Annotated in this window: 856 protein-coding genes, 5 tRNA genes, 1 other RNA gene, 17 pseudogenes and 2 riboswitches (2 of these 881 cut by a window edge); of the genes and pseudogenes, 468 read left to right on the forward strand and 411 right to left on the reverse strand. The window is 63.5% G+C overall.

Annotated features, from left to right (window positions below):
- The 4 genes in view from AC56QP_RS16885 to AC56QP_RS16900 are tightly spaced (at most 32 nt apart) and all read right to left on the reverse strand, a layout consistent with a single transcriptional unit that may run on beyond the window.
- Positions 1-262: the start of a HupE/UreJ family protein gene (locus AC56QP_RS16885; protein WP_489858896.1), read on the reverse strand. The gene continues 329 nt to the left of window position 1, outside the view; only the first 262 of its 591 coding nucleotides appear in the window; it begins with the start codon at positions 260-262; its stop codon lies off the left edge, out of view.
- Between the two features lie 32 nt (positions 263-294).
- Complete coding sequence (locus AC56QP_RS16890) at positions 295-552, reverse strand: DUF1272 domain-containing protein (RefSeq protein WP_091584042.1); 258 nt, start codon at positions 550-552, stop codon at positions 295-297.
- A gap of 10 nt (positions 553-562) precedes the next feature.
- On the reverse strand, positions 563-865 hold the full coding sequence (locus AC56QP_RS16895; RefSeq protein ID WP_023693076.1) for an urease subunit gamma: 303 nt from the start codon (positions 863-865) through the stop codon (positions 563-565).
- Between the two features lie 28 nt (positions 866-893).
- Positions 894-1736: an urease accessory protein UreD gene (locus AC56QP_RS16900; protein WP_489858895.1), complete on the reverse strand. Its 843-nt coding sequence runs from the start codon at positions 1734-1736 to the stop codon at positions 894-896.
- 205 nt (positions 1737-1941) lie between these two features.
- On the opposite strand from AC56QP_RS16900, the gene AC56QP_RS16905 reads away from it, so the two are divergent.
- From AC56QP_RS16905 to AC56QP_RS16915, 3 genes are all read left to right on the forward strand, one after another.
- The gene (locus AC56QP_RS16905; protein WP_006325998.1) at positions 1942-2196 is read left to right on the forward strand and encodes an acyl carrier protein; all 255 of its coding nucleotides are present in this window, start codon (positions 1942-1944) and stop codon (positions 2194-2196) included.
- A 5-nt stretch (positions 2197-2201) separates the two neighbouring features.
- Positions 2202-3410 (forward strand): beta-ketoacyl-[acyl-carrier-protein] synthase family protein, encoded by a 1209-nt coding sequence (locus AC56QP_RS16910; protein WP_489858894.1) that lies wholly within the window; start codon positions 2202-2204, stop codon positions 3408-3410.
- Positions 3411-3562: 152 nt separating this feature from the next.
- Entirely contained in the window at positions 3563-4267 is a 705-nt protein-coding gene (locus AC56QP_RS16915) for a glutathione S-transferase family protein (protein WP_489858893.1), read from the forward strand.
- Between the two features lie 28 nt (positions 4268-4295).
- Here the strand turns inward: AC56QP_RS16915 and AC56QP_RS16920 are convergent, their stop codons facing one another.
- From AC56QP_RS16920 to AC56QP_RS16935, 4 genes are all read right to left on the reverse strand, one after another.
- The gene (locus tag AC56QP_RS16920; RefSeq protein ID WP_489858892.1) at positions 4296-4646 is read right to left on the reverse strand and encodes a hypothetical protein; all 351 of its coding nucleotides are present in this window, start codon (positions 4644-4646) and stop codon (positions 4296-4298) included.
- 84 nt (positions 4647-4730) lie between these two features.
- A complete protein-coding gene (locus tag AC56QP_RS16925; protein WP_091584058.1) occupies positions 4731-5351 on the reverse strand; it encodes a nucleoside triphosphate hydrolase in 621 nt (206 codons plus the stop codon).
- Positions 5352-5461: 110 nt separating this feature from the next.
- Positions 5462-6556, reverse strand: a complete 1095-nt coding sequence (locus tag AC56QP_RS16930) for a hypothetical protein (protein WP_489858891.1) — start codon at positions 6554-6556, stop codon at positions 5462-5464.
- Positions 6557-6680: 124 nt separating this feature from the next.
- Positions 6681-8495 carry a methyl-accepting chemotaxis protein gene (locus AC56QP_RS16935; protein ID WP_489858890.1) on the reverse strand — a complete coding sequence of 605 codons (1815 nt, stop codon included), beginning with the start codon at positions 8493-8495 and terminating at the stop codon, positions 6681-6683.
- Positions 8496-8891: 396 nt separating this feature from the next.
- Between AC56QP_RS16935 and AC56QP_RS16940 the strand changes: the two genes are divergently transcribed.
- The 5 genes from AC56QP_RS16940 to AC56QP_RS16960 all read left to right on the forward strand — a co-directional run bounded on the left by AC56QP_RS16940 (position 8892) and on the right by AC56QP_RS16960 (position 12961).
- Positions 8892-9782: a D-alanyl-D-alanine carboxypeptidase family protein gene (locus tag AC56QP_RS16940; RefSeq protein ID WP_489858889.1), complete on the forward strand. Its 891-nt coding sequence runs from the start codon at positions 8892-8894 to the stop codon at positions 9780-9782.
- 409 nt (positions 9783-10191) lie between these two features.
- Positions 10192-11118 (forward strand): DUF1003 domain-containing protein, encoded by a 927-nt coding sequence (locus AC56QP_RS16945; RefSeq protein WP_489858888.1) that lies wholly within the window; start codon positions 10192-10194, stop codon positions 11116-11118.
- Between the two features lie 175 nt (positions 11119-11293).
- The gene (locus tag AC56QP_RS16950; RefSeq protein ID WP_489858887.1) at positions 11294-12256 is read left to right on the forward strand and encodes a DUF5655 domain-containing protein; all 963 of its coding nucleotides are present in this window, start codon (positions 11294-11296) and stop codon (positions 12254-12256) included.
- Between the two features lie 142 nt (positions 12257-12398).
- Positions 12399-12475, forward strand: a tRNA-Arg gene (locus AC56QP_RS16955).
- 174 nt (positions 12476-12649) lie between these two features.
- On the forward strand, positions 12650-12961 hold the full coding sequence (locus tag AC56QP_RS16960) for an antibiotic biosynthesis monooxygenase family protein (RefSeq protein ID WP_489858886.1): 312 nt from the start codon (positions 12650-12652) through the stop codon (positions 12959-12961).
- 85 nt (positions 12962-13046) lie between these two features.
- Here AC56QP_RS16960 and AC56QP_RS16965 read toward each other — a convergent pair whose 3' ends face one another.
- The gene (locus AC56QP_RS16965; RefSeq protein WP_489858885.1) at positions 13047-14180 is read right to left on the reverse strand and encodes a LacI family DNA-binding transcriptional regulator; all 1134 of its coding nucleotides are present in this window, start codon (positions 14178-14180) and stop codon (positions 13047-13049) included.
- Between the two features lie 600 nt (positions 14181-14780).
- Between AC56QP_RS16965 and AC56QP_RS16970 the strand changes: the two genes are divergently transcribed.
- The 7 genes from AC56QP_RS16970 to AC56QP_RS17000 all read left to right on the forward strand — a co-directional run bounded on the left by AC56QP_RS16970 (position 14781) and on the right by AC56QP_RS17000 (position 21191).
- Positions 14781-15743 carry a sugar-binding protein gene (locus tag AC56QP_RS16970; RefSeq protein WP_091584278.1) on the forward strand — a complete coding sequence of 321 codons (963 nt, stop codon included), beginning with the start codon at positions 14781-14783 and terminating at the stop codon, positions 15741-15743.
- 115 nt (positions 15744-15858) lie between these two features.
- Positions 15859-17397 carry a sugar ABC transporter ATP-binding protein gene (locus tag AC56QP_RS16975; protein WP_489863575.1) on the forward strand — a complete coding sequence of 513 codons (1539 nt, stop codon included), beginning with the start codon at positions 15859-15861 and terminating at the stop codon, positions 17395-17397.
- Positions 17398-17457: 60 nt separating this feature from the next.
- Positions 17458-18453 (forward strand): ABC transporter permease, encoded by a 996-nt coding sequence (locus tag AC56QP_RS16980; RefSeq protein ID WP_256752499.1) that lies wholly within the window; start codon positions 17458-17460, stop codon positions 18451-18453.
- A gap of 85 nt (positions 18454-18538) precedes the next feature.
- Entirely contained in the window at positions 18539-19318 is a 780-nt protein-coding gene (locus AC56QP_RS16985) for an SDR family NAD(P)-dependent oxidoreductase (RefSeq protein ID WP_489858884.1), read from the forward strand.
- An 8-nt stretch (positions 19319-19326) separates the two neighbouring features.
- Positions 19327-19911 carry an SDR family oxidoreductase gene (locus tag AC56QP_RS16990; protein ID WP_489858883.1) on the forward strand — a complete coding sequence of 195 codons (585 nt, stop codon included), beginning with the start codon at positions 19327-19329 and terminating at the stop codon, positions 19909-19911.
- Positions 19895-20029, forward strand: coding sequence for a hypothetical protein (locus AC56QP_RS16995; protein WP_489858882.1), 135 nt, complete (start codon positions 19895-19897; stop codon positions 20027-20029). Before AC56QP_RS16990 ends, AC56QP_RS16995 begins: the two co-directional genes overlap by 17 nt.
- 127 nt (positions 20030-20156) lie before the next feature.
- Positions 20157-21191: a LacI family DNA-binding transcriptional regulator gene (locus AC56QP_RS17000; RefSeq protein WP_489858881.1), complete on the forward strand. Its 1035-nt coding sequence runs from the start codon at positions 20157-20159 to the stop codon at positions 21189-21191.
- Between the two features lie 56 nt (positions 21192-21247).
- On the opposite strand, the gene AC56QP_RS17005 is transcribed toward AC56QP_RS17000, so the two are convergent.
- The 4 genes from AC56QP_RS17005 to AC56QP_RS17020 form a co-directional block, all read right to left on the reverse strand.
- Positions 21248-22432, reverse strand: a complete 1185-nt coding sequence (locus AC56QP_RS17005) for a mandelate racemase/muconate lactonizing enzyme family protein (protein WP_489858880.1) — start codon at positions 22430-22432, stop codon at positions 21248-21250.
- Between the two features lie 8 nt (positions 22433-22440).
- Positions 22441-23430: a transketolase family protein gene (locus AC56QP_RS17010; protein WP_489858879.1), complete on the reverse strand. Its 990-nt coding sequence runs from the start codon at positions 23428-23430 to the stop codon at positions 22441-22443.
- The gene (locus AC56QP_RS17015) at positions 23427-24200 is read right to left on the reverse strand and encodes a transketolase (RefSeq protein WP_489858878.1); all 774 of its coding nucleotides are present in this window, start codon (positions 24198-24200) and stop codon (positions 23427-23429) included. Before AC56QP_RS17015 ends, AC56QP_RS17010 begins: the two co-directional genes overlap by 4 nt.
- Before the next feature lie 77 nt (positions 24201-24277).
- A complete protein-coding gene (locus AC56QP_RS17020) occupies positions 24278-25072 on the reverse strand; it encodes an SDR family NAD(P)-dependent oxidoreductase (RefSeq protein ID WP_489858877.1) in 795 nt (264 codons plus the stop codon).
- Between the two features lie 117 nt (positions 25073-25189).
- On the opposite strand from AC56QP_RS17020, the gene AC56QP_RS17025 reads away from it, so the two are divergent.
- The 11 genes from AC56QP_RS17025 to AC56QP_RS17075 all read left to right on the forward strand — a co-directional run bounded on the left by AC56QP_RS17025 (position 25190) and on the right by AC56QP_RS17075 (position 38606).
- Positions 25190-26410, forward strand: a complete 1221-nt coding sequence (locus AC56QP_RS17025) for a mandelate racemase/muconate lactonizing enzyme family protein (protein ID WP_489858876.1) — start codon at positions 25190-25192, stop codon at positions 26408-26410.
- Positions 26411-26548: 138 nt separating this feature from the next.
- Complete coding sequence (locus AC56QP_RS17030) at positions 26549-28939, forward strand: thiamine pyrophosphate-dependent enzyme (RefSeq protein WP_489863574.1); 2391 nt, start codon at positions 26549-26551, stop codon at positions 28937-28939.
- A gap of 33 nt (positions 28940-28972) precedes the next feature.
- Positions 28973-29983 (forward strand): C-terminal binding protein, encoded by a 1011-nt coding sequence (locus tag AC56QP_RS17035; RefSeq protein WP_489858875.1) that lies wholly within the window; start codon positions 28973-28975, stop codon positions 29981-29983.
- Positions 29980-30708: an E3 binding domain-containing protein gene (locus AC56QP_RS17040; RefSeq protein ID WP_489858874.1), complete on the forward strand. Its 729-nt coding sequence runs from the start codon at positions 29980-29982 to the stop codon at positions 30706-30708. The genes AC56QP_RS17035 and AC56QP_RS17040 overlap by 4 nt, the downstream gene beginning before the upstream one ends.
- An 82-nt stretch (positions 30709-30790) precedes the next feature.
- Entirely contained in the window at positions 30791-31561 is a 771-nt protein-coding gene (locus tag AC56QP_RS17045; RefSeq protein WP_489858873.1) for a GntR family transcriptional regulator, read from the forward strand.
- A gap of 294 nt (positions 31562-31855) precedes the next feature.
- Entirely contained in the window at positions 31856-32920 is a 1065-nt protein-coding gene (locus tag AC56QP_RS17050; RefSeq protein WP_489858872.1) for a sugar ABC transporter substrate-binding protein, read from the forward strand.
- A gap of 165 nt (positions 32921-33085) precedes the next feature.
- A complete protein-coding gene (locus AC56QP_RS17055; RefSeq protein WP_489858871.1) occupies positions 33086-34153 on the forward strand; it encodes a substrate-binding domain-containing protein in 1068 nt (355 codons plus the stop codon).
- 66 nt (positions 34154-34219) lie between these two features.
- Positions 34220-35722 (forward strand): sugar ABC transporter ATP-binding protein, encoded by a 1503-nt coding sequence (locus AC56QP_RS17060; RefSeq protein WP_489858870.1) that lies wholly within the window; start codon positions 34220-34222, stop codon positions 35720-35722.
- 3 nt (positions 35723-35725) lie between these two features.
- Positions 35726-36757 (forward strand): ABC transporter permease, encoded by a 1032-nt coding sequence (locus AC56QP_RS17065; protein WP_489858869.1) that lies wholly within the window; start codon positions 35726-35728, stop codon positions 36755-36757.
- Positions 36754-37722: an ABC transporter permease gene (locus AC56QP_RS17070; RefSeq protein ID WP_489858868.1), complete on the forward strand. Its 969-nt coding sequence runs from the start codon at positions 36754-36756 to the stop codon at positions 37720-37722. Before AC56QP_RS17065 ends, AC56QP_RS17070 begins: the two co-directional genes overlap by 4 nt.
- A 2-nt stretch (positions 37723-37724) precedes the next feature.
- Positions 37725-38606, forward strand: a complete 882-nt coding sequence (locus tag AC56QP_RS17075) for an SMP-30/gluconolactonase/LRE family protein (RefSeq protein ID WP_489858867.1) — start codon at positions 37725-37727, stop codon at positions 38604-38606.
- A gap of 161 nt (positions 38607-38767) precedes the next feature.
- On the opposite strand, the gene phnN is transcribed toward AC56QP_RS17075, so the two are convergent.
- The 9 genes from phnN to AC56QP_RS17120 all read right to left on the reverse strand — a co-directional run bounded on the left by phnN (position 38768) and on the right by AC56QP_RS17120 (position 48457).
- Positions 38768-39397: a phosphonate metabolism protein/1,5-bisphosphokinase (PRPP-forming) PhnN gene (gene phnN / locus AC56QP_RS17080; RefSeq protein WP_167365252.1), complete on the reverse strand. Its 630-nt coding sequence runs from the start codon at positions 39395-39397 to the stop codon at positions 38768-38770.
- The gene (locus AC56QP_RS17085) at positions 39394-40533 is read right to left on the reverse strand and encodes an alpha-D-ribose 1-methylphosphonate 5-triphosphate diphosphatase (protein ID WP_489858866.1); all 1140 of its coding nucleotides are present in this window, start codon (positions 40531-40533) and stop codon (positions 39394-39396) included. Before AC56QP_RS17085 ends, phnN begins: the two co-directional genes overlap by 4 nt.
- 35 nt (positions 40534-40568) lie before the next feature.
- Positions 40569-41276, reverse strand: a complete 708-nt coding sequence (locus AC56QP_RS17090) for a DUF1045 domain-containing protein (protein ID WP_489858865.1) — start codon at positions 41274-41276, stop codon at positions 40569-40571.
- 153 nt (positions 41277-41429) lie between these two features.
- Positions 41430-42242, reverse strand: coding sequence for a 5-deoxy-glucuronate isomerase (gene iolB, locus AC56QP_RS17095; protein ID WP_489858864.1), 813 nt, complete (start codon positions 42240-42242; stop codon positions 41430-41432).
- Between the two features lie 5 nt (positions 42243-42247).
- Positions 42248-42466, reverse strand: coding sequence for a DUF3329 domain-containing protein (locus tag AC56QP_RS17100; RefSeq protein ID WP_489858863.1), 219 nt, complete (start codon positions 42464-42466; stop codon positions 42248-42250).
- Positions 42467-42508: 42 nt separating this feature from the next.
- Positions 42509-43426, reverse strand: a complete 918-nt coding sequence (gene iolE, locus AC56QP_RS17105; protein WP_256752521.1) for a myo-inosose-2 dehydratase — start codon at positions 43424-43426, stop codon at positions 42509-42511.
- Between the two features lie 168 nt (positions 43427-43594).
- The gene (iolD, locus tag AC56QP_RS17110) at positions 43595-45445 is read right to left on the reverse strand and encodes a 3D-(3,5/4)-trihydroxycyclohexane-1,2-dione acylhydrolase (decyclizing) (RefSeq protein WP_489858862.1); all 1851 of its coding nucleotides are present in this window, start codon (positions 45443-45445) and stop codon (positions 43595-43597) included.
- A gap of 35 nt (positions 45446-45480) precedes the next feature.
- On the reverse strand, positions 45481-47415 hold the full coding sequence (locus AC56QP_RS17115; RefSeq protein ID WP_489858861.1) for a bifunctional 5-dehydro-2-deoxygluconokinase/5-dehydro-2-deoxyphosphogluconate aldolase: 1935 nt from the start codon (positions 47413-47415) through the stop codon (positions 45481-45483).
- Between the two features lie 196 nt (positions 47416-47611).
- A complete protein-coding gene (locus AC56QP_RS17120; RefSeq protein ID WP_167365256.1) occupies positions 47612-48457 on the reverse strand; it encodes a MurR/RpiR family transcriptional regulator in 846 nt (281 codons plus the stop codon).
- A gap of 155 nt (positions 48458-48612) precedes the next feature.
- On the opposite strand from AC56QP_RS17120, the gene AC56QP_RS17125 reads away from it, so the two are divergent.
- Complete coding sequence (locus tag AC56QP_RS17125; protein WP_489858860.1) at positions 48613-49722, forward strand: Gfo/Idh/MocA family protein; 1110 nt, start codon at positions 48613-48615, stop codon at positions 49720-49722.
- Positions 49723-49944: 222 nt separating this feature from the next.
- On the opposite strand, the gene AC56QP_RS17130 is transcribed toward AC56QP_RS17125, so the two are convergent.
- The 7 genes from AC56QP_RS17130 to AC56QP_RS17160 all read right to left on the reverse strand — a co-directional run bounded on the left by AC56QP_RS17130 (position 49945) and on the right by AC56QP_RS17160 (position 57478).
- Positions 49945-51036: a 3-deoxy-7-phosphoheptulonate synthase gene (locus AC56QP_RS17130; RefSeq protein WP_489858859.1), complete on the reverse strand. Its 1092-nt coding sequence runs from the start codon at positions 51034-51036 to the stop codon at positions 49945-49947.
- 197 nt (positions 51037-51233) lie between these two features.
- Entirely contained in the window at positions 51234-52028 is a 795-nt protein-coding gene (locus AC56QP_RS17135) for an SDR family oxidoreductase (RefSeq protein WP_489858858.1), read from the reverse strand.
- A 37-nt stretch (positions 52029-52065) separates the two neighbouring features.
- Positions 52066-53067, reverse strand: coding sequence for an inositol 2-dehydrogenase (gene iolG, locus AC56QP_RS17140; RefSeq protein ID WP_489858857.1), 1002 nt, complete (start codon positions 53065-53067; stop codon positions 52066-52068).
- Positions 53068-53180: 113 nt separating this feature from the next.
- Positions 53181-53948, reverse strand: coding sequence for an ATP-binding cassette domain-containing protein (locus tag AC56QP_RS17145; protein WP_489858856.1), 768 nt, complete (start codon positions 53946-53948; stop codon positions 53181-53183).
- A 2-nt stretch (positions 53949-53950) separates the two neighbouring features.
- On the reverse strand, positions 53951-55027 hold the full coding sequence (locus tag AC56QP_RS17150; protein ID WP_091584142.1) for an ABC transporter permease: 1077 nt from the start codon (positions 55025-55027) through the stop codon (positions 53951-53953).
- Between the two features lie 100 nt (positions 55028-55127).
- Positions 55128-56069 carry a sugar ABC transporter substrate-binding protein gene (locus tag AC56QP_RS17155; RefSeq protein WP_489858855.1) on the reverse strand — a complete coding sequence of 314 codons (942 nt, stop codon included), beginning with the start codon at positions 56067-56069 and terminating at the stop codon, positions 55128-55130.
- 377 nt (positions 56070-56446) lie between these two features.
- Complete coding sequence (locus AC56QP_RS17160; RefSeq protein WP_091584147.1) at positions 56447-57478, reverse strand: LacI family DNA-binding transcriptional regulator; 1032 nt, start codon at positions 57476-57478, stop codon at positions 56447-56449.
- 169 nt (positions 57479-57647) lie between these two features.
- Here AC56QP_RS17160 and AC56QP_RS17165 point away from each other — a divergent pair, with 169 nt between their 5' ends.
- From AC56QP_RS17165 to AC56QP_RS17175, 3 genes are read left to right on the forward strand one after another with little or no spacing between them, the layout of a single operon-like run.
- On the forward strand, positions 57648-58739 hold the full coding sequence (locus tag AC56QP_RS17165; protein WP_489858854.1) for a fatty acid desaturase family protein: 1092 nt from the start codon (positions 57648-57650) through the stop codon (positions 58737-58739).
- A 31-nt stretch (positions 58740-58770) separates the two neighbouring features.
- Positions 58771-59085, forward strand: a complete 315-nt coding sequence (locus tag AC56QP_RS17170) for a MocE family 2Fe-2S type ferredoxin (RefSeq protein ID WP_091584154.1) — start codon at positions 58771-58773, stop codon at positions 59083-59085.
- Entirely contained in the window at positions 59082-60320 is a 1239-nt protein-coding gene (locus AC56QP_RS17175) for an NAD(P)/FAD-dependent oxidoreductase (RefSeq protein WP_489858853.1), read from the forward strand. Before AC56QP_RS17170 ends, AC56QP_RS17175 begins: the two co-directional genes overlap by 4 nt.
- Positions 60321-60335: 15 nt before the next feature.
- Here AC56QP_RS17175 and AC56QP_RS17180 read toward each other — a convergent pair whose 3' ends face one another.
- The 5 genes and pseudogenes from AC56QP_RS17180 to hslV all read right to left on the reverse strand — a co-directional run bounded on the left by AC56QP_RS17180 (position 60336) and on the right by hslV (position 64462).
- A complete protein-coding gene (locus AC56QP_RS17180; RefSeq protein ID WP_489858852.1) occupies positions 60336-61295 on the reverse strand; it encodes a DUF1402 family protein in 960 nt (319 codons plus the stop codon).
- 173 nt (positions 61296-61468) lie between these two features.
- Positions 61469-62780: pseudogene (gene hslU / locus AC56QP_RS17185) on the reverse strand (ATP-dependent protease ATPase subunit HslU).
- Positions 62781-62784: 4 nt separating this feature from the next.
- On the reverse strand, positions 62785-63390 hold the full coding sequence (locus AC56QP_RS17190) for a DUF2585 domain-containing protein (protein WP_489858851.1): 606 nt from the start codon (positions 63388-63390) through the stop codon (positions 62785-62787).
- A gap of 3 nt (positions 63391-63393) precedes the next feature.
- Positions 63394-63921: a GNAT family N-acetyltransferase gene (locus tag AC56QP_RS17195; protein WP_489858850.1), complete on the reverse strand. Its 528-nt coding sequence runs from the start codon at positions 63919-63921 to the stop codon at positions 63394-63396.
- A complete protein-coding gene (gene hslV, locus AC56QP_RS17200; protein WP_489858849.1) occupies positions 63911-64462 on the reverse strand; it encodes an ATP-dependent protease subunit HslV in 552 nt (183 codons plus the stop codon). The genes AC56QP_RS17195 and hslV overlap by 11 nt, the downstream gene beginning before the upstream one ends.
- 258 nt (positions 64463-64720) lie before the next feature.
- Here hslV and hisB point away from each other — a divergent pair, with 258 nt between their 5' ends.
- From hisB to AC56QP_RS17250, 10 genes are all read left to right on the forward strand, one after another.
- Positions 64721-65320: an imidazoleglycerol-phosphate dehydratase HisB gene (gene hisB / locus AC56QP_RS17205; RefSeq protein ID WP_489858848.1), complete on the forward strand. Its 600-nt coding sequence runs from the start codon at positions 64721-64723 to the stop codon at positions 65318-65320.
- A 4-nt stretch (positions 65321-65324) separates the two neighbouring features.
- Positions 65325-65801, forward strand: coding sequence for a DUF2628 domain-containing protein (locus tag AC56QP_RS17210; protein WP_489858847.1), 477 nt, complete (start codon positions 65325-65327; stop codon positions 65799-65801).
- 1 nt (position 65802) lies between these two features.
- Positions 65803-66453, forward strand: a complete 651-nt coding sequence (hisH, locus tag AC56QP_RS17215) for an imidazole glycerol phosphate synthase subunit HisH (RefSeq protein ID WP_489858846.1) — start codon at positions 65803-65805, stop codon at positions 66451-66453.
- A gap of 5 nt (positions 66454-66458) precedes the next feature.
- Complete coding sequence (locus tag AC56QP_RS17220; protein WP_091584180.1) at positions 66459-66749, forward strand: DUF1330 domain-containing protein; 291 nt, start codon at positions 66459-66461, stop codon at positions 66747-66749.
- A 4-nt stretch (positions 66750-66753) separates the two neighbouring features.
- A complete protein-coding gene (gene hisA / locus AC56QP_RS17225; RefSeq protein ID WP_489858845.1) occupies positions 66754-67503 on the forward strand; it encodes a 1-(5-phosphoribosyl)-5-[(5-phosphoribosylamino)methylideneamino]imidazole-4-carboxamide isomerase in 750 nt (249 codons plus the stop codon).
- The gene (locus AC56QP_RS17230) at positions 67500-68336 is read left to right on the forward strand and encodes an arginase family protein (RefSeq protein ID WP_489858844.1); all 837 of its coding nucleotides are present in this window, start codon (positions 67500-67502) and stop codon (positions 68334-68336) included. Before hisA ends, AC56QP_RS17230 begins: the two co-directional genes overlap by 4 nt.
- The gene (gene hisF, locus AC56QP_RS17235) at positions 68333-69127 is read left to right on the forward strand and encodes an imidazole glycerol phosphate synthase subunit HisF (protein WP_489858843.1); all 795 of its coding nucleotides are present in this window, start codon (positions 68333-68335) and stop codon (positions 69125-69127) included. The genes AC56QP_RS17230 and hisF overlap by 4 nt, the downstream gene beginning before the upstream one ends.
- Before the next feature lie 71 nt (positions 69128-69198).
- Positions 69199-69522 carry a phosphoribosyl-ATP diphosphatase gene (locus AC56QP_RS17240; RefSeq protein WP_489858842.1) on the forward strand — a complete coding sequence of 108 codons (324 nt, stop codon included), beginning with the start codon at positions 69199-69201 and terminating at the stop codon, positions 69520-69522.
- 24 nt (positions 69523-69546) lie between these two features.
- A complete protein-coding gene (coaA, locus tag AC56QP_RS17245; RefSeq protein ID WP_489858841.1) occupies positions 69547-70506 on the forward strand; it encodes a type I pantothenate kinase in 960 nt (319 codons plus the stop codon).
- Between the two features lie 133 nt (positions 70507-70639).
- Positions 70640-72187, forward strand: coding sequence for a hypothetical protein (locus AC56QP_RS17250; RefSeq protein ID WP_489858840.1), 1548 nt, complete (start codon positions 70640-70642; stop codon positions 72185-72187).
- Positions 72188-72190: 3 nt separating this feature from the next.
- Here AC56QP_RS17250 and AC56QP_RS17255 read toward each other — a convergent pair whose 3' ends face one another.
- The 3 genes from AC56QP_RS17255 to AC56QP_RS17265 form a co-directional block, all read right to left on the reverse strand.
- A complete protein-coding gene (locus tag AC56QP_RS17255; protein ID WP_489863573.1) occupies positions 72191-72802 on the reverse strand; it encodes an alpha-ketoglutarate-dependent dioxygenase AlkB family protein in 612 nt (203 codons plus the stop codon).
- Positions 72803-72919: 117 nt separating this feature from the next.
- On the reverse strand, positions 72920-73357 hold the full coding sequence (arfB, locus tag AC56QP_RS17260; RefSeq protein WP_489858839.1) for an alternative ribosome rescue aminoacyl-tRNA hydrolase ArfB: 438 nt from the start codon (positions 73355-73357) through the stop codon (positions 72920-72922).
- A gap of 80 nt (positions 73358-73437) precedes the next feature.
- On the reverse strand, positions 73438-75048 hold the full coding sequence (locus AC56QP_RS17265; protein WP_489858838.1) for a phosphoenolpyruvate carboxykinase: 1611 nt from the start codon (positions 75046-75048) through the stop codon (positions 73438-73440).
- A 341-nt stretch (positions 75049-75389) separates the two neighbouring features.
- On the opposite strand from AC56QP_RS17265, the gene AC56QP_RS17270 reads away from it, so the two are divergent.
- The 13 genes from AC56QP_RS17270 (at position 75390) to AC56QP_RS17330 (ending at position 93378) form a co-directional block, all read left to right on the forward strand.
- Entirely contained in the window at positions 75390-76091 is a 702-nt protein-coding gene (locus AC56QP_RS17270) for a response regulator transcription factor (RefSeq protein ID WP_013528337.1), read from the forward strand.
- A gap of 61 nt (positions 76092-76152) precedes the next feature.
- Positions 76153-77937, forward strand: a complete 1785-nt coding sequence (locus AC56QP_RS17275) for a sensor histidine kinase (protein ID WP_497100418.1) — start codon at positions 76153-76155, stop codon at positions 77935-77937.
- A gap of 68 nt (positions 77938-78005) precedes the next feature.
- A complete protein-coding gene (locus AC56QP_RS17280) occupies positions 78006-78467 on the forward strand; it encodes an HPr kinase/phosphorylase (RefSeq protein WP_489858837.1) in 462 nt (153 codons plus the stop codon).
- A 164-nt stretch (positions 78468-78631) separates the two neighbouring features.
- Positions 78632-79033: a PTS sugar transporter subunit IIA gene (locus AC56QP_RS17285; protein ID WP_056589309.1), complete on the forward strand. Its 402-nt coding sequence runs from the start codon at positions 78632-78634 to the stop codon at positions 79031-79033.
- Positions 79030-79341, forward strand: coding sequence for an HPr family phosphocarrier protein (locus AC56QP_RS17290; protein ID WP_489858836.1), 312 nt, complete (start codon positions 79030-79032; stop codon positions 79339-79341). Before AC56QP_RS17285 ends, AC56QP_RS17290 begins: the two co-directional genes overlap by 4 nt.
- A 184-nt stretch (positions 79342-79525) precedes the next feature.
- A complete protein-coding gene (gene ahcY / locus AC56QP_RS17295) occupies positions 79526-80926 on the forward strand; it encodes an adenosylhomocysteinase (protein ID WP_489858835.1) in 1401 nt (466 codons plus the stop codon).
- 199 nt (positions 80927-81125) lie between these two features.
- Positions 81126-83681, forward strand: coding sequence for a sensor histidine kinase (locus tag AC56QP_RS17300; protein ID WP_489858834.1), 2556 nt, complete (start codon positions 81126-81128; stop codon positions 83679-83681).
- Between the two features lie 8 nt (positions 83682-83689).
- Complete coding sequence (tsaE, locus tag AC56QP_RS17305) at positions 83690-85201, forward strand: tRNA (adenosine(37)-N6)-threonylcarbamoyltransferase complex ATPase subunit type 1 TsaE (protein ID WP_489858833.1); 1512 nt, start codon at positions 83690-83692, stop codon at positions 85199-85201.
- The gene (locus tag AC56QP_RS17310; RefSeq protein WP_489858832.1) at positions 85198-85929 is read left to right on the forward strand and encodes a nucleotidyltransferase family protein; all 732 of its coding nucleotides are present in this window, start codon (positions 85198-85200) and stop codon (positions 85927-85929) included. Before tsaE ends, AC56QP_RS17310 begins: the two co-directional genes overlap by 4 nt.
- The gene (addB, locus tag AC56QP_RS17315; RefSeq protein WP_489858831.1) at positions 85926-89060 is read left to right on the forward strand and encodes a double-strand break repair protein AddB; all 3135 of its coding nucleotides are present in this window, start codon (positions 85926-85928) and stop codon (positions 89058-89060) included. The genes AC56QP_RS17310 and addB overlap by 4 nt, the downstream gene beginning before the upstream one ends.
- Positions 89057-92569, forward strand: coding sequence for a double-strand break repair helicase AddA (gene addA, locus AC56QP_RS17320; RefSeq protein ID WP_489858830.1), 3513 nt, complete (start codon positions 89057-89059; stop codon positions 92567-92569). Before addB ends, addA begins: the two co-directional genes overlap by 4 nt.
- Before the next feature lie 74 nt (positions 92570-92643).
- Positions 92644-92967, forward strand: a complete 324-nt coding sequence (gene trxA / locus AC56QP_RS17325) for a thioredoxin (RefSeq protein WP_091584223.1) — start codon at positions 92644-92646, stop codon at positions 92965-92967.
- 129 nt (positions 92968-93096) lie between these two features.
- Complete coding sequence (locus tag AC56QP_RS17330) at positions 93097-93378, forward strand: cupin domain-containing protein (protein ID WP_095083181.1); 282 nt, start codon at positions 93097-93099, stop codon at positions 93376-93378.
- 33 nt (positions 93379-93411) lie between these two features.
- Here AC56QP_RS17330 and AC56QP_RS17335 read toward each other — a convergent pair whose 3' ends face one another.
- The 6 genes from AC56QP_RS17335 to AC56QP_RS17360 form a co-directional block, all read right to left on the reverse strand.
- Positions 93412-93831 (reverse strand): VOC family protein, encoded by a 420-nt coding sequence (locus tag AC56QP_RS17335; RefSeq protein ID WP_489858829.1) that lies wholly within the window; start codon positions 93829-93831, stop codon positions 93412-93414.
- Positions 93828-95153, reverse strand: a complete 1326-nt coding sequence (locus AC56QP_RS17340) for a bifunctional folylpolyglutamate synthase/dihydrofolate synthase (RefSeq protein ID WP_489858828.1) — start codon at positions 95151-95153, stop codon at positions 93828-93830. The genes AC56QP_RS17335 and AC56QP_RS17340 overlap by 4 nt, the downstream gene beginning before the upstream one ends.
- Positions 95154-95276: 123 nt before the next feature.
- Positions 95277-96203: an acetyl-CoA carboxylase, carboxyltransferase subunit beta gene (accD, locus tag AC56QP_RS17345; protein WP_489858827.1), complete on the reverse strand. Its 927-nt coding sequence runs from the start codon at positions 96201-96203 to the stop codon at positions 95277-95279.
- A gap of 92 nt (positions 96204-96295) precedes the next feature.
- On the reverse strand, positions 96296-97135 hold the full coding sequence (gene trpA, locus AC56QP_RS17350) for a tryptophan synthase subunit alpha (protein ID WP_091584234.1): 840 nt from the start codon (positions 97133-97135) through the stop codon (positions 96296-96298).
- A gap of 2 nt (positions 97136-97137) precedes the next feature.
- Positions 97138-98388: a tryptophan synthase subunit beta gene (gene trpB, locus AC56QP_RS17355; protein WP_489858826.1), complete on the reverse strand. Its 1251-nt coding sequence runs from the start codon at positions 98386-98388 to the stop codon at positions 97138-97140.
- An 88-nt stretch (positions 98389-98476) separates the two neighbouring features.
- Positions 98477-99136: a phosphoribosylanthranilate isomerase gene (locus tag AC56QP_RS17360; RefSeq protein ID WP_091584297.1), complete on the reverse strand. Its 660-nt coding sequence runs from the start codon at positions 99134-99136 to the stop codon at positions 98477-98479.
- A gap of 111 nt (positions 99137-99247) precedes the next feature.
- On the opposite strand from AC56QP_RS17360, the gene AC56QP_RS17365 reads away from it, so the two are divergent.
- Positions 99248-99466 carry a hypothetical protein gene (locus tag AC56QP_RS17365; RefSeq protein WP_489858825.1) on the forward strand — a complete coding sequence of 73 codons (219 nt, stop codon included), beginning with the start codon at positions 99248-99250 and terminating at the stop codon, positions 99464-99466.
- Between the two features lie 30 nt (positions 99467-99496).
- On the opposite strand, the gene AC56QP_RS17370 is transcribed toward AC56QP_RS17365, so the two are convergent.
- The 4 genes from AC56QP_RS17370 to AC56QP_RS17385 all read right to left on the reverse strand — a co-directional run bounded on the left by AC56QP_RS17370 (position 99497) and on the right by AC56QP_RS17385 (position 102868).
- Entirely contained in the window at positions 99497-100255 is a 759-nt protein-coding gene (locus AC56QP_RS17370) for a M48 family metallopeptidase (protein WP_091584242.1), read from the reverse strand.
- A 100-nt stretch (positions 100256-100355) separates the two neighbouring features.
- The gene (locus AC56QP_RS17375; protein ID WP_091584243.1) at positions 100356-100838 is read right to left on the reverse strand and encodes a DUF2852 domain-containing protein; all 483 of its coding nucleotides are present in this window, start codon (positions 100836-100838) and stop codon (positions 100356-100358) included.
- Positions 100839-100913: 75 nt separating this feature from the next.
- Complete coding sequence (locus AC56QP_RS17380) at positions 100914-102098, reverse strand: benzoate/H(+) symporter BenE family transporter (RefSeq protein WP_489858824.1); 1185 nt, start codon at positions 102096-102098, stop codon at positions 100914-100916.
- Positions 102098-102868 (reverse strand): alpha/beta hydrolase, encoded by a 771-nt coding sequence (locus AC56QP_RS17385; protein ID WP_489858823.1) that lies wholly within the window; start codon positions 102866-102868, stop codon positions 102098-102100. The genes AC56QP_RS17380 and AC56QP_RS17385 overlap by 1 nt, the downstream gene beginning before the upstream one ends.
- Before the next feature lie 220 nt (positions 102869-103088).
- Here AC56QP_RS17385 and infC point away from each other — a divergent pair, with 220 nt between their 5' ends.
- Complete coding sequence (gene infC, locus AC56QP_RS17390; RefSeq protein ID WP_013528312.1) at positions 103089-103625, forward strand: translation initiation factor IF-3; 537 nt, start codon at positions 103089-103091, stop codon at positions 103623-103625.
- On the opposite strand, the gene AC56QP_RS17395 is transcribed toward infC, so the two are convergent.
- A complete protein-coding gene (locus tag AC56QP_RS17395; RefSeq protein ID WP_489858822.1) occupies positions 103622-103753 on the reverse strand; it encodes a hypothetical protein in 132 nt (43 codons plus the stop codon). The genes infC and AC56QP_RS17395 overlap by 4 nt on opposite strands.
- A gap of 70 nt (positions 103754-103823) precedes the next feature.
- Here AC56QP_RS17395 and AC56QP_RS17400 point away from each other — a divergent pair, with 70 nt between their 5' ends.
- From AC56QP_RS17400 to AC56QP_RS17430, 7 genes are all read left to right on the forward strand, one after another.
- Positions 103824-104450, forward strand: a complete 627-nt coding sequence (locus tag AC56QP_RS17400) for a methyltransferase family protein (RefSeq protein ID WP_489858821.1) — start codon at positions 103824-103826, stop codon at positions 104448-104450.
- A 204-nt stretch (positions 104451-104654) separates the two neighbouring features.
- Positions 104655-104858 carry a 50S ribosomal protein L35 gene (gene rpmI / locus AC56QP_RS17405; RefSeq protein WP_006201248.1) on the forward strand — a complete coding sequence of 68 codons (204 nt, stop codon included), beginning with the start codon at positions 104655-104657 and terminating at the stop codon, positions 104856-104858.
- 93 nt (positions 104859-104951) lie between these two features.
- The gene (rplT, locus tag AC56QP_RS17410; protein WP_006201247.1) at positions 104952-105353 is read left to right on the forward strand and encodes a 50S ribosomal protein L20; all 402 of its coding nucleotides are present in this window, start codon (positions 104952-104954) and stop codon (positions 105351-105353) included.
- Positions 105354-105496: 143 nt separating this feature from the next.
- Positions 105497-106594, forward strand: a complete 1098-nt coding sequence (gene pheS / locus AC56QP_RS17415; protein ID WP_489858820.1) for a phenylalanine--tRNA ligase subunit alpha — start codon at positions 105497-105499, stop codon at positions 106592-106594.
- Complete coding sequence (locus tag AC56QP_RS17420) at positions 106591-107013, forward strand: GFA family protein (RefSeq protein WP_489858819.1); 423 nt, start codon at positions 106591-106593, stop codon at positions 107011-107013. Before pheS ends, AC56QP_RS17420 begins: the two co-directional genes overlap by 4 nt.
- Complete coding sequence (pheT, locus tag AC56QP_RS17425; protein WP_489858818.1) at positions 107010-109418, forward strand: phenylalanine--tRNA ligase subunit beta; 2409 nt, start codon at positions 107010-107012, stop codon at positions 109416-109418. The genes AC56QP_RS17420 and pheT overlap by 4 nt, the downstream gene beginning before the upstream one ends.
- A 38-nt stretch (positions 109419-109456) precedes the next feature.
- Positions 109457-110056 (forward strand): nucleotidyltransferase family protein, encoded by a 600-nt coding sequence (locus AC56QP_RS17430; protein WP_489858817.1) that lies wholly within the window; start codon positions 109457-109459, stop codon positions 110054-110056.
- A gap of 84 nt (positions 110057-110140) precedes the next feature.
- Here AC56QP_RS17430 and AC56QP_RS17435 read toward each other — a convergent pair whose 3' ends face one another.
- The gene (locus AC56QP_RS17435; RefSeq protein ID WP_489858816.1) at positions 110141-111136 is read right to left on the reverse strand and encodes an aldo/keto reductase; all 996 of its coding nucleotides are present in this window, start codon (positions 111134-111136) and stop codon (positions 110141-110143) included.
- Between the two features lie 96 nt (positions 111137-111232).
- Between AC56QP_RS17435 and AC56QP_RS17440 the strand changes: the two genes are divergently transcribed.
- The 8 genes and pseudogenes from AC56QP_RS17440 to dapA all read left to right on the forward strand — a co-directional run bounded on the left by AC56QP_RS17440 (position 111233) and on the right by dapA (position 118451).
- Positions 111233-112123, forward strand: coding sequence for a LysR family transcriptional regulator (locus AC56QP_RS17440; RefSeq protein WP_489858815.1), 891 nt, complete (start codon positions 111233-111235; stop codon positions 112121-112123).
- 73 nt (positions 112124-112196) lie between these two features.
- Positions 112197-112769 (forward strand): cytochrome b, encoded by a 573-nt coding sequence (locus AC56QP_RS17445; protein ID WP_489858814.1) that lies wholly within the window; start codon positions 112197-112199, stop codon positions 112767-112769.
- Between the two features lie 67 nt (positions 112770-112836).
- Positions 112837-113412: a YceI family protein gene (locus tag AC56QP_RS17450; RefSeq protein ID WP_489858813.1), complete on the forward strand. Its 576-nt coding sequence runs from the start codon at positions 112837-112839 to the stop codon at positions 113410-113412.
- Positions 113413-113692: 280 nt separating this feature from the next.
- Complete coding sequence (locus tag AC56QP_RS17455; RefSeq protein ID WP_489858812.1) at positions 113693-114679, forward strand: Gfo/Idh/MocA family protein; 987 nt, start codon at positions 113693-113695, stop codon at positions 114677-114679.
- Between the two features lie 67 nt (positions 114680-114746).
- Positions 114747-116405, forward strand: coding sequence for an FAD-binding dehydrogenase (locus AC56QP_RS17460; protein WP_489858811.1), 1659 nt, complete (start codon positions 114747-114749; stop codon positions 116403-116405).
- Positions 116406-116608: 203 nt separating this feature from the next.
- Positions 116609-116800, forward strand: a complete 192-nt coding sequence (locus AC56QP_RS17465; protein ID WP_489858810.1) for a hypothetical protein — start codon at positions 116609-116611, stop codon at positions 116798-116800.
- Between the two features lie 20 nt (positions 116801-116820).
- The gene (locus AC56QP_RS17470; RefSeq protein ID WP_489858809.1) at positions 116821-117042 is read left to right on the forward strand and encodes a hypothetical protein; all 222 of its coding nucleotides are present in this window, start codon (positions 116821-116823) and stop codon (positions 117040-117042) included.
- Between the two features lie 495 nt (positions 117043-117537).
- Positions 117538-118451 (forward strand): annotated as a pseudogene (gene dapA / locus AC56QP_RS17475) (4-hydroxy-tetrahydrodipicolinate synthase).
- On the opposite strand, the gene AC56QP_RS17480 reads toward dapA, so the two are convergent.
- From AC56QP_RS17480 to bcoG, 9 genes are all read right to left on the reverse strand, one after another.
- Positions 118410-118730 (reverse strand): hypothetical protein, encoded by a 321-nt coding sequence (locus AC56QP_RS17480; RefSeq protein WP_489858808.1) that lies wholly within the window; start codon positions 118728-118730, stop codon positions 118410-118412. The pseudogene dapA and the gene AC56QP_RS17480 sit on opposite strands and share 42 nt — an antisense overlap.
- A 443-nt stretch (positions 118731-119173) precedes the next feature.
- A complete protein-coding gene (locus tag AC56QP_RS17485; RefSeq protein WP_489858807.1) occupies positions 119174-119329 on the reverse strand; it encodes a hypothetical protein in 156 nt (51 codons plus the stop codon).
- Between the two features lie 142 nt (positions 119330-119471).
- Positions 119472-120410, reverse strand: a complete 939-nt coding sequence (locus tag AC56QP_RS17490) for an alpha/beta hydrolase (RefSeq protein WP_489858806.1) — start codon at positions 120408-120410, stop codon at positions 119472-119474.
- 16 nt (positions 120411-120426) lie between these two features.
- The gene (locus AC56QP_RS17495; protein WP_489858805.1) at positions 120427-121209 is read right to left on the reverse strand and encodes a carnitinyl-CoA dehydratase; all 783 of its coding nucleotides are present in this window, start codon (positions 121207-121209) and stop codon (positions 120427-120429) included.
- Entirely contained in the window at positions 121202-123280 is a 2079-nt protein-coding gene (locus tag AC56QP_RS17500) for an acetate--CoA ligase family protein (protein WP_489858804.1), read from the reverse strand. Before AC56QP_RS17500 ends, AC56QP_RS17495 begins: the two co-directional genes overlap by 8 nt.
- Before the next feature lie 2 nt (positions 123281-123282).
- Entirely contained in the window at positions 123283-124446 is a 1164-nt protein-coding gene (locus tag AC56QP_RS17505) for an acyl-CoA dehydrogenase family protein (protein ID WP_256749285.1), read from the reverse strand.
- Between the two features lie 4 nt (positions 124447-124450).
- Entirely contained in the window at positions 124451-125554 is a 1104-nt protein-coding gene (locus AC56QP_RS17510; protein ID WP_489858803.1) for a carnitine 3-dehydrogenase, read from the reverse strand.
- Complete coding sequence (locus AC56QP_RS17515; protein ID WP_489858802.1) at positions 125551-126180, reverse strand: HD domain-containing protein; 630 nt, start codon at positions 126178-126180, stop codon at positions 125551-125553. The genes AC56QP_RS17510 and AC56QP_RS17515 overlap by 4 nt, the downstream gene beginning before the upstream one ends.
- Positions 126181-126204: 24 nt before the next feature.
- Complete coding sequence (gene bcoG, locus AC56QP_RS17520; protein ID WP_489858801.1) at positions 126205-127122, reverse strand: 3-dehydrocarnitine:acetyl-CoA trimethylamine transferase BcoG; 918 nt, start codon at positions 127120-127122, stop codon at positions 126205-126207.
- Between the two features lie 134 nt (positions 127123-127256).
- On the opposite strand from bcoG, the gene AC56QP_RS17525 reads away from it, so the two are divergent.
- On the forward strand, positions 127257-128237 hold the full coding sequence (locus tag AC56QP_RS17525) for a GlxA family transcriptional regulator (RefSeq protein ID WP_489858800.1): 981 nt from the start codon (positions 127257-127259) through the stop codon (positions 128235-128237).
- Positions 128238-128300: 63 nt separating this feature from the next.
- Here the strand turns inward: AC56QP_RS17525 and AC56QP_RS17530 are convergent, their stop codons facing one another.
- The gene (locus AC56QP_RS17530; protein WP_489858799.1) at positions 128301-128510 is read right to left on the reverse strand and encodes a hypothetical protein; all 210 of its coding nucleotides are present in this window, start codon (positions 128508-128510) and stop codon (positions 128301-128303) included.
- 203 nt (positions 128511-128713) lie between these two features.
- Positions 128714-130039, reverse strand: a complete 1326-nt coding sequence (gene xylA / locus AC56QP_RS17535; protein ID WP_489858798.1) for a xylose isomerase — start codon at positions 130037-130039, stop codon at positions 128714-128716.
- 111 nt (positions 130040-130150) lie between these two features.
- Between xylA and AC56QP_RS17540 the strand changes: the two genes are divergently transcribed.
- Positions 130151-130513, forward strand: a complete 363-nt coding sequence (locus AC56QP_RS17540; protein ID WP_489858797.1) for a nuclear transport factor 2 family protein — start codon at positions 130151-130153, stop codon at positions 130511-130513.
- 32 nt (positions 130514-130545) lie between these two features.
- Here the strand turns inward: AC56QP_RS17540 and xylB are convergent, their stop codons facing one another.
- Together xylB and AC56QP_RS17550 are read right to left on the reverse strand one after the other, a co-directional pair.
- Positions 130546-132000: a xylulokinase gene (gene xylB, locus AC56QP_RS17545; RefSeq protein ID WP_489858796.1), complete on the reverse strand. Its 1455-nt coding sequence runs from the start codon at positions 131998-132000 to the stop codon at positions 130546-130548.
- An 82-nt stretch (positions 132001-132082) separates the two neighbouring features.
- Positions 132083-133405: a tetratricopeptide repeat protein gene (locus AC56QP_RS17550; protein WP_489858795.1), complete on the reverse strand. Its 1323-nt coding sequence runs from the start codon at positions 133403-133405 to the stop codon at positions 132083-132085.
- A gap of 229 nt (positions 133406-133634) precedes the next feature.
- Between AC56QP_RS17550 and AC56QP_RS17555 the strand changes: the two genes are divergently transcribed.
- A complete protein-coding gene (locus AC56QP_RS17555; RefSeq protein ID WP_497100417.1) occupies positions 133635-136424 on the forward strand; it encodes an autotransporter family protein in 2790 nt (929 codons plus the stop codon).
- 71 nt (positions 136425-136495) lie between these two features.
- On the opposite strand, the gene AC56QP_RS17560 is transcribed toward AC56QP_RS17555, so the two are convergent.
- The gene (locus AC56QP_RS17560) at positions 136496-137119 is read right to left on the reverse strand and encodes a LysE family translocator (RefSeq protein WP_489858794.1); all 624 of its coding nucleotides are present in this window, start codon (positions 137117-137119) and stop codon (positions 136496-136498) included.
- Between AC56QP_RS17560 and AC56QP_RS17565 the strand changes: the two genes are divergently transcribed.
- The 7 genes from AC56QP_RS17565 (at position 137118) to AC56QP_RS17595 (ending at position 143807) form a co-directional block, all read left to right on the forward strand.
- On the forward strand, positions 137118-137375 hold the full coding sequence (locus tag AC56QP_RS17565) for a hypothetical protein (RefSeq protein WP_489858793.1): 258 nt from the start codon (positions 137118-137120) through the stop codon (positions 137373-137375). The two genes, AC56QP_RS17560 and AC56QP_RS17565, sit on opposite strands and share 2 nt — an antisense overlap.
- Positions 137376-137638: 263 nt before the next feature.
- On the forward strand, positions 137639-138406 hold the full coding sequence (locus AC56QP_RS17570; RefSeq protein ID WP_489858792.1) for a L,D-transpeptidase: 768 nt from the start codon (positions 137639-137641) through the stop codon (positions 138404-138406).
- Positions 138407-138593: 187 nt separating this feature from the next.
- Positions 138594-139760 carry a diphosphate--fructose-6-phosphate 1-phosphotransferase gene (locus tag AC56QP_RS17575; protein ID WP_489858791.1) on the forward strand — a complete coding sequence of 389 codons (1167 nt, stop codon included), beginning with the start codon at positions 138594-138596 and terminating at the stop codon, positions 139758-139760.
- 35 nt (positions 139761-139795) lie between these two features.
- On the forward strand, positions 139796-140515 hold the full coding sequence (locus tag AC56QP_RS17580; RefSeq protein WP_489863572.1) for an MBL fold metallo-hydrolase: 720 nt from the start codon (positions 139796-139798) through the stop codon (positions 140513-140515).
- 263 nt (positions 140516-140778) lie between these two features.
- A complete protein-coding gene (locus AC56QP_RS17585; protein ID WP_489858790.1) occupies positions 140779-142299 on the forward strand; it encodes a DegQ family serine endoprotease in 1521 nt (506 codons plus the stop codon).
- 153 nt (positions 142300-142452) lie between these two features.
- Positions 142453-143064 (forward strand): molybdopterin-dependent oxidoreductase, encoded by a 612-nt coding sequence (locus AC56QP_RS17590; RefSeq protein WP_489858789.1) that lies wholly within the window; start codon positions 142453-142455, stop codon positions 143062-143064.
- The gene (locus AC56QP_RS17595) at positions 143061-143807 is read left to right on the forward strand and encodes an FAD-binding oxidoreductase (RefSeq protein ID WP_489858788.1); all 747 of its coding nucleotides are present in this window, start codon (positions 143061-143063) and stop codon (positions 143805-143807) included. The genes AC56QP_RS17590 and AC56QP_RS17595 overlap by 4 nt, the downstream gene beginning before the upstream one ends.
- Before the next feature lie 63 nt (positions 143808-143870).
- Here the strand turns inward: AC56QP_RS17595 and AC56QP_RS17600 are convergent, their stop codons facing one another.
- From AC56QP_RS17600 to AC56QP_RS17635, 8 genes are all read right to left on the reverse strand, one after another.
- Positions 143871-145346: a nucleotidyltransferase family protein gene (locus tag AC56QP_RS17600; protein ID WP_489858787.1), complete on the reverse strand. Its 1476-nt coding sequence runs from the start codon at positions 145344-145346 to the stop codon at positions 143871-143873.
- A complete protein-coding gene (locus tag AC56QP_RS17605) occupies positions 145343-146020 on the reverse strand; it encodes a glycosyltransferase family 2 protein (RefSeq protein WP_489858786.1) in 678 nt (225 codons plus the stop codon). The genes AC56QP_RS17600 and AC56QP_RS17605 overlap by 4 nt, the downstream gene beginning before the upstream one ends.
- Entirely contained in the window at positions 146020-146772 is a 753-nt protein-coding gene (locus tag AC56QP_RS17610) for a glycosyltransferase family 2 protein (protein WP_497100416.1), read from the reverse strand. The genes AC56QP_RS17605 and AC56QP_RS17610 overlap by 1 nt, the downstream gene beginning before the upstream one ends.
- Before the next feature lie 55 nt (positions 146773-146827).
- Entirely contained in the window at positions 146828-147580 is a 753-nt protein-coding gene (locus AC56QP_RS17615) for a glycosyltransferase family 2 protein (RefSeq protein ID WP_489858785.1), read from the reverse strand.
- Positions 147577-148623, reverse strand: a complete 1047-nt coding sequence (locus AC56QP_RS17620; protein ID WP_489858784.1) for a serine kinase — start codon at positions 148621-148623, stop codon at positions 147577-147579. The genes AC56QP_RS17615 and AC56QP_RS17620 overlap by 4 nt, the downstream gene beginning before the upstream one ends.
- A gap of 41 nt (positions 148624-148664) precedes the next feature.
- Positions 148665-149093, reverse strand: coding sequence for a PqqD family protein (locus AC56QP_RS17625; RefSeq protein ID WP_489858783.1), 429 nt, complete (start codon positions 149091-149093; stop codon positions 148665-148667).
- A gap of 151 nt (positions 149094-149244) precedes the next feature.
- Positions 149245-150345, reverse strand: coding sequence for an FAD-binding oxidoreductase (locus AC56QP_RS17630; protein ID WP_489858782.1), 1101 nt, complete (start codon positions 150343-150345; stop codon positions 149245-149247).
- Positions 150346-150422: 77 nt separating this feature from the next.
- Complete coding sequence (locus tag AC56QP_RS17635; protein WP_489858781.1) at positions 150423-151670, reverse strand: aromatic ring-hydroxylating oxygenase subunit alpha; 1248 nt, start codon at positions 151668-151670, stop codon at positions 150423-150425.
- A 115-nt stretch (positions 151671-151785) separates the two neighbouring features.
- Positions 151786-151988: riboswitch (cobalamin riboswitch) on the reverse strand.
- Between the two features lie 511 nt (positions 151989-152499).
- Between AC56QP_RS17635 and AC56QP_RS17640 the strand changes: the two genes are divergently transcribed.
- The 4 genes from AC56QP_RS17640 (at position 152500) to AC56QP_RS17655 (ending at position 153557) form a co-directional block, all read left to right on the forward strand.
- Positions 152500-152700, forward strand: a complete 201-nt coding sequence (locus AC56QP_RS17640; protein ID WP_091586243.1) for a DUF680 domain-containing protein — start codon at positions 152500-152502, stop codon at positions 152698-152700.
- Between the two features lie 71 nt (positions 152701-152771).
- Positions 152772-152981, forward strand: coding sequence for a DUF680 domain-containing protein (locus AC56QP_RS17645; RefSeq protein ID WP_489858780.1), 210 nt, complete (start codon positions 152772-152774; stop codon positions 152979-152981).
- Between the two features lie 72 nt (positions 152982-153053).
- The gene (locus AC56QP_RS17650; RefSeq protein WP_489858779.1) at positions 153054-153257 is read left to right on the forward strand and encodes a DUF680 domain-containing protein; all 204 of its coding nucleotides are present in this window, start codon (positions 153054-153056) and stop codon (positions 153255-153257) included.
- A 63-nt stretch (positions 153258-153320) separates the two neighbouring features.
- Entirely contained in the window at positions 153321-153557 is a 237-nt protein-coding gene (locus AC56QP_RS17655) for a DUF680 domain-containing protein (protein ID WP_091586240.1), read from the forward strand.
- Between the two features lie 189 nt (positions 153558-153746).
- Here AC56QP_RS17655 and AC56QP_RS17660 read toward each other — a convergent pair whose 3' ends face one another.
- The 5 genes from AC56QP_RS17660 to AC56QP_RS17680 all read right to left on the reverse strand — a co-directional run bounded on the left by AC56QP_RS17660 (position 153747) and on the right by AC56QP_RS17680 (position 160337).
- Positions 153747-154859 (reverse strand): ABC transporter ATP-binding protein, encoded by a 1113-nt coding sequence (locus tag AC56QP_RS17660; protein WP_489858777.1) that lies wholly within the window; start codon positions 154857-154859, stop codon positions 153747-153749.
- Between the two features lie 25 nt (positions 154860-154884).
- On the reverse strand, positions 154885-156549 hold the full coding sequence (gene bglA / locus AC56QP_RS17665; RefSeq protein WP_489858776.1) for a beta-galactosidase BglA: 1665 nt from the start codon (positions 156547-156549) through the stop codon (positions 154885-154887).
- 4 nt (positions 156550-156553) lie between these two features.
- Positions 156554-157708: a carbohydrate ABC transporter permease gene (locus AC56QP_RS17670; protein WP_489858775.1), complete on the reverse strand. Its 1155-nt coding sequence runs from the start codon at positions 157706-157708 to the stop codon at positions 156554-156556.
- A 1-nt stretch (position 157709) separates the two neighbouring features.
- Positions 157710-158723: a carbohydrate ABC transporter permease gene (locus tag AC56QP_RS17675; protein ID WP_489858774.1), complete on the reverse strand. Its 1014-nt coding sequence runs from the start codon at positions 158721-158723 to the stop codon at positions 157710-157712.
- A gap of 258 nt (positions 158724-158981) precedes the next feature.
- On the reverse strand, positions 158982-160337 hold the full coding sequence (locus AC56QP_RS17680) for an ABC transporter substrate-binding protein (protein ID WP_489858773.1): 1356 nt from the start codon (positions 160335-160337) through the stop codon (positions 158982-158984).
- Positions 160338-160701: 364 nt separating this feature from the next.
- Between AC56QP_RS17680 and AC56QP_RS17685 the strand changes: the two genes are divergently transcribed.
- Entirely contained in the window at positions 160702-161724 is a 1023-nt protein-coding gene (locus AC56QP_RS17685; protein WP_091586526.1) for a LacI family DNA-binding transcriptional regulator, read from the forward strand.
- Between the two features lie 180 nt (positions 161725-161904).
- Here AC56QP_RS17685 and AC56QP_RS17690 read toward each other — a convergent pair whose 3' ends face one another.
- On the reverse strand, positions 161905-162813 hold the full coding sequence (locus AC56QP_RS17690; RefSeq protein ID WP_489858772.1) for a LysR substrate-binding domain-containing protein: 909 nt from the start codon (positions 162811-162813) through the stop codon (positions 161905-161907).
- Between the two features lie 101 nt (positions 162814-162914).
- Between AC56QP_RS17690 and AC56QP_RS17695 the strand changes: the two genes are divergently transcribed.
- On the forward strand, positions 162915-163409 hold the full coding sequence (locus AC56QP_RS17695; RefSeq protein WP_489858771.1) for a DUF8737 domain-containing protein: 495 nt from the start codon (positions 162915-162917) through the stop codon (positions 163407-163409).
- An 11-nt stretch (positions 163410-163420) separates the two neighbouring features.
- Here the strand turns inward: AC56QP_RS17695 and AC56QP_RS17700 are convergent, their stop codons facing one another.
- The 10 genes and pseudogenes from AC56QP_RS17700 to AC56QP_RS17745 all read right to left on the reverse strand — a co-directional run bounded on the left by AC56QP_RS17700 (position 163421) and on the right by AC56QP_RS17745 (position 173236).
- Positions 163421-164869, reverse strand: a complete 1449-nt coding sequence (locus tag AC56QP_RS17700; protein ID WP_489858770.1) for a S8 family serine peptidase — start codon at positions 164867-164869, stop codon at positions 163421-163423.
- Positions 164859-165527, reverse strand: a complete 669-nt coding sequence (locus AC56QP_RS17705; protein WP_489858769.1) for an anti-sigma factor — start codon at positions 165525-165527, stop codon at positions 164859-164861. The genes AC56QP_RS17700 and AC56QP_RS17705 overlap by 11 nt, the downstream gene beginning before the upstream one ends.
- Positions 165524-166090 carry a sigma-70 family RNA polymerase sigma factor gene (locus AC56QP_RS17710; RefSeq protein WP_256749249.1) on the reverse strand — a complete coding sequence of 189 codons (567 nt, stop codon included), beginning with the start codon at positions 166088-166090 and terminating at the stop codon, positions 165524-165526. The genes AC56QP_RS17705 and AC56QP_RS17710 overlap by 4 nt, the downstream gene beginning before the upstream one ends.
- Positions 166091-166269: 179 nt before the next feature.
- A pseudogene (locus AC56QP_RS17715) lies at positions 166270-166861 on the reverse strand (integrase core domain-containing protein); the annotation flags it as partial.
- A 46-nt stretch (positions 166862-166907) separates the two neighbouring features.
- Positions 166908-167906 carry an ABC transporter ATP-binding protein gene (locus AC56QP_RS17720; protein ID WP_489858768.1) on the reverse strand — a complete coding sequence of 333 codons (999 nt, stop codon included), beginning with the start codon at positions 167904-167906 and terminating at the stop codon, positions 166908-166910.
- 33 nt (positions 167907-167939) lie between these two features.
- A complete protein-coding gene (locus tag AC56QP_RS17725; protein WP_489858767.1) occupies positions 167940-169001 on the reverse strand; it encodes a Gfo/Idh/MocA family protein in 1062 nt (353 codons plus the stop codon).
- The gene (locus AC56QP_RS17730) at positions 168998-169837 is read right to left on the reverse strand and encodes a carbohydrate ABC transporter permease (protein WP_010912697.1); all 840 of its coding nucleotides are present in this window, start codon (positions 169835-169837) and stop codon (positions 168998-169000) included. Before AC56QP_RS17730 ends, AC56QP_RS17725 begins: the two co-directional genes overlap by 4 nt.
- 12 nt (positions 169838-169849) lie before the next feature.
- The gene (locus tag AC56QP_RS17735; protein WP_489858766.1) at positions 169850-170779 is read right to left on the reverse strand and encodes a carbohydrate ABC transporter permease; all 930 of its coding nucleotides are present in this window, start codon (positions 170777-170779) and stop codon (positions 169850-169852) included.
- A gap of 235 nt (positions 170780-171014) precedes the next feature.
- The gene (locus AC56QP_RS17740) at positions 171015-172274 is read right to left on the reverse strand and encodes an ABC transporter substrate-binding protein (protein ID WP_489858765.1); all 1260 of its coding nucleotides are present in this window, start codon (positions 172272-172274) and stop codon (positions 171015-171017) included.
- A gap of 2 nt (positions 172275-172276) precedes the next feature.
- Complete coding sequence (locus AC56QP_RS17745; protein ID WP_489858764.1) at positions 172277-173236, reverse strand: N-acetylmuramic acid 6-phosphate etherase; 960 nt, start codon at positions 173234-173236, stop codon at positions 172277-172279.
- Between the two features lie 198 nt (positions 173237-173434).
- On the opposite strand from AC56QP_RS17745, the gene AC56QP_RS17750 reads away from it, so the two are divergent.
- The 6 genes from AC56QP_RS17750 to AC56QP_RS17775 all read left to right on the forward strand — a co-directional run bounded on the left by AC56QP_RS17750 (position 173435) and on the right by AC56QP_RS17775 (position 180559).
- Positions 173435-174316, forward strand: coding sequence for a glucosamine kinase nucleotide-binding domain-containing protein (locus AC56QP_RS17750; RefSeq protein ID WP_497100415.1), 882 nt, complete (start codon positions 173435-173437; stop codon positions 174314-174316).
- Positions 174313-175095, forward strand: a complete 783-nt coding sequence (locus AC56QP_RS17755; RefSeq protein WP_096452258.1) for a GntR family transcriptional regulator — start codon at positions 174313-174315, stop codon at positions 175093-175095. Before AC56QP_RS17750 ends, AC56QP_RS17755 begins: the two co-directional genes overlap by 4 nt.
- Entirely contained in the window at positions 175092-176135 is a 1044-nt protein-coding gene (locus AC56QP_RS17760) for an SIS domain-containing protein (protein WP_489858763.1), read from the forward strand. The genes AC56QP_RS17755 and AC56QP_RS17760 overlap by 4 nt, the downstream gene beginning before the upstream one ends.
- A complete protein-coding gene (gene nagA / locus AC56QP_RS17765) occupies positions 176132-177304 on the forward strand; it encodes an N-acetylglucosamine-6-phosphate deacetylase (RefSeq protein ID WP_489858762.1) in 1173 nt (390 codons plus the stop codon). Before AC56QP_RS17760 ends, nagA begins: the two co-directional genes overlap by 4 nt.
- Positions 177305-177314: 10 nt before the next feature.
- On the forward strand, positions 177315-178427 hold the full coding sequence (locus tag AC56QP_RS17770; RefSeq protein WP_489858761.1) for an NAD(P)/FAD-dependent oxidoreductase: 1113 nt from the start codon (positions 177315-177317) through the stop codon (positions 178425-178427).
- Positions 178428-178501: 74 nt separating this feature from the next.
- Complete coding sequence (locus AC56QP_RS17775; protein WP_489858760.1) at positions 178502-180559, forward strand: ABC transporter ATP-binding protein/permease; 2058 nt, start codon at positions 178502-178504, stop codon at positions 180557-180559.
- Between the two features lie 29 nt (positions 180560-180588).
- Here AC56QP_RS17775 and AC56QP_RS17780 read toward each other — a convergent pair whose 3' ends face one another.
- The 6 genes from AC56QP_RS17780 to AC56QP_RS17805 all read right to left on the reverse strand — a co-directional run bounded on the left by AC56QP_RS17780 (position 180589) and on the right by AC56QP_RS17805 (position 191075).
- Positions 180589-182103, reverse strand: coding sequence for a malonate--CoA ligase (locus AC56QP_RS17780; protein ID WP_489858759.1), 1515 nt, complete (start codon positions 182101-182103; stop codon positions 180589-180591).
- Positions 182104-182286: 183 nt separating this feature from the next.
- Entirely contained in the window at positions 182287-183030 is a 744-nt protein-coding gene (locus AC56QP_RS17785) for a GntR family transcriptional regulator (protein WP_489863571.1), read from the reverse strand.
- Between the two features lie 410 nt (positions 183031-183440).
- Positions 183441-184118 carry a ribulose-phosphate 3-epimerase gene (rpe, locus tag AC56QP_RS17790; RefSeq protein WP_489858758.1) on the reverse strand — a complete coding sequence of 226 codons (678 nt, stop codon included), beginning with the start codon at positions 184116-184118 and terminating at the stop codon, positions 183441-183443.
- A 180-nt stretch (positions 184119-184298) separates the two neighbouring features.
- Positions 184299-188156 carry a DUF7929 domain-containing protein gene (locus tag AC56QP_RS17795; RefSeq protein ID WP_489858757.1) on the reverse strand — a complete coding sequence of 1286 codons (3858 nt, stop codon included), beginning with the start codon at positions 188154-188156 and terminating at the stop codon, positions 184299-184301.
- Positions 188157-188166: 10 nt separating this feature from the next.
- Entirely contained in the window at positions 188167-190404 is a 2238-nt protein-coding gene (locus tag AC56QP_RS17800) for a hypothetical protein (protein WP_497100414.1), read from the reverse strand.
- A gap of 149 nt (positions 190405-190553) precedes the next feature.
- Positions 190554-191075, reverse strand: a complete 522-nt coding sequence (locus AC56QP_RS17805; protein WP_489858756.1) for a MarR family winged helix-turn-helix transcriptional regulator — start codon at positions 191073-191075, stop codon at positions 190554-190556.
- Between the two features lie 243 nt (positions 191076-191318).
- Here AC56QP_RS17805 and dnaK point away from each other — a divergent pair, with 243 nt between their 5' ends.
- The 6 genes from dnaK (at position 191319) to AC56QP_RS17835 (ending at position 197288) form a co-directional block, all read left to right on the forward strand.
- Positions 191319-193235, forward strand: coding sequence for a molecular chaperone DnaK (dnaK, locus tag AC56QP_RS17810; RefSeq protein ID WP_489858755.1), 1917 nt, complete (start codon positions 191319-191321; stop codon positions 193233-193235).
- 213 nt (positions 193236-193448) lie between these two features.
- Positions 193449-194579 carry a molecular chaperone DnaJ gene (gene dnaJ, locus AC56QP_RS17815; RefSeq protein ID WP_023765366.1) on the forward strand — a complete coding sequence of 377 codons (1131 nt, stop codon included), beginning with the start codon at positions 193449-193451 and terminating at the stop codon, positions 194577-194579.
- Between the two features lie 162 nt (positions 194580-194741).
- Positions 194742-195347 carry a phospholipid N-methyltransferase PmtA gene (gene pmtA / locus AC56QP_RS17820; RefSeq protein ID WP_256754168.1) on the forward strand — a complete coding sequence of 202 codons (606 nt, stop codon included), beginning with the start codon at positions 194742-194744 and terminating at the stop codon, positions 195345-195347.
- A 317-nt stretch (positions 195348-195664) separates the two neighbouring features.
- Positions 195665-196261, forward strand: coding sequence for an NADPH-dependent FMN reductase (locus AC56QP_RS17825; protein ID WP_489858754.1), 597 nt, complete (start codon positions 195665-195667; stop codon positions 196259-196261).
- An 11-nt stretch (positions 196262-196272) separates the two neighbouring features.
- A complete protein-coding gene (pyrF, locus tag AC56QP_RS17830; protein WP_489863570.1) occupies positions 196273-196971 on the forward strand; it encodes an orotidine-5'-phosphate decarboxylase in 699 nt (232 codons plus the stop codon).
- 29 nt (positions 196972-197000) lie between these two features.
- Complete coding sequence (locus tag AC56QP_RS17835; protein WP_256754171.1) at positions 197001-197288, forward strand: DUF1330 domain-containing protein; 288 nt, start codon at positions 197001-197003, stop codon at positions 197286-197288.
- A gap of 1 nt (position 197289) precedes the next feature.
- Here AC56QP_RS17835 and AC56QP_RS17840 read toward each other — a convergent pair whose 3' ends face one another.
- From AC56QP_RS17840 to AC56QP_RS17870, 7 genes are all read right to left on the reverse strand, one after another.
- The gene (locus AC56QP_RS17840; protein WP_489858753.1) at positions 197290-198348 is read right to left on the reverse strand and encodes a D-alanine--D-alanine ligase family protein; all 1059 of its coding nucleotides are present in this window, start codon (positions 198346-198348) and stop codon (positions 197290-197292) included.
- Between the two features lie 127 nt (positions 198349-198475).
- Positions 198476-199357, reverse strand: coding sequence for an SMP-30/gluconolactonase/LRE family protein (locus AC56QP_RS17845; RefSeq protein WP_489858752.1), 882 nt, complete (start codon positions 199355-199357; stop codon positions 198476-198478).
- Complete coding sequence (locus AC56QP_RS17850) at positions 199357-199995, reverse strand: 2-dehydro-3-deoxy-6-phosphogalactonate aldolase (protein WP_489858751.1); 639 nt, start codon at positions 199993-199995, stop codon at positions 199357-199359. Before AC56QP_RS17850 ends, AC56QP_RS17845 begins: the two co-directional genes overlap by 1 nt.
- Entirely contained in the window at positions 199992-200945 is a 954-nt protein-coding gene (locus AC56QP_RS17855) for a 2-dehydro-3-deoxygalactonokinase (protein WP_489858750.1), read from the reverse strand. The genes AC56QP_RS17850 and AC56QP_RS17855 overlap by 4 nt, the downstream gene beginning before the upstream one ends.
- Positions 200942-201709 (reverse strand): SDR family NAD(P)-dependent oxidoreductase, encoded by a 768-nt coding sequence (locus AC56QP_RS17860; RefSeq protein WP_489858749.1) that lies wholly within the window; start codon positions 201707-201709, stop codon positions 200942-200944. The genes AC56QP_RS17855 and AC56QP_RS17860 overlap by 4 nt, the downstream gene beginning before the upstream one ends.
- 263 nt (positions 201710-201972) lie before the next feature.
- Positions 201973-203322, reverse strand: coding sequence for a putative bifunctional diguanylate cyclase/phosphodiesterase (locus tag AC56QP_RS17865; RefSeq protein WP_489858748.1), 1350 nt, complete (start codon positions 203320-203322; stop codon positions 201973-201975).
- 152 nt (positions 203323-203474) lie between these two features.
- Complete coding sequence (locus AC56QP_RS17870) at positions 203475-205271, reverse strand: GtrA family protein (protein WP_489858747.1); 1797 nt, start codon at positions 205269-205271, stop codon at positions 203475-203477.
- A gap of 194 nt (positions 205272-205465) precedes the next feature.
- Between AC56QP_RS17870 and AC56QP_RS17875 the strand changes: the two genes are divergently transcribed.
- Positions 205466-206083, forward strand: a complete 618-nt coding sequence (locus tag AC56QP_RS17875; RefSeq protein WP_489858746.1) for a class I SAM-dependent methyltransferase — start codon at positions 205466-205468, stop codon at positions 206081-206083.
- A gap of 24 nt (positions 206084-206107) precedes the next feature.
- Here the strand turns inward: AC56QP_RS17875 and AC56QP_RS17880 are convergent, their stop codons facing one another.
- Complete coding sequence (locus AC56QP_RS17880) at positions 206108-206515, reverse strand: GtrA family protein (RefSeq protein WP_489858745.1); 408 nt, start codon at positions 206513-206515, stop codon at positions 206108-206110.
- On the reverse strand, positions 206512-207756 hold the full coding sequence (locus tag AC56QP_RS17885) for a glycosyltransferase family 2 protein (protein ID WP_497100413.1): 1245 nt from the start codon (positions 207754-207756) through the stop codon (positions 206512-206514). The genes AC56QP_RS17880 and AC56QP_RS17885 overlap by 4 nt, the downstream gene beginning before the upstream one ends.
- Before the next feature lie 238 nt (positions 207757-207994).
- Here AC56QP_RS17885 and gshB point away from each other — a divergent pair, with 238 nt between their 5' ends.
- Together gshB and AC56QP_RS17895 are read left to right on the forward strand one after the other, a co-directional pair.
- Positions 207995-208936, forward strand: a complete 942-nt coding sequence (gshB, locus tag AC56QP_RS17890; RefSeq protein WP_489858743.1) for a glutathione synthase — start codon at positions 207995-207997, stop codon at positions 208934-208936.
- A 183-nt stretch (positions 208937-209119) separates the two neighbouring features.
- Positions 209120-209761: pseudogene (locus tag AC56QP_RS17895) on the forward strand (magnesium chelatase domain-containing protein); the annotation flags it as partial.
- A 505-nt stretch (positions 209762-210266) separates the two neighbouring features.
- Here AC56QP_RS17895 and AC56QP_RS17900 read toward each other — a convergent pair.
- Positions 210267-210986 carry a hypothetical protein gene (locus AC56QP_RS17900; protein ID WP_497108991.1) on the reverse strand — a complete coding sequence of 240 codons (720 nt, stop codon included), beginning with the start codon at positions 210984-210986 and terminating at the stop codon, positions 210267-210269.
- A 597-nt stretch (positions 210987-211583) separates the two neighbouring features.
- Here AC56QP_RS17900 and AC56QP_RS17905 point away from each other — a divergent pair.
- Entirely contained in the window at positions 211584-213659 is a 2076-nt protein-coding gene (locus AC56QP_RS17905; protein WP_489858741.1) for a hypothetical protein, read from the forward strand.
- 340 nt (positions 213660-213999) lie between these two features.
- Positions 214000-214227, forward strand: a complete 228-nt coding sequence (locus tag AC56QP_RS17910) for a DUF7661 family protein (RefSeq protein WP_489858740.1) — start codon at positions 214000-214002, stop codon at positions 214225-214227.
- A 465-nt stretch (positions 214228-214692) separates the two neighbouring features.
- Here the strand turns inward: AC56QP_RS17910 and AC56QP_RS17915 are convergent.
- Positions 214693-214929 (reverse strand): annotated as a pseudogene (locus tag AC56QP_RS17915) (IS3 family transposase); the annotation flags it as partial.
- A 138-nt stretch (positions 214930-215067) separates the two neighbouring features.
- Positions 215068-216099 (reverse strand): TauD/TfdA family dioxygenase, encoded by a 1032-nt coding sequence (locus AC56QP_RS17920; protein WP_489858739.1) that lies wholly within the window; start codon positions 216097-216099, stop codon positions 215068-215070.
- A gap of 377 nt (positions 216100-216476) precedes the next feature.
- On the opposite strand from AC56QP_RS17920, the gene AC56QP_RS17925 reads away from it, so the two are divergent.
- From AC56QP_RS17925 to AC56QP_RS17955, 7 genes and pseudogenes are all read left to right on the forward strand, one after another.
- Positions 216477-217724 (forward strand): cytochrome P450, encoded by a 1248-nt coding sequence (locus tag AC56QP_RS17925; RefSeq protein WP_489858738.1) that lies wholly within the window; start codon positions 216477-216479, stop codon positions 217722-217724.
- 29 nt (positions 217725-217753) lie between these two features.
- Positions 217754-218515 (forward strand): class I SAM-dependent methyltransferase, encoded by a 762-nt coding sequence (locus AC56QP_RS17930; protein WP_489858737.1) that lies wholly within the window; start codon positions 217754-217756, stop codon positions 218513-218515.
- 232 nt (positions 218516-218747) lie between these two features.
- The gene (locus tag AC56QP_RS17935; RefSeq protein ID WP_497100412.1) at positions 218748-220478 is read left to right on the forward strand and encodes a carbamoyltransferase family protein; all 1731 of its coding nucleotides are present in this window, start codon (positions 218748-218750) and stop codon (positions 220476-220478) included.
- A gap of 80 nt (positions 220479-220558) precedes the next feature.
- A pseudogene (locus AC56QP_RS17940) lies at positions 220559-221320 on the forward strand (IS5 family transposase).
- A 299-nt stretch (positions 221321-221619) separates the two neighbouring features.
- Positions 221620-222132, forward strand: a complete 513-nt coding sequence (locus AC56QP_RS17945) for a methyltransferase family protein (protein WP_497100411.1) — start codon at positions 221620-221622, stop codon at positions 222130-222132.
- 146 nt (positions 222133-222278) lie between these two features.
- Positions 222279-223202: a phytanoyl-CoA dioxygenase family protein gene (locus AC56QP_RS17950; RefSeq protein WP_489858733.1), complete on the forward strand. Its 924-nt coding sequence runs from the start codon at positions 222279-222281 to the stop codon at positions 223200-223202.
- A 271-nt stretch (positions 223203-223473) separates the two neighbouring features.
- Positions 223474-225150, forward strand: a complete 1677-nt coding sequence (locus AC56QP_RS17955; RefSeq protein ID WP_489858732.1) for a B12-binding domain-containing radical SAM protein — start codon at positions 223474-223476, stop codon at positions 225148-225150.
- A 173-nt stretch (positions 225151-225323) separates the two neighbouring features.
- Here AC56QP_RS17955 and AC56QP_RS17960 read toward each other — a convergent pair whose 3' ends face one another.
- The 10 genes from AC56QP_RS17960 to AC56QP_RS18005 all read right to left on the reverse strand — a co-directional run bounded on the left by AC56QP_RS17960 (position 225324) and on the right by AC56QP_RS18005 (position 235718).
- Positions 225324-226586 (reverse strand): hypothetical protein, encoded by a 1263-nt coding sequence (locus AC56QP_RS17960; RefSeq protein ID WP_497100410.1) that lies wholly within the window; start codon positions 226584-226586, stop codon positions 225324-225326.
- Between the two features lie 163 nt (positions 226587-226749).
- Positions 226750-228003 (reverse strand): pyridoxal phosphate-dependent aminotransferase, encoded by a 1254-nt coding sequence (locus AC56QP_RS17965; RefSeq protein ID WP_489858730.1) that lies wholly within the window; start codon positions 228001-228003, stop codon positions 226750-226752.
- Entirely contained in the window at positions 227984-229417 is a 1434-nt protein-coding gene (locus AC56QP_RS17970) for an aminotransferase class I/II-fold pyridoxal phosphate-dependent enzyme (protein WP_489858729.1), read from the reverse strand. The genes AC56QP_RS17965 and AC56QP_RS17970 overlap by 20 nt, the downstream gene beginning before the upstream one ends.
- Before the next feature lie 246 nt (positions 229418-229663).
- The gene (locus AC56QP_RS17975; RefSeq protein ID WP_489858728.1) at positions 229664-230938 is read right to left on the reverse strand and encodes a radical SAM protein; all 1275 of its coding nucleotides are present in this window, start codon (positions 230936-230938) and stop codon (positions 229664-229666) included.
- Positions 230935-231309, reverse strand: coding sequence for a hypothetical protein (locus AC56QP_RS17980; RefSeq protein WP_489858727.1), 375 nt, complete (start codon positions 231307-231309; stop codon positions 230935-230937). The genes AC56QP_RS17975 and AC56QP_RS17980 overlap by 4 nt, the downstream gene beginning before the upstream one ends.
- Before the next feature lie 22 nt (positions 231310-231331).
- Positions 231332-232717, reverse strand: a complete 1386-nt coding sequence (locus AC56QP_RS17985; RefSeq protein WP_489858726.1) for a hypothetical protein — start codon at positions 232715-232717, stop codon at positions 231332-231334.
- 8 nt (positions 232718-232725) lie between these two features.
- Positions 232726-233259, reverse strand: coding sequence for an HAD domain-containing protein (locus AC56QP_RS17990; protein WP_489858725.1), 534 nt, complete (start codon positions 233257-233259; stop codon positions 232726-232728).
- 28 nt (positions 233260-233287) lie between these two features.
- Entirely contained in the window at positions 233288-233482 is a 195-nt protein-coding gene (locus tag AC56QP_RS17995; RefSeq protein WP_489858724.1) for a hypothetical protein, read from the reverse strand.
- A gap of 152 nt (positions 233483-233634) precedes the next feature.
- Positions 233635-234612, reverse strand: a complete 978-nt coding sequence (locus AC56QP_RS18000; RefSeq protein WP_489858723.1) for an N-acetylmuramoyl-L-alanine amidase-like domain-containing protein — start codon at positions 234610-234612, stop codon at positions 233635-233637.
- A gap of 35 nt (positions 234613-234647) precedes the next feature.
- Positions 234648-235718 (reverse strand): ROK family protein, encoded by a 1071-nt coding sequence (locus AC56QP_RS18005; protein ID WP_489858722.1) that lies wholly within the window; start codon positions 235716-235718, stop codon positions 234648-234650.
- Positions 235719-236862: 1144 nt separating this feature from the next.
- Here AC56QP_RS18005 and AC56QP_RS18010 point away from each other — a divergent pair.
- From AC56QP_RS18010 to AC56QP_RS18030, 5 genes are all read left to right on the forward strand, one after another.
- On the forward strand, positions 236863-239403 hold the full coding sequence (locus tag AC56QP_RS18010) for a pyridoxal-phosphate dependent enzyme (protein WP_489858721.1): 2541 nt from the start codon (positions 236863-236865) through the stop codon (positions 239401-239403).
- 780 nt (positions 239404-240183) lie between these two features.
- Entirely contained in the window at positions 240184-241422 is a 1239-nt protein-coding gene (locus tag AC56QP_RS18015) for a hypothetical protein (RefSeq protein WP_497100409.1), read from the forward strand.
- A gap of 838 nt (positions 241423-242260) precedes the next feature.
- Positions 242261-242656, forward strand: a complete 396-nt coding sequence (locus AC56QP_RS18020) for a hypothetical protein (RefSeq protein ID WP_489858718.1) — start codon at positions 242261-242263, stop codon at positions 242654-242656.
- Positions 242657-243315: 659 nt separating this feature from the next.
- Complete coding sequence (locus AC56QP_RS18025; protein WP_489858717.1) at positions 243316-244290, forward strand: HNH endonuclease; 975 nt, start codon at positions 243316-243318, stop codon at positions 244288-244290.
- A 46-nt stretch (positions 244291-244336) separates the two neighbouring features.
- A complete protein-coding gene (locus AC56QP_RS18030) occupies positions 244337-244993 on the forward strand; it encodes a recombinase family protein (RefSeq protein ID WP_489858716.1) in 657 nt (218 codons plus the stop codon).
- Between the two features lie 130 nt (positions 244994-245123).
- Here AC56QP_RS18030 and AC56QP_RS18035 read toward each other — a convergent pair whose 3' ends face one another.
- The 3 genes from AC56QP_RS18035 to AC56QP_RS18045 form a co-directional block, all read right to left on the reverse strand.
- Positions 245124-245939, reverse strand: a complete 816-nt coding sequence (locus AC56QP_RS18035; protein WP_489858715.1) for a DUF7946 domain-containing protein — start codon at positions 245937-245939, stop codon at positions 245124-245126.
- Between the two features lie 263 nt (positions 245940-246202).
- Positions 246203-247597, reverse strand: a complete 1395-nt coding sequence (locus tag AC56QP_RS18040) for a T6SS phospholipase effector Tle1-like catalytic domain-containing protein (protein WP_489858714.1) — start codon at positions 247595-247597, stop codon at positions 246203-246205.
- 51 nt (positions 247598-247648) lie between these two features.
- Positions 247649-248590 carry a glycoside hydrolase family 25 protein gene (locus AC56QP_RS18045; RefSeq protein WP_489858713.1) on the reverse strand — a complete coding sequence of 314 codons (942 nt, stop codon included), beginning with the start codon at positions 248588-248590 and terminating at the stop codon, positions 247649-247651.
- An 84-nt stretch (positions 248591-248674) separates the two neighbouring features.
- Between AC56QP_RS18045 and AC56QP_RS18050 the strand changes: the two genes are divergently transcribed.
- On the forward strand, positions 248675-250675 hold the full coding sequence (locus tag AC56QP_RS18050) for a caspase family protein (RefSeq protein WP_489858712.1): 2001 nt from the start codon (positions 248675-248677) through the stop codon (positions 250673-250675).
- 179 nt (positions 250676-250854) lie between these two features.
- Here the strand turns inward: AC56QP_RS18050 and AC56QP_RS18055 are convergent, their stop codons facing one another.
- Positions 250855-251310 (reverse strand): Ros/MucR family transcriptional regulator, encoded by a 456-nt coding sequence (locus AC56QP_RS18055; protein WP_489858711.1) that lies wholly within the window; start codon positions 251308-251310, stop codon positions 250855-250857.
- Positions 251311-251690: 380 nt separating this feature from the next.
- On the opposite strand from AC56QP_RS18055, the pseudogene istA reads away from it, so the two are divergent.
- From istA to AC56QP_RS18075, 4 genes and pseudogenes are all read left to right on the forward strand, one after another.
- Positions 251691-253184, forward strand: a pseudogene (gene istA / locus AC56QP_RS18060) (IS21 family transposase); the annotation flags it as partial.
- Positions 253185-253189: 5 nt separating this feature from the next.
- Positions 253190-253918 (forward strand): IS21-like element helper ATPase IstB, encoded by a 729-nt coding sequence (istB, locus tag AC56QP_RS18065; protein WP_489858710.1) that lies wholly within the window; start codon positions 253190-253192, stop codon positions 253916-253918.
- A gap of 180 nt (positions 253919-254098) precedes the next feature.
- The gene (locus AC56QP_RS18070) at positions 254099-254713 is read left to right on the forward strand and encodes an IS110 family RNA-guided transposase (RefSeq protein WP_489858709.1); all 615 of its coding nucleotides are present in this window, start codon (positions 254099-254101) and stop codon (positions 254711-254713) included.
- A gap of 326 nt (positions 254714-255039) precedes the next feature.
- Positions 255040-256134 (forward strand): hypothetical protein, encoded by a 1095-nt coding sequence (locus AC56QP_RS18075; protein ID WP_489858708.1) that lies wholly within the window; start codon positions 255040-255042, stop codon positions 256132-256134.
- Positions 256135-256184: 50 nt separating this feature from the next.
- Here AC56QP_RS18075 and AC56QP_RS18080 read toward each other — a convergent pair whose 3' ends face one another.
- The 4 genes from AC56QP_RS18080 to AC56QP_RS18095 all read right to left on the reverse strand — a co-directional run bounded on the left by AC56QP_RS18080 (position 256185) and on the right by AC56QP_RS18095 (position 261675).
- Positions 256185-256844, reverse strand: a complete 660-nt coding sequence (locus AC56QP_RS18080; RefSeq protein WP_489858707.1) for a hypothetical protein — start codon at positions 256842-256844, stop codon at positions 256185-256187.
- Between the two features lie 355 nt (positions 256845-257199).
- Complete coding sequence (locus AC56QP_RS18085) at positions 257200-258228, reverse strand: hypothetical protein (RefSeq protein ID WP_489858706.1); 1029 nt, start codon at positions 258226-258228, stop codon at positions 257200-257202.
- A 5-nt stretch (positions 258229-258233) separates the two neighbouring features.
- Complete coding sequence (locus AC56QP_RS18090; RefSeq protein WP_489858705.1) at positions 258234-259826, reverse strand: hypothetical protein; 1593 nt, start codon at positions 259824-259826, stop codon at positions 258234-258236.
- Between the two features lie 157 nt (positions 259827-259983).
- Positions 259984-261675, reverse strand: coding sequence for a recombinase family protein (locus tag AC56QP_RS18095; protein ID WP_489858704.1), 1692 nt, complete (start codon positions 261673-261675; stop codon positions 259984-259986).
- A gap of 169 nt (positions 261676-261844) precedes the next feature.
- On the opposite strand from AC56QP_RS18095, the pseudogene AC56QP_RS18100 reads away from it, so the two are divergent.
- Positions 261845-262747 (forward strand): annotated as a pseudogene (locus AC56QP_RS18100) (YifB family Mg chelatase-like AAA ATPase); the annotation flags it as partial.
- A gap of 78 nt (positions 262748-262825) precedes the next feature.
- Here AC56QP_RS18100 and AC56QP_RS18105 read toward each other — a convergent pair.
- The 9 genes from AC56QP_RS18105 to AC56QP_RS18145 all read right to left on the reverse strand — a co-directional run bounded on the left by AC56QP_RS18105 (position 262826) and on the right by AC56QP_RS18145 (position 272935).
- A complete protein-coding gene (locus AC56QP_RS18105) occupies positions 262826-263482 on the reverse strand; it encodes an outer membrane protein (RefSeq protein ID WP_489858703.1) in 657 nt (218 codons plus the stop codon).
- A gap of 150 nt (positions 263483-263632) precedes the next feature.
- The gene (locus AC56QP_RS18110; protein ID WP_489858702.1) at positions 263633-265804 is read right to left on the reverse strand and encodes a malate synthase G; all 2172 of its coding nucleotides are present in this window, start codon (positions 265802-265804) and stop codon (positions 263633-263635) included.
- Between the two features lie 364 nt (positions 265805-266168).
- The gene (locus tag AC56QP_RS18115) at positions 266169-268211 is read right to left on the reverse strand and encodes a hydantoinase/oxoprolinase N-terminal domain-containing protein (RefSeq protein WP_489858701.1); all 2043 of its coding nucleotides are present in this window, start codon (positions 268209-268211) and stop codon (positions 266169-266171) included.
- A gap of 183 nt (positions 268212-268394) precedes the next feature.
- On the reverse strand, positions 268395-268697 hold the full coding sequence (locus tag AC56QP_RS18120; RefSeq protein ID WP_489858700.1) for a cupredoxin domain-containing protein: 303 nt from the start codon (positions 268695-268697) through the stop codon (positions 268395-268397).
- 58 nt (positions 268698-268755) lie between these two features.
- Entirely contained in the window at positions 268756-269382 is a 627-nt protein-coding gene (locus AC56QP_RS18125; protein WP_489858699.1) for a CDGSH iron-sulfur domain-containing protein, read from the reverse strand.
- 69 nt (positions 269383-269451) lie between these two features.
- Positions 269452-269823, reverse strand: coding sequence for a hypothetical protein (locus AC56QP_RS18130; protein ID WP_489858698.1), 372 nt, complete (start codon positions 269821-269823; stop codon positions 269452-269454).
- A 116-nt stretch (positions 269824-269939) separates the two neighbouring features.
- The gene (locus tag AC56QP_RS18135; RefSeq protein ID WP_489858697.1) at positions 269940-270296 is read right to left on the reverse strand and encodes a hypothetical protein; all 357 of its coding nucleotides are present in this window, start codon (positions 270294-270296) and stop codon (positions 269940-269942) included.
- A 48-nt stretch (positions 270297-270344) separates the two neighbouring features.
- Complete coding sequence (locus AC56QP_RS18140) at positions 270345-271832, reverse strand: pyridoxal phosphate-dependent decarboxylase family protein (RefSeq protein ID WP_489858696.1); 1488 nt, start codon at positions 271830-271832, stop codon at positions 270345-270347.
- 14 nt (positions 271833-271846) lie between these two features.
- Positions 271847-272935, reverse strand: a complete 1089-nt coding sequence (locus tag AC56QP_RS18145) for a PLP-dependent cysteine synthase family protein (RefSeq protein WP_489858695.1) — start codon at positions 272933-272935, stop codon at positions 271847-271849.
- A 273-nt stretch (positions 272936-273208) separates the two neighbouring features.
- On the opposite strand from AC56QP_RS18145, the gene AC56QP_RS18150 reads away from it, so the two are divergent.
- Positions 273209-275182 (forward strand): transcriptional regulator, encoded by a 1974-nt coding sequence (locus AC56QP_RS18150; protein WP_489863569.1) that lies wholly within the window; start codon positions 273209-273211, stop codon positions 275180-275182.
- 99 nt (positions 275183-275281) lie between these two features.
- Positions 275282-275461 carry a hypothetical protein gene (locus tag AC56QP_RS18155; RefSeq protein WP_256754189.1) on the forward strand — a complete coding sequence of 60 codons (180 nt, stop codon included), beginning with the start codon at positions 275282-275284 and terminating at the stop codon, positions 275459-275461.
- A 54-nt stretch (positions 275462-275515) separates the two neighbouring features.
- On the opposite strand, the gene AC56QP_RS18160 is transcribed toward AC56QP_RS18155, so the two are convergent.
- Both AC56QP_RS18160 and AC56QP_RS18165 read right to left on the reverse strand, forming a co-directional pair.
- A complete protein-coding gene (locus AC56QP_RS18160) occupies positions 275516-275908 on the reverse strand; it encodes a phosphatase PAP2 family protein (RefSeq protein WP_489858694.1) in 393 nt (130 codons plus the stop codon).
- Positions 275799-276056 (reverse strand): hypothetical protein, encoded by a 258-nt coding sequence (locus AC56QP_RS18165; protein WP_489863706.1) that lies wholly within the window; start codon positions 276054-276056, stop codon positions 275799-275801. Before AC56QP_RS18165 ends, AC56QP_RS18160 begins: the two co-directional genes overlap by 110 nt.
- A gap of 38 nt (positions 276057-276094) precedes the next feature.
- On the opposite strand from AC56QP_RS18165, the gene AC56QP_RS18170 reads away from it, so the two are divergent.
- Positions 276095-276577, forward strand: a complete 483-nt coding sequence (locus tag AC56QP_RS18170; RefSeq protein ID WP_489858693.1) for a DUF2127 domain-containing protein — start codon at positions 276095-276097, stop codon at positions 276575-276577.
- 107 nt (positions 276578-276684) lie between these two features.
- Positions 276685-276858, forward strand: coding sequence for a hypothetical protein (locus tag AC56QP_RS18175; protein WP_489858692.1), 174 nt, complete (start codon positions 276685-276687; stop codon positions 276856-276858).
- A 31-nt stretch (positions 276859-276889) separates the two neighbouring features.
- Here the strand turns inward: AC56QP_RS18175 and AC56QP_RS18180 are convergent, their stop codons facing one another.
- The 14 genes from AC56QP_RS18180 to AC56QP_RS18245 form a co-directional block, all read right to left on the reverse strand.
- Complete coding sequence (locus tag AC56QP_RS18180; RefSeq protein WP_489858691.1) at positions 276890-277480, reverse strand: cytochrome b; 591 nt, start codon at positions 277478-277480, stop codon at positions 276890-276892.
- A gap of 284 nt (positions 277481-277764) precedes the next feature.
- Positions 277765-278073 carry a UBP-type zinc finger domain-containing protein gene (locus tag AC56QP_RS18185; RefSeq protein ID WP_489858690.1) on the reverse strand — a complete coding sequence of 103 codons (309 nt, stop codon included), beginning with the start codon at positions 278071-278073 and terminating at the stop codon, positions 277765-277767.
- An 86-nt stretch (positions 278074-278159) separates the two neighbouring features.
- Positions 278160-279851, reverse strand: coding sequence for an FAD-dependent oxidoreductase (locus AC56QP_RS18190; RefSeq protein WP_489858689.1), 1692 nt, complete (start codon positions 279849-279851; stop codon positions 278160-278162).
- Between the two features lie 184 nt (positions 279852-280035).
- The gene (locus tag AC56QP_RS18195) at positions 280036-281142 is read right to left on the reverse strand and encodes a DUF1501 domain-containing protein (protein WP_489858688.1); all 1107 of its coding nucleotides are present in this window, start codon (positions 281140-281142) and stop codon (positions 280036-280038) included.
- Between the two features lie 92 nt (positions 281143-281234).
- Entirely contained in the window at positions 281235-282596 is a 1362-nt protein-coding gene (locus AC56QP_RS18200) for a DUF1800 domain-containing protein (protein ID WP_489858687.1), read from the reverse strand.
- 510 nt (positions 282597-283106) lie between these two features.
- Positions 283107-283191, reverse strand: a tRNA-Leu gene (locus tag AC56QP_RS18205).
- Between the two features lie 75 nt (positions 283192-283266).
- Complete coding sequence (locus tag AC56QP_RS18210) at positions 283267-283887, reverse strand: 2,3-bisphosphoglycerate-dependent phosphoglycerate mutase (protein ID WP_091575809.1); 621 nt, start codon at positions 283885-283887, stop codon at positions 283267-283269.
- Positions 283888-283928: 41 nt separating this feature from the next.
- Positions 283929-284765 (reverse strand): 4-hydroxy-tetrahydrodipicolinate reductase, encoded by an 837-nt coding sequence (gene dapB, locus AC56QP_RS18215; RefSeq protein WP_489858686.1) that lies wholly within the window; start codon positions 284763-284765, stop codon positions 283929-283931.
- Entirely contained in the window at positions 284762-286633 is a 1872-nt protein-coding gene (locus tag AC56QP_RS18220) for an ABC transporter ATP-binding protein (RefSeq protein WP_091575811.1), read from the reverse strand. The genes dapB and AC56QP_RS18220 overlap by 4 nt, the downstream gene beginning before the upstream one ends.
- Positions 286634-286711: 78 nt before the next feature.
- The gene (locus AC56QP_RS18225; RefSeq protein WP_489858685.1) at positions 286712-287758 is read right to left on the reverse strand and encodes a glucokinase; all 1047 of its coding nucleotides are present in this window, start codon (positions 287756-287758) and stop codon (positions 286712-286714) included.
- 380 nt (positions 287759-288138) lie between these two features.
- Positions 288139-289233: a penicillin-insensitive murein endopeptidase gene (mepA, locus tag AC56QP_RS18230; protein ID WP_489858684.1), complete on the reverse strand. Its 1095-nt coding sequence runs from the start codon at positions 289231-289233 to the stop codon at positions 288139-288141.
- Between the two features lie 71 nt (positions 289234-289304).
- Positions 289305-290204, reverse strand: a complete 900-nt coding sequence (locus tag AC56QP_RS18235) for an NAD(P)-dependent oxidoreductase (protein ID WP_489858683.1) — start codon at positions 290202-290204, stop codon at positions 289305-289307.
- The gene (gene queG / locus AC56QP_RS18240) at positions 290201-291361 is read right to left on the reverse strand and encodes a tRNA epoxyqueuosine(34) reductase QueG (RefSeq protein WP_489858682.1); all 1161 of its coding nucleotides are present in this window, start codon (positions 291359-291361) and stop codon (positions 290201-290203) included. The genes AC56QP_RS18235 and queG overlap by 4 nt, the downstream gene beginning before the upstream one ends.
- On the reverse strand, positions 291342-292034 hold the full coding sequence (locus AC56QP_RS18245) for a glutathione S-transferase family protein (protein WP_256754214.1): 693 nt from the start codon (positions 292032-292034) through the stop codon (positions 291342-291344). Before AC56QP_RS18245 ends, queG begins: the two co-directional genes overlap by 20 nt.
- A gap of 160 nt (positions 292035-292194) precedes the next feature.
- Between AC56QP_RS18245 and AC56QP_RS18250 the strand changes: the two genes are divergently transcribed.
- Complete coding sequence (locus AC56QP_RS18250; protein ID WP_489858681.1) at positions 292195-293001, forward strand: undecaprenyl-diphosphate phosphatase; 807 nt, start codon at positions 292195-292197, stop codon at positions 292999-293001.
- A gap of 88 nt (positions 293002-293089) precedes the next feature.
- Here AC56QP_RS18250 and AC56QP_RS18255 read toward each other — a convergent pair whose 3' ends face one another.
- Positions 293090-293467, reverse strand: coding sequence for a YraN family protein (locus AC56QP_RS18255; RefSeq protein WP_489863568.1), 378 nt, complete (start codon positions 293465-293467; stop codon positions 293090-293092).
- An 87-nt stretch (positions 293468-293554) separates the two neighbouring features.
- On the reverse strand, positions 293555-294451 hold the full coding sequence (rsmI, locus tag AC56QP_RS18260; RefSeq protein ID WP_497100407.1) for a 16S rRNA (cytidine(1402)-2'-O)-methyltransferase: 897 nt from the start codon (positions 294449-294451) through the stop codon (positions 293555-293557).
- A 148-nt stretch (positions 294452-294599) separates the two neighbouring features.
- Here rsmI and AC56QP_RS18265 point away from each other — a divergent pair, with 148 nt between their 5' ends.
- On the forward strand, positions 294600-294788 hold the full coding sequence (locus tag AC56QP_RS18265) for a hypothetical protein (protein ID WP_489858680.1): 189 nt from the start codon (positions 294600-294602) through the stop codon (positions 294786-294788).
- A gap of 79 nt (positions 294789-294867) precedes the next feature.
- On the opposite strand, the pseudogene AC56QP_RS18270 reads toward AC56QP_RS18265, so the two are convergent.
- The 6 genes and pseudogenes from AC56QP_RS18270 to rph form a co-directional block, all read right to left on the reverse strand.
- Positions 294868-294987 (reverse strand): annotated as a pseudogene (locus AC56QP_RS18270) (EamA family transporter); the annotation flags it as partial.
- A 108-nt stretch (positions 294988-295095) separates the two neighbouring features.
- A pseudogene (locus AC56QP_RS18275) lies at positions 295096-295386 on the reverse strand (low molecular weight protein tyrosine phosphatase family protein); the annotation flags it as partial.
- A gap of 6 nt (positions 295387-295392) precedes the next feature.
- Positions 295393-296556 (reverse strand): radical SAM family heme chaperone HemW, encoded by a 1164-nt coding sequence (gene hemW / locus AC56QP_RS18280; protein WP_489858679.1) that lies wholly within the window; start codon positions 296554-296556, stop codon positions 295393-295395.
- A complete protein-coding gene (gene rdgB, locus AC56QP_RS18285) occupies positions 296553-297215 on the reverse strand; it encodes an RdgB/HAM1 family non-canonical purine NTP pyrophosphatase (RefSeq protein ID WP_489858678.1) in 663 nt (220 codons plus the stop codon). The genes hemW and rdgB overlap by 4 nt, the downstream gene beginning before the upstream one ends.
- On the reverse strand, positions 297215-297625 hold the full coding sequence (locus tag AC56QP_RS18290; protein WP_489858677.1) for a VOC family protein: 411 nt from the start codon (positions 297623-297625) through the stop codon (positions 297215-297217). Before AC56QP_RS18290 ends, rdgB begins: the two co-directional genes overlap by 1 nt.
- Positions 297626-297821: 196 nt before the next feature.
- The gene (rph, locus tag AC56QP_RS18295; RefSeq protein ID WP_489858676.1) at positions 297822-298538 is read right to left on the reverse strand and encodes a ribonuclease PH; all 717 of its coding nucleotides are present in this window, start codon (positions 298536-298538) and stop codon (positions 297822-297824) included.
- A gap of 267 nt (positions 298539-298805) precedes the next feature.
- On the opposite strand from rph, the gene hrcA reads away from it, so the two are divergent.
- The 6 genes from hrcA (at position 298806) to AC56QP_RS18325 (ending at position 304313) form a co-directional block, all read left to right on the forward strand.
- Positions 298806-299888 (forward strand): heat-inducible transcriptional repressor HrcA, encoded by a 1083-nt coding sequence (hrcA, locus tag AC56QP_RS18300; protein ID WP_091575825.1) that lies wholly within the window; start codon positions 298806-298808, stop codon positions 299886-299888.
- Between the two features lie 24 nt (positions 299889-299912).
- Entirely contained in the window at positions 299913-300110 is a 198-nt protein-coding gene (locus AC56QP_RS18305; RefSeq protein WP_489858675.1) for a hypothetical protein, read from the forward strand.
- 99 nt (positions 300111-300209) lie between these two features.
- Entirely contained in the window at positions 300210-301559 is a 1350-nt protein-coding gene (locus AC56QP_RS18310; protein WP_489858674.1) for a PQQ-dependent sugar dehydrogenase, read from the forward strand.
- Between the two features lie 148 nt (positions 301560-301707).
- Entirely contained in the window at positions 301708-302325 is a 618-nt protein-coding gene (locus tag AC56QP_RS18315; RefSeq protein ID WP_489858673.1) for a LysE family translocator, read from the forward strand.
- Positions 302326-302523: 198 nt separating this feature from the next.
- A complete protein-coding gene (gene cysK, locus AC56QP_RS18320) occupies positions 302524-303504 on the forward strand; it encodes a cysteine synthase A (protein WP_489858672.1) in 981 nt (326 codons plus the stop codon).
- Positions 303505-303686: 182 nt separating this feature from the next.
- Positions 303687-304313, forward strand: a complete 627-nt coding sequence (locus AC56QP_RS18325) for a glutathione S-transferase family protein (RefSeq protein ID WP_489858671.1) — start codon at positions 303687-303689, stop codon at positions 304311-304313.
- A 14-nt stretch (positions 304314-304327) separates the two neighbouring features.
- Here AC56QP_RS18325 and AC56QP_RS18330 read toward each other — a convergent pair whose 3' ends face one another.
- The 6 genes from AC56QP_RS18330 to AC56QP_RS18355 all read right to left on the reverse strand — a co-directional run bounded on the left by AC56QP_RS18330 (position 304328) and on the right by AC56QP_RS18355 (position 308999).
- A complete protein-coding gene (locus tag AC56QP_RS18330) occupies positions 304328-305575 on the reverse strand; it encodes an RNA polymerase sigma factor (RefSeq protein ID WP_489858670.1) in 1248 nt (415 codons plus the stop codon).
- Positions 305572-305946, reverse strand: a complete 375-nt coding sequence (locus AC56QP_RS18335; RefSeq protein ID WP_489858669.1) for a YciI family protein — start codon at positions 305944-305946, stop codon at positions 305572-305574. The genes AC56QP_RS18330 and AC56QP_RS18335 overlap by 4 nt, the downstream gene beginning before the upstream one ends.
- 137 nt (positions 305947-306083) lie before the next feature.
- Positions 306084-307802, reverse strand: a complete 1719-nt coding sequence (locus AC56QP_RS18340) for a saccharopine dehydrogenase family protein (RefSeq protein WP_489858668.1) — start codon at positions 307800-307802, stop codon at positions 306084-306086.
- Between the two features lie 23 nt (positions 307803-307825).
- Entirely contained in the window at positions 307826-308299 is a 474-nt protein-coding gene (locus tag AC56QP_RS18345; protein WP_489858667.1) for a thiol-disulfide oxidoreductase DCC family protein, read from the reverse strand.
- A 179-nt stretch (positions 308300-308478) separates the two neighbouring features.
- Positions 308479-308619: a hypothetical protein gene (locus tag AC56QP_RS18350; protein ID WP_013528645.1), complete on the reverse strand. Its 141-nt coding sequence runs from the start codon at positions 308617-308619 to the stop codon at positions 308479-308481.
- Positions 308616-308999 (reverse strand): hypothetical protein, encoded by a 384-nt coding sequence (locus tag AC56QP_RS18355; protein WP_489858666.1) that lies wholly within the window; start codon positions 308997-308999, stop codon positions 308616-308618. The genes AC56QP_RS18350 and AC56QP_RS18355 overlap by 4 nt, the downstream gene beginning before the upstream one ends.
- On the opposite strand from AC56QP_RS18355, the gene ku reads away from it, so the two are divergent.
- Both ku and ligD read left to right on the forward strand, forming a co-directional pair.
- The gene (ku, locus tag AC56QP_RS18360) at positions 308998-309867 is read left to right on the forward strand and encodes a non-homologous end joining protein Ku (RefSeq protein ID WP_489858665.1); all 870 of its coding nucleotides are present in this window, start codon (positions 308998-309000) and stop codon (positions 309865-309867) included. The genes AC56QP_RS18355 and ku overlap by 2 nt on opposite strands.
- A 10-nt stretch (positions 309868-309877) precedes the next feature.
- The gene (gene ligD / locus AC56QP_RS18365) at positions 309878-312388 is read left to right on the forward strand and encodes a DNA ligase D (RefSeq protein ID WP_489858664.1); all 2511 of its coding nucleotides are present in this window, start codon (positions 309878-309880) and stop codon (positions 312386-312388) included.
- 68 nt (positions 312389-312456) lie between these two features.
- On the opposite strand, the gene AC56QP_RS18370 is transcribed toward ligD, so the two are convergent.
- Entirely contained in the window at positions 312457-313131 is a 675-nt protein-coding gene (locus tag AC56QP_RS18370; RefSeq protein WP_489858663.1) for an ArsR/SmtB family transcription factor, read from the reverse strand.
- Between the two features lie 68 nt (positions 313132-313199).
- Between AC56QP_RS18370 and AC56QP_RS18375 the strand changes: the two genes are divergently transcribed.
- From AC56QP_RS18375 to AC56QP_RS18385, 3 genes are all read left to right on the forward strand, one after another.
- The gene (locus tag AC56QP_RS18375; protein ID WP_489858662.1) at positions 313200-313409 is read left to right on the forward strand and encodes a DUF1127 domain-containing protein; all 210 of its coding nucleotides are present in this window, start codon (positions 313200-313202) and stop codon (positions 313407-313409) included.
- 95 nt (positions 313410-313504) lie between these two features.
- Positions 313505-313891 (forward strand): NIPSNAP family protein, encoded by a 387-nt coding sequence (locus tag AC56QP_RS18380; protein WP_489858661.1) that lies wholly within the window; start codon positions 313505-313507, stop codon positions 313889-313891.
- Positions 313888-314232, forward strand: coding sequence for an antibiotic biosynthesis monooxygenase family protein (locus AC56QP_RS18385; RefSeq protein ID WP_489858660.1), 345 nt, complete (start codon positions 313888-313890; stop codon positions 314230-314232). The genes AC56QP_RS18380 and AC56QP_RS18385 overlap by 4 nt, the downstream gene beginning before the upstream one ends.
- Positions 314233-314388: 156 nt before the next feature.
- Here AC56QP_RS18385 and mbfA read toward each other — a convergent pair whose 3' ends face one another.
- Positions 314389-315378, reverse strand: a complete 990-nt coding sequence (mbfA, locus tag AC56QP_RS18390) for an iron exporter MbfA (RefSeq protein WP_489858659.1) — start codon at positions 315376-315378, stop codon at positions 314389-314391.
- Positions 315379-315545: 167 nt separating this feature from the next.
- Here mbfA and AC56QP_RS18395 point away from each other — a divergent pair, with 167 nt between their 5' ends.
- From AC56QP_RS18395 to AC56QP_RS18410, 4 genes are all read left to right on the forward strand, one after another.
- Positions 315546-315869, forward strand: a complete 324-nt coding sequence (locus tag AC56QP_RS18395) for a hypothetical protein (protein WP_489858658.1) — start codon at positions 315546-315548, stop codon at positions 315867-315869.
- Positions 315870-316016: 147 nt separating this feature from the next.
- A complete protein-coding gene (locus AC56QP_RS18400; protein WP_489858657.1) occupies positions 316017-317000 on the forward strand; it encodes a threonine/serine dehydratase family protein in 984 nt (327 codons plus the stop codon).
- 85 nt (positions 317001-317085) lie between these two features.
- Entirely contained in the window at positions 317086-317466 is a 381-nt protein-coding gene (locus AC56QP_RS18405; protein WP_489858656.1) for a nuclear transport factor 2 family protein, read from the forward strand.
- Between the two features lie 12 nt (positions 317467-317478).
- Positions 317479-318084: a DNA-3-methyladenine glycosylase gene (locus tag AC56QP_RS18410; RefSeq protein ID WP_489858655.1), complete on the forward strand. Its 606-nt coding sequence runs from the start codon at positions 317479-317481 to the stop codon at positions 318082-318084.
- 127 nt (positions 318085-318211) lie between these two features.
- Here the strand turns inward: AC56QP_RS18410 and AC56QP_RS18415 are convergent, their stop codons facing one another.
- Genes AC56QP_RS18415 through AC56QP_RS18430 form a run of 4 tightly spaced genes read right to left on the reverse strand, consistent with a single transcriptional unit; the run spans position 318212 to position 321898 of the window.
- On the reverse strand, positions 318212-319348 hold the full coding sequence (locus AC56QP_RS18415) for an ABC transporter permease (protein ID WP_489858654.1): 1137 nt from the start codon (positions 319346-319348) through the stop codon (positions 318212-318214).
- Positions 319345-320265, reverse strand: a complete 921-nt coding sequence (locus tag AC56QP_RS18420) for an ABC transporter ATP-binding protein (RefSeq protein ID WP_489858653.1) — start codon at positions 320263-320265, stop codon at positions 319345-319347. Before AC56QP_RS18420 ends, AC56QP_RS18415 begins: the two co-directional genes overlap by 4 nt.
- Positions 320262-321212, reverse strand: a complete 951-nt coding sequence (locus AC56QP_RS18425) for an HlyD family secretion protein (protein WP_489858652.1) — start codon at positions 321210-321212, stop codon at positions 320262-320264. The genes AC56QP_RS18420 and AC56QP_RS18425 overlap by 4 nt, the downstream gene beginning before the upstream one ends.
- Positions 321209-321898: a CerR family C-terminal domain-containing protein gene (locus AC56QP_RS18430; protein WP_489858651.1), complete on the reverse strand. Its 690-nt coding sequence runs from the start codon at positions 321896-321898 to the stop codon at positions 321209-321211. Before AC56QP_RS18430 ends, AC56QP_RS18425 begins: the two co-directional genes overlap by 4 nt.
- A 110-nt stretch (positions 321899-322008) precedes the next feature.
- On the opposite strand from AC56QP_RS18430, the gene AC56QP_RS18435 reads away from it, so the two are divergent.
- The 3 genes from AC56QP_RS18435 to AC56QP_RS18445 are packed head-to-tail and all read left to right on the forward strand — an operon-like array spanning position 322009 to position 324270.
- Positions 322009-322482, forward strand: coding sequence for a CYTH domain-containing protein (locus tag AC56QP_RS18435; RefSeq protein ID WP_489858650.1), 474 nt, complete (start codon positions 322009-322011; stop codon positions 322480-322482).
- The gene (locus AC56QP_RS18440) at positions 322479-323417 is read left to right on the forward strand and encodes a CHAD domain-containing protein (RefSeq protein WP_489858649.1); all 939 of its coding nucleotides are present in this window, start codon (positions 322479-322481) and stop codon (positions 323415-323417) included. The genes AC56QP_RS18435 and AC56QP_RS18440 overlap by 4 nt, the downstream gene beginning before the upstream one ends.
- A gap of 52 nt (positions 323418-323469) precedes the next feature.
- Positions 323470-324270, forward strand: a complete 801-nt coding sequence (locus tag AC56QP_RS18445) for a C40 family peptidase (RefSeq protein WP_489858648.1) — start codon at positions 323470-323472, stop codon at positions 324268-324270.
- Between the two features lie 9 nt (positions 324271-324279).
- Here AC56QP_RS18445 and AC56QP_RS18450 read toward each other — a convergent pair whose 3' ends face one another.
- Positions 324280-325077 (reverse strand): helix-turn-helix domain-containing protein, encoded by a 798-nt coding sequence (locus tag AC56QP_RS18450; RefSeq protein ID WP_489858647.1) that lies wholly within the window; start codon positions 325075-325077, stop codon positions 324280-324282.
- A gap of 113 nt (positions 325078-325190) precedes the next feature.
- Here AC56QP_RS18450 and AC56QP_RS18455 point away from each other — a divergent pair, with 113 nt between their 5' ends.
- The gene (locus tag AC56QP_RS18455; protein WP_489858646.1) at positions 325191-326051 is read left to right on the forward strand and encodes an SMP-30/gluconolactonase/LRE family protein; all 861 of its coding nucleotides are present in this window, start codon (positions 325191-325193) and stop codon (positions 326049-326051) included.
- Between the two features lie 129 nt (positions 326052-326180).
- Positions 326181-327107: a DMT family transporter gene (locus tag AC56QP_RS18460; RefSeq protein ID WP_489858645.1), complete on the forward strand. Its 927-nt coding sequence runs from the start codon at positions 326181-326183 to the stop codon at positions 327105-327107.
- A 372-nt stretch (positions 327108-327479) separates the two neighbouring features.
- Here AC56QP_RS18460 and AC56QP_RS18465 read toward each other — a convergent pair whose 3' ends face one another.
- Positions 327480-328181: a phosphatase PAP2 family protein gene (locus AC56QP_RS18465; RefSeq protein WP_489858644.1), complete on the reverse strand. Its 702-nt coding sequence runs from the start codon at positions 328179-328181 to the stop codon at positions 327480-327482.
- Positions 328182-328194: 13 nt separating this feature from the next.
- Entirely contained in the window at positions 328195-328536 is a 342-nt protein-coding gene (locus AC56QP_RS18470) for a hypothetical protein (protein WP_091576210.1), read from the reverse strand.
- Between the two features lie 217 nt (positions 328537-328753).
- Between AC56QP_RS18470 and AC56QP_RS18475 the strand changes: the two genes are divergently transcribed.
- Complete coding sequence (locus AC56QP_RS18475) at positions 328754-330745, forward strand: PhoX family protein (protein WP_489858643.1); 1992 nt, start codon at positions 328754-328756, stop codon at positions 330743-330745.
- Between the two features lie 142 nt (positions 330746-330887).
- Complete coding sequence (locus tag AC56QP_RS18480) at positions 330888-331112, forward strand: hypothetical protein (RefSeq protein WP_091575851.1); 225 nt, start codon at positions 330888-330890, stop codon at positions 331110-331112.
- Between the two features lie 19 nt (positions 331113-331131).
- Here AC56QP_RS18480 and AC56QP_RS18485 read toward each other — a convergent pair whose 3' ends face one another.
- The 3 genes from AC56QP_RS18485 to AC56QP_RS18495 form a co-directional block, all read right to left on the reverse strand.
- Entirely contained in the window at positions 331132-331812 is a 681-nt protein-coding gene (locus AC56QP_RS18485) for a GNAT family N-acetyltransferase (protein WP_489858642.1), read from the reverse strand.
- Positions 331809-332300, reverse strand: a complete 492-nt coding sequence (locus AC56QP_RS18490; protein ID WP_489858641.1) for a MarR family winged helix-turn-helix transcriptional regulator — start codon at positions 332298-332300, stop codon at positions 331809-331811. Before AC56QP_RS18490 ends, AC56QP_RS18485 begins: the two co-directional genes overlap by 4 nt.
- Positions 332301-332456: 156 nt before the next feature.
- A complete protein-coding gene (locus AC56QP_RS18495) occupies positions 332457-333653 on the reverse strand; it encodes a flavin-containing monooxygenase (protein WP_489858640.1) in 1197 nt (398 codons plus the stop codon).
- A 356-nt stretch (positions 333654-334009) separates the two neighbouring features.
- Here AC56QP_RS18495 and AC56QP_RS18500 point away from each other — a divergent pair, with 356 nt between their 5' ends.
- Positions 334010-335047, forward strand: a complete 1038-nt coding sequence (locus tag AC56QP_RS18500; protein WP_489858639.1) for a phosphatidylglycerol lysyltransferase domain-containing protein — start codon at positions 334010-334012, stop codon at positions 335045-335047.
- A 44-nt stretch (positions 335048-335091) separates the two neighbouring features.
- Here the strand turns inward: AC56QP_RS18500 and AC56QP_RS18505 are convergent, their stop codons facing one another.
- The 3 genes from AC56QP_RS18505 to AC56QP_RS18515 all read right to left on the reverse strand — a co-directional run bounded on the left by AC56QP_RS18505 (position 335092) and on the right by AC56QP_RS18515 (position 337924).
- On the reverse strand, positions 335092-335853 hold the full coding sequence (locus AC56QP_RS18505) for an ABC transporter permease (protein ID WP_269904499.1): 762 nt from the start codon (positions 335851-335853) through the stop codon (positions 335092-335094).
- Positions 335850-336776, reverse strand: a complete 927-nt coding sequence (locus AC56QP_RS18510) for an ABC transporter ATP-binding protein (protein WP_489858638.1) — start codon at positions 336774-336776, stop codon at positions 335850-335852. The genes AC56QP_RS18505 and AC56QP_RS18510 overlap by 4 nt, the downstream gene beginning before the upstream one ends.
- 179 nt (positions 336777-336955) lie before the next feature.
- Positions 336956-337924: a quinone oxidoreductase family protein gene (locus AC56QP_RS18515; protein WP_489858637.1), complete on the reverse strand. Its 969-nt coding sequence runs from the start codon at positions 337922-337924 to the stop codon at positions 336956-336958.
- Between the two features lie 60 nt (positions 337925-337984).
- On the opposite strand from AC56QP_RS18515, the gene AC56QP_RS18520 reads away from it, so the two are divergent.
- From AC56QP_RS18520 to AC56QP_RS18535, 4 genes are all read left to right on the forward strand, one after another.
- Complete coding sequence (locus AC56QP_RS18520) at positions 337985-338473, forward strand: MarR family winged helix-turn-helix transcriptional regulator (RefSeq protein ID WP_489858636.1); 489 nt, start codon at positions 337985-337987, stop codon at positions 338471-338473.
- Between the two features lie 208 nt (positions 338474-338681).
- The gene (locus tag AC56QP_RS18525) at positions 338682-340043 is read left to right on the forward strand and encodes a cytochrome ubiquinol oxidase subunit I (protein ID WP_489858635.1); all 1362 of its coding nucleotides are present in this window, start codon (positions 338682-338684) and stop codon (positions 340041-340043) included.
- 1 nt (position 340044) lies between these two features.
- On the forward strand, positions 340045-341049 hold the full coding sequence (locus AC56QP_RS18530) for a cytochrome d ubiquinol oxidase subunit II (protein ID WP_489858634.1): 1005 nt from the start codon (positions 340045-340047) through the stop codon (positions 341047-341049).
- Positions 341050-341207: 158 nt separating this feature from the next.
- Positions 341208-343781 carry a mechanosensitive ion channel domain-containing protein gene (locus AC56QP_RS18535; protein WP_489858633.1) on the forward strand — a complete coding sequence of 858 codons (2574 nt, stop codon included), beginning with the start codon at positions 341208-341210 and terminating at the stop codon, positions 343779-343781.
- Positions 343782-343802: 21 nt separating this feature from the next.
- Here AC56QP_RS18535 and AC56QP_RS18540 read toward each other — a convergent pair whose 3' ends face one another.
- On the reverse strand, positions 343803-346391 hold the full coding sequence (locus AC56QP_RS18540; RefSeq protein WP_489863567.1) for a helix-turn-helix transcriptional regulator: 2589 nt from the start codon (positions 346389-346391) through the stop codon (positions 343803-343805).
- 220 nt (positions 346392-346611) lie between these two features.
- Here AC56QP_RS18540 and AC56QP_RS18545 point away from each other — a divergent pair, with 220 nt between their 5' ends.
- Positions 346612-346884 carry a DUF4242 domain-containing protein gene (locus tag AC56QP_RS18545; protein ID WP_489858632.1) on the forward strand — a complete coding sequence of 91 codons (273 nt, stop codon included), beginning with the start codon at positions 346612-346614 and terminating at the stop codon, positions 346882-346884.
- Between the two features lie 344 nt (positions 346885-347228).
- Complete coding sequence (locus AC56QP_RS18550; RefSeq protein WP_489858631.1) at positions 347229-347732, forward strand: hypothetical protein; 504 nt, start codon at positions 347229-347231, stop codon at positions 347730-347732.
- A 185-nt stretch (positions 347733-347917) separates the two neighbouring features.
- Here AC56QP_RS18550 and msrA read toward each other — a convergent pair whose 3' ends face one another.
- The 5 genes from msrA to AC56QP_RS18575 all read right to left on the reverse strand — a co-directional run bounded on the left by msrA (position 347918) and on the right by AC56QP_RS18575 (position 351811).
- The gene (gene msrA, locus AC56QP_RS18555; RefSeq protein WP_489858630.1) at positions 347918-348655 is read right to left on the reverse strand and encodes a peptide-methionine (S)-S-oxide reductase MsrA; all 738 of its coding nucleotides are present in this window, start codon (positions 348653-348655) and stop codon (positions 347918-347920) included.
- Between the two features lie 191 nt (positions 348656-348846).
- On the reverse strand, positions 348847-349161 hold the full coding sequence (locus AC56QP_RS18560; protein WP_489858629.1) for a hypothetical protein: 315 nt from the start codon (positions 349159-349161) through the stop codon (positions 348847-348849).
- A gap of 100 nt (positions 349162-349261) precedes the next feature.
- Positions 349262-349966, reverse strand: coding sequence for a DUF1223 domain-containing protein (locus AC56QP_RS18565; RefSeq protein ID WP_489858628.1), 705 nt, complete (start codon positions 349964-349966; stop codon positions 349262-349264).
- A gap of 256 nt (positions 349967-350222) precedes the next feature.
- Complete coding sequence (locus AC56QP_RS18570) at positions 350223-350594, reverse strand: endonuclease domain-containing protein (protein ID WP_269904509.1); 372 nt, start codon at positions 350592-350594, stop codon at positions 350223-350225.
- 140 nt (positions 350595-350734) lie between these two features.
- A complete protein-coding gene (locus AC56QP_RS18575) occupies positions 350735-351811 on the reverse strand; it encodes a TadE/TadG family type IV pilus assembly protein (RefSeq protein WP_489858627.1) in 1077 nt (358 codons plus the stop codon).
- 236 nt (positions 351812-352047) lie between these two features.
- Here AC56QP_RS18575 and lepA point away from each other — a divergent pair, with 236 nt between their 5' ends.
- The 3 genes from lepA (at position 352048) to AC56QP_RS18590 (ending at position 357224) form a co-directional block, all read left to right on the forward strand.
- Positions 352048-353853: a translation elongation factor 4 gene (gene lepA / locus AC56QP_RS18580; protein WP_091575864.1), complete on the forward strand. Its 1806-nt coding sequence runs from the start codon at positions 352048-352050 to the stop codon at positions 353851-353853.
- 386 nt (positions 353854-354239) lie between these two features.
- Positions 354240-356030 carry an RNA-directed DNA polymerase gene (locus AC56QP_RS18585; RefSeq protein WP_489858626.1) on the forward strand — a complete coding sequence of 597 codons (1791 nt, stop codon included), beginning with the start codon at positions 354240-354242 and terminating at the stop codon, positions 356028-356030.
- 678 nt (positions 356031-356708) lie between these two features.
- Entirely contained in the window at positions 356709-357224 is a 516-nt protein-coding gene (locus AC56QP_RS18590) for a hypothetical protein (RefSeq protein WP_489858625.1), read from the forward strand.
- 277 nt (positions 357225-357501) lie between these two features.
- On the opposite strand, the gene AC56QP_RS18595 is transcribed toward AC56QP_RS18590, so the two are convergent.
- The 9 genes from AC56QP_RS18595 to AC56QP_RS18635 form a co-directional block, all read right to left on the reverse strand.
- Positions 357502-359142 carry an ABC transporter substrate-binding protein gene (locus AC56QP_RS18595; RefSeq protein ID WP_489858624.1) on the reverse strand — a complete coding sequence of 547 codons (1641 nt, stop codon included), beginning with the start codon at positions 359140-359142 and terminating at the stop codon, positions 357502-357504.
- A gap of 358 nt (positions 359143-359500) precedes the next feature.
- Entirely contained in the window at positions 359501-360454 is a 954-nt protein-coding gene (locus AC56QP_RS18600; protein ID WP_489858623.1) for an alpha/beta hydrolase, read from the reverse strand.
- Entirely contained in the window at positions 360451-361131 is a 681-nt protein-coding gene (locus AC56QP_RS18605) for an isochorismatase family protein (protein ID WP_489858622.1), read from the reverse strand. The genes AC56QP_RS18600 and AC56QP_RS18605 overlap by 4 nt, the downstream gene beginning before the upstream one ends.
- Before the next feature lie 313 nt (positions 361132-361444).
- On the reverse strand, positions 361445-362749 hold the full coding sequence (locus tag AC56QP_RS18610) for a M24 family metallopeptidase (RefSeq protein WP_489858621.1): 1305 nt from the start codon (positions 362747-362749) through the stop codon (positions 361445-361447).
- Positions 362750-363239: 490 nt separating this feature from the next.
- Positions 363240-364208, reverse strand: coding sequence for a GlxA family transcriptional regulator (locus tag AC56QP_RS18615; protein WP_091575870.1), 969 nt, complete (start codon positions 364206-364208; stop codon positions 363240-363242).
- Positions 364209-364523: 315 nt separating this feature from the next.
- The gene (locus tag AC56QP_RS18620) at positions 364524-365720 is read right to left on the reverse strand and encodes a trans-sulfuration enzyme family protein (RefSeq protein ID WP_489858619.1); all 1197 of its coding nucleotides are present in this window, start codon (positions 365718-365720) and stop codon (positions 364524-364526) included.
- Positions 365717-367141 carry a pyridoxal-phosphate dependent enzyme gene (locus tag AC56QP_RS18625; protein ID WP_489858618.1) on the reverse strand — a complete coding sequence of 475 codons (1425 nt, stop codon included), beginning with the start codon at positions 367139-367141 and terminating at the stop codon, positions 365717-365719. The genes AC56QP_RS18620 and AC56QP_RS18625 overlap by 4 nt, the downstream gene beginning before the upstream one ends.
- A 407-nt stretch (positions 367142-367548) precedes the next feature.
- Positions 367549-368892, reverse strand: coding sequence for an FAD/NAD(P)-binding protein (locus AC56QP_RS18630; RefSeq protein ID WP_489858617.1), 1344 nt, complete (start codon positions 368890-368892; stop codon positions 367549-367551).
- Positions 368893-368923: 31 nt separating this feature from the next.
- Positions 368924-369394 (reverse strand): RrF2 family transcriptional regulator, encoded by a 471-nt coding sequence (locus tag AC56QP_RS18635; RefSeq protein WP_489858616.1) that lies wholly within the window; start codon positions 369392-369394, stop codon positions 368924-368926.
- A 691-nt stretch (positions 369395-370085) separates the two neighbouring features.
- Here AC56QP_RS18635 and tauA point away from each other — a divergent pair.
- The 8 genes from tauA to AC56QP_RS18675 all read left to right on the forward strand — a co-directional run bounded on the left by tauA (position 370086) and on the right by AC56QP_RS18675 (position 377122).
- Entirely contained in the window at positions 370086-371099 is a 1014-nt protein-coding gene (gene tauA / locus AC56QP_RS18640; RefSeq protein WP_489858615.1) for a taurine ABC transporter substrate-binding protein, read from the forward strand.
- A 192-nt stretch (positions 371100-371291) separates the two neighbouring features.
- Positions 371292-372065 (forward strand): taurine ABC transporter ATP-binding protein, encoded by a 774-nt coding sequence (locus tag AC56QP_RS18645; RefSeq protein WP_489858614.1) that lies wholly within the window; start codon positions 371292-371294, stop codon positions 372063-372065.
- A complete protein-coding gene (gene tauC / locus AC56QP_RS18650; protein WP_489858613.1) occupies positions 372062-372922 on the forward strand; it encodes a taurine ABC transporter permease TauC in 861 nt (286 codons plus the stop codon). The genes AC56QP_RS18645 and tauC overlap by 4 nt, the downstream gene beginning before the upstream one ends.
- Before the next feature lie 26 nt (positions 372923-372948).
- A complete protein-coding gene (locus tag AC56QP_RS18655; RefSeq protein WP_489858612.1) occupies positions 372949-373137 on the forward strand; it encodes a hypothetical protein in 189 nt (62 codons plus the stop codon).
- 193 nt (positions 373138-373330) lie between these two features.
- Positions 373331-374284 (forward strand): sulfonate ABC transporter substrate-binding protein, encoded by a 954-nt coding sequence (locus AC56QP_RS18660; protein WP_489858611.1) that lies wholly within the window; start codon positions 373331-373333, stop codon positions 374282-374284.
- Between the two features lie 76 nt (positions 374285-374360).
- The gene (gene ssuD / locus AC56QP_RS18665; RefSeq protein WP_489858610.1) at positions 374361-375524 is read left to right on the forward strand and encodes an FMNH2-dependent alkanesulfonate monooxygenase; all 1164 of its coding nucleotides are present in this window, start codon (positions 374361-374363) and stop codon (positions 375522-375524) included.
- Positions 375521-376297: an ABC transporter permease subunit gene (locus AC56QP_RS18670; RefSeq protein ID WP_489858609.1), complete on the forward strand. Its 777-nt coding sequence runs from the start codon at positions 375521-375523 to the stop codon at positions 376295-376297. The genes ssuD and AC56QP_RS18670 overlap by 4 nt, the downstream gene beginning before the upstream one ends.
- A gap of 9 nt (positions 376298-376306) precedes the next feature.
- Complete coding sequence (locus AC56QP_RS18675) at positions 376307-377122, forward strand: ATP-binding cassette domain-containing protein (protein WP_489858608.1); 816 nt, start codon at positions 376307-376309, stop codon at positions 377120-377122.
- A 216-nt stretch (positions 377123-377338) separates the two neighbouring features.
- On the opposite strand, the gene AC56QP_RS18680 is transcribed toward AC56QP_RS18675, so the two are convergent.
- The 4 genes from AC56QP_RS18680 to AC56QP_RS18695 form a co-directional block, all read right to left on the reverse strand.
- Positions 377339-377674, reverse strand: a complete 336-nt coding sequence (locus tag AC56QP_RS18680; protein WP_489858607.1) for a hypothetical protein — start codon at positions 377672-377674, stop codon at positions 377339-377341.
- Between the two features lie 39 nt (positions 377675-377713).
- The gene (locus AC56QP_RS18685) at positions 377714-378430 is read right to left on the reverse strand and encodes a L,D-transpeptidase (RefSeq protein ID WP_489858606.1); all 717 of its coding nucleotides are present in this window, start codon (positions 378428-378430) and stop codon (positions 377714-377716) included.
- Complete coding sequence (locus AC56QP_RS18690; RefSeq protein WP_489858605.1) at positions 378427-379395, reverse strand: ABC transporter substrate-binding protein; 969 nt, start codon at positions 379393-379395, stop codon at positions 378427-378429. Before AC56QP_RS18690 ends, AC56QP_RS18685 begins: the two co-directional genes overlap by 4 nt.
- A 422-nt stretch (positions 379396-379817) precedes the next feature.
- A complete protein-coding gene (locus tag AC56QP_RS18695) occupies positions 379818-380003 on the reverse strand; it encodes a hypothetical protein (protein WP_489858604.1) in 186 nt (61 codons plus the stop codon).
- Positions 380004-380312: 309 nt separating this feature from the next.
- On the opposite strand from AC56QP_RS18695, the gene AC56QP_RS18700 reads away from it, so the two are divergent.
- The 4 genes from AC56QP_RS18700 (at position 380313) to AC56QP_RS18715 (ending at position 383716) form a co-directional block, all read left to right on the forward strand.
- Entirely contained in the window at positions 380313-380681 is a 369-nt protein-coding gene (locus AC56QP_RS18700; RefSeq protein WP_489858603.1) for a septal ring lytic transglycosylase RlpA family protein, read from the forward strand.
- Positions 380682-380912: 231 nt separating this feature from the next.
- Complete coding sequence (locus AC56QP_RS18705) at positions 380913-382190, forward strand: polyhydroxyalkanoate depolymerase (RefSeq protein ID WP_489858602.1); 1278 nt, start codon at positions 380913-380915, stop codon at positions 382188-382190.
- 288 nt (positions 382191-382478) lie between these two features.
- The gene (locus AC56QP_RS18710; protein WP_489858601.1) at positions 382479-383096 is read left to right on the forward strand and encodes a transglutaminase-like cysteine peptidase; all 618 of its coding nucleotides are present in this window, start codon (positions 382479-382481) and stop codon (positions 383094-383096) included.
- Between the two features lie 365 nt (positions 383097-383461).
- Complete coding sequence (locus tag AC56QP_RS18715; RefSeq protein WP_489858600.1) at positions 383462-383716, forward strand: hypothetical protein; 255 nt, start codon at positions 383462-383464, stop codon at positions 383714-383716.
- A gap of 93 nt (positions 383717-383809) precedes the next feature.
- Here AC56QP_RS18715 and AC56QP_RS18720 read toward each other — a convergent pair whose 3' ends face one another.
- The 4 genes from AC56QP_RS18720 to AC56QP_RS18735 form a co-directional block, all read right to left on the reverse strand.
- Positions 383810-384178 carry a helix-turn-helix domain-containing protein gene (locus tag AC56QP_RS18720; protein WP_489858599.1) on the reverse strand — a complete coding sequence of 123 codons (369 nt, stop codon included), beginning with the start codon at positions 384176-384178 and terminating at the stop codon, positions 383810-383812.
- On the reverse strand, positions 384175-384720 hold the full coding sequence (locus AC56QP_RS18725) for a Smr/MutS family protein (protein WP_489858598.1): 546 nt from the start codon (positions 384718-384720) through the stop codon (positions 384175-384177). Before AC56QP_RS18725 ends, AC56QP_RS18720 begins: the two co-directional genes overlap by 4 nt.
- Positions 384717-385823, reverse strand: a complete 1107-nt coding sequence (mltA, locus tag AC56QP_RS18730) for a murein transglycosylase A (RefSeq protein WP_489858597.1) — start codon at positions 385821-385823, stop codon at positions 384717-384719. Before mltA ends, AC56QP_RS18725 begins: the two co-directional genes overlap by 4 nt.
- A gap of 127 nt (positions 385824-385950) precedes the next feature.
- A complete protein-coding gene (locus AC56QP_RS18735) occupies positions 385951-386658 on the reverse strand; it encodes a Tim44/TimA family putative adaptor protein (protein WP_256753290.1) in 708 nt (235 codons plus the stop codon).
- A gap of 213 nt (positions 386659-386871) precedes the next feature.
- Between AC56QP_RS18735 and AC56QP_RS18740 the strand changes: the two genes are divergently transcribed.
- Together AC56QP_RS18740 and secB are read left to right on the forward strand one after the other, a co-directional pair.
- Positions 386872-387372 (forward strand): FxsA family protein, encoded by a 501-nt coding sequence (locus tag AC56QP_RS18740; protein ID WP_489858596.1) that lies wholly within the window; start codon positions 386872-386874, stop codon positions 387370-387372.
- Between the two features lie 125 nt (positions 387373-387497).
- Complete coding sequence (gene secB / locus AC56QP_RS18745) at positions 387498-387998, forward strand: protein-export chaperone SecB (RefSeq protein WP_109663564.1); 501 nt, start codon at positions 387498-387500, stop codon at positions 387996-387998.
- An 82-nt stretch (positions 387999-388080) separates the two neighbouring features.
- Here secB and dnaQ read toward each other — a convergent pair whose 3' ends face one another.
- From dnaQ to AC56QP_RS18770, 5 genes are all read right to left on the reverse strand, one after another.
- On the reverse strand, positions 388081-388785 hold the full coding sequence (gene dnaQ / locus AC56QP_RS18750; protein WP_489858595.1) for a DNA polymerase III subunit epsilon: 705 nt from the start codon (positions 388783-388785) through the stop codon (positions 388081-388083).
- A 63-nt stretch (positions 388786-388848) separates the two neighbouring features.
- The gene (gene coaE / locus AC56QP_RS18755) at positions 388849-389454 is read right to left on the reverse strand and encodes a dephospho-CoA kinase (RefSeq protein WP_489858594.1); all 606 of its coding nucleotides are present in this window, start codon (positions 389452-389454) and stop codon (positions 388849-388851) included.
- The gene (locus tag AC56QP_RS18760) at positions 389451-390293 is read right to left on the reverse strand and encodes a shikimate dehydrogenase (protein WP_489858593.1); all 843 of its coding nucleotides are present in this window, start codon (positions 390291-390293) and stop codon (positions 389451-389453) included. The genes coaE and AC56QP_RS18760 overlap by 4 nt, the downstream gene beginning before the upstream one ends.
- Positions 390286-390885, reverse strand: coding sequence for a Maf-like protein (locus AC56QP_RS18765; protein ID WP_489858592.1), 600 nt, complete (start codon positions 390883-390885; stop codon positions 390286-390288). The genes AC56QP_RS18760 and AC56QP_RS18765 overlap by 8 nt, the downstream gene beginning before the upstream one ends.
- A 319-nt stretch (positions 390886-391204) precedes the next feature.
- On the reverse strand, positions 391205-392026 hold the full coding sequence (locus AC56QP_RS18770; RefSeq protein WP_256753283.1) for a pyruvate, water dikinase regulatory protein: 822 nt from the start codon (positions 392024-392026) through the stop codon (positions 391205-391207).
- A 404-nt stretch (positions 392027-392430) separates the two neighbouring features.
- On the opposite strand from AC56QP_RS18770, the gene hemE reads away from it, so the two are divergent.
- The 4 genes from hemE (at position 392431) to yddG (ending at position 396525) form a co-directional block, all read left to right on the forward strand.
- The gene (gene hemE / locus AC56QP_RS18775) at positions 392431-393462 is read left to right on the forward strand and encodes a uroporphyrinogen decarboxylase (protein ID WP_489858591.1); all 1032 of its coding nucleotides are present in this window, start codon (positions 392431-392433) and stop codon (positions 393460-393462) included.
- Positions 393462-393998, forward strand: coding sequence for a protoporphyrinogen oxidase HemJ (hemJ, locus tag AC56QP_RS18780; RefSeq protein ID WP_489858590.1), 537 nt, complete (start codon positions 393462-393464; stop codon positions 393996-393998). Before hemE ends, hemJ begins: the two co-directional genes overlap by 1 nt.
- Before the next feature lie 161 nt (positions 393999-394159).
- Positions 394160-395425: a transcription termination factor Rho gene (gene rho / locus AC56QP_RS18785; protein WP_082525387.1), complete on the forward strand. Its 1266-nt coding sequence runs from the start codon at positions 394160-394162 to the stop codon at positions 395423-395425.
- A 173-nt stretch (positions 395426-395598) separates the two neighbouring features.
- Positions 395599-396525 (forward strand): aromatic amino acid exporter YddG, encoded by a 927-nt coding sequence (gene yddG, locus AC56QP_RS18790; protein WP_489858589.1) that lies wholly within the window; start codon positions 395599-395601, stop codon positions 396523-396525.
- 2 nt (positions 396526-396527) lie between these two features.
- On the opposite strand, the pseudogene AC56QP_RS18795 reads toward yddG, so the two are convergent.
- Positions 396528-398547: pseudogene (locus tag AC56QP_RS18795) on the reverse strand (thioredoxin domain-containing protein).
- A 57-nt stretch (positions 398548-398604) separates the two neighbouring features.
- On the opposite strand from AC56QP_RS18795, the gene mnmE reads away from it, so the two are divergent.
- From mnmE to AC56QP_RS18820, 5 genes are all read left to right on the forward strand, one after another.
- Positions 398605-399936, forward strand: a complete 1332-nt coding sequence (gene mnmE / locus AC56QP_RS18800) for a tRNA uridine-5-carboxymethylaminomethyl(34) synthesis GTPase MnmE (RefSeq protein ID WP_489858587.1) — start codon at positions 398605-398607, stop codon at positions 399934-399936.
- A 195-nt stretch (positions 399937-400131) separates the two neighbouring features.
- Complete coding sequence (mnmG, locus tag AC56QP_RS18805; RefSeq protein WP_489858586.1) at positions 400132-402003, forward strand: tRNA uridine-5-carboxymethylaminomethyl(34) synthesis enzyme MnmG; 1872 nt, start codon at positions 400132-400134, stop codon at positions 402001-402003.
- Positions 402000-402632, forward strand: coding sequence for a 16S rRNA (guanine(527)-N(7))-methyltransferase RsmG (rsmG, locus tag AC56QP_RS18810; RefSeq protein ID WP_489858585.1), 633 nt, complete (start codon positions 402000-402002; stop codon positions 402630-402632). Before mnmG ends, rsmG begins: the two co-directional genes overlap by 4 nt.
- Before the next feature lie 42 nt (positions 402633-402674).
- Positions 402675-403475 carry a ParA family protein gene (locus AC56QP_RS18815; protein WP_091575900.1) on the forward strand — a complete coding sequence of 267 codons (801 nt, stop codon included), beginning with the start codon at positions 402675-402677 and terminating at the stop codon, positions 403473-403475.
- Positions 403476-403540: 65 nt separating this feature from the next.
- A complete protein-coding gene (locus AC56QP_RS18820; RefSeq protein ID WP_489858584.1) occupies positions 403541-404428 on the forward strand; it encodes a ParB/RepB/Spo0J family partition protein in 888 nt (295 codons plus the stop codon).
- A 336-nt stretch (positions 404429-404764) separates the two neighbouring features.
- Here AC56QP_RS18820 and holA read toward each other — a convergent pair whose 3' ends face one another.
- Positions 404765-405808, reverse strand: coding sequence for a DNA polymerase III subunit delta (holA, locus tag AC56QP_RS18825; protein ID WP_489858583.1), 1044 nt, complete (start codon positions 405806-405808; stop codon positions 404765-404767).
- A gap of 504 nt (positions 405809-406312) precedes the next feature.
- Here holA and AC56QP_RS18830 point away from each other — a divergent pair.
- From AC56QP_RS18830 to lpdA (AC56QP_RS18845), 4 genes are all read left to right on the forward strand, one after another.
- Entirely contained in the window at positions 406313-407545 is a 1233-nt protein-coding gene (locus tag AC56QP_RS18830) for a 3-methyl-2-oxobutanoate dehydrogenase (2-methylpropanoyl-transferring) subunit alpha (protein ID WP_489858582.1), read from the forward strand.
- Positions 407546-407548: 3 nt separating this feature from the next.
- The gene (locus tag AC56QP_RS18835; RefSeq protein WP_489858581.1) at positions 407549-408562 is read left to right on the forward strand and encodes an alpha-ketoacid dehydrogenase subunit beta; all 1014 of its coding nucleotides are present in this window, start codon (positions 407549-407551) and stop codon (positions 408560-408562) included.
- A gap of 1 nt (position 408563) precedes the next feature.
- Entirely contained in the window at positions 408564-409895 is a 1332-nt protein-coding gene (locus tag AC56QP_RS18840; protein ID WP_489858580.1) for a dihydrolipoamide acetyltransferase family protein, read from the forward strand.
- A 246-nt stretch (positions 409896-410141) separates the two neighbouring features.
- Positions 410142-411539 (forward strand): dihydrolipoyl dehydrogenase, encoded by a 1398-nt coding sequence (gene lpdA / locus AC56QP_RS18845; RefSeq protein ID WP_489858579.1) that lies wholly within the window; start codon positions 410142-410144, stop codon positions 411537-411539.
- A gap of 293 nt (positions 411540-411832) precedes the next feature.
- On the opposite strand, the gene AC56QP_RS18850 is transcribed toward lpdA (AC56QP_RS18845), so the two are convergent.
- A complete protein-coding gene (locus AC56QP_RS18850) occupies positions 411833-412936 on the reverse strand; it encodes a saccharopine dehydrogenase family protein (RefSeq protein WP_489858578.1) in 1104 nt (367 codons plus the stop codon).
- A gap of 123 nt (positions 412937-413059) precedes the next feature.
- Here AC56QP_RS18850 and AC56QP_RS18855 point away from each other — a divergent pair, with 123 nt between their 5' ends.
- Positions 413060-413488, forward strand: coding sequence for an Lrp/AsnC family transcriptional regulator (locus AC56QP_RS18855; RefSeq protein WP_256753267.1), 429 nt, complete (start codon positions 413060-413062; stop codon positions 413486-413488).
- Positions 413489-413697: 209 nt separating this feature from the next.
- Positions 413698-413874 (forward strand): hypothetical protein, encoded by a 177-nt coding sequence (locus AC56QP_RS18860; RefSeq protein ID WP_489858577.1) that lies wholly within the window; start codon positions 413698-413700, stop codon positions 413872-413874.
- Between the two features lie 42 nt (positions 413875-413916).
- Here AC56QP_RS18860 and AC56QP_RS18865 read toward each other — a convergent pair whose 3' ends face one another.
- The 3 genes from AC56QP_RS18865 to AC56QP_RS18875 all read right to left on the reverse strand — a co-directional run bounded on the left by AC56QP_RS18865 (position 413917) and on the right by AC56QP_RS18875 (position 416895).
- The gene (locus tag AC56QP_RS18865; protein WP_489858576.1) at positions 413917-415287 is read right to left on the reverse strand and encodes a HAMP domain-containing sensor histidine kinase; all 1371 of its coding nucleotides are present in this window, start codon (positions 415285-415287) and stop codon (positions 413917-413919) included.
- A complete protein-coding gene (locus AC56QP_RS18870) occupies positions 415284-415967 on the reverse strand; it encodes a winged helix-turn-helix domain-containing protein (protein WP_091575911.1) in 684 nt (227 codons plus the stop codon). The genes AC56QP_RS18865 and AC56QP_RS18870 overlap by 4 nt, the downstream gene beginning before the upstream one ends.
- Before the next feature lie 133 nt (positions 415968-416100).
- A complete protein-coding gene (locus AC56QP_RS18875; RefSeq protein WP_489858575.1) occupies positions 416101-416895 on the reverse strand; it encodes a COG4705 family protein in 795 nt (264 codons plus the stop codon).
- Positions 416896-417190: 295 nt separating this feature from the next.
- Between AC56QP_RS18875 and AC56QP_RS18880 the strand changes: the two genes are divergently transcribed.
- Positions 417191-417826 carry a methyltransferase family protein gene (locus tag AC56QP_RS18880; protein ID WP_489858574.1) on the forward strand — a complete coding sequence of 212 codons (636 nt, stop codon included), beginning with the start codon at positions 417191-417193 and terminating at the stop codon, positions 417824-417826.
- Between the two features lie 11 nt (positions 417827-417837).
- Here the strand turns inward: AC56QP_RS18880 and AC56QP_RS18885 are convergent, their stop codons facing one another.
- From AC56QP_RS18885 to AC56QP_RS18895, 3 genes are all read right to left on the reverse strand, one after another.
- Positions 417838-418050 carry a hypothetical protein gene (locus AC56QP_RS18885; RefSeq protein WP_489858573.1) on the reverse strand — a complete coding sequence of 71 codons (213 nt, stop codon included), beginning with the start codon at positions 418048-418050 and terminating at the stop codon, positions 417838-417840.
- Positions 418047-418802 carry a COG4280 domain-containing protein gene (locus AC56QP_RS18890; protein WP_489858572.1) on the reverse strand — a complete coding sequence of 252 codons (756 nt, stop codon included), beginning with the start codon at positions 418800-418802 and terminating at the stop codon, positions 418047-418049. Before AC56QP_RS18890 ends, AC56QP_RS18885 begins: the two co-directional genes overlap by 4 nt.
- 162 nt (positions 418803-418964) lie before the next feature.
- Positions 418965-419450, reverse strand: a complete 486-nt coding sequence (locus tag AC56QP_RS18895) for a hypothetical protein (RefSeq protein ID WP_489858571.1) — start codon at positions 419448-419450, stop codon at positions 418965-418967.
- A 219-nt stretch (positions 419451-419669) separates the two neighbouring features.
- Here AC56QP_RS18895 and AC56QP_RS18900 point away from each other — a divergent pair, with 219 nt between their 5' ends.
- Together AC56QP_RS18900 and AC56QP_RS18905 are read left to right on the forward strand one after the other, a co-directional pair.
- Positions 419670-420035: a RidA family protein gene (locus AC56QP_RS18900; RefSeq protein ID WP_489858570.1), complete on the forward strand. Its 366-nt coding sequence runs from the start codon at positions 419670-419672 to the stop codon at positions 420033-420035.
- A gap of 28 nt (positions 420036-420063) precedes the next feature.
- A complete protein-coding gene (locus AC56QP_RS18905; RefSeq protein ID WP_489858569.1) occupies positions 420064-421299 on the forward strand; it encodes an amidohydrolase/deacetylase family metallohydrolase in 1236 nt (411 codons plus the stop codon).
- Positions 421300-421334: 35 nt separating this feature from the next.
- On the opposite strand, the gene AC56QP_RS18910 is transcribed toward AC56QP_RS18905, so the two are convergent.
- From AC56QP_RS18910 to AC56QP_RS18920, 3 genes are all read right to left on the reverse strand, one after another.
- Positions 421335-421742: a CatB-related O-acetyltransferase gene (locus AC56QP_RS18910; protein ID WP_489858568.1), complete on the reverse strand. Its 408-nt coding sequence runs from the start codon at positions 421740-421742 to the stop codon at positions 421335-421337.
- 442 nt (positions 421743-422184) lie between these two features.
- Positions 422185-424005 (reverse strand): flavin-containing monooxygenase, encoded by a 1821-nt coding sequence (locus AC56QP_RS18915; RefSeq protein ID WP_489858567.1) that lies wholly within the window; start codon positions 424003-424005, stop codon positions 422185-422187.
- Positions 424006-424203: 198 nt separating this feature from the next.
- A complete protein-coding gene (locus AC56QP_RS18920) occupies positions 424204-425148 on the reverse strand; it encodes a MurR/RpiR family transcriptional regulator (protein ID WP_489858566.1) in 945 nt (314 codons plus the stop codon).
- A gap of 357 nt (positions 425149-425505) precedes the next feature.
- Here AC56QP_RS18920 and AC56QP_RS18925 point away from each other — a divergent pair, with 357 nt between their 5' ends.
- The 6 genes from AC56QP_RS18925 (at position 425506) to AC56QP_RS18950 (ending at position 431481) form a co-directional block, all read left to right on the forward strand.
- Positions 425506-426333 (forward strand): ABC transporter ATP-binding protein, encoded by an 828-nt coding sequence (locus AC56QP_RS18925; protein WP_489858565.1) that lies wholly within the window; start codon positions 425506-425508, stop codon positions 426331-426333.
- A complete protein-coding gene (locus tag AC56QP_RS18930; protein ID WP_489858564.1) occupies positions 426330-427178 on the forward strand; it encodes an ABC transporter permease in 849 nt (282 codons plus the stop codon). The genes AC56QP_RS18925 and AC56QP_RS18930 overlap by 4 nt, the downstream gene beginning before the upstream one ends.
- 109 nt (positions 427179-427287) lie before the next feature.
- Positions 427288-428454 (forward strand): ABC transporter substrate-binding protein, encoded by a 1167-nt coding sequence (locus AC56QP_RS18935; RefSeq protein WP_489858563.1) that lies wholly within the window; start codon positions 427288-427290, stop codon positions 428452-428454.
- A gap of 319 nt (positions 428455-428773) precedes the next feature.
- Positions 428774-429865 (forward strand): Gfo/Idh/MocA family protein, encoded by a 1092-nt coding sequence (locus tag AC56QP_RS18940; RefSeq protein ID WP_489858562.1) that lies wholly within the window; start codon positions 428774-428776, stop codon positions 429863-429865.
- Positions 429866-430039: 174 nt separating this feature from the next.
- Positions 430040-430336: a hypothetical protein gene (locus tag AC56QP_RS18945; protein WP_489858561.1), complete on the forward strand. Its 297-nt coding sequence runs from the start codon at positions 430040-430042 to the stop codon at positions 430334-430336.
- A complete protein-coding gene (locus AC56QP_RS18950; protein ID WP_497104084.1) occupies positions 430333-431481 on the forward strand; it encodes an amidase in 1149 nt (382 codons plus the stop codon). The genes AC56QP_RS18945 and AC56QP_RS18950 overlap by 4 nt, the downstream gene beginning before the upstream one ends.
- A gap of 312 nt (positions 431482-431793) precedes the next feature.
- Here the strand turns inward: AC56QP_RS18950 and AC56QP_RS18955 are convergent, their stop codons facing one another.
- The gene (locus tag AC56QP_RS18955) at positions 431794-433038 is read right to left on the reverse strand and encodes a M24 family metallopeptidase (RefSeq protein ID WP_489858560.1); all 1245 of its coding nucleotides are present in this window, start codon (positions 433036-433038) and stop codon (positions 431794-431796) included.
- 162 nt (positions 433039-433200) lie between these two features.
- On the opposite strand from AC56QP_RS18955, the gene AC56QP_RS18960 reads away from it, so the two are divergent.
- Complete coding sequence (locus AC56QP_RS18960; protein ID WP_489858559.1) at positions 433201-433962, forward strand: class I SAM-dependent methyltransferase; 762 nt, start codon at positions 433201-433203, stop codon at positions 433960-433962.
- Between the two features lie 631 nt (positions 433963-434593).
- On the opposite strand, the pseudogene AC56QP_RS18965 reads toward AC56QP_RS18960, so the two are convergent.
- Together AC56QP_RS18965 and AC56QP_RS18970 are read right to left on the reverse strand one after the other, a co-directional pair.
- A pseudogene (locus AC56QP_RS18965) lies at positions 434594-434686 on the reverse strand (SOS response-associated peptidase); the annotation flags it as partial.
- Between the two features lie 1088 nt (positions 434687-435774).
- Positions 435775-435849 (reverse strand) — tRNA-Gly (locus tag AC56QP_RS18970).
- Positions 435850-436068: 219 nt separating this feature from the next.
- Here AC56QP_RS18970 and AC56QP_RS18975 point away from each other — a divergent pair.
- The 4 genes from AC56QP_RS18975 (at position 436069) to AC56QP_RS18990 (ending at position 438742) form a co-directional block, all read left to right on the forward strand.
- On the forward strand, positions 436069-436566 hold the full coding sequence (locus AC56QP_RS18975; protein WP_489858558.1) for a prolyl-tRNA synthetase associated domain-containing protein: 498 nt from the start codon (positions 436069-436071) through the stop codon (positions 436564-436566).
- Positions 436567-436650: 84 nt separating this feature from the next.
- Complete coding sequence (trxA, locus tag AC56QP_RS18980; protein WP_489858557.1) at positions 436651-437655, forward strand: thioredoxin; 1005 nt, start codon at positions 436651-436653, stop codon at positions 437653-437655.
- A gap of 95 nt (positions 437656-437750) precedes the next feature.
- Positions 437751-438422 carry an LON peptidase substrate-binding domain-containing protein gene (locus AC56QP_RS18985; protein WP_489858556.1) on the forward strand — a complete coding sequence of 224 codons (672 nt, stop codon included), beginning with the start codon at positions 437751-437753 and terminating at the stop codon, positions 438420-438422.
- Between the two features lie 77 nt (positions 438423-438499).
- Positions 438500-438742, forward strand: a complete 243-nt coding sequence (locus AC56QP_RS18990; RefSeq protein WP_489858555.1) for a Trm112 family protein — start codon at positions 438500-438502, stop codon at positions 438740-438742.
- 319 nt (positions 438743-439061) lie between these two features.
- On the opposite strand, the gene AC56QP_RS18995 is transcribed toward AC56QP_RS18990, so the two are convergent.
- The 4 genes from AC56QP_RS18995 to AC56QP_RS19010 all read right to left on the reverse strand — a co-directional run bounded on the left by AC56QP_RS18995 (position 439062) and on the right by AC56QP_RS19010 (position 445631).
- Entirely contained in the window at positions 439062-442412 is a 3351-nt protein-coding gene (locus AC56QP_RS18995; protein WP_489858554.1) for an error-prone DNA polymerase, read from the reverse strand.
- Positions 442409-443884: a DUF6504 family protein gene (locus tag AC56QP_RS19000; RefSeq protein ID WP_489858553.1), complete on the reverse strand. Its 1476-nt coding sequence runs from the start codon at positions 443882-443884 to the stop codon at positions 442409-442411. The genes AC56QP_RS18995 and AC56QP_RS19000 overlap by 4 nt, the downstream gene beginning before the upstream one ends.
- On the reverse strand, positions 443826-444887 hold the full coding sequence (locus AC56QP_RS19005; RefSeq protein ID WP_489858552.1) for an ImuA family protein: 1062 nt from the start codon (positions 444885-444887) through the stop codon (positions 443826-443828). The genes AC56QP_RS19000 and AC56QP_RS19005 overlap by 59 nt, the downstream gene beginning before the upstream one ends.
- A 111-nt stretch (positions 444888-444998) precedes the next feature.
- The gene (locus AC56QP_RS19010) at positions 444999-445631 is read right to left on the reverse strand and encodes a LysE family translocator (RefSeq protein WP_489858551.1); all 633 of its coding nucleotides are present in this window, start codon (positions 445629-445631) and stop codon (positions 444999-445001) included.
- A gap of 136 nt (positions 445632-445767) precedes the next feature.
- Between AC56QP_RS19010 and AC56QP_RS19015 the strand changes: the two genes are divergently transcribed.
- Complete coding sequence (locus tag AC56QP_RS19015; RefSeq protein ID WP_091575942.1) at positions 445768-446190, forward strand: metallopeptidase family protein; 423 nt, start codon at positions 445768-445770, stop codon at positions 446188-446190.
- A 190-nt stretch (positions 446191-446380) separates the two neighbouring features.
- On the opposite strand, the gene AC56QP_RS19020 is transcribed toward AC56QP_RS19015, so the two are convergent.
- A complete protein-coding gene (locus AC56QP_RS19020) occupies positions 446381-446587 on the reverse strand; it encodes a DUF1737 domain-containing protein (protein WP_256753238.1) in 207 nt (68 codons plus the stop codon).
- A gap of 100 nt (positions 446588-446687) precedes the next feature.
- Entirely contained in the window at positions 446688-447578 is an 891-nt protein-coding gene (locus AC56QP_RS19025) for an HpcH/HpaI aldolase/citrate lyase family protein (protein ID WP_489858550.1), read from the reverse strand.
- A gap of 543 nt (positions 447579-448121) precedes the next feature.
- On the opposite strand from AC56QP_RS19025, the gene AC56QP_RS19030 reads away from it, so the two are divergent.
- The 4 genes from AC56QP_RS19030 (at position 448122) to AC56QP_RS19045 (ending at position 453200) form a co-directional block, all read left to right on the forward strand.
- The gene (locus AC56QP_RS19030; protein ID WP_489858549.1) at positions 448122-449663 is read left to right on the forward strand and encodes a DUF4153 domain-containing protein; all 1542 of its coding nucleotides are present in this window, start codon (positions 448122-448124) and stop codon (positions 449661-449663) included.
- Between the two features lie 3 nt (positions 449664-449666).
- A complete protein-coding gene (locus tag AC56QP_RS19035) occupies positions 449667-450359 on the forward strand; it encodes a response regulator (RefSeq protein WP_489858548.1) in 693 nt (230 codons plus the stop codon).
- Positions 450350-451963, forward strand: a complete 1614-nt coding sequence (locus AC56QP_RS19040) for an ATP-binding protein (RefSeq protein WP_489858547.1) — start codon at positions 450350-450352, stop codon at positions 451961-451963. The genes AC56QP_RS19035 and AC56QP_RS19040 overlap by 10 nt, the downstream gene beginning before the upstream one ends.
- Positions 451964-452033: 70 nt before the next feature.
- Entirely contained in the window at positions 452034-453200 is a 1167-nt protein-coding gene (locus AC56QP_RS19045) for an NAD(P)/FAD-dependent oxidoreductase (protein WP_489858546.1), read from the forward strand.
- 48 nt (positions 453201-453248) lie between these two features.
- Here the strand turns inward: AC56QP_RS19045 and AC56QP_RS19050 are convergent, their stop codons facing one another.
- From AC56QP_RS19050 to AC56QP_RS19075, 6 genes are all read right to left on the reverse strand, one after another.
- Positions 453249-453980, reverse strand: a complete 732-nt coding sequence (locus tag AC56QP_RS19050) for a DUF72 domain-containing protein (protein WP_489858545.1) — start codon at positions 453978-453980, stop codon at positions 453249-453251.
- 85 nt (positions 453981-454065) lie between these two features.
- Positions 454066-454497 carry an SRPBCC family protein gene (locus AC56QP_RS19055; protein WP_489858544.1) on the reverse strand — a complete coding sequence of 144 codons (432 nt, stop codon included), beginning with the start codon at positions 454495-454497 and terminating at the stop codon, positions 454066-454068.
- Between the two features lie 31 nt (positions 454498-454528).
- Positions 454529-455020, reverse strand: coding sequence for an SRPBCC family protein (locus AC56QP_RS19060; RefSeq protein ID WP_497100406.1), 492 nt, complete (start codon positions 455018-455020; stop codon positions 454529-454531).
- A gap of 44 nt (positions 455021-455064) precedes the next feature.
- A complete protein-coding gene (locus AC56QP_RS19065; protein ID WP_091575951.1) occupies positions 455065-455511 on the reverse strand; it encodes an SRPBCC family protein in 447 nt (148 codons plus the stop codon).
- Positions 455511-455822, reverse strand: a complete 312-nt coding sequence (locus tag AC56QP_RS19070) for an ArsR/SmtB family transcription factor (protein ID WP_208604591.1) — start codon at positions 455820-455822, stop codon at positions 455511-455513. Before AC56QP_RS19070 ends, AC56QP_RS19065 begins: the two co-directional genes overlap by 1 nt.
- 103 nt (positions 455823-455925) lie before the next feature.
- Positions 455926-456351: a GNAT family N-acetyltransferase gene (locus AC56QP_RS19075; RefSeq protein WP_489858543.1), complete on the reverse strand. Its 426-nt coding sequence runs from the start codon at positions 456349-456351 to the stop codon at positions 455926-455928.
- 179 nt (positions 456352-456530) lie between these two features.
- On the opposite strand from AC56QP_RS19075, the gene leuD reads away from it, so the two are divergent.
- From leuD to AC56QP_RS19105, 6 genes and pseudogenes are all read left to right on the forward strand, one after another.
- Positions 456531-457136 carry a 3-isopropylmalate dehydratase small subunit gene (gene leuD, locus AC56QP_RS19080; protein WP_256753227.1) on the forward strand — a complete coding sequence of 202 codons (606 nt, stop codon included), beginning with the start codon at positions 456531-456533 and terminating at the stop codon, positions 457134-457136.
- Positions 457137-457207: 71 nt separating this feature from the next.
- Complete coding sequence (locus AC56QP_RS19085) at positions 457208-458131, forward strand: Ivy family c-type lysozyme inhibitor (protein ID WP_489858542.1); 924 nt, start codon at positions 457208-457210, stop codon at positions 458129-458131.
- A gap of 339 nt (positions 458132-458470) precedes the next feature.
- The gene (locus AC56QP_RS19090; RefSeq protein ID WP_489858541.1) at positions 458471-458854 is read left to right on the forward strand and encodes a RidA family protein; all 384 of its coding nucleotides are present in this window, start codon (positions 458471-458473) and stop codon (positions 458852-458854) included.
- A 4-nt stretch (positions 458855-458858) separates the two neighbouring features.
- Positions 458859-459208 (forward strand): annotated as a pseudogene (locus AC56QP_RS19095) (VOC family protein).
- A 97-nt stretch (positions 459209-459305) separates the two neighbouring features.
- Positions 459306-460409, forward strand: a complete 1104-nt coding sequence (gene leuB, locus AC56QP_RS19100; protein WP_489858540.1) for a 3-isopropylmalate dehydrogenase — start codon at positions 459306-459308, stop codon at positions 460407-460409.
- Positions 460410-460413: 4 nt separating this feature from the next.
- Positions 460414-460899, forward strand: coding sequence for a GNAT family N-acetyltransferase (locus AC56QP_RS19105; RefSeq protein ID WP_489858539.1), 486 nt, complete (start codon positions 460414-460416; stop codon positions 460897-460899).
- 97 nt (positions 460900-460996) lie between these two features.
- On the opposite strand, the gene AC56QP_RS19110 is transcribed toward AC56QP_RS19105, so the two are convergent.
- Positions 460997-461701, reverse strand: a complete 705-nt coding sequence (locus AC56QP_RS19110) for a DUF805 domain-containing protein (protein WP_489858538.1) — start codon at positions 461699-461701, stop codon at positions 460997-460999.
- A gap of 143 nt (positions 461702-461844) precedes the next feature.
- Between AC56QP_RS19110 and AC56QP_RS19115 the strand changes: the two genes are divergently transcribed.
- Positions 461845-463290 (forward strand): glycosyltransferase, encoded by a 1446-nt coding sequence (locus AC56QP_RS19115; RefSeq protein ID WP_489858537.1) that lies wholly within the window; start codon positions 461845-461847, stop codon positions 463288-463290.
- Here AC56QP_RS19115 and AC56QP_RS19120 read toward each other — a convergent pair.
- Positions 463287-465158: a DEAD/DEAH box helicase gene (locus AC56QP_RS19120; protein ID WP_489858536.1), complete on the reverse strand. Its 1872-nt coding sequence runs from the start codon at positions 465156-465158 to the stop codon at positions 463287-463289. The two genes, AC56QP_RS19115 and AC56QP_RS19120, sit on opposite strands and share 4 nt — an antisense overlap.
- 425 nt (positions 465159-465583) lie before the next feature.
- On the opposite strand from AC56QP_RS19120, the gene AC56QP_RS19125 reads away from it, so the two are divergent.
- A complete protein-coding gene (locus AC56QP_RS19125) occupies positions 465584-466618 on the forward strand; it encodes an aspartate-semialdehyde dehydrogenase (RefSeq protein WP_489858535.1) in 1035 nt (344 codons plus the stop codon).
- 116 nt (positions 466619-466734) lie between these two features.
- Complete coding sequence (locus tag AC56QP_RS19130; protein ID WP_489858534.1) at positions 466735-467187, forward strand: GNAT family N-acetyltransferase; 453 nt, start codon at positions 466735-466737, stop codon at positions 467185-467187.
- Here the strand turns inward: AC56QP_RS19130 and AC56QP_RS19135 are convergent, their stop codons facing one another.
- Entirely contained in the window at positions 467188-467595 is a 408-nt protein-coding gene (locus tag AC56QP_RS19135; protein WP_489858533.1) for an ACT domain-containing protein, read from the reverse strand.
- Between the two features lie 193 nt (positions 467596-467788).
- Here AC56QP_RS19135 and AC56QP_RS19140 point away from each other — a divergent pair, with 193 nt between their 5' ends.
- The 4 genes from AC56QP_RS19140 to AC56QP_RS19155 all read left to right on the forward strand — a co-directional run bounded on the left by AC56QP_RS19140 (position 467789) and on the right by AC56QP_RS19155 (position 470284).
- On the forward strand, positions 467789-468694 hold the full coding sequence (locus tag AC56QP_RS19140) for a bestrophin family protein (RefSeq protein ID WP_489858532.1): 906 nt from the start codon (positions 467789-467791) through the stop codon (positions 468692-468694).
- A 163-nt stretch (positions 468695-468857) separates the two neighbouring features.
- A complete protein-coding gene (locus AC56QP_RS19145) occupies positions 468858-469268 on the forward strand; it encodes a DoxX family protein (protein ID WP_489858531.1) in 411 nt (136 codons plus the stop codon).
- A 98-nt stretch (positions 469269-469366) separates the two neighbouring features.
- Entirely contained in the window at positions 469367-469894 is a 528-nt protein-coding gene (locus AC56QP_RS19150) for an SRPBCC family protein (protein ID WP_489858530.1), read from the forward strand.
- A gap of 126 nt (positions 469895-470020) precedes the next feature.
- Complete coding sequence (locus AC56QP_RS19155) at positions 470021-470284, forward strand: YMGG-like glycine zipper-containing protein (protein WP_489858529.1); 264 nt, start codon at positions 470021-470023, stop codon at positions 470282-470284.
- Positions 470285-470368: 84 nt separating this feature from the next.
- Here the strand turns inward: AC56QP_RS19155 and rpsP are convergent, their stop codons facing one another.
- The 7 genes from rpsP to AC56QP_RS19190 all read right to left on the reverse strand — a co-directional run bounded on the left by rpsP (position 470369) and on the right by AC56QP_RS19190 (position 476416).
- Entirely contained in the window at positions 470369-470770 is a 402-nt protein-coding gene (gene rpsP, locus AC56QP_RS19160; RefSeq protein ID WP_172222069.1) for a 30S ribosomal protein S16, read from the reverse strand.
- A gap of 109 nt (positions 470771-470879) precedes the next feature.
- A complete protein-coding gene (locus AC56QP_RS19165) occupies positions 470880-471206 on the reverse strand; it encodes a chorismate mutase (protein ID WP_269904622.1) in 327 nt (108 codons plus the stop codon).
- Positions 471207-471213: 7 nt separating this feature from the next.
- Positions 471214-472821: a signal recognition particle protein gene (ffh, locus tag AC56QP_RS19170; protein ID WP_091575970.1), complete on the reverse strand. Its 1608-nt coding sequence runs from the start codon at positions 472819-472821 to the stop codon at positions 471214-471216.
- Between the two features lie 390 nt (positions 472822-473211).
- Entirely contained in the window at positions 473212-473406 is a 195-nt protein-coding gene (locus tag AC56QP_RS19175; protein ID WP_489858528.1) for a hypothetical protein, read from the reverse strand.
- Positions 473407-473529: 123 nt separating this feature from the next.
- Positions 473530-474486: a CPBP family intramembrane glutamic endopeptidase gene (locus AC56QP_RS19180; RefSeq protein ID WP_489858527.1), complete on the reverse strand. Its 957-nt coding sequence runs from the start codon at positions 474484-474486 to the stop codon at positions 473530-473532.
- A 163-nt stretch (positions 474487-474649) separates the two neighbouring features.
- Positions 474650-475255, reverse strand: a complete 606-nt coding sequence (locus tag AC56QP_RS19185; protein WP_489858526.1) for a DUF1236 domain-containing protein — start codon at positions 475253-475255, stop codon at positions 474650-474652.
- Between the two features lie 63 nt (positions 475256-475318).
- Positions 475319-476416: a zinc-binding metallopeptidase family protein gene (locus AC56QP_RS19190; protein WP_489858525.1), complete on the reverse strand. Its 1098-nt coding sequence runs from the start codon at positions 476414-476416 to the stop codon at positions 475319-475321.
- 269 nt (positions 476417-476685) lie between these two features.
- Here AC56QP_RS19190 and AC56QP_RS19195 point away from each other — a divergent pair, with 269 nt between their 5' ends.
- Positions 476686-477483: a lytic murein transglycosylase gene (locus tag AC56QP_RS19195; protein WP_497100405.1), complete on the forward strand. Its 798-nt coding sequence runs from the start codon at positions 476686-476688 to the stop codon at positions 477481-477483.
- Positions 477484-477594: 111 nt separating this feature from the next.
- Here the strand turns inward: AC56QP_RS19195 and AC56QP_RS19200 are convergent, their stop codons facing one another.
- Both AC56QP_RS19200 and AC56QP_RS19205 read right to left on the reverse strand, forming a co-directional pair.
- Entirely contained in the window at positions 477595-478029 is a 435-nt protein-coding gene (locus AC56QP_RS19200; protein ID WP_497108992.1) for a hypothetical protein, read from the reverse strand.
- Between the two features lie 198 nt (positions 478030-478227).
- Entirely contained in the window at positions 478228-479451 is a 1224-nt protein-coding gene (locus AC56QP_RS19205; RefSeq protein ID WP_091575976.1) for an argininosuccinate synthase, read from the reverse strand.
- Between the two features lie 297 nt (positions 479452-479748).
- Here AC56QP_RS19205 and AC56QP_RS19210 point away from each other — a divergent pair, with 297 nt between their 5' ends.
- On the forward strand, positions 479749-481803 hold the full coding sequence (locus AC56QP_RS19210) for a putative bifunctional diguanylate cyclase/phosphodiesterase (RefSeq protein ID WP_489858523.1): 2055 nt from the start codon (positions 479749-479751) through the stop codon (positions 481801-481803).
- 81 nt (positions 481804-481884) lie between these two features.
- Entirely contained in the window at positions 481885-482526 is a 642-nt protein-coding gene (locus AC56QP_RS19215; RefSeq protein WP_489858522.1) for a LysE family translocator, read from the forward strand.
- Between the two features lie 3 nt (positions 482527-482529).
- On the opposite strand, the gene AC56QP_RS19220 is transcribed toward AC56QP_RS19215, so the two are convergent.
- The 6 genes from AC56QP_RS19220 to AC56QP_RS19245 all read right to left on the reverse strand — a co-directional run bounded on the left by AC56QP_RS19220 (position 482530) and on the right by AC56QP_RS19245 (position 486486).
- Positions 482530-483042, reverse strand: a complete 513-nt coding sequence (locus tag AC56QP_RS19220) for a hypothetical protein (RefSeq protein ID WP_489858521.1) — start codon at positions 483040-483042, stop codon at positions 482530-482532.
- Positions 483039-483425: a hypothetical protein gene (locus AC56QP_RS19225; protein ID WP_497100404.1), complete on the reverse strand. Its 387-nt coding sequence runs from the start codon at positions 483423-483425 to the stop codon at positions 483039-483041. Before AC56QP_RS19225 ends, AC56QP_RS19220 begins: the two co-directional genes overlap by 4 nt.
- A gap of 59 nt (positions 483426-483484) precedes the next feature.
- A complete protein-coding gene (gene rlmN, locus AC56QP_RS19230; protein ID WP_489858519.1) occupies positions 483485-484720 on the reverse strand; it encodes a dual-specificity RNA methyltransferase RlmN in 1236 nt (411 codons plus the stop codon).
- A 193-nt stretch (positions 484721-484913) separates the two neighbouring features.
- Complete coding sequence (locus tag AC56QP_RS19235) at positions 484914-485417, reverse strand: invasion associated locus B family protein (RefSeq protein WP_091575980.1); 504 nt, start codon at positions 485415-485417, stop codon at positions 484914-484916.
- A 276-nt stretch (positions 485418-485693) separates the two neighbouring features.
- Positions 485694-486056: a YkvA family protein gene (locus AC56QP_RS19240; RefSeq protein ID WP_489858518.1), complete on the reverse strand. Its 363-nt coding sequence runs from the start codon at positions 486054-486056 to the stop codon at positions 485694-485696.
- Between the two features lie 133 nt (positions 486057-486189).
- Positions 486190-486486, reverse strand: coding sequence for a 4a-hydroxytetrahydrobiopterin dehydratase (locus AC56QP_RS19245; protein ID WP_091575981.1), 297 nt, complete (start codon positions 486484-486486; stop codon positions 486190-486192).
- Between the two features lie 109 nt (positions 486487-486595).
- On the opposite strand from AC56QP_RS19245, the gene AC56QP_RS19250 reads away from it, so the two are divergent.
- Positions 486596-487114: a low molecular weight protein-tyrosine-phosphatase gene (locus AC56QP_RS19250; protein ID WP_489863564.1), complete on the forward strand. Its 519-nt coding sequence runs from the start codon at positions 486596-486598 to the stop codon at positions 487112-487114.
- Here the strand turns inward: AC56QP_RS19250 and thpR are convergent.
- Together thpR and AC56QP_RS19260 are read right to left on the reverse strand one after the other, a co-directional pair.
- Entirely contained in the window at positions 487018-487614 is a 597-nt protein-coding gene (gene thpR, locus AC56QP_RS19255) for an RNA 2',3'-cyclic phosphodiesterase (protein ID WP_489858517.1), read from the reverse strand. The two genes, AC56QP_RS19250 and thpR, sit on opposite strands and share 97 nt — an antisense overlap.
- Positions 487615-487742: 128 nt before the next feature.
- Positions 487743-488387: an arylesterase gene (locus AC56QP_RS19260; RefSeq protein ID WP_489858516.1), complete on the reverse strand. Its 645-nt coding sequence runs from the start codon at positions 488385-488387 to the stop codon at positions 487743-487745.
- An 88-nt stretch (positions 488388-488475) separates the two neighbouring features.
- On the opposite strand from AC56QP_RS19260, the gene AC56QP_RS19265 reads away from it, so the two are divergent.
- The 4 genes from AC56QP_RS19265 to AC56QP_RS19280 all read left to right on the forward strand — a co-directional run bounded on the left by AC56QP_RS19265 (position 488476) and on the right by AC56QP_RS19280 (position 493436).
- The gene (locus tag AC56QP_RS19265) at positions 488476-489171 is read left to right on the forward strand and encodes an ABC transporter ATP-binding protein (protein ID WP_256752066.1); all 696 of its coding nucleotides are present in this window, start codon (positions 488476-488478) and stop codon (positions 489169-489171) included.
- Entirely contained in the window at positions 489171-491720 is a 2550-nt protein-coding gene (locus tag AC56QP_RS19270) for an ABC transporter permease (RefSeq protein WP_489858515.1), read from the forward strand. The genes AC56QP_RS19265 and AC56QP_RS19270 overlap by 1 nt, the downstream gene beginning before the upstream one ends.
- Before the next feature lie 238 nt (positions 491721-491958).
- The gene (locus AC56QP_RS19275; protein WP_091575987.1) at positions 491959-492738 is read left to right on the forward strand and encodes a Bax inhibitor-1/YccA family protein; all 780 of its coding nucleotides are present in this window, start codon (positions 491959-491961) and stop codon (positions 492736-492738) included.
- Between the two features lie 119 nt (positions 492739-492857).
- Positions 492858-493436: a GNAT family N-acetyltransferase gene (locus tag AC56QP_RS19280; RefSeq protein WP_489858514.1), complete on the forward strand. Its 579-nt coding sequence runs from the start codon at positions 492858-492860 to the stop codon at positions 493434-493436.
- Between the two features lie 52 nt (positions 493437-493488).
- Here the strand turns inward: AC56QP_RS19280 and AC56QP_RS19285 are convergent, their stop codons facing one another.
- Complete coding sequence (locus AC56QP_RS19285) at positions 493489-493875, reverse strand: DUF2794 domain-containing protein (protein ID WP_091576226.1); 387 nt, start codon at positions 493873-493875, stop codon at positions 493489-493491.
- A 652-nt stretch (positions 493876-494527) separates the two neighbouring features.
- Positions 494528-495313 carry a DUF1223 domain-containing protein gene (locus AC56QP_RS19290; protein ID WP_489858513.1) on the reverse strand — a complete coding sequence of 262 codons (786 nt, stop codon included), beginning with the start codon at positions 495311-495313 and terminating at the stop codon, positions 494528-494530.
- Between the two features lie 175 nt (positions 495314-495488).
- Here AC56QP_RS19290 and AC56QP_RS19295 point away from each other — a divergent pair, with 175 nt between their 5' ends.
- Positions 495489-496166, forward strand: coding sequence for a ceramidase domain-containing protein (locus AC56QP_RS19295; protein ID WP_489858512.1), 678 nt, complete (start codon positions 495489-495491; stop codon positions 496164-496166).
- Between the two features lie 89 nt (positions 496167-496255).
- Here the strand turns inward: AC56QP_RS19295 and acnA are convergent, their stop codons facing one another.
- On the reverse strand, positions 496256-498946 hold the full coding sequence (acnA, locus tag AC56QP_RS19300) for an aconitate hydratase AcnA (protein WP_489858511.1): 2691 nt from the start codon (positions 498944-498946) through the stop codon (positions 496256-496258).
- A gap of 285 nt (positions 498947-499231) precedes the next feature.
- Here acnA and ccmA point away from each other — a divergent pair, with 285 nt between their 5' ends.
- The 4 genes from ccmA to AC56QP_RS19320 all read left to right on the forward strand — a co-directional run bounded on the left by ccmA (position 499232) and on the right by AC56QP_RS19320 (position 501423).
- Complete coding sequence (ccmA, locus tag AC56QP_RS19305; protein ID WP_489858510.1) at positions 499232-499834, forward strand: heme ABC exporter ATP-binding protein CcmA; 603 nt, start codon at positions 499232-499234, stop codon at positions 499832-499834.
- A gap of 1 nt (position 499835) precedes the next feature.
- Positions 499836-500501, forward strand: a complete 666-nt coding sequence (gene ccmB / locus AC56QP_RS19310; RefSeq protein ID WP_489858509.1) for a heme exporter protein CcmB — start codon at positions 499836-499838, stop codon at positions 500499-500501.
- Between the two features lie 179 nt (positions 500502-500680).
- Complete coding sequence (gene ccmD / locus AC56QP_RS19315) at positions 500681-500848, forward strand: heme exporter protein CcmD (RefSeq protein WP_256752055.1); 168 nt, start codon at positions 500681-500683, stop codon at positions 500846-500848.
- Positions 500845-501423 carry a DsbE family thiol:disulfide interchange protein gene (locus AC56QP_RS19320; RefSeq protein WP_489858508.1) on the forward strand — a complete coding sequence of 193 codons (579 nt, stop codon included), beginning with the start codon at positions 500845-500847 and terminating at the stop codon, positions 501421-501423. The genes ccmD and AC56QP_RS19320 overlap by 4 nt, the downstream gene beginning before the upstream one ends.
- 145 nt (positions 501424-501568) lie before the next feature.
- On the opposite strand, the gene AC56QP_RS19325 is transcribed toward AC56QP_RS19320, so the two are convergent.
- The gene (locus tag AC56QP_RS19325; RefSeq protein WP_091575996.1) at positions 501569-501736 is read right to left on the reverse strand and encodes a hypothetical protein; all 168 of its coding nucleotides are present in this window, start codon (positions 501734-501736) and stop codon (positions 501569-501571) included.
- A gap of 303 nt (positions 501737-502039) precedes the next feature.
- Between AC56QP_RS19325 and AC56QP_RS19330 the strand changes: the two genes are divergently transcribed.
- Positions 502040-502957, forward strand: coding sequence for an SMP-30/gluconolactonase/LRE family protein (locus AC56QP_RS19330; RefSeq protein ID WP_489858507.1), 918 nt, complete (start codon positions 502040-502042; stop codon positions 502955-502957).
- 33 nt (positions 502958-502990) lie between these two features.
- A complete protein-coding gene (locus AC56QP_RS19335; protein WP_091575998.1) occupies positions 502991-503200 on the forward strand; it encodes a tautomerase family protein in 210 nt (69 codons plus the stop codon).
- Between the two features lie 28 nt (positions 503201-503228).
- Here AC56QP_RS19335 and AC56QP_RS19340 read toward each other — a convergent pair whose 3' ends face one another.
- From AC56QP_RS19340 to AC56QP_RS19380, 9 genes are all read right to left on the reverse strand, one after another.
- The gene (locus tag AC56QP_RS19340; protein ID WP_489858506.1) at positions 503229-503762 is read right to left on the reverse strand and encodes an NADPH-dependent FMN reductase; all 534 of its coding nucleotides are present in this window, start codon (positions 503760-503762) and stop codon (positions 503229-503231) included.
- 33 nt (positions 503763-503795) lie between these two features.
- Entirely contained in the window at positions 503796-504416 is a 621-nt protein-coding gene (locus tag AC56QP_RS19345; RefSeq protein ID WP_489858505.1) for a pyridoxamine 5'-phosphate oxidase family protein, read from the reverse strand.
- Positions 504417-504426: 10 nt separating this feature from the next.
- Complete coding sequence (locus tag AC56QP_RS19350) at positions 504427-505092, reverse strand: septation protein A (protein WP_489858504.1); 666 nt, start codon at positions 505090-505092, stop codon at positions 504427-504429.
- Between the two features lie 3 nt (positions 505093-505095).
- Positions 505096-506991, reverse strand: coding sequence for a signal recognition particle-docking protein FtsY (gene ftsY, locus AC56QP_RS19355; protein ID WP_497100403.1), 1896 nt, complete (start codon positions 506989-506991; stop codon positions 505096-505098).
- A gap of 12 nt (positions 506992-507003) precedes the next feature.
- Complete coding sequence (mtaB, locus tag AC56QP_RS19360) at positions 507004-508332, reverse strand: tRNA (N(6)-L-threonylcarbamoyladenosine(37)-C(2))-methylthiotransferase MtaB (protein WP_489858502.1); 1329 nt, start codon at positions 508330-508332, stop codon at positions 507004-507006.
- Positions 508332-509216 carry a diaminopimelate epimerase gene (dapF, locus tag AC56QP_RS19365; RefSeq protein WP_489858501.1) on the reverse strand — a complete coding sequence of 295 codons (885 nt, stop codon included), beginning with the start codon at positions 509214-509216 and terminating at the stop codon, positions 508332-508334. The genes mtaB and dapF overlap by 1 nt, the downstream gene beginning before the upstream one ends.
- Positions 509217-509288: 72 nt before the next feature.
- Positions 509289-509450, reverse strand: coding sequence for a DUF1328 family protein (locus AC56QP_RS19370; RefSeq protein WP_091576005.1), 162 nt, complete (start codon positions 509448-509450; stop codon positions 509289-509291).
- A gap of 98 nt (positions 509451-509548) precedes the next feature.
- A complete protein-coding gene (locus AC56QP_RS19375; protein WP_489858500.1) occupies positions 509549-509692 on the reverse strand; it encodes a hypothetical protein in 144 nt (47 codons plus the stop codon).
- 8 nt (positions 509693-509700) lie between these two features.
- Positions 509701-510720, reverse strand: a complete 1020-nt coding sequence (locus AC56QP_RS19380; protein ID WP_489858499.1) for an MBL fold metallo-hydrolase — start codon at positions 510718-510720, stop codon at positions 509701-509703.
- Positions 510721-510860: 140 nt separating this feature from the next.
- Between AC56QP_RS19380 and AC56QP_RS19385 the strand changes: the two genes are divergently transcribed.
- From AC56QP_RS19385 to zapE, 3 genes are all read left to right on the forward strand, one after another.
- Positions 510861-511313: a VOC family protein gene (locus AC56QP_RS19385; RefSeq protein ID WP_489858498.1), complete on the forward strand. Its 453-nt coding sequence runs from the start codon at positions 510861-510863 to the stop codon at positions 511311-511313.
- Positions 511314-511443: 130 nt separating this feature from the next.
- On the forward strand, positions 511444-511983 hold the full coding sequence (locus AC56QP_RS19390) for a protease inhibitor Inh/omp19 family protein (protein ID WP_489858497.1): 540 nt from the start codon (positions 511444-511446) through the stop codon (positions 511981-511983).
- Positions 511984-512071: 88 nt separating this feature from the next.
- The gene (zapE, locus tag AC56QP_RS19395; RefSeq protein WP_489858496.1) at positions 512072-513295 is read left to right on the forward strand and encodes a cell division protein ZapE; all 1224 of its coding nucleotides are present in this window, start codon (positions 512072-512074) and stop codon (positions 513293-513295) included.
- A 5-nt stretch (positions 513296-513300) separates the two neighbouring features.
- Here the strand turns inward: zapE and AC56QP_RS19400 are convergent, their stop codons facing one another.
- Positions 513301-513639 carry a hypothetical protein gene (locus AC56QP_RS19400; RefSeq protein WP_489858495.1) on the reverse strand — a complete coding sequence of 113 codons (339 nt, stop codon included), beginning with the start codon at positions 513637-513639 and terminating at the stop codon, positions 513301-513303.
- Between the two features lie 35 nt (positions 513640-513674).
- On the reverse strand, positions 513675-514094 hold the full coding sequence (locus AC56QP_RS19405) for a GNAT family N-acetyltransferase (RefSeq protein WP_489858494.1): 420 nt from the start codon (positions 514092-514094) through the stop codon (positions 513675-513677).
- A gap of 215 nt (positions 514095-514309) precedes the next feature.
- Here AC56QP_RS19405 and mdh point away from each other — a divergent pair, with 215 nt between their 5' ends.
- The 12 genes from mdh (at position 514310) to AC56QP_RS19465 (ending at position 527533) form a co-directional block, all read left to right on the forward strand.
- Positions 514310-515278 (forward strand): malate dehydrogenase, encoded by a 969-nt coding sequence (gene mdh / locus AC56QP_RS19410; protein WP_256752040.1) that lies wholly within the window; start codon positions 514310-514312, stop codon positions 515276-515278.
- A gap of 31 nt (positions 515279-515309) precedes the next feature.
- A complete protein-coding gene (gene sucC, locus AC56QP_RS19415; RefSeq protein WP_489858493.1) occupies positions 515310-516503 on the forward strand; it encodes an ADP-forming succinate--CoA ligase subunit beta in 1194 nt (397 codons plus the stop codon).
- Positions 516504-516507: 4 nt separating this feature from the next.
- Positions 516508-516879 (forward strand): cupin domain-containing protein, encoded by a 372-nt coding sequence (locus AC56QP_RS19420; protein WP_489858492.1) that lies wholly within the window; start codon positions 516508-516510, stop codon positions 516877-516879.
- A 2-nt stretch (positions 516880-516881) separates the two neighbouring features.
- Positions 516882-517379 carry a DUF1579 family protein gene (locus tag AC56QP_RS19425; RefSeq protein WP_489858491.1) on the forward strand — a complete coding sequence of 166 codons (498 nt, stop codon included), beginning with the start codon at positions 516882-516884 and terminating at the stop codon, positions 517377-517379.
- An 11-nt stretch (positions 517380-517390) separates the two neighbouring features.
- The gene (gene sucD, locus AC56QP_RS19430; protein ID WP_489858490.1) at positions 517391-518293 is read left to right on the forward strand and encodes a succinate--CoA ligase subunit alpha; all 903 of its coding nucleotides are present in this window, start codon (positions 517391-517393) and stop codon (positions 518291-518293) included.
- A 204-nt stretch (positions 518294-518497) separates the two neighbouring features.
- Complete coding sequence (locus AC56QP_RS19435) at positions 518498-521485, forward strand: 2-oxoglutarate dehydrogenase E1 component (RefSeq protein ID WP_489858489.1); 2988 nt, start codon at positions 518498-518500, stop codon at positions 521483-521485.
- A 30-nt stretch (positions 521486-521515) separates the two neighbouring features.
- Positions 521516-522802 (forward strand): 2-oxoglutarate dehydrogenase complex dihydrolipoyllysine-residue succinyltransferase, encoded by a 1287-nt coding sequence (gene odhB / locus AC56QP_RS19440; protein ID WP_489858488.1) that lies wholly within the window; start codon positions 521516-521518, stop codon positions 522800-522802.
- 16 nt (positions 522803-522818) lie between these two features.
- Positions 522819-523526, forward strand: a complete 708-nt coding sequence (locus AC56QP_RS19445; protein WP_489858487.1) for a DUF4241 domain-containing protein — start codon at positions 522819-522821, stop codon at positions 523524-523526.
- Complete coding sequence (locus tag AC56QP_RS19450) at positions 523526-524026, forward strand: hypothetical protein (protein WP_489858486.1); 501 nt, start codon at positions 523526-523528, stop codon at positions 524024-524026. Before AC56QP_RS19445 ends, AC56QP_RS19450 begins: the two co-directional genes overlap by 1 nt.
- Complete coding sequence (locus AC56QP_RS19455; RefSeq protein WP_489858485.1) at positions 524023-524778, forward strand: SDR family oxidoreductase; 756 nt, start codon at positions 524023-524025, stop codon at positions 524776-524778. The genes AC56QP_RS19450 and AC56QP_RS19455 overlap by 4 nt, the downstream gene beginning before the upstream one ends.
- 24 nt (positions 524779-524802) lie before the next feature.
- On the forward strand, positions 524803-526209 hold the full coding sequence (lpdA, locus tag AC56QP_RS19460) for a dihydrolipoyl dehydrogenase (RefSeq protein WP_489858484.1): 1407 nt from the start codon (positions 524803-524805) through the stop codon (positions 526207-526209).
- 841 nt (positions 526210-527050) lie between these two features.
- On the forward strand, positions 527051-527533 hold the full coding sequence (locus AC56QP_RS19465) for a DUF2867 domain-containing protein (protein ID WP_489858483.1): 483 nt from the start codon (positions 527051-527053) through the stop codon (positions 527531-527533).
- Here AC56QP_RS19465 and AC56QP_RS19470 read toward each other — a convergent pair.
- Together AC56QP_RS19470 and AC56QP_RS19475 are read right to left on the reverse strand one after the other, a co-directional pair.
- Positions 527530-528603: a TraB/GumN family protein gene (locus AC56QP_RS19470; RefSeq protein WP_489858482.1), complete on the reverse strand. Its 1074-nt coding sequence runs from the start codon at positions 528601-528603 to the stop codon at positions 527530-527532. The two genes, AC56QP_RS19465 and AC56QP_RS19470, sit on opposite strands and share 4 nt — an antisense overlap.
- 137 nt (positions 528604-528740) lie before the next feature.
- On the reverse strand, positions 528741-529679 hold the full coding sequence (locus tag AC56QP_RS19475; protein ID WP_489858481.1) for a tyrosine recombinase XerC: 939 nt from the start codon (positions 529677-529679) through the stop codon (positions 528741-528743).
- Positions 529680-529853: 174 nt separating this feature from the next.
- On the opposite strand from AC56QP_RS19475, the gene rimM reads away from it, so the two are divergent.
- Positions 529854-530453 carry a ribosome maturation factor RimM gene (gene rimM / locus AC56QP_RS19480; protein WP_489858480.1) on the forward strand — a complete coding sequence of 200 codons (600 nt, stop codon included), beginning with the start codon at positions 529854-529856 and terminating at the stop codon, positions 530451-530453.
- Positions 530450-531148 carry a tRNA (guanosine(37)-N1)-methyltransferase TrmD gene (gene trmD / locus AC56QP_RS19485; RefSeq protein WP_489858479.1) on the forward strand — a complete coding sequence of 233 codons (699 nt, stop codon included), beginning with the start codon at positions 530450-530452 and terminating at the stop codon, positions 531146-531148. Before rimM ends, trmD begins: the two co-directional genes overlap by 4 nt.
- Here trmD and AC56QP_RS19490 read toward each other — a convergent pair.
- Complete coding sequence (locus tag AC56QP_RS19490; protein ID WP_489858478.1) at positions 531130-531882, reverse strand: sulfite exporter TauE/SafE family protein; 753 nt, start codon at positions 531880-531882, stop codon at positions 531130-531132. The genes trmD and AC56QP_RS19490 overlap by 19 nt on opposite strands.
- Positions 531883-532195: 313 nt before the next feature.
- Between AC56QP_RS19490 and rplS the strand changes: the two genes are divergently transcribed.
- The 9 genes from rplS (at position 532196) to AC56QP_RS19535 (ending at position 540947) form a co-directional block, all read left to right on the forward strand.
- Positions 532196-532735 carry a 50S ribosomal protein L19 gene (rplS, locus tag AC56QP_RS19495; RefSeq protein WP_256752025.1) on the forward strand — a complete coding sequence of 180 codons (540 nt, stop codon included), beginning with the start codon at positions 532196-532198 and terminating at the stop codon, positions 532733-532735.
- Positions 532736-532874: 139 nt separating this feature from the next.
- On the forward strand, positions 532875-533309 hold the full coding sequence (locus AC56QP_RS19500) for an organic hydroperoxide resistance protein (RefSeq protein WP_489858477.1): 435 nt from the start codon (positions 532875-532877) through the stop codon (positions 533307-533309).
- On the forward strand, positions 533306-533806 hold the full coding sequence (locus tag AC56QP_RS19505) for a MarR family winged helix-turn-helix transcriptional regulator (protein ID WP_489858476.1): 501 nt from the start codon (positions 533306-533308) through the stop codon (positions 533804-533806). The genes AC56QP_RS19500 and AC56QP_RS19505 overlap by 4 nt, the downstream gene beginning before the upstream one ends.
- A 172-nt stretch (positions 533807-533978) precedes the next feature.
- Positions 533979-534776 (forward strand): transporter substrate-binding domain-containing protein, encoded by a 798-nt coding sequence (locus tag AC56QP_RS19510; RefSeq protein ID WP_091576030.1) that lies wholly within the window; start codon positions 533979-533981, stop codon positions 534774-534776.
- Positions 534777-534859: 83 nt separating this feature from the next.
- A complete protein-coding gene (locus AC56QP_RS19515) occupies positions 534860-535672 on the forward strand; it encodes an amino acid ABC transporter permease (RefSeq protein WP_489858475.1) in 813 nt (270 codons plus the stop codon).
- Between the two features lie 128 nt (positions 535673-535800).
- Entirely contained in the window at positions 535801-536436 is a 636-nt protein-coding gene (locus AC56QP_RS19520; protein WP_489858474.1) for a class I SAM-dependent DNA methyltransferase, read from the forward strand.
- 413 nt (positions 536437-536849) lie between these two features.
- The gene (gene leuC, locus AC56QP_RS19525; protein ID WP_256752019.1) at positions 536850-538259 is read left to right on the forward strand and encodes a 3-isopropylmalate dehydratase large subunit; all 1410 of its coding nucleotides are present in this window, start codon (positions 536850-536852) and stop codon (positions 538257-538259) included.
- A gap of 198 nt (positions 538260-538457) precedes the next feature.
- Positions 538458-539654, forward strand: coding sequence for a GGDEF domain-containing protein (locus tag AC56QP_RS19530; protein ID WP_489858473.1), 1197 nt, complete (start codon positions 538458-538460; stop codon positions 539652-539654).
- 75 nt (positions 539655-539729) lie between these two features.
- Positions 539730-540947 (forward strand): GGDEF domain-containing protein, encoded by a 1218-nt coding sequence (locus AC56QP_RS19535; protein ID WP_489858472.1) that lies wholly within the window; start codon positions 539730-539732, stop codon positions 540945-540947.
- A gap of 113 nt (positions 540948-541060) precedes the next feature.
- Here the strand turns inward: AC56QP_RS19535 and AC56QP_RS19540 are convergent, their stop codons facing one another.
- On the reverse strand, positions 541061-541423 hold the full coding sequence (locus tag AC56QP_RS19540) for a hypothetical protein (protein WP_489858471.1): 363 nt from the start codon (positions 541421-541423) through the stop codon (positions 541061-541063).
- Positions 541424-541759: 336 nt separating this feature from the next.
- On the opposite strand from AC56QP_RS19540, the gene AC56QP_RS19545 reads away from it, so the two are divergent.
- The 7 genes from AC56QP_RS19545 (at position 541760) to AC56QP_RS19575 (ending at position 546921) form a co-directional block, all read left to right on the forward strand.
- Positions 541760-542152 carry a hypothetical protein gene (locus tag AC56QP_RS19545; protein ID WP_489858470.1) on the forward strand — a complete coding sequence of 131 codons (393 nt, stop codon included), beginning with the start codon at positions 541760-541762 and terminating at the stop codon, positions 542150-542152.
- Between the two features lie 246 nt (positions 542153-542398).
- Positions 542399-542818: a succinate dehydrogenase, cytochrome b556 subunit gene (sdhC, locus tag AC56QP_RS19550; RefSeq protein ID WP_489858469.1), complete on the forward strand. Its 420-nt coding sequence runs from the start codon at positions 542399-542401 to the stop codon at positions 542816-542818.
- A gap of 2 nt (positions 542819-542820) precedes the next feature.
- Positions 542821-543216: a succinate dehydrogenase, hydrophobic membrane anchor protein gene (gene sdhD, locus AC56QP_RS19555; protein ID WP_489858468.1), complete on the forward strand. Its 396-nt coding sequence runs from the start codon at positions 542821-542823 to the stop codon at positions 543214-543216.
- 1 nt (position 543217) lies between these two features.
- Positions 543218-545056, forward strand: a complete 1839-nt coding sequence (gene sdhA / locus AC56QP_RS19560) for a succinate dehydrogenase flavoprotein subunit (RefSeq protein ID WP_489858467.1) — start codon at positions 543218-543220, stop codon at positions 545054-545056.
- A gap of 2 nt (positions 545057-545058) precedes the next feature.
- Entirely contained in the window at positions 545059-545496 is a 438-nt protein-coding gene (locus tag AC56QP_RS19565) for a DUF3052 family protein (protein ID WP_489858466.1), read from the forward strand.
- Positions 545496-546275 carry a succinate dehydrogenase iron-sulfur subunit gene (locus AC56QP_RS19570; RefSeq protein ID WP_256752010.1) on the forward strand — a complete coding sequence of 260 codons (780 nt, stop codon included), beginning with the start codon at positions 545496-545498 and terminating at the stop codon, positions 546273-546275. The genes AC56QP_RS19565 and AC56QP_RS19570 overlap by 1 nt, the downstream gene beginning before the upstream one ends.
- Positions 546276-546288: 13 nt before the next feature.
- A complete protein-coding gene (locus tag AC56QP_RS19575; RefSeq protein ID WP_489858465.1) occupies positions 546289-546921 on the forward strand; it encodes a YceH family protein in 633 nt (210 codons plus the stop codon).
- A 166-nt stretch (positions 546922-547087) separates the two neighbouring features.
- Here the strand turns inward: AC56QP_RS19575 and AC56QP_RS19580 are convergent, their stop codons facing one another.
- Positions 547088-547513, reverse strand: a complete 426-nt coding sequence (locus AC56QP_RS19580) for an OsmC family protein (RefSeq protein WP_256752008.1) — start codon at positions 547511-547513, stop codon at positions 547088-547090.
- A 220-nt stretch (positions 547514-547733) separates the two neighbouring features.
- Between AC56QP_RS19580 and AC56QP_RS19585 the strand changes: the two genes are divergently transcribed.
- Positions 547734-547952, forward strand: coding sequence for a hypothetical protein (locus AC56QP_RS19585; RefSeq protein ID WP_489858464.1), 219 nt, complete (start codon positions 547734-547736; stop codon positions 547950-547952).
- Positions 547953-547954: 2 nt separating this feature from the next.
- A complete protein-coding gene (locus AC56QP_RS19590) occupies positions 547955-548311 on the forward strand; it encodes a YciI family protein (protein ID WP_489858463.1) in 357 nt (118 codons plus the stop codon).
- Between the two features lie 9 nt (positions 548312-548320).
- On the opposite strand, the gene AC56QP_RS19595 is transcribed toward AC56QP_RS19590, so the two are convergent.
- Positions 548321-549580 carry a ubiquinone biosynthesis hydroxylase gene (locus AC56QP_RS19595; RefSeq protein WP_489858462.1) on the reverse strand — a complete coding sequence of 420 codons (1260 nt, stop codon included), beginning with the start codon at positions 549578-549580 and terminating at the stop codon, positions 548321-548323.
- A gap of 97 nt (positions 549581-549677) precedes the next feature.
- Here AC56QP_RS19595 and tesB point away from each other — a divergent pair, with 97 nt between their 5' ends.
- From tesB to AC56QP_RS19630, 7 genes are all read left to right on the forward strand, one after another.
- Positions 549678-550538 (forward strand): acyl-CoA thioesterase II, encoded by an 861-nt coding sequence (tesB, locus tag AC56QP_RS19600; RefSeq protein WP_489858461.1) that lies wholly within the window; start codon positions 549678-549680, stop codon positions 550536-550538.
- Between the two features lie 311 nt (positions 550539-550849).
- Entirely contained in the window at positions 550850-551188 is a 339-nt protein-coding gene (locus AC56QP_RS19605; RefSeq protein WP_013892292.1) for a P-II family nitrogen regulator, read from the forward strand.
- Between the two features lie 31 nt (positions 551189-551219).
- Positions 551220-552575, forward strand: a complete 1356-nt coding sequence (locus AC56QP_RS19610; RefSeq protein ID WP_420107498.1) for an ammonium transporter — start codon at positions 551220-551222, stop codon at positions 552573-552575.
- A gap of 331 nt (positions 552576-552906) precedes the next feature.
- Positions 552907-553182: a hypothetical protein gene (locus AC56QP_RS19615; protein ID WP_091576047.1), complete on the forward strand. Its 276-nt coding sequence runs from the start codon at positions 552907-552909 to the stop codon at positions 553180-553182.
- A gap of 211 nt (positions 553183-553393) precedes the next feature.
- On the forward strand, positions 553394-556048 hold the full coding sequence (locus tag AC56QP_RS19620; protein WP_489858460.1) for a DNA translocase FtsK: 2655 nt from the start codon (positions 553394-553396) through the stop codon (positions 556046-556048).
- A 154-nt stretch (positions 556049-556202) separates the two neighbouring features.
- On the forward strand, positions 556203-556889 hold the full coding sequence (locus tag AC56QP_RS19625) for an outer membrane lipoprotein carrier protein LolA (protein ID WP_489863562.1): 687 nt from the start codon (positions 556203-556205) through the stop codon (positions 556887-556889).
- A 275-nt stretch (positions 556890-557164) separates the two neighbouring features.
- Positions 557165-557971, forward strand: a complete 807-nt coding sequence (locus AC56QP_RS19630; protein WP_489858459.1) for an exodeoxyribonuclease III — start codon at positions 557165-557167, stop codon at positions 557969-557971.
- On the opposite strand, the gene AC56QP_RS19635 is transcribed toward AC56QP_RS19630, so the two are convergent.
- The 3 genes from AC56QP_RS19635 to AC56QP_RS19645 form a co-directional block, all read right to left on the reverse strand.
- Positions 557958-558470, reverse strand: a complete 513-nt coding sequence (locus tag AC56QP_RS19635) for a GNAT family N-acetyltransferase (RefSeq protein ID WP_489858458.1) — start codon at positions 558468-558470, stop codon at positions 557958-557960. The genes AC56QP_RS19630 and AC56QP_RS19635 overlap by 14 nt on opposite strands.
- A gap of 6 nt (positions 558471-558476) precedes the next feature.
- Positions 558477-558932: a cyclic nucleotide-binding domain-containing protein gene (locus tag AC56QP_RS19640; protein ID WP_489858457.1), complete on the reverse strand. Its 456-nt coding sequence runs from the start codon at positions 558930-558932 to the stop codon at positions 558477-558479.
- Positions 558933-559052: 120 nt separating this feature from the next.
- Positions 559053-559736: a response regulator transcription factor gene (locus AC56QP_RS19645; RefSeq protein WP_256751998.1), complete on the reverse strand. Its 684-nt coding sequence runs from the start codon at positions 559734-559736 to the stop codon at positions 559053-559055.
- Between the two features lie 147 nt (positions 559737-559883).
- On the opposite strand from AC56QP_RS19645, the gene AC56QP_RS19650 reads away from it, so the two are divergent.
- On the forward strand, positions 559884-560417 hold the full coding sequence (locus AC56QP_RS19650) for a L,D-transpeptidase family protein (protein WP_489863561.1): 534 nt from the start codon (positions 559884-559886) through the stop codon (positions 560415-560417).
- Positions 560418-560477: 60 nt separating this feature from the next.
- Here the strand turns inward: AC56QP_RS19650 and AC56QP_RS19655 are convergent, their stop codons facing one another.
- A complete protein-coding gene (locus AC56QP_RS19655; protein WP_489858456.1) occupies positions 560478-560714 on the reverse strand; it encodes a hypothetical protein in 237 nt (78 codons plus the stop codon).
- A 163-nt stretch (positions 560715-560877) separates the two neighbouring features.
- On the opposite strand from AC56QP_RS19655, the gene gcvA reads away from it, so the two are divergent.
- Positions 560878-561810: a transcriptional regulator GcvA gene (gene gcvA, locus AC56QP_RS19660; RefSeq protein ID WP_497100402.1), complete on the forward strand. Its 933-nt coding sequence runs from the start codon at positions 560878-560880 to the stop codon at positions 561808-561810.
- Positions 561811-561835: 25 nt separating this feature from the next.
- Here the strand turns inward: gcvA and AC56QP_RS19665 are convergent, their stop codons facing one another.
- The 7 genes from AC56QP_RS19665 to tsaD all read right to left on the reverse strand — a co-directional run bounded on the left by AC56QP_RS19665 (position 561836) and on the right by tsaD (position 566694).
- On the reverse strand, positions 561836-562600 hold the full coding sequence (locus tag AC56QP_RS19665) for a glycosyltransferase family 25 protein (protein WP_489858455.1): 765 nt from the start codon (positions 562598-562600) through the stop codon (positions 561836-561838).
- Positions 562601-563017 (reverse strand): DUF1761 domain-containing protein, encoded by a 417-nt coding sequence (locus AC56QP_RS19670; RefSeq protein WP_489858454.1) that lies wholly within the window; start codon positions 563015-563017, stop codon positions 562601-562603.
- A 51-nt stretch (positions 563018-563068) separates the two neighbouring features.
- Positions 563069-563725, reverse strand: coding sequence for a class I SAM-dependent methyltransferase (locus AC56QP_RS19675; protein ID WP_489858453.1), 657 nt, complete (start codon positions 563723-563725; stop codon positions 563069-563071).
- Positions 563722-564147 (reverse strand): EVE domain-containing protein, encoded by a 426-nt coding sequence (locus AC56QP_RS19680; protein ID WP_256751992.1) that lies wholly within the window; start codon positions 564145-564147, stop codon positions 563722-563724. Before AC56QP_RS19680 ends, AC56QP_RS19675 begins: the two co-directional genes overlap by 4 nt.
- Positions 564148-564247: 100 nt before the next feature.
- A complete protein-coding gene (locus AC56QP_RS19685; RefSeq protein ID WP_489858452.1) occupies positions 564248-564544 on the reverse strand; it encodes a YciI-like protein in 297 nt (98 codons plus the stop codon).
- A gap of 36 nt (positions 564545-564580) precedes the next feature.
- A complete protein-coding gene (locus AC56QP_RS19690; RefSeq protein ID WP_489858451.1) occupies positions 564581-565582 on the reverse strand; it encodes an NAD(P)H-dependent glycerol-3-phosphate dehydrogenase in 1002 nt (333 codons plus the stop codon).
- 26 nt (positions 565583-565608) lie between these two features.
- A complete protein-coding gene (tsaD, locus tag AC56QP_RS19695; RefSeq protein ID WP_489863560.1) occupies positions 565609-566694 on the reverse strand; it encodes a tRNA (adenosine(37)-N6)-threonylcarbamoyltransferase complex transferase subunit TsaD in 1086 nt (361 codons plus the stop codon).
- Between the two features lie 219 nt (positions 566695-566913).
- Between tsaD and hemC the strand changes: the two genes are divergently transcribed.
- From hemC to AC56QP_RS19725, 6 genes and pseudogenes are all read left to right on the forward strand, one after another.
- A complete protein-coding gene (hemC, locus tag AC56QP_RS19700) occupies positions 566914-567840 on the forward strand; it encodes a hydroxymethylbilane synthase (protein WP_489858450.1) in 927 nt (308 codons plus the stop codon).
- Positions 567841-567842: 2 nt separating this feature from the next.
- Positions 567843-568559: a uroporphyrinogen-III synthase gene (locus AC56QP_RS19705; protein WP_489858449.1), complete on the forward strand. Its 717-nt coding sequence runs from the start codon at positions 567843-567845 to the stop codon at positions 568557-568559.
- A gap of 110 nt (positions 568560-568669) precedes the next feature.
- Positions 568670-570124, forward strand: a complete 1455-nt coding sequence (locus tag AC56QP_RS19710) for a COG4223 family protein (protein ID WP_489858448.1) — start codon at positions 568670-568672, stop codon at positions 570122-570124.
- 10 nt (positions 570125-570134) lie between these two features.
- On the forward strand, positions 570135-571733 hold the full coding sequence (locus AC56QP_RS19715; protein WP_489858447.1) for a heme biosynthesis protein HemY: 1599 nt from the start codon (positions 570135-570137) through the stop codon (positions 571731-571733).
- A 36-nt stretch (positions 571734-571769) separates the two neighbouring features.
- A complete protein-coding gene (locus tag AC56QP_RS19720) occupies positions 571770-572249 on the forward strand; it encodes a tellurite resistance TerB family protein (RefSeq protein ID WP_489858446.1) in 480 nt (159 codons plus the stop codon).
- A gap of 14 nt (positions 572250-572263) precedes the next feature.
- Positions 572264-572915 (forward strand): annotated as a pseudogene (locus AC56QP_RS19725) (glutamine amidotransferase-related protein).
- Positions 572916-573156: 241 nt separating this feature from the next.
- Here the strand turns inward: AC56QP_RS19725 and AC56QP_RS19730 are convergent.
- The 3 genes from AC56QP_RS19730 to AC56QP_RS19740 all read right to left on the reverse strand — a co-directional run bounded on the left by AC56QP_RS19730 (position 573157) and on the right by AC56QP_RS19740 (position 575501).
- Positions 573157-573651, reverse strand: a complete 495-nt coding sequence (locus tag AC56QP_RS19730; protein ID WP_489858445.1) for a DUF302 domain-containing protein — start codon at positions 573649-573651, stop codon at positions 573157-573159.
- A gap of 69 nt (positions 573652-573720) precedes the next feature.
- Positions 573721-574581 carry an alpha/beta fold hydrolase gene (locus AC56QP_RS19735; protein WP_489858444.1) on the reverse strand — a complete coding sequence of 287 codons (861 nt, stop codon included), beginning with the start codon at positions 574579-574581 and terminating at the stop codon, positions 573721-573723.
- 149 nt (positions 574582-574730) lie between these two features.
- Entirely contained in the window at positions 574731-575501 is a 771-nt protein-coding gene (locus tag AC56QP_RS19740; RefSeq protein WP_489858443.1) for an alpha/beta fold hydrolase, read from the reverse strand.
- Positions 575502-575713: 212 nt separating this feature from the next.
- On the opposite strand from AC56QP_RS19740, the gene AC56QP_RS19745 reads away from it, so the two are divergent.
- Positions 575714-576676 carry a cupin domain-containing protein gene (locus AC56QP_RS19745; RefSeq protein ID WP_489858442.1) on the forward strand — a complete coding sequence of 321 codons (963 nt, stop codon included), beginning with the start codon at positions 575714-575716 and terminating at the stop codon, positions 576674-576676.
- 289 nt (positions 576677-576965) lie between these two features.
- Here the strand turns inward: AC56QP_RS19745 and AC56QP_RS19750 are convergent, their stop codons facing one another.
- The 7 genes from AC56QP_RS19750 to AC56QP_RS19780 all read right to left on the reverse strand — a co-directional run bounded on the left by AC56QP_RS19750 (position 576966) and on the right by AC56QP_RS19780 (position 585958).
- Complete coding sequence (locus tag AC56QP_RS19750) at positions 576966-578204, reverse strand: MFS transporter (protein ID WP_489858441.1); 1239 nt, start codon at positions 578202-578204, stop codon at positions 576966-576968.
- Between the two features lie 161 nt (positions 578205-578365).
- The gene (locus tag AC56QP_RS19755) at positions 578366-579466 is read right to left on the reverse strand and encodes an aminotransferase class I/II-fold pyridoxal phosphate-dependent enzyme (RefSeq protein WP_489858440.1); all 1101 of its coding nucleotides are present in this window, start codon (positions 579464-579466) and stop codon (positions 578366-578368) included.
- A 216-nt stretch (positions 579467-579682) separates the two neighbouring features.
- A complete protein-coding gene (locus tag AC56QP_RS19760) occupies positions 579683-580144 on the reverse strand; it encodes a Ros/MucR family transcriptional regulator (RefSeq protein ID WP_489858439.1) in 462 nt (153 codons plus the stop codon).
- A 214-nt stretch (positions 580145-580358) separates the two neighbouring features.
- Positions 580359-581063, reverse strand: coding sequence for an ROK family protein (locus AC56QP_RS19765; protein WP_489858438.1), 705 nt, complete (start codon positions 581061-581063; stop codon positions 580359-580361).
- Between the two features lie 12 nt (positions 581064-581075).
- The gene (gene zwf, locus AC56QP_RS19770) at positions 581076-582452 is read right to left on the reverse strand and encodes a glucose-6-phosphate dehydrogenase (RefSeq protein WP_489858437.1); all 1377 of its coding nucleotides are present in this window, start codon (positions 582450-582452) and stop codon (positions 581076-581078) included.
- Positions 582453-582474: 22 nt separating this feature from the next.
- Entirely contained in the window at positions 582475-583491 is a 1017-nt protein-coding gene (gene gnd / locus AC56QP_RS19775; RefSeq protein ID WP_489858436.1) for a phosphogluconate dehydrogenase (NAD(+)-dependent, decarboxylating), read from the reverse strand.
- 49 nt (positions 583492-583540) lie between these two features.
- Complete coding sequence (locus AC56QP_RS19780) at positions 583541-585958, reverse strand: glucan 1,4-alpha-glucosidase (protein WP_489858435.1); 2418 nt, start codon at positions 585956-585958, stop codon at positions 583541-583543.
- A gap of 238 nt (positions 585959-586196) precedes the next feature.
- Here AC56QP_RS19780 and AC56QP_RS19785 point away from each other — a divergent pair, with 238 nt between their 5' ends.
- The 7 genes from AC56QP_RS19785 to AC56QP_RS19815 all read left to right on the forward strand — a co-directional run bounded on the left by AC56QP_RS19785 (position 586197) and on the right by AC56QP_RS19815 (position 593834).
- A complete protein-coding gene (locus AC56QP_RS19785) occupies positions 586197-587477 on the forward strand; it encodes a sensor histidine kinase (RefSeq protein WP_489858434.1) in 1281 nt (426 codons plus the stop codon).
- Positions 587477-588211, forward strand: a complete 735-nt coding sequence (locus AC56QP_RS19790; protein ID WP_489858433.1) for a response regulator — start codon at positions 587477-587479, stop codon at positions 588209-588211. Before AC56QP_RS19785 ends, AC56QP_RS19790 begins: the two co-directional genes overlap by 1 nt.
- A 172-nt stretch (positions 588212-588383) precedes the next feature.
- Positions 588384-589274: an SMP-30/gluconolactonase/LRE family protein gene (locus AC56QP_RS19795; protein ID WP_489858432.1), complete on the forward strand. Its 891-nt coding sequence runs from the start codon at positions 588384-588386 to the stop codon at positions 589272-589274.
- Between the two features lie 93 nt (positions 589275-589367).
- A complete protein-coding gene (locus tag AC56QP_RS19800) occupies positions 589368-590381 on the forward strand; it encodes an ABC transporter substrate-binding protein (protein ID WP_091576075.1) in 1014 nt (337 codons plus the stop codon).
- Between the two features lie 49 nt (positions 590382-590430).
- Positions 590431-591900, forward strand: a complete 1470-nt coding sequence (locus AC56QP_RS19805; protein WP_489858431.1) for a sugar ABC transporter ATP-binding protein — start codon at positions 590431-590433, stop codon at positions 591898-591900.
- Position 591901: 1 nt separating this feature from the next.
- A complete protein-coding gene (locus AC56QP_RS19810; protein ID WP_489858430.1) occupies positions 591902-592882 on the forward strand; it encodes an ABC transporter permease in 981 nt (326 codons plus the stop codon).
- 4 nt (positions 592883-592886) lie between these two features.
- Positions 592887-593834, forward strand: a complete 948-nt coding sequence (locus AC56QP_RS19815) for an ABC transporter permease (RefSeq protein ID WP_489858429.1) — start codon at positions 592887-592889, stop codon at positions 593832-593834.
- Positions 593835-593843: 9 nt separating this feature from the next.
- On the opposite strand, the gene AC56QP_RS19820 is transcribed toward AC56QP_RS19815, so the two are convergent.
- Positions 593844-594428: a TetR/AcrR family transcriptional regulator gene (locus AC56QP_RS19820; RefSeq protein ID WP_497108993.1), complete on the reverse strand. Its 585-nt coding sequence runs from the start codon at positions 594426-594428 to the stop codon at positions 593844-593846.
- Between the two features lie 106 nt (positions 594429-594534).
- Here AC56QP_RS19820 and AC56QP_RS19825 point away from each other — a divergent pair, with 106 nt between their 5' ends.
- Positions 594535-596247: an MFS transporter gene (locus tag AC56QP_RS19825; RefSeq protein WP_489858427.1), complete on the forward strand. Its 1713-nt coding sequence runs from the start codon at positions 594535-594537 to the stop codon at positions 596245-596247.
- A 109-nt stretch (positions 596248-596356) separates the two neighbouring features.
- Positions 596357-598426, forward strand: a complete 2070-nt coding sequence (locus AC56QP_RS19830; RefSeq protein ID WP_489858426.1) for a 3-hydroxyacyl-CoA dehydrogenase NAD-binding domain-containing protein — start codon at positions 596357-596359, stop codon at positions 598424-598426.
- A gap of 253 nt (positions 598427-598679) precedes the next feature.
- Here the strand turns inward: AC56QP_RS19830 and AC56QP_RS19835 are convergent, their stop codons facing one another.
- From AC56QP_RS19835 to AC56QP_RS19875, 9 genes are all read right to left on the reverse strand, one after another.
- The gene (locus tag AC56QP_RS19835) at positions 598680-600188 is read right to left on the reverse strand and encodes an aldehyde dehydrogenase family protein (RefSeq protein WP_489858425.1); all 1509 of its coding nucleotides are present in this window, start codon (positions 600186-600188) and stop codon (positions 598680-598682) included.
- A gap of 31 nt (positions 600189-600219) precedes the next feature.
- Positions 600220-600564 (reverse strand): cupin domain-containing protein, encoded by a 345-nt coding sequence (locus tag AC56QP_RS19840; protein ID WP_040582082.1) that lies wholly within the window; start codon positions 600562-600564, stop codon positions 600220-600222.
- Positions 600565-600587: 23 nt separating this feature from the next.
- Complete coding sequence (locus tag AC56QP_RS19845; protein ID WP_489858424.1) at positions 600588-600929, reverse strand: cupin domain-containing protein; 342 nt, start codon at positions 600927-600929, stop codon at positions 600588-600590.
- A gap of 18 nt (positions 600930-600947) precedes the next feature.
- A complete protein-coding gene (locus AC56QP_RS19850; protein ID WP_489858423.1) occupies positions 600948-601298 on the reverse strand; it encodes a cupin domain-containing protein in 351 nt (116 codons plus the stop codon).
- Positions 601295-602569 (reverse strand): glycosyltransferase, encoded by a 1275-nt coding sequence (locus AC56QP_RS19855; protein WP_489858422.1) that lies wholly within the window; start codon positions 602567-602569, stop codon positions 601295-601297. The genes AC56QP_RS19850 and AC56QP_RS19855 overlap by 4 nt, the downstream gene beginning before the upstream one ends.
- A 13-nt stretch (positions 602570-602582) precedes the next feature.
- Entirely contained in the window at positions 602583-603656 is a 1074-nt protein-coding gene (locus AC56QP_RS19860) for an ABC transporter ATP-binding protein (RefSeq protein ID WP_489858421.1), read from the reverse strand.
- A complete protein-coding gene (locus AC56QP_RS19865; protein ID WP_489858420.1) occupies positions 603653-604447 on the reverse strand; it encodes an ABC transporter permease in 795 nt (264 codons plus the stop codon). The genes AC56QP_RS19860 and AC56QP_RS19865 overlap by 4 nt, the downstream gene beginning before the upstream one ends.
- Positions 604440-605282: an ABC transporter permease gene (locus tag AC56QP_RS19870; RefSeq protein ID WP_489863559.1), complete on the reverse strand. Its 843-nt coding sequence runs from the start codon at positions 605280-605282 to the stop codon at positions 604440-604442. Before AC56QP_RS19870 ends, AC56QP_RS19865 begins: the two co-directional genes overlap by 8 nt.
- A gap of 94 nt (positions 605283-605376) precedes the next feature.
- Positions 605377-606441: a polyamine ABC transporter substrate-binding protein gene (locus AC56QP_RS19875; protein WP_489858419.1), complete on the reverse strand. Its 1065-nt coding sequence runs from the start codon at positions 606439-606441 to the stop codon at positions 605377-605379.
- A 239-nt stretch (positions 606442-606680) separates the two neighbouring features.
- Here AC56QP_RS19875 and AC56QP_RS19880 point away from each other — a divergent pair, with 239 nt between their 5' ends.
- From AC56QP_RS19880 to AC56QP_RS19895, 4 genes are read left to right on the forward strand one after another with little or no spacing between them, the layout of a single operon-like run.
- On the forward strand, positions 606681-607619 hold the full coding sequence (locus AC56QP_RS19880) for an FCD domain-containing protein (protein WP_497100400.1): 939 nt from the start codon (positions 606681-606683) through the stop codon (positions 607617-607619).
- Positions 607620-607629: 10 nt separating this feature from the next.
- Entirely contained in the window at positions 607630-608913 is a 1284-nt protein-coding gene (locus tag AC56QP_RS19885) for a glycosyltransferase (protein WP_489858417.1), read from the forward strand.
- Between the two features lie 5 nt (positions 608914-608918).
- The gene (locus AC56QP_RS19890; protein ID WP_489858416.1) at positions 608919-610301 is read left to right on the forward strand and encodes a glutamine synthetase family protein; all 1383 of its coding nucleotides are present in this window, start codon (positions 608919-608921) and stop codon (positions 610299-610301) included.
- A 2-nt stretch (positions 610302-610303) separates the two neighbouring features.
- A complete protein-coding gene (locus AC56QP_RS19895; protein WP_489858415.1) occupies positions 610304-611602 on the forward strand; it encodes an NAD(P)/FAD-dependent oxidoreductase in 1299 nt (432 codons plus the stop codon).
- A 238-nt stretch (positions 611603-611840) separates the two neighbouring features.
- Here AC56QP_RS19895 and AC56QP_RS19900 read toward each other — a convergent pair whose 3' ends face one another.
- Entirely contained in the window at positions 611841-612611 is a 771-nt protein-coding gene (locus AC56QP_RS19900) for an IclR family transcriptional regulator (protein ID WP_489858414.1), read from the reverse strand.
- Positions 612612-612732: 121 nt separating this feature from the next.
- Between AC56QP_RS19900 and AC56QP_RS19905 the strand changes: the two genes are divergently transcribed.
- From AC56QP_RS19905 to AC56QP_RS19935, 7 genes are all read left to right on the forward strand, one after another.
- Complete coding sequence (locus AC56QP_RS19905; protein ID WP_489858413.1) at positions 612733-613590, forward strand: CoA transferase subunit A; 858 nt, start codon at positions 612733-612735, stop codon at positions 613588-613590.
- Positions 613587-614387 (forward strand): CoA-transferase subunit beta, encoded by an 801-nt coding sequence (locus tag AC56QP_RS19910; protein ID WP_489858412.1) that lies wholly within the window; start codon positions 613587-613589, stop codon positions 614385-614387. Before AC56QP_RS19905 ends, AC56QP_RS19910 begins: the two co-directional genes overlap by 4 nt.
- 1 nt (position 614388) lies before the next feature.
- A complete protein-coding gene (gene pcaF / locus AC56QP_RS19915; protein ID WP_489858411.1) occupies positions 614389-615594 on the forward strand; it encodes a 3-oxoadipyl-CoA thiolase in 1206 nt (401 codons plus the stop codon).
- A 412-nt stretch (positions 615595-616006) separates the two neighbouring features.
- Positions 616007-617038: a BMP family protein gene (locus AC56QP_RS19920; protein WP_489858410.1), complete on the forward strand. Its 1032-nt coding sequence runs from the start codon at positions 616007-616009 to the stop codon at positions 617036-617038.
- Between the two features lie 277 nt (positions 617039-617315).
- On the forward strand, positions 617316-618827 hold the full coding sequence (locus AC56QP_RS19925) for an ABC transporter ATP-binding protein (RefSeq protein WP_489858409.1): 1512 nt from the start codon (positions 617316-617318) through the stop codon (positions 618825-618827).
- Positions 618827-619882 carry an ABC transporter permease gene (locus AC56QP_RS19930; RefSeq protein ID WP_489858408.1) on the forward strand — a complete coding sequence of 352 codons (1056 nt, stop codon included), beginning with the start codon at positions 618827-618829 and terminating at the stop codon, positions 619880-619882. The genes AC56QP_RS19925 and AC56QP_RS19930 overlap by 1 nt, the downstream gene beginning before the upstream one ends.
- Complete coding sequence (locus tag AC56QP_RS19935; RefSeq protein WP_489858407.1) at positions 619879-620823, forward strand: ABC transporter permease; 945 nt, start codon at positions 619879-619881, stop codon at positions 620821-620823. Before AC56QP_RS19930 ends, AC56QP_RS19935 begins: the two co-directional genes overlap by 4 nt.
- A gap of 98 nt (positions 620824-620921) precedes the next feature.
- Here the strand turns inward: AC56QP_RS19935 and AC56QP_RS19940 are convergent, their stop codons facing one another.
- Positions 620922-621689 carry an SDR family NAD(P)-dependent oxidoreductase gene (locus tag AC56QP_RS19940; RefSeq protein WP_421915666.1) on the reverse strand — a complete coding sequence of 256 codons (768 nt, stop codon included), beginning with the start codon at positions 621687-621689 and terminating at the stop codon, positions 620922-620924.
- Between the two features lie 144 nt (positions 621690-621833).
- Between AC56QP_RS19940 and AC56QP_RS19945 the strand changes: the two genes are divergently transcribed.
- A complete protein-coding gene (locus AC56QP_RS19945; protein WP_489858406.1) occupies positions 621834-622136 on the forward strand; it encodes a hypothetical protein in 303 nt (100 codons plus the stop codon).
- 109 nt (positions 622137-622245) lie between these two features.
- On the forward strand, positions 622246-623193 hold the full coding sequence (locus tag AC56QP_RS19950; protein ID WP_489858405.1) for an LLM class flavin-dependent oxidoreductase: 948 nt from the start codon (positions 622246-622248) through the stop codon (positions 623191-623193).
- A gap of 23 nt (positions 623194-623216) precedes the next feature.
- On the opposite strand, the gene AC56QP_RS19955 is transcribed toward AC56QP_RS19950, so the two are convergent.
- The gene (locus AC56QP_RS19955) at positions 623217-623891 is read right to left on the reverse strand and encodes a cysteine hydrolase family protein (RefSeq protein ID WP_489858404.1); all 675 of its coding nucleotides are present in this window, start codon (positions 623889-623891) and stop codon (positions 623217-623219) included.
- A 266-nt stretch (positions 623892-624157) separates the two neighbouring features.
- Between AC56QP_RS19955 and exbB the strand changes: the two genes are divergently transcribed.
- The 5 genes from exbB (at position 624158) to AC56QP_RS19980 (ending at position 629103) form a co-directional block, all read left to right on the forward strand.
- Positions 624158-625096 (forward strand): tonB-system energizer ExbB, encoded by a 939-nt coding sequence (exbB, locus tag AC56QP_RS19960; RefSeq protein ID WP_489858403.1) that lies wholly within the window; start codon positions 624158-624160, stop codon positions 625094-625096.
- Between the two features lie 26 nt (positions 625097-625122).
- Complete coding sequence (exbD, locus tag AC56QP_RS19965) at positions 625123-625584, forward strand: TonB system transport protein ExbD (protein ID WP_489858402.1); 462 nt, start codon at positions 625123-625125, stop codon at positions 625582-625584.
- The gene (locus AC56QP_RS19970) at positions 625581-626516 is read left to right on the forward strand and encodes a TonB family protein (RefSeq protein ID WP_489858401.1); all 936 of its coding nucleotides are present in this window, start codon (positions 625581-625583) and stop codon (positions 626514-626516) included. Before exbD ends, AC56QP_RS19970 begins: the two co-directional genes overlap by 4 nt.
- 372 nt (positions 626517-626888) lie before the next feature.
- Positions 626889-627629 (forward strand): metallophosphoesterase family protein, encoded by a 741-nt coding sequence (locus AC56QP_RS19975; protein ID WP_489858400.1) that lies wholly within the window; start codon positions 626889-626891, stop codon positions 627627-627629.
- Positions 627630-627642: 13 nt separating this feature from the next.
- The gene (locus tag AC56QP_RS19980) at positions 627643-629103 is read left to right on the forward strand and encodes a protein kinase domain-containing protein (protein WP_489858399.1); all 1461 of its coding nucleotides are present in this window, start codon (positions 627643-627645) and stop codon (positions 629101-629103) included.
- A 92-nt stretch (positions 629104-629195) separates the two neighbouring features.
- On the opposite strand, the gene AC56QP_RS19985 is transcribed toward AC56QP_RS19980, so the two are convergent.
- Both AC56QP_RS19985 and AC56QP_RS19990 read right to left on the reverse strand, forming a co-directional pair.
- Positions 629196-631415 carry a putative bifunctional diguanylate cyclase/phosphodiesterase gene (locus AC56QP_RS19985; RefSeq protein WP_497100399.1) on the reverse strand — a complete coding sequence of 740 codons (2220 nt, stop codon included), beginning with the start codon at positions 631413-631415 and terminating at the stop codon, positions 629196-629198.
- Positions 631416-631720: 305 nt separating this feature from the next.
- Positions 631721-631796 (reverse strand) — tRNA-Ala (locus tag AC56QP_RS19990).
- 161 nt (positions 631797-631957) lie between these two features.
- Between AC56QP_RS19990 and AC56QP_RS19995 the strand changes: the two genes are divergently transcribed.
- Positions 631958-632248 carry a YggT family protein gene (locus AC56QP_RS19995; RefSeq protein WP_091576245.1) on the forward strand — a complete coding sequence of 97 codons (291 nt, stop codon included), beginning with the start codon at positions 631958-631960 and terminating at the stop codon, positions 632246-632248.
- Positions 632249-632261: 13 nt separating this feature from the next.
- A complete protein-coding gene (locus tag AC56QP_RS20000; RefSeq protein ID WP_489858398.1) occupies positions 632262-632585 on the forward strand; it encodes a DUF167 family protein in 324 nt (107 codons plus the stop codon).
- Positions 632586-632615: 30 nt separating this feature from the next.
- On the opposite strand, the gene AC56QP_RS20005 is transcribed toward AC56QP_RS20000, so the two are convergent.
- The 3 genes from AC56QP_RS20005 to AC56QP_RS20015 are packed head-to-tail and all read right to left on the reverse strand — an operon-like array spanning position 632616 to position 635348.
- Positions 632616-633497 (reverse strand): MurR/RpiR family transcriptional regulator, encoded by an 882-nt coding sequence (locus AC56QP_RS20005; protein WP_489858397.1) that lies wholly within the window; start codon positions 633495-633497, stop codon positions 632616-632618.
- Between the two features lie 10 nt (positions 633498-633507).
- Positions 633508-634575 carry an ABC transporter ATP-binding protein gene (locus tag AC56QP_RS20010; protein WP_489858396.1) on the reverse strand — a complete coding sequence of 356 codons (1068 nt, stop codon included), beginning with the start codon at positions 634573-634575 and terminating at the stop codon, positions 633508-633510.
- A gap of 2 nt (positions 634576-634577) precedes the next feature.
- A complete protein-coding gene (locus AC56QP_RS20015; protein WP_489858395.1) occupies positions 634578-635348 on the reverse strand; it encodes an SDR family NAD(P)-dependent oxidoreductase in 771 nt (256 codons plus the stop codon).
- A 181-nt stretch (positions 635349-635529) separates the two neighbouring features.
- Here AC56QP_RS20015 and AC56QP_RS20020 point away from each other — a divergent pair, with 181 nt between their 5' ends.
- The 4 genes from AC56QP_RS20020 to AC56QP_RS20035 all read left to right on the forward strand — a co-directional run bounded on the left by AC56QP_RS20020 (position 635530) and on the right by AC56QP_RS20035 (position 640174).
- Positions 635530-636762: an ABC transporter substrate-binding protein gene (locus tag AC56QP_RS20020; protein WP_489858394.1), complete on the forward strand. Its 1233-nt coding sequence runs from the start codon at positions 635530-635532 to the stop codon at positions 636760-636762.
- Positions 636763-636854: 92 nt separating this feature from the next.
- On the forward strand, positions 636855-637724 hold the full coding sequence (locus tag AC56QP_RS20025) for a carbohydrate ABC transporter permease (protein WP_489858393.1): 870 nt from the start codon (positions 636855-636857) through the stop codon (positions 637722-637724).
- Positions 637721-638545, forward strand: a complete 825-nt coding sequence (locus AC56QP_RS20030; RefSeq protein ID WP_091576114.1) for a carbohydrate ABC transporter permease — start codon at positions 637721-637723, stop codon at positions 638543-638545. Before AC56QP_RS20025 ends, AC56QP_RS20030 begins: the two co-directional genes overlap by 4 nt.
- Positions 638546-638695: 150 nt before the next feature.
- Positions 638696-640174 (forward strand): M81 family metallopeptidase, encoded by a 1479-nt coding sequence (locus tag AC56QP_RS20035; protein WP_489858392.1) that lies wholly within the window; start codon positions 638696-638698, stop codon positions 640172-640174.
- Positions 640175-640228: 54 nt separating this feature from the next.
- Here the strand turns inward: AC56QP_RS20035 and AC56QP_RS20040 are convergent, their stop codons facing one another.
- The 6 genes from AC56QP_RS20040 to AC56QP_RS20065 all read right to left on the reverse strand — a co-directional run bounded on the left by AC56QP_RS20040 (position 640229) and on the right by AC56QP_RS20065 (position 645511).
- Entirely contained in the window at positions 640229-642283 is a 2055-nt protein-coding gene (locus AC56QP_RS20040; RefSeq protein WP_489858391.1) for a M3 family metallopeptidase, read from the reverse strand.
- A 93-nt stretch (positions 642284-642376) separates the two neighbouring features.
- Complete coding sequence (locus AC56QP_RS20045; RefSeq protein WP_489858390.1) at positions 642377-642796, reverse strand: nuclear transport factor 2 family protein; 420 nt, start codon at positions 642794-642796, stop codon at positions 642377-642379.
- Positions 642797-642801: 5 nt separating this feature from the next.
- Positions 642802-643446: a carbonic anhydrase gene (locus tag AC56QP_RS20050; RefSeq protein ID WP_489858389.1), complete on the reverse strand. Its 645-nt coding sequence runs from the start codon at positions 643444-643446 to the stop codon at positions 642802-642804.
- 146 nt (positions 643447-643592) lie between these two features.
- Positions 643593-644366 (reverse strand): DUF429 domain-containing protein, encoded by a 774-nt coding sequence (locus AC56QP_RS20055; protein ID WP_489858388.1) that lies wholly within the window; start codon positions 644364-644366, stop codon positions 643593-643595.
- The gene (gene pdxY, locus AC56QP_RS20060) at positions 644363-645247 is read right to left on the reverse strand and encodes a pyridoxal kinase PdxY (protein WP_489858387.1); all 885 of its coding nucleotides are present in this window, start codon (positions 645245-645247) and stop codon (positions 644363-644365) included. Before pdxY ends, AC56QP_RS20055 begins: the two co-directional genes overlap by 4 nt.
- Before the next feature lie 12 nt (positions 645248-645259).
- Complete coding sequence (locus tag AC56QP_RS20065; RefSeq protein ID WP_269904783.1) at positions 645260-645511, reverse strand: hypothetical protein; 252 nt, start codon at positions 645509-645511, stop codon at positions 645260-645262.
- A gap of 165 nt (positions 645512-645676) precedes the next feature.
- Here AC56QP_RS20065 and AC56QP_RS20070 point away from each other — a divergent pair, with 165 nt between their 5' ends.
- The 6 genes from AC56QP_RS20070 (at position 645677) to ppa (ending at position 649974) form a co-directional block, all read left to right on the forward strand.
- Entirely contained in the window at positions 645677-646315 is a 639-nt protein-coding gene (locus tag AC56QP_RS20070; RefSeq protein WP_489858386.1) for a LemA family protein, read from the forward strand.
- Between the two features lie 18 nt (positions 646316-646333).
- Entirely contained in the window at positions 646334-647161 is an 828-nt protein-coding gene (locus AC56QP_RS20075) for a TPM domain-containing protein (protein ID WP_489863557.1), read from the forward strand.
- Positions 647162-647165: 4 nt separating this feature from the next.
- Positions 647166-648056, forward strand: a complete 891-nt coding sequence (locus AC56QP_RS20080) for a TPM domain-containing protein (RefSeq protein WP_489858385.1) — start codon at positions 647166-647168, stop codon at positions 648054-648056.
- A 9-nt stretch (positions 648057-648065) separates the two neighbouring features.
- Entirely contained in the window at positions 648066-648704 is a 639-nt protein-coding gene (locus AC56QP_RS20085; RefSeq protein ID WP_489858384.1) for a TPM domain-containing protein, read from the forward strand.
- 118 nt (positions 648705-648822) lie between these two features.
- Complete coding sequence (locus AC56QP_RS20090; RefSeq protein ID WP_489858383.1) at positions 648823-649329, forward strand: GNAT family N-acetyltransferase; 507 nt, start codon at positions 648823-648825, stop codon at positions 649327-649329.
- A gap of 111 nt (positions 649330-649440) precedes the next feature.
- On the forward strand, positions 649441-649974 hold the full coding sequence (ppa, locus tag AC56QP_RS20095) for an inorganic diphosphatase (protein ID WP_195177685.1): 534 nt from the start codon (positions 649441-649443) through the stop codon (positions 649972-649974).
- A 72-nt stretch (positions 649975-650046) separates the two neighbouring features.
- Here ppa and AC56QP_RS20100 read toward each other — a convergent pair whose 3' ends face one another.
- A complete protein-coding gene (locus AC56QP_RS20100) occupies positions 650047-650640 on the reverse strand; it encodes a hypothetical protein (protein ID WP_489858382.1) in 594 nt (197 codons plus the stop codon).
- 44 nt (positions 650641-650684) lie between these two features.
- A complete protein-coding gene (locus AC56QP_RS20105; protein ID WP_489858381.1) occupies positions 650685-651302 on the reverse strand; it encodes a TetR/AcrR family transcriptional regulator in 618 nt (205 codons plus the stop codon).
- Positions 651303-651376: 74 nt separating this feature from the next.
- Here AC56QP_RS20105 and AC56QP_RS20110 point away from each other — a divergent pair, with 74 nt between their 5' ends.
- From AC56QP_RS20110 to AC56QP_RS20120, 3 genes are all read left to right on the forward strand, one after another.
- The gene (locus AC56QP_RS20110; protein WP_489858380.1) at positions 651377-652660 is read left to right on the forward strand and encodes an MFS transporter; all 1284 of its coding nucleotides are present in this window, start codon (positions 651377-651379) and stop codon (positions 652658-652660) included.
- Between the two features lie 130 nt (positions 652661-652790).
- A complete protein-coding gene (locus tag AC56QP_RS20115) occupies positions 652791-654365 on the forward strand; it encodes an alkaline phosphatase D family protein (RefSeq protein ID WP_489858379.1) in 1575 nt (524 codons plus the stop codon).
- 169 nt (positions 654366-654534) lie between these two features.
- A complete protein-coding gene (locus tag AC56QP_RS20120; RefSeq protein ID WP_489858378.1) occupies positions 654535-654885 on the forward strand; it encodes a hypothetical protein in 351 nt (116 codons plus the stop codon).
- 160 nt (positions 654886-655045) lie between these two features.
- On the opposite strand, the gene AC56QP_RS20125 is transcribed toward AC56QP_RS20120, so the two are convergent.
- Positions 655046-655327, reverse strand: a complete 282-nt coding sequence (locus AC56QP_RS20125) for a hypothetical protein (protein ID WP_489858377.1) — start codon at positions 655325-655327, stop codon at positions 655046-655048.
- A 197-nt stretch (positions 655328-655524) separates the two neighbouring features.
- Between AC56QP_RS20125 and typA the strand changes: the two genes are divergently transcribed.
- Complete coding sequence (typA, locus tag AC56QP_RS20130; RefSeq protein WP_091576130.1) at positions 655525-657354, forward strand: translational GTPase TypA; 1830 nt, start codon at positions 655525-655527, stop codon at positions 657352-657354.
- A gap of 58 nt (positions 657355-657412) precedes the next feature.
- On the opposite strand, the gene AC56QP_RS20135 is transcribed toward typA, so the two are convergent.
- Together AC56QP_RS20135 and AC56QP_RS20140 are read right to left on the reverse strand one after the other, a co-directional pair.
- Positions 657413-658039 (reverse strand): DUF1062 domain-containing protein, encoded by a 627-nt coding sequence (locus tag AC56QP_RS20135; RefSeq protein ID WP_489858375.1) that lies wholly within the window; start codon positions 658037-658039, stop codon positions 657413-657415.
- Positions 658040-658380: 341 nt separating this feature from the next.
- Positions 658381-659166: an alkaline phosphatase family protein gene (locus AC56QP_RS20140; protein ID WP_489858374.1), complete on the reverse strand. Its 786-nt coding sequence runs from the start codon at positions 659164-659166 to the stop codon at positions 658381-658383.
- Positions 659167-659378: 212 nt separating this feature from the next.
- Between AC56QP_RS20140 and AC56QP_RS20145 the strand changes: the two genes are divergently transcribed.
- Positions 659379-659993, forward strand: a complete 615-nt coding sequence (locus AC56QP_RS20145; protein ID WP_489858373.1) for a LysE family translocator — start codon at positions 659379-659381, stop codon at positions 659991-659993.
- Between the two features lie 9 nt (positions 659994-660002).
- Here the strand turns inward: AC56QP_RS20145 and AC56QP_RS20150 are convergent, their stop codons facing one another.
- Together AC56QP_RS20150 and AC56QP_RS20155 are read right to left on the reverse strand one after the other, a co-directional pair.
- Positions 660003-660329 carry a YciI family protein gene (locus AC56QP_RS20150; protein ID WP_489858372.1) on the reverse strand — a complete coding sequence of 109 codons (327 nt, stop codon included), beginning with the start codon at positions 660327-660329 and terminating at the stop codon, positions 660003-660005.
- Positions 660330-660464: 135 nt separating this feature from the next.
- The gene (locus tag AC56QP_RS20155; RefSeq protein WP_489858371.1) at positions 660465-661028 is read right to left on the reverse strand and encodes a peroxidase-related enzyme; all 564 of its coding nucleotides are present in this window, start codon (positions 661026-661028) and stop codon (positions 660465-660467) included.
- 137 nt (positions 661029-661165) lie between these two features.
- On the opposite strand from AC56QP_RS20155, the gene AC56QP_RS20160 reads away from it, so the two are divergent.
- Both AC56QP_RS20160 and AC56QP_RS20165 read left to right on the forward strand, forming a co-directional pair.
- Positions 661166-666019, forward strand: a complete 4854-nt coding sequence (locus AC56QP_RS20160) for an NAD-glutamate dehydrogenase (protein WP_489858370.1) — start codon at positions 661166-661168, stop codon at positions 666017-666019.
- Between the two features lie 147 nt (positions 666020-666166).
- Entirely contained in the window at positions 666167-667543 is a 1377-nt protein-coding gene (locus tag AC56QP_RS20165; protein WP_489858369.1) for an MFS transporter, read from the forward strand.
- Between the two features lie 46 nt (positions 667544-667589).
- Here AC56QP_RS20165 and purH read toward each other — a convergent pair whose 3' ends face one another.
- From purH to AC56QP_RS20180, 3 genes are all read right to left on the reverse strand, one after another.
- A complete protein-coding gene (gene purH / locus AC56QP_RS20170) occupies positions 667590-669206 on the reverse strand; it encodes a bifunctional phosphoribosylaminoimidazolecarboxamide formyltransferase/IMP cyclohydrolase (protein ID WP_489858368.1) in 1617 nt (538 codons plus the stop codon).
- 94 nt (positions 669207-669300) lie between these two features.
- Positions 669301-671025 (reverse strand): heparinase II/III family protein, encoded by a 1725-nt coding sequence (locus tag AC56QP_RS20175; protein ID WP_489858367.1) that lies wholly within the window; start codon positions 671023-671025, stop codon positions 669301-669303.
- Between the two features lie 162 nt (positions 671026-671187).
- Positions 671188-672045, reverse strand: coding sequence for a helix-turn-helix transcriptional regulator (locus AC56QP_RS20180; RefSeq protein WP_489858366.1), 858 nt, complete (start codon positions 672043-672045; stop codon positions 671188-671190).
- A gap of 60 nt (positions 672046-672105) precedes the next feature.
- Between AC56QP_RS20180 and AC56QP_RS20185 the strand changes: the two genes are divergently transcribed.
- Positions 672106-673038 carry a phytanoyl-CoA dioxygenase family protein gene (locus AC56QP_RS20185; protein ID WP_489858365.1) on the forward strand — a complete coding sequence of 311 codons (933 nt, stop codon included), beginning with the start codon at positions 672106-672108 and terminating at the stop codon, positions 673036-673038.
- A gap of 159 nt (positions 673039-673197) precedes the next feature.
- Here the strand turns inward: AC56QP_RS20185 and AC56QP_RS20190 are convergent, their stop codons facing one another.
- Together AC56QP_RS20190 and htpX are read right to left on the reverse strand one after the other, a co-directional pair.
- Positions 673198-674586, reverse strand: coding sequence for an RsmB/NOP family class I SAM-dependent RNA methyltransferase (locus tag AC56QP_RS20190; RefSeq protein ID WP_489858364.1), 1389 nt, complete (start codon positions 674584-674586; stop codon positions 673198-673200).
- Positions 674583-675602: a zinc metalloprotease HtpX gene (htpX, locus tag AC56QP_RS20195; protein WP_489858363.1), complete on the reverse strand. Its 1020-nt coding sequence runs from the start codon at positions 675600-675602 to the stop codon at positions 674583-674585. The genes AC56QP_RS20190 and htpX overlap by 4 nt, the downstream gene beginning before the upstream one ends.
- 105 nt (positions 675603-675707) lie before the next feature.
- Here htpX and AC56QP_RS20200 point away from each other — a divergent pair, with 105 nt between their 5' ends.
- Complete coding sequence (locus AC56QP_RS20200; RefSeq protein ID WP_256751897.1) at positions 675708-675929, forward strand: DUF1674 domain-containing protein; 222 nt, start codon at positions 675708-675710, stop codon at positions 675927-675929.
- A gap of 8 nt (positions 675930-675937) precedes the next feature.
- Here AC56QP_RS20200 and AC56QP_RS20205 read toward each other — a convergent pair whose 3' ends face one another.
- The gene (locus AC56QP_RS20205; RefSeq protein ID WP_489858362.1) at positions 675938-676603 is read right to left on the reverse strand and encodes an HAD-IA family hydrolase; all 666 of its coding nucleotides are present in this window, start codon (positions 676601-676603) and stop codon (positions 675938-675940) included.
- A 168-nt stretch (positions 676604-676771) separates the two neighbouring features.
- Between AC56QP_RS20205 and AC56QP_RS20210 the strand changes: the two genes are divergently transcribed.
- The 3 genes from AC56QP_RS20210 to AC56QP_RS20220 all read left to right on the forward strand — a co-directional run bounded on the left by AC56QP_RS20210 (position 676772) and on the right by AC56QP_RS20220 (position 680971).
- The gene (locus AC56QP_RS20210) at positions 676772-677641 is read left to right on the forward strand and encodes a transglutaminase-like domain-containing protein (protein WP_489858361.1); all 870 of its coding nucleotides are present in this window, start codon (positions 676772-676774) and stop codon (positions 677639-677641) included.
- A 343-nt stretch (positions 677642-677984) separates the two neighbouring features.
- Positions 677985-679346 (forward strand): vWA domain-containing protein, encoded by a 1362-nt coding sequence (locus AC56QP_RS20215; RefSeq protein ID WP_497100398.1) that lies wholly within the window; start codon positions 677985-677987, stop codon positions 679344-679346.
- A gap of 356 nt (positions 679347-679702) precedes the next feature.
- Positions 679703-680971 carry a class I SAM-dependent methyltransferase gene (locus AC56QP_RS20220; RefSeq protein ID WP_489858359.1) on the forward strand — a complete coding sequence of 423 codons (1269 nt, stop codon included), beginning with the start codon at positions 679703-679705 and terminating at the stop codon, positions 680969-680971.
- A 1-nt stretch (position 680972) separates the two neighbouring features.
- Here the strand turns inward: AC56QP_RS20220 and AC56QP_RS20225 are convergent, their stop codons facing one another.
- Entirely contained in the window at positions 680973-681722 is a 750-nt protein-coding gene (locus tag AC56QP_RS20225; protein WP_497100397.1) for an MOSC domain-containing protein, read from the reverse strand.
- Complete coding sequence (gene acs / locus AC56QP_RS20230) at positions 681722-683677, reverse strand: acetate--CoA ligase (RefSeq protein WP_489858357.1); 1956 nt, start codon at positions 683675-683677, stop codon at positions 681722-681724. The genes AC56QP_RS20225 and acs overlap by 1 nt, the downstream gene beginning before the upstream one ends.
- Before the next feature lie 304 nt (positions 683678-683981).
- On the opposite strand from acs, the gene AC56QP_RS20235 reads away from it, so the two are divergent.
- Complete coding sequence (locus tag AC56QP_RS20235; RefSeq protein ID WP_091576148.1) at positions 683982-684254, forward strand: usg protein; 273 nt, start codon at positions 683982-683984, stop codon at positions 684252-684254.
- Between the two features lie 307 nt (positions 684255-684561).
- Here the strand turns inward: AC56QP_RS20235 and AC56QP_RS20240 are convergent, their stop codons facing one another.
- Together AC56QP_RS20240 and AC56QP_RS20245 are read right to left on the reverse strand one after the other, a co-directional pair.
- Entirely contained in the window at positions 684562-685596 is a 1035-nt protein-coding gene (locus AC56QP_RS20240) for an aldo/keto reductase (RefSeq protein ID WP_489858356.1), read from the reverse strand.
- A 64-nt stretch (positions 685597-685660) separates the two neighbouring features.
- The gene (locus tag AC56QP_RS20245) at positions 685661-686842 is read right to left on the reverse strand and encodes an MFS transporter (protein ID WP_489858355.1); all 1182 of its coding nucleotides are present in this window, start codon (positions 686840-686842) and stop codon (positions 685661-685663) included.
- Between the two features lie 125 nt (positions 686843-686967).
- Between AC56QP_RS20245 and AC56QP_RS20250 the strand changes: the two genes are divergently transcribed.
- Complete coding sequence (locus tag AC56QP_RS20250) at positions 686968-687876, forward strand: LysR family transcriptional regulator (protein WP_489858354.1); 909 nt, start codon at positions 686968-686970, stop codon at positions 687874-687876.
- 48 nt (positions 687877-687924) lie between these two features.
- Here AC56QP_RS20250 and AC56QP_RS20255 read toward each other — a convergent pair whose 3' ends face one another.
- The 4 genes from AC56QP_RS20255 to AC56QP_RS20270 form a co-directional block, all read right to left on the reverse strand.
- Complete coding sequence (locus AC56QP_RS20255; RefSeq protein ID WP_489858353.1) at positions 687925-688974, reverse strand: aldo/keto reductase; 1050 nt, start codon at positions 688972-688974, stop codon at positions 687925-687927.
- A gap of 138 nt (positions 688975-689112) precedes the next feature.
- A complete protein-coding gene (locus AC56QP_RS20260; RefSeq protein WP_489858352.1) occupies positions 689113-689514 on the reverse strand; it encodes a type II toxin-antitoxin system VapC family toxin in 402 nt (133 codons plus the stop codon).
- Positions 689514-689768: a type II toxin-antitoxin system Phd/YefM family antitoxin gene (locus tag AC56QP_RS20265; protein ID WP_489858351.1), complete on the reverse strand. Its 255-nt coding sequence runs from the start codon at positions 689766-689768 to the stop codon at positions 689514-689516. Before AC56QP_RS20265 ends, AC56QP_RS20260 begins: the two co-directional genes overlap by 1 nt.
- A gap of 99 nt (positions 689769-689867) precedes the next feature.
- Positions 689868-690530 (reverse strand): YggS family pyridoxal phosphate-dependent enzyme, encoded by a 663-nt coding sequence (locus AC56QP_RS20270; RefSeq protein WP_489858350.1) that lies wholly within the window; start codon positions 690528-690530, stop codon positions 689868-689870.
- A gap of 155 nt (positions 690531-690685) precedes the next feature.
- Between AC56QP_RS20270 and leuS the strand changes: the two genes are divergently transcribed.
- The 3 genes from leuS to AC56QP_RS20285 all read left to right on the forward strand — a co-directional run bounded on the left by leuS (position 690686) and on the right by AC56QP_RS20285 (position 696711).
- A complete protein-coding gene (leuS, locus tag AC56QP_RS20275; RefSeq protein ID WP_489858349.1) occupies positions 690686-693310 on the forward strand; it encodes a leucine--tRNA ligase in 2625 nt (874 codons plus the stop codon).
- Positions 693297-693881, forward strand: coding sequence for an LPS assembly lipoprotein LptE (locus AC56QP_RS20280; RefSeq protein ID WP_489858348.1), 585 nt, complete (start codon positions 693297-693299; stop codon positions 693879-693881). The genes leuS and AC56QP_RS20280 overlap by 14 nt, the downstream gene beginning before the upstream one ends.
- A gap of 265 nt (positions 693882-694146) precedes the next feature.
- The gene (locus AC56QP_RS20285; protein WP_497101037.1) at positions 694147-696711 is read left to right on the forward strand and encodes a DNA translocase FtsK; all 2565 of its coding nucleotides are present in this window, start codon (positions 694147-694149) and stop codon (positions 696709-696711) included.
- A gap of 90 nt (positions 696712-696801) precedes the next feature.
- Here AC56QP_RS20285 and fsa read toward each other — a convergent pair whose 3' ends face one another.
- Entirely contained in the window at positions 696802-697458 is a 657-nt protein-coding gene (gene fsa, locus AC56QP_RS20290; RefSeq protein ID WP_091576156.1) for a fructose-6-phosphate aldolase, read from the reverse strand.
- A gap of 90 nt (positions 697459-697548) precedes the next feature.
- Between fsa and AC56QP_RS20295 the strand changes: the two genes are divergently transcribed.
- The 8 genes from AC56QP_RS20295 (at position 697549) to AC56QP_RS20330 (ending at position 706422) form a co-directional block, all read left to right on the forward strand.
- The gene (locus AC56QP_RS20295) at positions 697549-699732 is read left to right on the forward strand and encodes a primosomal protein N' (protein WP_489858347.1); all 2184 of its coding nucleotides are present in this window, start codon (positions 697549-697551) and stop codon (positions 699730-699732) included.
- Positions 699733-699782: 50 nt separating this feature from the next.
- Positions 699783-700478 (forward strand): aspartate/glutamate racemase family protein, encoded by a 696-nt coding sequence (locus tag AC56QP_RS20300; RefSeq protein WP_489858346.1) that lies wholly within the window; start codon positions 699783-699785, stop codon positions 700476-700478.
- A 94-nt stretch (positions 700479-700572) separates the two neighbouring features.
- The gene (locus tag AC56QP_RS20305) at positions 700573-700968 is read left to right on the forward strand and encodes an AGROH133_08824 family phage infection protein (RefSeq protein ID WP_489858345.1); all 396 of its coding nucleotides are present in this window, start codon (positions 700573-700575) and stop codon (positions 700966-700968) included.
- A gap of 246 nt (positions 700969-701214) precedes the next feature.
- Entirely contained in the window at positions 701215-701775 is a 561-nt protein-coding gene (locus tag AC56QP_RS20310) for a F0F1 ATP synthase subunit delta (RefSeq protein WP_489858344.1), read from the forward strand.
- Entirely contained in the window at positions 701775-703304 is a 1530-nt protein-coding gene (gene atpA, locus AC56QP_RS20315) for a F0F1 ATP synthase subunit alpha (protein ID WP_489858343.1), read from the forward strand. Before AC56QP_RS20310 ends, atpA begins: the two co-directional genes overlap by 1 nt.
- 32 nt (positions 703305-703336) lie before the next feature.
- Complete coding sequence (locus tag AC56QP_RS20320) at positions 703337-704221, forward strand: F0F1 ATP synthase subunit gamma (protein ID WP_489858342.1); 885 nt, start codon at positions 703337-703339, stop codon at positions 704219-704221.
- A gap of 70 nt (positions 704222-704291) precedes the next feature.
- On the forward strand, positions 704292-705902 hold the full coding sequence (gene atpD, locus AC56QP_RS20325; RefSeq protein ID WP_489858341.1) for a F0F1 ATP synthase subunit beta: 1611 nt from the start codon (positions 704292-704294) through the stop codon (positions 705900-705902).
- A 112-nt stretch (positions 705903-706014) separates the two neighbouring features.
- Positions 706015-706422, forward strand: a complete 408-nt coding sequence (locus AC56QP_RS20330; RefSeq protein ID WP_489858340.1) for a F0F1 ATP synthase subunit epsilon — start codon at positions 706015-706017, stop codon at positions 706420-706422.
- Positions 706423-706474: 52 nt separating this feature from the next.
- Here AC56QP_RS20330 and AC56QP_RS20335 read toward each other — a convergent pair whose 3' ends face one another.
- Complete coding sequence (locus AC56QP_RS20335) at positions 706475-707962, reverse strand: mannitol dehydrogenase family protein (RefSeq protein ID WP_489858339.1); 1488 nt, start codon at positions 707960-707962, stop codon at positions 706475-706477.
- Positions 707963-708139: 177 nt separating this feature from the next.
- On the opposite strand from AC56QP_RS20335, the gene uxaC reads away from it, so the two are divergent.
- Together uxaC and AC56QP_RS20345 are read left to right on the forward strand one after the other, a co-directional pair.
- On the forward strand, positions 708140-709549 hold the full coding sequence (gene uxaC / locus AC56QP_RS20340) for a glucuronate isomerase (RefSeq protein ID WP_489858338.1): 1410 nt from the start codon (positions 708140-708142) through the stop codon (positions 709547-709549).
- Between the two features lie 47 nt (positions 709550-709596).
- The gene (locus tag AC56QP_RS20345; RefSeq protein WP_489858337.1) at positions 709597-709935 is read left to right on the forward strand and encodes a cupin domain-containing protein; all 339 of its coding nucleotides are present in this window, start codon (positions 709597-709599) and stop codon (positions 709933-709935) included.
- Positions 709936-710150: 215 nt separating this feature from the next.
- On the opposite strand, the gene AC56QP_RS20350 is transcribed toward AC56QP_RS20345, so the two are convergent.
- Together AC56QP_RS20350 and AC56QP_RS20355 are read right to left on the reverse strand one after the other, a co-directional pair.
- Positions 710151-710918: an outer membrane protein gene (locus AC56QP_RS20350; protein ID WP_497100396.1), complete on the reverse strand. Its 768-nt coding sequence runs from the start codon at positions 710916-710918 to the stop codon at positions 710151-710153.
- A gap of 89 nt (positions 710919-711007) precedes the next feature.
- Positions 711008-711460 (reverse strand): cupin domain-containing protein, encoded by a 453-nt coding sequence (locus AC56QP_RS20355; RefSeq protein ID WP_497100395.1) that lies wholly within the window; start codon positions 711458-711460, stop codon positions 711008-711010.
- Between AC56QP_RS20355 and AC56QP_RS20360 the strand changes: the two genes are divergently transcribed.
- Entirely contained in the window at positions 711439-712659 is a 1221-nt protein-coding gene (locus tag AC56QP_RS20360) for an AraC family transcriptional regulator (protein WP_497100394.1), read from the forward strand. The two genes, AC56QP_RS20355 and AC56QP_RS20360, sit on opposite strands and share 22 nt — an antisense overlap.
- A gap of 233 nt (positions 712660-712892) precedes the next feature.
- Here the strand turns inward: AC56QP_RS20360 and AC56QP_RS20365 are convergent, their stop codons facing one another.
- Together AC56QP_RS20365 and AC56QP_RS20370 are read right to left on the reverse strand one after the other, a co-directional pair.
- Positions 712893-713909, reverse strand: a complete 1017-nt coding sequence (locus AC56QP_RS20365) for a glycosyltransferase family 9 protein (RefSeq protein ID WP_489858332.1) — start codon at positions 713907-713909, stop codon at positions 712893-712895.
- 170 nt (positions 713910-714079) lie between these two features.
- A complete protein-coding gene (locus AC56QP_RS20370; RefSeq protein WP_489858331.1) occupies positions 714080-715501 on the reverse strand; it encodes a coniferyl aldehyde dehydrogenase in 1422 nt (473 codons plus the stop codon).
- 267 nt (positions 715502-715768) lie between these two features.
- On the opposite strand from AC56QP_RS20370, the gene recQ reads away from it, so the two are divergent.
- The 5 genes from recQ (at position 715769) to AC56QP_RS20395 (ending at position 720931) form a co-directional block, all read left to right on the forward strand.
- Positions 715769-717613: a DNA helicase RecQ gene (gene recQ, locus AC56QP_RS20375; RefSeq protein WP_489858330.1), complete on the forward strand. Its 1845-nt coding sequence runs from the start codon at positions 715769-715771 to the stop codon at positions 717611-717613.
- 256 nt (positions 717614-717869) lie between these two features.
- Complete coding sequence (locus AC56QP_RS20380; protein WP_489858329.1) at positions 717870-718130, forward strand: hypothetical protein; 261 nt, start codon at positions 717870-717872, stop codon at positions 718128-718130.
- Between the two features lie 7 nt (positions 718131-718137).
- Positions 718138-718611, forward strand: coding sequence for a hypothetical protein (locus tag AC56QP_RS20385; protein ID WP_489858328.1), 474 nt, complete (start codon positions 718138-718140; stop codon positions 718609-718611).
- A gap of 284 nt (positions 718612-718895) precedes the next feature.
- The gene (locus AC56QP_RS20390) at positions 718896-720287 is read left to right on the forward strand and encodes a sensor histidine kinase (RefSeq protein ID WP_489858327.1); all 1392 of its coding nucleotides are present in this window, start codon (positions 718896-718898) and stop codon (positions 720285-720287) included.
- Entirely contained in the window at positions 720284-720931 is a 648-nt protein-coding gene (locus tag AC56QP_RS20395; protein ID WP_489858326.1) for a response regulator, read from the forward strand. The genes AC56QP_RS20390 and AC56QP_RS20395 overlap by 4 nt, the downstream gene beginning before the upstream one ends.
- A 128-nt stretch (positions 720932-721059) precedes the next feature.
- On the opposite strand, the gene AC56QP_RS20400 is transcribed toward AC56QP_RS20395, so the two are convergent.
- From AC56QP_RS20400 to AC56QP_RS20435, 8 genes are all read right to left on the reverse strand, one after another.
- On the reverse strand, positions 721060-721545 hold the full coding sequence (locus tag AC56QP_RS20400; RefSeq protein ID WP_489858325.1) for a hypothetical protein: 486 nt from the start codon (positions 721543-721545) through the stop codon (positions 721060-721062).
- Positions 721546-721563: 18 nt separating this feature from the next.
- Complete coding sequence (locus AC56QP_RS20405) at positions 721564-721896, reverse strand: hypothetical protein (protein WP_489858324.1); 333 nt, start codon at positions 721894-721896, stop codon at positions 721564-721566.
- A 288-nt stretch (positions 721897-722184) separates the two neighbouring features.
- On the reverse strand, positions 722185-722382 hold the full coding sequence (locus AC56QP_RS20410) for a hypothetical protein (RefSeq protein WP_489858323.1): 198 nt from the start codon (positions 722380-722382) through the stop codon (positions 722185-722187).
- A 157-nt stretch (positions 722383-722539) separates the two neighbouring features.
- Positions 722540-723595, reverse strand: a complete 1056-nt coding sequence (locus tag AC56QP_RS20415) for an ABC transporter permease (RefSeq protein WP_497103654.1) — start codon at positions 723593-723595, stop codon at positions 722540-722542.
- Between the two features lie 71 nt (positions 723596-723666).
- Positions 723667-726405 (reverse strand): ribosome-associated ATPase/putative transporter RbbA, encoded by a 2739-nt coding sequence (gene rbbA, locus AC56QP_RS20420; protein WP_489858321.1) that lies wholly within the window; start codon positions 726403-726405, stop codon positions 723667-723669.
- A complete protein-coding gene (locus AC56QP_RS20425) occupies positions 726402-727418 on the reverse strand; it encodes an HlyD family secretion protein (RefSeq protein WP_489858320.1) in 1017 nt (338 codons plus the stop codon). The genes rbbA and AC56QP_RS20425 overlap by 4 nt, the downstream gene beginning before the upstream one ends.
- An 11-nt stretch (positions 727419-727429) precedes the next feature.
- The gene (locus AC56QP_RS20430) at positions 727430-728734 is read right to left on the reverse strand and encodes an ATP-binding protein (RefSeq protein WP_489858319.1); all 1305 of its coding nucleotides are present in this window, start codon (positions 728732-728734) and stop codon (positions 727430-727432) included.
- Complete coding sequence (locus AC56QP_RS20435) at positions 728731-729453, reverse strand: response regulator (RefSeq protein ID WP_489858318.1); 723 nt, start codon at positions 729451-729453, stop codon at positions 728731-728733. Before AC56QP_RS20435 ends, AC56QP_RS20430 begins: the two co-directional genes overlap by 4 nt.
- A gap of 223 nt (positions 729454-729676) precedes the next feature.
- Here AC56QP_RS20435 and AC56QP_RS20440 point away from each other — a divergent pair, with 223 nt between their 5' ends.
- From AC56QP_RS20440 to AC56QP_RS20520, 17 genes are all read left to right on the forward strand, one after another.
- Positions 729677-730186: a hypothetical protein gene (locus AC56QP_RS20440; protein WP_489858317.1), complete on the forward strand. Its 510-nt coding sequence runs from the start codon at positions 729677-729679 to the stop codon at positions 730184-730186.
- Positions 730187-730319: 133 nt separating this feature from the next.
- The gene (locus tag AC56QP_RS20445; RefSeq protein ID WP_489858316.1) at positions 730320-730526 is read left to right on the forward strand and encodes a hypothetical protein; all 207 of its coding nucleotides are present in this window, start codon (positions 730320-730322) and stop codon (positions 730524-730526) included.
- Positions 730507-731655, forward strand: coding sequence for an efflux RND transporter periplasmic adaptor subunit (locus AC56QP_RS20450; protein WP_489858315.1), 1149 nt, complete (start codon positions 730507-730509; stop codon positions 731653-731655). The genes AC56QP_RS20445 and AC56QP_RS20450 overlap by 20 nt, the downstream gene beginning before the upstream one ends.
- Positions 731652-733829, forward strand: coding sequence for an efflux RND transporter permease subunit (locus tag AC56QP_RS20455; RefSeq protein ID WP_489858314.1), 2178 nt, complete (start codon positions 731652-731654; stop codon positions 733827-733829). The genes AC56QP_RS20450 and AC56QP_RS20455 overlap by 4 nt, the downstream gene beginning before the upstream one ends.
- On the forward strand, positions 733826-734800 hold the full coding sequence (locus AC56QP_RS20460; RefSeq protein ID WP_489858313.1) for an efflux RND transporter permease subunit: 975 nt from the start codon (positions 733826-733828) through the stop codon (positions 734798-734800). The genes AC56QP_RS20455 and AC56QP_RS20460 overlap by 4 nt, the downstream gene beginning before the upstream one ends.
- Before the next feature lie 247 nt (positions 734801-735047).
- Positions 735048-736583 carry an efflux transporter outer membrane subunit gene (locus tag AC56QP_RS20465; protein WP_489863556.1) on the forward strand — a complete coding sequence of 512 codons (1536 nt, stop codon included), beginning with the start codon at positions 735048-735050 and terminating at the stop codon, positions 736581-736583.
- Positions 736584-736615: 32 nt separating this feature from the next.
- A complete protein-coding gene (locus AC56QP_RS20470; RefSeq protein ID WP_489858312.1) occupies positions 736616-737089 on the forward strand; it encodes a Ros/MucR family transcriptional regulator in 474 nt (157 codons plus the stop codon).
- A 196-nt stretch (positions 737090-737285) separates the two neighbouring features.
- The gene (locus AC56QP_RS20475) at positions 737286-738500 is read left to right on the forward strand and encodes a patatin-like phospholipase family protein (RefSeq protein ID WP_489858311.1); all 1215 of its coding nucleotides are present in this window, start codon (positions 737286-737288) and stop codon (positions 738498-738500) included.
- A gap of 342 nt (positions 738501-738842) precedes the next feature.
- The gene (locus tag AC56QP_RS20480; protein ID WP_489863555.1) at positions 738843-740363 is read left to right on the forward strand and encodes a type II and III secretion system protein family protein; all 1521 of its coding nucleotides are present in this window, start codon (positions 738843-738845) and stop codon (positions 740361-740363) included.
- Between the two features lie 277 nt (positions 740364-740640).
- Positions 740641-741249 carry an invasion associated locus B family protein gene (locus tag AC56QP_RS20485; RefSeq protein WP_489858310.1) on the forward strand — a complete coding sequence of 203 codons (609 nt, stop codon included), beginning with the start codon at positions 740641-740643 and terminating at the stop codon, positions 741247-741249.
- Between the two features lie 297 nt (positions 741250-741546).
- A complete protein-coding gene (locus tag AC56QP_RS20490) occupies positions 741547-742074 on the forward strand; it encodes a Ros/MucR family transcriptional regulator (RefSeq protein ID WP_489858309.1) in 528 nt (175 codons plus the stop codon).
- Between the two features lie 853 nt (positions 742075-742927).
- Entirely contained in the window at positions 742928-743722 is a 795-nt protein-coding gene (locus tag AC56QP_RS20495; protein ID WP_489858308.1) for an antitoxin Xre/MbcA/ParS-like domain-containing protein, read from the forward strand.
- A gap of 818 nt (positions 743723-744540) precedes the next feature.
- Positions 744541-745641 (forward strand): porin, encoded by a 1101-nt coding sequence (locus AC56QP_RS20500; RefSeq protein WP_489858307.1) that lies wholly within the window; start codon positions 744541-744543, stop codon positions 745639-745641.
- 495 nt (positions 745642-746136) lie between these two features.
- The gene (locus AC56QP_RS20505) at positions 746137-747528 is read left to right on the forward strand and encodes a DUF6538 domain-containing protein (protein ID WP_489858306.1); all 1392 of its coding nucleotides are present in this window, start codon (positions 746137-746139) and stop codon (positions 747526-747528) included.
- A 24-nt stretch (positions 747529-747552) separates the two neighbouring features.
- Positions 747553-748287, forward strand: coding sequence for a TIGR04255 family protein (locus AC56QP_RS20510; protein WP_489858305.1), 735 nt, complete (start codon positions 747553-747555; stop codon positions 748285-748287).
- Positions 748284-748910, forward strand: a complete 627-nt coding sequence (locus tag AC56QP_RS20515) for a hypothetical protein (protein ID WP_489858304.1) — start codon at positions 748284-748286, stop codon at positions 748908-748910. The genes AC56QP_RS20510 and AC56QP_RS20515 overlap by 4 nt, the downstream gene beginning before the upstream one ends.
- Entirely contained in the window at positions 748907-749374 is a 468-nt protein-coding gene (locus AC56QP_RS20520; protein WP_489858303.1) for a hypothetical protein, read from the forward strand. The genes AC56QP_RS20515 and AC56QP_RS20520 overlap by 4 nt, the downstream gene beginning before the upstream one ends.
- A gap of 351 nt (positions 749375-749725) precedes the next feature.
- Here AC56QP_RS20520 and AC56QP_RS20525 read toward each other — a convergent pair.
- Both AC56QP_RS20525 and AC56QP_RS20530 read right to left on the reverse strand, forming a co-directional pair.
- A protein-coding gene (locus tag AC56QP_RS20525; protein WP_157866075.1) for an IS3-like element ISMlo4 family transposase occupies positions 749726-750873 on the reverse strand; the annotation gives its coding sequence in 2 pieces (ribosomal slippage) (positions 749726-750624 and positions 750624-750873; 1149 coding nt in all).
- Positions 750836-751354, reverse strand: coding sequence for a hypothetical protein (locus tag AC56QP_RS20530; protein ID WP_497100389.1), 519 nt, complete (start codon positions 751352-751354; stop codon positions 750836-750838). Before AC56QP_RS20530 ends, AC56QP_RS20525 begins: the two co-directional genes overlap by 38 nt.
- 188 nt (positions 751355-751542) lie before the next feature.
- Here AC56QP_RS20530 and AC56QP_RS20535 point away from each other — a divergent pair, with 188 nt between their 5' ends.
- Positions 751543-752127, forward strand: coding sequence for a recombinase family protein (locus tag AC56QP_RS20535; RefSeq protein WP_497100388.1), 585 nt, complete (start codon positions 751543-751545; stop codon positions 752125-752127).
- 963 nt (positions 752128-753090) lie between these two features.
- A complete protein-coding gene (locus tag AC56QP_RS20540; RefSeq protein WP_497100386.1) occupies positions 753091-754512 on the forward strand; it encodes a recombinase family protein in 1422 nt (473 codons plus the stop codon).
- Between the two features lie 3 nt (positions 754513-754515).
- Here the strand turns inward: AC56QP_RS20540 and AC56QP_RS20545 are convergent, their stop codons facing one another.
- Positions 754516-754803, reverse strand: coding sequence for a helix-turn-helix domain-containing protein (locus AC56QP_RS20545; protein WP_497100385.1), 288 nt, complete (start codon positions 754801-754803; stop codon positions 754516-754518).
- 118 nt (positions 754804-754921) lie between these two features.
- Here AC56QP_RS20545 and AC56QP_RS20550 point away from each other — a divergent pair.
- A pseudogene (locus tag AC56QP_RS20550) lies at positions 754922-755199 on the forward strand (hypothetical protein).
- An 8-nt stretch (positions 755200-755207) separates the two neighbouring features.
- Here AC56QP_RS20550 and AC56QP_RS20555 read toward each other — a convergent pair.
- Positions 755208-755741 (reverse strand): hypothetical protein, encoded by a 534-nt coding sequence (locus AC56QP_RS20555; RefSeq protein WP_497100384.1) that lies wholly within the window; start codon positions 755739-755741, stop codon positions 755208-755210.
- A 688-nt stretch (positions 755742-756429) separates the two neighbouring features.
- On the opposite strand from AC56QP_RS20555, the gene AC56QP_RS20560 reads away from it, so the two are divergent.
- Both AC56QP_RS20560 and AC56QP_RS20565 read left to right on the forward strand, forming a co-directional pair.
- Positions 756430-756939, forward strand: coding sequence for a hypothetical protein (locus AC56QP_RS20560; RefSeq protein WP_497100383.1), 510 nt, complete (start codon positions 756430-756432; stop codon positions 756937-756939).
- Positions 756940-757961: 1022 nt separating this feature from the next.
- Positions 757962-759113 carry a hypothetical protein gene (locus AC56QP_RS20565; protein ID WP_497100382.1) on the forward strand — a complete coding sequence of 384 codons (1152 nt, stop codon included), beginning with the start codon at positions 757962-757964 and terminating at the stop codon, positions 759111-759113.
- A gap of 29 nt (positions 759114-759142) precedes the next feature.
- Here the strand turns inward: AC56QP_RS20565 and AC56QP_RS20570 are convergent, their stop codons facing one another.
- Both AC56QP_RS20570 and AC56QP_RS20575 read right to left on the reverse strand, forming a co-directional pair.
- On the reverse strand, positions 759143-760372 hold the full coding sequence (locus tag AC56QP_RS20570; RefSeq protein ID WP_497100381.1) for a COG3904 family protein: 1230 nt from the start codon (positions 760370-760372) through the stop codon (positions 759143-759145).
- 151 nt (positions 760373-760523) lie between these two features.
- A tRNA-Ser gene (locus AC56QP_RS20575) sits at positions 760524-760613 on the reverse strand.
- A 464-nt stretch (positions 760614-761077) separates the two neighbouring features.
- Here AC56QP_RS20575 and AC56QP_RS20580 point away from each other — a divergent pair.
- The 3 genes from AC56QP_RS20580 to AC56QP_RS20590 all read left to right on the forward strand — a co-directional run bounded on the left by AC56QP_RS20580 (position 761078) and on the right by AC56QP_RS20590 (position 762837).
- A complete protein-coding gene (locus tag AC56QP_RS20580) occupies positions 761078-761761 on the forward strand; it encodes a 50S ribosomal protein L21 (RefSeq protein ID WP_489858301.1) in 684 nt (227 codons plus the stop codon).
- 98 nt (positions 761762-761859) lie between these two features.
- On the forward strand, positions 761860-762129 hold the full coding sequence (gene rpmA / locus AC56QP_RS20585) for a 50S ribosomal protein L27 (RefSeq protein ID WP_091578900.1): 270 nt from the start codon (positions 761860-761862) through the stop codon (positions 762127-762129).
- Between the two features lie 120 nt (positions 762130-762249).
- On the forward strand, positions 762250-762837 hold the full coding sequence (locus AC56QP_RS20590; RefSeq protein WP_489858300.1) for a GNAT family N-acetyltransferase: 588 nt from the start codon (positions 762250-762252) through the stop codon (positions 762835-762837).
- A gap of 190 nt (positions 762838-763027) precedes the next feature.
- On the opposite strand, the gene AC56QP_RS20595 is transcribed toward AC56QP_RS20590, so the two are convergent.
- A complete protein-coding gene (locus AC56QP_RS20595) occupies positions 763028-763897 on the reverse strand; it encodes an endonuclease/exonuclease/phosphatase family protein (protein ID WP_489858299.1) in 870 nt (289 codons plus the stop codon).
- 132 nt (positions 763898-764029) lie between these two features.
- On the opposite strand from AC56QP_RS20595, the gene obgE reads away from it, so the two are divergent.
- The 5 genes from obgE to AC56QP_RS20620 all read left to right on the forward strand — a co-directional run bounded on the left by obgE (position 764030) and on the right by AC56QP_RS20620 (position 769841).
- The gene (gene obgE / locus AC56QP_RS20600) at positions 764030-765061 is read left to right on the forward strand and encodes a GTPase ObgE (protein WP_489858298.1); all 1032 of its coding nucleotides are present in this window, start codon (positions 764030-764032) and stop codon (positions 765059-765061) included.
- 3 nt (positions 765062-765064) lie between these two features.
- Complete coding sequence (gene proB, locus AC56QP_RS20605; protein WP_489858297.1) at positions 765065-766240, forward strand: glutamate 5-kinase; 1176 nt, start codon at positions 765065-765067, stop codon at positions 766238-766240.
- A gap of 3 nt (positions 766241-766243) precedes the next feature.
- Positions 766244-767530 (forward strand): glutamate-5-semialdehyde dehydrogenase, encoded by a 1287-nt coding sequence (locus AC56QP_RS20610; protein WP_489858296.1) that lies wholly within the window; start codon positions 766244-766246, stop codon positions 767528-767530.
- 330 nt (positions 767531-767860) lie between these two features.
- A complete protein-coding gene (locus AC56QP_RS20615) occupies positions 767861-768448 on the forward strand; it encodes a nicotinate-nucleotide adenylyltransferase (RefSeq protein WP_489863554.1) in 588 nt (195 codons plus the stop codon).
- A 103-nt stretch (positions 768449-768551) separates the two neighbouring features.
- Positions 768552-769841: an MFS transporter gene (locus AC56QP_RS20620; protein ID WP_489858295.1), complete on the forward strand. Its 1290-nt coding sequence runs from the start codon at positions 768552-768554 to the stop codon at positions 769839-769841.
- Here the strand turns inward: AC56QP_RS20620 and AC56QP_RS20625 are convergent, their stop codons facing one another.
- The gene (locus AC56QP_RS20625) at positions 769842-770693 is read right to left on the reverse strand and encodes a mechanosensitive ion channel family protein (protein ID WP_489858294.1); all 852 of its coding nucleotides are present in this window, start codon (positions 770691-770693) and stop codon (positions 769842-769844) included.
- 242 nt (positions 770694-770935) lie between these two features.
- Between AC56QP_RS20625 and rsfS the strand changes: the two genes are divergently transcribed.
- From rsfS to AC56QP_RS20675, 10 genes are all read left to right on the forward strand, one after another.
- On the forward strand, positions 770936-771313 hold the full coding sequence (gene rsfS, locus AC56QP_RS20630; RefSeq protein ID WP_091578959.1) for a ribosome silencing factor: 378 nt from the start codon (positions 770936-770938) through the stop codon (positions 771311-771313).
- Between the two features lie 85 nt (positions 771314-771398).
- Positions 771399-771881 carry a 23S rRNA (pseudouridine(1915)-N(3))-methyltransferase RlmH gene (gene rlmH / locus AC56QP_RS20635; RefSeq protein WP_489858293.1) on the forward strand — a complete coding sequence of 161 codons (483 nt, stop codon included), beginning with the start codon at positions 771399-771401 and terminating at the stop codon, positions 771879-771881.
- A gap of 125 nt (positions 771882-772006) precedes the next feature.
- Positions 772007-773344, forward strand: coding sequence for a murein hydrolase activator EnvC family protein (locus tag AC56QP_RS20640; protein WP_489858292.1), 1338 nt, complete (start codon positions 772007-772009; stop codon positions 773342-773344).
- Positions 773345-774676 carry a S41 family peptidase gene (locus AC56QP_RS20645; protein WP_167365099.1) on the forward strand — a complete coding sequence of 444 codons (1332 nt, stop codon included), beginning with the start codon at positions 773345-773347 and terminating at the stop codon, positions 774674-774676. It begins immediately after the preceding gene.
- A gap of 273 nt (positions 774677-774949) precedes the next feature.
- Complete coding sequence (locus tag AC56QP_RS20650) at positions 774950-776131, forward strand: divergent polysaccharide deacetylase family protein (RefSeq protein WP_489858291.1); 1182 nt, start codon at positions 774950-774952, stop codon at positions 776129-776131.
- Between the two features lie 38 nt (positions 776132-776169).
- Entirely contained in the window at positions 776170-776691 is a 522-nt protein-coding gene (locus AC56QP_RS20655; protein WP_489858290.1) for an RNA pyrophosphohydrolase, read from the forward strand.
- A 191-nt stretch (positions 776692-776882) separates the two neighbouring features.
- Complete coding sequence (alr, locus tag AC56QP_RS20660; RefSeq protein ID WP_489858289.1) at positions 776883-778022, forward strand: alanine racemase; 1140 nt, start codon at positions 776883-776885, stop codon at positions 778020-778022.
- A 274-nt stretch (positions 778023-778296) separates the two neighbouring features.
- Positions 778297-778719 (forward strand): nucleoside diphosphate kinase regulator, encoded by a 423-nt coding sequence (rnk, locus tag AC56QP_RS20665; protein ID WP_489858288.1) that lies wholly within the window; start codon positions 778297-778299, stop codon positions 778717-778719.
- 14 nt (positions 778720-778733) lie between these two features.
- A complete protein-coding gene (locus AC56QP_RS20670; RefSeq protein WP_489858287.1) occupies positions 778734-779276 on the forward strand; it encodes a GreA/GreB family elongation factor in 543 nt (180 codons plus the stop codon).
- 120 nt (positions 779277-779396) lie between these two features.
- Complete coding sequence (locus tag AC56QP_RS20675; protein WP_489863553.1) at positions 779397-780653, forward strand: D-amino acid dehydrogenase; 1257 nt, start codon at positions 779397-779399, stop codon at positions 780651-780653.
- 13 nt (positions 780654-780666) lie between these two features.
- Here the strand turns inward: AC56QP_RS20675 and AC56QP_RS20680 are convergent, their stop codons facing one another.
- The 3 genes from AC56QP_RS20680 to AC56QP_RS20690 form a co-directional block, all read right to left on the reverse strand.
- The gene (locus AC56QP_RS20680; RefSeq protein WP_489858286.1) at positions 780667-782829 is read right to left on the reverse strand and encodes a phospholipase D-like domain-containing protein; all 2163 of its coding nucleotides are present in this window, start codon (positions 782827-782829) and stop codon (positions 780667-780669) included.
- On the reverse strand, positions 782826-783269 hold the full coding sequence (locus AC56QP_RS20685; protein WP_489858285.1) for a phospholipase A2 family protein: 444 nt from the start codon (positions 783267-783269) through the stop codon (positions 782826-782828). Before AC56QP_RS20685 ends, AC56QP_RS20680 begins: the two co-directional genes overlap by 4 nt.
- Before the next feature lie 121 nt (positions 783270-783390).
- Positions 783391-784272 (reverse strand): LysR family transcriptional regulator, encoded by an 882-nt coding sequence (locus AC56QP_RS20690; RefSeq protein WP_489858284.1) that lies wholly within the window; start codon positions 784270-784272, stop codon positions 783391-783393.
- Positions 784273-784467: 195 nt separating this feature from the next.
- On the opposite strand from AC56QP_RS20690, the gene AC56QP_RS20695 reads away from it, so the two are divergent.
- Positions 784468-785964, forward strand: a complete 1497-nt coding sequence (locus tag AC56QP_RS20695; RefSeq protein WP_489858283.1) for a CoA-acylating methylmalonate-semialdehyde dehydrogenase — start codon at positions 784468-784470, stop codon at positions 785962-785964.
- A gap of 66 nt (positions 785965-786030) precedes the next feature.
- Here AC56QP_RS20695 and AC56QP_RS20700 read toward each other — a convergent pair whose 3' ends face one another.
- Positions 786031-786831 carry an SDR family oxidoreductase gene (locus AC56QP_RS20700; protein ID WP_489858282.1) on the reverse strand — a complete coding sequence of 267 codons (801 nt, stop codon included), beginning with the start codon at positions 786829-786831 and terminating at the stop codon, positions 786031-786033.
- Positions 786828-787157: a nuclear transport factor 2 family protein gene (locus tag AC56QP_RS20705; RefSeq protein WP_489858281.1), complete on the reverse strand. Its 330-nt coding sequence runs from the start codon at positions 787155-787157 to the stop codon at positions 786828-786830. The genes AC56QP_RS20700 and AC56QP_RS20705 overlap by 4 nt, the downstream gene beginning before the upstream one ends.
- A gap of 138 nt (positions 787158-787295) precedes the next feature.
- Here AC56QP_RS20705 and AC56QP_RS20710 point away from each other — a divergent pair, with 138 nt between their 5' ends.
- Together AC56QP_RS20710 and AC56QP_RS20715 are read left to right on the forward strand one after the other, a co-directional pair.
- Positions 787296-787619: a winged helix-turn-helix transcriptional regulator gene (locus AC56QP_RS20710; RefSeq protein ID WP_489863552.1), complete on the forward strand. Its 324-nt coding sequence runs from the start codon at positions 787296-787298 to the stop codon at positions 787617-787619.
- Positions 787620-787805: 186 nt separating this feature from the next.
- Entirely contained in the window at positions 787806-788159 is a 354-nt protein-coding gene (locus AC56QP_RS20715; protein ID WP_489858280.1) for a hypothetical protein, read from the forward strand.
- Between the two features lie 9 nt (positions 788160-788168).
- On the opposite strand, the gene AC56QP_RS20720 is transcribed toward AC56QP_RS20715, so the two are convergent.
- Complete coding sequence (locus AC56QP_RS20720; protein ID WP_167365090.1) at positions 788169-788819, reverse strand: GntR family transcriptional regulator; 651 nt, start codon at positions 788817-788819, stop codon at positions 788169-788171.
- A 111-nt stretch (positions 788820-788930) separates the two neighbouring features.
- Between AC56QP_RS20720 and AC56QP_RS20725 the strand changes: the two genes are divergently transcribed.
- The 13 genes from AC56QP_RS20725 to AC56QP_RS20785 all read left to right on the forward strand — a co-directional run bounded on the left by AC56QP_RS20725 (position 788931) and on the right by AC56QP_RS20785 (position 803861).
- Positions 788931-789824 carry a dihydrodipicolinate synthase family protein gene (locus AC56QP_RS20725; protein ID WP_489858279.1) on the forward strand — a complete coding sequence of 298 codons (894 nt, stop codon included), beginning with the start codon at positions 788931-788933 and terminating at the stop codon, positions 789822-789824.
- Between the two features lie 63 nt (positions 789825-789887).
- Complete coding sequence (locus AC56QP_RS20730) at positions 789888-791144, forward strand: NAD(P)/FAD-dependent oxidoreductase (RefSeq protein ID WP_489858278.1); 1257 nt, start codon at positions 789888-789890, stop codon at positions 791142-791144.
- 17 nt (positions 791145-791161) lie between these two features.
- Positions 791162-792163 carry a 4-hydroxyproline epimerase gene (locus AC56QP_RS20735; protein ID WP_489858277.1) on the forward strand — a complete coding sequence of 334 codons (1002 nt, stop codon included), beginning with the start codon at positions 791162-791164 and terminating at the stop codon, positions 792161-792163.
- Between the two features lie 335 nt (positions 792164-792498).
- The gene (locus tag AC56QP_RS20740) at positions 792499-793401 is read left to right on the forward strand and encodes a branched-chain amino acid ABC transporter permease (protein ID WP_489858276.1); all 903 of its coding nucleotides are present in this window, start codon (positions 792499-792501) and stop codon (positions 793399-793401) included.
- Between the two features lie 4 nt (positions 793402-793405).
- Positions 793406-794800, forward strand: a complete 1395-nt coding sequence (gene livM, locus AC56QP_RS20745; RefSeq protein WP_489858275.1) for a high-affinity branched-chain amino acid ABC transporter permease LivM — start codon at positions 793406-793408, stop codon at positions 794798-794800.
- Positions 794800-796389 (forward strand): ATP-binding cassette domain-containing protein, encoded by a 1590-nt coding sequence (locus AC56QP_RS20750; RefSeq protein WP_489858274.1) that lies wholly within the window; start codon positions 794800-794802, stop codon positions 796387-796389. The genes livM and AC56QP_RS20750 overlap by 1 nt, the downstream gene beginning before the upstream one ends.
- Positions 796389-797117: an ABC transporter ATP-binding protein gene (locus AC56QP_RS20755; RefSeq protein WP_269907580.1), complete on the forward strand. Its 729-nt coding sequence runs from the start codon at positions 796389-796391 to the stop codon at positions 797115-797117. The genes AC56QP_RS20750 and AC56QP_RS20755 overlap by 1 nt, the downstream gene beginning before the upstream one ends.
- An 18-nt stretch (positions 797118-797135) precedes the next feature.
- A complete protein-coding gene (locus AC56QP_RS20760) occupies positions 797136-797483 on the forward strand; it encodes a DUF6867 family protein (protein ID WP_091578847.1) in 348 nt (115 codons plus the stop codon).
- A gap of 137 nt (positions 797484-797620) precedes the next feature.
- The gene (locus tag AC56QP_RS20765; RefSeq protein ID WP_489858273.1) at positions 797621-798739 is read left to right on the forward strand and encodes a branched-chain amino acid ABC transporter substrate-binding protein; all 1119 of its coding nucleotides are present in this window, start codon (positions 797621-797623) and stop codon (positions 798737-798739) included.
- A 297-nt stretch (positions 798740-799036) separates the two neighbouring features.
- Positions 799037-802495: a pyruvate carboxylase gene (gene pyc / locus AC56QP_RS20770; RefSeq protein WP_489858272.1), complete on the forward strand. Its 3459-nt coding sequence runs from the start codon at positions 799037-799039 to the stop codon at positions 802493-802495.
- A gap of 160 nt (positions 802496-802655) precedes the next feature.
- Positions 802656-802916 (forward strand): DUF2312 domain-containing protein, encoded by a 261-nt coding sequence (locus AC56QP_RS20775; protein ID WP_027027312.1) that lies wholly within the window; start codon positions 802656-802658, stop codon positions 802914-802916.
- Between the two features lie 197 nt (positions 802917-803113).
- The gene (locus tag AC56QP_RS20780; protein ID WP_489858271.1) at positions 803114-803554 is read left to right on the forward strand and encodes a hypothetical protein; all 441 of its coding nucleotides are present in this window, start codon (positions 803114-803116) and stop codon (positions 803552-803554) included.
- Positions 803555-803561: 7 nt separating this feature from the next.
- The gene (locus AC56QP_RS20785) at positions 803562-803861 is read left to right on the forward strand and encodes a hypothetical protein (RefSeq protein WP_489858270.1); all 300 of its coding nucleotides are present in this window, start codon (positions 803562-803564) and stop codon (positions 803859-803861) included.
- 78 nt (positions 803862-803939) lie between these two features.
- On the opposite strand, the gene msrB is transcribed toward AC56QP_RS20785, so the two are convergent.
- The 4 genes from msrB to AC56QP_RS20805 all read right to left on the reverse strand — a co-directional run bounded on the left by msrB (position 803940) and on the right by AC56QP_RS20805 (position 807009).
- Positions 803940-804344 (reverse strand): peptide-methionine (R)-S-oxide reductase MsrB, encoded by a 405-nt coding sequence (msrB, locus tag AC56QP_RS20790; RefSeq protein ID WP_013529102.1) that lies wholly within the window; start codon positions 804342-804344, stop codon positions 803940-803942.
- A 103-nt stretch (positions 804345-804447) separates the two neighbouring features.
- The gene (locus AC56QP_RS20795; protein WP_489858269.1) at positions 804448-805638 is read right to left on the reverse strand and encodes a vWA domain-containing protein; all 1191 of its coding nucleotides are present in this window, start codon (positions 805636-805638) and stop codon (positions 804448-804450) included.
- 7 nt (positions 805639-805645) lie between these two features.
- A complete protein-coding gene (locus tag AC56QP_RS20800) occupies positions 805646-806092 on the reverse strand; it encodes a GNAT family N-acetyltransferase (protein WP_489858268.1) in 447 nt (148 codons plus the stop codon).
- Positions 806093-806169: 77 nt separating this feature from the next.
- A complete protein-coding gene (locus AC56QP_RS20805) occupies positions 806170-807009 on the reverse strand; it encodes an AAA family ATPase (protein ID WP_489858267.1) in 840 nt (279 codons plus the stop codon).
- A gap of 145 nt (positions 807010-807154) precedes the next feature.
- On the opposite strand from AC56QP_RS20805, the gene ssrS reads away from it, so the two are divergent.
- From ssrS to AC56QP_RS20825, 4 genes are all read left to right on the forward strand, one after another.
- Positions 807155-807310, forward strand: a non-coding RNA gene (ssrS, locus tag AC56QP_RS20810) — 6S RNA.
- Positions 807311-807406: 96 nt separating this feature from the next.
- Positions 807407-807994 carry a 5-formyltetrahydrofolate cyclo-ligase gene (locus AC56QP_RS20815; RefSeq protein WP_489858266.1) on the forward strand — a complete coding sequence of 196 codons (588 nt, stop codon included), beginning with the start codon at positions 807407-807409 and terminating at the stop codon, positions 807992-807994.
- A 71-nt stretch (positions 807995-808065) separates the two neighbouring features.
- Positions 808066-808890, forward strand: a complete 825-nt coding sequence (locus AC56QP_RS20820; protein ID WP_489858265.1) for a TIGR00282 family metallophosphoesterase — start codon at positions 808066-808068, stop codon at positions 808888-808890.
- Positions 808891-808967: 77 nt separating this feature from the next.
- Positions 808968-809735 carry a TerC family protein gene (locus AC56QP_RS20825; protein ID WP_489858264.1) on the forward strand — a complete coding sequence of 256 codons (768 nt, stop codon included), beginning with the start codon at positions 808968-808970 and terminating at the stop codon, positions 809733-809735.
- Between the two features lie 21 nt (positions 809736-809756).
- Here AC56QP_RS20825 and AC56QP_RS20830 read toward each other — a convergent pair whose 3' ends face one another.
- The 3 genes from AC56QP_RS20830 to AC56QP_RS20840 form a co-directional block, all read right to left on the reverse strand.
- Positions 809757-810224 (reverse strand): SRPBCC family protein, encoded by a 468-nt coding sequence (locus AC56QP_RS20830; protein WP_489858263.1) that lies wholly within the window; start codon positions 810222-810224, stop codon positions 809757-809759.
- An 81-nt stretch (positions 810225-810305) separates the two neighbouring features.
- On the reverse strand, positions 810306-810698 hold the full coding sequence (locus AC56QP_RS20835; RefSeq protein WP_489858262.1) for a VOC family protein: 393 nt from the start codon (positions 810696-810698) through the stop codon (positions 810306-810308).
- A gap of 17 nt (positions 810699-810715) precedes the next feature.
- Positions 810716-811198, reverse strand: a complete 483-nt coding sequence (locus AC56QP_RS20840; RefSeq protein WP_256752763.1) for an SRPBCC domain-containing protein — start codon at positions 811196-811198, stop codon at positions 810716-810718.
- 51 nt (positions 811199-811249) lie between these two features.
- Between AC56QP_RS20840 and AC56QP_RS20845 the strand changes: the two genes are divergently transcribed.
- From AC56QP_RS20845 to AC56QP_RS20855, 3 genes are all read left to right on the forward strand, one after another.
- On the forward strand, positions 811250-811573 hold the full coding sequence (locus AC56QP_RS20845) for an ArsR/SmtB family transcription factor (protein WP_489858261.1): 324 nt from the start codon (positions 811250-811252) through the stop codon (positions 811571-811573).
- Positions 811574-811785: 212 nt separating this feature from the next.
- Positions 811786-812535, forward strand: a complete 750-nt coding sequence (locus tag AC56QP_RS20850) for a YebC/PmpR family DNA-binding transcriptional regulator (RefSeq protein ID WP_091578823.1) — start codon at positions 811786-811788, stop codon at positions 812533-812535.
- Between the two features lie 17 nt (positions 812536-812552).
- A complete protein-coding gene (locus AC56QP_RS20855; RefSeq protein WP_489863551.1) occupies positions 812553-812885 on the forward strand; it encodes an Rdx family protein in 333 nt (110 codons plus the stop codon).
- 185 nt (positions 812886-813070) lie between these two features.
- Here the strand turns inward: AC56QP_RS20855 and AC56QP_RS20860 are convergent, their stop codons facing one another.
- The gene (locus AC56QP_RS20860) at positions 813071-813550 is read right to left on the reverse strand and encodes an anthrone oxygenase family protein (protein WP_489858260.1); all 480 of its coding nucleotides are present in this window, start codon (positions 813548-813550) and stop codon (positions 813071-813073) included.
- Between the two features lie 131 nt (positions 813551-813681).
- Between AC56QP_RS20860 and AC56QP_RS20865 the strand changes: the two genes are divergently transcribed.
- Positions 813682-814311, forward strand: a complete 630-nt coding sequence (locus AC56QP_RS20865) for a TetR family transcriptional regulator (protein ID WP_489858259.1) — start codon at positions 813682-813684, stop codon at positions 814309-814311.
- A 141-nt stretch (positions 814312-814452) separates the two neighbouring features.
- Here AC56QP_RS20865 and rpmE read toward each other — a convergent pair whose 3' ends face one another.
- A complete protein-coding gene (gene rpmE / locus AC56QP_RS20870; RefSeq protein ID WP_006327661.1) occupies positions 814453-814674 on the reverse strand; it encodes a 50S ribosomal protein L31 in 222 nt (73 codons plus the stop codon).
- A 202-nt stretch (positions 814675-814876) separates the two neighbouring features.
- Here rpmE and AC56QP_RS20875 point away from each other — a divergent pair, with 202 nt between their 5' ends.
- A complete protein-coding gene (locus tag AC56QP_RS20875; protein WP_489858258.1) occupies positions 814877-816679 on the forward strand; it encodes an ABC transporter transmembrane domain-containing protein in 1803 nt (600 codons plus the stop codon).
- Between the two features lie 36 nt (positions 816680-816715).
- On the opposite strand, the gene AC56QP_RS20880 is transcribed toward AC56QP_RS20875, so the two are convergent.
- A complete protein-coding gene (locus AC56QP_RS20880; protein WP_489858257.1) occupies positions 816716-818203 on the reverse strand; it encodes a carboxypeptidase M32 in 1488 nt (495 codons plus the stop codon).
- Positions 818204-818345: 142 nt separating this feature from the next.
- Between AC56QP_RS20880 and AC56QP_RS20885 the strand changes: the two genes are divergently transcribed.
- Positions 818346-818699 (forward strand): DUF1304 domain-containing protein, encoded by a 354-nt coding sequence (locus tag AC56QP_RS20885; RefSeq protein ID WP_269907567.1) that lies wholly within the window; start codon positions 818346-818348, stop codon positions 818697-818699.
- Positions 818700-818839: 140 nt separating this feature from the next.
- Here the strand turns inward: AC56QP_RS20885 and AC56QP_RS20890 are convergent, their stop codons facing one another.
- The 7 genes from AC56QP_RS20890 to AC56QP_RS20920 form a co-directional block, all read right to left on the reverse strand.
- Positions 818840-819274, reverse strand: a complete 435-nt coding sequence (locus AC56QP_RS20890; RefSeq protein ID WP_489858256.1) for a hypothetical protein — start codon at positions 819272-819274, stop codon at positions 818840-818842.
- Positions 819275-819513: 239 nt separating this feature from the next.
- Complete coding sequence (locus AC56QP_RS20895; RefSeq protein ID WP_489858255.1) at positions 819514-820545, reverse strand: peptidoglycan -binding protein; 1032 nt, start codon at positions 820543-820545, stop codon at positions 819514-819516.
- 1 nt (position 820546) lies between these two features.
- Positions 820547-821572, reverse strand: a complete 1026-nt coding sequence (locus AC56QP_RS20900; protein WP_489863550.1) for a MotA/TolQ/ExbB proton channel family protein — start codon at positions 821570-821572, stop codon at positions 820547-820549.
- A 162-nt stretch (positions 821573-821734) separates the two neighbouring features.
- Complete coding sequence (trhA, locus tag AC56QP_RS20905) at positions 821735-822421, reverse strand: PAQR family membrane homeostasis protein TrhA (protein ID WP_489858254.1); 687 nt, start codon at positions 822419-822421, stop codon at positions 821735-821737.
- 102 nt (positions 822422-822523) lie between these two features.
- Positions 822524-823324: an inositol monophosphatase family protein gene (locus tag AC56QP_RS20910; RefSeq protein ID WP_489858253.1), complete on the reverse strand. Its 801-nt coding sequence runs from the start codon at positions 823322-823324 to the stop codon at positions 822524-822526.
- Between the two features lie 86 nt (positions 823325-823410).
- Positions 823411-823977 carry an elongation factor P gene (gene efp, locus AC56QP_RS20915; protein WP_091578946.1) on the reverse strand — a complete coding sequence of 189 codons (567 nt, stop codon included), beginning with the start codon at positions 823975-823977 and terminating at the stop codon, positions 823411-823413.
- Positions 823978-824164: 187 nt separating this feature from the next.
- The gene (locus tag AC56QP_RS20920) at positions 824165-825025 is read right to left on the reverse strand and encodes a LysR family transcriptional regulator (RefSeq protein WP_489858252.1); all 861 of its coding nucleotides are present in this window, start codon (positions 825023-825025) and stop codon (positions 824165-824167) included.
- Between the two features lie 101 nt (positions 825026-825126).
- Here AC56QP_RS20920 and AC56QP_RS20925 point away from each other — a divergent pair, with 101 nt between their 5' ends.
- Positions 825127-826143 carry a zinc-dependent alcohol dehydrogenase family protein gene (locus AC56QP_RS20925; protein ID WP_489858251.1) on the forward strand — a complete coding sequence of 339 codons (1017 nt, stop codon included), beginning with the start codon at positions 825127-825129 and terminating at the stop codon, positions 826141-826143.
- 15 nt (positions 826144-826158) lie between these two features.
- Here the strand turns inward: AC56QP_RS20925 and AC56QP_RS20930 are convergent, their stop codons facing one another.
- The 4 genes from AC56QP_RS20930 to AC56QP_RS20945 form a co-directional block, all read right to left on the reverse strand.
- On the reverse strand, positions 826159-827241 hold the full coding sequence (locus AC56QP_RS20930; RefSeq protein WP_489858250.1) for a tetratricopeptide repeat protein: 1083 nt from the start codon (positions 827239-827241) through the stop codon (positions 826159-826161).
- Positions 827201-827848, reverse strand: coding sequence for a thiamine phosphate synthase (locus tag AC56QP_RS20935; protein WP_091578798.1), 648 nt, complete (start codon positions 827846-827848; stop codon positions 827201-827203). The genes AC56QP_RS20930 and AC56QP_RS20935 overlap by 41 nt, the downstream gene beginning before the upstream one ends.
- 84 nt (positions 827849-827932) lie before the next feature.
- Entirely contained in the window at positions 827933-828541 is a 609-nt protein-coding gene (locus tag AC56QP_RS20940) for a PH domain-containing protein (protein ID WP_489858249.1), read from the reverse strand.
- Between the two features lie 69 nt (positions 828542-828610).
- Positions 828611-829516, reverse strand: a complete 906-nt coding sequence (locus tag AC56QP_RS20945) for a DMT family transporter (RefSeq protein WP_489858248.1) — start codon at positions 829514-829516, stop codon at positions 828611-828613.
- Positions 829517-829648: 132 nt separating this feature from the next.
- Between AC56QP_RS20945 and AC56QP_RS20950 the strand changes: the two genes are divergently transcribed.
- Both AC56QP_RS20950 and AC56QP_RS20955 read left to right on the forward strand, forming a co-directional pair.
- Positions 829649-830128, forward strand: a complete 480-nt coding sequence (locus tag AC56QP_RS20950) for an Lrp/AsnC family transcriptional regulator (RefSeq protein WP_489858247.1) — start codon at positions 829649-829651, stop codon at positions 830126-830128.
- Positions 830129-830270: 142 nt separating this feature from the next.
- Complete coding sequence (locus AC56QP_RS20955; RefSeq protein WP_489858246.1) at positions 830271-831041, forward strand: sulfite exporter TauE/SafE family protein; 771 nt, start codon at positions 830271-830273, stop codon at positions 831039-831041.
- Between the two features lie 54 nt (positions 831042-831095).
- On the opposite strand, the gene AC56QP_RS20960 is transcribed toward AC56QP_RS20955, so the two are convergent.
- Positions 831096-831647 carry a DUF2269 family protein gene (locus AC56QP_RS20960; protein WP_489858245.1) on the reverse strand — a complete coding sequence of 184 codons (552 nt, stop codon included), beginning with the start codon at positions 831645-831647 and terminating at the stop codon, positions 831096-831098.
- A gap of 335 nt (positions 831648-831982) precedes the next feature.
- Between AC56QP_RS20960 and AC56QP_RS20965 the strand changes: the two genes are divergently transcribed.
- The 6 genes from AC56QP_RS20965 to AC56QP_RS20990 all read left to right on the forward strand — a co-directional run bounded on the left by AC56QP_RS20965 (position 831983) and on the right by AC56QP_RS20990 (position 836979).
- Positions 831983-832363: a hypothetical protein gene (locus AC56QP_RS20965; protein ID WP_489858244.1), complete on the forward strand. Its 381-nt coding sequence runs from the start codon at positions 831983-831985 to the stop codon at positions 832361-832363.
- A gap of 524 nt (positions 832364-832887) precedes the next feature.
- Positions 832888-833421: a protease adaptor protein RcdA gene (gene rcdA / locus AC56QP_RS20970; RefSeq protein WP_489858243.1), complete on the forward strand. Its 534-nt coding sequence runs from the start codon at positions 832888-832890 to the stop codon at positions 833419-833421.
- Between the two features lie 220 nt (positions 833422-833641).
- On the forward strand, positions 833642-834151 hold the full coding sequence (gene ruvC / locus AC56QP_RS20975; protein ID WP_256752740.1) for a crossover junction endodeoxyribonuclease RuvC: 510 nt from the start codon (positions 833642-833644) through the stop codon (positions 834149-834151).
- 13 nt (positions 834152-834164) lie between these two features.
- Positions 834165-834785, forward strand: a complete 621-nt coding sequence (gene ruvA / locus AC56QP_RS20980) for a Holliday junction branch migration protein RuvA (RefSeq protein WP_091578785.1) — start codon at positions 834165-834167, stop codon at positions 834783-834785.
- A gap of 43 nt (positions 834786-834828) precedes the next feature.
- Entirely contained in the window at positions 834829-835866 is a 1038-nt protein-coding gene (ruvB, locus tag AC56QP_RS20985) for a Holliday junction branch migration DNA helicase RuvB (RefSeq protein WP_256752738.1), read from the forward strand.
- 210 nt (positions 835867-836076) lie between these two features.
- Positions 836077-836979 carry a metallophosphoesterase gene (locus AC56QP_RS20990; RefSeq protein WP_489858242.1) on the forward strand — a complete coding sequence of 301 codons (903 nt, stop codon included), beginning with the start codon at positions 836077-836079 and terminating at the stop codon, positions 836977-836979.
- Positions 836980-836982: 3 nt separating this feature from the next.
- Here AC56QP_RS20990 and AC56QP_RS20995 read toward each other — a convergent pair whose 3' ends face one another.
- Positions 836983-838233, reverse strand: a complete 1251-nt coding sequence (locus tag AC56QP_RS20995) for a glycoside hydrolase family 5 protein (protein WP_489858241.1) — start codon at positions 838231-838233, stop codon at positions 836983-836985.
- 57 nt (positions 838234-838290) lie between these two features.
- On the opposite strand from AC56QP_RS20995, the gene ybgC reads away from it, so the two are divergent.
- The 9 genes from ybgC (at position 838291) to ftsH (ending at position 848289) form a co-directional block, all read left to right on the forward strand.
- Positions 838291-838761, forward strand: a complete 471-nt coding sequence (ybgC, locus tag AC56QP_RS21000; RefSeq protein WP_489858240.1) for a tol-pal system-associated acyl-CoA thioesterase — start codon at positions 838291-838293, stop codon at positions 838759-838761.
- 317 nt (positions 838762-839078) lie between these two features.
- Positions 839079-839789 (forward strand): protein TolQ, encoded by a 711-nt coding sequence (gene tolQ, locus AC56QP_RS21005; protein WP_091578781.1) that lies wholly within the window; start codon positions 839079-839081, stop codon positions 839787-839789.
- A 12-nt stretch (positions 839790-839801) separates the two neighbouring features.
- Positions 839802-840254 (forward strand): protein TolR, encoded by a 453-nt coding sequence (tolR, locus tag AC56QP_RS21010; RefSeq protein WP_095089517.1) that lies wholly within the window; start codon positions 839802-839804, stop codon positions 840252-840254.
- 7 nt (positions 840255-840261) lie between these two features.
- Complete coding sequence (gene tolA, locus AC56QP_RS21015) at positions 840262-841419, forward strand: cell envelope integrity protein TolA (RefSeq protein ID WP_489858239.1); 1158 nt, start codon at positions 840262-840264, stop codon at positions 841417-841419.
- 40 nt (positions 841420-841459) lie between these two features.
- On the forward strand, positions 841460-842770 hold the full coding sequence (gene tolB, locus AC56QP_RS21020) for a Tol-Pal system beta propeller repeat protein TolB (protein WP_489858238.1): 1311 nt from the start codon (positions 841460-841462) through the stop codon (positions 842768-842770).
- 244 nt (positions 842771-843014) lie between these two features.
- Positions 843015-843521 (forward strand): peptidoglycan-associated lipoprotein Pal, encoded by a 507-nt coding sequence (pal, locus tag AC56QP_RS21025; protein ID WP_256752731.1) that lies wholly within the window; start codon positions 843015-843017, stop codon positions 843519-843521.
- Positions 843522-843746: 225 nt separating this feature from the next.
- Positions 843747-844841 (forward strand): tol-pal system protein YbgF, encoded by a 1095-nt coding sequence (gene ybgF / locus AC56QP_RS21030; RefSeq protein WP_489858237.1) that lies wholly within the window; start codon positions 843747-843749, stop codon positions 844839-844841.
- Positions 844841-846235 carry a tRNA lysidine(34) synthetase TilS gene (gene tilS, locus AC56QP_RS21035; RefSeq protein WP_489858236.1) on the forward strand — a complete coding sequence of 465 codons (1395 nt, stop codon included), beginning with the start codon at positions 844841-844843 and terminating at the stop codon, positions 846233-846235. The genes ybgF and tilS overlap by 1 nt, the downstream gene beginning before the upstream one ends.
- 125 nt (positions 846236-846360) lie before the next feature.
- Positions 846361-848289 (forward strand): ATP-dependent zinc metalloprotease FtsH, encoded by a 1929-nt coding sequence (gene ftsH, locus AC56QP_RS21040; protein ID WP_489858235.1) that lies wholly within the window; start codon positions 846361-846363, stop codon positions 848287-848289.
- Positions 848290-848734: 445 nt separating this feature from the next.
- Here ftsH and AC56QP_RS21045 read toward each other — a convergent pair whose 3' ends face one another.
- Complete coding sequence (locus tag AC56QP_RS21045) at positions 848735-849589, reverse strand: hypothetical protein (protein ID WP_489858234.1); 855 nt, start codon at positions 849587-849589, stop codon at positions 848735-848737.
- Between the two features lie 367 nt (positions 849590-849956).
- Between AC56QP_RS21045 and glmM the strand changes: the two genes are divergently transcribed.
- From glmM to serA, 5 genes are all read left to right on the forward strand, one after another.
- Positions 849957-851309: a phosphoglucosamine mutase gene (gene glmM / locus AC56QP_RS21050; protein WP_489858233.1), complete on the forward strand. Its 1353-nt coding sequence runs from the start codon at positions 849957-849959 to the stop codon at positions 851307-851309.
- A 254-nt stretch (positions 851310-851563) separates the two neighbouring features.
- Positions 851564-852409, forward strand: coding sequence for an outer membrane protein (locus tag AC56QP_RS21055; RefSeq protein ID WP_489858232.1), 846 nt, complete (start codon positions 851564-851566; stop codon positions 852407-852409).
- A gap of 204 nt (positions 852410-852613) precedes the next feature.
- Entirely contained in the window at positions 852614-853390 is a 777-nt protein-coding gene (locus AC56QP_RS21060) for an outer membrane protein (protein ID WP_489858231.1), read from the forward strand.
- Positions 853391-853590: 200 nt separating this feature from the next.
- On the forward strand, positions 853591-854766 hold the full coding sequence (locus AC56QP_RS21065; protein WP_489858230.1) for a phosphoserine transaminase: 1176 nt from the start codon (positions 853591-853593) through the stop codon (positions 854764-854766).
- Between the two features lie 68 nt (positions 854767-854834).
- On the forward strand, positions 854835-856436 hold the full coding sequence (gene serA / locus AC56QP_RS21070) for a phosphoglycerate dehydrogenase (RefSeq protein ID WP_256752721.1): 1602 nt from the start codon (positions 854835-854837) through the stop codon (positions 856434-856436).
- A 55-nt stretch (positions 856437-856491) separates the two neighbouring features.
- Here serA and AC56QP_RS21075 read toward each other — a convergent pair whose 3' ends face one another.
- Positions 856492-857403 (reverse strand): DMT family transporter, encoded by a 912-nt coding sequence (locus tag AC56QP_RS21075; RefSeq protein WP_489858229.1) that lies wholly within the window; start codon positions 857401-857403, stop codon positions 856492-856494.
- 213 nt (positions 857404-857616) lie between these two features.
- Between AC56QP_RS21075 and AC56QP_RS21080 the strand changes: the two genes are divergently transcribed.
- Together AC56QP_RS21080 and AC56QP_RS21085 are read left to right on the forward strand one after the other, a co-directional pair.
- On the forward strand, positions 857617-858915 hold the full coding sequence (locus AC56QP_RS21080; protein ID WP_489858228.1) for an adenylosuccinate synthase: 1299 nt from the start codon (positions 857617-857619) through the stop codon (positions 858913-858915).
- A 75-nt stretch (positions 858916-858990) separates the two neighbouring features.
- Positions 858991-860658 (forward strand): hypothetical protein, encoded by a 1668-nt coding sequence (locus AC56QP_RS21085; RefSeq protein ID WP_489858227.1) that lies wholly within the window; start codon positions 858991-858993, stop codon positions 860656-860658.
- Positions 860659-860733: 75 nt separating this feature from the next.
- On the opposite strand, the gene AC56QP_RS21090 is transcribed toward AC56QP_RS21085, so the two are convergent.
- From AC56QP_RS21090 to AC56QP_RS21100, 3 genes are all read right to left on the reverse strand, one after another.
- Positions 860734-860895: a type II toxin-antitoxin system CcdA family antitoxin gene (locus tag AC56QP_RS21090; RefSeq protein ID WP_489858226.1), complete on the reverse strand. Its 162-nt coding sequence runs from the start codon at positions 860893-860895 to the stop codon at positions 860734-860736.
- Positions 860896-860992: 97 nt separating this feature from the next.
- Positions 860993-862813 carry an ABC-F family ATP-binding cassette domain-containing protein gene (locus AC56QP_RS21095; RefSeq protein WP_489858225.1) on the reverse strand — a complete coding sequence of 607 codons (1821 nt, stop codon included), beginning with the start codon at positions 862811-862813 and terminating at the stop codon, positions 860993-860995.
- Between the two features lies 1 nt (position 862814).
- Positions 862815-863459 carry a thiamine diphosphokinase gene (locus AC56QP_RS21100; RefSeq protein ID WP_489858224.1) on the reverse strand — a complete coding sequence of 215 codons (645 nt, stop codon included), beginning with the start codon at positions 863457-863459 and terminating at the stop codon, positions 862815-862817.
- An 88-nt stretch (positions 863460-863547) separates the two neighbouring features.
- A riboswitch (TPP riboswitch) is annotated at positions 863548-863662 on the forward strand.
- A gap of 43 nt (positions 863663-863705) precedes the next feature.
- Here AC56QP_RS21100 and thiB point away from each other — a divergent pair.
- From thiB to AC56QP_RS21120, 4 genes are all read left to right on the forward strand, one after another.
- Positions 863706-864704, forward strand: coding sequence for a thiamine ABC transporter substrate binding subunit (gene thiB, locus AC56QP_RS21105; protein ID WP_489858223.1), 999 nt, complete (start codon positions 863706-863708; stop codon positions 864702-864704).
- A gap of 257 nt (positions 864705-864961) precedes the next feature.
- Positions 864962-866587 (forward strand): thiamine/thiamine pyrophosphate ABC transporter permease, encoded by a 1626-nt coding sequence (gene thiP, locus AC56QP_RS21110; protein ID WP_489858222.1) that lies wholly within the window; start codon positions 864962-864964, stop codon positions 866585-866587.
- Positions 866580-867362, forward strand: a complete 783-nt coding sequence (gene thiQ / locus AC56QP_RS21115; protein WP_489858221.1) for a thiamine ABC transporter ATP-binding protein — start codon at positions 866580-866582, stop codon at positions 867360-867362. Before thiP ends, thiQ begins: the two co-directional genes overlap by 8 nt.
- 258 nt (positions 867363-867620) lie before the next feature.
- Positions 867621-869090: a M48 family metalloprotease gene (locus AC56QP_RS21120; RefSeq protein WP_489858220.1), complete on the forward strand. Its 1470-nt coding sequence runs from the start codon at positions 867621-867623 to the stop codon at positions 869088-869090.
- A 42-nt stretch (positions 869091-869132) separates the two neighbouring features.
- Here the strand turns inward: AC56QP_RS21120 and AC56QP_RS21125 are convergent, their stop codons facing one another.
- The gene (locus AC56QP_RS21125; RefSeq protein WP_497100377.1) at positions 869133-869996 is read right to left on the reverse strand and encodes an RNA polymerase factor sigma-32; all 864 of its coding nucleotides are present in this window, start codon (positions 869994-869996) and stop codon (positions 869133-869135) included.
- Positions 869997-870323: 327 nt separating this feature from the next.
- On the opposite strand from AC56QP_RS21125, the gene AC56QP_RS21130 reads away from it, so the two are divergent.
- The 3 genes and pseudogenes from AC56QP_RS21130 (at position 870324) to AC56QP_RS21140 (ending at position 872700) form a co-directional block, all read left to right on the forward strand.
- Positions 870324-871097, forward strand: coding sequence for an amino acid ABC transporter substrate-binding protein (locus tag AC56QP_RS21130; protein WP_489858218.1), 774 nt, complete (start codon positions 870324-870326; stop codon positions 871095-871097).
- A 153-nt stretch (positions 871098-871250) separates the two neighbouring features.
- Entirely contained in the window at positions 871251-871931 is a 681-nt protein-coding gene (locus AC56QP_RS21135; protein WP_489858217.1) for an amino acid ABC transporter permease, read from the forward strand.
- Positions 871928-872700, forward strand: a pseudogene (locus AC56QP_RS21140) (amino acid ABC transporter ATP-binding protein). The gene AC56QP_RS21135 and the pseudogene AC56QP_RS21140 overlap by 4 nt, the downstream one beginning before the upstream one ends.
- Positions 872701-872779: 79 nt before the next feature.
- Here AC56QP_RS21140 and AC56QP_RS21145 read toward each other — a convergent pair.
- The 6 genes from AC56QP_RS21145 to AC56QP_RS21170 form a co-directional block, all read right to left on the reverse strand.
- Positions 872780-873361, reverse strand: a complete 582-nt coding sequence (locus tag AC56QP_RS21145; protein WP_006327799.1) for a CarD family transcriptional regulator — start codon at positions 873359-873361, stop codon at positions 872780-872782.
- A gap of 370 nt (positions 873362-873731) precedes the next feature.
- Positions 873732-874070: a ferredoxin FdxA gene (gene fdxA / locus AC56QP_RS21150; protein ID WP_091578737.1), complete on the reverse strand. Its 339-nt coding sequence runs from the start codon at positions 874068-874070 to the stop codon at positions 873732-873734.
- Between the two features lie 236 nt (positions 874071-874306).
- Complete coding sequence (locus AC56QP_RS21155) at positions 874307-874705, reverse strand: RNA-binding S4 domain-containing protein (RefSeq protein ID WP_489858216.1); 399 nt, start codon at positions 874703-874705, stop codon at positions 874307-874309.
- Between the two features lie 15 nt (positions 874706-874720).
- A complete protein-coding gene (locus tag AC56QP_RS21160; RefSeq protein WP_489858215.1) occupies positions 874721-878140 on the reverse strand; it encodes a helicase-related protein in 3420 nt (1139 codons plus the stop codon).
- Between the two features lie 722 nt (positions 878141-878862).
- Complete coding sequence (gene phbB, locus AC56QP_RS21165) at positions 878863-879588, reverse strand: acetoacetyl-CoA reductase (RefSeq protein WP_489858214.1); 726 nt, start codon at positions 879586-879588, stop codon at positions 878863-878865.
- Positions 879589-879780: 192 nt separating this feature from the next.
- Positions 879781-880965 carry an acetyl-CoA C-acetyltransferase gene (locus AC56QP_RS21170; RefSeq protein ID WP_489858213.1) on the reverse strand — a complete coding sequence of 395 codons (1185 nt, stop codon included), beginning with the start codon at positions 880963-880965 and terminating at the stop codon, positions 879781-879783.
- Positions 880966-881270: 305 nt separating this feature from the next.
- Here AC56QP_RS21170 and phaR point away from each other — a divergent pair, with 305 nt between their 5' ends.
- On the forward strand, positions 881271-881882 hold the full coding sequence (phaR, locus tag AC56QP_RS21175) for a polyhydroxyalkanoate synthesis repressor PhaR (RefSeq protein WP_489858212.1): 612 nt from the start codon (positions 881271-881273) through the stop codon (positions 881880-881882).
- A gap of 159 nt (positions 881883-882041) precedes the next feature.
- Here the strand turns inward: phaR and AC56QP_RS21180 are convergent, their stop codons facing one another.
- Entirely contained in the window at positions 882042-883181 is a 1140-nt protein-coding gene (locus AC56QP_RS21180; RefSeq protein ID WP_489863549.1) for a citrate/2-methylcitrate synthase, read from the reverse strand.
- 97 nt (positions 883182-883278) lie between these two features.
- On the opposite strand from AC56QP_RS21180, the gene AC56QP_RS21185 reads away from it, so the two are divergent.
- The 3 genes from AC56QP_RS21185 (at position 883279) to AC56QP_RS21195 (ending at position 886583) form a co-directional block, all read left to right on the forward strand.
- Positions 883279-884367: a citrate synthase/methylcitrate synthase gene (locus AC56QP_RS21185; protein WP_489858211.1), complete on the forward strand. Its 1089-nt coding sequence runs from the start codon at positions 883279-883281 to the stop codon at positions 884365-884367.
- Positions 884368-884579: 212 nt separating this feature from the next.
- Positions 884580-885362 (forward strand): 3-hydroxybutyrate dehydrogenase, encoded by a 783-nt coding sequence (locus tag AC56QP_RS21190; protein WP_489858210.1) that lies wholly within the window; start codon positions 884580-884582, stop codon positions 885360-885362.
- Positions 885363-885452: 90 nt separating this feature from the next.
- The gene (locus AC56QP_RS21195; RefSeq protein WP_497100376.1) at positions 885453-886583 is read left to right on the forward strand and encodes a patatin-like phospholipase family protein; all 1131 of its coding nucleotides are present in this window, start codon (positions 885453-885455) and stop codon (positions 886581-886583) included.
- A 30-nt stretch (positions 886584-886613) separates the two neighbouring features.
- Here AC56QP_RS21195 and AC56QP_RS21200 read toward each other — a convergent pair whose 3' ends face one another.
- Positions 886614-887789 (reverse strand): MFS transporter, encoded by a 1176-nt coding sequence (locus AC56QP_RS21200; protein ID WP_489858208.1) that lies wholly within the window; start codon positions 887787-887789, stop codon positions 886614-886616.
- Positions 887790-887933: 144 nt separating this feature from the next.
- Positions 887934-888599 carry a peroxiredoxin-like family protein gene (locus tag AC56QP_RS21205; protein ID WP_489863548.1) on the reverse strand — a complete coding sequence of 222 codons (666 nt, stop codon included), beginning with the start codon at positions 888597-888599 and terminating at the stop codon, positions 887934-887936.
- 107 nt (positions 888600-888706) lie between these two features.
- Here AC56QP_RS21205 and AC56QP_RS21210 point away from each other — a divergent pair, with 107 nt between their 5' ends.
- The 5 genes and pseudogenes from AC56QP_RS21210 to AC56QP_RS21230 all read left to right on the forward strand — a co-directional run bounded on the left by AC56QP_RS21210 (position 888707) and on the right by AC56QP_RS21230 (position 895457).
- Positions 888707-889594 carry a LysR family transcriptional regulator gene (locus tag AC56QP_RS21210; RefSeq protein ID WP_489858207.1) on the forward strand — a complete coding sequence of 296 codons (888 nt, stop codon included), beginning with the start codon at positions 888707-888709 and terminating at the stop codon, positions 889592-889594.
- Positions 889587-889967: pseudogene (locus AC56QP_RS21215) on the forward strand (patatin-like phospholipase family protein); the annotation flags it as partial. The gene AC56QP_RS21210 and the pseudogene AC56QP_RS21215, both read left to right, overlap by 8 nt.
- 781 nt (positions 889968-890748) lie before the next feature.
- Positions 890749-891924, forward strand: coding sequence for an efflux RND transporter periplasmic adaptor subunit (locus AC56QP_RS21220; RefSeq protein WP_489858206.1), 1176 nt, complete (start codon positions 890749-890751; stop codon positions 891922-891924).
- 79 nt (positions 891925-892003) lie between these two features.
- Positions 892004-895177 carry an efflux RND transporter permease subunit gene (locus tag AC56QP_RS21225; protein ID WP_489858205.1) on the forward strand — a complete coding sequence of 1058 codons (3174 nt, stop codon included), beginning with the start codon at positions 892004-892006 and terminating at the stop codon, positions 895175-895177.
- A gap of 121 nt (positions 895178-895298) precedes the next feature.
- Complete coding sequence (locus AC56QP_RS21230) at positions 895299-895457, forward strand: DUF3309 family protein (protein ID WP_489858204.1); 159 nt, start codon at positions 895299-895301, stop codon at positions 895455-895457.
- Between the two features lie 22 nt (positions 895458-895479).
- Here AC56QP_RS21230 and AC56QP_RS21235 read toward each other — a convergent pair whose 3' ends face one another.
- Positions 895480-896439 (reverse strand): SDR family oxidoreductase, encoded by a 960-nt coding sequence (locus AC56QP_RS21235; protein ID WP_489858203.1) that lies wholly within the window; start codon positions 896437-896439, stop codon positions 895480-895482.
- A 79-nt stretch (positions 896440-896518) separates the two neighbouring features.
- Complete coding sequence (locus AC56QP_RS21240; protein WP_489858202.1) at positions 896519-896722, reverse strand: DUF680 domain-containing protein; 204 nt, start codon at positions 896720-896722, stop codon at positions 896519-896521.
- A gap of 115 nt (positions 896723-896837) precedes the next feature.
- On the opposite strand from AC56QP_RS21240, the gene AC56QP_RS21245 reads away from it, so the two are divergent.
- A complete protein-coding gene (locus AC56QP_RS21245) occupies positions 896838-897746 on the forward strand; it encodes a LysR family transcriptional regulator (RefSeq protein WP_489858201.1) in 909 nt (302 codons plus the stop codon).
- Here the strand turns inward: AC56QP_RS21245 and AC56QP_RS21250 are convergent.
- From AC56QP_RS21250 to AC56QP_RS21260, 3 genes are all read right to left on the reverse strand, one after another.
- Positions 897710-898885: an MFS transporter gene (locus AC56QP_RS21250; protein WP_489858200.1), complete on the reverse strand. Its 1176-nt coding sequence runs from the start codon at positions 898883-898885 to the stop codon at positions 897710-897712. The two genes, AC56QP_RS21245 and AC56QP_RS21250, sit on opposite strands and share 37 nt — an antisense overlap.
- 131 nt (positions 898886-899016) lie before the next feature.
- On the reverse strand, positions 899017-899325 hold the full coding sequence (locus AC56QP_RS21255) for a DUF1244 domain-containing protein (RefSeq protein ID WP_489858199.1): 309 nt from the start codon (positions 899323-899325) through the stop codon (positions 899017-899019).
- An 11-nt stretch (positions 899326-899336) separates the two neighbouring features.
- The gene (locus AC56QP_RS21260; RefSeq protein ID WP_489858198.1) at positions 899337-900134 is read right to left on the reverse strand and encodes an N-formylglutamate amidohydrolase; all 798 of its coding nucleotides are present in this window, start codon (positions 900132-900134) and stop codon (positions 899337-899339) included.
- Positions 900135-900379: 245 nt separating this feature from the next.
- Between AC56QP_RS21260 and AC56QP_RS21265 the strand changes: the two genes are divergently transcribed.
- The gene (locus tag AC56QP_RS21265; RefSeq protein WP_489858197.1) at positions 900380-900868 is read left to right on the forward strand and encodes a DUF1036 domain-containing protein; all 489 of its coding nucleotides are present in this window, start codon (positions 900380-900382) and stop codon (positions 900866-900868) included.
- Positions 900865-902301 (forward strand): pyruvate kinase, encoded by a 1437-nt coding sequence (gene pyk, locus AC56QP_RS21270; RefSeq protein WP_489858196.1) that lies wholly within the window; start codon positions 900865-900867, stop codon positions 902299-902301. The genes AC56QP_RS21265 and pyk overlap by 4 nt, the downstream gene beginning before the upstream one ends.
- Before the next feature lie 30 nt (positions 902302-902331).
- Here pyk and AC56QP_RS21275 read toward each other — a convergent pair whose 3' ends face one another.
- On the reverse strand, positions 902332-902680 hold the 3' end of the coding sequence (locus AC56QP_RS21275; protein ID WP_489858195.1) for an alpha/beta fold hydrolase. The gene runs 719 nt beyond the window's last position; 349 of the gene's 1068 nt are visible here — the last part of the coding sequence; its start codon lies beyond the right edge, outside the window; it ends in the stop codon at positions 902332-902334.

The raw sequence follows: 902680 nt of genomic DNA on the forward strand, positions 1-902680 counted from the left end.
TGTGCAGCATGCCGAGCGCGCCGCCGGCCACCATGACGCCGACAAAGGCCGCCGGCCATGCCCAGATTGCCTTGCCCCCCTTGAGCGCCGCCCACAGACCGACCGCGATCATGACAGTCATATGGTCGAGGCCGGAGAGCGGATGCATGAAGCCGGCCGTGGAGGAGGAGGTCGTGCCGCCGCCGCCGATATGGGCATAGGCCGGCATGGAAGCGGCCAGCAGCAGGATCGCCGAGAGGCACAGGCGTTTGGCTGACATCATCGATTTGCCTTCCGTTTGAAGTGTCGTTGTGCTCACGCGGCCTTGCGGGCCGGGCCGCAGCCCTCGGCCTTGAGAACGCGTTTGGTCGAAGCCGGATACTTTTTCAGCATCGCTGCCGGGCGGATCGGCCGGGCTGAAAAATTGCCGCCGCAATTGGGGCAGACACCGTCCAGCACGTTTTCGGCGCAATCGGCGCAAAAGGTGCATTCGAAGGTGCAGATCACCGCATCCGCCGCCTCCGGCGGCAGGTCCTTGTCGCAGCATTCGCAATTGGGGCGCAGTTCAAGCATTTTTCTCTCCTCACCGGATAGGCTCGTGCACGGTCACCAGCTTGGTGCCGTCGGGGAACGTCGCTTCCACCTGCACGTCATGGATCATCTCGGCGATGCCTTCCATTACTTGCGCGCGGGTGACGACATGGGCGCCGGCCTCCATCAGTTCGGCGACCGGTCGGCCGTCGCGGGCGCCCTCTACGACGAAGTCGGTGATCAGCGCGATCGCTTCCGGATGATTGAGCTTGACGCCGCGTTCGAGCCGTTTGCGCGCCACGATCGCCGCCATGGCGATCAGCAGCTTGTCCTTTTCCCTCGGCGTCAGGTTCATGCGTTTTCCCGGACTGACTTAGACAAGATCACAGTGACCATAATTTGGGCAGGCCCGCCCGACCGTTGAGCAGTTCGACGAGGGGAACCAGCCGCTGGCGGAGCTGGTAGCCGTCGTCGGCGTAGAGCCTCGCAAGAAGCTTGCCAGATTTCCCCACGCTCCAGACACTGGCGCTACCCTGGTCGCCGACGATGTCCAGAACCGGATCGAGCAGGGCATCGGCCCGCGGCGACACCAGCAGCAGCGTCGCCATCGCGATCGCACCACCGGCAATCGCGGGGCGGCCGAGCATGGCAGCGATATCGGGCCCGATGCGAAAATCCTCGGCATGGATGAGGGAGCCATCCTGGCGGACCCGCCAGCGGTCATGGAAATTGCCCTGCGCGGCGCGCTCCCCCATGGCCAGGCGGCCGAACACCGTGGCCTCCAGGACCAGCGCCTCGGCGTTGGCGGCAAGCTCGACATCGAGCGTACGGGCAAACGCAGCCTGGTCGAAGACGATGGTTTCCTGCGGCAGCCAGGCGATGCGGCCGTTTTCGCCGACCGACAATCTGACCCGCACCTCGGCACGGTCGGACGCCGCGCGATAGATCTTTTCGCAGGCCTGGGTCGTTACCGACGCCGAGGCGCCGGGGCCGACATCCACCTGCCAGTCGAGACGGTCGCCGCCGGTCATCCCGCCGGCGGTGTTGATCAGCACCGCTTCGAGCGGATCGGCCGCGACGGTCGGCATCCTTATCTTGGCGGCGCCGTCCTGATAGAGGCGCAGCAAGCGCGTGCGACCGTCGCCAACACCACAGGAAAGCCGCGCCACACCCGCCGCGCGCTGGGCCGGCAGCGTCGAAATCCCGCCATGTTCGATCGTATCCATGCCTGCACGTTAAGCACTACGGCGGCTTTGTCGATATATAGCTTGTTGCTTGACAACGTTTTGGTTTCTATAGAGGGAACCACCTTGGTACGGTCATGCAGCGCTTGGCGGGGGTATAAAGCGACGACGACGGCTTGATACCAAGAGAACAAGGGGCGCTGTTCAATTGGCGTCGGGAAACGCGACAAAGTGGGGAAGAAACCGAATGGCCGACCAGCTGGCAACGGATATCATCGCGAAGATCAAGGCTCATGCCGAGCCGGGCGGCGAGGAAATCACCACCAATACCGAATTGACAGCGCTTGGTATCCATTCGTTGGAGCTGACGGAGATCATCTTTGATCTCGAGGAAGAATATGGCATCGAGATCGAGATGAACACGGTCGATGCCTGGAGCAATCTGAAGAATGTCGGCGACATGGTCGAAGCTGTTCGCGCGCTGATCGCGAAAAAAGCTTGAACTGAATGCACAAGCGCGTCGTCATCACCGGCATGGGCGGCATTTGCGGGCTCGGCACAAACGCACCCGCGATCTGGAACGAAATGCGTGCCGGCCGCTCGGCCATCGGCGCTATCAGCAGTCCGCATCTGCATGATCTCAAGGTCAAGGTCGGCTGCGAAATCAAGACGCTTCCTGATCACGGCATAGATCGCAAGCAATTGGTGTCGATGGACCGCTTCAGCCTGCTGGCGGTGATCGCGGCCAGAGAGGCGTTGCAGCAGTCCGGCCTGGTTGCGGATGAAGCCACCACCTATCGGATGGGCACCGTCGTCGGCGTCGGCGTCTGCGGCTGGGAAGCGATCGAGGAGAGCTATCGCGCCATCCTGATCGAGGGCAAGAATCGCGCCGGCATCTTCACCGTGCCGAAAGTGATGCCGAGTGCGGCCTCCGGCCAGGTCAGCATCAATCTCGGTCTGCGCGGTCCGGTTTTCGGCGTCACCTCGGCTTGCTCGTCGTCCAACCACGCCATCGCCTCGGCGGTCGACCAGATCAGGCTCGGCCGCGCCGATGTGATGGTCGCCGGCGGCACCGATGCACCGCTGGTCTGGGGCATTTTGAAGGGCTGGGAAGCGTTGCGGGTGCTGGCCCCGGATACGTGCCGGCCATTCTCGGCCGACCGCCAGGGCCTGTCGCTTGGCGAAGGCGCCGGCATGGCGGTGCTGGAAAGTTACGAGCATGCCATGGCGCGCGGCGCCACCATTCTTGCTGAAATTGCGGGCGCCGGCCTTTCCGCCGACGCGTCCGACATCGTCGCGCCGACCATCGAAGGACCAACGGCCGCCATGCGCGCCTGCCTGGCCGACGCTGGGCTCAATCCCGAGGATGTCGACTATCTCAATGCCCACGGCACCGGCACCAAGGCCAACGACCAGATCGAGACGGCGGCGATCAAGCGCGTCTTTGGCGACGCCGCCTACAGACTGTCGGTGTCATCGACCAAATCGATGCATGCCCACTGCCTTGGCGCATCGGGGGCGCTGGAGATGATTGCCTGTGTCATGGCGATCCGCGAGGGCATCGTGCCGCCAACGGCCAATTTTCGCGAGGCCGACCCCGATTGCGACCTCGACGTCACGCCGAATGTGGCACGCGAGCGCAAGGTGCGCGCGGCGATCAGCAATGGCTTCGCTTTCGGCGGCACCAATGCGGTGCTGGCGTTCAAGGCGGTCTGATTCCGGACCGTCCCGCGCCGTCCGTTCCGTTGACTGTCCGTGCACGGCGAAACTGTCGCCGCCATATTGATCATGCCGCGTCGCGCGCCTAATCCTTGGCCCGCCCCCGCCAAACCGCGCCTCTCGACGCCCCCCCCATTCAGGAGTTTTCCATGGCTGACCTGTCCGCCTTCCCGATCGCAACGCGCTGGCCGGCCAAGCATCCGGACCAGATCCAGCTCTACTCGGCAACGACGCCGAACGGCGTGAAGATATCGATTGCCCTGGAGGAACTCGGCCTGCCCTATGAGCCGCACCTGATCGCCATCAGCAAGAATGAAAGCTGGACGCCGGAGTTCCTGTCGCTCAATCCCAATGGCAAGATACCGGTGATCATCGATCCGAACGGCCCGGACGGCAAGCCGATCGGCCTGTTCGAATCCGGCGCCATCCTGCTCTACCTCGCCGAAAAGACCGGCCTGCTGATCCCGGCGGACGCGGCGCGGCGCTACGAGGCGATCCAGTGGGTGTTCTTCCAGATGGCCTCGGTCGGCCCGATGTTCGGCCAGCTCGGGTTTTTCCACAAATTTGCCGGTCGCGAGATTGCCGACAAGCGCCCGCTGGAGCGCTATCGCGATGAATCGCGACGGCTGCTCGGCGTGCTTGACGACAGGCTGAAGGGCCGCAAGTGGATCATGGGCAATGACTACACCATCGCCGATATCTCGCTGCTCGGCTGGGTGCGCAACCTGATCGGCTTCTACGAAGCGCGCGAACTCGTCGGCTTCGATGATTTCGCCAATCTGGCGGCGTGGCTGGAGCGTGGTCTGGCGCGACCGGCGGTGCAGAAGGGTCTCACGATTCCGGCGAAGGGCTGAGGTGCAGGTCGCCGGAACGCGATTCCGGCTACTTGGCCTTTGCCTTGGCTTTCGAACCACTCTTGCCCATGACGGAAGCCGCAAGTGATGCGGCGCCTCTGGCGGCTATGACGACGGCGCCAGCCGCTACATTGGCCGTCGCCTTGGCCGTGCGCATGGCGCTTCCCGCCAAGGAGTCGTTGGTGTTTGCCGGCTTCTTCGGCTTTGCGGCTTTCGCGGGAGCCTTCGCTGCGCCCGGCACCACTTTTCTGGGTGCCGCCTTGCCGAAAGCGGGTTTTGCCGCATCCTTGGAACGCTCGGCGATAGCGGGGCCGGCGCCTGTCTTCGATTGGGTTGCCTTGCCCTTGGCGGGCGCGGGCTTTCTTGCCTTTTGTGCCATCGGACGGAATCCTTTTAGGCGGAAGTGCCTCGTCGGCGATAACGGCCTGAAAGTCTTAAGGTTCCCCTTGAAGAATCCGTAGAATCACGCGGAATCGCCGACCACGAGGTCGGCGGCCCGGCGGCGGGCAAGCACCCGGTCGATGTTGGGCATGTCGTTGGACGCGATCCAGGCCCGCGCATCGGCGTCGGATCGGCCATGGCCGTGCCAGCGCTCGAGCAGGCGGCGCTCGAGTTCGGCGCGCGGTACGTCGACGAAGATCGAGAAATCGAACAGCGGCGCCAGCCGCGACCACGGCTCCTCGTCGAGCAGCAGGTAGTTGCCTTCGACCAGGATGAACTTGGTCTCCGCACCGATGATCGCGGCGGCGGCGCGCGACAGTTCCATGCTCCGGTCGAAGACCGGGATGGCGATATCGGGTTCGCCGGCGCGGATGCGCTTCAGCAGCGCCTCGAAGCCGGCGAAATCGAAGGTTTCCGGCGCGCCCTTTCGCGCGCGCAGGCCACGCCGGTCGAGCACGACGTCGTCATAGTGGAAGCCGTCCATGGGCACGACCTCCACGGCACCCTCGGGCAGCAGATCGCGCAGGCTCGCCGACAACGTCGACTTGCCCGCTCCCGGCGGGCCGGCGATCGCGACGATGAAGCGTTGTGCCTTGCCGGCACGCTTGAAGATGGTGGCGGCGAGATGGGCGATTTCGGACATGAGAGCCTCTCTGGCGGAGCTTCAAATCCACCATGTTCCGCATGATGATTTCGGCCACATCTTGGCGGCAGTTGACGAAAATTTCAAATCCTGCGATCGCGCAATCCCGCCTATGAGGCCGCTGGTTGGCCGATGCGCAGGAAATCGCTGTCGAAGGGGACCTCCCAGGTCGAACCGCCGGCTTCGAGACGCATGCGGCCGTTTGCCGTCGTGACCTCCTGCGGCGGCTCGCCGCCGGACAAGGGCATGGCGCCGATAACATGGCGAAAGGAAACGCCGCGGCCCAGCGCAAACGCGGTCGCCACCCCTTCGCGCTTCAGCCAGTTGTCGCCGATCGAGGCGGCATGGCCGACGGCGGCGCGGCCGTCCTCGATGCCGAGCACGCCGCGGTGACGGCCGCTCCAGGGCGCGTAGTCGCGGCCGCCATTGCTGAGCCACAGCATGGTGATCGGCAGTTCTGCCGGGTTCTTCAGCACCAGCACCAGGTCCTCTTCGGCATGGCGCGCCAGTGCGGTCCAGCCCGGCCCGCCATGATCGGCCTCGACCATTGTGACGAAATCCTCGCGCCGATCATCCATGCGGTACTCCGTCAGGTCGAGCGTGCCGCCGCCGGCGGCCGGAAAACGGCTGAGATCGGCGGAGCGCGCCGGATAGGCCAGCATGAAGCGGCCGCGTGCGGGATCCGGCTCCAGCGGGTCGTCCAGCGTGGCGGCAAATCGCTTCGGCGAGAAGGCGAGTTTGCCGCCGTTCGTCATCGCCGTCATCGGATGGTGCGCGACGGAAATGGCGCCATGGCCACCGGAAAACACATGCTCCTGATAGAGAAAGGGATGGTCGTCGCGCAATGTGAGGATCTTGTCGACGCTGGCGCCCATCACCTTGTGGCGCAGCCGGAACACGGCCCGCCAGCCATCTTCCGTCGCGGTGCTGTCGACCACATCCCAGGCGCTGTTGGCCGGCCAGCCATGCAGCGGCGCGTCCTCGACATCGCTGCGCGAAAACGGCGCGCAGAGGAAGTCACCGGACAGCCGCACGGTGCCTAACGGAAGGTCCTTCGGCAATGCCTCGGGCGTGTCGACCCACGGCGCGCGGTGCAGAGGCTTGAGCTGGCGCCCGTCCCTGTCGATGACCATGTCGGCGAGATGGCCGACAGTGAGGTCAACCGAAACCGAAATGCCTTTGGCCTTGATGGTGCTGGTGGTCATTGCGTTCTCACCGATTCCGAAGGCGCAGACAGAACCCTTTCGGCGTGGATTGCGCAAGCATCACAATGGGCATTTTGCATCAGGATCGCATTCACCCTCCCCTTTGTGGGAAGGGTGGCCGCGACTACTGCCGCTTGTATTCCCGCACCGGCGATTTTGTCCCATCGGTGTAGGTGACCTGCACCGACATCGATTTCACGCTGTCGGCGACCTTGAAGTAGGGCTGGTAGTCATAAGGGATGGCGTAGGGGTCCTTCTTGTCGCAAGCCGGCATCCTGATCTCCTTGTCGAGTGCCGCGCCGTTCAGGCTGTAGTGCACCGCCTTGATGGCGCAGCGGTAGGACAGCATCTGGGTGAAATAGACCAGGCCGTGATTGCCGCTGGCATCGAAGGCGATCCACGACGTCCAGAACTGGTCGAGGATCTGCTTGTTGCCTTGCTGAAGGGCGGTCTCCGGGTCGAAGCGGATGTCGAACGGGCCGGTCTCGCGGCCCCTGATGTCGAGATATTTGATGGCGATGGTGCCGGCCTGCGTGCTGTCGGGCAGCTCGAAGGCCGGATTGGGCATCGGTTTGCCGGTCGCCTGGTCGTTCATCGCCAGGAAGCCGGTGTCGGTGAACGGCCCGCTATCGCCCATGCGCCACGAAATGCCGGTCGCCGGCTCCGGCAGAGAAATGGTCATCGACCAGCCTTGGTTCGAGCGCATCGGCGTCAGCGAAGGCACGAAGCGGGCGGGATCAAGCACGTCGCCAAGCGCGGCCAGCCGGCTGCGGCTGCGGTCCAGCCAGTCGGCGAGCTGGGTCTGGTCGACGAAGTATTTGAGCAGCCCGCCGTCCTTTTCATAGGAAACGAACTTGGTCAGCGCCTTGGCCTCGTTGCGCTTGTCGGCCAGCGTCTGTGCGCCGAGGCGATCCTCGGAAAACTCCTGCGCCAGCAGGAAATAGCCAGGCGCGAAATCCGCATTGGCGGCGACGAAGGCGTTGAGCTTGTCGAGGCGCTGGGCATCATCGAACTGCAGGATGTGCACCAGCTTGATCGACAGCGCCTTGCCCTTGTCTGCCAGCGCACCGAACACCTCGCGGGCGCCAGCCTTGCCGTCCTGCACCCGAAGCAGCGTGGCAAAGCGCGTATAGGGGTCGATGGCGTCGACATCGAAGCCGGCAAAGGCGAGATAGGAGCGCCGCGCATTGAGCATGTCGCCCGACAATTCGTAAACGCGGGCATTGTGATAGAACTCGTCCGGCCGCTTCGGCTCGGCGATGGCCCCGCCCTGCGCGGCAAGGGCGGCAAACCCTTTGGCGATGGTGTCGATCGAGGCCGCGATCTGCTCGGTCGTCGCCTGCAGCTTCTCGGTCTGGGCCTGCTGCTGCGCCTGGCCGGCGGCCAGCGTCTGGGTGGTCTGCTTGACCGCCTCGACGGTCTTTTGCGTCACGGCCCCCTGTTGCGTCTGCTGCTGCTGGGTGGAGGCGATCTCTTCCGTCTTCTTCGCCACCGTGTCGGTCGACTGCTTGACCTGTTCGACCGTCTTCTGCGTTTGCGTGACCGTCTGCTCGATCCTGGCCACCTTGGCCGAGACGATGCCCATCGATTGCTGCAGCCCGGCCACCGCTGGCACCAGGCTGGCGATCACCCCGTTCTGCGAACTGGTCTCTTTCTGCACGGCATAGACGCCGCCGGCAACAGCCGCCGCACTGGTGGCGAACACCAGCGCCGGCAGCGCCTTGGCCGCCAGCACCAGCCTGAGCACGATGGCAATGGCGATGATGACCGCCGCCACCGAGGCGACCAGCGCGATATAAGCGGCGAAAGGCGCCAGCGGATTGAGCACGTCGGAAACGGCACCGCTGACGAAAGCGACGCCGCCGGCCCATTTGCCCGTGCGGCTGAGTGATGCCTTGATAAGCGACGGCGCAGCGCCGCCAACCCCGATGTTCGCCATTCCCCAGTCCCCCAAGCCAGCCAATGCCGCGCCCCTTCCCACGGGAAACGCGGCTTTGGCAAGAAGGACACAGAAACAGGCGATTTCGGGGCGGCCCCGCAGGCTTTTCCTCGCCCCCACGAATGTGGGGAGAGGTGGCTCGGCGAAGCCGAGACGGAGAGGGGGAATGGCGCCAGCCGTGCCGGTTAGCGATCCAATTGCGAGGGCCGCGCCCTACGAAATCCCCCTCTCCGGCCGCTTCGCGGCCACCTCCCCCGCTCCGCGGGGGCGAGGAACCCAAGCTTGCGAAGCTTCGACATTCCCGGGTATGACCGACATTAACCAAATGGACGCAGCTGGCGGGTTACGTTAGCTTCGCCTCATCTCAGCAACAGCTTGACCCGAACAGACTTGCCCTTGTCCAACCCGCGTCCCCTTCCGCTCATCCAGAGACTTGTCGCGGCCCTCGGCCTGTTGCTGCTTGCCGCCTGCACCACCACGACGCCGCCGGATGCCGTGCTGGCGGTGCCGGCGCCGCCGCAGAAATACGCCGCGATCGTCGTCGACGCCAAGACCGGCAAGCAGTTGTTCGAGGTCAACTCGACGGCGCAGCGCTATCCGGCGTCGCTGACCAAGATGATGACGCTCTATCTCCTGTTCGAGGCGCTGGAGAGCGGCCGCGTTACCAAGCAGACGCGGATCCCGGTTTCGGACCATGCCGCCTCGCAGCCGCCGACCAAGATGCGCTTCCGGCGCGGCGAGACCATCGATGTCGATTCGGCGATCCGCGCCATCGTCGTCAAATCCGCCAATGACGTGGCGGTGGCGGTCGGCGAATATCTTGGCGGTTCGGAAGATCAGTTCGCCGCCATGATGACCGCCAAGGCGCGCCAGATCGGCATGACCAGCACCACCTTCCGCAATGCGTCGGGCCTGCCCGACGACGGCCAGATGACGACGGCGCGCGACATGGCGGTGCTCGGCATGGCGCTGCATTCCCGATTTCCCCAGCAGTTCCACTATTTCTCCGAAAGCGACTTCATGTTCCGCGGCCGGCTGGTGCGCGGCCACAACGACATGCTCGGCCGCGTGCGCGGCGTCGACGGCATCAAGACCGGCTACATCAGGGCCTCCGGTTTCAACATCGTCACCTCCTACAACGCCGACGGCCACCAGCTGATCGTGGTGGTGATGGGCGCCGACAGCGCGCGCCAGCGCAACGACCATGTCGAGGCGCTGATCCAGCGCAGCCTGTCGCCGACGGTTGCCGACACGAAGACCAGGCTGATGTTCGCCGAGCAGCAATAGGGGGGCGGAGCCTCCCCGGCTTCGTCATCCACGGGCGGAGCAAGGAGCGCAGCGACGCGGCGCGGACCCGAGGATCCATGCCGCGACCTCAAAGCGCCGCAGCGGTGCGAATTCTACTCCGCTGCACTCCACGGCCAACATCCCGGCATGGATCCCAGGGTCTCCGCGACGGAGCTTCGCTCCTGCTTCGCCCAGGGATGACGAAGTTTGAGAAGCTTCGGCCAATCTCGAATGTCTCGGATGATCCACCGCCATGAGCCCGCGAAGGGCCGGCGCCGCAAGCAACATCGAGCCGCTGCTCCTTCGCACCGATCAAAAAGACTTGTAGTGCTGCGAAATCCGTCGCGATGCTGGCGATGTTGCGGCATAGGCGTATCGTCTCACCAGCGCGACAGCAGGAGCCCGCACCATGAGCACCATCCCCAAGGCGCCCGAGCAGCAAGCGGCGGACAGTCAGAACGACAGTGGCGGCGAATATTTCGAGGCGCCGACCATCGGGGAGCACGACGCGGACCAGAATTCGGACGAGCAGCTCGAAACGCCCGACGTGCCGGACTCGGAGCCGGCCAGTCCAGGCGCGCCACGCGGCAAGGCCAAGAAGAAGCCATCGGCGATATCGGGCCGGAAATTCCGCAAGCGCGATCTGGTGCGCATCGACAATCTTCGCCCGAGCCTCGCCGACCGCATCCGCGCCGATCATCCGGACCTGCCGGCCGGCGCCCGCATCAGCCGCGCCGAACTCGGCCGCTACCGCATGCGCTACATGGAGGAACTGCTGCAGCAGGAGCATGGCGAATTCTCCGAACTGGACCGGCAGGTGGTCGAAAGCATCGCCAGGCAAGACACCATTTCCGAAAACTCGGAGGAGGAGTTCGAGGAGCACAGGACGTTCGCCGACCGCGTCTCCGACAACATGGCCGCCTTCGGCGGCAGCTGGTGGTTCCTGATCTCGTTCGGAAGCGTGCTTCTGGTGTGGATCGGCATCAACCTGATCGCCGGCATGCGCGCCGCCTTCGATCCCTATCCCTTCATCCTGCTCAACCTGCTGCTCTCCTGCATTGCCGCCATCCAGGCGCCGATCATCATGATGAGCCAGAAGCGTCAGGAGACCAAGGACCGCCTGCGCTCCTTCAACGACTACCGGGTCAACCTCAAGGCCGAGCTGGAAGTGCGCCACCTGCACGAAAAGCTCGACTACCTGATCTCGCGCCAATGGACGCGGCTGGCGGAAATGCAGCAGATGCAGCTCGACGCCATGCACGAACTGACGGGGGCGAAGAAGCCGAAGCGCGCGCCACGCCGGCGGCGGACGGTGCGGAGCGAGGCGGGGCAGTGAATTCGGGACGTGTGCGGCGGAGCGCGAGCTTGATCAAAAGAAGGAAGGGTGGATTGCCATTGCCGAGGCAGGGCCACGACTACGTCTGATGTTTCGCTAGCCACTGCTCCAACTGGACATTGAGCTAGAAATTCAAGACAGTCTGCATCATGCAATTATTGGGGCGCGTATTTTTTTGAGCGATATTAAACTGTTTCAATTCAATCAAGGGCAGATTCGCGAAATAACCGGCTCTGCCATGCAGGTCGAAAAATCGCTTCAGCATATCTTTGAGGCGAACCTTGAGGCGCTGTTAGGTGTTCGGTTCCTCGCGACCGAACACTCAACCGGGCCAGTCCACGGCGGCCGCATCGACACGTTGGGGCTCGATGAAGACAACTGTCCCGTGATCATTGAGTATAAGCGCGCGGTGAACGAGAACGTCATCAATCAGGGTCTATTTTACCTTGATTGGCTTCTCGACCATCGTAAGGAATTTCAATGGTTGGCCATGGAAAAGCTTGGTTCTGAAGCTGCGAAGAATGTCGATTTCTCGGCTCCAAGGCTGCTCTGTGTCGCTGGCGATTTCACCCGCTATGACCAGCATGCGGTAAAGCAGATCGCCCGAAACATTGAGTTGATAAGATATCGGCAGTTTGGTGAGTCTCTACTCATGTTGGAACTCGTTCACGCACCGAAACTGGCCAAGGTAAACACATTTTCAGCCGCACCCGAAATAAAGAGCACTACTGGCGAGACCGCCGTGGTCGCCTCGAACGAAGATCCGGAAGACCCTTATGCCACATACCGCATGGCGTATCGCCTGTCGCAAGCGAGCACGGCTTTGCGCGATCTCCATGATGCCATCCGCGACTTTCTCATCGGCCTTGGAGACGACGTTCAGGTTAAGGAACTAAAGCTGTACACGGCGTTCAAGCGGATAAAGAACTTCGCCTGCCTTGAGGTCTATCCACAGCCGAAGGTTGCCGTTGTCTACGTCAAGCTAGACCCACGGACAATCGAGCTTGAGGAGGGCTTTACCCGTGATGTGACGAAAATTGGCCACTACGGAACCGGCAATCTGCAAGTTTCAATCAGGTCAATGGCGGACTTCCAGAAGGCACAGCCGTTGTTCCTGAGAGCGTATGAAGGATCGTGATTGGCGCTCTCGCCTTTGATTCGGCGCACCAGCCCTTTTGATTTCGTACAACCCACTTGCCCGTTGAAGCCCGCCCCGGCTTCCGCTAAGAAGCCATGACTTGCCGGTTCACCGGCTGGTTCGTTTTCCGGATCACCGGGAAGCACCCGTAGCTCAGCTGGATAGAGCGCTGCCCTCCGAAGGCAGAGGTCACAGGTTCGAATCCTGTCGGGTGCGCCAACTCCCCAATACCGAGGTGCGAGCTGTAAAATGCGCCTTGTGCAAGTGGTCACGGAAGGCGATCGAAGCTAATCTTCGGGTTTTCCTGTACACTGGGCTGGGTGATAGAGATCCTTGTGCCTTTAGACATCCCGTGTTTGAGGGTCTTCGGTTTCATTCATGGAGGAGCATGCAATGACGGCATTCAATAGCGTCCGCTTCCGAGTCAAGCCGGGCCATGGAGACGAGTTCGTCGAACTGTTCCGCAGCGCCCCGCGCAATTTCGAGGGATTGCGAAAGATGGCTCTCGTCAAATCGGGAGATGGAACCTTCTTCTCAATTGGAGAGTGGGATTCGTTCCAGCATATGACAGATGCCCGACCTAAGATGATCGCCAATCTTGATCGGTTCCGCCACACATTGCAGCAGCAATTGGATGGTGGACCTACGGATGCTGTTTCCGGTGAGGCGGTGTTTGAGACGGGCGTCGGCGACAGGCCGGCGTAGTTATCTGCATCCAAACAGATCCCGCGATCTGCTGTCGCAATTGGCGCCACCCGGTCCTGTCGCAGGCATGCCTGGGTCGTCCTAGCTAAGGTCTATCCCCAACACCCCGCACACTCTCCCGCTCCACAAGCGGGCACTCCAGCTTGATGATCGGATAGCGCCCACGTCCGGGCGGCGACGGGGCCTCGAGTTGCTCGATCGCCCATTGGCCCATCGCCATGTGCGGCAGGATCGAGGTGGTCAGCGGCGGGAACAGGTGGCGGGCGATTTCCTCGTCGTCGTAGCCGACGACGGAAATGTCCTGCGGGATATGCAGGCCAGCCTCCTTCAGCGCCTCGTAGCAGCCGATCGCGGTGCGGTCGTTCTGGCAGAAGATGGCGGTCGGGCGGTCCTTCAGCGCCAAGAGCTTGACGGTCGCGGCATAGCCGGCGCTGGCCGACCAGTCGCCCTCGACCACAAGTTCGGGATCGAACGGGATGTCGGCGGTGGCGAGCGCGCGGCGGTAGCCCTTCAGCCGGTCCTGTGCCGCCTGCATCCAGGACTCGCCGGTGATGGTGGCGATGCGGCGGTGGCCATGGCTGATCAGGTGGCGGGTGGAACTCTGGCCGCCGGCGATCTCGCTCGGCACCACGGCGGGGAAGGCGTAGTCCGATGTGTAGCAGTTGAGCAGGATCACCGGGATGTCGAGGCCGTAGAGATAGTCGGGCGCCGTGATCTCGCGGGTGAAGATGGTCATGTAGATCAGCGCCGAAATGCCCCGCTTGGTCAGCGCCGCGATGGCGCGCGGCTCCATGACGGCGTCGCCCATGGTCTGCGCCACCAAGAGCACGTTGCCGGCATTCCACGAGGCCTGGCGCGCGCCCTCGATGGCGACCACCGCCTCGGGGCTGGTGGCGAGCTGGTCGACGACGAAGCCGATCACCCCGTCAAGTCCTCCGAAGGCGGGCCCCTCGAAGGCGGGGACAGGGCCGCGCAGGGCGGAAAAGGCCGGTGGCGCATAGCCGAGCGCGCGCGCGGCCTCGATCACCCGCTCGCGCGTCTGCTGCGACAGCCTGATGCCGGGCGAATTGTTGAGCACGAAGGAAACGGTCGCCTGCGAGCAGCCGGCGGCCCTGGCGATGTCGGTCATGGTGACGCGACCCCGGGCGCTCTTCGCCGGCGCCTTGCGGCGCTGGGCTGTATCGAGGGCCGGACCGTCCGTATCCCTGGTCTCGCTCATGTCACTCGTGTCCCCAATCCCCAGCCTGTCTAGCGGCAGCCTGCCGGGCCGACAAGATGGTGCGGTGTCGCCGATTTATAGAAAGCAGCCGCCATCATTTATATCTATTAGCAGCCTTAAGGCCCATTTGTCATTCGGTTCCGGATGCCCTGGGAACACAAAGACCGCAAGGCTTGAGCTTCAGGATGGCCAAGGCAGCAGTTCGTCGGCAAATCCGCGACCGCGTCGCAACGATGTGTCTAGATAGTGTCCGGAACTAATACTGTTTACTAATACAAAAATGCGCTGTACCGTCAATCCATTCGCGCCCGGCCCTGTCGGGTCCAGGCGTGATGGAAGTGTGCATGGATAGCCCGATGGCGAGCGGATCATAGCGCCGCGAGCTCTGTCTCGGACATGTGATATGTCAGACAAATCGGACTATTTACGAACGATGGATGAGTCTCTAAAGTCCATGATCGTGGCTGGAACGACGCCATTCTTTCGTTGCCGGGGAACCCCTTGAGGAGGAGGGCGTCCAGGCCGCAGACGGCAAAAATGCAAAATCAGGTCAGTGCAAGATCGGTCAGTCGAACGACTGAACCAAAAGGGAGGTTGAACATGAAATCCTTGATACGAAATGCATCCGTAGCCGCCGCGGCGCTGCTGCTCGGCCTGTCGGCGACGGCAATCGCGCGCGCCGACGACAAGCCGACCCTGGCCTTCGTCGTCAACGGCGCTTCCGATTTCTGGAAGGCCGCCGAAGCCGGCGTCAAGAAGGCGCAAGGCGAACTGCCGGACTACAATCTCGAGCTCAAATATCCCGAGCAGTCCTCGGTCGCCATCCAGCAGCGGCTGATGGACGATCTGGTGACGGCCGGCGTGAAGGGCATCATGGTTTCCGCCGTCGATCCGAAGACCTCCACGGATGGTCTCAACAAGATCGCCTCGGAAACGGCGCTGTTCACCACCGACAGCGACGCCCCGCAGACCAAGCGCGTCGCCTATATCGGCTCGTCCAACGTCGATGCCGGCAAGCAGGCGGCCGAGATCGCCAAGAAGGCGATGCCCAATGGCGGCAAGTGCCTCGGCTTCGTCGGCCTGCTTGGCGCCGACAATGCCAAGGAGCGCATCCAGGGCATGAAGGACGGTCTGGCCGGCACCAAGATCGAGTTGGTCGACGTGCGCGGCGACGACATCGACCAGGCGCGCGCCAAGAAGAACGTCGAGGACGCGCTGGTCGCCAGCCCCGACGTCACCTGCATGGTCGGCTTCTACTCCTACAACACGCCGCGCATCTATGAAGCGCTGCGCGACGCCGGCAAGCTCGGCTCGATCACCGTTGTCGGCTTCGATGACGATCCGATCACGCTGGGCGGCGTCAAGGAAGGCACGGTTGCCGCGACCGTCGTGCAGCAGCCCTTCGAATGGGCCTATCAGGGCATGAAGCTGATGGCCGCCTATCTCAAGGGCGACAAGTCGGGCATCCCGGCCAATGGCCTCATCATCATCCCGACGAAGATCATCGGCAAGGATGACGTCGACGCCTATGCCGCCAATCTGAAGGCGATGTCTGGAAACTGAGACAACAGGCAGTTCAGCCGGCTCAACTTCGCTTGGGCCGGCTGCTCGCATTGACGAACCGGGCGCGGATCGTCAGTCTGCGGGGAGGCCGGCCCGCTAACTGCTGTCAGGCATGATGAACTATTCCGATACATCCATCGCGACGACTACGCCGTTCCTCAGCCTCGAGAACGTGCGCAAGACCTATCCGGGCGTCGTCGCGCTCGACGGCTTCTCCATGGAGGTCAGGCCGGGCGAGGTCATCGGCCTCGTCGGCGAGAACGGCGCCGGCAAGTCGACGTTGATGAAGATCCTCGGTGGTGTCACCACGCCGGACACCGGCACGATCACGGTCGACGGCACCGCCCACAAGGGCCTGACCGTCGAAGGCAGCCTGGGGTCGGGCATTGCCTTCGTCCACCAGGAACTCAACCTGTTCGAAAATCTCGACGTTGCCGCCAACATCTTCTTCGGCCGCGAGCCGTTGCGCGCCGGTCCGCTCAAGCTCGTCGACCGCGCCAGGCTGCGCACCATGGTGGCGCCGCTGTTAAAGCGCGTCGGCGCCAATTTCTCCGCCGACACGCCCGTCTCTGATTTGTCGCTGGCCCAGCAGCAGATGGTCGAGATCGCCAAGGCGCTGTCGATCAAGGCGCGGCTGGTCATCCTCGACGAGCCGACATCGAGCCTGCCGCTCGCCGAAACCGACAAGCTGCTCGACGTCATCAAGGCGCTGAAGGCCGACGGCATCAGCGTCATCTTCATCTCGCACCGCCTGCACGAGGTCGAGCGCGTCGCCGACCGCGTCGTCGTGCTGCGCGACGGCATGCTTGCCGGTACGCTGCAGAAGCGCGACATCAACCACGACCAGATGGTCAAGCTGATGATCGGCCGCATGCTGAAGGAGCGCGAGAAGGCCTCCGAGGCCGCGCGCGCCCCCGGCGCCGTTGCCCTGTCGGCCAAGGCCATCCGCACCCCCGCCTATCCCAGCCGGCCGGTCGACCTCGACGTCAGGCGCGGCGAGATCCTCGGCCTTGCCGGGCTCGTCGGCTCCGGCCGCACCGAGCTGGCGCGGGTGTTCTTCGGCATCGACAGCAGCCTTGGCGGCGCGCTCGAGCGCGATGGCAAGCCGCTTGTCCTCGGCTCCGCGGCGGACGCCGTCGCGCACGGTATTTTTCTCGTGCCCGAGGACCGCAAGCTGACCGGCATCCTGCTCGATCTGTCGATCGCGCAGAACATTTCGCTGCCCAATTTGCCGGCGCATGCGCGCCGCTCCCTGGTTTCGGCAAGCGCGGAGGCCACCACCGCCGAGAAGCAGAAGAGCAATCTCGGCATCAAGGCGCCGTCGGTGCAGACCCGCACCGGCACGCTGTCGGGCGGCAACCAGCAGAAGGTCGTGCTCGGCAAGTGGCTGGCCATGAACCCGAAGGTGATGATCCTCGACGAGCCGACACGCGGCATCGACATCGGCGCCAAGGCGGAAATCTACGGGCTGATGCGCGCGCTCGCCGATGCCGGCGTCGCCGTGCTGATGATCTCCAGCGACATGGAGGAGGTGATCGGCGTGTCCGACCGCATCGCCGTCATGCATGAGGGCCAGATCTCCGGCATTCTCGACAAGGAACAGTTCAGCCAGGAAAACGTGCTGCTGCTGGCGGTGGGCAAGCAGCCGAAATAGTTTTGCCGCGGGTTTCGCAAGACGGCGCAACCCGCTCAGGCAGGCATTGGGGAGAAGACGATGAGCAAGAAAGATCTCGGCCTGCTGATCCTGATCCTGGTGGTCGGGACCGTGGTCGCCATCATCAATCCGCGCTTCTTGTTGCCGATCAACCTCGCCAACACCTCGAACCTGATCGGCCTGTTCGGCATCCTGTCGATCGGCCAGGCCTTCGTCATCATCACCGGCGGCATCGAACTGTCGGTCGGCTCGGTGGTCGCGCTGCTCGGGACACTGTTCATCGACTTCATCGCCGTGCGCGACCTCGATTGGCCGCTGGCCTTCGTGCTGATCATCGCGCTCGGCGCCATCATCGGCCTGGTGCACGGCTGGCTGATCACGCGGCTCAAGCTGCAGCCTTTCGTGGTGACGCTGTGCGGCCTCTTGATCTATCGCGGCGTTGCCCGCTTCTACACCGCCGACGGCACCGCCGGCTTCGCCTTCGGCCAGAATTTTCCCGAGCTCGAGTTCCTCACGGCCGGGCGGTCATATGGCGTGCCCAACAGCTTCATCGCGCTGATCGTCATCGCCATCGTCATGTGGGTGGTGCTTCACCGTTCGGTGTTCGGCCGCTATCTCTACGCCATCGGCAAGAACGAGGAGGCGGCCAAATATTCCGGCATCCGCACCGGCCGCGTCGTCATGGCCGCCTATGTCATCTGCGGCGTGCTGACGGCGCTGTCGGCGATCTATTTCGCCATGTACACGCGCTCGATCTCGCCGGCCAGCCACGGCCAGTTCTACGAGCTCTACGCCATTGCGGCAGCGGTGCTTGGCGGCTTCTCGCTGCGCGGCGGCGAGGGCTCGCTGATTGGCGTCATCCTCGGCACGGTGCTGCTGCAGGAGCTGCAGAACCTCGTCAATCTGCTCGGCATCCCGTCCTCGCTCAACTTCGCGGTGATGGGCGGCGTCATCCTCATTGGCGTGCTGGTCGACCAGCAATGGGGCGTGTTCCGGGCAAGGCGGCTGATGGTCGACGCCGCCCGCAAAAACGTCGCCGGTGCGGCGGCGGAATAACCGCCTTGCAACGACCCGCCTGCTTGTCCGTGCCTTGAGATTATTATAATAGCATAACCCGAGATGGTCGGGGGGCTGACGGGACATGCGCTGCGATTTGCGAGGCAAGGTGGCGCTGGTCACGGGAGCCGCGGGCGCGATCGGCAGTTCCATCGCCAAGCGCCTGTCCGACAATGGCGCCGCGGTCGTCGTCGCCGACATCGACGGTGAAGGCGCGGAGCGGGTCGCGGCGGGCTTGAGCAATGCCATGGCCTGCACCGCCGACATCCGCAGCGTGGCATCGGTCGACAGCGCGGTCGCCGCGATCATGGAGCGCCACGGCCGCCTCGACATCCTCGTCAACAATGCCGGCGTCAACACGCTGGCGCATCGTGTCACCATCGATGAATTTCCGGCCGAGGAATGGGATCGCATCACCGGCATCGATCTCGATGGCCTCTACATCATGAGCCGCGCGGCGCTCGGGCCCATGCTCGCCGCCGGCAAGGGCGGGCGCATCGTCAACATCGCCTCGGTCGTCGGCCTTGCCGCCATGCGCCTGCAAAGCCCGTTCGTCGCCGCCAAGGCCGGCATCATCCATCTGACGCGGTCGATGGCGATCGAACTCGGAGCCAAGGGCATCCTGACCAACGCCATCGCGCCGGGTTCGGTGATGACGGCACTGACCGCCAAGCTGTTCTATGGCGACGACGGCAAATTCGCCGGCCGCACGCAGGAATTCCTTGCCCATGTGCCGCTCGGCCGGCCGGCCCGGCCGGAGGAGATCGCCGAGGCCGTGCTGTTCCTTGCCTCCCCGGCCGCCAGCTATATCAATGGCCAGGTGCTGGCCGTCGATGGCGGCTGGACGGCGGGATACATGATGTGAGTGCCGCCATGGAAATCGATCTCGAGGGCACTGTTTTCGCACTGGATGGCGACACCAACCCGGTTGCCGAGGCAGCGCTTGCCGCGCTGCAGGCCAATGGCGGCCACCTTGTCGAAGGCTCCCATGCGCGCGCCGCCGATATCCTGCTGATCTCCTGCCCGCTGCGGCCGGGAACGGCGACCGGCGATCCGCGATCGCTCTACGCCGACGCGCGCAAGGCTGCCGTGACCATGACCGAGCGTGGGCGTGGGCGCATCGTCTTCCTGCTGTCGGCGATCGCCGGCATGCCGATGCGCCGCCATCCGCGCTTTTCCATGGAGAATGCGTCGATCCTTGCCGGCATGCGCACGCTGGCGATGGAGTTCGGCCCGAAGGTCTTGGTCAATGCCGTCGGCGTCGGTGCGGTCGAGGATGAAACCATGGTGTCGGGCGACAAGGCGATGCTCAGCCACACACCGGTTGGCCGCGCCGGCAGCATCGAGGAAGCGGTTGCAGCCGTGCTGTTCTTCTGCGATCCACTGAACACCTACACATCAGGCCAGATGCTGGGTGTCGATGGTGGGTGGATGGCAGGCTATGGGCGCAATTTCTGACCCACTGACGCTCGACGCTGAAGCGCTTGAGGTCAGGCTGGTGCCTGGGATTGGCGGCAGCATGGTCCCGCTGCGCTGGCGTGGCATCGGTCTCATGCGCCGGCTTTCGGATCGGTGAAATCTTCGACCGCGCGATGGCCGGGTGCATCGCTGGAAAGCGTCCGCCGCAACCGCTATGAATGGCGTTTGTCGCGTGACCCGGAGAACATTACTTTGGCGGATCGCGCTCTCTTGGAGCCCTTGTGATGACCGACAGGCCGGACGGCCCGGGCGAGAAGAAGCCGCGGCGCCTTGGCGTCCGTGAGATCGCCAAGCGCGTCGGCGTCGCGCCGATGACGGTGTCGCGGGTGCTGTCCAACCCCGACATGGTCTCGCCGGAGACGCGCGCCAAGGTGCTACGGGCCATCGAGCAGGCCGGCTTCGTGCCCAACCGGCTGGCGTCCAGCATGCGCGGCAATGGCCGCATGATCGGCACGGTGGTGCCGCCGCTGATCAATTCGGGCATCGCCGAACAGGTGCAGGGCATGTCCGACGAGTGCCACGAGAGCGGCTATTCGATGCTCCTGGTGCAGGGCGAGTTCACGCAGGAGGCAGAGGAGAAATCGATCCGCACCCTGCTCGGCTGGCGCCCGGTCGGCATGATCCTGCAAAGTTTCGTGCAGAGTGAAACGGCGCGCGAACTGCTGAAGAGCAGCGGCGCGCCGGTGGTCGAGATTTCCGAGATCAAGGGCCGCAAGCCGATCGACATGGTGGTCGGCGTGTCCAACTTCGAGACCGCCTACGCCATGACCATGCACCTGGCGGCCAAGGGCTACAAACGTATCGGCTTCGTCTCGACGCCGATCCATGGCAATGACCGCCTGCAGCAGCGCCGCACCGGCTATCACGCCGCGCTCACCGAACTCGGCATCAAGAACCATGCCGACATGGAGGTCGAGGTGCCGATCACTGCGCAAGGCGGCGCCGAGGCGCTGGTGACGTTGACCTCTCGCCACAAGGACATCGATGCCATCTTCTTCTCCAGCGACACGCTGGCCGTCGGCGCCGTGCAGGAATGCCACCGCCGTCGCTGGGCGGTGCCGGGCAGGATCGCCATCGCCGGCTATGGCGACATGGATCTCGCGGCTCAACTCTATCCGCCGCTGACCACTGTGAAGGTCAATCGCTACGAGATGGGCCGGCGCGCCGTGCGGCAATTGCTGGCAAGGCTCGGCGGCGACACCAAGGTGCCGACCATCACCAGCCTCGGCTTCGAGATTGTCGACCGCGAGAGCGCCTGATTATCTTTCTTGGCTGACCATGATCTTGTCCGAAAACCGGTCTCCACTTTTCGGGATCATGGTCTGTTGGGCTTCCCCGTCTCTTCGCGGCGGCCAAGACGCTTTTCCCAGCCCTCCGCATGGACGTTGAGATAGGCGTTGGGATCGTAGGGGTGATGCTTGATCGCATCGATGTTGAGATCGATGCCGAGCCCCGGCGCGTGCGGCAGCGACAGATGGCCAGTGTCCGGGTTGATGTTCGGATGCCAGGTCACGAGGTCGCGCGTCCACGGGTCGTTGAAGGCGTCGAAATGTTCCTGGATGAGGAAGTTCGGCACCGCCGCCGCCAGTTGCAGGCACACTGCCGTCGCCACCGGTCCGCCGCTCTGGTGCGGCGCGATATGACTGCCATGCGCAAGCGCGAGGTTGGCCACCTGCATCGATGGCGCAATGCCGCCCAGCGACATCGGCTCGGGCTGGAAGATGTTGACGCCGCCCCCGGCCGCCAGCGTGTAGAACTGGCCGACCGTGGCGTACATCTCGCCGGTCGCCACCGGGATCGGCGAGCGATGCGCCACTTCGTGCACTGTTTCCTGGCGGTCGCGCGAGGTCGGCTCCTCCCACCAGTAGATATCGAGATCGGCGAATTTCTGGGCCGCCTGCAGGGCGGCGATCTCGGTGAAGCGCGCGTGGACGTCGATCAAAATCAGCGTGTCCCTGGGCAACCCGTCGCGCAAGGTCCGGCAGATCGCGTAGGAGAGCTCCAGCTCCTCGCGCGAAATAAAACCTTGCGCGGTGCCGAACGGGTCTAGCTTGAAGGCCTTGAAGCCCTTGGCCAGCACCGCCTTGGCGGCCTCGAGGAAAGCCTCCGGCGTGCGCTCGGTGCGATACCAGCCATTGGCGTAGCCGAGCACGCTGTCGCGCACCTGTCCACCAAGAAGCTGGTGGATCGGCACGCCGAGGCTCTTGCCCAGTATGTCCCAGCAGGCGACCTCGATCGCGGCGATCACCGTGCGATGGATGTGGCCGCCATCGAGCGAAACACTGTCCAGCAAGCGCTTGGCCAACGCGTTGATGCGGCGCGGATCCTGGCCAATGGCGAGATGCTTGAGTTCATGCACGCCGGCTTCGGTGGTCTTGATGAAGCCGTTCAGCGTGCCTTCCCCGATGCCGTGAATGCCCTTGTCGGTATGCACTTTGACGAACAGCCAATTCTTCCAGCCGGCGCCGACGGCGAAGGTCTCGATCTCGGTGATCTTCATGCAGAACCCTAACTGAGCGCGGCTATCGTCGCGATGACGGCCTCGGTCGTCAGGCCGTATTTCGCTTGCAAGGTCGGCACCGCGCCGCATTCGATGTAGCGGTCGGGCAGGCCGATGCGCGTCACTGTCTTCGCAAGGCCGGCATCGAACAAGGTCTCGACGACCAGGCTCGCCAGACCACCGACGACGACATGATTTTCCGCCGTGACGATATGGCTGACACCGGCCGCGAATTCGGCCACCGCTTCGGCATCGAACGGTTTGATGGTCGGCACATGCAGCACGCCGGCGGAAATGCCCTGTTTGCGCAAGGCGTCCGCCGCGTCCAGTGCCCGCTCGGTCATGAAGCCGGTCGAAATGATGCCGACATCCGAGCCGCCGCGAAGCCGCCTCGCCTTGCCGATCTCGAAGTGGTACCCTGGCTCGAACACGACAGGCACGCTGCCGCGCAGCAGCCGCATGTAGACCGGGCCCTGATGCTCGGCTATCGGTGCCGTCGCGGCCTCGATCTCGGTGGCATCGCAGGGATCGATGATGGTCAGGCCGGGGATCATGCGCATCAGCGCCAGATCCTCGATCGCCTGATGCGTGCCGCCATAGCCGGTGGTGAGGCCGGGCAAGCCGGCGACGATCTTGACGTTGAGGTTGGAGTGGGCAAGCGCGATGGCGACGAAATCATAGGCGCGCCGCGTCGCGAACACGCCATAGGTGGTGGCGAACGGCACCTTGCCGGTGCGCGCCAGTCCGGCGGCGACGGCGACCAGATTCTGCTCGGCCATGCCGACATTGAAGAAGCGGTCCGGGAAGGCATCGCGGAACGGCACTATGTCGGTGTATTTGCCGAGATCGGCGGTCAGCCCGACAATGTCTGGATGGCTCTGGCCAAGCCGGGCCAGAGCGCGGCCGAACGGTGCCTCGACATTCTGCCGGCCGCCGCCAACAGCTTCGTCCTGACCCATGGCCAGCGTGCGGCCAGCCTCCATTGCCGCGCCGCTCACTGGCCCGCTCCCGTGCTTTTCTCGAACTCGGCGATGATGCCGTCCCATTGCGCCACGTCGACACGGAAGAAGTGCGATTTCTCGCTGCTCTCGATGCGCGGCACGCCCTTGCCGGGCAGTGTGCGCAGCACGATCGCCTTCGGCTTGCCGTTGCGCTGACGTGCACCGGCCAGCGCGCCGACTATCGCCGTCATGTCGTTGCCGTCGATCTCCGATGTTTCCCAGCCGAAGGCGCTCCATTTGTCGGCGACCGGCTCCATGTCGAGCACGACAGGCCCGTCGGCCTGGATCCCGTTGCAATCGACAAGCGCCACCAGCCCGTCGAGCTTGAAATGGCTGGCCGACATTGCCGCTTCCCAGGTAGAGCCTTCCTGCATCTCGCCGTCGGACAGCTCGACGAAGACACGCGCGTCGGAGCGGTCGATACGCAGTCCGAGCGCATGGCCGACACCTTGCCCCAACCCGTGCCCGAGCGAGCCGCCGATCATTTCGACGCCGGGCGTGGTGTCGAGCGTCGACATCTCCAGCCGGCTGTTGTCGGCGCCATAGGTGGTGAGTTCCTCGACCGGAATGATGCCGGCCTCGGCCAGCGCCGCCCACAGCGCGATGGAATAGTGACCGGTCGACAACAGGAAGCGGTCGCGGTCGGGCCAGGCCAGATTGTGCGGGTCGTAGCGCAGTTCATGGAAATACAACGCGGCCAGCGCATCGGCGATGCCGAGGCCCTGGCCGATATAGCCCTGGCCCTGGCCGCGCGCCATGGTCAGCATGTGGCGGCGCAGCCGCGTCGCCTTGCGTTCGAGCGCGCCGACATCGGCGGTGCCGGGAGGAGTTGCGCAGCATCCGATCAGTCCTTGTCGAGCCCGCCCGACATGTTGAGCCGCTCGGCGGTCATGTATTTGGGCGAATCGAGGCAGAGCCAGACAACGGCCTCCGCGACTTCCGCGATCTCCGCGCGGCGGCCAAGCGGGATGCGGCGCGTGCGCTCGTCGAGAAAGGCCTGCAGGTCGTTGCGGCCGTTGGCGCGGGCGAGATCGGCCTCGGTCGAGCGCTGCATCTCGGTGTCCATCATGCCCGGCGCCAGGCTGTTGACCAGTACGCCGTAGGGCGCGAGCGCTACCGCCGCGGCGCGGGTGATGGAATCGACGCCGGCCTTGCTCGCCGTGTAGGCGGTGTAGTCGGGCAGCGCCATGCGCGAACCGGGTGAGGTGATGTTGATGATGCGCCCCGAACGCTGCTCGCGCATCACCCGGCCAGCCGCCTTGCAGGCCATGGCAAGCGCGGTGACGTTGAGCGCCAGCGTGCGCGTCCAGGATTTGTAAGTGGCGTCGAGGAACGGTTCGATCACACCATAGCCGGCATTGTTGACAAGGATGTCGATGCCGCCCCAACGCGCGACCACTTTTTCGACCGCTGCCTCCGGCGCGCCTTCCCTGGTGAAGTCGCCGATGATGGTCTCGGCCTCGGCGCCTTTCTCCCGAACCAGGCGAGCGGTCTCGGCCGCGCCTTCGGCGTTGATGTCGGCTATGGCGACTGCGCAGCCTCGGGCCGCCAATTGTATCGCCACCTCGCGGCCGAGGCCGCCGGCGGCGCCGGTGACCAGCGCTCTGCGCGGCGCGGTATCGAGAATTTCGGCAGGCAAGCGAGCACCCTCCCGGTGGCCATCTTGACGGGATTGATACCGGTACCATAAATGGCTGTCAACGGGGATGTGCTATTGTCCGCCGACCGTTCGGCCTGGCGGTACAGGGAGTGAAAAATGAAAGTCGTCGCGCTCGAAACGCTGCAGCTGGCGGAGTTCCCGTTCCTGTTCTGGCTACGCGTCCACACCGATGCCGGCCTGATCGGCACCGGCGAGACATTCTGGGCGCCAGGACCGGTCGCCTCCTACATCCACGACAATGTCGCCACCTACCTTCTGGGCAAGGATCCGCGTGACATCGAGCTGCATGACCGCACACTCGGCAGCGTCTATGTCGGCGCCCGCGATTCCGGCGCCGAGGTGCGCGGCAATTCCGCCGTCAACATCGCGCTCTGGGATATATATGGCCAGGCGCTCGGCGAGCCGGTCTGGCGGCTGCTCGGCGGCCGTACCCACAAGACCGTGCCGATCTACAACACTTGCGCCGGCTACAAGCATGTCCGCGCCACGAAGAAGAACGCCCTGTTCGAGCGCGGCGAGGATTGGTCGCTCAAGGCAGGCGATTCGAACGAGGGCCCGTATGAGGATCTGCTCGCCTGGCGCTACAATGCCGGCGACCTCGCCAAAAGCCTGAAATCCGAAGGTATCAAGGCGATGAAGATATGGCCGTTCGACATTGCCGCCGAGGCGTCGAACGGCACGCGCATTTCGCTTGCCGATCTCGACAAGGCGCTGGAGCCGTTCCAGAGGATCCGCGACGCCGTCGGCCGCGACATGGAGATCATGGTCGAACTGCATGGGCTGTGGACCTTGCCGCCGGTGCTGCGCATCGCCGAGGCGCTGAAGGCGTATGACGTTGCCTGGCTGGAGGAGCCGATCCGCTACAACGAGCTCGACGCGATGGCCGAGCTTGCCCGCCACACCTCCATTCCGGTCGCCGCCAGCGAAAGACTGGCCTCGCGGCAGATGTTCAAGCAGCTGATCGACAAGCGCGCCGCTTCGGTGATCATGATCGACCTCGCCTGGTGCGGCGGCCTCAGCGAGGCGCGCAAGATTGCCAACATGGCCGAAGCCAGCGAACTGCCGGTGACCTTGCACGACTGCACCGGGCCGATCGTCTATGCCGCCAGCTGCGCGCTGTCCGCGACCTTGCCGAACGTCAATTACCAGGAAGCCGTGCGCGCCTATTTTACCGGCTGGTACACCGAGATCGTCATCGACATTCCGCTGGTCAGCGATGGGCAAGTCGCGCCGCTCGAGGGACCGGGCCTTGGTCTCAGCCTGCGGCCGGAGCTGTTCCAGCGGCCCGACGCCACGGTGCGCATCACCAGAATCTAGCGGCAATACAGGCTCTGTTCGGAGCCAGTAGACATTATGCTATTATAATCTATTATCAGCCGAAGCGAGCGACCAACAAGCTCGCCGCCGGCATCATGTCGCCCGGCGCCAGACGGATTCAGGGAGGCTTTGGTGGCAATGTCTGCGGCGCGCACGCGCGAGGATTCCAAGAGTGCGCCAAATCTGCCTGACCGGAAAATCCTGCTCGACCTGTTCGAGCGCATGGTGCTGTTGCGCCGCTTCGAAAGCATCGCCCAGATCGCTTGCCGCAAGGGCGAAACGCCGGGCTTCCTGCATCTTTATATCGGCGAAGAGGCGACGGGCGTCGGCGTCTGTGCGCATCTGCGTCCGACTGACTGGGTCACATCAACCCATCGCGGCCATGGCCACGCGCTGGCCAAGGGCGCCAACCCTGGCCGCGTGATGGCCGAGCTGTTCGGCAAGGTCGGCGGCATCTGCGGCGGCCGCGGCGGCACCATGCATCTCTATGATCGCTCGGTCGGCCTGTTCGGCACCAATGGCATCGTCGCCGCCGGTATCGGCCATGCCGTCGGCATCGGCATGAGCGCCCGCCAGCAGGGCCGCGACGACATCGGCGTCGCCTTTTTCGGCGACGGCGCCGCCAATCATGGCGGCTTCCACGAGGCGCTCAACTTCGCCGCCGTGCAGCGCGCCCCGGCGGTCTTCGTCTGCGAGAACAACCTTTACGCCACCGCGACGCCGCTCAAGTCCGTCACGCTCAATCCCGAAATCGCCACCAAGGCCGCGTCCTACGGCATGCCCGGCATTGCCGTCGACGGCAACGACGTCTTCGCCGTCTGGCTGGCCATGAAGGAAGCCACCGAGCGCGCCCGCGCCGGCAAGGGTCCGACGTTGATCGAGGCCAAGACCTATCGCACCGTCGGCCACCATGAGGGCGATCCGGTCATCGGCACTTACCGCACACAGGAGGAGCTCGATGCCTGGATCAAGCGCGATCCGATCGACATGTTCCGCAAGAAGCTGGTCGAGGAGTACGGGGTCGCCGATGCCGAGGCGCTGGCGGCCATCGAGTCACGAATGGAGAAGGTGGTCGAGGAAGCGTTGACCTTCGCCCGCAACTCGCCCGAGCCTGACCCGGCAACGGTCCGGCTGCACGTCTTTGCCGATCCGATCAATCCGCCCGCCGCCCTGCAGCCGCGCGCCGCCGGCGAGACCCGCACGCAAGGCTGGCTCGAGGCGGTGCGCGACGGCATTGCCGAGGAAATGCGCGCCAATCCGGCGATCCTCTATTTTGGCGAAGGCACCGGCGAACGCGGCGGCAGCTTCGCCCACACCAAGAATCTCTGGCAGGAGTTCGGCGCCGAGCGCATGGTCGACACGCCGATTTCTGAACAGGGTTTCACCGCCGCCGCCGTCGGCGCCTCGGCCACCGGCGCGCGCACCGTCTCGGACCTGATGTTTGCCGACTTCGCTTTCGAGACCGCCGGGCAGATCTTTTTGCAGGCGGCCAAGCTGCGCTACATGACCAGCGGCTTGATGAGCGCGCCGATGGTGGTGCGCGTCGGCGCAGGCGCGCTGCGCAGTTCCGGTCCGCATCACAGCGGCATCTATCATCCGGTCTTCGCCCACATGCCGGGCCTCATCGTCTGCGTGCCCTCGACCCCTGCCGATGCCAAGGGCCTGATGAAGACGGCGCTGCGGGCCGGCGATCCCGTCATCATGCTCGAACCCAAGGCGTTGTTCGCCTCCAAGGGCGAGGTGCCCGTGGGCGAACATTACGAACCGTTCGGCGTCGCGCGCATCGCCCGGTCCGGTGCCGACATCACCATCGTCGCCGCCGGCCAGATGGTGCAGCGGGCGCTGGAGGCCGCCGAGACGCTGGCCGCCGAAGGCATCGAAGCCGAGGTGATCGACCCGCGCACCATCATGCCGCTCGACATCAACACCATCGTCGCCAGCGTCCGCAAGACCCATCGCCTGCTCATCGTCGACGAAGCCTGGGCGATGTGCGGCCTTGGCGGCGAGATCGCGCAAGCCATCAACGAACTCGCCTTCGACGAACTCGACGCACCGCCCGGAAGGCTGCACACGGCGCCGACTTCGCATCCCTTCGCGCCGGTGCTGGAGCGAGCCATGCTGGTGGACACCGCTCGCATCGTCCAGGGCGTGCGCGACGTCATCGCTGGCCAGCCGCCGGTGCCGGATCACTGGTACACGGTTGGCCTGAAAAGCGCTGCGCCGGCTAAGCCTGCGCCTGCTCCGGCCAAGTCGCAGCCCACCCTGCCAGCGATGTCTGCTCCCACTGCCGGCGACGACGAGCCAATAACGATGCCGTTCGGCGATCTCACCGTCAGCGAAGGCACCGTCATAAAATGGCTGAAGGCGGTCGGCGATGCAGTCAAGGAGGGCGAACTGATCGCCGAGATCGAAACCGACAAGGCCGTGGTCGAGATCGAGGCCCCGGTCAGGGGCACGCTTGTCGCAATCGACCAACCGGTTGGCGCCGTGGTGCCAATGGGCGGCCGCATCGGCGGCATCAGGAAATAGACCACCACCAGATATGAAATCCGAAGGGCAAGCATGAAGATCCTGTGCGCCAACTGGCAAGCCGCCGACGAGGCCGAACTCGAACGCGAGCATTATCCCGACATCGAACTCATCCTGGCCCGCTCGACGAATGACAAGGCTGCCAGCCTCGATCCTGCAATCTGTCGGTCGGTCGATGCCGTCATCAACTATTCGCCGACCCACAATGTCGCGGCCGCTCCGACCGCCTTTCCCAAGGCAAGGATCGCGGTGCGCTCGGGCGTCGGCTTCGACAACATCGACACCGCGGGCTGGGGCGCGCGCAATATCCCGGCTTGCAATGTTCCGGACTATGGCACGACCGAAGTCGCCGACCACGCCATCGGGCTGATGCTGGCGCTGACGCGCGGCACCTCCGCCTATGGCGCGGAGCTTTCCGGCAACGGCGCCGAAGGCTGGCATTTCTCCAAGGCGCCGTTGGTGCGCCGGCACAAGGGTGCCATCTTCGGCATTGTCGGGCTCGGCCGCATCGGGCTTGCCACTGCCCGTCGCGCCGCCGCTTTCGACATGAAGGTGGTGTTCCACGACCCGCATCTTCTGTCCGGCGTCGACCTCTCGACCGGCTACGAGCGGGTCCATTCGCTGGCCGAGCTGATGGGGCGGGCGGATGTGGTGAGCGTTCACACGCCGTTGACCGAGGAAACCCGCAAGCTGCTTGGGGCGGCTGCCTTCGCCGCCGCCAAGCCGGGTCTTGTCCTGGTCAACACGGCGCGCGGCCCGATCGTCGATCTCGACGCGCTGGAAGCGGCGATGCGCGACGGCACCGTCGCCGGGGCCGGGCTGGACGTGCTGCCGAACGAACCGGGCGATCTCGACCATCCGCTGCTGGCGGCATGGCGGCGCCGCGAGCCTTGGATCGCCAACCGGCTGATCGCCACCCCGCACGCGGCCTTCTACAGCCCGGCGGCGATGCGCGATCTCAGGCTGAAATCGATCGAAGTGGTGCACGCCTACCTCGCCCAGGGCCGGCTCACCAACTGCGTCAATTCCGAGTATCTGAAATGAACATAGCGGTCGGCCAAACCCGGCGTTTGGCGGCGTCGCCCTATGCGCGCCGCCTGGCGCGCGAGCGTGGCCTTCCCCTCGAGACGCTCCGTGGCAGCGGTCCAGGCGGACGTATTCTGGCCGTCGACGTGCGGGGCTTCGTCCCGGTTCCCACCCCTGTAAATTCGCCTGATATCATCGCCCCTGCTGCCGCGCCATCTGTCGCCGCGCCGCGCGTGGCCGCTTTCGCCGCATCGCTCGCGCTGGACGCGCTGCGCGACCTGCTGGTAGCGCTGGAGAGCACCGGGAAAGTGTTCGACATCGACGACGTGCTGCTGTGCGCGGCGGGTCGTGCATTCGCTGAAACTCCCGAGGCCGCCAAGCTCGCCGGCGCGCCGGTGGCTCTGGAACTCGCCGGACGGCAAGCGGTCTTCGTGGCTGCCCCGCAGGTTACCTTGACGTCACTGCGCTCGACACGGCTTGAGGCTCTGGCCGACACCCATGACGACGCGGAAAAACCGGCCGAGCTGTCCTTGCGGCTCTTGCCGGCGAGCGACATCCGGCCGCTGATGACGCCGCTTCTGCCGGGCCGCGCGATGCGCCTGACCGTCTGCGTCGCCGCGGGAGGTGACCATGCCGAATGCCTGCTCACCACGGATGCGGCAAGCCTTGACGAGGCGGCCGCGGCCGCGTGGCTCGCCGCCCTGAAATCGGCGATCGAACATCCGCTCCGGCTCTTCGTCTGATGGTCCGCATCGTCGGCTGCATCGCCTAGCCTCGGGGCAATGAAGCTATTATAAAAGCTTCGACACAGGCGCGACGAGGCTCATGGATCACTCCGTTCCCACCATCGATAGTCTTCCCCGGCGCACACTCGGCCGCTCGAACGGGCCGCTTTACCGCCAGCTTGCCGACATCCTGCGCGAGCCGATCGGCAACGGCACCTTCCCCGTCGGCGGTGAACTGCCGAAGGAGGCGACCATTGCCGAGCATTTCGGCGTCAGCCTGATCACCGTGCGCCAGGCCTTGCGGGACCTCGAGGCCGACGGGCTGATCAGGAAGCGGTCGGCGAAACCAGCGGTGGTGACGGCGCGCAATCCGTCGGTCAACCTCAGCTGGAAATTCAAGAACTTCGCCGACATGGCGGCCTTCACCAAGGATGCCGAGCTGACGGTGAAATCCTATCGCAAGGAGGTCTCCCCGGTGCTTCAGCGCCATTTCGGCATGGGCAAGGACGAGGCGGGCTACTGCTTGCGCGGCATCCTATCGGTGGGCGACCAGAAGAAGGCCCAGATCACCAGCTATTTCCCGCCTTCTGTCGGTGCGAAGCTGAAGCGGGACGATTTTTCCGACGTGCTGATCTTTCGTTCGGTGCAACGGCATCTCGGCCTGCGGCTGGACGTCGCGCATGTCACGGTCCGCGCCGAGATCGCCGACGAGGCCATCGCGGAAGACCTCGGCATCGCGCTGGGCAGTGCGGTCCTGAGCGTGGAGATGCTCTACCAGTCGGCCGACCAGCAGAGCATCGAGTTCACCATCGCGCGGCATCCTGCCGATCTCTTCAGCATCAGCTACGACGCGCCGAACGACCTCGCCTGACCCCTGACCGGCGCGATTGTCACGCCGATTTCGTCGTCTCGGCCATGGACAGCTTTATAAAATTATAATAGCATCATAGCTAGGATGGAGGCTGCGTCGGGAACCGCGATCGAACGTGGATGCGCAGCCGCATCCGACGTCGAGCATTCGCCTGGTGCGTGTCGCCCAAGTGCGCAGTGGTTCTGGGGCAACGGCATGCACAAACAAAGTCTGTCCATAAGGGGGTGTGCCGCGAAGGCACTTGATAGGCGGCGGCGTTCGCGCGGCTGACACCAAACACGGGAGGAGGAAATCATGAAAGCAGGCGCATTCTTCGCCGGCCTTGCGGTGATCGCGACGACTTTGCTGTCGATCGATGCCGTGCCGGCCAACGCACAGGACAAGAAGCCCTACACCATCTATCTGTCCAACAATTTCGTCGGCAACGACTGGCGCCAGCAGATGTTGCGCAGCGCCGACATCGCGGTCAAGAAGCCGCCGCTTGCCGGTCGCGTCGACCTCAAGGTCGAGGTGGTCGAGACCACGGTCCAGGCGCAGATCAATTCCCTCAACAACATCATTCGCAACAAGCCCGACGCCATCGTGATCGACGCGGGCTCCGGCGAAGCGCTCAACCCAACGATCGAGAAGGCCTGCAAGGCCGGGATCGTGGTCATCGCCTTCGACCAGATCGTCAGCGCGCCCTGCGCCTACACGATGGAGTCCGACTGGGGCCGCGCACCGCGCGTCGAGGCCGAATGGCTGGTCAAGAAACTCGGCGGCAAGGGCAAGATCCTCGTTGACCGTGGGCTTGCCGGTGCTCCGATCTCCGCCCAGCTGCAGGGTGGTTTCGAGGAAGTCATCAAGAAATATCCCGGCATTGAAGTGGTCGGCTATTTCAACGGCGACTATGCACTGGGACCGGAGCAGGCCGGCGTCGCCAGCTTGCTGGCGGCGCACCCGCAAGTCGACGCCATCTTCGTCCAGGGCTACGGCGCCGGAGCGATCAAGGCGCTGCAGGATGCCGGTCGCCCGATCGTTCCCATCACCGGCAGTCCGTTCAACCTGACGACGACGACCTGTGCGCAGACCCAGGGCGCCCAGTGCATTCTTGCACCCAACCCTGCCTATCTGTCGGCCGAGGCCTTGAAGCTCGCGGTGGAGATACTGGATGGCAAGAAGCCAGCCGAGAAAAAGTTCCTGCTGCGCAATGCCTTCCTCACCACCGATCCGGTCCCGTCGGAATTGTATCCCGATGCGACCATGCAGAAGATAGAGGTCGGCAAGAACGCCTTTCCGGACATGGCTCCGGGCCTGTTTCTTCCAGTCAGCCCGGACTGGGTTGAAATCACCCCGGCCGAGGCCGCCGGCTCGAAATGACGATGCCTGCCGATCGGTGACGAAATGGTCGCCTCCAGGCCTCTCCAATGCGCCTTGGCTTAAATTGACAAGGCGCATTGGTACCGGTATCAATTTACACGCAACACCCACCAAGATGGCGAAGTCCGTCACCGGCTGATGCAGGAAACGCAAGGAGGAGAGATCATGAAACTGAAGACAATTTGCGCCGGACTGGCAAGCCTTGCCGTGTCCGCGATCGCCATCGGCACGGTGCCTAGCCACGCCGAGGACAAGAAGCCCTACACCATCTACCTCTCGAACAATTTCGTCGGCAATGACTGGCGCCAGCAGATGGAGCGTGTCGCCACCGTGTCGGTCAACAAGGGACCGCTGAAGGGCCGCGTCGACCTCAAGATCGAGAACGTCGAGAACACGGTCCAGGCGCAGATCAACTCGCTGAACAACATCATTCGCCAGAAGCCGGACGCCATCCTCGTCGATGCCGGTTCGGATTCGGCATTGAACCCGACCATCAAGAAGGCCTGCGACGCCGGCATCGTCGTCATCAGCTTCGACCAGGTGGTGACCGAGCCCTGCGCTTTCGCCGTCGCCTCCGACTGGGACCGCATCCCCTCGGTCATGGCCGAGTGGATGGCCGTGCAGCTTGGCGGCAAGGGCAACATCATCCTCGACCGCGGCCTTGCGGGCGCGCCGATCTCGGCGCAATTGCAGCAGGGCTACGAGAAGGTGCTGGCCAAATATCCCGACATCAAGGTCGTCGGCTACTACAACGGCAATTACGCGCTCGGGCCGGAGCAATCGGGCGTCGCGGCCCTGCTTGCCGCCAATCCGAAGATCGACGGCATCATGACGCAAGGCTATGGCTCCGGCGCCATCCAGGCGCTGAAGGATGCCGGCCGGCCCATCGTCCCGGTCGTCGGCTTCTCCTACAATGTCGCCGCGCTTACCTGTGCGCAGACGCAAGGCGCCAAGTGCATCCTCGGCTCGAACCCGGCCTATCTCTCTTCGGAAGCGATCAAGCTGGCGGTCGACATTCTCGACACCGGCAAGAAGCCGGCCGAGCGCTCCATCTCGGTCAAGGGGGACTTCGTCACCACCGACCCGTTCGAGTCCAAGCTTTACCCCGGCACCAAGATGATCAAGATCGCGGTCGGCGAAAATGCCTTCCCCGACCAGGCGCCCGGCCTGACGCTGCCGATCACGCCCGACTGGGTCGAGATCACCGCCGCGGAAGCCGCCGGCAGCAAGTAACATCTGTCACCGCGACCCTGTCTCCCGGCATCGCAGGATGTCGGGAGAGCTTTTCGAGAGCAGCCCATGGACCTCGTCACCGTCAAAGGCCTGTCCAAACGCTATGGTGGCATCGTCGCGCTGAGCGAGGCGACATTCAGCGCCCGCGCCGGCGAAGTGCACGCGCTGCTCGGCGAGAATGGCGCGGGCAAGAGCACCTTCATCCAGATCCTGTCTGGCGCCGTGCGGCATGATGGCGGCTCGATCCTGGTCGACGGCCAGGACTATCGCCCGGCCAATCCGGATGCTGCCCAGGCGCGCGGCATCGCCGCCGTCTTCCAGGAGCTGTCGCTGATCCCCGATCTCAGCGTCGAGCAGAACATCTGGTTCCGCCACGAACCAAGAACGCTTCTGCGCACCGTCAATCGCGCCGAGATGCGCCGCAAGACGTTGGCTCTGCTCGACAAATACGACTTCCCGGCGCTGCGTCCCGATCAGGAATTGCGGCGGCTGACACTGGCCGAGCGGCAGATCGTCGAGATCGCCAAGGGCCTGGCCAAGGACCCGCGCATCCTGATCCTCGACGAGGCGACCTCGGCGCTGCCCGCGCGGGAGGCTGAGTGGCTGCTCAAGCTCACCAGGCAACTGGCCGCCGAGGGCAGGCTGGTCATCTTCATCTCGCACCGCATGGCCGAGGTGCGCGCCATCGCCGACCGGCTGACCATTTTCCGCAATGGCAGCACCATTGCCGTACACGAAGCCAACGCCGTTTCCGACAACGAGATCGTCACCCAGATGATCGGCCGGCACCTCGACCGGCTCTATCCCGAGCGCGTTGCCACCGCGACCGATCGCATCGCGCTGAGCGTCAAGGGGTTCTCGAGCGGCAGCCGGCTCTCCGGCGTCGACTTTGCGCTGCGCGAGGGCGAGGTGCTCGGCGTCGGCGGTCTGCAGGGCCACGGCCAGCGCGAACTGTTCCAGGCGCTGTTCGGCGCCAGCAAGGCCAGCGGCACCATCGAACTCTGGGGCAAGCCGGTTTCGATCGGCAATCCGCGCCAGGCCCTGACCGGCAAAGACGGTATCGCATTGGTGCCGGAGGATCGGCGCGGGCAGGGTCTGCTTCTGACCAAGAGCGTGCGCGAGAACCTGACACTGTCGGTCATCAAGCGCTTCACGGAAAACGGCTTGCTGAGCCGGCAAAAGGAGGCGGCCCTGGTCAAGGAAATGGTCGACTTCCTGCGCATCAAGGCCGGCACGCCGGAACAGCTTGCCGGCACGTTGTCCGGCGGCAACCAGCAGAAGGTGATCTTCGGCAAGATGCTGCTCACGCAAGCGCGGGTGCTGCTGCTCTACGATCCGACGCGCGGCGTCGATGTCGGCACCAAGGGGGAGATCTTCCAGTTGATGCGCGACCTCGCGGCCAAGGGCTATGCAATCCTGTTCCATTCGAGCGACATGCCGGAGCTCGTCCATGTCGCCGACCGCGTGCTGGTGATGCGCAACGGCCGCGTGGCAGCGACGCTCGAAGGCGATCGCATTTCGGAGGCGGGCATTTTGCGCGCCGCAATGCTTGAAAGCGAGGCGGCCTGAGGCATGGTGATGGCGATCGCGGAGCAACCTGTGGAAATGGCGCAAAGGCCCGCCGAAATGAAATCCGCCAAGCCGGGCGTCGACTGGCGCGGCCGCGTGCTCGACCGCGCGCCGTTCCTCGTCGCGTGCCTGATGCTGGCCTTGATCGTCGCCATCTATGGCAGCCTGCAGTCCGGCGTCTTTTCCCTGGATGAGCTGAACCTCGACACGGCGGCGGCGCTGACGCTGATGCTGGCGGCGACCGGCCAGACCATCGTGCTCGTGCGCGGCGGCATTGATCTGTCGATCGGCGGCATGATCAGCCTCGGCACGGTGATCGCGGCAACGCGCTTCACCGACGACGCCTCGACCACCGCACTTTGGGCGTTGGCCATCCTCGCGCTCGGCTTCCTGATCGGCGCGCTCAATGGTCTGCTGATCTCGCTGCTCAAGCTGCAGCCCTTCCTGGTGACGCTCGCCACATGGTCGATCCTCAACGGCGTCGCCATGATCATCCTGCCGACCGATGGCGGCAGTGTGCCAGGCTGGTGGGTCAGCTTCGGCTACGCGCAACTGTTCGGCCTGACCAGTCCGGTGTGGATGCTGCTGGCACTGCTGCTGTTCTGGTGGTGGTTCCGCGCCACCCGCGTCGGCATCACCATCCAGGCGACCGGCTCCAACGAAAAGTCGGCCTTCCTGTCGGGCGTATCGATCACCCGAGTCAACGTCATCACCTATGGCCTCTCCGGCCTGTTCGCGGCGGGGGCGGCACTGTTTCTGACGACGCAGACCGGCGCCGGCTCGCCAACCATCGGCAAGGACTACATCCTGCCTTCGGTGGCGGCGGCGGTCATCGGCGGCGTCAGCCTGTTCGGCGGCCGTGGCCATCTCGCCGGCACGCTGATCGGCGCCTTCGTGCTCACCCTGATCGGCAATCTGGTCTTCGTCCTGCATGTGTCAAGCTACTGGCAGCCGGTCGCCTCGGGCGTCATCCTGCTACTCTCGGTGCTGGCCAGTTCCGTCGCCGAGAAAGCCGCAAGGGGCCGTGTCCAATGAACGCCTTCCTCGCCCGCAACCGGCTCATCGTGCTTGCCTATACCGGCATGATCGTGTTGCTCCTGGTCACGGCGCTGTTCTCGCCGGGCTTCCTGTCGGTCTCCAACATGCGCTCGACCGTCGTGCTGGCCGCCTTTGTCGGCATCGTCGCGCTCGGCCAGACCTTCGTCATCATCGGCGGCGGCATCGACCTGTCGGTGCCCTGGGTGCTCAATTCGGCGGCGATTGTCATGGCGCTGCTGTGCGGCGGCCAGGACCTGCCGCTGGTCTGGGTCATGCCGTTGCTGCTCGCCGGCGGCGCCTTAGTCGGGCTGATCAACGGCGTCGGCGTCGCCCAGTTCGGCGTGCCGCCAATCATCATGACGCTGGCCACCAACGTCATCCTGCAAGGCCTGATCCTGGTGCTGACCGGCGGTTCGCCGACGCCCTCGGCGCCGGCCTTGATCCAATACCTTTCGGTAGGTCGCATCGGCGCCTTCCCGGTGATCGCACTGATCTGGCTTGCGCTGACGCTGGTGGCGACGCTGCTGCTCTCCAAGGCGGCGTTCGGCCGCCATCTCTATGCGCTCGGTACCAGCGCCACGGTCGCCGAATTCTCCGGCGTGCCGACGGCGCGCACCACCATCCTGACCTATGTGATTTCCGGCCTCACCGCCGCCTTCGCCGGCATGCTGCTCACAGGCTATTCCGGCCAGGCCTATCTCGGCATGGGCGACGCCTATCTGTTCACCTCGATCGCGGCGGTCGCCATCGGCGGGGCCTCGATCCTCGGCGGCAGCGGCCACTATCTCGGCACCGTCGCCGGCGCCATGGTGCTCACCATTCTCACCGGCCTGCTGCCGGCGCTGAACCTGTCGAGCGGAGCGCTGCTCATCGTCTATGGCGCGGTGATCCTGCTCACCGTGTCGATCGGCAGCGAGACCTTTGCCGGGCTTGGCGGCAAGATGCGCAGAAAAGAGGGCTGACCATGGTCGAAATCACCTGTGTCGTCGATGCCAGGGCCGAGCTCGGCGAAGGCACGCTCTGGGACCCGAAGGCCGGCGTGCTGTGGTGGATCGACATCTGGAAGAAGCTGATCCATCGCTACGATCCATCGACCGGCAAGGACGATGTGTTCGAGACGCCGGAATATCTCGGCTGCCTTGGCCTGCGCGAGAAGGGTGGCCTGGTGCTGACCATGACCAACGGCTTCCATTTCTTCGACCCGGCAACCGGCAGGTTCGAGGCGATCGCCGACCCGGAAGCGCATATGCCGAAAACCCGCTTCAACGACGGCAAGCCGGACCGCCAGGGCCGTTTCTGGTCGGGCTCGATGTTCGAGGTGCCGGGCCAGCCGATCGAGTTCATCGGCGCGCTCTACCGGCTCGATCCAGACCTTTCGGTCCACAAGATGATCGACGGCATCGGCTGCTCCAACGGGCTGGCCTGGAGCCCGGATTCAAAGACCATGTATTTCTCCGACAGCCATGCCGGCGCGGTGTGGGCCTATGATTTCGATGCCGCCACCGGCGATATCGAGAACCGACGCACCTTCATCGACATGACGGTGACCGGCGGCGTCGCAGACGGCGCCACCGTCGATGCGGAAGGCTGCTACTGGGTGACCATCCCGGTGACCGGCAAGGTCTGTCGCTACGATCCGGACGGTGAGCTGATGCAGACCGTGCTGCTGCCGACCGACCTGCCGACCTGCTGCGAATTCGGCGGCAAGGACCTCGACATCCTCTATGTCACCTCGGCCGTGCTCCGGCGTCCGGCCAGTCACTTCGTCCGCCAGAAGCATCCAGGCGGGCTGTTCGCGCTCGACGTCGGCGTCAAGGGCCTGACGCTGCCAGCGTTCAAAGGCTAGCGGCCGCTACTCTACGCAGCCGACCAGCGGCGTCTCGACCTTGCGCATCATTCCGGCAGCGAAACGACGGCCGAGATGGCCGGCATTCCGTGGATTCCTTGAAGTCGCGGTGGGCGTCGCGTGGAGCGAAGCCAAGACCCCGCTGCGTGAGCTTGTGCGACCTAGATCAGACCCGACATGTTGGAAAAGGCCATCGCCTTACGCAGCAGCTCGGCGAAGCGCTCGCCAGCCGTTTCGCGCGGACCGCTGTTGTCGATCGAGGTGACGCCTGGCCCGGACAAGGTCACATTGGCGCTGCGCGCCAGCCGCGCCAGCACTTCGCCGCGTGACTCGCGGCCGCGCATCGCCAACCGCTCGGCCAGCACTTCCGGCGAGGCGGTGATCTCGACGATCGCCAGATTGGCATAACGCTCTCGCAACACCGGAATGATCGCGCGCGACACGTTGGCGACGGCAACATGGCCATTGGCGACCGACCAGTCGACGTCGGCCGGGATGCCATAGCGCAAGCCATGCGCTTCCCAGGAGACGGCAAAGGCGCCATCGGCTTCGGCTTCGACGAAGGCGGCCTCGGCCAGCGTGTCGTGATCCTCGCTTGCGGCATCGCTCGGCCTGGTGATGACGCGGCGGACGAACTCCAGCCGGGTCTCCTCGGCGAAGCGGGCACGGGCGTAGCCGATCACCGTGTCCTTGCCGGCGCCGCTCGGGCCCACAACGGCGACGAAGACGCCGTCACGGATCGGAAACGTTTCGGCGGACAGTTCACGCTCGATCAACGCCGACACCATCATGCAACCCGGCGCCCCTGCCGCCAGACCGTGCGCACCACCGGAACATGGTCGTCGACGCGTACGCGCACGAGGTCGGCGCGCCGGCCCTGTTCGATAACGCCGCGGTCGGTCAGGCCAACGGCTTCGGCAGGATTCTTCGACACCATGGCGACCGCCTGCGGCAAGGTAATGCCCTCGACGACATCGCCAAGGAAGAAGGCGGACTGGATCAGGCTGAAGGGAATGTAGTCGGACGACAAGATGTCGAGCAGTCCGTCGCCGGCCAGCCTGCGGGCAGAGACGTTGCCCGAATGCGAGGCGCCGCGCATGACGTTGGGCGCGCCCATCAGCACGCCGAGGCCGGCCTCTTTCGAGGCCCTTGCGGCTTCTTCCGTGGTGGGAAACTCGGCGACGCGCACACCTTGCTCGATCGCTTCGTCGACATGGCCGATGGTGGCGTCGTCATGGCTTGCGAGGACGATGCCGCGCTCACGGCAGGCGGCGGCGATCACCGCCCGGTTCGGCGCCGAATTCCGCGCCGATTCCGCCATCCGCTTTTCGCAGAACATTTTGAAATCGCGGTCGGACAGCTTCAGCTTGCGCTGGTAGTAGTAGGCATAGGTTTCGAGATTGACGAACTGGCGTTGGCCGGGCGCGTGGTCCATCAGCGATGCCAGCTTGACCCGCTCGTCGCCGTCGAAATTGGCGAATGCCTTGAGGCAATCCGGTGCCGAAACCTCGCAGCGCAGATGGATGAAATGGTCGGCGCGCAGCCGATCCTGCTGCACACTGTCCTCGATCGCGTCGGCCAGCTTGCGGATGTCGGCCAACGTCAGGTCGGCGTCTTCGTCCATGCCGACGCGCAAGGCATCGAGCACAGTGGTGATGCCGGCGGTCGCTACCTGTGCGTCATGCGCGAGCACGGCGGCGATCGGGTTCCAGCGCACCTTTGGCCGCGGCGCGTAATGGCCTTCGAGATGGTCGGTGTGAAGTTCGACCAGGCCCGGAATGACGTAGTCGCCGCCCATGTCCTCGCCGGTGCGGCCGGTGCCGGCATCGATGCCGGCGATAAAGCCGTCACGCAGCACGAGAGAACCCTCGACGATCTCGTCGGCAAGCACGATGCGGGCATTGTGGAGAACAGTCTCGGCGGTCATTTCAGGCAGTCCTTGGTTGATCATGCAGGGCTTGTTCAGGCGGTTCTTCTGGCCTGACGGCGCCCGAGCGCGTGATGGGAGAGCACCATGAACGGCGCCCCCGGTTCGGTTTCGACAAACAGCGTCAGCGCATCGACCAGGACCGGCTGTTGCAGAACCTCCGCGAACAGGCTGTCGATGGCTAGGCGAAGACGAGGGCTTTCCTGTGACGCCGCCCGGCCGGACAGCGTCATGTGGAAGCGAAAGGTTTCGAAGACATAGGGATAGCCCCATTGGCAGAGATTGCGGAATTCGCCCGGCTTCAGCGAATCGGGGCTGCGCCGTTCGATCTCGGCTTCGGTCAGCGGCGCGCGAAAACGGTCGAAGTCGCGCACCACGTCGTCGGCGAAGCGGTTGAGCGCCGGCAGCGGCGCTTCCGGCACCAGCGCGAAGAAGCCGTCGATCTGACTGACGACAAGGCGCGGGATTGTCACCACCGGCGTCGCTTCGGCAAAAGCGTCGAGCGCGGCGCGCAGCGAGGCTTCCGTCTCGTTGGCGGCCAGGCGGAAGGGCGCTTTCAGCGTCGCGTGAAAACCGTAGCGGCGCGCCGAAGCGGTATGGAAGGCGACTTCGGCCGCCGACAGGTCAGCCACCGCCTCAACTGGTCTTGTCGCGGCGCCGAACGGGTCGCGGCCCAGCCAGTTGGCGGCAATGCGCGCCAGCTTCTCGTCCTGCCGGGGGGTGAAATAGATCGCGTAGCGCATAGGAAGTCCTCGTCAGCTCCGCTGCCATAGGTGATTTCCATGACGGATTGACGAAGCCTTGCTGGCTTTCAGGTAACAAAACGGTGCGGCCGGGTCATTAGCCGACGATTTTTTCGTGCTGGACCAGTCATCAGGTCCTGAAGCAATGGCCGATCAGGCCTTCATCAACCATTCGTGCTCGGGCGCGTTGTGGAATTTCCAAGTCCGCTTCGGCCCGGCCATGACGTTGAGATAGTAAAGGTCGTACCCATGGCAGGCGGCGCAGGGATGATAACCCTTGGGCACCAGCACCACATCGCCGTCCTCGATCGCCATCGCTTCGTCCAGAGCGCGATGGCCAGCCTTGTCGGCGTCGGTATAGACGCGCTGGAAGGCAAAGCCCTGCGGCGGGTTGAGGCGGTGATAATAGGTTTCCTCGAGATAGGACTCATCCGGCAGATTGTCCTGGTCGTGCTTGTGCGGTGGGTAGCTCGATGTGTGGCCGCCGGGTGTGATGACCTCGACCACCAGCAGCGAGTCGGCCGGCTTGCCCTCCGGCAGGATGTTGGTGACGTAGCGCGTGTTGGTGCCCTTGCCGCGCACCTCCTGGCCGAGATCGTCCGGTGCGATGACGCGAACCGGCAGGCCGCCGCCCAATCCTGGCGCCGAGCACACGGCGAGTTCCAGTTCGGTGTCGGCGGTCACTGACCAGTTGGATCCCTCGGGCACATAGACCGACCAAGGCTTGCCCTCGAAGGGCGACATGCGTTGGCCAAGCGGGCCGAGATCCTTGCCGCCGGCTTTTGCATTGCCCTTGCCGGTGACGAACACCAGGCATACTTCGCGATCATCCGTTGATCCGGAAGCCGTCTCGCCGGGTTTCAGCCGATGCAGGTCGAAACCGACATAGCTCCAACCGGCGCTTTCCGGCGTCACATGGGCGACACGGCCATGGCCCTTGTCGGCCTTCACCAGCAGCTTCGACATCCGGGTTACTCCTTCGGTTCGGGCTCGGCCGTCGTCTTGCTCTCGTCCGCCGGCTTGTACAGATAAAAAAACTGCCAGACGCCGTAGCCGGCGAAGCCGAGCGCAATGACGCCCCAGAACGGCGTGCCGGTGGCGAACTCGATGATTGACCAGATGACGCAGACAGCGACGACGGCCACGCGCCGCCACAGCGGGCGGAAGAATGGGTGTTCGGAATCTTTCATCGGGCCAATCTACAGCAACCTGCTCCGCAGGGAACCATCGCATCAGGCATTGGGGAAACCCTGCGTTTCAACCGTATAGCCGGCAGCCGTCATCACTCGCATCAGCTCCTTGTAGCCGACCTGCGCCATTTTGAGCGGCGGGTTCTTCTTCGGGTCCTGCTCGGCCTCGACCACGAACCAGCCCTCGTAGCCATGGTCGGCGAACCGTTGCACGATGGCGCCGAAATCCAGCGAGCCGTCGCCCGGCACCGTGAAGGCGCCGAGCGCCACGGCATCGAGGAAGGACTGCTTTGTGCGGTCGAGCTTTTCGATCACGCCCATGCGCACGTCCTTCACATGCACATGGTTGATGCGCTTGTGGTGGTTGTCGATGGCACGCAGAACGTCGCCGCCGGCAAAGGCCAGATGTCCCGCATCGAGCAGCAGCGGGATGCCGGCTCCGGAATAGCGCATGAAGGCGTCGAGCTCCGGCTCGGTCTCGACCACTGCCGCCATGTGATGGTGATAGGACAGCGGCATGCCTTGCTCGGCGCACCATTCGCCAAACTCGGTGAGGCGCTTCGCATAGGCCTTCATCTCGTCGTCCGACAGTTTCGGCTTGGTGGCAAGCGGCTTCGAGCGGTCGCCCTGGATCGAGCGGCCGACCTCGCCATAGACGATGCAAGGCGCATTCACCGCCCGGAACAGGTCGATCATTGGCTGGATGCGGTCCTTGTTCCTGGCCATGTCCTCATCGACCAGCGTGCCCGAGAACCAGCCGCCGCACAGCGTCACGTCGGCTGCCTTCAGGATCGGCAGCATGACATCGGGGTCATTGGGGAAACGCCGGCCCATTTCCATGCCGGTGAAACCGGCCGAACGCGACTGGCGCAGGCACTCCTCCAGCGATACGTCATCGCTGAGTTCCGCAAGATCGTCGTTCCACCACGCGATGGGGGACATGCCCAGTCTGGCTTTCAAGTCGTCACTCCATTTTAGAACAGTTCATCTTTTCGTCGGCGCGGCCCCTCATCCGCCTGCCGGCACCTTCTCCCCGTAAGGACGGGGAGAAGGGACAAGCGTCAACGTTCGCGACCCCTCTCCCCGTCCTTCACGGGGAGAGGGTAAGGGTGAGGGGCCGCGCCGAGGTCAATCACCAACGCTCTGCATCTGCCGTTTCTCGTCATACGCCTTGCGCGCCGCGTTCACCTGGCTGCGTGCCGAGACCTCGGGCACCGCCACGTCCCACCAATGGCCACCGGCCTCGGTGGAAACCAGCGGGTCGGTGTCGATGACCAGCACGGTGGTGCGGTCGTTCTTCTTGGCCTTTTGCAGTGCGTTTTCGAGCCCCGCTATCGACGGCACTTTCTCGGCGATCGCCCCCATGCTCGCTGCGTGCGCGGCGAAATCGATGTCGGGCAGAACTTCATGCCGCGTGTCCTTCAAGAGATTGTTGAAGTTGGCGCCGCCGGTCGCCATCTGCAGTCGGTTGATGCAGCCATAACCCCTGTTGTCGAGCAGCACGATGGTCAGCTTCAAACCGAGCATCACCGACGTGGCGATCTCGGAATTCAGCATCAGATAGGAGCCGTCGCCGATCATGACGACGACCTCCTCGTCGGGCTTCGCCATCTTGGTGCCGAGCCCCCCGGCGATTTCGTAGCCCATGGTCGAGAAACCGTATTCGGCATGGTAGGAGCCGGGCGCGCCGGCCTGCCACAATTTGTGCAGTTCGCCCGGCAGGCCGCCCGCGGCATTCAGCAGGATCACGCCGGAGCCCATGGCGCGTTGCACGGCGCCGATCACCTGCGCGTCGGACGGGTAGGCGGCATTGGTCGACGCCGTCACCTTGGCGGCATCGGCCTGCCAGGCCTTCTTGCCGGTGGCCGCATTGTCGGTCCAGGGGGAAGGCGCCTTCCAGCCTTTCAGCGCAGCACCCAGTTCGGCGAGCCCTTCGGCCGCGTCGGCGACCAGCGGTAGCGCCCGGTGCTTGCCGGCGTCGAAGGGCTGCACGTTCAAGCCGATGATGGTCTTGCCGGAATTCTTGAACAGCGCCCACGAACCGGTGGTGAAATCCTGCAGGCGCGTGCCGATTGCCAGCACGACGTCGGCGCCCTCCGCCAGCCGGTTGGCGGCCGAGGTGCCGGTGACGCCGACCGCCGCCATGTTGAGCGGATGATCGTCCGGCAACGAGGATTTGCCGCCTTGCGTCTCGCAGACCGGAATGCCGGCGGTCTCGGCGAACTTCGCCAGTTCGTCCGAGGCCTGCGAATAGAGCACACCGCCGCCGGCGATGATCAGCGGCTTCTTCGCGCCCTTGAGTGCCGCGACAGCGGCGGCGAGTTCGTGGCGGTCCGGCCGCGGCCGGCGTTGGTGCCAGAGCCGCTCGGCAAAGAAGCTCTCGGGATAGTCATAGGCCTCGGCCTGCACGTCCTGGCACAGCGACAGCGTCACCGGGCCGCAATCGGCCGGATCGGTCAGCACAGACAAGGCACGGTTGAGTGCGGGAATGATCTGCTCCGGCCGCGTGATGCGGTCGAAATAGCGCGAAACCGGACGGAAGCAGTCGTTGACCGTCGCCGTGCCGTCGGAGAAATCCTCCGCCTGCTGCAGGACCGGGTCCGGGATGCGGTTGGCGAAGACATCGCCGGGGAGAAACAGCACCGGCAGCCGGTTGACATGGGCGAGTGCCGCCGCGGTCACCATGTTGAGCGCGCCCGGACCGATCGAAGAGGTCGCCGCCATGAAGCGGCGGCGGAAATTGGCCTTGCCGTAAGCAATCGCCGCATGCGCCATCGCCTGTTCGTTGTGGGCGCGGAAGGTCGGCAGTTCGTCTCGCACCTGGTAAAGCGCCTCGCCGATGCCGGCGACATTGCCATGGCCGAAGATCGCCCAGACACCGCCGAAGATCGGCACTTTCCTGCCGTCGATCTCGGTCATCTGCTTGCTGAGAAAGCGGGTCAGCGCCTGCGCCATCGTCAGGCGGATTGTCTTGCTCATGGTGTTCTCCTCCGCAGTCCTTATGCCGCGTCTTCTTATGCTGCCTTGCGGCCGCGCGCGGCAAGCCACGCTTCGGTCAGCTGTTCGAAGCGCGACGCCATGTCGGCCACTGCCTCGTCATCCGACATCTTGCCGGCGAGCCATTGTTCAGCCGCGTGGACGAAGATCGTCCGGCCGACCGCGAACCCCTTGACGATGGGCGCCTTGGCGGTGGCGGCGAAGGCGGCTTCCAGCTCGTCCTGCGGTGCTTCCAGCCCAAGCAGCACGACGCCGCGGCACCAGGGATCGTGTTTCAGGATCACCGCTTCGATCTTAGCCCAGGCGCCTGCCGACGCCTGCGGCTCGAGCTTCCACCAGTCGGGCTTGATGCCGAGCGCATAGAGTTCCTCCAGCGCGCGCGGGATGGTCGTGTCGTCGAGCCTGCCGTGCTTGCCGGCGATGATCTCGATGAGAAGTTCCCTGCCCACTTTCCGCGCCGCCTCGAACAGCGAGCGCAGCTTCTGCTGCTGCTCTTCCTTCAGCGTCGCCGGATCGTCGGGATGATAGAAGCACAGGCACTTGATGCAGTGATCGACAGGCCATTCGACCAACTGCGAGCCGATGTCCTGCGAGAATTCGAAGCGCAACGGCCGCGATCCCGGCAGCTCCACCGGCCGGCCAAGCCAGCTGAAGGGATGATGCGCGAATTCGAACATCGCCTTGCGGCCATGTTTCTCGTCGATCAGCATGCCGTAGCCGTCGCGGCCGGCGGCGACCTTTGCCGCTGCCTTGACGGCCAGCACCTTGAAATCGCGGATTCGCGCCGGATCGGCGCCGGCTTTCGCCGCCACGTCCTCCAACTGCACGCGGTGATCGCAGGCGAGCGCCATCAGCGAGGGAATGTCGCGCCGGCGCGTCGTTGCCCAATGGATGTGGTTGATCGCCTCGTCCTTGCGCAAGGCTAGATGCTTGCTGCCGTTCTTGAGGAAGAACTGCAGTTCCTCGAAGGTCGGATACTCCGGAGCGCAGAGCAGCCGCGACACGGCGAAGGCGCCGCAGGCATTGGCCCAGGTCGCCGCCGTCGCATGGTCTTCGCCACCCAGCCAGCCGCGCAGGAAGCCGGACATGAAGGCGTCGCCGGCGCCAAGCACATTGTAGATCTCGATCGGGAAACCCTTGCCGACGACACCGTCCTCGAGATCGTCGCTGATCGGGCCGTCATAGACGATGCAGCCCATGGCGCCGCGCTTGAGGACGATGGTCGCCGAGGACAGCGAGCGGATCGTCTTCAGCGCGCTCAGGCAGTCGTCGGCGCCCGACGCGATCATGATCTCTTCCTCGGTGCCGACGATGAGGTCGCAATCGGGCAGCACCGTCTTCAGCTGGGCCGAGACGCGGTCCGACTTGACATAGCGCTCGAACCCTTCGGCATGGCCGGCCAGCCCCCACAGATTGGGCCGATAGTCGATGTCGAACACCACCTTGCCGCCCTTGGCCTTGATGATGCGGATCGCCTTGCGCTGGGCGGCGTCGCTGTTGGGGCGGGAGAAATGCGTGCCGGTGACGACGATCGAGCGGGCCGAGGCAATGAAGGCTTCGTCGATATCTTCCGGCGCCAGCGCCATGTCGGCGCAGTCGCTGCGGTAGAAGATCATCGGCGAGACACCTTCATCCTCGACCGACAGCAGCACCAGCGCGGTCAGCCGCTCCTTGTCGGTCTTCAGCCCGTCGACATTGACCCCTTCACGCGTCAGCTGCTCGCGGATGAAGCGACCCATCTGCTCGTCGCCGACGCGGGTGAGCAGTGCCGAGCGCAGGCCGAGCCTGGCCGTGCCGACCGAAATGTTGGCTGGGCAGCCGCCGACAGACTTGGCGAAGGAGGTAATGTCCTCGAGCCGCGAGCCGATCTGCTGGCCGTAGAGGTCGACGGAAGCACGGCCGATGGTGATGACGTCGAGCGGCGTATGTTTCGCTTCCACGGCTTCGCTCATTGGAACCTCCCGTCGGCCTTGTTGTCTTGGGGTACACGCGCGAGCGGCAGCGTGGCGCCGGGAATATGAAATAATAATTCCAATCCATAGTCAATATGGAATGAGCATTCCCCGGCTTAAAATTGCCTGACCATGATCCCGGAAAGTGGCTGCCGGTTTTCGGAAAAGACCATGGTCAAACAAGAAAAGGGCCTGTTCAGGCCTTGCGCTTGCGACCCGAGTCGCGCCGTTTCTCGCCGACGCCAACAGTCAGCGCCATGGCCAGCGCCATCGTCGCCGACAGCGAGCGGAAGCCGGCGAAATCCGCCTCGGCCACCTCGAACCAGACCCTGGCGAACTGGGCGAGTGGCGAAAAAGAGCTGTCGGTGATGGCGACGATCGGCACGCCCCGCTCGGAAATGGCCCGCGCTTCCTCGATGGTCGCGGGCGCATAGGGCGAGAAGGAGATGGCGATGACGGCGTCCGCCGGCGTAGCGAAGGCGATCATCTCGGCATTGAGACCAGCAGCCGATTCGATCAGCTGGTTGCGGATCTTCAACTTGCCCAGCGCATAGGCGATGTAGGTCGCCACCGGATAGGAGCGGCGCTTGGCCAGCACATAGATGGTCTCGGCCTTAGCCAGGAGGGAGATCGCGTCTTCCAGATGCGTCTCGTCCAGCGTGCGCGAAATGTCGTTGAGCGACGTGCTGGCGGCGGCGACGAAGCCGTCGAAGATCGCGCGGTGGCCGGCGCCGCCTTCGGCCTTGGCGCGCAAGGCCAGCAACCGTTCGTCATAGGACGAGTTGCGCTCGCGCAGCCGCTCGCGAAACACCTGCTGCAGGCTGGTAAAGCCGTCGAAGCCAAGCTGCTGGGCAAAGCGGATCAAGGTCGACGGCTGCACGCCGGCCGAGGCGGCAATGCTGGCGGCGGTGCCGAAAGCGATGTCGTCGGGATTGTCGAGCGCATAGGCGGCGATCTGGGCGATGCGTTTCGGCAGGCTTTCACGCCTGTCCAGGATGGTGGCGCGCAGCGTCTCGAAGTCGCGAGGTACCCGTTCGTCCATCGTCGCCCTGTCCAAGCTCATCTGTGGATGCCCTCTCTGCCTCATCATAGCGAGCCTGCGCAAGAACGCCATAAAAAATGAGGCAGACATTCCATTCCTGGGGAAAATGGACTAATTCATCCATCGAACGCTTCAGGCAGTGGAGAAAACGGAAAATGGTCGGCGTGGGTCTCATAGGCACGGGTTTCATGGGCAAGTGCCATGCCATCGCTTGGAGTGCCGTCGGCGCCGTCTTTCCCGACGTGGCCAAGCCACGGCTGGTCCATCTCGGCGAGGTGAATGAGGAACTCGCCAGGCGCAAGGCGGGCGAGTTCGGCTTTGCCAAGGCGTCCGGCGATTGGCGCGCCGTCGTCAACGACCCGGAAGTCGACGTCATTTCCTTGACCACGCCCAACCAGTTCCATCCGGAAATGGCCATCGCCGTCCTCGAAGCCGGCAAGCATCTGTGGTGCGAAAAGCCGATGGCGCCAAGCTTCGCCGAAGCCGAGGCCATGGCGGCGGCGGCGAAAAAATCCGGCAAGGTCGCGGCCCTCGGCTACAACTACATCCAGAGCCCGGCCATCCGTCACATCGGCGCGCTGCTCGACGAGAAGATCATCGGCGAGGTCAACCATCTGCGCATCGAGATGGATGAGGATTTCATGGCCGATCCGGAGGCGCTGTTCTTCTGGAAGCACGAGGCCACCTCCGGCTATGGCGCGCTCGACGATTTCGCCGTGCATCCGCTGTCGCTGGTCTCGGCGCTGTTCGGTCGCGTCGCCAGCGTCATCTGCGACATGGCCAAGCCCTATGCCGACCGCAAGCTCGCCGCCGGCGGGCGCCGCGCGGTCGAGACCTATGATATCGCGAGCGTCTTGATGCATCTGGAAAACGGCATTGCCGGCACGCTGCTGGTCAACCGCTCCGCCTGGGGCCGCAAGGGGCGCATCGCCATCCAGATCTTCGGCTCGAAGGGATCGATCCTGTTCGACCAGGAGCGGATGAACGAGTTCCAGCTCTATCTCACCGCCGATCGCCCGACCGAGCAGGGCTACCGCACCATCCTTGTGGCGCCGCACCACAAGCCGTATGAGGCCTTCCTGCCGGCACCTGGCCATGGCCTCGGCTTCAACGATCTCAAGATCATCGAGTGTCATGAATTGCTGACGCGCCTTGCCGGCAAGCCGGCGCGGCTGATCGAGTTCGCCGAAGGGCTCGAGATCGAGCGTTCGGTGCACGCGATGGCACGCTCCTTCGAGGAAAAGCGCTGGGTGGATGTAAGGTAAGGGCCGCCGTTGGCTTCCCCTTCTCCCCTTGTGGGAGAAGGTGGCCGAGCGAAGCTCGGTCGGATGAGGGGTGCTGGACAGATCGCTACTTGGAAGTCTTAAGCATTTAAAATCATTATATATTTTAACGCAGCGTTTCTTCCAGCACCCCTCATCCGTCTCGGCGCTGCGCGCCGATCCACCTTCTCCCACAAGGGGAGAAGGTGTGGCGATGTGCCTTTCTCAGGCGGCTCCCTGACGGCTGTCCATCATGGCGCGGCGCGCCGAGCGGCGCCACTCGACGGCGCCGGCAAGGCCGTGCAGCACGGTCTCGGTGGTCGCCCAGTCGATGCAGCCGTCGGTGATGCTCTGGCCATAGACGAGCGGCTTGCCGGGCACGACGTCCTGCCGGCCGGCAACGAGATTGCTCTCGATCATGAGGCCGATGATGCGCTCGTCGCCCGCCGCGACCTGGCCCGCGACATCGGCCGCCACCTTCGGCTGGTTCTCGGGCTTCTTGCTTGAGTTGGCATGGCTGACATCGATCATCAGCCTGGGTGCTACGCCGATGCGGCCGAGTTCCACGCTGGCGGCCTCGACGCTCGCCGCATCATAGTTGGGCTGAACGCCGCCGCGCAGGATGACGTGACAGTCCTCATTGCCGGTGGTCGTCGCGATGCCGCTGCGCCCGCCCTTGGTCACCGCCATGAAGTGATGCGGCTGGGCGGCGGATTTCACCGCCTCGGCCGCGATCCGCAGATTGCCGTCGGTGCCGTTCTTGAAGCCGACCGGGCAGGACAGGCCGGATGCGAGTTCGCGGTGGATCTGGCTCTCGGTCGTGCGCGCGCCGATCGCGCCCCAGGCGACGAGGTCGGCAATGTATTGCGGGGTGGTCATGTCGAGGAATTCGGTCGCCGCCGGCAGGCCGAGATTGTTGACGGCGGAGAGCACGTTGCGCGCCATCCTGAGCCCCTTGTCGATGTTGAAGCTGCCGTCCAGATCGGGATCGTTGATCAGGCCTTTCCAGCCGACCGTCGTGCGCGGCTTCTCGAAATAGACGCGCATCACGATCTCCAGCCGATCCGACAGGCTTTCGCGCAGCGCCGCCAGACGGCTGGCATAGTCCACGGCGGCGACCGGATCGTGGATCGAACAAGGCCCGACGACGACGAGCAGCCGATCGTCGGTACCGTTCAAAATAGCGTGGATCGCGTTGCGTGACGCGGTCACGGTGCGCGTCGCCGTCAGCGTGCGCGGGATCTCCCGCATCACCTGGTCCGGCGTACTCAATTCCCTGATTTCCTTGACCCTGAGGTCATCTGTGGTGGTCAACACGGCTTTCTGCTCCTGTTAGGAGACCTGCCGGCTGAAACAAAAAAGCCGCCAGGTCTGGCGGCTTGTCGGATCTTGATGCTGCGATCTTCAGATCGAGCGCAATCCTCCCGCCGCCAGCGAGCTCCTAAAGTACCAATACGTGGCGGTCAGGTTGATCATGCGGCTCATATAGTCGAAGCTGAAGCGTTTGTCACCTGCTACTCGCCGACCACTCCGGCAATGTTCTGGTCGTAGTCGACCAGCGACCCGGTCATGACGCCGGCCTGCGGGCTGATCATGTAAGTGATCAGCCGGGCGAGCTGCGCCGGCTTCACCAACTGGCCCATCGGTTGCGCGGCCTCGGCCTTTTCCAGCCAGTCGTCGGTCGCGCCGTGCCATTTCTTCTGCACGATGTCCTCGCCCTCTGTGTCCATCCAGCCGGGCAGCACGGCGTTGCAGCGGATGCGATTGCGCCGGTAGGCACTGGCGACATTCTTGGTCAGCGTCATCAGCGCACCCTTGCTCGACGAATAGGGTGCGAGGAACGACTGGCCGGCATGCGCCGACATCGACAGCACGTTGACGATCGAACCCGGCGCCTTGCGCTCCAACAGATGCGTTACAAGCCCTTGCATGAGGAAGAAGGGGCCGCGCACATTGGTGTTGAAGATCTGGTCGAAGACGTCCTCGGAGGTTTCGACCAGCGAGCCGCGCGCCGACGTGGCGGCGGCATTGACCAGCGCGTTGACGGTGCCGAAATGCGAGATCGCGGTTGCGACGGCGCGCTTGCAATCGGCCACCTTGGCGACGTCGGCGCTGATGAAGATCGCGTCGACGCCTGACTTCTTGAGGCTTGCGACGGCCTTGTCGCCCTTCTCCTGCGAGCGCCCCACAAGCGCCAGCGCCCGGCAGCCCTCGTCGGCCAGGGCCTCGGCGACGGCGAAGCCGATGCCTTGCGCGCCGCCGGTGACGATGGCGCGCGTCTCTGAATTGCGACCGGCTGAACCGTTCATCGCTCTGCTCCTGTGCCTTGGGTTCGGATACCGGTTCTTACTTTGCCGTGTCGAGGCGGACGGTCTTGCCCGATGTGGCTGATTTCAGCGCCGCGTCAGCCAGTTTCAGCGCCACGAGCCCGTCGGCGCCGCTTGGCGCCGCCTTCTTGCCCGAGGTCGCCGCGGTGATGAAGGCGGCGATCTCATTGGCATAGGCGTCGAGATAGCGGGTCATGAAGAAGTCGTGCAGCGGCGGGCGCGTATAGCCCTTCTCGTTGGCCAGTTCGATCGACACCGGGCGCTGGTTCTCGGCCGCGACCATGCCCTTCGAACCATGCACCTCGATGCGCTGGTCGTAGCCATAGGTGGCGCGGCGCGAGTTGGAGATGATGGCCTGCTTGCCGGAAGCGGTTTCCAGGATGACGCTGACGCTGTCGAAATCCCCGGCCGCGCCAATCTTCTTGTCGACCAGCACCGAGGCATGCGCGCTGACCGCCACCGGCTCCTCGCCGAGCAGGAAGCGCGCCATGTCGAAATCATGGATGGTCATGTCGCGAAAAATGCCGCCCGAGCGCTTGATGTAGTCGATCGGCGGCGCGCCCGGATCGCGCGAGGTGATGGTGACCATCTCGACGGTGCCGATGGCGCCGTCGTCGATCGCCTTGCGCACGGCGGCGAAGTGCGGATCGAAGCGGCGGTTGAAGCCGACCATCAGCGTCGCCTTGGTCTTCTCGACCACGGCCAGGCACTTCTCGACGCGCTTGACGTTGAGGTCGATCGGCTTCTCGCAGAAGATCGCTTTGCCGGCCTTGGCGAAACGCTCGATCAAATCGGCATGGGTGTCGGTCGGCGTGCAGATGACGACGGCGTCGATGTCCTCGGATTTTTCGATGGCGTCGATCGTGCGCACTTCGGCGCCATAGGCCGTTGCCAGTTCCTTTGCCGCCTTCTCGAACGCATCGGCAACGGCAACCAGTTTGGCCTGCGGGTTGGAGCCGACGGCGCGGGCGTGGACCTTGCCGATGCGGCCGGCACCGAGGAGGGCGAAGCGGAGAGTCATGGAATGTCCTTTGAGGATGGTTCGAAACTGTCGGCGCCGGTCATGGGCGCGGGTGATTTTCTGGTCAAGACGACATCGACAGGGAGGCGATGACCACCGCCTCCGCGCCCGGCCTAGGCCGCGAGTTCCGCCTCTCCGGTCTTGGCGCCGGTGATGTAGGAGACGATGTCCTGCCCGTCGGTGTCCTGCTTGCGCAGATTGGCGACGATGCGGCCGCGGCGGAAGACGACGATGCGGTCGCAAAGGTCGAACACCTGGCGCATGTTGTGGCTGATCAGGATCAGCGGTTCGCCATTGTCTTTCAGCGTGCGGATGATGTTTTCGACCTGCGCCGTTTCCTGCACGCCGAGTGCCGCCGTCGGCTCGTCCATGATGATCAGCTTGGAGGCGAAGGTCGCGGTCCTGGCGATCGCCACGCACTGGCGCTGGCCGCCCGACATGTGGCGGATGGTGTTGGACAGATTAGGGATCTTCACCGCCGTGCGGATCAGTGCCGCCTCGGTCGCCTTGCGCATGTACTTGCGGTCGAGGATCGAGAACGGGCCGAGATTGAACAGCACCTTTTCCCGGCCAAGGAACAGGTTTGACGGCACGTCGAGATCGTCGGCCAGCGCCAGGTTCTGGAACACGGTCTCGATGCCCGCCGTGCGCGCCTCGATAGGGCCAGTAAAATTCACTTCCTTGCCGTCGAACCAGATCTGGCCGCTGGTGCGCTGCTCGACCGCGGTGATCTGGCGCACGAAGGTCGACTTGCCGGCGCCATTGTCGCCCATGATGGCGACATGTTCGCCTTTGCGCAGCTCGAAGTTCGCGTCCTCCAGCGCATGCACGCCGCCATAGCGCTTGGTCAGGTTTTCGGTCTTCAGGACGATGTCTGACATGGTCAAGCCCTCAATGCCCGCAGGCGTTGGCGCCACTGGTCGAGGACGACCGCACCGACGATGATCACGCCCTTGACCATCTCCTGGTAGTAGGCGTCGAGGCGCAGGAAGGTGAAGCCGGAGATGATGACGCCGAAGATCAGCGAACCGATCACCGTGCCGATGATCGAGCCGCGGCCGCCCGACAGCGAAACGCCGCCGATCACCGCCATGGCGATGGCGTCGAGTTCGTACATCACGCCCATGCCGGACTGGGCGGTAAGATTCTTGGAGCTCAGCACCACGGCGGCGAGCGCGGCAAGCACGCCGGCGATGACGTAGACGAGGATCTTGTGGTTGGCGATCTTGATGCCGGACATGCGCGCGGCGTCCTCGTTGGAGCCGATCGCATAACAGTGCTTGCCATACCTGGTGTAGGTCATGATCAGCTGGAACAGCACCGCCAGCGACAGGAAGATGATGACGGGCATCAGGCCCTTGCCGATCGCGGCGAAACTGTCGGTGGGAAATGAGATCGGCTGCCCCTTGGACCACCATTTGGCGATGCCGCGCGCGGTGACCATCATGCCGAGCGTGGCGATGAATGGCGGGATGCGCGTGTAGGCGATCAACGAGCCGTTGACCAGGCCGGCGAGCAGCCCGCAACCGATCGCCACCAGCACCGGCACGATGACAGGCAGGTCGGTCCAGCCTTGCGCCAGGAACATCGCCTTGGGGTTGGGGTTGCCGTTTACCGTCGCCACCTGGGCGAAACTCATGGCGATCATCGCGGTCGCGCCGACGATGGAGCCCGAGGACAGGTCGATGCCGCCGCAAATGATCACTTGCGTCACGCCGATGGCAATGATGCCGACGATCGACACTTGCAGGATGATGATCTGCAGGCGCGCTTCGTTGAAGATCCCTGAGACGTCGCTGCGGGTGTTGAACAGGAAGCTGTCACCGAGAAAGATCCGGCCGATCAGTTCGAAGACGACGATGAGGATGACAAGCGCCAGGAAAACGTTGAACTCGGCCGGCCAAGCGCGCTTCTTCGCATCGTAGCTGAGTCCTCCGACGCCGTGAGATGTCTGTGCCAAATCTTCTATCCTCCGTCAGCCGTGGTCGCCCCTCCTTGCCTTGCAGGCGTCGAGGGAAGAAGAGCGGCGCTGTGAGAGCGCCGCTCCGTATGCCCGCTGCTCAGTTCTTCTTCAGGAACTTGTCGATGTTCGCAGGGGTCACCAGCTGGAAGGGGACGTAGACCTTGTGCTCGACCTTCTCGCCCTCGGCCAGCTTGAGCGCTGCATCGAGAGCACCCGCGCCCTGGCCGGCCGCGTCCTGGAACACGGTTGCGTCGAGGTCGCCGGCCTGCATGGCGGCAAGCGCGTCCTGGGTGGCATCGACACCGCCGACGACGACCGACTTCATGTCGACGTTGGCGGCCTTCATCGCCTGGATGGCGCCGATGGCGCTTTCGTCATTGTTGGCGATCACGCCATCGAACGGCTTGCCGGTCGACAGCCAGTTGGTCATCAGGTTCTGGGCTTCGTCGCGGTTCCAGTTCGACGTCTGCTTGTCGATGATCTTGATGAAGCTGCAATCCGGCGTGGCGATCACTTCTTCGATGTCCTTGGTGCGCTGCACGGCGGCCTGGTTCGACAGCTCGCCCATGATCACATAGACGTTGGCTTCCTTCTTGCCGGCTTCCTTGAACAGGCGGCAGACTTCCTTGGTCTCGAGCGTGCCGGAATCGGCCTCGTTCGAGGCAACGAATGCCTGGTTGTCCGGCAGCGTGTCCACGTTGACCGGCTCGCGATTGACGTAGACCAGCGGAATCTTGGCGGCGGCCGCGGCATCGGACATCGCCTGCGTGGCCGAGGTGTCGACCGGATTGACGATGATCGCGTCGACCCCCGAAGCAGCGAAGTTCTTGATCTGGTCAAGCTGCTTGGCAACGTCGTTCTGCGCGTCCTCGACCTGCAGCTCGACGCCGCTCATGCCCTTGGCCTGCGCGATCATCCCATTGCGCAGCACGGTCAGGAAGTTGTCGTCGAACTTGGCCATCGACACGCCGATCTTGGCGGCCATGGCGGATGAACTCATCAGCGCCGCGAAAGCGACGCCCAAAAGCAGTTTCTTCATTGTATCTCTCCTCCACTCTTGGTGTCCGGCTGCACCGATCTATCCGGAATCCCCGATCTCCCGGGGAATCTCTCCCGATTGCCATTTCCGTCCCGGGTGACGCCTTCCAAATTCGCTGGAACGTCGAACCCTCTGTTTGAAACAGATGTTACCGGAACGAAAGAACCAAAATATACTGCTGGTGAAATATTTATTCCATTTTACGCCAAGGCGTCAAGGGCGATTCCAAAACCGGAAGCGCGATTTTCGGATCACGGGCGCTTGCCGCCAAGCCGGACACCGACGATCGGCCGATGTTCCCGCGACGTCGCTTCGCTGCTGCTCCGTTTGAAAGACGAAGCGGCAGGCGTCTCAGCCAATCTCGAAGATCGAGACCCCTAGATATTCTCGGGCAGATAGATGTCGAACGGCAGGAAGGTCTGGCCCGGCGCATTCGCGGCGCCCGTCTCGATGGCATGTGCCATGAGGTCGACCAGTTCCCGGCAAAGCGCTGCAAGTGGCGTGGAGATCACCATGGTCAGGATGTTATCGGCCAGGGCGGAACGCGATACCGCTGTGATCTCGTTGCAGATGACCGCGGGCATCTCGGCCGGCCTTGCCTGCCTGAGCGCCGCGACCGCGCCCTCCATGCCGCCGCCGGCGACATAGAGGCCGGCGAGGTCGGGGTGGCGGCCCAGAAGCTCGATGATGGTGTCATGCGTGATCTGGTTGGCTTCCAGGTTGACCAGCGTTTCAAGCAAGGTGAATTCCGGTGCCTGCTCGCGAAAGAAGGAACGAAAGCCGATCTCGCGCAGTTCATGGCCGTGGAAGCGGTGGCTGCCGACGAACAGGGCGACCTTGCCCGGCCGCCTGGCGGCCTTCGAGATCATCCATGCCGCGGTGCGGCCGACCTTGCGGTTGTCGAGGCCGACATAGCCCTCGCGAATGCCGGCGGCAAAGTCGGACAGCAGGGAAAACACCGGCAGTCCTTTCGCCTTCATCTCCTCGACCGCGACGGTCAAGGTGGGGTGATCCGGTCCGACCAGGGCGACGGCCCTGCATTTGGCCGCCAGCTTGCGCGCGCGCTCGACGATTTCGTCCGGCGCCAGCGAGTCCGCGAAATCGATTGTGGCGACTCCGCGAAAGCGCTGCGATCGCGACACGGCGAGTTCAAGCTCGCGTGCAAACTCGCTGTAGAAGACATAATTGCCCCTGAGCAGCAGGAAGCCGAGCCGATACTCGGGCAACTCATGACGCATGCGCTGCTTGATCAGGCCAGCGGCGTGGTAGCCGATCTCGGTCGCCGCCTCGTAGACGCGCCGCGCCGTTTCCTCGCGCACCGGCAGGCGGCTGTTGAGCACGCGGTCCACCGTGGCGACACTGACGCCGGAGATGCGCGCCAGATCGGTGATGGTCGGCCGTTTCGCCATGCTTGCCTCACGGAATTGTTCGACAGCCTTCCTACATCATTCTGATAGGAAATGATAGAAACTATCTTTGTGATGTTGAGTCTATCATGCGTCGGCGCTATTTTCATGTCTGAAGCTAATGGAGGATAGGCATTCGTCTTGGCGGGTGCCTTTGCCATGGGAGGCAACCATGTCCACGACGCCGTCCCGGCGTGACTACAGCCTGATTGGCCGCGACGCCCAGCTCGCCGTCGAGACAGGCCTGTCGGCGGCCGAATGGTATCACACGGAGATTCCGCGCAAGCAGATGAAGGAGCTGATGCAGCGCTCCGACGGGCCGGCGATCCGCGATACGCTGATCTGGCTCGCCGCGCTGGTCATCAGTGGCGCCGGCGGCGCCTGGTTCTGGGGCACATGGTGGTGCGTGCCGTTCTTCTTCGTCTACGGCGTCCTCTATGGCTCTTCCACCGATTCACGCTGGCACGAATGCGGCCACGGCACGGCGTTCCGGACGCAGTGGATGAATGATGCGGTCTACCAGATCGCCTGCTTCATGATCATGCGCAATCCGGTGACCTGGCGCTGGAGCCACACGCGCCATCACACCGACACCATCATCGTCGGCCGTGACCCGGAAATATCCGTCATGCGGCCGCCGGACCTGGCTCGCGCCGTCCTCGGCTTCGTCGGCGTGCTCGACGCCTGGCATGCGATGAGCGACATGCTGCGCAATGCCGCCGGCAACATCAGTGCGGCGGAAAAGACCTTCATTCCCGAGCAGGAGCAGCCAAAGGCGATCCGCATTGCCCGCATCTGGACGGCGATCTATGCCGCGACGATCGCGCTGGCGCTCTACACCGGCTCGTTCCTGCCCTTGATGCTGGTCGGCCTGCCCAGGCTCTATGGCGCCTGGCACCACGTCATGGTCGGTCTGCTGCAGCACGGCGGGCTGGCCGACAACGTCACCGATCACCGGCTCAACAGCCGCACCGTCTATATGAACCCGATCAGCCGTTTCATCTACTGGAACATGAACTACCATATCGAGCATCACATGTTTCCCATGGTGCCCTATCATGCGCTGCCGAAGCTGCATGAGCTGATCAAGCACGACCTGCCGGCGCCGACACCGTCGATCCTGGCCGGTTATCGCGAGATGATTCCTGCCTTCCTGCGCCAGCTGCGCAACGAGGACTACTTCCTCAAGCGCGAACTGCCGCCTACCGCCACGCCATACCGCGAGGAATTCCACGACGATGCCGTCGCCGCCGCGGCGGAATGATCTGGCTATCCGATTTCCAGGAGGGGACTGAATGAGCGACTGGGTTGCGGCCTGCGCCGCCGGCGATATCGACGAAGAGGATGTGATGCGCTTCGATCATGGTGGCCGCACTTTCGCCATCTATCGCAGCCCGGACGACGAATACTTTGCCACCGACGGCCTTTGCACGCATGAAAAGGTGCATCTCGCCGACGGGCTGGTGATGGACGACATCATCGAATGCCCCAAGCACAATGGCCGCTTCAACTACAAGACGGGTGACGCCCGCGGCGCGCCGGTCTGCGTCAACCTCAGGACCTATCCGGTCAAGGTCGACGCTGGCAAAGTCCTCGTTCAGATCGGATGATGGCGATGGCGCGCGGAATGGTCATCATTGGGGCCGGCGAATGCGGTGGCCGGGCAGCATTGGCGTTGCGCGATCTCGGTTATGAGGGACCGGTGACGCTGGTCGGTGATGAACCGCATCTGCCCTATGAACGCCCGCCACTGTCCAAGGACGCGATGGTCAGCGACGCGCCTGAAATCAGGGCGATCGCCAGCGACGAGGTGCTGGCCGAGAAATCGATCCGGCATATCCATTCCGTCCAGGCCGTGGCGATCGATCGCGAGGCGCATAAAGTGCGCCTGTCGGACGGCTCAGTCCTGCCTTACGACAAGCTCTTGCTGGCCACCGGTTCGACGCCGCGCAAACTGCCGCTGCCGGGCCTTGGCGCGCGCTGCGTCTATCTCCGCACCTTCGCCGATGCACTGGCCATTCGTGCCCATCTCAGCGCTGGCAACCGTATCGCCATCGTCGGCGGCGGCTTCATCGGTCTCGAACTTGCCGCCGCTGCCCGCAAGCTCGGCGCCGCGGTCACCGTCATCGAGGCGCAGCCGCGCATCCTGATGCGCGGCGTGCCAGCCGAGATCGCTGAAATCATCCATGATGCGCATGTCGCCGAGGGTGTTGACATCCTGTGCGACGATGGCATTGCTTCCATCGCCGACGATGGCAACGAGGTGCGCGTGACGCTTGCCGGTGGACGAGAGATCGTCGCCGATCTCGCCATCATCGGCATCGGCGCCGTGCCGGTGACCGGGCTTGCGGCCGAAGCCGGCCTGGCGATCGACAACGGCATCGCTGTCGACGCACAGCTGCGTAGTAGCGATCCCGATATCTTTGCCGCCGGCGATTGCTGCTCGTTCCCGCTCGCCGTCTATGGCGGCCGCCGGGTGCGGCTGGAAGCCTGGCGCAACGCCCAGGAGCAGGGCGCGCTGGCGGCCAGAAACATGCTTGATTCCGGCGAGGCGCATGCGGCGGTGCCGTGGTTCTGGTCGGATCAGTATGGCCTGAGCCTGCAGATATCAGGACTTTCCGACGAAGGGCGTGGCATCGTGCGCCGCGATCTCGGCGACGGGGCCTTCATCCTCTTCCACCTCGCCGAGGACGGCAGGCTGGTGGCCGCCAGCGGCATCGGTCCCGGCAACGCGGTCGCCCGCGACATCAGGCTGGCCGAAATGCTGATCGCCAAGCGGGCGAAGCCGGCGCCGGAAGCGCTCGGTTCGCAGGCCATCAAGCTGAAGTCGTTGCTGGCGGCCTGAGCCCATACGGGAGCCCTAAAACAGCGCCCTCAGCTCCGGCAGCTTGTCGTTGACCAGCCAGCCATAATAGTTCTCTTCCGGCAGCTTTTCGGGCTCACCGGCGGCGCGGCGCTTGTCGTTCTCGGCTTTCAGCGTGTAGGCGCGCTGTTCCGGATTGCCGACATTGTAGAGCGTGGCGGTCAGCCCCGGATTGCCCGAAATGTCGAAGCCGGCAATGCTCTTGTAGGCGTCGATCGATTTCCTGATCGTCGCGGCGACGTAAGGCAGCGTCAGGTCGGGATCCATGATGGTCTTGTAGACGGAATTGGGATCGGCGACATCGAGCTTGGGCAGGCCTGAAACCTTGTGCACGAGATCGCTCATTTGCAGGGCGGTCAGCGGGTTGAGCTGGCCGAGGCCGAAGGTCTGGCCGGCATAGTAAGGCTGGAAGAAGGTGGCGCCGAAACGATCGTCGGGAAAGCTCTCCCCGCCAACGCTCTTGCCGCGGAACGAATGGTTCCACACCTGCTCGCGGCATTCCCACAGATCGTAGCTGTCGGACATCCCGGCGCATTTCTTGAATTCCGGCCGCTGCACGAAATCGGTGATGTCCTCGCCATCATAGGCGAAGGACAGCTTGCTGGAGAGGTAGGAGATCGCCTTGACGTAATAGGTCTGCAGCCGGTCGTAGGCGTCGACATTGTAGGTGTGCTCGCCGACAATGGCGCCGACGATGTGCAGGGGATCGATGCCGTAGGCGGCGGCGGCCTTCTTGATCTTGCCGCGCAGGTCGGCGTCGTTCTGCAGCAGGGCATAGACCTTGCGGTATTTCGCCTGGAAAGTGGTGTTGGTGGCTTGCGTGCGCCGGCTCGAGGCGCCCGGAATGTCGGGCTGCTCGGCATTGCGGTTTCCCGCCGGCACCAGTGTTGCTGCGTCAGCAGCGAACAGCGTCGCCGCCAGCGTCAAGCCGAGAATGACCAGGATCAGTTTTTTCATGCGCCGCCGCCTAAAGAATTGCCGCGCAAACTAGGTAAAGCTCTTGGTCGAGTCGAGAGCGTCCCTGCACACGGCAAGACGAAAGGTGGCCAGATGGTACCATCTGGCCACACATGATTGAGCTGCCGGAACGCGTTGCCTGAACCGGCGCCGGAACAGCCCGGCGCGGGTCTTTAAAGGATGAATCGCGACAAATCTGTGTTTCTGGACAGGTCGCCGACATGCTTTTCGACATAGGCGGCGTCGATTGTCACTGCGGTGCCGTTGCGATCCGGCGCGTCGTAGGAGATTTCGTCCAGCACCCGCTCCATCACCGTCTGCAGTCGCCTTGCGCCGATGTTCTCGACGCTGGCATTGAGGTCGACGGCGATGCCGGCCAGTGAATCGATGGCGTCGTCGGTGAAGGACAGCTGGACACCCTCGGTCTTCATCAGCGCGATATACTGCTTGATCAGGCTCGCCTCGGTCTCGGTCAGGATGCGGACGAAATCGTCCTTCTCCAGCGCGCGCAGCTCGACGCGGATCGGCAGGCGGCCTTGCAACTCCGGCAACAGGTCGGACGGCTTCGAGACATGGAACGCGCCGGAGGCGATGAACAGGATATGGTCGGTCTTCACCGGCCCATACTTGGTCGCCACCGTGGTGCCCTCGACCAGCGGCAGCAGGTCGCGCTGCACGCCTTCGCGTGACGGGCCGCCCGAAATGTCTCGATCTGGCCGCGATCTTGTCGATCTCGTCGAGGAAGACGATGCCGTCATTCTCGGTGGCGTCGAGGGCCAGTCGCACCACTTCGTCCTGGTCGAGGAGCTTGTCGGACTCGTCGCCGACCAGCAGCCCGTAGGACTCCTTGACCGTCGTCTTGCGCGTCTTGGTCTTCTTGCCGCCCATCGCCTTCGACAGCATGTCGTTGATGTTCAGCACGCCGATATTGGCGCCCGGCATGCCGGGAATCTCGAAGCCGGGCATGCCGCCATTGCCGGTGTCGGCAACCTCGATCTCGATTTCCTTGTCGTCGAGCTCACCGTCGCGCAGCTTCTTGCGGAAGCTGTCGCGGGTGGCCGGGCTCGCCGTCTTGCCGACGAGCGCTTCCAGCACGCGTTCCTCGGCGTTGATGTGGGCGCGGGCCTTGACGTCCTCGCGCATCTTCTCGCGCACCAGCCCGATGGCGATCTCGACCAGGTCGCGGATGATCTGCTCGACGTCACGGCCAACATAGCCGACTTCGGTGAACTTGGTCGCCTCGACCTTGACGAACGGCGCACCGGCGAGGCGCGCCAGGCGGCGCGAAATCTCGGTCTTGCCGACGCCCGTCGGCCCGATCATCAGGATGTTCTTCGGCATCACCTCTTCGCGCATCTGGCCTTCCAGCTGCTGGCGGCGCCAGCGGTTGCGCAAGGCGATGGCCACGGCGCGCTTGGCGTCCTTCTGGCCAATGATGAAGCGGTCGAGTTCCGAAACGATTTCGCGGGGAGAGAATGTGCTCATATCACTAAATTCCACTTTGCCACTGCTTGATGGTCTCGAACGGATGCAGCAGCATGATCACGTTGAGTGTCAGATTGTCCCGGATGAGATAGCCGGTACCGAGTTCGAAGAGGATGGCGAGGCTGACGATCACCCATATAGGTAGCCTTCGCGCCATCACAAATCCCAGCACCATGGCCAGTGTGTCGGACACCGAATTGATGATGCTGTCGCCGTAATAATCGAGCGAGATGGTGCCGGCGCGGTAGCGTTCGATGATGAACGGGCTGTTTTCGAGCAGCTCCCAGCCACCCTCGACGAGGACGGCAAATGCCAGCCTCAGCCCGATCGGCGACCCCGGGAACAGATATCGCGCCAGCGCGTAGAACAGGAAGCCGTGGATGATGTGCGAGAACGTGTACCAGTCCGAAATGTGTTGGGAGTTCTCGGAACTGTTCACCACGCCGTGCCACAGCTTGACGTAACCGCAGGTGCAGATCGGCGGGTGGCCCATCAGGTAGAGCGTGACGGCCTGAACAATGACCAGGCCAAGCACGATCAGAAGTCCCATTCGCCAGCTGTTCTCGTAGGCCGAGAGGTCTTTGTCCTCGCTGGATACGGATGCGTTCATGCCCTATTGTCCCTCTTCCGCGTCGCTCTCTTCGGCGTCGATCGCCATCAGCACGACGTCACCATAGACTGATTGCCGCCGATCAATGGCCTGGAAGCCAGCCTTTTCATAGGCACGAATGGCTCGACCGTTGGTGGGATCGGGGTCGATGATGACGCGCGGAACGCCTTCCTCGAACAATTGTTCGACGAACTGGCGCACGATTGCCGAACCATGGCCGATGCCGACCAGCTCGGGCCGGCCGATCGACAGGTCGATGCCGAGCGTGCCGAACGGCTGGTCGGCATAGGGGTGGTCGTCTTCCAGATGCGGATCGTAGCTCTGCAGATAGCCGATCGGCTTGCCGTCGAGCTCCACGATCAGCGGCTCGACGGAAATCGAGTCGATATGTTCGCGAATCTCGGCGATTTCCGACTCGGGATCGTTCCACCACTGCGCGACATGTGGCTCGGCGAGCCAGCCGGCGATCATCGGCAGGTCTTTCTCGGTCACCGGCCGAAAATCGTAGAGCACCACCTTCTCAGGCGGCATTGAGCGTTTCGATGACGAAATTGTTGTTGGTGTAGACGCAGATGTCGGATGCGATCTGCATCGCCTTGCGGGCGATCTCCTCGGCGTCCTTGTCGGTGTCCATCAGCGCGCGTGCCGCGGCCAGCGCGTAATTGCCGCCCGAACCAATGGCCATGACGCCATATTCGGGTTCCAGCACATCACCGGTGCCGGTGAGCGCCAGCGAGATCGACTTGTCGGCAACCAGCATCATCGCTTCCAGCCGACGTAGATAGCGGTCGGTGCGCCAGTCCTTGGCGAGTTCGACGCAGGCGCGCGTCAACTGGTCGGGATATTGTTCGAGCTTGGCTTCGAGCCGTTCCAGAAGCGTGAAGGCGTCAGCGGTGGCGCCGGCGAAACCGGCAATCACATTGCCGTCCTTGCCGATGCGGCGCACCTTGCGTGCATTGCCCTTCATGATGGTCTGGCCAAGGCTGACCTGGCCGTCGCCGGCGATCACCACCTTGTTGCCCTTGCGCACCGTCACGATGGTCGTGGCGTGCATGGTCAGTTCATTCGACATTTCCTGGCTCCGATTCGCGCGATCCCAGAAGGCGATTGGCGCGGTACGAGTAACTTTGATCGGCCATATGTATGCATGGGGCAAACGATTGCAAATCGCCTCTCCGGCAAGGCCGATACCTTTCCGCATGGCAACTGGCAATCGCCGGATCATGCTGATAGAAGGCTTTCGTTTTCAAGCCTGCGAGCGCTTGGACCCCGTGAACCGGTCACGATGTGGACCTCTGGGACTGTGAACCTCTGGGACAAGGATAGAGTGATGGCGCCCCGTTCCGCCGAAGCAAGCCGCAAGACCAGGGAAACCGACATCTCCGTGTCGGTCCATGTCGACGGCTCGGGCAAGTCGGACATCGCCACGGGTGTCGGCTTCTTCGATCATATGCTGGACCAGCTCTCGCGCCATTCGCTGATCGACATGACGGTCAGGGCCAAGGGCGACCTGCATATCGACGACCATCACACCGTCGAGGACACCGGCATCGCGCTCGGCCAGGCGCTGGCCAAGGCGCTCGGCGAGCGGCGCGGCATCATGCGCTACGCCTCGATCGACCTTGCCATGGACGAGACGCTGACGCGCGCCGCGATCGACGTGTCCGGCCGCCCGTTCCTGGTTTGGAACGTTTCGTTCTCGTCGCCGAAGATCGGCACGTTCGACACCGAGCTGGTGCGTGAATTCTTCCAGGCGCTGGCGCAGAATGCCGGCATCACGCTGCATGTCACCAACCACTATGGCGCCAACAACCACCACATCGCCGAGACCTGCTTCAAGGCGGTGGCGCGCGCGCTGCGCGCCGCTCTGGAGCGCGACCCGCGCCAGCCGGACGCGGTTCCCTCCACCAAGGGATCTTTGAAGGGATAGCGTCATGGCCACCTATGTCGTCATGGAACCGCCCGGTCGCAGTGAAAAGGTCGACGTAACGGCCTTTGTCCGCGATGGCTTCACCTGGCTCGGTTTCCTGGTGCCGCCATTGTGGCTTGCCTGGCACCGGCTGTGGATCGAAGCAGCACTCGCCTTCGTCGTCATGGGCCTGCTTTCGATGCTTGGCGAAAGGCTTGGCCTTGGGCTGGCCGGCTCGCTGCTGTCCCTGCTGGTTTCGCTGTATGTCGGGCTGGAGGGACAGGGGCTGCGCATCGCGGCGCTTCGCCGCCGCGGCTGGCACGAATGGGGCGTGGTCGAGGCCGGCTGGCTCAACGATGCCGATATACGCTATGCGCTGGAAGCCGATGCGCTTGCCGGTGAGGTTGCGCCGCCGCCGCGCATGGTCCCGGATGCCGCCCGGGCGCGCCCGGCGCAGCCGGGAATAGCCCTGGGGCTGACCCACATTCCGGGACGAAGCTGACATGCGGGTTGCGATCATCGATTATGGTTCGGGCAATCTGCGCTCGGCCACCAAGGCTTTCGAGCGCGCCGCTCGTGAAGCCGGCATTGCCGCCGACATCGACCTGACCGCCGATGCCGAACGGGTGCGCACCGCCGACCGCATCGTGTTGCCCGGCGTCGGCGCCTATGCCGACTGCGCCGCCGGACTGCGTGCCGTCGCCGGCATGTGGGAAGCGGTCGAGGAAGTCGCTATTCGAAAGGGTCGGCCTTTCCTCGGCATCTGCGTCGGCATGCAGCTGATGTCGCAGCGAGGCCTGGAAAAGACGGTTACGAACGGCTTTGGCTGGATCGCCGGCGACGTCAAGGAGATCACGCCGGCCGATCCGTCCCTGAAAATCCCGCAGATCGGCTGGAACACGATCGATCTCAAGCGCCAGCATCCGCTGTTTTCCGGCATTCCCACCGGGACCAGCGGATTGCACGCCTATTTCGTCCATTCCTATCATCTCGATGCGCGCAAACCCGAGGAGGTCCTGGCGGTTGCCGACTATGGCGGACCGGTGACGGCCACCGTCGCCCGCGACAATCTGGTCGGTACCCAGTTCCATCCGGAAAAAAGCCAGGCGCTGGGCCTGGCACTGATCACCAATTTCCTGCGCTGGAGGCCCTGAAGGATATGAGCAAGAAGGGCTACTGGATGGCGATGATCGATGTCCGCGACCCGGAGGTGTACAAGCAGTACATCGAGGCAAATGCCGTTGCCTTCGCAAAGTACGGCGCGAAATTCCCGGTGCGGGCCGGTCGCTACGAGAATCCGGAAGGACCGACCGGAAACCGCCACGTGCTGGTTGAGTTCGACTCCTACGACAAGGCGGTCGAATGCTATCATTCGCCGGAATATCAGCAGGCCTCGAAGTTCCGGCTTGCCGCCTCGACAGGCCATTTCGTCATCGTTGAAGGCGCCTGAACGGATGATTCTTTTCCCCGCCATCGATCTCAAGGACGGCCAATGCGTGCGCCTGAAGCACGGCGACATGGCGACCGCGACGATCTACAATGACGATCCGGCGGCCCAGGCGCTGGCCTTCGAAAGACAGGGCTTCGAATGGCTGCACGTCGTCGACCTCAACGGCGCGTTCCAGGGCCAGAGCGTCAACAGCGCGGCGGTCGGCGCCATCCTGAAGGCGACGAAGAACCCGGTGCAGCTCGGCGGCGGCATCCGCACGCTGGAGCAGATCGAGGACTGGCTCGATCGCGGGCTCGCCCGTGTCATCCTTGGCACGGTGGCGGTGCGCGATCCCGACCTGGTCAAACAGGCGTGCAAGGCTTTTCCGGGCAAGGTGGCCGTCGGTATCGACGCCAAGGGTGGCAAGGTCGCTGTCGAGGGCTGGGCCGAGGCGTCCAGCCTCGGCGTCATCGAACTGGCGAAGAAATTCGAGGGCGCCGGCGTCGCCGCCATCATCTACACCGACATTGATCGGGACGGCGTGCTGACCGGCATCAACTGGGACGCCACGATCGACCTCGCCGACGCCGTGTCGATCCCGGTCATCGCCTCCGGTGGCCTCGCTTCGATCGCCGACATCGTGCGCATGACCATGCCCGACGCAAAAAAGCTCGAAGGCGCGATCTCGGGTCGTGCGCTCTATGACGGCCGCATCGATCCGGCCGAGGCGCTGGCAATCCTGCAGGGCAGGCCGGCGATGGAGACGCGGCCGTGAAGCTCTCCATCATCCTGGCATCCTATGACAGTGGCCACTATCACGGTGGCATGGGCCAGGGTCCGGACGCGCTGATATCAGGCGGTCTCGTCGACGCCCTGACCATGGCCGGCCACGACGTCGCGGTCGAGGACATCGGCAAGGTCGGCGACAACCAGGAGCGCGAGATCGTCACCGGCTTCGCCGTCTGCAACGCGGTTGCGACCGAGGTTCGCCTTGCCCGTGACATCGGCCGGTTTCCCATCGTTCTCGCCGGAAATTGCCTGACCAGCGCCGGTGCGGTCGCCGGCGAGGGCGCCGATGCGATCATCTGGGCCGACCAGCATGGCGACCTCAACACGCCCGAGACATCCATCCATGGCTTCCTCGACGGTATGGCGCTGGCGACGGTGCTTGGCCTGTGCTGGCGGCCGATGGCAGCCGCCATTCCCGGCTTCAAGCCGGTCGATCCTGCACGCTGCGTGCTCGTCAACGCGCGCGACCTCGATCCGGCGGAAAAGCAGCTTCTCCAGACATTGCCGGTCATTCGGACGGAATGTCCCGGAGTGGCCCAGGCAACCGAAAAGCTGAAGGCCGCCGGCGCCAAACGCGTGCACATGCATCTTGATCTGGACGTGCACGACCCGAAGGAGCTGCAGGCCAACCGCTATGTCAGTCCAGGCGGACCCAGCCCCGAACAGTTGCGCGACGCGGCTTGTGCCATGGCGCTTGCGGTGCCGGTCGTCGGCATCACCATTTCAGCCTACGATCCGGCCTTCGACGCGCGGGCGGATGTTCCGCCGCGGGTCGGTGAGTTGCTCAACGATCTCATCGCCACGATAGAGGGAAGGTGATGCTGAAAGCCCGTGTCATCCCCTGTCTCGACGTCAAGAACGGCCGTGTCGTCAAGGGCGTCAACTTCGTCGATCTCATCGACGCCGGCGATCCGGTCGAGGCGGCCAAGGCCTATGACGCGGCCGGTGCCGACGAGCTCTGCTTCCTCGATATCACCGCTTCATCCGACAATCGCGAGACGATCTTCGACGTCGTCGCCCGCACCGCCGAACAATGCTTCATGCCGCTGACTGTCGGCGGCGGCGTGCGCCAGGTCGCCGATATCAGGAAGCTGCTGCTGGCCGGGGCCGACAAGGTGTCGATCAATACGGCGGCGGTGAAAAACCCGGATTTCGTCGCCGAGGCGGCCGACAAGTTCGGCAACCAGTGCATCGTCGTCGCCATCGACGCCAAGAAAGTGTCAGGCGCCGGCGAAGCCGACCGTTGGGAGATCTTCACCCATGGCGGTCGTGAAAAGACCGGCATCGATGCGGTTGAATTCGCTCGGCTTGTGGTCGATCGCGGCGCCGGCGAGATCCTGTTGACGTCGATGGATCGTGACGGCACCAAGGCCGGCTATGACATCGCGCTTACCCGTGCGGTCGCGGATGCGGTACGTGCGCCGGTCATCGCTTCCGGCGGCGTCGGCACGCTCGATCACATGGTCGAGGGCATTCGCGACGGTCATGCCGGCGCGGTTCTGGCGGCTTCCATCTTCCATTTCGGCACCTACACCATAGCGCAGGCCAAGGCCCATATGGCCGCCGCGGGGCTGCCGATGCGGCTGGACTCACCCGGCAATCGGCCTTAAAGCATGATCCCGGAAAGTGGGAACCGGTTTCGGAAAAAGATCATGCTTAAACAAGCAGATAGATGACGCCCATGACCGAGTTTTCACTGTCCGATCTGGAAAAAACCGTCTGGGAACGCGCCCATTCCGGTGACCCGGACTCGTGGACGGCAAAACTGTTCGCGCGCGGCATCGACAAGGCGGCACAGAAGCTTGGCGAAGAGGCGGTCGAGACGGTGATCGCCGCCGTGAAGGGCGACAAACAGGCCCTCGTTTCGGAAAGCGCCGATCTTATATATCATTGGCTCGTTGTTCTCGGCCTCTCGGGGGTTCCGCTGAGCGACGTGCTCAAAGAGCTCGAAAGCCGCACCGGGCGTTCGGGCATCGCCGAGAAGGCATCACGGCCGAAGGGCTGACCGCGAGGGAGGGCAGGTATCTCGATGGATCAGCTCGCACCAACCGAGAAATATTCTCCCTTCCGTTTTTTCACCGCCGAGCAATGGTCGCAATTCCGCGCCGACACACCATTGACGCTGAGCGCGGATGAATTCCGCCGCCTGCGTTCGCTCAACGACCCAATCGACCTCGAAGAGGTCAAGCGCATCTACCTGTCGCTGTCGCGGCTCTTGTCGGCGCATGTCGAAGCGAGCCAGCTGCTGTTCAGGCAACGCCAAGCTTTCTTCAACGCGGTGGACATCGTCAAGACGCCGTTCATCATCGGCATTGCCGGTTCCGTCGCGGTCGGCAAATCGACCACGGCTCGCGTGCTGAAGGAGCTGTTGGCGCGCTGGCCCTCGAGCCCCAAGGTCGATCTCATCACCACCGACGGTTTCCTGCTGCCCAACGAGATCCTGCGCCGCGAAAACCTGATGGAGCGCAAGGGTTTTCCCGACAGCTACGATGTCGGCGCGCTGCTGCGTTTCCTGTCGGGCATCAAGTCGGCGCTGCCCAATGTCCGCGCGCCGGTCTATTCGCACCTCACCTATGACGTCATTCCGGGCGAGTTCGTCACCATCGATCGGCCGGACATCCTGATCTTCGAAGGCATCAATGTCCTGCAGCCGGGCAAGCTGCCGCAGGACGGCAAGATCGTGCCTTTCCTGTCGGACTTCTTCGACTTCGCCATCTATATCGATGCCGACGAAGAACTGATCCACCAGTGGTACATTGCCCGCTTCATGCGGCTGCGCGAGACCGCCTTCCGCAACCCGGACTCCTTCTTCCACCGCTATTCGCAACTCTCGGAAGATTCGGCCCGTGCCATCGCCGAAGGCCTGTGGACCAACATCAATCTGAAGAACCTGCGCGAGAACATCCTGCCGACACGCGCCCGCGCCGACCTCATCCTGCGCAAGGGCGCCGACCATCTGGTCGAGGAAGTGGCGCTCAGGAAACTCTGAATTTCCGGGACGTTCCTCAATTTCTGAGGCCCTTAAAGTCATCTTAACCCCGCTTTCCTACTGTCGAACCGAGGACACTTCGCGGGCTCCGACAGGCAGTGAACGCGCCATTCATTCACATTGGTTGGCCGCGATGAGCGCGATCGAGGTTCGTCCCGGTCCTGATGCCCCCGCCGCCAGCGGTGGGACCCTGCGGCTTTGGCCGCTTGTTCTCTCGATGGCCGTTCTCGCCATTGCCGTGCCTTGGCAGATGCACTGGGGCGTCAATGGCGATACGAGCTGGAACATCACGATCAGCGAGCGACTGCTGGCCGGTGATCGCCTCTATATTGACGTGATCGAGACCAATCCGCCGTTCACCGCATGGCTATACCTGCCGGCGGTGTATCTCGCGAAACTGCTCGGAATCGCGCCGGAATATCTGGTCTATGCATACAGTTATGCATTGTGCATTTTTGGCCTGTGGTTTGCCAGCTTCGTTGCGCGTCGCGCCCGATTCCCCGAAAATTCCGGGCTCTACACGCTGTTACCAGCGTTTCTGGCTTTGCTCGTGCTGTTTCCCGGCAACAGTTTCAGCGAGCGCGAGAATCTGGGGGTCGCCCTGCTGTTGCCGTTGCTGGTGCTCATGGCTTGGCGCGCGGCGGATGACCCGCCATCGCCGCCGGAATGGTGGGTAGCCGCATTGGCCGGTCTGTCCGGCAGCGCCATGGTGCTGGTGAAGCCCTACTATGCGATCATGATCATAGCGCCGGCATTTTATGTGGCGTGGCGCCAGCGCAGCATCAGGTCGCTGTTTGCAATCGAATACTGGATCGTCGGCTTTGTCTGCCTGAGCTATCTGGCCGCAGTGCTCTGGCTTTATCCCGAGTTCATGCGCGACGTCTACCCGAATCTAGCCGACACCTACTTGCGCTACAAACAGTACGGGCCGGTGCTCACCACCTACGGCGGAACATACCTTGTTTCGATCTGCTTCCTTCTGTTTTTGCGCAACGGCCGGGCGCTGTCGCCCTTGGTCATGGTGCTGGCGATCGGTTCTGTTGCCGGCTTTGTTCCCCTGGTCTACCAGGGCAAGGGTTGGGCCTATCATGCCTATCCGGCGCTGGTGCTGATGCTGGCGGCGATCGCCTGCTGTGCTGTCGAGCGGTCATCGGCACTCGGCGCGGCGCGGTTGGACATTGTCCAGAAGATGCTGCTGGCCGCCATTGTTGCAATCAATTGGCTGCCTTTCAAATATAGCGGGAAGCCCGAGGCAGACTTTGTTGCAAGCCTGCGCGCCGCAGTCGATCATCCCACTATCGGCTTGATCGGTTCGGGTATGGAAAGCGGCCATCCGCTTACGCGGACGATCGGAGGACGATGGATATCCGCCTATTGCAGCGATTGGCTTGGCGGCCTCGCTGTCCTTTCTGCGGGAATTGCACGTACTCAGGGCAATACGGTCGAAGCGGCGCGTCTTGACGCGATCGTGCGCAATTTTCTCGACGCCAAGATACGCGAGCTGAAAGCCGCGAAGCCCGACCTGATGATCGTGCAGAAAACGGATACGTCCTGGATTTCACGCGTCATGCAGCGTGACGATTTTTCGAGCTTCATGAATGACTATCGAGTTCTGAGCGAAGATGAGAACATTCGCGTCTACCTTCGCAAGGGTTCTGGAAAAGTCACCTCGATCAACTGAGAGTCACAGGTTGACCCGCCGCAACGTCAGATTGATCCTGCCGCCATTTTTTAGCAGCGCCGAAGTCGAGGGGTAGATGCGGTCGACGCCGTGAAAGCACAGCCGCCCTTCGCCACCGAGCACCACGACGTCACCGCTTTGCAGCCTGAACGACTTCGTGGCGCCGTCACGCGTCGTCTGACCAATCCGGAACAGGCAATCGTCGCCCAGTGAGACGGAAACCACCGGTGCCGAGAAATCGGTCTCGTCGCGGTCCTGATGAAGGCCCATTTTTGCGTCCTGCGTGTAGAAATTGATCAGGCACGCTTCCGGTGGCTTGGGGTAGCCCGAGACCTGCTGCCAGAACTCGAGCAGCGCCTCCGGGATTGGCGGCCATGGTGAGCCGGTCACCGGGTGCGTCGGCTGGTAGCGGTAGCCGCGTTCCTTGTCGGTGACCCAGCCGAGCGGGCCGCAATTGGTCATGCGCACGCTCATCTCCTTGCCGGTGCGTGGCATGGCCGGCACGAACAGGGGTGCTTGCTGCACGATCCGTCTCACATCCTCGACCAGCGCTTCCTGTACGGCGCGCGACAGGTAACCGGGCATGTGACGGACGCCTTTGGGCAGGACGAGCATGGCTTCGGTCAATCAATCCGTTTGATGTGGCGACAAGCGAGATTGCCACGGGGACCCGCAAAGGACGACCCGAAAGCCGCGCTTGCCGACCTGAAAGGGAATAGAAGCGGGCCGCACTCAGTCGTCGCCGACCCGGCCGCGCAGCTTTTTCACGGTCGAGCGACCGGCCTTGCTCTTCAGCCGCCGCTCGACCGAGCCTTTCGATGGCCGCGTCTTCTTGCGTGGCGGTGGTAGCGGCTCGGCCGCCTTGGCTACAAGCGCGGTCAGCCGCGCCCGCGCGTCCGCGCGGTTCTGCTCCTGCGTGCGGAAGCGTCCGGCCTCGATGACGATGACGCCGTCCTTGGTGGCGCGCTGGCCGGCCATCTTGATCGTGCGCTCGCGCACGCGTTCCGACAGGCCCGGCGCATTTTGCGCGTCGAAGCGCAGTTGCACGGCCGTCGCCACCTTGTTGACGTTCTGGCCGCCCGGCCCGGACGAGCGGATGAAGTCCTCGTGCAGGTCGCCCGGGTGGATCACCGCGTCGTCGGCAATGATGATCTTGTCGTCGGTCGTCATGCCGCAGTCATGGCGCGGCGGATCAAAAAGAAAAGGCCCGATCGAGACCGGGCCTTTAATGGTGCTGAGCGACGTGGCGATTATTCCGCCGCTTCCTGCATGTGGGGCGCTGCACCCAGCACGATGGCATCGACATGGCTTTCGAACTTGCCGAAATTGTCGATGAACATGCCGACCAGCCTTGCCGCCTGCCGGTCATAGCCGGACCTGTCGGCCCAGGTCGACCGCGGATCGAGAATGGCGCTGTCGACGCCAGGCACGGCCACCGGCACTTCGAAACCGAAATGGGCGTCGGTGCGGAATTCGGCCGTCTTCAGCGAGCCGTCGAGTGCTGCCGCAAGCAGCGCCCGCGTTGCCTTGATCGGCATCCGCTTGCCAGTGCCGTAGGCGCCGCCGGTCCAGCCGGTATTGACCAGCCAGCAATCGACTTGGTGCCGGGCGATCAGGTCGCGCAGCAGATTGCCGTATTCCGACGGATGGCGCGGCATGAACGGTGCACCGAAACAGGTCGAAAATGTCGCTTCGGGTTCGGTCACACCCTTTTCGGTTCCGGCCACCTTGGCCGTGTAGCCGGAAAGGAAATGGTACATTGCCTGCGCCGGGGTCAGCCGGGCGATCGGCGGCATCACGCCGAAGGCATCGGCGGTCAGCATGATGATGTTCTTCGGATGATTGGCGCGCCCCGTCTTGCTGGCATTGGGGATGAACTCCAGCGGGTAGGCGCAGCGCGTGTTTTCGGTGAGCCGACCGTCGTCGAAATCCGGCACCCGGTCCGCGCCAAGCACGACATTCTCCAGCACGGTGCCGAAGCGCTGCGTGGTGGCGAAGATTTCCGGCTCGGCCTCCGCTGACAGCTTTATCGTCTTGGCGTAGCAGCCACCTTCGAAATTGAAGATGCCGTGCGGTCCCCAGCCGTGCTCGTCGTCGCCGATAAGCGTGCGCGACGGATCGGCCGACAGCGTCGTCTTGCCGGTGCCGGAAAGCCCGAAGAAGACGGCCGTGTCGCCGGCCGGCCCCTCATTGGCCGAGCAGTGCATCGGCATTACGCCCTTGGCCGGCAACAGGTAGTTGAGCACGGTGAACACCGACTTCTTCACCTCGCCGGCATAGGACGTGCCGCCGATCAGCACGATCTTGCGCGAAAGGTCGACGGCGATCACCGTTTCGGTGCGGGTGCCGTGACGGGCGGGATCGGCGCGGAAAGACGGCAGGTCGATGATCGTCATCTCAGGCGCGAACTGCTCGAGTTCGGCGGCGCCCGGACGGATGAGCAGATTGCGGATGAACAGCGAGTGCCAGGCGAATTCGGTGATCACCCTGGTGGTCAGTTTCAGTTCCAGGTCGGCGCCGCCGACCAGATCCTGCACGTAAAGATCCTTGTCCGCGGCATGCGCCTGGAAATCAGCAAGCAGCGTGTCGAACTGGGCCGGCGAGATCGCCTTGTTGTTGTCCCACCAGACATGCGGCTCGGTGGTGCCGTCGCGAACGACGAACTTATCCTTGGGCGAGCGACCGGTGTGCTGGCCGGTTTCGGCGACCAGCGCGCCATGCGCGGTCAGCCGGGCTTCGCCGCGCCGGATCGATTCTTCGTAAAGGGCAGCCGCGCCGAAATTATAGCGCACCACGCCCGTGGTTTTCAGGCCGATACGATCGATCCCGCAAGCAGGATTGCGTTTGCCGACTTCCGACATGAGGGTCCCTTCTTCATTTGCCGCATCTGCCGGGGGCATTTCCGGCGCGCCCACTACGTGGGCTAAGAAGGTCAGAACCAGAAAAGTCAAATGATATCAAATCATTAATCGATTTAAATATTTTGAAAGTTGTTTAAATCGTTTATATGTGCAAGAAGTTCGGCGGTTGCCCAAAGGATTGGCAGGGTTCGATCGTCTAATCCGTAGTGAGGTGCAATTGTGACCGCCGGCACGCCGCCCGTGACAGCGGACAGGGCCTATGCCACATTTTGTACCTAATTTGTCCTGCAAAAGCCCCTTCTCTACGAAAGAAGGGACAGCTCATGAGGGAGCCGCTTGAAATGGCAACAATCGCGCTTGTCGATGACGACCGCAACATTCTGACGTCGGTGTCGATCGCCCTCGAATCCGAGGGCTATCGCGTCGAGACCTACACGGATGGTGCGTCCGCGCTGGAGGGCCTGGCGGCACGCCCGCCGAATCTTGCCATCCTCGACATCAAGATGCCGCGCATGGACGGCATGGAGCTGCTGCGCCGGATGCGCCAGAAGTCCGACCTGCCGGTGATCTTCCTCACCTCCAAGGATGACGAGATCGATGAATTGTTCGGCCTCAAGATGGGCGCCGACGATTTCATCCGCAAACCGTTCTCGCAGCGTCTGCTGGTCGAGCGGGTGCGCGCCGTGCTGCGTCGCGCCAGTGCTCGTGAAGCCGCGGCCAAGACGCCCAGCCAGCAGGCACGTTCGCTCGAGCGCGGCCAGCTTGTCATGGATCAGGAGCGCCATACCTGCACCTGGAAGGGCGAGCCGGTGACGCTCACCGTCACCGAGTTCCTGATCCTGCATTCGCTGGCGCAGCGTCCCGGTGTCGTAAAAAGCCGTGATGCGCTGATGGATTCGGCCTATGATGAGCAGGTCTATGTCGACGACCGGACCATCGACAGCCACATCAAGCGGCTGCGCAAGAAGTTCAAGGCCGTCGATGATGACTTCGAGATGATCGAAACCCTTTACGGAGTCGGGTACCGCTTCCGCGAGGCTTGAGTTGATGCACGTCGCACGACGTTATGCATCGAAGTAAAGATTAGGCAGGGCCTGCTATTCGATGGCAGTGGAGGCACAGCGAACAAGACCGGCGGGCGCAGCCAGGCGGCCGTCGCGCATCATGCCGTCATTCGTGTCGAAAATCACGGTGCCGATGCGCCGCTTCCTTGGCCATCATATCTTTTCCAGCCTGACGCGGCGCATCCTCTTCCTCAATCTCGCCGGCCTGGCCGTCCTGGTCACCGGCATCCTCTACCTCAACACCTTCCGCGACGGGCTGATCGATGCCCGCGTCGAAAGCCTGATGACCCAGGGCGAGATCATCGCCGGCGCGATCGCCGCTTCGGCGACGGTCGAGACCGACTCGATCAGCATCGATCCGGAAAAGCTGCTTGAGTTGCAGGCCGGCGAAAGTCTCGGCCCGGGCTCGGACCAGCTCGACAACCTGGACTTCCCGATCAACCCGGAGCGGGTTGCGCCGGTGCTGAGACGGCTGATCTCGCCGACCCGGACCCGCGCCCGCATCTATGACCGCGACGCCAATCTGCTGCTCGATTCGCGCCATCTCTATTCGCGCGGCCAGATCCTGCGCTACGACCTGCCGCCGGTCGAAGAGGAAGAGCCTGATCTGCTCGAGCGCATCCAGAAGTTCGTCTTCGACTTCTTCCGCAACACCGAACTGCCGGTCTATCACGAGCAGCCGGGCGGCAACGGCGCCGCCTTCCCGGAAGTGGTCAAGGCGCTCACCGGCAGCCCGTCGACCATCGTGCGTATCTCGGAACAGGGCGAGCAGATCGTTTCGGTGGCGGTGCCGATCCAGCGCTTCCGCGCCGTTCTCGGCGTGTTGATGCTGTCGACCGAAGGCGGCGACATCGACAAGATCGTCGCCGCCGAGCGCAAGGCGATCCTGCGCGTGTTCGGCATCGCGGCCCTCGTCACCGCCATCCTGTCCATGCTTCTCGCTTCCACCATCGCCAACCCGCTGCGCCGGCTGGCGGCGGCGGCGGTGCGCGTGCGGCGCGGCGTCAAGAGCCGCGAGGAAATCCCGGACTTCTCCGACCGGCAGGACGAGATCGGCAACCTGTCGATCGCCATACGCGACATGACCAACGCCCTCTACGCCCGCATCGAGGCGATCGAAAGCTTTGCGGCTGACGTCTCGCACGAGCTGAAAAACCCGCTGACGTCGTTGCGCAGCGCGGTGGAAACCTTGCCGCTGGCCAAGAACGACAATTCGCGCAGCCGGCTGATGGACATCATCCAGCACGACGTCAGGCGTCTGGATCGTCTCATCACCGATATTTCCGACGCCTCCCGTCTTGATGCCGAGTTGGCGCGAGAAGATGCCGGGACGGTCGACCTGAAGAAATTCATCACCGATCTGGTCGCCGTTTCGCGCGAGGCGACGCGCAACAAGAAGGCGGTCGAGATCGAATTCAAGGTCGCCAAGCTGCCGCAGGGCGTCAAAGGCTATTTCGTCGTCGGCCATGATCTGCGCATCGGCCAGGTCGTCACCAACCTGATCGAGAACGCCCGTTCCTTCGTTCCCGAGGACCATGGCCACATCACCCTGTCGCTGGCGCGCGTCGGCAAGTTCAACATCCTCACCATTGACGACAATGGTCCCGGCATCCGGGCCGACAATATCGACCGCATCTTCGAACGCTTCTACACCGACCGCCCGGCGGGCGAGGCGTTCGGCCAGAATTCGGGGCTTGGCCTGTCGATATCCAGGCAGATCGTCGAGGCCCACGGCGGGACGCTGACCGCCGAGAACATCCCCGGCACCAAGCCCGGCGATATCAAGGGCGCGCGCTTCGTCGTGACGCTGCCGGCCGAAGCATGATCCCGAAAAGTGGGAACCGGTTTTCGGACAAGATCATGCTTCATGCAAAAACATGAACGGGCAAGATTGTGCCTGATCCAGTCGCTCAGCCTGAAAACATTCACGGAACCGCGATCCTGATCGGCGAACGCGGCGTCCTCATCACCGGGCCGTCCGGCGCCGGGAAGACGACGCTGGCGCTGACACTCCTGGACCATTGCCGTGCGCGCGGGCTGTTCTCGCGGCTGATCGGCGACGACCGGCTGCTAGCCGCGGCCCGCGCCGGGCGGCTGGTCTGTCGCGTGCCGGCGCCCATCGCCGGCCTCGCCGAAGTGCCTGGGTTCATGCCCCGCCCGCTGCCGTTCGAGCCGGGCGGAGTGATCGACCTGCATGTGAGGCTGGTGCCAAAGGCACAGATGGCCCGTTTCCAGGAGGAAGTCAGCGAGCCGGTCGCAGGCTGCCCAGTGCCGCGTATCGACGTTGCCGAGCGTAACGCCGCCACCGCCCTGCCCGCCGTGATGGCGCGGCTGTCGATCGCGCCTTTTCTATGATCCGCTGCGGATTTTTTGCTGCAATGCGTCAAAATGGCATGGGCCCGCGCAATTTTGGGCTTGTCAACCGGCCGCGCGTCGACAAGATAGCGCTCCCGCCGCCTGGAATGGCTGGCGAGCATAAAATACGCCTGTGAAGCGGCGATGACGGGAGCCACCAAAGAATGATCGGACTCGTGCTTGTAACGCACGGTCAACTGGCCGCCGAGTTCCGACATGCCGTGGAACATGTCGTCGGGCCACAAGACAATTTCGAAACCGTGGCGATCGGGGCCGATGACGATATGGAGCAGCGCCGCCGCGACATCGTCGACGCCGTGGCCCGTGTCGATACCGGGACGGGCGTCATCGTGCTGACCGACATGTTCGGCGGAACGCCCTCCAACCTTGCCATTTCGGTCATGGAATCCGGCCGCACCGAAGTCATCGCCGGCATGAACCTGCCGATGCTGATCAAGCTCTCCTCGATCCGCAAGGGCGACAACATGGCGGCGGCGCTCGACGAGGCGCAGGCGGCCGGCCGCAAGTACATCAACGTCGCCAGCCAGCTCTTGAGCAGCAAATGAACGCGCTGTCCCCGGAAAAAGACCAGATCGCCAAAGATCCGATCATCAGGGAGTTTCCGATCGTCAACCAGCGCGGCCTGCACGCGCGCGCCTCGGCGAAGTTCGTCCAGGTGGCCAGCGGGTTCGACGCCTCGGTGCATGTCGAGAAGGATGGCGTCCAGGTCGGCGGCACCTCCATCATGGGGCTGATGATGCTGGCGGCAAGCCCGGGCTATTCGATCCGCGTCACCGCCAGCGGGCCGGAGGCCTTGCAGGTCATCGACGCGCTGGAGCAACTGGTTGCATCCCGCTTCGGCGAGGAAGCCTGATCCCGCGCTGAGCGAAGAAAGCTCTTCCTCGAGACATGCACGGATAAAGATTTCTTTATATCCCATTGTCGTCTTGAGCCTGATCTGCTAGTCAAGCCGGCAATTCGCGCCCTTCGACGCGCCGACCGGCGCGGGCGCATCCGCAACCAATTCGCAGCACAACAATTCGCATCGGAGCACTGCCATGACGGGTAGCAAGGACTATGTGGTCGCCGACATCTCGCTTGCCGGCTGGGGCCGCAAGGAAATCGAGATCGCCGAAACCGAAATGCCGGGCCTGATCGCCTGCCGTGAGGAATTCGGCGACAAGAAGCCGCTCAAGGGCGCGCGCATCACCGGCTCCCTGCACATGACCATCCAGACGGCGGTGCTGATCGAGACGCTGAAGGCGCTCGGCGCCGATATCCGCTGGGCCTCCTGCAACATCTTCTCGACCCAGGACCATGCGGCCGCGGCCATCGCCGAGGCTGGTATCCCGGTATTCGCCGTCAAGGGCGAGTCGCTCGAGCAATACTGGGACTACACCGACAGGATCTTCCAGTGGACCGACGGCGGCACCTCCAACATGATCCTCGATGACGGTGGCGACGCCACCATGTACATCTTGATCGGCGCCCGCGCCGAGGCCGGCGAGGACGTGCTCTCCAACCCGCAGAGCGAGGAAGAGGAGTACTTCTACGCCCAGGTCAAGAAGCGCCTGAAGGCTTCGCCAGGCTTCTTTACCAAGCAGAAGGCGGCGATCCGCGGCGTTACCGAAGAGACGACGACCGGCGTCAACCGGCTTTACCAGCTGCAGAAGAAGGGCCTGCTGCCTTTCCCCGCCATCAACGTCAACGACTCGGTCACCAAGTCGAAATTCGACAACAAATACGGCTGCAAGGAATCGCTGGTCGACGGTATCCGTCGCGGCACCGACACGATGATGGCCGGCAAGGTCGCGGTCGTCTGCGGCTATGGCGACGTCGGCAAGGGCTCGTCGGCGTCGCTCAAGGGCGCCGGCGCCCGCGTCAAGGTCACCGAGGTCGACCCGATCTGCGCGCTGCAGGCGGCTATGGACGGTTTTGAAGTCGTCACGCTGGAAGACGCCGCACCGACCGCCGACATCGTCATCACCACCACCGGCAACAAGGATGTCGTCACCCTCGACCACATGCGCTCGATGAAGGACATGGTGATTGTCGGCAACATCGGTCACTTCGACAACGAGATCCAGGTGGCTTCGCTGCGCAACCTGAAATGGACCAACGTCAAGCCGCAGGTCGACATGATCACCTTCCCGGACGGCAAGCGGATGATCCTGCTGTCGGAAGGTCGCCTACTCAATCTCGGCAATGCCACCGGCCATCCGAGCTTTGTCATGTCGGCGTCCTTCACCAACCAGGTGCTGGCCCAGATCGAGCTGTTCACCAAGCCCGGCCAGTACGAGAACCAGGTCTACGTGCTGCCCAAGCATCTCGATGAAAAGGTCGCGCGCCTGCATCTCGACAAGCTCGGCGCCCGCCTGACCGAACTGTCCGGCGAGCAAGCCGCCTATATCGGCGTCACGCCCCAGGGTCCGTTCAAGCCGGAACACTACCGCTATTAACCAAAGCTAAATTTCCTACCAGATATTGACGCCGGGCGATTGACTTTTCGCCCGGCTTTATTTTTGCGCGTCATCAGCCTTCACGGCGATTCGGTGAGGGTTTATTGTCGGGTGATTCGCGACGCTTCCGGCCCGAGAGGGGATCAGAGAGGCGCGTATCAGGGCGGTCTTGCATTCAGGCGGCGGAGAGGACCAAGACATGCCGGGGCAACACCCGCACAGAGCGGGACGGGCCGTTTCCGGCGGCCACGACGATTCGGGGATCGCTGGCCCTGCCTCGCAAGGCGGGAGCCTTCCATGGCGCGCTCGCGTCGGAGTTTTCCTTGCCACCTCTGCATTGGCCGGCCCCTTGCTCGGTGCGGTCGCGCATGCCGAAGCCGTGGGCGTCGCCGCCGCCGGCTTGTCGATCAGCACGGTAGAGGTCATGCAGCTTGCCGTGTTTGTCGGCGTGACGGGCGCGGCACTTCTGTCGGCCATCGTTCTCATCCGCGAGCGGGCCCGCACCTCGGCGGAAAATGTCGAACTCAGGAGCCGCATAGCCGACATCAACGCGGCTCTGCGCCGCTCTGAAGCGCTGCTCAATCTGCGCGACCAGCGTGTGGTGGTCTGGGCCTCCGAAAACAAGAAACCCGAACTCATCGGTACATTGCCGGTCGAAAGCGGCGCTCCCGACGAGCGTGCCGCCTTCCTCGCTTTCGGTCGCTGGCTGATGCCGCGCTCGGCTGCGGCGCTCGAGCATGCCGTTGCGGGGTTGCGCGAAAAGGCGAGACCCTTCGACCTCGTCATCGAATCGCAGGCCGGCGCACCGCTTGAGGTGCATGGCCGCAAGAGCGCGGCGCATGTGATCGTGCGTTTCGTTTCGCTTTCGGAAACGCAGCGCAGCCAGGCCAGGTTGAAGATCGAAAACCAGCGCCTCGTCGCTGACCACGAGACGATGATTGGCCTGCTCGACGCGCTGAAGATGCCGGCATGGCTGCGCACCGAGGATGGGCGGTTGAAGTGGGTCAACCGGGCCTATGCCGACGCGGTCGAAGCCGACAATGCGGAGACGGCCGTTCGCGAGGCGAAGGAGTTTCTCGGCGGCCAGGCACGCGACGCGATCGCCGCCCAGCACAAGTCGCATCCGGTCTTCGAGCAGACGCTTTCCACCGTGATCGAAGGCGACCGCCGCGTATTCGCGGTGACCGACTTCGCCGGCCCGGATGGTTCGGCCGGCCTTGCCTGCGACACCAGCGCCATCGAGGCGGTTCGCGGCGAATACGAGCGGACCGTCAGAAGCCACGCCGACACGCTCGACCAGCTCAACACCGCGGTCGCCATTTTCGACACCGACGAGAAGCTGCGGTTCTTCAACCAGGCTTTCCAGAAGCTATGGGGTCTCGACAGCGGCTTCCTGCACAGCGCTCCCGACAATGCGCTGTTGCTCGACCGTTTGCGCAGCGAGGGCAAGATCGCCGAGCAGCCCGAATGGCGCCGCTGGAAGGAAGGCCTGCTTGGCGCCTATCGCGCCGTCGAATCACAGGAACATTGGTGGCACCTGCCGGACGGCAAGACCATCCGCGTCGTTGCCAACCCGCAGCCCAAGGGCGGCGTGACCTGGGTCTTCGAGAATCTGACCGAGAAGATGGACCTCGAAAGCCGCTACCAGACCGCCGTGCGGGTCCAGGGCGAGACGCTCGACAATCTTGCCGAAGGCGTGGCGGTGTTCGGCCCCGATGGCAGGCTTCGACTGTCGAACCCTGCCTTTGCGACACTCTGGGGGCTGAGCGCGGAGGCCGCCAAGCCCAACGTCCACGTATCCGCCATCCGCGACCTTTGCGACCGGCAGGCGGTCGACAGCCCCTGGCCCGGCTTCGTTGCCGCCATCACCGGTTTCGACGACGAGCGCCGCGACCGCCACGGCCAGACCGAACTCAACAATGGCAATGTGCTGAGCTACGCCATGATCCCGTTGCCCAATGGGCAAGTGATGATGACGTTCGTCGACGTTACCGACAGCGTCAACGTCGAACGGGCGCTGAAGGACAAGAACGAGGCGCTGGAGAAGTCCGATCAGCTCAAGAACGAATTCGTCCAGCACGTCTCCTATGAACTGCGCTCGCCGCTGACCAACATCATCGGCTTCACCGAACTGCTTTCGCTGCCGGCGACCGGCCCGCTGACGCAGAAACAGCGCGAATATGTCGGGCATGTCAGCTCGTCCTCCTCGGTCCTGCTCACCATCGTCAACGACATCCTCGACCTGGCGACGGTGGATGCCGGCATCATGGAGCTCGATATTTCCGAGGTGCATGTCGACCAGACCATCGCCGCCGCGGCGGAACTGGTGGCCGACCGGCTGGAAGAGCATTCGATCAGGCTCGAGGTCGATGCCGCCACGGCGCCGAAGACGTTTCACGGCGACGAAATCCGGGTCCGCCAGATCCTCTACAACCTGCTCAGCAACGCCGCCAACTACGCGCCGGAAGCCAGCACCATCAGGCTCGCTTGCCGCCAGCTGGCGGACGGCGTGGAATTCTCGGTTCATGACGACGGACCCGGCATGCCGCCGGACCTGCTCGATTCGGTATTCCGCCGCTTTGAGCCACGCACCAATGGCGGCCGCCGTCGCGGCGCCGGCCTCGGCCTGTCGATCGTCAAGAGCTTTGTCGAACTGCATGGCGGCAACGTTCGCATCGAGACCGGCAGGGACAAGGGCACCACCGTCATCTGCACCTTTCCCGACATGCCCGGCATCCGCGCCGCGGCCGAGTAGCGCACTCGATGACGGGATTGGTGCTGGAGCGTTTACTCGCGGACGAGACACACACAGCGCTGCTGGGCGAGGATCTCGCGCTGGCGCTGCGCGCCGGTGACGTTCTGGCGCTCAAGGGTGATCTCGGCGCCGGCAAGTCGACGCTGGCGCGTGCATTGATCAGGGCATTGGCCGACGATGCCGGCCTCGACGTTCCGAGCCCTACCTTCACGCTGGTGCAGAGCTACGATACCCGCATCCCCGTCCATCACTTCGATCTCTACCGCCTGTCGTCAGCGGCCGAAATCGACGAGTTGGGTTTCGAGGAAGCCTTGGCGCAAGGTGCCGCCCTGATCGAATGGCCGGAACGAGCGGAAGCCTATCTGCCGAAAACCTCGGTGCTGATCGAACTCGTCCAGCACGGCGAGGGCCGGCTGGCGCGACTGTCGGGGCAAGGTGCCGCCTTCGACCGTGTGGCACGATCGCTGGCCATGCGCGACTTTCTTGGGAATGCCGGCTGGGGCGATGCGCGGCGCCGCCATTTCATCGGCGATGCCTCGGCCCGCTCCTATGAGATCGTTTCCCTTGCCGGCCGCAAGCCGCAAGTGCTGATGAACTCGCCGCGACTGGTGCTCGGACCGCCGGTGCGCGACGGCAAGCCCTATGCCGAGATCGCTCACACCGCCCAGTCGGTCTCCGCCTTCGTCGCCATCGACCGGGCATTGAAGGCTGGCGGCGTCAGCGTTCCGGAAATCCATGCCGAGGACCAGGATCAAGGGTTCCTTCTGCTCGAACATCTTGGCTCCGAAGGATTCCTCGGTGAGGACAGCCAACCGGTGGCCGAGCGTTACGCGGCGGCGGCGGAGCTGCTCGCCATGATGCATGGCAGGAACTGGCCCCGGCACATGGAAACGGGGCAGGGCGGCTTCCATGATGTGCCGCCGTTCGACCGCGACGCCATGATGATCGAAGCCGATCTGCTGGTCGACTGGTACGTGCCGGCGATATCGGGCAGCCCGGCAAGCGAGAGCTTGCGCGCCGGCTACGCCAAAGAATGGAATGCCCTTCTCGACCGGCTGGACGGCCGCGAATACACGCTGATGCTGCGCGACTTCCATTCGCCCAATATCATCTGGCGCGGTGACCGTTCCGGCCATGATCGGCTGGGCATAGTCGATTTCCAGGATGCGCTGATCGGTCCTTCAGCCTATGACGTCGCCTCGCTCGCCATGGACGCGCGTGTCACCATATCGCCGGAAATCGAGAGAGGGACGCTTGATGCCTATGTCGCGGCGCGCCACGCCGCCGGCGCTTTCGATGAAGCAAGCTTCCTGGAAGCCTATGCAATCATGGCGGCGCAGCGCAACTCCAAGATACTCGGCATTTTCGTGCGCCTCGAAAAGCGCGACGGCAAACCCTATTATCTGAAGCACTTGCCGCGCATCCGTGATTATCTGCGCAGGGCGCTGTCCCACCCCTCGCTCGCCAGCCTGCGGGATTTCTACAACGCCAATGGTTTGCTCGAGGAGCGAACGCTGTGACAGCAGGACCGGACACCGCAATCGTACTTGCCGCCGGGCTTGGCAAGCGCATGCGGCCGATCACCGACACCATCCCCAAGCCGTTGGTCCGGATCGCCGGCAAGACCTTGCTCGACTGGGGCCTCGACAGCCTGGCCGCCGCCGGTGTCGGCAAGGCCGTGGTCAACGTCCACTATCTTCCCGAGCAGATCGTTGCCCATGTCGCGGCGCGTCGGGCACCGGAGATCATCATTTCCGACGAGAGCGACCGGTTGCTCGATTCCGCCGGTGGCATCGTCAAGGCGCTGCCGGACCTGGGCGAACAGCCCTTCTATATCCTCAACGCCGATACTTTCTGGATCGACGACGGTCCCCTCAATCTCGACCGCCTCGCCCTTGCATGGGACGCGGCGAAAATGGATATTCTGCTGATGCTGGCGGATCTCCATCAGGCGACCGGACATTGCGGCGGCACCGATTTCCTTCTGGTGGCACCGGATGGCGCCTTGCGCCGGTCAAAGGGCGATCCGGCGGGCCTGATCTATGCCGGGGCTGCAATCGTTCATCCGCGCCTGTTCGCGAATGCGCCTGCCGGGCCGCATTCGCTCAACGCCTATTTCGATTCGGCCATTGCCGCCGGCCGGCTGTTCGGCATGCCGATGCACGGCCACTGGATCACCGTCGGCACGCCCGATGCCATTCCGCTCGCGGAAGCGGCAGTCGCCGGCGCGCTAGCCGAGTTGCAATGAGCGGCTCAAGCCGCGTTTTCTCGGTTCCCTCCGGAGCGCCGTTTCTGCCGACGCTTGCCGAGGCGCTGCTTGCCGGTCGCCTGGTTCCGGGGTTTCGATTTGATGGCGACCCGCTCGCTCTTGCCGATGTCACCATCTACGTGCCGACGCGCCGTGCCGCGCGTGCCTTGCGGGGTGTCTTCGTCGACAGCCTGCGGGCACGCGGCGGCGGCGGTTCGGCGATCCTGCCGGTGATCCGTCCGCTCGGCGAGTTCGACGAGGATGAGGCCGCGTTCGAAACAGAGGCATCGGCGGCAATCGATCTCGCGCCGCCGATCGCGGCGACCGAACGCCTGCTGCTGCTGGCGCCGCTGGTGCGCGCCTGGAAACGCCGGCTGCCGGCGCATGTCGCGGCCCTGTTCGCCGAGGAGATCGTCATCCCGGCCTCTACCGCCGACGCGATCTGGCTGGCGCGCGATCTCGCGGGGCTGATGGACGAGATCGAGACGGAAGGCACGGGCTGGGCAAAGCTCACCGATCTGGTCACCGGCAACCTTGCCGGATGGTGGCAGGTGACGCTCGAATTCCTCGGCATCGTCACCGACGCCTGGCCTAAATTCCTCGAGGAACGCGATCGCTCCAATCCGGCCGCGCATCGCAGCGCGCTGATCCGTACCGAGGCCGCGCGGCTGCAGCGCAATCCGCCTGCCGGACCAGTCATTGCCGCCGGATCCACCGGTTCGATTCCCGCCACGGCCGAGCTGCTTGCCGTGATCGCCCGCTTGCCTGGCGGTGCCATCGTGCTGCCCGGTCTCGACCGGACGCTGGACGAAGCGTCCTTCCAGGCGATTGCCGCATCTGGCGCGCGTCCGGCCGTGCTCGGCCACCCGCAATATGGCTTGGCCAGGCTGATCGGCAAGATCGGCGTGCTGCGCGGCGATGTCGAGGAGATTGGCATGGCCGAGCCGTCGCTTGCGCTTCGCGCCGCCCTTGTCGGCGAGGCGTTGCGGCCGGCCGAGACCACCGAACTCTGGGCCGAGACACGCGCTGGTTTCCCAGCCGCCGCCATCGCCGGCGCCTTCGCCGACGTGACGCTGCTCGAGGCGGCCAGCGAACGCGACGAGGCCGTCGCCATCGCCGTCGCGCTCAAGCAGGCCGTCGAGCAAGCCGGCCAGAGGGCTGCGCTCGTCACCGGCGACCGCGCCCTGGCGCGCCGCGTTTCAGTCGAGCTTCTGCGCTTCGGCGTCGTCGCCGACGATTCCGGTGGCACGCCGCTCGCCAACACCCCGGCTGCCAGCCTGCTCAGGCTGGCGCTCGAAGCGGTGTTCCGGCCAGGCGATCCGGTTGGCCTGCTGTCGCTGCTCAAGCACCCGCTGCTTGGCCTCGGCCTGCAACGCGCCGATGTGCGCCACGCAGCCGAACTGGTCGAACTGATGGCGCTGCGCGGCGGCACCGGCCGCCCCGACATCGCTTCCCTGTCCGAACTCTTCGAGGCCCGACTCACCGGCTTGGGCAGCGGCAGCCGGCAACCCTTCTGGTTCTCCCGGCTGACCGTCCGCTCCATCGAAAGCGCGCGCAATGTGCTCGAACGTCTCAAACATGCATTGGCGCCGCTCACGGCCTTTCACGGCCAGGCGGACGCAGACCTTGCCGCGCTGGTCAAGGCCAGCGTCGTGGCACTCGAAAATCTCGGGCGCGCCGAAGATGGCGGCCTGCGAGAACTCTATGCCGGTGACGCCGGCGAAAAGCTTGCCGAATTGCTGCGCGGGCTGGTCGCGGCTTCGGCATCGCTGTCGTTCCCGGCGAGCGAATGGCCTGACGTGATGGACGCGCTGATCGCGCCCGAAACGGTCAAGCCGGCACAGGGCACAGACAGGAACATCGCCATCTGGGGCGCGCTGGAAGCCCGGTTGCAGAATGTCGACACGCTGGTCATAGGCGGGCTCAACGAGGGTGTGTGGCCGCGCAAGCCGGAGAGCGACCGCTTCATGTCGAGGTTGATGAAGACCGGCATCGATCTCGAACCGCCCGAACGGCGTATCGGCCTTGCCGCGCATGATTTCCAGATGGCCATGGGCGCCAGGAAAGTGGTGCTGGCCCGCTCGGCGCGTGCCGGCGACGCACCCGCCGTGCCGTCACGCTGGCTGCAGCGCCTCCTCACCTTCATCGGCAACGAACAGGCGGCGGAGTTGCGCCGGCGCGGCGACGAACTGCTCGCCTGGGCACGCGCGCTCGATACCGGCCCAAGGCAGGACTTCGCGCCACGACCGCAGCCGAAGCCGCCACTGTCAGTGCGCCCAACCCATTTCTCGGTCACCGAGATCGAGACCCTGCGCCGTGATCCCTACGCCGTCTATGCAAGACGGATCCTCGGCCTGATGCCGCTCGATCCGGTCATCCGCGATCCAGGTGCCGCCGAGCGCGGCACGCTGTTTCACGCCATTCTGCATCTCTTCTCGGCGCAAGTGGCCGATCCGCGCGCGCCGGATGCGCTGGCCGGCCTCATATCGGCGGGTCGCGCCTGTTTTGCCGAGGCCGCCCTTCCGGCCGATGTCGAGGCGGTGTGGTGGCCGCGCTTCGAAAAACTCGCCGCCAACATCGTCGAGTGGGAGCGCACGCGCGCCGACGCGGTGATACGGCGGCATGCCGAGGAGCGCGCCGGCAAGACCGTGGTCGGCCAGTCCGGCGTGACGCTGTCCGGCTACGCCGACCGCGTCGACCTGCTGGCTGGCGGCATGGCCGACATACTGGACTACAAGACGGGCTCGTCGCCGTCCAAGGCGCAGGCGCACACGCTGCTTGCGCCGCAACTGGCGCTGGAAGGCGCGCTGCTCAGGCGCGGCGCCTTCAAGGATCTGGGCGCGCGCGAACCGTCGCAACTGGCGTTCGTGCGGTTGAAGCCGAATGGCGAGGTGTTCGAGGAATCGATCCTCGAGCACAACCGCCAGCCCAGGACCGCCACCGATCTCGCCGAAGAGGCATGGGCGCGGCTCGAGAAGCTTCTGATCCACTATGCCGACCCGGCGACCGGATATCTGTCGCGCGCGCTGCCGTTTCGCGAAGGCGAGACCGATGGCGACTACGACCATCTTGCCCGCGTGCTCGAATGGTCGGCGGGCGGCGATGCCGGCGACGAGGGAGGGGAGGCATGAAGAAGGCCTATCCCATTCCAAGCGATACGGCTTCCAGCCAGGCCCGCGCCGCCGATCCCAAGAATTCCGCCTGGGTGTCGGCCAATGCCGGCTCCGGCAAGACCCATGTGCTGGCCCAGCGCGTCATCCGGCTGCTGCTGCGCGGCACCGACCCATCGAAAATTCTGTGCCTGACCTATACGCGCGCCGCCGCCGCCAACATGTCGAACCGGGTGTTCTCGACACTGTCGGAGTGGACGACACTGGGTGACGCCGATCTGGCGGCAAGGGTCGAGGCGTTGGAAGGCCTCCGGCCCGATGTCGAGACCATGCGCCGTGCCCGCCGCCTGTTCGCCGAGGCGCTGGAAACGCCGGGCGGGCTGAAGATCCAGACCATCCACGCCTTCTGCGAATCGGTGCTCCACCAGTTCCCGCTGGAAGCCAACATCCCGGCTCATTTCGAAATGCTCGACAGCCAGATGGAGGCATCGCTGTTTGCCGCAGCGCGCCGCGAGATGATCTCGGCCGCCGGCGATAGGAATCTGGCCGAGGCCTTTGCCACCATTCTCGATCGCGGCGGCGAAGCTGGTCTCGATGCCTTGCTCAGCGAGATCGTGCGCAAGCGTGACGGCTTGCGCAATTTCATCGATGCCGTCGGGCGCGACGACACGCATTTCCAGGCGCTGTTCGATGAGTTCCAGTTCCGCCCCGGCCAGACCGCCGAAGGAATAGCGGCATCAGTCTGGCCGTTGCCGGGCTTTCTGCCGGATTATTTTGCCGGCTTTGCCCATGCGGCGGAAGCGGCTGATGCCAGAACGGTGCTGAACAACATCCTTCCCTATGCGCGCCTGGCTTTCGCCGAAAGTGACCCGGTTCGCCGGCTGCAATTGCTGTCGAGGGCCTTCCTCAAGGCTGATGGCGACACCTACGATCCGGTAAAGGCCTTCAAGAAGGCCCTGGTCGACCGGCTGCCGGATCTGGTGGAACGCTATGTTTCAGCGGCCAATGCCATCGTCGAAACCGTCGACCGGCTGGCCCTGTTCCGGATGCTGGAAGGCACGCGCGCTGCACTGATCATCGCCGACTGGCTGATCGCCCGCTACGAAGTGCTGAAGCGCAGCCGCGGCTTTCTCGACTTCAACGACCTCATCACCCGCACGGTCAACCTGCTGGCGCGGCCCGATGCCGGCCCCTGGGTACAGTACAAGCTCGACCAGGGCATCGACCACATCCTGCTCGACGAGGCGCAGGACACCAGCCCGGATCAATGGGAGGTGGTGAAGCGGCTGGCGGAGGAGTTCTTTGCCGGCCTCGGCGCGCGCGACAGGGTCCATCGCACCGTCTTTGCCGTCGGCGATGAAAAACAGTCGATCTATTCCTTTCAGGGCGCGGCGCCCGACTCCTTCGCCGACAGCCGGCTGTTGTTTGCCGGCAGGGTGCGCGATGCCGAGGCATCCTTCGCCGACCTCAAGCTGACCTGGTCGTTCCGCTCGACCGATGACGTTCTGGCGGCGGTCGACCGCGTCTTCGCCGATCCCCTCGTGCGGCGCGGCATCAGCCACGATCCCGATCCGCTGAGCCACAAGGCGATCCGCACCGACGCGCCGGGCTATGTCGAGGTCTGGCCGTCGCTCGGCGCCGACGTCGTCGACGAACCCGACGACTGGACCCAGGCCATCGACCATGCCCATGCGCCGGCGGTGCGCGTCGCCGAAAATGTCGCCGCCACCATTGCCGGCTGGATCGGCGCCGGCGAGATCATCGAAGGCCGTGGCAAGCGGCTGCGGCCGGGCGACGTGCTGGTGCTGGTGCGCAAGCGCGATCGCTTCGTCCACGCGCTGACCCGGGCCTTGAAACGCCGCGACATTCCGGTCGCCGGCGCCGACCGGCTGAGCCTGCCTGGCCATATCGCGGTCAAGGACCTGATCGCGCTCGGCCATCTCCTCATCCAGCCGCAGGACGATCTGTCGCTTGCCGCCGTCCTGCGCAGCCCGATCTTCGATCTGCCGGAAGAGGCACTTTTCACGCTCGCGGCGGAGCGGCCGCCCGGCCTGTCGCTGATCACGTCGCTGCGCCGCCATGCCGGCGAAAGCGAGCGACTTGCGGCGGCTGTCGCCCAGCTCGACATCTGGACGAACGAAGCGGCCTTCAAGCCTGTGTTCGAGTTCTATGCCGGCCTGCTGGCGCGCGATGGCGTGCGCCGCAAGATGATCGCGCGGCTCGGGCCCGAGGCAGGCGATATCCTCGACGAGTTCCTGAGCTTCTGCCTTGCCGAGGAGCGAACCGGCCTGCCGGGGCTGGAAGCCTTTCTGTCGACGCTGGAGAACGCCGGCCCCGAGATCAAGCGCGAGATGGACCAGACCCGCGACGAGGTTCGCGTCATGACCGTGCATGCCGCCAAGGGCCTGGAGGCACCGGTGGTGTTCCTGGTCGATGGCGGCTCCGCCCCGTTCAGCGACCAGCATCTGCCGCGCCTGATGCCTTTCGATGGTTCGGGCACATATTGGGACGGCAAGGGCTATCTCTGGCGCTCGGCCAGCGATGTCGCCAATGGCTTTTCGAAAGCGGCGGCAGTCCGGGCGCGGGAGCTCGCCGACGACGAATATCGCCGGCTGCTCTATGTCGGCATGACCCGCGCCGAGGACCGGCTGATTGTCTGCGGCTATCATGGCAAGCGGGCGCCGAACACCGGCACCTGGCATTCGATCGTCAGCCGCGCCCTGATCGGCGCGCCGGAAAGCGAACAGCGCGCGCATCCCGCCGGTGGCGAGCCCGTGCATCGTTTCCATGTGACCAAGCTGCCGCCCGTCGCGGCAAGCTCGAGCGAGCAGGCACGGCAAACGCACGTTTTCGGGCCGTTGCCGGCAAGCCTGTTCCGGCCCTTGCCGCCTTTCGAGGACCTGCCGCGTCCGCTGTCGCCATCCGGCGCCTCGGCGCTGATCGACGAAGGCAAGGAAGCCGTGGTCGACAAGGCTTCGCCGGTGCTGGACGCCGATGCCGAGCCGGGCTTTGCCGTGATGCGGGGGCTGGCCCTGCATAAGCTTCTGCAGATGTTGCCCGGCATTGCCGAGGGCGAACGTGGTGGCGCGGCGGAACGTTATCTCGCGCGAACGGGTGCGGACTGGACTCAATCCGAGCGTGGAAAAGCCTTGGCGTCGGTCACCGCCATCCTTGCCGACCCACGCTTCGGCACACTGTTTGCGCCTTCGTCGCGTGCCGAGGTCGCGATCATGGGCAGCCTCGAGGTGAAGGGCAAAAAGCGTTCGATTTCCGGCAAGATCGACCGGCTGGCGGTGACATCGGACACAGTGTCGATCGTCGACTACAAGACCAACCGGCCGGCGCCCGCCTCTTTGGCCGAGGTTCCGCCGGCTTATGTCCTCCAGCTCGCGCTTTATCGCGCCCTGCTGCAGCCGCTCTATCCCGGACGCGTGATCCGGGCGGCCCTGCTGTTCACCGAGGCGCCGCGGCTGATCGAACTGCCGGCCGGCGCCATGGATGACGCCCTTGCTCGACTCACGGGAGCGTGACACAACACCTGCTTGAAGAAGGGCCCGATCACCACCACATTTGGTGCGACAAAAACTCTCGAAAGGATTTCCGTATGGGTGCCACCGTCAAGGTCGACAAGAGCAATTTCCAGACCGCTGTGCTCGACGCCAGCGTACCGGTCGTGGTTGATTTCTGGGCGGAATGGTGCGGCCCCTGCAAGATGATCGCCCCGTCGCTGGAAGACATCGCCACCGAACTTGGTGCCAAGGTGAAGATCGCGAAGCTGAACATCGATGAGAATCCCGAGCTTGCCGCCCAATTCGGCGTGCGCTCGATCCCGACGCTTGTTATATTCAAGGGTGGCGCAGAGGCTGACAGAAAGATCGGTGCCGCGCCCAAGACCTCGCTGTCGCACTGGGTTAATGGCAATCTCTGATCCGTCCGAAATTCCTGATATCGAGCCCGGCCAAAGCGCCGGGCTTTTTGTTGGCGCCATCGCTGCGCCGCTCTGGCCCTCGCGTGCGGGCACTCCATGTCGTCTGCTTGAGGCGGACAGGAGAACCCCATGACCGGATCCGCCAAGGCCACCGTCTTCATCGACAATGAGCGCGTCATCGTCACCGAATACCGCTTCGCGCCGGGCGACAACACCGGCTGGCATCGCCACGGCCACGACTATGTCGTCGTGCCGCTGATGGATGGCAAGGTGAAGCTGTTGACCAAGGACGGCGAATCCTTTGCCGAAATGAAGAAGGGCGCCCCCTATTTCCGCAAGGAAGGCGTCGAACACGACGTCATCAACGCCAATGAAGGCGAATACGCCTTTATCGAGATCGAGCTGAAGTAATCCACCAAGGCCACGTCAGGCCGGCAGGCGCGATTACCAATCGGCGATACGATCGCCGCCGACGAATTGCGAACTTTTTTCGGTATACTCGAACAGCTCTATCTTCACGTCGTTGGGGTCGCGAAGCCAGGCCTGATAGGTATCGTCGCAGGCGAGTTTCCTCGGTGTGACGTCAATTCCCTTCGACCTGATGTGGGCGATTGCCGCGTCGATGTCTTCCACCTCGAGGCAGAGATGGTTGATCTGGTTCAGGTCGCTGTAGCGGGCTCCGTCCTTCTGGAACACCTCGATGTGGCTGCGACCGCCGCAATTGAGGTAGAACCCGAAAATCTTGCCGTCGCGCAGGAAATTGAATTGGGTGTCCATGCCGAGGACGTCGCGATAGAAGCTTCGCGTCACGTCGAGGTCATTCGCGAAGATGCAAACGTGAGCGAGCTGCTTTACCTTGATCATGTCGGCGGCGTGCCGTTTTCAGCCAGCACCGCCCCGGCCAGATAAAGCGACCCGCCGATCAGGATGCGCGGCGGTGGACCGTCCCAGGTATCGCGCAGCAGCATCAATGCGTTGGCGACGGAACTCACCGGTTCGGCCGTCAGCCCGGCTTCCGTGGCGCGGACCGCCAGTTCGTCGTTCGGCACGCCGGCGTCGCTCGCGCTCACCGGCACCGTGTAGACATGCCGGGCCAGACCCTTGAAGGCGCGGAAATAACCGCTCTGGTCCTTGGTGTTGATCATGCCCGAGATCAGGAAAAGCGGACGCGGATTCTTTTCTTCCTGCTCGGCCAGCGCTTCGGCAACGACCACGCCGGCGCCCGGATTGTGGCCGCCGTCGAGCCAGATGTCGGCGCCCTTTGGCGCCAGTTCGGCCAGCCGACCCTGCACCAGCTTCTGCATGCGGCCGGGCCAGGCGACATTGATCATCGCCTTTTCGGCGGCGCGATGGCTGATCTCGAAGCCGGCCGCCTTCACCGCGGCGATCGCCGCGGCGGCATTGGCGAACTGGTGGCGCCCGGGCAGCCTGGGCGGCGGCAGGTCCATCAAGCCGTCCTCGTCCTGGTAGACCATGCGGCCGTTTTCCTCGAAGGCGAGGAAATCCTGGCCGTAGACGAAGGTCGGACACTCAAGCCGCTCGGCGGTTTCGATCAGCACCTGCAGCGCCGTCTCGCTTTCCTGCGCGCCGATGACGACCGGGCAGCCGCGCTTGATGATGCCGGCCTTTTCGGCGGCGATCAGTTCGACACGGTCGCCGAGATAGGCCTCGTGGTCGAGCGACACCGGCATGATCACCGATACGGCTGGTTCCTTGATGACATTGGTGGCGTCGAAGCGGCCGCCCAGCCCCACCTCGATGATGGCCGCATCGGCCTGATGCTCGGAAAACAGCAGGAAGGTGACGGCGGTGAGAATCTCGAAGACGGTGATCGTCTCACCCTCATTGGCCCTGGCGACGCGGGCGATGGCATCGGCGAAAACCTTGTCGTCAACCAGCCTGCCGCCGCCATCGGCGGCCAGCCGGTAGCGCTCGTGCCAGTTCACCAGATGCGGCGAGGTGTGGACATGGACGCGGTAGTCCGCCGCTTCGAGCAGTGCGCGCGAAAACGCCGCGCAGGAGCCCTTGCCGTTGGTGCCGGCGATGTGGATCACCGGCGGCAGCCGGTCCTGAGGGTCGCCGAGCCGTTCCAGCAGCCTGGAAATGCGGTCGAGCGAAAGGTCGAAGCCCTTCGGATGAAGCGCCATCAGGGCTTCGATTTCGCGGTCGGCGGCAAGCGTCGTCATATGGGAATCCTAGCGCATGACCCCGAAAACCGGAATCGTTTCGGAAAGGACCATGGCAATTCGAAAAAGCTACAGCGCACCACGACCCTGGCGCAATCGCGGTTCGCGGCGAACCATGTCGCTTCAGGCCTGCGGGCGGGGTTCCATGGGGACCACTGCCGGCGGCAGGATTTCCGGCTCCAGCGGCTTTTGCTCTTCCGGCAGCTTGAGCAGCATCTTCAGCAAGCGTGCGATCGTTTCGCGCAGCTCCAGTCGCGACACAACCATGTCGACCATGCCGTGCTCCATCAGATATTCGGCGCGCTGGAAGCCGTCCGGCAGCTTTTCCCGGATGGTCTGTTCAATGACCCGCGGTCCGGCAAAACCGATCAGTGCGCCGGGTTCGGCGATGTGCACGTCGCCCAGCATGGCGTAGGAAGCGGTGACGCCACCGGTGGTCGGGTTGGTCAGCACGACGATGTAGGGAAGGCCGGCTTCCTTCAACCGGTCGACGCCGACCGTGGTGCGCGGCAATTGCATCAGCGACAGGATACCTTCCTGCATGCGGGCGCCGCCGGAGGCGGCGAACAGGATCAGCGGCCGCTTGCGCTGCAGGGCGACTTCGAAACCATGAACGATGGCGTCACCGGCAGCCATGCCGAGCGAGCCACCCATGAAGGCGAAGTCCTGCACCGTGACCACAACCGGCAGGCCTTCGACGGTTCCCAGCGCGTTGATGATCGCATCTTCCAGGCCGGTCTTGGCCTTGGCGTCCTTCAGCCGGTCGACATAGCGTTTCTCGTCGCGGAACTTCAGCGGGTCCTGCATGACCTTGGGATTGTCCAGGGTCTCGTACTTGCCGCCGTCGAAGAAGAATTTTAGCCGCTCCTTGGCCGAGATCTTCATGTGATGGCCGGAGGACGGAATGACGAACTGGTTCGACTCCAGATCCTTGTGGAACACCATTTCGCCGGTTTCCGGATCCTTGATCCAGAGATTCTCGGGCATGTCGGTGCGCCGGCCGAGCATCGAATTGATCTTCGGGCGAACGTAATTGGTGATCCAGTTCATCGCTTCGGCTCCTGTCCTGACCAAGAGTTAGTGCATGTCGCCCAAAAGTGGGAACCGGTTTTGGGAAAACGACAAGACCTGAGGTAGGAAAACTATTCGGCGGCAGCAAGGCGGGCCGAGCGCACGCCCTGCGCAAGGCCGCTGACCAGCGTGGCGACGGCTTCGGCGGGGTCGGCGGTCTTCTCGCCCTTCGGCCCCAGCACATTGGCGACCGCATTGACGATCGCGGTGCCGACGACGACGCCATCGGCGTTGGCGCCGATCACGCGCGCCTGCTCGGCGGTCTTGACGCCGAAACCGACGCAGACCGGCAGGTCGGTATGGCCCTTGATGCGCTTCACCGCCGCCGCCACCTTGCCGGTGTCGGCCAGCGCCGAGCCGGTGATGCCGGTCATCGAGACATAATACACGAAGCCGGATGTGTTCTGGAGCACCTTGGGCAGACGCTTGTCGTCGGTGGTCGGCGTCGCCAGCCGGATGAAATTGATGCCGGCCTTCAGTGCCGGAATGCACAATTCCTCGTCCATCTCCGGCGGCAGGTCGACGACGATCAGCCCGTCAATGCCGCTGGCGATCGCGTCCTTGAGGAAACGGTCGACGCCGTAGATATAGATCGGGTTGTAGTAGCCCATCAGCACAATCGGCGTCTCATTGTCGCCGACGCGGAATTCCGACGCCATCTTCAGCGTCTTGACCAGCGTCTGGCCGCCTTTGAGCGCCCTCAAGCCCGCCGCCTGGATCGCCGGGCCGTCGGCCATCGGATCGGAGAACGGCATGCCGAGCTCGATGATGTCGGCACCCGCCGCCGGCAATGCCTTCATGATCGACAGCGAGGTGTCGTAGTCCGGGTCGCCGCCCATGAAATAGGTGACGAGCGCCGGGCGGCCCTCGGTCTTCAGCTTCGCCATGCGGCGGTCGATACGAGTGGCCATGATCAGATCTCCATGCCCAGCATGCTGGCAACCGTATGCACGTCCTTGTCGCCGCGGCCGGACAGGTTGACGATGACGATCTGGTCCTTGTCCATGGCCGGCACGATCTTCACCGCATGCGCGATGGCGTGCGCCGATTCCAGCGCCGGAATGATGCCTTCGACACGCGTCGTCAGCTTGAAGGCTTCCAGCGCCTCGTCGTCGAGGATCGGGACATATTCGACGCGGCCGCTGTCGCGCAGCCAGGAATGCTCCGGGCCGACACCGGGGTAATCCAGGCCGGCCGAGATCGAATGGCCGTCCATGATCTGGCCGTCGGAATTCTGCAGGAGATAGGTGCGGTTGCCGTGCAGCACGCCGGGCTTTCCGGCATTCATCGAGGCGCAGTGCTCGATGCCGTCGAGGCCACGGCCACCGGCTTCGATGCCGATGATGCGAACCTCCTTGTCGTCGAGGAAGGGATGGAACATGCCGATGGCGTTCGAGCCGCCGCCGACACAGGCGATGATGGTGTCCGGCAACCGGCCTTCCTGTTCGAGGATCTGCGCGCGTGCCTCCGAACCGATCACCGACTGGAAGTCGCGCACCAGCTCCGGATAGGGGTGCGGGCCGGCGGCGGTGCCGATCAGATAATAGGTGTCCTCGACATTCGTCACCCAGTCGCGCAGCGCCTCGTTCATGGCGTCCTTCAGCGTGCCGTGGCCGGCGGTCACCGGCCGCACTTCGGCGCCCAGCAGCTTCATGCGGAAGACGTTGGGACTCTGACGGGCGACGTCGGTGGCGCCCATGTAGACGACGCAGGGAAAGCCGAAGCGGGCGGCGACGGTGGCGGACGCCACGCCATGCTGGCCAGCACCCGTCTCGGCGATGATGCGCTTCTTGCCCATGCGCTTGGCCAGCAGGATCTGGCCAAGGCAGTTGTTGATCTTGTGCGAGCCGGTGTGGTTCAGGTCCTCGCGCTTGAAATAGACCTTGGCGCCGCCCCCGAGGCCCTTCGCCGAGGAAACCTCACGAAGATGCCTGGTCAGCCCCTCCGCGAAATAGAGCTTCGACGGCCGTCCGGCGTAGTGGGTCGAAAGATCCGTGAGTTCAGCCCTGAAATCCGGATCGTTCTTGACCTCGTTCCAGTTCCGCTCGAGATCGAGGATCAGCGGCATCAGCGTTTCGGCAACGAAACGACCGCCAAAAATGCCGAACATGCCCTGTTCGTCGGGTCCGGTGCGGAAGGAATTGGGTGTCGCCGGCTTGTCCATTGCCGATCTCCTGCATCTTGACTTGCGAGCCTGTCCTTGTCGGAAAACCGGTTTCCACTTTTCCGGGACATGCTCTGGTTTGAGCCGGTCAGGCGGCGCGGTTGTCGCGTGCTGCCCTGACGGCCCGGAAGAACTGTTCGATCAGCGCCGGATCCTTGACGCCTGGCGCGCTTTCCACGCCTGAAGAAATGTCTATTCCGGGCGGGTTGGCAAGCCGAAGGGCATCGCCGATGTTGGCGGCGTTGAGCCCACCGGAAAGCATGTAATCGACGCCGGCGTCAAGGCCGGCGAGAATGCGCCAGTCGAAGGCGACGCCGTTGCCCCCCGGCAGTTCCGAGCCCTTCGGCGGCTTGGCGTCGAACAGGAACCGGTCGGCAACGCCGATGAACGGCTTTATCCGCTCCAGATCGGCAGCCTCGCTGAGCGGCAGCGCCTTCATCACGGGCAGGCCGTGGCGGGCCTTGACCTCGGCCACGCGCTCGGGCGTTTCCGAACCATGCAGCTGTAGCATGTCGGGTTGCATCTTTTCGACGATCTCATCAAGGAAGGCGTCGCTTGCATCAACGCTGACAGCAACCGCGATTGCCTTGCCGCGCGCCGCCTCGCGCAGACGGCCAGCCTCGGCCGGCTCGACGTAGCGCGGGCTTTTGGCAAAGAAAATGAAGCCGACATGGCTGGCGCCGCCGGCCACTGCCGCGGCCAATGCCTTGTCGGTCTTCAAGCCGCAGATCTTGATGTCAAGCGCCATGGCGCGGGATTCGCACGAAAAGCGATAAGAGTCGAGAAAAAGCATGCTGTTTGCCGGCAAGGCCAAAGGCGCTACCTATTCATGGACAGGACGCAAGGCGGGAGCAGAATCATGGCGGACAGAACGGTTGCCGAACTCAGGCAGAAAATCGCGCAGGCACGCGAGGTTATCGCTCATCTGGTGGACAAGGCCTCCTTCAACGGCACCGAGGCGCATCGGGCGCTCGACTATTTCGGTAGCGATGCCTTCGACAGCAAATTCCTGCCATGGCCGCGTCATGACGACGAGGGCCTGCGGCCCGAGGACCTCAACGCCGCCAACGACGATTGAATCGTCGCCCGTAACCTCGTCGCCCGTCACCTACTCGAACGCGATCGCTTGCAAGGCGCCGCCATTGCGCTTCAGCCAGGCCTTGCAGCGCTCGGTGTCCGGGCAAAGCTGTTCGCACAATTTCCAGAACTTCGGGCCGTGGTTCATCTCCTTGAGATGGGCCACCTCATGCGCGACGAGGTAATTTATGACCGGCGCCGGCGCCATCATGATGCGCCAGGAAAACGACAGATTGCCGTCCGAGGTGCACGAGCCCCAGCGGCTTGATGTGTCCTTGAAGCGGATCGCCTTGGCGCGCTTGCCGAGCGCCTGCGTGTGCTTGACCACCAGCGCCTCGATCTCGCGCTTGGCCTCGCGCTTGAGGAAATCGGCGATGCGGCGCGGCAGGTGCACGCGCTCGCCATGCACGATCAGCAGCGGACCGCGCTCGTCGCGCGAGACGGTGACGGTGCCTCGTTTCGAGGGCTCATGGACGATGCGGTGCGGCACGCCGCGCACAGGGACCTTGATGCCGGGCCGCACCTGCGGCCGGTTGGGCACCTTGGCCAGCCGCTGTTCCAGCCACTCCTGATGGCGGTCGAGGAATTTTTCCACCTCGCCCCGACGCAGGCCCGGCGGCACTGTGATGCGCAGGCCGCGGCCGCCGGAATCGATGCGCAGCGTCAGCCGCCGGGCGCGATCGTTCTCGACGATCTTGAGCGGCAATGACCGCCCGGCAACGACATGCTCGCGCTCTTGGACAGGCGCGGGCTTGGGTTTTGTCAGGTTGCGGAAGAAGCCGAAAGACATGGCCGGACGATACGCGATTCGAGGAAAACGAATAGAACAAAAAAGAAACGGCGCCGCTCGCGCGACGCCGTTTTTTCACGACCTGGCCTGTCGCCTGGCCTTAGTCGTCAAGCAGGTTCGAGCCCTTGCCACGCTTGCTGGCCGTCGTCCCGGTGCTCGGATCCGTCTTCGTCGGCGCCGTCGCCTTGTTGCGGTTCGCCATGAAGCGGTCGAACTCGTCCTGGTCCTTGGCGCGGCGCAGTTCGCGGGCGTACTCGTCGAACTGGGTCAGCATCTCGTCGAGCTTGCGGCGCTCTTCGTTCAGGCGCTCAAGCTCCTTTTCGCGCCAGTCGTCGAAAGCGACGTTGCCGGTGCGGGCGGAGCCGTGACCCCAGCGAGCGGCCTTGTCGGAACCGCGGCGGCAGCCGGCGAAGATGCCGTCGGTCGCCCGGTTGACGTCACGCTTGAAGCCATCGAGACGGTCGCCCCAGATGATGTAGGCGAGCATGGCGAAGCCGAGTGGCCAGAACACCATGAAGCCGATCACCATCAACGCGATGGTTGCCGGCGTCCAGGCCGGACGGATCAATGCGGATGTGTTCATTTTCTCCCATTCCTTCGGTTGGAGACAGCCAAACCCGGCTGCGTGGAATCGAAATGGGAAGAAGAAAACGGCGATTCAAGACAATGTCCGCCAAAACCGGACAAGAGGCTGAAATGATTGTCGCTTTTTGAATGCTTCGAGGAAAAGAACGGCCAGGCCCGCGACCAGCCCCCAGAATGCGGCGCCGACGCCGAACAGCGTCAGTCCCGACGCGGTGACGGCAAAGGTGACGGTGGCGGCCATGCGTTCGCCTTCGTCCTTCAGGGCGATCGACAGGGCGTTGGCAAGCGGCGCCATCAGCGCCAGACCCGCCACCAGCACGATCAGGCTTTGCGGCAGGACGGCGAAGATCGCCACCAATGAAGCACCGAATATGGCAAAGATGATGTAGGCGAGCGCATAGAACGGGCCGGTCTTCCAGCGTTCGGCGGGATCGGGATGGACGTCCGGCCCGGTGCAGATCGCCGCCGAAATCGCGGCCAGGTTGGTGGTCGAGCCGCCAAACGGCGCCGACAGCAGCGAAAACAGGCCGGTGACGCCGATCAGCGGGCCGGGCTCCGGGTGATAGCCGGCGGCGCGCAGCACGGCGAGCCCGGAGAGGTTCTGCGAAGCCATGGTGACGAGGTAGAGCGGCAGCGCCAGGCCGATGATCGCGGCGGCGCTGAACTGCGGTGTGATCAGTGTCAGCGTCGACAATTCCGGTGTCGGCAAGCCACCGACGCGGCCTGTCAGGAAAGCGGCGAGGCCGCCGCCGATCAGCACCACCAGCACCGACACCGCCGGATTGAACAGCCTGATGACGAAGAAGGCCGCGATCAGCGGCAGGATCAGCCAGGGATCGGCGGGGATGGCTTTGACCGCGTTGATGGCGAAACTGACGAGGATGCCGGCCAGCATGCCCGATGCCACCGACGGCGGTATCCTGGCGATCAGCCGTGTCAGCGGTCCGAACAGGCCGGTGGCAATCAGGAGGATGCCGGTGACGATGAAGGCGCCGACGGCCTCGCCCATCGAGAAACCGCTCGACGCGGCGATCAGCGCCAGGCCCGGCGTCGACCAGGCGGTGATGACCGGCATCTTCGTGCGCCAGGATAGCCACAGGCACTCGATCGCCATCGCCAGGCAGATCGCCGTCACCCAACTCGCTGTCTCGATCTGCGTCGCGCCGACCGCCTTGGCGGCGGCAATCACGATGGCCAGCGTGCCGCCAAAGCCGACGATTGCCGCGACAAAGGCGGATACCGGAATGGAAACGCGCATCAGTTCTCCCTCCGCGCCATCGCGTCGACGGTCCGTACAAGCATGTCGAGATCCTGCGGCCGCGACAGCCGATGATCACCGTCGGGGATCAGCGACAATGTCACATCGTCCGCGGGCAACAGACTGACCAGCTTCAGCGCGTGGCTTGCCGGCACGTCCGGATCGGCCAGTCCCTGCAAGATGTGCACCGGGCAATGCGTGTCGATAGGGCCTGCCATGACCCGGTTGTCGCGCCCGTCCTCGATCAGCGCGCGTGTGTAGATGTAAGGCTCGCTGGAATAGTCCGACGGCTCCTCGAAGAAGCCTCTTGCGGCGAGATCGCGCTTCTGCGCCTCGGTCAGCACCGGTTCGACCAGCTCGACGGTAAAATCCGGCGCCGGCGCCAGCAGCACCAGGCCGGCGACGTTGCTGTCGCCTGCCTTGCGCAGTTCCTGCACCATGCGCAGCGCGATCCAGGCCCCCATCGATGAGCCGACCAGGATCTGCTTGCCCCTGGTGAAGTGCCGGAAAACGGCAAGGCTTTGCGAAAGCCATTTTGAAATCGTGCCATCGGCAAAGGCGCCGCCGGATTCGCCATGGCCGGAATAGTCATGTCGCAGGAAGGCGCGGCCTTCTCTTGCCGCCCAGTCCGACAGCGTTTCGGCCTTCGTGCCCAGCATGTCCGATTTGTAGCCGCCGAGCCAGACGATGCCGGGCGTCGTGCCAGCCGTGTGGCGCACCGCGATGCTCGATCCATCGACGTCCAGAAAGACGGGGGGCGTGGCAGTCATGGCTTTTTCCTCACGCCGGTCTTTTGGCACAGGGTCTTGTGGCACAGCCAGTGGCGTGGCGAAAAGTGCTCGCGATCCTTCTTTGTTTGGTGCAGGTCAGCGATCAGGTGATTTCCTGTCAATGCTGTGCTATTGACTCCGCCCGCGCGCTCACCACATTGGCGCGTTCACGCATCAAGACCTGCAAACCCTGAACGAAACGGCCAAGGAGACCACGACCATTCGCAGACCTTTCAAAGCAGCGGCGCCGACCAAGGATGGCCCGCGCTCAAACCGTGATATCCGGGTTCCCCGGGTCCAGCTGATCGACGCCGAAGGCCAGAACCGCGGTGATGTTTCCATCAACGATGCATTGCTGCTCGCCGAAGAGGCCGGGCTCGATCTGGTCGAGATATCGCCCAATGCGGTGCCCCCCGTCGTAAAGATCCTCGATCTCGGCAAGTTGAAATACGCCAACCAGAAGAAGGCGGCCGAGGCGCGCAAGAACCAGAAGGTCATCGAGATCAAGGAGATCAAGATGCGCCCGAACATCGACAGCCATGACTACGAGACCAAGATGAAGGCGGTTCGCCGCTTCTTCGAGGAAGGCGACAAGGTCAAGCTGACGCTGCGTTTCCGTGGCCGCGAGATGGCGCACATGGAACTCGGCATGCAGCTTCTGAACAAGGTGCGCGAGGAAGTTGCGACCATCGCCAAGGTCGAGGCGGAACCGAAGCTTGAAGGCCGCCAGATGATGATGGTGCTGTCGCCTCGCTAGATCACGATGACGTCAGGCTCGTCATCGCGCTCCAAATCCGCCTGAATTGTGCTACAGGGCGTCCCGGCGATCGGCGGGACGCCTGTTTCTTGGCCAAAGCTGCGATCGCCGGTTCTGTTTTCATGCATGTCGTCCTCCCAAAACCGGGGCCACTTTCAGGCGACATGCATCAGGCTCTTCGACGATCGGATTCCTCCCTTGGACAATGAACTCAAGTACGGGCTGGGCAACTACCAGCAGATGCGCAGGCTGGTGCTTGCCGTGCTCGTGGTGGTGCTGTTCTTGGCGCTGCTGTTCGGCCAGTCGACCTTCCCGCCCGATACGCCGGTGCACGAGTCGATCGAGATGTTCGGCGTGCTGCTGATTTTCCTCGGCATTGTCGGGCGCCTTTGGGCGACGCTCTACATAGGCGGACGCAAGTCTTCCGAGGTGGTGACTGGTGGCCCCTACTCGATCACCCGCAACCCGCTCTACGTGTTCTCGACAGTGGCCGCGGCCGGCGTCGGCGCGCAGATCGGCTCGTTCTCCGGCATCATTCTGTTTGCTGTCCTGTGCGCGGGCGCCTTCCATATCGTCATCCTGCGCGAGGAGAAATTCCTCACGGAAGCGCTCGGCGCTCCATACCAGGCCTATCTGGCGAAGGTGCCGCGCTTCTTCCCGAAGCTTTCGCTCTACCAGGAGGGCGATACCGGCAGCTTCAAGCCGCGCCTGCTGTTGACCACGCTGCTCGACGGGTTGGTGTTCCTTGTCGCGCTGCCGGCTTTCGAGCTGATCGACGGCGCCCAGCAGTCGGGCATGCTGCCGGTCTGGTTCACGCTTCCCTGACGAGGGCCTGGGCGTCGCACCCCGACGTTCCGGGAACGCGCGGCGCAGGGGGTGTTGCACAGCCGCCTGCTTTGACGTATAGCACCGCGGTTCTGAAAAACCGCCCGGCAGGGCATGCCGTGGCGGTTTCATTTGCTTTTCGGGCTTTGGTCGGCCTGAAGCGAACAAAAGCGCGATAGTGCGCCCACGATACGGAGTAGCAAAATGCCCAAGATGAAGACCAAGTCCGCCGCCAAAAAGCGGTTCAAGATCACAGGTACGGGTAAAGTCCTGTCGGCTGCGGCCGGCAAGCGTCACGGCATGATCAAGCGTTCCAACAAGTTCATTCGAAATGCCCGCGGCACGATGGTTCTGGCTGAACCGGATGGCAAGAAGGTCATCAAGAATTTTCTGCCGAACGGCCTCTAAGGCATTCGGTCCGGACACGCATTAGTTTTACGCAATTCCGAACGGAAAACCGCTGAGCACTCTTCCTGGAATTGCTTTTAAGGAGATCATGACATGGCACGCGTAAAGAGAGGCGTCACCTCGCACGCCAAGCACAAGAAGGTCCTGAAAGCCGCGAAAGGCTTCTACGGCCGCCGCAAGAACACCATCCGCATCGCCAAGCAGGCGGTGGAAAAGTCGCTGCAGTACGCTTATCGCGACCGCAAGAACCGCAAGCGCTCGTTCCGCGCGCTGTGGATCCAGCGCATCAATGCCGCGACCCATGAGCACGGCCTGACCTACGGTCGCTTCATTGACGGCCTCAACAAGGCTGGCATCGAGATCGATCGCAAGATCCTGTCGGACATGGCCATCCATGAGCCGCAGGCTTTCGCCGCACTCGTGGCCAAGGCCAAGGTGGCGCTCGAATATCTGAAGAACACCACGCCGAACGCTTTTGAAAGCGCTGTCGCTTAAAGACCAGCGCTTCCCAAGCATTCGCAATTCTGATTTGGGGAACCCGCGCTGGCACGGCTGGCGCGGGTTTTTCTTATGCCTGAATTCACCTTAAACGTGACTTTCACCTTTAAGGCTGACTTTCCAACGTAGCGAGTTTGACCGTGAACGACGCAACCACTGGCCTTGATACGCTTGAAAACTCACTTCTGGCCGACATCGCGTCGGCCGCCGACGAGGCCGCAATTGAAGCCGTGCGGGTCTCGGCCCTTGGCAAGAAGGGATCGATTTCCGAAATGCTGAAGACGCTCGGCGCGATGACCGCCGAGGAACGCCAGGTGAAGGGTCCGGCCATCAACGGCCTCAAGAATCGTGTCACCGAGGCACTCACCTCGCGCAGGGCCGAGCTGAAGGATGTGGCGATCACAGCCCGCCTTGCCGCCGAAAAGGTCGACGTGACGCTGCCGGTGCGGCAGTCGCCGGCCGAGCGCGGCCGCATCCATCCGATCAGCCAGGTCATCGACGAGATCGCGGCGATCTTCGGCGACCTTGGCTTCTCGATCGCCGAGGGGCCGGACATCGAGAGCGACCACTACAACTTCACCGCGCTGAATTTCCCCGAAGGCCATCCGGCGCGCGAGATGCACGACACCTTCTTCTTCCAGCCGGACGAGAAGGGCGAGCGCAAGCTGTTGCGCACCCACACTTCACCGGTGCAGATCCGCACCATGGAGACGCAGAAGCCGCCGATCCGCATCGTCATCCCGGGCAAGACCTACCGGCAGGATTCGGACGCCACCCACTCGCCGATGTTCCATCAGGTCGAGGGGCTGGTGATCGACAAGACGGCGAATGTCGCCAACATGAAGTGGGTGCTGGAAGAGTTCTGCAAGGCCTTCTTCGAGGTGCCTCAGGTCAAGATGCGCTTCCGGCCCAGTTTCTTCCCGTTCACCGAGCCCAGCCTGGAGGTCGACATCCAGTGCGACCGCTCGCGGCCGGGCGAGGTGCGTTTCGGCGAAGGCTCCGACTGGATGGAGATCCTCGGCTGCGGCATGGTGCATCCCAATGTGCTACGCCATGGCGGGCTGGACCCGGACCAATATCAGGGCTTTGCCTGGGGCATGGGCATCGACCGCATCGCCATGCTGAAATACGGCATGCCGGACCTGCGTGCCTTCTTCGATGCCGATGTCCGCTGGCTGTCGCATTACGGTTTCAGGCCGCTCGACATGCCGACCTTGTTCGGCGGATTGAGCGCATGACAGCGCCCCACACCGGTGGCTGCCGCTGCGGCGCCGTGCGGTTCGAGGCTTCGGCCGAGCCGCACCACGTCAGCTATTGCCATTGCGGCGATTGCCGGCGGGCCAGCGGCGCGCCGGTATCGGCCTTTGTCGGCTTCCTGGTCGACCAGGTGGCGTTCACCGGCAAGGCGCTGAAGATGTACGAGAACGGGCCGGTGACGCGCTCGTTCTGCGGCGTCTGCGGCTCGCCGATCGCCTATGTCGACGAGCGGCTGGAGGACGACATCTACTTCATGCTCGGCGCCATGGACATGCCGGCCGATTTCAGGCCGACGCTGCATGCCTATGTCAGCGAGCAGCTTCCCTACCTGCATATGTCCGACGACTTGCCGAGACATCTGAAATCAAGCGTCAAAAGACCAGACGGAACAGTCCCATGAAATTCACCCTCTCCTGGCTCAAGGACCATCTCGAGACCGACGCCTCGCTCGACGAGATCGTCGAGCGGCTGACGTCGATCGGCCTCGAAGTCGAGCATGTCGACGACAAGTCGAGCCTGAAACCGTTCGTCATCGCCAAGGTGCTGACGGCGGTGCAGCATCCCGACGCCGACCGCTTGCGCGTGCTCACCGTCGATACAGGCGACGGCAAGCCGCCCGTCCAGGTCGTCTGCGGCGCGCCGAATGCTCGCGCCGGGCTGATCGGCGCCTTTGCCGCGCCCGGCACCTATGTGCCCGGCATCGACGTGACGCTGACGGTCGGCAAGATCAGGGGCGTCGAAAGCCATGGCATGATGTGCTCCGAGCGCGAGCTGGAGCTTTCCGACGAGCATAGCGGCATCATCGACCTGCCGGCCGACGCCCCCGTCGGCACCAGCTTCGCTGCGTACGCGCATCTTGACGATCCCCTGATCGAGATCAACCTGACGCCGAACCGGCCGGATGCCACCAGCGTCTACGGCATCGCCAGGGATCTTGCGGCGAGCGGGCTTGGCCGCCTCGTTGGCGGTGCCATCATGCCCCATGCCGGCAGCGGCATGTGCCCTGTCAAGGTGACGATCGAGGCCCCGGAACTCTGCCCGGGCTTCGCGCTCAGGCTGGTCAAGGGCGTCAAGAACGGCCCGTCGCCGAAATGGCTGCAGCAGCGGCTGATCGCCATTGGACTTCGGCCGATCAGCGCGCTGGTCGACATCACCAACTACGTCACCTTCGATCGCGGCCGCCCGCTGCATGTGTTCGATGCGAAGAAGGTTGCCGGCAATCTCGTCGTGCGCCGGGCGCGCGACGGCGAGAAGGTGCTGGCGCTCGACGGCCGCGAATACACGCTGACGCCGGAGATGTGCGTGATAGCCGATGACGACGGCGTCGAATCGATCGCCGGCATCATGGGCGGCGAGCATTCCGGCTGCGACGAGAACACCACAGACGTGCTGATCGAATCGGCGCTTTGGGACCCGATCGCCACGGCGCGTACCGGCCGCACGCTCGGCATTATCACCGATGCGCGCTACCGCTTCGAGCGCGGCGTCGACCCCGAATTCATGGTCCCCGGCGTGGAGCTGGCGACTAGGCTGGTGCTCGATTTCTGCGGCGGTACGCCGACAGAGATCGAAGTGGCCGGCTATTCCGGTCACAAGCCCATGATCGTTTCCTTCCCGCTGTCGGAAGTGAAGCGGCTGACCGGTATCGAGGTGCCGAAGGCGGAAAGCCTCGACATCCTGTCGCGCCTCGGCTTCAAGCCCAAAGGCTCGGGCGATGTCGTCGATGTGGCGGTGCCGTCCTGGCGCCCCGATATCGATGGCAAGGCCGACCTGGTCGAGGAGGTGATGCGCATCCATGGCGTCGACAACATCGCGCCGCAGCCGCTCGGTTCGCATGACGCGGTCAATGCAAAGATCCTCACAACGCTGCAGGTCCGCACCCGCACGGCCAAGCGGGCGCTCGCCGTGCGCGGCATGATGGAGGCCGTCACCTGGTCGTTCATCCCGGCCAAACACGCCGAACTGTTCGGCGGCGGCCAGACCGCGCTGAAGCTCGCCAACCCGATCGCCGCCGACATGTCCGACATGCGGCCGTCGCTGCTGCCGGGGCTGATCGCCGCCGCACAGCGCAACGCCGACAGGGGCATCGGCGACGTGGCGCTGTTCGAAGTGTCGGGCACCTATGAGGGGGACGGCGCCGACCAGCAGCGGCGCGTGGCCGCCGGTGTTCGGCGCGGCACGGCAAAGCTCGACGGTTCAGGCCGCAACTGGGCCGGCAATTCCGGTCCGGTCGGCGTCTTCGATGCCAAGGCGGATGCGATCGCGGCGCTCGAAGCCTGCGGCGCGCCGGTCGAGCGGCTGCAGATCGAGGCGGGCGGACCGGGCTGGTACCATCCCGGCCGTTCCGGCACGATCAAGCTCGGGCCAAAGACCGTGCTCGGCACCTTCGGCGAGTTCCACCCGAAGACGCTGGAAGGGCTCGATGTCTCCGGGCCGCTCTGCGGTTTCGAAGTGTTCGTCGATGCCGTGCCCGAGCCGAAAGCCAAGCCGACGAAAACCAAGCCGAAGCTGGAGCTGTCCGCCTTCCAGGCGGTGAAGCGCGATTTCGCCTTCGTCGTCGACAAGTCGGTCGAGGCTGGCACGCTGGTGCGCGCCGCATTGGCCGCCGACAAGAAGCTGATAACAGCCGTTTCGGTCTTCGATGTTTTCGAAGGTGCGTCGCTCGGCGAGGGCAAGAAGTCGATCGCCATCGAAGTGTCGATCCAGCCGGTCGAGAGGACGCTGACCGACGAGGATTTCGAGGCGCTGGCCAAACGTATCGTCGAGAATGTCGGCAAGCAGACGGGCGGTGTGCTGAGAGGCTGAGGCTTGCGGGCAGATGGCGAATCGCCCTCCAAAGGGCGATGGACCATCTGCGCTATTCGGGGCTGCCGTTCGCGGCACAACGCGCTGCGTTTCTCGACATCGTGTCGCAGGAGCCGCTGATCCGTGAGGCGCTGGCGCGAGCACGCAGCCTTGCTTTACCCGACTGGCTGATCGTGTCAGGCGCGCTTTACAACAGCATCTGGAACCATCTGACGGGGAAGCCGTCGGGTTACGGCATCAAGGATGTCGATTTATTCTATTTTGACGAGAGCGACCTGTCCTATGAAGCCGAGGACAGTGCGATCGCGCGGGCCGCTTCGGTCTTCACCGGCCCGCCACCAGTCGAGGTGCGCAACCAGGCCCGGGTGCATCTGTGGTATCCTATCAAGTTCGGACGATCCTGCCCACGCTACTCAAGTTCCAGCGAATCCGTCCGCTACTTCGCCTCGAAAACCCATGCGGTGGGCGTTCGATACGACGATGACGGGCAGCTTGAGCTGGTGGCGCCGTTCGGGCTCGACGATATCTTCTCGTTTCGCATCACGCCGAACCGGGTGATGGACAATCAGCAGACGCATGAGGCGAAGGGAGCCCGTGCGCAGGCCAATTGGCCGGAGATCACGGTAGTGCCTTGGTGACATACAGAATATCTCCCCTGCACCGTGCGGCGCATAAAAGGGGCGCCGAAGCGCCCCTGTGTGATCACGCAAATCTGCCAACGCTCAGCCATTCACCAGCGCCAGCAGCTCCTCGGTGTAGCGCTTGCCAACCACCTTGTCGGGCGACAGCGCATCACCGATAGCCGCCACCTCGGCCTGGCTCAGCTCGATCCCCGCCGCCGCCGTGTTCTGCTCGAGATGGCGGATCTTTCGCGCGCCGGGGATCGGCACGATGAAATCGCCCTGATGCAGCACCCAGGCCAGCGCCAGCTGCGCCGAGGTCACGCCCTTCTCGGTCGCCATCTTTTCCAGCGCGGCGATAACCTTGGCATTGGCCGCCATGGCGTCGGCCTGGAAACGCGGCTGACCGCGGCGCCAGTCGTCGTCGCCCAAAGCCTCGGGTTTGGCGATCGTGCCGGTCAACAGGCCACGGCCGAGTGGACTATACGGAACGAAGCCGATGCCGAGTTCGCGGCAGACGGCGAACACTTCGTCTTCGGGGTCGCGGGTCCAAAGCGAGTATTCGCTTTGCACCGCGGATATCGGATGCACGGCATGCGCCCGGCGGATGGTTGCGGCGCTCGCCTCCGACAGGCCGAGTGCGCGCACCTTGCCCTCGCGCACCAACTCGGCCATGGCGCCGACCGTATCCTCGATCGGCACGTTCGGGTCGACGCGGTGCTGGTAGTAGAGGTCGATCACATCGGTGCCGAGCCGCTTCAGCGACGCCTCGGCGACGGCCTTGACGTGCTCGGGACGGCTGTCGACGCCGGCCATACGCTCGGTGCCGGTGCCTTCCTCCAGAATCTTGAAGCCGAACTTGGTGGCGATCGTCACCTTGTCGCGCACCGACTTCAGTGCCTTGCCGAGCAGGATCTCGTTCTCGTAAGGGCCGTAGACTTCCGCCGTGTCGAAGAAGTTGACGCCGATCTCGACGGCGCGGTGCAGTGTGGCGATCGCCTCGGCTTCCGGCTGGCCGCCATAAACGAAGCTCATCCCCATGCAGCCGAGGCCGACAGGATAGACATTCAATTCAGGTCCTAGCTTGCGGGTTTGCATCACGCGTCTCCTTGTTGTGATGCCCAGGAGATAGCGCCTTGCCTTGTGTTCGATAATCGTCTCTCATCTGTACAGGCTGTTCTAGAAAATAGATCAATGAACCGAGCTCATCTGTCCCAGCTTGCGGTACTGGCAACCGTCGCCCAGTGCGGCAGTTTTCGCGGCGCGGCCAGGGAACTGGCCATCGCGCCATCCGCGGTCAGCCATGCGGTGTCCAGCCTGGAGGCGCGGCTTGGCGTCCGTCTTCTGTCGCGCAGCACGCGCAGCGTCGCGCCCACCGAAGAGGGCGCGCAACTGCTGGAGCGCCTGCGGCCGGCCCTGTCGGAGATAGATCTGGCGCTGGAGACAGCGATCGAGGCGCGTGACCGGCCGGCCGGCAATCTCAGGCTGACCGTGCCTCGCACCGCAGCCCACCTGGCGCTGACGCCGCGACTCGGCGCCTTTGCCGCGGCCTATCCTGATATCGTGCTGGAGATCGTCATCGAAGACCGCTTTACGGACGTCGTCGAAGACGGCTTTGACGCCGGCGTGCGGCTCGGCGAGAGCCTGCAGCGCGACATGATCGCGGTGCGCATCGGGCCCAATCTGCGCGGCGCCGTGGTCGGCGCGCCGTCCTACTTCGCGACCATGCCCAAACCATCGCATCCGCACGATCTGGCCAGCCACCGCTGTATCCGCTTCCGTTTTTCCAGCGGCATTCTTTACCGCTGGGAATTCGAGAAGGACGGCGAGGAGATCGAGTTTGCCGCGCAAGGGCCACTGATCCTCGACGAGGATCATTTGATCGCCCAGGCGGCGGTCGATGGCGCCGGGCTTGCCTTCGTTTTCGAGGACTATGTCCGCGCGCCGATCGCCGACGGCCGGCTTATCCGCGTGCTGGAGGACTGGTGCCCGTCCTTCGACGGTTTCTTCGTCTACTATCCAAGCCGCCGCCAGATGCGGCCGGCGCTGCGTGCCTTTGTCGATTTCTTCAAGGTGAGTGGATGAGCGCGCCACCCTCTCCACAAGGGGGAGGGTAAGTGCGCCGGAAGAAAGCCGACCCGGCATTCGTTCACGCCCCATGCCTGCATCGATCACAAACAGCACGACCCGCTACGGCTGGGGCACAATCCTTCTCCACTGGCTGATTGCGCTGATCTTCATCGGCCAGTTCGCGCTCGGCTTCATCATGGTGCGACTCAGCAGCCAGCGCACAGCCTTCGAATTGATCCAGCTGCACAAATCCTTCGGCTTTCTGCTGCTCGGGCTGGTGATCCTGCGCATCGCCTGGCGGTCTGGCAATGCGGCGCCGGCGCTGCCGCGCTCGGTTGGAACCGTGGAGCGCCGGGCCGCGCCGCTCGCCCACCTCGCGCTCTATGCTTTTCAAATCGCTCTGCCCTTGTCCGGCTGGGCTCTGGTCTCCGTGTCGATGCTGGAAATCCCCAGCATGCCGTTCAATCTTTTCGTCATGCCGAACCTGCCATTGACCGAATCGGACGCCGCGGAAAGCTTCTGGGCCGCGGCGCACTGGTATCTCGCCTATGCCGGCATCGCCCTGGTCGTTCTGCATGTCGCGGCCGCGCTGCGTCATCATTTCCGGCTCAGGGATAATGTGCTCACCCGCATGATCACACCTTCGTCAGGTGGGGAATAGAACGGGCGTTTCGTTCGTTCCTGGGGCGAGGACGCGAAAAGCGTTGCCTCCAAAAAGGAATACTCCCATGTTTGCGCGCATCCTTGGATTTGCGGCGGTTGCCGCTTGCATTGCCATGCCTGTCTTCGCGGCCGTCGCGCTCGGCGACGCCGCCGGCAGCTACTCGATCAGTCCGGCCAGCTCCAGCATCCGATTTTCCATCGGCAAGGTCGGTGGCGGCGGCCTCAATGGCGGCTTCGCCCGCTTCAAGGGCTCGATCCGCATCGACGACAGCGATGTCGCTCGCTCGCAGGTCAACTTCACCATCTTTCCCGAAAGCGTCGGCACCGGCCAGGGCCGCATCGACGCCTTCCTGCGCTCCGACGCGGTGTTCGACGCCGCCAACAGCCCGGAAATCCGGTTCCGCTCCACCGGCGTGACCCGCACCAGCGACACCACGGCGCTCGTCACCGGCCGGCTTACGGCACGCGGCAAGACTTTTCCGGAAAAATTCACCGCCGAGCTGGGCGGCCTCAAGGCCGGCACGATCAAATTCCACGTCACCGGTAAGGTGCTCAGGTCGCGCTACGGCATGGACGTCGGCACACCGCTCTATTCGAACATCGTCGACTTCGACATGACGCTGACCGGCAAGCGGGGCTGAACGCGGCCTACTTCCTCTCCGCAAAGCGGGGGAGAGGTGGTTCGGGCGAAGCCCGAGAGGGAGAGCGGGATGCCGCTCGTGACGCAGAGCCCTTCAACAACACACGCGCCTAAGGGCGCTCGAGCCGGCAAGCCCGGGAACTTTACGAAGGCCCCTCTCCGTCCCGGCCTCGCCGGGCCACCTCTCCCCACTTGGTGGGGCGAGGAACCAGCACTGCGCATTGGCTTTTCCATCGATTTCGGGCAAACCTCGTCGCCTGTAATCGACATGGAGAAGCGTGATGTTCCGATGGGGTGTTTTGTCGACGGCCAAGATCGGCCGCGAGCATTTGTTGCCGGCGATGGTCGAGGCCGAGAATGGCGTGCTGGCGGCGATCGCCAGCCGCGACCTGTCGAAGGCCAAGGCGCTGGCCGAGCGCTTCGGTGCGCGCCATGCCTTCGGCTCCTATGAGGACCTGCTCGCCTCAGACGAGGTCGACGGCGTCTATATCCCGCTGCCGACGTCGCAGCATGTCGAATGGACGGCGAAGGCTATTCAAGCCGGCAAGCATGTGCTGGTCGAAAAGCCGCTGGCGCTCGACGCCAAGGACATCGCGCCGCTGATCAAGCTTCGCGACGCCAGCAAAGTGCTGGTCTGCGAAGCCTTCATGGTCATCTACCACCCGCAATGGATCAAGGTGCGCGACCTCATCGCCAGCGGCGCCATAGGTCGGTTGCGGCATGTGCAGGGCGCGTTCTCCTACTACAATGTCGACCCCAACAACATGCGCAACCAGCTCGATCTCGGCGGCGGCGCGCTGCCCGACATCGGCGTGTACCCGACCGTGTCGACGCGCTTTTCCACCGGCAAGGAGCCGCTGCGCGTCCAGGCGACGATCGAGCGCGACAAAAAATTCGGCACCGACATCTACTCCTCGATCCGCGCCGATTTTGGCGACTTCGAACTGTCCTTCTACCTGTCGACGCAGATGGCGGCGCGCCAGGTCATGGTGTTCCATGGCGAGAAGGGTTTCATCGAGGTGTTCTCGCCGTTCAATGCCGGGCTCTACGACCATCACCGGGTCGAGCTGCACAACCAGAACCACACCGAGGCGCAGGTGTTCCGCTTCCCCGGCACGCAGCAGTACCGGCTGGAGGTCGAGACTTTCGCGCGGGCAGCACAGGGCGGCAAGGAGCGCGTCTTCACGCTGGAGGAGTCCGTGCTCAACCAGAAGGTCATCGACGCCATCTTCCGCGCCGGCGGCAAGGATGGCTGGGAGGCCGTCTAACTCTTTGTTCTGACGCAATTCCGGACGCTTTCGCGGAATTGCTTTAGCCGGCTACCTGGGAGGGGAAATGGCGGACGATGCGGATGTGATCATTGTCGGCGGCGGCCTTGCCGGGCTGGTTGCCGCCGCCGAGCTGGCCGAGGCCGGCAGGAAAATCGTCATCGTCGACCAGGAGCCGGAGCAGTCGCTGGGCGGCCAGGCGTTCTGGTCTTTCGGGGGCCTTTTCCTCGTCGATTCGCCCGAGCAGCGGCGCATGCGCATCCGCGATTCGCATGACCTGGCGCTCGAGGACTGGCTGGGCACCGCCGCCTTCGACCGGCCCGAGGATTTCTGGCCGCGCAAATGGGCCGAGGCCTATGTCGGTTTCGCCGCCGGCGAAAAGCGCTCCTGGCTCACGCAGCGCGGCCTGAAGTTTTTCCCGGTGGTCGGCTGGGCCGAGCGCGGTGGCGGCAATGCCATCGGCCACGGCAATTCGGTGCCGCGCTTCCACATCACCTGGGGCACCGGCCCCGGCGTGCTCGAACCTTTTGTGCTGCGCGTGCGCGAGGCGCAGAAGCGTGGATTGATAGACTTCAGGTTCCGTCACCGGGTCAATGAACTGACGCGGACGGGCGCGACGATAACCGGTGTGCGCGGCGACATCCTGCAGCCGAGCACTGTCGAGCGCGGCCACAAGAGTTCGCGCGAGATATCAGGCGATTTCGAGCTGCATGCGCAAGCGGTGATCGTTGCCTCCGGCGGTATTGGCGCCAACCATCAACTTGTCCGGGAAAACTGGCCGCAACGGCTGGGCGCGGCACCGAAGCGCATGATCACCGGCGTGCCCGACCATGTCGACGGCCGCATGCTGGCGATCGCGGAACAGTCAGGCGGCTCGATCATCAACCGCGACCGCATGTGGCACTATGTCGAGGGCATCAAGAACTGGGCGCCGATCTGGACCGACCATGCGATCCGCATCCTGCCGGGCCCGTCATCACTGTGGCTGGATGCGCGCGGCAAGCGCCTGCCGGTGCCGCTCTATCCCGGCTTCGACACGCTGGGCACGCTCAGCCATATCATGGCGACCGGCTTCGACTATTCCTGGTTCATCCTGACCAGGAAGATCATCCAGAAGGAGTTCGCGCTGTCGGGCTCCGAACAGAACCCGGACCTGACCGGCAAGAGCTGGCGCCAGGTGCTCGGCCGCGCCACGTCAGGCATTCCGGGCCCCGTGAAAGCGTTCATGGAGAAGGGCGAGGACTTTATTGTCGAGGCCGAACTGCCAACACTGGTCGCCCGCATGAACGCGCTGGCCGGCGGCGAGCCGCTGCTCGAACTTGCCCAGGTCGAGCGCGAGATTCGCGCCCGCGACCGGCAGCTCGACAATCCGTTCTCCAAGGACATGCAGATCACCGCTCTGCGCGGTGCGCGCGCCTATCTCGGCGACCGGCTGATCCGCACGGCCAAACCGCACAAGATGCTCGATCCGGCAAATGGCCCGCTGATAGCGGTCCGCCTCAACATCCTGACCCGCAAGACGCTGGGTGGCCTGCAGACCGATCTCGACAGCCGCGTGCTGGGTGCCGATGGGCAGCCGGTCGAGGGGCTCTATGCCGTCGGTGAGGCCGCCGGTTTCGGTGGTGGCGGCGTGCATGGCTATGCGGCGCTGGAAGGCACGTTCCTCGGCGGCTGCATCTTTTCCGGCCGCGGCGCCGGCCGGGCAGCGGCCGCCTCGGTGGCGTGAAACGACGCCATCGCGGCCTGATTTTCCGGCTTGGGTTCCACATATGCCCGGGCGATAAACATATGACTTTTTTATATTTTTCAGTTTTGAGCCGCCTCGAATACAAATGCGGATGCTTTTATCTTTCTGAGTGCAGCCGGTCCTGAGCCGCTGCAGGCAGTCGCCACCTAGTGGCGACAGTTTCAGAAAGAAGGAAGTCTCCGATGTTCCTCTCAGACGGGCTCTATCTGCCCACCCATCGTCCGCTGCCGGCGTCGCAGGTCGAACGTATCCGGCTCGCGGCCAACAGCAATCGCCGGCCGGCCAGACTTGTCGCGCCATTCACACCGACATGGTGGCTGCTGGTCGTCGGCGCCTTGCTGGCCGCCGCCGCGATTGCCGCCCAGCTTTCCTGATCGCAAGGCAGGAGGTGATCATGCAAGGCTCCCACATTTCCCCTGACGGAAACGCCCTTCACCGCTTCGTCGTTGGACGCGACGGCGAAGGCCATTGGATCGCGCGCGACGAAGAAGGCCAGACCGGCGGCGTTTTTGCCGACAGGAGCTCCGCCGTGCGTTTCGCCACGATGGAAAGCGGCCATCGCGCCGGGGCGATACGCTTCGCCCCGGCAGGCGTCCGGTTGTCCCTGTTCAACTGATCCGCGCCTGGTTCCGAACCGACCGGACCGATCTGGCCATGGACAATTCCAACAACATTGCAGGGCCCAACAGCGCCAACCTCACCGGATTGCTTGATCGCCTGCCGCATGTCGGCAGGTTGCTCGAACACCAGCTGGGGGAAGCCGCGCGCGGTCTGTCGCTCGACAGATCATCCCGACAAGGCCGCCGGTTCACCCATCTGGTCGAGGCCGGCGCCACGCTCGACGCCGTCCTCCTGCTCGCCGCTTTGTCGAGGCCGGAGCGTGCGGTCTCGTCCATCAGCAGGACCGGAGAGCGTTGGCTCTGCCGCATTCAAGCCACGCCCGCAGGGGCGCCGGCCCAGGCTGGAGAATTCGAAGCGGACCATACGGATATGGCCGCCGCCGTGCTGTCGGCCCTGCTTCTGTCGCACCTCGAACAGGCAGCGCACCCAAGAAATCACCCAGGAGAATCCCATGGTATCAGAACAAGCACGATTACGCCTGACCGGAGCGATGACTGCGCTGGTGACGCCGTTCACCGACGGCGAGGTCGATCTGAAGCAACTGACCACGCTCGTGCGTTGGCAGATCGAACAAGGGATCAACGGGCTGGTCCCGTGCGGCACCACAGGTGAATCCCCGACCTTGTCGTGGGAGGAGCGCCTCGACATCATCGCGCTCTGCGTGAAAATTGCCGGCGGCAGGGTGCCGATCATCGCCGGCACCGGCACGAACAGCACCGAGACCACGATTGCCTTTTCGACAACCGCCGAAGCTTTCGGCGCCGACGCCGCCCTCATCGTGACGCCCTACTACAACAGGCCGAGCCAGGAGGGTATTTTTCGCCACTTCGAAGCTGTCGCCAGCAAGGTCAGGATACCGATCATCGTCTACAATGTGCCGGGGCGAACCGGTGTCGACCTGTCGCTGGAGACGATCGAGCGCCTGGCGCAGATTCCAGCCATCGTCGGCATCAAGGATGCCACCGGTGATGTGAACCGGCTATCCTCGCTTCCTGCTGTGCTGAGGCGCCGCTTTATCTGCCTGTCGGGCCACGACGCGACGTCGTTCGGCTTCAACACGATGGGCGGGCGTGCACCATCTCCGTGGTCTCCAACGTCGCGCCGCGACTGTGTGTCGAGATGCATGATGCCTGCAGGCAAGGCGATCATCACACCGCGCGGGCCATCCATCATCGCTTGCGGCCACTGATCGCCGCACTTGAGCTGGAGAGCAATCCGGTGCCGGTCAAACACGCGTTGAGCCTGGCGCTGGGGCTGAGCCCGGACGTCCGATTGCCATTGACCGCCGTCCGTCCTGAAACCGAAACCGCGATCCGTGAGGCTATGCTGGCCTTGGGGGGAAGCATCTCTGGTGTCGCTCCATCAAGACCGGTGCTGGCCTCGCCCGCGCCGTGGCGGCTTTGACGGAGGCGCTTTGCCATCGACGGCATAGACCAATCCCGGCTGGACGATCCATTCGCCGGTGCGGAGCGCTTCGACATCGAAGCGCCCGCTGCGGTCGCGCGGTGCGACGCCGACAAAACGATAACGCCGTCCACGCGCATCGACGACCGTGTCAGCGATCGGGTGGCCGGCGAGTCGGCCGATGATTGCTCCCTGCTCCCTCAGGTTTGCCAGGATGAAATACTCCGTCGGCACCCTGCGGCTTTCCCTTGAGGTCAGCCAGACTGAATTTAATCTCATGTTCGTTCGAAGCCAGATTGTCGTTCCGGCCGCCGGCCAAGCGGCGGCCGGAATTACATAGTCGCTGGCCGCGTAGGAATTCGAGAGCAGGTTTTGGCCTGAATTATATATGCCGCATATGTCCGGCCGTGTTCTCGAACAGGGATCCAGCCGCGCGGGGGCGTGGCTCGATGCAGTCGGACGAGGGCGTCGTGCCGGTTCGCCGCGACAATCGGGATGTGGGCGCTCCAGCCTGCCTGGTCTATGGTCACCATCCCGCCAATGGTGTTCGAGGCACGGGCGGTCGCGATAGTCATCCGTGTCGACACATGCGCCGAAGAAGCGCCAACGCGCCTCCGAGCCTGGTCATGTCTGCGATTTCCTTGCTGTTGGTCACCGCGGGTTTGTCTGCCCGCTCTGCATCGCGCCTCGCCCTATGCCAGCGCCGCAGGCGGTGCCTCGCGTCACTTCGGTGTCCGTATGCTGGGCGCAGGGCTCTCGCGGCGATCCGGCTTCGGCCCCTCGATGCGTCCTCCCTGTTGATGACGTGGCAGCGGTGAGATGCAGCGGAACAGGTCGAAAGGCTCGATAAAGGCAGCGATCAGCGGCAGGCGTTGCATGAGGGTATCCGGCTCCGTATCTTTAATATGTATGCAGTCTGCATATTACTAATGCAGGTGTCAAGCCGAGCGAAAGCGTTCCGGCAGGTGGGTCCGCATCGGATCACGCCAGTGCCATCGTCTCAGGGGAGAGGAAAATCGCTCACCAGAGCCAGGCGCCCTTGCCAAGGGCGGCTACCGCATCGACGATCCGGGTGAAGCTCGCGCGGGCGCGGCCAACCGTGTGCCGGGCCCTGAGATAGCCATGCACCAGCCCCGGTTCCTCGAACCAGGTGGCGCGCCCGCCTGCCGCGACGATACGGTCGCGGTAGGTCTCACCATCCGAAGACAGCGGATCGCACTCTGCGGTGACAAGCACCGTCGGCGGCAGGTTGGAGAAGTCAGTGTCGGCAAGCGGTGCGAGTGTCGCGTCGCCGCTGCGCTCCTGCCCGCCGGTGCGGATGTGCTTGTAGAATTCGAGATCTCGCATGGTCAGCATCGGCGCTTCGGCATGCCTGAGATAGGATCCCTTTGCTCGGTCCCCGCCGAGGCCGGGATAGATCAGCACCTGGCCGACCGGCTTGCGCGGATGGCCGCGTGTCGCATGGCTTACGGCAGCGGCAAGATTGCCGCCGGCGCTGTCGCCGCAAAGCAGAATGGGGTGATTGCGGGTGGTGGCGGCCCATTCGAAGGCGTTCATCACGTCGTCGAAAGCGGCCGGATGCAGGTGTTCCGGCGCCAGCCGGTAGTCGACCGAGACCACCTCATATCCGGTACGGGCGCAGAGCTCGGCGCAGACATCGTCATGGCTGTCCAGCCCGCCGAGGATGAAGCCGCCGCCATGGAAATAGAGCACCGTCGCTGCCGCTTGCGGGGTGTTTCGGTAGATGCGGATCGGGATGTCGTGCGTCGGCGTTGCAATGGCAGCGGTTTCGACCGAGACGCCTTCGGGATAGCCGGCAAAGAACTCCCGGCACATGTGGTTGTAGATCTCGCGCTGCTGGGTGATCGTGTAGTCGATCGTGTCCGGCGGATAGTATGAATTCGTCCGTTCGATGAAGGCCCAGGTCTCGGCGTCGATCAGTTTCTTGTAGTCGGTCATGGAGCTGGCCTGCCGCTCATTTCCCCTTCCACACCGGATCGCGCTTTTCTGCAAACGCGCGAAAGCCTTCCATATTGTCCTCGGAACCGTAGAGGGCATCGACCGTCGGCAGTTGGCGGCGCGTCACCCGGTTCATCGCATCCTGGAAGCTGAGCACCTCGGCCACCCGCGCCGTTTCCTTGATCGCGGCAAACACTAGGGGCGGGCCGCTGGCGAGCAGCCGGGCGATCTCCCAGACCCGGTCCTCAAGCTTCTCCTTGGGCAGCACTTCGTTGACCAGGCCCCAGCGATGCGCCTCGGCGACATCCATCCAGCGTCCGGTGAGCAAAAGGTCCATGGCGACATGGTAGGGGATGCGTTTCGGCAGTTTGATCGTCGCCGCGTCGGCCAGCGTGCCGGCGCGGATTTCAGGCAGCGCGAAGGATGAGTGATCGGAGGCGTAGATGAGGTCGCAGGACAGCGCCAGTTCGAAGCCGCCGCCGACCGCCATGCCGTTGACGCAAGCGATGACGGGCTTGTTCATGTCGCGCAGTTCCTGCAGGCCGGCAAAGCCGCCCACGCCATAGTCGCCGTCGACCGCATCGCCGCCGGCAGCCGCCTTCAGATCCCAGCCGGCGCAGAAGAACTTGTCGCCGGCGGTCTTGACGATGGCAACGCGCAAGGTGGGGTCGTCGCGAAACGCCTTGAAGGTCTCGCCCATCAGCCGCGACGTCTTCAGGTCGATGGCGTTGGCCTTGGGCCGGTCGAGCGTGACCTCGAGGATCGTGCCCTCGCGGCGAGTGGTGATGACGTCAGCCATTCTTCTTGTCTCCCAGCACCAGCAGCGCGTCGGCGATCCAGGCACCCTTGCCCTCGGCGCAGACGATCAGCGGGTTGATGTCGAGTTCCTCGATCTCGCCGGCATTCTTCTGCACGAAGGCGGCAATGCCCGAGATGGCGTCGATGGCCGCGGCGACATCGGCTTTCGGCCGGCCGCGATAGCCTTCGAGCAGCGGATAGAGTTTAAGGCCGCGCAACGCCGCCTCGATGTCGTCGCGGGTTGCCGGCAGCATCAGCGTGACGCTGTCGCGCAACAGTTCGACCAGCACGCCACCGGTGCCCAGCGTCATCACCGCGCCGAACATCGGATCGCGGGTGAAGCCGACGATCAGTTCGGCGACACCGTCGCGCACCATGCGCTCGACATAAAGCCCGGTGCCGAGCGGCAGCAAGTCATGCGCCGCCGTGCTGACGGATTCGGCGTCCTTGAGATTGAGCCTGACGGCGCCGACCTCGGATTTGTGGGTAACGCCCAGCGCCTTCAGGGCGACGGGAAAGCCGAGCGCCATCGACGAGATCACCGCCTCGACCGCATTGCCGGCGCGTTCACCTTTCGGCACCGGCAGGCCTGCCTTGATCAGCCGTGCCTTCGCCTCGGCCTCGTCGGGGGTGACGTGGTCGCCGCCGGGTGCGCCGGCAGCCGAGGTGTCGATCGGCTGCGCCTGCGGCTCGTGCCACGCCCAGCCGATGAAGGCTGCCGCCTGGGCGGCGTCCATGGCTTCGGAAATACCGAACAATGGCACCATGCCGCGCGCCATCAGCCCGGCCGTGTATTCTTCCGGCAGGTTCTCCGGCAACGAGGAGACGATCGCGCCTTGCGCCTTGTTGGTCTTCAGCGCCGATTCGAAGGCGCGCAGCGTCGCCCACCAGTCGGTGTCCGAGCAGCGGTCGGGGCGGGGGAAGTCGAGCACCAGCATGTTGAGGTCGAAGCCGCCCGACACCATGGCGGTGAAGGTGGCGGTCATCGCCGGCTCATTGTTCCAGATGAAGGTGTGGTAGTCGAGCGGGTTGGCCACCGCGACCAGCGGCCCCAGCGTCGATTTGACATGGGCGCGGTGGGTGTCGGTCAGGACCGGGAAGTTGACCCAGCGCCCTTCGGCGCTGTCGGCCATCACCGATGCCTCGCCGCCCGAGCAGCTCATCGACGACAGTCGATAGCCGGGCAGCGGACCGGTGATGTGCAGAAGCTTCAACGCCTCGATGAAGGCGGGAATCGAATCGACACGCGCGATGCCGAGCCGCTTCAGGAAGGCGCCCGATGCCGCGTCCGAGCCGGCGAGCGAGGCGGTGTGCGAGACGGTCGCCTGCCGCGCCTGTTCGGAGCGGCCGACCTTCATGGCGATGATCGGCTTCTTTAGCTCGCGCGCCCGCGCCGCCAGCTTCTCGAAGCCGGCTACCGAATCGAAGGCCTCGATATGCAGGCCGAGCGACGTGACCCGCTCGTCCTCGATCAGGCCGAGCGCCATTTCGGACAGGCCGGTCTGCGCCTGGTTGCCGGCGGTCATCAAAAAGGCGATCGGCAGGCCACGCTTCTGCATCGTCATGTTGATGGCGATGTTGGACGACTGGGTGATGATGGCGACGCCACGGCCACCCTCGGCCAGCCTGATGCCGCCATGCTGGTCTGGCCACAGAAGCGCGCCGTCGGCGTAGTTGATGAGGCCATAGCAGTTCGGCCCGATGATTGGCATCTGGCCCGCCGCCGCGACCAGTTCGGCCTGCAGCCGCTGGCCGTCTTCGTCGTAAGCCTCGGTCTCGAGGAAGCCGGCGGCAAAGCAGACAGCGCCACCGGCGCCGCGTTCGGCCAGCGCCTTGATCACCTCGATGGTCAGGTGCCGGTTGACGCCGACAAAGGCGGCGTCAGGCGCGCCGGGCAGCTCGGCCACCGAACGATAGGCCTTGCGGCCGGCGACCTCATCCTTGGTTGGATGCACAGGCCAGATCTCGCCGGCAAAGCCCATCTTGATCGATTGCGCAACGACAGCCGCGGCCTGCGCACCGCCGAAGACGGCGATCGACTTCGGCCGCAGGAGACGCTCTAGCTTGTGCATTATCAGGCTCCAAACGGGCGCAGCAGCGCCCGCGAAATGATGTGGCGCTGGATTTCCGACGTGCCTTCCCAGATGCGCTCGACACGCGCGTCGCGCCAGATGCGCTCCAGCGGCAGATCGTCCATCAGCCCCATGCCGCCGTGGATCTGGATCGCCTCGTCGGCGACGAAGGCGAGCATTTCGGTGGCCTTCAGCTTGGCCATGGCCATGTCCTGATCGGTGACGGTGCCCTGATCGTACTTCCAGCCGGCTTCGAACACCATCAGGTCGGCCGCCTTCAGTTCGGTCGCCATGTCGGCCAGCTTGAACGACACGCCCTGGAACTTGCCGATCTGCTGGCCGAACTGCTGGCGCTGCGCGGCATATTCGACGGCATGGCCAAGCGCCCGTTCGGCGCGACCGAGACAGGTGGCGCCGACCTGCAGGCGGGTCGCGCCAAGCCAGGAATTGGCAACGTCAAATCCCTTGTGCACTTCGCCGAGAACCTGGCTTGCAGGCAGCCGGCAATCGTCGAATTCCAGGATGGCGTTGGTGTAGCCGCGATGCGAGACGTTGCGATAGCCGTCGCGGACGGTAAAACCCTTGGTGCCCTTGTCGACGAAGAAGGCAGTGATCTTCTTGCGTTTTCCACGCGCGGATTCTTCCTCGCCTGAGGCCATGAAGACGATGGCGAAATCGGCAAGGTCGGCGTGGCTGATGAAATGCTTGGTGCCGTTCAGCACCCAGTCGTCGCCATCCTGCACGGCGGTCGCCTTCATGCCGCGCAGGTCGGAACCGGCGCCCGGCTCGGTCATCGCCAGGCAGTCCCACTTCTCGCCACGGATGCATGGGAACAGATACTTTTCGCGCTGCTCCGGCGTGCCGGCCAAAAGGATGTTGGAGGGACGCGCCACGCAGGTCCAGTGCAGCGCATAATTGGCGCGGCCAAGTTCCTTTTCGTAAAGCAGCCAGGTCACCGTATCCAGGCCGGCGCCGCCGACATCCGCCGGCATGTTGGCGGCATAAAGTCCGGCCTCGATCGCCTTGGCCTTGAGCTCCTCAATCAGCTCGCGGCGCAGCACGCCGGTGCGCTCGACCTCGCGCTCATGCGGATAAAGCTCATTCTCGACGAAGGCGCGCGTCGTCTCGACAATGAGCCTCTGTTCCTCCGACAGACCGAAATCCATGGTCTCAGCCCTTCTTCTTGTTGGTCTTTTTCTTCGGCTTCTCGGCTTTCTTCACCGGCTTGGAGGCCTTGGCCTTCTCGGCCGCCTTGGAGGCCGTGGGCTTCTTCGCCGCCAGCTTGGCCAACTGCCGGGTATAGTCCTTGTGCAAGGCGCCGGCGCCCCAGCCCTTGCCCTTGTTCTGCTTGGACAGCGCGTCCATGATCGCGACCAGATTGTCGTCGCGGATCTTCTCCAGCTCGCGGATCGACAGGCCGTGTGCCTGGTCGTCAGACTGCGTGGCGATCAGGTCGACCAACTCGTCGTTGAACTCCGGCACGTCCATCAGCTTGGTCCATGGCCATTTCAGGCACGGGCCGAACTGGGCCATGAAGTGGCGCATGCCGGCCTCGCCGCCGGCGACGCGATAGACCTGGAACATGCCCATCTGCGCCCAGCGCAGGCCGAAGCCATAGCGCATGATGTCGTCGAGTTCCTCGACCGTGCAGATGCCGTCCTTGATCAGCCACAGTGCCTCGCGCCATGCCGCCTCCAGCAGGCGGTCGCCGACAAAGGCCTCGATTTCCTTGCGGATGACCACCGGCTTCATGCCGATCGAGGCGTAGATCTCCTTGGCGACCTCGATCGCCTCGGGAAAGGTCTGTTCGCCGCCGACGATCTCGACCAGCGGCAGGAGATAGACCGGGTTGAACGGATGGCCGACGACCAGCCGTTCCGGATGCTTCTTCATCGCCACCTGCATGTCGGTCGGCTTGATGCCCGAGGTCGACGAGCCGACGATGGCGTTGGCCGGCGCATGGGCGTCGATCTCGGCCAGCACGCGGTGCTTGAGGTCGAGCCGCTCCGGCACGCTTTCCTGGATGAAGTCGGCATCGGCGACCGCCTCGGCGATGGTCTTGGCGAAGGTCAGCTTGCCTTCCTTGGGCAGGCCGCCGGGAACCATCTGCTTGTAGGCGCGCCGCGCGCCCTTCATCACTTCCGAGACCTTGCGCGACGCTTCCGGATCGGGATCGAAGATCGACACGTCGATGCCGTTGAGCAAAAGCCGCGCCACCCAGCCGGCGCCGATGACACCGCCGCCGATGGCGGCTGCCTTGTTGATGATGCTCATGCGGAAGCTCCGGTTCTTGTCGTGGCTGTCTGGGGATCAGTGAGAGGCACCCGCTCGCCGGCGCGGATCACGGACGGGTCGTAGGCCTTGCGGGCAAAGATTTCGAGCACGAAGGCCCGGAAGAATTCGACCGGCAGCGTGTCGTAGTCGGGGTCGAAGCTCGACTGGTCCCAGCGTTCGCAGAACTGGTCGCAATCGTCGAAATAGGCATGGCCGGCAAAGCGGTCGCGGGCATGGCGGTTGCCGCCGAGGTGGTGCGCGTAATAGAGGCGCTGGAAGTCGCCGTGCTTTTCCACCACCCAGGTGCATTGTTCGCGCACGAAGGGTTTCAGGATCGAAGCGGCGTACTCATCGTGATTGTAGGGCGCATAGATGTCGCCGATATCGTGCAGCAGCGCGCAGGCGATCCAGTCGCTGTCGGCGCCATCGCGCCAGGCGCGCGTCGCCGCCTGTAGCGAATGGCCGAGCCGGGTGATCTTGTAGCCCGACAGGCCCTCGTCGAGCTGCACCAGCGCATCGAGCAGCCGCTCGCCGGTCCTGGCCGCATAGTCGATTTCGTGGGCGGTCAGGAACTCGTAATCGTCCCTGTCGCCATCCTTCATCGCGGTGAATTTGACGGTTGTCATGCCGACCTCCCAGCCAGGTTCAGCTTATGCCGTGACCGGTGCCCGCTTGGTCAGGTTGAGCTTCTTGCGCACTTCCTCGGGTCCGAGGATCCTGGCGCCCAGATTGGTGACGATGCTGGCGGCACGCTCGACCAACTGCGCGTTGGTCGCCAGCACGCCCTTGTCGAGCCACAGATTGTCTTCGAGGCCGACGCGGACATTGCCGCCGGCCAGCACCGCCGCGGCGGCATAGGCCATCTGGTTGCGGCCGATGGCGAAGGCCGACCAGTTCCAGGTCGACGGCACATTGTTGACCATGGCCATGAAGGTGTTGAGGTCGTCAGGCGCACCCCACGGCACGCCCATGCAGAGCTGCACCAGAGCGTCAGGATTGAGCACCTTTTCCTCGACCAGCTGCTTGGCGAACCATAGATGGCCGGTGTCGAAAGCCTCGATCTCCGGCTTGACGCCAAGCGCCGTCATCATGCCGCCCATGGCGCGCAGCATGCCGGGCGTGTTGGTCATCACATAGTCGGCCTCGGCGAAGTTCATGGTGCCGCAGTCGAGCGTGCAGATTTCCGGCAGGCACTGGCGCACATGTTCCATGCGGTTGGTGGCGCCGCCCATGTCGGTGCCTTTTTCGTTGAGCGGCAGCGGCGCCTCGGGCGAGCCGAACACCATGTCGCCGCCCATGCCGGCGGTCAGGTTCAGGATGACGTCGACGTCTGCCGCGCGGATACGCTCGGTCACCTCACGATAGAGATGCACGTCGCGCCGAGGCTTGCCGGTTTCGGGATCGCGCACATGGCAGTGGACGATCGCCGCACCCGCCTTGGCCGCATCGATGGCCGAATCGGCGATCTGCTTGGGCGAGCGCGGGACATGCGGGCTGCGATCCTGCGAGCCGCCGGACCCGGTCACGGCACAGGTAATGAAAACCTCACGGTTCATCGCGAGCGGCATCGAAATCCTCCCAATCGAGATAGCCATGCATGTCGCTCAAAAGTGGGAAACCGGTTTTGGGATAACGACATGCACCAGAACGAGCCAACAATGACTGACTTGCCGGAAACTGTTTTGCGTTTTACGAAGCTCTCATGATCAAAAGCGAAAAACCGACAATCTTTCGCGCCGAGCGCTTGCCGCTCAAGGTGACGCTACTGGTGTTTTCCGGCTCGTCCATCATGTGCGTCGCGTCGGCTGTCGACCCGCTGCGCGCCGCCAACCGCATTTCCGGCGAGACCTTGTTCGATTTCAAACTGGTCTCGGTGACCGGCGAGGCTCCGGTCACCACTTGCGGCCTGCCAGTGGCGGTCAATGGCCGTTTCGATGCGAGCGAGCCAACCGATGTTCTTGTCGTCGTTGCCGGTTTCGGCACCCAGAATTATGCAACGTCAGCTCTGCTGTCGGGCCTGCGCCGGGCGGCGCGGGCGGCGCGCGCCTGCGGCGGCGTCGAGGCCGGCACCTGGCTGGTGGCGCGCGCCGGCCTGCTGGAAGGGCGCAGCGCCACCACCCACTGGGAAGACATGGAGGATTTTTCGGCGGCCTTTCCCGGCGTCGATGTCCGCCCGGACCGCTATGTCATCGACGGGCCGGTCTTCACCTCGGGTGGTGCCTCGCCGACCTTCGACCTGATGCTGCATCTCATTCGCACGCGGCTCGGCATGGCCGTCGCGCTCGATGTCGCCAGCGTCTTCATCTACGACCAGGCTCGCGCCGCGACCGATGCGCAGCCGCTCGTCTCACTCGGACGGCTCGACGGCTACGATCCGCGGCTGGCGCAAGCCATCCGGCTGATGGAAGCGCATGTCGACCAGCCGCTGACCATAGAAGCGGTGGCCAAGCGCGCCGGTGTGACGGCGCGGACGCTGGAGAGCATTTTCCGCAAGTCGATCGGCGAGACGCCGGGCGCCTATTATCTCAGGCTGCGCCTGGGGGCGGCGCGACGGCTGGTGGTCGACACCAGGGTGGCGATGGCCGATATAGCCGGGCGGACTGGATTTTCGTCCGCCGCGGCATTTTCAAGGGCATTTTCACGGGCTTTCGGCGAAGCGCCGGTCAGGCTGCGCCGAGGCTGATATGCATGTCGCCCAAAAGTGTATTGCGGTTTTGGGGCAACGACATGCACAAAATCGGCAGGATCAGGCAGCGTTCTGGCGGTCTGCGCCAGCGTCGATCTGCGAACGCATCTGTCTGGCAAGATGGGTCTCAAAACGGCTGGCGACGGCGCGGTCCCATTCGTTCGAGCGGTGCGTAGCATCCTTCGGATGCGGCATTGCCATCAGCCGGTCGATGATCGATCCGGCCTCGCCCGGTGAGAGCAGGGCGTCGATTTCACGTTCGTTCTGCATATCGGTTCGCCTCCTTCTTCCTCTCCGCCACGAAGCATCCTTATAGGAGATACGTGACGGCAGTTTGAAGGCAGGAGCGAGGTCATTGAAGGGCGGCAAAGGGCAAAACCTTGTCGTCCGAAACGGCCTCGCGCAAACCCGTTCCAGGGCGGCAGGAGCGTTGTCCTGCCGCCCTTCGAACAGTTCGAAACGGCTTTCCGCTCTCAGACGTAGCGGTTGACGATGTTTTCCAGCAGTTCCTGGCGACCCGACCTCGGCTGCGGCTCGATCTTCTTCTTGACGACGCGCTCGGCGATTTCTTCCAGCGTCCGCTTGCCGGACAGCATCGCCTTGCCCTCTGCGCTGTTCCAGCCGGCGTAGCGCTCTGCCAGCGGAGCCGACAGCGCCTTGTCCTCGACCATGCGGGCCGCGGCCTTGAGGCCACGCGCGCAGCAATCCATGCCGCCGATATGGCCGATCAGCAGATCCTGCGGATCGAGGGACTGGCGGCGCAGTTTTGCGTCGAAATTGGTGCCGCCGGTCTTGAAGCCGCCAGCCTGCAGGACCTGATAGTAGGCCAGCGCCATCTCCGGCACGTTGTTGGGGAACTGGTCGGTATCCCAGCCCGACTGGTAGTCGTTGCGGTTCATGTCGATCGAGCCGAAAATGCCGAGCGCATTGGCCAGCGCCAGTTCGTGCTCGAAGGAGTGACCGGCCAGGATGGCGTGGCCCTGCTCAATGTTGAGCTTGACTTCCTTCTCCAGCCCGAAGCGCTTGAGGAAGCCATAGACCGTGGCGACATCGTAATCGTACTGGTGCTTGGTCGGCTCCTGCGGCTTCGGCTCGATCAGGATCGTGCCCTTGAAGCCGATCTTGTGCTTGTAGTCGACGACGAGGCTGAGGAAGCGGCCGGCCTGCTCCTGCTCGCGGGCCAGGTCGGTGTTGAGCAGCGTCTCATAACCCTCGCGTCCGCCCCACAGCACGTAGTTCTCGCCCTTCAGCCGCTTGGTGACGTCGATGCAGCTCTTCACCGTCGCGGCCGCATAGGCAAAGACGTCCGGATCGGGGTTGGTGGCGGCGCCCGACATGAAGCGGCGATTGGAGAACAGGTTGGCCGTGCCCCAGAGCAGCTTGACGCCGGTCTGCTTCATCTTGCCGGCAAAGTAATCGGCGATCTCATCGAGGCGGGCAGCGCTCTCGGAGAAATCCTTGCCCTCGGGCCGCACGTCGGCGTCGTGGAAGCAGAAATAGGGCGCGCCGAGCAGCGAGAACATCTCGAAGGCGACGTCGGCCTTGAGCTTGGCCAGTTCCATCGTGTCGACGCCTCCGGCCTTGGGAAACCAGGGGCGATCGAAGGTCTGGCCGCCGAACGGATCGCCGCCCGGCCAGGCGAAGGAATGCCAGTAGGCGACGGCAAAGCGCAAATGATCTTCCAGCCGCTTGCCGGCGACAACCTCATCCGGATTGTAGAACCGGTAGGCGAGCGGATTGGTCGAATCCGGACCCTCGTATTTGATCTTCTGGATATCGCCGAAAAATCCGCTGCTCATGGCTCTCTTCCTCTCGAATAGTCCGCCTTGATTACCTCAGGCGTAATTGGTTTCGTTCTTCCGCCGGTCGAAAAGGCTCATGTCAAAGCCAGTCAACAAAGGAGACAGACCATGACCGACCTCAGCAAGATCGCCGAAGGCTACATCACCGCCTGGAACGAGAGCGACGCGAATCTCCGCGCAGCCTTGCTCAAGGCGACCTTCACCGAAGACGTCAGCTATCGCGATCCGCTGATGCAGGGCGATGGCCATGCGGGTATCGCGGCACTCATCGACGGCGTGCAGCAGCGCTTTGCCGGCTTCCGCTTCTCGCTGAAGGGCACGCCCGATGGTTTCGCCGACAAGATCCGCTTCTCGTGGAATCTCGGTCCGGAAGGCACTCCGTCCGTCATCGAAGGCACCGACATCGGCGTCATCGAGAACGGCCGCCTGAAGAGCGTCACCGGTTTTCTCGACAAGGTGCCGGCACAGTGAGCTGCCAAGCCGCGGCGTGGGGGAGAAATCGCTCACGCCGTGACACTCTTGATTGCCGGGTACAGCGCCCGGAAGCGGTGGTAGGCATCCGCATAGGCCCCGCCGAGCGCAGCGTCCGGTTCGATCGTCGCATCGGTCGCGGGCGCCGTGCAGACGCTGAGCGGATCCGCGCCCGTCGCCGCGATCAGGCCGAGCCTGGCCGCGCCAAAGGCGGCGCCGAAATCGCCGTCGGCGGGAATGTCGACCGGCAGGCCAAGCGCGGTGGCGATCGCCTTCAGCCAGTAGCGTGAGCGCGAGCCGCCACCGATCGCTGTCACTCGCGTCAATGTCGTGCCGGCCTTGGCCAGCGCTTCGAGGCTGTCGCGGAAGGCAAAGGCGACGCCTTCCAGCACCGCCTGGGTCAGCACCGCGCGGCTCGATTCATGCGCCAGTCCGCTGAACGCGCCGCGAACGGCGGAATCATTGTAGGGCGTGCGCTCGCCAGACAGATAGGGCAGGAACGACACGCCACTCGGCGCCTTCAGCGTACCGCCGAGCTCGGCGGTCAGTTCGCCGGCGCCCTTGCCGGTGATCTCCGACAGCCAGTTCAGCGAATCCGTCGCCGACAGGATGACGCCCATCTGGTGCCAGGTGTCAGGCAGGGCGTGACAGAAGGTATGCACCGCGCTCGCCGGGTTGGGCAGGTAGGAGGCGTTGGCGGCAAACAAAACACCCGACGTGCCGAGCGAGACGAAGGCCTGGCCGACGCCGACCGTGCCCATGCCGCAGGCCGAGGCGGCATTGTCGCCGGCACCGCCGGCAATCGGAATGCCGGCCTGCAGGCCCCATTTCGAAGCCAGCTCGGCGCGCAAGGCGCCGGCCTTCTGCGTGCCCTCGACCAGCGACGGCATCTGTCTTTCGTCGAGCGATGTCGCCGCGAGCAATTCGGCCGACCAGCGCCGTTCGCCGACATCGAGCCAGGAGGTGCCGGCCGAATCCGACATTTCCGAAATGTGCTCGCCCGAAAGCCAGAGCCGCAGGAAATCCTTGGGCAGCAAGACCTTCGCCACCTTGGCGAAAATGGCGGGCTCGTTGTTCTTCACCCAGGCCAGCTTCGGCGCGGTGAAACCGGGAAAGACGATGTTGCCGGTCAACGCGCGAAAGCGCGGGTTGGCGTCGAGGGCAGCTGCCTCGGCATGGCTGCGCGTATCGTTCCACAGGATGCAAGGGCGAAGCACCTGGTCGGCCGCGTCAAGCAGGGTCGCGCCATGCATGTGACCGGAAAGGCCGATGCCTTTGACGGCGGAGAGTTGTTGCGGGTAGGCGGCCCTCAGCGCGGCGATCGCCTCTTCACAGGCGCGAATCCAATCGGCGGGATCCTGTTCCGACCAGCCGGGATGCGGCCGCGACACATCGAGCGATGCATGGCCGGAGCCGACGACGGTTTGCCCGGCATCGATGAGCATCGCCTTGACGCCCGATGTACCGAGATCGAGCCCGAGATACATGTCTTCCTCCCCATGCCATTAATTTTTTCGGATCTCGAAAAAATCTGGCTTGGCCAGTTTTTAAGACAAGATCCGCTTCCGGTCAATTCTCCGACAAATCGGCCGCACGACGCGAAAGCAGCGCCGACAGCGGGCTGTCGGGTCGAGCCATCGAACGTTCCGCGGCAAGCGCCCTGGCCAGTGCGCCGTCACCGGCCCGCAAGGCCGCCTCGATCAGCGTCAGGTCGATGACGTCGCGTTGCGCGTGGCTGCCGCCGAAACGATGGGCGATCGCCCGGATCGGCCGGATCAGGCGCACAGTCTCAGTGTAGTTGCCGTCGCCGAACGCCTTGATGGCGAGTGTCAGCGGGTGGCCGACATCCCGGGTGAACGTGACGTTGTCATCGCTGCCGCGCATCGCCTCGCGCTGCGCCTCGAGCAAGGTCTGAGCCTGGGCGTCGAGGCCGGCGCCGACAAAGGCCATCATCGCGTGGGCATCGTTGAAGGCATAGTTGCCGGCGCCGGCCTTGCGCCAGTTGGCAGCGATCGCTGCCCAGCGGTCGCCGACATCGATGCCGCCGAGATAGAGCCGCCACAGGATCGCCGAGGCATCGACCATGTTGAGCGCCAGTGTCGATCGGTCGCTGTAGATGGGGCCGTCATAGAGGGCCAGAACTTCGTCGATCTCGCCGAGATCGTAGTGGAACAGCGCCAGATGCCACCAATTGTGCACCTGCAGGAAGCTCTCTCTCGTCCACGCCTCGGGATTGGTGCGCATCCACGCAATGCCATCCCTTTGCCGGCTCTGCATTTCCATGACATGCGCGACGGCATGCTGGGCCCAGCCGTCGCGCGGCTCGATCTCCACCGCGCCGCGGCCAAGCATCTCGGCCCGCGCATAGTCACCCATTTCCTCCAGTCCGAACGCCTGCATGCCGAGGATGGCGTGGTAGCCGGGCATGCCGCTCCGCCAGGACGGCAGGGCGCGGGCGATGCGGTCGCGCAACATGCGGGCATTGCCGGTGAAGAAATCGATCTGGTGACCAACCTGCAGCGCCAGCGCGTCGCGCGGGTTCTCGATGGCGATGTCCTCGAGAATGCTGCCGGCATCATGCCAGCGCCCGTTGACGAGATGGCCAAGGGCCGAGACATGCGCCTGCTCCCGCGTTGTCGCGGCAAGCGGCAGCGCCGCCGCATGGCAAGCCCTAGCCACCGCTGTCGCCTCTCGCTCGGTGGCGAGGCCGAAGAGATAACCCTTGAACACATGCGCCATGACGAAGCCGGGATCCTCGACGATAGCACGATCGACGGAGGCGACCGGATCGCCGATGAAACACTGCAATTCATGGACAGCCTGGCTGTAGGGTGCGAACCCCGCCTCCGTCGCGCCTGAAAATGTCAGGCCGAATGGATCCCTGATTGCCATGCGATGTCCTCTGACCAGCCTGTGATCGACCCTTCGAACCCTTGGGTCCAAAGCGATCTTAAAGCATGGGCCACGGACGCGCCAAGTGTGTGTTGCGCTGGTCTAGTCCAGTAGTTTTCGTAGTTCATCAACCATGGGGTGCAGATTAGGCTTTGTAAAATCGGACAGATTGTGGCTTCATCGCGGCGCGGGTAAGGGGCTTGAAAATCGCGATCTGAGAGGGGACGCGATGTGGCTCTTTGAAATAGAGCTTCCGAGCAGCCGTTCGGAAGAGACGGGTGAAACGATTGCTTCGTTGCGACAAAGGTCGCGTCAAATCCATCCGTGGTTTATTAGTTTTCTTGCAACTGCAGCACTTGCGTTGCTGCCCAATTCCGCGGCCTTGGCAGCATGCGTGCTGGTTCCGTCTCCTGGAAATGACACCTTCACTTGCGATAGTGGCGATTCAGGCGGCAGCCTTACCGATACAGGCGGCGACAACACGCTGAATTTTCCCGCTGGCGGTACCGGGCAGGTAAGCGGCAATGTCACCTTTGGCGTGGGCACGGATCGCATCAACATGCAGTCCGGCACCATCACCGGCACTGTCGATCAGGGCGGCGGCACGGACTTCTTCACCATCGGCGCCGGCACTGTCGCGGGCAATGTCCAGCAGGGCGCCGGCATCGACGACTTCAACATGAGCGGTGGTCAGATCGGTTCGCTCAACCAGGGCGACGGCCTGGATACGCTCACCATGACGGGCGGTCGCATCGTCGATTTCTTCGATGATGGCGATCGCGCCGTGATGACCGGTGGCCGCATCGGCCGCGTCAACATGAAGCTCGACAAGAACTATTTCAACATGTCCGCCGGCACCATCGACCGCAACCTCGTTACCGGCTTCGACGAGGACACGATCATCCTTTCGGGCGGCACGATCGGCGGCAACATCAGCGTCAGCGGCGGCAACGACAGCGTGACGATTACCGGCGGCACGGTCGGCGGCGACGTGCTGATGAGCTTTGGCGCCGACAATTTCGTTTGGAGCGGCGGCGGCATCATATACGGCGCCGTCGGCCTCGGCGGCGACAACGACAGCGCCAAGCTCAGCAACCTCACCACTGCCAATCTCGGCGCCGTCGACGCGCTCAATGGCGGCCTTGGCGCCGACACGCTGACCTTCGACAACGTCAAGCTGGAGGGGATCGCCAGGGTCCAGAATTGGGAGACGATCAACGCCACCAACGACACCCAACTGATGTTGGATGGCAACCTCGTGCTCGGCGACAGCGGCACGGGCTCCGGATCGCTCAGTGTCGATCAGGCGAGCACGCTCTACGGCGGCGGCTTCAATGCCTCGATCCAGGCCTTTACGGCGGGCCAGCTGGCGCAGGTCACCAATGCCGGACGCATCGACCTGACCAATGGCGGCATCGGCGCCAGCGACCGGCTGACGATTTCCGGAAACTATACCGGGCTCGGCGGCCTGCTGCTCATCCAGACCGAACTTGGCGATGATTCGTCCGCTTCCGACAGGCTGGTCCTGTCGGGGGGAACGGCCTCCGGCTCGACCGGCATCGGGGTGGTCAATGTCGGCGGCGCAGGCGCCGAGACCACGGCGGACGGCATCATGGTCATCCAGGCGATCAACGGTGCCACATCCAGCGCCAACGCCTTTGCTCTCGACGCGCCGGTCGCCGCAGGCGCCTTCGAATATTATCTGTTCAAGGGCGGCGTCAGCCCTGGCAGCGGGGAGAACTGGTATCTGCGCTCGACGCTGATAACGCCGACGTCGCCGGCGGCGGCGCCGGCGCCGCTGGAGCCCGCCCCGCAGCCGGAACCGGTGCCGCCCGCGGTCGAGCCGCCGCCCCCGCCGCCATCCGAGCTGCCGCCGACGCCGCCGCCAACCGAGGGCGACATCAACAACCCGCCGGTCGACCCGACACCGCCGGTGCAAGCCAGCGACCCGGAGCCCGAGCCGCCGCCTCCGCCGCCGCCGGCATCGGCCGCGGATCCGCCACCGCCGCCACCGGTGGTGCCGACGGTGGTGCCCGACCTGCCGACACCGGCCGCGGGTGAGGAAATCCTGCTCTATCGTATCGAGGTACCGGTCTACTCGGCCTTGCCGCCAGTGGCCGAACATCTGGTTATGACGACGCTCGGCACCTTCCATGAACGGCGCGGTGAGCAGAGCCTGTTGTCGAACACGGAATTGTCACCGGTCTGGGGCCGCATCTTCGGCCAGGACACCAAGATGGCCTGGTCGGGAACGGTGTCGCCGTCCTTCGACGGCACTCTGTTCGGCTTCCAGGGCGGCTTCGACGTGTTCGGCCGGGAAACCAGCTCCGGTTCGGTCGATCGCGCCGGCCTGTTCATCGCCTATGCCAGCATGAATGGCGACGTGCGCGGCCAGGCGCTGGGGCAGGACAATCTGTCCGTCGGTGGTATCGACTTGAGCGGCACCAGCGTTGGCGGCTACTGGACCCGTATCGGCCAGGGCGGCTGGTACCTGGACGGCGTGGTCATGGCCACCTTCTTCGGCGGCAACGCCACGTCGTCGCGCGACATCGGCATCGACATCGGTGGAACCGGCATCACCGCTTCACTTGAGAGCGGCTATCCCATTAGCCTATCGCAAGCCTGGACACTCGAACCGCAGGCGCAACTGGTCTGGCACCATCTGTCGCTCGACGATACCTCGGACCGCTTCTCGTCGGTTTCCTTCGATTCCCACGACAGTGTCACCGGCCGGCTGGGCGCGCGGCTGCAGGGCGAGACCACGATCAACGGCATGGCGCTGCAGCCTTACCTGAAGGCCAACATCTGGCACGATTTCGGCGGCACCGAGCGTGTCAGCTTCGACACGACGGACATCTCGACCGAAGGCAGGTCGACCTCGTTGGAGTTCGGCGGCGGTGTCGTCGCCAAGGTAACCGACAAGGTCAGCATCTTCGCCACCGGCGACTACACCACCAATCTCGGCGGCGACAAGCGCCGCATTCTCGAGGGCAATCTCGGTTTGAGCGTCAAATGGTGAGGCATGTGAACCCGCAGCACCGCGCGTCCTTCAGGGCTCGCGGTGCTGTAACGTTCTGAATTTGCTCTGCCTCAATTGCCTGAACGCATCGCCACCGTGGCGATGCCGGCGCCGACCAGCAGCGTGCCGCCGGTGCGGTTGAAGATGCGGATCGCCTTGGGGTTGCGCACGACATTGCGCGCCCTCGCCGCGATCAGCGCATAGCCGAAGGCATTGGCGAAGGCGAGCGCCAGGAAGGTTGTCTCGAAGATCAGCATCTGCGTCCAGAAATCGGCGTGCCGGTCGAGGAACTGCGGCAGGAAGGCGACGAAGAAGGTGATGCTTTTCGGGTTGAGCGCCGTGACCAGCCAGGCATGCGCCATCATCCTGGCCGAGGACACAACGTCGGTGCGCGGTTCTGCTTTCAGTGCGCCGCCGGCCCGGAACAGTTTCACGCCGAGATAGATCAGATAGCCGGCGCCGATCAGCTTCAGGATCGTGAAGACGGTCGCCGAGGCCGCCAGCAGCGCGCCGATGCCCAGCATCGACAACGTCATCGCGGTGAAGTCGCCCAGTGCCACGCCGGCCGCCATCGGCAATGCGGTGCGCCAGCCCTGGCCCAGCGCATAGGACACGACCAGCAGGATGGTCGGGCCCGGAATGACAAGGAGGATCGTCGACGCGGCGGCAAAGGCGGCCCAGTTTTCGAAGGACATGCTCGTCTCCCTTGAGCTCAAGGAAGAGGATAAATCCTTGTGTCCGGGAGAATGTAAAGAGGCTGGTTTTTTGTTTTTACGCAATCCCAGACGGAAAACCGCGATGCACTTTTCCTGGAATTGCTACGACATCAATTTTTCGAGCGGCAGATCGGCGTCAGTTCGCGCCGCTCAGCGTGCCCGCAATATCGGCCAGGCTGACATTGGCACCAAGAACCATCGCGGCCGCGGCAATGGCAGCGGCAAAAAAGCTTGATGTCGGTTTTTAAGGTCTTGCACATGGATACCCCTCGCTGATCGCCTGAGGGTGGGAAAGGCGAGCGCCGGGACTATGACCCAGCCGAGGTCTTTTTGTGCGGTAGCCCCCGGATGAACTGCCGGATGAGATGGCCAAAGACTACCAGGCCATGCGCAAACGCAGGCGATGCAAGGTCTTCACGCTTTATCAACCATGAATGACGAAAATGCCTGCTATCCGGCCGGACCGTGCTTCCCGCCGACAGCGTAGGGTTTGGGTATATGCGTGAGTTGCCGCTAGGTCTGACGCCGCCGCGAAACGGCGACGCAATCGAAACCGATCATCACCTTTCCCGCCGTGCTGTTCTGTCTGGGGCAGGGGCGCTGGTTTTGCTCAGCGCTGCCGGCTGCTCGACCTCGGGCGGCGGCCTGCCGATGCTGGAACTGGATGATGTCACCACCGGCTCGGTGCGACCGATCCGGCCAAGCATCAGTGTCGACAAGAATGTCACCAGCCCGGACGTGATGTACGCTTCCATGACGGATGGCGGCTTTAACCTGCCGGAAGTGCCTTATCTCAAGGTCAAGCCGGAATTCCGCCGGCAGATCGTCATCGACACGACGGGCGAAGCGCCCGGCACCATCGTCGTCCATCTGCAGGAGCGCATGCTCTATCTCGTCCAGCCGGGTGGCGACGCCATCCGCTACGGCGTCGGCATCGGCAAGGACGGCTTCCGCTGGTCCGGTCGCGCCAACATCCAGTACGGCAGGGAATGGCCGACCTGGACGCCACCGCCGGAAATGATCGCCCGCAAGCCGGAACTGGTGAAGTGGCAGGCCGGGCAACCCGGTGGCCTCACCAACCCGCTTGGCGCCCGTGCCCTCTACATCTATCAGGACGGCAAGGACACCGGCTACCGCATCCACGGTTCGCCCGAGTGGTGGAGCATCGGCCAGGCCATGTCGTCGGGCTGCGTGCGCCTGATCAACCAGGACATCATCGATCTCTACAGCCGCGTCTCCAAGAAAAACCCGGTCGTTGTCGTCTGATCCTGCCGGCCGCCCACGCGGCCGCTTCGTCTCTCTTTTTGAGCCCGATCTCTCGTGAAAGCCGGCTGCCAGCCTCGGGTCAGGCCCGAGGGCAGGCTTTTCGGGACCATGCTCTGGTTCTCCCGTTGCGCGATGGCGAAAGACAGGCGAATGTGCCTGCGAATTCACCGCTCGGGAGACGTCAGGAATGGCCGGAACTTTTGTTATCGCGCAGGGCGGCGGCCCGACCGCCGTCATCAACCAGACCGTTGTGGGGGCGACGCTGGAGATCCGCAAGCGGCATCCCGGCGCCAAGGTCCTAGGCTCGATCCATGGTGTGCGCGGCATCCGTGACGGCAATTATGTCGACCTCTCCGCCATTCCCGAGGACCGGTTGCGGCTGATTGCCGGCACCCCCAGTGCCGCCCTTGGCTCGACGCGCGACAAGCCGGACGCGGCCTATTGCGACGTCATCCTCAACGGATTGAAGAAGGCCGGTGCGGACGCCTTCATCTATATCGGCGGCAACGACACGTCGGGCACGCAGCAAATCCTGACCGATGCCGCCGGCGGCAAGATCGCCTTTGTCCATGCGCCGAAAACCATCGACAATGATCTCGAGGAGAACGACCACACGCCGGGCTTCATTTCGGCGGCCGAGTTTGTCGCTGGCGCCTTCCTGTCCGTCGATCTCGATTTTCGCGCTCTGCCCGGCATCTATGTCGGCATCGTCATGGGCCGGCATGCCGGCTTCCTCACCGCGGCGGCCGCGGCCTGGCAACTCGACCAGGACAGCGGGCCGCATCTTGTCTATGTGCCCGAGCGTCCGTTCTCGGCTGCCGGCTTCATCGACGACGTGCGCGCCGCGCTCGACCGCCACAAGCGCTGCATCGTCGCCGTGTCGGAAGGTGTCAGCACGGCCGACGGCAAGGCGCTGGTCGAAAGCCTGGTGCCGCCGGACAAGCTGGAACGCGACGCGCATGGCAACGTCAAGCTGTCGGGCAGCGACCTGCCGGCGGCGCTCGAGCGCGCGCTGGCTGAGGGCCTGCCGGGCAAGCGGGCCCGCGTCGACGCGCTCGGCTATATGCCGCGTGGCTATGTCGGCGCCATCAGCGCGGTCGACGCGCAGGAAGCCTTCGACGCCGGCGCTTTCGCCATCACCGTCGCCGAACAGGGCGGCGGCTCGGTGGCGCTGCAATATGACGGCAGCAAAACGGTGCTGAAGAAGGTGCCGTTGAAGAACGTTGCCGGCAAGACCCGCCACATGCCGGACGATTTCATGCAGCCCGATGTCAATCAGCTGTCCGAGGCAGGCATGGCCTACCTCAAGCGGCTGGTGCCGGAAAAATACAAGATCGGGAAGCCGTTCGTCTGATGCCGGGCTCAGACCTGATGCCAGGCTCACGCGTGATGCCCGACTGGTTCAGCAAGAGCATCGTCGACGACAAGACGACGATGCTGACCGAGCCGTTCGTGCACGCCTATGTGCGCGCCAACATCTGGCACCTGCGTGGCCGCGACGCCGACCTTCTGGTCGACACCGGCATGGGCATCTGCCCGCTGGCGCCGGAAATCGAGACGCAGCAGGGCAAGCCGCTTCTGGTCGTCGCCACGCACATTCATCTCGACCATGTCGGCTCGCTGCACGAATTCCCGTTGCGAGCCGGGCCGAGGATGAGTGCGGCGCAGTTCGAGAGCATGGATGAGGCGGCGACCTACGCCTACATGTTCCACGATCTCGAAGGCGCTGTCTCAAAGTTACCCGAGCCGGATTGGAGAGCCGCCGATTACAAGATTCCGTCCGCGCCCTTGACGCGGACCCTGGACGAGGGCGACGTGGTCGACCTCGGCGACCGCCAGTTCCGCGTGCTGCACCTGCCCGGGCATTCGCCGGATTCGATCGCGCTGTACGACGAGGCCGACGGTCTGTTCTTCAGCGGCGACGCCATCTACGACGACAGGCTGATCGACGATCTGCCGGATTCCGACCGCACTGCCTATCGCCACACGATGCAGCGCTTGCTCGACCTGCCGATCCGCATCGGCCACGGCGGTCACGGACCAAGCTTCGATGGCAAGCGCATGCGTGAGATTGCCACGGCCTATCTGCAGCGAACCTGCGGGATCTGATGCCTCGCGGGGCCGAAAAGTCGGGCCTGACCTGTCGCTTGACGACCTTGTGACAGGCCGCTGGCCGGAAATTAAATCTTCGTAAGGTCGCCCGAAAACCCTAAATCGGGCCAATCAGCGTCCTAGATGCAGGGTTGTCGATCCGGTCGGCTGCCATGCTAGGCGAGACGGGCAATGCGACCTTCGACACGCCGGATGACCGGGTTTCCCCGCATGGGGAAGAGGCCACGGCGCTGGATCAACTCTCGCCCGGACAAACGACCATGTCAGATATCCTTCGCAGGCATCGCGTCGCGGCCTTGCTGGGCGCTGCGCTGATCATATCCCCCTTCGTCGTGTCTTTCGCCCAAAGTGCGGGCAACACCGTTCCGACAACCCAGACACCTGTCGCCGGCATTACCGCGCCCAACGGCTCGTTCGCTCCCATCGTGGCAGCCGACAAGCCGGCGGTGGTGACGATTACCACCGTCATGAAAGCATCGCCGGCAAGTGGCGATGACAGCACACCTCTCGGCAACTCGCCGTTCGACGACTATTTCCGCCAGTTCTTCGGTGACCAGGGCATGCCGGCCCCACGCACACCGCCGCAGCAGCAGGAGCAACGCGCGGAGGCGCTCGGCTCCGGCTTCATCGTCGCCGCCGACGGCACCATCGTCACCAACAATCACGTCGTCGATGGCGCCTCTTCGATCAAGGTGACGCTCGACGACGGCACTGAACTTCCCGCCAAGCTCGTCGGCAGCGATGCCAAGAACGATCTCGCCGTGCTCAAGATCAAGGCCGGCAAGCCGTTGCCGACGGTCAAATGGGGTGACTCCGACAAGTTGATGACCGGCGACCAGGTGCTCGCCATCGGCAATCCGTTCGGCATCGGCACAACGGTGACCGCAGGCATCGTTTCGGCACGCGGCCGCGATCTGCACAGCGGACCGTTTGATGATTTCATCCAGATCGACGCTCCGATCAACCATGGCAATTCCGGCGGCCCGCTGGTGGATGTGAACGGCAATGTCGTCGGCATCAACGCGGCGATCTATTCGCCCAATGGCGGCAGCGTCGGCGTCGGCTTCGCCATTCCATCCGACCAGGCCCAGAAGGTGGTTGCCAAGCTGCAGAAGGGCGGCTCGATCCAGTACGGCTATCTCGGTGTCGAAATCCAGCCGGTTACCCCGGATGTGGCGAGCGCCGTCGGCCTCGACCATCCTGGCGGGGCATTGGTTTCGCAGGTCAATGACGGCTCGCCGGCCGCCAGGGCCGGCGTCGAAACCGGCGACGTCATCACTGGCTTTGCCGGGCAAGACGTCAAGGATCCCAAGGACCTGTCGCGGGCCGTCGCCGACGTCGCACCCGGCGCCAGGGAGCCACTCGACGTCTGGCGCAAGGGCAAGGCGGTGCGGATCTCCGTCGATGTCGGCCAAAACAGCGATGATGTGAAGACCGCGTCGGTGACCGACGGCTCCGGTGTACCCGGGCAAGGCAATCGGGCTCCCGCGATCGGCCTCGGCCTGATGGACATCACGCCCGACATTCGCCAGCAGCTGAACCTCTCCGACAACCAGCACGGCGCGGTTGTTGCCAGCGTCAGTCCCGACAAGGCGGCCGCGGCGTCGGGTATCGAGCCCGGCGACGTCATCGTTGCCGTCAATCAGGTGCCGGTGAAGAACGCCAGGCAGGTCACCCAGGCGATTGCCCAGGCCGGCAAGTCCGGCAGGAAATCGGTGCTGTTGCTGGTGGAACGCGACGGTGGCCAGATTTATGTCGCGGTGCCGTTTGCCAATGGCTGACATGGGGCGCTGAACTGGGCGCGGGAACGGCAGGGCTCGTCGGACCAAGGACGAACCCTCCGCCCGTGCGTCAAGATTTCGGTTGCCCGCCACGGTATCTTCGAGAACATTGTGCAGGGCTGACAGATGGCCTGACACAGAGGGATTGCCGCAATGGTCACCCGAGGTTTTCTTTCTGGGCGGCGCCCACCGACCGACGGCGATGCGCGCATCCCGCCCGGGCAATATCTCGAGCAGGGATTTCCGGTCCTGTCGGCTGGTCCGACGCCGCGCGTGCGCACCGAGGACTGGTCGTTCACGCTGAAGCATGGGCCGCGGCCGATCAAGAAATGGAATTGGGCCGAGTTCAACGCGCTGCCTTTGACCAAGATGACGCGAGACATCCATTGCGTGACCGCGTGGACCAAGTTCGACACCCCGTGGCAGGGCGTGCTGGTCGACGATATCCTTGCCGATGCCGGCCTGGAGCCGCCGACCGATTTCGCGCTGGCGCATGCGTTCGACGGCTACACCACCAATGTGCCGGTAAAGGACCTGACCGCTGGCAAGGCGATGGTGGCGCTGCTTTACGAGGGCAAGCCGATCGCCCCGGACCATGGCGGTCCGGCGCGGCTGCTCGTTCCGCATCTCTATTTCTGGAAGTCGGCCAAATGGTTGAACGGCTTGCAGTTCACGACGCGTGACGAGCCCGGCTTCTGGGAATTGCGCGGCTATCACATCTATGGCGACCCCTGGCGCGAACAGCGCTATACGGAAGACCCATGAGCGAAGCGCTGGCGGTCCAGTCGCCCTGGCAGACAGCCGGGATCGTCCGCATCGAAAAGCGCACGCCGCGTGTCACCAGCTTCTTCTTCCGGCTGTCGCGGCCCTTCGCCTATCGAGCCGGGCAGCATGTCGATGTCAGGCTGACGGCGCCGGATGGTTATCAGGCGCGCCGCTCCTATTCCATCGCCTCCGCGCCCAGGACGGACGGGGCGATCGAGCTGGCGATCGAGAAACTCGATGATGGCGAGGTCTCGCCCTTCTTCCATGAGGTGGCCGCGGTTGGCGACGAGGTCGAACTGCGTGGGCCGCTCGGCGGGCATTTCGTCTGGCCCGATGACGACGGTGGGCCGCTTCTGCTGGTCGGCGGCGGCTCGGGCGTCGTGCCATTGATGTCGATGGTCCGCCATCGCGCCGCCCGAAAATCGACGGTGCCCGTCGTCCTGGTCTTTTCGGCGCGGGTCTGGGAGGAAGTGATCTTTCGTGACGAGCTGATCGGCCTCGACGACCGCGAGGACGGCTTCGGCCTGATGCTGACCCTGACGCGCGAAGCCGCGCGCCGGCCGGCCGACTATTCGCGACGGGTGGACGTCGCGATGATGGTGCAAGCCATGGCCCGGCTGCCCGAGCCGCCGAGGATCGCCTTCGTCTGCGGCTCCAACGCCTTCGTTTCGGCTGCCGCCCAGGCGCTGATCGACGCCGGCGTGGCGGCGGAAATCATTCGCACCGAACGCTACGGGGTCTGAAGGAGTGTCGCCTCGGAGGTTGCGCTTGTCGTTTTCGACGCGTGCTTCTCGTCCCCGCCGGTCTCAGCCAACCGGCGAGAATTCTGCCGACAGCAATTGGAAAGGCAGTGCGCCATAGACGGCGACGGCGGCCGCGTCATTCCATTCGCGAAACTGCCGCGACGGCCGCGCCGCCAGCGTCAAGGCCTGTCCTGAGCCGTCCAGCCTCACCTTGCCGCGAAAATGCAGCACCCTTTCCTTGCCGGATCGGCTGATGACCATGGCACGCAGGCGAGCAACATGGTCGTCACCGGCATTGATCTCCATCTCGATGCGGCGCCGGACCGGTGGGACACTGATTCTGACGGCGATGTCGAGCATCATGTCCCCCGTCGTTCGCGGACAGGGGATGGCCTGTGAAAACACCAATGGCGACGCCGCGTCCGGTGGCCTGCGCCCAGCCGACCTGCCGCGCCAGGCCTTGGCCGGCGGCTCCTGTTGCAGCCGGCCGCTCTTTCGTTGCAGCCGCAATTGCTTGGCAAGGCCACGCGACAGCCAGACCAGCCTGCCGAAATCAGTTCGCGGCTTGGCCTGCAGCACGGCTGACCAGCGCGAAAGGCCAGCGCGGTCGGCCATCTCCAGCACGCGCGCCAGCACCTCATCCGGCACCGCCACGCCGATACCCAGCGCAAGGTAGGAGAGCGCCACCGCGGCGGCAACGGCAAGGCCGCGCCTGGTGACAATATCGAGGAACACGTCCCAGTCGACATTGCCGTCTCGGATAGCCACGGCGCAATCGACCAGCCAGTCGCTGTGCGTGTGGGCATCAAGCCCGCCATGCGCGATGGCCAGCGCGATGCGGTCGGCAGGCGACGGCACCAGCACGCTGACGCCGCTGAACACGCCGGCCGCGGCTCTGCGCCAGATAGCAAGGTCGTCTTCGTTGCTTTGCTGCGAACCATCATAGGCGAGCTGGTGCAGGTCGATGTCGCCGAAACTGCCCTTGAAGAAATTCATAGAACGCAGCGACGCCAGTCTTGTCCGCAGATATTGCGGGCTAACACCCGAGGCGATCTGCCAGTCGCGGTCGCGCAGCACGTCGAAGGCCGTCTGCATGTCCTGCGGCCGTACCAATATGTCGATGTCGTGCGCCACGCGGCCACGCTGCGCCGACGCGTTCAAGGCGATGCGGCTGGCGCCCTTGATCAGCATCACCATGCATCCGGCATCAGCCATCGCCTCGAGCGCCGGTTCGGCCTCGCGCATGGCCATGCGCGACTTGGTCCACAGCATCTTCTGCAGGCCTACGAGGCGCGGATAAGCGGAATGGCCGGCGAGCTTCCTGCCGAACCTGTCGGAGATGGCAGCAAGCAGCCGGTGCTCCCGGAAGGCGACAAGGTCGATGTCGTTCTCGTCCAGCCAGCGCGCTGCGCAAGCAGCGGCGGCGTCCTCGTCGGAAAGAAGCGCCGCCTTGAGCAGCTGATCGAGCCCACCGGTCGGCCAGGACCAGCCATAGTCCGGAAAGCGGCGGCCGATGCGGCGAACTGCCTTGGCCTTCAACGGGGGCGAGCCTTGTTCTGGGCGCGCCGCTGCATGGCGAGCCTTGCCACCTGGAGATAGCCGCGGTCGCGTGCCGGATCGCGCCCATAGGAGAGACTGCCTGGCCTGATGCGGCGCAGCGCCAGCGCCTCGTCCAGCATGTCAAGGACGAAACCGGCTTCACGCGCGCGGGCGATCCAGTCGATCATCTCTCCGCGACCACCCGGCGGATCGACGATTGGTCCGACGGTCTCGGCCACCTCGCGTCGGATCATCATGGTGGTCCGCGACCAGCCAGGCAGGGCCGCGGCCTCGGGCGCGTCGGGCTGGTCGTTGCGGAAATTACGCCAATGGCAGAAAACCCCGAATGTCGCGGGAGATCCCTCGAGATGCGCGAGTTGCCTTTCGATCTTGTCCGACAGCCACAGATCGTCCGCGTCGAGCGTCGCGATGAATGGCGTCGACAGCGCCGCAATGCCCCGGGTCGTGGCGCTGCCGGGCCCGGCATTGTCCTGGCGCAACAGCTTGACCGGCAGGTTCATCGTCTTGATCACCGCGACCGTGTCGTCGGTCGAGCCGTCGTCGACGACGATGATGGTCTCGGGCTTGACCGACTGGGCCACGACCGATCGCAGGGTTTCAGCGATGGTGCCGGCTGCATTGAAGGCTGGGATGACGACGCCGTATCCGCTCATCACATGAAATGCCAGTCAGCGAGAGGCCTGAGATCGAAGATGCCCTCGATTCGACGCCGGGACGGATCTGCCTTGCGGCGGTTCATCGATTTGTAGATAGCGCGCATGAATTCACGGGACTGGACGTCGGTCTGTCGGGTCATGTTGCCGGGATGGCGTCTGTAGTAGAGGGCCACTGTCTCCGGCATCGCATATCTTGGCCGGCTTTCAAAGGTGCGCAGCAGGTAGTCGGTGTCCTCCGCCTGATGGAAGGCTTCGTCGAAACCACCGATACGTTCGACAAGCCGGCGCGAAAAGATCGCCGCCGACAGATGGATGCCCCGAACCGTGATGCTGTTGCTGTTGGTTGCCGGCTCCAGGCGCTCGTCGTCGATCTCGTCGACAAGCATCATTTTTGAATAGGTGAGATCCAGGTCCGGATCGTTCCGGAAGAGTTCGATATCGGCCTCGAAGCGTCCCGCGGGGGAAATGTCGTCCGAATCGAGAAAGGACACCAGGTCCGTGTCCGGCTCGAGCAGCCCGAGTCCGGTATTGCGCGTCCGGGTCACACCCAGGTTGGGCTGCTGGAACAGGCGGATGCAGGGGTTTTCATCCATCACCGAGCGCACGACTTCGGCAGATCCGTCTGTCGAGCCATCATCGATGACGATGATGTCGAGATCGGCTGCATTGCGTTGTCTCAACAGCGAGCGCAGGGCCGCGCCGACAAAGGCCTCGCGGTTGTAGACGGGCATGATCACGCTCAGCCTCATTGATGGCTCCACGACTGTTCCGGGCTTGGCTGATCCGAACCGATGGTGTCCGGCATCACAGCATCTGCCAGTTTGCCGGGCTCTTCAGTTCGAAGATGCCCTGGACCTCATGTAAAGACGGGTCGGCCTTGCGCCGCCGCATCGACTTGTGGATGGCACGCAAATGGTTGCGGACCCTGCCGCTCTGTTCCTTGGTGACGTTGCCAGCGTGGCGCCGGTAGTAGATCGCGACGGCATCCAGCAATTCGTAGTTCGGATCCATTTCGAAAACACGCAGCAGGTAGTCGGTGTCCTCTGCTTGTTCGAAATCCTCGTCGAACTGGCCCGTCCGGTCGACAAGTGCCCTGCGGAACACGGCGGTGCTCAGCGAAATTCCCCGAAGCGTCATGGTACGGCTGTCGGCCGCCGGCTCAAGCCTCTCGTCATCAATCCGGTCGGCCAGCGTCATCAGCGAATAGGTCAATTCGAGGCGGGGGTCGGCCGTGAAGCACGCAAGATCCCGCTTGAAGCGTCCCGCCAGCGAGATATCGTCCGAATCCAGGAACGACACGAACCCGGCGTCCGGCGGCAGGTGCCGCAGCCCGGCGTTGCGCGCCCTGGCGACGCCCATATTGGCCTGCTGGAACAGGCGGATGCAGGGCGTCTTGCGCATCATCGAGCGTACGGCCTGCGCCGAACCGTCGGTCGAGCCGTCATCGATGACGATGATGTCGAGGTCGAGGTCGTCGCGCTGCCGCACCAGCGAGCGCAATGCCGAAACGACATAGCGCTCGCGATTGTGGACGGGCATGATCACGCTCAGTTTCACGAAGCGCCCCGCGCGAGGAAATCCGCGACCGTGCCGGCGATCTCCTGCGGCTGCGTCCCCAGCGACAGACGGCAGCACGGCAGCAGGCGGGTGAGATCGCTGAAGAAGCGAAAGCCGCTTTCCCGCTCGCCCGGCATCTGTGCTATCCCGGACGGCGCCAATGCAATCATGGCATCCTTGCGCGACATTGGCATGATCGAGCTCGCCTCGCCACCGCTGATATGTGGCACCACCAGCGCAACGATGTCCAGCGTTGCGGGCACCGGCCGAGGCGCGATGTCGCCAATGTGAAAGGCGTGCTTGCCCTGCCAGTTGAGCGGACCGTCGGCCAGCCGGCGCTTCAGCCCGAGCCGCGCAAACCCTTGGGGGTCTTGCTTCAGGGTCGAAAACAGCGGGCGGGCCGTAACGCCGTTGGAGAGGTCGATCAGCACATAGTCGTCGCCGACGCTGTCCAGCCCGTTGAGGAGGCCGGCAGCGACGGTCCCGGATTTTCCGGCGCCACCCGCGCCGGCAAGCAGAACGCCCTTGCCGTTGGTGCCAAGCGTGCCAGCATGGGCAAGCCGCATGCCGCGTGCCGCATATTCCCAGTGCAGGAAGGCGCGCAGCGGCGCGCCAGGTTCCCAGGGCGGAAAGGCGTCGGCCGAGGCCATCAGTTGCACGCCAACGCGACGTTGCGGATCGTAGAACTGCCAGAAATCGAGATCGTGGAAATGGTGGCCGCGCAAGCCGGCCTCGGCGAGGCGCTTGGCAAAGCCGTGTTCGGTGAAATGCGCGTCGCCCCATCGTGCCGGCCCAGGGATGCCGTGGATGCCCGGGTGAGCAACAAAAATGCTGCAGCTGGAGCTTTCCGGTTGATCACCCCTGCTCTCGACAAAAGCATGGCCGAGCGCATCCGCCAGTACACCGGGACCGAGATGCGCGGTCAGTTCCAGCCAGGGCAGGCGGATCTTTCGCGTGACCGGATAGGACGCGGACGCGCCTTCGGCAGCGGCGATGAGATACCGGGCGTAGTCGGGCAAGGTTTCGAGGGTAACGCGCGACATGGCCAGGTCCAGCGCCCCTCTATCGCGGATGCGACTGCTTGTCAGGATGCCTGCTTGACCGCCGGCCAGCCCAGCGGTTCCTCGACTTCATGGATGGGATCCACGATGATGAGGTCGGCGAGGTCGTCGTGGACACTCACGTTGAGCGGCTCGCTCGTGGCCGCAAGCTCGGCAAGCAGGTCGCCCGGCAGCGACCGCGCCGGGACGTCGGAACGCGTCAGGAGCCGCAGTTCGACCAATTGCGATATGAAGCCGTCGAGCTCAGCCGGGCCTATTGTCGAGGCGCCGGCGGTCAGCCCGATCAGGGCCTGGGCATCGACGCCGGACGAGAGCGCCTGCCAGATCCTGCTGCCTGAATCGGAAAAACCGAAATATTTCCCACTCGAAAGATCGAGCACCACGGCCTCGCCGTCGAAGGACTCAAAGACAACGTCCTTGCTCGCGATTGTGTAGACATCGGCATGGCGCATCGTTCTTGGTCCCCGCAGCTTGCGCGACCAATCACCGGTCGGCGTGGTCGCTCCCCAACAACGCCTGTAAACACTCGGTTCTTCCTTGGCAAGTCAACGTGCGTCGGCGCGGCGTCGACCATTTTTGGGGAGCAGTCTGGCTCCGAGTGGATCACGCCTCGATTTCGAGCGCCGAAAGCGGCTTGGAGCAGCAGGCGAGGATAAAGCCGTCGTCGATCTCATGATCGAGGATACCGCCATTGTGGCTCATCTCGACGGTGCCCGCGACCTTCTTCACCTTGCAGGTTCCGCACAGGCCGAACTCGCAGGCGGCGGGGATACGCACGCCCGAAGCCCGCGCCGTCTGCAGCACGGTCTGGCCGGCGACGCATTCGGCATCGACATCCGAAAGCGAGAAGCGGATCGGCGTGGCGGCTTCGACGGGAACCGCGGTGCCGTCCCGCGCCTGCGCAGCGAACGGCGCCGGGATCTCCTCCACAACGGGCGCCGCGAAGCTCTCCTGATGGTATTTCGTCATATCGAAGCCGGCGGCTTCCAGCATGCCGCGCACGGCGCGCATGAAGGGATCGGGGCCGCAGCAGAAGATTTCGCGCTCGCGGAAATCAGGCGCCAACAATGGCAGCCGGATCGCGTCGATGCGGCCCATGTGGCCGAACCAGCCCTCGCGGCTCGACCGCTCCTCGATCATGAAGCCGAGCGACAGGCCGGGCATGCGGCTGCCGAGCAGTTCGAGCTCCTTGCGGAAAATGATCTCTTCCGGACGACGCGCACAGTTGACGAAGCCGACATCGGTCCATGGCGCGCAGTCGTTGAGCCAGCGCAGCATCGACATCATCGGCGTCACGCCGGAGCCGGCCGAAATGAACAAATATTTGGCCGCCGGGTGGCTGTGCAGCGAGAAGTCGCCGGCCGGCCCATAGGCCTTGACATGGGTGCCGGGCGCCAGATGATCGAACATCCAGCGTGTGCCGATGCTGCCCGCTTGTGCCTTCACCGTCACCGCGATCGAGAACGGCCGCGACGGCGAGGACGACAGCGTGTAGGTGCGCATCAGCGGCCCCTCGACGGTGGGCAGCTCCAACGTCACGAACTGGCCAGGCTTGTAGCGGAACCAGGTCTGGTTGTCGGAGCGGAAGGTGAAGGTCTTTACGTCAGGGGCCTCGTCGGCGACGCCGATCACTTCCAGCACCTGGAGCCTGTCGTTCCAGGGCGCCATCTCGTCGAGATGGCGATAGAGGCCAAGATCCGTCATCGCATTCATCCTCTTGTCCCTTTTGTTCCGTGCATGGCGTGAGCCCAAAACCGCTGCGCGCTTTTGGGCGCCATGCGCTAGGCGACGCTGCGCAGGGCCGGCCGGCCGTCTCCGGCAAGGCGTGGCCCGATGAAGCGTGCGTACCAGTCGACGAACTGGATCACGCCGCCCTCATGCATCTCCGAATAGGGGCCTGGTTCGTAGGCCGGCGACAGGATACCGAAGGCGTTTTCCTCGACGATGCGGCGGTCCTGGTCATTGGTCTCGGTCCACACATGGGTGAGTTCGGCGAGATCGTAATCGACACCTTCGACCGCATCCTTGTGCACCAGCCATTTGGTCGTCACCGCGGTTTCCGTGGCGCTGATCGGCAGCACGCGGAAGGTCACCGCATGGTCGATGAGGATGTGGTTCCACGTCGTCGGATAGTGATAGTGCATCAAAGTGCCGATGCGGTCGGCGGAGACGGTGTCGGACAGGTTCTTCTTCACCGCCCGCTTGCCGGTCATCGTGTAGCTGACGGCATCGCGCAACAGCGGCGCGCGGGTGGCGCGGTACTGCCCGGCCGGATCGATGCGAAACTTGCTCGGCAGGCCGGCCGCTTCGCATTTCGCCCAGTGCGCAAGCATTTCAGGGTCGCTGTCGGCGCCTTGCACGCCGGTCACCGTCGGTGCTTCCGGGAAGGTCTTGCAGAGCTCCGGATGATTGCCGGCGCAATGGTAGCACTCGCGGTTGTTTTCCCAGACCAGCTTCCAGTTGCCCTTCTCGATGATCGTGCTCTCGAAGGCGACTTTTGCCTCGCGCAGCCGGTGCGGCAGCAGATAGGGTTCGATCATCGCCCGCATCGGCGCGAAATCAGCCGGCTCCTTGGCCAGGCAAATGAAGATGTAACCGCCGACGGTCTCGCAGGCGACGGGCTTCAGGCCGAACTGGCTCTTGTCGAAACCGTCGGCCATCTGCCTGGCGAACAGCAGCCTTCCGTCCAGCTCATAGGTCCATTGGTGGTAGGGGCAGACCAGCTTGGCCGCCGTGCCCTTGTCGGAATTGCAGACACGGCTGCCGCGATGGCGGCAGGAATTGTGGAAGCCGTTGATCTTGCCTTGCTGGTCGCGGACGAGGACGACCGGATAGTCACCGATCTGCACGGTGATGTAGCTGCCCGGCTTCGGCAGTTCGCAATCATGGCCGATGAACAGCCAGTCGCGATACCAGATCAGCTCCATGTCGAGCTTGAAATAGTCGGGGTCGGTGTAGAAGGGCTGCTCTAGTGAAAAACCTTGCTTGCGGCCATTCAAGAGCCTCAGCATGTCGTTGCGCGCGTCCATGTCCTGTCCTCACAATCAAGGACTGCATCGGAGGGGAAGAGAGGAAGGATCGGACGCAAGCCGGCAATGTGTCGGACATGCGCTATCCACCTCTTGACCGCCCACCGCGATCAGTCGAGTCTAGACATCTCCGGCTGGTTTCCGGGCTCTGGAGTTGTCCTTGCGGACGATCGCGACACCTTCCCAGGCTTTCGGCCCAGTGGTCTCCCGTTGCGACTTGAACTCCACCACCGTTGCGGGGGCAGCGCCGGATTCTGACCGGCTTCCCAATTCTCCGCCTCGTCGTCACGAAGCGGCACCTGAGATGTCATGATCTAATCACGACGGCGCTTGCGACATCGGCATGAAAGCGACATCGCATCCATGCGGCGCGACACGCGTACGAAACGCCCGGATAGGCGATTGCCGGGCTGAAATCCGATCTCCCCGATTGCCATTCGCCGGCCGCGGTCTTCCCGAATCCGGTCGCTGGCGGAAGCCAAAAACGGTTAACGGTTTCGAAAAGTGACTATTAGCTGCCTCTAAAATCGAACCGAACGGTTCGTTTCTGTTGACGGTGCGTGCAGGACGGTGTGAACGCTGGACCCTGGACACAGTTGGTGATCGGAACGGCGGTTTTATCTAACTAACTGATATAAAACAGAAAAGTACATGGTGTAGAAGGCCCTGGTACAATTTCAAGTGGCAGATTCATGGTCCACACGAAACAACTTCGTGATTGGAAATGGCTGGATGGCTCTCCCACATCGGGGCTGTCCGAACGACGCGAATTCCTTCCAAGACACGCCGCTAGACGGACGGAAATAAGAAGATACTGGAGTACCAAAAAATGAAAAAGATTGTTCTCACTGCCGCCGCCCTTCTGGCCATTTCCGGCAGCGCCTTCGCTAACGGTAGCGATCACTACGGTTCAAATGCCCCGGCAGCCACTGCTGTCGACAGCTCGTACACCGCTTCGATCAAGAAGTCGGAACCGGCTGCTCAGACGCCTGCCCAGGGCAGCGACCGTAACCTCTTCGGCAACAACTAACAGCCGATCGCCAGCAGGCGGCGGGCTTGCCCGCCGTCCTGGCGAAATCCAGAAATTCAGGAGTACTTGAAATGAAGAAGATCATCCTTGCTGCCGCCGCCGTTCTGGCCATCTCCGGCAGCGCCTTCGCCGGCAGCGACAACTTTGGCTCCAATGGCGCCAATCAGCCCGCCGCCACCTCGGTTGACAGCTCGCGCACGGCCTCGATCCAGAAGTCGGCTCCGGCTGAAAAGCAGCCCGTCGTTCAGGGCAGCGACCGTAACCTCTTCGGCAACAACTAACAGCCGATTCCCCAGGTGACGGCGGGTGCGCCCGCCGCCCTGGCGAAATCCAGAAATTCAGGAGTACTTGAAATGAAGAAGATCCTTATCGCCACCGCCGCCCTCCTTGCCATTTCCGGCAGCGCTTTTGCCGGCAGCGACAACTTCGGCTCCAACGGTGCCAACCAGCCTGCCGCCACGGTCGACAGCTCGTATACGGCTTCGATCAAGAAGTCGGAGCCGGCTGCCCAGGCGCCTGCCCAGGGCAGCGACCGTAACCTGTTCGGCAACAACTAACATCCGAAAGCAAGGCGGCGGGCCAGCCCGCCGTCTAGAACTTGAAATACCGGAGTATCAAAAATGAAAAAGATTGTTCTTACTGCCGCCGCACTTCTGATTGCCGCCGGCAGCGCCTATGCCCGCAACGACAATGTTGGCGGCACCGACATCAACAAGCAGGCGACCGTCAACGTGGACACCTCGCATACGGGCTCGATCCGCAACAGCGGCTCGCCTGTCTACAAGCTGCTCAATTCGTCGGGTGACGTAGAGAAGTCCGCCCCCCAGGGCAGCGACCGGAACCTCTTCGGCCACTAGAGCAGTTCACCGTTTCACGGAAACGGCAAACCGCTCTAACTCTTTGTTTTGACGCAATTCCGGACGGAAAACCGTTTCACACTCTTCCTGGAATTGCTCTAACAACCGAACTTGATTCTTGAAAAAAGAGCGGCGGGCCTTGCCCGCCGCTCTTTTTTGTCTCGCCTTGGTCCAGCAGGACAGGCCGCCTCAGGCCGCCTTTGCTTCCGGCTTCTGGAGCGCGAAGGAATGTCCGTCCGCGTCGAAGATGTGCAGGTCCTCGGCGTTGGCGCTCAGCCGCAATATCGAGCCGCGCTTGACCTCGACATTGCCGGGCAGCTTCGTCACCAGCGGCAGATCGGCGCGGCCGATGTCGATGTAGACAAGCTGGACCTCGCCGAGCTGCTCGACATAATCCACCGTCCCCTCGAACAGATAGTCCGCGCCGGTGGCGATGATCAGGTCTTCCGGCCGCACGCCGAAACTCACCGAAGCACCCTTTGCCGAAGCCGGTGTCGAGATCGGCACCGTCGCCTTCCGCCCGCCGACATGGCTGACGACGGTCGGGTTTCCGGTCTTGTCGATGGTCGCCGGCAGGATGTTCATGGCCGGCGAGCCGATGAACTGGGCGACAAACAGGTTGCCGGGCTTCTTGTAGAGGTCCATCGGCGTGCCGACCTGTTCGATATGGCCTTCCTTGAGCACCACGATGCGGTCGGCCAGCGTCATCGCCTCGACCTGGTCGTGGGTGACGTAGATCATGGTCGTGTTGGGCATCGATTCCTTGAGCTTGGCGATCTCGATGCGGGTGGCGACGCGCAGCGCCGCGTCAAGGTTCGACAGCGGCTCGTCGAACAGGAACACTTTCGGATTGCGCACGATGGCGCGGCCGATGGCGACGCGCTGGCGCTGGCCGCCCGACATCGCCTTGGGCAGCCGGTCGAGATATTTGGTCAGCTGCAGGATTTCCGCCGCCTGCCGCACCCGCTTGTCGATCTCGGCCTTGCTTTCCTTGCCGATCTTCATCGAGAACGCCATGTTGTCGTAGACGGTCATGTGCGGATAAAGCGCATAGGACTGGAACACCATGGCGATGCCCCGCTTCGACGGCGGCACGTCATTCACCACCTCGCCGGCGATCTTGAGCTCACCGGAGGTGATTTCCTCGAGCCCGGCGATCGACCGCAGCAAGGTCGACTTGCCGCAGCCGGACGGGCCGACGAAGACGATGAACTCGCCCGACTTTATATCGAGGTCGATGCCGTGGAGAATGTTCAGATTGCCGTAGGACTTCTTCACTTGCCTTAGCGTGACATCGGCCATTGGTTTCCTCCCAGTGATTTGAAATTCAGTCGATGCGCCCGAACCAGGCGCCGTAGCCGCCGAGCTGTATAGAACCGGTGCTCGTCTGGCCCGAAAAACCGTGCCCGGGCAAAGGGTGCAGCGATCGGTCGTCAAGGTCAATCTCGGTCGGCTTGGCTCCCAGATTGAAGACGCAGACGATCTGTTCATTGCCTGCCCGGCGTGTGAAAGCGACCGTGTCGCCCTGGCTTTCGATGAAGGTGATGTCGCCCTTGGCCAGCGCCGGATGAGCGTGCCGGAAGGTGAGAAAGCGCCGGTAGTGCTCGAGCAAGGAGCGATCATCGCCCTGCTGGACATTGACCGCTTGCGAAAGATGCTTTCCGGGCACTGGCAGCCACGGCTTCGCCGTCGAGAAGCCGCCATTCTTGGCGGCGGCATCCCACACCATCGGCGTGCGACACCCGTCGCGGCCCTTGAATTCCGGCCAGAAGCGGATGCCATAGGGATCCTGCAGATCCTCGAACCGCAGGTCGGCTTCGCCAAGGCCGAGTTCCTCGCCCTGATAGATGCAGACCGAGCCTCGCAAGGACATCAGCAGCGCCGAGATGACCTTGAGATAGGCGGTCGGGTTGGCCTCATTGGCGGCCCAGCGCGAGGCAGGGCGCATCACGTCATGGTTGGAAAAGGCCCAGCACGACCAGCCGTCACTGGCGACCTTGCCGAAGGCTTCCAGCACCGAGCGGACCTTGGCCGCGCTGATCTTTTCGGGGGCCAGGAAGTCGAAGGAATAGCACATCTGCACGCGCTTGCCGCCGGCGGTATAGGCCGCCACCACTTCCAGCCCGCGCTGCGAATCGCCAACCTCGCCGACGGCGGCGGCTGCCGGGTATTCGTCGAGCAAGGCGCGGAACCGTTCGAGGAAACCAAGGTTCTCCGGTCGGCTCTTGTCGTAGAGATGGTCCTGGTAATTGTAGGGATTAACCGCCGGCGCCGTCTGGTCGTTGCGCTCCTCCGGCGGCAGCGGCGGGTTGTTTTCCAGGCCCAGGCTGTGGAAGTAGAAATTGATGGTGTCGAGCCGGAAGCCGTCGACGCCGCGCTCCAGCCAGAAGCGGGTGACGTCGAGCAGCGCGTCCTGGACTTGACGGTTGTGGAAGTTGAGGTCGGGCTGCTCGGCCAGGAAGTTGTGCAGATAATATTGCTGGCGGCTGGTGTCCCATTGCCACGCCGATCCGCCGAAGATCGACAGCCAGTTGTTGGGCGGCGTGCCGTCCGGCCTGGCGTCCGCCCAGACATACCAGTCGGCCTTCGGGTTGGTGCGGCTCGACCGGCTTTCCTTGAACCACGGATGATTGTCGGCGGTGTGCGACAGCACCTCGTCGATCATCACCTTCAAGCCCAGCCTGTGCGCCTCGGCGGTCAGCGCATCGAAATCGGCCAACGTGCCGAACATCGGATCGACGTCGCAATAGTCGGACACGTCGTAGCCGAAATCCTTCATCGGCGACTTGAAGAACGGCGATATCCAGATGGCGTCCGCGCCGAGTGCCGCGATGTAGGGGAGCCGGCCGATGATGCCCCTGAGGTCACCGATGCCATCGCCGTTCGAGTCCTGGTAACTGCGCGGATAGATCTGGTAGATCACCGCGCCTCGCCACCAGTCGCGATCGACGGCGAGGTCAGGTTTCGAACTGGCCTTCAAAGCGGATTGCATTGTCTCAGCCTCCTTTCACCGAGCCGGCAAGCAGCCCGCGGACGAAATAGCGCTGCAGCGAGAAGAACACGATCAGCGGCACGATGATGGTCACGAAGGCCGATGTCGTCAGGATCTCCCAATCGCCGCCGCGTGAACCAAGCAAGGCATTGAGCTTGGCCGTCAGCACGATCTGGTCTGCTTCCGTACCCAGGAAAACCATCGCCACCAGCAGATCGTTCCATACCCACAGGAACTGGAAGATGGCAAACGAGGCCAGCACCGGAAACGACAACGGCAGCACGATCTTGACGAAGATCTCGAAATCGCTGGCGCCGTCGATGCGCGCCGATTCCATGATTTCGCGCGGCAGGCCGGCAATGTAGCTGCGCAGCAGGTAGATCGCGAAGGGCAGGCCAAAGCCGGTATGCGCCAGCCAGATGCCGAGATAGGTTTTCGACGGCACGCCGAAGAACGAGCCGACGCCGTTGTAGAGCTTCAGAAGCGGGATCAGCGACATCTGCAGCGGCACCACCAGCAGGCCGATGATGACCGCGATCAGCAGCGCACGGCCGGGAAAGCGCATCCAGGCCAGCGCGTAAGCGGCAAAGGCGGCGATCAGGATCGGGATGACGGTCGCCGGGATGGTGACGGTCAGCGAATTCATGAACGAGCGGCCGATGCCCTCGGAAAACAGCACGGTCTTGTAGTTGTCGGTGGTGAATTTCGGCGGCGCCGACGAGGCATAGTAGACGCGCTGGCCGCGATCGCCTTCGAACGCCTTGGGCGAGGCCATGACGAAGCTGCCGTCGGCATTGAGCTGCAACGTCACGCCGTCGCCGAGATCGGCAACGCTGCCGGCGGTATATTGCGTGGGCGCCGCCGACTTGACGCCGAAAGCGCTGATGTTGCGGGCAGCGCCGTCACCGAAGATGTTGCCCTGGAGGATGAACTTGCCGTCCTTCTCGACCTGCGTCGAGGCGGCCGGCAGGCGGCCGGCTTCCGTCTGAGTGGAGCTGGAGAACGAGTTCCACCAGCCCGAGGCGATGATCTGGTCCTTGTCGCGCAGCGACGAGACCAGGATGCCGAGCGTCGGGACGGTCCAGATAGTGACGAAGACAAGCACGGCAATGTGGACGCCAAAGCGGCTGGCGAAGGAATTTCCGGTCGCGACGGCCATCTCAATGTCCTCCCGTCTCTTTGTTCGCCTGGCGGATGTTCCAGACCATGATCGGAATGACCGCGATCATGATGATGATGGCGATGGTGGCGCCGCGGCCGAAATCGCCGCCGCCGCGGAACATCCAGTCGAACATCAGGTTGGCCAGCACCTGGCTGTTCCACTGGCCATTGGTCATGGTCAGCACGATGTCGAACACCTTGAGCACCAGGATGGTGATCGTCGTCCAGACGACGGCGATGGTGCCCCAGATCTGTGGCACCATGATCTTCCAGAATATCTGGAACGGGTTGGCGCCGTCGATGACGGCGGCTTCCAGCGTCTCCTCCGGAATGCCGCGCAGGGCGGAAGACAGGATGACCATGGCAAAGCCGGTCTGGATCCAGATCAGGATGATCATCAGGAAGAAATTGTTCCAGAACGGCAGCGATATCCAGACCTGCGGCTGGCCGCCGAAATGCTGGATGACGGCGTTGAGGATGCCGATCTGCGTCTGGCCTTCGCCGCGATACTCGTAGATGAATTTCCAGATCACGCTGGCGCCGACGAAGGAGATCGCCAGCGGCAGGAAGATCAGGCTCTTGGCGATCGTGCCCCACCAGATCTTGTCGGTGAGCACGGCGATGATCAGCCCGAGGAAGGTGCAGGCGGCCGGAACCACCGCCAGCCAGATGATGTTGTTGAGGATCGAGTTGCGGAACTCGCGATCGCCGAACGCCCATTCATAGTTGGCGAAGCCGACGAAATTGGCGCCGCCACGATCGAGGAACGACAGCCGCAGCGTCTCGACCACCGGGTAGATCAGATAGATGGTCAGGATGATCATCGCCGGACCGACGAACAGCCATGGCCTGATAAGCCCCTGCCGGCGAAGATTGTCGATGGCGGCGGCACCGGCGACGCCGCGCGACGGGAATATCAGGTCGACCAGCTTGTTGGCGCCCCAGAAATAGGCGACGCAACCGCCGACCCCGACGATGATGACGAATATGGCCGAGAAAATCTGAGACGCCATGGGTTCCTCCCCCTGCGCATGATCCACCAAGGTTAATGCCCTTGGTGACGGGACCAGGCGCCGATTCAGTTGTTTGGAGCGCGATCGGCCGCAAACGTTTCTCACGTGCGGATTGCGCTTCATGTCGATGCGCTCATGACGAAAGGCCGCGGCACGGGCCGCCGTCGGATCCGGGCCGGCTGGGCCCGGATCCAGTGCGAGAATGAAAGGCTCGGACGTTCGGTGGCCGAGCCGGCAGGCCACCTACTTGCCGGCCGCCTACTTGATCGCGTCCCAGCTCTTCTGGATGTCGGTGGCGACATCCTGCGCCGACTTGCCGCCGACCAGGTCGATCATGCCGGTCCAGAAGGCGCCGGCGCCGATCTTGCCCGGCATCAGGTCGGAACCGTCGAAGCGGAAGGTCGAGGCATTGGCAAGGATCTCGCCCTGCTTCCGCAGCGCGTCGCTGGCATAGGCAGCCTTGTTGACCGCCTTGAACGGTGTCACGAAACCGCCCTCGGCCATCCAGATCTCGTGCGAGAGCGGCATCTTCAGGAATTCGATGAAGGCGCGCGCGGCCTTGGAGTCCTTGGTGATCATCGCCAGCGTGCCGGCGCCGAGCACGGGCGTGCCCAGGTCAGGCTTGGAGGCATAGGGCGGGAAGTAGAAGAAGTCCGCGTCCTGGCCAACCTTGGTGCCTTCGGGGAAGAAGGTCGGGATGAACGATGCCTGATGATGCAGGTAGCATTTCGGCGGCACCGAGAAGAGGCCCTTCGGGCTGTCGCGGAAATCGGTCGCCGCAACCGCCTTGGCGCCACCATCGACCATGGTGTCGTCGGTCGCGATCTTGCCGAAGATGTCGATGGCGTTGACCACCGCCGGATCGTTGAACGGGATCTCGTTCTTCACCCACTTGTCGTAGACGTCGGGCGTCTGGGTCCGCAGCATCAGGTCTTCGACCCAGTCGGTCGCCGGCCAGCCGGTGGCGCCGCCGGAGCCAAGCCCGATGCACCACGGCTTGCCGCCATCGGCGATGATCTTCTTTTCGAGATCAGCGAGTTCTTCCTGCGTCTTGGGAACCGTGTAGCCGGCTTCCTTGAAATTGTCCGGCGAGTACCAGACCAGCGACTTCACGTCGGCCTTGTAGGGGAAAGCGAAGAAGCCTGGCTTGCCGTCCTTGTCCTTGAAGGTGCCGAGATCGACCCAGGACTGGCCGGCGCCGTAATTGTCCTTGACCCATTTGGCGGTATCGTCGCCGAGCGGCGTCAGCAGGCCCTTCGACGCCAGGTCCTGGATCAGGCCGGGCTGCGGCAGCACGGCGATGTTGGGCGGGCTGCCGGCCTGCGTGTCGATGACGATCTGCTGCTCGTAATTCTCCGAGGAGGAGTATTTGATCTCGACGCCGGTGGCTTCCGAGAAATAGTCGAGAACGCCGCGCACCAGACCTTCGTCCTCGCCGCGCCATGGCCCGAAGATGGTCAGCGTCTCGCCCTTGAGGTCGACTTTCTTGAGCTCTTCAAAATTCGCCCAGTCGAAGCGGGGATCCTCGCCCGGCTTGAACTTCAGTTCGGCCTGCGCGGGCACGTTCAGGGCGAGCGTGACAAACGCGGCGCCCAGCAAAAGCATTTTCTTCATCGGTATTCCTCCCAGTGGGTCACACACACACCGGACGGAACCTCCATTCCGTCCGCCGACGCCGCAGGACTGTGACTCACTCGGAAAGGAACCGCAACCTTTCGAAGAGTCTTCCAAAGCGCTTTGGCTTTTTTGATCTCGCCATTGAATCGCTCGGAAGTCAAGAGGGTGATGTGCTAATCGATTTAATTTAAGGCCATTCGAGGTCGAAAAGTGCGGTGCAGCATGCTTTTATGGCGGTGCAGCAGCAATTTTTGTTTCAAATCTGGTCAAACCACCCGTATGGTTGCTCATGGCGTCGCCGCGCTACCGTGGCGTCTTGGCCAATTCAATTTAAAAGCGCTTTGAGGCGCGGAGACCTGCTGTGAACCTCAAGCAGCTCGCCCATATGCTGGCGCTTTCGCAGACCACGGTAAGCCGCGCGCTGAACGGCTATCCCGAGGTCAACGAGGAAACGCGCCGGCGGGTGATGGACGCCGCCAAGCGCCACGGCTACCGCCCCAATCCGAGCGCGCGCCGGCTGGCGACCGGCAAGACCGGCATGATCGGCTATGTCCTGCCGACCGGTGCATCCGTCGACATCGATCCGCATTTCGTCGAATTCCTGTCAGGGCTCGGCGATTATGCCCGTTCGCACGAACTCGACCTGGTGCTGTCGCCGGCCGACGCCGACGACCAGGAAACGACCTACCGGCGCATCGTCGCCAACCGGCAGGTCGACGCCGTCTACATCTCCTCGCCAAGGCCCGCCGACCGGCGCGTGGCGCTGGTCAACACGTTGGGCATTCCCTTCATCGTGCATGGCCGTAGCGAAGGTTTGGATTTCGACTATCCTTTCACCGACATCGACAATGAGGGCGCCTTCCACGAGGCAGCCCGGCTTCTCATCCAGCTCGGGCATCGCCGGCTGGCGCTGATCAATGGCGACGACCGCGAGACCTTCGCCATCCATCGCGAGCGCGGCGTGCGCCGCGCCCTGGCGGCGAGTGGCCTGGAGCTGGGCGAACGCCATGTCTGTTCGGTGGCCATGACCGAGGAGAACGGCTATCGCGCCACCCGGCGTCTGCTGGAAGAGGGCGACGCGCCGACGGCGATCGCCTGCTCCAGCCTGATCATGGCGCTCGGCGTCGTGCGCGCCGTGCGCGATCTGGGCCTGACCATCCCCGGCGACGTGTCGCTAATCGCCCATGACGACGTCTTTCCCTGGCTGAGGCCTGAGAATTTCTCCGTGCCGCTGTCGACGACGCGCTCATCCATCCGCCTCGCTGGCGCGCGTATCGCCGAACGGCTGGCGGCACGGATTTCCGGCCTGGAAGAGGGCGCCCGCGGCGAGGTCTGGCCGGTCGACCTGGTGGTCAGGGGATCGGTCGCCGGCGCGCCGGCCTGAGGGATTAAAACTCAATCACTCTGAACGACAGAGGTCGATCCTCAGCGGTTGCTGGCAGCCCGCAGCGGCGACTCTCTTGGCTCGTAGCCGGCGTGCCACGTTTGGCCAGCGGATTGCCATGCGTCCTGGTTGCCGGAAGTCGTATTCCGCAAGGAAGGGTTCCGGCATCCATTCATTGCCTCAGGTCGCGGATCTGAGGTGATCGATGAAGGCGCGCAGCTTCGGCAGGACCTGGCGCTTGCCAGGATGATAGAGGAAGACGCCCGGCGTCGTGGCGGCGACGCCGTCCAGCACCGGCTTGAGCTTTCCTTCGGCGATCGCTCCTTCGGCGACGGGCCGAGGCGTCTGCGCCAGCCCGACGCCCTGCATCGCGGCCCCGAGCAACGTCGGATAGTCGTGCGCGATCAGCGGGCCCGAGACCATCGCTTCGATCGCCCCATTGCCGTCGACGAAGGACCACGGCGCGACGGCGCCGTTCGAGCGGCGCAAGCGCAGGCAGGCGTGGTGGCGCAAATCCTCGACACGCTCGGGGCAGCCGTGGCGCTCGAGATAGTCCGGACTGCCGACGACGACGAACGTGAATGGCGGCGTGAGCCGCACCGCGATCATGTCCGGCGCGATGAACTGGCCGAGCCGGATGCCGGCATCGAACCCGCCCGCCGCGAGATCGACCATCTCGTCGCTCGCGGCGATCTCCAGTTCGATCTCGGGATAGGCCCGGCAGAACGACGCGATCATCGGCTCAAGGATCAACGGCACGACGGCGCGGGGCACGGACAGGCGCAGCAGCCCGGTCGGCCGTTGGCCGACGTCGCGTGCGGCCTCGCCGGCCGCGACGATCTCCTCGAAGGCAGGGCCGGCACGATCGAGGAACCGCTGGCCAGCCTCGGTCAAGCCGACGCTCCGCGTCGTGCGGGCGAACAACGCCGCGCCCATGCGAGCTTCCAGCGCGCGTACCGCCTGGCTTACGGCGGACGGCGTCACGCCGAGATCGGCGGCGGCACGGCGGAAGTTGCGGCGCCTGGCGACAGCCAGGAACACCTCGACACCCTCCAGTGCACCATGCCGGACTGTGTAGTTCTGCTTCATGGGTTGTTGTGATTACAGCGGATAGTCGAACTATGGAAGCGGGCCTAGCTTGTCGATTGAAACTTGCAGACAGAGCAAGCCAACTGCCGAGAGGAGGCCAAATGCCGACGGAAGTGTTGTTCCAAATCCATCTCGTTCTGGGCTATGTCGCGTGGCTGCTTTGCTTCGGCGCATACGGTCTGCCGTGGCTGAGGTCGATGGACCGGGTCGCGGCGCAACGTGCTATCGCCACTCTGCACAGCTTCCGCTTCTTCGGGCTCGTCTTCCTCCTTTCGGGTGTCGTAAGCCCCAATCTGCCCGCCGGCTTCGCCGTGTTCGCCGCCTATGGCGACTTAGCAACGGGGGTGCTGGCCATGCTGGCGCTGCTCGCGGTGAGGATACCTCAGCTGTTCTGGCCGTTCGTCGTCGCCTTCAATCTCGTAGGGATGGTCGACCTCATCGTCGACTACTACCACGCCATCCAGATCGGCCTTCCTGCACGCGCGGATGAACTGGGCGCCACCTACGCGATTCCGGTCATCTACGTACCGCTGCTGATGATCACGCACGTCGCCGCATTCTATTTTCTGCTCCGTCCCCGGCAGAACGCGAGCTGAGCCGCCGCAGGCTACTCCTTGTCCGCCCCTGCCGCCTTGAGGTCCAGCAGCCCATAGCCGAAATCATTGTCGCGCCCCTTGGGGCCGAGATCTTTCGCCGTTGCCGCGAGTGCCTTTTCGATGTCGTCGGCCGAGCGGTCGGGTGCGGCATGGAGCAGGTTGGCGATGGCGCCGCTCACGATCGCCGCCGCGAACGAGGTGCCGGTGACCACGTCCGAACCGGCGCCGCTCGGCGCCACCATCTCGACCCCGGGCGCCGAGATGAAGACATAGGCGCCGCGATTGGCCTGCGGCATCAGCCCATCCCTGGCATCGGTGGCGGTCACCGCGATAACGCCGTCGAAGGCAGCCGGATAGCCATAGGGCGCCTTCGGCCCGTTGTTGCCGGCCGCCGCCACCAGCACCATGCCGAGCGCTCGCGCATTGCGGCAGGCGGCGCCGAGCAATTCGTTCTTCGGGCCGACGAAGCTCATGTTGATGATGCGGACGTCCTGGTCGGCCGCCCAGTCGAGCGCCGACAGGATGACGTCCATGGTCGACTTGCCGCCCTCGAAGGCGCGGGCGTGGTAGATCCTGGCGCCTGGGGCCATGCCTTCCAGCGCGCCCACCCCGGCGATCAGGCCGTCGACCGAAGTGCCGTGATCGCGCTTTTCGATCGGCACGTCGGGCATGGCGTCGAACTGTCCGGCGATGACGCCGGACAACGCCGGATTGGTGTCGTCGATGCCGGTATCGATCACCGCGATGCGGACGTTCTCGCCGCTGGCCTGCTTGGCATCGAGCGCGATGCGGTCGAAGGCATAGTTGACGATGCTGGCGGCCTGCTGCAGCGAATAGACATGGTTGGGCTCACGCCGCTGGGTGCGGCCGTCGGCGGCCAGCTGCGCCAGCACGACGCCGACCGGGCGGCCATCGGGAATGCCGAAGCGTACCAGCGTGGTGCCAAGCAGCCTGGACTGGCGCTGCGAGCGCACCTGCAGGCCAAAGGAAGCGGCGATCTGCTGCACTGCGCCCGCATCGCCGTCGACGGTCACCAGCACTTCGTCGGGCACGAAATCGCCGACCACCGCGCGCGGCGGCTGAACGGCGATGAGATCGGTCGGCGAGACGATCGGGCCGCCCGCCGGTGGCCCGGCCAGCGTGTCGGCAGGCGGTGTCGCCGGGTCTGGCCGTGGCGTCGGCACCGGTGCCGGAGGGGCGACCGGATTGGGAAACAGGTCGACGATCAGGGCGGGAAGAAAGACGGCGCCGGCTTGGGCAGGACCCGCACCGCCGGCATTGTCGCTGGCGCCGCTGCCGTCCTTGGCGCAGTCGGTGCCGGCAGCATTGGTGCCGTCGCGGCAGTCGATTTTCGTCTGGTCGCCATTGGCGGCATTGCTCTGCGCCGACGCAGGCACGGCGGCGATTGTCATCGCCGCCGCAAGGATTGCCGCAAATCGAATGACCGCCTCAGCCGCCATCAACTGGTTTCCTTCCCTCGATCACAGTGTCGGTGAAAGGCTGGGCGGCAACAAGGCCGAGTTGCTTGGTGTAGTCGGCTGCGGTGGCAGCCGGGATGCCAAGCCGGAACACGCCGTCGGCGGTCGGTCCACCGATGATCTTCAGCCCGTTGCCGCCGAGGAAGCCGGCAATGTCCGACATCTTCGCGTCCGGCTTGAACTTGACCAGGGCGAACGGCATTTTTGCCAGATCGTCTTGTGCACCGGCAATCTCGAAATTGCCGCTCTTGCCGCCCGGATTGACGAGCGACTGCACCATGATCAGCGCCAGCAGCACCGCGGCCGCTGCCCACGCGACGCCGGCCGGCACCGCCATGAAGCGACCCCAGGCCTGCGCCAGCCAGGACGAGCTTGCCGGGGTCCGAACCGGCCCGGCCTCGGCGTCGAGCGCCCTGGCGAAGCGGCTGAGCGCATCGGCCGGCGGCCGGATCGCCTCGTTGGCCGCCGTGGTGCCGGAGAATTCCGCTTCCGCCTCGCCAAGGGCGGCAAGCGCGGCCGGATCGCTGGCCAGCCATTCCTCGACGGCTTCCAGGTCCGAACCTTCCAGCGAGCCGTTCAGGTAGAACGGCAGCAGCGTTTCCATTTCGTCGCGGCGCGACATCTTTTTAGCGGCGCTCATGGCCACCCCCTGTCGTAACCGGCGGCCTTGAGGGCCTCGCCGAGTTTCTTGCGGGCGTAGAACATCCGGGTCTTAACGGTCGCGACCGGGATGCCGAGCACCTCACCGATCTCGGTCACCGACTGCCCGTGATAATAGGCAAGATCGATCACCGTGCGGTGCTCTTCGGGCAAGGCGTCGACGAAGCGGCGCAAGGCGGCGGCCTTGTCCTCCTTCATGGTGACGACTTCTGGCGTGTCGGCGCCGTCGGGCACCGCGGCGGCGGCCTCGTCGTCGATCCAGTCTTCCTTCTTCTTGCGCAGCAGGGACAGCGCCTTGAACCGGGCGATGCCGAGCAGCCATGTCGAGACTTCGGAGCGTCCTTCGAAACCTGGCGCCTGGCGCCATAGCTCGAGGAACACTTCGTTCGCGATATCGTCAGCCATCATTTCCGATCCCGTCTGGCGCGCCACGAAGCGGTAGACCCGCGCGTGGTGACGCATGAACAGGAGCCGCACGGCGGCACGGTCGCCCTTCGCGACCCGGTCGACAAGCGCGCGATCGGTCTCCGTCGCTGCCGTCATGGCCGGTCGAGCCGCCTGGCTCCTGTCTGCTCTGTCGCTGATCGGCCCAAAAAGGTTCATCCTCCGCCAAGGAATTCCGGGGAGGCTAACCGAAGTAAGGAAGTGTTGCCAGTGTGTCTGTCCAGCCGATAGATGGGTAGCACTTTGAACCGGATAGATGGGTAACAGTTCTCCCCCTTTGCGTCCGCCGCAGCGGCGAGCAGTTTGGTTGGCGCGGTGCTGCGGCGGACAAGCTTCATACGCCTTGTATCGATGATGCCGAGCGGATGGGCATGGAAGGAGAGGGCCCATTGGCCGTCCGCGGTTTCCGTGCAGCGACCGCTTCGCCAGCCAGCGTCTGTGAGACATAGACGAAGTCGCCATTCCACCTGATCTCGCCTTTGTGGCGCGCGCGGCGGACCGCGGCCTCGGCCGGATAATCCGGCTCGGGCGTCGCTCTTGGCATGGCGCGCTGTGACGAACGGTACTGCTGCGCTGGAGTGTCCATGGCCAGCGCTTCATGCGGACGCTCTTCATTGTAGCTGCGCCGGAAGACCTCGAAGGCCTGCCCCTGGGCCATCCTGTCGGCCTCCGGTGCTTCGGCCAGCGGCAGCATGGTCAGATGGAAGCGCTCATGGCGTCCGTTCTGCTGCGGCTTGCCAGGCGCGATCGGCTCCAGAGTGATGCCGTGCTTGATGAAGCGCACCGAAAGCGGCGTCAGCCGGTGACGCCGGCCGATGCGAAGGGCGGGCCATTGTCGCTTCTGAAGCGATCCGGCAGGCCATGCTCCTCCGGTTCGCACAAGGGTGAGGGGCAGCGCCGACTCTCCGCTGCGAGACTACTTCAATACCTTTCCATCCGCGCCAAACCGATACGTCTTCGCCGGATCCGGCGTCGCATAGAGCGTGGCGCCCGGCTCGGCGTCGTAGACACCGAAGATGCGCACGGTGATCAGCCCGGCCTTTTCGCAGTCGAGATAGAGGTTGGTGTCGGCGCCGAGATGCTCGGCGTGCACCACCGTGCCCTTCCAGCTGCCCGACTTTGGATCAACCGTCAGATGTTCCGGTCGCACGCCGATGGTCTTGGCCGTCTCGCCGAGACGGGCACCATCGATGAAATTCATCTTCGGCGAGCCGATGAAGCCGGCGACGAACTCATTTGCCGGCGAATTGTAGAGCTCCATCGGGCCACCGATCTGCTCGATCCTGCCTGCGTTCAACACCACGATCTTGTCGGCCAGCGTCATCGCCTCGACCTGGTCGTGGGTGACGTAGATCATCGTCGCCTTCAGCCGGCGGTGCAGCTGCGCGATCTCGAGCCGCGTGTTGACGCGCAGCGCGGCGTCGAGGTTCGATAGCGGCTCGTCGAACAGGAACAGCTTGGGCTCGCGCACCACGGCGCGGCCGATGGCGACGCGCTGGCGCTGGCCGCCGGACAGTTCGGCCGGACGCCTTTCGAGATAGGGTTCCAGCGACAGCATCGCCGAGGCGATGCCGATGCGCCGCTCGATCTCGGCCGTGGGCGTGCCCGCCTGCTTGAGGCCAAGGCCCATATTGTTCTTCACCGTCAGATGCGGATAGAGCGCATAGGTCTGGAACACCATGGCGATGCCGCGCTTGGCCGGCGGCGTGGCCGAGACATCCTCGCCGTCGATGACCACCCTGCCCGAGGTCGAATCCTCCAGCCCGGCGATGACCCTGAGCAAGGTCGACTTGCCGCAGCCCGAAGGGCCGACGAAGACGACGAATTCGCCATCCGTCACTTCGAGGTTGATGCCCTTCAGCACCTCGACCGGCCCGAAGGCCTTCTTCACATTCTCGATTTTCAGCGAGCCCACGGCTTCGTTCCTGTCGTTAGAGTTTGACTCGTCCTAGAGCTTGACTGGGGCGCCGCTGCGCACGCTCTCATCGGCGGCAAGGCAGACGGCGAGCGATCTGACCGCATCGTCCATGTGTCTGGTGAGATCGAGATCCTCGCGGATCGCCTTCAGCACGAAGGCCTGTTCGAGATCGCAAAGGTCCTGATGGCCGGGCTCGCCCTGCATCGACAGCATCTCGTCCTGCTTCACGAATTTGCCATCCGTGCCGGTTGCGGCACTGTGCAGGCGGATGGTCGAGGTCTTGGTGTGGGTGTCGATGTCGTCGGACTTCACACCTTCCTTCATGACGATCGACACGCAGCCATTCGGTGAAATGACGTCCTTCACGAAGAAAGCCGTCTCCGAAATCATCGGTCCCCAACCGGCTTCGTACCAGCCGACCGAACCGTCGTCGAACAGCACCTGCAGATGGCCGTAATTGTACATCGTGGGCGCAACCTCGTCGGTCAGCCGCACCCCCATGCCGCGCACCTCGACCGGTTTGGCGTCGGTGATCTGCAGCATGACGTCGAGATAGTGCACGCCGCAGTCGACGATCGGCGAGGTCGTCTGCATCAACTGCTTGTGCGTCTCCCAGGTATGGCCCGAGGATTGCTGGTTGAGGTTCATGCGGAAGACGTAAGGGCCGCCGAGCTTGCGCGCCTCGGCGATCAGCCTGATCCAGGATGGATGATGGCGCAGGATGTAGCCGATCACCAGCTTCCTGCCATTGGCCTTGGCGGCCGCGACGACGCGTTTTGCATCCGCCACCGTGGTTGCCAACGGCTTCTCGACGAAGACATGACAGCCAGCCTCGAACGCCCTGACCGCGTAGTCGGCATGGCTGTCGGAATAGGTGGCGATACAGGCGACGTCAGGCTTTTCGTCGCGCAGCGCCTCGTCGAAGGAGCGCCTGATGCCATGGCTGGACAGCCCGTCAGGCAGCGGCACGTCGGAACGGTTGATCAGCGCCGCGATCTCGAAGCCCGGATTGGTGTGATAGGCCAGCGCATGGCTGCGGCCCATATTGCCGAGACCGGCGACGACGACGCGAAGGGGACTTTGCGAACTCACTTGACGGCTCCGGAGGTAATGCCGCGGATCAGCTGCCGCGAGAAGATGACGTAGAGGATCAGCACCGGCATGATCGCCAGCGACAGTGCTGCCAGGATGGCGTTCCAGTTAGTGACGAACTGGCCGAGGAACAGCTGTGCGCCGAGCGTCACCGTCTTGGTTTCTTCCGACGGCGCCAGGATCAGCGGGAACCACAGATCGTTCCAGATCGGGATCATGGTGAAGACGGCGACCGTCGCCATCGATGGCCGCACCAGCGGCAGCACCAGGCGGAAGAAGATGGTGTATTCCGACAGCCCGTCGATGCGGCCGGCATTCTTCAGGTCGTCGGACACCTGCTTCATGAATTCCGACAGGATGAAGACGGCGAGCGGCAGGCCTTGCGCGGTGTAGACCAGGATCAGCGCCGTCAGCGTGTTGACCAGCCCGCTTGCCACCATTAGTTGCAGGATGGCGACGGTGCCCAGCCGGATCGGGATCATGATGCCGAGCGCCAGATAGAGGCCCATCAGCGAATTGCCGCGAAAGCGATACTCCGACAGCGCAAACGCGGCCATGGCGCCGAACAAAAGCACGAAGAACAACGAGGCGACGGTGACGACAAGGCTGTTCTGGAAATAGTGGATGAAGTCGCCCTGGCCGATCACGGTGGTGTAGCCGATCAGGTCGAAGGTTTTCGGCGTCGGTGGCGTCAGCGGCGCGCCGAAGATGCCCGCGCGCGACTTGAATGAATTCATGATCACCAGGATCACCGGGAACAGCGCGATCGCCGTGTAGGTCAACAGGATCGCGTGGGCGCCGATGGTGCGGGGCAAGGAACGGGTTGCGGTGCTCATCTCTTGCCCCCCTCAGAACTGGTAGCGACGCAGGCGCGTCTGCACGAGGAAGAGATAGCCGCAGACGCCGCCAAGGATGATCAGGAACATCATCGTGGCGATCGCAGCACCCATGTTGGGGTCGCCGACCTGCAGCTGGAAGCCGAAGAAGGCGCGGTAGAGGAAGGTGCCGAGAATATCGGTCGAATAGTTCGGCCCGGCGAGCGCCCCTTGCGCTGTGTAGATCAGGTCGAAGGCGTTGAAATTGCCGACGAAGGTGAGGATCGAGATGATGCCGATCGACGGCAGGATCAGCGGCAGCTTGATCTTCCAGAACTGCGACAGGCCAGTGATGCCGTCGCACTCGGCCGCCTCGATCACCTCTTCGGGGATCGACAGCAGGGCGGCGTAGATCAGCATCATCGGGATGCCGACGAACTGCCACACCGAGATCAGGCTGAGCGCCGTCAGCGCATACTGCTCCTTGCCCAGCCATGGCGTGAACAGGCTTTTCAGGCCGACCAGGTCCATCATATGCGGGGCCACACCCCATAGCGGCGACAGGATCAGCTTCCAGGCAAAGCCGACGATGACGAAGGACAGTATGGTCGGCACGAAGATCGCCGTGCGGTAGAAGGCGGCGAATCTCAGCCTCGGGCTGGACAGCAAGGCCGCCAGCATGACGCCGATCGGGTTCTGCACCAGCATGTGGATGATGAAGAACCAGGTGTTGTTCCTGAGTGCATTCCAGAAACCCACCGACCAGTTGGGGTCGCCGAACAGGGTGCGGAAATTTTCCAATCCGACGAAGATCTGGTGCTGCTCGATGTTGCGGAACAGCGACAGCTGCAGCGTGCCGGCGAGCGGCAGGATCATGATCGCCGTGTAGACGAGCAGCGCCGGCGCCAGGAAGACGCCGATGTGCCAGCGGGTCGGTCGTTTCGGTCGTGTTTCTGCGGCCATGAGTTCGGTCCCCGCCGTCTCTCGGTTCCAAATGGTGTCGATGCTAGATGATGCCTCGATGCACTGCCCGGATTTCCTTCCCGTGCGGGAAGGACAAAGGCCTGTGACAGGTCAGCTTCGCCTTTCCCTGCGCAGAGGGTAAGGCCGAGAGGCCACGCCGACAATCACAGCCTGAAAACCAGGATAGTCCGAAACCGGCCAGGCCTGCGCCCGGCCGGCTTCGTTGCCTGAGCTCTTACTTGGCCGGCTTGTACCAGCTGTCGAGACCGGTCTGCAGCTTCTTGGCGGCAGCTTCCGGCGTGTCGGTGCCGTTGATGACGTTGGCCGATTCAACCCATGTCTCGTTCTCGAGGTTCGGCGTGCCGCGCGACAGGATCTGGTAGGTCGAGCGGATCGTCGACTTGCACTTGCCGCGCCAGGAGACGAATTCCTGCGCCAGCGGGTCTTCCATCTTCACCGGCGAGGAGTTCAGGCTGAAGAAACCCGGCAGCGCATTGGCGTAGATGGTGGCGAAGTCCGGCGAGGCGACCCAGGACAGGAAGGTCTTGGCGGCGTCGGCGTTCTTCGAAGCCGCATTCAGGCCCATGCCGATATCGGTATGGTCGGAGATGTAGCAGGTGTCGCCGGCCTTCTCGACCGGCGGCGGGAAGGCGCCCATCTTGAACTGGGCCTGGGTGTTGAACAGGCCGATTTCCCAAGAGCCGGCCGGGTAGATGGCGGCGCGGCCGAGGGTGAACAGGTTCTGGCTGTCCGGGTAGGTCTGGGCTTCGAAACCGTCGCCGAGGTAGGGCTTCCACTTGGCCAGTTCCTCATACGGTGCGACCCAGTCCTTGTCGGTCAGCTTCTGATCGCCCTTGATCAGTGCTGCGCGGCCGTCCTCGCCCTTCCAGTAATTGGGACCGATGTTCTGGTAGCCCATGGTCGCGGCTTCCCAGAGATCCTTGGTGCCCATGGCCATCGGGATGTAGGTGCCATCGGCCTTGATCTTGTCGAGCGCGGCGAAGAATTCGTCGCGGGTCTGCGGCACCTTGATGCCGAGCTTGTCGAAGGCGTCCTTGTTGTAGATGAAGCCGTGGATGACGGAGGCCATCGGCACGCAGAAGCTCGCCTTGCCGTCGTCGGTCTGCCAGGCGGCCTTGGCCACGGGCGAGAAATTCTCCATGCCGGGCAGCGCCGAGAGGTCGGCGAGGTTGCCCTTCTTGTAGAGTTCAAGCGACTTGTCGAACGGGCGGCAGGTGATCAGGTCGCCCGCCGAACCGGCGGCGAGCTTGGCGCCGAGCGCGGCGTCATATTCGGTCGGCGCCGACGGGGCGAACACCACCTTGATGCCCGGGTTCTTGGCTTCGAAAGCCGGGATCAGCTTGTCCTTCCAGATGGCAAGGTCGTCGCCGCGCCAGCTTTCGATGTTGAGCGTTACGTCTGCGGCAGAAGCCATCCCGGCCGTGCCGAGAATGCTGGTGCCCAGAAGCAGTGCCGTCAGTAGTTTCGTTGTCATGCTCAGTCTCCCTGTTGACCTTTTTCAGGTTCGGTTTTGATGAGAACGGAGGCAGTGCGCCCCTTGCTCCCCTCGATCGCGGAAAGGGCCGGCCGCAGCTTCTGGCCGGCCTCTTCCAGTATCTTCTCGGCCGCATCGGCGCTGTCGGCGCCGGCGGCGAGCAGAATGGCGGTCTTGACCGCGCCGCCGCTCTTTTCGAGCAGCCGGGCGGCTTCGTCCCTGCCCCGCCCGCTGATGGCGGCGACAATGCGCGCCGCGCGATCGCGCAGCTTGATGTTGTCGGCCATGAGATTGACCATGTAGCCGTCATGCACGTGACCGAGATGGACGGCGGTCAATGTCGACAGCATGTTGAGCGCGATTTTCTGAGCGGTGCCCGCGCCCATGCGGGTCGAGCCGGCGATCAGCTCCGGCGGCGTTTCCAGCAGGATGGCGGTTTCGGCCTGCCGGAGCAGCAGCGAATCGCGGTTGTTGGCGATACCGATGGTGGCAGCACCCCGCCGCCGCGCATCCTCGACAGCCCGCACCGCATAGGGCGTCGTGCCGCTGGCGGAGACAGCGATCAGACAATCGCCCGCGCCAATGCCAGCATTGGCGACGGCTGTCGCGGCCTCCTCGGTATCGTCTTCGGGCCCGCCGGCCAGTGTCGTGAAAGCCGCGTCGCCGCCAGCGATCAGGATGGCGATGCGGTCGCGGTGAATGCCGAACGTGCCAGGCAGTTCAAGCGCATCGGCCAATGCCATCAGGCCGGAACTGCCGGCTGCCGCGTAGGCAAGCTTGCCGCCGCTCTTCAGTCTGCCGGCGATGATCTCGGCTGCCCTGGCGATGGATGGAATGGCTTGGCGTACGACCTTTGCGGCTTCGATCTGCGCATCGGCCAATGAAGCAAGGATGGCGTCGGGGGCCTGGATATCCAGACCCTCGGCATTCTGGTGAAGCGCTTCGGTGCGCGTTTCGGCCATCCCGGTTCCTCCAATACCAGAACAATACCAAAAAAATACCACTTGTCCACACGCATTAACGAATTCCCGAGTCGGAAATCGCCGAGCCAACGAAATGCCTAGGTTTTTCAATAAAATACGCCTTAATCTTTTTGAAACGGAAATTAACCCTTGGCTATTGGTATTTTATTGGTATTATCCGCCCGGAGGAGAAATCACGTGAATTTCGTGCTCGGTATCGATGGCGGCGGCACCAGCTGCAGGGCTGCCTTGGCGACGGTGGAAGGCGCGGTCATCGGCCGCGCCAAGAGCGGCGCCGCCAACATCCGCACAGACCTCACCGGTGCCCGGTCGAACATCGTCGAGGCCGCGCGGCAGGCTTTCATCGCTGCCGGGCAGGATCCGGACCAGATCCCGCAAACGCCGGCCATTCTCGGCCTCGCCGGCGCCAATGTCGGCACCTACCGGCAGCAACTCGAAGCAATCCTGCCGTTCAGCATCAGCCGCGTCGAGACCGACGCCGAAATCGCACTCGAGGGGGCTGTCGGCTCCGGTGACGGCGCCATGGCGATCCTCGGCACGGGTACCGCCTACATGGCGCGCAAGAACGGCAAATCGCGCGCCATCGGCGGCTGGGGTTTCCAGGTCGGCGACCAGGGCAGCGGTGCCCGCATCGGCCGGGACCTGCTCGAACAGACGCTGCTCGCCTATGACGGCGTCCGCGAGGGTTCGCCGCTGACGCAGAGCATGCTCGCCGTTTTCCGCAACAACCCGGAGGACGTGGTCGAATTCACCACCAACGCCAAGCCAGGCGATTTCGGCGGCTTCGCGCCCAAAGTGTTCGAGCACGCCGAGAAGGGCGACAGCGTCGCCAACTGGATCCTCGACAGGGCGATCACCGACGTCGAGGCCTCGCTCGGCGCGCTCGACCTTGCGGACGACGCGCCGCTGTGCCTGCTCGGCGGGCTGGCGCCGCTCTACGCGCCGCGCCTGTCGGCGCGCTACCGGGCATTGCTGAAGCCGCCGCTCGACGACGCACTGGGCGGCGCCGTGCAGATGGCGGTACGCCTTTTCGCCAGACCGGCGGAGGCAGCGCGATGAGCGATGCCGCCGACCAGATCTTCGCCACGCTGAAACAGTCGTCGCAAAGCGGCGCGCCGCTTTATCTGCAGCTTCGCAAGAGCATCGAGGATGCCGTCAATCGCGGCCTGATCGGGCCGGGCGATGCGCTGCCTTCCGAGCGCGATATCGCCACCAAGGCCGACATTTCGCGGGTCACCGTGCGCAAGGCGGTGCAGGACCTGGTCAAGGGCGGCATCCTGGTCCAGCGCCACGGCTCCGGCACGTTCGTGGCGCCGCGCATGGAGCGCGTCGAGCAGTCGCTGTCGCGGCTGACATCCTTCACCGAGGACATGGCGCGGCGCGGCATGGCGGTGCGATCGGCCTGGCTTGACCGCGGCCTTTACGCGCCCTCGCCCGACGAGATGATGGTGCTCGGCCTGTCGTCGAGCGAGCTTGTGGCGCGCGTGGCGCGCCTGCGCATTGCCAACGACACGCCGCTGGCGATCGAACGCGCCTCGCTGTCGGCCAGCGTATTGCCCGACCCGGCGGGAATAGGCTCCTCGCTCTATGCGGCGCTGGAATTGACCGGCAACCGTCCGGTGCGGGCGGTGCAGCGCATTTCCGCCGCCAATCTCGGCGACAGCGACGCGCGCCTGCTCGAAGTGCCGCCCGGCATCGCAGGCCTGCACATCGAACGCATTTCCTATCTGGCGAGCGGCAAGGTGATCGAATTCACCCGCTCCATCTACAGGGGCGACGCCTATGATTTCGTCGCCGAACTGCGGCTGACAGGGCCGAGCGAAGAGGGCCGACCATGAGCGTAGAGCCGACAGAGATGACCCATATGCGGCGCGAGATCGAAGAGATCCCGCAAGCCGTCGCCCGCCTGCTCGACGGCTCCGGCGCCGTGTTGACCGAGGCCGGACGTGGCATCCGCGAACGCGACCCGCAGTTTGTCGTCACCGTGGCGCGTGGCTCGTCCGACCATGCCGCCACATTCATGAAATATGCCGTCGAGCTGACCGCGGGCCTGGCCGTCGCCTCGGTCGGTCCGTCGATCGCCTCGATCTATGGCGCCAAGCTCAGGCTGGCAGGCTCTGCCTGCCTTGCGATCTCGCAGTCGGGCAAGAGCCCCGACATCGTTGCCATGGCCGAAGCCGCACGGGCCGGCGGCGCGCTGACCATCGCCATCACCAACACCGCCGATTCGCCGCTGGCGCGCGCCTCGGACTATGCGATCGATATCCTGGCGGGCCCCGAGCGCAGCGTCGCGGCAACCAAGACCTTCGTCAATTCCGCCGTCGCCGGTCTCGCCTTGATGGCGCATTCCACTGGCGACGAGGCGCTTCTCAAGGCGCTCGCCAGCTTGCCCGAGCATTTCAGCAAGGCGATCGGCTGCGACTGGATGACGGTGCTGGCCGAAACGATCGACAAGCAGAAGTCGCTGTTCATCCTCGGCCGTGGACCGTCGGCGGCGATGGCCAACGAAGCGGCGCTGAAGTTCAAGGAGACCTGCGGCATGCATGCCGAGGCCTACAGTGCCGCCGAAGTCATGCATGGCCCGCTGGCGCTGATCGGTCCCGATTTCCCGGTGCTGGCGCTGGCCGCGCGCGACGCGTCCGAGCCGTCGGTCGCCGAAGCCGCCGACAGCCTGGCTGCCAAGGGGGCGCCGGTCTTCATCACCTCGATGCTTGCCAATCGCGCCGTGCGCCTGCCGCATGTCGCCACCGGTCACCCGCTGACCGATCCGCTGACGCTGATCGTGTCCTTCTATGTGTTCGTCGAGGCCTTTGCCCGCCATCGCGGCCTTGATCCGGACACGCCGCGCAATCTTCGCAAGGTGACGGAGACCGTATGAGCGACCGTTTTGCCCTGACCGGCGCCCGGATATTCGATGGCGACGACTGGCATGAAGGCGCAGCACTTGTCGTGCGCGACGGCCTCGTCGAGGCTATTCTGCCCACGGGCGCCATCCCCTCCGACATTCGCGTCGTCGACACCGGCGGCGGCACGCTGGCGCCCGGCTTCGTTGACCTGCAGGTCAATGGCGGCGGCGGCGTCATGCTCAACGACCACCCCGATGTCGCGTCGATCGAAACCATCTGCAAGGCGCATGCGCCCTTCGGCACGACGGCGCTGCTGACGACGCTGATCACCGACACGCCCGCGATCACCGCCGCCGCCGTCGCCGCCGGCGAAGCGGCGGCGCTGCGGAAGGTGCCGGGCTTCCTCGGCCTGCATCTCGAAGGACCGCATCTGTCGATCGCCCGCAAGGGCGCGCATGATCCGGCGCTGATCCGGCCAATGACGGACAAGGACGAGGCGATGCTGATCGCGGCGCGGCACAAATTGCCGGTGCTGCTCACCACGATAGCGCCCGAATCCGTCGAACCGGCACGCGTCGCAGCGCTCGCCAAGGCGGGCGTCATCGTCAGCCTTGGCCATTCCGATACCGGCTACGCCACGGCCAGCACCTTTGCCGCCGCCGGCGCTTCGATGGTCACCCATCTGTTCAACGCGATGAGCCAGATCGGCAATCGCGAGCCCGGACTGGCGGGCGCGGCCATCGACATCGGCACGTTGTCCGCCGGGTTGATCGCCGACGGCATCCATGTCGATCCCGTCACCATCAAGATCGCGCTGCGCGCCAAGCAAGGGCCGGCGAGGATCGTGCTGGTCACCGATGCCATGGCGACGATCGGCACCGACATGACCTCATTCACGCTGAACGGCCGCACCATCTACCGCAAGGATGGCAGCCTGCGGCTCGCTGACGGCACGCTGGCGGGGGCGGATCTCGACATGATCTCGGCTGTTCGATACGTCCACCGCGTTATCGGGCTGGACCTGTCGGAGGCGTTGCGCATGGCCTCGCTCTATCCGGCGCAAGCGATCGGCCAGTCGCACCGGCTCGGACGCTTCGCCAACGGCACGGCGGCGGATATTGTCGCGCTGTCGGACGATCTCGATATCGGACAAGTCTGGATCGGCGGCAAGACGGTGTTCGAGGCCAGCGCTTCACACTGAAGGCGAGTTCATGCAGGCAATCGACTGTGTTGTCGCCGGAGCCGGCGTCGTCGGGCTCGCCATCGCCAGGGCGCTCGCTTTGGCGGGCCGCGAGGTGGTGGTGATCGAGAAGGCCGATGCGATCGGCACCGTCACCAGTTCGCGCAATTCCGAAGTCATCCATGCCGGGCTCCATTATGCGCCGGGAAGCCTGAAAGCCCGGCTCTGCGTCGAAGGCCGCCAGCGGCTTTACGCTTATTGCGCCGAGCACGACGTCGCCCATAAGCGCACCGGCAAGCTGATCGTCGCCAGCGAGCCCGGCCAAATGGATGGGTTGCGGGCAATCCAGGCCAATGCGCGACGCTGTGGGGTCGACGATCTCGAGCTTTTAACGCGCGGCGAGGCCGAAAGCCTGGAACCGGCACTGACATGCGCCGCCGCCTTGCTGTCGCCCACGACCGGCATTGTCGACAGCCACGCGCTGATGCTGTCGCTGCGCGGCGACGCCGAGGCCGCCGGTGCGTCCTTCGCCTTCCTAACCGTCGTTGCGGGGGCGACGATCGAAGCCGACGGGATCCGGATCGACACGCGCGCTACCAGTGGCAAGACCTTCGCCTTGAAGGCCCATGCCTTCATCAATGCCACGGGCCTCGATGCGCAGACCGTAGCCGGCCGCATCGACGGTTTCCCAAGGGATCTGATCCCCCGGCAGTGGCTGGCGCGCGGAAACTACTTCGCGCTTCCAGGCCGGTCGCCTTTTTCGCGGCTGATCTATCCGGTTCCGGTCGAAGGTGGCCTTGGTGTCCATCTGACGCTCGACCTGGGCGGCAGTGCCCGCTTCGGGCCCGACGTCGAATGGATCGATCGTATCGATTACACGGTCGATCCGGGCCGAAGCGCCGTCTTCTACGAGGCGATCCGGCGCTATTGGCCCGAGCTTGGCGACGGAGCCCTGCAGCCGGCCTATGCCGGAATCAGGCCGAAACTATCCGGCCCGGGCCAACCGGCGGCCGATTTCATGATCCAGGGTCCGGCCGACCATGGCGCCGGGCGAATCGTCAACCTGTTCGGCATCGAGAGTCCCGGCCTGACGGCAAGCCTGTCGATCGCCGACCATGCCGTCGGGTTGCTGTACCCGAAGTGACAGGCTCTCTTGATAGTTGTCATCGCAAGCGGACGTCATGAAACCTTTTGATTTCGAGGCCGTTGTCGGGGCGAATGTCCGACGCGAAACCCAGATCGAAACCGGCCGACGGCATCAAGCCGCGTGGCACCCCCGAGCCGCGTAGGGCAAAGGCGCGACCAGCAAAGTCGGGTGATGCGAAGTCGAACGACGAGGCTCCGCGCGAAAAGAAGCCACACGAGAAGCAGGCATCGACCGTCGAAGCGGCAGCTTCCGAGGCTGTCGGCGAGACTCCGCCGCCTCCGGAAGCCGTCGAACCCGATCCACAGTTGACGGCCGAGGAGGCAGAACAGGCGCGCAAGAAATATCTGCTGAAGCGTTTCTGGATCAGCGGGCGCGGTTATTGGGGACGGCACGGTGACAAGCTCGCCTGGCCGTTGACCATCGGGCTCTTGATCCTGATCAGCATCAATGTCGTCTTCCAGTATGGGATCAATGTCTGGAACCGCGCCATCTTCGACGCGATCGAGAAGCGCGACGCCCACACCGTCTACTTCCTGAGCGCGGTGTTCGTGCCCCTCGTGCTTGGCAGCATCAGCCTTGTCGTCGTGCAGGTCTACCTGCGCATGACCATGCAGCGCCGCTGGCGCTCCTGGCTGACGACCTCGGTCATAGCGCGCTGGCTCGCCAACGGCCGCTACTATCAGCTGAACCTCGTGAAAGGCGACCACCAGAACCCCGAGGCCCGCCTCTCGGAAGATCTGCGGGTCGCCACCGAGTCGCCTGTCGATTTCGTCGCCGGCGTGATTGTCGCCACCCTCTCGGCGTCAACCTTCATCGTGGTGCTTTGGACGATCGGCGGGGCCTTGAGCTTCACGTTGGGAGGCTCGACCTTCACCGTGCCCGGCTTCCTCGTCATCACGGCGGTGGTCTATGCCGCGATTACCTCCACCTCGATGTTCGTCATCGGCCGCGATTTTGTTCAGCTCTCGGAGAAGAAGAACCAGGCGGAAGCTGAATTCCGTTACGTGCTGACGCGCGTGCGTGAAAACGGCGAGAGCATCGCCCTGCTTGGCGGCGAGGAGGAGGAAAGCAGCGGCATCCACAAGACGTTCGCCGGTGCGCTCGAGCAATGGGCGCGGTTGACCGGCCAGCACATGCGCACGGCGGTGGTGTCGCAGGGCTCGAGCCTGTTTGCGCCCGTCGTACCGGTTCTGCTGTGTGCGCCGAAGTTTCTCGAAGGCTCAATGACACTCGGACAGGTGATGCAGGCTGCCTCCGCCTTCGCCATCGTGCAGGGGGCGTTCGGCTGGCTGGTCGACAACTACCCGCGTCTCGCCGACTGGAACGCCTCCGCGCGCCGCATCGCCTCGCTGATGATGTCGCTCGACGGGTTGGAGCGTGCGGAACAGAGCAATGATCTGGGGCGCATCAAACACGGCGAGACCAAGGGCGATGCAATGCTCTCCCTCGACGAGCTCTCGGTGACGCTCGACGACGGCACCTCCGTGGTCAAGGAAACCGAGGTGGTGATCGAACCGGGCGAGCGCGTGCTGGTGTCCGGCGAATCCGGCTCGGGCAAGTCAACGCTGGTGCGGGCGATCGCCGGCCTGTGGCCCTGGGGGAGCGGCAGCGTCAACTTCCACCCCGACAGGCGATTGTTCATGTTGCCGCAGCGGCCCTACATTCCCTCGGGGACGCTGCGCCGCGTGGTCGCCTACCCCGCGGCGGCGGATAATTGGACAGCCAAACAGATCAAGGCTGCCCTCGACAGTGTGGGCCTCAATTATCTCACCGACAGGATCAAGGAAGAAGCGCCGTGGGACCAGACGCTGTCGGGCGGCGAAAAGCAGCGCCTCGCCTTCGCGCGCCTGCTGCTGCATCGCCCCGATATCGTCGTGCTGGATGAAGCGACCTCGGCGCTCGACGAGAAAAGCCAGGACAACATGATGGCGACGGTGATCCGAGAATTGCCTGATATCACCATCGTCAGCGTTGCACACCGCGCCGAGCTGGAAGCCTTCCACAGCCGCAAGATCACCCTGGAACGGCGCGAAGGCGGCGCCAAACTTGTCAGCGATATCGACCTCGTCCCGCGCAAGCGCAAACGCGGCCTGCTGAAGCGCGCCTTGTGGGGTTCAGGCACTCGGTAAGCTGGAAGGCGGCACCATTCAGCACGCAACTAGGATGCGTAGATATCCTTGTAGGTCTCGCGCAACAGATTCTTCTGCACCTTGCCCATCGTGTTGCGTGGCAGTTCGTCGACGAAGATCACCCGCTTGGGGTGCTTGTACTTCGCCACGCGCCCGGCAATAGCGCCGAGGATTTCGGCCCCGGTGATCCGCGAGGCCGGCGCACGCACGACCACAGCGGTGACGCCTTCGCCGAAATCCGGATGGGCAACGCCGATGACGGCGCTTTCCGTGACCCCGTCAAGCGCGTCGATCTCGCTTTCGAGTTCCTTCGGGTAGATGTTGTAGCCGCCGGAAATGATCAGGTCCTTGCCGCGGCCGACGATGTGGACATAGCCGTCGCCGTCGATCATGCCGAGATCGCCTGATATGAAGAAGCCGTCGGCGCGGAACTCCGCCCTGGTCTTCTCCGGCATGCGCCAGTAGCCACCGAAGACGTTGGGACCCTTGACCTCGATCATGCCGACTTCGCCCTGGGCGAGCGGCCGGCCATCGTCGGGATCGGCGATGCGCAGCGATACGCCAGGCAAGGGGAAGCCGACCGTTCCGGCGCGCCGCTCGCCGTCATAGGGGTTGGAGGTGTTCATGTTGGTTTCGGTCATGCCGTAACGCTCGAGGATCGCGTGGCCGGTGCGCTCGCGCCAGGCCTTGTGGGTCTCGGCCAGCAGCGGCGCCGAACCGGAAATGAACAGGCGGATGTTCTTCGCCGCCTGGCGGTCCAGCCCCTCCTGCTGAAGCAGGCGCACATAGAAGGTCGGCACCCCCATCAGCACGGTTGCGCGCGGCAACAGCGAGATGATGCGGCCTGCGTCGAACTTCCGCTCGAACAGCATCGACGCACCGGCCATCAGGATGACGTTGGTGGCGACGAACAGGCCATGGGTGTGGAAGATCGGCAGCGCGTGGATCAGCACATCATCCATAGTGAAGCGCCAGTGATCGACCAGCACCCGTGCGTTCGAGGCGAGGTTCTCGTGGCTGAGCATGGCGCCTTTCGAGCGGCCGGTCGTTCCCGAGGTGTAGAGGATCGCGGCAAGGTCGCCCTCGCCGCGCGCCACATCGTGGAAGTCCGACGGCAGCCGCGAGGCCTGATCGGTCAGCGATCCCTCGCCCTTGCCGTCGAGCGTGACGGTGGTAGCGCCCGCCCTTTGCGCCAGCGCTTCGATGGCGGCCGCCCTTGCCGGATCACAGACGACCAGTCGGGGTCCGGCATCGCCGAAGAAATACTCCAGCTCGGCCAGTGTGTAGGCGGTGTTCAGCGGCAGGAAGACGGCACCGGCACGCAGGCAGGCGAGATAGAGCAGGATCGCCTCCGGGCTCTTCTCGACCTGGACGGCCACCCGGTCTCCCGGCTCGACGCCCAGTTGCAAAAGCGCGTGTGCCAGCTGTGCCGACCGCGCCAGCATGTCGCCATAGGTGAGCGAGCGCCCGTCATCGGTTTCCATCAACAGGCGGCCCGGCGCCGGCATCCTGGAACGGAACGCATCGAACAGATGATTGCTCATGAAGTCTTTCCCGGGGCGACGGAGTCGGTGCTGAGCACGCTTTCGAGCGCCATGCACTGGCGGCGAAGAGTTCGCGGTTCTTGGCCGTGCCGTCAAGACCGCAAGCGGCGGTTCGGGCTCGCCCCGTCAGCGGTAATGGTTGCGAGCGATGGGCCGCGAAACGGCCTTTCGATGGAACGGCCCCTAGCGCCGGGCGCGTTCGGCCTTGCCGATGACCGCCTTTGAGCCTTCGCCTTGCTTGAAGCGTTCCAGGCACATGGCAGCGGTCAATTGGTAATGATTGACCAGTGCCTCGACCGCACCATCGGCATCGCCGTCCAGGGCACATTCGGCGATCAGGCGATGCTCGCCGAGATCGTCGCGCTGACTGCTTTCGCCGTCACTGGCCATTTGCTGGTAGCGATGGGCGTGATCGGAAAGCTGATCGCAAAATCCCACGAGCCAGTGCGAGCGGCAGGCCGAGATCAGAACCCTATGGAAGATACGGTGCAACTTCTCCCAATCCGGATCGAGCAAGGAAGGGTGCGGCGAAAGACGTGACGCGCGCCCCAGGCGATGCAGCGCCAGCACCAGCTGCTCCTCCCATTCGGCGGTGCGGTGAGCAATGGATTCGCGAAGCGCCCGTTCTTCGAGCCAGCAGCGGGTGCGCGTCAGCTCTTCAAGCTCCGACGCGCTGACCGGCATGATGAAGAAGCCGCGCTGATCGTGCCGGCCGAGAAGCCCCTCCGAGGCGAGGCGATTGAGCGCCTCGCGAACAGGGGAAGCGCCGGCCCCATATTTGGAAACCACCCATTCGACCCGCAGCTTGCTCTCGGCTTCAAGGACACCGTCAAGAAGGTCCGCACGCAGTTGGTGATAGACCGTGCTGGCAAGCGTGCTCTTGGATCCTGCGCGGTCGTCGTCGAGATTGGCAGCTCCGTATGTCAAAGCGACTCCTTGTCCCCAAAACTGTCTTGGGCAATTCGAGTCCGAGAGCATTCCCTTTTCGTATGCGTACTATACAGCTTCCGCCACTGAACGCTCAAGCAGAAGATCGCGCCATCGCACTTAAGCACGAAGAAATATGCGACACGTAGGTGTTTGATCCTGTAAATCCGCGCGTCACCACAACCCGAGGAAACTCAACCTGTTTTGCATGCACGCAGGAGAATCTGTTCTTCCTGTTCCTTTGTATGCGCGCGAGACCATCTGTTCTGTCGTGCTGGACAGGGCGGCGAACATTCGAATCGAATGAGGCCTCATCCAGATCCCATGCCGTGGAGCATCCGACCTCACGAGCCCGACACCGGAACCACTGGCCGGCATATCGCGATTGAAACCGGGATGGGCGCCGTGCGTTAGCCGGCTGAGTTGTCGGCTGCCGTCCGGATCGCCTGAATGTTTTGCCGGTAGGCTTCGACGCTGCCGCCCTTGAAGATGGCGGCGCCGGCCACCAGCACGTCAGCGCCGGCGGCGGTGACCAGTGGCGCGGTTTCAGCCGAAACGCCGCCGTCGATCTCGATACGGATCGGCCGGCCGCCGATCAGCGCCTTGACCCGCTTCACCTTGTCGACGATGCCTGGAATGAAGGCCTGGCCGCCGAAGCCCGGATTGACGGTCATGATCAGGATCAGGTCGAGCCGGTCGAGCACATATTCGACCGCGCTTTCCGGCGTTGCCGGATTGAGCGACACACCCGCCTTCTTGCCAAGGTTCTTGATCGTCTGCAGCGAGCGGTCGAGATGTGGTCCGGCCTCGGCATGCACCGTCATGCCGTCGCAGCCAGCCTCGGCGAAGGCGGCCAGATAGGGATCGGCCGGCGCGATCATCAAATGGCAGTCGAAGAAGGCCTTGGTGCGGTCGCGGATTGCCTTGATCACCGGCGGACCAAAAGTGATGTTGGGCACGAAATGCCCGTCCATCACATCAAGATGGATCCAGTCGGCGCCGGCCGCCACCACTGCCTCGACCTCGTCGCCAAGCCTGGAAAAGTCCGATGCCAGCACCGACGGTGCGATCAAGGTCTTCTTGCTCATGCTGCGGCCTTTCCGAGCGACCCTTCATATGGCTGCTCCGAATCGACTGCCTAATGCGCTCCAGGTGACTTGTCGAGTACGCAGCTTGCGGTGACCACAGACCCGCGTGGCGCGGCAGCGTCCACGGGGAAAAAACCCGCCGGATTGCTCCGGCGGGTTCGCGATGTCTGACTGGCCCGATTACGGCTTGAAGTTCTGGATGTTGTTGGTCGCCGGATCCAGTTGCTGCTGCTGGACCTGCGGCGTGCGCCGCGGCAGAAGCTGCAGGATGTTCGGGTTCAGCAGGTTCGGGTTGATCTCCACGCCCGGCTGCCTGCGGATCGGCACGCAGTCCGGATACCGTCCGACCGTGCCCACCGGGCAACGCCGTTTGATGATCGGCTGGCACTGGCCATTGATCATCTGCGAGCCCGGTGCGCATTCCACCTGCGGCTTGCGGCAGGCACCGTCGATCACCTGCGTTCCACGCGGACAGACACACTCGCCGCGCTTGTTGTGGACCTGGCCGCGTATGTCGCACTGCTCCTGCGTCGGCTGCTTGCGCCGGCAGGCGTTGCCTTGCACCTCGGTGCCCCTCGGGCAGACGCAATCGCCGTTGGCGTCATGGACCTGGCCACGGATGGTGCACTGCTCGGGCTTCGGTCGCACCGGACGGCAGGCTCCGTTGCGCACCTCGGTTCCTTGCGGACAGACGCAATCGCCGTTGGCGTCGTGGACCTGGCCACGGATGGTGCACTGCTCGGGCTTCGGTCGCACCGGGCGGCAGGCCCCATTGCGCACCTCGGTCCCTTGCGGACAGACGCAATCGCCATCGGCATTGCGTATCTGGCCGGGGATGCGGCACTGCTGCGGCTTCGGCTGGATCGGACGGCAGGCGCCGTTGCGCACCTCGGTCCCTCGCGGGCAGACACAATCGCCATAGGCATCATGGATCTGGCCACGGATGGTGCACTGCTCGGGCTTGTCGGTCCTGACGCACTTCCCGTTCTCCAGTCCCGTGCCGCGCGGGCAGACGCAGCGTCCGTCCTCGGTGCGGATCTGGCCTTCGAGCAGCACGCAGCGCTTCGGCGGCGGCGGCGTTGGCAGAACGTTGGTGCCGCCGCCGGTGCACTGGCCATTGCGGAAGGTGGTGCCTTCCGGGCAGACGCAGCGACCGGCGTCGTTCATGACGAAGCCCGCCGAACATTCCTTCTTGGCCTCATGCGTGATGGTGAAGGGATGGCAAGCATAGGCCTTGCCGCGATCGCCCTGCACGTTGGCCTGGTCGCCGCCCAGCACGTCGCCGCCGCCTTGCACCCGTGTGTCGGGAGACAGGACGCCAACGCAGTTCTGGCCGCTGATACTGCCCTGCAGATTGGCCAGGCGGCCATCGTCGGGGATAACCACCGTCACGTGGTGCGATTGGCTTTCGCCCGCGCCAAGCGACAGGTTGGCGATGCAGGACGCCGGCAAGGTCGCCGGCTCCGGCGAGCAGCCGAAGGGCGGGTCGATCGAGGTGATCGCAACCCCGTCCAGCCTGCCGAGGCCCTCCACGCCGATCGCATCACCGATGCGAACCGGACCGGAGAAGGGGCTCGTCCCATCATTGGTGATGGTGATGTCGAACGAGCAGGGTTGGCCGAGCCGGCATTCGCGGTCGCCGGTCTTTTCGACACGGATGGTCGAAGGACCGCCGCCCTTGGCGCAGGCCTGGCCGATCGGATAGACGACATCGTCGCCCGGCGCCGGCCCATAGGAGCCGCGCGCGCAGTTCTCGAACTCGCCATTCGCCGAAACCGTCACGTCGAAGTGGCGGCTGGTTCCGGGTGCCATCACGGCACCGGGAATCTGGCACGACAGCGCATTGGCCGGAACCGGTCCGCAAGCCCATTCCGCGCCATCGGGAGTGACGGTCTGGATCTGGACGGGCGCGCCACCGGCCACCAGCGTGGCGGCGTCGTTGACCCGCACCGGACCGGTGGGGGCAGCGGTGCCGGCGTTGGCCACGGTGATGCGGCAGGAAACCACCGCGGCACCGGCCAGCGAACCGCTGCACACCTTGGTGATGCGCAGGCCAGGCTGGCCGCCATTTGGATGACGGATACGTTCCTTGGCGCAGGCCTTGTTGTTGGTGAGGTCGGTTTCACCGGGGATGGGTTTTACCTCGGCGCAGTTCTCCACCGTGTCCGACCGATAGCCGGCCGGCATGACCGCCTTGACGAAGATCGGCGTCGAGGCACCCGCGGGCAACGAGATGCCCGCATTGTCGCAGCGGAACTCGCCGGGGCCGTTCGGTCCGCATGTCCAGGGCGGGCTCGGCCCGAAGGTCGAGGAAGCCGGCGCGCCGCCGGGATAGGCGTCGATGACCGTCAGTGGCCCATTGTAGGTGGCGCTACCGTTGTTGATGACGTTGATCACGAAGGTGCAGATGCCGTCGGCCGTGCAGACCGGGGTGCGGGCACGCTTCTTCAGGATCAGGTCAACCTTCTTCTCGACCGGCGGCCGGCAGTCGCGGTCACGGTCGCCACGCCGGCAGATCGGGATCGAGGCGCAGCCGCGGTCATTCGACTGGCTGCCGAACAGCGGCTTGCCACTGGCCGCATAATTATAGGCGGCGCAGTTGCGTAAAGCACCGCCTTGCCAGCCCCCAGCCGGCTTGAAGCCGAGCTTGAGGTCGACGAAGGCGCCCGGATTGAGCGTGGTCACCGGATAGGTGCACGTCATCGGGGTGGTGCCGGGCACGCAGACCCAGGGCGGATTGGGCCCTGAACTCAGCGTCGAGCCGGCCGGCAGCGTCACCTCGTTGAGCACGATCTTGCCGTTGTAGGGCGCGGTGCCGACATTGGTGACCCTGATGGTGAAGTCGCAGCCGCCGGCCATCGTGCAGCGCGGAACATCGGCGCGTTTCTCGACCTTGAGGTCCGGTTCCTTGTCCCTGGGCGGACATCTCTGGTCGCGCGGGATGACGATGTCGATGGTCTGCGTGCAGCACAGGCCCCAGCCCTCCTTCGGGCCGGCGTATGTTTCGATGCCTGTGACGATGAGATGGATGACGTCGCCGGGCGAGGCACCGACGATCTTCCAGTTGAGCACATCGCCGCCCGCCGGCACCAGCTGCGTGTCGGGGATGATGGTGATGCCGGGTGTCGTCGTTGAAACCTGCACCCACTTGCCACCCATCTCCGGGCCGACCGGCATGTGGTAGATGAAGGCGCCGCCACCGGGCACGCAATCAACCGTGCCGCGTTCCACCTTGAAGCATTCCTTGCCGGGAGGTGGCGGCGGCGGATTGCACTTGGTGACGTCGATCTTGATCGAGGTCTTTTCACCGGTCTTGAAGTCACCGTCGTCGGGCTTGCCCGGATCCTGCGACGGGATGATGGTCCCGGTGCCCGGTCCGGCGGTCACCTTGATCATACCCTGGTTGTCGACGATGGTCGGCGAGGGAAACGCCGCGTGGTCGATCTTGGCGGTGATCTGGAAGGTGATGACGCGCTCGTTCGGAGCGCCGACGCCGTCGAGATCGGAGGCGGAAATCCGGAAATCGGAAACATCAGCCGTATCGTTGGGATTCGCCGAGGTGCTGATCGTTGCACCCGGCAGAGGTCCGCCGGACGAATCCGTGCCGTCGCCGGCCACATTGACGTTGACGATCTCAAGGCCGTGCGGGAGCTGGTCCTTGAAGTCGAGCTTGAGCTTGTCAAGCCTGGCCGCGAGGCTTGGGTCGGCAAAGCCCTGCGGATCGCCGCGCAAGCCGAAGCTCAGCGAATAGACGACGTAGTCGCAGCCTCTTTGGGTGCCTTTCTTGGTGAAGAAAGGCACGATCCGGTCCGGCCTCGGATTGATGACGCGCGAATTGTCGAGGTCGAGCTTCAGCTCCGGGGTGATCGGGGCGGCGTCTTCCGCGAAGCCTTGCACCGGGGTTAGCATGGCGACCGCGATACCGGCCGCCATCAGCCAGCGCGCGCCGCGCCTGGCATATGACAGGGGTTTCATGATCGTCTCCATGACGGTTTCTTGAGTGTTCGTCGCGAGTGGGGACAGGGCAAGAATGTTCATCTTTCCCTCCTCAACGTTCGCAGCTGACGGCTGGGGTTCTGAGCGGCAAAGTCATCTTGCAGCAAGGGTAGTAGCCACCCTTGTCCTTGTCGGACTTCCTGTAGAAGCAGAGCCCAACATCGACAGTGTCGCCCGGATAGTGGCCGGTGATGCCGATCGTGTAGGGCTTGCCGGGCGCATGCGACTGCGGGGTGGTCACCCCGACGCCTGGCGTCCTGGACTGGGCCTTGATCGAATCGCCGCCGAAGCCGGCATGGTCATGGAGATAGAGATCGGCCTCGAGGCCGGAAGGCGTGCAGAAATACTGGACGTCCTCCACATCGAGACAGGGAGGCAGATTGCCGGGCGGTGGGAAGTCCGGCGGATAGAAGGGGGGCAGGTAGCCTCCCGGGATTTCTTCATAATAGCCGGCGCGGCCCTCGCAAGGGTGCCAGACGGCAACGTCGCCGACATGGCCCTCGACCTCGGGGTCCTCGAAATAGCCGTCGAAGTCGACGAACCAGGAGCCAAAGGGCGGCACGTTGGCCGGCTTGACCAGTTCCCTGGGCGTGATCTGCACGCCATGCACGGCGAGCGGCCCGCCGGCGGCGAGCTGTTCGGCAAGGGCCGGATTGTCGCGCAGCTTGTCGCCGGTGTTGACCAGCGTCTGGGTGCAGACCGAGGTGTCGAGATTGCCCTCCGCGTCGTAGCCATATTGCAGGTCGAGACCGCCGGCCGACTGCCGGTTGGTCTGCGGGAAGCCGACGGCATACTCCTGCGGCACTTCCACCCAGACCGATTCCGTTGCCGGATCGTCCGGGTTTTCACGCCAGTAGCGGATGACCTCGCCCTTGCCGGAATCGGCGAACTGGCTGTAGTCGTAGCGGTTCTCGACCGGGCCGCGCTGGGCCAGGTACATGAAGCCGCTGTTGTCGAAGGCGATGTCGGTGACGGCGTAGTCCTTGTCGGCCTTGACCGTCAGTTCCCAGCGCGGGTCGCCGGCAAAGGTGCCGTCGCGGGCAATGCCCACCGACCAGATTTCCGACTTTTCGCCGACCGAATAGTAGACCCGGCCGCCATGATAGGAGACCGCCCAGACGCGGCGTTCGTCCTGCGTGTAGCCCCAGCTGTCGGGGTCTTCGCTGTCGAAGGCAGCACCGTGGATGTCCATCACCGCGCCATCATCGGCGACCGGAGCCAGCCCATGCGCCGGGCGCCCGGCAACGCCATGGTCAAAGTTGTCGATCAGCTCGCCGTTGGCGTCGATGCGATGGATCAGGCCGGTGTCGAGGTCGGACGCGAAGAACTGGCGATGGGTGGCATCGAAGGTGATGTTGCCGATGCCCGGACCGCTGTTGGTGTCGATGTCGGCGAATTTGGAGACCTGGCCGGTGATGCCGTCGATTTTCCAGATGGTGCCCGGCCCGCCACCGTTTTCGGTGCCGAGTTGGCCGTCCATGAAGGTGGCAGCAGCCATGCCACGGCGCTGCCGCTCCGGCCTTCCGTCATCGTCGGCGTCAGGCGTGACGATGCGGATGCCGTGCAGCGAGGTGGCGCCGGCATAGAGATTGGGGATGCCGGACGGGATGCCGTCGCGCACGCCGTCATCATAGGTGACGCCGAACACCTGACCGATCTGGCCGGCCGTCACCTCGAAGGGCGGCGGCGTGAAGACGAGCTGGCCCGAGGCTGGCCCGCCGAGGTGCGAAACGTCGAAGACGCGCAAGGTGGCGCGCGTTGTATCGATGAAGGTCTCGTCGACGGGATCGACGCCGGGCGGCAGGCCCTCGTCGAAATTCGGAATGATGGTGCCGGAGAACCCGGTCACCGCCATCGAGCCGGGATAGATGATCTGGGTCTCCTGCGCCTGGGCGGTGCCGCCCAGCCAAAGGCCGGCGGTGAGTGCCAGCGCCAGCAGGCCTCCGCCTGCCCGTCCGGCGCGGCTCAGTCCATAGTCAAAAGAAGACACGAACGTGCCGCGGACGCGAGACATGAAGCTACCCCCGTTAGCCACGGGAGAAACGTCCGGTTTTGCCGCGCAAATCAGGGCAGGGCGCGGCGGTCCGGCTCGTTCTTCCCTGATCGAATTGTCTGCTTTCCTCTTGGTCACGATACGCCTGCTCTTACGCAGGGTCAACGGAATCAGCGGAAAGCCCAGCGCATCGACCCCGTCCCTGAAACGGTGGTCGCGCTGAGCTCCTGTTGTTCCCGGAGACCGCAGAGCCTCTGGGTTGCTGGTCATGGGGGCTTCCTTTCCGGGCCGCACCATGCGGCGCCTGGATGTCAGTCGCGGGCGGAGGCGGAAAGGTTCACCGATCAGGCTCCGGCACGGTGTTCCGGGCAACGGTTGAGCGGCTCGCGCCGGAGCTGGCGCGGATTGCGGTGGGAAGCCTGCCGTGATGAGAGCTGCCCGCCGGATCAGCCCATATGGCTGATCGGGCAGCGCTCGCGCACGCAGGCGGCTTCGTCGCAGACCCGGCAGACGACATTCTGGTCGTCGCCCATGTCGACCAGCGCCGGCAGGAGTTTTTCGACCAGCTTGCCCAGGTTGCGCGTCTCCTCGGGATCGAGCGCGCCAACGGCGCGCTCGATGACACCGCGCCGTGCCGCCAGATTGCGGCCGAAGACGTCATCGCCCTTGTCGGTGAGGCGCAGCGCCTTCGATCTGCGGTCGCCCTCGATCCCTTCGCCGCGCAGCACCAGCCCTTGTTCGACCAGATGATCGACCAGCCTGACGGTCGCGGAATGCGTCAAGGCGATGAAGCGCCGGAGAGTCTCGATCGACAGGCCCGGGTTCGAGCCGATCTGGATGACCGCGGCGACGGCGCTCGGGCCGAGACCGGTCTCCGTGCCGAACGCCTTCTCCATCTTGTCGACGAGAGCGAGGCTCATGGCGCCAAGGATGTTTTCCAGGCGTAGCTTTTCCAAATCCCCGGTCATCACCATATTCCGCGGGCGACAATCCTATGCATGATGCATAGTTAAGCCGTTTCCCGCCAGCCAGCAAGGATGGTGGAAGCGTTGCGCAGAATGCTTGCGCGCGGCACTGCCTGTTCTTATATACGCGCCAAGCCGTTCTGCGCCGGAATGCCGGTAGCCGGAACGGAATTTCTTGTGAACAGGGGCTTTCATCGGAACGCCTGTACGGGTCCTGAGAGCCTGCTTAGCGGAGAGACTAGAAAAATGGCAAAAGTAATCGGTATCGATCTAGGCACCACCAACTCCTGTATCGCCATCATGGATGGCAAGGAGCCGAAGGTGATCGAGAATGCGGAAGGCGCGCGCACGACGCCTTCCATCGTCGCCATCAGCAGCGACGGCGAACGTCTGGTCGGCCAGCCGGCCAAGCGCCAGGCGGTCACCAATCCTGAAAACACCATCTTCGCGGTCAAGCGCCTGATCGGCCGCCGCTATGACGATCCGGTGACGGAGAAGGACAAGAAGCTTGTCCCCTACAAGATCGTCAAGGGCGACAATGGCGATGCCTGGGTCGAGGCCGGCGGCAAGAAGCAGTCGCCCAGCCAGATCTCGGCCATGATCCTGCAGAAGATGAAGGAAACGGCGGAAGCCTATCTCGGCGAGAAGGTCGAGAAGGCGGTCATCACCGTTCCGGCCTATTTCAACGACGCCCAGCGCCAAGCGACCAAGGACGCCGGCAAGATCGCCGGCCTTGAAGTGCTGCGCATCATCAACGAGCCGACCGCGGCAGCGCTTGCCTACGGCCTCGACAAGAAGGATGGCAAGACTATCGCCGTGTATGACCTTGGCGGCGGCACGTTCGACATTTCGGTGCTCGAGATCGGCGACGGCGTGTTCGAGGTGAAGTCGACCAATGGCGACACCTTCCTCGGCGGCGAGGATTTCGACATGCGCCTGGTCGAATATCTGGCGGCCGAGTTCAAGAAGGAACAGGGCATCGACCTGAAGAACGACAAGCTTGCCTTGCAGCGCCTCAAGGAGGCGGCTGAAAAGGCCAAGATCGAGCTGTCGTCGACGACGCAGACCGAGATCAACCTGCCCTTCATCACCGCCGACGCGACCGGGCCCAAGCACCTGACGCTGAAGCTGACCCGCGCCAAGTTCGAAAGCCTGGTCGAGGATCTCGTCCAGCGTACCATCGACCCCTGCAAGGCGGCGCTCAAGGATGCCGGCCTGAAGGCTGGCGAGATCGACGAGGTCGTCCTGGTCGGCGGCATGACCCGCATGCCCAAGATCCAGGAAATCGTGAAGCAGTTCTTCGGCAAGGAGCCCCACAAGGGCGTCAACCCGGATGAGGTCGTCGCACTCGGCGCCGCCATCCAGGCCGGCGTGTTGCAGGGGGACGTCAAGGACGTGCTTCTGCTCGACGTGACGCCGCTGTCGCTCGGCATCGAGACGCTGGGTGGCGTGTTCACGCGGCTGATCGAGCGCAACACGACGATCCCGACCAAGAAGAGCCAGGTGTTCTCGACGGCCGAGGATTCACAGTCGGCCGTGACCATCCGGGTCTTCCAGGGTGAGCGCGAGATGGCCGCCGACAACAAGGCGCTCGGCCAGTTCGACCTGGTCGGCATCCCGCCGGCCCCGCGCGGGGTGCCGCAGATCGAGGTCACCTTCGACATCGACGCCAACGGCATCGTCAACGTCTCGGCCAAGGACAAGGGCACCGGCAAGGAGCACCAGATCCGCATCCAGGCATCGGGTGGTCTTTCGGACGCCGACATCGAGAAGATGGTCAAGGACGCCGAAGCCAATGCCGAGAGCGACAAGAAGCGGCGTGCGCTGGTCGAGGCCCGCAACCAGGCCGAAGCGATGCTGCATTCCTCGGAGAAGTCGCTGAAGGAATATGGCGACAAGGTCTCGGAAGCCGACCGCACGGCGATTGCCGACGCGATTTCGGCGCTGAAGACCGCGGCCGAGGGCGATGACGCGGCCGAGATCGAGGCCAAGTCGCAGGTGCTCGCCGAAGCTTCGATGAAGCTGGGCCAGGCCATGTACGAAGCCTCGCAGAAGGAAACGGCGGAAGCCGACGCCAAGGCGGACGCCGCCAAGGACAGTGACGTCGTCGATGCCGATTTCGAGGAAATCGACGAAGACGACGACAAGAAGAAGTCCGCCTGAGCCGTTTTGACGGCAGGTGACGCGAAAAGCCCGGCGCAAAGCCGGGCTTTTTTGCAACCCCTTGCAGAAAAAGAGCGGCGCCGGCCGAAAAAATGCGGGCAAACCCGCGTCGACACTGGCATCCCGCTTCCATCGCACCTAAATCGGAACGGCGGCGCCGGCAGAAGACGCAACAATGCTTCAAGACGTTGAGCATCCGGACAGCGGGAAAAAATGAAAGCTGATTTCTACGAGACGCTGGGCGTCCAGAAGGGCGCCGACGAGAAGGAGCTGAAGAGCGCTTTTCGCAAGCTCGCCATGCAGTTCCATCCCGATCGCAATCCCGGCGATCATTCCTGCGAGCACAAGTTCAAGGAAATCAACGAAGCCTACGAGACGCTGAAGGACCCGCAGAAGCGCGCGGCATACGACCGCTTCGGTCACGCGGCCTTCGAACAGGGCGGCATGAATGGCGGCGCGCAGGGCTTTGGCGCCGGTGGCTTCGCCGACATCTTCGAGGACATTTTCGGCGACATGATGGGCGGACGCCAGCGCCGCTCGTCGGGCGGCCGCGAGCGCGGCGCCGACCTGCGCTACAATATGGAGATCTCGCTGGAGGAAGCCTTCGCGGGAAAGACCGCGCAGATCCGCGTGCCGGCCTCGATCTCGTGCTCGGAGTGCTCGGGCAGCGGCGCCAAGCCCGGCACCCAGCCGGTGACCTGCTCGATGTGCAACGGCCACGGCAAGGTGCGCGCCACGCAGGGCTTCTTCTCGATCGAGCGCACCTGCCCGCAATGCCAGGGGCGCGGCCAGACCATCAAGGACCCCTGCCCGAAATGCGCCGGCCAAGGCCGCGTCACCGAGGAACGTTCGCTGTCGGTCAACATTCCGGCCGGCATCGAGGACGGCACCCGCATCCGCCTTGCCAATGAGGGCGAGGCCGGCCTGCGCGGCGGCCCTTCGGGCGACCTCTACATTTTCCTGGCAGTCAAGCCGCACGAGTTCTTCCAGCGCGACGGCGCCGATCTGTACTGCAAGGTGCCGATCTCGATGACGACGGCAGCCCTTGGCGGCTCCTTCGAGGTGACGACACTGGACGGCACCCAGACCAAGGTGAAGGTGCCGGAAGGCACCCAGAACGGGCGCCAGTTCCGCCTCAAGGGCAAGGGCATGCCGGTGCTGCGCCAGCCCAATGTCGGCGACCTCTACATCCAGACCGCGGTCGAGACACCGCAAAACCTTTCCCGCCGCCAGCGCGAACTGCTGGAGGAGTTCGAACAGCTCTCCTCGCAGGACAATTCACCGCAATCGAGTGGCTTTTTCGCCCGCATGAAGGATTTCTTCGAATCCTTCGGCGAGCGGTGATGCATAGGGCAAGACGCCAAGGCCGGCCGCCCGAATCCGTATGGCGAGTCGCTCCTTGGGAGGCGACGAAACTTATCTTATCCACGACATCGGCACGGCCGCGCCTTGCCTTGCGTCACCCAGGTGCTAAGTAGCTTGCGGGGAGCGCTGAGGAGAGCTTGCATGACACGTGGTCCCGGACTCCGGAAGGCGCTTGCCGAAAAATTCGACGACGAGCTCAAATTCTTCAAGGGCTGGATCGACAAGCCGAAGACGGTCGGCTCGATCGTGCCGACCAGTTCGATCACCGCCCGCAAGATGGCCTCGATCGTCGATCCGAAATCCGGCCTGCCGGTGCTCGAGGTCGGTCCCGGCACCGGCGTCATCACCCGTGCCATCCTGGCCCAGGGCGTGCGCCCCGAAAGCCTGTACGCGGTCGAATACAACACGGATTTCGTGCGCCACCTGCGGGGGCTCTATCCCGCGGTCAACGTCATCGAGGGCGATGCCTTCAACCTCGACGCCACGCTTGGCGACAAGAGCGGCATGATCTTCGATTCCGTCGTTTCCGGCGTGCCGCTGCTCAACTTTCCGGTCGCCCAGCGCATCGCTTATATCGAGAGCCTGCTCGACCGCATCCCGGCCGGCCGGCCGATCGTGCAGCTGACCTATGGCCCGATGTCGCCGATCCCGCCCGGCCGCGGCGACTATACGGTCGAGCATTTCCATTTCGTCATCCGCAACATCCCGCCGACGCAGCTATGGATCTACCGGCGCGAAGCGCATTAGTTTCTGGGTGCAGAGCCGTTCGCGGATCGCTGGCGCTGACCGAATACCTTGGCGATTGGCATAAATGCCCATCACTTCGTCATCCACGGGCGGAGCAAGGAGCGTAGCGACGCGGCGCAGACCCGAGGATCCATGCCGCGACTTCTGGGCGCCGCTACGGTGCAAAATTATGCTCCGCGACACTCTTCGGCTGAGGTCGCGGCATGGATCCCAGGGTCTCCGCGACGGAGCTTCGCTCCTGCTTCACCCAGGGATGACGAAGTTGGCGTTGATTTGCTCGAACCTTGGCTGTACCTGTCCGGGAACAAGGGTGGCCAATGGCAGTGATCCCGAAAATCCTCGTCTTCGCCGGCTCGGTGCGCAGCGGCGCCTACAGCGGCAGGACCGCCGACGTGGCGCAAAAGGAGCTTGCGGTGCAGGGCGCCGAGGTGACCCGCATCTCGCTTGCCGACTATCCGCTGCCGATCCTCGATGAGGACCTCGAAAAGGAGAAGGGCGTTCCTGAAAACGCCGTCAAACTTGGCCGGCTGATTGCCGCCCATGACGGCATGATGATTGCGACGCCGGAATATAACGGCTCCATCCCGCCACTGCTCAAGAACACGATCGACTGGGTGAGCCAGGTGCGCAAGGATGGCGGCCGGCCGGTCAGGCCGCTTGCCGGCAAGGTGGCTGGCCTCTGCTCGTCTTCCAACGGGCACTTTGCCGGCATCCGCTGCATCAACCATCTTCGCGCCGTGCTGGTGCGTTGCCAGATGGTGGTGGTGACGCCGGAATGCTCGGTGCCAGAAGGTGGCGACGCCTTCGACGAGGACGGCAATTTCCGCGACGAAAGACTGTACAAATCGATGGAGCATCTATGCCGCACGCTGATCGAAACCTCGCGCCTGCTGTCCACCCGGATCGAGGCGTGATCGCCGACACCATGCGGCCCCAATCCATGCATGAAAGATTGATCGTCGGCCTCGACGTGCCGACCGTGAAGGAAGCCGAGAAGGCGGTGCGCGAACTCGACGGCGTCGTCTCCTTCTACAAGATCGGCTATCAGTTGGCCTTTGCCGGCGGGTTGGACTTCGCCAGGGAACTGGCCAGCGGCGGGACAAAGGTCTTCCTCGACATGAAGCTGCTCGACATCGACCACACGGTGGCCAAGGGCGTCGAGAACATCGTCAAGATGGGCATGTCCATGCTGACCATCCACGCCTACCCGAAGGCGATGCGCGCGGCGGTGGAAGCAGCGCGTGGCAGCGACCTTTGCCTGCTTGCCGTCAGCGTGCTGACCTCGATGGACGAGCAGGACGTGATCGACGCGGGCTATGAATACGACCCGCATACGCTGGTGCTGCGGCGCTCGGAACAGGCGCTGCACGCCGGCATGGGCGGCATCGTCTGCTCGGCCGAAGAAGCGGAGGCGGTGCGCCGGATCGCCGGGCCCGACATGGCGGTGGTGACGCCGGGCATACGGCCCGCGGGCAGCGACCATGGCGACCAGAAGCGCGTGGTGACGCCGGCACAAGCGATCCGGAACGGCTCCAGCCACCTCGTCGTCGGCCGGCCGATCGTCGCTGCCGCCAACAGACGCGAAGCGGCCGAAGCCATCCTCGATGAAATGCGCTCGGCCTGATTTCCCAGGAATAAACTCGGAGAAAAACCATGCCCAAGGGATACTGGATCGCCCGCGTCGATGTGCGCGACGCCGAAGGCTACAAGGACTATGTCGCCGCCGCGAAGCTCGCCTTCGACCGCTTCGATGCGAAATTCCTGGCGCGCGGCGGCGCGCATGAAAAGGCCGAGGGGCCTGGCCGCGCCCGCAACGTCATCATCGAGTTTCCGTCGCTTGCCGCGGCGCACGACTGCTATCACTCGCCGGAGTATCAGCGCGCCGTCGCCATCCGCCAGAAGGTCGCCGACGGCGAGATCGTGCTGGTCGAAGGAGTCTAGACTAGGACAAGAGCCGGTTCGCGGCGGTTTCTGCCATGGCGTCGGCAAGGCTCAGGCCCCATTGCTGGCGGCAATAGGCTCGGAAATCGAAGCAAGGCAGGCCGGGGCAGACCTCGAACTCGATGAGGTGGACGGTGTTGTCGGCCTCGACCCTGAGATCGATGGAGAACACGTCGCGCAAGCCGAGCCCATTCATCAGCCGCTCGGCGATCGCCCGGATCCTGGCGTCGGCGATTGGCTGGCCGTCGCCGACCGGGACGAGTTCCGGTTCGGCATAATATCCCGCCGCCTTCGCCGCTTCGCCGGTTTCACCATAGAGCGCGAGGCTGTCCGCCATGGTCTGGAAATCGCCGCCGGAATCGACAAAGGCGATGCCAAGCGCTTCGACGCCGACTTCCGGTGTCAGCCCAAGAAAACTCGCGCGCACATTGCGGCCGGCGACATAAGGCTGGACGACGACATCATCGCGATAGGCCGAAAACACCCGGCGGCTGAGTTCCAGTGCGTGGCCGAGATCACTGGTGCGCGAATCCGGCCAGATGCCGATCTTGGCGCCCAGCCGGTTGGGCTTGACGAACCAGCCGGCGGGCGACGCCGGCGGCTCGACCAGCCATTCCCCGTTTCGCGCCAAACCGGCCTGCGGCACCGGCAGGCCCAGCACGCCAAGCACGGCGCCGGAGCGGAACTTGTCCTGGCAGAGGGCGAACAGCGCATCGTCGGCGCCGATCGTCTTGAAGCCGCCCAGTCTCGCCAGAGCCGGTGCGGCACCGCCACGGAAATAGGCGACGCCGTCGGTCAGCGTCCAGACCATCGTGGTGCCGGGATTCTCGCCGGCGAGCGCCGCAGCGGCATCGTCGAGCGCGACGGGTGTGAAAGACAGGCCGCGCGCCAGGCAAGCGGCGGCAAGCGCGTCGAACTCGCGTGCAAGGTCGGTCGACTGCGCCAGGTAGGAGGCGATCTCGGCGGCGCGCTCCGGCGCATGGCCCTCCGCGATGAGGCGGTCGAAGCAGGCCTTCTCCGGCTCATGGACAAGGATCAGTTTTGGCTTGCGGCTCGACATGAAACGAACGATTCCCGGCGCTACGATCACCTACCATCGCATGGCCGACGCAAACGGCTTTCGCGAAACCGACCCAGGCCAGACGCCTGCGTGACAGCAGCGGAAACCGAGGGCGCCGATCGCCCGCTCAGGCGATCAGCACGCGTGGCTCGAAGCGGCCGTTGACGGGGATGTCGAGCAGGAAGGTCATGCCCGCCTGCGGGTCGAGCTGGCGCTGCTTCTCGTCCTTGCCCGACCAGGCGGATGTGACCGCCAGCCGATCGGCGTTCTTGCCGACGAAGGCCGGACAGGATGGCTGCGTCACCGGCATGGCGACCGAGCGCAGCAACGTGCCGTCAGGGGCGTAGGCCTTGACCACCTTGCCACCCCAGACGGCGTTCCACAGCACGCCGTCGCGATCGACGACCGATCCGTCGACATAGCCCTTGGACGAGCGGTGATCGACGAACACAGTCGGTTCGCCGGCAGGCAGGCCGGTCGCCGGATCACAGGCGACGCGCATCAACAGCCCGGTCGAGGTGTCGGTGTAATAGGCGAGCGCGCCATCCCCGGAGAAACAGATCGAATTCGAGACGGTGATGTCCGAAAACAGGCGGCGCAGCTCGCCCTTGAAGAACCAGTAGATGGAACCGGCGCCCTTTTCCTCTTTCTTGCCCATCGTGCCGGTCCACAGGGCACCGCAGGGATGGACGCGGGAATCGTTGGAACGGGTGAGCGGATTGTCGGCCTCGATCGGCGTGTGCAGCGTCAGCTTGCCGGTGGCGACGTCGCGGACATGGAGCCCGGTCTCGGTGGCGATCAGCTGGCGCTGCTCGTCGATGATGGCGATGGCGCTCGCCATCTGGCCAAGCTCGTGGATTTTCAACGCACCGCCCGCCCCGGCTTTTTCGAGGAGCTGGCCGTTGACGATGTCGAACCAGTAGAGCGTACCGGTGGCAGGATCGTAGCTCGGCCCTTCGCCGAGCTGGCACACGTGGTCGGAAAAAACGGAAACGATCGCTTCGCTCATCATGCTTCTCCGAACACCGCATCCCAGGCCGCGACGGCGGCATGCGCGCGCGCGGCCACCTCGTCGACGCTCATGCCCGGCTTGAACAGGCTGGAGCCGAGGCCGAAGACCGTCACGCCCACCGCCTTGTAGCCGGCAAAGTCCTTTTCCGAAACGCCGCCGACAGCGCCGACCAATGTCCGCGCCGGCAGCACCGCCCGGATCGCGGAAATGCCTGCCGCGCCGAGCACGCTGGCGGGGAAGAATTTCAGCGCCGAGGCGCCGAGCCGGATCGCCTGGAAGGCCTCGGTGGGCGTGAACACGCCGGGCATCGTGACCATGCCGTGGTGCATCGCGCGCGCCATCACTTCTGCATCGATGTTGGGGCTGACCAAGAGCCGCCCGCCGGCCTTGTGCAAGCCATCGACATCGGCTGCGGTCAGCACCGTGCCCGCGCCGACCAACGCCGTCCTTGGAAGCGCCTCGACAATGCCCGCGATCGAGACAAAAGGCTCGGGCGAATTCAACGGCACTTCGATCGCCTCGATGCCGGCGTCGAACAGCGCCTGGGCGATCGCGACCGCCTCGGTGGGCTTGAGGCCGCGCAGGATGGCGACCAGTCCGCGCTTGAGCTTGGGAAAGGCTGCGGTCTGGCTCATCGGGCAACTCCGGTTCTGGCGATCATGCCGTTTTCGCGCGCGGCTTCGACGAGCCCGGCACGCACCGCCTCGTCGGCGTCGACGGTGCGCACGCCGAGTCCGGCAAGGCCGAGTGCCGCCTGGTAGAGCGCTGCAAGCGCGCCGGAGGCGACCAGCACGACCGATGCCGCGCCTGCGCCGTGGCGGCGCCTGGCCGAGGCGATCTCGCCGCCGATCAAAAGGCCGGACAGGCAAGCGGCGGCATCGTCAGGCTTCAGGTCCTGGAGCAGGCCGGCGGCGCGGATGGAAAACAGCCGCGAGGTGACATCCCCGCCTTCCGCCAATGCGGTTTCGCACCAGCGGCGGAAGAACGGATTGTCCGCAGTGACCGGCTTCGGATGTTCGCCCAGCGAATGGCGCAGGATCGAGTGCGCGGCAAGCACCGAGAACAGCTCACCTGTCGGCCAGGTGCCGAAACCGGCAACGGCGCCATCCTCGACCAGAACCCATTTCGAATGGGTGCCGGGCATGCAGACCAGTTGGCGTCCCTTGGCCGGCAGGCCGGCGCCGGCAAGCTGCGTTTCCTCGCCGCGCATGACGTCGGGGGCATCGGCCAGACGCTGGGCGAGGCCCGGCACGATGCGGATGTCGCGGTTCTGGCCGAGCACAAGAGCAGCACCCCCGAGGATGGCACCGATCGGTGAAGGCACGCTGACATAGGGCGCCTCCAGCCAGCCTTGGCGGGAGCCGGCCATGCCGCAGATGATGACGGGCAGCGCATCGGGTGCCCCCATCGTCACCAAGTGCCCTTCGAGAAGGGTCGAAAAGCCTTTCTGCTGCGCGGTGATCAGGCCATCGTCGCCACGGCGTTCGGCAAGAACCTTGCCGTCCTTGTCGACTAGCCAGACCCGCATGCGGGTCGTGCCCCAGTCGACGGCGGCTACCGCCGGCGCGTTGCTGGCTGGGCTCACAGAAAACCTCCATCGACGATCAGCATCTGCGCGGTCAGCATGCGCGAAGCGTCCGAGGCCAGGAACAGCGCCGTGCCGACGATGTCGTCCGGCTGCATCACCTGCTTGATGCACTGCTTGGCGACATGGGCGGCAAGCGCCTGTTCGGTCACCCAGAGTTCCTTCTGCCGCTCGGTGATCACCCAGCCGGGCGCGATGGCGTTGACGCGAATGCCGTCCACGCCGAGCTTGCCGGCCAGCCCCTTGGTCAAGCCGAGGATACCGGCCTTGGCGGCTGTGTAGGCCGGCATGTCGGGATGGTTGATGAGGTAGGATGTCGAGGTGAAATTGATGATCGAGCCGCCGCCGGCCCGCTTCATGCCCGGCGCCACCGCTTGCGCGGTGAAGAAATGCGGCCGCAGATTGATCGCCTGGTTGTTGTCCCAGAATTCGACCGTCACGTCCTCGACGGCGTGGCGCTCGTCCCACGCGGCATTGTTGATCAGCACGGTGACATCGCCATGCGCCTCAGCCGCCCTCGCCGCCGACGCCCGCAGGGCCGCGACATCCCGCAGGTCGGTCTTGAGATAGAGCGGCCGGCGGCGGAACTCTTTTTCGATGCGGTCGGCAAGGGCCGTGCTTGGGCCATCGGCGATGTCGATGAAGGCGACATTGGCGCCCTGGCGCACAAAACCCTCGGTCAGTGCCGCGCCAATTCCAGAGCCGCCGCCGGTGATCAGCACCGAGGCTTCCTTGAGGTCGGCAAAATGCGCCGATGGCATCATCTGTTCTCTCCCAGCGCATGACCGAAAATCGGACCGATTTCCGGAAAGGGACCATGCGCAACATCACCTGCTACTGCGTCGCTTGCGCGTCCTGAAGGACGCGCGGCGCGGTAGTCGGACCGGCGCGCATCCTAGCCAGACACGTCGTGCGGGCAAGGGCGAAAAGCCGGATTGGCGGGCTTATGTCAGACAAAACGACAATGCGCCGCGCTGGACGCGCACAGCGCTATCGGCAGGCTTGCCGGCGGCGTCGATATCGGCGGTCAGACCGCCTTGGCGCGCGAGGCGCCGCGGAAGGAATCACGGAGATAGCCGAGCGTGGCGTCGGCATCGACCGGCTTGCCGAACAGATAGCCTTGCCCGCCGGCGCAGCCGAACTGGACGAGGCGGTCGGCCTGCGCTTCCTGCTCGATGCCCTCCGCCACGACATCCATGCCGAGCCCCTCGCACATGGCGAGAATGGCGCGAATGATGTGTTCCGAGGGACGGTCATCGAGAATGGAGGAGACGAAGGCGCGATCGATCTTGAGCTTGTCGAAATGGAATTCGCGCAAGCGGCCGAGCGAGGACTGCCCGGTGCCGAAGTCGTCGAGCGAAACGCGGATGCCGACGCGGCGCAAATCCTCGACGATCTTCTCGGCCGAGGCAGGGTCGTTCATCAGGCCGGTCTCGGTGATCTCGATTTCCAGCCGGCGCGGATCGAAGCCGGTGCGCTCAAGGATCGCCAGTATATGCAGGCCGGTGTTCTGGTCGACGAGTTGCGAGGGCGACAGGTTGAAGGACAGGAACAAGTCCTTCGGCCAGCTTCTGGCCGCCTCGGTCGCCTTGCGCAGCACCAGCTGCGACAGCGGGCCGATGATGCCGCGCTCCTCGGCGATGGGAATGAAGACCGTCGGCGGCACCGAGCCGAGGTCGCGATCGGTCCAGCGCGCCAGCGTCTCGAAGCCGACGGTGCGGCGGGTGTTGAGGTCGACGATGGGCTGGAAATGCGGCTCCACCTCACCGGCGGAGACGGCGCGGCGCAGCGCCTGTTCGATGCGGGTGACGCGCTTGGCCGCTTCTTCCATCTCGCGGGTGTAGACGACGACCCGGCCACGGCCGGAACGCTTGGCGTGGTAGAGCGCCGTCTCGGCCTTGTTGACGAGGATTTCGGTGGTCTCGTCGCCGGAATAGAACAACGAGCAGCCGACCGAGGCCGAGAGCCTCGCCGTACGTTCGCCAACATCGTAGGGCGCCGACAGGATCTCGATCAGCATGCGGGATTTTTCCGCCGCCGCTTCCTCGCTGAACACCAGCGGATAGAGGAAGGCGAATTCGTCGGCGCCGATCCGGCAAACCGTCGAATGACCATCCATCGAAGCGCGCAGCCGCATGGCGACCTGGATCAGGATGTCGTCACCGGCCTTGTGGCCGAACAGATCGTTGATCGGTTTGAAACCGTCAAGGTCGAGAATCCCGACGGTGAACGGTGCCGGGTCGTCGGCACGATCGCTGATCAGGCGATCGACCTTGTCGAAGAAGCGGCGATGGTTGCCAAGCCCGGTCAACGGATCGGTGAATGCCAGATCCGTGCTCTCCCTGTTTGCCTGACCGGTGCCAAACGAAGTTTGCATCGGTGTCCCTGTTTGTGACTGCGGATTTACGCCCAGACTGTCAGCAAACCCTTTAGGAAACGTATCCCCAAATCGATTATTCGCGGGTAAAGTGCATCACCTTCGGGAAGGTCGCCGCCGCGTGCGTCAAACCTTTGTTTTCAGGCAATTCTTCAGCCGTTGGGCCTGACACGATAGAGTTCGAATGGGGCGCCCCTGGTGTCCGCGACCGGCTCCAGCCATTCCGGCACGTTGCCGCGCATCAGCCCGGCCAGAAAGCCGTCCGGCGTGGTGGCGGCGAGAAGCTGGCTTTCCGGATTGCCACGGCATACAGCGACAAGGCCGACATGGTGGCTTTCGACCACCGACCTGGCATCGGCGTCCGATCCGAGGAAGGCATCGAGCGCAAGCAGGTTTCCCGCGATGTTGCGATGATACGGCCCGGCGAACACGCGATGCCCGGAATAGGCCAGGATGGGCGAGCCAAGATTGGAAATGGCGAGCACGGTGGTGTCCGACATCTGGCTGAGTGCCGCGAACGAGGCCTTGCCTTGGCAGGCACCATCGACACTGGCGTCCTTGACGGCCACGCGGGGTTCGAACACGCTCGATGCCGCCTCGGCGGCGGCCGACCAGATTGCGTTCACCGAGATCAGCCAGGCCGCGACCATCCTGAGCACCGCGCCGCGTGACGGGCTGGTTTCCGCCCGCTGCCGCCATTTGGCGATCCAGGCGGAAAGCGGGATCACCGCGAAGGCGATGGAGAAAGTCGAGCCGCGCACTTCCCAGGCGCTGACCAGGACCGCCACAACCAGCAGCCCGCCGACAAGACTGTCCTGCCGCCGCCAGCAGCCCCGGCTGAAGCGAAGCACCATCAGGGCAACCGCCAGAAGCGGCGTGGCAAAACGCGCCACCACCCGGACCGGATCGTAGAGGACCAGTTTGTACAGCGACTGCGCCTCGTCGATGTAATCGAGCCACAATTCCCTGAGGCGCGGATCGAGGTTCGCATAGGGAGCTGCCAGGCATTGCGGGAACAGTGACACCACGACAGCGCCCAGCACCATGGCAAGCAGGCCAAGCGAGATCAGCCGCCGCCGGCGCGTGCGGCTGGCCGCATCGACCGAAGCGATGGTCGCAAGGCCAGTTCCAGCAAGCGCCGCGACGACGAACTGCATGGTCGAGAAGGCATCGCATTGCGCCTGGCCCCAGGCCGACGGCGGGATGGTGGTGACGAACACCAGCGCCGAAACGCCGGCAAAGCCGAGGCCAAAATCCATCGCGATCCGGCGTTCTCCTCCCGGGTCGACGACAAACAATATCGCCGTGCAGGCGCCGATGGCGGCGACATAGGGCGCGGTTTCCATGCCGACAGCCAGCGTCAGCGCCGCGCATAGGCCCGAAAACAGTGCCGCCCACCGCCGCTCGGGTGCCTCGATCAGCAAACCCAGGCTGGCCATGGTCAGCGTCAGCTGGACATTGTGATGATCGAGCGCGCCCGGCGAAAAGATGCCGATGAAATGCAGCGCCGCGGCGCCGACGACGACAGCCGGCAGCACGGCGCCCGCACCGGCGAAACCGCGCGCCGCGCGGGCGGTGAAGAACACGGCCGCACAGAACAGCAGCGCCGGCCACAGTATCTGCGCGATGGCCTCGGCCATGGCCATGCTGCCGGTCAGGGCCGAAGCCGTGAGGATGATGGCGGCGAGCGGCGCGTCGACCAGCCGCGACCAGTGCATGACGAAGCCGCCTTCAAGCCCCATCCTGTACTGATGCAGGTCGAACCAGCCCTGTCCGGCCAGCATGTCGCGAACCTCGACCAGACGCAGCAGACTGTCATTGTCGCCGCCGGCATTGGTCAATTCGCGGAATCCGTTGCAGGCGCTGACGGCAACCAGCACCAGCGTGGCGATGAGTGCCAGCGCGAGATCGTTACGCCATGACGGGCGTAGCGTGGCCTTGACGGACATTGTGGCATCGACAGGGGTCACGGGACGGCCTTTGGTTGCTCCCTTTCGCGAAAGGAAACCTAGCGCCAACTCACTGCGCAAACCTTAAGCCAGCCTTGCGAAAGGCAATCCATGTCGCGAAACGCTTTGTTCGTCATTCACGGATATGTTCCCGGAACAGACGATGAACAGGCAATTCGGCCCCGGATCTTGGCATGAGTACTATGGCGGTCGAAAAAAAGATCCTGAACGCGGCGCACAGCCGTGCAGTGTTTCAACGCCGCATCCGGGTCCTCTCCGAACATATCAGCGTCATGCTGGGCACTGAGGGCACCGTTCTCGATCTCGGCTGCGGCGATGGCTCGCTGGCCAAGGCGGTGATGGACAGGAAACCCGGGCTGACGTTTCGCGGGATCGATGTTTTTGTCCGTCCGCGTACGGCCATCCCCGTGGAGATTTTCGACGGCGCCACGATTCCGGCCGCTTCCGGATCGTTCGACTGGGTGACCATAGTCGATGTCCTCCACCACACGGACAATCCCGGCCATCTTGTCGCCGAAGCCGCAAGGGTCGCCCGCAAGGGCATTGTCATCAAGGACCATCTGCGGGACGGGCCCTTTGCCCACCGCACACTCAGGTTCATGGACTGGGTGGGAAACAAGGGCCACGATGTGAGGCTGCCCTATAACTACCTGTCCAGACAGGAATGGGAAGCGATGTTCGGTCAGGTCGGGCTCAAGGCCCAGACCTGGCGCGAAAACCTGGCGCTATATCCCTTTCCAGCGAACCTCCTGTTCGACAGGGGTCTGCACTTCGTGGCATCGCTTCGGTAACCGGCGGGCCGCAGCCGAACGCCTTCACGCGGCTCTTTGATCGTCGCGAAACACCCAAACCAATGAAAGCACATAGCTCGCCGCGCTTGCGGCGACCGTGGTGATGGCTGACATGACCAGCGGCGACGCGGAAAATATCGACACCGCGACATGGGCGGACAGGCCTGCGAACGCTGCGCAGCCTAGCTGGGTGACGAGATAGCGTGGCAACGCATGGGCGTGGTCGTGCTGCCCCTCGAACGTCCAGCCGCGCTGCGCCGAATACGCCACTACGAACGCCAGCACATAGGCGATGACGCTTCCGGCAAACGGCGGCAAGCCGGCCGAAACCAAGGCCCACGACAATCCGAAGAACAGCAGCGCCGCGCCAATGCCGACCACGGCGAACCGGACAAGCCGTACCGAGGCGAATTTTCGCGCAAGCCCGCTCATTTTTCAGCAGGCGCGCCGGTTTCGGCCGATCGGTTGGCCTGGCCTGCTTTCAGCCGTTTTACCGGTATCTCCAGAACCCCCAGCAGGAACGCCGAGAAGAATGCCTGGAATGAAATGACGATCAGGCTGAGGCCGAGCACGACGATACGCGGGATTTCGGAATCGTTCAGCGGACCGAAGCCGAGATGCGCCCAGCGCGCCACGGCATAGGTGAAGAACAGCACGCCGCCGGCGAAACAGATGCCGGCATTGGTGGCGAGACGATCGGTGCTGATGGTTCTGGTCAGCCAGTCGGAACGTCGGCTTGGCGGCAGAATGCCGGTTATCTCGGCATAGTAACGCGAAATGGCGCCAAAAGTGATGAGCTGGACGCCGGTGACGACCATGAAACAGGCGGCAACGAAGGTGTTGAGGTCGAGCGACAGATTGTCGATCACGCGCAGCGGCCCGAACACCAGCAGCGCCGCAAACAGCATGCCAAGGCCGCCGAGCACCGTGCCCGGGATGAAGAACATCCAGCGCGGATTGTAGACCAGCAGGAACTTCAGATGCCGCCAGCCGTCGCGCCAGGTCCTGAGATGCGGCGGCCGGCTGCGGCCGTCGGGCTTGAGCTTGGTCGGCACTTCCTCGATGCGCAGGCCGGCCAGCGCGCCGCGGACCACCATTTCGCTGGCGAATTCCATGCCGGTCGTCTGCAAATCGAGCTTCCTGATGCTCTCGGTGTTGAAGCCGCGCAGACCGCAGTGGAAATCACCGGTCCTGATGCGGAAGAACAGCCGGCCGACAAAGCTCAGCACCGGATTGCCGAGATAGCGGTGCAGCGGCGGCATGGCACCGGGTTCGATGCCGCCTTGGAAGCGATTGCCCATGACCAGGTCGGCGCCGTCACGCAGGCGGGCCACGAACGCCTCCAGCGCGCCGAAGTCATAGCTGTCGTCGGCATCGCCCATGATGATGAAGCGGCCCTTGGCAGCGGCGATGCCACCAAGCAAGGCGGCGCCATACCCCTTTTCGGCCACAGGCACGACACGGGCACCGATCGCGGCGGCGATATCCTGCGAACCGTCGGTGCTGCCATTGTCGGCGATCAAGACCTCGCCGGAGATCCCGGCCTTGCCGAGAAAAGCCTTCGCCTTGCCGATGCAGACGGCCAGCGTCTCGGCCTCGTTGAGGCACGGCATGAGGATGGTGAGTTCGAGCTCTTTGGCCGAGGCGGCCCGGATGGCGGTGACGGCGTTCATGGTCGTTGTTCCATCGAGGACCCGGTGCGGCAGCGGCAGGCCGGGCAATTCGGCGCTTACCCTTGCACGGCAAGGCTTAAGAAAACGATGACGCGCAGCCTTGCCTTGTCTCCAACTGGCCGGCAGCGACCAGGCATGCGGTTGCCTGATGCCAATCTTCAAAATGTCGCGATTGGCAGACGCGCGGCGAGGCTGTACAGGCAAGGCAGTCGCCCATCCGATGCGCCGGAGACCTGCCATGAAGCTGAAAATCGCCGTCCAGATGGACCATATCTCCACCGTCTCGATCGCCGGCGACACCTCGTTCGCGCTGTCGCTGGAGGCGCAGCGGCGCGGCCACCAGTTGTTCCACTACACGCCCGACCGGCTGTCGCTGCGCGACGGCAAGGTGTTTGCCCGCATCGAGGAAATGACCGTCCGCGACGAGAAGGGCAGCCACTATTCGCTGGGCGAGCAGGCGCGCACCGATCTCGCGGAAATGGACGTCGTCCTGCTGCGCCAGGATCCGCCCTTCGACATGAACTACATCACCACCACGCACATCCTCGAGCGCATCCATCCCGGGACGTTGGTGGTCAACGACCCGGCCTGGGTGCGCAACAGCCCGGAAAAGATCTTCGTCACCGAGTTTGCCGACCTGATGCCTGAGACGCTGATCACCAAGGACAGCCAGGAGGTCGCCGCCTTCCGCAAGGAGTTCGGCGACATCATCGTCAAGCCGCTCTACGGCAATGGCGGCGCCGGTATCTTCCATCTGCACGAGGCTGACCGCAACCTCGCCTCGCTGCTCGAGATGTTCGGGCAGATGTTCCGCGAACCCTATATCGTGCAGCGCTACCTGAAGGAGGTGCGCAAGGGCGACAAGCGCATCATCCTGATCGACGGCGAGCCGGTCGGTGCCATCAACCGGGTGCCGGCCGAGCATGATTCCCGCTCCAACATGCATGTCGGCGGCCGCGCCGAAAAGACCGAGCTGACGGAGCGCGAGCGCGAAATCTGCGCCCGCATCGGGCCGTCGCTGAAGGAGCGCGGCTTCATTCTCGTCGGCATCGATGTCATCGGCGACTACATGACCGAGATCAACGTGACGTCGCCGACCGGCGTGCGCGAGGTCAAGCGCTTCGGCGGCGCCGACATTGCCAGCCTGTTCTGGGACGCCATCGAGGACAAACGAAAGTAAGCCATTTTCATTTTGTCTTAACCAAGTTTCGCCCTGCAACCCGGCGCAATCCGCCTGCAACCACAGCGCGCGACTGTTCCTGTAATGTTCTTGCCTTGGCTGGGAAACTGTGATTGTCTCCCCAGGGGCTTTCAGGGCCCTGATCGCACGGGCTGGGGCAAGCCCATATCCAGGGTGGGAAAAATGGTGGCGCGGGTTCGCACGGTCGCTTTCCAGGGTATCGAGGCCGTGCCGGTCGACGTGCAGGTGATGATCGCACCCGGCAAGGTCAACATGCACATTGTCGGCCTGGCCGACAAGGCGGTGGCCGAAAGCCGCGAGCGGGTGCAGGCGGCACTGCATGCCTCTGGCCTGTCCATGCCGTCCAAGAAGGTCACCGTCAATCTGGCGCCGGCCGACCTGCCGAAGGAAGGCAGCCACTACGATTTGCCGATCGCGCTTGGCCTGATGGCGGCCCTTGGCGCCATTCCGGGCGACATGCTGGCCGGCTATGTCGTGCTTGGCGAATTGTCGCTCGATGGCACGATTGCCGCGGTCGCCGGCGCCTTGCCGGCGGCGATCGGCGCCAATGCCGAGGGCAAGGGCCTGATCTGTCCGTTCGCCTGCGGGCCGGAAGCGGCCTGGGCGGGTGCTGATTTCGACATTCTGGCGCCGCGCAGCCTGATAGCCATCGCCAATCATTTTCGTGGCACGCAGGTGCTGTCGCGGCCGGAAGCCGGCATCCACGCCTCGGCGCGCGACCTGCCCGACCTTGCCGACATCAAGGGCCAGGAGAGCGCCAAGCGAGCGCTGGAAGTGGCGGCTGCCGGTGGCCATAACCTGCTAACGTTGTGGATAATTAAATGGCGAGCTATGATCGAAGCCGGAAACGGCCGCTCGAACAGACTGATGATTTCGGCGTGATAGCGAACGTTCATCTCGCTATCACGAAGGACCGAGATCGGCCCGAAGTGGACCTGCCGTACCGACCCTACATTGGCGAAATGCAAATGCAATGGCAGGTATGGAAAGGGCCCGCGTTGATCATAGACAAAGAAGGCATCACTTGCCTCATTTTGCAGGATTTTGAAGGCAGTACCGTCAAGCTAAGCAAATGGCTTCATCTTTTCGATGATACTCTCCACGTTCTCGGTGATCTTTTTACATATCGGCAATGCTTTGCTCGCCGTATCCGCGATCCTCGGCAAGTGAGATTGAGCCCTTTTTGACCCCACGGGAGCTAGGGCGCGTATTGTCTCGATAGCTTGTAAATATGTCCATAGTCTAAACATATCAGAAAGGATTCCATCGTCAGCATTCACCGGCTCGCTGAGATACAGCTCAAGACCATTCACATACACCGGCACCAGTGATTCCTTTTTTGGATTCTGGATGTTTCAAGTTCATTCAAGATCGCCCGGAGAGCAGCGCGAAGACCCAAGAGGCGTGAACGTGCATTGCTGTCGGTTTGGAGGGTTGCCCACTCATTGAGGGCGTCAAGTCGTTCCCCGTCGAGGAAATGGACGTTATCCCCATATCGTTCGCGTCCCAATTCATTCAGCAACTGCGTTTTCGCGTTATCCGTAATGCTTCCACTATTAAAAATATAAACAGCCGACGCGTAACACTCTCTTGTGGAATCCGTCTTCTTAAATGAAATGGAGAACGACTGCTTCACTTGCGAAAGCAACGCGTCAATTGAGACTCCTTGTCGGATAGTTTTCTCGTGTTTAACTTGTGCTACATAATTTATCATTCCACCCAGCCGATGGAATTCAGAAAACACAAAATCTTTGCCAAATTCTTGTGAGCCATGCTGCATGGCCACGTTGTAGAAGCCAAGTCTATTTAGAAGCGGCCTCACGAATTTTTCGCGAAATTCGGCTTCGTCTTTGAATCGCTCATAAAGCAGCATAAAACCTTGATCCCACAAGATCAGTTTGAATTGCAGCGTCAGAATCCATTTGCCTTGCAAAATTTTGACAAGAAAAGCCCCTTGATCCAGTGGAGGGCGTTGAGCATCGGTCGGCCACAAACAGGATTGTAAGCGCTTTGCGCCTCCCTCCAACACGTCTTTGATGAGTTCATTTATCGCGAGTAATCGATTTCCGCAAATACAATGACATGGATCGCTGAGGGCTGACTGGGGCTTGTGCCGCCGGCCAATCGCTGCGGTCGCGTGACCAGACAGACATTGGAAGCGGTTGACAAGGAACCTCGACCGTTTCAAGCGGGGTTAGCCGGAGGGTCCGCCAGCGTCAGTTCATATGACGAGTTGCATTATGAAGAAGTGGTCTCTGGCGCGAGGTGTGGAGATCACCCCTTTGGCCAGTAAGAGCGGCGCTGCGTGTAACCGCAGACGATTTCGCCGGGCAGCAGTATCTGTTAGGACAAGCTTGATGCCGGCGAAAGACATGTGCAGTGGCACCTGCCGACTGTCTGCTTTCAGCACTACGCTTTTCGGAACGTTCAGCTTGAGGCGCAAAGCTGCCGTTCCTTCCGCGCGTGAACTGAACGGATTCGCGCTCTGCGGCCTTTCTTTTATTAGACATTCGTACGCGACGGTGGCGATTGCATTATTTGCGAGAACGAGATCGCCCGCACCACTAGCTAAGCGCGAAGGTGAAGTTATAAACTGCTAATCTAGTGCGATAGGAGAAGTCCTCCAATGATACCGTTGATTGGTGGCTTGTTACTCTTTCTTCTTTTGCGATCCGACCAGGGTTTTGAGCTGTTAAAACTCGCAAGTGAAAGCGGCGAAGCAGCCTTCCAACTGTGCCTCGGTGTAATTTTCGTTTCTGGCGCGCTCCTGTCGCTGCATCAAGCCGAAGGGTCGCCGCCGCATGTAAGCGCCCAAAGCGCTATTAGAAGGGGTCGCGCGTCGTTGCCGCTTGTCGCAGTTGTCGCAGCCTATCTTCTTGCCGGTCCGCTGGATTTCTTGCCCATCATTGCGCTGGTGACGCTATCGTGGCTGCTCTGTCTTTTAATCGCAGAACGCATCGCCATCGCGCGAGTCAGCCCGCTTGCCGCGGCCTGGCCCTATCGCAAATATTTCGCACCGCTTCTGTTTGTCGGTATTGGCGCTTTCCCCAAAGCGCTTGCCGGTCCGATGGGATCCTTGGGGTCTATGCTGATCATTCTAGCGCTTTACTACGCCCTGGCGGTGCGGTTGGCACGACATCGTCGTGCAAAGTATATCGTCATAACCCTTGGCATCTCTTTTTTGCTGACCGCGACGCTTTGGCGCGGGAACGCCATTCGTGAAACGACCCATCCCAACGGCAATTTGGTTGTCACCTGTCCTGCGCCGCAACCAATACCCGGGCTAGTTTCCTTTGACGAAGCGCTCCGATGCTGGTACGAATCACAGGGAACCGAAGACGCAACGATGGTCCTTGTTGCCGCTGCCGGGGGCGGGCTAAGAGCCGCTCTTTGGACGTATACGGTTCTTTCTAAACTCGATGTCAACGTTCCTGGATTTTCCAAGCACCTTTTCGCCCTTACCGGCGCATCAGGCGGCGCGGTCGGCGTGACCATGTTTAGAGCAGCGCTAACGTCGGCGGAGCGCAACGCAAATTGCGCCGTAACCACTCCGGAGTCATCCCCAAAAGTCGAAGCGGTCTTCGGGAGCGACCTTCTGGCGTTACCGCTTACGACGATGTTCACAACTGATGTCATTTCTCTTTTCTTTGGCCCGTTCAGCTTGATACAGGACGATCGAGCTGCAGCACTAGAGTTGAGTTTCGAAGCCGCATGGACAAGCCAATTTGGCAATTCGCTCCTCTCAGAAAGCTATTTAGACCTCTGGCCCTGCAGGCCCTGGCCGGCCCTATTGCTCAATTCTACTTCGGTTCAAACGGGGACGGCCGTCTTTAGCTCGAACATGCTGCTTGACGATTTTGATCTCTACAGCCATTACATGGATCTACCTGTCGCTGGTTGGCGCGCATCCACGATGATGGTAAATACCGCGCGCTTTCCAATCGTATCGCCAGCCGGTCGTTTCCTGATGAGCGTATATCGCGACGACCACGGTATTGAGCGGATCGTCCCATTGTTAGCAACGGAACCAGCTCCCCCAAACGCCTATCGAAAGTTGGTGACCACCGTCGTCGACGGCGGTTACTCAGACAATTTCGGCGCCACTGCGGTCCAAAGGATAGTAGACAATATAGATGGATGGCAATGCAAATACCTCATTTCGAAGTCTCCATCGCAGGCCGGGTCGAGTTGCCGTGAGATTTTGGAGAAGAGTCGATTTATTCGATACGTCATCATCCAGGTGACTAGCGATCCTGCCGTTGCATCGAGCTGCGATGAGGCGCCGAGAGACCCACATGTAGGAATGATTTGGAGTGACAGTGATCCTCCGGACTTGTTGACTCCGTTCGAAGGTCTTGTCAGCTTTGCCCGACAGTCGGGATTTTCGGTGGCCCAAGGACTAAAAGGGAGGATCGAAACGATGAATCAGTTTGACGCTCGAGATCGCACCTTTGGGTACTTTCAGCGTGGGGATAAATTGTTTCCGACGCCGTATTTCCACTTCAGCCTAGGTCGCAGGCGGACCGAAAGTGATATCCAGCAGTCGGCCGCACCCCTTCATTGGTCTCTGTCTCCGTCAACCCAAGCCGCTATTCGAAATACCATCGACGTCTGTGGGCCGTCGGTAATTCCCACCTTGTCGGAGATGCTCAAAATCGGTTTAGCCCTTGACCGCAACACACACCGCGATCCCGGTCGCTAACAGTCAGTAATGTGCTTGGCTGCACACTTGAAGTCTCCGTTGGAATGTCTATCCATGAATGTCGCGGGCCGAACGATCGTGGCGGCAATCGGAAGCTCGGACTATAATGTCGGAGTGCAGGTCCACTACTATCACGGCTCGTCTGATCGAAACTTTCGATAGGAATGCTTGCCCTTTCCAGGGCGCTGCCGGATGTCCCGTTGGGGTCGCGATCGGAGCTTGAAATTCGTCGGCCGACGCGCGTACCATCTCGGGACCAACGGCTCAAAGCTCGACCGCCAGCGATAGGCAAGACGAGGAGAGCCGAACCAACGAGAAGCCTCGCCAGGATCTCAATACTATGTCCATCATGACCTTCAAGATTTATGGCAGACTGCGGCTTCAGGTCGAGCGGACCGGCGACCGCTGGGCGATGTATCGGCTGATCGACGGGCGGCGGCAGCCATACTTCAGGTTTGCCATCCCGCCCGACATGGAGGAATCGGAGATCGCGACCTATCTTGACGACATGCTTCATGAGAGCGCGGGGCCGAACGATATCGTTCAGCTGCTCTCAAGAACCGATTAGCACGCGGGATCGCCGAATGAGAATAGTCTTCAGCCGTCACGGCCTGCTTCGCCGGCTGGGGCAGCTCGGTTAGCTACGTGGGCGCCCCGGTGCAACACGATGCGACACCCAGGCCGGACGATGCGGCCAACGTCGCAGCCTTCGGTTCGGCCCATGCCTTAGCCGTGACGATAGGTTTGTTCGTCGCAAGATATTATTACAGGCACATTCCTCGCCTAACTCGTCTTGGTTTTTGGTAGAAGGGCGCCCTCATTAGCGCAATTGCGGGGCAGTTTTTCCAAGTTCATCGTGCCCAAATACTCGGCGTCGCCTGTCGCTCGTGCATTCGGCGCGCGGCGCGGCAAACTCGGCTCGAGATTGCTAAGCTTGCTCGAAGTGCGCGCAGAAGCGCTCGGCGGTTTCGAGCGGGTCCGCATCACGGCGATTCCGACGCTCAACCTTGCTCCCGGTGTCCTGGCAGCAGGTCTCGAGCTCGACGGGCTTAACCTTATCGGCAGCCTCGGTTGGGACACCAGCCCGCTTGCCACTATCCACGGCGGCCATCTTCACCCATTCACGCAGCCTCTGCGGAACGCAGCCGATCTTCTCTGCAATCAACATTACCGCCGCCCAGCCGGAGGGGTAATCGTGCTTGTAATCGACTACCATCCGCACCGCACGCTCGCGGACTCCCGGCGCAAACTTGTTTGTCTTCTTGCTCACACGGGCTCCACGGAGCTGAAGCCTGCGGAAAACACGGGGCGGTTCGATGCGATGCTTGCTGGAGATGCTGGCGAAAAGGCGGATCGGCTCACTCTTTGTTCAGAAAATTTACGGCGTTGCAAGATCACAGCTTCGCGTTTACGCAAGCGACGCGATTAGGCCCGCCTGCATAGCGCGTGCACCGGTGAAGCGCTCCCGACCGTGCATGACGCGGTAATTGTCGAGGAGGAGGATGTCCCCGTTCGCCATACTGACGGGCCGCTCAGCGGCAATTAGGATGTCCCAGATTGCCAACAACGCGTCAACTTTCACCGCGTTGCCCTCGGCGGTCAGTACGGCGTTTAGATGGTAATGATCGCTCCGTTCGACGAGGCGCCGAAGATAGCGTTCCTGCTGCGTCCGTCCATCTCGGGCAGCCCAGCGGATCATGCACTCGGGTGAGAAATAGTGCGCTTGATTGAACCAGATATCCTCGCCTGTAGTGGGATGCGGACGGAAGGCAGTCGTTACACCGTGGCTTAGATGCAACGTGCCGTCGTCGTGCCACGAGGCGTGCCAATGGCGTCTCGCGGCTATATCGAGGACCAAGTCGCGGTCGTCGGTGCAGAAAACGTCCTGCCACGGCCGCGAGATGCCGGACGCCAGGTAGAGCGAATGCCGAGGCGGCAAGGCGCGCTTGAGAAGAATGCCATGACGCCTGAAGGACGTCACAATGTCGTCCGGCAGCGACTTTGCAACCAGCCGCGCGTCTGCAAGGACGCTGCGTCCGCCCACATCCGCCGCGCGCGCGCAGTAGAAGACGATCGCCTCTGGGGCGTCCGGCAGGTACGCCATCTCTTGGTGAAGCGCGACACTGTACTCGCCACCGAGTTCGGTGGCACTGTAGGTACGAGCCCCGAGGCGCCGTCGCGGCGAGCTGCCTCCAACGTAATCCTCCATGGGCGCGCCTATCGTTTCAAGCACCGCGTGGAAGGCCAATTCATTCAACTCGCCGGCAAAGCCGCGCAGGAGAACGCCGCCGTCGATTTGTAAGTGTGACTTGAGAACAGTGTGGTGCTCGCACAGCCACTGCTCAAATGTGCTGTACGAACGAGGGGCGCCACCAATATTTTCGCAAAGTACGACTGGCGAGTCGGCAATCCCTATCGTCCACTTTGCAACGATGTTCATCGAGTGCGTCAATGCAGCAGCCCGTCGCGGACGGCACATATTAGCCGCGCTAGTAACCGTTTCACACGCCAAAAGGCGTCATTGAAGGTCTGAACCGTTTCCCAATCTTGTGCCATATCTTCAGCCATACCGCGCAAATGCCCCGCGAGCCGTTTCGCAAAAGCGTTCTAATATGATTTAACACATGCTACAACCTGAAGGGCCTAGTGGAGCGTCAACAAGCGGGGCTTTGGCCGCTTGATCTCGTGGTCCACGGAATTCTCGATGACCAAAGGCCTGCTAGCGTCCGCCGGCCAGCAATTCTTTGTTGGCCGAGTATGGTTGGCAGGTCCGTCGGATAGCGATACGCCGGTTTCACTAATGAAGGGGGCATACTCATGACGTCCGAGATGCGCGTTGGGACGGGCTTCTTCGCTGGCGACCCTTATTCGCTCTATTGTGAACTGCGCCGGCAAGGGCCGATTCACTGGTCGGACGAACTATTCGGCGGCGCATGGGTGCTGACTACGTTTGATGGCGTGGAGTCGGCCTTAAAAGACGCCCGTCTGTCCGCGCGGCGCACTGGAGGTTGGTTAATGCGCGGATCATTTCGGGGAAGCGAGCATAGGCAGCAACTCATCGACATGCAGCGCCTCTTCGCCCGGGCAATGTTATTCGTTGACAAACCCAGCCATCCGAGGCTGCGGCAGGCAATGCAGGCCGGTTTCCGCCCCGCCGTGATCCACAAGCTCCAAGGCTTCGTAAGCCAAGCCGTCGTTGAATTGATGGATAGCATCGAGGCAAATTACGTCGCCGATATGCCTTTCGACTTCATCGAGAACTTCGCAAGAGTGTTACCTGCTCAGGTGATTGCCGCCTTTTTGGGACTGCGCGATGTGGACCAGGATCAATTTTCGCATTGGTCGCGCACGATCGCGACTTTCCTCGGGTCGGTGCATCCCAATGTGTCCGAAACGCTGGCAGCGCGCGACGCGATACTGGCGATGAGCGCGTATATCGAACTGTGCCTTCGCCGAGGCGAGATCGAAGAAGGCGATATGCTGAGCGTGTTGATAGACGCCCAGACACGTGGAGAAATCGAAAGCGGCGCCGAGATACTTTCGCAATGTGCAATGCTGCTTTTTGCTGGCCACGAAACGACACGCCACCTGCTTGGAACGGCAGTTTACTGGCTCCTTGAGACACCAGAGCGTTGGCAATCGCTTCGCGATCCTGCTCGGCTGCGCACGGCAGTTCGTGAACTCCTCCGGTTTGAAAGCCCGGTGCAGTACACGGGCAGACGGGCCAACTGCTCGTTTAATCTTCTGGGACGTGACATCAGGCGTGGCGACCTAGTTCTGCCACTCATCGGCTCCGCCAACCGTGACCCGAAGCGCTACGATGATCCTGAGCACATCAACCTCGACCGGCAGGTTGGCGTCCCGCTATCATTCGGCACGGGGCCGCACGTGTGCATTGGCGCCACGCTTACGCTTATGGAAGCCGAGTGCGCATTGGCCGGACTCATTAAACGTTGGCCGAACGCGTGCTTGGACGAAACGCAGCCGAAATGGATCGACCTGCCGCTCTACCGCGGATTGAGCACTTTGATGTTGCGCCGATCTCCCATGAACCGCGCGGCATGAATGCGCGTTAGCGGCAAAGGAGGCGACCTGTGGACGACACCTTTTACGACGCCCTCGCTCCCTACAACCATCTATTGTTCGCCCGTTGGGAGGATTTCCAGGTTTGGCAGGTCGAAAAGATCTCGGCCTTTCTGCCCCCGGCTGCGCAAAATGTGAGAATCGTCGATCTAGCCTGCGGCATAGGCACGCAATTACTCCCCCTTGCAGCCGCAGGATACACTGTTTGCGGAATTGATTCGTCGCCCGTCTGTGTCCAACGCTCCCGACGCGAGGTGTCGGCGCGAGGCCTGCGGGTTGCGGTGCAAAACGCCGACCTGCGAGACCTCGACATCGATTCTCCACCGTTTGCGGGGCGGTTTGACGCTGCACTGCTGTTGGACAATTACATTAGCCATTCGGTAAGCGACGAAGAAGTCTTGGCCGTGGTGCAAGCCATTCGGCGGAGTCTGAAACCTGGCGGAACGGCGTTGATTGGCGTGCGCGACTATGACGAATCGGCCGCCACCCCTCCTGCCGGCACCCCGCCAGCGTTTTACTATGATGGATCGAGCCGTCGTATCGTTCATCAGATATGGGATTGGCGCGACGCCTCGAAGTACCAGTTCCATCTTCATATTGCCGTTGAAGGCGGCAACGGTAATTGGACCACGCACCATTTTGTCGGCCACCTCAGGCCCGTGCTGCGCGCCAAGCTGATCGAGACTGCGATGGCCGCTGGCTTTGGCGAGGCGAAGCTGTTCGCGCCTTCTCAGACGGGCTATCATCAGTGGCTGTTCAGGTTGGTTGTCTAAGCGCACTAGGCGAAATAGTGGGGATAGGTTGTCCGGTCTAAGAAAATCGATACTATTCGGCAAAAAGGAAACGGTATGCCGCAGTGTCACACAGATTGATCTGGCCCCTTACCATCGCCCATTACTTAGAAGTCGCTTCTAGCGGCCTGGCGGCGAGCGATTCAATTTTTGAGTTGCTCGGCAGCAAATACCCTCGCTGCGACTTGGGTGCCGATTGCGGCGGGAGCGCGCAATGATCGCACTGGGCATCTCGGGTTTGGCGCACGATCCCGCAATCGCTCTCGTCGAGGACGGCAAAATCTTTTTTGCGCTCGAGGAGGAGCGAGTCACCCGTAACAAGGGTCAATGGGGTTTCCCTGAGCACGCGTTCGCAACCGCTCTAGCTGCCTGCGGCTTGACGTGTCGCGATATCGATCAGATCGCCTTCTACTGGGATGATCGCGCGGCGCTCCTACCGGCTCTCGTCGACGAGTTGCGCGGCGTTTTCGACTTGAACAGACCAACACTGGCACGAATGGGCCGCCGGTTTCGCGCGAAAGCATCAAACCGCTTGGTGATCGAGGCCCTTTGCGCGCTCTGGAAGGATGCGCCGGTGCCGCCGGTGACCTTTGTCAATCATCATTTATCACACATACTTTACGCGTATCGCACAACCGGCTTCGACCGCGCGGTCGGTGCAGTGATCGACGGGCGTGGTGAATTTGCAAGTCTATCGACTTACTTGTGCGATGGCAACCGTTTGAGCCGCCTCAGCCGCGTGACGATGCCGGCATCGCTCGGTTTCGTCTACGGTGCGGTAACCCAGCATCTCGGCTTTGTTCCGTCGGCAGACGAATATCGCGTGATGGGGCTCGCGCCGTATGGGCGCCCTGATCCTGTTCTCGAGAAGTTCTTCGAGCGTCTGTTGCCAATTACCGCGAGTGGTTTCAGGGTCGACCTTGGGCTAACCCGCTTCCAATATGAGGAGGCGCCCGATGCGCGATGGTTCAGCACTGCCGTGGATAGATGGTTGGGACCACGGCGAGAGCGTGACGCCCCTCTCGAACGTCGACATGCGGACATCGCGCGGGCGCTCCAATCGCGTTATGAGCAGATAGTGCTCAGGATAGTGTCACGGCTGTCGAAGCAGCATCCCGGTCTGCCGCTGGTGCTGGGCGGCGGGTGTGCGATGAACTCAGTGTGCAACGGCCGTATACTTCGGGAATGCGGATTTTCCGACTTCCATGTTCCAGCGGCGCCGGGCGATCAGGGCGCGGCCATCGGCGCTGCGTTCTCCACCTTCGAGCACGCAGAGACGGCTTTGCATTTGACCGAAAACCGCAGCGCCCAGTTGGGGCCCTCATATACTCGAGACGAGATCGTAGCGGCGATCGACGAGCGCGGGCTGACGGCGCACTACTTCAAAGATCCGCACGCGACGGTCGCCGATCTTCTGTGCGCGGGACAAGTTGGCGGTGTGTTCTTCGGCCGGCTTGAATTCGGGCCCCGGGCCCTCGGTGGTCGAAGCATCCTCGCAGACCCAAGGCGCGCTGAGATGAAAGATCGCGTGAACGCTAAGATCAAACTGCGCGAGCCTTTTCGACCTTTTGGTGCGGCGATCGGGCACAGGCAGATAAAAGACTACATTGGCCGCGAAGTGCGGTCCGACTACATGAATGTCGTCATGCCGGTGTGTGAGGAGAAGCGATCGCTCATTCCGGCGGTCACACATGTAGACGGTAGTTGCCGCTTTCAAACGGTGGATGAGCGGGATGGCTCCCCGTTCGCCGAGATCATCCGCTGCTTCGAGGCCCGCTCAGGTGTGCCGGTGCTGCTGAATACCTCCATGAACGTGAACGGGCAGCCTATTGTCATGACTCCGCGCGAAGCGATCGACTGCTACCTCAGCACGGACCTCGATTTCTTGCTGCTGGAGCACGTCCTGTTGTGCAAGGAACTCGCTGCAGCGCTGCCCTCATGTTGAACCCGCTCGATGAGGACAACCCGTTCGATTGGCCAGGCATTGGCGAAACCGCCGCATGGACCGAGCATGCGCTGCACGGCATCGTAACGGTCACGAAGGTCGAGCTTTGGGCGTTGATCGAGCAGCCTCTCCCGCGTGATCGGGCAAAGCCGAAAGGCGGACGACCGCGCGCATCCGACCGCGCAGCCTTGGCAAGCATTTTACTTGTGCTTCGCACCGGCATTCAAGGCGCGAGGTGCCGTTGGAACTCGGCTGTCCCGGCAAGACATGTTGGCGCCGCTTGACTGCGTGGCATGCGGCAGGCGTGTGGGCCACGCTGCACTGCCTGCTTCTGAAGCGGCTGAGCGGTGCCCGTGCTCTGCACTGGAGCCGGGCCGCTCTCGAAAGCGCCAGCGTTCTGGCCAAAAAGGGGCAAGGCGACGGACGGCAGCAGACCAGGCACAAAGCGCAACATGGTCACGGGCGCCAGAGGCACGCCGCTTTGGCTGACAATCTCTGGCGGCAACGCCACGACAGTACGATGCTGGCGCTGACTGAATGTGGTGCCCGGTATTCCCGCAAAGGACGGGTCGCTCGCGCCGTCGCCAAGACAAGCTGAACGCCGATAGGGCCTGTGACCACAGGAGGTGTCGCCGGGAGTGTCGCGCCCGCTTTCCAAGACCTGGCGTCCACAACAGCTGGAGCTGGGCCGTCACCAGTAGGTGGTGGAGCGAATCTTCGACTGGACGCCAAATTTCGCCGCCTTGACATCCGCTACGAACGTCGTGCCGACATCCACAAAGCCTTCAACACTCGCCTGCGCCGTCATCTGCAAAAATCAACTCAAACAGTTTTGTCGCTAACTCGTATTTGTGTTATGGTTGATGAGCGTCCCATTCCTCAATGGCTGGTGGCTCTGCCCTTTTGTGCCGATCGTCAACCGAACGACAAGCAAAAGTGATCCGTTCTGCATCGTCTGCGAAACCTTGCTCGACCCATGGACAAAGTCGGCGTGACCGCCTCATGCTTCCACCCTTGGTTGATACGGCTCACGGTAGTCAACCTTGCATGCGTAGCCCCCGCGCTAACCAATCGACCGGCTTCGAACGGATCGTGGATCGCATTGGCGCTATTCAACACATGGTTTTTTTTCGAGCTTGTTATGCAGATGCGGATCGCAAGTTCGTCCGGGGCGGAGGAAGATTTCCGCTCGAGAGCGATGTTGACCGCGGCCCGTGATGCAAGCCTGCTGCTGCCGGCCTGGGTTATCGGTCGTGTCCCCATCGTCTCGGACTTGTACTTAGTGAAGTGGGGCATCGGCCTGTTCGTCGCAGGATTGATCACCAGACTCTGGGCGATGAGAACGCTCGGGCGGTACTTCACGATGACGCTGACCAATCAGACCGATCACGTGTTGATCACGCATGGCTTGTATCGGTGGATCAGGCATCCCGGTTACCTCGGACTATTGCTGATCTACGGCAGCTTCTCCCTAGTCTATGGGTCATTGCTTGTCTGCGCTTGCGTCACTATGATTTCATTGGTAGCCGTCACGTATCGCGTAAATCTTGAAGATCGCCTCTTGATGCGCACATTCGGTACACAGTACCTGGACTATCAGCGTCGAACCGGGGCGTTTCTACCGCGGATCTTCCGGACCAGGACGCGTAATTGATGGCCGCCATGCTTTCTGAGCGCAGGCGGGAAAGAATGCACCTGCCACAACGCACCCTTCTTGTGGTGAAGCCATTGCAGTACAAAGCGCTCAATCAAAGGGTCACTAAGTATCGCCCGTCTGAGTAAGGTTTGGGGGAGATCGCCATGGATTTCACAATAGAGTTGACGGACGAAGAACGGTCGAAAGGCCATTTTTTGCACGATAGTCGCCAGCTCGCTGCGCAACTCCTCATGTGCAATGGATTTGTCGTGCTGCGTGGCGCGCTGCCGCTAGAGCTTGTGACTTTGATGAAAGATGAGTTCGATGACATCGCGGCGGATTGCCTTTCCAGCGCTGGCGAGAAGTCGTTACAAGAGATTCCCTGGCGTTCGCTTGGCCAAACGACCTTCTGGATAGCAAACGGCAGGCTTCGCGCGTTTATCCGGATGCGAGGCCCGTTTGCGGATTCCCGCGTCGTGGCAAATTCGTTCGCGTTGGAGGTCATGGAGATGGTTCTGGGACCTCGTTTTTACTGCAACTCGGTCTCCAGCGACGTGTGTATGGTCGGCTCGACGCTCCAATCACCTCACCGTGACATCGGCTTTTATCCGTCGGGGTTAACGAGAGGGACGCTCGTCAACATCCCTTTGGTCCATTGTGGGCATCACAATGGGCCGTTGGAAATCTGGCCCGGCGGCACACACCTTTGGAGGCGCGAGAGTTTTGCGATAACGGAACTTCGCGCGTTTGATCAGGACGTTGCGAATTTGCCAATGGAACTCTTTGCGCGACGGTTGCCATCGGTCAAGCTCGAGCTTTTCCCTGGCGACCTACTGTTGCGCGATCCCGGGACGCTTCATCGCGGCACGCCTAACCCGATGCCGGAGCCGCGCGTGATGCTCACCATTGGTTATTTTCGCGAGGGCGAAACATACCCTTTCGGCGATCCGAGCTATAATCTCGATGCAGCCCTTTACGACCGGCTGCCACCGAGCGTGCGCCAATTGATGGAATTCCGGTATCTGTCCGGCGTCAATTATGCGGCACGCCATGAGACTACCCCACGAATTGATGATATAAAGCAGTGAAGGCAACGTTTACGATCGCGCGCCAACCGCACATCACGTCAGCCGGAGGACAGCCATAGGACGTCGAACATGCTTCAGTTTCGCGGGCTGTCACAACGGCGTCGGTGGCGCGCTAAATATAGGCCTGCGCGAGCGACCATTGAACCGTCGGAGGCGCCCGAATAAAACCTCCCTTCATATCTTCCGAAAAACTGTTTAAAATGAGTCAATCTCAATCAACTTTCAAATATCGGTCGCATGGTAGGCAGCCAACGCAACATGGAGGTATTGCATGCTCAAAATCGCGATCGTGGCCAATGCAATCCAGACCGTCAGGGAGACACTAGACTCATACCATTTTTACAGTAGCGATAAAGGGGTACTTGTCCGAAATAACGAGTTATATCTTGATAAATACCTAAAGATGCTGCCGACGATTGGGCACCGTAGGCGCGAAATCGTTGATGCTGCAAATTATTATCGCGTGAAGAACGGTCGAAGGCATCCCATTAACGAGCACAATTCCTACTCGTTGAATGGAATTCATCTATACAATTATCTGACGACATGCGGGAGAGATTGGGAAGTAGAGCTGATCGACAATCTCGATCTTGAACCGTCGCACGCGCAAACTGTGGCCCAATGGGCTGATGTCACGATATTCTCGACGACATTCATTACGAGCTCCTTCACGATCACGCGCGTCAGCAACGTCCTGAAGTCCTGGAATCCACGCATAAAGGTCATCGTCGGCGGCGCGAAACTTACACAATTCGCCACCGAGAGTGAGCTCTATGAAGCCGCGCAAGCTTGTGACGCCATGATTTTGTCGAGAACGGGCGAAACCACTTTGCTTAAGGCGCTCGATCGAATCGAGTGCAATGAATCGTTTTACAACTTGCCTAACGTTGCATACTGGCAGGATGGATTTTGTCGGTCATCGACGGAAATAGAAGATGGGGAAGACATCGACGAGACGCGAGTCAGGTGGGAAACCCTCCCCGCACGGTATTTGAGATCAGCGGTGAACGTGCGAACCGGTCGTGGCTGCCCGTTCAAGTGCAAGTTCTGCACTTTTCCAGGTTACAACGATCAGAGGACAGAACAGAAGCAAGTATCCACCGTTATGGCTGAGCTGGAGGGTATCGCGCGTCGCCAAGAAATCGCGTCAGTTCGCTTTGTAGATGACACGCTCTTTATAAACAAGAAACATCTGATTGATGTGTGCAAGGCGATGATTGAAACTGGCTTCGATCGCCCATGGACCTGCTATTTGCGTGCTTCGACACTCACTGACGAATGCTGTCGCTACTTGCGAGACGCCGGCTGCCAACTTGTGTTACTCGGAGTGGAATCAGCTGACGATACAATCCTTCGCAATATGAGTAAGGGCACAACGGAAGCTCAAAACTGGACGGCCGCGGGAAATCTGGCGAAATACGGTATCTTTTGTTTCTCGTTCATCCTTGTCGGCTACCCCGGAGAAACCGACGCGACAATTTCGAAGGTGATCGACTTCTTGAACAACTCGGGCACGCACGGGTACGTTCATTCACCTCTGTTCGTCTTTCCGAGATCTCCGATCTCGACAGAAGCTGCGAAATTCAATCTTCGCGGCGGCTTCAATGACTGGAGCCACGATACAATGGACGCCATAACGGCGATCGAGGCCTGCGAACACATCTTCATGTCGACTACCAACACCGCGTATATCGACCGAGGCTCATCAATTTGTAAGGTTGTGTTGGACCATGGATATTCCGTCGATTCGGTGAAAGAGCTAGGAATGCTCCACAACGACATTGCTCGGTGCCAAAGCAGGAACCGGTCGGCGGTCGGCAGTATAAGGCGGTTCTCGCAGCTTGCGTCGACGGCAAGCGGTGGCGCGGCGGGAATGGCGCCTAATGCAACCTCACCTTATAGCCGCACCAATCATGAAATGCGGCTGAACGCGGGAAGTCGCTTTTAGGCTTAAAGCCTCTCATGCGATGCGGCGCAGACAGGCGTCGAGATGAGCATTTCGATCCGGACCTCGGGGGCGAGCCGAGCGAATCAGTTTAAACCAATCGCGAATATCCCATCGTCGACTCCAAGATCGGTGAAAATGCTCTAGAGCTATGACGATGTCATGTTTTCTCGGGCCTAACCTGCCGCCACTAAAATCCATTTCGGATGTTCCTGAAATATTTTAAGGTTCTGGCAAGCCTCGGCAAGACTGAGTTGTCCACAAGCGATTTCAGTCCAGCTACCTAGGCGATGCGCCTTCGTAAACGCCATTGCGGTGTCGACCAACTGGTCAATGACACACATGCCCCAAGCACAACAATTGACCGAAGCGATTTCGCTCTTGAGCAAACTCTCCTTTCGGCTGGATGCACGTAGAGTATCCATGAATACCGCTTCAACAAAGGGATAATACCCGAGCTGCCGCGGACCGCCGAGTACCGTCACGCGAGGCAGTATCGACAGCACCAGCATCGAAAGGAAGATATCGGGTCGGAGCACGCCGCTGCGCATATTTTCAACAATGGCGGTTTCAGAAAGCGGTATGTTAATGCCATTCGTTTTGGCGTGCTCGACAAGTCGTCCTTCGCTGATGCGTAAAGGGCGCAGGCGGTGCTTCCGGATACCCCAAAACAGGTGGGTGCTCCAGCGCATGAAGCCGCCGATGTCAGCTCCGATCGCGCTATTCTGCGCACGCAAAAAGGCCTCATGGCAGGGCGGATTGAGAAGCAATTGTCGGATTGGACTATCGGCCCATCCGAGGTGCAGTTCTATCGCGAGCGCTATGACGTCCTCGTCGAAAGCAGATATCGACGGGGAGTTGGACGGCAGTGTCCATAATGCGTCGATAGACTTTAGCAGGAAATCTCGCGGACGGTGCAGCGCATCCTTGCCCGACCGATAGGACAGCAGACCCAGAAACTCGGCCCATTCGGAATTTCGGATCGAGGAAATCGACCTCTCGATGGCTGCGACATCGATCGCAAGATCGGCAATCGGAGTGTTGGCGCTCGCGGATGACAGGATCTTGCGGGTGAGGCCAAACAGATTGATCGGTCTGTCGCCGGCCGCAAGCCACCCGGGCCCGATTTTACTGTATTTTTCGAGCGTCACGTTCGAAGTTGTGAATGCCAGCAAGGCGTCCGTCGAGGTTGACTGCGCCGCCAATATGGAGAACCAGAACGCAAAAAAGCTGTGACGGTCGACGGGCAACTCGCAGTGTGGACCACTTTGGATAACCGCGCGGCTCCGCAAGATGGCGCTTGGCGGCCGAGAAGGGTGGCACGGGGCCTTACTTACGCCTGCGTTGAGAGCGGCAGCCAATATCTCGAAGGAATGAATGGCCAATTCGCTCTGAGGTCTCGCGCGGGGGGCCGCATGGTGTGCTGCGAAGTCCGACAATGGCGCGTCCCAGAATCGCCTTATGTCTCGCGCAGTCTGCGGAGCAAGACGCGCTATCGCATCTAGGATAGCTGGCGGGCCGGACGTCTCCATCAAGCGAACGACCAACTTCTTGAACGAGTCACACCATTCACCCGGTCCGGTTTGCGGCGACGGCCGCTCGTCACGCCTCTTGTCTCACCATGTCCCGCAATGTGGCATCCCAGACCGTGGCTATACGCTGTAGTGCCGCATTCAAAACCGCGGGATCGGTGCCGAAGGAAATTCGCAGGTGTTGCGGAGACCCGTAGCGATCACCCACGTCAACCGCTACACCTGCTCGAGCAAGCAGAGCGGCAGCCACCGTGTGCGCGGTCAAGCCGGCGGGGAGGCCGACCCAGAGGAAGTATGTCGCCGCTGGCGGGGAAATTCTCAGTCCTGGCAGAGCGCCCAGGATGGCTGCTGCACGATTTCTATTCTCTCGAAGCACGGGATGCAGTTCGGAGAACCACGTTGAGTCTTCTTCCAGCGCCCCATACCCTGCTGCTTGCGATAGGGTCGATGTCGTGAACAAGTAGTGCCCGGCCGTCTGCTCGATGCGGTGGATCAAGGGACCGCGATGGATCAGGTAGCCCAAGCGATAACCCGGCATATTGAATGTCTTGCTAAAACCACCGACCGCTAGGCAACGCTCGGGCCATCCACCCGCGGCGGCGTAAATTGGATAATGACGTCCATCTAGTACCAGGTGCTCGTAAACTTCGTTGGCTACGACGATCGCATCCAGATCTTGCGCGGCGGAAACGATTATTTCGACATCGGCCAGAGAAAGCACGCGGCCCGACGGTGAGTGTGGATTGACCACAACGATTACCGCAGGACGTCCGGCAACAAGGACCTCTTTGAGATCCCGGGGAACGGTACCGTCGGCGGCGAAAGGTACGTTGATGACGCGCTTCGATGCGACGCGAGCGGCGTCCGCGATCATCCCGTAGACCGGATCACCCACGATTGCGATGGCCCGCCCGGGAGGCGTGAGGCAGCGCAGCGCTGCAAATAGGCCCATGCGCGCGCCTGGCGTGATGGTGATATCGTCTGGGGTAACGTCTATCTTGTGGCGGCGGGTTTGAAAGTCTGCCAGGCGTGTCCTGAGTTCGAGGCACCCGTGCTCATCGGGATATAGCGACGATGGGATCGCCGCGGCGTTGGCGACTGCTTTGGCAACGGAGCTTGGAGGCCTGAAGTCCATTTCGGCGGCGCCAAGGGAGATGACATCACTTGGCGACCTGTTCCAGCGGATCAGCGATCGCGACCGCAACCAAGTTACATCGAAGCTTAGGGGGGCAACGTCGTTTGTTCCGGCTTGTATCATCGGCAGGCGACACATCTCGTCCGCGTGGAGCGGTGGGCAACTGTGCTCAAGCATGCGCGGCTGCATTCAGCGCGCTATCCAGATCAACGATCAGATCGTCGACATCCTCCAGGCCTACCGACAACCGGATCAATTCAGGAGTCAACCCGGCGCGAAAAAGCGCCTCCTCGGAGAGGTCGGTGTGGCTCGTGCTCGCCGGATGCATGGCAGTCGTGCGTGGGGTGCCAAACATTGCTGCGTGCTGGATGATGTTAAGGGCGTCTATGAAACGCACCGCTGCGGAATAGCCGCCTTTGATACCAAACGGGAACATCGGACCGGCACCGCGGGGGACTATTCGGCGAGCGATTTCGTAGTCCGGATGATCGGGTAGGTTCGGATATCGAACCCAGAGCACGCGCGGGTCGTTCTGCAGCCAGTCGATCAGCCGGGTAGTTGACTCCATCAAATATTTGATGCGCGGTACGACGGACTCTAATCCGCGCAGCAGACTGTACGCTGACGTCGGGCAGAGGAACATTCCAAGATCACGTAATGCATCGGTGCGAACGCGCATCAGATAAGCATTCTTACCGAATCGCTCGGCGTAACTCAGGTGGGGCGGCGAACCGATGTTGATCGAACGGAATTTGCCGGCGCTGCTCCAGTCAAAGCTGCCGAGGTCAACGACCACTCCCCCTAGCGTTCCGCCGTGGCCCGCAACGTACTTGGACAAGGAGGAAACGACGATGTTCGCGCCATAATCGCCAGGTCGGCAAAGTACGAAACTCGGGAGGCTATTGTCGACGATCAAAGGAATACCATGAGCGTTCGCGATCACCGCGAGTTGCGAAATGTCACAGACGGCGAGGCTCGGGTTGCTCACCGATTCCACTATGATGGCCTTGGTAGTCGGCCCGATTGCGCGTAAGATCGAGGCCCTGTTTCTAGGATCGAAAAATACGGTTTCGACACCAAACCTTCGACACAATGCGTCCAAGACGTTCGTGCTATTAGCATAAAGCCACTGGGAAGCGGCAATTGAATCGCCCGCCTCGACCAGAGCCAGAAAGCTTGCAACGAACGCAGACTGACCACAGCTCGTACAAACCGCCCCAATTCCACCTTCCAAGTTGCTGATTCGCGTTTCTAAAGCAGCGACGGTCGGGTTGGACACACGTGTGTATACGTAACCCGTCGTTTCGAATTCGAACAGACGGCTCGCCTGTTCGCTCGATTCGAACGTGAAGGCCGTCGATTCAATCAACGGCACGGTCATCGTGCCCTGGAGCATATCTGCGGGTAATTCTAAATGAACGGCGCGGGTCGCCAGTCCTGACACACGCGCCGAATCAGTCGCCTGTGAGCCAACACAACGTGTCGGGCGTTCGACGGCATGCTCGTCAAGCGTACCATCGGGATTTTGAGCGTCTGAAAATCTCCCGAGCAAATCGTTCTGCTTTTCGTCGGCATGTGGCCGCGAGTTGCTTCTATCGGACATCGACGCGATTTTCCTTGCCGAAAGGAGTAGGAAAGCCTGTAGCGGTAGGCACCGCATCTTCGCGAGAGCCCTCGAGGGCTCGATCGATGCACGGCGCTGCAACCTTCGCGCGGTCCATGGGCGTGCCAAGCCATAGCGCGCATGCCGGCCAAGGGATTGCGAATTTTCCATTCTGCCAGGACCGCAGAAGGCGGCTTCGACTGCTTGGCTTAGGCATGTCTCCACGTCTGTCGTTCGCGATCCGCTTCATGTCTCTCTGCCGTGTCTGCCGAAATCCGAGAGAATGTCACCTAGGATAACGTTACGTTCAAACGAGCTACGGCAGATCTTGCCGTCATAGCGAACGTAGAACGTATCCCAATCGAGCCCGGACTCACTGAGAGCGCGATCTAAAGGAATTTCATGATCGTGGATGACACCATCCCGAAGTATGTCTCTATTGGCGATAACCAAGAGAAGGTCGACTGTATTTGGGAGTGAATTCACGATGTCTCGGAGTGTTTCACAGCATCGCTCGAACGCATCACGATCGAGACCTTCGTCACCGAAGCAGTTCTGCCCCCTCCCTTCTGGAACGAGGGGACGAACCTTGATCCGGCGAACACCAGCATCAACCAACTTTCCAATCACCGATTCCATTTCCCCAATGTTACTGCTCATCAAGGTGAGAGAGCCGGTAATCGCGAAGCCCTGCGAAGCGTAGAGACGAATACCGTCAAGCGCGCGCGCAAATGCTCCCGAACGTCCGCGAAGGCGGTCATTGGTAGCCCCGTCACCGTCGACGCTGACCATGAATTGAGTGACCCGCGTGGCGAGTAGCGGGCGAAGAAGACGTTCGGTCAGGAACCATCCGTTGGTGACGAATTCCACACATATACCTGCGGACTCCAGCTTCGAAATGAGCGGGAAAAAATCCGGCATCATCATAGGTTCGCCGCCGAGCAAGGTCACCCGCAGGACCCCCGCATCGGCCAATGCTGCCGCCACGTCCGCTCGATCGACTCCATCAGGCGCCTTTGGTCCCGAGTTGTTGTAACAACTCTCGCAGCGGAGGTTGCAGCGAAGCGTCGGCTCCCAAAAAGCGAACAAAGGCGCACCATTGGGGCTTTCTAGCGGATGCCCACGCGAAAAGTCTTCGACAGGAATCCTCGCCCCCACGGCACGTCTCTCAGACGTGCGAACGAAACCGGATCGGCGCAGCGACTCCAAACAATTCTCGAGTTCATCCGCGTCGGCGCTCAAGCCCGCGGCGATTGCTCGCGAAGCGAGTTCGGCGAGTGGTACGACGCCGTCGAGCTCCTGTAGCAACCAAGCCGACAAAGGGGACAATCGCTGTAGCGTGTCGGTAATGGGCTGGTAGGCGAAGGATCCCACCGCACCGTAGCGAAGACGTAACAGAGGCGCGGCCAAGTAAACGCTCGCGCTCGGGCCGGGATAGAAAACAGCATTCTGATCAACGGCAACGCTCGCCTGCTCCAGCAGACGATCAGCGCGCTTTTCGGGAACCCGAACGGACGTCATTGGCGCTCGTTCTCTTGGCCTAGATGGATAAAAATGCCGCGCCGTCTCAAGCCTGGAAAATATCTGGGCTTGACGTTGTCGCGCGAGCAATATGCGGCTTTCGCCGCTGTTCGAATAGCCCCTTTTTCAACCGCCACGGCGCGGGCGCGGCACGGGCAGCCAATCCGATTGAATTGCTCAAGTTCGAAAATCGCCTGATCTGTCTTCGCCCGACACTTCGCGCTGACGCCCGGTAAGCGCACCGTCGCCAAGCCTATGCCCATGGTAGCAAGGATGCTAATGCCGCCCGCGGCGAACCAATTGGGCGAGACAGCACCGAAATGTATCGGTCGCTCAACCATGTTGAGCAGCAGGATCAGGGTTGCGAACAACCGGACAGCCCCCCCGACGGTCTCATGTTGGCGCTTGGCACATCGGATACCGTGAAGTAACTACATCCCAGTTACAGCCCGTGCGGTCCGCGAGGGCTTGGCGGATGTCCTGCTCAAGAAGCTCAAGACGATCATCTTCGAGCGCGGTGCCCGGCCGCAGGCTGGTATGCAGAGTGTGCTTTTCGTCCCGAAATTCGTAGCGGTAAACCGGGTAGGCGCCCGCCTCCTGCAGCGCAATCGGAAAATAGGTATACAATGGCGTCCGTTCCAAGGCGGGGTACTCGTCCAGGATGTCGTAGATCTCGTACTCGCCAATCAACCACGACCCGTCGAAAACCACCGATTTACTGATACGGCCCAGCAATTCAATGCCGGGCTGGCCCGTTGCACAGTCTGTAGCGAACAACCGCACCGCGTCGCCGGTGGCGTAGCGAATAAACGGCACAGCTTGCATGAATGGATAATAGCCCGTAAGAACTAGGCGCCCCACGCCGTTGAAGATAGGACGTCCGGTCTCGAATGAAATGACCTCGGGATAGCCGTACGGTTCTAGGTGATAGCGCTTACAGTGCAAGCACCGGCATGCGCCCACGATTGCTTCGCTGACACCAAACCGGTCTATCAGTTCGAGGCCCCAAAAACGTTCGATCTGCCGCCGGGCCCGTGCAGTGACATATTCGCTGGTGGATTGGAGCGTCGAAAGGCGCGGGAGCGTATCCCTGTCGACCGAAAGCTCAAGATAGGATGTCAGACGTTGTACCGAAATGAGCCCGCCGCCCAAGCCTGAAATGGCTTGTTCCTGTGAATTGTGAACGTACTTTCTCATCAGGAGCTTGGTTGCGGTCTTAAGGCCGCTCAGCGTGGTCACACTGACGGGAATGAGATGGAACGGCGATGGAAATTCGAGCACTCGGCCGTGCCAAGGCGTTGCCAGTCGCAATGCGTAAGATCTGTTCGCTCGCGGCTGCGCCGGGGAGAAGGCCGATACGAAATCATAGAGATACTGCTGCTCTTCTTCGCAACGTTCGACTACAAGCGGCTCTCCGGACGTTGTTCCGCTCGTGAACGTTGCGAAAGCGAAATTAACCGATTCCGCGCGCATTTCGTCGATATTCCGCGCGACCTCGTCGCGCGTGATGATCGAAATTGCCTCAAATTCTTCGAGTGGAATCAGACCTGTACGACTCAATATGCCCGAAAACGCACGCCGATAGAACGGCGATGAGCGCGTAGCCCATTGGACGGCCTCATGCACCATGCGGTGATGTAACTGAGCCTCGAGCTCTGGGAGTTCCCCGCGAATGCGGTTCGCCAGGGCGAAGTAACTCGCCAGGCGCGGTGCAAACGATACGAGATCGAAAGACGGGTCACGCAATTGCGTCAAGGCAATCTGCGCCATATCGCGCAACGGACTACTCATTGCTTAAACTTCGACGGATCTCGGACAAATTTCTTTATTCTCTTCACGACGCGCGGACAGCAAAGTCCACTATCGGGATCGCAAATGATGACATTGCGGGGAAGTGGCTGCGGAAACTCGTTCGGCTCGTCGTCAACCGCAATCCACGAGTGCGGATTGACCTCGAGCACGGTGTCGAGGATCGAAGCCCAGCGGCTTCTACCAACCGTCGTGCCGGCCAGTCGGTGGCGCAGGGGTCCGAGCATGACACCCAATTCGTCGACTGTCCTGACGCTTCGCCAGGAGGAATGGATAAATATGGCAATGTCGCATCTGGGGACGAGTAGGCTCTCCAGCAAAGTTGCCCACCTAAACAGGCCGCAGCTAACCATTTCGGGGCTTGCTGCGGTTGGTGTCCGTGAAAGATTCGCCACTGCGCTCCTCGGGTGGAGAACGCCGTCAATATCGAGGAAAATCAGGTTCGTAACCGAGCGTCTGGCAAGCTTGCCGGACGAGATTGGTACAAGAGGCGTCCCGCAAAAAGATGGCATGCCCAGACCAGAAGCTAGGTGCCCGAGCCTAGGCGCCTGTGTTTAGCACGGGCAGGTGCAGGAGCCCTATCTGAACCTTGACGTTCATCGAGTCTTTAAGCACCCGGACAAATCTAGCAGGGTACTTTCTTTGGAGTTCTATGAGCTCGTCGAGGGACAGGTGTTCGATGCGCTTAGGTTCATACAGAACCCCAGCGCCTACTCTTTCTTCGATCTCTTTCATCTTAAGCTCCACGATCGAGTTCGAACCGATAATCTCCGAGATCTAAAGTTGAGTGCAGCAAGCACTCACTATATTCGATGATACCTAGCTTTAACGGTGCCGATCATAACCCCGTTTTCATCGAGGCACAACATGAATCGCGCTGGCTTGCATTATGCCGCCGCGATATCGGCTGGACTACAGCGTAGAATCGCAATGCCCGCAAAATTGGATGCGGCGTAGTCGAGGAGCGACCGGGGCTGCGAACAGTCGTAGCCGTAAAGGCAGTCAGCATCGAGATGAATGGCATACTCGTCGCCGAGATACCTTCCGGCAATGCCGAAGCCGATCTGTTCGCGAGTCTTGGCGTCGTCATAGAAGATGGCGGTTCCGTTCTGCAAAGGGGGCACTGTGAAATGTCGCGAGGCGTGCAGCAGCCCGAAGCCATTTTTCAGTGGCGTTGCGATGCCCAAATGATTGATTAAGTCAAAGTTCTCACTGCCGTCCTTTAGTCGCGCACCTCGCGTGAAGATTATGATGTCGCCGGTACGAAGACGGCTCCAGTCTACATGTTCGAAATTGTCGACGTCGATATACGACATGGTATCCACCCCGTCGGCGTATCTAGGTAGCGTAATTGTTTCGTCTTCGTCGAGGAATCGCGGACGACGGTGCGCGAGCAGCTTGAGACGCAATACCTCCAATTTTACGCCGCGACCGACGTCAGCCGTGGCATCGTGAATAAGCCCTGCGGGGATAGCGCGCTTGAACAATGTTTCGGACGTGAAGCCGATAAACGTGCCAGTGGCGGGATGATTGTCCAACTGCCCGTCCGTGAACCGCATTGCAGCAAGCACGCGGCCAAGATCAGTCACGGTTCGCGAGTGCACGAGCGCGATGAGGTTATAGATCGCTGTGCAACAATCTAATGATGCGATCCGAAACCTGACGTGACCCTTAGGCGGAAGGGGCAATTTCGACTCCGCCAGAAATGGTGATCCCATCAATTCCCTGCAGGCGAGGGCCATTCGATCGGTCATGCTTCCAATCGCCGACAAGCGATCAAGCAACGCGTCAAGCCGTTGACGCGTCCAGCGGTCGCCGAGCTCGAGCAGAACCTCTGGCGCCGATAATTTGCGCGGTTCAATCACCCGAGCGCCCACTGAATCCGTCGGCCGGCTCGTCATCAGAGGGGACCACGTTGCGGCGATTGCGCGAGCCACAAAGCGACGCCGCGAAGATTATCGAACTCGTCGGCTGGGGGCAGCTTCACCATCTTGTCGATCTCGGCCGGCGCATAAAGCAATGGCAGATAATGCGATAGTGTAGAGCAAAGCTCTTGGCGGTACAACTCGCCGACGGCGACGGCGAAGCCTCCGGTTAGCACAATCGCGTCTGGCGCGTCGAACAACACGATCACATGAAGCACTTGTGCAAGATACTTGATTGAGCGGGTTAGAACATAACGGGTAAATACGTCATTGGCCTCAATGCATTCGACCGCTATGTTGTTAAGCCGAACACCGTCGACTGTTTCGACAATTTCACCGATTTCGGCGAGGGTAGAGCGAAGCAACGAGGCCGAGTACAGTTGTGAGCCGCTAGCGCTCGTTGCGCAGTGTCTGAGCAGCCTTGAGAACCCAACACCTGACGCATAGTTACCCAAAATACCCGGCAGCCGTCCGTTGGCGTTCCTGAGTGCAGCCGGCCCCTCATCCACAATCGCAAGGCCAAGTTCCCCGTTGCGGCCATTCCGCTCCATGACGACACGCCGGTCGACCCGGTCGTATATCTTGGAGCCGATGCCGCTGCTGACGCTAAGTGTGAGTATGGTTCGCTCATTGGTGAAACATGGATCTTCACCATGGCGGATGGCCGCGGCAGCAAGGTCGTTGAGGACGTCTACTCTCAGGCCCAGCCGGGAAGACAGTTCGCCGCCGGTAAGATCGCTTGCGCCCTCGCCCCAGATGGCATTCGTACGGCCAATGTTACCATGCGTCGATACCAAGCCGGGAAAGCACAGGCCGATGCGCGAAATGGAAGGCCAATGGTCGCGTTTCGCGCGTACCTGCTCAAAGAGCCATTTGATCCACTCCTGCTTGCGCGCCTCGGGCACATTTCCGCACAGAGCGCGCGTGTCGATCGTTCGCACGCGCTCGAAATCGATGAATTTTCCGCCGCATGAGATGCCGAAGCGGCTGAACGTATAGCCAATGTCGATGCAAAGCTGGCAGTCGGGCGAAATCACCTGTGGCATTTGACATCGGTGCCGGGCGTAGGCCGGTATCTGGCTCCTATCATGGCTGCAACCTTCGCCCGGGCGTGAATGAAACTTAAGGTTGTCGATTGGGGCACTGACAGTCGACCTGAGATCATCCACCACCGGAACCGGACGGCACGCGCGGGTCCATTTCCTCGAGGACCCTGAGAAAATCGGCACTCCCGTCGCAACACGAGTTGATGAATGGAGCTACACTTGACTTAGACTTACCGTTGCGAAAAATCAAGATTTTCAATTTGGGCGTCCCTGGGCAGCGGGCGCTCAAACGGAGTGCTGGGAAAGTCGAGGCGGGCCTGAAACTCTCGTGCAAACAACGCTGCAGCCGTACATCATCCAGTCGAACGACGCGCTGTTCAGACCCGACATCATACCCCCGCTGTCATAACGACCCTCTATGATCAAACCTTAGCCGGCCGCCGTAACGGTGACGATCGTGCTGCACCGCGTACCATACATCGGGTCGACGAGGAAAGTTGATGCGCCGCTCCTCGGAACGTTCGGCAGCGGTTGAAACAGCCATCTCGATGTCAGCAGATCGACCAACGCTGCCTGCGTCTGACTGATAGCAAACCACGCTGTGAGCGCGGCTCTCAGCGTAATCGTCTTGCGCTATCTCTCACGCGTCGCCCATTCGACGTTCCGTATATGCCGGAACCGAGTCGACGTTTCTCGGGTTGGGGAAACACTCGTCCAAATCCACGCCGGTCCGTCAACCACCAGCGTCAGTTTGAAGCGTTGAAGCGGGTTAAGATCGATGCCGCTCGATGCGGCATGTGCGCTCAATTGCGTCAACAGCCTTCCCACCAAATTGCCCCGCGAGCGCGCGTCGGAACAGCAGCCATATCTGCCGACGTTTGTAACCGCAAAAATCGCCGCGACGCTCAAGATATTTGACATTGGGAGAGTAAGCGCCTGACGGCTCGAAGCCGATCCGAAAAAAAGTAAAAGGAGGCATTCCAAGAATCGCGCACACCAACCCGTTTTGTTATTATGGCCCTATGGAGACTTTCGATAGCCTGCCGGTTCTTGCTCGAAGCGAAAGGACGTCGCCAACCGTTTTCGGCTCCGCCGCGAGGCTGGCCGATCGCCTCCACAACATCGCCCCGGGTCGCGCGTCCTCATGACCCTCGATGAAACGGCGGACAGTGTCATCGCCGCGCGGCAACGGATATCTGCTTTTCTACCGACGACACCGCTCGTCAGGCTGAGATGGCTGGATACGGTAGACAGACGGGTATGGGCCAAGCTTGAATGCAACCACAGTTGCGGATCGTTTAAGACGCGCGGCGCATTCGCAGCGCTGTCACGTTTCGAGCGCGGCACGACGGTCGTCACTGCCTCGGCTGGAAACCACGGCCTGGCCATTGCACAAGCAGCGACAGAGCTCGGGCTTCGCGCAATCGTTTGCGTGCCGGTCGGCGCGTCAGAAGGAAAAGTTCGCCGTATCGTCAACTCCGGCGCTGCCGTCGAAGCGGTCGGCCGCGATCTTGCGGAAGCCATCCGCGTCGGCCGATCGACCGCATCGGCGCGCCGCATTCCTTTCATATCACCCTTCGATAATCACGACGTCGTTGCCGGTCAGGGCACGATCGTTCCGGAGCTGCTGGAACAGCGGCCCGAGGGCTTCGATCATCTCTTCGTCCCCTTCGGCGGCGGCGGCCTTTTCGTGGGTATCGCCAGCATGGCCGGGCGTGCCTGGTCGCGGATGTCGCTACACGCCGTCGTACCGGCTGTTTTCGACCGAAAACTATCGCATCGCGGCTTCTCGCCGTCGCTGCTCCAACCGATACTCCCCACCATCGCCGATGGACTGGCGGTGCAGCATGATCCCGGTAGCTGGCTCGCCCCGCTGATCGATCGCACGGTCAGCAATCTCCACCAAGCCAGCGAGCGTGAGATCAATGCGGCGATTCTGGCCATGCTTCATCAGGAAAGCCTGCTCGTCGAGGGAGCTGGCGCGATTGCGATCACACCGCTGCTGCAACCGACATCGGACAAGCAACTGAAGGGGGATATCCTCGTTATCGTCAGCGGGAGCAACGTCTCGGTCAAGCAGCTTACGCTTGCACTAACCGATGACTTCCCCGCCATCGCACATGACCGCGCCAAGCTCGGACTGGCTCACAAGCCGTTGGCCGAAGAAGTAAACAACGACAGTTCGGCCCTGACCCCGACACGACCGTCCGCGTGCCTGGAAACCAGATCATCGCCGGTTTCGGAGAGCTTTCTGGCAGCGTCCTGGCTCCGCCGCCTGGAGAGCCTATCCGGCCGCAGCGCCGATGTGAGAGCTCGATTGAGCCGTTTCGAGCAGTATGTCGCCGCGGAGGATCTTGACGTCGATCCGGGAGCGACAGACATGGTCATCTCGGAACTCGATCTTTGCGAACGCGCGATTGCCACAGCCCGTTCAACGCCCTTCGATCGCCGGGCGCTAAGCCGACGGTACCGCATGGCCTTGCAGCATTACATGCTGGCAAACCGCGCGCTGGATTGGTGCTGTCAGAGTAGCAGTCAGGTGCGCGAGATCATGTTTTTTGATCCGGCCGACGTGCAACCGACCGCCGTCAACTACGACCGCTATGGAACGACCCAACTGCGCCACGCGGAACGGGATATGCTTGCAAAACTCGGGTTCGATCCGACGCGACAAACATTGCTGCTAACCTCGAGCGGTCAAGCGGCCTATTCCACGATCGAAGGCTTTCTTATCCGCGGCGCGATGCGCCGCTCGAGCACCGTCATCACAAGCCCCTACATATACTTCGAGGCCATGGAGCAACTCTCCGGCTTGACCAGCACCGAGGTGAAAACCGCACCATCATGGCGCATCGAGGACATGATCGGAGCCGTCGAACGCTTCGACGCCTCCGCGCTGTTCGTCGATCCGATCGCCAACACCGGTGCCATGCAAGTCATCGATCTGCGGGAGCTTGCCCGATCTTTGAAGGGGCACGACTGGTCGGATCGCTTCCTTGTCGTCGATAACACGCTGATGTCAGGCGGTTTCAATCCCTTCGGTTTTTTCACTTTCCCGGGCGCCCCGCAAATTCTTCTCTATGAAAGCTTAAGCAAGTACGGCCAGCTCGGGCTCGACCTTCAGATGGCAGGGGCCGTGATCGCCCCCACCAATCTCCATACTGACCTGCGGCGCATTCGCCGAAATTGCGGCGCGACCTTGTATTCCGCGCAGGTCCACCTGCTCCCGGATTGTTCAAGGGAAGATTTTCTGCTGCGCATGCGTCGCCTTACAGCAAATGCCGAGAGCCTGGTACGCGTTCTGCGGGCCGTGACTAGCGTCGAGCTTCTGGTCGGCTTCCCGGATGATTGGCAAGCGCTTGGCTGGCAACATGGCGGCGGACTGGTAACGATCCGCTTCGCTGACCCGGGCCTTAACAATCACGGAGTCCTCGAGGCCGTCATCGAGCGGATTCTGGATCGCTGCCGACTTGCCAGATTGCCGATCACCAAGGGGGTAAGCTTCGGCTTCAGCACGACGCGGATCTCCGCGGCGGCAGCGATGGCGGGCACCACGGACCCGTTTCTCCGCGTCTCCCTGGGGGACGAGGCTGTAGCAGTGTCCGCTCGACTGGCGCATGCGATCGCGGGCGGGCTGACGGACGCCGTCGCTCGCCTGGACGGTTGGCGCGAACGGATCGACTGATGGCGATCACCGTATCAAAGATCTTGCGACCAGCCTTCATCGATCGCGGCCTATCCCGGATTGCCAGTGACACGGCCGTCGGCAAAGGATCACCGTTGGAAGTGACTGAGGCGTTAAGCTGCTGACAGTTGTCATGCGCAATGCGACGCCGGAGAAACCGTTCCTGTAACTTACGCCCATCCAGCTTTGCCCGCCGACTCATGCGTGGCTCGCTCATAGGATCGAAGAGATCGATACGGCTATCCGTGACGCTGGCCTTAGCGCCCGGAGTGGTCCGAATATCCGCGGCGAGGCTAGGGATCTGCTACTCCGGGGCAGGTCGGCGACCGGTTCTACGGGAGATTGGAGTTGGCCCTCGCGCCCTTGGGAGGACGAAGCATCGTGGCTCAACGACAAGATAAGGCAGCGACGGATTTCTCCGCTCGGTGCAGCGATACTGTACGACCGCGCAGCGGAGTATGTGGGATATGGTGGCTGATCCGATTAGAAGTCCATGCCGTTGCTTGAGGATAAACGGGCCTTCAGTCCCGCGGTAACGCACGTCGAACAGAGTTGCCGATACCAGACGGTTGAGGCCGACAGGGGCTCACCGCTAGCGGACCTGTTGGAGCGCCTAGAGACGCGATCGGCGTTTCAGTCCTGCTGAATATATCCTTAAACGTTAACGGAGAACCGATCGTCATATCGGCAAGCGAGGCGCTACCGCACGAGCGGCCCCGATTTTCTTCCCATTGAGGATTTTCTGATAATAATGACGGGGCCGTAAGCAGGGAGCGCTTGATGCACATCGAACCGATATTCTGCTATCCGGCGCTCGACGATCAAGACTATCTCGCGCATCTCTCCGCTGTTTACTCGAGCAGCCGTCATCCGCCGGAATTTGCGGCGGAGCTCACGCCTGCCCAGACCGCCGCCGCAGCCGAAGCATCGGTCAGGACACGACTGGATATTCTGCAACGGGTCTATGCGGGCGACTATTTCACCGACAGTTTCGACATCGACAGGCTGGCGAGGCGCGTCCGCGAGGAGCGCGAGTTCATTTGGTTCTGGGGTCGTGCGGATGTCGTTAGCGAGTGGCTCGCGCACGGCGGCAGCGAGCGGCACTACCCTTTCGAGCTCGGAACCGTCAGCATCGTCGCAGCGGGGCTCGATTTCGATCCGGGGACGGGCGAGATCTGCCGCTCGGGGTCGACCAGCCCCATTCTCCTAAAACCCTATGCAGTGAAGCGGATTATCGATTTCCTATCCGGAGGATTGCCTTCGCTGCACGCGGCCTTCCACACGCTGTTCCTCGTTCCGCGTGCGAGGGCTTCGGGACCAAACATCCGCGGGGGCAAATCCGTCAACACGATCCATCGCAAATACATCCGGTCGAGATTTTGGGGCTTCGCGCCCTGGTATGTGATGCAGGGCGATAATGTCGAATGCCTCGAATATCGTGAAGTGAATCGCAGCCTCGCCGACCTGTATGGCGGAATCCGAACCTTGCCCTCGATCCACTTGGCGAACGAGGAAGATCGCATGTTCGCCCAAGCACTTTTCGGACTAAACTTGCCTCGTAGCGCACCTCATATGCGCTTTCCCGGCAGGCGCATGGAAGGCCGCCGTTTGCCTACACTGTTTGAGCAGGTCTTTGGCACCGACAAAGCGCTGCAACCCTATAACCACAGGACCTTTCGGCAGATTCGCGAGGATCGGTTAGGCTCCCCCGGCGTCACCTTGGACGATATCGAGACCGCAGCACATGAAGCTGCCTGCACGGTCATCGATCTCGACATATCAACGCCCGCCTCACTCCATGTGCAAGCGGAACTTGCCGATAGAGGCTATCGTTTGACCAACATCCGCCCGCCCCGCCTGATCGGCTCGAACCCCTATGTGGCCCGCGGTAGTTGGGCGCGCCCCAACCCGCGATGGCGCATCGCCCCGCCTTATTACAGCGCACGCCAATCCGGAGATGCCCAGGAGCAGATCGTCCTCCACCATCTCACGTCGATGCTCGGTCAATGGACGGCGTAGTATGACCGCCTGCCGCTCCCGCCTCTGGCTCGCATGCCCGGCGGGAGTCGATACTGCCGCCCTGACGATCGACTTGCCCCGAGCCGCGCCGGGAGGCGAAACGAGCATCCTGTTATCCATGACATCTGGGCCGCGGTACCGTAGTTTGAAGCGGAGTTGAAAGCTGGGAGATGCAAACTATCCGCCGAACGAACCGTGGACGCGTTCTGAAGCGCAAATGCTTTGTAAAGCGAGGCTCAGGCGGGCAGACTCTGACGCGGGCTAGTGCTGCATCTTGCCGTAGGCCTTGAGATGAAGGCAGTGTCTGCACCATCTATTATGCAGTATCGTCGAGGTCTGCGTAGATCGTAGGCGCTATCCTCAATGAGGTAATTACCATCCTAAAGCGGTTAGCCACCGAAGCACGGCGGTCAAAAATGTCCGAAGCCAGACATAGCTTGAACTGCGTCGATCAATGATCGCAATTCGTCAGCGGTGATCACCGGCATTGTTTCGGCAACTGACATTTGCATCCTAACACCGCTGCCTTGCTCGCCCTCTACAAATACGACTGACTTTTGTCCGAAACCTGACTGGGCCAAGGATGCGCTATTCGCTTTGGCGGAACACGTTCTAGATGCGGTTATCAACGACTGTGTCTGGGCGGTGAATCGACGGCGAGGAAGCGGAACAGCCGTGGAAAGGCGCGCTCGCCTCGCCGTGACAATGCCGTAGCATTTGTCCGTTATTCCGTGTAGCGTTGTTGGTGAAGAACTTAAACTGCTTCCAGAGCGGCTGCCGCGTTCGCATAAACGACTATGCGAAATGTAATGTATACCGGATGGGATGAGGGGGGTTTATGATCACGATAACGGATCTTGATAATAACCAAGTGCAGATCGACGAGGGCCTTATCGCGCTAGTTGCAGGTCCATACCCAAACGACGTCCACCCTCACACCTATGTCTATGCAACCAACCCTTTTCTTACTGTGACCGCTGAGGCCCCGGGGGCCCTCGTCGCGCGCCTCGGTAAAGATCCGCCTATGGCAACTCTAACGCGACCGGATAATGCTGCAGTTTGGATCGATGGGCATTTTGCCACCTCTGTCACAGCTCCGGTCAAAGGTGGTTATCCAGCTAGTGTCAAAGCTGTCATATTTCTTGGTAGCATAGGCCCGTTTTTCAAACAGGCGGTCAAGGAAACTGTAAGGACCGCATCGGCTGCTATAAATGCGGCGGGCGGCAACGTTTAGGTTATCTGCGCTGGTTGATGCTGATACGTTTTTTGGCTTGCTTTCGGGAGGTAAAGAACGCCCGTTCATTCCGAAGCAGTACGATTGCTACAGGATGATGAACCCTGCTCACTATGATTTCGTACCCGATGCTGAAACAATCGCTTCGTTCCTGTAAGCCCTGGGTGGTCGAATGGATACGGTGGATGTTTGCGGGTGTTTGGATCCAAGGACAGTCTGGCACCATTTGTCGCGTTCGTACCAGGCCATCTCATTGGTATTCAGTAGATAGGGTAGATGGCCTGGAAAGATTGAGCGTGCTTGCTCTGGGACATTGACCCAGAGCAAAATTCTTCCCTCCGCAACGTCACTCCTAACGCGTACTACTCGGTCGCTGTCATCGAGGATGATTGGGCGCAGGACCCGGACGTGCATTTCGCTGCACCCAAGTGCTGCGCCTCCTCCAATGCGCAAGCCCAATGATCCGAGCGCCCTGGTGTTGTCTTCAAGCCAAAATTCGGTGACCCGTCAAACATAAACCAGCGTTTATGTTTGACGATGAACTGAAAAGCCCGCGGGTTTGGTTATCTTCGAAGATCGTGGTTGTAGGGCACGAGGGGGATAGGATAGGCGTACTTTGAAGTCGCGTCGCGAGTTCTTACGGGTTTGGGGAGGCTGGCATGAGTGTTTGGTGGGTCAATCTCGGCGAGAGGTTCTCTGAACAGCGAGCGGCCGGAGCATTGTGGTGCCCCAACAAAACAGTTCTCGGCGACGGATCTCTCGCGGCTCCCCAATGGCACTGGTCCATCATCCAAGACGTTCGAGCGGGCGAGTTTGTCGTTCTCGCTCGCGATGGAAGCATCGAAGGGGTCGGTATCGTCCGGCAAACCGCTGTGCCAGGCAGCCCAAAGCCAGCAGGATTCCCGGATGGCAAGTGGCATAGCCTGGGGTGGCTATTGCCAACCACGTTTATCCTATTCAACCAGCCAAGAGACCGGGACGCGTTGACCACCGGCCTGTTTCTGGAGCGGGTCAAATACAGCCCTCTTCTTAATCAAAGGAACGGGACAGGCCGAGGTGCACAGATCTACCTGACTAGAATACGTGATATTGATGGCGTGGCGCTTTTTGAGCGAATTGCTCAGATCCTCGATGTCGAAGCGCCCGGATGGCTGCAGAACGCCATAGGGAACGCGCCTCAAGATGACGTCCCTTTGGGGCCGAATCCGCCAACTCCAACGACCCGCCAAGCAATAATTCAAGCTCGTGTCGGTCAGGGACAATTTCGTAAAGATCTCTTAGATCTATGGGGCAGCAAATGCTGTGCCACAGGACTAGACATCCTTGATCTGCTCGTCGCCTCTCACATTCATCCTTGGGCGGCAGCGAGTGATGTCGAGAAGCTCGATAAATTCAACGGCTTGCTACTATCCCCTGCCTTCGATGCGGCCTTTGACAAAGGCCTGATCAGCCTCGCTGACGACGGCACGTGGCTCAACACCGGTAATCTGACACCGGGTCAATTGGCACAAGCTGGCTTGGCTACCCTCGAACGTTACCCAGTCTCTGGACTTACAAAGAACCACGCCAAATACCTCGAACTCCATCGTAAGAGTGCGCAAGCACGCGCGAAGGTCTTGGCCGACCAAGGTTGATGCCGTTCCGTTGATCCTCCGTGGGTCATAGAAGATGCCGTCGTCCATGAAGTACGTTGGCTATTACCGCGTTTCGACCAAAAAGCAGGCTCGATCTGGTCTCGGTTTAGAGGCTCAGCAGCAGATGGTCCGGCAATTTGCGCAGGCTAACGGGTTGCTGGTCGCTGAGTTCGTTGAGGTGGAATCAGGTAGGAACGATCAAAGATCTGAACTGGCAAAAGCGATGATCGCGTCGAAAAAGGCGGGAGCATCGCTGTTAATCGCTCGCCTCGACCGCTTTTCGCGCCGTGTCAGCTTCATCGCTTCGATGATGGAAAAGGGAGTTCAGCTGGTCGTCGCCGAAATGCCCCATGCAACCGACTTTCAGCTGCATATTTTTGCTGCTTTGGCCCAGGAAGAGAGACGGCTGATATCTGAACGTACAAAGGCAGCTCTCGCCCAGGCCAAACTAAGAGGAACTCTTCTCGGGCGGAACAGCAAGGAACTGGCGCAGGCCAACCGCAAACGTGCGATTGCTTTCGCTACGCACATTGCAAGGTTCTTGCCTCCCGATTGGGCAGCTATGTCGTATTCGGAGATAGCTCGCAAGCTCAACGAGATCGGTGCGACCAGCCCAACCGGCAAGCGGTTCCATGCTCAGACGGTCAAGAGCTTCGCCACTCGCCTGCTGATGATCAACCGAGACAAAGCTCTTGATCCCTAACATTCTGTCCCAGTCCGCCCGAGCTGCCGGTTTTTGATGAAAAGCTTCGGCGTGAACCTTATGTCGGCTCTGGTAGAGTGCTATCAAGCTGCCCGTCGAGCAGCGGTGCAAGAAGCGCGCGATAGGACGTTCAACCTGAAGCTTGTTTGCAGTCGGTAATGATCAGACGCTTTGCCTCTCCGGTCGCGGAGTCGATCCTGCGGCCTTGGAACTCAAGCTCCTTTCTCGTGGCGACAGTGTTCCCATGCAGCGACCAGGTCAGGTAGCCCTTTTTGGACTCTGCGAACTCCGGTCCCGGCCTGATCGGCACGATGCGCTTTAGCTGCTGGATGTAAGCCCTTCCGTTGCCCGTGATCGAGTTATATCGCGTAACATTACCTGTAAAAGTCTCCACGCCGGGATTTTCGTCGCGGGTATGCACCCAGTCGCTTGTCCTCTTGTTGAATGTCACGAGCTCAGATCGGGGTCTTTCCAAGGTGATCTGACGCACTCCGTGATCAATACTCCGATGAGCTCTTTGAAGGCTACCTTCCAACGCCTCGGCCAGTTCATCGAAAAAAGGCTCGTTGTCCTTGTTCACGTTCTCGATGGCGGATGTCTCTGCAACCACTTTCATATAACCAGCAGCCCTACTGAACGCCATCTTCATGAAATCATAGAATATTGGCGCTGATATACCGAGTGTGGCGGGGTATTTTTCAATAAACGCAACAATGTCGAAAACGACGCTGCCGCGCCGTGGAGCCCCGAAATAAACATGCGCGCCCTTTAAGGCGGTCGCACGACTCACAACCTCGTCATTAATGTATGCGTGCAGAGCTATTTGTATGGCCTGCGAAAACCCATAAAAAGATGTTGCCCCATCATAGAGGTCCAACCCATTCTCTTCGACAGTTTTTCCACTAAATCGCAGCTTGAGCGCGAAACGCTGAGCATCATGTGCCATCTAGTTTTCCCCCCTGAGCAGTAAACGGCAACCTTGCGTCGAATAGGGTAAAGTATCAATCGCCAATTAAAGCCGTCCCCGACATGGTCTTTATACCGGTCGGCGGGGCGCACTCTTAAATTGTCCCAAGCCGATCGAGGGCCCCGTTGGCCGCGACACATCCATGATGTGACTTGAACGTAGTTAGCGTTGCCGACTCCCAGGGCCCACTTGCCCGAGCGCGCAAGGCAACGCTCTTGACCTTTCACCTCGCAATGCGTGACCTATAGGTCAGAATCGTAAAACTGTTTGACCTTCTCGTGCTGACGTAATCCCTCAGGACGATAAGGCTTCAGCACGTTATACTGAAACACCTCTGGGAGTGCGAACCTGTCCAACACCGACTGATGGAGTGTCCCATCCACCGGAATGGTTCTCACGAACGGTGCGATGAACCGGAATATGGTGCCCTGACGTTCGTCATGCTGTGGGCCTGCTGCGTCTGGGAAAACATTCAGCCAATCATCGTCGCAAAGAAGCCCTGCAGCCTTTGCCGCATCAATCATCCATTTCAGTGATGTGTCGGACAGCCTGGAGTCGTTCTCCGCATAGCTACCGCCAACATCGGAGTGATCGCCGGCGAACCACACTTGTTGCAAGCGATTTGCCCCGCTTTCATCGACGTCGTTTGGATCAGATTTCGTGCCCCAGGGCACTCGATTGAAGTCCTTGCGGTTCTCATCAATGGACAGCGCGTGCCTCGCATATGGCACCCTTGGAGACAGGCGCCAATCGTAGAAGCGCATCCGGAATTCGGTCCATTGGATCGTCTTGAAAAAGCTAAAGCCTGGTAGCGTACCTGGCATTTTAATATGGTCGAATAGGTACCAAATTACTGCGGCAGCGACTGTCAGACCGAGAAAAATCGCCGACCAGGCCGTGAACGACAGCCAGAAAAGCGATAGAGCCCCTGCCAGAATGGCAACCGTCACAGAACCAGCAGCGAGCATTCCGGCAATGGCGACAGGGCTTGCGAGTGACGCAACGGTATCAAACACACCGATGAAGTGCGGTACCGCGTTCGATTGCGTTTGATCGTTGGAATGATACTTCGCTCGGAATTTTGCAGCAATCAAATCGCGCTGTTGCAGTCGCTCCGACTGACGTTTCGTCGCAGTCTGCGGGTTACGGGAATTTGTGAACTGGTAGACCTGTTTGACCGCCTCCTTTGCGATCTTCAGCGTAGAGGCCTCGTCACGCAATAGCGGGCCGCCGTCTGCTTGCTGTGTGGGGACGCCACAGAACGACAAAACACCACCGAGTGCACGAACGGTATAGGCACCGCGACTGAACCCAAACAGAAATATCTTATCGCCCGGCCGCCACAGCCTGATGATCGCCGCATAGCATTGGATCATGTTCAACGTCAGACCGAGACCGGTCGCTTGGCTAACCAAGTTGTGAAGACGCCTGTAGAGCCGGGACAGAAAGCTGCTGCCAATGGGCTCTGTACCTATGCCTGGATCGTAGAATGTCAGTTGTAGCGATGGATTGACCGTAGAATCCGGGCCGCATCTGGTCGCCCGATACAGCTTGTAGATGTTGCTCCTATTTTCATCGAAGAACACACCACCGCGCTGGCCAGTACCGTCTGAAAAGATGACAATGTTGCGAGACACGATTCATTCGGATGTTGGTGACATAGCGTCAAATCTAGGATCGTGTCGCGGTCACTGGCTTATTATCAGATCTGAAAGGACGCCTCGCGACAGCTTATTGCAATCAAATGGACCGACCAGTGGTCCCTTAGACGGACGAATTCGCCCAGTCTCACTGAACTGCCATAGATCGTATTCATGTCCGACCACGCTCTGTGGCTGTTGACTATCAAAACTTGCCTTACGGTAATCTGATATCCATATCTTGCAGCCACTAAATCTGGGTTTGTCGCCTAGGACTGAATGCCACCACGTTCTATTGGTGTATATTCGTGGAATAATATGATTGCCGACCTGAGCACGGAGTTGGTCCACAAATCCTTGCACAACTGCCACAATATCACTTCGCTTCTCGTCCGACCAATAGTCTTTATATATGGGCCTCTTCTTCTTATCATAACCACTCACAACTCGTTTAAATTCCGGACCGTAGGTGTCCCACTCAAGGTCAACCACTGGTTGAAGATTGCCCTTTGCTACACCGTCAACCTGCGCTATGCGACTAAGAAAGAACTTCGCCTGCTCCTCCCCAGTTCTTTGTGGGCAAAGAAAATGATATGCCCCGACCGGCACCTTTGCAACCGAGGTAGCGTTCTTCCAGTGCTCGACAAATCGGTCGTCAATGCCGCGCGATGCCTGCGACGCCTTGACATAAACATACTGGCACTTCACAGCGTGAAGGTCCGCCCACGGCACATTTTTAGTATGGTGGGAAACGTCGATTCCATACGGCCTTCCATCGTCAGCATTGTCTGGAAAGATGAAGTCGGCCATAGCAGAGCGTAATTGATCTTCAGAGATACCCGACTCTATGAGATCACGTTCTCCCAACGCTCCGCGAGTATCGTCGTCAACAAGGTTGAAAAGCTGAGCGTCAGCATGAACTGATGGCGCCCCCCAACCTGCCGCCAACGCTGCAGCACCTAAAAGTGTTGTCCTTCGGGAAATCCGCATCTGCCTCCCCTCTTTTCAAGAGCCCCATGCAAACATATCATCATCAAGCCGTTGTTCAATGTACTAACTTGCGCGGAGCAACTCATGCGAACGCTCTCCTTAAATGTTGTAGTCAGTGCACTCTTGTTTCTTGGCTTTCCGACCGCGCAGAGTGTTGCCCAGGCGCCAGCAACGAAAGAGCCAAGCCGTTACGCACTGGTCATAGGCAATGCCGACTATCTCGCCAACGGCAGCACATTGGGGGATCTTGATACTGCCTGTGACGAAGCAATCGCCTTCCGACAATCGCTTCTGAAGATCGGGTGGGACCCAGATCACATCCATCCGTCGATGGCAGACAAAAGCAAGGCTGGTGATAGTCAATACCTTCGAGAAACGTACTGCAATCTTACGAACGATCGAATTAGGAAGGAACTTCGGGACTTTAGCGACGAGCGTATCGATGGAAATGACAATCCATTTGCCGTAATATACTACGCAGGCCATGGAGCACAAAATCACAATAATATGTACATTTTTGGAGTAGACAGCGATATCGACCCGCTAAAAGAGCTCAGAAGGATCGTTAAGGGATCCGACTATGAAATTTTTGGCGACCAGGCGGTGAATTTGACTAAAGAGATCGTTGGATTAAACGGCCTTCCAGGCCAGGGTTTTTTGGTTTTTATTGACGCTTGCCGCGACAATCCGGTTTTGAATAAATACAGGTCCCAGGTTGATGATCTTATAAAGAAATCACCCAAAGCTTTGACGGCAAAGCAGGTGCAGCGCATTTCCTTGACATATGGCTATCCCGACGACTCACAGAGAGAGCTCAAAAACATCATTGTGGCATATTCAACACCGCCTGGGGCACCCGCCGATGACGGTGGTCGGGCTGGATCGACCCTGTTCGCTACCACCATCCTGTCGATGCTTACTGATGAAGATATGCAGAAGGTTAACGTCAGCACATTTGTCGATGAGTTACGGCTCCGTGTATACAACGCTCAGGAGGAACTCGATGAAAGTAAGCGTCAGTACGCCCAACGGCAGGGTCTAATGCCCTACCGGCCGGTATTCTGTTTTAAGGGCTGTCCACAGCCTCTTGCCATCTGGCGCACCGATTCCGCCCTTTTGTTTCGCCCTGAAGAACCCGAGGAGGGGATGGGTGAAGGCGATCAGAGGACCGAGTTCTTTGAAAAGGGTGGTCCGGATCAGGCACGTGCACCTCTCCGAAATGGGCCGGTGCTTGCTTTTAACGAATATGCTTCGAGGGTCTCTGACATCTCCAGGTTCTCTGCGAGCGACGTTGTCGTCGCCCAGGACACTATTGCGCCGGACGACATTCCAAACATATCGCCCGCCTCCGATGCGTTGCGTATAGACATCTATTATTGCACGGGGGATTCGCAAAGTGGTCGCCGGTTGCAGCTCGCTACAGAATTAGCACAGCAGATAACCAGAACAACTCGTTCGAACTTCGTGCTTGAAGGAAATCGACTCGCTTTCGTGCGCGTAAGAGAGCTAACAGCCGCACTGAACCTTGAGCACAATTTTGTGTATGGCATGAATACGGTTTGGGTAAATCCAAAGAGTGCCTCCGAGTTGGCATGGGCCGATTACGTAAACAGCAAGTCACCAACGCCGCTAAAGCGGTTTTCTATTACTGGGAACCGATCAAAGAACTATTTAAGCGTATATTTATGTGAGGGAGCCGAAAATGCAAAGGCAACAAGCACGGTCTACCTTCAGGTCCCATCGCGTTCTGAGAATCTGATTGGAGATAGAATGGTGAGCGCTCTCAACGCGGAATTGCCGCAACTTAGCTTTGCCACACATATCGCCGCAGTGGACGATCCGGACCAAATAAAATCGCCAAGCGAGACCGAGGTACGCTATTTTTTGAGCACTCAACGGAACGACGCTATGAATCTGTCCAATGAGCTGGCCAGTCAATTAGGCCATAAGGTTGATGTGGTTATGCTGTCATCCAGGGATCTTAAGTCGATAAATGAGAACCCCGTGATCGAAATATGGCTGGGCCGCAGCGATATTGCCGCAGCTCGGAACGCATACGTTGAAGTGCCTGAGAAACAGAAATAGCTTGTGACAAAGATCAATTTCACGGCGAAATTTCATGGCCTCAGCGCCCACCGGGGAATAGCACTGGAGCCGAGTTGGCCGATATGTGCTGATAATGTGGCGCATCGACAGGTGCCAGGTGCCACACGCACTTAAGTACGAGGCTTGAAATTGCGACCGCTTGCAATGCGATGTTGCGTCTACGGCTTTTTTGCACCCTTTGCAGCGGCCTTTTTGACGGGAACGAGCTTCCTAGTGGAAGCGGGTTTACGACCAAGGCCGATGGATTTCGCCAAGCTCGACCGCTGTGCCGCGTAGTTTGGCGCCACAATCGGGTAGTCCCGCGCCAGTCCCCACTTCTCCCGGTACGCTTCCGGCGTGAGGTTGTAGCGTGTCATCAGATGCCGCTTCAACGATTTGAGCTGCTTCCCGTCCTCGAGGCAGACGATGTAGTCAGGAAACACCGACTTCTTGGGATTAACGGCAGGCGAGAGGACGGGCTTTTCGGGCTCTACCGGTTGTCCGACCTTCGACAATGACAGGTTCACGCTGTGGATCAGCTCTGGCAGTGACGTGACCGGCACAGGATTATTGCTGACATAGGCGGAAACGATATCTGCGGTTAATTCGATCAGGTTGACGGTCTCGTCGGCCAAGATGAATCTCCTTTTGGAAAGCCCTCGCCGTCGTAGCTTCTGACAATCGTCTAATCAACGACAGAAGTGGCTGTTAGACTTCACCTCGCGCAAACCCACTCTAGCATCCCAGCGCCACCGTTGCCGACGAAGACATTGGGCACGCTAGCCAACGCTTCGGCAATATGGCCCAAGGTGTCCTCTGGGACGCGGGCATTCCTCGGACCGAAACGCTCGGCCAAAAGCCACCCCATCGAACCGCATCTACAAAATGCGAGGAGCGTGGTGTGTTTCGGCGTGGAATAAGGACCCCGTTTCAGGGGTGATCGGCGTCCAAAAAGGACCCCTGTAACGCGGGGTTGTCACACTGCCTCCGGGTTCATCGGAGGCATTTGTTTTGGATGTTGGTTGTGGAGACGATTGCGAAGATACGCCGGCTGTCGCTGGTTCATGGGAAGTCGATCAAGGAGATTTGCCGCGAGTTGCGGATCTCCCGGAAGGTCGTCCGCAAGGTTCTGCGATCTGATGCGACTGAGTTCCGTTACGAGCGCGAGCGGCAGCCGATGCCGAAGATCGGTCCCTGGCAGGGTCAGCTCGATGGATTTTTGAACGGCAATCACAGCAAGGTTGGGCGCGAGCGGCTAACGCTGATCCGGATCTTTGAGGAGCTTCGCGGTCTCGGATACGACGGCAGCTACGATGCGGTTCGCCGATACGCCAAGAGCTGGTCGAAGGCGCAGGGATCAGCGACGGCGGAAGCCTATGTGCCGTTGTTCTTCCCGCCGGGCGAGGCCTACCAGTTCGACTGGAGCCACGAGATCGTCCTGATCAATGGCGTGACTGTGACCGTGAAGGTCGCCCATGTCCGGCTCTGCCACAGCCGCATGATGTTCGTCAGGGCCTATCCGCGCGAGACGCAGGAGATGGTGTTCGACGCGCACGACCGCGCTTTTGCCTTCTTCGGTGGTGCCTGCACGCGCGGCATCTACGACAACATGAAGACCGCGGTGGAGACGGTGTTCGTCGGCAAGGACCGCCAATACAATCGCCGCTTCCTGCAGATGTGCAGCCATTATCTGGTGCAGCCGGTCGCCTGCACGCCGGCGTCGGGCTGGGAGAAGGGTCAGGTCGAGAATCAGGTCGGGCTGGTGCGCGAGCGCTTCTTCACGCCGCGGCTACGCTTCAAATCCTATGACGAACTCAACGCCTGGCTGCTCGACAAATGCATCGCCTACACCAAGGCGCACCGTCATATTGACCAGCCGGAGCGCACGATCTGGAACGTGTTCGAGGAAGAGCGCGGCAAGCTTGTCGAGTATCGTGGGCCCTTCGATGGATTCCACACGGTCCCCGCCTCGGTGTCGAAGACCTGCACGGTGCGCTTCGACAACAACAAATACTCGGTGCTCTCGACGGCCGTCGGCCGCCCCGTCGAGGTCCAGGCCTATGCCGATCGCATCGTCATCCGTCAGGACGGCAGCCTCGTCGCCGAACATGTCCGCTCGTTCGGGCGCGGCGAGACGATCTACGACCCCTGGCACTATGTCCCAGTGCTTGCCCGCAAGCCCGGAGCGTTGCGCAATGGCGCGCCGTTCCAGGGCTGGGTTCTGCCATCGGCAATGGAGCGGGTCCGGCGCAGATTGAAGTCCGCGGACGACGGCGATCGGCAGATGGTGGCGATCCTGGCTACCGTTCTCAGTGACGGTCTCGACGCGGTCGAGGCGGCCTGCCAAGAGGCACTCGACCAGAACGTCTGCTCGTCAGCCGTCATCATCAACATCCTGGCACGGCAGCGCGATCCGGCGCCGGCAATCACCGTTCTTACTCCGGACGCGCTCCGCCTGCAGCATGAGCCGCAGGCCGACTGCGCCCGCTACGACAGCCTCAGGAGGGCAAGCTGATGGAACGCACCCAGGTTCTGGATCTTATGGGGACGCTGAAGCTCTATGGCATGCGCAGCGCCTACGACGAGGTCATGGCGACAGGCATCAAGCGCCAGCACGAGCCGCCGAGGATCGTCGGCGATCTGCTGTCGGCCGAGATCGCCGAGAAGCAGGCCCGCTCCATCAAATACCAGCTCACTGTCGCCAAGCTGCCGATCGCCAAGGACATCGATGAGTTCGACTTTGACGGCACGCCAGTCAACGAGGTGCTGGTCCGGGACCTTGCCAACGGCACCTTCGTTGCCGATCAGCGCAATGCCGTTCTCATCGGCGGCACCGGAACCGGCAAGTCGCATCTGGCAATCGCCATTGCCCGCGCCCTGATCCGCAACGGCTCACGTGGCCGCTTCTTCAACGTCGTCGATCTCGTCAACCGGCTCGAGATCGAGCACCGTGGCGGCAAGCAAGGCCGCATCGCCGACTACCTCACCCGGCTCGACTTCGTCGTGCTCGACGAGCTCGGCTATCTCCCGTTCGCCCAGGCCGGTGGGCAGTTGCTCTTCCATCTGATCAGCCGGCTCTACGAGCGCACATCGATCATCGTCACCACCAACCTGGCATTCGGCGAATGGCCCGCCGTCTTCGGCGACCCCAAGATGACCACCGCGCTGCTCGACCGTCTCACCCATCACTGCGAGATCATCGAGACCGGAAACGAATCCTGGCGCTTCAAGAACCGCGCCTGATCACCCCATCACGCCGATCCGCACTCGCCGGGCTGCGCAACCCAGACCAGCTCCGCCCGGCGAGCGCTGACCATTGTGCCTCAAAAAAGGGGTCCCTTTTGCGAGCCGATCCAGGGTCCCAATTGCGGGCCGATTGACATCCGTCAGAGAACTCAGACGATCAACGCCCTGCGCGCTCATATGGGCGAGTTGGGCATCATCGCTCCAATCGGGATTGCCAACGTCAAGGCATTGGCCGTCATCATCCGGGATGGGGCTGATAGCCGCTTGCCGCCGGCTGCGCGATTTGCTCTCACAGAGATGGTCGACCAGATTGAGCTTCTTGCAGCGCGGATCGATAGACTTGAACGTGAGATCGTTGTTCAAGCCAGGCAAGACTCGGATATGCGTCGGCTCGCTACCATCCCCGGCGTGGGGGCCATTATTGCCATGGCCATCAAAGCGCTCGTTCCTGATCCCGGCGGATTCAAATCGGCTCGGCACTTTGCTGCCTGGATAGGCCTGACACCAAAGGCCCATTCGAGCGGCGGCAAGGATCGCCTGGGGCGCATTTCCAAGATGGGCAATTCAGAATTGCGATCGCTGCTTGTGACTGGGGCCGCATCCGTCCTTCGCCATGTGCGAACTGACGACAAGGCGCGGCCGTGGCTGAAGGACTTGCTTGGCAGACGCCCTTTCAAGGTCGTGGCAGTTGCGCTGGCCAACAAGACGGCGCGGATCATCTGGGCTTTGTTGACCAGAGGTGGAGTATACCGCAACCCAATGGAAACAAGGGCGAACGAGATCCCCGCTTAAGGATCCGGACCGCCCATACGAGCTGACCGGCAAGGGCCGGCAGAAGCGAGGTGCAAAAGCAGACGATGAACCCACGGGACTAAATCCCGAAACAGGACAGGCCGAAACCCGTGACGCGCACAAAAGCGCGCCCCCTTGATCCAGCCACCTGTTTCGCGGACTTCATCGAGGCCAGCGGTCATGTGCCGCGCAGAAAGGCCGGACATATGACCGCACCGTCCTCATGTGGTGAAATCGACTGAAAAGCATCCTTGCACCGCGGGCCGTTCCACATATCACCGGTTGATATCGCCGTTGCCCGCTGCACCCGAATTAACTGGGACCTGTTGGATGATCTGGATCCGAACGAAGGCGATGACCGTGTGGTGGCTCAGATCCTTCATGCCCGGGACGTGCCTGACGACCGCAAGCAACTACTTAGCCATGATACCAACCCTATAGCGATTGCTTCCCGTCATGACCTGAAGTGCCGTCGACTGCCCAACCATTGGCTCCTGGCGCCGGAGCCTAGCCCAAGCGAGAAGGAAGTCGCTCGGCTGAAGTCGCGGGTAAGGGAATTGGAGGATGACCAGCCCTTAATAGAGCTGTCACTCGAATTCGGTCCGACCCAGCCACAGCGAATTTTCCGTATCGAACCTTTGCCTGATGATGCCCAGAAGGCAATCGTAAGCCATATCGTTCGGGCTAATCCACCGATGCAGAGCCAGGCTCGTTCGCCATTCGTAATCGACTTTGATTACTATGACAGCGGTTACAACGACCGTTATCGAGATTATCGAAGCAAGGTCCTTCCAGCATATGCGGCATCCGTGCACCGCTTTGTCGAGGTACACTATGGGCAGGTTCCGTTCGTTTTCAGACTGAAAAATGCCGGCCATCTACAGGCTGAAGGGTTGGTGCTAAGGATGACTGCTAAGGGCGGATTACTGCACGATCGGTTTAGCTGCTACCCGATATTTGGACCCGCTGCGCCAAGACCGAAAAACGGTCTGCTGCCACCAGTGTTCGCCTTCAACCCGCGCGATCTTCAGAAACCAATCGTGGGGCGACATGAAATGGATTTTGCCGTGGGGCCAAATCGCAGCGATACGATCGAGGTCCATTGCACTGATTTTAGGCATGGTCGTACGTGGCACTTTAAAGGAATCGCCACAATCGACTCTAGGGGCGAAGGCCCTTTCGAAATTGAGGTCGAGGTAACTGCATCGAATATGCGTGGAATCCGGGTTGGGGCGTTCCAGTTTATCCATACCCCTGAACACGCAAGGCTCGGCGATTTGGTCGACTTGCTAAATCGGTCATATCGCGTTCCGATCCCGATGATGGACCGCTTTATGGCTGAGTTTAAAGCCAAGAATGACGAATGGATCGAATTCGTGCCTATCGACGACGACGGATCTGACGAGCACAATAGCGATTGACGTCCGATCACCGATCTCGTCGCTCATGCCGGGCTATTCTCAGACTGATCTCAGTGAACCGAACCTGATCGTTCGATCGGTAAAACCCTGAAATCGTCGCTGATCGTGAGCTGTTGGTTGTTGTGACCGATGAATTTCGCCATGTACGAGGATACACGACTGTCACCCGTCGAATTTCGATGGTCATGATCAAGTTGCTGGATATCTAATTCTCGAATCGAAAACCGTTCTCTGATGGATAGAAGCCGTTCTTTGTCGGCTAACAACTTTAGAAATCCATCTCGAGTTTGATCGGTGAAAAGCCAAATCGAGTGGATGTGAGCGTTCTCCAACTGTCCCATCGACCTCCAGTATCTCGATCCGTTCATGTCCAGACAACCGATCGCCAGCGGTTTGAGATCATGGAATGAAGGACGATGGTAGTTCCGTCCAACCAGTTGGCGGCAGATCAAGTTGTACAGGTCGGTGAATGTGTCCATCTCCGTTTTGTCACCTGGGCCGTCGACCAGGGCGGAACCTTCTTGCCGCTGCTTACGACTGTTGTGATCGAACGAGATCGTGATGAAGAACCCGTTCCGTCGTTTGTAAAATGAGGCGGGCTCGAACCGACCTTTGTGAGCTTCGATGAACTGCTCGATCCTGTCATCGAACCAGGATGCATATTCAGATGATATGGAGGCTGGAGAGGCGTGTGAGTGGCTTTGCAGCATGTGAGTTCGTCATTTTGCATAGGGGTACAAACCCATCAAGCCGATGGGTAAAATTGCGTCTAGGTGGTCGAAGGCGTGCGAGGATAAGCCGTCGGCACGGTTCGAAACTGCTACTGGAACCAAGGGGGGCAATAGGTTCTGAGCTTCAGTCTATTTATGGCTGATCTCACGAAAGCGTGGATAGTCGTACCGACATCGGACAAGTCGCTGGGCCTAAGACAACGCTACTTAGTCCGGCTAAGTGGCCATCGAACAACGGTCATTGAGGCCTTGGATCGGCCACCGGTGGCCGAGCGGCACTTTAAACTTGAGGGTACACGGCAACATGACGCCGATCCGTCCACGACAACCCAACCTAAGGCTTTGGCAATGGTGGTTTGATCGGGACAGGTGGCTTGTATTCAAACAGCGGGTGGTCCTCACTATAGATAAGGATGCTATTCGGCGTGCTATCAACATCGCCAATCGAATTTGTGTCCACTCCTGCCTGTCCTCCACTCGGACCGACTGTGCCTGCGCCAATCGATGCTAGTCCAAGGACCAAGTCTATCATGCCTTTGCCAACTCGCGTTGTGCTCCTCATCACTTCAGCATTGGCGCGCAAGTCCTCTGCGACTTTTCTGACCCTATCGTCATCCGCCATCATTGCAGTTAGGATGCCAGAGAGCATCCTCGCGTCCGTCTCGGAGGTGCCCGCACCGGCCAGTTCCTTAACTCGCTTATAAATTCGATCAAAGGTCTGACCTCTTTGCTCTTCAATCTGCGACGAAATGATTTTTTGTACCCACCTATCAACGTCTTTGTGGCGAACAGCGTGCTCGTCTCGCCACTTCTTTGCGGACGTCAGTGTCTTCTCGCCCTGCTTAATTTTATCTGCGAGGTGATTGTCGCGCCCGCGCATATTAAATTGCAAGTTATCTAGATCATGCCACCAATACGGGATATTTTCACCAAAGATGCCAGAAAACTCGTCAAGGTGCTTATCGATCTCGTCGTATAATTTATGAATAGCGTCCGTTTGGGTTTGAAACGCTTCCAACAGCGTGCCAGATGCTTTGATCTCATTCGATAGCTTTTGAATATTTGCATCAAGCTGATCATAAACCCCTTGGATACGATTGGCCTCCTCAAGCGATTCCTTCAGATCTGCGCCCGTTAAGGCAGTCAGGGAAACCCCACCCGCCCACGGATCGTCGAGCGGCACATTCGAGAGTGAAAGACCATCAATCAGCTTTTGTTCACTGGCCACTTGGTCGAATACTGCTTGATCGATAACTATTGCGTCTCCGCCAGCGACTTTCCCGCCCGTATCGATTTGATTGATGATGTCACTAAGACCATCCGTTATATCCTTGAGATCGGACCAAACGGTGGGGCCATCCATTGTACTTACTCCGCAGATAGTTGTTTAATTTCATCATCTACATTCTTCTTCAACTTCCGAAGCTGCGCGACACCCGCGTCAAAGTCGACGACCTCTAGCGCCTTCTCTGAGGAAAGGGCGGCGAAATCTGCAACGGTCGTTGCGAACTTGACGGGACTCTGGCCTTCAGGGATCGGTTCGTCCTGGCACGTCGGCTCATTACCATTGCCCAGGCAGGAATTGGCCCAAGCCTCTGGAACGTCATCATCGCGGCTAACGATCTTCTCAAAGAGATAGTCGCGAAAGCCATTCTGGTTGGTCAGCTTTTCGCGCGCAAATATGTTGGGCGTCGACGATGTTTTCACGGCGTACGGTATGACCCAATAATTGCTTAGGTGAGAGCCGGCCGAATAGTCGAGAGCGACAAGAGCCTGACTGGGCACGTCCGCAAAATCGGTCGCCCACTTTGCATCGCCTAGCTGAAGTCGCTCAACGTACACACCAACGTCTCTGACTCTGGAAGGCCAGCAGATCATCGTCACTCCCGGAGGACTATTGGATGCAGCGTTTGTACATTCCACTTCTCCCTCCCTTGGATTTCCATCTCTGGGGGCGAATTCAACCCTAGTGCCGCAATCAAATTCGCCATGGATCTGAGAAATTACACTGCCATCGTGGGACCGCTCGTACCGGTTCTGTAAGTAGTCATCGATATTCTCATCATCTTCCATGTCAACCTGATGGGTTAACAAAGCCTTGGTTGAGATATTGCCAATATCGATATCACCTCCCAGGTTTGAAAAACAAAATCGGACTCCCGAATCTACCGGCATCTTGAAGGAATAGTATTCGGATAGCAGCTCTTTCCTCTCAGAATCGAGGCGATCCTCCATTAGAAAGCGATGAAGTCCTTGCTGTATGCCGCTGTACCTGGCGATGTACCAAAGTTTATTGCCATCTAGCGCCGGGACGGACTGAGATATATAGTCATCCAGCAGTTCTATCGTATAAATAATCTGGGCTTCCATATTCCCGGTTCGAGCAATGATCGTATAGCGGAGTTTTTCGTAAACAGCGTCTATCGCTCCCATTTGGGCAAACGCTTCTGGAACCGCCCTTTTTATCTCCTCCAGCTTGCCCCTGGCGGCAATGAACCCTGCTATTCTTTCTTTGCCGCTCAAACTGTCATAATTCTTTACAGTATTAGCGAGATCATTGATGCTATTTTGAACAACGATCATCTGGTACAGCAAATCCTTGTACGGCTTGGCATTGAGCTCGGCCGATATCGCTTGTTCAACCTGATCAATCTGCCGGGACAAAAGGGTCAACCCTCTTGCCAGCCGCTCCTCATTTTCAAGAACCTTATCTATTTTAATGTTCAAGGCATCGAATTCCTCACGGATCCACTCGTTGTTGGAACCGTCTGCATCAAGCGAACGGATTAGCTGAATTGCGGCTATCGCAGCCTGTACATACTGAGAAGAGGCGCTACCTACTACGCCTAATGAAATTATGATCGCCAATCCCGCCAGCTGGGTCAGCCTATTCAACGACCTAGCGGGACCAATCCCTAAGATCGCTGCCGCCAGTCGCAGTGGGTTACGGTTGCCAGGCATAAGTTTGGCTCAACCAATCGATCTAAGCGAAGTGCCAAAAAAATCCTGCTGAAGTTCTACCCATTTTTCGATCAAATCAAGTTCTCTGCACCCCCATCTGAACCAATCTGGCAAGGAACACCTAGTTTTACTGCTTGGGCTTAATCACGAATATCGTTTACAGGTCGCTGCCGCGATCAGTGCCGGCGGGATTTCCTGCGACATCCACAGTGACCTCAGCGATGAAGTCCGCTGGGTCGTCATTATTCAGCACGACCCTACGTGAAATACCGTCGGCAAGAACGACCGTGAAGCTGCGGTTATATCGCTTTGCCTCGATGTTGGAACGATCGATCACTTCGAGGATGCGCCGGCGCTCTGTCGGATCGGTCCCTGCCTGATCGAAGAGCGCTTCCGCCTTCTCCAACCGGGGTTTGGTACCTTCAACATCTAATCGCAGGTCCCTGACGATTTCACGCAAGCGGCCGGCAAGCATTGACCTTTGCGCGAACGCGTCGGGGCCTTCGGTCTCTTGAAGCTGGTCAATCAAACGGTGCACCTCGTCAGGCGAAATCGACTGCTGTTCGCGTATTGCAGACAGCCGTAGCTCGGCGTCAGTGATCTGCACGTCGACTCCGGCTAGCTCGTTTTCGCATTCCTTCAGTTTTGCCGACACGAAATCGATCGAAATCGCCTGATTTATGAGAGCGTACGACCGCTCCCGTTGCACCTCTAGCTGATTGCGTTTCTCCTTCAGCGAAGTTAGTCGATTATCCAAGGCGATTGCATCGGATTTAGTGGCCGATGCCGCTAGTATTTCACCTAGATCGATCTCCCTGACGTACAGAAAGAACGACCTTTCAAAATCTTGGTAGCGCCATGGGGTTGAAACGCAGGCCAGTCCACGTAATGCCTGACTGCATTTCAGGTATGTTCCGCCCCCCGGGCCAAATCCCTTATTGAGGAAATGCATCGGAGAGCCGCAGTATCCACACTTTGCCAAGTGAGTGAACAGGTTGCGCAGTGCTTCTCCCTTACGGCCCCCGCCTTCTATCCGGCGCTTGCCCCTGGCGAATTGGGCTCGGAGAAACAGTTCTTCATCGACGATTTGTGGATAATAGCCCGGAATTGGGTCGCCAAATGGTATCCGTTTTCCATTCTGCTTGGTGTGAGGCTGAAACTCCCCCAAGACCGCACGCGTCTGAATGATCTTGGTGACATACGACTGCACCCAACCATTCGACCTACCAAAGGCCGGTGTTCCCAAGTCGTTCAACCGGCGCGTGATGACAAACGACCCCTGGCCGCTCGCGCTATCCTCGAATATCCGCCTAACGATCTGGGCCCGATCCTCTATCACGCTAAATTCTTTGCGGTTCGGTAAGAGCTCCAGCCAAGCCGGACATAGCCCAGTCAATTTCTTGTCCTCGATTGCCCTTCGCTTAGCGTCCCATGCTGCTGACAACCGTTGGCTTTTGATTTCTGACTCTTCGTTCGCACGCGCCATCATGGCAATCGAGATGATCAACTGCGCGAATTCTGCTTCTCCAGCCTTGTACAGTTGATTGTCCGATAGGGTGACGAGGTTGATCCCGTTCGACGTGATCTCAAAAAACAGAGGGACGGCGGCACTCAATTTTTGACGCGAAAGGCGATCAAAAGACTCGACCAATAGGTATGAACCCTTCGGAATTCTCCCGGCCTTTACCGCTTCGAGAAACTTGCCAAGCTCACCGGTTGAAACGTTGTCGCCCTTGAAGGCAGAGACGCCTATGTCCTCAAGTCGGAAATCCTCCACTAACTGGAGATCATGCTCCTCAGCGTATTTCTTGGACCGTTCGGTTTGCCTTCGCAAACTGTCGCCCTTCAACTGGATGTCGGTTGACATTCGGATGTAAGAGTAGGCGAGAGGCTTTGACAGACGATTTCTCCGAGCTGTGATTTAATACCTCACAATCATGCCAACATTCAACCGCCAGCATTAAATTTAAATGCCTCCATTATCTTGAGAGTGTGTAGTATTAAATATTTTAATGCAGTACACTATCCTTATGGTCGGGCCGCCCGGCTCGGGAAAATCAATGCTGGCGCAGCGGCTGCCGTCGATCCTGCCGCCGCTGGCGCCGAAGGAATTGCTGGAAGTCTCGATGATCGCCTCGGTGGCGGGCGAGCTCGGCGAAGGCAAGCTGACCGACAGGCGGCCATTCCGAGCCCCGCACCATTCGGCCTCGATGGCGGCGATGGTCGGCGGCGGCCTGCGCGCGCGGCCGGGCGAAGTGTCGCTCGCCCATCACGGCGTGCTGTTCCTCGACGAATTCCCGGAATTCACGCCGCAGACGCTCGATGCGCTGCGCCAGCCTCTGGAGACCGGCGACTGCATGATCGCGCGCGCCAACCATCGCGTAACCTATCCGGCGCGCATCCAGCTGGTGGCGGCGATGAACCCCTGCCGCTGCGGCATGGCCGGCGAGCCGGGCTATCGCTGCCTGCGCGGTGAGCGCTGCCGCACCGACTACCAGGCGCGTATCTCAGGGCCGCTGCTCGACCGCATCGATCTCAGGATCGAGGTGCCGGCAGTCTCGGCCAGCGACCTGATCCGGCCCGACCGGGCGGAGAAAAGTGCCGATGTGGCGCTGCGCGTGGCGCGCGCCCGCACCATCCAGCGCGAGCGGTTCGAGCGGCGCGGCGTCATCAGCGCCACCACCAACGCGCATTGCGCGCCGGCGGTCATCGAGGAGATCGCCATGCCCGACGCCGCCGGCCTGTCGCTGCTCAAGGACGCCAGCGAAAAACTCGCCTTTTCGGCGCGGGCCTATCACCGCGTGCTGAAAGTGGCGAGGACGCTCGCCGATCTCGACGCCAGCGAAACCGTAGGCCGCATCCATCTCGCCGAAGCGATCTCCTACCGCATGAGTTCGGAGCGGGTGGCGCAGGCGGCTTGATGGCGTTTCACTGCATGCCTCAGCGCGCCACCTGGCTGGCCTCGCCGATATCAAGGGCTGGCGTAGCTTTGCGGAGGGTCAGAACTTATAGGCAACGGCCGCGCGAACGACGCTGAAGTTCGTCTTCACGTCATAAGGCGTGCCCGGCGCGAACCCAAAATCTTTCTTTCCAAGGTCAACGTAGAGATATTCAGCGCGCGCGGTCCAATTGCTATTGAAGGCATACTCAATGCCGCCGCCAACCGCATATCCTGTCTGGAACTTGCTCTCGGCAGCGCTGAAGACATGCTCATCAATCTTTACGTCGCCCATTGCAACGCCGGCTGTGACATATGGAAGCCAACGATCAAAAGCGTAGCCCACACGGCCACGAATGGTTCCGAAAGCATCCAGCCTCGCTTCGGCACCGAGCCCGCCGCCGCCCAGGCCAGGCGAGAATTCTTTCTTGAATCCTAGATAATTGATATCGCCTTCAACGCCAAGAACCCACTGACCGTATTGATAGTTGGCGCCAACCAAAGCGCCGCCGGTGAAATTCCTGATGTCAGCTGATCCGGGAATACCAATAAAGTCACCGTCGATCTTGCCGAATGCGCCGCCAGCGTTTGCGCCGACATAAAAACCCGTCCAGGAATACGGAAGATCCATGGCGGCCACTGGCTCGACCATGTCTGCGGCATAGGCGCCGCTTACGCTCATGGCCGTAGCAAAAAATATCCCTGAAATAAGACGCATTGCTGCCCCCCTCGATCCGAACCGCCATCGCCACTGTTGAAACTAATATAGCCTAACGGTTAGAAAAGCCTGTGCCAAAACAGTCACTTTGTTGAATAAATAAGCGATGTTGGCCCTTGGCATCTCCACGGTGCTTTCCGGACCTTCGGATCAGGCCGATGCTTTCGCCTTCAGCTCCAGCCTCCGCGCGTGCAGCACCGGCTCGGTGTAGCCGTTGGGCTGGACGCGGCCCTTGAAGACCAGGTCGCAGGCGGCGAGGAAGGCGATCGACTTGTCGAAATCCGCGGCCATCGGCCGATAGAGCCGATCGCCCTCGTTCTGGCGATCGACGATCGCGGCCATGCGCTTCATCGTCGCCATCACCTGATCCTTGCTGCACACGCCGTGATGCAGCCAGTTGGCGATGTGCTGCGAGGAGATGCGCAGCGTGGCGCGGTCTTCCATCAGGCCGACATCGTTGATATCCGGCACTTTGGAGCAGCCGACGCCCTGGTCGATCCAGCGCACGACATAGCCGAGGATGCCTTGCGCGTTGTTGTCGAGTTCCTTCTGGATGTCGGCCTCGCTCCAGTTCGGCCGCACCGCGACCGGCACCGACAAGATGTCGTCGAGCCTGGCCTTGGGCCGGTTCTTCAGCGCTGCCTGCACGGCGTGGACATCGACCTTGTGGTAGTGCGTGGCGTGCAGTGTCGCCGCCGTCGGCGACGGCACCCAGGCGGTGTTGGCGCCGGCCTTGGGATGGGCGATCTTCTCGACCAGCATCGCCGCCATCAAATCGGGCATCGCCCACATGCCCTTGCCGATCTGGGCGTGGCCGGCCAGCCCGCATTCGAGGCCGGTGTCGACGTTCCAGGCCTCGTAGGCGGAAATCCAGGCGGCCTGCTTCATGTCGCCCTTGCGGATCATCGGGCCGGCTTCCATCGAGGTGTGGATCTCGTCGCCGGTGCGGTCGAGGAAGCCGGTGTTGATGAACACCACGCGCTCGCGTGCGGCGCGGATCGCCTCCTTGAGGTTGATCGTGGTGCGCCGCTCCTCGTCCATGATGCCCATCTTGATGGTATTCCTGGCCATGCCGAGCAGCGCTTCGACACGATCGAAGATCTCGACGGCGAAGGCGACTTCCTCCGGCCCGTGCATCTTGGGTTTCACGACATACATCGAGCCGGCGCGGGAATTGGCGCGGCGGCCATTGGACCCGACATCGTGCAGCGCGATCAGCGCCGTCATCGCCGCATCCATGATGCCTTCCGGGACCTCGTTGCCGTCGCGGTCTGTTATCGCCGGGTTGGTCATCAGGTGGCCGACATTCCTGACCAGCATCAGCGAGCGGCCGTGTACCGTCAGCGTGCCGCCGGCGGGCGCGGTGTAGGACCGGTCGGGGTTGAGCTTGCGGGTGAACGTGCGGCCGCCTTTGCTGATCTCCTCGGCCAGGTCGCCCTTCATCAGGCCAAGCCAGTTGCGGTAGACGACGACCTTGTCCTGCGCATCCACCGCCGCGACCGAATCCTCGCAGTCCTGGATGGTGGTCAGCGCCGATTCCAGGATGACGTCGGCGATCCCGGCCGGATCGGTGCGGCCGATCTGGTTGTTGCGGTCGATCGATATCTCGATGTGCAGCCCATTTTTCACCAGCAGCACGGCGTCGGGGTTGGAGGCGTCGCCGCGATAGCCGACGAATTGTCTGGGGTCGGCCAATGTCGTGGAGCCGGCACCGGCGCTCAGCCGCAAGGCGCCATGCGCCACCGAAAGGCCGTTGACGCCGGCCCATTTGCCCAAGGTGAGCGGGGCGGCCTCATCGAGAAAAGTCTTCGTCCAGGAGACGACCCTGGCGCCGCGCGCCGGATTGAAGCTCTTGCCCTTTTCGGCGCCATCCGTCTCGGGAATGGCGTCGGTGCCGTAGAGCGCGTCATAGAGAGAACCCCAGCGCGCATTGGCGGCATTGAGGGCGTAGCGGGCATTCATCACCGGTACGACCAGCTGTGGCCCGGCGACCACGGCGATTTCCGGGTCGACATTTTCGGTAGTGACGCTGAAGGCCGGTCCCTCGGGGACGAGATAGCCGATCTCTTTCAGGAAAGCCTTGTAGGCCTCCATGTCGACGGGCGCGCCATGGTCGCGATACCAGCCGTCGAGCTTCTCCTGCATGGCGTCGCGCTTTGCCAGCAGCGCCCGGTTTTTCGGGGCGAGGTCATGGACGATGACCGAGAAGCCGCTCCAGAACGCGTCCGCCGCGATGCCGGTGCCGGGCGACGCCTCGTTAGCCACAAAATCATGCAGCTCGCGGGCAATCCGCAATCCGGCGATCTCGATGCGATCGGTCATAAGGCTTCTCCAGACGAAAGGCTTCGCGGGCCTTTGGCATGTCAGGGGTGCAGGGTCAATTCAGCTTAGGGTGAAGGTGAGCATTTTGAGCTCGTTCGAAGTACCGGGTGTTCTTCGTCCTCGGTGCTGTTTGCGCATGCCATTCTGAACCATTGCATTCCACGTCCAACGTCACGGCATGGACCCTAGGGTCTCCGCGACGTCGCTTCGCTCCTGCTCCGCCCTAGGATGACGAAGGCGGGGGATTTCAGGTCAGGCCGAGCCGAAAATGGTGGTGTCCGAGAACCGGAGCGGAGCGTACTTTTGGGTAGGTGAGCACCGGAAGCGCAGGAGGCCGCCATTTGCAGGCCGGCCTCACCTGAATCTAAACCGCGATGCGCGGCCTTCCCGAGGCCACCGCCACGACATGCGCCTCGATGAACATGCGCTGGGCTTCGACGGTCGAGACACGGAATTCGGTCGTGACGTCGATCTCGGCGCTGTCGGTGCCGGCTTCCCTCGCCCGCTGGGCGACGATGGCGCGGACATCGGCCTCGGCCGCCGCGATCGCCATGGCTTCGTCGAGGAAATCGCGCACGGTTTCACCCGAGGCAAGACGGAACAGCCCCTCCTTGGGCTGGCTGACCCGCGCCTCGGCCGACACCCGCACCTGACCGACGACGGCGCCGAGCGCATTGGCGACATCGGTATCTTCCGGCACCACGCAGTCATTGCCGACCAACGGTGGCAGGCCGGCATAATGCAGCGGCGCCGAGGCGCCAAGGCCGATGACCGGACGGTCGAGCGCGACGCTGAGGCGGGCGATGCCGGGATGCGCATCGACGGCGCGCTGCACCAGCGCGTGTGCCACCGTCGCCGCGCCATCGAGCCCATCCTCGGTAAAGGCGGTTTCGAGGATGTATTCGGCCGACCAACGCGTCAGCGTCACCAGTACGCGCTCCGAGACTGCTTCGGGCGAGGCGGCGATAGGCTGGCCACGGCCGTCGCGCTTGCGCGCGAACAGCTCGGCGCCCAGCCGAGCGGCGACCGGATCCCAGTTCGCCTGCTTGCCCAGCACATGAGCGGCATCCGACGGCGTGAAGCCGGCGACATGCACCAGTCCGCGCGACACCAGCCGGTTGAGCGTCGCGTTCTGCGCGTTCGACATCAAAAGCTTGTCGATGGCGACCGGCACCGCACCGATCGTCTCATAGAGCCTGGCCTCGGCGCCGGTCAGCCCGGCGGCAAGCCGGTCCGGCACGCCGGTGCGCACCGCGAAGCGGCCGTCCATGCGGCCCGGATTGGGTGCCCGCAGCTGCCGTTCGAGTTCCGCCGTGACGGCGACGCCATGCGCCATGCCGGCCAGCGCCAGCGGCACCAGGCGGCGCGGTCCAAGCAGGATCTTCGGGTTGAGCGCGCCATCCTCCAGCGCCACTTCGGAATCGCCGCCGAGGCCGTAAGTGCGCATGGCGACCGCCTCGACCATGGTGCGGAAGCCGCCGACCGTGGCGCCTTCCGGATCAAGCCGCGGGCGGCCGTTGTCGAGCACGGCGACGTCGGTGGTGGTGCCGCCGATGTCGGAGACAACGGCATTGTCGAGCCCGGTCATGTGGTGGGCGCCGACCAGGCTGGCGGCCGGGCCGGACAGGATCGTCTCGATCGGCCGCTGGCGGGCGAAGGCGGCCGAAACCAGCGCGCCGTCGCCGCGCACCACCATCAGGGGCGCCACGATCTTGCGTGCTTCCAAAAAGCCTTCGGTCGCCGCCACCAGCCGGTCGATCATCGAGATCAGCCTGGCGTTGAGCAGCGTCGTCAGCGCCCGGCGCGGGCCACCGAGCTTGGCCGACAGTTCGTGGCTGGCGGTGACCGGCAGGCCCGTCCTTTCGCGGATCAGGTCGCGGGCGGCAATCTCGTGCGCCGGGTTGCGGGTGGCGAAATAGGCGCAGACGGCAAAGCCGGACACCGAGGCGCCGAGTTCCGGCAAGGCGGCCTCCAGTCCGGACAGATCGAGCTGGGCGGCATTGCCGTGGACATCGTGGCCGCCGGGGCAGAACACCACCGGGTCGGTGCCAAGCGCGGCCTTCAGCCCGTCGCGGGCGAGGTCGGCCTCGGAAAAACCGATCATCACCAGCGCGACGCGGCCGCCCTGGCCCTCGACCAGCGCGTTGGTGGCAAGCGTCGTCGACATCGAGACCAGCTTGATGGCTGCCGGATCGGAGCCGGCCTTCCGCAGCACCGCGTCGACGGCGCCGGAAATGCCGACGGCCAGGTCATGCCGCGTGGTCAGCGCCTTGGCCTTGGCCAGCACCTTGCCCTTGTTCGGCCCCTGCTGCGGGCCCTCCGTCTCGGACCACAGCACGGCATCGGTGTAGGTGCCACCGGTGTCGATCCCGAGGAACAGCGGCTTTGGCTTGGTCTTGGCGGTCATTCTTTTGGCGGATCCGGACGGGCGAGGCTTTTTGCTCCCCGCCCTTAGCCGATAGCGGCCTGCCGATAAAGCGGCGAGCGCTGGGCCAACACGCGATGACCGTGATGAGGACCTGATCTCCTGTGTTGGGAAGATCAGGTGTTCTCTGTATGGCGGAAGACCAAGCCCCGCGAGGATGCCGCTCTATTTCGCGGTGACGGTGCCCTTCATCGAGCTGTGGATCGCACAATGGAATGGGTGCGCGCCGGCGGCCGATATCTTGACCTTGGCGCTCTTGCCGGTGGCGAGATGGCCGGTGTCGAAGGAGCCGTCGAGCGCGGTGGCGGTGTGCGTCATCGAGTCGGCATTGGTGAAGGTGATGGTGTCGCCGACGGCGACCGAGATTTTGGAGGGGTTGAATTTCATGCCCTTGATCTGGACCGCGTGATTGGCGGCGTAGGCGGGCATGGCAAAGGCAAGCAGGGCAAGAACAAGCATGGTGCGCATGACGAATTTCCTCCTGAGCGCGAACCCTCATCCTACACTAACGCTGGCGAACGGCCTTTCATGCCACGAAGCCGATCTTTTTGTGCGTGCCGTCGCAAAATGGCTTGTTGGCCGAATGGCCGCAGCGGCAGAGGAAGGTGCGTTGCGTGTGGTCGATGGTGTGACCGGTACCGGTGACGATCTCGACATTGCCCTCGAGCTTGAGCGGGCCGTTGGTGGTCGGCGTCACTTTCAGCGGGCCATTCCTCGCCTCCAGCGCCGGCGTGTCCTTGAGCGGCGGCTCGCCGGTGGCGGCAAAACCTGATTTGGTGTGGTTGCCGTCGCAGAACGGCTTGTTTTCCGAAGCGCCGCAGCGGCAGAGCGTGGCGCGATAAAAGGTCTCGCCGTCGAGCACGATCTCGGCATGGACAGCCAGCGGGCCGTTTTCCCGCAGCCGCACGGTGTTGACCACCGGCGGCTGTTCCTGCGGCCCGCCGTCCTTTCTGACGTAGGTGATGGCGCCGGAAGGACAGCTCTCGGCGATCGCCACCACCTTTTCGACGCTGGCCGCGTCGGGGTGGATCCACTGCCCCGGCGCGTTGGGTATGAAGACGTGCGGATCGCCAAGCACGCAATTGCGCGAATGGATGCAGCGTTTGCCGGAAAATCCGACGTCGATCTTGTCGCTTTCGACCATGCCTGCCATCGCCGCGCTCCTGCTGGCCCCGCCAGGGCTTCCTGTCACGCCGGACCGGCTCCCGCAAGCTAGTCCGATTCACGGGGTCAATTCAATTTCCTCGGTCTCGCCGCCGCTGCAAGTGTAGCAGCAGTCGTCGCATTTTTCCTTGTTGCCGGGACCGACGCCCCAATAGGTCTCTTCGTCGCCATCGACCCAGGCGCCGTAGCAGATCGACTCGCCCTCGTTGCAGGAGACCGGGATCTGCTTGGTCTCGCCATCGTCGAAATAGAAATCCTTGCCGTCGCCCGGCCAGACATAGTCACGGTCCTGGCTGTAGAGCTCGACCCGCATGGCATTGGGGTGGCTGTTCTTGATGGCGAAGGTAATATCGGCGGCATGCGCCGCCGGCGCGAACAGCGCGGCAAGAGAGAGCGCGAGCACCGTGCGGCGCGCATAAGCATAAAACATGACAACCCCCAGGAAAGAAACGGCCCACCCGGCCGTGCGGCGACCATCGCATGCCGCATTGAATCGCGGAAGTAGGCCATGCGGGCTGACCCCCGACTAAATTTGGGTCCGACGCCTCATGGCACCAGGTCGATCGTCTCGGTGGTATGTTCCACGCAGATGAAGCAGCAAGTGTCGCAGGGCTGGTCATTGTCCGGCCCGACACCGGCGGAGATGCTGTCGTCGCCGTTGACCCAGGCGCCGTAGCAGATGTGCTCGCCCTGATTGCAGGACAGCGGCACCGATTTCTGCGAGCCCGGATCGATCAGGAACACCTGGTCGTTGCCCGGCCAGACCGTTTCGCGGTCGTGGCTGAACAGCTCCACCGCAACCGCTTCCTCACGCAGGTTCTTGATGAAGAAGGCCATGTCGGCGGCCCCGGCCGATGTGGTGAAGACAAGTGCCGCGAGCGCGGCCATGCGAAAGAGCGTCACGATCGGACCTCCCGAATCATCGCGGCAGAATCGCATGCCTGCCGCGAACTAGGAAGACGTGGAGCTCTCCGCCGTAATTTCCCGCCCCAGCCGCACCGTTTCACGCATCAGGAGGTCGAGATCCTCTCGCCGGGTGCGATGGTTGTTGATCGCCACGCGCAGGCAGTGTTCGCCATGCACCGTGGTGTCCGACAGTGCGGCGATGCCCTGTTCCTGCAGCCGCAGCATGATCTCGGTGTTGAGCGCCTTCAGCGCCTCGCCGGCAAGGCCGGGCTGATAGCGGAAGCAGACGATGTTGATGGTTGGCGGCGCGACCAGTTGCAGCAGCGGCTCGGCCTCGATCAACCCGGCGAGATAGCCCGCTTGCGCGATGTTCTGGTCGATCAGGCTGCCGAACTTGTCAACGCCATGCTCCTTCAGCGCCATCCACACCTTGAGCGCGCGAAACCCGCGCGTCGTCTGCAAACCGTAGTCGTGCAGCCATTCGCCGGAGGCGAGGCCACGCGGCATCGATTCCAGATATTCCGGCGTCACCGCGAAGGTCTTGCGGTGCGCGACCGCATCCCTGACCAGGGCGCAGCCGACCTCGAACGGCGCATGCAGCCATTTGTGCGGGTCGAGCGCGACCGAATCGGCCCATTCGATGCCGGCAACGCGATAGGCGTTCCGTGGCGCGATGGCGATCAGCGCGCCGATGCAGCCGTCGACATGGAACCAGAGGTCTTCCTCGTGCGCCAGTTTGGCAAGCGTCCGCAGGTCGTCGATCGCCCCGGTGTTCACCGTGCCGGCATTGCCGATGACACAGGCCGGCTTGAACCCGGCCGCGCGGTCCTCGGCAATCGCCGCCCGCAAGGCGGCGATGTCAATGCGCAGGCTGGCGTCGGTCGCAATGCGGCGCAGCGCCCGGTTGCCGAGGCCGAGCGCTTCCATCGCCTTGCGATGGCAGGAATGGATCTGGTCCGAGCCATAGAAGCGCAATGGCTTTTCGATGGCGCCAACGCCGTGCTCGCGCACGTCGATACCGGCCTTGGTGTTGCGCGCCACCGTCAGCCCGATGATGTTGGCCATCGAGCCGCCGCTGACCAGCGTGCCGCCGGCCGAAGCGGGAAAGCCCAGCATCTGCTTGCACCAGTTGACCACCTGGCCGTCCATCAGCCCGGCGGCGTGGTTGCCGCCGCCGAGATTGGAGCCCTGGACCGCCGCCAGGAAATCGCCAAGCGCGCCGGTGAAGTTGCTCGACCCCATATACCAGGCCCAGAAGCGCGGATGGATGTTGCCCATCGGATAGGACATCACGGTGCGGGAGACCTCGCCATAGACGGCGGCAAGGGACGCCGGCGATCGCGGCAGGGGCGTCGCGAAGAACTCTCGCACATCCGCCGGCATCTCCCGCCAGACCGGGCGGTCGCGCACATCGCTCAGATAAGCGACGGCATCATCGATGACCCGGTGCGACAGGGCCTGAACATCGGCCCAGTCGGAGGGATCAAGCGTTTCCTCGGCCAGCATGCCAGAGGCTTCCTGCACGGCGTCCATGCTTCGGTCTCCCGTCAAGCCGCCGGGAACTGGCAGCCCGGCGTCGAGCGCGACAGCGCCATCTCGTCGGCATCCATCTCGGCCTCGATGCCGTCGAACAGCGGCGTCGACATGTAGCGCTCGCCGGTGTCGGGCAGCATGCACAGGATCACCGCGCCGGCCGGCGCTTTATCCGCGACCTGCCGCGCCACCGCGAAGGTGGCGCCGCCGGAGATGCCGGTGAAGATGCCTTCCTGGCGCGCCAGCGCCTTGGCCCATTTGATGCCTTCGGGCCCGGCGATCGGCATCACCTCGTCATAGAGGCTGGTGTCGATGGCTTCCTGCAGCACGTTGGGGATGAAATCCGGCGTCCAGCCCTGGACAGGATGCGGCTCGAAGGCAGGGTGGCTGGCGGCCGGGGCGCCATCGGCACCGCGCTGCTGCGCCTTGCCGCTGCCGACAAGCTGCGCGTTGGCCGGCTCGGAGAGCACGATGCGGGTCTCCGGCCGCTCGCGGCGCAGCACGCGCGCCACGCCGACGACGGTGCCACCGGTGCCATAGCCGGTGACGAAACAGTCTAGCCGCGAGCCGGCGAAATCATTGATGATCTCGCGCGCCGTGGTCGCCTCGTGGATGGCGGCATTGGCCGCCGTCTCGAACTGGCGGGCGAGGAACCAGCCATTGGCCTCAGCCAGTTCCACCGCCTTCTTGTACATGCCGAAGCCTTTTTCGGCGCGCGGCGTCAGCACCACCTTGGCGCCCAGCATGCGCATCAGCTTGCGGCGCTCGACGGAAAAACTGTCGGCCATGGTGACGACCAGCGGATAGCCTTTCTGCGCGCAGACCATGGCCAGCCCGATGCCGGTGTTGCCGCTGGTCGCCTCGACCACGGTCTGGCCCGGCTTGAGCGCGCCGCTGCGCTCGCCCTCCTCGATGATGTTGAGCGCCAGCCGATCCTTCACCGATGCGCCGGGATTGAAGAACTCAGCCTTCACATAAATCGTCGCATGGGCCGGCCCGAGATTGTTGATGCGGATCGCCGGCGTGTCGCCGACGGTGTCGAGAATGCTGTCGAAGAGACGGCCGCGGCCGGCCGTGGTCCTGATTTTCCGTTGCTGCAACATCTTTGATCTCCTCGATCGTCGTGTTTGTGATCACAGGCCGGTTACAAACCGGCGAGTTGGGCGGCGAGGTTTCGAGACCTTGCCGCGATAGGACTGACTTGCCGGCACTGCGGCAATGGCGGCATCCGGCGCGGAAGTTCGCTGCCGGATCCGCCTTGTCGCGTTCGGTGATACAGGAGAAGCCGACAGGCCAGCGTGGGAGCAGGCGTGGAAATTTACGTGGAATCAACCCGATCGAGACTGGACGGCGAAACGGCCGGCCTGTCGGTTCGTATGCTCGGTCCGCTGACGATCTCACGCAACGGCGTTCCGGTGGTCTTGCCCGCGTCACGCAAACTGCGCGCGCTCCTTGCCTATCTGGCGCTGGCGCCGCACCCGGTCGGCCGCGGCCGTTTGTGCGAGCTTCTATGGGACGTGCCCAACGACCCACGTGGCGAGTTGCGCTGGTGCCTCAGCAAACTGCGCGGCGCGCTCGATGAGCCGGGCCGGCGCCGGGTCTCCACGCAAGGCGACACGGTGGCGCTTGACCTGAGCGATTGTGTTGTCGACGCGCTCGAGGTTGCCAGCGCCGCCGCGCAAGGGTTCGGCACGCTCGAGGTGGAGCGCTTGCGTGTGCTGGCCAGATTGTTCACGGGAGATTTTCTCGACGGGCTGGAGCTCGAGCGCAACCCGCATTTCAGCAGCTGGCTGATCGCGCAGCGCCGCCGCTTCGGTTCGTGCCACGCGGCGGTGCTGGAACAGCTTGCCGGCAGCCTGCCTCCGGGCTGCGACGAGGCGATCGGCCATCTGCAAAGGTGGGTGGAACTGGCGCCCTTCGACGGGCGTGCGCATGCGACGCTGCTGGCCGGACTGGCCGGGCGCGGCGAGATCGGCGCGGCCGAGCAGCATCTGGCGGCGGCGGCGCGGCTGTTCCAGTCGGAGGAGCTCGATTTCGCAGCAGTCAACGCGGCCTGGCGGGCAATCCGCGACAGGCCGCCGGCTGCGTCGCCTCCGACGCCGCAGGCCCTGGTACCCGCGGGACCACGTCCGGTGGCCACGCCCCTGGATGCTGGCCCGGTGGAACCAAACCATGCTTCGCTGGCGGTGATGCCGTTTGTCGAGGAAATCAGCGACGGCACCGGCGGCGGGCTCGCCGACGGCCTCACCCACGACATCATCACCCGGCTTGCCAAGCTCAGGGATTTCTTTGTCATCGCGCGCGGATCGGTGTTTGCGCTGGCCGAGAAGAATATCGCCCCGGAGGATGCCGGCCGCAGGCTGAATGTCGACTATGTCGCCACGGGTACGGTGCGTGGCCCGACAGGCCGGCTCATTGTCAGTGTCGAACTCATCGAGGTGCGGTCGGCCAGGATCGTCTGGGCCGAGACGTTCGAGCGCCGGCCCGACGACATCTTCGCCGTGCTCGACGATATCTGCGACAGCATCGTCTCATCGATCTCGGCCGAGATCGAAACGGTCGAACGCAACCGCGCGATGCTGAAGGCGCCCAACTCGCTCAACGCCTGGGAAGCCTACCATCGGGGCCTCTGGCACATGTACCGCTTCACCCAGACCGAGAACGAGCAGGCGCGGCATTTCTTTGACATGGCCTTGCGGCTCGACCCGACCTTCGCCCGCGCCTATGCCGGGCTGTCCTTCACCCACTGGCAGAACGCCTTCCAGCGCTGGGGCGACCGCGACCGGGAAAGTGCGCTCGCCTTCGAGAGCGCCGGCCACAGCCTGCTGCTCGACGACCACAATCCGGCCGCGCACTGGGCGATGGGCCGGGCGCTGTGGCTGCGTGGCGAACAGGACGGCTCGCTGTTCGAACTGGAACGGGCGGTGGACCTCAGCCCCAATTTCGCGCTTGGCCACTATGCACTGTCCTTCGTACACTCGCAGTCGGGCGACCCGCGCGCGGCAATCGGCTCATCCGACCATTCGCGCCATCTCAGCCCCTTCGACCCGCTGCTGTTCGGCATGCTGGGGGCGCGGGCCATGGCGCATGTCCGGCTCGGCCAGTTCGAGGAGGCGGCCGAATGGGCGCTGAAGGCGGCGGCGCGGCCAAACGCGCACACCATCATCCTGGCGATCGCCGCGCATTGCCTGGCGCTGGCGGGCCGGCTCGACGAGGCACGAGGCTTTGCCGCCGCCATCCGCAAGACATTGCCGCACTACTCAAGCGACGATTTCATCGACACTTTCCGCTTCGAGCCAGATGCCGCGGCCCGCTTCCGGCAAGGCGCCAGGCGCATTGGGCTGGGCTGACGCCGGGCGCAACTTTCCGCCGGTTAACAAAGTCGGAAGGGGTTGCTTAACCGTTGGCGGCTATGTCACGCCCCTGGGGGGCAAGACAAAGTGAGTATGATGAGCAACAGCCCCGAGAAGCGCAGCGAATGGCGCGCCATTTTCTATGTGCAAGCCCGCGTTGCGATCCTGTTTGTGCCGGTCGTTGCCAGTCTGCTGATCATAGCGGCACTTGCCGGCAACGAACGCAAATCCGTTCCCAATGCGCTCGACCCGACTGTCACGGGGTCGGTGCGATAAACCGCGCGGCAGCTGGCAGCGAACGTCTGCCAGGAGGCTTCGAACCGTGCCGATCTAAAGAATCCTGGTCACCAGTCTGTCCAGCGGGAAGTTCTCCCGGTAAGCCAGCCGCACCATGATGGCGCCCAGGACGCCGGTGATGGCTCCACCGACAATGTCGGTCAGGTAGTGCGTTCCGATGTAGATCCTCGACCAGCAGATCAGCAATGCCATGACCAGAAGCGCGATCGTCCGGCGCGGGAGAGCTTGCATCGCAAAGGCCGCGACAATCGCAATGGCGGCTGTCGCGTGATCGGACGGGAACGACCAGCGGCGCTGGGCGCAATCAACAGATGCGTCACACCAGCATCGTAGGGTCGTATCCGATGCACGAAGAGAAGAATGAACTGGTTGGCCGCAAGACCCAGCAGAAACGCCAGGCCGGCCGAACCGCCGCGAGACGAACATGATAACGGTCGGCCTTCGCCCACCGTTGCAGGACCACGGCCAGCACCATGAGGGGAACGCCGATTTGTGAGACGCCGATCATTGCCTTATCAAGAAAAGGGCTGATACCGGCCGCGGCGTTTATCCAGTGCGTTAAAGCTGCATCCATTTGGCGTCGGTCTCCGCGATTGGTCGTGAGGTGGATCTTTGAAGGCCGTCGATGAACACCGCATCCATCAGATTTTTGAAGTCGGCGTCTGGCTCAAGGGCGCGCATGCCCTGATCGAATGCATCGGTGGGATACTGCTCTATGTCATCTCCACCGACACCATTGCCGCCTGGGTCAGGGCTCTGACCCAAGAGGAATTGATCGAAGATCCGAACGATTTCATAGCGGGCCATCTGTTGCAGATGGCAAGCCATTTTTCGATCGCCAGCAAGGAGTTTTACGCCTTCTACCTGCTCAGCCACGGCCTGATAAAGCTGGCCCTGGTCGTCGGCCTCCTAAGAGGCAAGCTCTGGTCATATCCGGCATCGCTCGCGGCATTGGGCTTGTTCATGGTCTATCAAGTCTACCGCTACTCCTACACCCATTCGTTCGGCCTGCTCGTCCTGACCGTCTTCGATGCGGCCGTCATGGTGCTGATCTGGCAAGAGTGGAAGATCGTGCGACGGCGCAAGCCGGCATGACAGTTGAACTGCCGGCTGCAACGCCTGGCCGCAAGGAGCGCCCCGTTTGCCGGGGAACTCCACGCACCGTCGGACATTGTGCTCCAGACATGCAATCGGAGGATATGATGACGAGAGCCCTCGACGTGAACGAAAACACCGCGCAAAATCCGAAGCGCCCGCCGCAAACGCAGACCGGCGACACGCTCAAGAAAAAGACGGTCCGAGGCAAAGCCTTGCGGGTAAACGACAACAGTGTGGAGAACCAGGAAGCCGCCCCGCCGCCTAAACGGCGAGACTGATCGAGGAGGTGACCGGGGTCCAGAGCCCTGTCTACATAAGGTTCCGGACGGAAAACCGGTTCACGCTTTCCTGAGGTTGTTCAGGAGCCCGTGGCTTCCGCAGCATTCGCTTGAGCACATCGTCCTTGCGGATGAAATGATGCCAAAGGGCCGCCGCCGCGTGCACTCCGGCTAGGATGAGGATCAGATTGGCGCAGAGGCTGTGCAGTTCCCTGATGAACCGAGCCGTGTCGCGGTCGGGAGTAACCGGAGCCGGGATGGTGAAAAGGCCAAAGAAGCTCAAGGCGTCGCCCCTGTACCACGTCAGCAGGATGCCAAGGACGGGAATGGCGACGAGCAGCCCATAAAGCAGCAGATGCGCGATCTTTGCCGCCCATCGTTCAAGCTCCGACATTTCCGTCGGCAGTCCTGGCGTTCCCAGCACCAGCCGCAGGCCGACGCGGATGACGACCAGCGCGAACAGCAGCAGCCCAAACGAAATATGAAGCCACCAGACGAGCGCACGACCGGGGTCGCCGCGCGGAAAAAGCTCCTCCATGTAGGTCAAGCCGTAAAGGCCAATGACCAGCAGAAACACCGCCCAGTGAATGGCTTTCTGCGCGCTTGTGTAGGTGGGGTTCATGCGAGTCTTCCAGTTTTGAATGATTCCAAACTAGCCGCGATCATGTCAAAGCTTTGTCTGGCGGCGTTCCCTTTTTGGGCGCACTCGATGACACAGTTACGATTCCGCTGAAGAAAGCGTCCCAGGATCGGGCTCCGGTGATCGTGATCTGCCGGACAGTGGAACAGGAAACCTGTCAGTTCGCTGACAATCGGGCACCGGACGACAACGATGCGTCAGACAAGGAAAAGCCCGGACGAACCGGGCTTTTCCTTGGGCTCCGTGCGCCATCCGGCTGGCGCTGCTCAATAGAAGCGCGGGATCGGGCCGTTCTGTGGCGTGGTGCGGTCGCCGAGGTCGAGAAAGACCTCGTCGACATAGCACCATCCCCAGCCTTCCGGCGGATCATAGCCCTCGATGATCGGGTGGTGGGTGGCGTGAAAATGCTTGGTGGCGTGACGGTTGGGCGAGTCGTCGCAGCAGCCGACATGGCCGCAGGTTCGGCAGAGCCGCAGATGCACCCATTGCGAGCCACTCTTCAGGCATTCCTCGCAGCCGAGCGCGCTCGGCGTCACGTCCTTGATCCCGGCTGCATGTCTGCATTCATCCGCCATCACACTCTCCGATCCGTTCAGGCTCAACTATTCCCTTTGCGCAATTCCCCAGGGGAAAGCGCTACGCGCTTTTCCCGGGAAAACCGTCACACACTTTTCCTGGAATTGCCCTGCGTGGCGTGGCCGCCGTCTTGCGCGAGATATGCATGCAATGCCGCGACCACCTGGGCACCCTCGCCGACTGCCGCCGCGACACGTTTGACCGAGCCGGAGCGGACGTCGCCGATGGCGAACACCCCGCTGCGGCTCGTCTCCATCACGCCATGCGCCGATCCCAGCTCCGATCCGGTGCGCACGAAACCCCTGGCGTCCAGCGCCACGTTGCAGTTCGCCAGCCAGTCCGTATTCGGGTCGGCGCCGATGAACAGGAAGAGATGGCGGATCGGGCGCGTCGCCTGCACGCCGCTCGCGCGGTTGCGCCAACGCACGCTGGCAAGATTGCCCTCATTGCCTTCCAGCGCCTCGATCTCGGTCCCGGTCAGGATCTCGATGTTCGGCTGCGCCTTGATGCGCTCGACCAAATAGCGCGACATGCTCGCCTCGAGGCTGCCGCCGCGCGCCAGCAGCGCCACCTTGCGCACATGGCTGGCCAGGTAGACCGCCGCTTGGCCCGCCGAATTGCCGGCGCCGACCAATGCCACTTCCTGGCCGCCACAAAGCCGTGCTTCGATCGGCGAGGCCCAGTAGTGCACCGAGGTTCCCTCGAATTGCGCCAGGTTGGCGACATCGAGCCGGCGATAGCGCGCGCCGCTGGCGATCACCACCGTGCGCGTCCGCACGCTCTCGCCGTCGCCGACATCGAGCGTGTAACGGGCGCCGTCGGCCGCGGCGCTCAGCAGCTTCGCCTCGTCCGGTATCACCATTTCGACGCCGAACTTCTGCGCCTGGTTGTAGGCGCGCGCCATCAGCGCCATTCCCGAAATACCGGTCGGGAAGCCGAGATAGTTCTCGATGCGCGAGGAGGCGCCCGCCTGCCCGCCAAAGGCACGGCAATCGAGCACGATCGTCGACAGCCCTTCGGAAGCCGCATAGACGGCGGCCGCCAGCCCCGCTGGCCAGGCGCCGACGATGGCGACGTCATATAGCCTAGAAGCATCGATTGGCCGCAGCAGGCCGATGCAACGGGCGAGATCCTTCTCGCCGGGGTTGAGCAACAGCCTGCCGTTCGGACATAAAACGATCGGCAGATGATGAGGATCGACGTCGAAGCGCTCGACCAGGGTTTTCGCGCAGGGATCGCTATCGGAATCAAGCATGCGGTGCGGCTGGCCGCTGCGGGCCAGGAACCCCTGCAGCCGCAACACGTCGCCATTGTCGACGGGGCCGATGATGATCGGCCCGCTGGTGGCGCTTTCCAGCAACCCGACACGGCGCAGGATCAGCGCCCGCATGATGCGCTCGCCAAGATTTGCCTCCTGCACCATTAGGTCGCGCAATCTCTGCGAGGGGATGACGAACGCCTCGACCGGCTCGGCGGCCCGCGCATTCACCAGCGAGGGCCGGGCCGAAAGCTGGGCCAGTTCGCCGACGAAGCTGCCCGGACCGTGGGTGACGATCGTTTCGCGCCGACCGAGCCCGCCATCCTGGGTGATGTCCACCCTGCCCGACAGGACGACGATCAGGCCGGGCGCCACATCGCCGGCGGTGACGATGTGCTCGCCGGCGGCATAGGCACTGGCCTCGCCGAACCGGCGCATGCGATCGATGTCGGCCTCAGCCAGAGTGGGGAAGGCCTGATCGCGGCGGGCGCCGAAGATGGCGGTGGCGGATTGAGACATGGTTTCGAACCTAGCGAACCGGCCGCGAGGTTTGAAGTGGTTTGTTCGGGACTAGCCGGGAGGGCAGGTCGGCGGCAACAAAAAAGCCCGGACGAGCCGGGCTTTTCGGCGATCCCCGATGGAGTCGACAATGAGACCGGCTGGCTTGTCGCGGAACACCCGGTTCACGCGGGCGATGAGCGCGCTACGCGATCAGTCCGTTCAAAGGCCTGACGGCGATGCTGGACGGGAACACACGCTGCGACAGGGTGAACTCCGAAATACCGAGATGGTCGCGCAAAAGGCCCTTCAGCACCGCTCGAAGATCGGTCGTCGGCATAAGGTCTCGGCCTTGATGTAGTTGGGAGTCTCCGAGTCCCGGCCAGTCCGCCACAATCCGTCCGCCCTTGACGGCGCCACCCATCAGGAAGGCCGTCGTGGCGGTACCATGGTCGGTCCCCTCATTGCCGTTGATCCGCGCCGTGCGACCGAACTCGGTGATGGCGACGATCACGGTATCGTGCCAGACGGACTTCAGGCCGCTGGCCAACCCCTCCAAAGCGTCATCCAAGGCCGCCAACAGCCTTGCCAGCTTTCCGTGTCCGGCGCCCTCGTTCGCGTGCGTGTCCCAGCCGTCAAAGCTGAGTGCGGCAATTCGCGGCCCAGACTCGGCCGCGAGCAGTTTCGCCGCGCCCTTCGCCGCCTCGCGGAAGGAAGGCCCTGCCGTCTTTGTGCGCGGCACGGGAACGTCGCCATGACCTGACAGACTGTCGATTTCGCGGCCTTCGACGAAGGCACGCAACAGCGCCGGATCGGTTTCGCCATAAAGCTCCATAAGACGACTTTGCGTGTCCGGAGAGGCTGACTGGAAATTTGGCGGCGTCCACGTCAATGTGGGCGCGGCACCACGGAAAATCAGCGGAACAGTGGGACTGATGGCCAGCCCGACCGGACGGGCGACCTCTATTCGGTCGCCAACCGGAAGTTCCAGTACCGCACGATTGAGCCAGCCGGATGCTGTGTCTCTTGGCCCAGGCATGCCGCTTTCCAGGACATCCTGGCCGTCGAAATGGGAACGATCCCTGTAGGGCGTGGCCACGGCATGGACGATCAGGGCGTCGCCGGCCGCGTAGTGTGCGTGCAATGTCCGCATCGCATCATGCAAACCGAAAAATCCATCCAGCGACAGGATACGCCCGATGCCGGCCACGCCAATCGCAAGCTCGCCCCGCAAGCGCGCATAATTCGGGTCCCCGATGGGTGGCACAATGGCCAGACCGTCCAAAGCTCCGCGCAGGACAACGACTACCATGCGTGGATCGCGCGGCGCAGCGTAGACCGTGCGTGGCATTCTCGACCAGGCAACGAAACTGCCGCTTGGGACACCCGTTGGCGGCATCGCCGTCATCTCCGCTGGAACTCCGGACTCATGAGCAACAAAGCCAGTGCCTGCGATCTGGTTGGGGCACGGGCAATATGCTCCCGCGTACGTGTGGAACAACGCTTGCCCAATACCGCATCGGTGACAGCCAGCGGGTCCAGGTCAATACGGACCCGCGCCGCCAGCTCTTCGGCGAAATCGAGACGATCGGTCATCGCATTGCCAGCCAGCCAGCTATCGGCGTGATCGGGAAAACCATTGGGGGCGTGTGGATTCCACAATGGCTGACCCAGGGCGCTCAACACGCGTGCGACCTGTGCGACATCGATGCCGAGACCCAGAGCCCTGAGAGCCGACCACAGGAATTCACCTGGGCTCTTGATCTTCACCACCGGCCCCCACGCCTTGTCGTGGAGAAGCAGCGTTCGAACACACGCTTTTAGGTCCCCGCCACTCTCAAGGAACACTGCCGTGATCTCTTCGGCAATGTCGGGCGCGGGGTGATCGTCAACGAAGTGACGGACGAGCTTCCAAGCGATCCGCTTTGCTGTTGCTTCATGGGCCGCGAGAGTGGACAGAACCGCTTCGCCCTGATCCACGCCGGTTTGCGGATAGTCGACATCCATGACCCGCTGGCCGCCAGGCTCATGTGCATCCGCGACGAACCAAAAGCATCCATAGTCATCGGCAAGCTCATCGTCCCCGCTTGCGCCCCTGTAGCTCCAGCCGGTCAACACTTTCGACAGCGCGGTAACATCTGCTTGCGAATAGCCGGCCTCGACCCCCACCGTGTGCAATTCGAGCAGCTCGCGCGCGTGGTTTTCATTGCACCCGCGTCCGGACTGGCGCCCGATCACCGAATTCGGTCCGACCGAAATCGCGCTGTTGAAATAGGAAAGCATTGCCGGGTGTCGGGTTACGGCGACAAGCATGTCTTCGAATCGCCCAAGTACGAAAGGCCGAATGGCTTCCCGCTCGAATGCCGCGGCGGTGCGCCGGACAGTGCCATTGGCGCCGGTCTCGACCACGAAATGGTTCGTCCAGAATGTCACCAGCCGCTCGACGAGCCCTGTCCTGACGATCAGGGCGCGGTCTATCCGGGCCTGCACTTCCGCTTCGAACACCCGGCGATCGATCGGCACGAAAAAGGAAAGGCGTCGGATCGCCGCCGAAAGGTACCCACGCGGAAGCCGATCCTGGCGATGTCGCTCCGTGATGATCTCGGCCGCGGACAGCAGATCCCCACCATTCAGGAGGGCGATGCCAGGTTCATCCAGCTCATCCAGAAGGACACTGCGCGGATCGTCACCCAATAGAGACAGGTCACCCGATCGCGGCCCGAGACCGAAGCGATGAAAACCAATCGAGGCGGATGCGAAAGCCAACCTTTTGCACTCCGGATACGGAGGTAATATTGAATGGAGGTGATATTGAATGTATTTTGCAATATACGTTGCAAATCAGCAGAAAAAAGTAGCCCGTAGAGGTACTCAATTGTGCAATAGAGGTACCTGGCGGTGGGTTGATCCAGTCAGATTTGTCCTTTTGGTTTGCCTCCACCAACAGCATCCGCTTGGCTGGATCGCCGCTTAGGCGGCTGCCGGGCAGTCAAAGTCGACCACCCGGGCACATGAAACCGCCGCCATCACTTATCTTCCGGGCAGTGTCGTCCCTTTCAAAGTCGCGCTTTTGTGCGCCGGAAAGGGGCATTGTTGGTATCCCTCGCGGCGTGCCACCGCGAATGCGGCCGCAATACCAACGGAGATACAAAACAAATGCGGCGGTACCAACGCACGGCTGCGGACGCCACAGGGCACAGGCAACAAAAAAGCCCGGGGAAACCCGGGCTTTTTGCTGGTCGTCTGAACTGCTTCGGACTGTCCGAAACGAGAATTTGGTGCCCAGAAGAGGACTCGAACCTCCACTCCTTGCGGAACACGGACCTGAACCGTGCGCGTCTACCAATTCCGCCATCTGGGCTGGTGCGGGCTCATGTAAGCGGGCAAGCGATGTGTGTCAACGCGCTTTTTTCAAAGCGGTTTGCCGCTTGCCGGCTCAGCTCTCCAGCACTTCCTTGGAAGCCACGGTGGAATCGGCGTTGAGCGTGTAGATGATCGGCACGCCGGTGCCGAGCTCCAGCTTGACGATCTCCTCGCCCGACTTGCCGTCGAGCGCCATGATCAGCGCGCGCAGCGAGTTGCCGTGCGCGGCGACCAGCACCGTGCCGCCGCGCAGCACATGCGGCTGCAAGTCGTGCAGGTAGTAGGGCCAGACACGGGCGCCGGTGTCCTTCAGGCTCTCGCCGCCGGGTGGCGACACGTCATAGGAGCGGCGCCAGACATGCACCTGCTCCTCGCCCCACTTCTTGCGGGCATCGTCCTTGTTGAGGCCGGAAAGGTCGCCATAGTCGCGCTCGTTGAGCGCCTGGTCGCGGATGGTCTTCAGGTCGCTCTGGCCGACCGCGTCGAGAATGTGCTGGCAGGTTTTCTGCGCCCGGATCAGCGCCGAGGTGAAGGCGATGTCGAATTTCAGGCCGCGCGCCTTGAGCTTCTGGCCGGCGGCCTTGGCCTCGGCGTGGCCCAGCTCGGTCAGGTCGACGTCGCGCCAGCCGGTGAACAGGTTCTTCAGGTTCCATTCGCTCTGGCCGTGGCGCACGAGCACGAGGGTTCTCGACATGTTTGCTCCCTTCAGGTTAGCAAATTTTGCAGATTGGCCGCTCAGCTGAGGCCGAGCACGTCCCGCATCGAATACAGTCCCGGTTTGCGGCCACGCGCCCAAAGCGCCGCCTTGACGGCGCCGCGAGCGAAGATGGCGCGGTCCTCGGCATGGTGGGCCAGCGTGATGCGCTCGCCGGTGCCGGCCAGGATCACGCTGTGATCGCCGACCACCGAGCCGCCGCGCAGCGTGGCAAAGCCGATCGAGCCCACTTTTCGCACGCCGGTGTGGCCGTCACGGACACGCACGTCATTGCCGGCAAGCGCGATGCCGCGTCCGGCGGCGGCGGCTTCGCCGAGCAGCAGCGCCGTGCCCGACGGCGCGTCGACCTTGTGCTTGTGGTGCATCTCGAGGACCTCGATATCGAAATCGTCGGCGTCGAGCGCGCGCGCCGCCTGTTCGACCAGCAGCGCCAACAGATTGACGCCGAGGCTCATATTGCCCGACTTGACGATCGTCGCGTGGCGCGCCGCCGCCTCGATCTTCGCATTGTCTTCGGCCGAGCAGCCGGTCGTGCCGATGACATGGACGATGCGCGCCTGCGCCGCGTAGCCGGCGAACTCGACTGATGAGGCTGGCGTGGTGAAATCGAGCACGCCGTCGGCCCTGGCGAAAACCGGCAGCGGGTCGGCGCTGATCGGCACGCCGATGCGGCCGGTGCCGGCCAGTTCGCCGGCATCCTTGCCCAGATGGGGCGAATCCGCACGCTCGACCGCGCCGATGACCCGCGCGCCGCGAATGGTATGGATGGCGCGGATCAGCGTCTGGCCCATGCGGCCGGCCGCGCCGACCACCACGAGGCCCATATCGGTTGCTGGCGTAGCGGGCGTGTCGCTCATGTCGTGCTCCCGGCGATGCTCTGCGTCTCGATGTCTTGTGATGGGATTGGCGCCGAAGTCTGGATCGGCGCGGCGTCGTCGACAAGCCCCAGGCCCTTGATGCCCTGCACCCTGTGGAAGCGCGCATAGACGCTGTGCGGATCGGCCATCAGCGAGGCATGGGTGCCTTCCTCGACCAGCCGCCCCTGTTCCATGACGACGATGTGGTCGGCATTGACCACCGTCGACAGCCGGTGCGCGATGACGATGGTGGTGCGCCCTTCCATGACCGTCGTCAGCGCCTGCTGGACGCGCGCCTCGGCCTCGTTGTCGAGCGCCGATGTCGCCTCGTCGAGCAGCAGGATCGGCGCCTGCCGCACGATGGCGCGGGCGATCGACACGCGCTGGCGCTGGCCGCCCGACAGCGTCACGCCGTTCTCGCCGACCGGCGTGTCATAGCCCTGCGGCTGCTGGCGGATGAAATCGTCGGCCGCCGCCTGCCGCGCGGCCTGTTCGATCTCGGCGTCGGTGGCGCTCAGCCGGCCGTAGCGGATGTTGTCGCGGATGCTGCCTTCGAACAGATAGGGCTGCTGCGAGACATAGGCGATCGAGTTGCGCAGAGACTGCTTGGTGACCTTCGAGATGTCCTGGCCGTCGATCTCGATCGTACCGGCCTCGACGTCGTGGAAGCGCTGCAGCAGCGCCACCAGCGTCGTCTTGCCGGCGCCCGAGGCGCCGACGATGGCGGTCACCTTGCCGGCGGCGGCGACAAAGGTCAGATCCTGCAGCACCGGCGCCTCCTCGACATAGCGGAAGGACACGTTGTTGAAACGCACTTCGCCGGAGGTGAATTTCGCCTCGGCGGCTCCCGCCACATCACCTTGCTGCGGCTCCAGGTCGAGAAGCTCGTAGATCATGCGCGCATTGACCAGCGCGCGCTCCATGCCGACCTGCATGCGCGCCAGCCGGCGGGCCGGATCATAGGCGAGCGTCAGCGCGGTGATGAAGGAAAAGACCGCGCCCGGCGGCTGGCCAAGAACGGTGGCCCGGTAGCCCGAATAGGCGATGACGCTGGCGAAGGCGACGCCGGCCAGCATCTCGGAAATCGGCGTCAGCCGTTCCGAGACGCGGGCGATCTTGTTCGACCGCTGTTCCGCGTCGTTGGCAAGCTTGCCGATGCGGCGCGCCAGTTCGTCCTCCATGGTGAAGGCCTTGACGATGGCGATGCCTTGCGTGGCCTCCTGCATGGCGCCGATCAGCCGCGAGTTGATCTGCACCGATTCGCGGGTGATGCGCCGCACCCGGCGCATCAGGTAGGTGACGGTGTAGATCAGCGGCGGCCCGATCAGCAGCGAGCTCAGGGACAGCACCGGATCCTGATAGATCATGACGCCGACCAGACCGACCAGCGAGACGGCGTCGCGCGCGATCGACGTCACCGTCATCGACAGGAGGTCGCGAATGCCGTTGACGTTCTCGTTGATCTGCGCCGCCAGCCGCCCGGAACGGGTGTCGTTGAAGAAGCTGACGCCGAGCTTCATCAGATGGTTGAAGATGCGCTGCTGGTAGCGCGCGACCAGATTGTTGCCGATCCTGGCCATCGTCACCGCCTGGCCATAGCCGGCAAGCCCACGCAGGATGAAAGCCCCCAGAAGTGCGGCGCAGATCCATGGGATCAGATCGCCGCGCCTTTCATAGAAGATCTGATTGACGACCGGACTCATGATCCAGGCGGAGAGGGCCGTCGTCGCGGACACGGTCAGCAGGCAGAGGATCGTGAAAATATACGCCCCTCGATAGTCGCGGCCGTTCTCCTCGAGGATGCGGCGGATGACCGCCACGATCTCGCCCGCACGGGGTTTCGACAGGTTGGGAGGTGGAAGTGTCAAATCGGAGCGCTTCGTAGGTTTCAGCTTCCCGCCGCCGGGCAATTTGGCACCCCTCTTAACGCCAAGGAGCCGGCTTGCCTATGCCTTGGCTTGACTAACTTCGTCGCGCCAGCGCCGGCCCGCCGTCTGGACGCCGAACAGCGAGGGGTTGCGGGCATAGGCGGCAAGGCCCAGGAGCGCCGCCAGCGGATGGGTTATCACGTAGACGGGCATGGTGCGCATCAGGGCGCTGTGCGGCGCCTTGTCTTCGAAGGCGGCGCGGAAATTGCTGGCTTTCAGCGCCGGCACGATCTTCTGCGCGATGCCTCCGGTGAGGAAGACGCCGCCCCGGCTCATGAACACCAGAGCGAGGTCGCCGGCGGTGCGCCCGAGGCAGGTGACGAAGGTCTCCAGCGCTTCTTGCGCGACGGGATCGGTCTTGGCCAGCGCTGCTGCGGTGATCTCGGCCGGCGTGGTGAAGGGCGACGGCTTGCCGTCCGCCTTGGCCACCGCCCGGTAGACGTTGACGAGGCCGCGTCCGCACAGGATCTGCTCGCCCGAAATGCGGCCCTCGAGCTTCTCGATATGCGGGAAAACCTCGAAATCGCGCGGCGTGCGCGGGCCGATGTCCATATGGCCGCCCTCGCCGGGCACCGGTATCCAGTGACGCAGCGCATAGACCAGTCCGGCGACGCCGAGCCCGGTTCCGGGACCGAGCACCACGCGCCCGGCATTGGGCTCCGGCGCCCCGCCGCCGATCTTTTCCATGTGCTCCTCGCCGAGCGCGACGACGGCCAGCGCCTGTGCCTCGAAATCGTTGAGCACGACGATGTCGCTCAAGCCCAGGCTTGCGAACATCTGCCTGGGCTTGACGATCCAAGGGCAGTTGGTGAGCTCGATCTCGTCGCCATCCACCGGGCCGGCCACCGCCAGCACCGCTGAATTGGGGCGAACCGACGAGCGGTCGAGCACCGCCGCCTGGATCGCCTCGTCTATGGTGTTGTAGTTGGCGGTCTGGACGATGGTCGGCTCACCGGCCTCGGAATTGGCGTCGAGCACGATCGAGAAGCGCGCATTGGTGCCGCCAATGTCGCCGATCAGGATCGGAAACCGCAGCAAAGTATCGTCATCGCCTGTGCCTGGCATGCTCTCGTCCGTCCCCGGCGCCCCCTGACGGCGTGTCGCCGTTCTCCCGTTGACTAGCGCATGAGTTTGAAAAGGGAAAGCTGCTTCGGCGGCAGTTCGTTTCAGGTTTCGAATTGGTCCTCCATCTTTCCGAGCGCCGGTGCCGCCCCTCACCTGCCTGCCGGCATCCTCTCCCCGTATAGTGACGGGGAGAGGGGCGCTCTCAACACCGGACTCGCTAATCATCGGGGTTGCAAGAAGGGCGCCGAGGTTTCGGCCAGCCCCCTTCTCCCCGTCACTATACGGGGAGAAGTGCCCGGCAGGGCGATGAGGGGCAGCGCTGACATCAGCGACCAACTCGTCTCCAGCCCAAGTTGGAAGCTGGAGCGACTTGCCTGACGTCAGTTGCCAGGCGGCCGTGGCCGCGGCACCGGGACGCCAACCTCGGGTGTCGCGGTGAAGGCGTTCATCGAGGCCGGCAAGCCGGCCGTGCCACTGGCCGTGGTTGCGGGCACGGACGGCGCCTCAGGCTCGGGCGCGGCGACCGCGACCGGGACGGCGCCGCCGTGATAGGTAGCGGCCTCGACCGAGGCCGGCCCCGGCGCGTCGAGCACGGCGCGGCATTCCCTGGGCAGGTTCGCCATCGTCATGAGGTCGCGGGCTTTCGGCGCATCGGGGTTCTTGTTGGGACGCCAGGGCTGTTCGGTGAACCACCAGGCCAACGGCTTGCCGCAGCCATCATCGCCCGGTGTCGCCTCCTGCGCCTTGCAGTTTGGCGAGCCCGGCTGGCAGCCGATGCGCATGTGGAAATGATAGTCGTGGCCCCAGAACGGCCGGATCTTGCGCAGCCAGGAGCGATTCCCCTTGACGGTGTCGCAGAGCTTTTTCTTGATGCCGGGATTGACCAGGATGCGCTCGACCTCGGGGTAGCTCGCCGCCCGCTTCAGAAGGTTTGTGTGCTGTGGCGTCCACAGCGCGTCCTTCACCAGATGCGTCTTCTCGTCGACCATCAAGGTGGCGCTCATGCTTTCGCGTTGCGCCATCGACAGCGGGCGACTGGGCATCGGCGTCAGCCAGATGTCGGCGTCGAGCCCGATCTGGTGCGACGCGTGGCCGGTCATCATCGGACCGCCGCGCGGCTGCGAAATGTCGCCGATCAGCAGTCCCGGCCAACCGTCGGCGGCGGCGTCGCGCGACAGTTTCTCGATCAGCGCGATCATCGCCGGATGGCCCCAGCGGCGGTTGCGCGACGGCCGCATCACCTCCCAGGTCGGACCGTCCATGGGAATGGCGACGCCGCCGGCAAAACAGCCCTTGGAGTAGAAGCCGATCGACTGTGCCGATGTCGCCGCCGGCAGTTTCTTGGCGCCGAACAGGTCCTTCGCCCGTTCCTCGGCCGCTGCCGGCCACGCGGCGAGCCCGGCCAGGACGGCCAGGCCAAACGCAGCGGCCAGGATTGTCCTGCTGCCCAACGGCGACGGAACCGATGACATCATGCGACCTTTCCCTCCGCGAACCGCTGAACGGCAACCCGAATCATATCACGCCGCGCCGCCGGCTACGATCGCTAGCGCTTCATCGGGCTGCGCGGCTCGCCGTCGCGCCAGTCGCCGCTTGCCCACATATGGTCGAGAGCCGAGCGGTAATCCGGAAAGCGAAAGCGATAGCCCGCCGCCTTGATCGCCGCGTTGGCGACCCGCTTGTTCTCACCATAGAAGGATCGCGCCATGGGCGAAAGTTGGGCGGCGTCGAAGGGAATTTCGGGTGGCGGTGTGACACCCATCAGCGACGCGGCATAGGCGACGACATCCTGCGGCGGTGCCGGCAAGTCGTCGGTGACGTTGAAGATGCCGCCGGCATTGCCCCCGATGAGCTGCCAGAGCGAGCCGGCAATGTCGTCGCAATGGATGCGGTTGAACACCTGGTCGGGCTTGACCAGCCGTCTTGCGGTGCCGTTCTCCAGATTGACCAACGCGTTGCGGCCCGGTCCGTAGATGCCGGAAAGGCGCAGGATCGCCACCGGCCGGCCGATGCCCCGGCCGAGTTTCAGCCAGTCCTGCTCGGCCTCAACCCGCATCACCGAGCGCTTCGACACCGGCCGGCATTGCGCCGTTTCATCGACCCATGCGCCGTCATAATTGCCATAGACGCCGACGGTCGAGAGATAGCCGATCCATTCCAGCGCCGGCATCTGGCTGATTGCCGGACGGGCGGCGTTCAGCACCGGATCGCCGGCCTCTTCCGGAGCGACCGAAATCACCAGATGCGTCGTTTGCTTCAACGCATCGCCGATTTCGCCCGTCAGCGCGCCATCGAACTGCAGCGGCGCGATGCCGGCCTGGCGCAGCGCCTCGAATTTCTCCGGCGAGCGTGTCGTGCCGAGGATCGTGGCGGCATCCTTGTTGGCGCGGGCAAAGGCCTTGCCGGAATAGCCGGCGCCAAAGATGAGGATCTGGCGTTCGCTCATGCATGTGTCCCGGTTGGATTTGGCCGCGCCAGACGCCATTCATCGCGCACGGCCCCGTCGCCCTCGGTCTTCAGGCCGGTCGCGGCCCGTTCGTAGTATTCAGCCTCGGGCACCAGCCGCGCCAGCGCCCATATTGCCGTGCCCCGCACCAGCGGCGAGGCATCATCCAGCAAGACACACACGGCGCCGGCAAGCGAGGCGTCGCCGGAATTGCCGGCGGCGATCAGCACGTTGCGGACAAAACGATCGCGGCCGATGCGTTTTATCGGCGACCCGGAGAACAAGGCGCGGAACGCCGCATCGTCCAGTTGCAACAGCTGGGCAAGCGACGGCTCGCGCAAATCGTCGCGCGCGGCGAGCTTGGCCTCGGAAGCCGTCTTGGCGAACTTGTTCCACGGGCAGGCGGCGAGGCAGTCGTCGCAGCCATAGATGCGGTTGCCGATCTTCTCGCGAAATTCATGCGGGATCGGCCCCTTGTTCTCGATGGTGAGATAGGAAATGCAGCGCCGCGCATCGAGCCGGTAGGGTGCCGGGAAAGCATCGGTCGGGCAGGCGTCGAGGCAAGCGCGGCAAGAGCCGCAATGGTCGATCTCCGCCCGGTCGGGCACGAGTTCGGCCGTGGTGAAGATGGTGCCGAGGAACAGCCAGGAGCCATGTTCGCGGCTGACCAAGTTGGTGTGCTTGCCCTGCCAGCCAAGCCCGGCGGCCTCGGCCAGCGGCTTTTCCATGACGGGCGCGGTGTCGACGAACACCTTCACGTCGCCGCCGGCGCGCGCCACGATCTTGCCGGCGATTTCCTTCAGCCGGCCCTTCATCACGTCATGGTAGTCGCGGTTCTGCGCATAGACGGAGATGGCGCCACGGTCGCGCTTGGCCAGCACTTCGCGCGGATCATGGTCGGGGCCGTAGTTCATCGCCAGCACGATGATCGAGCGCACCTGCGGCCAGAGTGCGGTCGGTTCGCCGCGGCGCGCAATCGTCTCGGCGATCCAGTCCATCGAGCCGTGAAAGCCGTCGGCAACGAATTCGGCGAGGCGGGCCGGCGCCAGCGGGATTGCATCGGGAGTGGTGACGGCGACGGCATCGAAGCCGGCGCGATGCGCCTCCGCGTCGATCAGCGCGCGCAGTTTCGACGCGTCAGAAGTCGAGGTCCGCATAATGTGACACCGGCGACAGGCCGCGCACCCGGTCGGTCAAAAGCGGCCGGAAGGAGGGCCGCGACTTCACCCGCGTGTACCATTCGCGCGCAGCAGGGTGCTCGCGCCAGTCGATCTCGCCGAGATAGTCGAGCACCGACAACGTCGCCGCCGCCGCGAGGTCGGCGTAGGTGACCCTGCTGCCGGCCAGCCAATGGCGGGTGCCGGCCAGCCAGTTGGTGTATTTCATATGCTGGCGGATGTTGGCACGCGCCGCACGGATCGCGCCCGAATCGGGTGAGCCGCCGCCGGCGGTTTCCGGCATAATCGGCTTCAGCACGCGTTCGCGCACCAGATGCCGGGTGACTTCGCTTTCGGCCTTGTTGAGATACCAGTCGATGAGCCGGCGGATTTCGGCGCGCTGCATCGGGTCCTCGGCGAACAGCCGCTTGTCGCGCTTCAAGACGCCGCGCGTTTCATCGAGGTATTCGGCGATCACCGTCGCGCCGACGATCGGCACATCGCCCTCGGCCAGCAGGATCGGCAGCGTGCCGGCCGGGTTCAGCGCCAGGAACTCCTTGCGCCGGGTCCACGGCTTTTCCTCGATCAAAGCCAGCTCCTCGCCATACTCGCCGAAAGCGAGGCGGACGAAGCGGCAGGTGGCGAACATGGGATGATGGAAAAGCGTCAGCATGGTTCCGCGATGATAAAGCGCACTGGCGAATCGCCGGGCGCACCGGTAAGTCTTGGCCGCCCGGTTAGCGGGCCGTCATGGTGTTGCGACCTATAGGGGGACTTGCGGGCCATGACAAGCAAACCGTTCTGTCAGCCGTCACGCCAATGCCGAGGTAGCCATGGAAAGCCAGACCATCGTCGAAGCCTTGCTGCTCGGCCTGCTGGAGGGGCTGACCGAGTTCATACCGGTTTCGTCGACCGGCCATATCCTGCTCGCCGGCCATTTCCTCGGCTTCCATTCGACCGGCAAGGCCTTCGAGATCCTGATCCAGCTCGGCGCCATCCTTGCCATCCTGAGCGTCTATTTCCGCCGCCTGTGGCAGATGCTGCTCGACCTGCCGCATGACCGGCTGACCCGGCATTTCGTCATCGGCATCCTGATCGCCTTCCTGCCGGCGGCCATCATCGGCGCGCTGGCGCATGATTTCATCAAGACGGTACTGTTCGAATCGCCACGGCTGATCTGCATCATGCTGATCATCGGCGGCGTCATCCTGCTGGCGGTGGACCGCATGAACCTCAAGTCGGTCTACCGCGACGTCGAGCGGTTCCCGACCCGGCTTTACCTGCAGATCGGGCTTTTCCAGTGCCTGTCGCTGATCCCCGGCACGTCGCGCTCGGGATCGACCATCGTCGGCGCGCTGCTGCTGGGCGTCGACAAGCGGGCGGCGGCCGAGTTTTCCTTCTTCCTCGCCATCCCGACGATGGTCGGCGCCTTCGCTTTCGACCTGTTCAAGAACCGCAACGTGCTGAGCAGCGCCGACCTGCCGATCATCGCCATCGGCTTCGTCGCCGCCTTCGTCACGGCACTGGTCGTCGTCCGGTACCTGCTCGATTACGTCTCACGCAACGGCTACGCGCTGTTCGGCTGGTGGCGGCTGGTGGTGGGGATCGTCGGGCTGGTGGCGCTGATGGTTTGGGGGTGAGGAGTGTTCCGCGAAGCGGACGGAAAGCCAATTGCTTGGCTTTCCGAACGACGAACGCCCTGAGCCTGCGAAGGGCGAGCGACGGCCTTCAATTCCTTCCATAAAACGCGTTCTCGACATGCACCGGCCAGCGCCAGGGCAGCACCGCGACCATGTCGAAACGCATCGAGAGCTTGCCATAGTCGGGCTGACGGGACAGCCAGATGTCGGCGGCCGCCTCGATGCGGCGTTCCGATTCATGGCCGATCGCCTCCATAGCTTCGATCAGCGTGCGCCGTGCCTTGACCTCGACGAACAGCACCAGATCGCCGCGCCGCGCGATCAGATCGATCTCGCCGAAGCGGGTGCGATGGCGGCGTGCCAGGATCCGGTAGCCCTTCAGCATCAGCGCCGCCGCGGCCAGCCACTCGCCGCGATGGCCGCGCCGATAGGCTTTCTGGCGGCTGGCACTCGGCCGCTCAGCCACCATCGCCTTCTCCGGAATTTTGTCTGACCATGATCTCTGGACAAACGGAACCGTTTGTCGGGGAAAACCGGTTTCCACTTTTCGGGATCATGGTCTGTCCTTGAGCTCCAGCAGCCGCCGATACAGCGCCTGCTTCTGGCCGCCGGTCATCTTCGCGGCTTCGGCCGCTGCCTTGGAGGCCGGCATTTCGGCGGCGAGCGACAACAGCAGACGATCGATGTCGGCCGGCTCGTCTGCCTTGGCCTCGGCCGGGCCGACGCAAACAACGATCTCCCCCTTCGGCGTATCGGCCGCCGCGTAGTGGTCGGCAAGCTCCTGCAGCGTGCCGGTGCGCATCTCCTCGAAGGTCTTGGTCAATTCCCGGCCAATCGCGGCTCTTCGGCCGCCGCCGAGCGCTTCGACCATGGCGCCGAGGGACTCGGCCAGCCTGCGCGGCGATTCGAAGAAGATCAGCGTCGCCGGCACGGCCTTCAAGGCTTCCAGCCGTGTCAGCCGCTGGCCCGTCTTCACCGGCAGGAACCCCGCGAACAGAAAGGCGTCGGAGGGCAGGCCGGAGGCCGTCAGCGCCGCGAGGGGGGCCGACGGGCCCGGGATCGGCACGACGCGAATGCCATGCTCGAGCGCCTCGCCCACCAGCCGGTAGCCTGGATCGGAGACAAGCGGCGTGCCGGCGTCCGAGATCAGGGCCACGCTCTGTCCGGCTTGCAGTGCCGCGATCAGTTTCGGCCCGGCCTCGCCAGCATTGTGCTCGTGGTAGGCCGTGGTGCGGCGGCGAATGCCATAGCGGTCGAGCAGCACGCGCGACACCCTCGTGTCCTCGCAAGCGACGATGTCGGCGGCGGCCAGCGTCTCCAGCGCGCGCAGCGTGATGTCGGCCAGATTGCCGATCGGCGTCGCCACCAGATACAGCGCCGGTTCGAGCGGACGGGCCGCGATCTCGGTCTGCCCGACCACATAGCTGCGCTTGCCCGTTTCGCCGGTCACTGATGCCTTCTCCGTTCGGCCCTGTTTGGCACGGCTCACGCCCGGTTGCAAAAGCGTCGAGCGAAGTGAAATTCCCGCCATTCCTTTGCCACAGTAAGGAACGAAACCGGGTTTGGCAGATTTAGCCCCTGATTCCGAGGAGGACAGGATGGACAGCCTGAAGATACAGGACGCTTTCACGCCCTATTATGCCGTCCGCAAGCGCTTTGCCGCACCCAAGGACAGGCGCCTGCCTGCCAGGACCGAAGGCAGCCTGACCAACGAGCTGGCCGCGAGCGCCCTGCCAGCGGACATCAGGCTTTCCGACACCGAACCCGACAGCACGACGGAGCACTGACCGGACGATGCCCAATCGCTTCGATATTTTCATCACCCGTCTTGAAACAAAAAGCGCTCGCGAGGGCGTTCCATCGCATCCGATAGGCGACCAGCATCGCGCCCGCCGCGACAAGGTCGATGCCAAGCCGGTTCGCGCCGGAGAGCCACTCGCCGAGAAAGACCGCGCCAAACACCGCCACAAGCACGACGCCTGACTTCCGCAAGGCCTCCGCGCCTCCGCGATTGGATTCTGCTCCCGCCGCCGGCGCAGGTCGCGGCATGGATCCTCGGGTCCGAGGATGACGACGGCGCGAATTATTCAGCCGAAGCCGCACCAAGTCCGGGTCCATGAATTCATAGTCGTCTGGTATATCGAGGCAGATGACCTTGGCCTTCTTCAGACTGGCCTTGAATTTCTTCTGCAATTTGGCACGGTGTGCCTTTTCCATGACGAAGATGATGTCGGCCCACACCACCAGCTCATGCGTCAGTGGCGTGTCGGCATCGTGGTTGGTTCCCGCCGACGCGACCTCGATGGCCCTGCGACTGGAAAACACCTGCTCGGCGGTCGGGCTGCGCAAGCGGTTCTGGCTGCAGACGAAGAGGACGGTCTTCAAGGTTGTTCAGCGCGCCAGATCGGCCACCACGGCGTCGAGCACGATCATGCCGGCCGGGGTTGCGCGGAGCCGAGCATTGCCGATCGGCGCCACCAGCCCCTCGCCCTGCAGCATCGACAGCCGCGCGCTCGACAGGCCGCGGCCGGAAAATGCTTCGTAGCGGGAGAGGTCGATGCCTTCCGCCAGCCGCAGGCCCATGAGCAGGAACTCGTCTGCTTCTTCGGAGCGGGTCAGGATCTCGCCGCCGGTGACGCCATGGCCCTTGGCCTCGACCAGGTTGGCCCAGGTTTCCGGCATCCGCTCGGCGATCGTTACCGTACGGCGGCCGTTCTCGACAAAGCGGCCATGCGCGCCGGGGCCGACGCCAACATATTCGCCATAGCGCCAGTAGGTCAGATTGTGCCGGCTTTCGGCGCCCGGCCTGGCGTGGTTGGAAATCTCATAGGCCGGCAGGCCGTGCGCCGTGGTGATCTCCTGCGTCAGCGCATAGAGGTCGGCGGCATGGTCGTTGTCGGGAATGACGAATTTCTTCGCCGCATGCAGTGCATGGAAGGGCGTGCCCTCCTCGATGGTCAGCTGGTAGAGCGACAGATGATCGGCGGCATGGCCGATCGCCTGTTCAAGCTCCGATGCCCAAGCCTCCGGCGTCTGGCCAGGCCGTGCGTAGATCAGGTCGAAGGACAGCCTCGGGAATATGTCCCGCGCGAGCCCGATCGCATGCAGGGCTTCCTCGACATTGTGCAGCCGGCCGAGGAAACGCAGATCCTTGTCGTTCAGCGCCTGCACGCCGAGCGAGACCCGGTTGACGCCCGCCGCCCGGTAGCCGCGAAAGCGCTCGGCCTCGACCGAGGACGGATTGGCCTCCAGCGTCACCTCGATGCCATCCGGAACGGTCCAGTTCTTCGCCACCGCGTCGAGGACCTTGGCCACGGTTTCCGGCTTCATCAGCGACGGCGTGCCACCGCCGAGAAAAATGCTGGTCACCTCGCGCGGCCCGGTGCGCTGGCGCATGGTCGCCAGTTCCGCCTCGAAGGCGTCGGCAAAGCGCTCCTGGTCGACCGGCTGGTGGCGGACGTGGCTGTTGAAGTCGCAATAGGGGCATTTGGCCGCGCAGAACGGCCAATGGATGTAGACGCCAAAGCCGGGCGTCCGGTCGAGCAGCATGCTCATGTCGAGCCCAATCTGGCCAGATTCAATCGTGCTTCGGCAAACTTCTGGAAGGCGCGGGCGCGGTGCGACAGCGCCGTGGCCTGGCCAGGCTTCCAGCCGTGCTTTTCCTCGGCGCTCATCTCGCCAAAGGTCTTGTCGAAGCCATTCGGCAGGAACACCGGGTCGTAGCCGAAGCCGAGTTCGCCGCGCGGCGGCCAGACCAGCGTGCCTTCGGCCTCGCCGCGATAATATTCGGCGTCACCGTCGGGAAACGCCAGGCAGATGACGGCGACAAAGCGCCCCTTGCGCTGCTCGGCCAAGGCAGCGCCGACTTCCTGCAGCGCCACTTCGGTGCGCTGCATGGCCATGCCGAAATCGCGCGACCCATCCGGGGTTTCGGCCCAATTGGCGGTGTAGACGCCGGGCGCGCCGTCGAGCGCGTCGACGCACAGGCCGGAATCATCCGACAGCGCCGGCAGGCCGGTGGCCTTCGCGGCGGCCAGTGCCTTGATGTAGGCGTTTTCCTCGAAGGTGGTGCCGGTTTCGTCAGGCTCCGGCAGGCCGTACTCCTTGGCCGATTTCGCTTCGAAGCCGAACGGCGCCATCAGGTCGGCGAATTCGCGCAGCTTGCCGGCATTGTGGCTGGCGACGACGATCTTCTTTCCGTCAAGAGAATGCATCAAAGGCCCCAGATTCTTGGCTCGGCGAACTCGATCGAATTGCCCGAGGGGTCGCGTATATAGATCGAACGTCCGCCTTGCGGCCACTCGAATTCGCTTTCGATGGCGATCTTCTTGCCCTCGAGATGCGCTTTCCAGCCGGCGATTTCGTCGGCGGTCGCCGCAAAGCAGAGATGGCCCTCGCCGACCGCGCCGTGCGGCGGCACCGGCAGCCGGGCGTCGGGCGCCGGCGGCACCCTGGTCGCCTCGGCATTGAAGACCAGCAGCACGCCGGGGCCGCAGCGGAAAAAGATATGCCTGGCCTCGACCTTGCCGAGGAGGTTGAGGCCGAGGACGCCGGTGTAGAACTTCTCAGCGGCGTCAAGATCGGTGACGTAGAGAGCCGATTCCAGAATTGCAGAGGGAGTCATGAGGCACCCCCTCTGCCCTGCCGGCCATCTCCCCCACAAGCAGGGAGATTTGAAGCTTCGGCCTCGCTGCGCTTTCTGCTGCTTTGGAAATTGGCGAAGGCCATCGGCACAACCGATCTCCCCCCTTGCGGGGGAGATGGCCGGCAGGCCAGAGGGGGGTGGGAAGGATCGCCAACCTCATCAATACAACCGGAGCTTACGCCACCGCCATCTGCTGGAGGCTGACCAGGCGCTGGATGCCTTTCTTGGCCAATCCCATCAATTCCGCGAACTGTTCCTCGGAGAACGGCTCGCCCTCGGCGGTGCCCTGGATCTCGACGATGCCGCCCTTGCCGGTCATGACGAAGTTGGCGTCGGTTCCGGCCGCGGAATCCTCGATATAATCGAGGTCGATGACCGGCTGTCCGTCATGGATGCCGCAGGAAATGGCCGCGACATGATCCTTCAGCACCTTGGCGACGCTGGCCATCTGCCGCGCCTCCATCCAGCGCAGGCAGTCGTGCAGCGCCACCCAGCCGCCGGTGATCGAGGCGGTGCGGGTGCCGCCATCGGCCTGGATGACGTCGCAGTCGACAGTGATCTGCTGTTCGCCCAGCGCCTGCAGGTCGACCACGGCGCGCAAGGAGCGTCCGATCAGCCGCTGGATTTCCAGCGTGCGGCCACCCTGCTTGCCCGCGGAAGCCTCGCGGCGCATGCGCTCGCCGGTCGAGCGCGGCAGCATGCCATATTCCGCCGTCACCCAGCCCTTGCCGGAATTGCGCATCCAGCCCGGCACCTTTTCCTCGAGGCTTGCCGTGCACAGGACATGGGTGTCGCCGAACTTCACCAGGCACGAACCTTCGGCGTGCTTGGAGACGCCACGCTCGAAGGAGATGGCGCGCATTTCGTCGAATTGGCGTTTGGAAGGGCGCATTCAGGCTGCTTTCTTGTCATTTTTCGGAATCTTGGCCGGCTTGTAGCCGCATGGGACGCATGGCGCAAAGGAAAATGGCCTGAAGACCCCACACGGACACCGGGTGATCTCATACAGACACCGGGTGATCCGAGGCGCGGACACCGGGTGATCTGAGGCGCAGACACCGGGGGGATCTGACGCAGACACCGGGTGATCTGACGCAGACACCGGGTTGCGCGGGCCGTGGTGAAGTCTATATCCTTGGTACAGAGGTTTTTGCCCGCAATGACCAAGGCCGTCGATCCCAGTTCGCAGTCGCCCGCGCTTCAATCGCTAGACATGCGCTCGCGCGACATCTTCCGGCGCATCGTCGATTCCTATCTCAGGGACGGGGAGCCGGTGGGATCACGCAGCCTGTCGCGCATCCTGCCGTCCTCGCTGTCGCCCGCCACCATTCGCAATGTGATGAGCGACCTCGAGCATCTCGGCCTGATCTACGCCCCGCACATCTCCGCCGGCCGGCTGCCGACCCAGGCGGGTCTGCGTTTCTTCGTCGACGCCTTCATGGAACTTGGCGACCTCTCCGACGAGGAGCGCCGCACCATCGAGGCGCAGGTGAGGGCGTCCGGCTCTGGCGCGACGCTGGAACACATGCTGACCGAGGCCAGCCAGATGCTGTCGGGCATGTCGCGCGGCGCCGGCCTGGTGCTTGCCGCCAAGAATGAGGTGGCGCTGAAGCACATCGAATTCATCCAGCTCGAGCCGACCAAGGCGCTGGCGGTGCTGGTGTCGCAGAATGGCGACGTCGAAAACCGCGTCGTCGACCTGCCCGCCGGCATCACCGTCTCGCAACTGCATGAGGCGTCGAATTTCCTCAACGCCCATATCCGTGGCCGGACGCTGGCCGAGGCGCGGGTGGAGATCGCCCGCATCAAGGAAGAGACCAGGGCGGCGCTCGACACGCTGTCGCAGGACCTGGTCGAAAAGGGGCTGGCGGTGTGGGCTGGCGCCGACAGCGGCCTGCCGGCGCGCCTCATCGTGCGCGGCCGCGCCAACCTGCTCGAAAACGTCACCGCCCAGGCCGACATCGAACTGCTGCGGCACCTGTTCGAGGACATGGAAACGCAGGATGGGCTGATCCAGCTGCTTGACCTTGCCGAGGAGGGGTCGGGCGTGCGCATCTTCATCGGCTCGGAAAACAAGCTGTTTTCGCTGTCGGGCTCGTCGCTGGTCGTCGCGCCCTATCGCGACAAGGATGCGCGCGTCGTTGGCGCGCTTGGCGTCATCGGTCCGACGCGGCTGAATTATGCCCGCATCGTGCCGATGGTCGACTATACCGCACAGCTGATTTCCCGCATGCTCCGTTGAGCCGGGCTAACCGAGGAGACGATGATGGCGCTCGAAGAACTCAAGGCCCGGATCAGCCTGCTGCTGGAGGAGATGGTCAACCAGCCGGAAGACCAGCACGAAATCCAGGAACAGTTGCGCGAAAAACTGCGGGAAATGCGGGCCATGGGCCTGCCGCTGCCGGCCGATCTCGTCGCGCTGGAAAAACGTCTCGACGACGATTTTTACGCCGCCGGGAACTGAGCCCGAAATCGGATCGTCACGTCCTTCAACTCATCGTGCGAGGCGGAACCCAAGAGCAAACCGGCCGTTACTCTCCTTCGTGACCAAGTGGAGGACGGAATGATCCGATTGGCCCGGCTGGTGCTTCCCGCACTGTTCCTCATCACCGCGGCATTCGCCCAGCAGGCGGATCAGCCGGTGCTGAAGGGCGCGGCCGCCTTCGGCGACTGGCGTGCCGACAGGCCGGGGGTGCGCCGCCTGATCAAGCCGGAAGACCTGCCGAAGCCCTACGTGACCAAATCCGCTTCGAACAGCGCCGGCCTCGCCGAAAGGCCGGCAAGTGCCAAGCCGCGACTGCCGCCGGGCTTTTCGGCCGAGCTGGTCGCGTCGGGCATCGACAATCCGCGCGTCGTGCGCGTCGCGCCGAACGGCGACCTGTTCGTCGCCGACAGCGAGGCAAACCAGGTCCGCGTCTATCGCCTGGGCGAGGGCAGCGCCAGGCCCGTCGAGGACGGCATCTTCGCCGGCAACCTCAACCAGCCCTATGGCATTGCCTTCTACCCGCCGGGCAACAACCCGCAATGGGTGTATGTCGCCAACAGCGACAGCATCGTGCGCTTTGCCTACCGCAAGGGTGACCTGAAGGCCGCCGGCGACCCGGAAACCATCGTCGACAACATCCCTGCCAATCATCACTGGACCCGCGACATCGTTTTCTCGCCCGACGGCAAGACGCTCTATCTGTCGGTCGGCTCGGGATCGAATGTCGGCGAGGACATGGGCAAGGCGCCGCAGGGTGGGCTCGCGGCGTGGGCGACGTCAAAGCCGCTGGGTGCCGCCTGGGGTTCCGAGGATGGCCGCGCCGATGTGCTGGCCTTCGATCCGGACGGCAAGAATGGCCGCATCGTCGCCACCGGCCTGCGCAACTGTTCGGGCATGACGGTTCAGCCGGCGACCGGCGCGCTGTGGTGCGTGGTCAACGAGCGCGATGCGCTGGGCGACAATGTGCCGTCCGAATACGCAACAGTCATCAAGCAGGGCGCCTTCTATGGCTGGCCCTGGTATTATATCGGCAACAACGAGGATCCGCGCCACAAGGGCGAACGCCCCGATCTTGCCGGCAAGGCGACCGTTCCCGATGTGCTGATGCAGGCACATTCGGCGCCGCTCAACATCGCCTTCTACGACGGGAAGAATTTTCCCAAGGAGTACCAGGGCGACGCTTTTGTCGCCCTGCACGGTTCGTGGAACCGCGGCAACAGGACCGGATACAAGGTCGTCCGATTGCTGTTCAGGGATGGCAAGCCGACCGGCGAATACGAGGATTTCATCACCGGCTTCGTCATCTCCAATGGCGAGGTATGGGGACGGCCGGTCGGCGTGGCGGTGGCGAGCGACGGCGCGCTGATCGTCAGTGAAGATGGCAACGGCACCATCTGGCGCGTCACCTATGGCGGCGCTCGTTCCTGATCCTGCTTGGCGGAGGGAGAAAGTGGCCGCGAAGCGGCCGGGGCCTGCGCGTGTCGCGGCGATATCTGGTGCAATGGATTCCACCGCCCAGGGAATTCAACCCTGGTCCGTTCCATGCGACAAGGCAGTCTGATCCGAGACCAACGCCATGACCCTCACCGGATTCCTCGCCTACAGCGCCGCTCTCGGCATCGCCGCCGCCATTCCCGGCCCCGGCATCACCGCGCTCGTCGCGCGTGCGCTCGGGTCGGGTTTCCGCTCGTCGCTGGCAATGTCCTTCGGCCTGATGCTAGGCGACCTCACCTATCTGACCGCCGTGGTGCTTGGCCTCGCCTTTGTCGCGCAGACCTTCGGCCTGGTCTTTCTCGCCATCAAATGGCTGGGTGTCGCTTATCTCGCCTTCCTTGGCTGGCGCTTCTGGAACAGCGGCATCACGCCCGAGACGGTCGAGGCGAGGAAAGGCAGGGGCGGGCTGCTGTCGAGCTTTGTCGCCGGTCTCACCGTCACGCTCGGCAATCCGAAGACGATGATCTTCTATCTCGCCATCACGCCGACCATCGTCGACCTGAAGACCATCACGCTGGCCGACTATGGTATTCTCGTCGCGCTGACGATCGTCGTGCTTCTGGTGGTGCTGGTGCCGTATCTGGCGTTGGCGGCCAAGGCGCGCTGGTTCCTCAAGTCGCCGCGCGCGCTCAAGGCGCTGAACCGCACCGCCGCCGGCTTCATAGTCGGCGCCGCGGCGGTGATCGCCGCCCGTCAGTAGGGCTCTTTCGGCCAAAATATTCCCGGGACGGGCTTTTCCGGGAAATGCTTTTCCGAGACCGGGGCGTTTTAGACACGGGTCCCACTCGGATATTTTCAGTCGACAGTCTATCTTGCGCGACCGAAGGCTCTATCTTGCCGGCTGCAGTGCCATTTGCCCGAAAATCCTCACTTGCCTGAAGTTCTGGGAGCGAAACCAATGAACAAGCCCGTCACCTCCGCCCGCGTGCCCGGTCGCGGCCGCGTCTACAGTTCCATCACCGACACGATCGGCGACACGCCGCTGGTGCGGCTCGACAAGTTCGCCAAGGAAAAGGGCATCGTCGCCAATCTCATCGCCAAGCTCGAATTCTTCAATCCGATCGCCTCGGTGAAGGACCGCATCGGCGTGGCGATGATCGAGGCGCTGGAGGCCGCCGGCAAGATTTCTCCCGGCAAGACGACGCTGGTCGAACCGACGTCCGGCAACACCGGCATCGCGCTCGCCTTCGCCGCCGCCGCCAAGGGCTACAAGCTGATCCTGACCATGCCCGAGACAATGTCGGTCGAGCGCCGCAAGATGCTGGCGCTACTCGGCGCGGAGCTGGTGCTGACCGAAGGACCGAAGGGCATGAAGGGCGCCATCGCAAAGGCCGATGAACTGGCGGCGACGATCCCCAACGCGATCATCCCGCAGCAGTTCGAGAACCCGGCCAATCCGGAAATCCATCGCAAGACGACGGCCGAGGAAATCTGGAACGACACCCATGGCGAGGTCGATATCTTCGTCGCCGGCATCGGCACCGGCGGCACCATCACCGGCGTCGGCCAGGTGCTGAAGAAGCGCAAGCCCTCGGTGCATGTCGTCGCCGTCGAGCCGGAAGCCTCGCCGGTGCTGTCGGGCGGCCAGCCCGGCCCGCACAAGATCCAGGGCATCGGCGCCGGCTTTGCGCCAAAGATCCTCGACACCACGATCTATGACGAGATCGTCAAGGTCTCGAACGAAGATTCCGTCGCCAATGCGCGCCTCGTCGCCCGCCTCGAAGGCGTGCCGGTCGGCATCTCGTCGGGCGCGGCCCTGCAGGCGGCAATCGTCGTCGGCTCAAGGCCGGAGAACAAGGGCAAGAACCTGGTCGTGGTCATTCCCGACTTCGCCGAACGCTATCTGTCGACGATCCTGTTCGAGGGGCTGGGGGCTTAGTTTCTGGACGTGCCCAGGATAGATTCGCCGCGATCCTTCGTGCCCCCTCCGGCATCAAAGGTTCCGCTCTGATGCTGGCCCGCTGAAAATCCGCCCGTGGCGACCGCCACCGGCTTGAGCATGACCCCGCTTCCGGTTCATATCGCCCCCGGCCTGCCTTGAGCGGGCCGGGGGAGGAATTCATGTACAAGCTCTACACCCGTCCGGGCAGCGGCGGCTTCGTCGTCGAGGCGGCACTGGCACTGGCGAACGCGCCATTCGAGCAGATCGACGTTCCCAAGACGGACCAGCCCGATCCGGCCTTCCTCGCCATCAGTCCCTTGAACCAGGTGCCGGTGCTGACCTTGCCGGATGGCCGCTCGATCACCGAATCGGCGGCGATCTGCGTCCTGCTTGCCGAACGCCATCCCGACGCCAGACTGGCGCCGGCGATCGACGCGCCCGCCCGCGCCGACTTCCTGCGCTGGATGGCCTTCATGTCGTCGGTTCTCTATCCGGCGGTGCTGCGTTTCTACTACGCGAGCCGCTATACGTCCGATGCCGACGGCACGAAGGCGGTCAAGCAGGCGGCCGTTGCCGAGATGGATCGCGGCTTTGCCGTTCTCGATACCGCTCTCGAAGGCCATGACTGGCTGGTCGGCGACCTGATGTCGCTGGCCGACATCTATCTGGTCATGCTGGTGGCCTGGCATCCCGACGTCGACAAAGCGCGTACGGCCTGGCCGAACATCGAACGGCTGTGGGCCAAGCTGCGCGACCATCCGCTGATGAAGAAGCTCAACACGGCGCACGAGATGTGGCCGATCTGAACCGGCGGCGAAGCTTAATTTCGGAGCGCGGCCCGTTTTCCCTGCAGGAAGCGGCGCACCGCCGGATCGCGTTCGAGGCCGATCGCCCGCTCATAGGCTTCGGTCGCCAACTGGACCTGACCCAACCTGGCCAGCAGACCCGCCCGGGCTGCCCAATAAGGCTGATAGTCGTCAAGCCGCTTGTCGTCGCCCAGCACGTAGAGGGCCGCCAGTCCCGCCGCGGCGCCCTCGGCTTCGGCTATCGCCACCGCGCGGTTGATCGCCACCACCGGCGATCCGGCGACCGAAAGCAGCGCGTCGTAAAGCTCGCGGATCGCCACCCAGTCGGTGCGCCCCGTCCGCCGGCGTGTCGCATGGGCGGATTGCACGGCTGCCTCGAGTTGGTAGCGGCCGACGAGGCCCTTGGTGGCGGCGTGACAGAGCAAAGCTTCCGCCTCGTCGACCAAGGCGTGATCCCAGAGTGCGCAATCCTGTTCGGCGAGCGGCACATAATCTCCGGCCGCATCGCGCCGCGCGGCGCGGCGCGCTTCGGCAAACAGCATGAGAGACAGCAGGCCGAGCGCCTCCGGCTCATCTGGCAGCAGCGAAGCCACCAGCCGGCCGAGCCAGATGCCCTCGGTGGCGAGATTGCGCCGCCGCGTCTCGGTGCCAGCCGGATCGGACCAGCCCTCGGCGAAGGTCGCGTAGATGGCTTCCAGCACCGCGTCCAGCCGCTCGCCGAGTTCGGCCCGCTCCGGCACGCGGAACGGAATGCCGGTTTCGCGGATGCGGGTCTTGGCGCGCACCAGGCGCTGACCCATCGTTGCCGGTGAGACCAGGAAGGCGGAAGCGATCGCCGCAGCGTCGAAGCCCAGCACGGTCTGCAGGATCAGCGGCGCTCGCACGCTCGATTCGATCGCCGGATGGGCGCAGGCGAACATCAGCCGCAGCCGTTCGTCGGGCAGATCTTCATCGGTCATGCGCGCCTCCACCTCCTCGGCGATCAGCTTGAGATGATCACGGCCGGCCTCGCTGGTCAGCCGCCGCCGCACCGCATCGACGCGGCGCCGCCGCGCCACCGCCAGCAGCCAGGCTTCCGGCTTGTCAGGCACGCCGGTTCGCGGCCAGCGTTCGAGCGCGTCGGCAAAGGCATCGGCGAGCGCGTCCTCGGCGCCGGCCACGTCGCGGGACCGGGCGGAGAGATAGGCGATCAGCTTGCCGTAGCTTTGCCGGGCGGCCGCCTCCGCGACCGCCCGCGCGGTATCTGATCCGGTGGCGGTCACGCAGTATACTTTGTCATGTATTCCTGCATCGGCCAGATCGGCCGCACTTCCATGGTGCCGGCGCTGGCACCAGGACAGCGCGACGCCCATGAAATCGCCGCGTCCATGTCCGGCACTTCGATCATGTAGTAGCCGCCAAGCTGTTCCTTGGTATCGGCGTAAGGGCCGTCAAGCACGTTGGTCTTGCCGCCGGCCACCCGCACGGAGGTTGCCGCCGACGTCGGCCTCAACCGCTCGCCGCCAACGAACACGCCAGCTTTCTTCATCGCCTCGGTATAGGCGCCGTAGGCGGCGCTCATCTGGACGGCCGCCTCCTTGGGTGCCGCTGCCATGGCGGCTTCGTTGGAATAGATAAGAAGCAGATACTGCATGGTCATCTCCCGTGGTTACAGGGCCGCATCGTTGCGGGCCGAACGTATGTCGCGCGGCCATGTCCGATTTCGACAGGCTGAGGAAAAAACTTTCGCGCCTGGTCGGCCATTGTGCAAGGAGACGCTGGCCGACGGCGCTACCCAGTGCACGAACCAAGCGACACTGCATCTCTGGAACCATTCGAGTCCACGGGCACGAGCCAGCCGCGATAGCGCACGATCAGCCCGGTGAGCGGATGTGAAATCTCGACATGAAAACGGAAGCGGCCATCCTCGACCGTTTCGTAGGATGTCGAGCGCGGGCAGAGCCACATCGGCAGCGGCAGCCCCAACAGGCTCCAGTGGCGCAGGACAAGCGACAGCTTTCCCTCCTCGGCCACCAGCGCCATTGCAAAGCTCAGTGGTCCGAAGCGTTCGCAAAGCAGGCGATGCGAACGGCCCCGACCTGCGAACTGGCGGCTGGAAAAACTATGCTTGCCGAAAGTCCGCGTCCATGTCTCCCCATTCCTGTCCACGTCGAAGCGGGCACGGACCGGGATATCGGCGCTCGTCTTGGGGAAGCCGACCAGCGATGCCGTTAGCCGGCCAAGGATGTTTGATCCGCGCTCGACGCCGGCGCGACCTTCAGCCATTTTCGTGCAGTCGTGCATGCCCCGGATTTCCTCGGGCAGACGCTGCCAGGCATCGCCGAGCAGGACGGCATAGAGCTGTCTATCCGGATTTGCGTCCGTGTCGTCGCGAAAGCCGGTATGGATCGTCTTGACTGCAAACAGGGCTTCGTAGTCGGCAAGCTCGAGATCTCTCACTGCAGCACGTGCGCCGGGTGTAGGTGCACGGCCGTCCAGCGTCTTTCGAACCAGCGCCTCGACCGCCATCGACGGGATCAGTGGCCCGTCATCGCCTTCCGCCAGCAGATGCCACGAGCGCTTGACCGGCGCACCGGCCTGGCTGACACCGGTGATTTCAACGAACATGCCGCCGCGATGTTCGCCCCAGCGCAGCCGGTTGGTCGCCCAGTACATCAGCGGAGCGAGCGGCGACAGCGAGCCGACCAGCCCGATCCGCACCAGCCAGGCAAGGCCGATCAGCGCGCGATGAAGGACTTCGGGAACCGGTCCAGCGCCCATCCAGATGGTTTTTGCCTGCGGCCAGAGTTTCGCCAGCACGCGCAGGTCCGGCACGTCGACGAGCGAGAACAGCGTGTCGTTGAGCGGCACCCGGCCCGGCGGCGCAATGGTGTAGCGCATCTGTTCGGTGAGCGGGTGGCCTTGCGTCTTGATGCCGTCGCGCACCAGCGCAACCGGCTGGCCGGCATAGCCTGCGATCGCCCGGATGACGTTTTCACCGACGCCTGCATAGGGCGACGGGGCGATGCCGCCTCTGATCATGTCGACCCGCGTCATGTCCGACGACAGCCGGCGCACCACCGCCGCCGTCAGCACCGGAAAGCTGGAAACGCCCGAGAGCACGAACAGCCCGGCCCGCTTCGCAGCTGCATCGAAGGCCGGCACGCCAGCGACGAAATCCGAGCCGTCGGCGAGGTCGAGATAGTTGACGCGCTTGGCGATGCAGGCCTCGATCAGTCGATAGCGACCCTCGCCATAGGCCTGGAACGGGCCGCTGGCGTCGACGAGCGCGTCGGGGCGCAACGACGCCAATTGCGCGGCGAGATCGCCATCCCTGTCGAACACCGCCGGCACCAGCTGCGCAGCGACACCGCCACGGCTCCCGCACCAGGCCTCCGCCTTGGCCAGCGAGCGGCCTGCAACAATCACCGTCAGGCGCGGCTCATTCTCCAGCAGTTGGACGATGCGGCCGCCAAAGGTTCCGTAGCCGCCGACAATGAGAAGTTTCATCCGCTGCTCCCCCAGAGCCAATCTTAGCCAAGGAACCGCTTCCGCATCTTGGCGGAAGGAACCTCGCAACTGGCCTTCCTGCCGAACAGGGCGTAGCGGTTCTTGGCAATGCGATTGTAGAGCCAGTCGCGAAGCGGGCGCGGCAGCAGCAACAGCACCCTGGCCGTCCGCCAGGGCCAGCCGAGTTCCGACATGACGGCAACGAAGCTGTCGAGCCGTGTGGAGGCGACGCCGTCGACCAGGACGAGATTGGTTTCGTAACTGTCCGTCCTAAGCCCGTGCTTGCTGAACAGCGCCTGGCCGAATGGCGACTGCGCGGTGGCGAAGCGGAAGCGGCTTTGGCGGTCGAGCCTGACCACCGTGCGGACGAAGCCGGAGCACAGCACGCAGACGCCATCGAAGACGATCAGCGGATGGCGTGTATCGAAGGGTTCAGCGGGACGGCTTGAATTAGGCCGATTTGACTGGGGCCAGTCTGACTTGGGAAGGTCGCTCACGCGGGCCTCGGCTGCTCGTGTCTGAAGACACTAAGCCAGCCAGAGGCGGGATCAAAGACGTGGCGATGTCGCACGCCGTCTGTCGGCGAGAGCGGGACGCTCGGCGCGATAGGTCGTGGCGCGGGATTCGGCCGCTGGCCTGCAGATCCGGCTGTCGTGACGGGTCTCGAAGGTCATGATCAGTGCGCGCCCAGCGAATTGCCGCGACGGGCGCAGGCCGGGCCGGGGCCGCGCATGTAATAACGCTCGGGCCGATAGGTCGGCGCGACGAATTCGCGGATGGCGGCGGCATAGCCGATGAGGTGCGCGAGGAAGTTCATTTACCCTGTCCCTGTCCCGATTTTCGGATGTCCCTTCCGATTTGCGAGAACGATAGCATCGAGGCGTGAATAGTCGGTGAACGTGATGTTAATTTCTGGTCAAAAAGGCCTTGCTTCGTGGCCGGAATGCGGCTGATTCGGGGTGTTTCCGCGCCTTTTGTCGCCATTCCGCCCAGTGTGACTTTTGCATCACATATGTTTCGTTTGAATGTCGCCTGCGCGCGGTTCTGTTTCAATTTTTGCCGCCAGCACGAAATGTCCGTGCTTGCCTGCCCGAATCCGGCGCGGCGTCTCCGCATGCGGATCGTCACGCGGCGGCGGAACTGGAGCGGGGTCTGTCCGTTCTCACCTTCATCTGGATCCAGAAGGGAAAATGTCATGGCGCCGCGTCCGGCCTGGAAGGGCTATCTCAAGCTGTCGCTGGTCACCTGTGCGGTCGAACTGACCAACGTCGTCACCCATACCGAAAAGGTCTCGTTCCGGGTGCTGAACCGCAAGACCGGCAATACGGTGAAACGCATCTACGTCGACTCGCAGACCGGCAAGCCGCTCGGCGACGGCGACGAGATCAAGGGCTATGAAGTCAGCGACGGCGATTTCGTCCACATCGACGAAGACGAGATCGAAGCGGTGCAGATCGAGTCCTCGCACACGATGAGCCTCGACGGCTTCGTCGACAAATCCTCGATCCAGCAGATCTATCTCGACACGCCCTATTATGTCGCGCCGGCCGACGAAGTGTCGGCGGAGGCGTTCTCCGTCATCCGCGATGCGATGGCTGGCAAGAAGATGGCCGGGTTGGCGCGCATCGTGCTCTATCAGCGCGAACGTCCCGTGGTCATCGAACCGTTGGGCAAGGGCATGGTGCTGACGACGCTGCGCTACGACAACACGGTGCGCCAGCCAGACACCGTGTTCGGCGATATCAAGGCGGTGAAGACGGACCAGGAGATGACCGATCTGGCCGAGCTGATCATCGACAAGAAGAAGGCGAAGTTCGATCCGTCGAAATTCGACGACAAATACGAGGATGCCCTGCTCGAACTGATCCGCGCCAAGAAGGCCGGCAAGACGGCACCCAAGGCCGAAGCCGCGCCCAAGCCTTCCAATGTCGTCAATCTGTTCGACGCGCTGAAGAAGAGCCTGTCGTCGGATGCAGGCCCGACAAAGGCTTCGTCCGCGAAAGCCAAGCCGGCGGCCAAACGCGCCAAGCCGAAAGCGGGCGCGCCCAAGCGCAAATCGGCCTGAGGAGACAGAGATGGCCAGCCTCGAACAGTATCAATCCAAGCGCGATTTCAAGAAGACGTCCGAGCCGGCCGGCAAGGTGCCGCTCGGCAAGAGGGGCAGCGCAGGCGGCATCTTCGTCATCCACAAGCACGCGGCGACGAGGCTGCATTACGACCTTCGCCTCGAGCATGACGGCGTGCTGTGGAGCTGGGCGGTGACGCGCGGCCCGAGCCTGGACCCGCATGAGAAGCGGCTGGCGGTGCATGTCGAGGACCATCCGCTCGACTACGCGCCGTTCGAGGGCACCATTCCCAAGGGCGAATATGGCGGCGGCTCGGTCATCGTCTGGGACGAGGGCACCTGGACCCCCGAGATCGATCCGGCCAAAGCGATGAAGAAGGGCCATATCAGCTTCGAACTGCACGGGCACAAGCTGCACGGCCTCTGGCATCTGGTCAGGTTGAAGCCGCGCGCGGGCGAGAAGCGCGACAACTGGCTCTTGATCAAGTCCGACGATGCCGCCGCGCGTCCCGGCGAGGACATCCTCAAGGAAGCGCCGAAATCGGTGAAATCGGGCCTGACAATCGAGGAGGTCGGCGAGGGCAAGACCGCGAAAGGCCAGAAGCCTGACGTCTGGCACTCCAACAAGCCGGCCGCCGGGAAAGTGAAGCCCGGCAAGCGCCTCGACTTCATCGAGCCGCAGCTGGCCACGCTGGAGCGGGAAGCGCCGCCGGGCAAGGACTGGCTGCACGAGGTGAAGTTCGACGGCTATCGCATGCAGGCGCAGATCGCCGGCACCGACGTGCGATTGCTCACCCGCACCGGCCTCGACTGGACGGAAAAGTTCGGCAGCGAGATCGTCGCGGAGCTGTCCGCGCTGAAATGCAGCGACGCCATCATCGACGGCGAGATCGTCGTGCTGGCCGACAGCGGCGTCTCTTCCTTCGCGCTGCTGCAAGCCGACCTGTCGGCGAAGCGGACAGATCGCTTCACTTACTATGTCTTCGACCTGATGCGGCTCGACGGGCAAGATCTGCGCGGCGAGCCGCTGGTCGAGCGCAAGCAGGCCTTGCAGGAACTGCTCGGCAAGCAGCCCGAGAATGCGGCAATCCGCTTCAGCGACCATTTTTCCGAACCCGGCAAGATCATGCTTGAGCATGCCTGCCGCATGGGGCTGGAAGGTGTCGTCTCCAAGCGCGCCGACGCGCCCTATCGCAGCGGGCGTGGCCCCTCATGGGTGAAGTCGAAGTGTACCGCACGACAGGAATTCGTCATCGGCGGCTATTTGCCGTCGGAAAAGACGGGGCGCGGGCTGCGCTCGCTGCTGGTCGGCTATCACGAGGGCGGCAAGCTGCACTATGCCGGGCGCGTCGGCACCGGCTTCTCCGCCAAGGGCGCCACCGACCTGAAGACAAGACTAGACGCGCTGAAGGCAACATCGTCGCCTTTCGACAAAGCCGTGCCGAAGGGCAAGGGCCTGGTCTGGGTCAAGCCAGAGCTGGTCGGCGAAGTGGAGTTCCGCAGCTGGACCTCCGACCGTATAATACGCCATGCCTCGTTCCAGGGATTGCGCGAGGACAAGCCGGCGGAGGAAGTCGTGCAGGAACAGCCGAAGGCATCGACAGGCAAGAACCCGGCGAAGGCGAAGGCGGCATCAAGCGACGCCGCCAAACCCACCGGAACGATGACGACCACGGTAAAACTTTCCCATCCCGACAAGCTGCTATGGCCCGAGGAAAAGATATCCAAGCAAGGCCTGCTCGACCACTACGCGCTGGTCTGGCCGCGCATGGAACAGTTCATCGTCAACCGGCCGCTCAGCCTGGTGCGGGCGCCGGACGGCGTCGGCGGACCGCGCTTCTTCCAGAAGCATGCATCCGCCGGCATGAGTGACAAGATCGCGCGGATGAAAGATCCGACGGACGGAGAGGAGATCTTGTTCGTCAGGGATTTCGACGGCGTTGCCGCACTGGTTCAATACGGCGTGGTCGAGATCCACATCTGGGGCTGCACCGTTGACGAACTGGAAAAGCCCGACCAGATCATCTTCGATCTCGACCCCGATGAAGGCGTCGAGGTCAAGGCGGTGCGCGAGGCGGCACTCGATATCAGGGGCAAGCTCGACGAGCTGTCGCTGCCGAATTTCGTCAAGACATCAGGCGGCAAGGGCTACCATGTCCTGGTACCGCTCAAACCATCGGCGGATTGGGGCGCGGTGAAAACCTTCGCCCATGATTTCGCCAAGGCACTCGAACAGGCTTCCCCCGATCGCTACACCGCAACACTGTCGAAGAAGGCGCGCACCGGAAAAATCTTCGTCGACTATCTGCGCAATGGTCGGGGCTCGACGACGGTCGCGCCCTATTCGTCACGCGCCAAGAAGGGCGCCACCGTGTCGATGCCGGTGACCTGGCCCGAGATCGAGGCCGGGCTGGCGCCAAATGCTTTCCCGATCGGCGACAAGACGACACTGAAGCAGCTGGCGCAAGCCGATCCGTGGGCGGATTTCTTCAAGCAGGGCAAGGCGCTGAAGCGGGGCTGAGCGTCCACGATTTCGTCATCCTAGTGCTCCGCCCTAGGATGACGAAGGTGTGGGCGAGCGCCGGCATGTCAGCTCAGAAACACCTTCTCGAAAGCCTGCTTGCCCGGCGGCGAGAAAATGACCGCGCGGCTGTCTTTCTCGCGGCGCGCCCATTTCTCGGCGAGGATTTTGTCGAGGATGGCCGCGCCCAGCGTGCCGGCGAGATGCGAGCGGCGGACGCTCCAGTCGAGGCAGGCGCGGCAGACCGGCCGTCGCGGCTTGGCATCGACATCGATGCCGATGGCGGCGAAATGCGATGCCGCCGACGGCCCGAGCCTGATCTCCTGGTCGTCACGCAGGATAATCTCCTTTTCGACAAGACGGTCGAGCATCGCCACGGCCTGCTCGCCAGCGAGGTGATCGTAGCAGACGCGCGCCACGCGCATGGCCGCGTCGCGCGGGCCCGGCCGCACACGCTGCGGCCCGACAGAAGCGGCGACGCCGGTGATGGCCTCGATCATTCCGGCCACCTGCGGACCGGCAAGGCCGTAGTAGCGATGCCGGCCCTGGCTCGCCAGCGTCAGCAATCCGCCCTCCATCAGCTTCGACAGATGCGAGCTGGCGGTCGGCAGCGATACGCCGGCCTCGAGTGCCAGTTCGCTCGCCGTCAGCGCCGTGCCGCCCATCAGGGCGCTCAGCATGTTGGCCCGCGCCGGATCGCCGACCAGGCTGGCTATACGGGCAATGTCGGGTCCTTCACGCATAGTTCGTTCCCCATCGAAGTATTCTTGTCAGATAATCACTATTCTCCGATCAGATCAAGGAGACGACGATGACAACCGCTTCCACCTCCGGACCGTTCGAGAGCCGCCAATCGTTCTCGTTCGTCACTTGCTTCCGATCGGGCACGCTGGCCCGGTGGTATGACCGCTATCTGCAGCGGATCGACCTTGCCGAGATCGACGATCATCTGTTGCGCGACCTTGGCCTGACGCCGGAAGACGTGCGCCGAGAATGCGCGAAGTCTTTCTGGCGGCCATGACCCGCAAGGAAATTTCCTAGCAGATCGGGCGGCACAACGTTTCGACACAGCTCGAACCATCGACGCAAGAACACATCCCCTTCAAGGAGACGACAATGGCCATCACCTGCTTCATCCGCTACGAGATCGACCCGTTCGGCAAGGCGGCCTTCGAGGAGTATGCCCGCAACTGGGGCCAGGCCATTCCGCGTTGCGGCGCCGATTTGATCGGCTACTTCGCGCCGCATGAAGGCTCGGCCACGACAGCCTATGCCGCCTACAACATCGACAGCCTGGCCGCCTACGAAGCCTATCGCGCCCGGCTTGCCGCCGATCCCGCAGGCAAGGCAAACTACGAGTTCGCCCGCCGCGAAAAATTCATCCTCAAGGAGGATCGCATGTTCCTGAAACTGGCTTCCGGCCCACACGCGCCAAGGCTTGATCCTGAAAAGTTGCAGACTTTTCAGACCGAGATCATGCCAGCGGAAAAGGTGAAGGTATGATCGCCGTCATCTTCGAGGTCGAACCGGCGGCGGGCCGGCGCGATGCGTATCTGAGCATCGCCGCCGACCTGCGCCCGTTGCTCGACGGCATCGACGGGTTTGTCTCCATCGAGCGCTTCCAGAGCCTGGTCGACCCGAACCGCATCCTGTCCCTGTCGTTCTGGCGCGACGAGGACGCGGTCAAGGCCTGGCGCAACACCGAGGAACACCGGCAGGCGCAAAAGGCAGGACGTGGCGGTATCTTTGCCGGCTACCGTTTGCGCATCGCGCATGTGGTGCGCGACTACGGGCTGACCGAAAGGGCCGAGGCGCCGCAGGATAGCCGGGCGGTGAATGGGTGAGGCTTACCGGTTGATGTGGGTGCCGCCCCTCATCCGCCTGCCGGCACCTTCTCCCCGAATAGTGACGGGGAGAAGGTGACAAGTTCCCGCGCCGGCGATCCCCCTCTCCCCGCTCTTCACGGGGTGAGGGGCAGCGCTGAGCTTTGCCGCCCTTACCTACGCGTTGCCGATCAGCACACCCGCCGCGAACACCAGGGCGCCGCCGAGCACCACCTGGAAGGCGGCGCGCAGGAACGGGGTCTGCATGTAGCGGTTCTGGACGAAGGCGATGGCCCACAGCTCGAAGAACACCACCACCGCGGCAACGGCGGTCGCCGTCCAGAAATGCGGGATGAGATAGGGCAATGCGTGGCCAAGGCCACCCGCCGATGTCATGACGCCGGTGGTGATGCCGCGTTTTATCGGCGAGCCGCGGCCCGACAGCTTGCCGTCGTCGGACGCGACTTCGGTGAAGCCCATCGAGATGCCGGCGCCGATCGAGGCGGCAAGGCCGACCAGAAAGGTCTGCCAGGTGTCGTGCGTGGCGAAAGCGGCGGCGAAGATCGGCGCCAGCGTCGACACCGAACCATCCATCAGGCCAGCCAATCCCGGCTGCACATAGGTCAGGATGAACTGGCGCTGCTCGGCAGCGGCCTCTTCGTCCTTCACTTCGCCCGGCACGTGCTTTTGCTCCAGACGCTGCGCCAGCGTCTCGTGCCCCTGTTCGGCCAGCGCCAGATCGTCGAGCAGTTTTCTGGTCGAGGCATCGGTGGTGCGCTTTGCCGCCTCGACATAGAACAGGTAGGCCTGCCGTTCCATCGCCTCGGCCTGGCTGCGCACATGCTCGACGCCGAGCGGCCTCACCAGCCAGTCGGGCTTGCGCTCATAGTAACCCTTCACATGCTCGCGCCGGATCAGTGGAATGCGTTCGCCGAAACGCTTGCGATGAAGCTCGATCAACGAGTCGCGATGGCCGTCCTCTTCCTCGGCCATCTCCTCGAACACTTTCGCCGATTGCGGAAAGCTTTCCGCCAGGCCGTCGGCATAGGCACGGTAAATGCGCCCGTCGTCTTCCTCGGACGAAATGGCCAGCGCCAGGATCTCCTGCTCGGAGAGCGATTCGAAGGGACGGCGGCCGAAGCCGAAGCCGAAAACACGGGAAAGCATGAGGAATTCACCCTAATTTAGAATGGTTCTAAACTAGGGTTTGACGCGCCTTCGGTCAATCGCGCGCTTGCGTCGCGGGTCAAGAATTGTTGAAGCCGCTGACCCTTCATTATTGGCGAAGATTCCCCTATATAGGCAAACCTAAGCCAATAGAAAGGAAGCCGCAGATGACGACAAAGCCACACGCACCGGAATTCGACCCGAAGCCCGTTCTCGATCTCATCGCCAGCATCGAGGCCGATTTGCAACGCCTGAAGGGCCTGGTCGAGCAGCAGGTCGAGAAATTCGACCCCGCCAATCCGCACAACAAGGCTCCGGACGGCAAGTTGACGGAAGAAGGCGTGGAGTGCTGCTACCGCATGTTCGACGAAGGCAAATCGCGCTATTCGGTCGCCCAGCAGATGAAGATCTCCTTTGCCGCCGCCACCCACCGGTTCAACAACTGGCGCAAGTTGGGCGGCACGAAGAGGCAGCGGGCGCTTCTGGGGTGAAGAGTGATCGGCTGCAAGGCCAATTGCCGGTCCCGGCGCCGCCCTTCATGATCCCCCAACTTTGTAACGGTCACATTTTTTCAATGGTGTGCTACCGTTGTTTGCGGGCATCATGAGAAGAGACTGTCTCTTTTTGCTGGACCTCGCATGACCGCCACCACGCCTCCCGGCATAGCCGACCTCCACCGCGCCGCAGCCCGGCTTTCCGGGCTGATTGTTGAAACGCCGTTGATCGAATCGCCTGAACTCAACAAGCGCTTCGGCGCCCGCATCCTGTTCAAGCCGGAGACGCTGCAGCGCACCGGATCGTTCAAGTTCCGCGGCGCCTACAACAAGCTGTCGTCACTCAGCGAAGAGGAGCGCCGGCGTGGCGTCGTCGCCTTCTCGTCGGGCAACCACGCGCAAGGCGTCGCCGCGTCCGCCGCGATGTTCGGCGTCAAGGCGGTCATCGCCATGCCGGCCGACGCGCCGGCGATGAAGGTCGGCAATGTCCGCAAGATGGGAGCGGAGGTGGTGCCGTTCGACCGCTTCCGCGACGACCGCATGACCGTGGTGGGCCCTTACATGGAAAAAGGCATGGTGCTGGTGCCGCCCTTCGACGATCCGGCCATCATCGCCGGCCAGGGTACGATCGGCCTCGAACTGATGCGCCAGGTGGAAGCGCTTGGCGTGGGCCTAGACGCGGTGCTGGTGCCCTGCGGCGGTGGCGGCCTGATCAGCGGAATCTCGGTTGCCGTCAAGGACGCCTCGCCCGGCACTGCCGTCTGGGCGGTGGAGCCCGAGCATTTCGACGACACCCGCCGCTCGCTGGCCGCGGGCACCAGGGTGGCGAACGAGCCGGGCCACAGTTCGATCTGCGATGCGATCCTCACCGCCGAGCCGGGCGTGATCACCTTCGAGATCAACCGCAGGAACCTTGCCGGCGGCATCGCCGTCTCCGACAAGGCGACGGCACAGGCGATGCGCGACGCCATGGCCTATCTCAAGCTGGTGGTCGAACCCGGCGGCTGCGTCGGACTGGCGGCGCTGTCGTCGGGCGAGATCGAGCTGGCAGGCAAATGCGTCGCCGTGGTGCTGTCCGGCGGCAATGTCGATTTCGGCACCTATGCGGGGATCATGGCAGCCGCATAGGATGCGGCCAGTCTGGTCACGCACCGGTCCAAAATGCCGGAGCGCTACCGCACTGTATCGGTGCCGATGGTCAAGGAGATTCGATATGGAGGACCGGGAGATTCGAGCGGCCCTCGATCGTCACTGGGCTGCCTCCGATGCGAACGATCTCGAGGGGGAGCACCAAATCTACCGGGAGGACGCGGTGCTCGACTATCCGCAATCGGGGGAGCGCATCCACGGGCGGCGCGACATCCAGTCGTCGCGCGCCGCGCAGCCGAACCGGAAGCGCTTCACAGTGCGGCGGATCATCGGTGCGGGCGACCTCTGGGTCACGGAATATGTCCTGGCCTATGACGGGCGGCCGTCTTACACGGTGAGCATCATGGAGTTCCTCGATGGCAAGGTGGCCCGCGAGACCCAGTATTTCGGCGATCCGTTCGAGCCGGGGCCTTCGCGCGCGCAATGGGTCGAGCGGATACCCTGAAACCCGGCCGCCATGAGGATGATCATTCGCCGTCCGCTCGCCCGCTCTGAATTGCCCGGCGATACGGCCGAGCTCGCCCGCACCCTCATCGGCAAGGTGGTGGTGCGCGAATTGCCTGAAGGTATCGTCAGCGGCCGCATCGTCGAGACCGAGGCCTATGTCGTCGGCGACGCCGCCGGGCACGGCTACCGGGGGATGACCCCGCGCAACCGTTCGCTGTTCCTCGAGCGCGGGCATGCCTATGTCTATCGCGCCTACGGTACCTCCTACATGCTGAATGTCTCGAGCGAGACGCAAGGGGTCGGCACCGGCGTGCTGATCAGGGCGCTCGAGCCGCTCGAAGGCATCCCGATCATGCGCCTCAATCGCGGCGTCGAGCGCCTGCGCGATCTGGCGCGAGGACCAGGAAGGCTCGCCGCGGCGTTGCGGATCGATCATTCGCTCGACGGGCTCGATCTTTGCCGGCAAGGCCCGCTGTGGCTCGCAGGCGATGACCACCAACCCGGCGAAATCGGGCAGAGCATCAGGATCGGAATTTCGAAGGATGCGGACCGCCTGCTGCGATTCTATGTCAGGGAGAGCCCGTTCGTCAGCGGTCCAGGATCGCTCAGGAAATAAGAGACGGCGACACTTTCAGTGTCGCCCCAATGTCTGTTCATGGCGCGCGATGTGGTTCCGTGGCTCGATCCAAATGTCCGCCGTCCAACCCGTCTCGGCCATTTGGCCAGCCAGCTGAATCTTGATGCTAATCCAGCGTGCGGCGGAATCGCAGCAGCGCCGTGCCGGCAAACACCACCACGAACAGCAGCAGCCAGCCGACCTCGGTCCCTATCGCATTGAAGTCGGCGCCCTTCAGCATCACCGCCCGGGTGATGCGCAGGAAATGCGTGAGCGGGAAGATCTCGCCCAGGACCTGCGCCCAGCCGGGCATGCCGCGATAGGGGAACATGAAGCCGGACAAGAGCAGCGACGGCAGGAAGAAGAAGAAGGTCAGCTGCATCGCCTGCATCTGCGAGCGCGCCATGGTCGAGATCGTGTAGCCGAGCAGCACCAGCGCAAGCACGAACACAAGCACCGCCGACAGAAGCAGCGTCAGCGAGCCGACGAACGGGATGCTGAACAGGAGCTTCGCCGCGACCAGCACCACCGCCACCTGCACCGCGCCGACGACGAGGAAGGGCAGCACCTTGCCGAGCATGATCTCGGCCGGGCTTGAAGGCATGGCCAGCAGGTTCTCCATCGTGCCGCGCTCGGTTTCGCGCGTCAGCGCCATGGCCGTCATCATCACCATGGTCATCTGCAGGATGACGCCGAGCAGGCCAGGCACGATGTTGTATTGCGAGACGCCTTCCGGATTGTAGCGCCGGTGAACCACCACCTGCAGCTGCCCCCTGGCGCTTTCGGCGGCGGTCGCCTGCATGCCCTGCGCGCGCAGCAGCGCCTGGCTCGCCACCTTGCTCAAGGTCGAAACGGCGCCGCTCGCCGCGGAAGGGTCGGTTGCGTCGGCCTCGATCAGGATCTGCGGGTTGTCGCCGCGCTCGACCCGCCGGGCGAAATCGGCCGGGATGGTCACCACGAAAGAGACGGCGCCCTTGGCCATCAGCGCCTCGGCCTCGGCGGCGCTCTGCGCCACATAGTCGAAGTGGTAGTAGCCCGTCATCTGCAGGGCGGAGACCATGGCGCGCGTATACTGGTCGTTGCTGATGGCAACGAGCGCTGTCGGCAGGCTCTTGGGGTCGTTGTTGATGGCGAAGCCGAACAGCACCAGCTGCATCAGCGGCACGCCCAGCATCATGGCGAAGGTGATGCGGTCACGCCGCATCTGGATGAACTCCTTGATCAGCAGCGCGCCGAGCCTGGCGAAGGAAAAGACGCTGTTCATGCCATGTTGTCCTTCGAGCCGGACATGAACTGGATGAAGACGTCCTCGAGGCTGGTTTCGCCCAGCGTCAACGTCACCCCCTTATGCTTCTTCTCGACATCGGCGAGCGCGGCTTCGAGCTTCTCCCTGTCGGAGCCGACGACATGCAGCGTCGCGCCGAACGGCGCCACCTGGTCGACACCGGGCCGGCCATCGAGCGCCGCCGCGACCTGGTCGAGCCGCGGGCCCTGCACGATGAACGTAGTCAACCCGGCATTCCTGACCACTTCGGCCACGGTGCCGGTGGCCAGCATCTTGCCATAAGAGATGTAGCTGATGCGGTGGCAGCGCTCGGCCTCGTCCATGTAGTGGGTGGAGACCAGTACGGTCAGTCCGCCGCTGGCGAGGCGATGGATTTCGTCCCAGAATTCGCGCCGCGCCTTCGGATCGACGCCAGCCGTCGGCTCGTCGAGCAGAAGCAGCTTCGGCTTGTGCATGATGCAGGCGGCCAGCGCCAGCCGCTGCTTCCAGCCGCCGGACAATGTGCCGGCTAGCTGGTCGCGGCGCGAGATCAGGCCGAGTTCCTCCAGCGTCCTGGCGACATACTCACCGACCGGCTTCAGCTGGTAGAGCCGCGCCACGAATTCGAGATTCTCGCCAATCGTCAGATCCTCGTAGAACGAGAATTTCTGCGTCATGTAGCCGACTTCGCGCTTGATGCGCAGACTGTCGGTGCGGATGTTGAAGCCGAGCACCGTGCCTTCGCCTTCATCGGCCGTCAGCAGGCCGCACATGATGCGGATGGTGGTGGTCTTGCCCGAACCGTTCGGCCCGAGGAAGCCGACGATCTCGCCCTCCGCCACCGCCATCGTCACATGGTCGACGACGGTCTTGTCGCCGAAGCGCTTGACCAGGCCGTGGACGTCGATGGCGTTCATTTTCCGGCATCCAGTTCGACATCGACGATCTGGCCGGGCTGCAGCGGGCCGGCATCGCCCTCCGGCCGCGCCTCGACCAGATAGACCAGCTTCTGCCGGTTCTCCAAGGAGTAGATCACCGGCGGAGTGAACTCCGGATCCGGCGAGACATAGCTGACCCGCGCCTTCACATCCGGGCCACAACCGTCGCAGTGGACGTCGAGCACGGTGCCGACCTTGACCGAGGAGAAGGCGCTTTCCGGTATGTAGACGGTGAGCTTCATCGCGCCGTCGGGCAGGATCGAAATGACCGGCGCGGTCGGACCGGCGGTGTCGCCCGGATTGCGGATGACGTCGTTGACGCGGCCGGGCGAGGGTGCAGCCAGCGCGCGCTTGGACAGTCGCCACTCAGCCTGTTCGAGCGTTGCCTGCGCCTGCTTGACCTGGTTGTCGGCGGCCTTGATCGTCTCGGCGCGCGCCGGCAAGCCGCCGACCGCGAGATTGGCTTCCGCCTGGCCGAGCTGCGCGTCGGCTGTCTCCAGCGTCGCCGACGCGGTGTCGAAATCGGCCTGGCTGCCGGTGCCGCGCTTGAACAGGTCGGCGGCGCGCGTATATTTGCGCCTTGCGTCATCCGCCTGCGCCTTGGCCATGTCGACCTGAGCCTTGAGCGCCGCGATTTCTTCCGGCCGCTTGCCGACCTGCAGATCGGCAAGCTGCGCCTGGGCCTGGGCCAGGCTTGCCTGCGCCTGCGCCACCGCGATCTTGGCATCGGCACTTTCCAGCGTCACAACGGTCGTGCCGGGCACAACACGATCGCCGCGCTTGACGGTGACCGTCTCGACCTGCGCCACCTCGATCGGCGCCAGCAGCACATAGTCGCCTTCGACATAGCCGACGGCCAGCGGTGCCGCCGGGGCACAGGCACCGAGAAGCTGGGCGGCGAGCGGCAGCGAACACAGAAAGCTCATGGTCTTTGCCCCTTCCTGGCAGCCAATATGGCCTTGAGATTGTCCGATGTGGCCGCCACCACCTTGGCCGCCTCGGCGGCGCCGATATCGCGCCAGCCCATGCGGCGCATCACCGCTTCGCGGCCGATGCGGAAATAGACGACCTGGCCGATCAGCGTGAACACGGTGAGCCGGGTTGCCTCGCTTTCGGCCGGTTCGCCCGTCGCCTGCTCCCACAGCTGGCAAAGCCGGCGGTGCGTCGGCTCGAACACGCCGTCATAGATGCGATCGAGCGCCGCCGTCGGATGGGAGAGCTCGCGCAAGACGAACTGCACGATCTCGCCAGCCTGCGGACTTGCCACGACAAAGCCGACCATCCGTTCCAGCGCCGCGAACAGTTGCGCCCGCGCCGCCTCCGGACTGCCAGGGACAGGCGCCTGCGCATTGCCGAGCGCCTGGCCGGCAACCGTCTGGATGGTCTCGACGATAAAGTCGGCGGCAGCGGTGCGAAGGCCTTCCTTGCCGCCGAAATGATAGGCGATCGAGCCGATATTGGCTTGCGCCTCCGCGGCGATCTCGCGCGTCGAGGTGCCGTCGAAACCCTGCCGCCCGAACAGTCTCAGCGCCGCCCGGACAAGGGCGGCTCGAGTAGGCTCCGCGGGAGATGTCTCGCGGCGTGGGCTTTTGGCGTTCGACGACCTGGTCATGCAGACTATTTAATCAATCGATTGATTAAAGTCAATCTGTGTGCGCGGCTGACTTTGCCATCGCCGGCGGCACTTGCCATCGCCGGTGGCAACCGCTTTAGTGCGCGGCCATGGGCAAGGAAGTCGAGCGCAAGTTCCTGGTCTCCAGCACCGCATGGCGGGATCTGGCGGAGGCGGATATCCGCATTCGCCAGTTCTATCTGGCCGCGACACCCGGTCGAACCGTGCGCATCCGCATCAGCGATGGCGCCTCCGCCAAGCTGACGCTCAAATTCGGCAGCAGGGCGCGCGTGCGTGACGAATTCGAATATTCGATCCCCTTGGCGGAAGCCGAGGAGATGCTGGCCTTCGCCATCGGACGTGTCATAGAGAAGACACGCCACCATGTTAGGCATCGCGGCTATCTCTATGAAGTCGATGTCTTTGGCGGTCCGCTTGCGGGACTTGTGGTCGCCGAACTCGAGACGCCGGAAGACGTGCCGGACGAAATGCTGCCTGACTGGCTCGGCCGCGAGGTCACCGGCGAGTCTAAATTCTACAACGCGTCGCTCGCCCTCGGGGGGATTCCGGAGATCGCCGCATGAGTTTTCGTATCGATCCGCGCCTGCCGCTGACCGGCGAGGTCAGGCGTATCCTGTCCGAGGAAATCGGCAAGGCGCTGGCTCATCTCGACGCCGCGTCCAGCCGGCCGGAGCAGGCGCTGCACAAATGCCGCAGGCGACTGAAGAATGTGCGCGCGTTGTTGCGCCTCGTTCGTTCCGGAGACGAAACATTCTGCGACACCGAAAACCAGTGCTACCGCAACGTGGCGGGGCTGCTTGCCGGGCCACGCGAGGCGACGGCGCTGATCGAGACCATCGACCGGCTGGCGGCAAGCTACCCCAAGGAGAGCGCCGGCGACGGACTGGGCGTGGTGCGCGACAGGCTGGTCGCTCACCAGCAGGAACTGCATGAAGGCAGCGGGCTCGAAGCGGCGATCGGCGCGGCAACCGCCGCTTGTGAAGAAGGCTTGAAGCGGATCGAAAGCCTGACCCTGCCGGACCAGCCGGAACAGGCGGCCGACGTGCTTGCCGACGGCGCCCGCAGCACCTTGCGGCGTGCCAGGAAGGCGCTCGACAAGGCCCGATCGCGCGGCGAAGCCAATGACTTCCACGATCTGCGCAAGGCGGCCAAGACGCACGGCATGCATCTGTCGCTGCTCGGCAGGCTGTGGCCGACACCGATCAAGGCCCGGCGTAAGGCGGTCGACGAACTGGGCGAGCGGCTGGGCGAGCTGCACGACGTGCTGGTGATGCGCGCACTCCTCGACAGCGGTGAGCGGCCGCTCGGATCGCCCGAGGACAAGAAGCTTCTGGGCAAGCTTCTGAAACGGTCGGAGAAGAACCTCAAGAAGACCTGCCTGGCCGAGGCAACCGAGCTGTTCGGGGACAGCCCCAAGCGCTCGACACGAAAACTGGCCCGCAAGGCACGCGACGATCTGGCCGGCGCGGCGGAAGATACTAGCGCGGTGGCCAGCTGACGAACGGTGCGGCTGGCGTCGAGCCGCCTGCATATGCTAATCGCCGTACGGCATGACCAAGCCCGGCGACACGCTTCTGGATCGACTTGGCCGCTGGCTTGCCGGCCGGCTGCAGGAAGAATCCTCCGGCTACGAACCCTACACGCCATCCGATGCCGAGACGCTGCGCCGCACGCTGGAGCCGGGCGACATCCTGCTGATCGAGGGCAACCAGAAGATCTCGGCGGCAATCAAGTACCTTACCCAGTCGACCTGGTCGCATGCGGCTTTCTATGTCGGCGATGCGTTGCCCGAGCCGGAGGACGGATCGGAGCGGCCGCGCCTCATCGAGGTCACGCTCGGCGAAGGCTGCGTCGCCGTGCCGCTGTCGCGCTACCGCACCTATAACACCCGTATCTGCCGGGCGAACGGGCTGACACCGGAGGACCGCGACAAGGTCGTCGCCTTCATGATCGGCAAGCTCGGCCTGAGATACGATCTCAAGAACCTTTTCGACATGCTGCGCTACTTTTTTCCGACGCCACCGGTGCCGGTTCGCTGGCGCCGCCGCATGCTGGCCTTCGGCTCCGGCGACCCGACACGGGCAATCTGTTCGACGCTGATCGCCGAGGCCTATGGCCAGATCCGCTATCCGATCCTGCCCGAGATCACCCGCGCGCCCGGCCGCGCTTCGGCGCAATCGAACTATTCCCGCAAGGAAATCCTGCACATTCGCCATCACTCGCTGTACACGCCGCGCGACTTCGACCTGTCGCCCTATTTCCGCATCGTCAAGCCGACGCTGGAATATGGGTTCGACTACCGGGCCGTGACGTGGGACGACAGGGCTGCCGACGCGGAGGCGGCTGACTAGCAGGCTCAACTATGCCGGCATGGGTCTCCGTGCCTTGGCGGTCCGCTCGTTTGCTGTCGCGCCGGCGTCGCGCGGATGGGGGCCGATCGGCATGATCGCCTCGAACGGCGTTGCACCAAACGCGAACGTCCATTTGTAGCCGGTGAGCCCGTCCTCCGGCGTGGTGTGCTGGTCGTGATGGGCCAGCAGTTTGGCGCGATCGGCCAGATCCTCGGCCTCGCGGCGCACCATCTCCGCCGTTTCCGGCCGCATCCGCCTGCTGAAGCTGACGAAGGTCGCCTCCTTGTCGATATGAGTGATGGCCCAGCCGACGAAGTTCTTGTTGGTCATCTCGAACAGCGGCCTCAGCGGCCCTTCGAAATTCCACTGGATCGGCGTCTCGACCAGCAATCTTGCCGACAACCCACGGCCGAGCGCGACCAGACCCAGTTCCTCCAGGTCGCGCAGATAGAGGAACATCGAAGCCTCGCTCAAACCTTGCGAGCGCATGATGCCTTCGGGCGTGAATTTCTCCGACAACATGACGAAGACGAACAGCAGCGCCGGCCGGCCGGCCAGCTTGCGCTCGATCTCCGGCGCGATGTGGTTGACCGGTCCCGGCCCCCGGTTCATCGAGCCGAGCACGTTTTCCAGCTCGACGCCGGCGGCGGCGCAGATTTCCATCAGCCGGTCGAGCTTGCAGTTGCGCTCGTGGAAAATGCGCTTCACCGTCGGCTCGGAAATGCCCATGCGTTCGGCAAGTTCGCGATAGGTGACGCCCTTCGCCTTCAGCGTCCGTTTCAGTGCCTCGAAGATCAGGCCGTTCATGGGATGCACCTCTTGCCGCGGATTTCGTATCGACTTTCGATACTAGTAGTGATCGGGCTTTCGCAAAAGTATCGAAAATCATAGCTGTCCGCTGTCATCACAGGAGACCAGCCATGAACAGCTTCATCACCCCGGCGTTTCTCGCCATCTTCGGCATGGCCACGGCGCCAGTCGCCCAGGCCGGCGAACTCTGGCGGGCCACCGGCCTCGAACAACCGGAATCGGCGCTGTTCGACGCCGCCAACAAGCGCATCATCGTCTCCAACATCGTCGGCAATCCCGGCGAAGCCGACGGAAACGGCTATCTGTCGGTGCTGTCCCTGGACGGCAAGACGGTCACCCGGCACTGGACCTACGGCATGGATGCGCCCAAGGGCATGGCGATATCGGGCGGCAAGCTCTATGTCGCCGACATCACCAAGGTTCGCGTGGTCGATCTGGCCAGCGGCAAGCTCGTCGCCAGCATCGCGGTGCCGAATGCCGTCTTCCTCAACGACATGACATCCGACCAATCCGGCAAGGTCTATGTCACCGACATGCTGGCCGACGCCATCTACCGCGTCGACGGTGACCGGCCGGAGCTGTTCGTCAAGGACGCGGTGCTGGCTTCGCCCAATGGCGTCTTCGCCGATGGCAACCGGCTGATCGTCGCCTCCTGGGGCGAGGGCATCAGGCCCGACTTCAGCACCGCCGAACCGGGCGGGCTGCTGTCGGTCGATCTCGCCAGCAAGGTGGTTTCGCCATTGCCCGGGGCGCAGAAATTCGCCGCTCTCGATGGCGTCGTCGCTCTTCGCGACAGCATCTATGCGACCGCCTACATGACCGGGACGCTCTACCGCTATCGTGCTGGCGGCGCGCCGGAAGCGGTGGTGCATTTCAAGCCGGGCAGCGCCGACATCGGCACCGACGGCAAGTCGATCCTCTATGTGCCGCTGATGAACGAGGGCGAAGTGGCGGCGCTGAAGCTCGACTGAGAATGCGTGCGATGCCTCCGGATCAGCCCACGAGACTCTCGCAAGGCGTCGCCCAATCGGCATTGGACCTCCATATCGACGGGACTGCCATCTGGTCCTGCCCTTCGCCCTGGGATATCCGGCTGCACCATGAGTGTAGCCGTGAAGACATCCAGCCTGAGCGGCGCCGTTTCCCCGATGATCCCGGTGCTGGTCTGCGCGCTGGCGATCTGCCTGCTGTCGGGGATGGATGCGGCGATGAAGACCCTGGTTATCGCCGTCGGCGTCTACAACACGGTGCTGTGGCGCAGCATGGTCGCGACTGTCGTCGCGGGCGCCGCCTGGTCGGCGGGGCCACGCTCGAAGCCAACCCTTGCGGTGCTGAGGCTGCATGCGCTGCGCGCCGCGATTGTTGCCATGGTTCTCATTTGTTTCTTCTGGGGTCTCGCCAGGTTGCCGCTGGCGGTGGCGATCGGGCTCAGCTTCGTCGCGCCCTTGTTCGCGCTCTTCCTCGCCGCGCTGTTGCTGGGCGAACGTATCCGGCGGCAAGCGATCTGGGCATCGCTGGCCGGTATCGCCGGCGTCGCCATCATCCTGGCCGGCCAGTTCGGCCAGGCAAGCTATTCGCAGGATGCCCTGCTTGGCACGGCGGCGGTGCTCGTCTCGACGGTGTTCTACGGCTATAATCTGATCCTCGCCCGGCAACAGGCGCAGCTGGCCAAGCCGATCGAGATCATGCTGTTCCAGAACCTTTGCGTCGCCATCATAATGGGTCTCGCCGCACCCTGGCTCGCCGTCGCTTTGCCGGCTAATCTCTGGCTGCCCCTCGCCGGAGTGACAGTGCTGTCGCTAGCCGGGCAATTCCTGATGAGCTGGTCCTATGCGCGCGCCGAAGCGCAATATCTGATCCCGACGGAATACTCGGCCTTCATCTGGGCGATCGCGCTTGGCTGGTTCTTCTTCGACGAGCAGGCCGCCTGGACCACGCTGGCAGGAGCATGCCTGATCGTCGCCGGCTGCCTGATCGCCGCGCGCGCCAACCCGAAGCTTGCCGAGCCAATCGAGGCGGCGATTTAAGGAAGCATGTCTGACGCTGTACACCGCTTGCTTGGAAGTTAGCCAAGAAGTTGCGCGCGGGCGCACGAATAGCTTCGACCCAATCGAGGCGGGCCAGCTGATCCAGCCGGCGCAATTTCCAGGTGATTACCCGCCACGGTCAATGACGCTGTGACGAGATGGCGGTGCGTGCGGCTGTCATGCTAGCCTGTCGCATTGTCGTCGTTGGCGCGTGAACTCGACGGCGACCCCGTTTCATCGACAAATCGAAGGGATAAGCCGTTGAGAATCCTGAAGGCTTTCATGACGCCGGCATGCGCGGTGTCGATAATCTTGCTGCTGGCAGGTTGCGGGCATGTCATCAACAGGATGATCTGACGCCGAGTTTGCCGGTCAGGCGTCGTCGTCCACCACCTTGCGTCGCTGCAGAAGCCGCGCCACCAACCAGCACAGCATCGCCCAGGCGAAGCCAGCGCACCAGCCGGCCAGCACATCCGACGGCCAATGGACACCGAGATAGATGCGGCTGACGCCGACCAGCAGCGTCGTCAGCACCGCCAGCGACAACACGTAGACCTTGGTTGTCCGGCCTGGCAGGAAGCGAGCCGCCAGCGAGCCGAGCGTCAGATAGGTCACCGCCGACAGCATGGCGTGGCCGCTCGGAAAGGACAGCGAGGTCTCGGTGACCAGATGCGAGACGAGTTCGGGTCGTGGCCGGTCGACGCCGACCTTCAGCAGGCTCGACAGCGCCTGGCCGCCGGCCACCGCTGCGAAGATGAGAAACGCCGTTGCCGGGCGGCGGATCAACAGCAGGTAGATGATTGTCGCCGCCGTGATCAGCACAAGCACGCTGACGCTGCCGAGGCTGGTGATGTCGCGCATCGCGCCCTCCAGCCATGGAGCACCGATCGGGACACCCGGCTGACCGGCCTGACGGAAGGCAAGCAGGATTTCGGTGTCGAAGGCATGCGGCGTGGTGGCTCGCGCCACCTCCATCAATTCCTCGAATCCCCACAGGCCGCCGGCGACGACCAGGCCGGCCAGCAGCACCGGGAATTCGAGCCGGTTGAGCAGAGCGTTCGCAGCGTTCTTCATCAGCTATTCGCCGTTACAATCGCGCTTGCAGATAGGGCCCGAGCGTGATCAGCGCCACGGCGGCGACCGCGAGCACGATACCGGTTGCCTGCAGCACGTTGACGCGCTCGCCGAAGAACACCAGCGCCACGACATTCACCGAGACCAGCTGGATGACGGCCGAGAGACTGAACGACACCGACATGCCGAACTCGCGGATCAGCCTCAGCATGATCAGGTTGCCCAGCGAATAGAGCGCGAGCGTCAGCAGGATCTTGCCCAGGCTTGGCGCCAGTCCCCATTGCTTGGCGGCGGTCGCCGCCAGCAGGAAGATCACCGTCGAAAAGCCGAGCTGCAGCAATCCCGAAAAACTCACGCCCTGTCCCTCTCGAAGCGGCGCGCGCCGCGTGTATTGCAGACCTTGTTTCCGAAGCGAGCGGGCACGTCAAGCAGACCTCTTGCTTGGATGGCGGATCGCGGATTGCCGTGGGCGGTTGAAAGTGGCGGCTGGTGTCACGAAAATGTGATCGGCCGGCTATATCGGTCAAACTCGTATCCCGCTCCAGCCACTCCAATAGCCAGAGGCCAGCCCCATGACTGATCATCGCTCCCCCGACACCCGATTCGCCACCAGCCGGCTCGAGGAAAACGAAGGACCGACCAGCAACGCCACCGACAACCGCACCATGGGCGAGATCATCGCCGCGCGATTCTCGCGCCGTGGTTTCCTGAAGGGTTCGCTGGCCGTCTCGGCGATCGCCGCCACCGTCAGCCCGCTGGCGCTGGTCAGCGCCGACAAGGCCCGTGCCGCCGAAGGCTCCGCCTTCTCGTTCGACGAACTCGAGGCCGGCATCGACGACAAGCACCATGTCGCGCCCGGTTATGACGCCGATGTGCTGTTGCGCTGGGGCGATCCGCTGTTTGCCGATTCGCCGGAATTCGATCCCACGAAACAGTCGGCGCAGGCCCAGGCAAAACAGTTCGGCTACAACAACGACTATGTCGGCTATATCCCAATCGACGGTTCGGCCGAACACGGCCTGCTGGTGGTCAACCACGAATACACCAACCCGCATCTGATGTTCCCGGGCCTCGTCACCATCGCCGACGGCAAGGCCAAGCAGGCGCCGCTCAGCAAGGAGCAGGTCGATGTCGAGATGGCGGCCCATGGCGGCACCATCGTCGAGATCCGCAAGGTTTCGGGCAAATGGCAGGTGGTGCGCGACGGCAAGCTCAACCGCCGCATCACCGCCAACACCGAAATGGCGCTCTCCGGCCCGGTCGCCGGCCATGACCGCGTCAAGACCAATGCCGATCCGTCCGGCACCAAGGTGTTCGGCACCATCAACAATTGCGCCGGCGGCGTCACGCCCTGGGGCACCTATGTGATGTCCGAGGAGAACATCCACGGCTATTTCTCCGGCGAACTGCCCGAGGGCCACAAGGAAGCCGCCAACTACAAGCGCCTCGGCATTCCCGAAGGCGCCTATGAATGGGCGGCGCATTACGACCGCTTCGACCTCGCCAAGGAACCGAACGAGCCCAATCGCTTCGGCTGGATCGTCGAGGTCGACGTCAACGATCCGACCTCGACGCCGAGGAAGCGCACCGCGATGGGTCGCTTCAAGCATGAGGGCGCCGAATCGATCGTCGCCCGGGATGGCCGCGTCGTCTTCTATCTCGGCGACGACGAGCGCTTCGACTATGTCTACAAGTTCGTCACCGCCGGCCGGTTCAATGCCAGCGACCACGCCGCCAACAAGGACCTGCTCGACGACGGCACGCTGCATGTCGCCAAATTCGCCGAGGACGGTTCGGTGGAATGGCTGCCGATCGTCTTCGGCCAAGGCCCGCTGACCGCCGAGAACGGTTTTGCCAGCCAGGCCGACGTGCTGATCGAGACGCGCCGCGCGGCCGACCTGCTCGGCGCCACCAAGATGGACCGCCCCGAAGACATCCAGCCCAATGCCGTCAACGGCAAGGTCTATGTCATGCTGACCAACAATTCGAAGCGTAAGGCAGACCAGGTCGATGCCGCCAATCCGCGCGCCGCGAACGCCTTCGGTCACATCATCGAGATCTCGGAGGACGGCGGCGATTTCACTGCCGCCAGGGGCAAGTGGGAGGTGCTGCTGAAATGTGGCGATCCGGCAGTGGCCGATGTCGGCGCCACCTTCTCGACGGCGACGACGGCCAATGGCTGGTTCGGCATGCCCGACAATTGCGCGGTCGATTCAGCCGGCCGGCTGTGGGTCGCCACCGACGGCCAGGGTCCGAAAGCCACCGGCCGCACCGACGGCCTGTGGGCGGTCGACACCGAAGGAGCGGCGCGGGCGACCTCGAAACTGTTCTTCCGCGTGCCGATCGGCGCCGAAATGTGCGGCCCGCTGTTTGCGCCTGATGATCAGACCGCCTTCGTCGCGGTCCAGCATCCGGGTGACGGCGGCGAGGACTGGGAGGCGTTCGGCCGCCCGTCCTACTATGAGGACCTGTCGACCCGCTGGCCCGACTTCAAGCCCGACATGCCGGTGCGGCCGGCGGTCGTTGCGATCACCAAACAGGGTGGCGGCAAGATCGCCGTCTGACACGAACCCTTTTTTCAATTTTCAATCTGAAGGGGGACTCCGGATCACCGAAGTCCCCTCCTTTTTGCACGAAATCATTCAAGCCTCGGGAAAGATTGGCAATTTACACGTGGCGCCCTAGGTCATGCCCAGGAGACCCACCATGCCGAAGTCCGTCTATGACCGTGGCCTGCTCAAGCCTGGCGAGATCGCCAGGCTGCAGCGCGTCTTCGACGAGGCCTGCCGGCAGCGCGAAGCGCATCCCGATTCGGCCGAGGCCCGCGAGATCGCCCTTAACCTGCTCGCCCTGCACAATGCCGGCATGGTCGAGGAGGACATGCTGATGGAAGCCGTCGGTTTCCGCCGGCTTGAGCCGAAGTCGGCATGACCCACGAGCCGGCGGCTGCCTACCCCGCGCGCTGAACCACGGCCACGTTCATTGCGCTTCGCAATCGGAAGCCGATGGACTCGTATAATTTGATGGCGGCAGCGTTCGTGGCATAGGCGTGAAGATACGGTATCTCGCCGCGCGCCATGATCTGGTTTGCCACGAACAGGGACAGCAGCCGGCCGAGGCCAGCGCCGCGAAACTCCGGATGCGAGCACACGCCGCTGAGTTCGGTATAGCCGGGCTGCTTCATGCGCTCGCCGGCCATCGCCACCAGCCGGCCCTCGATTTTTACACCCCAGAACTCGCCGAGGCTCAATGCTCCGAGCGTGAACGGACCGGGCCTGGTGAGCAACGCCAGTGCCAGCATCTCGGCTGCATCGTCTTGCGTCAGGGGCTGCACGCGCTCGTCCGACACGGTCCGCAACGGCGCCTCGGCAATCATCTGGACGCCGAAGGCGGTCGAGATCGCCGATAGCCCAACAGGAAGGGCAATGGCGTCCGCCTGAAGCATGATCACGCTCTCGTTTGGGGGAACAAGCTTCGCGAGCGCCTGGAGGCTTTCCGCCTCGTCCGTGGCGGTGGCCGCGAAGGGAACGATCGACGACGGATAGCGCCTGGCGAACTTGTCCCCTTGCGCGAAGGCCTGATGGCGCGTGTCCAGCGCGCTCCAGACGGGACGATCGAGCACGTGCTTCATTGCGCTGCGCCCTTGCTCATTTTTACACGACGATCGAGCGGGACTGCGGCCAAACCGTCCTCGAGGGCGGCCAGTTGATCGAGCAGCGGCCCCGAAAGGCCCCGGCACAAATCCGCGACGGCACCCTCGATGCGCGGCCAGACGTCTCGCTTTGCAATATCGACAAGGCTCTGACCGCCCTTTGTGAGGGAGACCATCCTGCGCCGCTGGTCGCCGTCCGATTGCGTGACCTCGACCAGTCCCAGATTAGCCAGAAGCGACACGCTTCGCGTCACGCCTGGCTGGGTGATGCCGAGAGATTGCGCCAGTTCGCCGACCGGCAACGGTCCCAGCCTGTCGAGCGCGGCCAGGAGAGGGTACTGGCTGGACTGAACCGGAACGTCCAGGCAATCGAGCAGACGCTGCGTATCGGCCTGCAGTTGCTCGCCGATCCGCTTCAACCTGCTGCCCAGGCACAGGAAGCCAAGAGATCGCAAGACGTCTTCCATCACATTCTCGCTCACCATTAACCCATAACATGTTATATAACAAAGCAAGAAAAGTCAAGCACGCGCCGTGCGAGCGTGCATCGAGCAGTGTGCAGTAGGCGGATTCCCGAATCGACCGGGGCGCCCACCGTTGGTTGCCGCCGCCTCGAACCGAAATCAGCGTGACGCAGCGGCTTGGCGGGAGACGCCAGCGGAACCGGCAATCAGCTTGGCGATCGCTTTTGCCATGATGACGGAATTGGCGAAGCAGCCGCGGATGCTTGGCCGCATGCCGGTGAACCAGAGGCCGGGCAATTTCGGATCGCTTTCGCCGCCGTTGAAAAGTGGAAAGCCCTTGCTGTCGAGCACACCCAGCTTGCCGACCATGGGCTCCAGCCCGGTGCGGTAGCCTGTCGCGGCAATGACGATATCGGGAGCGACCAGGTTGCCATTGGCCAGGATCACACCATCGCGGGTGAATTCCCGTATTGCCGGCGCCACGACAATCCGGCCCGACTTGATGGCGTCGACGGCGCCATCGTCGGCGGCGATCGCCGTGTAGTCCGAAGCCAGGCGTGTGACGCCGCCCGACGGCGCGGGCGGCATGCCGAATTTGGTCAGGTCGCCGAAAGCCAGGCGCTGCGTCGCCGCGATCACCGCATCGGCGAGCCGCACGGGCAAGCGCGCCATGAGCGGCGAGAGCCGGTGCACGGCGATCTTGCCGATCCGCTTGGGCAGAAGGGTAGGGCCGTTGCGGGCCGACAGCCAGACCGCGGCCGTGTCCACCGTCGCCAGATGATTGAGCGCGTCGAAGCCCGAATTGCCGGCGCCGACGACCAGCACCTTTTTGCCGGCATAATCCTTCGCCTCGCCAAAATCCGCCGAATGGATGATCCGGCCGGTGAAATCCTTCATTCCTCTCCATTCGGGAACGAAGGGCTGCCTGTCGCGCCCGGTGGCGATGACGACATTGCGGGCCAGGCGCGGTCCGGCGCTGGTCAGCACCGCCCAATGATCGCCCTTGAATGCGATCTCTTCGACAGCGACGTCGAACTGCACCGGCAGCCCGTGCGTCTCGCTGAACTCATTGAGATGGCGGATGACGAGGGTGCGGGGCGGAAAGGCCGGCGTGCCGGCGGGGAAGCTGACGCCGGGTAGCGAAGATAGGTCGCGATGGGTGTTGAGGTGCAGGTTGAGGTGCCGCCGGTGCCAGGGCTCGGCCAGCCGGCTTTCCTTCTCCAGGATCGTGGTCGGCACACCGGCCTTGATCAACGCATGCGCGGCGGCCAGTCCGGCGGCGCCGGCGCCAATGACGATTGCCGGCTCGACTGCCACCGGCTGGCGCGCCACCGGTCTGATTGTCGTGTCAGCCATTGTCTCTCGAATCCTCATTCGATCCTTCCGGCGCCGCGCCTCGGTCATGGAAGCGCAAGGCACGCCGCTTCGTTCTGATATTGCGCATGATCCTTATCGCGAATCGCCAGCGATTCCCGGGCCGTGCGCCGGCCGCGGTTGCGTCCTATATGGCACATACGCCACATCGACGGTAATCAGGTCGCGGCAATGTGATTGATTCGAGGTCCGGGGGCTTGGCGGATCTCTTGTCACCAGCGCGGGAACTCGAAACTCGCAGTCGGTTTTCGAGTTCACGGGCGAAATCAAAGCGCCACGGCGTGTCTTGCGTGTCCACAAGGTGCGCGGCGCTGCAGACGGTACGCGGAATCTCGACCATGCCCTCCTTGCGGATCTATTTCGACAAAATTCTCGAGGGGGCGGCGCCCAAGGTCCCGCGGCAGGATCTGACGCATGTCGAGCGCCTGGCGCTGGTCCGCCGGCATGGCGATTTCTCGCTGGCCTATTCCACCGCCGTGCAAGGCAAGCTCTCTTATTTCGGCGATGCCGACGGCTACATCGCCTTCGGCACCAAGATGAAGCATCATTTCGCGCTCGGCGATCCGGTGGCGGCTCCGGCCCATCGGCCCGACTACATCAGGCGCTTCGTCGAGACCGCCGGCAGCCCGTGGTTCGTGCAGATCGGCGAGGAAACCGCGCGCGTGCTGGCCAGCCTCGGCTACAAGGTCAATCGGCTCGGCATCGACACCCGCCTCAGCTTGCCCGACCATGATTTTTCCGGGAAGCGCAACGAAACCGTGCGTTACTCCGAGCGCTGGCTGTCGAAGAAGGGCTTTTCGTTCGACGAGGACAAGCGGACGATCTTTCTCGACGAGATCGCCCGGCTTTCCGAAAACTGGCGCAGCGACCGCATCGTCAAACGCTGGGAGATGGGCTTTCTCAACCGCCCGTTTGCCGACCAGCTCGGTATCGACATGCGCCGTTTCGTGCTGCACGGCCCCGATGGCGAACTCATCGCCCTGCTCGACTTCGATCCGTTGTTTCGAGACGGCAAGGTCATCGGCTACACCACGGCCTTCAAGCGCAAGCACATCAATGCCTCGCCGCATGCCGAGATCGGCCTGACCAAATTCGCGGTCGACCGTTTTCGCGAGCAAGGCATGTCGGTGGTCACCCTCGGCCTGTCGCCGATGCTCGATATCCGGCCAAGCGGATTTGCCGAAAGCGATTTCTGGCGCAACACCTTCCAGCGCGCCTACGAATCGCCATGGATCAACCGCCGCAGGTTCAACCTGCAAGGCCAGGCGGCGTTCAAGCGCCGCTTCCACGGCACCGAGGAGCCGACCTATATCGCCTTCCGCAAGGGGACATATGTCGAGATGCTGGGACTGCTGCGGCTGGTCAAGGCGGTCTAGGTGCTCGGCGCGGCCCTGGCCAAAGCCTTTTCATTGAAGCCGCGTCAGTTGCGCAGCCGGTAGCCGGTCCTGAAGATCCAGGCGACGATCGCTATGCAGACCAGCAGGAAGACGACGGTCATGCCGAGGCTGATGCCGACCGAGACGTCGGACTTGCCAAAAAAGCTCCAGCGGAAGCCGCTGATCAGGTAGACGACCGGATTGAACAGCGTCACCGTGCGCCAGATGCCGGGCAGCATGTTGATTGAATAGAAACTGCCGCCGAGGAAGGTCAGCGGCGTGATGATCAGCAGTGGAACCAGCTGCAGCTGCTCGAAACTCTTCGCCCAGATGCCGATGATGAAGCCGAACAGGCTGAAGGTCACCGCCGTCAGCACCAGGAAGGCGACCATCCAGAACGGATGCTGGATCGAAAGCGGCACGAACAGCGAGGCGGTGGCCAGGATGATCAGGCCGAGGATGATCGACTTGGTCGCCGCGCCGCCGACATAGGCGATGACGATCTCCAGATAGGAGACCGGCGCCGACAGCAACTCGTAGATCGAGCCGACGAATTTCGGGAAGTAGATGGCAAAGGAGGCGTTGGAGATCGACTGCGTCAGCAGTGACAGCATGATCAATCCCGGCACGATGAAGGCGCCGTAGCTGATGCCGTCGATCTCGGTGATGCGTGAGCCGATGGCCGAGCCGAAGACGACGAAATACAGCGATGTCGAGATGACGGGCGAGACGATGCTCTGCAGCACGGTGCGAAAGGCACGCGCCATTTCCATCCGGTAGATGGCCCAGACCGCGCGCAGGTTCATGCGTCTTTCCTCACCAGGTTGACGAAGATCTCCTCGAGCGAGCTGTTTTGCGTGTCGATGTCGCGGAACTGGATGCCGCCAGCCTCGAGATCGCGGATCAGCGAGGCGACGCCCGGCCGCTCGGCCTGATTGTCGTAGGTGTAGGTCAGCTGCCCGCCGTCAGGCGACAGCTCCAGCGCGTAGCGCGAGAAGGCCTCGGGAATGGCCGTCAGCGGACTGCGCAATTCCAGCACCAGCCGCTTGCGGCCAAGCTTGCGCATCAGTTCGGCCTTGTTCTCGACCAGGATGATCTCGCCGCGATTGATGACGCCGACGCGGTCGGCCATCGCCTCGGCCTCTTCGATATAGTGGGTGGTGAGGATGATGGTGACGCCATCCTCGCGCAGCCGGCGCACCATCGCCCACATGTCCTGACGCAGTTCGACATCGACGCCCGCCGTCGGCTCGTCGAGGAACAGGATGCGCGGCTCATGCGACAGCGCCTTGGCGATCATCAGCCGCCGCTTCATGCCGCCCGACAGGGTGATCGCCTTGGAGTCCTTCTTGTCCCACAGCGACAGATCGCGCAGCACCTTCTCGACAAAGGCATGATTAGCCGGCTTGCCGAACAGGCCACGGCTGTAGTTGACGGTCGCCCAGACGGTCTCGAAAGCATCGATGGTCAGTTCCTGCGGCACCAGGCCGATCAGGCTGCGCGCGGCGCGGTAGTCCTTGCTGATGTCGTGGCCATCGACCGTGACGGTGCCCGTCGACCGGTTGACGATGCCGCAGACGATCGAGATCAGCGTCGTCTTGCCGGCGCCATTGGGACCGAGCAGCGCAAAGATCTCGCCGCGCTCGATGTCGAGGTTGACTTCCTTGAGCGCCGTGAAGCCGGTTGCGTAGGTCTTGGAGACCCCGGAAATGGAGAGGATGGAGGGCATGGCTGAAAACGGCTGCCTGAAAGAGGTGATCTGATATAGGTCGAATGTCGTTGCATGCAACCGGAAGTCAATGCCGCTGCTGACAGTTCTCGACAATCATCGCCAGCACAGCCATTGCGGCCGGCGGCGAATATGACCGCCACCGGGACCCAGGATGCGGATGGAGAGATAGGCTCCAGTCAGGCGTGCCGCCCATCCATGGTGAACACGGTGCGCCGTGTGCTGTCGTCCTTGGCCCATGCCTGTTCGACATCCGCCAGCGGCACGGATGTGGTCGCGATTTCGAGGCCGGCTGGCACGGTGGCGCGCAGCAAATCGTCGATGCAGGCGATCATGCGATCGAGTGGGATGCTGCCGATGCCGCTGCCCATCAGCGTAATGGGCGACGATCGAAGCACGGCGCTCGGCAGTGCAATGTCAGACCCGCTGACAGAGCCGACCTGGACAAAGCGGATCGGCACGGCCTCAGTGCCGGCCTTGGCGGCGGCGATGAGAAGACGCTCGGCGCTGTGGCCCCAGAGATAGTCGATGACGACATCCACGCCCTCGCTGAATTGTCGCTTGAAGCTGTTCTCCAGCACCGCTTCGTCCTCGACCAGCGGTATCGTCACATCCGCCCCAAGTGCAGCGACCGCATCGAGTGCTGCCGCGTTGCGGCCGGTGGCAATGATCTTCATCGCCCCGAGATGCCGGGCGATCTGGACGGCGAGACGGCCCGCCGTGCCGGTGGCGCCATTGATCAGCACGGTTTCACCTGCCTTGAGTTTTGCCCGTTCTGTATAGGCCGCCCATGACGACATGCCGGGATTGGCAATCGCCGCCGCGGTGACGTCGTCGAGATCGTCGGGCAGCGCCACGCAATGCGCCGAGGGAACGATTGTTCGTTCCGCCATGCTGCCGAGGGGCGTCTTGGGCAAGACGAAATAGACCCTTTTGCCATCCTCAAGTCGGCCGACACCGTCGATGCCGACGATGAAGGGGAAATGGCCCGAAGAACTGTAGTGAGCACCCGAGGCGCGGCTTTTGACGACATGGCTGATGGCGGCGGCTGTGACCGCGACGCGGCTTTCGCCCGCCGCCGGCACCGGCTCCGGAAAGTCGCCATAGACAGGGGTTTGCCCGGCGCTTGAGACAATCGCGGCTTTCATGGTGGTTTTCCGTTTTGGTTCCGATACTATGTGTATAATGCACATATGAGGAGTTTCGGCATGCCGTCAACAAAAAACGTGCAAAATACACATATTGGCACGCAGCTTCGGCAGCTTCACGGAGCGCTGCTCGATATCGTCGGCCAGATGAACCGGCCGCAGCGCGACGAATTGCTCATCAAGGCGGCCGGTATTCCGCTCGACCGGGCGCTGTTCCCGCTGCTCGTCGGCATCCAGCGTTTCGGGCCGATCGGCGTCGTCGAACTGGCCGACCGCGTCGGGCGCGACTACACGACCGTCAGCCGCCAGGTCGCCAAGCTCGAGAGCCTGGATCTGGTGCGGCGGCAGGGCAGTGCCGCCGACCGGCGCGTGCGCGAGGCCGCCATCAGCCCAAAAGGCGAAGCGATGACCGGCCTCGTCGACGCGGCGCGCGAGAAGATCGGCCGCGCCATCTTCGAGACCTGGGACGCGCATGACATCGAGGAACTGGTGCGGCTGATGCGCAAGTTCGCCGATGCGCTCGGCGATGTGCCGGAGACTGGCGCTTAGAGAATTTCAGGAAAACCGTGAAACAGTTTTCCCGGGAAAGGCGCGTCGCGCTTTCCCGAGGGAATTGCGTCAGAACAGAAAACGGGATGCGCCTGATACAAGCGGCAAGATTGTCCTGTGACGTTCAGCCTCGCGGCAGAACGCCACTTTGACCGACCGGCTCGACGGCCCTATCCTTGCCGGCATAAGAAGCAGCTGGAGCCCGCCAATGGACCCGCTCATCCTGTCGCGTATGCAGTTCGGCGCGAATATTTCGTTCCACATCCTGTTTCCGACAATCACCATTGCGCTTGGCTGGGTGCTGCTGTTCTTCAAGCTCCGCTACAACGCCACCGGCGATTCCGCCTGGATGCGCGCCTATTTCACCTGGGTGAAGGTGTTTGCGCTGTCCTTCGCCATGGGCGTGGTCACCGGCGTCACCATGAGCTTCCAGTTCGGCACCAACTGGCCGGGCTACATGCAGAAGGTCGGCAACATCGCCGGGCCGCTGCTGGCCTACGAGATCCTGACCGCCTTCTTCCTCGAAGCGGCCTTCCTCGGCATCATGCTGTTCGGCTTCCGCCGGGTCTCCAACCGCATCCACACATTGGCGACGGTGCTGGTGGCCGGCGGCACCACCGTCTCGGCGTTCTGGATCATCGCGCTGAATTCCTGGATGCAGACGCCGGCCGGCTTCGAGATGCGCGACGGCGTGGCACACGCCGTCGACTGGTGGGCGATCGTCTTCAACCCGTCGATGCCCTACCGGCTGGTCCACATGCTCTTGGCCTCCGGCCTGACGGTGTCTTTCCTGATCGCCGGCCTGTCGGCGCTGCGCTACCTCAAGGACGACCGTTCGGAATCGATGTGGAAGGCGTTGCGCACCGGCGTCTTCACCGCTGCGATCCTGATCCCGATCCAGATCTTCGCCGGCGACCAGCACGGGCTGAACACGCTGGAGCACCAGCCGCAGAAGATCGCCGCCATGGAGGCCAACTGGAACACCGGCCCCAACGTGCCGCTGGTTCTCTTCGCCCTGCCGGACGAGGCGGCCAGGGAGAACAGATTCGAAATCGCCATTCCGGACGGTGCCAGCCTTGTGCTGCGGCACCGCACCGACGGTGTCGTGCCGGGGCTGAACGACTATGCCGGCAACCATCCGCCGGTCTTCCCGGTGTTCTGGGGTTTTCGCATCATGGTGGGCACCGGCCTGCTGATGCTGGCTGTCTCCTGGTCCGCCGCCTTCTTCCTCAAGCGCCGGCATCGCCTGCCGAAGCCGCTCGCCTTGCTGATGGTGCCGATGGGGCTGTCGGGCTGGCTGGCGACGCTGGCCGGATGGTACACCACCGAAATCGGCCGCCAGCCTTGGCTGGTGACAGGGGTGCTGAAGACAGCCGACGCCGTCGGCCCGGTGGCTGGCAGCCATGTAGCGCTGACGCTGGCCATCTACCTCATTCTCTATGCGTTCTTGTTGATCGCCTATCTTGGCGTGCTGGTGCACCTGGCGCTGAAGGCGGCGAAGGACGGCGATTCATCGCCGCTGCCGGGTGTGATGAACGCCGCGCTGTCGCAGCCATCCGCAGGAGAGTGACATGACCTACGACTGGCCAACCCTGCTGCCGCTGATCTTCGCCGGCCTGATGGGCCTCGCCATCCTGATCTACGTCATTCTCGATGGTTTCGATCTCGGCATCGGCATCCTGTTCGCCGCAGCGGAAGACGCCGAGCAGGATACGATGATCGCGGCCATCGGCCCGTTCTGGGACGCCAACGAGACCTGGCTGGTGCTGGCCGTCGGCCTGCTGCTGGTCGCCTTCCCGCTGGCGCACGGCGTCATCCTGACCGCGCTCTACATTCCGGTGTTCGTGCTCCTGGTCGGGCTGATCCTGCGCGGCGTCGCCTTCGATTTCCGCGCCAAGGTGCCGACCGAACGCAAGCACCGCTGGAACCGTATTTTCTTCCTCGGTTCGCTCATCGCCTCGCTGGCGCAGGGCTATATGCTGGGCGTCTATGTGCTGGGCCTCGATATCGGCTTCGGCGGCATGGCTTTCGGCGCGCTGGTGGCGCTCTGCCTCTCGGCCGCCTACGCGGCGATGGGGGCGGCCTGGGTTATCTACAAGGCCGAAGGCGAATTGCAGAGAAAGGCGGTGCGCTGGCTGCGCACGGCGCTGGTGCTGACCGCGCTCGGCATGGCCGCGGTGTCGCTGGCGACGCCGTTCGCCAGCCCGCGTATCTTCGACAAATGGTTCGTCTGGCCCTCGATGCTCTATCTGTCGCCGCTGCCGATCCTGTCGGCCCTACTGTTCCTCTGGCTTTGGCGGCAGACCTTCCACCTGCCCAAACCCGACGACCGCCATTCGCTGAGGCCGTTCCTGACGCTGGCCGCCATCTTCACGCTTGGCTTTGCCGGTCTTGCCTGGTCGTTCTACCCGTTCGTGGTGCCCGACAAGCTGACCATCTGGCAGGCGGCTTCGGCGCCGGAGAGCCTGGCCATCATCCTGGCCGGCACCGTGGTCGTGCTGCCGGTCATCATCTTCTATTCATTCTATGCCTACCGGGTGTTCGGCGGGAAGGCGACCGACCTGACCTATGACTGAGGTGCATTGAGAGGTGATGCCGGCCTGCAAAATGCGAATTGGCTTACCCTAATCCTTGTTGATTCCGCGTTGCTGACGAAAAAGTCGTCGCGCCTGATCATCTGCCGGAAATACAATATTCATCTTCAAGCGGAATAACCCTTCTTCGGCCGGCGCGCATGAGAGCCGGCGAGAAGAAGGGCAATCCGATGCGCGATGTCCACCTCACCCCGGCAGGCCGGGAGCGCTTGGTCTTCCTCTTGCTGCGCGTGCTTGCCCTCATTGCCGCGCTTGTCCTTGCCGGCCTGCTGCCTTCGCTGGCGCACGCGCAGGAGGTAGCCAATTGGGCTGGCGTCTGGGACACCAAATGGCGCGGTGGCGGTGCCCAGATCAAGTTCGAGCAGAATGGCGCCGACGTCAAAGGCGTCTACCCGCTCTACAATGGCCGCATCGAGGCACGGGCCGAAGGCGAAACGCTGGAAGGCCGCTGGTTCGAAGGCAATCGCCAGGGCGAGTTCAGCTTTGTCCAGTCGCCCGATGGCGAGAGCTTCATGGGTCGCTTCGAATCCGCCACCGCCGAATGGTGGACAGGCGTGCGGGTCAGCGCCGTCGACAATATCGGCGTCGATCAGGCCAACCCGATGACCACCATGCGCTCGTTCCTGCAGACCATGAACGAAAGCGGCGCCGACAACGTGCCGCGCGCCACCGGTGGCGGCATGGGCCTTGCCGCGCTCGCCGCCGGCCTCATCGATGTCAGCGAGGCCGATCGCGGCGGCCTCAACATGCCCGACTACACCAAGCTGCTGTTCTCCGTCATCGACAAGACGACCTTCCGTCTGTGGGGCCTGCCGCACGATGCGATCGCCGCCGACGAGGTGACGGCCAGGCTGCAGCAATACGGCACCAGCGTCTCCTTCGACGTCACTTTCCGCCGCAGGAATGGCGCGTGGTTCATCGTCGGCCCGCCGCTGGCCGCGCTGCAGGCCAAGCTCGCCGAATTCCAGGCGGCGCGCGGCGAAGCCGTCGACATGGTCGACGATCCCAGCAAGCTCGCCTCACCGCGCGATACTTTCAAGATGCTGCTCGGCGGCATCTCGGAGGTCGGCGATCCGGCGGAGGCGGCACTGGACCTGCGCGACTACAATTCCGCCGTGCGCGCCGACGAGGCGATCCTGCTCGAGCGCTACCTGAAGAAGGTCATCGACCGCATCGGCTATGTCTACTGGCAAGAGATTCCCGACGATCCCAGGAGCAACACGCCCTTTGTCTATTTCGAGCATCCGTCCGGCAATGTCGTCGTCGGCCCGGTCGACACCGGCAAGGCCAAAGTCTGGCAATTCACGCCCGAGACGCTGGCCAACATCCGCACGCTCTATGCCGATGTCGAGGACGTGCCGGTGGCGCCGGAATTCGCCGCCTTCGCCAGCGGCGATCCATTCTTCGCCACCCGGGGCTTCGCCCGCGAGATCAGCCCCGCTCTGCTTACCCGCGCCGGACCGATCGAACGCTGGCAGTGGCTGGCGCTCGGGCTGACGGCACTGGCCGGCATCGCTTTCGGCTTCGTCGCCAATGCGCTGATCGGGCTTGTTGCCGGCGCACGCGGCGACACCGAGCGCTCGACCTTCCTGCGCGTCGTCGCTTGGGCGGTGCGCGCCATCGTGCTTGGCCTGTTCCTGTTGTTCGCGCTGCGCCCGCTCGGCCTGCCGCAGGTCATCGCGGCCCCCGTCAAGGCGGTGGCCTGGAGCCTGATCGTGATCGGCTTCGTGCCGGTGGTCTGGCACCTGATCGGCAGTTTGGCCGGCCATTATCGCAAGATGTGGCAAGTGCCAGGCTATCACGACACGCTGATTTCGCTGTCCACCGGCGTTGCCCGCGTCGCGGTGCTGGTCGTCGCCTTCCTGCTGCTCGCCGAAGTGCTTGCCATCCCCTACGAAGGCGTCATCGCCGGTCTCGGCATCGGCGGCCTGGCCGTGGCGCTGGCGGCGCAGCCGACGCTGCAGAACTTCCTCTCCGGCCTGACGCTTTATGCCGACCGTCCGGTCAGCGTCGGCGACTTCTGCAAGTTCGGCGACCAGTCGGGTACCATCGAGCATATCGGCATGCGCTCGACGCGCATCCGCTCGCTCGACCGCACCATCATCTCGGTGCCGAATTCCGACTTCGCGGGCATGCAGATCGAGAATTACGCGCATCGCGACCGCACGCGCTTCGCCACCACGCTGCAGCTGCGCTACGAGACCACGCCCGACCAGCTGCGCTACACGCTGGCCGAGTTGCGCAAGCTGCTGATTGCGCACCCGCGTGTCATCGAAGACCCATGCCGCGTCCGCCTCGTCGGCTTCGGCCCCTATTCGCTCGACGTCGACATCTCCACCTACATCATGACAGCCGACGCCTCCGAGTTCCTCGCCATCCGCGAGGACATATTGTTGTCGATCATCAACATCATGGACGAAGCCGGCGCGCAGTTCGCCTTCCCGGCGCAGCTGGAGTACAGCGCCGCCGACCTGCCCATCGACGAGGACAAGCGCGTCGCCGCCGAGAAACGGGTCAGCGACTGGCGAGAGGCGGAAAACCTGCCCTTCCCCGACTTCAGCCAGCTCGACAGGTTTGCCCTCAACAACACGCTTGCCTACCCGCCACAGGGATCGGCGCACTACCGCGAGACGGAACCCGACCCGCAATCGGCCGAGGCCAGGGCGACGCTGGAAAAGGTGCGCTGGAGCCTGCCCTGGCGAAAGGGCACGTGACGGAACGGCCAGGGGCCGGTTTCAGATCAGCCCCGAGTCGCGTGCCGCCGCCGTGGCCTGGCCGCGAGAGACGGCGTCCAGCTTGCCCAGCACCGCCGAGACATGGTGGTCGACGGTCTTCGGCGAAATGGTGAGATGCTCGGCGATCCTCTTGTTGGAGAAGCCGCGCTCGATCAGTTGCAGCACCTCCATCTGGCGCTGGGTCAGGCCGGCGCCATTCGCGCGCGTGGTACGGCGCGGCCCCCGCGCGATGTTGATGAGGCCGTTTTTCCGCATGATGTCGCGCATATGCTGGGCAACCGTCCTTGCGCCGAGGGTTTCGAAAATCTCCAGCGCCGAACGCTGGGCCGCCTCGTCGCCCCGCATCAGCGCAAGCCCTTGTTCGAAAGGGGCTTGCAGCTCTGCCCACAGAGCCGCCGCTTCCAGCCAGTTTCCCGCCAGAAGCAACCTGTAGGGAGCAGCCATGCCGTCAGTGTCACCGGAGTCGCTGTCGGGAGCCAGCAGCTGCCGCCAGCTGGCCAGTTCGGCGAAAACCGCCCGCGTGGGGGAAAGGGTCTCGGCACGGTCGATCAGGGCAAGCGCCTGCGCCTTGTCGATCTGCCCGAGCCAGGCCCGCTCGGCCATGACCGCCGCATAGGGCGCCAGGCGCTGCAGCTCGATTCCTCTTTCCAGGAACCGGCTCATCTCCTCAAAAATCGGCTCGGCCGACGGATCGCCGCGCCGCAACCGCAGTCGGGCCAGAGCCGCCAGGGCCGGATAGCGCACCAGGGCCGTCGCCTGGTCGTTGGTGATGACATCGAGCGCCTCGGCGGCGGCCTCGTCCCATAGGCCATGACGCAGCAGCAACTGCGCCTTCACGCCGCGCATATAGTCACGCCAGGTCGCGAGGTCGTTTTCGACGCAATAGTCGATGCCGCGATCGAGGAAGGACCGGGCCTGGCTATAGCGGAGCTGGTTCATCTCGCTGCAGGCGCAGTTGGTGAAGGCCCGCGCCGCATGTTCCTGAAAATTGTGCTCGAGCGCGATTTCAAGGCTGCGGGCAAGCTGCTGACGGCCGGTGGCCAGGTCCAGCCACTGGCCGGCGGAGCCGACATTGTTGAGGGCGTGGCAGATGATGTCCGGCCGGTTAAGCCGTTCGGCGAGCTTGATCGCCTTGTCGCCGAGCGACACCGTTTCGTCGAGCCTTTCGGCCAGCATCGCCAGCTGCGATAGGTTGGAATAGGCCATGGCGAGTTCGGCGCTGGCCGGCACGGTCTCCAGCAGCGCCACCGCCTGCGCTCCGAAGGCATCCGCGGACGTGCGGTCGCCCAGCAGGTAGGCGAAGCGCGACAGGCATCTGAGGCTGTCTCCCTCTTTCAGCGTGTCGCCCATGGCCCGCTGCAGCACGCGCGCCTGTTCCTGCGCGGCGACAGCCTCGTCGATTTGTCCGATCAGGTGGAGTTCGAAGGCATAGCGCTCGTACAGCTCCGCGCACTCCGCCGTCGGCAGGCTGTCGGCCTGGCGCAAGGCGACCTCATAGTAGCCGGCGGCGTCGCGATGCGCGCCGACGCGGGAGGCCTCCCGCGCGGCGATCGGCGCCAGTTCGCGCACCGCTTCCAGATTGTGTGCCTCGACGGCGTGATGCACCAGCCGGGCAGTGGCGACGTCGCCGTTTTCGAGCAGTGCCGACAGCGCGCGCTGGTTGAACTGTCGCCTGTGGCTCGTCGAAAGCATCATCTCGATGGCGCGGCGGGCGATCTCGTGCCGGAACGCGTAGCCGTCGCCGAGATCCTCGAGCAGGCCGTTCGAGACGCACTCCGCCAGTTGGCCGGCGCTGGCCACGCCGCACAGGCCCTGCAAGGCCCAGGCGTCGGCGCGCCTGGGGAACACCGACACCGCGTCGAGCATCGAGCGGGCGCCGGGGGACAGGCGTTCGGCGCGCGCGACAACGGCGTCGCGCACGCTGGCCGGCAAGACGGTCTCGTCTTCCGCGCTCAACAGTTCGGTGACAAAAAAGGCGTTGCCGGCCGTGGCCCGGTAGATGGCATCACCGTCGCGGCCGACAGCACCGGCGAGCGACAGGACCGCCGCCTCGCTCAGGAGCGGCACCTCGATGCGTGCGACGCTGCTGGCCGGGATTTCGCCGAGCGCGCGGCGGACGCGCATCTGTCCCTCGCTGCGGTCGGTGCGTGCCGTCAGCAGCAGAAGAATATGGGTGTTTGAAATGCGCCGGCCGAGAAACCGCACGAAATCAAGGGTTGCGTCGTCCGCCCAATGGAGGTCCTCGATGACCAGCAGGGTTGGCTGCGCCTCCGTCTCGAAGACGTCGAGCGCGTCGGAGAACAGCGGCAGCCTTTGTCCCTGCCGGACGTCGATCGCCTGCGGCAGCGCCCATCGCGCCTCGCGGGCGAGATCGTAGAGCGGCCCCAGCGTATCGGGTATCGACAGATCCTCGCAGGCGCTGCGGAACAGGCGCGTGCCCTTGGCGACCGCGCCGATGAAGGCCTCGACAAGGGTTGTCTTGCCGGCGCCGGCCTCGCCGGTCAATGCCGCGACCCGGCCGTGGCCGCGCGCCGCCTCCGCCAAAAGGCCGTCCAGGTGCTCCAGCTGTGTCTGCCGTTCCAGAAGCATCATCACCCTCTCACAGGCCGGGGCCGACGGCCTCACCATCTGTCCGCCAGGGTAGCCCGGGTCGGTATCCGTTTTGTGGCTCCCGACACCAAACGTTGCAAACATGGGGAATCGTCCCGCCAAAAATGGGGAAAGGCTCCGATGCGCGCCGTTGACGGGCGTGATCTTTGTCCGGCCGCGCTCAGAACGAGCGTGAATCACTGGAAAAGGAAACCGACTCATGCCCCGTTACCTGGTTGAACGCACATTTCCGGATGGCCTCAATGTGCCGATGAACGATGCCGGCGCCGATGCGCTCGGTGGCGTCATCATGCGCAATGCGGAGAAGGGAGTGACCTGGGTGCAGTCCTTCGTGTCACCCGACAAGAAGCACAGTTTCTGCATCTACGATGGGCCTTCGCCCGAAGCCATCCGCAGCACCGCCCAGAAGAACTCGCTGCCTGTCGACAAGATCACGGAGGTGCGGGTCCTTGACCCCTACTTTTATCGTTGAGTCGCTCCATGGACATCAAATGGCCCTTCGCGGCGATGGCGGCTTGTCTGACGACCCGTCCAGCAAGGTGTTGGCGGCTTCGAGACCAGTCGGACGAGGCCCGCTACTGGGCCGGGCTCTCCGGCGGGGTGCCTCGCTGCTGTTCGCATCATTGCGCAAGAGCCGGCGCCGGTTGCCTCCGCAGGACGACTATCTGAGACGCGACATCGGCCTGCCGGAGATCGAGGAGCTGCCGCAATACTGGGACTTCACCCGATCGGGCCGCTGATGCGTGCAGCCCAGGTCCGACCGAGCGGCCGCGGCGGCTGGCCGCTGCCATGCGCCATCAACAACGAGGAGAGAACATGAACATCCATCTGTGGACCAAGCACCTCATCAACCTGTCGATCCTGTCGATCGCGGCGACGGCCGCCAATGCCGGTGATAGCGGCACGCTGGATGCGAAGGTGCGTGCCGCCAACGGCCGCTTCGAGAACGTGGCGGCGGCCACGTCCGAGGGTTACGCACCGATCCCTTGCGCCAGCGGCATCACCGGCGGCGCGATGGGCATCCACTATGTCAATGCCGGCTATCTCAAGGACGATGCGGTCGAGCTCGCCAAGCCCGAGGCCGTCATGTACGAGCCGATGGCCGACGGAAAGCTCAAGCTCGTGGCGGTCGAATACATCACCTCGAAAGGCCCGGCGTCGCTGGAAGGGCAGCTGTTCAACTTCAACAGCGCCCCAAACCGCTACGGCCTCGGCCCGTTCTATGAGCTGCATGTCTGGGCCTGGAAGAAGAACCCGACCGGCACCTTCGCCGACATGAACCCGAACGTGTCGTGCGAGGCGATGAAGATGGGCGACTGATCCCGATTGCCGGCACGGCGCCGGCGTTCGCTCCGGTGTGGGGGCGACCCCGATCGTCTCCACACCCGGCCCCGCGACCGACCGGCGCCAGTCCATATACGGGGCTGGGGCGGACCGGATGCCGGTTGGTTCCGGGGGCGCGCGGGGAGCTTCGGCTCTCCGCGCAAACATTCAGAGTCCGGACCCTAATTGCTGGCCGACAGCACCAGCACCGGCTTCTCGCTGTAGAGCTTGGGGAAGAGCTGCTTCAGGTTCGCCACCTTGGGCAGGTCGTTGTAGACGATGTAGGGATAGGTCGGGTTCAGGGTCAGGAAATCCTGATGGTAATCCTCGGCCGGATAGAAGGTCTTGCCGGTCTCCAGCGTGGTGACGATCGGCTTCGGGAACACCTTGGCCTGGTCGAGCTGGGCGATGTAGCTCTGCGCGATCTTCTTCTGCGCGTCGTTCTCGGCAAAGATCGTCGAACGGTACTGGGTGCCGCTGTCCGGCCCCTGATAGTTCAGCTGCGTCGGATTGTGAGCGACCGAGAAATAGACCTGCAGCAGCTGGCCATAGGTGACAACGGAGGGATCGTAGGTGATCTCGACGGATTCGGCGTGCCCGGTGCGGCCGCTGCCGACCGTCTCGTAGACGGCGGTGTCCTTGGCTCCGCCTGTGTAGCCGGAGACGGCCTTGCTGACGCCCTTGACGTGCTGGAAGACGCCCTGCACGCCCCAGAAGCAGCCGCCGGCGAAGATCGCCTTTTCGCTGCCCGGGGCTGCCTTCTCATCCATCGCCGGCGGCGGGATGACCACCGCGTCCTCGGCGGAGATCGCCGGCGACTGCCAGAAAGCGGCGCCAGCGGCGGCCAGCACGAGCGCGGCGAGCGCGCCTTTGAAAAAGTTCGACGACTGTCTGACGGCTGGTTGTTGTATGTCGGTCATGGCTGAACTCCTGTGACGTCCATCGTGTGGAGTCTATTGGATGAGATAGGATTGTGCGACAGGCGAGTTGCGGCCGACGCCTCAATTTCACGTGCGCCCGTCAATCGGTCCGGACTTGCCGGCCTGGGCCGGAAGGGACTGTCCCCGGCTGGACAGGGAGCCCGCCAGGGACAGCCGGCCACGGACCAATCTCAGTTGGCCGGGGCCATCGCATCAGCCGCCGGCTTCATCGCATCAGCCGCAGGCTTCATGGCGTCCGCCGCGGGCTTCATGGCGTCAGCGGCCGGCTTCATGGCGTCGGCGGCCGGGGCCATCGCGTTTGTGGCCATCGGGTCGGCAGGCTTCATGGCGTCGGTGGCGGGCTTCATCGCATCGGTCGCCATGGCGTTCGCCGGCTTCATCGCATCGGTGGCGTCGTCGGCGCGGGCGATGCCGCCGGCAAACAGCGCCGTCGAGCACAGGGCGAAAGCGAGCGCCGGCAGCGTCAGGCGGGAAAGAACGGTCATGATGGTCTCCTGGTGGGTTGATGGCGCGCCTTCCAGGCGGCCAGGTGCTTGCGGCGCCGCTCGTGCGGCGTTTGCGCAAATCTCTTGTCGAAGCGTGATTCTAGTTGGTGGCGGCGGCCAGGATCGGCCCGCCGCCGGGCGACTGGACGAGCACCGCGGTGCTGAGGCCATCCGAAGCCGCCGGCAGGTTCAGCGCCGTGGCGTCGCCGGTCCAACTGCCGAGTTTTTTCAGCGAATGGACGACATTGGCATGCGGCAGCGTGCGGCCAGTGTTTTCGCCGCGCGCCACCGGCACCTGGACGACACCCTTGGTATAACGCACCAGCCAGACATCGGCCTTGCCGCCCGGCGCCGAGCCGGCGCCGATGCTGATCTTGCCGCTGTCGAGCGACAGCGATGGGCCCCTTGCGTGGCCGGCGCTCGAGATCAGCTGCTGGATTTCGCCGGGCGCGGCGCCGACGGCGTCGGTGTGGCCGTTGACCACCACTTGCGGGGTGAACGGCCCGTCATGGCCGAGCGATGGTTCGTAGCTCACCTGGCGCTGGGTGAATTCCTGCCGGCCGAACGTGTCCTTCCAGCCGAGGTAATCCCAATAGGTGACGTTGAAGGACAGCGCCAGCACGCCGGGCTGGTCCTTGACCTTGATCAGGTTGGCATTGGCCGGCGGGCAGGACGAGCAGCCCTGGCTGGTGAACAGCTCGACCACGGTGAGCGGCTGGGCGGCGGCGGTGCCCATCGATGCGGCGAGCGCCGCCAGGCCGAACAATAGGGTGAGCTTGGTGCGCTTGGCTTGATGTCCCGACATTGGCTGGCTCCGTGGGCGGCGCCTGGATGCGCCGGTCATGTCCCCACTTCGTCGTCGCCACGGATTTCGTTACAGCGCTCACCGCTTTGTGATCGTCGCCTTCCCTTCTCCCCTTGTGGGAGAAGGTGTCGCCGAAGGCGACGGATGAGGGGTGTTCCAGGGAATACTAACGCCTCATTCCTTCCAGCACCCCTCATCCGTCTTGGCGCTGCGCGCCAATCCACCTTCTCCCACAAGGGGAGAAGGCAAGGGCGCCCTATCGCCAGGGCTGAAGATTTGTATCCCGTACATAGGCGATGATCGTGTCGCAGACGGCGTTCAGGTCTTTCAGGACATCATCATTCCAAAAACGCAGAACGCGAAAGCCCTTCGCCTCCAGCTCAGCCTTGCGGATCCGATCGGACTCGGACCCCGCATGCTGGCTGCCGTCAATCTCGATGATCAGCCCAGCTTCGAGGCAAACGAAATCGGCAATGTATTTTCCGAAGGGAATCTGGCGCCGAAATTTTGTCCGGTCGAGCCTGCGATCACGCAGTTCATGCCAAAGCTTGTTTTCCGCTTCCGTCATTTCACGCCGGAGCGAACGGGCAAAGCTGCGTTTGACTGGGGGAACGGGTTGATGCGGCATGACGTCAGATTAGCCAACCGTTGTGCTCCGTCCAGCACCCCTCATCCGCCGAGCTTCGCTCGCCCACCGCCGTGGGCGAGTCACGGGCCTCGCCCGCCCTTCTGGCCCCACAAGGGCGAGAAGATAGCGGGCGGCAACCCCTACTGCGTCAGCACCGTGTTGGAGGGCCGCTGGTTGAAGTCGCACTTGCCGGTCACGTTGTAGAAGAAGTCGGCATTGGAGACCGGCGCCGGCACCGCGTTGCCGCCGTCTTCCCACGCCTGGTAGCTCGGGACGCCACAGGGCACGGCGGTGAAGATGTCGACGGTCTGGCCGGTCGCGACCTCGGGCATGTCGGACGTGCTTGTGCCGATATAGAGCCGGTTGGACGTGGCCGGATCGTTCGACTTCAGAACCTTCGGGTTGCCCGATGGCACGTCCATCTGCAGGTAGAGGGCGTTCATCTGGCTGACGTCGATCACCGCGCCGGTACCGTTGGCGGGATAGAATGTATCGACACAGGTGGTCAGGTATTTGTTGCTGCCGCTGGTCTGCTGGATGGACCCGGCCGGGGCATTGTTGAAATTGCTCACCTTGGTGGTCGTGCAAACCTGCTTCTGGACGGTCGTGCTGATGTCGGCGCCGCCATTGTTGGTGATGGTGTTGACGGTGGTGGTGCCGTAGCCTTTCGGGTCGCCTGCGCCGTTATAGCTGTAGGTGATCGTCATCAACGGCTTGGCCACGCTCGCTCCGAATTGCGTGCCGTAGAGCGTCATCGTCTTGCCCCAGTAGCCCGACACCTTGGAGACCTTGAAGGTGGTCTGCACCAGTGCCGGCGTCTTGGTCACCGCCGACGCGACGGCGACCGGTACGCTGGTGATCCTGGCGATCTGCATGAAGACGGTCGGCATGGAGTAGCTTGCCGTGGCCTGCGCGGTGGCGGTGCCGTTGGCGCTGACCACGAAACTGCCGAGCGTCGCGGTGCCCTCTCCACCGTTGGCGGTGAAGGCATCCTGCAGCGCCACCTGGCGCTGCGCCAGCGTCGAGGTCGTCGGCATCGTGGTGATCGCCAGTATCCCGGCATCGAGCGCCGCTTGCATGCTCGACCTGGTCTGTACCGCCGACGTGTAGTCGACCGAGAAGCCGACCGCCGTGAGCAGCGGGATCATGCTGAGAACGAGTATTGGCGCGAGCGAGCCGCTCCGCGACTCGATAAACCTGCCTGCAAACCCCCGCATGCCTTGATCCTCACAAGAAGTATTCTCTCCTGCTAACATGCCGATCACGAATTATGCTCTAACGTACTTGGTTAAAATTTATCGATTTTCCGAGAAGCCGCGGGGCAGGTCGACACGAGCCTGCGCCGCCTGCCCTGGCTGGGGGCGGCGGCGCCTCCCGGCAGCGGTTGTGCCGATTGCCCCGGTAGCGGCTGTGCCGCTTGCCGCAGCAACCCGCCCCTGCTAAAGCGCGCGACATGAGCACGCCCCTCGACCACATCCGAAATTTCTCCATCGTCGCCCATATCGACCATGGCAAATCCACGCTTGCCGACCGGCTGATCCAGTCGACCGGCGGGCTGGAGCTGCGCGACATGAAGGAGCAGGTGCTGGACTCGATGGACATCGAGCGCGAGCGCGGCATCACCATCAAGGCGCAGACGGTGCGGCTGAAGTACCACGCCAACAATGGCGAGGACTATATCCTCAACCTCATCGACACGCCCGGCCATGTCGACTTCGCCTATGAAGTGTCGCGCTCGCTCGCCGCCTGCGAGGGCTCGCTGCTGGTCGTCGACGCGAGCCAGGGCGTCGAGGCGCAGACGCTGGCCAATGTCTACCAGGCGATCGACAACAACCACGAGATCGTCGTGGTGCTGAACAAGGTCGACCTGCCGGCCGCCGAGCCGGAGCGCATCCGCGAGCAGGTCGAGGAGGTGATCGGCATCGACGCCTCCAACGCCGTGCTGATCTCGGCCAAGACCGGGCTTGGCATTCCCGACGTGCTGGAGGCGATCGTCCACCAGTTGCCGCCGCCGCGCGAAGGCGACGCGACCGCGCCCTTGAAGGCGATGCTGGTCGACAGCTGGTACGACGCCTATCTCGGCGTCATCGTTTTGGTGCGCATCATCGACGGCGTCCTGAAGAAGGGCCAGACCATCCGCATGATGGGCACCGGCGCCAAGTACCTGGTCGAGCGCACCGGCGTGTTCACGCCCGCCCGCATCAATGTCGACGAGCTCGGCCCCGGCGAGTTCGGCTTCTTCACCGGCTCGATCAAGGAAGTGGCCGACACGCGCGTCGGCGACACCATCACCGAGGACCGGCGCCCGACCGCCAAGGCGTTGCCCGGCTTCAAGCCAGCGCAACCGGTGGTGTTCTGCGGCCTGTTCCCGGTCGACGCCGCCGATTTCGAGGATTTGCGCGCCGCCGTCGGCAAATTGCGCCTCAACGACGCTTCCTTCTCCTATGAAATGGAAACCAGCGCGGCGCTCGGCTTCGGCTATCGCTGCGGCTTCCTCGGCCTGTTGCATCTGGAAATCATCCAGGAGCGGCTGGAGCGCGAGTTCAATCTCGACCTGATCGCCACCGCGCCCAGCGTGGTCTACCGGCTGCTGCTCACCGACGGCTCGATGAAGGAACTGCACAACCCGGCCGACATGCCCGACGTGGTCAAGATCTCGGCGATCGAGGAGCCGTGGATCCGCGCCACCATCCTGACCCCCGACGACTATCTCGGCGGCATCCTGAAGCTCTGCCAGGACCGGCGCGGCATCCAGGCCGACCTCTCCTATGTCGGCAAACGCGCCATGCTGACCTACGATCTGCCGCTCAACGAGGTCGTGTTCGACTTCTACGACCGGCTGAAGTCGATCTCCAAGGGCTACGCCTCCTTCGACTATCACCTGACCGACTACAAGGAAGGCGACCTGGTGAAGATGTCGATCCTGGTCAACGAGGAGCCGGTCGACGCGCTGTCGATGCTGGTGCACCGCACGGCGGCGGAAAAGCGCGGAAGGCAGATGTGCGAGAAGCTGAAGGAGCTGATCCCGCACCATCTGTTCAAGATCCCGATCCAGGCCGCCATCGGCGGCAAGGTCATTGCGCGGGAAACCATCTCGGCGCTGCGCAAGGATGTCACCGCCAAATGCTACGGCGGCGACGTCTCGCGCAAGCGCAAGCTGCTGGACAAGCAGAAAGAAGGCAAGAAGCGGATGCGCCAGTTCGGCAAGGTGGATATCCCGCAGGAGGCGTTTATCCAGGCGCTGAAGATGGGGGACTAAGCGGTTCGGCCTTCGGCCGAACGCATCGACCCGGTGGGTCGATGCGAGCGCAAGTCCGGGTGGGAGCTGCCGAAGGCAGCCGGTCCCACCCCGGGGGTTGCGGCAGTGCGGTGAGCCAAATCTTAGCTAGGTTACTGCCAAACGCTAAGCGTCAAGAATTATTGTGAACCCACCCAACGTTGAAACGCACCTGACGCCGCGGCAATGCTTTTTCCATCCAACAATGGCGCTAGGATATCCCAAGCTGTCCGGTCGTTAGTCCAATAAGCGCCTTTCCGCTTGATGCACATCATGATTTGGCGATGCCTTCTATCGCGATGTGCCGCGCTTAATTTACGATGGGGAGAAGCGAATCACCTCCATCTAATAATTGGTCAAAAAAAATCATGAGCCAGCGGTCTCCGAAATTTTTTCTGCGAGAAAAAATTATCGGACAGATTGTTAATTATGAGAGTTTGAAGAAAACTTGGAAAGATAAGACTCATACTGATTTTCGAGGTTTCTTTTTACCAGATCCGATCGATTACTTGGATGTTAATATCCAGATAGACGACATTTGCCGGAGGATTGTTAGCAAAATAAAATCTGGAGAGTATTCCGTCTCGGGAACAAAACGCTACCTCGTGGAAAAGTCAAAGGGCCTTTGCAGGCAGATGACATTGCCATCCGTTGAAGATGCGTTGACCCTTCAATGCCTAGCGGACGCCTTTTGGCACGAGATAAAATCCAAAGGGCCTTCAAAGAACGCTTTTTTTGAACCAAAAGACCACACCTTCTCTAAGGGCGTGGATGATATTCCCGAGTATGGTTCGATCAAAGCTTGGCTCGATTTTCAAAAAGAAATATTAGGTTTCTCAAAAGAGAACAAATATATCGTAATTGCAGATATTGCTAACTACTATGACTTTATAGATTTTTCTCATCTCAGAAACGTAATCGTATCAACCGTTACCATCAGAGAGCCTATAATAGATTTCCTTATGTACATGCTTTCCGGTATGTGCTGGAAACCAGATTACATGCCGACGAGAGATGTCGAAATGCCGCAGATCGACATCGATGCACCGAGGTTGCTGGCTCATTGCTTTTTGTTTGAGCTCGATGCGGTCGTGGAAGATATGCGATTTGCCAATTATGCCCGCTTCATGGACGATATCGATGCTGGCGTCGATAATATCGCAGAGGCAAAAAAGATCATCAAATCGATCGATTTGACGCTCCAAACCAGACAGCTCCGTCTGAATTCGGGCAAGACTCGTATATTGACCTATCGCGAAGCCCGAAAGCATTTCAAGGTTCTTGAGAATAAGATTCTAGACGTATTCCAGAAGCGATATTTAGAAAAGAATCCTGCGCTGGCAGCAAAGCGGCTCCCTACTCTGTTGCTTAAATGGCATGCACGGCGGGCCTTCGATGAAGGGAACGGCGAGAAAATTTTAAAACGGATGATCACCTTTGCAATTAAGAGCGGCGCAAGGATCGACAGAGCTTTTATATATGATGCGATAAGGCTGAGGCCTAACATTCGGACCTCTGCGTTTCGATATCTATCGCACGATGGTTTCACCATCGCCGACCTTGAAAACATAAACGAAATTATCAAGGGCGGGTATGTTTGTGACGATAGCTTTGTGGTGGAGTACGCTAAGGCGCTCTCCATGGGTAAAGTATCCAATGAGACGGGATTTAAGGATAAGGCTCTTGCGACAGCCGAACTCATCGGGGCTTCGAGCTTTTACGAAATGTATGCCAGTTTGACCCTCTACTACAGATTCGCTGACGCCAAATACGTCCTCAATTTCTTGAAGACCCACGAAGACGCATGGCGACACGACGACCATCTAGGTCGTCTGGTGGGTGGCTTCATGCCGATTGCAAGGCGAGATGAGATGTACACCGAATTCAGCAGCATGATTTTGAATTCGATGAACCGGAGCGCAAAATCACTGCAGGATTTTCACTACAAGGTCAGAACGGACATGGGTTTCCTCTCGCCGATCCTGAGCAAATTCTCTTCGCAGGACAAGAGTTTTCCCTGCGGAGTGCGGATGGGGAAATGGCTCGTTTTACACAGCATACTGCAAAATGATGGCTTGCCGCCTGAAAAACGGAAGAAGATAAAGTCGGTATTTAAGTCGTTAAACAATCAGCCTTATCTGACGATTTCTGGACTTTGAGGATAGGAGGCCAAGGCGGCTCCGCAATCCCTCGACACCTCCCCGCCTTCCCGCTCACTTCCGCCCGGTGGCGTTCGGCTATGCCAGCTCTGGCCTGTTCCTATTCCACACGGCGCTCAAAGCGCAGCACCCCAGCATCCCGCGCACCGCCCCCCGCGCATTGACATCGCCCGCGCATGCCGGCGCCAATGAACCCCGGCCATTGGGGGCTAGGGGAACATCCATGAAAAAGATCTATGCAAAGCCGACGCTGAACAGGCGCGAGAAGCTTTCGGCCGTGACGGCTATAGCGTGTCCAGTGTCGCAACCCTGCGGTTGAGTCATGCACTGCAAGGCCTGCCCTGCCGGGCGGGCTTTTTCGTTGCTGTCGCGGGGCAGCGCCTTCTTCAACTTTTTTAGGCTCGGTCCGCACCCAACCCTGAGTTGGTTGATCGTGCGGCACCCGGGCGCTAGAAAAGTCGTGCGGCGGACTTCATAGGTTCGCCAGTGGCCGGCGCGGGCTCAGGCAACTGCCCTCACCGGCATTCGCGCCGGCCATTCCCCGCACCCTTCAGTTGCCGGATCGGCCCGGGAGGGCCCGAGGCGGCCCTCCGTCGCTTGCCGCCTCGCACCCTTTCGACCCCGGCTTTGAGAACGCCCCGCCCAGGAGTATCCTTCGCTCCGGCTTGGGGGGTTCAAATGCGTTCCAATCCTCTGGACATCGTCGCCGCGACCGGCCTGGCGATCGGTGGCGCCTTCGGGCTTGCCGGCACTTTCGTGGGCAGCGACGCGCCGCGCGAAACGCTGTGGACGATCGACGGCGTGGCGCTGGTGGTGGCGACCGCGCTGCTGACGATGAAGTACCAGCGGCTGGGCAATGATTGCGTCGCCGCCGGATTCCTGACCTTCCTCGCCGGCGAGAGCCTGCTGCTCGCCGGCAATGCGGCAGGCCTTGAGGCCAGCGTTCCCTCCTATGTCGGCGGCATCTCGCTGTGGGCGGCGGCGCTGGTCATGGTCAGCGCCCCGAAAACCTTCGCTTTGTGGATGCGGCTCACCGCGCTCGTCGCCGCCCTGCTGTTTGTCGTCTCGGCTTGCATGATCCTGTGGGGCGCGCCCTTGCTGCCGACCTCGTCGCCGCTGCCCGCCGCCGGCTATCCGTTCCTGGTGCTGACCTTCATCGGCTGGATCTGGACCTTGCTCAGGCCTGGGCGGTGAGCGGGTCGAAATTTGCAACCCGCGTTGGCGCTGCCCCTCACCTGCCTGCCGGCATCCTCTCCCCCGTATAGTGACGGGGAGAGGGGCGCTGTCTTCGATGGGTTCGCCAGTTGTCGACGTCGCAAGGTAGGCATGGGCGTTGCGGCCAGCCCTTTCTCCCCGTCACTATACGGGGAGAAATGCCCGTCAGGGCAATGAGGGGCGGCGCTGACCTACGATAGGTCGGCGTCGCCGAGCTTATATTCTCAATCCTCACCCGGCTTTGGACGGAGAAGCATCAGCTCTCGATCCACACCTTCTCGAAATGCTGCTCGAGCGCCTGGTGCTGTTCGCAGCCTTCGACGCCCTTGCGGTAGGTGCGGAAGACCGAGCGCCAGTAGGGCTGGATGATGATGCCGCTATCGCGCAAATTCTGCTCGATCTTGGCCATGATCTCCTTGCGCGCCTTGGCGTCGGGCATGGCCAGCGCCTTGTCGAGCAGCTCGTCGAACTCCTTGTTGGCATAGGCGCTCTCGTTCCAGGCAGCACCCGACTTGTAGGCGAGCGCCAGCACCTGGACGCCGAGCGGGCGGCCGAGCCATTCGGTGCAGGAGAAGGGGTATTTGCTCCAGTCGTTCCAGAAGGTGGCGGCCGGCAGCACGGTGCGCTTGATCTTCAGGCCCGCCTCGCGCAGCTGCGCGGCGATGGCGTCGCCGGTGCTCTTCTGCCATTCGACATCGACGGAGATGAGGTCGAATTCGTGGTCGGCCTTGCCGGCCTCGGCAAGCAGTTTCTTCGATGCATCCACGTCGCGCCTGGCGGGGCCGATATCGGCATATTCGGGGTGCATGGGGCCGACATGGTGGTTGTCGGCGGGCTTGCCCCTGCCGTCGAGGCCGAGCTTCAGCACGGCGGAGTTGTCGACGGCGAGCTGGGCGGCGCGGCGCACCTTGACGTCGTCATAGGGCGCGTTGCCGACATTGAAGCGGGCGACGATGGTGGAGCCGGTGGCGATCTCGGAATTGACCAGCCCCATCTTGTCGGTCTGCGAGACGGCATCGGAGGCGGTCTCGTGGTCGGTGTCGATCTCGCCGGATTCGAAGGCCGACAGCATGGCGTTGGGGTCGGAGCCGTAATCGACCCATTTGATGCCGTCGAGCCAGAATTCGCCCTTCCACCACGGTCTGTCCTTGCGCTTGACCTCGGCGCCGGTCTCGGCATCCCAGCTGACCAGCTCGCAGGGGCCGGTGGTGATCGCCAGCGCCTTCTTCGGGTCAGCCTCGCCGTCATAGGAGCGGTGCATGATCAGCGCCGGATAGTCGGCCATGCCGGCGATCAGCGAAATGTCGGGTTTTGGCAGATTGAGCTTGATGGTGAAGTCGTCGACCTTCTCGATGCCGCCATCGACCACCTTCTTGGTGTCGGCATTGACCAGCGCGCCCATGCGCGCGGCAACCGAATTGCCGGCGACGCCGGCCTCGCACCAGCGGGTCAGGTTGTGGATGACATCGTCGGCGTTGAAGGCATCGCCGTTCGACCAGGAAATGCCCTTGCGCACATGCAGCGTCAGGGTCCTGGCGTCGTCGCTGGCCTCCCAGCTTTCGAGCAGCCAGGGCTCGAAGGAGAAGTCGGTGTTCCAGCGCACCAGATATTCGTTGCAGTGGCGCGCGACATTCGACATCTCGACGCCGTCGAAGGTGCGCGGTTCCTTGAAGCCCTTGACGTTCATGGCGACGCGCAAGGTGCCGCCGCGCTTGGGCTCGGCGGCGCGGGCAGGGGCGGCGCCGAGGCCGCCAAGCGCCAGCGCGCCGGCGGCGCTGACGCCGAGACCGGCCATCAAAGCGAGATATTCGCGGCGGCTGATGCCGCCCGTCCTGAAATCGTCGGCGACGGGCCTGGCTTTCGGGTGCAGTTTCCGGTCGGTCAGCATGAACTTCATCGTCGTTCCCTCTTGTTGGTGCATGCCGCCCAAAAGTGCGCAGCGGTTTTGGGACAACGGCATGCACGAAAAAAGTCTCGTCCCGGCCGGATGCAAGGGCGGACGCGACCGCCGGGGCGCCATTGCCAGAGGCGATGATAGGGCGGGGTGCCGTAGCGGAGTGTTCGGTTTTCCGCAGTTCTTGTGCGGTGCTCCGCAGGGGGGTTCCAGCTTGGGTTCCTCGCCCCACGAAAGTGGGGAGAGGTGGCTCGGCGAAGCCGAGACGGAGAGGGGGCCGCCCTACGAAAGCCCCCTCTCCGGCCGCTTCGCGGCCACCTCTCCCCGCTTCGCGGGGGCGAGGAACCCCGGTCTTGAAAGGTCAATAAGGCCACTCACCCTTGCCCAGCGCCGCGACCGCCGCCACGATCCGCGCGAAAGCCTCCATTGCCGCCGGCACCGTGGTGCGGGCGCGCAGGAAGCTGTGCACGAGGCGGGGTTGCTCGTGCCACCGTGCCTTGCCGCCGGCAGCAACAATGCGGTCGCGATAGGTCTCGCCATCCGACGACAGCGGGTCGCATTCGGCCGTGACGATCACCGTTGGCGGCAGGCCGGAGAAATCGGTGTCGCGCAACGGCAAGAAGGTCGGATCGTCGGGCGACCGCCGCCTGGCCGAGCGGATGTCGCGGTAGAAGGCGATGTCGCCGACGGACAGCAGCGGTGCTTCCGCATGCTCGACGTAGGAGCCAGCGGCCTCATCGCCGCCGAGCTCGGGATAGATCAGCACCTGGCCGATCGCTGCACGGGGATGATGGCGCGTCGCCTGCGCCACCGCCGCGGCGAGGTTGCCGCCGGCGCTTTCGCCGCACAGCACGAGCGGCAGGCCGGTGGTCGCCGCCGCCCACTCGAAGGCGGCCAGCGCGTCGTCGAAGGCGGCGGGGTGGAGATGTTCCGGCGCCAGCCGGTAGTCGACCGACAGCACGTCGAAACCGGTGCCGGCGCAGAGCTCGGCGCAGATGTCGTCATGGCTGTCGACCCCGCCGAGGATGAAACCGCCGCCGTGGCAGTAGACCACCAACGCCGGCGCCGCCTTGCCGGCGCGCTGGTAGCGGCGGACCGGGATGCCGTGATCCGAGGCGGCGATCAGCCCGTCGCCGGCCGTGACCCCGGGCGGGTGGCCCTGGTGGAAGGCCCGGCACATGCTGTCATAGACTTCGCGCTGCCTGTCGATCGGCAGTCCGGTGATTTCGGGCGGGTACCAGGCATCGACCGCGTCGATATAAGCCCACAGAGCGGGGTCGAGCCGGGTTTCGTATTTGCCGCGTTCGGCCGTCATAGATCAGCGTAGAGCGCGGCCGCGTTGTCGAAGGTGAAGCGCAGCGGCACCGAGCCCTCGACCTGCCAGGCGGTGACGGTCTCGCCGGCCAGCAGCCGGCAGGCGCCGTCGGTGTCGGTGACGGCGCCGCCATAGAGCCGGTTGGCGAGGTTGAGGATGCCGGTCTGGTGCATGGCCGCGCTGCCGCTGCCGCAGGCGTCCTTGACCAGCAGCACGCGAAAGCCTTTGGCCACCGCATCCTTGACCGACGCGTCGATGCAGGCCTCGGTCCAGACGCCTGATATAACCAGCCATTCGATGCCGCGCGCCTTGAGCCCGTCGGCCGCCGGACCGGTGCGGAAGGCGCTGGCCTCGGCCTTGATCAGCAGCGCCTCGCCATCGACCGGCGCCACCTCATGGCAGATTTCGGTCAACGGATCGCTCTTGTCGGAGAAGGCCGACTTGCCATCGACACCCACCGGATGAAAAGGCCGGTCCTGCTTGTCGAGATCGACGATGTAGGCCCAGTGACAGAGCGGCACATGGTTTTGCCGCGCCGCCGCCTGCAGGCGCTGGACGTTGGCGAGGATGCCGGCAAAGCCCTCGACCAGATAGCGCTTGTCCTGCCGGTGTTCTTCCTGCAGGTCGATGAAGATAGCGGCCACCGTGCCGCGCTTGATGGAGATGGGGGTTTTCATGCTGCGCCTGGGTGCGCGGTCAGCGCCGTTCCGGTCAGCGAGCTGGCGCGGGTCCTGGAGATTGGCTGAAAAGCGCCCACGACTTCGTCATTCCAGGGCGCAGCAGCCGCGAAGCGGCGGCGCGGAGACCCTGGAATCCATGCCGTGACCTTTGTCGAAGAGTGCTGCGGAGCAGAATTCTGCGTCGTGGCGCCGTGTTGAAGTCGCGGCATGGATCCTAGGGTCTGCGCCGCGTCGCTACGCTCCTTGCTTCGCCCTAGGATGACGAAGCGATGGGAGGCTGCGACAGTGCCCAGGGAGCGCGGAACGAGCGTCAAATCTGTTTCTCCAGAAACTCATCCTCGTAAGGAAAGCGCGACAGGAGTTCGGTGCCGGTGTCGGTGATCAGGATCTCGTCCTCCAGCTTGACGCCCTCGCGGCCGCCCTTCTCGCCAATATAGCTTTCGACGCTCACCACCATGCCTGGCACGATATGACCGTCGCGGCCATAGGTCTCGTAGTCCATGGCATGGGCGATGAACGGCGTCTCGCCATGCATGCCGACGCCGTGCATCACCGAGGTGTAGCGCTGGTCGACGAAACGGTCCGGGATCTTCCACGCCTTCTCGGCGATTTCGCGGAAGGCCATGCCGGGCTTGACGATTCCGATGTTGTGCTGAACCTGGTCGTGCGCCATGCGGTAGAGCGATTTCTGATAGTCGGTCGGCTTGCCCGGGCCGCAGCGGAAGGTGCGCGAGAAATCCGAATAATAGCCGTAGCAGCCGATGGTGTCGGTATCGAGCGCCAGCAATTCGCCCGGCCGGATCTTGCGGCCGCTGGCCTCGTTGAACCACGGGTTGGTGCGCTGGCCGGAGGTCAGCAGCCGCGTCTCGATGAACTCGCCGCCCTGGCGGATGACCTCGCCATACATGATGGCGAACAGGTCGTTTTCGGAGACGCCGGGCTTGATCGCCTCGCGCACCGCATAGACGGCGGCCTCGGCGCCGGCCATCGACACCTGCAGGCATTTGACCTCCTCCGGCGTCTTCACCGCGCGCACCGCCAGGATCTCGCCCTGGCAATCCTTGACCTCGCAGCCGCGCTTTTCCAAGGCGAGCGCCTGCAGGTGGCTACAGCGGTCGAGCCCGAGCTTCATCGAGCCGCCGCCGTGCTGCTTCAGAAGGTCGGCGATCTCGTCGGCGAAGGGGCCGGCGGTCTCGTCGTCGCGGCCGGAGACCGACGACCACACGAGCTTGGACGGACGTGCTTCGTCGATCGTGTCGAGCACCATCGAGACATGGTAGCTCTGCGGGTATTCGAACAGCACGATCGGGCCGACGGTGGGGATGAAGAAATAGCGGGTCGAGTTGCGCAGGAAATAGCCGAACATGTTGCGCGAGCCGGTGGCGTAGCGCTGGTTGTAGGGGTCGAACAGCACGACGCCGCCATAGCCGGCCTCGCGCATCCAGCCGCGCAGTTTGGCCAGCCGGCCCTTGCGCAAGGCATCCGCATCGATGAAGGACGGCTCGGTGTCCGACAGCCACATGCCGCCGGCCGGATCGGCAGCCGCCGGGTGGCGCATGCGGTCCTTGAAGTCGACATCTTCGGTGCTGTCGGGGTCGAATACGACGATGCTCATGGGTGCCTGGCCTTGGGTCGGGTTGCGAGATCAGACCATGGCGCAGGCGGCGACGAGGCATTGTGCGGAAAACCGCGTGTGTTGTGCGGAATGCCGCCGAGTCGATCAAGACGAGCCACGCCCTGCAAGGGATTAGTCGTCCAATCTCTGTTTAGCCAATTCGACCTGATAGGCGCTTCGCGGATGTCGTCTGCGCCGCCACGCGTTGAGAAATATGAAAAGCGCGAGGTACCCGGTTCCTGCAAGCAGGCCCCAACAAAAGCCAAGCATGGTGGCGGGGAGAAGGAGTATCCAAAATCCAAGAAAAACTACGACATAGTATAAGATCGACGCCCAGACATATTTCTCCATCTGAGAGCTACTCATGCCTTGAACCCGTCAGCCGCCTCTACCCAACATCACATAGGGATGTTGAAATAATCGTGCCAGCGTTGTCCGGAATGTCGCTGGGGAAATAAGAGAGGGGCGCTGCCCCGCCAGCATCTGAAAGCTAATGCCTTCGCGCCAGTTTCGGCGGATGGCCATGCTCCTCGCGAAAAGCCCGGGCAAAGCTCGACATCGAGGCAAAGCCGCAGGCCAGCGCCACGTCGCGTACGGCGAGCGTGGAATGCGCCAGCAGATCGGCGGCGCGTTTCAGCCGCAGCCGCCGGTAGTAGCCATTGGGCGAGATGGCGAGTTCGGAGCGAAAGGAGCGTTCGAGCTTGTCGGACGACACGCCGAGCCGCGCCGTCAGCTCGGCCATGCCGAGCCGCTCCTCGACCGCATCCTCCATGATGGCGATGGCCGACAGCACCAGCTCGTTCTGGACGCCGGTGCGCAGGCGCAGCGGCATCAGCTTGCGGTCGACGCTCGATCGTAGCGGGCTGTGCACGAACCATTCGGCGACGCCGGCAGCAAGCTCGGCGCCGTAGTCGTTGGTGATGATCTCCAGCATCATGTCGAGGCTGCCGACGCCGCCGGCCGAGGTGAAGCGCTTGCGGTCGATGACGTAGAGGTCGCGGCGCAGCTCGATGTTGGGAAAGGCCTCGGTGAAGGCGGCCTGGCTGGTCCAGTGCAAGGTGCAGGCATGGCCGTCGAGCAGGCCGGCGCGGGCGAGGAAAAAGGCGGCATCGGCCACCGCGCCGATATGGGCGCCATTGCGCAGGCTGCGGCGGATCCAGCTCGCCGCATCCTCGGCGACGAGATGATCGGCATCGCCGCCCGAGCAGACGACGATGCGGTCGACCTTCGGCGCGTCCTCGGCATAGAAGCCCGGCTGGATGACGACGCCGTTCGAAGCCTCGACCGGGCCCTGGGTCGCGCCGACGATGATCCAGCGGTAGCACTGCCGCTTGGCCAGGACATTGGCGGCGCGCAGCGGCTCGATGACGGAGCTGAACGCCATCATCGGAAAGCCGGGGAACACCAGCACCGCGAAGGTGAGGGGCTCGGTGGGCTTTGGGGGTTCGCGCGTGGCCATGGCGTCCGGAGCCGGGAGGATCGGGGCGCTACAATTCGGGCAGACGGGGCTTCGGGTCAACCGGGCTGGTGGTGATCCCTATCACCAGATGTCGGCGCTGCCCCTCACCTGCCTGCCGGCATCCTCTCCCCGTATAGGGACGGGGAGAGGGGTGCTGCCGTCAACGCTTTCGCCAATCACCAACATTGCAAGAGAGGCGCCAGCGTTGCTGCTTCTCCCTTCTCCCCGTCACTATACGGGGAGAAGGTGCCGGCAGGCGGATGAGGGGCGGAGCTGATATCGACAGTTGATCTCCTGGAAGCAGCAGGATGCTTTCTATCCCCCCAGCGCCTGCTCCAGGTCGGCGATCAGATCATCGCCATCCTCGATCCCCGCCGACAGCCGCACCAGCGAATCGGAAATGCCGATCTCGGCGCGCTTCTCCGCCGGAATGGAGCCATGCGTCATCAGCGCGGGATGCTCGATCAGGCTCTCCACGCCACCGAGGCTTTCGGCCAGCGTGAACAATTGCGTGCGTTCGAGGAAGCGTTTGGTGCCGGCGAGGTCGCGGTCGAGCACGGCGGTGATCATGCCGCCGAAGGCATGCATCTGCTGCACGGCGATGGCGTGCTGCGGGTGGCTGGCGAGGCCGGGATAGAAGACGCGGCGCACGTCCTTGCGACCTTCCAGCCATTGCGCGATTTTCAGCCCATTGGCGGAATGGCGCTCCATCCTGAGCGCCAATGTCTTGAGGCCGCGCAGGGCGAGGAAACTGTCGAACGGGCCCGAAATGGCGCCGATGGCGTTCTGGAGGAATTTCAGCTGGGCGGCCAGATCCTTGTTGTCGCCGACTATCGCCACGCCGCCGACCATGTCGGAATGGCCGTTAAGATATTTGGTCGTCGAGTGGACGACGATGTCGATGCCAAGCTCCAGCGGCCGCTGCAGGTAGGGGCTGCAGAAAGTGTTGTCGGCGACCGTGAGCACGCCCTTGCGCCTGGCCAGGGCTGCGACGCCTTCAAGATCGACGATGCGCAGCAACGGGTTGGTCGGCGTTTCGACCCAAAGCAGTTTCGTCTCCGGGCGGATCGCGGCCTCTACCGCCGCAAGGTCGGTGAAGTCGACGAACGAGACCTGCAGATTGGCCGAGCGCTTGCGCACCCGCTCCATCAGCCGGAAGGAGCCGCCATAGATGTCGTCGGTGGCGACGATATGGGCGCCGGAATCGAGCAGCTCGAGCACGGTGGCGATCGACGCCAGGCCCGACGCGAAGGCGAAGGCGGCCGAGCCGCTTTCGAGGTCGGCCACGGCGCGTTCGAAGGCAAAGCGGGTCGGGTTCTGGCTGCGGGCATATTCGAAACCCTTGTGCACGCCGGGCGACTGCTGGCCATAGGTCGAGGTGGCATAGATCGGCACCATCACCGCGCCGGTCAGCGGGTCGTGGCTCTGGCCGCCATGGATGGTGCGCGTCGAGAAGGCCAGGCGGTTCTTGCCTAACGATGATGGGCCGGATGGCGGTGTGCTGCTGGTCATCGTGCGCGCCTCAAATGGTTGATCAGGTCGATGCGGGTTATCAGGCCGACGAACTCGTCGCCGTCGAAGATGATGGCGACCTCGTTGCGGTCGAACACCGGCAGCAGCGCGTCCAGCGTCTGGCTGGCCTGCAGCGTGTGCAAATTGGAGGTCATCGCCGTGCGCACCGGGCCGTTGAAGCGCTCCCAGCGGCCGTCATAGGGACCGTCGACCTTGGCCAGGATATCGCTTTCATCGACGATACCGACCAGTCTGCCATTGTCGAGCACCGGCAGCTGCGAGACATCGGAGCGGCGCATGCGGCCATAGGCATTGAGCAGGCTTTCGTCGGGGCCGACATAGACGGTGTCGCCGGTGCGGTGCGTGCGCATGACGAGGTCGCGCAGGTCGCCATGCTGTTCGTGCTCGGCCAGGCCCTGCTCGGCCAGCCAGAAATCGTCGAACACCTTCGACAGATATTTGTTACCGCTGTCGCAGACGAAGGTGACGACCCGCTTTGGCACGGTCTGTTCGCGGCAATAGCGCAAGGCGGCCGACAGCAGCGTGCCCGACGACGAGCCGGCGAGGATACCTTCCTTCGACAGAAGGTCGCGGACCGCCAGCATGCTCTGCTTGTCTGATATGGAATAGGCCTTCTTGACCAGCGACAGGTCGGCATTGGGCGGCACGAAATCCTCGCCGATGCCTTCCACGGTCCAGCTGCCGGCCTCTTCCATCTTGCCGGTCTTGATCAGCGGCGCCAGCACCGAGCCAACCGGATCGGCCAGCACCATCTCGGTCTTCGGCGACACCCTGGCGAAGTAGCGGCCAAGCCCGGTCAGCGTGCCGCCGGAGCCGACGCCGACGACCACGGCGTCGACATCGCCGTCGAGCTGGGCGAAGATTTCCGGGCCGGTGGTCGTCTCGTGCGCCAGCGGATTGGCCGGATTGGCGAACTGGTTGGCATAGAAGGCGCCGGGTACTTCGGCGGCGATCTTCTCGGCCATGTCCTGGTAATATTCGGCATGGCCCTTGCCGACATCGGAGCGCGTCATGCGCACCTCGGCGCCGAGCGCGCGCAGGTGCTGGATCTTCTCGCGCGACATCTTGTCGGGCACGACCAGCACGATGCGATAGCCCTTGGGGATGCCGACCTGGGCGAGGCCGAGGCCGGTGTTGCCGGCGGTCGCCTCGACGATGGTGCCGCCTGGCCTGAGCTTGCCTTGCTTCTCGGCGGCCGCGATCATCGACAGCGCGATGCGGTCCTTGATCGAGCCGCCGGGGTTCTGGCTCTCGAGCTTGATGAACAGCCGGCACTTGCCGGTGTCGAACTTGGTCAGCTCGACCACCGGCGTCTGGCCGATCAGGTCGAGAACCGACTTATAGGGCGGACGCAGGCGGGACGACGCGCTCTCGGGTGCGGCGATCTTGTGCTCGCTCATATCGATGCTCCATGATCAAGCGACCGCCTCGGGGCAGAGCGGCAGCGTATCCTCTTTTCCAGTCCTTTACAGTCGGAAAGAAGATAGATCGTACCAATCAACCAGCCAGATGCGGAATGAAATTCCGGGTTTTGCCGCGCGGAGGGAGCACACGGCGGCAGCGCACAGCTTCGCGATTGGTCGAGGCCCCGCCACTTTCGTCATCCTGGGGCGGAGCAAGGAGCGTAGCGACGCAGCGCAGACCCCAGGATCCATGCCGCGACTTTCATGACACGCGAAGGCGGACCAAAATCGCGTATCTCTTCGCGGCGGATAGAAGTGCCGTTCTGAACCGCTGCATTCTTCGTCGGATGTCGGGGCATGGATCCTCGGGTCAAGCCCGAGGATGACGACGCATGGCGGCGGACTCAACCGAGAAGCTGCTTGCTCAGCCTGGCGCACTGGACGCGGATGTCGGGAATGGCGTCGATCTCGAAGAAGGTGCCGCGCGTCAGCGGGCCGACCGCCAGGATCTTGGCCGAAGCGGTCCCGTCGCCGGCGATGATTTCGCAATTGGCCGACACATCGAGGCCGATGCGCAGCGGATCCGGCCGTGCCAGGCCGCGATCGACCAGCGAGCGCACCACGCTGTTCGACGAGGTCGAGATGTCCCTGACGATACCGGAGCAATCATAGATGCGGGCGACGTCGAATGTCTCGAGGCGCTGCGTGTGGCGCGACTGGACCTCCACGGTGAACCCGTCAGCCGCGGTGATGCCGACGACACGCCCGGCAACCAGGCGGATGCGGCCCGACTGCACCGCTTCGGTCACGCGGGCGTAGACTTCGGGCGCCATGCGATGGCGGTGAATATCCCACCAGGCCTTGGTGTGCTCGACGAAGCGGCGCTTGGCGGAAGATGGCCAGTTCTGCCAGATCTTCTGGTTGAACGGCCGCAGGCCGTCGACGACGTCGCGCCAGTCGATGCCGGCCTTCTGGTTTTCCCTGATCAGGTCGCGGAACCAGCCGACGAAATAGGAAAGCTGGGTGCCGAGCGGAATGTCGGCGACGTCGAGCTTGATCGGATTGCCCTTGCGGTGCGGCGAGGGCAGCAGGCCGCGCCGGGAAACGGCGATAATCTGCCCCCTATAGCCGCGCTGTTCCAGTGCCAGGAACGCGTCGACCATGCTGAGGCCGGTGCCCAGCACCATGACGCGGCTGTCGGGGGGCAGCGCCGTGTCGGCCTCCGAGCCCATGCGGATCGCATGGCCTTGCGCCGGCTGTTCGTCATGGCCGGTGGCGAGTATGGCCAGATGGGCGACGACGCTGGTGCCGTTGGCGAGCGCCACCTCGACGCCGGAGGCGGTCGGCGTGATCGACAGGCTCTCTTCATGGATCAGGCGCAGCCGCCCGGTCGGCTGCTCGCGCGCTTCGAGCTCGTCGAGCAGCTCGCCGAGATAGCGGGCATAGATGCTGCGCGGCGCGTAAAAGGGTGTCTGTGGCGTCTGCTCCCGGTCTACCAGGCCACGCCCCTGCAGCCAGCGCCAGAAATTGCCGGGATCGTCGGCATAGGCGCTCATACCGGCGGCGCTGACATTGAGAACATGCGCCGAGAGCAGCGTCGAATAGGCGATGCCCTGGCCGAAATGCGGGCGTTTTTCGATCAGCGTGACGCGCAGATCGGGATTGGGCGATTTCAGCAGATGCGCGGCCAGCACGACGCCGCTGGCGCCGCCGCCGACAATGATGATGGAGTTCGCGCGCCCGGTCATGCGCAGGAACGCCTTGTGAGAAGCGCCGGCGTCAGGCCTGGAGTTTCGCCAGGACCGCAAGGTCGCCGCTCGCGGCCGCAAGGTCGTCGCTTGCGATATCGCGCATTTCGGCGAGGCTGCGCTGATCGAGCACCTCGGCGATCGCCTGCCGGACCTCGAGCATCAGATGTCGGACTTGGCATGTCGCCTCGCTGCAGTCTTCACAGCGCTGGTACTGGGTGCGGCTGGCGCAGGGAATGGGTGCCAGCGGCCCGTCGAGGACACGCACGACATGGCCGACCTTGATCTCGTCGGCCGGCCGGGCCAGGCGATAGCCGCCGTCCTTGCCCTTGCGGCTCTGGACGAAGCCGGCATTGCGCAGCTCGCCCAGGATGGCGTCGAGGAACTTCTTCGGGATGTTGTTGCCCGTCGCGATGTCGTTGACGAAAGCGAGCTGGCCGGCGGGCAATTGCGCGAGGTGTACAAGCGCCTTGAGGCCGTATTTGCCCTTTTTTGTGAGCATGAAATCAAAATTTCTCTGTCATGCGACGGTGTGGAACCATCGGCGCCAAAACACCTGGCGCTCCGGGAATTCGCCGCGACCAGGCCGTCATCATAGATAAATTCTAGTGACATTATCTACAAGCCTAGAAACGTTGATTTTGTTTCGTTTTCAAGCCGCCGCGGCCAATTCGACACATCTCGGTGTCGTTGGCGGCACGAGGGGCCGCTGGACACGCAGCACCGCAACCGCGTCACCATCGGCCAGATCGTGGCCAGCGGCGGCCGGGAATGCGCCGAGACGTAGTGTTCCGCGGGCGGATCGGGGGTTGCCGTTCGTGAGGTGGTTCATCGGCGTTCTCAACTCCCTAATGTCGATAAGAATACTATACTTAATGCCGAACGCATGGAAACTCATTCCAATTCATCGGCTTTTTTCAGTCTAAATTTGCTGAATTGGCGGCTCGCGTAGAAAGTTCCGGTGACAGGATGGCGTTTCGCTTGTGCTCGCTGGCGCTGCGCGTCCCGCCATGCCGGTTGCGAGGCGGACGACAAGGGGGCTTTTTGGCCATCAAATCCACTTCGCGGGCCTTTGGCAGATGACTTTTTTCCAACAACCGGCTTCGGCTAGAAGGATTTAACTCTACAAGAACGATAGAATTAGCTGACAATCATGGGGCAATCCGATTTTCTCTGTTTTCATGGAGCCCTTAATGTCCACCATTTCGCGACGCATCCTTCTCCTGTCGTCGGCGGCACTCGCGGGTGCCGCCTTCCTTGGCCCGGTCGAGGCGCAGGATCTCAAGATCACCATCGGCTACCAGACGGTGGTCGAGCCCTCGAAAGTGCCGCAGGCCGATGGCGCCTATGAGAAGGCGACCAAGGCGGCCATCGACTGGCGCAAGTTCGATTCCGGCGCCGATGTCATCGCCGCGGTCGCCTCCGGCTCGGTCGACATCGGCTATGTCGGATCGAGCCCGCTGGCGGCGGCGGCCAGCCGCGAGCTTCCCATCCAGACCATCTTCGTCGTCGGCCTGATCGGCGAATCCGAAGCGCTGGTCGCCCGCAACGGCGCCGGCATCGAGAAGGTCGCCGACCTCGCCGGCAAGAAGGTGGCGGTGCCGTTCGTCTCGACGACGCATTACAGCCTGCTCGCGGCGCTGAAGCATGAAGGCGTCGATCCGAAGTCGGTCGAGATCCTCAATCTGCGGCCCCCGGAAATCGCGGCCGCCTTCGCGCGTGGCGACATCGACGCGGCCTATGTCTGGGACCCGGCGCTCGGCCAGATCAAGACCGGCGGCAAGGTCGTGCTGGATTCCTCGCAGGTCGCCGCCTGGGGCGCGCCGACCTTCGACGCCTGGATCGTACGCGCCGACTTCGCCGAGAAGAACCCGGAAGCCGTGCGCGACTTCGTCAAGGTGACCGGCGCTGCCTATGCCGAATTCCTGGCCAAGCCCGACGCCTGGTCGGTGTCGTCGCCACAGGCCGAGAAAATCGCCAGGATCACCGGCGCCAAGCTGGAGGAGGTGCCGCAGCTGCTCAAGGGCTATGTCTTCCCGACGCTGGAAGAGCAGGCCTCGGACAAGTTCCTCGGCGGCGGCACGATCAAGGCGATCGAAGCGGCATCCGCCTTCCTCAAGGAGCAGGGTAAGATCGACGCCGTCCTGCCGGACTATTCGAAATACGTGACATCGAAATACGTCACCGAAGCGCTGGCTTCGAACTGACGTTCGTTTTCACGCAATTCCCAAGGGGAAGCGCTGTGCGCTTTTCCCGGGAAAGCCGCTTCACGCTTTTCCTGGAATTGCCCGGAACACGCGCGGATCTTCTTCCCTGACGCCGCGTGCCGCCTGCCCCGGAACCGCCGACGAGGAGCGGTTCGGGGCAGGCGGATTTGAACGAACCTCCCGTGAGGGCCCATGCCGCATCTCGTGCTCGACAGAATCTCGATCCACTATGACGGCCAGGCGGCGCCTGCCGTCGAGCGGGTGTCGATCGATGTCGCCAAGGGTGACTTCGTCGTGCTTGTCGGCCGTTCCGGCTGCGGCAAGACGTCGCTGCTCAATGTCGCCGCCGGCCTGGTCATGCCGGCACGCGGCAGTGCGGCGATCAACGGCAAACCGATCACCGCGCCGGGATCGGACCGGGCGGTGGTGTTCCAGAACGACGCGCTGTTTCCGTGGCTGACGGCACGCGAGAACGTTGCCTTTGCCCTGCGGCTGCGCGGCATCAGGCCGGCCGAGCGAGCACGCCGCGCCGATGAACTGCTGGCGCTGGTCAAGCTCACTGACGCCGGTGACAAGCGCATCTGGGAACTTTCCGGCGGCATGCGCCAGCGTGTCGGCCTGGCCCGGGCGCTCGCCGCCGAACCTGAATTCCTGCTGCTCGACGAACCGCTGGGCGCGCTCGATGCGCTAACGCGCGAACGCATGCAGACGACGCTGCTCGACCTGTGGACGGCAAGCGATGTCGGCGTGCTGATGGTGACGCACGGCATCGAGGAGGCGCTGGTGCTCGCCACCCGCATCGTTGTCCTGGCTCCTGGCCCGGGCCGCGTCGTGCGAACCTTCGAACCCGGTTTCTCCAGGCGCTACGCAGCCGGGGAAACCATTCGCGCGATCAAGGCCGACCCGGCCTTCGCGGCGGCGCGCGGCGAGCTGACCGATGCCATCTTCGAAGGAGAAGCGGCATGACCATTTCCTCTTACACGGAACGGCCAAACCAGAAGATCGACGACGCCGACGGACTGTCAGTGCCATGGTCCAGGCCACGCCCAAAGCGGGCCGGTGTTTCGGCGCGCATGGTCAGCGCGACCACCATCCTGGTGGTGCTGGCGGTATGGGCGCTGTCGGCCCGCCTGCAGCTGGTGTCGCCGGTGTTCCTGCCCTCGCCGGTCGCCGTGTGGAACAAATTCATCGTCGTCGCCCGCGACGGCTTTGTCGACGCAACGCTCCTGCAGCATGTCGCCGCCAGCCTGGGCCGTGTGTTCGCGGCGCTGATTGCCGCCATCCTCGTCGGCGTGCCGGTCGGGCTGGCCATCGGCATCAGCACCGTCGGGCGCGGCATCTTCGATCCGCTGCTGGAATTCCTGCGGCCGATCCCGCCGCTCGCCTACTTGCCGCTGGTCATCATCTGGTTCGGCATCGGCGAGCCGTCGAAGATCCTGGTGATCGCCATCGCCATGCTGGCGCCGGTGGCGCTGTCGACCGCGTCGGGCGTTCGTGGTGTTTCGCAAGAACGCATCAACGCGGCGCGTTCGCTTGGCGCGACGAAGCGCCAAGTGGTCCGCCACGTGATCCTGCCCAGCGCGCTCCCCTCGATCCTGACCGGCTTGCGCATCGCGCTCGGCGCCGGCTGGTCGACGCTGGTCGCCGCCGAACTGGTGGCGGCGACGCGTGGGCTTGGCTTCATGATCCAGTCGGCCGCCCAGTTCCTCGTCACCGACGTCGTGGTGATGGGCATATTGGTGATCGCGGCCATCGCCTTCGTACTCGAATTCACCATCCGCCGGATCGAGCGCGTGCTCGTCCCGTGGGCGGGAAGGGAATGATCAACCGCAAGCGCAGGAGAATGACGATGACCCATTCCACCGCCGTGCTGTTCGCCCATCTTGGCAACTGGCTTCGCCTCGTCCACGTCGGGGACAGGCAACCCCTCGAAGACGAATCCAGATCGCCAGTGCCCGTTCGATGGGACGCCGAGCGTGACCGCTTGCCGCCGCGCGACGAAAGTTTCTACTGGGCCTGGCAGTACTGGTCGCAGTGAAGGGGCACACAAACGCTGTGATGAAGGAAGGCCGGCGATCTTTTTGCGCCAATCCTTAGAACATAATTCTATCTTCTCTACCTAACTCACAAAATCATTTCTCTACTAAATTTATAGAACTACCTAGCCTGATCCATCTTCCAACCCGGCGAGGAAATTTCCCGGCGCCGATCGGCATTGAAGGAGTGGGATCATGTTCAATCTGACGAGGCGCGTTTTCGGCATCGGCCTGCTGGCGGCAAGCGTTGCCGTATCATTCGGCGCCGCGGCGCAGGAGTTGAAGCAGTTCAGCATCGGCTATCAGAAGACCGGCCTGCCGGTGATCGCCAGGCAGCAGCAGGTGATCGAGAAGGCGCTGAACGACAAGGGCGTCACGGTAAAGTGGGTCGAGTTCACCGCCGGACCGCCGCTGGTGGAGGCGCTCAATGTCGGTGCCATCGATGCCGGCTGGACCGGCGACGCCCCGCCGATCTTCGGTCAGTCGGCCGGCGCCAACATCGTCTATGCGGCAGCACTGCCGTCCAACGGCGACGGCGAGGCGATCTTCGTCAAGCCGGCGTCGCCGATCCAGTCGGTCGCCGACCTCAAGGGCAAGCGCGTCGGCGTCGGCAAGGGCACCAGTGCGCATAATCTTCTTGTGGCGGCGCTGGAGAAGGCAGGTGTCCCCTTCGACCAGATCACGCCGGTCTATCTCAGCCCGGCCGATGCGGCCGCCGCCTTCGCCAGCGACCAGATCGACGCCTGGACTGTCTGGGATCCGTTCTTCGCCATCGCCGAAACCCGCTACCAGCCGCGCGTGCTGGCGCGCTCCAGCGAGGTGCTCAAGGTCAACACCTACTTCCTCGCCAACAAGGATTTCGCCAAGGCGCATCCTGAAGTCGTCACCACGACGATCGCCGCCCTTGGCGAGGCGGCCAAATGGGCGGACCAGAACCGCGACAAGGTGGCCGAGGCGCTGCATGAGGTGACCGGGGTGCCACTCGACGCACAGACGATCGCCGCCAACCGCACCAAGTTCGGCATCTTTCCGATCACCGACGAGATCATCGCCGGCCAGCAGGCGACCGCCGACCGCTTCTTCAAGCTCGGCCTGATCCCGAACGCCGTCCGCATTTCCGACGCGGTGTGGACCGCGCCGGGCAACTGATCTTTCGTCACACGGCGCCGGGTCGAGAACGCCCGGCGCCATTGCCGTTTCCGCCCACATCTCCAGGAGGGCCTTCATGACCACGCCAGCCGACACCGCGCCCCTCGATTTCTTCTGGTTCATCCCGACGCATGGCGACGGTTCCTATCTCGGCTCCGAGGAGCAGCAGCGGCCACCGGAGTTCGGCTATTTCAAAGAGATCGCGCAGGCGGTCGACCGGCTCGGTTTTCCCGGCGTGCTGTTGCCGACCGGGCAGAACTGCGAGGATTCCTGGATTACCGCGACGGGACTCGCCACGCTGACCGAAAAACTCAAATTCCTTGTCGCCCTGCGGCCCGGCGTGACGCTGCCGACCTTCGCCGCACGCCAGACCGCCGCGCTCGACCGGCTGAGCAATGGCCGCCTGCTGCTCAATGTCGTGGTCGGCGGCAACCCGACCGAGCTTGCCGGCGACGGCATCTTCCTGCCGCATGACGAACGGTATGCCCAGGCGCATGAATTCCTGACCATCTGGCGCGGGCTGGTGTCCGGCGAGCGCGTCAATTTCGACGGCAGATATTACCGCGTCGAGAACGGCCGCCTCGACCTTTTGCCGAGCCAGGAGCGGCCGCCGCTCTATTTCGGCGGATCGTCCGATGCCGGACAGGACCTCGCCGCCGATCTCGTCGACATGTACCTGACCTGGGGCGAACCGCCGGCACAGGTCGCCGAAAAGCTCGCCTCGGCACGCAGGAAGGCGGCGCTGCGCGGCCGCAAGCTGCGTTTCGGCATCCGGCTGCATTTCATCGTTCGCGAAACCGAGGACGAAGCCTGGCGCGCCGCCGCCCGGCTGATCAGCCACGTCACCGACGCCCAGATCGAAAACGCGCAGGCCCGCTTCCTCAACCAGATGGACTCGGTCGGCCAGCGCCGCATGGCCGAACTGCATGGCGGCCGCCGCGACCGGCTGGTCGTGTCGCCCAACCTGTGGGCCGGCGTCGGACTGGTGCGCGGCGGCGCCGGCACGGCGCTGGTCGGCACGCCGGAGCAGATCATCGAGCGCATTCGCGAATACCAGGCGATCGGCATCAATACCATCATCGGTTCCGGCTATCCGCATCTGGAGGAAGCCTACCGCGTCGCCGAGCTGTTGTTTCCGAAGCTCGGGCTCGGCACCAGGCGGCCGAAAGCCCGCGAAGACATCGCCAACGAATTCTCGGTCGGCTTCCACGGCGCCGCCCGCCTGCAGGCCGCGTCATGAGCTTTTCCACGCGCCTGCACAGGGATGGCATCGGCTGGCTGCTGCCGGTGCTGGTGATCGCGGGATGGGAGGCGGCTTCCCGCGCGGGCGTCATGCCGGCTAACGTGCTGCCGGCGCCAAGTGCCGTCGCCGAGGCCTTCTGGCGGCTGACGCTGTCGGGCGAACTGATCCGCAACATCGGCGTCAGCACGGCGCGCGCGCTTGCCGGATTCGCCATCGGCGGCTCGATCGGCTTTGCGCTTGGCCTCGCCAACGGTCTGTCGCGGCTCAGCCGCGGCCTGACCGACACGACGCTGCAGATGATCCGCAACATTCCGCATCTGGCGCTGATACCGCTCGTCATCCTGTGGTTCGGCATCGACGAGGAAGCAAAGCTGTTCCTGGTGGCGCTCGGCGTGTTCTTTCCGATCTACGTCAACACCCTGCTCGGCATCCAGAGCGTCGACCCGCAGCTGGTCGAGATGGGCCGCGTCTACGGCATGGATCGCAGCGCACTGTTCTTCCGCGTCATCCTGCCCGGCGCGCTGCCGGCGATCTTCGTCGGCCTGCGCTATGCCCTGGGCATCATGTGGCTGACCCTGATCGTCGCCGAAACCATCTCGGCCAGCTCCGGCCTCGGCTACATGGCCATGCAGGCGCGCGAATTCCTGCTGATCGATGTCGTCGTGCTGTCGATCCTGATCTACGCGCTGCTCGGCAAGCTCGCCGACAGTCTCGCCCGCCTGCTCGAGCGGCTGTCGCTTGGCTGGCATCCCGCCTTCCAGAACATTTGAGGGTTTTCGATGCCCGCCGCCAGCCTCGCCGCCGTCCGCTCGTTTGTCGCCACGCCACCGCTGCTGCCTCCGGAGCAATTCATCGAAACACCGCGCGCCTTTGCCTTCAAGGGCGTGGGCAAGAATTTCGGCGACAAGATCGTTCTCGACGGCATCGATCTGGACGTACCGGTCGGGCAGTTCGTCGCCGTCATCGGCAAGAGCGGCTGTGGCAAGAGCACGCTGTTGCGGTTGCTGGCCGGGCTCGACCGGCCGACGGCGGGATCGCTGACATTCCGGGCCGAAGAAAAAGGCGGGGTGGAAGACCAAGGACACAGCCGCACGCGGTTCATGTTCCAGGAGCCGCGGCTGCTGCCCTGGGCCAGCGTGGTGAAGAACGTCGAGGTCGGGCTGACCGGCATCGCGTCCGGCGCGGACGCCAGGCAACGCGCGCTCGACATTCTTGGCGAGGTCGGCCTCGCCGATCGTGCCGACGAATGGCCATCGGTGCTGTCCGGCGGCCAGAAGCAGCGTGTCGCGCTGGCCCGCGCGCTGGTCGGCCACCCGCGGATCCTGGCGCTCGACGAGCCGCTCGGCGCACTCGACGCATTGACCCGCATCGAGATGCAGCAATTGCTGGAACGCATCTGGATCGCCCAGAAATTCACCGCCGTGCTGGTCACGCATGATGTCGCCGAGGCGGTTGCGCTGGCCGACCGGGTCGTGGTGATCAGCGCCGGCAAGATCGCGCTCGACCTGGACGTGCCCATCGCGCGGCCGCGGCGGCGCGGTTCCGCCGAACTTGCTCGTCTCGAAGGTACGATTCTGGACCGTCTGTTCAGTTAGAGGGCAAGCACAACGTTGGATCTGTCGGCAGGACAAAGGGGCGCGCGAAGGATTGCCAGCACTCGTTGCACAACGCAGTTCAGCTCCGCGAACAATCCGCCCACGCCAGCCCGGCGAGGCCGACCATCATGGTGACGAGGCGATATGGACCCGCCGCGAAAGGCCAGGGAACCGTCACGGCCGACGGCCCTCTTCGCCGCATTCGGCTCTCGGCCGTCAGGCCGGCTGAACCGAAGCCACTTTGCCGCCGGTATCGACGATGCAACTCGTTGGTTTTCCCGCGACGTTGAGTTCGACCTGGTAGCTCTTGGAATCGAGCTTGCGCGAACTGGTCGGCAACGCCTTGCTGCTATCGACCCCGCTCGCTTTCGCCGCCTCACCGGCGCAAAGAAGCTGGAGATCGGCAGGTGCGGTTTCGACCGTGGTCCTCGACATCTGGTCGGGTGTCGGGGCGCTTTGGCATGCCCCAAGAACCATTGCGATGACAATCGAGGCTGAGCCGTGAATGATCCAGTGCCTCAACCGGAACTGCGTGCGGGTCATCGTGGCCATAGTCCTGTCCCCTATGTCGAATTATACGCCCGTCCTCGATCAGACGCCCTTGTAGAGGGCAGCACCCTGCATCAATACGATGACCTTCGCCCCGACCTTGACGCGTGAATGCAGGTCGATGATGTCGCCATTGTTCATGCGGATGCATCCGGAGGACACGTCCAGACCGATCGTCCAGGGTTCAGGCGTGCCATGGATGCGGTAGATCGTGTCGTGGTCGCCTTCGTAGAGGTAAAGCGCTCGTGCGCCGAGCGGATTATCGGGGCCGCCAGGCATGCCGTTGGCCCACGGGCGGGCATTGGGGTCGCGGGCAACCATTTCGGCAGGCGGCGTCCAGGTCGGCCATTCCGCCATGCGGCCGATCTTGACGATGCCTGCCCATCCGAAGCCGTCCTTGCCGACCCCGATGCCGTAGCGGATCGCCTGCTGGCCAGGCTGAACGAGATAGAGGAAATGCTGGTTGCCATCGATGATGATGGTGCCGGGCTGCTCCGCGGTCCGGAACTTGACCACCTGCGGCCGAAAAGGTTCCGGCACCTGCTTGTGAAGCTTGTAATACCGGTAGGCCTTGGTGCGATTGTAATCCGTCCATTGCCGCGTCTTGGGATCGTAGACCTGGGTTCCCGCGGCAAGGGACGCGGCGGTGGATAAAACCAACCCCAGCGCCAGCACAACCGCGAGGCCTGCCGCATGCCCGCCGTCAGTCCCCCTCGCCCGTTTGTCCGTGCCGGACCTTGTCTTCGAGAGCCTGGTCATTGCTTGGCCCACCCTTCGACGCGCGCCTCGTTCCTGGCCACCCATTGCTCGGCGTAGGCATAGGGCGGCTGCCGCTCGACCTGGAGCGCATAGCTCATGTCGATCGCCTCCTCCGGCTTGAAGTCGACGTGCTCCAGGAAGCGAACCACCTCCGGATGTTTCTTACGCAGCGAAGTCGCGTAGGCGATGTGGTAGTGAGCCGTATCCCAGGCAACGGCGGCGTTCGATTTCGAAAGCCACTGTGGGTCCTCCGTCGGCAGGACGATCTTCCATTTGGCGGCATCGTATGGCGGTTCGGTCAGGCGGACGATGTCGTGCAATTTGAAAACCACATGTGGCGCGTAGCAAGCGAAGACCATCGGTCGATCCGCCGCCTCCGCCGCATCGACAGCCGCCATGCCCACATCTTCCGGCATCTCGAGCAGCGTCAGGTTCTTGGCATAGCCGTAGCTGTTGGCGCGGATGCGCTCGATTGTGGTCGAAGACCATGTCTCGGCGCCGATCCACATCTCACCCTTGCCGTCCCCGTCCGTGTCGAGCGCTTCGGTCTTCTTCGGATCACTGAGGTCGGAAATGTCCTTGAAGCCGTATTTGTCGGCTGCTGTCCTGTTGGCGCAGATGCCTTGCCAGGCCGGAACGCCGATCGGGCCGATCGCGACCGTACCGGCATCGGTGACATACTTCTTGACGAGGTTGTCGAGGTTGGGCAGCCAGACTTCCGGATGGATGTCGACCTGGCCGGAGTCGAGGCCGGCGAATGCGATCAGGGTGCCCATCTCCACCACATCCGCATCAATCCCGAACTGCTTCTTGAGGCTCACCTTCAGGATGTTGGCCGTGGCCTGGCCCGACGACCAGTTCGGCATCGCAATAACAAGATCGGCAGCCTGGGTGCGAACATCGCCGAGCACAATCGCCGAGGCGACCACCGCCACTTTCAATGCCAGTTTCACCAGGTCGACCATCAAGTGATCCTCTTCACGTGCTCCTTCGGAATTCGGCTGAGGACAGCGATGCGTCAATACAATATATAAATATGCGCTCTGCTTAATATATGTGTGCTAGCCAGAATAAATATCCTCTTTTGGCGCAAATAAATCAAGATCGAACAGCCCGACGCAACCCCATCTGGCGGGAGCATAATTCGCTTGGTGCAACACTCGGCGAATCCGAAGATAATACCTTATTAGCCTCCTCTCGCGGACCTGCTTCCAACGGTATCGGATGAAGGATCGCCAAATTGCTGGCTATGGTGACCTGCAAAACCCGCCAAGGATGTCGACGCTAGCTTGGCGGTTCTCCGCGCCAGATCGCACGTTCAAACCGGCATCCGGTCCTGATACGTTTCCTTGGGGATGCCGGCCGTGGCGGGCCTGTATTCGATGTGTCAGTTGCGCGAGCGGTTCGCCCACGCCAGCCCGGCAAGGCCGACCAGCATGGTGACGATGCCGACATAGAGCCATTGCGACTGGCCGGTCATGAAGCTTCCGCCGACAACGCCGATGCCTTGCAGCGACCATAGCGCGCCGAGGGCAAGAACGATCAAGGCCAGCAGATTTTTGGTCAGTCTCACTGTCCGATATCCCTTCCCAAGTCGATCTGTTGCGGTGTCATCGCCGCGATGAAAGAGCCAAAGGAAGCGGCTCGATCACGCCGACTTCTACTTGGATATCAGCGCCCGATCTTGTCAAACAAATCTCGGATATCGGCACGAAGATCATGATGAATTGATCATCGCGCCCCGGAATATCACTAACAGACTGTTACCCAGCGACTCCAAACGTGTGCCTTCGCCACGGAACCGCCAGATGATTGCCGCATTTCCCGCCTTATTCGCTACCTAACGGCTGGGGTCTGTCAAAAACGGAGTCATCCCCAAAAAATGAAGAACACGAAACAGACCGCGCTTGTCGCGGTAACGATCGTTGCTGGCCTGATGGTCGGCGCCTCCGCCTCTTCGGCAACCGCCGCCGCCGGCCAGTGCGGCCGCGCTTCGTGGTATGCCCTGCATTCCAGGACCGCATCGGGTGAGCGCATGAATCCTTCGGCTTTGACCGCCGCCCACCGCACCCTGCCTTTCGGCACCAAGCTTCGGGTGACCAACCAGAACAACGGCCGCAGCGTCGTCGTCCGCATCAACGATCGCGGCCCGTTCATCAAGGGGCGCGTGCTGGACCTGTCGAAGGGTGCCGCCGGCCAACTCGGCTTCATCGGCTCGGGCCACACCGCCGTCTGCATGGCGCGCGTCTGATGTCGCATGTGTCCGGCGCGAAGGTCGGACACATTTCCTATACACTTCGCAATGCACATTGAGCCGGCTGCGCCGTTCGAGGCGGTTTTTCAACGCTTTGGACGAAAGAACCATTGGTCACGCAACGTGACGTATTGCATCGCAACAATTAGTTGTTAACCTCGCCGCGAGATATCCAGGGCTCGGCGCTGCTCGTCGTCCCTTCGGTCGGCAGCAGCAGCGGGGTTCTAGATGTTCTACCAGCTCTATGAAATGAACCACGCTGCCATGCAGCCCGCGCGCCTCTACGCCGACGCGGTGCGGATGTTCTACTCCAATCCGCTCAATCCGGTTTCCCATACGGCCTGGGGCCGTTCGATCGCGGCAACCGCCGAATTGTTCGAGCGCACGACGCGCCGCTACGGCAAGCCGACGTTCGGCCTCGACAAGACGGTGGTCGACTGGAAGAGCGTCGAGGTCACCGAAAAGACCGTCTGGTCGCGGTCGTTCTGCAATCTCGTCCGCTTCGAACGCGCACTGCCAGCCGGGCGCCGGCCGGATCCGAAGCTGCTGATCGTGGCGCCGATGTCCGGCCACTACGCGACGCTGCTGCGCGGCACGGCCGAGGCGATGCTGCCCCATGCCGACGTGTATATCACCGACTGGGTCGATGCCCGCATGGTGCCGCTGGCGGATGGCAGTTTCGATCTCGACGACTACATCGACTACATCATCGACATGCTGCACACGCTGGGGCCCGACACGCATGTGATGGCTGTGTGCCAGCCTTCCGTGCCGGTGCTTGCCGCCGTTGCGCTGATGGAAACGCGCGGCGACCCCTTCGTTCCCTCGACGATGACCTTGATGGGCGGACCGATCGACACCCGCCGCAACCCGACCGCGGTGAACCTTCTGGCCGAGGAAAAGGGCATCGACTGGTTCCGCGACAACGTCATCATGAACGCGCCGTGGCCGGTGCCTGGTTTCGGCCGTGAGGTCTATCCGGGCTTCCTGCAGCTTTCCGGCTTCATGAGCATGAACCTCGACCGTCACATCATCGCCCACAAGGACTTCTTCATGCACCTGGTGAAGCATGATGGCGACAATGCCGAGAAGCACCGCGATTTCTATGACGAATACCTGGCGGTGATGGATCTGACGGCGGAGTTCTACCTGCAGACCGTCGACACCGTCTTCGTGCGCCATGCCTTGCCGAAGGGCGAGATGACGCATCGCGGCACCAGGATCGACCCGTCGGAGATCCGCAATGTCGCGCTGTTCACGGTCGAGGGCGAGAATGACGACATTTCCGGCCTTGGCCAGACCAAGGCGGCACATGATCTGTGCCCCAACATCCCCGCCGACAGGCACGCCCACTACATGCAGCCGGCGGTCGGCCATTACGGCGTGTTCAACGGCTCGCGCTTCCGCTCCGAAATCGTGCCGCGCATCGTCGACTTCATCACCAGCTATGGCCGACAGAACCGCGTTGCGGTGAAACCGAAGCTGGTCCGCACCGCCAAGAAATAATGCCCACGGGCCTGTGCCAACGGTGCGCGGTCATGCGGGACAATGGCTCGTAGTACAAAAGGCTTAAACCGCGCCGACTGACGCGGTTCGAGCCCACGCGTTCTGAGTACGGCAGCGACAATCCACGCCGATTGGCCGCCAGAATGAGGGTGGCGGCCGATTCTGTTGCACAATAGACGCTGTCCTGCCGCTCGGGTAACCATGCTGCTAATCCGCCCGTCGTCGTAATTGACACGGACTGTCAATCGCCCTTAACCTTTCGTTAATAACAAAGGGCGAGCGGGGACAATGATTTCCTCACCTATGGCACGAAGGCTGCGCTTGTGCGTGTTGGCCGGGCTGGCAGCAACGGGAGGCTGGGTGGCACCAGCTTTGGCGGCCGGAGCAATGGCGACCGGGGGGCTGACCTCGCAGCCGATTGGCCACTATGATTTCTGCAGGCTCAATCCGGGCGAATGCTCGATCCGCCCGACCAATCTCGCGCCCACCCCGATGACCGATGGGCTGATGCGCAAGCTGATCAGTGTCAGCGCCAAGGTCAACGCCGCCGTCAAGCCGATGAGCGACATGGAAATCTACGGCAAGGACGAGGTCTGGGCCTATCCCGACAAGGGCGTCGGCGACTGCGAAGACTATGTGCTGGAAAAGCGGCGCGAGCTTTCGCGCATGAGCATCTCGCTTGCCGATCTGCTGATCACCGTGGTGCGCAAGCCCGACGGCGAGGGCCACGCGGTGCTGACAGTGCGCACCGACAAGGGCGACTACGTGCTCGACAATCTGACCGACAAGGTCAAGCCGTGGGACCAGACCGGTTATCGCTTCCTCAAGCGGCAGGCGATCGACAACACCGGTCGCTGGGTCTCGATCCGGGGCGGTCAGCAGGTGCTGGTCGGCGCGGTCCAGTAAACACAGGCGCGACGTATCCGAAGCACGATCACGCGTCTTCAGCTACTTTCGGCAAATAGCCAAACTCGGCGCTGCCCCTCATTGTCCTGCCGGACATTTCTCCCCGTTGGCAACGGGGAGAAAGACGCTCCCATCAATGATTTCGCCAATTTTCGCCGTTGCAAGGTGGCGCCAATGTCCCGGCCATCACCTTCTCCCCGTCACTATACGGGGAGAAGGTGCCGGCAGGCGGATGAGGGGCAGCGCGGCGCTGCGAATTCCGCACTTCGCGCCCTCTAACAATTCCGCATTTCTCCATGAACCATTTCCGTTCGCCCGGCGACACACAGCCGTGGACGACAGAAACCCAACCATGGAGAACTCAGATGACTGCTTTTCTGCGGAATGCCCTTCTCGCCGCCGCGGCCGTGTCGGCCCTGACCGGATCCGCTCTGGCTGACCAGACCGTCACGAGCTGCGCCAAGACCACGCTCAATGATCTGTGGAGCGGTCGCTGCTGCAGCGCCGCCGGCGCATCGGACTGCCTGGGCGGTGGAAACGGTGGCCGCGACCATCACGACAATGGTGGCCCCAGCACCAATGGCGGCGGAAACAAGGGCGGCGCGGCCGGCAAGCCGTGATCTCATCGCTGCTGACCGCCGGCGGGCCCTTCAGGTGAAGCGGACGCCGGCGCCAGCAGGAGAACTCGCGCCGTCTGGCGCAAATCGCCTGGGCTATGGCCGCCGGCCCAGCGCCGCGCGGATCGACGCGGTGATGCGGCGAAGTTCGGCCTCGTCGAGTTTTTCGATGTTCTCGGCCAGGAGATTGGCAAGCTCGGTGGCGGCGGAATCCAGACCCGACGTGTCGAGCTTAACGCGGGGGTGCGAGGCCTCGGCCAGCCGCGCCAGTTCCTCAGCGTCATCCCAGATGATGTTGAAATAGCCGATGATCTTCTGGATCAGCGTCCAGGTCGGCGCACCGCGCCGGCCATGTTCCAGCGCCGACAGATAGGCGGCGCTGACGCCGATCGCCGCCGCCATGTCCTTCTGGTTGACACCGCGTTCGCTGCGCAGCGCGCGCAACTTCTCGCCGAAGGGGGTCATGACCGCACCCGCCGCAAGCGGACATAGAGCGCGCCTGAGCCGCCATGGTTGCGCGCGGCATGGTCGTGGCTGGAGACCAGCGGCCGGAAGGCCGGCGTCGACAGCCAGGCCGGGACCGCGCGCCGCAGCACCCCGTCGCCGCCCGAGGACGAGCCCTTGCCGGTGATGACCAGCACATAGCGGATGCCGCCGGCATGCGCGCGATGCAGGAACGAAAACAGCAGCGAATAGGCTTCGTCCTGGGTCAGGCCGTGCAGGTCGACGCGGCCCTCGATCGGCAGCCGGCCTTTCGACAGTTTGTCAAGCGTCGGCTCATCGAGCGCGTGCGCGACATGTTGTGCCTTCGGCTTCGCCGCGCCGGCCGGAGCGCCGGCGAGCGGCGCTGGTTGCGGCGGCGCAGGCCTGGGCTCGGCGCCGATGTCGGGAATGTCGACGGCTGTCCTGCCCTTCAGCGGCTTGGCCGTGCGCGCCACCAGGTTCCACAGAACCCGGTCGTCCTCGCTTAGCTTGGCTTCGCTCAGCCTGTCTGGGCGCCGGGTCATCGATTCGAACCCGAAACGAGCGCGCGCGGCACCAGCGCGTGAAAGTCCGCCGCATTGCGCACCACACCGGCGATCTCGCCGGCCGCGTCGCCCGAACCGGCGAACAGGTCGCCCCGCGCCGGCCCGGTTATGGCCGAGCCGGTGTCCTGCGCGATCATCAGGCGACGGAACGGTTTTCCATCGAAAGCGATCAGCGACGGAGCGTCGATATGGAACGGCGTACCGAATGTGTGCAGCAGTCGGTCGACGGCGACGGAGCGGCCCGGCGTCAGCGGCACCTTGGCGGCGGCGATCGGACCGAGGGCCGCATCGTCGACATCCGCCTCGCGGAAGAAGATATAGGAGCGGTTGCGCCAGAGGATTTCATCGACACGGCCGGGATGCGCCTTGAACCAGGCGCGGATCGACTGCATCGTCACCTTCTCGAGCGGGATCTCGCCAATCTCGCTCAAGATCTTGCCGGGCCCGGTGAAGCGCTGGCCGGATTTGGCCGCGTAGGTGACGCGGCGAAGCCGGCCATCGGTCATGTTCAGCCGCGCCGCCCCTTGCACGTGAATGAAGAAGGCATCGACCTTGTCGGCCAGCCAGGCGATTTCCAGCCCCTTGCCCGCGAGCGCGCCGCGCTCGATCTCGCCACGGTCGGGATATTCGACAGGCCCGCCCGGCGTCTGGCGCGCGAAAGCGAGATAGGGGTCCATGCCGGGTGGCCGGTTGGCGTCGTCGATATCGACGAGATCGGCCGGACGCGACAGCAGCGGCACGCAGAAGTGCCGGGTTTGCACCGGCGACGCCTCGATTTCGGGCTCGTAGAAGCCGGTGACGAGGCCTGGGCCGCCGTTCTCGGCGCGGACATGCGTCGGAATGAAATGGCGCTCGAAGAAGGCACGGGCCTGCGACCGATTCGCCGGCGAAACGGTGCGGGCCTCGGTGTAGGCGTCAGCGAAGGCGTTGAAGTCGATACCGAGCGAACCGGTGCGATAGGGTTTGTTCAGGACATGAAAGGCGGAGCGGCGGAAGGCCGCGAAGGCCGCCAGATGGTCGTCATCGCCCCAGCCGGGGAGATCCTCAAACGATTTTCCGACAAGGAGAGGCGACAGCGACACCGGAGCCCGCCTTCGACTAAAGCGCGTCGTGCTTGAAGAGGGCCATGCGACGCGCTTCGGATCCTGGGGTTGATGCCTGTCGTTTTCCCAAAACCGCTTCGCACTTTTGGGCGACATGCATCGGGGCTCAGTCTTCTTCCTCGGTGGCGACCAGCTTCCAGTTCGGATCGCGCGAGCGCGTGTCGCGGGCGAAGGTCCAGACATCCTTGACCTCGGCGACGGTTTCCGGGTCACCATCGATGACGGCGCCGGCCTTGTCGCGGGTCGCCGAAATCAGCTCGCTGATGATGCGCAACGTGACATGGGCCTCGCCACCCTTCATCTCGGCCGAAACGATGTCGGCCTTGTCGATGCCGACGAAGGAGGACTGGATCTTTTCCGACTTGGCCTCGCGTTCGCCAATGGCGGCGACAAAACCGTCATAGACCTCGCGCGACAACAGGTTCTTCAGCGTCTTGCGATCGCCGTCGGCATAGGCCATGACGATCATCTCGTAGGCCATCTTGGCGCCGTCGACGAAGCCCTTGGGATCGAAGGACGGGTCGTTGTCCTTGATCGTGCGCAGGCCCTTGTTGAGGTCGCTGTCAGGCTTGGCGAAGGCGTCGATCGCCGCGTAGGTGTCGGCCGCCGGCTCGCCCGGCAACCGCTTGCGCGGCAGCGAAACGACATTTTCGGATTTCTGAGCGGCATCCTTGTCACCGCCGCGGGCCGCGGTATAGGGGTCGAAGGGCGGCCGTTCACTGCCGGTACGACGGCCCAGCACATTGCGCAGCTGGAAAAAGATGACCACCGCCGCAATCAGGAAGAAAATCGTGCCGAAGTCGAAGAATCCCATATCTTCCGCCAATCAATCCCTGCCTTTTGGCCGGACCGTCCGGCCAAGGAGCCGCGGTCGCATAGCGTTCAACATTCAAAGCATATAGAACGCAAGGCGCAATCATTCAAATCAAAGGCAGGCATACCTATCTAACAGGCCCAGTGCCAGCGGCGATTGCTCGCCGGCGGCCGAAACATTGAACGGCCTGACGATCGGAAGGGTTGGCAAGACTTGCGTATTTCATTCCTTCCTCTTTTTCTCCTCGCGCTCCCGCTTCTGGAAATCGCCGGCTTCGTGGTCGTCGGTCGCGAGATCGGCGCGCTGGCGACGGTCGGGCTGGTGCTGGCGTCGAGCATCGCCGGCGTGCTGCTCTTGAGGCACCAGGGTTTCGGCGTGATGACCCGGATCCGCGCCGAGATGGATGCCGGCCGCGATCCCAGCCGCCAGCTAGCCCATGGCGCCATGATCGTGGTCGCGTCGATCTTTTTGATCATCCCCGGCTTCATCACGGATATTATCGGCCTGCTCCTGTTCCTGCCGCCGGTGCGCGACCTTGCCTGGCGCAGGTTCAAGGGCCGCATCGTCGTGGCCACCAATTTCACCACCGGGGGCTTTGGCGGCCGGCCGCGCGACAGGGTCATCGATCTCGACGACGGCGATTATTCGCGCGAGGACGATTTGAAACGCGGTCCCGACCACAACTCGCCCTGGCGGCGCCTGAAGGACGATTGAGGCAGGAGCGTTCCCGGGTCGCCACAAGCAAGGCGGCAAACCTTGTCTTGTCATGCCGACCATGGTAGCGAACGCCCGATTTCAATTCGGTCAGCGATGCTGCCCAGGCAAAAGGACAACGGCTCATGGCCAGCAAAGATGACGCGCCGGTCGGCGCAGCCAACGGAAACGGCAATGCGGCACAGCCGTCGCTCAACGTTCTGGCCCAGTATGTGAAGGATCTCTCCTTCGAAAGCCCCGGCGCGCCGAATTCGCTGCGCGGCCGCGACAAGGCGCCCGGCATCGCCATCAACGTCAACGTCAACGCCAATCCGCTCTCCGACAAGCAGTTCGACGTCAACCTGACGCTGAACGCGAAGGCTTCCTTCGACCAGGAAGTGCTGTTCAATGTCGAGCTGGTCTATGGCGGCGTGTTCGCGATCAGCGGCTTCCCGCAGGAACACATGCTGCCGATCCTGTTCATCGAATGCCCGCGCCTGCTGTTCCCGTTCGCCAGGCAGATCATTGCCGAGGCGACGCGCAATGGCGGCTTCCCGCCGCTGATGCTCGACCCGATCGATTTCGCGCAGATGTTCCAGCAGAAGCTGGCCGAGGACCAGGCCGCCACCAAGGTCAAGGTGAGCTGATCCTGCCTTGCAGAATTCCCGAAAAACCCGGCCTCGCGCCGGGTTTTTTGTTTGAGATGTCGGCGGGTCGCTGCGGGGGAAATCAGCCAGCCGCAACCTTCAGCCAAAGCGCCTTTTCGCCCAGCGCGGCGACCATGCCGGTGTGGGCGTCGCGCTCGGCGTCGGTCAGGCGGGATGGCAATGGCGCCGGGCGTTGGCTTATCGTGATTTCGATCTGGCGGACATTCTCCCTGCCCTGGGCGGGGGCGGTTGCGCTGTCGAGGACGAGCGCCGCCTGCTTGCCGCCGATCAGCTCGATATAGACCTCGGCCAGCAGTTCGGAATCGAGCAGGGCGCCATGCTTGGTGCGCCTTGTGTTGTCGATGCCATAGCGCCGGCAGAGCGCGTCGAGCGAATTGGGGCCCATCGGATGCTTGCGGCGCGCCAGCGCCAGCGTGTCGACGACAAGACCGTTGTCGATGACCGGGTGGCCCAGCCGGCCGAATTCGACATTGAGGAAGCCGATGTCGAAGGTGGCGTTGTGTGCAACCAGCTTGGCGCCGTCGATGAAGGCCAGCCACTCCTCGGCAATCTCGGCAAAGGTCGGCTTGCCGACGAGGTCCGCCGCGCTGATGCCGTGCACGGCCTGCGCTTCAGCGTGGATCGGGCGGCCTTGCGGATTGATATAGTGGTGGAAGGTGCGGCCGGTCGGGAAGCGGTTGACCAGTTCGACGCCGCCAAGCTCGATCACGCGGTCGTCGCGCGAATCGAGGCCGGTGGTTTCCGTGTCGAAGATGATCTCGCGCATCGAATCAGTCTGCTGGAGGCCGGGTTTCGCACAAGATGGCGATGTGGAGCCGGCACGGCAAGCTTACTGACCGGACCTGGCGGCCTTATCCCCCGACAGCGCCTTGATGATCGCGTCGACCTTGGCGCGAGCAGCCTCGAGACCTTGCCCGGTGTCGATGATGAAATCGGCAAGCCGGCGCTTCTCGGCGTCGGGAACCTGCTTGGCCAGGATCGACGCCAGTTTTTCTTCGCTCATGCCCTGCCGGGCCAGCACGCGGGCGCGCTGGATGTCGTCCGAAGCGGTGACGACGACGACCTTGTCGACGCGGTCGCGGCCGCCGGTTTCGAACAGCAACGGGATGTCGAGGACCGCCAGCGGCGCGCCGGCGGCGCGATGCCTGGCCAGGAAGGCATCGGCATCGGCGCGCACCAGCGGATGGATGATGGCCTCAAGCCGCTTCAGCGCGGCGGCATCGCCGAGCACCCGCCGGGCCAGCTCCGTGCGATCGACCACACCGGAAATAGTGGTGCCGGGAAAGGCCGCCTCGACCAGCGGCGCGGCCTTGCCGGCATAGAGGCGGTGCACCGCCTCGTCGGAATCGTGAACCGGCACGCCGGCCTCGGCGAACATCTTCGCCGTCGTCGACTTGCCCATGCCGATCGAGCCGGTGAGACCAAGCACGATCATGCCTTCGGCACCAGGTCGGCGACGATGATCGCGCGCAGCTCAGCCGTAACCTGCGGCCTGATGCCGAACCAGCGCTCGAAGCCGGGCACGGCCTGATGGAGCAGCATGCCGAGACCATCGACCGTCTTCAGGCCGCGCGCTCGGGCAGCGGCAAGCAGCGGCGTCTCCAGGGGTACGTAGACAATGTCGGTGACGATCGCCTGGTCGGGCAGTCTGGACGGGTCGGCCGACAGGCCTTCATTGCCATGCATGCCGAGCGCCGTGGCGTTGATCAGCAGGCCGGCGCCCGTCAGCAGTTCGTTCGTCGCCTCCGGGCCATGGGCGGTAACGCCGGCGCCGAAGCGATCGCACAATTCCTGTGCCCGCGCGAGCGTCCGGTTGACGATGCGGATATCGCCGACGCCGCGCTGCTTCAACGCATGGATGACCGCGCGCGACGCGCCGCCGGCGCCAAGCACCACGGCTGGACCGTTGGTCGCCCAGCCCGATGCATGGTCATCCAGATTGGCGACGAAGCCGTGAGCGTCGGTGTTACCGCCCCACAAGGTGCCGTCCTCGAACCAAAGCGTGTTGACGGCGCCGATCTGCTCGGCGGCGTCATCGCGGCGGGCGACCTGCGCGAAGGCGACCTCCTTGTGCGGTATGGTAACATTGCCGCCTCGATAGCCATTTTTCCAAAGCGTCGCCAGGAATTCGGGAAAATCTTGCGGCGCCACGTCGATCGCCTCATAGCTGCCGTCAATGCCGTGTTTCGCCAGCCAATGGCCGTGGATCTTCGGCGAGCGCGAATGCCTGATCGGGTGGCCAGTGACGAAGGCCTTTTTTGTTGTTTCAGCCATCGATCGCTCCCAGCGCGCGCAGTTCGGCCAGCAGCGGCAACAATGGCAGGCCGACAATGGTGAAATGATCGCCTTCGATCTTGTCGAACAGCTGGATGCCTTCGCCCTCGACCTGATAGGCGCCGACGCTGGATAGCGCCTTGGCGCCGACGCGGGCGAGGTGGCGGCCGATGAAAGCCGGGTCGAGCTTGCGCATGGTCAGGCTGGCGATGCCGACATGCCGCCACAGCACCGCGCCGTCGCGGACCAGCACGGCGGCGCTGTTCAGCTGATGGGTCTTTCCCGACAGCGCCAGGAGATGACGGCGCGCGCCCTCCATGTCGGCCGGCTTGTGGAACACTTCGTCGCCAAGCGACAGCGTCTGGTCGCAGCCCAGCACCAGGGCGCCCGGCTTGCGCGAGCTCACCTCGGTGGCCTTGGCCTCGGCCAACACCAGGGCGACGTCCTCGGGGGAGACGCCGCTGCCCTGCAAGGGCGCCTCGAGCGCGCGCTCGTCGACTTCGGCCGGAACCGCCTCGACGTCAACGCCGGCATTGACGAGCATTGCCTTGCGGAACGGGCTGCCCGAGGCGAGGATGATTTTCTCTGTCATGGTTTGTGCGCCCGATACCCGTCCAGTTCCCGTCGAGATGTCAATCCAAGTAGAAAAACCGTTGCGCCCGTCGGCCACTGTAACGGCATGGATCCTAGGGTCTCCGCGACGTCGCTTCGCGACTGCTCCGCCCTAGGATGACGAAGGCGCGATGGTTCAATGGCCAATGACCAACGTTGGAGATTGGCGGAGACGACCCTCTCTTCGTCATCCTAGGGCGAAGCAAGGAGCGCAGCGACGCGGCGCAGACCCTAGGATCCATGCCGTGACCTTCGAGCTTCGCGGCGGTGGGTGTTGGCGACGCGCTGCACGGTTCCAATTATCTATTCTTCCCGCGCAGGGCAACGATCGCCGCCGCCGTTTCCTCGATCGAGCGGCGGCTGACATCGATCATCGGCCAGCCATGCCGCGTGCAGATCTGGCGGGCATAGGCGAGCTCTTCGGTGATGGCGGCGCGGTCCACATAATCAGTTGCCTCGTACGAACTGCTGTTGCCGAGAACGCGGTTCTGGCGGACATGCGAGATGCGCTCGGCGGTGGCGATCAGCCCGACGATCAGCGGCCGCTTGGCGTTGACCAGGCTTTCCGGCACCGGCACGCCGAGCACGATCGGAATGTTGGCGGTCTTGATGCCGCGATTGGCGAGGTAGATGCTGGTCGGCGTCTTCGACGTGCGCGAGATGCCGACCAGCACGATATCGGCATCGTCCATGTTGGCCGGCAGTTGGCCGTCATCATGTTCCATGGTGAAGTTGAGCGCATCGATGCGGCGGAAATATTCGGCGTCGAGAACATGCTGGGCGCCGACGCGCCGGCCGGCCGGGGTGCCGAGATAGGACTGGAACACTGTCAGCACCGGCTCCAGCACGGAGACACAGGGCAGACCCATGGTGGCGCAGCGCTCGTCAATGCCGCGTGCCAGCTTCTGGTCGACGACCGTATAGAGGATGATGCCCGGCTCCTCCTCGATGTCCTCGAACACCTTCGCCACCTGCTTTTCCGTGCGGATGAGCGGGTAGATGTGCTCGATGGCGCGCGCGTCCTTGTACTGCGCGGAAGCCGCCCGGCCGGCGGCGAGCAGCGTCTCGCCGGTCGCATCCGAAATCAGGTGCAGGTGGAAGAAGCTCTGGGGTTTGTTCACAGGGGGTCACCTGGGGCTGTGGGCTTGTGTGGATAAGGTCGGACAAAAAGACAGGTCGGTCGGAGGCGACTGTATCAGATGGCAGTTTGTCCACAATTCGATGTGCTGCTGGCTTCGTCGAGCGGCTGGGGACAAGTCTGGGGACGGCTTGTCTTGCCTTTCGGATGTCCACAGGGGGATCTTTCCCCGGCGCGTCCTAACGCCTTGACTCCAGTGGTGGATTCCCGGCCTTCCCCAGAACCCTACAATCCGCCGAGCGAAGCGCGCGACAATATGCTTGCTGGCATTTTTCGGGTTAAAGCGGGACAGGTGACAACCACCACAACCAACAGACTCTTAGAATCAGAAGAATCTTAGATATAAGAATATTTGATTATAGAGAGGCTTGGAGAAGCGAGCGCTCGATGCCCCAGAACCGGATCATGTTGGACGTCCTGAAGGGCAAGACGGTGTTTCCGCCTCCGCTCTGGATGATGCGTCAGGCTGGACGCTATCTGCCGGAGTATCGTGAGACGCGCAGGCGGGCCGGTTCGTTCCTCGACCTCTGCTACGATCCCGACCTTGCCGTCGAAGTGACGCTGCAGCCGATCGAGCGCTTCGGTTTCGACGCATCGATCCTGTTCTCGGATATCCTTGTCGTTCCGCATGCGCTTGGCCGCGACGTGCGCTTCGAGGAGGGACGAGGGCCGTTGCTGACGCCGATCTCGGTTGCCGAGATTATGGCTCTGGAGAGCGGCGTGTTTCACGTGAATCTCGAACCGGTCTACGAGACGGTTCGCCGGTTGCGGGCAAAACTTCCCGACGAAACAACACTCATCGGCTTCTGCGGCGCGCCATGGACGGTGGCGACCTACATGATCGCTGGCCATGGCACGCCTGACCAGGCGCCGGCGCGACTGTTCGCGTATCGCGAGCCGGCGGCGTTCCATCATCTCCTGAAGGTGCTGGCCGATCATTCGGCGGCCTATCTGATCCGGCAGATCGAAGCTGGCGCTGATGTGGTGCAGATTTTTGATTCCTGGTCCGGCGTGCTCGACGATGCGTCGTTCGACCAGTTTTGCGTTTGGCCGGTGGCCGAGATCGTCAGGCAAGTGCGCGCCATCCATCCCGACGTACCGATCATCGGTTTTCCCAAGGGGGCCGGCGCTCGCTACCGGACCTATCGGCAGAAGACCGGGGTAACGGCCCTGGGGATCGACTGGACGGTGCCCCTGACGGCGGCGAAGGATTTGCAGCGCTCGGGTGCGGTCCAGGGCAATCTCGATCCCTTGCGGCTCGTGGCTGGCGGCAAGGCCCTATCGGATGGCGTCGAGACGATCCTGAAGACGCTGGGAGATGGGCCGCTGATTTTCAACCTCGGTCACGGCATCACGCCGGAGACGCCGATCGCGCATGTCGAGGCAATGGTGAAACTGGTGCGGAGCGCGACACGCTGATGACCGAGATGAACAATGTGAACAGCACCGGCCAGGCGATGATGCGCATGACGGTCAGCCTCGCTGTCCTGGTTGCCCTCACAGCACTTTTGTTTTTCGTCGCGCCCGACAGTTTCTATCCATGGGCGAAGGCGATCCATATCCTGGCCGTCATCTCGTGGATGGCTGGCATGCTCTATCTGCCGCGGTTGCTGGTCTACCACGCCGATGCCGAGAAGGGTTCGGCGCAGTCGGAGACCTTCAAGGTGATGGAGCGGCGCCTGCTGCGCGGCATCATCAATCCGGCGATGATCGTCACCTGGATGTTTGGGCTGTGGCTTGCCTGGAAAGGCTTTGGTTTCCAGGGCGGCTGGCTGCACGCCAAGATAGGCGCGGTGCTTCTGCTGTCGGCCGTCCACGGCTATCTGGCCGGCGCGGTGCGCAAATTCGCCGAGGACCGGAACGAAAAACCGGCACGGCACTGGCGAATCGTCAACGAGATCCCCACATTGCTGATGATCGCCATCGTGATTCTGGTTGTGGTCAAGCCGTTCTGAGCCTTTGTCAGGCCCGTAAAACGCAGCTTGCTCTTTCACCCGACCGACGATAAAAGACGGGTCTTCCTTCCCGTCATGCGCCGCCCGTCATTGCTTTCGGCCGCGCCCGGCATTTGTCGCATCCCGCCGATATTTCCCCAAAGCTTACTCAGAGTCCGTCTATGCAAGAAATGAAACTCGCCGAGTTCAAGAACAAGAAGCCACCAGAGCTGATCGCTTATGCCGAATCGCTCGAGGTCGAAAACGCCAGCGTCATGCGCAAGCAGGAGCTGATGTTCGCGATCCTGAAGAAGCTGGCCGCCCAGGATGTCGAGATCATCGGCGACGGCGTGGTTGAAGTGCTTCAGGACGGTTTTGGCTTCCTGCGCTCGGCCAATGCCAACTACCTGCCAGGTCCCGACGACATCTATATTTCGCCGTCGCAGATCCGGCGCTTTTCGCTGAAGACCGGCGACACGGTTGAAGGGCCGATCCGTAGCCCGAAAGAGGGCGAGCGCTATTTCGCGCTGCTCAAGGTCAACACGATCAATTTCGACGATCCGGAAAAGATCCGCCACAAGATCCACTTCGACAATCTGACGCCGCTTTATCCGACGTCGAGGCTGAAGATGGAAATGGAGGTTCCGACCTCCAAGGACATCTCGGCGCGCGTCATCGACCTGGTGGCGCCGCTCGGCAAGGGCCAGCGCGCCTTGATCGTGGCCCAGCCGCGCACCGGCAAGACGGTGCTGCTGCAGAACATCGCCCACTCGATCACCACCAACCACCCCGAATGCTATCTGATCGTGCTTTTGATCGACGAGCGGCCGGAGGAAGTGACCGACATGCAGCGCTCCGTGAAGGGCGAGGTTGTTTCCTCGACCTTCGACGAACCGGCGGTGCGCCACGTGCAGGTCGCTGAAATGGTCATCGAGAAGGCCAAGCGCCTGGTCGAACATGGCCGCGACGTCGTCATCCTGCTCGATTCGATCACGCGCCTCGGCCGTGCCTACAACACCGTGGTGCCGTCATCCGGCAAGGTGCTGACCGGCGGTGTCGACGCCAATGCGCTGCAGCGGCCGAAGCGCTTCTTCGGTGCCGCCCGCAACATCGAGGAAGGCGGCTCGCTGACCATTATCGCCACGGCGCTCATCGATACCGGCAGCCGCATGGACGAAGTCATCTTCGAAGAGTTCAAGGGCACCGGCAATTCGGAAATCGTGCTCGACCGCAAGGTGGCTGACAAGCGCATCTACCCGGCCATGGACATATTGAAGTCCGGTACCCGCAAGGAGGACCTGCTGGTGCCGCGTCAGGACCTGCAGAAGATCTTCGTGCTGCGCCGCATCCTGGCGCCGATGGGAACAACCGATGCGATCGAGTTCCTGATCGACAAGCTCAAGCAGACCAAGACCAACGCCGACTTCTTCGATTCGATGAACACGTAACGGTTTGTCCGGGACGTTCCAGTCTAGGCATTGAACCCCATTCCGGGAAACCGGGGTGGGGTTTTTCGTTGCCTGGGATCAGGTCGCATTCCCGATATCGAGTGGCCGTATGCGGCAGCGGGCAGTGTCGCCTTTGTGCGACGACTCGTGTTTGCCAGGCGAGAGACGACGACGTGAACAAGACAATCCCGACCCTGATCGGATTCTCGGCCATCCTGACCTGGTCCCTTCTGGCGCTGCTTTCGACCGCCGCGGGCCCAATCCCGCCCTTTCAGCTGGCGGCGATGACGTTTCTGCTCGGAGCGCTCTTCGGCGCCAGCAACTGGATCTTTCGCCCGCAGGCCATTCGGTCGCTGCGGCAGCCCTGGCCGGTCTGGGCGATCGGAACGGCGGGATTGTGCATCTATCACTGCGCCTACTTCTTTGCGATCCAGTCTGCTCCGCCGGTCGAGGTCAGCCTGATCGCCTATCTCTGGCCGCTGCTGATTGTCGTCTTCGCCGCCTTCCTGCCCGGAGAGAGGCTGAAGGCTCATCACATCATGGGCGTGGTTCTTGGCCTTGCCGGCGCCGTCGTCGTGATCACCAAGGGCGGCACTATCGGTCTGGCCAACGGGGTGATGAAGGGCCATGTCATTGCCCTGTTCTGTGCCTTCATCTGGGCCGGCTATTCGGTTCTGTCGCGCCGCTTCGGCCAGGTGCCGACCGATGTCGTGGTAGGGTACTGCTTCATCACGGCGGCGGTCGCCTTCGCGCTTCACCTGATGCTTGAGACCACTGTCTGGCCGCAGACGACGACGCAGTGGGGGGCGATCATCGTTCTGGGCGCGATTCCTCTCGGCGCCGGCTTTTATGCCTGGGACTATGGCTGCAAGCACGGCGACATCATGATTCTCGGCGCTTTGTCCTACGCGGCGCCGCTGTTTTCGGTAATCGTGCTGCTGCTGGCGGGTTTTGGTGTCTTCCACTGGTCCGTGGCGCTCGCTTGCGTCCTGATCACCATCGGCGCGGTGATCGCTGCCAAGGATCTGTTGTTCAAGCCACGGCGGAATGTCCCTGCGGCCGGAGCAACAATCTTGCCTTCGGAAGCTGAGGCAAGCTGACGCTATTGGCGGCGCAGAAGACGGTCGAACTCATCGGGATTCGTTATGACGGGCAGGCAGACCTGACCAGTGCACAGCCAGGCGCCGGCCTTGCCGGTCGGAGGCAGGATTCCGCCGGGCAGCAAGGGTAGATCTCGCTTCCGAACCGATCGATACGACAATGTCGATACGCCGGGGGTCAGGGCTTCGATTCGCAACCGGAACAAGTGTTGGTTGCGTCGGATCGTCTATCAACACAAGCTTCAGCGGCTCAATCGCCAGAGCGCAGGCGTTTATGATGCCGGCTTGACCATAGGCCTGCTGCGCCGCGCGGCCGGCGGCATGCTCGGCGACTTTCCAGGTTCTCTCCCGCAGGTCGAGATCGCCGGTGACGGACGCCAGCCGGACCATCGCCTCGATGATCTGGCTGGTCGCCGAGGAGATAGCCTCGTCGACATCGCCCCTGATGCGGATCGGCACGTCGGTGCTGTCGGAGGCGGTGAGATAGTAACCGGTCTTCTCGGCGTCGGCGTGCCAAAGGTCGAGCTTCTCGATGAACTGCCTGGCCCGATCGACATAATCCCAATCGCCGGTGGCCTCGAACAGCGAGATCGCCGCATTGGCCATGGCCGCGTAGTCACTGGACAAGGCAGGGAACATTCTCCTGACGCCAAGCATGGAATGCGGCAAGCGGTCGTCGCGATTGGCGGCGCTGATATGGGCGAAGGCCTTTGCCGCCGCATCGATCCAGTCGCGCCGCGCCAGCGATCGACCGGCCTCGGCAAGGGCCGCGATCATCAGGCCGTTCCAGTCGGTCAGGGTCTTGCCGTCGCGGCCTGGCCTGACCCGTTGTTCTCTCACCGCGAGAAGCTTCGCCTTGAGCGGCCTGAGCCGCTCCCGATTGGCCACACTTTGTGACTGCTGGGACCGGCCTTGATGGGCAATCGGCTTGCCCTCCCAAGCATGCGGGCTGGACAGAGTGAAGTGTTTGAAAAACAAGGCAGAATCGTCACCAAGAACAGTTTCGATCTCCTGGCTGTCCCAGGTGTAGAAAAGTCCTTCCTGGCCGTCGCTGTCGGCGTCGAGGCTGGCGGCAAAGGCGCCTCCGTCGACACGCATTTCACGCAGCAGCCAGTCGACCGTTTCTTCGATTCGTATCCGGAACAAATCATTGCCGCTTGCCGCATAGGCCCAGTTGCACAGACGGATGAGCTGGGCGTTGTCGTAGAGCATCTTTTCGAAATGCGGCACCAGCCATTCGGCGTCGGTCGAGTAGCGGCTGAGCCCACCGCCAATGTGGTCGTAGATGCCGCCGCTCAGCATCTGTTCGAGGCTGATGAGGACGTCGTCGCGATGCGTGGCGTTGCCGTCCCGCAGCCAGGACAGCCAGAGTGTGAGCATGAACGGCGCGTTCGGGAATTTCGGCGCGCCGCGCAGGCCTCCGAGATCGCGGTCGACCATGCCGTCGATGCCATTGGCCAGCTTCGCCAGCGTGTCGCGATCAAGCGCCGTCGCTGCATGCGAGCCGGCAAGCCGTGCCCCGACATGCGTGGTCAGGCCATCGGCGCTCTGGTTCAGGCTGGCTCTCTTCTCGCGCCAGGCCTTGTCGACCGCCTCCATCACCTGGACGAAGCCAGGGCGGCCGTAGCGTGGCTCGCGCGGGAAGTAGGTTCCACCCCAGAACGGCTTGCCGTCCGGCGTCAGGAACATGGTCAGCGGCCAGCCGCCTTGCTCGCCCATCGAGGACAGCGCCGCCATGTAGATCTGGTCGATGTCGGGGCGCTCTTCGCGATCCACCTTGATATTGACGAACAGGCGGTTCATGACGGCGGCGACGTCGTCATTCTCGAAGCTCTCGTGCGCCATGACGTGGCACCAATGGCAGGCGGCATAGCCGACGGAGAGCAGGATCGGCCTGTCCAGGGCCTTTGCCTCTTCGAGCGAAGCCAGCGACCAGGCCCGCCAGTGCACGGGGTTGCCGCTGTGCTGCTGCAGATAGGGGCTGGCCTCGTCGGCAAGCAGGTTTTGCGCGGGCAATGTCACATCGGCAACTCGGTTTGCAATGGGGCGGAAGCTAGGGCGGTTCGATAGAGCGGGCAAATGATTTCAAGGGATTCGATCGTTGCGCTGTCGAGCGGCCGGCTACCCGCCGGCGTTGCCGTCATTCGCATTTCCGGCCCGCAGACTCGATTCGTAGTCGAAACGATCGCCGGCGGCATGGTTAAGGACCGCGCGGCGGTTCTGCGCCGACTGCGGGCGCCCGACGGAACCGTGCTCGACCATGGCCTTGTTGTCTTCTTCCCTGGCCCCGCGAGTTTTACGGGTGAGGATGTGGCGGAATTCCATGTCCATGGCGGGCGGGCCGTGGTGGCCAGGATGCTGGAGGCGATCACCGGTTTTGAGGACGTCAGGCACGCGGAACCCGGCGAATTCACGCGTCGCGCCTTCCTCAACGGCAAGATGGACCTGGTAGAAACGGAGGCGCTGGCGGATCTCGTCAATGCCGAAACCGAGGCTCAGCGGCGCTTTGCGATCCAGAACGCCGAGGGCGCCCAGAGCGAGCTCTATCTCGGGTGGCGGCGGCGGCTGATCCATGCCCGGGCGATGATCGAAGCCGAGATCGACTTTGCCGACGAGGACGATGTTCCAGGTTCCGTTTCGGATACGGTTTGGTCTGATGTCCGAGCGATGATCGGCGAGATTGACCGCCACATCGCCGGGTTCCGCGCTGCCGAGATCATCCGCGACGGGTTCGAGGTCGTTATCCTGGGTGCGCCCAATGCCGGCAAGTCGAGTCTGTTCAACACCTTGGCGCGGCGGGATGCAGCTATTGTAACAGATGAGCCAGGCACGACGCGGGATCTGCTTGAGGTGACATTGGATCTCCAGGGCCTGCGCGTCCGGCTGACGGACACGGCCGGACTGCGCGATGCGCCGGGCAGGATCGAGGCGATTGGGATCGAGAAGGCAAGAGCCAAGGCGGATCGTGCCGATCTCTTGCTGCTGCTCCAAGACCTGGCGAATCCCAGGGATGTCGGTCCGCTGCCGGCCGCGATACCGGCCTTGCGGGTCGGTACCAAGCTCGACCTGCTGGATGGGCAGGCCGCCGCGGAGGAAGCCGGACAGTACGATCTTGTCATTTCAGTCGTAGAGGGGACTGGCGTCGAGGCACTGCTCGCGGAGATCGGCGAACGGGCGGCTGGCGCCGCGGGCAACGTCGGCGATGTTCTGCCGTCGCGCCTGCGCCATATCGAATTGCTTGGCGAAACGAACAGTCATCTGCTTCGCGCGACCGGCGACGAGGGCGTCGGGCAGGAACTGCGCGCGGAGGAATTGCGGCTCGCCGCCGATCGTCTCGGCCGGATCGTTGGCGCCGTCGATGTCGAGGACCTTCTTGACGTCATCTTCTCGCAGTTCTGTATCGGGAAATGACTCACGTGAAACATATCTCGCCCGGCAACGCGTTCGGATGACTCACGTGAAACATTGGGGCGGATCGCGACTCACGTGAAACAGGGTGAAGACGGCCGTAACGCTGTTTCACGTGAAACGATGCGCCGAGTTTTCTTGACAGCACGGTCTCGCGAGGACATGTGTCGATCGAATCTTTGAGTCCGGGATTTTGGAATGACCGATCACTATGATGTGGTTGTGGTGGGCGGCGGCCACGCGGGTTGCGAGGCGGCCAGTGCCGCCGCGCGCGCTGGCGCGAGGACCGCGCTGGTGACGCTGCGCTTCGACACGATCGGTGTGATGTCTTGCAATCCGGCGATCGGTGGGCTCGGCAAGGGCCATCTGGTTCGCGAGATCGACGCCATGGACGGCCTGATGGGCCGGGTGGTGGATGCCGCCGGCATCCAGTTCCGCTTGCTGAACCGCCGCAAGGGGCCTGCGGTGCGCGGCCCCCGCACGCAGGCCGACAGGAAGCTCTATCGCCTTGCCATGCAAGCAGCGATTCGGCAGCAGAACGATCTCGACGTTGTTGAAGGCGAGGTTCTCGATTTTGAAATCGACGAGGGCCGAATCGCTGCTGTTCTGCTTGCCGGTGGCCGCAGGTTGGCCTGCGGTGCGGTGGTCCTGACCACCGGAACCTTCCTGCGCGGGCTCATTCATATTGGCGAGAAGAAGATTGTCGCCGGCCGCATGAATGAGCAAGCCAGCGTTGGCCTGTCGGCAACGATGACACGGGTCGGTTTCAAGCTCGGTCGGTTGAAGACCGGCACACCGCCCCGGCTCGACGGGCGCACCATCGATTGGGCATCGCTGGAGAGCCAGGCGGCGGATGAGGATCCGGTGCCGTTCTCGCTGATGACTGATCGTATCGAGACGCCGCAGATCGATTGCGGCATCACCCGCACCACTGCGGCCACGCATGACCTGATCCGCGCCAATCTTAACCGGTCGGCCATGTATTCCGGCTCGATCGAGGGCGTGGGACCGCGCTATTGCCCGTCGATCGAGGACAAGATCGTCAAATTCGGCGACAGGGACGGGCACCAGATCTTCCTGGAGCCGGAAGGGCTGGATGACGACACCGTCTACCCCAACGGCATCTCGACCTCGCTGCCCGAGGATGTGCAGCTCGGTATCCTGAAAACCATTCCCGGACTTGAACGCGCTGTCATGCTGCAGCCCGGCTATGCCATCGAGTATGATCATGTCGATCCGCGCGAACTGCATCAGACGCTCGAGACGAAGCGCGTTGGTGGCCTCTTTCTTGCCGGACAGATCAACGGCACGACTGGCTACGAGGAAGCGGCTGGGCAGGGCTTGCTTGCCGGCCTCAATGCGGCGCGGCGTGCGTCAGGCGGCGAGCAGGTCGTGCTCAGCCGCACCGAGGCCTATATCGGCGTGATGGTCGATGACCTGACCAGCCGTGGCATCAGCGAGCCCTACCGGATGTTCACCTCGCGGGCCGAGTTCCGGCTGTCGCTGCGCGCCGACAATGCGGACGAGCGGCTGACGCCTCTCGCCGCGAAGCTGGGAATTGCGTCGGCGCAACGAATGCAGCGTTACGGCGACATGATGCAGCGGCTCGACGCGGCACGGGAGCTGGCGGTCGCGCTCGCCATGACCCCCAATGAGGCGGCGCGTCACGGGTTGGAGATCAACCGCGACGGCGTTCGCCGCTCGGGCTACGAATTGCTGGCCTATCCCAACGTCGACGTCGCCTGGCTCGCCAGCGTCGAACCGAAATTCGCGGCGATCGACGCCAAGACGGCTGAGCGGCTCGAAACGGAAGCGAAATATTCGGTTTATCTCGATCGCCAGAAGTCGGACGTCGCGCAGATCCGGCATGAAGAGAGCCGGTTGATCCCCGAGACCGTCGACTTTACCTTTGTGCCGGGGCTGTCCAACGAGCTGAAGCAGAAGATGCAGGCGCGGCGGCCCCGCTCCATCGCCGATGCCCAGCGCATGGAGGGCATGACGCCGGCGGCGCTGGCGATCATTGTCGCCCATGTCCGCCACCAGGAGAATGCGCAGAGGGACGTTGCGTGAGCTCTTTCTCCTGGAAGAGCCTGCAGGACGCGGCAGGCCCGGTTTCACGTGAAACATTTGATCGCCTGGTGGCGTTCGAGCAGATGTTCCAGAAGTGGAACCGCAGCATCAACCTCGTCGCGCAATCGACATCCGGCGATGTCTGGCAGCGTCACATCCTGGACAGTGCGCAGCTCGGGCACATAGAGCCCTCCGCCGCGCGCTGGGTAGATCTGGGCTCGGGGGGCGGATTTCCGGGCCTTGTCATGGCCTTCCTGCTTGCCGAACGTGATGGCGCCAGCATCGACCTCGTTGAAAGCAACCGCAAGAAAGCCTCCTTCCTGCAGGCCGTCGTCGGCCAGTTCAACCTGCCGGCGCGCGTCGTGGCGCGCCGCATCGATGACAGCCATGCGCTTGTTTCGACACCACAAATCGTCACGGCGCGGGCGTTGGCCCCGCTTTCGACCCTGCTGGACCTGTCGGCGCCGTGGCTGACATCAGGCGCGCGCGGGCTGTTTCACAAAGGCCGGGATTACCGCGCCGAAGTGCAAGAAAGCGTTCACCGATGGTCCTTCGATCTGGTAGAACATCCAAGCGTGACCGACGCTGGCGGCGTCATTCTTGAGCTGTCGAATTTGCGGCCTGTCTGATTTTTGCTTGGCGACCTCGATATGAATTTCTGGCATAGACCCATGATGAAGAATGGCCCCCGAATCATCACCGTAGCCAACCAGAAAGGTGGCGTCGGCAAGACGACCACCGCCATCAATCTGGCCACGGCGCTGGCGGCAATCGGCGAAAAGGTGCTGATCGTCGATTTGGATCCGCAAGGCAATGCCAGCACCGGCCTCGGCATCGACCGCAAGGACCGCACGGTTTCGTCCTATGACGTGCTGACGGGTGAGCTGGAGCTGGAAGCGGCGGCCATCCCGACCGCTGTGCCTGGCCTGTCGATCGTTCCGTCGACGCTCGACCTGCTTGGCATCGAAATGGAGATCGCGTCGGCGCCGGACCGGGTCCTGCGGTTGCGCAACGCCTTGCGTGCCGCTTCGGCGCGTTCGGCCGGTTTCGGCTATGTGCTGATCGACTGCCCGCCGTCGCTCAACCTCCTGACGCTCAATTCGATGGCCGCGGCCGATTCGGTGCTGGTGCCGCTGCAATGCGAGTTCTTCGCGCTCGAAGGCCTCAGCCAGTTGCTGGAAACCGTCGAGCAGGTTCGCCGTTCGATCAATCCGGATCTAACCATCCAGGGCATCGTGCTGACCATGTATGACGGCCGCAACAATCTCGCCAACCAGGTGGTCCAGGATGTCCGCGCCCATATGGGCGACAAGGTCTACGAGACCATCATTCCGCGCAATGTGCGGGTGTCCGAGGCGCCGTCCTACGGCAAGCCGGCGATCCTGTACGACCTCAAATGCTCGGGCAGCCAAGCCTATCTGCAACTGGCATCGGAAGTGATCCGTCGCGAGCGTAAATTGCGCGCCGCTTGATTAGGCCGGATGCATAGACCAAAAGCCGCTTCGATACCGAAACGATCCGGGACCCTGGAATAAAGATGAGCGAAGACCTTTCGAGAAAAAGACTGGGCCGCGGGCTGGCAGCGCTGATCGGCGAGATCGATCGCCCGGCGGCGCCGGAAAAGCCTGGCATGAGCGCCGATGGCAAGGTGCCGATCGAGTTTCTCAGCCCCAACCCGAAAAATCCGCGCCGGCATTTTGGCGACGCCGAACTGACCGATCTGGCGCAGTCGATCCGCGAACACGGCATCGTGCAGCCGGTGGTGGCGCGGCCATCGCCGACCCAGGCTGGCCGCTATGAGATCATTGCCGGCGAGCGGCGCTGGCGGGCGGCGCAGCGCGCCGGGCTGAGCGAGATCCCGGTCATCATCCGCGAGGTCAACGACCGCACGGCGCTCGAGCTGGCAATCATCGAAAACGTCCAGCGCACGGACCTCAATGCGGTCGAGGAGGCGCTCGGCTACCAGCAACTGATCGACGAGCACGGCTACACCCAGGCCGATCTCGGCCAGGTGATCGGCAAGAGCCGCAGCCATGTCGCCAATACGCTGCGACTCCTGAAGCTGCCCGACGTGATCCGCGACATGCTGGTCGACGGCGCGCTGTCGGCCGGCCATGCGCGCACGCTGGTGACGGCGGAGGATCCCGCCGGACTTGCCAAGCGCATCGTCGAAGAAGGACTTTCGGTGCGCCAGGCCGAAGCGCTGGCGCAGATGCCGGTCGGCCCCACTCCAGCCAGGGCGAAGCAAGCGCACAGCGCGCCGGAAAAGGACACCGACACGCTGGCGCTGGAAAAGCTGATGACCGACACGCTCGGCATGATCGTGTCGATCGATCACAAGGGCAGGGGCGGCGAGCTGCGGGTTTCGTATCGGTCGCTGGAGCAGCTTGACGAGCTGTGTCGCAGGCTGAAGCAGGAACGGTAGTTAGCCGGCGAAACATCGTGGTGTCAGTGACCTTTGGAGTGGCTGTAGCGATTTGATTTTAAGACGAATTCGTCAGTAAATCTGATTGCTATGTGCGTCGACGCTGCCCCTCACCTGCCTGCCGGCATCCTCTCCCCGTAAACGGGGCGAGGGACGCGCTCATCGACGGTTTCGCCAATCACAAACATTGCAGGAAGGACGCCAGCGCTGCGGCCAGCGTCTTTCTCCCCGTCACTATACGGGGAGAAATGCCCGGCAGGGCAATGAGGGAAGGCGCTGACATCGACCGTCGGCCACTTCCGGCAAAAGCCTAAGGCGCCGGTTGCGTCCAAAGACCTACCTTTGCGCCAGCCGGCTGCTTTCCACCGCAATACCGAGCAGTGCCTGCCTTGCCAGTGCCACCGAAAGGTCCGGCCGTCGCCGCGTCTGCAGCACGGCGGTCTGCAAACGGGTCAGGGCGCGGCCGAGCGCTTCGCTGCTCCAGCGCTCCAGGGCTTTCTCAACCAGTTTGCGCCGTGAGAAGAACACCGGCGGCCGGGCGGCGGCGACGACGGATGCGGCGTTGCGGCCACCCGAATCCATCTGGCCGCGCATGGCCTGGATTTGCTGCAGCTGCCGCATCGCCGATGAAAGGACCAGGAAGGGCGGGCCGCCGGACTGGCAATGACGGGTGAAGGCGGTGTCGAAGTCGCCGATCTTGCCTTCGAGAAGCGCATCGACCGCGTCGTCGAAGGACGCGCCCGACACGTCACCCGACATGGCCTTGACCTCTTCCAGACCGATCTCCTTCTGGCCATGGGCATAGAGAATGAGCTTCTCGATTTCGCCGCGCGAGGCCAGCCGGTCGCCGCCCAGATTGCGGCGCAGCGCCAGTCGCGCCTCCATGGTCATCGACATGCCGGCCTTGCGCAGTTCATCGTCGATGACCGCGTCGATATCCCTGGCTTCATCGGCATAGCAAGGCAGGGCCATGGCGTTGTCCGCCGCCTCGACGACGGCGCGCAGCCCGACGCCCTTCTTGAGATCGCCGGCCTCGATCACGATGATGGCATCGCGCGGCGGTTCGGCGGTGAGCGCCTTGACGTCGTCGGCCAGCGCCTTCTGGCCGCTGGCGTTGCGCACCCACAGCAGGCGCCGCTCCGAAAACATCGGCACGGTGCGCGCTTCGTCGAGCAGGCGGCCCTCGTCGCGGTCAACCTCCGAGCCCTCCAGCCGGACCACCGAGAACGGATCGTCGAGCGGCAGGCCGGTCTTTTCGGCAAAGGCTTTCGCACGCTCGGCGACAAGCCCACGGTCTGGGCCATAGAGCAGGACGATCGAGATGCGCGGATCCGGCCGCGCCAGCCAGGAATCGACCTCGAAAGCTTTCTTCTGTGCCATGAAGGGTGGTTAGCATGATGTCGGGACGGCTTCCAGCTTGGGTTCCTCTCCCACCGGAGGGTGTCCGATCGGCCGAAGCGGAGAAACGCGGGGCGAGCGGCAATCATGTGGAAGCATGGCTTCGATGAAGGTCGACCCCCACTCCGTCGAGCTTCGCTCGACACCTCTCCCCCGCGCGACGGGGGAGAGGAAAGCCGCGGGTTGGCGAACCTTGGCGCCCGTCTTCTCCCTCAGGATGCGTTACAGCGGGGGTGAGGAACCCGAGTGTTGCCGGCCAATGGCCTTATCTGGCGACAAACCCGCCGCAACCTTGCGCCTAATTGCGCGCCTCCCGCCAACATCGACAAGAAATTTCGCGGACATATCTACATCCTGTGCGCGGGAGGCTGCATCGGCCGGCGCGGCCGGGACCGGAGCCCGAAGGCCTGCCCGACGAATTCGCACTGGTCTGGCGGCGCGGATATGCAAATATCCTTGGCCAGGCAACATTGGAGGACAAAGGTCATGGCCGATGCTGGGATGTTGCGTTTTCACGTTCCGGAACCGGAAGTGCGGCCGGGCGGAACGCCTGACTTTTCCAATGTGACCGTCCCGAAGGCCGGCTCGGTGCCGCGCCCGGAGATCGATGTCGATCCGCGCACGATCCGCGACCTCGCCTTCTCGATCATCCGGGTGCTGAACCGCAACGGCGAAGCCGTCGGCCCTTGGGCGGGGTTGCTTTCCCATGACGAGTTGTTGGCTGGCCTTCGCCACATGATGACGCTCAGAACCTTCGACGCCCGCATGCAGATGGCGCAGCGCCAGGGCAAGACGTCGTTCTACATGCAGCATCTGGGCGAAGAGGCGGTGAGCTGCGCCTTCCGCAAGGCCCTTAGCCCGGGCGACATGAACTTCCCCACCTACCGGCAGGCAGGCCTGCTCATCGCCGACGGCTATCCGATGGTTACGATGATGAACCAGATCTATTCGAACGAGGCCGACCCGCTGAAAGGCAGGCAATTGCCGGTCATGTACTCGTCGAAGGAGCACGGCTTCTTCTCGATCTCCGGCAATCTGGCGACGCAGTACATCCAGGCGGTCGGCTGGGCGATGGCTTCGGCGATCTCGAACGATTCGCGCATCGCCGCCGCCTGGATCGGTGACGGCTCGACCGCCGAGTCCGACTTCCATTCGGCGCTGGTATTCGCCTCCACCTACAAGGCGCCCGTCGTGCTCAATGTCGTCAACAACCAGTGGGCGATCTCGACCTTCCAGGGCATCGCGCGCGGCGGGTCCGGCACCTTTGCCGCGCGAGGGCTCGGCTTCGGCATCCCGTCGCTGCGCGTCGACGGCAACGATTATCTCGCCGTCCACGCGGTGGCCAAATGGGCGGCGGAGCGCGCGCGCAGCAATCTCGGGCCGACGGTGGTCGAATATGTCACCTATCGTGCCGGCGCGCATTCGAGCTCGGACGATCCTTCGGCCTACCGGCCGAAGACCGAATCCGACGCCTGGCCGCTCGGCGACCCGATCGTGCGGCTGAAGAACCATCTGATAGGGCTCGGCGTCTGGTCGGACGAGCGGCACGCGCAGGCCGAGGCGGAAATCCTCGACACGGTGATCGCGGCGCAGAAGGAAGCGGAAAGCCACGGCACGCTGCACGCCGGCGGCAAGCCGTCGACGCGCGACATGTTCGAGGGCCTCTATGCCGAGATGCCGCCGCATCTGCGGCGCCAGCGCCAGCAGGCGGGAGTCTGAGCCATGCCGAGACGGACCATGATCGAGGCGATCCGCGACGCCATGGATGTGTCGATGGGACGTGACGACAAAGTCGTCGTGTTCGGTGAGGATGTCGGCTTCTTCGGCGGCGTCTTCCGCTGCACGCAGGGTCTGCAAGCGAAATACGGCAAGAGCCGCTGCTTTGACGCACCGATCAACGAATCCGGCATTGTCGGCTCGGCCATCGGCATGGCCGCCTATGGGCTGAAGCCCTGCGTGGAAATTCAGTTTGCCGACTACATGTACCCGGCCTACGACCAGCTGACCCAGGAAGCGGCACGGCTGCGCTACCGCTCGAATGGCGATTTCACCTGCCCGATCGTGGTGCGGATGCCGACCGGCGGTGGCATCTTCGGCGGCCAGACCCACAGCCAGAGTCCGGAAGCGCTGTTCACCCATGTGTCGGGGCTGAAGACCGTCGTGCCGTCCAACCCGCATGATGCCAAAGGGTTGCTCATCGCCGCGATCGAGGATCCGGACCCTGTGATCTTCCTCGAGCCGAAGCGGCTCTACAACGGCCCCTTCGACGGCCATCACGACCGGCCGGTGACGCCATGGTCGAAGCATGAACTCGGCGAGGTCGCCGACGGCCACTACACGGTACCGCTCGGCAAGGCCGCGATCCGCAGGACGGGCGCGGCGGTCACGGTGCTCGCCTATGGCACCATGGTCTATGTCGCGCAGGCCGCCGTCGAGGAGACCGGCATCGATGCCGAGATCATTGATCTCAGGACCCTGCTGCCCCTCGATCTCGACACCATCGTGGCGTCGGTCAAGAAGACCGGGCGCTGCGTCATCGTGCACGAGGCGACGCTGACCTCCGGCTTCGGCGCCGAGCTGTCGGCGCTGGTGCAAGAGAACTGTTTCTACCATCTGGAGGCGCCGGTGGCGCGGGTCGCCGGCTGGGACACACCCTATCCGCATGCGCAGGAGTGGGACTATTTCCCCGGTCCCGCCCGGCTTGGCCGCGCTCTCATCGAAACCATGGAGGCCTGAGATGGGCGAGCACGTCATCAAGCTGCCCGATGTCGGCGAAGGCGTCGCCGAAGCCGAGCTGGTCGAGTGGCATGTCAAGGTCGGCGACATCGTGCGCGAGGACACCGTGCTCGCCGCCGTCATGACCGACAAGGCGACGGTCGAAATCCCATCGCCCGTCGATGGCCAGATCCTGTGGCTGGGCGCCGAGATCGGCGACACGGTGGCGATCGGCTCGCCCATCGTACGGCTGAAGGTGGCGGGCGAGGGCAATGCGAAGCCACAGGGCGGCGACGAGGTGGAAGTGGTGGCCGCCGAAGCTCCGGCGAGGCTCCCGACGCCGAAGCCTGAAACCGTTGCGCCAATCGCGAAGGCCTCGCCAAACGCCAGCGCAACGGATATAAAGCCGGCTGCGGCCGTTGTGAAAAACGCCCAGCAGCCTTCCGTCTCTGGCGCGCCGCGTCTGGAGGGTGAGAAACCGCTGGCCTCGCCGGCCGTGCGCCTGCGGGCCAGGGAGGCCGGCATTGATCTCAGGCAGGTTGCGGGAACCGGCCCGGCCGGCCGCATAAGCCACGAGGATATCGAGGCCTATCTGACCCGCGGTCCTCAGGCCGCCAAGACCTCCGGCCTTGCCCGCAACGACACGGTAGAGGACATCAAGGTGGTCGGGCTCCGGCGCAAGATCGCCGAGAAGATGACGCTGTCAAAGTCGCGCATCCCGCACATCACCTATGTCGAGGAGATCGACGTCACCGCGCTGGAGGAACTGCGCGCAGCGCTCAACAAGGAAAAACGCGCAGACCGGAGTGGAGCAGAGCGGCCGAAGCTGACATTGCTGCCGTTCCTGATGCGGGCGATGGTCAAGGCAATCGCCGATCAGCCCAATCTCAATTCGCTGTTCGACGACGAAGCCGGCATCATCCACCAGCATGGCGGCATCCATATCGGCATTGCCGCGCAGACGCCGTCGGGGCTGGTGGTGCCGGTGGTCAAGCATGCCGAGGCGCGCGACATCTGGGATTGTGGCGCCGAGGTCATCAGGTTGGCGGAAGCGGCCAAGTCCGGCACGGCGACACGCGACGAGCTGTCCGGCTCGACCATCACCATCACTTCGCTTGGCGCCATGGGCGGCGTGGCGACGACGCCGGTGATCAATCATCCGGAAGTGGCGATCATCGGCGTCAACAAGATGATGGTGCGGCCGGTGTGGGACGGCACGCAGTTCATCCCGCGCAAGATGATGAACCTGTCCTCCAGCTTCGACCATCGCGTCATCGACGGCTGGAACGCGGCGGTTTTCATCCAGCGGATAAAGGCGCTGCTGGAAACGCCAGCGCTGATTTTCGTGGATTAGAGTGATGCGGTTGATCAAGACGGTTCGTCGGAAGTTGCCGGCGCTGGTGTGTGGGCTTCCCCTTCTCCCATTGTGGGAGAAGGTGTCGCCGAAGGCGACGGATGAGGGGTGCTCCAGGGAACGCCAACGCCTCACTTCGCTGGAACACCCCTCATCCGTCTCGGCGCTATCGCGCCGATCCACCTTCCCCCACAAGGGGGGAAGGAAAAGGCACGTCGCGGCCTTCGCCGAAGGGGAGCAGTCGTCATGAAGGAAATCTCCTGCAAGCTGCTCGTCATCGGCGCCGGTCCCGGCGGCTATGTCTGCGCCATCCGCGCCGGCCAGCTCGGTATCGACACGGTGATCGTCGAGGCCGGCAAGCCTGGCGGCACCTGCCTCAATGTCGGCTGCATTCCGTCCAAGGCGCTGATCCATGCGGCGGAAGAGTTCGAGAAGGTGTCGCACATGGCCGGCGGCAACAGCCCGCTCGGCATCTCGGTCTCGGCACCCGTGCTCGACCTTGCCAGAACCGTGGCCTGGAAGGATGGCATCGTCAGCCGGCTCAACAGCGGCGTGGCAGGTTTGCTCAAGAAGGCCAAGGTGAAGACCGTTCAGGGTTGGGCGACGTTCCGCGATGGCAAGACCGTCGAGGTCGAGACCGAGACCGGAAGCCAAGTGATCCGCGCCGAAACGATCGTGATCGCCACCGGTTCGGCGCCGGTCGAACTGCTATTCCTGCCGTTTGGCGGACCGGTGATTTCATCCACCGAGGCCTTGGCGCTGGGCGAGGTGCCGAAAAGGCTCGCCGTCGTCGGCGGTGGCTATATCGGCCTCGAACTCGGCATGGCCTTCGCGAAAATGGGTGCCAAGGTGACCGTGGTCGAGGCTTTGCCGCGCGTGCTGGCGCAGTACGACGCCGAGCTTACCCGGCCTGTGGTCAAGCGGTTGGCCGAACTCGGCATCGAGGTGATGCTAGGTGCCAAGGCCAAGGGCCTGTTGACCAAGGGCGATGCGCTGCTGGTCGAGACACCGGATGGCAAGAGCGCCAAGGTGGCCGCCGACAAGATCCTGGTGACGGTCGGCCGCAAGCCGGTGACCGAAGGCTGGGGGCTCGACCAGATCGACCTCGACAGGGCCGGCAAATTCATCCGTATCGACGACCAGTGCCGCAGCTCGATGCGCGGCGTCTTCGCCATCGGCGATGTCACCGGCGAGCCGATGCTGGCGCACCGGGCGATGGCGCAAGGCGAAATGGTCGCCGAGATCGTGGCTGGCCACAAGCGCAGCTGGGACAAACGCTGCATTCCAGCGGTGTGCTTCACCGACCCCGAGCTGGTGACGGCTGGTCTGTCGCCGGACGAGGCAAAAGCTCTGGGCGGCGAGATCAAGATCGGGATGTTCCCCTTCGCCGCCAATGGCCGCGCCATGACCAAGCTCGGCGAGGACGGTTTCGTGCGTGTTGTCGCCCGCGCGGACAACCATCTGGTGCTCGGCATCCAGGCGGTCGGACAGGGCGTCTCGGAACTGTCGGCGGCGTTTGGTCTGGCGCTCGAAATGGGGGCAAGGCTGGAGGATATCGCCGGAACAATCCACGCGCATCCGACGCAGGGCGAAGGGTTCCAGGAAGCGGCGCTGAAGGCGCTCGGCCACGCGCTGCATATTTAGGCGTTTACGCTCCCCCTTGTGGGGCGCAAGGGGAGAGGAACAGCGCTAACCTACTCCCCCAGGCTCCCTTCCTCTCCCTCCGGAGGGGGAGGTGGCGCTGCGAAGCAGCGACGGAGTGGGGGAAGCCGGTCCTCAAATGCGCCGCCACTGACAACTCGCCACAGCGCCTCAAACAGGGCGAGGCATCGCTCCGGCTTGAAATAACAACGCCCGAGCCAGATCGACCCCGACTCCGTCGAGCTTCGCTCGACACCTCTCCCCCGGTCGACGGGGGAGAGGAAAGGGGCGGCTCCTCAGCTCGCGAGCCGGCTCTCCATCTCGTGCTGCGCGTAGGCGCGGCCGAAGCGGTTGGCGAGGAAGGCGTCGAGCGCGATGTCTTCCTGTCTGATGAAACCGGTCGCGGGCAAGGTCCCATCGGCGAGCATGTCGAGCACGGCGCAGATGCCGGAGGCAGTGGTGATCTGGATGGCGCTGCGCACCGTCTGGCCGATGCGCCTGGAGTAGATCTTGTTGGCGTAGGTCTCCTGCAGCAGGCGGCCGTTCTTGCGGCCCGAGACAGTGACGAAGACGATGACCACGTCCTGCAGCGTCGCCGGCAGGGCGCTCTCGAAGATGTCCTTCAGCACCTCGCGGCGGTGGCGCAGCCCAAGATCGTTGAGCAGTGCCTTCATGATCGCGGCGTGGCCGGGATAGCGGATCGTGCGGTAGTTGAGCGTGCGCACCTTGCCCTTCAGCGTCTCCGCCAAGGTGCCGAGCCCGCCTGACGTGTTGAACGCCTCGTAGGTGACGCCGTCGAGCGAGAATTCCTCGCGCTCCTCCAGCGGCGGCACTTCGACCAGCTCGCCCTCGACGATCGCCTCGCAAGGCTCGCAATATTCGTTGATGACGCCGTCAGTGCTCCAGGTCAAATTGTAGTTCAACGCGTTGGAGGGATATTGCGGCAGGGCGCCAACCCGCATGCGCACGCTCTCAAGCGTGTCGAAGCGGCTGGCCAGATCATTGGCGACGATCGAGATGAAGCCCGGCGCAAGGCCGCATTGCGGGATGAAGGCGCTTCTGGCCGAGCGGGCCAGTTCCTTGACCCGCCTTGTGCTGACGACATCCTCGGTGAGATCGAGATAGTGCACGCCGGCACTTGCCGCCGCCTCGGCGATGCGCGTCGTCAGATGGAACGGGGCGGCGCTGAGCACCGCGAACTTGTCGGCCAAGGCCGCTTCGAGCGTGCCGGCTGCCTCGATGTCGAGTTCCAGCGTGGCGACCGCCGCGGGCAGTTCGGCCGCGGCGAGTTGCGCCCCGGAGCGGTCGACCAGGGTGACTTGATAATCACCCGTACCGGCAAGCATACCGGCAATGGTCGAGCCGATCTTGCCGGCGCCGACAACCACAATTTTCTTCATGACCAATCCCTCGCGCGAAAGCTGATTTCTGAGGACAGGATCGCAGCTTGCTCGTCGAAAGGAAGCGTGGAATTGTTCGAAACGAAACTCTGAATGCGCACTATGCCGACAGGATTCGTCGAAATGATCAGTGACGCCGAACAAGCCCTGCTTTCCCTGCTGCGCGAGAATGCGCGCGCCTCGACCGCCGAACTCGCGCGGAAGCTCGGCGTTTCGCGAACGACGGTGCAAAGCCGGATCGAGCGGCTGGAACAGCGCGGCATCATCACCGGCTATGGCGTCAGGCTGGCGCCGGACTACGAGCAGGGGCTGGTGCGGGCGCATGTGCTGCTCACCGTGACGCCCAAGCTCGCCGACAAGGTGGTGCGCGGCCTGCGCGCGCTGGCGCCAGTCAGGGCGCTCCATTCCGTCAGCGGCAATTTCGATATGATCGTCATCGTCGATGCGCCGTCGATCCGGGATCTCGATCTGCTGCTCGACCAGATCGGTGCCATGGACGGGGTCGAGCGGACCTTGTCGTCGATCATCCTGTCGACGCGCATCGACCGCTGATCATCGGGTGATGATCGCGAGGAAGGCACCGTCGCGGCACTCTCCCCGTCGGCACGTGCGGACCTGATCGCTGCGAACGTTGAGTGCTTTTCGCTTACTGATCTGTAAGAAACCGGCAAATCCCTTGTATGTTTGACAGCGTATATCGACGTCTGACCTGCGGAAAAAGATATTCGGCAAAAGTCGAAAACCCGTAGATGGAAATTACAATGACGTTCTGGGTTCGGGTTTCGCATATGCTGTACCGCAGCGACTCCAGCGGAACCAGCAAGGAGATATGGACAACCACATCCCTGGTGCTCTTTACCATCGCTCTTCTGCTGATTGCTGTATCGGGAAATGGTTCCTCACCGCATGAGCACTGGCAGACGCTGTGGATGTGGTAGCCGCGATGCAGCCCGGGTTCTCGTTAGTTCGCGCCGGTATGTCTATGCGGCCGGCGGCTTGGCTCTCGGAAAACTCACGGTGACCGCCAGCCCGGGTCGGCAGTCCTCGAGGACGATTGTCGCCCCATGCAGGTCGACGATGGCCCGCACTAGGCTGAGGCCGAGGCCACTGCCGGGCGTCGACCGGCTATTGTCAAGCCGATACAGCCGCTGGAACACCTTGTCGCGCTCATCGGCCGGAATGCCGGGCCCGTTGTCGCTGACCCTTGCAAGAATATGGTCGGCCTGCGGGGTCACCGACAATTCGATGGCAGTGCCCGCGGGGCAGTGCCGCAAGGCATTTTCCACGAGATTGGCGAACAACTGCGTCAGCAGCTCACGGTCTCCATGGATCTGGCTTCCATGGAGCACCGTTGCCGACAGGGACTTTCCATCGTCCTCGGCGACGTCGGCGTAGATTTCGGCGATGGTTTCCACCACCTCTCCGAGATCGACATCGGTGAACCGCGCCTTGCGGGCGCCAGCCTCGATCTGGGCGATCCGCAGCAGCGCGTCGAAGGTCTCGTTGATCTGCAGGCTCTCCGCATGCGCCTCCGCCAGTTCGTCGGAGACCTCCTGGCCCGACAGGTTCCTTTCCGACGCGGTGTCGAGGATCATCTGCAGGCGGTTGAGCGGTGTTTTCAGGTCGTGCGCGATGTTGGCGCTGACCAGTCTCATGCCTTCGACCAGCCCGGACAGGCGGTCGAGCGCCGCATTGACCTGGGTGGACACGACGTCGATATCGTCGCCATTGCCGGTCAGGGGGATGCGGGCCTCCAGCCGACCATGCGAGACGTCCACCATCGTGGCGGCAATGCCGTCGAGACGGCGCTGGACGCGCGTGGCAAGCAGGGCACCGCCGGCAACGGCCAGCCCGGTGATGATGAGCGTCCCCCAGCCGAAGCTCATCAGCACCACCGTTTCCAGCTCCTCCGTCTCGGAAAGGCTGAAGGCGACCGTCAGACTGTTGCCGCCGATCGAGCCGGAATAGGCGCGGTACTCGGTGCCTGGAGGCACGCCGGGCAGGACGGCGTCGAACATCGAGAAACCGTCGGGAAGGCCCGCCGCTGTGAAATTGCCGGCCACGTGGTTTCCGGCAGGGTTGGTGAGCGAAAAGAGCTGCTCTTTCTTGGGACTGAGCTGCGAATGGCTCGTGACCGTGGCGATGAGGTCCTCGGGATCGGTCTCATAGGTCGCCGCCACGACCGAGTAGGTTTCCTTGATGGCTTCATCGAGCCGCTCGGCAAGATCGGCGCTCATCATCTGGTAGACGATGGCGCCCGACAGCACGAAGGCCAGCACGAACAGAAAGGCGAATGTCAGGGCAAGCCGGAAGGGCGTGCTGCGCAGCAGACGGGCTCTTGTACCCGTCATGGCGCAAGCGGGGCGTGCAGACTGTAGCCGGTGTTGCGGACCGTGTGGATGAGCTGGGCTTCGAACGGCTTGTCGATCTTGGTCCGCAGCCGGCTGATATGGGTCTCGACCACGCTGGTCTTGGGATCGAAGTGAAAATCCCAGACGCGCTCCAGCAGCATGGTGCGGGTAACGACACGTCCTTCGCCGCGCATCAGCACTTCCAGCAGGCTGAACTCCCTCGGTTGCAGGTCGATCGGATGGCCCTGCCGGGTGACGCGCCGCATGATCAGGTCCATCTCGAGGTCGGCAACCCGCAAGACGGTCTTCTGCTCCTGCGCGGCCGGCCGGCGGCCGAGCGCGTTGATGCGGGCAAGCAACTCTGAAAAGGCGAAGGGCTTGACCAGATAGTCGTCGCCACCCGCCTCGAGGCCCTCGACGCGGTCGTCGATGCCGCCGACGGAGGTTAGAAAGATGGCCGGGGTCCGCACGCCTGCCGCGCGGATCGCCTTGACCATCGACAGGCCGTCGAGACCGGGGATCATTCGATCGGCCACGATAACGTCATAGCCGCCGCTGGCCGCCGCGAAAAGCGCGTCGTGGCCGTTGCGCAGCAAGTCGCAGACATGACCGGCCTCGGTCAAACCCTTGACGATGTAGTCGGCCGTCTTGAGGTCGTCCTCGACAAGAAGAAGTCGCATGGCTGTTCCGGTTTGCTGCCGACTTTGGGGATAGGCTAGCACCGGCATGGATCCGTTCCTAGGATATCACGAGCCTGAAACCCGCGGCGGCTCGCAGCGGGTTCATGGTCCGGTTTTCTGGCGAAGTTTTGTCCTAATCCGACTCCAGCAGGATTTCCTCGGCCTCGTCGGTCGCCTCCTTCAGCGTCATGTAGAGGACAAGGGCAATGATGCAGCCAAGGAACATCAGGCTGGTGAAGATGGTGCCGAAACCGAGGCCGCCATATTCGACCGGCTGCGACAGCAGGTCGCCGAAAGAGGCGCCAAGCGGCCGCGTCAGGATATAGGCGAGCCAGAAGGCCAGGATGCCGTTCAGATCGAGCAGGTAGTAGGCAAGCGCAATGAGCCCGATGATGCCGCCGAACAGCATGCCGGTGGTCAGATAGCCCAACTCGAAGGTCTCGGCGACGAGATCGCCGGCGGCGGTGCCGAGCGAGAAGGTGAAGAGGATCGCCAGCCAGTAGAAGATCTCGCGCCTGGTGGTGAAGATGGTGTGGATCGACAGCGTTCGTTCGCTCGCGTACCAGACCGCGAATGTCGCGGCGAGCAGGACCGAGAAAGCAATGGTCGTCGTCTGCAGGCGCGCGCCGAAATTGTCGACGAGGTTGTCCGTGACCAGCGTTCCGACGACGCTAATCAGCACCACCGCCAGCCAGTAGGCCCAGGGCACGTAGCGCTTTTGCGCGAACTGGGCGACAAGGGCAACGGCCAGGACAGCGGTCATGATCAGCGACGTGACGGTCAGCCCAAGCCCGAGGTTGACGGCGAGATAGTCGGCCGCCGTTTCGCCCATGGTCACCGCCATCAGCTTGATCAGCCAGAAATCGAGGGTGACGTCCGGGACCCTGTTATGGCCCGGTCCGGCGGGGTGCGTGTTGGGTGAGAGCATGGCAAACGTCCTGAGGCTGATGGTTCGCGGAATTGTCTGCCCATGACCCTCATCGGGCGAAAAGCCGTCGCCGCGCCGATCGAACCCGGCCAAGCGGAAATGAGCCGGCATTCTAGGCAAGGAAAATCACGCTCGCCTGTCCGGCAGCTTACAATTTCGTAAGAATGGGCGCGGGCCGTGCAAAAGGCCTTTACGAACGCCACGCGGTGCGCTGATAGAAGGCCAGTGCCTTGCATCCGCCATCAAGTCGTGACCAGTGCTGCCCGGACTGTCAGCGCCCAAGGAAAAACGCGCAATGACCTACGCTTCCCTCAAGCCGGTTTCAGAAGCCTTCGTCCAGCGCAAGCGGCTGATCTTCGTGCGAGCCGCGGCAGTGCTCGCGGTGCTGCTCCTGCTGGTTGCCAAACCAGCCCTGATCGAGGGTTCGAACGGTCATGAAACGCTTGAACTCTTCGGCTTTTGCCTGGTGCTCGTCTGCGTTGCCGGGCGCCTTTGGAGCATCCTTTATGTCGGCGCCAAGAAGAACCAGGAACTGGTGTCGGCGGGACCGTTTTCGATAATGCAGAACCCGCTCTATTTCTTCTCGACGGTCGGGGCGGTCGGTGTCGGGTTGATCTATGGCTCGCTGCTGGCGGCCGTGGCGCTCGGCCTCGCCAGCTTTTTGATCTTCCGGGTCACGGCGCGCAAGGAAGCCGAATATCTGCTGGGCAAGTTCGGCCCCGCCTACGTTGCCTACGCGCGCAGCACGCCCCGGTTCTGGCCGAATCCGTTGCTGTACCACGACCTCGACGAGCTGCAGCTTTCGACGCGCGCGCTGAAGCGTACGTTCTACGACGGGCTCTATTTCCTTGCCATTTTCCCGGCCATTGAACTGGTCGAGCATTTCAGGGCGACCGGCCTGCTGTTCCAGCCCTTCGTCACCCTCTATTGATCATCGGCTGATCATGGGGGCCGCGATGCGGCCCGCCGCACGCTCCGCACGAGAATAGCCAGGCAGCCAATCAGCAGCAGGATGCCGCCGAGAAGCGGCGGCAGCGCCAGCAGCTTCACCGCCACGGTGACCCCGGCAATCAGGATCAGCGCCAGCAGCGCCAGGCTGCCATCGTCGATGAACATGCCGGCGAGCTCTTTCAGGACGATACGCACGATTTTCATCGAGGACGTTCTCCGGCCGGAGCGGGGCGGGTCTCGCGCAGCCAGCGGACGATGGCAAGGGATGCGAGCGCAACGACCGCGAAGATCGCCAGCAAGGCGAGATCGGCGCCGGGCCAGTCGGCGCCGATGCCTTCACCGGTCCAGAAAATGCCAAAGCTGGTCAGCATCAGGCCGACAACGAACTTCAAGGCGTTTTCGGGAACGCGCGCCAATGGGCGATGCACGGCGAGGCCGATCACCATCACCAGGACAAACGCTGCCAGCGCTCCGAGGCTGGCGTTGAGTGTCTGTCCATGCGCCCCGCCAACCGCGATGACGATGAACACCACCTCGACACCTTCCAGCAGCACCGCCTTGAATGCCGCCAGCCCGGCCAGGTAGTCCGCCCGGCGATCGCCGGCCTGCCGGCGAAGCGCCGCGGTCTCCTTCGAGAAGGCCGCCTCCTCGTCATGCAACGGGACAATTCCGACGCTGCGCAGGATGGCCTTGCGCAGCCACCGCATGCCGAACAGGATGAGCAGCACGCCGACCGCGAATTGCAGGATGGTGATGGGAACAAGCGCCAGCAATGGTCCGAAAGCCAGCACGAGCGCGGTCAGGACCGCCAGTGCCAGTACGGCGCCGGTCAATGCCGGCCGCAAGCCCCGGGTCAGGCCGACCGCGAGCACGATCGTGAAGGCTTCGACCATCTCGACGAACGAGCCGAGAAAGGCCGCGCTTATGGTCGAAACCAACGGTGCTAAATTGGTCATGGCTCCTGTCCTGCGGGAAGGCACGCTTCCCAGCATAGACATCGCCACGGCGTCCGACAGAGAATTCTCGCAGATCCGTATGCAATGGGCGCGGAGGGGCGAGGGTCCGGGCAATATCATAGCCGGCTAATGAGGGTCGCGCCTGCCGCCTTTTCCCGGACTCTAGCTGCCGAGCGGGTGCGGCATGTAGCCGACGAAGCCGGCGATCTTCCAGCTGCCCGCGACCTTGGTGCAGAAATACAGCGTCTGCCATTTCAGCCTGTCGACGCCGCCGTCCGCCTTGGCAATGGTGCCGTCGAATTTCTTGTGCAGCACGGCGCGGTCGCCGTCGACATCGATGTCGCGCATGTTGGTGACGCGAAACAGCGCCTCGCGCAGCGGCTCGGCGAATTTCGTCGCCGCGGTCTCCTTGGCCTGGCGCAGCCACTCGTCGCGATAGACTTCCAGCCGGGGAAACTGCAGCCGCCAGGCGTCGGCATTGCCGAGGAAATGCGCGTGCATGCCAAAGAAGCTCGAGGCCACGAAATCATCCTCGACCATCGAGCAGTCCTGGCTGATGAAAGCATCGATGTCGCGCCGCACCAGCATTTCCCAAAGCGCGTGGCGATCGGCGTCGCCTGCCGGAAACGGGTTCTTGTCATAGGTCATTGCTGTTTTCTCCGGGTCTGGAAATGCGTCTGTCCGTTGCGGCCTGAAGACTGCCTGTCGATGGGCACGATGCAAGCGCTTCTGTAATAAAGCAACATGGATTTCGAAGAATGTTGCTTTCCAACAAGGCCTCTATGAGGATCGCCCCGATCGGGGTAAATGTCGATCGAAGCGGGAGCCGCCGTGGCGTCCCGTCGCGTCATCAGAGGAGGCTGTGCCTTGCCGAAGCAATGTTTTGGAACGTCCCATGTGCCGTTGTCGCCGGCCGTGCGGGCCGGCGATTTGGTCTATGTCTCCGGCCAGGTTCCGGTCGGCAGCGACGGCATCGTGGTCAAGGGCGGCATATCCGAACAGACCGAACAGGTGCTGTCGAACGTCAAGGCGGCGTTGGCGCTCGCCGGCTGCACCATGGACGATGTGGTCAAGACGACGGTCTGGCTGGAAGACGCGCGCGATTTCGGCGCCTTCAACGCCGTCTATGCCAGGCATTTTCCCAAGAACCCGCCGGCCCGGACTACGGTCGAATCGCGGTTGATGATCGACATCAAGATCGAAGTCGAGGCCGTCGCCTATCGGCCGGTCTGACGGCAAGAGACGACGGAGGCAGGTGCCGATGCAATTTGATCTGCTGATAAAGGGCGGCCGCGTCATCGACCCGGCCACGGGTCTTGACGGGCAGCGCGATGTTGCCATCACCAGTGGTCGTGTCGCCGCGATCGAAGCCGCGATCGATGCCGAACACGCCACGCAAGTCATCGATGCGAGAGACTGCATCGTCACGCCCGGCCTGGTCGACCTGCACAGCCACGTCTACTGGGGCGGCACCTCGCTTGGCGTTGACGCCGACCGTCTTGCCGCCAAGAGCGGCACCACGACCTTCATCGATGCTGGCAGTGCGGGCGCGGGCAATTTCCTCGGCTTCCGCCGCCATGTCATCGAGCGCTCGAAGGTGCGCATCCTCGCCTATGTCAACATTTCCTTTGCCGGCATCTTCGGCTTCTCGCAGACGGTGTCGGTCGGCGAGTGCAGCGATCTGAGGCTCTGCGATCCGCGCGAGGTCGTCGCGGCGGTGCGCGAGCACGCCGACGTGGTCGTCGGCGTGAAAGTTCGCTCCGGACGCCATGCCGGCGGCACCAGCGGCATCGCCCCGGTCGATCTCGCGCTGGAGGCGGCGGACAAGGCCGGCCTGCCGTTGATGGCGCATATCGACGAGCCACCGCCCGGCCGCTCGGAAGTGCTGCCGCGCCTGCGCAAGGGCGATATCCTCACCCACTGCTTTCGCCCCTTTCCCAACGCGCCGGTGTTTGCCTCCGGCGCGGTCAGGCCCGACATGCGGCTGGCGCGCGAACGCGGCGTCATCTTCGACCTCGGCCATGGCATGGGCTCGTTCGATTTCGCGGTCGCGAGAGCCATGCTCGAGGACGGGCTGGCGCCCGACGTCATCAGCAGCGACGTGCATCTCTACTGCGTCGACGGGCCGGCCTTCGACATCCTGGTCTGCATGTCGAAACTGCTGGCGCTCGGCATGCCGCTGGTCGAGGTCCTACGCGCGGCGACGCAGCGTCCGGCGCAGGCGATCGCCCGCGCTGATTTGGGCACGCTGGCGGTCGGCACCGTCGGCGACGTCGCCGTGCTTCGGCAACGCCCGGGCCGCTTCACCTTTGTCGATGCGGTCGGCGCATCGCTGGTCGCCGACCAGAGGCTGATCTGCGAAGGCATCGTCATCGGCGGCACCTGGTGGCCGAACGAGGCGGCAAACGATGTCAGCGAGACCGAGCGTTTCGAACCGCAGGGCGGGCACACGCATGTCGATATCGCGGCCAGGCACTTTGGGCATCGGCACGATTGACCAGCGCGGTGCGCGGTTGATGAGCGCCGACCTGGCTACGCCGGCTCCACCGCGCTCAGGAACTGCTCGATACCCGTTGTCGTCAAAAGCTCGATGCGCTCGCGGATCAGATTGTCGCTCCAGTTCCACCACTGCAGGGCCTGCAGGCGCTCGATGACCTCGGGCGCAAATCGGTAGCGGATGACACGGGCCGGATTGCCGACAGCGACGGCGTAGGGCGGGATGTCCCTGGTGACGATGCTGCCGGCCCCGATGACCGCGCCGTTGCCGATGGTGACACCGCCAAGGACAATACAGCGGGCACCAAACCATACGTCGTGGCCGACTGTGATCGGCCCCTTGCTGGAGACTTCGGCGCCATTGCGAATCTTTCCGTCGACGATTCGAAGTGGATAAGTGGTTGCTGTATCGACGCGGTGCTCGGCCGCGCCGACAAAAAGCACGTCCGGGCCAATCGAGCAGAACGAACCTATGCGTATTGGCGATCTTTTGCGCGGACCCCAAAACGAACTCTTCGTAAGGCCATAGGTATGGCGACCAACCTCGACGCCTGGCAGGGGCGGCAAAGGGTTCTTTTTCAGCCCCAGTTTTATGCGAAGTCCTCTAAGTAGTCCCATCTGGTTCGATTCCCCCCGTTGCCACGCAAGCAACAGATACTCATCGCACCCCAATAGTTCTCAAGCAACTTCGATCTCAGGTCTGGCCCAAGCTGATGCCACCGACTGACAATGGTAAAGAAGGTGGGCTCGGAAACTTCGACAACCGGCTCCTGTATTCGATGGAAGGCGATTGGGCGAGAAAGCGACCGCGTCGCGCGCTACCCCATGGAATCCGGGCCTGGTCCGCTTCCGGCGTCCCCGCTATTCGGTTTGGCTTTCAGGGCCGTCAAATCTGGCGTGGCGAGGCGCGAGATGTCTCGGTGCTGGAATTGCTCGGCTTCCCGTAGACCGGCGTTGCGATGCCTTCCATCCGTGCCTTGATCTGCAGCGCCACATATTTCGAATAGAAGCGCGACAGCGCTAGGTTGCCGCCGTGGAACCACAGCGCTTCCTGCGCCGTCGGCTTCCACATGTTGCGCAGCTCGCCCTGCCATGGGCCGGGGTCGCCTTTCACGCCCGAGCCGAGGCCCCAGCACGGGCCGACCTTGTCGGCGACCTCGCGCGAGACGATTTGCGCCACCGTCTCGTTCATCGACTGATAGCCGGTGCAGGCGATGATGGCGTCGGCGGCCAGTTCGCTGCCGTCCTCGAAAAGAATCCCCGTCGGCGTCAGCGACTTGATGGCGACGCCGCTGCGGACGCCGATCTCGCCGTCGATGATCAGATCGGAAGCGCCGACATCGATGTAATAGCCCGAGCCGGTGCGATAGGCCTTCATCAAGAGGCCGGTCTCGTCGTCGCCGAAATCGATGGCGAAGCCGGCGGCGCGCAAGCGGTCATAGAAGGCGGCGTCGCGCTTCTTGATCACCTCGTAGAGCGCCCGCTGGCCCTTGGGTACCAGCGCGAAGGGCGTCGAGGCGACGATCATGTCGGCCTTTTCGGTGGTGATGCCGCGCGCCAGCGCGTTTTCGGAAAAGATCTCGAAGCCGACTTCCATCAGCGTGTCCGACTTGACCACCGTGGTCGGCGAGCGCTGGATCATGGTCGCCTTCGCGCCGCTTTCCCACAGGTCGACGCAGACATCATGCCCCGAACTTGCCGCGCCGATGACCGCGACGCGTTTGCCGCGAAATTTCTCGCCGCTGGAATACTGGCTGGAATGCAGCAACTCGCCCTTGAACGTTTCGGCGCCCGCCAAGTCGATCCGCCGCGGCGGGCCATAGGCGCCGGTGGCAAAGACGATGTGCTTCGGCTTAAGCGTGATGTGCCGGCCGACGCGGTCGACGACCACGGTCCAGACCTTCTCGGTCTCGTCATAGGAAGCGCTGAGGCATTTGGTGGCGACCCAGTAGTTGAGCTCCATGACGCGCGTGTACATTTCCAGCCAGTCGCCCATCTTGTCCTTGGGCGTGAACACCGGCCAGTTTTCCGGAAACGGAATGTAGGGCAGATGGTCGTACCAGACCGGATCATGCAGAACGAGCGAGCGGTAGCGGTTGCGCCAGGAATCGCCCGGGCGCGCATTCTTCTCGATGATGATGGTGGGCACGCCGAGTTGCCGCAGCCGCGCGCCGAGCATGATGCCGCCCTGGCCGCCGCCGATGACCAGGCAATAGGGTTGCTCGCCGGCGCCGAGTTCGCGCGTCTCGCGCGCCCGCGCTTCCGACCAGGTCTCGCGCTCGGGGTTGGCCTTGTGGCGCACGCCGAGCGGGCGCGTCGGGCCCTTGCGCTCCTCGAACCCCTTGAGCTCGGTCATCGCCGTGAACAGCGTCTGGCAGCGTCCGTCGCGCAGCCGCATGGCGCCCTGGCCCGTAGCCACCACGGTTTCGAAGCTGAACCAGGCTTCGATGGTGCCCTCGTCCGAGGTCGCCTCGCCGGTCAGCCTCCATGCGGTCGGTTTCGTCGTCGGCAGCGTCGCCCGCAGCATGTCGGTGATCGCCTCGCGGCCTTCCATGGTCGTGACGTTCCAGGTGAAGGTCAGAAGGTCACGCCAGTAGCAATCATCGACGAACAGGTTGCCCGCCGCCGTCGCGTCTCCGGCCGCGAGTGCCTGCGCCAGGGAGTCGAGCCATGCGGCGGCTTGTTTCGTCGGTGCTATTTCGAGCATGTCTTCCCTCTCTTCCTCACGTTGGCGCGGCTTGGCCTTCCCTTCTCCCCGTGTGGGAGAAGGTGGCCTCACGAAGTGAGGTCGGATGAGGGGTGTTCCAGCTTGGCACCGGCGGCACTCCGTCACCCACCCCTCAACCGTCTCGGCGCTGCGCGCCGATCCACCTTCTCCCACAAGGGGAGAAGGAAAAAACGCGCCTCAATCCCCCAGCGGCTCCATCTCCTTGCCGGTGCGGTGGATCTGGGCGTTGTACTTGATGCGGCGCACGGTCTCGCGGGCCGAGCCGTCGAGCCTGTAGGCGGAAGCCACCGCCATAAGGTCGATCGCGGCCAGGAAGGCAAAGCGCGACGCCGTCGGCTTCAGCGTGTCTGGATATTCGGGCACCGCCACCGTCAGCCTGACGTCGCAGACGCGCGCGAGTTCGGTATCGGGCGCCGTCACGCCGATCGCATTGGCGCGGTAGTGCTTGGCGAGCTCCACCGCCTCGATCACCTCGCGCGTGCGCCCCGTGGCCGAAATGGCGATCACCAGGTCGCCCGGCTTCAGGGTCGAGGCGGTCATCCGCATCAGATAGGGGTCGCACTGGGCGCTGACGGTGATGCCGTAGCGAAACAGCCGGTACTGGGTTTCCTGCGCCAGCGCCGAGGAGCTGCCGCCGAGGCCGAAAACGGTGACCTGGCGTGCCTTGGCGATCAGCTCGGCCGCCTTCTGCAGCTGTCCCGGGTCGAGCTGGCGTTCGGCCTCCTGCAGTGCCCGGCGCGCTTCGCCGAACACGGCGTTCCAGAACGGCATGCCGTTGTCGCCGCTGGTGGCGGGTGGCTTGCTGAGGTAGAGCGCGCCGACGACCAGGCTCTGCGCCAGCTTCAGCTTGAAGTCGCGCACGCCCTCGCAGCCGATGGCGCGGCAGAACCGGGTCACCGTTGGCTCGCTGACCCCGGCGCGCTGGGCAAGCGCGGCATTGGAGGCGTCGACCGCGTATTTGACATCGTCGAGCACGACATCGGCGACGCGGCGTTCGGCCGGGCGCAATTCGCTGTAGGAATCCTTGACCAGCGAGATGATGTCGGGAATGCGCCGGACAGGCTCGCGCCCCTCCACATCGCCGCTCAAGAGCCGCCGTTCCTGGCTGTCAGCTTCGGTCATGAAGTCAAGTCTTTCCCTGGGTTGCGGAGCTGACTTCTTACCATGGTTGCACGCTGTCGTTCCATGCGTTCGGGCACGCCACAACTGCCGCGTGTCGCCAATGCATATCGCCTTCGCCGCTTGTCTCTCACAACCGCACGGTCTCGCGGCTCATCCGTCCGACCGCATTGAGTATGTAGGAAAGCAACATCCATTTCAAGATGAAGAAAATACAATGAAAACAGCATGATGAGTGTGGTATTGGTATTTCGGCAACGAAGCCTCAGACTCCTCGCTTGACAGGAAAGTAGGATAGTTACAGACTGTTTTCGCGGTCGGATGAACCTGTTGGATCATCGCGCGATCTCCGAGGGGCGCATGAACTTGGGCGATGCACCAACCCCGAAGCTTGGCGTGCAGGCCGCGACCAAGGTCTATCACACGGCGTCCGGCGACCTGCTGGCGCTGGACCGCTGCAGCCTCGATATCAGGGCCAATGAAATCGTCTCGATCGTCGGTCCTTCCGGTTGCGGCAAGACGACGCTGCTGTGGTCGATGTCCGGCCTGCACAGCCTGACCAGCGGCGAGATCCGGCTCGATGGTATCAAGATCACCGGGCCACGCCCGGACATCGGCATCGTCTTCCAGGAAGCGAACCTTTTGCCCTGGCGCAATCTCGACGCCAACATCCGCTTCCCCTTCGAGATCAAGGGCGAGAAGCAGGACCGGGCATGGATTGCGCATCTGCTCAACCGCGTCGGGCTCGACGGCTTTGGCGGCAAGTTTCCGCGCGAGCTTTCGGGCGGCATGCAGCAGCGCGCGGCGATCGTGCGGGCGCTGGCGCTGAAGCCGTCGGTGCTGTTGATGGACGAGCCATTCGGCGCGCTCGACAGTTTCACCCGCGAGGAGATGAACCGGCTGGTCGAGGAGATCTGGCTCGACACCAAGACCACCATCGTCTTCATCACCCACAGCATCGAGGAAGCGATCTTCCTTTCCGACCGCGTGGTGGTGCTGAGCGCGCGGCCAGGACGCGTCGCCAAGGAATATCGCGTGCCGTTTCCACGGCCGCGCTCGCTGGAGATCATGGCGACGAAGGAAGTCTTCGACCTCACCAACCGGATCAAGATGGACATCGTCGGCGAACGCACGCGACCGAAGCCGTCGGAGCGCCCGAGCGCCGAAATCGTGAGGATCAGGCCGTGAGCGGGGGCGACGCAATCCCGGAGTTCTCGAAGGCCAAGTCCGGCGATGGCCACGAGGTCAGCCTGACCAATTTGTCGGCTTTCGCCAGCGGCCCCGGCATCAAGTCGGGCAAGGAGGTGGCGGCCATCATCGCCGTCGCGGTCATCATCATCGGCGGCATCGAACTGGCGCTGCGCCTGTTCCATGTGCCGCTCTACATCATGCCGCCGCCAAGCTCGATCGCCTATGCGCTGTTCGACGAGTTCCCGCTGATCGCGCCGCATCTCGGCTACACGCTGGTCGAACTGGTTTCCGGCTTCACCATCGGCGCCATCATCGGCCTGGTGCTGGCGGCGGTCATCACCCAGTTCCCGTTCGCCGAGAAGATCGTCGCGCCCTACATCCTTTTGCTCGTCACCACGCCGATGCTGGCGCTGGTGCCGCTTCTGATCCTGCGCTTCGGCTTCGGCTACACGCCGCGCATCATCGCCGTGGCGCTGGCCGCCGGGCCGATGGTGATGATCAACGCCGCCACCGGCTTTCGCCGGGTCGACAGCGCCAAGATCGCGCTGGCGCGCTCCTATGGCGCCAGCACCTTGCAGATCTTCTGGAAGATCCGCGCGCCGATGGCGCTGCCGATGATCCTGGTCGGCCTGATGATCGGCGCGATCTTCGGCCTGTTGACCGCGGTCGGCGCCGAGATGGTCGGTGGCGGCTTCGGCCTCGGCAACCGGCTGACCACCTATTCGTCGATGATCCAGATGCCGCAGTTCTTCGCCGTGGTGCTGATCCTGTCGACGCTCGGCATCCTGATCTACGTGCTGTTCTTCCTGATCGGCAAGAAATGGGCGAGCTGGGAGGCATAGTGCATGTCGCCAGACAACGGCAGGCACAAGACAAGGACTTAACGCAGACGCAATGACAGCGCCCGGGAGGCGGGCGACAGGGCCGATAATCAACAAGAAGGGGAATGTCATGACCAAAGAAAATGCGATCAGCCACAGGGCGGGGATCAGCCGCCGTTACTTCCTGCAGGTCACCGGCGCCGGCCTGGTGACGGCCACGGCGCTCGGCGCCACGGGCCTCGAGGCCAGGGCCGAGCCCTATGGCAAGTTCACCTGGATATCGCCGCGCGGCACGCTCGAAGTGCTCGACGACTATCCCTACTGGGCGGCCAAGAAGGCCGGCTATTTCGACGGGCTGGACACCGACATGCAGCCGGGACCGTCGGACGGCACGGCGACGGTGAAGTTTGTCGATGTCGGCCAGGCCGACATGGGCTTCCCGTCACCCGGCGTGTTCTCCTTCGCCATCCAGAACGGCATGAAGCTGAAATCGGTGTTCCACATGGGCGCGCGCGACACGTTCAGCTTCGCCTTCCGCAAGGGCGAGGGAACGAAGGATCTGAAGACGCTCGAAGGCAAGACCATCCTGCTCGGTTCCGCCGCCTGGCAATCGATCACCGACCCGCTGCTGGCCGCGCAAGGCGTCGACATCAAGAAGGTCAAATATGTCGAGGCCGGCTGGCCGACCTGGGGCACAGCGCTGGCCGGCGGCCAGGGCGACGCCGCTCTGTCATGGGAGGGCCTGCGCGCCGAATGGATCGCCAAGGGCCTCGACTTCGAATACTGGCTCGGCGTGCAGAACTCGAAACTGCCGGCCAACACCTTCGTCGTGCGCGCCGCCGATCTCGAGGACCCCGACCGCAAGGCGTTCCTGGAGAAGTACCTGCGCGGCTGGGCGATGGGCCTCGAGTTCGGCTACCAGAATCCACGCGCCGCCGTCGAAGCGGTGTTCGAGCAGTTCCCGACGCTGGCCAAGAATCTCGGACCCGAGCTTGGCACCACCTCGATCCTGCAGCAGATCAACGTCTTCCGCGGCGACATGGACAAGCGTGGCGGCTGGGGCTCGCACGACATGGCGAGCTGGCAGGGCTTCTTCGACGAAATCCACAAGATCGGCCAGATCACCAATCCGGTGAAGGCCGAGGACGTCTGCACCAACGATCTGATCGGCCCGGCCAACGACTTCGACAAGGCCAAGGTCAAGGCCGATGCCGAAGGCGTCAAGCTGTCGGAAGGCTTTGCCGCGCTCGATGTCGACAAGATCAAGGCGCATCTGTTCGATTCGGCGGTCAAGTAAGGACGGGCGGACGAGCATTGGCAGTCTCCTCGATGGAGAATTGTCGGTGTCGGCGCTGCCCCTCATCCGCCTGCCGGCACCTTCTCCCCGTATAGTGACGGGGAGAAGGGAGATGGCCGCAACCTCAGCGTCTCTTCTGCGACGTTGGCAGTTGGCGAAATCGTCGATGCCGGCGTCTTTCTCCCCGTCACTATACGGGGAGAAATGCCCGGCAGGGCAATGAGGGGCGGCGCCGACCTGAGGTGATTGTCCCAGCCAAAGATTCGGGCGGCAAGAGCTTTTGCCGCCCAAGGTTCAATCAAGAATTTGGGAGGCTGAAATGGCCGACAAGGTAAAAGTGCTGGTGGTTGGTCTCGGCAATATGGGTGCGTCGCACGCCAGTGCCTATCACCGCTCCGAGGGTTTTGAGATCGTCGGCATCATGAGCCGCTCGATCAAGAGCAATACGAATATCCCGGCGGAGTTGGCCTCCTATCCGCTCTACGAGGATTTCGACCTGGCGCTGAAAGAGACCAAGCCGGACGCCGTGTCGATCAACAGCTGGCCGAACACCCATGCCGAATACGCGCTGAAGGCGATATCAGCCAATTGCCACGTGTTCATGGAAAAGCCGCTGGCGACAAACATCGAGGATGCCGAGAAGGTCGTTGCGGCGGCGCGCGCCAAGAACCGCAAGCTGGTGCTCGGCTACATCCTGCGCGTTCATCCGTCGTGGATCAAGTTCATCGAAGTCGGCAAGACGCTCGGCAAGCCGCTGGTGATGCGCCTCAACCTCAACCAGCAGAGCAGCGGCAGCGCCTGGCACTGGCACAAGAACCTGATCGATTCGCTGATCCCGATCGTCGATTGCGGCGTGCACTATGTCGATGTCATGTGCCAGCTGACCGGCGCCAAGCCGGTGCGTGTGCACGGCATCGGCGCCAAATTGTGGGCGGAAGCCGACAAGCAGAATTACGGCCATCTGCACGTCACCTTCGATGACGGCTCGGTCGGCTGGTACGAGGCCGGCTGGGGCCCGATGATGAGCGAGACGGCCTATTTCGTGAAGGACGTGGTCGGCCCCAAGGGCGCGGTGTCGATCGTCGCCGGCCAGCAGGCGAGCAGCGCGACCGAGCTCGCCGAGGTCTCGAACTCCGCGGACATCGACCGCCACACCAAGACCGACGCGCTCAAGATCCACTACGCGCAGGTCGACGGCGACAAGAATTTCTCGAAGCCCGACGAGATCGTCAGCATGGAGGACGAGCCCGGCCATCAGGAACTCTGCGACCGCGAGCAGGCGTTCTTCCTGCGCGCCATCCGCGAGGATCTCGACCTGACCGAGCAGATGGATGCGGCGGTCAACAGCCTGCGCATCGTGCTGGCCGCCGAACAGAGCATCGCGCTGGGGCGGACCGTCGAGCTGGCCTGAGGCGACGCCCCCTCATCCGGCCGCTTCGCGGCCACCTTCTCCCCGTGGGGGAGAAGAGGGAAGCGCCAGCGCCCGACAGTCTCCTCTCCCCTCGGGGAGAGGTCAGCCGAGCAAAGCGGAGGCTGGGTGAGGTGAGTCTCTCAGCCATCGATCCGATATGCAAAGGAGTAGTACATGGCCGCTGTCACCGACAGTCTGTTGAAAACCTATGCCGAGTCCGACGCACTGGATCTGGCGGGACTGGTGCACAGCGGCGCGGTCTCACCGGCCGAATTGGTCGAGGCGGCGATCACTCTGGTCGAGCGGCTCAACCCCGCGCTCAACGCAGTCATCCACCGCCTCTATGACATGGCGCGCGCCCAGGCCGGGACGGTCGACAAATCAGCACCCTTCGCCGGCGTGCCGTCCTGCTCAAGGAGCTGGCCTCGTCCTGGACCGGTGCGCCCAACACCAATTCCTGCTTCTACCTGAAAGACGTCGTCGCCGACTTCGACACCGAAGTTGTCCGCCGCATGAAGGTGGCGGGGCTGGTGCTGGTCGGCAAGTCGAACGCGCCGGAGAATGGCTGGTCGATCACGACGGAACCGAAACTCTACGGCCCGACGAAGAATCCGTGGAAGGAGGGCATCACGCCCGGCGGTTCGAGCGGCGGTGCCGCCGCGGCCATCGCCGCGCGCATGGTGCCGATCGCCGAGGCCAGCGATGGCGCCGGCTCGATCCGCATTCCGGCCTCCTGCTGCGGCATCGTCGGGCTGAAGCCGTCGCGTGGCCGCGTCAGCCTCGCGCCCTTCGGCGACTATTGGTATGGCGGCGCCTATTTCCTGTGCTGCTCGCGCACGGTGCGCGACACCGCGGCCTATCTCGATGCGGTGGCCGGCGCGTTGCCGGGCGACCCCTATACGCCGCCGGTTCCCGATGGCAGCTGGCTCAGCCTGTCGGCGCGGGCGCCGAGGGCGCTGCGCATCGGCTTTTGCGTCACGCCGCCCAATGGCACGTCCATCGACGGGGACGTGAAGGCGGCGGTGCTGGCAACCGTGGCGGCACTCGAGCGGCTGGGACACCATGTCGAGGAACACGACATGCGGCTCGACGCCAATGCGGTGTGGAAGACCTACACCAACATGACTTGCGTACAGACGGCGGCGACGTTCGACTATCTTGAAACGGTGGTTGGACGGCCGGTGACGCTAGGCGATGTCGAGCCAGTGACCTGGGCGATCATCGAGCGCGGCCGCGCGACCAGCGGCATCCGCCACATCTCCGATGTCGAGCAGCTCAGGCAGGTCGGCCGCGACATCGTCGGCGATCTCGCGGCCTACGATCTCTTCGTCACCCCGACGCTGACGCAGCTGCCGCGCCCGTTCGGCTACTACGACATGTCGGAAACCGACATCGACCGCTACAACGCCAAATGGACGGACGCGGTGTTCGCCTTCCCGTTCAACATTTCCGGGCAGCCGGCGATCTCCCTGCCGCTCGGCTGGTCGAAAGGCGGCGTGCCGATCGGCGTGCAGCTCATCGGCCGCTATGGCGACGAGGCGACGGTGCTGGCCGCCTCGGCGCAGCTGGAGCAGGAGATGCCGTGGAAAGATCGGCGACCGCCGATCAGCGCTTAGTGCTCGGCAAGGCAAGGCAAGGTTTGATCATTCAACGGCAATCGCATGACTTCGAGATTGGCTGAATCGCCCATCGCTTCGTCATCCTGGGGCGGAGCAAGGAGCGTAGCGACGCGGCGCAGACCCCAGGATCCATGCCGCGACTTCAAAGCGTTTCAGCGGCCCAGAATTCTGCTCCGCTGCACTCCTCGGCCAAGGTCACGGCATGGATCCTCGGGTCTCCGCGACGGAGCTTCGCTCCTGCTCCGCCCGTGGATGACGAAGGTGAAGGGGCCTCGACTGATCTTCAGGGTGCAGATTTGAAGCCCCTCGCTATCCGATCGTTTCCAGCCGCCTCGGCAGGCGGTTCATGGCAACGGGCCCATCACCAGTGATCAGGAACTGGTCCTCGAGGTTGAAGCTGGCGAGGCCGTCGATGTAGAGCGGGATCTCGAAGGCCAGCACCATGCCGGCCTCGACCACGACCTCGCTGTCGGCCGAGATGAACGGCCATTGCTCGGAAAATACCGACTGGCCGACGCCGTGGCCGAAATGACCGCGGCGATACGAGCGCAGGCCTTGCCGTGCCAGGCTCTCGGTCGCCACGCGATGTACGTGGGCGAGCGCGGTTCCGGGGACGAGCGCGGCGAGCCCGTCCTCGAAGGCCTGTTCGGCGATCGCATGCAGTTCGGCCTGCTCGGCGGATGGCGGCCCGAAGGTGAAGTTGCGCGACATGTCGGAAGCGTAGCCGCCGACGGTGCAGACCATGTCGCACTTCAGCGGATCGCCGGGCATTGCCTTGGCTTCGGCACCCTTGGCCCGGGCGCCGAGCGTCACATATTCGGCCGTTGCGACCGGATGAACCAGTCCGGCCGCGGTGGTGGCGACGCCTTCGCGGTAGAGGGCAATGAGATCGGCCTGGCGCATGCCGGCCATGGCATCCACCAGCAGCCGCTCCAGCCCGGCTTCCGACAGGATGATGCCTTGCTGCAGGAGGTCAATCTCGCCTTGCGACTTGACCGCCCGCAACCTGTCGAGGACCGGCGAGCCGTCGACCATCGCGCAGGCCGGCAGCATCGCCTGCATGGCTGAGAAATCGGCGGCGGCAATGAAATCGAGATCGACCCCGATCGTGGCGCGCTCGAGCCCGAAGCCGGCCAGTATCTGCTTCAGCTGGTGGACGGAATTGGCGAGCTCGAACGTCGCCGGCCGGGAAAAGTCCGGCGCTCGGCCGGACGAGGCCAGACCGGCCTCGATGCGTTGCGCCAGCTTTAGTCCGGATGTCGAGGTGTCGAGAGTCGCGGATTCGATCCAGATCGGGTGGCCGCGCACCACAGCGTCCGGCAGGGCCTGCTGCAGCTGCGCCGCGTTGAAATCCGCCGCCACGACACCGATCGGCAGGTCTTGCCGGGCCGGGACAACGACGAAGCCGGCGCCGGCCCGCCGGAACAGGCCCGCCGGGCCGATCGACACGCCGGTCGCGTAATGGAATGCCTCGGGCGCGCACAGCACCAGCGCATCGATGTTGGCGCGTTCCATCAAATGCGTCGCGCGCTGGCGGTCAACAAAGCCCGTCATGGATCTCTCCGGATGTCCGAAGCGGCAACGGAGCATTCCAGGGATCGACGATCAAGTGGCAAATACCGGCAAGCGGTAACTGCCCGCGCGCAGTGATTTCACAGGGCCGGAACGGAGAAGGAAAGGCTCCTGGTCTTTGCCAGGTCATGGAGCGTGTTATGCATGCGAGGCTCCAAGGATCGCGATCTGCAAATGCCCTCACTCAAGCAACTTATCAAAAAGCCGATTTATGCACTCACTTCGCGCTTGGCGACCAGCAAGCTGGAACGGGTGATTCGAGAAATTGAAAATGCGAAAAGGGAGGAGCTTTCACGCAGCACGTTTCTCGAGGCGAAAATCCGCCAGATTGGCCTGCGCTACGACCGGCGCGGGCTGTATGGCGAGGATGTCAGGGACATGAATTTCCACGCGCCCGGCTTGTGGCAGATTCCGAGGCAACTGGCGGAAGCCATGGTGCTGTTGGCCAGCCAACCGATCGTCAGCTTTCTTGAAGTGGGAACTTGCGACGGATTCACCTTTTCCTTCATGACGGCATGTCTGTCGAGGCTCAATCCCGGCCTGAAGGCGACGACCATCGATATTGCGTCCACCCTTCCGGCTTCCGCGCGCATCGTCTTCAAGACACCCGTCGCGTTTCTTGCCGGCAAGACGTCGGACGCGTTCGCCGATGAGATATTCGACCTCGTTCTTATCGATGGAGATCACTCCTACGAATGGGTTGCCCGCGACTACCAAAATGTCGGTCGGCAGGCGCGCCTCTGTATGTTTCACGATATCAACGATCGATTTTGTGGAGACGATACGATCCCGAAATTCTGGAGGGAGCTGAAGATCGAGGAATTGGGACGGGCTGATTTCCATGAATTTCTGTTCCACTCCAATTCCGACAGAGTCATGGGGATCGGCATCCGGATCAAACGCTGAGCAACCGCACTACGCGATCACGCCATAACCGCACCCCGGCCGGCTGACGCATATTGCGATTGCGGCGGATGTAATGTCCGCTTGGCCGGCGTCACCCTAAGCCCACCCCCGCCCAACTGACGCCGGCCATTTTCATCCGCGATTCTTCGGTTTCGTGCTCTGGCAGAAAGCGCGGGCCCCATCGGGGCCGGCGTGAGGCTGCGGAAGGCTTGATCGTTACCACTTACGCCGGCGGAGCGTATATTCGTCAGCCGTGCGGGTAGTAGCCGCCGTCGGCACCGTCGTCCATGTAAGTTCCTTGGCCGGTGGCATTCTGCAGTTGCTGATCCAGCTCATCGATCTGTCCCAGGGCCGATCGGGCTCCTGAAGTCAACGCGGTGTGTTGGGCGGTGTGTTGGATAGTATCCGCCTGGAGCATCAGGTCGCGAAATGGGCCGTCTGGTCACGTCGTGTCGCGGTGCAGATCATCGCCGGCGGTTCTCGACCCGCGACGACATATAGAGGCCACCCCGGCGTTGAAATGGGGGTGGAACGCAACGTTATCCGATGTGATCGAGCGTTGAATTGCGGCAATAGATCTCCGCCCTACAGGTCGAACAGGTCGTCCTTCACCTCGTCGAGCAGATCGGGCCGGTTTGCCAACGTCGCGGCCGATCTTCCACATGGTCATCAGCTCTTCTGGAAACGGCTTCATCAGGTGTTCCGGGTCGGGATCGGTCAGCCAGGCGTTCGCCATAGCCGAGCGCACCCAAGCGTAACGCTGCAACATGTCCAGGGAGCCATTCCCTACGGCTCGGTGTCGCCGATAGGCTTAGTTGCGCGGTGGCTAATAGACCGTAGTTTAAGCAGGCGGGGGACATAAACCCTTCCCGCGGTGGCCGGTGTGGTGCGCAGCCCAGAGACCCCCAACCGCACCGGCCATTTCGCCTACGAGTGAGTGGCGCGCCAGCTTCGGCGCCACCCAGGCCCCATGGGCTTGCCCATCCCTCCCTGTGAGGATCTGGAGGGTGGGCAGTCGAAAATGCGCCCGGCCCGCACGGAGCGGACGCCTTTGCGGCAATCAGCTTCGCGGCCGAGCCCGGAAGCTATGACCGCAGGAGTTCGACCCAATGGCCGAACGATCACTATCCAAATGGAGAGGGCGGCACGAACTGGATCCCATCTAAATTGGGCCTCGCCAGCAATGGAGGCCCACATGAGGTTCGTTGCGTTGCAAGATCCGGCCGACAATTGGCTGGTCTATGATCTGCTTTCCGAGATGCCGGCAAGTTTGTCCGGCAGAGTGCTCATTGGCCTTCCGCGAGAAGACGCAGAGCATCTAACCAACCGGGCGAATATGAAGTCCGCATCCGGCGGGTGGGACCTCGGCCACTTGGCCCTCCGCTCGAATGTTCACCCACTTCGCAGCGCGCGCCAGATGTCGGCCCAATAGGCGGCAATGACCGATGCGTCCGCCGCAGCCAAGCAGTCAGAAGCCGGTGTTGCGGTTAGCCAGCCCGTCTCGGGTAGTTTTGCCCCCACACCGAGACGGGCTGTGGAAGCTGTAGAGGCAACTTCCGAGCCTTGGCCACGGGGAGTTAAACCAAGGCAAATTCAGAACTTCGCGACGAAAAGAATGTTCCCCTCGGCATTCGCATCGGGCACGCCTTGGCCAGCTAAGCCCGCTTCAGGACTTCAAGCCGAAACAATCGCGTGCTTCTGTCGGGTCCGCCTGCGGCGGCGGGATAAAGGCGCAAGTGCTGCCTGAAAAGCGAAAAGGCCGGATCGATGTCCGGCCTTTCTTCGTAAATGCTTGATTCCCCTGAAGGAAATTGGAGCGGGTGAAGCGATTCGAACGCTCGACCCCAACCTTGGCAAGGTTGTGCTCTACCCCTGAGCTACACCCGCTCGCACGGCGTCTTGGCCGCAAGCCGGGCCTATATGGCTGAAGAGCGCGGCGATTGCAACAGGGAAATATCAGGCTTTTTTGCAACGCGGCGGGCGACGCCGGCAGGCTGCCGGCACTATGTGGCGGTGTGTCGGCCATCATGTCGCATGACGGTCTTGTGTCGGCCGCAGCATTGGCCGTAAACGGCATGGCAGGAAACGGGACGAAGAAGAAAATCGATGCCGAAGACCGAAGCCGAATTGATGAGCTTTCTCGCCGATCTCGGGATTGCCGCCTCGACGCGCCGCCATCCACCGCTATTCACGGTTGCCGATTCGCAGGCGCTGCGCGGTGAAATCGCCGGTGGGCACACCAAAAACCTGTTCCTGAAGGACAAGAAGGACAATTTTTTCCTGGTCACCGTTGGCGAGGACGCGGCCGTCGACCTCAAGCAGATCCACCACGAGATCGGCGCCGCCGGCCGTGTCTCCTTCGGCAGGCCGGAGATGCTGATGGAGCTGCTCGGCGTCGTGCCGGGCGCCGTCACGGTCTTTGGCCTGATCAACGACACGGCGGGCAGGGTGAAGGTCGTTCTCGACAGGGCGCTGATGGAGCACGCGGTGATCAACGCGCATCCGCTGACCAATGAGGCGACGACATCGATCGCGTCGGCGGACCTGATCAAATTCGTCGAGGCAACCGGGCACGATGCTGCTATCTTGAAAGTCTCCGCGTGATCGCCACATGGATGGCTTGAAATCGATGCTTCAAGGGATGTGGCGCAGGGCCGCCGGCCGGCCGTGCCATGGAAGGGTAAAGAGATGAGCGACAACAAACCGTTTGGCGGCCCCTTTGGCGGCAATGGCGGCCAGTACGCCACCACCGTGCAGTATGGTGGAACAGCGCCCGCGCCGGCAAAAGTCGCGCTTGGCGGCGCGCCCGCCGCCCCCGCCGGCGATGTCATCAAGGACACGACGACCGCCGCTTTTGCCGCCGATGTCATCCAGGAGTCGCGCCGCCAGCCGGTGCTGGTCGATTTCTGGGCGCCCTGGTGCGGACCTTGCAAGCAGCTGACCCCGCAGCTGGAGAAGGCCGTCAGGGCCGCCGGCGGCAAGGTCAAGCTGGTCAAGATGAACATAGACGACCACCCGTCGATCGCCGGCCAGCTCGGCATCCAGTCGATCCCGGCGGTCATCGCCTTCAAGGACGGCCAGCCGGTCGACGGCTTCATGGGCGCCATTCCCGAGAGCCAGATCGCCGAATTCATCACCAAGGTGGGCGGCAAGGGCAATGGCGCGCCGCCGGTGGCCGAAGCCCTGGCAGCGGCAACCGAGGCGCGTGACGCCGGCGACATGCAGACGGCCGCCGATATCTACGACGCCATCCTGGCTCAGGCGCCGGAGACGATCGAGGCGATCGCCGGGCTGGGCGACTTGTTGTTCGAGGCCGGTGACACCGAAGGTGCCGAGGCGCTTTTGGCAACAGCGCCGGAGGCCAAGAAGGACGCGCCGCCGCTGGCGGCCCTGCGCGCCAGGATCGCGCTGGCGGCGCAGGCGGCAGCGCTTGGCAATCCGGCCGAGTTCGAGCGCCGCTTGGCCGAAAACCCTGCGGATCACCAGGCGCGCTTCGATCTCGCCATGATCCAGAACGCCAGGGGTGAACGCACGGCGGCGGCCGACAACCTGCTGGCCATCATCAAGGCCGACCGGACGTGGAACGACGATGGCGCCAAGACGCAGTTGCTGCAGCTGTTCGAGGCATGGGGCATGACCGACGAGGCGACGCTGGCGGCGCGGCGCAAGCTGTCGTCGCTGCTGTTCTCCTGAGCGGCGGTTGTTTGCCGCATGGGCTTGCGGTCGGCGATGACCGCGCCAGATAAGACGGGAATTGGCGCTTCTCGATGAAGCGATCGGAGGAATAGGTGCAAGCGGGAAACGCGCACTACCGGCTGGATACGGATTTGCCGTCGACGATTCCGATCTTTCCGCTTGCCGGAGCGCTGCTCTTGCCGGGCGGCCGCATGCCGCTCAACATCTTCGAGCCGCGCTATCTGCAGATGGTGGACGAAGCGATTGCCGGGTCGCGCCTCATCGGCATCATCCAGCCCAGCCTCGATGGCGCAATGCGCGCCGATGGCGAGCCGGAACTCTGCAATGTCGGCTGCGCCGGCCGCATCATCGCCTTTTCCGAGACCGGTGACGGCCGCTACCTGATTTCGCTGCAGGGCGTGTGCCGGTTCCGCATCGCCCATGAATTGACGGTCAAGACACCGTTTCGCCAGTGCAAGCCGGCTCCCTTTCTCGCCGATCTCCATGAAGACCAGGCGGCCAGCGAGATCGACCGGCCTTCGTTGCTCCGGGCATTTCGCGCCTATCTGCAGGCCAATGACCTGGAAGCCGACTGGGAAAGTGTCAGCCGGGCCGAAAACGCCATGCTGGTCAACGCGCTGTCGATGATGGCGCCCTACGGGCCGGCCGAGAAACAGGCGTTGCTCGAAGCGGCGGATCTGAAGACGCGGGCCGAGACGCTGATCGCCATCACCGAAATGGCGCTGGCGCGCGAGAATGAGGATTTCGGCTCGAGCCTGCAGTAAGATGCGCCGATATTCAGCCGGCCTGCAAACGGGAATTTTCTACATCCTAGGCCTGAATTGACTGAGAAGAAGACACGATGGCGGCGGACGGACGGGACGGGAAGAGGGTCAATGTCGACCCCAAGCTGCTGGAGCTGCTGGCGTGCCCCCTGACCAAGGGTCCGTTGACCTGGGATCCGGAGCGCGGCGAGCTGATATCGAGGATCGCCAAGCTCGCCTATCCGGTGCGCGACGGCATCCCGATCATGCTGCCCTCGGAGGCGCGGACGTTGTCAGTGGAGGACGTGCTGTCCCCGCCGCGTTTGAGTGGGCCTTCGTAATTGGCAGAGCCATCCTTCACTTCGTCATCCCAGGGCGGAGCAGCCGCGCAGCGGCGTCGCGGAGACCCTGGGATCCATGCCGTGACGCATGTGACACACGAAGGCGGGCCAAAATGGAGGGCTTCTTCCCTTCGGTGTGTAGCGCGACACGTGGCACGGTGAGAGGTGGCTGCCACAGGCGTGGGATGAAGTTACCATTCAGGACCGTGGTATTCTTTGATCGATGTCGCGGCATGGATCCTCGGGTCTTCGCGACGTCGCTTCGCTCCTGCTCCGCCCGTGGATGACGAAGGTTGGGTGCCGAAAGCGTGGACCACGCCTACTGAAAATTCCGCCCCTTGGGCATGACCCTCTCCGCTTCTTCCGACAGCGTTGCGAGATCCTTTCCGATCGGTGCGTTCCGCGGCGCGGGTCGGCCATCGCGATCCGGTCCCTCCTTGGGGGCCGGTGGGCCGGCGATCGACGGTCTGGCCTCGCTGACCTTCTCCAGAAGCACGGTCAGCCAGGGCGTCAGGTCCTCGATCTTCTCGGCGACGATATGGATCACACCCGATTCCGACTGTAATTTCCCGGTGACCCGGACGAACCGCGCCCCCATGACGATGGGCCGATAGCGGGTAAAGGTTCTCTCCCAGAAGATGACATTGGCGACGGCCTTGTCGTCCTCCAGCGTCAGGAAGATCGCGTTGCCCTTGCCGGGCCGCTGCCGCACCAGGACAAGCCCGGCGACGGAGACCCGCCTGCCGTCGCGTACCGAAGGCAGGTTGGCATTGGGTGTGACGCCGGCCCGGTCGAGCCGCTCGCGCAGGAAGGCAACCGGATGCGCCTTCAGCGACAGGCCGAGCGAACGGTAGTCGTGGATGACATGTTCGCCGAGCGGCATTTGCGGCAGCTTCGTCTCCGGCTCCAGCTCGCGCAGGCGGACCGCCGGCTGGTCGAACAGCGGCAGCCTTTCGGCGGCGCTCTTGCCGTCGAGCGCGCGCACCGCCCATAGCGCCTCGCGGCGATCGAGGCCAAGCGAGCGGAAGGCGTCGGCCTGCGCCAGCCTTTCGATCTCGTCGACATCGAGGCCGGAACGCAGCCAGATATCCCTGACGGATTCGTAGCCGTCGCCACGCCTGGCGAAGAAAATCTTCATGCGCTCCTCCGACAGGCCCTTGATCTGACGGAAGCCGAGCCGCAGCGCGTGATCTGTCTTGATGACGCCACGCATTTCGGCATGGCGCGCGAGGATGCGGGCCGGGTCGAAAGGCGTTTTTTCCAAAGTGCAGTCCCAGACGGAGAAATTGACGTCGACGTCGCGGATCTCGACGCCATGGTCGCGCGCGTCGCGGACGAGCTGGGCCGGCTGATAGAATCCCATCGGCTGCGAGTTCAGGATCGCGGCGCAGAACACGTCGGGATAGAAGGTCTTGAACCAGCAGGAGGCATAGACGAGCAGGGCGAAGGAGGCGGCGTGGCTTTCGGGAAAGCCATATTCGCCAAAGCCCTCGATCTGCTTGAAACAGCGCTCGGCGAAGTCCTTCGTGTAGCCCTTGCCGACCATGCCGTCGATCATGCGCTGGCGGTAATTGCCGATCGTGCCGGTGCGCTTGAAGGTGGCCATGGCGCGGCGCAGTTCGTCGGCTTCGCCCGGCTTGAAGCCGCCGGCGACGATGGCGATCTTCATCGCCTGTTCCTGGAACAGCGGCACGCCGAGCGTCTTGCCGAGGATCTCTTTCAATTCCGCCTTCTGATATTCGGCCTTCTCCTTGCCTTGCCGCCGGCGCAGATAGGGATGGACCATATCGCCCTGGATCGGACCCGGCCGAACGATCGCCACCTCGATGACAAGGTCATAAAAATCTCGCGGCTGGAGCCGTGGCAGCATCGACATCTGCGCGCGCGATTCGATCTGGAAGACGCCGAGCGTATCGGCGCGGCAGATCATGTCATAGACACGTTGGTCCTCTGCCGGCAGGGTGGCGAGCACATAGGGTTGCCCATATGGGTCCCGCGCCTTCGGATAGTGGTCGGTAAGCAAGGTGAAGGCGCGCTGGAGGCAGGTCAACATGCCGAGCGCCAGCACATCCACCTTTAGGATCTTCACCGCGTCGAGATCGTCCTTGTCCCACTCGACCATCTTGCGCTCGTCCATCGCCGTCTTGACGATAGGGACGATCTCGTCGAGCCGGTCCCTGGTGATGACGAAGCCGCCGACATGCTGGGAGAGGTGGCGGGGGAAGCCCATGATCTCGTTGGCCCGCTCCATCACATGCCGCGATGTGGGGTCGGTGCGGTCGAGGCCGCCGGCGCGGGCTTCCTTCTCGCCGAGTTCCGAGGTCGACCAGCCCCAGATCGAGCCGGACAGCGACGCCCGGACATCCTCCGAAAGGCCCATCGCCTTCGACACTTCGCGCAGCGCCGAGCGGCCACGATAGCTGATGACGGCGGCGGCAAGCGCGGTGCGTTTGGAACTGTATTTCGTATAGATGTACTGCATGACCTCTTCGCGTCGCTCGTGCTCGAAGTCGACGTCGATGTCGGGCGGCTCGTTCCGCTCCTCGGAAATGAAGCGCTCGAACAGCGTATCGATCTTGTCCGGCCCCACCTCGGTGATGCCGATGCAGAAGCAGATAATCGAATTGGCAGCCGAGCCTCGGCCCTGGCAGAGGATGTTCTGGCTGCGGGCGAATTTGATGATGTCGTAGACGGTCAGGAAGTAACGCGCGTAGTTGAGACGCTCGATCAGAGCGAGCTCTTCCTCGATGCGTTTTATGACGCTGGCCGGGACACCACCCGGGAAACGCCTGGTCGCTCCCTCCCGCGCCAACCTTTCGAGCTCGGCTTGCGGGCCGAGGCCCGATTCCGTCGGCTCATCCGGATAATTGTACTGGAGGTCGCTGAGCGAGAAGGTCAGCTCCTGCGCGAAGCGCAAGGTCTCGGCCAGTGCCTGCGGATGTCGGCGGAACAGGCGCGCCATCTCCATCGGCGGCTTCAGATGGCGCTCGGCATTGGCGGCCAGCTGCAGCCCCACCTCGGCGACGGGCGTGTTGAGGCGGATCGCGGTCAGCACGTCCTGCAACGGGCGTCGTTCCGCCGTGTGGTAGAGGACGTCGTTGGTCGCCATCAGCGGGATGCCGGCGATCTCCGCCAGTGCTGCCGCCTGCTCGATGCGGAAACGGTCATTGCCTGCATAGTCAGGCGAGACGCCAAGCCGCAGGTTCCTGCCGAAACGGTCCTTGAGCTGGCGAAGCAGAGCGAGACTGTCCTGCGCGCCCGTCAACAGATCGGGCAGGACCGCCAGCGACATGAGGTCACCCCATTCGAGCAGATCGCCGCGCTGGAGAAGGGTGGCGCCCTTTTCGGTTTCGTCGCGCAGATTGGCCTGGGTGAGCATGCGGCAGAGATGCCCCCAGCCCTTGCGGTCCCGCGGATAGGCGAGAATGTCCGGCGTGCCGTCGCCAAAAACCAGCCGGCAGCCGGGGTGATAGGAAAGCGCCTCGACCTTGGCCTGCTGCCAGGCGCGCACCACGCCTGCCACCGTGTTGCGGTCGGCAAGCCCGATCGCCGAGAAGCCCATGAGCTTGGCCGCGACCACCAGCTCCTCGGGCTTGGAGGCGCCGCGCAGGAAGGAGAAATTCGACTGGATGCCGAACTCGGCATAGGGAATGACGGTCAGCGCATTCATACGAAGACACCATGCATGAACCAGCGCGGCGGCACCTGGGAGCCGCCATAGAGGCCTTGCCGGTAGAGCCAGTAGCGGCGGCCGTCGGCATCCTCGATGCGGAAATAATCGCGTGTCGATGCCGCCTCGTCGCTCGCGGCTTCATGCCACCATTCGGCGGCGATGCGTTCCGGCCCCTCGGCGCGCGTGATCCGGTAGAGCGCGCGCCGCCAGCGGAAATTCAGCGGCGGTCCCTCGGGCATTTCGGTGGCCGGCACATCGATGGGTTCGGGCGAGCGGAAAAGCCGGATCGGCCGTTCCGGCGAGAAGACGGTCACCGGCGCCTGCATCCGGTCCGGCTTCTTCGGCGGCGTGGTCCGGCGCGGGGCTTCGGTGAAGGGGATCGTGGCGACGGCGCGCTCCGGCAGATGGCTTTCGACGGTGACCGGCCGCAAAACCGCGCCATCGCCGAGCCGGGCGCGGATGCGGTCTGCGAACAGCGCGATATCGGCGCCGTCGTCGGTCGTCTCGCCGGCAAGGTCGGCCTGCTGCATGTCGAAGGTGGCCGCCGCCAGCACCGAGAGCCGGACGAGATCGAAGCCATAGCCGGCATCGATATCCTGCTCGAGCGCGGCCAGCCGTTCATGGAACAATTTCTGGATCAGCACCGGTTCGCGTAGCGGCCGCGAGGTGCCGAGCGCGATGCGGCTGACGGCGCCGTCGACGCGAAAGAGCAGCAGCGCCAGCGTCCTGGCGCCCTCGCCGCGACGCTCGAGGTCGGTCTTCAATGTCGTCGCCAGCATGCCCACCAGCCGTTCGATATCCTCGGTCAGGGTGACGGGTTCGGCCAGATGGCGTTCGACCGAAAGCGGCGCGACGGGAAGGCGCGGCGAAACAGCCTCGTCGAGACGGCCAAGCGCCTGGTCGAGGCGCAGCAGCAAGGAGGCGCCGAAACGGCGGGCGAGCGGCGCGCGTGGTGCGGCCATGACGGCGCCCGCCGTGCGCAGGCCGACGCTTTCCAGGCTGGCGCGGGTCGCCGGCTCGATGCGCAGCGCCGCCAACGGCAAGGGCGCCAGCAGCGCTTCCTCCTCACCGGAAGGCACGATGCGGTCGCCGGAAAACCGTGCCGCGGCCCAGGCCGCGCCCGGCGTGGCGGCAAGCCCGGCGCGGACATCAAAACCCTGATGGAAGAAGCGCGACAGGATGTCGCCCAGCATGGCGCGTTCGCCGCCGAACAGATGGCTGCAGCCGGTGATGTCGAGAAACAGGCCGTCGGCACTGTCCAGCGCCACCAGCGGGGTGTAGCGGTCGCACCAGTCGGCAAGACCTTCAAGCAGGCGGCGGTCAGCCTCCGGATCGGCCTCGACGATGTCGATCGACGGATGCATGGCGCGCGCATCGGCGATGCCCATGTCGCGCTTCAGGTGCAGCGCCTCAGCCCGCTCGTCGAGGGCCGAGATGCGCTGCGCGTTGCCTTGGCGGTGGCTGATCACGAGCGGTGGGTGCGGCAGGTGATCCGAGGGCCGGGAACGCCAGGACCGCCCCAGACGCTGCCGCAGGATCCTTTCCGCTGCCAGATAGGGAAACCACAGGGACAGGATCCTTTGCCCGTTCTTTCTGTCTTTCCTCGCCCCTTCTTTCGTCGCCCGCTCTTTCGTCGAATGCGCGTTCATCGGGGTTCCACTCCAGTGTGAATTGTCCAGGCAGGGCCGTGCGGCTCTTGCCGATGGTGACGGTGAAGGCCGGGCGGCCGATCGAGCCGGCGAGCGGCCCGGCGATGGTGTCGCGCGGTGTTGCCGGCGCCGACGCGACGATGAGGCGGACGGGTGCCGCCGTCGGCTCGGGCTCGGCCGCCTGCCGCAGAAGGAACACCGGCCGGCCGGCACCTAGCGCCCTTGAGTGCAGCCGGCGCGTCGCGGTCAGGTCCAGCCGCTGCGGATTGCCGCGGATTTCAAGGATGACGGCGGCGAGCGCCGTCATCCGGGCGGCCTCCTCGGCGACCCACAGCGCATCGACAAGTTTTGGCGCCTCGGAAAACAGCAATTGTTCGGGCTCGATGCCGAACGAGGCCCGAAGCCCCCTGGCATAGGGAAAGCCGGCCTCGCGGAAAATCTCCGACGTGCCGATCCACAGCACCGGCAGCCCCTGCGCCTGCTTGAGGATCAGGCTCGTGAGCGACAGAGCGAAGCCGGCGACGGCTCCGGCATCGCGGGTCTGCGTGCCATGGATTTCGCTCAGGGCGGCTTTCGGCAGGCCGCCGCTCAGGGCGGCATCGAGCCGCTCGACGCCGGTGGGCAGGAAGGCATCCGGCAACGCCGCGGCAATGCCGCGCCGGACGATTGTAAGATCGGTGTTGGGGGTGAGATCGGCGCTGACATCGGCATCAAGGGGCGCGCCAGCCGGCGCCTGCAGGCGCTCGGGCAGCGTTCCCTCGATCTTCGCGATCTGGCGGCGCAGGGCAAAAACAGTCTCCCGCGCCACGGCGGTCATCGCCATGACGGTCAGCTTCCACTCACAATTGTTCCTGTTATGTTCCTATAGATTCCAGAGGGTGCCCCAAGAGTCAAGCAGAGTCACAAGGAATTTATTCCTCCGCGGTTGCCTGCTTCAGCGCTGGCCGCCAAACGCCAGCCGTGCCGCAAGCCCTGCAAACACGGTTCCCAGCAGGATCTGGGGCGCTCGCCGAAACCGCGTGCGCTTCGACAAGGCCGCGCCGATCCGGCTGGCGGTCAGGATGACCAGGCCATTGATCACCAGCCCGATCAGGTTGAGGACGGTCGCCAGCACCAGGATCTGGCCCGCGACGGAGCCGGCCTCAGGGCGCACGAACTGCGGGAAAAGCGCGAGCACGAACAGCGCCATCTTCGGGTTGAGCAGATTGGTCAGCAATCCTTGCCGGAAGATGCGGGCCTGCGAATAGCGCGGCAGGCCGGCGACCGGTGCAAATGCCGTTCCGGCGGAACGGAATGCCTTCCAGGCGAGATAGGCGAGGTAGGCCGCGCCGGCATAACGCACAATGTCGTAAGCGATGGGCGCGGCAAGGAACAATTGCGACAGGCCGAAGGCGGCGGCCAGCGCATGGCAATAGGTGCCGGCAGCGATGCCGGCATAGGTCGCCAGGCCCGAGGCGCGCCCCTGGCTGGCGCTGCGGGAGGCGATCAACAGCATGTCCGGCCCCGGCGTCGCGGTCAGAGCGAGGCAAGCAATCGCGAAAAGTCCAATTGTGGAAAGGTCCGGCATGAGAGCTCCCTAGTACATGGCCGGAACTGACCCGTACGCGATTCCCCGGCAGCGGCAAAGGCGCTGAAACAGGAATTGCCGCGTCATTTGCCGATTCCGGCGCGAAAGCCTATATGCCGGGTTCAAAGGACAAAGCATGGCCCGCATCTACAAGACCCGCACCTGGCACGACCAGTTCTCGCCATCCATGGAGGAATTGGAGTTCCTGGCGCTGGAGTCCTACGCCCACCTGCCGGAGGAGTTCCGCAAGCTGACCGGCGAGATCATCATCCAGATCGCCGAATTCCCGACCGACGAGATCATGGACGATTTGTCGCTGGAAACGCCGTTCGACCTGCTCGGCCTGTTCGAAGGACGCGGCATCGCCGAACGCTGGAATCCGCAGACCGGCGAAGGGCCGAACCGCATCACGCTCTATCGCCGCGCCATGCTCGACTACTGGGCCGAAAACGAGGAAACGCTGGGCGACATCGTCACCCATGTGCTGATCCACGAGATCGGCCATCATTTCGGCCTGTCGGACGATGATATGGAGCGGATCGAAGAGGCGGCGGAATAGGCTGTGCCGATATTCAGGTGATGCCGGCCTGCAAATGGCGGTCCCCTGCGCTTCCGGTGCTCACGTACCCAAAAGTACGCTCCGCTCCGGTTCTCGGGCACCACCCAGTTTGGTCGCTTCGCGCCCGTCTTCGACTCCGACTCGGCCTGACCTGAATCTCGACACAGCCTGCGTTGGCGCTTTGCAAACTCTACCAGTCGCTGAGCTTGGTATCGGGCCCATATTCCTGGCCCTCGACGTCCTTGACCACGGCCTGGCCGCAGCGCATGGCCTTGGCCTTCTTGTCATAGCCATAGGTCGGCGAGCCGAACAGGTGCCAGCCCTTGTTCAGCGCCGCCGTCACCTTGTGGCAGAAGCTGGCGTCGTCCGGGCCGGTCAGAAAGCGGTAGAGTTTCATTTTTCAGTCCTGTCGTGAGTGCTCTGTCTTCTTTGTTTCGAGCATGATCTTTTCCGAAAACCGGTTCCCGCTTCTTGCTTCGCCGACCTTCGGTTCGGGATCATGCGCCGATGGCGGCTGCCTTCGCCAGCAGTTTTTCAGCCTGCGCCAGGTGCAGCCGCTCGACCATCTTGCCATTCAGCGCGATCACGCCCTTGCCGGTGTTCTCCGGAAGCGCGAAGGCCTGGCTGACCAGGCGCGCCTCGGCCACAGCTTGAGTGGACGGCGCAAAGGCGCGGTTGGCCGCCTCGATCTGGGCCGGATGGATGAGGGTCTTGCCGTCGAATCCCATGGCGGCCGCTTCCACACATTCCTGGGCGAAGGCTTCGAGGTCGCGAAAATCGTTGGAGACGCCATCGAGCATGTCGAGACCGCCGGCACGCGCCGCCAGCACCATCTGCATCAGCCACGGCACGAGATAGCGCCGGTCGGGTGTCGCCAGCACGCCGGTATCCTTGACCAAATCATTCGTTCCGGCAACGAAACAAACCAGACGCGAGGCCGGATCCCGGCCAAGTTCAGCTATGGTGCCGATGTTGAGCAGTGCCTTGGGCGTCTCGATCATCGCCCATAGTTTCACGCTGTCCGGGGCAAAATTGTCGTCGAGCACATCGCCGGCCTCGAGCAGGTCGCGCGGTGCGTCGACCTTGGGCAAGAGGATGCCATCCGGCTCGCAACCTGCCGCGGCCAGCAGGTCGGCGGCGCCCCATTCGCTGGCCAGCGCGTTGACGCGCACGACCATCTCGCAGCGGTGGCCAAAGTGGTTGGCAACCGGGCGGCTGGCGAAAATCCCCGCCAGCTTTTCGCGCGCCGCAACCTTGTCGGCCGGGGCGACGGCATCCTCGAGGTCGATGATGACGGCGTCGCAGGAAAGCCGCGCGATCTTGGCCAAGGCCTTGTCGTTGGAGGCCGGGACGTAGAGCACTGAACGGCGCGGGCGATAGGGTTCCATGCCTGATCTATGCCGCGTGCGGTTGGTGGAGGCAAGCCGTCCGACCCGTACCTGAGACGGGCCAATCGCGAAAGCTGGCACCGCCCCTCATTGCCCTGCCGGGCATTTCTCCCCGTAAACGGGGCGAAAGAGGCTGGCCGCAACCTCGGCTCCCTTCCTGCAACACTGATGATTGGCGAAAGCGGCGACGAGCGCCCCTCGCCCCGTTTACGGGGAGAGGATGCCGGCAGGCAGGTGAGGGGCAGCGCCAACGCTCGGAAAGGAGGGCGGGCAGTACACCAGCAGTAAAGCGTGCCCCTGCACGAAAACTGCACACGCTTGCGGAAAACCTCCTCCAATCCGCCCAATCGTTTCCTGGCCGGCCTGCGAGACAGGCGGCATGCACAAGCGAGCAAAACCCCGTTGGTCCCTGCCCTACCGATTGCGCAGCGAAGGCTGGTGGCTGGTCGATCCGCCGCGCGCGAATCCCACGGCGATTCTCATTCCCTTTGTCCGCAGGAGCCCGCCGACAATGCGGTCGGAAGCGATCAGGAAGGTCAGGTCATGACATCATTGTTTACCGCCGCGCCGAGCTATTGCAGCCGCTTCGGTGTTGCCGTGCTGCTGGCAGCACTTGCGGATTTCCTCTTCTACGGCCAGCCCGCCGGCATCACGGTTTTCCTGTTCGCCATCCTGATTGCCGCTGCCGTCGTCGCCGTGCATCCCGCCGCCTTCAGCGACGGCAGGCTGTGGATCAAGCCTGCCGCTCTGCTTGTCGCGCTGCTGCCGCTCACGGAGAATGTCTGCGGCCTGTCGGTGTCGGTCGCGCTTGCGGCGATGATCGTCTTCGCGCTTTCGCTTAGCGGCCGGCTGCGACATAGCATCGCCCGCATTGCCGGCCAGACCGCGCTGTTCCTGCTTGCGGCGCCGTTCCGGCTCGTTGGCGATTTCATCCGCTGGCGCAAGACGGCGCGATGGTCCGGCCGGCGCCGCGTCCGCCTGGCGGCGCTCGCCGTCTGGGTGATGCCGCTGACCCTGGGCGCGGTCTTCCTGGCGCTGTTCGGCGCCGCTAATCCGGTCATCGATTACTGGCTGTCGCTGATCGACCTTCTGAAGCTGCTCGATCTCATCCAGCTGGCGCGGATTGCCTTCTGGCTGTTCGTGCTCGCCGGCGTCTGGGCCTTCTTGCGGCCACGCCTGCCGCGTCTTTTTCGCCGCGTCCCGCGCGCGGCAGCGGCCGATATTAGCGCTCGGTCCGAGGGAACCGTCACCACCATCGAGGATATCCTGTTCGGCAAGGCGGCCATTCTTCGCGCGCTTGTTATCTTCAACATGCTGTTTGCGCTGCAGACCGGACTCGACGCCGCCTATCTGTGGGGCGGGGCCGCCCTTCCCGACAGCTTGAGCTACGCCGCCTATGCGCATCGCGGCGCCTATCCCTTGGTCGTCACCGCGCTGCTTGCCGCCGGCTTCGTGCTGGCGGCGCTGCGGCCCGGCAGCACGACATCGGCCGATCCGGTCATCCGCCGGCTGGTCTATGCCTGGGTGGCGCAGAACATCATGCTGGTCATCTCGTCGATCCTGCGCCTCGACCTCTATATCGGCATCTATGCGCTGACCTACTGGCGCGTCGCCGCTTTCGTCTGGATGGGGCTGGTGGCGGCCGGCCTTGCCCTGATCATCGCCCGCATCGCGCTTGGAAAATCCAATGAATGGCTGCTGTCCGCCAATCTTCTGACGTTATCGGCGACGCTTTATGCCTGCTGTTTCATCAACTTCGCAGCAACGATCGCCAATTACAATGTCGACCATTCCCTCGAAATGACCGGCCAGGGCATTACCCTCGACGCCTGGTATCTGCGCTCGCTCGGTCCGGGCGCGTTTCCGGCGCTCGATCGTTTCTTCGATCATCAGGGCAAAACGCCTGCCGCGGGCGCTGTCCGCGAACTTGAAGGATTGCGGGCCAGTGACGAAGACTGGTATCGCACCGTCCAGCAGAACTGGCGGGCCTGGAGCTTTCGCGACTGGCGCCTGCTTCGATATCTCGACAGCAAGGGGTCGCTCGTGCTTCCTCAGCCTCCGCAACCTTCCTTGCCGGGCCGCTGATCCATGCCGCATCACATCCTCGTCGCCGACGATGATCCGCATATCCGCGAAGTGATCTGCTTCGCGCTGGAAAAGGCCGGCATGAAGACTTCAGCCGTTTCCGATGGCGCCGCCGCCCTGCAGGCGGTCGAACGGCGCACACCTGACCTGGTCGTGCTCGACATCGGCATGCCGGAGATGGATGGGCTGGAGGTCTGCCGGCGGCTGCGGCAGACATCCAACGTGCCGGTGCTGTTCCTGTCGGCGCGCGACGAGGAGATCGACCGCATCCTCGGGCTCGAAATGGGTGGCGACGACTATGTGACGAAACCGTTCAGCCCGCGAGAGCTGGTCGCCCGCGTCAACGTCATCCTGCGGCGCGCCCGCCCGGCCCCGGCCGAACCGGCCGACGACAGGCAGTTCGCGCACGGCAAGCTAGCCCTGGCGCCGGTCAGCCACGCCGCCAGCTTCGATGGCAAGCCGCTTGCCCTGACGGGAATCGAGTTCTCGATCCTGAAGGGGTTTCTGGCGCGGCCTACGCATGTGCTCGACCGCGACGCGGTGATGGCCAGTGCCTATGCCGGCAAGGTCCATGTCGCCGACCGCACCGTCGACAGCCATATCCGCAACATCCGCGCCAAGCTGGCGGCGTTGGGTTGCCCGGATGTCATCGAGACCGTGCATGGCGTCGGCTTCCGGCTTGGCCGATGCGGCTGACGACCTCGCGCAAATGGATTGGCCGCAAGTGGCGGCCGCGTCTCGCCACGGTCGTCGTTGCCATCCTGATCATGGTGATGGCGTTGCCGCTGGTCGGCCTGTTCTTCTTCCGTCTCTACGAGAACCAGCTGATCCGCCAGACCGAAGCGGAGCTGATCGCGCAAGGTGCCGCCATCGCCGCCATCTATGCGCAGGACGTGCGGGACGCCGGCATCCCCCAGGAAAAACTCGGTGCGGCGATGCCGCAGGCAAACGCAAGCGCGAGCCGGAGCGTCGACCCGGGCCGAAGTATCGACCCGGGCTATCGGCCGATCGAACCGCGCCTCGATCTGGCCTCCGATTATGTGCTTCCGACACGGCCGGCGGCGGTCGCTGCCACTGCCGATCCTGCCTTCGCCGTGATCGGCGCGCGCCTGTCCGGCATTCTCGACGCCACGCAGAAAACCACGCTGGCCGGCTTCCGGCTGCTTGACCCCAAAGGCGTCGTCATTGCCGGGCGCAACGAGGTCGGGCAGTCGCTTGGCGAGGCCGAGGAGGTGCGCGAGGCGCTCGCCGGGCGCTATGCCAGCGCACTCAGGCTGCGCATTCCCGACCAGCCCACGCCGCCGCTCTATTCTGTCAGCCGCGGCACCAGGGTGCGGGTCTTCGTCGCCTTGCCGGTGGCCGTCGAGGGCCGGGTCGCCGGCGTGGTCTATGTCTCGCGGACGCCCAACAACATTGTAAAACATCTCTATGGCGAGCGCGGCAAGGTGACGTTGGCGGCGATCGCCATCCTTGGCGGCACGCTGCTCATCGGCCTGGTCTTCCTGCGCACCGTCAGCCGCCCGATCTATGCGCTGATCGACCGCACCCAGCGCATTGCCGCCGGTGATCGCGACGCCATCAGGCCGCTCGATCATCACGGCACATACGAGATGGCGGAGCTTTCCGCCGCCTTCCTCGACATGGCGGAAAAACTGCAGGCGCGGTCGGACAGCATCCAGACGTTCGCCACCCATGTCTCGCACGAGCTGAAATCGCCGCTGACGGCGATCCAGGGCGCGGCCGAATTGCTGCGCGATTCCGGCTCGGCGATGGACGATGCCGAGCGGCGGCGATTCTCCAACAATATCGTCACCGATGCGGGGCGGCTCAATCTGCTTGTGCGGCGCCTGCTCGAGCTCGCGCGCGCTGAAAATCGTGCACCGAGCGGCGAAAGCACCTCGATTGCTGCGGTGCTGGCGCTGCTCCCGATCGACACCAGGCTGGCGGTCCGCGTCGAGGCCGGCGGCGATCTGACCTTGCGCATATCGGCCGAGAACGGGGCCATCGTGCTTGCCAATCTCTTCGACAATTCGGCCAGGCATGGCGCGACGCAGGTTTCGGTCACGGTGGCGAACGCCGAGGGCAGGGCGACCATCATGGTCGACGACGACGGCGCCGGCATTTCAGCCAGCAACCGGGCGCACATCTTCGAGCCGTTCTTCACCACGCGCCGCGATTCGGGCGGCACCGGCATGGGCCTCGGCATCGTGCTGGCCCTCCTGAAAGCGCATGATGGTACGATCAGGCTGGTTGACTCCGAACGCGGCACGCGCTTCGAGATCAATCTGCCGGTTGTATGAAATTGGAGCCTGATTCCGAAACCGGTGCCCACTTTTCGGGGTCATGCTCCAGGCTTGGAAAGGCAAAAGCGTGCGCTACGACATCGTCATCATCGGCGGGGCCATCGTCGGATCCTCGATCGCCTACTATTTGCGCGAGGAAGGGTTTTCCGGCTCGATCGCGCTGATCGAGCGCGATCCGCAATTCGCCCACGCGGCGACGACGCTGTCCATGGCCTCGATCCGTCAGCAATTCTCCATTCCCGAAAACATCCGGCTGTCGCAATTCACGCTGAAACTGTTCCGGCGGCTCAAGGAAGAGTTCGGTGCCGACGCCGATATCGGTTTCCGCGAGGGCGGCTATCTCATTCTCGCCGGTGAGAATGGCTTGCCGATCCTCAAGGCTAATCACGAGGCGCAGATCGCCGAGGGCGCCGATATCGTGTTCGAGGACGCCGAGCAGCTGACGCGGCGCTTCGCGTGGCTGTCGACTGAGGGCATTTCCGCCGGCGCCTATGGCCGGACCGGCGAGGGCTGGTTCGACGCGCATGCGATGCTGATGCTGTTCCGCAAGGCGCTGCGGGAGAAGAAGATCGATTTCATCACCGCTGATGTCACCGGCATCGAGCGGCAGGGCGGCCGCATCACCAGCGTCTCCCTCGACAATGGCCAGACGCTGGAGGCCGGCATCGTCGTCAATGCCGCCGGGCCGAATGCCGGCAAGGTCGCGGCTTTGGCCGGGCTGGCGCTGCCGGTCGAGCCGCGCAAGCGCAACGTCTTCGTCTTCGAGGCGCGCGAAAAATACGCCGACATGCCGCTGCTGGTCGATCCCTCCGGAATTTACGTGCGGCCGGAAGGCTCGGTCTACCTCACCGGCGGTGCCGAGCCGGAAGAGGGCGACGGCCCCGCTGATCCCAAGGATTTCGACGTCGACTGGCCGCTGTTCGAAGAGGTGATCTGGCCGGTGCTGGCGACCCGCATCCCCGCCTTCGAGGCGATCAAGCCGACGCGCGCCTGGGCCGGCCATTACGACTACAACACGCTTGACCAGAACGCGGTGATCGGGGCGCATCCGCAGGTCGGCAATTTCCTGTTCGCCAACGGATTCTCCGGCCACGGCCTGCAGCAGGCGCCGGCGGTCGGCAAGGCGCTGGCCGAACTGATCGTGCATGGCGGCTACCGCACTGTGGATTGCTCGGCGTTTGGTTACGAACGCGTGGCCGAGGGACGGGCGTTCCGGGAATTGAATGTGATTTGAGTGAGGCCGCCCTGCCTTCTCCCACAGGGGGAGAAGGGAAGACCGCGGCTAGGTAACCATCGCGTCGACAGCGAGGGCGTTGCCGAGTGCATGGCCTCCGGCCGTGTTGTCGAAAATGCCCCAGACCTCCGCGCCCGTAGCGGCCGCCACCTTCACCTGCCGACCGATCCGGTCGAGACTTTCGGCATCGTAGTCGGAATAGTAGACGCGCGGGGCGCCGTGCCAGCGAAAATAGGCAAGGCCGGACCAGCCGCCCGGCACCGCGGCGGCGGGAACCGGGGCCGGATCGGCCGCAACACGTGCGACGTGGCAACCGGCCAGAAGCGCCTCCGCCTCCGCTTCGAACCAGCTCGGATGGCGCGGTTCGCATACGAGCCTGGACTTTGTTCGCTTGCTCAACATGTCGAAGAAACCGCCCGCGATATCCGGTTCGAAGCGCAAGCTCGGCGGCAGCTGGACCAAAAGTATGCTCAGCTTTGCGCCGAGACCTTCGATCTGTTGCAGAAACATGTCGGCAAGCGCATCGCAATCGACGAGACGATGCTCATGGGTCATCGCCTTCGGTGTCTTGACGGCAAAGCGGAAGTGCTCCGGCACGGCGCGTGTCCAGCGCTCATAGGTCTCGCGGCGATGCGGCTTGTAGAAGGACGTGTCGATTTCGACGACCCGAAGGCGCTGGGCATATCGTTCAAGATGCGAACCGGGTTGTGGGAAGTCTTCCTTGTATCGCGTCGGAATGCCCCAGCCGGCCGTGCCTATGAAACATCCGCGCTTTCCCATGCCGAGGATGTGGACCAGACGCGGCGCGGGTCAAGGCGGGGTGCAGCCAAGTGTGCGCGGAGCAAGATTGCGGATCGACTTTGCCTTACTGGTGAATCCAGCGGTTCGGAAACGGGAATCCCTCGCCGTCCTCGACGAGTTGCTTGAGGCTCAGCAGGAACACCGCCCAGCTCATCGAGTAGTAGGGATAGCGCTCGGCATTGCCACGAAATCCTGAATGGCGGAACTGGACAGTAGACTGACCGTCGACGGGCACAACGGTGAACTGGACCTGCGTTCCGGCCCAGTCCGAATCGTCCTCTTCCGGCTGCCAGCACACCAGCCGGTCCGGTTCGAGGGCGGACACCCGCATGAGCTGACAGCCCTCTCCAAAGCGAAACTCCAGTATGTTGCCGGTTTTGGACTCGCCCCGCGTGTCGGGAATCCACCATTGCGCAAGCTTGTCCGCTTGCGTCAACGCTTGGTAGATCGTGCTTGGAGGGCTCTTGATGCTGATCTCGTGCCAGATTTCCTTCATGGCATCCTCCTTCTTACGGTTAGAAGCTTCGTTAGGCTGCAGCCCGGCAACCCGAACTCGCATAAGTCTGCAGCCAACTCAGCACCCGTCCCCAGCCTTCGGCATGTTCGGCCGCTGCTTCACCCAGGCCGGCAAAGCCGCCATGGCAGATGGTGACGCGCGTGCCGGTGGCGACCGGCTCCAGCAGCCAGGCGACCGTCGTTTGCCGCCGGCCAAGCGTGGGATGATCCCACTGATAGGCGCGCGTCTGCACGATCCGGCGCGGCGCCTCGATCTCGAGGAATTCACCGCCGGCCGGCAGGTCCCTGCCGTCAGCCCAGCGCACAGTGACGTTCCAATGGCCGCCGACACGAAGGTCAGCCGACCAATCTGTCATCCGGTAGGTGTCGGCTGAACCCCACCATTGCTCGACCTCATCCGTAACCAGCGCGCTGAAGATGCGCTCCGGGGGCGCTTCTATCCTGGCTGATGCCATGATCGTCTCGCCGTTGGTCATGCTCCGTATCACAGGATCATGCATCATCGATGCCTCCGCCTGATATTTGTTTCGGGATCGAAACGAGGCTTTCAGCCTTTTGATGGCGGGCGCTCAAAACCCTTGCCGGTCTCGAGCAGGCTCTTCAGGCTGGCCAGCACCAGCGGCCAGCCCTTGGCGACGTTGCCGATCAGGCTGTGCGGCCCGTCCGCCTCATGGGTGACGGCAAGCTTCATCAACTCGCCGTCCTGCTCGATGGTGAAGGTGCAGCGCGTGTAGCCGTCGGCCTTCACCTCCGGCATCCATTCATTGCGCCATTTGATCACCAGGCGTCGCGGCGGGTCGATCTCGAGGATTTCACCGCTGTCGGCAAGGCGCCCGTCGGGGAACATCAGCTTCCAGCTGGAGCCCACCTTCCAATCGCTCTCCTGATAGGAGCAGAGGAAGAACTGCCGGTTGAACTCCGGGTCGGTCAGCGCCTCCCAGAGCTTTTCGGGCGTGGTGCGGATGTAGGTCACGTAAACGAAGCTGTTGCTCATCAGTCTTCCCTTTCGAGGCGTTTCTTCAAGTCGCTGAGGGCGGTCAGCCGTCCCCGTTCGAACTTGCCGATCCAGCGGTCGGCGATCTCGTTGATGGGAACGGGGTTGAGGTAGTGCTCCTTCTCGCGCCCCTTGCGGATGGTGGTGACGAGGTTCGCCTCCTCCAGGATCGCCAGGTGCTTGGTCACCGCCTGGCGCGTCATGTCCATCTCCGCGCACAGCGCGTTCAGCGTCTGCCCGTTCCTGGCATGGAGGCTGTCCAGCAATTGCCGGCGTGTCGGGTCGGCCAGTGCGCGAAAGACGGCATCCATGCTCATGACTCTAATATGCAACCATTTGGTTGCATGTCAAGGCGGCTTGCGGATCACGAAAAGTTGCCTGTCCTGTCAGGCAGGCGATCATGAGTGGAAGGCGTCAGCGCTTGCGGGAGAACCAGAAGGCGTCGGCCATGTGCTTCATGCCGATGCGCTCGTAGAAGCCGACGGCGTCGGGCATGGAGATCAGGCTGACGGCAACGGACGGCCCCAGCTGGCGCCGCGCCTCGTCCATCAGGCCCTTGCCGATGCCAAGCCCTTGCGCCGATTGGGAGACGGCGAGTTCCGAGATGTAGCAGACCCAGGAAAAGTCGGTGACGGCCCTGATAACGCCGATCAGCGGCCTGCCTTCCACATCGAGACGCGCCGTCAGCACCAGATTGGCGCCTGACAGCATCGCCCGCAGTCGCGCTTCATCATCGACGGGGCGGGTTTCGCCGAGGCCGGATTCCACCAGCACGCGGCGGAACTCGGCGACGTCGAGCTCTGGTTCGCGTGCGTAGAGGATCTGGGAGTTTTCCGCCATAACCGCAGACTGCACCATAGGCCGGCGAATTCGAAGCCACTTTCGCGCCGAGGCCACTTTCGGGCGACATGCGGTCCGGCTTGGGCCACCAGCACAAACAGTTGCCTTTTATTTGCCCGCGGCTTTGTGTAAACCGGGCCCCAGCAAATCCTCCCGCAACGAAAACACGGGCCAAAGCCATGGAAAAATTCACCAAGCTCACCGGCGTCGCCGCTCCGATGCCGATCGTCAATGTCGATACCGACATGATCATCCCGAAGGATTATCTGAAGACGATCAAGCGCACCGGACTTGGCACCGGGCTGTTCGCCGAAATGCGCTACAATGACGACGGCTCGGAAAACCCGGATTTCGTGCTCAACAAGCCGGCCTACCGCAAGGCGCAGATCCTGGTCGCCGGCGACAATTTCGGCTGCGGCTCGAGCCGCGAGCACGCGCCGTGGGCGCTGCTCGACTTCGGCATCCGCTGCGTCATCTCGACCTCGTTCGCCGACATCTTCTACAACAACTGCTTCAAGAACGGCGTGCTGCCGATCACCGTCAGCCCCGAGGACCTCGAGAAGCTGATGGACGATGCTTCGCGCGGCTCGAACGCCACTCTGTCGATCGACCTCGAAGCCAAGGAAATCCGCGGGCCGGATGGAGGCGTGGTCAAGTTCGACCTCGACGATTTCAAGCGGCACTGCATGCTCAACGGGCTCGACGACATCGGCCTGACCATGGAGAAGGCCGGCGCCATCGCCTCGTTCGAGAAACGGAACGCCGAACTGCGCCCCTGGGCCTGAGCGGCACCTGTCCGACGGATAGGCCCGGCCCTTTCAGGCCGGGCTCGTGGCGACTGAAGGGAGGGACAGTCATGACACGTTCGCTTTTAGCCGGCGCTTGCGCGGCGGCCTTGTTGCTGGTCCCCACCGCGTTTGCCCAGACGCAGACGCCCGCCGCGCAGCAGACACCGGCGGCAGAAAAACCTGCCGCCGATCAGGGCACGGGCGCCGCCGACGTTTCCGATGACGACAGCCAAGCGCCTGTTCCGTTCGAAGGCGGCCATCTGACTATCACCCAGCCGGAGCAGGACGGTGAGAAGGTGCTTGCCTATGACGGCCAGCAACTGGCCAGCAACTATGACGTCTTCTTCGACAGGATCGTCGAGGTCGGCGGCTTGAAGGTGGCGCTGTTCGATGTCGGCGATGGCGGCAATCAATGCGGCCCGGCCACGGTGATCGTCTGGAAGCCGGAGGGCGGCACCATCCAGAGCACGACGGTCGAGCAGGACGACTGCGGCGCGCCGCCATCGGCGGTGTCCGACAACGCCATCTATTTCGTGCCCTATCTGCTGCCGGGCGATGCAAAGCCGGCTTTGCAATGGTCGCCCACCGACGGGCTGACCACCTCGGGCAACCTGACCTACATGCCGGAGCCCGGCACCGACTGGAAGGATGTCGATCCGTCGAAATACGACAACATCATCGACGCCTTCCACAACGAGGCCGTCTACAAGGAGGCCGCAAAGCTGCTCGGCAAGGACATGCCCGACATGGCGACCAGCCTGCTGGTCGGCGGCGGCACGGAAAAGACCGCGTCGGGCGCCTTCTACGCCAGCGGCTGCGTGCCGCATGATTGCGGCGGCAATGACGGCTTCATGGCGGTCGACCCGGCGCAGCACAAATTGTATTTCGCCCGCCGCGGCGACAATGGCGAGCCGAACGCCTGGCCGGCGGTAACGACATGGCCTGCCGATGTGAAGGAGGCGTTGGACAAGGCGCTGGGGTCCGCGAATTAGGGGTGCGGGCGGCGCTTGCATCGCGCTTTCGTCATCCACGGGCGGAGCGACGCGCAGCGGAGCGCAGACCCGAGGATCCATGCCGCGACGTCGGCCGAACAGCGCGGCGGGGCATAATTCTGTAGCGCTGCAACGCCTTGAAGTCGTGGCATGGATCCTATGGTCTGCGCCGCGTCGCTACGCTCCTTGCTTCGCCATAGGATGACGATGCCAGAGATGCCCTGGCTGGAATCTCCGCGGCTGGACTTCGCCGCATCGTGACAATTGTCCCCTCGACTTGGCCCACGACCGGGTCACCCTCCTCTGCTAGACGACGCGGATCAATGTAAGGAGGCCTCCATGCGAAAACTGATCTCCACTGGCTCGCCATTCGAAAAGACCGCCGGCTATTCGCGTGCCGTGGTGCAGGGCGACTGGTGTTTCGTGTCCGGCACGACCGGCTACGACTATGCGACGATGACGATGCCGGAGACGATCGAGGCGCAGACGCGCAACTGCCTGGCGACGATCGGCAAGGCGTTGCAGGATGGCGGCTTCGCGATGGCCGATGTGGTGCGCGCGCATTACTACATCACCGACCAGGCCTTCGTGGATATCGTCTTCCCGATCCTGGGCGAGACGTTCGGCGACATCAGGCCGGCGGCAACGATGATCGTCTGCCAGCTCAACAAGCCGGAAATGAAGATCGAGATCGAGGTGACGGCGCTGCGGCGGACAGCTTGATCGGATGAAGGTCAAGCGCATCATTGCCAACATCGCCACGCAGGACATCGCGGCGGCAAGCGTTTCTATCACGACGTGCTCGGACTTGATGTCCTGATGGATCAGGGCTGGATCGTCACATACGGCTCTGCCGAGACGAAGGCCGTGCAGGTGAGCTTTATGACCGAAGGTGGGTCCGGCACGCCGGTGCCGGATCTGTCGATCGAGGTCGACGATGTCGATGCCGCGCTTGAAGCCATGAAGACCGCCGGCTTCGCCATCGAATACGGGCCGGCCGACGAGCCCTGGGGCGTGCGGCGCTTCTATGTGCGCGATCCCTATGGCAGGCTGGTCAACATTCTCTCGCATCGGTGACGACATCGTGCTCCAGCTGTTGACCTGCAGGCTTGCGTCGCAAGCGCTTGGCGTTTAGCAAGGCCGCGGTTCAAAATCTTTCTGGGACGGTTTCTCCATGGCAACGAAGCATCTTTTCCTGCTCGCCGGCGACGGCATCGGCCCCGAGGCCATGGCCGAGGTGAAGAAGCTGATATCGGCCATGAACGAAAAGCTCGGCAGCGGCTTCGTCACCGAGGACGGTCTGGTCGGCGGCTGCGCCTACGACGCGCATGGGGCTGCGATTTCCGATGCCGACATGGCAAAGGCGATGGCCGCCGACGCGGTGCTGTTCGGCGCCGTCGGCGGGCCGAAATGGGATGCCGTTCCTTACGAAGTGCGCCCCGAAGCCGGCCTGCTGCGGCTGCGCAAGGACATGGAGCTGTTCGCCAATCTGCGACCCGCCATCTGCTATCCGGCGCTGGCGGCGTCCTCCTCGCTCAAGCAGGAAGTGGTCGAAGGCCTCGACATCCTCATCGTGCGCGAGCTGACCGGCGGCGTCTATTTCGGCGAGCCCAAGCAGATCATCGATCTCGGCAACGGCCAGAAGCGCGGCATCGACACCCAGGTCTACGACACGTTCGAGATCGAGCGCATTTCGGGCGTCGCCTTCGAGTTGGCGCGTACCCGCAAGAACCACGTCACCTCGATGGAAAAGCGCAATGTCATGAAGTCGGGCGTGCTGTGGAACGAGGTCGTCACCCAGACCCACAAGGCGCGCTATTCAGACGTCAAACTCGACCACATGCTGGCTGATGCCGGCGGCATGCAGCTGGTGCGCTGGCCCAAGCAGTTCGACGTCATCGTCACCGACAATCTCTTCGGCGACATGCTGTCCGACATCGCCGCCATGCTGACCGGCTCGATCGGCATGCTGCCGTCGGCCTCGCTCGGCGCCCCGGATGCCAAGACCAAGAAGCGCAAGGCGCTCTACGAGCCGGTGCACGGCTCGGCGCCGGACATTGCAGGCAAGGGCATTGCCAACCCGATCGCCATGATCGCCTCCTTCGCCATGTGCCTGCGTTATTCCTTCGGCATGGTGGCGGAAGCCGACCGTCTCGAGGGCGCCATCGCCGCCGTGCTCGACGATGGCCTGCGCACCAAGGACATCATGTCCGAAGGCATGACCGAGGTCGGCACGGTGCGGATGGGCGACGCGATCATCGCCAAATTCCTGGGCTGAGCCGATGGCGGTCGACGTCCGCTGGGCGACGACCGAGGATGCGGCCGCACTCGCGGCCATGCTATGCGAGATGGCGGTGCATTACCGGCAGCCGCCACTCGACCACGACCGGGCCCTTGCCGCGGCGCAGAAATGGCTGGCCGAGGAAAGTCCGGCCTATCCGCATTTCGCGCTCGCCCTCGTCGAGGGAGAGGTCAGCGGCCTGGCATCGGTGGCGATCGCGCATCCCGGCATCGATCTCGAGCGGCTCTTGTTCCTCAAGGACCTGTTCGTGCGCGGCAAGGCTCGCAACGCCGGCATCGGCCGCGCGCTGATCGGCTTTCTCGCCGACCATTGCGGTCGCCACGGCATCGGCCGCATTGACCTGACCGCCGAGGACTGGAACGAGGGCGCGCTGCGTTTCTACGCGCGGCTCGGCGCCGAACGCCACGGCCAGAAGATTTTCCTCAGATTGTCGGGCGAGTCACTGGCGATTGCGGCTAGACCCTGACGCCAGCCGGCACCGATCCCCAGGGTTTCCTGCCCCCTGTTTCGCCTGGCAGCTACCCTACTCAGGGTTGTTTCGGATTTCAATATGCACGTAATAACTAAACCCTGATCCCTGCCGGCACCGGCCCCCACTGGTTTTCCCTGGCCTGCGTCGGGATCAGGGCGAAGACCAGGATGATCAGGCCGCCGATGGAGGGGATGAGCATCACCAGGCAGAGCCAGCCCGGCAGGCCGATATCGTGCAGGCGGCGCACGATCATGCCGAGGCCGGGCAGGAACGTGCCCAGCAGGAAAACGCCGAAAAGCCCGACCGTCACCGCCGGCATCTCGGCGCTGTCGAGATTGCCCATCTCGACATCGGCAAAAATGCCGATGCCAACGATCGCCAACAAAGCGATCGTCCAGAACAGGCAATAGCCCCAATATTCCTTGCGGCGGGCGCGGCCGGCGAAATTGAAGTAGTTGCCCGTCAGGCCGCGCCAGAAATAGCCCCACAGGTCGGTGGGTTCGGCTGGCTCGGAGGACCGGCCGAAATGCTGCGCCTGGGAGGCGCGCGCTGCCGGCGCATCGCCCGCTTGAGCCACCGCCGCGTTCGCACTGGCATCGCTGGCCAGGGCCTGGGCGGTGATCGAAAAAACGTCACGCGCCTGGCCGCCGTCCGGCTGGAATTCGACCCTCGTGCCTCGTGCCATGGCGGTTTCGCGGCGCAGGTCCTCGCGCCTGAACGTGTAACGGTTGCCATCCGCCCCGGTGATGAAGCCGAAGCCCTGATCCTCGTCATAGTGAAGCACTTCGCCGCGCATCACCCACCCCCTTGTCGCCACGTCCCGGGCCAAGGTGTGGCACAGGGGCCAACCTGTCGGCAAGGCCGCGCGACATGGCTACCGTCCCCGTGGCAAATGAAGCATAAGACAGGAAGTGCAATCGCTTTCGCCAAAAGCAGACAATGACAGCCGAGCGTTCTGATGCCAGCGTCGTCACCGAGGACGGGGAGGTCATAACGCCCCTGACACTGGCCATCGACGCCACCGGGCTGATGTTGTGGCCGCCCGGCAAGTGTCTGGCGGGCATCCCGCGGGTGGAGAGCTTTCTGATCGACGCGGCGTTGGCGGATCCCGACCCTTGCGTGGACGTGGTGGCGTTCCGGTCCGGGGAAGGCCGGTTTCGACCGCTTGCTCCCTACGAACAGGACCATGTCGCGACCGGCGAGATCTCACCTCAGCGTGTCAAACGATGGCCGGGAAGAAGCATGGCGTTGTCGCAGGCTTTCGAGGCGGTAAGGCAACAGCCATGGGACAAGCGCGAGGCAGACCGTCACCTCGCCAAGACGGTGACCAACGGCCGGAAGGGGGTTGCCTATCGCGCGACGAGGCTGCTGATCCGCGCCTATCGCCTGTATCGGCGGGCGCGGATCCGTCTGGGGCCGAGCCAGGATGCTCCGCACCGGACCGCCGAGGCCGAATGCAGCCTTGTGCTGATCAGCCATCGCATCCTGACCCAGGAAGACCGGTCCGCTGTCTCGGGCGCCGCCGGCAAGCTTGCCTTCCTCTGCCACGATATCATCCCGGCACTACGCCCCGACCTGCTTGGCGCGGGCAACGGCGAGCGTCGTTTCGGGTCCTATCTCGAGCAGCTCGTTCGCTCCGGCGCACCAGCGTTCTGCGCTTCCGACGAGGTCGGCGCCACCCTAACCGATCATATGCGCAAGGCCGGCCTCGAACCGCCCGTGGTGTATCGGTTTCCGATGCCTTCCATCCTGCACGAGACGGCATCGCGCATCGGCGCGACCTCTCGCATCGAGGCAGGCGAGCCGTTCGTGCTCTATTGCTCGACCATCGAAGTGCGCAAGAACCACATCCTGCTGGCCCGCATCTGGCAACAGGCGCTCGAGGAAGGGGTCAAGCTGCCGAGGCTTGTCTGCGCCGGGCGCTGGGGCTGGATGATCGAGCCGCTGCGCGCCTATCTCAAGGCTCACCCCGGCCTGCTGCAGTCGGTCACCTTCACCGGGCTGGTCAGCGACGAGGAACTGATCCGCTACTATCGCAGCGCGTCCTTCGGCGTCTTTCCCTCGCATATCGAAGGCTGGGGCTACGGCGCCTCGGAATGCCTCGATTTCGGCATTCCGGTCATCGTCTCGACGACGCCTTCGCTGATCGAGGCGACCGGCGGGCTGATGCCGGCGATCGATTCCAACGACCAGGCCGGCTGGTACGCTGCCATCCGCAGGATGGCGGAGGATCATGCCTGGCGTTCCTCGCTGGCGGAGCGCATCTTGCAACAGCATCGGCCGACGCCGGCATCGGCAAGCTGGGCTGCCATCAAGGCAGGACTGCAGGCAAGCGTGGCTGGCAATGTCGCGGCCGCCGCGCCGCAAACCGCGCGGCTCCGCTAAGCCGGCCGCTTCTTCGCTTTCTTGTGCTTCGGCGCGCCGGTGTTTTCGAATTTCGGCTTGCCCGGCTTCTTCGCCCACGGCTTGGCTTCGAATGCGCCGGCGGGGCGTTGATCGGCCGATGCCGGGTGCTTGTCGAATTTGCGCTTCGGCGCGTTCGGGTCGAACGGCGCCTTGCCGCGATGCGGTTTCTTGTCCGGGCTTGGCGGCTGGTAGCCGGCCCGCGACAGATCGGGCGTGCCCTCGAGCCGCTTGACCGCGATGTTGCCCTGCAATTTGCGGTCGGGACCGATAGCCGCCAGGAAGCGATCGGCCCAATCGGCCGATATCTGCACGTAGGTCTCTTCGGGCTGCATCTTGATGGCGCCGATCTCGCGCTTGGTGATGCTGCCGGTGCGGCATAGCATCGGGATCAGCCAGCGCGGCTCGGCATTCTGCCGTCGGCCGATCGACAGCGAGAACCAGACGCTGGCGCCGAAGTCGTCGCGGCGGCTGGGCGCCTCGTCGCGGCGCGCGAAGTTTTCGCCCGCCGGTCTTTCACGCGATGGCGTGAACGGCGCGATTTCCATCAGATCCTCGGGCGCCGAGCGACTGGCGCGGCACTGGCGCACGAAGGCGGCCGCCACCTGTTCGGCGCCATGCCTGGCGAGAAGCGCGTCGATGAAACCGCGCTCGTCATCCTTCACCGGCTCGTCGAAAGCCGGGTCGGCAAGAATGCGCTCGTCGTCACGCCGGATGACATCGTCGGCCGAGGGCGGGTTTGCCCAGGTGGCCTTGAGCCCGGCGTTCTGCAACAGCCGTTCGGTGCGCTTGCGGGCGCTGTTGGGCACGATCAGCGCGCTGACGCCCTTGCGCCCGGCGCGGCCGGTTCGCCCGCTGCGGTGCAGCAGCGTTTCCGGGTTGGTCGGCAGGTCGGCGTGGATCACCAGTTCAAGGTTGGGCAGGTCGATGCCGCGCGCCGCCACATCGGTGGCAATGCAGACCTTGGCGCGGCCATCGCGCATCGCCTGCAGCGCATGGCTGCGTTCGTTCTGGCTGAGTTCGCCCGACAGCGCGACGACGGAAAAGTTGCGGTTGTTGAAGCGCGCGGTGAGATGGTTGACGGCGGCACGGGTGTTGCAGAACACCAGCGCGTTCTTGGCCTCGTAGTAGCGCAGCACGTTGATGATGGCGTTCTCGCGGTCGGCCTGGGCAACGCTCAGCGCCCGGTATTCGATGTCGAGATGCTGCTTTTCCTCACCGGCGGCCGAGATGCGCACGGCGTTGCGCTGGTATCCTTGCGCCAGCGTGGCGATGGAGCGCGGCACGGTGGCGGAGAACATCAGCGTGCGGCGCTCGGCCGGTGTGGCGTCGAGGATGAATTCGAGGTCCTCGCGAAAGCCGAGATCGAGCATCTCGTCGGCCTCGTCGAGCACCACGGCCTTGAGCGCCGACATGTCGAGCGAATGCCGGGTGATGTGGTCGCGCAGGCGGCCGGGCGTGCCGACGACGATATGGGTGCCGCGCTCCAGCACACGCCGCTCCGAGCGCATGTCCATGCCGCCGACGCAGGACGCCACCGTGGCGCCGGTCAGCTCGTAGAGCCATTCCAGTTCGCGCGTCACCTGCAGTGCCAGCTCGCGCGTCGGCGCCACGGCCAAAGCCAGCGGTGCCGCGGCGTGGCCAAAGCGCTCCGCGTCGCCCAGAAGGGTCGGCGCCAGGGCAAGGCCGAAGGCGACGGTCTTGCCGGAGCCGGTCTGGGCGGACACCAGCGCGTCGGCCTCCCCGAGTTCGGGAGCCAGAACCGCCTTTTGCACCGGGGTCAGCTCGGAATAGCCGCGTTTTTCCAGCGCCCTGGCAAGCGCTGGAACAATAGCTTCGAAGTTGGACATCTCGCTCTTTCGGAATTCAGGGTCTGCGCTCGTCAAGGAGCACATGCCGGGAGCTGGCGCAGCGCCAGCCAAACAATCTTGGCCGTTCGTACTTCCTGCTGCCTCTCTTGTACAGGGAAAGCCGCGCCGCTCGGCAATTGACTCTTTACGCAAACCGCGTAAAAGCCCGCTTCGAACGGGATCATTTTCGATGCGCGGCCTCTTGATGGCTTTTACTGCATTCGACCTCCCTGGCCACAATCATCTGGCCGGGCGTGTCGGCGCGTCCCCTCGTTCCAGCAAAACCACGGCCAAAAAAACCACCACCAAAACGGTGTGATTCCCTTGGCCTAACCACCCTCTCCCGGGTCCGGCCCGGGGGACGGAACCCGCATCGGCCGGCGGGTTCTCTCCAAAAACCGAGCGGAGAGGGACAGGAGATTTCGATGAGTTTCAAGGTTGCAATCGTCGGCGCCACGGGCAATGTGGGCCGGGAAATGCTCAACATACTGGAAGAGCGCGGCTTTCCGGTGAGCGAAGTCGTGGCGCTCGCCTCGCGGCGCTCCCAGGGCACGGAAGTGTCGTTCGGCGACCGCACGCTGAAGGTCAAGGCACTGGACACTTACGACTTTTCCGACACCGATCTCTGCATCATGTCGGCCGGCGGCAACGTCTCCAAGGAATGGTCGCCGAAGATCGGCAAGCAGGGCTGCGTCGTCATCGATAATTCGTCGGCCTTCCGCTACGACCAGGACGTGCCGCTGATCGTGCCGGAAGTGAACCCGGACGCGATCTCGCTGTTCACGCGCAAGAACATCATCGCCAACCCGAACTGCTCGACGGCGCAGCTCGTCGTGGCGCTGAAGCCGCTGCATGACTTCGCCACCATCAAGCGCGTCGTCGTCGCCACCTACCAGTCGGTGTCGGGCGCCGGCAAGGAAGGCATGGATGAACTCTTTACCCAGACCCGCGCGGTCTTTGTCGCCGACGGCGTCGAGGTCAAGAAGTTCACCAAGCGCATCGCCTTCAACGTCATCCCGCATATCGACGTCTTCCTCGACGACGGCTCGACCAAGGAAGAGTGGAAGATGGTGGCCGAGACCAAGAAGATGCTCGACCCCAAGATCAAGCTGACGGCGACCTGCGTGCGCGTGCCGGTGTTCATCGGCCATTCGGAGGCGGTCAACATCGAGTTCGAAAAGCCGATCACCGCCGACGAGGCGCGCGATATCCTTCGCGAGGCGCCGGGCTGCCAGGTCTTGGACAAGCGCGAGGACGGCGGCTACATCACGCCGCTGGAATCGGCCGGCGAGGACGCCACCTTCATCTCGCGCATCCGCGAGGATTCGACCATCGACAACGGCCTGTCGATGTGGATCGTTTCCGACAATCTGCGCAAGGGCGCGGCCCTCAACGCGGTGCAGATCGCCGAGCTTCTGGTCGAGCGCGGCCTGATCCAGCCGAAGAAGAAGGCGGCCTGACGGCCTTTCAGGTTTCGCTCACGGGCCGTATCGCCGCTGCCGCGGCTGGCCCTTCGCGAGGGCGCCGGACGACCGGCGGCCCGCGGGCTCGGCCTTCGGCCGATTGGTGATCAAGTGTGAGCGATAGAGCTAAAGTTGTATTGCGCCCGGCGATCGGCTTCGACGCAGGCGCCGTCGCGAAGATCATGCGGGCAGCGCTTGGCTCGTTCGACTGGATGCCGGTGGTGCATACGCCGGCCGAGGACTTTGCCTTCATCCACGATGTCGTGCTGCCACGGCAGCAGGTCACGGTCGCCGAGGCCGGCAAGGAGATTGTCGGCTTCATCGCCGTCAGCGGTGATTGGGTGGAGCAGCTCTATCTCGATCCAGCCTGGACCCGGCGAGGCATCGGCAGCCGGTTGCTGATGGACGCGACCACTGCCTTGCCGGTGGTTAAACTGCATTGCTTCCAGTCCAACACCGGCGCCCGACGCTTCTACGAGCGGCATGGGTTTGTTGCCGTGAGTTTCGGCGATGGAACCGGCAACGAGGAAGGTCTGCCGGACATCCTCTACGTCCGCGAGCGCTGATCAGCCGGCGCTGTCCCTAGCCAGCTGGCGCAGCAGCTCCATCGCTTCCTCCGCCCGGTCGGCGGGGACGAACAGATGGTCGTGATAAAAGGCCGAGACCGGGTTGACGCCCATGCCGGCGGCGGCCAGCCTTATGGTGATGGCGGCGAGGAAGCCGACGGCCTCCAGCGACGAATGGATGTTCAGCGTGATCATGCGGCAGCGGAATGACGCGGTTAGCCCCGCAGCACTGGCTGCATCTTCCGTCACGATCAGTGTCACACCTTCGCGTTCGCGAAAGATCATCACCGGCTCAACGCCTTCCGGCTGAGGGATGCCGGGCGGCAGCGTGACGAAGACATAGGTGCCGGCGAGCAATTCCGGCGTCATCGATGCCAACAGCGTCTTCAGATCCGTTTCGCCGGTCATTGGTTGTCTCTCGCCTGATACGGGCTTGGCGTCCGCGTGTTCCTCAATATCCGCGACCGACGAATGCCGATAGTCCGCGCCAGCGCGCACCGCACGGACGACATGGCGATGTCGCTGGCGGCTGAGCTTGCTGAGCGGTCGCATCGCACAATAAGGAAGCTGAGGACCAGCGCCGGTCCGCGAAAGGCCTTTGATGATCGTCCGCCCGCGCCCACGCCTCCTGCACCTGTTCTTCATCATGCGCGGCTCGGTGGTGCCTCGCATCCTGCCGCAGATTTTTGGTTTCGCTGCCTATGGCGCCCTGGTGGTGGTGGTCGTGCGGGCGCTGAAGCTCGACTTCGGCAATGCCGGCACCGCGCCGTTCGCGCTGCTCGGCGTGGCGCTGTCGATCTATCTCGGCTTCCGCAACAACGCCGCCTACGACCGCTGGTGGGAGGCGCGCAAATTGTGGGGCCAGCTTGTCTTCGACATCCGCAACCTAGCGCGCGCCTCCGCCGGGCTGGTCGATGACCGGGCGGAACTGCGCGGCCTGCTGATGGAAGCCATCGCCTTCTGCCACTTCCTGCGTGGCCTGCTGAGGCGGGTCGACGCAACGCCGCAAGCCCGGGCCTTCATCGGCGACGAAACCGAGATCGTCGCCAGGGCGGCCAACGCGCCCGACGCCATGGTGCGCGGCATGGGCCGCCGCATCGCGGCGCTGCGCAAGGCCGGCGCGATCGATACGATCGGCTACCGCATCCTCGACGAGCGCCTGTCGGAAATCGCCGCGGCGCAGGCCGGATGCGAGCGCATCATGGGAACACCCTTGCCGTTCGCCTACACCTTGCTTCTGCAGCGCACCGCCTATGTCTTCTGCCTGCTCTTGCCCTTCGGGCTGGTGTCGGGCGCCGGGTGGGCAACGCCGCTGTTCACGGCGCTGATCGCCTACACCTTCTTCGGCCTCGACGCGCTTTCGGAAGAGCTCGAGGATCCGTTCGGCACCGAGGCCAACGACCTCGCCCTCGACGGCCTGTGCCGCGTCTGCGAAATCTCGGTGTTCGAGGCGCTGGGCGAGACGCCGCCGAAAATGCTCCCGGCGGAGAAGTTTTACTTTTCCTAGGCGCTCAGCACGAAGGCATGGCGGCCCGCGACCAGGGTCGGCTTTCCGCCCAGCCGCAGCGGTCGGCGCCAAAAAGAATCCGGACCATGTCGGATCCTCGCCTCATGTCACGTCCTTGGTTCGACCCCAGCGAAAAGGGCTGGAAGCAACCGGAGGGAACACCATGAGCATTTCAGAAGCCGAGCCCGCCTCGTCGGGCGCCCTGTGGACCGGCCGCGTGCTGAGCGGCATCATCGTGCTGTTCATGATCTTCGACGGCGCCATCAAGCTGCCGCCGCTCGACATCGTCACCCAGACGATGGTGCCGCTTGGCTGGCCGGCCGATGCGAACGTCGCGCGCATGCTCGGCATCATCGGCCTGATCTCGACCGCGCTCTATGCGTTGCCGCGCACATCGGTGATCGGCGCCATCCTGCTCACCGCCTACATGGGCGGCGCCATCGCCACCAATGCGCGGGTAGGCAACCCGCTGTTCTCGCACACGCTGTTCGGCGTCTATCTCGGCATCATGCTGTGGGCCGGCCTGTTCCTGCGCGATCCCAGGCTGCGCGCGCTGATCCCGTTCAGCCGATAGTCTCACTGTTTTGACGCAATTCCCCAGGGAAAGCGCTAGGCGCTTTTCCCGGGAAAACCGCTTCACACTTTTCCTGGAACAGCTTTAGGGAGAGAAAAATGTTCAGCACCATCCTTGTCATCCTGATCGTCCTCATCGCCGCCGTCCTCATCTATGCCGCGACACGGCCTGATGATTTCATCGTCAGCCGTTCCGTCAGCATCAAGGCGTCCGCCGACGCGATCTTTCCGCTGATCAATGATTTCAGACGCTGGCCGACATGGTCGCCTTACGAAAAGCTCGACCCGAACATGAAGCGCACGCTCTTGGGCGCCGAAAGCGGCAAGGGCGCCGCCTATGCCTGGGAAGGCAACGGCAAGGCCGGCAAGGGACGCATGGAGATCGTCAATTCGGTGCCGACCTCGCTGGTGTCGCTCAAGCTCGATTTCGAAAAACCGTTCAGGGCCAACAACACTGTCGACTTCTCCTTGACGCCGTCTGGCGACAACACCACCCTCATCTGGGCGATGCGCGGCAGCCGGCCGTTCATCGCCAAGCTGATGGGCCTGTTCATGAACTTCGACACGCTGATCGGCAAGGATTTCGAGGTCGGGCTCGCCAATCTGAAGCGCGCCACCGAGGCATGATCGGCGCGGGGACGCCGCTGCCTGAGCGAGGGCCGTCACGATCTTCATTCTCCTCGGGATCAAATTAGCCGTCCGGGAGTTAAGCACTTGGCGGAGCGATGGCGATCCCCTGTGAGAGGAACGAAAATGAAGAAAGTTATTACTATTTTGCTGTTGGCGACGGCGCTGGGCGCATGCTCGCAAACGGAAAAAGGCGCGGCTGTGGGCGGACTGGGTGGCGCGGCGATCGGCGCGGCCGTGGCGGGAGATCCTGTCCAAGGCGCGGTCGTTGGCGGCGCGGTTGGTGCCGTGGCAGGCGCCCTGATCGGTCGTGCCAGCGAAAGCGGCCAGTGCCGGTACCGCGACCGCCATGGGCGGGTCTATCTCGCGCGCTGCCCGGACGGCTATTGATCGGGCTGCATTCGACAAACGAAGTCGAAATAGCAAAACGGCGGGCCTAGGCCCGCCGTTTTCCTGAATGCGATGACGCAATGCTTATTCGGCGGTGGCGGCTTCCGCCTCGGCCGGTGCGGCGGCTGCGGCCGCGACGGCGGCAGCGGCGTCTTCCTGCGCCTTCTTCAACAGGGCGGCGCGTTCCTGTGCCTTCTTGCCCGGCTCTGCCTTCTTCGGGTTGGAACGGGCGTCGCGCTTGGCGATGCCGGCCTCGTCGAGGAAGCGCAGCACGCGGTCGGTCGGCTGGGCGCCGTGCGACAGCCAATGCTTGACGCGGTCGGCGTCGACCTTGACGCGCTCGCCGTCCTTGGGCAGCAGCGGGTTCCACGAGCCGAGCGACTCGATGAAACGGCCGTCGCGGGGCGAACGGGCGTCGGCGACGACGACGTGGTAGTAGGGACGCTTCTTCGAGCCCGCGCGGGCCAGTCGGATCTTCAGTGCCATTTCTTTTCTCCTAAAAGCTCTAATTCGTTAGTCGGTTGGTGGCTGAATTTTTTGTTTGTGCATGTCGTTGTCCCAAAACCGCTGAGCACTTTTGGGCGACATGCACCGGTCAGCCGGCTTTCGTCACGCCGTTGGAAGCGGCGATCTGTTCGTGGTGGCGGATCACTTCGCGGACGACGAAGTTGAGGAATTTTTCCGCGAAATCCGGGTCGAGATGGGCATCCTTCGCCAGCTGGCGAAGACGGGCGATCTGCTGCTGCTCGCGCGCCGGATCGGCCGGCGGCAAGCCATGCGTCGCCTTCAGCACGCCAACCGCCTTGGTGCAGCGGAAGCGCTCGGCCAGCATGTGGATGAGTGCCGCGTCGATGTTGTCGATCGAGGCGCGATAGTCGGCCAGGACGGTGCGTGCGTCGGCCATGTCCTTTTCTTCGTTCATGGCGTCCTCACTTCTTCTTGCCAAGGCCGGGCAGGCCGCCGCCGAGACCAGGCAGGCCGGGAAGCTTCATGCCGCCGGGCAGGCCGGGCAGGCCGCCGCCGCCGGGAAGACCACCGGGCAGGCCCTTCATGCCGCCGAGGCCGGCCGCCTGCGCCTGCTTCTGCAAGGCTTCGAGCTGCTTGGGGTCCATCTTCGACAGATCGGGCATGCCGCCGCCCATCATGCCCCCGGGGCCGCCGCCTGGCATCATGCCGCCGAGGCCCATTTTCGAGGCGAGGCCGCCCATCATGCCGCGCATGAGGCCGCCGCCTTTGCCCTTGCCGCCCATCGCCTTCATCATGTCGGCCATGCCGCGATGCATCTTGAGCAGCTTGTTGATCTCGGCCGCGTCGGTGCCGGAGCCGGCGGCGATGCGCTTCTTGCGCGAATGCTTGAGGATATCGGGATTGGCGCGCTCGGCCTTGGTCATCGACGAGATGATGGCGAGCTGGCGGCCGAACATCTTGTCGTCGAGGCCGGCGGCGGCCATCTGGTCCTTCATCTTGCCCATGCCGGGCATCATGCCCATGATGCCACCCATGCCGCCCATCTTCGACATCTGCTGAAGCTGCTGGGCGAGGTCGTTGAGGTCGAACTTGCCCGACTGCATCTTCCTGGCCATCGCCGCCGCCTGCTCGGCGTCGATGTTCTCGGCGGCCTTTTCGACCAGGCTGACGATGTCGCCCATGCCGAGGATGCGGTCGGCGATGCGTTTGGGATGGAATTCCTCCAGCCCGTCCATCTTCTCGCCGGTGCCGATCAGCTTGATCGGCTTGCCGGTGACGGCGCGCATGGAGAGTGCGGCACCACCGCGGCCGTCGCCGTCCATGCGGGTCAGCACGAGGCCGGTGATGCCGACGCGTTCGTCGAAGCTTTTCGCCAGGTTGACGGCGTCCTGGCCGGTCAGCGAGTCGGCGACCAGCAGGATTTCGTGCGGGCTCGACACCTTCTTGATGTCGGCCATCTCGACCATCAGCGGCTCGTCGATATGGGTGCGGCCGGCGGTGTCGAGGATGACCACATCGTGGCCACCGAGCTTGGCCGCTTGCACGGCGCGCCGGGCGATGTCGACCGGCGACTGTCCGTCGATGATCGGCAGCGTGGCGACCTTGACCTGCTCGCCGAGCTGGCGCAGCTGCTCCTGCGCCGCCGGCCGCCGCGTGTCGAGCGAGGCCATCAGGACCTTCTTGTTCTGACGCTCGGAAAGGCGCTTGGCGATCTTGGCCGAAGTGGTCGTCTTGCCGGAGCCCTGCAGGCCGACCATCATGATGACGACGGGGGCCGGCGCATTGAGGTCGATGGCGACGCCCTCGGCGCCCAGCATCTCGACCAGCTCGTCATGGACGATCTTGACGACCATCTGGCCGGGCTTGATCGACTTGACCACGGCGGCGCCGACGGCCTTCTCGCGCACCTTGTCGGTGAACGAGCGCACCACTTCCAGCGCCACGTCGGCTTCGAGCAGGGCACGGCGCACCTCGCGCAGCGCCGCCGAGACATCAGCCTCCGACAGCGCGCCGCGGCCGGTCAGGCCGTTCAGAATGGAGCCAAGGCGCTCCTGAAGCGATTCAAACATCGATCGTCCTTCAATCTCGGTTCGGGTTCGATCCGAGAGGTAATGCGTTCGCGCCGATCATCCAAGCAAAGCCCAAAACCAAAAAGCACCCGGGGGCGCTCAGCGCTGCCGGGTGTTGGCCTCCAGGATCGATTTACAGCACTTCACCTCGAAGAGGTTTCGGCGTCCTGGTCGGCTTGCTCGGAGGGATACTCGTCGCGGAATTCGGGGCATGTAGACAGGAAATCGGCCGCGGAGTCAAGACAAAGGCCGATCCGGTAGTGTCTCAACTTGAAATTCGGAAGCACGGCACACTGAACGTGCAGACTTTGGTCCTTCCGGTGAAGCGATCTGCGGCAAGCACCTTGTCTCTCGCCGGGGGACGCTTCTGGCCTTCAGCTCCGGTGGGTATCAGGCTGCCTTCCGCCGCAGGAGACTCGCCAGCACGGTGCGCATCGCCGAATATGACGGGCTGTCAATCTTCACTTCCCAATCGGTATTGCGTTTCCGAGGGTGCTTCACACTGCGCAACGCTTCGCGGAACGTGTCCGGATCGACACCGACAATTCGGGCCATACCTTCGGCGGTTGTGTACTTGGCAATCATGACGCTTCCTATGTTTTCCATCTAACATATAGGCGTTTGCGCAGCTCGGGCAAGAAATTAGGCGGTTACGCCAGTTTCAAAGCGAGACAATACCGCCGAGCCGCGTCGCTTTGTGAGCCGCACTCAGGCCGCACGCGTCCGGTCCGGAAGCTCGGCGGCAACCCTGAGCGGCGAGCGTGGATGCAGAAGCAACGCAATCGTTAGCAGGCTGCAGGCAATGCCGATAAAGGCGATCAGAACCGCGTCCGACGTCGTCCAGCCCGGCCCCTCGAGCGGCCTGGCGTTGAACAAAGCGAAGGAATTGTAGCTTTCCTGATGCGAGATCAGCAGAAAGCCGGTCAGATTGTTGCCGAGATGGGCGCCGAAGGCCGCGCCGAGATTGCCGGTGGCATGGACCACGAGCGTCAACAGCAGTGCGAAAGCGGCGATCGAGGCCAGCACGCAGGCATTGATGGCGACCGTCGAGCTCGGGCTCCAATGCAGCGAGGTGAACAGCAGGCCAGGCAGCAGCGCCCAGATGACCGGGCTCTTGAACCGATTGGCCAGGCCGCGCAGCAGGTAGCCGCGAAACAGCATCTCCTCCGACGACGTCTGCAGCAAGGTCAGCGCGACGGTCGGGACCAGGAACAGCAGCCAGGACGACAGGCTGATCGGGCCGCGTGCGATCTCTGGCTGCAGCAGGTAGAGCAGGATTTCGGACACAAGCGAGGTGATCAGCACCGCTGCCAGCCCCTTGAGGAAGCCCGACCGCGAAACGCGACGGCCGACGCCGAAGAGGGCCGACAGCGGCTCGCCGTGGACCCAGCGCATGGCAATCCACAGGCCGATCCAGATGCCCGCAAAAGAGGCGAGCGCGGTGAGGATGCCCATGGGCGAGGCAAGGAACCCCTGCATGCCGGAGGGTGGCGCCGCCGATGCCTGCCAGGTGAAGAAGGCATAGGCGGCGGCGAACAGCACGGCCACCGTCGCTGCGGCCCAGAACAGGATGACGATCGCTGTTCCCAGCAAAAGGCGCGGCAAGGTCGTCTTGTGGTTCGGCGAACGCCGGTAGCGTTCGAAGGCGGCAGGGTCTGGTGTCACGCGGGCTCCTTTGCCGAATCCATCACCTGTTGATCTAGCTGATGGTCCCGAAAATCGGAATCGTTTTCGCAAAGGAATCATGCGCCGCGGCCGCGCCGTCAGGCGAAGCGCGGCACACCCGTGTCGCGAGCGGCCGCCGCGGTGGCGGCGGCCGCTCGAGCTGTCAGCGCACCACGTACATGATGCGCCGTGTCTGCGGATCGATCAGCGCCGGCTGACCGTTCACATAGACATAGCGGTACTTGTAGTCTGGAATTTCGCGCAGCTCGACTGTGTCGGGCAAGGTTGCACCCGTGACGACCTCACCGTCGAGATAGACGGGGTCGGGGCGGTGCGTGTCGACATAGGTTCTGATTTCGGCCGGCGGTGGCGGGAAAACGCCCTCGACCGGCTCGCCGGCAACGATGGCTCCGGTATAGTCGTTCGAGTTTTCGCCTATGTCTTCCGGCGGTGAAACGACTGTAACGCTGGAACCGTGCGGCCGTTGCGTCAGCACGACCCGGCTGCCGCCAAAATCAGCCGTCACATAGTCGGAATAGACCCAGCCCTGGCCGCCGGCTTCGGCGATGGTGCACCATTTGCTGTTTTCGATGCAGCCATTGAGCGTCGCTGACTGGCCGGCGGCGAGCACGCCGATGACAGGATATTGCGGGCCGGGGCCGGCGCGCACGTTGAGATCGGTGACGGCGGATACGGCGGTGTCGGCAAGCGCGGCACCCGACATCACGGTGAGCATGCCGGCGACTGCGGGAAACAGTATGGATTTCATGGTTTCTCTCCGATTTTCGTGGTCCCTCGCCAGCGAAACGGGGCTGTGGCGTATGCGTTCCGGCTAAAATTCCTGAACCAACTCACGATTTGTTCCGGTTTCTTTCGGCAGACGGGTCAGAAGTTCGTGAACGAAGGCCAGTTTCCGCGCCGTGACGTCGGAGATAATGAAGGGATAGAGGTCGGGCAGGCCCATGCAACGGTTTATGGAGTTGGAGGCTTCCGACAGCACCAGCCAGCGGGCGAGGATCCTTTCGAACGGCTCGGCCACAGCCGAAGGCTCCGACGGCGCCGCCCGCGGTTCGCCACCAGTGTCGCCTTGTGGCAAGTCGTTTGGCTCCATCGTCGCCAGCCGGCCAAGCGGGAAGTTCAGCGCGCGGACCATTTCCAGCGTGTCGGTGATGTGCAGATAATGGGCCCAGGTCTCGGCCCAGTCTTCCCACGGATGGGAGGTGGCATAGGGCGAGATGTGGCTCTGTTGCCAGTCGGGCGGCGCGCCATTGGCGTAGTAAGTCTGCAGCGCCTGTTCGTAGTCGGCGCGATCGTCGCCGAACAAAGCCCGGAAAGCGACAAGCCTTTCCGGGACGTCGCGGATCAGGCGATCCCAGTAATAATGGCCGAGCTCATGGCGAAAGTGGCCGAGCAAGGTGCGATAATTCTCGCCCATCTCGACGCGCCGTTTTTCACGCTCGGCCGAATCGGCCTCGGCGACGTTGAGCGTGATCAGGCCGTTGTCGTGGCCGGTCAGGATGCGCTCGCCGCCGGGACCGCTGCCAATCGGATCGGCCAGGAAGTCGAAGGCAAGGCCTGCCTCGTCGGCAGGGTTCTGCTTGGGCGCAACCGGCAGCCCGAAGGCCAGCAGCGAATAGATGGCGCGCTTCTTCGCCGCCTCGACGCGGATCCAGCGGCGGCGATTGCCGTCGACGGAGAGATCCGGGATCAGCTTGTTCAGCACGCACGCCCGGCAAAAAGCCTGTCCCGGCTCGGCCCTCCAGTTGCAGGCGCATTCATCGGCATTGGTGCACTGGAAGATGCCGTCGGCGCCCGACAGCGCGAAGCGTGCGTGCTCCGGATAGTAGAGCACGAGGCTGCCGCAGTTCAGGCACTGGGCGTTCTCGAAGTATAGACGATGGCCGCAATGTGGGCAGTCGAAGAGTTTCATGCAGGTCTCGATTTCATCAGGCACCCGGTCGACAAAGGTCTCAAACGTTCGCCACCTGCCGGTGTTCCTCGGCGCGCTCAGGTTATTTTGCCGCTGGTTGCTGGAACGACATATCTTGCCACATTAAACACCTGATCGTAGTCAAGTTCTCACCCTTCGCTGGCGGCGGCGCCCGACGAAACCACGTGACGACTTCTTGGCAGTGACAAGGGCGTGTTTCGCTGGCAAATTCGCAGCTGGGACGTGAATCAGACAACCAGGAGAACAACATGGCATTTCTTGCCAAGGGTAGGATTTTAGTGGCCGCGGTGGTGGCGGTGCTTGCACTGGCGACGGGCGCACAGGCGGCGGGCAGTTGTGGCAAGACCGGCGCCGGCTTCGATGCCTGGAAGCAGGATTTTGCCGCGCAGGCCAAGGCCGAAGGTGTGGGCTCGAGGGGGCTGGCTGCACTGGCTGGCGCCACCTACGCAACAAGGACGATCTCCGCCGACCGCGCCATCCACAAGGCTTTCAGCGGCTCGGTCGAAGATTTCATGAAGCGTCGTGGCGGGGCCGTGATCATTTCCAAGGGCCGTTCGCTGAAGAAGTCGAACGCGGCGCTGTTCAGCCAGATCGAACGGAACTACGGCGTGTCGCCGGGTGTGTTGCTCGCCATCTGGGGGATGGAGACGGGCTTCGGCGCGTCCATGGGCAACCAGAACACGGTTTCCGCCATTTTGACGCTGGCCTATGATTGCCGTCGCCCGGACTACTTCTATCCGCATGCCATCGCGGCCCTGAAGCTGGTCGATCGCGGAGCATTGACCGCCTCGTCTGTCGGCGCCATGCATGGCGAGATCGGCCACACGCAGTTCCTGCCCGGAAATGTCTTGAAGTATGCGGTCGGCAACGGAAACCTGCGCGACAGGAACACGGCGTTGGCCTCCACCGCCAACTTCCTCAAGGGTCATGGTTGGCGGGCTGGCGCGAGCGCGCAGGCGAATATGGGCGCAATTGCCGGCTGGAACTCCGCGAGCGTCTATCAGCAGGCCATCGCCCGCATCGCCACGGCGATCGATGCCGACTGATAGAAATCCTATTCGACCAAGAGCCCGGCCATGCGCCGGGCTTTTTGTTTTTGGAGCAGGGTAAAAACCCAATCACTTGGAGCGACCAGGTTTGATCTCCTCACATCACTCTCAATAATGTGCGTAGCCGCTCAACGGGCATTTCTGTGAAGCGGGAACCTGGAAGCTGCCGTCAATACCGCTGCAGGAACGGAACTTGGACGTCCGCGGCGCCGGTGCGGCCCTAGCAGCCGCCTTTGACTTGCCCTTGATAACCATCCAGATTTCGGTCGGCTGGTCGAGCTGCAGGTTGTTTATGTCGGAGTAGGTGATCCGCCCGCTGCGCAGCCCCTCGCCAAGGCGCTGGCAGAACAGGGCCGGCATGCGCTCCTGCGAGACGCCCATGAAGGAGGCGATGTCGTGTTTGAGCGTGAGCCCCCATGCGTGGACAGCGGCGACGCAGCCGTCCAGATTCACCTTCGGTTCGCGCTTCGCGCTTGCCTGCGAGGGCGGGCACACCGTCAAAACGACGACCACGCCAAGCAGAAGAGAAATACTATTTTTCACTGTCAAAACCCCTCGATCCCGTAGGACAACTAAAATAATGCTGTCAAAAGGTCAAACGGGAACCTCTTTGAGGGGTTTTGATTTTCATTACATTAGAAGTGCCAAATAAAAACCCGGCGTCTCCGCCGGGTTTCTTGGCTGCATCAGCTCTCATGCGATCGGCGGAGCACACCCCAGGCCCGCTCCAGCCCTCGGGTGTCAACCCTTGCGGTTGCGTGCTGCAAGCGTCCTCAGCCGCAGCGCGTTGAGGCGGATGAAGCCGGCGGCGTCCTTCTGGTCGTAGGCGCCCCGGTCGTCCTCGAAGGTGACCAGCGCATCGGAATAGAGCGTCTTCCTCGACTTGCGGCCGGTGACCATGACGTTGCCCTTGTAGAGCTTCAGCCGCACCGTGCCTTCGACGTCTTCCTGGCTCTTATCGATCATCGCCTGCAGCATCAGGCGCTCGGGCGCGAACCAGAAGCCGTTGTAGATCAGCTCGGCATAGCGCGGCATGAACTCGTCCTTGAGGTGGGCGGCCCCGCGATCGAGCGTGATCGATTCGATGGCGCGGTGGGCCGCGATCAGGATCGTGCCGCCGGGAGTCTCATACACACCCCGCGATTTCATGCCAACGAAACGGTTCTCGACCAGATCGAGCCGGCCGATGCCATTGTCGCGGCCGAGATCGTTGAGCGCCGCCAGCATGGTTGCCGGCGACAGCTTCTTGCCGTTGAGCGCGATCGGATCGCCCTTGAGGAACTCGATCTCGATCTCGGTGACCTTGTCGGGCGCGTCCATCGGCGAAACGGTGCGCTGGTGGACGAATTCCGGCGGCTCGCTCCACGGATCTTCCAGCACTTTGCCCTCGGAGGACGAATGCAGCAGATTGGCGTCGACCGAGAATGGCGCGTCGCCCTTCTTGTCCTTCGGCACCGGGATCTGGTGCTGCTCGGCGAAGTTGATCAGGTCGGTGCGCGACTTGAATGACCAGTCGCGCCACGGCGCGATGACCTTGATGTCGGGGTTCAGCGCATAGGCGGAAAGCTCGAAACGAACCTGGTCGTTGCCCTTGCCGGTGGCGCCATGGGCGATCGCGTCGGCGCCGGTTTCCCTGGCGATCTCGACCAGGTGCTTGGAGATGAGAGGCCGCGCGATCGAGGTGCCCAGGAGGTAGGTGCCTTCATAGACGGCATTGGCGCGGAACATCGGGAAGACGAAGTCGGACACGAACTCCTCGCGCACGTCGACGACGCGAATGTCCTTGATGCCCATCATCTCGGCCTTGCGGCGTGCCGGCTCGAGTTCGCCGCCCTGGCCAAGATCGGCGGTGAAGGTCACCACTTCGGCACCGAGCTCGGTCTGCAGCCATTTCAGGATGATGGATGTGTCGAGGCCGCCGGAATAGGCGAGCACAACTTTCTTGACGTCTTTGGCCTTGGACATTTTTACCCCGTCGATGGCGGACGCCCCAGCCGAGGCATCACGGATTGTCGGAGGGCCTTTTAGCAGGAACGGCAAAGCGAGCAAGCACGCGCGCATGCATGGCTTTTGATCCAATGCATTGGCAAGGAGGCGATGCGAGGCAGGGAACAACCTGCTACAATCAGGGGCTGCATTCTCCAGCAACATTTAATCAAGTTTTCACGCCTCGCCGCCAATATGGCGACAAAGCCGCGTCAGCGACGTGCCAACCCGGCTTACTCGCTTGTCGCGAGCACCCTCGGGCTTGGGCCGTTCTTGATGCGCGTTATCTCCTGTATCGTTACGGAACATAATCTGTGGCTCGTCCTGCTAGCGGCGCTGATGTGCGTCACCGGCTGCTGGGTGACGATCGATCTCTTCGATCGTGCCAGAAAGACCGCCGGCGTGCAGATGCGAGGCTGGCTGTTCCTGACCGCGGTCGCCGCCGGCTCCTCGATCTGGTGCACGCACTTCATCGCCATGCTGGCCTACCAGCCCGGCGCGCCGATCACCTTCGATCCGGTGCTGACCATGGTATCCCTCGTCATCGCCATCGCTGGAACCGGGGTGGGCTTCACCCTTGCATCCGACAAAAGCCGGCGTCTCGCCCCGGAATGGGGCGGATGCGTCGTCGGGCTGGCGATCTCGACCATGCACTACACCGGCATGATGGCTTATCACGTCGCCGGCATCGTCGAATGGGATGGTCGCTATGTCGCCGCCTCGCTTGCCATTTCGGCGGGGTTCTCCGCCGTGGCTGTCGGCCATGCCGTGCGCCGGCCCTACAGCTGGTCGCAATATCTCAGCATCGGGCTGTTGGTGCTGGCGATCGTCGGCCTCCACTTCACGGCAATGGCGGCGGTGGCGGTGACGCCGCTCTCCTTCATCACCACCGGCACCAATCCCGAGATACTGGAGGCAATGGCCGTCGCCGTCGCCGTTGTCGGCCTGATCGTCGCGGCCACCGGCTTCGCCAGCTACCTGATCGATGAACGCGGCCGCCTGGAGAGTTTCGAGCGGCTTCAGCATCTCGCCCTCAACGATGCCCTTACCGGCCTTGCCAACCGGGTCTCCTTCAACGACCGCCTCGACCATGAGATCGAGCGGGCACGGGAGGACAAGGAAACGATGACGGCCGTCATCGTCATCGATCTCGACCGCTTCAAGGAGATCAATGATCTCAGGGGACATGCCGCTGGCGACCAGGCGCTCAGGATCGTCGCCCGCAGGCTGGCGAAACTCACCGGCGACGGCGAATTCGTGGCACGGCTCGGCGGTGACGAGTTCGCCGCGATCAAGCGCTTCAGGGATCAGAACGACCTTCTGGGCCTGGTCTCGAGGCTGGAGAAATCATTGTTCCAGCCCTTGCTGCTCGACGACTTCGAAATCGCCGCCGGCGCCAGCATCGGCGTCGCCGTCTATCCGCGCGACGGGGCCGACCGCGAGAGACTGGTCAGCAATGCCGACCTCGCAATGTATCGGGCAAAGAACGACGTGACGCGGGCGGTCTGCTTCTACGAATCCGCCATGGATGAGGCGGCGCGTGCTCGCCGCGCGCTGGCCACCGATCTTCGCCAGGCGATCGAGCGGGGCGAGCTATCACTCCATTATCAGGTGCAGACTTCGGTTTCGACCGGCGCCACCTGCGGCTACGAGGCATTGCTGCGCTGGACCCATCCCGTGCATGGCATGATCCCGCCGGCCGAATTCATCCCGATTGCCGAGGAGAACGGCTCCATCATGGCGATCGGCGAATGGGTGCTGCGGACCGCGTGCAAGCAGGCGGCCTCCTGGGACAATAGCCACAAGATCGCGGTCAACCTGTCGCCGGTGCAGTTCGCCCATGCCGATCTTGCCAAGCTGGTTCACCAGATCCTGATCGAGACCGGGCTGTCTCCGAAGCGGCTGGAACTCGAGCTGACCGAATCGACGATCGTCGCCGACAAGGTCCGGACGCTGCATGTCCTGCGCCAGATCAAGGCGCTGGGGGTAACGATCGCGATCGACGATTTCGGCACGGGCTATTCGTCGCTCGACACGCTGCGCTCGTTTCCCTTCGACAAGATCAAGCTCGACCGCTCGTTCATGGCCGATGTCGAGCGAAGCCCGCAGGCCAAGGCGATCATCCGGGCGGTGCTCACACTGGGGCGCAGCCTCGACATTCCGGTGCTCGCCGAAGGCGTCGAGACGCATGTTCAGCTCACCATCCTGCAAGTCGAAGGCTGCAACGAGGCACAAGGCTATTTCCTCGGCCGGCCCAAGCCGATCGATCAGATCCTGCTCACCGGAGCCGCGGGCCTCGCGCTGGTAGAGATCGATCAGTCCGCGGCCTAGGCTCTTGCCGTCAGGGATGGCGCCGCGTCTGGCGCCCGCACGGAGCATCCTGTATAGGCACTCGCGTTCCTCGGGGCCGCCATGTCCTTCATTCCTGATACCACCACGCTGATCCAGTTTGCCATTGCCACCGTGATCCTGGCGATCACGCCGGGGCCGGACATGACCTTGTTTGTCTCGCGCACGCTGAGCCAAGGCCGCGCCACCGGCTTCGCCTCGATGGCCGGCGCCCTGTGCGGCACGCTGATCCACACCACGCTGGTGGTGGTCGGCGTCTCGGCGCTGATCGTTGCCTCGCCGATGGCCTTCTTCGTGCTGAAGATCTTCGGCGCCGGCTATCTGGTCTTCCTGGCCTGGCAGGCTATCACCAAGGGCTCGGCCTTTTCGCCGGAGAAGAAGACAGGCCCGCGGATTTCGCTGTTGCGCAGCTGGGTGGCAGGGCTCGGCGTCAATCTGCTCAATCCGAAGATCATCCTGTTCTTCATGACCTTCCTGCCGCAGTTCGTCTCCGCGCATGACCCGAACGCGCCGGGAAAGCTGTTTTTCTTCGGCTCGATGTTCATCGTGCTGTCGATCCCGGTAACCGTGCCGATGGTGCTGGCGGCGGAAAGATTCTCGGCGGCGATGAAGGCCAGCCCGCGCGTCACGCGGGTGGTCGACTATCTCTTCGCTGGCGTGTTCTCCGCCTTCGCGCTCAAGATCCTGACGGCGCAGGCGAAGTAGGCTTTATCTTCCCGTTTGACCGGAATCCTTGCCGAAAGCCGTTTTCCGCCTTTCGGGATCATGGTCGGTTCCGCCCTGCCACCAGCTTCCGGCCCAGCGCCCGGCGCTGAGCCAGTAGAAGATGCCACCGACCATGCCGCCGCCAATCACCGCCGTGATGGCGCTGGTGTCCCTGACCGCGAAAGTGGCGTCATCGGCATGGTCGACCAGGCCAAGGAAAACCGCCGCAACAACCGCGCCCGCCAGCGCATAGAACAGCCAGTCGCGCCGGCCGAGGATCTCGGCAAGCAGGATGACGATCGCCGCCGGCATGAAGGCGAAATAGGCGACGAACAGGGCGATGAAGGGAATTGAAAAATAAAGGGAAGCCGTTGCCGCCGGTTGCGCGTGCTCCGGCGTGTAGCCGAGCGAGGCCAGGAACAGGATGTTGAGGAAGGCGCTCGCCGCCAGCGAGGCGACGGCATAGCCGAACAGGATGACGGCGAAACGGACGAGGTAAGCGGCGAAACGGCTCATCCTAAATCCCAGCGTGTGAGATGACCGGACTTACGCCCGGCCAGAAGCCAGTAGACCGAACCGGCAGCAATGCCGGCCGTGGCCAGAAAACCGAGATAGCCCGGATTGAAGACAAAGCTTCCGGCCGAGCGCGGGATGGAAACACCAAAGGCGATCGAGGTGATCGCACCCGTGACCGCAAAGTAGAACCATCCTCGAAGCGACAGCCGTTCGGCGACCAGGATTGCCGGGCCGACGATCAACAGCGCGCCGACCATCACGGTCAACACGGCAAGCGGGAACGAGCCCAGCCAGTCGAATGCGAAAATGATCGACCAGTTCCCGTCTTCGATTCCTTCCAGAAGAGCGATCAGCAGCACAGGCACCAGGATCGAGGTCAGCACGGCGGCAACATAACCGACTGCTATGATGGCGAAGCGCTTCGACCGGGCGACGAGGCGGCTCACGCCTCGCCGTGCCCCGCGATCATCATGGCTTCCAGCGCCAGCCGGTCGACCTTGCGCATACGCTCCGAGTCCGACTTGAGCTGGCCGCAGGCTGCCAGGATGTCGCGGCCGCGCGGGGTGCGGATCGGCGAGGCATAGCCGGCATTGTTGATGTAGTCGGCAAACTTCTCGATCGTCTCCCAGTCCGAGCACTGGTAGTTGGTGCCCGGCCACGGGTTGAACGGGATCAGGTTGATCTTGGCCGGAATGCCCTTGAGCAGCTTGATCAGCCCCTTGGCGTCCTCGATGGAATCGTTGACGTCCTTCAGCATCACATATTCGAAGGTGATGCGCCTGGCGTTCGACAGGCCGGGATAGGCGCGGCAGGCGGCGATCAGTTCCTTGAGCGGATACTTCTTGTTGATCGGCACCAGCAAGTCGCGCAGATCGTCGTTGGTGGCATGCAGCGAGATCGCCAGCATGACGCCGATCTCCTCGCCGGTGCGGAAAATCTCGGGCACGACGCCGGAGGTCGACAAGGTGATGCGGCGCTTCGACAGCGACAGGCCGTCGCCGTCGGAGGCGATCAGCAGCGCCTTCTTCACCGCCTCGAAATTGTAGAGCGGCTCGCCCATGCCCATCATGACGATGTTGGAGACTTTTCTGCCCTCGGCCGGCACGATGGCGCCGTCCGGCGTGTCGCGGTCGGGGAAGTCGCCGAGCCGGTCGCGGGCGGTGAGCAACTGGGCGAGGATTTCCTCGGCGGTCAGATTGCGCACCAGCTTCTGCGTGCCGGTGTGGCAGAACGAGCAGGTCAGCGTGCAGCCGACCTGCGAGGAGATGCAGAGCGTGCCGCGGCCTTCCTCGGGAATATAGACGGTCTCGATCTCGACCGGGCGGCCGGCGCCGCGCGGCGGGAAGCGGAACAGCCACTTTCGCGTGCCGTCCGAGGAAATCTGTTCCTCGACGATCTCGGGCCTGGCGACGGTGAAATGCTTGTCGAGCTCCGCGCGCAGATCCTTGGAGATGTTGAACATGCCGGCGAAGTCGGAAACGCCGCGCACATACATCCAGTGCCAGAGCTGCTGGGCGCGCATCTTGGCCTGGCGTTCCGGCACGATGCCGGAAGCGACGAGAGCCTCGCCGAGTTCGGCGCGCGTCAGGCCGATCAGCGACGGCTTCTCGGGCTGTGCTGCGCGGGCGCGCAATGCGTCACGGGCGCCTTCGGCGGTAAGATCGAATGAAAGGGTCATGGTTGCACTGATATAAGCGGTTTGCGGCCGATTTCATCCATCGGCCTGAACTGAAGCGCGGCGCATAGCACAGGTTGAGGGCGGAGTCATGCCGGGAGCGGTAAAGCAGACCTCGCCGCCCTCAGCCGACAGCCCCAAAAAAGCAAAAGGCCGGGCTATGCCGCCCAGCCTCTCACCCAAAACGATGATTTGCCTATTTACACTTGGCGATCGATGACAGCGCCGCCGAAATGCCTTTCAGCGAAAAGACATAGGAGGTGGGGTTGCCGCGGCCCGACTTCGCCGTCACCTTCATGTCGGTGCCGGTCTTCATCGCGGCGATCAGCACCGGCTCCTCGGCGGCGTTCTCGACCCAGGCCGACTTGCCGCGCGTGAACATCGAGAAGGACTTCTTGTCGATGGTGACGGTGGCCTTGGAGCCTTCCTGGAAGTTGTAGCCGGCAATGAATTGCGGCTCGTAGGACACCTGCTGGCCGGGCCGCTGGCTGACGAAGAAGAACATGTCGCCATGGTCGAGCGTCGGCGGCTGCTTGTCGGTCGGCACGGTCAGGACATAGCAGACCTTGCCGCCCGATGCCTGGTAGCTGTAGGTGCCCCAGGCATTGTGCTGGCCGATCTTGGTCGCCGACTGCGCCAGTGCCGGCGCTGCCGCGGCCACCAGGACCAGGCTCGAAACTATAGCAATCAATCCGCGCATCGTTTTTCCCGTATTCCAAATGGTGCGGCGGCAGGCCGGCTGGCGTCCTGCCCGTCGCTTCATTTTGATTTAATCTGGGTTACCAAACGGTGAATTTCCTTTGAGAAAAGGACCCTCACCCGAGGAAACCGCCGCCATTCCCGCGCCGCCGCCCTGTCAGCGGGTGGCGCGACGTCCCTTCGGCGACTTGGAGGCCACGAAAGCGGCAAGAGTTTGACTTTTTTCCCCGGCCGCTGAACGCTGATGTCCAGGGGGCAAGGGCTGGCGTGGAGACGCTTAGCCCTTGTCGGCGATGGCCTCCTTGGCGGCCTGCCGGTGCGCCGGCGTGATGTGGGCGCTGACGGCGGTGATGGCGGCGGTCAGCACGGCGATGTCGTCGGTGAAGCCGAGCCCGAGGACGAAATCGGGGATGACGTCGACCGGCAGGACGAAATAGCCGAGCGCGGCCAGCAATATGCCCTTGGCGCGCAGCGGCGTGTTCTTGTCCATGGCGCAGTAATAGGCGGCGACGACCTCTTCCATGAACGGAATCTGCCGCGCGGCCTTCTTCGCCGTGCGCCAGAATTTCTCGCGCACCTCGCTCTCGTTGCCAAGCTTGTCGGCAAAGCCGAAGAAATCAAAACCGGAGTCTCGCGCCATCAACCTCTCCTCGCGGGGCCATGCGCATCTGGCGCATGCCCGCGGGGGAAGATGTGGTGAAACCCGGACCCTGCTGCAAGTGCCGGCGTCGATTTGGGTCCGCCATTCAATCGCAGGTATGCACGGAAGGCACTCAGCCGCCGAAATAGCGGTTCATCTTCTTCGCCATCTCGATGTCGAGCACGCTCAGGCCGCCGACATCATGGGTGTTGAGCGTGACGTCGACCGTCTTGTAGACGTTCGACCACTCCGGATGATGGTCCATCTTTTCCGCGGCAAGCGCGACACGCGTCATGAAGGCAAAGGCCTCGGAGAAGTTCTTGAAGGTGAAGGTGCGGCTGATGGAGCCGGCGTCCTTTGCCAGTGCCCAGCCGTCGAGCCCGGTCAGCGCTGCTTCAGCGGCTTCCCTGCCCAGTTTCTCTCTCGCCATGTCGATTTCCTGTGCTATTTCCCAAAAATGACCCTCACCATAATGCATGTCGCCCAAAAGTGCGTTGCGGTTTTGGGATAACGACATGCACAAAAACAACGCCGGCTCGATGCGCGCGAAGCCCATAAAATCCATCCTGTTTGTCTGCCTCGGCAACATCTGTCGGTCGCCGCTGGCCGAAGGCGTGTTTCGCGCCGTCTGGGCGGAGCGCGGATGGAGCCAAGACATCCTGCTCGATTCAGCCGCCACCAGCGGCTGGGAGGTCGGCTCTGCCCCCGATCCACGCTCGATCGCGGTCGCGGTGCGGCACGGCATCGACATTTCCGGACAGCGGGCGCGCAAGGTCACATCAGAGGATTTTCATCGCTTCGACCTGATTTTCGGCATGGACCGGTCGAATGTCCGCGACCTGAAGGCGCTGGCGCCGGCAGCCATGCACGACCGCATCCACCTGTTCCTGGAATTCGCCGAGGGCACGGCGCGCGACGTGCCGGACCCCTACTATGACGACGCGGAAGCGTTCGCGTCCGTCTACCGCATGATCCGCGACGCGTCGGAGGCGCTGGCTATGCGGCTGGAAGCGCGGGCGTCACTGCCCGACAGTGGCCAGGCTTCCTCGACGATATAGGGCCCACCGCCGACCGAATCGCGCGACGACATCAAGACGAAGCGGCCGACGCGGAACGGCAGCGTCGAGAAATTGCCGCGCGCCGACAGGTACTGGGCGACGTCCAGCGGGGTCGAATTGCGCAGCCGGGCAAGGGTTACATGCGGCATGAACTTGCGCGGGTCGGCGGGGATGCCGAGCCGCTGGCAGATGCGCTCGATTTCGCCCTGGAGTGACGCAAGATCGGGCGAAGCCGAAATTCCGGCCCAAACCGCGTGCGGTTTCTTCTGGCCGAAAGCGCCGACACCGGACAGCGTCAGCGGGAAGGAGGGGCGGTGAACGCGGTCGAGCGCGTTGGCGATCTCGTCGGCGACATGGCCTGGGATATCGCCGATGAAGCGCAGCGTCAGATGGTAGTTTTCGACGTCGATCCAGCGGGCGCCTGGCAGGCCGCCCCGCAGCAGGGACAGCGAAAGAGCGGCGTCACGCGGTATTTCGAGGGCGGTGAAAAGACGCGGCATGAAGAGCCTCCCTTCCTCGAATCGAACTGTCACCCGTAGCGAATCATCGATAGTCAAACGGAGCAAGAGGTTTGTTGGTCACAGTCCTTGTCAAAAAGTTTCCCCAACGGAAACAGGGCCGGTCGGCCTCACCAACCTCCCGGCACTGCCGCGATGGCCTTCTCGACGGTCGGCAGGATGCGTTCGACCATTCGGTCGACACCCCGGGCGTTGGGATGCATGCCGTCCTCGAGCTGCAGGCCAGGCTGGTCGGCGACGCCGTCGAGAAAGAACGGATACAGCGAAACATCGTATTTCCCGGCTAGGTGCGGAAAGATGGCGTCGAAAGCGTTCTGATAGTCGGCACCGAGATTGGGAGCGGCGCGCATGCCGGCCAGAAGCACGGCAATCTTGCGCTCCTTCAGCTTGCCCAGCATCTCGTCCAGGTTCTTTTTGGTGATGTCGGGCGGGACACCGCGCAGCATGTCGTTGGCGCCGAGCTCAAGGATGACCAGCTGGGTGCCGTCCGGCACCGACCAGTCGAGCCGCGCCAGGCCACCGCTCGACGTGTCGCCGGAGACGCCGGCATTGGCGACGGTCACGTCATGGCCCTTGGCGCGAAGTGCTGCCTGCAGTTTGTCGGTAAAGCCCTCGTCCGGTCCGAGGCCAAAGCCCGCCATCAGGCTGTCACCGAAACCGACGATCTTGAACGGCTCGGCACGCGCCGACGAAATGGCGCCGCAAATGGCGAGGAAAACGATCAAGCCTGCGGCAATACTGCGTTTGAAAGACATGCGGCAGGCCCCATATGACCAAGGAATTCTTGCGGCGACGGTCTGCGACAAGCAGAGCCTTCATTCTCCCATATAGGACGCTTTCATTTTGACAGAAGCCGTCATCGAGCTGAAAGACGTATCCCTGACGCTTGGCGAAGGGGCATCGTCTGTCCACGTGCTGAAAGGCGTCAGCCTTGAGGTGGCGCGCGGCGAGGCGACCGGCATCGTCGGCCCATCCGGCTCCGGCAAGTCGACCTTGCTGATGGTGCTGGCGGGGCTGGAAAGGGTCGATTCGGGTACGGTACGAATCGCCGGCGAGCTGCTCAACGGCAAAAGCGAGGACCGGATTGCTTCGTTTCGTGGCCGAAACATTGGCATCGTGTTCCAGTCGTTCCACCTCATTCCCAATATGACGGCGCTCGAAAATGTCGCGGTGCCGCTGGAACTAGCCGGCCATGCCGATCCGTTTTCGGTGGCGGCGCGCGAACTGGCAGCCGTCGGCCTCAGCGACCGCGTCACGCATTATCCCGGCGAATTGTCGGGTGGCGAACAGCAGCGCGTGGCGATCGCCCGGGCGCTGGCGCCCTCGCCACGTATCCTGATCGCCGACGAGCCGACCGGCAATCTCGACCAGGCAACGGGGCGGCAGGTCGCCGACCTCCTGTTCGCCAAGGCGGCCGAGCGTGGCATGACGCTGGTGCTGGTGACGCATGACCCCGCGCTCGCGGCGCGCTGCTCGCGCCAGGTTTCGATGCGCTCCGGCCGGATCGAGGCGCCGGCGCCCGTCAAGGTCACCGCCTGATGCCGCTGGCGCAGACGTTGAAGCTTGCGATCCGCTTCTCGTTGCGCGAGATGCGCGGCGGCCTGTCCGGCTTCCTGATCTTCCTCGCCTGCATCGCGCTTGGCGTCGCGGCGATCGGCGGCGTCAATTCGGTGGCGCGCGCCATCACCGCCGGCGTCGCCAATCAGGGCCAGACGCTGCTTGGCGGCGACCTTCGCTTCCAGATCAACCAGCGTGACGCCAGTGATGCCGAACGCGGCTTCCTCAACGGCCTGGGCGCGATCTCGCGTACCACCAGCATGCGCTCGATGGCGCGTCTCGCCGACGGATCCGACCAGGCGCTGGTCGAGGCCAAGGCGGTTGACGACGCCTATCCGCTCTATGGCGCGCTGGAAACCGATCCGGCGCTGTCGAAGCAGGAACTGTTCGGCGAAGAGTTCGGCGTTTTCGGCGCCGCGGCACCGGATCTGCTGTTCGAACGGCTGCATCTCAAGCTCGGTGACCGGCTGAAGCTCGGCACCGCCACCTTCGAGCTGCGCGCCAGGCTGGTCACCGAACCGGACGCCGTGTCCGACGGTTTCGGTTTCGCGCCGCGACTGTTGATCTCGAGCCAGGGGCTGGCGGCCACCGGGCTGATCCAGCCGGGCAGCCTGGTCGAAAATGCCTACAAGATCCGGCTGCCGGCCGACGCCGACGAGGCGCGGCTCAAGACCATCCAGGATCAGGCGACCAAGGACTTTCCCGAGGCCGGCTGGTCGATCCGCACGCGCAGCAATGCCGCCCCGGCATTGTCGTCCAACATCGAACGCTTTTCGCAATTCCTGACGCTGGTCGGGCTGACGGCGCTGGTGGTCGGCGGCGTCGGCGTCGCCAACGCGGTGCGCGCCTATCTCGACGGCAAGCGCGGCGTCATTGCCACCTTCAAGAGCCTGGGCGCTTCGGGCGGCTTCGTCTTTGCCGTCTATCTGGTGCAGATCCTGATCATCGCCGCACTCGGCATTCTGCTTGGCCTCATGCTGGGTGCGCTGATGCCGTTCGCCGCCAGCGCCGCCCTAAAATCGGTCATTCCGGTGCCAGCGGAAGGCGGCTTCTATCCCGGCGCGCTGGGCATGGCGGCGCTGTTCGGCCTGCTGGTGACGCTGGCCTTCGCGCTTCTGCCGCTCGGCCGCGCCCGCGACGTGCCGGCCACCGCGCTGTTTCGCGAGATGGGGCTGGAAGGGCGGGGCTTTCCGCGCCCTGTCTATATTGCCTCAGCCGTCGGCATCGCGCTGTTGCTGGCGGCGCTGGCCATCCTGTTTTCCGGCGACCGCCGCATCGCCTCGATCTTCGTCGGCGCCACCATCTTCGCCTTCCTGGTGCTGCGCCTCGTCGGCGCGCTGGTGCAATGGGCGGCACGGAAGAGCCCGCGTGTACGCTTCGTGGCGCTGCGGCTCGCCGTGGGCAACATCCACCGGCCCGGCGCGCTGACCCCATCGGTGGTGCTGTCGCTGGGGCTCGGGCTGACGCTGCTGGTGACGCTGGCGCTGATCGACGGTAATCTGCGGCGGCAGATTTCCGGCAGCCTGCCGGAGCGGGCGCCGAATTTCTTCTTCGTCGACATCCAAAGCAGCGATGTCGCGTCCTTCTCCGCGCTGATCGGCAAGGAGGCGCCACGGGGAACACTGGCCACGGTGCCGATGCTGCGCGGCCGGGTGATGGCGCTGAACGGCGTCGGTGTCGACAAGGTCAAGGTTCCGGCCGAAGGCGCCTGGGTGCTGAAAGGCGATCGCGGCCTGACCTATGACGCGAAACCGCCGGAAAACGCGACGCTGACCGAGGGCAGCTGGTGGCCGGACAATTATGCCGGCGAGCCGCTGGTCTCGTTTTCGGCCGTGGAAGGCAAGGAGATCGGGCTGAAGCTCGGCGACACCATCACCGTCAATGTGCTCGGCCGCAACGTGACAGCCCGGATCGCCAATTTCCGCCAGGTCGAATGGGAGACGATGGGCATCAATTTCGTCATGGTGTTCTCGCCCAACACATTCGCCGGCGCCCCGCATGGCTGGATGGCGACGCTGACCGAAAAGAGTGCCTCGACGGCCGACGACGCCCGCATCCTCAATGCCGTCACCCGCGCCTTCCCGGCGGTGACGACGGTCCGGGTCAAGGATGCGCTCGATGTCGTCAACCGGCTGGTCGGGCAGCTCGGTACGGCGATCCGGGCCGCCGCCGGCGTGGCGCTGATCGCTTCGGTGCTGGTGCTGGCCGGCGCGCTTGCCGCCGGCAACCGGGCGCGCATCCACGATGCGGTGGTGCTGAAGACGCTGGGCGCGACGCGTACGACGCTGATTGCCGCCTTCTCGCTCGAATACATGCTGATCGGGCTCGCCACCGCGATCTTCGCCCTGGCCGCCGGCAGTGCCGCTGCCTGGTTCGTCGTCGCGCGCATCATGACATTGCCGTCGCATTTCATGCCCGAGGTGGCGGTGGCGACGATCGTCTTTGCGCTGGTGATCACCGTCGGCATCGGTCTCGCCGGCACTTGGCGGGTGCTTGGCCACAAGGCCGCGCCGGTGCTGCGCAACCTCTGAGTCGCCCTGAGTTCCATGTGCCGGCGGCCGGCATTTGGTTAAATCGGAGTAATGTTTCGCCTTCGAAGGCCGAAAAACCGGGCCATGCGCGCCTCACGAAGCATTACACCCCGTTACGGTCTTGTTCTTGACGCGAATAACCATCATATTTCGCCACAGGCATGCTGGAGCCCTGCCAGCGGCGCCTGGGTCCGGGTGGACCTGACACCGGACGGGGCAGAAGCAATAGAGGACTACAATGGCTGATCCCATTCGCAACTACCAGACGCGCGCCGTGCCCGGCGTCGGCGTTGGTGCTGATATCGATCAAGGCCTGCGCGCCTACATGATCAAGGTCTACAATCTGATGGGGCTCGGCCTCCTCATCACCGGACTTGCCGCAATCGGCACGATCATGCTGGCCACCACCACCGATCCGGCCTCGGCCGTCGCGACGCTGCCGAGCGGCGAGATGCTGACCTCCTTCGGCTACGCGATCTTCGGCTCGCCGCTGCGTTGGGTGGTGATCTTCGCCCCGCTGGCTGCGGTGATGTTCCTGTCGTTCCGTGTCCAGTCGATGAGTGTTGCGGCCGCGCAGACGACGTTCTGGGTCTATGCCGGCCTCGTCGGCCTGTCGCTGTCGTCGATCTTCCTGGTCTACACGACGGCCAGCATTTCGCAGACCTTCTTCGCCACCGCGGCGGCCTTCGGCGCGCTGTCGCTCTACGGCTACACGACCAAGCGCGACCTGACCGCGATGGGCTCGTTCCTGATCATGGGCGTGTTCGGCTTGATCATCGCAATGGTGATCAACATCTTCCTGCAGTCGTCGGCCCTGTCCTTCGCCGTTTCGGCGATCGGCGTGCTGATCTTCTCGGGCCTCACCGCCTATGACACGCAGAAGATCAAGGAGATGTATTTCGATGGCGACGCTTCGGATGTCGCCGGCCGCAAGGCGATCATGGGTGCCCTGAGGCTCTATCTCGATTTCATCAACCTGTTCATGTTCCTGCTGCAGTTCATGGGCGATCGCCGCTAAGGCTTCGGGATCATGGTCTGACTGGACCAGCGAGTTTGGAAGGGGCGGCCCAACGGCCGCCCTTTTCTTTTGTGCCGGCCTTTGCTTAATAGGAGGCACATGAACGACTTGCATAAATTATGAGCAGCATCATCATTCGGGCCGCCGGACCGGCCGACCTCGACCGAATCATGGAAATCTACGCCGATGCGGTCACGCACGGTACCGCCAGCTACGAGTTGGAGCCGCCCAGCCGCGTCGAAATGGGCGCCCGCTTCGACGGTTTGATGACCGGCGGCTTTCCCTACCTGGTGGCGGAGAAGGATGGCGCCGTGCTTGGCTATGCCTATGCCGGGGCGTTCCGGCCGCGCCCGGCCTATCGCTTCATCGTCGAGGATTCCGTCTATGTCGCGCCCGAGGCCAAGGGCCAGGGGGTTGGTCTGTTGCTGATGCGGCAGCTGATCGAGGCGTGCCGCGCGGCGGGCTTTCGCCAGATCGTCGCGGTGATCGGCGATGGACGGCCGGACAGCGCTTCCGTGCGGCTGCACGAAAAGCTCGGCTTTCGCCATTCGGGCCGCCTTGAAGGCTCCGGCTACAAGCACGGCCGCTGGCTGGACACGGTCTTCATGCAGCTGTCGTTGAACGGTGGGGTCTCGACATCGCCTGATCCGGATTCGCTGCCGGAGCGGAAATTCCACCGGCAAAAACTAACTACTTGATTTTTATGCAATTCCGGACGGAAAAGCGCTGTGCACTTTTCCTGGAATTGCTTTAAGCCTCGACCAGCTTCAGCTTGCCGTCGAACACCCCCAGCACGCGGCCAAGCTCCTGGCCGCGCTTGAGGATGCGGCCGCCGGCGGCGATGACGGCAAAAGCGCCCTGCTTGCGGGCCAGTTTCGGATCCTTGACGATCTGGAACAGCGGCACTTCGCTGGTGCGGCGGAAGACGGAAAACACGGCGCGGTCGGTAAGGTGGTCGATGGCGTAGTCCCGCCATTCATTGGCGGCAACCATGCGCCCGTAAATCCTGAGGATCTGGTCCAGTTCACGCCGGTCGAACCGCACCGGCTGATCGAGGCGCTCGCGTCTTGCCTCGTGCAGCGGGATCAATATTGCGGATGCGTCGCCATCCCCCGTCCCGCCGCCGTCATCGGTCATGCCTCGATCCTTCAAAATGAATCTTTGCCAACCAAAGTTGGCGCGTTCGCGAAGGAATTGCAAGACCCGGCGAAGCGAGCCCCGCGCTGCGCCGTTTTCGCAACGTCCAGTCACTTTTATGAAACGCCGTGTTGGAATTGGTGATGCTTCGCCACATTTCTGCCTTTTTTTATCCGCGCTCATGCCCCAATGTCCGACGAATTTACCGGCGTTGCCTGAGACGGTTCGGTCCGGCACCGGCTCGTAAACCCCAAGCCCCCCGCCCACGGGTCTGCGTCGGATCGAACCAACCTCGGTTTTTCCTCGGAAAAACCGGGTGCGACGATCCCAAAACCTAAATAACCGACGTCAGAAGCAAGCTGGCGTCGGTTTTTTCATGCCTGGTCGATGGAGGCTGAAGTGCCTAGACAGGGGCGCGGCTTCGTTGCTCCATCCGCCAACGCAGGCGATCCTTCGCGACGCTTTCCTACCGGACTTCACCCGCACAAGGAGGGAGATTGGCCTTCATCCCCCGCTTTTGCCAATCTGTGTTGAAAGCCCCGGCATGAGTCTCCGCGTCGTCGCGTCGTCCCTGTTCTGCCTCAAGATGACGAAATGACGATCGTCCCGCCATCGGCAAGATAGCGGCGCTCAATCAGGATCTGAAGGATGCCTAAGGCTTGTGGATGAAGGCCGCGCCCAGAATGGGGCCGGGCAGGCCGTCCTTGCCGACCGACTGCAGCAGCACGGCGCAGCCGCCCTTCTTGGAAATCTCGCTCATCGGCAATTCGTAGCGCTGCGCCTTGCCGTGCCACATGCCAGCGGTCTGGATACCTGTAACGGCGTTCCAGTAGGTCATCTTGCGGCCGGTGTTCTCACCCTGGCCGATCTTGATCGTCTGCGGCGGGTCGAAATAGACAATGACGACATGGGCATCGCTGGGCCCCGCGCCGGCGTCGCCGGCGTCGATCATCACGCGGTCGCTGGTTCGGCTGACCTTGATGGCGACCCGCATGCCTTCGCCGGTCTTCGCCAGGCGGGCGAGCGCGCCGTCGACCTCGCCGCGGCTGGCTCCGTTGACATGGACGCGGCCGTTGATAACGGCCTGCGGCGTGTAGACGGAGCGGCTGCCGAAGGCGCGCATATAGTCATATTGCCGCTCGGTGTTCTCCTTGCGGCTCAGCGTGTCCTGCCAGCCAAGATAATCCCAGTAGTCGACGTGATAGGCGAGCGCGACGATATCTTCCTTGGCGGCAAGTTCGGCAAACAACGCATCGGCCGGGGGACAGGAATTGCAGCCCTGGCTGGTGAACAGCTCGACCACGCCCAGGGGCCTGTCGGTCGAACCCCTGTCGGACTGGGGCTTGTCGAGCTCGCCAGCCTGTCCGGTGCCGGCAAACGCCGAAAAGGCCAGCGCAAGGGCTGCCAGCCACAATGATTTTCGCGAGGCCATGGTCATTCCGATTCCCGCCGGTGGTGCCGGCTTTATTGTGATTGCTGAAATATGTGGCAGAACCGGAAGTCAACAGGAAGTCACGTTGCGGTGAAATTTTTGCCATTGCAACCGACCGCAACGGCGCAATAGGACCAAGGCCTGCACTTCAGGGTCGAAACCGATTCGGGCGGCAATCACGATGTGGCAAACACTTTTGGCGCCGGTCGATCTCTACTGCGAGAGAACGGGACCGGGACTCTGGGCCGAGCCGATCAATGCGCTGACAAATCTCGCTTTCATCGCCGCCGGCCTGTGGGGCGTACGCGAGGTGCGAAGGCTGGGCACCGGCACCTTTGCCGAGGTGCTGGCCTGGTGGGTGGTGGCGATCGGCATCGGCTCGACGATATTCCATACGTTTGCCACCAAGGGCACCATCTGGGCCGACGTGCTGCCGATCGCCAGCTTCACGCTGGCCTACACGCTGTTCAACCTGCGCCGCTTCCTCGGTATGCGATGGGGCAAGGCCATTGTCATCTTCGTTGCCTTCTACGCGGTTGCCGGGCTGGTGACGCTGGCCGTGCCGGACTGGCTGCGCCAGGCGTCGAACGGCACGACCGGCTATCTGCCGCCGTTCCTCGCGCTCGCCTTCTTCGGCACCCTGGTGGCGGCGGGCGGCAATCGCGCCGGCTGGTACAATCTGGCGGGGTCGGCGATCTTCGTCGTCTCGGTCATCTGCCGGATGATCGATCCGCTGGTCTGCGCCAGCTTCCCGCTCGGCACGCATTTCCTCTGGCACATCCTCAACGGGCTGATGCTCGGCGTGCTTCTGGCGGCGGCGGCGCGGTTTGGGGCGCCGAAGGTAGGCAGTAGGCAGTAGGCAGTAGGCAGTAGGCAGTAGGCAGTAGGGTGTGTCTTCCTTGCTTCCCTATTGCCTACTGCCCAATCCCTACTGCCTAATCCCTGCCGTTAGGCCGCCAGGTCGCGCAGGACGTATTGCAGGATGCCGCCGTTCTTGAAGTAGTCGAGCTCGTCCAGCGTATCGATGCGGCAGATGATCGGCACATTCTTCACCGTGCCGTCGCCATAGGTGATCCTGGCGGTCATCGTCTGGCGCGGCTTGATGGTGCTCAGTCCGTCGATCTCGACCAGCTCGTCGCCCTTGAGGTTGAGCGAGGCCCACGAGGTGCCTTCTTCGAAGACGAAGGGAATGACGCCCATGCCGACCAGGTTCGAGCGATGGATGCGCTCGAAGGACTGGGCGATGACCGCGCGGACACCGAGAAGGTTCGTTCCCTTGGCCGCCCAGTCGCGCGACGAGCCATTGCCGTATTCGACGCCGGCGAAGATGACCAGCGGCACGCCTTCCTTCTTGTACTCCATCGCCGCGTCGTAGATCGATTCCTCTTCCTTCGACGGGTAGTGGATGGTGTAGCCGCCTTCCCTGCCGTTCTCGCCCAGCATGTGGTTGCGGATGCGGATGTTGGCGAAGGTGCCGCGCATCATCACCTCGTGATTGCCGCGCCGCGTGCCGTACTGGTTGAAGTCGGCGACGCCGACGCCATGATCGGTGAGGTACTTGCCGGCCGGTGAGGCGGCCTTGATCGAGCCCGCCGGCGAGATATGGTCGGTGGTGATCTTGTCGCCGAACAGGCCGAGGATGCGGGCGCCCTTGATGTCGCCGATCTTGCCGAACCCGGCAGTCATGCCGGCAAAATAGGGCGGGTTCTGCACATAGGTCGAATTGTCGTCCCAGGCATAGGTCTGGCCTTCCGGGGCCTGGACCTTCTGCCAGTGCTCGTCACCCTTGAAGACGTCGGCGTATTTACGGGCGAACAGCTCGCGGGTGACGTTCTTCTCGATGAATTCCTGGATCTCGGCCGAGCTCGGCCAGATATCCTTGAGGTAGACCGGATTGCCGTTCTTGTCCTCGCCGAGCGGCTCGGTGGTGAGGTCCTTGGTGACGGTTCCAGCCAGCGCGTGGGCGACGACCAGCGGCGGCGAGGCGAGGTAGTTGGCCTGCACGTCGGGCGAGACGCGGCCTTCGAAATTGCGGTTGCCGGACAAGACCGCGGCAGCAATCAAGCCCTTGTCGTTGATGGTTTTCGAGATCGGCGCCGGCAGCGGGCCGGAATTGCCGATGCAGGTGGTGCAGCCGAAGCCGACCAGGTTGAAGCCGATCTGGTCGAGCTCCTTCTGCAGGCCGGATTTCTCCAGATATTCGGCGACCACCTGGCTGCCGGGGGCCAGTGAGGTCTTCACCCACGGCTTCTGTTTGAGGCCGAGCCGGTTGGCGTTGCGCGCCAGGAGGCCGGCGCCGATCAGCACGCTCGGGTTCGAGGTGTTGGTGCAGGAGGTGATGGCGGCGATGACGACATCGCCATGACCGAGATCGTACGACGTGCCTTCGACGGCATAGCGCTTGGAGATTTCCGCCGCCTTCTTGTACTCGGTCTCCATCGCCTTGGCGAAGCCTTCCGGAATGCCTTCGAGCGCGACGCGGCCCTCGGGGCGCTTGGGGCCGGCCATCGACGGCACGACGCTGCCGAGCTCGAGCTCGAGCAGGTCGGTGAACACCGGATCGGCCGAGCCGGTGTCGCGCCACAGGCCTTGCGCCTTGGCATAGGCCTCGACCAACGCGATGCGGTCCTCGCTGCGGCCGGACATTGTGAGGTAGCGGATGGTTTCTGAGTCGACCGGGAAAAAGCCGCAGGTGGCGCCATATTCCGGCGCCATGTTGCCGATGGTGGCGCGGTCGGCCAGCGTCATGTTGGAGAGGCCTGGGCCAAAGAACTCGACGAACTTGCCGACGACGCCCTTCTTGCGCAGCATCTGGGTGACGGTGAGCACGAGGTCGGTGGCGGTGACGCCTTCCTTGAGCTTGCCGGTGAGGCGGAAGCCGATGACCTCGGGCAAGAGCATGGAGACGGGCTGGCCGAGCATGGCAGCCTCGGCCTCGATGCCGCCGACACCCCAGCCGAGCACGCCAAGGCCGTTGATCATCGTGGTGTGCGAATCGGTGCCGACGCAGGTGTCGGGATAGGCGGTGGTTTCGCCATCCTCGGTGTTGGTCCAGACGACCTGGCCAAGATATTCGAGGTTGACCTGGTGGCAGATGCCGGTGCCGGGCGGCACGACGCGGAAGTTGCGGAAGGCCTGCTGGCCCCATTTCAGGAACTTGTAGCGCTCCTCGTTGCGCTCGTATTCGAGCTCGACATTGCGGGCAAAGGCCATCGGCGTGCCGAATTCATCGACGATGACGGAGTGGTCGATGACGAGGTCGACAGGCACCAGCGGGTTGATCTTCTGCGGGTCGCCGCCGAGCGAGGCCATGGCGTCGCGCATGGCGGCGAGATCGACCACGGCCGGGACGCCGGTGAAATCCTGCATCAGCACGCGGGCCGGGCGATAGGCGATCTCGACGCCGGCGGTGCCCTTGTCGGTCAGCCAGCCGGCGACCGCCTGGATGCTCTCCTTGGTGACGGAGCGGCCGTCCTCGTTGCGCAGCAGGTTCTCCAGCAGCACCTTCATCGAATAGGGCAGCTGGGCGATGCCGGTAAGGCCGTTCTTCTCGGCCTCGATGAGGTCGAAATAGACATACTCAGTGCCGCTTGCGGTCAGCGTGCGGCGGCAATTGAAACTGTCGAGGGATTTTGACACGTGCGATCCGTCCTTGTCTGTTCAGCCTGAAAGGGAACGGACGCCGATGGCATGCAATCACGCGCAAAGGTGCGGGTACGGCCATTTCCGCTGTCCGCTCCCAAGCAACTCGAGCCGTTCAAGGCGGCGCGTGCGCTGGTTCGGCGCTAATTCGCTTCCCGTGCCGACCGCTGGCACGGATGCACCGCATATAGAGAATTTTCTGGAATAGTTCTAGACAGTCCAAAGGCTATTTTGTGCGATGCGATACCAGCCGCGACACATTGTTTTGGGGACGGGTGAGGGATGCGGCTTATCGCCGGAAATCTGGGCGGCGAACGCGGCGGCGACACGGTGTTTTCCGGCATCGGCTTTGCCCTGCGGGACGGTCAGGCGCTGGTCGTCACCGGGCCGAACGGATCAGGAAAATCGACCTTGCTGCGGGTTATCGCCGGGCTGCTTCCGGTGGCGGAAGGCAGCGTGCGGATCGAAGGTGGTGGCGAGACGTTTCCGTCGATCGCTTCGGCCTGTCATTATCTTGGCCACCACAACGCGATGAAGACGGCGCTCAGCGTGGCGGAAAACCTGCGCTTCTGGCGCGACTTCAACGGCAGCGGCCATGTTGGCGTCGAGGCGGCGCTGGACATGGTCGGGCTGGGCAGCATCGGCCATCTGCCATTCGGTTATCTCTCGACCGGGCAGAGGCGGCGCGCGGCGATCGCGAAACTGCTGGTCAGCCATCGGCCGCTGTGGCTGCTCGACGAGCCGACGGCGGGGCTGGACAAGGCTTCGGAGGGGCGCTTCGCCGCGCTGATGACGAGGCATTGCGGGGATGGCGGGATGATTGTCGCGGCGACGCATCTGCCGCTCGGGTTGGATGGGGCGAAAGAATTGAGGATGGGAGGATGACATGCTAGCGCTCTTCCTCCGCGACATCCGCCTCAATATCCGTGCCGGCGGCGGCGCGTTGACCGGCGTGATCTTCTTCCTTGCCGTCATTGCCACCATCCCGTTCGGGGTTGGGCCGGACCTGAGGCTGCTCGCCCGCATCGGCCCGGCGATCCTGTGGATCGGCGCGCTGCTGTCTTGCCTGCTCGGGCTCGACCGGCTGTTCCAGGCCGACCGCGAGGACGGTTCGCTCGATCTGCTGGTGCTCGGCAACGACCGGCACATGCTGGCTTTGACCGTGCTGACGAAATGCCTGGCGCATTGGGCGGGCAGCGTGCTGCCGCTGGTCATTGCGGCTCCCTTGCTCGGCCTGTTCATGAACATGGAGCCGCTCGCCATCGGCGCCACGGCGCTGACACTGCTGATCGGCACGCCGGCGATCACCTTCATCGGTGCTGCCGGTGCGGCGGTGGCGGTGGCGCTGCCGCGTGGCGGTTTGCTGATCTCGGTGCTGGTGCTGCCGCTGACCATCCCGGTGCTGATCTTCGGCGTTTCGGCGAGCTACGGCGCGACGGCCAATCCCGATCCGTTTCTGCAGCCCTTCCTCATTCTTGCCGCGCTGACCCTGTTTCTTGCCGTGCTGGGCCCGGTGTCGGCGGCGCTGGCGCTGCGCCACGGAACGGATTGAGTGACGTCGGTCAGGGTTTGCGTGACATCAAAGGCCGCGGCGCGGCGACCGCCTATGTTCGCAGGCTGCGGCGCGGCGGCCGATTGCGAAGCTGCCGGCACGTCGTTAAGGAAAAGCATGATCGAGCGAGACGGAAGGATCCGGTTGGAGAGAAGGATGTCGTCGAGGGGGCGGCAGGCATGAGCGCGCATGCACTCTACGTCACCGCTGCCTACGCGATCACCGCCGTGGCGCTGGCCGGACTGATCGGCTGGATCCTGATCGACCAGCGGGCCCGCAAACGTGAACTCGCCGAACTGGAAGCGTCGGGCGTCCGGCGTCGCTCCGACAAGGCCATCAAGTCATGAGCATGGAAACCGAAACGCCCGCGCCGCCCCGCCGCCGCCTGTTTGTGCTTTTGCCGCTTTTGATCTTCATCGGCCTGGCGGGGTTGTTCCTGTCGCAGCTTTTGTCGGGGCGCGATGTTTCGGAGGTGCCATCGGCGCTGATCGGCCAGCCGGCGCCACAGACAAACCTGCCGGCGCTCGAGGGCAGCAACCTACCGGGCCTGGATTCGAAATTGTTCGCCGGCAAGGTCACGCTGGTCAACGTGTTCGCGTCATGGTGCGCGCCGTGCCGGGAGGAACATCCGGTGCTGCTGGCGCTGGCGCGGGACAAGCGCTTCGTCATGGCGGCGCTGAACTACAAGGACCAGCCGGAAAACGCCCGCCGTTTCCTCGGCGATCTCGGCAACCCGTTCCAGGCGATCGGTGTCGACGAGGCCGGACGCACGGCGATCGACTGGGGTGTCTACGGCGTGCCGGAAACCTTCGTCATCGGCAAGGACGGCAAGATCGCCTACAAGCATGTCGGTCCGCTGACGCCGGAGACGGCGCGGACGCTGCTGTTGCCGCAGATCGACAAGGCGCTGGCGGCGCATTGATATTCAGCTGGCCTGCGGACGGCGGCTTCCTGCGCTTCCGGTGCTCACGTACCCGAAAGTACGCTCCGCTCCGGTTCTCGGAACCCACCCTTCTCGACTCGGCCTGACCTGAATCTCAACACGCCTGGGCGGCGCGGACTTAAGGTCAGCCGTAGATCTGCTTGTGGACCTGGTAGAGCATTTCCGAGCGGTCGGCGCGCATGTCGGCCAGATCGCGGCTGGAAAAACTGTCGATTTCGGCGACGAGGCGGTTGTAGTGCTTGCGCTTGGCAATGCTGTTGCGAGCGCGGTTCATGAGATCGTTGAAGATCATAGCAAGGTTCCTTCTGTGCCGCCTTCCTGGCGGCCGGTTCTTCCTCCCTTGATCGGTACGAAGCATGACATAGGATTGGTGCGTTGCAAAAAGAAGATGTTGCAATGCACCATTGCACTCAGCGCATAGCCGGTTAAGCGCGCTTAACCCGGGTTAAGGGCCCTTAACCGGGGTTAACGCGGCACTCATGCCTCATCACGTCTGCAGGAGGTTGCGGACGATTTGATGATCGATCTTGCCTTATTGATCGCCGGCTGGCTTGATCGGTGACGGTGCCGCGTTGAATGACCTGGGAGGGAAGCCATGGCCGCCGAAGATTACGAAATTCTCGATCCGCGTTTCGCGCGCCTGGTCGGCACGAATGCGCATGTGCACAAGCTCTTCACCGGCTGCCAATGGGCGGAAGGGCCAGCCTGGTTCGCCGCCGGCCGCTATGTGGTCTGGTCTGATATCCCGAACAACCGCATGCTGCGCTTCGACGAGACCGACGGCCATGTCAGCGTGTTCCGTCAGCCATCCGGCAATTCCAATGGCAACACCGTCGACCGGCAGGGCCGGCTGGTCACCTGCGAGCATTCGGGCCGGCGCGTCAGCCGCACCGAGCATGACGGCTCGATCACCACCATTGCGGCGAAATGGCGTGGCAAGCGGCTGAATTCGCCCAACGACGCGGTGGTCAAGTCGGATGGATCGATCTGGTTCACCGATCCGAGCTACGGCATCGACAATGACTATGAGGGCGACAAGGCGGAGAGCGAGATCGGCGCCTGCCATGTCTACCGGGTCGATCCCGGCACGGGTGAGGTCGAAGCCGTCATCACCGACATGGTCAGGCCCAACGGCCTCGCCTTCTCGCTCGACGAGAGCAAGCTCTATGTCGCCGACACCGGCCGCACGCATGGCGCGCAAGATCCTGCGCATATCCGCGTGTTCAATGTCGGCAAGGGCGGCAAGAAGGTTTCCGGCGGAAAAGTCTTCGCCGACTGCACGGCCGGCCTGTTCGACGGCTTCAGGCTCGATGAGGGCGGCCGTATCTGGACCAGCGCGGCCGACGGCATCCACTGCTACGATCCGGACGGGACGCTGATCGGCAAGGTCAAGGTACCGGAGGTCACCGCCAATTGCGTGTTCGGCGGCAACAAGCTGAACTGTCTCTACATCGCCGGCACCACTTCGCTCTACATGGTCCGGCTCATGGTCAACGGCGCCAAAACGTACTGAGCTGCCGTCAACAGGATCGAAGGGGAGAAAATCATGCCATTCGTCAACATCCGCCTCGTCAAGGAAGTGATCGCGGCCGACCCCGCCGGCAAGAAGGCGGACATCGCCAAAAAGGTCACGGCGGCGATCATGGAGGCCACCGGACTGGGGAACGACGATGTCTGGGTGGTCTTCGAGGAGGTCAACGCGCGCGACTGGTATGTCGGCAAGACCGATGTCGAGACGCTGCGGAGCAAGAAGTAGTTCGAAGGCTTGGTGGCGAAGGATGTGCTCAGCGGCTCGCGATGAAATCCGCGAAGGCTGAAAGCGCATTGCGCATCGCCAGCACATTTGTCGGCTCCGCCAGGATGGTGTCGGTCTCGGGCGGCTTCTTACCCAGCAGCGCAATCTCGAGCGACCTGCCGTCATAAAGCGCAAACGACATGGTGCGCATGATCTCCGCCAAGGCGGCGCGGGCAAACAGCGAGCGCGGCGAGGCGTGCACCAGCATGGCCGGCTTGTCGACGGCGGCGTCGCGCGACACCAGCCAGTCGAGCCCGTTCTTCAGGCCGCCCGGAACGCCATGGGCATATTCCGGACAGGAGACGATGACGCCGTCGGCATGGGTGACGGCGTCGATCAGCGCGGCGGCTTCTTGCGGCGTCCGCTCGCCTTCCTCGTCGGGATTGAAGATCGGCAGACGGCCAAGCCCGTCATAGAGGGTGACGCGACAGCCGGGCGGCGCATTCCGCGCCAGTGCGGCGAGCAGGGCCGAATTGGTGGAGGCCGCCCGCAGGCTGCCGGAGATGGCAAGGAGGTTCAGCAAGGGTAAAACTCGGACGAATCGTGTCCGCGAAGATTACCACATCGTCTGCCTGTAGCTTTCGTCCAGCCAGCGGTCGGTCGCCTCGACCGAATCGGCCAACGCCAGCTGGTCGCGCAGGATCTGGCCGAGTGTCGGCAGCGTCGAGCGGTCATGCCAGGTCTCCGGCTTCCACAGATCGGAGCGCATGAAGGCCTTGGCGCAATGCATGTAGGCGGCCTTGACGGTGACCACGACGACGCTTTGCGGTTCCTTGCCGTCGACAGCCAGGCGCTCGCGCAAACCCGCATCGATGGTGATGCGGGCGTCGCCGTTGACGCGCAGCGTCTCGTTCATGCCGGGGATGAGGAAGAGCAGCCCGACCGACGGGTTGAGGAGGATGTTCTCCAGCGTGTCGAGCCGGTTGTTGCCGGGCCGGTCGGGGATGGCGATGGTCTGGTCGTCGAGCACGGCGGCGAAGCCCGGCCTGTCGCCCTTCGGCGTCACGTCGGCATTGCCGGCGCCGTCGGACGAGCCGATCAGCACGAACGGGCTCTTGCCGATGAAGGAACGGCAATGGCCGTCGAGCGCCTTCAATTCCTTGCGGACCGAGCCGTCGGTCGGGCGCGGCGTCTTGTAGATCGTCCTCAACTCGTCGCGCGTGGTGACGAATTCCATGGCCCCCTCCCTATTTGCCGGCCTTCTCTTCTTTTGCCGCCTTTTCCTCGAGCGAATGGCGCAGGATCAGCGGCATCTGGCTGAAAGTGAAGACAAGAGTGATGGGAATCGTGCCCCAGACCTTGAAATAAAGCCAGGTTTCCTCCGAAAAATTCCGCCACATCACTTCGTTCAGCGCAGCCAGGAAAAGAAAGAACAGTCCCCAGCGGAAGGTGAGCTTGCGCCAGCCTTCGGCGTCGAGGCTGAAAGCGGAATCAAAGACATAACCGAGCAGCGATCTGCCGAATGCCAGTCCGCCGAGCAGCGTCAGGCCGAACAGGGAATTGATGATCGTCGGCTTCATGTAGGCAAAGGTCTTGTCCTGCAGCCACAGCGCCAAGGCGCCAAACCCGAAAACGATGATGCCCGATACCAGCGGCATGATCGGCAAGCTGCGCATCACCAGCCACGAAACAGCAAGCGACAGCGCGGTGGCCACCATGAAGAAGGCGGTGGCGATCAGCAGCGGTTCGCCCAGATGCGTCAGGATGGGAAATTTCTGGGCGAGCCACTCACCGCGAATGGTCGTGAAAAAGAACACCAGGCCCGGCCCGAGTTCGAGAGCGAATTTCAGGGCGGGGTTCAGCGTTTTGCGACGAGGATCGGAAAGATCGCTTTCGAGGATAGGTGGGTTCATGGGTTAAGCCACTCCAGCGATCGCCCTGGCGAATTCGCTTGCCGAAAAAGGTTCGAGGTCGTCGACCTGTTCGCCGACGCCGATGAAATAGACCGGCAGTTTGTGCTTTGCCGCGATCGCCACCAGAATACCGCCGCGCGCCGTCCCGTCCAGCTTGGTCATCACCAGACCGTTGACGCCGGCGATATTGCGGAAGATCTCGACCTGGTTGAGCGCGTTCTGGCCAGTGGTGGCATCGACCGTCTGCAGCACCGTGTGCGGCGCTTCCGGATCGAGCTTGCCGAGCACACGGACGATCTTTTCGAGCTCGGCCATCAGTTCGGTCTTGTTCTGCAGGCGCCCGGCGGTGTCGATGATCAGCACGTCGGAGCCGGCCTCCTTCGCCTTCTCGAAGGCGTCGTAGGCAAGCCCGGCGGCATCGGCGCCGATCTTGGAGGCGATCACCGGCGACTTCGTCCGCTCGCCCCAGATCTTCAACTGCTCGATGGCGGCGGCGCGGAAGGTATCGCCGGCGGCAAGCATCACCGACAGGCCGCCATCGGTCAGCTTGGCGGCGAGCTTGCCAATGGTGGTGGTTTTGCCGGTGCCGTTGACGCCGACCACGAGAATGACATGCGGCTTGTGGGAGAGGTCGAGCTCCAGCGGCATGGCGACGTGGGTCAGCACCTTTTCCACCTCGGCCGCCATGATGGCGCGCACTTCCGCGTCGGACACGTCCTTGCCATAGCGGCTGGAGGCCAGAGCATCGGTGACGCGCAGCGCGGTCTCCATGCCGAGGTCAGCGCGGATCAGCACGTCCTCCAGATCCTGCAGCGTCTCTTCGTCGAGCTTGCGCTTGGTGAAGACGCCGGCGATGTTGCCGGTCAGTTCTTTCGAGGAGCGGGCGAGCCCGTCCTTCATGCGCTGGAACCACGAGCGCCTCGGCGCCGGCTCCGGCGCCTTCCGCGGTTCGGCCTTCTGTTCGACCTTCTTGGTGACGGTCACCTTGCCGGGAGCGGGTTTTGGTTCCGGCAGGGGTTGTGGGGCCGGTTGCAGGACGGGCTGCGGTTCGGGTGCGACCTCAGCGATGACGGGCTGCGTCTCGACTGGCGCGGGCTGGCGAATGGCAGGCTGGATTTCTGCTGGTGGGGCCGAAGGCACGGCAGTTGCTGGCGTAGCCTCGGCAGGGGGTGCCAAATCCTTCGCAGGCTCGCGCTGCCCCTCACCCTTACCCAATCCCCGCAAGAGGCGGGGAGAGGGGGGCGTCAGCGTTGCGACTTCTTCTTCTACGTCTGCAGGGGCAGGCACGGCGTCGCGTTCAGCTTCCTTCTCCGCGGGGGAGAAGGTAGCTGCAGCCGGATGAGGGGCAACGCCAAGCTGTGAAGGGATTTCTGATCGTGTCTCGACAGCAAGGGCCGGCACTTCGACAGGCGCAGGCCCAGGCTCCGGTTCGTCGGGCACGATCTCAGGCAGGTCCGGTGCCGGGACTGGAATCTCTTGCGGCGCCGGTTCGGGGACGCGCTCCGGCACGGCTGGCACATCGGGCTTTTCCGGTGGCGCCGGCTCTTCGGCCGGTATTTCCGGGGCCAGCGGCTCAGGTGCCTGCGGTTCCTCGATCGGTGTGGGCTCTGGCTGAATTTCCGGCTCGGACGGGACGCTCGGCGCCGGCGCGGGCGTTGGCTCCTCGACAGATGCCGGCTCTGGCGGTACCTCCGGCTCGGCCGGCGGTGTCGGCACGACCTCCGCCTCGGGCCGCGGCTCGTCGCGCTTCAGGAATTCCGGAACGACCTGCTCGGCTGCCGGCTTCAGCGCATCCAGCGCTTCCCATTTGATCGGCGGCAGCGGGGCGGTCTCGTCGATGCGCTCCTCGACCACCTCTTTCTTGCCGAACGAAAATATCTTCTTGAAAAAACCAGCCATGCTTTGCGTTTCTCAGGCGGCGCGGGCGGCAAGCGGCGCCGCGATCAGCCGGGCGCCGTCATGGCCGGTGATGTCAGCCTGGACGATTTCGCCCGGCGAGCCGGCGGCAAGTGCCGCCAGCGTGAAGCCTTCGGTGCGGCCGAGGCCGTCGCGTTCGATCAGGATCGACTGGCGCGTTCCGGCCAGCGACGACAGATGGCTGCGATACGCGGCTTCACCGGCGGCGCGCAACCGGGCGGCGCGCTGCTTGACCACCTCGCGGCGAACCTGCGGCATGCGCGCGGCGGGCGTACCCTCGCGGGGGCTGAACGGGAAGACGTGAAGGTGGGTCAGCCCGCATTCCTCGACGATCTTTTCCGAGTTCTCGAACATGTCGTCGGTCTCGGTCGGAAAGCCGGCGATGATGTCGGCGCCGAAGACGATGCCTGGGCGCAGCTTGCGCACATCCTCGCAGAAGCGGATCGACTGATCGCGCAGATGCCGGCGCTTCATGCGCTTCAGGATCATGTCGTCGCCCGACTGCAGCGACAGATGCAGATGCGGCATCAGCCGCGGCTCGGTGGCGATGGCGTCGAGCAAATCGTCGTCGGCCTCGATCGAATCGATCGACGACAGCCGCAGGCGCTTCACGTCCGGCACCTGCTTGAGGATCGTCTTCACCAGCTTGCCGAGTTTTGGCGCGCCCGGCAGGTCGGCGCCGAAGCTGGTCATGTCGACGCCGGTCAGCACGATCTCGGCATAGCCGTTGGTGCTGAGCCGCTTGACCTGCTCGACCACGGCGCCCATCGGCACCGAGCGCGAATTGCCGCGACCATAGGGAATGATGCAGAAGGTGCAGCGGTGGTCGCAGCCGTTCTGCACCTGGACGAAGGCCCGCGCCCGGCCCTCGATGGCGTCGACCATGTGGCTGGCGGTCTCGCGCACCGAAAAGATGTCGTTGACGCGCGCCTTCTCGGTGTCGTTGACGCCGAAATCCGGCAGCGCGCGATAGGAATGCGCCTTCAGCTTCTCCTCATTACCGAGGACGAGATCGACCTCGTCCATGGCGGCGAAACTCTGCGGCTCGGTCTGCGCGGCGCAGCCGGTGACGATGATGCGGGCCCGCGGGTTGTCGCGGCGCGCCTTGCGGATCGCCTGCCTGGCCTGGCGCACCGCCTCGCCGGTGACGGCGCAGGTGTTGAAGATCACCGCGCCGCCTTCCAGCGCGCCGAGGCCGGCGGTTTCAGCCTCGCGCCGCATCACCTCGGATTCATAGGTGTTCAGCCGGCAGCCGAAGGTCACTACGTCAATTGCCTTGGAGATGGGGCCCTCGGAGACCGGGCCCTTGGACAGGGCGGACATCAGGCCGCGCTCTCGGTGTCGCGGGCCCAGATGCCGGTCGACGGATCGAAGCTGCCCGAAAATTCCCATTCGGCCGCACCTGTAAGGATGACGTGGTCGTCGTCGCGCCATTCGACATGCAGCGTGCCACCGCCGGGGGTCAACAGGCTGACGCTCCGGCCGGTCCGCTTGGTACGGGCCGCGGCAACCACCGATGCGCAGGCGGCCGAGCCACAGGCCTTGGTCAGGCCGGCGCCGCGCTCCCAGGTGCGGACGACCATGGTTTGCGGTGAGGTAACCTGTGCGATGGTGATGTTGGCGCGCTCGGGAAACATCGGGTGGTTCTCGAGCAGCGGGCCGAAGCGGTCGAGTTCATAGGACCAGACATCTCGGTCGACCCAGAAGATGGCGTGCGGATTGCCCATCGAGACGACCGAGGGTGAATGCAGCACCGGCGCGTCGATCGGGCCGATCTGCAGCTCGATCATGCGGGTGTCGCGGAATTCCTCGGCCAGCGGGATTTCCTGCCAGCCGAAACGTGGCGTGCCCATGTCGACCGAGATCGAGCCGTCGGCATGTTCACGTGCATTGAGGATGCCGGCCACGGTCTCGAAGGTGAAGGTCTTCTGGCCGGTCTCGGAGGCCAGCGCCTGGACGACGCAGCGCATGCCGTTGCCGCAGGCCTGCGCCCCGGAGCCGTCGGAATTCAGGATGTCGATGAAAAAGGCGGTGCCCGGCGTCCTGGCGTCGTGGATCGCCATGATCTGGTCGAACCTGGTCGCGGCGTCGGCGTTCAGCGCGATGGCCGCAGCCGGCGTCACCCGATCGGCACGGCCACGCATATCGGCAACGATGATCTCGTTGCCGATGCCGTTCATCTTGGCGAAGGGGGCCGTGCTTGCCATTGCTCCGAAAATTCCGTGTCCGTTTGGCGCTATATGGCGGAAACGGGCAGGAATTACCAGTGCGGAGCAGCTTTACGTCACCGCGAAGATGCCAAGCACCACGAGCAGGAAGATGATGAGAACGATGCCGATGAGGATGCGCGCGCCGGTGGCGGCGGCGCCTGCCAGTGCCGGCATGCCGAGCAGGCTCGCCGCCGCGGCGACGATCAGGAGAATGATGATCCATTTGATCATGGGAATGCCTCGTAACCCGACAGATTTTGAAACCGCATGGAAACGCGGCTGTCGCGCTTGGGTTCCCGCTGGCTGCGAGGCGTATGTCAGGGGCAAGACTAGCCGGCGATCTCGATATCGGTGGTGAAGGGCGCCGTCTTGTTGGAATTCTGGTCATGCATGAGGAAGTCGCACCGGTATTTGCCGGGCGGCAGGCCATCGGGCGGACCATCGGCGAAAAAGGTCGTGCCGTAAATGGCCAATGCAGACTTCAGCCATGCTTTGTCTCGGGTACGTCCCAGACTTCCCCCGGCTGCAAGGCGCGAAAGCGCTCCTGCGGGATGCCTTGGTCGTCAAGCGCCTGAGCCAGCTTTCGGACCGGCTCGTCGATCGGTTCGTCCGTGAGCTGGAAGGTGCCCCAATGGCAGCCGGCGGCATAGGCGGCGTTGCACAGCTTCATGCCTTGCACGGCTTCCTCCGGGTTCTGGTGCTGCGGCGCCATGAACCAGCGTGGCTCGTAGGCGCCGATCGGCAGGATGGCGAAGCGGAAGCCGCCATGTCTCTCGGCCATCAGCCGGTAATTGGCGCCATCGTGGAAGCCGGTGTCGCCAGCGAAGTAGATCTTGCCGCCCGGTGTCTCGATGACGAAGCCGGCCCACAGCGCCATGCACCGGTCGCGGGTGCCGCGCGCCGACCAGTGATGCACCGGCTCGACATGGATGGCGACGCCATCATGGGTGTCGACCCTGTCGCCCCAGTCATGCGCCGACAGCCGCATGCCGGGCACGGCGCCGTCGATGAGGACGTCGTTGCCGAGGGGCGTCAGCACCAGCGGATCGTGCTTTGCCTTGAGCCGTTTCAGTGTCGCGAGGTCGAGATGGTCGTAATGATTATGGCTGACCAGCACGAGGTCGATCGGCGGCAGGCGGATGAAGGCGATGCCCGGTGGACTGACGCGTCTTGGTCCGAGGAAGGAAAACGGCGACGTGCGTTGCGACCAGACCGGATCGGTGAGGATGTTCAGGCCGGCGGTCTGGATGAGCAGCGAGGAATGGCCGACCATCGTCACCCTCAAAGCGGAGCCTTCCACCCTTTCCACGGGATCTGCCTGCTGAAACGTACTCGGATCGGCCGCCGGCCATTTCGAGCGCCCGCCGCTCAACTGCCATTTCAGCAGGTCGGCGAAGCGCCCTGGCGGCCGGCCGTCGGGGTTGAAGAACAAGGTGCCGTCGAAATGATCGCTTGGCGGACCGCTGTAGTAGCGATTGGCGGCTGTCTTTTTCGCGGCCAATTTTGCGGCTCCAGCGGGTTTGCGTTTGCTAGACATAGGCCCTGCGCCGGCTGGCGCAAGCATTTGGCTCCCGAATGCCAAGGGCTAGGAGGCCGGCTCAATTAGGATCGCCAGGGATCGCGGAGCGGGAGGACGACGCCATGGCGATGAAACGGACGAAGACCCCGTGGATGAAGGCCGAGGATTTCGGCCGCTCGTTGCCACGCGGCATCGGCGTCAACCTGCTGGTGCGCGACATGGTGGCCATGGAAGCCTTCTGCCGCGACGTGCTTGGCGCGCGGGTGATCTACGCCGATGAGGATTTCGCGGCGATCGAGTTGCTGGGATCGGTTTTCATGCTGCATGCCGACCATTCCTATCTCGACAACCCGATGACCGGGGTGATTGTCGGCAGCGAAACACGCGGGGCCGGGATAGAGTTGCGCCTCTACGGCGCCGATCCCGATGCGATCGAGACGGCGGCACGGGATCACGGCCACATCGTGCTGGCTGGCGCGCTCGACAAGCCGCATGGCTTGCGGGAAAGCTATATCGTCGGACCTGACGGATATGTGTTCGTGCCGAGCGCCCCACTGGCCGGGTGGTTGCGATAAATTTGCAACAAATTTTGCCACAAACCGTATTTTAACCATATCGGGTTGAAATTTCGCCACCTTCTCCATCTTGGTGGAGGTGAGATTGCGCGGACGGCATCCCCCCAAGCCGGATCCGACGGAGGTTGGAATGACTTTTTCGAAAATCGGCCTGGTGGCCGTATCGCTGGCGGCGCTCGTTGCGAGCGGCTGCTCGACCTCACGGTTCTCGTCGATGGATGACCAGCAGCCCGCGCCGCTGCAGCCGGCCCCGTCCGGCCAGGTGACGGCGAATCAGCTGCCGCCGCCGGCCTCACCCGGGACCACCGATCCGTCGCAGTTCCCGACCGCGCCGGCGAATACGCAGGTTGCGTCGTTGCCGCCGGACGGCACGGCGCCCGCCGGAGCCTCGGATCTGACCGCGGCCAGCGTCGCTGGCGTCTGGACCGCCAGCGTTTCGGGCCAGACCTGCAAGGTGGCGACGCCGCAGACCAAATTCGGCGCCGGCTTCCGCGCCGGACCGCTGCATTGCCCGGCGCCGATCGACGGCATCAAGTCGTGGAACGTCGCCGGCAAGCAGCTGACGCTCTATGACGAGAATGGCGGCACGCTGGCACGGCTCTATTCCTCTGGCGGTTCGAAATTCGACGGCCAGACTTCCAACGGCCAGCCGATTTCGCTTACAAGATAAGTCCGATCTTCCTCTTATGTTCTTACGCAACTCCGGACGGAAAGCCGCTACACACTTTTCCTGGAATTGCTCGACAACGACGTGACCTATGCATCTGCGCGACGGCCTCCAGACCCACGCGACCGTCAGGCAGCGCTATGACCATCTGGTCGAGACGGGCGCGATCGAACGCGACCCGGCGCAGGAACGGATCGCCGCCGCGCTCGACCGGCTGATCGACGAGATCTCGGCAAAGCGGCTGGCGCACAAATCCAGTGCGCTGGGCTGGCTGTTTGCCCGCAAGCGCGAGACGCATGAGGCGGTCAAGGGCCTCTACATCCACGGTGGCGTCGGCCGCGGCAAGACCATGCTGATGGACATGTTCTTCGAGCTGTTGCCGGTGCGCCGCAAGCGCCGTGTCCACTTCAACGACTTCATGGCCGATGTGCAGGACCGTATCCAGAAGCACCGGCAGGCGCGCAAGAATGGCGACGTCAAGGAGGACGATCCGATCCCGCCCGTGGCCAAGGCCCTCGCCGAGCAGGCCTGGGTGCTGTGCTTCGACGAGTTCTCGGTCACCGACATTGCCGATGCGATGATCCTGTCGCGGCTGTTTTCGGCGCTGTTCGCCAGCGGCGTTGTGCTGGTCGCGACCTCGAACGTGGCGCCGGAAAATCTCTATGGCGACGGGCTGAACCGCCAGCTTTTCCTGCCGTTCATCGGCATCCTGGAGCGGCACACGCATGTGCTGTCGCTCGACACCGACAAGGACTACCGGCTCGAAAAGCTTGCCCGCACGCCGGTCTATGTCACGCCGGCCGATGCCGCGGCCGACCAGGCGCTCGACGAGGCGTGGCGGGCCATGACGCACGGTGCGCCGACGGCCGAGGCGTCGCTGACCGTCAAGGGCCGGCATTTGGTGATCCCGCGCGCTGCCGGCGTCGCGGCTCGCTTCTCCTTCGCCGATCTTTGCGAAAAGCCGCTCGGGGCACGCGATTACCTGGCCATTGCCGGCCGGTTCTCGACCATCTTCATCGACCACGTGCCGGTGCTGGGCGAAGGCAAGCGCAACGAGGCCAAGCGCTTCATCCTTTTGATCGACACGCTCTACGATCACCATGCGCGGCTGGTGGTAAGTGCCGAGGCGCCGCCACAGCAGCTTTATGTCGCCAAACGCGGCGTCGAGGTCTTCGAGTTCGAGCGCACCGCATCACGCTTGATCGAAATGCAGAGCCGCGACTGGCTGGAAGACTGGGCCGAGCGACAGAAGGCGAAGGATCCGGCGAACAGGCTCGAAGACCGGCACGGCGAGTCTCCCGCCGCCACGATCTGAGCCTTTCAGGCGGGTGGCAAGGTTCCGGCGACAACCGTGTAGTGATCGACGAATTCGGGTTTCTCCAGGAGATAGCGATCATCTTCCGGATAGTAGCGGGCCAGTTCCGGTGCGTCGCCGGCAAAGCTTCGCACGGCATCCATTGATGACCACCAGCTCAATGTGACGATCTCCGTCGTTCCGTCGCCACGATCACGCATAAGCATCTGGAAGCCGCGGTTGCCTTTCGTGGCTGCGTAATCAAGGCCTCCTGTCCTCTCGACATAGTCGGCATAGGCAGCGCGATCCTGTGTGCGGATGGCGGACGACCAGCGACGCAGAATGAGCGGTTCCGTTTCGGTCATGGCCAATCTTCCCTGTTGTTCAACCTGGAACGATCCTAGAGCCTGTAAACGTACATCACGAACGGCTCGGCCACCGAATCGCGCGATTCATAAAGTGCGCGGGCGGCGAGATTGTCCGGCTCGGTGCCGACCCAGGCCTCCTCGCAGCCATGCTCCCTGCCGATCGCGAACATGGCGTCGAGCATCTTTCGCGCGACGCCCTGGCGCCGGAAGGCCGGCGAAACGCCGACTTCGTCGACATAGAGCTCGCTGACCTTGTCAGGATGGCGATGGATGACCGCGGCGCATTGACCGACGACCACGCCATCGGCCAGCGCCACGATCATGAAATGGCCGGGTTCGGCGAGGTAGGCGGCCAGCCGATCCAGCCTGACCAGTTCGTCGAGCACATCCTCGGCGACTTTCATCACAAGGGCGTCATCGCCCGCCTCAAGCCTTATGATTTCCATCTTCATCGTGTAAATACTCCCAAGTCGGCTTATGAATTTTGACGTTTACGTAAATCCCAAACAGTCTAACCGATTGAAAATGCTCACTCCAAAATAATCGTTTGAATTTATCGCGCACCGGAGCTATTGGGTGCGGCGAAATCTCGCGGGTCCCCGCAACATTCCGGCCTCTTCCTCGACGCCGTATGGCGCCGTCACAGACAAAGGGAAAACATCCTCACATGGCACGCAACAAGATAGCGCTCATCGGCTCTGGCATGATCGGCGGCACGCTCGCTCACATGATCGGCCTCAAGGATCTCGGCGACGTGGTGCTGTTCGATATTGCGGAGGGTATTCCGCAAGGCAAGGGACTCGATATCGCGCAGTCATCGCCTGTCGATGGGTTCGATTCCAGGCTGACGGGCGTCAACGACTATGCCGGCATCGAGGGCGCCGACGTCTGCATCGTCACCGCCGGCGTGCCACGCAAGCCGGGCATGAGCCGCGACGACCTCCTGGGCATCAACCTGAAGGTCATGGAACAGGTCGGCGCCGGCCTCAAGAAATACGCGCCGAAGGCGTTCGTCATCTGCATCACCAATCCGCTCGATGCCATGGTGTGGGCGCTGCAGAAGTTTTCCGGCCTGCCAAAGAGCCATGTCGTCGGCATGGCCGGCGTGCTCGACAGCGCGCGCTTCCGCTATTTCCTGGCCGAGGAATTCAAGGTCTCGGTCGAGGACGTCACCGCCTTCGTGCTTGGCGGCCATGGCGATTCCATGGTGCCGATGATCCGCTATTCGACGGTATCGGGCATTCCGCTGCCCGACCTCGTCAAGATGGGCTGGACCTCGAAGGAAAAGCTCGACCAGATCGTGCAGCGCACCCGCGATGGCGGCGCCGAGATCGTCGGCCTGCTCAAGACCGGCTCGGCCTACTACGCGCCGGCTGCCTCGGCGATCTCGATGGCCGAAGCCTATCTCAAGGACAAGAAGCGCGTGCTGCCTTGCGCGGCGTTCCTCTCCGGCCAGTACGGCGTCAAGAACACCTATGTCGGCGTGCCCGTGGTGATCGGCGCCGGCGGCGTCGAGCGCATCATCGAGATCGACCTGAACAAGAGCGAGCAGAAGATGTTCGACAGTTCGGTGGCGACGGTGCAGGGCCTGACCGAGGCCTGCGTCAAGATCGCCCCGCATCTCGCCTCGAAGTGAACCTCCAGTAAGTGACCCGGAGACAATCCAGATGAACATCCATGAATATCAAGGCAAGGCGCTGCTGAAGGCTTTCGGCGCGCCGGTGGCCGAAGGCGTGCCGGTGTTCAAGGCGAGCGAGGCGGAAGCCGCCGCCAAGGCGTTGCCCGGTCCGCTCTATGTGGTGAAGAGCCAGATCCATGCCGGCGGCCGCGGCAAGGGCAAGTTCAAGGAGCTCGGCCCCGACGCCAAGGGTGGCGTGCGGCTGGCGAAGTCGGTGGCCGAAGTGGTCGCCAACGCCAACGAGATGCTCGGCCACACGCTGGTGACCAAGCAGACCGGTCCGGCCGGCAAGCAGGTCAACCGCCTCTACATCGAAGACGGCGCCGATATCGACCGCGAGCTCTATCTGTCGATCCTGGTCGACCGCTCGGTCGGCCGCGTTGCCTTCGTCGTTTCGACCGAAGGCGGCATGGACATCGAGGCGGTCGCGCATGACACGCCGGAAAAGATCATCACCGTCGCCATCGATCCGGAAAAGGGCGTGACGGCAGCCGATCTGAAGGCGCTCAACGGCGCCCTGAAGCTCGACGGCGAGGCTGCCAAGGACGGCAACACGCTGTTCCCGATCCTCTACAAGGCCTTCGTCGAGAAGGACATGAGCCTGCTCGAGGTCAATCCGCTGATCGTCATGAAGAACGGCCGGCTGCGCGTGCTCGACGCAAAAGTGTCGTTCGACAACAACGCGCTGTTCCGCCACCCGGACGTGCTCGAACTGCGCGACACCACCGAAGAGGACGAGAAGGAGATCGAGGCGTCGAAATACGACCTCGCCTATGTCGCGCTCGACGGCAATATCGGCTGCATGGTCAATGGCGCGGGCCTGGCCATGGCGACGATGGACATCATCAAGCTCTATGGCGCCGAGCCTGCCAACTTCCTCGATGTCGGCGGCGGTGCGTCCAAGGAAAAAGTGACGGCGGCGTTCAAGATCATCACCAAGGATCCGGCGGTCAAGGGCATCCTGATCAACATCTTCGGCGGCATCATGAAGTGCGACATCATCGCCGAGGGCGTCATTGCCGCGGTCAAGGAAGTCGGGCTGAAAGTGCCGCTGGTGGTGCGCCTGGAAGGCACCAATGCCGAGCTCGGCAAGAAGATCATCAACGACAGCGGCCTGAACGTGGTTTCGGCCGACGACCTCGACGACGCGGCCAAGAAGATCGTGGCGGCGGTGAAGGGCTGATCTGGTGCCTCCGCGCAAGATAAACCTGGTCGAGGCGGCGGATGCGAGGATCACCAAGGTCTTCGATCCGCACATCGCCGGTGACGTGAATGACAGCCAGGCGAAGGTCGCCAAGTTTGGCAAGGTCTTCGACTGGCACGCGCATGACAAAGAGGACGAAGCCTTCCTCGTGCTGCGTGGGCGTATCGCCATCGATTTCCGCGACGGTCCGGTCGAACTCGGCGAGGGCGATTTCATCGTCGTGCCGCGTGGCGTCGAGCACCGGCCGCGTTCGCTGAGCGAAGAGCCTGTCGTGCTGATGTTCGAGCCGGCGACGACGCTCAACACCGGAAACGCCAAGAGCGACCTCACCGTCGCCGACCTGAAGCGGCTCTGACCATGAACGCGGCACCCTTCTCCTCGCTTTCGGCCGATCATCAGCGCCTGCAGGCGCTGGTCGGCGCGTGGCGTGGCGAAGAAGAGGTGGCGGCCACACAATGGACCGATGCCGGCACCGCGACCGCCGAAGTGCTGACGGCGGCCGAATTCGGCGGCCTGTTCGTGGTGCAGAGCTATCGTCAGCGCCGCGATGGCACGATTTCGTTCGGCTCGCACAACGTCTTCGGTTTCGACCAGCCGAACAGTCTCGTCACCATGCACCAGTTCGATTCGACGGGCTTTGTGCCCGCCGCCCCCGCCACCGGCGCGTGGAACGGCAGCGAATTGGTGTTGGTGAGATCGTCGCCACGCGGATCGGCCCGTGTCACCTACACTTTCAATACTGACAGCAACTATCGCATGCGGCTGGAGTTCCAGCCGGCCGGCAGCGACATTTGGCAAGACATGGTGAGCGGCGTCTACCAGCGCGTTTCATCATCCTCGATCAACGGTTTTTAAAAAGGGCTCCCATGTCCATTCTCGTCGACAAGAACACCAAGGTGCTGGTGCAGGGCCTGACCGGCAAGACCGGCACGTTCCATACCGAACAGGCGCTGGCCTATCACGGAACCAAGATGGTCGGCGGCATCCATCCGAAGAAGGGTGGCGAGACCTGGACCGGCTCGAAGGGCGAGAGCCTGCCGATCTTCGCCACCGTCGCCGAGGGCAAGGCAAAGACCGGCGCCAACGCTTCCGTCGTCTATGTGCCGCCGGCGGGTGCCGCCGAAGCGATCCTGGAAGCGATCGAGGCCGAGATCCCGCTGATCATCTGCATCACCGAGGGCATACCGGTTATGGACATGATCAGGGTCAAGGCGAGGCTCGACCGCTCGACCTCGCGGCTGATCGGCCCGAACTGCCCGGGCGTGCTCACCCCCAACGAATGCAAGATCGGCATCATGCCCGGCAACATCTTCCGCAAGGGCTCGGTCGGCGTTGTTTCGCGCTCGGGAACACTTACCTATGAGGCTGTGTTCCAGACCACCAATGTCGGCCTCGGCCAGACCACCGCCGTCGGCATTGGCGGCGACCCCGTCAAGGGCACCGAGTTCATCGACGTGCTCGAGATGTTCCTCGCCGACGACGAGACCAAGTCGATCATCATGATCGGCGAGATCGGCGGTTCGGCCGAGGAAGACGCCGCGCAGTTCCTCAAGGACGAAGCCAAGCGTGGCCGCAAGAAGCCGATGGCCGGCTTCATCGCCGGGCGCACGGCGCCGGCCGGCCGCACCATGGGCCACGCGGGCGCGGTCATCTCCGGCGGCAAGGGCGGCGCCGAGGACAAGATCGCGGCGATGGAATCGGCCGGAATAAAAGTTTCGCCCTCGCCGGCCCGTCTCGGCACGACGCTGGTCGAGGCGATCAAAGGGTGAGAAACGATCGGCCGCTGGCCGACGAAAGGCCAGTTGCCTGGCTTTTCGAATTTCGAACGCCTGGCGCGAAAGCGAAGGGCCGGAAATGGAATGAGGGCTGGCGGCGGTTCGTTGGCCTTGAGGGGAACAAGGACGGGTGAACCGTTCGACATCGCGGCAATGCCGCAAACGTAAGGAGACGGAGCAAGGGCTCCGCTAAGTGACATGGCAAGACAAGATCAGGCCAACGACCAATTTTCGCTCACCTCTTTCCTCTATGGCGGCAACGCCGACTACATAGACGCGCTCTATGCCGCCTATGAGGACGATCCCGCCTCGGTCAATCCCGAATGGCAGGAGTTCTTCGCCGGGCTGAAGGACGACGCCGGCGACGTGCGCAAGAACGCCAAGGGTGCCTCCTGGGCCAAGCCATCCTGGCCGCTGCAGGCCAATGGCGAGCTGGTGTCGGCGCTCGACGGCAACTGGGGCATCGTCGAGAAGCATCTGGAAAAGAAGGTCAAGGACAAGGCGGTCACCAACGGTGTCGTTCTTTCCGACGCCGACGTGCACCAGGCGACGCGCGATTCCGTGCGCGCCATCATGATGATCCGCGCCTACCGCATGCGCGGCCACCTGCACGCCAATCTCGACCCGCTCGGCATCGCCAAGCCGCTCGAGGACTACAACGAATTGTCGCCGGAGAATTACGGCTTCACCGAAGCCGACTATGACCGGCCGATCTTCCTCGACAATGTGCTAGGGCTCGAATTCGGCACCGTCCGGCAGATGCTGGAGATCCTGACCCGCACCTATTGCTCGACGCTCGGCGTCGAATTCATGCACATCTCCGATCCCGAGGAGAAGGCCTGGATCCAGGCGCGCATCGAGGGCGCCGACAAGGAGATCACCTTCACCGCGACCGGCAAGAAGGCGATCCTGCAGAAGCTGATCGAATCCGAAGGTTTCGAGCAGTTCGCCGACATCAAGTACAAGGGCACCAAGCGTTTCGGCCTCGATGGCAGCGAGGCGCTGATCCCGGCGCTGGAGCAGATCATCAAGCGTGGCGGCCAGCTCGGCATGAAGGAGATCGTGCTCGGCATGGCGCATCGCGGCCGGCTGAATGTGCTCTCCCAGGTGATGGCCAAGCCGCACCGCGCCATCTTCCATGAGTTCAAGGGCGGCTCGGCCGCCCCCGACGAGGTCGAAGGTTCGGGCGACGTCAAGTACCATCTCGGCGCCTCGTCGGACCGCGAGTTCGACGGCAACAAGGTGCATCTGTCGCTGACCGCCAACCCCTCGCATCTGGAAATCGTCGATCCTGTCGTGATGGGCAAGGCGCGCGCCAAGCAGGACTATCTGTTCGGCCGCAGCCGCGAGGAGATCGTGCCGCTGGAGGAGCGCGCCAAGGTGCTGCCGCTCTTGCTGCACGGCGACGCCGCCTTCGCCGGCCAGGGCGTGATTGCCGAAATCCTCGGCCTGTCCGGGCTGCGCGGCCACCGCGTCGCCGGCACGCTGCACTTCATCATCAACAACCAGATCGGCTTCACCACCAATCCGCGCTTCTCGCGCTCGTCGCCCTATCCGTCCGACGTCGCCAAGATGATCGAGGCGCCGATCTTCCACGTCAACGGCGACGATCCGGAAGCGGTGGTCCATGCCACCAAGGTGGCGATCGAATTCCGCATGAAGTTCCACAAGCCGGTGGTGGTGGACATGTTCTGCTACCGCCGCTTCGGCCACAATGAGGGCGACGAGCCGGCCTTCACCCAGCCGATCATGTATCGCAACATCCGCAACCACAGGACGACGGTGCAGATCTATGCCGACCGCCTGATTGCCGAAGGCCATATCACCCAGGCCGAATTCGACAAGATGAAGGCGGACTGGCGGGCGCATCTGGAATCGGAGTGGGAGGTCGGCCAGCACTACAAGCCCAACAAGGCCGACTGGCTCGACGGCGCCTGGTCAGGCCTGCGCACGGCCGACAACCAGGACGAAACGCGGCGCGGCAAGACCGCCGTGCCGGTCAAGACGCTGAAGGAAATCGGCAGGAAGCTGACCGAGGTGCCGAAGGATTTCGAGGCGCACAAGACGATCATCCGGTTCCTGGAGAACCGCCGCCAGGCGATCGAGTCCGGCGAAGGCATCGACTGGTCGACGGCCGAGGCGCTGGCCTTCGGCGCCATCCTGCTCGACGGAAACCCGATCCGGCTGTCGGGCCAGGATTCCGAACGCGGCACCTTCTCGCAGCGCCATTCGGTGCTCTACGACCAGCGCGACGAAACCCGCTACATCCCACTCAACAACCTGTCCGCCGCGCAGGCGGGCTACGAAGTCATCAACTCGATGCTGTCGGAAGAGGCGGTGCTCGGTTTCGAATATGGCTACAGCCTTGCCGAGCCGAAGGCGCTGACGCTGTGGGAAGCGCAGTTCGGCGACTTCGCCAACGGCGCCCAGGTGGTGTTCGACCAGTTCATCTCGTCGGGTGAGCGCAAGTGGCTCAGAATGTCGGGCCTCGTCTGCCTGCTGCCGCATGGCTATGAAGGCCAGGGTCCGGAACATTCCTCGGCGCGGCTCGAGCGTTTCCTGCAGCTTTGCGCCGAAGACAACATGCAAGTGGCCAACTGCACGACGCCGGCCAACTACTTCCACATCCTGCGCCGGCAGTTGAAGCGGGACTTCCGCAAGCCGCTGATCCTGATGACGCCGAAGTCGCTGCTGCGCCACAAGCGAGCGGTGTCGACACTGCCGGAAATTTCCGGCGAGAGCTCGTTCCACCGGCTTTTGTGGGACGATGCCCAGCTGCTTCCCGGCCAGGCGATCAAGCTGGTCAAGGATTCGAAGATCCGTCGCGTCGTGCTGTGCTCGGGCAAGGTCTACTACGACCTCTACGAAGAGCGCGAGAAGCGCGGCATCAACGACATCTACCTGCTGCGCGTCGAACAGCTCTATCCATTCCCGGCCAAGGCGCTGATCACGGAACTGTCGCGCTTCCGCAACGCCGAGATGGTGTGGTGCCAGGAGGAGCCCAAGAACATGGGTGCCTGGTCGTTCATCGACCCGTATCTGGAGTGGGTGCTGGCGCATATCGACGCCAAGCATCAGCGGGTGCGCTACACCGGCCGTCCGGCTGCCGCGTCGCCGGCGACCGGACTGATGTCCAAGCACCTTGCCCAGCTCGCCGCCCTGCTCGAAGACGCGCTCGGCGAATAAACAGAACCCGACAAGAAACGGACAGGCACAATGGCTACCGAAATCCGCGTTCCCACTCTCGGCGAATCCGTCACCGAAGCGACCATCGGCAAATGGTTCAAGAAGGTGGGCGACGCCATTGCCGCCGACGAGCCCCTGGTCGAGCTCGAGACCGACAAGGTGACGGTGGAGGTGCCGGCCGCCGCCGCGGGGACGCTGAGCGAAATCACCGCCAAGGAAGGCGAGACGGTCGGCGTCGGCGCTTTGCTGGGTTCGATTTCGGCCGGCGGGGACGCCGCCGCACCAGCGACCAAGCCGCAAGCGGTGTCGCAGGCCTCGAGCCCCGACGCGGCGTCCACCGTCAAGCAGGCGGCGGTCGAAACCGCCAAGATCGCGGGCGATGCCGGCGCGGTCGAGCCACGCGGCATGCCGCCGGCGCCGGCGGCGGCGAAGCTGATCGCCGAGAACAATCTGGCGGTCGATCAGCTCTCCGGTTCGGGCAAGCGTGGCCAGGTGCTGAAGGGCGACGTGCTCGACGCGATCTCCAAGGGCGCGCCGTCGCAGCCGGCCGAAACGCCCAAGGCGGCACCGGCGCCCGCACCGGTCACTGTCCGTGCGCCGTCCTCGGGCGACGATGCGTCGCGCGAGGAGCGCGTGCGCATGACCAAGCTGCGCCAGACGATCGCGCGCCGCCTCAAGGAAGCACAGTCGACCGCCGCCATGCTGACCACCTTCAACGAGGTCGACATGTCAGCGGTGATGGCGCTCAGGACCAAATACAAGGACGTGTTCGAGAAGAAGCACGGCGTGAAGCTCGGCTTCATGGGCTTCTTCACCAAGGCGGTGACGCATGCGCTGAAGGAAATCCCTTCGGTCAACGCCGAGATCGACGGCACCGACATCATCTTCAAGAACTACGCGCATATCGGCGTCGCCGTCGGCACCGAAAAGGGCCTCGTCGTGCCTGTCGTGCGCAATGCCGACCAGATGTCGATCGCCGAGATCGAGAAGGATATCGGCCGGCTGGGCATCGCCGCGCGCGACGGCAAGCTGTCGGTCGCCGACATGCAGGGCGGCACGTTTACCATTTCCAACGGTGGCGTTTACGGGTCGCTGATGTCGACGCCGATCCTCAACGCGCCGCAGTCCGGCATTCTGGGCATGCACAAGATCCAGGACCGGCCTGTCGTGGTCGGCGGCCAGATCGTCATCCGGCCGATGATGTACCTGGCGCTCAGCTACGATCACCGCATCGTCGACGGCAAGGAAGCCGTGACCTTCCTGGTGCGTGTCAAGGAAAGCCTGGAGGATCCGGAACGGCTGGTGCTCGATTTGTGATCGGGGCTGATCCGCGATGAGCGGTTGGCCGGATACCTTACGCCAATTGTTTCGACGTGGACGTGCCTGGCTTTTCTCCGATTTGCCTGTGGTCGCTTCGCCCGCCGATTGGGATGCCTCCGAGGTTAACAGCAATCTCGGCGTCTTCGCCCTAAGCGAAGACGAGATGGCGGAGCGGAAGATTACCATCACCACGGTTGGTCAGCTTGAGCTACCGACAGGCGAAATCATCGCCTGCGATCCACTGATCACCGGGCTGGAACGGCCTGCGTTTGGCCGCAAGGTCAGACCGGGACGCTACCAGGTCACCCTGCTTGAGGCGCAAGGCCGTGTTGCCGCGGCGGTCTTGCGATTTGGCGCTGGCTTGCCGGCGCGCTGGGAATTGGCCACCTTCGCTCGCGATCGCCCATCAGCCTACGAGTTTGAATTTATCGTCGATGACGCGGTCGCGTCGTTCATGGACAAGTCGGTTCTGACGGTAATGACCGACCCGGAAGAACTTGACGACTATCTTGCTGACGTTGCGTGCTCTCTCGACAGATTCGGCATGGATTATCCGATTGATGGGAGCCCGCTCAATGTCGCCATGTTTGACACTGGCTTCGGTGACGGCGCGTATCGGTCCTTCTGGGGATTGGACGCCGCCGGCGAACCACTTCTCCTGATGACCGACTTCGAAGTGCTCGAAAACGCGGACGGCCGAGAAAGCAACCAGGCGAACTGATGACAAACGTCACTACGCCCATGGTCGGATTTTTGGCCGCTCTCACAGCGGCGACTTCCAGTGCCCATGCCGCCTGCCCGATCGAGCTTGCCGTCTATGGCGACGCCCAGAGTGGCAGCGAGATCGATTTCACGCCGACCGGAACCTCCGCGACCGTCACCAACACGTTCCGGATGATCCTCGACAACAATGTCGTGCTGAACGGCATCGTCATGTGGAACGAAGGCGTGTCGCGGCCGAACGGCGCGCTGATGTACAAATGCCCTGAGGGCGACGTCACCGGCGAGGAGCTCGCCGCCTGCACGCTCTGGCATGGCGTCATCTACACGTCGGACGACAAGGGCAGCATCGGGCTACTGCCGGCCGAAGGTGTCGAGGCGCCGAAGACGCTGATCCTGCCGGATCTCGGTCCGGCGCTGCGTCAATCCTCGGCATATGGCGGCAGCGGATTTTCGAAAGTGCCGTGGGATGTGTTTGCCTTGAAGGGATGCCAGGAATGAGCGAGGCGCAAAAGGTGCTGCTGGTCACCGGCGGCAGCCGCGGCATCGGCGCCGCGATCTGCAGGCTCGGGTCGAAGGCCGGCTATCGCGTGGCGGTCAACTACGCCTCGAACCAGAATGCCGCCGACGCGCTGGTCAGCGAAATCAAGGCGGCCGGCGGCGAAGCTTTTGCCGTCAAGGGCGATGTCGGTAGCGAGGCCGATGTCGTGGCGATGTTCGGCGCCGTCGACCGCGCCTATGGCCGGCTCGATGCTTTCGTCAACAATGCCGGCATCGTCGACGTCAAGGCGCGCGTCGACGAGATGGATGTCGCACGGCTCGAGCGCATGATGCGCATCAATGTCGTCGGCTCGTTCCTCTGCGCCCGCGAGGCGGTCAAGCGCATGTCGACGCGCCACGGCGGGCCGGGCGGATCCATCGTCAACATTTCGTCGGCCGCGGCTGTGCTGGGCTCGCCGGGCGAATTTGTCGACTATGCCGCCTCCAAGGGCGCCATCGACACCTTCACCATCGGGCTCGCCCGCGAGGTGGCGCTGGAAGGCATCCGCGTCAATGCAGTGCGACCTGGCCTCATCGACACCGAAATTCATGCCTCCGGCGGGCAGCCGGACAGGATAGAACGGTTCCGCGATATACTGCCGATGAAGAGAGCCGGCACCGCGGATGAAGTCGCGGGCGCGGTTCTCTATCTTCTATCCGACACCGCGTCCTATACGACGGGCGCGATCCTGAATGTAAGCGGCGGCCGCTGAGCCCCAATCGAGAAGGACAGTATCATGGCTTATGACGTCGTTATCATCGGATCGGGACCGGGCGGCTATGTTTGCGCCATCAAGGCGGCGCAGCTCGGGCTGAAGGTCGCGGTGGTCGAGAAGAACGCGACCTTTGGCGGCACCTGCCTCAACATCGGCTGCATTCCGTCGAAAGCGCTGCTCCATGCCTCCGAGATGTTCGCCGAGGCCGGCCATTCCTTCGACACGCTCGGCGTCGAGATATCAGCGCCGAAATTGAACCTGAAGAAGATGATGGCGCACAAGGATGCGACAGTGTCGTCGAACGTCAACGGCGTCGCCTTCCTGTTCAAGAAGAACAAGATCGACTCGTTCCGCGGCACCGGCAAGGTGGTCGCGGCCGGCAAGGTCTCGGTGACCGGCGAGGACGGCAAGGTCGAGGAGATCGAGACCAAGAACATCGTCATCGCCACCGGTTCGGACGTCGCCGGCATTCCCGGCGTCAAGGTCGATATCGACGAGAAGGTGATCGTGTCGTCGACCGGCGCGCTGTCGCTGGACAAGGTGCCGGGCCACCTGGTGGTGGTCGGTGGCGGCGTCATCGGGCTTGAGCTCGGCTCGGTGTGGGCACGGCTCGGTGCCAAGGTAACCGTGGTCGAGTTCCTCGACACCATCCTGGGCGGCATGGACGGCGAGGTCTCCAAGCAATTCCAGCGGCTGCTGTCCAAACAGGGTTTCGAGTTCAAGCTCGGCGCCAAGGTGACAGGTGTGGCCAAGGCCAAGAAGGGTGCGACCGTCACCTTCGAGCCGGTCAAGGGCGGTGCCGCCGAGACCATCGAAGCCGATGCGGTGCTGATCGCCACCGGGCGCCGCGCCTATTCCGACAGCCTTGGCCTGAAAGAAGCCGGCGTCGAGGTGGACGAGCGTGGCCGGGTCAAGACCGACGGCCATCTCAGGACCAATGTATCAGGCATCTACGCCATCGGCGATGTCATCGCCGGGCCGATGCTGGCGCACAAGGCCGAGGACGAGGGTGTGGCGGTGGCGGAAACCATCGCCGGCCAGGCCGGCCACGTGAACTATGACGTCATCCCGAGCGTCGTCTACACCAGCCCGGAGATCGCCTCGGTCGGCAAGACCGAGGAAGAGCTGAAGAAGGCCGGCATCGACTACAAGGCGGGAAAGTTTCCGTTCAGCGCCAATGGCCGGGCGCGTGCCATGCTGCACACCGATGGTTTTGTGAAGATCCTCGCCGACAAGTCGACCGACCGCGTGCTGGGTGTCCATATTGTCGGCTTCGGCGCCGGCGAGATGATCCACGAAGCGGCGGTTCTGATGGAGTTCGGCGGCTCGTCGGAGGATCTCGCCCGCACCTGCCACGCGCATCCGACGATGTCGGAAGCGGTGAAGGAGGCGGCGCTGGCGACCTTCTTCAAGCCGATCCATATTTAAGGCCTACTTCGTCATCCCAGGGCGGAGCAGGAGCGAAGCGACGTCGCGGAGACCCTGGGATCCATGCCGCAACGTCAGAGCGTCGCTGCGGTGCAGAATTCTGTCCTGCGGCATTCCTCGGCTGAGGTCGCGGCATGGATCCTCGGGTCAAGCCCGAGGATGACGAACGCGTGGCGCCTCAGCCCAAACAAAACGGCCCGCTTTTCAGCGGGCCGCTCGTATCGATGTCGAGCCGATCAGTTGGCCGGTGCGGCAGGAGCCGGTGCAGGCGCTGGTGCGGGCTCTGCCGGAGCTGGGGCCGCCGGTGCAGGAGCCGCGGGAGCCGGTTCGGCAGGCTTCATCGGTTCCGCAGGCGCGGGTGCCGGCGCCGGTGTGCTGGCTGCCGGCGGCTCGGCGGGTGCAGGATGCTCGCCGCTTCTTCCGAAAACATAATACGCGACAATCGCCAGAATAACGACGACCAGCGCAATCAACCAGGGGCTGCCGCCGCTGCTCGACTGGACGACCGTGGTGCGGTCGACGCGAGGGTCGGTCCCTGTCGGCGGGACAGGATTGAACGGGTCGTTTGGATTTGGTGCGTTCGCCATAAAAGTGTCCTCCGCGAATGAAAATGATCAATCAACATCCATCAACGCGCAACCATCGAATGGGTTTCACGCCAGCGGAGGAAAACACCGAAAACGCGGCGCCGGAGCCTCCGCTGCCACCCGACTCAATTGACGGCGGTGAAGTATAGCCTGCTTTGCGGAAATCCTCGACCACCCCGCCGGACTGGCGGCATTTCGCCACGCAGCGAACCGAGCCGACCGATGCTATCGTCGGTTGCGAGGGATTTGCCGGTATGACGCCCACTGCACAGACTTTTCCCGATCCCAAAGGCGCTCTGGCCGGCGCCCAGTTCGCCGACCGATACGTGCTGACAACCAATGGTCTCGCACTGACCGCGATTGGCGCGGCGGAACGCGTCCTGGGGCGAACACCGCGATGGGTTGGCCGGCTTATGCTGCTACGCAACCTCGCCGTCAGGCCATTTGGGCTGAAAACGGGAGCCGAACCCGACGTCCCTCCGGAACGCAGGATCGGCATATTTCCGCTCATCAGCCAGGCGCCTGGCAGGGTCGTCCTTGGTCTGGACGACCTGCATCTCGACTTCCGTATCCTGGTGGAGGTGAACGACCTCGGCTCGGGCCGGCAGGAGGTGGCCGCGTCGACGATCGTGAAGACGCACAATCTGCTTGGGCGGACGTATCTCGCCATCATCAAGCCGTTTCACCGGATCATCGTTCCGGCGATGCTGGCTCAGGTTTTGATCAAGCAGGGTTAAAGCCCAACTGCCGTGACGGTATAGCCGGCTTTGCGGAAATCCTCGACCAGTCCATCGGGACCGGGAAGGTGCAGGGCGCCGACCGCCATGAAGGCATTGCCTTTGGCTAGGATCGGCTCGGCGTGGTCGACCATCACCTTGTTGCGGCTGGTGATCATGGTCTCCTCGAACGCCGCGTAGCTGCCGGCCCGGTCGCCTTCCGCATCCGGGAGCACGGCGCGAAACAACGGCCAGAACATGCCGGTCTCGCCGCTTTGGTAGAGCACGATCATGGTCTCGTTGACGTCGTTGACCTTGTCGCCAAGCTTCACGGTATCGACCAGCCCTTTCATGTGAAAGGCGAGCGGCAGCGAGGCCATGGCGCGGAGCTGGCTGGCAGCCGTTTCCAACCCTTCCACCGGCTTGCCCGCGGCCTTGGCACTTTCCGCCAGCTTGACGTCGAGCACCGGTGCGCCGCCCGACTGGCGAGCAAGCTCGCAGGCCGGCAGTGCCAGCATCGCCGACAGCAGCCAGGGCTTCATCTTGGCGACCGTCAACGGCGGAATACCGCGCGCGTCGAGCGCGCTGTTCATGGCCGCGGCATCGTCCGGCGACAGCAACGACGACAGCGTCGTGTTGTCGGTGAACATCATCAGGTCCGGCTCCTTGAGCATCGCAGCCATCATCTTCTGCTTGTCGAGCACGTCGGTGGTCTCGATGACGATGGTGCCAGCGGCATCAAAGGCCGTTTGCGCGGCTGGCGGCAGCGCTGTCACGCGCGGGTCGGTCATGTGCATGGTGCCGAACAGGAAGGACGGCTTTTCGCCCGGCCTCTCCAGCTTCCACAGCAAGCCCTTGCCGTTCGGCGTGGCGGCGGCTTCCGCTTCGATCTTGCGGTAGGTGGCCGGATCGTCCTTTTGCAGGGCCGACAGCATGTCGGCGCCGGTACAGGTCGGAATCTCGGCATGGGCCCTGCCGGCCGCGAACAGCAGGGCGGCGAGGAAAGACAGGAAAAACAGCACGTTGAGCGCAACGAGCAGCTTCAGCGAGATGAGAGCCGCGCGGTCGGCGACGGCGATGACGCGTTTCATGGCTCTATCTTCGTGTTTGACCATGATCTCTTCCCGAAAACCGGGGCCCACTCTTCCGGATCATGGTCTGGTGTAGGATCAAAAAGCGGCGAAACGGTTAACCGGCGCGGCGAAATTGTCTTGGACGAAGCCGCCGGTCATGCGCGGGGATGGGCGGACTCGTAGATTTCGAGCAGCCTCGCGGTGTCGACGCCGGTGTAGATCTGCGTAGTCGACAGGCTGGCGTGGCCCAGGAGTTCCTGGATGGTGCGCAGGTCGCCGCCGCGGCCGAGCAGATGCGTGGCGAAGGAATGGCGCAGCGCATGCGGCGTCGCCGTGTCGGGCAGGTTGAGCGCCGAGCGCATTTTCGCCATGTCGCGCTGGACGATGGCCGGGTTGAGCGGGCCGCCACGGGCGCCGCGAAACAGCAGCCCCTTCGGGTCGAGATGATACGGACACAGCCGTCGGTATTCGGCGATCGCCCGCAGCGCCACCGGCAGCACCGGCACCAGCCGCGTCTTGCCACCCTTGCCGGTGACGCGCAGCACGGTGTCGCTAGGCAACGCCAGATCCGCGCCGGCCAGGCCGAGCGCCTCGGAAATGCGCAGGCCAGAGCCGTAGAGCAATGTCAGCACGGCGGCGTTGCGGGCGGCGATCCAGGGTTCCTCGGCCAGTTGGCCTTCGACGGACACGACGTGCTTTGCATCGCTCGCCGTCAACGGCTTCGGCAGCGACTTGGGCTGGCGCGGAGCGCGCAAGGCCGCGGCGCCAGCGGCATTGACGAGGCCGCGCCGTTCAAGAAAACGCAGCAGCGAACGGATGCCGGCCAGCCCACGGCCAAGCGTGCGGGCGCCGGCGCCGGCGTTGCGGCGGGCGGCGAGGAAGCCGCGCAGGTCGGCCGGGCGCAGATTGGCGATGTCGGCAATGCCGGGCGAGCCGCCGCAATGGCCGGTGAGAAAATGCAGGAACTGGCGGGTGTCGCGCTCATAGGCCTCGACGGTTTCGGGCGACAGCCGGCGTTCGCGCGCCAGCATCTTCAGCCAGCTTTCACGCGCCGCCTGCAGATCGGGTTTTGCCGGGATGAGGAATTCCTGCATGACATGCTTTCATTCTTTGTCTCATGCATGTCGTTGTCGCCAAAACCGGAGCCACTTTTTTGGGCGACATGCATTCCCGGCCATTTTCCGGCAGCCGGGTTAGGAAGCGGTGAAGAGCGCGTCATTGAAATGACAATCGGGGAGCGTTAGAGCAAAGCCAAAGGATTTCATGCGATGAACAAGCCCCAGAACCCTGTCCAGATGGCCGTGATCGGCGCCGCCCACGGCATCAAGGGCGAGTTGCGGGTGAAAACCTTCACTGGCGAGCCGCTGGCGCTGGCCGACTATGGACCGCTCTACGCCAAGGACGGCCGCGCCTTCCAGATCGTCGACATCCGACCCGCCAACACCGTCGTCGTGGTCCGCTTCAAAGGCATCAGCGACCGCAACGCCGCCGAGGCGCTGGCCGGCACGGAATTGTTCGTCGATCGCTCAGTGCTGCCGGACGATGGCGAGGAGGACGAATTCTACCATGCCGACCTGATCGGGCTGGCAGTCCGGGACGACACCGGTGCTGACATCGGCAAGGTCGTCGCGGTGCACAATTTCGGCGGCGGCGATATCCTCGATGTGACGCTGGGCGGGCGCAAGGGCGTGCTGATCCCGTTCACGCAGGCCGCCGTGCCGCAAGTGTCGCTCGCCGAGGGTTTTGTCCGCGTTGATCCGGCGGCCGCCGGGCTCATTGAAGACGAGGATGTCGATGCGCCTGGCGAAGAAGGCTTCGACCCGAAGGGCAGGCCGCGCGGACCAAGGGACGCCGGGGGCAACCGGTGACGTTCAAGGCCTCGGTGCTGACGCTTTATCCCGAGATGTTTCCCGGCGCGCTCGGCCTGTCGCTGGCCGGGCGGGCGCTGGAGGCGGGCACGTGGTCGCTTGAGGCAATCCAGATCCGCGACTTTGCCGCCGATCGTCACCGCACCGTCGACGACACGCCGGCCGGCGGTGGCGCCGGCATGGTGATGCGCGCCGACGTGCTGGCGAAAGCCATCGACCACGCCTCGCCGCCGGGCGATGCGCGGCCACGGTTGTTGATGAGCCCGCGCGGCAAGCCGCTGACACAGGCGCGCGTGCGCGACCTGGCCGCCGGGCCGGGTGCGGTCATCCTGTGCGGCCGCTTCGAGGGTGTCGACCAGCGGCTGATCGAAGCGCGGAACCTGGAAGAGGTCTCGATCGGCGATTTCATCCTCTCGGGTGGCGAGCCGGCAGCCCTTGTGCTGCTCGACGCGGTGGTGCGGCTGCTGCCTGGCGTGATGGGCAATTCGGTGTCTGGCGAGGAAGAAAGCTTCGAGAACGGCCTGCTCGAACATCCGCACTACACGCGGCCGCAGGAATTTGAAGGAAGGCCAATTCCCGAGGTGCTGATTTCCGGCAACCACAAGAAGATCGCCGCATGGCGGCGGGCGGAGTCGGAGGCGCTGACGAAAGAGCGGCGGCCTGATCTGTTGGTCGCTCAGCCTTTGGCAAAATAGTAAAAGGCGAGAAACAGGCCGACGGCGACGACGAAGCCGCGCACCACACTCTGCGGCACGCGCCTGGCGATCCAGACGCCGGCATAGCCGCCGAGCGCGCCGCCCGGGATCATGATGATCGCCTGCGGCCAGGCGACGACGCCGCCCGAGACGAAGACGATGATCGCCACCGCGGCGATGACGATGGCTAGCATGTTCTTCAGCGCGTTCAGCCGGTGATAGTCGCCAGCCTGGGTCAGGCCGAGCGTGGCCAGCATCATCACTCCCATGCCGGCGCCAAAGAAGCCGCCATAGATGGCGGTGACGAACTGTGCCAGGGAACCGGCCAGCGAGCCGACGGCCGCTTCGTGCCCCGGCTTCGGCGCAGGCTTGAGCCATGGCCCGGCGGCAAACAGCGCCGTTGCACCCAGCAGCAGCCACGGCACCAGGACGCGGAAGGACGGGTTGTCGAGCGCCAGCAGGATCAGCGCGCCAGCCAGCGCGCCGGCCGCCGAGATCAGGCAGAGCAGCAGCGCGCCGCGCCAGAAATGCCTGATGTCGTCTGAGTAGGCGAGCGTCGAGGTGATGTAGCCTGGAAACTGCGTGACCGAGGAGGTGGCGTTGGCGACGATCGGCGGCAGGCCGACCAATGTCATGGCGCCGAAGGTGATGAAGGTGCCGCCGCCGGCGACCGCGTTGGCGGCGCCTGACAGAAAGCCCGCGAGGAAAAGCAGGATGGCGTCGAAGAAAGACATGAGGAAGCCGCCGTGGAAAACTATGCCAGGCCCGGCTTAGGAAGCTTGGGACGCGGGCGCAACCCCGCACCGGAGGATTGCGATGATGGCACGCGCGCAAAAAAAGACTCGGGCCAAGGCGTGACAAAGCGCTGAAATAGCTGTATGTGCCCGCCGAACCGGAAGAAGAATCTGCCGGACCCGTCAACAATGACGGTGTAGTCGCCCCTGCCCAATGTCTTGCAGACAAAGGGCATAGCCGAGCGGTCAATGGAACTGCAAGGCGAGTGTCGGACGCTCTGACTGTCGGAAGAACAAGAAGTGGACTTTTGAGATGGATATTCTCCGTCAGCTCGAGGCCGAACAGGCCGCCAAGATCGAAGCCAAGCGCAAGCTTCCCGAATTCCAGCCCGGCGACACCGTGCGCGTCCAGGTCCGCGTGACCGAGGGCACCCGCACCCGCGTCCAGGCCTATGAGGGCGTCGTCATCGCCCGCGCCGGCTCCGGCTTCCAGGAAAATTTCACCGTCCGCAAGATCTCCTACGGCGAAGGCGTCGAGCGCGTGTTCCCGGTCTACTCGCCGATGGTCGAAGGCGTCGAGATCGTGCGTCGCGGCAAGGTGCGTCGCGCCAAGCTCTATTACCTGCGCGATCGCCGCGGCAAGTCGGCCCGTATTTCGGAAAACACCGGCGTGCGCGCCCGCAAGCTGAACGACGAGGAGCGTGATGCGCTGAACGCCGAGAAGGCGCGCATCGAAGCCGAGAAAGTGGCCGCTGCCGAGGCGCTGGCCGTCGAGAAGGCCGCTCAGGACGCCGCCGAGAAGAAGGCCGCCGCTGAGGCAGCCGCCGCCGCTGAAGCGACCCCGGCGGAATAAGGTTTTCGTCAGCATGTTCAAAAAGGCGGCTTCGGCCGCCTTTTTTCGTTTCAGGGCTGAGCTTCGGATCGGAATTGCTGGTTGACTCCATTTATCTTGTACACTAATGAATCGTGTACAAGATAAATGGAGAAGCGAGATGCCCGCACTGTATTCCACCCAAGCCCGCGCCGTCGGCGGCCGCGCCGGTCACGTCCAGAGCGACGACGGCCTGCTCAGCCTCGATCTTGCCATGCCCAAGGAGCTTGGCGGCAAGGGCGGCGCCACCAATCCCGAGCAGCTTTTCGCCGCGGGCTATGCCGCCTGCTTCGAAAGCGCCATGCGCTTCATCGCCGGCAAGCAGAAGCTGCCGCTGCAGGATGCCTCGGTGACGGCGACCGTCAGCCTGCATACCAATGCGCAGGGTGGATTTGTGCTTGGCGTTTCGCTCACGGCCGAAACGAAAGGTCTTGATCAGGCGGCGGCGGAGGCGCTTGTATCGGCGGCGCACCAGGTTTGCCCCTATTCCAACGCCATCAAGGGCAACATCGAGGTGGCGCTTTCGGCAAAGGCGCTTCCAGCAAAGGCAGCATGACCACCAGAACGACACCCTCGCCCCTGGACGTCCCGGCGGATGCCGCCGGGATACCGAAGCTCGCGCAGCATCTCTGCTTCGCGCTCTATTCGGCGAGCGGACTGATGACGCGGCTCTACCGGCCGCTGCTCGAACCGCTCGGCCTGACCTATCCGCAATATCTGACCATGCTGGCGCTGTGGGAGCATTCGCCACGCACCGTCGGCGAGGTTGGCGAAACGCTGGGGCTGGATTCGGCAACGCTGACGCCGCTGCTCAAGCGCCTGGAGGCGAACGGCATGGTGACGCGCCGGCGCGATCCCGCCGACGAGCGTCGGGTGCTGGTCGAACCGACGCCCCAGGGCCAGGCGTTGCGCGAGAGCGCCAAGGCGGTGTCGGCGGCGATGCGGTGCCATTCGCCGCTCGATGGCGACGAGCTCAAATCCCTGCATCACACCTTGACCCGGCTGATCGACGGGTTGCGTGAGGCCACTGCCCCCGCGCCGCACCACGATTGACGGGACCGCAAGGATCGTTCCGAAATCCGGGGAATGAAGGCACCGGAATCCGCTTTCGCATGAACTGACGCAGCGGACCGTCTTGCATGGCGCTTGCGGAAAGCTAAAGTCGGCGCCGGATTTCCTGCAAGCCCGGCCCATGTCCGGGCCATTCAATTTCCGGGAGTGTGTCATGACCAAATCGAAACTGCTGCTGGCCGGCCTGCTTGCCCTCATCCTGGCGCCCGTCGCCGCCTTCGCGCAGGCGCTGCCAGATCTCGGCGGCAAGAAGGTGGTGGTGGTGACCGAAAACGCCTATCCGCCGCTGCAGTTCATCGACGCCAAGACGGGAAAACAGATCGGCTGGGAATATGACGCGATGAACGAGATCGCCAAGCGGCTGAATTTCAAGGTCGAGTACCAGAACACTTCCTGGGACGCGATGATCCAGGCGGTTTCCGACAACCAGTACAACATCGGCATGACCGGCATCACCATCAAGGACGACCGCAAGGAGAAGGTCGATTTCTCCGATCCCTACATGCGCTCGGAACAGTTCATGCTGGTGCGTGGGGACGAAAGCCGCTTCACCGACGCCAAGACATTCGGCGCCTTCAAGGACGGGCTGATCGGCGCGCAGGCCGGCACGACGCCCTTCTACACCGCCGTCTACAGCGTGCTCGACGGCAATGAGCAGAACCCGCGCATCAAGCTTTTCGAGACCTTTGGTGCCACGGTTCAGGCGCTGAAGTCCGGCGACGTCGATGTCGTGCTGACCGACGGCACCGCCGGCAAAGGCTATGTCGACGCCTCGGAAGGCAAGCTGAAATTGATCGGCGGACCGCTCGGCACCGAGGATTTCGGCTTCATCTTCCCCAAGGGCTCGGATCTGGTGAAGCCGGTCAACGCGGCGATCGCGGCGCTGAAGGCCGACGGCACGCTGGAGGCGCTCAACAAGAAATGGTTCCTCGACTACAAGATGGGGCAATAGTCCGTCTTGGTGCGCGCATTGCATGATGATCGCGCGCTGGAACTCGTAGCGGAACGCGACTGTCGTTTCGCCGGCAGCGCCTGATGGCGACGTCTGCATCTTCCTCCAAGGCCGACTTCCCGTGGTGGCTTGTTGTGGCCGGGGCCATCGCGATCGCGGCGGCCGTCTTCGTCGCGACGAGCAACCTCTACGCCCAGGTCTTCGCCACCGTCGCCAAGGGCATCGGCATCACCATTTTCGTCACGGTGATCGCCTTCGCGCTGGCGTCGGCCATTGGTCTCGGCGTCGCGCTGATGGGGCTGTCGGGCTCGCGCTTAATGCGCCAGATCGCCCGCTTCTATGTCGAGATCATCCGCGGCGTGCCGATCCTGGTGCTGCTGTTCTGGATCGCCTTCGCCGGCGCGCCGGCCTTCGTCGCGGCGTGGAACGCACTGACCACGCCGCTGCAGAGTGCCGGTTTCTTCGGCGAACTTCTGGTGCGCGACGTATCGCTGTTGTGGCGCGCCATCATGGCGCTGACCATCGGCTACTCGGCCTTCATCTCGGAGGTTTTCCGCGCCGGCATCCAGGCGGTCGAGAAAGGCCAGATCGAGGCGGCGAAGGCGCTCGGGCTGAGCCGTTCGCAACGCTTCCGGCTGATCGTCTTTCCGCAGGCGATCCGCACCATTCTGCCGCCGCTCGGCAATGATTTCGTCGCCATGGTCAAGGACTCGTCGCTGGTCTCGGTGCTCGGTGTCGCCGACATCACCCAGATGGGCAAGATCTACGCCGCCGGCTCGTTCCGCTTCTTCGAGACCTATTCGATCGTTGCCTATATCTATCTCATCCTGACCGTCGGCCTGTCGCTTGCCTTGCGGGCGCTGGAGAAACGGCTGCGCCGTCAGCACGAGGAATAGCGCGCGGCCAGGGACAGCGTTATCTTGGGGTTTGTGCATGTCGTTGCCCCAAGACCGTTGCGCACCCTCGGGTCGGACCCGTGGGCATGCCTTTGGGCGACATGCATCAGCTGGGAGAAGCATGACCGATGATTGTAGACAAAGCCAATGCGGCGCTGGATTCCGTTTATACAGCCGACACGCCGGAAGCGCTGGCCGAGGCCTACGCCGCCTGGGCGGCGACCTATGACAGCGAAACCGCCTCGCTCGGCTACCTCCTGCCGTTCCTGATCACCGCCTGGGTGGCGCGTCATGTGCCGATAGGCGAGGGGCCGCTGCTCGATGCCGGCTGCGGCACCGGCCTGTCGGGGCCTTCACTGAAGGCGCTCGGCTACGGCGACATCGCCGGTCTCGACCTCTCGGGCGACATGCTGAAGATCGCCGGCAGCCGCAACGCCTACAGCGAACTGAAACAGGCGATGCTGGGCGGGCCGCTGCCGTGGCCGGACTGCCATTTCCGGGCCTTCTTCTCGACCGGCGTGTTCACCATCAGCCACGCGCCGGCATCGAGCCTGCACGAACTGGTGCGCATCACCAGAAAGGGCGGCCACGCCGTCTTCACCGTGCGCGACCAGGTGTTCGAGAGCGGCGGCTTCCAGGCCGTGTTCGACGAACTGGAGCAGGCGAGGAAATGGCGGCCGGTCGAGCAAAGCCCATGGTTCAGGTGTTACGCCATCGCCGAGCCGGACGCGCTGGTGAAAACGTTTGTGTTTGAGGTGATGTGAGCGGCGCGTTCTTCCCTTCTCCCCTTGTGGGAGAAGGTGTCGCCGAAGGCGACGGAAGAGGGGTGCTCCAGCTTGGCAGGGACGGCGATCCGTCACGCACCCCTCATCCGTCTCGGCGCTACGCGCCGATCCACCTCCCCCCCACAAGGGGGAAGGGGAAGCCGCACCACGCCGCAATTGCCGAAAACCCAAAACATTGGTATGAGCCACGCCATGGAAGAGCTTTTTGGCGATCCGGCCTACAAGGGTTTCGTGCTGCAGGACAGAAAACGCCTGCCATCACGCTTCTCGGCGCGCGTCTGCGGCGCGCTGACCAGCCGACTTAGCTAGGCCGACCTGTCCAGGTCTCCGCGCCGGACCGAAGCTTGCCGGCGTCTGCTCTTTCCCATTCTCATATCGACGGATTTACGCACATGAGCGCACCGCGCACCCTCTACGACAAGATTTTCGACGACCACGTCGTCGACCGCCAGGACGACGGCACCTGCCTGCTCTACATCGACCGCCACCTCGTCCATGAAGTGACCAGCCCGCAGGCCTTCGAAGGCCTGCGCCTGAGCGGCCGCAAGGTCCGGCATCCGGAAAAGACGCTGGCCGTGGTCGATCACAACGTGTCGACCTCGCCCGAGCGCAAGTTCGGCATCAAGAACGAGGAAAGCCGCATCCAGGTCGAGGCACTGGCCAGGAACGCCAAGGATTTCGGTGTCGAATATTATTCCGAAAACGATATCCGCCAGGGCATCGTCCACATCATCGGACCGGAGCAGGGCTTCACGCTGCCCGGCATGACCATTGTCTGCGGCGACAGCCACACCTCGACGCATGGCGCCTTCGGCGCGCTGGCGCACGGCATCGGCACGTCGGAAGTCGAGCATGTGCTGGCGACGCAGACGCTGATCCAGCGCAAGGCCAAGAACATGCTGGTGCGTGTCGATGGCCAGTTGCCGGAAGGCGTCACCGCCAAGGACATAATCCTGGCCATCATCGGCGAGATCGGCACCGCCGGCGGCACCGGCTATGTCATCGAATATGCCGGCGAGGCGATCCGCGCGCTGTCGATGGAAGGCCGCATGACGATCTGCAACATGTCGATCGAGGGTGGCGCGCGCGCCGGCCTGATCGCCGCCGACGAGACGACCTTCGCCTATGTCAAGGACAAGCCGCGCGCCCCCAAGGGCGCGGCCTGGGATGCGGCACTCGAATACTGGAAGACGCTGCAGTCGGACGAAGGCGCGCATTTCGACAAGGTGGTCGTGCTGGACGCGGCGAAACTGCCGCCAATCGTGTCCTGGGGCTCCTCGCCCGAGGATGTCGTGTCCGTGCAAGGCATCGTGCCGAACCCGGACGATATCACCGATGAAAACAAGCGCACCTCCAAGCAGCGCGCGCTGGACTATATGGGCCTGACGCCCGGCACCAAGATCACCGATATCTCGCTCGACCGCGTCTTCATCGGCTCCTGCACCAACGGCCGCATCGAAGACTTGCGCGCCGTCGCCAAGGTGGTCGAAGGCAAGACGGTCAGCCCGCATGTCGATGCGATGATCGTGCCGGGTTCCGGACTGGTCAAGGAACAGGCGGAAGCCGAAGGCCTCGACAAGATCTTCCGCGCTGCCGGGTTCGACTGGCGCGAGCCGGGCTGCTCGATGTGCCTGGCCATGAACGACGACCGGCTGAAGCCGCATGAACGCTGCGCCTCGACCTCGAACCGCAATTTCGAGGGCCGGCAAGGCTTCAAGGGCCGCACCCATCTGGTGTCGCCGGCGATGGCGGCGGCGGCGGCGATCGCCGGTCACTTCGTCGACATTCGCGACTGGAAATAAGAGCGGGTCCTACATCGATACGCAAGCCAAACCCCGGACCGCCTGGCGGTTCGGGGTTTTCTTTCGCCTGACACGGCGTCGCCGAGTTTTTTGTGGCGATTTCGGCTTGGTCTACCCCATCCATTGGCCCGCACTTAACCGCTTGTTGGGGCTTCCGCGGTAACATCTTCCCCACGTAAGCGGGGAAATCACAGTCGTTTGGACACGGGTCTGCTCATAGCGCTGCTCAACCCGACAATAGCGTTGGCGCTCGGCGCCGCGTTCCTGGTGCTATGGTTCTATCAACGCCATCGCCCTTATCTGGCGGTGCTGGCGGCGAGCTACGCGCTCGCGGCGGCCGGTTTCCTGTTCCAGCATTTCACGCTGCCCATTGGTTTGGCGCCGTCCAAGCTGCTCTCCAATCTATGCTTCTGCCTTGCCGGATCCTGTCTCTGTGGCGCCGTCGTGGCGCGTTATGGCCGGCGCGTGCCCTATGTCGGCATCGGCGTGCTGGCGGGCGGCGGTATTGCCGTTTTCTGCTGGTTCCTGTTCGTCCAGCCGGACCTGACATGGCGGATCCTTGCCGTCAATTTCGCACTCGGCGGGATCAGCCTGCTGGCCGCCGCCGAACTGCGCACGGTGCGCGGCAATGGGCCGACGGAAAATATCCTGTTCGTGCTGGCGTTGCTTGCGGGACTGAACTTCATCGGGCGCACGCTGGCCATCATCATCGCGCACGGACCTTTCGCGAACTATGATGATCTCTATGCCTCGTCCTACTGGACGACGGCGCTGCTGTCGCACGCGCTGCTGTCGCTGCTGATCGCGCTTTCCCTGTTCACGGCCGCCGCGCTCGACGTCATGAAGGCACTGAAGGTCGAGACCAACACCGACCCGCTGTCCGGCCTGCTCAACCGGCGCGGTTTCGAGGAGCGGGCGGGACTCCTCCTGCAGCGCTGCGCCGCGGCCAAGGTTCCGGCCGCCCTGGTGCTGGCCGACCTCGACCATTTCAAGGCGCTCAACGACCTGCACGGTCATCCGGCGGGTGACCGGGTGATCGCCGACTTCGCCGCCAAGCTTCGATCGGCCACCGGCGCGCGCGGCGCAGCCGGTCGCATCGGCGGCGAGGAGTTCGCCGTGCTCCTGCCGTTGAGTGATCTCGCCGCCGCGCGGTTGTTCGCCGAGGCCGTGCGCACGCTCTATTCGTCCGGCAGCGTCGACGGGCTTCCGCCTGGCACGCGGGTGACCGCCAGCTTCGGCGTGGCCGCCCGCAGCGGCGACGAGGCACTGGGGCCGCTGATGCGCCGTGCCGACGAAGCGCTCTACAAGGCCAAGAAGAACGGCCGCGACAGCGTGCGCCTGTCCTACCAGCGGCCGGAAACTGCCTACGTGTCGGAGCCGCTCAAGACCGGCTGAGCCTGCACGGCAGGGCCGGCGTTAACGTCTTTTTCGCCCGTCGATGTTTAGGTGACGCGCGGTGTGCGAAAAGATATGAGTGGCGCTAACTTCATCCTGTTGATCAATCTGTCGGTCGCCGGCCTGCTGGCGGCGTCCTTCATGGCGGTCGCGTTCCATGATGTCGGCCGCGCGCCGGCGCGCTGGCTGGCCTTCGGCTATCTCCTGGGCATGGCCTATTTCGCCGTCGAGTTCAGCATCCCCGCCTTCGCCAATGCGCGCCCGGTGGTCGTTGCCGCCTTCGCGGTCTTCCTTGGTGCCACCATCGCCTTCAATGGCGGGCTTGCCCGCAAATACGACGTGGCGCCACCGTGGCCGCCGATGCTGTTCTTCCTGTTCGCCACGACCGTCGCGGTGTACTTCGTGCAGGACTTGCCGCGCCAGTCGCTGGCCCGCATGATGGCCTACCAGCTTCCCTATGCCGTCATGCAGTTCGTCGGCCTCGCCATCGTCTGGTCGTCCAGGCAAAGGCTCGCCCGCCTCGACCGCATACTGATGGCCGTGCTGGCGGCCAGCGGCCTGCAGTTTGCCTCAAAGCCGTTCATCGCGCATGCTCTCGGCGGCTGGGGCGCCAACCCGCAAGCCTATGTGCAAAGCAGCTACGCGCTGGTGTCGCAGTCGCTGGGCACCGTCTTTGGCGTGGCGCTGGCGCTGCTGATGCTGGCTATCCTGGTTCGCGACGTGCTCGCCGAAGCGACATCGAAGTCCGAGACGGACACGCTTTCGCATCTGCTCAACCGCGGCGGCTTCACGCGCCACGCCGAGCAGGCGGTGCTTGGCGCGGTGCGGCAAGGCGTGCCGGTCGCCCTGGTCATCGCCGATCTCGATCACTTCAAGAGTGTCAACGACAGTTTTGGCCATGCGTCCGGCGATCGGGTGATCGAAACCTTCGCCAGCTTCCTGCGCGAGGCCGCCGCCAGCCACCATGTCGCCGGCCGCATCGGCGGCGAGGAGTTCGCCATCATCCTGCCGGGAACCAACCTTGCCGCCGCGCGGCTGTTCGCCGAGGGCGCACGCAGTGCATTCGGCGCGCTTCCCATCGACGGACTGCCGGTTGACAATCGCTGCACCGCGAGCTTTGGCGTTGCCGAACTTCATCCCAGCGAGGACTTTGCCGGCCTGATGCGGCGTGCGGACCAGGCACTCTACCAGGCGAAGAACGCCGGCCGCGATTGCGTGCGTGTCTCCGCCGGACCGGTCAACGGCCAGCCGTCGGCCGCAATCAGCACCAGGGCCGATTCCGGCCGGAGCTGATCCTGGCTCGCCCCGTCTTCCCGTTCGAGCATGATCTTTTGACGCAATTCCCAAGGGAAAGCGCTGTGTGCTTTTCCCGGGAAAACCGTTTCACACTTTTCCTGGAATTTGCTCTAGCGGCAGGGGCTGAGTTCCGGCATCTCGCCTTCAGAGAGGCCGTACATGTAGCTGCGGCCCTTCACGAACACCGGCGGCCGGTAGCAATCCCTGTAGCCGCTGATCTCGTCTGATTCGTTCTCGTAGATCACCTTGGGCTGGCCGGCGCTGGTGTAGTCCGACAACTGCTTGGCCAGCCTACCCTCGCCGACCAGGATGCGCTTGTAGCCGGCGGCGCTGTCAATGACGAGATTGCCGAAGGAATCGGCGTAGACGCGATCCTGATGACGTGCCCCGGCGAGCGCGGGCGCCGCCTGGCCGACGACCGAAGCCGCCACAATGAGCGCCGCAAGGCGCGATCTGCCCGAGTTCGAACGCATGGCGTCCTCCATGTTAGAGGCCAAAGCGCGTCGCGACGCGCTTTCAGTCCTTGGTTGGGTGCATGCCGTTGCCCCAAAACCGCTGGGCGCCCCTTTTGGCGACACGCACGCCTCCTCGAATCAGAAATTAACCTTTTCTTAACCTTTGTTAAGAGCTTGGTGCGTTTCCAAGCCAGGTCTCGTGAAACATGGTTAATTTCGAACTTGGGGGGAAAAGGGCGGCCATCATTCGGCCATGCTTGACCGCACCATCGCGGCCGGCGCCGGGCTCGGCATCGGGCGCCCCTTGATCTTGGCAAGGCATCGTGGCTAGCTTGCCGCGGGGGAGGACAACACATGGCGTTACGCCGGACGTTTCGGGTGGCGCTTGCCCTTTCACCACTTCTGATCGCCGTCGCCTGCGTGCCGCAGAGCAATGAGCCGAAGGCCGGCAACAAGGTCGCCGCGTCGCCGGCGCCTGTCGCCTCGGCGGGCGGCGCCGTCACCGACGTGACCACGCCACAGCCGCGCACCGCGACCTACAACTGTGCCGATGGCGGCAGGATGACCATCGAGAATCTCGGCACCTCCTTGCGTGTTCTCGGTGCTGACGGCGTCAGCGAGGATCTGCAGGCCTCGCCGGCCAATCAGAACAGCCGTTACGAGCAGGCGCATGACGCGATTGTGATCGACGGCCGCGAAGCACTGGTCATGAAGGCCGGCTCGACGCCTGTGACCTGCAAGCGCTGAGCCGAAACCGCTTCGACATTCATATGGTGCACTGCAGCGACAATGTGCCGGCTTGGCGCCGCCAACCCTTAATCGATTGAAGCTCCAGGCTCGTCTTTAGTCATACTAAATTACGTTTTCGAAACGGTTTTCTGGCTTTGACGCGGTGCAAAAAGAGCATTAGAAACCGGCTGTCCGAAGTCGCAACCGGAAGCGGCAATGCCGCATTCCAACCTGAGGCTCCAGAGACGCCGAACTGGGGGAGCCATGAGCAAATCACCAGCCACCCGCGAATTTGCCAGACGTGAACGGCCGCTTTCGCCGCATCTGTCGGTGTACCGGCCGCCGATCACCATGACGATGTCGATCATCCATCGCATCACCGGTGGGGCGCTCTATTTCGGCACGCTCCTGGTCGCCGTCTGGTTGATGGCGGCGGCAAGCTCGCAGGCGACGTTTGACTGGGTCAACTGGGCTTTCGGCACCTGGCTCGGCCGGCTCATCCTGTTCGGTTACACCTGGGCGCTGATGCATCACATGCTGGGCGGCATTCGCCATCTGGTGTGGGATACCGGCGCCGGCCTCGAGAAGCACACGGCCTCCAAGATCGCCTGGGCGACGCTGGCCGGCTCGATCCTGCTCACGCTGCTGATCTGGATCGTCGGATACATGGCGCGGGGAGCCTGATCATGGCCGGCAAAAATACCGACATGCGCACGCCGCTGGCGAAAGTCCGCGGCCTCGGTTCGGCCCGCGAGGGCACGCAGCATTTCTGGCGCCAGCGCCTCACGGCAATCGCCAACATTCCGCTGACGCTGTTCTTCGTAGGGTTCCTGATCGCGCTGAATGGCGCTGGCTACACCGAGGTGCGGGCGGCGCTTGCCAATCCGTTCGTGGCGCTGGTGGTGACACTGGTGCTGGTCTCCGGGCTCTACCATATGCGGCTCGGCATGCAGGTGATCATCGAGGACTACCTTCATGGCGAGGGCATGAAGCTGGCGCTGATCGCGCTCAATACATTTTTCACCATAGCGGTCGGCGTCGCCTCGATCTTCGCCCTGCTCAAGCTGGCATTCGGAGGCTGAGTTGGCCAAGGACGCGAAAACCGCCAACACGGCATCGGCCTACACCTATGTCGACCACAAATTCGACGTGGTGGTCGTCGGCGCCGGCGGCGCCGGCCTGCGCGCCGCCCTCGGCATGGCCGAACAGGGCCTGCGCACCGCCTGCATCACCAAGGTGTTCCCGACCCGGTCGCACACGGTGGCGGCGCAGGGCGGCATTGCCGCTTCGCTTGCCAATATGGGCCCCGACAACTGGCAATGGCATCTCTTCGACACCGTCAAGGGTTCGGACTGGCTGGGCGACATCGACGCGCAGGAATACATGGTCCAGCAGGCGCCGGCCGCCGTCTACGAGCTCGAACATTACGGTGTGCCGTTCTCGCGCACCGAAGAGGGCAAGATTTATCAGCGGCCGTTCGGCGGCATGATGATGAATTTCGGCGAAGGCCCGCCGGTGCAGCGCACATGCGCCGCCGCCGACCGTACCGGCCATGCCATGCTGCACACGCTCTATGGCCAGTCGCTGAAGCACAACGCGCAGTTCTTCATCGAGTATTTCGCGCTCGACCTGATCATGGAGCCGGACGGCACCTGCACCGGTGTCGTCGCCTGGAACCTCGATGACGGCACCATCCACCGCTTCTCGGCCAAGATGGTGGTGCTGGCGACCGGCGGCTATGGCCGCGCCTATTTCTCGGCCACCTCGGCGCACACCTGCACCGGCGATGGCGGCGGCATGGCCTCCCGCGCCGGCCTGCCGCTGCAGGACATGGAGTTCGTGCAGTTCCATCCGACGGGCATCTACGGCGCCGGCTGCCTGATCACCGAGGGCGCGCGCGGCGAGGGCGGCTATCTCGTCAATTCCGAGGGCGAGCGCTTCATGGAGCGCTATGCGCCGTCGGCCAAGGACCTTGCCTCGCGCGATGTGGTGTCGCGCTGCATGACGCTGGAAATCCGCGAAGGCCGCGGCGTTGGCCCGAAGAAGGATCATATCTTCCTGCATCTCGACCATCTCGACCCGGCCGTCCTGCATGAGCGGCTGCCCGGCATTTCGGAATCGGCCAAGATCTTCGCCGGCGTCGACCTGACCAAGGAACCGATCCCGGTGCTGCCGACGGTGCACTACAATATGGGCGGCGTGCCGACCAACTACTGGGGCGAAGTGCTCAATCCCACTGCCGAAAATCCGGACCAGGTGTCGCCCGGGCTGATGGCCGTCGGCGAGGCCGGCTGCGCCTCCGTGCACGGCGCCAACCGGCTTGGCTCGAACTCGCTGATCGATCTGGTCGTGTTCGGCCGCGCGGCGGCGATCAGGGCCGGCCAGGTGATTGACCGCAACTCGGCGATCCCTTCGCCCAACGAAGCCTCGGTCGAGAGGATCATGGATCGTTTCGACCGGCTGCGCCACGCCAACGGCTCGACGCCAACCGCCGTTCTGCGCGAGAAGATGCAGAAGGCGATGCAGGAAGACGCGGCGGTGTTCCGCACCCAGGAATCGCTGGACAGCGGCTGCAAGCGCATTTCGCAGATCTGGACCGAGCTCAAGGACATCAAGGTGTTCGACCGCTCGATGATCTGGAACTCCGACCTGGTCGAGACGCTGGAGCTGGAAAACCTGATGGCCAACGCCATCACCACGGTCCATGGCGCCGCGGCGCGCAAGGAGAGCCGTGGCGCGCATGCGCGGGAAGATTTTTCGGCGCGCGACGACGCGACCTGGCGCAAGCACACGCTCGCGCGGCTCAACGAGGCCGGCGAGGTGGAACTGAGCTATCGGCCGGTGCACACCGAGCTGCTGCTCAAGGAAGCCGACGGCGGTATCAACCCGGCCAAGATCGCGCCGAAGGCCAGGGTGTACTGACGATGGCGCTGGCGGCCTCTGGATATTCGGGCACGCCCCTTCCGGCCAAGCTCGGCCTGAAGGACGGCATGACCGCCGCCTTCATAGCGCTGCCCCACGACCTCGACGATCTCGCCGACGCCGTTGACTTCGCTCAAGTCGACAGGCTGCCGGACTGGTCGGAGATTTCGGGTGTTCGCCAGAAATATGATGCCGTTCATGCCTTTGCCCGGCAGCGTGCCGAGATCGAGGACCGCCTGGTCGATATTGAGGCGGCCATCAAGCGCGACGGCATGGTCTGGGTCTCCTGGCCGAAGAAGGCATCGAAAGTGCCGACCGACGTCACCGAGGGCGTCGTTCGCGCCGAGGCGCTGAAGCTCGACCTTGTCGACGTCAAGGTCGCCGCCGTGAATGAAATCTGGTCCGGGCTGAAGCTCGTCATCCGAAAGGACCGCAGGTAATGGTCGAACTGACGCTCCCCAAGAATTCGCAGATCAAGCAGGGCAAGACCTGGCCGAAGCCGGAGGGCGCCACCAATTTGCGCGAGTACCGCATCTATCGCTGGTCGCCGGACGATGACGAGAACCCGCGCATCGACACCTATTTCGTCGATATGGACGATTGCGGGCCGATGGTGCTCGACGCGCTGCTCTGGATCAAGAACAAGATCGACCCGACACTGACCTTGCGCCGGTCCTGCCGCGAAGGCATTTGCGGTTCCTGCGCCATGAACATCGACGGCTCCAACACGCTCGCCTGCACAAAGGGCTGCGACGACATTTCCGGCGCCGTGAAAGTCTACCCGCTGCCGCATATGCAGGTGGTCAAGGACCTGGTGCCGGACCTCACCAATTTCTACGCCCAGCACGCCTCGATCGAGCCTTGGCTGAAGACGGTGTCGCCGGAGCCGGCCAAGGAATGGCTGCAGAGCCATGAGGACCGCGAGAAGCTCGACGGGCTCTACGAGTGTATCCTGTGCGCCTGCTGCTCGACCTCGTGCCCGAGCTACTGGTGGAACGGCGACCGCTATCTCGGCCCGGCAACATTGCTGCAGGCCTATCGCTGGCTGATCGATTCCCGCGACGAGGCCAAGGGCGAACGGCTCGACAATCTGGAAGACCCGTTCCGGCTCTATCGCTGCCACACCATCATGAACTGCGCGCAGACCTGCCCCAAGGGCCTCAACCCGGCCAAGGCGATCGCCGAGATCAAGAAGATGATGGTCGAGCGGCGGGTATAGCGAGCCGATCATTATGACAGATACCGAATTGCCCGTTCTTTCTCCTGCCGAAGCGCGTGTGCTCGGCTGCCTGATCGAGAAGAAGGAACTGACGCCTGACGTCTACCCGCTGACGCTGAATGCAGCACTTGCCGCCGCCAACCAGAAGACGGCACGCGAGCCGGTGATGGCGCTGGAACAGACAGAGGTGCACCGGGCCCTGAAGCTGCTCGAGCAGAAGGGGTTGGTGCGGCAGATGTTCGGCTCGCGTGTGGAGCGCTATGAGCATCAGATGGCGCAGCGCTTCTCGCTGACCACGCCGCAGACCGCCTTGCTCGGCCTGCTCCTGTTGCGCGGACCGCAGACGGCGCATGAGCTCCTGGCGCGAGCTGAGCGCATGGCGCGGTTTTCGTCGATCGAAGACCTGCGCGCTGAACTCGACATGCTGATCGGCCGCCGGCCGCCGCTGATCCAGGAGATCCCGCGCGGGCCAGGCCAGCGTGAGGACCGCTACGTGCATCTCCTCGCTGGACCGGTGGACGTCGCAGCCCTTTCGGCGCAGCGGAGCACGCCGGCCACGCCTCACTCCGACCTGGAAGCGAGATTGGAGGCGCTGGAGCAGGAAGTCGCCGCACTTCGCGCCCGGCTCGACTCGCTGGGTGCCTAGAGCAGTTCACCGTTTCACGGAAACGGCAAACCGCTCTAACTCTTTGTTTTGACGCAATTCCGGACGGAAAACCGTTTCACACTTTTCCTGGAATTGCTCTAGCTCCTCCCTCTCTTCAGGATACCCGGCGCGCCGTTATGCGCGCCGGATCTCACAAGGGATGTCCTCAGCCGAGCCTGGCGTCGAGCGAAACCTTGATGGCACCGAGCGCCTTCGAGACCGGGCACTCGGCCTTGGCCTTCTCGGCCAGTTCCTTGAATTTCGCCGCATCGATGCCCGGAACCTTGCCGACCACCGTGAGGGCGCTGCCGGTGATGCCGGTGCCTGGAACCAGCGTCACCACGGCCTTGGCGTCGAGCTCGGCGGCGGGCGTGCCGTTCTCGGCCAGGAAATGAGAGAACTGCATGGCAAAGCAGCCGGCATGCGCCGCCGCGATCAGTTCTTCCGGATTGGTGCCGGATTTGCCGCTCTCGTCCTCAAAGCGCGCCTTGAACGAATAGGGCGTGCCCTTCAGCGTCCCGCTCTGGCTGTCGAGCGTGCCTTTGCCCTCTTTGAGATTGCCTTTCCAGACGGCGTTTGCGGTGCGGTCCATGAATTCCTCCTTGGCCTCGATTGCGCCGGCCCGGCGCCAGCGTTCCTCCCAACTATAGCGCGGGCGCGCGGGAAGGCCACCGCGCCGTTCCTGCGGAACCGCGACATCGGCGTCGGCGGCGAAATCTTTTTCTGAAAAACATGCGTGCGAAAATGTCGACTTGCATCCGGCCCGACCGTCCTGCGGGCGGCCACAGTCTGGTGGCCGGATGGAGGTTCACATGGACAGTCTGTTTTTCGCGCTGTGGAAGAGCCCAGGCCGCAAGGCCGGGCGACCGGAAGATTTCTGGCTGCATCCGCCCCCGTCCGGCCTTGGCCGGTTGCTCGCGGCCGTCGCCATCATCGGGATCGCGGCATGCCTTCTCGATCATGCGGCGGGCAGCGCCCCGGCTGACACCCTGATCGCCTCAACCTATGGTTCGTCACAACAAGGGAGATAGAGATGCAGTATGTTTGCCTGGTCTATGGCGAGGAAAAAGACCTCTATGCGCTGACAGCCGAGGGATCGGCCAAGCTCGATGCCGACTCGCTGGCCTATGACAGATCCCTGGAGCAGCGAGGCGTGCTGATCATCGCGCAGGCGCTGCAATCGGTGAGGACCTCGAAGACCGTGCGCCGGCGCAAGGGCAAGCGGCTGGTCACCGATGGCCCCTTCGCCGAAACCAAGGAGCAGCTGCTCGGCTTCGTCATGATCGAGGCAAGAAATCTCGACGACGCGCTGGAGATTGCCGCCGGCATTCCGCTGGCCGAAATCGGCACCATCGAGGTCAGGGCGGTCTACGACATACCAGGATCATAGGCGGGGCGATCAGATCGCCTCGCCCTTCAAGAGGCGAGGCGTACCGCCGGACAGGCCCGACGCCTGGCGGATGAAGAACGCCTTCAGCCGCGGCATCCGTTCGACCAGACCGAGGCCGATGTCGCGGACGGTGCGCAGCGGACCGATGTCGTTGGAAAACAGCCGGTTCAGCACGTCCGTGGTGATGCCCATCTGCACGGTGTCGAAGCGGCGCCATTGCTGGTAGCGCTCGAGCACGTCGAGCGCGCCGATGTCCTGGCCGAGCCGGTCGGCCTCGACAATCACCTCGGCAAGCGCGGCGACGTCCTTGAAGCCGAGATTGAGACCCTGGCCGGCGATCGGGTGGATGCCATGGGCGGCGTCGCCGGCGAGCGCGACGCGCGGCGCGACGAAGGCGCGCGCAAGCGTCAGGCCAAGCGGCCAGGCGCGTGGCTTGTCGGCGACGCGGATCTCGCCAAGCTTGAGGCCGAAGCGCTGCTCGAGTTCGTGCTCGAAGACGAGATCGTCTCCGGCAACCAGCTTGTCGGCATCCTGTGAGCGTTCGACCCAGACGATCGATGAGCGGTTGGTGCCGTCGTCGTCCGGCTTGAGCGGCAAGGTGGCGAACGGGCCGGCCGGCAGGAAGTGCTCTTCGGCGCGACCGTTGTGCGGGCGTTCATGCGCCACCGTGCAGACAATGCCGGACTGGCCGTATTCCCATTTCACCGTCTTGATGCCGGCCATGTCGCGCAGCTTCGAGTTGACGCCATCGGCGGCAACCAGCAGCCGAGCCTTCAGCGTCGCGCCGTCGGCAAGATGGACGGTGATGCCGGCACCGTTGGTTTCGAAACCCTGCACGGCGACACCTTCGATGATGTCGATGCCGAGTTCCTCGGCACTGCGGCGCAAGGCACCGTTCAGCACCTTGTTGGCCACCATATGCGCGAACGGCTCGCCCGGCGCCACCTCGCCGTCGAAGGTCAGGAAGACCGGACGGACCGGATCGGAGCTGCGCGAATCGGTGATGATCATCTCGGTGATCGCCTGGGCCCTCGGCGCGATCTCGGTCCATACGCCGAGCTGGTCCAGCATGCGGCAGGCGGCAGCGGCAATGGCCGAAGCACGGCCATCCCTTTGCCAGGTCCCGGCGGGCGCGGCATCGACCAGCGCAATGGCAAGGCTCGGGCGCGCCTGCTTCAGCGACACGGCGGCGGCAAGCCCGACATAGCCGGCGCCGGCGACTAGGACATCGAGCCCGGACCTGGTGTTCGCGTCCGTCCTGGGTTGCATCATCTTCGCTCCTTGCGCGCCGGCCGGGCATCCGCCCTTGACGGCTCGTCCTTCCTGTCGGAAACCCGCCATAGCATTCGGTGTGAGGTCACGAAACATGACGGCGGCCATGGACGAGCTTCTCGACATTCTCGACCTCGAGCGGCTGGAACACAATCTGTATCGTGGTCGCAGCCCCCAGGTGGAATGGCAGCGCGTATTCGGCGGCCAGACGATCGCCCAGGCCCTGGTGGCGGCGCAGCGGACCGTCGAGCCTGATCGCTACGTGCATTCGCTGCACGGCTATTTCATGCGGCCGGGCGATATCAAGGTGCCGATCGTCTACGAGGTCGACCGCATCCGCGATGGCGGCTCCTTCACCACCCGCCGCGTGCTGGCGATCCAGCACGGGCAAGCGATCTTTTCGCTGGAAGCCTCGTTCCAGGTCGACGAGAAGGGGCTTGAGCACCAGTTCGCCCTGCCCGACGACGTTCCGCCGCCGGAAGGGCTGCAGACGCAGCGGCAGCTGCTCGAGAAGGCCGAACGTGTACCGGAGGCGGTGCGCCGCTTCTGGGCACGGGAACGGCCGCTGGAGCTGCGTCCGGTCAATCTCCAGCACTATGAAAGCCGCGACAAGCTGCCGCCCCGGCAGAATGTCTGGATCCGCCTTGCCGGGCCGGTTCCCGACGACCGCGCGCTGCAGTCGGTGCTGCTCGCCTACCTGTCCGACATGACGCTGCTCGACACGTCGACCTTCGCGCATGGGCGCGGTCTGTTCGATCCCGATATCCAGGCGGCGAGCCTCGACCACTCGATGTGGTTCCACCGGCCGCATGCGCTCGACGGCTGGCTGCTCTACGCCCAGGACAGCCCGTCAAGCTCCGGATCGCGCGGCTTCAGCCGCGGCACTCTCTATGCACGCGACGGCACGCTGATCGCCTCGATGGCCCAGGAAGGGTTGATCCGGCTCAGGCGTTGAGCACCCTGACGGCAGCTTCTTGTTTGGGCATGATCTTTTCCGAAAACCGGGACCCAACTTTCGGGACCGCGCTGCCAAAGCGGGCAAAATAGGCAATTTCGAAAAATTGCACAATTTTTGAGCACATGCCGTGCCGCAGATGCCGGCACCTTCTGCCTCCGGAAGCCCCAATCCCTTTGTTTACAATAGGTTAATGCACTGCTTCGGCAACTGGCACGGAGCTTGAATCCACGAGGGCACTCTCCGGCTCTCCTTGGGATCGGTGCAGTCGTGCAAACGCGGGGGACCGCAACAGCAAAGGGTGAAACCTTATGAAAATCGTGATGGCAATCATCAAGCCGTTCAAGCTCGACGAGGTACGCGAAGCGCTTACCGCCGTCGGCATCCAAGGCCTGACCGTCACCGAAGTCAAAGGCTACGGGCGTCAGAAGGGACATACGGAAATCTATCGTGGGGCGGAATACGCGGTCAGCTTCCTGCCGAAGATCAAGATCGAGGTCGCGGTCAGCTCCGACATGGTCGACAAGGCCGTCGAAGCCATCACCGCTGCGGCCAAGACCGGCCAGATCGGCGATGGCAAGATCTTCGTTTTCGGCATCGACCAGGCGGTGCGCATCCGTACCGGCGAAACAGACACCGACGCGCTCTGAGCGGCGAAAACGTATTCCAATGGAGAGTTCAATGAATATTCCTTCCACCTTGAAGACGACGGGACGCGCCGCCCTTTTGGGTTCGCTCGCTCTCGCAGCATTGGGCACGGTTGCCGCCTTCGCACAGGAAGCGGCCCCCGCCGCCGCGGCTGCCGCGCCGGCTGCCGCTCCCACCCCGGTGCTCGATACCGGCAACACCGCCTGGATGCTGACCTCGACGGCGCTGGTGCTGATGATGACCATCCCGGGCCTGGCGCTGTTCTACGGCGGCATGGTGCGCAAGAAGAATGTGCTGGCCACCATCATGCAGAGCTTTGCCATCACCTGCCTGGTGACGGTGCTGTGGTTCATGTTCGGCTACTCGCTGGCCTTCTCCGACGGCGGCGGCATGAACAGCTATCTCGGCGGCACCTCGAAATTCTTCCATCACGGCATCACCACTGCCTCGCTGTGGCTGCCGGGCGTCGCGAACATTCCTGAATTCGTCTTCTCGATGTTCCAGATGACCTTCGCCATCATCACCCCGGCGCTGATTGCCGGCGCCTTCGCCGAACGTTTCAAATTCTCGGCGCTGCTGATCTTCATGGCGCTATGGCTGCTCGTCGTCTACGTGCCGATCGCGCATTGGGTCTGGGGTGGCGGCTTCCTCGGCACGGCTGGCGTGCTCGACTTCGCCGGCGGCACGGTCGTCCACATCAACGCCGGTGTCGCCGGTCTCGTCTGCGCGCTCGTGCTTGGTAAGCGCGAAGGCTACGGCACCACCAACATGGCGCCGCACAACCTGGTCTATTCGGTGATCGGCGCTTCGCTGCTATGGGTCGGCTGGTTCGGCTTCAACGCTGGTTCGGAGCTCGCGGCCGACGGCCTCGCCGGCGCTGCCATGCTCAACACCCAGGTTGCCACCGCGGCCGCGGCGCTGGCCTGGATGTTCGCCGAATGGATCGTCGCCAAGAAGCCCTCCGTGCTCGGCATCATCTCGGGCGCCGTTGCCGGCCTGGTCGCGGTGACCCCGGCTTCCGGCTTCGTCAACCCGACCGGCGCCTTCATCGTCGGCATCGTCGCCGGCGTCGTCTGCTACCTCTCGGCGGTCAAGGTGAAGCACATGTTCGGCTATGACGACTCGCTCGATGCCTTCGGCGTGCACGGCGTAGGCGGCGTCATCGGCGCCCTGCTCACCGGCGTGCTGGCCGATCCGGCGATCAACAGCCTGTCGTCGGGTGCTTCCCTCGGCAAGCAGATCTACGGCGTCGCGGTCACCATCATCTGGACGGCGATTGCCACCTTCGTGATCCTCTACATCGTCAAGGCGCTGGTCGGCCTGCGTCCGACGACGCAGGAAGAGGTCGAAGGCCTCGACATCTCCCAGCATGGCGAAGTGGTGCCGTAAGGCCAGCTTAGCCAACGGGGCCGGCGGAACCCTCCTCCCGCCGGCCCTGTCTGACTTTAGACAATTCCGAACGGAAAGCCGCTGCGCACTTTTCCCGGAATTGCTTCAAGAGATCCCGTCGTGACGCTCCCGAAAGGAGTTCACGCATTGAGGCCCGGATCGCATCCGGGCCTCCTTTTTTTGGCAAAACGTTCCGGCCATGCCCTGGGTTCGTGCAATCACGTTCGCGTGAAGAAGATTTCTGAAGAAACATCGACCGCCCTTGCCCCGTACTTTGAGGACGATCGTCGTTCTGACGCTCGTGCAAAACGACAGGGAAGGAAATCATCTCATGAAACTCAAGAACATCTTCCTCGGGGCACTCGCTCTTTCCATGGTCAGTGGCGTTGCGTTGGCAGGCGCCCTTGACGAACCTGACAACATGGCGCCGTTCTTCACCGATACCGGCATGAAGACCATGAAGTCCGAGGCGGATTTCAAGGCGGCCTGGGCTTCGACGGCCAAGGACAAGCAGGACTTGATGATGAAGGAATGCCAGGACGCGGCGATGAGCAAGCCTCACGCCGAATTCTGCGCCAACCTGATGGCGTATGCCGGTCACAAGTGATTGCGCGAGATCGGGTCCGGACGGGCCCGATCGTTTCGTCGTTGCCATGAAAAGGTGGCGGGCTTCGCGGCCCGCCATCTTCGCTCTGGAAGGAGGCGCCGGTAAAAAGCCATGGTTAATGCGCCCTTAACCTTCCCACCGATAGTCTGACATCCGAATCTGCCGGAGTGCGCCATGCACCCGCGCGAGGCAATGACAGACGGGGAAGAGCATGCGTTCAGGGGCTTCAGCACCGCTCGCGCTGGCCGATACGGGGCACGGCATGCAGGCGTTCGCGCGGCGTCAGGTCGGCCGGCTGGTCGGCGCGGGACTGTTCGCGCTGGTCGCCTTCGGCGTCGCCAGCCTTGCCACATGGAACGTCGCCGATCCGAGTTTCTCGCACGCGACAAACAACACCGTCACCAACGCCATGGGCTATGCCGGCGCGGTGTTCTCCGACCTTGCCATGCAGTTCTTCGGCCTCGCCGCCGTCGCGGCGCTGGTGCCGGCCGTCATCTGGGGATTCCTGCTTTTTTCGGCGCGCGGCGTCGACAGGCTGCCCAAGCGCGGCTTGTCCTGGTTCGGCTTTGCCCTGCTGGCCGCTGCCATGGCGGGCTGCGTGGTGCCGCCGAAGACCTGGCCGCTGCCGACCGGCCTCGGCGGCGTGTTCGGCGACATGGTGCTGAAGATCCCCGCCGTTGTCATCGGCGGCTATCCGACCGGGCTGGTCGCCAGCATCATCTCCATCTTGCTGGCGGCACCGGCGCTGTGGCTCTTCGCCCATGGTTCGGCGCTGATCGGACGCAAGAACGGCTTCGCCGTCATGGAGGACGAGCCGGCCGCGGATCCGCGCGAGGACGATCTTTTGTTCGACGATAACGAGGACGAGGGCGACGAAGGCATTCTGGCGCTTGGCGCCATCACCCACTGGTGGCTTTCACTGCGCGCCTGGATGCACCGCCGCGCCGTGCGCCGCAGGCAGGAGCGGGACGAGTACGAGCCGGAGATGGAGCAGCGCTCCACGGCCTGGCGGCGCGCCGCCGAACGGGTCGAATCGGCCGAGTTCGCCGAATCGCGGATGAGCCAGGACGGCCGCGCCCGCGTCGAGCCGGAATTCTTCGCCGCCATGGTCAATGACCGCAGCGCCTCGCTAGACCCCGACGATGCCGATGTGTTCGAAGCCGATGACGACCTGGATTTCGAACCCGCCAGCCAGCGGCGGGCGGCGCCGACCGCCAGGGTCCAGCAATTCCGCTCCGATGCCGCCACCCGCGTCGAGGCGCCGGCTCCGCGCCCGGCTCCTGGCGCCCGCGTCCAGCGCGAGGCGCAGACATCGCTCATCGGTTCGGAAAAGTTCGAAATGCCGTCGCTGCATTTCCTGTCCGAGCCGAAGAACGTGGTGCGCGATGCCAGCCTGTCCAAGGATGCGCTGGAGCAGAACGCGCGCCTGCTCGAGGGCGTGCTGGAGGATTTCGGCGTCAAGGGCGAGATCATCGCCGTCCGCCCCGGTCCGGTGGTCACCCTCTACGAGCTCGAACCGGCGCCCGGCATCAAATCGTCGCGCGTCATCGGCCTGTCCGACGACATCGCGCGCTCGATGAGCGCGATCGCCTGCCGCGTCGCCGTGGTGCCCGGCCGCAACGCCATCGGCATCGAACTGCCGAACGCCAAGCGCGAAACCGTCTATCTCCGGGAAATCCTGGCCAGCCGTGACTTCGAGACGACCAAGGCCAAGCTGGCGCTGGCGCTGGGCAAGACCATCAATGGCGAGGCGGTCATCGTCGACATCGCCAAGATGCCGCACGTGCTGGTCGCCGGCACCACCGGTTCGGGCAAATCGGTCGCCATCAACACCATGATCCTGTCGTTGCTCTACCGGCTGAAGCCGGAAGAGTGCCGGCTGATCATGATCGATCCGAAAATGCTGGAACTCTCGGTCTATGACGGCATCCCGCACCTGTTGACGCCGGTGGTCACCGATCCGAAGAAGGCGGTGGTGGCGCTGAAATGGACCGTGCGCGAGATGGAGGACCGCTACCGCAAGATGTCGAAGGTCGGCGTGCGCAACATCGACGGCTTCAATGCCCGTGTCAGTCAGGCGGACAAGAAGGGCGAAAAGATCTCGCGCACCGTGCAGACCGGCTTCGACCGCCAGACCGGCGAGGCGATCTACGAGACCGAGAATCTCGATCTCGAGCCGATGCCCTATATCGTCGTTATCATCGACGAGATGGCCGACCTGATGATGGTCGCCGGCAAGGACATCGAAGGTGCCGTGCAGCGCCTGGCGCAGATGGCGCGTGCCGCTGGCATCCATGTCATCATGGCCACGCAGCGCCCGTCGGTCGACGTCATCACCGGCACGATCAAGGCCAATTTCCCGACCCGCATCTCCTTCCAGGTAACGTCGAAGATCGACAGCCGCACCATCCTGGGCGAGCAGGGCGCCGAGCAGCTGCTCGGCATGGGCGACATGCTCTACATGGCTGGCGGCGGACGCATCCAGCGCGTGCACGGCCCGTTTGTCGCCGATGAAGAGGTCGAAAGGATCGTCGCTCATCTGAAACTGCAGGGCGTGCCTGAATATCTCGACGCCATCACCGAGGACGACGGCGAGGACGACGACGAGCCGTCCGGCAAGGGGGGCTCGGGAAATGGCGGCGGCAACAGCAATTTCGAGGATTCCGACGATCCATACGATCAGGCGGTTTCCGTGGTGCTGCGCGACGGCAAGGCTTCCACCAGCTATATCCAGCGCCGGCTGGGCATCGGCTACAACCGCGCCGCCTCGATCATCGAGAAGATGGAGAAGGAAGGTATCGTCGGCCCGGCCAACCACGCCGGCAAGCGCGAGATCCTGGTGCCGACCGAGGACGACAAGTTCTGACCAGGAGGGCTGGCTCCGCGACATCGTCCTGTCCGGCAACCTTGAACCTTTCAGGGCGTTGAAGTGACTGAGGGTGCGCACGACCCGCCAAACTTCAGCCCAACTGGGGGTCCAAGGACCAGAACAACTCAGGAATCAGATGAGAGTGACCGACATGAAAAATGCTCCTTCAGTGCTCAGCGATCTCGCTCCCAGCCGGCGCCAGCTGCTTGGCCTTGGCCTGGCGTTTGCAGGGGCCGCGGCTTTCAATGTGATGCCCGGGTTCCAGTTGCTGGCCTCGGCGCAGGCGGCCGTGCCATCGGCGGCGCAGAAGATCGCCGACCATTTTTCCTCGGTCAAATCGATGAGCGGCGAATTCGTGCAGTTCGGCCCCAAGGGCGAGCAGACCGGCGGCAAGTTTTTCCTGGAGCGGCCGGGCAAGATCCGCTTCAACTATGACGGTGCCTCGAATTTCAAGGTGATTTCAGACGGCAAGTCAGTGGTCATTCTGAACAAGAAGCTCAACACATCCGATCTCTATCCGCTGTCGAAGACGCCGCTGAAGCTGCTGCTCGACAACAGGATCGACCTCTCCGGCGACCGCGTCAAAAGCGTCAAGGAAGAAGACGACCTCACCACCATCCAGCTCGCCGACAAGTCGGTGTTCGGCAATGCCAGGATCACGATGATGTTCGATCCGAAAACCTATGATTTGCGCCAATGGACGATCACCGACGCGCAGGGCAAGGACACCACGGTGATGATCTTCAACACCAAGGAAGGCGTCAGCTTCGCGCCTGACACCTTTGCCATCGACTACACCGCCAACCGCGAGCTCAACACCAACACCAAGTCGCGCTGAAGGCGCGTCGCGGTTGAGAGGATCCAGGCGACGCGCTCCAGGTCTTTGTTTTTACGGATGTCGTTCTTCACAGACCGGGACCACCTTTGGTCGGCATGCATTGGGGCCAATCGCATCAATAGCTGTGGAAAGGACCGGGCCGCGCCTCGCAGGGCTTTGCCCGGCTTGTCTTTGCGGCTTGCGGCTGGCAGTTTCCCGGGCTGACCCCGTCAAAGGGCGTCTTCTCCGTCAGGGCCTATCGGTTCCGGCTGGTCGTACGCTGTCCTGGATTGCCAATGCCCTTTTCCATCGCCACCTGGAACATCAATTCCGTCCGCTTGCGCATGCCGATCGTCGAACGCCTGCTCGTCGAGCATGCGCCCGACGTGCTTTGCCTGCAGGAAACCAAGGTTCCCGACGAGCTGTTTCCCGAGAAGGCGTTCCGCAAGCTCGGCTACGAGCACATCGCCTTCCATGGCCAGAAGGGCTATCACGGCGTCGCGACGGTGGCGCGGCGGCCCATCGAGGTGGTCGAGAAGCGACGCTTCTGCGAGATCGAGGACAGCCGCCACCTGTCGGTGACAGTGCGGGCCGGCGGCAAGGCGATCCTGCTGCACAATTTCTATGTTCCGGCGGGTGGTGACGAACCGGATCCCGTCATCAACAGGAAGTTCAAGCACAAGCTCGATTTCGTTGCCGAGATGAACGCCATCCGGGCCGAGCACGACGAGGTGTCGGGCTCGGTGCTGGTCGGCGACCTCAACATCGCGCCACTCGAGCACGACGTCTGGTCACACAAGCAGCTGCTCAACGTGGTCAGCCACACGCCGGTCGAGACGGAGAGTTTCGAGGCAATGCGGCTGGCCGGCAACTGGGTCGACCTGATGCGGCTCAACGTGCCGCACGAGCAAAAGCTCTACACTTGGTGGAGCTATCGCGCGCAGGACTGGGAAGCGTCGAACCGCGGCCGGCGGCTCGACCATGTCTGGTCGTCGCCGAATCTGGTGCCCGTTTTTGCCGGCTACGAGATCCTGCGCCTGGCGCGCGGCTGGGAGCGGCCGTCGGACCATGTGCCGGTGATCGCGCGGTTCAACCTGGACTAGCTTCAGACGCCTGGGATCGGCGCCGTTCCCAGTCAGGCCGCAGCAGCGCCATGACCAGCTCATCGCGATGCACGCCGTGGAAAAACGCGCTGCCGCGCGCAATGCCTTCGGCCATGAAGCCGACAGCCTCGTAGGCGCGCCGGGCGCGATGGTTGTCGGGGAACAGGCCGATGCAAAGTCGATGGGCATCGGTCTCGGCGAAAACCCGGTCGACCACGGCGGCCAGGAGCACCCTGCCATGGCCCTGTCCCGGGGCGACGACAGCGATGCGCTTGACCAGTGTCACGCGCTCAACCGAGGCCCACTGGCGAAGGATGGCAAAGCCTACCGGCGCCAAACCGTCGACACCGACAAAATAGGCATGGCCGCCGTCGACGATGGCTTCGCGGTGACGCGCTTCGTCCCAACGCCCGACAAAGGCGTCATAGCCTTGGCGCCGTTCGGTGGCCATGATGAAGGGCAGGTCTGTTTCGGTGGCGCGAAGCAGCTGGAAGTCCATGAGCGCCTATCCGGAAAAGCGCGGCGCCAGCTTCTCGATGCGTCGGATCAATGCCTGGAAATCCTCCAGGATGCGCTGATGCAACTGCACCGCGACTTCCGGGTATTCCTCGAGGATGCGGCGGAACATCTTGCGGCTGAGCCGTATCACTTCCGAATCGATCTCGGCCGACGCGCTGGTCAGCCGGTTGGTGTCGGCGATCAATGCCATTTCGCTCAGCATGGTGCCGGGGCCGGCCGTGCCTATCGGGATGCGTTCGCCACTCTGCTCGCGATAGAGCACAATGCGCCCGCTGACCACGATATAGGCCGAATCGGCCTCGTCGTCCTCGCGGTAAAGCTTGTGGTCGGCCTGCAGCAGGGTTGTCTCGGCGCCGAAGGCGAGCAGGCGCAACTGTTCCTGCGTGAAGCCCTCGAAGAGCCTCACGGCGGACAGGATGCGGATGTCGTCATCCAGCGCCATCTAGCTGTGTCCCCGAACGGTCAGTCCAATCCCTCCTCTGCGAGTCGATCCAGAACCCCCTCCACCAGGATCGTACCCGAAAGCAGCCCCGCCCCGGCCGCTCATTGGATAATGAAATGTTTAAGGAACCAGCTTGTAGCCGCCGCTTTCTGTCACAAGAATTTCCGCATTGGAAGGATCACGCTCGATCTTCTGGCGCAGCCGGTAGACATGGGTTTCCAGCGTGTGCGTGGTGACGCCGGAATTGTAGCCCCAGACTTCCTCGAGCAGCACGTCGCGCGTCACCACCTTCTGGTCGGCGCGATAGAGATATTTGATGATCGAGGCTTCCTTCTCCGTCAGCCGCACCTTGGCGCCGCGCGGGTCGATCAGCAATTTCTGGCTGGGCTTGAAGGTGTAGGGCCCGACCGAGAAGGTGGCATCCTCGCTCTGTTCATGCTGGCGCAATTGCGCGCGGATGCGCGCAAGCAGCACGGCGAAGCGGAACGGCTTCGTCACATAGTCGTTGGCCCCGGCCTCGAGACCAAGGATCGTGTCGGAATCGGTATCATGGCCGGTCAGCATGATGATGGGCGCCTTGTAGCCGCCCTTGCGCAGGATCTTCACCGCCTCGCGGCCATCCATGTCGGGCAGCCCGACATCCATGATGAGCAGATCGATGAGGCCGCCGCGCGCCGCGGTGACGCCTTTTGCCGCAGTCGATTCCTGCAGCACGTCGAATTCCTCGTAAAGGGACAATTGCTCGACCAGCGTGCCGCGCAGGTCGTCATCGTCGTCGACGATCAGGATGGTGCGTGAAGTCATGGATCAATCCGTTGTTTTGAAAAGAAAATTCAGTTGACCACTGCCTCTTTATGCGGAAGCTGACCGGCACAACAGCCGATCACAGTGATTTGTTCCGTGGCACGATCATACAAGAAAAAACGCGAGCGCAATGCAGCCGGCGCATTTTTGCCAAAAGGGCTGCGCGTGCTGACCGTGCGGGCCAGGCCCGGCCATCCAAGCCAGGGCCTGCTGCAGGCTGGCGCAACGGTGTTTGCCTGTGCACTGGGGCGTGGCGGCATCTCGGCCGACAAGCGCGAAGGCGACGGCGCCACGCCGCTCGCCTCGATGCGGATCCTGTCGGGCTATTTCCGGGGAGATCAGTTCTCTGGCGGCCGCAAGACCCGCCTGGCGATGACGCCCATCGGGCCCGATCTCGGCTGGTGCGAAGTGCCTGACGATCGCAACTACAACCGGCCCGTCAAGATCCCCTACGGCGCCAGCCATGAACGCATGCGGCGCGACGACCGGCTCTATGACGCTTGCCTGGTACTCGACTGGAACCTATCGCCGCGCCGGCGTGGGCGCGGCAGCGCCATCTTCTTCCACCTGGCGCGCCCCGGTTTCACGCCGACGCAAGGCTGCGTCGCGGTGACGGCACGCACGATGGCGCGACTCTTGCCGCTGCTGTCGGATCGTACGGTGTTGAGGGTAGTGAGATAGGAAATAGGCGGTAGGCGCCGGTGCCGGCTTGATTTGCCCTGCTGCCCTACTTTCTACTGCCTATTCCTTGGGACGCTGCCAGCCGATGTCGAGAAGACCCAGCCGGCCCATCTCGCGGTCCATTGCCCGCGCAATGTCCTTGCGCCGGGCGCCAACATCGCGCAGCTGGCGATCGGACAGGTCCTCGACGTTCTGACGCGGAAGGTTGATCGCGACCCTGGCTTGACGCAGCCAGTCGAGGGTAGCAGTCAGCCAGGCCGGCCGGGCAGGAGCAGGGTTGAGAGCGATGTGCGACATGACATGATCCGTTCACCGGACATCAAATCCGGTTTGATGGTGTTTCGGTACACGCATCTTGCCCGATTGAAATCCAAGCAGGAAACGAGTAGTTTTTTCCCCATCATCAAGTTTTATTTGAGGATGGAAACGCCATGGACCGCTTCGACCAGGTCACGCTTTGATGGCAACCCTGCTGCCGGGAACCCGGGCGCTCAGGACACTGGAGGCGGCGGCCCGGCATCTCAATTTCACTCGCGCCGCCGACGAGATCGGCCTGACGCCGGCCGCCGTCAGCCACCAGATCAAGGAAATCGAGGATCAGCTCGGCATCGTGCTTTTCACTCGCACCAGCCGCACCATCCGGCTGACGGAGGCGGGCACGGTGCTGTTCGAGGCCGCGACCGACGCGCTCGACCTGCTTGGCCGTGCCGCCATGCGGGCGCGCAAGATGGCGCGCGGGACGGAATTCCTGAAGGTGACACTGGACGCGCAGTTCGCGGCCAAATGGCTGATGCGGCGCGTCGAGGATTTCCGCAAGCAAAGGCCGGGCATCGAGCTCAGATTCGACATCGCCTACGGATTGCGCGATTTCGACCTCGACGATGTCGATGTCGGCATCCGCTTCGGCGCCGGCAAATATCCGGGGCTTTGCGCGCACCGCCTGTTCGACAACATCATCATTCCGGTATGCAGCCCGAGCCTGTTGAAATCCGGACCGCCCTTGCGGGAGCCGCGCGATCTCTTCAACCATACGCTGGCCCATATCGAATGGGCGCGCCAAGGCGTGACATGGCCGAACTGGCGGATGTGGATGGCGGCGGCCGGTGTCGATGATTTCGACGACAGTCGCACCGTCGTCTTCGGGACGTCCACGGATGCGGTCCAGGCGGCGCTCGACGGCAACGCCGTCGCGCTCGCCGATTTCGCCATGGTGGCAAACGACCTTTCCGAGGGCCGGCTGGTGCGGCCCTTCGAACTCAGCATCAGGGTCGCGCCGGAGTTCGCCTACTTCCTGGTCTATCCCCAGGCCACGGCTGACGATCCCCGCATCGTCGCCTTTCGCGAATGGATTCTCGAGGAAGTGGCCAAGACGCGAACCACGGACAAGGCATAGGCACGGCCGTCGCCTGTCCTTTCGCTCAAGAGCGGGCGTTGTGGCCGAAGATCATCCGGTTGTACTTCTTCCAGTTCCATTGCAGTTTCTTGTACAGCAGCGGACGCGATTTGCCGGCGACCGAGGTCGGGAAAGCGCCGTTTTCGCTGCCCTGCTCGGCAATCGGCCGTTCGAACCACAGCATTTCAATCCTCAATTCGTCGTCCATTTGCTCGATCTGATGATCGATCGGCCTGGATATCTTGTTCTGGGCGATCCAGGCGCAACGGGCTTCGGCGACAGGGCGGGTGATGAGGTAGGAATCGGCGCATCTGGCATGGAGCGCGGGATAGAGCTTCTGGCCCCTGCGCAATTTCCAGATCGGCGTGTAGTAGTTGCTGCCATTGCCAAGATAGATGACAGCCTTGCGCGTGGGGTCGCCGAGTTCGGTCAGCCCTTGCCGGAACTTGGCGACAAAGTCGCGGGCCAGGAACACGTCGTCCTCGAAAACCAGGCAATAGGGCAGGTCGGTCTCGAGGAAATCGCGCCAGATGCCGACATGCTTCAGCGCCAGCGAGACGCGCGCCGGGTGGACAAAGTCGGGGGCAATCAGCTCGGCGCGGATGTCCGGGGTAACCTCCGGCTGGTCCCAGTCGGTGTAGAAGTAAACCGGAACCCCGCGCCGCCCGAACTCCTTGACGATGTGCCGGCGCCGGTCCTCGTAGCCCTGCTTGACGTGACAGACCCGGGTGAACACCAGGTCGCGAGGGAATCCGGACTCATCCGCCAGCATCAAAGCACCGCCGTTCATTCAGCTTGCCGCGGCGCCGAACCAGCCGATCACAGCGCCGATGATCAGCAGCACGCCCAGCCAGTGGCCGCCGTCGATGAGGGTCAGGTCCCAGCCGAAATTCTTGTAGCGATGGTTGACCGAGAGCGTTGTCGCGACGAAACCCAGCCACAGCACGAAGCCGAAGACCAGTCCGGCGAGCCATGTCGGCTCGCCGCCGGTCATCGCCCCGACGACCAGGGCCATTATGTACGCCATGACCAGTTCGGCGATGAAGCTGATGACGAAGGGCAGCGGCGATCTGTTCATTGTCGCCGGATCGAGTTTTGCGGCCTTCAGCCACGGCTTGCTCAAGGCCATGTACCAGGCGGCGCCGAAGAGCCACGCCAGCACGGCCGCGGCGATCACCGCCAGCCAGTTCACCGCTGAAAAATCCATGAGCTTCCCCTCCAGATGCAGATTGATGGAAACGCCTGTTCGGCGACGGCGTCAAGCAAACCGCCAGACGGTCGTGCGTTTGACCAGGGAATCTTCCAAGGCCCGTGTGACGGCGACTTGATAGACCGCGAGCGGTTCCAGCCCCGTCTTCGGCATATACGACCGGCCGGGATCGCCGACGAGGATCTCGGCGCCGCGCGCTTTGAGTGTCGCGAACCACGGCATCAACCGGTCGGCGAAGGATTTGTCATAGAAGACGTCGCCGGCCAGGATCACGTCCCAGCCCGCGTCGGTCCCGATGCAATCCGTGCCGAGGAAGTCGATCAGGACACCGTTGGCCTCGCCATTGAGACGGATCGCGGTCGCGCAGAACGGGTCGATGTCGGTGGCGACCACCTCGGCGGCACCCGCTTTGGCGGCGGCGATGGCGACAAGGCCGGAGCCGGAAGCGAAATCGAGCACGCGCTTGCCCCGCACTGTATCGGGATTGTCGATGACATAGCGCGCAAGACCCTGGCCACCGGCCCAGGCAAATGCCCAGAAGGGCGGTGGCAGCCCGATCTCGACCAGCTCGTCCTCGGTCCGCTGCCACAGATCATGGGCTTCGTCGGCAAGGTGCAGAAGAAGCTCCGGCACATGCGGCGGCGCCATCAGCGCCGTGTTGTCGAGGATGAACTGCTTGGCGCTGTTTGGCGTGAGCGCCGTCACGGGGCGGGTGTCAGGCCGCCCATGCGGCAGACTTCCTTCCACTCGGCCGGCGTCACCGGCTGCACCGAAAGCCGCCCGAGCCGCACCAGCGCCATTTCGGCAAGCTTCGGGTTGGCCTTGACCTGTTCCAACGTCGGCGGGTTCGGCACATCCTTGAAGGCGCGGATGTCGACGCATTCCCAGCGCGGATCGTCCGACGTGGTGTCGGGATGGGCAAGCGCGCAGACTTCGGCGATGCCGACCACGTTGAGCCCCTCGTTGGAATGGTAGAAGAAGCCGAGATCGCCGATCTGCATCGCCTTCATGTTGTTGCGCGCGGCGTAGTTGCGCACCCCATCCCATTGCGTGCCGGCCTTGCCCTTGGCCTTCAACGCCTCGAAGGAGAAGACCGAGGGTTCGGATTTGAACAGCCAGTAGTTCATTTGCTCCTCCTAGACTCTTTGTCTTGACGCAATTGCGGACGGAAAACCGTTTCACACTTTTCCTGGAATTGCTCTGGCGTTCGCTCGCCAGCGACCGGAATTAACTAGCCGCCGGCTTGTTGAACGTCCAGTTCCACTGGCGGATTTCGACGCTTTCGAACAGCCCGGCCTTGGCGTAGGGGTCGGCGGCCGACAAGGCTTGGGCCGCGGCCAAGTCCGGCGCCTCGACGACCACGAGGCTGCCGTCGGGCTTGCCTTCGGCATCAAGGAACGGACCAGCAAAAGCCAGCTTCTTGTCGCCGTTCAATCCTTCCAGAAAGGCAACATGCGCGGGCCGCGTGTCGAGGCGCACCTGCAGGCTTCCGGGCTTGTCCTTGCAAATCAAAGCAAACAGCATGGTCTTCTCCTGGTCGTTGGATCAAAGTCGTGGGGATCAATCGTTGGTTTCGGTCTTCAGCGGCCGGGTCATCAAGGCGGTCACGGCCTGCTGGATGGTGATGGTGCCGTCCAGAATGGCCGCAACGGCGGTGATGATCGGCGCATCGATGTTGCGCTCGCTGGCGATGCGGGCAGCGATTGCCGCCGTCGGCACGCCCTCGGCGAGCGGCAGTCCGGCCAGCGGCTTGCCTTGCCCGAGCGCCAGCCCATAGGCGAAGTTGCGCGATTGGGCGGAGGAGCAGGTGAGCAGCAGGTCGCCAAGGCCGGAAAGCCCCATCAGGGTTTCGGGCCTGGCGCCGAAAGCAGCACCGATGCGGCGCAGCTCGACAAAACCGCGCGTCACCATGGCGGCCTGGGCGCTGGCGCCAAGCCCGGCGCCGGTGACCGCGCCGGCGGCGATGGCGAAGACGTTCTTCAAGGCGCCGCCAATCTCGACACCGATGAGGTCGTTGCTCGAATAGCAGCGCAGGTTCTCGGCGGAAAAGCGGGCGGCAAGGTCGGCGGCCAGAGCTTCGTCGCGGGCAGCCACCACCACCGCCGTCGGTAGGCCTCGGGCGACATCGGTGGCGAAGCTCGGGCCCGACAGGGCGGCGACGGGATTTTGCGGCAGGATTTCCTCGACGATCGCCGACAGCAGGGCGCCAGTGTCGCGCTCGATGCCCTTGGCGCAGAGAACGAGCGGAATACCGCGCGGCATACGGTCTTTCGCGAGCGCCAGCGTTGCCCGCAGTGATTGCGCCGGCGTCACCGCCAGCACGCAATCAGCGCCGTAGAGCGCTGCCTCGATGTCGCTCGTCGCCTCGATGCCGGGCGCGATGGCGATGCCGGGCAGATAGCGCGGGTTCTCGCCACGGCCGATCGAGGCGACGGTTTCCGGGTCGCGCGCGAACAGCCGCACCGAATGGCCGGCGCGCAGCATGGCCAGCGCCAGCGCCGTGCCCCAGGCGCCGCCGCCAAGGACGGTGACGCGCCAGCCGGTTTTGCCCGGACTGCTCATGTCTCGACTGCTCAGGGCTCGATCATTCATGCCTTGGCTCCACGCCGGCCGGAACCGACCATCGGCGTCGAGATGCCGTCCAGCGGCCAGCGCGAGCGCGGCACGAAGTCGAACCCGTTCTCCTGCGCCATGCCTTCGCGCAACCGTTCGATACCGGCCCAGGCGATCATCGCCGCATTGTCGGTGCAAAGCTTCAGCGGTGGCGCGACGAAGGTGAAGCCAGCCTCGGCGCACTGGCGTTCCAGCGTCGCCTTGATGGTGCGGTTGGCGGCGACACCGCCGGCGACGACCAGCGCCGGGTATTTTTTGCCCGGAAATGTCTCGCGAAAGCGCGAAAGCGCACGCGCGACGCGGTCGGCCAGCGCATCCGCGACCGCCGCCTGGAACGAAGCGCAGATGTCGGCGACATCCTGGTTGCTCAAGGGGGCAATGGCGGTTGCCGCCTGGCGCACGGCGGTCTTCAAACCGGAGAAGGAGAAGTCGGGCTGCGCCGAACCCTTCATCGGACGGGGAAAGGCAAAGCGCGAGGCATTGCCGGTCTGTGCCGCCTTTTCGACATTCGGTCCGCCGGGATAGGGCAGGCCGAGCATCTTGGCCGTCTTGTCGAAGGCTTCGCCGAGTGCGTCGTCGATGGTGGTTGCCCAGCGCTGATAGTCGCCGACGCCGCGCACGGCGAGGATCTGCGTGTGGCCGCCGGAGACCAGCAGCAGCAGATAGGGAAAATCGAGCCCGTCGGTCAGTCTTGCGGTCAAGGCATGGCCTTCGAGGTGGTTGATGGCGATCAGCGGCTTACCGGCGGCGGCGGCGATCGCCTTGGCCGTCATCAGCCCGACAATCAGGCCGCCGACAAGGCCGGGGCCGGCGGTCGCGGCGATGGCATCGATGTCGGCGAGGTCGACGCCCGAATCGGCAAGGGCAGCCTCGACGATGCCGTCCAGTGCCTCGACATGGGCGCGCGCGGCGATCTCCGGCACGACGCCGCCGAAGGCGGCATGCTCCTCGATCTGGCTGAGCACGATGTTGGACAGGATTTTTGGCGCGGCATCGCCGTCCAACGCCACGACGCTGGCGGCGGTCTCGTCACAACTCGTCTCAATGCCCAGAACGCGGATCAATTGGTCGCTGTCCCCAGAGATTGTATCGTCGGGCTTTCCCCGTTAGGAGGTCTGTCGATATTCAGGTGATGCCGGCCTGCAAATGGCGGTTTCCGCGCTGCTCACGTACCCGAAGGTACGCCCGCTCCGGTTCCCGGAACCACCATTTTCGGCTCGGCCTGACCTGAATCTCGACAGACCTCCATTTGCCCGGGGGGTTATCACGGACCGCGCGCCATGCAAACAATCTTGAGAATCGGAACACGCGGCAGCCCGCTGGCGCTGGCGCAGGCGCATGAAACGCAGGCGCGGCTGATGGCCGCGCATGGCCTGCCGGCGGCGGCGTTCGAGGTCGCCGTCATCTCGACCAGCGGCGACCGCATCCAGGACCGGCCGCTGTCGGAAGCCGGCGGCAAGGGGCTGTTCACCAAGGAGATCGAGGAGGCGCTGCTCGCGCGCCGGATCGACATCGCCGTGCATTCGTCGAAGGACATGCCGACACAACTGCCCGACGGTCTGGAACTCAGTGCCTTCCTGCCGCGCGAGGACGCGCGCGATGCCTTTGTCGGCAAGGCGGCGAAGACCATCGCCGACCTGCCGCAAGGGGCAAAAATCGGCTCGTCGTCGCTGCGGCGGCAGGCGCTGATCCGCAGGATGCGGCCGGATCTCGACGTGGTGATGTTTCGCGGCAATGTGCAGACGCGGCTGCGCAAGCTGGACGAAGGCGTCGCCGCCGGCACGATCCTCGCCCATGCCGGGCTGAAGCGGCTCGGGCTCGACCATGTCATCACCGACCTGATGCCGCTCGACATCTTCCCGCCGGCGCCGGGCCAGGGCGCGATCTGCATTGAGAGCCGCATCGGCGATGGTAACGCGGACAAGATGCTGGCGGCCATCCATGATGTGCCGACCGGACAGGCGCTGGCCTGCGAACGTGCCTTTCTGGCGGCACTCGATGGCTCCTGCCGCACGCCGATCGCCGGTCATGCCGTCATCGAGGCCGAACTGCTGTCTTTCGCCGGGCTGATCATCTCGCCCGACGGCACGCAGTCGCACACAGTCGAGCTGCGGGGCCCGGCCCAGGATGCCGCCCGCATCGGCGCGGAAGCCGCCGGGACGGTGCGGGCGAAGGCCGGCGAAAAGTTCTTCGACGGCTGGGCCTGACGATGCTTCGCGTTCTGGTGACGCGGCCGGAACCGGGCGCATCGCGCACGATGTCGCTGCTGCGGGACAGGGGCTTCGAGCCGATCCTGCTGCCGCTCACCGAGACCGTTGCAATGCCTGTCGCTGCCGATCCGCCCGAGGCCGGCGCCGCGGCGGTTGCCATCACCAGCGCCAATGCCGTGCGCCATGCGCCGACAGAAATCATCGCGGCGCTTGCCGCCTTGCCCTGTCATGCCGTCGGCAAGAGGACCGCGGAAGCCGCCCGCAAGGCAGGGTTCTTGTCCGTCAGCGAAGGCCCAGGCGATGCCGAAGCCCTGGCTGACAGCCTGGCCGGCGATGTCCTGGGCAAGACCATCATCTATCTCTGTGGACGGGTGCGGTTTCCGGCGTTCGAACAGAGGCTGGAAGCGGCTGGTGTCCCGGTCCAAGCTGTAGAGACCTATGACACGCTCGCGGTTGATTATCCGGACGAAGCCGTGCTTGCGCGTCTCTCGGGCCAACCCGCCGACGCGGTGCTGCTCTATTCGGCCAAGGCGGCTCAGGCGCTACAGGCCCTGACCTCGCGGCCCACCCTGCAAGAGCTCTTTGAAAAAACATGGTTTTTCGCTCTTTCCGCGCGCGTCGCCGCCACCCTTGACGGTACGGCCGGCGCGAGACTCCGCATTGCCGAACAGCCCGATGAGGAAACGCTGCTGACCCTTTTGCAGGCGCGGCGCTGAGCCGCGTCATCACACCGCCCCTTTTCACCGCTTGGTGATGTGCTAGACCCTTTCTGAACCATCAAGCGCCGCCCGGCGTTGAGACGAAGCGAATTTTGCGGAGCCCAGGCATGGTCAAGACGCCGAAGATGCGACACTCGAAAAGCCGGCGGGAGCCGGTGACCATCGAACTCGAGCCCGGTGCAGTCTCGCGCATCGCCGACGAGGAAGCCGCCAGGCCGCAAGCGGGCGCCGAAGAAACGCCGGCCGAGGTTCCCGAAGAGCCGGTGCATGCCGACCAGACCGATCTCGAGCCCTGGGAGCATGCCGATGCCACCAACGCAGGGTCAGCTGTAGCGGACGCGCCGGCGGATACCGGGGCCAAAGCCGCCGAACCGGAGCTGCCTTATCCCGGTTCGGATGCGCCGCCCAACCGCGCCAAGGCCTTCGACTACGGCTTTGATGACGCAACCACCAGGACCGCCGAGACCAAAGCGGCGCCGGGGAAAGCCGAAGCGAGGAGCGAATCGATGGCAGTTCAGCCGAAGCGTGGCGGCCTCAACGGCATCGCTGCCGGCATCATCGGCGGTGTCATCGCGCTGGTCGGCGCCGGTGGCCTGCAATTCGCCGGGCTGCTCGGCGCGCCTGGCTCCGGCTCCGGGGTTTCGCTCGATGGCGTCAATGGCGAGATCGCTTCACTGAAGACCGAGATCGCCGGGCTGAAGGAGACAAGTGGCAACACCGACGCGTCGGCCAAAGTGGACGGGCTGTCGGCGGCGCTCGATCAGGTCAAGACGGACATCGCGGCGCTGAAATCGACGGTCGAATCCGGCGGAGCGGGCGACACCGCCGGGCTTGCCGCACTGGGTGACAAGGTCAAGCAGATCGAAACCGCGGTCGCCGCGCTCGGCAAGGCCGGCAACGCGGCTCCTGTCGACCTCGGCCCGCTCAACGAGAAACTGGCTGGTCTCGAGGCGCTGGTGAAATCAGCGGGTGAGGCGGCGACAACACAGGATGGCCGGCTCACCGCGCTCGAACAGTCGGTGTCGCAGCTTTCCGGCAAGGTGGAGGCGCAGGCTGGACAGCCCAAGATCGCGCTCGCCATTGCCGCGTCGGCTTTGAAGTCGGCGCTCGAACGCGGCGCGCCGTTCGCGGCTGAACTCGATACGTTTGCCGCGATCTCGCCCAACGCGCCTGAGATCGCAACCTTGCGCCCCTATGCCGAAAAGGGTGTTCCGACCCGCACCGAGATCGCATCGCAGATGGATGCCGCCGCCAACGCGATGGTCGCCGCCGCAACGCCTGTCGACGAGAATGCCGGCCTGCTGCAGAACCTGCTGTCGAGCGCCGAATCGCTGGTCAAGGTCAGGCCGATCGGCGCCGTCGAGGGGGCCGGCGCGCCGGAGACCGTCGCGCGCATCGAGGTTGCGGTCAATCAGGGCGACTATGCCAAGGCGCTCAGCGAGTATGATACGCTGCCGCAAGCCGCCAAGGCCGCGGGCGCCGACTTTGCCGGCAAACTGAAGGCACGCATCGAGGTCGAAACCCAAGTGGACGCACTGATCTCCAGCGCGATGAAGGCATGAGGGCAACACAATGATCCGCCTGCTCGCCTTCCTCATCGTCGTTTTCGCGCTTGGACTGGGTTTTGCCTGGCTGGCCGACCGGCCGGGCGACATGGTCGTCACCTTCAATGGCTATCAATACCAGGTCAGCCTGATGGTGGCGGCGGTGGCCGTCGTGGCCGTCGTGGCCGCGGTGATGATCTTCTGGTGGCTGGTCAAGTCGCTGTGGAACAGCCCCTACACAATCTCGCGCTATTTCCGCGTGCGCCGCCGCGACCGCGGCTACCAGGCGCTGTCGACTGGCATGATCGCCGCCGGCGCCGGCGATGGCGCGCTGGCCCGCAAGAAGACCAAGGAAGCGGCCAAGCTGATCCGTTCCGACCAGGAGCCGCTGATCCATCTGCTCGAGGCGCAAGCCTCGCTGCTCGAAGGCGATCATGAAGGCGCGCGCCAAAAGTTCGAGAGCATGCTCGACGATCCCGAAATGCGGCTGCTCGGCCTGCGCGGGCTCTATCTGGAAGCCGAACGCCTCGGCGACCGCAACGCCGCCAGGCATTATGCCGGCCGTGCCGCCGCCGTGGCACCGCAACTGGCCTGGGCGGCCGAATCGACGCTGGAAGAGCTGACCGCGCGCGGCGATTGGGACGGGGCGCTGAAACTGGTCGACGCGCAGAAATCGACGCGGCAGATCGAACGCGACGCCGCCAACCGCCGCCGCGCCGTGCTGTTGACCGCCAAGGCGCAGGCGCTCGCCGGCAGCGATCCCACGGCTGCCAGGACCGCGGCGATCGAGGCCAACCGGTTGCGACCGGACTTCGCGCCCGCCGCCGTCGTCGCCGCCGCCGCGCTGTTCAAGCAGAACGACGTTCGCAAGGGCTCGAAAATCCTCGAGACGGCATGGAAGGCCGAGCCGCACCCGGAGATCGCCGAGCTCTATACCCATGCAAGGCCGGGCGATGCCGTGCTCGACCGCCTCAACCGGGCGAAAAAGCTGCAGGAGATGAAGAAGAACCACGCGGAGTCGTCGATGACGGTGGCGCGCGCCGCTCTCGACGCGCAGGATTTTTCGACCGCCCGCCGCGAGGCCGAGGCCGCGATCAGGATGGACCGCCGCGAGGGCGCCTATCTGCTCCTGGCCGACATCGAGGAGGCCGAGACCGGCGACCAGGGCAAGGTGCGGCAGCTGTTGTCCAAGGCGGTGCGGGCGCCACGCGATCCGGCCTGGGTCGCCGACGGCGTCGTTTCCGAGCGCTGGGCGCCGGTATCGCCGGTCACCGGCAGGCTCGATGCCTTCGAGTGGCGCGCGCCGATGGAGCGGCTCGGTCAGCTGATCGACAGCCACGATGATGCACCAGCCCGTCCGGTACCGGTCATTGAAGCGCTGGCAAAGCCGGCCGGCGAAAGGCCGGTCGAGGTGATCCACGACACCGGTCCGCGCGAGGCAGCGGGCAAGGAAGCCGAGAGCCACGAGGACCAAGTCAGGCCGATCACGGCGGCAGCCTTCGCCGCGGTGCCGGCCGATGCCGAGGCCGTCGAGCCGGCCGAGGAACTTGCGCGGTTGCCGGACGATCCCGGCGTCGATCCGGATGATGAAGCGGAAAAATCGCCGCGCCGCTTCCGGCTGTTTTGAACCGGGTCGATTGTCCGGCTATTTGGGAATGAATTGATGTTTGAACGCGTTCTATCATTTCTGAAGGATTTGCCGACCGGCTCCGGCACGCGCGCCAGCACGGATGACCCGCGCATCGCCGCGTCGGCGCTTCTCTACCATGTGATGAACGCCGATGGTGTGCGCCAGGATGTCGAGTGGGAACGGTTCAAGGCGGTGCTGGGCGAGAGCTACTCGATCAGCGGCGCCGAACTCGAAGCGCTGGTCGCCGCCGGCGAGCGGGCCGACAATGAAGCGATCGATCTCTATGCTTTCACCAGCGTGCTTAAGCGTCACCTCGATGCCGATGCGCGCAAGGCCTTCATCGGCCTGATGTGGGAGGTCGTCTATGCCGATGGCGAACTGCATGAGTTGGAAGACAACACCGTCTGGCGCGTCGCCGAGCTGATCGGCGTCGAACGCCGTGACCGCATCGAAGCGCGCCGCAAGGCGGCGGCGCATGCACCGGGCGCCACCGGAACATCCGCAGACGAATAGGTTTTCGCCTTCCCATGCCGCCCAGAACGAGTTCGAAGCCCAGGATCCTGATCGTGTTGCATCAGGAGAATTCGAGCCCCGGACGCGTCGGCCACATGCTGATGGAAGAGGGTTTCGATCTCGACATCCGCCGTCCGCCGCTTGGCGATGTCCGAGGACGAATTCGTCCGCCGCGAAACCAACTGGCTGGAGATACCGCTCAAGGAGAACCGGCCGTTCCTCGGCATCTGCCTGGGCGCGCAGATGCTGGTCAACCATCTCGGCGGCAAGGTCGAGGGTCACGGCGAAGGGCTGGTCGAGATCGGCTGGTATCCGCTGAAGGCGACCGAGGCCGGCAAGAAACTGATGCACTGGCCTGACATGGTCTACCAGTTCCATCGCGAGGGCTTCTCGCTGCCCAGCGACGCGACGCTGCTGGCGACGGCGGAGACCTATCCCAACCAGGCCTTCCGCTATGGCGACAATGCCTGGGGCATCCAGTTCCATGGCGAACTGACCCGGATGATGATGCAGCGCTGGGTGGTGCGCGGCGCCCACCGTTTCGAGCTGCCAGGCGCGCAGCCCGGCCGCGATCATCTCGGCGGCCGGCTGATCTGGGACATGCATCTCAAGCGCTGGCTGGACGAATTCCTGCGCATGATCTTCGGCAAGCCGGTGATGCGCTAGAGTAGAACCCAACTACTCTGAACGGCCGAGCTTGACCCAAAGGCGACTCACGTCTGCCGAGGCGTGGACGACCGCTCTCATACCGGCCGTTCGAAGTGGTGGTCACCGAGCCCACAGTCGCTTCGGCGACCCCTTTCCTCAAAGCCGTCGCGCCATGGTTGCCATCCGCCGCATCGCGAGAGGTCATGCGTTTTAGGGTCGGACTCTCACTTCCATCCGTCGGAAGCGTCATCACGAGAGTTTAGTTTGCGCATTCGTGTAACAAGGTTGTGATTTTCGTATCAAGATTGCGGGCGACAGCAAGAGCCTCCAAACTACCATAAGAGAGCAGATAACTCTCCATTTTGTCATAGGAAACATGCACACCATCGGGACGTTGATCAAGAAGGACTGTGACTGGGGCGTAAGATCCGGCATCGGGAACGTGCTTGACCATTTCTTTCATAATGAGTGGATTGCCCACCAAAAACCGCATGCTCTTAGGAGTGTCGCTTCCAGTTTCGCGGCGCAGAATGGCACCCAAGTCGAATTCCGCGAAAAGCATGAGACCTGTGCGGCCTAGGCCGTTTTGCACAACGCGCTCCAAATCCGAGAAGGAATTTGCAGCCCTCGTCGCTTTGAAAAATTCGACCATGTCAGGTTGCCCGACCGCCGACTTGAGCGCGGCCACAACGGCGTCGAATGGTTTGGAACACGTCAGGCTGAAACGCTCAACCTCGACCTTTGCGATTGTCATTTCTTTCTCCGCAACAGCTCTCAAGAACAAAGGTGCGACCGATCGCGCCGGGATTATGCAGCCGCCGAACTACGCTTCCAGGAAGGTCCGGACGTGGCTGACGAACAATTCGTGGTACTGAAACAGGGCGCCGTGGCCGGAATCGGGATAGAGGACCAGCTGGGCGTTGCTTAGAGCCTTGAACATTGCGTAGGCGTTGTTCGCCGGCAGCATGGCGTCGTGGCTGCCGCTGACCACGAGGGCGGGCTGGCGGATGGCGCGCAGAATGGCGTGCTCGGGATCAGGTGTGGCGCACCAGGTGATAAGCGCCTTGGCCTGCGGGTCCGTCACCGCGCCGCCGTTATCGGTATCCCGATCTTCCTTACGCGCCTTCGCCCGCTTCAGAAACGCTCGGCCGGCCGACTGGCTGGCGGACGACTTCGTGAAGAATAGCGGCAGGCGGGGGTCCGGCGCGTCGGTTTGGGAAAACGCGTCCTGCAGAACCGCCAATAGGTGTTCCTCTCCGCCCCTCGGAGCGGTGCCGACGAGGATGAGCTTGCGGACCAGCGCTCCGTGCTCGGCGGCGATCTGCTGCGCGACGCAGCCGCCGAGGGAAAAGCCCAGCAAGTCGACTTGGGAGAGGCCGAGCAGGTTGATAAAGGCGACCGCGTCTCGGGCCATCGCCTCGATACTGTCCGGCGTTAGTCCTGTCGAGCGGCCGACCCCGGCGTTGTCAAAAGCGATCACCGGTCGATCGGCGGCCAGGACATTGACGACGGCGGGATCCCATGCATCGATGTTGCCCGAGAAATGCTGCAGGAGAACCAACGGCGTTCCGGTCGATGGGCCGAGGCGGCGATAGGCAAAGCGGATACCGCTGCCTTCGATGTAACGGGTGGCCGCCGTTTCTAGCGTGGCGTCGTCCTGGCTCGCGGTGTCGAACTCAGTCATGTCATCCTCCGGATGCTTGGCATAAAATAATTGAGTGAGAGTAGCTGGTGCGGTTTTGGCCAGGTCTGAGCCGCTCGCGGTTCAAGGCATTCCGTAGTCCGCCGAGCACGCGCGGTGCTCCCGGCACGAAAGTGCCGGGAGCGGTATCGTCACTTCACGAGTGCGGCCTTTTCAATCACCGAGGCGACTTCCTTGGCGTGGACGACCAGGGAGGCATGGCTGCCGGCGACCTCCGTCGTCTGTGCCTTCATCCTGTTGGCGAAGATCTTCTGGACCTCGGGTGCGATGACCTTGTCCTTGGTGCTGATCACATAGAACGTCGGCTTGTCGTGCCAAGCTGCCTTGTCGACGGGAGCCTCGAACGCCGTGTGGTTCAACGGGAGCTGATGATTTGCCAAGGATTCGGCGATCTCCGGAGGAAGGTCAGCCGCAACTGCTGAAGGAAACACTTTGGGATCGATGTAGAGGTTGCCCTTTTCGTCGGGATGAATCGCCGCTGCGCCTTCGGTTGCCGGACCGCTCTTGGCCAGGCTCGCCAGAGATTCTCCTACGTCGGGCGCGAATGCGGAGACAAAGACGAGCGCCGAGACGTTGGGATCGTCACCTGCCTGTGTGATGACCACACCGCCCCAGGAGTGGCCAACGAGGACGGTCTTGCCGTTCTGTCTCGCGAGCGCCTGTTTGGTGGCATCAACGTCTGCTTCAAGGGAGGTGAGCGGATTTTCGACGAGCGTTACTTTGTAGCCCTTCTTCGTGAGGATATCGGCAACAGGCTTCCAGCTCGTCTGGTCGACGAAAGCGCCATGGACGAGCACGATATTGTGAGCCGCGCCCTTGGGAAGTTGAGCCGATTGGGCGGGGGCGGCAATTGTTGCGCCGGCCATGAGGAGGGTGGCGACTGAGAGTAGAAGATTTCGCATTGATTGCTCCTGTTGGGATGACGGACGACGCGCGTCCGGGGAAAGGCAGGCGTGTCGGCAACAGTCGCGGTTCTCCCATCTGCCGTTCGGGTGATGGTTGCCGCGCGACCGGTTGGCTGACTTGCGATCAACTAGTACGTGGAGCATTTGGACGTTAGGCCTCAATCGTCCGAATATTGTGTCTGACCGTCCGTCGTATTAACATCGGAAAGATGGACATCCTCGCTGAAGTGCTCGATCGCGTTCGTTTTGGCGGAACCTTGCTGTTCCACTTCGAACTCGGCCATCCCTGGAATCTCGCCTTGCCAAAGCGCCCCTATGCCCTGTTCCACTATCTCAGCCGTGGTTCGGCTACCCTCGCGCTTGAACAAGGACGAGAGCTCCACATGACCGAGGGCGACTTTGTTGTCGTCACGCGTGGCGAGCCCCATGTGATTTACTCGGATAGCCGGACGGAGCCGGTACAGATTGTCGACATCGATCGACTAGCCGGGCGTCTTGGCCTGGTTCGTCATGGAGGCGGCGGGCAGCCGCTCGCGACGATGATCTGTGGTAATTTCACTGTGGCACGGCCGTCGCGCGGTAGCGTTTTGGAATTGCTTCCGCCCCTGCTTCTCCTGAAGCCGACGGAAGACGGGGGATGGCTCGAGGCGATTCTGCAACGCATGGTGAGCGAGGCGGCGTTCGAGCGTCCCGGACAAGGCGTCGCGCTCTCACGTCTGACTGAAGTGCTCTTCGTCGAGGTGTTGCGAAGCTGGATCAAGTCGCTCGGCCCCGGAGAAGGCGGGTGGCTGGGGGCGATGGCGGACCCGCACATAGGACCGGCGCTTCAGTTGATCCACGAACGACCGGATCAACCTTGGACCCTTGGCGACCTGGGGCTCCGCGTGGGGCTCGGTCGCTCGGCGTTTTCAGCTCGCTTCACCAACCTCGTCGGCCAGTCCATGTACCGTTATCTGATCGCACGCCGGATGTCGGAGGCCGCGTTTCTGCTCGAAACAAGCGACGAGGGGATTGCACGGATTGCGACCCGTGTCGGCTACGAGACCGCGGCCGCGTTTTCGAAGCTGTTCCATCGACATCACGGCCTATCGCCTGGCCGTTACCGAGCAATTCGTCGCTCTGACGGTGGGCGAAGGCAAGGGGACGATCTGGAAGCAGAAGTCGTCGATTGACCTCGACCAAGGTGTCTTCTGGAAGGTCTGGCGATGGGCGGGCGGGGCGGCTCCACAGGCGCGACGACCGCTTTCGCGAGGTTGCCATCCAGAGCAGCTCACCGTTTCACGGAAACGGCGAACCGCTCTAACTCTTTGTTTTTACGCAATTTCGGACGGAAAACCGTTACACACTTTTCCTCTAATTGCTCTAGTAGTGGACAGTCTGCTTGCGGCCCAAACCAGCCGTAAGTCGGCGCAGCCTGATTGGCCTGAGCGCCGGATCCAGCGGCCCGGATCCGGCGTTGAATCAGTTTCGCCCGTCGAGATGGCGGACCTTGCGCAGTTGCGGGAACAGCACCATCCACAGCCCGGCGACGACGATCGCGCCGACGCCGCCGATCACGACGGCCGGCACCGTGCCGATCAACGCCGCCATCGTGCCGGCGCGGAATTCGCCCAGCTCGTTGGAGGCGCCGACAAAGACCTGGTTGACGGCGTTGACGCGGCCACGCACATGGTCGGGCGTCCACAACTGGATCAGGGTTTCCCGGATGTAGACGCTGAACATATCGGTGGCGCCAAGGCAGGCGAGCGCGACGATCGACAGCCAGGTGATCGTCGACAGGCCGAACAGCACGGTGAAGGCGCCGAACGCGGCGACGAAGCCGAGCATGATCAACCCCGCGTGGTTGCGGATCGGATGGCCGGCCAGCCAGATGGCGACGCAGATGGCGCCGACGCCAGGGGCCGAGCGCAGCAGGCCGAGACCCCAGGGGCCGAGCTGCAGGATGTCGCGCGCGTAGACCGGCAGCAGTGCCGCAGCACCGGACAGAAGCACCGCGAACAGATCGAGCGAGATGGCGCCAAGCACGATCTTCTCGCTCCAGATGTAGCCGAAACCGGCAAACAGGGTCTGCATCGTCGGCTTGTCGGTCTCGCTGCGCTGGGCGGGCCTCGGGATGGTGAAGATCAGCAGCCCGGCCGCAAGCATGAGCGCAGCGGCGGTGCCATAGGCGACTTCCGCCGACACGCCGTAGAGCAGGCCGCCGGCGACCGGGCCGACGATGGTCGCGGTCTGCCAGGCCGACGAGTTCCAGGCGATGGCATTGGCGAAATCCTCAGATGGCACCAGATTGGCGAACAGCGATGCGGAGGCCGGGCCGAAAAAGGCGCGGGCGACGCCGAACATGGCGAGCACGGCGAAGATCGGCAGCGGTCCGCTGATGCCGCGCAGCGTCAGGGCGAGCAGCGCCAGGGCACAGATGGCTTCGAGCAGCACCGCCAGCGCCATGATCAGCCGGCGGCCGAAGCGGTCGGCGACGACGCCGGTGACCAGCACCAGCACCAGCGACGGCAGGAACTGGACGATGCCGACCAGACCGAGATCGAGCGGGTCGCGGGTCAGGTCATACATCTGCCAGCCGACCGCGACGGAAACGATCATGGTGGCGAATGTGGTGAGGAAACGCGCCGCCCAATAGCTCAGGAAGGAGCGGTGGCGGAACGCGGCGTAGCGCTGGTCCGGCGAGGTTCGTGCGGCGGTCATGGACGGAGGCCCCGTTGCGATGGCATCGGCTGGCGGGGCACTTCCACGATGGGCGCTGGTCCGACCAATGGAACTTTTAACAAAGTTCGCGGCGGGATGTGCGTCAAAATCAGCGCGCGATCAAGAAATTTTCAGCCTGTCCGGAGGATCGCACGCGAAGTTTACCCGCGCAGCACGGCGGAAATGGCGTTGAGCCCGCCCCGCAATTGCGCCTCTGTCGGCCAGCCGAAACCGACGCGGAAGAAGCGTTTTTCCATTTCGAACCAGTGGCCGGGCCCGACATAGGTGCCATAGTTTTCCAGCAGGTTGACATAGAACCGGTCGAGGTCGAAGCCGGCATCGACATTCAGGCGCGGGAAGCCGACGACGCCGCCTTCGGGCCGCACCCAGTCGACCAGCGGCTCGTTGTCGATCCACGCCTGGACGATGTCGCGGCGCTTGGCCATTTCGGGCAGCAGCGTCGCCAGGAAGGCGTCCCGGCGTTGCAGCATGCCGCGCGCGATGCCTTCGTCGATGACGCTGCCGCAGATGCCGATCTGCTCCTTGGCGGCGAGGAATTTTTCCTGGAGCGCCGCATCCCTCGTGATCAGCCAGCCGATGCGGATGCCGGGAATGCCGAAGGCCTTGGACAGCGACGAGACGCTGATCGCCCGCGGGCTCAGCGAGGCTGCCGAGGGCAGGCGCTTGCCATAGGAGAGATCGCGGTAGGTCTCGTCGACCAGCAGATAGCAGCCGCTAGCCTCGGCGAGCGCCACCAGCGCGTCGAGTTCGGTTCGGCTCATCATCGTGCCGGTGGGATTGTGCGGGCAGGTGACGCTGATCAGCCTGGTGTTCGGCTGGATCGCCGCCTTGACGCGTTCGACATCGATGGCGAAGCCTTCCTCGAAGGCGAGGTCGACAAAGCCGATGGCGCAGCCGATCGCCCTCGGGGTTTCGATGTTGGTGGCGTAGTTGGGCCTGATGACGACCAGATGATCGCTGGCCGACAAAAGCGAAGTCGAGATGATGAACAGCGCGCCGGCGGCACCAGCGGTGACCAGGACATCATCCGGCGAGACGCCGGCGTCCTGCGCCGCGATCAGTGCGCGAAGGTCCTTGTCGCCGCGATGTTCGCCATAGAACAGCGTGAGATCAGGCAGCGACAGGCCGATGTCGGAGAGCTTCTGGTCGGCGATCGAGCTTTCGGAAAGATTGAAGCGGATACGGTCGTAGCCGTACTCTTCCGGCGCCTCTTTCTCGATCACCATCCTGGTGTAGTTCATCGCTTCACCCCCAAAGAAACCGTCCGGTCCATCCAAGCCAAAAACGTGAAGCCTGCCAAGGCGGATTCGCCGGCAGGCTTCAATCAATCCATTGGCTCAGCGCCTAACTGCCTGAAGCGCGTGGCGTTGAATCGGGGTTCAGGCGACGCGCTTCAAGTCTTTTGTTTTATGCATGTCGCCGTTCCAAAACCGCCGCGCACTTTTTGGGCGACAAGCCTAGGCCGAGGCCTTGGCCTTCCTGCCCTTGGCGGGTGCCTTCACCGGGGCGGCCTTGCGGCCGAGCCCGATCGACTTCGCCAGCAGCGAGCGCGAGGCCGCGTAGTTGGGGGCAACCATCGGGTAGTCCGCGGGCAAGCCCCATTTGGCGCGATAGGCGTCCGGCGTCAGGCCGAAATGCACGCCGAGATGACGCTTCAGGGATTTGAACTTCTTGCCGTCCTCGAGGCAGATGATGAAATCCGGCGTGACCGACTTCTTGGGGTTGACCGCGGGGACCAGCGGCGCCGCCACCGGGACCACCGGCTTGCCGAGCCCGCTTATCGACGTGCTGACGCTGGCGATGAGATCGGGCAGGCCGGAAGCTGGCAAGCGGTTCTTCTCGACGTAAGCGGACACGATGTGTGCGGTCAGTTCGAGAAGGTCGATGTCTTTAGGGGCGATGTCGTGGTCGTCGGTCAATCTATCTCTCCGTCCAAGGCGAATGACCTGAAAATCGGATTCGATTTCCGGAAAGGATCATGCGCAAATCAAAATGCTACCGCGTCGTTTGGGGATCCGCGGGACGAGCTGCGTTATTGGGGCGCGGAATTCCTAGTCGGCAAATCTGCACAACGCAATGACTTGGTGTGGCGACACACGTTATTTTGAACAACTATACTAAACAGTAACAATATCAGACGATCAACGCCTTGTCGCGCCACAAACGAAACCCGCCTTCGAAGGCCCGTGTGTTGTCGCCGCGTCTGCTGTCGGCGGGCAATTCATCGAGCTTGTCGACATTGCCGCCGCCGATGACGACATAGTCCGGCTGCATGGCGGCGCGGAGCCGGTCGACGACGTCGAAGACATGTTTGCGCCACTTCTTCTTGCCGCGCTTTTCCAGGCCGCGTTCGCCGACATAGTCCTCGAAACTCTTGCCATTCTTGTAGGGAAGGTGGGCGACTTCCATCGGCTGGGCGACATTGTCGACGATCATCGCCGCGCCAAGACCAGTTCCCAGCCCGAGGAACAGCATGCGCCCGCCCTCGTAACTGCCGATGGCCTGCATCAGCGCGTCATTGACCACCTTCACCGGTTTGCCGAATTGCGCGGCGAAATCGTAGCCGGCCCAGCCCTTGCCGAGATTGGCGGGGTCGGCCAACGGCCGGTTGTGGGTGACCGGGCCAGGATAGCCCATCGAGATGACGTCGTATGACAGGCCCTCGGCGAGCTTCCTTACCGTCTCGGCCATCTGCCGCGGCGTCAGGCCGGGACCGGAGTCGGCGCGGCACTCCGCGCCGCCGGCGCTGGTCAGGATCTTGACGTGCGAACCGCCGATATCGATCGAAAGCACGATCTTCTCGACATCTGACGCTGGTTGCTTCACCGCCTTGGCCATCGCGTCATCCTCTCACTTCACCGGATCGATCCAGCCGTTGGGCGGCCCGAACCCGCTCATGACATCGGCGGGGCCCCATGTTCCTGGCTCGTAGATATGCGGTGGCGTGGTGTCGCCAAGCACCGGGCCGACGATGCGCCAGGCAAGTTCGCTGGCGTCCTGGCGGGTGAACAGCTGACCATTGCCGTTCATGGCATCGCCGATCAGCCGCTCATAGGGCGGCATGTCGGCCTTGCTGTCGTCGAGCGCCGTCAGCTCGACCTGCTCGCCGATCATGTCGTCGCCGGACGCCTTGCGCTGGGCGCCGATGGCGATCACCACCTGCGGGTCGATGCGGAAGCGCACATAGTTCTGGTCGGCGGGTTTGATCGGATCGAAGACGTCGAGCGGCGGCCGCTTCAGCCGCACCACCACCTCGGTGACATGAACCGGCATGTTCTTGCCGGCGCGGATGAAGAACGGCACATCCCGCCAGCGCCATGTGTCGACGAAAAAGCGCACCGCCGCGAAGGTTTCGACCGGCGAGTTCGGCGCCACGCCGGGTTCGGTGAGATAGCCCTTGAACTGACCGCGCACGACATCGTCTTTTGTCAGTGTCCGGATCGCGCGCAGCACCTGCACCTTCTCGTCGATCAGGTCGTCGGCGGAGCGGCCGACCGGCGGCTCCATGGCCAGCAGCAACAGGATGTTGAGCAGGTGGTTCTCGATGACGTCGCGGATGCAGCCGACATCGTCGTAGAAGCGGCCGCGCCCCTCGACGCCGAAATCCTCGGCCATGGTGATCTGTACGCTTTCGACGAAGTTGCGATTCCAGATCGGCTCGAGCAAGGAATTGGCGAAGCGGAAATAGAGCAGGTTCTGGATCGCTTCCTTGCCGAGATAGTGGTCGATGCGGAAGATCGACTGTTCGTCGAACACCAGGTGCAAGACCCGGTTGAGCCAGCGCGCCGACTGCAGGTCGTGGCCGAACGGCTTTTCCACCATCAGCCGGGCGCCGTGCGCCGTGCCCGATTGCTCCAGCCCCTGGACGACCGTCTCGAACATGGTCGGCGGCACCGCCATGTAGTGCAGCGGCCGCTGGGCGCTGCCGAGCGCACTCTTCAGCCTTTCGAAAGTGGCCGGATCACGATAGTCACCGCTGACATAGCGAAGCAGCGACGCGAGCTTGGCGAACACCTTGTCGTCGATCTTGCCGAGCGCATGGACGATGCCGTCGCGGGCGCGCGCCTGCAGCTGCTTCAAATCCCAGGCGTCGAACGCGACGCCGATCACCGGTTCGGTGAGCGTACCCTTGGCGACCATCTGGTAAAGCGCCGGAAATATCTTCTTGTGGGCGAGGTCGCCGGTGGCTCCGAAAAGCACCAGCGTGTCGGACCGTTCCTGGCTCATGCGCGTGTCTCCCCTGCCGCCGTCACGATCCGGCCTTCGGCTTCTCGACATGGCCGCCGAACGCATAGCGCATGGCGGACAACAGCTTGTCGGCGAATTCGGATTCGCCTTGCGAGGAGAAGCGGTCGAACAGCGCCGAGGACAGCACCGGCGCCGGCACGCCGGTGTCGATCGCCGCCTTCAGCGTCCAGCGGCCTTCGCCGGAATCCGAGACGCGGCCACCAAAGTTCGCCAGCGATGCGTCTGACTTCAGCGTGCTGGCGGTGAGGTCGAGCAGCCACGAGCCGATGACGCTGCCGTGCCGCCAGACCTCGGCGACGTTGGCGAGGTCGATGTCGAACTGGTAATATTCGGGGTTCTGCAGCGGGCTGGTCTCGGCGTCGGCATCGCGCTTGACCTTGCCGGCATTGCCGGCCTTGAGGATGTTCATGCCCTCGGCATAGGCGGCCATGACGCCGTATTCGATGCCGTTGTGAACCATCTTGACGAAATGGCCAGCGCCACTCGGGCCACAATGGAGATAGCCGAAGGGTGCTGTGCCGGCGGTCTTGTCCGGTGCAGGCGCGCCGGCATCGGCGCCGGGCGCCAGCGTGGCGAATATCGAATCGAGATGCCGGACCGCTTCGTCAGGGCCGCCGATCATCAGGCAGTAGCCGCGATCGAGACCCCAGACGCCGCCGCTGGTGCCGACATCGACATAGTTCAGGCCCTTGTCCTTGAGCCTGGCCGCGCGATCGACGTCGTCATGATAGTAGGAATTGCCGCCATCGATGATGATGTCGCCGGGTTCCATCAGGGCCGCCACCTGATCGACGATCTTGCCGGTGATCGCGGCCGGCAGCATCAGCCAGACGCAGCGCGGCTTGGCGAGCTTGCCGACGAATTCCGCCATCGATGCCGCTCCGGACGCGCCATCGGTCACCAGGGCCGCCACGCTGGCGGGGTTGATGTCGTAGACGACACATTCGTGGCCGTCGCGCATCAGGCGCCGGACCATGTTGGCGCCCATCCGGCCCAGTCCCATCATTCCGATCTGCATGGTTTCGTCCCTGTTTCCTAGAGATTTGCTGGATTTCCTGGGGAAGGATCTACCGGCTATCCTGCCCGGTTGATATGACGGAGAAGTCGACATTCTCCCAATCGCCGGTGCCGGGCCAGAAAAAAGTGAAGGTGAGCGCGGTTCCGCTGGGGAGGCCGGACACAGGCAGATCGACAAGATGGATACCGAAAGCGTTCTCTCTTGTCTGGCTGTCGCGAGCCGTCGCCCAGTTGTCGGTGCTCCAGCGAACCGTCGCGGCGGCCAGCAGCTCGACGCGCAACGCCTTGCCGGCCGCCAGCGTGCGGATCTTGTGGTTAAACCGCCAGGTCCTGAACGGCGATACGGTCCTGTCCTCGATGTAGCGCTTGACGCCTTGCGGCGGCATGTCGAAGACCGTGCCGTCGCGCAGCGAGCGCAGCAGCTTGATATGCTCCGAATGTGCCCAGACCAACGGCATGGCGCTGCCGGAAGGGCGACCATGCAGCAGTTCGCGCTCGGCTAGGTCGGCGCTGTCCCAGACCTGCTCCGGCAACAGGCCGCCAAGCCCGGCCGAGCCTTCCAGCGCCGCCAGCAGGCTGGCCGCCTTGTCCATGCGCCCCGCCGCCAGCTCGTAATGGGCGCGTTCGCCGGCGAGCAACGGCCAGGGCCGGCCCTGGCCGGTGCCGTCGAAAGGCGCGCCGTCTTCGTGCTCGCCATAGCCGTCCCCGCTGTAGCGGTACCAGAGCGGTCCTTGCGGCAGATCGCAGCGCAATTGCGCATCGATGACCTTGACGGTGTCGATCATGCGCGGATCGTCGGCCGCCCGCAGGCCGAAGCGGACGAGTGCCAGCGCGTCGGGGCTGACAATTTCCTCGGCGGGCCGATCCGTGTCGCCGGGCGGCCGGTTCTTGATCGGGACATAGCCGTCCTTCGGCGAGCCGGCCTCGGCGCTGTCGGGTGGCGCGATGCGGACGTAGTAGCCATCGACGCCGGTTTCCTCGGAGATGGCCGTGCCGGTGACGTAGGTCCAGCGCTCCACCTGGTCGTTCCAGCCATCGGCGGTCTCGCGCAGATAGGTTGCCGCGTCTTCCTTGCCGCAGGCGTCGAGCAGGTCCGCCGCGGCAAGCAGTGCGGCGATCTCGACGGCAAGCGTGAACGGACTGTACCCGGCATCTTCTTCCCAGCGGTCCTCGCCGGTGACGGGTCCGTTGCGCACGACATAGGTGGCGGCGCGCTCGATCATCGGCAGGAAGGCGGAGAGCCTGGCGCGCGGCAGGTGCCCGGCGCGGTGCAATGCGTCAGCCAGCAGGAGCGGAAAGGCGCATTCGTCCATCTGGATGCCGGGCCAATAGGCCGACCCATCGAGCCAGGCGTTCTGCGGCCAGTGGCCGTCCGGCTGCTGGATGGAGCGCAGATAGCCAAGAATCCGCAGGGCCGACGCGGCATCGCCGGCGGCGAGAAAGCCGCCCGCCGTTTCGACCAGATCGCGCGGCCAGACCAGATGGTAGCCGCCGAGATCGTCGTCGCCCTTGTTGAAGCCCCACGGGATCGACAGGCTGGCGACCGCGGCGCCCGGCATGGCGGTCGAGCGGTGCGTCGCCAGAACCGCGGTCGAGACGCGATAGAAGTTGACCCCGGATTCGCCATGCCGGTCCAGTGGCAGCAGGCCGGCCTGCCAGGTGCGCCAATTCCGGACGTAGGACCTGGCCGTCGCCGCAAAGCCGCGCTTCAGGCTGGCGAAGGCATTTTCAGCAGCCTCATCAGGGGTCGCGCCAAAGCCAAGAGCCAGCAACGCCGTTGTCTTCGCGCCGGAAAAGCCGATCTCTCCGGTCAACGCGACATTGCCGTCCTCGGCCCGTTGGCAAGCCGGGTCAAGCTTGCCGGCATGATGGAGTTGCTGCCAGCCATCGGAGAAGCCGACATAGCCGGCCGAACAACTCGCCCATGGCAGCGAAGAGGCCAGCGCCAGGCAGATGCCGCGCCCCGAGGCAAACAGCACCGGCTTTCCCTTGTGGTCGCCGACCCAGGCGGTGTTGCCCATGCCGGCGTTGACCAGATGCGGCGCCAGCAAGGCGTAGACGCGGTAGTCGCTTGGCGCACCCTTGAGCGGTGTGAAGGTGATCTCCTGCAGCAGGGCGGGGCGGGCCGGGTCGGCGAGGACGCGCTTTTCGATCCGGTAGACGCCGTCGGTCGCGGTGTTGACCAGCCGGTAGGCAGGCACGCCGTCCTCGAACGGTTCGATGGCGTGCGCGGCATCGCGTTTTTCTTCCGAGAAATAGCCGGCGGGGCCGGTGACGATCAGGCCAAGGTCGCGCGTGCAGGCGCTGTCGACGCGCGGATAGTAGATCTCGTTGAGAATGCCGTGGCTGATCGTGAACCAAATCCGGCCGGCCGGTGAAAGGGAGGTTCCGACGCCGCTCTTGGCGCTTGACGTCCAGCGTGCCGGAATTCCCGGTGCGCCCGGAGCAACGGTTGGCGTCACTGGCATTCTGTTTCGGTCTCCTGGCCCTTCCCTAGACCAGAAAGCGAACCCTTTTCAATCATTGCACCGCAAGTTGATCCACCGCCGCAATGGAGGCGTCGTTGACAGCATCGTTCGTAGGTGTCCACTATTCCCGCGGCAGGGAGGCCTGGCGAAAATCGCGGATCGGCAGCACGCTCGGGCACGGGAGCGTCGCGGCCGGCCCGGCGTGGTCCGTTCAGTTGTCATGGGAGGTCTCAAAACCATGTCGGATGTATCTCCCATACTGATCGACCGGCTGCTTGCTATTTCGCGGGCGCTGGCCGGCCACATCGATACCGGTACGGCGTTCCGCGCAACGGCCATCGAAATCGGTACGCTCATTCCGCACAATCATATCGATCTGGCGGTGCTGTCGCACGATCGGCGCATGCATGCCTGCTATGAAGCCGGCTTCCACACCAGCTGGAGCGAGCTGTCGCAGCATCCGGTGGAGGGCAGCCCGATCCGGTCGGTGCTGTGGGGCGAGGTGCCCTATCTGCTGGCGGACGATGCTCTTTTCGACCAGCGCTTCCACTTCACGGGGGCATTCGACGAACCGATCTTCGCCGCAAGGCTGCGCAGCCGCATCATCGTGCCGCTCAGGGCGCGCGGCGGCATCATCGGCGCCCTCAACATCAGCCGGCATGAGGTCGGCTGCTACACGCTTGCCGATGTCGAGGTCGCCCAGCAATGCGCCGACCTGATCGCACCCTATATCTTCGCGCTGATCCAGACCGAGGAGGCGCGCCGGGCCATGCTTGCCGAAAGTGAAGCGCGCAATCGCGTCGAATTGCTGCGGGTCGGCGCCTCGCAACTGACCGAAGGCATGGAGCGCGAGCGCCGGCGCATGGCCATGGACCTGCACGACCAGACGCTTGCCGACCTCGCCCGCATCGCGCGCCAGCTTTCGGCCTTGCGCGGCCAGGGCGTGGCGCGGGCGGCCCAGCTTGCCGACCTCGAGCAGGAGGTCGCCGGCTGCCTGACGGAACTGCGCCACATCGTCGACGACATGCGGCCGAGCGTGCTCGAACTGTTCGGCCTGCGCGATGCGGTCGAGGCGCATCTCAACCGCAGCGTCGCCAGGGCCAAGCCGCCGATTGCCGTGCGCATCGCCGATACCAGCGACGGCAGCGCCGACAGCCTGCCCGAGCCGGTCCGGACCGCGCTCTACAGGATCGTGCAGGAAGCGATCAACAATGCGGTCCGCCACGCCGCGCCGCGCCGCATCGACGTGCTGCTGGCGTCGACGGCGAGCATGCTGCGGGTGATCGTGACCGATGACGGCCAGGGATGCGGCACTGTTGATCCGGCCGCCCATGGCGGCATTGGCCACATGCACACGCGCGCGGCTCTTATCGGGGCGCGGCTGCGCATCGGTCAAGCCAGCCGCAAGGGCGGCGGCACGCGTGTCGTCATCGAGATAGACCGCCAGACGTCCCGGCAATTGCCCGGTGCGGCGGTTGCAACAGCGCCCGGCCAGCAGGCCGTGCCGGAGGGTGTGTGATGCTTGTGATGATCGCCGAGAATGACGGACTGCACCGCACATTCGCGCGCCGGACCGTCGAGCAATTGTGGCCCGGCGACGTCGAGGTGATCGAGGCGAGCGACGGCGAGGACGCCATCAACCTCGCCGCCGAGCGCGAGCCGCCGCATGTCGTGCTCGACCTGCAGATGCCGAAGGCGACGGGAATCGAGGTTGCCAGGGCGATCTGGAACCGCCGCGCCGGCACGCACATCCTGTTCTGGTCGAATTTCGCCGACGAGGCCTATGTCCGCGGGGTGGCACGCATCGTGCCGCCGGGTTCGGTCTATGGCTATGTGCTCAAGTCGGCGACGGAGGAGGGCATGCGGTCAGCCCTGCGCGGCGTTTTCCGCGAAGGCCACTGCATCATCGACCGCGAGATACGCGGCATCCAGCACCGCGTCCAGGATCGATTCGAGGGCATCACCGACGGCGAATATGAAAGCCTGATCGACATCGCGCTTGGCCTGACCGACCGCGCCATCGCGGCGCGTCGCGGCCTGTCGATCCGTGGTGCCCAGAGCCGCATCAAGCATGTCTACGACAAGCTGGGCATCGTGCCGGCGGAGGACGGCGCAAGCGACGCTTCCGTGTTCAACTCGCGGACGCGAGCGATCTATCTCGCCATGGCGCGCGGCCTGATCAACATCGACGCGCTGCGCCGCGAGCAGGACCGGCTCGATGCCTGGCTGGCACAGGCTCCGCCGGAACACTGATTCCAACCGCAGCGACTGTGCAAACGCACAGTCGGCCGTGCGCTTTGACCCGTATCGCCACGCCGGCGCGGCAACTACGCTCGACCTCATAAAAAAAATATTTCGGGGAAGCGCTCATGCCATTCGTCGCGATGCGGATTCGCACGGCTGTTTGCGCCGCCAGGGGCCAGTGATGTCGGCGCTGGCGCGACCCCGCCACTCCGGCTTCGACGACGTCGTCGGCGACGCGACGATCGAAATGCTGGCGAGCGGCTTCGGTTTCTTAGAAGGGCCGGTATGGCACCCTTACGAGAAATGGTTGGTGTTCAGCGACATTCCGGAAAGCCGCATCTACCGGCGCCATGCGGAGGGCGAGATCGAGCTGTTGCGCGAGCCGAGCCACAAGGCCAATGGCAACACGCTGGACCGCCAGGGACGGCTGGTCACTTGCGAGCACGCGACGAGCCGCGTGACGCGCGCCGAGCCCGATGGCAGCACGACGGTGCTCGCCACGCACCATCAGGACAGGCAGCTCAACAGCCCGAACGACATCGTCGTTGCCACCGGCGGATCGATCTACTTCACCGATCCGGGCTACGGCAGGATGGAATTCTATGGCGTGCCGCGTCGCCAGGAGCTGCCGTTCCAGGGCGTCTACCGCATCGATGGCGACGGCGCCCGGCTGACATTGCTGGCCGACGATTTCATCCAGCCGAACGGCCTTTGCTTCTCATTGGACGAGTCGCGGCTGTTCATCAACGACACCGAGCGCGGCCATATCAGGGTGTTCGGCGTCGAGCCGAACGGCGACCTCAATGGCGGCGCGGTGTGGGCCGTGACCGAGGGCGATGGACCGGGAGCGCCCGACGGCATGAAGATCGACAGCCGCGGCAATCTCTACTGCACCGGTCCCGGCGGCATCCATGTCTTCGACGCGTCGGGTGCCATCCTGGGTGTCATCCGGACGCCGGAGAACTGCGCGAATTTCACGTTCGGCGACGACGATCTGAGGAGCCTCTACATCACCGCGTCGACATCGCTTTACCGGCTCAGGGTGCGCGTGCCGGGATTAAGACTGTTTTGAGCTCGCGATCATCCGTGCTCAAATCAGGTTGGGAGTGAGGCCGGGATGAAAGCCGGCAGGAACTGTAGCAGTCAACATCTGGGAGGATACGACATGAAGAAACTACTCGTCTTGAGCGCCCTGGCGGCAATGCTCGCCTCGGGCACGGCACTTGCCGACACCAGTGGCAAGAAGATCGCCTTTTCCAACAACTATGCCGGCAATTCGTGGCGGCAGGCAATGCTCGACAGCTATGGCATCGTCACCAAGAAAGCGGTTGCCGACAAGGTGGTTGGCGCCGCCGACATCTTCACCACCGCCGACAAGGAGGTGCCGACGCAGGCCGCGCAGGTGCAGAACCTGATCCTGCAGGGCTATGACGCGATCGTCATCAACGCTGCGTCGCCCGACGCACTCAACGGCGCCATCAAGCAGGCCTGCGACGCCGGCATCGTGGTCGTCTCCTTCGACGGAACCGTGACCGAACCTTGCGCCTACCGCGTCGTCGTCGACTTCAAGGACATGGGCAAGCAGGAAGTCGAACAGATGGCCAAGTTCCAGCCCAAGGGCGGCAATCTGCTGGAAATCCGAGGCCTTGCCGGCACCTCGATCGACGATGCCATCCATGCCGGCATCCTCGAAGGCGTAGCAGCCCATCCCGAGTTCAAGATCGTCGGCTCGGTGACCGGCGACTGGGACCAGACCACCGCGCAGAAGGCGGTCGCGACCATCCTGCCATCGCTGCCGGATGTCGTCGGCATCGTCGACCAGGGTGGTGACGGCTATGGCGCCGCACAAGCCTTCGCCGCCGCCGGCAAGCCGCGCCCGACCATCATCATGGGCAACCGCCAGGATGAGCTGCAGTGGTGGAAGGAGCAGAAGGACAAGGACGGCTACCAGACCTGGTCGGCTTCGATCGCGCCCGGCGTGTCGTCGCTCGCCTTCTGGGTGGCGCAGCAGGTGCTCGACGGCCGCAAGGACATCCCGCATGATCTGCTGGTGCCGTATCTGGCCTTCACCCAGGACGATTTCGAGGCCGAGCTGCCGAAGATCGTCAAGGGCGGCGTCGCCAGCCACGAATACACGCAGGAAGACGCCATCGCGGCCATCAAAGCCAACATCAAGTGAGTGTCGCGGCAGCGTTGCCGTCCGTATCGCCGAGCGGATATCGTTGAGCATGCCTGAGGGGAACGCTGACATCATCAGACTGAACGGCGCCGAAAAGCATTTCGGCGCCGTTCGCGCCCTGGGCGGCGTGGATTTTCACGTCGGCCCTGGCGAGTGCGTCGGTCTCGTCGGCCACAATGGCGCCGGCAAGTCGACACTCATGCACATGGTGGCGGGCACCTTGACGCCCGACAGCGGCAGGATCAGCGTGCATGGCGACAGCGAGGACAATTACTCGGTGTCGCGGGCACAGCAACTCGGCATACGCTGCGTCTTCCAGGAGCTTTCGCTGTGTCCCAACCTCAGCGTCGCCGAGAACACGCGCATCAACCACGCTTCGCTGCGCGGCTTCGGCTGGCGGCGCAAGGCGGCCGAGCTGATCGCCGCCAAGCTCGACGAGATCTTTCCGGGGCACAGCATCTCGGCGTCGGACATTGTTGGCGACCTGTCGATCGGCCGGCGCCAGATGGTCGAGGTGGCGCGCGCCTTCACGGTCACCCAGGATCGGCTCGACCTCGTCATCCTCGACGAGCCGACATCGTCGCTGGACGCGCATACGGCCGGCCAGTTGCTGGCTTTCGTGCGCCGCTTCGTCGCCGGCGGCAAAAGCTGCATCCTGATATCGCATGTGCTGGGCGAGGTGCTGAGGAATGCCGACCGTATCGTGGTGATGCGCGACGGCAAGGTGGTCGTCGCCGACGCCGCCAGTGCCTTCGACCGCGACCGGCTGGTGACGGCGATGGGCGGGGCGGAAGCGCGCCAGAAGGCCGCGGCGCAAGTCGCCGCCGCCAAGCCCGAGGCCAGTCCGCTGCGCGTGCGGGCCCGTCCCGCCGCGCAGAAGGACGGCACCGAGCTTGTCGCCCGCGCAGGCGAGATCATCGGCCTCGCCGGGCTGGCGGGACATGGACAGACCGACCTGCTGCTGGCGATCTTCGCGGCTGCGTCGCGCGCCCGGGCTGGTATCGAGGTGACCGCGCCGGTGGCGCTGGTGGCTGGCGACCGCCAGTCGGACGGCATCTTCCCGCAATGGTCGATCGCGCAGAATATCGGCATCCGCTCGCTGACACGCTTGCGCAAAGGGCTACTGATCTCGCCGCAGCGTGAGGCCGAACTCGCCGAGTTCTGGCAAAAAAAGATCGGCATCCGCACGCCGGACATGAACAACAACATCTTCTCGCTGTCGGGCGGCAACCAGCAGAAGGCGCTGTTTGCCCGTGCGCTGGGCTCCGACGCACAGATCGTGCTGATGGACGACCCGATGCGCGGCGTGGATATCGGCACCAAACTGGAGGTCTACGACCTCGTGCGCGAAGAAGCCCGCAATGGCCGTACCTTCCTCTGGTACACCACGGAAACCGAAGAGCTCGACAATTGCGACCACATCCATGTCTTCAAGAACGGCCGGATCGTCGCCAATCTGCGGCGCGACGAACTGACCGAAGAGAAGATCATCCAGTCCTCGTTCGGCGATGCGGCCTGAGATGACTGCCGCCAGCGTAGACACCGGCCTCAAGACGTCCTCCGAGCGCGGGGCGCTGGCGCGTGCCCGCCTGCTGCGCGGGCTGCTGCCGGCGCTGTCGCTGGCGCTGGTGCTGATCGCCATCGCCTGGCTCAACCCGCGGGCCATCAGCTATTTCGGCTTCAGCCTGATGCTCAACCTGGCGATCCCGATCGCGCTGGCGACGATCGCGCAGATGTTCGTCATCGCCGGCAACGAGCTCGACCTGTCGATCGGCACCTTCGTCGGCTTCGTCGGCTGCGTTACGGCGACCTGGCTGAAGGATGCGCCGCTCATCGGCGTCGCCATCCTGCTCGGCTCGATCGGCGTCTATGCGCTGCTCGGCGCGCTGATCCATCTGCGCAACCTGCCCTCGATCGTGGTGACGCTCGGCATGAGCTTCGTCTGGCAGGGCCTGGCCATTCTCGTTCTGCCCAAACCTGGCGGCAAGGCGCCGGACTGGCTGCTGGCGTTCATGTCCTTCAAGCCGCCTTTCGTGCCGTTCCCGATCATTGCGGCGCTGCTGATCGGCCTCATCGTCCATTTCGGCTTGATGCGCACTTCCTATGGTGTGATCCTGCGCGGCTCCGGCGGCAATCCGGCGGCGCTCGGGCGCGCCGGCTGGTCGCTGCTCAAGACCAAGATCGTGCTGTTTTCGCTGGCCGGCCTGTTCGGCGTGCTGTCCGGCATGGCGCTGATCGGCATCACCACCTCCGCCGATGCCAATATCGGCAATGGCTACACGCTGCTGGCCATCGCAGGCGTCATCCTTGGTGGCGGTGAATTCGTCGGCGGCCGGGTGTCGCCGATCGGCGCGGTGCTTGGCGCACTGACGCTGGCGCTCGCCGCATCGCCGCTGCTCACCTTCATGCACATTCCACCCGACTGGCAGGTGGCCGCCAATGGCGCCATCCTGATCATCGTGCTGGCGGCGCGGGTGCTGATCAGCCGCAGGGAAAGGTGAGGCGATGGTATCGGTGAAGGCGCTGCTCGGCAGACCCTGGATATGGTCGTTCCTCGGCGCGTTGCTGGTGTGGCTGGCGACGATCGTCTTCACCGGCGGCTATGGCGCCGGCGGCATGGTCACCGCGGCCCTGTCGCTGGCGGTGTTCACCGTCATTGTCGGCGTCGGCCAGATGTTCGTCATCACGCTTGGCCCAGGCAATGTCGACCTGTCGTTGCCGGCCAATATCGGTCTTGCCAGCGCCGTCGCCATGAAGGTCATGGACGGCAGCGATTCCATGATCGCGGTCGGGCTGCTGGCGGCGCTGGCCACGGGTGCCGCGATCGGTGTCGTCAACTACCTGCTGATCTGGGCGCTGCGCATTCCGCCGATCATCGCCACGCTGTCGGCCAGCTTCATCATCCAGTCGATCGACATCAGCTATGGGCGCGGGCTGCAGATCAAGCCGCCGCCCGGCTTCGCCGATTTCGCCAACTGGCAGGTGCTGGGCATTCCGGTGCTGGCGATCCTCACCGTGCTGTTCACCATCGGTGCGGCAATAGCGCTGCAGCGCATGATCTATGGCCGCTCGGTGCTGGCGATCGGGCAGAACATCCGTGCCGCCTGGCTCGCCGGCGTCAATGTCGGGCGCATCCGCTTCCTCACCTACACGTTGTCGGGGGCGCTCGGCGGCATCGACGGCGCGCTGCTCGCCGGCTATTTCCGCGGCGCCAATGTCGATATCGGCAACGAGTATCTGCTGGCGTCCATCGCCGTCGTCGTCATAGGCGGCACGTCGGTGGCCGGCGGCAAGGCCAACGTGCCCGGCGTCTGGGGCGCGGCGCTGTTCCTGGTGCTGCTTTTGACCATGCTCAACACGTTCGGCGTCAGCGCCGGCGTGCGTCTGCTGCTGACCGGGCTGATCATCGTTGGCGTGATCACCGCGGCGGGTGGGCAGAAGGCCTTGCGTTGAGGCTACGCGTTATTCCGCGCTCGCCCGCAGATGCCGGGCGAGCATCAGGCGCAACTCCTCCAGCACGCCGTCACGCAGTTTCTTCTCGCCGACCAGCGCCAGCGGTATGCGCATCAGCTGCGGCACGATGACGGCCAGCCGCTCGGCCTGGCCCGCGGGCAGCGGCGGTTCGGCCTGCGCGAACAGCGCGGCGATCTGGCCGCGCCGCCGGACTCGCATCGCGCGCCGCCAGCCGTCGTCGCCGGGCAGGTCGAGCAGCGCTGAATAGGCCGGGTGCGTGGCCAGGAAGTCGCCGAGCACGTCGAACAACGCATCGGCGATCGCAGCCGGCGCCAGGCCCTTGGCGCGCTCCCGCAAGGCGTCGAGCTGGGTGGAGAGACTTTCGGCATGTTCGGCCAGAATGGCTGCCGCCAGCGCCTCCTTGGTCGGGAAGAACAGGTAGAGCGTGCCGATGGCCGCACCGGCGCGGGCGGCGATCTCGGTCATCGTCGTGGCATCGAAACCCTTCTCGACGAACAGTGTAGCCGCACTCGCCATCAGTGCCGCGACCCGCTCGCGCCCTCTTTTTTGCTGCGGCGCACGCGGATTTGACACCGAGGCTCTTGCTTTTTCCGAGGCCATCCTCATATTTCCAAACCTGAGATTATCCTCATATATAGCGCTGGTGCCAACCATGCCAGTACCCTTGGACGTTACCACCATGAATAGCGCCGCGGACAGCCGCCCACAGAGCCACAAATGGATGGTTCTGAGCAACACAACGCTCGGCATGCTCGCTGCCGCCATCAACGGCTCGATCCTGCTGATCAGCCTGCCGGCGGTGTTTCGTGGCATCGGCCTCAAGGCGCTCGACCCCGGCAACATCAACTACCTGCTCTGGGCGATCATCGGCTATATGATCGCAACGGCGGTGCTGGTCGTCGCCTTCGGCCGGCTCGGTGACCAGTTCGGCCGCGCGAAAATGTACAATCTCGGCTTTGCCGTCTTCACCGCCGCCTCGATCGCGCTCAGCCTGCTGCCCGGCCAGGGCGACTTCGCGGCGATCTACCTGATCAGCGTGCGCATCATCCAGGGCATCGGCGGCGCGCTGATCATGGCCAATTCCACGGCCCTTCTCACGGATGCCTTTCCGGAAAACGAACGCGGCTTCGCGCTCGGCATCAATGTGGTGGCGGCCATCGGCGGCCAGTTCATCGGCCTGTTGATCGGTGGCCTGCTTGCCGATACCGACTGGCGGCTGGTGTTCTGGATCAACGTGCCGTTCGGCCTCGTCGGCACGGTCTGGGCGTACCTCAAGCTGCACGATGCGCCGAACCGCTCCACGCACACGATCGACTGGCTCGGCAACATCAGCTTCGGGCTCGGCCTCGTCCTCATCCTCACCGCCATCACCTACGGCCTGCAGCCCTATGGCGATCAGGTCATGGCATGGACCAGCCCGAAAGTGCTTGTCCTGTTTGCCATCGGCTTCATCTCGCTGATCGCCTTCGTGTTCATCGAGCAGCGCGTCGCCAAGCCGATGCTCGACCTCAAGCTGTTCCGCATTCCCGGCTTTGCCTATGGCAACATTGCCAATCTGGCCTCGGGCATTGCGCGCGGCGGGCTGCAGTTCATGCTGATCGTCTGGCTGCAAGGCATCTGGCTGCCATTGCATGGCTATTCGTTCGAGGAGACGCCGCTGTGGTCGGCCATCTTCATGCTGCCGCTGACGGTCGGTTTCCTGATCGCTGGTCCGGTGTCCGGCTATTTCTCCGACCGGGTCGGCGGCGTGCCGTTCGCGGTCGGCGGCATGGTGGTCGGCGCGGCAAGTTTCGTGGCGCTGATGGCGTTGCCGGCCGACTTCTCCTACGCGGTATTCGCCGCGCTGTTGTTCCTCAATGGCCTTGGCTCCGGCCTGTTCGTGGCGCCGAACTCGACGCAGATCATGAACTCGGTGCCGGCGCGCGAGCGCGGCCAGGCCTCGGGCATGCGCGCCACCACCACCAATGCCGGACAGGTGCTGTCGATCGGCCTGTTCTTCAGCCTGATGATCCTCGGCCTAGCCGCCAGCCTGCCGCAGACGATGGAGGCCGGGCTGCTGGCGCAGCATGTGCCGGAGGCGGTTGCGCACCAGATCGCCAACATGCCGCCGGTGGCCAGCCTGTTCGCCGCCTTCCTCGGCTACAATCCGATGGGCGAGCTGATCCCGGCCGATGTGCTGCACGCGCTGCCGCAGCAGAGCATCGATACGCTGACCGGCCACGCCTTCTTCCCCGAGCTGATGTCGGGACCGTTCAAGCATGGTCTTGTCTTCGCCTTCACCTTCTCGGCGATCCTCTATCTCATCGCGGCCTTCGCTTCAGGGCGTGGCGGACGCACTGTCAAAGCCTCGATACCAGAGAGGATGGTGGCGGAGGCTGCCGGCCGGCATTGATCCAAACGGTAAGCGTTGTGCCAGGCCGGCATCCGGTTCCCATCCGCGCCACGGCGCTGTAAATCCCGTTCGCGCGGTCTTGGCCGCTCACCATTGCTGGGAGGTTTTGTTGTCCGATTTCCTGAAGGTCAGTCGCGACGGTGATATCGCCATCGTCATCATCGACAATCCGCCGGTCAACGCGCTGAGTTTTCATGTCCGCGAGTCGCTGATGCGGGCGCTGGTCGAGCTGCGCGATGACACTTCGATTGCCGCCATCGTCATCGCCTGCGCCGGCCGGACTTTTGTCGCTGGCGCCGACATCACCGAATTCGGCAAACCAATGCAGCAGCCGGAACTGCGCGCCATCGTGGCCATGCTGGAAACCATCGCCAAGCCGACGGTCGCCGCCATCCACGGCACGGCACTGGGCGGCGGGCTGGAACTGGCGCTCGGCTGCCATTTCCGCGTCGCCGATGCCGGCGCCAAGCTCGGCCTTCCCGAGGTGAAGCTCGGCCTGCTGCCGGGTGGCGGCGGCACGGTGCGGCTGCCGCGTCTTGTCGGCGCGGTGAAGGCGCTCAAGATGATCGTTTCCGGTACGCCGATCGGTGCGGCCGAGGCGCATGCCGCCGGTCTCGTCGATGCCGTCTTCGAAGGCGATCTGCCCACGCATGCGGTGAACTTCGCCAGGGAAATAGCCCGCAAGGGTGGTCCCTTCACGCCGGTGCGCGATCGCGATGAGGGGCTTAGGGAAACCGACCTGGCGATCTTCGACACCGAGGCAATGGATCTTGCCAGGAAGGCGCGCGGCCTCGAAGCGCCGATCGCCTGCGCGCAGGCGGTGCGCAATGCCGTCACGCTGCCCTTCGACGAGGCGCTGGCGGCGGAGCGCGCGCTGTTCGTCAAGCTCGTCGCCAGCGACCAGTCTCGCGCCCAGCGCCACCTGTTCTTCGCCGAACGTGAGGCGGCGAAGCTTCCCGGCAAGGACACGCCCAAGCGCAGGATCGGCCGCGTCGGCGTCATCGGCGCCGGCACGATGGGCGGCGGCATCGCCATGGCCTTCGCCAATGGCGGCTATCCCGTCACCCTGCTGGAAACCAGCCATCAGGCACTGCAGCGCGGGTTGGCGACGATCGACAGGAACTATGCCGTTTCGGTCAGTCGCGGCTCCTTGACCGAAGACGCCAGGCAGCAGCGGCTTGCGCAGTTCAAGGGCTCCACCGACTACGCCGATCTCGCCGATTGCGACCTGATCGTCGAGGCGGTGTTCGAGGACATGGCGGTCAAGAAGGAGGTGTTCGGCAAGCTTGACGCCGTAGCCAGGCCGGGCGCGATCCTCGCCACCAACACCTCCTATCTCGACATCAACGAAATCGCCGCCTCGACCTCGCGGCCGCAGGATGTGCTTGGACTGCATTTCTTCTCGCCGGCCAATGTCATGAAGCTGCTGGAGATCGTGCGGGCCGACAAGACCGCGCCCGATGCGCTGGCGACCGTGGTCGACCTGGCACGACGGATCGGCAAGGTGGCTGTCGTCGTCGGTGTCTGCCACGGCTTCGTCGGCAACCGCATGCTGGCCGCGCGGGGTTCGGAATCCGAAGCGCTTCTTTTGGAAGGTGCCACGCCGCGCCAGATCGACCAGGCGTTCACCGATTTCGGCTGGCCGATGGGTCCGTTCCAGATGGGCGATCTCGCCGGCCTCGACATCGGCTGGCGCAACCGCAAGGCACGCGGCCAGACGGCCGTGATCGCCGATACGCTGTGCGAACAAGGGCGGTTCGGCCAGAAGACCGGCCGTGGCTTCTATCTCTACGAGGCCGGCGCCCGCACACCGGTGCCGGATCCCGAGGTCGAGGCGCTGATCCGCGACAAGGCCGCCGAGCAAGGCATCGCGCCGCGCGCGATCGGCGCCGAGGAGATCATCGAGCGCACGCTCTATCCCCTGGTCAACGAGGGGGCGAAGATTCTCGAGGAAGGGATTGCGGCCCGCGCGTCCGACATCGATGTCGTCTGGGTCAACGGCTACGGCTTTCCCATCGGCAAGGGCGGCCCGATGTTCTGGGCTGGTCTCGAAGGGGCGGGCAAGATCATCGAGCGCCTCGATCACTGGTATCAGCGGACCGGCAAGGATGTGTTCAAGCCGGCACCTTTGCTGAAGCGGATGGCCGAAACCGGCTCCTGGGAGGGCGTGCCAGCCTGATCAAGCGCTGATTGGGGGCTGGAGGAGTACCGCGAACGCCACGTCGACGTGGTGGCAATGACGCGGCAGATGTCGCTCGACCATGCCCGGCACAATGTCTGTGCCAACGCCCCTGCCCAGGCTGGGGCGACAGCCCATTCAACGAACCGTTCATCGCAAAGATGGGCGGACGCGAGCGATCGAGCGCTACTTCGCACCAAGATTCCGGTGGAACGCTGGGCCGCCTTCGACACGATCCCCGACGGCTTCTCGCTCACACGTGCTTACGGCCGCCGGACTCGCGGAACCAGCTGTCGGGATAGGGGTACCACCAGTCCTGGATTGCAGGCTTGTGATCGATGATGACCGTCTTCGAGCGGCGGAAGGCATCCAGCCCCTGGCGTCCAAGTTCGCGACCGAGGCCCGAGGCCTTCCAGCCGCCGAAGGGCAGGGCGTCATTGTCGATCAGCGGATTGTTGACCCAGACCATGCCGGCCTCGAGCCGTTCGGCCGCCTCATGCGCCTCGGCCAGATCAGTGGTGAAGACAGAGGCGCCGAGCCCGAACGGGCTGTCATTGGCAAGCCGGATCGCTTCGTCGAAATCCTTGACCCGGCAGATGGCGGCGACCGGCCCAAAACACTCTTCGCGCACGATCGCCATATCCGGGGTGACGCCGGTGAGGATGGTTGGCTCGTAGAACCAGCCGGTGTCATGCGCCGGTGGGATGCGCCCGCCGGTGACTGCCTTGGCGCCGTGTGCGATGGCGTCGTCAACCAGCCGCATCACCTTGGTCCGCGCGCTTTCGCTGACCAGCGGGCCGATCTCGGTCTTGCCCATGCCGTTGCCGATGCGCAGCGCGCGCGTCCTTTCGGCGAACAGCGCGACGAAGTGGTCGTGAACGGCGTCGACGACGAAGAAGCGTTCGGCCGAGGTGCAGACCTGGCCGGTGAGGTGGAACGCGGCGGTGACGCTGCCGGCCGCCGCGACCTCGAGCGGAGCATGTTCACTGATGATCAGCGGATCGCTGCCGCCGGCCTCGATGACGCACGGCTTCATGCGCTCGGCGCAGGCCACCGCTACCGCCTTGCCGGCGGCGACCGAGCCGGTGAAGGCAACCGCGTGGGTGCGCTCGGAAGCGATCAATGTCTGCGCGATGGCCGCGCCACCGGGCAGGCAGGAGACCAGGCCTTCCGGCAGCGAGCGGAACACGGTCATGTAGTCTGATGTCGACAGCGTCGTCGCCTCGGCCGGCTTGATCACGCAGGCATTGCCGGCGGCAAGCGAGGCGGCGACGGTCCAGCACATCAGCAGGATCGGAAAGTTGTAGGGCATGATGTGGACGGAGACGCCATAGGGCTCGTAGCGGGCGTACTGGAACGAACCGGCCTGCGTCGTGCCGGCGATCTTGCCGGCGTCGTCGCGCGCCATCTCGGCATAGTAGCGGAAGATCGGCGCGCAATTGGCGATCTCGCCGATGGCTTCGGGATAGGGCTTGCCCATCTCGCGCACCATCAGTTCGGCGCAGCGGGTGAAGTCGGCCGCTTCGATGGCGTTGGCGACGGCATGCAAGTGCTTTGCCCGGCTCTTGGCGTCGAGTTTCTTCCAGGCGGCCTGCGCCTTGGTGGCGGCGGTCAGCGCGGCGTCGATCTCGCCATCGGTAGCGGCCGAGATCGCGCCGACGGTTTCGAGCGTCGCCGGGTCGATCACCGCTGTCGTCGCGCCGGCCATCGGCCGGTAGTCCGGATTGACGAAGAACGCCGGCCGGGTTGGCGAAAAGTCCATTCTGTCCTCCTTGAAGAATTATCGAGAAGGCTCAGCGGATCATGTAGACCTTCTTGATCGTCTCATGGACGGTGCAGACGCCTTTCCAGTCCTGCGGAAAGAACGCTGCCGTGTCCGGCTCGATCTCGATCACCTCGCCGGATTCATGCACGTAGGTGCAGCGGCCTTCGAGGAAATGGCAGAACTCGTCGCGGGTGACGTGGCAGTGCCATTTGCCGGGCGTGCAGACCCAGAGCCCGCACTCGGAACGGCCTTCCGGACCCTTGTACAGAAGCTTGCCCGAGGTGCGGGATTCGCCCTCGATCATGGTCGGGATGACGCCCCAGTCGACGAGGTCGGTGATGGCGAGCGGGGATTGCATGATCGGCGTGGTCATATCGATTTCCTTGAAAGGGCTGCTTACCGGCACATGAAGGCCTTGGTCAGCGTTTCGGTGATGATGGAGGTGCCGGTCCAGCCGGCGGGGAAGAACACCAGCGTGCCGGCCTCGACCGGGATCTCTTCGCCGTCGTCGTGGACATAGCTGCCGCGCCCTGAGAGGAAATGGCAGAACTCATCGGCCGCGAAGATGATGTGGCGCGTACCCGGCGTGCATGACCAGAGGCCGCATTCACTCGACCCGTCCGGGTTCTGGAACAGGATCTTGCCGGAGGCGCGCGGCGAACCGGCGAGCGGCGACGCGCTTGCGCCCCAGTCGTCCAGCGCCACCGAGGCGGCGTTCGGCCAATAAGGTGTCGGCATGTTGTGGAACTCCAGTAGTCAGGCCAGCATGTAGATGTTGCGAATGGTCTCGTGGATGGTGCATTCGCCGGCCCAGCCGGCGGGGAACATGACCACGGTCCCCGGGGAGACTTCTATCACCTCACCGACATCCGACCTGTAGGTCGCGCGGCCGGCGACGAAATGGCACAATTCATCGCGCGGGATCGAGAGTCGCCAGCGGCCCGGCGTGCACACCCAGATGCCGGATTCCGGCTGGTTGTTCGGCCCCTTGTGCACCAGCCTGCCAGTCGAATGCGAAGCGCCGTCCAGCGCATCGGGCTGCGCGCCCCAGTCGACGAGATCGGTGCGGGTGGAGGCCTGGTGGAGGTGCGGGGCGGAGGAGGTCACAGCAGCTTCTCCAGCAGGCCGGCTGCCTTCTCAGGCCCGTTCTGCGCGTGCATCTGCGCCGAGGTCTTCGCCAGCTTCGTCTTCATGGTCGGGTCGGTCAGGCAGGCTTCGATCTTCGCGACCAGCTCGGGATCGCTCCAGTCGTAGCGCGGCATGCCGAAGCCGTGGCCGGTTTCCTCGACGCGGGTGGCGTTGTCGTGGCCGTCCCAGACATAGGGCATGATGATCGCCGGCTTGCCGAAATAGAGGCACTCGGTGAACGAGTTGTTGCCGCCATGATGGATCACCGCGTCGACCTGCGGGATGACCGAAGGTTGCGGGAACCAGCTCTCGACGATGACGTTGCCGGGCACGTCCGTGTATTGGTCCTTGTAGCCGCCGACATTGACCAGCGCGCGATAGCGCGTCTTGCCCAGCGTCGCGATGATGCGCTTCAAAAGCTCGACATCGCCGGCGCCCAGGCTGCCGAAGGAGACATAAAGCAGCGGCCCGTCATTGTTCTTGGCGAAGGTCGGCACCGTGTATGGCTTCTCCTGCCGCACACAGCCTTCCAGATACTGGAACCTGGCCGGGTCGAGCGGATGGCGGCGCTTGAATTTCGCCGCTTCTGGATAGAGCAGCAGGTTGAGATAGGGCGAGGCCTCGAAGAACTGGCCGATCGGATAGGGCGCTTCGTTGTTGGCGGTGAGGAAGGCGTTGAAGTCGTCGTGGATCGGCTTGATCACGGCGTTGAAATGGTCGCGGTAGCGCTGGTGGCCGGCATGGTCGTTCTCGCCGCAGCCCGACAGATGCGGCGGGATGTCCTCGTCCTCGATCTCGTTTTCCGAGCAGGAGATGACGCGCACCCACGGCTTGCCGAACTGCTTGATCGCCGGGAACAGGATGACGTTGTCAACGCAGATGACGTCGGGCTTGATGGCGGCCAGGACGCCCGGCAGGTCCTTCTGCGCCCATTTGGCGCTGTCGACGATCGCGGTCCAGCAATCCTTCACGTAATTGTCGACCTGGTCGTAGGGCGATTTGCGGAAGTTCGGGATGTGGCCGTTGATGAAATCCTCCCAGAATTTCGCCATCTGCTCGGGTGGCATCGGTTCGGAGAGGTTCACCGGATGCGCCTCGAAGCCGTAGCCCCTGTAGACCTCGACAAAGCCTGGGTCGGACAGGAAGACAGCCTTGTGGCCGCGCGCCTCGACGGCTTGCGCGATGCCGACGGAGTTGAGCGCCGGGCCGTAGGCGGCTTCCGGGAAAAAGGCGATCGTCTTCTGCGCCATCAGGCTGCTCCTCTCATTCTGCGAAAATTCTGACATCGGCGGCATCCCAGCCGAGTTCGACCTGGTCGCCTGATGAAACCGGCCTGCGGTCGGCGGCATCGGCGGTGACGCGCACCAGGAATGGTTTGGGCGACAAAGGCGTGCGGACATGCAGTTGCAGGTCGAGGCCGTGATAGGCCAGCGCCTCGACCGTGCCGGTCGTGCGGTTGGCGGTCTCGGCTGATGGGAACAATCGGATACGCTCGGGCCGCACCGAGGCGACCGCCGATGCGCCAGGTGAAAGCGTGGCGGGCACCTTGCCGGTAATGCGCGCACCATTCGCTGCCACCACACCATCGGCTGACGCCTTGCCCGGGATAAAATTCATCACACCGATGAAGTCGGCGACGAAGCGGTCGGCCGGATGTTCGTAGACCGCGTGTGGCGTGTCGCATTGCAGCAGCCTGCCGTCTTTCAGCACCGCCATGCGGTCGGCCATCACAAGCGATTCCTCCTGGTCGTGGGTGACGATGACGAAGGTGATGCCGACCTCGTGCTGCAGGCGCTTCAGTTCCAGCTGCATGGCGCCGCGCAGCTTCTTGTCGAGGGCGCCGAGCGGCTCGTCGAGCAGCAGCAGCCGGGGCCGCTTGACCAGGGCGCGGGCGAGCGCGACGCGCTGCTTCTGGCCGCCGGACAATTGCTCCGGCTTGCGGTCGGCGAAGGGGACAAGCTCGGTGGTCGCCAGGATGGCGTCGACGCGGGAGCGGATTTCCTTAGCCGGCAGGCGTTCCATCTCCAGGCCGTAGGAGACATTGGCGCGCACGCTCATATGCGGAAACAGCGCGTAGGACTGGAACATCAGGTTGACCGGCCGCTTGTTGGGCGGGGTCCGGGCAATGTCCTTGCCGTCGAGCAAGATGCGACCGTCGCTCGGCGTCTCGAAACCGGCCAGCATGCGCAGCAGCGTGGTCTTGCCGCAGCCGGAGGGGCCGAGCAGCGCGAAGAATTCGTTTTCGCGGATATCGAGCGAGATGCCGTCGACGGCGGTGACGCGGCCGAATTTCTTCGACACATGATCGATGGCCAGCAGCGTGCGCGGTTCGCTCATTGGCCGATGATCCCCCTGTTGAGCCGCTGCGACAGGGTTAGCGCGGTGATCGAGACGGCCATGACGATGGTGGCCAGCGCGTTGATCTCCGGCGTGATGCCGAAGCGGATCATGGCGTAGATCTGCATCGGCAGCGTGGTCGAGGCGCGGCCGGCGCCGGCGGTGAAGAAGGCGATGATGAACTCGTCGACCGACAGCGTGAAGGCAAGCAGCGCGCCGGCAATCACCGCCGGCAGGATCACCGGCAAGGTCACGCGCCGGAAGGTGGTGAGCGCGGAGGCGCCGAGATCGGCGGAGGCCTCGACGATCGACCAATCGAAGCTCTTCAGCCTTGCGCGCACCACCGAGCAGACGAAGGCGAGGTTGAAGACGACATGGGCAAGAATGATTGTGTGCAGGCCCATGGTCAAATTGAGCATGGAAAAGAACGACAGCAGTGCGATCGCCAGCACGATGTCGGGGATGATCATCGGCGCGAAGATCAGCGCTTCGAGGCCCTTGCCGTATTGCCGGCGCATCTCGACGCCGATCGCCAGCAGCGTGCCGAGCAATGTGGCAATTGCGGTCGAGACCAGCGCCACGATCAGCGTGTTGAGCGCGGCGGAGAGGATTTCTGCATTGTGGGCTAGCGAGGCGTACCATTTCAGCGAAAAGCCAGACCATGCTGTCGGCAGTCCGCCTTCGTTGAAGGACAGTGCGACCAGCACGGCGATCGGGATGTAGAGGAAGGCGAAGACGAGGGTGAGCACAAGCCAGAGCGTGCGCCGCGTCGCGGGAGCGCGCTCAGCCATCGGAGCCTCCACTCGTCTCAGCGGCTCGCCCCGAGGCGCGATTGGCGGCCATCGCTTGCGCCATCAGCACCAGTAGCATGATGGCGATCAGCGCCATGGCCAGTGCCGCGCCAAACGGCCAGTCATTGGCGGTCAGGAACTGGTCGTAGACGAGATTGCCGATCATCTGGAAGCGGCCGCCGCCGAGCAGCGCCGGGGTGACGAAATTGCCGATCGACAGCACGAAGACGAAGACCGCGCCGGCGGCGATGCCGGGCACGGTCAGCGGCAGGATGACACGGCGGAAAGTGGTGGCGGCCGAGGCGCCGAGATCGCGCGAGGCTTCGGCGAGTTCCGGGTTGAGCCGCGACAGCGGCGCGTAGCAGGCGAGGATGACGAAGGGCAGGTAATTGTAGACGAGGCCGGCGATCACCGCGCCTTCCGTATAAAGCATCGACGGCGGTTCGCCGGTGTAGCCGAACCAGCGCAACAGCTGGGTGATCAGGCCCTCGCGGTTGAGCAGCACGATCCAGGCATAGGTGCGGATCAGATAGTTGGACCAGAATGGCAGCACGGCGAAGAACAGGAAGACCGGCTGCCACCGGCGCGGTGCGGCTGCGATGGCGTAGGCGGCGGCATAGCCGATCACCACCGCGATCAAGGTGGCGGTGCCGGCGATGCGCGCCGATTTGAGAAAGATGCCGGCGTAAAGCGGGTCGAAGACCAGCCCGAAATTCTCCAGCGTGAAGGTGTAGTCGATGCCGCCATAGATGCCGCGCCGGAAGAAGGCGAGTGCTAGCACAAGCGCGCACGGCACCACCATCAGCGCGGTCAACCAGGCCAGCGCCGGAGCCATCAGCAGGGAGGAGCGAAGTCGGGTCTGGGACAATGTCTCGGGTACCGCTCAGGGCCGGCGGCAGGAGCACCGCCGGCCGCGAAGTCCGCGCCGCTTACTGCGCGGCCTTGATCTCGCTGACGATCTTGGAATAGTCGCGCTGGGCTTCGCCGACGTCACGCAGCTGCTCGAACTTGACGAGATCGGCCACCGGCATCGCCATGTTGGGGAATTTCGCCAGGAAATCGGCGGGCAGGCTTTCCATGGCCGGCTTGTTGGGCACCTTGTAGTCGATGTTCTGTGCCGCCCAGGCGTGGTTCTTGGCGTCGAGCATGAAATTGATGAACTGGAAGGCGGCGTCCTTGTGCTCGGATGCCTTTATCACCACCATCGTGTCGACCCACAGGTCCGAGCCTTCCTTGGGGATGATGTACTTGATCTCGGGCTTTTCGGCGATGCCGTAATTGCACCAGCCGTCCCATGCCTGCACCATCAGCGCCTCGCCCGATACCAGCTTCGAATAGAAGGTGGTGTCGTCATAGGCGAGCAAGGTTTTCTTGGCCGAGATCAGCAGGTCCTTGACCTCGGCCATCTTGGCCGGATCGGTCTCGTTGACGGAAAAACCCTTGTCGAGCTGGCCGGCGGCAAGCAGCCAGCGGTCGGTCGCCAGCATGGTGGTCTTGCCCTTCAACTCGTCGGAGGGAGCGAGCAGGTCGCTCCAGCTTGTCGGCGCCACCTTCACCAGATCCGAGCGGTAACAGAGGCCTGTCGTGCCCCAGGTGTAGGGCACGGAGAAAGTGTTGCCGACATCGTGCGGCAGCTTGGTCGCCTGGGGATAGAGGTTGGCGAGGTTGGGCACCTTGGCGTGGTCGATCGGCTCGGTCAGGCCGAGCTTGTTCAACACCTCGGCAAAGGGCGAGGAGACGAAGACCACGTCATAGCCCTTGCCGCCAGCGGCGATGAGCTTGCCCATGATCTCTTCATTGGTGGCGTGCACCACCACTTCGCCCGAAACGCCGGTCGCGGTCTTGAAGGCGGCCATGGCATCCGGCGCCATGTAGCCATCCCAGTTGGAAATGACGAGGTCGGCGGCCATCGCCGGCGCGGACAGCGCCAAGGCCAGGCCGAGTGCGATCGAAGACGTTCTCAGCGCACGGCGCCGCAGGCTGGTAGCGGTCATGACAGACTCCCATTCCGGTTGATCGTCGAAATTGCATTCGTCGGACCAACGCTTGCGACCCGTGCCGCTGCCTCGATCCTGTTCCCCGGTCTTTTATCGCCGATTACACTGACAGTACTATTGCAGAAAAAAGTACGTCAATCCATAATTTGCCGAGCGACCGAGGAATCTGGCCGATTGCGTCCGCGCGGGCGATCGGTCAAACCAATGCGGTCCCATTCGTTCCACCGAGACCAGTCATGCAAGCCGCAGCCCGACGACCTCGCACCAACCACCTCGATCTGGCGCAGCGCATCCTCGATGTGGCGCGGCAGCGCGGGTTTGAGCCCGGTGCGCGCCTGCCCGAGCAGCAGATCGCCTCGCTGTGCAATGTCTCGCGCACCCCGGTGCGGGCGGCGCTCAGCCTGCTCGCGGAACGGGGCGTCGTGCGTTGGGAGGCTGATTCCGGTTATCATCTGGCGATCGACCTCACCGCGCAGCCGACCATTGCCGCCGAGCTGCCTGTTACCGAGGAGGACGAGCTGGCCGAAGCGATCCTGCGCGACCGGTCGGCACGGCGGCTGGACCAGACGGTGACCGCCGCGGGGCTGATGCGGCGGTATAGTGCCGAGCGCAAGACGGTACTAAAAGCGCTGAACAAACTGACCGAAGAGAATCTGCTGGACCGGGCGCCCGGCCAGTCCTGGCTTTTCCGCCGTGCGCCTGACGATCCGGAAGCGCAGGGCGAAAGCTATGAGTTCCGCTTGCTGCTGGAGCCGGCAGCCATCCTGACGCCCGGCTTTCGCCTGGACGGTGCACGCGCTGCGGCGTTGCGTCAGGGCATGGAAGCGTTGGCGGCACTGCCGGACCCAGCATTCGACACACGCGAGTTCCAGCGGCTGGACATCGATTTCCACGGCATGATCGCCGAGGGCTGTGCCAACCGCTTCGTTGCCGACGCATTGTCCGATCACCTGAGGCTGCGCCGGCTGCCGGGCATCTATGGCGGCGTCAATGTCTTTCGCTTGCGGCAATCGCTGCGCGAACATCTGACCATACTCGACCATCTCGAAAGCCGGCAGTATGAGGTGGCTGCCGACCTGCTTCGCGTTCACCTGCGGCTTTCCCGCACCCAGCGACCACAAGCGGCCAGCCGCGGGGCCCCCGCGCTGTTCGGCATGATCAGCCGGCCGGAATGACGAGGATTAATTGACGCGCAAAGCCAGCCCAACCATCGCGCTGTTTCCCGAGGCGAGCTTCGGCGCGGCGCTGAATTGCGTCGGCATCGCGCAGGCGTTGCGCGCAAGGGGCGCCCGGCCGGTGTTCATCTGCCATGCCGGCTTCTCCGGCGTCTTTGCCGATTACGGTTTTCAGGAATACCAGCTGCCGACCGACGAGCCGCTGAGCGACAGCGAGCGCCAGAGCTACTGGCAGGCCTTCGTGCGCCGGCACCTGCCACATTTCAGGCTGAGCCCGATCGACCAGCTGGAAACCTATGTCGCGCCGACCTGGCAGGCGATCGTCGATACCGCGGTCAATGCCGAGGCGCCGCTGCGCCAGTTGCTGGCGCGGCTGAAGCCGGACGCGGTGGTGCTCGACAATGTCATCATGTTCCCCGCGATGGAAGCCGCCGGCTGTCCCTGGGTGCGCGTCGTCTCCTGCGCCGAGACCGAGCTTCCGGACCCGCTGGTTCCGCCTTATCTGTCGGGACTCGGCGCTGACGATCCGCAAAGGCCGGCGTTCGAGGCCCGCTATCTCAAGGCTTCGGCACCGGCGCATGATCGCTTCAACCGCTTCCGGACGGATGCCGGCCTGGCGCCGCTGCCGAAGGGACTGTTCCTGGAAACCTCGCCAGACCTCAATTTGCTGCTGACGCCGTCGATCGTGCGCCGCGAGCGGGCCGAGCCGCTCGACCCGGCCCGCTTCGTCTATCTCGAAGGCTGCGTGCGTTCGGAAGGGCCGTTCGAGGTGCCGGTGTTCCCACGCAACGAAGGGCCGTTGGTCTATATGAGCTTCGGCAGCCTCGGCGCCATGGATGTCGGACTGATCCAGCGCATGCTGGCCGTCTTCGACAGGCTGCCGGCGCGTTTCATCGTCAATGCCGGCGGCCTGCGCGACGCCTACCGCGCCGTGCCGGACAATGTCTATCTCGACGCCTGGTTTCCGCAGCCCTCGGTGGTGGCGAAGTCGGACCTGTTCATCCATCACGGCGGCAACAACAGCTTTTGCGAAGCGCTGCGCTTCGGCGTGCCGTCGCTGATCATGCCCTATTGCTGGGATGGGCACGACAATGCCCGACGCGCCGAGGAGACCGGCGTCGGCAACCACATCAGCCGTGACGGCTGGACCGAAGACGTACTGGAGAGAGCCATTCTCGGCCTGCTGGCCGACGATGCGATGCGCGCCCGCCTCAGGGACAATGCAGCCCAGATGGCCCTGAAACCCGGAACGGACGTGGCCGCGCAAGCCATACTCTCCCTGATACGGACATGAACGAAATGCCTGACAAACACACGACGAATACCGCGACCTTCAACGGCCACGATCCCAAGGCCTGGCTGACCCAGCATGGTATCACCGAGGTCGAGTGCCTGGTGCCTGACATGAATGGCGTTCTGCGCGGCAAGGCCTTGCCGACGGCCAAATTCCTCAAGGCGCTGGAAGACCGCGCGCTCTATCTGCCGAGCAGCGCCTTCCTGGTCAGCATCGATGGCCGCTATTCCGGCTCCATCGACGAGGGTTTTGCCTATTCGGACCCGGACATGCGCATGGTGCCTGACGTTTCGACGCTCTGCCTGGCGCCGGGTGCCGCTGCGGGCAAGGCCTATGTCTTCGCCGATGCTTTTCACATGGACGATCAGCCATGGATGGCGTCGCCACGTCATGTGCTGCGGGCCGTGCTCGATCTCTATCGCCAGCGCGGCTGGCGGGCGGTGGTCGCGCCGGAGCTCGAATTCTATCTCACCGCGCCCAATCCCGATCCCGACCGGCCGCTGACCGCACCGGTCGGCGCCAATGGCCGCGCGGAGGGCGTGCAGCATCCCTACGATATGGCGGCACTCGAGGAATTCGAGCCGGTGATCCGGCGCGTCTATGATTATGCCGCCGCCGCCGGCCTGCCGCTCGACACGCTGATCCATGAATCGGGCACCGCACAGTTGGAAATCAACTTCTTGCATGGTGATGCGCTGCCACTGGCCGACAAGGTGCTGCTGTTCAAGCGATTGACGCGCCAGGCCGCGCAGCAATGCGGCATGCATGCCACCTTCATGGCCAAGCCGATCGCCGCCCAGGCCGGCAGCTCGATGCATCTGCACATGTCGGTCATCGACGAGGCCGGCAAGACGCTGTTTGCCGGCGGCGACGATGCCGACACCGAGATGTTCGGCCATTTCATCGGCGGCCTGCAGAAATATGTGCCCGAGATCATGCCGTTGTTCGCGCCCAACGTGAACTCGTTCCGCCGCATCCGGCCGAACCACAGCGCGCCAGCCAACATCGAGTGGTCGCACGACAACCGCTCCTGCGGCCTGCGCGTGCCGGCCGGTGGCCGCGCCGCGCGGCGTGTGGAGAACCGCCTGCCGGGCGCCGATTCCAATCCCTATCTGGCGATCGCCGGTTCGCTGCTCGCCGGCTATCTCGGGGTCGAGCAGAAGCTGGCGCGCTCGGCCGAAGCCTCGGGCAATGCCTACAAGATCAAGAGCACGCTGCCGAAAACCATGGAGGAGGCGCTGGACCGGTTCACGGCCTGTGACCCGGTGCGGAAACTGCTCGGCGAGGATTTCTTCCAGACCTATCTGCGCGTCAAGAGCGTCGAGCTCGACCTGTTCCAGAGCGTGGTGACGAGCTGGGAACGCGACCATTTGCTGCTGAAGGTGTGATCATGGCATCTTCAACAGGTTTCAATTCCAGTCTCGATATCGGCAGATCCTATTATGTCGCCACCGCCAATCCGGCGCCGGACCATCCGGCGCTTGTCGGCGATGTCGACGCCGACCTGGTGGTCGTCGGCGGCGGCTGCACCGGTCTGTCGGCCGCCCTTCACGCCGCGGAGCGCGGTCTGAAGGTGGTGCTGCTCGAAGGCGGCAAGGTCGGCTGGGGTGCATCGGGGCGCAATGGCGGCCAGATGATCCCCGGCCTGCGCAAGGGCGCCAAAGGACTGGTCAAACTCTACGGGCCGGAGCGGGCAAAGGTGCTGTTCGACCTCGCCTTCGAAGCGCGCGGCCTGGTGCTCGACATCATCGAGCGCCACGCCATCGACTGCGATTTACGGCTGACCGGCCATCTGGTCGGCGCGGTCAACGGCTCCGATCTCAGGGATCTGGAAGAGGAGGCGAAATGCCTCGAGAGCGTGATGAAGTTTCGTGACGTCGAGATCCTGTCGGCGGCGGAGGCACGCGGCAAGGTCGACACGCCGTATCATGGCGCGATGTACGAGCCGCTGGGCGGCCACATGCATCCGCTGAACTACGCGCTCGGCCTTGCCCGCGCGGCGGTCGCCGCCGGCGTCACCATCCACGAGAACTCGGTGGCGGTGAAGCTGGAGCGCGAGCCTTCGATCCGGGTGTCGACGTCAAAAGGTTCGGTCCGGGCCAGGCATGTCGTGCTGGCGGGCGACGCCCTGCTCAATGGGTTGGAGCCACGCGTCAACAGCCGCATCATGCCGGTCGGCAACTACATCGTCGCCACCGAGCCGCTGGAGGGCAAACGCAATGTCATCCCGGCCAATGTCGCGGTGTCCGACACGCGCTTCGTCGTCAACTATTACCGCATGTCGGCGGATGGCCGGCTGCTGTTCGGTGGCGGCGAGCGCTACACGCCGTCGCCGCCGGCCGACATCGCCGGTTTCGTGCGGCCGCATATGGAAGGCACCTTCCCGCAGCTGAAGGGCTGCCGCATCGATCATGCCTGGGGCGGGCTGGTGTCGGTGACGACGTCGCGGCTGCCGCATGTCGGGCACTATGGCGAGGTCTATTTCGCGCATGGCTATTCCGGCAAGGGCGTCATCCTTTCGACGCTGTCGGGCAAGCTCTTGGCCGAGGCGATCGCCGGCGATGCCTCGCGGCTCGACCTGTTCTCGACGCTCACGCCCATGCCGTTCCCCGGCGGCACGGCGCTGCGCGGCCCGCTCTATGTGCTCGGCATGCTGTGGTACGCGATGAGGGATCGGGTCAAGCATTGAGGCGGACTTGCTGCAACGGCGCAAAATAATACCTGTAGCGATCCTTTCACACCCCCTCTGTCCTGCCGGACATCTCCCCCGCAAGGGGGAAGATCGGCAGGTTCAGCGGGTGCGCTCACCTACATGGAGATTGGCGAAAGCCGAGATGACAGTTGATCTCCCTCCTTGCGGGGGAGATGGCCGGCAGGCCAGAGGGGGTGCTGTCCCGCCGACGTCGGGGAAGTTTTAACACAGCCTCCTAGACCACAAAGAAGTCCTCGATGCACTGTTTTGCTGCAAGCAGCGCGGGCAGGATTTCCCGTTCCATCTCCGCGACGGAAAAACGGGCGGACTGGGTCGAGACGTTGATTGCCGCGACCGTGCTTCCTGAGCGGTCGCGGATCGGCACGGCGATCGAGCGCAGGCCGAGTTCCAGTTCCTCGTCGACGATGGCAAAGCCGTCCGCCTTCGCCTTGCCGATGGCGTCGGCCAGCAAATGCCTGTCGGTGATCGTCTTCGGTGTCCGCCTCTCGATGGTCGCCTGCCTGAGGAACATGTCGAGTTCGCCAGGCGTCAGGCCGGCCAGCAGGATCCGCCCCATCGAGGTGCAATAGGCGGGCAGGCGGGTACCGACATCGAGCGACACGCTGAGGATGCGGCGGCCGGGGATGCGGGCGACATAGACGACATCCTGGCCCGACAGGATGGCCGCCGAACAGGCCTCGTTCAGCTGCGCCGCGACCGTCCGCATGATGGGCGCGGCGAAGCTCCACAGCGAGCCGCCGCCGAGCCATGTGCGGGCAACGGTCAGCAGGCGTGGCGATAGCGAGAACACGCGGCCGTCTTGGGTTGCGTAGCCGGTCGCAACCAGCGTCAGCAGGAAGCGGCGCGCGCCGGCTCGGGTCAGGCCGGCTTCCTCGGCCATTTCGGTCAGCGTCATGCCCGTGGGATGGCGGGCGAGGATCTCCATGACGGCAAGGCCGCGCTCGAGCGAGCCGACATGGTCACGGGAAGCGGTCTCTTCGTCCATCGAACCTCCGCGAAAGGGTGTTGTCGTCCGGATTGACTCCGCGCCCTCAATCGGCGTAAAAAGTATCGCATATAGAACATATGTTCGCAATACGAACTTTTTGAATCCCGGAGCATGTTGGATGGTCAAGTTCCTGCCGCTCAAACAGGCCGTCGCGGAGAACCTGAATGATGGCGATACGGTCGCCTTCGAGGGCTTCACCCATCTGATCCCGACGGCGGCGGCGCATGAGGCGATCCGCCAGGGTTTTCGCGACCTGACCCTGATCCGCATGACGCCAGACTTGATCTACGACCAGATGATCGGCATGGGCATGGCGAAGAAGATCGTCTTCTCCTATGTCGGCAATCCCGGCGTCGGCCTGCTGCGGCGCGCCCGCGACGCCATCGAGAACGGTTTTCCCAGGTCGATCGAGATCGAGGAGCACAGCCACGCCGGCATGGCCAATGCCTATGAGGCTGGCGCGGCCGGCCTGCCCTGCGCGGTGTTTCGCGGCTATCGCGGCGCAGGCCTTGCGGCGGTCAATCCGAACATCAAGTCGGTCACCTGTCCGTTCACCGGTGAGGTGCTGGCCGCCGTTCCCTCGATCCGGCCCGACGTCACCTTCATCCATGCGCAGAAGGCCGACAAGAAAGGCAATGTGCTGGTCGAGGGCATCATCGGCATCCAGAAGGAAGCCGTGCTGGCGGCCAGGCGCGCTGTGGTGACGGTGGAGGAAGTGGTCGACAATTTCGACGATCTGCACCCGAACCTGACCGTGCTGCCGCGCTGGACGATCGCGGCGATATCGGTCGTACCCGGCGGCTCGCACCCATCCTACGCGCACGGCTATTATGCGCGTGACAATGCCGCCTATCTGGAATGGGACGAGATCGCCGCCGACCGTGAAAAATTCCGGGCGTGGATGCAGGCCAACGTCATCGAGAAGAGCGCCGACGATTTCGCGGCCCGGGTCGAGCATCTGAGGAAAGCGGCATGAGCGACAATCCATTGGGCTTCACCCCCAACGAGATGATGACGATCGCCGCCAGCCGGGCGCTCAGGAGTGACGATGTCTGCTTCGTCGGCATCGGCGCGCCGTCAGCCGCCTGCAATGTGGCGCGGCTGACGCATGCGCCTGACATCACGCTGATCTACGAGAGCGGCACGATCGGCACCGCGCCCGATGTGCTGCCGCTGTCGATCGGCGACGGCGAATTGTGCGAAACCGCGGTCACCACCGTCGCGGTGCCGGAAATGTTTCGCTACTGGCTGCAGGGCGGCCGCATCTCGATCGGTTTCCTCGGTGCGGCGCAGCTCGACAAGTTCGGCAACATCAACACCACCGTCATCGGCGATTATTTCCATCCCAAGACCCGGCTGCCCGGCGGCGGCGGCGCGCCGGAGATCGCGACGTCGTCAAAGCAGGTCTACATCACCATGGCGCAGACCAAGCGCGGCATGGTCGAGAAGATCGACTTCTTCACCTCCTTCGGCCATGGCGAGGGTGGCGACCATCGCAAGCGCCTCGGCATCGACACTGCTGGTCCGACACTGCTGATCACCGATCTCGCTATCTGGAAGCCGGACCCGGTGACCAAGGAATTCACGGTCGTGTCACTGCATCCCGGTGTCACGCGCCAGCAGGTGCAGGAGACCTGTGGCTGGGTGGTTAAGTTCGCCGAGGCGCTTGACGAAACGCCGGCGCCAAGCGAACTCGAACTCAGGACATTGCGTGACCTGCAGGCCCGCACCAAGGCGGCGCATGAGGGAACCGGAAAAGAGAAAGCTGCCTAGCATGGCCGAGGCCTTTATCTGCGACTACATCCGCACGCCGATCGGCCGCTTCGGCGGTTCTTTGTCTTCCGTGCGGACCGACGATCTCGGCGCCATCCCGCTGAAGGCGCTGGTCGAGCGCAATCCCGGCGTCGACTGGCAGGCGGTCGACGACGTCATCTATGGCTGCGCCAACCAGGCCGGCGAGGACAACCGCAACGTGGCGCGCATGGCGCTGCTGCTGGCCGGCCTGCCGAAGGAGGTCTCCGGCTCGACCGTCAATCGCCTGTGCGGCTCCGGCATGGATGCGCTGACCATCGCAGCCAGGGCCATCAAGGCCGGCGAGGCGGAGCTGATGATTGCTGGCGGCGTCGAATCGATGAGCCGCGCGCCCTTCGTCATGCCCAAGGCCGAGACAGCATTCTCGCGCAATGCCGAGATCTACGACACCACCATCGGCTGGCGCTTCGTCAACCCGCTGATGAAGAAGCAGTACGGCGTCGATTCGATGCCGGAGACCGGCGAGAATGTCGCCGAGGATTTTTCCGTGTCACGCGCCGACCAGGATGCCTTTGCCGTGCGCAGCCAGGACAAGGCTGTCGCGGCGCAGGCCAATGGCCGGCTGGCGAAGGAAGTCACCCCGGTGACCATCCCGCAGCGCAAGGGCGATCCGGTAATCGTGTCGACGGACGAGCATCCCCGCGCCGGCACCACGGTCGAGGCGCTGGCCAAGCTGCCAACGCCGTTCCGCCAGGGCGGCACGGTGACGGCCGGCAATGCTTCCGGCGTCAATGATGGGGCGGCGGCGCTGATCGTTGCCTCGGAAGCGGCGGTGAAGAAATACGGCCTGACGCCGATTGCGCGCATTCTTGGCGGAGCGGCTGCCGGTGTCGCGCCGCGCATCATGGGTATCGGCCCGGTGCCGGCGACGCAAAAACTGTGCGCGCGGCTTGGCCTGACACCAAAGCAGTTCGATGTCATCGAGCTCAACGAAGCCTTTGCCTCGCAAGGCATCGCCGTGTTGCGCCAGCTCGGCATTGCCGAGGATGCCGGCCACGTCAACCCGAATGGCGGCGCCATCGCGCTTGGCCATCCCCTGGGCATGTCGGGCGCCCGCATATCGGGCACGGCGGCGCTCGAGCTGCGCGAACGCGGCGGCCGATATGCGCTGGCAACCATGTGCATTGGCGTCGGCCAGGGCATCGCGATCGCGCTCGAACGGGTTTGATCAGGGCAATCGCCATAGGAAAACAATCGTGCGGCTCAACTCGTGGCGGAGGCTATCAATTGTCGAAGTCGGCACCGCCCCTCATCGCCCTGCCGGGCACTTCTCCCCGCATAGTGACGGGGAGAAGGGGCTCGCCGCAACGGCGGCGCCCTTCTTGCAACGCTGGTGATTGGCGAAACCATCGATGAGAGCGCCCCTCTCCCCGTCGCTATACGGGGAGAGGATGCCGGCAGGCAGGTGAGGGGCAGCGCTAACCTGAAGCGATTGGCCTGCGGTTTGATCCCCCGGCCTTTGACAATCGCGCGGCCAAATTTGACCATGTGGACAAAAGTCTAGACCCGTTCCATAGTTCCTCGTCTGACATTTTCACGAACAGCCGGCTCGACACGGCTGTCGAACAGAGGGGAATGCAATGGAAAACCGGAAGAACAGATTCCAGATACAACGCGAAGGGCTTTCGCGACGCAACGTGCTGGAGCTGGGCGCGCTTGGCCTGGCTGCCGCCATGCTGCCGGGCGCCGCCTTCGCCAAGGACAAGAAGCTGAAGGTGGCGGCGATCTTCGCCACGCCGATCGAAGAGCCGTGGGACAACCAGATCCATGTCGCCCTGCAGAAGGCCGAGAAGGAACTCGGCATCCAATACAAATGGTCGGAGAAGGTGCAGACCGCCGATTTCAGCCGCGTCATGCGCGAATATGCGCAAGGCGGCTACCAGCTGGTGCTGGGCGACGCCTTCGCCGCCGAGCGTGAATCGCGCCGCACCGCCAAGCAGTTCCCGAAAACCGCCTTCCTGTTCGGCTCGGGTGCTGGCCCGGCGGAACCGAATTTCGGCGTCTTCGACAACTGGATCCACGAGCCGGCCTATCTCTCCGGCATGATCGCCGGCAAGATGTCGAAGTCGGGCACGATCGGCGCGGTCGCGGCGATGGGCATTCCGGAAGTGAACCGGCTGGTCAACGCCTTCTTCGCCGGCGCCAAGGAGGTCAATCCGAACATCAAGAAGAAGGTCGCCTTCATCGGCTCGTTCTTCGATCCGCCGAAGGCCAAGGAAGCGGCGGTGGCCCAGATCGACGCCGGCGCCGACGTGATCTATGCCGAGCGTTTCGGCGTCATCGAGGCGGCGGCCGAGAAGAAGATCCTCGCCATCTCCAACATGTCCGACCAGTCGAGCCTCGGCCCCGACACGGTCATCACCGGACCGGTCTGGGACATGTATCCGACGGTCGAACAGGCGATCAAGCTGGTCAAGGCCGGCGTGTTCACGGCGCAGGACTATGGCGACTTCTCGCGCATGGCCAAGGGCGGCTCCTATCTGGCGCCCTACCACAAGTTCGACAAGACGCTGCCGGCAGACGTCAAGGATCTGGTCGAGAAGAAGAAGGCCGAAATCCTCGAAGGCAATTTCCGCGTCGACGTTGACGAGAACACGCCGGTTTCGGATTGATCTTTCACCCTCCCCCTTGTGGGGGTGAGTGGCCGGTTCGCGAAGCGAATTCATCGTGCCAGTGGCACGATGAAAGGCCAGCGAACGCCGGGACGCTGCGAAGCAGCGGGGGCCCGGCAGGGCTCGCCAGTTGTCAGCCTGGCCCTTCGCAGGCTCAGGGCGTTCGAAGCTCGAAAAGCCAGGCAATTGGCTTTTCGTCCGCTGCGCGGACCGCTTCTCACCCCCACAAGGGAGAGGGTGAACCCGCGCAAACGTGACCTCTCAACGGGAAAAACCCTTGCCCGCTCCACTCATCGAAATGCGCGGCATCACCAAGAGCTTCGGCGCCGTCAATGCGAACGAGGCCGTTGATCTCAGCGTTGCACCGGGCGAGATCCTCGGGCTGCTGGGCGAGAACGGCGCTGGCAAGACGACGCTGATGAACGTGCTGTTCGGTGCCTATGCGCCGGACGCCGGCGAGATCCTCATCAAGGGCGAGCCGGTGCGGATCACCAGTTCGGCCGACGCGCTGGCCGCCGGCATCGGCATGGTGCACCAGCATTTTCACTTGGCGCCGAGGTTGACGGTGCTGGAGAACCTGCTCATCGGCATTCCCGGCAAATCGGGACGGATCGACCGCGCCGGCGGTCTGGCCCGTCTCGTCGAGATCGGCCGCCAGCATGGGCTGACGCTCGATCCCGACCTGCCGGTTTCGGCGCTGTCGGTCGGCGAGCAGCAGCGGCTCGAGATCGTCAAGGCGCTGTTTCGCGGCGCCAGGCTGTTGATCCTCGACGAGCCGACGGCGGTGCTGGCGCCGACGGAAGTCGACGGGCTGTTTTCGGCATTGCGCTCGATGGCGGCGCAGGGGCTCGGCATCATCTTCATCTCGCACAAGCTCAACGAGGTGCGGGCGCTGACGCATCGCTGCACGGTGTTGCGGCTTGGCCGCGTTGCCGGCCGCGTCGACGACCCGGCCAACACGACATCGGCCGCAATGGCGCAACTGATGTGCGGCCACGAGATCGTGCCGCCGGCGAGGGGGCCATCATCGCCCGGCGCTGCGGTGCTGACGCTCGACGGCATTTCCACATCGCGGCATTCGGGCACGGCGCTGCGCGACGTATCGCTTGCCGTCCGCGCCGGCGAGATCCTCGGCATTGCCGGCGTGTCGGGCAATGGCCAGCGGGCGCTGGCGGAGGTCATCTCCGGCGTGCGCGCGCCCGATGCCGGCCAGATGACGATCGCCGGCCAAAACGTGTCACGGTTCTCGCCGCGCGAGGTGCAGGCGCTTGGTCTCGGCCGCATTCCGGAAGACCGCATGACCACCGGTCTGGTCACCAACCTGCCGCTCGCCGATTCGATGGTGCTACCGCGCATCGGCACCGCGGCGTTCAGCAGCAGAGGCCTGCTCAACCCGGATGCGATCCGCGGCTTCGCCGAGGCGCAGATCAAGGCCTATGATATCAGGTGTCCCGGGCCGATGACCCGCGCCGGCGCGCTGTCCGGCGGCAATCTGCAGAAGGCGCTGCTGGCGCGCGAGCTGGCCTTCGATCCGAAGGTGCTGATCGTCTCGCAGCCGACACGCGGCCTCGACATCGGTGCCGCCCGTTTCATCCACGAAAAATTCCTCGACATGCGGGCCAAGGGCTGCGGCATCATCGTCATTGGCGAGGATCTCGAAGAACTGCTGGTGCTCTGCGACCGCATCGCGGTGATGTATGAGGGCCGCATCGTCGGGACACTCGACAGCGCCGATGCGACGATCGCGCGGCTTGGCCTAATGATGACCGGGGCGGAGGGCCAGAGCTGATGTTCCGCCTGGAAGTCCGCACCTCGACGCCCGCCTGGTTCAACTTGGCACTGCCGCTGCTGGCGATCGGCGCCACGCTCGTGCTGTGCAGCGGCCTGATCGCGCTGGCCGGCGCCGGCGTCCTCGAAGCCTATGGCGTGATGTTCACGGCCTCGCTCGGCGACAGCTATGCGATCACCGAAACGATGGTCCGCGCCGCGCCGATGATCTTCACCGGCCTGGCGGTGGCCGTCGCCTTCCGGGCCAAATTCTGGAACATCGGCGCCGAGGGCCAGTTGCTGGCGGGCGCGGTGGCCAGCTGCTTTGTCGGCGCCATCCCGATGCCGGGGCCGCTGGCCATGGTCTTGATGGCGTTGGCCGGTGCCGCGGCCGGTGCGGCCGTTGCCCTCGTCCCGGCGACGCTGCGGGTGAAATTCAAGGTCGATGATGTGGTGAGCTCGCTGCTGCTCAACTCGGTCATCTACTACGCGCTGATGGCGCTGATCGAAGGGCCGTGGAAGGATACGTTCAGCGGCTATCCGATCTCGCCGCCGATCGAGGATTCGGCCAATTTCCCGGTGCTGCTCGAAGGCACGCGGCTGCATCTCGGCGTCGTCGTGGCGCTGATCGCGGCACCTTTGATCTGGTTCCTGATCGTGCGCACCACGTTCGGCTTCAGGATCAGGGTCACTGGCGAAAACCCCGAAGCGGCGCGCTATGGCGGCATCAACGTCGAGCGGGTGTTGATCTCGACCGCGTTGCTGTCCGGCGCCCTGGCCGGACTGGCAGGGGTCGGCGAGGTTGGCGGCGTGCATTTCCAGGTGATGAGCGACATCTCGCCGGGCTACGGCTATTCGGGCATCGTCGTCGCCATGCTGGCGCGGCTCAATCCGCTCGGCGTGGTGCCGGCGGCGATCTTCCTTGCCGCCGTGATGACCGGCGCCGAGGCGATGTCGCGCGCGACCGGCGTGCCGGCCTTCCTCAGCGACGTCATCCAGGGCACCGCCTTGCTTGCCATGCTGGTGGCGCTGCTGTTCACCGCCTACCGCATCCGCCGCGTCGGAGCCGCCCAATGAGCGCGGTGTTCGAACAAATCTTCCAGGTTGGCTTCCTCGCCGCCATCATCCGCATCGCCACGCCGCTGGCGTTTGCGACGCTCGGCGAAATGTTCTCCGAGCGCTCCGGCGTGCTCAATCTCGGCATCGAGGGCATCATGCTGCTCTCTGCGATGACCGGCTTCACCGCCACCAGCCTCAGCGGCAGCCTGTGGCTCGGCGTGCTGGTGGCGGTGTTGACTGGCATGCTGATGGGCGCGCTGCATGCGCTGTTCACGGTGGTGCTCGGCCTCAGCCAGCATGTCTGCGGCATTGGCGTGACGCTGTTCTCATCGGGCCTCGCCTATTTCCTCTACCGGCTGATCTTCGGCCAGCAATCCGTGCCGCCCAACATCAAGGGGTTCGAGACGCTGCCGATCCCGGTCCTGTCAGATATTCCGGTGCTCGGGCAGGCGGTGTTCAACCAGTTCTCGCTGGTCTACATGGCGATGCTGGCCATTCCGCTCGCCGCTTTCGTGCTCTACCGCACGCCATGGGGCCTGTCGGTGCGCATGGTCGGCGAAAACCCGCGCGCCGCCGATTCCGCCGGCGTCAGCGTCATAGCCACGCGCTTCCAGGCGGTCATCCTTGGTGGCGCGCTGATGGGGCTGGCCGGCGCCTTCCTGTCGATGGCGCAGTTCAACGCCTTCACCTTCGGCGTCGTCTCCGGGCGCGGCTGGGTGGCGATCGCGCTGGTCGTGTTCGGCCGCTGGGATCCGTGGCGCTCGGCGGGCGCGGCCCTTCTGTTCGCCTTTGTCGATGCCTTGCAACTGCGCATGCAGGCAAGCGGGCTCGGGCACATCCCCTACGAAGCGTTCCTGATGCTGCCCTTCATCTTCACCATCGTCGCCATGGCGGTGATGTCGCGCAACGCGGTGGCGCCATCGGCGCTGCTCAAGCCGTTTCGTCGCGAGGAAAGGTAGACGAGTAGGACTTGGTGTCCTTTCCTCTCCCCCGATCGACGGGGGAGGAAAGGCGCGCCAAGCTGTCCCTGGTATGAAGAACGGGACCGTGGGACGCCTCACATGGCGGTAAAACCGTTATCCACGAACAGATGCGCGCCGTTGACGAAGCTGGCCTCGTCGCTGGCCAGGTAAAGCGCTGCCTTGGCCACCTCTTCGGGCTCGCCGATGCGGCCCTGCTGCGCGGCAAGGGCGGCGTCGGAGACATCGACGCCGAGCCGGCCGAGATCGGCGACCTCGCGCAGGCCGTGCGGCGTGCGGATGAAGCCGGGGCAGACGGCATTGCAGCGGATGTTGCGGTCGCGGAACTCGACGGCGATGGCGCGGGCGAACATGTGGCAGGCGCCCTTGGTGGTGTCGTAGAGCACTTCCATCGGCGTCGCCGCCACTGCCGAGATCGACGAGGTGCAGACGATCGAGCCGCCGCCCGCCGCAATCATGCCGGGCAGCACCGCGCGCGTCATCAGGAACATCGAGCGGACATTGACGGCATGCAGCCAGTCCCATTCCTGAACGGTGGTTTCCAGGAACGGTTTGATGACGATGGTGCCGGCATGGTTGAACAGCACCGTGACCGGGCCGAGTTTTTCCGTCGCGCCCTTTACGGCCGCCTCGACCTGCGCTTCGTCGGACACGTCGGCGACAAAATGCTCGGCAACATGGCCGCGCGCGCGGATCGCCGCCGCGGTGGCGGCGGCCGCCTCGCCGTTGCGGTCGATGATCGCCACCTTGGCGCCTTCCGCGGCAAACAGCTCCGAGGCCGCCCCGCCCATACCCGTCGCGCCACCCGAAATGATGGCGACCTTGCCGGCCAGTCTTGTGCCCATTTTCCCACTCCCCTGTCTGACGATTTTCGTTTGCTGGTTTGGCGATTCTATCGCGCGCGCACCGGGCGGCCAATGCACCAAGTGGGGGCAATGAGAACAAGGGTTCAGACCCATTCAGCCGCGCAGGGAGACCATGGAGATGCCATGTCGATCTGCGGCCAAGGTGAGCCTCTCAGCAAACAGGAACTAATTTTAGGCGCTATGAGAGAAAAATATTCTGCCTTTGGCTCGAAAATAGCACTCGACAAAGTCTACAAGTTTTATAGATTAAGCGGCGAGACGGAGGTCGATATGTCCTATATCCAGAACGCTCAGACTGACAGCAACGGCCAGCGGCTGGCCAATGCCCAGACTTTTCGCCCGGCCTATGCCGGAGCTTTCGCCTATCTCGTCTTTGCCCTTGCGTTCGTGTTCACCGGGGCAGTTGTCCTGGGCCTTATTCCCTGAGTCGTCGGATCGACCAGGGCTAGCTGCCCGCCGCTTCCAGTCAATCGGAGTTGAATGAACCGAATCCTCGGTGCGCTTTTGCGCGCCTAACGCGACGGAGGAGATGGCAATGCCGATCGAGTTCACGCATGTTCCCGGTAAAACACACCCTGCCGACACCATGGCTCCGTTCTTCTATGATTTCGCCGAGACCGCGACCAAGCTTGGCCTGATCGAGGACGGCGGCTTCCGCAAGATCGTCGTCGACGATTCGGCCGGGCTGCTGACCAACATGGATCTTGCCGCCCAGGTGCTAGATCGCACCTCGTCGCTCGAAGTCGTGCTCACCCACTGGGCGGGCGTGGTCGAACCGACGGTGGCGGCGCGCCAGCTGGCATCGATCGACAGGAAAAGCGGCGGACGTCTGGCGCTCAGGATGATCAGCGAGCCGTTGAGCGACGACGATGCCGAGACGCGGCCGGTCGGGCATACGGTCGTCTGGCAGCGCATCGACGAATATCTGGTGCTGCTGAAGCGGCTGTGGTCGAACGACCGTCCCTTCGACCACGAAGGCGCGTTCTACAGCATCAAGGGTGGCTATGTGCCCCGCAAGGGTCCTCACGGCGCCGACCTGACCATCCGCGTGGGCGGGCAATCCGGAACGGCGCTCAAGGTGGCCGGCCGGCATGCCGATGTCTTTGAACTGGCGCCAGGCTCGATCGACGAGGTTCGGCAGTTGATGGAGCGGGTGCGTGGCGCCGCCGCCGAACACGGCCGGGCGAGCAGGCTGCGCTTTGCGCTTCCGGTTAGGATTCACCAGGGTGTTTCCACCACCGGCCACAAGGCGGTCGACGTTTCCGGGCCGCCGGCCCAGGTCGCCCTGTCGCTGCTTGCCTATGCCGGGCTCGGGATTGATGAATTCATGATTGCCGGCGTCGACACGCCGCGCGAGATCGCGACAGTCGGCCGGGAAACGATCGCGTTGTTGCGCAACTCCCTGGCGCGTCGCGAAACCGACGAATTCCAGCCCGGAGCGTTTGCCTCTCGCACGAGGCCGGAGATGCGTGCAGCGGGTTGATAGGTGCCGTGGCGGCCCTTGAACTAGCCTGTCGCGTCGCTCAGCCGCGACAGGGCGTCGATGACGGCGGTGGAATCAGCCAGCGCGCCGAAGACGCCATCCTCGATCGTCACCATGTGAAGCGCGGCTTCGTGCGCCTGCCTGTCGCCACTGGCGCAGGCATCCGAGATCGTCAGGCACTGAAAATTGCGGTCGCAGGCCTCGCGCAGCGTGGTGTGGACGCAGACATCCGTCGTGCATCCTGAAAACAACAGATGCGTGATGCCTTGCGCGCGCAGGACAAGCTCGAGATCCGTATAGGTGAAGGCGCTGTTGCAGGTCTTGTCGACGATGATGTCCTGCGGCGCGACGTCGATCTCTGGAACGATCTGAAAACCCGGGCCGGAGCGCAGCAGGATTTCGGTGCCTTCGAGACCGGCGCGCTTGCGGCGCCATTTCTCGTAAGGCGTCATGTCGGCCATATCGGCCCTGTAGCCTTGCCTTGTGTGGATGATCGTCAGGCCGGCCCCGCGGGCGGCGGCGATCAGCCGGCTCACCGTCGGCAGGATCGCCCTTAGCGGCGACGGATCATAGCCCTGCCTGGCGAAGTAGCCCGTCGTCGACAGGAAATCCTGCTGCAGGTCGATGACGATCAGCGCGGTGTTTTCCGCAACAAGCCTGCCGTCATAGGGGAAGTCGAAGGGCCTCGCCTTGATCATCCGTGGTCTCTCCTCATCGATTGTGAGGTCCATCCTGACCGGCGAAGTTGCAGCCGTCCAGCCGTGCGACAGCCCTGACACGAAGAAGCGAGATGCCGGGCGTCGGCTAGCCGGCGGGCAGACGCCACCGGCACGTCACGACGATTTGTTGACTGTTGAAGTCTTCTTCAATGTTGACTAGCAATGTCATGTTTTATAGTCAACCGGGCACTGGCTCGCCGAAGCCCGGATCTGGAAATGCGGGCGGCCGCACTGGAGAGAAGCTGTTGTCGAGAAATGGTCTGTTGGCGGCGTTGGCCGCATCCGTGATCCTGTCGGCCGGCGGTGCGGCCGCCCAGGAGCAATCGGGGGCTGCCGCCCCGGCGATCGAGGCACCCACCGCACCCGCTGCTGCACCGGCAGGTGCCCCGCCAGCAGCGGCGGCGCCCGTGCAACAGCAGCCAGGCATCCAGCCGGTCGCCAGTTCGCCAGTCGAGGCAGGACCGTCGACGGCGATGGAATTGACCCTGCCGCATGATCTGTCGCCGTGGGGCATGTTCATGGCGGCCGATATCATCGTCAAGGCAGTGATGATCGGCCTGGCCTTTGCCTCCCTCGTCACCTGGACGATATGGCTGGCGAAATCGCTGGAGATCTTCGGCGGCAAGCTGCGCATCCGTCGCGCCGTCCGGGCGATCGGCGATGCCGCGACGCTGAAGCAGGCCAGCCGAGCGCTCGACCGCAGCGGCGGCGCCGGCGCGCTTCTGGTGCGGGCGGCCGAGGAGGAGGCCGCGCTTTCGGCCGGCGCGCTCGACCATGTCAGCGGTGACGGGCTGAAGGAACGGGTCACCTCGCGCCTGTCGCGCATCGAGGCGGCGGCGTCGCGGCGTATGTCGCGTGGCACGGGCGTGCTGGCGACTATTGGCTCGACCGCGCCCTTTGTCGGCCTGTTCGGCACCGTCTGGGGCATTATGAACGCGTTCATCGGCATATCGCAGGCGCAGACCACCAATCTCGCCGTGGTCGCTCCCGGTATCGCCGAAGCCTTGCTGGCCACCGCCATGGGCCTCGTCGCGGCGATACCGGCCGTCGTCATCTACAACGTCTTCGCGCGCTCCATAGCCGGCTACCGGCAGATCCTCGCCGACGCGTCGGCGGGCGTCGAACGGCTGGTCAGCCGCGATCTTGATTTCCGCGCCGTCGCGCCGGCGACGGCAGCGGGATGATGGCGGCGCGGAAGCGGAGCAACGCCATGGCAGGCAGAATCGGACAGACCATGGACGACGATCTCGAGGAGAGCCACGAGATCAACGTCACTCCGTTCATCGACGTCATCCTGGTGCTGCTGATCATCTTCATGGTCGCCGCGCCGCTGGCGACGGTGGATGTCAATGTCGATCTGCCGGGCTCGACCGCAACGCCCGCGCCGCGACCCGAGACGCCGCTGTTCCTGACGTTGAAGGAAGATCTGACGCTGGCGATCGGCAACGATGCCGTGCTACGCCCGGCCTTCGCCGCCACGCTGGACAGCAGAACCAGGGGAGACAAGCAGACGCGCATCTTCCTGCGCGCCGACAGGGCGGTCGGCTACGGCGACCTGATGCAAGTGATGAACCTGCTGCGCGGCGCCGGCTATCTGAAGATCGCGCTGGTCGGCCTGGAGACATTGCCCGCGGCCGATGCCCCGGTCGCCACGGGAGCGGCGTCGCCATGACGCCATCGGCTGCCTTGCCCACGGTGGAGCTTTCGCGTTTCGGTTGGCGCGATATTGGCTTGTGGGCGGGTGCGGCCATGCTGGTCCTTGGAGCCCATGTCGCGGTTGCCTATGCCGTGCAGAGCTTCAGCCTGATCGACGAAGCGGATGGCGGCCCGCCACCGGCCCAGGTGATCGAGATGGCGCCGATGGCGGCAATGCCGGCCGTGGAAGAACAGATGGCCGCGCTGGACGCTGTGACGCCTGACCAGACCGAGCCGGAGCCGGCACCGCAAAAGCCGATGGAGCAGATGCAGCCGGTTGTCGAACAGCCGGAAGCGGTTCCGCCCGACGAGACCGAACCCGCCCAAACCGAAATGGCTGAACAGGCCGACCAGACGCCGCTGGAGGAGGTCGTCCCCGATATTGTCGAGACCGTCGCACCCGAGGTGGTCATCCCGCTGCCGCAGGCGAAACCGGTCGAAGCGCCCAGGGAAAAGAAACCGGTTGAAGCCAAGGCGAAAAAGCCTGTCGAGAAGCCCAGGCCGCGGCCAAAAAAGGAGAAGGCGGCGCCGCCGGAGACGGCAACCGTCGCCAGTGCCGACGCAAGGCCGGCGGCCAAGACAGCCGCGCCGAAGTCGGCCGAGGCGGCTTCGCGATCGGGCGTGAACCCCGCCAGATGGAACTCCAGCCTGGCAGCCTGGATCAGACGGCACACGCGCTATCCGAGCGCGGCGAGGGCCCGACGCGTGGAGGGTGACGTGAGGGTCACATTCACGATCGATTCCTCCGGGCGCGTATTGTCCGCCCGGATGGTTGGTTCTTCCGGCGACCCCGATCTAGACCGTGCGGCGCTCGCCGTGCTCCAGGGCGCCACGGTGCCGGCCCCACCGGCGGAACTCGGTTCCCGCGTCAGCCGTACGGCGCCCTTCGTGTTCAGCCTGCGCAATTAGGGCCAGAGCAGGATCCCGAGGGTCGGGTCGTCGGCACCGTTGATGTCCATGGTCCGCATCATGAAGTCAAAATGGGCATCAAAGGCGTCCTCCGCGCCCAGAAACTGTCGGCCTGGCAGGTATCGGTCATTGCCATCGAGATAAGTTGGCGGGCCGCGACCCGCGGGCATCCGGCGACTTCGGCCGCCCGGCGATGCGTGCGTTCCCCTGTCGCGGAGGGCCGAAAAACGATTGTTCCGCTGACGGTGGACGCCTTCGCGCCGAACCAGTCCCGACGGGTTCTTGATCCAAATCAAGCAGCTAACCGATCGGGACGATATCAGTCATGGCAAGTGACTTGCGATGTTCCGCCGATCCCCGGGATAATGTTGAATGCGCATCGCGATCCTGTCCGACATTCATGCCAATCGCGAGGCCTTCGACGCGGTGCTGGAGGCTGTCCACAAGCGTGAACCAGACCAACTGGTCTTGCTGGGTGATCTGGTCGGCTATGGGCCTGATCCCGTCCATGTGGTCGAGAAGGCCGCCGATCTGGTGGCCCAGGGGGCGCTTTGCGTTCTCGGCAATCACGATGAGGCGGTGGTTCTGAACCGGAGTGATATGACCGAAAATGCGCGGTTCGCCGTCCAGTGGACCCGCGAACGCCTCGCTCCGGCGCATTTCGATTTCCTGGCGCGATTGCCGCTTTCGCGGCAGTCCGAAGACCGGCTGTATGTGCACGCCAGCGCGGAGCGGCCGGCAAAATGGCTTTACATACGCGACGTCGACGCAGCGGAACGCTGCCTGTCGTCAAGCGATGCCCGGTTCATTTTCTGCGGCCACACCCACGTTCCGGCCGTCTACTACGCGCTGTCGGGCCGCCGGCCGATCCATTTCCGGCCGCTGGATAATGTGGCGGTGCCTTTGTCCGCGCTGACACGGCATCTGGTGGTTGTCGGCGCGGTAGGCCAACCCCGCGATGGCAATCCGGCGGCGTGCTATGCTCTCGTCGACACGGAGCGGCACGAGGTCACGATGGTTCGTGTTCCCTATGATCACGAAGAGACGGCCCGCAAGATCCAGGCCGCCGGTCTGCCCGGGTGGCTTGGCATGCGTTTGAAGATCGGCCGCTGAGGAGGCGTATCCCATGCAACGGTTTGAGGCAGGGACAGTCATCGATGGTTTCGAGCTGGTCGAAAGGCTGCCCACCGGCGGCATGGCCTCGCTGTGGCGGGCGACCAACCCACGGTACGATTTCCCGCTGGTGCTGAAGATACCGTTTCTCGATCCGGGTGGGGATGTTTCCGTCATCCTCGGTTTCGAGGCGGAGGAGCTGATCCTGAAACGCCTCTCGGGACCGCATGTGCCGCGTTTCGCGGCATCCGGCAGTTTGGCGCAGGTCCCCTATATTGCCATGGAGTTCGTGGCCGGCACTGGCCTCGCCGATGTCGTGGGCAACGCGCCGCTGCACGGGGACGAGGTGGCAAGAATCGGAACCGAGATCGCGACAGCACTTGCCGCCCTGCACAGGCAGAAGGTCGTCCATCTCGATCTCAAGCCCGAGAACATCATCCTTGCCAAGCGCGGTGCGGTGCTGCTCGACTTCGGGCTCGCCCGGCACGCGGAGCTCCCCGATCTTCTCGGCGCCGAAAGCTCCGTGCCGATGGGCACCGCCGCCTATATTTCGCCCGAGCAGGTGCTCGGAGAGAGATCCGATCCCGCAAGTGACCTGTTCGCGCTGGGTGGTATTCTCTATCAGCTGGCTACGGGCGAAGAGCCGTTCGGGCGCCCGGCAACTTTCGCGGGCATGAAGCGCAGGCTCTACCATGCCCCCAGGCCGCCGCGAGACATCAACGAGGCCATTCCGCGGTGGCTGGAAGCCATCATCCTGAGATGCATGGAAGTGGACAGGTCTCGACGATACGTCGAGGCGGCACAGGTTCTGTCCGACCTGAGGAACCCCGACCAGGTGGTGGTTGTCAGACGCAAGCCCAAGGACGTGGGTGTATGGGCCGCGATCACGAAGCTGTTTTACAAGACGGATGACAGGTCGCTTGTCGGCAAGCCGACCATGTCGAGGACACAGGCCGGACCGTCAATTGTCCTTGCCGCGGTCGATCTAACCAATGGCAGCGATGCGCTGGCAGGCGAAGTTCTCAACGAGACCGCTCGTGTGCTTGCATCGCGCGAGGATTCCTGGCTGGCCTGTGTAACGGTCCTGAAGACCGAGATCATCGGCGAGGCGCCGGCGGCCGACGAAACGGGGCGCTCGGAGTATCTGAGGCGGCTCGTCGCACTGAAGGACTGGGCCCGTCCGCTGCACCTGCCGGAAGACCGCATCAGCTACCATGTCCTCGAAGCGGTCAGCCCCGCCGATGCGATCCTCAACTACGCCGAGCACAATGACGTCGGACACATCATCGTTGGAGCAAGGGCGTCCTCGGCAATTCGCCGTCACCTTGGCAGCGTCTCGACCAAAGTCGTGGCACAGGCCCTTTGCTCGGTTTCAGTGGTCCGCCTGAAGGCGGTCGAGGAACAGCGGCTGTACCGCAAAGGCCCCGAGCCTATAGCGACAGGGGAGCGGGAGAGCGCCGAACCAGATCAATGAAGACGGCGCCAAGGCAGCTGGGACGCCAAGAAAATCAGGGCGAAATCGACAGACGCCCTCCTCGGGCTTGGTCGTACGTCAACCCGTTCGTCTCATGCGGAAGCGCGTCGGGATAAAACTTCCTCATCCAGCAGCTCTTGAAGTCTCACTTTCGGCACAGGCCTCGAGAGCAGGAAGCCTTGAAGCTGGTCGCAGCCGAGCTCGCGCAGATAATCGCATTGGCTCTCGGTCTCAACGCCTTCGGCAGTGGTGCTAAGGCCAGTAGCGCGCGCCAGGTCGATAATCGCCTGAACGATTGCCTCGTCGCCATTCGAGCGGCCGAAGCCTTGCACGAAGCTCCGGTCGATCTTGATCCTGTCGACTTCCAGGGTCTGCAGGCGCCCCAATGACGAAAACCCGGTGCCAAAATCATCGAGAGCGAAGCGCACCCCGATGTGGCGCAGCGCCTCGATGTTATGCTTGCATTCGGTCCGGCGTTCCAAAAGTGCGCTTTCTGTTACTTCCAATTCGAGGCGCCGCGGATCCATTTGCGCCTCCAACAAGATGCCGGTCACTTTCATTGCGAAAGCCGGATTGTTCAGTTGCAAGGCCGATACGTTCACGGCCAGGGTGTCTATCTTCCAATTGGCCGCATCGCGGCACGCCTGCCGCAGGACCAGTTCGCCCAACTGATCGATCAACCCCGTTTCCTCGGCCAAGGGTATGAACAGGTCCGGGGGGACCCAGCCGCGATCCGCGTGGGACCAGCGGGCCAGCGCTTCGACGCCTATTATCTCCTTCGTATCGGCCGTATAGAGCGGCTGGTAGTGGACTTGGATTGCGCCAGGCACTTCCAGCGCCTTGCGCAGCTCCTGCTCGAGGCCCTTTCGCATCGCCAGCGTCTGGTCCATCTCCGGCACGAAGAAGGCGTAGCTGCTGCGACCCGCAGCCTTGGCGTGGTAGAGCGCCGTGTCGGCTTTCCTCACCAGTTCGACCTGATCCAACCCATCCTTGGGAGCAAATGCGCATCCGACACTCAAGCCAATAAAGACTTGCATCCCTGAGACTTCGAACGGCCGGCGGGCGGACTCGATTAGCCGGTCGCACAAAGCCTTGACATCATCTTCCCCTCCGACCGAGCGTCGGATGATGATGAACTCGTCGCCGCCCAGGCGGGCGACGGTGTCCGCTTCCGTGGTTAGCCGCCTCAGCCGATCGGCGAACTCTCTGAGCAACTCATCGCCCGCCGGATGGCCAAAACTGTCATTCACCTGCTTGAATCGGTCGAGGTCGAGGTAAAGAATGGCGAGCTGTTCGCCCGTCGAGGGTAGACGCATCAGGGCATCGGCCAGTCGTTCGTTGAACTGGCCGCGATTGGGCAAGGCCGTGAGCAGATCATTGTGTGCGAGATGAAAAATCCGGTCCTCGGATTCTCTCAACTTCAAACTCCGTCTGCGAAAGGCGATCAGGCCCAAAATGACGCCGCCCAAGACCAGCCCAAACAAAGTGATAAGAATAGGGGCCAGCTGGAAGAGCACAAAAGCTCCAGGGCGATATGGTTGCCACACAAAAAAACCGATAGTCGAACCAGACCTGCTATGGAGGGGATAAGATGTCTCGGCCGAGGATTGTAAATTTACCCAGGAGAATCGCGCACCATCCAGAAAATAGTCTTTTCTGAAGGAGGTGACGAGATTGCCATCGAGAAATCGGATCGCAACGTGCAGAAATTCCTCACCCTGTACCTGGGCGATGTTGCCGCTGTCGGACACGACCGGCTTTATGCTGACAATGGCAGGGTGGCCCGAGACGATGGCCAAGTCGGCAACCCCTATCGTGAGAACTTGCTCCGAGACGCCTTCGGTATCCCCCCGTTTGAGCCTCGCCCTGAGGTCCTCAACAAGGCGTCCGGTGGTTCCCTTTATGGAAGTGTAGCTGCCAGGGTCGGCCTTCGAACCGTCTATCGATGCGTAGACAGGCGCATCAGTTGGATCGAGAATGTAGATCTCGTCTTGACCGAAGTAGGTGTGCATCCAACTGCCTAGATTGATGTCGACCCACTTGTCGTCCCGTTTGCGCAGCGCCGTTACCGCGTCGTCCCAGACTGTAACGCTCTCCTGGTCATGTGCGACTCCGCTTTCCAGCTTGGATACAATCAGGGCAACCAGGCTTTGCTGCCGCGATACGGCAACGCTGTCGGTCTGAATCGTGGACCATAGCAGAAGCCCCGTGGTTGCGATTGCGATGAGTAGCGTTAACCCAATGATGGGCATAGCCATTCGCAGCAGAAAGAGCCGAAGGGTGGGTTCGTTCGAGTGTCGGGGCAGTTTCATGTGATATATCTAACTCTCAACGGCTTCCATACTCTTAACGTGACGGCGCTGAGAGCACGATTTGAAGCACACGCCTCCGACGCCATTGACGTGGAGGTTCATAGGATAAGCGGTCGGATCTTTTTGACGGGCCAAGCCGGCGCTCGCTGGGAATCGCGAAAGCGGCCAATGATGCCTAGCCTAACCCCGCCCCCGGTTCCCATATCGCAAAACGCGAGCGGCCCGTCTTTGGGAGGGCGGTTATGCGCGACCAAAAGCGACGCTCAGTAAATGGCGAGTCTTTTCAGGTGTTGGGATATTTCCGCTGGTGGAGCTGAGGAGGATCGAACTCCTGACCTCGTCATTGCGAACGACGCGCTCTCCCAGCTGAGCTACAGCCCCGTCCAGCGGATGGCGCATTTATCGGGCGCGGTGGTTTTCTGTCAAGGCGGCGTTTCGTGGAAATCTCCGGCCGCCCAACGCCAGGCTGGCGGGTGGCGGAAGGCGGCCCTTGCCGGTTTGGCGCGCAATGGCTACATGGTCGGCAACAATTGGAGACCGGCATGATCGCCCTCATTCAAACAATCGTCATGGCGCTTGACCTGTACTGGTGGGTCATCATCGCCTCGGCGATCTTTTCCTGGCTTTACGCCTTCAACGTCGTCAACTCGCGCAATCAGTTCGTCGGCAGCATCGGCAACATGCTCTACCGGCTGACCGAGCCGGCGTTGCGGCCGATCCGCCGTTTCATGCCGGACCTTGGCGGCATCGACATTTCGCCTATCATCCTGCTGTTGATCCTGTTCTTCCTCCGGCAGTTCCTGCTCACCACCGTGCTGTCGCTGGTCGTCTGAGGCCGGCGGGTTCATGAGCCAACCGTTTCGCTTGCGCGATGGCGGTGTCGACCTGTTTGTGCGGCTGACGCCGAAGGCCGCGCTGGACAGGCTCGAAGGCGTTGAAACCTCGGCGGACGGGCGAAGCCATCTGAAGGCCCGCGTCCGCGCCGTGCCGGAAAACGGCGCCGCCAATGCAGCGCTTCAAAAGTTGCTCGCCAAGGCACTTGGCGTGCCGGCGTCGGCGGTGTCGGTGGTCGCCGGCGGCACGAGCCGCCTGAAGACGCTTCGCATTTCAGGCGAGCCGCGAGCTCTGGCGGAGAGCATCGACGCACTCGTCGCGCGGTCCGGCAGCTAGTCCAACCGTCCTGACAGGCCCAGCCGGTGCTCAGTCGCCGAGCGGCAAGCGCGGATCGTCCACCTTCAACGTGTTCACGCTCTGCTTGATGCGGCGCAGATTCTCGAGAACCTTTGGTCCGCGCGTCTCGGCGACCGAGGTGACGAGCATGTCGACGATCGCCAAAAGGGCATAGCGCGACGATGTCGGCTTGTAGATGTTGCCGTCTTCCAAGGGCTGGAAACGGATCACCGTGTCGGCCGCCTTGGCAAGTGCCGAGTCCGGCGCCGTGATGGCGACGGTGGTGGCGCCATATTGCTGGGCGACCTGCACGGCATCGATGACCGAACGCGCATAGCCGGAAACCGAGAAGGCGACCAGCGTTGTGTCGGGCGTGGCAACGGCGGCGTACATGCGCTGCAGCTGCCCGTCGATCTGCGCCACCACCGACATGCCCAGCCTGAACAGCCGGTTCTGCATTTCCGTCGCCATCATCGACGAAATGCCGCCGGAGCCGATGCAAAGCACATTGCCGGAGACAGCGATCCGCGCGGCGACGCCGACAAGCGTCGTCATGTCGAGATTCTCGCTGGAGCGCTGGATGGCGGCGATCGCCGCTTCCGTGATGGCCGACGCGATACGCTGCTCGCGCGCGTCGCGGCTCAACGGCTCCGGCGACAGATACTGGCCGCCGATGGCGATGGCCTGCGCCAGATAGAACTTGAAGTCGCGCAGGCCCTCGCAGCCGAGGTTGCGACAGAACCGCGTCACTGTCGGCTCGCTGACACCGACGCGCGCGGCGATTTCCGAGATCGCCGCCTTGGAGACGAAGTCGAGGTCGGCAAGCACGAAGCCGGCGAGCTTGCGGTCCGACTTCGTTCCGTCCTGCGACATCAGTTGCAGGCGGGTGATGATGTCGGCCGGCGTCTTCATGCGTGTGTTTTCATAGCGGCAGGCCTGTCGCCTTGTCGAACAGATGGATGTTGCCGGGATCGACGGTCACCGGCAGCAGGTCACCCGGCCTGACCGGTACCCTGTCGCGGAACACGGCGCGCACGGTATCGGCGCCAATGGCGCCATAGACATGGGTTTCGGAGCCGGTAGGCTCGACGACATCCACCTTGATCGCCATCGCATCGACAGCCTCGCCGATGATAAAGTGCTCGGGCCGGATGCCGGCTTCCACCGCACTGTCCGCCGGCACCGTCTTGCCGACAAGCGCAAGCCGCCCGCCGCCAGCCGATTCGAACCAGGTTTTCCCAGGCGTCGTCTTGAGCGCCCCGGAAACAAAACTCATCGACGGGGAGCCGAGGAAGCTGGCGACGAATTTGTTGGCCGGCCGGTCATATAGCTCCAGCGGCGCCCCGACCTGCTGGATCCTGCCGCGGTCCATCACCACGATGCGGTCGGCCATGGTCATGGCCTCGATCTGGTCGTGGGTGACATAGACGATGGTCGATTTCAGCCGCTGGTGCAGCGCCTTGATCTCGACGCGCATCTGCACGCGCAGTTGCGCGTCGAGGTTGGACAGCGGCTCGTCGAACAGGAACACCGATGGCTCGCGCACGATGGCGCGGCCCATGGCGACGCGCTGGCGCTGGCCGCCGGATAGCTGGCGGGGGTAGCGGTCGAGATAGGAGAAGAGATTGAGGACGCCCGACGCCTTCTTGACCTTCTGGTCGATCGCGGCGCGGGCTTCGCCACGGATCTTCGGGCCAAAGCCGATGTTGTCCGACGCTTTCAGGTGCGGGAACAGCGCATAGGACTGGAACACCATGGCAATGTTGCGCTGCTGCGGCGGCAGTTCGTTGGCGCGCACGCCGCCTATCAGCAGGTCGCCGGAGGTGATTGTCTCCAGGCCGGCCAGCATGCGCAGCAAGGTCGACTTGCCGCAGCCGGATGGCCCGACCAGAACGACGAACTCGCCGCTCTTGATGTCGAGGCTGATGTTCTCGAGGATCTTGTGCTGCCCGAACGATTTCGACAGGTCGCGGAACTCGACGTCCGTCATGATCACGCTCCCAGAATGTCGTCGATGAATGGCAGGCAGCCGGCCGTCAGTCCCGCATCCACGGGCATCACCACGCCAGTTACGCCCGATGCGCGATCGGACGCAAGAAAGGCGACGGCTTCCGCCACTTCAGAAGCGTTGACGATGCGACCGAGCGGATAGAGCCGCTGCAGCTTGCCGAGGATTTCGGGATCCTTGGCAAGGCGGTGGTCCCAGGCGGCGGTGCGGATGGAACCCGGACACACGACATTGGCGCGCAGGCCGCTGCGGCCAAGCTCGACGGCGATCGCCTTCGCATAGGCATTGATGCCGGCCTTGGCTGCGGCGTAGGCAGGGTTGCCGAAATGCGCGATGGCATTGACCGACGAGATGAAAACGACACTGCCTGAGCCGCGCCCGGCCATTGCCTTGACCAGCGGGTCGGCGAAAGTCATCACGCCGGTCAGATTGAGATCGAGTTCCTGCTCTATCTTGTCGGGGGTGAGCGCGGAGATCGTCTCGGCGCGAGTCCAGCCGGCGTTGTTGATGAGAATGTCAGGCACGCCGTCCCTCTCGAGAATGGCGCCGATCGCCGCCGCTATCGAATCCCGGGCGAGAAGATCGAAGACGTGGCGGGAGGCAAGGTGCGGGCTCTTCAACGCTTCGCTCGACTGGTCGCAGCCGACGACCCTGGCGCCCCTTTGCGCCATCAAAGCCACGATGGCCGTGCCGAGGCCGCCGCCCGCGCCGGTCACCACGACAGTCTTGCCTTCGAACTCGGCTTTCGAAACCACCGCGCCTCATCCTCCGGGATTGTGACGGATCACGTCAGGCCTAGTCCTGTAAATGTAATTAAGCAACAGGATAATCCGCTTGCAAGCCTTGAAATCATCGATAATGTAGGAAAGTCACATAAATCTTCTGCTCGGGTAGCGAAGAGGCGCACAGGCGCGAAATCAAAATGGGAGACATCAAATGAGCCTTGCAAAATGGACTGTCGGCCTGATGGCCGGAATGAGCATGCTGGCATTCGCGGCGCAGGCCAATGCGGGCGAGGTGCGCGTCACCGTCGCCGAATACAGCGCCAAGACTGGCCCTTATTTCGACAGCGTCAAGAAGGATTTCGAGGCGGCGAACCCTGGCATCACCGTCAAGTTCGAAGTGGTGCCGTGGGACGTGCTGCTGCAGAAGCTGACCACCGACATCACCGCCGGCACCAATGCCGACCTGTCGATCATCGGCACACGCTGGCTGATCGACTTTGTCCAGCAGGGCGTTGCCGAGCCGCTCGACAGCTACATCACGCCCGATTTCAAGGGCCGCTTCATCGACACGTTCCTGTCGCCCTCGATCATGGAGGGCAAGACCTACGGCCTGCCGATCGCGGCCTCGGCGCGCGCCATGTATTACAACAAGGAGCTGTTCGAGAAAGCCGGCATCGCCAATCCGCCGGCCAACTGGACCGAGCTGCAGGAAGACGCGCGCAAGATCAAGGCGCTCGGGTCCGGCACCTTCGGCTTCGGCCTGCAGGGCAAGGAGATCGAGACCGACGTCTATTACTACTATGCGATGTGGTCCTACGGCACCGAAATCCTCAACAAGGACGGCACCTCCGGCCTCGGCACGCCGGGCGCGCTTGAAGCCGCCAAGCTCTACAAGTCGATGATCGATGAAGGCCTGACCGAGCCGGGCGTCACCTCCAACAACCGCGAGGATGTGCAGAACCTGTTCAAGCAGGGCAAGGTCGGCATGATGATCACCGCGCCCTTCCTGTCCAACCAGATCAAGGACGAGGCGCCGAAGCTGAAATACGGGGTGGCGGCCATTCCGGCCGGACCGACCGGCGCGCGCGGCACCTATGGCGTCACCGATTCCATCATCATGTTCAAGAATTCCAAGAACAAGGACGAGGCCTGGAAGCTGCTCGATTTCCTGTTCACCACGGAGCAGCGCGCCAAGTTCACCCAAGGCGAAGGCTTCCTGCCGGTCAACAAGGAAGAGGCCAAGATGGACTACTATGTGAACAATGCCGATCTGGCGGCGTTCACCGCCCTGCTGCCCGACGCCCGCTTCGCGCCGATCATCCCGGGCTGGGAGGAGGTCGCGCAGATCACCTCCGACGCCATGCAGAAGATCTATCTCGGCGGCGACCCCGAGGCAGGCTTGAAAGACGCCGCGGCCAAGGCCAACGCCGTGCTGAAGAAATAGGACGTCTCTCCCGCGCCCGTGGCGCGCCCCGACGACCGGGCGCGCCACGTCTCCCTGAAGCGAATTCCAAATTCGCCACACCAGGTCAGCCGATGCAAAATCGTTTCTTGCCCTATCTCCTGACCTTGCCCAGCCTGCTCCTGGCGGCAGTTGTCATCTTCTGGCCGGTCTGGGACCTGATCCAGATCTCGACGCATGACGTGAACCGCTTCGGCCAGCTTCGCGAACTCAACGACTTCGCCAATTTCTCGGCGCTCACCGCCGATCCCGATTTCATCGCCGCGCTCTGGCGCACCGGCCAGTGGACCGTTCTGGTCGTCGGCGGTGCGCTGTTGTTGTCGATCCCGGTGGCGATGATCCTCAATACCGATTTCTACGGCAGGGGCATCGCCCGCGTCATCATCATGCTGCCCTGGGCGGTGTCGCTGACCATGACCGCGGTGGTTTGGCGCTGGGCGCTGAGCGGCGAAAGCGGCATGCTGAATTCGGCGCTGATCGGCCTCGGCCTCATTGACCACAACATCCAGTGGCTGGCCAGCGCGGAGACGGCCTTTCCCATGCAGGTGCTGATCGGCATCCTGGTGACGGTGCCGTTCACCACGACGATCTTCCTCGGCGGCCTGTCGTCGATCCCGGACGATCTCTACGAGGCGGCGGCGCTCGAAGGGGCGACGCCGCTGCAGCAGTTCCGCGAGATCACCTTTCCGCTGCTGAAACCGTTCATCAACATCGCCATCGTGCTCAACACCATCTACGTCTTCAACTCCTTCCCGATCATCTGGGTGATGACACAAGGCGGGCCGGCCAACTCGACCGACATCCTGGTCACCCACCTCTACAAGCTGGCCTTCCGCATCGGCAAACTCGGCGAGGCATCGGCGGTGTCGCTGGTGATGTTTGCCATATTGCTGGTCTTCACCATGATCTATGTGCGGCTGGCAATGCGGGAGCAACGCGCATGACGAGCAAGCTCAAGCGTTCTGTCATCGCCTGGCTGCTGCTGGCGCCGCTGATCGTGGTGACGATCTTTCCCTTTGCCGTGATGTTCCTGACCGCGGTCAAGCCAAGACAGGAGGTGCTGTCGCCAACCTGGTGGCCGAGCGAGTTCCGCTGGTCGAACTTCGCCGACATGTGGGTGGCGACCGGCTTTGGTCAGGCGCTGGTCAATTCGCTCTATGTGTCTGTCATCGCCACCGTCGGCGCCATCCTGATCTCGGTTCCGGCGGCCTATGCGATGTCGCGCTTTCGCTTTGCCGGCTACGGCGCCTTGCGCCAGTTCCTGCTGATCTCGCAGATGATCTCGCCGATCGTGCTGGTGCTCGGCCTGTTCCGGCTGATGGCGGCGTGGGGACTGGTCGAGAGCACCACCGCGCTTGGCTTCATCTACATGGCCTTCAACGTCGCCTTCACGGTGTGGATGCTGCAGAGCTATTTCGACACCATTCCGCGCGATCTCGAGGAAGCGGCGTGGATGGAGGGTGCCGGCCGCTGGCTGACCTTGCGCAAGGTGTTCCTGCCGCTCTGCCTGCCGGCGATCGCGGTGACAGCGATCTTCACCTTCATCAATGCCTGGAACGAATTCGTCGTGGCGCTGACCATGTTGCGCAGCCAGGAAAGCTACACCTTGCCGATCCAGGTGTTTTCACTGGTCGCCGGCCGCTACACCATCGAATGGCACCACGTCATGGCCGCGACGCTGCTGGCGACCTTGCCGGTGGCCATCCTGTTCATCTGGCTGCAGCGCTACCTCGTTCGCGGGCTGGCGCTCGGGGCGGTCAAGTAGCCGCGCATTCATGCCGAACGGAGTTCTTGATGTCACACAATTATGTGTCCGGGTCATCGCACGCGCCCCTGTCGCCACGGCCGACGATCTCGTCTACATGCCCAGCCGCAACAACCACGAACTGATCAGAGCGAAGCGGAATTTCTGAAAATGCGCATCTTCACCGCCTCGCTGGCGACGGAAACCAACACCTTCTCGCCGGTGCCGACCGATCGGGCCTCGTTCGAGATGGCCTTTTATGCAGGCCCCGGCAAGCACCCGGAAACGCCGACGCTGTGCTCCTCGCCGATGGTCGCCCTGCGCCGGCGCGCGGCCGCCGAAGGCCTCACCGTCATCGAAGGCACGGCCACCTGGGCGGAGCCGGGCGGCCTGGTGCAGCGGCAGACCTACGAGGCGCTGCGCGACGAGATCCTCGGCCAGCTCAAGGCGGCGCTCCCGGTCGATGCTGTCATCCTCGGCCTGCATGGCGCGATGGTGGCGCAAGGCTATGACGATTGCGAAGGCGATCTGCTCGAGCGCGTCCGCGAGATGGTGGGTCCGCGGGTGGTGATTGCCTCGGAGCTTGATCCGCACAGCCATCTGACGCCGAAGCGGGTGGCGGCATCGGACATCATGGCCTATTTCCTCGAATTCCCGCACACCGACTTCTACGAGCGTGGCGAACATGTCGTCGAGCTTGGCCTCGCGGCGGCGCGCGGCGAGATCAAGCCTGTCATTTCGACCTTCGACTGCCGCATGATCCAGGTGTTGCCGACCAGCCGCGAGCCGATGCGTTCCTTCGTCGACCGCATCAAGGCGCTGCACGGCAAGGATGGCGTGCTGTCGGTCTCCGTCATTCACGGCTTCATGGCGGCCGACGTCGCCGAGATGGGCACACGTATCCTGGTCGTTACCGACAATGACAAGGCCAAGGGCGATGCGCTGGCGGAACGGCTGGGGCGTGAGCTCTACGATCTTCGTGAAAAGACGGCGATGACCATGCTGAGCGCCGCCGCCGGCATCGACCGGGCGCTGGCCGTGCGCGCTGAAAATCCGGGCAAGCCAGTGGTGATCGCCGACATCTGGGACAATCCGGGCGGGGGCGTCCCCGGCGACGGCACCGTCGTGCTGCGTCAGATGCTGGCACGTGGCCTGAACAATGTCGGCGTCGCGACGATATGGGATCCGATCGCGGTGACCTTCTGCCTGGCGGCAGGCGAAGGCGCGGTCATCGACCTGCGTTTCGGCGGCAAGGCCGGGCCGCAGGCCGGCGAGCCGATCGACGCGCGGGTCAAGGTGCTGAAGGCGGTTGCGGAGGGCTGGCAGAGTTTCGGGCCAAGCCGGGTGACATTGGGGCCGACGGCGCTGGTTCGCATCGAAGGCACCGAGGTCGACATCATCCTCAACACCAACCGCACGCAGACCTTCGAACCGGATATCTTCGTCAATCTCGGCGTCGATCCGCTGGCCAAGGATGTCCTGCTGATCAAGTCGACCAATCATTTCTACGCCGGCTTCGTGCCGATCGCCGCCGAGATCATCTATGTCTCGGCGCCCAGTTCATACCCAAGCAATCCGGCGGCGACCAACTACACAAAGCTGACGCGGCCGATCTGGCCGCGGGTGGCTGATCCGTGGGCGGTGAAATAAGAGGCGCCGAGGTCAAAAGCTGTCGATCTCCCCCACGAGGGGGGAGATCGCTAATCACACCAGCCCGCGCTTGACCATCATTGCCTCTGGCGACGGCATCTTGCCGCGGAACGCGGTGTAGAGTTCTTCGGGGTCCTTCGAGCCGCCGGCGGCGTAGATGTTCTGCCTCAGTCGCTCGGCCAGCGCCGGGTTGAAAGGGTCGCCGGTCTCCTCGAAGGCGGCGAAGGCATCGGCGTCGAGCACTTCCGACCACATGTAGGAGTAATAGCCGGCCGAATAGCCGTCGCCTGAGAAGACATGGCCGAAATGCGGGGTGCGGTGACGCATGGCGATGGTGTCCGGCATGTGAAGGTTTTCAAGCGTTTCGGCTTCGAAACGAAGTGGCGCTTCAGGCGCGTCCGGCCGCGCGTGATAGGCCATGTCGATCAGCGCCGAGGAGGTGAACTCGACCGTGGCGAAGCCGGCGCCGAAGGTGCGCGCCGCCAGCATCTTGTCGAGCAACGCCTTGGGCATCGGCTTGCCGGTCTCGACATGCAGTGCGTGCTTTTCCAGCACCGCCGGCACCGTCAGCCAGTGCTCGTAGAGCTGCGAGGGCAGTTCGACGAAGTCGCGGCTGACCGAGGTGCCGGAGACCGACGGCCAGGTGACGTCGGTCAGCATGCCGTGCAGCGCGTGGCCGAATTCATGGAACAGCGTCTTCGCCTCGTCGACCGACAGCAGCGCCGGCTCGCCCGCCGGCGGCTTGGCGAAGTTCATGACGTTGTAGATGACCGGCTTCGAACCATGGCCGAGACGATAGCCCGATTGCAGCGCACTCATCCAGGCGCCGGAGCGCTTCGACGGCCGGGCGAAATAATCGGCGAGGAACAGGCCGCGCTCGCTGCCGTCGGCATTCCTGACGACGAAGACGCGGGCGTCTGGGTGCCAGGCGGCGATGCCCTGCTTCTCCTCGAAGGTGATGCCGAACAGCCGTGTCGCCACGTCGAAGCAGGCGTCGATGACACGGTCGAGCTGCAGATAGGGCTTCAGTTCGGCCTCGTCGAAGGCGAACTTTTCGGCGCGCAGCCTTTCCTGGTAGAAGCGCCAGTCCCAAGCGGCGAATTTTTCGTTGCTGCCGGCCTCCGTCGCCAGCCGTTGGAGCTCAGTCTGGTCGGCGGCTGCTTTCTCCAGCGCCTTTTTCCAGACCGGATCAAGCAGCGCGTGCACCGCCTTCGGCGTCTTGGCCATGGTGTCGTCGAGCTTGAGCGCGGCGAAGGAGCCGTAGCCGAGAAGTTTGGCTTTCTCGGCGCGCAGCTTCAGCATGTCGCGCACCACCGACGTGTTGTCGGTGGTGCCGCCGTTCTGGCCGCGCATGGTGAAGGCGCGGAAGGCGATCTCGCGCAGATCGCGGCGCTCCGAGAAGGTCGAGAACGGCTCGTAGATCGAGCGCGACAGGGTGATGGCGTAGCGGCCCTTCTGGCCACGCATTTCGGCGGCTTCGGCCATCGAGCTCTTGAGGAAATCGGGCAGGCCGGCAAGGTCCGCCTCGTCGAGAAACAGCGCCCAGTCGCGCTCGTCGGCGAGCACATTCTGGCCGAAACTGGTGCCGAGCGAGGACAGTTCCTCGTTGATTGTGGCCAGTCGCTTCTTGCCCTCGGCATCAAGCTTCGCGCCCGAGCGGACAAAGCCTTTCCAGGTCTTCTCCAGCACGCGCAGCGTCTCAGAGTCGAGCTTCAGGCTCTCACGGCGCTGGTAGAGGTCGTCGATGCGGGCGAACAGTTTCTCGTTCATCGAGATCGCCGAGAAATGCCTGGACATTTTTGGCGAGATGTCGCGCTCCAGGGCCTGGATCGCATCGTTGGTATGGGCGCCGGCGCGGCACCAGAAGATCGACGAGACACGGTTGAGGGCGTCGCCGCCGAGTTCCAGCGCCTGCAGCGTGTTTTCGATGGTTGCCGTATCCTTGTTGCCGGCGATCGCGTCGATCTCGGCCTCATGCGCCTTCAGCGCCGCGTCGAAGACCGGGGAAAAGTCGTCGTCGCCGATATGGGCGAAATCGGGCAGACCGAGAGGCCCTTGCCACGTGGTCAGCGGATGGGTGGCGAGGTCGACGGTTTTCGTGGCAGGCATTGGCTGTCTTTCGATTGGCGGGCGAGGGAAGGGCGCGGGGGCACCACCGATGTAGGGTGCTGGTTTGTCACGCGCAACAGCGCGACGGGTTGGTCAGTAAGCCGCGCAGCTTTCGGCGAGCGCCTTTTGCGTGCTCGCCGTGATGCGGTCGTCGGCAATGGCGAAGGTCTCGTGCATCAGCATGTCATTGTTTGGGAAATCGTAGCAGGCAATCACGGTGGTGACACCGGCTTCGCTCTTTTCGATCCTGTGCCGGATCGCGGCACCGGCGACGGCGCCCTGCCATTCGTCGATCGAGTCGATGAATTCCTGTTTGTTTTGCACGACGCCGACATCGTCGAGTTTCATACGGACATCATCGGCGAGCAGGTCCGTCAATTCGGTGCGGTCGGCCACCAGCAACGCCGAATACCAGCGGTCGATGATCGCGCCATCGTCGGCGCGGGCGCAAACCAGCGAGGACAGCAGCGCTGCGGCAACGAAAGCGGCCCGATGGCAGTTCCGGCGCATCATCGGCGTCACCCCAGCTCCGGCCGTTCGAAGTCGCCGGTTTCCTTGTTCATCACCCAGAGCTCGCCGCTCGAAATGTCGAACCATGCACCGTGCAGCGACAGCCGGCCCTTGCCTTCGAGGATCGAGACGCAGGGAAAGGTTCTGAGATTGGCGATGGAGTAGCGGATCGAGATGCGCTCCAGCGCGGTCTGGCGCTCGGTTGCCGTCATGAAGGTGCTGGAGGAGACGGTTTCGGCGGCCGGCGCGATCAGGCTCATCCACTTGCCGATGAAGTCGCCGGGCGACAGCGGTGCGGCCGTGGTGTCGAGCGCGGCGCGGATGCCGCCGCAGCGGCCATGGCCCATGACGACGATGTTCTTGACCTTGAGGCTTTGCACGGCGAATTCGAGTGCGGCGGAGGTCGAATGGAACTCGCCATCCGGCGCGTAGGGCGGCACCAGATTGCCGACATTGCGCAGCACGAAGAGTTCGCCCGGCCCGGCGTCGAAGATCGCTTCTGGCGCGGCGCGCGAATCGCAGCAGGCGACGATCATCGTCTCCGGTGCCTGGCCTTCGCGGGCGAGCTCGCGATAGCGTCCGCTCTCGGTGAGATAGCGGCCATTCATGAAATTGCGATAGCCGGCGAGAAGGTGTTCGGGGAGATGAGGCATGGGCGGCTAAGGCCTTTCCGGGTTGGAGGCGGCAGCTCGTTGCGGTCGAGAGAAGCCTCTAGCGGCAAAAGCCTGTCGCGAGCAATGCAGAATTGCAGGGACTCGGTGCAAATGCCATGCACCAGGCGCGGTTCGCGCCGATAGCGTCACGCCCAGATGGCGACCGGAATGCCAAAGCGGTCGGTGAGCGGCGGGTCTGGAAACGGCCTTGCCTCACCGCTGACAATGCGACCGGCAATCAGCATCATTGCCGCCGCATCGAGGAAATCATCGGCCGCCGCGCCTTTCGGTGGCGGCTGGTCGAGAAAGTCCATCTCATAGCCGTGCCGGCAGAGCAGCGCCTTGCGTTCCGCCATGCCGGCCGGATTGATGCTGCCCTTGACCTTCTTCGGCAGCTGCATGGCCTTGTCGCCGTTCAGCCGGCAGAAGGCGACCTCCGGATGCGATTCGAAGACGCGGCGGCGCAAATCGGCGCGCGCGATCAGCAAGGCGTCGATCTCGCGGATCTTGGCAAAGATGCCAAAGGCCTGGATCGAAACGCCGCGCGGCGGATCGGATGTGGTCCTGGCCACATCGCTTGCCCGGCGGTGCGCGGCATACCAGGCTTCGATCGTGGTGAAGTCACCCTTGTCGGCGTAGAGCGCCGCACGGGACGGGATCGAGAAGACGCTGGATTGGCGTGCCCCGAGCAGCGGTCGCACCAGCGCTTCCGGTCCGCGCCCGCCTTTGCTCGAAAACTCGGGCAGGCCGATCGGCATGTCGACGGCGATGACCGCATCGTCGGGATTTGCCGCAAGCAGCGCGGCGAAGCTGTCGAAGACCTCGACCGAGGGCGCTGAGCCGTCCGCGCGCCGCACGGCAATCCAGCCGGCCTTGCAGCCATCGACGCCGACAAGCACTGCGGTCGGGGCGGGGCTCACGCCCGGCGGTCCCGCCCCGGATGCGTGAGGTGGCGAAGCTGGACCATGGCCATCGGGTGCGACAGGCTCTGCGCATCAGTTTCGAGCTGCAATTCGTCGCCACCGCGCTTGGCCGTGCGCGCCAGGATCTCGTAGACCGCCGCCGTGGTCGACTGCAGCGCCTTGATCGCCGGCTGGCCAGACAGGATGCGCGCCAGATAGACGGCTGCCGTCAGATCGCCCAGGCCGTTCGGCGGCTTGTCGATCAGGCGGTGCTCGGCCAGGAGCGCCTGACGGCTGTCGAGCAGGAGGTTGCCGGTGCCGCCGGTCATCAACGCCGGCGCCGAGGTGACCAGCATGGTCGAGGGTCCGGCATGGAGGGCGGCCGCGATCACCGATTTCAGGTCGGACAATTGAGCGCCGGCCATCCATTCCAGCTCGTAGCGGTTGGGGGTGGCGATATCGGCGATCGGCATCAGCCGGTCGCGCATGGCGATGGCGGTCGGCTCGGGCACATAGAGACCGCCCGAATCGCCCATCACCGGATCGCAGATATAGACGGCGTCAGGCGTCCTTGCCTTCACCGCGGCGACCAGTGAGGCAACCGCATCGGCCTGGCCGGCCTCGCCGAGGTATCCGGACAGCACGGCGCCGACCTCGCCCAGCCATGGCGCGCGCTCGAGATCGGCCATCAGTGCCTTGAACTGGTCGAGCGGTGGCACGATGCGCGTCGCTCGTCCATGGCCGGGATGCCAGGGCAGGATGATCGTCGGCACCGCCCAGACCGGAAAGCCCAGCGTCTCCAGCGCGAACACCGCGGCGCGATTGCCGACCGAGCCGCGTGCGACATGGCTGGAAATGACGATGACCGCACGCGGCGCGTCGGGTTTTTCGGCACTCATTGTTTTTGATTCCTAACTGCCCCGGGTGACGAAAAGCACGAGCCAGATCATCAGGCCCAGCGCCAGAAGCAGGCCGAGTATCCTGCCAATGCGCGTGCCCCAGACTTCGATCGGGTCCGTGCGGTCGGCATCGGCTGCGCTGACGTGATCGCGCACGCCTTTCGTGGTCCGCGCCACAAACGAGGTGCCGGCCGGATCGGTCTCGCGCGCGATGCGCTCGAGGATACGGCGCGATTCCCTGTCGCTGTCCTGGCGTCCCGCCATGATGATGTCCCGTTTCGGCCGGACCTTATCGCGTTCGCATCGCCAATCACAGGGCCCTTGCAACGACACCTTACGTGCCGGGCAAGTGGTTGCCGGTCGAGGCCGTTTTCTTGCGCGCCGATTGTGGTAATGCTTCGCATGCAACTTCTACCGAAGGACCCCATCATGTTCGCCCAGCGCCTTGCCTCACCATCGATGTTCCGCACGCTTCCCGCTTTCCTGATGATGGCCATCGTGCTGCCGTTGCTTGCCGGCTGTGGCTACAACACCATCCCGACGGCGGAGGAAAATGCCAAGGCGGCATGGAGCGAGGTGCTGAACCAGTATCAGCGTCGCGCCGATCTCATCCCCAACCTGGTCGAGACGGTCAAGGGCTATGCCTCGCATGAAAAGGATACGCTCGACGCGGTGGTCGAAGCGCGCGCCAAGGCAACGCAGATAACGGTCACGCCGGAAACGCTCAAGGACCCCGAGGCGTTCAAGAAGTTCCAGGACAGCCAGTCCGGCCTGACCAGCGCGCTGTCGCGGCTGCTGGCCGTGGTCGAGAACTATCCCGATCTCAAGGCCAACCAGAATTTCCTGGCGCTGCAGGCACAGCTCGAGGGCACGGAGAACCGCATCGCGGTGGCGCGGCGCGACTACATCCAGGCGGTGAAGGACTACAATCTGACGCTCAAGACCTTCCCCTCGGTGCTGTGGGCGACCTTCTGGTTCCGCAGCAACCAGCCCTTCGCCAATTTCACCATCGACGACGACAAGCTGCAGACGCCGAAGGTCGATTTCGGCACCAAGCAGGGCGGCTGATAGCCGGGGCCTAACGTGGTGATCTCGCAGGCCGATGGGGGGCGACGCGGCATTCGTCTTGTCGCTGTCGTGCTCCTCATCCTTGTGCTTCCGTTCTCGGCCTTCGCCGCCGAGCTGCCGGCGCTGACGGGGCGTGTCGTCGACAATGCCGGCATCATCGATGCAGCGACCGAAGCGGCACTGACGCAGAAGCTGGCCGATTTCGAGAAAAAAGGCTCGGATCAGATCGTCGTCGCCACGATTCCCAGCCTCGACGGCGAGGAGATCGAGCCGTACGCCAACCGGCTGTTCCGCTTCTGGAAGCTCGGCCAGGCGAAAGAGAACAATGGCGCGCTTCTGCTGGTCGCCAAGAACGACCGCAAGATGCGCATCGAGGTCGGCTATGGGCTGGAAGGCACGCTGACCGACCTGCACACCAAGCTGATCATCGAAAACGACATGGTGCCGGCGTTCCGCGCCGGCGATTTCTCAGGCGGCATCAGCAAAGCCGTCGACGACATGATCATGGTGCTGGAAGGCAATCCGGAGGAATTGGTGGCGCGCGGTGAGCGCAACCAGCAGGCGCCGTTCAATTCCGACGACCTGTTCTTCGCCATCTTCATCAGCATCTGGGCGATCATCTTCTTCGGCAGCATCGCGGCTTCGATCCTGCCGCCGATCTTCGGCCAGAAACTCGGGCCAGGCCGCTATCGCTGGCTCGGCATGACCTTCGAGCCCAGCCGCCGGCGGTCCTCTCGTGGCGGCTGGTCGTCCGGCGGTGGCGGGTGGTCGTCGGGAGGCGGCGGTGGCGGCTTCTCCGGTGGCGGCGGCTCGTCCGGCGGCGGCGGCTCCTCGGGCAGTTGGTGACGACATGACGACGCGCAGCATCAGCCTGTCGAGACCCTGCCGCTTCGCCCCGGTGATCCGCGCTATCCTTATGGCCCTGGCGGTGCTGTTCTGCGGGTTCACGGCTGTCGCCGCCGACCTGCCTGCCCTGACCGGACGTATCGTCGACAATGCGGGCATCATCGACGATGCCACCAAGGCGGCATTGACGCAGAAGCTCGCCGATTTCGAGAAAAAAGGCTCGGACCAGATCGTCGTCGCCACGATTTCCAGCCTCGACGGCGAGGAGATCGAGCCCTACGCCAACCGGCTGTTCCGCTTCTGGAAGCTCGGCCAGGCCGGCGAAAACAACGGCGTTCTGCTGCTGGTCGCCAAGAACGACCACAAGATGCGCATCGAGGTCGGCTATGGCCTCGAGGGGACGCTAACCGACCTGCACACCAAGCTGATCATCGAAAACGACATGGTGCCGGCGTTCCGCGCCGGTGATTTCTCCGGCGGCATCAGCAAGGCCGTCGATGACATGGTCATGGTGCTGGAAGGCAATCCGGAAGAACTGGAAGCGCGCGGTCACCGCAATCCCGCCGATAACAGCACCCCCATCGATCCCATCGTCGCGGTGTTCGTGATCCTGTGGGCGACGATGTTCTTCGGCGGCCTGGCGATGGCGTTCCTGCCGCCGATGTTCGGCACAAAGCTGTCGCCGGGCGTGTACAAATGGCTGGGCATGACCTTTCGTTACGGCCATGGATCGAGCGGGTCGTCCTCGGGCGGCGGCTGGTCCTCGGGGTCGTCAGGCAGCGGCTGGTCATCGGGGAGTTCCGGCGGTGGCTGGTCGTCGGGTTCAAGCAGCGGCGGCGGGTTTTCCGGTGGCGGCGGCTCGTCCGGCGGTGGCGGTTCTTCAGGAAGCTGGTGAGATAAAATCATGGCAACACGACCGATCACATCAGAGGATCACGAGCGTATCGCCACGGCGATCCGCGCCGCCGAAGCAAAAACCGACGGCGAGATCTACTGCGTCGTGGCTCGTGCCAGCGACGGCTATTTCTTCCCGGCCGCTTTCATGGCGACAGCAGGCATGCTGATCGTCAGTCTCGCCGTCGCCTATGGGCTGGAGGCTTGGTGGCTGTCGATCCGGTTGCCGCATTTCATCCTCGCCCAGCTGTTGGCGTTGGCCTGCGTGCTGGTGTTGCTGTGGGCGCTGCCCGGCCTGCGCATCCATCTGGTGCCAAGGCGGCTGCGCTACCAGGCGGCGCACGCCGACGCGATCAAGCAGTTCCTCGCCCGCAACGTCCACCGCACCACGGCGCGCACCGGTGTGCTGGTGTTCGTCTCGATTGCCGAGCACTACGCCGAGGTGGTCGCCGACAGCGGCATCGATGCCAAGGTCGGCCAGCATGTCTGGGATGGTGTCATACGCGACCTGACCGCGCATGCCGGCGACGACCGCCTCGCCGACGGCTTCGTCAAGGCAATCGAATTGGTGGGGGCGGTGCTGGCCGAGCATTTCCCGGTCACGTCAGGCGACACCAACGAATTGGAAGACCATCTGGTCGAGATTTGAGCCCCTGCAGGAAGGTTTCGAAGGCGCGTTGCTGACGCGATGATCGCCTGTGAGAAAGCGGTCGGGGGGTCGCCCGGACTCTTGCAATCGGGCGATGCGGGTTTATGGTTAACAAATCATGAATACGCTGACGATCGACATAAGGAAGGCCGAGCCGCGCGATGCTGGCGCCATCGCCGAAGTGCATCTTGAAGCTTGGCGCGGTGCCTATTCAGGCATCATTCCGCACCGCACCCTGACATCGATGATCAACCGCCGCGGCGCCGACTGGTGGGCGAACGCAATCCGCCGCGCCGCCACCGTTCTGGTGGTCGAGATCGGCGGCAAGATCGCCGGCTATGCGACGATCGGCAAGAACCGGGCCCGGGAACTGCGGCAACAAGGCGAAATCTACGAATTGTACATGCGCCCGGAATATCAGGGCATCGGGCTCGGCAGCCGCCTGTTCGCGGCGGCACGGGCGCGTCTGGCCGATCACGGGCTGAAGGGCATGGTGGTGTGGGCGCTGGAAGACAACCAGAACGCGCTCGCCTTCTATGCCGGGGCCGGCGGCCGGGACGTTGCCGAAGGCGTCGAGATCTTCGAGCAGAAGGCGCTGAAGAAGGTCGCCTTCGTCTGGGAGTGACGGCCCGGCATCTCTGCCAGTGCGCCTTCCGACCATGCCCAGCACCATTCGCCGCATTGCGCCATGCCGCGCCGCCCGCTATCGGTCTCCCATCGAAAGAGGGACAAAGCCATGCGCATTGAAGCCATAGCCATCGGAAAGAATCCGCCGGAGGACATCAACGTCATCATCGAAGTGCCGATCGGCGGCGAGCCGATCAAGTACGAGATGGACAAGGAGGCCGGCACACTGTTCGTCGACCGCTTCCTGCACACATCGATGCGTTATCCCGGCAATTACGGCTTCGTGCCACACACGCTGTCGGGCGATGGCGATCCGATCGACGTGCTGGTCTGCAACACGCGCGCGCTGGTGCCGGGCTGCGTCATCAATGTCAGGCCGATCGGCGTGCTGGTGATGGAAGACAATGCCGGCCAGGACGAGAAGGTCATCGCCGTGCCGTCACCCAAGCTGACGCTGCGCTACGAGAACGTCACCGAGTACACGCAACTGCCCGACATCACGCGCCAGCAGGTGCAGCACTTCTTCGAGCACTACAAGGACCTCGAACCCGGCAAATGGGTCAAGATCGAGGGCTGGCACGATTCCAAATACGCCAAGAAGATGATCGTCGATGCGATCGCGCGGGCGAAAGCGAGCAAGTAGCCCGGCTTCGTCATCCTCGGGCTTGACCCGAGGATGACGAAGTGACGGGCGCTGCGGCCAATCCCAGCGTGCCTAGTTATCAACGCGACCGAAGGGCGGCACGTTGCCGATGACGGTATGCTTGTCCTTGCCGCAGGCGAATGTGCGCGCCTTGTCGTCGGCAAGCTTGCGCGCCTGGTCATTGGCGGCGGGATTGCCGGTGGCCAGCACCAGGCCGACGGTGCAGCTCTGACGCGCATCCATCTGGCCCACCTTGGCGACGAGCAGCACGTCGGTCGACTTGTTCTCGTCCTCGGCGTTGCTGATCGTGCGGCGGTGGATGACCGCGAACGGCACGGCCTTGTCGCCCGTGGTTTCGATGCGCCATTCGACCTTGGCTCCGGACGAATTGAAGCCGGAAAAACTCTCCCAGGCGGATGTCATGTCGCCGCCGGGCGGAAAACCGTAGAACAGCGATTCACGAGCGTCGTCATAGGCAACCAGCACGGGATAGCCGCGATAGCCCGAACAGGCGAGATCGGCCCAGTCGCCGTCGCCTTCCTCGGCTTGCGCATAGGTCACGCAGTCCTTCTTCCAGTCGAGGTCGGTGTAGGCGCTTGAAATGTCGCCGGCTTGCGCCGTCTGGCAGACGCTGGCGAGGACAAGCGGAATCAACAGGCTGCGCATCGCGGAGATCTCCATTGGAGGTTGCCCCAGCGTATCGCCAACCGCTATTTCTTCAAGCTGGCTTCGATCAAGAGATCGGCGTTCGTCGCCACCGACTGCGCCGGTCCGCCAGCGCCGAACAGCTGGCCGCTGATATAGGCGCCCTCGATCAGGAGCAGCAGCCCGTCGCCGAGCGTGTCGGCATCGCGGGCACCCATCGCCGCTGCCATGGCGCGCAGGCGCCGACGCAATTCCTGCTTGTTGGCCTCGCTGACCACGCGCGCCGGGTGGCCCCGTTCGGGATATTCGACCGCCGCGTTGGTCATGCCACAGCCGCGATATTGCGGCATCTGCGTGCGCTTGCCGACGCGGGTCAGGAAAGCCTTGATCTGCGCGCGCGGGTCGCCGGGATGAGCGTCCACCGCCTCGTCGAAGCGATCCCAGAACTCAAGGTCGTACTGCCGGAGATAGGAGGCTGCCAGCTCATCCTTGGAGGGAAAGCTGCGATAGAGGCTCGGCTTGGTGACGCCGGCGCGCCTGACGATTTCGTCGACGCCGATCGCCCTGATGCCCTGGCGATAGAACAGGTCGCGCGCCACGTCGAGGATCTTCTTGGCGGCCTTCGGCGGAGCCGATGCATGACCGTCCTTGATGGTCGGTTCAATATATTTGTCCGTTGGCATCGCGTGACTCGATTGACAGTGTTACCGATCGGTACGTATACATATTGCCACTTTGCAACGTACCGGTCAGTAACATGATAGTTCAATCTCGTCCATTTGGCCAGCGCTACGCTTTCGTCGTGGTTGGCGTCATCTTCCTCTGCCTGCTGATCGCGGCCGGCCTTCGTTCGGCGCCTGCCGTGATGATGCTGCCGCTGGAAAACAGCTTCGGCTGGGGGCGTGATGTGGTTTCGGTGGCCGCTGCCATCGGCATCTTCCTTTACGGTCTGACCGGGCCGTTCGCCGCTGCCCTGATGGAGCGGATCGGGTTGCGCCGCACGCTGCTCGCCTCGTTGGCGGTGATGTCGGGATCGACCGCGCTCAGCCTGCTGATGACCAAGCCGTGGCATCTGTTCATCACCTGGGGGGTGTTTTCCGGCATCGGCTCCGGCGCGGTCGCCACTGTGCTCGGCGCCACCATCGTCAACCGCTGGTTCAAGACCAATCGCGGCCTTGTCATGGGGCTGATGTCGGCCTCCAGCGCCACCGGCCTGCTGGTGTTCCTGCCGCTGCTCGCCTCGCTCGCCCAGTCGGGCGGCTGGAAGCCGGTCGCCATCGCCGTTGCGGTCGCCACCGCCTGTCTTCTGCCGCTGGTCTGGCTGCTGGTGCCGGAGCGGCCGGCCTCGATCGGCATGGTGCGTTATGGCGCCGAACTGGATGACGTGCCGCCGACATCGCCGGCCTCGCAAGGCAATTTCCTTGCCCACACGCTTAACACGCTGCGCCGCGCCGCCGGCACGCGGGTGTTCTGGTACCTGTTCGCCACCTTCTTCGTCTGTGGCTTTACCACCAACGGGCTGGTCGGCACACATCTGATCGCGTTCTGCGGCGACATGGGCATCGGCGAGGTGCAGGCGGCCGGCCTGCTGTCGATGATGGGCATCTTCGACCTGATCGGCACGACGCTGTCGGGGTGGCTCACCGACCGCTTCGACCCGCGCAAGCTGCTTGGCGTCTACTACGGCATCCGCGGCCTGTCGCTGATCTATCTGCCCTATTCCGGCTTCTCGGCGACCAGCCTGATCATCTTCGCGGTCCTCTACGGCCTCGACTGGATCGCCACCGTGCCGCCGACGCTGAGGCTCGCCAACGAGGCGTTCGGCGATCGCAGCGGGCCGATCGTGTTCGGCTGGATCGTCGCCGGCCATCAGGTCGGGGCGGCCACAGCCGCGGCCTTCGGCGGCACCATGCGCGAACTGCAGGGCAATTATGAGCTGGCGTTCCTGATCGCCGGCATGACCGCGATCGCCGCCGCCTGTATCTCGCTGCTGATCAACACCAGCCGGCCGGCGTTTGATCCGGAACCGCAGGCTGCATAGCCGGCGACTCGCCTTGCCAGTGCATTGTCAGACCAGTGCATTGTCAGAAAAACTTCATGGTTTCGAGATGCCGCTGAAACATTGACGCTGGACCTTGATGGCACCGTTCAATGCCATCCAGGAGACAGCCATGAACAAGCTCTCGATGACCCGCCGCGCTTTCGTCACTTCCGCCAGCGCCGTTGGCCTGGTCGGCGTTTCCGGCCTGGCGCTGCCATACTATTCGCGCGCCAACCAGCGCCCGGCCTTCACGCATGGCGTCCAGTCGGGCGACGTCGACGCGACCAGCGGCATGGTGTGGACGCGCACGGACCGCCCGTCGCGCGTCATGTTCGAGGTGTCGTCGACGGAGAATTTCGCCAATGCGGCCCGCCTGGCGCCGCTCGATACCTCGTCGGCCAGCGACTATACGGTGAAGCGGCTGCTCACCGATCTCGCCTCCGACCAGGACATCTTCTATCGCATGACGGCGGCCGATCTCGCCGACATCAACGCCGTCTCGGAGCCGATCACCGGCCGTTTCCGCACCGCGCCCGCCTCCAGGCGCGACATCAGGTTCGCCTGGTCGGGCGACACCGCCGGCCAGGGCTGGGGCATCGACGAGACCGGCATGAAGACCTACGCCACCATTGGCAAGCACACGCCCGATTTCTTCCTGCATTCGGGCGACACCATCTATGCCGACGGCGCGATGAAGGACGAGGTCGACCTGCCAGGCGGCGGCAAGTGGAAGAACGCCGTGCTCATCGACGGCAAGCGCAAGGTCGCCGAGACGCTGGACGAATATCGCGACCAGTGGAAATACAACATGATGGACAGGAACGTGCTGGGCTTGAGCGCCATCTGTCCGACCTTCTACCAGTGGGACGACCACGAGGTGCTGAACAACTGGTCGGATTCGAAGGATCTGAGCGCCGACAACCGCTACACGGAGAAATCCATCCATGTGCTGGCGGCACGTGCGGCGCGCGCCTTCCACGAGATGACGACGATCCGCTACGAACCGTCCGAGCCCGGCCGCGTCTATCGCAAAATAGCCTATGGACCGCTGCTCGACGTGTTCTTCCTCGACATGCGTTCCTATCGCGGGCCCAACGGTCCCGACATGCAGGATGAGATGACGCCGCAATCGCGCATGCTTGGCGAACAGCAGACGAAGTGGCTGAAGCGGGAGCTGGCAAACTCGAAGGCGACCTGGAAAATCATTGCCGCCGACATGCCGCTGGGCCTCGTGGTCTGGGATGACGGGGCCAAGAAGGTCGGCGCCGAGGCGGTCAGCAATGGCGACAATGGTGCGCCGAAGGGTCGCGAGCTCGAGATCGCGGACCTGCTGCGCTACATCAAGAACGCCGGCATCAGCAACACCGTCTGGCTGACCGCCGACGTGCACTACACTGCGGCGCACTACTACAATCCCGACAAGGCGCAGTTCCAGGATTTCAATCCGTTCTGGGAATTCGTCTCCGGACCGATCCATGCCGGCACGTTCGGCCCCAACGATTTCGACATGACCTTCGGTCCGGAACTGAGGTTCATCAAGGCGCCGACCGCCGAGCAGGGCCAGAACCTGCCGCCATCGGCTGGCCTGCAGTTCTTCGGGCTGGTCGATATCAACGGCGCCAGCGAACAGATGACGGTGCGGCTGATGGATCGCGACGACAACGAACTCTACAAGGTCACGCTCGACCCGGTGCGGTCGGCGTAAGCGCGCGGCCAGTCAGAAGCGCGTCCCGGGCGCGGTGTCCTAGAGTCCGGACTTATAACCAGTAGGGGACAGCGGCTGCGATGCAGACCTCAGCCAGGAAGGTCACGGCGTTTCGGTTGTTATACACGGATGGTACATCGTAATGTAATTGCTAGGAGATAGGATCCCTATGCCAGAAAGAATCACCATCGCCGAGCCACTGCCGACAACCGCCGTCGTCCGCGTCTCGCGCGCCAGCTACGACCCGAAACGGTTCGCCGAGGTCGACGCTGCAAGCAAGAAGACCTCGGAGTACATAATCCCGGCCCTCAGACGACTGCCGGGGCTCCTTCGCTTTTATGCGGGCGTCTCGCCGAAGGGCTCGATCGTGCAAGTTAGTGTCTGGGACACCGACGAGCACGCGGCACAGTTGGACCGACTGAAGGAGATGGTCGTCGACGGCCGTAGGGATATGGAGGCGGTCGGTGTGACGTTCACCCCGATTTTCAACTACCCCATCGACTGGACCTGGACCGTCTGACCTGGAATCCGAACAGCCACAGGCTTTTCTCCGTCCAGCGGACGAAGCGGTTGTAGAGCGACTTCTTGGTCCGTACTCAGGCGGCGCATCGACCAGCGGCCGTCCGATTTCAGCACGTCACAACCCGTTGCTCATGCCAGCATTTTTATGGGTCCAGACCCTAGTCCGGATAGCAGACCATCGGGATGTTCGGCCAGACGGCGCTGTCGCAATTGGCGGCGTCCTGCCTCTGCTTGAAGGCGGCGCTGACCGGGCCGGTCACCATCGGGTCGACGCCGTCGGGCGCGTCGGCGAAGACCTGTTCGGCCGACAGCGCGTCCGCCGACAAGGCAGGGCGTGCCTCCTTCTGCGTCGCTGCCGACTGTGCGGCGTTGGCCGCCAGCAGGAGGGCAAAGGCCACCGATGCGATCAGCGGCCAAAATCGGTTGAGTTTATCGGTCATGATGTTCGAACTGCCCGGGACCCTGAGAGGTTCCGCCTTGGTTAACAAAATCATCTCACACGAGGATGCTTAAGATTTGATGAGTATTTGGTGTCGCGCTTCCCCTTTCGCAAATGCGAAAAACCCTGTATGAGCCGCGCAACCGAAAGAGGCAGCGCCTTTTGGCCTGCTGCCTGCAACGCTCCCGAGACCAGAACATGAAAATCCGTAATATCGCGATCATCGCGCACGTCGACCATGGAAAAACCACCCTCGTCGACCAATTGCTGCGGCAATCCGGCTCCTTCCGCGACAATCAGCGCGTCGCTGAGCGCGCCATGGATTCCAACGACCTCGAAAAGGAACGTGGCATCACCATCCTGGCCAAGGCGACCTCGGTCGACTGGAAGGACACCCGCATCAACATCGTCGACACCCCCGGCCACGCCGATTTCGGCGGCGAGGTCGAGCGTATCCTGTCGATGGTGGATTCGGCCATCGTACTGGTCGATGCCGCCGAAGGGCCGATGCCGCAGACCAAGTTCGTCGTCGGCAAGGCGCTCAAGGTCGGCCTGAAGCCGATCGTCGTCATCAACAAGATCGACCGCCCGGACGCCCGCCATGTCGAGGTGGTCAACGAAGTGTTCGACCTGTTTGCCGCGCTCGACGCCACCGACGAGCAGCTCGACTTCCCGATTCTCTACGGCTCGGGCCGCGACGGCTGGGTTTCCGAAAATCCGGAAGGCCCAAAGGACCAGGGTCTGGCGCCGCTGTTCGACCTCGTCATCAAGCATGTGCCGGCGCCGACCGTGCATCCCGGTCCGTTCCGCATGATCGGCACCATTCTGGAAGCCAATCCCTTCCTTGGCCGCATCATCACCGGCCGCATCGAATCCGGCACGCTGAAGTCCAACCAGCCGGTCAAGGTGCTGCACCATGACGGCACGCTGGTCGAAACCGGCCGCATCTCGAAGATCCTCGCTTTCCGCGGCCTCGAGCGCCAGCCGATTGAAGAAGCCCAGGCGGGCGATATCGTCGCCATTGCCGGCCTGTCGAAAGGCACTGTCGCCGACACCTTCTGCGACCCTTCGGTGACCGAGCCGCTGCATGCGCAGCCGATCGATCCGCCGACCGTGACCATGTCCTTCCTGGTCAACGATTCGCCGCTGGCCGGCACCGAAGGCGACAAGGTGACCAGCCGTGTCATCCGCGACCGCCTGCTGCGCGAGGCCGAAGGCAATGTCGCGCTGAAGATCGAGGAATCACCGGACAAGGATTCGTTCTTCGTTTCCGGCCGCGGCGAATTGCAGCTGGCCGTGCTGATCGAGACTATGCGCCGCGAAGGTTTCGAGATCGCCGTGTCGCGTCCGCGCGTGGTCATGCAGAAGGGCGAGAACGGCGAATTGCTCGAGCCGGTCGAGGAAGTCGTCATCGACGTCGACGAAGAACACGCCGGTATCGTCGTGCAGAAAATGTCGGAGCGCAAGGCCGAGATGGTCGAGCTGCGCCCGTCCGGCGGCAATCGCCAGCGCATCGTCTTCCACGCGCCGACGCGCGGCCTGATCGGCTACCAGTCGGAACTGTTGACCGACACGCGCGGCACCGCCGTGATGAACCGGCTGTTCCATGCCTATGAACCCTACAAGGGCGAGTTGGCGGGCCGCACCAATGGCGTGCTGATCTCGAACGAGCAGGGCGAGGCGGTGGCCTACGCCATGTGGAACCTGGAAGACCGTGGCCCGATGGTCATCGACCCGGGCGTCAAGGTCTATCAGGGCATGATTATCGGCATTCACACCAGGGACAACGACCTCGAAGTGAACGTGCTCAAGGGCAAGAAGCTGACCAACATCCGCGCCGCCGGCAAGGATGAGGCGGTCAAGCTGACGCCGCCGATCCGCATGACGCTGGAGCGCGCGCTGGCCTGGATCCAGGACGACGAGCTGGTCGAGGTGACGCCGAAGACGATCCGCCTGCGCAAGCTCTATCTCGACCCGAACGAGCGCAAGCGCTTCGAGAAGTCGGCCAAGGCGGTCGGCGCGGCGTAAGCATTCAATTTTCCAACTGAGAGGGGCGGAGCACTCATGTGCTCCGCCCCTCTTTCATTTATCCACCGGCAGCCGAAATGATGGCCTGCCGGTCGGGTTCGGCGACGAGGTCGATGCGGATCGTCGCTCCATCCCGGGCCGGCTTGCGCAGGGCCTTGGCGCCGTCCGGGTCAATAACCAGCAATCGCCTGTCTTCCAGCACCTGAAGCCGTGATCGCGAGATGCCGAGTCCATTGGCAAGCAGCCGGTCGAGCCGGAGCGACGTCGGCATTTCGAGCCCGAGCTTGAGTTCCAGCGCGGTTGCGCTTTCTCTTGTGTCGCCGAGCCTTTGCTTGTGGACGGCGACATCGGGAAACTCTTCGACCCGCCCCACACGGCTGCGCAGCGCAACGACATCGAAAGCGTGGCGCCGCGCCAATGCTGGATCGTTGCTTTCAAGCGCCTGCAACAGCTCCGGCTTGATGTCGTGGCGATTGCAGCGTTCGAGAATGCCGAAATTCCAGGAATTGTCGCAGTCGATGCAGCGATATATCAGCCAGACGTCGATGCGCTTGCCGTTGGCGTTGACGCGAAATTTTTCGCTGCAGCGATAAGCCTTCACGCCGCCGCAGCGATTGCAGTTGATGAGCGGTCGAGGTGCGATTTCAGGCGTGATCGCCCAGTGAATGCACAGATAACCAGACATGCCGATAAGCCCTTCCCGTCGGGAAGTTCATCAGGTCGGCGATGTCGAGATGCCCATGGCGGGCACGGCGTGGCGCAAGCTTGCTATGGTCGGAAATCAGGCGTCACGGGCGGTTGCGCGCGACAGCGGTTCAGCAGTGCCAAACCGGTCTCGAACCGCCGCCCAGAGGAACACGTGAAAATGAAAACAGACACCGCGAATGCGGCGCCATGCATTGTGTCGGGGGAGTTGACGAGACCGGCGGTTACGTAGGCAAAGTGAAGCTCAAAATTGTTTCGAGGCGGAATTTCTAGCCGTAGCCAATGACGACGGCAAGGCGGCCGTGCTTGTTTGGTGAGGAATTACCGCCGGCTCCAGCCACTTGCGATCACCCTTCTGATGGCGCTGATGCCCAAGGGAGGGATGCTTTCTATGTCTTCAAGAGTTCGCAAGACCGAATAGTGATCGATCTTTTCGGAGTACCGTCCTGGGTTGATTCCAAATCCGTAGAATACAGTAAATATATGGTTCTCTGTATGGTAGTCGTCTTCATCGAACGTCACTACCAAGAGGCTGTGATTTTTCTTCGACCAGACGGCGTAGCCTCCAAGATGATTTTTCAACCAGGTGTCAGCCGCCTCTATCGTGCCATCATGCATGTCATTTTCGAGATTGGGGATCACGAAGCTCACGGATGGTAGCTTTGCGTAGTCGCGAGGGAACTGGGCCAAAGACTTCTCAAATCCCTTGGCGTCCGCAAACGATTCCCAGGGATTGTGTTTTCGCGGCGATCCGGCTTCGACATAGCCGGCAAACGTTTTGCCATGAGCCCGAAGACGAGCGGCCAGGTTCGGCGCAGCGAAGCTGTGCGTGCCATCGTCATGGACGTCTTGTGTCAAACCGCTGAACAGCGCGAAGTAATTGGGTTGGCTGGGGTGAGCAACCCCGTAGGATCGATCGAACAGGGCACCGCCCTTTGCCAGCTTGTTCAGATAGGGAGCAGCTCGTCCCGCCTGAGAAATCTGCTCAAAGGCGTGGTTCTCCATGATGACGACAACGACGTGATCATATCTTGGCGGCGTCCTCGACGAAGCGACGGCCAGGGGCGCTCCGCTCGGCGCCATGCTGGCTGTCAGGACAGCCAGCATGGCGAACCGTCGAAAGACCGCGCGCCAACCCCGCACAACCACGAAAACTCCTCCTCCCGCCTGATCGGCAAGATCAAGCTGACTGCAAGTCAGGCATGGCAGTCAAGGGCGTGGCCGAACGCTGAGCCGGTCTGGGATCTGCCGCTACCGAAGTTGCAAGCGGTGATGTCGATCGGATATCGTCCGCCGCTCAACCGCTGGAAGGCAGTGCCATGCACCTCACCTCGCTCCTGATCTTCGCCGCCGCTTTGTTCGTTGCCGCAGGTTCCCCCGGTCCGTCGATCGCGGCTCTCGTGGCGCGGGTCATCTCGAAGGGCTTTCGCGACGTGTTCCCGTTCCTGCTCGCCATGTGGATCGGCGAGGGCATCTGGCTGTCGCTGGCGGTGTTCGGGCTGGCCGTCGTGGCGCAGACCTTCCATTTCGCCTTCGTCGTGGTGAAATGGGTTGGCGTTGCTTATCTTGCCTACCTCGCCTGGAAGATGTGGACCGCGCCGGTCGAGGCGCGCGAGGGCGAGATGCCGCGCGAGGATTCGGCGGTCAAATTGTTCTTCGCCGGCATGGCGGTGACGCTCGGCAACCCGAAGATCATGATGTTCTACCTGGCGCTGTTGCCGACCATCATCGACCTCGCTTCGGTCAGCCTCGTCGGCTGGGTCGAGCTGACGGCGACCATGGCCGTGGTGCTGGTCGCCATCGACCTCGCCTGGGTGCTCGCCGCCGCGCAGGCGCGCAAGCTGCTGAAAAGCAAGCGCGCCATGAAGATCGCCAACCGCGTCAGCGCCGGCACCATGGCGGGTGCCGCGGCAGCGATCGCGGCACGCTCCTGAGGCGGGGCGTCAGCCCATCATATTGATGATCGGTGCGATCTCGACGTTGCAGTTGGGCTCCATCAGGATCGGGCAGTCCTTGGCCTTGCTGGTGGCGTCGTCGATGTCTTTTGCTTCGATGACCGAGTAGCCACCGGTCGGGTTGCTGCCGCCATTGTTCTCCACCTTGCCACCGGGCAGGACGGTCTTCGACATGCCGACCGGATTGCCGCTGTCGACGACGGCCGAGCCAAGCTTTCCGAACCAGCCTGTCCAGGCGTCCATCATCGCCTTCCGCTCGGCTTCGCTCGTCGGCATCTTGCCGGAGCCGTGATAGATGTAGAGAAACTTCGCCATGTTCTCCTCCCTTGTCCAGCGGCATCGAACCGGCATGCGGTCATGCCGCGCGCTGATCATCGGACCAAACCGGCAAACAAGCAACGAGAATGCGAAATAGCTAATATAGGCGCGGGTGGGTGCCAGCGCCGCGCCTCAACGCGCCATCGCGTGGTATTCGTCGTTCGGCCGCATGTCGATTGCCGCGGCGACCCGGTTCGACATGTTGAAGAAGGAAGCGGTCGAAGCGATGTCCCAGATGTCGCGGTCGGAAAAACCGGCATGACGCAGTGCCGCCCGGTCGGCCTCGACGATCTTCGCGGGATCCTCGGTCAGCTTGACCGCGAATTCGAGCATCGCAGTCTGCCTGGGCGAAAGATCGGCGGCGCGAAAATTCATCACCATCATCTCGCCGAGCGCCGGATCGCCGGACAGCTGGCGCACCGCCGCGCCATGCGCGGTCAGGCAATAATAGCAGTGGTTGATGGAGGAGACGACGACCGCGATCATCTCGCGCTCCAGCTTCGACAGGCCGGATTCTCCGAGCATCAGATCATTGTACATGTCGGTGAAGGCGCGAAGCTTCCTGTCGTCGAAGGCGTAGGCCTGGAGCACGTTGGGAACGAGGCCGAGCTTCTCCTCGCATTTGGCGAAATAGGCTTTTGTCGCTTCGCTGAGGTCCGCGTTGCCGAGGTCAAGCGCGGTGATTCTGCCGGTCATCGGGGGTTTCTCCTCATCACGCGGTGGCTTGCCGCCGAATTCCGATATTTCTTTGCAAGCCGTCAAACCTTTGTCGCCAAACAGCGGTCATCTGCTACCATAGTCGCAAAAGCATGTGACGGGAGGGAATTAGCGTCATGGCCAGCCTGAAAACCGCAAGTCAGCCGAAAAAGAGCCAGGCAAAGGGGGAAGACAAGTCCGGCAAGCTCGCCGATTATCTGCTGGCCCGAGCCCCTGCCGAAGACATCGCCGCCTATGACGTGGCCGACCTTGTGCGCGCTGCGGATCTCGCCGGGCGCGCTGTCGCGCGGCACAAGAAGGGCGACTGCGTCGTCGCGATCGATGTCGATTCCGGTGTCGTCCGCCAAGGCCGGCCGATGACCGTCATCACCGTCGTCAACGACAACATGCCGTTTCTGTTCGATTCCATCCTCGGCGAAATCACCGACGCTGCCGGTGAGCCGCTGCTGGTTACCCATCCGGTTATCGTCGTCAAACATGGCAAGGGCGGCGTCGAGGAAATCCTCGGCGACGGTGGCACCGTCAAGAGCGACACCGCCCACGACCGGCTGAGCGTTATCCATGTCCATATCGGCCGGCTTTCCGTCGAACATGCCGAGGCTTTGGCCGGACGGTTGAAGAAGCTTTTGGGCCAGGTGCGCGCCGCGGTCACCGACTGGAGGCCGATGCTGGCCCGCCTCGACCAGGCGATCTCCGAATTCCGCTACGCGCCGGTGCCGCTCGACAAGGCCAACGTCACCGAGGCGATCGCCTTCCTCGAATGGCTGCGCGATGACAATTTCACCTTTCTGGGCATGCGCGAGTTCAAATACACCGGCAGCGAGAAGAGCGGCATGCTGGAGCGTTCCGACAAGCCCGGCCTCGGCATCCTGGCCGATCCCGACGTGCTGGTGCTCAGGCGCGGCACCGAAGCGGTGACGACGACACCGGAGATCCGTGCCTTCCTGCACGGGCCGGAGCCGCTGATCGTCACCAAGGCGAATGCCAAGTCGGTGGTGCATCGCCGCATCTATCTCGATTACATCGGCGTCAAGACCTACACCGCCAAGGGGGTGCTTTCGGGCGAACTGCGCATCGTCGGCCTGTTCACGTCGACCGCCTACACGCGCTCGGTGATGAAAATCCCCTATCTCAGGTCGAAGGCCGAAACCATCATCGCCAAATCCGGCTTCAATCCGGAGGATCATTCCGGCAAGGCGCTGATCAACGTGCTGGAGAGCTATCCGCGCGACGAGCTGTTCCAGGTTCCGGTGCCGATCCTGCGCAAGCACGCCGAGGCCATTCTGGGGCTGGTGGAGCGACCTCGCGTCAGGGCGCTGGTGCGCGCCGACCAGTTCGACCGCTTCGTCTCGATCCTCGTCTTCGTGCCGCGCGACCGCTACGACAGTGTCGTGCGCGAGAAGATCGGCGCCTATCTCAAGACGGTGTTCGAAGGGCGGCTGTCGGCATACTACCCGGCTTTCCCGGAAGGCGGGCTGGCGCGCGTTCACTTCATCATCGGCCGCTCCGGAGGCAAGACGCCGAAAATCGAACAGGTGACGATCGAGGCGGCGATCCGCGACATCGTGCGGACCTGGGAGGACGCGCTGCGCGAAACAGCGGCCGAATCCGGCGCCGATCCGGCGCTGTCGGCAATCGCCGCGCGGTTTTCCGAAAGCTATCGCGACAGTTTCTCGCCAGCCGTGGCGCTGGTCGATGCCGGGCGCATCGCCAAGATCAGCGCCAGCAATCCGATCGCCATCGACTACTACCGTCACGGCGAGCAGAAGCCGCACCAGGCGGCGCTGAAGATCTATCACCACGGCAGCCCGGTGGCGCTGTCGCGGCGGGTGCCGGTGCTGGAAAACATCGGCTTCCGCGTCATCAGCGAGCGCACCTTCGAGGTCGGCGACGCCGCGACCGGCACGATCAATGGTGATCAGCCCGGCATGATCAATGGTGATCAGTCCGGCATGATCAATGGTGATCAGCCAGGCATGGTCTTCATCCACGACATGGAGCTTGAGAACAGCTATGGCAAACCGATCGAGCTTGGCGATCATGGCGCGCTGTTCGAGGACGCATTCCTCGCCGTCTGGCGCGGCGACGTCGACAATGATGGCTACAACGGCCTTGCCCAGACCGCTGGCCTTTGGTCGGGCGAGATCACCATCCTGCGCGCCTATGGCCGCTATCTGCAGCAGGTAGGCATCCCGCAGAGCCAGGATTTTATCGCCGCGGCGCTCAATCGCTATCCCGAGATCGCGCGCGGCCTGCATGCCCTGTTCCTGGCCCGGCTTGGGCCGACCGCCGAGACGGAAGGCGTCGTGGCGGCCAAGCATCTCAAGGCCAAGATCAAGGACGCGCTGGAAGACGTTCCCAACATCGACGACGACACCATCATCCGCCGCTATCTCAACCTGATCGAAGCCTCGCTGCGCACCAATCATTTCGTTGCCGATACGAAAGACAAAGGCCAGTCGCTGGCGATCAAGCTCGATTCGCGCTCGGTCGACGGATTGCCCGAGCCGCGGCCGTGGCGGGAGATCTTCGTCTACGGTTCCGAGGTCGAGGGCGTGCATCTGCGGTTCGGCCCGGTGGCGCGTGGCGGCCTGCGCTGGTCGGATCGCGCCCAGGATTACCGCACCGAGGTGCTGGGCCTGGTCAAGGCGCAGCAGGTCAAGAACGCCGTCATCGTGCCGGTCGGCGCCAAGGGCGGCTTCTTCCCCAAGCGCCTGCCGGCGGGCGGCAGCCGCGACGCCATTTTCGAAGCCGGCACGTCAGCATACAAGAACTATGTTTCGAGCCTTTTGTCGATCACCGACAATATCGGACTCGAAGGGGTCATTCCGCCGGCCGGCGTGGTGCGCCGCGACCAGGACGATCCGTATTTCGTCGTCGCTGCCGACAAAGGCACGGCGACCTTCTCCGACACCGCCAACGCGATCAGCGAGGCCCATGGCTTCTGGCTCGACGACGCCTTCGCCAGCGGCGGTTCGGCCGGCTACGACCACAAGAAGATGGGCATCACCGCCAAGGGCGCGTGGGAAGCGGTCAAGCGGCATTTCCGCGAGATGAACCGCGACATCCAGACCTCTCCCTTCACCGTCGTCGGTGTCGGCGACATGTCGGGCGACGTGTTCGGCAACGGCATGCTGCTGTCCGAGAAGACCAGGCTGATCGCCGCCTTCGACCATCGCGACATCTTCATCGACCCGGATCCCGACATGGCGGCGTCGCTGGCCGAGCGCCAGCGCATGTTCGCGTTGCCGCGTTCGAGCTGGCAGGATTACGACAAGACGAAACTGTCGGAAGGCGGCGTCATCGTCTCGCGCAACCAGAAGTCGATCACCTTGCCGGCAGCGGCCGCCGCGGCCATCGGACTTGGCAAGACCACGGCGTCGCCGGTCGAAATCCTGAACGCCATCCTCAAGGCGCCGGTCGACCTTCTTTGGTTCGGCGGTATCGGTACGTATCTGAGGGCATCCACCGAGACCAATGCCGATGTCGGCGACCGCGCCAACGACGCTATCCGCGTCACGGCGCTCGACGTGCGCGCCAAGGTGATCGGCGAGGGCGCCAATCTCGGGGTGACGCAACGGGCGCGTATCGAGTTCGGCCTGAACGGCGGTCGCTGCAATTCCGACGCCATCGACAATTCGGGCGGCGTCAACTGCTCCGACGTCGAGGTCAACATCAAGATCGCGCTGGCGTCCGCCATGCGCAAGGGATCGCTGACACGCCCGGCACGCAACAAGTTGCTCTCCGAGATGACCGAGGAGGTCGGCGCACTGGTGCTCTCCAACAATTACGAGCAGACGCTGGCGCTTTCCATCGCCCGCAAGCGCGGGCTCGCCGACATCGCTCACCAGAGCCGCTTCATGGCGGCGCTGGAAGCGCGTGGCCTGCTCAATCGCACCGTGGAGACGCTGCCGTCGCCGGCGGCCCTGGCCGAGCGCGAAGCACGCGGCGAACCGCTGACCAGGGCCGAGCTCGGCGTGCTGCTGGCCTACGCCAAGATCGTGCTGTTTTCCGACATCGTCGCCAGCGACGTGCCGGACGAGGCGCATTTCGACCGCGACCTGATGGACTATTTCCCGGCGCGCATGGCGAAGAAATTCGCGTCCGAGATCCATGGCCATCGCCTGCGCCGCGAAATCATCGCCCGCGTCGTCGCCAACGATCTGGTCAACCGGGGAGGGCCGTCCTTCGTCAACCGGCTGCAGGAGGCGACAGGTCGCAGCGTCGCCGACGTCGTCCGCACCTTCGCGGTCGTGCGCGACGGGTTTGCCTTGCCGGCGCTCTATCGCGAGATCGATGCGCTCGACAACCACATCGACGGACAGATCCAGCTCGATCTCTACCAGGCGGTCAGCCGGCTGATCTACGTGACCAGCGGCTGGTATCTCAAGAACGATGCCGGCACGGATGGGCTGGCCCAGCGCATCGCCGAACTGCAGGAAGCACGCAAGGCGCTGGAACCGAAGCTCGCCTCGCTGCTGCCGGCCTTCTCGCGCGAACGGATCGAGGAGAAGCGGCATGGCCTTTTCAAGAGCGGCACGCCGGAACGGCTGGCCGAACAGCTGGCGCTGACCGACGTGGCCGAACTGATCCCCGACATCGCGCTGACGGCGCGGACGGCCAATGCCGACATCGTCGCCGCGGCGAAAGCGTTCTTCGCGGTCAGCGATGCCTTCCGCATCCCGCGCGTCGAGGACGCGGCTCGGTCGATCACGCCTTCCGACTACTACGACCAGCTGGCGCTATCGCGCGCCACCGACACGATCGGCTCGGCGAGGCGTGGCATCGCGGTGGCGGCGCTCACCGGCCATGCCAAGGCGGCGGATCCGGTGGCGGCGTGGCTGGAAGCCGGCGGCGAGCGGGTGGCGCGCATCCGCGAGCGGCTGCAGGCGCTGACCGAGGGCGGCGACATCACCGTGTCGCGGCTGTCGGTCGCATCCGGCCTGATGAGCGATCTGTCCGCGCGATGATCGCTTGCCAGATCGGGCGAGATTGCCAGCCAGAACTACGCTATAGAGCGATACGGCGCCCTGCTTCGGGGCTCCGTCAAGCATGATCCCGAAAGGTGGATGCGGGTTTTCGGGCAGGATCATGCTCAACAAAAAGACGGAGGGGACATGACCGAGGTGGCAGTGCAGCGGGCGTCGGGGCGTGGCATCTGGGGATGGATGTTCTTCGACTGGGCGGCGCAACCGTTCTTCACCGTCGTCACCACCTTCATCTTCGGCCCCTATTTCGTTTCGCGCATGGCCAGCGATCCGACTACCGGCCAGGCGGTCTGGGGCTACGGCATCGCCGCGGCAGGACTGGTCATCGCCGTGCTGTCGCCGATCCTCGGCTCGATCGCCGACCAGACCGGGCCGCGCAAGCCATGGATCGCGTTCTTCGCCGCGATCAAGATCACCAGCCTGGCCCTGCTCTGGTTCGCCGCGCCCGGCTCCAACCTGTTCCTGGTCGTGGCGCTGTTCTCGCTGGCCTCGGTGGCGGCGGAATTCTCGACCGTTTTCAACGATTCGATGATGCCGCGCCTGGTGCCGAAAAGCGAGATCGGCCGCATCTCCAACATTGCCTGGGGCCTCGGCTATCTCGGCGGCATGATCGCGCTGATCTTCGTCGTCACCTGCATGGCCGGCTCGCCGGAAACCGGCAAGACGATCATCGGCATCGACCCGCTGTTCGGACTCGACCCGAAGCTCGGCGAGGATGCCAGGGCCACCGGACCGCTGTCGGCGGGCTGGTACTTCCTGTTCATCCTGCCGATGTTCTTCTTCACGCCGGACGCCATCAAGGGCATTCCGATCGGGCCGGCGGTGCGCGAAGGCCTGTCGGAACTGAAATCGACGCTGGCCGAGGTGCGCCGGCGCGGCGGCATCTTCCGCTTCCTTGTCGCCCGCATGATCTACCAGGACGGCGTCAATGCGCTGCTGGCGCTGGGCGGCACCTTCGCGGCGGCGATGTTCCACTGGTCGATCACCGAGATCGGCATGTTCGGCATCATCCTCAACGTCGTGGCCATCTTCGGCTGCTGGGTCGCCGCGCGCCTCGATACCGCCCTCGGCTCCAAAGTGGTGGTGATGATTGCGCTTGTCATGTTGTCCGTCGCCACCATCGGCGTCGTCTCGACCGGTCCGGGCTTCACGCTGCTCGGCCTGATACAGCTGCCGACGGTCGATTCGGGCGGGCTGTTCGGCACGGCGGCCGAAAAGGCCTACATCATGTACGGGCTGTTGATCGGCCTGGCCTTCGGGCCGGTGCAGGCGTCGTCGCGCTCCTACATGGCGCGCAGCGTGACGGCGGCGGAATCCGGCCGCTATTTCGGCATCTATGCGCTGGCTGGACGGGCAACCAGCTTTCTGGCGCCATTCCTGGTGGCGACGATCACCGCGCTCAGCGGCTCGGCCCGGCTCGGCATGGCGGTGATCATCCTGTTCCTGGCCATCGGCATGGCGATCCTGGTTCGCACACCGTATCCGGCGGACCGGCCGGCGGAGTGAGCACCTCTTCCTTCTCCCCTAGGGGAGAAGGAAGGCGCCGCCTAGACTAATGCCGGAAATGCCTCACACCCGTAAACACCATGGCGATGCCGTGTTGGTCGGCGGCGGCGATGACGTCGTCGTCGCGCATCGAGCCGCCCGGCTGGATGACGGCGGTGGCGCCGGCTTCGATCGCCGACAGCAAGCCATCGGCGAAGGGGAAGAAGGCGTCGGAGGCGACGACCGAGCCCTTGGTCAGCGGCTCGGCAAGGCCGGCAGCCTCGGCCGCGTCGAGTGCCTTGCGCGCGGCGATGCGCGAGGAATCGACCCGGCTCATCTGGCCGGCGCCGATGCCGACGGTGGTGCCGTCCTTGACGTAGACGATGGCGTTCGACTTGACGTGCTTGGCGACGCGGAAGGCGAATTTCAGGTCGGCCATTTCGGCCGGTGTCGGCGCCCGCTTCGTCACTACCTTCAGCTCGAGGTCGTCGACGACGGCATTGTCCCTGCCCTGGACGAGCATGCCGCCGGCGACGGATTTGACCGTCGTGCCAGGGGTGCGCGGGTCCGGCAGGCCATCGGTGACCAGCAGGCGCAGGTTCTTCTTCGCCGCGACGATTGCCGCTGCCTCGTCGGTCGCACCGGGCGCGATGATGACCTCGGTGAAGGTTTTCACGATCTCTTCCGCCGCCTCGGCGTCGAGGACGCGGTTCATGGCAACGATGCCGCCGAAGGCCGAGACCGGATCGCAGGCGAGCGCCTTGGCGTAGGCTGCCTTCAGCGACGTGCCTTCAGCGACGCCGCATGGGTTGGCGTGCTTGATGATGGCAACGGCGGCGGAGCGGTCCGGATCGAATTCGCCGACCAGTTCGAAAGCGGCGTCGGTGTCGTTGATGTTGTTGTAGGACAGCTGCTTGCCCTGAAGCTGGCGTGCGGTGGCGACGCCCGGCCGCTTGTCGCCGTTGACGTAGAAGCCGGCGCTCTGGTGCGGGTTCTCGCCATAGCGCATCACCTCGACCAGCCTGCCGCCAAAGGCGCGCCAGGTCGGATGCTCGATCTCGAGCGCCTCGGCGAACCAGCCGGAGATCGCCGCGTCATAGCTGGCGGTGCGGGCAAAGGCCTTGGCCGCCAGCTTCTTGCGGAAATCCAGCGACAGCGAGCCGAAATTCATCTCCAGCGCATTGAGCACCGCGGCGTAGTCGCCGGGGTCGGTGACGATGGCGACATAGGCGTGGTTCTTGGCCGAGGCACGGATCATCGCCGGGCCGCCAATGTCGATGTTCTCGACGATCGCGGCATAGTCGGCGCCGGAGCGGCGGACTTCCTCGAAAGGATAGAGATTGGAGACGACCAGATCGATCGGCTCGATCTTGTGGTCGCGCATTGCCTTGGCATGCTCGGGGTCGTCACGCACGCCAAGCAGCGCGCCGTGCACCGAAGGATGCAGCGTCTTGACGCGGCCATCCATGATCTCGGGAAACCCGGTGAGCTCGGAGACGTCGCGCACGGCCATGCCGGCTTCGGCGATCGCCCTGGCCGTGCCGCCGGTGGAGACCAGCTCGACGCCGGCGGCCGCCAGCGCCCTGGCGAAATCGATGAGGCCGGTCTTGTCGAAAACGGAGAGCAGCGCGCGACGGACGGGAACGAGGTCAGGGGCGGGAATGTTCTTGGCGGCGACGGCCATGGGCTGGCGGCCTTTCACGGCTGGAGGGGTAAGTCCGCGCCGTAGCACATGACATCAGGAAATCAAGCCGCAAGGTCAGTCCTGGCGGACACAGTCAGTTGTTTTCCGGGTAGCCGGCGACGCTGGTGCGTGTCAGCTGCCAATGGACCTCGGCAACGTCCGATGCCTTGAAGGCGAGCACGATCTGCCGGCTGCGGCGCGGGCCGCCAAGGCCGGCGAAATAGATCGATTCCTCGACCTCCGGCGCCACTTCGCTGGAGGTGAACACCCAGGTGTCGGCCTGATCCGCGGCGAGGACCAGGCGATCGTGCTCGTCCTGCAGCAGGTCGATGTCGGGGTGGACGTGGAAGCGGATGGTGATGAAATCGCGGCCGTTGTTGCGGATCGAGGCATTGCCCGGCCGCAGGAACCGGTCCCTGCCGGCCAGCACGTTGCCATTCGTCGACAGTTTCAGCTCGCGCTCATGCAGGAAGCCGAAGCGGGCGACATAGCCATCGTGGCGGGCGATGAAACCCTGAACGCCCTTCTGGTCGGTGCGCTTGCACGGGACGTGCTGCGGGCCGCCGATCAACGGCGAGCCGAGCAGGTCGTTGACGCGCAGCGAGTGGCTGAAGCGTGCCGACGAGGTGTCGTTGATGGTGGCTGTCGAGTGCGCGGCCGTGGCGCGGGCCAGCGGCCGGAACTCGGCGGCACCATAGGTGTCGATGCCGGCATTGACGATGTAGTGCTGGCGGCCGGATGACAGTTCGAAGGCGAGGCATCCGGCGTGCGCGGCGTTGGAAACGTCGACCGGCGGCGGCAGGCCGGTGTCGGCGATGACGGTGACGCCACCCATCGACAGGCGCTCATAGCCCGAATGCGGCGCATGCAGGAGCGGCGCGCCGGCGGTGTCGTCGTGGCGCAGGATGGTGGCGATGCGGTCATGGATGGTGGCGCCCATGCCGTTGAAGTGGGCTAGGCTGCCGTCCTGGTGACGGAAGAAGCGCAGCGCCGGCAGCATGCGGTCGATGGCGCCGATCAGCGCCTGCGGCGGCGTTTCCGCCTGGTTGGCATAGGTCTGGCGCAGCGGCAAAAGGTCGGCGAGGATTTCCAGCACCGCCATAGGATTGCGCGAGATATGTCCGCCGTCGGCGAGGATCTGGCGGTCGAGTTCCTCGGCGAGGTTGCGGGTGGCGCCACGTAGTGCCGATGCGGGCGCCGGCAAGGACAGGGTGGCGAAGGCCAGCGCGATGCGGGCGCGCAGCCGGTCCTTCCCATCGGGCATCTCGCGCGCCATCGACCTGAGATAGCGGATCTGCATGGCCAGCGATTTCAGGAAGGCCCGGTAGAAGGGGAATTCCGCGCCCTGCAGCACGACAGAGGAATGCTGCAGCCAGGCGATGATGCGCTTGGCTGTCGTGCCGGGCTCCCAGGCAACACCGGAAATATTGCTGCCATGCATGGCGATCCAGTCGGCGACCAGCGCGCGGGCGTTGGCGGCGGCAAGCTCGGTGCCGGCGGCGCGCATGTGGCGCAGCCAGCGAAAGCCATGCAGCGTCTTTTGCCAGCCGTGGTTGGGGACGTTGATCTGGAAAGGCGACTTGCCGCCGGTCTCGACCAGATGCCCCGACAAGGGGTAGCGGCCGTAGTAGATCTCGAGCGCGATCTGCGGGTCGGCGAGGCGCAGGTCCGGCGGCGCGATCAGCACACGCTCCGGCGTGCGGCCGGAATAGCGCCAGCGATAGACCGGCCCGGCACGCAGGCGCCGGCGCGTTTTGCGCCAGAACTCCTTCGCGACAAGCGTCCATAGACGCGTCGTGCTGCTGGCGGCCAGTGCCAAAACCCCTCCTGATCGTCCTCTACCCCAAGCTCAAGCTTATATGATTCAAGAACTTATGCGAAGGCGGATTCCGCCGAGGTGAAGGGGTTCACTCCGAGGCGGCAATATCGACCCCAAAAAAGTCAAGCCTTTCCGGGAGCATATGAGTGCTCGCGTCGCTGTTCATTTCCTCGTGTGGCGGTGTCGAAACTCGCTGGGCGAACATGTCTCGCGATCCCGAAAGAGCCGGGAAAAATAGAAGGCATCGTGTATGCCGACCGCCATGGCCACCGCCTCAACGGGTGAATCGGTGGTCACCAGCAATTGCTTGGCGAGGTCGAGCCGGATACGCAATTGGAATGCCTTGGGCGATAGCCCGGTGTGCAGTGCGAACTTGCGGCGCAGGGTCGCCGGCGACATCTTGAATTTCGCGGCGAACGCCTTGAAGTCAAGCGGTTCGACCGCGCGATTGCGTAGTTCCTCGACGGCGCGCTGAAAATCGGGATGGCTTTCGCTGTTGCCCCAGCCAGTCGCTTGCCGGGCGGCCCGCACGACCAATCGATGCACGGTGGCAGCGGCCTCCGCCTGACTTAGCGCGGTATCCAGGGACAGCTCGGCATACAGCCGATCGAACAGCCGCTGCATGTCGCCGAGATCGGACAAACGAACGACCGGCGCCTGTTCGACGATCAGCCGCATGCGCGTGAAATCGCGCGTCAAGGCACCTTCGAAGAGCGCCCAGCGCTCGATCCATCCCGACTCGTCCGGCCCATAAGAATGCGCTTTGCCGGGGAACAGCCAGAACAGGCTGGGCGCCGCGATTGCTTGCTTGCCCGCGGCCCTGGTTTCGAGCCAGCCCTTGCCTTGCTCCACCAGCACGACGGCAAAATCCGGCAGCCGTCGCCCGACAATGGCTTGCTCGACACGATGGCGGCCGACACCCGTCACCGACAAGCCGCCCATCGCGGCCGAGGGCGACCGGTACAATGCCAATTGACGGTCATGCATGAGCGAAAAGTCCAGGTTGAATCTTCTGTTCATGGGCACTGGCCGCCACAATAGGGCATTGTCAGCCCAGGCTGGAAGCCATGGGTGATTGAAATGTCGATATCGCAGGCAAAATCAACATCGCGAGACGCTCCTCCCGTCGCCCTTGCGGCCAACGGCAAAGTGCTGTCGACAGCGACGAACCGGTTGGGATATCTCACCCCGACCTATCCCTCCGCCTGCATCGAGACCATTCGCCATCTCTATGGGATGCAAGGCTATGTCTGGCTCAAAGGTTTGTTGCCACGCAGCAGCGTGATCGATCTTCGCGGCTGGGTGTTTTCGCATCTGGCGGATACCGGGTTGGTCAGGCCTGGGCTCGATCCTGCGCTCGGCTTGGCGGCGGCCGGCGCATTCGACCGGCAACTGGCCGATCGCCGCATCATGTCGCTGGTCCGTTCATCTGCCTATGAAGGCTTTTGCGCGCAACCGCCCTTGTCGCGTTTCATGGATACATTCCTGGGCGGGCTGTCCTACCTGCACAAGCGAAAGATCATGCGTTTCACCCAGCCGGGATCGCCTGTCGCGACGCCGGCGCATTATGATCTTGTCTATCTGCGCGGCGGCACCAGCCGTATCGTTACGGCCTGGATACCCCTGGGCGACGTTTCAGTTGATATGGGCGGCCTGGTCTATCTCGAGGGCTCGCATGCGATCGGCGTCGGCATGGAAGCCCGGTTCAACGAAAACAATGCCGGCCTGGATGCTCAGGAACGGATCAGCGCCTACAACCGCAACATGACCGAGGGCGGCTGGGTGTCGAAAGATCTGCCCGAAATGGCCGAGCGGTTTGATACGCGCTGGCTGATCGCGGATTTCGAGGCGGGCGACGTCGTGCTTCACTCGCCCTACATGATCCATGCCTCGACGACCAACCAGAGCGCAGACGGGCGAATTCGGCTGTCCACGGACATCCGTTTTCAAAACGTCGATGACGAAATCGACGCGCGGTGGGCGAACCACTGGAGTCTGGACGACATGCTCTAAGGCTGTATCGATATTCAGATGAGGCCGGCCTGCGAGTGCCGGTTTCCTCCGCTTCCGGTGCTCACGTACCTGAGTACGCTCCGCTCCGGTTCTCGGAAACCGCCACTCTCGGCGCGGCCTGACCTGAATCTCGACACACCCTAGGCGGCGCGCTGCACCTCAGACCACACGTCGCATACGGGCGGCAAAGAAGCCATCGAGCCCCGAGCGTTCCGGCGCGCCGAGGTCGAGATCGGCCGGCGTCGTGCGCAGCGTGCCTTGCGACGTCAGGAATGGGTCGATGCCGGCAATCTCACCTTGATGCAGCGGATCGTCGACGACCGTTGCCGTCGCCTTGAGGAAGGCGCGATGCAGGTCTTCGCCCTCGAGCGGGTCGAGCGAACAGTTGGAAAAGACGATCCTGCCGCCGGGCTTGACGAGGGTGACGGCGCGGGCGAGCAGCCTGCGTTGCAGGTCCGCGAGCTTTTCGACATCGGCCGCCGTCTTGGTCCATGGCACGTCGGGATGCCGCCGCACCGTGCCGGTCGATGAGCAAGGCGCGTCGAGAAGAACGGCGTCGAACAGCTCTTCCGGCTCGTATTTGAGCAGGTCGGCCTGGACGATGTCGGCGGACAGGCCAAGGCGGTCGAGATTCTGCGCCAGCCGCGCCAGCCGGTTCTTCGAAGTGTCGACCGCGGTGACCTTGGCGCCCGCGAGAATCAATTGCGCGGTCTTGCCGCCGGGGGCGGCGCAGAGATCGGCGACGCGCAGGCCCCTGACATCGCCGAACAGCCTTGCCGGAAGGCTGGCCGCCGCATCCTGAACCCACCAGGCGCCTTCGGCAAAGCCCGGCAACTCGGTGACGGGACCGGCAAGCTTCTCCACCCGCACCGTACCGGTCGGCAGGACGATGCCGCCGAGCTGTTCGGCCCAGAGTTGGGGATCGGCCTTGACCGAGAAGTCGACCGGCGCCTCGTGCCGATGCGCGGCCAGAATCTGTCTGGCCTTCTCGGTGCCGTAGGTTGCCCTCAGCCGGTCGGAAAACCATTTTGGCGCTTCGTCGGTGGCGGCAAGCGCGGCCGGCAGCTCGGTTTCCTTGGCGCGGGCAAGCGTGCGCAGCACGCCGTTGACGAGGCCGGAGAAACGCACGGTGCGCGGATCGGACTTGGCGTGCGTCACCGCGAGGTCGACAGCGGCGCTGTCGGGAATGTCGAGGAACAGGATCTGCGCGGCCGCCACATGCAAGATGTGCGACAGTGCGGTGGCGTTGGGCGGCAGCGGCTTTTCCAGGCGCCGCGCCAGCAGCCCCGTGATGGTCATGCGATAGCGCAGCGCGGTGACCAGGATGGCGCGGACCAGGCCACGGTCGCGCAGGTCGAGCGCCTTGTATTGCGGGTGGCCGTTTTCGTGATCGGTCAGGCCGTCAAGCGGCGTCCTGGCGTCAATGACGGCGGCAAGCAGGCGCGCCGCGGCCTTGCGGGCGGCGAGGCCGGCGACGAATTCGCCACCCCCATTCTGTTCCTGATCGCCTGAAACCGTGCGCCGAGGTGCCCTGTCCGCCACGTTCACGACCACCGGCCCTTGGGCCCGGTCGGGTTGCGACCCCACGGGTTGGGTTTCGGCTTGGCCGGCTGCGCCGGCTGCTCCGGCCGCGCGGCCTGGTCCCACGGGCCTGAAGGCCGCTGTTCGTCCGCCTGCCGTGGTGTCCGGGCCTGGCGCGGGGCGGCCTCGGCGCCGCCGGCCGTCTGCCGCGCCATCGCCTGAAGGGCGGCGATGCGGTTCTCGGTGCTCGGGTGGGTGGAAAACAGACTGTCCATGCGCTCGCCGGAGAGAGGATTGATGATGAAGAGGTGGGCCATTGCCGGGTTGCGCTCGGCATCGAGGTTGGGAATGCGTTCGGCGCCGCGGGCGATCTTGTCAAGCGCGGACGCCAGCCAGAGCGGGTGTCCACAGATTTCGGCGCCGCGCCGGTCGGCTTCGTATTCGCGGGTGCGGCTGACCGCCATCTGCACGACCATGGCGGCAAAGGGCGCCACGATCATCGCCGCCAGCACGCCGACAAAGCCGAACGGGTTGTTGTTGTCGCGATTGCCGCCGAGGAAGAAGGCGAAATTGCCGAGCATCGAGATGGCGCCGGCAAAGGTCGCCACGATCGTCATCGTCAGCGTGTCGCGGTGCTGGACGTGGGCGAGTTCATGCGCCATCACCGCGGCAACTTCCTCATGCGTCAGTGCCTGCAAAAGGCCGGTGGAGGCGCCGACCGCCGCATTCTGTGGGTTGCGGCCGGTGGCGAAGGCGTTCGGCTGCGCATTGTCGGTCAGATAGGTCTTCGGCATCGGCAGCCCGGCACGCTCGGCGAGGCCCTGGACGATGGCGTGGTATTCGGGCGCGCTTTTTTCGTCGACCTCGACAGCGTGGTTCATCGACAGCACCATCTTGTCGGCGTTCCAGTAGCTGAACAGATTGGTGCCGGCGGCGATCACCAGGGCGATCATCATGCCGCCCGATCCGCCGATCAGGAACCCGACACCCATGAACAGCGCGGTCATCGCGGCAAGAAGCATGGCGGTGCGAAGTGTGTTCATCGTCTGCTCCTATCCAGAGGGTGGCAAAAAGGGGTCGATCGTCGCGGGTTCATCGCTATATGATGGGAAACGCCAGGTCCCGTTTCAATCCGCCGGAAATATCGCATGAACGACGAAACCAGTAAAACGCCTGCCGGCCAAGGTGGCGACGCGCCGCAAAAAAAGCTGACGCCGGCCGCTCGCCGCGCGCTGGCCGAAGCCGAGGCCCGGCGGCAAGACTATCGCCAGAAGGAAGCAGCGATGCCGAAGGAAATCGGCGGCCGTGGCGGCAAGGAACCCGGTCGCTACGGCGACTGGGAGGTCAAGGGATTGACCAGCGATTTCTAGCGCCTGGTCTAGGCGGCGCTGCGCTGCGGCTCCAGCGCAATCCAGCCACGCTCGTCGATGGTGATGCCGATCGTGTCGTAACCAGCGATCGCGGCATGTTGCGTGGACAGCGGATGCTGGTGCGTGGCGTTGATGACCATGACCGCGGCCTCCGCGGCCTCGGCCGCCGCTATTCCGGCCGGAGCATCCTCGAATACGAGGCAATCACGCGCATCGAAGCCGAGCCGGTTCGCGCCGAGCCGGAAGCAATCGGGCGCCGGCTTGCCACGGGAAACATCTTCCGCCGCGACGAGGACGGAAGGGACGGGAATGCCGGCAGCCACCATGCGCAACAGCGCCAGCTCGCGTGGCGCTGAAGTCACGATCGCCCAGCGTTCAGGCGGCAGCGAGTTGAGAAACGCAGCGGCGCCGGCGATCTGAACGATGCCATCCAGATCGGCGGCTTCGGCCTTCAGCAGCAGATCGGCTTCATATGCCGGATCGACTCCCGGGAGTGCCAGGCCGGCAATCGTCTCGATCGCCCGCACGCCATGGATCGTCGGCAGGAAGGCGGCGACGTCCAAGCCCTGCCGCCGTGCCCAATCGCTCCACACCCGTTCCGCCGATGCGATGGAATTGATGAGCGTGCCGTCCATATCGAAGAGGAAGGCGGCGAATTTTCTGCCTGCGAACATGGTTTTCCTTGAATCGGGGGGAACGTGTCGAGGGAAGGCCCCAACCGTAACGTCAAGGCGCGGGCATGGGAAGGCGCGGGCTGGACTTTTCAATCGGCCCAGGGAACCACGGCACCCCTCCCGCGTTTGAGCAAAACTGTTTTCCACGACGATCGAAGGGGACCCGCGATGCTGATCCGGCTCGGCTACGAAATCGCCATCGAATGCAGCGAGGCTACCCCGGTGATTTCCCTGCTCGAGATCCACAAGGACCGGCAGGCCGACATCAAGCGCCAGACGCGCGTGCTGACATCGCCTTCGGTGCCGACGACGCTCTACCATGACCTCCACGGCAATGCCTGCCGTCGTTTCACGGCGCCCGCTGGCGGTTTTCGCATCCTCTACGATGCCGTCGTCGAGGACAGCGGCGAGACGGACGAGGTCAATACGCTGGCCAGGGAAGTGCCGGTGGCGGAATTGCCCGACGAGGTACTCGGTTATCTCCTGGGCAGCCGCTATTGCGAGACCGATCATCTCAGCAATCTCGCCTGGCAACTGTTCGGCCATCTGCCGCCCGGCTGGGCACGGGTGCAGGCGATCGTCGACTATGTCCACAACCGCCTGTCCTTCGGCTATGGCTATGCCCGATCGACCCGCACGGCCGCGCAGGCGCATGAGGAGCGGGTCGGGGTCTGCCGCGACTTCGCTCATCTGGCGATCACGCTCTGCCGCTGCATGAACATTCCGGCGCGCTATGTGAACGGCTATCTTGGCGACATCGGCGTGCCGGTCGATCCGGCGCCGATGGATTTCTCGGCCTGGCTGGAAGTGTTCCTCGATGGCAAGTGGTACACGTTCGATGCCCGCCACAACACGCCGAGGATCGGCCGCGTCGTCATCGCGCGCGGCCGCGATGCCACCGACGTGCCGCTGCTGCACAGCTTTGGCCAGCATCGGCTCAACCTGTTCAAGGTGTGGACCTACGAACAGGACGGCAATCTGTTCAATCCGCCCTATCACGGCGTCGACAGGACCGTTAGCGCCCGGATGCTGGCCTAGCCTCCAGCGGTTGACACCTGCCCGAGTTCGTTCGCATGCCATTTTCTTGGTCCTGCGGCTTCGGGACAGCTGGTCCGCTTCGGCACACAGGCCCCGTGCCGCAACGGGACGTCGTCGGGCCTTCCGCGATGCTTGGGTCTGATCATGGTTAGCGTGTCGTAAACGCCGCCGCTGTCATGGCTTTTTGTTTACCAGTTGTTCACTTTCTTGCAGTCCGAACCCAAGCAAAAACAATGTGTTGCTTGCGAGGCATCTCGCCTGGTGGGGCGTAGCGGCGTCATCCGGCTGGAATCCTGCATTGCCCTGCCTGCGGCGATAAGGCCGAAGCATGCGGAGGCGTTGGATGCGGAATTACGGGGGTCTTGTTCACGCGGTTAGCGGTTTCGCCAGACATCGCGGTGGAAATTTCGCGGTCCTGTTCGGCCTTGCCGCGTCGGTCTTGTCGCTGGGTGTCGGCTTTTCCGTCAACGTATCGCAGCTCTACAATGCCAAATCGAGCCTGCAGGGCGTGGTCGACGCGGCCGTGACGTCGACGGCGCGCGATCTGACGACCGGCGTCATCAAGGAAGCCGATGCCAACAAATCGGTGCAGAACTTTCTCGACGCCAACAGCCAGGCAGGCATCCTGCAGGCCGACCAGATCGTGCTGGACAAGCTGACGCTCGACAAGAACGCCAAGACGGTCCAGGCGGACGTCCATGTCGATGTCGCCTTGTTCTTCCCGATTCTTGGCATGGGCGACATGAAGCGCGTCGCCGCCTCCACGACGGCGCTCTATTCGGACAAGACCATCGAAGTGGCGATGATGCTCGACGTGACCGGTTCGATGGCCGGTCAAAAGATCAAGGATCTGAAGGCGGCGGCGAGCAATGCGGTGGACAGTTTCCTGGGCAACCAGGATCCGACCAGGCCCCGTGTGCGGGTTTCCATCGTGCCTTACGCCAATTCGGTCAATGCGGGTGCGCTCGCCGACAGCACAGTCTATGTCGAAACCAAAGCGAGCCAACGCAAGCAGGCGCCCGGCAACACGAGTGCACAACCTGCTTCGGCTTCGCCGCGCCCAGACAATTGCGCCACAGAACGCAAGGGTGCCGATCAGTATTCGGACGCGGGTCCTGGCTCGAGCATGGTCAACCGCGACTACCTGCTGTCGACCTTTGCCGCGAACACCCGGACCGCCGCTTGCCCGGCCGCGGCACTCGTCCCGTTGACGGCCGACGCCAGCGCCCTCAAGAACGTCATCAAGGATTTTGTCGCATCGGGCGGGACAGCCGGCCATATCGGCGTGCAGTGGACCTGGTACATGCTGTCGGAAAGCTGGGGCAGCGTGATGAAAGCCTCGGAGCGGCCAGCCAAAATGGATCCGAAGAAGGTCGCCAAATATGCGATCCTGATGACGGATGGCGAATTCAACCTGTCCTATTTCGACGCCAACACCGTCGGCGAGGTCTACAATGCCGCCGGCAAGGAACCGACCCGCGCGGCGGCAAGGAAACTCTGCGCCGCCATGCGTGACAAAGGCATCGAAATCTTCACCATCGGCTTCAACCTCGAAGAGGCAAATGCCGAGGCTACCCTGCAGGATTGCGCCAGCACGGACAGCGGCTCGATCAAGCATTTCTATCAGGCCGCCAATGGTGCCGAACTGGACAACGCGTTTCAGACGATTGCCCGCAACATCGAGACCCTGGCGCTCACCAAGTAAGGGTTCGGCAAAGGAAAAGGCCGCCGCTTCATTCGAAGCCGGCGGCCTTCCGTGTTTCCGTCCGTGGCGCGGCCCATGGCGGCGACCCATGAGGTCACCCGCCGCGCATTTCGCGCCTTAACGGGAAGACTGCTTCCCGAAAGTGCAATCCGCTGAGGCCACGTTCTGGAAAACGAAATCACTCGACATCGGATCACCTCCTTTCGATTTGTTGAACACGCACAGATGATGGGGTGTCATTTGGAAAATGGCAAGGCGTCACCCTCAAAAAGCCGGGTGGTGTGTCTTTCCGGGCGGGCCGGCTTGCAGTTCAGGGGCAAAGAGACAACAGTGTTGCCCTCGCTTCGGGAGGAAGCATGGACGCCACCGACAAGGCCGCGCGGATCGTTCGAACGGTCGTTGAAACGCTGAAGCCGGGCTTTGCGGTCAAGCTGTGGACCGGCGAGAGGATTGGCCCCGCCACCGGCCCGGTGCTCACCATCAACGACCAGGATATTGCCTGGCAGATCATTCGCCGCCCCTCCTTCTCGACGCTGATCGAGATATGGATTTCCAAGGCGGTCGATGTCGAAGACGGATCGCTGTTTGATTTCTACGCCCTGCCTTCGCAAGGCAAGCTCAGGTCGAAACTCAAGGCATTGCCGAAACTGGCGATCCTGCGCGACTTGCCCGCAGTTCTGTTTTCGAGAAAGCAGATGACAACGCGGGTCGATCTTGCCGGACGAAACCCTTTCGTCAGCGGATCGAGCAAGGAGGCGATCCAGCACCACTATGACATCTCGAACGCCTTCTATCGGCTCTTCCTCGACGAACGCATGGTCTACAGCTGCGGTTACTTCAAGGATTTCGCCAACGGCATCGATGAGGCGCAGGCCGACAAGCTCGACCACATCTGCCGCAAGCTGCGGCTGAAGCCCGGTGAAAGATTGCTCGACATAGGCTGCGGCTGGGGAGCGATGCTGATCCATGCCGCGAAGAATTATGGCGTCACCGGCCACGGCGTCTCGCTGTCTGAAGCACAGACGAAACTTGCCCGTGAGCGCATTCGCGCCGAGGGGCTGGAGGACAAGATCACCATCGAGATAAAATCCTACGCCGAGCTCACCGGCACCTTCGACAAGATATCGTCGATCGGCATGTTCGAGCATCTGGGGCTCGCCAACCATGCCGCCTACTTCTCCACCATCCACCGGCTGCTGAAGCCAGGCGGCATCTATCTGCACCACGCCATCACCAGGCGCAGCAAGGGCGACATGAAGAAGACCCTGCGCAAGGGGCCGGAATACAAGGCGCTGATCAAATACATCTTCCCCGGCGGTGAACTCGACACGATCGGCATGACGCTCGGCAATCTCGAGGCGCACGGCTTCCTCGTCCACGACGTCGAGAATCTGCGCGAGCACTATGCGCGCACCTGCAGGCTGTGGGCCGAGCGCCTTCATGCACGATTCGACGAGGCGATCGCCGAGGTCGGCGAGGCCAAGGCGCGTCTCTGGCTGCTCTACCTGACAGGCTGTTCGATCACGTTCGAACGCGCTTCGGCGCAGATTTTCCAGACTGTCGCCACCAAGCGGGCGCGCGGCCCGAGCGGCCTGCCGCCGACGCGGGCGGATCTCTACCGGTAGCCTACAGGAAGCGCATCGCGTCGCCGACCTCGACGTTGGCCGGCCGATCGACCGTGCAGTAGACTCCGAGATTGTGCGCGTTGTGGCGAACCAGATTGCGCAGGATCGCCGGGTCGTGGTCGAAGCCATCCTGGCCGATGATGGTGAAGCCGCAGCGGCGGCAGGGTTCTGAGATGGTCAACAGCATTTCGCCGATCGCGAGCTTGCGGCCGATCCATTCCGTCTCCGGAAACGAGCCTTCCACCGCAGCCATGTCGACGACGATGTTGGGGCGGAAGCGACGCGGGTCGGCGGTCCCCTCCGGATGCAGCGCCTTCAGCCGCGCCAGCGACGCCGTGGTCAGAAGGTGGATCGGGGCCTTGCGATAGCGTTCCGCCGTCAGCGGGCCGGAGTAGCCGGCGGCAGCGTACTCCCGGCGAAACGGCCGGATCGAGGCTTGGAAGCCGAGATAGTCCGATACCGACCGATCGCTTTCGGGGCCGGGGGCCCGCAGCCAGTCGCCGCCCGGCACGGCCACTTCGAGTTCGCGGTTGCCTGTCAGCCGGGTGCGGATGCGTGGCACTTTATGCCATTTCGCATCTCGATCCGGCCGTGCGATCTCATTGTCGGTGGCATCGACCAGGCCGAACATGCGGTCGCCGACGATGCCTTCGACCTCGATCGAGATCGCCTCCAGGCGCTCGCCGGCAAGCGAACTCGCCGGATAGCGCCAGAGCTCGCTTACAGTGCCCAGCAAAGCCTCGTCCCGCATCAGTCCTTCTTGTTCTGCCGGTTGGCGATCAGATCGTCGACGACGGCCGGATCGGCCAGCGTCGAGGTGTCGCCAAGCGCGGCAAAATCGTCCTCGGCGATCTTGCGCAGGATGCGGCGCATGATCTTGCCGGAACGTGTCTTCGGCAGGCCGGGCGCGAACTGGATCTTGTCGGGTGAAGCGATGGCGCCGATCTCCTTGCGGACATGGGCGACAAGCTCCTTGCGCAGTTCCTCGCTGGGCGGCGCTCCGGCCATCAGCGTGACGTAGCAATAGATGCCCTGGCCCTTGATGTCGTGGGGGTAACCGACGACGGCGGCTTCGGAAACCTTGTCGTGGCTGACGAGCGCGGATTCGACTTCCGCCGTACCCATGCGATGGCCGGAGACGTTGATGACGTCGTCAACGCGGCCGGTGATCCAGTAATAGCCGTCGGCGTCACGGCGGCAGCCGTCACCGGTGAAGTACTTGCCCTTGTAGGTGGAAAAATAGGTCTGCTCGAAGCGCTCATGATCGCCATAGACGGTGCGCATCTGGCCAGGCCAGGAATCGGTGATGCACAGATTGCCGTCGGCCGCCCCTTCCAGCACCTTGCCTTCGCCGTCGACCAGCTGCGGCTGGACGCCGAAGAAGGGCCGTGTCGCCGAGCCTGCCTTGAGGTCGGTCGCGCCCGGCAGCGGCGTGATCAGGATGCCGCCGGTCTCGGTCTGCCACCAGGTGTCGACGATCGGCACCTTGCCGTTGCCGATGACGTTGAAATACCACTCCCAGGCTTCCGGATTGATCGGCTCGCCGACCGAACCCAGCACGCGCAGCGATTTGCGCGAGGTCTTGGTGACATGGCTGTCCCCTGCGCCCATCAGCGCGCGCAGCGCCGTCGGCGCGGTGTAGAAGATGTTGACCTTGTGCTTGTCGATGACTTCCCAGAAGCGGGCCTGCGACGGATAGTTCGGCACGCCCTCGAACATCAGCGTGGTGGCGCCGTTGGCGAGCGGACCGTAGACGATGTAGCTGTGGCCGGTGACCCAGCCGACATCGGCGGTGCACCAGTAGATGTCGCCGTCATGGTAGTCGAAGACATATTGGTGCGTCATCGACGCGTAGACGAGGTAGCCGGCGGTGGTGTGGAGCACGCCCTTCGGCTTGCCGGTCGAACCGGAGGTGTAAAGGATGAACAGCGGGTCTTCCGCCTTCATCTTCTCTGGCTTGCACTCTGCCTTCACCGTCGCGACCTCGTCGTGGTACCAGACATCGCGCCCTGGCGCCCAGCCGACCTTGCCGCCGGTGCGGCGCACGACAAGGACGTTCTTCACCATGACGAAGTTCTTCGCGGCGATGTCGATCGCCTTGTCGGTGTTCTCCTTCAGCGGAATGGCCTTGCCGCCGCGCAGGCCTTCATCGGCGGTGATGACGAAGGTCGATTCGCAGTCGACGATGCGGCCGGCCAAAGCGTCCGGCGAAAAGCCGCCGAAGACGATCGAATGGATCGCGCCGATGCGCGTGCAGGCGAGCATCGCATAGGCGGCTTCCGGGATCATCGGCATGTAGATGGTGACGCGGTCGCCCTTCTTGACGCCGTGCTTCTTCATCACATTGGCGAGGCGGCAGACATGCTCGTGGAGCTCGTTGTAGGTGATCTTCTTGTCGTCGTAGGGGTTGTCGCCTTCCCAGATGATGGCGGTCTGGTTGCCGCGCTTCTTCAGGTGCCGGTCGATGCAGTTATAGGAAACATTGGTCAGCCCGTCCTCGAACCATTTGATCGAGATCTTGCCGTCGAAGGAGGTGTTCTTGACCTTGCTGTAGGGCTTGAACCAGTCGATGCGCTTGCCGTGCTTGCCCCAGAACCTGTCCGGGTTCTTGACGCTGTCGGCGTACCATTTCAGGTAGGTGTCATTATCGATCAGCGCGTTCTTCTTCCACGCCGGCTGGACGCGATGGACATGCACATCGGACATTTTTCACTTTCCTCCCGAACCAAACCGCCGGCTTGAAACGCCGGCGGGGATCACGGCGACGCGGCCGCGAATTCGGCGGCATTATTACCAGTTCCGCGGTGACGGCAACATTAGACGTTGGATTCGCGTGGCGGGATGCCGCAGGCGCGCTCTAAGACGCTGTCAGCACTCGACGAAGGCCGCTGCTAACTGCATGTTTTTGCGCGGAAAATCCGCTGACGATCAGGAAAAATCAATAGACAGTTAAGCAACGGCGCGCACAATCGCGCGTTGGGAGGAAAGGAGAATCAACCTGGGGACCGCCATGCGCGACCATTCCGAAATGGACCTGATGCTCAAAGGCTACGGCTTGACCACGGCCAAGATTCTTTATCATTTCCCCGACCATCCGCATCTGCTGCAGAGCTTCATCTGGCAGGACTACGACCTGGCGCCGAAGTTTCCGGTGCTGATCCGGTTCATCGAATTCTGGAAGGCCAGGCTCGACGGACCACTGCATTCAGTCAGCTACACGCACCAGAAGCTGATCGCGCCGAACGAATGGCGCAAGGTGGATGGCGAGTTCGTGCTGCATTAGGGGCTGTAGCGCAGGCATTTTTGTCGACCGGAAGTGATTGGCGGAAACGCCCATCACTTCGTCATCCACGGGCGGAGCAAGGAGCGTAGCGACGCGGCGCAGACCCGAGGATCCATGCCGCGACTTCCGAGCGCCTAGCGGTCCAGAATTCTGCTCCGCCGCGATCTTCGACCAAGTTCACGGCATGGATCCTCGGGTCTTCGCGACGCCGCTTTGCGGCTGCTCCGCCCGTGGATGACGAAGTTGAGGGCGCTTCGGCTACTCCCCAATGTCTATGATGATCCCGAAACGTAGGATCGCGACCTAATCAGACCGCCGGCGGGTTGAGCCTCGCGAAACCTTCCTGGCGGCGATAGGGGAAATACGGGTAGGGCGCGGTGACTTCGCTCGCCGCGTCGAGTTTCCTGATCTGCTGCGGCGTCAGCGTCCAGCCGACGGCGCCGAGGTTCTGGCGCAGCTGCTCCTCGTTGCGGGCACCAATGATGACCGAGGAGACGGTCGGGCGCCGCAGGAGCCAGTTGATGGCGATCTGCGGCACGCTCTTGCCGGTTTCCTCGGCCACCGCGTCAAGGGCATCCATGACGCGGTAGAGATGCTCGTCCTCGACCGGCGGCCCGAAGCTTGCCGTGTCGTGCAGCCGGCTCTTGTCCGGCAAAGCCTGGCCACGGCGAATCTTGCCGGTCAGGCGGCCCCAGCCGAGCGGGCTCCACACCAGGGCGCCGACGCCCTGGTCGAGGCCAAGCGGCATCAGCTCCCACTCATAGTCGCGACCGACCAGCGAATAGTAGACCTGATGCGCGACATAGCGCGGGTAGCCGTGCCTGTCGGCCAGCCCAAGCGACTTCATCACTTGCCAGCCGGAAAAGTTGGAGACGCCGACATAGCGCAGCTTGCCGGCGCGCACGAGCTCGTCCAGCGTCGACAGCACCTCCTCGATCGGCGTGCCGGCGTCGAAGGCATGCAGCTGCAGCAAGTCGATATAGTCGGTGCCGAGACGCTTCAGGGCGTCTTCGACCGATCTGATCAGCCGCGAACGCGACGAGCCGTAGTCGGCCGGCACGTCGCCCATCGGCAGAGAGGTCTTGGTCGAGATCAGCACGGCATCGCGGCGGCCCTTGATGGCTTCGCCCAGCACTTGCTCCGAAGCGCCGTTCGAATAGACGTCGGCGGTGTCGAACAGGTTGACGCCGGCTTCGAGGCAGATGTCGATCAGCCGCCGCGCCTCCGTGGCGTCGCTGTTGCCCCAGGCGCCGAACAGCGGGCCGGAGCCGCCAAAAGTTCCCGCGCCGAATGACAGCGCCGGCACTTTCAGGCCCGATGCGCCGAGACGTCGATAGTCCATTTTTTTGCTCCTGCTGGTGTGGAAGGAAGGATGTTGAAAAGCGGTCTGGCTTTGCCGGCTGATGTCACGACCGGACGGAAGCAGGCGTGCCGAGCGTGGCAGGGCGATCGAGACGCAGCGCCAGCAACGCCACGGCGAGCGCCGTGAGCGGCAGCAGGGCGGCGACCCAGGGGAGCGCGCCAAGGCCGAGGCCATGGGCGATGACCGCGCCACCAAGCCAGGCGCCGGCGGCATTGCCGAGATTGAAGGCAGCGATGTTGAAGGACGAGGCGAGGCTCTGGCCGGCACCTTGCGCCTTTTCCAGCACCCACATCTGCAGTGGCGCCACGGTGGCGAAGGCGGCGGCGCCCAGCAGGCCGACATAGATGACGGCCATGATCTGGCTGTGGATGGCGAAGCTCATGGTTGCCAGCACCAGCGCCAGCACCACGAGACTGCCCAGCACGGCCGGCACCAGCCAGCGATCGGCGACCTTGCCGCCGGCGAGATTGCCGGCGATGAGACCGCCGCCGAAGACGAGCAGGATCGGCGACACGGCCGCATCCTGGAAGCCGCTGATCTCCGTCAGCAACGGGGCGATGTAGGTGAAGACGGCGAACACGCCGGCATAGCCGAGCACGGTGGTGGCGAGGCCGAGCAGGACGGGCGTGCGGCGCAGCACGGCGAGATCGGCGCGCAGGTCGCTCTTTTCCGGCGCCGTCCGGCTGCGCGGCACCAGAGCCAGGATAACGGCGAAGGCCGCCAGGCCGACCACGGTGACCGCCCAGAAGGTCGCCCGCCAGCCGAAAGCCTGGCCGAGCCAGGTGCCGAAGGGAACGCCGAGGATGTTGGCAATGGTCAGGCCGGTGAACATCAGGGCGATCGCCGAGGCCTTCTTGTTGGGCGCCACCAGTCCGGTGGCGACGACGGAGCCGACGCCGAAGAAGGTGCCATGGGCAAAGGCGGTGATGACGCGCGCGCCCATCAGCGTCCAGTAGTCGGGGGCCAGTGCACAGGCGAGATTGCCAAGCGTGAAGATCGCCATCAGCGCCAGAAGCACGGTCTTGCGTGGCCAGTTGCCGGTGGCGATGGTCAACAAGGGCGCGCCGATGACGACGCCGAGCGCATAGCCCGAAATGAGCTGGCCGGCGGCCGAGATCGAGACGCCGAGATCCTTGCTGACATCAAGCAGCAGACCCATGATGACGAATTCGGTGACACCGATGCCGAAGGCACCGGCGGCGAGGGCGTAGAGAGCTAGAGGCATGGCGGTTTCCACTTCGACGACGAAGAGCGCCTATCCCAACCCGCGCCCCGACCCGAAAGATCGTGTCGCCACGCACTGTGAACCAGACTTGCATTGGGCACATTTTCTGTGAAATAGATTCACAGATGGCGAGATCCGACATCAACCGCTCCGGCGAGATCGAAGTCTTCGTGCGCGTCGTCGAGGCGGGCAGCTTTTCCGCCGCGGCGCGCGAGCTGCGCATGACGCCATCGGCGGTCAGCAAGCTGATCGCGCGGCTGGAGGCCAGGCTAGGCGCACGGCTGGTCAGCCGCTCGACACGTCGCCTGCAGATGACGCCGGAAGGCACCGCGTTCTATGAAAGTGGCCTGCGCATCCTGGCCGACATGGCGGCAGCCGAGCGCGAGGCGGCGGCGGGTGCGGCGCCGCGCGGGCGGCTGCGCGTCAACACCTACGTGCCATTCGGCGTGCACCGGCTGATCCCGCTGCTGCCGCGCTTCCTCGAACGCTACAGGGAAATCTCGGTCGATCTGGTGCTGACCGACAGTGTCATCGACCTGATGGCCGAACGCGCCGATGTCGCCATTCGTGCCGGGCCGCTCGGCGAATCACGGCTGGTGGCGCGCAAGCTCGGGCAAAGCCCGGTGGTGGTCGTTGCCGCGCCCTCATATCTCGAGGCGCATGGCACGCCGCGGACACTTGCCGAACTGGAGCGCCACAACCGCATGGGCTTCGGCTTTGTCCGCCATATTGACGGTTGGCCGTTTGTCGACGCGGCCGGCGCCGCCGTCATCATCCCCATCACGGGCAATGCGCTTGTCGGCGACGGCGAAGCGATGCGGCTGATGACGTTGGCCGGGGCCGGCATCTCCAGGCTGGCGCGCTGGCATGTGGCGGCCGACATCGCCACCGGGCGGCTGGTGCCGCTGCTGGAGGCGTTCAACCCGGGCGACGAGGAGGTTACCCACGCCGTCTATGTTGGCCAGGGCCGTCACCTGCCGGCGCGGGTACGCGCCTTTCTCGATTTTCTTGGCGAGAACGTGCGGCTGACCTGACATCCCGGGAGCCGACGGGCTCCCGGGATGGTCATCATTGGCAGGGCGCTATGCCTTCGGCGTGAATGGCGCCGGGCGCCGGCCCGCTGCCTGGCGCTCCAGCATCCAGCCGGGATATTCGGCTGGCAAGGCGCTGACCGCATCGAGCTTGGCGAGATCGTCCGTGTCGAGTTTCACTTCAGTCGCGGCAAGGTTCTGTTCGAGCTGCTCCATGCGGCTGGCGCCGATGATGACGCTCATCACGAAAGGCTTGGCCAGGACATAGCCGAGCGCCACCGTGGCGACACTGACGCCATGCTTGGCGGCGATCTCGCGCATGACGGCGACGGCCGCCCAGGCACGGTCCTCGTTGACCGGCGGGAAGTTGAAGCTGGCGCGACGGCCCTCGCCATTACCGGGCGCGCCGGGACCGTATTTGCCCGACAGCAAGCCGCCGGCCATCGGGGACCACACCATCAGGCCGAGCTTTTCCTCGTTGAGCAGCGGCACGATCTCGCGTTCGAGGTCACGGCCGGCGATCGAATAATAGGACTGGACGGTCTCGAAGCGGGCGAACCCCTTGCGGTCGGCGATGCCGAGCGCCTTGGCGATGCGCCATGCCGCCCAGTTGGAGACGCCGACATAGCGGACCTTGCCGCTGGCAACCAGGTCGTCCAGCGCCCGCAGCGTCTCGTCGATCGGCGTCACCGTGTCAGTGCCATGCAGCTGATAGAGATCGATATGGTCGAGCTGCAGCCGTTCAAGGCTGGCGTCGACCGAATCCATGATGTGGCCGCGCGAGGAGCCGCGCTGGTTGGGGCCTTCGCCCATGGCGCCATGGACCTTGGTGGCGATGACCACATTCCGTCTGTCGACACCGAGATCCCTGAGCGACTGGCCAAGCAGCCGTTCGGACTCGCCGAAGGAGTAGACATCGGCGGTATCGAAGAAATTGACACCTGCGGCGAGCGAGCGGGCGACGATCTCGTTGACGCCCTTCTGGTCGAGGCTGGCGATCAGGCCCCATTGGGCATTTTCGCCGGCGGCGCCGAAGGTCATGGTGCCGAGGCAGAGTTCGGAGACGAACATCCCCGTGTTTCCAAGCTGGTTGTAACGCATGGCAAAGCTCCAGGAGAATTGTGAATGGCACAAAACAAATAGGAACGGTACGTTTCGTTTCAACGTTTGGCGCAATAGCGCCTCAGGATTGGCCCAAAGATGCTGGCATGGGTCAAGGTGAGACGCAGGCGGGATAGGTTAGTCGTCCCAGGGGTTGAGCACAGTCACGCCTGTATCATCGAAATCGGTGACGTTGCGCGTCACAAGAATGAGATTATGGACAAGCGCGGTTGCCGCGATGAGCGTGTCCGCACTGCCACGGGTTCGCCCAGCCGAGATACGTCCCCACGCCAACGCCACCTCTTCCGTCACAGCGAGAATGCGGTCGGCATTGTCGCGGCGAAGTTCCCGCAGCCAAAGATCGAGACGCGTGGCCCGTTCGGCATCGACCTTGCGCTGCTTGACGATCCCACGTTCGATCTCGCCAATAGTGATGACGCTGAGATTGAGGGAGTCCGGATCAATAGAAGCCAGCCATGCTGTCGGCTTGGGCAGCCGCCTCCGCACATCCGAAACGATGTTCGTGTCGAGCAAATACATCAGAGATCGACATCCCGGATCATCGTCTCCGGGCGACGGTTGACCTCCTCGGCGAAATCATCGTCCCAGACAGGACCGGTCAGAAGATATGCGGCCAGCGATTTCTTCTTTCCCGACAGACGGTCATAGTCTTCAGCAGAGAGCACCACCGCGGCGCGTTCGCCACGCAGGGTCACCGTCTGCGGTCCCTCGCTGCGCGCGCGCTGAACCACCTTCGAAAAATTGTTTTTTGCGTCCTGAAGATGCCAGTTCATAAGAATGCTTCCTAGCTAGCTTGGCTAGATATAGTATCAAAGCGATGAGGCAGCAAGGAATGTTGCTCTGGAACTGCTGCCCAAAGAGACTCGCAGGGACTACCGGCTGCCAAAAATCGCCGAACCGACCCTGACGCTGGTGGCGCCGAAGGCGATCGCCGTCTCGTAGTCGCCCGACATGCCCATCGACAGTTTCGCGACGCCGGCTTCCTTGCCGAGCTTCTCCAGCAAGGCGAAGTGGGGGCCGGGGTTTTCATCGGCCGGCGGGATGCACATCAGGCCTTCGATGGCGAGGCCATGGATATCGCGGCAGCGGGCGACGAAGGCGACGGCGTCGCGTGGCTCGATGCCCGCCTTCTGCGGCTCGGAGCCTGTGTTGACCTGGACGTAGAGTTCTGGCGCCCGGCCTTGCCGGGCGATCTCCTTGGCGAGTTCGGCGGCGATCTTCTCGCGATCGACCGTCTCGATGACGTCGAACAGCGCCACTGCTTCCTTGGCTTTGTTGGACTGCAGCGGGCCGATCAGGTGCAATTCGATATCCGGGAATGCCTCCTTCAGCGCCGGCCATTTGCCGAGTGCTTCCTGCACGCGGTTTTCGCCGAAGACGCGTTGGCCGGCCTCGATGACGGGCTGGATGTTGACGGCATCGAAGGTCTTGGAGACCGCGACCAGCGTCACCGCGCCGGCTTTGCGACCAGCCTCGTGCTCGGCGGCGGCGATCTTCGTCTTGACCGCGAAAAACTGCTGAACGGCGTCGCCCATATGCAAATCCCGCTGTTTTGACCCGCGTTTTTAACCGACGCGATGCCCATATGGTTGACGGGTTTGCCAAACCATGGTGAACACCCGGACCACATTCCCTGAACCGCCGAGCTGTCGCCCGCGGTCCGCGCCTGCTTTTAAGTGAAAAACATCCGATGGCAACCGAACGATACAATCCGCGCGCGTCAGAGCCCAAATGGCAGAAGGCCTGGGACGCCAAAAAGCTGTTCGAGGCGAACAACGACGACCCGCGTCCGAAATACTATGTGCTGGAGATGTTCCCCTATCCGTCGGGGCGCATCCATATCGGCCACACCCGCAACTACACGATGGGCGACGTGGTGGCGCGCTACAAGCGGGCCAAGGGTTTCAACGTGCTGCACCCGATGGGATGGGACGCTTTCGGCATGCCGGCCGAGAACGCGGCGATGCAGAACAAGGTCCATCCCAAGGAATGGACCTACCAGAACATCGCCACCATGCGCGAGCAGCTCAAGGTCATGGGCCTGTCGCTGGATTGGGCGCGCGAATTCGCCACCTGCGACGTCGACTACTACCACCGCCAGCAGATGCTGTTCCTCGATTTCGTCGAGAAGGGGCTGGTGACGCGCAAATCCTCCAAGGTCAACTGGGACCCGGAGGACATGACCGTGCTCGCCAACGAGCAGGTCATCGACGGTCGTGGCTGGCGCTCGGGCGCGCTGGTCGAACAGCGCGAACTGACGCAGTGGTTCTTCAAGATCACCGACTTTGCGCAGGACCTGCTGGACTCGCTCGACGGTCTCGACGAGTGGCCGGAAAAAGTGAAGCTGATGCAGCAGAACTGGATCGGCCGTTCGGAAGGCCTGCTGATCCGCTGGCCGCTGTCGGCCCCGATCGCCGGCGAGCATGAGCTGGAAGTCTACACGACGCGGCCCGACACCATTTTCGGTGCCTCCTTCATGGCTGTCGCCGCCGATCATCCGCTGGCCAAGAAGGCGGCCGAGGACAATCCGGCGCTGGCCAAGTTCATCGACGAAGTCCGCCACATGGGCACCTCGGTAGCGGCGCTGGAGACGGCCGAGAAGAAGGGTTTCGACACCGGCATCCGCGTCGTCCATCCGTTCGACGACAGCTGGACGCTGCCGGTCTATGTCGCCAATTTCGTGTTGATGGAGTACGGCACCGGCGCCATCTTCGGCTGCCCGTCGGGCGACCAGCGCGACCTCGACTTCGCCAACAAATACGGCCTGCCGGTGATCCCGGTGGTGATGCCGGAGGGTGCCGATGCGAAGACCTTCCAGATCACCGAGGAAGCCTATGTCGACGACGGCGTGATGATCAATTCACGCTTCCTCGACGGCATGAAGCCTGAGAAGGCGTTCAACGAGGTCGCGAAGCTCTTGGAGCAGAAGACCATCGGCAACCGGCCGATGGCCGAGCGCAAGGTGAATTTCCGCCTGCGCGACTGGGGCATTTCGCGCCAGCGCTACTGGGGCTGCCCGATCCCGATGATCCATTGCGAGGATTGCGGCGTGGTGCCGGTGCCGAAGGCCGATCTGCCGGTCAGGCTGCCCGACGATGTCGAGTTCGACCGGCCCGGCAATCCGCTCGACCGCCATCCGACCTGGCGGCACGTCAAATGCCCGCAATGCGGCAAGGATGCGCGGCGCGAAACCGACACGATGGACACGTTCGTCGATTCGTCGTGGTACTTCGCCCGCTTCACGGCACCCTGGGCGCATGAGCCGACCGATCCCAGGGCGGCGAATGAGTGGCTGCCGGTCGACCAGTATATTGGCGGCATCGAGCATGCGATCCTGCACCTGCTCTATTCGCGCTTCTTCACCCGCGCCATGCGCGAAACAGGCCATGTCGATCTGGCCGAACCGTTCAAGGGCCTGTTCACTCAAGGCATGGTGGTGCACGAAACCTACCGCGTCGGCTCGGCATCGAATGGCCGCTGGCTGGCGCCCACCGAGGTGCGGCTGGAGGGCGTCGACGGCGAACGCCGCGCCTTCGACATCGCCACCGGCGAGGCCGTCACTATCGGCCCGCTCGAGAAGATGTCGAAGTCGAAGAAGAACACGGTGAGCCCGGAAGACATCACCGACGGCTACGGCGCCGATACCGCCCGCTGGTTCATGCTGTCGGATTCGCCACCCGAACGCGACGTCGAGTGGACCGACGAGGGCGCGGCCGGAGCGCATCGCTTCATCCAGCGCATCTGGCGCCTGGTATCGACGGCGGCCGAAACGCTGGCAGGCATCAAGCCCGGGGCGGCTGGTGCCGGCGAGGCCGGAGTGGTCTCGAAGGCCGCGCACAAGATCCTGAAGGCGGTCGGCGAGGATATCGAAAAACTCGCCTTCAACCGCGCCATCGCCCGCATCTACGAACTGGCCAACGCGCTGACCACGCCGCTCAACGAAGTGGCGGAAGGCAAGGCCGATCCGGTACTGCAGGGCGCCTGCCGCGAGGCCGTCGAGATCCTCGTGCATCTCATCGCGCCGGTCATGCCGCACCTGGCCGAGGAGTGCTGGGAAACGCTTGGTGGCACCGATCTGGTCGCCGAACGGCCATGGCCGGTCTTCGATCCGGCGCTGGTCGTCGACAACGAAGTCACCTATCCGATCCAGGTCAACGGCAAGAAGCGGGGGGATTTGACAATTGCCCGCGACGCGGACCAAGGTGCGGTCGAAAAAGCGGTATTGGCTCTCGACTTCGTGCAGAAAGCGCTCGAAGGTAAGGCACCGCGCAAGGTGATCATCGTGCCGCAGAGGATCGTCAATGTCGTTGCCTGATCCGGAGAAGACAGACGTGAGCCGCGTGTTGCGCCAGATCGCGCTTGCCGGCCTGATCGGCTCGCTTGCGCTGGTCTCGGCCTGCACGGTGCACCCGCTCTATTCGAACGCGCCGCTGTCTGCCGGCTCGAGTGCCAGCGCCAATGCCGAGTTGGCGTCGATCGGCATCAAGCCGGTCAAGACGCGATACGCCCAGCAGGTGCGCAACAATTTGATCTTCGGATTTGGACGCGGCGCCGGCGAACCAGCCTCGCCCGCCTATTCGCTTGATCTCAGTGTCACCGAAGCCGTCGAATCCTCGGCACTTGTGCAGGTTGGAACCGATCAGGACGAGCCGACCGCCGGTTCCGTGACGCTGACCGCCAGCTACTTGCTGCACGATGCGAGTACCGGGGCGGCGATCGCATCCGGCAAGCGCTCGATCACTTCGTCCTTCGACAGGCCGCGTCAGGAATTCGCCTCGTACCGGGCGCAGATCGACGCCGAGAATCGCGCCGCGCGCGAACTGGCCGAAGCGCTGCAGCTGTCCATCGCCCAGGACCTGGTCAGGCACGGCAAGACAGCCGGCTAGCGCCCTCTTCGTTTCACGGAAACGCAATCTCGATCTTGGTGCTCGGGCCGCTTTGTGATGGCCAAGAGCCAGATCTTCGGCTCTCCTTCTAGCCCTACGCATGTGGATGAGTGGTTGATCGTGGGTGACGATCAGCGGCCCGAATCCGATCGTCCGCCATCGCTGCGAAAGATGCGGCTCGGTCGCTCCGGCGGAGCCGACGGGAAGCAACTGTTAACCACTCGCTCCCTATTGCTCGGAGGATGTTTCGGAGTGAGTCTTGAGAATGGAATCCAAGCGTTTTCCTCGGGTCAATTCATTGAATACAGCTTCGCCCGATGATCCCGAGGGTGAGCGTTTCAACGGCATGAGCGACAAGGTGGATGGCCGGCAGGCTGGCGCAGCCAGGGCCGGCCATTCCCCGCGGTTTGTTGATCTCGGCGGCAACGAAAGCCCTGCCTGGCAAGACTATTTCTTCCTGGCGCCGAATGTGCGGTTCACGCGCACGCCAGATTACGAAGCCAACACGCGCCGTCCGCAGCACGACCAGATTGCCGTCGAGCAAAGCGAAGCACAGGCGCCGCCGGCGCGGCAGGGAAGCACACAATCCACCGGGGCTACGGCATCCCACGCAGCCTCGTCCTCGCCACTGTCGGTGCCGATGAAAAGCCCCGCTTTGGACGCGGCCCGGCCGCCTGCCGGCAACAGGGCCATGATGCGTGAGAGACCGCCGGCGGCGGCCACGGCATCCGTTCCGCCAGGGCCTGCTGGCGAAAAGGCGCGGGCTGCGCCGGTCGGTCCGAGGATGGCCGCGACGGCACGCGCATCCGCACCCGCACCCGCGGCGTCTGCCCAGAAAACGGCGGCGGCGGTCAAGGCAGCCGGCCGCGAAAATGTGCGCTGGCCCTATCTGTCGGATCACGTCTTTTTCGAGGTCATGGCGCCCTACATGATCGAAGGTCCGTCACCAGCGCCGCGCGCCGTCCCGGTTCGGCGCACAGCCGCGCCGGTTGCCGAACGGGTCGACGTTCGTGCCACGCCAACGGCCGATCTCACCTCGTCGTTCCGTGTCATTGAATGCCTGCCCGGCTTGCAAGCGCCGTCAGCCTTGCCAGACGTCCGCCCGGCCAATTCGAACGAAGCCTCGGTGCAGCCGGCGGTCGCAATTCCTGCCGTTGCGAGCAACGCCATTTCGGTACGAGTCATGCCGGCTCCGGAAGAGACTGTGCCGGTTCCGGTCGCGCGCGTATCTTCGCCATTGCCCATGGCCGGCAGAATTGTGCCAACGACGACTCGCGGTCCCTATGAGCTTCCCTCGGAAGAGCTGTTGCAGCAGCCGCCGGAGGGACAAGGCTTCTACATGTCGCAGGAGCGGCTGGAGCAGAACGCCGATCTGCTGGAAAGCGTGCTCGAGGATTTCGGCGTGCGCGGCGAGATCATTCATGTTCGCCCGGGCCCGGTCGTCACGCTCTACGAGTTCGAACCGGCGCCAGGTGTCAAATCCTCCCGTGTCATCGGGCTTGCCGATGATATCGCCCGCTCCATGTCGGCGATTTCGGCGCGCGTTGCCGTCGTGCCTGGCCGTAACGTCATCGGCATCGAACTTCCGAACGAGACGCGCGAAACCGTCTATTTCCGCGAGCTGATCGAATCGGAGGGTTTTCGCAAGACCAGCTGCAAGCTGGCGCTTTGTCTCGGCAAGACGATCGGTGGCGAGCCGGTCATCGCCGAGTTGGCGAAGATGCCTCATCTGCTCGTCGCCGGCACCACCGGTTCCGGCAAGTCGGTTGCCATCAACACCATGATCCTGTCGTTGCTTTACCGGCTGAAGCCGGAAGAGTGCCGGCTGATCATGGTCGACCCAAAGATGCTCGAACTCTCGGTCTATGACGGCATCCCGCATCTTCTGACCCCCGTCGTCACGGATCCCAAAAAAGCCGTCACCGCGCTCAAATGGGCGGTGCGCGAGATGGAGGATCGGTATCGCAAGATGGCGCGGCTCGGTGTGCGCAACATCGACGGCTACAATGAGCGCGCCGCCGCTGCCCGCGACAAGGGCGAGACGGTCGTCATGACGGTGCAGGCCGGCTTCGAAAAGGGCACTGGCGAACCGCTTTTCGAGCAGCAGGAAATCGACCTTGCGCCGATGCCGTACATCGTCGTCATCGTCGATGAGATGGCCGACCTGATGATGGTTGCCGGCAAGGAGATCGAAGGCGCCATCCAGCGTCTGGCGCAGATGGCGCGCGCCGCCGGCATCCACCTGATCATGGCAACGCAACGCCCCTCGGTCGATGTCATCACGGGCACGATCAAGGCGAATTTCCCGACCCGGATTTCCTTCCAGGTGACATCCAAGATCGACAGCCGCACCATACTCGGCGAGCAGGGCGCCGAACAGCTGCTCGGCCAGGGCGACATGTTGCACATGATGGGCGGGGGGCGCATTTCCCGCGTGCATGGTCCCTTCGTTTCCGACGCGGAGGTCGAGCATGTCGTGGCGCATCTGAAGGCGCAGGGCCGCCCTGAATATCTGGAAACCGTGACTGCCGACGAGGATGAGGAAGAATCCGAGGACGACCAGGGCGCGGTCTTCGACAAGGGATCCGTTGCAGCCGAAGACAGCGATGCCATCTACGATGAGGCGATCAAGGTGGTGGTGCGCGACAAGAAGTGTTCGACGTCCTACATCCAGCGCCGTCTCGGCATCGGTTACAACCGCGCCGCGTCCCTGGTCGAGCGCATGGAAAAGGAAGGGTTGGTCGGAGCACCCAACCATGTCGGCAAACGCGAGATCATCATGGGCCGGCGCCAGCAGGTGAGCGCGCCTGACGAGGACGGCACCGATTGAGCGGCAGCGGCTTTGGCGAAGCCGGTTGTTCGGAAGCGCATATGAAAAAAGGCCGGTTGCCCGGCCTTCTTGTCAAAGCGGCTGCTGGCTTCAGCCGATCTTCTGGCCGGTCTTCGCCCAATCGGCCAGGAACTGCTCCAGGCCCTTGTCGGTCAGCGGATGCTTGACCAGCGCTTTCAGCGTCGCCGGCGGGGCCGTGACAACATCGGCGCCGATCAGTGCCGCCTGCTTGACATGGTTCACGGTGCGAACCGAAGCAACGAGGATCTCGGTCTGGAAGTCGTAATTGTCGTAGATCTGCCGGATCTCCTGGATCAGCTCCATGCCATCCGAGCCGGTGTCGTCAACGCGGCCGACGAAGGGCGAGATGAAGGAGGCGCCGGCCTTGGCGGCGAGCAGCGCCTGGTTGGCCGAGAAGCAGAGCGTGACGTTGACCATGCGGTTCATCTGGGTGCGGATCGTCTTGCAGGCCTTCAGTCCGTCGAGCGTCAGCGGCACCTTGATGCAGACATTGGGCGCGATCTTGGCCAGCACCTCGGCCTCCGCCATCATGTCCTTGTACTCGGTCGCCACGACTTCCGCCGAGACCGGACCTTCGACGATATCGCAGATCTGTTTGGTGACGTCGGCGATCTTGCCGCCCGATTTGAGGATCAGCGACGGGTTGGTGGTGACACCGTCGAGCAGTCCCAGATCGTTCAGCTCACGGATATCCTTGATGTCGGCGGTGTCGACAAAAAATTTCATGGCGGTCTCCTGACGATTTCGTCGTGCCGACAAGGGCACGTTCAGCGTTGCGCTTTGATCTAGACCAAAGTCGGGGCAAGGTCACGCCTCATGATCGAAGATTCGCCCTTTGTCGCGGCCGCACCGGTGCTGGTGCCGATGCCCGCCGAACGCCCCTACACCTACGCCGTGCCTGCAGGCATGCGTGTGGTGCCGGGTTCGATCGTGCGCGTGCCGCTCGGCCCGCGCCAGGTCGCCGGCATCGTCTGGGATGGCGCCGTCGAGAACATCGACGCAAGAAAGCTGCGTCCCATCGAGCAGGTCTTCGATTGCCCGCCGATCGACCGCGCGATGCGCCGTTTCGTCGACTGGGTGGCGCAATACACGCTGTCGCCGCCGGGCATGGTGGCGCGCATGCTGCTCAGGGCGCCGGAGGCCTTCGATCCCGAACCGTGGATCGAGGGGCTGCAACGCACCCCCATCGCACCCGATCGGATGACGGGGGCGAGAGAGCGCGTGCTGGAGACAGCCGAAGGCGGTCTTGCCTGGACGCGGTCGGGTCTCGCCCATGCGGCTGGCGTATCGTCGACGGTGATCGACGGCCTGAAGGCGCAAGGCGTGTTCGAGACGGTGATGATCCCGCCGCGACCGGTGGTGGCGGCACCCGATTCCGGCTATGCCGTGCCGGAATTGATGCCGGACCAGAGCGACGCGGCGCTGATGCTGCGCGCCAATGTCGCAGCCGGCGTGTTCAATGTCGCGCTGCTCGACGGCGTCACCGGCTCGGGCAAGACCGAGGTCTATTTCGAGGCGGTGGCGGCGGCGCTCGACCAGGGCAAGCAGGTGCTGATCCTGTTGCCGGAGATCGCGCTGACCCATGCCTTTCTCGAACGCTTCCAGCAACGCTTTGGCGCCAAGCCGGGCGAATGGCATTCCGACCTGCCGCCGAGGATGCGCGAACGGGTGTGGCGGCAAGTGGCGGAAGGCGGCGTGCGTGTCGTCGCCGGCGCGCGTTCGGCGCTGTTCCTGCCGTTCAAGGAGCTTGGCCTGATCGTCGTCGACGAGGAACACGACCCTGCCTACAAGCAGGAAGACCGCGTCTTCTACAATGCGCGCGACATGGCGGTGGTGCGTGGCCATATCGGCAGCTTTCCGGTCGTGCTGGCGTCGGCGACGCCATCGGTCGAAAGCCGCGTCAATGCCCAGCAGGGTCGATACAGCAGGGCCGTGCTCGCCGCCCGCTTCGCCGAGGCGGCGCTGCCGCACCTCAAGGCGATCGACATGCGGCGCGCGCCGCCCGCGCGTGGCGGCTTCCTGTCTCCGGTGCTGCTCGACCATATGCGCCAGACGCTGGAGAGGAAGGAGCAGTCGCTGCTGTTCCTCAACCGGCGCGGCTATGCGCCGCTGACGCTGTGCCGGGTCTGCGGCCATCGCTTCGGCTGCCCGGTCTGCTCGGCCTGGCTGGTCGAGCATCGCTTCCGCGGCCAGCTCGTCTGCCATCATTGCGGGCACAATGAGCGCCGCCCCGAGGCCTGCCCGGAATGCGGCACGCTCGATCATCTGGTGGCTTGTGGGCCAGGCGTCGAGCGCATCGCCGAGGAGGTCGTCGCGCATTTCCCCGACGCGCGCACCATCGTCTTGTCGTCCGACCTGATGGGCGGCGTGCGACGGCTGCGGCTGGAGCTGGAGGCGATCGCCAATGGCGAGGCCGACATCGTCATCGGCACGCAACTCGTCGCCAAGGGCCACAACTTCCCCAACATGACGCTGGTCGGCGTCGTCGATGCCGATCTCGGCCTGGCCAATGGCGATCCGCGTGCCGCCGAGCGCACCTTCCAGCTGCTCAGCCAGGTGACCGGCCGCGCCGGCCGCACCGGCAAGAAGAGCCTCGGCCTGCTGCAGACCTTCCAACCCGATCATCCGGTGATGCGGGCGATCGTCTCCGGCGATGCCGAGGCGTTTTACGAACGCGAGATCGCCGAGCGCGAGCGGGCGGCACTGCCGCCCTTCGGCCGGCTCGCTGGCGTCATCGTCAGCGCGGTGACGCGAGCGGAAGCCGAGGGCCACGCACGCGGCCTGCGCCGCGCCGCGCCCGAGGCAACGGATCTGTTCGTGCTCGGGCCGGCGGAGGCGCCGCTGTCCCTGCTCGGCGGCCGTCACCGCTTCCGCCTGCTGATCCAGGGCGAAAAGCGCGCCGACATGCAAGGCTTCATCCGCGCCATGCTGGCCAACGGCCCGAAGCAGCGCGGCTCGGTCAGGGTGCAGGTCGACATCGACCCGCAGAGCTTTTTGTAGGGTCGCGATATCGGCGATAGGCCGCAAGCCAGCGAGAGATGGAAGATCACATGAAAACCCTTGGCCTTCTGGGCGGCATGAGCTGGGAATCGACCGCCATCTACTACCGCCTGCTCAACGAGATGGTGCGCGAGCGCCTGGGCGGCTTGCATTCGGCGAAACTGCTGCTGTGGTCGTTCGACTTCGCCGAAATCGCCGAGCGCCAGCATCACGGCGACTGGGACGGCGCCGGCGTGCTTCTCGTCGAAGCGGCGCGCAAGCTCGAGGCGGGCGGCGCGGAAGGCCTGCTTTTGTGCACCAACACCATGCACAGGCTGGCCGATCAGGTGCAGGCGTCCGTATCCATCCCGCTGATCCACATCGCCGACGCCACCGCGGTGGCGGTCAAGCGCGCCGGCATGCAGCGCCCGGCGCTGCTGGCGACGCGCTTCACCATGGAGCAGGATTTCTACAAGGGCCGCCTCGCCGACAAGCATGGCCTGCGGCCCGTCGTGCCCGATGCGGCCGGGCGCGACATGGTGCATCGCGTCATTTACGAGGAACTGTGCCAGGGCGTCGTCACCGAAGCCTCGAAGGCGGCCTATATTGCCGAGACCGAACGCCTGCGGCGCGACGAGGCGGCCGACAGCGTCATCATGGGCTGCACCGAGATCACCATGCTCATCGGCCAGCAGGACTTCGACATTCCGGTCTTCGACACGACGCGCATCCATGTCGAAGCGGCGGTCGAGTTCGCGCTGAGCTGACCGGCGCTCGAAAATCGCCGACGCCTATCTGGCGCATGTCTGCGCCTTGGCTAGAATGCCCGGAATTTCAAAGCAGGCATTTCGAGGGGACAAGATGGATTTTGCGTTTCCATGGCCGATGAGCCAGGGCGAATGGCTGGCCTGGTCGAGCGCCGTCGTCACCGTATTGCTCGGCCTTCTGTTTTTTCTGGCGCCGGCCCTGGCCTTCCGTGCCCTGCGCTTGCAGGTCAAGCCCGAGAAGGCGGCGGCGATCGCCGAAGGGCGCGGCAGAATGTCGGGCTTTTATCTTGGCGTCGGCCTGTGCTGCATCCTGCTCGCGCAGCCGCTGATCTATATGACGCTTGGCTTCTCCTGGCTGTTCACGGCCTTCGGCCGGCTGCTGTCGATGATGTCGGATGGCGCCAACACGCCTTTCAACTGGGTCTCCATTGTGGTGGAATTGGCGCTGGCGGCGTTGCCGCTCGCCTTCGCCTTCGGCTTTGTGCCTTGAATCCTTAGCTATTCCGGGGCGCAAGACGCGTGACTTTCGCCGGATGCGACAATAGTGCCTGAAAACCATGCGGAACGACGCATTGCGGTCTTAAAATGCCTGTGCTAGACGGCAATCGACTTTCGGCAGGGGATAGCGGAAGCCGCGCCTCCGTGCTCGAAAAAATGCAGTAAGGTCAAAGATTTAGCTAGAGTTTTTGCTCGCGCCAACAATCTGCGGCCTGTCAGACAAGAGAAAAGACGGTCCGTGGCCCAATCGTCATCGCCAATCTCAGGTGTCGCAGAACGCTATGCGGGTTCGCTGTTCGAACTCGCGCTGCAGGCAAATTCCGTCGCCAAGGTCGAGGCCGACCTCAACAGTTTCGAAGCGATGCTCGCGGGCAGCGCCGATCTTACCCGGCTGATCAACAGCCCGGTGTTTTCCAGCGAGGACCAGGCCAAGGCTATCGCGGCGATCGCCGACAAGGCCAACATCACCGGCCTCACGGGCAATTTCCTGCGCGTCGTCGCCAGGAACCGCCGGCTGTTCGCCATCCCCGGCATGATCAGGGCATTCCGCCAGATCGCCGCCGAACATCGTGGCGAGACTGCTGCCGAAGTGACGTCGGCTCATGAGCTGACCGCCGCCCAGCAGACCGAGCTCAAGGCGGCGCTGAAGAGCGTTGCCGGCAAGGATGTGGCCATTTCCGTCACCGTCGATCCGTCGCTGCTCGGCGGGCTGGTGGTCAAGATGGGCTCGCGCCAGATCGATACGTCGCTCAAAACCAAACTCAATTCGCTCAAGCTTGCACTGAAAGAGGTCGGCTGATGGACATCCGCGCCGCGGAAATTTCCGCAATTCTGAGAGACCAGATCAAGAATTTTGGCAAGGAGGCCGAGGTCTCCGAAGTAGGACAGGTGCTGTCCGTCGGTGACGGTATCGCCCGCGTCTACGGCCTCGACAACGTCCAGGCCGGCGAGATGGTCGAATTCCCCGGCGGCATCCGCGGCATGGCGCTCAACCTCGAAGCCGACAATGTCGGCGTCGTCATCTTCGGTGCCGACCGCGACATCAAGGAAGGCGACATCGTCAAGCGCACCGGCGCCATCGTCGACGTTCCCGTCGGCCCCGGCCTGCTCGGCCGCGTCGTCGACGCGCTCGGCAACCCGATCGACGGCAAGGGCCCGATCAAGGCAGTCGAGCGCAAGCGCGTCGACGTCAAGGCGCCCGGCATCATCCCGCGCAAGTCGGTGCACGAGCCGATGTCGACCGGCCTCAAGGCCATCGACGCGCTGATCCCGGTCGGTCGCGGCCAGCGCGAGTTGGTCATCGGCGACCGTCAGACCGGCAAGACCGCCATCATCCTCGACACGATGCTCAACCAGAAGTCGGTGCACGACAACGGCCCCGAGAAGGAAAAGCTCTACTGCGTCTACGTCGCCGTCGGCCAGAAGCGCTCGACCGTCGCGCAGTTCGTCAAGGTGCTGGAAGAGCGCGGCGCGCTCGAATACTCGATCATCGTCGCCGCCACCGCTTCCGATCCGGCGCCGATGCAGTTCCTGGCGCCGTTCGCCGGCTGCACCATGGGTGAATATTTCCGCGACAATGGCATGCATGCGCTGATCAGCTACGACGATCTGTCGAAGCAGGCTGTCGCTTACCGCCAGATGTCGCTGCTGCTGCGCCGCCCGCCGGGCCGCGAAGCCTATCCGGGCGACGTCTTCTATCTGCACTCGCGCCTGCTCGAGCGCGCCGCCAAGCTCAACGACGACATGGGCGCCGGTTCGCTGACCGCCCTGCCGATCATCGAGACGCAGGCCAATGACGTTTCGGCCTACATCCCGACCAACGTGATCTCGATCACCGACGGCCAGATCTTCCTGGAAACCAATCTGTTCTTCCAGGGCATCCGTCCCGCCGTCAACGTCGGCCTGTCGGTCAGCCGCGTCGGCTCGGCCGCGCAGGTCAAGGCGATGAAGCAGGTCGCCGGCTCGATCAAGGGCGAGCTCGCGCAGTACCGCGAAATGGCGGCCTTCGCGCAGTTCGGCTCGGATCTCGACGCCGCCACGCAGCGCCTGCTCAACCGCGGATCGCGCCTGACCGAGCTCCTGAAGCAGCCGCAGTTCTCGCCGCTGAAGACGGAAGAGCAGGTCGCGGTGATCTTCGCCGGCGTCAATGGCTATCTCGACAAGCTGCCGGTCAACCAGGTCGGCAAGTTCGAGCATGGCCTGCTCAGCCACATGCGCGCGGCCGGCAAGGATGTGCTCGACGCCATTCGCAAGGAAAAGGCGCTGTCGGACGATCTGCGCGCCAAGCTGAAGGCGGAAATCGACGCTTTCGCCAAGACCTTTGCTTGAACGAAGCCGGACGACGGGATCAGGTTTGAAGCATGCCTTCACTAAAAGACCTTCGTAACCGTATCGCCTCGGTCAAGGCGACGCAGAAGATCACCAAGGCGATGCAGATGGTCGCCGCGGCGAAGCTGCGCCGTGCGCAAGAGGCCGCGGAAGCGGCGCGCCCCTATTCGGAGCGCATGGGTTCGGTGCTGGCCAACATCACCCAGGCTATCGGCGGCGGCGGCGATGCCCCGGCGCTGATGACCGGCACCGGCAAGGACGACGTGCACCTGCTCGTCGTCTGCACCGCCGAGCGCGGCCTGTGCGGCGGCTTCAATTCGCAGATCGCGCGCCTTGCCCGCGACCATATCCGCAAGCTGCTGGCCGACGGCAAGCAGGTCAAGATCATCTGCGTCGGCAAGAAGGGCTTCGATATCCTGCGCCGCGACTATGCATCGATGATCCTCGACCGCGTCGACCTGCGCGAAGTCAAGACACTCGGCTTCGTCAATGCCGACGCCATCGCCAAGAAGGTCATCCACCTCTTCAACGAGGGCGGCTTCGACATCTGCACGCTGTTCTATTCGCAGTTCAAGTCGGTGATCAGCCAGATCCCGACCACGCAGCAGATCATTCCGGCCGGTCTCGCCTCCGCTCCCGCAGAGGCGGTGGACGGCGGCAACGCCGTCTACGAATACGAACCGGAACCGGGCGAAATCCTCTCCGACCTCATTCCGCGCAACATCTCGGTGCAGGTTTTCCGGGCGCTGCTCGAAAACGCGGCCGGCGAAATGGGCGCCAAGATGAGCGCCATGGACAATGCCACGCGCAACGCCGGCGAGATGATCAACAAGCTGTCGATCACCTACAACCGTCAGCGGCAGGCGCAGATCACCAAGGAACTGATCGAAATCATTTCGGGCGCCGAGGCGCTCTAGGCGCGGTTCGCGGGTCATCGGCCCGCGACCGGACCGCGTGAGAAACAAAGGACGAAAAAGGGTAAAGACGATGGCGAAAGCAGCGACCCCGAAGACGGCGGCCCCCAAGGCCGCAGCCGCGAAGACCGTAGCCCCCGCGAAGGCGGCAAAGGCTCCGGCAGCGGCAGCCAAGGCGGCCCCGGCCAAGGTATCTCCGGCAAAGACGGCGGCAGCACCCGCAAAGGCCGCCGCGGCCAGGACATCGGCAGTGGCCCCCAAGGCGACCGGCGTCGTCGGCAAGGTTCGCCAGGTCATCGGCGCCGTCGTCGACGTGCAGTTCGGCGATCACCTGCCGGCGATCCTGAACGCGCTTGAGACCACCAATGTCGGCAACCGCCTGGTGCTCGAAGTTGCCCAGCATCTGGGTGAAAACACCGTGCGCTGCATCGCCATGGACTCTACCGAAGGTCTGGTGCGCGGCCAGGAAGTGCGCGACACCGGCGCGCCGATCACCGTTCCGGTCGGCCCGGGCATGCTCGGCCGCATCATCAACGTCATCGGCGAGCCGGTCGACGAAGAAGGCCCGGTCGACGCGATCGAAATGCGCTCCATCCATCAGCCGGCTCCGAGCTATGTCGAGCAGTCGACGGAAGCCCAGATCCTGATCACCGGCATCAAGGTGCTCGACCTGCTGGCGCCCTACGCCAAGGGCGGCAAGATCGGCCTGTTCGGCGGCGCCGGCGTCGGCAAGACCGTGCTGATCCAGGAACTGATCAACAACATCGCCAAGGCGCATGGCGGCTACTCGGTGTTCGCCGGCGTTGGCGAGCGCACCCGCGAAGGCAACGATCTCTATCACGAGTTCATCGAATCCGGCGTCAACAAGAAGGGCGGCGGCGAAGGCTCCAAGGCGGCACTCGTCTATGGCCAGATGAACGAGCCGCCGGGCGCGCGCGCCCGCGTCGGCCTAACCGGCCTGACGGTTGCGGAATATTTCCGCGACCAGGGCCAGGACGTGCTGTTCTTCGTCGACAACATCTTCCGCTTCACGCAGGCGGGTTCGGAAGTGTCGGCTCTGCTCGGCCGTATCCCGTCGGCCGTGGGCTATCAGCCGACGCTCGCCACCGACATGGGCGCGCTGCAGGAACGCATCACCACCACCACCAAGGGTTCGATCACCTCGGTGCAGGCCATCTACGTGCCGGCCGACGACTTGACCGATCCGGCGCCGGCGACCTCGTTCGCCCACCTTGACGCGACGACGACGCTGAACCGCGCCATCGCCGAGAAGGGTATCTACCCGGCTGTCGATCCGCTGGATTCGACCTCGCGCATGCTCGACCCGCTGGTCGTCGGCGACGAGCACTATGGCGTCGCGCGCCAGGTGCAGTCGATCCTCCAGCGCTACAAGTCGCTGCAGGACATCATCGCCATCCTGGGCATGGACGAGTTGTCGGAAGAGGACAAGCAGACGGTGGCCCGCGCCCGCAAGATCGAGCGCTTCCTGTCGCAGCCCTTCTTCGTCGCCGAAGTGTTCACCGGCGCGCCGGGCAAGCTGGTCGACCTCGCCGACACCATCAAGGGCTTCAAGGGCCTCTGCAACGGTGACTACGACCACCTTCCGGAAGCTGCCTTCTACATGGTCGGCGGCATCGAGGAAGCAGTCGAGAAGGCACAGCGCCTGGCGGCTGAAGCGGCTTAATTCAGGGAATAGGGAGTAGTCAGTAGCGGGTAGGAATAGCAGCTGCGTGATGTGGGCCGGTCAGGACCACTTACTACTGCCTAGTTCCTATTCCCTACTCACTAAATTGATCATGGCTGAAGCTTTCAAATTCGAACTGGTTTCGCCGGAGCGCCTGCTGGTTTCCGAGCAGGTCGAGTCCGTCGTCATTCCGGGCGCCGAAGGCGAGATGACCGTGATGGCGCATCACGCGCCGGTCATGACCACCATCAAGCCGGGTGTCGTCACGGTGAAGACCGCGTCGGGTGGCGAAGAGCGCTATGTCGTGTTCGGCGGTTTCGCCGACATCGTCCCGGCCGGCTGCACGCTGCTGGCGGAATCGGCTGTCGCGGTGAAGGATGTCGATCGTGCCGATCTCGCGCGTCGCATCCAGGAAGCCAAGGAAGACGCCGCCGACGCCAAGGACGACCAGACCCGCAGCAAGGCGGAGCAGTTCCTCAGCCAGCTCACGACGCTGGAAGGCGCCATCATGCCGGCCTGAGCCGGATCACGATCGTGGATTGAAAAAAGCGGGGCTTGCCCCGCTTTTTTGTTTAGCTGCCCAATGCAGCGAAAGCAGCCGCCGGTCCGCCACGGCGCAACTGTTCGAGATGGTTGGCTGTGAGCTTCATCAATCTTTCGCGCCCTGGCTCCCCCTTGGCAAAGCCGGCCAGATCGAACACCGCGGCGACAGTTTCGGCGGCCGACAGGCGGCTGCCACAGATTGCTGTCATCGGCACGTCGAGCGGATCGGTGAAGTGCGCCTCGGGCAAGGCTTTGCCACGCGCTTCGCAGGCCGCGATCCAGGCGGCCACCACCAGCATAAGATGTCTTGGCGCGGCACTTGCGTGGAGGCGCTCGATGGCCGACGCGACGATGCGCTGCGGCAGTTTCTGGCTGCCGTCATTGGCGATCTGCGCGGTGCGGTGGGCGAGCGCGGTGTTGGAAAAACGCTCGGCAAGCTCGGCCGTATAGGCTGATGTATCGAGCCCGGCGCCCTCCGGCAGCGTCGGGATCGCCTCGGCCCATAGCGCATCGACAAAGGCCCGTATCGCGGGATCGGCGAAGGCGCGGTCGACGGTGGCGTGGCCGCTGAGCAGGCCGAGATAGGCGATCCCCGAATGCGCGCCGTTGAGCAGCCTGAGCTTCATGTCCTCGAACGGCCTGACGTCTTCGACCATGGTGACGCCGAATCGTTCCCAGGCCGGTCGTCCCGCCGGGAACCGGTCCTCGACCACCCACTGGCAGAACGGTTCGGTCATCACCGGCCAGGCGTCCTCGACACCGAGTTCGATCGCGATCCTTGCCCGGTCGGCGTCGGTGGTCGCCGGCACGATGCGGTCGACCATGCTCGACGGAAACGCGACCTGGTCGGCGATGTGATTGGCGAGCCTGGCATCGTCCTTCGCGCCGAGTTCACGCAATTCGGCGAATTCGGTCAGCAGCCGGTGCAGCGTGGCACCGTTGGCCGGCAGGTTGTCGCAGCAAAGCACGGTGAAGGGCGGCGTGCCGGCGTCGCGCCGCCGGGCAAGCGCCTCGGCGAGAAAACCATGCGCGGTCTTCGGCATTTGCGGATTAGCCAGATCATGGACGATATCGGGATGAGCGGTGTCCAGTCCGCCGCCCGCCGCCCTCAGATAGGCCTTTTCGGTGATCGTCAGCGTCACGATGCGGGTGCGCGGATCGGTCAGCGCGGCGAGCACCGCGCCCGGGTCTTCCGGCGCCACCTGCATCGAGCCGATGGAACCGATGACGCGGAGGTTCTCCTCGCCGCTGCTCCTGATTGCCAGCGTGTAGAGCCCGTCCTGCGGCGACAGCGCGTCGCGCGTATCGGCGCTGCGCAGCGAAACGCCGACGATGCCCCAATCCATGTCCCCCGCCGCCAAGCAGTCGTCGACATAGGCCGCCTGATGGGCGCGGTGGAAGGCGCCGACGCCGAGATGCACGATACCGGGGATGACCTTGCTACGGTCGTATCCCGGAATTGCGACCCCCCTGGGCAACTGTTGCAGCGTGGTGTCGGACAGATGGCTTCTGGTCATCGCATTGCGGGAGCTAGGGGGTTTGGGCAGCGTGGCATGGAGATATCCCGGCGCGGCGGATGAAAGCGGCGTAACACCTGTTTCGGCCTGCCGCAAGGATGCCTGTTTCGGAGGCTACGTTGACATCGCCTCTGGCCGAACGTACCGATACCCGATCTGGAAGGAGCCGCTTTTCCCATGGTCGCGCTGACCGATCCGGACCTGCTGTTTCCATCCGAGGCGCATTCGCGCTCGCTTGCCCGCGACCTCTACGCCGGGGTCAAGGATCTGCCGATCGTCAGCCCGCACGGCCACACCGATCCGCGCTGGTATGCGCTCAACGAGCCGTTTCCCGATCCGGCGCAACTGCTCATCGTGCCGGATCACTACATCTTCCGCATGCTGTTCAGCCAGGGCGTGCGCCTCGAGGATCTCGGCGTGGCGACGCTGGACGGCGCACCGGTGGAGACCGACGGCCGGGCGATCTGGCGGCGCTTTGCCGAAAACTATTTCCTCTTCCGCGGCACGCCGACCAGACTTTGGTTCGACCATGTGCTGGCGCATCTGTTCAACATCGAGGAGCCGTTGAACGCGGCGACGGCCGACCGCCACTACGACGCCATCGCGACGCTGCTGCAGTGGGAGAATTTCCGCCCGCGCGCTTTGTTCGAGCGCTTCAACATCGAGGTGATCGCGACGACGGAAGGCGCGCTCGACGATCTCAAATGGCACCAGATAATCCGCGACAGCGGCTGGCAGGGCCGGGTCGTCACCGCCTACCGGCCGGATGCCGTCGTCGATCCCGACTTCGAAGGGTTTTCAGCCAATCTCGACCGGCTCGGCGAGATCACCGGCTGCGACACGGGCCGCTGGGCCGGCTATCTCGACGCGCATCGCCAGCGGCGCGCCTTCTTCAAAAGCTTTGGTGCGACATCGTCCGATCACGGTCATCCGACGGCCGAGACCGCCAATCTTTCGGATGCGGCGGCCGAAGAGCTGTTCAATCGGGTTCGTCATGGTTCGGACGACGAGCGCGAGAAGCGGCTGTTTCGCGCCCAGATGCTGACCGAGATGGCCAAGATGAGCCGGGATGACGGGCTGGTCCTGCAGATCCATCCCGGTTCCCAGCGCAACCACTCGCGCGCCGTCTTCGAGACATTCGGCCGGGACAAGGGTTTCGATATTCCGACCAGGACGGACTATGTCTCGGCGCTCAAGCCGCTGCTCGACTGCGTCGGGCTGGAGCGCGAGCTGACGATCATCCTGTTCACGCTCGACGAGAGCAGCTATGCACGCGAACTGGCGCCGCTGGCCGGCGTCTACCCGGCGCTGAGGCTCGGCCCGGCGTGGTGGTTCCACGACAGCCCGGAAGGCATGCGCCGGTTTCGTGAGATGACCACCGAAACGGCCGGCTTCTACAATACCGTCGGCTTCAACGACGACACCCGTGCCTTTCCGTCGATTCCGGCCCGCCACGACGTGGCGCGCCGGGTCGACTGCGCTTTCCTGGCCAAACTCGTCGCCGAGCACAGGCTGCGCGAAGACGAGGCGCATGAGCTGGCGCGGGAACTGGCCTATACGCTCGCCAAGAAAGCCTATCGGCTCTGAAATGTGATGTCGCGGGCTCGGCTGCCTGGCGCGATGAGGAGGGGACGATGACGCTACCAAGGATTTTCGCGCATGCTGGCGAGGGTGCCTGGACGGCGACGCCGGACGGCAATCGCCGACGTGTTCTCTTGCACACCGATGAACTGATGATGGTCGAGTTCGGCTTCGACAAGGGTGGCGTCGGCGCCCTGCATTCGCACCCGCATGTCCAGGCAAGCTATGTCGCCGAAGGCCGCTTCGAGGTGACCGTCGACGGCCGGACCGAGATTTTGGAAGCCGGCGGCAGCTTCATCGTCCCGTCCGGTCTGGTGCACGGCGTCAAGGCACTGGAGGCAGGGCGGCTGGTCGACAGTTTCACGCCGCACCGGGCCGATTTCCTCGCCTGATCGCGCGGAATCCATGCGCGCCGGGAGGTGCCCACACGCCGCTTTGGTCCAGCACATCCCGCAAACGAAAAAACCCGCACCTCCGGAGAGGCGCGGGCTGCTGCCTGCGCAGCTTTTGCGCCGCGATACTTCAAACATCGCCGCAGGGACACGAACCTGCCGCATCATGGCGAAAGCAGGCGGCGCGGGCTCGGCATTGGTGGGAAGGATGTGGATCAGAACTTGTAGCTGAGGCCGGCCCGGATATCGTGCGTCTGGAGATCAACGTCCGCCTTGACCAATCCAGTCGCTGCCGAGAGGTCCTTGCTGCCGAAGTCGGAATAACGATATTCGACCCGAGCGATCCATTTGTCTGTGAAGGCATGCTCGACGCCAACCCCAACCGTCCAGCCAATATGGGTTTCGTCGTGGAGGGGTATTTCACCGAAGCCGAGGTTGGATGCAGTCAACTCATATTTGGCCGCGGCCACACCGGCAGTGATGTAAGGCAAAGTCCGATCGAAAGCGTAGCCGGCCCGCAGCCGCGCCGAACCCGACCATTTGAGTTCGTTCTTGAGCAACACATTGTCGAGGGTCGTCAGCCCGTCCACATTATTGTCCGTGACGTCAGCCTCGACACCAAGCACGAAGCGGTTCGCCATTTCCTGATTGACGCCGATATGGATGCCGCCAATAAAACCGTCCGGATCGATGGAGGTGCCAACGCCACCGATGAAAAGATCGGATTTTCCGGCGGCGTAACCGAAGTGAATGCCGGCATAGAGGCCAGACCAGGTAAAGCCCGCTTCAACCGGCGCTGACTCGCCATCGATGACGGCGTCGGCCGCGAAGGCGGAGCTCGTCATGAAAATCATTGCAGCTGTGATCAAAATCGTTTTCTTCATCGTAACTCCCTGAAAATTGGAAACGTTGCGTGGCGCAGAAACAGCCAGTGGGCACACGATGCTGCCCAGCAACGAGCTACTATTGCCGCGCTTCGGCAATGCATTGAACTTCGCTATTCACGCCAGCTTGGCGCACGTCGATGCGCGACTGGTATCGTCCGATGGGGCGTCTTATGACCAGTGAATTGTCACTTCTTGCTCGGATCGTCCGACGGGTTGACGTAGGTGATCGCGAAGGGGCCTTCGCCGTGGACCTGGACAATCGTGTCGCTTGTCGTCCACGCGAAGTGATTCATTCCCGTCGGGGCAACGCCGAAGCCGCCGGCCGTCAGTTCGATACCCTTCGCCTCGTCGAGCTTGTCGCCCATTCCGATGTGAAAGTTGCCGGAAATCACCGTCACATATTCCGAGGTGGGGTGGTTGTGGGCGGGAATTTTGTAGCCTGCGGGCATCTTCAGCCGCAACACATAGATCCCGTCCTTTGACGGATCGCCCGCAACAACCGCGAACTGTGCGCCTGCTGGAAGGACAGCAGGAGCGGGTCCCCATTTGATGCTGTCGGCATTCATTGGCATGTCATCAGCAAGCAAGGGCGCTGTTCCAACGAGCAGAAGTGCAAGTGTGCAGGCAAGTTTCAACATCCCGGTATCTCCATTCGGTTCGCAGAAAAGTCGCGTTTTGCTGGGCTCGACGGATGACAAGGTCAGTCCATCGGATGGGGACTAATCGGTTGAGCTTCAGCGTTTGGAGATGTAGACGCCTGACTCGAGGTTCAACAATGATTGCAACATCGGATTTACATGCAGGAACACCGGATCACGGGCCTCCTGCCGGGCCGGACCTGTTGTCGGAAATGCTGAAAGCCGTAAGACTGACCGGCTCCGTGTTTCTGAATGCCTGCTTCAGCGCGCCGTTCGGCGTCGTGGCTCCGAAATATTATGACCCGTCCGCCCCCATGGCGCACCTGCGCCACATCAGCATTTTCCATTTTGTCGTGACGGGCAACTGCACTTTCGAGGCCGCAAACGGCGAGCGGCGAGAAGTCAATGCTGGCGATCTGCTGTTCCTGCCATTCGCCGGTCATCACAAGATCTGGAAGGGCGAACCGCTGGTGATGGCCGAAGCCGGACAAATCGTTCAGCCTGGTCGGATCGAGGGGATGTGGACTGTCAACTATGGCGGCGGCGGTGACGAACTGCGCATGGTCTGCGGCTTCCTCGAGTCTTCGGAATTCCTGTTCGCGCCGGTGTTCCGCACGCTTCCGGCGCTCATCGTCGAGAAAATGTCGGACGACAAGGTTGGCGCCCTGATCGCCTCAACCGTGCGCGAAATCGATCTGCATGTCGAGGCGGCGGCGCCGGGTTCGCAGGCGATGCTTGGACGGCTCATGGAGCTTCTGTTCGTCGAACTGCTGAGGCGTCATGTTGCCCGGCTTCCACCCGGCTCAAAGGGTTGGTTCGCGGCGCTGAACGATCCGATTGTCGGAAGGACGCTGCAGCTTCTGCACGCCGACCCAGCGCGCCACTGGACCGTCGGTCAGATTGCCGACCAGGTTGGCTCATCGCGAACGATCGTCGCGGGGCGGTTCAATGCGCTGCTCGGCCGCCCGCCGATCGAATACGTGACGAGCTGGAGGATCCAGCTGGCTGGCGAGCGTCTGCGTTTCGGTCACGAAAGTCTCGCAAGTATCGCTGCCGGTGTGGGGTATCAATCCGAGGCTGCGTTCAGTCGCGCCTTCAAACGCGTCACCGGGATCACGCCGGGAAAATGGCGAGAACGGACCGGCTCCCCCGCGGATCTTGCCATAGGAACTGCCTCACCCTGGGCCGCTTCGAGGTGACATAGACGGCCGGACAGAAATCCTCGAGACCGGCGGTGGCTTCATCGTTCCGTCCGGTCTGGTGCACGGTGTCAGGCACTGGAAGCGGGCGTCCGCAGATTCGTGGCCGTTCGGAAATGACAAAACCCGCGCCTCCGGAGAGGCGCGGGCAGTTGCCTGGGCGCCCGTGGCGCCGCGGTACTCAAGACATAACCGCAGGATTGGAAACCTGCCGGATCATGGTGAATATAAGCTTAACGCGCCGGTGCCGGGTGGTCGCGACGGCTGGTGGCCAGCAAGCGATGGGTGGCTTCGAGAATGGCCTCGACCGGCGTGTTGGCGATATCAGCCGATCCGCCACGCCTCGGCGCCGTCACCACTTCGACCATATTCGATAGCGGCCGCCAACGCTCCATGTTGGCGCCGTTGTTGACGATCACCGCCGGGGTCATGACCGCGGCGAACAGGTGCCCAAGACCGCCTTCCATGCCGACATAGGCGGCCGCCATCTCGCCGAGCGCGAGCAGCAGATCGCCGAACGCCTCGGTATCGAGCCCAAGATCCGGACCGACCACGGCTAAACGAGGTTCCTTGGCGGCAAGGGCCTGCCACGTCGGTCCGTTGCCGGGGGTCACCAGATAGATCACCTGATAGCCGGCATCGATGAGATTGCCTGATATGGCTGATATCTGGGCCTCGCTCATGAACTTGTTGCTCTTGGCGTTGCCGCCAAGAAGGATGAGCGGACGGTCGTCCGCGCCGCGAAGCTGATGCGCCATGGCGCGGGCAGCTTGCGGGACATCGAGCCTGTGGTCGAATGGCAGGTGCCGGCCGGCCAGGCGTTCGATCAGCCGATGGTAGCGCCAGGCATTGTGTTCGGGACGCAAAGTCCATCTGGTACGCCAACGCAGCGATAGAAGATAACCGGCAAAATTGGGCTCGTAGCGCACGCCGCGGCCGACAAGCCGCAGTCTGGTCGCCATCAGGCTGGGCACGCCGGTGCGGAAGTCGACGACCGTCGTTGGCCTGCCAGGCGTCGCGAACTCGGCCAGAATGGCGGAAAGCGGCACAATCGTCCTGAAGTCATCGACGAGGGCAGCGGCATGCCTGCGCAACACGCCCGTGAGCGAGGATCTGCGTATGCTGCCATAAACGATCTGGCTGTGCGGGAAGGCTGTTCTCGCCGCGCGCAATGCCGGTATCCGCAGCAATCCGTCGCCAAGCGCGTCGTTGCGGGCGTAGAAGATCAGCAGAGGGGCGGTCGAATCCATGGCCGGGTGCGGAATCCGTAGGTCGCTCGACGAAGGCGTGAAAATGGATGGGCCCGATCGAAGGCGTCTGTTCCGATCGTCAAAGCCTGATATTGAAGCCCTCCTGGCAAGTCAAAGACGATCTGCCGCGCCTGCGCCCCGGCCAGGTTTTTCCGACGGAGAGGCTTCGGTCAGGTGATCTGCCGGAGCAGGTTGAAAATCCGCTCGAACGTCTTGCCGTAAGGCGGACGCAGAAGCCCTCCGGCGCTCAGCCGGGACTGCAGGAAAACCGGCTTCTCCTTGCTGAAGGTGCGAAAACCCCATTCGCCGTGATAGGCACCCATGCCGCTGGCGCCAACACCGCCGAAGGGCTGGTTCTCCTGCACAAGATGCAGCATGCAGTCGTTGATGGTGACGCCGCCGGCGACGGTCTCGCGCAGGATGCGCTGGCGGTTGGCACTGTCGCGCCCGAACCAGTAGAGCGCCAGCGGCCGGTCCGCGCGGTTCACGTGGTCGATTGCGTCGTCGAGGGTGGTGTATTCGACGATCGGCAGCACCGGGCCGAAAATCTCCTCGCGCATCAGCCGCAGGTTTGAGCCGGGGTTTTTGACCAGGGTCGGCGGCAACTTCCGGCTCGTGGAGCCGAACTCTTCACGGGCCGGATTGACCTCGATGACATCGGTGCCGGCATCACGCGCCTCGGCAATCATGCCGCGCAGACGCTGGTAGTGCCGGTCGCTGACGATGGCGGTATAGTCCGGGTTGTCGCGCAAGGTCGGGTAGAGCCGCGCTATTGCGGTTGCGAGCTTCGCGGCGACGGTGCCTGCCTGTCCCTGCGGTACCAGCAGATAGTCCGGCGCGATGCAGGTCTGCCCGGCATTCAACAGCTTGCCGTAGGCAATGCTGGATGCCGCCGCATCGAGATCGCAGGAGGGATCGAGGATTGCTGGCGACTTGCCGCCGAGTTCGAGCGTGACCGGGGTCAGGTTGGCGGCCGCGGCGATCGCGACCTGGCGGCCGACCGCGGTCGAACCGGTGAACAGCAAGTGATCGAACGGCATCGACACGAAGGCCTTTCCCACCTCGGCGTCGCCGGCGATGACGCTGAGCTCATCCGGCGCGAAATGCTCGCCGGCCAGTCGTGCCAGCAGCGCGGAAAAAGCCGGCGTCAGTTCGGACGGCTTGACGAGCACGCGATTGCCGGCGGCGAGGGCCGCGGTGACCGGCGCGACAGCGAGCTGGAAGGGATAGTTCCAGGGTGATACGACCCCGACGACACCGAGCGGCTGCGGGAAGAGGCGATTTCTGCCCGGCAGGAACGGCATGGTGGTGGCGACGCGACGCTCCCGCATCCAGCCCTTCAGATGGGAAAGCGCGTGGCGGATGCCGGCACGCACGACAAACAGTTCCGCCAGGCGCGTCTCGTGCGCTGACCGGCCGCCAAAATCGGCGTCGATCGCCGCGCAGATGTCAGCCTCATGCCGCTCGGTAAGCGCCAGCAGGCGTTGCAGACGGTCCTTGCGGACGCCAAGGTCCGGAAAGGGCTGCGCCTCGAAGGCCGCGCGCTGCAACTGGAACCGCTCGCCGAGAGCATCCTGTCTGGTCTGCAGCATTGCCTTCTCCCTGTATTGTCGGGTCAAGCTTACATCGCGACGCGTGAAGGAATCCAGCGGGATGCAGGTGTCGCAAGGGAAGGCGAGGCTCGCCGAGCAGGCCAATCCTCAGCACTTCTCGCGGTCTGGTGATCCCTGCCTAGGCTTGTTCTTGTTGTGGTTCGATGACGGCTGCGCTACTGCAAGGCGCCACGCGGAGAGTATCTTGATCGGTTTTCACATCCTCTCCAACCTCCGAAAAATTGCTTCCAGCCCGGTATCCGCCTGATGCAGGCATCCGCGATGAGCGTTCCGGCCGAGGATCCCAAGCTGCGCGTCCTGAAGGATGTGTTCGGCTTCGATGATTTTCGTCCTGGCCAGGCCGACGTCATGGACGCGCTGCTGGCCGGGCGTCATGTGCTGGCGGTGATGCCGACGGGTGCGGGCAAATCGCTCTGCTACCAGGTTCCGGCGCTGGTTCTGGGCGGGCTCACCATCGTCGTTTCGCCGCTGGTGGCGCTGATGCAGGACCAGGTTGCCGCGCTGCGCCTCGCCGGGGTGGCGGCCGATACGATCAATTCCTCAATCGACCGCGATGCCAATATCGCCGCCTGGCGCCGCGTGGCTTCGGGCCAGACGCGCCTGCTCTATCTCGCGCCGGAGCGGCTGATGACCGAGCGGATGCTGGAGGCGCTCGCCAGGCTCGACGTCCGCCTGATCGCCGTCGACGAGGCGCATTGCATCTCGCAATGGGGCCCGGCGTTCCGGCGCGAATATGAAGACCTGTCGCGGCTGCGCGACATTTTTCCTGAGGTGCCGATCATCGCGCTGACGGCGACAGCGGACGAAAGCACGCGCACCGACATCGAGGCACGGCTGTTCGCCGAGCGCGTCGAAACCCTGGTGCTGGGCTTCGACCGGCCGAACATCAAGCTTGCCATCGAGGCCAAGCAGGACGGCAAGCGGCAGTTGCTGAACTTCGTCGGAAGGCACGCCGGCCGCAGCGGCATCGTCTATTGCCTGTCGCGCAAGAAGACAGAGGAAACGGCGGCGTTCCTCGAGAAGAACGGCGTCACCGCGCTCGCCTATCATGCCGGCATGAGCAAGGACGCGCGTGACGCGAATCAAAACGCTTTCATGACCTTGTCCGGCGTCGTCATGGTGGCGACCATCGCCTTCGGCATGGGCATCGACAAGCCTGATGTCGCCTTTGTCTTCCACACCGATATGCCGGGCAGCCTCGAAGCCTACTATCAGGAAATCGGCCGCGCCGGCCGCGACGGGCGGGAGGCCGAGGCGCATATGCTGTTCGGTCTTGGCGATATCCGCATGCGGCGGCTGTTCATCGACGACGAGGAGGCGTCGGTGGAGCACAAAAGGCGCTCGCATAGACGGCTCGACACGCTGATCGGCTATTGCGAGACGGCGCAATGCCGCCGCCAGGTGCTGCTTGGCTATTTCGGCGAGGAAGCGCAGCCTTGCGGCAATTGCGACAACTGCCTCGACCAGGTGCCGCGCGCCGATGGCGGACCGGAGGCGCGGATCATCCTGGCGGCGATCGCGCAGAGCGGCGAACGTTTCGGTGCGGGCCATGTCATCGACATCCTGCTCGGCCATGAGACCGAGAAGGTGCTGGCCAGGAGCCATCAGAGGCTGGCCAGCTTCGGAAGCGGTGTGGCGCACAAGAAGGATTTCTGGCTGTCGCTGATCCGGCAACTGGTCGCGGGCGGGTTCCTGGCACCGGATCCGGCCGGCCATGGCGGCCTCGCCATCTCAGACGGCGGCCATGCGCTCGGCCGTGGCGAGGTCCCGTTCCACTATCGCGTCGAGGTGCGCAGCCGAGCCTTGCGCGGCAAGATGCGTTCCGCACAGGGTTCCGCCGCGGATGCCGAAGGCCTGGATGCTTCGCTGCTGACCACGCTCAAGGCGTTGCGCCTGCGTCTCGCCAAGGAACGCCAGGTGCCGGCCTATGTGGTGTTCTCCGATCGAACCTTGATCGACATGGCCGAGCGCTGTCCGCGCGATCTCGACGCCTTCGCCGAAGTGAATGGCGTCGGCGCCGCCAAGCTCAAGGAGTTCGGCCAGGTTTTCCTGAGTGCAATCGCCGCGCACCAGTCCGACGGATCGGTCTGAAAGGCGACCGCGCAGCGGTGGCGAAAACGCTGGTCTCGTTAGAGGCGCCTGTCGGTCAGGTGGCGCCTACACTTATTTTTGCCATGTGTTCATGTAAATTGAGATTCGAAATTAAAAGACTGTTTTGTGCGCCTGGTATGTCATAGTTAATAGACGGCACTTTGTTTAAGTGCACAAATAGATTTGTCATCAGCAATTTAGCGATCGCTGATGGTCGAGGGCGATTATCATTCTCATGCCTAACGAGAGCTGTGCAATGACAAATAGCTTGACCTCTATATTTTCTGTGAATCCCACCAAGAGCCACGACGGCGTGATTTCGGTCCTGGGGACGCTTCCCCAATTGGCTGGAGCCCTGGCGAACGACGGGCCGTCCGGCGGCCCGACGTTTTTGGCTGCGCTGGCTGCCTCGGTCGAGGGAAGCGTTGGCTGTTACGGCACTGGGGATGCCCGCCGAGCGTTCCTTGTGGCGGCGGTCGACGCGGATTTTCTTCCCGACAGCAACATGAAGAGTTGAGGGCAAAATGCCCCTCACACTGCGCACGACACTCTGTGAGACGAGAGATGCGCTGCACGTGCTGCGCAGGGCCTTGTTCATCAGCGGCCATACCAAATCAATGGAGGGTATAGACTCACTCATTGGCGTCGCCGAAGACAAAGCCGTCCAGGCGATAAGCGCCATTGACCGGGCGGAGATTCGAAGGCCTGTCCTTGTGGCGGTGGCAAATTCGGCGGCGCCGGCAGCTATTGTTCTGCCGATCGCCCAGCCCAAAAAGCTTGGCGAGCTTCGCGACCAGGGGATGGGCCTCAGCGTATATTGCGGCAATCCCCGTTGCGGTCATCTCCGCGCGCTTGAGCTCGATGGTCTGATCGAGATCTACGGCACGCACTACGATTTCATCACCGAAAGGCGACTGGCATCGAAGTTGGTCTGCAAACGGTGCCAAAATGCCGGAGGAAGGCTCGTCGTCGTCTCCGACAAAAGGCCACGCTTCTGATCGTCAGGACGACCCGGCGCTCGAATTGGATCGCCCGGAAACCAATCTTGTCGTCAACCGGCTCGATTGCCCCCGGCATTCCGGATTGACCATCGATGGCTGTCAGCCGAGCCATGGTTGCGCCGCAGATTCTCCATAATCATTTCCACGCCATGACAGGCCTCGACTTCCCCGCTCGATCGCCTGACCGCCAGAGCCGGGCTAAAGTCCTGCGCAAGGCAAGACTGAAGCCCAATGTCGCACGCGTTGCATAATCTCTATGATCGCCGCCGTCAGGATGGATCGTGCGATTGGTTGAGGACTTCATACGGCGCTGGAACAGGCTTTCGCTGGCCTTGCAGTTCCTTGTCGCCGGCGGCGTCGGGCTGCTGGCGGTGATGCTGGTGGTCGGACTGTGGGTGACCTCGCAGATACGGCAAGGCGTCATCCGCAACTCCGCCGCCACCACGGCGCTCTATGTCGACAGCGTGATCGCGCCGCTGCTGCCGGACATGCGCAAGAGCCGCGAGCTCAGCGACAGCGTCAAACAGGCGCTTGACGAAACGCTCGACCAGGGCGCGCTCGGCAAGCGGCTGGCCTCGTTCAAGCTGTGGCGGCGCGACGGCACGGTTCTCTACGCCAAGGACAAGACGTTGATCGGCAAGGTTTTCGAGCCGAACGCCAACCTCGATCACGCTTTCAACGGTAATGTCGTGGCCGAGTTCAACAAACTCGACGACGCCGAAAGCAGAAGGGAAAAGGGCATCGGCGTGCCGCTGCTGGAAATCTACAATCCGGTGCGCGAACCCTGGTCTGGCGATGTCGTCGCCGTCTCCGAATTCTACGAAGTGGCCGAGGATTTCCAGTTGACGCTGAACGCCGCCTTGTGGTCGAGCTGGCTGGTGGTGGCTGGCGCCACGGCGGCGGCGCTCGCACTTCTTTCGGGCATCGTCTTTCGCGGCAGCCGCACCATCGAGACGCAGCGAACCGCGCTTGAGGCAAAGGTTGCAGAATTGCAGGCGCTGCTGTCGCAGAACTCGACGCTGCGCCAGCGCGTCCAGCGTGCCTCGCGCCGCGCCACCGCCATCAACGAGCGATATCTCAGGCGCATCGGCGCCGACCTCCATGACGGGCCGGCCCAGTTGGTTGCGCTGGCCGCGCTCCGGATGGACAGCCCGCTGCTACTGGACCCCGACGCCTCGGCCGAACAGCGCCAAGCCGAGGTGGCCGGCATCCACAAGACGCTCGGTGAGGCGATGCGCGAGATCCGCGGCATCTGCAACGGGCTGGTGTTGCCACAGATCGAAACGGCCGCGGTGGCCGACATCCTGCGGCTGGCGGTGGCCGAGCACGAAAGGCGCACGGCGAGTTCTGTCTCGCTGGCGCTGCCCGCACAATTGCCGGAACCTGGCGCTTCCGAGAAGATCAGCATCTATCGTTTCGTCCAGGAAGGTTTGAACAACGCCTGGCGCCATGGGCAAGGCAAGGACCAGGCGGTCAAGGCGGGGACGAAAGCCGGCAAGCTTTTCGTTACAGTGTCGGACGGTGGCCCCGGGTTCGATCCGGCAAGAAGCGAGGGCCTGGGCCTCGCCGGCCTAAGGGAGCGGATAGAGAGCATCGGCGGCCGTTTCGAAACCGCGTCCGGCCCGAAAGGCACGCGCCTGTTGATCACATTGTCCGTCGAGGAGCAGCCGTGACTGGTATCATCCACATTGCCATTGTCGACGATCACCCCCTGTTTCGCGAGGGTGTTGCGCGCAGCCTTGCCGAGATCGGCGGCTTCGAAGTGGTTGGCGAAGGCGCGAACGCCGAGGACGCCGAGCGTCTGGTCGAGGCCAAGCACCCCGACATACTGCTGCTGGACATCAGCATGCCGGGCGGCGGACTTGCCGCCGCGGCAAGCATCCTGGCCCGGCATTCCGGCCAGAAAATCGTCATGCTGACGGTATCGGAGACCAACACTGACGTTGCCCAGGCGCTCAATGCCGGGGTGCGCGGCTATGTGCTGAAAGGCGTCGGCTCCAAGATGCTGGCCGAAATCCTGCGTGACGTGTCTGCCGGCGAAAGCTATGTCTCGCCAACGCTGTCGGCGAGACTGCTGTCGGACCTGCTGCAGCCAGCCACCCGCAGGGTGGATCCGCTGTGCCTGCTCACCGACCGCGAGGCCGAGATCCTGCGGCTGGTGGCGGAGGGCTTGAGCAACAAGGAGGTTGCCGGGCGGCTTGCGCTGCAGGAAAAGACCGTCAAGCATCACATGACGCGGGTCCTGTCGAAGCTCAATGTGCGCAACCGCACCGAGGCCGCGCTGCTGATGCACGAGGCGAAGGACCGCACCGGCTGAGGGCGAGGCTGATCCCTGGCCGGCATCCGTATCGACGCAAAAAACTCACCCCCGCCCGAAGGCGAGGGTGAGGTGAGAAGCGAGTGTTGCCTTACTAAACTCCCCCGCTCTCTCACAACCGTTGGGCCTCACAACCGTTTCAGGCGGGCCAAATCGGCGGCAGTCGCCGCGCGCTCGACGATTGTGCGGCCAAGCGCATCCTTCATCACGAAGCGGCCGTTTTCGATCTTTTCCCGGAGGCCATCGGGGTGGACAACCTGGATGATGCTGCCGTGAATACTGACCTTGTCGCCCGTCTCGGGATTGACGTGGCTGTTGCTGGGACCTGTACCGCTGCCGCTGCTACCACTGTTGCTACCGCTACCCCCGCTGCCGCTGTTGCCGCTGCCGCTGCCGCTGTTGCCGCCGCCGCTACCGCTGTTGCCGCCGCTACCACCACTGCCGCTACCGCTGCCACCTTCACTCTCGCCGCCATCATCCTCGGCGCGGACATCGGCAGGAACGATCCTGGCGGTGCCGTCAAACGTCAAGTGATAGGGTGCGACTGTAAGAACGAGCGCCGTCGAGGCCCGCAGAACGAACCAGCAAATTCGGGTCAACGACGGCGCTCTCATGTCTACAGTCCAGCCATGCTAGGGCGTGGTCACCGGCGGTGGGATGCCGTCGTCGCTGGCATCGGTACCATTGTCGTCGCCAGCGTCGTGGCCTGCCCCGTCATCGGCGCCATCATGGCCTTCGCCGTCGTCGCCGCCATCATGGCCTTCGCCGGAGTGGCCACCATCGCCGCCGCCACCACCTCCACCTTCGCCACCACCACCTTCACTCTCGGCGTAGGCGCTGGCGGAGACTACCTTCGCGACACCGGCGCCGTCAAAGGTGAGATGGTAGGGCGCGATGGTCAGCGCGAGCGCCGCGGAAGCCCGCAGGGCGAGCCAGCACAGTCGGGTTAGGGGTAGTTTGCGCATCTTGATCCTCCTTATGCCGGTCTGTGGCAGGTCCTGCTTGAAAAAAACGGACCCGAACCGGCGTTGTTGACAGGAGGAGCATCCGCCGGAACGGAGCCCGACGAAAGCGGCCCAAGACCCATGCCTTGCCTGATAGGACTTTTTCGCCACCGGCATCCGACTTAAGTCCGCCGTCCTAGCCGGCTCCGCGGGTGGGCAGGTCAGCTCGGCGTCGGGCAGCCCTCAGTCAATCCGAGTCCAGCCACCAGGCTCGACGCCTTTCATGCAAGCCGCATCGGCCGGCTGGCATCAGTCGGGCTTCTTGGTTGGAGGTCTAGTGAAGATGCCGCGGAGCTTGGGGAAATACAGGACTACAACCGAGGCCGCCAAGATCAGCAGGAGGAAAACCACGAACTGCATGATCGTGTAGCCGATCTGATCGCGCGGCATGAACCAACCGGCCACGACACCGGCGCCAGCCAGGAGAATGCGAATGAGCCAACTCATAGTGATGGAATCCAATGGTTGAACGCTGCCAGCATATCGGGTTCTGCCCGCCGGACCTTGCCCTGGATCAAGCGCCTATGATGGCAGCGGCCCGGTGTGAGGAAAAACGAGCGGTCGCGTGGCGAATGACTGGCGGTAATGCTCACGGGCGAAGATCCTACTGTGTCGTCGCAATGGAGCGCCTGAAAAGGAGCAGGCTCGCTCCGAGAAACGTTATCCCCATTATCAGCACGGTCGCGAACTCCTTCCATACAATTGTGAAATCCGCCCCCCGGGAGACGATCGCCTGCATGAAGCTGACGTAATGTCGGGAAGGCAGAAACCAGGTTACGTACTGAAGCCATTGAGGTTGGCTCGCGACCGGTGACATGCCCCCCGACAACATCATCATCGGCATGACGACCATCATCATCAGCAGCGCGAACTGAGCCATGGTGCGCGCCAGCGTACCGAGAAAGATGCCGATGGCAGCGGCGGCAAATACGTAGATGGTCGTGCCAAGCATCAGCAACCCGCGCGAGCCAGCGATTGGAACGTCGAGCGCTCCCTCCACGACCAGCAGCAATGAGCAGGCGAATGCGACGATGATCACGAGGCCGTTCGCCCAGACCTTGGCCAGCGCGATCTCAAATGCCGTGAGGGGCATCACCAGGAGATGCTCGATGGTGCCGTGCTCGCGCTCGCGCAACAGCGCCGCTCCGGTCAGGATGATGACCAGCATCGATAGCTCATCTCCCAGGCTTACAATCGACTTGAACCAAGATTGGGTTCCGTCAGGATTGAAGGCGCGACGGATGGCGAGGTCGGAGGAGCGCCCCGTTGTCGTTTCGAAATCCTTCCGGTAGCGGTCGACCTCATTCGTCACCATGTTCTGGATATAGCCGGCACCGAGCGAAGCCTGTTGCGAGGCCGTGGCGTCCACATTCACCTGGATTTCGGTGTCGCGTCCCTTTCTCGTGTCTTTCTCGAACCCCGGGGGGATGACGACGATGAAGGTGTAGAGCCCCTCGTCCATCGCCCGGTCGATGTCGGCGGCACTGATGGTTTTGACGGTCTGGAAGTACGGCGGATAGAACAACCCGGCGATCGAGCGAGAGAGCCGCGATTGGTCCTCGTCGACAATGCCGATGGCGGCGTTGTTGACAGTCTCTCCAGCGCCGGTCGACTGCATGTAGATGCTGAAGCCAAACGACCAGATGATAAAGAGGATCATCGTCAGGTCCTTTGCAAGCGCCCGGAGCTCCTTGGTGCCGAGCCAGAAGATGTTGGAGAAGCTCGATATCATCACTTCTCCTGTTTTTTCAGCAGCATCACCGACAGCATAAGAAAGGCCGGGGGGAACAGCGCGAGCGCGACGAGATCGGTCATCATGTCGCCAAGCCCGAGCCCCTTGGTGAAGGCGCCGACGCTCATGTGCGTGTAGTAGGTCGTCGGCCACAGCCGGCCCATCAGGCGCGCGCCGCCTTCGAGCGTCGAGACGGGCTGCATCATCCCCGAGAATTGCATGGTTGGCAGCATCGACAAGACCGCGCCAGCGAAGACCGCTGTCACTTGGCTCCTGGTGAGGGTCGAGATGAAGAGCCCATAGCCAGTGGCGGCCGCGGTGTAGAGCAGAGCCCCAAGGGCCAGAACCATGCCGTTGCCCTTGAGTGGAACCCCAAACAAGAACAGCACGGTCGCCGTCAGGATGACGAAATTGATCATTCCGACGCCGAGATAAGGCACCTGCTTGCCGATCAGGAATTCCAGCCGGGTGGTTGGCGTCGCATAGAAATTGGTGATCGTGCCGATCTCCTTTTCCCGGGCGACGCTCACCGCCATCAGAATCGCCAGGAACATCATCATCAGCATGGCCGGAAGCGATGGCCCGATGGAATAGATGCTCTCGGCTGTCGGATTGTAGCGATAGCGGACCTGGAGCGTCGTGGTGGGATCGGATGTGGATGGAGTGCTCGCCTCACGGCTTCTCTGCTCGGAAAAGAGATCGTGCGCCTGCTGCACATATCCCTCGATGGTCGCCGCCCTCGTGGTGTTCGCGCCATCGATCCAAGCCGAGACCTGCCAGTCGGAGCCGCGTTTCACCATGCGGCCGAAGTTCGGCGGGATCTCGATAGCGAGCTCGATCTCGTTGGACTTCAGGCGGTCTTCCATCGCCTGCACGTTCTGGATCGGCGACCGCTCCGTAAAGTAGTTGGAGCTCGAAAAACCGCCGAGATAGGCCCGGCTTTCGGGTGTGTTGTCATGGTCGAAAGCCGCGTAGGTCAGATTGGTCACGTCGTTCGACAAGCCGAAGCCGAAGATCAGCATGATGATGAAGGAGCCGAGGAAGGCGAAGGCGAGCCGGACGGGATCGCGCATGAGCGACAGCATCTCGCACTGCGTGTAGGCGAACAGGCGCCGTAGCGGCAGGAAGCGCGGGCGAGCAGGCGAAGTGGCCCGCGCTTCCTGTCGGACCAGCGACGGAGCTTCCTGCGCGGATCGAGGCCCCTCGGCCTCCTCGATATAGGCGATGAAGGCCTCTTCGAGATCGGCGCCGTTCTTGGAGGCGATCACGTTCTCCGGCACGTCGCACACGAGCACGCGACCCGCATGCATCAGTGAGATGCGGTCGCAACGCATCGCTTCATTCATGAAATGCGTGGAGACGAAGATGGTCACGTTTCGGCTTCGCGACAGGTCGACCAGCAGCCGCCAGAATTCGTCTCGCGCCTGCGGATCGACGCCGGAGGTCGGCTCATCAAGTATGAGGAGCTCGGGATCGTGCACGATCGCGACCGCGAGCGAGAGGCGCTGGCGCACACCGAGCGGAAGGGAATTGGCGTCGGCATCCGCGTAGTCGGTCAGCCCAATCTCCTTAATGAGCTTTTCGCTGCGGTCGGCAGCATTGGCTTTGCTCAGATGGAACAGGCGGGCGTGCAGAAGAAGGTTCTGGCGAACCGTCAGCTCGCCGTAGAGAGAAAAGGATTGCGTCATGAAGCCGACGCGCCGACGTATCGACAGGTCCTTGGCGTCGACCGGGCTGCCGCATACCTCCGCCTGACCCTCAGTCGGCGCAAGCAGCCCGGTCAGCATCTTCATCGTCGTGGTCTTGCCGCAACCGTTGGAGCCAAGGAAGCCGAAGATCTCGCCTTTCTCGATGGTGAAGGAGACACGATCGACCGCGGTGAACTTGCCGAAGCGGCAAGTCAGGCCCTTCGCCACGATCACCGGTTCTTCGGCGCTCGGCTTGCGCGGCGGAATGACAAAGCGCTCCTGTTTGCTCTTTTGCCCTGGCTGCAAGGCGACAAAGACCGATTCAAGATCTTGTTCGCCGGTGGCTTCCCGGAGCTCGTCGGCGGTGCCGAAGGCGAGTATTTTCCCGTGATCCATTGCGACCAGCCAATCGCAATGGCTGGCTTCGTCCATGTAGGCGGTCGAGACAACGACGCTCATCGCCGGCCGCTCGCGGCGCAGGTCGGCGATGAGCGTCCAGAATTGTCGCCTCGAGAGTGGATCGACCCCCGTCGTCGGCTCATCGAGAATAAGGAGGTCGGGATCATGGATGAGCGCGCAGCACAGTCCCAGCTTCTGCTTCATGCCGCCCGAGAGCTTCCCAACGGGACGGTCGAGAAAGGGCAGCAGTCCCGTTGCGCCCGCGAGCTGGCGAATGCGCATCTCCCGCTCAGCCGCGGCAAGACCAAACAGCGTGCCAAAGAAAGCAAGGTTCTCCGCAACGCTTGTCTCCTGGTAGAGGTTCTTTCCGAGCCCCTGCGGCATGTAGGCGATGCGCGTGCAAACCGCCCGGCGATGTCTGGCATTGGCCATGCTGCCGTCCAGGACCTGGACCGTCCCGATCTGCAGCTTCCGCGCGCCGGCAATCAAACCAAGCAGGGTCGACTTGCCGGCGCCGTCGGGGCCAATGAGGCCCGTCATCCGGCCACTCGGCAGGTCGAACGACACGTTGTCGAGCGCCAGGACCTTGCCGTAGGCATGGGTCACGCCGGAGATCCGGGCAATCTGGCCAGCCGGTGCCGCCATCGTCATTCTCCGGCGTCGACGGGATCGCCCGGGAAACGTTTCTGCAGGGACTCCGGCCAGTCGGGCGGGTTCGGGTCGAGCCGGACATAGCCGGTGCCCCTCGCCCCGGTCTTCACTTGCTCGATGTGATCGTCAACGAGGCTCGGCGGAATGCGCAGCTTGACCCGGAACATCAGCTTGTCCCGCTCGCTGCGTGTCTCGATCTGCTTCGGGGTGAACTGGGCTTCGGGCGAGACGAAGCTCACCTTGGCGGGCACGGCGAAGTCGGCGCCGTCGAACTGGATGCGAGCTTGCGAGCCTACGGGAACCCGCATGGCCTGCTCGGAGGTCAGATAGATCTCCATGTATATCTCCGAGAGATTGACGATCGTCAGAACCTTGCCGCCGGCGCTGACGACTTCGCCGGGATTTGCAAGGCGATAGAGGACGCGGCCCTTGACTGGTGTTGCGAGGGTCGCGTCGGCGATCTGGGCATCGGTCTGGTCCACCAAAGCTTTCGCCGCATCGATCGAGCGCTCCCTGGCGGTCACATTCTTTTCCGCGGCCTCAACGATGGCGCGTGCGGAATCGCGTTCGCTCTGGTACTGATCGCGTGTCTGCTGGCTGAGAGCGCCTGTATCGACGAGTGTGAGGGCCCGGCGGAGGTTGGCCTCCTTGAGCATTAATTCGGCCTGCCGCTGAGCCACCGTCGCCTTCGCCTCGAGCATCGACGCTTCCTCGGAGGTCTGATCGGCGACATACTTGGCACGCTCGGCCAGAAGTTCCGTGGTATCGATCCGGGCGAGGATCTGTCCGGCGGAAACGAGGTCGCCCTCTTCGACGAGCACGTCTCGTACGCGACCGGCGGATTTCGCCGAGATGTCGACCTCATCGGACTCGATCCGACCGTTGCCCGATACCAGTCCATCCGGCAGCTTTCCTTGCTGGCTCTGCCACCAGTACCAAGCGCCGCCAGCGCCGGCCGCCAAGATCAGGACAAAGATCAGAACACTCGTCGTCGATGGGCGGCGGATTTTCACTCGTGCTGCTCCTACAAGGCGGCGGAAATCGGAGTAAGCTCTCGATCCAGCTCAAATCCTGATTTTTCAAGAACCGCATCGAAAACGACTTTCTGAGAAAGACCGCCGCCAGGGCGGTTCTCCAAGGTCACGGTCCCGCCGTACCGTTCGATAATTTCCTTCGCGATGGCCAGACCAAGGCCGGCACCTGGAATTGATTGCCAGCGGCCTGGGTCGACGCGAAAGAACGGCTCGAACGCCTTGTTCAGCAGCTCGTGCGGGATGCCCGGTCCGCGATCGGCAATGCTGAGGACGACGCGACCGTCCGCTGCGGCAAGCGAAACGCAGCAACCCTTGCCATGGGTGGCCGCGTTGACGATGAGATTGCGCAGGGCCCGGCGCAGGCCAAGCGCGCCTGCCCTCACCGAGACCTTGTCCAAATTGCCGGTCGTCACCGCGTGACCAAGCGAAACCATCTCGGTCTCGATGTCACGCACCAGCCTTTCAAGATCGACAGATTCGACGGCATCCCCCGCAACCTCCTCGCGCACCAGCCGGATGGCGCTGTCGGCGATACGGTCAAGTTCCTCGAGATCGTGCAGCCATTTCTCGCGTTCTTCTTCCGCCAGAAATTCGACACGCAACCGCATGCGCGTCATCGGCGTTCGCAGATCATGACCCGCGGCTGCGACCAGCCGCATGCGGCTTTCCATGGCCGCCTTGAGCCTGGTCGAGAGCTGGTTCAGCGCGCGTGCGGTGGCACGCACCTCGCCAGAGCCTTCTTCCGGCAGCGGCGCAAGCACCCCATCCAGCCCGATGCGCGCGGTGGCGGCTTCCAGCATGACCAGGGGCTTCGTCAAAACCGTCGCGAAGTAGAGCGAAACGGCCGTGGCACCAAGCACAATCAAGGTGATCCAGCCAGCCAGCACCAACCAGCGGTCGGCCGGCGGCGAGAAATCCGGGATATCGACGGCCATCCAGCGGCCGTCCGGCAGTTGCACCGAGGCGACCATGCCTTGCTTGCCTGCGACGCGGACCACGACGGCTGGAAAATCCGCACCGCTGTGTTGAAGTGCTCGGGCAAGAAAATATGTTGCGCGTTCGTCTTCCTGCCCGCTTGCCGGCCGAGTCCCAAGCTCGATCCGCAGATCGTCGGCGCTGGCGACATGGCTCGGGAGCGACTGCGCCAGAAGCCTGATCTGTCGTGCAACCGGCTCTATGGTCGATTCCGGCGTTGGCGGCCCAACCACACTGACGACCGCAAACGTCGCCAACGCAACCACCCCGACGATCGCCGCCACCAGAAGCAGCGCAATCCGCGCTCTGAGAGAACTCATGCCCGCTCGTCCAAGGTCTCGACGCGCACGGTCATCTGGTAGCCGCCATTGCGCACAGTCTTGAAAAGGGGCGCCGCCGCATCTTCGCCAAGCTTGCGCCTAAGCCGGCTCATCAGCACATCGACGGAGCGATCAAGAGGTTCCCGCTCGCGGCCTTGCGTGAGATCCAGAAGCTGGTCGCGCGACAGAACCCGACCCGGCCGGTCGACAAAAACCTGAAGCAGATCGAACTCCGCACCGGTAAGGTCGATTGTCTCGTCTCTCACATTGGCGACACGGCGGATGCCTGGCTCCATCGTATAACTGGCGAAGCGGTAGACCCGGGTGATGGCAGGGGCCTGGTCGTGCGACGAGCGCCGCAGCACCGCGCGGATGCGTGCCGTCAACTCGCGCGGGTTGAATGGCTTGCCGAGATAATCATCGGCGCCGAGCTCAAGTCCGACGATGCGGTCCACATCCTCCTTCAGTGCCGTCAGCAGAATGACAGGGACATGCGGTTTGCTGTCACGCAGGGCGCGGCATATATCGAGGCCCGAGCCATCGGGCAGCATGACATCGAGCACGATCAGATCGAACTGCCCTGTGATCAGCTGTTGCTCGCATTCGCGCCGGTCCGCCGCGACTGAGACACGGAAACCCTGGCCGTCGAGATAGCGACCGATAAGCGTCCTGATCTCGCGATCGTCGTCGACGACAAGAATCTGTGGTTGTGGCTGCATTGCCTGGTTTGCCCGATGCCGTTTTGCCTGTTCTTTGCCGGGTTATAGGGCGAGCTGTGGGAGTGCGGGACGGAAAATTGCAACGGAATGTTTCCAGGCAGGGCACAGAAACATTCTGTAACAAATCTCCCTTTTTCAGCAACCTTCGGAAATAGATCGAAGCAAATGGGAAAAAAAAGCTCCCTATCCTGCTGCTACGTTGCATGTTGGAAAGGAATACATCATGCGGAGCAGGTTTTTCGCGCTTGATCTCTTTTCCGTGGCGGGGATTCATCCCGCGCTGGCGCGGCAGTTTGAACTCGCCGCCGCATCCGGCGACGGTCCGCCGGCCGTTGGGGCCGAACAGATTGACGCGTGGCGCGACCATACCGGCGCGCTGAAGGTGGTGCTGGCGCTGCCGCGGCCTGACCATGGTCTTGGGGGCTCCGGAGAGCGCGAGCCCGACGCTGGCGCGGCCGGCGCTGAAAGCAACGCCGATGTCCCCGATCCTTTCGCCTTTCAGGAAAGGCTGGCCGACGATCTCACCAGACGTGCTGCTTCCGCGGGCAGGCTGAAGGACGCAATCGCCGCGCTGCGCACCAAGCTGACGCCCGAACAGCTCGAAATCCTTGCTTCGGCGGAACGACCCCAGGGGCCACCTCCCGGCCCCTTGGACAATCCGCCGGGCGATGCAGCTGGCCCCAGAGGCCTGCCCAGTCCTGGCAGGCGGCTCCCACCCCCCAACCCCGGATAGGTGAGCAACTCTGAGCGGCTGCGCCGGCCGGATCTGCTGCGTGTCGCTAATGATCCGGCCGGTTCCTTTCCCGAAACGGCGGCCCATCCGAACGGATGGGCCGTTCGAAACCAGGAAAATCGAAAGCACAAGAATGTGGGAAGCCCTGATGATGGTGCGGTTGATCGCATCCATCGCTCCGACTTTTTCGAACGGCAACGGAGTCAGCGTAGCGCCGGTGACCCTGCCGGCGGAGACGCTCAAAGGGATGATCCGGCTGAGCTTTGCCGCGTATCGCCTGTCACTGCCGCTTTCCGACCATCGAAACGAAACCAGAAATCATGATCAGAAAATTGCGTAAGGGATATTTTGTCCTGGCGGGCGTGTTGATTGCAGTCGCGGCACTCAAGGCCTATGGCCGCGGTGCGGTCGACCCCGCGGCACAAACGGTTGCGCCCGCGCAGGCCGCCGCGTTGACGGTTTCGGTCGAGAACGTGCGTCCCGAGCTCATCGCTTCCTCGATCAATGCCACGGGCACGGTTGCGGCCTGGCAGGAAGGGGCGATCGGCGCGCAAGCCAGTGGTTTGCAATTGACCGCGGTGCTGGTTTCCGAAGGCGATCAGGTGAAATCAGGCGAAGTCGTCGCGCGGCTGGACGCCTCGCTGTTGAAAGCGGAACTGGCCGAGCAGAAGGCTGCGATCACGCAGGCCCAGGCGACATTGGACGCGGCCATATCGGCGGCCGCCCGTGCCGACAAGCTGCTGGCGAGCAAAGCGGTCAGCGCCGAGACGGCAGAGGATAAGGCGACGGCGGTCAAGACCGACCGGGCGCAACTGGAGCAGGCTGAAGCTGTCGCCCAGAAATTGCAGGCGGAACTCGATCAAACGACGATTCGCGCGCCCTTCGACGGCATCGTCTCCAGCAAGCCGTCGGTCGCCGGCTCGATCGTTCAAACCGGCACCGAGCTCATGAAGATCATGCGTGACGGCAGGCTGGAGGTCGGTGTTCTCATTCCGGAAAAGGACCTGCCGGCAATTGCGGTTGGCCAGTCGGCCACCATCGTCGACGCGGCGGGGCGCACGACAAAAGGAGCGGTTTCGTCCATCGCCGAGACGGTCGACTCGACTACGCGGCTTGCCACCGTCCGTGTCTCCCTGGGCGAAGGCTCGGGCCTGAAACCGGGCATGTTCGCGCGTGTATCGATCGCAACCGCGGCTTCGCCGCAACTGAGCGTCGCCGAGGCCGCCCTGGTCTGGCATGACGGCAAACCTGCCGTCTTCGTCGTGGGCGACGGTGGAAAGGTCAGTGCGCGCGCTGTCTCGACCGGCATGCGCCAGAGCGGCCGGGTGGTGGTCGAAGCCGGCCTGTCGGAAGGCGACAGCATCGTGGTTGCCGGCGCCGGTTTCCTCAACGACGGCAATCTGGTGCGCATCGCCACCAGGGAGGCGGATGCCGGCGATGCCGCGACCGCCAGGGATATTCCCCGATGAACGCCATTTCCTCCTGGTCGATCCGCAACCCGGTTCCGACCATCGTGCTGTTCCTGTCGCTGACGATCGCCGGCCTGCACGGCTTCATGCAGCTGCGCACCAATAACATGCCCGACATCGACCAGCCGACGGTCACCGTCACGGTGACGCAGTCGGGCGCGGCTCCAAGCGAGATGGAGGTTCAAGTCGCGCAGGTGATCGAGAATGCCGTGGCGAGCCTCGAAGGCGTCGACGACGTCTCGACTTCGATCAGCGAAGGTTCTTCGGTCACCACCATCGAGTTCACGCTCGACACAAATTCCGAGACGGCCGCCAACGACGTCCGCAATGCCGTTTCGGGTGTACAGTCCAGCCTGCCGGCCGCCGCCCAGACACCGGTCGTGGCCAAGGTCAACGCGACAGGCAATTCGGTGCTGACCTATGTGGTCGAGGCGCCGACCATGTCGCCCGACCGGCTGAGCTGGTACATCGACAACGACGTCGCCAAGGCCATGCTCGGCGTCGACGGCGTTTCCAAGATCACCCGTTCGGGCGGCGTCGACCGGGTCATCCGGGTCGAGCTCGATCCCGATCGGCTTGCCGCGCTCGGCATCAGCGCCGGCGATGTCAGCCAGACGCTCGCATCCAACAATGTCAACCGGCCGGGCGGCCGCACTGCCATAGGCGGCCAGGAGCAGTCGGTGCGTACGCTCTCCAGCGCCGCGACTGTCGAGGCGCTGGCCAATACACGTATCGCGCTGACCGGAGCAGGCGACGTCAAACTCTCCGATCTCGGCACGGTGGTCGACAGCTGGGAAAAGCCGCGCCAGGCGGCCTATCTCGACGGTAGAGAGGTCGTCGCCTTCAACATCTACAGGTCCGTCGGGTCGAGCGAGATCGACGTGGTCAAGGCCGCGCGCGCCGCGATCACCGGAATCGCCTCCAGGACCACCGCCGCAGAATTCACCGAGGTCACGTCCTCATCGGGTTTCGTCCAGGAAAGCTACGATGCCGCGTTTGAAGCGCTCTGGCTCGGCGCGCTGCTCGCCATCGGCGTCGTCTGGCTGTTCCTGCGCGACATCAGGGCGACGCTGGTATCGGCGGTCGCCATGCCTTTGTCGCTGATCCCGACCTTCGCGGTGATGGCGGCCTTCAACATCTCGCTCAACAACATCACTCTGCTCGCTCTGTCGCTGGTGGTCGGCATTCTGGTCGACGACGCCATCGTCGAGATCGAGAACATCGTGCGCCATATGCGCCAGACCGGCAGCAGCGCCTATCAGGCGGCGATCGAGGCCGCCGACGAAATCGGCCTTGCGGTGGTTGCGACCACCGCGACCATCGTCGCCGTGTTCCTTCCGGTGGCCTTCATGCCCGGCATTCCCGGAAAATTCTTCTTCTCCTTCGCCGTCGCCGTGTGCGTCTCGGTGCTGTTCTCGCTGCTGGTCGCGCGCATGCTGACGCCGCTGATGGGCGCCTATCTGGTGCGCGCCGGCGCCCACAGCGAGGACGACATGCCGGCCTGGGTGCCGACTTATCTCTGGCTGTTGCGCGGCGCGCTCAAACACCGCTGGATCACACTTGTCGCCGGCATCGCCTTCTTCGCCGGCTCAATGATACTGGCGACGAAACTGCCGACCGAATTCATGGCCGCCGCCGATCGCGGCCGTTCGGTGATCTCGGTCGAGCTGCAGCCGGGATCGACCATCGAGCAGACGGCGGCCGTCGTGCAGGGCATCACCAGCCGTCTCGAGAAAGAGCCGGCGGTCGACAGCGTCTTCGCGACCATCGGCACAGCGGCCACATCGGGCGGCGGACCGAACCGCGGATCGACATCGGCCGAGGTGCGCACCGCCACCGTAACCGTCAATCTGAAGCCGCGCGCCGAACGCACCGCCAGCCAGCAGGCGTTCGAGGCCGAAGCCTCGCCGAAGCTCAACGACATCCCCGGGGCCCGCATCCAGTTCGGCGCCGATGGCTTTTCGGGAGCCAAGGTGTCGGTCACGCTGGTCGGCGACGATGGCGAAGCGCTGCAGAAGACGAGTGAAGCGCTGATGGACGAGATGAAATCGATCCCGGGCCTCAGCAATCCAACCTCGACGGCGGCGACCACCAAGCCGGAGCTGATCGTGCGCCCGGACAGCGCAAAGGCTGCTCAGCTCGGCATCACGCCGACCGAGATCCCGATACGGTGAAGATCGCCACCCTTGGCGATACCGACACCAGCCTGCCGAAATTCAATCTCGGCGATCGCCAGGTGTCGATTGTCGTGACACTGCCTGATGGAGCTATCGACGATCCGTCGAAACTGGCTGTCCTGCCGCTGACCGGTACGAAGGGCGTAGCGCCGCTCGGCGCGGTCGCCGACATCAGCTTCGGCGCCGGGCCCAACAGCATCGCACGGGTGGATCGCAGCCGCAGCGCCACCATCGAAGCGAATCTTTCCGGCATCACGCTCGGCGAAGCGACCACGGCAATCCGCGCTCTGCCGGTCATGCAGAACTTGCCGGACGGCGTGCACGAACTGGCGCGTGGCGACGCCGCTCGCATGCAGGAATTGTTTGCCGGCTTTGCCACCGCGATCGCCGCCGGCATCCTCCTGATGTACCTGACGCTGGTCCTGCTGTTTCGCAGTTTCGTGCAGCCGGTGACCATTCTGGTCGCGCTGCCGCTGTCGGTGGGCGGCGCGCTCGGCCTGCTTTTGATCACCGGCAAGGCGCTTGGCCTGACACCCCTGATCGGCCTGCTGATGCTGATGGGTATCGCGGCGAAGAACTCGATCCTGCTCGTCGAATATGCGCTGGTGGCGCAGAAGGAACGTGGCCTGGGCCGCTTCGAGGCGCTGATGGACGCTGCCCGGAAGCGCGCCAGGCCCATCGTCATGACATCCATCGCCATGGGCGCCGGGATGCTGCCGATCGCGCTTGGCATCGGCGCCGATGCCGAGACGCGGGCTCCAATGGCGATCGCCGTGATCGGCGGGCTGCTGTCCTCGACCATGCTCAGCCTGGTCTACGTGCCGGTGGTCTACACCTTCATGGACGACATCCAGCGCTTCCTCGCCCGCCACCTGGGCAAGTTGCTGGTGGAACCACCCGATGCCGGCAGCCAGGCGGCGAGCGCAACTCCAGGGAAAGATCGACCAGACAATGCCTATCCAGCCTGAGCGGTCCCTGCAGTCGGGCCCCGGGGCGCCGCTGTGCGCCCCGGGCCGCAATGCTCGCCTCGCCCTTCTTCTGGCGGCTTGCATCGGCGTCATGGGCGGCATGATCGCGGCGACGGTGATCGGGGTATTCCTGGTGCCGCTGCTGTTCGTGACGGTGCGCCGCATCTTCAGGGGCGGGCGGCCAGGCAGGATGCCGCGACCGACACCGGGCCCGAGGCGACGATCCATGACAATTGAGGGTAAGGGTATGACGGGTGATGATTTCGCCAGCAGGCGGGCCTCGGCGCGGATCAGCAGCGCACCGGCAAGACGCGCTGTCGGGGCGCGGCTGATCGTCGTGACGCTGACGGCAACGGCGCTCGCCGGCTGCGTCGTCGGTCCGGACTACCAGAAGCCCTTGCTGGCGATGCCGGCAAGCTGGAGTGGCCACAGCAAGGCCACGCCGGCCAAGCCGGCGCAATTGTCGAAATGGTGGCAGCGGCTGCGCGATCCCGAGCTGAACACGCTCGTCGACGAGGCGGTTGCCGGGAATCTCGACGTTGCCACGGCGAAGGCCAAGATCCGCGAGGCGCGCGCCAGCTACCGCCAGAGCAGCGCGGCCCTGTTCCCGTCACTGGACGGCTCCGGCTCGGCCACCCGCAACAAGTCGGCCGCGACCACGTCGGGCTCGAGCGCCGTCTACAGCGAATATCAGGCCGGCTTCGACGCCAGCTGGGAACTCGACCTGTTCGGCGCCAACCACAGGAGCGTCGAGGCGGCCCGCTATGGGCTGGACGCGTCGGAGGAGGAGCTCCGCTCGACCTTGCTGACCCTGGTTGGCGATGTCGCCTCGTACTATGCCCAGGCGCGCGGCTATCAGGCCCGCGTCGCGCTTGCCCGGCGCTCGGCCGCATCGCAAAGGCAGACCGCCGAACTCACCCGCACCATGGCGCAGGCCGGCACCGCGACGGCGGCCGATGTGGCGAAAGCCATGGGCCAGGCAAGCAGCACCGAAGCCGATATCCCGACGCTGGAGGCAAGCTATGCCGAGGCCGTGCATCGTCTTTCCGTGCTCACCGGCCGTCCGCCGGCGGCGCTGAGCGAGCGGCTGAAGCGCGGCGCGCCGATCCCGGCGCCGCGGCTGCCGATGCCGACCGGCATTCCCGCCGACATCCTGTTGTCGCGCCCCGACGTGCGCATGGCGGAACGGCAATACGCGCAATACACCGCCAAGATCGGCCAGGCGGAGGCGGCGCGCTATCCCTCGGTCAGCCTGACGGGGGACATCAGCACTTCCGCCTACAAGCTTGGCGACCTCGGCAAGAATTCGTCGATCGGCTGGTCGTTCGGGCCGACGCTCAGCGTGCCGGTGTTCAATGCCGGGCAGCTGAAGGCCGCCGTCGAGGTCGCCGAGGCCCAGCGCGATCAGTATTTCATCGCCTACCGGTCATCGGTGCTGAGCGCGCTCGAGGATGTCGAGAATGCGCTCGTGCTTCTGTCGCAGGAGCGTATCCGGATCGGCAAGCTTGCCTCGTCGGCGAAATCCTACGGCGAGGCGGCACGCATCGAAGGCACGCTGTTCAAGGCCGGCGAGACGAGCCTTCTCGACGTGCTCGACGCCCAGCGCTCGCTCTACTCGGCGGAGGACACGCTGCTGCAAAGCCGCGTCCTGCTGGCGACCAACTACATCGCCCTCAACAAGGCGCTCGGCGGCGGCTGGGACCGCGTCGTCGACACCACGACGCCCGAGATCATCGACGTCAAGACCGGCCCACGGCTGGCGTCGAAAGCCGTGGCGCAGTGAACAAAATGAACCGTCAATCAGAGGAGAGAGAAATGGCCGACAACGGCTCGAAAGACGCAATTATGAAACTCACGGCTGACGTGGTTTCGGCATATGTTTCGAACAACCTTGTTCCTGCAAGCGAACTTCCATCCTTGATCAACCAGATCTACCAGTCCTTCGATCTGCTGCGATCCGATCATTCAACCCAGGCTGAGATCGAGGCGTTGAAGCCAGCGGTTCCAATCCGGAAATCCGTTACGCCGGATTTCATCATCTCGCTGGAGAGCGGCAAGAAGTTCAAGTCCCTGAAGCGCCACTTGCGCGTGAGCTACGGCCTGTCGCCGGACGAGTATCGCGCAAGATGGGGCCTGCCCTCCGACTATCCGATGGTCGCTCCAAACTACGCTGCATCGCGCTCACTCCTGGCAAAGAAATTCGGCCTGGGACTAAAGCCGCAGGAAGCGAAAAGACCCGCGGCCAGGAAAACGAGAGAGCGCAAAACGAGCGTGGCGGAGAGGTTGTGACGATCAGGAAGGGAAATTCCGTCCTCTGTCAGTCGCCGCTTTGAACCGACGATCCGAGGGTGGCATGATGTTCCGGTGGGCGCGGTCTCGACAGATCCCAGATAACGGTGCGCGCAAACGCGTGGATCGATCGGGACGACGGTCTGGTCACAACAACGAACCAACTGCTGGCGAACGCGACGCAAGTCCGCACGACATGGCCAGTGAGACGATTGTACCCAAACCCGTTGGGCGTTCGTCGCACAACCGGCGTCGGATCATCGGCATTCAGATCGCTCTACAGGTTTTGTTGTCCGTTGTGTTGATTGGCTGCGTGTCGAGTCAACGCATCCCCTATCAGGCCGAAGACGCAGGAACTGCCGAAATCAACGGCTTTCACCAGATACGCACGAACCTGGACGCGCAATCCGACACGCTGGCCGAGCCGCCCCCGCGAGAATCTTCTTCGTTGAAGACCGAGATGAACTATCTCGTCATTTCCGGTGGTGGATCAGGCGGAGCGTTCAGCGCTGGCGTGCTGAAAGCCTGGTCCAAGACCGGCAGGCGGCCGCAATTCGACATCGTAAGCGGCGTCAGCACCGGGGCTCTCATCGCACCCTATGCCTTTCTTGGATCTTCCTACGATGATGTTCTTGTCGATCTCTATACCAGCGGTGTCGCCAAGGACCTTGTCGATGCGAAGTGGCTGCCAAGGGGGCTCCTGGGAACGAGTCTTCTGAAACAGCAGCCGCTTCGCCGGCTGATTGAAACCCATGTAACCGGGGATATCCTGAAGGCTGTCGCCGCCGAGCACCGAAAGGGCCGCCGGCTGCTCGTGTTGACCTCCAATCTGGATTCCCAACGTGCGGTCGTCTGGGATATGGGCGCGATCGCGGACAGCGGCGAGCCCAATTCGCTGAGGCTGTTCCAGGATGTCCTGATGGCTTCGGCCAGCATTCCGGGGGTCTACCCCGCCGTTCTGATAAAAGCCCATTCCGGCAAGCGCAGCTTTGAGGAAATGCACTCCGACGGTGGCTCAGGATCCCAGATCCTGACGGTCCCGGAAAGCCTCATGACGTCGGCAAAGCTGACGAAAGCGCGACCAGGAATTCGGCTCAACATGTATGTGCTCGTCAACAATGCCTTGATGCCGGAGTTTTCCACCGTGACAAACAGCACGCTCTCGGTCATGGCGCGCGCCTACGCGATTCAAATCAAATCGCAAACGCGAAGCGCGCTGCTGGCAAGCTACATGTACGCGCAGCGCACCGGCATCCATTTCCATGTGGCCTCGATCGACAGACAACTCAGCTACTCAGTGCTTGACCCTTTCAACACCGAATACATGCGCGCGGTCTTCAACATCGGGTATTCGGAAATGATTGCGGGCACCTTGTGGAAGGACAAACCGGTGTTCTCGCCCGCCGATTAGCAAATACCACGGCCGTCGCGGCATCCAACGCGCGCCCTCCGTTGCTGGCAGCATTGCGCGCACCCGTTACCGCGCGGTTCCTGATCGTGGGCGGATCTGTGGCTGGCCTCCGCACAAGCATCCTTGGACAGAACCGGAAACACATCGTCACAAAAAACGGGTCGGCAGCAACATTCGGATACGTACGGAAATAGCCGGGAAAATTTCATAAGCGAATCTAGGCATGGAATCACTTCGTCGCCTGTTCAGAAAGTTCTGAATAACACGAAGCGGGGGCTCATGCGCTATCCGGACAGCAAAGCCAGAACTGCGAAAGACATTTTTCCTTTGCGGTCGGCACGCATGGCGCTTTCGTTAATGACTCCACTTGGCCTCGGATATCTATTTTCGGTGCTTGGCCTGCCAAATGCTGAAGCCGCGGACCGTAAACCTCTGGAGAAGCAGGCACCGGGCGGCGCTGAACGCATAAAGCTTGGTCTAAACAAGGCTCTGGTTCTAGACATTCCGACGGACGCCAGCGACATTCTGGTCGGCAATCCTTCCGTTGCGGATGCTGTCATGCGTACACCGCGGCGTGTGTATCTCTTTGGCAAGCAGGTTGGTGACACGAACATCTTCGTGTTCGACGCCAATCAGCAACAAGTCGCCAATATCAATCTGGTCGTCGAGCGGGATGTGACAGGGTTGGAGTCTTATTTAAAGCGCTTCATTCCCAACTCGAAGATCACCGTCGAACTTCTGAACGACAATGTTGTTCTGAGCGGAACTGTCGAGACACCCTTGGACGCCTCCCGTGCCGTCAGTCTCGCAACGATATTTGTCAGCGGCGGCGAAGCGACGACCGGGCAATACTCACAGACCGCGGTCGGCGGGTCCGCGGACGGTGGAGCGACCATCAACAATCCGGATAGCGAACGGCGGGAAAGCAAGATCGTGAACCTGCTCTCCATATCAGGCGAGGATCAAGTTACCCTGAAGGTGACGGTGGCGGAAGTCAGCCGCGCGGTGGTGAAGCAACTCGGCGTAAATCTGAGCGCTTCAGGCACCAGCAACGGTATCAGCTGGGGTGCAATTAGCGATAACCCCTATGGTCTTGGAAAGTCACTGTCCAGTTCGGGCTTCAGCATCAGCACCTCGGCATTGGACGCCTCGGTCAACGCGATGGAACAGGCTGGCGTCATGAAGACGCTCGCTGAACCCACATTGACCGCCGTTTCAGGTGAGAAGGCGACTTTTCGGGTCGGCGGGGAGTACAACATTGTCAGCAATGCATCAACCAGCGATGGCAAGACTGACTACACTGTAGAAAAGGTCGAGTATGGCATTGGACTGGAATTTCAGCCTGTCGTGCTTTCCGCCGGCCGCATCAGCCTCAAGATCCGAACGCAGGTGTCCGAGCCGACGCTCGAGGGATCTGTTTCGACCTCCGGCAGCAGTACCGTGGATGATAGCGGCAACAAAAGCTACACCCCAGGCTCAAACATTCTGTCCATTCGCAAACGCCTGGCCGACACGACGGTCGAACTGCCGTCCGGTGGGGCCATGATGATTGCAGGCCTGGTGCGCGATGACGTTCGCCAGGCGGTGAGCGGATACCCCGGACTTTCAAAGATTCCGGTGCTTGGAACGCTGTTTCGCAGCCGGGACTTTGTGCGCAATGAAACAGAACTCGTGATTATCGTGACGCCGTACCTGGTGCGTCCAGTGCCTGCCAAAGACCTGTCCAAGCCAGACGACAATTTCAGCGCCGCAGGTGACACCGCTGCGATGTTCATGGGCGAGGTGAACAGGCTATATGGTGGGGGCGATGCCAGGGTTCCTGATCAAAAATACCATGGAACGATCGGGTTCATCTACAAATGAAGGCCGGAACGGCGTTAGTTGCCAAGACGCCGCGCGCGTGGCCTTGGACGCGTTTGTGGGCTGGCGTCGTCCCGGGGCGTCACATGCTGTGCTCATGGTCGACCCGAACCAAGGGTCAGAAACACCGGGGGCACCAGCAGACAACGCTCCACACCAATAGTGTCAGACCAGCAGTGTCAGCTTCTCCAGGCCCGGTCCGGGCCAATCGTGGCCTCCCAGCAGGATTGCCAAAGTGATGTCGTGCCTTTGGCTGCCAAGATGCTTCCTGGCCTGTTGCGTGCTGCTCGCTGCTTCATGCCTGGCCGTCTCCGCGCGGCAAAGCGGCACTGATGACGGCGAGGGACGCGACGGGGGTTGGTTTTTCGCTCAGGCGCCCAACAACCAACGCGAGCCAGCAGTCCGTCAGGACGTTCCGGCACCGCCGCAGGGCGCGCCGGTACTCCCAAATGGAGCCACGTCCATCTCCGAGGTCTATGGCGCCTGGACTGTTCAGTGCAGGATTATCAGGAACGAAAAGATTTGCACATTCAACCAGGTCCTGACGAACCAAGCTACTGAACAGGTTGGATTTGCAATAGACCTGCTCCCGTCGGAGGGCAGTGTGTTGGGCCATGTTCTGTTGCCCCTGGGGATACGGCTCGCGGATGGGCTCGTGTTGCAGGTGGACACGCATGATCCTGCCTCGAAGCTTCAGTTCACCCATTGCGTCGCGACAGGATGCATTGCCGCCGTGCAATTCAACGACGCCAACATCAAGGCGCTGGAAGCAGGAACAAGGCTCGCCGCGCGGGTTACGGTCGAAACCAGCGGCCTGCCACTCACCTTTCAGATTTCACTTGCCGGCTTTGGGGCGGCATTGGCGCGTACGTCGCAATTGCAGCAATAGGTATCCCTTCGACATTTCCTCGGCATGGCAGCCCCGCTGCTGCTTCATGCATCATGAAGCTCGCCGGAGGCTGCCCCGCTCCGCACAGTCGGCAATCGCGGGAAAGTCACGGGAGGTTCCTCGCTTCCCGGCAGATCGGCAAGGTTATCCGCAGTCGATCAGAACCAGGAAAGCGAAGCTTACTCTTACAATGTTGGAACGGAGTGTGGATTTTACAGCGAAAAGCACTATTTGTGATCGGCGGCATGGGGAAATCAAACGCGTTAGAACCGTCCGATACAATAAGAGGAAAACTGTATGAGCACTGCTCCCGAACAACTCAGCCAATCGGATACCGTGTCGATAGCTGCCGATATCGTCGCCGCCTACGTGTCGAACAATCCCCTGCCGGTCGGCGAATTGCCGAAACTGATCGGCGATATCCATGCCGCCCTGCAAGGGCTCGGCACGCCGGTGACGGAACCTGCGGCCAAGCAGGAACCGGCGGTACCGGTCAGGAAGTCGGTGACGCCAGACTTCATCATCTGCCTGGAGGATGGAAAGAAGTTCAAATCCCTGAAGCGCCATCTCGGAGTTCACTACAATCTGAGCCCCGAGGAATACCGCCAGAAATGGAACCTGCCCGCAGATTATCCGATGGTCGCGCCGAACTACGCGGCTACTCGCTCCGCCTTGGCGAAATCAATAGGGCTCGGTCGCAAGGCGGCGCCCCCCGCAGCAGCAGAAAAGCCAAAACGGGTTGCTCGCGCGGCAGCAGCGACGACAAGCGCGGCGTCGATCAAGTCGCCGGCGAACAAAGCGCGCAAGGCACCCGCCAAAGCGTAGCGCGCCGCATCCGGCAGAGATGCCAGGCAGTGCCGAATCTGAACATGGCGAAGCCCCGGCTTTTGCGGCGGGGCTTCGTGTCAGACCGGATTGTTCGGGGGCGTGATGGGATCGCGCAAGGCGAAGACGGTCACGGTCCTGTGGGCATGGCTTGAACGAACCGACGGGAGCGGCCACGGGGTGACCATGCCCGCCACGTCAGCCGCCCAAAAGACGCTTCGCTGCTCGACCGAAGACTGTCGGTCCGCACCTCGACCATGAGGGCGCTGGCAAACCGAGCGCTTGCCAAGGACGGCGGCCACCAGGCTGGCAAACACCCTGGCGATTTCCTGTCAAAAATGGATTGATAGATGTGTTGAGACCGAAGGAGAGGGCGCCCCGTCCCCCCTCGTCCTCCTCCGTATTTTGCCTGGTGATCCCGCGGCGGTAACGCTTCACGTATGGTGAGCCACTGCCACGACTGGCCGTCCCCATAGGCTACTGGTGCCCGGGCCAAGACGGCAAGGAAACCCTTCGTTACAAAATTGGTTTCCGCAGAAACATTCAGAAAAACGCCGAAATACGCTGGAAACTTATCGCCGATATCGTGCGTTATTAATAGCCCCGCTTTTCTGTGATATGCGAAAATGGCAACAATATATACCCGTATTGTTTCGAAAACCAATCATATCGTCTATTGGGTATGCCTTCCGTTGCTCTGGATGGCGTTGCGGGTTTCGAGTAATTCAATTCGTTCTGACCTGGTCATTACGCGGTACGCGCCATGACTACCGCAACGGACGGATCGATGTTCATGGCCTTTCCAGACAGCTTCGGACGAGCCGGCAAATCAAATCAATAGCGGAGCGGTTTCGTGCAGGACTGCAAACTGATCGTGCTCAACAATGTTGTGGCCGGACCCGAAGACGAATGCAACGACTGGTGCTCCGACGCGCGTCTCGACGACGCGCTGCAGGTTCCAGGAATTGTCAGCGCTCAACGTCTGCGTTGCGCCGAACTCCAAGGAGATTTGGGTTCGCATCGATGGTCCTACATGGTGGTCTATGAGTGCCAGGCCGAAGACATCAGGCAGGTTATCGACAGGTTGAAGGCGCGATCGGGCGCCAAGGGCAACAGCGCCGCGCGCGAAGCCCTCCACATCAGTTACTTCGAGCCCTCGACAGACTTGAAGCGGAAGACTGCGCTTCATCATGGTTCTGCAGTCAGGGGAGCCCAGCTTTCCGCGGAGAAGAATCCGCCTTTGACGCCGGCGAATGCAGCCCGGAACTCCGAAGCTGATCCGACGCAACAGCGAAGGGTCGACCTTGGGTCGATGCGAGTAGAAGACTGGGCGGGTCCGGTTGCCGGGCCAACCTACCTCGAGGCAAACCTGCAGATTCCAAGATCGACGTTGCATCGCTGGCAGCGACGCAACCAGGTCATTGCATTGCGCAAGGGTCTTGGCAGGCATGTATTCCCGCTGGCCCAGTTCGTTGATGGCAGGCCGGTCTCAGGAATATCTGACGTGCTTGCGCTGGCAAAGCATCCAAGGCTCGCGTGGTCGTGGCTCATACGCCCGTCGCCTCATCTCGACGGTCGCATCCCCGTCGAATTGCTCAGAGAAGACATGGTCGCGGAAGTCCTGCAAGCCGCCCGCCTTTCTTGCTAGGCGAGGCCGTGCGCGTAGCCGAGCACGCGGCCTTCACGGGCGCGAAATCCCTCTCAAGAGATGGCTCGATGATCCGCGCCGGCGGGGACAGGACCAGCAACTCCTCCTGACGGTCCAACGGACGCGCGATTCCAAGACGAGGTCGAGACAGGCGGCCTTGCCCGTGCGCTTCAGCGCCGTCGGCGAACCGACGTTCCATCCAGGGCCGGTGCATACTGATGCCATCCCCTTATTGGCGGCGAGGCGGCGCGAAGCCGACAACGACGAGCAGTCTGGCCATCGGCGGGGTGATCCGCGCCACTCCTCGCGCATGAGGTCACGTCGGATGGCGGTTGTTTCTTCCCAGCGGTGGGGCCATTCGCCCACAGCTCTGCCTTCTCGGCGCCCGCGCCCTGAAGCATGCCAGCCTCTCATAAGATCCCGGCCCAGCCAGGTCTCGACATCAACCCCGCCAGCCCTCGGAAAATTGTCTGAGAAGGAAGCTGGATTTCCTGGCGACATCCATGAAAACCCGACGGCAATTCATTTGAAAGATCGTATCTTCTGTGCCGTGTGTCTCGCATGTGCCATTCGTACAAGTAGTTTCATACGTATTGAATGTATCACATGTCGCAAATTGTTGTATAATCGGTGACATTTAGGCAACATGTACGCGTTAGATTTGTAAGTCACGCTTCATTGTCGAAAAGTATACATTGAAGAATCGTCCCCCGTGCGCAATTCCTTGTGAAGAGGCGGTGCGTCGCGCCGCTTCTAGGAGTGGGGATTGAGGCGGAAGATTTTTGCCGGCCCCTTAAACTTTTGACTGGAGATCAAAAATGAACATCAAGAGCCTTCTTCTCGGCTCCGCTGCGGCCCTGATCGCAGTTTCCGGTGCGCGCGCCGCCGACGCTGTCGTCGTCGCCGAGCCGGAACCCGCTCAATACGTCAAGATCTGTGACGTCTACGGCGCTGGCTACTTCTACATCCCCGGCACCGAAACCTGCCTGCGCATCGGCGGCTATATCCGCTACGACATCGGCGTGGGCGATCGCGAAGGCGTGCAGAACGTCACCGATCACCAGGACGGCAGCAGCAACGACACCTACTGGAAGCAGGCTCGGTTCACGCTGAAGACCTGGACCGGCCAGGAAACCGAACTCGGCACCTTGAAGACCTATACCGAGACCCGTTTCAATTTTGGCAACAGCAGCGGCGACTATTCCGACCAGACCTCGGACAACGCCGATCACTGGCAGGCTCGCAATTCAAGCGTTACCCTGAACTTCGCCTGGATTCAGCTCGGTGGTCTGCGCGTCGGCAAGGACGAATCGGCCTTTGATACCTTCATCGGCTACGCCGGCAACGTCATCGACGACACGATCGTCGGCTATGGTTCGTTCGACACCAACGCCATCCAGTACTATTTCGACGCGGGAAATGGCCTGTCATTCGTGGCCTCGCTGGAAGAAGGCTCGGGTGATTATACGATCGACAGCTATGTTCCTCATGTCGTCGGCGGTGTGAAGTATACGCAGGGCTGGGGCGCCATCACCGGCGTGCTTGCCTATGACAGCAACTACGAGGAAGTGGCCGGCAAGGTTCGCTTGGATGTGAACGCCACCAATGAACTGGCGCTGTTCGTCATGGGCGGTTACGGCACCGACAAGAACAACGACACCAACTTCTACAAGCTGTGGGACGGCAACTGGGCGATCTGGGGTGGCGGCACCTACAAGATCAACGAGAAAACCTCGTTCAACGTTCAGGCTTCGTATGATGAAGGCAAGACCTTGGGTCTGGTTGCCAACGTCGCCTACGACATCGTTCCGGGCCTCACCGTCACGGCCGAAGTCGACTACTACAACAAGGCAGACAGCATCTACCACGCCAGCGACGATGGCCTCGGCGGTATCCTTCGCTTCCAGCGTTCCTTCTAGTTCAATCACTTTGTTCGGCACGGTCCGCAGCGCAAGCTGCGGACCATTTTCTTGTGACTTACTCAGCGGTGACATTGAGCGGCCTCGCCCTCCAAGGCCAGAACGCTGCCGCCGGCGAGCGCATGGTTCGCCATGGCCGATTCAAGGGGACGTTGGTTCGTCAACGTCCGCCGATCCGGCATCTGCACCTTCCCGCGCGGCGAAGGCGACCGTCGTCGGACCTGCCGCGCCCGCGAGATGTTATGGCCGACATGGTGGCGAAGCTATCCTGCAGAACTTCGTGAAGCCAGAACCTGATGCGCTCGGATGTCGGCCGGGTTCTATTTCATCGCCATTGGCGAAGCCACAGGCTGCTGCAGGGTCCCCAAGGGAACACGGGGAATGGCGGAGAGGGAGGGACACTCTCCTCCAGGACTCTGAACCCCCTGCATCCCTTGACATCCAGTCTTCCGAGACTCATCTGTGGGGCACCAGCGTGGGGCACCAGGGTGCAGAATGGCAAGCCAAGAACAATATCTCGAATGGCACGGGCAGCAGTGGCGCGTCCGCATAAAGGTGCCGGCAAAGGTGCGGGATTTGATTGGTCGAGGCAAGCTGACGCATCCGCTCCACACAGGAGACCTCAAGGAAGCGAACGCAAGGAAGTGGCCCATCGTGGCACGCTTGAAGGCGGCCATCGCGGCAGCCGAGAAGGTCTTAGCGACCAATGATCCGGTGGAGGCGGAGGCTCTGCGGCATAGGCTCACCATGGACGAAGAGGGCACCCAGTACGCTATCAATTTGCGGGCTCATGAGTTGGAGAAGACCAACGGCCTGGACAAGGCCAAAGCCTTCTTCGCGCTTGCCAGCGGACAGGTCACGCCGCTTGACCACCACGCAACCGAGTTCCTCAAACACCAGAATTACCGTCTCAAGTCTGAAGGGGATTTCTGGAGGGTGCTGGGCTGGCTTGGGGACTGGCTCCGCGATAGCCGACTCCCTGTCGCCCTTGAAGCCGTTCGACGGGTGGACGCCGGCAAGTTCCTGTCTGAGTCTCTTCTGGTCGGCAGGGGTCGCCAGAAGGCCACAGCCTATCTTGGGTTCATAAGGCAATACTGGACGTGGCTGCTAGACAAGGGGCACCTGCCAGCCAGTGAGAACCCGTGGGCAGGCCAAAGGCTTCCAGCAGAGCGCCGCCAATCACGCGAAGCGGAGACTGATAGGGGCAAGCGTCCGTTCACTGATGCGGAGATGACCAAGCTGCTCAATGGCGACGGCGGCCCGCTGCTCAATGACCTGATGCCAATCGGAGCGCTGAGCGGAATGCGGATCGAGGAGATATGCCAGCTCAAAGTTTCCGATTGCCGAGATGAGACGTTCAACGTCTGGGCAGGGAAAACTGACAATGCCCGGCGCACGGTCCCAGTCCACAGTGGCCTCAAGGAGATCGTAAAGCGGCGCACGGCGGGCAAGAAGGACAGCGACTACCTGTTTGACGACTTGCCGCCCCTCCCAAAGTCACGGGAGACGCGCTCCGATCCGGCAGCCAAGCAGTTCACACGGTATCGCCGCAAGGTGGGGGTGGATGAGAGGCCCAACGACAAGGCCAAAAGCAATGTGGACTTCCACTCGTTCCGCCGCTGGTTTATCCGCAAGGTGCGTGATGCCAAGCTTGCGGGGGCAGAGGGCTTTGACGAGTGGACTATCACGTGGGTGGTGGGTCACACCGACAGCGAGCGGGCCAAGAGCCTAGACCTGAGCCAGCACGGTTACGCAGGGCAAGACCCGGAGAAGGCGAAGAGGGCCCTTGTGGAGGCTGTGAAGTTACCCTTTCTGGTGTTGCCACCAAAAGCGCTGATGGAGCCCGCCCCGTTTCCATCCCTGCGCAAGGCTGATAGGGCATGGTAGTGAGCATGGTGGAGAGCTCAAACAATGGCGACCCAGAGACCATACGCCCGACCACCGATCACAGAGGCCGTGATCGACATGCAATTCCAGTCGGAGCTTTCCCTTAGGGATTTGGAGAGATTGCGCGACAAATTCAAGAAGGGTTACCCTTCAATAGAAACGCTCAACAATGTTCACGTAGAGATTAACGGCGCCGTCGCTACGCCAACGATATCAATCAACGGTTTCAAACTCACTGCCGAGAATGGGGCGGACGTTGTTATCATCAACAAAGGGAACATCTCGACAGCACGCCTGGCACCGTACGAGGGATGGGATAGTCTATTTCAGGCTTCGAAAGCGAATTTTGATGTCTTAGTCGGTGTTGTAAAACGACCCATCATCAAGCGTATCAGCACGAGGTTCATTAATCGATTGGACATTCCATTTGACGAAAAAAGTAAGCTCAGCACTACGGACTATGTTTCGGTGGGAGCTGCAATTCCTAAGGGTTTGGCCACGATGAGGTCAACTTCAGACGTAGCGAGAGTTGAACTCATCGAAGAAAACGAGAATTTGATCATCATAATTAACAGTGGGGTTGTAACTCCTGCACTGCTAGACCACGTGTCCTTCGTGATTGACATCGACGTTATCCAGCAGGAGAAGGTTCCGCTTCGCTTTGACGATATGTGGGAGCGCCTTGCGGTCTTGCGATCCATAAAGAACAATATATTTGAGAACTGCATCACCGATGCATCCAGGGCGTTATTCGCATGACCGGTCAGCAACTTTCGTCATTGGGTGCCGCCTCGCCATTTAAGCGATCCTGGGAACGAATAAGCCCCACCGATTTCAAGATTTCCTACGACCAATCTCTCCCCCAGATTCGGGATATTCGGGCCAATTTGGAGGGGTTTGTCAAATCGGCTGCTCGCGCTCCGGCCATTACTATTAATCCGCCTCAGTCGGATAGCCTATCGCTTCATACGCAGCTGTTCGATGCGCGGGTGGGTCTCAAAGTGGCTGCCGCCCAGTACGCAATGCATCTTTCCAACGCAGAACGACACCGGCTCTTTAAGGAACTTGACTATCTGCTGGATTCCGATGCCTGGGATGATGACAACGTACTGCCGAGGCACCAATCTTTTCTAGGTTTTCTGAGATGGACCATATTTGCCAATAATTCCGAGTGGACATCCTTGGGTCTGGACAGGGACGGAACCATCCTTGTCGCTTGGAAGCGCGGCCCCAATATTCTAACGGCCAATTTCATGGACGCAAATCAAGCCAAATGGTCCGCTCAGCTCGTTGTTGGTGGTGAAAAAGAAGTTTCCGTGGGGCAGGGGTCCCTGAAGTCATTTGCGGAGCACGCCAACTTTCATCTTCAGAGGTTTGGGTGAGCGAAAAGCCAATTCCCGAAGACCATCATGTGGTTCGCCATTGCCCCCGGGGGCAGGGCATTCGCGAAAATGGGGTTATTACAGACGTGTTTCCGGAGTTTTTTAAGCTCAGAGCTTACGTTGGGCCCGACAGGATCCCCGAGACCTACCTTTCAGCTACCTATTTTGAATATTTCCAGGGTGAGCCTGCCGCGCGAATGTTGGAATGTCTGAATGCAACTCAACGCAAAGTGGCAGACGACGAGGCGATGGTTCGCTTGAATGTCGGCCTCATGATCGAACAAGGCGAGGCCACAAAGAAGCGCGTTCGAGTAACTCACGCAGGCAACACCAGAAATCCTGCATATTCAAAAGTCATTGGCACAGGGCAACCCGGGGTCCTTTATGAAGAGCTTGCCGCGCTGTTAGCTGCTAACGCTGTCGTTGAAATAGCGATGGTACGGGACATCAGAAGGAAGCCGTAGCTCGGATCGGTTGCCGACTTAGTTTTGGGTCAGTTATTCGAGACGCCATATCGTGAGGGCGTCGGCGAGCTTTCCCCCCGTGCCCCTCCTGCCGCCGCGTTTTTGCGGTGCTTATGCCGGCCCGCCGAAGCACTTAGAGCTTGTGCAAGGTCATCAATGGGAACTCCTTAAGAACTCCCGAGAGCTTACTTTGGCGTCAGGATCGACCCCGCCCTTCCTGATCGCGTCCTCGATATATCCTTGGGCCCATGAGGCGGCCTCCGCAGCCACGTCTAATGCAAATCTCCCATCATAGACTCCACCTTTGAGTAAGAGGATTTCTGGCCTGCTGCCGGTTTTTCGGACACGAGGTTAAGCTAACATAGCTTGTTCCTCGAACTCCACGGGGCTCAGATAGCCCAGCGTCGAGTGCCTTCGCCGAGGGTTATAGAAGCGCTCGATGTAATCGAACACATCCGCCCTCGCATCATCTCTCGTCCTGTAGACCTTGCGGGCTGTCCGCTCGGTCTTGAGCGACGAGAAAAAGCTCTCCATCGCAGCGTTGTCCCAGACGTTGCCCGACCGGCTCATCGAGCAGGTGATGCCGTGGTCGGCCATCAGTCGCTGGAACTGCTCGCTCGTATATTGCGATCCCTGGTCGGAGTGGTGCAGCAGGCTGTCGGGCTTGCCTCTCCTCCAGATCGCCATGATGAGAGCGTCGGTGACGAGCTGCGCGGTCATCTCGGCCTTCATCGCCCAGCCGACGACACGGCGGGAGAACAGATCGACGACGGCGGCAACGTAGATCCATCCTTCCGCAGTCCAGATATAGGTGAAGTCGGCGACCCACTTCTGGTTCGGGGCCGATGCCTCGAAGGCGCGATCGAGGAGGTTGTCCGACACGGCGGCTCGCTCGCCGGTATCCTTCGGCAGTCCGCGCCGGCGTGGACGTGCCCGGAGGCCGTTCTCCCGCATGAGGCGTTCGATGCGATGCAGTCCGCAGGAAAGCCCCTCTGCCAGAACGTCGTGCCAGACCCGACGCGCGCCGTAGGTGCGGTCGCTGCTCTTGAAGCTTCGGTCGATCCTGGAAACGAGGATCTCGTCATGCTGGGAGCGAACGCTAGGGCTGCGGTTGAGCCAGGCATGGAAGCCCGAGCGGGACACATCCAGCGCACTGCACAGCCATGCCACCGGCCAGATGTTCCGGTGCCTCGCGATGAAAGCGAACCTCATGTCACTTCCCTCGCGAAGTAGGCTGCGGCCTTTTTTAGGATGTCGCGCTCCGCCTTCAGCTTCGCGACTTCCTTACGCAGCCGGTCAATCTCCTGCTGCTCCGGCTTCATCTGCCCATGACCGGGAAACGCACGCTGCGGATCGGCCGATAGCTCGCGCACCCATTTGCGCAGCACATTCTCGTGGACATCGAGGTCGCGGGCAGCCTGGGCCACCGCAACGCCCCGATCCTCGATCAATCTCACCGCCTCAAGCTTGAACTCGCGGCTGAACTTCCTTCTCTGCATTCCCACTCTCCAGTTCCGTTAAACACCTTATCTCGGTGTCCACGAAACCGGCAGCAGGCCATTCTTTGCTGGCTTCCGTGAACATACCGAGCAGCGAGTAATTGGGCTCAATCGTTCCATCCGGCTTCATCAGAGCGCTGTATGCCGAGAAATCATATTGCTTCAAGACATTGTTGCGTTCGCGATCTATGAACTCCCAAAATATCGGAAAGTCCGCCTTTCTTATGCGGAGCTCATCCCACGCCGCCTTAAGAGATTGGCGTAGGTTTTCTGAAAAGCATGACTGAGCATCACGTTTCCCGAGGAGTACGATCGAGGTTTTGAGCAAGGAGCATATGCCAGCCCAACTAACCCTCCATTCAGACAACAGAAACGTCTTCTCGCCGAGGGTCTCGATGGCCATCTTGCAGTCACGGCATGCTCTATACGAAGCAAGGAAGTTTTTGGCCTCCATCTCAAAAACCCATTCTTTTGGAATCACTTTGATGGTCCCCTGCAGGATGGTCGGTCTAGCCGTTTCTTCACATTGGAACAACTTGTCTCACTAGGGCAAGCCCATGTGGTTCTGCCGATAGGCCGACTAAACAGTCTCACACGAGTGGTCTCTTGACAATTTTCCTGACAGTCTCACATAATGGTCTCACATGAAGCCAACGGAGACCCAATGTCATGACCGCATCCACACTAGTCGGCTACGCCCGCACCTCCACCACTGATCAAAAGGCAGGCCTTGAGGCCCAGCTTCGCGACCTTGAGCAAGCGGGGTGCACCAAGGTGTTCCGTGAGGAGATTTCCTCAGTGGCGACCTATCGGCCACAGCTTGCCGCCGTCCTCGAATGGGTACGCGAGGGTGACACATTGGTTGTCACGAAGCTTGACCGGCTAGCACGCTCTGTGGCTGACCTTGTGTCGATCACTGCGGCCTTGAAGGCGAAAGAGGCGGGCCTTCGTATTCTGGCTATGAACCTCGACACCGCCACACCCACCGGAAAGCTCATGTTGAACCTACTGGGCTCAATCGCGGAGTTCGAACGGGAGTTGATGCTTGAGCGGCAACGCGACGGGATCGCAAGGGCCAAGGCCGAGGGCAAGTACGAGGGGCGGCAACCTACAGCCCGCGCTAAGGCAAAAGACGTGCTGAGGATGCGGGCGGAGGGGAAATCCGTTAGCGATGCGGTGACAGCGTTGGGCATCAGCAGGGCTAGTGTGTTTCGGATACTGGCTGAACACGCCGTGGCGCCACCCACAAGCTAAGTCCAGGGGTATAGGAAATGCACGAGAAGGCAAGTTAGCTCGCGGCTGGTGTCTACAACGCAAGCATCAAGGATTCGGGGACTGGCGGCAAGTTCAGTTGCAAAGACAAGCCGGTTCCTGCGCTGTAGGCCGCCTCCTGCCTGCTTAGCCATGCGACGGGCTCCATTGACATTCTATCAGTACAGGCTTCCTATTGTTTTGGGAGCGGGGGATGGACAAGCTTAGGTTAGCTGTTCTTATTTTTTGCATGTTGGCCGTTGCATCTTGCGCGACCGACCCGCCGCAGAACTCGGTCCTCAATGTCTTTCCGGGTCCGCCGTCACCGCCACCCTATCAGCCTGTTGCGTCGGACGGCCCTGTCGAGCGGATGGCCCTCCCTTCTGGGCAGCAAGAAGTCGCTAACGTTCCCGACCCGTCGCAAACCTTGGCTCCATCAGGTGCCGCGGTAGTCTCACCGAGCGTGCCTCCTTCGCAGCCCAGCTATCAGCCGCCAACTGCGCCAACCAATCAAGCTCAAACTCAGCCCGCCTACCAGCCATCGCCACAGCCCAGCTACCAGCCGACTTACAGGCCTACAGTTCCAACCACTGGGCTCTGTGCGGAAAATGGTAGCTGCTATGGCGACATTAGCGTGCTCACCGGCCGACCCAAGACGGTAGCGGTTGGGGGCTACTACAGGAAGAACGGCACGTATGTGCGGGGCCACTACCGCAGCAAATAGGCGTCATTGCCCTAGCGAAGCTGGCTGACTTGGGGCACATTCCGCCCCATGTGCAACCTATACAACGTCACCACGTCGCAAGAAGCCATCCGTCAGGCCCGTTGAGCCGCCTGGCTTCGGCAAGCACCCGTGAGTTGACCGCGAAGAATGTTTGCTTAAGCACGTTGTGGATGTAGTATGCGCTTGTCGGCATCAGCGTCATCCCTACCGCATTAGAGATCAGCTCGCGCGGAGGCACTATAGTGACTGAGCTTACAAGCGATCTCCGTGTTCCGGCTGCGCAGTACATTCGCATGTCGACCGAGCACCAGCGGTATTCGTTGGAGAACCAGATTGCTGCCATCGGGGAGTATGCCAAAAAGCGGGGGTTTGCTATCGTTGATACCTACGCCGATGCCGGTAAAAGCGGCTTAACCTTGAAGGGACGAGATGGTCTGAAACAGTTGTTGGCTGACGTTGTGACTGGCCAACACACCTATTCTGCCGTTCTCGTTTTAGACGTCAGCCGATGGGGCCGCTTTCAGGACACGGATCAATCCGCCCACTACGAATTCCTGTGTCGTAACTCGGGTGTCGCGGTGGTGTACTGCGCCGAGCCGTTTGAAAATGACGGCAGCATGGTCTCGACCATCCTTAAGAACATGAAACGCGCGATGGCTAGCGAGTTCAGCCGCGAACTATCTTTCAAGGTCTCAAGGGCACATCGACAGCAAGCCGTGCTTGGTTTCAGTCAAGGAGGCGTCCTACAATACGGCGTGAGACGCCTCTTGGTGAACAAAGACCGGGAGCCGCTGTTTCTACTTAAGCCCGGCGAACGAAAGGGATTGAGTTCTGATCGTGTATTGCTTGTCCCCGGTCCACCGAACGAAATTAGTGTTGTGCAGCGAATATTTGACATGTTCGTGAATCAAAAGAGAAGCATGAGCCGCATTTCAATCAGTCTGAATCAAGAGGGGCTTCCCTCTACGAATGGTCGGGTCTGGAATCACCGGCGGGTCAAAGCCGTGCTCAGCAACGAATTGATGATAGGTTACTACGTATACAATCGCAGATCCTATTTGCTGAAGGGCAGACCGAAACGGAACCCTCCTGAACAATGGACCAGAGCACGGGTCATGGACCCGATTGTGGACTTAAGGCAGTTTGACAAGGCTCAACGAGAACTCCGTTGTAAGCGGGGCTACGGTTATGAGAGACCCCGGATGGTCAAATGCCTCCAGCGCCTGTTCAAGGAAAAGAAAAAGCTTACCGTCTCGATTATCAACGCTTGCCTGTATACGCCCGCTGCGGCAGCGTATGTTGCGCACTTTGGAAGCCTAAGAGCCGCCTATGCAGCTGTCGGCTATAAGCAGTGCTCCGCACCTCCCAAGGCAGATCGACACTACTCGGACGAAGAGCTGTTGGACTGCCTTCGTCGTCTGCATAACGCATTCGGATACGTCACGGTCTCGCATATAAATGCTGACCCTGAGCTACCTAGGTATCAGGCTTTCCTAGACCGATTTGGCACGATGAGGACAGCCTATTCGCTGGCAGGCTTGCCCGCCACCAACTCGGAATTGATCTCGGCGGGGCTTCTACGGGCAACCCTTCGACGCGAGAAAGATCAACAGGGAGGCTCCGGGCGTCGACGCGGTTCAACAAAGAAAGGGTGTCGGAGTTAATGTCTATTTGTCCTCCGCGTCGACCTTTTCAAGCTCGATGAGCGCTTCGAGACAGCGGACAAGGCGGTCGATTGAGAACTCCCCCGTGCGGCTGGTGACAATGGCGGAGACATCGGGCTGTTTCATCCCGAGCATCTCAGCCGACTTCGCCTGGGTCAGGCGGCGGCGTTTGATAATGGCGCGGATTTCGCGGGCCAGCTTGGCCTTGAGCAATTCCTCTTCGGGTTCGTCAAAGCCCAGGTCCGCAAACACGTTGCCGCTGCTCGTTTCAGCGGTGATTTCTTCATTCATGACTTTGATCCTTTCCCATAGTTTTCGCGGTACTGCTCCTCCGCCCTTCAATCGCGCCGTCACTAGTCTAGGCACAAAGACGCGTTACGTCGCCATCGCAAATGTCCGCACTGGGGATATGGCTACGCGAGCTGCGAGACCAGCATCCTTAGACGCGCATTTGCTGCGTCAAGAGAAAGCACCCACCGCCTTCGACCGCGATGAGAGCGGCGACCTTCAGCCCGTCTTTGGGCGGGCCGAGCAGCAGACCGAAGAGCGGGCCATTAGGACCGCGAGGGGCTTGGCGGCGAAGCATGCCGGCGTGATTGCGTGGTCTCGCGAGGCCAACCCTTCGCTTGGCGAATACGGCGAACCCACGACGCTCTTGTCGGTGGCGACGTGCCAGACATGGAGTAGTCCACGGGTCAGTTAGATAGCACCCACCTAACGTCGCTGTCGTGGTTGATGGCCCTCGCTAGCTGAATGCAAGCGGGTGTCTTGAGGCATGCTCGAATAGCCGCGCTGGCGGCATAACCTCTTTCCGATCTTGTCTCCAAATAAGTCTGCGCTAGCCAGCCCGCCCCTATGCCAGCAGCAAGGATGATAGGGTAGCCATACCGAGTCACAGCAAGGTCAAATCGACTCTTGCGGGTTTTCCCCCTTTCACCGTCAAAACTCCAGTTAATCGCGACGCAGGTGCCGATGAATGTCACAATGAACAATACAAGCAGCGCTTGGGATTTCAGCGGAAAATCTGGTGAGAAACTCGCAGTCCAAGAAATCGCCGTCGCCGCCCCAAACGATACGGCTCCGATGATAAGTAGGGAGGCACCGGTCTCGAACAGCCCGTGGACCAACACCGTTTCCGAGTCCGTGCGGAATGCAGCTAGCAATCGCTGTCTCTCGGCGTCATCTCGCGCGTGAGAATAAAGCTTTCGCTTACCCTCTTCGGTCAACATCGTTGGCTCTCCTTGAGGCATAGGCCTGCGGTGCGCCCCCGCAAGCAGCCTCCCCTTGACCCCTGATCGGGGAGTTGGAAAACCGAGTTCCGGTTCCTGCGGCCTTTAGTTCCGGAGAACCTGGACATACGCCACAGGCTCCCCGACCAAAAAGTCGAGGATCGGCACCGATGTTTTCGGCACCATGTTTGAACTCAGGGTTTCCACACCCCGGACCGCCGCGTGAGCGCTCAATACAGATTCTAGCCGACAGACGTCTCAATGCAAGTGCGACCTTGCTGCACTTCGTCGACGGTCGGACGACATCGCTCGGGGCGCTGACGTGTCCCTTGGCGTGGCATCGTGGCCTAGCAGTGCATGGTCTTGAGCTTTGCCCTCGGTCGGTGCCCTTTGATGTGGTGGTTGGGCGCAGTGCCTTCGTGTTTGGCTTGGTAGGTGGTCTCGCCAGACTGGCCTTCCCGTAGGACGACCGATGCGTGGCCACTGTGGTCCTCCGTGCATGGCCTTCGTGTGCTCGCCTTCGAGCGGTGCTTCGATGCGGTGACCTCGTGGAGCGACCTCGCGATGCGGTCCATGGTAAAAACAGGGGTGTGTCGCCTTGCCGCGTGCACTCAAAAGAACTGTCGAAATACACCATTTGGTCGTATAGTTCTTGAGATTAGCAAGGTAGCCCTCAATGCATATTAGCATGAAACCAATCCCAATCGACTTGATGTGGCTAAAAGCCGTACATTACGGAGATTATAATGACGGCATCGTAGCAGGAGCTTACTGCGGAGAAGGAAGAGTTGGAGGAGAATACAAAACATTCTTTGGCTTAGGAGGGATAAAAAATACAGAAACCTTATATGCATACGGTATGTCTCACTTTATTAATCTTCGTGAGCTTGAGGAAGACGGAAATCCGCTCCAGGTATTTTTACCAAATAAAGGGGTGAAGAGATATCTTGAGGAGTTTGTCCCGAAGTGGATAGCAAACGGCGGCTATAACTCAGAAGGCAGAGTGCCAGACGCCTACGAAGCCTGGAAAGATGTTCACATGCTGACTAAGCTTTCCAAGATTTCAGTTGACAGGCCCCAAGGGCATTACAAGTCGATGTTTACGCGCATCAGTGGGATTTGCCGCGAGAAGGCCGCGCTGGCGCATTCTTTGAAGGCGTACAGACAAAACAGCTTGTTGGAAAAAGGCGAATTGTGAAGCTGCAATCTTCTGCGGCATCCGTGTCACCGCCCCAAAACACGTGCACCATTCCCGAATGCGGACGGCCAGTCACATCAGTAGCAGGCGGCAAGGCGGTTTTCCATTGTCGCTACCACGTGCAGCACAAGGCCCGTCATGGGTCCCATTGGTGCAAGACCTACCTAGCGAGGGACCTTAGGCCGTATGCCATAGCCGCATCCGACTGGTTTCTCGACCCACGAAACGCTTTTGCAACGGCAACAGCATGGACCGAGCTTAGCCGGTCGCTGGCGTTCGCCGGTCGCGTTGACCCAGCGATGAATTTGCGAGGGCAACCAGCGGCCTACAGGGCGCATGTTGCATTCGCGAGGCTGCGTGAGGCCGGCATCGATCCTCGCCGCTTGTTGGCCATTTATCTGGGCGTGAGTGCCCTCATAGAGGATGACCTTGGCTCTCATCGCACTCGCGAGTTCAGAATCGTCCAGGCGGCGAAGGCGGTGCATCGGCTGGCGAGCGGCACGCATCGGCGGTGGGAGATGTTCAATCCGTTGGGGCCGGCTGTCCATACGGAGCTTCATGCTTACCCCAGATCATCCGGCATCGTCCTACGAAAGATTGGGGAGACGTTGGAGAAGGCCGGAGAGCCGCTTGCCCGCGAAGCCGTTCCGGAAATCATCGCCATGAAGACGAAACGCTTCGGCGCTCACCCCTCTCATCTCCCCGGTTGGCGGCCATCTTGGGACAAGCGCGGGCGGTAGCGGAATGGTACGCGAGCGCAAACAATCGAGTGACGTGGTTGAGCTATCCGGGTGCTCACATGTTGAAGGTGTTTGGCTGCCCAAGGAGAGCTTAGCTCCCCCCATATGCCTTGTGGTTCCCTGATGCCTCCTCTCAGCAGCCGAGCAAAGGCACGCCTCAGAGCCAAGGGAGATGGGGATGACTTAATAGCTCCCCTCACCACCCCAGACATTTTGTTCGACCCTTGGGCAACTTCAAGCGGCCCTAAGCTTTCCGCCATCTCCGCCGAGGTGACGCAAGCTGTGCTCCATGCCAACTCAAAGGAAGCCGGAACGCGCGTAAGGAAACCTAAGGCCGAGGTGGTGGAGAGGACGGCAATGATTGTCTCCTCCATCATCGCCAACCTCAAGCTCCTCCATGTCGACCATAGGTGGGGGCAGTATCTCGTCTTACCCATGAAGCACACCGCCTTGACCCGCTATGATCGCCCTGGCTTTGGCATCATGCCCAAGGTGGTGGAGGGGATAGAGAGAACTGGGCTCATCATGCAGCATCCACCTGTGACCCATGTGCGGAGGACTGGCATAGAGGCCGCTGGGTGGCTTAGGACTGCCCTCATGGCCCCTGAGGTCCTTGTTGGCGACATAGGGCGAGCCGAGGGTGAGGAGGTCATCAGGCTCAAGGCAAGGGCTGGCAGGGACCAATACGGCAGTAGGTTGCCTTCCATCTTGGTGGACTACGAGGACACTAAGGAGACCATAAGGTTTAGGGGGGAGATGGACGAGATCAATGCCTTCCTCGCCACCCAACGCATCGAGGTCCATGGGGAGCTTCAGGCGGCCTCAAGGCTAACTCGTGACTTCCTTCTACGTTCGCCATCGGACCCCGGACGGTTCAGCCTTCACGGCAGGCTCTACCGTGCCTTCTGGATATCAATGCCTAAGGCTCTGCGAAGTGGTCTAACGATCAACGGGGAGCCAATCGCCGACCTCGACTTCGCCAGCATGTTCCCAAGGCTTGCCTATGCGAGGGTTGGGGCTGAGCCGCCCGAGGGTGACCTCTACGCCATACCCGGCCTTGAGGAGCACCGTGCCGGCGTGAAGGCTGGCTTCGCCGCCATGCTGTCGTCTTCGAACGAGATGACCCGGTTGCCGAGTGACGTGAAGGATGCCTTGCCGGCGGGCTGGACGGGAAGAAGGCTTGCGGAGGCGATAGGGGCTAAACACCCCGCCCTCGTACCCCTCTTCGGCAACGACATCGCGTTGGACCTGATGTTCACCGAAAGCACCATCTTGGTTGCCGTCTTGCTGCGGCTGGCGAGGATGGGGATTGCGGCCCTACCGATGCATGATGGGATCATGGTGCCCGCGTCCAAGGCAGAATTAGGGTGCGCAGCAATGCAGCGTTGCGCCAACGAGACGGTGGGGGTGAAATTGCCAGTAGCAAGGAAGTAGCTCGCGAGCACCAGCGTTCAGCCCAATTGCTACTCTACGCAATTTCGGAATGCCAAGCCCACCAACTTTTCTGCGGATGCGGGCAGTTGGAAACTAACCCTGTCCCTACGGTCCCAAGCGTAGTGGGCTACTCCGTTGTCCGGCCCGTCAATTGCAGATACTGCGGTGGCCGTCTGGAACACCTCCTGAGACGCATTTTCGAATGACCACGCTGCCGCTACTGTGTAGGTGTTGTCAGCGTTTTTCTTTTCGGTCACGTTAGCGAGCTTGGGTCTCAGCACGACGTCAAGGCCCTCGTCATTTTTGAATGCGAAGTCGACCTTTGCTGCTACTGCTGATCTAAACTCGCCGGCAGTGCTCGTGTTCGCCGTATAGATGTAGGCGATATAGGGGACGCGCTTTGCGCCCTTGCAAAAGACGCGGTGCTTGGTGGGGTGGTCCAAGTTCGCCAGATACCCTGCAGTATGCATGGTCTCCAAAGCAGCCCCTCTAGAGCCGAAGGGGATAATGACGGGAGGTGAGTACTGGTCTGAGATATTGTCGATCCGGTATGTTGTGATCTCTGCGGGAGTTAACCAATGCATCTCGTCCCATGGAGCGACTGACGCCGCCTGACTGACCAAGTGGGGATCCACACCCATACGCATGACATATTCCATTATGATGCCGGATATGAGTTGGTCGACTGACCGATCTATAGCTGTGGCGGTCTGAGCGAGCGGATCGCTTATCGACTTGTCGGAATAGTGCTGATGCACACCAAGCTTGTCGGCCTCTACAAAAGATCGCTTTACCCCACCCAGCACCGCATAAGCGCAGGCGGATGCGCAAACACCTGGGCGGCTGTCCTCGCTATAGATGGTGGCGTACTCTGATGAGCCATAATCGCGAAGGATCCCCACTGTCTTGCCAAGGCTTGTATCGAGGCCCCACTCTCGAATTATCTCGCCGACGCGCAGTGCCTCGATCACATTGCCGCCGTTAGAATTGAAACGAAAGGACAGCTCCGGACCGCCGCCCGGTTTGCCAAATCTTGCGGTCAAGAATTCTAAGAGCTTGGCAGAAGTTCCCTCAACAAAAGTGCCTTCAGCGATCAACCATTCGCACCCATCACAGTTCCCCCCATTGTAGCCAGCGGCGAAAACCATGGGTTCATCGATCTGGTGATCGAACGGTTTTTCATCTGAGAAGCAAGGGCCTGCGAAGACCAATGCGAGCAGCCCCGCCGCGATGGATGCATACAATCTGATCGATGACATTGCATTGCCCTCTTCTCATCCGCCGCCATTCTGAACAACGGTGAATGAGGGACCAAGGGGAAATTCTTGGGGCACCGCCGTGGGGCACCGCACGTTTTGGCCGCATCAATAAAGCTAAGAAAATCAGCCTCTTAATTATGGCTGTAGAAATTGGCGGAGAGGGAGGGATTCGAACCCCCGATGGGCTTGCACCCATGCCGCATTTCGAGTGCGGTGCATTCGACCACTCTGCCACCTCTCCGCGGTCATGGTCGGCCGTTGCCGGCGCGGCGCACTAGATAACGGCTGAACGGGCAGGTTACAAGGCCAAATCGGCCAGTTATTTGGCTCGCCTGACAGGCAGCGGATTCACGCCGGTGTTTGCCGGTCACGGGCACCGCACAGGCGGCCCTGGCGGTCATCGCCGCCACGCTTTTCTCCAGGGCGCCACGGGCCTTGCCGTTGTTCTCGCCGGAAAGATCGCCAGCGAGGGCAACACTTTGTGGGGGCATGCTGACACGGCTGGTCCGTGCTCGTCAGTGGCAGCCTCGGCAACGGCGCGGCCGTTTGCCTTGACTCGCACTCAACCTTCGGCTAGGGACAGCGCGCAATCGGCGTGGAGGGTTCTTCCGCGCCGCTTGTTTTTTGAACCCGCAGACTGACAAAAAGACGGCCGAACCGCCAGAGGCGGTTCATTGAGGCCGACCGAACAGCGAAAGGCAAAAAATGTTCGCAGTCATTAAAACGGGTGGCAAGCAGTATCGCGTTGCCGCCAACGATCTCCTGAAGATCGAAAAAGTCGAAGCCAAGGTCGGCGATATCGTCGAGATCGGCCACGTGCTCGCGCATGGCGAGGGTGAAAATGTCACGTTCGGCGCGCCCTTCGTCGATGGCGCTCTGGTCACCGCCGAAGTCGTCGAGCAGGGCAAGAACCGCACGGTCATCGCTTTCAAGAAGCGCCGCCGTCAGAATTCGCGCCGCAAGATCGGCCATCGCCAGCTTTTGACCACCGTGCGGATCGCCGAGATCCTGCTGGGTGGCGCGAAGCCCGCGAAGAAGGCCGCCGTGAAGGCGGAAGCCAAGGCTGAGGTTGCTCCCGAGGCGAAGGCCGAAGCCGCGCCGAAGGAAGCCAAGGCCAAGAAGGACGCTGCTCCGAAGGACGAAGCGAAGGCCGAGACGACCGCGGCGCCGCTGTTCAAGGCGCCGAAGGGCGAGCCGGACGACCTGACCGTGATCAAGGGCATCGGCCCGGTCGCCGCCAAGGATCTCGCCGAGCAGGGCATCATCACCTTCGCCCAGCTTGCCAAGCTGACCGAGAAGGATGTCGCCAAGATCGACGAGCACATGCCGTTCAGCGCCGACCAGATCAAGGACTGGCGCGAACAGGCCAAGGAACTGGCGAAGAAGTAATTTTTCCGGCGAAACATCAGCCGGATCGGACTTGAAACGGAACGCGAACGCGTTCATAAGGCCTTTTAGGCGCCTTGCGGCGCAACGGAGTTAGTTAGATGGCACACAAGAAAGCTGGCGGCTCGTCGCGCAACGGTCGCGACTCGCATTCCAAGCGTCTGGGCGTGAAGAAGTTCGGCGGCGAAGCCGTCATCCCAGGCAACATCATCATTCGTCAACGCGGCACCACGTGGCATCCCGGCGTCAACGTCGGCATCGGCACGGACCATACCCTTTTTGCGCTCGAAGCCGGCGCCGTGATGTTCAACAAGAAAGCCAACGGCCGAACCTACGTATCGGTCAACCCGATTACCAAAGCCGCGGAGTAGCCGGTTCCGCACCAGAACACCGGCGCCCATCTCGGGAACCGGTGTCTGGCAAAGCCAGGAAAAGGATCAGGGGAGATGGGTTTCCATCTCCCCTTTTTCTTGTGCCTGGAGGACTTTCAAATGGTTGCCGAAGCGGAAGACTCAGAAGACGAAAGTTACGCGATAGACTGCCCGGTCCTGGTTACCGAGCGGCTGGTGATGCGGGCGCCGCACGAAGGCGATATCGCGCAACTGGTCGAACTTGCCGACAATCGTCATGTCGCCGAAATGCTGGCCCGCATGCCGCACCCCTATGGCGAGGCCGAGGCGCGCGCCTTCCTCGCCATGACCAAGTCGCGCCGGGCCGGCATTGCCTATGCCTTGACGCTGGCCGGCACCGACACCTTCGTCGGCTGCGCCGGTCTCAACACCACCGATCGCGGGCTGGAGCTCGGTTACTGGATCGGCGAGCCCCACTGGAAGCGCGGCTATGCGACGGAAGCGGCGCATGCGCTGGTCGACCTCGCCTTCCAGAGCACTTCGATCCAGGTGCTGCATGCCTCGACGCGGGTCATCAATCCGGCTTCGCGCCGGGTGATCCACAAATGCGGCTTCCAGTATGCCGGCCAGGGCATGCTGAACTCGATCGTCGCCGGCCAAGTGCCGGTCGAGCGTTATCGGCTCGACCGCAAGACCTGGACCAGCCTGCGCAACTGGGTCCACTTTTGATGTGTGCCGATATTCAGGTGAGGCCGGCCTGTGATGGCGGCTTCCTGCGCTTCCGGTGCTCACGTACTTAAAGTACGCTGCGTTCCGGTTCTCGGAAGCCACCATCCTCGGCTCGGCCTGACCCGAATCTCAACACACCTCGGGGTGCGGCTCGAACAAAGTGATAAGTCAGTTGCGGGCCAAACTGGGTTCAACCCATTTCGACCCACACCGGCAGGTGGTCCGAACCGACCGCCTCGTGGTCGACCCACAGGCGCTTCAGCGATCTGGCAAGCGAAGCGCTGGTGAAGACGTAGTCTATGCGCTTGTGGCGGCTGGCATTGGCTGGTTGTTTGGGATCGACCCAGGAGACGAGATCGTCGCCAGCGACGTTGAGGCGCAGGGCGGCATCGACGGCAAAGTCGGCGGTCAGCGGCATGCCGAATTCGTGATCCGGCCGGCCGGCCAGCTCGACATATTCGGGCGATCCGGCCAGCATGTTGAAATCGCCCATGCCGACAAAGGCTTCGGGATGGGGCAATTCCGGCAGGCCGATCTCGGCGACGCCGGACAAGGCGCCGCCTTCGAGCGCATAGTTCAGCAGGCGCTGGCGCAGGAACTGGATCTGGCTGGCGCGTTCGACCGGGCTGCGGTGATCGAGATGGATGGAATAGAAGCGGATGAAACCAAGCGGTGTCTCGATCAGGGCCTCCAGCGCGCCACGCTGGAAATTCATGACCTCGAAGCTGCGGCTGCGCGGCAAAAGCAGATTGCGCGACAGATGAATGGGCGTCTTCGACAGCACCATGTTGCCGAGCTGGAAAGTGCTGGTGACGGCGCGGCCGTTCTCGATACGCGAGCCGATATTGGCCTCGAAATTGCTGCCATAGACCGCGAAATAATCGGGCAGCGCTTCGCCGATCTCGGCGACCATATCGCGCCCGCCATTCCTGGGATTGTTGCGGGTCACCTCCTGCAGCGCGATCACGTCGGCGCCGCGCACGGCGTCGGTGACGCGCGCGACATCATAGCGGCCGTCGAGGCCGATGCCGTACTGGATGTTGTAGGTTACAAGCTTCATTCCGACATCACTCCGGCCGATCTCGCGCGGCCCCTGTCGCAAAACGTCCTCGCCCTTCGCCGCGCCTTGGTTTAGAGCAAGGCCCAAGGTTTAGAGCAATGCCGCAAGGCCAATAAAAGAAACTGCAATCCGATGAAATTTCTCGATCAAGCCAAGGTCTATGTCCGCTCCGGTGACGGGGGCGCCGGTTCGGTGTCGTTCCGGCGCGAGAAGTTCATCGAATTCGGCGGGCCCGATGGCGGCGACGGCGGCCGCGGCGGCGATGTCTGGCTGGAGGCGGTCGACGGACTGAACACGCTGATCGACTATCGCTACCAGCAGCATTTCAAGGCCAAGACCGGCGTCCACGGCATGGGCCGCAACATGACCGGCGCCAAGGGCGCCGATGTCACGCTCAAGGTGCCGGCCGGAACCCAGGTCTTCGAGGAAGACAACGAGACGCTGATCTGCGATCTGACCGTGGTCGGCCAGCGCTTTCTGCTCGCCAAGGGCGGCAATGGCGGCTTCGGCAACCAGCATTTCAAGACCTCGACCAACCAGGCGCCGCGCCGCGCCAATCCCGGCCTGCCGGGGGTAGAGCTCAACATCTGGCTGCGGCTGAAGCTGATCGCCGATGCCGGGCTGGTCGGGCTGCCCAATGCCGGCAAGTCGACTTTCCTGGCCGCCGTCACCGCGGCCAAGCCGAAGATCGCCGACTATCCGTTCACGACGCTGCATCCCGGTCTTGGCGTCGCCCGCATCGACGGGCGCGAATTCGTCATCGCCGACATTCCGGGCCTCATCGAAGGCGCGCATCAGGGCGTCGGCATCGGCGACCGCTTCCTCGGCCATGTCGAGCGCACGCGCGTGCTGCTGCATCTGGTTTCGGCGCAGGAGGAAAACCTGGGCAAGGCCTACAAGACCGTGCGCGCCGAGCTCGATGCCTATGGCAATGGCCTGACCGACAAGGTCGAGATCCTGGCGCTCAGTCAGGTCGACACGCTCGATGCCGATGCACGCAAGAAGAAGGTCGCCTCGCTGAAGCGCGCCGCCGGTCGGGCGCCGATGCTGTTGTCCGCCGTCACCGGCGAAGGTGTCGAAGCCGTGTTGCGGGCGCTGATGGCGGTGATTGCCGAGGCGCGCGCGGAAGCTGCTCCCGTGGTCGAGACGCGCTGGGAAAAGTAGGCCATGCAGTCGCTGAAGAAATACCGGCGCATCACCGTCAAGATCGGCTCGGCGCTGCTCGTCGATCGCACGACGGGCCTGAAGCGCGACTGGCTGGCCTCGCTCGCCGACGATATTGCGGTGCTCGCCCAGGGCGGCGCCGAGATCCTTGTCGTGTCGTCCGGCGCCATCGCGCTCGGCCGCACCATTCTCGGCCTTGGCAAGCGCGCCCTGAAGCTCGAGGAGAGCCAGGCCGCCGCCGCCGTTGGCCAGATCGCGCTCGCCGGCGCCTGGTCGGATGCGCTCGGCAAGGGCGCCCTGAAATCCGGCCAGATTCTTTTGACCCTTGGCGACACCGAGGAACGCCGCCGTTATCTCAATGCGCGGGCGACGATCTCGACGCTGCTCAAGATGAAGGCGGTGCCGGTCATCAACGAGAACGACACGGTAGCGACCTCGGAAATCCGCTATGGCGACAATGACCGGCTGGCCGCGCGCGTGGCGACGATGATGGGCGCAGACCTTCTGGTCCTGCTTTCCGACATTGACGGGCTCTACACCGCGCCGCCGGCGCGCGACCCGCAGGCCAAATTCATTCCCGTTGTCGATCGCATCACGCCGGACATCGAGGCGATGGCGGGAGCTGCCGCTTCCGAGCTGTCGCGCGGTGGCATGCGGACGAAACTCGATGCGGGCAAGATCGCCACCGCCGCCGGCACGGCGATGATCATAACATCAGGCACAAGGCTGTCGCCGCTGATGGCGATCGAGCGCGGCGAACGCGCCACCTTCTTCCGGCCGAGTGCCAATCCGGTCAAGGGCTACAAGACCTGGATCGCCGGCCAGCTCGAACCGGCCGGCCGGCTCACGGTCGATGCCGGCGCCATCGGCGCGCTGCTGTCGGGCAAGTCGCTGCTGCCGGCCGGCGTCAAACTGGTCAGCGGCAATTTCTCGCGTGGCGACACGGTGGCGATCCTGTCGCCCGAAGGCCGCGAGATCGCGCGCGGGCTGGTTGCCTATGATGCCGCCGATGCCGTAAGGATCGCTGGTCTGAAAACGGCCGAGATCGAAACCGTGCTCGGTTACGAAGCGCGTTCAGCGATGATCCACCGCGACGACCTCGTGGTGAGTCATGCCGCTGACCAAGCACGGGGTGCCGACCAGCTACGGATCGGTGACCAAGTATCGAGCGGAGGGTGAGCCATGCTGAAACTGCATGAAAAATCCCGGGACGACACCGTGGCGCTGATGGCCGATATCGGCCGCCGCGCCCGCGCTGCCGCCCGACCGCTGGCCATCGCCACGACCGCCGCCAAGAACGCCGCGCTCGCCGCCATGGCCGAGACGATCCTGCGTCGTGAACGAGACATACTCGACGCCAACGCCATCGATGTCTCGAATGGCAAGGAATCAGGGCTTTCCGCTTCGTTCATGGACCGGCTGAAGCTCAACCCGGCGCGCATCCGCGCCATGGCCGAGGGTATCCGTGAGATTGCGGCATTGCGCGACCCGGTCGGCGACGTCATCGCTGAATGGGACCGGCCGAATGGCCTCCATATCGAGCGCGTGCGAACGCCGCTCGGCGTCGTCGGCGTCATCTACGAGAGCCGTCCGAATGTGACGGCGGATGCCGGCGCGCTGTGCCTCAAGGCCGGCAATCCGGTGATCCTGCGCGGCGGTTCGGATTCGCTCAACTCGTCAGCCGCCATCCATGCCTGCCTGGTCGAGGGGCTGAAGGCTGCCGGCCTTCCGGAAGACGCCATCCAGCTGGTGCCGACCGCCGACCGCGCCGCTGTCGGCGAGATGCTGAAGGGCCTCGGCGGCGCGCTCGACGTCATCATTCCGCGCGGCGGCAAAAGCCTTGTCGGGCGGGTGCAGAACGAGGCGCGGGTGCCGGTCTTCGCCCATCTAGAAGGCATCTGCCATCTCTACATCGACCGTTCCGCCAGGCTCGACATGGCAGTTGAGATCGCCGTCAACGCCAAGATGCGGCGCACCGGCGTGTGCGGCGCCGCCGAGACGCTGCTCGTCGACCGCGCCGTTGCGTCTACCCATCTGGTGCCGATCCTCGACGCTTTGCGCGCGGCCGGCTGCGAAATCCATGCCGATTCCGAAGTGCTGAAGCTGTTCTTCGATGCCAAGCCGGCGACCGACGCCGACTGGGTGACCGAATATCTCGACGCCATCATCGCGGTGAAACTGGTCGACGGAATCGGTGGAGCGATCGAGCACATCGAGAATTTCTCCTCGCACCACACCGAGGCGATCGTCGCCGAGGATGCGCAGGCGGTGGAGCGGTTCTTCAACGAGATCGATTCGGCGATCCTGCTGCACAATGCCTCGACGCAGTTCGCCGATGGCGGCGAGTTCGGCATGGGCGCCGAGATCGGCATCGCCACCGGCAAGATGCATGCGCGCGGGCCGGTCGGCGTCGAGCAGTTGACCTCCTTCAAATACCGCGTGCGCGGATCGGGACAGGTGAGGCCTTGACGTCTTTCGCCCAAGGGGCCTGAAGTTTGCGCCCAGGCACCCCCCTCTGTCCTGCGGTGGGCGGCCCTTCGCTGTCGCTCCGGGCGTTCGTCGTTCGGAAAGCCAAGCCGTTGGCTTTCCATCCGCTGCGCGGACCACGCCCCACCCCCGTCAAGGGGGCAGATTGGCTGGCATTTCTGGTTTCGCCAATCTTCAACGCTGCAGGATTTACGCCTTCGCCGAAACTGCTGATCTCCCCCCTTGCGGGGGAGATGTCCGGCAGGACAAAGAGGGGTGCCTAGCGCCATGCTATCCCCTTCTCCATCGGCCACCTCCTCCGCCTATCTGAAAATGCCGCACGCCGAAAAAGGCCTGGCCGTCGGCCTGTTCGGTGGTTCGTTCAATCCGCCGCATGCCGGCCATGCGCTGGTCGCCGAGATCGCTCTGCGGCGCCTGGCGCTCGACCAACTGTGGTGGATGGTGACGCCCGGCAATCCGCTGAAGAGCACGCGGGAGCTGGCGCCATTGGCCGAGCGGCTGCAATTGTCCGAGCGGATCGCCAAGAACCCCAAGGTCAAGGTCACCGCCTTCGAGGCGGCCCATCATGTCCGCTACACCGCCGATGCGCTGGCGCTGGTCAAGGCGCGCAATCCCGGCGTCGATTTCGTCTGGATCATGGGCGCCGACAGCTTGCGCGACTTCCATCGCTGGCAGCGCTGGCGCGAGATCGTCATGACCTTCCCGATCGCGGTCATCGACCGCCCGGGCGCGACGCTGTCGTTCCTGTCGTCGGTGGTCGCCAAGACCTTCGACTATGCCCGTATCGACGAGGGGGATGCGCCCCGCCTCGCCCGAATGAAGGCGCCGGCCTGGACCTTCATCCATGGCCCGCGCTCGTCGCTGTCGTCAAGCGCGATCCGCAGGCTGGCGAAAGGCTGAGTATCCTGGCCTACCGGAAGCGGCGAAAGGGAGATTCCCACTCGTCCGGCGATGTCGCTTTTATCGCTCCCTTTGCCTGTTTCATGGGCAATCCTGAGCAGACATGCCGATTCTTGAAAAAAACCGAACCGACGCCGCGCAGGGCGAAGAGCCGCCGCTGATCGCGATTGCCAGCGTCATCGTGTCGATGGCGCTGATCGCTGTCGGCAATGGGCTGATGTTTGCCTATATCCCGGTCCGCCTCGGCGTCGAAGGCTTCGATCCGACATGGGCCGGGCTGATCATCACCGGCCTTTCAGCCGGCGGTCTCGCCGGCTGTATCCTGACCGGACCGCTGGTGCGAAGGGTTGGCCATGCGCGCGCGTTCATGGTGCTGTCGGCGCTGATCGCACTGGCCAATGCCGCCGTCGGCGCGGGGCCGCACCCGATCGTGTGGATTGCCGCCCGCGCGCTCTACGGCTTTGCCATTTGCGGCCTGTTCATCGTTGCCCAAAGCTGGCTAAACGATGCCGTTGCCAACGCCATACGCGGCAGGGTGATGGCTTTCTTCTACGTTGCCTATGTCGCCGGGCTTGGCGTCGGTTACGCGACACTGGCGCTGGTCGATATCAGGACGGCGGATGCGCCCTTGATCGGCATCGTGTTCACCGCTTTGTCGATCCTCCCCGTCGGGATGACGCGGCTGGCCCAGCCGCCAGCGCCGCAAGCGGCCTCGGTGGCGCTCGGCCGAGCCTGGCGGATTTCACCGGTCGGCGTCGCCGGCATGCTGGCGGTCGGTGGCCTGTCGATGTCGATTGCCGGCTTTGCGCCGATCCACGCCACGGCCAAGGGCTACAGCCAGGCCGATGTGGCGCTGCTGCTTTCGGCTATGCCGGTCGGCACGCTGATCCTGCAGATACCGCTTGGCTGGATTTCCGACCGTACCGACCGCCGCTATGTGCTGGTCGCGGCATCCGCGCTTGCCGCTGCGGCGGGCATGTTCGCGCTCGGATTCGACGGAGGCGCGCTGGCGGCGCTGGTGGTGATCTACATCATCTGGGACGGCGCGTCGGAATCGATCTATTCGTTGGCCAGCGCGCATGCCGCCGACCGCGCCGGCAAGGACGACATGGTGGCGCTGTCCAGCTCGCTGTTGTTTGCATGGTCGCTTTCAGGCTTCATCGTGCCGGGCATCGTGACGGCGCTGTCGGCGGTCTTCGGCACGCAGGCCTTCATCTATGTGGCGATCGTCATCGCCTGCGCCTTCTGCCTGTTCGTGCTGTTGCGCGTGTTCACGACGCTGCCGGTTCCCGCCACGGAGACCGGCAGCTTCACGCCGATGACGGCGCAGGCGCCGCTGCCGGTGGAACTCGCCTTCGCGCCGGACGAACTGGACCGCCATAGAGGTAGCTAATTATTGCCGGCGGGCTTCCGGCGCCGGTGCCTCCGGTGGCGGCAGCGGGATCGAAATGCCTTCGCTGTCGAATTCCTGCTTGGCGCGCTTGGTGAGATCGGTCTGGGTGGCGAAGAAATCCGCCGACGATGTCCAGTAGCGCAGCGCAATCGAGACCGTGCTTTCGCCAAGAGTCGCCACGAAGGCGATCGGCGCCGGATCGCGCTTGACCCTGCGCTCGGCAGCGGCAATGGCGAGCAGTGTCTTCTGGGCGCGGTCGATGTCGTTCCACGAGCCGATGCTGAGCGTGATGTCGCTGCGGCGCACGCCGTTGCGGGTGAAGTTGCGTACCGGCTGGTTCCACAGGGTCGAATTGGGCGCGAGAACATAGATGCCGTCGGCGGTCCGCAGCTTCGTCGCGAACAGCCCGATCTCCTCGATCGTGCCGGCAATCGACCCGACCTCGACCGATTCGCCGATGCGGAATGGCCGCAGCGCCAGAAGCATGATGCCGGCGGCGATGTTCTGCAGCGTGCCCTGCAACGCCAGGCCGATGGCGAGGCCAATGGCACCGATCGCGGCGATGATCGACGCGGTCTGCACCCCGAACTGGCCGAGCACCATGATCGTGACGAGGATCAGGATGGCATAGCGGACGATCTTGGAGAAGAAATGCCGCAGCGTCGCGTCGAAGCCGTGGATATGGCCGAGGCCGGCGAATATGGAACGCTCGGCAAGGCCGGCGATGATGTAGCCGACAATCAGCAGGATGACGGCGCCGATGGCCGAGAAGGAATAGGAAACGATCAGCGTGCTCAACTGGGCGAGGCCGGCCTGGACGGTGAGAAAGGCGTTCTGCGGGTCGATTGGCATGGCGGGATTCCGGTTTTGTCGGTCAGCCGATAACCCTTGCAGGACGCCTGGGTTCCGATCTTTTGCGTGTCGCGTGGAACAATCGGGCCCGCAATGAGTTCGCCCGCAATTAGGGCTCCGTCTTGAAACTGCAACGGAACTCTGCCTATCTAAGCGGTGTCACCTGCTTTAGGGGTGATTTGGTTGTTCTTGCTGCGAAAGGAAATACACTGAGAACAGCACTGCGGAAGAAGGCCTATATCGTGCCTTCGCCGGCCGGGATCAGCGTAAACGACGCCGTGTCCCGCGCCATCAAGACAGTCCTTGCCAGTCTGGAAGACTCCAAGGCCGAAAACATCGTCTCAATCGACATCCAGGGGAAATCGAGCCTCGGCGACTACATGGTCGTCGCCTCGGGCCGATCGCACCGTCATGTCTCGGCTGTCGCCGATCACCTGCTCAAGGCGCTCAAGGATGCCGGTCTCGGCACGGCGCGCGTCGAGGGGTTGGCCGGCGCCGACTGGGTCCTGATCGATTCGGGCGACATCATCGTCCATGTCTTCCGCCCCGAAGTCCGCGAATTCTACAATCTCGAAAAGATGTGGCAGGCGCCGGATCTCGAGGAAGAAACCCTCCACTAAGCCGCCTTTGTTTTGATGCATGCCATTGCCCCAAAACCGGTTTCCACCCTTGGGTGACATGCATTAGCGGCTTGTAGGGGCGAGGATGAAGATATCAGTTCATGCCGTGGGCCGAATGAAAGCCGGCCCCGAGAAGCAGCTCGCCGACCGCTATTTCGAGCGCTTCGCCAAAAGCGGCCCGGCGGTGGGGCTCGAATTTGCCGGCGTGGCCGAGATCGCCGAGGGGCGCGCGCAAACCGCCAATGAGCGGCGGCGCGAGGAAGGCCAGAGGCTGCAGACGCAGTTGCAGCCTGGCATGGCGCTGATCCTGCTCGACGAACGCGGCAAGAGCTTTTCCTCCGAAGAATTCGCCGGACGCATCGGACTGCTGCGCGATGGCGGCCGCAAGGCGCTGGTCATCGCCATTGGCGGCGCCGATGGCCACGATCAGTCACTGCGCGACCAGGCCGATCTGGTGGTCTCGTTCGGCGCACTGACCTGGCCACACCAGCTGGTGCGCGTGATGCTCGGCGAGCAGCTCTACAGGGTCGCCACGATCCTGTCCGGCCATCCCTATCACCGTTCATAAATCGGGGAATTGGCGCGACCTGCCCGGATTTCCGCCCCATTGCCGCGCAAGATTGCGCCAACAAGCGAGCCCTCCAAACATGGTTGATGGTTCGTTAACGAAGCCGCAGATAGAGTCGACACCGAATGTCTGAAGGCTGGAAATCGAGAACGGGCTCATGGCGCGCGCGCTGCGGCATCGCGGCGGCGGCGCTTGTCCTGTCGTTCCATGCTGCGCGGGCCGAGAACACGCTCGACATGGCTCCCGATCCGGACCAGAGCCGGGCCGAATACGAACGGGTTTCGAAAGAGATCACGCTGTCGTCGGAGCGGCTGGCCAAGCTCTCCGCCGACATCGCGACGATCAAGAAGGACCACGCCTCGATCACCGCCGCGCTGATCCAGTCGGCAATGACCGAGCAGAAGCTTGGCCAGGACATCGAGGATATCGGCGCCAGGCTGGAAGGACTGAAGAGCCAGGAACAGAAGATCCGCGCCTCGCTGGTGGCGCGGCGCGACGTCCTGGCCGAGGTGCTGGGCGCGCTGCAGCGCATGGGGCTCAACCCGCCGCCGGCGATCCTGGTCAAGCCGGAGGACGCGCTGTCGTCGGTGCGCAGCGCCATCCTGCTCGGCGCCGTGGTGCCGGAGCTGCGCCAGCAGACGGATATCCTGCTGGCCGATCTCAAGGAGCAGTCGCGGGTAACGGCCTCGATCGAGGCCGAACGAGCGCGGCTGACGGCGGCGGTCGGCGACCAGGCGGCGGAAAAGAAGCGGCTGGGCATGCTGCTGGAAGCCAAGCAGAAGCTCGAAGCCGACACGCAAACGGAAATGGCGGCTGAAAAGCAGCGATCCGAGGCGCTCGCCGCCAGGGCCGGCAGCCTGAAGGAGCTGATCGCCTCGCTCGAAGCGCAGGCCGACAAGACCCGCAAGGCGGCGGACGCCGCCAAGGCGGCCGAGCAGAAGACCGCGGACGCCGACAAGACATCGGCGCCGGCGGAGCTGGCATCTCTGCCTGTTCCGGAAAGCAATCAACTTGCCGCGGCGGCACCCTTTTCAGCACTTCAGGGACAGATCGCGCTGCCAGTGACCGGCCGCATCAAACGGCGATTCGGCAGCGATGACGGTAACGGCGCAGTGATGCTTGGCGACATGGTTGCGACACAATCGGGAGCCATCGTCACCGCACCGGCGGATGGAAATGTGCTTTATGCGGGGCCGTTTCGCTCTTATGGTCAACTCTTGATCCTGAACGCCGGCGACGGCTATCATGTCGTTTTGGCGGGGATGAGCAGAATCAGCGTCGCGACTGGCCAATCAGTGCTCGCAGGAGAGCCGGTCGGTGCGATGGGAGAAGCCCGGGTGGCGAGCACCTCGGTTTCGAAGAATGGAAATGCCACGCCGGAACTCTATGTCGAGTTCCGCAAGGATGGAAAACCCGTCGATCCGGCCCCATGGTGGGCGGACCGTTTTTCTGGAAGGACGTGAATAATGCGGAAATTGTCGCTTCTGTTTGCCGGTGCGCTGATGGGCGCGTCCGCCATGAGCCTTGTTTATGGCACGCCCGGCTCGGCGGCGAACGCTGCAGGGTCGGAGACCTACAAGCAACTGGCGATCTTCGGCGACATCTTCGAGCGCGTGCGGGCACAGTATGTGACACCGCCCGACGACAAGTCGCTGGTAGAGAACGCCATCAACGGCATGCTTGCCTCGCTTGACCCGCACTCCTCCTACATGAACGCCGAACAGGCGCAGGACATGCGCGTCCAGACCAAGGGCGAGTTTGGCGGCCTCGGCATCGAAGTCACCATGGAGAACGACCTGGTCAAGGTGATCACGCCGATCGACGATACGCCGGCCGCCAAGGCAGGCGTGCTCGCCGGCGACTATATCGCCAAGATCGATGGCGAAGAGGTTCGCGGCCTGACCCTCAATGACGCGGTCGAGAAGATGCGCGGCCTGGTCAACACGCCGATCAAGCTCACCATCCTGCGCCAGGGCGCCGACAAGCCGATCGAACTGACGGTCGTGCGCGACATCATCAAGGTCAAGGCGGTCAAGTTCCGGGTCGAGAACGATATCGGCTACATGAAGATCACCTCGTTCACCGAAAAGACCTATGACGACCTCGAGAACGCCATCGACACCATCAAGAAGCAGGTGCCGAACGACAAGCTCAAGGGCTATGTGCTCGACCTGCGCCTCAATCCGGGTGGTCTGCTCGACCAGGCGGTGAGCGTGTCCGATGCCTTCCTCAATCGTGGCGAGATCGTCTCGACGCGCGGCCGCGATCCGAAGGACGTCACCCGCTTCGACGCCAAGCCAAAGCAGGTTGACGACATCAACGGCAAGCCGATGATCGTTCTCGTCAATGGCGGCTCGGCCAGTGCGTCGGAAATCGTCGCTGGCGCGTTGCAGGATCTGCGCCGCGTCACGGTGGTCGGCACGCAGTCCTTTGGCAAGGGTTCGGTGCAGACCATCATCCCGCTCGGCGAGAATGGTGCGCTGCGGCTGACGACGGCGCTCTATTACACGCCGTCCGGCAAATCGATCCAAGGCAAGGGCATCACGCCCGACATCAAGGTCGACCAGCCGCTGCCGCCTGAACTGCAGGGCAGGGACCTGACGCGCGGCGAATCCGACCTCAAGGGCCACATCAAGGGCGCCGACGAGAGCTCGACCGGCTCGGGCTCGGCGGCCTATGTGCCGCCGGATCCGAAGGACGACCTGCAGCTCATCTATGCCGAGCAGCTGCTGCGCGGCCAGAAGACCGACCCGGCCTTCCCGCCCAATCCGGAAAAGGCCGTGCTCAACCAGTAACGGTCCAGAGCGGCGCACGCGCCGCTCTATCTTTTTGTTTGAGCATCGGATTTTCCCAAAACCTTTTGGATCCGATGCTCCCGGGCCGGGGCAATCAGCTCTGGCCGCATGAACGAAGCGATGCGATGCTGCCGGGACCGAAAGGTCCCGGCAGTTTGATTCGGGGAACAGGGCGCCTCGTGGTACGGCGCCAGGGCGTGCCGACATTGATGAATGCGCACATGTCTTTTTCGAAAGGTTCCCTTTTCGGGATCATGCGCCCGGGGATATGGCTTGGCTGACATAGGCAAGGACATCGAACGCCCGCTCGGACAGACCGTCCGGTCGCCGCGCGCCGCCGGCAAGGTGAGCTCAGGCGCGGTCATGGCGTCCGTTGTCGTGCTCGCGGTGGTCGGCGTGTCCGGTGCGATCGCGCTCAGGGAAAAGCCGTTTCGAAAGCCGCAAGAGGTTGCCGTTTCGACACCGAAAGTGACCGCGGCCGCCGAACCCGCCGCAGCGCCGGCCGCGTTGGCCCCGGTCGCCGCGCCAAAGGCGGAGACGCCAACAAAGACGGGCGGGCCGCAGATCATTCATGTGCAGACGGAAGAGGGCGATGGCCCGCCCAAGGCGTCCATCGTCATCCACGATCCGTCGACCATCGGCCAGAATCTGAAGATCGCACATATTCCAGACAAGGCGCTGATCGAAGCCAGCGACAGCGGGCCGTTGCCGGTGCGCGCCGCCGATGGCCGGCGGCCGTTCGACGTCTATGCGCGGCCCTGGTCCGGCGCGCGCGGCGCACGCGTGGCGATCGTCATCGGCGGGCTCGCGGTTTCGCAGACCGGCACCCAGGCGGCCATCGCCAGGCTGCCGGCGGAGGTGACCCTGGCCTTCGCGCCGCAAGGCAACAGCATCGGCCGCTGGATGCAGGCGGCGCGGCAGAGCGGTCACGAGATCGTCATGCAGGTGCCGCTCGAACCGTTCGATTATCCGAACGTCAACCCGGGCCGCAACACGCTGACGGTGGCGGCAAGCGCGGACGAGAATCTGAAGAACCTGCACTGGGCGCTGTCGCGAACGACAAACTATACCGGCGTCATGAACTACATGGGCGCGCGCTTTTCCGCCGACCCGGCGGCGATGGAGCCGTTCATGGCCGAGCTCGGCAAACGCGGGCTCGCCTATATCGATGATGGTTCGTCGGCGCGCAGCCTCGCACCGGACCTGGCGCTGAAGGACGGCGTGCCCTTCGTCTCCGGCGACACGGCGATTGATGCCGTCCAGGATCGTGGCGCCATCCTGAAGAAACTCGACGGGCTGGAAGCCACCGCGCGTGCCAAAGGCTTTGCCGTCGGCATCGGCTCGGCCTTCGACCTGACGGTCGACACGGTGTCGTCTTGGGTGGTCGAAGCCAAGAAACGCGGCATCGAGATCGTGCCGATTTCGGCGGTGGCGATCGATCCGCAAAAAGGCTAGCCACGGCCCGGTCGCAAGACGGTTGGAAAGACTGACTGATGCCAAAGAAGAAAAAAACTGATCGCGAAACGCTGCCCTACCGTCCCTGTGTCGGGCTGATGATCCTCAATGCCGATGGCCTGGTCTGGGTCGGGCATCGCATTGCCGAACCGGACAGCGAGTTTGCCGGCACGACGCAGCTCTGGCAGATGCCGCAGGGCGGCATCGACAAGGGCGAGGAGCCGTTGCAGGCGGCGGAGCGCGAGCTTTATGAGGAGACCGGCATGCGCAGCGTCTCGCTGCTGGCCGAGGCGCCCGGCTGGATCAACTACGATTTGCCGGATGAGCTCGTCGGCGTTGCCTACAAGGGGCGGTATCGCGGCCAAACGCAGAAATGGTTCGCCTACCGCTTCCACGGCGATGTCAGCGAGATCCAGATCAATCCACCGCCGGGCAACCACACCGCCGAATTCGACAAATGGTCATGGCGGCCGATGCGCGATCTTCCCGACCTGATCGTGCCGTTCAAGCGTCATGTCTATGAAGAGGTGGTGGCGGCGTTCCGGCATCTGGTGCGATAGCCGGACGATCGGCGGCGGTTGAAACGGCCGCAGTTGCCGCGCCGATCCGAGGGCCCTATTGATGTCTATCCGCCACTAAAGCGCGTCGCGCCGATACGGATTCATGCGCCGTGCTTTAGCCTCTGTTTGCATGCATGTCGTCGTCCCAAAACCGAAGCCACTTTTGGCCGACATGCATTAGAAGGGTCGCCATGAACGACGCCCCCCGCAAGTCGCCGTCCGAGGACGTCACCGCCACAAGCAAAGCGGCGGCTGGGGCCGTCCTCACCATCGACCTTGGCGCGATCCGTGAAAACTACCGGCGACTGAAAGCGCTGCTGGGCGGCGTGCGCTGCGCCGGCGTGGTAAAGGCCGACGGGTACGGGCTTGGCGCGAGCCAGGTGGCGGCGGCGCTGCTGCGTGAAGGTTGCGAGATCTTCTTCGTCGCGCTTCTGGGCGAGGGTATCGCCCTGCGCCGCTCGCTAGGGCCGGGTCCTGCCATTTTCGTGTTGAACGGCGTTCCGCGCGGTGCCGAGCCGGATGCCGCGGCGGCCGACCTTTCCGCCGTGGTCAACAGCCTTGCGCAACTGGGCGCCTGGCGCGAGACGGCCAGCCATGCCGGCCGGAAGCTGCCGGCGGCAATCCAGGTCGACAGCGGCATGTCGCGGCTTGGCATGCCGCCACGGGATGTCGAGCGCATCGCTCTCGATCCGCGCGCCTTTGACGGCATCGACATCCGCTTCGTGATGAGCCATCTGGCCTGCGCCGACGAGCCGGAGCATCCGGCCAATGAGCGGCAGCGACTGGCGTTCGAGCGGCTGCGCATGATGCTGCCGAAGGCGCCGGCCTCGCTCACCAATTCGTCCGGCATTTTTCTCGGGCAGCGCTTTCACTACGATCTCGCCCGGCCTGGCGCGGCGCTCTACGGCATCAATCCGACGCCGGCCAGGCCGAACCCAATGCTGCCGGTGGTGCGGCTGGAGGCCAAGGTCGTCCAGACACGGATGCTGGAGGCCGGCGTTGGTGTCGGCTACGGCCACACGTACAAAACGACCGCTCCTCTCGCCGCTGCGACAATCTCGCTTGGCTATGCCGATGGCTGGCATCGACGCGCGGCGTCCGCGGCCTGGTTCGAAGGCGTGCGGTTGCCCTTCCTCGGGCGGGTGTCGATGGATTCGATCATTCTCGACATATCCGCCTTGCCGCCCGGCAAGCTGCGCGATGGCGACCTCGTCGAGCTGCTCGGCCCCTCGCAAAGTGTGGATGACGCGGCCGGCCATGCCGGTACCATCGGCTATGAAATCCTGACCAGCCTCGGCCCGCGCTTTCATCGGGACTATGTCGGCGGTTGAGCGCTTTGGCCGCGCTTGACAAGCGGACGCCTGTCGGCAAGGTTCGGGGCATGAGCAACCTCGCCCATATCAGAACCTTGTTCAGGGTCTGCCCGATCGCGGGATCGTAGCCCCGGCGCGGCCGCCTTTTGGCGTCCGTCCGAACCGGGGCATCTCTACCTGACATCACCATCCTCAAGCCAGACGGCCTCGCGGCTGTCGGCTTTTCATCAAGCCGCCATCGGCATGGCGGCAAGCGCGCATCTGTTCGATGCGCCAATCCATGAGGTTTGCCATGCAACATGCAACAGGACCGCGCCCACAGAGCCAGCTGCTGGTCAGCGATGCCGACCATGACAGGCTGACGGGCCTGGCGAGGGCGTATCTCGATCGCGCGCCCGAGACGGCCGAAGACCTGCTTTCGGAAATGGATCGGGCCGTCGTCACGGACGCCGCGGCCATGCCGGCCGACGTGGTGCGAATGGGCTCCACGGTGACAATCAGCGGCGAAGGCGGAAACACGCAGCGCATCACGCTGGTCTATCCGGGTGAGGCCGACATCGCCGAAAGCAGGATCTCGGTGCTGACGCCGATGGGGACGGCGCTCATCGGTGCGACCGTCGGACAGGTGGTGTGCTGGAGCAGCCGTGGCGGCCGGGAACTGTCGGTGACCGTCGAATCTGTCGACATGCCCGCCTCCGGCCAGCAGCGGTCATGAGCGTGGAGGCGGCTATGACAAGCACGAATTGCCGTCTGACGAGGAAGGACTTCGCCGTCCTCGAAGTCATGCTGGAGCGCCGGCGGGCATTCGCGGATCCGATCGTGCACATGCTCGAGCACAAGCTTTCAACCGCCGATGTCGTCCCTACCGATTCGGTCGGACCCGATATCGTTACGCTGAACAGCAGAGTGGTGTTTCGTATCGATGCCGGACCTGCCGAGACGCGAACCCTGGTGCAAAACGAGGTTCGCGGACCGGTCGGCTCCAGCCTGTCGGTCGCAACGCGGCGCGGGCTCTGCATGCTCGGCATGGCTGTAGGCCAGACCATATCGATCGAACATCCCGACGGCAGGCGGGAGGCGATCCTGATCAAGGCCGTGCTTTACCAGCCGGAGGCCGCGCGGCGGGCAGTCCAGGAGAAATCCCGCGCCGAGATGAGGCGACCGCATAGGCTCACCCTTGTCTACAGCGCCGCGACCGACAGGCGGCCTCTTGGCGACAGAGCCGGAATGCGGCAGACAGAGGACGACGACCCCGGTCCCTCGGCGGCGTGAATGGGCAACGGCGCATGGTCTCGAAAATCGGCATCGATTTTCGCAAGGGATCATGCGCAAATCGGAAATGCGCCGCGTCCATCGGCGTCCTGAAGGACGTGGCGCGGCAAGGAGTGAATGATGAAGATCATGGTGCTGGGCAGTGGCGTGATCGGGGTGACCACGGCGTACTATCTCGCCGAGGCCGGCCACGAGGTGACGGTGATCGACCGCCAGAAAGGCCCGGCGCTGGAAACCAGCTTCGCCAATGCCGGCGAGATTTCGCCCGGTTATGCCTCGCCCTGGGCCGGGCCGGGCATTCCGCTGAAGGCGATCAAATGGCTGCTGATGAAGCATGGCCCGCTGGTGGTGCGGCCCGCCTTCGACCCGCATATGTGGACATGGCTGGTCAAGATGCTGCGCAACTGCACGGCCGAGCGCTATGCGATCAACAAATCGCGCATGGTGCCGCTGGCTGAGTACAGCCGCGACACGCTGAAGGCGCTGCGCGAAGCGACCGGCATCGCCTATGACGAGCGCACCCAGGGCACGCTGCAGCTGTTCCGCACGCAAAAGCAGCTCGATGGCACCGCCGGCGATGTCGAGGTGCTGAAGAAATATGGCGTGCCCTACGAGATCCTCGACCAGGACGGCTGCATCGGGGCGGAGCCGGCGCTGGCCGGGGTACGCGAGAAAATCGTCGGCGGCCTCAGGCTGCCGGGCGACGAGACCGGCGACTGCAAGATGTTCACCGACAGGCTGACCGAGCTTTGTGTGGCGCGCGGCGTCAAGTTCGAATACGACGTGACCATCTGGCGCGTCATCCGCAGCCGCAACCGCATCGCCAATCTCTCTACCAGCAAGGGCTGGAAAGCCGCCGACGCTTATGTGATGGCGTTGGGCAGTTACTCGGCGGCGTTCATGCGCCGGGTGAAGCGGCCGATCCCGGTCTATCCGGTCAAGGGCTATTCGATCACCGTGCCGATCCAGGACGCCGCCGCGGCACCGGTGTCGACGGTGATGGACGAGACCTACAAGGTGGCGATCACCCGGCTCGGCGACCGCATCCGCGTCGGCGGCACGGCAGAGATTTCCGGCTTCGACCTCAGGCTGCACGAATCGCGGCGGCGCACGCTGGAATACTCGGTCGGCGATCTCTTTCCGGGCGCCGGCGCCATGCGGGAGGCGACGTTCTGGTGCGGGCTGCGGCCAATGACGCCCGACGGCCCGCCGCTGATCGGCCGCACCGAGCTTTCCAACCTCTATCTCAACACCGGCCATGGCACGCTCGGCTGGACCATGGCCTGCGGCTCGGGCAAGGTGCTGGCCGACATCATCTCCAGCCGGGTACCGGACATCGATGTCCGCGCCCTGGCACAGGAGCGTTATCTGCGCTAGCGGGCGCGAGAGGTCAGAACGCCTGCTTGACCCAGTCCTCGTCGAACAGCAGGCGATAGGCCCACGGTATCGTCACCTTGGTGGCGACCGGGTTCGAGTGGGCGAGATAATCGTCATAGATGGGCTTCATCCTGGCGTAGAAGGCCGGGTCCAGGACCATCATGCCGTTCTCCGAGTCGTGGAAGAAGCTGCGGTTGTTGAGATTGACCGACGAGATGGCGACCAGCCGTTCGTCGATCATCATGATCTTGGAATGCAGCACGACATCGGGCGCCTTGAACTCGCGGATGTTGATGCGGTCGCCATATTCCTCGACGAACAGCTTGTTGAGCGCGGTGAGGAATTTGCCGCCGATATCGCCCTTGAGATCGATGCGGCCGATAATGTCGATCCTGACGCCACGGGCCAGGGCCCGGTCGAAGGCGAGGCCAAGTTTCGGCGTCAGGTTGAGGTAGGGATTGACGATCTGGATATGATGCTGGGCGGCGTCGACCAGTTCGACGAAGTAATCCTCCAGCGCATGGCCATCCTCGTAGGGCACGGAAATGAAGTGCCGCGCCGTGCCCGGCGGGCGGCGGCCATCGGAACGGACCGGAATGGAGAAGGGGCGCGCGATGTTGGTGTCGGCGTCGCGCAACCACAATGTCGACAGATGCGCCGCGAGCGTCTCGACCATGGCCTGGTCGGCGAACTCGATGTCGAAGTCGCTCCAGTTCGAATAGTAGTTCAGCGAAAACCCGTCGGTCTTGCCGTATTGCTGCAGGTCCGGATAGCGCGACAGATCGACCGGCTGGTGGAACAGGAAGCCGTCATGGATGTTGCGGCCGCCGATGATGACGCGCGAGCGGCCAGGGTCCTGCGCCAGCGTGGCCAGCATCTTGACATGGTGGGTCTTGTGCAATTGCGACAGCTGCTCGTCGATCGGCGCGCCCCGGTCCGCCCGCCAGCGATATTCCTGTAACTCGACATTGGGAAATTCGGCCGCCAGCCGATGCAGCAGGGCGTCGTCCTTGTCGCGCTCCAGCACGTCGGTGACCATGATGCGGACCTTGGTGCCAAGGGCGGCATGGTGGCGGATCAGCCGTTCCATGATGCGGCCGGAAAAGTCCGCCTTGAACTCCAGCGACGACAGATAGATCAGCTTGAGCCTTGGTGCCTTCGAGAAGTCGAGAGGCAGGTCCGGATCGCCCTTGTCGACGGCGCTGTCGGACAGCGGCGCTCCCATCAGCGCCTCGACCTTGGCATTGAAGCCGTCACGCGACTTGCGCAGCAGGCGCGGCTTGCCGATCGGCAAGCCGCAGGTCTGCGACAGCCAGCGGCTGGCATAGAAGGCACGGCTAAGAGGGTCGAGACGGGCGGCGTCGGGCGTCTGGCAGCGTTGGTAGCGACTGTCGAAGCCAGCGAGCGCCGGGTCGGCGACCTCTTCGCGCAGGATGGTGAGCGGAGTGCCGGTCGGGGCCAGGTTGGAGCGGACGCCGAGGCTGCAGCGGTTCAGGGTCTCGCTCGGGAACAGGCTGACTGTGTCGTCCTCGCCGGACAAGCGAAAGCGGAATACCGTGCCCATGGCGATGGTACGTGAACCGCCGCCGGCGCGGACCGCCAACGCGCCGTCGCATGTGCCCTCGATGTCGGCCGGTTGCGTGCCAGCCTGGCGCAGCACGATCTCGACGCTGCGCGCCTGCAAGCCTGAAAACTCGAAAATCTTAGGCGCCGAAGGCCGCGCCGCCGCGTCGATGTAGAGGGTCTGCCGCGACACCCGCCAGCGGCCGTCGAAATGGCCCTCGCCGCTGTCGCTGCCGGCTGGTGGCAGATGCGTTTCGGCAACCGGCCCGGCCAGTTGCCGCAGCGTCCGGTAGGTCGCCTGGAAGTCACTGTTGCGGATGTCATGGTAATCGTGATCGAAAGGACCGGTGCCATTGGCGCGATCCATGGCACCAACCTGGTTGTGGGCGAGCAGCGCCAGGAACCGCTTCTCGTAGTCGCTGGCGCCGGCATCGCCGAAGAATTGCGCGGCGGCGACCCGCGGTCCGGATGTGCCAGCCGACAGCGAAGGACGCGCGCAGGCTTGTTGGCCTTGCAGCACGTCGCAGGCATCGCGACCAGCGCTGGTGCAGCCGGCAAGCACCGTGAGCGCCAGGCCAAACAGGGCGAGGGCGATGGATGCTCGGCCGTTCACCCAGTCGCTCCGGCCTTCAGGGCGTTCAATTGCGCCGGGTCGCGCGGCGGCATGAAGCCTTGCGGGAAGACCTTGCAGACGGGAATGGCAAAGGTGGCGATCAGGAGATCCGCCTCGCCGCGCATTTTGCGCGGCGCCGTCTTGTCGTCGCGGATCGCTTTCGCCGAGGCGACAAGGGTGCCGTCGCAGTCGCAATGGTTGTGGCGGGCGATGTAGCAGGCGTCATGGGTCCGGCAAGCCGCATCAAGGCGGTCGACCGGCCGGGCCGACAGATCGCCGGTGCGGGTGCCGGGGCCGCAATAATTACCGATGACGAGAGGCGAGGGCCGGGCCATCGCAGCACGGATCGGCTTGGGCAGTTCGGCTTCCGGCACCTTCGTCCACGGATTGGCGCAAGCCGAGAAGAAGAGCAGCGGCAGGATGGCAAGATCGGCTCGCATGTCTATCCGGCAGCTTTCTGAATGTCCCCACCCCATGGCGCGAAATTCCACCGGGCGACCGGCAGAATTGCGCGCCCGGTGTCACAGTCATCGATTTTGTGGCGAGGAAAAGGCGGTATGTCTAAACGAACAAGTTTCGCTCGCGCTCGACCGCCTTGGTAATGAAGCTGGCGACGATCTGGACGCGGCGCAGCGGCCTGACCGATTCGTGGTAGACCAGCCAGTAGGCACGGCGGATGGGCGCCACGACGTCGACGGACAGCAGTTCCGGCATCGAGCGGGCGATGAAGGTGTGCAGGATGCCGATGCCGGCGCCTGAGCGCACCGCTTCGGCCTGGCCGAGCGCCGAGGAGATGGCAAAGCTGGTGCGCCAGTCGGCGCTGAACTCGGCGGCATAGTCGAGCGAGGGGCTGACGATGAGATCCGGCACATAGCCGATGAGGGTATGCTGGCCAAGCTCGGCGGCTGTCTTGGGCAAGCCGTGCGCTTGCGCATAGGCGCGCGAGGCAAACAGTCCGAGCGAGTAGTCGACCAGCTTTCCCGCCACCAGCCGGCCCTCCGTCGGCCGCTCGACGGTGATGGCGATGTCGGCCTCGCGGCGCGACAAGGAGAAGGAGCGCGGCACCGGCACGAGCTGGATCGTCAGTTCACGGTGCAGCGCGGTCAGCGCGCCGAGACGCTTGGCCAGGAAGGCGACGCCAAACCCGTCCGGGGCACCGATGCGCACCGTGCCGGAGACATCGTCGCCTTCGCCCGCGACGGTCGAGCGTGCGGCGATCATGTCGCCCTCCATACGCTCGGCAATGTCGAGAAAGCGCTCGCCGGCGGGCGTCAGTTCACTGCCGGTGGTCAGCCGGCGAAACAGCTTGGTCCTCAGCGCATCCTCGAGCGCGGCGATGCGGCGCGAGACGGTGGCGTGGTTGAGCTCCAGCCGCCTGGCGGCGCCAAGGATCTGGCCGGCGCGCGCCACCGCGAGGAAAATGCGGACGTCATCCCAGTTCATAGGGAAGGTCCCCGGGGGGTGAAGGAACTCAATCTCTCAATCCGTGCTGCAGAATTTACACCCCATCATTTGCGAGAATTGATGCTCCTCCGTCAACCGGTATCTATTTTCCGCACAACGGTTGCGTTCTGGCTCGCGTTGCCATTGGCCCCGCAAAGGCGGACAATGCGCCATCACAAACAAGGGAGAGAAATCATGATCGAATACGGTCATTTCATCGGCGGCAAGCATGTCGCCGGCACCAGCGGCCGCAAGCAGGATGTCATGCAGCCGATGGACGGCTCGGTGCGTGGCACGGTGGCGCTGGCTTCGCAAGCGGAACTGCGCGCGGCGGTCGAGAACGCCAAGGCGGCACAGCCCAAATGGGCGGCCACCAACCCGCAGCGCCGCGTGCGCGTGCTGATGAAGTTCCTCGAACTGGTCGCCCGCGACTATGACGAACTGGCCGATATACTGGCCCGCGAGCACGGCAAGACCATCGCCGACGCCAAGGGCGACATCCAGCGCGGCCTCGAAGTGGTCGAGGTCTGCATTGGCGCCCCGCACATGATGAAGGGTGAATTCACCGACGGCGCCGGCCCCGGCATCGACGTCTATTCGATGCGCCAGCCGCTCGGCGTCGTCGCCGGCATCACGCCGTTCAACTTCCCGGCGATGATCCCGTTGTGGAAGATCGCGCCGGCCATCGCCTGCGGCAATGCCTTCATCCTGAAGCCGTCGGAGCGTGACCCGGGCGTGCCGATGCGCATCGCCGAACTGTTCCTCGAAGCCGGCCTGCCTGCCGGCATCCTCAACGTCGTCAACGGCGACAAGGACGTCGTCGACGCGATCCTCGACGATCCCGACATCAAGGCCATCGGCTTCGTCGGCTCGACGCCGATCGCCCATTACATCTATTCGCGCGGCACCGCCGCCGGCAAGCGCGTGCAGTGCTTCGGCGGCGCCAAGAACCACATGATCATCATGCCCGACGCCGACATGGACCAGACCGTCGACGCGCTGATCGGCGCCGGCTACGGCTCGGCCGGCGAGCGCTGCATGGCGATCTCGGTGGCCGTCCCGGTCGGCAACGACACCGCCAACCGGCTGATGGAAAAGCTGATCCCGCGCGTCGAGAGCCTGAAGGTTGGCCCGTCGACCGATTCGTCCGCCGATTTCGGCCCGCTGGTGACGGCGCAGGCGCTTGAACGGGTCAAGGGCTATGTCGACACCGGGGTCAAGGAAGGCGCCAAGCTGGTCGTCGACGGCCGCGGCTTCTCCATGCAGGGCTACGAGGACGGCTACTACATGGGCGGCTGCCTGTTCGACAACGTGACATCAGACATGCGCATCTACAAGGAAGAGATCTTCGGACCAGTGCTCTCGGTGGTGCGGGCGCCGACCTATGAGAGCGCGATCAAGCTCGCCAACGACCACGAGATGGGCAATGGCGTTGCCATCTTCACCCGCGACGGTGACGCCGCGCGCGACTTCGCCTCACGGGTCCAGGTCGGCATGGTCGGCGTCAACGTGCCGATCCCGGTGCCGATCGCCTACTACACCTTCGGCGGCTGGAAGGCATCGTCCTTCGGCGACCTCAACCAGCACGGCCCGGACGCGTTCCGCTTCTACACCAAGACGAAGACGGTGACGTCGCGCTGGCCGTCCGGCATCAAGGATGGTGCCGAGTTCGTCATCCCGACGATGAACTGAGGTCTGACATCTACTTCCACCGAGTTGAGGGCGCGGCTTTGTCGCGCCCTTTCCTTTTGCATGGCACTACACGGTTGGAATCGTGCCACCGTCGATGACGTATTCGGCGCCGTGGATCGCCGAGGCGCGGTTCGAGACAAGGAAAGCCACCAGTTCGGCGACCTCGTGCGGCCATGCCGGCCGGCCGATCGGGATGCCGCCCAGCGCATCCATGATGCCCTGGCGGGCGGTTTCCTCGTCCGAACCGGAATGGGCAGCCAGCCGCTTCACCATCGCCTCCGACGCGGTGGTGTGGATCCAGCCCGGCGCCACGGAGTTGACCCGAATGCCTCTCGGACCGAGTTCCTTGGACAGCGCCTTGCTGTAGGTTGAGAGGGCTGCCTTCGCCGCGGCATAGGCGATGGTGGATTCATGCAGCGGCAGGCGGCGCTGGATCGACGATATGTGGACGATCGCGCCCGAGCCTTGCTCGATCATGTGCGGCACAAGCGTGCGGTCGAGCCGCACCGCGGCGAGCAGGTTGAGGCTGAGTTCCTCCTGCCATGTCTGCTCCGTCAGTCCGGCAAATCCGCCACCGGGGCTCTTCGAACCGCCGACGCTGTGCACGATGATGTCGATGCCGCCAAGCTGTTCCATGACACCCGCGGCCACTGTTTCGGTGCCCGCCAAGGTACTTACGTCGGCCTGCACGAACAGCGTCCGCGATGATGCTTCGGTCGCGGAGCGAGCGGTGGTGACAACCCTCGCACCCGCCGCCGAAAGCCTGTGCACGATGGCTTCGCCGGCGCCCTTGGTGCCACCAGTAACCAGAACGCGCTTGCCGGCAAATTCCTGATCGTCGACCGTGAATTTCCCGGGGACCGTCATGCGCCGATCTCCAGCCGCTTGATCCGATCATCGGCCAGCGTGAAGTTGTAGTGGAGCGTCGCCGGGCTGCCGGGGAAATTGCCCGAGACGATGCCGGCGATCCGCCATGCATCGCCATTGGGGGTCGCGTCGGCGACCTCGACCGTCACACGGTATTTGCGTGTCGTTGCCTCCATCCAGTCGCGGATGGCGCCTGACCCCTGATGTGTTTCGCCTTCGTCCCGGACCGTGGCGTCCGGCGAGAAGGGGATGAGCATGGCGTCGATGTCGTGCCTGTTTTTGGCGGCGAAATAGTCCGCCAGCGGCTGCGGAAGTTTTGCGGTCATGGTCCATTCTCCTGTTCGCATTCCGGCCGGTAACGCGAGGTCCGCGGCCCTTGTTCGACCCCTAAAATGCGGTATGCTGAAAAAATGACAAGAACCGACGAAAAAGTAAGGTACTTACCAGAAGGTAAGGTTGAGGCACTGACGCCCTTGTCCGCGGCGAGCGGCGTGGAGAATGTGCTGCGCATCCTCGAGGGCCGCTGGAAGCTGGTGATCCTGTTTCATCTGTTCGGCGGCAAGGTGCTACGCTTCTCCGATCTTGAACGGTCGATCCCGGCGATCTCGCAGAAGATGCTGATCCAGCAGTTGAGGCAGATGGAGGGCGACGGCATCGTGCGCCGCATCGTGCACCATCAGGTGCCACCGAAGGTCGAATACTGCCTGACCGACTGGGGGCAGGCGCTATGCCCGGCCCTCGACGCCCTGCTGAAATGGGCGGCACTTCGCGAACCTGCCGAAACCTGACGCGGATCGTCGCCTTGCGGCACGCCGCAAGGGCCGAAATGGCGCTTGTTTTCGAATCGGGACCCCACCATATCGAATCCAGGGAATGCGATAGAAATTCCCAGACGACAGACCGGAAACCAGAAGGAGTGACGTGATGAAGACGTCGGATCCGGCCTGGAACGCTCCGGCATACTGAGGCTGCCCATGTGCCTCCCTTGCCGGACGGTGAAGGCGAAGGAGGTGCCCAATGGCCACACATTTTCGTTTCGATGGATCAGGATAGCCGCGATCGGCGCCGCGCTGGCGCTGCCGACGCTGCCCGCGCAGGCGCAATTCGTCTGCGGCGGCCACAGTGATCTTGTCGCGGGACTGGCGCAGGCCTTTCAACAAAGGCAGATCGGCTACGGTGTGGTCGGGCCAACTGCGATTGTCGAGGTCTATGTCTCGGCAAGTGGGACATGGTCGATGCTGGTAACCGACGTGCAGGGCCGGAGCTGCATCTTCGCGACCGATGACGGATGGGAAAATACCGTCACCGCAACGACACAAGGGATCTGAACCGACCGGTCAGCGCGTTGCAGCCACCTCGGCATGGCCGCGCAGCAGCGCCATCAGGCGCTTGGCATCCTTGGCGGCTGCCTCCTCGTCGCCGTCGAGGATCGAGCGGATCAACGCGACGTGGTGTTCGGCGGATTCGGCAAGGCCAGTGTCGGCCTTGTAGCGGAACCAGAAGCGGCGGCTGTGGGTCTGCAGAGGGGCGGCCAGCCGGGCGGCGAACGGGTTGTCGGCAGCCAGCGCCAGCGCCTCGTCGAGCGCCTTGTCGGCCTGGATGAAGGCAAGCACATTACCCGAGATCACCGCCTTCTGCATGGCAAGGGCGGCTTCATGAAACAGGTCGGCGGCTTCGCGGGTGACGAAGCGGGCGGCCGAACGGGCCAGAACCACCTCAACGCCGCGGCGCGCGTCGAGCACGCGCAGCCAGTCGCCGGGATGGAGCGGCGCTATCGCGATGCCGGCGCGCGGCCGCACGTCAAGCAGACCTTCCCAGGCCAGTCGCTGGATCGCCTCGCGCACCGGCGTGCGGCCAAGCGCCAGCCTCTCGATCAGGGTGCCCTCGGTGACAAAGCTCGCTGGGGCCAGCTCCAGCGTGACGATCATGTGCTCCAGCACACGGTAGGCTTTGGCCGCTGCCGGCTCGGATGCGATGCTTGCTTCCATGGATATCAAACGCGCTCTCTTGATATATTTTAGATATATCACAGGAGAATCCGCATTGACAGGCGGTTTCTTAACAGATATACGGCTGATATATCAGATGGAGCAATGACCATGTGGACCGGAGTTTTCCCCGCCGTTACGACCAAATTCACCGCGGACGACCGCCTCGACCATGCCGAGATGGAGCGCTGCTTTGGCCTGCAGATGGAGGCCGGCTGCGACGGCATCATCGTCTGCGGATCGCTTGGCGAGGGGCCGATGCTTTCCCATGACGAGAAGATCGAGGTTCTGAAGACCGCGCAGAAGGTCGCCGGCAAGAAGCCGGTGCTGCTGACGGTCAACGAGGCCGGCACGCGTGAAGCCGCCAGCATCGCCCGGCGCGCCGCCAAAGAGGGCGCCAACGGCCTGATGGTGGTGCCGAGCCCGATCTACCACACCAATGCGGAAGAGACGGTGGCAGCGCTGCGCGCCGTCGCCGAGGCCGGCGACCTGCCCGTCATGATCTACTCCAACCGGCTCGCCTACCGCGTCGACGTCACCGTCGACCAGATGGAGGAGCTGGCATCGGACAAGCGCTTCGTCGCCATCAAGGAGTCCTCCGACGACATCCGCCGCTCGACCGAGATCATCAATCGCCTCGGCAGTCGCTATGATCTGTTCACCGGCGTCGATAATCTCGCCTTCGAGGCTTTGTCGGTCGGCGCCATCGGCTGGGTGGCCGGGCTGGTCACCGCCTTCCCGCGCGAAACCGTCGCCGTCTACCAGCTGATGCAGCAGGGCCGTCGCGAGGAGGCTCTCGCCATCTACCGCTGGTTCCGGCCGCTGCTCGATCTCGACGTCTCGACCTATCTGGTGCAGAACATCAAGCTTGCCGAAGTGTTCGCCATTCAAACCAACGATCGCGTGCGCATGCCGCGCCTGCCGCTGTCGGGCGAGCGCCGCAAGGCGGTCGAAAAGATCATCAAGGACGCGCTCGCGGTGCGGCCGACGCTGCCGAAGTTTTGAGAGTCCTAGCGTTCGCATAGGGTTCATTCATATGCTCCCTCACCACAAGATGGGTGGCCGCACGTGAGCAGCGAAAGCGGCACCCAACTCGACGTCGCCATCATCGGTGGCGGCATCATCGGCATCTGCGCCGCCGTCTTCCTCACCGAGGCGGGGCGCAAGGTCACCATCTTCGATCGGACGGGCATCTGCGAGGAGACGAGCTCCGGCAACGCCGCTGCCTTTGCCTTTTCCGACGTGCTGCCGCTGGCGCACAAGGGCATGATCCGGCAGCTGCCGAAATGGCTGGCCGATCCGCTCGGACCACTCAGCATCCCGCCAGCCTATCTGCCCAGGCTTCTGCCCTGGCTGATCCGCTTCTGGCGCGCCGGTGCGCCGGAAAAATACGAGGCGGGCCTCGCCGCTCAGGCGGGCATGATGAAGCTCGCCGAGGCGGAATGGATGGGCCTGCTCGATCGCTCCGGCACGCGGCCGATGCTGCGCGAGGACGGCTCGCTCGAACTCTACGAAAGCGAAGCCGAATTCCGCGCCTCGCTGCCGGGCTGGGCGGCGCGCGCGCGTTTCGGCATCGACTTTCGCCATGTCGAGGGCGACGACCTTGCGACCCTGCAGCCGGGGCTTTCGCCGCGCTTCGTCAAGGGCACCTTCGTGCCGGGGTGGAAGACGGTCGCCGATCCGAAACTGCTCGGCAAGGCGGTGTGGGCCTATGCGCAGGCTAAGGGCGCCCGCTTTGAAATGGCCCGCATCGACCGCGTCGCGGCGAACCACGACGGCGCCGCGCTGACACTGGCGGATGGCACGACCCGGCAAGCCAGCCACCTCGTCGTCGCCGCCGGCGCATGGTCGCATCTGCTGGCGAGGCAGCTCGGTGATCGCATTCCGCTCGAAACCGAACGCGGCTACAACACGACGCTGCCGAAGGGAGCCTTCGACGTGAAGCGGCAGCTGATCTTCTCCGGACATGGCTTCGTCATCACACCGCTTGAAACGGGCCTGCGTGTCGGCGGCGCCGTCGAACTGGGCGGCATAGAGCGGCCGCCCAACTATGCCCGCTCGAAGGCGCTGCTGCAGAAGGCGCAGAAGTTCCTGCCGGGGCTCGATCCGGCTGGCGGGCGCGAATGGATGGGGTTCCGTCCCTCGCTGCCGGATTCGGTACCCGTCGTAGGTCGTGCGCCAGGAGGCCGGTCGGTGGTCTATGCCTTCGGTCATGGCCATCTCGGCCTGACCCAGGCGGCGGCCACCGGGCGGTTGATCCGCGAACTCGTCCTGGGGCAGACTCCGGCGATCGATCTAGCCCCCTTCAGTCCGCTACGGTTTTGATTTTTTCGAGGAGCGTCATGGCCAAGAAATCCTTCTTCTGCGTAGACGGCCACACCTGCGGCAATCCGGTGCGGCTGGTGGCCGGCGGTGGCCCGCTGCTGCAGGGGTCGACGATGATGGAGCGACGGGCGCATTTCCTGGCCGAATATGACTGGATCCGCACCGGGCTGATGTTCGAGCCGCGTGGCCATGACGTGATGTCCGGCTCGATCCTCTATCCCCCGACGCGCGACGATTGCGACATCGCCATCCTGTTCATCGAAACCTCGGGCTGCCTGCCGATGTGCGGCCACGGCACCATCGGCACGGTGACGATGGCCATCGAGCACGGTCTGATCAAGCCGAAGACACCGGGCGTGCTCAGGCTCGACACGCCGGCCGGTCTGGTGATCGCTGAATACAAGCAGGTCGGCGACTATGTCGAGGAGGTGCGCATCACCAACGTGCCGTCCTTCCTCCATGCCGAAGGGCTGACGGTCGAATGCCCGCAACTTGGTGAGATCACGGTCGACGTCGCCTATGGCGGTAATTTCTACGCCATTGTCGAGCCGCAGAAGAACTATCGCGACATGGCCGACTATTCGGCGGGCGACTTCATCGCCTGGAGCCCGGTGGTGAGGCAGCGGCTCAACGAAAAGTATTCCTTCGTGCATCCCGAAAACCCCGGCATCAACCGGCTGTCGCATATGCTGTGGACCGGGAAGCCCACGGTGGAGGGAGCCGACGCACGCAATGCCGTCTTTTACGGCGACAAGGCGATCGACCGCTCACCTTGCGGCACCGGCACCTCGGCGCGCATGGCGCAGCTTCACGCCAAGGGCAAGCTCAAGGCCGGCGACAGCTTTGTCCATGAATCGATCATCGGTTCGCTGTTCAAGGGCAAGGTCGAAAAGGACGCCACCGTTGCCGGCAAACCGGCCATCATTCCCTCGATCGGCGGCTGGGCGCGGATGACCGGACTGAACACCATCTTCATCGACGACCGCGATCCGTTCGCGCATGGTTTTGTGGTCAAGTAAAGGGAATCCTGACCCAACGGAAAACAGTGCAGCGAAAAAACAGATCGTGTCAGGAACGCAACGATTCCTCTCATCACCTAATTTTGACGGCAATTTCTTCGAAACGGAGCGCATGATGCGGTCGAATCGTCAAAGACATTGCGTTAGGCCAATGCTAGGGTCCGCGATAGTCCAGGGGCCGGATGGGAAAAAAGGGCAATCGGATGGGCGTGCCGCCAAAACACGCATGACGGTTGAAAAATCACGTTGCAATCCGGGCTCGAAACTTTACGACTAGGGGAAATACGAAAAGGAATGCGTCTGCATGGGCGACATTCCAGGGGAGCCATGTACACATGCAGTACTTTGTCCAGCAGCTTATCAATGGGCTGACGCTGGGATCGATCTATGGGCTGATCGCAATCGGCTACACGATGGTCTACGGCATCATCGGCATGATCAATTTCGCCCATGGCGATATCTTCATGGTCGGCGCCTTCACCGCCCTCATCGTTTTCCTCATCCTCGGCGCGTTGTTCTATTCGGTGCCGATCGTCGTCGCGCTGCTGATCATGATGGTCGTCGCGATGCTGCTCACCAGCCTCTACAACTGGACGATCGAAAAGGTGGCCTACCGGCCGCTGCGCGGGTCGTTCCGGCTGGCGCCGCTGATCACCGCCATCGGCATGTCGATCGCGCTGTCCAACTTCGTCCAGGTAACGCAGGGCCCGCGCAACAAGCCGGTCCCGCCGATGGTGTCCAAGGTCTACGAGATCGCTGGCGTCAGCGTGTCGCTGAAGCAGATCATCATCGTCGTGGTCACCGCCATCCTGCTGGCGATCTTCTGGTACCTGGTCAACAAGACCGCACTCGGTCGAGCGCAACGGGCCTGTGAACAGGACCGCAAGATGGCGGCGCTGCTCGGCATTGACGTCGACCGCACCATCTCGATCACCTTCATCATGGGCGCCGCGCTGGCCGCCGTCGCCGGCACGCTGTTCCTGATGTACTACGGCGTGGTGGTGTTTTCCGACGGCTTCACGCCGGGTGTCAAAGCGTTCACCGCGGCCGTTCTCGGCGGCATCGGTTCGCTGCCGGGCGCCGTGCTCGGCGGGCTCCTGATCGGCTTCATCGAGAGCATGTGGTCGGCCTATTTCTCGATCGACTACAAGGACGTCGCCGCCTTCTCCATCCTGGCGATCGTGCTGATCTTCCTGCCTTCCGGCATTCTGGGCCGGCCAGAAGTCGAAAAGGTCTGAGATCATGGCGGTTACCGTTACTCCGGAGCGCGACGTCGTCGCCACGCCCATTCAACGCGCCCTTCGCGAGGCGTTCTATGCCGGCGCCATTTCGCTTGGCCTGTTCGTGCTGTTCATCGGCCTGAAGACCGATCAGAACATTTCGAACGAGCTGATCCTGGTGCAGCGCTGGGGTCTGCTTGCCGCGGTGGTCATCCTCACCGCCGTCGGCCGTTTCCTCTATGTCGGCTTCGCGCAGCCCGCGATGGAGCGGGCGAAGGCGGAAAAGGCTCAGGCTCCCGCCGCCGCCGCGACGGCGCCCGGCTTCCTGCGCCGGAACTTCAACAAGATCGGCGTCGCCGTGCTTTTGGTGTATCCGATCGTGATCGTTCTGCTGGTCGGCTTTCAAGGCTCGTTGAAATGGGTCGACAATTTCGGCATCCAGATCCTGATCTATGTGATGCTGGCCTGGGGCCTGAACATCGTCATCGGCCTCGCCGGCCTGCTTGACCTCGGCTACGTCGCGTTCTACGCGGTCGGCGCCTACGCCTATGCGCTGCTCGGCACGCATTTCGGACTGTCGTTCTGGATCCTGCTGCCGGCCGCCGGCATGATGGCCGCGTTCTGGGGGGTGATGCTCGGCTTTCCGGTGCTGCGCCTGCGCGGTGACTACCTCGCGATCGTCACACTGGCTTTCGGCGAGATCATCCGCCTGGTGCTGATCAACTGGCGCGAGGTGACCAACGGCTCGGCCGGCATTTCCGGCATCCCCAAGGTCACCTTCTTCGGCCTGATGTCGTTCAACGTCTCGGACCCGAACTACATCGCCAAGGTGCTCGGCATCGCCCAGTCGGGCGCCTACTACAAGATCTTCCTTTATTACCTGATCCTGGGGCTCTGCTTCCTCACCGCGTTCGTCACGATCAGGCTGCGCCGCCTGCCTGTCGGGCGCGCCTGGGAGGCCCTGCGCGAGGACGAGATCGCCTGCCGCTCGCTCGGCATCAACACCACCACAACCAAGCTCACCGCCTTTGCCACAGGCGCCATGTTCGGCGGCTTTGCCGGCTCGTTCTTTGCCGCACGGCAAGGTTTCGTCAGCCCGGAATCCTTCGTCTTCCTGGAATCGGCGATCATTCTTGCCATCGTCGTGCTGGGCGGCATGGGCTCGCTGGGCGGCATCGCCGTCGCGGCGCTGGTGATGATCGGCGGCACCGAAATCCTGCGCGAGCTGGACTTCCTCAAGGCGATATTCGGCCCTGATTTCACCCCGGAGCTTTATCGCATGCTGTTGTTCGGCATAGCCATGGTCGTGGTCATGCTGTGGAAGCCGCGTGGCTTCGTCGGCAGCCGCGAGCCGACAGCCTTCCTCAAGGAGCGAAGGGCCGTATCGGGCTCCTTCACCAAGGAGGGACACGGCTGATGAATACGAACCCGATTCAGAAGGCCAACCCGGGCATGAACGATGCCATCCTGCAGGTCGAGCATCTGTCGATGAAGTTCGGCGGCCTAGTCGCCATTGGCGACCTGTCCTTCCAGGCCCGACGCGGCGAGATCACCGCCTTGATCGGGCCGAACGGCGCCGGCAAGACCACTGTGTTCAACTGCATCACCGGCTTCTACAAACCGTCTGAAGGCATGATCACGCTCAACCGGGCCGACGGTTCGACCTTCATGCTCGAGCGTTTGCCAAACCATGAGATTCCGGCGCGCGCCAAGGTGGCGCGCACGTTCCAGAACATCCGCCTGTTCTCGGGCATGACGCTGCTCGAGAACCTGCTGGTCGCCCAGCACAACAAGCTGATGAAGGCGTCGGGCTATACGCTGCTCGGCCTGTTCGGCTTCCCGAGTTATCGCAAGGCATCCGCCGAATCGATCGATCTGGCCAGGCATTGGCTGGAGAAGGCCAATCTCGTCGATCGTGCCGACGATCCCGCCGGCGACCTGCCCTATGGCGCGCAGCGGCGCCTGGAGATTGCGCGTGCCATGTGCACCGGGCCAGAACTCCTCTGCCTCGACGAGCCGGCCGCCGGTCTCAACCCGAAGGAATCGGCAGCACTCAACGAGCTGCTGATGGACATCAAGAACAACACCGGCACCTCGATCTTGCTGATCGAGCACGACATGTCGGTTGTCATGCAAATCTCCGACCATGTCGTGGTGCTCGAATATGGCCGCAAGATCTCCGACGGCAGTCCGCAATCGGTGCGGACCGATCCGCGCGTCATCGCCGCCTATCTCGGCGTCGACGACGAGGAGGTCGAGACGGTGCTGACCGAGGTCGGCGACGAAGATGTCATCGAACAGCTGGATACCGGCCCCGACTCCGCGCACGGCCCCGGCACCTCGGCCTCATATCTCGCCGGACCGGTGAGCGACACGATCGGCCACAGCGAGGGCGAACGCGTCACGGTGTCGAAGGGCGCTTCCAAGGCGGCGCAGATCGACGCGCGCGCGGCGAGCGTTGCCAGCAGACCCGCTGCTGCAAAGTCCGCTTCGCCGGCAAAACCGGCTGCGGCAAAGCCGGCGGCGAAGAAAGCGGCCGCCAAGGCGCCCGCGGCGAAGGCGGAAGGCATTTCGAACCGCCTCGCCGCCCCTCGGGCGGGCAAGGCCGACAATCTGACCCGCATCAAGGGCATCGGCACGGTCAACGAAAAGAAGCTCAACGACCACGGCATTTTCCACTTCGACCAGATCGGCGCCTGGAAGAAGGCCGATGTCGAGGCCGCTGAAGCCTATCTCGCCTTTGACGGACGCATTGCACGTGAGGAATGGGTCAAGCAGGCCAAGCTTCTCAGCCAGGGCAAGGGCACGGAATTCTCGCGCCGCGTCGATGCGGGCAAGGTGGCGACCAGCCATGCTTCCGGAAAGACCGCCAGTGCAGCTTCCGAGAAGACCGCAAGCGCGGCTTCGGGAAAGACTGCTAGTGCAGCTTCCGGGAAGACCGCTGGCGCGGCTTCCGGAAAGGCCGCGGCCAAGCCTGTCGCGGGCAAGCGCGGAGGACGCAAATAATGGCCGGCGCAACATTGCTCGATATCAAGGGCGTCCAGACCTATTACGGCAACATACGGGCGCTGAACGGCGTCGACGTCACCGTCAACGAAGGTGAGATCGTCGCGCTGATCGGTGCCAACGGCGCCGGCAAGTCGACGCTGATGATGACCATTTTTGGCGCCCCACGCGCTCGCGCGGGCACCATCACCTTCGCCGGCACCGACATCACCCAGATGCCGACGCACGAGATCGCGCGCATGCGCATCGCCCAGTCACCCGAGGGCCGGCGCATCTTCCCGCGCATGACGGTGATGGAAAACCTGCAGATGGGCGCCAGCCTCGACAACCTCAAGCACTATGACGAGGACGTCGAGAAGGTGTTCACGCTGTTTCCACGGCTCAAGGAGCGCATCGCCCAGCGCGGCGGCACGCTGTCCGGCGGCGAGCAGCAGATGCTGTCGATCGGACGCGCGCTGATGGCGCGGCCGAAGCTGCTTTTGCTCGACGAGCCGTCGCTGGGTCTGGCGCCACTGATCGTCAAGCAGATCTTCGATGCCATCCGCGAACTGAACCGCACGCAGGGTCTGACTGTGTTCCTGGTCGAGCAGAACGCCTTCGGCGCGCTCAAGCTCGCCACGCGCGCCTATGTCATGGTCAACGGCAACGTGACGATGAGCGGCACCGGCAAGGAACTGCTCGCCAATCCGGAAGTGCGCGCCGCCTATCTCGAAGGCGGACATCACTGAGCCTAGGAGACATCAATCATGCAGGGCATTCTCTACGAGGAACCCTCGATCTGGCAGTTCTTCTTCGTCACCTGTCTGCTTGGCGGCTGGGCGGCGTGGATGACGGGCAAGGCCAGCGCCCAGACATGGCGCAGCTTCCTGCAGCTGTTCGCCTATATGCTGGGCCTCGGCATCGGCATACGTTTCATCCATCACGCGCTGTTCGGCGGCACGATGTTCTCGCTGCATTACTACATTGTCGACACCATTGTGCTGATGATACTTGGGTTCATCGGCTATCAATACACGCGCACGAACCAGATGGTTACGCAGTATAATTGGCTCTATGAAAGAGCATCGCTTTTGAGCTGGAAGCCGAAAGGCTAACGTTCATGATTAACGCCGTTTCGGGGATGAATCGGCGTGACAAGTGCCTGAAAATCGGCAAACTGTGCTTTCTGCGATAAGGGTGGGCATCGCATGAAAGTATCATCCACGCCCACTCCGTAAATGGGAGCGTTTATATGAAAAAGTCACTCTTGTCCGCCGTCGCACTGACCGCGCTTGTCGCGTTCAGCGGCAGCGCGTGGGCTGACATTCTGATCGGCGTTGCCGGTCCGATCACCGGCCCGAACGCAGCCTTCGGCGCGCAGCTGCAGAAGGGCGCCGAGCAGGCTGCCGCCGACATCAACGCGGCGGGCGGCATCAACGGCCAGCAGATCAAGCTCGAAGTCGGTGACGACGTCTCGGATCCGAAGCAGGGCATCTCTGTCGCCAACAAGTTCGTCGCCGACGGCGTCAAGTATGTCATCGGCCACTTCAACTCGGGCGTCACCATTCCGGCGTCGGAAGTCTATGCCGAGAACGGCATTCTCGTCATCACGCCTTCGGCGACCAACCCGCAACTGACCGAGCGCGGCCTGTGGAACACGTTCCGCACCTGCGGACGCGACGACCAGCAGGGCAAGGTTGCCGGCGACTATCTCGCCAAGAACTTCAAGGATGGCAAGATCGCCGTCGTCCACGACAAGACGCCTTACGGCCAGGGCCTCGCCGACGAAACCAAGAAGGCGCTCAACGCCGACGGCGTGACCGAAGCCATGTATGAAGGCATCAATGTCGGCGACAAGGACTTCTCGGCCCTCATCGCCAAGATGAAGGAAGCCGGCGTCACCGTCGTCTACTACGGTGGCCTGCATACGGAAGCCGGCCTGATCATGCGCCAGCTCGCTGACCAGGGCCTCAAGGCTCAGTTCATGTCGGGCGACGGCATCGTGTCGAACGAGCTGGCCTCGATCGCCGGTGACGCTGTCAACGGCACGCTGATGACGTTCGCTCCCGATCCGCGCAAGAACCCGAACGCCAAGGAACTCGTCGAGAAGTTCCGTGCCGCCGGTTTCGAGCCTGAAGCCTATACGCTCTACTCCTACGCCGCCATGCAGATCGTCGCCGCCGCCGCCGCTAAGGTGGGCTCGGCCGACGACGCGCAGAAGGTTGCAGCAGAGATCAAGGCGAGCGGTCCTTGGAAGACCGCGATCGGCGACATCGGCTATGACGCGAAGGGCGACATCACCCGCCCCGACTACGTCCTCTACACCTGGAAGAAGGGTGACGACGGCAAGTACACCTACTTCGAACAATAAGCCGACAAACGCCTGAAATCGGAAAATGCCCGGCGCAACGCGTCGGGCATTTTTCTTTTTTGGCGTGTTTCTCCGGGACTTCGCCGGCAGGCCGAGGGCGGCCGTTAGCCGGAAAATGATCTTGGCTTGAACGGCAATGCCGGCGCTTTCTTGCGCGTTTGCGCGTATGCGGCCGGCTTTGCTGCAAAGATTCGATTTAAATCGGTTTAAATACGCGTGGATTTTGTTTGCACTGCAGCATTTTCGCGCTAATCATGGCGCCGATTTCTCTTCCCTTCCGCTGCTGGAGCCCAGTCCTTGGCCATCACGAAGATCCTTGTCGCCAACCGGTCCGAAATCGCCATTCGCGTCTTTCGCGCGGCCAACGAGCTTGGCCTCAAAACCGTGGCGATCTGGGCCGAGGAGGACAAGTATTCGCTGCACCGCTTCAAGGCCGACGAAAGCTACCAGGTCGGGCGTGGGCCACATCTGACCAGGGATATGGGACCGATCGAAAGCTATCTGTCGATCGAGGAAGTCATCCGCGTCGCCAGGCTTTCGGGCGCCGATGCCATCCATCCAGGCTACGGACTTCTGTCGGAAAGTCCCGAATTCGCCGAAGCCTGTGCCGAGGCCGGTATCACCTTCATCGGACCGAAGCCTGACACGATGCGCCGGCTCGGCAACAAGGTTGCCGCACGCAATCTCGCCATCGAGGTCGGCGTGCCGGTGATCCCCGCCACCGACCCGTTGCCGGACGACATGGACACGGTCAAGAAACTGGCCAAGGAGATCGGCTATCCGGTGATGCTGAAGGCATCGTGGGGCGGCGGCGGCCGCGGCATGCGCGCCATCCGCTCCGAAGCCGATCTTGCCCGCGAGGTCATGGAGGGCAAGCGCGAGGCGAAAGCCGCCTTCGGCAAGGATGAAGTCTATCTCGAAAAGCTGATCGAGCGCGCCCGCCATGTCGAGGTGCAGGTACTTGGCGACACGCATGGCAATGCCGTGCACCTGTTCGAGCGCGACTGCTCGATCCAGCGCCGCAACCAGAAGGTCGTCGAGCGCGCGCCGGCGCCCTATCTCGAAATGTCGCAGCGCGAGGAGCTTTGCGGCCATGCGCTGAAGATCGCCCGCGAGACCAGCTATATCGGCGCCGGCACGGTTGAGTTCCTGCAGGATGCCGACAGCGGAAAATTCTATTTCATCGAGGTCAATCCGCGCATCCAGGTCGAACATACCGTCACCGAGCAGGTGACCGGCATCGATATCGTCAAGGCGCAGATCCACATCCTCGACGGCTTCGCCATCGGTACGCCGGAATCGGGCGTGCCGGCGCAGAAGGACATCAGGCTGAACGGCCATGCCTTGCAGTGCCGCATCACCACCGAAGACCCCGAGCACAATTTCATCCCGGACTATGGCCGCATCACCGCCTATCGCGGCGCGACGGGCTTCGGCATCCGCCTCGACGGCGGCACCGCCTATTCGGGCGCGGTCATCACCCGCTTTTACGATCCGCTGCTGGAGAAGGTGACGGCCTGGGCGCCGACGCCGGCCGAAACCATCGCCCGCATGAACCGGGCGCTGCGCGAGTTCCGCATCCGCGGCGTCGCCACCAACTTGACCTTCCTCGAAGCGATCATCAACCACCCGAGCTTCGCCGACAATTCCTACACGACCAAGTTCATCGACACGACGCCGGAGCTGTTCCAGCAGGTCAAGCGCCAGGACCGTGCCACCAAGCTCATCAACTACCTCGCTGATGTCAGCGTCAACGGCCATCCCGAGACGCGTGGCCGGCCGCAACCGAAGGCCGATGCGGCGGCTCCGATCGTGCCCTACCTCAACGGAAATGTGCCAAGCGGCAGCAAGCAGAAGCTGGATGTGCTGGGACCGGAGAAATTCGCCGGCTGGATGCGCGAGCAAAGGCAAGTGCTCGTCACCGACACGACGATGCGCGACGGTCATCAGTCGCTGCTGGCGACGCGCGTGCGCACGCATGACATCGCCGGCATCGCCGGCACCTATGCGCGCGCCCTGCCGCAGCTGCTGTCGCTCGAATGCTGGGGCGGCGCGACGTTCGACGTCGCCATGCGCTTCCTCACCGAAGACCCGTGGGAGCGGCTGTCGCTGGTGCGCGAGGCGGCACCCAACCTGTTGCTGCAGATGCTGCTGCGCGGCGCCAATGGCGTCGGCTACACCAACTATCCCGACAATGTCGTGCAGCATTTCGTCCGCCAGGCCGCTGCCGGCGGCATCGACCTGTTCCGTGTCTTCGACTGCCTGAACTGGGTCGAGAACATGCGCGTCGCCATGGACGCGGTCGGCGCCGAGGGCAAGCTGATCGAAGCGGCGATCTGCTACACCGGGGATATTCTCGATCCGTCGCGGGCCAAGTACGACCTGAAATATTATGTCGGGCTGGCCAAGGAGTTGCAGGCTGCCGGCGCGCACATCATCGCGGTCAAGGACATGGCTGGCCTGTTGAAGCCAGCCGCGGCGCGGGTGCTGTTCAAGGCGCTGCGCGAGGCGACCGACCTGCCGATCCATTTCCACACCCACGACACGTCGGGCCTGTCGGCGGCGACGGTGCTGGCGGCGGTGGAAAGCGGCGTCGATGCCATCGATGCGGCGATGGATGCCTTCTCCGGCAACACATCGCAGCCTTGCCTCGGTTCGATCGTCGAGGCGCTGAAGGGCACCGAGCGCGATCCGGGCCTCGACCCACAGTGGATCAGGAAAATCTCGTTCTACTGGGAAGCGGTGCGCAACCAGTACGCCGCCTTTGAAAGCGATCTCAAGGGGCCGGCCTCGGAAGTCTATCTGCACGAAATGCCGGGCGGACAGTTCACCAACCTCAAGGAGCAGGCGCGCTCGCTGGGGCTGGAGACGCGCTGGCACGAGGTGGCGCAGACCTATCACGACGTCAATCTGATGTTCGGCGATATCGTCAAGGTGACGCCGTCGTCCAAGGTTGTCGGCGACATGGCGCTGATGATGGTCAGCCAGGACCTGACCGTTACCGATGTCGAGAATCCGGCCAGGGACATCGCCTTCCCGGACTCGGTCGTCTCGATGCTGCGCGGCGATCTCGGCCAGTCTCCCGGCGGTTGGCCGGAAGCGCTGCAGAAGAAGGCGCTGAAGGGCGACAAGCCGATCACGGCGCGGCCGGGTTCGCTCCTGAAGGCAGCCGATCTCGAGGCCAGCCGCAAGGAGATCGAGGACAAGCTCGAACGCAAGCTCAGCGAATTCGAATTCGCCTCGTGGCTGATGTACCCGAAGGTGTTTTCCGACTTCGCCGGCGCGCAGGAAACCTACGGCCCGGTCAGCGTGCTGCCGACGCCGACCTATTTCTACGGCATGAAGCCGGAAGACGAGATCTTCGTCGACATCGAGAAGGGCAAGACGCTGGTGGTGCGGTGCCTGGCGATCGGCGATGTCGACGACAAGGGCATGGTCACCGTGTTCTTCGAACTCAACGGCCAGCCGCGCCGCGTCAAGGTGCCGGACCGCGCGCATGGCGCCTCCGCCGCCAAGGCCCGCCGCAAGGCCGAGCCCGGCAACGAGGCGCATGTCGGCGCGCCGATGCCGGGTGTCGTCTCGGCGCTTTCGGTTGCCGCCGGCCAGGTGGTGAAGGCCGGCGACGTGCTGCTTTCCATCGAAGCGATGAAGATGGAGACGGCCCTGCATGCCGAGCGCGACGGCACGGTCGCCGAGGTGCTGGTCAAGGCCGGCGACCAGATCGATGCCAAGGATCTGCTGATCGCTTTCGGGTGAAAGAAAAGGCTGTCGAGCCTGGGTTGTCCGCACCTGGCGGCAACCTTTCATGCCGCGTCGATAACGGCTTGACCCGCCGCCCCCGGTCGGGCATCGAACCGCTGAAATCAGCCGCCGCATACTTTCCGAGTCGCGGCGCAGAAACGATGTGGAGAAAAACATGGCCGACGATATCACCGAGACCAGCCAGACTGTTGCCGCCGGCCAGCTGCGTGCCTTCATCGAGCGCATAGAGCGGCTTGAGGAAGAGAAGAAGACCATTTCCGACGACATCAAGGAAGTGTTCGCCGAGGCCAAGGGCACCGGTTTCGACACCAAGGCGATGCGCACGATTATCCGGCTGCGCAAGAAGGATCAGGCCGAGCGCCAGGAGGAGGAAACCATCCTCGATCTGTACAAGGCCGCGCTCGGCATGGTGTAAGAGACTGTCTGGAAATTCTACTCCGGCTGCTATCTGATGGCGTTTTCTGCGCTTCCGGTGCTCACGGACCCGAACGTCCGCTGCGCTCCGGTTCTCGAAACCACCACCATATGACTCGCCAGAGCGAATTTCGAAACAGTCTCTGAGAGGCCGGCAACAGCCAGCCTGGGCGTGATGCTGGAACGGGCATCGGAACCATGAGCGAATTCGACTTCGGCGCCCGCCGCGCTTCTGAATTCCGCCATCGCGGCTTCTGGGTGCTGTTCGACGAACGGCATCCCGAGGAAAGGGCTCTGATGGCGAGGCGCGGACCCTGGTTCTGGCAGCGCGGGATGCCCGACTTCGCATTGGTCCTTTCCATGTATGTCGCGCCGGCGCAGAACCATGTCGGCGTCTTCTTCGGCCGCAACGAGAAGTTCGGTGCCACGCAAACCTGGTCGCGGTTGAAGCCGTTCCAGCCGGCGATCGAAGACAGGCTGAAGCTCAGGCCGGAACAAAGCTGCGAGGGCCTCGGCATCAATTCGATGTGGCGGGTGAACTGCTTTGCCGAGGACAACTGGCCGGCCATGACCGACTGGCTGGTGACGGAATGCTCGCGCATCGAGCGCGCCGTCACCGACGTCCTGGGACAGGGGTAGATATCAGGTGCTGGCGGATTTCTTCCGCTCACGCTGGCTTGGCCAGGTGCCGCTAAACCGGCTGTTCTGGCGAGACATGGTGCTCGTCGGCACGGCGATCAACATTGCATCGTCGGTGGCTGCGCTCATCCTGCTCGCACTGAAGCAGCCGCTCGAGGCCGTCCTGGCGGTGCATTTCGCGCCGGTGCCTTATAGCATCTTCCTGATGTCGGCCGTCTGGCGGACGGCCGAGAAAATTGGCGGCGCCAAGGCGTCAATGATGATGCTCGGTGCCGCGCTGTGGCTGATCCTGACGATCGTGATCTGACCAGGGCTCTCAATTGTTCGGCCAATGAAAAGGCGGCCGAAGCCGCCTTTCCAAAAACCTGCCAATCGGGCCTGCCGCTCAGGCGGCCGGCTCGAATTTCAAAGCCACGCCGTTGATGCAATAGCGCAGGCCGGTCGGCGGCGGGCCGTCCTCGAAGACATGGCCGAGATGGCTGCCGCAACGGGCGCAATGGCATTCGGTACGCACCATGCCGTAGCTGCGGTCGACGGTGTTTTCGACCGAGCCGGGCACCGGATCGTTGAAGCTCGGCCAGCCGGTGCCGCTTTCGAACTTCAGCTTGGATTCGAACAGCGGCTGGTCACAGCCGACGCAGGAAAAGGTGCCGGCACGCTTCTCGTAGAGCAAGGCGCAGCTTCCCGGCCGCTCGGTGCCGTGGCCGCGCATGACCGCATATTGCTCCGGCGTCAGCCGGGCGCGCCATTCGGCGTCGGTGCGGGTTACGGGGTAGGTGTGGGTGTCCATCTGATCTCCTCAGCCTTGCCGGCTCGTTGTTGATTGCAACCTCATATTCGCACCAAGATAGGCATTTGTTACGCGTCTGCCCAGCGGCGGGCTTTTGCAAAGGTCAATGCTTTCTCGACAACTGCTTCGTCGCGCCTTCGAGCCCGGCCAGCGTCAGCGGGAACATGCGGCCGCCGAAGATGTCGCGGATGATAGCGATCGAATGGGTAAAGCCCCAGTTTTTCTGGTTTTCCGGGTTGAGCCACACCGCGTTCGGCCATTGCTGCAGCAGGCGGCCGAGCCAGACGGCTCCAGCCTCCGGATTCCAGTGCTCGACCGAGCCGCCGGGGTGGGCAATCTCGTAAGGGCTCATCGAGGCGTCGCCGACGACGATCACCTTGTAGTCCGGGCCGTATTTGTGGAGGAGGTCGAAGGTCGGAATTACCTCGGCATGGCAGCGGCGATTGTCCTTCCACACGCCCTCGTAGAGGCAGTTGTGGAAGTAGAAATATTCAAGCTGGCGGAATTCGGCGCGGGCGGCCGAAAAAAGCTCCTCAACGCTTTTGATGTGGTCGTCCATCGAGCCGCCGACATCGAAGAACATCAGAAGCTTCACGGCGTTGCGCCGTTCGGGCCGCGTTCGCACGTCGAGATAGCCGTGCTCGGCGGTGGCATGGATGGTGCCGGGCAGGTCGAATTCCTCCTCGGCGCCTTCGCGTACCCAGCGGCGCAGGCGTTTCAGCGCGATCTTGATGTTGCGGGTGCCAAGCTCGACGGCGTCGTCGAAATTCCTGAACTCGCGCTTGTCCCAGACCTTCACGGCGCGGCGGTTGCGGCTTTCATGCTGGCCAATGCGCACGCCTTCGGGATTGTAGCCATAGGCGCCGAAGGGCGAGGTGCCACCGGTGCCGATCCATTTCGAGCCGCCCTGATGGCGGCCCTTCTGTTCCTCCAGCCGCTGCTTCAGCGTCTCCATCAGCTTTTCGAAGCCGCCGAGCGCCTCGACCAGCTTCTTTTCCTCGTCGGTCAGGTGCTTTTCCGCAAGGCGGCGCAGCCACTCTTCCGGGAGGTTCGCGACGTCGATGGCATCGGGTCCGCCCAGCGCCTCAACGCCCTTGAAGACATGCGCGAACACCTGGTCGAAGCGATCGATATGGCGCTCGTCCTTCACCAGTGCCGTGCGGGCGAGGTAATAAAAACCCTCGACGTCGTAGTCGACCAGCCCGGCTTCCAGTCCCTCCAACAGCGATAGATATTCCCGCAGCGAAACGGGAACGCGCGCGGCCTTCAACTCGAGGAAGAACGGGATGAACATGGCCTATCTACAACAGATCATACTCGATGAAGCCGGTCCGCCGCGCGACATAATCGTAGAGCTTGCGCGCCGTCGCGTTGGTCTCGTGCGTCATCCAGTAGACGTTCTTCACGCCGGTTTTTGCCGCTTCCTGTTTCACGGCCTCGATCAGCGCCGCACCGATGCCCTTGCCGCGCACGTCGGGGTCGGCGAACAGGTCCTGCAGATAGCAGTTGTTCTGCTCCGCCCAGCAGGAGCGGTGGTAGAGATAGTGGGTGAGGCCGACCGCCTTGCCGTCGAGGATGGCGATGAAGCCCTTCGGCTCGAACTCGCCCGCCGTGAACAGCCGCTTCCAGGTGACGGCGTACACCTCGTCGGGCAGCTTGGTTTCGTAGAAGGTGAGGTAGTCGGTCCACAAGCGGCGCCAGTCGGCATGGTCGGACTGCGCAAGCGGGCGGACAACAATCTCAGACATTTCATTTCCTCCGGGGGTTCTGGCCGAAGCTGCCCCCCTGTTCGACTGCCGGCAACGGTCCACAGCAGGGAAAAGCGCTACCCCTGCCTTCGCGCCATGAAGGCCAGCCGCTCGAACAGATGCACGTCCTGTTCGTTCTTCAGAAGCGCGCCATGCAGCTTCGGCAACGCGTTCTTCGGATCGGCGCGCAGGTCCTCCGGCGCGATGTCGTCGGCGACCAGCAGCCTTATCCAGTCGAGCGCTTCGGAGGTCGACGGCTTCTTCTTCAGGCCGGGCACGTCGCGGATCTCGTAGAACTGGGTGAGCGCCGCGCGCACCAGGCTCTGCTTGATGCCGGGATAGTGCACGTCGACGATCCTGTGCAGCGTGTCGACGTCGGGAAAGCGGATGTAGTGGAAGAAGCAGCGGCGCAGGAAGGCGTCCGGCAGTTCCTTCTCGTTGTTGGAGGTGATGATGACGATCGGCCGGACGGCCGCGCGGATGGTCTCGCCGGTCTCGTAGACGAAGAACTCCATCCGATCGAGTTCCTGCAACAGGTCGTTGGGGAACTCGATGTCGGCCTTGTCGATCTCGTCGATCAGAAGCACGACCTTCTTGCCGGCGGCGAACGCCTCCCACAATTTACCGCGCTTGATGTAGTTCCTGATGTCGTTGAACCTGATATCGCCGAGCTGGCTGTCACGCAGCCGCGAGACGGCGTCATACTCGTAAAGACCCTGCTGCGCCCTGGTGGTCGACTTGACGTGCCATTCGATGAGATCGAGGCCAAGGGCCGCCGCCACTTGCCTGGCAAGTTCCGTCTTGCCTGTGCCTGGCTCGCCCTTGACCAGCAAGGGCCGCTCCAGCGCGATCGCCGCGTTGACCGCAACCATCAGATCCTTGTCGGCGACATAGGCCGCCGTGCCTTCGAAACGCATTTTCGCTCCCTGGTTCACTCCTGGCGACCGTAAGGAGACGGCCCGGTCCGCGCAAGGGTGGGGTTGGCTGCGGCGGCTGCGGGAACAGCGAGGAAAGAATGCCATCTCTCTGGCGCTTGGGCTGCCATCGGCCTATATTGGGGATGACGGTCTGTGCTTCCCGGCAGGAGAACATTTTCCCCGGGGCCTTAACGATCCTTAGGGAGCTGTCCCTGGGAAGACCCGTGGGTTTTCTCACACGGCGCCCACCTACTTTGTAGGCACCCGGGATCGCTCTCTCCACCGGTTGTGTGGATCGTCACTTATTCCAATGCATCCACGCATTTCGGTGGATGACGCGGTGGAAAACGTCGCTCCCGAGACTCCATCCAGATCTGACCTTTTCTATCCTGGCCGCATGACCTCTCCCAAAGAATTGAAAAAGCAGCTGCGTCGCGAGGCACTCGGGCGCCGTGACGCGCTCGATGCGTTGTGGAGGGTGGAGATCGCGCTTGAAATGGCCGAAACGGCGCGCGATCACCTCGATGTCGAGCCGGGCCAGATCGTCTCCGGCTTTTGGCCGATGCGATCGGAAGTGGACGTCCGGCCGCTGATGTTTGCCTTGCGCGAAAAGGGGGCGAGGCTTTGCCTGCCTGCCATCCTCGACAAGACCACCATCGTCTTTCGCGAACTGGTGCGCGGTGCGCCGATGGTCGAGATGGGCTTCGGCACGGTCGGCCCGCACGAAGAAGCCGAGGTGCTCGACCCCTCGGTGATGCTGGTGCCGCTCGCCGCATTCGATGCGCGCGGCCATCGCATCGGCTACGGCGCCGGTTACTATGACCGCGCAATCGCCAAGCTGGTCGACAAGGGAAAACCACCGCGATTGATCGGCATCGCCTTCGACTGCCAGGAAGTGGCGCTGGTGCCGGATGAGAACCACGACGTCATCATCACGGAAATACTCACCGAGAGCGGGTTGCGCCGCTTCGCGCCAAAATTGTAGATAAATGGACGCATGATCTTTTCGCAGACGTCATGCAGCTTTTGCTTCGTTGACCTTCGGTGCGGGATCATATGAGACTTCTCTTCCTCGGTGACATGGTGGGAAAAACGGGCCGCACGGCGGTGTGGGAACAATTGCCTGGACTGATCTCGGACTTCAGGCTCGATTTCGTCATCGTCAACGGCGAGAATGCCGCCGGCGGCTTCGGCATCACCGAAGAGATCTTTCGCGAGACGATCGCGGCCGGCGCCGATGTCGTCACCACCGGCAACCACGTCTGGGACCAGCGCGATGCGCTCGCCTTTGCGCCGCGCGAAGAGCGGTTCCTGCGGCCGTCCAATTTTCCCAAGGGCACGCCCGGGCGAGGCTCCGGCGTCTACATCGCCAGAAGCGGCGCGCGCGTGCTGGTCGCCAACATCATGGGCCGGGTGTTCATGCATCCCGAGCTCGACGATCCGTTCCAGGCCGGAGAGCGTGAGCTTGCCGCCTGTCCGCTCGGCGAGCAGGCGGATGCCGTGGTCATCGACTTCCACGCCGAGGCAACGTCTGAAAAGATGTGCTTCGCGCATTTCGTCGATGGCCGCGCCAGTCTCGTCGTCGGCACCCACACGCACCAGCCGACCGGCGATCATCAGATCCTCAACGGCGGCACCGGCTACATGTCCGACGCCGGCATGTGCGGCGATTACGATTCATCGCTTGGCATGGACAAGGAGGAACCGCTCAACCGGTTCCTGTCGAAGGTGCCGAAGGGGCGTTTCGAGGCAGCGACCGGACCGGCGACATTGTGCGGCGTCGGCGTCGATATTTCCGACCGCACCGGGCTGGCCGAGAAGATCGCGCCGTTTCGTCGCGGCCCGCGGCTGGAGGAAACCGCGCCGTCCTTCTGGTCGTGACATTGATATAGGCGTGTGCAGTACCTAACTGCCGGCGACACTGCTCTAGATCGTTACAAGAGGGGACGACGACCTCCATGCAGGTTATCGAATTTTTCGCGCCGCATTTTCAATTCGTTTCCGACCCGACGGCCTGGGTCGCGCTGCTGACGCTGGTGGTGCTGGAGATCGTGCTCGGCATCGACAATCTGATCTTCATCTCGATCCTGACCAACAAACTGCCGGAGGCGCAACGCGCCCGGGCCCGCCGGCTCGGCATCTCGGCGGCGCTGGTCATGCGGCTGGTGCTGCTCGCCACCATCTCGGTCATCGTCCAACTGACGATGCCGGTATTCACTGCGTTCGGCCATGGTTTCTCGTGGCGCGACCTGATCCTGATCGCCGGCGGCCTGTTCCTGGTCTGGAAGGCGACCAAGGAAATCCATCACACGGTCGATCCCGACGACCACAAGGACACGATGCTGGGCGAGACGCTGCAGATCAGCCTTGCCGGCGCGATCTTCCAGATCCTGCTGCTCGACCTCGTCTTCTCGATCGATTCGATCATCACCGCCGTCGGCATGACCGACGAGATTGCCATCATGTATATCGCAGTGATCGTCGCGGTCAGCGTGATGATGCTGGCGGCGGGGCCCCTGGCGGACTTCATTGCCAAGAACCCGAGCATCGTCATGCTGGCGCTGGGCTTCCTGCTGATGATCGGCATGACGCTGATCGCAGACGGCATGGGCTATCACGTGCCCAAGGGCTACATATACGCGGCCATGGGTTTCTCGGCGCTGGTCGAGGGGCTCAACATGTTGGCGCGACGGCGCAGGAAGGCGAAGTCCGGCGACGGACATTGAGGTTGGTCCGCCGGCGCGAACCTAATGCGCCGGCACACCTTTCGGATGGCGGTCGCCGATCAGGCCCAGCGTCAGACCCTGCTCCAGCCAGGCCTTGGCGCCGGCCAGCACGAGCGAGAAGCCATCGGTTGAACCGATGGCCTCTTTCACCTGCTCGTCGCCGTTGCCGGCGAAGCCGAAGTTGCGGACCTCGAGAAAGGTCGCTTTGCCTGGCATTTTGGTGAAGGTCCAGACCACCGTGGTCGGCGGATCGCTCCATTGCATGACGATCCTTTCGTTCGCGACGATGTCGCTGACAACGACCGTCGTCGAGACGTCGTACATGCGCCATTCCCAGCGAACGTCCTTGCCGCTGTCCAGCCGGCCGCTGCCGTGGGTGAACCAGAATTTCGTGGTGACGGCCGGATCGACGATGGCCTCGAACACGTCGGCGACGGGCCGCCGGATCAGCATGCCGGCTTCGGCGGTCGGCGTTTCGTGGATTTCCATGGCAACTTTCCTTCGATAGACAGTCCCTGGTTTGTCTGCCGGTCAGCCCCCGTGCCTACCGGCCTCCTGCTGTCCAGCTCGCTATGCCAGATTGACCTGCCAGGAGACGCCGAACCTGTCGTTCAGCCATGCGAAGCGGCGGCTGAAGCCGTAATTGTCGGGCGGCATCAGGAACCCGCCATCCTTTGCCAGCGTCTCGACAATGCGGTTCAGTTCGTCCTCGGAGGCACAATCCACATACAGCGAGACCGACGGCGTGAACGTGAAGGCGTGGTGTACGGGGCTGTTGTAGATCATGACTTCCAGGCCAGCGATGGAGACGCGCGCCAGCTTGACCGTTCCCTCCGGACCGTCCTCGCCGGGACCGTAACGTGTGACGTCAAGGACGCCGCTGTCGGGAATGGTCTCGCAATAGAGGGTCATTGCCTCCTCGGCCTTGCCCTCGAACATCAGGAATGGCGTCACTTTCTTCATCGCTTTACCTCCGTCACTCAGATGTTGGTCTCGTTGGCGGGTTCGCCCTTCATCTCGCTGCGGTAATAGCCGTCGCGCAAATTGATGCCGTATTCGACATAGGCCTTCATGCAGGCCAGCATCTGCGACCAGCCCTCGCAGTTGAGGTAGGATTTCTTCAGCCCGGCCGCGCCTTCCTGCCACCCGCTCTCGGCGATGGTGACGAAGGTGCCGCCATCGTCGAGCGGCTCGAAATTCATCTCGATGCGGGTCTTGTAGGCCGGCTTGCCGTCGGCGTCGGTGGCATCCCAGCGCAAGACGATGCGGCTGTCCTTGACCACCTCATCGACCTCGACCGGCACTTTGCCCCACCAGACGACTCCGGCGCCGGCCTCCAGTGGCGCGCTGGCGCCGCCAATGGTGGTGAAATAGCCGCTGAGCTTCTTCGGGTTGACGACCGCGTCGAAGACTTCGGCGACCGGCCTGCCGATGCGTCCGGAAACCCTGAATCCGAGTGACATATCCACAGCTCCTTCCTTGCTCGATCGAACGATATGTTATAGAAATATAACATGTCAAGCCGATCGCAAGACGACAATGTTTTCAAGGCGCTGGCCCACCCACGCCGGCGCGAAATACTGGATCAGCTGAAGGACACGGCGAAGACCACCGGAATGTTGTGCGACGCCTTCCCCGACATCGATCGCTGCACCGTCATGCTGCATCTCAAGGTGCTGGAAGAAGCCGATCTGATTGTCGCGCGCCGCGACGGGCGCGAGCGCTGGAACCATCTCAACGCGCTGCCGATCAAGCAGATCCACGACCGCTGGATCAGTCAGTATGCCGGCCATGCGCTCAGCATCATTGACCGGCTGAAGTCCGACCTGGAGGGGTGAGCGATCGCGGCAACCGCTGTCATGCGTCCTGTGCGCGGTGCGGCTGGACGAATTGAGCCGATTTATCTATAAGCCGGCCATTCCGACAGAGAGCGCCATACGTCCTCGGGACGCATCAAGGACGTTCTGAAATTTTGAATTCGAGTATTTTGCAGAAGGCGAGGTGATCTGCCTGGCTGCGGGATGCTCTAGCCGAAGACGACAGGGGTGCCATGGCTGGCCATTCACAGTTCAAGAACATCATGCACCGCAAGGGCCGTCAGGACGCGGTGCGGTCGAAAATGTTTTCCAAGCTGGCGCGCGAAATCACCGTTGCCGCCAAGAGCGGCACGCCCGATCCATCGATGAACCCGCGCCTGCGCCTTGCCGTGCAGAACGCCAAGGCGGTGTCGATGCCGAAGGACAACATCCAGCGCGCCATCAACAAGGCCTCGATGGGCGATGCCGAGAATTACGAAGCCGTGCGCTACGAGGGCTACGGTCCAGGCGGCGTCGCCGTCATCGTCGAGGCCCTGACCGACAATCGCAACCGTTCGGCGTCGAATGTGCGCGCCGCCTTCACCAAGGCCGGCGGCGCGCTCGGCGAAACCGGTTCGGTGTCGTTCATGTGGGACCGTGCCGGCGAGATCTATTATCCGGCATCGGCCGGCAGCGCCGACAAGGTGATGGACGCGGCGATCGAAGCCGGCGCCGACGATGTGGAGTCGGATGAAGAAGGCCACACGATCTATTGCGCCTTCGAAAATCTCGGCGAGGTGTCGAAGGCGCTTGAAGGCGCGCTCGGCGAGGCTGAATCGGTGAAGCCGATCTGGAGGCCGCAGAACAATGTTCCGGTCGACGAGGAACGGGCACAATCGCTGATGAAGCTGGTCGCCACGCTCGAGGATGACGACGACGTCCAGAGCGTCTACGCCAACTTCGAAGTCGACGACGAGACAATGGCCAAGCTCAGCGCGGCATGAGCGAAGCTCAGCCAGGCATGGGCGACGTTCAGTCCGGCGCAGTCGAAAAGCGGTTGCCCGCCATCCGCATCACCTATTGCACGCAGTGCCAGTGGCTGTTGCGTGCCGGCTGGATGGCGCAGGAGCTGCTCTCTACCTTCGGCACTGATCTCGGGGAAGTGACGCTGGTGCCCGGCACCGGCGGCATCTTCACCATTTCCTGCAACGACGTGCTGGTCTGGGACCGCAAGCGCGACGGCGGTTTCCCGGAGGCGGCCAAGCTCAAGCAGCTGGTCCGCGATGTCATCGACCCGGATCGCGATCTCGGCCATTCCGACCGCAAGGGTCATAAGTCAAAAGACCCCGCCTAAGGTATTGATATTCAGGTGAGGCCGGTCTGCAAACGGTGCTTTCCTGCGCTTCCGGTGCTCACGTACTTTAAGTACGCTCCGGTTCTCGGAAATCGCCACTTTCGACTCGGCCTGACCTGAAATCTCAACACACCATTCAAGCGTGGCAAATGTTGAGAACGGGGGGTTGGTTTTGATGGCGATGCTCACCCCCATGCGAAGATGAAGCAGCCAAGAGCCACGATGGCAGTGATGGCTCGGACGTGGTTCCACATGACCCAATCCCTGAGATAAGTGGTCCAGACAGTGGCGCCATTGCTGCTGGCCGGATCGACGGCGGCCAGCGCATCGTTGAGCGGCACGTTGAAGACCATGGTCACGATCAGGTTGCCGACGAGGTAGATCAGGGCGCCGGCGAGCAGCCAGAACGAACCCGGCTGGCTCCAGCCGATGATCGCGCCGGCGATGAGCACGAGGCAGATCAGCCCGGTGCCGAACAATGCGGTCATGAAGGTCGGCGTGATGACGGTAATGTTGATCGAATTCATCGCGGCGATGCCGCCCGCCGCCGGCAGGCGGGCGAGCGCTGGCATGACAAAGTTGGAAAAGGCGAAGAACACGCCGCCGACGACGCCCGCGCCGATCGCGGCCAAGAAGGTCAGGGTGGGGAGTAGTTTCGTGATCATGTCCGTTCTCCAGGTTCATGTCCCGCGCTTTAAAATATGAGCAACCCTCACATTTGCAAAACGTGATAAACCCTCGTATTTTGTCCGTCAAGCCCTTTTCTGGATGATGAGCGCGTTTGTTGGAGACAATGATGGAAGGCGCACCGGCCAACGAGCAGATCGCTTCACCGCGCCGGGCGCCGAGCCAGCAGCGCAGCCGCGAACGGGTCGAGCGCATGCTGGCCGCCGCTTCGGCGCTGATCGCCGAGCAGGGCAGCGATGCCATGCGCATGGGGGAAGTGGCGGAACGGGCAGGGGTGTCGATCGGTTCGCTCTACCAGTTCTTCCCCGACAAGCGGTCAATCATCTGGGCGCTGGCTGAACGCTACACCACCCAGGGCCAGGCCTGTATCTCAGCGGCACTTGCTGATGTCCGCGACGCCGAAGGCCTGGGCCAAGCGTTTTCGGAGCTGGTCGATATCTACTACCGGCTGTTCCTGGCCGAGCCTGTGATGCGCGACATCTGGTCCGGCACACAGGCCGACAAGGCGCTGCGCCAGCTCGAGCTTGCCGACAGCCGGACCAATGCCGAGTTCCTCACCGCAGCGCTGAAGCGGCTGCGGCCGGCGGCCGATCCAGCCGCTCTGGAAACCACGGCGTTTCTCATCTGGCAAATGGGCGAGGCCGCCATGCGGCTGGCGATCTCGGTCGAACGGCAGGAGGGCGACAGGCTGGTCGCCGCCTACAAGCGCATGGCGCTGCGGGAATTGCTGGCCGAGTAAGGAAAGCCGAGCCTTCCGCGGCAACAAAAAACCCGCCTTGAGGGCGGGTTTTTGATCTGCGACAAGGCCGGAGCGGGCTTAGGTTCTTACTTTGTGCAAGTCGTTATCCCAAAACCGCTTCGCACTTTCGGCGACATGCACTTAGAGGCCGAAACCTTCGAAGCGCTTCTTGAACTTGGAGAGGCGGCCGCCGCGGTCGAGCAGGGTCTGCTGGCCGCCGGTCCAGGCCGGGTGGGTGGTCGGGTCGATATCGAGGTTCATCGTATCGCCTTCCTTGCCCCAGGTCGAACGGGTCATGTATTCGGTGCCATCGGTCATGACGACCTTGATGGTGTGGTAGTCGGGATGGATGTCGGTCTTCATGGCTCTGTTCCTGGCTGCCGGCGCTGCTGACGGGCAAAAGCCTGCGTCGATGCGCCCCTTTTTAAAACTCGAAGCCGCAGCTATTGAGGAGCCACGGCTTCTAAAACGGTCGGCGAGCCTATACATCAGCCGGAATTGAATCACAAGGCCGCGGCGGGCGCATATTGGTGGCGCAATGCAAAAGGGGCCAGAGGAAACGGTCATGGCGGATATCAGTGGCGATGCAGACGAGCGCCGACGCTCGCTCAAGCCGCTCAGGCGCCTGTTCCCCTATCTCACCCGCTACCGGAAAATGGTCATCGGCGCGGTCATCTCGCTGGCCGTTGCGGCGGCGACGACGCTGGCCTTGCCGCTGGCGGTACGGCGGATGATCGACCACGGCTTTTCGGCGTCGGATTCCAGCTTCATCGCCGAATATTTCGGCATGCTGGTGGTGATGGCCGCTGTGCTGGCGGCTGCGTCGGCCTGCCGCTACTATTTCGTCATTACGCTGGGCGAGCGCGTTGTCGCCGACATCCGCAGCGACGTGTTCAGCCATGTGACGACCCTGTCGCCATCCTTCTTCGACACCGCGCAGTCGGGAGAGATCGTGTCGCGGCTCGCCGCCGACACGACGCAGATCAAGTCGGCCGTAGGGGCGACCGCCTCGGTGGCGCTGCGCAACGTCATCCTCGGCCTTGGCGCCGTGGCGATGATGGTCTTCACCAGCCCCAAGCTGTCGGGCCTGGTCATCGCCGCGATCCCGGTCATCGTGTTGCCGCTGGTCGCCTTCGGGCGCTCGGTGCGGCGCAAATCACGGCTGGCGCAGGACACTCTGGCCAATGCGACAGCCTATGCCAGCGAGCAGATCGGCGCGGTGCGCACGCTGCAGGCCTTCACCAATGAAAGACTGGTCACCGGCCGCTTTTCGTCCGCCGTGGAGGCCGCATTCGAGGCAGCGCGGGCCTCGATCTTTGCACGCTCGTTCCTCACCTTCTTCGCCATCTTCATGATCTTTTCCTCGGTCGTGGCGGTGCTGTGGTTCGGCTCGCGCGACGTGCTCGACGGCACGCTGTCGCCGGGCACGCTCGGCCAGTTCCTGCTCTATTCGGTGTTCGCCGCCGGCGCGCTCGGCGCGCTGTCGGAAGTGTGGGGCGAACTTGCCCAGGCAGCGGGTGCCGCCGAACGGCTGACCGAGATCCTGGCCGAGAAGCCGGCGATCCAGTCGCCCGCCGTTCCGGTCCTGCTGCCAGCGAAAGCGAGAGGCGCGATCAGTTTCGACGACGTGTCGTTCTCGTATCCGGCCAGACCCGACCGTGCCGCCGTCCACGGCCTGAGCTTTCAGGTCAAGCCCGGCGAGACAGTGGCGATCGTCGGTCCTTCGGGCGCCGGCAAGAGCACGGTGTTTTCACTGATCCTGCGCTTCTACGATCCCGAGACCGGCAGAATCTTGATCGACGGCGTCGATGTGCGCGAGGCCGACCCCATCGCCATCAGGCAACGTATCGCCATCGTGCCGCAGGATGTCACCATCTTCGCGGCGAGCGCGCGCGACAATATTGGGTTCGGCCGGCCGGGCGCCAGCGAGACCGAGATCGAGGCAGCGGCCAAGGATGCGCTGGCCGACGAGTTCATCCTCAAGCTTGAAAAAGGCTACGACAGCCAGGTCGGCGAGCGCGGCGTGACGCTGTCCGGCGGCCAGCGCCAGCGGGTGGCGATCGCCCGCGCCATCCTGCGCGACGCACCGATCCTGCTGCTCGACGAGGCGACCTCGGCGCTCGACGCCGAAAGCGAGACGCTGGTGCAGATGGCACTGGAGCGGCTGATGCAGGGCCGCACCACCATCGTCATCGCGCATCGCCTGGCAACCGTGCTGAAAGCCGACAGGATCCTGGTCATGGACGGCGGCAGCATTGTCGAGGAAGGCACGCACAAGAGCCTCGTCGCCAAGGGCGGCATCTATGCACGGCTGGCAAAGCTGCAGTTCGAAACCGGCGCAAGCGCCTTCAGGGGTGCCGCGGAGTAGGCAGGCGCTGTTGGCCTGGCGGTTCCACCCATAGCCTCACGCGTTTCCATACCGTTTGCGCAGATGATCGGTGAAATACGTGGCGTTGAGCTTCTCACCGGTGGCGCGCTCGAGCAGATCCGGCGTCGACCAGCGCGAGCCTTGCGACCAGATCCTGTCGCGCCGCCAGGCGTTGATCGCCTCGAAATCGCCCCTGGCGAGGTCGCCATCAGCGGACGGATGGTCCCTTGTCAGCGCCGCCCATTGCTGGGCCGCCATCATCGCGCCCAGCGTATAGGAGGGGAAGTAGCCGAAGGCGGCACCCGGCCAATGCACGTCCTGCATCGGTCCGTCGGCAGGATTTTCGATGGTGGAAAGCCCGAGATAGTCGCGCATCTTGGCGTCCCAGGCTTCAGGCAGGTCAGCCACCTCCAGCCTGCCCGAGACGAGCTCCTGCTCCAGCTCGTAGCGCAGGATGACATGCAGCGGATAGGTCACCTCGTCGGCGTCGACACGGATCAGGCCGCGTTCGACGCGATGCACATGCGGCAGGATGTCGTCGAGCGACCAGGCTTCGCCGAGATGCCTTTCGACCACCGGCAGCGCCCAGCGCCAGAAGGCAGGGTTGCGGCCGATCTGCTTTTCGACGAACAGGCTCTGGCTTTCATGCACGGCCATGCCGCGCGCCTTGCCGAGCGGCCAGTGCGACCATGCCTTCGGCAGGTTTTGTTCGTATAGCGCATGGCCGGTCTCGTGCAGCACGCCCATCAGCGCCGAGAGGAAGTCGGAGGTCTTGTAGCGGGTGGTGATGCGCACGTCGCTCGGCACGCCGCCGCAGAAAGGGTGATGCGATACCGACAGCGAACCGTGTGTCAGATCGAAGCCGACCGCCGCCATCATGGCAAGGCCGAGCTCGCGCTGGCGGTCGATCGCATAGGTCCCCGAAAGCGGCTTCAGCGGGTGCTTGCGCAACCGCGCTTCCTGTATCGCCAGCGCCTCGGGCACGAAACCTCTGAGGAAAGCTTTCAGGTCGGTGAAGACAGGAGTGATGTCGGCGGCGCGGTTACCGGGGTCGTATTGCTCCATCAGCGCGTCATAGGGGGCGAGACCGAGGACGTCGGCGCGCAAGGCGGCCTCCTCGCGCACCAGCGCCACCACGCCCTCGAGCGCCGGCTGGAAGCCGGCCCAATCGTTCTTGGCGCGCAGGTCGCGCCACAATTGCTCGCAACGCATGCGCGCCGTCGTCTGCCGTTCTACGAACTCGACCGGCAGGCAGGTCAGGTTGGTGTATTGCCGCCGCAATTCGGCGAGAGCCGCCCGTTGCTCTTCGCCGAGCGTCTCGCCTTCGGCGACGGCTATCCAGTCGGCGATTTCCGGCGCCGTCGCCCTGGTGTGATACATGCCGGCCAGTGCCGCCATAGCCTCGGCGCGCTTCTCGCCGCCGCCGACGGCCATATGGGTCGCTTCATCGGCGCCGAGGATGGCCAGCGCATGCTCGAGCGCTTCGAGTTTGTGGCCGAGATCATCGAGTTTTTGAAAGGACATGGCGGCTTCCGTGATTGGGGACGGCGCGAAAAGATACCAACGCAAAGACGTTTGCAACCCTGCGGCCCTGTGCGGCGGATGCATCTTGCGCAGGTGAGGCCGCGCGTGAAATGCTGCCGGCGACGCATGAAGGGGGAACAAGATGATCGGCAACATCCTGGTCGGGCTGGTGGCCTTGATCCATGTCTACATCGTCTATCTCGAGATGGTGCTGTGGGACACGCCGAGCGGACACAAGGCATTCAATCTGACGCCGGAATTCGCCAGCGCTTCGAAGGTGCTCGCCGCCAATCAGGGGCTCTACAACGGCTTCCTTGCCGCCGGCCTGATCTGGGGGCTCACCCTTGGCGCGGGTGGCTTCCAGGTCAAGGTTTTCTTCCTGTTGTGCGTGGCCATTGCCGGCCTCTATGGCGCGGCGACGGTTGGTCGCAAGATCCTGTTCATCCAGACCGTGCCGGCAGTGCTTGCCCTGATCGCGGTCTGGCTCGGCTGGTAGGGAAAAAGGACGCCCGCGGGATTGGGGTCCCGAAGGCGCCAGGTGGTCCCTTCCTGGTGCATGGCCCGAAATCGGAACCGATTTCGGTCGGATCATGCGCAATATCGAAGTGCCGCGGGCGCGCGCCGCGATAGCCGGTCTCAGCCGTTCGGGTAGTTTCCGCCGTCGGAACCATCGCCGATCATGAAGCCGCTGCCGGTGTCGACCATCAGCCGTTGGTCGACATTGTCGAGCCGGCGCAGCAGCTCATGGTATTGCGCGGCCGGTATCCTGCCGTGATCCGACGCCGCGATCTTCTCGGCCGCCTGACTGATGCGAGCCGTGCGCATTTCCAGGCGTTGCGCCACCGCCGGCGTGATGGTGTTGGCCTGCCTGGCGTCGACTATGCCCTGTTGGACGCCTTGGACCTGTTCGATGAGACCTTCGACGCGCGGGCCGGTAAAGTCGGTCGGCGCAGTTTCGTCGAGAGCGCCTTTATGATGGCCCGCCGCATAGGCGCCGGCAAGCGGAACGGCGATGAGGAACGCCGTGAATGTTGCAGTTCTGAGCGAGGTCCTGGGAGTAAAAGAGCGCATCGTCGCGTCTCCTCTTGAAGAGGAAGGTGGCGGTTGTTCCGACAGCCTTCCGGCCGCGGGCCGTCCGGTTCCGTCGCGTCACGATGGGAGGATTCATCGCCGGCGGTTCTCGGCCCAGGCGGGAAGCTAGGACCGCACCGGCACGATGTGTAATTAAAAAAAGATAATCTTTTCAGGCCTTGCCGGTCCACGGCTGCGCCCTAGCGTTGAGCCGGCGAACAAATTCGCGTGATGCGGGATCACCGTTCGGTGAGCTTCAGCTCAATACGGCGGTTCTTGTTGCGGGCCTCTTCGGTGTCGGCCGGGTCGAGCGGCTGGAACTCGCCGAAGCCGGCGGCGACCAACCGGTTGGCCGGTACGCCGTTCTCGATCAGGAACTTCACCACCGAGGTCGAACGCGCCGTCGACAGCTCCCAGTTGTCGCGGTAGCGGCCGGTGCCCGAAAGCGGCTTGTTGTCGGTATGGCCGTCGACGCGCAGCACCCAGTTGATCTCTGGGGGAATTTCCTTCTGCAACTCGATGATGGCGTCGGCGAGTTTCTTCATCTCGACCTTACCGGCATCGTTGATCTCTTCGGAGCCGGTCGGGAACAGCACTTCCGACTGGAAGACGAAGCGGTCGCCGACGATCCGGATGTTCTCGCGGTCGGCGAGGATTTCGCGCAAGCGCCCGAAGAAGTCGGAGCGGTAGCGGTTCAGTTCCTGCACGCGCTGCGCAAGTGCCACGTTCAAGCGGCGGCCGAGATCGGCGATCTTGGTGTTGGAATCGCGGTCGCGCGTTTCGGACACGTTGAGCGCATCCTCGAGCGCGCCGATCTGCTTGCGCAGTGCCGCGATCTGCTGGTTGAGGATCTCGACCTGGCTCAGCGCCTGCTGACTGATCTGGCGCTGGTTGTCGAGTTCGCCGCCCAGCTCTGCCGCACGCTGGTTGGCGGCGTCGCCGGCGCCCGCACCTTGCGCCAGCAATTGTTCGAGCCGGCTCTTCTCGGCTTCCGCCGCCGACAGCGATGCCTGCAGATTGGCCAGCGAATCATCCTTGTCCTGCGCCGTCGAGCGCTCCAGCGCCAGAAGCTGGGTCAGTTCGTTGATCTGCGAGTTGAGGCGCGTGAGCGCGGTATCCTTGCCGGACAGTTCGCGGCCGAGCAGGAATTGTGCCAGCACGAAGACCGTGAGCAGGAACATGATGGCCAGAAGCAGCGTCGACAGCGCGTCGACGAAGCCCGGCCAATAGTCGATGCGGCGATCGGTGCGCCGGCCCCTGGCGAGCGCCACGTCAGTGCACCCCGGGCTTCTTCAAGGCGTCGGCGATCTTTTCCAGCGTGTTGCGCATCGCCTTCTGCTCGTCGGACTGGGCCTCGACCCAGTCGCGCATGATCTGCTGTTCCGAGCGCATGTTCTTGACCAGCCCGGAAATGCCGTCGGCGAGATTGGCCATGGCGGTGGCGACGCGCGGGTTGGAGCCGCCGCCATTCTCCTGCATGCTGCGCAGCCGTTCGGACAGCACACGAATCTCATCCGAGGATTCGGTCTTGGCCGGGTCGGAAACGACGATGTCGGACGACAGGTCGGTGACCGATGACAGCCAGTTTTCCAGCTCGGTGTAGAAACGCGTCTGGGCGCGGCCGGCCTGCAGGTCGAGGAAGCCGAGCACCAGCGAGCCGGACAGGCCGAATAGCGAGGACGAGAAGGCGGTGCCCATGCCGGCCAGCGGCGCGGAAAGCCCCTGCTTGAGCGAATCGAGCACCGCGGCCGCGTCACCCGTGCCCGGGTCGAGCGATTCGATGGTCTCGCGGATCGAGCCGATGGTGTTCAAGAGGCCCCAGAAGGTGCCGAGCAGCCCGAGGAACACCAGCAGGCCGACCAGATAGCGCGAGGTGTCGCGGCTTTCATCCAGGCGCGTGGCGATGGAATCGAGCATGGTGCGCATCGAACTGGTCGAAAAAGCCATCGACGAGGAGCGGCTGAGCATCGCCTTCATCGGCGCCAGCAGCACCGGTTCGGTGGTTTCCGAGCCAGCGCGGAAGGAGTTGACCCAGCGCACTTCGCGAAACAGCCGCCCGACCTGGGCGAAGGCCAGCAGGATGCCCACCGCCAGCACGCCGACGATCAGGCCGTTGAGGCCGGGATTGCTGCCGAAGGCCGTCGAGATCTGGCGGGTCAGGATCGCGGCAATGAACGCCACGATGGCCAGGAAGATCACCATGGTCAGCAGGAAGACCTGCGGACTCGACAGCTTATGCGGGTCGTAGATCAGGACATCAGAACGTCTGCCCACGCCGAAGGATTTGAGAAAAGCCATCCGTGCCCCGTTTCCGATGCCGCCGCCGATCAGGTTGAACGCGACTCTAAACGGAATTGTGACCAAATTGAATGGCGCTTGGCAATATTGCCGGCCGCTCGATGCGACGCGCGTTCGATCGCACGCGGAAACCGAAACCGGTTTCCAGGGTCGTGCGCCGGGTCAGAGGCGGTTGATGACCAGACAATCGACCATGGCGGCCAGATGCAGGCCGGCGCCGGTGACGACGAAGCCGTGCCACAGCGCATTGTGGAAGCGCAGCCCCTTCCAGGCGAAGAAGATGACGCCGCAGGAATAGACGATGCCGCCAGCGACGATCAGCGCGATCGATGTCGTTGGCAGCGTCTGGACAAGCGGCTTTGCCAGGATGATGCCGCTCCAGCCGATGGCGAGATAGAAGACGATGGCCAGCCGGTCGAAACGGCCGGGAAAGAACACCTTGATGGTGATGCCCAGCGCCGCGGCGCTCCAGACGAGGACAATCATCCAGCCCGCCAGCGGCGAACCGCCGAGCTGGGCCAGGAAAGGCGTGTAGGTTCCGGCGATCAGCAGATAGATCGCGGCGTGATCGAAGCGCCGCAGGACCCATTTCTTCGGCGATGATACCGGCCACAGATTGTAGGTCAGCGACACCGACAGCACGGTGAGCAGCGAAACCACATAGAAGGCGGCGGCGATGTATTCGCCCGGCCCGACGCGAAAGGCGGCCAGCGCCAGCAATGCCGAACCGGCCGCTATCGCCAGCACGATGCCGACGGCATGGACGATACCGTCGGCGATCATCTCGGCGCGCGAATAGTGCCAGCGTCCGATGAACGGGATGTCGGGGTGGGGCTTGACGTCTTTCACACTGCCGGGTTCCTGCGCCGTACCCCAATCTGAGGTCGGCAGGCAGTATTTCAAGTCTTGTTGGCGGTTTTACGACTGCGGCGCTTCAGCGCGGCGGGCCTGTCAGCGCGGCGTGAACGGCTTCTTCACGACCTTGAGCAAAGCGCGCTGGATGACCTCGTTGCCGGCGACCACCGAGCCATTGTCGAGCATGTCCTGTCCGCCATCCATGTCCGAAACGAAACCGCCCGCCTCGCGGATCAGCAGAAGGCCGGCGGCGATGTCCCAGGCCGACAGGCCGGTTTCCCAGAAGCCATCCATGCGGCCGGCGGCGACATAGGCAAGATCGAGCGAGGCGGAGCCGAGGCGGCGGACGCCTGAGACCTCGGCCATGACGTTGCGCAATTCGACAAGGAAATTGCCGTGGTGGCCGCGTCCCAGATGCGGCATGCCGCAGCCGATGACCGTGTCGACCAGCTTGATGCGGCCGGCGACCCGCAGGCGGCGATCGTTCATGAAGGCGCCGCCGCCGCGTTCGGCGGTGTAGAGCTCGTCCATCGCCGGATTGTAGATGACGCCGGCAACGATCTGGCCTTGGCGTTCCAAGGCGATCGAAACGGCGAAGAGCGGAATGCCGTGCAGGAAATTGGTGGTGCCGTCGAGCGGGTCGACGATCCAGCGGTGCTGGCCGTCATCGCCTTCCACCGTGCCGCGTTCCTCCATCAGGAAGGAATAGCCCGGCCGCGCCTTCGACAGCTCGGCAAAGAGGATATCCTCGGCTTTGCGGTCGGCCTGGCTGACATAGTCGCCGGGGCCCTTCATCGACACCTGCAGGTTCTGCACCTCGCCGAAGTCGCGCGACAGCGAGCGGCCGGCCTTCATGGCGGCCTGAACCATGACGTTGAGAAGTGCGGAGCGTGCCATCGTGCCTCTTCCTGCTGCTGCGCTTTAAACTCTGTCTTGACGCATGTCGGCGACCCAAAACCGGGGCCGCTCTTGGGCGACACGCATCAGTCGGCGCGGCGCACGTAAGTGATTTCGTTGGTGTCGACGATGATGCGCTCGCCGGCGCCGATGAATGGCGGCACGAGCACGCGGATGCCGTTCTCCAACACCGCCGGCTTGTAGGATGAAGCCGCCGTCTGGCCCTTCACTACCGGGTCCGCCTCGGTGATGGTCAGCGTCACATAGTCAGGCAAGGAGATGCCGATCGGCCGGTCCTCGTAGAGCTGGACCGTCACCATCATACCGTCCTGCAGGAAGGCGGCGCGATCGCCGACGAAGTCCTTGTTCAGTTCGAGTTGCTCGTAGCTCTGGGTATCCATGAACACCAGCGCGTCTTCCTGCGCGTAGAGGAAGGAAAAATCCTTGAGGTCGAGCCTGATCTGCTCGACCGTTTCGGCCGAGCGAAAGCGCTCGTTGAGCTTGGTGCCGTTGATCAGGTTCTTCAGCTCGACCTGGTTGTAGGCGCCGCCCTTGCCAGGCTTAACGGTGTTGGTCCTGACCGCCACCCAGAGGCCGCCATCGTGTTCGATGACGAAGCCGGGACGGATTTCGTTGCCATTGATCTTGGCCATGATGCGGTGATCCGGGATGCTACCAACGGCCAAGCCGTTGGTATGGGATGTTCGCTGGGAAAGCGATTTCGGGCTCCCAAGACCACAAATCGCCAGAAGAGGCAAGGGAGCGGGCAGGTTGCGGCGAAGTAGCAGCGACGACATGCCCGGGTCGGGGTTCGCAGATGTGATGCCTTCGCCGGCTTGGTCAGGCGTTCCGATTGACAACAACGCCAACCGCCTCGGCGATGGCATCGGCGACCTTTGTCAGTCGGTGGATATGTGGCGACCGCATGACGACCACCTGCATGGACAGGTCGAGTTTTTCCGCGTCGACGAGCGTAACGCCCTCCGGCATATGCTGGCGGAGGAGGCGCATCGGCATCAGGCTAAGTCCGTGACCCCGGCGCACCCATTCCATCTGCATGGCCGGGTCCTGGATTTCAGCGGCGATGGACAGCCTCCTCCCGTCATCGCCGAAGACGGCGAGCAGCCGTTGGCGCGCGTCGCATGGCGCGAGGCTCAGGACCCATGCCGCGTTTGCCGGATCGGGCGCCTGGCCGAGCTGCAGGCCGGCCACAATGCCGAGACGTTCGGTGCCGATGACGTCTCCGCTGCGGTCACCGCCACTTGCCCGCAGCACGATGGCGATATCGAGCTGCCCGCGACCAAACTGATCGACGAGCTCGGCGCTCCAGCCGGTTTTGAGGCGCAGCGAAACCTTCGCAAACGGCGCGGCGGCGTTGGCGACGGCCGCTGCCACGTCCCGGTCGGAGAGGCCGTGGGCAAGGCCAAGGCGAAGCACACCTTCCGGCTCGGCACTGCCGGCGAAGGCTTTCAGCGCCTCGACCGAAGCGAGGATGTCGCGGCCGCGGGCCAGCACGTCCAGGCCTGCCTGGGTCAGTCGCGGCGGCTTCTGCCGCCGGTCGAGCAGTGTGGTGGCGAGCATGTCTTCCAGCCGCTGGATCTGCCTCGTCACTGCCGGCTGCGTCAAAGGCAGACGCCGGGCCACTTTCTGGATCGAGCCTTCCTCGGCGAACAGGACAAGCGTGCGCAGTTCCTCGAGCATTTATTTCAACCATGTTCTAGGGGCATAATCATTTTGATTATTATGAATTTGAAATCCGATGCCTGGCAAGCGATTTTCCTTTCAACGGAAAGGATAACGACATGAAAGCGATCGAATTGCAGAACCCGGGCGGCATCGACAATCTCAGGCAGGTCGAACGGCCAATGCCGGAGCCGGGCCGCCAGGAAATGATCATCAGGGTCAAGGCGACAGCGCTCAACTACCGCGACGTGGAAATCGTGCGCGGCAATTATCACACGACGTTCCCACTGCCGCTGGTGCCGCTCTCGGACGGGGTCGGCGAAGTCGTGGCCGTCGGCCCAGAGGTCAGCCGCTTCAAGATCGGCGACCGTGTTTGCGGCACGTTCTGGCAGCGTTGGGTCGGTGGCAGCTTTGCCATGGCCGAGCCGTCCTATCAGCGCGGCGGTCCCGTCGACGGGCTGCTCAGCGAGTTCGCCCGGCTGGACGAACAGGCTGCCGTGCTCGCCCCGGCGCATTTGAGCGACATCGAGGCGGCGACGCTGCCTTGCGCTGCCGTTACCGCCTGGCATGCGCTGTTCACCGAAGGCCATCTTAAGCCGGGCGAAACCGTGCTCAGCCTCGGCACAGGCGGCGTGTCGCTGTTTGCGGTACAGTTCGCCGCCGCTGCCGGCGCGCGCGTCATCGTCACGTCGAGCAGCGACGCGAAGCTCGCGCGGGCAAGGCAACTCGGCGCCCATGACGGCGTCAACTACAGAAACGACCCGGATTGGTCGTCAGCGGTGCTGGCGCTGACCGATGGCCGTGGCGTCGACTACATCATCGAAGTCGGTGGACCGCAAAGCTTCGCGCAGTCGCTCAAGGCCGCGGCGCGCGGGGCCCAGATCAACGTCATTGGCTATCTCGGCGGCAGCGAGGGGTCGGTCAATCCGCTCGATATCTTTCGTCGCCAGGTGAGGGCACGCGGCATACCGGTCGGCTCACGCGAATCCTTCGAGGCCATGAACAGGGCAATTGCCGTCAACCGGTTGCGGCCGGTGATCGACCGGGTCTTCCCATGGGGTCAGGCGGCAGCGGCCTTTCGCCATCTCGAGCATGGCTCGCCCTTCGGCAAGGTCGTCCTCGATCACACGCGGTGATTTTGCGCACGCCCGTCAAGGCAGGCGGTTCGCCTTCTGCAATGCCTGCTTGGTCTCGTCGTCGCTCAGCCCCTGCAGGAAATCGTCCATTTGCGGATCGATGAGACCGGCGCGGCGGGCGACGATGTACCAGGCGCCGGCAAGGACAAGGTCCGGATCGGTGCCGATGCCTTGCATATAGAGTTTGGCAAGGCGATTCTGGGCTGCGATATTGCCGCCCTCCGCCGCTTGCTTCATCCAGCCGAAGGCGGATTTCAGGTCGCGCGCACCACCGCGTCCCTCGATCATCCAGGCGGAGAGATCGATCTGCGCGGTGTCGTAGTTCTGTCGCGCGGCCTGCGCCAGCAGGCGCCTGGCCTGTGCATCGTCGCGCGGCTTGCCGCCGACGCCATTGGCATAGATCTGCGACATCGCATATTGCGCGTCGGCGAGGCCGGTCGCGGCGGCGCGCTCATAGTAGGAAACCGCCTTGGCGATGCCGGCGTCGCCGGGGTCCTGCTGGACCAGCATCTGCGCGAAATTGAACTGTGCCAGCCGGTTGCCGGCTTCGGCGGCGGCCTGCATCAGCGCATAGGCGCCCTTCTCGTCCTTCTTGACGTAGCGGCCGTCGAGCAGCATCAGCGCATACTGGAACTGCGCTTCCGGCACGCCCTGTTCGGCGGCAAGCGCATACCATTTGGCCGCTTCCGCGCTATTCAGCGGCACACCCAGCCCGCGCGACAGGATCTCGGCCACCAGCGTCTGCGCCGCCGGGTCGCCGTTTTGGGCGCGGATCAGCGCGAGGTTGTAGGCCGTCTTGTAAAGCCCGCGCTGGAAGGCGCCGTAGGCGGCGTCGGCCGGCTTGGCCCCGAAGCGGTCAGGATTGATGGCGTCGGCCGACGGCAGCGGAGCCGGCTCGGTCGTGGTGGCGGGCTGCGGCAGCGGCCTGTCGATCGGTTTGTCGGTGTGCACACCGACTTCCGGCTTGGGCTGCGGCAAGGGAATCGTTTCGGCGGCGGCGGCCTGGATCATGACCGCCGCAAGCAGGGCCTGAAAGGGAAGCCTCGCCAGAGCCACGTCAATCCTCGAAACGCGGCGCGGTTTCGTCGAGCAGCGCATTGGCTTGAGCGACCGCTGTTTTCGGGTCGACGCCGTCGGCGAACACCGCGCTCGACAGCGCGACGAACTCGGCGCCGGTGGCGGCCACGGTTTCGACAGAAGCAAGATCGGATCCTGCCATGACGATGCAAGGGATCTGGATCATCTGCGCCCACCATTCACCCAGCGACAGGTTGCGCGGATGCGGGTCCGGCTTGTTGTCGTAGCCGAAGCGGCCGAAGAAGATGTAGTCAGGCCGTGTCTCGCCGAGTTCCAGTGCGTCGTCGCGCTTCTTGGCGCCGCCGGCACCGACCATCATCTTTTCCTGGAAATGCTCGATCGTCTCGGCGAGCTCGGCCTTGGAAACCTCGACATGGATGCCATCGGCCTGGACACGCCCCGCGATGCGGGTGTCACCGGCGATGATGACGGCCACGCCCGCGGCCTGCGCGGCCGGCACGACCTGTTCGGCAAAGGCCTGGAAGGAAGCTTCGTCCATGCCGTTCTCGGGCAGGATCAACGAAGCGACGTCGCCACCGTCGAATGCGGCCGCGATACGGGCCGCCGGCACACCGGGCGGCGCGATCAGCACGATGCGGCAGCGATTGGGGGGCGTGGCGTCATTCATGGTTCTTCGATCCCGGGTTTCGCCTATGCCGGGCGAAGATGGTTGGATTGCGGCATAGAGCAAAGTGCCGGGATTGAACAGGCGCTAGCTGTCAGGCGACGACCGGCGATCGGAGCGAAGGGCGTTGCTGGCTTTCGTTACGATGTCGAAGACTTTCGACGGATCCTCGATGCCCAGAAATTGCGGAACCGGGTCAAGAGCCGGAGCCCAGCCGCCAAAACCTTGATAGCGAGACTGGGACCAACCACCCATCCCGGGGTTTCCGAAGAGGGATGACGCTGCCCCGAAACGCAGATTGCCACGCTTTGCTCCCTCGCCGCTCAGTTGGATATCGGGGAGACGCTCCAGATCGATCGATGTGAAACTGGAGAAAGGGGCGGTGCGCATGATGAGAATGCGCTTGTCCGTGACCGCATAAGAGATACGTCGTCTCAACCATGCGTCGAGCGCAAACCTGCCAAAGACAAAGAACAGCCCGATGCAGATGAACATCCCGCCCCACGCATCGAAGAAAAGCGGCGCACCTTGCCTTGTCGCCATATAAGTCCAGAAAATTGCAAACCCGCACCAAAGCAGACTGAACGGGATGAGAAACATGTCGCGACCGGTGAACAATACGCCCTGCGCGGGAAGACCGCTCCACAAGATGCGTTCGCGAGGCAACAGCCGTTTCTGAAAGGTCCCGACGTCCACGCCACACCCATCGCATGCGCCTGGACTTTCATTGCATGAGTCCTGCTTGCCTTGCAAATCGGCAGCGCTCTATCTGCTGGCTTGAGGATTTTGCACCGGCGTTTTTGACGTCCACAGCGTCCAGCCGAGATTCATGCCGGCGGCGGCGATCAGGATGGCGGCGGCGCCGGCGATCTGGCTCAGATGCAGCCGATGGCCGAAGGCGGTGACATCGACCAGGATGGCGACGACGGGATAGATGAAGGACAGCGAGCCCTGCAGATGCGTCGGCAGCTTCTGGATGGCGCCATACATCAGGATGTACATCAGCCCGGTGTGCACAACGCCGAGCGTCGCCAGCACGGCCCAGCTCCAAGGGTCGGCGGGAAGATGCGAAAGATTGGCGAAGGTCGCCAGCATGACGACGCCGACACAGACCTGGATGAGCGCGATCAGGTGCGGCGGCGTGCCCTTGAGCTTCTTGGTGACGATGGCGGCGACGGCCCAGAAGAAGGCCGCGCCCAGCGCCATGACGATGCCGGCGAAATAGTTCGAGCCGACATCGCCGGCGTCAGGAGCGGCCTGCACGATCAGCACCATGCCGGCGAAGGCGATGGCCAGCCAGGTCAGCTTCGTCAGGGTCAACCGCTCGGCGAAGAAAAGCGCGCCAAAGCCGACCAGCATGAAGGGCTGCGTGTTGTAGACAGCGGTGGCGATCGAAATCGACGCTCGCGAAAACGCGCTGAAAAGCAGGAGCCAGTTGACGACGATGGCGACGCCGCCGAGCGCGGCAAGGCCGATGACGCGCAGCGATAGCCGGTCGCGCAGCAAGCCGAGGCCGGCGCAGATGATGAGCAGCGTCAGCGCGCCGAAAGCGCAACGCCAGAACACCACATCCATGATCGGCTGGCCGGACAGGACGACGAACCATCCGATCGTTCCCAGGATCGCCATAGCGGCCGACATTTCGACCGTGCCGCGCACCGTGTCGTTCACAACAAACCTCCGAACCCGTTGAGCCGGCATGATCTCATGCGGTGCCGAGGCTTTCTATCTGATTGGAGAGGTGGTATGGCTGTATGACCTAATTATATTAGGCCATGGCTGCGGAATTATGAGAAATGTAAAATGCTGGACGATCTCGACCGACATCTGCTCGAAATCCTGGTCAAGGATGCGCGAACCTCGTTAAAGGAACTGGCTGCCCAAGTCGGGCTGTCGTCGCCAAGCGTTTCGGAACGGCTTCGCCGGCTCGAGGAGCGCGGCGTCATCCGGGCATTCACCGTCGAGATCGATCCGCTGGCGCTTGGCTATACCTTGCAGGCGATCGTGCGCATCCGGCCCCTGCCGGGCAAGCTGCATATCGTCCAGAAGCTGATCGAGGAGATCCCGGAGTTCGGCGAATGCGACAAGGTGACGGGCGATGACTGCTTTGTCGCGCGGCTGTTCGTGCGCTCGATCGGTGACCTCGACGGGATCCTTGACCGCATCGCCGACAAGGCCGAGACAAGCACCGCGATCATCAAGGCGCAGCCGATCCGGCGGCGGCCGCCACCGCTCGATGCAGCTTCACCGCGTGACCGGGCAGGGGTTCTGCCGGCATCCTGAGCCGGCAGAACGCTGTCCCCGGCTGCCGAGCGAGCCTTCGCAGCCACGATGCCGCGGCCACGTTCATATTTGCTGTCGCTCCGCTCAAGATTCTGGGTTATTCAAGCGTCGACGCGCCTTCCCTCCAGCCCAGCCCCTCCCCATGTCAGGCCTGTTTCTCGATCCGTGGTTCTACGCGGCCGCCATACCGGCGGTCATTCTGGTCGGCCTGTCCAAGGGTGGTTTTGGCGGCGCTGTGGGTTTTGTCGGCGTGCCGCTGATGGCGCTGACCATGCCGCCGGTGCAGGCGGCGGCCATCCTGCTGCCGATCCTGTGCCTGATGGACATCGTGTCGGTATGGGCATGGTGGGGCGTCTACGATCGCAAGATGCTGGTCGACATGATGCCGGGCGCCGTCATCGGCATCGGCCTCGGCTGGCTGACGGCCGCGCTCGTCACCGAAGAGGCGGTGCGGCTGATCGTCGGCGCCGTCGCCATCATCTTCGTCCTGCGCTGGCTCTATCTGCAGTTTCGTCATGGCGCCGACCATGCGGTCGCACCCAACCGCGCGGCCGCCGCCGTCTGGGGTATCGTGGCCGGCTTCACCAGCTTCGTCGCCCATGTCGGCGGCCCGCCCTTCCAGGTCTACGCCTTGCCGATCCGGCTCGACCCCAAGGTGTTGTCGGGCACCGCCGCGATCTTCTTTGCCGCCACCAATGCGCTGAAGCTGGTGCCCTATTTCGCGCTCGGCCAGTTCGACACCGCCAATCTGACGGCGTCGGCGGTGCTGATGCCGCTGGCGCCGCTGTCGACCATCGCCGGGGCGTGGCTGGTGCGGCGGATGCGGCCGGAAACCTTTTACCCTTTCACCTACGCGACCGTGGCGGTCGTGGCGGTGAAGCTGTTGTGGGACGGCATCGCCGGCCTGATGTAACCTGATGCAAGAAGGTGAGGCGGCTGCACAGCCGCCCCTACCATCACGGCGCCGTCAGGCGGCGCTCGGCACGAGGCGACGGTTGCCGCCGAAGGCCAGCATGGCGCCCACCACGACGACCAGCACCATGCCGGCGAGGATGCCGATGTCATGCGCGGTCGGCTTGAGCACCATGTCGGCGATGATCACCAGCATCACAGCATAGTCGAAGCGCGCTGCGCTCATCATGCGCTGGCCGATGGCAAGGACCGCGGGCGTGATGCCTTCCTTGGCGATCATCGCGCCCATGCGTTCGCCGGTCGGCTTGAAGATCAACATGCCGATCGAAAAGGTTGTCGCGTAGCCGGCGAGACCGATGACGATCCACAGATCGGAGAAGCCGACCCAGAAGCCGCACATGATCAGGCCGAAGATCAGGGTCAGCATCGACATCGGCGCGAAGAACCTGCCGCCCAGCTGCCCACTGGCGCGCATCGCCTGCAACTTGTCCTCGATGTTGCCCGCGCGCTCGGCAAGCACGCCGAGCAGGAACAGCACGAAACCGCCCCCGACCCACAGAATGGCCGAGACGACGTGGAGGAATTTGACGATGGAATACCAATCCATGGGTTGCTCCTGGGGTGTTCTGGTGGGTTGCGGCGGGGGCACGATTTGCACCTGCCGTCAGAGGAGCGGGCGTTTAGCGCCGCCGCTGTTTCGGAACGATGTCGCGAAAAAGCCGGCTCTGTTTCAGCCTCCTGCCCGGCGAACGAAGCCGCCGAGATAGCGAGCACGCAACCTGGTTTTCTGCTAGCACATCAAGTGTCGGGAGGGGTTGGCGCGACATCGTCCGGAAACATTGCCGATGCTAGTGCGCCGATGCCGGGAGCCCGGTGGCGAAAACAATCGCCTGACGATCAACCCATTCCCGCAGACGGGAAAAGGCAATTCGGGGGAACATTATGCAAGGGGTAGCACGAAATTTCTTCACGCTGGCCGTCATCTATGCGCTGTGCGGAATGGCGCTCGGCCTGCACATGGCGATCAGCCATGATCATGGCCAGATGCCGACCCACGCTCACACGATGGTCGCCGGATGGCTGATGTCGGCGGTGTTCGCCTTCTTCTACCATCTGTTTCCAGCGGTCGGGCAAAAGACGGTCGCCGTCGTCCATTTCTGGCTGACCGCAATCAGCGGCATCGGCCTGCTGATCGGCCTGTATTTCCTGCTTGCCGGCAATGCCGCGATCGAACCGCTGGTGGCGGCCTCTTCGATGGGCTTCTACGCTGCCATGCTGCTGTTTGCCTTCATCGCCTTGCCGGCGGTCTGGAAGACGGCCTGAACCGAGAGCCTGTTTGAAACTCTACTCTGGCGGCCATCTGATGGTGTTTTCTGTGTTTCCGGGGGCTTACGGACTTAAATGTCCGCTGCGCTCCGGCTCTCGAAACCCCCATCCTATGACTCGCCAGAGCGACTTTCGAAACAGGCTCCGAACCTGAAGCGGGGTCCGTTTCTGTGCTGTTACGGCACAGAACGGCGGGGTTCGGTCAAAAAACAATCGCGCGGTTAAGGCTCCATTAAGCTTTACAGGTGTTTACTATGTTCATCCAGTGATCTGGATTCTTACCGAGTGGTTGGAGCCACTTTGTTTGACGCCTCCCTGTTAAACTCCTGAGAGCCGCCTTATCCGCGGCTCTTTTTTTGTCCGCGTCCCAGGGGCGTCCGACATCGGATCGCCGTTAACCTTCTGTTAAACATGTGCTTGCCTTCACCGGTGACGAAGCGCATTTTCAAGCTTCACTCATCAGGGTGCCGGGGGTATCGGCAATAAGCCGAATGGCCGGTTGCAAGTGCAGGGGCGTAGCAATGAACGAGCCTTCGAAGGGCAGTGCGAAAACCGTCAAGCTGGCGGAGCGCCGGGTTTTCTCGCAATCCTTCAAGCCGCTCTACCAAGAAGGCATGGGCCTGGTCGAGCAAGCGGCCGAGTATCTCGACGGCAAGGGCCGGGCCGAAGCGAAGAAACTTTCCAGACTGGCGGCCACGCTCTATGCAGCCGAATCGATGCGGCTGACCACCAGGCTGATGCAGGTTGCGTCCTGGCTGCTTCTGCAGCGCGCGGCGAATTCCGGCGAGATGACCCGCGATCAGGTTGCTTCCGAAAAGTCCAAGGTTCGTCTCGACACCGCTTCAGCCAATGACGAAGCCGCCGGCTGGGCCGAACTGCCCAAGGATTTCCTCGACCTCGTCAACCGCTCGCTTCGCCTGCAGGCACTGGTGCGTCGCATGGATGAAGAGATCTATGGCGATGGCGCCGTGGTCGACATGCAACCGATGGGCCGCCGCCCCAACCCGGTTTCCGACCAGATCAGCCTGTTGAACACGGCTTTCGCCCGCGGCTGATAGCCGGCATCACGACTCTCTCTGACGGACGCCTGACGCGGTTTTCCGCGCATCCGGTGCTTGGCGGACTTCAGTACGCTTCGCGCCGGTTCTCGAAACCACCCCATCTGCCTCGCCAGAGCGCGTTCTCAAACAGCCTGTGCGGCTGTTGCGAGCGTTGTTGTTTCTGGTTTGTTCACATTTCACTGGCATCGCTGTCCGCCGGAGGTAAAGTTGGCGGATGGGGGAAGCGATTCGCATCATCGGTATTGATCCGGGGCTCAGGCGCACCGGCTGGGGCATCGTCGAGAGCCTCGGCAATTCATTGCGCTTCGTCGCCTCGGGCACCGTGCGCTCCGACGACAAGGCGGCGCTGGCGACACGGCTGTGTCAGCTGCATGACGGGCTCGCCGAAATCCTGCACAGCGCGATGCCACACGAAGCGGCGGTCGAACAGACCTTCGTCAACAAGGACGCGGTGGCGACGCTGAAGCTCGGCCAGGCGCGCGGCATAGCCATGCTGGTACCGGCGCGTGCCGGCCTTGTTGTTGCCGAATATGCTCCCAACGCCGTCAAGAAGGCGGTGATTGGCGTTGGCCATGGCGACAAGAAGCAGATCCACATGATGGTGAAAGTGCTGTTGCCGAAGGCCACTTTCGATACCGAACATGCCGCAGACGCGCTGGCCATCGCCATCTGCCATGCGCATCACCGGCAGAGCGTGGCCTACCGGATGGCAATGCTGGCGTGAGGGGTCATCAGGCATGATCGGCAAGCTCAAGGGCACGCTGGACGAGATCGACGAGGACCACTGCCTCGTCGATATCCATGGCGTAGGCTACGTCGCCTATTGCTCGGCGCGCACGCTGGCGGCGCTGCCGGCGCCCGGTGAAGCGGTGGTGCTGTTCATCGAGACCTATGTGCGCGAGGACATGCTGCGCCTCTACGGCTTCCAGTCGCAGCTGGAGCGCGAGTGGTTCCGGTTGCTGATGAGCAATGTGCAAGGTGTCGGCGCCAAGGTGGCGCTGGCCATCCTGTCGACGCTGGCGCCGGCCGATCTCGCCAATGCCATTGCACTGCGTGATATCGCCATGGTTTCGCGTGCGCCCGGCGTCGGCAAGAAGGTGGCCGAGCGCATCGTCACCGAGTTGAAGAACAAGGCGCCTGCCTATGCTGGCTCTGCCTCGGGCACCATCGGCCTGAAGCAGGAGCTCGGCGAAGGCGTCGCGTCGGCGCCGATCACCGATGCCGTGTCGGCCCTGGTCAATCTCGGCTATTCGCGCGACACCGCGGCCAATGCGGTGGCGGCGGCACTGAAGACCGCGGGCGAGGATGCCGATGCGCCGAAGCTGATCCGCTTCGGGCTGAAGGAACTGGCGCGGTGAGAGCTGGCTTGTCCGGTTCCCTGCCATGTGCAAGGAAGGCAGCATGAGCCTGTCGCCCCGCCTGATTGCGCCCGAAAAACGCGGCGAGGATGCCGAGCAAACCTTGCGGCCGCAGACGCTCGACGATTTTGTCGGCCAAGCGGCGGTGCGGGCCAATCTCAAAGTGTTCATCGAGGCCGCCAAGGGCCGAAACGAGGCGCTCGACCATGTGCTGTTCGTCGGGCCACCCGGTCTCGGCAAGACGACGCTGGCGCAGATCATGGCGCGCGAGCTCGGCGTCAATTTCCGCTCGACCTCCGGCCCGGTCATTGCCAAGGCAGGCGATCTCGCCGCACTGCTCACCAATCTCGAAGAAGGCGATGTGCTGTTCATCGACGAGATCCATCGGCTGAGCCCGGCGGTGGAGGAAATCCTCTATCCGGCGATGGAGGATTTCCAGCTCGACCTGATCATCGGCGAGGGACCGGCGGCGCGTTCGGTCAAGATCGACCTGGCCCGCTTCACCCTGGTCGCTGCCACCACGCGTCTCGGGCTGCTGACCAATCCGCTGCGCGACCGTTTCGGCATTCCGGTGCGGCTCAACTTCTATTCGGTCGAGGAACTGGAGCAGATCGTGCGGCGCGGCGCCCGCATCCTGCAAATGCCGCTCGGCGACGACGGCGCGCTGGAGATCGCGCGGCGCGCGCGCGGCACGCCACGCATTGCCGGCCGGCTGCTGCGCCGCGTGCGGGATTTCGCGTCCGTCGCCGGCGATGGCCATGTCAACCGCCAGATCGCCGACGAAGCCTTGACCCGGCTGGAGGTCGATGCGCTCGGCCTCGACGCACTCGACCGTCGCTACCTTTCGATGATCGCCCGCAATTTCGGCGGCGGGCCGGTCGGCATCGAGACGATCGCCGCCGGCCTGTCCGAGCCGCGCGACGCCATCGAGGACATCATCGAGCCCTATCTGATCCAGCAGGGTTTCATCCAGCGCACGCCGCGCGGCCGCATGCTGACCGCCAATGCCTGGCGGCATCTCGGCCTCGACGCGCCGAAGGATCTGGCGCAGCAGCAGATCAACCTGTTCCAGGAAGAATAGTGCCCGGGCGATCGGGCACAGGTTCACTCTTCGCTTTGTGCATGCTCGAAACCGAGGTCCCTTTTGAGCGGCCCGCTTCAGGGCGGCGATCAAGCATCCGTGACCGTCCTGCGCAAAATCTCCTCAGCCTCGTCGACTTGCCGGCGCAATCATGGATTTTATCGGAGGCTTGCGGCACGCCGCCGAGATCCTTAGTGCCGGAGCCATGCAATGATAACCAGACGCGGGTTCCTGCGCTTCCTCGGCGGGTCCTTCCTGACCGCCGCCGCGTTCGGCGCCTATGCGGTCGGCATCGAGCCGATGCTGTTGACGCATGTGAAGCGCTATGCGTTGACGCCACCGCATTGGCCGGCAGGGTCGAAGCTGCGGATCGTTGCGCTTGCCGACATCCATGCCTGCCGGCCATGGATGACGCCGGAGCGGATCGCTTCGCTTGTTGACGATACGAACGCGTTGCAGCCCGACCTGATCGTGCTGCTTGGCGATTACATTGCCGGCATGCGCCTGGTGACGGGTCGGGTGACGCCGTCGCAATGGGCGGCCGCGCTGTCGGGCCTCAAGGCGCCGCTCGGCGTGCTGTCGATCCTTGGCAACCACGACTGGTGGAACGATGGCTTCGCGCAGCGGGCGGGAGCCGGCCCGACCATAGCGCGCAAGGCATTGGAGAAAGTCGGCATCCCGGTTCTGGAAAACGATGTCGTGCGGCTGGAGAAGGACGGACATGGTTTCTGGATCGCCGGCCTTGCCGACCAGTTGGCCCTGCGGCCGACCAAGGACCGCACCGGCTTCAGGGGGCTCGACGATCTCGACGGCACGCTGGCCAAGGTCAGCGATACCTCGCCTGTCATCCTGCTTGCCCACGAGCCTGATATTTTTCCCAAGGTGCCGTGGCGGGTTTCGTTGACCCTGTCGGGTCATACCCATGGCGGGCAGGTGCGGCTGTTCGGCTATTCGCCCGTGGTGCCGTCGCGTTTCGGCAATCGCTATGCTTACGGCCATGTCGTCGAGAATGACCGCAACCTGATCGTCTCGGGCGGGCTTGGCTTCAGCATATTGCCGGTGCGTTTCGGCGCTCGCCCTGAAATCCTGTCGATCGACCTTGGTTCAGCCTGAAGGTCAATGCAGCGCGCGGATCACGTCCATCACGTCCGGCTCAGCCTTGTCGCCGTTGAAGGCGTCGACGATGCCGAACGCGCCGCCATAGCTCCACACCGACCATGAAAAGCCGTGCGCTTCGGCGCGCGCGATCATATCCCTGACATAGGCGGCCCGGCACTCGGCGGGCATCACATAGGCATTGCCGTATTCCTGGCGGATCATGCCGAACTCGCCCAGCGTGATGTTTTCCGGCCTGATGCCGTTGAGCTTCGCCCACGCCTCGACCTTCTTGAACGGCGCGTCCATCAGGCCAAGCAGCTTGTCGGGGCTGTCCATGCTGGCGACCTGCTCGTCGAGATAGGCAAGCAGGCCGCTCTGCCGTGTCCATGGCGCCTCCGCCTTGATCCTGGCGCGGATGGTGTCGAGCGTCACATCAAGCTGTGCCCGCGGTACCGCGGTCAGCGGATAGGGCAGGCCGGTCACATAGGGAATGAAGTCGCCGGCCCAGGTGGCGCCCTGATGGGTGAGCAGGAACGGATCGTAGGAATGGAAGGTCCAGATGACATTGTCGTCCGGGATTGCCTTCGGGTCGATCTTTTCCAGGGAACTCGCGGCGGAGTAGCAGGCGCCGGTCAGCACCAGGGTCAGTTTCGTCGCCGAGGAGCGCGCCGCCGCGAACAGTTTGCGCTGACGGTCCGGCCACAGGCTGGTGCCGTCGCTGTCGCAGTCGACGATCGGTTCGTTCATCGGTTCGAAGGCGACCTGGCTGGGATCTTCGCCGGCCAGCGTGTGTGCCATCCTGCGCACCATGTCGACATAGACGTCGAAGGCTTGCGGGTCGTCCATCACCTGCGCCATGCCGATCTTGCGGCTGCCGCCGGCCGGAATCAGATGCATGTCGACGATCACCTTCAAGCCGGCTCGGTTGATCATGCGCACCGAGTCCAGCACGCTGGCATAGAGGTCGTCACGCAAGGCCACGGTCTGGGCGGAGAGGAAAGGCGACGGGTCGACCGGCATGCGCAGGAAATCGAAGCCCGCGTCCTTCAGCGCCTTGAGATCATCGTCCTTGAGGAATTTGCGCCACTCCGGATAGGGCAGGATGGCCTTCGCATCGCCCCATCGATCCTCGCCCGGCCAGGTCGTCCACTGGTCGAGGTTGAGGCCGCGCTTCATCGAGAAGGTTGCCGCCTGGCCCGGCAGCGCCAGAGCCACCAGCACGAACAGCGCCGCCATCAAGGTCTTGATCATCGCCGTCAACAGTGCCATCCGATGCGGTGTCTCGCGGGGAACAGGTGCCTCGTCGGGACTGAAAAAGGAAGCGCAATGGGCGATCATGGTGAATCGGCGACATTGCTGGCAGGGCTTTCCGGCGCGCTGACGGCGTTCGGCCACAGGCTGATGGCGCGGGTCTACTACGCCGACACCGATTTCTCCGGCGTCGTCTACCACGCACGCTACCTCGAATTCTTCGAACGCGGCCGCTCCGACTATCTCAGGCTGACCGGCGTGCATCATACCGAGCTTGCCGACGGCAAGCATGGCGAGAAGATCGTCTGGGTGGTGCGTCGCATGGAGATAGATTTCCGCAGCCCCGCCCGCATCGACGACATCCTGACCATCGATACCCGCACCGAGGACATTTCCGGCGCGCGCATCTTCATGGCGCAGCAGCTCAAACGCGGCGACGAGGTGCTGGTCGAGGCAAGGGTCGAAGCGGCGATCATCGGCGAGAATGGCCGGCCAAGGCGCTTTCCCAAGGAATGGATGGCAGCGTTCATGCCCAAGGTGGGCTGATATTCAGGTGGCGCCGGTCTGACCTGAATCCCAACCCACCTTTGAACGGCGGATGAGTTGACGCAGGCCGGTTCGGTGGCTGACAGGCGCGGCAATGCGCCGCGCCTTATTCACTAACCCATCCTTAACCATAACGGTTCATGAAGAGATTGGTGAAGATTGGCGGGATTCAGCGCCTTCCTTTCACCAATATTTGCCCCGAAAAGGCCGCGGACGGCGCAGTTTGGGGTTGTTCCGGTAGCTTCGTGCGAACCGACCACAAGGGATGCCCATGGGCCAGCCGCCAGCTTTGCCCGGAAAATCTTAAGGACGTTACCATGGAAAATATCGCACTCGCCGAACCGGGCGCGCAATTGTCGATTTGGGCGCTGTTCATGCAGGCCAGCTGGGTGGTCAAGCTGGTCATGATCGGCTTGCTGTGTGCCTCGGTCTGGACCTGGGCGATCATTGTCGACAAGCTCGTTTCCTATGCCCGCATGCGGCTGGCGCTCAACCGTTTCGAGCAGGTGTTCTGGTCGGGGCAGTCGCTGGAGGAGCTTTATCGGACGCTCGCCGACCGCAAGACCACCGGCATGGGCGCCATTTTCGTGGCTGCGATGCGCGAATGGAAGAAGAGCTTCGAGAAGGGCGCCAAAACGCCGCTCGGGCTACAGACCCGCATCGACAAGGCGATGGACCTGGCGCTGACCCGCGAAATGGAGAAGCTGGAGGGGCGCCTCGGCTTCCTCGCCACCACCGGCTCGGCGGCACCCTTCATCGGCCTGTTCGGCACCGTCATCGGTATCATGACGTCGTTCCAGGCGATCGCAGGTTCCAAGAACACCAGCCTCGCGGTGGTCGCGCCTGGCATCGCCGAAGCGTTGCTGGCGACGGCCATCGGCCTGCTCGCCGCCATTCCGGCCGTTATCGCCTACAACAAGCTGTCGTCCGACGCGAGCAAGATCGCGGTGCGCATGGAAGGGTTCTCCGACGAGTTCTCCGCCATACTCTCGCGCCAAATCGATGAAAAAGTCGCGCCTAAGGCCTGAGGAGCACGAAAGATGGGTATGTCCGTAGGCATGGGAGGACGCGGCGGGCGCGGCCACAGGCGGCGTGGCCGTCACCATGCGCTGATGTCGGAAATCAACGTAACGCCGATGGTCGACGTGATGCTGGTTCTGCTGATCATCTTCATGGTCGCGGCGCCAATGTTGACGGTCGGCGTACCGATCGACCTGCCGGACACGCAGGCCAAGGCAATGAACGCCGACACGCAGCCGATCACCGTTTCGATCAACGCCGCTGGCCAGATCTATCTCCAGGAAACCGAAATTCCGATCGAGGAGCTGGTGGCGAAGCTGCAGGCCATCTCGAAGACTGGTTATGAAGAGCGCATCTTTATCCGCGGCGACAAGTCCACCGACTATGGCACGGCGATGAAGGTGATGGCCCGCATTTCGGCCGCTGGCTACAAGAATATCGGCCTGGTTTCACTGCAGGAACAGGATCAGTAGACGAAAAATGAGGACCGGCCTCACCACATCGGTGATCTTGCATGCGGCGGTGCTGGCCTTCGGCCTGTTAACGCTGTCGGCACCGGCTGCGCTTCCGACCGCCGACGTCGAGTCGGTCTCGGTCGACATCGTGCCGATGGAGGCCGTCGCGCAGACATTGCAGGGCGACAAGAAGGCCGTGATGCATGAAAAGCCGGCCCCTCTGCCGACCAAGCGCCCGGACGTCGTGCCGGATGCCCAGAAGATCGGTGAGAACACGGTCGACACCGACAAGCCGGTAACGCCCGAGGCCAAGCCGAAACCGGTCGACATGACGTCGGCTCCGCCGCCGGCGCCTACCCCGGTCGAGAAGCCGAAGCCCGAGGACGTGCCGAAGCCGCAGGAAAAGCCCAAGCCCATTCCCGCGACGGAAGTGGCGCCGACGCCGACGCCCAAGGAAGAGGTGAAGCCCGAGCCGGTCAAGCAGGCGGACCCCAAGCCGACACCGGCCAAGCCGGCGCCGACCCCGCCGCCGCAGGACAAGACCGCCGCGATCGACCCGACGCCCGAGGTCAAGCCGGATGTCGTCGCCGAAGCGATAGCGAAGGATCCACCCACCGAAGAGACACAACTGCCGAACTCGGCGCCCGCGCCGGAAGCGCGGCCGAAGCCGCAGCCGGCACAGGCCGAAAGCGCCAAGGCGCCGGAGCGCAAGGATGCCGACAAGCCGGTCAAGGAAGCGTCATCCAAGCCTAAATCGGACGACAAGCAGTTCAACGCCGACGAGATTTCGGCTCTGCTGGACAAGCAGAAGCCGTCCGGCGGCGGCGCCAAGCGCTCGACCCAGCAGTCTTCGCTCGGCGGGGACAAGGATCAGGGCCAGAAGCTTTCGAAATCGGAGCAGGGCGCCTTGGAAAGTCAGTTGGGTGGTTGCTGGACCTTGCCGGCCGGTTTGGAAGGCTCGGAGAATTTCATCGTCGTGGTCCGCTTCAATTTGAACACCTCCGGCAAGCTTGACGGTCGCCCCTCCGTTGAAAAATCGAGCGGCAACCGGCAGTTCGATGAAAGCGCGGTGCGCGCGGTTCAAAAATGCGACATGGCCGGCCTGCAGGTTCCCGCCGGTAAACAAGACATCTGGTCCGACATCCGGGTCACGTTCGATCCAAGGGAAATGCTCGGCCTCTAGGCCTGGCGTCCAAACAGTCAATGAAGAGAAGCGAGAAGATATGAGATCTTTCCTCAAGCCGCTCCTGACGATTGCAGCGATGGCGCTGGGCATGACGGCAGTGGTTCCCATGCCGGCATGGGCGCTCGTCGAACTCAACGTCAACAAGGGCAATGTCGAGCCGCTACCGATCGCCATCACGGATTTCCAGGGTGGCGATGCGCTTGGCGCCCAGATTTCCCAGATCGTCACCGCTGACCTCAAGCGCTCGGGTCTGTTCGCGCCGATCGACAAGAGCGCCTTCATCGAAAAGATCACCAATCCGGATGCGGCGCCGCGTTTCGAAGACTGGAAGGTCATCAACGCGCAGGCGCTGGTCACCGGCAGCGTCAGCAAGGAAGCGGACGGCCGTATTCGCGCCCAGTACCGGCTGTGGGACACCTTTGCCGGCCAGCAGATGGCCGGCGAACAGTTCTTCGCCAACGACGCCAACCAGCGACGCGTCGCCCACATCATCGCCGACGCCATCTACGAACGGCTGACCGGTGAAAAGGGCTATTTCGACACCCGCGTCGTCTTTATCGACGAATCCGGGGCCAAGAACGCGCGCAAGAAGCGCCTTGCCATCATGGACCAGGACGGCGCCAATGTCCGTTACCTCTCGGACGGCAAGTCGATCGTGCTGACGCCGCGCTTCTCGCCGAACCGGCAGGAAATCACCTACATGTCCTATGAGAGCGGCCAGCCGCGGGTCTATCTGCTGCAGATCGAGACCGGCCAGCGCGAACTGGTCGGCAATTTTCCGGGCATGACCTTTGCGCCGCGCTTCTCGCCCGATGGCCAGAAGGTGATCATGAGCCTGCTGCGCGACGACGGCAATTCCAACATCTTCGCCATGGATCTCAGAAGCCGCTCGACGACGCGACTGACCAACTCGATCGCCATCGACACGTCGCCGTCCTATTCGCCCGACGGCAGCAAGGTGGTGTTCACATCCGACCGTGGCGGCCGCGCGCAGATCTACGTGATGGGCGCCGACGGCTCGGGCCAGACCCGCATCTCCTTCGGCGACGGCGTCTATTCGACGCCGGTGTGGTCGCCGCGCGGCGACCTCATCGCCTTCACCAAGCAGACTGGCGGCGAATTCCAGATCGGCGTCATGAAGACCGATGGCTCGGGCGAGCGTATCCTGTCCTCGGGTTTCCAGCAGGAAGGGCCAACCTGGGCGCCGAATGGCCGGGTGCTGATGTTCTTCCGTGATTCCGCCGGTGGCCCCAAACTGGTTTCGGTCGATCTCACCGGCCGCAACGAGCAATCGATCCCGACGGCGAATTTCGCTTCGGACCCGGCATGGTCGCCGTTGCTGGAATAGGTTCGGCTGAATTGCCACACATGCTGAAAAGGGGCCATTTCCGGCCCCTTTTCCATGCATTGGTCGCGTTTTGGCCGCATTTCCGCCTAGGGTCCGCGCCAACTGTGGCCCCGGACCGAGAGGTTGCGGACGGGCAGCCTAACCAGCCTAAACCAAAATTTAACCGTGTTTCTTGAATGCCGGTTAACCCAAACGTGGTTACTGGGTGATCAACGAAATCACTCGAATATGAAGGAGAGGCGGCATGGGCCGTATCGCAGCACTTACCAGAAACCCGGTCATGATCGCACTGGTGGCGATGCTCGCCATCACCGGTTGCGCCTCGAAGAAGACGCCGAACAGCGCTGCGGATCTTGGCCTCAACGGCGCTGGCGCGGCAACGCCCGGATCGGCGCAGGACTTCACCGTCAACATCGGCGACCGCATCTTCTTCGATACGGACTCGACCTCGATCCGTGCAGACGCACAGACGACGCTTTCGCGCCAGGCGCAGTGGCTGAACCAGTACAAGCAGTATGCCATCGTCATCGAAGGCCATGCCGACGAACGCGGCACGCGCGAATACAATCTGGCGCTTGGCGCCCGCCGCGCCGCCGCCACCCGCGACTTCCTCGTCGCCAAGGGTGTCTCGGCCAGCCGCCTCAAGACCATTTCCTACGGCAAGGAGCGTCCGGTCGCGGTCTGCGACGACATCTCCTGCTGGTCGCAGAACCGCCGCGCGGTCACCACGCTCAGCGGCGCCGGTTCCTGAGGCATCGCGAAGCCTGCCGTCGTGGCAAGAGAACGGCGCGGTGGCGTAGCGGCAAAAATGCAACATATCCATGCGAAAGGCGGCCCAAGGGCCGCCTTTTTCGTATCTGGCCGCCCGAAACAAAATTTGGCCGAAGTCTCGGGTCCTGCTATGAGCCGAGGGCGCTTGGCCGGTCCCACTTTGATTGGAAGCGCGAACAAGCTAACGATTCACGGCGAGAGGCACATGCATTTGAGATCGGTTCTAAGCGGCACGCTTGCGCTGCTGCTCCTATCAGGCGTCACCGCACTGGCTAGCGGCACAGGGCAATCAACCGACAGCGGCTTTTCCTTTCACCTGCCGACGATCGAGTTGCCCGGTATTTTTGGCGAAAAGAAGCAGCCGGATCAAGTGCAACTGGCTCAGCAGAGCGGCACCGGCGTGACCGCGCTCGAAGAGCAACTGCGGCAGATGAACGGCAAGATCGAGGAACTCAATTTCCAGGTCCTGCAGATGCAGGAGCAGATCCGCAAGCAGCAGGAAGACAATGAGTTCCGCTTCCAGCAGCTTGAAGGCGGTGCGCAGGGCGGACAGCCTCCGGCCCAGAAGAAATCGGACGCTGCCACCGATGCCAACACCGACGTGGCGGCGGCTCCGGCAACCCAGGCGCCGGCCGATGCCGGCACCGCGCCCGGCGGCAATCAGTCCACAGGGGGCAAGACGGTCGAGGACGTCATCGTCGAATCACCAGACGGTGACCCCGGCAAGGTTATTCCCGGCACGGGAGCGCCCGAAAAGACCTTCGGCAGCATCACCGTCGACAAGAATGGCAATGTGATCGATGCCGGCGGCAACGTCCAGGCGGCGGCGCCAGCGCAAGACACCGCCCCGGCCACCAGCGCCCCGGCCAAGGCCGGCAAGTCCGACGGCACGGTGGTCGCGGCACTGCCCTCCACCAACGATCCCGAAGAACTCTACCGCAACTCCTATCAGTTCATCCTGTCGGGCGACTACAGCACCGCCGAGCAGGGCTTTCGCGACCATATCGCCCGCTTCCCCCGGGATGCGAAGGCGGCCGATGCACATTACTGGCTGGGCGAATCGCTGCTTGGCCAGCAGAAGTACCGCGACGCGGCCGAGACCTTCCTCGCCGCCAGCAAGGACTACCCGAAGGCCAAGAAGGCTCCCGACATGTTGCTGAAGCTCGGCGTGTCGCTGGTCGGCCTCAAGCAGCATGATGTGGCCTGCGCCACCTTCAGCGAGATCGGCAAGCGCTACCCCGATATTTCCGGTGCGCTCAAGGAACGCGTCAAGCAGGAGAAGGCTCTGGCTGCCTGCTGATGCTCGACATCGAGCCTGATCTTTCGACCAAGCTTTTTTCGCCTATCGACTTTACCAGCGGCGCCGTTGCGGCCGTATCCGGCGGCAGCGACTCGACCGCCCTGCTCCTTCTTCTCAAACAACATCTCGATCGTGTCGCGCCGGCAACGAAGCTGCTGGCGGTGACGATCGACCACGATCTGCGACCTGGTTCGGCGGCGGAAGCGCAAGCGGTGTCGAGGCTGTGCGCCACATATGCAATTCCGCATCGCATCCTGACATGGTCGGGACGCAAGCCGTCGACCGGCCTGCCGGCTGCGGCGCGGGAAGCGCGCTACCGGCTGCTGGCCGAGGCCGCGCAGGCGGAAGGCATCGGCCTGATCCTGACCGGCCATACCGCCGACGACCAGGCGGAAACGGTGCTGATGCGGCAAGCACGCGAGGAAGGACTGGCCCGTGATGAGGGCCGAGGCCATGCCGACACGGCGGGCCGGGGGCTTGCCGGCATGGCGCCGGCCACCCTGTATGACTGGCGCACCTGGATCGTGCGGCCGTTTCTCGGAGTCCGGCGCGCGGCACTGCGCGATGTCCTGAGGCGTCGACGCGTCGGCTGGGCCGACGACCCGACCAATGCCAACAAGGCTTTCGAGCGACCGCGCATGCGGGCAGCGCTCGCGGATGGGAACGGTGCGCAGCGCATCGACGAAGCCCTGGCGCTGGCGGCGCGTGAAGGCAGCGCGCGCACCCAGCTTGGTCTCGACGCCGCGGACTTGATCCACGATCTCGCGACCCAGCCGGTGGCCGGGCTCATCCGCCTCGACCCAGGCTTGCTGAAGGCCGGCAAGGACCGGGCCGCCGTCTATGCGTTGCGCATTCTGCTGGCGACGACCGGCGGGGTTGCCTTCCTGCCGGATCAGGCCCGCGGCGAGGCGCTGTTCGACCGGCTGAAGGCGGGATTTCTTTGCGCCACATTGTCGCGGACGGTTGTCGATTACCGGCGCGCCGGCCTCTTCCTGCGCCGCGAGGCGCGCGGCTTGCCGGCCGCCGCCGCAGCCACCGGCGGCGTTGTCTGGGATGGCCGCCGCCGCATCACATTGAACGACGGAAACGGCGCATTGTTGATCGCGCCGTTCGGGGCGGCGGTCGCCAGGCGGCTGGCCGTTGGCGAAGGCGAAACCCCGCCAAGCCTGATGCGCGCGGCGTTCGCCGCCGAGCCGGCCTTGTGGCGAGCCGGTGAATGCCCTGGTTCGCCGGGGGGTGGCCGGGTGCTCACAGTGGTCGAGGCCCAACCGGTGGTGGCGCCTTTTGCACGGTTCCTGCCGTCCTTCGATCTGGCACCGGCGCGGGCCGTTGCCGGGCTGATCGGCGCGGCGCCGTTTCCCGCCCCGCCTTTCGGCTGCCACAGTGCCGATTGATGATGGGGCGAAAGCTTAACCCAGACGTGCTGTTCTGCTTGGCAAGGGGAGGCGCTCTCCCTATGTTAGGCCCAAGTTTCCTCTCATGACGCGTGTCCGCCCTGCGGATGCCAACGGGACAATTGATGAATCCGAATTATCGCAACCTCGCGCTCTGGGCGATCATAGCGGTCCTGCTCATTGCCCTGTTCAATCTGTTCCAGACGCCGCAGACGCGCGGGGCTTCGAGCGATGTGCCTTATTCGCAGTTCCTGCAGGATGTCGCGGCGGGCCGGGTCAAGACGGTGACCATTGCGGGCGCCCGCATCACCGGCTCCTACACGGACAATGCCAGCGGTTTCCAGACCTATTCACCGGGCGATCCGTCGCTGGTCTCGCGGCTGCAGGACAAGAACGTCACCATCAATGCGCGGCCTGAGACCGACGGTTCCAATTCGCTGTTCGGCTATCTCATCTCGTGGCTGCCGATGATCCTCATCCTTGGCGTCTGGATATTCTTCATGCGCCAGATGCAATCCGGCTCGGGACGCGCCATGGGCTTCGGCAAGTCGAAGGCCAAGCTTCTGACCGAGGCGCATGGCCGCGTAACCTTTCAGGACGTTGCCGGCGTCGATGAAGCCAAGGAAGACCTCGAGGAGATCGTCGAGTTCCTGCGCGATCCGCAGAAGTTCCAGCGGCTCGGCGGCAAGATTCCGCGTGGCGTGCTGCTCGTCGGCCCTCCGGGAACCGGCAAGACGCTGCTCGCTCGCTCGGTTGCCGGCGAAGCCAATGTGCCGTTCTTCACCATTTCCGGTTCGGACTTCGTCGAGATGTTCGTTGGCGTCGGCGCCAGCCGCGTCCGCGACATGTTCGATCAGGCCAAGAAGAATGCGCCTTGCATCATCTTCATCGACGAAATCGACGCGGTCGGCCGCCATCGCGGTGCCGGCCTCGGCGGCGGCAATGATGAGCGCGAGCAGACGCTGAACCAGTTGCTGGTCGAGATGGACGGCTTCGAATCCAATGAGAGCATCATCCTGATCGCCGCCACGAACCGGCCCGACGTGCTCGACCCGGCGCTGCTGCGTCCGGGCCGCTTCGACCGCCAGGTGGTGGTGCCGAACCCCGACATCGTCGGCCGCGAGAAGATCCTCAAGGTGCATGTGCGCAACGTGCCGCTGGCGCCCAATGTCGACCTCAAGGTTGTCGCCCGTGGCACGCCCGGGTTCTCCGGCGCGGACCTGATGAACCTCGTCAACGAATCCGCGCTGATGGCGGCGCGGCGCAACAAGCGCCTCGTCACCATGGCGGAGTTCGAGGACGCCAAGGACAAGATCATGATGGGCGCCGAGCGCCGCTCCTCGGCCATGACCCAGGCCGAGAAGGCGTTGACCGCCTACCATGAAGCCGGCCATGCCATCCTCGCGCTCAACGTGCCGTCGGCCGATCCGCTGCACAAGGCCACCATCATCCCGCGTGGCCGGGCGCTCGGCATGGTCATGCAGTTGCCGGAAGGCGACCGCTATTCGATGAGCTACAAATACATGATCTCGCGCCTCGCCATCATGATGGGCGGCCGCGTTGCCGAGGAGTTCAAGTTCGGCAAGGAGAACATCACCTCCGGCGCCTCCTCGGACATCGAGCAGGCGACCAAGCTGGCGCGCGCCATGGTCACGCGCTGGGGCTTCTCCGACAAGCTCGGCCATGTCGCCTATGGCGACAACCAGGAAGAGGTATTCCTCGGCCATTCAGTGGCGCGCACGCAGAATGTCTCGGAAGAGACGGCGCAGATCATCGATGCCGAGGTACGCCGCCTGATCGACGAGGCCTATTCGACGGCGAAGTCCATCCTGACGAAGAAGAAGAAGGAATGGATCGCGCTGGCGGAAGGGCTGCTCGAATATGAGACGCTGTCCGGCGAAGAGATCAAACAGCTGATCGCCGGCCACAAGCCCTCCCGCGACCTCGGCGACGATACGCCGCCCAGCCGTGGCTCGGCCGTGCCGAAGTCCGGCGGTCGCCGCAAGAAGGGGCCCGAGCCCGAAGGCGGCATGGAACCGCAGCCATCGAGCTGAGTTCGGCCAAGAGGCTGATTTCCAGGAAACGCCGCGGTTTGTCCGCGGCGTTTTTGTTTGATCATAAAGGCTTTTGCTGACGGTCTATCCTGCTTCAAGGCCGGTCAATTGTTGAAGACGGCGCCTCCCCTCATTGCCCTGCCGGGCGTTCGTCACTCGAAAAGCCAAGCAATTGGCTTTTCGTCCGCTCGCGGACCGCTCCTCAACCCCCCGTATAGGGACGGGGACAAAGTAAGCTGACCGCAACGCCAGTGCCTTTCTGCGAGGCTGACAATTGGCGAAACCATGGATGAGAGCGTCCCCCTCCCCGTTCTACGGGGGAGAGGATGCCGGCAAGGCAGGGGCGGCGCCACCGAGGGCGGAATGGCTCGCTCGGCAGTTGACAAGAAAAAGCCCGCGAACCTTGCGGTTCGCGGGCTTTGCGTTGTTCAGATATTGTTGTCGCTCAGCTCTTCAGCTTGGCATTGCACAGGCTGTAGAAGCCGCCGCCCTTCTGGATCCACTTTAGGCCGCCAAGCGCGTTTGCGTCCTTGAGGGCATAGTACTGGTCGAGGCAAGTATGCATGCGGCCCTTTCCGGGGGTCTCGCTGGCATATTTCGGCGAGATCGCAGACGGGAACGTGACACCCTTGGGCGCAACCGTCGTCGGCTTTGCAGGCTCCTTGGTGTAGTTTGCCTCGCTGGGCGCAGGCACGGTATCGTCATCGGATGCGCTGGCGCCGCATTCCGTCTTGCGGAAGTCGTTCCACTTCATGCCCTTGAGCGTATTCGCCGTCTTGGCAGCCTGGTACTTGGTGCTGCACTCGGCCATGGTCAGACCCTTGCCGCCATTGTCGGCGGGAGCCGCCGCGGCCTTGGTGGTTGCCGGCTTGGTGTCAGCGGCGGCGGATGCGCCGGCGGCGCATTCGGCCTTGCGGAAGTCGTTCCACTTCATGCCGTTCAGTGTACCGGCGGCCTTTGCCGCCTGGTACTTGGCGCTGCATTCCTTCGCCGTCAGGCCCTTGGCCGTGCTGCCGGCCGCAGCAGTGGTGGCCGCCTTGGCCGGCTTCGTTTCAGCCGCCTTCTTGGTGTCTGTTGTCTTCTTGGTATCTGCTGCCTTGGTGTCGGTGGTGGCCGCGGCGTCGGTGCCGCACTGGGCCTTGCGGAACTGGTTCCAGGTCTGCCCGGCGAGTGTCCCCGCGTCCTTGGCGGCGTTGTACTTCGTGCTGCACTCGGCCATCGTCAGCGCGTTGGCTGGCGCAGCCAGGAACAACGTTACGACGGCGAGGCCGGTCAGAGTGGCAAGTCGGTGGATGAGCATAGCGTTTCTCCGTTGCAGCAGCCCATGATACGTCCCGGCAAATCAATAACGCTCAACGGCCGGTTGCGCCAGATGCTAAGTTGCGTATATATCGCCGAAAGGTGACTCCTCTCCATAAGGTGATGAAATTGTTGGCCGTTACCGGCTTCCGGACAAGATTTTCCAGGTGCATCTGTGCTGAAGGGCTCGCATAACTGGTATACTGCACTGTCGCAGTCCCAGCATGTTGGACTGGGGCCATATTGTGTGCGGCGCACAACAATGATTTTCTAAGGATTGGTAACATATAATCACACAATGTGATCGTAGCGCCCTGGCCAATTGTGGCATGACGTGCCGGGAAGAACTGTCGAGGAAACTGGTTAGCATGGCAGGGAATTACTTCGGCACGGACGGTATTCGCGGGCGCGCCAACAAGTTTCCAATGACTGCGGAGATCGCCATGCGGGTCGGCATGGCCGCCGGCCTTTCGTTCCAGCGCGGCAACCATCGTCACCGCGTCGTGCTTGGCAAGGATACCAGGCTTTCCGGCTACATGATCGAGAACGCGATGGTGTCGGGCCTGTGCGCCGCGGGCATGGACGTGTTCCTGCTCGGCCCGATCCCGACGCCGGCGGTCGCCATGCTGGTGCGCTCGCTGCGCGCCGACATCGGCGTCATGATCTCGGCTTCGCACAATCCCTACTACGACAACGGCATCAAGCTGTTCGGCCCCGATGGCTACAAGCTCTCCGACGAGATCGAGGAGCGCATCGAGAGCATGCTCGACAAGGATATCGAACTGTCGCTCGCCGATTCCGACGGGCTTGGCCGCGCCAAGCGCGTGGACGGCGTCCATGACCGCTATATCGAATTCGCCAAGCGCACCTTGCCGCGCTCGATGTCGCTTTCGGGCCTCAGGATCGTTGTCGATTGCGCCAATGGCGCCGCCTACAAGGTGGCGCCCGAGGCGCTGTGGGAACTCGGCGCCGAAGTGGTCGCCATCAATGTCGAACCCAACGGCTTCAACATCAACAAGGAGTGCGGGTCGACCCATCCCGCCGGCCTGCAGAAGAAAGTGCACGAGGTGCGCGCCGATATCGGCATCGCGCTCGATGGCGATGCCGACCGTGTCGTCATCGTCGACGAGAACGGAGCGATCGTCGATGGCGACCAGATCATGGCGCTGATCGCCGAATCCTGGCAGCAGAGCGGGCGGCTTGCCGGTGGCGGCGTCGTCTCGACTGTCATGTCCAACCTCGGGCTCGAACGTTTCCTTGGCGACATGAACCTGCAATTGCACCGCACCAAGGTCGGTGACCGCTATGTCGTGGAGCATATGCGCGCGCACGGGCTGAACGTCGGCGGTGAGCAGTCGGGCCATATCGTGCTGTCGGATTTCTCGACCACCGGCGACGGCCTCGTTTCGGCGCTGCAGGTGCTGGCCTGCATCAAGCGACAGGGACGGCCGGTCAGCGAGCTGTCTAAGAAATTCGAGCCGGTGCCGCAGTTGCTGAAGAACGTCCGTATTTCCGGCGGCAAGCCGCTCGAGGAAGCGCCGGTCAAGGCGGCCATTGAAGACGCCCGTCACCGCCTCGGCAAGGCCGGGCGCCTGGTCATCCGGCCATCCGGCACCGAGCCGCTGATCCGCGTCATGGCCGAGGGCGACGACCCGCAACTCGTCGAAGCCGTCGTCAACGAAATTGTCGACATCCTTTCGGAAACACGCAGCGCCGCCTGATCCTCATCGCGCCCGGGACGGCATCGCGCCGCGGCGCCTTCACCTTTTCCAAGCCCGCCATCCGGCGGGCTTTTTTGTTGGCCGCCGGTCAATCCCGTGCCTCGAAAATCATCCCCGAATTCCTCGAATTGTAGAGATTCGTGGTTAAGCAACAGGGTTAAACGCCTTTTAACCTTTGCAATTCATTATCCACGACTGAAAGCCAATCGCATTTCGGACACGATCGCCGTTCCGAACTTCTCAGGGGTGACAGCATGTTCAATACAGCAAGAAGGGCCTTGTTCGCCGCGCTGTTCGCGGGCGTGGGGGGACCGGTGTTCGCAGCCGATCTAGCGGAGCCGCCGGTGGTAGAAGAGGCTCCGCCGCAGGCGGTCTACGAGCAGCCGGCTCAGGAGTATGGTGGCTGGTACATTCGCGGCGACATCGACTATCACTGGTCGAAGTTCGGCGGCGCCGACTACATCACCTATGGCACGCCGCCAAGTACCGGCACCTTCGCGACGGGTACATTGAAAAGTGCCTTCTCGGCCGGCGGCGGTGTCGGTTACCAGATCAACCAGCACTTCCGCACCGACCTCACAGCCGACTGGCTGAGCAATTCGGATTTCCGTGGCTCGACCAATGGTTTCTGCGGTGTGGCACAGACCCCCTGTACTTCGACCGACACGTCTTCCTATTCGGCCTTGCTGTTGCTTGCCAACGCCTATGTCGACATCGGCACCTGGCATGGGGTGACGCCTTACGTCGGCGCCGGCATCGGCGGTGCCTGGATGAAATGGGATACGTTGCACAACAGCGATAGCGATGGTGACTTCTTCCATCGCGGCGGCAAGGGCTGGCGCTTCGCCTACGCCCTGATGGCCGGCGCGTCCTACTGCCTGACGGACCGCGTCAAGCTCGATGTCGGCTACCGCTATAGCCACATCAACGGCGGCAAGATGTTCGACTACGACTCAGCCAGCAATGTCGGCCCCGGCTATGACGATGGCATCAACGTGCACGAAGTGCGCGGTGGCCTGCGCTACCAGTTCGGCAGGTCGGACTGCGCCCCGCCGCCGGAACCCTATGTGCCCGAGCCGGAGCCGGTCTACACCAAGTAGCCGTCTCGAAAGGAATTCGTCGACCGCCCGGCACCAGCCGGGCGGTTTTCGTTTGGGCTTTTTCAAGCGGAGTTCTGTTCGAAATCAATTTGCTAACGCTCTGTTAGCCTTAACCGGCACTTAACCACTATGGTTAACAATGGCTCTTGAAACGATGGCTGCTGTCCTGATTGCGGGCCGCACCAAATTCGGGAGTCGGGGACCATGAAATTCACATCGCGTATGGCGCTTGCCGCACTCGGCCTCATGCCGCTGACGCCCGCGCTCGCTGCCGACTATGATCCGCCGATCTATGTCGACCAGGCGCCAGACTATGTGCCGGTCGAGGTCGGCTCCGGGTGGTATCTGCGCGGCGATGTCTCCTATCTGGTGCAGAAAAGCTTCAAGAATGGGGATTTCACCTTCCCGTCGGCGATCAACAACGAAAACTTTAGCGAGAGCGAAGACGCAATTTTTGCGAGCGTCGGCTTCGGATATCATTTCAACGATTACCTCCGCGCCGATCTTAACTTCGGCTATTTGCCGGGTAACAAGGCCAGCTTCGGCTATGACGATTCAGCGGTCGTAGCACTGCCGACATTGCCGACCCAAGGATCGGGATCGCTGAAGAACTATGCCTTCTCGGGGATACTCAACGGCTATGTCGATCTCGGCACATATGTCGGAATCACGCCTTATCTCGGCGCCGGCATCGGTGTTGTCCGCAGCACGCGCAAGCTTTCGGCGAGTTACACAGATAACAATGACCCCGCGAACAGTTTCAACCTGCAGGACAACAAGACACAGTACTCCTTCGCCTATACGTTGAATGCGGGCCTTGCCTACCAGGTTTCCAAGAATGTTGCCGTCGACCTGGGCTATCAGTATTTCTCCGCTCCGAGCGCGGAGTATGTGACGGCCGAAAGCCTGACGTCCTTCCCGGTCAAGAAGGGGATCAGCAATCATCAGGTCAAGCTCGGACTGCGCTACGATCTCTGGTAGGCCCGGCACAGACCAGGATTTTGGCGGCGGATCTCTCGGTCCGCCGTTTGCGTTTGAAGGCGCGACATCCTGATCACGGAACGCGGGTATCCTGCCAACGACAAAAACTTTCCTCTTGACGCCCGATGCCTGAACGCATATCGCCGTCCGTGGGCCACCCCTCCCCAACGAGGGGCCACTATCTGGAAGGATAGACCACGATGACGACGCATACGAAGCCCGGACTCCGTCCGGCAAATCCCAATTTTTCCTCAGGTCCCTGCGCAAAACGCCCCGGCTGGTCGGTCGAGACGCTGAAGGCCGCTGCGCTCGGCCGTTCCCATCGCGCCAAGATCGGCAAGACCAAGCTCGAGCAGGCGATCACGCTGACGCGGGAGATTCTCCAGGTCCCAGCGGACTACCGAATCGGCATCGTTCCGGCATCGGACACCGGCGCGGTCGAGATGGCGCTGTGGTCGCTGCTCGGCGAGCGCGGTGTCGACATGGTCGCCTGGGAGAGCTTTGGCTCCGGCTGGGTCACCGATGTGGTCAAGCAGCTGAAACTCGCCGATGTCCGCAAGATCGAAGCCGGCTATGGCCGATTGCCGGACCTGGCCAAGATCGATTTCGACCGCGACGTGGTGTTCACCTGGAACGGCACCACGTCGGGCGTGCGCGTGCCGAATGGTGACTTCATCCCGGCGGACCGCAAGGGACTGACGATCTGCGACGCCACCTCGGCGGCGTTCGCGCAAAGACTCGATTTCAGCAGGCTCGACGTCGTGACCTTCTCCTGGCAGAAAGTGCTGGGCGGCGAGGGCGCGCACGGCATGCTGATCCTGTCGCCGCGCGCCGTCGAGCGGCTGGAGAGCTACAAGCCGGCCTGGCCGCTGCCGAAGATCTTCCGCCTGACTTCGGGCGGCAAACTGATCGAAGGCATCTTCAAGGGCGAAACCATTAACACCCCGTCGATGCTGTGCGTCGAGGATTATATCGACGCGCTGCACTGGGCGAAGTCGATCGGCGGCCTCGACGCGCTGGTCGCCAGAGCGGATGCCAATGCGGCCGTCCTCGATGGCTTTGTCGGCAAGTCCTCATGGCTCGGTCATCTCGCCGTTGAGCCGGCGACGCGGTCGAACACCTCCGTCTGCCTGTCCTTCACCGATCCGGATGTCGCGGCGCTCGACGCCGACGGACAGGCGGCTTTCGCCAAGGGGCTGGTGTCAGTGCTCGACAAGGAAGGCGTCGCCTACGACATCGGCGCCTACCGCGATGCGCCGCCAGGCCTACGCATCTGGTGCGGTGCGACGGTCGAAACGTCGGATCTCGAAGCACTGCTGCCCTGGCTCGACTGGGCCTTTGCCGCGCAGAAGGCATCGCTGAAAGCGGCGGCCTGAGATCATTCGCGGCGGCCTTCGGGCCGCCGATCCCTAACGGATCAAATCCCATTTTGAAGGAGGCCGCCATGGCGCCCCGCGTTCTCGTCTCGGATAAACTCTCTCCCACCGCCGTGCAGATCTTCAAGGATCGCGGCGTCGAGGTCGACTACCTGCCCGATCTCGGCAAGGACAAGGAAAAGCTGCTCGAAGTGATCGGGCAGTATGATGGCCTCGCCATCCGCTCGGCGACGAAAGTCACCGAGAAGCTGATCAATGCGGCCACCAGGCTCAAGGTCATCGGCCGCGCCGGCATCGGCGTCGACAATGTCGATATCCCGGCGGCGAGCCGCAAGGGTATCATCGTGATGAATACGCCCTTCGGCAATTCGATCACCACCGCCGAACATGCGGTCGCGATGATCTTCGCGCTTGCCCGCCAGATCCCGGAGGCCAACGCCTCGACCCATGCCGGCAAGTGGGAGAAGAACCGCTTCATGGGTGTCGAGATTACCGGCAAGACGCTGGGCGTCATCGGCTGCGGCAACATCGGCTCGATCGTCGCCACGCGCGGCGTCGGCCTGAAGATGCACGTCATTGCCTTCGACCCGTTCCTGTCGGACAAGCGCGCCGAGGAGCTCGGTGTCGACAAGGTGGAATTGGAGGAGCTCTTTGCCCGCGCGGACTTCATCACGCTGCACACGCCGCTGACCGACAAGACGCGCAACATCATCGATGCCGCAGCAATCGCCAAGATGAAGAACGGCGTGCGCATCATCAACTGCGCCCGTGGCGGACTCATCGTCGAGGCCGACCTGGTCGCGGCGTTGAAGAGCGGCAAGGTGGCGGGCGCCGGCATCGACGTGTTCGAAGTCGAACCGGCCGAGAACAATGAATTGTTCGGCATGGAAAATGTGGTGGCGACGCCGCATCTCGGCGCCTCGACCGCCGAGGCGCAAGAGAATGTCGCGCTGCAGGTCGCCGAGCAGATGGCCGACTATCTGATCAAGGGCGCTGTCTCCAACGCCATCAACATGCCGTCGATCACCGCCGAGGAAGCGCCGCGGCTCAAACCCTTCGTCAAGCTCGCCGAAGTGCTCGGCGCCTTTGTCGGCCAGGTTACCGAGGATCCGATCAAGGAGGTGGAGATCCTGTTCGACGGCTCGACCGCGACGATGAACACTCGCGCGCTGATCAGCGCCGCCCTTGCCGGGCTGATCCGGCCGCAGGTCTCCGACGTCAACATGGTGTCGGCGCCGATCATGGTGAAGGAACGCGGCATCATCGTCGCCGAGGTCAAGCGCGACAAGTCGGGCGTGTTCGACGGCTACATCAAGCTGACGGTCACGACCGAGCACATGACGCGCTCGATCGCCGGCACCTGCTTCTCTGATGGCAAGCCGCGCTTCATCCAGATCAAGGGCATCAATCTCGACGCCGAGGTTGGCCAGCACATGCTCTACACGACCAATGCCGACGCCCCCGGCATCATCGGCCTGCTGGGCACGGTCTGCGGTGAGAACGGTGTCAACATCGCCAACTTCCAGCTTGGCCGCAACCGGCCGGGCGGCGACGCCATCGCGTTGCTCTATCTCGACGCACCGTTCCCGGAGAATGTGCTGGAGCAGGTCAAGGCGCACAAGTCGATCGATTCGGCCAAGCGGCTGCAGTTCGACGTCAACGCGATGTGACCGGACTTGCCATGGAAGATCGAAAGGCGCGGCGTGGTCCGCGCCTTTTTTATGTTCAGCCTGTTCTGGCCGATGCCAGGTGCGCCATCTTCCGGCCGCTGTATTCGGCAAGCCCGATGCCGCCCAGCACGAGCACCAGCGCCAATGCCTGATAGATCTGGAACGTCTCGCCGACGATGAGCACGGAAAGCAGCGTGCCGAAGATCGGCACCAGATTGATGAACAGGCCGGCGCGGTTGGCGCCGATCAGTTCGTTGCCCCTGATATAGAAGATCTGCGAGATGACCGAAGCGCCGATCGCGGTATAGACGATCACTGTCCAGCCGCGCGCGTCGGGCACGATGACCTTGCCGGCGGCGATCTCCCACAAGAAAAAGGGCAGCGAGGTGATGAGCGCGGCGATCGACATGGCCAGCATCAGGCTCTGCCAGTGCATTACCGGCTTCAGCCGCAACCCGACCGAATAGCCGCTGTAGAGAAGCACGGCGACCAGCATGATGGCGTCGCCGAAATTGAGCTCCAGCGTCAGCAGCCGGCGCGGATCGCCGTGGCAGGCGGTCAGGATCACGCCGGCAATGGTCAGCACGACGCCGGCGATCTGCGCCCAGTTCACGCGCAAGCGGAAGAACACGAAATTGGCGACGATGATCAGGATCGGCATCGCCGCCTGCTCGATCGAGACGTTGATCGCCGTCGTGTAGTTGAGCGCCGTGTAGAAAATGGTGTTGAACAAGGTGAAGCCGCTGGCGCCAAGCGCGGCCAGGACGAACCAGTGCTTGCGCACCACCGGCCAGTCCTTCCGTATCGTCTGAAGGCCGATCGGCAGCATGATCAGCACCGCCAGCACCCAGCGCAGGAAGACGAGCGTCATCGGCGAGACGTGATCGACCGCCAGCTTGCCGGCCACCGAATTGCCGCCCCACAGCAAGGTGGTCAACAGCAGGAATATGTAGGCGCTTCGATGCATCGCGGGATTCCGGCCGCCGGAGGTGAATTGCGGTGTTTGCCGGCCTATTGCCCGCGCTCGCCCAAGTAAATGATGTCAAAGCCGAAAATTGTTGTGCCTCAGGGCATTTTCGGCGGCAAAGAAAGGTCGCGCTCGTGAGGTCTTGACGTTATAGAGGCCTGTCGTTTCGAACCATATTCAAGCCGCTTGGCGGCGTCTCAAGGGAAAAGAAACATGGCCAATGTGGTGGTCGTCGGCTCGCAGTGGGGCGACGAAGGCAAGGGCAAGATCGTCGACTGGCTGTCGGAGCGTGCCGATGTCGTGGTGCGTTTCCAGGGCGGTCACAATGCCGGCCACACGCTGGTCGTCGACGGCAAGGTCTACAAGCTGTCGCTGTTGCCGTCGGGCGTCGTGCGCCAGGGCAAACTGTCCATCATCGGCAATGGCGTCGTCTTCGACCCGCACGCTTTCGTCGCCGAAGTGGCGAAGCTCAAGGCACAAGGTGTCGAAGTGACGCCGGATCGCCTGAAAATAGCCGAAAACACAGCGCTTATCCTGTCGCTGCACCGGGAACTGGACGGCTTCCGCGAGGACGCCGCCTCCAATTCCGGAACGAAGATTGGCACGACGCGCCGTGGCATCGGTCCCGCCTACGAGGACAAGGTGGGCCGGCGCGCGGTTCGGGTGATGGATCTGGCGGATTTGGACACGCTGCCCTTGAAGGTCGACAGGCTGCTGACGCACCACAATGCGCTGCGCCGGGGGCTCGGCCATGCCGAAGTCACGCATGACGCGATCATGCATGAGCTGACCTCGGTCGCGGCCGAGATCCTGCCCTATATGGACCGCGTCTGGAAAATCCTCGACGACAAGCGCCGCGCTGGCGAGCGCATCCTGTTCGAGGGCGCGCAAGGCACGCTGCTCGATATCGACCACGGCACCTATCCCTTTGTCACTTCATCCAACACGGTCGCCGGCCAGGCGGCCGCCGGTTCCGGCGTCGGCCCGGGTGCCATCGGCTATGTGCTCGGCATCACCAAGGCCTACACGACACGCGTCGGCGAAGGTCCGTTTCCGACCGAGCAGAGGAATGAGATCGGCGAGTTCCTCGGCACGCGCGGCCATGAATTCGGCGTCGTCACCGGCCGCAAGCGCCGCTGCGGCTGGTTCGACGCGGTGCTGGTGCGCCAGGCCGTCGCCGTCAACGGCATCAAGGGCATTGCGCTGACCAAGCTCGACGTGCTCGACGGGCTGGACGAGATCAAGGTCTGCACCGGCTACCGCCTCGACGGCGAGATGATCGATTATCTGCCGGCCAGCCAGGGCGCGCAGGCGCGCGTCGAACCGGTCTACGAGACGCTGGAGGGCTGGAAAGGCACCACCGCCGGCGCACGCAGCTGGAACGATCTGCCGGCCCAGGCCGTCAAGTATGTCCGTTACATCGAGGAGCTGATCGGCGCACCCGTCGCGCTCCTTTCCACCAGCCCGGAACGGGACGACACGATACTTGTGACCGATCCGTTTCAAGACTAGTTTCTGAAGCCTTTCCGGGCATCGCGGCTGATTTGCGGGGGCCGGCGCGGAAACAAAATACAGGTCGACTGAAGCATGGCAGATTTCGTTGCTGTTCTGAAAAAAACGATAGACAACCTCAGCGATCAGTCGCCGGAGATGCGGGCGAGGGTCTATGACAAGGCCCGCTCGACGATCGCAGCGAAGATTGCCCAGCGCGATCCGCCGCTGTCACCGTCGGATGCCGCCAAGCAGAAGCGCGGTCTGGAAGATGCGATCTCCAGTGTCGAGCGGGATTATACCAAGGGCGTGCCGGAGACGGATCCGCTCGCCGAGCTGGAACACATCTTTTCCTCCATCGACCGCAACAAGAACCAGCCGAGCCACACGCGCCAGCCGGTGAAGGCGGAGCCTGCGTGGCCGGCGCCTCCCGCCCCCAAACCGGAGCCTTACCGGCCAGCGCCGCCGCCTGCAGCCAAGGCCGAGCCAAGCTGGCCAAAGCCGACGCCGGCCCCTTCCGTGCCTTCCCGCGCCGAGGCGACCCATGCGGGGATGGACGGTGAGGCGGATGACGACGAGGTCGATGTCTTTGCCAGCAACGAAGAGCCGGTGTCGGACACCTTCCAGCGCCTGCGCCCCGCCGAACGCAAGCGCAGCTATAGCGGGCTGATCGCTGCCGTCGCAGTCTTGCTGGTCGTTGCCGGCGGTGGCTACGGCATCTGGCTCAACAAGGATGCCTTCAGCAAGATGCTGGGGCTTGACGGTACCAAGGTCGCGAAGACCGAACCGGTCAAACCGGCGCCGGCCAAACCAGCGGCCGACGCCGCCGCTCCGGCGCCCGCGGCGGGCGGCACCGAAGCCGAAGGCACGAAGTTCACGCAACGGCTGACGCCGCAGGGCAGTGAAGTCGATCCCGGCCCGGCCGCTGGACAGAGCGGCATAGGCGAGGGTGAATCGGTTGCCGCGCTGACCACGCCGCCATCGGCGACGAACGCGCCTGCCGCACCACCACCGGCGGTTCCCGCACCGGCCGCCGGCACGCCGGCCGCTGCCGCACCGGCTGCGACGCCGCCGGCGGCGGGCGCCGCGCCTGCGACACCACCTGCCAACGGAGCCGCACCGGCGGCGCCGGCCGATGCCGCCGCCCCGCCAGCACCGGCGGGTGCCACGCCAACGGCGCCGGCGGCCGCGCCGGCGCAGGCCGCGCTGCCGGTCGGCCAGAAGGCGATCTTCTATGAAGAGCGCACCAGCACCGCCCAGGGGTCGGCGGAGCCGGGCAATATCGTGTGGTCGCTGGTGCAGGAATCGCCCGGCGGCGACCTGCCACCCGAGCCAGCGATCCGCGCCGAGGCAACCATTCCCGGCAAGGACATCCAGTTGCGCATGACCATCCGGCGCAACACCGACCAGACCCTGCCGGCCAGCCATATCATCGAGATGATCTTCCTGACGCCCGACGGCTTCGAGGGCGGCGGCGTCGACAACATCCTGCGCGTCGCCATGAAAAGCTCCGAACAGGATGCCGGCAGTCCGCTGATCGGCATTCCAGCCAAGATCGCCGACGGCTTCTTCCTCGTCGCACTCAACGACACCAAGGCCGATGAGGACGCCAATCTGACCTTGCTGCGTGGCCAGGACTGGATCGACGTGCCGGTCGTCTACAAGACCGGACGGCGGGCGCTGCTGACCATGGAAAAGGGCATTCCCGGCGAGAAAGTGTTCGACGAGGCGATCAAGGCCTGGCAGGCGAAGACGGCGGGCTGAGAAGCCTTTTGGTGGATGCGGTTGGGTGCCCCGCCAGAAGCCGTCGGAGGGCTGGCTGGAGGTTGCGGCGCGGTATCAAAACAGCCGATACTTGGCTAAGGGCAGCCCATTTCGACTGACATAGGCGTTCCAGCCTGCAATGGTGTCCTTGTTCTCTTCCTGCCATCGATGCGTCTTTTCCGCAGCAACCGCTTTCGCGATGCCCGCCTCGGCGGCGCGCGAGATGTCGATGCCCAAGGCTTTGGCATCTTCGATCAGCTGAGAACTGATTGGTATATTGACCGGTCTTGGCTGTGGTTTCGATTTCGGCCGAAGCACGGAGCTTGCCTCCTCTTTACCCTTCCATTTCCTCGCGCAGCATCTCCAGCTCCAGCCATTCCTCCTCCAGCGCAGCCAGCGTCGCGCGCTCCTTGTCGAGGGCGGCGATGGTCTTCTGGAACGAGGCCGGATCGCGCTCATAGTAGGCCGGATCGGCGATGTTGTTTTCCAGCCGCGAGATCGAAGCGGTCACCGCCTCGATTTTCTTGGGCAGCGATTCCAGGGCGAATTTCTGCTTGAACGACAGTTTCTTCGCCGGTCCCTTTGGGGCGGCCGCCTCGCTCTTGGCCTGTGCTGGCGTATCGCCGGCCTCGGCCTTGGCGCGGGCCTTGCGGTCGTCGAGCCTGGTGCCGCCACGCTGCGCCAGCATGTCGGAATAGCCGCCGGCATATTCGATCCAGCGGGCATCGCCGTCGGGTGCGATGATGCTGGTCACGGTGCGGTCGAGAAAATCGCGATCATGGCTGACCAGGATGACCGTGCCGGCAAAACCGGCGACCAGTTCCTGCAACAGTTCCAGCGTCTCCATGTCGAGATCGTTGGTCGGCTCATCGAGCACCAGAAGGTTTGCCGGTCGCGCCAGCACGCGCGCCAGCAGCAGGCGCGCCCGTTCGCCGCCGGAAAGCTCGCGCACCGGCGTGCGCGCCTGCTCCGGCTTGAACAGGAAATCCTTCATGTAGGAGACGACGTGGCGCTGTTCGCCATTGATGACGAGGTTCTCGCCGCGCCCGTCGGTGAGGTACTGTGCCAGCGTCTCCTGCGGGTCGACCGCCTCGCGCTTCTGGTCGAGCGTGGCGATTTCAAGATTGGTGCCGAGCCGCACGGAGCCTGCATCGGGCTTCATCTCGCCGGTCAGCATCTTCAGCAGCGTCGTCTTGCCGGCGCCGTTCGGCCCGACCAGGCCGACGCGATCGCCGCGCTGGATGCGGGTCGAAAACCCCTTGACCACGGTCAGATCGCCAAAACTCTTCTCGATATTCCTGGCTTCGATCACCAGCTTGCCGGACTCGGCGGCGTCGCTCGCCACCATGGTGGCCGAACCTTCGGCGCCGCGATGGCCGCGGAAGCGCTGGCGCATGGTCTGCAACTCGCCAAGCCGGCGCATGTTGCGCTTGCGCCGCGCCGTCACGCCATAGCGCAGCCAGTGTTCTTCGCGCACGATCTGGCGGCCGAGCTTGTGCTGCTCGCGTTCTTCCTCTTCCAGTACCTGGTCGCGCCATTCCTCGAAGTGGCCGAAACCCTTGTCCAGCCTGCGGGTCTGGCCGCGATCGAGCCAGACGGTGGCGCGCGATACGCGCTCGAGGAAGCGGCGGTCGTGCGAGATGACGACCAGTGCCGAGGAGGTGCGGACGAGCTCCTCTTCCAGCCATTCGATGACCGACAGATCGAGATGGTTGGTCGGCTCATCAAGCAGCAGGATGTCGGGCTCCGGCGCCATGACGCGGGCAAGGGCCGCCCGCCTGGCCTCACCGCCGGAAAGATCGTTCGGCCGCTCCTCGCCCGTGAGACCGAGATGCTCCATCAAATAGCTGGCGCGGTAGGGATCGTCGGCAGGACCAAGCCCCGCCTCGACATAGGCGCGGACCGTCGCGAAACCCTCCATGTCGGGCATCTGCGGCAAATAGCGGACGGTCGCCGAAGGCTGGCGGAAAACCTCGCCGTCCTGCGGCTCGATCAGGCCGGCGGCGATCTTGAGCAGCGTCGACTTGCCGGAGCCGTTGCGGCCGACTAGCGCGATCTTGTCCCCGGCGGAAGCCGTCAAGGTGGCACCATCGAGCAGCGGCGTGCCGCCGAAGGTCAGTTTTATCCCGTCGAGATTGAGAAGGGGCGGGGCCATATCAGCTTTCGGGTAATGGATAGGGGTGAGCGAGCAGCATCGCGCGGCCATGGTCCAGGGCGATTCCGAGGCGGCCCTTGACCTCGTTGGAAATGGTCAGCGACGAGCCGAACGCCACCTTCACGTGGTTCAGCGGCCATTTGGCGCCCGTGACGGTCAGGCCGGCAAGCTCGGAAAAGCCGAGCACCGAAAACAGCGTGCCGTCGGCATAGTCGAAGCCAGCCGTTCCGTACAGCAGGGGGACAGCTTCCTGGGCGCCGCTGGTCAGAAGCACCTCGGTCCCGGCTTCGGCCAGCCGCAGGCCAAGCGCCATATGCAGGAAGGCGTGGTCGGCGCGCTTGCCGCCAAAAGCGCCGGCGAGCACCAGGCTGGTCGCGCCGCGTTCAAACGCGGCGGCGATCGCCAGTTCGCCGTCGGTCTTGTCCTTCTCCGCCGGAAAGGTCCGGCGGGGCACCGCGGCGAGAGCATCCGGCAGATTGGCCGGCACCGAATCGAAATCACCCACCCACAGTTCCGGGACAAGGCCGAGCAGCCGCGCATGACCGATGCCGGCGTCGGCGGCGATCACGCGGGAACCCTCGACCTGGCGGTCGAGCCGGGGCGTGCGGATGAGATCGCCGCCAAGCAGGATGGTGAATGTGCTCATATCTTGTGGCCCTTACCAGCCCGGCAACGGAAACGGAAGGCCGGCAGACTCCCACTTGCGCGGTTCGTCGGCCGGGCCTATGTGTCGAAACGCTCTAACGGGGTGCCGGACGCGATCTTCGCGGACCGGCTGAGAGGCAGTCTCGCCAACCCGCTGAACCTGATCCGGTTTGTACCGGCGGAGGGATTAGACGTTTCGGACAGTCCGACGCCTCAATTCCTTTCAATTCGAACGAAGGAGGCGCCGATGCGCACGCTTTTATACTCTCTTGTCTCGGCAATGGTCGTGGTGCTGTCCGGGCCGGCCTTGGCCAAGGACAAGCTCACCATCTACACTTATGAGAGCTTCACCGCCGACTGGGGGCCCGGTCCGGTGGTGAAGAAGGAATTCGAAGCCGAATGCGGCTGCGATGTCGACTTCGTTTCGGTCGCCGATGGCGTGGCGCTGCTCAACCGCGTCAAGCTGGAAGGGGCATCGACCAAGGCCGATATCGTGCTTGGCCTCGACACCAATCTAACCGCCGATGCCAAGGCCACCGGCCTGTTCGCGCCGCATGGCGCGGTGGCGGACATCAGCGTGCCGGGCGGCTGGAGCGACGACACCTTCGTGCCGTTCGACTATGGCTATTTCGCCGTCGTCTACGACACCGAGAAGCTTAAGACACCGCCCAAGAGCCTGAAGGACCTGGTCGAGGGCAGCGCCGACGACAAAATCGTCATCCAGGATCCGCGCACCTCGACTCCGGGCCTCGGCCTGCTGTTGTGGGTGAAGTCGGTCTATGGCGACAAGGCGCCGGAGGCCTGGGCCAAGCTCAAGGCGAAGGTGCTGACCGTGACGCCGGGCTGGAGCGAAGCCTATGGCCTGTTCACCAAGGGCGAGGCGCCGATGGTGCTGTCCTACACCACCTCGCCGGCCTACCATATGGTCGCCGAGAACACCGAGCGCTACCAGGCGGCGTCCTTCGAGGAGGGCGAGTACCTGCAGATCGAGGTTGCCGGCATCACCACGACAGGCGCGAAAAATCCGCTGGCGGAAAAGTTCATGACCTTCATGACCGGACCGAAATTCCAGGACGCCATCCCCGAGACCAACTGGATGTTCCCCGCCGGCAAGACCGACAAGCCGCTCAACCCGGCCTTCGACAAACTGGTCAAGCCGACCAAGACCTTGCTGTTCAGCCCGGAGGAGGTCGCGGCCAACCGCAAGGCCTGGGTCGATGAATGGCTGGCGGTGATGAGCAAATAGGGTTCAAACCTCGTCGGATGTTTATGCCAAGCCACCCCCCTCTGGCCTGCCGGCCATCTCCCCCGCAAGGAGGGAGATTGGCAGCTCTTTCGCCTCGCTCATTCCTGCCACTTTGCAGATTGGCCCAGGCGGTGGAACGCGCAATCTCTCTCCTTGCGGGGGAGATGTCCGGAAGGACAGAGGGGGGTGGGCGGGAACTCGAGCCGAGCCAAGAAATCATTTCGATCAGCACCCGTTGCGGCGTTGGGTAGCGCGACATGCATACGCGTCATCCGACCGATCCCCGCATCACCGCCGGCATTGTCGCGCTTGCCGCAATCGCGCTGCTGATCGGCGGCGCGTTTGCCGGCCTGCTCTTCGAAGGCGCCCATGACTTTTCCGGCGCATGGGCAGCCTTCGATCCCTATCTCCTGCGCGTCGTCCGCTTCACGCTCTGGCAGGCGGCACTTTCGACGCTGCTTTCCGTCGGCCCGGCACTGTTCGTGGCGCGCGCCCTGTCGCGCCATCCACGTTTCCTCGGCCGCGCCTTCATCCTGCAGCTTTTCGCCGTGCCGTTGGCGCTGCCGGCCATCGTCGCGGCTCTCGGCATCCTCGCTCTCTATGGCCGCGCCGGCTATTTCGCCGGCGCGCTCACGATGATCGGTGGTGGACACTGGCCGGGCATCTATGGCCTGTCGGGCATTCTCGTGGCGCACGTCTTCTTCAACCTGCCGCTGGCGACAAGGCTGTTCCTCGAGGCGCTGCAGACCATCCCGGCCGACCAATGGCGGCTGGCGAGCCAGCTCGGCATGGGAGCCCGGCCGGCATACCGGCTGATCGAATGGCCGACGCTGCGGGCATCCCTGCCAGGGGTTGCCGGGCTTGTCTTCATGCTCTGCATCACATCCTTCACGATCGTGCTGACGCTTGGCGGCGGCCCGGCCGCGACGACACTCGAAGTCGGCATCTATCAGGCGCTGCGCTTCGACTTCGATCCCGCGCGGGCCGTCACGCTGACATTGCTGCAGATCGCGTTGACCTTTGTCGTGGCGCTGGCGCTGGCGCGGCTCGGTGCCAACGCCGTCGGCGACACCAACCTGCCGGTCGCGCCGCGCCGCTATCTTTCCGTCAGCGGGACCGAGACCTCGCTGAACATCGTGCTGATCGTGCTTGCGCTGGTGTTCGTTGTCGGGCCGATGGCGGCGACGGTGATGGCCGGGCTCGGCGCCGATCTCGGCCGGCTGGCCGGTGAGGCCGCCGTGCGAAAGGCGACGCTGACCAGTGTGGTGCTCGCCTTCCTGTCAGCCCTGCTTTCAGTGATGCTGTCGCTGGCGCTGACCATGGCACGCCGGGCGCTGGCGCTGGCTCGCCGTGCCGGCGCAAGGACACTGCTCGAACATGCCACCGATACCGGCGCCGGTTTTGTCCTCGTCGTGCCGCCGGTCGTCATCGGCGCCGGCTGGTTCCTGTTGCTGCGTCATGTCGGCGATGTCTTCGCCATCGCCCCGGTCATGGTCGTCACCGTCAACGCCGTGATGGCAATGCCGTTCGCGCTGCGCGCTGTCCGTCCCGCCTATGATGCGGCAAGCGAGCGCCACGAACGGCTCTGTGACCAGCTCGGCATTGCGGGCTGGAACCGGCTCATTCTGGTCGACTGGCCGTCGCTGCGGCGGCCGCTCGCGACTGCTTTCGCTTTTGCCATGGCGCTGTCGCTCGGCGATCTCGGCGTCATCGCGCTGTTTGGCAGTGATTCCGTGCAGACATTGCCCTACCTTCTCCTGGCGCGCATGGGCAGCTACCGCACCGAGGACGCCGCCGGCCTGGCGCTGCTGCTCGGCCTCGTCTGCCTCGCATTGATCATGGCGGCGCACTGGCTGGGAAGGGAGAAGATCCGGGATGCCTGACGGGGCGGCTAGCGGGCTTGAAAAAGGCGCTTCGGTGCGGCTGGACAAGGTGTCGTTCAGCTATGGCGAAGCGCCGCTCTTCTTCGATGTCGATTTCGCCACGGCGAAAGTCACCGCCATCATGGGGCCGAGCGGTTCCGGCAAGTCGACGCTGCTCAATCTGATCGCCGGGTTCGAGATGCCACTGTCCGGCCGCGTGCTGATCGGCGGCGCCGATGTCTGTGCCGAGCCGCCTTCGGCGCGGCCGGTGTCGATGGTGTTCCAGGAAAACAACCTTTTCGCCCATCTTTCCGTCGAGCAGAATGTCGGGCTCGGCCGTTCGCCATCCCTACGGCTGACCGAGGCTGATCAGACCGCCATCGCCGAGGCGCTGGAGCGCACCGGCCTCGCCGGCAAGGAAAGACGCCTGCCGCGCGAACTCTCCGGGGGTGAACGCCAGCGCGTCGCACTGGCTCGCGTGATGGTGCGCGATCGTCCGGTGCTCCTGCTCGACGAACCCTTCGCTTCGCTCGGGCCGGCCTTGCGCGATGACATGCTCGACCTCATCGCCGCTGTGCACGCCGAACGCGGCATGACGGTGCTGTTCGTCACGCACCAGCCCGAGGATGCCCGCCGTATCGGTCAGCACGTGGTGTTCCTGGACAATGGCGTGGTGGCGGCGACCGGCAGGGCGGAAGATTTCTTTGCCGGGGCTGGTCCGGACGTGTTCCGGCGCTATGTCGGTGCAAGCGGCAGGGATGCCGTATCACGAGATGTTGCCCGGAAGCGGACATAATTTACGGCCAAACCGGATTCAGGCGATGCGGCGCTTGCTTGCCATGACTGGGGTAGTGTGGCTAGGTCCGCGCTACTGGTCCGGCACTGGCCGTGATTTGCCTACAGCATTCGCCGCCGTCCGGAAGGACGCACGACGGATACTGTAGCAGTTTGTTTTTTGCGCGTGACACGTTCCGAAGATCGCCCCCGATTTTCGTGGTCATGCGCCGGGACCTGAAAGGAAGCCGTTCTGGCGATCGGCGTTAACAGATTACGAATGAATCCGCTGGCGCGCTTTTTGGCACTGGCCGGCTTTGCCGTGGCGCTGGCCAGCTGCCAGATGTTCACGCCTCCGGAAGTGCAGGAATCCGGCTTCCAGCCGTCCGACAGGCCGATCACCGTCGACAATGTCGGCGCCAACAACAAGCTTGCCGAACTGGCCAAGGCGCAGCATCCGCGCATCCTGGCCACCTATGGCGGCGAATATTCCGACCCCAAGCTCGAGCGCATGGTCGCCAAGGTGGTCGGCAACTTGACCGTGGTGTCGGCCAATCCGACGCAGACCTATCGCATCACCATCCTGAATTCGCCCAACGTCAACGCTTTCGCGTTGCCGGGCGGCTATCTCTACATCACCCGTGGCCTGCTGGCGCTGGCCAATGATTCGGCCGAGCTTGCGGCGGTCATCGCGCATGAGATGGGCCACGTCACCGCCAACCACGGCTTGCAGCGCCAGCAGTTGGAGGCCGAGGAAGGCCTCGCGACCAAGGTCGTCTCGGATGTGCTCGGCGACAGCCCGACCGCCAAAGCGGCGCTGATCCGCGGCAAGCTGAGACTCGCGCAGTTCTCGCGCAACCAGGAGCTGGAGGCCGACGCCATCGGCATCAAGTCGATCGGCGAAGCCGGTTACGATCCTTTCGCCGCCGGCCGCTTCCTGCAGTCGATGTCGGCTTATACCGACTTCCGCTCGATCAGCGGTGCCACCGACGCCAGCCTCGACTTCCTGGCGACGCATCCCAACACGCCGCAGCGCATCGATCTGGCGCAGCGCCATGCCCGCCAGTTCGGCGCGCCCGGCTTTGGCACCCGCGACCGCGATTCCTTCCTCGCCGGCATAGACGGCCTGCTTTATGGCGACACACCCGAAGAAGGCTATGTGCGCGGCGAGACCTTCCTGCATCCGGGCCTCGGCGTGTCCTTCTCGGTACCCGAGGGCTTCATTATCGACAATTCGGCGGCCGCGGTGACGGCAACCGGGCCGGGCGACATCGCGATCCGCTTCGATGGCGTCTCGATCGACAAGAACCGCGCGCTGACCGACTATATCCGCAGCGGCTGGGTGGCCGGTCTCGACGACAGCAGCGTCAAGCAGGAAACGATCAACGGCAACGAGGCGGCGACCGCGCATGCCGGCGCCGAAGGCTGGCAGTTCGACATCGCGGTGATCCGTGCCGGCGGCCAGGTCTATCGGCTGCTGACCGCGGCACCCTCGGCCAGCACCTCGCTGGACACCGTGGCGCGTTCGGTGAGCGGCTCGTTCCGTATCCTCAGTGCTGCCGAAAAGGCGGCGTTGAAGCCGCTGCATATCCGCGTCGTCACGGTCCAGCCGGGACAGACGATGGGTTCGCTTTCGGCCCAGATGGTCGGCGTCGACCGCAAGCTCGACCTGTTCCGCGTGCTCAATGCGCTGTCGCCGGGCGCCGCGGTTTCGGCCGGCGACAAGGTCAAGATCGTCACTGACAAGTAAGCGTTCGTTGCAAGCCGCCGGGCGCTGATGCGCCCTACGGCTTCAAGCGGCAGTCGCCAGAAATTCCGGGTTCTGCTTCACCAGCGCCACCTTGAGCTTTTCCATGGCGCGGGCCTCGATCTGGCGGACGCGCTCCTTGGAAATGCCGAGCGTCTCGCCGAGCGCCTCGAGCGTCGCCCCCTCGTCACTCAGCCGGCGCTCCTCGATGATCCTCAGTTCGCGCGCGTTGAGCGCGCCAAGCGCTGCTCTGAGCCAGACCAAACGGCGCTCGACATCGATCGTGTCGCCGGCGACCTCGTCGGGCAGCGGATCGTCCGAGACCAGGAAATCCATGCGCTCGGTGGCACCCCCATCGTCGGCCAGCGGCATGTTGAGCGAGGAGTCGGGCGCCGACAGCCGTGAATCCATCATGGCGACATCGGCTTCGGAGACGCCGAGCGCGGCCGACACTTCCCGGTACAGCGTCGCATTGGACAGCGGTTCGGCGCCATTCGCCAGACGGGCACGCAGGCGCCGCAGATTGAAGAACAACGCCTTCTGCGCCGAGCTGGTGCCGCCACGCACGATCGACCAGTTGCGCAGGATGTAGTCCTGCATCGAGGCGCGGATCCACCAGGTGGCGTAGGTCGAGAACCGCACTTCGCGCTCCGGCTCGAAGCGAGCCGCCGCTTCGAGCAGCCCGACATGACCCTCCTGGATCAGATCGCCAAGCGGCAGACCGTAGTGGCGGAATTTGGAAGCCATGGAAATGACCAGCCGCATATGGGCAACGGTGATGCTGTGCAGCGCGTTCTGGTCGTTGTCCTCCTTCCAGCGCAATGCGAGCCGATGCTCCTCGTCACGTTCGAGATAGGGCGCCTTCATTGCCGCGCGGACCATGATTCGTCCTGCTGTGTCTTCCATCATGAGGCGCTCCCTGGCTCAGGCGATACGGATGACTTGCAAGTTTGGCCAGGCGCCGGGTTGAAATGGCGGCGTCGTGCCCTAGAAACCCAGAACGTGCCATGCGCGGGAATGGTTCCGTGGCTGTTGCGAGGCGGATCGTGGTGCCTGAGAGGCGTCGGCGCTGACCGACAAGGGCGTCAATCGCCGCTGGAAAAGGCCATCTAGAGAATCTGGTTTCAGAAACCCATTGTTTTTGAAATCCTGTTCCTTATTTTTTCGTCTTGCATCTGTCAGTTTCCAGCGCTCACAACATGCCGGATATCAGGCCAAGGACGGGATCACAGAAAAATGAAATGGCTCAAGTCGCTTATCGTCGCCGGAACGCTGCAGGTTCTGGCTGTCACCGCTGGCCATGCCGGCGCCAATTTCGACCAGATCAAGCAGGCCGGGGTCATCAAGGTCGGCACGGAAGGCACCTACGCACCGTTCACCTATCATGATGCAGCCGGCGCGCTGGTCGGCTTCGACGTCGAGATCGCCAAGGCGATCGGCGAGAAGCTCGGCGTCAAGGTGGAGTTCCTCGAAGGCAAGTGGGACGGGCTGATAGCCGGGCTCGACGCCAATCGCTATGACGCCGTCATCAACGAAGTCGGCATCACCGACGCCCGCAAGGCCAAGTATGACTTCTCCGATCCCTATATCGCCTCCAAGGCGGTGCTGATCGTGCGTGGCGACAACACCGACATCAAGACCTTCGCCGATCTCAAGGGCAAGAAGTCGGCGCAGTCATTGACCTCGAACTTCGGCAAGTTGGCCGAGACGAACGGCGCAGAGCTCGTCGGCACCGATGGGTTCGACCAGTCGATCCAGCTGCTTTTGACCGGCCGCGCAGACGCCACCATCAATGACAGCCTGTCGTTCCTCGACTTCAAGAAGCACAAGCCGGACGCCAATGTGAAGATCGCGGCGCAGGAAGAAAACGCCGACTATTCCGGCGTCATCGTGCGCAAGGGCGATCCGGAGCTGGTCGCCGCCATCAACAAGGCGCTGGCCGACATCAAGGCCGACGGCACCTACAAGAAAATCGCCGACACCTATTTCGGTCAGGACGTCTCGAAGTAATTCAGGAGGTGGGCCGGTTGCCGGCCCATGCAAGGATGCCTGGCGGCGGACCGTCTTTTGACGGCCCGCCGCCTTTCGCGTGATATGGCGTGTTTGTTCGCGCTTCGATGAAGCCGTCTCGCCTGGAACGGCAATCGCAAGGAGGGGCCTTTCGTGCCGCACTGGCTGCAACTGATGCTGGAGTCGCTGCCTTCGCTTTTGTGGGCGGCGCTGATTTTCACCGTGCCGTTGACACTGCTTTCCTTCGCTCTTGGTCTGACTGTCGGCCTGGGCGCGGCACTTGCGCGGTTGTTCGGCCCGAAGCCGCTGGTCGCGCTTGTGCGCTTCTACGTCTGGATTTTCCGTGGCACGCCGCTCCTGGTGCAACTGTTCCTGATCTTCTACGGCCTGCCCTCGGCCGGTATCCTGCTTGATGCCTTCACCGCGGCGTTGATCGGCTTCACGCTCAACATCGGCGCCTACACGTCGGAAATTATTCGCGCCGCCATCGGCTCGGTGCCGAAGGGCCAGTGGGAAGCCGCCTATTCGATCGGCATGACATGGAGCCAGGCGATGCGGCGCACCATCCTGCCGCAGGCCGGCCGGGTCGCGGTGCCGCCGCTCTCCAACACCTTCATCTCACTGGTCAAGGACACGTCGCTGGCCGCCGCCATCACCGTGCCGGAGATGTTCCAGGCGGCGCAGCGCATCGTCGCCACCACCTACGAGCCGCTGATCCTCTATGTCGAAGCGGCGATCCTCTACCTGGCGCTGAGCTCGGTGCTGTCGGCCTTGCAGACGCGGCTGGAAACGCGGCTCAACCGCTATGGCGGCTTCCTGGAGGCGCGCTCATGATCGGCCTCACCAACATCGAAAAGCGCTTCGGCGACAATCTCGTGCTGAAGGGCGTGACGGTCACCATCGCCGAGGGTAGCGTTACCGCGCTGGTCGGCCCTTCGGGCGGCGGCAAGAGCACGCTGCTGCGCTGCATCAACCTGCTGGAGATCCCGACCTCGGGCACGGTGCGCATCGGCGACGAGATGCTTGAGTTCCGCCCCGGTGGCAAGGTCGCGGCAAAGGACATCCAGCGACTGCGCCTGCAGACCGGCATGGTGTTCCAGAATTTCCAGCTGTTCCCGCACCGAACCGCGATCGAGAATGTCATGGAAGGGCTGGTGACGGTGCTGAAATGGCCACCCGAGAGGGCACGCGAGCGGGCGCTCGCCCTGCTCGAGAAGGTCGGCATGGCGCACAAGGTCGACGCCTGGCCAGCGACGCTGTCGGGCGGCCAGCAGCAACGCGTGGCGATCGCAGGGCGCTGGCGCCATCGCCGAAAGTGCTGCTGTGTGACGAGCCGACCTCGGCGCTCGACCCGGAGCTGGCGCAAGAGGTGGTCGACGTGCTTGGCAAGCTTGCCAGCGAAGGAACGACCATGGTGATGGCGACGCATGATCTGCGCCTCGCCTCCAAGATCGCGCAGGAAGTGGTGTTTCTCGACGCCGGCATTATCGTCGAGAAGGGGCCGGCCGCCGTGCTGTTCGGCAATCCCGAGCACCAGCGCACCAGGCGTTTCATCGCGACGCTGAAGCAGGAGGCGGAGAAGGAGGGTGGCGGCGAGGCATAGGCGCGGCCTTCACCTCGCCTTCCCAAAATAAAAACCCGGCGCGAGGCCGGGTTTTTCAAGAACTCAAGGGCGGAAAAGCTCAGGCAGCTTCTTCCTGCTCGGCTTCCTCATTGTCGGCCTTGGCACCGCGCTTAGGACCCTTGTTGAGGTTAACCTCGATCAGGCGCACGGCTTCGGTTTCCGACATGCGGTTGACGGCAGCGATCTCGCGGGCCATGCGGTCGAGCGCCGCCTCGTAAAGCTGGCGTTCGGAATAGGACTGCTCAGGCTGGTTGTCGGCGCGGTAGAGGTCGCGCACAACTTCCGAGATCGAGATCAGGTCGCCGGAATTGATCTTCGCATCATATTCCTGGGCGCGGCGCGACCACATGGTGCGCTTGACGCGGGCGCGGCCCTGCACGACCTTCAGCGCGCGCTCGACATAATCCTCTTCCGACAGCTTGCGCATGCCGATGGAGGTCGCCTTGGCGACCGGCACCTTCAGGCGCATCTTGTCCTTCTGGAAGTCGATGACAAACAGTTCCAGCTTGTGTCCAGCAACTTCCTGCTCGTCGATCGAGACGATCTGGCCGACGCCATGCGCCGGATAGACGATGTACTCGCCGGTCTTGAAACCGTGACGCGCAGCGGTGGACTTCTTCTGCGGGGTGATCGTTGCCATTACGCCCTGAACTCCTTGTTGTGGCGCCGGCGTCCTGCCGGCCCGAACTCGCGCGATCGGGGAAACCGATCGTTAGCCGCACAACAGACGAACCCACCGGAAAAGCCGGGACCGGCAAACCGCAGAGATTGCGACCGCCTGGCCCAGATCGCTCTGGTCCGGAATGGGATTTTCACCTTTCAGTGATTTGGGGCGTCTGCGCCATCAATCGACGTTGTGTCACCGGCATGTTTTGCTGATGTAGCACAAAAAGTCGGAAGAATCAAGGTTTTGCTGCGTAAGCGAAGGCCACACGCAATCGCCGCCTGTCAAGGCGGTCAATGTGTCGTCCCTGTTACGCTGCGTAATACCGCTCTTTACGGCGGTGTTGTCAATCGCCTTCGCCCGGCTCGGCCGAGAAGTATTTCTCGAACTTGCCGGCCTCGCCGTCGAACGATTTGGCGTCGGCCGGCGGTTCCTTCTTGGCGGTGATGTTAGGCCATTTCTCGGCATATTCGGTGTTGATCTGCAGCCATTTGTCGAGGCCGGGCTCGGTGTCGGGCTTGATCGCGTCGGCCGGACATTCCGGTTCGCAGACGCCGCAGTCGATGCACTCGTCAGGATGGATGACGAGCATGTTCTCGCCTTCGTAGAAACAGTCGACCGGACAGACTTCGATGCAGTCCATATATTTGCATTTGATGCAATTGTCGGTCACGACATAGGTCATCGGTCGGCTCCGGGACGTCCCATTTTTGTTGGGCTTTTTCCGTCAGGTAACGCCTTTGCCCGCCGCTTGCAAGGGCGGCGGTCGCCAGTGGCGCCAGGGTTTTCGGAATGAAATTCCAGACGGCCGGCGCGGCCGAGGCCCGACATGCCCGGCGGAGTGTCCTGTTTGCCGGTTCCGGGTTTTGTTTTGTGCATGTCGTTGGCCCAAAACGGCTGCGCGCCATGGGCCGGCATGCATCAGTCGTCGCCGAGCAAGTGGTCGGTCTGGCGGCGTTCCTTCTTGGTCGGGCGGCCGCTACCGGCCTCGCGCAGTGCCGGCATAGCGTCGGGAATGGCTTCACCCTTTTGCGCCGGCGGTGGCGACATATCCTCGTAGAGGGTGCGGGCTTCCTCGGCAGGGCCGCGCCGCGCACCGGCGCCGAGCACCTTCCAAATGAAGATGCGCCGTTCGAGCGTGATGGTCAGGACGTCGCCAGGCTTGACCAGATCGGAGGCCTGCGCTGCTTTGTCGCGATTGATGCGCACGCGGCCGGCGACGACCAGTTTCGCCGCCAGCGAGCGCGATTTCACGGCGCGCGAGAAGAACAGCCATTTGTCGATGCGCTGGCGGTCTCTCACGGCGGTCGGGGCAACCATCGAAGCGCGCCGAGCCTACTTCTTCAGCTGATCACGCAACGCGGCGAGCTTGGCAAAGGGCGAGTCCGGATCGAAGCGCGCCGGGCGCTCCTCGCGCGGCTTCGGCTGGAAGGTGGGCTTTCCGCCTTGCGGACCACCCTTGCCTTCCGGCCTGCCGCCCTTCCAGTCGGGCCGGCCTTCGCGGCGGTCGGGACGCTCGCCTTGCGGCCGGCCTTCACGCCGCTGTTCGCCTTCGCCCTGCGGCTTGGGTTTGAACTTCGAGCGGTCGAAGCGCGGCTTGCCGGCGCCGTCGCGCCGGCCTTCATGGGCAGGACGCTCTCCAGGCGTGGCTGCAGCCTGCGTGCCTCCGGCATCGGCCGGGGCATCGCTTCGGCCGCGCGCGGCTTGTCCGTTGCGCGGGCGATTGTTCCTGCGGTTGTCTTCGCGATGGCGCGGCCGCTGATCGAAACGGCCCTGACGCCACAACAGGATGGGCTTCGGAGCTTCCGCTTCTGGTGCGGGTTCGCCGTCCGTGGCCTCCGCCACCGCGGGCTCCGCCGCGTCCGTCGCAGACGCAGCATCCGACGCCAGCCCGGCCGGTGCGGCTTCTGCCACCGGTGCGGCTTCAATCTCGGCGGCCTCAGGCTCTGCCTGCGGTTCAACCGGCGCGGGTTCGGCGGTTTCGGCCGCGGCCAAGGCTGCGGGCGCGTCGTCTTGCACCGTTTCGACCTGAGCGCCCGGCTGTTCTCCCACGGCAGGTTCCGCCGCAGCGTCCACGGTGATTTCGGCTGCAATTTCAGTTGCCGTTTCTGAAACGTCTACCGCGTCCGATGCCGGCTCGGAACCTTCGGCTGGCGTTTCGGCGGCGGCATGCGCCGCCGCGTCTTCCGCTGCCTTGGCCTGCTCCGCGCGTGCTGTCTCTTCCGCCGCCAGCTTCGCCGCCGCCGCCTCGCGCGCGGCGTTGTCCTGCGCTTCGAGCCGGGCCTTCACTTCGGCCGGCGGCTTCGGCTCGGCGCGATAGCCGAGGCCTTTCAGGATTTCTTCCATGTCGTCGGCGGTGGCGCCGAGGATCGACATCATCGGCGGCGTCACCATGAAGGACTGGCCGTCATACGCACCGTCCGGCCGCTGGCCGAGACCGGGTTTCCAGTTGGTCGCCGGACGGATCAGGTCCGCCAGCCGCTCCAGAATGTCGATGCGCACGGCGCGGCGGCCGAGATTGCGGTAGCCGGCGAGCTTGTAGAACGTCTTGTCGAAGGTCGGGTCGATAACCACCGAGGTGCGGCCGGAAGCGAGCGCATGGACCACGTCGCCAAAGCCGGGCTTGTCCTTGCCGTCATTCTTCAGCGCCCACAGCAGCGTCACTAGTCCGGCCGGTGCCGGCTTGATCAGCGCCGGCACGAAGACATGATAGGCGCCGAAGCGCACGCCAAGCCGGCGAAGCGCGGCACGGCCCTCCTGGTCGAGCGACTTCATCTCCTCGGCGATGTCGCGGCGGTTTATAAGGCCAAAATTCTCGACAAGCTGGAAAGCAATGCCACGGCCTATGCCGGAAATCTGGTCGGCGTTCTTCAGGTCGACCAGCGGCTTCAGCAGCGTTTCGATCTGGAAATTGACGAAACGCTCGGCACGCGCCGCGACCTTGTCGCGCGCCGGGCCGGTCAGTTGTTCGTCGGCCAGCAGCACCAGGCGGGGCTTCAGCGCGTCTTCGCCAGCGACCAGCGTGCCGATCGGCGCGCCGATCCAGCGCAGCGTGCCATCCGAGCCGAGCGCGATATCGCCATTGGCGCAAGCGCCGAAGCGTTCGGCACGCGCCTCGAATTCGGCGGCCAGCGCCTTCTGGGCGGCGGTGCGTACCGCCTTGGCGTCCTCGCCGCCGGCGCTCTGGTCGGCGGTGAAGCGGAACCCTTGCAACTCGCCGACATGATGGCCTTCGACAAGGACGGTTCCGGTTGGGCTTATTTCGGCTTCAGGCATGGTATTTTCTCTAAGGCGCCGCATGAGGACGGAAGTCCTGCGGTCTACGAAGCGTTTCGTCAACCGCTCATGCAGCGCATCCGACAATCTGTCTTCGATTTCGCGCGTCTTTTCCTGCCAGTGTGCCTGATCGGCCAGCCAGCCGGGCCGGTTCGACACGAATGTCCAGGTGCGGATCTGGGCGATGCGATGGGACAGCGTGTCGATGTCGCCCTCGGTGGTGTCGGCGCGGCGCACCTGCTCGGCCATGTAGTTCTCGTCGACATGGCCATGCCGGGCGAGGTCCATGTAGATGGAGGCGATCAGGTCGGCATGCTGGGCCGGCGCTATCTTGCGGTAATCGGGCAGGGCACAGGCTTCCCACAGCAGCGCCACGCGTTTGGCATCGGTGGCAAGTGCGCGGATGTCTTCGTCGCGCGACAGATATTCAAGTGCCTGGGCATCGACCGCCGGCAGCGCGCGGGTCAGGCCTTCGACCGGGGCGTTGGTCTCGATCGAGCGCTTCAACGTATCGAGGCTGGCGAAGTCGAAATGCGCGGTACGCCACTGCAGCACCTTCACCGGGTCGAAATCATGGCCTTCGATCTTCTTGACCAGATCCTCGTCCAGCGGATCGACCTGGCCGGTGACGCCAAAGGTGCCGTCGCGCAGATGCCGGCCGGCGCGGCCGGCGATCTGGCCGAGCTCGGCCGCCGACAGGTTTCTGTATTGGAAGCCGTCGAACTTGCGGTTCTGGGCGAAGGCGACGTGGTCGAGATCGAGGTTGAGGCCCATGCCGATGGCGTCGGTGGCGATGAGATAGTCGACATCGCCGGACTGGAACAGCGCCACCTGCGCGTTGCGGGTGCGCGGGCTAAGCGCCCCGAGCACGACGGCGGCACCACCTTGCTGACGGCGGATCAGCTCGGCGATGGCGTAGACCTCGTCGGCGGAGAAGGCGACGATCGCCGTGCGGCGCGGCAGGCGCGTCAGCTTCTTCGAGCCGGCATAGGCCAGATGCGACAGCCTTGGCCGCGTCACCACCGAGACGCCCTTCAGCAGGCGCTGGAGGATGCCCTGCATGGTGGCCGCGCCCAGCAGCAGCGTCTCCTGGCGGCCGCGCAGATGCAGGATGCGGTCGGTGAAGATGTGGCCGCGCTCGAGGTCGCCGGCAAGCTGCACCTCGTCGATGGCGACGAAGGCGGCGTCGGTCTCGCGCGGCATCGCCTCGACGGTGCAGACCGAATATCTGGCGCCGGCCGGCTGGATCTTTTCCTCGCCGGTGATCAGCGCGACCTTGTGAGCGCCGACCTTTTCGCAGACGCGAGCGTAAACTTCCCGCGCGAGCAGCCTGAGCGGCAGGCCGATGATGCCACTCTCGTGCGCCACCATGCGCTCGATGGCGAGATGGGTCTTGCCGGTGTTGGTCGGCCCAAGCACGGCGGTCACGTCGCGTCCCGACAAGATCAGCGGCTCAGTGTGTTTCGGCTGGATGTTCATCGACCTGGAAATAAGGCTTTCTGGCCTCTCGTTGTCGGGAGCGTGCCTCGAGTGGCGCGTATGACAGCCGACACATAGGGATTTAGCGCGCGAAGCGAAAGCGGAATGTTCCGGCGAGGGCCCGAAGGCGGTCCTGTCAAGCTCTCAACCGGCCGCGGATTAACCGTTGGAACGAGTCTGGAACGAATCGGCGACGAATCAGTGACTCGTCCTGATTCAGGTTTTGTTCACGGCTATATGTGGATTTTGCGACCGCGACTCTTACCACATGCTGAATCGCCGAACTGGCCCGTTTCATGCAAGGCGAGCCCCGACGTTAACTTTTGCCGGTGAACGACTGCAACGTTCTGGTTCGCCTCATCCAAGATAATGAAATTGTTGGTCTTTCTTAATTCGCGTTAAGGATCCGGCAGGCGATTCCGGCCGCTATCGTTAACGTTCCGCTCAAAGCCGGAACGAATCGGCGACGAATCAGCGATCGCGGAATATTCCTGTTTTGTTCACCACAATATCTTGTGTTGTAAACAGGTTATCCACCGAGAATCCACAGGTTTGCGGACGAGTTTCGCACAAGAGGTGTCACCGCCGTTAACCTTTGCGTGCCGGATTGGATCATCGCCCCGCAGCGGGGCCTTCACGGCAGCCGGGCTGCCTTAAAAACGGACCGGTTCCCGATCCGCCTGTCGCAGTGCGATTGCCTGTATGAGGCCGTTGTCCGGGTTTCAGGCGAAGTACTGGCCGCCATTGGCTGAGATGGTCGAGCCGGTGATGAAGCCGGCATCGTCGGAAGCGAGGAAGACGACGCAGCGCGCAATCTCTTCCGGCTCGCCGAGGCGGCCGACCGGGATCTGCGGGATGATGCGCTCGTTGAGCACCTTCTCGTCGATTGCCTTGACCATCTCGGTGGCGATGTAACCGGGGCAGATGACATTGACGGTGATGCCGGCTCGAGCGCCTTCCTGTGCAAGCGCTTTCGAAAAGCCGATGTCGCCGGCCTTGGCGGCGGAATAGTTGACCTGGCCGGCCTGACCCTTCTGGCCGTTGATCGACGAGATGGTGATGACGCGGCCGAACTTACGGTCGCGCATGCCGCTCCACAGAGGATGCGTCATGTTGAAGACGCCCGACAGGTTGGTGTCGATGACCTCTTTCCACTGTTCGCGCGTGATCTTGTGGAACATGGCATCGCGGGTGATGCCGGCATTGTTGACCAGCACCGAGATCGGGCCGAGATCGGCTTCGACCTGTTTGATGCCGGTGGCACAGGCGTCGTAGTCGGCGACCGACCATCTGTAGACCGGAATGCCGGTCTCGGCCTTGAATTTCGCCGCCGCATCGTCGTTGCCGGCGTAGTTCGCGGCAACCGAATAGCCGGCGTTCTTCAATGCGATCGAGATCGCCGCGCCAATGCCGCGCGACCCGCCCGTAACGATTGCAACCTTGCTCATGCGTTTCCCCTTTTTGATATCGCCCTGTTGTCGGGCTTGGCAGGCACTGGATATGGACCGGGCGGCCAAACCGCGTCACCTGAAGTAAATTCAGGCGACGCGCTTTAGCTGTCTGTTTTCATTCATGTCGTCTTCCCAAAACCGCTACGCACTTTTGGACGACATGCATTCGCCGGCCGTCCAGTGCTCTCGTCAGAGCGCTTCCACGCACATGGCGACGCCCATGCCGCCGCCAATGCATAGGGTGGCGAGGCCTTTCTTGGCGCCACGGCGGCGCATCTCATAGACCAGCGTGTTGAAGATGCGGGCACCCGAAGCGCCGATCGGATGGCCGATGGCGATGGCGCCGCCATTGACGTTGACGATCGAAGGATCCCAGCCCATGTCCTTGTTAACGGCGCAGGCCTGGGCGGCAAAAGCCTCGTTGGCCTCGATCAGGTCGAGATCGCCGACCGACCAGCCGGCCTTGGCCAGCGCCTTGCGCGAAGCCGGAATGGGTCCGGTGCCCATGATCGCCGGATCGACGCCGGCGGTCGCCCAGGAGGCGATGCGCGCCAGCGGCGTGATGCCGCGCCTTGCGGCTTCCGCCTCGGTCATCAGCAGCGCGCCGGCGGCGCCGTCATTGATGCCGGAAGCGTTGGCGGCAGTCACCGTGCCGTCCTTGTCGAAAGCCGGCTTCAGCTTGGTCATGGCGTCGATCGTGGCGCCGTGGCGGATGTATTCGTCCTGGTCGACGATGGTGTCGCCCTTCTTGCCCTTGATGGTGAAGGCGACGATCTCGTCCTTGAACTTGCCGGCCTTCTGCGCGGCCTCGGCCTTGTTCTGGGAGGCCAGCGCGAACTGGTCCTGGTCGTCGCGGGTGATCTGGAACTGGCGGGCGACGTTTTCGGCGGTGTTGCCCATGTGATAGCCGTTGAAGGCATCCCACAGCCCGTCCTTGATCATGGTGTCGATCATCTTGTAGTCGCCCATCTTGACGCCGGCGCGCAGGTGTTCCGCGTGCGGCGACAGCGACATCGATTCCTGGCCGCCGGCGATGATCACCTTGGCGTCGCCGGTGGCGATCTGCTGCATGCCCAGAGCAATGGCGCGCAAGCCCGAGCCGCAAACCTGGTTGAGGCCCCAAGCGGTGGTTTCCTTGGGCAGGCCGGCAATGATCGAAGCCTGGCGGGCCGGGTTTTGGCCCTGGGCGGCGGTCAGCACTTGGCCGAGGATAACCTCGTCGACCTCGGCGGCTTCGACACCGGCACGCGACAAGAGTTCCCTGACGACGACAGCACCGAGTTCATGCGCCGGGGTAGCGGCGAAGGCACCATTGAAGGAGCCGACGGCCGTGCGTGCCGCACTGGCGACAACGATGGAATTGGCAGAGGACATTTTCTTCTCCAGACTTCGAGCTGTCGTGTTTTTGGACATTGTTGGGGGACTTTTCTTGCCCTTTCCATGATCCAAGTCAAACCTGAAATGGGCATGGCGCCCATGCGCCGCAACCAGGCCGCATGTCGCCACGGCGGCGGTCCCTGCATTGCTGCGCAGCATATTTTGCCTGCTATGCAGCATTATATGATCCCGCACTGCACAAACTGCTTGGAATTATGAGGCTTTTGCGCATATCCTCGAAAAAGGCACAATCGTTACCGGCGGCTTACTCAGCGCGTGCCGGTGTCCCGGGGAGGATGCAGATGGCCGCGAAAGACGATCCGATCATCATCAAGAAATACGCCAATCGCCGCCTCTACAACACCGGCACCAGCACTTATGTGACGCTTGAGGACCTCGCCGAGATGGTCAAGAAGGGCGAGGAGTTCACCGTCCAGGACGCCAAGACCGGTGACGACATCACGCATCCGGTGCTGACCCAGATCATCTTCGAGCTGGAGAACAAGGATGGGCAGAACATGCTGCCAATCCCGTTTCTGCGCCAGTTGATCGCTTACTATGGCGACCAGATGCAGATGATCGTGCCGAGCTTCCTCGAACAGTCCATGCTGGCCTTCTCCAAGGAGCAGGAACGGTTTCGCGAGCAGATGAAGGGCGCGCTCGGCAAGTCGCCGCTGGACATGATGAAGATCACCACGCCCATCAAGGCGCTGGAAGAGCAGACACGCCGCAACATGGAAATGTTCCAGAATGCCATGCGTCTGTTCACGCCGTTCCCGCCCGTCGGTCCCGGTGCTGCCGCCGCGCCAACGCCCGAGCCGGCCAGGAAGGAAACGCCGGAAAAGCCCGATGACCTTCAGGAACTGAAGGACCAGATCGCGGCCATGCAGCGCAAGCTCGACACCATGTCGTGAGACGTTGGATCGAAAGATCCGGTAGGCAGCGGCGCATCGGATTGCCGTGAGCCTTGAGCGCGTGGCGCTGGAAACGGGTTCAGTCGGCGCGCCTTGAGCCATTGTTTTTATGCATGTCGGTGTACCAAAATCGCACCGCGCGCTTTTGGGCGGCCTGCATCAGGGCAGCAATCCCTGATAGCGACCGCGCGGCCTGATGGCGCTTCCGCTGGTTATCTGTTCGACCGTGTGCGCTGCCCAGCCGACACTCCGTCCGAGCGCGAACAGGCAGAACGGCGCATCGCGCGGCAAGCCAAGGCCGCGCGTCAGAGCGGCCAGGGCGAGGTCAATGTTGGGGCGTGCGCCGGTCGCGACAAAGGCGGCGTTTTCCAGGGATCGCAATGTCTCGTCGGCATCGATGGTCGCCAGCAGGGCGACGGCCCGCGGATCGCCGTCGGGATAGAGCGGATGGCCGAACCCCGGCAGCGGCCGGTCGTGGCTGAGCCAGCGCCGGATCGCCGCGTCGGCGCCATGCCGCGCCGCGTCCTCGGCCAATTGCATCACTGCTTCGCCGGCACCGCCATGGCGCGGGCCCGATAGCGTCGCGAGCCCCGCGAGCAGGCAAGCGGCCATCGGCGAGCCGGTGGAAGCGGCGACACGAGCGGCGAAAGTCGACGCGTTCAGCTCATGGTCGGCGAGCAGGACAAGCGTGCGGCGGATCGCTTCCGCGCCACCAGCATCCACTGACCAGCCTTGCGCCAACCGCCGATGGACCGGATTCGGTCCCGCCGACGCGCCGAAGGCGCTGGCCAACACGCCAACCGCCTGCGCGGCATCGGCGTGCAGCGAGGTGGCGCCGCGCCCGAGCGATGGGCGCCCCTCGGCAGCAGCCAAGGCAAGCCGCGCGAAGGCGGCCGCCCTGCTGTCCCGATCCGGCGCGCCGGGCGGCGGGGACGCGAAAACAGCCGGCTCTGACAGCTCCCACAGGACGGCGGCGGCTTCCTCCAGCGTGGCGTGCCCGGAGAGCGCAACGGCATCCCGGCCACGATAGATGAGACGACCGTGCAAAACGGTCGAGATCGAGGTCGCGATCGACGGCTCGCCCCAGGCGATGGCGCTTTCGGCGATGGCCGACGGGCTGCGTCCACGTGCCCGGCGGGTCGCCAGGGCGGCGATGTCGTCGGCGCGATACTGGCTGCGGCGCGGATCGGCGCGGTCGGGCCGCATGCCGATGCGCCCACGGCTGACATAGGCATAGAGCGTCTGTGCCCGCACCTTGAGGCGTTCAAGCGCTTCTTCCCGAGACAGCCACTCCGACAGGGTCGAATCCTCCGATATATTGATTCTATTGATCAAGATTGATGACCATGTTGACTACCCTTATCTGCGATGCGGAAACGGTTCAAGGAGACAGGCCATGGCAAATGGGCTCGATGACGTGGTGGCGGCGGAAACCGTCCTTTCCGATGTGGACGGTCTTGGCGGCCATCTGACCATCCGCGGTCATTCGCTGCCGGAATTGGCCAGCCGCTGGAACTTCATCCAGGTGGTTCGGCTGTTGCTGGACGGTTTCTTCGAAGACCTTCCCGGCGATGCGGAACTGGCGCAGAGGATCGGCCAGGCGCGCGTCGACGTGTTCGAGCGGCTTTTGCCCTCGTTGCCCCTGCTGGCATCGCTCGATGTCTACAGCGCGATGCGCGCCGGCATCGCTTTCCTGCCGGACGGCGAAACCTTGGCCGACGCCCTGCGGCTGATCGCGGCGCCAGCAGTGCTGACGCCGGCCTTGCTGCGCCTGCAGCGCGGCGAGAAGCCATTCGCGCCGGACAAGGCGGCCGACCATGCCGGCGATATGTTGAGGATGCTCAACGGCACCGTCGCCTCGCCAGCGCTGGCGAAGGCGCTCGACATCTATCTGGTGACTGTCTGCGACCACGGCCTCAACGCCTCGACCTTTGCGACCCGCGTCGTCGCCTCGACCAAGGCGGGCCTGACGTCGGCGGTATTGGCGGGTCTCGGCGCGCTCAAGGGCCCGCTGCATGGCGGCGCGCCGGGTCCGGTCATCGAGATGCTGGATGCAATCGAGGCGCATGGCGACGCTGTTGGCTGGCTGCGCCACGAGATCGCGCATGGCGAGCGCATCATGGGGTTCGGCCACCGTATCTACCGGGTGCGCGACCCGCGTGCCGACGTGCTGAAGGCGGTGGTGCGCAAACTCGGCAGCGAGGGCGCAACCGGTCGCCGGCTGGCCTTCGCGGAAAGGGTGGAGCAAGCAGCGCTCGATGTGCTGCGTGTCGCCAAGCCGTCGCGCTCGCTGCAGACCAATGTCGAATTCTACACCGCGCTGCTGCTGGAGGCCGCCGGCTTTCCCAGGCAAGCGTTCAGCAACGTCTTCGCCGCCGGCCGCGTCGCCGGCTGGATCGCCCATGCGCGCGAGCAGCAGACGACCGGACGGCTCATTCGTCCGCAGTCGCGCTATGTCGGGCCGGTGCCGGACCTCGTCGCCTGAGGTCATGTTACTCGCCCCTTTGGCGGGGGTAACCCGGCCGGGATTCGGCGCGAGCATCGTCACTGGCCGTCTGTCGTGGCGACGAGCAGCCTCTTGGCATGACGAAAATTTCATCTCCTCCCGCAACGGAACCGCTGTTCTTGCGTCGATCAGGGCATATATGTTGCAGTGCAACATAGGCCTGTTCTTGCCGCAACCTGAGGATTCCGCCCTTGGCCATCAGAAAAACCGCCGTCGTCACCGGCTCCACATCGGGCATTGGCCTGGCCATAGCCCAGGCGCTGGCGGCCGAGGGCCATGATGTCATCGTCAACTCCTTCTCCGACACGGCCGCCGACCACGCCATCGCCGATGCGATCGCCAAACAGCACAAGGTAAAGACAGCCTACATCAAGGCCGACATGTCGAAACCGGCCGAATGCCGGGCGCTTGTCGCCAAGGCGGCCGAGACATTTGGTTCGGTCGACATTCTCGTCAACAATGCAGGCATCCAGCATGTCGCGCCGGTGGAAGAGTTCCCGATCGAGAAATGGGACGCCATCATCGCCATCAACCTGTCGTCGGCGTTCCACACCATCGCAGCCGCGATCCCGCTGATGAAGAAGGCCGGTGGTGGCCGGATCGTCAACATCGCCTCGGCGCACGGCCTGGTCGCCTCGCCGTTCAAATCGGCCTACGTCTCGGCCAAGCACGGCATCATGGGGTTGACCAAGACCGTCGCGCTCGAGCTCGCGCGTGAGAAAATCACCTGCAATGCAATCTGCCCGGGCTATGTGCTGACGCCGCTGGTCGAGGCTCAGATTCCCGACCAGATGAAAGCCAACAAGATGGATCGCGAGACCGTCATTCGCGAGGTCATGCTGGACAAGCAACCGACCAAGGAATTCGTCACGGTCGAGCAGATCGCGGCGGCGGCGGTGTTCCTGTGCTCGGACGCGGCGGCGCAGGTCAACGGCACGCATCTCTCGGTCGATGGCGGCTGGACGGCCGCATAAGTCCGGACATTTTCCCAGCTACCCAAAGGGCCGGCCAAACAGAACCGACAAACCCGAAACAAGCCAGCTCGACAGATCAAGGACGACGCCATGACGAACAACGGCAAGGCGGAGGAGAAGAAGAAAATCAACATCGCGCTTCAGGGCGGCGGCTCGCACGGAGCCTTTTCCTGGGGCGTGCTCGACCGGCTGCTGGAGGATGGCAGGCTGGAGATATCAGCGGTGTCCGGCACCAGCGCCGGCGCGATGAATGCCGTGGCGCTGGCCGATGGCTTCGTGCGCGGCGGGGTCGACGGGGCGCGGCAGAAGCTCGCGGATTTCTGGCGCGCGGTGGCCGCGAAGGGCCGATTCAGCCCGGTGCAGCGCATGCCGTGGGATGTCGCCTGGGGCAACTGGTCGATCGAGAACACGCCGGGCTATGCTTTCTTCGACACCATGTCACGGGTGTTCTCGCCCTATGTCGCCAACCCGCTCGGCCTCAACCCGCTGCGCGACGTGGTTCAGCAGGAGATCGATTTCGCCAATGTGCGCGCCTGCAATTCGATGGAATTGTTCATCTCCGCGACCAATGTCGAAACCGGGCAGTTGCGTGTCTTTTCCGATGGCGAGATCGACCTCGACACGGTGATGGCTTCGGCCTGCCTGCCGCAATTGTTCCGCGCCGTCGAGATCAAGGGCGTGCCCTATTGGGACGGCGGCTATGGCGGCAATCCGGCGTTGTTCCCGTTCTTCAAGGCGGCAGCGACCGAGGATGTGCTCCTGGTGCAGATCAACCCGGTGGTGCGGGAAGGAACGCCAAGGAGCGCCAACGAAATCCAGAACCGCATCGATGAGATCACCTTCAATGCCGGGCTACTGCGCGAATTCCGCTCGATCGCCTTCGTCAAGGAGCTGATCGCCGCTGGCCGTTTGCCGCATGGCGAATACCGCGACATCCGCATGCATCGCATCGATGCCGATGAGGCGTTCAAGGATTTGTCGGCGTCGTCGAAGGTCAATGCCGAATGGGCGTTCCTGGTCTATCTGCGCGATCTCGGCCGCACCGCCGCCAGTGACTGGCTGGAGGAGAACTACGACGCCGTCGGCAATCGTCAGACGCTCGATCTTTCCGGCCAACTCGATGACGGCTTCAAGCCGGTGCATGGTCCCGCACCCGGCCGGCGGGTGAAGGAATTCCTGGCGGTTCGCAAGAACCCGGAGGCGGTACGGCGTCAGGCCTGAGGCGGGCACTGAAAGTGGCGGAGGTATTTTCTACCTCAACCCATGCGCTATTTTTTTCGCTGCCGGCTGGCGCCGCAGCATCAGCATTGCGACCACGCCAAGCAGCGGGCCGGGCGCGAGGGCCAGAAAACTCCAACGCCAGCCGATGTTCTCCGCTAGGAAAGAGGTCAGGTGGATTGAGACAAAGGTAAGCGCGATGCCGATACTGAGTTGCAGTGACAGAGCCGTACCGACATAGCGCGGATCGCTCAATTCCGTCGCCATGGCCGAAAACTGCGCGGAATCGCCGATCACGGTCATTCCCCAGAGCGCGGCCACGGCGACGAACAGCCAAAGCGGTCCGTCGAAGGCAAAGCCGATCGTCAACGCACAACATCCAGACAGCGCCATCATCAGGGCGGCGGTCGCCGTCCGGCCGATGCGATCCGCTAGAACGCCGCCCAGGATCGAGCCGATCCCGCCCAACGCCACGACGATGAACGTCAGCAATGACGCGGCTTTCGCGTCACCGATGCCCAGACCGGGGCTTCCCGCGCTGACATAGGCCAGCATCCAGCCCCACATGGCGTAGAGTTCCCACATGTGCCCCAGATAGCCGAGATTGGCGAGCGCGAGCGGGCGGTTTTGCAGGACTGCTCCGATGTGGCGCGGATCGAAAGTCGATTTTCTGAACGGATAGGGCCCTTCGGTGCCGAGGCGCACGATCAGGACGCCACCCGCCAGTGCCGCTGTCGAGGTCGCTATGACGACCGCCTGCCAGGCGAGGCTGGCCGCGAGCGCGGACAGCAGGTGGGGAAACGCGGATCCGAGCGTCAACGCAGCAAGCAGGACGCCGAGCGCTGTCCCTCTTTCTCGGCTGAACCAGGTCGAGACGAGTTTGAGCGCCGGCGGATAGACTCCCGCAAGCGCCACGCCCGTGGCAAAGCGGGCAAGCAGCAGAACGCCCACGGATGGCGCGAAGAGCAGACAGAGGTTCGCAGCGGCAGCGATCATGGCGCTAACCCCGATCACCTTGCGCAGCGAAATCACGTCGAGCAGACCGCTAATGCTCGACGCAAGTGCGCCGACAGCGAAACCGATCTGAACGGCACCGGTAATCCAGGCGCCCTGCACTGGAGACAAGTGCCAGACCTCCGTCAACTGTGGTGTGATCGCCGTGGCCGAGAACCACGTGGTCATGGCCAAGAAGGCGCTGGCGCTGATCAAGGCAAGGATCCACCAGCGCCGGTCCGCAACGACGTCCACGGGTTTTACTGCGGTCACGGGGTCAACCTCCGACGAGCTTGAGAGAACAAACCCCAAGCAGGGGCGGCCACCGGTGTCGAGACGGACGCCTGGGCCATCGGGCGTTCACGCGGCGACGGAACTCTTCAGCCGCTCGAGGACGGGGAGCAGATCGGTGGGGTCGGGTCTGCGGGTGTAGTCCGGGCTGACCTCGGCATAGACAATGACACCGTCCCGGGCGACCACGAAGCGCGCCGGCATCGGCAACGTCCATGAAGGGTCGTCGTTCACCACCGCCAGGTCGACGCCGAAGCTCTTGTACAGTGCGATCAGATCGTCAGGCAGGCGGAAGCGGAGGCCGAAGGCGTTGGCGACTTCGCCATTCGGGTCGCTCAACATTGGGAAAGTGACCTGCTTTTCACGTTTGGCCTTGCGGCCATTCATCAGGGATTGGGGGGAAATGGCGACCAGCTGCGCCCCCGTGGCACGGATGGCGGCCGAAGCCTCCTGCAAGGCTTCGAGTTCAATGTTGCAATAGGGACACCAAACACCGCGATAGAAGCTGAGCACCAGCGGGCCGCGAGCCAGCAGGTCGGTCGAGGATAGCGGGCCGTCGTCAGCCTCCGCCAATGTGAAGCTCGGGGCGACCGCACCAGCCTTCAGGGCGTGATCAGCCTGACCCGAAGCGATGAGTTCGGCGGTCGCGCGATGCATGATCTCGACCGCCTGTTTGGGGGCCTTCTTGCCTTCAAAGTCAGCTTTGAAGGCATCAAGCTTGTCTTGAAGCGACATGGGACTACTCCGGTTGTTCGCCGCTCTGGCAGCGGCAGAAACGTCCTCGCCTATTTCGAAAAAGAGGGGTAGCCTGCCGGAAAGGATAGCAATCATCCGGAAAATGAATGGCTGACAGGCTTCAGGAACTGGAAGTGTTCGTGCGCGTGGCGGAACGGGGCAACCTTTCGCAGGTCGCCCGCGAAATCGGCCTGTCGCAACCTTCGGTGTCTCGGATCCTCAACGATCTGGAGGCTCGCATCAGTGCCCGCCTCCTTGTTCGCACCAGCCGAAAGGTCGGGCTGACAGAGGCGGGGCAAGTTTACCTCGAGCAGATTCGGCCGCTGCTCGCCGAGCTCGGGGCGGCAGCCGACACCGCTGCCGGCAATGAGGAACTGCGCGGACTGCTGCGCGTCGAGCTGTCGGTCACTTTCGCCATGCGCGCGCTCATTCCTCGCCTGCCCGTCCTGCTGGCCGAGCATCCAAACCTCTCTGTCGAGCTGATGATGGACGATCGCCGGCGAAGCCTCGTCGAAGAGGGCGCCGATGTCGCGATCAGGCTGGGCATGCTGGACAATTCAAGCCTGATGGCACGCCGGGTCGGGCAGACGCCGAGGCTGCTCGTCGCGGCGCCGGAATATATCGCCCGCCATGGCTTGCCAGTCAGTCCCGCCGACTTGGCCCGGCACCAGGTCATTTTCGGTCCTTCCGACACTTCCGGCGCGACCTTTCAAGGTCCGATCAATCCGGAGGCAAACTTTGTCCTGCCCGAAAATCCACGCATCCGGGTCACGAGCTCGGCCGGTGTCACCGCATGCGTTTTGGCGGGCCTTGGCGTAGCGTTCGGATCGGGCTGGATGTTCGACGCTGAACTCAGGGATGGCCGTCTTTGTCGGCTGTTGCCGGAATTTCCGCTGCCTGCCATACCGATCCACGCCTTGTTTCCGGCCGGTCGCCAGCCTAGCAAGCGGGCCAGGGGATTTGCAGACTGGCTGAGCAAATCGTTGAACTCGTAACGCCGGGCTGCCGCGCGTATTCCGCTCGATCGCCTTCGTCAAGGAGCTGATCGCCGCTGGCCGTTTGCCGCATGGCGAATACCGCGACATCCGCATGCATCGCATCGATGCCGACGAGGCGTTCAAGGATTTGTCGGCGTCGTCGAAGGTCAATGCCGAATGGGCGTTCCTGGTCTATCTGCGCGATCTCGGCCGCACCGCCGCCAGCGACTGGCTGGAGGAGAACTACGACGCCGTCGGCAATCGTCCGACGCTCGACCTTTCCGGCCAACTCGATGACGGCTTCAAGCCGGTGCATGGTCCCGCACCCGGCCGACGGGTGAAGGAATTCCTGGCGGCGCGCAAGAACCCAGAGGCGGCTCGCCGGCAGGCCCTGAGGAGCGCCGGCATCGGCAAGACGACAACCGCCGCGTGTGACGATCTCCTCATCATCCTGACGCCTGCTGCCATGATGCTTTCGGCTGCGCTGCCCCCAACCGCCAGAAACGAGCTGGCGTGACGGTCGGCGCAGCCGCTCCGAATGGCACAGGATATCGGCGGTGTTCTTGCCTCCACGTTTCTGCGCGTCATGTCGCGAACGGCAGGTTGCGCTGGCTCAGTGCATCTCGTCGCCTCTCGCGTTCGCCCCCGCAACGTTTGGCTCGACGCTGGCGCGTCGGACTTCGGCAATCAGGACCCGAGTTCGGCATTCCGCAATTTGTGTAGCGATTTCAATTGATTGCTTGGATAGCCAGGCGCAGGGGCTGGCATCTCTCGTCGCCCGAGGTTGTCCGGTACGACAAATTCCCGGCCGGAAATCCGCATCCAGATCAAGAAATCCGGCGCATCGGCGGCTTCATGTCGACGGTTGTCGCGCTGCATGTCGGCTGAGGAGAGGCCAGTCGTTCGCAGCTGGCACAGGGGCCGATCGGGAGCCGTTCCTTGGCCCGACGACTGCCACCCACCAGGCGACCGGCAAAACCTGATGGCGGTAGGCGTGTCTTGTGCGGCCATGTAATGGTCTTGCAACTTTCAGACTATATTGCGGTGCAACTTTGATGTAAAAGCGCGCTTCGCCGATCACGGCAAATTGAACACGGCCTGGCGCGCACCCATATCGGCCACGCGCCCGCGTCACGAGGACGCTGGCCGAACCCGCAGTGGAAAAAATGACGATGCCGAGAATCAGGTTTCACAAGCTTGCAGCCGTTGTTGTGCTCATTGGTTTCGCGGCCTGGATGGCGACAGGCGAGTTCTCGTCCGTCGGCAGCGTAGCGGCGAACAAGGCCAAGGCAGCCGAGGTCGAGCAGGGCAAGGCGCCGGACGCGAGCAAGCCGAAGACGGCGGAAGCCGAGCCAAAGGCACCGCTGCGCACCGTCGCGGTGGTGACGCCGCCGCGCCGCACCTATGCGCGCGCCATCCGCATTTCCGGGCTGACCGAGGCCGACAAGCGGGCTGTGCTGGCGACACGCGTTGCCGGTATCATCGACAAGTTGCCGGTCAAGCAGGGCCAGCACGTCAAGACAGGCGATCTGGTGCTGATGCTGGCCGCCGAGGACAAGATCTCGACGGTCGACAATGCCAGGCAATTGCTGGTGCAGCGTCAGGCCGAGCTCGACGCTTCCGAGCGGTTGGCCAAGACCGGCAACCTGCCCAAGCTGCAACTCGACACCGCCCGCTCCAACCTGACCGCGGCCCAGTCCATGCTGGAGACGGCTCAGGCCGAACTTGATCGCAACGAGGTGAAGGCGCCTTTCGACGGCGTCATCGACCGGGTGCCGGTGGAACTTGGCAGTTCCATCATGCAGGGCAGCGAGGTGGCGACCATCCTCAAGCTCGATCCGGTGATTGCCCGCGGCGAGGTCAGCGAGCGTGATCTCGGCTACCTCAAGATCGGCGACAAGGCCAGCGTAAGGCTGGTCAGCGGCCAGACCGTCGAAGGCACCGTGCGCTACATCAGCCGCGACGCGTCGTCGGCGACCCGGACCTTCCGCGTCGAGGTCGCGATCCCCAATGCCGATGGCTCCGTGCCGGCCGGCATGACGGCGGAAATCGCGCTCAGCGCGTTGCCGACGGACGCCATCATGCTGCCGCGCTCGGTGGTGACGCTCGGCGACAAGGGCGATCTCGGCATCCGTGCCGTCGACAAGGACAACAAGGTTGTGTTCTTCCCGATCGATCTGGTCGACGACACGCCGACCGGCCTCGTGCTCGGCGGCATTCCGGCCGACACGCGCATCATCGTCGCCGGCCAGGAACTGGTGAAGGAAGGCGATGAGGTCAAGCCGGTCGAGGCTGACCAGGCGACCATCCAGAAGCTGTTGGGCGAGGCGACCGCCGGGACGCAGTAGCGCGACTTGCGCCGGAAAGCCCTGGGCGGGGACAATCGGCTGCGACGCAGCTCCTGAAATTCAAGAACAGGCATTAGCCATGGATATCGTCAGACTCGCAATCAACAATGCCCGCCTGACCATCTCGGTGCTGGTCTTCCTTCTGCTCGCTGGTTGGGTCGCCTACCAGTCGACGCCGAAGGAAGCAGAACCCGACGTTCCGATTCCGATGATGTATGTCAGCCTGATCTATCAAGGCATTTCACCGGAGGATTCGGAGCGCCTTCTGCTGCGGCCGATGGAAAGCAAGCTGAAGAGCCTGAAGGGCCTCAAGGAGATGCGCTCGGCCGCCTTCCAGGGCGGCGGCTATGTGCTGGTCGAGTTCCAGCCGCAGACCAACCTGGCGACGGCCTTGCAGGATACACGCAGCAAGGTGCAGGACGGCAAGGCCGACCTGCCGCAGGCGGCCGAGGAGCCTGTCGTCACCGAGGTCAATATTTCCGAATTTCCGGTGCTCGTCGTCACCCTGTCGGGCGAATTGCCCGAGCGCGTGCTGACCGCCGCGGCGCGCGAGTTGCGCGACCGTATCGAGGAAGTGCCCGGCGTGCTCGAAGGCTCGCTGCAGGGCTCTCGTGACGATCTCGTCGAAGTCGTCATCGATCCGATGAAACTGTCGTCTTATGGGCTGCAACTCGACCAGCTGATCGGCGCCGTCGGCGCCTCCAACAGCCTGGTCGCCGCCGGCAACATCGAAGGCTCGCAGGGCAAATACGCGGTCAAGGTGCCGTCGCTGATCGAGACGCCGGAGGATGTGGCGGCGCTGCCCGTGGTCGCCGGTCCCAATGCCGTTGTGCAGGCCAAGGACATCGCGACGATCCGCTCGACCTTCGCCGATGCCGAGACGATCACCCGTCTCAACGGCAAGCCGGCCATCGCCATCGAAGTCAAGAAGCGTATCGGCGCCAATCTGATCGACACGCTGACCAAGGTGCGGGCGGTGTCCGACGCCTTCGTCAAAACCATGCCGCAAGGCATGAACGTCACCTACACCCAGGACAAGTCGGTCTTCGTCAACCAGCTGCTCGGCGACCTGCAGAACCATGTGATGATCGCCGTGATCCTGGTGTTCATCGTCATCCTCTATGCGCTGTCCGGCCGAGCCTCGCTGCTCATTGGCCTCGCCATTCCGTCATCGTTCCTGATCGGCATCCTGCTCCTGGCGATGATGGGCTACACGATCAACATGATCGTGCTGTTCAGCCTCATCCTGGCGGTCGGCATGCTGGTTGACGACGCCATCATCGTCACCGAGTTCGCCGAACGGCGGATGAGCGAGGGCATGCCGAAGGCGGACGCGTTCGCGCTTGCCGCCAAGCGCATGGCCGGTCCGGTCATCGCGGCGACGATGACGCGCATTGCCGCCTTTTCACCGTTGCTGTTCTGGCCGGGCATCATCGGCGACTTCATGAAATACATGCCGATCACGCTGATCGTCACGCTGTCGGCCTCGATGCTCTATGCGCTGGTGTTCGCGCCGACGCTCGGAGCGATCTTCGCCAAGGCCCCGCAGCACCACGAGGATGACAATCGCGACGGCTGGTACATGGCCATCGTCAAGCAGGCGGTACGCTTCCCAATCACCGTGGTTTTGCTGACCGTTGCGTTGCTGTTCGGCGTCGGCTTTGCCTATTCCAAATATGGCGCGGGTGTCGAGTTCTTCCCCAGTGTCGAACCCGACTACGGCCTGCTCTACGTGCACGCCCGCGGCAACCTTTCGCTGGCCGAAATGGATACCGCGACGAAGATCGCTGAAAACAGGCTGCTCGGCTGGCCCGGCATCAAATCGGTCTATACCCGCGTCGGCAAGACGCAAGGCGGCGGCCAGGACGTTCCGGAAGACGTTGTCGGCGTCATCCAGTACGAGTTCGTCGACTGGCGTGAGCGCAAATCGGCGAACCAGATCCTGAGCGATCTGCGCGGCGTCATGGCCGGCATTCCCGGCGTCGATGTCGAGGTGCGCGTCCCAGAGGCCGGCCCGCCGACCGGCAAGCCGATCCAGATCAGGCTTTCGGCCGTCGACCCCAAGGGGCTGGACGAGAAGGCCCGCGCCGTCGCGGCGCGTATTGCCAAGGTGCCCGGCGTCATCGACATTTCCGACGGCCTGCCGCCACCCGGCGTCGACTGGGCGCTCGAGGTCGACCGCGCCAAGGCAGCCCAATACGGCATCAGCCCGACCTCGGTTGGAACGGTGGTGCAGCTCGTCACCAACGGTCTGAAGCTCAGCGAATATCGGCCGGCCGGCGCCGACAAGGCGGTCGACATCCGGCTGCGTCTGCCGGAGGACCGGCGCACGCTGTCGACGCTCGACGAACTCAGGGTGCAGACCGCGCAAGGCTCGGTGCCGATCTCGAACTTCGTCGTCCGCAAGGCGAAACCGAGCGTCGGCATCCTCAACCGCATCGACGGCGCGCGCACCGTTGTGGTGCAGGCCAACGTTGCCGCCGGGGCACAGGTCGCCGCCGTGCAGCAGGAGGTTACCCAGGCTGTCGCCGACATGAATCTCGGCAGCGGCATCCGCTGGAAGCTGGCCGGCTCGAACGAGGACAGCGCCGAAGCCAGCGCCTTCCTGGGCAAGGCCTTCGGGGCGGCGATCTTCCTGATCTTCCTCGTGCTCCTGATGCAGTTCAACAAATTCACCAGCGTGCTGATGGTGCTGTCCTGCGTGGTCATGGCGACGATCGGCGTGTTCCTGGGACTGCTTTTGACCGGAGAGGCATTCGGCATCGTCATGTCGGGCATCGGTGTCATCGCGCTGGCCGGCGTTGTGGTGAACAACAACATCGTGCTGATCGACACCTATGACCGGCTGCGCGAAGAAGGCTGGGACAAGATGGAGGCGGTGCTGCAGACTTGCCGCGAGCGCGCCCGTCCGGTGGTGCTGACGGCGGTGTCGGCGATCCTTGGCGTGTTGCCGATCGCCTTTGGTCTCGGCCTCGAGATATTCCACCACGAGACGACGATCAACGCGCCGTCGACGCAATGGTGGATTTCGCTGTCCTCGGCAATCGTCTTCGGCCTGTCCTTCGCCACCCTGCTGACGCTGGTGGTGACGCCGTCGATGCTGATGATCTTCACACGCAGCAAGAACAGCCGCTTCTACGCGTTTTTCCGCCGGCTATTCCGGCGCGGCAAGGGTACGGTTTCGTCGACCGACACGCCGAGCCCGGACGCGGGCGACGAGCCGGCGATCGCCTTTCCAAAGGCGGCCGAATAAACCTGTCTGCGAATTCCCGACTCAAAGGCCGCCCGGAACAACCGGGCGGCCTTTTGCATTGTGCCCTGGAGCAATGCCCAGCATTGCGCCGTAGCAGAACATCAGATGCGGGGAATTTCTCATGCCGATCACCACCATCATCATCATCGTCCTGATCCTTGTCCTCATAGGCGCTGTGCCGACCTGGCCGCATTCGCGCTCCTGGGGTTACGGGCCGTCGGGCATTGTCGGCGTGGTGCTGGTGGTGCTCCTGGTGTTGCTTTTGATGGGACGGCTCTGAGCTGCCGCCCTCAGTCTTCTGTTCAGGCAGCCTTTAACGTGCCGTTCACGGTGGCGATGCCGATATCCTTGAGCGCCTCGGCGACCGCCTGGTCCAGCGGCGTATGCGGGATTTCGCCGATGATGCCGGCAAGCCGCGTCGAGGTCAGCTGGTGCGGTTCGAAGCGAAGATAGGACATCGAGACGATTTCGCGCCACATCGCCACGAACGGGCTGCCGGCACGCAGCACCCACCAGGGCATCGAGGTCATCTTGAGCGGCCGGCCAACTGCCTTCTCGGCGGCGGCCTTGATCTGAAGGTCGGTGACCGCGTGGCCCGGAAAGTTCAGCGCTTCATAGGAGCCGAGCTTGTCGAGATTCCTGGCCAGCGCGACGAAGCCTACGGCGAAGTCCGGCAGGTAGGCCCATTCGTGCACCAGATCGACCGGGCCGGGGGCGGTGTAGATGCCCTTGCCGATCTTGGCGGCGACGACCAGGTCGAACCATGACCCGCTACCGGTGCCGCCGAAGAAATCGCCGGCTCTGAGAATAATGGTGCGGACACGGCCGGCATCGGCCTCGCGGCGAAACAGTGCTTCCATGGCGGTGCGGATGCGGCCCTTCTCGGTCGTCGGCCGGAACGGTGTGTCCTCCGTGACGATCGCCGGCATCGGCGAGCCGTAATTATAGACGGTGCCTGGGAAGAGATGCAGGGCGCCGTTGGCATGGCAGGCGGCCATCACGTTCTCGGCCATCGGCAGGCATTTGCCCCAGTCGGTGTAGATCGGGTTGAGGCCGTTGAAGATGATGTCGACGCCCTGGGTGGCGCGGATCAGCGCCTCACGGTCGAGCGCGTCTCCGGCAACGGCGGTGGCGCCCTTGAGTTCGGCCGGCACCTTGCCGCTGCGGGTAATGGCGCGGACATCATAGCCGGCGTCGATGAAGGCCATGGCGACGACGCGGCCGAGGCGGCCATTGGCACCGAGAATTGCGATCTTGGTCATTGTTCGTCTCCTTGTTTGACGCTTGTTTTGACGCGACGGGACAAGCCCGCCGCTTTCGGGATCTTCCGAAGACCGCCGTTCAGCGGCTGCCGAAGAGGTCGCGGTTGCTGCCCTGGGGCTTCTGACCGGTGGTCTCGGACGTCTCGATCGACGTGGTGATCGTGATGTCAGTGTTAACGACGGCCGGCTGGCTGGCGTCGTTCGAACCAAACTTGTCGCTGCCGGCAAAAGCGGTGCTGGCGGCGATGAGGAGGGCAGCGGCGGTGAGAGCGATCTTGGTCATTTTGAATTCTCCTGGTTGGTGTTTGCAGTCCGTATCGGTGTTTGCAGGGTGAATATGATTGCCTTATTGATGAATTGAAATTGACCATGGATGCAGTTCTGATATTCATTATTGAATGGCAGACATCGATTGGAACCTGATCAAGAGCTTCGTCACGGTGGCGGAAACCGGCAGCCTGTCAGCCGCTGCGCGAAAACTGTCGGCCAGCCAGCCGACGCTTGGCCGCCACATCGGAGAGCTGGAACAGGCGCTCGGCGTCACGCTGTTCCGGCGTGGGCGCAGCGGCTATTCGCTGACGGAAGCCGGCGCCACGCTGTTTGAGCGCGGCAAGGCCGTCAGCGAGCAGGCGAGTGCGTTTTCACGACTTGCACTGGGCTCGGTCGAGGCAATCGAAGGCACGGTGCGCATTGCCGCCAGCGAAGTGGTGGCTGCCTATGTGCTGCCCGGCATGATCGCACGGCTCGGCATCGAGGAGCCCGGCATCGAGGTCGAGATCGTCGCTTCGAACCAGGTCGAGAACCTGCTGCGCCGCGACGCCGATATCGCCATCCGCATGGTCAAGCCGGCACAGAACGAACTGGTGGCGCGCAAGGTCTGCGATATTCCCCTCTGCGCCTGCGCGGCCATTTCCTATCTCGACCGGCGCGGCCGCCCGCTCGGGCCGGCTGATCTCGTCAATCATGCCCTGATTGGCTTCGATCGCAGCGACGAGATGATCCGAGGCTTCACGCAATCCGGAATCCCTGTCACTCGTGGCAGTTTCCGCTTCCGGACCGACAACCAGATCGTCTTGTGGGAGGCGGTGCGGGCGGGAAACGGCATCGGCCTCGGCCAGGAGCCGCTGGCCGATCGTGATCCATTGGTGGAGAGGCTGCTGCCTGGCCTGCCGCTACCGGTGCTGCCGGTGTGGCTGGCCATGCATCGCGATGTGCGCACCAGCGTGCGCATCCGTCGCGTGGCGGATTTCCTCCATGAGGAATTGAAGCGCTATTCGGCGGGCGCAGGCGCGAATTCGGCGCGGTGAGCGAGCCCGGCCATCAGCAACACGACGATCAGCAGCCCCGACATGGCAATGAAGATCGGCCCGAAGCTCGAATGCTCGGCAACGAAGCCGATCGCCGACGGCGCCACCAATATGCCGGAATAGCCCATGGTGGTGACCACGCTCATGCCGGTGCCCGACGACATGCCTTCCTGGTTGCCGCCAGCCGAAAAGATGATCGGGACCATGTTGGCGATGCCGAAGCCGCACAGGGCAAAGGCCGCGATGGCAAGCCAGGGCGAGGGCGACAGGCCGGCGATCAGCATGCCGGCCGCGGCGACGACCGCCGAGCCGCGCAGGGTCATGACCGCGCCGAAGCGGTTGCGCACGCCGTCGCCGAAGAAACGCATGATCGCCATGACACCGGAAAAGGCAGCGTAGGCAAGGCCGGCAACGGCGAGGTCGGCGCCGAGTTCCTGCCGCAGATACAGCGCTGCCCAGTCGAGTACCGCGCCTTCGGAGATCATCGTCAGCAGCGCCATCAAGCCGACGAGATAGACCAGCGGGTTTGCCGGCAACGCGAATTTATGGTGCTCGGCCGCCTGCGGCCTGTCCTCGGCGATCAGATTGCCGACCGCTGCGGCGATCACCGCGAAAGCGAGCGCCGTCACCACCGCCGCATGGGCGAGGTGGCCGTAGGTCTGGATGGCGAAGCCGCCAAGGGCGCCGCCGGCGAAACCGCCGAGGCTCCAGAAGCCGTGCGAGGACGACATGATGGCGCGGGAGAGCCGCCGTTCCACCACCACCGCATTGGCATTCATGGCGACATCCATGCCGCCGATCGACCCGCCGAAGATGAACATGGCGATGGCGGCCAGCGGCACGTTGGGTGCCAGCGCCACGACCAGCAGGCCGAGGCTGCCGCACAGCCCGAACCAGCGCAGCACGTTGCGCGAGCCATGTTTGGAGATCAGGTGGCCGCACCAGGTCATGGCGGTGACGGCGCCGGCGCCGAACAGCAGTATCAGCAGGCCAAGCGTGAATTTCGATATGTCGAGCCGGGTCAGGAACACCGGGATCTGCGGCGCCCAGCTGCCGGTCAGGAAGCCGTTGGCGAGGAAAATGGCCGCGACGGCCCATCGTCCGCGAATGGCAACCTGCATGGCGTCTGATGCGTTCATCGGGCGAATCCGGTCAGAAAATGGCTTCGCGCGGCAAATTAGATCGATTCAATTCGCAGTCAAGCACTCGTTGCCGAAAGTTTTTGGACCAGACACGGCGTTGAAGCGATCGAGGGGTGCCGACGGTTGACCTAGTGGTCCTTGGGTCGCCTTGCCTCGAATTCGGCCTTCTTGGCGTCGGAGGCCTCGGTCTGGTTGAGTGCCTGCCATTCGGCATAGGGCATGCCGTAGACGATCTCGCGCGACTGGTCCTTGGTGAGGTCGACGCCCTCGGCATTGGCTGCTTCGCGATACCAGTTCGACAGGCAGTTGCGGCAGAAGCCAGCGAGGTTCATCAGGTCGATGTTCTGCACGTCGTTGCGCTCGCGCAAATGCTCGACCAGCCGGCGGAAGGCGGCGGCCTCGAAATCGCGCTGCTGCTCGTTGCTGAGTTCGGTCATCGAAACCTCCGTCATATCGGCCCGGTGCGTGAGCCGAACATCTTCACGACATGTATATCGGGGCGGCGGTCGATCGCGTCAACGATAGGTGCCAGGCGATCGGCCCATGCAAGCGCGTCCTTGCCGCTGGCGATCAGGTCCTGGCGGATCTCGATCAGCGCATGGGCAAAGCCGTTGACGATGGCATGCCGGAACATGGTGTCGCCACGCAGCGCGCCGTCATAGGGTTCATTGTCGCCAACGATAAGGGTCTTGTCCTCGGCCAGCATGTCGATCAGTGGCCGCGCCACCCGCTCGTCGCGGTCCCACAGGATGCCGACATGCCAGGGACGTTGGATCCCTTGCATGACCGGAGTGAAGGAATGCACCGAGAAAATGAAGGGCGCCTTGGCTGAGGCCTGCGCGACCGAGGCGATCATGGCGCCGACCGCGTCGTGATAGGGCCGGTAGAAACTGTCGAGCCGCCTCTCGCGTTCTTCCGGGGCAAGAGGGTAGTTTCCTGGCACGACCGTGCCGTCATAAAGCTGACGTATCAGCGTTGGATCGTCCTCGCCGCGATTGGGATCGATCAGCAGCCGCGAAAAATTGGCGAGCACCGCCGGCACGCCGAGCAGCGAGGCCAGTTCGCGCGTCACCGTCTCGACGCCGATGTCATAGGCGATGTGGCGGTCGAATTCCGCCGCTGGCAGGCCAAGGCTGCCATAGTCGTCGGGCAAGTCGCGGCGGGCATGATCGGCCAGAAGCACGATGCCCCGCTTGCGGTCGCCCTCGATAATGTCGAAAGGCGCGAAAACTGTGGATCGGGTCATTGGCGGGAAATGGTCTGTTCGCTGGCTTCCGGGGAGGGTGCTATCGTCATTCCACGAAGACGACGCTCGCGCAATGCCGTTGTTTGGCCAAGGTTTCCCGGGAAATCTGGCAGAAGTCGGCGAATTGTGCGCCGGAGCCTTTCTAAATCGATTGGAATTGGACAAAACGGCGCGTTGACATGCGCCCGGACTTTTCCGAAAAGGGGCGCAGAGAGATGCAGATGTGGTTCTTGAGGGGTTTCGGGATGAGTTCCGCCGGCGGGCAGCGCACACGCTTTGCCTTCGCCATGCCGCTCCTGACGCTCGCCGTGGGCTTGTCGGCGATGGCCGTGGCCTCGCCAGCCCGCGCCGATTTCCGCGTCTGCAACGCCACGCAGAATCTCGTCGGCGTCGGCATCGGCTACCGCGCCAAGGCCGGCTGGATCACCGAAGGCTGGTGGCACATCGAAGGATCGAGCTGCAAGACGCTGATCGAAGGGCCGCTGTCATCAAGGTTTTACTATCTTTATGCAGAAGACGCCGAGCGCGGCGGACGCTGGGACGGCCCGATCAACATGTGCGTGGCTGAAAAAGAGTTCAAGATCGCCGGCGTAACCGACTGCGTCGCCCGGGGCTTCCAGCGCGCCGGATTCCAGGAATATGACACGGGCGAACAGGCAAGCTGGATGGTCCAGCTGACCGATGAGCCCGCAACGGGAGGCGCTCCAGCCGCCCCGGGAACAAACAGTCAATGAGACGCAGCCGCAAGGTCAAGATCCTAGCCACCATCGGTCCGGCCTCTTCTTCGGAGGAGATGCTGAAGAAGCTGTTCGAAGCGGGCGCCGATGTGTTCCGCATCAACATGAGCCACACCGACCACGAACTGATGCGCACGCTGGTCGGACGCATCCGCTCCGTCGAGGAAGCGGTTGGCCGGCCGATCGGCATCCTTGCCGACCTGCAAGGCCCCAAACTGCGCGTCGGCAAGTTCGCCAATGGCAAGGAAGTGTTGACCGTCGGCCAGACCTTCACGCTCGACGACAATCCCGAGCCCGGCACCTCGACCAGGGTCTATCTGCCGCATCCGGAAATCCTGACCTCGGTCGAAGCCGGTCATCGCCTGTTGATCGACGATGGCAAGCTCGAGCTGCGGGCGGTACGGAGCAACGGCAAGGCAATCGTGTGCACCGTCATTGCCGGCACCACGATTTCCGACAAGAAAGGCGTCAGCCTGCCCGATACCGACCTGCCGGTCGGGGCGCTGACCGACAAGGATCGCAAGGACCTCGATGCCGTGCTGGCCACCGGCGTCGACTGGGTGGCGCTGTCATTCGTGCAGCGGCCGGAAGACCTGGCCGAGGCGCGCAAGATCGCGCGCGGCCGGGCGTTGATCATGGCCAAGATCGAAAAGCCGCAGGCCGTCGCCCGGCTGGCCGAGATCATCGACCTGTCAGACGCGCTGATGGTCGCCCGCGGCGATCTTGGTGTCGAGATGCCACTCGAGGCCGTGCCTGGCATCCAGAAGCAGATCACGCGCGCCGCGCGCCGCGCCGGCAAGCCGGTGGTGGTCGCCACGCAGATGCTGGAATCGATGATCACCGCGCCGGTACCGACCCGCGCCGAGGTCTCCGACGTCTCGATCGCCGTCTTCGAAGGCGCCGACGCCATCATGCTGTCGGCGGAATCGGCGGCGGGCGCCTACCCGGTCGAGGCGGTGGCGATGATGAACCGCATTGCCACCAAGGTCGAAACCGACCCGACCTATGCCGGCATCATCAACGCGCAGCGTTCCGAGCCGGAAGCGACCGGCGCCGACGCCATTTCGCTGGCTGCCCGTGAAATCGCCGAGACGCTGAAACTGGCGGCGATCATCACCTACACGGCGTCCGGCAACACCGGCCTGCGCGCCGCCCGCGAGCGGCCGCAAGTGCCGATTATCGCGCTGTCGCCGATCGTCAACACGGCGCGTCGACTGTCGCTGTTGTGGGGTACGCATTGCGTCGTGTCGCCCGATGCCATCGATCTCGACGACATGGTCGATCGTGCCTGCCGCATTGCCCTGGAAGAAGAGTTCGGCAAGCCGGGCGACCGCGTCATCATCACCGCCGGCGTGCCGCTGAGGACGCCTGGCTCGACCAACATGCTGCGCATCGCCTATGTCGGATCGGACGGGCAGAGGAGCCGGTAGGGCCGGTCTAGGCGCCACCGGTGCGGCCGCTCAGGTCGGTGCGAGCTCGGCTTCGGGCACTTTGATGTCGGCGCATTTGCCGGCATCGTAGGCGTCGTTGGCGATCCTCGCCTCGACGGCCTTCGCCATTGCGCGCAGATCAACTGTCTTGCCGGCGACCTTCTCGATGGCGCCGACGACGAGGTCGGGCGCAATCCAGTCCGGCTTGTGGCCGAGATTATGCACCCAGACGAGCTCGGCGCCTGAAATATCGCGCTCGAGGCCGATCGAATGGATATGCGCATAGAGGACCTTGTCGCGGTCGCCCGAGATGACCACCGTTGGCGCCTTGATATCGGCGTAGTGCGGTGCGGCGCCAAGAGCATAGCGATAGAGCCCG

The sequence above is a fragment of the Mesorhizobium sp. RCAM 05104 genome (assembly GCF_059683645.1).

Excerpts from the sequence above, each read along its gene's own strand:
- AC56QP_RS17880 (WP_489858745.1), bottom strand. The coding sequence starts at position 206,515 with ATGAGCGGGCTTGCGCGAAAATTCGCCTCGGTACGGCTTGTCCGGTTC.
- rnk (WP_489858288.1), top strand. The coding sequence starts at position 778,297 with ATGCAACATGCAACAGGACCGCGCCCACAGAGCCAGCTGCTGGTCAGC.
- AC56QP_RS19750 (WP_489858441.1), bottom strand. The coding sequence starts at position 578,204 with ATGACCGCCGCACGAACCTCGCCGGACCAGCGCTACGCCGCGTTCCGC.
- AC56QP_RS18500 (WP_489858639.1), top strand. The coding sequence starts at position 334,010 with ATGCCCTCCTTGCGGATCTATTTCGACAAAATTCTCGAGGGGGCGGCG.
- AC56QP_RS18550 (WP_489858631.1), top strand. The coding sequence starts at position 347,229 with ATGAACATCCATCTGTGGACCAAGCACCTCATCAACCTGTCGATCCTG.
- tauA (WP_489858615.1), top strand. The coding sequence starts at position 370,086 with ATGTCCACCATTTCGCGACGCATCCTTCTCCTGTCGTCGGCGGCACTC.
- AC56QP_RS19735 (WP_489858444.1), bottom strand. The coding sequence starts at position 574,581 with ATGACTGAGTTCGACACCGCGAGCCAGGACGACGCCACGCTAGAAACG.
- AC56QP_RS21045 (WP_489858234.1), bottom strand. The coding sequence starts at position 849,589 with ATGCTCATCCACCGACTTGCCACTCTGACCGGCCTCGCCGTCGTAACG.
- AC56QP_RS18485 (WP_489858642.1), bottom strand. The coding sequence starts at position 331,812 with ATGAAGCACGTGCTCGATCGTCCCGTCTGGAGCGCGCTGGACACGCGC.
- AC56QP_RS19175 (WP_489858528.1), bottom strand. The coding sequence starts at position 473,406 with ATGATTGCCAAGTACACAACCGCCGAAGGTATGGCCCGAATTGTCGGT.
- AC56QP_RS19135 (WP_489858533.1), bottom strand. The coding sequence starts at position 467,595 with ATGACCGGCGAAACGGATCTGAAGACGCTGTTGGCATCGATGACGCCG.
- ppa (WP_195177685.1), top strand. The coding sequence starts at position 649,441 with ATGCGCATTGAAGCCATAGCCATCGGAAAGAATCCGCCGGAGGACATC.
- obgE (WP_489858298.1), top strand. The coding sequence starts at position 764,030 with ATGAAATTTCTCGATCAAGCCAAGGTCTATGTCCGCTCCGGTGACGGG.
- AC56QP_RS17995 (WP_489858724.1), bottom strand. The coding sequence starts at position 233,482 with ATGAAAGAGATCGAAGAAAGAGTAGGCGCTGGGGTTCTGTATGAACCT.
- ccmB (WP_489858509.1), top strand. The coding sequence starts at position 499,836 with ATGCTAGCGCTCTTCCTCCGCGACATCCGCCTCAATATCCGTGCCGGC.
- AC56QP_RS19110 (WP_489858538.1), bottom strand. The coding sequence starts at position 461,701 with ATGCGCGGCGAAGTGCTTCACTATGACGAGGATCAGGGCTTCGGCTTC.
- AC56QP_RS18835 (WP_489858581.1), top strand. The coding sequence starts at position 407,549 with ATGCCGAGACGGACCATGATCGAGGCGATCCGCGACGCCATGGATGTG.
- AC56QP_RS20025 (WP_489858393.1), top strand. The coding sequence starts at position 636,855 with ATGCAAAATCGTTTCTTGCCCTATCTCCTGACCTTGCCCAGCCTGCTC.
- AC56QP_RS19995 (WP_091576245.1), top strand. The coding sequence starts at position 631,958 with ATGATCGCCCTCATTCAAACAATCGTCATGGCGCTTGACCTGTACTGG.
- AC56QP_RS17560 (WP_489858794.1), bottom strand. The coding sequence starts at position 137,119 with ATGTCCTTCGAAAACTGGGCCGCCTTTGCCGCCGCGTCGACGATCCTC.
- odhB (WP_489858488.1), top strand. The coding sequence starts at position 521,516 with ATGGCTACCGAAATCCGCGTTCCCACTCTCGGCGAATCCGTCACCGAA.
- AC56QP_RS21160 (WP_489858215.1), bottom strand. The coding sequence starts at position 878,140 with ATGAACATCCAGCCGAAACACACTGAGCCGCTGATCTTGTCGGGACGC.
- ahcY (WP_489858835.1), top strand. The coding sequence starts at position 79,526 with ATGACGGGTAGCAAGGACTATGTGGTCGCCGACATCTCGCTTGCCGGC.
- AC56QP_RS17450 (WP_489858813.1), top strand. The coding sequence starts at position 112,837 with ATGTTTGCGCGCATCCTTGGATTTGCGGCGGTTGCCGCTTGCATTGCC.
- thiQ (WP_489858221.1), top strand. The coding sequence starts at position 866,580 with ATGCCTGACGGGGCGGCTAGCGGGCTTGAAAAAGGCGCTTCGGTGCGG.
- trxA (WP_091584223.1), top strand. The coding sequence starts at position 92,644 with ATGGGTGCCACCGTCAAGGTCGACAAGAGCAATTTCCAGACCGCTGTG.
- AC56QP_RS19150 (WP_489858530.1), top strand. The coding sequence starts at position 469,367 with ATGTTCAGCACCATCCTTGTCATCCTGATCGTCCTCATCGCCGCCGTC.
- AC56QP_RS18130 (WP_489858698.1), bottom strand. The coding sequence starts at position 269,823 with ATGTTTTATGCTTATGCGCGCCGCACGGTGCTCGCGCTCTCTCTTGCC.
- AC56QP_RS17635 (WP_489858781.1), bottom strand. The coding sequence starts at position 151,670 with ATGGACGCGCGCAACGACATGCTGAGGCTCTTGAATGGCCGCAAGCAA.
- AC56QP_RS18050 (WP_489858712.1), top strand. The coding sequence starts at position 248,675 with ATGCGAACGCTCTCCTTAAATGTTGTAGTCAGTGCACTCTTGTTTCTT.
- AC56QP_RS20610 (WP_489858296.1), top strand. The coding sequence starts at position 766,244 with ATGCTGAAACTGCATGAAAAATCCCGGGACGACACCGTGGCGCTGATG.
- AC56QP_RS20205 (WP_489858362.1), bottom strand. The coding sequence starts at position 676,603 with ATGTTCGCAGGCAGAAAATTCGCCGCCTTCCTCTTCGATATGGACGGC.
- AC56QP_RS20570 (WP_497100381.1), bottom strand. The coding sequence starts at position 760,372 with ATGTCATCGATCAGATTGTATGCATCCATCGCGGCGGGGCTGCTCGCA.
- AC56QP_RS19940 (WP_421915666.1), bottom strand. The coding sequence starts at position 621,689 with ATGGGCACAAGACTGGCCGGCAAGGTCGCCATCATTTCGGGTGGCGCG.
- AC56QP_RS20910 (WP_489858253.1), bottom strand. The coding sequence starts at position 823,324 with ATGGCACGCTCCGCACTTCTCAACGTCATGGTTCAGGCCGCCATGAAG.
- AC56QP_RS21170 (WP_489858213.1), bottom strand. The coding sequence starts at position 880,965 with ATGTCCTCTGCCAATTCCATCGTTGTCGCCAGTGCGGCACGCACGGCC.
- AC56QP_RS18655 (WP_489858612.1), top strand. The coding sequence starts at position 372,949 with ATGACCCATTCCACCGCCGTGCTGTTCGCCCATCTTGGCAACTGGCTT.
- AC56QP_RS18505 (WP_269904499.1), bottom strand. The coding sequence starts at position 335,853 with ATGAACCTGCGCGCGGTCTGGGCCATCTACCGGATGGAAATGGCGCGT.
- AC56QP_RS17360 (WP_091584297.1), bottom strand. The coding sequence starts at position 99,136 with ATGGCGCTTGACATCAAGATCTGCGGCTTGAAGACCGACAAGGCATTG.
- bglA (WP_489858776.1), bottom strand. The coding sequence starts at position 156,549 with ATGCAATCCGCTTTGAAGGCCAGTTCGAAACCTGACCTCGCCGTCGAT.
- mnmE (WP_489858587.1), top strand. The coding sequence starts at position 398,605 with ATGATTTCAAGGGATTCGATCGTTGCGCTGTCGAGCGGCCGGCTACCC.
- AC56QP_RS17850 (WP_489858751.1), bottom strand. The coding sequence starts at position 199,995 with ATGAGCCAGACCGCAGCCTTTCCCAAGCTCAAGCGCGGACTGGTCGCC.
- tolA (WP_489858239.1), top strand. The coding sequence starts at position 840,262 with ATGAGGACCGGCCTCACCACATCGGTGATCTTGCATGCGGCGGTGCTG.
- AC56QP_RS19330 (WP_489858507.1), top strand. The coding sequence starts at position 502,040 with ATGGCCGCCGAAGATTACGAAATTCTCGATCCGCGTTTCGCGCGCCTG.
- AC56QP_RS19705 (WP_489858449.1), top strand. The coding sequence starts at position 567,843 with ATGCTTCGCGTTCTGGTGACGCGGCCGGAACCGGGCGCATCGCGCACG.
- AC56QP_RS20875 (WP_489858258.1), top strand. The coding sequence starts at position 814,877 with ATGGCGGATATCAGTGGCGATGCAGACGAGCGCCGACGCTCGCTCAAG.
- AC56QP_RS19025 (WP_489858550.1), bottom strand. The coding sequence starts at position 447,578 with ATGGAACCCTATCGCCCGCGCCGTTCAGTGCTCTACGTCCCGGCCTCC.
- AC56QP_RS17100 (WP_489858863.1), bottom strand. The coding sequence starts at position 42,466 with ATGAAAGATTCCGAACACCCATTCTTCCGCCCGCTGTGGCGGCGCGTG.
- AC56QP_RS16985 (WP_489858884.1), top strand. The coding sequence starts at position 18,539 with ATGCGCTGCGATTTGCGAGGCAAGGTGGCGCTGGTCACGGGAGCCGCG.
- AC56QP_RS20825 (WP_489858264.1), top strand. The coding sequence starts at position 808,968 with ATGCAGGTTATCGAATTTTTCGCGCCGCATTTTCAATTCGTTTCCGAC.
- AC56QP_RS19910 (WP_489858412.1), top strand. The coding sequence starts at position 613,587 with ATGAGCGACAATCCATTGGGCTTCACCCCCAACGAGATGATGACGATC.
- AC56QP_RS18895 (WP_489858571.1), bottom strand. The coding sequence starts at position 419,450 with ATGACCTATGACAAGAACCCGTTTCCGGCAGGCGACGCCGATCGCCAC.
- pal (WP_256752731.1), top strand. The coding sequence starts at position 843,015 with ATGGGCCGTATCGCAGCACTTACCAGAAACCCGGTCATGATCGCACTG.
- AC56QP_RS19345 (WP_489858505.1), bottom strand. The coding sequence starts at position 504,416 with ATGGAATTCGTCACCACGCGCGACGAGTTGAGGACGATCTACAAGACG.
- AC56QP_RS20455 (WP_489858314.1), top strand. The coding sequence starts at position 731,652 with ATGAACGCCATTTCCTCCTGGTCGATCCGCAACCCGGTTCCGACCATC.
- AC56QP_RS17375 (WP_091584243.1), bottom strand. The coding sequence starts at position 100,838 with ATGAACACATCCGCATTGATCCGTCCGGCCTGGACGCCGGCAACCATC.
- fsa (WP_091576156.1), bottom strand. The coding sequence starts at position 697,458 with ATGAAATTTTTTGTCGACACCGCCGACATCAAGGATATCCGTGAGCTG.
- AC56QP_RS19370 (WP_091576005.1), bottom strand. The coding sequence starts at position 509,450 with ATGATCAAATGGATCATCATTCTCCTGATCGTCGCCGCGGCGGCGAGC.
- coaE (WP_489858594.1), bottom strand. The coding sequence starts at position 389,454 with ATGATCGTGCTTGGTCTCACCGGCTCGATCGGCATGGGCAAGTCGACG.
- AC56QP_RS18515 (WP_489858637.1), bottom strand. The coding sequence starts at position 337,924 with ATGAAAGCCGCGATTGTCTCAAGCGCCGGGCAAACCCCTGTCTATGGC.
- trpA (WP_091584234.1), bottom strand. The coding sequence starts at position 97,135 with ATGGCCACTCGTATCGACCGCCGCATGGCGAAGCTGAAGACCGAGGGC.
- AC56QP_RS17740 (WP_489858765.1), bottom strand. The coding sequence starts at position 172,274 with ATGACAACGAAACTACTGACGGCACTGCTTCTGGGCACCAGCATTCTC.
- AC56QP_RS19275 (WP_091575987.1), top strand. The coding sequence starts at position 491,959 with ATGGCTGATCCCATTCGCAACTACCAGACGCGCGCCGTGCCCGGCGTC.
- AC56QP_RS18545 (WP_489858632.1), top strand. The coding sequence starts at position 346,612 with ATGCCCCGTTACCTGGTTGAACGCACATTTCCGGATGGCCTCAATGTG.
- AC56QP_RS17300 (WP_489858834.1), top strand. The coding sequence starts at position 81,126 with ATGCCGGGGCAACACCCGCACAGAGCGGGACGGGCCGTTTCCGGCGGC.
- AC56QP_RS17965 (WP_489858730.1), bottom strand. The coding sequence starts at position 228,003 with ATGCAGCCGCGCATGCTTGAGCACAGTTGCCCACCGCTCCACGCGGAC.
- phaR (WP_489858212.1), top strand. The coding sequence starts at position 881,271 with ATGGCCGCGAAAGACGATCCGATCATCATCAAGAAATACGCCAATCGC.
- AC56QP_RS19195 (WP_497100405.1), top strand. The coding sequence starts at position 476,686 with ATGGCATTTCTTGCCAAGGGTAGGATTTTAGTGGCCGCGGTGGTGGCG.
- AC56QP_RS20250 (WP_489858354.1), top strand. The coding sequence starts at position 686,968 with ATGGCGAGATCCGACATCAACCGCTCCGGCGAGATCGAAGTCTTCGTG.
- AC56QP_RS17845 (WP_489858752.1), bottom strand. The coding sequence starts at position 199,357 with ATGAGCGAAGCGATCGTTTCCGTTTTTTCCGACCACGTGTGCCAGCTC.
- AC56QP_RS19930 (WP_489858408.1), top strand. The coding sequence starts at position 618,827 with ATGTTCCGCCTGGAAGTCCGCACCTCGACGCCCGCCTGGTTCAACTTG.
- AC56QP_RS18445 (WP_489858648.1), top strand. The coding sequence starts at position 323,470 with ATGACCAAGCCCGGCGACACGCTTCTGGATCGACTTGGCCGCTGGCTT.
- AC56QP_RS17955 (WP_489858732.1), top strand. The coding sequence starts at position 223,474 with ATGCTCAAAATCGCGATCGTGGCCAATGCAATCCAGACCGTCAGGGAG.
- AC56QP_RS18015 (WP_497100409.1), top strand. The coding sequence starts at position 240,184 with ATGCACATCGAACCGATATTCTGCTATCCGGCGCTCGACGATCAAGAC.
- AC56QP_RS20800 (WP_489858268.1), bottom strand. The coding sequence starts at position 806,092 with ATGTCTGAGATTGTTGTCCGCCCGCTTGCGCAGTCCGACCATGCCGAC.
- AC56QP_RS18070 (WP_489858709.1), top strand. The coding sequence starts at position 254,099 with ATGGGCGAGTTGGGCATCATCGCTCCAATCGGGATTGCCAACGTCAAG.
- AC56QP_RS18465 (WP_489858644.1), bottom strand. The coding sequence starts at position 328,181 with ATGAAGAACGCTGCGAACGCTCTGCTCAACCGGCTCGAATTCCCGGTG.
- AC56QP_RS19790 (WP_489858433.1), top strand. The coding sequence starts at position 587,477 with ATGCTTGTGATGATCGCCGAGAATGACGGACTGCACCGCACATTCGCG.
- AC56QP_RS17775 (WP_489858760.1), top strand. The coding sequence starts at position 178,502 with ATGTCCGACGCGAAACCCAGATCGAAACCGGCCGACGGCATCAAGCCG.
- AC56QP_RS17680 (WP_489858773.1), bottom strand. The coding sequence starts at position 160,337 with ATGAAGAAAATGCTTTTGCTGGGCGCCGCGTTTGTCACGCTCGCCCTG.
- AC56QP_RS19970 (WP_489858401.1), top strand. The coding sequence starts at position 625,581 with ATGACGCCATCGGCTGCCTTGCCCACGGTGGAGCTTTCGCGTTTCGGT.
- AC56QP_RS20625 (WP_489858294.1), bottom strand. The coding sequence starts at position 770,693 with ATGCCAATCGACCCGCAGAACGCCTTTCTCACCGTCCAGGCCGGCCTC.
- AC56QP_RS20225 (WP_497100397.1), bottom strand. The coding sequence starts at position 681,722 with ATGCGGGACGAGGCTTTGCTGGGCACTGTAAGCGAGCTCTGGCGCTAT.
- AC56QP_RS19165 (WP_269904622.1), bottom strand. The coding sequence starts at position 471,206 with ATGAACGAAGAAAAGGACATGGCCGACGCACGCACCGTCCTGGCCGAC.
- AC56QP_RS19950 (WP_489858405.1), top strand. The coding sequence starts at position 622,246 with ATGCCGATCGAGTTCACGCATGTTCCCGGTAAAACACACCCTGCCGAC.
- dapB (WP_489858686.1), bottom strand. The coding sequence starts at position 284,765 with ATGAGCGACACGCCCGCTACGCCAGCAACCGATATGGGCCTCGTGGTG.
- AC56QP_RS17430 (WP_489858817.1), top strand. The coding sequence starts at position 109,457 with ATGGACCATCTGCGCTATTCGGGGCTGCCGTTCGCGGCACAACGCGCT.
- AC56QP_RS19520 (WP_489858474.1), top strand. The coding sequence starts at position 535,801 with ATGATTGTAGACAAAGCCAATGCGGCGCTGGATTCCGTTTATACAGCC.
- AC56QP_RS20105 (WP_489858381.1), bottom strand. The coding sequence starts at position 651,302 with ATGCCAACGGACAAATATATTGAACCGACCATCAAGGACGGTCATGCA.
- AC56QP_RS20685 (WP_489858285.1), bottom strand. The coding sequence starts at position 783,269 with ATGCGAGCCGATCTTGCCATCCTGCCGCTGCTCTTCTTCTCGGCTTGC.
- sucC (WP_489858493.1), top strand. The coding sequence starts at position 515,310 with ATGAACATCCATGAATATCAAGGCAAGGCGCTGCTGAAGGCTTTCGGC.
- AC56QP_RS19715 (WP_489858447.1), top strand. The coding sequence starts at position 570,135 with ATGATCCGCCTGCTCGCCTTCCTCATCGTCGTTTTCGCGCTTGGACTG.
- AC56QP_RS20020 (WP_489858394.1), top strand. The coding sequence starts at position 635,530 with ATGAGCCTTGCAAAATGGACTGTCGGCCTGATGGCCGGAATGAGCATG.
- AC56QP_RS20700 (WP_489858282.1), bottom strand. The coding sequence starts at position 786,831 with ATGACGGTCCCCGGGAAATTCACGGTCGACGATCAGGAATTTGCCGGC.
- AC56QP_RS20160 (WP_489858370.1), top strand. The coding sequence starts at position 661,166 with ATGGCCAGCCTGAAAACCGCAAGTCAGCCGAAAAAGAGCCAGGCAAAG.
- AC56QP_RS18495 (WP_489858640.1), bottom strand. The coding sequence starts at position 333,653 with ATGGCTGACACGACAATCAGACCGGTGGCGCGCCAGCCGGTGGCAGTC.
- AC56QP_RS19535 (WP_489858472.1), top strand. The coding sequence starts at position 539,730 with ATGAGTGGCGCTAACTTCATCCTGTTGATCAATCTGTCGGTCGCCGGC.
- AC56QP_RS17135 (WP_489858858.1), bottom strand. The coding sequence starts at position 52,028 with ATGAACGGTTCAGCCGGTCGCAATTCAGAGACGCGCGCCATCGTCACC.
- thiB (WP_489858223.1), top strand. The coding sequence starts at position 863,706 with ATGCGCACGCTTTTATACTCTCTTGTCTCGGCAATGGTCGTGGTGCTG.
- acs (WP_489858357.1), bottom strand. The coding sequence starts at position 683,677 with ATGTCCGATGTGCATGTCCATCGCGTCCAGCCGGCGTGGAAGAAGAAC.
- AC56QP_RS20405 (WP_489858324.1), bottom strand. The coding sequence starts at position 721,896 with ATGCGCAAACTACCCCTAACCCGACTGTGCTGGCTCGCCCTGCGGGCT.
- AC56QP_RS20545 (WP_497100385.1), bottom strand. The coding sequence starts at position 754,803 with ATGAATGAAGAAATCACCGCTGAAACGAGCAGCGGCAACGTGTTTGCG.
- recQ (WP_489858330.1), top strand. The coding sequence starts at position 715,769 with ATGCAGGCATCCGCGATGAGCGTTCCGGCCGAGGATCCCAAGCTGCGC.
- AC56QP_RS21225 (WP_489858205.1), top strand. The coding sequence starts at position 892,004 with ATGGATATCGTCAGACTCGCAATCAACAATGCCCGCCTGACCATCTCG.
- AC56QP_RS20780 (WP_489858271.1), top strand. The coding sequence starts at position 803,114 with ATGAGCGAATTCGACTTCGGCGCCCGCCGCGCTTCTGAATTCCGCCAT.
- AC56QP_RS17050 (WP_489858872.1), top strand. The coding sequence starts at position 31,856 with ATGAAAGCAGGCGCATTCTTCGCCGGCCTTGCGGTGATCGCGACGACT.
- AC56QP_RS18020 (WP_489858718.1), top strand. The coding sequence starts at position 242,261 with ATGATCACGATAACGGATCTTGATAATAACCAAGTGCAGATCGACGAG.
- AC56QP_RS21125 (WP_497100377.1), bottom strand. The coding sequence starts at position 869,996 with ATGATGGAAGACACAGCAGGACGAATCATGGTCCGCGCGGCAATGAAG.
- AC56QP_RS17155 (WP_489858855.1), bottom strand. The coding sequence starts at position 56,069 with ATGAAGAAACTGCTTTTGGGCGTCGCTTTCGCGGCGCTGATGAGTTCA.
- AC56QP_RS17035 (WP_489858875.1), top strand. The coding sequence starts at position 28,973 with ATGAAGATCCTGTGCGCCAACTGGCAAGCCGCCGACGAGGCCGAACTC.
- AC56QP_RS18925 (WP_489858565.1), top strand. The coding sequence starts at position 425,506 with ATGAACTTGGGCGATGCACCAACCCCGAAGCTTGGCGTGCAGGCCGCG.
- AC56QP_RS19475 (WP_489858481.1), bottom strand. The coding sequence starts at position 529,679 with ATGCAGGAATTCCTCATCCCGGCAAAACCCGATCTGCAGGCGGCGCGT.
- secB (WP_109663564.1), top strand. The coding sequence starts at position 387,498 with ATGGCCAGCAAAGATGACGCGCCGGTCGGCGCAGCCAACGGAAACGGC.
- AC56QP_RS18605 (WP_489858622.1), bottom strand. The coding sequence starts at position 361,131 with ATGAAAACCCCCATCTCCATCAAGCGCGGCACGGTGGCCGCTATCTTC.
- AC56QP_RS20050 (WP_489858389.1), bottom strand. The coding sequence starts at position 643,446 with ATGCCTCATCTCCCCGAACACCTTCTCGCCGGCTATCGCAATTTCATG.
- AC56QP_RS19545 (WP_489858470.1), top strand. The coding sequence starts at position 541,760 with ATGGCGTTACGCCGGACGTTTCGGGTGGCGCTTGCCCTTTCACCACTT.
- hemW (WP_489858679.1), bottom strand. The coding sequence starts at position 296,556 with ATGAGCATGCTGCTCGACCGGACGCCCGGCTTTGGCGTCTACATCCAT.
- AC56QP_RS20935 (WP_091578798.1), bottom strand. The coding sequence starts at position 827,848 with ATGAATGACGCCACGCCCCCCAATCGCTGCCGCATCGTGCTGATCGCG.
- iolD (WP_489858862.1), bottom strand. The coding sequence starts at position 45,445 with ATGAGCAAGACAATCCGCCTGACGATGGCGCAGGCGCTGACCCGCTTT.
- AC56QP_RS19505 (WP_489858476.1), top strand. The coding sequence starts at position 533,306 with ATGACCACCAGAACGACACCCTCGCCCCTGGACGTCCCGGCGGATGCC.
- AC56QP_RS19015 (WP_091575942.1), top strand. The coding sequence starts at position 445,768 with ATGGCCCGCATCTACAAGACCCGCACCTGGCACGACCAGTTCTCGCCA.
- AC56QP_RS18440 (WP_489858649.1), top strand. The coding sequence starts at position 322,479 with ATGAGTTTTCGTATCGATCCGCGCCTGCCGCTGACCGGCGAGGTCAGG.
- AC56QP_RS20725 (WP_489858279.1), top strand. The coding sequence starts at position 788,931 with ATGTGGACCGGAGTTTTCCCCGCCGTTACGACCAAATTCACCGCGGAC.
- AC56QP_RS19905 (WP_489858413.1), top strand. The coding sequence starts at position 612,733 with ATGGTCAAGTTCCTGCCGCTCAAACAGGCCGTCGCGGAGAACCTGAAT.
- AC56QP_RS19640 (WP_489858457.1), bottom strand. The coding sequence starts at position 558,932 with ATGGCGCTGGATGACGACATCCGCATCCTGTCCGCCGTGAGGCTCTTC.
- AC56QP_RS18250 (WP_489858681.1), top strand. The coding sequence starts at position 292,195 with ATGGAAAGCCAGACCATCGTCGAAGCCTTGCTGCTCGGCCTGCTGGAG.
- AC56QP_RS17580 (WP_489863572.1), top strand. The coding sequence starts at position 139,796 with ATGCCCGACTGGTTCAGCAAGAGCATCGTCGACGACAAGACGACGATG.
- AC56QP_RS20500 (WP_489858307.1), top strand. The coding sequence starts at position 744,541 with ATGAACATCAAGAGCCTTCTTCTCGGCTCCGCTGCGGCCCTGATCGCA.
- AC56QP_RS17025 (WP_489858876.1), top strand. The coding sequence starts at position 25,190 with ATGAAAGTCGTCGCGCTCGAAACGCTGCAGCTGGCGGAGTTCCCGTTC.
- AC56QP_RS19465 (WP_489858483.1), top strand. The coding sequence starts at position 527,051 with ATGACGCCCACTGCACAGACTTTTCCCGATCCCAAAGGCGCTCTGGCC.
- AC56QP_RS20620 (WP_489858295.1), top strand. The coding sequence starts at position 768,552 with ATGCCGATTCTTGAAAAAAACCGAACCGACGCCGCGCAGGGCGAAGAG.
- AC56QP_RS17465 (WP_489858810.1), top strand. The coding sequence starts at position 116,609 with ATGTTCCTCTCAGACGGGCTCTATCTGCCCACCCATCGTCCGCTGCCG.
- AC56QP_RS19745 (WP_489858442.1), top strand. The coding sequence starts at position 575,714 with ATGGACATCCTCGCTGAAGTGCTCGATCGCGTTCGTTTTGGCGGAACC.
- AC56QP_RS17380 (WP_489858824.1), bottom strand. The coding sequence starts at position 102,098 with ATGCGCGTTTCCATTCCGGTATCCGCCTTTGTCGCGGCAATCGTCGGC.
- AC56QP_RS17470 (WP_489858809.1), top strand. The coding sequence starts at position 116,821 with ATGCAAGGCTCCCACATTTCCCCTGACGGAAACGCCCTTCACCGCTTC.
- AC56QP_RS18480 (WP_091575851.1), top strand. The coding sequence starts at position 330,888 with ATGCCGAAGTCCGTCTATGACCGTGGCCTGCTCAAGCCTGGCGAGATC.
- AC56QP_RS18510 (WP_489858638.1), bottom strand. The coding sequence starts at position 336,776 with ATGCCCTCCATCCTCTCCATTTCCGGGGTCTCCAAGACCTACGCAACC.
- AC56QP_RS20775 (WP_027027312.1), top strand. The coding sequence starts at position 802,656 with ATGGCCGACGATATCACCGAGACCAGCCAGACTGTTGCCGCCGGCCAG.
- AC56QP_RS19710 (WP_489858448.1), top strand. The coding sequence starts at position 568,670 with ATGGTCAAGACGCCGAAGATGCGACACTCGAAAAGCCGGCGGGAGCCG.
- AC56QP_RS17065 (WP_489858869.1), top strand. The coding sequence starts at position 35,726 with ATGGTGATGGCGATCGCGGAGCAACCTGTGGAAATGGCGCAAAGGCCC.
- AC56QP_RS19730 (WP_489858445.1), bottom strand. The coding sequence starts at position 573,651 with ATGACAATCGCAAAGGTCGAGGTTGAGCGTTTCAGCCTGACGTGTTCC.
- AC56QP_RS18600 (WP_489858623.1), bottom strand. The coding sequence starts at position 360,454 with ATGACGGCCGAACGCGGCAAATACGAAACCCGGCTCGACCCCGCTCTG.
- AC56QP_RS20005 (WP_489858397.1), bottom strand. The coding sequence starts at position 633,497 with ATGAAGACGCCGGCCGACATCATCACCCGCCTGCAACTGATGTCGCAG.
- trpB (WP_489858826.1), bottom strand. The coding sequence starts at position 98,388 with ATGGACAAGCCGGCGACACCCAATTCCTTCCGCACCGGACCCGACGAA.
- AC56QP_RS20010 (WP_489858396.1), bottom strand. The coding sequence starts at position 634,575 with ATGACGGACGTCGAGTTCCGCGACCTGTCGAAATCGTTCGGGCAGCAC.
- AC56QP_RS19055 (WP_489858544.1), bottom strand. The coding sequence starts at position 454,497 with ATGAAGGAAATCTGGCACGAGATCAGCATCAAGAGCCCTCCAAGCACG.
- AC56QP_RS17655 (WP_091586240.1), top strand. The coding sequence starts at position 153,321 with ATGAAAAAGATTGTTCTTACTGCCGCCGCACTTCTGATTGCCGCCGGC.
- AC56QP_RS17505 (WP_256749285.1), bottom strand. The coding sequence starts at position 124,446 with ATGGATTTCGGTCTGTCGGAGGAACAGAGGCTCATTGTCGAGACGACG.
- AC56QP_RS17695 (WP_489858771.1), top strand. The coding sequence starts at position 162,915 with ATGCCGACGGAAGTGTTGTTCCAAATCCATCTCGTTCTGGGCTATGTC.
- AC56QP_RS20345 (WP_489858337.1), top strand. The coding sequence starts at position 709,597 with ATGACGCTACCAAGGATTTTCGCGCATGCTGGCGAGGGTGCCTGGACG.
- AC56QP_RS18370 (WP_489858663.1), bottom strand. The coding sequence starts at position 313,131 with ATGCGTGAAGGACCCGACATTGCCCGTATAGCCAGCCTGGTCGGCGAT.
- AC56QP_RS19780 (WP_489858435.1), bottom strand. The coding sequence starts at position 585,958 with ATGCCAGTGACGCCAACCGTTGCTCCGGGCGCACCGGGAATTCCGGCA.
- AC56QP_RS18340 (WP_489858668.1), bottom strand. The coding sequence starts at position 307,802 with ATGAAACTTCTCATTGTCGGCGGCTACGGAACCTTTGGCGGCCGCATC.
- AC56QP_RS18160 (WP_489858694.1), bottom strand. The coding sequence starts at position 275,908 with ATGTTCGTCTCGCGGCGGTTCGGCCGGCCTGGCGTTTCTGCTGGGTCT.
- AC56QP_RS20045 (WP_489858390.1), bottom strand. The coding sequence starts at position 642,796 with ATGATGCGCCGGAACTGCCATCGGGCCGCTTTCGTTGCCGCAGCGCTG.
- AC56QP_RS18350 (WP_013528645.1), bottom strand. The coding sequence starts at position 308,619 with ATGAACTTCCTCGCGCACCTCATCGGCTATGCCGCCGCCATCCGCGAA.
- AC56QP_RS16895 (WP_023693076.1), bottom strand. The coding sequence starts at position 865 with ATGAACCTGACGCCGAGGGAAAAGGACAAGCTGCTGATCGCCATGGCG.
- pyrF (WP_489863570.1), top strand. The coding sequence starts at position 196,273 with ATGCGGCCCCAATCCATGCATGAAAGATTGATCGTCGGCCTCGACGTG.
- AC56QP_RS19870 (WP_489863559.1), bottom strand. The coding sequence starts at position 605,282 with ATGGCTCCGGCGCTGGCCTGGTTGACCGCGCTGATGGTGGTGCCGTGC.
- AC56QP_RS20410 (WP_489858323.1), bottom strand. The coding sequence starts at position 722,382 with ATGAGTTGGCTCATTCGCATTCTCCTGGCTGGCGCCGGTGTCGTGGCC.
- AC56QP_RS20400 (WP_489858325.1), bottom strand. The coding sequence starts at position 721,545 with ATGAGAGCGCCGTCGTTGACCCGAATTTGCTGGTTCGTTCTGCGGGCC.
- AC56QP_RS17630 (WP_489858782.1), bottom strand. The coding sequence starts at position 150,345 with ATGACGGATCTTGGCCTCTATCGCCATCTCGACGAGATGGCGCCCTGG.
- AC56QP_RS20115 (WP_489858379.1), top strand. The coding sequence starts at position 652,791 with ATGAACAAGCTCTCGATGACCCGCCGCGCTTTCGTCACTTCCGCCAGC.
- rdgB (WP_489858678.1), bottom strand. The coding sequence starts at position 297,215 with ATGCATTCTCTTGACGGAAAGAAGATCGTCGTCGCCAGCCACAATGCC.
- atpA (WP_489858343.1), top strand. The coding sequence starts at position 701,775 with ATGGACATCCGCGCCGCGGAAATTTCCGCAATTCTGAGAGACCAGATC.
- AC56QP_RS20640 (WP_489858292.1), top strand. The coding sequence starts at position 772,007 with ATGTCTGAAGGCTGGAAATCGAGAACGGGCTCATGGCGCGCGCGCTGC.
- AC56QP_RS17190 (WP_489858851.1), bottom strand. The coding sequence starts at position 63,390 with ATGAACGCATCCGTATCCAGCGAGGACAAAGACCTCTCGGCCTACGAG.
- AC56QP_RS17145 (WP_489858856.1), bottom strand. The coding sequence starts at position 53,948 with ATGTCAGACATCGTCCTGAAGACCGAAAACCTGACCAAGCGCTATGGC.
- AC56QP_RS17540 (WP_489858797.1), top strand. The coding sequence starts at position 130,151 with ATGACCGACCTCAGCAAGATCGCCGAAGGCTACATCACCGCCTGGAAC.
- pyk (WP_489858196.1), top strand. The coding sequence starts at position 900,865 with ATGAGACGCAGCCGCAAGGTCAAGATCCTAGCCACCATCGGTCCGGCC.
- AC56QP_RS21065 (WP_489858230.1), top strand. The coding sequence starts at position 853,591 with ATGACGACGCATACGAAGCCCGGACTCCGTCCGGCAAATCCCAATTTT.
- AC56QP_RS19290 (WP_489858513.1), bottom strand. The coding sequence starts at position 495,313 with ATGACCATGGCCTCGCGAAAATCATTGTGGCTGGCAGCCCTTGCGCTG.
- ybgF (WP_489858237.1), top strand. The coding sequence starts at position 843,747 with ATGCATTTGAGATCGGTTCTAAGCGGCACGCTTGCGCTGCTGCTCCTA.
- AC56QP_RS17490 (WP_489858806.1), bottom strand. The coding sequence starts at position 120,410 with ATGACCGACTACAAGAAACTGATCGACGCCGAGACCTGGGCCTTCATC.
- AC56QP_RS18920 (WP_489858566.1), bottom strand. The coding sequence starts at position 425,148 with ATGACCGAAGCTGACAGCCAGGAACGGCGGCTCTTGAGCGGCGATGTG.
- AC56QP_RS19070 (WP_208604591.1), bottom strand. The coding sequence starts at position 455,822 with ATGGATGCCGTCTTTCGCGCACTGGCCGACCCGACACGCCGGCAATTG.
- AC56QP_RS18575 (WP_489858627.1), bottom strand. The coding sequence starts at position 351,811 with ATGCGGGGGTTTGCAGGCAGGTTTATCGAGTCGCGGAGCGGCTCGCTC.
- AC56QP_RS20445 (WP_489858316.1), top strand. The coding sequence starts at position 730,320 with ATGTGGGAAGCCCTGATGATGGTGCGGTTGATCGCATCCATCGCTCCG.
- AC56QP_RS20265 (WP_489858351.1), bottom strand. The coding sequence starts at position 689,768 with ATGAACTGGCATCTTCAGGACGCAAAAAACAATTTTTCGAAGGTGGTT.
- AC56QP_RS20100 (WP_489858382.1), bottom strand. The coding sequence starts at position 650,640 with ATGCGCAGCCTGTTGATTCCGCTTGTCCTCGCCAGCGTCTGCCAGACG.
- AC56QP_RS20795 (WP_489858269.1), bottom strand. The coding sequence starts at position 805,638 with ATGTTCATCCCGTTCTTCCTCGAGTTGAAGGCCGCGCGCGTTCCCGTT.
- AC56QP_RS20855 (WP_489863551.1), top strand. The coding sequence starts at position 812,553 with ATGGGCGACGTTCAGTCCGGCGCAGTCGAAAAGCGGTTGCCCGCCATC.
- AC56QP_RS17755 (WP_096452258.1), top strand. The coding sequence starts at position 174,313 with ATGAGCGATGCCGCCGACCAGATCTTCGCCACGCTGAAACAGTCGTCG.
- AC56QP_RS17385 (WP_489858823.1), bottom strand. The coding sequence starts at position 102,868 with ATGACTGCCACGCCCCCCGTCTTTCTGGACGTCGATGGATCGAGCATC.
- AC56QP_RS19085 (WP_489858542.1), top strand. The coding sequence starts at position 457,208 with ATGACACGTTCGCTTTTAGCCGGCGCTTGCGCGGCGGCCTTGTTGCTG.
- AC56QP_RS21235 (WP_489858203.1), bottom strand. The coding sequence starts at position 896,439 with ATGACCAAGATCGCAATTCTCGGTGCCAATGGCCGCCTCGGCCGCGTC.
- AC56QP_RS17000 (WP_489858881.1), top strand. The coding sequence starts at position 20,157 with ATGACCGACAGGCCGGACGGCCCGGGCGAGAAGAAGCCGCGGCGCCTT.
- AC56QP_RS17120 (WP_167365256.1), bottom strand. The coding sequence starts at position 48,457 with ATGGACGAACGGGTACCTCGCGACTTCGAGACGCTGCGCGCCACCATC.
- AC56QP_RS17650 (WP_489858779.1), top strand. The coding sequence starts at position 153,054 with ATGAAGAAGATCCTTATCGCCACCGCCGCCCTCCTTGCCATTTCCGGC.
- AC56QP_RS21245 (WP_489858201.1), top strand. The coding sequence starts at position 896,838 with ATGGCAGACATCGATTGGAACCTGATCAAGAGCTTCGTCACGGTGGCG.
- AC56QP_RS19060 (WP_497100406.1), bottom strand. The coding sequence starts at position 455,020 with ATGATGCATGATCCTGTGATACGGAGCATGACCAACGGCGAGACGATC.
- rlmN (WP_489858519.1), bottom strand. The coding sequence starts at position 484,720 with ATGACCCTTTCATTCGATCTTACCGCCGAAGGCGCCCGTGACGCATTG.
- AC56QP_RS20695 (WP_489858283.1), top strand. The coding sequence starts at position 784,468 with ATGATCGAATACGGTCATTTCATCGGCGGCAAGCATGTCGCCGGCACC.
- AC56QP_RS18225 (WP_489858685.1), bottom strand. The coding sequence starts at position 287,758 with ATGCCAGGCACAGGCGATGACGATACTTTGCTGCGGTTTCCGATCCTG.
- AC56QP_RS19875 (WP_489858419.1), bottom strand. The coding sequence starts at position 606,441 with ATGACCGCTACCAGCCTGCGGCGCCGTGCGCTGAGAACGTCTTCGATC.
- AC56QP_RS20995 (WP_489858241.1), bottom strand. The coding sequence starts at position 838,233 with ATGGCACTGTTGACGGCGATGATCAAGACCTTGATGGCGGCGCTGTTC.
- AC56QP_RS19840 (WP_040582082.1), bottom strand. The coding sequence starts at position 600,564 with ATGACCACGCCGATCATGCAATCCCCGCTCGCCATCACCGACCTCGTC.
- AC56QP_RS19720 (WP_489858446.1), top strand. The coding sequence starts at position 571,770 with ATGTTTGAACGCGTTCTATCATTTCTGAAGGATTTGCCGACCGGCTCC.
- AC56QP_RS17015 (WP_489858878.1), bottom strand. The coding sequence starts at position 24,200 with ATGCTGACCATGGCGCGCGGCCAGGGCCAGGGCTATATCGGCCAGGGC.
- tolQ (WP_091578781.1), top strand. The coding sequence starts at position 839,079 with ATGGAAAATATCGCACTCGCCGAACCGGGCGCGCAATTGTCGATTTGG.
- AC56QP_RS18165 (WP_489863706.1), bottom strand. The coding sequence starts at position 276,056 with ATGGATGCAGCTTTAACGCACTGGATAAACGCCGCGGCCGGTATCAGC.
- hisB (WP_489858848.1), top strand. The coding sequence starts at position 64,721 with ATGGCGCCCCGTTCCGCCGAAGCAAGCCGCAAGACCAGGGAAACCGAC.
- AC56QP_RS18705 (WP_489858602.1), top strand. The coding sequence starts at position 380,913 with ATGTTCTACCAGCTCTATGAAATGAACCACGCTGCCATGCAGCCCGCG.
- AC56QP_RS17195 (WP_489858850.1), bottom strand. The coding sequence starts at position 63,921 with ATGCCGCCTGAGAAGGTGGTGCTCTACGATTTTCGGCCGGTGACCGAG.
- mnmG (WP_489858586.1), top strand. The coding sequence starts at position 400,132 with ATGACCGATCACTATGATGTGGTTGTGGTGGGCGGCGGCCACGCGGGT.
- AC56QP_RS18265 (WP_489858680.1), top strand. The coding sequence starts at position 294,600 with ATGGACAGCCTGAAGATACAGGACGCTTTCACGCCCTATTATGCCGTC.
- AC56QP_RS19690 (WP_489858451.1), bottom strand. The coding sequence starts at position 565,582 with ATGAGCAGTCCGGGCAAAACCGGCTGGCGCGTCACCGTCCTTGGCGGC.
- AC56QP_RS20840 (WP_256752763.1), bottom strand. The coding sequence starts at position 811,198 with ATGTCACTCGGATTCAGGGTTTCCGGACGCATCGGCAGGCCGGTCGCC.
- AC56QP_RS18175 (WP_489858692.1), top strand. The coding sequence starts at position 276,685 with ATGACGAGAGCCCTCGACGTGAACGAAAACACCGCGCAAAATCCGAAG.
- AC56QP_RS20850 (WP_091578823.1), top strand. The coding sequence starts at position 811,786 with ATGGCTGGCCATTCACAGTTCAAGAACATCATGCACCGCAAGGGCCGT.
- addB (WP_489858831.1), top strand. The coding sequence starts at position 85,926 with ATGAGCGGCTCAAGCCGCGTTTTCTCGGTTCCCTCCGGAGCGCCGTTT.
- AC56QP_RS18405 (WP_489858656.1), top strand. The coding sequence starts at position 317,086 with ATGGAGGACCGGGAGATTCGAGCGGCCCTCGATCGTCACTGGGCTGCC.
- AC56QP_RS18935 (WP_489858563.1), top strand. The coding sequence starts at position 427,288 with ATGACCAAAGAAAATGCGATCAGCCACAGGGCGGGGATCAGCCGCCGT.
- AC56QP_RS20960 (WP_489858245.1), bottom strand. The coding sequence starts at position 831,647 with ATGGATTGGTATTCCATCGTCAAATTCCTCCACGTCGTCTCGGCCATT.
- AC56QP_RS19865 (WP_489858420.1), bottom strand. The coding sequence starts at position 604,447 with ATGGCTGAGCGCGCTCCCGCGACGCGGCGCACGCTCTGGCTTGTGCTC.
- AC56QP_RS17670 (WP_489858775.1), bottom strand. The coding sequence starts at position 157,708 with ATGGCCGTCGCGACCGGAAATTCCTTCGCCAGCCGCTTTGGCGTCCAC.
- AC56QP_RS18610 (WP_489858621.1), bottom strand. The coding sequence starts at position 362,749 with ATGAGCATCGTCGTATTCGACCCCGACAGCACCGAAGATGTCGACTTC.
- AC56QP_RS19955 (WP_489858404.1), bottom strand. The coding sequence starts at position 623,891 with ATGATCAAGGCGAGGCCCTTCGACTTCCCCTATGACGGCAGGCTTGTT.
- tolR (WP_095089517.1), top strand. The coding sequence starts at position 839,802 with ATGGGTATGTCCGTAGGCATGGGAGGACGCGGCGGGCGCGGCCACAGG.
- AC56QP_RS19155 (WP_489858529.1), top strand. The coding sequence starts at position 470,021 with ATGAAGAAAGTTATTACTATTTTGCTGTTGGCGACGGCGCTGGGCGCA.
- AC56QP_RS17005 (WP_489858880.1), bottom strand. The coding sequence starts at position 22,432 with ATGAAGATCACCGAGATCGAGACCTTCGCCGTCGGCGCCGGCTGGAAG.
- AC56QP_RS16925 (WP_091584058.1), bottom strand. The coding sequence starts at position 5,351 with ATGTCCGAAATCGCCCATCTCGCCGCCACCATCTTCAAGCGTGCCGGC.
- AC56QP_RS17605 (WP_489858786.1), bottom strand. The coding sequence starts at position 146,020 with ATGAGCGGATACGGCGTCGTCATCCCAGCCTTCAATGCAGCCGGCACC.
- AC56QP_RS19575 (WP_489858465.1), top strand. The coding sequence starts at position 546,289 with ATGACAGATACCGAATTGCCCGTTCTTTCTCCTGCCGAAGCGCGTGTG.
- AC56QP_RS18875 (WP_489858575.1), bottom strand. The coding sequence starts at position 416,895 with ATGCTCTCACCCAACACGCACCCCGCCGGACCGGGCCATAACAGGGTC.
- AC56QP_RS20480 (WP_489863555.1), top strand. The coding sequence starts at position 738,843 with ATGGCGCTTTCGTTAATGACTCCACTTGGCCTCGGATATCTATTTTCG.
- AC56QP_RS19645 (WP_256751998.1), bottom strand. The coding sequence starts at position 559,736 with ATGACTTCACGCACCATCCTGATCGTCGACGACGATGACGACCTGCGC.
- AC56QP_RS21100 (WP_489858224.1), bottom strand. The coding sequence starts at position 863,459 with ATGAGCACATTCACCATCCTGCTTGGCGGCGATCTCATCCGCACGCCC.
- AC56QP_RS21145 (WP_006327799.1), bottom strand. The coding sequence starts at position 873,361 with ATGGCAACGATCACCCCGCAGAAGAAGTCCACCGCTGCGCGTCACGGT.
- rpe (WP_489858758.1), bottom strand. The coding sequence starts at position 184,118 with ATGAGCAAGAAGACCTTGATCGCACCGTCGGTGCTGGCATCGGACTTT.
- AC56QP_RS18630 (WP_489858617.1), bottom strand. The coding sequence starts at position 368,892 with ATGACCGGGCGCGCGAACTCCATCATCATTGTCGGCGGCGGCGCCAGC.
- AC56QP_RS20715 (WP_489858280.1), top strand. The coding sequence starts at position 787,806 with ATGTGCCTCCCTTGCCGGACGGTGAAGGCGAAGGAGGTGCCCAATGGC.
- AC56QP_RS18690 (WP_489858605.1), bottom strand. The coding sequence starts at position 379,395 with ATGGTCGACCTGGTGAAACTGGCATTGAAAGTGGCGGTGGTCGCCTCG.
- rlmH (WP_489858293.1), top strand. The coding sequence starts at position 771,399 with ATGAAGATATCAGTTCATGCCGTGGGCCGAATGAAAGCCGGCCCCGAG.
- typA (WP_091576130.1), top strand. The coding sequence starts at position 655,525 with ATGAAAATCCGTAATATCGCGATCATCGCGCACGTCGACCATGGAAAA.
- AC56QP_RS19285 (WP_091576226.1), bottom strand. The coding sequence starts at position 493,875 with ATGACCGATGACGGCGGCGGGACGGGGGATGGCGACGCATCCGCAATA.
- mtaB (WP_489858502.1), bottom strand. The coding sequence starts at position 508,332 with ATGTCCGCCCTGTCCAAGGGCCCGGTCTCCGAGGGCCCCATCTCCAAG.
- dapF (WP_489858501.1), bottom strand. The coding sequence starts at position 509,216 with ATGGCAAGCACGGCCCCCTTCGCCAAGATGAACGGCATCGGCAACGAG.
- dnaQ (WP_489858595.1), bottom strand. The coding sequence starts at position 388,785 with ATGCGCGAGATCATCTTCGACACGGAAACCACCGGCCTCGATTCGCGC.
- AC56QP_RS17970 (WP_489858729.1), bottom strand. The coding sequence starts at position 229,417 with ATGTCCGATAGAAGCAACTCGCGGCCACATGCCGACGAAAAGCAGAAC.
- AC56QP_RS21210 (WP_489858207.1), top strand. The coding sequence starts at position 888,707 with ATGGCTGACAGGCTTCAGGAACTGGAAGTGTTCGTGCGCGTGGCGGAA.
- AC56QP_RS18840 (WP_489858580.1), top strand. The coding sequence starts at position 408,564 with ATGGGCGAGCACGTCATCAAGCTGCCCGATGTCGGCGAAGGCGTCGCC.
- msrB (WP_013529102.1), bottom strand. The coding sequence starts at position 804,344 with ATGGACACCCACACCTACCCCGTAACCCGCACCGACGCCGAATGGCGC.
- AC56QP_RS17370 (WP_091584242.1), bottom strand. The coding sequence starts at position 100,255 with ATGTCTTTCGGCTTCTTCCGCAACCTGACAAAACCCAAGCCCGCGCCT.
- AC56QP_RS18085 (WP_489858706.1), bottom strand. The coding sequence starts at position 258,228 with ATGGATGGCCCCACCGTTTGGTCCGATCTCAAGGATATAACGGATGGT.
- AC56QP_RS20580 (WP_489858301.1), top strand. The coding sequence starts at position 761,078 with ATGTTCGCAGTCATTAAAACGGGTGGCAAGCAGTATCGCGTTGCCGCC.
- AC56QP_RS17675 (WP_489858774.1), bottom strand. The coding sequence starts at position 158,723 with ATGGCGTCTCAGATTTTCTCGGCCATATTCGTCATCATCGTCGGGGTC.
- AC56QP_RS20335 (WP_489858339.1), bottom strand. The coding sequence starts at position 707,962 with ATGACCAGAAGCCATCTGTCCGACACCACGCTGCAACAGTTGCCCAGG.
- AC56QP_RS21080 (WP_489858228.1), top strand. The coding sequence starts at position 857,617 with ATGGCCAATGTGGTGGTCGTCGGCTCGCAGTGGGGCGACGAAGGCAAG.
- AC56QP_RS19075 (WP_489858543.1), bottom strand. The coding sequence starts at position 456,351 with ATGGCGGAAAACTCCCAGATCCTCTACGCACGCGAACCAGAGCTCGAC.
- AC56QP_RS19765 (WP_489858438.1), bottom strand. The coding sequence starts at position 581,063 with ATGGCCAAGGCGGTGAAGCAACCAGCGTCAGATGTCGAGAAGATCGTG.
- AC56QP_RS17500 (WP_489858804.1), bottom strand. The coding sequence starts at position 123,280 with ATGCACAAGCTAGAGCGTCTCCTGCGGCCGAAGTCGATCGCCGTCTTC.
- AC56QP_RS17290 (WP_489858836.1), top strand. The coding sequence starts at position 79,030 with ATGAACGCGCTGTCCCCGGAAAAAGACCAGATCGCCAAAGATCCGATC.
- AC56QP_RS20560 (WP_497100383.1), top strand. The coding sequence starts at position 756,430 with ATGAAACCAATCCCAATCGACTTGATGTGGCTAAAAGCCGTACATTAC.
- AC56QP_RS18760 (WP_489858593.1), bottom strand. The coding sequence starts at position 390,293 with ATGGCTGAAACAACAAAAAAGGCCTTCGTCACTGGCCACCCGATCAGG.
- AC56QP_RS17090 (WP_489858865.1), bottom strand. The coding sequence starts at position 41,276 with ATGCGCTACGCGATCTATTTCACCCCCCGGCAGGACGAGAAGCTGGCG.
- AC56QP_RS19880 (WP_497100400.1), top strand. The coding sequence starts at position 606,681 with ATGCAAGCCGCAGCCCGACGACCTCGCACCAACCACCTCGATCTGGCG.
- AC56QP_RS20065 (WP_269904783.1), bottom strand. The coding sequence starts at position 645,511 with ATGGCGGGACGCCAGGACAGCGACAGGGAATCGCGCCGTATCCTCGAG.
- AC56QP_RS20690 (WP_489858284.1), bottom strand. The coding sequence starts at position 784,272 with ATGAACTGGGATGACGTCCGCATTTTCCTCGCGGTGGCGCGCGCCGGC.
- AC56QP_RS18235 (WP_489858683.1), bottom strand. The coding sequence starts at position 290,204 with ATGAGCGAACGCCAGATCCTCATCTTTGGCGCCGGCTATTCCGGCAAG.
- AC56QP_RS17565 (WP_489858793.1), top strand. The coding sequence starts at position 137,118 with ATGCTCGTCTCCCTTGAGCTCAAGGAAGAGGATAAATCCTTGTGTCCG.
- AC56QP_RS20125 (WP_489858377.1), bottom strand. The coding sequence starts at position 655,327 with ATGACCGATAAACTCAACCGATTTTGGCCGCTGATCGCATCGGTGGCC.
- AC56QP_RS19435 (WP_489858489.1), top strand. The coding sequence starts at position 518,498 with ATGGCAAGACAAGATCAGGCCAACGACCAATTTTCGCTCACCTCTTTC.
- AC56QP_RS17085 (WP_489858866.1), bottom strand. The coding sequence starts at position 40,533 with ATGACCGCCGAGACTGTTCTCCACAATGCCCGCATCGTGCTTGCCGAC.
- AC56QP_RS20755 (WP_269907580.1), top strand. The coding sequence starts at position 796,389 with ATGGCCGGCGCAACATTGCTCGATATCAAGGGCGTCCAGACCTATTAC.
- AC56QP_RS18860 (WP_489858577.1), top strand. The coding sequence starts at position 413,698 with ATGACGTTCTGGGTTCGGGTTTCGCATATGCTGTACCGCAGCGACTCC.
- AC56QP_RS17620 (WP_489858784.1), bottom strand. The coding sequence starts at position 148,623 with ATGTCGCGCGTTACCCTCGAAACCTTGCCCGACTACGCCCGGTATCTC.
- AC56QP_RS20330 (WP_489858340.1), top strand. The coding sequence starts at position 706,015 with ATGGCTGAAGCTTTCAAATTCGAACTGGTTTCGCCGGAGCGCCTGCTG.
- leuB (WP_489858540.1), top strand. The coding sequence starts at position 459,306 with ATGGCAACGAAGCATCTTTTCCTGCTCGCCGGCGACGGCATCGGCCCC.
- AC56QP_RS20030 (WP_091576114.1), top strand. The coding sequence starts at position 637,721 with ATGACGAGCAAGCTCAAGCGTTCTGTCATCGCCTGGCTGCTGCTGGCG.
- AC56QP_RS17420 (WP_489858819.1), top strand. The coding sequence starts at position 106,591 with ATGACAGCGCCCCACACCGGTGGCTGCCGCTGCGGCGCCGTGCGGTTC.
- AC56QP_RS18975 (WP_489858558.1), top strand. The coding sequence starts at position 436,069 with ATGCCGAAGACCGAAGCCGAATTGATGAGCTTTCTCGCCGATCTCGGG.
- AC56QP_RS20085 (WP_489858384.1), top strand. The coding sequence starts at position 648,066 with ATGGCAACACGACCGATCACATCAGAGGATCACGAGCGTATCGCCACG.
- livM (WP_489858275.1), top strand. The coding sequence starts at position 793,406 with ATGGCGGTTACCGTTACTCCGGAGCGCGACGTCGTCGCCACGCCCATT.
- accD (WP_489858827.1), bottom strand. The coding sequence starts at position 96,203 with ATGAACTGGATCACCAATTACGTTCGCCCGAAGATCAATTCGATGCTC.
- AC56QP_RS17730 (WP_010912697.1), bottom strand. The coding sequence starts at position 169,837 with ATGAGCACCGCAACCCGTTCCTTGCCCCGCACCATCGGCGCCCACGCG.
- AC56QP_RS19205 (WP_091575976.1), bottom strand. The coding sequence starts at position 479,451 with ATGTCCAAGGCCAAAGACGTCAAGAAAGTTGTGCTCGCCTATTCCGGC.
- AC56QP_RS19590 (WP_489858463.1), top strand. The coding sequence starts at position 547,955 with ATGCAGTATGTTTGCCTGGTCTATGGCGAGGAAAAAGACCTCTATGCG.
- AC56QP_RS18355 (WP_489858666.1), bottom strand. The coding sequence starts at position 308,999 with ATGACATTTTCCCTTCTGGATCCAGATGAAGGTGAGAACGGACAGACC.
- AC56QP_RS17625 (WP_489858783.1), bottom strand. The coding sequence starts at position 149,093 with ATGCGCCATGCCGATGTCTACACAATCGCGAGCAAGGACGTTGTCTTT.
- rplT (WP_006201247.1), top strand. The coding sequence starts at position 104,952 with ATGGCACGCGTAAAGAGAGGCGTCACCTCGCACGCCAAGCACAAGAAG.
- AC56QP_RS20590 (WP_489858300.1), top strand. The coding sequence starts at position 762,250 with ATGGTTGCCGAAGCGGAAGACTCAGAAGACGAAAGTTACGCGATAGAC.
- mdh (WP_256752040.1), top strand. The coding sequence starts at position 514,310 with ATGGCACGCAACAAGATAGCGCTCATCGGCTCTGGCATGATCGGCGGC.
- AC56QP_RS20365 (WP_489858332.1), bottom strand. The coding sequence starts at position 713,909 with ATGGATTCGACCGCCCCTCTGCTGATCTTCTACGCCCGCAACGACGCG.
- AC56QP_RS18410 (WP_489858655.1), top strand. The coding sequence starts at position 317,479 with ATGAGGATGATCATTCGCCGTCCGCTCGCCCGCTCTGAATTGCCCGGC.
- AC56QP_RS17660 (WP_489858777.1), bottom strand. The coding sequence starts at position 154,859 with ATGGCCGATGTCACGCTAAGGCAAGTGAAGAAGTCCTACGGCAATCTG.
- AC56QP_RS17570 (WP_489858792.1), top strand. The coding sequence starts at position 137,639 with ATGCGTGAGTTGCCGCTAGGTCTGACGCCGCCGCGAAACGGCGACGCA.
- AC56QP_RS18885 (WP_489858573.1), bottom strand. The coding sequence starts at position 418,050 with ATGAAAATCGTGCGTATCGTCCTGAAAGAGCTCGCCGGCATGTTCATC.
- AC56QP_RS17925 (WP_489858738.1), top strand. The coding sequence starts at position 216,477 with ATGACGTCCGAGATGCGCGTTGGGACGGGCTTCTTCGCTGGCGACCCT.
- AC56QP_RS20815 (WP_489858266.1), top strand. The coding sequence starts at position 807,407 with ATGACCTCTCCCAAAGAATTGAAAAAGCAGCTGCGTCGCGAGGCACTC.
- AC56QP_RS18520 (WP_489858636.1), top strand. The coding sequence starts at position 337,985 with ATGCCGTCAACAAAAAACGTGCAAAATACACATATTGGCACGCAGCTT.
- AC56QP_RS17365 (WP_489858825.1), top strand. The coding sequence starts at position 99,248 with ATGGCGGACAGAACGGTTGCCGAACTCAGGCAGAAAATCGCGCAGGCA.
- AC56QP_RS19350 (WP_489858504.1), bottom strand. The coding sequence starts at position 505,092 with ATGAACCCACCTATCCTCGAAAGCGATCTTTCCGATCCTCGTCGCAAA.
- AC56QP_RS18030 (WP_489858716.1), top strand. The coding sequence starts at position 244,337 with ATGAAGTACGTTGGCTATTACCGCGTTTCGACCAAAAAGCAGGCTCGA.
- AC56QP_RS18395 (WP_489858658.1), top strand. The coding sequence starts at position 315,546 with ATGACGACAAAGCCACACGCACCGGAATTCGACCCGAAGCCCGTTCTC.
- AC56QP_RS20035 (WP_489858392.1), top strand. The coding sequence starts at position 638,696 with ATGCGCATCTTCACCGCCTCGCTGGCGACGGAAACCAACACCTTCTCG.
- thiP (WP_489858222.1), top strand. The coding sequence starts at position 864,962 with ATGCATACGCGTCATCCGACCGATCCCCGCATCACCGCCGGCATTGTC.
- AC56QP_RS19020 (WP_256753238.1), bottom strand. The coding sequence starts at position 446,587 with ATGAAACTCTACCGCTTTCTGACCGGCCCGGACGACGCCAGCTTCTGC.
- AC56QP_RS20300 (WP_489858346.1), top strand. The coding sequence starts at position 699,783 with ATGAAAACCCTTGGCCTTCTGGGCGGCATGAGCTGGGAATCGACCGCC.
- AC56QP_RS17745 (WP_489858764.1), bottom strand. The coding sequence starts at position 173,236 with ATGGCCGAAACGCGCACCGAAGCGCTTCACCAGAATGCCGAGGGTCTG.
- hslV (WP_489858849.1), bottom strand. The coding sequence starts at position 64,462 with ATGTCGAATGAACTGACCATGCACGCCACGACCATCGTGACGGTGCGC.
- rpmE (WP_006327661.1), bottom strand. The coding sequence starts at position 814,674 with ATGAAGACCGACATCCATCCCGACTACCACACCATCAAGGTCGTCATG.
- AC56QP_RS16995 (WP_489858882.1), top strand. The coding sequence starts at position 19,895 with ATGGGCGCAATTTCTGACCCACTGACGCTCGACGCTGAAGCGCTTGAG.
- AC56QP_RS19980 (WP_489858399.1), top strand. The coding sequence starts at position 627,643 with ATGCAACGGTTTGAGGCAGGGACAGTCATCGATGGTTTCGAGCTGGTC.
- AC56QP_RS17240 (WP_489858842.1), top strand. The coding sequence starts at position 69,199 with ATGACCGAGTTTTCACTGTCCGATCTGGAAAAAACCGTCTGGGAACGC.
- AC56QP_RS17800 (WP_497100414.1), bottom strand. The coding sequence starts at position 190,404 with ATGGTGCGGCCCGGAAAGGAAGCCCCCATGACCAGCAACCCAGAGGCT.
- AC56QP_RS19115 (WP_489858537.1), top strand. The coding sequence starts at position 461,845 with ATGACAGCCGAGCGTTCTGATGCCAGCGTCGTCACCGAGGACGGGGAG.
- AC56QP_RS20200 (WP_256751897.1), top strand. The coding sequence starts at position 675,708 with ATGAACGACGAAACCAGTAAAACGCCTGCCGGCCAAGGTGGCGACGCG.
- ssuD (WP_489858610.1), top strand. The coding sequence starts at position 374,361 with ATGACCACGCCAGCCGACACCGCGCCCCTCGATTTCTTCTGGTTCATC.
- AC56QP_RS20880 (WP_489858257.1), bottom strand. The coding sequence starts at position 818,203 with ATGTCCTTTCAAAAACTCGATGATCTCGGCCACAAACTCGAAGCGCTC.
- AC56QP_RS19215 (WP_489858522.1), top strand. The coding sequence starts at position 481,885 with ATGTCCTTCATTCCTGATACCACCACGCTGATCCAGTTTGCCATTGCC.
- AC56QP_RS20135 (WP_489858375.1), bottom strand. The coding sequence starts at position 658,039 with ATGTCTGGTTATCTGTGCATTCACTGGGCGATCACGCCTGAAATCGCA.
- AC56QP_RS20670 (WP_489858287.1), top strand. The coding sequence starts at position 778,734 with ATGACAAGCACGAATTGCCGTCTGACGAGGAAGGACTTCGCCGTCCTC.
- AC56QP_RS19190 (WP_489858525.1), bottom strand. The coding sequence starts at position 476,416 with ATGAAACTCTTCGACTGCCCACATTGCGGCCATCGTCTATACTTCGAG.
- AC56QP_RS17575 (WP_489858791.1), top strand. The coding sequence starts at position 138,594 with ATGGCCGGAACTTTTGTTATCGCGCAGGGCGGCGGCCCGACCGCCGTC.
- AC56QP_RS20240 (WP_489858356.1), bottom strand. The coding sequence starts at position 685,596 with ATGGACTATCGACGTCTCGGCGCATCGGGCCTGAAAGTGCCGGCGCTG.
- AC56QP_RS19835 (WP_489858425.1), bottom strand. The coding sequence starts at position 600,188 with ATGGACTTTTCGCCAACCCGGCCGGCGTTCTTCGTCAATCCGGACTAC.
- AC56QP_RS20740 (WP_489858276.1), top strand. The coding sequence starts at position 792,499 with ATGCAGTACTTTGTCCAGCAGCTTATCAATGGGCTGACGCTGGGATCG.
- AC56QP_RS20955 (WP_489858246.1), top strand. The coding sequence starts at position 830,271 with ATGTCAGGCCTGTTTCTCGATCCGTGGTTCTACGCGGCCGCCATACCG.
- AC56QP_RS19040 (WP_489858547.1), top strand. The coding sequence starts at position 450,350 with ATGCGGCTGACGACCTCGCGCAAATGGATTGGCCGCAAGTGGCGGCCG.
- AC56QP_RS21060 (WP_489858231.1), top strand. The coding sequence starts at position 852,614 with ATGAAATTCACATCGCGTATGGCGCTTGCCGCACTCGGCCTCATGCCG.
- AC56QP_RS18325 (WP_489858671.1), top strand. The coding sequence starts at position 303,687 with ATGTACAAGCTCTACACCCGTCCGGGCAGCGGCGGCTTCGTCGTCGAG.
- AC56QP_RS20320 (WP_489858342.1), top strand. The coding sequence starts at position 703,337 with ATGCCTTCACTAAAAGACCTTCGTAACCGTATCGCCTCGGTCAAGGCG.
- tesB (WP_489858461.1), top strand. The coding sequence starts at position 549,678 with ATGACGGCGGCCATGGACGAGCTTCTCGACATTCTCGACCTCGAGCGG.
- AC56QP_RS17125 (WP_489858860.1), top strand. The coding sequence starts at position 48,613 with ATGGTCGGCGTGGGTCTCATAGGCACGGGTTTCATGGGCAAGTGCCAT.
- AC56QP_RS17445 (WP_489858814.1), top strand. The coding sequence starts at position 112,197 with ATGCCTGCATCGATCACAAACAGCACGACCCGCTACGGCTGGGGCACA.
- AC56QP_RS19455 (WP_489858485.1), top strand. The coding sequence starts at position 524,023 with ATGAGCGAGGCGCAAAAGGTGCTGCTGGTCACCGGCGGCAGCCGCGGC.
- AC56QP_RS16890 (WP_091584042.1), bottom strand. The coding sequence starts at position 552 with ATGCTTGAACTGCGCCCCAATTGCGAATGCTGCGACAAGGACCTGCCG.
- AC56QP_RS19335 (WP_091575998.1), top strand. The coding sequence starts at position 502,991 with ATGCCATTCGTCAACATCCGCCTCGTCAAGGAAGTGATCGCGGCCGAC.
- AC56QP_RS19450 (WP_489858486.1), top strand. The coding sequence starts at position 523,526 with ATGACAAACGTCACTACGCCCATGGTCGGATTTTTGGCCGCTCTCACA.
- AC56QP_RS17265 (WP_489858838.1), bottom strand. The coding sequence starts at position 75,048 with ATGTCGGAAGTCGGCAAACGCAATCCTGCTTGCGGGATCGATCGTATC.
- AC56QP_RS20355 (WP_497100395.1), bottom strand. The coding sequence starts at position 711,460 with ATGTTGAAACTTGCCTGCACACTTGCACTTCTGCTCGTTGGAACAGCG.
- AC56QP_RS18995 (WP_489858554.1), bottom strand. The coding sequence starts at position 442,412 with ATGAATGCGCTGACCGTCATTCCCTATGCCGAGTTCGGCATCCAGTCG.
- AC56QP_RS18595 (WP_489858624.1), bottom strand. The coding sequence starts at position 359,142 with ATGAAGTTCATGCTGACCGACCGGAAACTGCACCCGAAAGCCAGGCCC.
- AC56QP_RS19185 (WP_489858526.1), bottom strand. The coding sequence starts at position 475,255 with ATGAAATCCATACTGTTTCCCGCAGTCGCCGGCATGCTCACCGTGATG.
- AC56QP_RS21240 (WP_489858202.1), bottom strand. The coding sequence starts at position 896,722 with ATGACCAAGATCGCTCTCACCGCCGCTGCCCTCCTCATCGCCGCCAGC.
- AC56QP_RS20245 (WP_489858355.1), bottom strand. The coding sequence starts at position 686,842 with ATGCCTCTAGCTCTCTACGCCCTCGCCGCCGGTGCCTTCGGCATCGGT.
- AC56QP_RS20760 (WP_091578847.1), top strand. The coding sequence starts at position 797,136 with ATGCAGGGCATTCTCTACGAGGAACCCTCGATCTGGCAGTTCTTCTTC.
- AC56QP_RS18035 (WP_489858715.1), bottom strand. The coding sequence starts at position 245,939 with ATGGCACATGATGCTCAGCGTTTCGCGCTCAAGCTGCGATTTAGTGGA.
- purH (WP_489858368.1), bottom strand. The coding sequence starts at position 669,206 with ATGGCCGTCGCCGCCAAGAACATTCCCGCCCCTGACCTCGTTCCCGTC.
- AC56QP_RS20235 (WP_091576148.1), top strand. The coding sequence starts at position 683,982 with ATGCGCGACCATTCCGAAATGGACCTGATGCTCAAAGGCTACGGCTTG.
- AC56QP_RS16900 (WP_489858895.1), bottom strand. The coding sequence starts at position 1,736 with ATGGATACGATCGAACATGGCGGGATTTCGACGCTGCCGGCCCAGCGC.
- AC56QP_RS19090 (WP_489858541.1), top strand. The coding sequence starts at position 458,471 with ATGCGAAAACTGATCTCCACTGGCTCGCCATTCGAAAAGACCGCCGGC.
- AC56QP_RS18455 (WP_489858646.1), top strand. The coding sequence starts at position 325,191 with ATGAACAGCTTCATCACCCCGGCGTTTCTCGCCATCTTCGGCATGGCC.
- rpmA (WP_091578900.1), top strand. The coding sequence starts at position 761,860 with ATGGCACACAAGAAAGCTGGCGGCTCGTCGCGCAACGGTCGCGACTCG.
- AC56QP_RS19125 (WP_489858535.1), top strand. The coding sequence starts at position 465,584 with ATGAGTTTCAAGGTTGCAATCGTCGGCGCCACGGGCAATGTGGGCCGG.
- phbB (WP_489858214.1), bottom strand. The coding sequence starts at position 879,588 with ATGAGCAAGGTTGCAATCGTTACGGGCGGGTCGCGCGGCATTGGCGCG.
- AC56QP_RS19610 (WP_420107498.1), top strand. The coding sequence starts at position 551,220 with ATGAATATTCCTTCCACCTTGAAGACGACGGGACGCGCCGCCCTTTTG.
- AC56QP_RS20280 (WP_489858348.1), top strand. The coding sequence starts at position 693,297 with ATGTCGTTGCCTGATCCGGAGAAGACAGACGTGAGCCGCGTGTTGCGC.
- AC56QP_RS17165 (WP_489858854.1), top strand. The coding sequence starts at position 57,648 with ATGTCCACGACGCCGTCCCGGCGTGACTACAGCCTGATTGGCCGCGAC.
- tsaE (WP_489858833.1), top strand. The coding sequence starts at position 83,690 with ATGACGGGATTGGTGCTGGAGCGTTTACTCGCGGACGAGACACACACA.
- AC56QP_RS17045 (WP_489858873.1), top strand. The coding sequence starts at position 30,791 with ATGGATCACTCCGTTCCCACCATCGATAGTCTTCCCCGGCGCACACTC.
- AC56QP_RS18620 (WP_489858619.1), bottom strand. The coding sequence starts at position 365,720 with ATGACCAGCAGCACACCGCCATCCGGCCCATCATCGTTAGGCAAGAAC.
- AC56QP_RS19145 (WP_489858531.1), top strand. The coding sequence starts at position 468,858 with ATGAGCATTTCAGAAGCCGAGCCCGCCTCGTCGGGCGCCCTGTGGACC.
- ccmD (WP_256752055.1), top strand. The coding sequence starts at position 500,681 with ATGAGCGCGCATGCACTCTACGTCACCGCTGCCTACGCGATCACCGCC.
- exbD (WP_489858402.1), top strand. The coding sequence starts at position 625,123 with ATGGCAGGCAGAATCGGACAGACCATGGACGACGATCTCGAGGAGAGC.
- fdxA (WP_091578737.1), bottom strand. The coding sequence starts at position 874,070 with ATGACCTATGTCGTGACCGACAATTGCATCAAATGCAAATATATGGAC.
- AC56QP_RS17905 (WP_489858741.1), top strand. The coding sequence starts at position 211,584 with ATGATACCGTTGATTGGTGGCTTGTTACTCTTTCTTCTTTTGCGATCC.
- AC56QP_RS18335 (WP_489858669.1), bottom strand. The coding sequence starts at position 305,946 with ATGCAGTATCTGCTTCTTATCTATTCCAACGAAGCCGCCATGGCAGCG.
- AC56QP_RS17990 (WP_489858725.1), bottom strand. The coding sequence starts at position 233,259 with ATGCCATCTTTTTGCGGGACGCCTCTTGTACCAATCTCGTCCGGCAAG.
- AC56QP_RS20835 (WP_489858262.1), bottom strand. The coding sequence starts at position 810,698 with ATGAAGAAAGTGACGCCATTCCTGATGTTCGAGGGCAAGGCCGAGGAG.
- AC56QP_RS21260 (WP_489858198.1), bottom strand. The coding sequence starts at position 900,134 with ATGACCCGATCCACAGTTTTCGCGCCTTTCGACATTATCGAGGGCGAC.
- AC56QP_RS17455 (WP_489858812.1), top strand. The coding sequence starts at position 113,693 with ATGTTCCGATGGGGTGTTTTGTCGACGGCCAAGATCGGCCGCGAGCAT.
- AC56QP_RS17735 (WP_489858766.1), bottom strand. The coding sequence starts at position 170,779 with ATGGCCGCAGAAACACGACCGAAACGACCGACCCGCTGGCACATCGGC.
- AC56QP_RS18140 (WP_489858696.1), bottom strand. The coding sequence starts at position 271,832 with ATGGACGCCGTGCAGGAAGCCTCTGGCATGCTGGCCGAGGAAACGCTT.
- AC56QP_RS17555 (WP_497100417.1), top strand. The coding sequence starts at position 133,635 with ATGTGGCTCTTTGAAATAGAGCTTCCGAGCAGCCGTTCGGAAGAGACG.
- AC56QP_RS17935 (WP_497100412.1), top strand. The coding sequence starts at position 218,748 with ATGATCGCACTGGGCATCTCGGGTTTGGCGCACGATCCCGCAATCGCT.
- AC56QP_RS17275 (WP_497100418.1), top strand. The coding sequence starts at position 76,153 with ATGGCAGTGGAGGCACAGCGAACAAGACCGGCGGGCGCAGCCAGGCGG.
- AC56QP_RS19920 (WP_489858410.1), top strand. The coding sequence starts at position 616,007 with ATGGAAAACCGGAAGAACAGATTCCAGATACAACGCGAAGGGCTTTCG.
- AC56QP_RS20210 (WP_489858361.1), top strand. The coding sequence starts at position 676,772 with ATGCTGATCCGGCTCGGCTACGAAATCGCCATCGAATGCAGCGAGGCT.
- AC56QP_RS19035 (WP_489858548.1), top strand. The coding sequence starts at position 449,667 with ATGCCGCATCACATCCTCGTCGCCGACGATGATCCGCATATCCGCGAA.
- AC56QP_RS19050 (WP_489858545.1), bottom strand. The coding sequence starts at position 453,980 with ATGGGAAAGCGCGGATGTTTCATAGGCACGGCCGGCTGGGGCATTCCG.
- hisA (WP_489858845.1), top strand. The coding sequence starts at position 66,754 with ATGATTCTTTTCCCCGCCATCGATCTCAAGGACGGCCAATGCGTGCGC.
- AC56QP_RS20080 (WP_489858385.1), top strand. The coding sequence starts at position 647,166 with ATGACGACGCGCAGCATCAGCCTGTCGAGACCCTGCCGCTTCGCCCCG.
- AC56QP_RS18400 (WP_489858657.1), top strand. The coding sequence starts at position 316,017 with ATGACCGCCACCACGCCTCCCGGCATAGCCGACCTCCACCGCGCCGCA.
- leuC (WP_256752019.1), top strand. The coding sequence starts at position 536,850 with ATGAGCGCACCGCGCACCCTCTACGACAAGATTTTCGACGACCACGTC.
- AC56QP_RS21195 (WP_497100376.1), top strand. The coding sequence starts at position 885,453 with ATGACGAACAACGGCAAGGCGGAGGAGAAGAAGAAAATCAACATCGCG.
- AC56QP_RS17460 (WP_489858811.1), top strand. The coding sequence starts at position 114,747 with ATGGCGGACGATGCGGATGTGATCATTGTCGGCGGCGGCCTTGCCGGG.
- AC56QP_RS19245 (WP_091575981.1), bottom strand. The coding sequence starts at position 486,486 with ATGGCGAGAGAGAAACTGGGCAGGGAAGCCGCTGAAGCAGCGCTGACC.
- AC56QP_RS18560 (WP_489858629.1), bottom strand. The coding sequence starts at position 349,161 with ATGACCGTTCTTTCCCGCCTGACGCTGCCGGCGCTCGCTTTCGCCCTG.
- AC56QP_RS19005 (WP_489858552.1), bottom strand. The coding sequence starts at position 444,887 with ATGGCGATGACCGCCGTGGCGCGGGAGACTGTTTTTGCCCTGCGCCGC.
- AC56QP_RS17510 (WP_489858803.1), bottom strand. The coding sequence starts at position 125,554 with ATGAGCATCATCAACAAGGCAGCCGCCATCGGCGGCGGTGTCATCGGC.
- AC56QP_RS20615 (WP_489863554.1), top strand. The coding sequence starts at position 767,861 with ATGCCGCACGCCGAAAAAGGCCTGGCCGTCGGCCTGTTCGGTGGTTCG.
- AC56QP_RS20220 (WP_489858359.1), top strand. The coding sequence starts at position 679,703 with ATGGACGCCACCGACAAGGCCGCGCGGATCGTTCGAACGGTCGTTGAA.
- AC56QP_RS21230 (WP_489858204.1), top strand. The coding sequence starts at position 895,299 with ATGCCGATCACCACCATCATCATCATCGTCCTGATCCTTGTCCTCATA.
- AC56QP_RS17060 (WP_489858870.1), top strand. The coding sequence starts at position 34,220 with ATGGACCTCGTCACCGTCAAAGGCCTGTCCAAACGCTATGGTGGCATC.
- AC56QP_RS19325 (WP_091575996.1), bottom strand. The coding sequence starts at position 501,736 with ATGATCTTCAACGATCTCATGAACCGCGCTCGCAACAGCATTGCCAAG.
- AC56QP_RS20305 (WP_489858345.1), top strand. The coding sequence starts at position 700,573 with ATGGATTTTGCGTTTCCATGGCCGATGAGCCAGGGCGAATGGCTGGCC.
- AC56QP_RS18990 (WP_489858555.1), top strand. The coding sequence starts at position 438,500 with ATGGCGGCGGACGGACGGGACGGGAAGAGGGTCAATGTCGACCCCAAG.
- addA (WP_489858830.1), top strand. The coding sequence starts at position 89,057 with ATGAAGAAGGCCTATCCCATTCCAAGCGATACGGCTTCCAGCCAGGCC.
- rph (WP_489858676.1), bottom strand. The coding sequence starts at position 298,538 with ATGCGCCCTTCCAAACGCCAATTCGACGAAATGCGCGCCATCTCCTTC.
- AC56QP_RS21250 (WP_489858200.1), bottom strand. The coding sequence starts at position 898,885 with ATGAACGCATCAGACGCCATGCAGGTTGCCATTCGCGGACGATGGGCC.
- AC56QP_RS18815 (WP_091575900.1), top strand. The coding sequence starts at position 402,675 with ATGATGAAGAATGGCCCCCGAATCATCACCGTAGCCAACCAGAAAGGT.
- AC56QP_RS19935 (WP_489858407.1), top strand. The coding sequence starts at position 619,879 with ATGAGCGCGGTGTTCGAACAAATCTTCCAGGTTGGCTTCCTCGCCGCC.
- phnN (WP_167365252.1), bottom strand. The coding sequence starts at position 39,397 with ATGATGGTGTCGGCGTTGATCGAGCGTGAACTGTCCGCCGAAACGTTT.
- AC56QP_RS16915 (WP_489858893.1), top strand. The coding sequence starts at position 3,563 with ATGGCTGACCTGTCCGCCTTCCCGATCGCAACGCGCTGGCCGGCCAAG.
- AC56QP_RS19210 (WP_489858523.1), top strand. The coding sequence starts at position 479,749 with ATGCGCGTTATCTCCTGTATCGTTACGGAACATAATCTGTGGCTCGTC.
- AC56QP_RS17495 (WP_489858805.1), bottom strand. The coding sequence starts at position 121,209 with ATGGCTGACGTCATCACCACTCGCCGCGAGGGCACGATCCTCGAGGTC.
- AC56QP_RS18025 (WP_489858717.1), top strand. The coding sequence starts at position 243,316 with ATGAGTGTTTGGTGGGTCAATCTCGGCGAGAGGTTCTCTGAACAGCGA.
- AC56QP_RS18670 (WP_489858609.1), top strand. The coding sequence starts at position 375,521 with ATGAGCTTTTCCACGCGCCTGCACAGGGATGGCATCGGCTGGCTGCTG.
- AC56QP_RS18245 (WP_256754214.1), bottom strand. The coding sequence starts at position 292,034 with ATGCTGACGCTTTTCCATCATCCCATGTTCGCCACCTGCCGCTTCGTC.
- AC56QP_RS19235 (WP_091575980.1), bottom strand. The coding sequence starts at position 485,417 with ATGCGCGGATTGATTGCTATAGTTTCGAGCCTGGTCCTGGTGGCCGCG.
- AC56QP_RS18855 (WP_256753267.1), top strand. The coding sequence starts at position 413,060 with ATGATCAGTGACGCCGAACAAGCCCTGCTTTCCCTGCTGCGCGAGAAT.
- AC56QP_RS17070 (WP_489858868.1), top strand. The coding sequence starts at position 36,754 with ATGAACGCCTTCCTCGCCCGCAACCGGCTCATCGTGCTTGCCTATACC.
- AC56QP_RS20655 (WP_489858290.1), top strand. The coding sequence starts at position 776,170 with ATGCCAAAGAAGAAAAAAACTGATCGCGAAACGCTGCCCTACCGTCCC.
- AC56QP_RS19630 (WP_489858459.1), top strand. The coding sequence starts at position 557,165 with ATGCCCTTTTCCATCGCCACCTGGAACATCAATTCCGTCCGCTTGCGC.
- AC56QP_RS18660 (WP_489858611.1), top strand. The coding sequence starts at position 373,331 with ATGTTCAATCTGACGAGGCGCGTTTTCGGCATCGGCCTGCTGGCGGCA.
- leuD (WP_256753227.1), top strand. The coding sequence starts at position 456,531 with ATGGAAAAATTCACCAAGCTCACCGGCGTCGCCGCTCCGATGCCGATC.
- hemE (WP_489858591.1), top strand. The coding sequence starts at position 392,431 with ATGCCCCAGAACCGGATCATGTTGGACGTCCTGAAGGGCAAGACGGTG.
- msrA (WP_489858630.1), bottom strand. The coding sequence starts at position 348,655 with ATGACCGACATACAACAACCAGCCGTCAGACAGTCGTCGAACTTTTTC.
- AC56QP_RS20435 (WP_489858318.1), bottom strand. The coding sequence starts at position 729,453 with ATGCAGCCACAACCACAGATTCTTGTCGTCGACGACGATCGCGAGATC.
- leuS (WP_489858349.1), top strand. The coding sequence starts at position 690,686 with ATGGCAACCGAACGATACAATCCGCGCGCGTCAGAGCCCAAATGGCAG.
- mbfA (WP_489858659.1), bottom strand. The coding sequence starts at position 315,378 with ATGCTTTCCCGTGTTTTCGGCTTCGGCTTCGGCCGCCGTCCCTTCGAA.
- ftsY (WP_497100403.1), bottom strand. The coding sequence starts at position 506,991 with ATGGCTGGTTTTTTCAAGAAGATATTTTCGTTCGGCAAGAAAGAGGTG.
- AC56QP_RS20270 (WP_489858350.1), bottom strand. The coding sequence starts at position 690,530 with ATGGGCGACGCCGTTCAGCAGTTTTTCGCGGTCAAGACGAAGATCGCC.
- trxA (WP_489858557.1), top strand. The coding sequence starts at position 436,651 with ATGAGCGACAACAAACCGTTTGGCGGCCCCTTTGGCGGCAATGGCGGC.
- AC56QP_RS19405 (WP_489858494.1), bottom strand. The coding sequence starts at position 514,094 with ATGAAGATGGAAATCATAAGGCTTGAGGCGGGCGATGACGCCCTTGTG.
- AC56QP_RS18820 (WP_489858584.1), top strand. The coding sequence starts at position 403,541 with ATGAGCGAAGACCTTTCGAGAAAAAGACTGGGCCGCGGGCTGGCAGCG.
- lpdA (WP_489858579.1), top strand. The coding sequence starts at position 410,142 with ATGAAGGAAATCTCCTGCAAGCTGCTCGTCATCGGCGCCGGTCCCGGC.
- AC56QP_RS18955 (WP_489858560.1), bottom strand. The coding sequence starts at position 433,038 with ATGACGGGCTTTGTTGACCGCCAGCGCGCGACGCATTTGATGGAACGC.
- AC56QP_RS19625 (WP_489863562.1), top strand. The coding sequence starts at position 556,203 with ATGAAAAATGCTCCTTCAGTGCTCAGCGATCTCGCTCCCAGCCGGCGC.
- AC56QP_RS18380 (WP_489858661.1), top strand. The coding sequence starts at position 313,505 with ATGGCCATCACCTGCTTCATCCGCTACGAGATCGACCCGTTCGGCAAG.
- AC56QP_RS17340 (WP_489858828.1), bottom strand. The coding sequence starts at position 95,153 with ATGACGACGCTTGCCGCCGACCGCGAAATCGAAGCCCTGATGGCGCTT.
- AC56QP_RS19390 (WP_489858497.1), top strand. The coding sequence starts at position 511,444 with ATGACTTTTTCGAAAATCGGCCTGGTGGCCGTATCGCTGGCGGCGCTC.
- AC56QP_RS19975 (WP_489858400.1), top strand. The coding sequence starts at position 626,889 with ATGCGCATCGCGATCCTGTCCGACATTCATGCCAATCGCGAGGCCTTC.
- rcdA (WP_489858243.1), top strand. The coding sequence starts at position 832,888 with ATGAACGAGCCTTCGAAGGGCAGTGCGAAAACCGTCAAGCTGGCGGAG.
- AC56QP_RS18880 (WP_489858574.1), top strand. The coding sequence starts at position 417,191 with ATGACCTACGCTTCCCTCAAGCCGGTTTCAGAAGCCTTCGTCCAGCGC.
- AC56QP_RS20965 (WP_489858244.1), top strand. The coding sequence starts at position 831,983 with ATGCAAGGGGTAGCACGAAATTTCTTCACGCTGGCCGTCATCTATGCG.
- AC56QP_RS20675 (WP_489863553.1), top strand. The coding sequence starts at position 779,397 with ATGAAGATCATGGTGCTGGGCAGTGGCGTGATCGGGGTGACCACGGCG.
- AC56QP_RS18915 (WP_489858567.1), bottom strand. The coding sequence starts at position 424,005 with ATGCTCGAAATAGCACCGACGAAACAAGCCGCCGCATGGCTCGACTCC.
- AC56QP_RS19445 (WP_489858487.1), top strand. The coding sequence starts at position 522,819 with ATGAGCGGTTGGCCGGATACCTTACGCCAATTGTTTCGACGTGGACGT.
- AC56QP_RS18375 (WP_489858662.1), top strand. The coding sequence starts at position 313,200 with ATGACAACCGCTTCCACCTCCGGACCGTTCGAGAGCCGCCAATCGTTC.
- mepA (WP_489858684.1), bottom strand. The coding sequence starts at position 289,233 with ATGATGTCATCGGTTCCGTCGCCGTTGGGCAGCAGGACAATCCTGGCC.
- AC56QP_RS21095 (WP_489858225.1), bottom strand. The coding sequence starts at position 862,813 with ATGGCCCCGCCCCTTCTCAATCTCGACGGGATAAAACTGACCTTCGGC.
- AC56QP_RS18435 (WP_489858650.1), top strand. The coding sequence starts at position 322,009 with ATGGGCAAGGAAGTCGAGCGCAAGTTCCTGGTCTCCAGCACCGCATGG.
- proB (WP_489858297.1), top strand. The coding sequence starts at position 765,065 with ATGCAGTCGCTGAAGAAATACCGGCGCATCACCGTCAAGATCGGCTCG.
- AC56QP_RS17515 (WP_489858802.1), bottom strand. The coding sequence starts at position 126,180 with ATGACAACCGTCAAATTCACCGCGATGAAGGATGGCGACAGGGACGAT.
- tauC (WP_489858613.1), top strand. The coding sequence starts at position 372,062 with ATGACCATTTCCTCTTACACGGAACGGCCAAACCAGAAGATCGACGAC.
- AC56QP_RS20750 (WP_489858274.1), top strand. The coding sequence starts at position 794,800 with ATGAATACGAACCCGATTCAGAAGGCCAACCCGGGCATGAACGATGCC.
- AC56QP_RS20950 (WP_489858247.1), top strand. The coding sequence starts at position 829,649 with ATGCTGGACGATCTCGACCGACATCTGCTCGAAATCCTGGTCAAGGAT.
- AC56QP_RS20415 (WP_497103654.1), bottom strand. The coding sequence starts at position 723,595 with ATGATCCTCTTTATCATCTGGTCGTTTGGCTTCAGCATCTACATGCAG.
- AC56QP_RS19805 (WP_489858431.1), top strand. The coding sequence starts at position 590,431 with ATGCCTGAGGGGAACGCTGACATCATCAGACTGAACGGCGCCGAAAAG.
- AC56QP_RS19945 (WP_489858406.1), top strand. The coding sequence starts at position 621,834 with ATGTCGATCTGCGGCCAAGGTGAGCCTCTCAGCAAACAGGAACTAATT.
- AC56QP_RS19985 (WP_497100399.1), bottom strand. The coding sequence starts at position 631,415 with ATGAAACTGCCCCGACACTCGAACGAACCCACCCTTCGGCTCTTTCTG.
- AC56QP_RS17865 (WP_489858748.1), bottom strand. The coding sequence starts at position 203,322 with ATGCAAACTTCGTTTGGCACCGGTCAGGCAAACAGGGAGAGCACGGAT.
- AC56QP_RS19425 (WP_489858491.1), top strand. The coding sequence starts at position 516,882 with ATGAACGCGGCACCCTTCTCCTCGCTTTCGGCCGATCATCAGCGCCTG.
- AC56QP_RS20470 (WP_489858312.1), top strand. The coding sequence starts at position 736,616 with ATGGCCGACAACGGCTCGAAAGACGCAATTATGAAACTCACGGCTGAC.
- AC56QP_RS18195 (WP_489858688.1), bottom strand. The coding sequence starts at position 281,142 with ATGGTAGTCGTTGTCCTGCGCGGAGCTTTGGACGGTCTGGCCATTGTG.
- AC56QP_RS17440 (WP_489858815.1), top strand. The coding sequence starts at position 111,233 with ATGAACCGAGCTCATCTGTCCCAGCTTGCGGTACTGGCAACCGTCGCC.
- AC56QP_RS19800 (WP_091576075.1), top strand. The coding sequence starts at position 589,368 with ATGAAGAAACTACTCGTCTTGAGCGCCCTGGCGGCAATGCTCGCCTCG.
- AC56QP_RS19320 (WP_489858508.1), top strand. The coding sequence starts at position 500,845 with ATGAGCATGGAAACCGAAACGCCCGCGCCGCCCCGCCGCCGCCTGTTT.
- AC56QP_RS18940 (WP_489858562.1), top strand. The coding sequence starts at position 428,774 with ATGGCCGACAAGGTAAAAGTGCTGGTGGTTGGTCTCGGCAATATGGGT.
- AC56QP_RS17270 (WP_013528337.1), top strand. The coding sequence starts at position 75,390 with ATGGCAACAATCGCGCTTGTCGATGACGACCGCAACATTCTGACGTCG.
- AC56QP_RS20040 (WP_489858391.1), bottom strand. The coding sequence starts at position 642,283 with ATGCCTGCCACGAAAACCGTCGACCTCGCCACCCATCCGCTGACCACG.
- AC56QP_RS17285 (WP_056589309.1), top strand. The coding sequence starts at position 78,632 with ATGATCGGACTCGTGCTTGTAACGCACGGTCAACTGGCCGCCGAGTTC.
- AC56QP_RS20370 (WP_489858331.1), bottom strand. The coding sequence starts at position 715,501 with ATGCTGCAGACCAGACAGGATGCTCTCGGCGAGCGGTTCCAGTTGCAG.
- AC56QP_RS17920 (WP_489858739.1), bottom strand. The coding sequence starts at position 216,099 with ATGAACATCGTTGCAAAGTGGACGATAGGGATTGCCGACTCGCCAGTC.
- AC56QP_RS20120 (WP_489858378.1), top strand. The coding sequence starts at position 654,535 with ATGCCAGAAAGAATCACCATCGCCGAGCCACTGCCGACAACCGCCGTC.
- AC56QP_RS18290 (WP_489858677.1), bottom strand. The coding sequence starts at position 297,625 with ATGACTCCCTCTGCAATTCTGGAATCGGCTCTCTACGTCACCGATCTT.
- AC56QP_RS18565 (WP_489858628.1), bottom strand. The coding sequence starts at position 349,966 with ATGTCGGGACATCAAGCCAAGCGCACCAAGCTCACCCTATTGTTCGGC.
- AC56QP_RS19470 (WP_489858482.1), bottom strand. The coding sequence starts at position 528,603 with ATGAAACGCGTCATCGCCGTCGCCGACCGCGCGGCTCTCATCTCGCTG.
- AC56QP_RS18960 (WP_489858559.1), top strand. The coding sequence starts at position 433,201 with ATGCGAGGCTCCAAGGATCGCGATCTGCAAATGCCCTCACTCAAGCAA.
- AC56QP_RS18125 (WP_489858699.1), bottom strand. The coding sequence starts at position 269,382 with ATGGCAGGCATGGTCGAAAGCGACAAGATCGACGTCGGATTTTCCGGC.
- tilS (WP_489858236.1), top strand. The coding sequence starts at position 844,841 with ATGCTCGACATCGAGCCTGATCTTTCGACCAAGCTTTTTTCGCCTATC.
- AC56QP_RS21185 (WP_489858211.1), top strand. The coding sequence starts at position 883,279 with ATGGCAAATGGGCTCGATGACGTGGTGGCGGCGGAAACCGTCCTTTCC.
- AC56QP_RS17585 (WP_489858790.1), top strand. The coding sequence starts at position 140,779 with ATGTCAGATATCCTTCGCAGGCATCGCGTCGCGGCCTTGCTGGGCGCT.
- AC56QP_RS17885 (WP_497100413.1), bottom strand. The coding sequence starts at position 207,756 with ATGAACGCCGTCACCGCCATCCGGGCCGCCTCGGCCAAAGAGCTCGAA.
- AC56QP_RS19295 (WP_489858512.1), top strand. The coding sequence starts at position 495,489 with ATGTGGCAAACACTTTTGGCGCCGGTCGATCTCTACTGCGAGAGAACG.
- AC56QP_RS18830 (WP_489858582.1), top strand. The coding sequence starts at position 406,313 with ATGGCCGATGCTGGGATGTTGCGTTTTCACGTTCCGGAACCGGAAGTG.
- AC56QP_RS17040 (WP_489858874.1), top strand. The coding sequence starts at position 29,980 with ATGAACATAGCGGTCGGCCAAACCCGGCGTTTGGCGGCGTCGCCCTAT.
- AC56QP_RS20805 (WP_489858267.1), bottom strand. The coding sequence starts at position 807,009 with ATGCGTTTCGAAGGCACGGCGGCCTATGTCGCCGACAAGGATCTGATG.
- AC56QP_RS18010 (WP_489858721.1), top strand. The coding sequence starts at position 236,863 with ATGACCCTCGATGAAACGGCGGACAGTGTCATCGCCGCGCGGCAACGG.
- AC56QP_RS18155 (WP_256754189.1), top strand. The coding sequence starts at position 275,282 with ATGAGCAACAGCCCCGAGAAGCGCAGCGAATGGCGCGCCATTTTCTAT.
- AC56QP_RS18305 (WP_489858675.1), top strand. The coding sequence starts at position 299,913 with ATGGCGCTCGAAGAACTCAAGGCCCGGATCAGCCTGCTGCTGGAGGAG.
- AC56QP_RS19500 (WP_489858477.1), top strand. The coding sequence starts at position 532,875 with ATGCCCGCACTGTATTCCACCCAAGCCCGCGCCGTCGGCGGCCGCGCC.
- AC56QP_RS18190 (WP_489858689.1), bottom strand. The coding sequence starts at position 279,851 with ATGTCTCAATCCGCCACCGCCATCTTCGGCGCCCGCCGCGATCAGGCC.
- ku (WP_489858665.1), top strand. The coding sequence starts at position 308,998 with ATGGCGCCGCGTCCGGCCTGGAAGGGCTATCTCAAGCTGTCGCTGGTC.
- AC56QP_RS19580 (WP_256752008.1), bottom strand. The coding sequence starts at position 547,513 with ATGGACCGCACCGCAAACGCCGTCTGGAAAGGCAATCTCAAAGAGGGC.
- AC56QP_RS20070 (WP_489858386.1), top strand. The coding sequence starts at position 645,677 with ATGTTCGCCCAGCGCCTTGCCTCACCATCGATGTTCCGCACGCTTCCC.
- pmtA (WP_256754168.1), top strand. The coding sequence starts at position 194,742 with ATGACACGTGGTCCCGGACTCCGGAAGGCGCTTGCCGAAAAATTCGAC.
- AC56QP_RS18210 (WP_091575809.1), bottom strand. The coding sequence starts at position 283,887 with ATGTCGAGAACCCTCGTGCTCGTGCGCCACGGCCAGAGCGAATGGAAC.
- AC56QP_RS16975 (WP_489863575.1), top strand. The coding sequence starts at position 15,859 with ATGAACTATTCCGATACATCCATCGCGACGACTACGCCGTTCCTCAGC.
- gcvA (WP_497100402.1), top strand. The coding sequence starts at position 560,878 with ATGGCAACCCTGCTGCCGGGAACCCGGGCGCTCAGGACACTGGAGGCG.
- pdxY (WP_489858387.1), bottom strand. The coding sequence starts at position 645,247 with ATGAGTGCCGAAAAACCCGACGCGCCGCGTGCGGTCATCGTCATTTCC.
- AC56QP_RS18430 (WP_489858651.1), bottom strand. The coding sequence starts at position 321,898 with ATGACCAGGTCGTCGAACGCCAAAAGCCCACGCCGCGAGACATCTCCC.
- ffh (WP_091575970.1), bottom strand. The coding sequence starts at position 472,821 with ATGTTTGAATCGCTTCAGGAGCGCCTTGGCTCCATTCTGAACGGCCTG.
- AC56QP_RS20865 (WP_489858259.1), top strand. The coding sequence starts at position 813,682 with ATGGAAGGCGCACCGGCCAACGAGCAGATCGCTTCACCGCGCCGGGCG.
- AC56QP_RS18145 (WP_489858695.1), bottom strand. The coding sequence starts at position 272,935 with ATGTTGCAGCAACGGAAAATCAGGACCACGGCCGGCCGCGGCCGTCTC.
- AC56QP_RS17170 (WP_091584154.1), top strand. The coding sequence starts at position 58,771 with ATGAGCGACTGGGTTGCGGCCTGCGCCGCCGGCGATATCGACGAAGAG.
- AC56QP_RS18490 (WP_489858641.1), bottom strand. The coding sequence starts at position 332,300 with ATGGAAGACGTCTTGCGATCTCTTGGCTTCCTGTGCCTGGGCAGCAGG.
- AC56QP_RS18460 (WP_489858645.1), top strand. The coding sequence starts at position 326,181 with ATGAGTGTAGCCGTGAAGACATCCAGCCTGAGCGGCGCCGTTTCCCCG.
- gshB (WP_489858743.1), top strand. The coding sequence starts at position 207,995 with ATGAAGCTGAAAATCGCCGTCCAGATGGACCATATCTCCACCGTCTCG.
- AC56QP_RS20000 (WP_489858398.1), top strand. The coding sequence starts at position 632,262 with ATGAGCCAACCGTTTCGCTTGCGCGATGGCGGTGTCGACCTGTTTGTG.
- glmM (WP_489858233.1), top strand. The coding sequence starts at position 849,957 with ATGGCAGGGAATTACTTCGGCACGGACGGTATTCGCGGGCGCGCCAAC.
- AC56QP_RS17760 (WP_489858763.1), top strand. The coding sequence starts at position 175,092 with ATGAGCGTAGAGCCGACAGAGATGACCCATATGCGGCGCGAGATCGAA.
- AC56QP_RS17525 (WP_489858800.1), top strand. The coding sequence starts at position 127,257 with ATGATCAAAAGCGAAAAACCGACAATCTTTCGCGCCGAGCGCTTGCCG.
- ruvB (WP_256752738.1), top strand. The coding sequence starts at position 834,829 with ATGAGCCTGTCGCCCCGCCTGATTGCGCCCGAAAAACGCGGCGAGGAT.
- rbbA (WP_489858321.1), bottom strand. The coding sequence starts at position 726,405 with ATGACGATGGCGGCACCGGCTGGCCAGATTGCCCGGATCTCCGGCGTG.
- sdhC (WP_489858469.1), top strand. The coding sequence starts at position 542,399 with ATGAGCAAATCACCAGCCACCCGCGAATTTGCCAGACGTGAACGGCCG.
- pcaF (WP_489858411.1), top strand. The coding sequence starts at position 614,389 with ATGGCCGAGGCCTTTATCTGCGACTACATCCGCACGCCGATCGGCCGC.
- AC56QP_RS18725 (WP_489858598.1), bottom strand. The coding sequence starts at position 384,720 with ATGACCCGGCGCCCAGACAGGCTGAGCGAAGCCAAGCTAAGCGAGGAC.
- AC56QP_RS19685 (WP_489858452.1), bottom strand. The coding sequence starts at position 564,544 with ATGCTGTTTGCTTTGATTTGCAAGGACAAGCCCGGAAGCCTGCAGGTG.
- AC56QP_RS16905 (WP_006325998.1), top strand. The coding sequence starts at position 1,942 with ATGGCCGACCAGCTGGCAACGGATATCATCGCGAAGATCAAGGCTCAT.
- AC56QP_RS18120 (WP_489858700.1), bottom strand. The coding sequence starts at position 268,697 with ATGCGCACCATGCTTGTTCTTGCCCTGCTTGCCTTTGCCATGCCCGCC.
- AC56QP_RS20465 (WP_489863556.1), top strand. The coding sequence starts at position 735,048 with ATGACGGGTGATGATTTCGCCAGCAGGCGGGCCTCGGCGCGGATCAGC.
- AC56QP_RS20925 (WP_489858251.1), top strand. The coding sequence starts at position 825,127 with ATGAAAGCGATCGAATTGCAGAACCCGGGCGGCATCGACAATCTCAGG.
- ccmA (WP_489858510.1), top strand. The coding sequence starts at position 499,232 with ATGCGGCTTATCGCCGGAAATCTGGGCGGCGAACGCGGCGGCGACACG.
- AC56QP_RS17595 (WP_489858788.1), top strand. The coding sequence starts at position 143,061 with ATGAGCGAAGCGCTGGCGGTCCAGTCGCCCTGGCAGACAGCCGGGATC.
- AC56QP_RS20845 (WP_489858261.1), top strand. The coding sequence starts at position 811,250 with ATGTCAAGCCGATCGCAAGACGACAATGTTTTCAAGGCGCTGGCCCAC.
- AC56QP_RS19595 (WP_489858462.1), bottom strand. The coding sequence starts at position 549,580 with ATGCAACCCAGGACGGACGCGAACACCAGGTCCGGGCTCGATGTCCTA.
- AC56QP_RS18420 (WP_489858653.1), bottom strand. The coding sequence starts at position 320,265 with ATGAACGCCATCGACGTCCACGGCCTGGTCAAGCGCTTCGGCGACAAG.
- AC56QP_RS17435 (WP_489858816.1), bottom strand. The coding sequence starts at position 111,136 with ATGCAAACCCGCAAGCTAGGACCTGAATTGAATGTCTATCCTGTCGGC.
- hemC (WP_489858450.1), top strand. The coding sequence starts at position 566,914 with ATGCAAACAATCTTGAGAATCGGAACACGCGGCAGCCCGCTGGCGCTG.
- AC56QP_RS20475 (WP_489858311.1), top strand. The coding sequence starts at position 737,286 with ATGGCCAGTGAGACGATTGTACCCAAACCCGTTGGGCGTTCGTCGCAC.
- AC56QP_RS17700 (WP_489858770.1), bottom strand. The coding sequence starts at position 164,869 with ATGGCGGCTGAGGCGGTCATTCGATTTGCGGCAATCCTTGCGGCGGCG.
- AC56QP_RS19385 (WP_489858498.1), top strand. The coding sequence starts at position 510,861 with ATGGCGATGAAACGGACGAAGACCCCGTGGATGAAGGCCGAGGATTTC.
- AC56QP_RS19890 (WP_489858416.1), top strand. The coding sequence starts at position 608,919 with ATGCCTGACAAACACACGACGAATACCGCGACCTTCAACGGCCACGAT.
- AC56QP_RS18890 (WP_489858572.1), bottom strand. The coding sequence starts at position 418,802 with ATGACCAATTTAGCACCGTTGGTTTCGACCATAAGCGCGGCCTTTCTC.
- uxaC (WP_489858338.1), top strand. The coding sequence starts at position 708,140 with ATGGTCGCGCTGACCGATCCGGACCTGCTGTTTCCATCCGAGGCGCAT.
- AC56QP_RS17175 (WP_489858853.1), top strand. The coding sequence starts at position 59,082 with ATGATGGCGATGGCGCGCGGAATGGTCATCATTGGGGCCGGCGAATGC.
- AC56QP_RS20260 (WP_489858352.1), bottom strand. The coding sequence starts at position 689,514 with ATGTATTTGCTCGACACGAACATCGTTTCGGATGTGCGGAGGCGGCTG.
- AC56QP_RS20180 (WP_489858366.1), bottom strand. The coding sequence starts at position 672,045 with ATGAACAGAAGATTCAACCTGGACTTTTCGCTCATGCATGACCGTCAA.
- rho (WP_082525387.1), top strand. The coding sequence starts at position 394,160 with ATGCAAGAAATGAAACTCGCCGAGTTCAAGAACAAGAAGCCACCAGAG.
- AC56QP_RS20155 (WP_489858371.1), bottom strand. The coding sequence starts at position 661,028 with ATGACCGGCAGAATCACCGCGCTTGACCTCGGCAACGCGGACCTCAGC.
- xylB (WP_489858796.1), bottom strand. The coding sequence starts at position 132,000 with ATGTATCTCGGGCTCGATCTCGGTACATCGGGCGTCAAGGCGATGCTC.
- AC56QP_RS18115 (WP_489858701.1), bottom strand. The coding sequence starts at position 268,211 with ATGACCGCCAAGACCAAGCCAAAGCCGCTGTTCCTCGGGATCGACACC.
- AC56QP_RS18450 (WP_489858647.1), bottom strand. The coding sequence starts at position 325,077 with ATGAACGGCCTGATCTTCGAGGCACTGAAACGGACGCTGAAGGCGAAG.
- AC56QP_RS20510 (WP_489858305.1), top strand. The coding sequence starts at position 747,553 with ATGGCGACCCAGAGACCATACGCCCGACCACCGATCACAGAGGCCGTG.
- AC56QP_RS20720 (WP_167365090.1), bottom strand. The coding sequence starts at position 788,819 with ATGGAAGCAAGCATCGCATCCGAGCCGGCAGCGGCCAAAGCCTACCGT.
- AC56QP_RS16965 (WP_489858885.1), bottom strand. The coding sequence starts at position 14,180 with ATGAGCGAGACCAGGGATACGGACGGTCCGGCCCTCGATACAGCCCAG.
- AC56QP_RS17485 (WP_489858807.1), bottom strand. The coding sequence starts at position 119,329 with ATGCAACGCCTGCCGCTGATCGCTGCCTTTATCGAGCCTTTCGACCTG.
- AC56QP_RS19510 (WP_091576030.1), top strand. The coding sequence starts at position 533,979 with ATGACCAAATCGAAACTGCTGCTGGCCGGCCTGCTTGCCCTCATCCTG.
- AC56QP_RS18530 (WP_489858634.1), top strand. The coding sequence starts at position 340,045 with ATGACCTACGACTGGCCAACCCTGCTGCCGCTGATCTTCGCCGGCCTG.
- AC56QP_RS17780 (WP_489858759.1), bottom strand. The coding sequence starts at position 182,103 with ATGAGCAATCATCTGTTCGATGCGTTCCGTTCCAGGATGCCGGCGCCG.
- AC56QP_RS18110 (WP_489858702.1), bottom strand. The coding sequence starts at position 265,804 with ATGACCGATCGCATCGAGATCGCCGGATTGCGGATTGCCCGCGAGCTG.
- AC56QP_RS16930 (WP_489858891.1), bottom strand. The coding sequence starts at position 6,556 with ATGACCACCAGCACCATCAAGGCCAAAGGCATTTCGGTTTCGGTTGAC.
- AC56QP_RS18645 (WP_489858614.1), top strand. The coding sequence starts at position 371,292 with ATGCCGCATCTCGTGCTCGACAGAATCTCGATCCACTATGACGGCCAG.
- AC56QP_RS21265 (WP_489858197.1), top strand. The coding sequence starts at position 900,380 with ATGAGTTCCGCCGGCGGGCAGCGCACACGCTTTGCCTTCGCCATGCCG.
- AC56QP_RS20735 (WP_489858277.1), top strand. The coding sequence starts at position 791,162 with ATGGCCAAGAAATCCTTCTTCTGCGTAGACGGCCACACCTGCGGCAAT.
- AC56QP_RS20450 (WP_489858315.1), top strand. The coding sequence starts at position 730,507 with ATGATCAGAAAATTGCGTAAGGGATATTTTGTCCTGGCGGGCGTGTTG.
- AC56QP_RS19635 (WP_489858458.1), bottom strand. The coding sequence starts at position 558,470 with ATGGACTTCCAGCTGCTTCGCGCCACCGAAACAGACCTGCCCTTCATC.
- AC56QP_RS21130 (WP_489858218.1), top strand. The coding sequence starts at position 870,324 with ATGAAATGGCTCAAGTCGCTTATCGTCGCCGGAACGCTGCAGGTTCTG.
- AC56QP_RS18150 (WP_489863569.1), top strand. The coding sequence starts at position 273,209 with ATGCTCGGTCCGCTGACGATCTCACGCAACGGCGTTCCGGTGGTCTTG.
- AC56QP_RS18005 (WP_489858722.1), bottom strand. The coding sequence starts at position 235,718 with ATGCCACAGGTGATTTCGCCCGACTGCCAGCTTTGCATCGACATTGGC.
- efp (WP_091578946.1), bottom strand. The coding sequence starts at position 823,977 with ATGGCCAAGATCAATGGCAACGAAATCCGTCCCGGCTTCGTCATCGAA.
- AC56QP_RS18080 (WP_489858707.1), bottom strand. The coding sequence starts at position 256,844 with ATGCTGCAAAGCCACTCACACGCCTCTCCAGCCTCCATATCATCTGAA.
- AC56QP_RS20920 (WP_489858252.1), bottom strand. The coding sequence starts at position 825,025 with ATGCTCGAGGAACTGCGCACGCTTGTCCTGTTCGCCGAGGAAGGCTCG.
- AC56QP_RS17910 (WP_489858740.1), top strand. The coding sequence starts at position 214,000 with ATGTCCATCATGACCTTCAAGATTTATGGCAGACTGCGGCTTCAGGTC.
- AC56QP_RS19665 (WP_489858455.1), bottom strand. The coding sequence starts at position 562,600 with ATGAACGGCGGTGCTTTGATGCTGGCGGATGAGTCCGGATTCCCTCGC.
- AC56QP_RS18680 (WP_489858607.1), bottom strand. The coding sequence starts at position 377,674 with ATGGCCACGATGACCCGCACGCAGTTCCGGTTGAGGCACTGGATCATT.
- nagA (WP_489858762.1), top strand. The coding sequence starts at position 176,132 with ATGAGCGACCGTTTTGCCCTGACCGGCGCCCGGATATTCGATGGCGAC.
- AC56QP_RS21155 (WP_489858216.1), bottom strand. The coding sequence starts at position 874,705 with ATGGTTGCCCCGACCGCCGTGAGAGACCGCCAGCGCATCGACAAATGG.
- ybgC (WP_489858240.1), top strand. The coding sequence starts at position 838,291 with ATGGGCGATCATGGTGAATCGGCGACATTGCTGGCAGGGCTTTCCGGC.
- AC56QP_RS18315 (WP_489858673.1), top strand. The coding sequence starts at position 301,708 with ATGACCCTCACCGGATTCCTCGCCTACAGCGCCGCTCTCGGCATCGCC.
- AC56QP_RS20430 (WP_489858319.1), bottom strand. The coding sequence starts at position 728,734 with ATGAGTTCTCTCAGAGCGCGGATTGCGCTGCTTCTGGTGGCGGCGATC.
- AC56QP_RS20150 (WP_489858372.1), bottom strand. The coding sequence starts at position 660,329 with ATGGCGAAGTTTCTCTACATCTATCACGGCTCCGGCAAGATGCCGACG.
- AC56QP_RS19655 (WP_489858456.1), bottom strand. The coding sequence starts at position 560,714 with ATGTCGCACATCGCTCTCAACCCTGCTCCTGCCCGGCCGGCCTGGCTG.
- alr (WP_489858289.1), top strand. The coding sequence starts at position 776,883 with ATGAACGACGCCCCCCGCAAGTCGCCGTCCGAGGACGTCACCGCCACA.
- rpmI (WP_006201248.1), top strand. The coding sequence starts at position 104,655 with ATGCCCAAGATGAAGACCAAGTCCGCCGCCAAAAAGCGGTTCAAGATC.
- tolB (WP_489858238.1), top strand. The coding sequence starts at position 841,460 with ATGAGATCTTTCCTCAAGCCGCTCCTGACGATTGCAGCGATGGCGCTG.
- AC56QP_RS18570 (WP_269904509.1), bottom strand. The coding sequence starts at position 350,594 with ATGCCGCATCAACCCGTTCCCCCAGTCAAACGCAGCTTTGCCCGTTCG.
- hisH (WP_489858846.1), top strand. The coding sequence starts at position 65,803 with ATGCGGGTTGCGATCATCGATTATGGTTCGGGCAATCTGCGCTCGGCC.
- AC56QP_RS20145 (WP_489858373.1), top strand. The coding sequence starts at position 659,379 with ATGCACCTCACCTCGCTCCTGATCTTCGCCGCCGCTTTGTTCGTTGCC.
- AC56QP_RS18585 (WP_489858626.1), top strand. The coding sequence starts at position 354,240 with ATGAGCCAGCGGTCTCCGAAATTTTTTCTGCGAGAAAAAATTATCGGA.
- AC56QP_RS17860 (WP_489858749.1), bottom strand. The coding sequence starts at position 201,709 with ATGATGCCATCGGCGCATTTTGCCGACCTCAAGGAAGCCTCGGTGCTG.
- thpR (WP_489858517.1), bottom strand. The coding sequence starts at position 487,614 with ATGCCGCGTCTTTTCACCGCCCTCGAAATACCGCGTGACGCCGCTCTT.
- AC56QP_RS18590 (WP_489858625.1), top strand. The coding sequence starts at position 356,709 with ATGCGTTCCAATCCTCTGGACATCGTCGCCGCGACCGGCCTGGCGATC.
- AC56QP_RS20820 (WP_489858265.1), top strand. The coding sequence starts at position 808,066 with ATGAGACTTCTCTTCCTCGGTGACATGGTGGGAAAAACGGGCCGCACG.
- AC56QP_RS20990 (WP_489858242.1), top strand. The coding sequence starts at position 836,077 with ATGATAACCAGACGCGGGTTCCTGCGCTTCCTCGGCGGGTCCTTCCTG.
- AC56QP_RS19140 (WP_489858532.1), top strand. The coding sequence starts at position 467,789 with ATGATCGTCCGCCCGCGCCCACGCCTCCTGCACCTGTTCTTCATCATG.
- AC56QP_RS17975 (WP_489858728.1), bottom strand. The coding sequence starts at position 230,938 with ATGACGTCCGTTCGGGTTCCCGAAAAGCGCGCTGATCGTCTGCTGGAG.
- AC56QP_RS18425 (WP_489858652.1), bottom strand. The coding sequence starts at position 321,212 with ATGAGCTTTCTGTGTTCGCTGCCGCTCGCCGCCCAGCTTCTCGGTGCC.
- rimM (WP_489858480.1), top strand. The coding sequence starts at position 529,854 with ATGAACAAGCCCCAGAACCCTGTCCAGATGGCCGTGATCGGCGCCGCC.
- htpX (WP_489858363.1), bottom strand. The coding sequence starts at position 675,602 with ATGAACACACTTCGCACCGCCATGCTTCTTGCCGCGATGACCGCGCTG.
- dnaJ (WP_023765366.1), top strand. The coding sequence starts at position 193,449 with ATGAAAGCTGATTTCTACGAGACGCTGGGCGTCCAGAAGGGCGCCGAC.
- coaA (WP_489858841.1), top strand. The coding sequence starts at position 69,547 with ATGGATCAGCTCGCACCAACCGAGAAATATTCTCCCTTCCGTTTTTTC.
- AC56QP_RS17945 (WP_497100411.1), top strand. The coding sequence starts at position 221,620 with ATGCAGATGCGGATCGCAAGTTCGTCCGGGGCGGAGGAAGATTTCCGC.
- AC56QP_RS18415 (WP_489858654.1), bottom strand. The coding sequence starts at position 319,348 with ATGAACAGCGTCTTTTCCTTCGCCAGGCTCGGCGCGCTGCTGATCAAG.
- AC56QP_RS19615 (WP_091576047.1), top strand. The coding sequence starts at position 552,907 with ATGAAACTCAAGAACATCTTCCTCGGGGCACTCGCTCTTTCCATGGTC.
- AC56QP_RS20285 (WP_497101037.1), top strand. The coding sequence starts at position 694,147 with ATGGAATCCAAGCGTTTTCCTCGGGTCAATTCATTGAATACAGCTTCG.
- AC56QP_RS17055 (WP_489858871.1), top strand. The coding sequence starts at position 33,086 with ATGAAACTGAAGACAATTTGCGCCGGACTGGCAAGCCTTGCCGTGTCC.
- AC56QP_RS21255 (WP_489858199.1), bottom strand. The coding sequence starts at position 899,325 with ATGACCGAACTCAGCAACGAGCAGCAGCGCGATTTCGAGGCCGCCGCC.
- AC56QP_RS19400 (WP_489858495.1), bottom strand. The coding sequence starts at position 513,639 with ATGACCGAAACGGAACCGCTCATTCTGCGTCGCTGGTCGTCCGCCATC.
- AC56QP_RS21220 (WP_489858206.1), top strand. The coding sequence starts at position 890,749 with ATGCCGAGAATCAGGTTTCACAAGCTTGCAGCCGTTGTTGTGCTCATT.
- AC56QP_RS19065 (WP_091575951.1), bottom strand. The coding sequence starts at position 455,511 with ATGAGCAACAGCTTCGTTTACGTGACCTACATCCGCACCACGCCCGAA.
- AC56QP_RS19680 (WP_256751992.1), bottom strand. The coding sequence starts at position 564,147 with ATGAACTACTGGCTGTTCAAATCCGAACCCTCGGTCTTCTCCTTCGAG.
- AC56QP_RS20885 (WP_269907567.1), top strand. The coding sequence starts at position 818,346 with ATGATCGGCAACATCCTGGTCGGGCTGGTGGCCTTGATCCATGTCTAC.
- AC56QP_RS19605 (WP_013892292.1), top strand. The coding sequence starts at position 550,850 with ATGAAAATCGTGATGGCAATCATCAAGCCGTTCAAGCTCGACGAGGTA.
- AC56QP_RS18180 (WP_489858691.1), bottom strand. The coding sequence starts at position 277,480 with ATGAACCCCACCTACACAAGCGCGCAGAAAGCCATTCACTGGGCGGTG.
- AC56QP_RS20515 (WP_489858304.1), top strand. The coding sequence starts at position 748,284 with ATGACCGGTCAGCAACTTTCGTCATTGGGTGCCGCCTCGCCATTTAAG.
- AC56QP_RS20440 (WP_489858317.1), top strand. The coding sequence starts at position 729,677 with ATGCGGAGCAGGTTTTTCGCGCTTGATCTCTTTTCCGTGGCGGGGATT.
- AC56QP_RS20110 (WP_489858380.1), top strand. The coding sequence starts at position 651,377 with ATGATAGTTCAATCTCGTCCATTTGGCCAGCGCTACGCTTTCGTCGTG.
- AC56QP_RS17075 (WP_489858867.1), top strand. The coding sequence starts at position 37,725 with ATGGTCGAAATCACCTGTGTCGTCGATGCCAGGGCCGAGCTCGGCGAA.
- ruvC (WP_256752740.1), top strand. The coding sequence starts at position 833,642 with ATGGGGGAAGCGATTCGCATCATCGGTATTGATCCGGGGCTCAGGCGC.
- AC56QP_RS20535 (WP_497100388.1), top strand. The coding sequence starts at position 751,543 with ATGACCGCATCCACACTAGTCGGCTACGCCCGCACCTCCACCACTGAT.
- AC56QP_RS19270 (WP_489858515.1), top strand. The coding sequence starts at position 489,171 with ATGCCGCTGGCGCAGACGTTGAAGCTTGCGATCCGCTTCTCGTTGCGC.
- AC56QP_RS20165 (WP_489858369.1), top strand. The coding sequence starts at position 666,167 with ATGACCGAGGTGGCAGTGCAGCGGGCGTCGGGGCGTGGCATCTGGGGA.
- lpdA (WP_489858484.1), top strand. The coding sequence starts at position 524,803 with ATGGCTTATGACGTCGTTATCATCGGATCGGGACCGGGCGGCTATGTT.
- AC56QP_RS17870 (WP_489858747.1), bottom strand. The coding sequence starts at position 205,271 with ATGTCCGTCAAGGCCACGCTACGCCCGTCATGGCGTAACGATCTCGCG.
- cysK (WP_489858672.1), top strand. The coding sequence starts at position 302,524 with ATGAACAAGCCCGTCACCTCCGCCCGCGTGCCCGGTCGCGGCCGCGTC.
- AC56QP_RS19795 (WP_489858432.1), top strand. The coding sequence starts at position 588,384 with ATGTCGGCGCTGGCGCGACCCCGCCACTCCGGCTTCGACGACGTCGTC.
- AC56QP_RS19860 (WP_489858421.1), bottom strand. The coding sequence starts at position 603,656 with ATGAGCGAACCGCGCACGCTGCTGGCCATCGATCATGTGTCGAAGAAA.
- AC56QP_RS16980 (WP_256752499.1), top strand. The coding sequence starts at position 17,458 with ATGAGCAAGAAAGATCTCGGCCTGCTGATCCTGATCCTGGTGGTCGGG.
- AC56QP_RS17330 (WP_095083181.1), top strand. The coding sequence starts at position 93,097 with ATGACCGGATCCGCCAAGGCCACCGTCTTCATCGACAATGAGCGCGTC.
- lepA (WP_091575864.1), top strand. The coding sequence starts at position 352,048 with ATGAGCACGCCCCTCGACCACATCCGAAATTTCTCCATCGTCGCCCAT.
- AC56QP_RS19825 (WP_489858427.1), top strand. The coding sequence starts at position 594,535 with ATGAATAGCGCCGCGGACAGCCGCCCACAGAGCCACAAATGGATGGTT.
- AC56QP_RS20215 (WP_497100398.1), top strand. The coding sequence starts at position 677,985 with ATGCGGAATTACGGGGGTCTTGTTCACGCGGTTAGCGGTTTCGCCAGA.
- hemJ (WP_489858590.1), top strand. The coding sequence starts at position 393,462 with ATGACCGAGATGAACAATGTGAACAGCACCGGCCAGGCGATGATGCGC.
- AC56QP_RS17640 (WP_091586243.1), top strand. The coding sequence starts at position 152,500 with ATGAAAAAGATTGTTCTCACTGCCGCCGCCCTTCTGGCCATTTCCGGC.
- AC56QP_RS19010 (WP_489858551.1), bottom strand. The coding sequence starts at position 445,631 with ATGCCGGACCTTTCCACAATTGGACTTTTCGCGATTGCTTGCCTCGCT.
- AC56QP_RS17335 (WP_489858829.1), bottom strand. The coding sequence starts at position 93,831 with ATGATCAAGGTAAAGCAGCTCGCTCACGTTTGCATCTTCGCGAATGAC.
- AC56QP_RS20860 (WP_489858260.1), bottom strand. The coding sequence starts at position 813,550 with ATGATCACGAAACTACTCCCCACCCTGACCTTCTTGGCCGCGATCGGC.
- zapE (WP_489858496.1), top strand. The coding sequence starts at position 512,072 with ATGCATCTGCGCGACGGCCTCCAGACCCACGCGACCGTCAGGCAGCGC.
- AC56QP_RS20255 (WP_489858353.1), bottom strand. The coding sequence starts at position 688,974 with ATGCGTTACAACCAGCTTGGAAACACGGGGATGTTCGTCTCCGAACTC.
- AC56QP_RS18710 (WP_489858601.1), top strand. The coding sequence starts at position 382,479 with ATGATTTCCTCACCTATGGCACGAAGGCTGCGCTTGTGCGTGTTGGCC.
- AC56QP_RS17710 (WP_256749249.1), bottom strand. The coding sequence starts at position 166,090 with ATGACGGCAGCGACGGAGACCGATCGCGCGCTTGTCGACCGGGTCGCG.
- sdhD (WP_489858468.1), top strand. The coding sequence starts at position 542,821 with ATGGCCGGCAAAAATACCGACATGCGCACGCCGCTGGCGAAAGTCCGC.
- AC56QP_RS19250 (WP_489863564.1), top strand. The coding sequence starts at position 486,596 with ATGCGCGCGAAGCCCATAAAATCCATCCTGTTTGTCTGCCTCGGCAAC.
- AC56QP_RS17160 (WP_091584147.1), bottom strand. The coding sequence starts at position 57,478 with ATGGCGAAACGGCCGACCATCACCGATCTGGCGCGCATCTCCGGCGTC.
- ftsH (WP_489858235.1), top strand. The coding sequence starts at position 846,361 with ATGAATCCGAATTATCGCAACCTCGCGCTCTGGGCGATCATAGCGGTC.
- AC56QP_RS18635 (WP_489858616.1), bottom strand. The coding sequence starts at position 369,394 with ATGCTCACAAAAAAGGGCAAATACGGCCTCAAGGCGCTTGTACACCTC.
- AC56QP_RS19855 (WP_489858422.1), bottom strand. The coding sequence starts at position 602,569 with ATGGCGCAGAAGACGATCGCCTTTTTCCCGGAAGCCGCCTACGGCCCG.
- AC56QP_RS17875 (WP_489858746.1), top strand. The coding sequence starts at position 205,466 with ATGAGTACTATGGCGGTCGAAAAAAAGATCCTGAACGCGGCGCACAGC.
- AC56QP_RS21055 (WP_489858232.1), top strand. The coding sequence starts at position 851,564 with ATGTTCAATACAGCAAGAAGGGCCTTGTTCGCCGCGCTGTTCGCGGGC.
- AC56QP_RS19565 (WP_489858466.1), top strand. The coding sequence starts at position 545,059 with ATGGCGCTGGCGGCCTCTGGATATTCGGGCACGCCCCTTCCGGCCAAG.
- AC56QP_RS17220 (WP_091584180.1), top strand. The coding sequence starts at position 66,459 with ATGAGCAAGAAGGGCTACTGGATGGCGATGATCGATGTCCGCGACCCG.
- AC56QP_RS17180 (WP_489858852.1), bottom strand. The coding sequence starts at position 61,295 with ATGAAAAAACTGATCCTGGTCATTCTCGGCTTGACGCTGGCGGCGACG.
- AC56QP_RS20765 (WP_489858273.1), top strand. The coding sequence starts at position 797,621 with ATGAAAAAGTCACTCTTGTCCGCCGTCGCACTGACCGCGCTTGTCGCG.
- rplS (WP_256752025.1), top strand. The coding sequence starts at position 532,196 with ATGGATATTCTCCGTCAGCTCGAGGCCGAACAGGCCGCCAAGATCGAA.
- AC56QP_RS18615 (WP_091575870.1), bottom strand. The coding sequence starts at position 364,208 with ATGGCCACGCGCGAACCCCCAAAGCCCACCGAGCCCCTCACCTTCGCG.
- AC56QP_RS18535 (WP_489858633.1), top strand. The coding sequence starts at position 341,208 with ATGAGAGCCGGCGAGAAGAAGGGCAATCCGATGCGCGATGTCCACCTC.
- AC56QP_RS17610 (WP_497100416.1), bottom strand. The coding sequence starts at position 146,772 with ATGAGGCTGAGCGTGATCATGCCCGTCTACAACCGCGAGGCCTTTGTC.
- AC56QP_RS17250 (WP_489858840.1), top strand. The coding sequence starts at position 70,640 with ATGAGCGCGATCGAGGTTCGTCCCGGTCCTGATGCCCCCGCCGCCAGC.
- atpD (WP_489858341.1), top strand. The coding sequence starts at position 704,292 with ATGGCGAAAGCAGCGACCCCGAAGACGGCGGCCCCCAAGGCCGCAGCC.
- AC56QP_RS18310 (WP_489858674.1), top strand. The coding sequence starts at position 300,210 with ATGATCCGATTGGCCCGGCTGGTGCTTCCCGCACTGTTCCTCATCACC.
- AC56QP_RS18700 (WP_489858603.1), top strand. The coding sequence starts at position 380,313 with ATGAAGAACACGAAACAGACCGCGCTTGTCGCGGTAACGATCGTTGCT.
- AC56QP_RS16910 (WP_489858894.1), top strand. The coding sequence starts at position 2,202 with ATGCACAAGCGCGTCGTCATCACCGGCATGGGCGGCATTTGCGGGCTC.
- AC56QP_RS20705 (WP_489858281.1), bottom strand. The coding sequence starts at position 787,157 with ATGACCGCAAAACTTCCGCAGCCGCTGGCGGACTATTTCGCCGCCAAA.
- AC56QP_RS21205 (WP_489863548.1), bottom strand. The coding sequence starts at position 888,599 with ATGTCGCTTCAAGACAAGCTTGATGCCTTCAAAGCTGACTTTGAAGGC.
- AC56QP_RS19540 (WP_489858471.1), bottom strand. The coding sequence starts at position 541,423 with ATGCGTTCGAACTCGGGCAGATCGCGCCTTGCGGCGCTCATTGTGGCG.
- AC56QP_RS16945 (WP_489858888.1), top strand. The coding sequence starts at position 10,192 with ATGAGCACCATCCCCAAGGCGCCCGAGCAGCAAGCGGCGGACAGTCAG.
- AC56QP_RS16935 (WP_489858890.1), bottom strand. The coding sequence starts at position 8,495 with ATGGCGAACATCGGGGTTGGCGGCGCTGCGCCGTCGCTTATCAAGGCA.
- hrcA (WP_091575825.1), top strand. The coding sequence starts at position 298,806 with ATGACCAAGGCCGTCGATCCCAGTTCGCAGTCGCCCGCGCTTCAATCG.
- AC56QP_RS17115 (WP_489858861.1), bottom strand. The coding sequence starts at position 47,415 with ATGAGCGAAGCCGTGGAAGCGAAACATACGCCGCTCGACGTCATCACC.
- AC56QP_RS17030 (WP_489863574.1), top strand. The coding sequence starts at position 26,549 with ATGTCTGCGGCGCGCACGCGCGAGGATTCCAAGAGTGCGCCAAATCTG.
- AC56QP_RS19845 (WP_489858424.1), bottom strand. The coding sequence starts at position 600,929 with ATGCCGACACCTTATTGGCCGAACGCCGCCTCGGTGGCGCTGGACGAC.
- AC56QP_RS21120 (WP_489858220.1), top strand. The coding sequence starts at position 867,621 with ATGAATCCGCTGGCGCGCTTTTTGGCACTGGCCGGCTTTGCCGTGGCG.
- AC56QP_RS18540 (WP_489863567.1), bottom strand. The coding sequence starts at position 346,391 with ATGCTTCTGGAACGGCAGACACAGCTGGAGCACCTGGACGGCCTTTTG.
- AC56QP_RS17950 (WP_489858733.1), top strand. The coding sequence starts at position 222,279 with ATGGATTTCACAATAGAGTTGACGGACGAAGAACGGTCGAAAGGCCAT.
- AC56QP_RS19490 (WP_489858478.1), bottom strand. The coding sequence starts at position 531,882 with ATGTCTTTCTTCGACGCCATCCTGCTTTTCCTCGCGGGCTTTCTGTCA.
- AC56QP_RS20505 (WP_489858306.1), top strand. The coding sequence starts at position 746,137 with ATGGCAAGCCAAGAACAATATCTCGAATGGCACGGGCAGCAGTGGCGC.
- rpsP (WP_172222069.1), bottom strand. The coding sequence starts at position 470,770 with ATGGCACTGAAGATCCGACTGGCCCGCGCGGGCTCGAAGAAGCGTCCC.
- gnd (WP_489858436.1), bottom strand. The coding sequence starts at position 583,491 with ATGCAGATCGGAATGATGGGACTGGGCCGGATGGGCGCCAACATGGTC.
- dnaK (WP_489858755.1), top strand. The coding sequence starts at position 191,319 with ATGGCAAAAGTAATCGGTATCGATCTAGGCACCACCAACTCCTGTATC.
- AC56QP_RS17255 (WP_489863573.1), bottom strand. The coding sequence starts at position 72,802 with ATGCTCGTCCTGCCCAAAGGCGTCCGTCACATGCCCGGTTACCTGTCG.
- sucD (WP_489858490.1), top strand. The coding sequence starts at position 517,391 with ATGTCCATTCTCGTCGACAAGAACACCAAGGTGCTGGTGCAGGGCCTG.
- AC56QP_RS18865 (WP_489858576.1), bottom strand. The coding sequence starts at position 415,287 with ATGACGGGTACAAGAGCCCGTCTGCTGCGCAGCACGCCCTTCCGGCTT.
- AC56QP_RS19620 (WP_489858460.1), top strand. The coding sequence starts at position 553,394 with ATGCGTTCAGGGGCTTCAGCACCGCTCGCGCTGGCCGATACGGGGCAC.
- AC56QP_RS20490 (WP_489858309.1), top strand. The coding sequence starts at position 741,547 with ATGAGCACTGCTCCCGAACAACTCAGCCAATCGGATACCGTGTCGATA.
- AC56QP_RS20555 (WP_497100384.1), bottom strand. The coding sequence starts at position 755,741 with ATGTTGACCGAAGAGGGTAAGCGAAAGCTTTATTCTCACGCGCGAGAT.
- AC56QP_RS17705 (WP_489858769.1), bottom strand. The coding sequence starts at position 165,527 with ATGAGCGCCGCTAAAAAGATGTCGCGCCGCGACGAAATGGAAACGCTG.
- iolG (WP_489858857.1), bottom strand. The coding sequence starts at position 53,067 with ATGACTCTCCGCTTCGCCCTCCTCGGTGCCGGCCGCATCGGCAAGGTC.
- AC56QP_RS17690 (WP_489858772.1), bottom strand. The coding sequence starts at position 162,813 with ATGAAGCAGAACTACACAGTCCGGCATGGTGCACTGGAGGGTGTCGAG.
- arfB (WP_489858839.1), bottom strand. The coding sequence starts at position 73,357 with ATGACGACCGACGACAAGATCATCATTGCCGACGACGCGGTGATCCAC.
- AC56QP_RS19260 (WP_489858516.1), bottom strand. The coding sequence starts at position 488,387 with ATGTCTTTCAAACGCAGTATTGCCGCAGGCTTGATCGTTTTCCTCGCC.
- AC56QP_RS18870 (WP_091575911.1), bottom strand. The coding sequence starts at position 415,967 with ATGCGACTTCTTCTTGTCGAGGACGACCTCAAGACGGCCGACTACATC.
- AC56QP_RS16920 (WP_489858892.1), bottom strand. The coding sequence starts at position 4,646 with ATGGCACAAAAGGCAAGAAAGCCCGCGCCCGCCAAGGGCAAGGCAACC.
- zwf (WP_489858437.1), bottom strand. The coding sequence starts at position 582,452 with ATGAGCCAGGAACGGTCCGACACGCTGGTGCTTTTCGGAGCCACCGGC.
- AC56QP_RS18185 (WP_489858690.1), bottom strand. The coding sequence starts at position 278,073 with ATGGCGGATGAATGCAGACATGCAGCCGGGATCAAGGACGTGACGCCG.
- AC56QP_RS18945 (WP_489858561.1), top strand. The coding sequence starts at position 430,040 with ATGGCCGCTGTCACCGACAGTCTGTTGAAAACCTATGCCGAGTCCGAC.
- AC56QP_RS16990 (WP_489858883.1), top strand. The coding sequence starts at position 19,327 with ATGGAAATCGATCTCGAGGGCACTGTTTTCGCACTGGATGGCGACACC.
- AC56QP_RS20295 (WP_489858347.1), top strand. The coding sequence starts at position 697,549 with ATGATCGAAGATTCGCCCTTTGTCGCGGCCGCACCGGTGCTGGTGCCG.
- AC56QP_RS19740 (WP_489858443.1), bottom strand. The coding sequence starts at position 575,501 with ATGCGAAATCTTCTACTCTCAGTCGCCACCCTCCTCATGGCCGGCGCA.
- AC56QP_RS19515 (WP_489858475.1), top strand. The coding sequence starts at position 534,860 with ATGGCGACGTCTGCATCTTCCTCCAAGGCCGACTTCCCGTGGTGGCTT.
- bcoG (WP_489858801.1), bottom strand. The coding sequence starts at position 127,122 with ATGCCGCTCGCGATGAACCGTGAGGTTTTCATTACCTGTGCCGTGACC.
- AC56QP_RS19120 (WP_489858536.1), bottom strand. The coding sequence starts at position 465,158 with ATGTCCAACTTCGAAGCTATTGTTCCAGCGCTTGCCAGGGCGCTGGAA.
- AC56QP_RS18090 (WP_489858705.1), bottom strand. The coding sequence starts at position 259,826 with ATGCCTGGCAACCGTAACCCACTGCGACTGGCGGCAGCGATCTTAGGG.
- AC56QP_RS19785 (WP_489858434.1), top strand. The coding sequence starts at position 586,197 with ATGTCGGATGTATCTCCCATACTGATCGACCGGCTGCTTGCTATTTCG.
- AC56QP_RS21085 (WP_489858227.1), top strand. The coding sequence starts at position 858,991 with ATGGCAGATTTCGTTGCTGTTCTGAAAAAAACGATAGACAACCTCAGC.
- AC56QP_RS20385 (WP_489858328.1), top strand. The coding sequence starts at position 718,138 with ATGCCCCTCACACTGCGCACGACACTCTGTGAGACGAGAGATGCGCTG.
- AC56QP_RS17795 (WP_489858757.1), bottom strand. The coding sequence starts at position 188,156 with ATGAACATTCTTGCCCTGTCCCCACTCGCGACGAACACTCAAGAAACC.
- AC56QP_RS17530 (WP_489858799.1), bottom strand. The coding sequence starts at position 128,510 with ATGCAGAACGAACGTGAAATCGACGCCCTGCTCTCACCGGGCGAGGCC.
- AC56QP_RS18765 (WP_489858592.1), bottom strand. The coding sequence starts at position 390,885 with ATGACAGAGAAAATCATCCTCGCCTCGGGCAGCCCGTTCCGCAAGGCA.
- AC56QP_RS18685 (WP_489858606.1), bottom strand. The coding sequence starts at position 378,430 with ATGACCAGGCTCTCGAAGACAAGGTCCGGCACGGACAAACGGGCGAGG.
- serA (WP_256752721.1), top strand. The coding sequence starts at position 854,835 with ATGGCGCCCCGCGTTCTCGTCTCGGATAAACTCTCTCCCACCGCCGTG.
- AC56QP_RS20595 (WP_489858299.1), bottom strand. The coding sequence starts at position 763,897 with ATGAAGCTTGTAACCTACAACATCCAGTACGGCATCGGCCTCGACGGC.
- xylA (WP_489858798.1), bottom strand. The coding sequence starts at position 130,039 with ATGAGCAGCGGATTTTTCGGCGATATCCAGAAGATCAAATACGAGGGT.
- AC56QP_RS17825 (WP_489858754.1), top strand. The coding sequence starts at position 195,665 with ATGGCAGTGATCCCGAAAATCCTCGTCTTCGCCGGCTCGGTGCGCAGC.
- AC56QP_RS18385 (WP_489858660.1), top strand. The coding sequence starts at position 313,888 with ATGATCGCCGTCATCTTCGAGGTCGAACCGGCGGCGGGCCGGCGCGAT.
- AC56QP_RS17835 (WP_256754171.1), top strand. The coding sequence starts at position 197,001 with ATGCCCAAGGGATACTGGATCGCCCGCGTCGATGTGCGCGACGCCGAA.
- AC56QP_RS18715 (WP_489858600.1), top strand. The coding sequence starts at position 383,462 with ATGACTGCTTTTCTGCGGAATGCCCTTCTCGCCGCCGCGGCCGTGTCG.
- AC56QP_RS20090 (WP_489858383.1), top strand. The coding sequence starts at position 648,823 with ATGAATACGCTGACGATCGACATAAGGAAGGCCGAGCCGCGCGATGCT.
- ligD (WP_489858664.1), top strand. The coding sequence starts at position 309,878 with ATGGCCAGCCTCGAACAGTATCAATCCAAGCGCGATTTCAAGAAGACG.
- AC56QP_RS18850 (WP_489858578.1), bottom strand. The coding sequence starts at position 412,936 with ATGAAGAAAATTGTGGTTGTCGGCGCCGGCAAGATCGGCTCGACCATT.
- AC56QP_RS18675 (WP_489858608.1), top strand. The coding sequence starts at position 376,307 with ATGCCCGCCGCCAGCCTCGCCGCCGTCCGCTCGTTTGTCGCCACGCCA.
- AC56QP_RS20890 (WP_489858256.1), bottom strand. The coding sequence starts at position 819,274 with ATGCGCTCTTTTACTCCCAGGACCTCGCTCAGAACTGCAACATTCACG.
- AC56QP_RS17645 (WP_489858780.1), top strand. The coding sequence starts at position 152,772 with ATGAAGAAGATCATCCTTGCTGCCGCCGCCGTTCTGGCCATCTCCGGC.
- pheT (WP_489858818.1), top strand. The coding sequence starts at position 107,010 with ATGAAATTCACCCTCTCCTGGCTCAAGGACCATCTCGAGACCGACGCC.
- AC56QP_RS17550 (WP_489858795.1), bottom strand. The coding sequence starts at position 133,405 with ATGGCAATCAGGGATCCATTCGGCCTGACATTTTCAGGCGCGACGGAG.
- AC56QP_RS19585 (WP_489858464.1), top strand. The coding sequence starts at position 547,734 with ATGGACAGTCTGTTTTTCGCGCTGTGGAAGAGCCCAGGCCGCAAGGCC.
- AC56QP_RS19105 (WP_489858539.1), top strand. The coding sequence starts at position 460,414 with ATGGCGGTCGACGTCCGCTGGGCGACGACCGAGGATGCGGCCGCACTC.
- AC56QP_RS19220 (WP_489858521.1), bottom strand. The coding sequence starts at position 483,042 with ATGAGCCGTTTCGCCGCTTACCTCGTCCGTTTCGCCGTCATCCTGTTC.
- AC56QP_RS18905 (WP_489858569.1), top strand. The coding sequence starts at position 420,064 with ATGCAATTTGATCTGCTGATAAAGGGCGGCCGCGTCATCGACCCGGCC.
- AC56QP_RS19895 (WP_489858415.1), top strand. The coding sequence starts at position 610,304 with ATGGCATCTTCAACAGGTTTCAATTCCAGTCTCGATATCGGCAGATCC.
- AC56QP_RS17480 (WP_489858808.1), bottom strand. The coding sequence starts at position 118,730 with ATGAGATTAAATTCAGTCTGGCTGACCTCAAGGGAAAGCCGCAGGGTG.
- AC56QP_RS16970 (WP_091584278.1), top strand. The coding sequence starts at position 14,781 with ATGAAATCCTTGATACGAAATGCATCCGTAGCCGCCGCGGCGCTGCTG.
- AC56QP_RS20380 (WP_489858329.1), top strand. The coding sequence starts at position 717,870 with ATGACAAATAGCTTGACCTCTATATTTTCTGTGAATCCCACCAAGAGC.
- AC56QP_RS18720 (WP_489858599.1), bottom strand. The coding sequence starts at position 384,178 with ATGACCCCCTTCGGCGAGAAGTTGCGCGCGCTGCGCAGCGAACGCGGT.
- AC56QP_RS18525 (WP_489858635.1), top strand. The coding sequence starts at position 338,682 with ATGGACCCGCTCATCCTGTCGCGTATGCAGTTCGGCGCGAATATTTCG.
- iolB (WP_489858864.1), bottom strand. The coding sequence starts at position 42,242 with ATGTCGAAGCTGCTGGTGAAGGCCGACAAGGGCCATGGCCGTGTCGCC.
- AC56QP_RS18475 (WP_489858643.1), top strand. The coding sequence starts at position 328,754 with ATGACTGATCATCGCTCCCCCGACACCCGATTCGCCACCAGCCGGCTC.
- ruvA (WP_091578785.1), top strand. The coding sequence starts at position 834,165 with ATGATCGGCAAGCTCAAGGGCACGCTGGACGAGATCGACGAGGACCAC.
- AC56QP_RS18105 (WP_489858703.1), bottom strand. The coding sequence starts at position 263,482 with ATGCGTCTTATTTCAGGGATATTTTTTGCTACGGCCATGAGCGTAAGC.
- AC56QP_RS20830 (WP_489858263.1), bottom strand. The coding sequence starts at position 810,224 with ATGGAAATCCACGAAACGCCGACCGCCGAAGCCGGCATGCTGATCCGG.
- AC56QP_RS17210 (WP_489858847.1), top strand. The coding sequence starts at position 65,325 with ATGGCCACCTATGTCGTCATGGAACCGCCCGGTCGCAGTGAAAAGGTC.
- istB (WP_489858710.1), top strand. The coding sequence starts at position 253,190 with ATGGAACGCACCCAGGTTCTGGATCTTATGGGGACGCTGAAGCTCTAT.
- holA (WP_489858583.1), bottom strand. The coding sequence starts at position 405,808 with ATGGCACAGAAGAAAGCTTTCGAGGTCGATTCCTGGCTGGCGCGGCCG.
- AC56QP_RS17770 (WP_489858761.1), top strand. The coding sequence starts at position 177,315 with ATGCAGGCAATCGACTGTGTTGTCGCCGGAGCCGGCGTCGTCGGGCTC.
- AC56QP_RS17805 (WP_489858756.1), bottom strand. The coding sequence starts at position 191,075 with ATGACCGGGGATTTGGAAAAGCTACGCCTGGAAAACATCCTTGGCGCC.
- AC56QP_RS20140 (WP_489858374.1), bottom strand. The coding sequence starts at position 659,166 with ATGCTGGCTGTCCTGACAGCCAGCATGGCGCCGAGCGGAGCGCCCCTG.
- AC56QP_RS19810 (WP_489858430.1), top strand. The coding sequence starts at position 591,902 with ATGACTGCCGCCAGCGTAGACACCGGCCTCAAGACGTCCTCCGAGCGC.
- AC56QP_RS17590 (WP_489858789.1), top strand. The coding sequence starts at position 142,453 with ATGGTCACCCGAGGTTTTCTTTCTGGGCGGCGCCCACCGACCGACGGC.
- AC56QP_RS19900 (WP_489858414.1), bottom strand. The coding sequence starts at position 612,611 with ATGGACGAAGAGACCGCTTCCCGTGACCATGTCGGCTCGCTCGAGCGC.
- AC56QP_RS19755 (WP_489858440.1), bottom strand. The coding sequence starts at position 579,466 with ATGAACTACACCAGGATGGTGATCGAGAAAGAGGCGCCGGAAGAGTAC.
- AC56QP_RS18625 (WP_489858618.1), bottom strand. The coding sequence starts at position 367,141 with ATGAGCGAGCACAAGATCGCCGCACCCGAGAGCGCGTCGTCCCGCCTG.
- AC56QP_RS19670 (WP_489858454.1), bottom strand. The coding sequence starts at position 563,017 with ATGGATTTTTCAGCGGTGAACTGGCTGGCGGTGATCGCCGCGGCCGTG.
- AC56QP_RS19030 (WP_489858549.1), top strand. The coding sequence starts at position 448,122 with ATGACATCATTGTTTACCGCCGCGCCGAGCTATTGCAGCCGCTTCGGT.
- AC56QP_RS19570 (WP_256752010.1), top strand. The coding sequence starts at position 545,496 with ATGGTCGAACTGACGCTCCCCAAGAATTCGCAGATCAAGCAGGGCAAG.
- AC56QP_RS17395 (WP_489858822.1), bottom strand. The coding sequence starts at position 103,753 with ATGCATGAAAACAGAACCGGCGATCGCAGCTTTGGCCAAGAAACAGGC.
- AC56QP_RS18735 (WP_256753290.1), bottom strand. The coding sequence starts at position 386,658 with ATGGGATTCTTCGACTTCGGCACGATTTTCTTCCTGATTGCGGCGGTG.
- AC56QP_RS21075 (WP_489858229.1), bottom strand. The coding sequence starts at position 857,403 with ATGCATCGAAGCGCCTACATATTCCTGCTGTTGACCACCTTGCTGTGG.
- queG (WP_489858682.1), bottom strand. The coding sequence starts at position 291,361 with ATGCGGACCTCGACTTCTGACGCGTCGAAACTGCGCGCGCTGATCGAC.
- AC56QP_RS20930 (WP_489858250.1), bottom strand. The coding sequence starts at position 827,241 with ATGCGCTGCTCGACGAAACCGCGCCGCGTTTCGAGGATTGACGTGGCT.
- AC56QP_RS19815 (WP_489858429.1), top strand. The coding sequence starts at position 592,887 with ATGGTATCGGTGAAGGCGCTGCTCGGCAGACCCTGGATATGGTCGTTC.
- AC56QP_RS19280 (WP_489858514.1), top strand. The coding sequence starts at position 492,858 with ATGAGCAGCATCATCATTCGGGCCGCCGGACCGGCCGACCTCGACCGA.
- AC56QP_RS19240 (WP_489858518.1), bottom strand. The coding sequence starts at position 486,056 with ATGGCGCGAGACTCCGGTTTTGATTTCTTCGGCTTTGCCGACAAGCTT.
- AC56QP_RS20185 (WP_489858365.1), top strand. The coding sequence starts at position 672,106 with ATGTCGATATCGCAGGCAAAATCAACATCGCGAGACGCTCCTCCCGTC.
- AC56QP_RS17840 (WP_489858753.1), bottom strand. The coding sequence starts at position 198,348 with ATGTCGAGCCGCAAGCCAAAACTGATCCTTGTCCATGAGCCGGAGAAG.
- AC56QP_RS20900 (WP_489863550.1), bottom strand. The coding sequence starts at position 821,572 with ATGGCTTTTCTCAAATCCTTCGGCGTGGGCAGACGTTCTGATGTCCTG.
- AC56QP_RS18045 (WP_489858713.1), bottom strand. The coding sequence starts at position 248,590 with ATGCGGATTTCCCGAAGGACAACACTTTTAGGTGCTGCAGCGTTGGCG.
- AC56QP_RS16960 (WP_489858886.1), top strand. The coding sequence starts at position 12,650 with ATGACGGCATTCAATAGCGTCCGCTTCCGAGTCAAGCCGGGCCATGGA.